This window comes from Gordonia sp. G4 (genome assembly GCF_057770005.1).
This window is the reverse complement of sequence record NZ_CM173442.1, coordinates 3,158,339-4,081,084: the sequence shown is the minus strand read 5'-3', so window position 1 is coordinate 4,081,084 and position 922,746 is coordinate 3,158,339. Positions and strand designations below refer to the sequence as shown.

General features: G+C 68.4%; 833 protein-coding genes, 13 tRNA genes, 3 rRNA genes, 10 pseudogenes and 2 riboswitches (2 of these 861 only partly in view). Of the genes and pseudogenes, 346 read left to right on the top strand and 513 right to left on the bottom strand.

Annotated elements, in window-relative coordinates; all coding sequences use genetic code 11:
* The 3 genes from AC3B5T_RS18375 to AC3B5T_RS18365 form a co-directional block, all read right to left on the bottom strand.
* On the bottom strand, positions 1-1,482 hold the 5' portion of the coding sequence (locus AC3B5T_RS18375; protein WP_055474628.1) for a TPR repeat domain-containing protein. Its footprint begins 1,023 nt before the window's first position; only the first 1,482 of its 2,505 coding nucleotides appear in the window; its start codon is at positions 1,480-1,482; its stop codon lies off the left edge, out of view.
* Positions 1,482-1,790 (bottom strand): hypothetical protein, encoded by a 309-nt coding sequence (locus AC3B5T_RS18370; protein WP_055474629.1) that lies wholly within the window; start codon positions 1,788-1,790, stop codon positions 1,482-1,484. Before AC3B5T_RS18370 ends, AC3B5T_RS18375 begins: the two co-directional genes overlap by 1 nt.
* 96 nt (positions 1,791-1,886) lie before the next feature.
* Positions 1,887-3,146, bottom strand: coding sequence for a DUF222 domain-containing protein (locus AC3B5T_RS18365; protein WP_197282735.1), 1,260 nt, complete (start codon positions 3,144-3,146; stop codon positions 1,887-1,889).
* Positions 3,147-3,337: 191 nt separating this feature from the next.
* Here AC3B5T_RS18365 and AC3B5T_RS18360 point away from each other — a divergent pair, with 191 nt between their 5' ends.
* From AC3B5T_RS18360 to AC3B5T_RS18350, 3 genes are read left to right on the top strand one after another with little or no spacing between them, the layout of a single operon-like run.
* Positions 3,338-3,682 carry an ArsR/SmtB family transcription factor gene (locus tag AC3B5T_RS18360; protein WP_035716965.1) on the top strand — a complete coding sequence of 115 codons (345 nt, stop codon included), beginning with the start codon at positions 3,338-3,340 and terminating at the stop codon, positions 3,680-3,682.
* Positions 3,682-4,161, top strand: coding sequence for an SRPBCC domain-containing protein (locus AC3B5T_RS18355; protein WP_010840985.1), 480 nt, complete (start codon positions 3,682-3,684; stop codon positions 4,159-4,161). Before AC3B5T_RS18360 ends, AC3B5T_RS18355 begins: the two co-directional genes overlap by 1 nt.
* On the top strand, positions 4,158-4,793 hold the full coding sequence (locus tag AC3B5T_RS18350) for a dihydrofolate reductase family protein (protein WP_055474631.1): 636 nt from the start codon (positions 4,158-4,160) through the stop codon (positions 4,791-4,793). Before AC3B5T_RS18355 ends, AC3B5T_RS18350 begins: the two co-directional genes overlap by 4 nt.
* Before the next feature lie 15 nt (positions 4,794-4,808).
* Here the strand turns inward: AC3B5T_RS18350 and AC3B5T_RS18345 are convergent, their stop codons facing one another.
* The 18 genes from AC3B5T_RS18345 to AC3B5T_RS18260 form a co-directional block, all read right to left on the bottom strand.
* Positions 4,809-6,182, bottom strand: a complete 1,374-nt coding sequence (locus tag AC3B5T_RS18345; RefSeq protein ID WP_055474632.1) for an RsmB/NOP family class I SAM-dependent RNA methyltransferase — start codon at positions 6,180-6,182, stop codon at positions 4,809-4,811.
* A complete protein-coding gene (gene fmt / locus AC3B5T_RS18340; RefSeq protein ID WP_055474633.1) occupies positions 6,179-7,138 on the bottom strand; it encodes a methionyl-tRNA formyltransferase in 960 nt (319 codons plus the stop codon). The genes AC3B5T_RS18345 and fmt overlap by 4 nt, the downstream gene beginning before the upstream one ends.
* Entirely contained in the window at positions 7,139-9,103 is a 1,965-nt protein-coding gene (locus AC3B5T_RS18335; RefSeq protein ID WP_014926648.1) for a primosomal protein N', read from the bottom strand.
* A 64-nt stretch (positions 9,104-9,167) separates the two neighbouring features.
* A complete protein-coding gene (gene metK / locus AC3B5T_RS18330) occupies positions 9,168-10,376 on the bottom strand; it encodes a methionine adenosyltransferase (RefSeq protein WP_044507891.1) in 1,209 nt (402 codons plus the stop codon).
* An 89-nt stretch (positions 10,377-10,465) separates the two neighbouring features.
* Positions 10,466-11,737, bottom strand: coding sequence for a bifunctional phosphopantothenoylcysteine decarboxylase/phosphopantothenate--cysteine ligase CoaBC (gene coaBC / locus AC3B5T_RS18325; RefSeq protein WP_055474634.1), 1,272 nt, complete (start codon positions 11,735-11,737; stop codon positions 10,466-10,468).
* Between the two features lie 15 nt (positions 11,738-11,752).
* Positions 11,753-12,052, bottom strand: coding sequence for a DNA-directed RNA polymerase subunit omega (gene rpoZ, locus AC3B5T_RS18320; RefSeq protein WP_010840978.1), 300 nt, complete (start codon positions 12,050-12,052; stop codon positions 11,753-11,755).
* A gap of 41 nt (positions 12,053-12,093) precedes the next feature.
* Complete coding sequence (gene gmk, locus AC3B5T_RS18315; RefSeq protein ID WP_014926645.1) at positions 12,094-12,723, bottom strand: guanylate kinase; 630 nt, start codon at positions 12,721-12,723, stop codon at positions 12,094-12,096.
* Between the two features lie 40 nt (positions 12,724-12,763).
* Complete coding sequence (gene mihF / locus AC3B5T_RS18310; protein ID WP_004021989.1) at positions 12,764-13,078, bottom strand: integration host factor, actinobacterial type; 315 nt, start codon at positions 13,076-13,078, stop codon at positions 12,764-12,766.
* A gap of 475 nt (positions 13,079-13,553) precedes the next feature.
* Complete coding sequence (pyrF, locus tag AC3B5T_RS18305; protein ID WP_010840976.1) at positions 13,554-14,414, bottom strand: orotidine-5'-phosphate decarboxylase; 861 nt, start codon at positions 14,412-14,414, stop codon at positions 13,554-13,556.
* On the bottom strand, positions 14,411-17,746 hold the full coding sequence (gene carB / locus AC3B5T_RS18300; protein ID WP_055474635.1) for a carbamoyl-phosphate synthase large subunit: 3,336 nt from the start codon (positions 17,744-17,746) through the stop codon (positions 14,411-14,413). The genes pyrF and carB overlap by 4 nt, the downstream gene beginning before the upstream one ends.
* Positions 17,746-18,915: a glutamine-hydrolyzing carbamoyl-phosphate synthase small subunit gene (gene carA / locus AC3B5T_RS18295; protein WP_010840974.1), complete on the bottom strand. Its 1,170-nt coding sequence runs from the start codon at positions 18,913-18,915 to the stop codon at positions 17,746-17,748. The genes carB and carA overlap by 1 nt, the downstream gene beginning before the upstream one ends.
* Positions 18,912-19,532 (bottom strand): PH-like domain-containing protein, encoded by a 621-nt coding sequence (locus tag AC3B5T_RS18290; RefSeq protein WP_055474636.1) that lies wholly within the window; start codon positions 19,530-19,532, stop codon positions 18,912-18,914. The genes carA and AC3B5T_RS18290 overlap by 4 nt, the downstream gene beginning before the upstream one ends.
* Entirely contained in the window at positions 19,529-20,854 is a 1,326-nt protein-coding gene (locus AC3B5T_RS18285) for a dihydroorotase (protein WP_055474637.1), read from the bottom strand. The genes AC3B5T_RS18290 and AC3B5T_RS18285 overlap by 4 nt, the downstream gene beginning before the upstream one ends.
* 31 nt (positions 20,855-20,885) lie before the next feature.
* Entirely contained in the window at positions 20,886-21,836 is a 951-nt protein-coding gene (locus tag AC3B5T_RS18280) for an aspartate carbamoyltransferase catalytic subunit (RefSeq protein ID WP_010840971.1), read from the bottom strand.
* Positions 21,836-22,420: a bifunctional pyr operon transcriptional regulator/uracil phosphoribosyltransferase PyrR gene (gene pyrR / locus AC3B5T_RS18275; protein ID WP_010840970.1), complete on the bottom strand. Its 585-nt coding sequence runs from the start codon at positions 22,418-22,420 to the stop codon at positions 21,836-21,838. Before pyrR ends, AC3B5T_RS18280 begins: the two co-directional genes overlap by 1 nt.
* Positions 22,421-22,538: 118 nt before the next feature.
* Positions 22,539-23,024, bottom strand: a complete 486-nt coding sequence (gene nusB / locus AC3B5T_RS18270) for a transcription antitermination factor NusB (protein WP_010840969.1) — start codon at positions 23,022-23,024, stop codon at positions 22,539-22,541.
* 3 nt (positions 23,025-23,027) lie between these two features.
* Complete coding sequence (gene efp / locus AC3B5T_RS18265) at positions 23,028-23,591, bottom strand: elongation factor P (protein WP_010840968.1); 564 nt, start codon at positions 23,589-23,591, stop codon at positions 23,028-23,030.
* A 21-nt stretch (positions 23,592-23,612) separates the two neighbouring features.
* The gene (locus tag AC3B5T_RS18260) at positions 23,613-24,722 is read right to left on the bottom strand and encodes a M24 family metallopeptidase (RefSeq protein WP_488357808.1); all 1,110 of its coding nucleotides are present in this window, start codon (positions 24,720-24,722) and stop codon (positions 23,613-23,615) included.
* Between the two features lie 96 nt (positions 24,723-24,818).
* Between AC3B5T_RS18260 and AC3B5T_RS18255 the strand changes: the two genes are divergently transcribed.
* A complete protein-coding gene (locus AC3B5T_RS18255) occupies positions 24,819-25,328 on the top strand; it encodes a B-4DMT family transporter (RefSeq protein ID WP_488357807.1) in 510 nt (169 codons plus the stop codon).
* Positions 25,329-25,368: 40 nt separating this feature from the next.
* Here the strand turns inward: AC3B5T_RS18255 and aroB are convergent, their stop codons facing one another.
* The 15 genes from aroB to aspS all read right to left on the bottom strand — a co-directional run bounded on the left by aroB (position 25,369) and on the right by aspS (position 46,707).
* Positions 25,369-26,544 (bottom strand): 3-dehydroquinate synthase, encoded by a 1,176-nt coding sequence (aroB, locus tag AC3B5T_RS18250; RefSeq protein ID WP_488357806.1) that lies wholly within the window; start codon positions 26,542-26,544, stop codon positions 25,369-25,371.
* A gap of 11 nt (positions 26,545-26,555) precedes the next feature.
* Positions 26,556-27,125 (bottom strand): shikimate kinase, encoded by a 570-nt coding sequence (locus AC3B5T_RS18245; protein WP_014926636.1) that lies wholly within the window; start codon positions 27,123-27,125, stop codon positions 26,556-26,558.
* Positions 27,122-28,330: a chorismate synthase gene (gene aroC / locus AC3B5T_RS18240; RefSeq protein ID WP_014926635.1), complete on the bottom strand. Its 1,209-nt coding sequence runs from the start codon at positions 28,328-28,330 to the stop codon at positions 27,122-27,124. The genes AC3B5T_RS18245 and aroC overlap by 4 nt, the downstream gene beginning before the upstream one ends.
* A 48-nt stretch (positions 28,331-28,378) precedes the next feature.
* Positions 28,379-28,783: a prepilin peptidase gene (locus AC3B5T_RS18235; protein ID WP_488358786.1), complete on the bottom strand. Its 405-nt coding sequence runs from the start codon at positions 28,781-28,783 to the stop codon at positions 28,379-28,381.
* An 87-nt stretch (positions 28,784-28,870) separates the two neighbouring features.
* Entirely contained in the window at positions 28,871-29,758 is an 888-nt protein-coding gene (locus AC3B5T_RS18230) for a shikimate dehydrogenase (RefSeq protein WP_488357805.1), read from the bottom strand.
* Positions 29,755-31,650, bottom strand: a complete 1,896-nt coding sequence (gene mltG, locus AC3B5T_RS18225; RefSeq protein ID WP_488357803.1) for an endolytic transglycosylase MltG — start codon at positions 31,648-31,650, stop codon at positions 29,755-29,757. Before mltG ends, AC3B5T_RS18230 begins: the two co-directional genes overlap by 4 nt.
* On the bottom strand, positions 31,637-32,098 hold the full coding sequence (ruvX, locus tag AC3B5T_RS18220; RefSeq protein WP_014926631.1) for a Holliday junction resolvase RuvX: 462 nt from the start codon (positions 32,096-32,098) through the stop codon (positions 31,637-31,639). The genes mltG and ruvX overlap by 14 nt, the downstream gene beginning before the upstream one ends.
* Entirely contained in the window at positions 32,098-34,773 is a 2,676-nt protein-coding gene (gene alaS, locus AC3B5T_RS18215; RefSeq protein ID WP_014926630.1) for an alanine--tRNA ligase, read from the bottom strand. The genes ruvX and alaS overlap by 1 nt, the downstream gene beginning before the upstream one ends.
* Positions 34,774-34,894: 121 nt before the next feature.
* Positions 34,895-36,280 carry a replication-associated recombination protein A gene (locus tag AC3B5T_RS18210; protein WP_010840957.1) on the bottom strand — a complete coding sequence of 462 codons (1,386 nt, stop codon included), beginning with the start codon at positions 36,278-36,280 and terminating at the stop codon, positions 34,895-34,897.
* 7 nt (positions 36,281-36,287) lie between these two features.
* The gene (locus AC3B5T_RS18205; RefSeq protein WP_035716982.1) at positions 36,288-37,463 is read right to left on the bottom strand and encodes a hypothetical protein; all 1,176 of its coding nucleotides are present in this window, start codon (positions 37,461-37,463) and stop codon (positions 36,288-36,290) included.
* A 148-nt stretch (positions 37,464-37,611) separates the two neighbouring features.
* Positions 37,612-38,517, bottom strand: coding sequence for a transglutaminase family protein (locus tag AC3B5T_RS18200; RefSeq protein ID WP_084817182.1), 906 nt, complete (start codon positions 38,515-38,517; stop codon positions 37,612-37,614).
* Positions 38,514-41,222: a circularly permuted type 2 ATP-grasp protein gene (locus tag AC3B5T_RS18195; protein WP_055474643.1), complete on the bottom strand. Its 2,709-nt coding sequence runs from the start codon at positions 41,220-41,222 to the stop codon at positions 38,514-38,516. Before AC3B5T_RS18195 ends, AC3B5T_RS18200 begins: the two co-directional genes overlap by 4 nt.
* Positions 41,219-44,704: a transglutaminase family protein gene (locus tag AC3B5T_RS18190; RefSeq protein WP_055474644.1), complete on the bottom strand. Its 3,486-nt coding sequence runs from the start codon at positions 44,702-44,704 to the stop codon at positions 41,219-41,221. Before AC3B5T_RS18190 ends, AC3B5T_RS18195 begins: the two co-directional genes overlap by 4 nt.
* On the bottom strand, positions 44,701-44,853 hold the full coding sequence (locus AC3B5T_RS18185; RefSeq protein WP_488357802.1) for a hypothetical protein: 153 nt from the start codon (positions 44,851-44,853) through the stop codon (positions 44,701-44,703). Before AC3B5T_RS18185 ends, AC3B5T_RS18190 begins: the two co-directional genes overlap by 4 nt.
* Before the next feature lie 21 nt (positions 44,854-44,874).
* Entirely contained in the window at positions 44,875-46,707 is a 1,833-nt protein-coding gene (aspS, locus tag AC3B5T_RS18180; RefSeq protein WP_055474645.1) for an aspartate--tRNA ligase, read from the bottom strand.
* A 195-nt stretch (positions 46,708-46,902) separates the two neighbouring features.
* On the opposite strand from aspS, the gene ypfJ reads away from it, so the two are divergent.
* Both ypfJ and AC3B5T_RS18170 read left to right on the top strand, forming a co-directional pair.
* Positions 46,903-47,757, top strand: a complete 855-nt coding sequence (gene ypfJ, locus AC3B5T_RS18175; protein WP_055474646.1) for a KPN_02809 family neutral zinc metallopeptidase — start codon at positions 46,903-46,905, stop codon at positions 47,755-47,757.
* The gene (locus AC3B5T_RS18170) at positions 47,754-49,427 is read left to right on the top strand and encodes a DUF885 domain-containing protein (protein ID WP_055474647.1); all 1,674 of its coding nucleotides are present in this window, start codon (positions 47,754-47,756) and stop codon (positions 49,425-49,427) included. Before ypfJ ends, AC3B5T_RS18170 begins: the two co-directional genes overlap by 4 nt.
* A 5-nt stretch (positions 49,428-49,432) precedes the next feature.
* On the opposite strand, the gene hisS is transcribed toward AC3B5T_RS18170, so the two are convergent.
* Both hisS and AC3B5T_RS18160 read right to left on the bottom strand, forming a co-directional pair.
* Positions 49,433-50,698 carry a histidine--tRNA ligase gene (gene hisS / locus AC3B5T_RS18165; protein WP_014926620.1) on the bottom strand — a complete coding sequence of 422 codons (1,266 nt, stop codon included), beginning with the start codon at positions 50,696-50,698 and terminating at the stop codon, positions 49,433-49,435.
* Positions 50,695-51,435 (bottom strand): MBL fold metallo-hydrolase, encoded by a 741-nt coding sequence (locus AC3B5T_RS18160; RefSeq protein WP_055474648.1) that lies wholly within the window; start codon positions 51,433-51,435, stop codon positions 50,695-50,697. Before AC3B5T_RS18160 ends, hisS begins: the two co-directional genes overlap by 4 nt.
* Before the next feature lie 259 nt (positions 51,436-51,694).
* Between AC3B5T_RS18160 and AC3B5T_RS18155 the strand changes: the two genes are divergently transcribed.
* Complete coding sequence (locus tag AC3B5T_RS18155; protein ID WP_010840946.1) at positions 51,695-52,615, top strand: peptidylprolyl isomerase; 921 nt, start codon at positions 51,695-51,697, stop codon at positions 52,613-52,615.
* A gap of 317 nt (positions 52,616-52,932) precedes the next feature.
* Here AC3B5T_RS18155 and AC3B5T_RS18150 read toward each other — a convergent pair whose 3' ends face one another.
* From AC3B5T_RS18150 to AC3B5T_RS18035, 24 genes are all read right to left on the bottom strand, one after another.
* Positions 52,933-55,314 (bottom strand): RelA/SpoT family protein, encoded by a 2,382-nt coding sequence (locus AC3B5T_RS18150; RefSeq protein ID WP_055474649.1) that lies wholly within the window; start codon positions 55,312-55,314, stop codon positions 52,933-52,935.
* A gap of 108 nt (positions 55,315-55,422) precedes the next feature.
* The gene (locus AC3B5T_RS18145) at positions 55,423-55,998 is read right to left on the bottom strand and encodes an adenine phosphoribosyltransferase (protein ID WP_014926616.1); all 576 of its coding nucleotides are present in this window, start codon (positions 55,996-55,998) and stop codon (positions 55,423-55,425) included.
* Positions 55,999-56,014: 16 nt separating this feature from the next.
* The gene (locus AC3B5T_RS18140) at positions 56,015-57,742 is read right to left on the bottom strand and encodes an ABC transporter substrate-binding protein (RefSeq protein WP_055474650.1); all 1,728 of its coding nucleotides are present in this window, start codon (positions 57,740-57,742) and stop codon (positions 56,015-56,017) included.
* A gap of 10 nt (positions 57,743-57,752) precedes the next feature.
* The gene (gene secF / locus AC3B5T_RS18135; protein ID WP_010840942.1) at positions 57,753-58,949 is read right to left on the bottom strand and encodes a protein translocase subunit SecF; all 1,197 of its coding nucleotides are present in this window, start codon (positions 58,947-58,949) and stop codon (positions 57,753-57,755) included.
* Complete coding sequence (secD, locus tag AC3B5T_RS18130; RefSeq protein WP_010840941.1) at positions 58,946-60,574, bottom strand: protein translocase subunit SecD; 1,629 nt, start codon at positions 60,572-60,574, stop codon at positions 58,946-58,948. The genes secF and secD overlap by 4 nt, the downstream gene beginning before the upstream one ends.
* A 250-nt stretch (positions 60,575-60,824) precedes the next feature.
* On the bottom strand, positions 60,825-61,205 hold the full coding sequence (gene yajC, locus AC3B5T_RS18125) for a preprotein translocase subunit YajC (protein WP_010840940.1): 381 nt from the start codon (positions 61,203-61,205) through the stop codon (positions 60,825-60,827).
* 148 nt (positions 61,206-61,353) lie between these two features.
* Positions 61,354-62,442, bottom strand: coding sequence for a Holliday junction branch migration DNA helicase RuvB (gene ruvB, locus AC3B5T_RS18120; protein WP_014926612.1), 1,089 nt, complete (start codon positions 62,440-62,442; stop codon positions 61,354-61,356).
* Positions 62,443-63,036, bottom strand: a complete 594-nt coding sequence (gene ruvA / locus AC3B5T_RS18115; protein ID WP_014926611.1) for a Holliday junction branch migration protein RuvA — start codon at positions 63,034-63,036, stop codon at positions 62,443-62,445. It lies immediately after the preceding gene.
* A complete protein-coding gene (gene ruvC, locus AC3B5T_RS18110) occupies positions 63,033-63,602 on the bottom strand; it encodes a crossover junction endodeoxyribonuclease RuvC (protein ID WP_010840937.1) in 570 nt (189 codons plus the stop codon). Before ruvC ends, ruvA begins: the two co-directional genes overlap by 4 nt.
* A 101-nt stretch (positions 63,603-63,703) precedes the next feature.
* Positions 63,704-64,459: a YebC/PmpR family DNA-binding transcriptional regulator gene (locus tag AC3B5T_RS18105; protein ID WP_010840936.1), complete on the bottom strand. Its 756-nt coding sequence runs from the start codon at positions 64,457-64,459 to the stop codon at positions 63,704-63,706.
* Positions 64,460-64,615: 156 nt separating this feature from the next.
* Positions 64,616-65,236, bottom strand: a complete 621-nt coding sequence (gene pdxT / locus AC3B5T_RS18100; protein ID WP_055474651.1) for a pyridoxal 5'-phosphate synthase glutaminase subunit PdxT — start codon at positions 65,234-65,236, stop codon at positions 64,616-64,618.
* Entirely contained in the window at positions 65,233-66,087 is an 855-nt protein-coding gene (locus AC3B5T_RS18095) for an acyl-CoA thioesterase (protein ID WP_014926609.1), read from the bottom strand. The genes pdxT and AC3B5T_RS18095 overlap by 4 nt, the downstream gene beginning before the upstream one ends.
* A gap of 63 nt (positions 66,088-66,150) precedes the next feature.
* A complete protein-coding gene (locus AC3B5T_RS18090) occupies positions 66,151-66,639 on the bottom strand; it encodes a helix-turn-helix transcriptional regulator (RefSeq protein WP_010840933.1) in 489 nt (162 codons plus the stop codon).
* Between the two features lie 172 nt (positions 66,640-66,811).
* On the bottom strand, positions 66,812-67,579 hold the full coding sequence (locus AC3B5T_RS18085) for an FHA domain-containing protein (RefSeq protein ID WP_010840932.1): 768 nt from the start codon (positions 67,577-67,579) through the stop codon (positions 66,812-66,814).
* 11 nt (positions 67,580-67,590) lie between these two features.
* Positions 67,591-68,457, bottom strand: a complete 867-nt coding sequence (locus AC3B5T_RS18080; protein WP_010840931.1) for a PP2C family protein-serine/threonine phosphatase — start codon at positions 68,455-68,457, stop codon at positions 67,591-67,593.
* A gap of 130 nt (positions 68,458-68,587) precedes the next feature.
* Complete coding sequence (gene pdxS, locus AC3B5T_RS18075; protein WP_010840930.1) at positions 68,588-69,499, bottom strand: pyridoxal 5'-phosphate synthase lyase subunit PdxS; 912 nt, start codon at positions 69,497-69,499, stop codon at positions 68,588-68,590.
* Positions 69,500-69,593: 94 nt separating this feature from the next.
* Positions 69,594-70,139 (bottom strand): LemA family protein, encoded by a 546-nt coding sequence (locus AC3B5T_RS18070; RefSeq protein ID WP_488357801.1) that lies wholly within the window; start codon positions 70,137-70,139, stop codon positions 69,594-69,596.
* Positions 70,139-71,263, bottom strand: coding sequence for a glycosyltransferase family 4 protein (locus tag AC3B5T_RS18065; RefSeq protein WP_055474653.1), 1,125 nt, complete (start codon positions 71,261-71,263; stop codon positions 70,139-70,141). The genes AC3B5T_RS18070 and AC3B5T_RS18065 overlap by 1 nt, the downstream gene beginning before the upstream one ends.
* Before the next feature lie 46 nt (positions 71,264-71,309).
* Positions 71,310-72,233, bottom strand: coding sequence for a phosphatidylinositol mannoside acyltransferase (locus tag AC3B5T_RS18060; protein WP_010840927.1), 924 nt, complete (start codon positions 72,231-72,233; stop codon positions 71,310-71,312).
* On the bottom strand, positions 72,230-72,949 hold the full coding sequence (pgsA, locus tag AC3B5T_RS18055) for a phosphatidylinositol phosphate synthase (protein ID WP_055474654.1): 720 nt from the start codon (positions 72,947-72,949) through the stop codon (positions 72,230-72,232). The genes AC3B5T_RS18060 and pgsA (AC3B5T_RS18055) overlap by 4 nt, the downstream gene beginning before the upstream one ends.
* Positions 72,950-73,046: 97 nt before the next feature.
* Positions 73,047-73,610, bottom strand: a complete 564-nt coding sequence (locus AC3B5T_RS18050; protein ID WP_004018806.1) for an ATP adenylyltransferase — start codon at positions 73,608-73,610, stop codon at positions 73,047-73,049.
* Positions 73,603-75,696 (bottom strand): threonine--tRNA ligase, encoded by a 2,094-nt coding sequence (thrS, locus tag AC3B5T_RS18045; protein ID WP_055474655.1) that lies wholly within the window; start codon positions 75,694-75,696, stop codon positions 73,603-73,605. Before thrS ends, AC3B5T_RS18050 begins: the two co-directional genes overlap by 8 nt.
* Before the next feature lie 121 nt (positions 75,697-75,817).
* Entirely contained in the window at positions 75,818-76,342 is a 525-nt protein-coding gene (locus AC3B5T_RS18040) for a TIGR02611 family protein (protein WP_055474656.1), read from the bottom strand.
* 43 nt (positions 76,343-76,385) lie between these two features.
* The gene (locus AC3B5T_RS18035) at positions 76,386-77,783 is read right to left on the bottom strand and encodes a glycosyltransferase 87 family protein (RefSeq protein ID WP_084817183.1); all 1,398 of its coding nucleotides are present in this window, start codon (positions 77,781-77,783) and stop codon (positions 76,386-76,388) included.
* Between the two features lie 148 nt (positions 77,784-77,931).
* Here AC3B5T_RS18035 and AC3B5T_RS18030 point away from each other — a divergent pair, with 148 nt between their 5' ends.
* Positions 77,932-78,468 (top strand): hypothetical protein, encoded by a 537-nt coding sequence (locus tag AC3B5T_RS18030; protein ID WP_055474658.1) that lies wholly within the window; start codon positions 77,932-77,934, stop codon positions 78,466-78,468.
* A 46-nt stretch (positions 78,469-78,514) separates the two neighbouring features.
* Here the strand turns inward: AC3B5T_RS18030 and AC3B5T_RS18025 are convergent, their stop codons facing one another.
* The 4 genes from AC3B5T_RS18025 to AC3B5T_RS18010 form a co-directional block, all read right to left on the bottom strand.
* Positions 78,515-78,844, bottom strand: coding sequence for a hypothetical protein (locus tag AC3B5T_RS18025; RefSeq protein ID WP_014926601.1), 330 nt, complete (start codon positions 78,842-78,844; stop codon positions 78,515-78,517).
* Positions 78,845-78,855: 11 nt separating this feature from the next.
* A complete protein-coding gene (locus AC3B5T_RS18020) occupies positions 78,856-79,209 on the bottom strand; it encodes a DUF732 domain-containing protein (protein WP_055474659.1) in 354 nt (117 codons plus the stop codon).
* On the bottom strand, positions 79,206-79,580 hold the full coding sequence (locus AC3B5T_RS18015) for a DUF732 domain-containing protein (RefSeq protein WP_010840919.1): 375 nt from the start codon (positions 79,578-79,580) through the stop codon (positions 79,206-79,208). Before AC3B5T_RS18015 ends, AC3B5T_RS18020 begins: the two co-directional genes overlap by 4 nt.
* A gap of 293 nt (positions 79,581-79,873) precedes the next feature.
* The gene (locus tag AC3B5T_RS18010) at positions 79,874-81,133 is read right to left on the bottom strand and encodes an IS256 family transposase (protein WP_205334498.1); all 1,260 of its coding nucleotides are present in this window, start codon (positions 81,131-81,133) and stop codon (positions 79,874-79,876) included.
* Positions 81,134-81,286: 153 nt separating this feature from the next.
* Here AC3B5T_RS18010 and AC3B5T_RS18005 point away from each other — a divergent pair, with 153 nt between their 5' ends.
* Complete coding sequence (locus AC3B5T_RS18005; protein ID WP_055474721.1) at positions 81,287-82,045, top strand: GTP pyrophosphokinase; 759 nt, start codon at positions 81,287-81,289, stop codon at positions 82,043-82,045.
* Between the two features lie 77 nt (positions 82,046-82,122).
* On the opposite strand, the gene AC3B5T_RS18000 is transcribed toward AC3B5T_RS18005, so the two are convergent.
* Both AC3B5T_RS18000 and AC3B5T_RS17995 read right to left on the bottom strand, forming a co-directional pair.
* A tRNA-Val gene (locus AC3B5T_RS18000) sits at positions 82,123-82,194 on the bottom strand.
* A 97-nt stretch (positions 82,195-82,291) separates the two neighbouring features.
* Positions 82,292-82,477 carry a hypothetical protein gene (locus AC3B5T_RS17995; RefSeq protein ID WP_084817184.1) on the bottom strand — a complete coding sequence of 62 codons (186 nt, stop codon included), beginning with the start codon at positions 82,475-82,477 and terminating at the stop codon, positions 82,292-82,294.
* Here AC3B5T_RS17995 and AC3B5T_RS17990 point away from each other — a divergent pair.
* From AC3B5T_RS17990 to AC3B5T_RS17980, 3 genes are all read left to right on the top strand, one after another.
* Positions 82,448-82,520, top strand: a tRNA-Gly gene (locus AC3B5T_RS17990). The genes AC3B5T_RS17995 and AC3B5T_RS17990 overlap by 30 nt on opposite strands.
* 22 nt (positions 82,521-82,542) lie before the next feature.
* Positions 82,543-82,616, top strand: a tRNA-Cys gene (locus AC3B5T_RS17985).
* 21 nt (positions 82,617-82,637) lie between these two features.
* Positions 82,638-82,712 (top strand) — tRNA-Val (locus AC3B5T_RS17980).
* Between the two features lie 41 nt (positions 82,713-82,753).
* On the opposite strand, the gene AC3B5T_RS17975 is transcribed toward AC3B5T_RS17980, so the two are convergent.
* From AC3B5T_RS17975 to AC3B5T_RS17960, 4 genes are read right to left on the bottom strand one after another with little or no spacing between them, the layout of a single operon-like run.
* The gene (locus AC3B5T_RS17975) at positions 82,754-83,860 is read right to left on the bottom strand and encodes a CaiB/BaiF CoA transferase family protein (protein ID WP_055474660.1); all 1,107 of its coding nucleotides are present in this window, start codon (positions 83,858-83,860) and stop codon (positions 82,754-82,756) included.
* Positions 83,857-84,501, bottom strand: coding sequence for a TetR/AcrR family transcriptional regulator (locus AC3B5T_RS17970; RefSeq protein ID WP_010840914.1), 645 nt, complete (start codon positions 84,499-84,501; stop codon positions 83,857-83,859). Before AC3B5T_RS17970 ends, AC3B5T_RS17975 begins: the two co-directional genes overlap by 4 nt.
* Positions 84,482-86,092 carry a class I adenylate-forming enzyme family protein gene (locus AC3B5T_RS17965; protein WP_055474661.1) on the bottom strand — a complete coding sequence of 537 codons (1,611 nt, stop codon included), beginning with the start codon at positions 86,090-86,092 and terminating at the stop codon, positions 84,482-84,484. Before AC3B5T_RS17965 ends, AC3B5T_RS17970 begins: the two co-directional genes overlap by 20 nt.
* On the bottom strand, positions 86,089-86,727 hold the full coding sequence (locus AC3B5T_RS17960; RefSeq protein ID WP_010840912.1) for a nitroreductase family protein: 639 nt from the start codon (positions 86,725-86,727) through the stop codon (positions 86,089-86,091). Before AC3B5T_RS17960 ends, AC3B5T_RS17965 begins: the two co-directional genes overlap by 4 nt.
* A 138-nt stretch (positions 86,728-86,865) precedes the next feature.
* Here AC3B5T_RS17960 and AC3B5T_RS17955 point away from each other — a divergent pair, with 138 nt between their 5' ends.
* From AC3B5T_RS17955 to AC3B5T_RS17945, 3 genes are read left to right on the top strand one after another with little or no spacing between them, the layout of a single operon-like run.
* Complete coding sequence (locus AC3B5T_RS17955; protein WP_055474662.1) at positions 86,866-88,806, top strand: flavin-containing monooxygenase; 1,941 nt, start codon at positions 86,866-86,868, stop codon at positions 88,804-88,806.
* 23 nt (positions 88,807-88,829) lie between these two features.
* Positions 88,830-89,648 carry a sulfurtransferase gene (locus AC3B5T_RS17950; protein WP_055474663.1) on the top strand — a complete coding sequence of 273 codons (819 nt, stop codon included), beginning with the start codon at positions 88,830-88,832 and terminating at the stop codon, positions 89,646-89,648.
* Positions 89,649-89,653: 5 nt separating this feature from the next.
* Positions 89,654-90,211: a GNAT family N-acetyltransferase gene (locus AC3B5T_RS17945; RefSeq protein WP_055474664.1), complete on the top strand. Its 558-nt coding sequence runs from the start codon at positions 89,654-89,656 to the stop codon at positions 90,209-90,211.
* On the opposite strand, the gene AC3B5T_RS17940 is transcribed toward AC3B5T_RS17945, so the two are convergent.
* Positions 90,195-91,043, bottom strand: a complete 849-nt coding sequence (locus tag AC3B5T_RS17940) for an aldo/keto reductase (protein ID WP_197282730.1) — start codon at positions 91,041-91,043, stop codon at positions 90,195-90,197. The two genes, AC3B5T_RS17945 and AC3B5T_RS17940, sit on opposite strands and share 17 nt — an antisense overlap.
* A 55-nt stretch (positions 91,044-91,098) precedes the next feature.
* Positions 91,099-92,112, bottom strand: coding sequence for a cell division protein ZapE (gene zapE, locus AC3B5T_RS17935; RefSeq protein WP_010840907.1), 1,014 nt, complete (start codon positions 92,110-92,112; stop codon positions 91,099-91,101).
* A 35-nt stretch (positions 92,113-92,147) separates the two neighbouring features.
* On the opposite strand from zapE, the gene AC3B5T_RS17930 reads away from it, so the two are divergent.
* The 4 genes from AC3B5T_RS17930 to msrB all read left to right on the top strand — a co-directional run bounded on the left by AC3B5T_RS17930 (position 92,148) and on the right by msrB (position 96,470).
* Positions 92,148-92,948: a pyrimidine reductase family protein gene (locus AC3B5T_RS17930; protein ID WP_055474665.1), complete on the top strand. Its 801-nt coding sequence runs from the start codon at positions 92,148-92,150 to the stop codon at positions 92,946-92,948.
* A 75-nt stretch (positions 92,949-93,023) separates the two neighbouring features.
* Positions 93,024-94,634 carry an alpha/beta hydrolase gene (locus AC3B5T_RS17925; protein ID WP_055474666.1) on the top strand — a complete coding sequence of 537 codons (1,611 nt, stop codon included), beginning with the start codon at positions 93,024-93,026 and terminating at the stop codon, positions 94,632-94,634.
* 59 nt (positions 94,635-94,693) lie between these two features.
* Complete coding sequence (locus AC3B5T_RS17920; RefSeq protein WP_055474667.1) at positions 94,694-96,001, top strand: glycosyltransferase family 87 protein; 1,308 nt, start codon at positions 94,694-94,696, stop codon at positions 95,999-96,001.
* A gap of 37 nt (positions 96,002-96,038) precedes the next feature.
* Positions 96,039-96,470 (top strand): peptide-methionine (R)-S-oxide reductase MsrB, encoded by a 432-nt coding sequence (gene msrB, locus AC3B5T_RS17915; RefSeq protein WP_010840903.1) that lies wholly within the window; start codon positions 96,039-96,041, stop codon positions 96,468-96,470.
* A 15-nt stretch (positions 96,471-96,485) separates the two neighbouring features.
* Here msrB and hemQ read toward each other — a convergent pair whose 3' ends face one another.
* The 3 genes from hemQ to hemE are packed head-to-tail and all read right to left on the bottom strand — an operon-like array spanning position 96,486 to position 99,724.
* Positions 96,486-97,181, bottom strand: coding sequence for a hydrogen peroxide-dependent heme synthase (gene hemQ / locus AC3B5T_RS17910; protein WP_044507882.1), 696 nt, complete (start codon positions 97,179-97,181; stop codon positions 96,486-96,488).
* Positions 97,182-97,238: 57 nt separating this feature from the next.
* A complete protein-coding gene (gene hemG / locus AC3B5T_RS17905; protein WP_488357800.1) occupies positions 97,239-98,660 on the bottom strand; it encodes a protoporphyrinogen oxidase in 1,422 nt (473 codons plus the stop codon).
* Complete coding sequence (gene hemE, locus AC3B5T_RS17900; protein ID WP_078112320.1) at positions 98,660-99,724, bottom strand: uroporphyrinogen decarboxylase; 1,065 nt, start codon at positions 99,722-99,724, stop codon at positions 98,660-98,662. The genes hemG and hemE overlap by 1 nt, the downstream gene beginning before the upstream one ends.
* Before the next feature lie 93 nt (positions 99,725-99,817).
* On the opposite strand from hemE, the gene AC3B5T_RS17895 reads away from it, so the two are divergent.
* From AC3B5T_RS17895 to AC3B5T_RS17885, 3 genes are all read left to right on the top strand, one after another.
* The gene (locus tag AC3B5T_RS17895) at positions 99,818-100,444 is read left to right on the top strand and encodes a DUF3000 domain-containing protein (protein WP_058250234.1); all 627 of its coding nucleotides are present in this window, start codon (positions 99,818-99,820) and stop codon (positions 100,442-100,444) included.
* Positions 100,441-101,730: an HRDC domain-containing protein gene (locus AC3B5T_RS17890; RefSeq protein ID WP_068969823.1), complete on the top strand. Its 1,290-nt coding sequence runs from the start codon at positions 100,441-100,443 to the stop codon at positions 101,728-101,730. The genes AC3B5T_RS17895 and AC3B5T_RS17890 overlap by 4 nt, the downstream gene beginning before the upstream one ends.
* 155 nt (positions 101,731-101,885) lie before the next feature.
* Positions 101,886-102,314 (top strand): type II toxin-antitoxin system Rv0910 family toxin, encoded by a 429-nt coding sequence (locus tag AC3B5T_RS17885; protein ID WP_068969826.1) that lies wholly within the window; start codon positions 101,886-101,888, stop codon positions 102,312-102,314.
* A 320-nt stretch (positions 102,315-102,634) separates the two neighbouring features.
* Here AC3B5T_RS17885 and AC3B5T_RS17880 read toward each other — a convergent pair whose 3' ends face one another.
* The 4 genes from AC3B5T_RS17880 to AC3B5T_RS17865 form a co-directional block, all read right to left on the bottom strand.
* Positions 102,635-103,774 (bottom strand): carboxylate-amine ligase, encoded by a 1,140-nt coding sequence (locus tag AC3B5T_RS17880; protein ID WP_280361409.1) that lies wholly within the window; start codon positions 103,772-103,774, stop codon positions 102,635-102,637.
* Between the two features lie 41 nt (positions 103,775-103,815).
* The gene (dxs, locus tag AC3B5T_RS17875; RefSeq protein WP_480034311.1) at positions 103,816-105,774 is read right to left on the bottom strand and encodes a 1-deoxy-D-xylulose-5-phosphate synthase; all 1,959 of its coding nucleotides are present in this window, start codon (positions 105,772-105,774) and stop codon (positions 103,816-103,818) included.
* Positions 105,775-105,925: 151 nt separating this feature from the next.
* Positions 105,926-107,233, bottom strand: a complete 1,308-nt coding sequence (locus AC3B5T_RS17870; RefSeq protein ID WP_277242938.1) for a class I SAM-dependent RNA methyltransferase — start codon at positions 107,231-107,233, stop codon at positions 105,926-105,928.
* On the bottom strand, positions 107,230-109,245 hold the full coding sequence (locus AC3B5T_RS17865) for an APC family permease (RefSeq protein ID WP_078112316.1): 2,016 nt from the start codon (positions 109,243-109,245) through the stop codon (positions 107,230-107,232). Before AC3B5T_RS17865 ends, AC3B5T_RS17870 begins: the two co-directional genes overlap by 4 nt.
* A 78-nt stretch (positions 109,246-109,323) precedes the next feature.
* On the opposite strand from AC3B5T_RS17865, the gene AC3B5T_RS17860 reads away from it, so the two are divergent.
* The gene (locus AC3B5T_RS17860) at positions 109,324-109,992 is read left to right on the top strand and encodes a potassium channel family protein (RefSeq protein ID WP_211538850.1); all 669 of its coding nucleotides are present in this window, start codon (positions 109,324-109,326) and stop codon (positions 109,990-109,992) included.
* 22 nt (positions 109,993-110,014) lie between these two features.
* Entirely contained in the window at positions 110,015-110,677 is a 663-nt protein-coding gene (locus AC3B5T_RS17855) for a potassium channel family protein (protein ID WP_065628889.1), read from the top strand.
* On the opposite strand, the gene AC3B5T_RS17850 is transcribed toward AC3B5T_RS17855, so the two are convergent.
* Both AC3B5T_RS17850 and AC3B5T_RS17845 read right to left on the bottom strand, forming a co-directional pair.
* The gene (locus AC3B5T_RS17850; RefSeq protein WP_488358785.1) at positions 110,650-111,285 is read right to left on the bottom strand and encodes a DUF3159 domain-containing protein; all 636 of its coding nucleotides are present in this window, start codon (positions 111,283-111,285) and stop codon (positions 110,650-110,652) included. The two genes, AC3B5T_RS17855 and AC3B5T_RS17850, sit on opposite strands and share 28 nt — an antisense overlap.
* Positions 111,286-111,377: 92 nt before the next feature.
* Positions 111,378-111,752 carry an OB-fold nucleic acid binding domain-containing protein gene (locus AC3B5T_RS17845; protein ID WP_004018839.1) on the bottom strand — a complete coding sequence of 125 codons (375 nt, stop codon included), beginning with the start codon at positions 111,750-111,752 and terminating at the stop codon, positions 111,378-111,380.
* Between the two features lie 295 nt (positions 111,753-112,047).
* Here AC3B5T_RS17845 and AC3B5T_RS17840 point away from each other — a divergent pair, with 295 nt between their 5' ends.
* Positions 112,048-112,779, top strand: a complete 732-nt coding sequence (locus tag AC3B5T_RS17840; RefSeq protein WP_159370687.1) for an alpha/beta fold hydrolase — start codon at positions 112,048-112,050, stop codon at positions 112,777-112,779.
* Between the two features lie 24 nt (positions 112,780-112,803).
* On the opposite strand, the gene AC3B5T_RS17835 is transcribed toward AC3B5T_RS17840, so the two are convergent.
* Positions 112,804-113,709 (bottom strand): DUF3710 domain-containing protein, encoded by a 906-nt coding sequence (locus tag AC3B5T_RS17835; protein ID WP_205334525.1) that lies wholly within the window; start codon positions 113,707-113,709, stop codon positions 112,804-112,806.
* Between the two features lie 109 nt (positions 113,710-113,818).
* Entirely contained in the window at positions 113,819-114,304 is a 486-nt protein-coding gene (gene dut / locus AC3B5T_RS17830; protein ID WP_065628893.1) for a dUTP diphosphatase, read from the bottom strand.
* Between the two features lie 22 nt (positions 114,305-114,326).
* On the opposite strand from dut, the gene AC3B5T_RS17825 reads away from it, so the two are divergent.
* Positions 114,327-114,899: a DUF3093 domain-containing protein gene (locus tag AC3B5T_RS17825; protein WP_065628894.1), complete on the top strand. Its 573-nt coding sequence runs from the start codon at positions 114,327-114,329 to the stop codon at positions 114,897-114,899.
* 97 nt (positions 114,900-114,996) lie between these two features.
* Here AC3B5T_RS17825 and AC3B5T_RS17820 read toward each other — a convergent pair whose 3' ends face one another.
* Positions 114,997-115,296, bottom strand: coding sequence for a DUF4193 domain-containing protein (locus AC3B5T_RS17820; protein ID WP_004018846.1), 300 nt, complete (start codon positions 115,294-115,296; stop codon positions 114,997-114,999).
* 410 nt (positions 115,297-115,706) lie between these two features.
* On the opposite strand from AC3B5T_RS17820, the gene cei reads away from it, so the two are divergent.
* Complete coding sequence (gene cei / locus AC3B5T_RS17815; protein ID WP_065628895.1) at positions 115,707-116,399, top strand: envelope integrity protein Cei; 693 nt, start codon at positions 115,707-115,709, stop codon at positions 116,397-116,399.
* A gap of 52 nt (positions 116,400-116,451) precedes the next feature.
* Here cei and AC3B5T_RS17810 read toward each other — a convergent pair whose 3' ends face one another.
* Positions 116,452-117,405, bottom strand: a complete 954-nt coding sequence (locus tag AC3B5T_RS17810; protein WP_065628896.1) for an inositol monophosphatase family protein — start codon at positions 117,403-117,405, stop codon at positions 116,452-116,454.
* Between the two features lie 170 nt (positions 117,406-117,575).
* Here AC3B5T_RS17810 and ppgK point away from each other — a divergent pair, with 170 nt between their 5' ends.
* The 4 genes from ppgK (at position 117,576) to AC3B5T_RS17790 (ending at position 121,919) form a co-directional block, all read left to right on the top strand.
* Positions 117,576-118,394 carry a polyphosphate--glucose phosphotransferase gene (ppgK, locus tag AC3B5T_RS17805; RefSeq protein ID WP_065628897.1) on the top strand — a complete coding sequence of 273 codons (819 nt, stop codon included), beginning with the start codon at positions 117,576-117,578 and terminating at the stop codon, positions 118,392-118,394.
* Between the two features lie 56 nt (positions 118,395-118,450).
* Entirely contained in the window at positions 118,451-120,013 is a 1,563-nt protein-coding gene (locus tag AC3B5T_RS17800; RefSeq protein WP_083207184.1) for an RNA polymerase sigma factor, read from the top strand.
* 393 nt (positions 120,014-120,406) lie between these two features.
* On the top strand, positions 120,407-121,456 hold the full coding sequence (locus tag AC3B5T_RS17795) for a sulfite exporter TauE/SafE family protein (RefSeq protein ID WP_205333978.1): 1,050 nt from the start codon (positions 120,407-120,409) through the stop codon (positions 121,454-121,456).
* 256 nt (positions 121,457-121,712) lie between these two features.
* Positions 121,713-121,919, top strand: a complete 207-nt coding sequence (locus tag AC3B5T_RS17790) for a DUF7455 domain-containing protein (RefSeq protein ID WP_004018852.1) — start codon at positions 121,713-121,715, stop codon at positions 121,917-121,919.
* Between the two features lie 149 nt (positions 121,920-122,068).
* Here the strand turns inward: AC3B5T_RS17790 and AC3B5T_RS17785 are convergent, their stop codons facing one another.
* Positions 122,069-123,829, bottom strand: a complete 1,761-nt coding sequence (locus tag AC3B5T_RS17785; protein ID WP_488357798.1) for a DEAD/DEAH box helicase — start codon at positions 123,827-123,829, stop codon at positions 122,069-122,071.
* A gap of 281 nt (positions 123,830-124,110) precedes the next feature.
* Between AC3B5T_RS17785 and AC3B5T_RS17780 the strand changes: the two genes are divergently transcribed.
* Entirely contained in the window at positions 124,111-125,313 is a 1,203-nt protein-coding gene (locus tag AC3B5T_RS17780; RefSeq protein WP_055474675.1) for a YihY/virulence factor BrkB family protein, read from the top strand.
* Positions 125,314-125,358: 45 nt separating this feature from the next.
* On the opposite strand, the gene AC3B5T_RS17775 is transcribed toward AC3B5T_RS17780, so the two are convergent.
* Positions 125,359-125,631 (bottom strand): DUF3039 domain-containing protein, encoded by a 273-nt coding sequence (locus AC3B5T_RS17775; protein WP_010840877.1) that lies wholly within the window; start codon positions 125,629-125,631, stop codon positions 125,359-125,361.
* A gap of 152 nt (positions 125,632-125,783) precedes the next feature.
* On the opposite strand from AC3B5T_RS17775, the gene AC3B5T_RS17770 reads away from it, so the two are divergent.
* Together AC3B5T_RS17770 and AC3B5T_RS17765 are read left to right on the top strand one after the other, a co-directional pair.
* Positions 125,784-126,242 carry a DUF3099 domain-containing protein gene (locus tag AC3B5T_RS17770; protein ID WP_488357796.1) on the top strand — a complete coding sequence of 153 codons (459 nt, stop codon included), beginning with the start codon at positions 125,784-125,786 and terminating at the stop codon, positions 126,240-126,242.
* Positions 126,243-126,544: 302 nt separating this feature from the next.
* Positions 126,545-127,483, top strand: coding sequence for a sigma-70 family RNA polymerase sigma factor (locus AC3B5T_RS17765; protein WP_175401036.1), 939 nt, complete (start codon positions 126,545-126,547; stop codon positions 127,481-127,483).
* Between the two features lie 44 nt (positions 127,484-127,527).
* Here the strand turns inward: AC3B5T_RS17765 and AC3B5T_RS17760 are convergent, their stop codons facing one another.
* Positions 127,528-130,365 carry a bifunctional acetate--CoA ligase family protein/GNAT family N-acetyltransferase gene (locus AC3B5T_RS17760; RefSeq protein WP_488357794.1) on the bottom strand — a complete coding sequence of 946 codons (2,838 nt, stop codon included), beginning with the start codon at positions 130,363-130,365 and terminating at the stop codon, positions 127,528-127,530.
* A complete protein-coding gene (locus AC3B5T_RS17755) occupies positions 130,358-131,602 on the bottom strand; it encodes an acetoin utilization protein AcuC (RefSeq protein ID WP_010840873.1) in 1,245 nt (414 codons plus the stop codon). Before AC3B5T_RS17755 ends, AC3B5T_RS17760 begins: the two co-directional genes overlap by 8 nt.
* 185 nt (positions 131,603-131,787) lie before the next feature.
* Between AC3B5T_RS17755 and AC3B5T_RS17750 the strand changes: the two genes are divergently transcribed.
* Positions 131,788-132,483, top strand: coding sequence for an iron-dependent transcriptional repressor DtxR (locus tag AC3B5T_RS17750; protein ID WP_010840872.1), 696 nt, complete (start codon positions 131,788-131,790; stop codon positions 132,481-132,483).
* Between the two features lie 35 nt (positions 132,484-132,518).
* Here AC3B5T_RS17750 and AC3B5T_RS17745 read toward each other — a convergent pair whose 3' ends face one another.
* Positions 132,519-133,643: a DUF4192 domain-containing protein gene (locus AC3B5T_RS17745; protein ID WP_055474725.1), complete on the bottom strand. Its 1,125-nt coding sequence runs from the start codon at positions 133,641-133,643 to the stop codon at positions 132,519-132,521.
* 93 nt (positions 133,644-133,736) lie between these two features.
* Positions 133,737-134,399: a hypothetical protein gene (locus AC3B5T_RS17740; protein ID WP_051129750.1), complete on the bottom strand. Its 663-nt coding sequence runs from the start codon at positions 134,397-134,399 to the stop codon at positions 133,737-133,739.
* A gap of 223 nt (positions 134,400-134,622) precedes the next feature.
* On the opposite strand from AC3B5T_RS17740, the gene AC3B5T_RS17735 reads away from it, so the two are divergent.
* Positions 134,623-135,594, top strand: coding sequence for a PAC2 family protein (locus tag AC3B5T_RS17735; protein WP_010840869.1), 972 nt, complete (start codon positions 134,623-134,625; stop codon positions 135,592-135,594).
* 158 nt (positions 135,595-135,752) lie between these two features.
* A complete protein-coding gene (locus AC3B5T_RS17730) occupies positions 135,753-137,744 on the top strand; it encodes a DEAD/DEAH box helicase (RefSeq protein ID WP_231632630.1) in 1,992 nt (663 codons plus the stop codon).
* Here AC3B5T_RS17730 and AC3B5T_RS17725 read toward each other — a convergent pair.
* Positions 137,741-138,673, bottom strand: coding sequence for a hydrogen peroxide-inducible genes activator (locus AC3B5T_RS17725; RefSeq protein WP_010840867.1), 933 nt, complete (start codon positions 138,671-138,673; stop codon positions 137,741-137,743). The genes AC3B5T_RS17730 and AC3B5T_RS17725 overlap by 4 nt on opposite strands.
* A gap of 125 nt (positions 138,674-138,798) precedes the next feature.
* Here AC3B5T_RS17725 and AC3B5T_RS17720 point away from each other — a divergent pair, with 125 nt between their 5' ends.
* Both AC3B5T_RS17720 and AC3B5T_RS17715 read left to right on the top strand, forming a co-directional pair.
* Positions 138,799-139,386, top strand: coding sequence for a peroxiredoxin (locus AC3B5T_RS17720; RefSeq protein ID WP_010840866.1), 588 nt, complete (start codon positions 138,799-138,801; stop codon positions 139,384-139,386).
* An 11-nt stretch (positions 139,387-139,397) separates the two neighbouring features.
* Positions 139,398-139,931, top strand: a complete 534-nt coding sequence (locus tag AC3B5T_RS17715; protein WP_010840865.1) for an alkyl hydroperoxide reductase — start codon at positions 139,398-139,400, stop codon at positions 139,929-139,931.
* Between the two features lie 77 nt (positions 139,932-140,008).
* On the opposite strand, the gene AC3B5T_RS17710 is transcribed toward AC3B5T_RS17715, so the two are convergent.
* Positions 140,009-141,262, bottom strand: coding sequence for an aminotransferase family protein (locus tag AC3B5T_RS17710; RefSeq protein ID WP_035716976.1), 1,254 nt, complete (start codon positions 141,260-141,262; stop codon positions 140,009-140,011).
* An 83-nt stretch (positions 141,263-141,345) separates the two neighbouring features.
* Between AC3B5T_RS17710 and hrpA the strand changes: the two genes are divergently transcribed.
* Positions 141,346-145,335, top strand: coding sequence for an ATP-dependent RNA helicase HrpA (gene hrpA / locus AC3B5T_RS17705; RefSeq protein WP_055474679.1), 3,990 nt, complete (start codon positions 141,346-141,348; stop codon positions 145,333-145,335).
* Here hrpA and nrdR read toward each other — a convergent pair.
* The gene (nrdR, locus tag AC3B5T_RS17700; RefSeq protein ID WP_010840862.1) at positions 145,309-145,800 is read right to left on the bottom strand and encodes a transcriptional regulator NrdR; all 492 of its coding nucleotides are present in this window, start codon (positions 145,798-145,800) and stop codon (positions 145,309-145,311) included. The genes hrpA and nrdR overlap by 27 nt on opposite strands.
* Positions 145,801-145,899: 99 nt before the next feature.
* Positions 145,900-146,439 (bottom strand): LysM peptidoglycan-binding domain-containing protein, encoded by a 540-nt coding sequence (locus tag AC3B5T_RS17695; RefSeq protein ID WP_010840861.1) that lies wholly within the window; start codon positions 146,437-146,439, stop codon positions 145,900-145,902.
* Positions 146,440-146,706: 267 nt separating this feature from the next.
* Here AC3B5T_RS17695 and lexA point away from each other — a divergent pair, with 267 nt between their 5' ends.
* Positions 146,707-147,411 carry a transcriptional repressor LexA gene (gene lexA / locus AC3B5T_RS17690; protein ID WP_010840859.1) on the top strand — a complete coding sequence of 235 codons (705 nt, stop codon included), beginning with the start codon at positions 146,707-146,709 and terminating at the stop codon, positions 147,409-147,411.
* On the opposite strand, the gene AC3B5T_RS17685 is transcribed toward lexA, so the two are convergent.
* Positions 147,389-149,098 (bottom strand): phosphoenolpyruvate--protein phosphotransferase, encoded by a 1,710-nt coding sequence (locus AC3B5T_RS17685; RefSeq protein ID WP_010840858.1) that lies wholly within the window; start codon positions 149,096-149,098, stop codon positions 147,389-147,391. The two genes, lexA and AC3B5T_RS17685, sit on opposite strands and share 23 nt — an antisense overlap.
* Before the next feature lie 150 nt (positions 149,099-149,248).
* On the opposite strand from AC3B5T_RS17685, the gene AC3B5T_RS17680 reads away from it, so the two are divergent.
* From AC3B5T_RS17680 to AC3B5T_RS17665, 4 genes are all read left to right on the top strand, one after another.
* The gene (locus AC3B5T_RS17680) at positions 149,249-150,019 is read left to right on the top strand and encodes a DeoR/GlpR family DNA-binding transcription regulator (protein ID WP_055474681.1); all 771 of its coding nucleotides are present in this window, start codon (positions 149,249-149,251) and stop codon (positions 150,017-150,019) included.
* Positions 150,016-150,981, top strand: coding sequence for a 1-phosphofructokinase (gene pfkB / locus AC3B5T_RS17675; protein ID WP_055474682.1), 966 nt, complete (start codon positions 150,016-150,018; stop codon positions 150,979-150,981). The genes AC3B5T_RS17680 and pfkB overlap by 4 nt, the downstream gene beginning before the upstream one ends.
* 74 nt (positions 150,982-151,055) lie before the next feature.
* A complete protein-coding gene (locus tag AC3B5T_RS17670; RefSeq protein ID WP_055474683.1) occupies positions 151,056-153,161 on the top strand; it encodes a PTS fructose transporter subunit IIABC in 2,106 nt (701 codons plus the stop codon).
* Between the two features lie 110 nt (positions 153,162-153,271).
* On the top strand, positions 153,272-153,532 hold the full coding sequence (locus AC3B5T_RS17665; protein WP_010840854.1) for an HPr family phosphocarrier protein: 261 nt from the start codon (positions 153,272-153,274) through the stop codon (positions 153,530-153,532).
* An 18-nt stretch (positions 153,533-153,550) separates the two neighbouring features.
* On the opposite strand, the gene hflX is transcribed toward AC3B5T_RS17665, so the two are convergent.
* Genes hflX through AC3B5T_RS17645 form a run of 4 tightly spaced genes read right to left on the bottom strand, consistent with a single transcriptional unit; the run spans position 153,551 to position 157,667 of the window.
* On the bottom strand, positions 153,551-155,023 hold the full coding sequence (gene hflX, locus AC3B5T_RS17660) for a GTPase HflX (RefSeq protein ID WP_055474684.1): 1,473 nt from the start codon (positions 155,021-155,023) through the stop codon (positions 153,551-153,553).
* Between the two features lie 52 nt (positions 155,024-155,075).
* A complete protein-coding gene (dapF, locus tag AC3B5T_RS17655) occupies positions 155,076-155,987 on the bottom strand; it encodes a diaminopimelate epimerase (RefSeq protein ID WP_055474726.1) in 912 nt (303 codons plus the stop codon).
* A gap of 10 nt (positions 155,988-155,997) precedes the next feature.
* Entirely contained in the window at positions 155,998-156,918 is a 921-nt protein-coding gene (miaA, locus tag AC3B5T_RS17650) for a tRNA (adenosine(37)-N6)-dimethylallyltransferase MiaA (protein ID WP_055474685.1), read from the bottom strand.
* Positions 156,915-157,667, bottom strand: a complete 753-nt coding sequence (locus AC3B5T_RS17645) for a class III extradiol ring-cleavage dioxygenase family protein (protein WP_055474686.1) — start codon at positions 157,665-157,667, stop codon at positions 156,915-156,917. Before AC3B5T_RS17645 ends, miaA begins: the two co-directional genes overlap by 4 nt.
* A 277-nt stretch (positions 157,668-157,944) precedes the next feature.
* Between AC3B5T_RS17645 and AC3B5T_RS17640 the strand changes: the two genes are divergently transcribed.
* Positions 157,945-159,360, top strand: a complete 1,416-nt coding sequence (locus AC3B5T_RS17640) for a DUF349 domain-containing protein (protein ID WP_197282731.1) — start codon at positions 157,945-157,947, stop codon at positions 159,358-159,360.
* 21 nt (positions 159,361-159,381) lie between these two features.
* Here AC3B5T_RS17640 and AC3B5T_RS17635 read toward each other — a convergent pair whose 3' ends face one another.
* Positions 159,382-160,032 (bottom strand): Rv2732c family membrane protein, encoded by a 651-nt coding sequence (locus tag AC3B5T_RS17635; RefSeq protein ID WP_231632631.1) that lies wholly within the window; start codon positions 160,030-160,032, stop codon positions 159,382-159,384.
* 21 nt (positions 160,033-160,053) lie between these two features.
* On the bottom strand, positions 160,054-161,586 hold the full coding sequence (gene miaB, locus AC3B5T_RS17630) for a tRNA (N6-isopentenyl adenosine(37)-C2)-methylthiotransferase MiaB (protein ID WP_055474728.1): 1,533 nt from the start codon (positions 161,584-161,586) through the stop codon (positions 160,054-160,056).
* Positions 161,587-161,720: 134 nt separating this feature from the next.
* Between miaB and AC3B5T_RS17625 the strand changes: the two genes are divergently transcribed.
* The 4 genes from AC3B5T_RS17625 to AC3B5T_RS17610 are packed head-to-tail and all read left to right on the top strand — an operon-like array spanning position 161,721 to position 165,023.
* Positions 161,721-162,449 (top strand): amino acid ABC transporter ATP-binding protein, encoded by a 729-nt coding sequence (locus AC3B5T_RS17625; protein ID WP_197282737.1) that lies wholly within the window; start codon positions 161,721-161,723, stop codon positions 162,447-162,449.
* 1 nt (position 162,450) lies between these two features.
* Positions 162,451-163,443 carry a glutamate ABC transporter substrate-binding protein gene (locus AC3B5T_RS17620; RefSeq protein ID WP_055474689.1) on the top strand — a complete coding sequence of 331 codons (993 nt, stop codon included), beginning with the start codon at positions 162,451-162,453 and terminating at the stop codon, positions 163,441-163,443.
* A gap of 15 nt (positions 163,444-163,458) precedes the next feature.
* Positions 163,459-164,136: an amino acid ABC transporter permease gene (locus tag AC3B5T_RS17615; protein ID WP_010840844.1), complete on the top strand. Its 678-nt coding sequence runs from the start codon at positions 163,459-163,461 to the stop codon at positions 164,134-164,136.
* On the top strand, positions 164,133-165,023 hold the full coding sequence (locus tag AC3B5T_RS17610) for an amino acid ABC transporter permease (RefSeq protein ID WP_014926543.1): 891 nt from the start codon (positions 164,133-164,135) through the stop codon (positions 165,021-165,023). The genes AC3B5T_RS17615 and AC3B5T_RS17610 overlap by 4 nt, the downstream gene beginning before the upstream one ends.
* Before the next feature lie 10 nt (positions 165,024-165,033).
* Here AC3B5T_RS17610 and AC3B5T_RS17605 read toward each other — a convergent pair whose 3' ends face one another.
* The 7 genes from AC3B5T_RS17605 to pgsA (AC3B5T_RS17575) form a co-directional block, all read right to left on the bottom strand.
* Complete coding sequence (locus AC3B5T_RS17605; protein ID WP_055474690.1) at positions 165,034-165,582, bottom strand: regulatory protein RecX; 549 nt, start codon at positions 165,580-165,582, stop codon at positions 165,034-165,036.
* Positions 165,583-165,590: 8 nt separating this feature from the next.
* Positions 165,591-166,634 (bottom strand): recombinase RecA, encoded by a 1,044-nt coding sequence (recA, locus tag AC3B5T_RS17600; protein WP_055474691.1) that lies wholly within the window; start codon positions 166,632-166,634, stop codon positions 165,591-165,593.
* Between the two features lie 197 nt (positions 166,635-166,831).
* The gene (locus AC3B5T_RS17595) at positions 166,832-167,026 is read right to left on the bottom strand and encodes a DUF3046 domain-containing protein (protein WP_055474692.1); all 195 of its coding nucleotides are present in this window, start codon (positions 167,024-167,026) and stop codon (positions 166,832-166,834) included.
* Entirely contained in the window at positions 167,017-168,225 is a 1,209-nt protein-coding gene (locus AC3B5T_RS17590) for a glycosyltransferase (protein WP_055474693.1), read from the bottom strand. Before AC3B5T_RS17590 ends, AC3B5T_RS17595 begins: the two co-directional genes overlap by 10 nt.
* A 29-nt stretch (positions 168,226-168,254) precedes the next feature.
* Entirely contained in the window at positions 168,255-169,070 is an 816-nt protein-coding gene (gene pspA / locus AC3B5T_RS17585; RefSeq protein ID WP_010840838.1) for a phage shock protein PspA, read from the bottom strand.
* Positions 169,071-169,192: 122 nt separating this feature from the next.
* Positions 169,193-169,570 (bottom strand): helix-turn-helix domain-containing protein, encoded by a 378-nt coding sequence (locus AC3B5T_RS17580; RefSeq protein ID WP_010840837.1) that lies wholly within the window; start codon positions 169,568-169,570, stop codon positions 169,193-169,195.
* Positions 169,571-169,712: 142 nt separating this feature from the next.
* The gene (gene pgsA, locus AC3B5T_RS17575; protein WP_010840836.1) at positions 169,713-170,414 is read right to left on the bottom strand and encodes a CDP-diacylglycerol--glycerol-3-phosphate 3-phosphatidyltransferase; all 702 of its coding nucleotides are present in this window, start codon (positions 170,412-170,414) and stop codon (positions 169,713-169,715) included.
* 188 nt (positions 170,415-170,602) lie between these two features.
* Here pgsA (AC3B5T_RS17575) and AC3B5T_RS17570 point away from each other — a divergent pair, with 188 nt between their 5' ends.
* Together AC3B5T_RS17570 and AC3B5T_RS17565 are read left to right on the top strand one after the other, a co-directional pair.
* On the top strand, positions 170,603-171,118 hold the full coding sequence (locus tag AC3B5T_RS17570; RefSeq protein WP_055474694.1) for an amino-acid N-acetyltransferase: 516 nt from the start codon (positions 170,603-170,605) through the stop codon (positions 171,116-171,118).
* Between the two features lie 2 nt (positions 171,119-171,120).
* On the top strand, positions 171,121-171,405 hold the full coding sequence (locus tag AC3B5T_RS17565) for a YciI family protein (RefSeq protein WP_004021860.1): 285 nt from the start codon (positions 171,121-171,123) through the stop codon (positions 171,403-171,405).
* Between the two features lie 34 nt (positions 171,406-171,439).
* On the opposite strand, the gene AC3B5T_RS17560 is transcribed toward AC3B5T_RS17565, so the two are convergent.
* Positions 171,440-172,480, bottom strand: coding sequence for a TerC family protein (locus AC3B5T_RS17560; RefSeq protein WP_055474695.1), 1,041 nt, complete (start codon positions 172,478-172,480; stop codon positions 171,440-171,442).
* A gap of 221 nt (positions 172,481-172,701) precedes the next feature.
* Positions 172,702-175,425 carry an FtsK/SpoIIIE family DNA translocase gene (locus tag AC3B5T_RS17555; protein ID WP_055474696.1) on the bottom strand — a complete coding sequence of 908 codons (2,724 nt, stop codon included), beginning with the start codon at positions 175,423-175,425 and terminating at the stop codon, positions 172,702-172,704.
* A gap of 16 nt (positions 175,426-175,441) precedes the next feature.
* Here AC3B5T_RS17555 and AC3B5T_RS17550 point away from each other — a divergent pair, with 16 nt between their 5' ends.
* Positions 175,442-175,723 (top strand): hypothetical protein, encoded by a 282-nt coding sequence (locus AC3B5T_RS17550; protein WP_044506521.1) that lies wholly within the window; start codon positions 175,442-175,444, stop codon positions 175,721-175,723.
* 68 nt (positions 175,724-175,791) lie between these two features.
* Here AC3B5T_RS17550 and AC3B5T_RS17545 read toward each other — a convergent pair whose 3' ends face one another.
* The 4 genes from AC3B5T_RS17545 to thyX are packed head-to-tail and all read right to left on the bottom strand — an operon-like array spanning position 175,792 to position 180,156.
* Entirely contained in the window at positions 175,792-176,424 is a 633-nt protein-coding gene (locus AC3B5T_RS17545; RefSeq protein ID WP_014926532.1) for a TIGR03085 family metal-binding protein, read from the bottom strand.
* A gap of 47 nt (positions 176,425-176,471) precedes the next feature.
* On the bottom strand, positions 176,472-178,460 hold the full coding sequence (locus tag AC3B5T_RS17540) for a ribonuclease J (RefSeq protein ID WP_055474697.1): 1,989 nt from the start codon (positions 178,458-178,460) through the stop codon (positions 176,472-176,474).
* Positions 178,460-179,365 carry a 4-hydroxy-tetrahydrodipicolinate synthase gene (dapA, locus tag AC3B5T_RS17535; RefSeq protein ID WP_010840829.1) on the bottom strand — a complete coding sequence of 302 codons (906 nt, stop codon included), beginning with the start codon at positions 179,363-179,365 and terminating at the stop codon, positions 178,460-178,462. Before dapA ends, AC3B5T_RS17540 begins: the two co-directional genes overlap by 1 nt.
* A gap of 38 nt (positions 179,366-179,403) precedes the next feature.
* Entirely contained in the window at positions 179,404-180,156 is a 753-nt protein-coding gene (thyX, locus tag AC3B5T_RS17530) for an FAD-dependent thymidylate synthase (protein ID WP_010840828.1), read from the bottom strand.
* A 159-nt stretch (positions 180,157-180,315) separates the two neighbouring features.
* Between thyX and AC3B5T_RS17525 the strand changes: the two genes are divergently transcribed.
* Positions 180,316-181,989 carry an alkaline phosphatase D family protein gene (locus tag AC3B5T_RS17525; RefSeq protein ID WP_055474698.1) on the top strand — a complete coding sequence of 558 codons (1,674 nt, stop codon included), beginning with the start codon at positions 180,316-180,318 and terminating at the stop codon, positions 181,987-181,989.
* Between the two features lie 12 nt (positions 181,990-182,001).
* Here the strand turns inward: AC3B5T_RS17525 and AC3B5T_RS17520 are convergent, their stop codons facing one another.
* The 5 genes from AC3B5T_RS17520 to AC3B5T_RS17500 all read right to left on the bottom strand — a co-directional run bounded on the left by AC3B5T_RS17520 (position 182,002) and on the right by AC3B5T_RS17500 (position 185,814).
* Positions 182,002-182,781: an HAD-IIB family hydrolase gene (locus AC3B5T_RS17520; protein ID WP_035716973.1), complete on the bottom strand. Its 780-nt coding sequence runs from the start codon at positions 182,779-182,781 to the stop codon at positions 182,002-182,004.
* Positions 182,782-182,843: 62 nt separating this feature from the next.
* Positions 182,844-184,073: a winged helix-turn-helix domain-containing protein gene (locus AC3B5T_RS17515; protein WP_055474699.1), complete on the bottom strand. Its 1,230-nt coding sequence runs from the start codon at positions 184,071-184,073 to the stop codon at positions 182,844-182,846.
* Positions 184,073-184,600, bottom strand: coding sequence for a dihydrofolate reductase (locus AC3B5T_RS17510; protein ID WP_055474700.1), 528 nt, complete (start codon positions 184,598-184,600; stop codon positions 184,073-184,075). The genes AC3B5T_RS17515 and AC3B5T_RS17510 overlap by 1 nt, the downstream gene beginning before the upstream one ends.
* Positions 184,597-185,430, bottom strand: coding sequence for a thymidylate synthase (locus AC3B5T_RS17505; protein ID WP_014926527.1), 834 nt, complete (start codon positions 185,428-185,430; stop codon positions 184,597-184,599). Before AC3B5T_RS17505 ends, AC3B5T_RS17510 begins: the two co-directional genes overlap by 4 nt.
* Positions 185,431-185,496: 66 nt before the next feature.
* The gene (locus AC3B5T_RS17500) at positions 185,497-185,814 is read right to left on the bottom strand and encodes a hypothetical protein (protein ID WP_055474701.1); all 318 of its coding nucleotides are present in this window, start codon (positions 185,812-185,814) and stop codon (positions 185,497-185,499) included.
* A 64-nt stretch (positions 185,815-185,878) separates the two neighbouring features.
* Between AC3B5T_RS17500 and AC3B5T_RS17495 the strand changes: the two genes are divergently transcribed.
* On the top strand, positions 185,879-186,586 hold the full coding sequence (locus AC3B5T_RS17495) for a TetR/AcrR family transcriptional regulator (protein ID WP_055474702.1): 708 nt from the start codon (positions 185,879-185,881) through the stop codon (positions 186,584-186,586).
* Between the two features lie 39 nt (positions 186,587-186,625).
* On the top strand, positions 186,626-186,988 hold the full coding sequence (locus AC3B5T_RS17490) for an HNH endonuclease (RefSeq protein WP_055474703.1): 363 nt from the start codon (positions 186,626-186,628) through the stop codon (positions 186,986-186,988).
* Between the two features lie 49 nt (positions 186,989-187,037).
* On the opposite strand, the gene AC3B5T_RS17485 is transcribed toward AC3B5T_RS17490, so the two are convergent.
* Together AC3B5T_RS17485 and AC3B5T_RS17480 are read right to left on the bottom strand one after the other, a co-directional pair.
* Positions 187,038-188,414, bottom strand: coding sequence for an HNH endonuclease (locus tag AC3B5T_RS17485; RefSeq protein ID WP_488357792.1), 1,377 nt, complete (start codon positions 188,412-188,414; stop codon positions 187,038-187,040).
* 148 nt (positions 188,415-188,562) lie between these two features.
* A pseudogene (locus AC3B5T_RS17480) lies at positions 188,563-188,718 on the bottom strand (flavodoxin family protein); the annotation flags it as partial.
* Positions 188,719-188,737: 19 nt separating this feature from the next.
* On the opposite strand from AC3B5T_RS17480, the gene AC3B5T_RS17475 reads away from it, so the two are divergent.
* The 3 genes from AC3B5T_RS17475 to AC3B5T_RS17465 all read left to right on the top strand — a co-directional run bounded on the left by AC3B5T_RS17475 (position 188,738) and on the right by AC3B5T_RS17465 (position 190,730).
* On the top strand, positions 188,738-188,953 hold the full coding sequence (locus AC3B5T_RS17475) for a hypothetical protein (protein ID WP_488358800.1): 216 nt from the start codon (positions 188,738-188,740) through the stop codon (positions 188,951-188,953).
* Between the two features lie 116 nt (positions 188,954-189,069).
* The gene (locus AC3B5T_RS17470) at positions 189,070-190,227 is read left to right on the top strand and encodes a hypothetical protein (RefSeq protein WP_156354141.1); all 1,158 of its coding nucleotides are present in this window, start codon (positions 189,070-189,072) and stop codon (positions 190,225-190,227) included.
* Positions 190,224-190,730: a hypothetical protein gene (locus AC3B5T_RS17465; RefSeq protein WP_055474820.1), complete on the top strand. Its 507-nt coding sequence runs from the start codon at positions 190,224-190,226 to the stop codon at positions 190,728-190,730. The genes AC3B5T_RS17470 and AC3B5T_RS17465 overlap by 4 nt, the downstream gene beginning before the upstream one ends.
* A gap of 436 nt (positions 190,731-191,166) precedes the next feature.
* On the opposite strand, the gene AC3B5T_RS17460 is transcribed toward AC3B5T_RS17465, so the two are convergent.
* The 4 genes from AC3B5T_RS17460 to AC3B5T_RS17445 form a co-directional block, all read right to left on the bottom strand.
* Complete coding sequence (locus AC3B5T_RS17460) at positions 191,167-191,619, bottom strand: flavodoxin family protein (RefSeq protein WP_055474819.1); 453 nt, start codon at positions 191,617-191,619, stop codon at positions 191,167-191,169.
* Positions 191,620-191,623: 4 nt separating this feature from the next.
* A complete protein-coding gene (locus tag AC3B5T_RS17455) occupies positions 191,624-192,163 on the bottom strand; it encodes a hypothetical protein (protein WP_010841434.1) in 540 nt (179 codons plus the stop codon).
* Positions 192,164-192,166: 3 nt separating this feature from the next.
* Complete coding sequence (dapB, locus tag AC3B5T_RS17450) at positions 192,167-192,916, bottom strand: 4-hydroxy-tetrahydrodipicolinate reductase (RefSeq protein WP_014926520.1); 750 nt, start codon at positions 192,914-192,916, stop codon at positions 192,167-192,169.
* A gap of 67 nt (positions 192,917-192,983) precedes the next feature.
* Positions 192,984-193,466, bottom strand: coding sequence for an Lrp/AsnC family transcriptional regulator (locus AC3B5T_RS17445; RefSeq protein WP_055474818.1), 483 nt, complete (start codon positions 193,464-193,466; stop codon positions 192,984-192,986).
* 149 nt (positions 193,467-193,615) lie between these two features.
* On the opposite strand from AC3B5T_RS17445, the gene ald reads away from it, so the two are divergent.
* Positions 193,616-194,731: an alanine dehydrogenase gene (gene ald / locus AC3B5T_RS17440; protein WP_014926518.1), complete on the top strand. Its 1,116-nt coding sequence runs from the start codon at positions 193,616-193,618 to the stop codon at positions 194,729-194,731.
* On the opposite strand, the gene AC3B5T_RS17435 is transcribed toward ald, so the two are convergent.
* A complete protein-coding gene (locus AC3B5T_RS17435; RefSeq protein ID WP_055474817.1) occupies positions 194,732-195,490 on the bottom strand; it encodes an NRDE family protein in 759 nt (252 codons plus the stop codon).
* A gap of 7 nt (positions 195,491-195,497) precedes the next feature.
* Complete coding sequence (locus tag AC3B5T_RS17430) at positions 195,498-196,979, bottom strand: putative nucleotidyltransferase substrate binding domain-containing protein (RefSeq protein WP_055474816.1); 1,482 nt, start codon at positions 196,977-196,979, stop codon at positions 195,498-195,500.
* 135 nt (positions 196,980-197,114) lie between these two features.
* Between AC3B5T_RS17430 and AC3B5T_RS17425 the strand changes: the two genes are divergently transcribed.
* A complete protein-coding gene (locus AC3B5T_RS17425; protein ID WP_055474815.1) occupies positions 197,115-197,852 on the top strand; it encodes a chymotrypsin family serine protease in 738 nt (245 codons plus the stop codon).
* 72 nt (positions 197,853-197,924) lie between these two features.
* Here the strand turns inward: AC3B5T_RS17425 and AC3B5T_RS17420 are convergent, their stop codons facing one another.
* From AC3B5T_RS17420 to AC3B5T_RS17410, 3 genes are all read right to left on the bottom strand, one after another.
* Complete coding sequence (locus tag AC3B5T_RS17420; RefSeq protein WP_055474814.1) at positions 197,925-200,213, bottom strand: polyribonucleotide nucleotidyltransferase; 2,289 nt, start codon at positions 200,211-200,213, stop codon at positions 197,925-197,927.
* Positions 200,214-200,669: 456 nt separating this feature from the next.
* Positions 200,670-200,939, bottom strand: coding sequence for a 30S ribosomal protein S15 (rpsO, locus tag AC3B5T_RS17415; RefSeq protein ID WP_004021887.1), 270 nt, complete (start codon positions 200,937-200,939; stop codon positions 200,670-200,672).
* A 146-nt stretch (positions 200,940-201,085) separates the two neighbouring features.
* A complete protein-coding gene (locus AC3B5T_RS17410; RefSeq protein ID WP_081637174.1) occupies positions 201,086-202,054 on the bottom strand; it encodes a bifunctional riboflavin kinase/FAD synthetase in 969 nt (322 codons plus the stop codon).
* Between the two features lie 100 nt (positions 202,055-202,154).
* On the opposite strand from AC3B5T_RS17410, the gene AC3B5T_RS17405 reads away from it, so the two are divergent.
* Positions 202,155-202,823, top strand: a complete 669-nt coding sequence (locus AC3B5T_RS17405; protein WP_010841443.1) for a metal-dependent transcriptional regulator — start codon at positions 202,155-202,157, stop codon at positions 202,821-202,823.
* A gap of 22 nt (positions 202,824-202,845) precedes the next feature.
* Here the strand turns inward: AC3B5T_RS17405 and truB are convergent, their stop codons facing one another.
* The 10 genes from truB to rimP form a co-directional block, all read right to left on the bottom strand.
* Complete coding sequence (gene truB, locus AC3B5T_RS17400; protein ID WP_055474813.1) at positions 202,846-203,745, bottom strand: tRNA pseudouridine(55) synthase TruB; 900 nt, start codon at positions 203,743-203,745, stop codon at positions 202,846-202,848.
* Position 203,746: 1 nt separating this feature from the next.
* The gene (locus AC3B5T_RS17395) at positions 203,747-204,403 is read right to left on the bottom strand and encodes a 4'-phosphopantetheinyl transferase family protein (RefSeq protein ID WP_055474812.1); all 657 of its coding nucleotides are present in this window, start codon (positions 204,401-204,403) and stop codon (positions 203,747-203,749) included.
* A complete protein-coding gene (locus AC3B5T_RS17390) occupies positions 204,400-205,401 on the bottom strand; it encodes a metallophosphoesterase family protein (RefSeq protein WP_193363242.1) in 1,002 nt (333 codons plus the stop codon). Before AC3B5T_RS17390 ends, AC3B5T_RS17395 begins: the two co-directional genes overlap by 4 nt.
* Before the next feature lie 28 nt (positions 205,402-205,429).
* Positions 205,430-206,782, bottom strand: a complete 1,353-nt coding sequence (locus AC3B5T_RS17385) for an MATE family efflux transporter (protein WP_197282740.1) — start codon at positions 206,780-206,782, stop codon at positions 205,430-205,432.
* Positions 206,783-206,802: 20 nt separating this feature from the next.
* A complete protein-coding gene (locus AC3B5T_RS17380; protein ID WP_010841448.1) occupies positions 206,803-207,759 on the bottom strand; it encodes a DHH family phosphoesterase in 957 nt (318 codons plus the stop codon).
* Complete coding sequence (rbfA, locus tag AC3B5T_RS17375; protein ID WP_010841449.1) at positions 207,756-208,211, bottom strand: 30S ribosome-binding factor RbfA; 456 nt, start codon at positions 208,209-208,211, stop codon at positions 207,756-207,758. The genes AC3B5T_RS17380 and rbfA overlap by 4 nt, the downstream gene beginning before the upstream one ends.
* Before the next feature lie 100 nt (positions 208,212-208,311).
* Positions 208,312-211,173, bottom strand: coding sequence for a translation initiation factor IF-2 (gene infB, locus AC3B5T_RS17370; protein WP_084817193.1), 2,862 nt, complete (start codon positions 211,171-211,173; stop codon positions 208,312-208,314).
* 99 nt (positions 211,174-211,272) lie between these two features.
* On the bottom strand, positions 211,273-211,557 hold the full coding sequence (locus AC3B5T_RS17365; RefSeq protein ID WP_083888958.1) for a YlxR family protein: 285 nt from the start codon (positions 211,555-211,557) through the stop codon (positions 211,273-211,275).
* Between the two features lie 103 nt (positions 211,558-211,660).
* Positions 211,661-212,671: a transcription termination factor NusA gene (gene nusA / locus AC3B5T_RS17360; protein WP_010841452.1), complete on the bottom strand. Its 1,011-nt coding sequence runs from the start codon at positions 212,669-212,671 to the stop codon at positions 211,661-211,663.
* A gap of 29 nt (positions 212,672-212,700) precedes the next feature.
* Positions 212,701-213,297 (bottom strand): ribosome maturation factor RimP, encoded by a 597-nt coding sequence (gene rimP, locus AC3B5T_RS17355; protein WP_055474810.1) that lies wholly within the window; start codon positions 213,295-213,297, stop codon positions 212,701-212,703.
* Positions 213,298-213,393: 96 nt separating this feature from the next.
* Between rimP and AC3B5T_RS17350 the strand changes: the two genes are divergently transcribed.
* Positions 213,394-213,957 (top strand): hypothetical protein, encoded by a 564-nt coding sequence (locus AC3B5T_RS17350; protein ID WP_055474809.1) that lies wholly within the window; start codon positions 213,394-213,396, stop codon positions 213,955-213,957.
* On the top strand, positions 213,954-214,439 hold the full coding sequence (locus AC3B5T_RS17345; protein ID WP_055474808.1) for a ferritin-like domain-containing protein: 486 nt from the start codon (positions 213,954-213,956) through the stop codon (positions 214,437-214,439). Before AC3B5T_RS17350 ends, AC3B5T_RS17345 begins: the two co-directional genes overlap by 4 nt.
* Before the next feature lie 36 nt (positions 214,440-214,475).
* Here AC3B5T_RS17345 and AC3B5T_RS17340 read toward each other — a convergent pair whose 3' ends face one another.
* Complete coding sequence (locus AC3B5T_RS17340) at positions 214,476-216,206, bottom strand: proline--tRNA ligase (RefSeq protein WP_055474831.1); 1,731 nt, start codon at positions 216,204-216,206, stop codon at positions 214,476-214,478.
* Between AC3B5T_RS17340 and yaaA the strand changes: the two genes are divergently transcribed.
* On the top strand, positions 216,205-216,987 hold the full coding sequence (yaaA, locus tag AC3B5T_RS17335; RefSeq protein ID WP_014926502.1) for a peroxide stress protein YaaA: 783 nt from the start codon (positions 216,205-216,207) through the stop codon (positions 216,985-216,987). The two genes, AC3B5T_RS17340 and yaaA, sit on opposite strands and share 2 nt — an antisense overlap.
* 22 nt (positions 216,988-217,009) lie before the next feature.
* Here the strand turns inward: yaaA and AC3B5T_RS17330 are convergent, their stop codons facing one another.
* The 4 genes from AC3B5T_RS17330 to AC3B5T_RS17315 form a co-directional block, all read right to left on the bottom strand.
* Entirely contained in the window at positions 217,010-217,549 is a 540-nt protein-coding gene (locus tag AC3B5T_RS17330) for a pyridoxamine 5'-phosphate oxidase family protein (protein WP_010841458.1), read from the bottom strand.
* A 30-nt stretch (positions 217,550-217,579) separates the two neighbouring features.
* Positions 217,580-219,130 (bottom strand): DHA2 family efflux MFS transporter permease subunit, encoded by a 1,551-nt coding sequence (locus AC3B5T_RS17325; RefSeq protein ID WP_055474807.1) that lies wholly within the window; start codon positions 219,128-219,130, stop codon positions 217,580-217,582.
* 70 nt (positions 219,131-219,200) lie between these two features.
* Positions 219,201-220,493 (bottom strand): uroporphyrinogen-III C-methyltransferase, encoded by a 1,293-nt coding sequence (cobA, locus tag AC3B5T_RS17320; protein ID WP_231632640.1) that lies wholly within the window; start codon positions 220,491-220,493, stop codon positions 219,201-219,203.
* 63 nt (positions 220,494-220,556) lie between these two features.
* Positions 220,557-221,564 carry an acyl-ACP desaturase gene (locus tag AC3B5T_RS17315; protein ID WP_055474806.1) on the bottom strand — a complete coding sequence of 336 codons (1,008 nt, stop codon included), beginning with the start codon at positions 221,562-221,564 and terminating at the stop codon, positions 220,557-220,559.
* A 140-nt stretch (positions 221,565-221,704) separates the two neighbouring features.
* Here AC3B5T_RS17315 and AC3B5T_RS17310 point away from each other — a divergent pair, with 140 nt between their 5' ends.
* Positions 221,705-222,394, top strand: a complete 690-nt coding sequence (locus tag AC3B5T_RS17310) for a response regulator (protein WP_010841462.1) — start codon at positions 221,705-221,707, stop codon at positions 222,392-222,394.
* 1 nt (position 222,395) lies between these two features.
* Here the strand turns inward: AC3B5T_RS17310 and AC3B5T_RS17305 are convergent, their stop codons facing one another.
* The 6 genes from AC3B5T_RS17305 to mqo form a co-directional block, all read right to left on the bottom strand.
* Positions 222,396-224,009: a GAF domain-containing sensor histidine kinase gene (locus tag AC3B5T_RS17305; RefSeq protein WP_055474805.1), complete on the bottom strand. Its 1,614-nt coding sequence runs from the start codon at positions 224,007-224,009 to the stop codon at positions 222,396-222,398.
* Positions 224,009-225,484 carry a cobyrinic acid a,c-diamide synthase CobB gene (locus tag AC3B5T_RS17300; RefSeq protein WP_055474804.1) on the bottom strand — a complete coding sequence of 492 codons (1,476 nt, stop codon included), beginning with the start codon at positions 225,482-225,484 and terminating at the stop codon, positions 224,009-224,011. Before AC3B5T_RS17300 ends, AC3B5T_RS17305 begins: the two co-directional genes overlap by 1 nt.
* Entirely contained in the window at positions 225,478-226,095 is a 618-nt protein-coding gene (cobO, locus tag AC3B5T_RS17295; protein WP_010841465.1) for a cob(I)yrinic acid a,c-diamide adenosyltransferase, read from the bottom strand. The genes AC3B5T_RS17300 and cobO overlap by 7 nt, the downstream gene beginning before the upstream one ends.
* 69 nt (positions 226,096-226,164) lie before the next feature.
* The gene (locus AC3B5T_RS17290) at positions 226,165-228,180 is read right to left on the bottom strand and encodes a VWA domain-containing protein (RefSeq protein WP_055474803.1); all 2,016 of its coding nucleotides are present in this window, start codon (positions 228,178-228,180) and stop codon (positions 226,165-226,167) included.
* Positions 228,177-228,683, bottom strand: a complete 507-nt coding sequence (locus tag AC3B5T_RS17285; RefSeq protein ID WP_010841467.1) for a GNAT family N-acetyltransferase — start codon at positions 228,681-228,683, stop codon at positions 228,177-228,179. Before AC3B5T_RS17285 ends, AC3B5T_RS17290 begins: the two co-directional genes overlap by 4 nt.
* Positions 228,684-228,730: 47 nt before the next feature.
* The gene (gene mqo / locus AC3B5T_RS17280) at positions 228,731-230,257 is read right to left on the bottom strand and encodes a malate dehydrogenase (quinone) (RefSeq protein WP_010841468.1); all 1,527 of its coding nucleotides are present in this window, start codon (positions 230,255-230,257) and stop codon (positions 228,731-228,733) included.
* A gap of 197 nt (positions 230,258-230,454) precedes the next feature.
* Between mqo and AC3B5T_RS17275 the strand changes: the two genes are divergently transcribed.
* A complete protein-coding gene (locus AC3B5T_RS17275) occupies positions 230,455-231,483 on the top strand; it encodes an alpha/beta hydrolase (RefSeq protein ID WP_488357790.1) in 1,029 nt (342 codons plus the stop codon).
* Positions 231,480-232,877: a mycothione reductase gene (locus tag AC3B5T_RS17270; protein WP_488357788.1), complete on the top strand. Its 1,398-nt coding sequence runs from the start codon at positions 231,480-231,482 to the stop codon at positions 232,875-232,877. The genes AC3B5T_RS17275 and AC3B5T_RS17270 overlap by 4 nt, the downstream gene beginning before the upstream one ends.
* A gap of 17 nt (positions 232,878-232,894) precedes the next feature.
* Here the strand turns inward: AC3B5T_RS17270 and AC3B5T_RS17265 are convergent, their stop codons facing one another.
* Together AC3B5T_RS17265 and AC3B5T_RS17260 are read right to left on the bottom strand one after the other, a co-directional pair.
* Entirely contained in the window at positions 232,895-233,698 is an 804-nt protein-coding gene (locus tag AC3B5T_RS17265) for an alpha/beta fold hydrolase (protein WP_014926490.1), read from the bottom strand.
* 56 nt (positions 233,699-233,754) lie between these two features.
* Positions 233,755-235,332, bottom strand: coding sequence for a cobyric acid synthase (locus tag AC3B5T_RS17260; RefSeq protein ID WP_488357786.1), 1,578 nt, complete (start codon positions 235,330-235,332; stop codon positions 233,755-233,757).
* Positions 235,333-235,525: 193 nt separating this feature from the next.
* On the opposite strand from AC3B5T_RS17260, the pseudogene AC3B5T_RS17255 reads away from it, so the two are divergent.
* From AC3B5T_RS17255 to AC3B5T_RS17245, 3 genes and pseudogenes are all read left to right on the top strand, one after another.
* Positions 235,526-236,059, top strand: a pseudogene (locus AC3B5T_RS17255) (serine/threonine-protein kinase); the annotation flags it as partial.
* Positions 236,053-236,811 (top strand): annotated as a pseudogene (locus AC3B5T_RS17250) (hypothetical protein); the annotation flags it as partial. The pseudogenes AC3B5T_RS17255 and AC3B5T_RS17250, both read left to right, overlap by 7 nt.
* Before the next feature lie 123 nt (positions 236,812-236,934).
* Complete coding sequence (locus AC3B5T_RS17245) at positions 236,935-237,678, top strand: RCC1 domain-containing protein (RefSeq protein ID WP_488358784.1); 744 nt, start codon at positions 236,935-236,937, stop codon at positions 237,676-237,678.
* A gap of 20 nt (positions 237,679-237,698) precedes the next feature.
* Here AC3B5T_RS17245 and map read toward each other — a convergent pair whose 3' ends face one another.
* Positions 237,699-238,562, bottom strand: a complete 864-nt coding sequence (gene map / locus AC3B5T_RS17240; RefSeq protein WP_010841474.1) for a type I methionyl aminopeptidase — start codon at positions 238,560-238,562, stop codon at positions 237,699-237,701.
* Positions 238,563-238,683: 121 nt separating this feature from the next.
* Here map and AC3B5T_RS17235 point away from each other — a divergent pair, with 121 nt between their 5' ends.
* From AC3B5T_RS17235 to AC3B5T_RS17225, 3 genes are read left to right on the top strand one after another with little or no spacing between them, the layout of a single operon-like run.
* Entirely contained in the window at positions 238,684-239,706 is a 1,023-nt protein-coding gene (locus AC3B5T_RS17235) for a heme/hemin ABC transporter substrate-binding protein (RefSeq protein ID WP_014926487.1), read from the top strand.
* Complete coding sequence (locus AC3B5T_RS17230) at positions 239,703-240,845, top strand: FecCD family ABC transporter permease (protein WP_488357784.1); 1,143 nt, start codon at positions 239,703-239,705, stop codon at positions 240,843-240,845. Before AC3B5T_RS17235 ends, AC3B5T_RS17230 begins: the two co-directional genes overlap by 4 nt.
* On the top strand, positions 240,839-241,681 hold the full coding sequence (locus AC3B5T_RS17225) for a heme ABC transporter ATP-binding protein (RefSeq protein WP_488357782.1): 843 nt from the start codon (positions 240,839-240,841) through the stop codon (positions 241,679-241,681). The genes AC3B5T_RS17230 and AC3B5T_RS17225 overlap by 7 nt, the downstream gene beginning before the upstream one ends.
* Here AC3B5T_RS17225 and AC3B5T_RS17220 read toward each other — a convergent pair.
* The 5 genes from AC3B5T_RS17220 to dxr form a co-directional block, all read right to left on the bottom strand.
* A complete protein-coding gene (locus AC3B5T_RS17220) occupies positions 241,623-243,464 on the bottom strand; it encodes a penicillin-binding transpeptidase domain-containing protein (protein ID WP_488357781.1) in 1,842 nt (613 codons plus the stop codon). The genes AC3B5T_RS17225 and AC3B5T_RS17220 overlap by 59 nt on opposite strands.
* Before the next feature lie 57 nt (positions 243,465-243,521).
* A complete protein-coding gene (locus AC3B5T_RS17215) occupies positions 243,522-244,358 on the bottom strand; it encodes a GNAT family N-acetyltransferase (protein ID WP_010841479.1) in 837 nt (278 codons plus the stop codon).
* A 31-nt stretch (positions 244,359-244,389) separates the two neighbouring features.
* On the bottom strand, positions 244,390-245,577 hold the full coding sequence (gene ispG, locus AC3B5T_RS17210) for a flavodoxin-dependent (E)-4-hydroxy-3-methylbut-2-enyl-diphosphate synthase (protein ID WP_488357780.1): 1,188 nt from the start codon (positions 245,575-245,577) through the stop codon (positions 244,390-244,392).
* 85 nt (positions 245,578-245,662) lie between these two features.
* Positions 245,663-246,889, bottom strand: coding sequence for a M50 family metallopeptidase (locus AC3B5T_RS17205; protein ID WP_488357779.1), 1,227 nt, complete (start codon positions 246,887-246,889; stop codon positions 245,663-245,665).
* Between the two features lie 51 nt (positions 246,890-246,940).
* Positions 246,941-248,116 (bottom strand): 1-deoxy-D-xylulose-5-phosphate reductoisomerase, encoded by a 1,176-nt coding sequence (gene dxr, locus AC3B5T_RS17200; protein ID WP_488357778.1) that lies wholly within the window; start codon positions 248,114-248,116, stop codon positions 246,941-246,943.
* Between the two features lie 142 nt (positions 248,117-248,258).
* On the opposite strand from dxr, the gene AC3B5T_RS17195 reads away from it, so the two are divergent.
* Positions 248,259-248,555 (top strand): DUF2631 domain-containing protein, encoded by a 297-nt coding sequence (locus AC3B5T_RS17195; RefSeq protein ID WP_014926479.1) that lies wholly within the window; start codon positions 248,259-248,261, stop codon positions 248,553-248,555.
* 76 nt (positions 248,556-248,631) lie between these two features.
* Here AC3B5T_RS17195 and rlmN read toward each other — a convergent pair whose 3' ends face one another.
* Entirely contained in the window at positions 248,632-249,738 is a 1,107-nt protein-coding gene (gene rlmN, locus AC3B5T_RS17190) for a dual-specificity RNA methyltransferase RlmN (RefSeq protein WP_488357777.1), read from the bottom strand.
* 30 nt (positions 249,739-249,768) lie between these two features.
* Here rlmN and AC3B5T_RS17185 point away from each other — a divergent pair, with 30 nt between their 5' ends.
* Positions 249,769-250,176: a LapA family protein gene (locus tag AC3B5T_RS17185; RefSeq protein ID WP_010841485.1), complete on the top strand. Its 408-nt coding sequence runs from the start codon at positions 249,769-249,771 to the stop codon at positions 250,174-250,176.
* Positions 250,177-250,205: 29 nt separating this feature from the next.
* Here the strand turns inward: AC3B5T_RS17185 and AC3B5T_RS17180 are convergent, their stop codons facing one another.
* The 4 genes from AC3B5T_RS17180 to AC3B5T_RS17165 all read right to left on the bottom strand — a co-directional run bounded on the left by AC3B5T_RS17180 (position 250,206) and on the right by AC3B5T_RS17165 (position 253,524).
* Positions 250,206-251,057: a phosphatidate cytidylyltransferase gene (locus AC3B5T_RS17180; protein WP_014926477.1), complete on the bottom strand. Its 852-nt coding sequence runs from the start codon at positions 251,055-251,057 to the stop codon at positions 250,206-250,208.
* The gene (frr, locus tag AC3B5T_RS17175) at positions 251,054-251,611 is read right to left on the bottom strand and encodes a ribosome recycling factor (protein WP_010841487.1); all 558 of its coding nucleotides are present in this window, start codon (positions 251,609-251,611) and stop codon (positions 251,054-251,056) included. Before frr ends, AC3B5T_RS17180 begins: the two co-directional genes overlap by 4 nt.
* A 58-nt stretch (positions 251,612-251,669) precedes the next feature.
* A complete protein-coding gene (gene pyrH / locus AC3B5T_RS17170) occupies positions 251,670-252,404 on the bottom strand; it encodes a UMP kinase (RefSeq protein WP_010841488.1) in 735 nt (244 codons plus the stop codon).
* A gap of 88 nt (positions 252,405-252,492) precedes the next feature.
* Positions 252,493-253,524, bottom strand: a complete 1,032-nt coding sequence (locus tag AC3B5T_RS17165) for an alpha/beta hydrolase (protein WP_488357775.1) — start codon at positions 253,522-253,524, stop codon at positions 252,493-252,495.
* A 301-nt stretch (positions 253,525-253,825) separates the two neighbouring features.
* Here AC3B5T_RS17165 and AC3B5T_RS17160 point away from each other — a divergent pair, with 301 nt between their 5' ends.
* Positions 253,826-255,247 carry a condensation domain-containing protein gene (locus AC3B5T_RS17160; RefSeq protein ID WP_488357774.1) on the top strand — a complete coding sequence of 474 codons (1,422 nt, stop codon included), beginning with the start codon at positions 253,826-253,828 and terminating at the stop codon, positions 255,245-255,247.
* Between the two features lie 95 nt (positions 255,248-255,342).
* On the top strand, positions 255,343-256,929 hold the full coding sequence (locus AC3B5T_RS17155; protein ID WP_488358783.1) for an MFS transporter: 1,587 nt from the start codon (positions 255,343-255,345) through the stop codon (positions 256,927-256,929).
* A gap of 54 nt (positions 256,930-256,983) precedes the next feature.
* Here the strand turns inward: AC3B5T_RS17155 and tsf are convergent, their stop codons facing one another.
* The gene (gene tsf, locus AC3B5T_RS17150) at positions 256,984-257,808 is read right to left on the bottom strand and encodes a translation elongation factor Ts (RefSeq protein WP_488357772.1); all 825 of its coding nucleotides are present in this window, start codon (positions 257,806-257,808) and stop codon (positions 256,984-256,986) included.
* A 56-nt stretch (positions 257,809-257,864) separates the two neighbouring features.
* Entirely contained in the window at positions 257,865-258,686 is an 822-nt protein-coding gene (gene rpsB, locus AC3B5T_RS17145; protein WP_010841493.1) for a 30S ribosomal protein S2, read from the bottom strand.
* A gap of 355 nt (positions 258,687-259,041) precedes the next feature.
* Between rpsB and AC3B5T_RS17140 the strand changes: the two genes are divergently transcribed.
* Positions 259,042-259,527, top strand: coding sequence for a M23 family metallopeptidase (locus AC3B5T_RS17140; RefSeq protein ID WP_488357770.1), 486 nt, complete (start codon positions 259,042-259,044; stop codon positions 259,525-259,527).
* A 27-nt stretch (positions 259,528-259,554) separates the two neighbouring features.
* On the opposite strand, the gene AC3B5T_RS17135 is transcribed toward AC3B5T_RS17140, so the two are convergent.
* Positions 259,555-260,439 (bottom strand): tyrosine recombinase XerC, encoded by an 885-nt coding sequence (locus tag AC3B5T_RS17135; protein WP_488358782.1) that lies wholly within the window; start codon positions 260,437-260,439, stop codon positions 259,555-259,557.
* Positions 260,440-260,524: 85 nt separating this feature from the next.
* Positions 260,525-261,391 (bottom strand): siderophore-interacting protein, encoded by an 867-nt coding sequence (locus AC3B5T_RS17130; RefSeq protein WP_488357768.1) that lies wholly within the window; start codon positions 261,389-261,391, stop codon positions 260,525-260,527.
* 205 nt (positions 261,392-261,596) lie between these two features.
* On the opposite strand from AC3B5T_RS17130, the gene AC3B5T_RS17125 reads away from it, so the two are divergent.
* Together AC3B5T_RS17125 and AC3B5T_RS17120 are read left to right on the top strand one after the other, a co-directional pair.
* Complete coding sequence (locus tag AC3B5T_RS17125) at positions 261,597-262,856, top strand: IS256 family transposase (protein ID WP_205334498.1); 1,260 nt, start codon at positions 261,597-261,599, stop codon at positions 262,854-262,856.
* Positions 262,857-263,015: 159 nt separating this feature from the next.
* The gene (locus AC3B5T_RS17120) at positions 263,016-263,594 is read left to right on the top strand and encodes a TetR/AcrR family transcriptional regulator (protein ID WP_010841497.1); all 579 of its coding nucleotides are present in this window, start codon (positions 263,016-263,018) and stop codon (positions 263,592-263,594) included.
* A 2-nt stretch (positions 263,595-263,596) separates the two neighbouring features.
* Here the strand turns inward: AC3B5T_RS17120 and dprA are convergent, their stop codons facing one another.
* Both dprA and AC3B5T_RS17110 read right to left on the bottom strand, forming a co-directional pair.
* Positions 263,597-264,724, bottom strand: coding sequence for a DNA-processing protein DprA (gene dprA, locus AC3B5T_RS17115; protein ID WP_488357766.1), 1,128 nt, complete (start codon positions 264,722-264,724; stop codon positions 263,597-263,599).
* Positions 264,721-266,229, bottom strand: coding sequence for a YifB family Mg chelatase-like AAA ATPase (locus AC3B5T_RS17110; RefSeq protein WP_488357765.1), 1,509 nt, complete (start codon positions 266,227-266,229; stop codon positions 264,721-264,723). The genes dprA and AC3B5T_RS17110 overlap by 4 nt, the downstream gene beginning before the upstream one ends.
* Positions 266,230-266,420: 191 nt before the next feature.
* Here AC3B5T_RS17110 and bluB point away from each other — a divergent pair, with 191 nt between their 5' ends.
* Positions 266,421-267,059 (top strand): 5,6-dimethylbenzimidazole synthase, encoded by a 639-nt coding sequence (gene bluB / locus AC3B5T_RS17105; RefSeq protein WP_488357764.1) that lies wholly within the window; start codon positions 266,421-266,423, stop codon positions 267,057-267,059.
* 98 nt (positions 267,060-267,157) lie between these two features.
* Positions 267,158-268,498, top strand: coding sequence for a glycoside hydrolase family 183 protein (locus AC3B5T_RS17100; protein ID WP_488357763.1), 1,341 nt, complete (start codon positions 267,158-267,160; stop codon positions 268,496-268,498).
* Between the two features lie 10 nt (positions 268,499-268,508).
* On the opposite strand, the gene AC3B5T_RS17095 is transcribed toward AC3B5T_RS17100, so the two are convergent.
* The 27 genes from AC3B5T_RS17095 to rsmD all read right to left on the bottom strand — a co-directional run bounded on the left by AC3B5T_RS17095 (position 268,509) and on the right by rsmD (position 293,390).
* Positions 268,509-268,913 (bottom strand): YraN family protein, encoded by a 405-nt coding sequence (locus tag AC3B5T_RS17095; RefSeq protein WP_010841580.1) that lies wholly within the window; start codon positions 268,911-268,913, stop codon positions 268,509-268,511.
* Positions 268,914-269,032: 119 nt separating this feature from the next.
* Entirely contained in the window at positions 269,033-269,344 is a 312-nt protein-coding gene (locus AC3B5T_RS17090) for a DUF2469 domain-containing protein (RefSeq protein WP_005198978.1), read from the bottom strand.
* The gene (locus AC3B5T_RS17085; protein WP_010841581.1) at positions 269,341-270,030 is read right to left on the bottom strand and encodes a ribonuclease HII; all 690 of its coding nucleotides are present in this window, start codon (positions 270,028-270,030) and stop codon (positions 269,341-269,343) included. Before AC3B5T_RS17085 ends, AC3B5T_RS17090 begins: the two co-directional genes overlap by 4 nt.
* Positions 270,031-270,040: 10 nt before the next feature.
* Entirely contained in the window at positions 270,041-270,895 is an 855-nt protein-coding gene (lepB, locus tag AC3B5T_RS17080; RefSeq protein ID WP_488357762.1) for a signal peptidase I, read from the bottom strand.
* A gap of 18 nt (positions 270,896-270,913) precedes the next feature.
* Complete coding sequence (rplS, locus tag AC3B5T_RS17075) at positions 270,914-271,255, bottom strand: 50S ribosomal protein L19 (protein WP_004572295.1); 342 nt, start codon at positions 271,253-271,255, stop codon at positions 270,914-270,916.
* A gap of 210 nt (positions 271,256-271,465) precedes the next feature.
* A complete protein-coding gene (locus AC3B5T_RS17070) occupies positions 271,466-272,434 on the bottom strand; it encodes a hypothetical protein (RefSeq protein WP_488358781.1) in 969 nt (322 codons plus the stop codon).
* Positions 272,434-272,790: a hypothetical protein gene (locus tag AC3B5T_RS17065; RefSeq protein ID WP_488357761.1), complete on the bottom strand. Its 357-nt coding sequence runs from the start codon at positions 272,788-272,790 to the stop codon at positions 272,434-272,436. Before AC3B5T_RS17065 ends, AC3B5T_RS17070 begins: the two co-directional genes overlap by 1 nt.
* Positions 272,777-273,121 (bottom strand): YbaB/EbfC family nucleoid-associated protein, encoded by a 345-nt coding sequence (locus AC3B5T_RS17060; RefSeq protein WP_488357760.1) that lies wholly within the window; start codon positions 273,119-273,121, stop codon positions 272,777-272,779. The genes AC3B5T_RS17065 and AC3B5T_RS17060 overlap by 14 nt, the downstream gene beginning before the upstream one ends.
* A gap of 36 nt (positions 273,122-273,157) precedes the next feature.
* Entirely contained in the window at positions 273,158-273,877 is a 720-nt protein-coding gene (gene trmD, locus AC3B5T_RS17055; protein ID WP_010841586.1) for a tRNA (guanosine(37)-N1)-methyltransferase TrmD, read from the bottom strand.
* On the bottom strand, positions 273,877-274,410 hold the full coding sequence (gene rimM, locus AC3B5T_RS17050) for a ribosome maturation factor RimM (protein ID WP_010841587.1): 534 nt from the start codon (positions 274,408-274,410) through the stop codon (positions 273,877-273,879). The genes trmD and rimM overlap by 1 nt, the downstream gene beginning before the upstream one ends.
* 26 nt (positions 274,411-274,436) lie before the next feature.
* Entirely contained in the window at positions 274,437-274,679 is a 243-nt protein-coding gene (locus AC3B5T_RS17045) for an RNA-binding protein (RefSeq protein ID WP_004572301.1), read from the bottom strand.
* Entirely contained in the window at positions 274,676-275,113 is a 438-nt protein-coding gene (rpsP, locus tag AC3B5T_RS17040) for a 30S ribosomal protein S16 (RefSeq protein ID WP_010841588.1), read from the bottom strand. Before rpsP ends, AC3B5T_RS17045 begins: the two co-directional genes overlap by 4 nt.
* Before the next feature lie 473 nt (positions 275,114-275,586).
* Positions 275,587-276,657: an amidohydrolase family protein gene (locus AC3B5T_RS17035; protein WP_488357759.1), complete on the bottom strand. Its 1,071-nt coding sequence runs from the start codon at positions 276,655-276,657 to the stop codon at positions 275,587-275,589.
* Positions 276,654-278,216, bottom strand: a complete 1,563-nt coding sequence (gene ffh / locus AC3B5T_RS17030; RefSeq protein ID WP_488357758.1) for a signal recognition particle protein — start codon at positions 278,214-278,216, stop codon at positions 276,654-276,656. The genes AC3B5T_RS17035 and ffh overlap by 4 nt, the downstream gene beginning before the upstream one ends.
* A gap of 37 nt (positions 278,217-278,253) precedes the next feature.
* Positions 278,254-280,794, bottom strand: coding sequence for a [protein-PII] uridylyltransferase (locus AC3B5T_RS17025; RefSeq protein ID WP_010841592.1), 2,541 nt, complete (start codon positions 280,792-280,794; stop codon positions 278,254-278,256).
* A gap of 110 nt (positions 280,795-280,904) precedes the next feature.
* Positions 280,905-281,243 (bottom strand): P-II family nitrogen regulator, encoded by a 339-nt coding sequence (locus tag AC3B5T_RS17020; protein WP_004572306.1) that lies wholly within the window; start codon positions 281,241-281,243, stop codon positions 280,905-280,907.
* 50 nt (positions 281,244-281,293) lie between these two features.
* Entirely contained in the window at positions 281,294-282,646 is a 1,353-nt protein-coding gene (locus AC3B5T_RS17015) for an ammonium transporter (RefSeq protein ID WP_014926454.1), read from the bottom strand.
* A gap of 231 nt (positions 282,647-282,877) precedes the next feature.
* Positions 282,878-284,452: a signal recognition particle-docking protein FtsY gene (gene ftsY, locus AC3B5T_RS17010; RefSeq protein WP_488357757.1), complete on the bottom strand. Its 1,575-nt coding sequence runs from the start codon at positions 284,450-284,452 to the stop codon at positions 282,878-282,880.
* Positions 284,449-288,057, bottom strand: coding sequence for a chromosome segregation protein SMC (smc, locus tag AC3B5T_RS17005; protein WP_488357756.1), 3,609 nt, complete (start codon positions 288,055-288,057; stop codon positions 284,449-284,451). The genes ftsY and smc overlap by 4 nt, the downstream gene beginning before the upstream one ends.
* A 44-nt stretch (positions 288,058-288,101) precedes the next feature.
* The gene (locus AC3B5T_RS17000; protein ID WP_010841596.1) at positions 288,102-288,407 is read right to left on the bottom strand and encodes an acylphosphatase; all 306 of its coding nucleotides are present in this window, start codon (positions 288,405-288,407) and stop codon (positions 288,102-288,104) included.
* Positions 288,408-288,411: 4 nt separating this feature from the next.
* On the bottom strand, positions 288,412-288,870 hold the full coding sequence (locus AC3B5T_RS16995; RefSeq protein WP_014926451.1) for an OsmC family protein: 459 nt from the start codon (positions 288,868-288,870) through the stop codon (positions 288,412-288,414).
* A gap of 109 nt (positions 288,871-288,979) precedes the next feature.
* Positions 288,980-289,870: a bifunctional DNA-formamidopyrimidine glycosylase/DNA-(apurinic or apyrimidinic site) lyase gene (mutM, locus tag AC3B5T_RS16990; protein WP_055474778.1), complete on the bottom strand. Its 891-nt coding sequence runs from the start codon at positions 289,868-289,870 to the stop codon at positions 288,980-288,982.
* Between the two features lie 36 nt (positions 289,871-289,906).
* Entirely contained in the window at positions 289,907-290,632 is a 726-nt protein-coding gene (gene rnc, locus AC3B5T_RS16985) for a ribonuclease III (protein WP_055474777.1), read from the bottom strand.
* Positions 290,625-291,272 (bottom strand): YceD family protein, encoded by a 648-nt coding sequence (locus AC3B5T_RS16980; RefSeq protein ID WP_148281273.1) that lies wholly within the window; start codon positions 291,270-291,272, stop codon positions 290,625-290,627. Before AC3B5T_RS16980 ends, rnc begins: the two co-directional genes overlap by 8 nt.
* Positions 291,273-291,364: 92 nt before the next feature.
* The gene (locus tag AC3B5T_RS16975; RefSeq protein WP_010841605.1) at positions 291,365-292,216 is read right to left on the bottom strand and encodes a DivIVA domain-containing protein; all 852 of its coding nucleotides are present in this window, start codon (positions 292,214-292,216) and stop codon (positions 291,365-291,367) included.
* Between the two features lie 117 nt (positions 292,217-292,333).
* Positions 292,334-292,822: a pantetheine-phosphate adenylyltransferase gene (coaD, locus tag AC3B5T_RS16970; protein ID WP_014926444.1), complete on the bottom strand. Its 489-nt coding sequence runs from the start codon at positions 292,820-292,822 to the stop codon at positions 292,334-292,336.
* Positions 292,823-292,838: 16 nt separating this feature from the next.
* The gene (rsmD, locus tag AC3B5T_RS16965; RefSeq protein WP_055474776.1) at positions 292,839-293,390 is read right to left on the bottom strand and encodes a 16S rRNA (guanine(966)-N(2))-methyltransferase RsmD; all 552 of its coding nucleotides are present in this window, start codon (positions 293,388-293,390) and stop codon (positions 292,839-292,841) included.
* Between the two features lie 164 nt (positions 293,391-293,554).
* On the opposite strand from rsmD, the gene ectA reads away from it, so the two are divergent.
* From ectA to AC3B5T_RS16950, 3 genes are all read left to right on the top strand, one after another.
* Positions 293,555-294,082 (top strand): diaminobutyrate acetyltransferase, encoded by a 528-nt coding sequence (ectA, locus tag AC3B5T_RS16960; RefSeq protein ID WP_010841608.1) that lies wholly within the window; start codon positions 293,555-293,557, stop codon positions 294,080-294,082.
* Positions 294,083-294,314: 232 nt separating this feature from the next.
* Positions 294,315-295,586 (top strand): diaminobutyrate--2-oxoglutarate transaminase, encoded by a 1,272-nt coding sequence (gene ectB, locus AC3B5T_RS16955; RefSeq protein WP_055474775.1) that lies wholly within the window; start codon positions 294,315-294,317, stop codon positions 295,584-295,586.
* Entirely contained in the window at positions 295,583-296,014 is a 432-nt protein-coding gene (locus AC3B5T_RS16950) for an ectoine synthase (protein ID WP_010841610.1), read from the top strand. The genes ectB and AC3B5T_RS16950 overlap by 4 nt, the downstream gene beginning before the upstream one ends.
* A 61-nt stretch (positions 296,015-296,075) precedes the next feature.
* Here the strand turns inward: AC3B5T_RS16950 and AC3B5T_RS16945 are convergent, their stop codons facing one another.
* Entirely contained in the window at positions 296,076-296,921 is an 846-nt protein-coding gene (locus AC3B5T_RS16945) for an alpha/beta fold hydrolase (RefSeq protein ID WP_055474774.1), read from the bottom strand.
* Positions 296,922-297,013: 92 nt separating this feature from the next.
* Here AC3B5T_RS16945 and AC3B5T_RS16940 point away from each other — a divergent pair, with 92 nt between their 5' ends.
* Complete coding sequence (locus AC3B5T_RS16940) at positions 297,014-297,631, top strand: TetR/AcrR family transcriptional regulator (protein ID WP_055474773.1); 618 nt, start codon at positions 297,014-297,016, stop codon at positions 297,629-297,631.
* 21 nt (positions 297,632-297,652) lie between these two features.
* A complete protein-coding gene (locus tag AC3B5T_RS16935) occupies positions 297,653-298,531 on the top strand; it encodes a Sir2 family NAD-dependent protein deacetylase (protein ID WP_055474772.1) in 879 nt (292 codons plus the stop codon).
* A gap of 16 nt (positions 298,532-298,547) precedes the next feature.
* Here the strand turns inward: AC3B5T_RS16935 and proB are convergent, their stop codons facing one another.
* From proB to mobA, 11 genes are all read right to left on the bottom strand, one after another.
* Positions 298,548-299,699, bottom strand: coding sequence for a glutamate 5-kinase (gene proB, locus AC3B5T_RS16930; protein ID WP_010841614.1), 1,152 nt, complete (start codon positions 299,697-299,699; stop codon positions 298,548-298,550).
* On the bottom strand, positions 299,696-301,165 hold the full coding sequence (gene obgE, locus AC3B5T_RS16925; protein ID WP_010841615.1) for a GTPase ObgE: 1,470 nt from the start codon (positions 301,163-301,165) through the stop codon (positions 299,696-299,698). The genes proB and obgE overlap by 4 nt, the downstream gene beginning before the upstream one ends.
* A gap of 98 nt (positions 301,166-301,263) precedes the next feature.
* Positions 301,264-301,527, bottom strand: coding sequence for a 50S ribosomal protein L27 (rpmA, locus tag AC3B5T_RS16920; protein ID WP_004019626.1), 264 nt, complete (start codon positions 301,525-301,527; stop codon positions 301,264-301,266).
* A 37-nt stretch (positions 301,528-301,564) separates the two neighbouring features.
* The gene (gene rplU / locus AC3B5T_RS16915) at positions 301,565-301,876 is read right to left on the bottom strand and encodes a 50S ribosomal protein L21 (RefSeq protein WP_004019625.1); all 312 of its coding nucleotides are present in this window, start codon (positions 301,874-301,876) and stop codon (positions 301,565-301,567) included.
* A 282-nt stretch (positions 301,877-302,158) separates the two neighbouring features.
* Positions 302,159-305,731 (bottom strand): translation initiation factor IF-2 N-terminal domain-containing protein, encoded by a 3,573-nt coding sequence (locus AC3B5T_RS16910; protein ID WP_488357755.1) that lies wholly within the window; start codon positions 305,729-305,731, stop codon positions 302,159-302,161.
* Positions 305,732-306,158: 427 nt separating this feature from the next.
* Positions 306,159-306,575, bottom strand: coding sequence for a nucleoside-diphosphate kinase (gene ndk / locus AC3B5T_RS16905; protein ID WP_010841617.1), 417 nt, complete (start codon positions 306,573-306,575; stop codon positions 306,159-306,161).
* Positions 306,576-306,612: 37 nt separating this feature from the next.
* On the bottom strand, positions 306,613-307,074 hold the full coding sequence (locus AC3B5T_RS16900; protein WP_083888955.1) for a hypothetical protein: 462 nt from the start codon (positions 307,072-307,074) through the stop codon (positions 306,613-306,615).
* Between the two features lie 222 nt (positions 307,075-307,296).
* A complete protein-coding gene (locus AC3B5T_RS16895; protein WP_010841619.1) occupies positions 307,297-307,686 on the bottom strand; it encodes a DUF4233 domain-containing protein in 390 nt (129 codons plus the stop codon).
* The gene (gene folC / locus AC3B5T_RS16890; RefSeq protein ID WP_055474770.1) at positions 307,683-309,215 is read right to left on the bottom strand and encodes a bifunctional tetrahydrofolate synthase/dihydrofolate synthase; all 1,533 of its coding nucleotides are present in this window, start codon (positions 309,213-309,215) and stop codon (positions 307,683-307,685) included. The genes AC3B5T_RS16895 and folC overlap by 4 nt, the downstream gene beginning before the upstream one ends.
* Entirely contained in the window at positions 309,212-311,902 is a 2,691-nt protein-coding gene (locus tag AC3B5T_RS16885; RefSeq protein ID WP_055474769.1) for a valine--tRNA ligase, read from the bottom strand. Before AC3B5T_RS16885 ends, folC begins: the two co-directional genes overlap by 4 nt.
* Before the next feature lie 67 nt (positions 311,903-311,969).
* Complete coding sequence (gene mobA, locus AC3B5T_RS16880) at positions 311,970-312,587, bottom strand: molybdenum cofactor guanylyltransferase (RefSeq protein ID WP_014926435.1); 618 nt, start codon at positions 312,585-312,587, stop codon at positions 311,970-311,972.
* Positions 312,588-312,657: 70 nt separating this feature from the next.
* Between mobA and AC3B5T_RS16875 the strand changes: the two genes are divergently transcribed.
* On the top strand, positions 312,658-314,991 hold the full coding sequence (locus tag AC3B5T_RS16875) for an FdhF/YdeP family oxidoreductase (RefSeq protein WP_156354139.1): 2,334 nt from the start codon (positions 312,658-312,660) through the stop codon (positions 314,989-314,991).
* A 74-nt stretch (positions 314,992-315,065) separates the two neighbouring features.
* Here the strand turns inward: AC3B5T_RS16875 and clpX are convergent, their stop codons facing one another.
* The 5 genes from clpX to AC3B5T_RS16850 form a co-directional block, all read right to left on the bottom strand.
* Positions 315,066-316,346 (bottom strand): ATP-dependent Clp protease ATP-binding subunit ClpX, encoded by a 1,281-nt coding sequence (gene clpX, locus AC3B5T_RS16870; RefSeq protein WP_010841624.1) that lies wholly within the window; start codon positions 316,344-316,346, stop codon positions 315,066-315,068.
* 192 nt (positions 316,347-316,538) lie between these two features.
* A complete protein-coding gene (locus AC3B5T_RS16865) occupies positions 316,539-317,234 on the bottom strand; it encodes an ATP-dependent Clp protease proteolytic subunit (protein WP_010841625.1) in 696 nt (231 codons plus the stop codon).
* A gap of 49 nt (positions 317,235-317,283) precedes the next feature.
* The gene (locus AC3B5T_RS16860) at positions 317,284-317,895 is read right to left on the bottom strand and encodes an ATP-dependent Clp protease proteolytic subunit (protein WP_014926432.1); all 612 of its coding nucleotides are present in this window, start codon (positions 317,893-317,895) and stop codon (positions 317,284-317,286) included.
* A 276-nt stretch (positions 317,896-318,171) separates the two neighbouring features.
* Positions 318,172-319,539 carry a trigger factor gene (gene tig, locus AC3B5T_RS16855; protein WP_055474766.1) on the bottom strand — a complete coding sequence of 456 codons (1,368 nt, stop codon included), beginning with the start codon at positions 319,537-319,539 and terminating at the stop codon, positions 318,172-318,174.
* Positions 319,540-319,627: 88 nt separating this feature from the next.
* A tRNA-Pro gene (locus AC3B5T_RS16850) sits at positions 319,628-319,701 on the bottom strand.
* Between the two features lie 235 nt (positions 319,702-319,936).
* On the opposite strand from AC3B5T_RS16850, the gene AC3B5T_RS16845 reads away from it, so the two are divergent.
* A tRNA-Gly gene (locus AC3B5T_RS16845) sits at positions 319,937-320,010 on the top strand.
* 52 nt (positions 320,011-320,062) lie between these two features.
* Here the strand turns inward: AC3B5T_RS16845 and AC3B5T_RS16840 are convergent.
* On the bottom strand, positions 320,063-320,311 hold the full coding sequence (locus tag AC3B5T_RS16840; protein ID WP_010841628.1) for a hypothetical protein: 249 nt from the start codon (positions 320,309-320,311) through the stop codon (positions 320,063-320,065).
* A gap of 248 nt (positions 320,312-320,559) precedes the next feature.
* Between AC3B5T_RS16840 and AC3B5T_RS16835 the strand changes: the two genes are divergently transcribed.
* Together AC3B5T_RS16835 and AC3B5T_RS16830 are read left to right on the top strand one after the other, a co-directional pair.
* Complete coding sequence (locus AC3B5T_RS16835; protein WP_081637187.1) at positions 320,560-320,745, top strand: hypothetical protein; 186 nt, start codon at positions 320,560-320,562, stop codon at positions 320,743-320,745.
* 253 nt (positions 320,746-320,998) lie between these two features.
* Positions 320,999-321,757 carry a L,D-transpeptidase gene (locus tag AC3B5T_RS16830; RefSeq protein ID WP_051129764.1) on the top strand — a complete coding sequence of 253 codons (759 nt, stop codon included), beginning with the start codon at positions 320,999-321,001 and terminating at the stop codon, positions 321,755-321,757.
* 58 nt (positions 321,758-321,815) lie between these two features.
* Here AC3B5T_RS16830 and AC3B5T_RS16825 read toward each other — a convergent pair whose 3' ends face one another.
* From AC3B5T_RS16825 to AC3B5T_RS16810, 4 genes are all read right to left on the bottom strand, one after another.
* Positions 321,816-322,745, bottom strand: coding sequence for a PE-PPE domain-containing protein (locus tag AC3B5T_RS16825; protein ID WP_055474765.1), 930 nt, complete (start codon positions 322,743-322,745; stop codon positions 321,816-321,818).
* A gap of 88 nt (positions 322,746-322,833) precedes the next feature.
* Positions 322,834-323,271: a cupin domain-containing protein gene (locus AC3B5T_RS16820; RefSeq protein WP_010841631.1), complete on the bottom strand. Its 438-nt coding sequence runs from the start codon at positions 323,269-323,271 to the stop codon at positions 322,834-322,836.
* A 104-nt stretch (positions 323,272-323,375) separates the two neighbouring features.
* Positions 323,376-324,179, bottom strand: a complete 804-nt coding sequence (locus tag AC3B5T_RS16815; RefSeq protein WP_055474764.1) for an Fpg/Nei family DNA glycosylase — start codon at positions 324,177-324,179, stop codon at positions 323,376-323,378.
* 16 nt (positions 324,180-324,195) lie between these two features.
* Positions 324,196-324,678 carry a ribose-5-phosphate isomerase gene (locus AC3B5T_RS16810; RefSeq protein WP_010841633.1) on the bottom strand — a complete coding sequence of 161 codons (483 nt, stop codon included), beginning with the start codon at positions 324,676-324,678 and terminating at the stop codon, positions 324,196-324,198.
* Positions 324,679-324,700: 22 nt separating this feature from the next.
* On the opposite strand from AC3B5T_RS16810, the gene AC3B5T_RS16805 reads away from it, so the two are divergent.
* Positions 324,701-325,747, top strand: coding sequence for a M48 family metallopeptidase (locus AC3B5T_RS16805; protein ID WP_010841634.1), 1,047 nt, complete (start codon positions 324,701-324,703; stop codon positions 325,745-325,747).
* 32 nt (positions 325,748-325,779) lie between these two features.
* On the opposite strand, the gene AC3B5T_RS16800 is transcribed toward AC3B5T_RS16805, so the two are convergent.
* Positions 325,780-326,400 (bottom strand): mycothiol-dependent nitroreductase Rv2466c family protein, encoded by a 621-nt coding sequence (locus AC3B5T_RS16800; protein WP_010841635.1) that lies wholly within the window; start codon positions 326,398-326,400, stop codon positions 325,780-325,782.
* A gap of 198 nt (positions 326,401-326,598) precedes the next feature.
* On the opposite strand from AC3B5T_RS16800, the gene AC3B5T_RS16795 reads away from it, so the two are divergent.
* Both AC3B5T_RS16795 and pepN read left to right on the top strand, forming a co-directional pair.
* A complete protein-coding gene (locus AC3B5T_RS16795; RefSeq protein ID WP_055474763.1) occupies positions 326,599-327,846 on the top strand; it encodes a TetR/AcrR family transcriptional regulator in 1,248 nt (415 codons plus the stop codon).
* Between the two features lie 37 nt (positions 327,847-327,883).
* Positions 327,884-330,487 carry an aminopeptidase N gene (pepN, locus tag AC3B5T_RS16790; RefSeq protein ID WP_014926423.1) on the top strand — a complete coding sequence of 868 codons (2,604 nt, stop codon included), beginning with the start codon at positions 327,884-327,886 and terminating at the stop codon, positions 330,485-330,487.
* Between the two features lie 16 nt (positions 330,488-330,503).
* Here pepN and AC3B5T_RS16785 read toward each other — a convergent pair whose 3' ends face one another.
* Both AC3B5T_RS16785 and AC3B5T_RS16780 read right to left on the bottom strand, forming a co-directional pair.
* Positions 330,504-331,184, bottom strand: coding sequence for a response regulator (locus tag AC3B5T_RS16785; RefSeq protein ID WP_010841638.1), 681 nt, complete (start codon positions 331,182-331,184; stop codon positions 330,504-330,506).
* Positions 331,181-332,740: a sensor histidine kinase gene (locus tag AC3B5T_RS16780; RefSeq protein ID WP_055474762.1), complete on the bottom strand. Its 1,560-nt coding sequence runs from the start codon at positions 332,738-332,740 to the stop codon at positions 331,181-331,183. The genes AC3B5T_RS16785 and AC3B5T_RS16780 overlap by 4 nt, the downstream gene beginning before the upstream one ends.
* Positions 332,741-332,855: 115 nt before the next feature.
* Here AC3B5T_RS16780 and AC3B5T_RS16775 point away from each other — a divergent pair, with 115 nt between their 5' ends.
* Positions 332,856-334,292 (top strand): C4-dicarboxylate transporter DctA, encoded by a 1,437-nt coding sequence (locus AC3B5T_RS16775; RefSeq protein WP_010841640.1) that lies wholly within the window; start codon positions 332,856-332,858, stop codon positions 334,290-334,292.
* A 75-nt stretch (positions 334,293-334,367) separates the two neighbouring features.
* Here the strand turns inward: AC3B5T_RS16775 and AC3B5T_RS16770 are convergent, their stop codons facing one another.
* The 3 genes from AC3B5T_RS16770 to AC3B5T_RS16760 all read right to left on the bottom strand — a co-directional run bounded on the left by AC3B5T_RS16770 (position 334,368) and on the right by AC3B5T_RS16760 (position 335,813).
* On the bottom strand, positions 334,368-334,862 hold the full coding sequence (locus tag AC3B5T_RS16770; protein WP_193363240.1) for a DUF5130 family protein: 495 nt from the start codon (positions 334,860-334,862) through the stop codon (positions 334,368-334,370).
* A complete protein-coding gene (ctaJ, locus tag AC3B5T_RS16765) occupies positions 334,849-335,103 on the bottom strand; it encodes an aa3-type cytochrome oxidase subunit CtaJ (protein WP_004019594.1) in 255 nt (84 codons plus the stop codon). The genes AC3B5T_RS16770 and ctaJ overlap by 14 nt, the downstream gene beginning before the upstream one ends.
* A 149-nt stretch (positions 335,104-335,252) precedes the next feature.
* Positions 335,253-335,813, bottom strand: coding sequence for an HNH endonuclease (locus tag AC3B5T_RS16760; protein WP_055474761.1), 561 nt, complete (start codon positions 335,811-335,813; stop codon positions 335,253-335,255).
* Positions 335,814-336,028: 215 nt separating this feature from the next.
* Between AC3B5T_RS16760 and AC3B5T_RS16755 the strand changes: the two genes are divergently transcribed.
* Together AC3B5T_RS16755 and AC3B5T_RS16750 are read left to right on the top strand one after the other, a co-directional pair.
* A complete protein-coding gene (locus AC3B5T_RS16755) occupies positions 336,029-336,466 on the top strand; it encodes a globin (RefSeq protein ID WP_010841643.1) in 438 nt (145 codons plus the stop codon).
* A 77-nt stretch (positions 336,467-336,543) separates the two neighbouring features.
* On the top strand, positions 336,544-338,349 hold the full coding sequence (locus AC3B5T_RS16750; protein ID WP_084817189.1) for a glycoside hydrolase family 13 protein: 1,806 nt from the start codon (positions 336,544-336,546) through the stop codon (positions 338,347-338,349).
* Between the two features lie 16 nt (positions 338,350-338,365).
* Here AC3B5T_RS16750 and AC3B5T_RS16745 read toward each other — a convergent pair whose 3' ends face one another.
* The 5 genes from AC3B5T_RS16745 to ettA form a co-directional block, all read right to left on the bottom strand.
* On the bottom strand, positions 338,366-339,055 hold the full coding sequence (locus AC3B5T_RS16745) for a DUF8010 domain-containing protein (protein ID WP_010841646.1): 690 nt from the start codon (positions 339,053-339,055) through the stop codon (positions 338,366-338,368).
* On the bottom strand, positions 339,055-339,546 hold the full coding sequence (locus AC3B5T_RS16740; RefSeq protein WP_010841647.1) for an acyl-CoA thioesterase: 492 nt from the start codon (positions 339,544-339,546) through the stop codon (positions 339,055-339,057). Before AC3B5T_RS16740 ends, AC3B5T_RS16745 begins: the two co-directional genes overlap by 1 nt.
* Positions 339,547-339,621: 75 nt before the next feature.
* Positions 339,622-341,880 carry a molybdopterin-dependent oxidoreductase gene (locus tag AC3B5T_RS16735; protein ID WP_055474760.1) on the bottom strand — a complete coding sequence of 753 codons (2,259 nt, stop codon included), beginning with the start codon at positions 341,878-341,880 and terminating at the stop codon, positions 339,622-339,624.
* Positions 341,881-341,961: 81 nt separating this feature from the next.
* Positions 341,962-346,686, bottom strand: coding sequence for an NAD-glutamate dehydrogenase (locus AC3B5T_RS16730; RefSeq protein ID WP_488357754.1), 4,725 nt, complete (start codon positions 346,684-346,686; stop codon positions 341,962-341,964).
* Between the two features lie 40 nt (positions 346,687-346,726).
* A complete protein-coding gene (gene ettA, locus AC3B5T_RS16725) occupies positions 346,727-348,400 on the bottom strand; it encodes an energy-dependent translational throttle protein EttA (protein ID WP_010841650.1) in 1,674 nt (557 codons plus the stop codon).
* Between the two features lie 274 nt (positions 348,401-348,674).
* On the opposite strand from ettA, the gene AC3B5T_RS16720 reads away from it, so the two are divergent.
* From AC3B5T_RS16720 to AC3B5T_RS16700, 5 genes are read left to right on the top strand one after another with little or no spacing between them, the layout of a single operon-like run.
* A complete protein-coding gene (locus AC3B5T_RS16720; RefSeq protein WP_055474758.1) occupies positions 348,675-349,667 on the top strand; it encodes a glycoside hydrolase family 26 protein in 993 nt (330 codons plus the stop codon).
* The gene (locus AC3B5T_RS16715; protein WP_055474757.1) at positions 349,664-350,896 is read left to right on the top strand and encodes a PP2C family protein-serine/threonine phosphatase; all 1,233 of its coding nucleotides are present in this window, start codon (positions 349,664-349,666) and stop codon (positions 350,894-350,896) included. The genes AC3B5T_RS16720 and AC3B5T_RS16715 overlap by 4 nt, the downstream gene beginning before the upstream one ends.
* Positions 350,893-352,869 carry a glycosyltransferase family 2 protein gene (locus AC3B5T_RS16710; protein ID WP_055474756.1) on the top strand — a complete coding sequence of 659 codons (1,977 nt, stop codon included), beginning with the start codon at positions 350,893-350,895 and terminating at the stop codon, positions 352,867-352,869. Before AC3B5T_RS16715 ends, AC3B5T_RS16710 begins: the two co-directional genes overlap by 4 nt.
* Positions 352,869-353,207 (top strand): STAS domain-containing protein, encoded by a 339-nt coding sequence (locus tag AC3B5T_RS16705; RefSeq protein WP_004019580.1) that lies wholly within the window; start codon positions 352,869-352,871, stop codon positions 353,205-353,207. The genes AC3B5T_RS16710 and AC3B5T_RS16705 overlap by 1 nt, the downstream gene beginning before the upstream one ends.
* A gap of 40 nt (positions 353,208-353,247) precedes the next feature.
* On the top strand, positions 353,248-353,661 hold the full coding sequence (locus AC3B5T_RS16700; protein WP_055474755.1) for an ATP-binding protein: 414 nt from the start codon (positions 353,248-353,250) through the stop codon (positions 353,659-353,661).
* A gap of 35 nt (positions 353,662-353,696) precedes the next feature.
* Here AC3B5T_RS16700 and AC3B5T_RS16695 read toward each other — a convergent pair whose 3' ends face one another.
* Positions 353,697-354,125: a single-stranded DNA-binding protein gene (locus tag AC3B5T_RS16695; protein WP_488357753.1), complete on the bottom strand. Its 429-nt coding sequence runs from the start codon at positions 354,123-354,125 to the stop codon at positions 353,697-353,699.
* Positions 354,126-354,282: 157 nt separating this feature from the next.
* Between AC3B5T_RS16695 and AC3B5T_RS16690 the strand changes: the two genes are divergently transcribed.
* A complete protein-coding gene (locus AC3B5T_RS16690) occupies positions 354,283-354,867 on the top strand; it encodes a chorismate mutase (protein WP_055474744.1) in 585 nt (194 codons plus the stop codon).
* A 12-nt stretch (positions 354,868-354,879) separates the two neighbouring features.
* Here AC3B5T_RS16690 and AC3B5T_RS16685 read toward each other — a convergent pair whose 3' ends face one another.
* Entirely contained in the window at positions 354,880-356,904 is a 2,025-nt protein-coding gene (locus AC3B5T_RS16685) for a bifunctional copper resistance protein CopD/cytochrome c oxidase assembly protein (RefSeq protein WP_055474743.1), read from the bottom strand.
* Positions 356,905-357,039: 135 nt separating this feature from the next.
* Here AC3B5T_RS16685 and AC3B5T_RS16680 point away from each other — a divergent pair.
* From AC3B5T_RS16680 to AC3B5T_RS16670, 3 genes are all read left to right on the top strand, one after another.
* A tRNA-Arg gene (locus tag AC3B5T_RS16680) sits at positions 357,040-357,113 on the top strand.
* Between the two features lie 109 nt (positions 357,114-357,222).
* Positions 357,223-357,600, top strand: coding sequence for a hypothetical protein (locus tag AC3B5T_RS16675; protein WP_055474742.1), 378 nt, complete (start codon positions 357,223-357,225; stop codon positions 357,598-357,600).
* Positions 357,600-359,333, top strand: coding sequence for a hypothetical protein (locus AC3B5T_RS16670; RefSeq protein ID WP_488357752.1), 1,734 nt, complete (start codon positions 357,600-357,602; stop codon positions 359,331-359,333). The genes AC3B5T_RS16675 and AC3B5T_RS16670 overlap by 1 nt, the downstream gene beginning before the upstream one ends.
* Here the strand turns inward: AC3B5T_RS16670 and AC3B5T_RS16665 are convergent.
* Positions 359,316-360,635, bottom strand: a complete 1,320-nt coding sequence (locus tag AC3B5T_RS16665) for a uracil-xanthine permease family protein (protein WP_055474740.1) — start codon at positions 360,633-360,635, stop codon at positions 359,316-359,318. The genes AC3B5T_RS16670 and AC3B5T_RS16665 overlap by 18 nt on opposite strands.
* Positions 360,636-360,775: 140 nt before the next feature.
* On the opposite strand from AC3B5T_RS16665, the gene AC3B5T_RS16660 reads away from it, so the two are divergent.
* The 3 genes from AC3B5T_RS16660 (at position 360,776) to cmrA (ending at position 364,300) form a co-directional block, all read left to right on the top strand.
* Entirely contained in the window at positions 360,776-361,324 is a 549-nt protein-coding gene (locus AC3B5T_RS16660) for a PadR family transcriptional regulator (RefSeq protein ID WP_055474739.1), read from the top strand.
* Positions 361,325-361,388: 64 nt separating this feature from the next.
* Positions 361,389-363,452, top strand: a complete 2,064-nt coding sequence (locus AC3B5T_RS16655; protein ID WP_010841662.1) for an NADPH-dependent 2,4-dienoyl-CoA reductase — start codon at positions 361,389-361,391, stop codon at positions 363,450-363,452.
* A gap of 41 nt (positions 363,453-363,493) precedes the next feature.
* On the top strand, positions 363,494-364,300 hold the full coding sequence (gene cmrA / locus AC3B5T_RS16650; protein ID WP_055474738.1) for a mycolate reductase: 807 nt from the start codon (positions 363,494-363,496) through the stop codon (positions 364,298-364,300).
* 6 nt (positions 364,301-364,306) lie between these two features.
* Here cmrA and AC3B5T_RS16645 read toward each other — a convergent pair whose 3' ends face one another.
* Positions 364,307-365,902: a helicase HerA-like domain-containing protein gene (locus AC3B5T_RS16645; protein ID WP_055474737.1), complete on the bottom strand. Its 1,596-nt coding sequence runs from the start codon at positions 365,900-365,902 to the stop codon at positions 364,307-364,309.
* 62 nt (positions 365,903-365,964) lie between these two features.
* On the opposite strand from AC3B5T_RS16645, the gene orn reads away from it, so the two are divergent.
* From orn to AC3B5T_RS16615, 6 genes are all read left to right on the top strand, one after another.
* A complete protein-coding gene (orn, locus tag AC3B5T_RS16640; protein WP_044506443.1) occupies positions 365,965-366,564 on the top strand; it encodes an oligoribonuclease in 600 nt (199 codons plus the stop codon).
* 102 nt (positions 366,565-366,666) lie between these two features.
* Positions 366,667-366,739, top strand: a tRNA-His gene (locus AC3B5T_RS16635).
* Positions 366,740-366,908: 169 nt separating this feature from the next.
* Positions 366,909-367,253, top strand: a complete 345-nt coding sequence (locus AC3B5T_RS16630) for a YciI family protein (RefSeq protein ID WP_010841666.1) — start codon at positions 366,909-366,911, stop codon at positions 367,251-367,253.
* Between the two features lie 3 nt (positions 367,254-367,256).
* Positions 367,257-368,570 (top strand): RNA polymerase sigma factor, encoded by a 1,314-nt coding sequence (locus tag AC3B5T_RS16625; RefSeq protein ID WP_051129765.1) that lies wholly within the window; start codon positions 367,257-367,259, stop codon positions 368,568-368,570.
* Between the two features lie 165 nt (positions 368,571-368,735).
* Positions 368,736-370,034: a dicarboxylate/amino acid:cation symporter gene (locus tag AC3B5T_RS16620; RefSeq protein ID WP_014926399.1), complete on the top strand. Its 1,299-nt coding sequence runs from the start codon at positions 368,736-368,738 to the stop codon at positions 370,032-370,034.
* Positions 370,035-370,367: 333 nt separating this feature from the next.
* On the top strand, positions 370,368-372,419 hold the full coding sequence (locus tag AC3B5T_RS16615; RefSeq protein ID WP_055474736.1) for a neutral/alkaline ceramidase: 2,052 nt from the start codon (positions 370,368-370,370) through the stop codon (positions 372,417-372,419).
* A 69-nt stretch (positions 372,420-372,488) separates the two neighbouring features.
* On the opposite strand, the gene AC3B5T_RS16610 is transcribed toward AC3B5T_RS16615, so the two are convergent.
* From AC3B5T_RS16610 to AC3B5T_RS16600, 3 genes are all read right to left on the bottom strand, one after another.
* Complete coding sequence (locus AC3B5T_RS16610; protein ID WP_193748562.1) at positions 372,489-373,703, bottom strand: L,D-transpeptidase; 1,215 nt, start codon at positions 373,701-373,703, stop codon at positions 372,489-372,491.
* A 296-nt stretch (positions 373,704-373,999) separates the two neighbouring features.
* Positions 374,000-374,072: transfer RNA gene (locus AC3B5T_RS16605), tRNA-Lys, on the bottom strand.
* 127 nt (positions 374,073-374,199) lie between these two features.
* Positions 374,200-374,424, bottom strand: coding sequence for a DUF3618 domain-containing protein (locus AC3B5T_RS16600; protein WP_055474735.1), 225 nt, complete (start codon positions 374,422-374,424; stop codon positions 374,200-374,202).
* 150 nt (positions 374,425-374,574) lie between these two features.
* Between AC3B5T_RS16600 and bcp the strand changes: the two genes are divergently transcribed.
* Together bcp and AC3B5T_RS16590 are read left to right on the top strand one after the other, a co-directional pair.
* Entirely contained in the window at positions 374,575-375,051 is a 477-nt protein-coding gene (bcp, locus tag AC3B5T_RS16595) for a thioredoxin-dependent thiol peroxidase (RefSeq protein ID WP_055474734.1), read from the top strand.
* Positions 375,052-375,061: 10 nt separating this feature from the next.
* On the top strand, positions 375,062-375,688 hold the full coding sequence (locus AC3B5T_RS16590) for a TetR/AcrR family transcriptional regulator (protein WP_055474733.1): 627 nt from the start codon (positions 375,062-375,064) through the stop codon (positions 375,686-375,688).
* A gap of 12 nt (positions 375,689-375,700) precedes the next feature.
* On the opposite strand, the gene acpS is transcribed toward AC3B5T_RS16590, so the two are convergent.
* Together acpS and AC3B5T_RS16580 are read right to left on the bottom strand one after the other, a co-directional pair.
* Positions 375,701-376,093, bottom strand: a complete 393-nt coding sequence (gene acpS, locus AC3B5T_RS16585) for a holo-ACP synthase AcpS (protein WP_055474732.1) — start codon at positions 376,091-376,093, stop codon at positions 375,701-375,703.
* Positions 376,094-376,131: 38 nt separating this feature from the next.
* Complete coding sequence (locus tag AC3B5T_RS16580; RefSeq protein WP_488357751.1) at positions 376,132-385,395, bottom strand: fatty acid synthase subunit beta domain-containing protein; 9,264 nt, start codon at positions 385,393-385,395, stop codon at positions 376,132-376,134.
* Between the two features lie 559 nt (positions 385,396-385,954).
* Between AC3B5T_RS16580 and AC3B5T_RS16575 the strand changes: the two genes are divergently transcribed.
* Together AC3B5T_RS16575 and AC3B5T_RS16570 are read left to right on the top strand one after the other, a co-directional pair.
* Complete coding sequence (locus tag AC3B5T_RS16575; RefSeq protein ID WP_010841677.1) at positions 385,955-386,380, top strand: HIT family protein; 426 nt, start codon at positions 385,955-385,957, stop codon at positions 386,378-386,380.
* Positions 386,377-387,186 carry an SIR2 family NAD-dependent protein deacylase gene (locus AC3B5T_RS16570; RefSeq protein ID WP_488357750.1) on the top strand — a complete coding sequence of 270 codons (810 nt, stop codon included), beginning with the start codon at positions 386,377-386,379 and terminating at the stop codon, positions 387,184-387,186. The genes AC3B5T_RS16575 and AC3B5T_RS16570 overlap by 4 nt, the downstream gene beginning before the upstream one ends.
* Before the next feature lie 35 nt (positions 387,187-387,221).
* On the opposite strand, the gene AC3B5T_RS16565 is transcribed toward AC3B5T_RS16570, so the two are convergent.
* The 3 genes from AC3B5T_RS16565 to AC3B5T_RS16555 all read right to left on the bottom strand — a co-directional run bounded on the left by AC3B5T_RS16565 (position 387,222) and on the right by AC3B5T_RS16555 (position 393,816).
* Positions 387,222-391,415, bottom strand: a complete 4,194-nt coding sequence (locus tag AC3B5T_RS16565) for an AAA domain-containing protein (RefSeq protein WP_488357749.1) — start codon at positions 391,413-391,415, stop codon at positions 387,222-387,224.
* 103 nt (positions 391,416-391,518) lie between these two features.
* Positions 391,519-391,851, bottom strand: a complete 333-nt coding sequence (locus AC3B5T_RS16560; RefSeq protein ID WP_488357748.1) for a rhodanese-like domain-containing protein — start codon at positions 391,849-391,851, stop codon at positions 391,519-391,521.
* 192 nt (positions 391,852-392,043) lie between these two features.
* Positions 392,044-393,816, bottom strand: a complete 1,773-nt coding sequence (locus tag AC3B5T_RS16555; protein ID WP_010841681.1) for a DEAD/DEAH box helicase — start codon at positions 393,814-393,816, stop codon at positions 392,044-392,046.
* Between the two features lie 236 nt (positions 393,817-394,052).
* On the opposite strand from AC3B5T_RS16555, the gene AC3B5T_RS16550 reads away from it, so the two are divergent.
* The 3 genes from AC3B5T_RS16550 to AC3B5T_RS16540 all read left to right on the top strand — a co-directional run bounded on the left by AC3B5T_RS16550 (position 394,053) and on the right by AC3B5T_RS16540 (position 398,336).
* Positions 394,053-395,840, top strand: a complete 1,788-nt coding sequence (locus AC3B5T_RS16550; protein ID WP_488357747.1) for an AMP-dependent synthetase/ligase — start codon at positions 394,053-394,055, stop codon at positions 395,838-395,840.
* A gap of 70 nt (positions 395,841-395,910) precedes the next feature.
* Complete coding sequence (opgC, locus tag AC3B5T_RS16545) at positions 395,911-397,167, top strand: OpgC domain-containing protein (RefSeq protein ID WP_488357746.1); 1,257 nt, start codon at positions 395,911-395,913, stop codon at positions 397,165-397,167.
* A gap of 8 nt (positions 397,168-397,175) precedes the next feature.
* The gene (locus AC3B5T_RS16540; RefSeq protein WP_488357745.1) at positions 397,176-398,336 is read left to right on the top strand and encodes a trans-sulfuration enzyme family protein; all 1,161 of its coding nucleotides are present in this window, start codon (positions 397,176-397,178) and stop codon (positions 398,334-398,336) included.
* Positions 398,337-398,355: 19 nt separating this feature from the next.
* Here the strand turns inward: AC3B5T_RS16540 and AC3B5T_RS16535 are convergent, their stop codons facing one another.
* On the bottom strand, positions 398,356-399,909 hold the full coding sequence (locus AC3B5T_RS16535; protein WP_488357744.1) for a DUF7782 domain-containing protein: 1,554 nt from the start codon (positions 399,907-399,909) through the stop codon (positions 398,356-398,358).
* 46 nt (positions 399,910-399,955) lie between these two features.
* Positions 399,956-400,765, bottom strand: coding sequence for an HNH endonuclease family protein (locus tag AC3B5T_RS16530; protein ID WP_488357743.1), 810 nt, complete (start codon positions 400,763-400,765; stop codon positions 399,956-399,958).
* A gap of 193 nt (positions 400,766-400,958) precedes the next feature.
* Between AC3B5T_RS16530 and AC3B5T_RS16525 the strand changes: the two genes are divergently transcribed.
* From AC3B5T_RS16525 to AC3B5T_RS16515, 3 genes are all read left to right on the top strand, one after another.
* On the top strand, positions 400,959-402,581 hold the full coding sequence (locus AC3B5T_RS16525; RefSeq protein WP_488357742.1) for a hypothetical protein: 1,623 nt from the start codon (positions 400,959-400,961) through the stop codon (positions 402,579-402,581).
* A gap of 112 nt (positions 402,582-402,693) precedes the next feature.
* Positions 402,694-403,053 carry a histone-like nucleoid-structuring protein Lsr2 gene (locus AC3B5T_RS16520; RefSeq protein WP_193748558.1) on the top strand — a complete coding sequence of 120 codons (360 nt, stop codon included), beginning with the start codon at positions 402,694-402,696 and terminating at the stop codon, positions 403,051-403,053.
* A 154-nt stretch (positions 403,054-403,207) separates the two neighbouring features.
* Positions 403,208-403,489, top strand: coding sequence for an RAD52 family DNA repair protein (locus tag AC3B5T_RS16515; RefSeq protein ID WP_010841689.1), 282 nt, complete (start codon positions 403,208-403,210; stop codon positions 403,487-403,489).
* Positions 403,490-403,496: 7 nt separating this feature from the next.
* On the opposite strand, the gene AC3B5T_RS16510 is transcribed toward AC3B5T_RS16515, so the two are convergent.
* From AC3B5T_RS16510 to AC3B5T_RS16500, 3 genes are all read right to left on the bottom strand, one after another.
* On the bottom strand, positions 403,497-404,828 hold the full coding sequence (locus tag AC3B5T_RS16510) for an outer membrane protein assembly factor BamB family protein (RefSeq protein WP_488357741.1): 1,332 nt from the start codon (positions 404,826-404,828) through the stop codon (positions 403,497-403,499).
* Between the two features lie 54 nt (positions 404,829-404,882).
* Positions 404,883-405,941, bottom strand: coding sequence for a hypothetical protein (locus AC3B5T_RS16505; RefSeq protein WP_488357740.1), 1,059 nt, complete (start codon positions 405,939-405,941; stop codon positions 404,883-404,885).
* Positions 405,942-406,288: 347 nt separating this feature from the next.
* A tRNA-Leu gene (locus AC3B5T_RS16500) sits at positions 406,289-406,370 on the bottom strand.
* 99 nt (positions 406,371-406,469) lie between these two features.
* Between AC3B5T_RS16500 and AC3B5T_RS16495 the strand changes: the two genes are divergently transcribed.
* From AC3B5T_RS16495 to AC3B5T_RS16475, 5 genes are all read left to right on the top strand, one after another.
* A complete protein-coding gene (locus tag AC3B5T_RS16495) occupies positions 406,470-406,907 on the top strand; it encodes a glucitol operon activator (protein WP_010841692.1) in 438 nt (145 codons plus the stop codon).
* A complete protein-coding gene (locus AC3B5T_RS16490) occupies positions 406,904-407,254 on the top strand; it encodes a DUF3817 domain-containing protein (RefSeq protein ID WP_010841693.1) in 351 nt (116 codons plus the stop codon). The genes AC3B5T_RS16495 and AC3B5T_RS16490 overlap by 4 nt, the downstream gene beginning before the upstream one ends.
* 49 nt (positions 407,255-407,303) lie before the next feature.
* Positions 407,304-408,410: a glycosyltransferase gene (locus AC3B5T_RS16485; RefSeq protein WP_488357739.1), complete on the top strand. Its 1,107-nt coding sequence runs from the start codon at positions 407,304-407,306 to the stop codon at positions 408,408-408,410.
* A gap of 205 nt (positions 408,411-408,615) precedes the next feature.
* Positions 408,616-409,233, top strand: a complete 618-nt coding sequence (locus AC3B5T_RS16480; protein ID WP_010841695.1) for a TetR/AcrR family transcriptional regulator — start codon at positions 408,616-408,618, stop codon at positions 409,231-409,233.
* Positions 409,230-409,868, top strand: coding sequence for a GNAT family N-acetyltransferase (locus tag AC3B5T_RS16475; protein WP_488357738.1), 639 nt, complete (start codon positions 409,230-409,232; stop codon positions 409,866-409,868). The genes AC3B5T_RS16480 and AC3B5T_RS16475 overlap by 4 nt, the downstream gene beginning before the upstream one ends.
* Before the next feature lie 28 nt (positions 409,869-409,896).
* Here the strand turns inward: AC3B5T_RS16475 and rdgB are convergent, their stop codons facing one another.
* The 11 genes from rdgB to clpS all read right to left on the bottom strand — a co-directional run bounded on the left by rdgB (position 409,897) and on the right by clpS (position 417,466).
* Positions 409,897-410,511: an RdgB/HAM1 family non-canonical purine NTP pyrophosphatase gene (gene rdgB, locus AC3B5T_RS16470; RefSeq protein WP_488357736.1), complete on the bottom strand. Its 615-nt coding sequence runs from the start codon at positions 410,509-410,511 to the stop codon at positions 409,897-409,899.
* On the bottom strand, positions 410,511-411,266 hold the full coding sequence (rph, locus tag AC3B5T_RS16465; RefSeq protein ID WP_488357735.1) for a ribonuclease PH: 756 nt from the start codon (positions 411,264-411,266) through the stop codon (positions 410,511-410,513). The genes rdgB and rph overlap by 1 nt, the downstream gene beginning before the upstream one ends.
* 35 nt (positions 411,267-411,301) lie before the next feature.
* Entirely contained in the window at positions 411,302-412,066 is a 765-nt protein-coding gene (locus tag AC3B5T_RS16460; RefSeq protein WP_010841699.1) for a cyclic nucleotide-degrading phosphodiesterase, read from the bottom strand.
* A 78-nt stretch (positions 412,067-412,144) separates the two neighbouring features.
* Complete coding sequence (gene murI / locus AC3B5T_RS16455; RefSeq protein WP_193363265.1) at positions 412,145-412,951, bottom strand: glutamate racemase; 807 nt, start codon at positions 412,949-412,951, stop codon at positions 412,145-412,147.
* On the bottom strand, positions 412,951-413,580 hold the full coding sequence (locus tag AC3B5T_RS16450) for a rhomboid family intramembrane serine protease (RefSeq protein ID WP_488357734.1): 630 nt from the start codon (positions 413,578-413,580) through the stop codon (positions 412,951-412,953). Before AC3B5T_RS16450 ends, murI begins: the two co-directional genes overlap by 1 nt.
* 26 nt (positions 413,581-413,606) lie before the next feature.
* On the bottom strand, positions 413,607-414,578 hold the full coding sequence (locus tag AC3B5T_RS16445) for a PLP-dependent cysteine synthase family protein (protein WP_010841702.1): 972 nt from the start codon (positions 414,576-414,578) through the stop codon (positions 413,607-413,609).
* Positions 414,579-414,580: 2 nt separating this feature from the next.
* Positions 414,581-414,868: a MoaD/ThiS family protein gene (locus AC3B5T_RS16440; RefSeq protein ID WP_488357733.1), complete on the bottom strand. Its 288-nt coding sequence runs from the start codon at positions 414,866-414,868 to the stop codon at positions 414,581-414,583.
* A 2-nt stretch (positions 414,869-414,870) separates the two neighbouring features.
* Positions 414,871-415,278, bottom strand: a complete 408-nt coding sequence (locus tag AC3B5T_RS16435; RefSeq protein WP_488357732.1) for a M67 family metallopeptidase — start codon at positions 415,276-415,278, stop codon at positions 414,871-414,873.
* 149 nt (positions 415,279-415,427) lie between these two features.
* The gene (locus AC3B5T_RS16430; RefSeq protein WP_488357731.1) at positions 415,428-416,528 is read right to left on the bottom strand and encodes a P1 family peptidase; all 1,101 of its coding nucleotides are present in this window, start codon (positions 416,526-416,528) and stop codon (positions 415,428-415,430) included.
* On the bottom strand, positions 416,525-417,100 hold the full coding sequence (aosR, locus tag AC3B5T_RS16425) for an oxidative stress transcriptional regulator AosR (protein ID WP_010841706.1): 576 nt from the start codon (positions 417,098-417,100) through the stop codon (positions 416,525-416,527). The genes AC3B5T_RS16430 and aosR overlap by 4 nt, the downstream gene beginning before the upstream one ends.
* 42 nt (positions 417,101-417,142) lie before the next feature.
* Positions 417,143-417,466 carry an ATP-dependent Clp protease adapter ClpS gene (clpS, locus tag AC3B5T_RS16420; RefSeq protein ID WP_010841707.1) on the bottom strand — a complete coding sequence of 108 codons (324 nt, stop codon included), beginning with the start codon at positions 417,464-417,466 and terminating at the stop codon, positions 417,143-417,145.
* Between the two features lie 19 nt (positions 417,467-417,485).
* Between clpS and AC3B5T_RS16415 the strand changes: the two genes are divergently transcribed.
* The 5 genes from AC3B5T_RS16415 to glgB all read left to right on the top strand — a co-directional run bounded on the left by AC3B5T_RS16415 (position 417,486) and on the right by glgB (position 426,090).
* A complete protein-coding gene (locus AC3B5T_RS16415; RefSeq protein ID WP_488357730.1) occupies positions 417,486-418,790 on the top strand; it encodes a nicotinate phosphoribosyltransferase in 1,305 nt (434 codons plus the stop codon).
* A gap of 97 nt (positions 418,791-418,887) precedes the next feature.
* Positions 418,888-419,499 (top strand): isochorismatase family protein, encoded by a 612-nt coding sequence (locus tag AC3B5T_RS16410; protein WP_014926368.1) that lies wholly within the window; start codon positions 418,888-418,890, stop codon positions 419,497-419,499.
* Positions 419,500-419,617: 118 nt separating this feature from the next.
* The gene (locus AC3B5T_RS16405; protein ID WP_488357729.1) at positions 419,618-421,696 is read left to right on the top strand and encodes an ATP-dependent DNA helicase; all 2,079 of its coding nucleotides are present in this window, start codon (positions 419,618-419,620) and stop codon (positions 421,694-421,696) included.
* 163 nt (positions 421,697-421,859) lie between these two features.
* Positions 421,860-423,860, top strand: coding sequence for a maltotransferase domain-containing protein (locus tag AC3B5T_RS16400; RefSeq protein WP_488357728.1), 2,001 nt, complete (start codon positions 421,860-421,862; stop codon positions 423,858-423,860).
* Positions 423,861-423,867: 7 nt separating this feature from the next.
* Positions 423,868-426,090: a 1,4-alpha-glucan branching protein GlgB gene (glgB, locus tag AC3B5T_RS16395; RefSeq protein ID WP_488357727.1), complete on the top strand. Its 2,223-nt coding sequence runs from the start codon at positions 423,868-423,870 to the stop codon at positions 426,088-426,090.
* 25 nt (positions 426,091-426,115) lie between these two features.
* Here the strand turns inward: glgB and AC3B5T_RS16390 are convergent, their stop codons facing one another.
* The 4 genes from AC3B5T_RS16390 to AC3B5T_RS16375 all read right to left on the bottom strand — a co-directional run bounded on the left by AC3B5T_RS16390 (position 426,116) and on the right by AC3B5T_RS16375 (position 430,061).
* Positions 426,116-427,060, bottom strand: coding sequence for a tetratricopeptide repeat protein (locus AC3B5T_RS16390; protein WP_488358780.1), 945 nt, complete (start codon positions 427,058-427,060; stop codon positions 426,116-426,118).
* Between the two features lie 95 nt (positions 427,061-427,155).
* The gene (locus tag AC3B5T_RS16385) at positions 427,156-428,310 is read right to left on the bottom strand and encodes an MFS transporter (RefSeq protein WP_488357726.1); all 1,155 of its coding nucleotides are present in this window, start codon (positions 428,308-428,310) and stop codon (positions 427,156-427,158) included.
* Between the two features lie 91 nt (positions 428,311-428,401).
* Positions 428,402-428,797: a DUF3817 domain-containing protein gene (locus AC3B5T_RS16380; protein WP_010841715.1), complete on the bottom strand. Its 396-nt coding sequence runs from the start codon at positions 428,795-428,797 to the stop codon at positions 428,402-428,404.
* 61 nt (positions 428,798-428,858) lie between these two features.
* Positions 428,859-430,061: an acetyl-CoA C-acetyltransferase gene (locus tag AC3B5T_RS16375; RefSeq protein ID WP_488357725.1), complete on the bottom strand. Its 1,203-nt coding sequence runs from the start codon at positions 430,059-430,061 to the stop codon at positions 428,859-428,861.
* 84 nt (positions 430,062-430,145) lie between these two features.
* Here AC3B5T_RS16375 and mce point away from each other — a divergent pair, with 84 nt between their 5' ends.
* Positions 430,146-430,616: a methylmalonyl-CoA epimerase gene (gene mce / locus AC3B5T_RS16370; protein ID WP_010841717.1), complete on the top strand. Its 471-nt coding sequence runs from the start codon at positions 430,146-430,148 to the stop codon at positions 430,614-430,616.
* A gap of 195 nt (positions 430,617-430,811) precedes the next feature.
* A complete protein-coding gene (locus AC3B5T_RS16365) occupies positions 430,812-431,780 on the top strand; it encodes a hypothetical protein (RefSeq protein WP_488357724.1) in 969 nt (322 codons plus the stop codon).
* 15 nt (positions 431,781-431,795) lie between these two features.
* Here AC3B5T_RS16365 and nucS read toward each other — a convergent pair whose 3' ends face one another.
* Both nucS and glsA read right to left on the bottom strand, forming a co-directional pair.
* Positions 431,796-432,479: an endonuclease NucS gene (gene nucS, locus AC3B5T_RS16360; RefSeq protein ID WP_010841719.1), complete on the bottom strand. Its 684-nt coding sequence runs from the start codon at positions 432,477-432,479 to the stop codon at positions 431,796-431,798.
* 68 nt (positions 432,480-432,547) lie between these two features.
* Positions 432,548-433,981: a glutaminase A gene (gene glsA, locus AC3B5T_RS16355; RefSeq protein WP_488357723.1), complete on the bottom strand. Its 1,434-nt coding sequence runs from the start codon at positions 433,979-433,981 to the stop codon at positions 432,548-432,550.
* A 90-nt stretch (positions 433,982-434,071) separates the two neighbouring features.
* Between glsA and AC3B5T_RS16350 the strand changes: the two genes are divergently transcribed.
* Positions 434,072-434,950, top strand: coding sequence for a universal stress protein (locus AC3B5T_RS16350; RefSeq protein ID WP_488357722.1), 879 nt, complete (start codon positions 434,072-434,074; stop codon positions 434,948-434,950).
* 93 nt (positions 434,951-435,043) lie between these two features.
* Here the strand turns inward: AC3B5T_RS16350 and rrf are convergent.
* From rrf to AC3B5T_RS16335, 3 genes are all read right to left on the bottom strand, one after another.
* Positions 435,044-435,160, bottom strand: a 5S ribosomal RNA gene (gene rrf, locus AC3B5T_RS16345).
* A gap of 125 nt (positions 435,161-435,285) precedes the next feature.
* Positions 435,286-438,421 (bottom strand): 23S ribosomal RNA (locus AC3B5T_RS16340).
* A gap of 439 nt (positions 438,422-438,860) precedes the next feature.
* Positions 438,861-440,383 (bottom strand): 16S ribosomal RNA (locus AC3B5T_RS16335).
* Together the 16S, 23S and 5S rRNA genes form the textbook arrangement of a ribosomal RNA operon.
* 732 nt (positions 440,384-441,115) lie before the next feature.
* On the opposite strand from AC3B5T_RS16335, the gene mftM reads away from it, so the two are divergent.
* Positions 441,116-441,979, top strand: coding sequence for a mycofactocin oligosaccharide methyltransferase MftM (mftM, locus tag AC3B5T_RS16330; RefSeq protein ID WP_488357721.1), 864 nt, complete (start codon positions 441,116-441,118; stop codon positions 441,977-441,979).
* A gap of 38 nt (positions 441,980-442,017) precedes the next feature.
* Here the strand turns inward: mftM and AC3B5T_RS16325 are convergent, their stop codons facing one another.
* The 7 genes from AC3B5T_RS16325 to murA all read right to left on the bottom strand — a co-directional run bounded on the left by AC3B5T_RS16325 (position 442,018) and on the right by murA (position 450,671).
* Positions 442,018-442,674: a MadR family response regulator transcription factor gene (locus AC3B5T_RS16325; RefSeq protein WP_488357720.1), complete on the bottom strand. Its 657-nt coding sequence runs from the start codon at positions 442,672-442,674 to the stop codon at positions 442,018-442,020.
* The gene (locus AC3B5T_RS16320; RefSeq protein WP_488357719.1) at positions 442,671-444,050 is read right to left on the bottom strand and encodes a MadS family sensor histidine kinase; all 1,380 of its coding nucleotides are present in this window, start codon (positions 444,048-444,050) and stop codon (positions 442,671-442,673) included. The genes AC3B5T_RS16325 and AC3B5T_RS16320 overlap by 4 nt, the downstream gene beginning before the upstream one ends.
* The gene (locus tag AC3B5T_RS16315; protein ID WP_488357718.1) at positions 444,050-445,225 is read right to left on the bottom strand and encodes an iron-containing alcohol dehydrogenase; all 1,176 of its coding nucleotides are present in this window, start codon (positions 445,223-445,225) and stop codon (positions 444,050-444,052) included. The genes AC3B5T_RS16320 and AC3B5T_RS16315 overlap by 1 nt, the downstream gene beginning before the upstream one ends.
* A gap of 64 nt (positions 445,226-445,289) precedes the next feature.
* Positions 445,290-446,819 carry a MadC family VWA domain-containing protein gene (gene madC / locus AC3B5T_RS16310; RefSeq protein WP_488357717.1) on the bottom strand — a complete coding sequence of 510 codons (1,530 nt, stop codon included), beginning with the start codon at positions 446,817-446,819 and terminating at the stop codon, positions 445,290-445,292.
* Between the two features lie 5 nt (positions 446,820-446,824).
* Positions 446,825-447,928 (bottom strand): MadB family AAA-type ATPase, encoded by a 1,104-nt coding sequence (locus AC3B5T_RS16305; protein ID WP_488357716.1) that lies wholly within the window; start codon positions 447,926-447,928, stop codon positions 446,825-446,827.
* A gap of 76 nt (positions 447,929-448,004) precedes the next feature.
* On the bottom strand, positions 448,005-449,276 hold the full coding sequence (mdo, locus tag AC3B5T_RS16300; RefSeq protein WP_010842989.1) for an NDMA-dependent methanol dehydrogenase: 1,272 nt from the start codon (positions 449,274-449,276) through the stop codon (positions 448,005-448,007).
* A gap of 138 nt (positions 449,277-449,414) precedes the next feature.
* Positions 449,415-450,671, bottom strand: coding sequence for a UDP-N-acetylglucosamine 1-carboxyvinyltransferase (gene murA / locus AC3B5T_RS16295; protein ID WP_014926350.1), 1,257 nt, complete (start codon positions 450,669-450,671; stop codon positions 449,415-449,417).
* A 96-nt stretch (positions 450,672-450,767) separates the two neighbouring features.
* Here murA and AC3B5T_RS16290 point away from each other — a divergent pair, with 96 nt between their 5' ends.
* Positions 450,768-451,385, top strand: a complete 618-nt coding sequence (locus AC3B5T_RS16290) for a cob(I)yrinic acid a,c-diamide adenosyltransferase (protein WP_488357715.1) — start codon at positions 450,768-450,770, stop codon at positions 451,383-451,385.
* Here AC3B5T_RS16290 and AC3B5T_RS16285 read toward each other — a convergent pair.
* The 16 genes from AC3B5T_RS16285 to rpmE form a co-directional block, all read right to left on the bottom strand.
* A complete protein-coding gene (locus AC3B5T_RS16285) occupies positions 451,382-451,822 on the bottom strand; it encodes a DUF2550 domain-containing protein (RefSeq protein ID WP_010842986.1) in 441 nt (146 codons plus the stop codon). The genes AC3B5T_RS16290 and AC3B5T_RS16285 overlap by 4 nt on opposite strands.
* A gap of 216 nt (positions 451,823-452,038) precedes the next feature.
* Positions 452,039-452,419: a F0F1 ATP synthase subunit epsilon gene (locus AC3B5T_RS16280; protein ID WP_004021258.1), complete on the bottom strand. Its 381-nt coding sequence runs from the start codon at positions 452,417-452,419 to the stop codon at positions 452,039-452,041.
* Positions 452,420-452,428: 9 nt separating this feature from the next.
* Complete coding sequence (gene atpD / locus AC3B5T_RS16275; RefSeq protein ID WP_010842985.1) at positions 452,429-453,877, bottom strand: F0F1 ATP synthase subunit beta; 1,449 nt, start codon at positions 453,875-453,877, stop codon at positions 452,429-452,431.
* Between the two features lie 70 nt (positions 453,878-453,947).
* The gene (locus AC3B5T_RS16270) at positions 453,948-454,871 is read right to left on the bottom strand and encodes a F0F1 ATP synthase subunit gamma (protein ID WP_014926348.1); all 924 of its coding nucleotides are present in this window, start codon (positions 454,869-454,871) and stop codon (positions 453,948-453,950) included.
* A 45-nt stretch (positions 454,872-454,916) separates the two neighbouring features.
* Positions 454,917-456,545 carry a F0F1 ATP synthase subunit alpha gene (gene atpA, locus AC3B5T_RS16265; RefSeq protein ID WP_010842983.1) on the bottom strand — a complete coding sequence of 543 codons (1,629 nt, stop codon included), beginning with the start codon at positions 456,543-456,545 and terminating at the stop codon, positions 454,917-454,919.
* A gap of 91 nt (positions 456,546-456,636) precedes the next feature.
* Positions 456,637-458,061, bottom strand: coding sequence for a F0F1 ATP synthase subunit B/delta (locus AC3B5T_RS16260; RefSeq protein ID WP_488357714.1), 1,425 nt, complete (start codon positions 458,059-458,061; stop codon positions 456,637-456,639).
* A gap of 2 nt (positions 458,062-458,063) precedes the next feature.
* The gene (locus tag AC3B5T_RS16255; RefSeq protein ID WP_488357713.1) at positions 458,064-458,552 is read right to left on the bottom strand and encodes a F0F1 ATP synthase subunit B; all 489 of its coding nucleotides are present in this window, start codon (positions 458,550-458,552) and stop codon (positions 458,064-458,066) included.
* 47 nt (positions 458,553-458,599) lie between these two features.
* Positions 458,600-458,851 carry a F0F1 ATP synthase subunit C gene (locus AC3B5T_RS16250; protein ID WP_004021252.1) on the bottom strand — a complete coding sequence of 84 codons (252 nt, stop codon included), beginning with the start codon at positions 458,849-458,851 and terminating at the stop codon, positions 458,600-458,602.
* 136 nt (positions 458,852-458,987) lie between these two features.
* Entirely contained in the window at positions 458,988-459,737 is a 750-nt protein-coding gene (gene atpB / locus AC3B5T_RS16245) for a F0F1 ATP synthase subunit A (protein WP_010842979.1), read from the bottom strand.
* On the bottom strand, positions 459,734-460,147 hold the full coding sequence (locus AC3B5T_RS16240) for a hypothetical protein (protein ID WP_010842978.1): 414 nt from the start codon (positions 460,145-460,147) through the stop codon (positions 459,734-459,736). The genes atpB and AC3B5T_RS16240 overlap by 4 nt, the downstream gene beginning before the upstream one ends.
* Before the next feature lie 285 nt (positions 460,148-460,432).
* Positions 460,433-461,632 carry a glycosyltransferase family 4 protein gene (locus tag AC3B5T_RS16235; protein WP_488357712.1) on the bottom strand — a complete coding sequence of 400 codons (1,200 nt, stop codon included), beginning with the start codon at positions 461,630-461,632 and terminating at the stop codon, positions 460,433-460,435.
* A 51-nt stretch (positions 461,633-461,683) separates the two neighbouring features.
* Complete coding sequence (locus tag AC3B5T_RS16230) at positions 461,684-462,943, bottom strand: serine hydroxymethyltransferase (RefSeq protein ID WP_078112010.1); 1,260 nt, start codon at positions 462,941-462,943, stop codon at positions 461,684-461,686.
* Positions 462,940-463,599, bottom strand: coding sequence for an L-threonylcarbamoyladenylate synthase (locus AC3B5T_RS16225; protein ID WP_058252755.1), 660 nt, complete (start codon positions 463,597-463,599; stop codon positions 462,940-462,942). The genes AC3B5T_RS16230 and AC3B5T_RS16225 overlap by 4 nt, the downstream gene beginning before the upstream one ends.
* Positions 463,600-463,603: 4 nt before the next feature.
* A complete protein-coding gene (locus AC3B5T_RS16220; protein WP_488357711.1) occupies positions 463,604-464,512 on the bottom strand; it encodes a N5-glutamine methyltransferase family protein in 909 nt (302 codons plus the stop codon).
* A gap of 5 nt (positions 464,513-464,517) precedes the next feature.
* On the bottom strand, positions 464,518-465,594 hold the full coding sequence (prfA, locus tag AC3B5T_RS16215; protein WP_058252753.1) for a peptide chain release factor 1: 1,077 nt from the start codon (positions 465,592-465,594) through the stop codon (positions 464,518-464,520).
* Between the two features lie 120 nt (positions 465,595-465,714).
* Positions 465,715-465,927 (bottom strand): 50S ribosomal protein L31, encoded by a 213-nt coding sequence (gene rpmE, locus AC3B5T_RS16210; RefSeq protein WP_010842972.1) that lies wholly within the window; start codon positions 465,925-465,927, stop codon positions 465,715-465,717.
* Positions 465,928-466,228: 301 nt separating this feature from the next.
* Here rpmE and AC3B5T_RS16205 point away from each other — a divergent pair, with 301 nt between their 5' ends.
* Both AC3B5T_RS16205 and AC3B5T_RS16200 read left to right on the top strand, forming a co-directional pair.
* Complete coding sequence (locus AC3B5T_RS16205; protein WP_488357710.1) at positions 466,229-467,437, top strand: sulfite reductase subunit alpha; 1,209 nt, start codon at positions 466,229-466,231, stop codon at positions 467,435-467,437.
* Between the two features lies 1 nt (position 467,438).
* Positions 467,439-468,371, top strand: a complete 933-nt coding sequence (locus tag AC3B5T_RS16200) for a ChuX/HutX family heme-like substrate-binding protein (RefSeq protein WP_488357709.1) — start codon at positions 467,439-467,441, stop codon at positions 468,369-468,371.
* A gap of 415 nt (positions 468,372-468,786) precedes the next feature.
* Here the strand turns inward: AC3B5T_RS16200 and rho are convergent.
* The 6 genes and pseudogenes from rho to argS form a co-directional block, all read right to left on the bottom strand.
* Positions 468,787-470,852, bottom strand: a pseudogene (gene rho, locus AC3B5T_RS16195) (transcription termination factor Rho).
* 337 nt (positions 470,853-471,189) lie between these two features.
* Positions 471,190-472,161 (bottom strand): homoserine kinase, encoded by a 972-nt coding sequence (gene thrB / locus AC3B5T_RS16190; RefSeq protein WP_488357708.1) that lies wholly within the window; start codon positions 472,159-472,161, stop codon positions 471,190-471,192.
* Positions 472,142-473,227: a threonine synthase gene (gene thrC / locus AC3B5T_RS16185; protein WP_165630229.1), complete on the bottom strand. Its 1,086-nt coding sequence runs from the start codon at positions 473,225-473,227 to the stop codon at positions 472,142-472,144. Before thrC ends, thrB begins: the two co-directional genes overlap by 20 nt.
* On the bottom strand, positions 473,220-474,560 hold the full coding sequence (locus tag AC3B5T_RS16180) for a homoserine dehydrogenase (RefSeq protein ID WP_058252747.1): 1,341 nt from the start codon (positions 474,558-474,560) through the stop codon (positions 473,220-473,222). Before AC3B5T_RS16180 ends, thrC begins: the two co-directional genes overlap by 8 nt.
* Complete coding sequence (gene lysA, locus AC3B5T_RS16175; protein ID WP_065632836.1) at positions 474,557-475,978, bottom strand: diaminopimelate decarboxylase; 1,422 nt, start codon at positions 475,976-475,978, stop codon at positions 474,557-474,559. The genes AC3B5T_RS16180 and lysA overlap by 4 nt, the downstream gene beginning before the upstream one ends.
* Entirely contained in the window at positions 475,975-477,627 is a 1,653-nt protein-coding gene (gene argS / locus AC3B5T_RS16170) for an arginine--tRNA ligase (RefSeq protein WP_488357707.1), read from the bottom strand. The genes lysA and argS overlap by 4 nt, the downstream gene beginning before the upstream one ends.
* Positions 477,628-477,778: 151 nt before the next feature.
* On the opposite strand from argS, the gene AC3B5T_RS16165 reads away from it, so the two are divergent.
* The 3 genes from AC3B5T_RS16165 to AC3B5T_RS16155 all read left to right on the top strand — a co-directional run bounded on the left by AC3B5T_RS16165 (position 477,779) and on the right by AC3B5T_RS16155 (position 480,065).
* Positions 477,779-478,603, top strand: a complete 825-nt coding sequence (locus AC3B5T_RS16165) for a thioredoxin-like domain-containing protein (RefSeq protein WP_010842963.1) — start codon at positions 477,779-477,781, stop codon at positions 478,601-478,603.
* Between the two features lie 84 nt (positions 478,604-478,687).
* Positions 478,688-479,596: a DUF305 domain-containing protein gene (locus AC3B5T_RS16160; RefSeq protein ID WP_055475002.1), complete on the top strand. Its 909-nt coding sequence runs from the start codon at positions 478,688-478,690 to the stop codon at positions 479,594-479,596.
* Between the two features lie 13 nt (positions 479,597-479,609).
* Positions 479,610-480,065, top strand: a complete 456-nt coding sequence (locus AC3B5T_RS16155) for an SAM-dependent methyltransferase (protein ID WP_055475003.1) — start codon at positions 479,610-479,612, stop codon at positions 480,063-480,065.
* On the opposite strand, the gene AC3B5T_RS16150 is transcribed toward AC3B5T_RS16155, so the two are convergent.
* The 8 genes from AC3B5T_RS16150 to AC3B5T_RS16115 form a co-directional block, all read right to left on the bottom strand.
* Positions 480,062-481,006 (bottom strand): hypothetical protein, encoded by a 945-nt coding sequence (locus AC3B5T_RS16150; protein ID WP_156354176.1) that lies wholly within the window; start codon positions 481,004-481,006, stop codon positions 480,062-480,064. The two genes, AC3B5T_RS16155 and AC3B5T_RS16150, sit on opposite strands and share 4 nt — an antisense overlap.
* Before the next feature lie 16 nt (positions 481,007-481,022).
* A complete protein-coding gene (locus AC3B5T_RS16145; RefSeq protein WP_156354178.1) occupies positions 481,023-482,996 on the bottom strand; it encodes an ORC-CDC6 family AAA ATPase in 1,974 nt (657 codons plus the stop codon).
* The gene (locus AC3B5T_RS16140) at positions 482,996-483,976 is read right to left on the bottom strand and encodes a phosphoribosyltransferase-like protein (RefSeq protein WP_055475004.1); all 981 of its coding nucleotides are present in this window, start codon (positions 483,974-483,976) and stop codon (positions 482,996-482,998) included. Before AC3B5T_RS16140 ends, AC3B5T_RS16145 begins: the two co-directional genes overlap by 1 nt.
* Before the next feature lie 8 nt (positions 483,977-483,984).
* Entirely contained in the window at positions 483,985-485,271 is a 1,287-nt protein-coding gene (locus AC3B5T_RS16135) for a TRM11 family methyltransferase (protein WP_156354180.1), read from the bottom strand.
* A gap of 309 nt (positions 485,272-485,580) precedes the next feature.
* Positions 485,581-485,656: transfer RNA gene (locus tag AC3B5T_RS16130), tRNA-Arg, on the bottom strand.
* Between the two features lie 56 nt (positions 485,657-485,712).
* Positions 485,713-488,694 (bottom strand): AAA family ATPase, encoded by a 2,982-nt coding sequence (locus AC3B5T_RS16125; RefSeq protein WP_055475005.1) that lies wholly within the window; start codon positions 488,692-488,694, stop codon positions 485,713-485,715.
* Positions 488,691-489,881: an exonuclease SbcCD subunit D gene (locus AC3B5T_RS16120; RefSeq protein WP_055475006.1), complete on the bottom strand. Its 1,191-nt coding sequence runs from the start codon at positions 489,879-489,881 to the stop codon at positions 488,691-488,693. Before AC3B5T_RS16120 ends, AC3B5T_RS16125 begins: the two co-directional genes overlap by 4 nt.
* 79 nt (positions 489,882-489,960) lie before the next feature.
* Positions 489,961-491,487 (bottom strand): MFS transporter, encoded by a 1,527-nt coding sequence (locus tag AC3B5T_RS16115; RefSeq protein ID WP_055475007.1) that lies wholly within the window; start codon positions 491,485-491,487, stop codon positions 489,961-489,963.
* A 104-nt stretch (positions 491,488-491,591) separates the two neighbouring features.
* Between AC3B5T_RS16115 and AC3B5T_RS16110 the strand changes: the two genes are divergently transcribed.
* The 4 genes from AC3B5T_RS16110 to AC3B5T_RS16095 all read left to right on the top strand — a co-directional run bounded on the left by AC3B5T_RS16110 (position 491,592) and on the right by AC3B5T_RS16095 (position 501,369).
* Positions 491,592-492,686 carry a glutathione S-transferase family protein gene (locus tag AC3B5T_RS16110; RefSeq protein WP_055475008.1) on the top strand — a complete coding sequence of 365 codons (1,095 nt, stop codon included), beginning with the start codon at positions 491,592-491,594 and terminating at the stop codon, positions 492,684-492,686.
* Complete coding sequence (locus tag AC3B5T_RS16105; protein WP_010842952.1) at positions 492,683-493,441, top strand: hypothetical protein; 759 nt, start codon at positions 492,683-492,685, stop codon at positions 493,439-493,441. The genes AC3B5T_RS16110 and AC3B5T_RS16105 overlap by 4 nt, the downstream gene beginning before the upstream one ends.
* Entirely contained in the window at positions 493,435-497,358 is a 3,924-nt protein-coding gene (locus AC3B5T_RS16100) for an ABC transporter ATP-binding protein (protein ID WP_055475009.1), read from the top strand. The genes AC3B5T_RS16105 and AC3B5T_RS16100 overlap by 7 nt, the downstream gene beginning before the upstream one ends.
* A gap of 183 nt (positions 497,359-497,541) precedes the next feature.
* Positions 497,542-501,369, top strand: coding sequence for a multifunctional oxoglutarate decarboxylase/oxoglutarate dehydrogenase thiamine pyrophosphate-binding subunit/dihydrolipoyllysine-residue succinyltransferase subunit (locus tag AC3B5T_RS16095; protein WP_488358779.1), 3,828 nt, complete (start codon positions 497,542-497,544; stop codon positions 501,367-501,369).
* Positions 501,370-501,449: 80 nt separating this feature from the next.
* Here the strand turns inward: AC3B5T_RS16095 and AC3B5T_RS16090 are convergent, their stop codons facing one another.
* From AC3B5T_RS16090 to AC3B5T_RS16075, 4 genes are read right to left on the bottom strand one after another with little or no spacing between them, the layout of a single operon-like run.
* Complete coding sequence (locus tag AC3B5T_RS16090) at positions 501,450-502,748, bottom strand: glycosyltransferase (protein ID WP_055475010.1); 1,299 nt, start codon at positions 502,746-502,748, stop codon at positions 501,450-501,452.
* Positions 502,745-504,112: a hypothetical protein gene (locus AC3B5T_RS16085; protein WP_055475011.1), complete on the bottom strand. Its 1,368-nt coding sequence runs from the start codon at positions 504,110-504,112 to the stop codon at positions 502,745-502,747. The genes AC3B5T_RS16090 and AC3B5T_RS16085 overlap by 4 nt, the downstream gene beginning before the upstream one ends.
* A gap of 32 nt (positions 504,113-504,144) precedes the next feature.
* A complete protein-coding gene (locus AC3B5T_RS16080; protein ID WP_055475012.1) occupies positions 504,145-505,623 on the bottom strand; it encodes a hypothetical protein in 1,479 nt (492 codons plus the stop codon).
* Positions 505,620-506,987: a glycosyltransferase gene (locus tag AC3B5T_RS16075; RefSeq protein WP_055475013.1), complete on the bottom strand. Its 1,368-nt coding sequence runs from the start codon at positions 506,985-506,987 to the stop codon at positions 505,620-505,622. The genes AC3B5T_RS16080 and AC3B5T_RS16075 overlap by 4 nt, the downstream gene beginning before the upstream one ends.
* A gap of 113 nt (positions 506,988-507,100) precedes the next feature.
* Here AC3B5T_RS16075 and AC3B5T_RS16070 point away from each other — a divergent pair, with 113 nt between their 5' ends.
* Positions 507,101-508,420 carry a glycosyltransferase gene (locus AC3B5T_RS16070; RefSeq protein WP_231632651.1) on the top strand — a complete coding sequence of 440 codons (1,320 nt, stop codon included), beginning with the start codon at positions 507,101-507,103 and terminating at the stop codon, positions 508,418-508,420.
* A gap of 31 nt (positions 508,421-508,451) precedes the next feature.
* On the opposite strand, the gene AC3B5T_RS16065 is transcribed toward AC3B5T_RS16070, so the two are convergent.
* From AC3B5T_RS16065 to AC3B5T_RS16055, 3 genes are read right to left on the bottom strand one after another with little or no spacing between them, the layout of a single operon-like run.
* A complete protein-coding gene (locus AC3B5T_RS16065) occupies positions 508,452-509,324 on the bottom strand; it encodes a glycosyltransferase family 2 protein (RefSeq protein ID WP_010842944.1) in 873 nt (290 codons plus the stop codon).
* 45 nt (positions 509,325-509,369) lie between these two features.
* Positions 509,370-510,197, bottom strand: coding sequence for an ABC transporter permease (locus AC3B5T_RS16060; protein ID WP_010842943.1), 828 nt, complete (start codon positions 510,195-510,197; stop codon positions 509,370-509,372).
* Entirely contained in the window at positions 510,194-511,186 is a 993-nt protein-coding gene (locus tag AC3B5T_RS16055; RefSeq protein WP_055475014.1) for an ATP-binding cassette domain-containing protein, read from the bottom strand. The genes AC3B5T_RS16060 and AC3B5T_RS16055 overlap by 4 nt, the downstream gene beginning before the upstream one ends.
* A 566-nt stretch (positions 511,187-511,752) precedes the next feature.
* Between AC3B5T_RS16055 and AC3B5T_RS16050 the strand changes: the two genes are divergently transcribed.
* The 4 genes from AC3B5T_RS16050 (at position 511,753) to AC3B5T_RS16035 (ending at position 516,784) form a co-directional block, all read left to right on the top strand.
* A complete protein-coding gene (locus tag AC3B5T_RS16050; RefSeq protein ID WP_055475015.1) occupies positions 511,753-513,213 on the top strand; it encodes a condensation domain-containing protein in 1,461 nt (486 codons plus the stop codon).
* 16 nt (positions 513,214-513,229) lie between these two features.
* The gene (locus tag AC3B5T_RS16045) at positions 513,230-514,768 is read left to right on the top strand and encodes a condensation domain-containing protein (protein WP_055475016.1); all 1,539 of its coding nucleotides are present in this window, start codon (positions 513,230-513,232) and stop codon (positions 514,766-514,768) included.
* A gap of 6 nt (positions 514,769-514,774) precedes the next feature.
* Positions 514,775-516,193 (top strand): condensation domain-containing protein, encoded by a 1,419-nt coding sequence (locus AC3B5T_RS16040; protein WP_055475017.1) that lies wholly within the window; start codon positions 514,775-514,777, stop codon positions 516,191-516,193.
* Between the two features lie 111 nt (positions 516,194-516,304).
* Complete coding sequence (locus AC3B5T_RS16035) at positions 516,305-516,784, top strand: DUF4383 domain-containing protein (protein ID WP_010842938.1); 480 nt, start codon at positions 516,305-516,307, stop codon at positions 516,782-516,784.
* A gap of 16 nt (positions 516,785-516,800) precedes the next feature.
* On the opposite strand, the gene AC3B5T_RS16030 is transcribed toward AC3B5T_RS16035, so the two are convergent.
* Positions 516,801-517,385, bottom strand: a complete 585-nt coding sequence (locus tag AC3B5T_RS16030; protein WP_231632654.1) for a TetR/AcrR family transcriptional regulator — start codon at positions 517,383-517,385, stop codon at positions 516,801-516,803.
* Between the two features lie 187 nt (positions 517,386-517,572).
* Between AC3B5T_RS16030 and AC3B5T_RS16025 the strand changes: the two genes are divergently transcribed.
* Positions 517,573-519,135 carry a flavin-containing monooxygenase gene (locus AC3B5T_RS16025; protein WP_055475018.1) on the top strand — a complete coding sequence of 521 codons (1,563 nt, stop codon included), beginning with the start codon at positions 517,573-517,575 and terminating at the stop codon, positions 519,133-519,135.
* A 30-nt stretch (positions 519,136-519,165) separates the two neighbouring features.
* Positions 519,166-519,996, top strand: coding sequence for an SDR family NAD(P)-dependent oxidoreductase (locus tag AC3B5T_RS16020; protein ID WP_014926309.1), 831 nt, complete (start codon positions 519,166-519,168; stop codon positions 519,994-519,996).
* A gap of 115 nt (positions 519,997-520,111) precedes the next feature.
* Here the strand turns inward: AC3B5T_RS16020 and AC3B5T_RS16015 are convergent, their stop codons facing one another.
* Positions 520,112-521,068, bottom strand: a complete 957-nt coding sequence (locus AC3B5T_RS16015) for a type 2 periplasmic-binding domain-containing protein (RefSeq protein WP_055475019.1) — start codon at positions 521,066-521,068, stop codon at positions 520,112-520,114.
* A 64-nt stretch (positions 521,069-521,132) separates the two neighbouring features.
* On the opposite strand from AC3B5T_RS16015, the gene AC3B5T_RS16010 reads away from it, so the two are divergent.
* From AC3B5T_RS16010 to AC3B5T_RS16000, 3 genes are all read left to right on the top strand, one after another.
* Positions 521,133-522,218 carry a magnesium and cobalt transport protein CorA gene (locus AC3B5T_RS16010; protein ID WP_010842933.1) on the top strand — a complete coding sequence of 362 codons (1,086 nt, stop codon included), beginning with the start codon at positions 521,133-521,135 and terminating at the stop codon, positions 522,216-522,218.
* Between the two features lie 66 nt (positions 522,219-522,284).
* Positions 522,285-522,926, top strand: a complete 642-nt coding sequence (locus tag AC3B5T_RS16005; RefSeq protein ID WP_055475020.1) for an HhH-GDP family DNA glycosylase — start codon at positions 522,285-522,287, stop codon at positions 522,924-522,926.
* A 158-nt stretch (positions 522,927-523,084) separates the two neighbouring features.
* Entirely contained in the window at positions 523,085-524,107 is a 1,023-nt protein-coding gene (locus AC3B5T_RS16000; RefSeq protein ID WP_055475021.1) for an iron-containing redox enzyme family protein, read from the top strand.
* 12 nt (positions 524,108-524,119) lie between these two features.
* On the opposite strand, the gene AC3B5T_RS15995 is transcribed toward AC3B5T_RS16000, so the two are convergent.
* The 3 genes from AC3B5T_RS15995 to AC3B5T_RS15985 all read right to left on the bottom strand — a co-directional run bounded on the left by AC3B5T_RS15995 (position 524,120) and on the right by AC3B5T_RS15985 (position 525,787).
* Positions 524,120-524,332, bottom strand: a complete 213-nt coding sequence (locus tag AC3B5T_RS15995; protein ID WP_010842930.1) for a CDGSH iron-sulfur domain-containing protein — start codon at positions 524,330-524,332, stop codon at positions 524,120-524,122.
* The gene (locus AC3B5T_RS15990; protein WP_035717488.1) at positions 524,320-525,033 is read right to left on the bottom strand and encodes a HemK2/MTQ2 family protein methyltransferase; all 714 of its coding nucleotides are present in this window, start codon (positions 525,031-525,033) and stop codon (positions 524,320-524,322) included. The genes AC3B5T_RS15995 and AC3B5T_RS15990 overlap by 13 nt, the downstream gene beginning before the upstream one ends.
* A 160-nt stretch (positions 525,034-525,193) precedes the next feature.
* A complete protein-coding gene (locus tag AC3B5T_RS15985; RefSeq protein ID WP_035717466.1) occupies positions 525,194-525,787 on the bottom strand; it encodes a suppressor of fused domain protein in 594 nt (197 codons plus the stop codon).
* 57 nt (positions 525,788-525,844) lie between these two features.
* Here AC3B5T_RS15985 and AC3B5T_RS15980 point away from each other — a divergent pair, with 57 nt between their 5' ends.
* Together AC3B5T_RS15980 and AC3B5T_RS15975 are read left to right on the top strand one after the other, a co-directional pair.
* A complete protein-coding gene (locus AC3B5T_RS15980; RefSeq protein WP_010842927.1) occupies positions 525,845-526,534 on the top strand; it encodes a metallophosphoesterase family protein in 690 nt (229 codons plus the stop codon).
* Complete coding sequence (locus tag AC3B5T_RS15975) at positions 526,524-527,381, top strand: chromosome partitioning protein ParB (RefSeq protein WP_488357706.1); 858 nt, start codon at positions 526,524-526,526, stop codon at positions 527,379-527,381. Before AC3B5T_RS15980 ends, AC3B5T_RS15975 begins: the two co-directional genes overlap by 11 nt.
* Positions 527,382-527,409: 28 nt before the next feature.
* Here the strand turns inward: AC3B5T_RS15975 and AC3B5T_RS15970 are convergent, their stop codons facing one another.
* The 5 genes from AC3B5T_RS15970 to AC3B5T_RS15950 all read right to left on the bottom strand — a co-directional run bounded on the left by AC3B5T_RS15970 (position 527,410) and on the right by AC3B5T_RS15950 (position 532,762).
* Complete coding sequence (locus AC3B5T_RS15970) at positions 527,410-528,585, bottom strand: ABC transporter ATP-binding protein (RefSeq protein WP_055475024.1); 1,176 nt, start codon at positions 528,583-528,585, stop codon at positions 527,410-527,412.
* A 3-nt stretch (positions 528,586-528,588) separates the two neighbouring features.
* Entirely contained in the window at positions 528,589-529,419 is an 831-nt protein-coding gene (locus tag AC3B5T_RS15965) for a carbohydrate ABC transporter permease (RefSeq protein ID WP_055475025.1), read from the bottom strand.
* 4 nt (positions 529,420-529,423) lie between these two features.
* Positions 529,424-530,644, bottom strand: coding sequence for a sugar ABC transporter permease (locus AC3B5T_RS15960; RefSeq protein ID WP_078112022.1), 1,221 nt, complete (start codon positions 530,642-530,644; stop codon positions 529,424-529,426).
* Positions 530,641-532,053, bottom strand: coding sequence for an extracellular solute-binding protein (locus tag AC3B5T_RS15955; RefSeq protein WP_176455882.1), 1,413 nt, complete (start codon positions 532,051-532,053; stop codon positions 530,641-530,643). The genes AC3B5T_RS15960 and AC3B5T_RS15955 overlap by 4 nt, the downstream gene beginning before the upstream one ends.
* Positions 532,054-532,273: 220 nt before the next feature.
* Positions 532,274-532,762 carry a YflT domain-containing protein gene (locus AC3B5T_RS15950; protein WP_055475026.1) on the bottom strand — a complete coding sequence of 163 codons (489 nt, stop codon included), beginning with the start codon at positions 532,760-532,762 and terminating at the stop codon, positions 532,274-532,276.
* Between the two features lie 135 nt (positions 532,763-532,897).
* Here AC3B5T_RS15950 and AC3B5T_RS15945 point away from each other — a divergent pair, with 135 nt between their 5' ends.
* The 4 genes from AC3B5T_RS15945 to AC3B5T_RS15930 all read left to right on the top strand — a co-directional run bounded on the left by AC3B5T_RS15945 (position 532,898) and on the right by AC3B5T_RS15930 (position 537,323).
* Complete coding sequence (locus AC3B5T_RS15945; RefSeq protein ID WP_055475027.1) at positions 532,898-534,244, top strand: magnesium transporter MgtE N-terminal domain-containing protein; 1,347 nt, start codon at positions 532,898-532,900, stop codon at positions 534,242-534,244.
* Entirely contained in the window at positions 534,241-534,756 is a 516-nt protein-coding gene (locus AC3B5T_RS15940) for a DUF1003 domain-containing protein (protein ID WP_055475028.1), read from the top strand. The genes AC3B5T_RS15945 and AC3B5T_RS15940 overlap by 4 nt, the downstream gene beginning before the upstream one ends.
* Positions 534,757-534,997: 241 nt before the next feature.
* A complete protein-coding gene (locus tag AC3B5T_RS15935; protein ID WP_055475029.1) occupies positions 534,998-536,119 on the top strand; it encodes a lytic transglycosylase domain-containing protein in 1,122 nt (373 codons plus the stop codon).
* Between the two features lie 58 nt (positions 536,120-536,177).
* Complete coding sequence (locus AC3B5T_RS15930; protein ID WP_055475030.1) at positions 536,178-537,323, top strand: Mrp/NBP35 family ATP-binding protein; 1,146 nt, start codon at positions 536,178-536,180, stop codon at positions 537,321-537,323.
* Between the two features lie 4 nt (positions 537,324-537,327).
* On the opposite strand, the gene tatB is transcribed toward AC3B5T_RS15930, so the two are convergent.
* From tatB to sigE, 4 genes are all read right to left on the bottom strand, one after another.
* Positions 537,328-537,807 carry a Sec-independent protein translocase protein TatB gene (gene tatB / locus AC3B5T_RS15925; RefSeq protein WP_055475031.1) on the bottom strand — a complete coding sequence of 160 codons (480 nt, stop codon included), beginning with the start codon at positions 537,805-537,807 and terminating at the stop codon, positions 537,328-537,330.
* 31 nt (positions 537,808-537,838) lie between these two features.
* The gene (locus AC3B5T_RS15920) at positions 537,839-539,359 is read right to left on the bottom strand and encodes a S1C family serine protease (protein WP_055475032.1); all 1,521 of its coding nucleotides are present in this window, start codon (positions 539,357-539,359) and stop codon (positions 537,839-537,841) included.
* A complete protein-coding gene (locus tag AC3B5T_RS15915) occupies positions 539,356-539,886 on the bottom strand; it encodes a hypothetical protein (protein ID WP_055475033.1) in 531 nt (176 codons plus the stop codon). Before AC3B5T_RS15915 ends, AC3B5T_RS15920 begins: the two co-directional genes overlap by 4 nt.
* Before the next feature lie 233 nt (positions 539,887-540,119).
* Positions 540,120-540,740, bottom strand: coding sequence for an RNA polymerase sigma factor SigE (gene sigE, locus AC3B5T_RS15910; RefSeq protein WP_055475034.1), 621 nt, complete (start codon positions 540,738-540,740; stop codon positions 540,120-540,122).
* Between the two features lie 292 nt (positions 540,741-541,032).
* On the opposite strand from sigE, the gene AC3B5T_RS15905 reads away from it, so the two are divergent.
* Entirely contained in the window at positions 541,033-541,680 is a 648-nt protein-coding gene (locus AC3B5T_RS15905) for an O-methyltransferase (protein WP_055475035.1), read from the top strand.
* 20 nt (positions 541,681-541,700) lie between these two features.
* Here AC3B5T_RS15905 and manB read toward each other — a convergent pair whose 3' ends face one another.
* Genes manB through rfbD form a run of 3 tightly spaced genes read right to left on the bottom strand, consistent with a single transcriptional unit; the run spans position 541,701 to position 544,713 of the window.
* Positions 541,701-542,834 (bottom strand): mannose-1-phosphate guanylyltransferase, encoded by a 1,134-nt coding sequence (gene manB / locus AC3B5T_RS15900; protein WP_055475036.1) that lies wholly within the window; start codon positions 542,832-542,834, stop codon positions 541,701-541,703.
* Between the two features lie 44 nt (positions 542,835-542,878).
* Positions 542,879-543,757: a glycosyltransferase family 2 protein gene (locus AC3B5T_RS15895; RefSeq protein WP_171011636.1), complete on the bottom strand. Its 879-nt coding sequence runs from the start codon at positions 543,755-543,757 to the stop codon at positions 542,879-542,881.
* Between the two features lie 5 nt (positions 543,758-543,762).
* The gene (rfbD, locus tag AC3B5T_RS15890) at positions 543,763-544,713 is read right to left on the bottom strand and encodes a dTDP-4-dehydrorhamnose reductase (protein ID WP_055475038.1); all 951 of its coding nucleotides are present in this window, start codon (positions 544,711-544,713) and stop codon (positions 543,763-543,765) included.
* A 230-nt stretch (positions 544,714-544,943) separates the two neighbouring features.
* Here rfbD and AC3B5T_RS15885 point away from each other — a divergent pair, with 230 nt between their 5' ends.
* The 4 genes from AC3B5T_RS15885 to AC3B5T_RS15870 are packed head-to-tail and all read left to right on the top strand — an operon-like array spanning position 544,944 to position 549,025.
* Positions 544,944-547,073, top strand: a complete 2,130-nt coding sequence (locus tag AC3B5T_RS15885; RefSeq protein WP_055475039.1) for an LCP family protein — start codon at positions 544,944-544,946, stop codon at positions 547,071-547,073.
* On the top strand, positions 547,061-547,777 hold the full coding sequence (locus tag AC3B5T_RS15880; RefSeq protein WP_055475040.1) for a TIGR03089 family protein: 717 nt from the start codon (positions 547,061-547,063) through the stop codon (positions 547,775-547,777). Before AC3B5T_RS15885 ends, AC3B5T_RS15880 begins: the two co-directional genes overlap by 13 nt.
* Positions 547,778-547,815: 38 nt before the next feature.
* Entirely contained in the window at positions 547,816-548,190 is a 375-nt protein-coding gene (locus tag AC3B5T_RS15875; protein WP_055475041.1) for a nitroreductase family deazaflavin-dependent oxidoreductase, read from the top strand.
* Positions 548,191-548,194: 4 nt separating this feature from the next.
* On the top strand, positions 548,195-549,025 hold the full coding sequence (locus AC3B5T_RS15870; RefSeq protein WP_055475042.1) for a dienelactone hydrolase family protein: 831 nt from the start codon (positions 548,195-548,197) through the stop codon (positions 549,023-549,025).
* 12 nt (positions 549,026-549,037) lie between these two features.
* On the opposite strand, the gene purE is transcribed toward AC3B5T_RS15870, so the two are convergent.
* Together purE and AC3B5T_RS15860 are read right to left on the bottom strand one after the other, a co-directional pair.
* Positions 549,038-549,550: a 5-(carboxyamino)imidazole ribonucleotide mutase gene (gene purE, locus AC3B5T_RS15865; RefSeq protein WP_055475043.1), complete on the bottom strand. Its 513-nt coding sequence runs from the start codon at positions 549,548-549,550 to the stop codon at positions 549,038-549,040.
* On the bottom strand, positions 549,547-550,743 hold the full coding sequence (locus AC3B5T_RS15860; RefSeq protein ID WP_171011628.1) for a 5-(carboxyamino)imidazole ribonucleotide synthase: 1,197 nt from the start codon (positions 550,741-550,743) through the stop codon (positions 549,547-549,549). Before AC3B5T_RS15860 ends, purE begins: the two co-directional genes overlap by 4 nt.
* A 182-nt stretch (positions 550,744-550,925) precedes the next feature.
* Between AC3B5T_RS15860 and AC3B5T_RS15855 the strand changes: the two genes are divergently transcribed.
* A complete protein-coding gene (locus tag AC3B5T_RS15855) occupies positions 550,926-551,486 on the top strand; it encodes a GtrA family protein (protein WP_197282748.1) in 561 nt (186 codons plus the stop codon).
* Here AC3B5T_RS15855 and AC3B5T_RS15850 read toward each other — a convergent pair.
* The 3 genes from AC3B5T_RS15850 to AC3B5T_RS15840 are packed head-to-tail and all read right to left on the bottom strand — an operon-like array spanning position 551,458 to position 554,154.
* A complete protein-coding gene (locus AC3B5T_RS15850; protein WP_055475045.1) occupies positions 551,458-552,855 on the bottom strand; it encodes a sensor histidine kinase in 1,398 nt (465 codons plus the stop codon). The genes AC3B5T_RS15855 and AC3B5T_RS15850 overlap by 29 nt on opposite strands.
* 7 nt (positions 552,856-552,862) lie before the next feature.
* Positions 552,863-553,537 (bottom strand): response regulator transcription factor, encoded by a 675-nt coding sequence (locus tag AC3B5T_RS15845; protein WP_004572230.1) that lies wholly within the window; start codon positions 553,535-553,537, stop codon positions 552,863-552,865.
* A complete protein-coding gene (locus AC3B5T_RS15840) occupies positions 553,534-554,154 on the bottom strand; it encodes a PH domain-containing protein (RefSeq protein WP_055475046.1) in 621 nt (206 codons plus the stop codon). Before AC3B5T_RS15840 ends, AC3B5T_RS15845 begins: the two co-directional genes overlap by 4 nt.
* Positions 554,155-554,298: 144 nt before the next feature.
* Here AC3B5T_RS15840 and AC3B5T_RS15835 point away from each other — a divergent pair, with 144 nt between their 5' ends.
* Entirely contained in the window at positions 554,299-554,919 is a 621-nt protein-coding gene (locus tag AC3B5T_RS15835; protein ID WP_055475047.1) for a hypothetical protein, read from the top strand.
* Between the two features lie 35 nt (positions 554,920-554,954).
* Here AC3B5T_RS15835 and AC3B5T_RS15830 read toward each other — a convergent pair whose 3' ends face one another.
* Positions 554,955-555,746: a biotin--[acetyl-CoA-carboxylase] ligase gene (locus AC3B5T_RS15830; protein WP_055475048.1), complete on the bottom strand. Its 792-nt coding sequence runs from the start codon at positions 555,744-555,746 to the stop codon at positions 554,955-554,957.
* A 158-nt stretch (positions 555,747-555,904) separates the two neighbouring features.
* On the opposite strand from AC3B5T_RS15830, the gene AC3B5T_RS15825 reads away from it, so the two are divergent.
* From AC3B5T_RS15825 to AC3B5T_RS15815, 3 genes are read left to right on the top strand one after another with little or no spacing between them, the layout of a single operon-like run.
* The gene (locus tag AC3B5T_RS15825; RefSeq protein ID WP_055475049.1) at positions 555,905-557,533 is read left to right on the top strand and encodes an acyl-CoA carboxylase subunit beta; all 1,629 of its coding nucleotides are present in this window, start codon (positions 555,905-555,907) and stop codon (positions 557,531-557,533) included.
* Positions 557,534-557,565: 32 nt separating this feature from the next.
* Positions 557,566-557,784 carry an acyl-CoA carboxylase subunit epsilon gene (locus tag AC3B5T_RS15820; RefSeq protein WP_171011626.1) on the top strand — a complete coding sequence of 73 codons (219 nt, stop codon included), beginning with the start codon at positions 557,566-557,568 and terminating at the stop codon, positions 557,782-557,784.
* A 2-nt stretch (positions 557,785-557,786) separates the two neighbouring features.
* Positions 557,787-558,455 (top strand): Maf family protein, encoded by a 669-nt coding sequence (locus AC3B5T_RS15815; protein WP_055475051.1) that lies wholly within the window; start codon positions 557,787-557,789, stop codon positions 558,453-558,455.
* A 25-nt stretch (positions 558,456-558,480) separates the two neighbouring features.
* Here AC3B5T_RS15815 and AC3B5T_RS15810 read toward each other — a convergent pair whose 3' ends face one another.
* Positions 558,481-559,464, bottom strand: coding sequence for a neutral zinc metallopeptidase (locus AC3B5T_RS15810; RefSeq protein ID WP_231632652.1), 984 nt, complete (start codon positions 559,462-559,464; stop codon positions 558,481-558,483).
* 152 nt (positions 559,465-559,616) lie between these two features.
* Between AC3B5T_RS15810 and AC3B5T_RS15805 the strand changes: the two genes are divergently transcribed.
* The 5 genes from AC3B5T_RS15805 to AC3B5T_RS15785 all read left to right on the top strand — a co-directional run bounded on the left by AC3B5T_RS15805 (position 559,617) and on the right by AC3B5T_RS15785 (position 564,972).
* On the top strand, positions 559,617-560,513 hold the full coding sequence (locus AC3B5T_RS15805; protein WP_055475116.1) for a sulfurtransferase: 897 nt from the start codon (positions 559,617-559,619) through the stop codon (positions 560,511-560,513).
* 13 nt (positions 560,514-560,526) lie between these two features.
* Entirely contained in the window at positions 560,527-560,964 is a 438-nt protein-coding gene (locus AC3B5T_RS15800) for a SufE family protein (protein ID WP_055475052.1), read from the top strand.
* Positions 560,961-562,499 carry a condensation domain-containing protein gene (locus tag AC3B5T_RS15795; RefSeq protein ID WP_055475053.1) on the top strand — a complete coding sequence of 513 codons (1,539 nt, stop codon included), beginning with the start codon at positions 560,961-560,963 and terminating at the stop codon, positions 562,497-562,499. The genes AC3B5T_RS15800 and AC3B5T_RS15795 overlap by 4 nt, the downstream gene beginning before the upstream one ends.
* Before the next feature lie 206 nt (positions 562,500-562,705).
* Positions 562,706-564,508, top strand: coding sequence for an acetyl/propionyl/methylcrotonyl-CoA carboxylase subunit alpha (locus AC3B5T_RS15790; RefSeq protein WP_055475054.1), 1,803 nt, complete (start codon positions 562,706-562,708; stop codon positions 564,506-564,508).
* A gap of 101 nt (positions 564,509-564,609) precedes the next feature.
* Positions 564,610-564,972: a GNAT family N-acetyltransferase gene (locus tag AC3B5T_RS15785; RefSeq protein ID WP_055475055.1), complete on the top strand. Its 363-nt coding sequence runs from the start codon at positions 564,610-564,612 to the stop codon at positions 564,970-564,972.
* Positions 564,973-565,084: 112 nt separating this feature from the next.
* On the opposite strand, the gene AC3B5T_RS15780 is transcribed toward AC3B5T_RS15785, so the two are convergent.
* Both AC3B5T_RS15780 and AC3B5T_RS15775 read right to left on the bottom strand, forming a co-directional pair.
* A complete protein-coding gene (locus AC3B5T_RS15780) occupies positions 565,085-565,420 on the bottom strand; it encodes a hypothetical protein (RefSeq protein WP_055475056.1) in 336 nt (111 codons plus the stop codon).
* Positions 565,420-565,614: a hypothetical protein gene (locus tag AC3B5T_RS15775; RefSeq protein WP_137809921.1), complete on the bottom strand. Its 195-nt coding sequence runs from the start codon at positions 565,612-565,614 to the stop codon at positions 565,420-565,422. The genes AC3B5T_RS15780 and AC3B5T_RS15775 overlap by 1 nt, the downstream gene beginning before the upstream one ends.
* A gap of 193 nt (positions 565,615-565,807) precedes the next feature.
* Between AC3B5T_RS15775 and AC3B5T_RS15770 the strand changes: the two genes are divergently transcribed.
* Positions 565,808-566,725: a hypothetical protein gene (locus AC3B5T_RS15770; protein WP_055475058.1), complete on the top strand. Its 918-nt coding sequence runs from the start codon at positions 565,808-565,810 to the stop codon at positions 566,723-566,725.
* Between the two features lie 108 nt (positions 566,726-566,833).
* Positions 566,834-568,294 (top strand): DUF222 domain-containing protein, encoded by a 1,461-nt coding sequence (locus AC3B5T_RS15765; protein ID WP_240198504.1) that lies wholly within the window; start codon positions 566,834-566,836, stop codon positions 568,292-568,294.
* A gap of 75 nt (positions 568,295-568,369) precedes the next feature.
* On the opposite strand, the gene AC3B5T_RS15760 is transcribed toward AC3B5T_RS15765, so the two are convergent.
* From AC3B5T_RS15760 to AC3B5T_RS15745, 4 genes are all read right to left on the bottom strand, one after another.
* Positions 568,370-568,615 carry a hypothetical protein gene (locus AC3B5T_RS15760; RefSeq protein ID WP_137809920.1) on the bottom strand — a complete coding sequence of 82 codons (246 nt, stop codon included), beginning with the start codon at positions 568,613-568,615 and terminating at the stop codon, positions 568,370-568,372.
* Positions 568,616-568,892: 277 nt separating this feature from the next.
* Positions 568,893-570,341 (bottom strand): aldehyde dehydrogenase, encoded by a 1,449-nt coding sequence (locus tag AC3B5T_RS15755; RefSeq protein ID WP_137809919.1) that lies wholly within the window; start codon positions 570,339-570,341, stop codon positions 568,893-568,895.
* A gap of 25 nt (positions 570,342-570,366) precedes the next feature.
* Positions 570,367-571,479 (bottom strand): NDMA-dependent alcohol dehydrogenase, encoded by a 1,113-nt coding sequence (locus tag AC3B5T_RS15750; RefSeq protein WP_055475060.1) that lies wholly within the window; start codon positions 571,477-571,479, stop codon positions 570,367-570,369.
* 143 nt (positions 571,480-571,622) lie between these two features.
* Positions 571,623-572,147: a porin PorA family protein gene (locus AC3B5T_RS15745; protein WP_480034364.1), complete on the bottom strand. Its 525-nt coding sequence runs from the start codon at positions 572,145-572,147 to the stop codon at positions 571,623-571,625.
* 174 nt (positions 572,148-572,321) lie between these two features.
* Between AC3B5T_RS15745 and istA the strand changes: the two genes are divergently transcribed.
* Together istA and istB are read left to right on the top strand one after the other, a co-directional pair.
* Entirely contained in the window at positions 572,322-573,833 is a 1,512-nt protein-coding gene (gene istA / locus AC3B5T_RS15740; RefSeq protein WP_488357705.1) for an IS21 family transposase, read from the top strand.
* Complete coding sequence (istB, locus tag AC3B5T_RS15735) at positions 573,830-574,618, top strand: IS21-like element helper ATPase IstB (RefSeq protein WP_137810296.1); 789 nt, start codon at positions 573,830-573,832, stop codon at positions 574,616-574,618. The genes istA and istB overlap by 4 nt, the downstream gene beginning before the upstream one ends.
* Positions 574,619-574,693: 75 nt before the next feature.
* Here istB and AC3B5T_RS15730 read toward each other — a convergent pair.
* From AC3B5T_RS15730 to AC3B5T_RS15715, 4 genes and pseudogenes are all read right to left on the bottom strand, one after another.
* Positions 574,694-575,194 (bottom strand): annotated as a pseudogene (locus AC3B5T_RS15730) (porin PorA family protein); the annotation flags it as partial.
* Between the two features lie 30 nt (positions 575,195-575,224).
* Entirely contained in the window at positions 575,225-576,208 is a 984-nt protein-coding gene (locus tag AC3B5T_RS15725; protein WP_165630250.1) for a helix-turn-helix domain-containing protein, read from the bottom strand.
* A gap of 116 nt (positions 576,209-576,324) precedes the next feature.
* Entirely contained in the window at positions 576,325-577,485 is a 1,161-nt protein-coding gene (locus tag AC3B5T_RS15720) for an acyl-CoA dehydrogenase family protein (RefSeq protein ID WP_055475062.1), read from the bottom strand.
* Positions 577,486-577,605: 120 nt separating this feature from the next.
* Positions 577,606-579,267, bottom strand: a complete 1,662-nt coding sequence (locus tag AC3B5T_RS15715; protein WP_223258868.1) for a long-chain-fatty-acid--CoA ligase — start codon at positions 579,265-579,267, stop codon at positions 577,606-577,608.
* Between the two features lie 108 nt (positions 579,268-579,375).
* On the opposite strand from AC3B5T_RS15715, the gene AC3B5T_RS15710 reads away from it, so the two are divergent.
* Positions 579,376-579,996, top strand: coding sequence for a TetR/AcrR family transcriptional regulator (locus tag AC3B5T_RS15710; RefSeq protein ID WP_055475064.1), 621 nt, complete (start codon positions 579,376-579,378; stop codon positions 579,994-579,996).
* A gap of 727 nt (positions 579,997-580,723) precedes the next feature.
* Here AC3B5T_RS15710 and AC3B5T_RS15705 read toward each other — a convergent pair.
* Together AC3B5T_RS15705 and AC3B5T_RS15700 are read right to left on the bottom strand one after the other, a co-directional pair.
* Complete coding sequence (locus AC3B5T_RS15705) at positions 580,724-581,434, bottom strand: creatininase family protein (protein WP_055475065.1); 711 nt, start codon at positions 581,432-581,434, stop codon at positions 580,724-580,726.
* Complete coding sequence (locus tag AC3B5T_RS15700) at positions 581,431-582,642, bottom strand: helix-turn-helix domain-containing protein (RefSeq protein WP_055475066.1); 1,212 nt, start codon at positions 582,640-582,642, stop codon at positions 581,431-581,433. The genes AC3B5T_RS15705 and AC3B5T_RS15700 overlap by 4 nt, the downstream gene beginning before the upstream one ends.
* 158 nt (positions 582,643-582,800) lie before the next feature.
* Between AC3B5T_RS15700 and AC3B5T_RS15695 the strand changes: the two genes are divergently transcribed.
* The 6 genes from AC3B5T_RS15695 to AC3B5T_RS15670 all read left to right on the top strand — a co-directional run bounded on the left by AC3B5T_RS15695 (position 582,801) and on the right by AC3B5T_RS15670 (position 587,726).
* The gene (locus tag AC3B5T_RS15695; RefSeq protein WP_055475117.1) at positions 582,801-583,127 is read left to right on the top strand and encodes a hypothetical protein; all 327 of its coding nucleotides are present in this window, start codon (positions 582,801-582,803) and stop codon (positions 583,125-583,127) included.
* 128 nt (positions 583,128-583,255) lie between these two features.
* Positions 583,256-584,656 (top strand): FtsK/SpoIIIE domain-containing protein, encoded by a 1,401-nt coding sequence (locus AC3B5T_RS15690; RefSeq protein ID WP_055475067.1) that lies wholly within the window; start codon positions 583,256-583,258, stop codon positions 584,654-584,656.
* Between the two features lie 15 nt (positions 584,657-584,671).
* Positions 584,672-585,997, top strand: coding sequence for a replication initiator (locus AC3B5T_RS15685; protein ID WP_083229338.1), 1,326 nt, complete (start codon positions 584,672-584,674; stop codon positions 585,995-585,997).
* On the top strand, positions 585,994-586,155 hold the full coding sequence (locus AC3B5T_RS15680; RefSeq protein ID WP_156354182.1) for a hypothetical protein: 162 nt from the start codon (positions 585,994-585,996) through the stop codon (positions 586,153-586,155). The genes AC3B5T_RS15685 and AC3B5T_RS15680 overlap by 4 nt, the downstream gene beginning before the upstream one ends.
* Before the next feature lie 29 nt (positions 586,156-586,184).
* Complete coding sequence (locus AC3B5T_RS15675; protein WP_055475070.1) at positions 586,185-587,039, top strand: hypothetical protein; 855 nt, start codon at positions 586,185-586,187, stop codon at positions 587,037-587,039.
* 243 nt (positions 587,040-587,282) lie between these two features.
* Entirely contained in the window at positions 587,283-587,726 is a 444-nt protein-coding gene (locus AC3B5T_RS15670; protein WP_137809918.1) for a hypothetical protein, read from the top strand.
* A 31-nt stretch (positions 587,727-587,757) separates the two neighbouring features.
* On the opposite strand, the gene AC3B5T_RS15665 is transcribed toward AC3B5T_RS15670, so the two are convergent.
* A complete protein-coding gene (locus AC3B5T_RS15665) occupies positions 587,758-589,152 on the bottom strand; it encodes a recombinase family protein (RefSeq protein ID WP_055475072.1) in 1,395 nt (464 codons plus the stop codon).
* 170 nt (positions 589,153-589,322) lie between these two features.
* Here AC3B5T_RS15665 and AC3B5T_RS15660 point away from each other — a divergent pair, with 170 nt between their 5' ends.
* On the top strand, positions 589,323-589,493 hold the full coding sequence (locus AC3B5T_RS15660; RefSeq protein ID WP_223258865.1) for a hypothetical protein: 171 nt from the start codon (positions 589,323-589,325) through the stop codon (positions 589,491-589,493).
* 39 nt (positions 589,494-589,532) lie between these two features.
* On the opposite strand, the gene AC3B5T_RS15655 is transcribed toward AC3B5T_RS15660, so the two are convergent.
* A complete protein-coding gene (locus AC3B5T_RS15655) occupies positions 589,533-590,387 on the bottom strand; it encodes a sigma-70 family RNA polymerase sigma factor (RefSeq protein WP_055475073.1) in 855 nt (284 codons plus the stop codon).
* Positions 590,388-590,542: 155 nt separating this feature from the next.
* Here AC3B5T_RS15655 and AC3B5T_RS15650 point away from each other — a divergent pair, with 155 nt between their 5' ends.
* Positions 590,543-590,905, top strand: coding sequence for a DoxX family protein (locus AC3B5T_RS15650; protein WP_055475074.1), 363 nt, complete (start codon positions 590,543-590,545; stop codon positions 590,903-590,905).
* 22 nt (positions 590,906-590,927) lie between these two features.
* Here the strand turns inward: AC3B5T_RS15650 and AC3B5T_RS15645 are convergent, their stop codons facing one another.
* From AC3B5T_RS15645 to AC3B5T_RS15635, 3 genes are read right to left on the bottom strand one after another with little or no spacing between them, the layout of a single operon-like run.
* The gene (locus AC3B5T_RS15645) at positions 590,928-591,485 is read right to left on the bottom strand and encodes a nuclear transport factor 2 family protein (protein ID WP_055475075.1); all 558 of its coding nucleotides are present in this window, start codon (positions 591,483-591,485) and stop codon (positions 590,928-590,930) included.
* Entirely contained in the window at positions 591,482-592,654 is a 1,173-nt protein-coding gene (locus AC3B5T_RS15640) for a flavin reductase family protein (RefSeq protein ID WP_055475118.1), read from the bottom strand. Before AC3B5T_RS15640 ends, AC3B5T_RS15645 begins: the two co-directional genes overlap by 4 nt.
* Positions 592,655-592,693: 39 nt before the next feature.
* Positions 592,694-594,148 (bottom strand): MFS transporter, encoded by a 1,455-nt coding sequence (locus AC3B5T_RS15635; RefSeq protein WP_055475076.1) that lies wholly within the window; start codon positions 594,146-594,148, stop codon positions 592,694-592,696.
* A 157-nt stretch (positions 594,149-594,305) separates the two neighbouring features.
* Here AC3B5T_RS15635 and AC3B5T_RS15630 point away from each other — a divergent pair, with 157 nt between their 5' ends.
* The 3 genes from AC3B5T_RS15630 to AC3B5T_RS15620 are packed head-to-tail and all read left to right on the top strand — an operon-like array spanning position 594,306 to position 596,537.
* Positions 594,306-595,601, top strand: a complete 1,296-nt coding sequence (locus AC3B5T_RS15630; protein ID WP_055475077.1) for an amidase — start codon at positions 594,306-594,308, stop codon at positions 595,599-595,601.
* 25 nt (positions 595,602-595,626) lie between these two features.
* Positions 595,627-595,905, top strand: a complete 279-nt coding sequence (locus AC3B5T_RS15625) for a hypothetical protein (RefSeq protein WP_055475078.1) — start codon at positions 595,627-595,629, stop codon at positions 595,903-595,905.
* Complete coding sequence (locus AC3B5T_RS15620; RefSeq protein WP_374100783.1) at positions 595,902-596,537, top strand: response regulator transcription factor; 636 nt, start codon at positions 595,902-595,904, stop codon at positions 596,535-596,537. Before AC3B5T_RS15625 ends, AC3B5T_RS15620 begins: the two co-directional genes overlap by 4 nt.
* A 32-nt stretch (positions 596,538-596,569) precedes the next feature.
* On the opposite strand, the gene AC3B5T_RS15615 is transcribed toward AC3B5T_RS15620, so the two are convergent.
* From AC3B5T_RS15615 to AC3B5T_RS15590, 6 genes are all read right to left on the bottom strand, one after another.
* Positions 596,570-597,520 (bottom strand): PDR/VanB family oxidoreductase, encoded by a 951-nt coding sequence (locus AC3B5T_RS15615; protein WP_055475079.1) that lies wholly within the window; start codon positions 597,518-597,520, stop codon positions 596,570-596,572.
* Positions 597,521-597,561: 41 nt separating this feature from the next.
* Positions 597,562-598,314, bottom strand: a complete 753-nt coding sequence (locus AC3B5T_RS15610) for an SDR family NAD(P)-dependent oxidoreductase (RefSeq protein WP_055475080.1) — start codon at positions 598,312-598,314, stop codon at positions 597,562-597,564.
* A 14-nt stretch (positions 598,315-598,328) separates the two neighbouring features.
* Complete coding sequence (locus AC3B5T_RS15605) at positions 598,329-598,826, bottom strand: aromatic-ring-hydroxylating dioxygenase subunit beta (protein ID WP_055475081.1); 498 nt, start codon at positions 598,824-598,826, stop codon at positions 598,329-598,331.
* Positions 598,819-600,096 carry an aromatic ring-hydroxylating oxygenase subunit alpha gene (locus AC3B5T_RS15600; RefSeq protein ID WP_055475082.1) on the bottom strand — a complete coding sequence of 426 codons (1,278 nt, stop codon included), beginning with the start codon at positions 600,094-600,096 and terminating at the stop codon, positions 598,819-598,821. Before AC3B5T_RS15600 ends, AC3B5T_RS15605 begins: the two co-directional genes overlap by 8 nt.
* Before the next feature lie 76 nt (positions 600,097-600,172).
* On the bottom strand, positions 600,173-600,535 hold the full coding sequence (locus AC3B5T_RS15595) for a hypothetical protein (protein ID WP_055475083.1): 363 nt from the start codon (positions 600,533-600,535) through the stop codon (positions 600,173-600,175).
* Positions 600,536-600,585: 50 nt separating this feature from the next.
* On the bottom strand, positions 600,586-601,761 hold the full coding sequence (locus AC3B5T_RS15590; RefSeq protein ID WP_055475084.1) for an acyl-CoA dehydrogenase family protein: 1,176 nt from the start codon (positions 601,759-601,761) through the stop codon (positions 600,586-600,588).
* 174 nt (positions 601,762-601,935) lie between these two features.
* Between AC3B5T_RS15590 and AC3B5T_RS15585 the strand changes: the two genes are divergently transcribed.
* Genes AC3B5T_RS15585 through AC3B5T_RS15575 form a run of 3 tightly spaced genes read left to right on the top strand, consistent with a single transcriptional unit; the run spans position 601,936 to position 604,202 of the window.
* Entirely contained in the window at positions 601,936-603,411 is a 1,476-nt protein-coding gene (locus tag AC3B5T_RS15585; RefSeq protein WP_488358778.1) for a PAS domain S-box protein, read from the top strand.
* 31 nt (positions 603,412-603,442) lie between these two features.
* Positions 603,443-603,862: a MarR family winged helix-turn-helix transcriptional regulator gene (locus tag AC3B5T_RS15580; RefSeq protein WP_044506391.1), complete on the top strand. Its 420-nt coding sequence runs from the start codon at positions 603,443-603,445 to the stop codon at positions 603,860-603,862.
* A gap of 10 nt (positions 603,863-603,872) precedes the next feature.
* Positions 603,873-604,202 carry a rhodanese-like domain-containing protein gene (locus AC3B5T_RS15575; RefSeq protein WP_488357704.1) on the top strand — a complete coding sequence of 110 codons (330 nt, stop codon included), beginning with the start codon at positions 603,873-603,875 and terminating at the stop codon, positions 604,200-604,202.
* Positions 604,203-604,211: 9 nt separating this feature from the next.
* Here AC3B5T_RS15575 and AC3B5T_RS15570 read toward each other — a convergent pair whose 3' ends face one another.
* Positions 604,212-605,333 carry a nitronate monooxygenase gene (locus AC3B5T_RS15570; RefSeq protein ID WP_010841955.1) on the bottom strand — a complete coding sequence of 374 codons (1,122 nt, stop codon included), beginning with the start codon at positions 605,331-605,333 and terminating at the stop codon, positions 604,212-604,214.
* 116 nt (positions 605,334-605,449) lie between these two features.
* A complete protein-coding gene (locus AC3B5T_RS15565; protein WP_488357703.1) occupies positions 605,450-606,760 on the bottom strand; it encodes an NAD(P)/FAD-dependent oxidoreductase in 1,311 nt (436 codons plus the stop codon).
* Positions 606,761-606,836: 76 nt separating this feature from the next.
* On the opposite strand from AC3B5T_RS15565, the gene AC3B5T_RS15560 reads away from it, so the two are divergent.
* Genes AC3B5T_RS15560 through AC3B5T_RS15550 form a run of 3 tightly spaced genes read left to right on the top strand, consistent with a single transcriptional unit; the run spans position 606,837 to position 610,458 of the window.
* Positions 606,837-607,376 carry a 2Fe-2S iron-sulfur cluster-binding protein gene (locus tag AC3B5T_RS15560; protein ID WP_488357702.1) on the top strand — a complete coding sequence of 180 codons (540 nt, stop codon included), beginning with the start codon at positions 606,837-606,839 and terminating at the stop codon, positions 607,374-607,376.
* Positions 607,373-608,356, top strand: coding sequence for an FAD binding domain-containing protein (locus tag AC3B5T_RS15555; protein WP_488357701.1), 984 nt, complete (start codon positions 607,373-607,375; stop codon positions 608,354-608,356). The genes AC3B5T_RS15560 and AC3B5T_RS15555 overlap by 4 nt, the downstream gene beginning before the upstream one ends.
* The gene (locus AC3B5T_RS15550) at positions 608,353-610,458 is read left to right on the top strand and encodes a xanthine dehydrogenase family protein molybdopterin-binding subunit (protein WP_488357700.1); all 2,106 of its coding nucleotides are present in this window, start codon (positions 608,353-608,355) and stop codon (positions 610,456-610,458) included. The genes AC3B5T_RS15555 and AC3B5T_RS15550 overlap by 4 nt, the downstream gene beginning before the upstream one ends.
* A gap of 38 nt (positions 610,459-610,496) precedes the next feature.
* On the opposite strand, the gene AC3B5T_RS15545 is transcribed toward AC3B5T_RS15550, so the two are convergent.
* Complete coding sequence (locus tag AC3B5T_RS15545; RefSeq protein ID WP_010841950.1) at positions 610,497-611,267, bottom strand: hypothetical protein; 771 nt, start codon at positions 611,265-611,267, stop codon at positions 610,497-610,499.
* A gap of 127 nt (positions 611,268-611,394) precedes the next feature.
* Positions 611,395-611,982: a nucleotidyltransferase family protein gene (locus tag AC3B5T_RS15540; protein ID WP_488357699.1), complete on the bottom strand. Its 588-nt coding sequence runs from the start codon at positions 611,980-611,982 to the stop codon at positions 611,395-611,397.
* Between the two features lie 51 nt (positions 611,983-612,033).
* On the opposite strand from AC3B5T_RS15540, the gene uraD reads away from it, so the two are divergent.
* A complete protein-coding gene (uraD, locus tag AC3B5T_RS15535; protein ID WP_488357698.1) occupies positions 612,034-612,552 on the top strand; it encodes a 2-oxo-4-hydroxy-4-carboxy-5-ureidoimidazoline decarboxylase in 519 nt (172 codons plus the stop codon).
* Positions 612,549-612,875, top strand: coding sequence for a hydroxyisourate hydrolase (gene uraH / locus AC3B5T_RS15530; protein WP_010841947.1), 327 nt, complete (start codon positions 612,549-612,551; stop codon positions 612,873-612,875). The genes uraD and uraH overlap by 4 nt, the downstream gene beginning before the upstream one ends.
* A 35-nt stretch (positions 612,876-612,910) precedes the next feature.
* On the opposite strand, the gene AC3B5T_RS15525 is transcribed toward uraH, so the two are convergent.
* Positions 612,911-616,300, bottom strand: a complete 3,390-nt coding sequence (locus AC3B5T_RS15525; protein ID WP_488357697.1) for a pyruvate carboxylase — start codon at positions 616,298-616,300, stop codon at positions 612,911-612,913.
* Between the two features lie 519 nt (positions 616,301-616,819).
* Between AC3B5T_RS15525 and AC3B5T_RS15520 the strand changes: the two genes are divergently transcribed.
* From AC3B5T_RS15520 to AC3B5T_RS15490, 7 genes are all read left to right on the top strand, one after another.
* Positions 616,820-617,614: an SGNH/GDSL hydrolase family protein gene (locus tag AC3B5T_RS15520; protein WP_014926252.1), complete on the top strand. Its 795-nt coding sequence runs from the start codon at positions 616,820-616,822 to the stop codon at positions 617,612-617,614.
* Positions 617,615-617,725: 111 nt separating this feature from the next.
* Complete coding sequence (locus AC3B5T_RS15515) at positions 617,726-619,222, top strand: MFS transporter (RefSeq protein ID WP_488357696.1); 1,497 nt, start codon at positions 617,726-617,728, stop codon at positions 619,220-619,222.
* A 181-nt stretch (positions 619,223-619,403) separates the two neighbouring features.
* Positions 619,404-620,249, top strand: a complete 846-nt coding sequence (locus AC3B5T_RS15510) for an FAD binding domain-containing protein (protein WP_488357695.1) — start codon at positions 619,404-619,406, stop codon at positions 620,247-620,249.
* Positions 620,246-623,014: a molybdopterin-dependent oxidoreductase gene (locus AC3B5T_RS15505; RefSeq protein ID WP_488357694.1), complete on the top strand. Its 2,769-nt coding sequence runs from the start codon at positions 620,246-620,248 to the stop codon at positions 623,012-623,014. Before AC3B5T_RS15510 ends, AC3B5T_RS15505 begins: the two co-directional genes overlap by 4 nt.
* Before the next feature lie 160 nt (positions 623,015-623,174).
* Positions 623,175-623,603, top strand: a complete 429-nt coding sequence (locus AC3B5T_RS15500) for a DUF7144 family membrane protein (RefSeq protein WP_488357693.1) — start codon at positions 623,175-623,177, stop codon at positions 623,601-623,603.
* Between the two features lie 102 nt (positions 623,604-623,705).
* Positions 623,706-625,175: a hypothetical protein gene (locus AC3B5T_RS15495; protein WP_051129778.1), complete on the top strand. Its 1,470-nt coding sequence runs from the start codon at positions 623,706-623,708 to the stop codon at positions 625,173-625,175.
* Positions 625,176-625,239: 64 nt separating this feature from the next.
* A complete protein-coding gene (locus tag AC3B5T_RS15490; RefSeq protein ID WP_488357692.1) occupies positions 625,240-626,508 on the top strand; it encodes a diacylglycerol/lipid kinase family protein in 1,269 nt (422 codons plus the stop codon).
* A 22-nt stretch (positions 626,509-626,530) separates the two neighbouring features.
* On the opposite strand, the gene AC3B5T_RS15485 is transcribed toward AC3B5T_RS15490, so the two are convergent.
* The 4 genes from AC3B5T_RS15485 to AC3B5T_RS15470 form a co-directional block, all read right to left on the bottom strand.
* On the bottom strand, positions 626,531-627,754 hold the full coding sequence (locus tag AC3B5T_RS15485) for an acyl-CoA dehydrogenase family protein (protein ID WP_044507826.1): 1,224 nt from the start codon (positions 627,752-627,754) through the stop codon (positions 626,531-626,533).
* A gap of 116 nt (positions 627,755-627,870) precedes the next feature.
* Positions 627,871-628,365 (bottom strand): histidine phosphatase family protein, encoded by a 495-nt coding sequence (locus AC3B5T_RS15480; RefSeq protein ID WP_055475100.1) that lies wholly within the window; start codon positions 628,363-628,365, stop codon positions 627,871-627,873.
* Positions 628,366-628,378: 13 nt separating this feature from the next.
* Positions 628,379-629,209, bottom strand: a complete 831-nt coding sequence (locus tag AC3B5T_RS15475) for a CbtA family protein (protein WP_055475101.1) — start codon at positions 629,207-629,209, stop codon at positions 628,379-628,381.
* 41 nt (positions 629,210-629,250) lie between these two features.
* The gene (locus AC3B5T_RS15470) at positions 629,251-629,487 is read right to left on the bottom strand and encodes a CbtB domain-containing protein (RefSeq protein WP_010841933.1); all 237 of its coding nucleotides are present in this window, start codon (positions 629,485-629,487) and stop codon (positions 629,251-629,253) included.
* A 37-nt stretch (positions 629,488-629,524) separates the two neighbouring features.
* A riboswitch (cobalamin riboswitch) is annotated at positions 629,525-629,692 on the bottom strand.
* Between the two features lie 16 nt (positions 629,693-629,708).
* On the opposite strand from AC3B5T_RS15470, the gene AC3B5T_RS15465 reads away from it, so the two are divergent.
* Complete coding sequence (locus AC3B5T_RS15465) at positions 629,709-634,325, top strand: ATP-dependent helicase (RefSeq protein WP_055475102.1); 4,617 nt, start codon at positions 629,709-629,711, stop codon at positions 634,323-634,325.
* Between the two features lie 8 nt (positions 634,326-634,333).
* Positions 634,334-635,125 carry a DNA-formamidopyrimidine glycosylase family protein gene (locus AC3B5T_RS15460; RefSeq protein WP_010841931.1) on the top strand — a complete coding sequence of 264 codons (792 nt, stop codon included), beginning with the start codon at positions 634,334-634,336 and terminating at the stop codon, positions 635,123-635,125.
* Between the two features lie 31 nt (positions 635,126-635,156).
* Here the strand turns inward: AC3B5T_RS15460 and AC3B5T_RS15455 are convergent, their stop codons facing one another.
* Positions 635,157-635,579, bottom strand: coding sequence for a pyridoxamine 5'-phosphate oxidase family protein (locus AC3B5T_RS15455; protein WP_014926241.1), 423 nt, complete (start codon positions 635,577-635,579; stop codon positions 635,157-635,159).
* An 84-nt stretch (positions 635,580-635,663) separates the two neighbouring features.
* Positions 635,664-637,406 (bottom strand): glycerol-3-phosphate dehydrogenase, encoded by a 1,743-nt coding sequence (glpD, locus tag AC3B5T_RS15450; protein WP_010841929.1) that lies wholly within the window; start codon positions 637,404-637,406, stop codon positions 635,664-635,666.
* Positions 637,407-637,482: 76 nt separating this feature from the next.
* On the opposite strand from glpD, the gene glpK reads away from it, so the two are divergent.
* Positions 637,483-638,970: a glycerol kinase GlpK gene (gene glpK, locus AC3B5T_RS15445; RefSeq protein WP_010841928.1), complete on the top strand. Its 1,488-nt coding sequence runs from the start codon at positions 637,483-637,485 to the stop codon at positions 638,968-638,970.
* A 31-nt stretch (positions 638,971-639,001) separates the two neighbouring features.
* Here glpK and AC3B5T_RS15440 read toward each other — a convergent pair whose 3' ends face one another.
* From AC3B5T_RS15440 to AC3B5T_RS15430, 3 genes are all read right to left on the bottom strand, one after another.
* Positions 639,002-639,442 carry a hypothetical protein gene (locus AC3B5T_RS15440; RefSeq protein ID WP_055475103.1) on the bottom strand — a complete coding sequence of 147 codons (441 nt, stop codon included), beginning with the start codon at positions 639,440-639,442 and terminating at the stop codon, positions 639,002-639,004.
* 34 nt (positions 639,443-639,476) lie between these two features.
* Entirely contained in the window at positions 639,477-640,901 is a 1,425-nt protein-coding gene (locus AC3B5T_RS15435; RefSeq protein WP_055475104.1) for a hypothetical protein, read from the bottom strand.
* A 109-nt stretch (positions 640,902-641,010) separates the two neighbouring features.
* Positions 641,011-642,414, bottom strand: coding sequence for an NAD(P)H-quinone dehydrogenase (locus AC3B5T_RS15430; protein ID WP_010841925.1), 1,404 nt, complete (start codon positions 642,412-642,414; stop codon positions 641,011-641,013).
* Between the two features lie 369 nt (positions 642,415-642,783).
* On the opposite strand from AC3B5T_RS15430, the gene AC3B5T_RS15425 reads away from it, so the two are divergent.
* Positions 642,784-643,263: a gamma-glutamylcyclotransferase family protein gene (locus AC3B5T_RS15425; RefSeq protein WP_010841924.1), complete on the top strand. Its 480-nt coding sequence runs from the start codon at positions 642,784-642,786 to the stop codon at positions 643,261-643,263.
* 29 nt (positions 643,264-643,292) lie between these two features.
* Here the strand turns inward: AC3B5T_RS15425 and AC3B5T_RS15420 are convergent, their stop codons facing one another.
* Both AC3B5T_RS15420 and AC3B5T_RS15415 read right to left on the bottom strand, forming a co-directional pair.
* A complete protein-coding gene (locus AC3B5T_RS15420; protein ID WP_010841923.1) occupies positions 643,293-644,492 on the bottom strand; it encodes an amidohydrolase in 1,200 nt (399 codons plus the stop codon).
* A complete protein-coding gene (locus tag AC3B5T_RS15415; RefSeq protein ID WP_055475105.1) occupies positions 644,492-645,190 on the bottom strand; it encodes an enoyl-CoA hydratase/isomerase family protein in 699 nt (232 codons plus the stop codon). Before AC3B5T_RS15415 ends, AC3B5T_RS15420 begins: the two co-directional genes overlap by 1 nt.
* A 102-nt stretch (positions 645,191-645,292) precedes the next feature.
* Here AC3B5T_RS15415 and AC3B5T_RS15410 point away from each other — a divergent pair, with 102 nt between their 5' ends.
* Complete coding sequence (locus tag AC3B5T_RS15410) at positions 645,293-646,096, top strand: purine-nucleoside phosphorylase (RefSeq protein ID WP_010841921.1); 804 nt, start codon at positions 645,293-645,295, stop codon at positions 646,094-646,096.
* A 41-nt stretch (positions 646,097-646,137) separates the two neighbouring features.
* Positions 646,138-646,782, top strand: coding sequence for a hypothetical protein (locus AC3B5T_RS15405; RefSeq protein WP_055475106.1), 645 nt, complete (start codon positions 646,138-646,140; stop codon positions 646,780-646,782).
* A 156-nt stretch (positions 646,783-646,938) separates the two neighbouring features.
* On the opposite strand, the gene AC3B5T_RS15400 is transcribed toward AC3B5T_RS15405, so the two are convergent.
* Positions 646,939-648,180: an HNH endonuclease gene (locus tag AC3B5T_RS15400; protein ID WP_488357691.1), complete on the bottom strand. Its 1,242-nt coding sequence runs from the start codon at positions 648,178-648,180 to the stop codon at positions 646,939-646,941.
* A gap of 130 nt (positions 648,181-648,310) precedes the next feature.
* Between AC3B5T_RS15400 and AC3B5T_RS15395 the strand changes: the two genes are divergently transcribed.
* On the top strand, positions 648,311-649,549 hold the full coding sequence (locus AC3B5T_RS15395; protein WP_165629364.1) for an ISL3 family transposase: 1,239 nt from the start codon (positions 648,311-648,313) through the stop codon (positions 649,547-649,549).
* Between the two features lie 295 nt (positions 649,550-649,844).
* Here AC3B5T_RS15395 and upp read toward each other — a convergent pair whose 3' ends face one another.
* On the bottom strand, positions 649,845-650,474 hold the full coding sequence (upp, locus tag AC3B5T_RS15390; protein WP_488357690.1) for a uracil phosphoribosyltransferase: 630 nt from the start codon (positions 650,472-650,474) through the stop codon (positions 649,845-649,847).
* A 187-nt stretch (positions 650,475-650,661) separates the two neighbouring features.
* Here upp and AC3B5T_RS15385 point away from each other — a divergent pair, with 187 nt between their 5' ends.
* The 3 genes from AC3B5T_RS15385 to AC3B5T_RS15375 all read left to right on the top strand — a co-directional run bounded on the left by AC3B5T_RS15385 (position 650,662) and on the right by AC3B5T_RS15375 (position 653,341).
* Positions 650,662-650,970 (top strand): type VII secretion target, encoded by a 309-nt coding sequence (locus AC3B5T_RS15385; RefSeq protein WP_269432747.1) that lies wholly within the window; start codon positions 650,662-650,664, stop codon positions 650,968-650,970.
* Positions 650,967-651,923: a C40 family peptidase gene (locus AC3B5T_RS15380; protein ID WP_055474833.1), complete on the top strand. Its 957-nt coding sequence runs from the start codon at positions 650,967-650,969 to the stop codon at positions 651,921-651,923. Before AC3B5T_RS15385 ends, AC3B5T_RS15380 begins: the two co-directional genes overlap by 4 nt.
* Before the next feature lie 125 nt (positions 651,924-652,048).
* Positions 652,049-653,341, top strand: a complete 1,293-nt coding sequence (locus AC3B5T_RS15375; RefSeq protein ID WP_055474834.1) for a hypothetical protein — start codon at positions 652,049-652,051, stop codon at positions 653,339-653,341.
* A gap of 45 nt (positions 653,342-653,386) precedes the next feature.
* Here AC3B5T_RS15375 and AC3B5T_RS15370 read toward each other — a convergent pair whose 3' ends face one another.
* Genes AC3B5T_RS15370 through AC3B5T_RS15360 form a run of 3 tightly spaced genes read right to left on the bottom strand, consistent with a single transcriptional unit; the run spans position 653,387 to position 656,252 of the window.
* The gene (locus AC3B5T_RS15370) at positions 653,387-654,517 is read right to left on the bottom strand and encodes an adenosine deaminase (protein WP_010841915.1); all 1,131 of its coding nucleotides are present in this window, start codon (positions 654,515-654,517) and stop codon (positions 653,387-653,389) included.
* The gene (locus AC3B5T_RS15365) at positions 654,514-655,851 is read right to left on the bottom strand and encodes a thymidine phosphorylase (protein ID WP_055474835.1); all 1,338 of its coding nucleotides are present in this window, start codon (positions 655,849-655,851) and stop codon (positions 654,514-654,516) included. The genes AC3B5T_RS15370 and AC3B5T_RS15365 overlap by 4 nt, the downstream gene beginning before the upstream one ends.
* Positions 655,848-656,252, bottom strand: a complete 405-nt coding sequence (locus AC3B5T_RS15360) for a cytidine deaminase (RefSeq protein WP_035717124.1) — start codon at positions 656,250-656,252, stop codon at positions 655,848-655,850. The genes AC3B5T_RS15365 and AC3B5T_RS15360 overlap by 4 nt, the downstream gene beginning before the upstream one ends.
* Before the next feature lie 224 nt (positions 656,253-656,476).
* Here AC3B5T_RS15360 and sdhC point away from each other — a divergent pair, with 224 nt between their 5' ends.
* From sdhC to AC3B5T_RS15340, 4 genes are read left to right on the top strand one after another with little or no spacing between them, the layout of a single operon-like run.
* Positions 656,477-656,881: a succinate dehydrogenase, cytochrome b556 subunit gene (sdhC, locus tag AC3B5T_RS15355; RefSeq protein WP_014926226.1), complete on the top strand. Its 405-nt coding sequence runs from the start codon at positions 656,477-656,479 to the stop codon at positions 656,879-656,881.
* A 12-nt stretch (positions 656,882-656,893) separates the two neighbouring features.
* The gene (locus AC3B5T_RS15350) at positions 656,894-657,349 is read left to right on the top strand and encodes a succinate dehydrogenase hydrophobic membrane anchor subunit (RefSeq protein WP_004021682.1); all 456 of its coding nucleotides are present in this window, start codon (positions 656,894-656,896) and stop codon (positions 657,347-657,349) included.
* A 14-nt stretch (positions 657,350-657,363) separates the two neighbouring features.
* A complete protein-coding gene (gene sdhA / locus AC3B5T_RS15345; RefSeq protein WP_014926225.1) occupies positions 657,364-659,118 on the top strand; it encodes a succinate dehydrogenase flavoprotein subunit in 1,755 nt (584 codons plus the stop codon).
* Positions 659,118-659,906, top strand: a complete 789-nt coding sequence (locus AC3B5T_RS15340) for a succinate dehydrogenase iron-sulfur subunit (RefSeq protein ID WP_004021684.1) — start codon at positions 659,118-659,120, stop codon at positions 659,904-659,906. Before sdhA ends, AC3B5T_RS15340 begins: the two co-directional genes overlap by 1 nt.
* Positions 659,907-659,949: 43 nt before the next feature.
* On the opposite strand, the gene AC3B5T_RS15335 is transcribed toward AC3B5T_RS15340, so the two are convergent.
* Entirely contained in the window at positions 659,950-660,537 is a 588-nt protein-coding gene (locus tag AC3B5T_RS15335) for a TetR/AcrR family transcriptional regulator (RefSeq protein ID WP_055474836.1), read from the bottom strand.
* A gap of 162 nt (positions 660,538-660,699) precedes the next feature.
* Here AC3B5T_RS15335 and AC3B5T_RS15330 point away from each other — a divergent pair, with 162 nt between their 5' ends.
* From AC3B5T_RS15330 to AC3B5T_RS15315, 4 genes and pseudogenes are all read left to right on the top strand, one after another.
* Positions 660,700-661,890 (top strand): cytochrome P450, encoded by a 1,191-nt coding sequence (locus tag AC3B5T_RS15330; RefSeq protein WP_055474963.1) that lies wholly within the window; start codon positions 660,700-660,702, stop codon positions 661,888-661,890.
* A 114-nt stretch (positions 661,891-662,004) separates the two neighbouring features.
* A complete protein-coding gene (locus AC3B5T_RS15325; RefSeq protein ID WP_055474837.1) occupies positions 662,005-662,403 on the top strand; it encodes a hypothetical protein in 399 nt (132 codons plus the stop codon).
* 70 nt (positions 662,404-662,473) lie between these two features.
* Positions 662,474-663,253 carry a type 1 glutamine amidotransferase gene (locus AC3B5T_RS15320; protein WP_055474838.1) on the top strand — a complete coding sequence of 260 codons (780 nt, stop codon included), beginning with the start codon at positions 662,474-662,476 and terminating at the stop codon, positions 663,251-663,253.
* Positions 663,254-663,263: 10 nt separating this feature from the next.
* Positions 663,264-664,319 (top strand): annotated as a pseudogene (locus tag AC3B5T_RS15315) (D-alanyl-D-alanine carboxypeptidase family protein); the annotation flags it as partial.
* A gap of 31 nt (positions 664,320-664,350) precedes the next feature.
* On the opposite strand, the gene AC3B5T_RS15310 reads toward AC3B5T_RS15315, so the two are convergent.
* Positions 664,351-665,589: an ISL3 family transposase gene (locus AC3B5T_RS15310; protein ID WP_165629364.1), complete on the bottom strand. Its 1,239-nt coding sequence runs from the start codon at positions 665,587-665,589 to the stop codon at positions 664,351-664,353.
* A gap of 110 nt (positions 665,590-665,699) precedes the next feature.
* Here AC3B5T_RS15310 and AC3B5T_RS15305 point away from each other — a divergent pair, with 110 nt between their 5' ends.
* Positions 665,700-665,939: a hypothetical protein gene (locus AC3B5T_RS15305; protein WP_488357689.1), complete on the top strand. Its 240-nt coding sequence runs from the start codon at positions 665,700-665,702 to the stop codon at positions 665,937-665,939.
* A 37-nt stretch (positions 665,940-665,976) separates the two neighbouring features.
* On the opposite strand, the gene AC3B5T_RS15300 is transcribed toward AC3B5T_RS15305, so the two are convergent.
* The 3 genes from AC3B5T_RS15300 to AC3B5T_RS15290 all read right to left on the bottom strand — a co-directional run bounded on the left by AC3B5T_RS15300 (position 665,977) and on the right by AC3B5T_RS15290 (position 669,067).
* The gene (locus AC3B5T_RS15300; RefSeq protein WP_488357688.1) at positions 665,977-667,077 is read right to left on the bottom strand and encodes a YhjD/YihY/BrkB family envelope integrity protein; all 1,101 of its coding nucleotides are present in this window, start codon (positions 667,075-667,077) and stop codon (positions 665,977-665,979) included.
* A 74-nt stretch (positions 667,078-667,151) separates the two neighbouring features.
* Positions 667,152-668,207: a tryptophan--tRNA ligase gene (gene trpS, locus AC3B5T_RS15295; protein WP_488357687.1), complete on the bottom strand. Its 1,056-nt coding sequence runs from the start codon at positions 668,205-668,207 to the stop codon at positions 667,152-667,154.
* Between the two features lie 23 nt (positions 668,208-668,230).
* Positions 668,231-669,067 (bottom strand): exodeoxyribonuclease III, encoded by an 837-nt coding sequence (locus tag AC3B5T_RS15290; protein WP_488357686.1) that lies wholly within the window; start codon positions 669,065-669,067, stop codon positions 668,231-668,233.
* Positions 669,068-669,212: 145 nt separating this feature from the next.
* On the opposite strand from AC3B5T_RS15290, the gene AC3B5T_RS15285 reads away from it, so the two are divergent.
* Positions 669,213-669,395: a (2Fe-2S)-binding protein gene (locus AC3B5T_RS15285; RefSeq protein ID WP_010841902.1), complete on the top strand. Its 183-nt coding sequence runs from the start codon at positions 669,213-669,215 to the stop codon at positions 669,393-669,395.
* A gap of 99 nt (positions 669,396-669,494) precedes the next feature.
* Positions 669,495-669,980 (top strand): bacterioferritin, encoded by a 486-nt coding sequence (gene bfr, locus AC3B5T_RS15280; protein WP_010841901.1) that lies wholly within the window; start codon positions 669,495-669,497, stop codon positions 669,978-669,980.
* Between the two features lie 81 nt (positions 669,981-670,061).
* On the opposite strand, the gene AC3B5T_RS15275 is transcribed toward bfr, so the two are convergent.
* Positions 670,062-671,348, bottom strand: coding sequence for an MFS transporter (locus AC3B5T_RS15275; RefSeq protein ID WP_488357685.1), 1,287 nt, complete (start codon positions 671,346-671,348; stop codon positions 670,062-670,064).
* Between the two features lie 129 nt (positions 671,349-671,477).
* Positions 671,478-673,271, bottom strand: a complete 1,794-nt coding sequence (locus AC3B5T_RS15270) for a cutinase family protein (protein WP_488357684.1) — start codon at positions 673,269-673,271, stop codon at positions 671,478-671,480.
* A gap of 266 nt (positions 673,272-673,537) precedes the next feature.
* A riboswitch (SAM riboswitch) is annotated at positions 673,538-673,658 on the top strand.
* Positions 673,659-673,721: 63 nt separating this feature from the next.
* On the opposite strand from AC3B5T_RS15270, the gene AC3B5T_RS15265 reads away from it, so the two are divergent.
* Both AC3B5T_RS15265 and metX read left to right on the top strand, forming a co-directional pair.
* Positions 673,722-675,056, top strand: a complete 1,335-nt coding sequence (locus tag AC3B5T_RS15265; protein ID WP_488357682.1) for a bifunctional o-acetylhomoserine/o-acetylserine sulfhydrylase — start codon at positions 673,722-673,724, stop codon at positions 675,054-675,056.
* 16 nt (positions 675,057-675,072) lie between these two features.
* Complete coding sequence (metX, locus tag AC3B5T_RS15260; protein WP_035717105.1) at positions 675,073-676,227, top strand: homoserine O-acetyltransferase MetX; 1,155 nt, start codon at positions 675,073-675,075, stop codon at positions 676,225-676,227.
* A gap of 95 nt (positions 676,228-676,322) precedes the next feature.
* Here the strand turns inward: metX and AC3B5T_RS15255 are convergent, their stop codons facing one another.
* The 3 genes from AC3B5T_RS15255 to AC3B5T_RS15245 form a co-directional block, all read right to left on the bottom strand.
* The gene (locus AC3B5T_RS15255) at positions 676,323-677,885 is read right to left on the bottom strand and encodes an Hsp70 family protein (protein ID WP_488357681.1); all 1,563 of its coding nucleotides are present in this window, start codon (positions 677,883-677,885) and stop codon (positions 676,323-676,325) included.
* Between the two features lie 168 nt (positions 677,886-678,053).
* Complete coding sequence (locus tag AC3B5T_RS15250; protein ID WP_035717121.1) at positions 678,054-678,326, bottom strand: DUF3017 domain-containing protein; 273 nt, start codon at positions 678,324-678,326, stop codon at positions 678,054-678,056.
* A 101-nt stretch (positions 678,327-678,427) separates the two neighbouring features.
* Positions 678,428-679,303, bottom strand: coding sequence for a bifunctional methylenetetrahydrofolate dehydrogenase/methenyltetrahydrofolate cyclohydrolase (locus AC3B5T_RS15245; protein WP_010841894.1), 876 nt, complete (start codon positions 679,301-679,303; stop codon positions 678,428-678,430).
* Between the two features lie 126 nt (positions 679,304-679,429).
* On the opposite strand from AC3B5T_RS15245, the gene AC3B5T_RS15240 reads away from it, so the two are divergent.
* A complete protein-coding gene (locus tag AC3B5T_RS15240; RefSeq protein WP_488358777.1) occupies positions 679,430-680,362 on the top strand; it encodes a serine/threonine dehydratase in 933 nt (310 codons plus the stop codon).
* 54 nt (positions 680,363-680,416) lie between these two features.
* On the top strand, positions 680,417-680,881 hold the full coding sequence (locus tag AC3B5T_RS15235) for a tRNA (cytidine(34)-2'-O)-methyltransferase (RefSeq protein WP_488357680.1): 465 nt from the start codon (positions 680,417-680,419) through the stop codon (positions 680,879-680,881).
* Between the two features lie 4 nt (positions 680,882-680,885).
* Here AC3B5T_RS15235 and AC3B5T_RS15230 read toward each other — a convergent pair whose 3' ends face one another.
* From AC3B5T_RS15230 to AC3B5T_RS15220, 3 genes are read right to left on the bottom strand one after another with little or no spacing between them, the layout of a single operon-like run.
* The gene (locus tag AC3B5T_RS15230; protein ID WP_010841891.1) at positions 680,886-681,113 is read right to left on the bottom strand and encodes a DUF167 domain-containing protein; all 228 of its coding nucleotides are present in this window, start codon (positions 681,111-681,113) and stop codon (positions 680,886-680,888) included.
* A gap of 53 nt (positions 681,114-681,166) precedes the next feature.
* Positions 681,167-684,454: an error-prone DNA polymerase gene (locus AC3B5T_RS15225; RefSeq protein WP_010841890.1), complete on the bottom strand. Its 3,288-nt coding sequence runs from the start codon at positions 684,452-684,454 to the stop codon at positions 681,167-681,169.
* A 56-nt stretch (positions 684,455-684,510) separates the two neighbouring features.
* Complete coding sequence (locus tag AC3B5T_RS15220) at positions 684,511-684,873, bottom strand: ArsR/SmtB family transcription factor (protein WP_010841889.1); 363 nt, start codon at positions 684,871-684,873, stop codon at positions 684,511-684,513.
* A 92-nt stretch (positions 684,874-684,965) separates the two neighbouring features.
* On the opposite strand from AC3B5T_RS15220, the gene AC3B5T_RS15215 reads away from it, so the two are divergent.
* From AC3B5T_RS15215 to AC3B5T_RS15205, 3 genes are all read left to right on the top strand, one after another.
* A complete protein-coding gene (locus tag AC3B5T_RS15215; protein WP_488358776.1) occupies positions 684,966-686,903 on the top strand; it encodes a heavy metal translocating P-type ATPase in 1,938 nt (645 codons plus the stop codon).
* A gap of 181 nt (positions 686,904-687,084) precedes the next feature.
* Complete coding sequence (locus AC3B5T_RS15210; protein ID WP_488357679.1) at positions 687,085-689,028, top strand: SDR family oxidoreductase; 1,944 nt, start codon at positions 687,085-687,087, stop codon at positions 689,026-689,028.
* Positions 689,025-690,107, top strand: a complete 1,083-nt coding sequence (locus AC3B5T_RS15205) for an alanine racemase (RefSeq protein WP_488357678.1) — start codon at positions 689,025-689,027, stop codon at positions 690,105-690,107. Before AC3B5T_RS15210 ends, AC3B5T_RS15205 begins: the two co-directional genes overlap by 4 nt.
* Position 690,108: 1 nt before the next feature.
* Here AC3B5T_RS15205 and AC3B5T_RS15200 read toward each other — a convergent pair whose 3' ends face one another.
* The 4 genes from AC3B5T_RS15200 to AC3B5T_RS15185 form a co-directional block, all read right to left on the bottom strand.
* A complete protein-coding gene (locus AC3B5T_RS15200) occupies positions 690,109-690,666 on the bottom strand; it encodes a UPF0158 family protein (RefSeq protein ID WP_488357677.1) in 558 nt (185 codons plus the stop codon).
* 420 nt (positions 690,667-691,086) lie between these two features.
* Entirely contained in the window at positions 691,087-692,811 is a 1,725-nt protein-coding gene (locus AC3B5T_RS15195) for a DNA polymerase Y family protein (RefSeq protein WP_014926204.1), read from the bottom strand.
* Complete coding sequence (locus AC3B5T_RS15190) at positions 692,811-693,641, bottom strand: hypothetical protein (RefSeq protein WP_488357676.1); 831 nt, start codon at positions 693,639-693,641, stop codon at positions 692,811-692,813. Before AC3B5T_RS15190 ends, AC3B5T_RS15195 begins: the two co-directional genes overlap by 1 nt.
* 260 nt (positions 693,642-693,901) lie before the next feature.
* Entirely contained in the window at positions 693,902-694,927 is a 1,026-nt protein-coding gene (locus AC3B5T_RS15185) for an Rv2578c family radical SAM protein (RefSeq protein ID WP_488357675.1), read from the bottom strand.
* Between the two features lie 78 nt (positions 694,928-695,005).
* Here AC3B5T_RS15185 and AC3B5T_RS15180 point away from each other — a divergent pair, with 78 nt between their 5' ends.
* Positions 695,006-696,271 carry a serine/threonine-protein kinase gene (locus tag AC3B5T_RS15180; RefSeq protein ID WP_044506368.1) on the top strand — a complete coding sequence of 422 codons (1,266 nt, stop codon included), beginning with the start codon at positions 695,006-695,008 and terminating at the stop codon, positions 696,269-696,271.
* A gap of 20 nt (positions 696,272-696,291) precedes the next feature.
* On the opposite strand, the gene AC3B5T_RS15175 is transcribed toward AC3B5T_RS15180, so the two are convergent.
* Positions 696,292-697,026: a LuxR C-terminal-related transcriptional regulator gene (locus AC3B5T_RS15175; protein ID WP_488357674.1), complete on the bottom strand. Its 735-nt coding sequence runs from the start codon at positions 697,024-697,026 to the stop codon at positions 696,292-696,294.
* Positions 697,023-698,300: a PspC domain-containing protein gene (locus AC3B5T_RS15170; RefSeq protein WP_488357672.1), complete on the bottom strand. Its 1,278-nt coding sequence runs from the start codon at positions 698,298-698,300 to the stop codon at positions 697,023-697,025. Before AC3B5T_RS15170 ends, AC3B5T_RS15175 begins: the two co-directional genes overlap by 4 nt.
* Positions 698,301-698,471: 171 nt before the next feature.
* On the opposite strand from AC3B5T_RS15170, the gene AC3B5T_RS15165 reads away from it, so the two are divergent.
* Positions 698,472-699,884 carry a PspC domain-containing protein gene (locus AC3B5T_RS15165; RefSeq protein ID WP_488357671.1) on the top strand — a complete coding sequence of 471 codons (1,413 nt, stop codon included), beginning with the start codon at positions 698,472-698,474 and terminating at the stop codon, positions 699,882-699,884.
* Positions 699,881-700,135, top strand: a complete 255-nt coding sequence (locus tag AC3B5T_RS15160; protein ID WP_488357670.1) for a hypothetical protein — start codon at positions 699,881-699,883, stop codon at positions 700,133-700,135. Before AC3B5T_RS15165 ends, AC3B5T_RS15160 begins: the two co-directional genes overlap by 4 nt.
* Before the next feature lie 79 nt (positions 700,136-700,214).
* Here AC3B5T_RS15160 and guaA read toward each other — a convergent pair whose 3' ends face one another.
* Complete coding sequence (gene guaA, locus AC3B5T_RS15155) at positions 700,215-701,825, bottom strand: glutamine-hydrolyzing GMP synthase (protein ID WP_442902688.1); 1,611 nt, start codon at positions 701,823-701,825, stop codon at positions 700,215-700,217.
* A 97-nt stretch (positions 701,826-701,922) separates the two neighbouring features.
* Here guaA and AC3B5T_RS15150 point away from each other — a divergent pair, with 97 nt between their 5' ends.
* Genes AC3B5T_RS15150 through AC3B5T_RS15140 form a run of 3 tightly spaced genes read left to right on the top strand, consistent with a single transcriptional unit; the run spans position 701,923 to position 703,842 of the window.
* The gene (locus AC3B5T_RS15150; RefSeq protein ID WP_488357669.1) at positions 701,923-702,549 is read left to right on the top strand and encodes a biotin transporter BioY; all 627 of its coding nucleotides are present in this window, start codon (positions 701,923-701,925) and stop codon (positions 702,547-702,549) included.
* 19 nt (positions 702,550-702,568) lie between these two features.
* The gene (locus tag AC3B5T_RS15145) at positions 702,569-703,243 is read left to right on the top strand and encodes an energy-coupling factor ABC transporter ATP-binding protein (protein WP_488357668.1); all 675 of its coding nucleotides are present in this window, start codon (positions 702,569-702,571) and stop codon (positions 703,241-703,243) included.
* Complete coding sequence (locus AC3B5T_RS15140; RefSeq protein ID WP_010841873.1) at positions 703,240-703,842, top strand: energy-coupling factor transporter transmembrane component T family protein; 603 nt, start codon at positions 703,240-703,242, stop codon at positions 703,840-703,842. Before AC3B5T_RS15145 ends, AC3B5T_RS15140 begins: the two co-directional genes overlap by 4 nt.
* Positions 703,843-703,891: 49 nt before the next feature.
* Here the strand turns inward: AC3B5T_RS15140 and AC3B5T_RS15135 are convergent, their stop codons facing one another.
* From AC3B5T_RS15135 to guaB, 4 genes are all read right to left on the bottom strand, one after another.
* A complete protein-coding gene (locus AC3B5T_RS15135; RefSeq protein ID WP_488357667.1) occupies positions 703,892-705,670 on the bottom strand; it encodes a GMC family oxidoreductase N-terminal domain-containing protein in 1,779 nt (592 codons plus the stop codon).
* Between the two features lie 178 nt (positions 705,671-705,848).
* The gene (locus tag AC3B5T_RS15130; RefSeq protein ID WP_488358775.1) at positions 705,849-706,838 is read right to left on the bottom strand and encodes an IS481 family transposase; all 990 of its coding nucleotides are present in this window, start codon (positions 706,836-706,838) and stop codon (positions 705,849-705,851) included.
* Between the two features lie 308 nt (positions 706,839-707,146).
* Positions 707,147-708,304 (bottom strand): GuaB3 family IMP dehydrogenase-related protein, encoded by a 1,158-nt coding sequence (locus tag AC3B5T_RS15125; RefSeq protein ID WP_010841871.1) that lies wholly within the window; start codon positions 708,302-708,304, stop codon positions 707,147-707,149.
* An 87-nt stretch (positions 708,305-708,391) separates the two neighbouring features.
* Complete coding sequence (guaB, locus tag AC3B5T_RS15120; protein ID WP_010841870.1) at positions 708,392-709,903, bottom strand: IMP dehydrogenase; 1,512 nt, start codon at positions 709,901-709,903, stop codon at positions 708,392-708,394.
* 148 nt (positions 709,904-710,051) lie between these two features.
* On the opposite strand from guaB, the gene AC3B5T_RS15115 reads away from it, so the two are divergent.
* Positions 710,052-710,441, top strand: coding sequence for a DUF5319 domain-containing protein (locus AC3B5T_RS15115; RefSeq protein ID WP_004019191.1), 390 nt, complete (start codon positions 710,052-710,054; stop codon positions 710,439-710,441).
* A gap of 124 nt (positions 710,442-710,565) precedes the next feature.
* Here the strand turns inward: AC3B5T_RS15115 and AC3B5T_RS15110 are convergent, their stop codons facing one another.
* The 3 genes from AC3B5T_RS15110 to AC3B5T_RS15100 all read right to left on the bottom strand — a co-directional run bounded on the left by AC3B5T_RS15110 (position 710,566) and on the right by AC3B5T_RS15100 (position 713,347).
* A complete protein-coding gene (locus AC3B5T_RS15110) occupies positions 710,566-711,648 on the bottom strand; it encodes an anti-sigma-D factor RsdA (RefSeq protein ID WP_055474854.1) in 1,083 nt (360 codons plus the stop codon).
* On the bottom strand, positions 711,632-712,219 hold the full coding sequence (locus tag AC3B5T_RS15105; protein ID WP_488357666.1) for a sigma-70 family RNA polymerase sigma factor: 588 nt from the start codon (positions 712,217-712,219) through the stop codon (positions 711,632-711,634). The genes AC3B5T_RS15110 and AC3B5T_RS15105 overlap by 17 nt, the downstream gene beginning before the upstream one ends.
* A 174-nt stretch (positions 712,220-712,393) precedes the next feature.
* On the bottom strand, positions 712,394-713,347 hold the full coding sequence (locus tag AC3B5T_RS15100) for a hypothetical protein (protein WP_488357665.1): 954 nt from the start codon (positions 713,345-713,347) through the stop codon (positions 712,394-712,396).
* A gap of 415 nt (positions 713,348-713,762) precedes the next feature.
* Here AC3B5T_RS15100 and AC3B5T_RS15095 point away from each other — a divergent pair, with 415 nt between their 5' ends.
* Positions 713,763-714,059, top strand: coding sequence for a WhiB family transcriptional regulator (locus tag AC3B5T_RS15095; protein ID WP_010841865.1), 297 nt, complete (start codon positions 713,763-713,765; stop codon positions 714,057-714,059).
* Positions 714,060-714,163: 104 nt separating this feature from the next.
* Here the strand turns inward: AC3B5T_RS15095 and groL are convergent, their stop codons facing one another.
* The 8 genes from groL to alr form a co-directional block, all read right to left on the bottom strand.
* A complete protein-coding gene (groL, locus tag AC3B5T_RS15090) occupies positions 714,164-715,780 on the bottom strand; it encodes a chaperonin GroEL (protein WP_010841864.1) in 1,617 nt (538 codons plus the stop codon).
* Positions 715,781-715,914: 134 nt separating this feature from the next.
* Positions 715,915-716,214: a co-chaperone GroES gene (gene groES, locus AC3B5T_RS15085; protein ID WP_004019185.1), complete on the bottom strand. Its 300-nt coding sequence runs from the start codon at positions 716,212-716,214 to the stop codon at positions 715,915-715,917.
* 193 nt (positions 716,215-716,407) lie between these two features.
* A complete protein-coding gene (gene tsaD / locus AC3B5T_RS15080; RefSeq protein WP_488357664.1) occupies positions 716,408-717,454 on the bottom strand; it encodes a tRNA (adenosine(37)-N6)-threonylcarbamoyltransferase complex transferase subunit TsaD in 1,047 nt (348 codons plus the stop codon).
* A complete protein-coding gene (gene rimI / locus AC3B5T_RS15075; protein WP_014926188.1) occupies positions 717,451-717,960 on the bottom strand; it encodes a ribosomal protein S18-alanine N-acetyltransferase in 510 nt (169 codons plus the stop codon). Before rimI ends, tsaD begins: the two co-directional genes overlap by 4 nt.
* Positions 717,957-718,715: a tRNA (adenosine(37)-N6)-threonylcarbamoyltransferase complex dimerization subunit type 1 TsaB gene (gene tsaB / locus AC3B5T_RS15070; protein WP_055474969.1), complete on the bottom strand. Its 759-nt coding sequence runs from the start codon at positions 718,713-718,715 to the stop codon at positions 717,957-717,959. The genes rimI and tsaB overlap by 4 nt, the downstream gene beginning before the upstream one ends.
* On the bottom strand, positions 718,712-719,188 hold the full coding sequence (gene tsaE, locus AC3B5T_RS15065) for a tRNA (adenosine(37)-N6)-threonylcarbamoyltransferase complex ATPase subunit type 1 TsaE (RefSeq protein WP_055474857.1): 477 nt from the start codon (positions 719,186-719,188) through the stop codon (positions 718,712-718,714). Before tsaE ends, tsaB begins: the two co-directional genes overlap by 4 nt.
* Positions 719,185-720,324, bottom strand: coding sequence for an alpha/beta fold hydrolase (locus tag AC3B5T_RS15060; protein ID WP_010841859.1), 1,140 nt, complete (start codon positions 720,322-720,324; stop codon positions 719,185-719,187). The genes tsaE and AC3B5T_RS15060 overlap by 4 nt, the downstream gene beginning before the upstream one ends.
* A complete protein-coding gene (gene alr, locus AC3B5T_RS15055; protein ID WP_488357663.1) occupies positions 720,321-721,505 on the bottom strand; it encodes an alanine racemase in 1,185 nt (394 codons plus the stop codon). Before alr ends, AC3B5T_RS15060 begins: the two co-directional genes overlap by 4 nt.
* 176 nt (positions 721,506-721,681) lie before the next feature.
* Between alr and AC3B5T_RS15050 the strand changes: the two genes are divergently transcribed.
* Positions 721,682-722,173, top strand: a complete 492-nt coding sequence (locus AC3B5T_RS15050) for a hypothetical protein (protein WP_488357662.1) — start codon at positions 721,682-721,684, stop codon at positions 722,171-722,173.
* Here AC3B5T_RS15050 and AC3B5T_RS15045 read toward each other — a convergent pair.
* The 12 genes from AC3B5T_RS15045 to eccCa form a co-directional block, all read right to left on the bottom strand.
* Positions 722,121-723,596: an NAD(P)H-hydrate dehydratase gene (locus AC3B5T_RS15045; protein ID WP_488357661.1), complete on the bottom strand. Its 1,476-nt coding sequence runs from the start codon at positions 723,594-723,596 to the stop codon at positions 722,121-722,123. The genes AC3B5T_RS15050 and AC3B5T_RS15045 overlap by 53 nt on opposite strands.
* A gap of 9 nt (positions 723,597-723,605) precedes the next feature.
* Positions 723,606-725,468, bottom strand: coding sequence for a glutamine--fructose-6-phosphate transaminase (isomerizing) (gene glmS / locus AC3B5T_RS15040; protein WP_010841855.1), 1,863 nt, complete (start codon positions 725,466-725,468; stop codon positions 723,606-723,608).
* 99 nt (positions 725,469-725,567) lie between these two features.
* The gene (locus AC3B5T_RS15035; RefSeq protein WP_488357660.1) at positions 725,568-726,557 is read right to left on the bottom strand and encodes a dienelactone hydrolase family protein; all 990 of its coding nucleotides are present in this window, start codon (positions 726,555-726,557) and stop codon (positions 725,568-725,570) included.
* A 10-nt stretch (positions 726,558-726,567) separates the two neighbouring features.
* The gene (locus AC3B5T_RS15030) at positions 726,568-726,828 is read right to left on the bottom strand and encodes a hypothetical protein (RefSeq protein WP_488357659.1); all 261 of its coding nucleotides are present in this window, start codon (positions 726,826-726,828) and stop codon (positions 726,568-726,570) included.
* Positions 726,825-727,985: a hypothetical protein gene (locus AC3B5T_RS15025; protein ID WP_488357657.1), complete on the bottom strand. Its 1,161-nt coding sequence runs from the start codon at positions 727,983-727,985 to the stop codon at positions 726,825-726,827. Before AC3B5T_RS15025 ends, AC3B5T_RS15030 begins: the two co-directional genes overlap by 4 nt.
* Complete coding sequence (locus AC3B5T_RS15020) at positions 727,982-728,362, bottom strand: hypothetical protein (protein ID WP_488357656.1); 381 nt, start codon at positions 728,360-728,362, stop codon at positions 727,982-727,984. The genes AC3B5T_RS15025 and AC3B5T_RS15020 overlap by 4 nt, the downstream gene beginning before the upstream one ends.
* A 212-nt stretch (positions 728,363-728,574) precedes the next feature.
* Complete coding sequence (locus tag AC3B5T_RS15015) at positions 728,575-729,279, bottom strand: HAD family hydrolase (protein ID WP_055474865.1); 705 nt, start codon at positions 729,277-729,279, stop codon at positions 728,575-728,577.
* Entirely contained in the window at positions 729,276-730,622 is a 1,347-nt protein-coding gene (glmM, locus tag AC3B5T_RS15010; RefSeq protein WP_010841849.1) for a phosphoglucosamine mutase, read from the bottom strand. The genes AC3B5T_RS15015 and glmM overlap by 4 nt, the downstream gene beginning before the upstream one ends.
* Before the next feature lie 2 nt (positions 730,623-730,624).
* The gene (gene rpsI, locus AC3B5T_RS15005) at positions 730,625-731,170 is read right to left on the bottom strand and encodes a 30S ribosomal protein S9 (protein WP_010841848.1); all 546 of its coding nucleotides are present in this window, start codon (positions 731,168-731,170) and stop codon (positions 730,625-730,627) included.
* Positions 731,167-731,610: a 50S ribosomal protein L13 gene (rplM, locus tag AC3B5T_RS15000; RefSeq protein WP_010841847.1), complete on the bottom strand. Its 444-nt coding sequence runs from the start codon at positions 731,608-731,610 to the stop codon at positions 731,167-731,169. The genes rpsI and rplM overlap by 4 nt, the downstream gene beginning before the upstream one ends.
* A 214-nt stretch (positions 731,611-731,824) precedes the next feature.
* Positions 731,825-733,201, bottom strand: coding sequence for a type VII secretion-associated protein (locus AC3B5T_RS14995; protein ID WP_488357655.1), 1,377 nt, complete (start codon positions 733,199-733,201; stop codon positions 731,825-731,827).
* Positions 733,202-733,213: 12 nt separating this feature from the next.
* Entirely contained in the window at positions 733,214-737,293 is a 4,080-nt protein-coding gene (gene eccCa / locus AC3B5T_RS14990; protein ID WP_488357654.1) for a type VII secretion protein EccCa, read from the bottom strand.
* Between the two features lie 97 nt (positions 737,294-737,390).
* Between eccCa and eccD the strand changes: the two genes are divergently transcribed.
* Both eccD and mycP read left to right on the top strand, forming a co-directional pair.
* Positions 737,391-738,944 carry a type VII secretion integral membrane protein EccD gene (eccD, locus tag AC3B5T_RS14985; protein ID WP_035717098.1) on the top strand — a complete coding sequence of 518 codons (1,554 nt, stop codon included), beginning with the start codon at positions 737,391-737,393 and terminating at the stop codon, positions 738,942-738,944.
* Positions 738,944-740,341: a type VII secretion-associated serine protease mycosin gene (mycP, locus tag AC3B5T_RS14980; RefSeq protein ID WP_488357653.1), complete on the top strand. Its 1,398-nt coding sequence runs from the start codon at positions 738,944-738,946 to the stop codon at positions 740,339-740,341. The genes eccD and mycP overlap by 1 nt, the downstream gene beginning before the upstream one ends.
* A 37-nt stretch (positions 740,342-740,378) precedes the next feature.
* Here the strand turns inward: mycP and AC3B5T_RS14975 are convergent, their stop codons facing one another.
* The gene (locus tag AC3B5T_RS14975; RefSeq protein ID WP_035717097.1) at positions 740,379-741,332 is read right to left on the bottom strand and encodes a 4-hydroxy-3-methylbut-2-enyl diphosphate reductase; all 954 of its coding nucleotides are present in this window, start codon (positions 741,330-741,332) and stop codon (positions 740,379-740,381) included.
* A gap of 52 nt (positions 741,333-741,384) precedes the next feature.
* On the opposite strand from AC3B5T_RS14975, the gene AC3B5T_RS14970 reads away from it, so the two are divergent.
* Genes AC3B5T_RS14970 through AC3B5T_RS14960 form a run of 3 tightly spaced genes read left to right on the top strand, consistent with a single transcriptional unit; the run spans position 741,385 to position 743,656 of the window.
* Positions 741,385-742,080 (top strand): lipid droplet-associated protein, encoded by a 696-nt coding sequence (locus AC3B5T_RS14970; RefSeq protein WP_488357652.1) that lies wholly within the window; start codon positions 741,385-741,387, stop codon positions 742,078-742,080.
* On the top strand, positions 742,077-743,414 hold the full coding sequence (gene xseA, locus AC3B5T_RS14965; RefSeq protein WP_488357651.1) for an exodeoxyribonuclease VII large subunit: 1,338 nt from the start codon (positions 742,077-742,079) through the stop codon (positions 743,412-743,414). The genes AC3B5T_RS14970 and xseA overlap by 4 nt, the downstream gene beginning before the upstream one ends.
* Positions 743,411-743,656, top strand: coding sequence for an exodeoxyribonuclease VII small subunit (locus AC3B5T_RS14960; RefSeq protein ID WP_010841839.1), 246 nt, complete (start codon positions 743,411-743,413; stop codon positions 743,654-743,656). The genes xseA and AC3B5T_RS14960 overlap by 4 nt, the downstream gene beginning before the upstream one ends.
* Here the strand turns inward: AC3B5T_RS14960 and AC3B5T_RS14955 are convergent, their stop codons facing one another.
* Entirely contained in the window at positions 743,657-743,977 is a 321-nt protein-coding gene (locus tag AC3B5T_RS14955; protein WP_055474872.1) for a hypothetical protein, read from the bottom strand.
* Between the two features lie 57 nt (positions 743,978-744,034).
* Complete coding sequence (locus AC3B5T_RS14950) at positions 744,035-744,613, bottom strand: DUF4245 domain-containing protein (RefSeq protein ID WP_014926171.1); 579 nt, start codon at positions 744,611-744,613, stop codon at positions 744,035-744,037.
* 134 nt (positions 744,614-744,747) lie between these two features.
* Here AC3B5T_RS14950 and glpX point away from each other — a divergent pair, with 134 nt between their 5' ends.
* The 5 genes from glpX to AC3B5T_RS14925 all read left to right on the top strand — a co-directional run bounded on the left by glpX (position 744,748) and on the right by AC3B5T_RS14925 (position 750,056).
* Positions 744,748-745,743 (top strand): class II fructose-bisphosphatase, encoded by a 996-nt coding sequence (gene glpX / locus AC3B5T_RS14945; protein WP_010841836.1) that lies wholly within the window; start codon positions 744,748-744,750, stop codon positions 745,741-745,743.
* A 196-nt stretch (positions 745,744-745,939) separates the two neighbouring features.
* Positions 745,940-747,637, top strand: coding sequence for a fumarate hydratase (locus AC3B5T_RS14940; protein ID WP_055474971.1), 1,698 nt, complete (start codon positions 745,940-745,942; stop codon positions 747,635-747,637).
* Positions 747,638-747,644: 7 nt separating this feature from the next.
* On the top strand, positions 747,645-749,060 hold the full coding sequence (locus AC3B5T_RS14935; protein ID WP_488357650.1) for a class II fumarate hydratase: 1,416 nt from the start codon (positions 747,645-747,647) through the stop codon (positions 749,058-749,060).
* A 5-nt stretch (positions 749,061-749,065) separates the two neighbouring features.
* Positions 749,066-749,755, top strand: a complete 690-nt coding sequence (locus tag AC3B5T_RS14930) for a PIG-L deacetylase family protein (protein WP_488357649.1) — start codon at positions 749,066-749,068, stop codon at positions 749,753-749,755.
* A 22-nt stretch (positions 749,756-749,777) separates the two neighbouring features.
* Complete coding sequence (locus tag AC3B5T_RS14925) at positions 749,778-750,056, top strand: hypothetical protein (protein ID WP_010841832.1); 279 nt, start codon at positions 749,778-749,780, stop codon at positions 750,054-750,056.
* Here the strand turns inward: AC3B5T_RS14925 and AC3B5T_RS14920 are convergent.
* Complete coding sequence (locus AC3B5T_RS14920; RefSeq protein WP_014926168.1) at positions 750,053-751,777, bottom strand: sensor histidine kinase; 1,725 nt, start codon at positions 751,775-751,777, stop codon at positions 750,053-750,055. The two genes, AC3B5T_RS14925 and AC3B5T_RS14920, sit on opposite strands and share 4 nt — an antisense overlap.
* A gap of 173 nt (positions 751,778-751,950) precedes the next feature.
* Here AC3B5T_RS14920 and AC3B5T_RS14915 point away from each other — a divergent pair, with 173 nt between their 5' ends.
* Together AC3B5T_RS14915 and AC3B5T_RS14910 are read left to right on the top strand one after the other, a co-directional pair.
* Positions 751,951-752,598, top strand: coding sequence for a response regulator (locus tag AC3B5T_RS14915; protein ID WP_055474972.1), 648 nt, complete (start codon positions 751,951-751,953; stop codon positions 752,596-752,598).
* An 82-nt stretch (positions 752,599-752,680) separates the two neighbouring features.
* The gene (locus AC3B5T_RS14910) at positions 752,681-753,631 is read left to right on the top strand and encodes a universal stress protein (protein WP_488357648.1); all 951 of its coding nucleotides are present in this window, start codon (positions 752,681-752,683) and stop codon (positions 753,629-753,631) included.
* A 410-nt stretch (positions 753,632-754,041) separates the two neighbouring features.
* Here AC3B5T_RS14910 and AC3B5T_RS14905 read toward each other — a convergent pair whose 3' ends face one another.
* The 5 genes from AC3B5T_RS14905 to AC3B5T_RS14885 all read right to left on the bottom strand — a co-directional run bounded on the left by AC3B5T_RS14905 (position 754,042) and on the right by AC3B5T_RS14885 (position 760,648).
* On the bottom strand, positions 754,042-755,001 hold the full coding sequence (locus AC3B5T_RS14905) for a L,D-transpeptidase family protein (RefSeq protein ID WP_051129776.1): 960 nt from the start codon (positions 754,999-755,001) through the stop codon (positions 754,042-754,044).
* Positions 755,002-755,537: 536 nt separating this feature from the next.
* On the bottom strand, positions 755,538-756,833 hold the full coding sequence (phoH2, locus tag AC3B5T_RS14900) for an RNA 5'-3' helicase PhoH2 (RefSeq protein WP_010841827.1): 1,296 nt from the start codon (positions 756,831-756,833) through the stop codon (positions 755,538-755,540).
* Between the two features lie 352 nt (positions 756,834-757,185).
* A complete protein-coding gene (locus AC3B5T_RS14895) occupies positions 757,186-758,052 on the bottom strand; it encodes an acyl-ACP desaturase (RefSeq protein ID WP_488357647.1) in 867 nt (288 codons plus the stop codon).
* Positions 758,053-758,095: 43 nt separating this feature from the next.
* Positions 758,096-759,403 carry a serine hydroxymethyltransferase gene (gene glyA, locus AC3B5T_RS14890; protein WP_010841825.1) on the bottom strand — a complete coding sequence of 436 codons (1,308 nt, stop codon included), beginning with the start codon at positions 759,401-759,403 and terminating at the stop codon, positions 758,096-758,098.
* Positions 759,404-759,412: 9 nt separating this feature from the next.
* Positions 759,413-760,648, bottom strand: a complete 1,236-nt coding sequence (locus AC3B5T_RS14885; RefSeq protein WP_488357646.1) for a DUF885 domain-containing protein — start codon at positions 760,646-760,648, stop codon at positions 759,413-759,415.
* Between the two features lie 97 nt (positions 760,649-760,745).
* On the opposite strand from AC3B5T_RS14885, the gene coaA reads away from it, so the two are divergent.
* Positions 760,746-761,687, top strand: coding sequence for a type I pantothenate kinase (coaA, locus tag AC3B5T_RS14880; RefSeq protein ID WP_010841823.1), 942 nt, complete (start codon positions 760,746-760,748; stop codon positions 761,685-761,687).
* On the opposite strand, the gene AC3B5T_RS14875 is transcribed toward coaA, so the two are convergent.
* A complete protein-coding gene (locus AC3B5T_RS14875; RefSeq protein WP_488357645.1) occupies positions 761,659-762,168 on the bottom strand; it encodes a carboxymuconolactone decarboxylase family protein in 510 nt (169 codons plus the stop codon). The genes coaA and AC3B5T_RS14875 overlap by 29 nt on opposite strands.
* Positions 762,165-762,944: an SDR family oxidoreductase gene (locus tag AC3B5T_RS14870; protein WP_488357644.1), complete on the bottom strand. Its 780-nt coding sequence runs from the start codon at positions 762,942-762,944 to the stop codon at positions 762,165-762,167. The genes AC3B5T_RS14875 and AC3B5T_RS14870 overlap by 4 nt, the downstream gene beginning before the upstream one ends.
* 82 nt (positions 762,945-763,026) lie before the next feature.
* Here AC3B5T_RS14870 and pdxR point away from each other — a divergent pair, with 82 nt between their 5' ends.
* Positions 763,027-764,493, top strand: a complete 1,467-nt coding sequence (gene pdxR / locus AC3B5T_RS14865) for a MocR-like pyridoxine biosynthesis transcription factor PdxR (protein ID WP_488357643.1) — start codon at positions 763,027-763,029, stop codon at positions 764,491-764,493.
* A 31-nt stretch (positions 764,494-764,524) separates the two neighbouring features.
* Here pdxR and AC3B5T_RS14860 read toward each other — a convergent pair whose 3' ends face one another.
* Complete coding sequence (locus AC3B5T_RS14860) at positions 764,525-765,307, bottom strand: isoprenyl transferase (RefSeq protein ID WP_488357642.1); 783 nt, start codon at positions 765,305-765,307, stop codon at positions 764,525-764,527.
* A 156-nt stretch (positions 765,308-765,463) separates the two neighbouring features.
* Here AC3B5T_RS14860 and trhA point away from each other — a divergent pair, with 156 nt between their 5' ends.
* From trhA to AC3B5T_RS14840, 4 genes are all read left to right on the top strand, one after another.
* Entirely contained in the window at positions 765,464-766,132 is a 669-nt protein-coding gene (gene trhA, locus AC3B5T_RS14855; protein WP_010841818.1) for a PAQR family membrane homeostasis protein TrhA, read from the top strand.
* 59 nt (positions 766,133-766,191) lie between these two features.
* Positions 766,192-766,743, top strand: a complete 552-nt coding sequence (locus AC3B5T_RS14850; protein WP_488357641.1) for a hypothetical protein — start codon at positions 766,192-766,194, stop codon at positions 766,741-766,743.
* 93 nt (positions 766,744-766,836) lie between these two features.
* The gene (locus AC3B5T_RS14845; RefSeq protein WP_488357640.1) at positions 766,837-768,327 is read left to right on the top strand and encodes a PepSY-associated TM helix domain-containing protein; all 1,491 of its coding nucleotides are present in this window, start codon (positions 766,837-766,839) and stop codon (positions 768,325-768,327) included.
* A 104-nt stretch (positions 768,328-768,431) separates the two neighbouring features.
* Positions 768,432-770,000 (top strand): alkaline phosphatase D family protein, encoded by a 1,569-nt coding sequence (locus AC3B5T_RS14840; protein ID WP_488357639.1) that lies wholly within the window; start codon positions 768,432-768,434, stop codon positions 769,998-770,000.
* A 351-nt stretch (positions 770,001-770,351) separates the two neighbouring features.
* Here the strand turns inward: AC3B5T_RS14840 and AC3B5T_RS14835 are convergent, their stop codons facing one another.
* The 3 genes from AC3B5T_RS14835 to AC3B5T_RS14825 all read right to left on the bottom strand — a co-directional run bounded on the left by AC3B5T_RS14835 (position 770,352) and on the right by AC3B5T_RS14825 (position 773,787).
* On the bottom strand, positions 770,352-771,740 hold the full coding sequence (locus AC3B5T_RS14835; RefSeq protein WP_488357638.1) for an IS1380 family transposase: 1,389 nt from the start codon (positions 771,738-771,740) through the stop codon (positions 770,352-770,354).
* A gap of 261 nt (positions 771,741-772,001) precedes the next feature.
* The gene (locus AC3B5T_RS14830) at positions 772,002-773,090 is read right to left on the bottom strand and encodes a 3-deoxy-7-phosphoheptulonate synthase (protein ID WP_010841814.1); all 1,089 of its coding nucleotides are present in this window, start codon (positions 773,088-773,090) and stop codon (positions 772,002-772,004) included.
* Between the two features lie 250 nt (positions 773,091-773,340).
* Entirely contained in the window at positions 773,341-773,787 is a 447-nt protein-coding gene (locus tag AC3B5T_RS14825) for an Lrp/AsnC family transcriptional regulator (RefSeq protein ID WP_014926152.1), read from the bottom strand.
* A gap of 97 nt (positions 773,788-773,884) precedes the next feature.
* Between AC3B5T_RS14825 and rocD the strand changes: the two genes are divergently transcribed.
* A complete protein-coding gene (gene rocD / locus AC3B5T_RS14820; protein ID WP_488357637.1) occupies positions 773,885-775,147 on the top strand; it encodes an ornithine--oxo-acid transaminase in 1,263 nt (420 codons plus the stop codon).
* On the opposite strand, the gene AC3B5T_RS14815 is transcribed toward rocD, so the two are convergent.
* Genes AC3B5T_RS14815 through mca form a run of 3 tightly spaced genes read right to left on the bottom strand, consistent with a single transcriptional unit; the run spans position 775,130 to position 776,878 of the window.
* Positions 775,130-775,630 carry a TspO/MBR family protein gene (locus tag AC3B5T_RS14815; protein WP_488357636.1) on the bottom strand — a complete coding sequence of 167 codons (501 nt, stop codon included), beginning with the start codon at positions 775,628-775,630 and terminating at the stop codon, positions 775,130-775,132. The genes rocD and AC3B5T_RS14815 overlap by 18 nt on opposite strands.
* A 22-nt stretch (positions 775,631-775,652) precedes the next feature.
* Entirely contained in the window at positions 775,653-775,982 is a 330-nt protein-coding gene (locus AC3B5T_RS14810; RefSeq protein WP_055474885.1) for a hypothetical protein, read from the bottom strand.
* Positions 775,982-776,878 carry a mycothiol conjugate amidase Mca gene (gene mca / locus AC3B5T_RS14805; protein WP_055474886.1) on the bottom strand — a complete coding sequence of 299 codons (897 nt, stop codon included), beginning with the start codon at positions 776,876-776,878 and terminating at the stop codon, positions 775,982-775,984. Before mca ends, AC3B5T_RS14810 begins: the two co-directional genes overlap by 1 nt.
* A gap of 48 nt (positions 776,879-776,926) precedes the next feature.
* Here mca and AC3B5T_RS14800 point away from each other — a divergent pair, with 48 nt between their 5' ends.
* From AC3B5T_RS14800 to greA, 3 genes are all read left to right on the top strand, one after another.
* On the top strand, positions 776,927-777,424 hold the full coding sequence (locus AC3B5T_RS14800; RefSeq protein WP_055474887.1) for a DUF4307 domain-containing protein: 498 nt from the start codon (positions 776,927-776,929) through the stop codon (positions 777,422-777,424).
* On the top strand, positions 777,421-778,194 hold the full coding sequence (locus tag AC3B5T_RS14795; protein ID WP_055474888.1) for a queuosine precursor transporter: 774 nt from the start codon (positions 777,421-777,423) through the stop codon (positions 778,192-778,194). The genes AC3B5T_RS14800 and AC3B5T_RS14795 overlap by 4 nt, the downstream gene beginning before the upstream one ends.
* Positions 778,195-778,322: 128 nt before the next feature.
* On the top strand, positions 778,323-778,814 hold the full coding sequence (gene greA, locus AC3B5T_RS14790; RefSeq protein ID WP_004020945.1) for a transcription elongation factor GreA: 492 nt from the start codon (positions 778,323-778,325) through the stop codon (positions 778,812-778,814).
* A gap of 164 nt (positions 778,815-778,978) precedes the next feature.
* On the opposite strand, the gene AC3B5T_RS14785 is transcribed toward greA, so the two are convergent.
* The 3 genes and pseudogenes from AC3B5T_RS14785 to AC3B5T_RS14775 all read right to left on the bottom strand — a co-directional run bounded on the left by AC3B5T_RS14785 (position 778,979) and on the right by AC3B5T_RS14775 (position 781,398).
* Positions 778,979-779,347 carry an Ltp family lipoprotein gene (locus AC3B5T_RS14785; protein WP_231632647.1) on the bottom strand — a complete coding sequence of 123 codons (369 nt, stop codon included), beginning with the start codon at positions 779,345-779,347 and terminating at the stop codon, positions 778,979-778,981.
* A 182-nt stretch (positions 779,348-779,529) separates the two neighbouring features.
* Positions 779,530-780,465 (bottom strand): annotated as a pseudogene (locus AC3B5T_RS14780) (hypothetical protein).
* A 162-nt stretch (positions 780,466-780,627) separates the two neighbouring features.
* The gene (locus AC3B5T_RS14775; RefSeq protein ID WP_084817203.1) at positions 780,628-781,398 is read right to left on the bottom strand and encodes an Ltp family lipoprotein; all 771 of its coding nucleotides are present in this window, start codon (positions 781,396-781,398) and stop codon (positions 780,628-780,630) included.
* A 193-nt stretch (positions 781,399-781,591) separates the two neighbouring features.
* Here AC3B5T_RS14775 and AC3B5T_RS14770 point away from each other — a divergent pair, with 193 nt between their 5' ends.
* Complete coding sequence (locus AC3B5T_RS14770; RefSeq protein ID WP_055474890.1) at positions 781,592-782,110, top strand: SRPBCC family protein; 519 nt, start codon at positions 781,592-781,594, stop codon at positions 782,108-782,110.
* Positions 782,111-782,125: 15 nt separating this feature from the next.
* Here AC3B5T_RS14770 and AC3B5T_RS14765 read toward each other — a convergent pair whose 3' ends face one another.
* Positions 782,126-782,947 (bottom strand): hypothetical protein, encoded by an 822-nt coding sequence (locus AC3B5T_RS14765; protein ID WP_488357635.1) that lies wholly within the window; start codon positions 782,945-782,947, stop codon positions 782,126-782,128.
* A gap of 177 nt (positions 782,948-783,124) precedes the next feature.
* Here AC3B5T_RS14765 and AC3B5T_RS14760 point away from each other — a divergent pair.
* From AC3B5T_RS14760 to AC3B5T_RS14750, 3 genes are all read left to right on the top strand, one after another.
* A protein-coding gene (locus tag AC3B5T_RS14760) for an IS3 family transposase (protein ID WP_156354154.1) occupies positions 783,125-784,424 on the top strand; the annotation gives its coding sequence in 2 pieces (ribosomal slippage) (positions 783,125-783,411 and positions 783,410-784,424; 1,302 coding nt in all).
* 104 nt (positions 784,425-784,528) lie between these two features.
* Positions 784,529-785,599 carry an ATP-binding cassette domain-containing protein gene (locus tag AC3B5T_RS14755; RefSeq protein ID WP_055474892.1) on the top strand — a complete coding sequence of 357 codons (1,071 nt, stop codon included), beginning with the start codon at positions 784,529-784,531 and terminating at the stop codon, positions 785,597-785,599.
* Complete coding sequence (locus tag AC3B5T_RS14750) at positions 785,596-786,429, top strand: ABC transporter permease (RefSeq protein ID WP_055474893.1); 834 nt, start codon at positions 785,596-785,598, stop codon at positions 786,427-786,429. Before AC3B5T_RS14755 ends, AC3B5T_RS14750 begins: the two co-directional genes overlap by 4 nt.
* Here AC3B5T_RS14750 and AC3B5T_RS14745 read toward each other — a convergent pair.
* The 5 genes from AC3B5T_RS14745 to AC3B5T_RS14725 are packed head-to-tail and all read right to left on the bottom strand — an operon-like array spanning position 786,411 to position 794,655.
* Entirely contained in the window at positions 786,411-789,050 is a 2,640-nt protein-coding gene (locus tag AC3B5T_RS14745; RefSeq protein ID WP_488357634.1) for an ATP-binding protein, read from the bottom strand. The two genes, AC3B5T_RS14750 and AC3B5T_RS14745, sit on opposite strands and share 19 nt — an antisense overlap.
* On the bottom strand, positions 789,050-789,637 hold the full coding sequence (locus AC3B5T_RS14740) for an AfsR/SARP family transcriptional regulator (RefSeq protein ID WP_277242699.1): 588 nt from the start codon (positions 789,635-789,637) through the stop codon (positions 789,050-789,052). Before AC3B5T_RS14740 ends, AC3B5T_RS14745 begins: the two co-directional genes overlap by 1 nt.
* A 28-nt stretch (positions 789,638-789,665) precedes the next feature.
* Positions 789,666-790,865, bottom strand: coding sequence for a threonine ammonia-lyase (gene ilvA, locus AC3B5T_RS14735; RefSeq protein ID WP_055474895.1), 1,200 nt, complete (start codon positions 790,863-790,865; stop codon positions 789,666-789,668).
* 49 nt (positions 790,866-790,914) lie between these two features.
* A complete protein-coding gene (locus AC3B5T_RS14730) occupies positions 790,915-793,887 on the bottom strand; it encodes an AfsR/SARP family transcriptional regulator (RefSeq protein WP_488357633.1) in 2,973 nt (990 codons plus the stop codon).
* Between the two features lie 60 nt (positions 793,888-793,947).
* A complete protein-coding gene (locus AC3B5T_RS14725; protein WP_055474897.1) occupies positions 793,948-794,655 on the bottom strand; it encodes a PIG-L deacetylase family protein in 708 nt (235 codons plus the stop codon).
* 162 nt (positions 794,656-794,817) lie between these two features.
* Between AC3B5T_RS14725 and AC3B5T_RS14720 the strand changes: the two genes are divergently transcribed.
* Positions 794,818-795,924 (top strand): class I SAM-dependent methyltransferase, encoded by a 1,107-nt coding sequence (locus AC3B5T_RS14720; protein ID WP_055474898.1) that lies wholly within the window; start codon positions 794,818-794,820, stop codon positions 795,922-795,924.
* Between the two features lie 15 nt (positions 795,925-795,939).
* On the opposite strand, the gene AC3B5T_RS14715 is transcribed toward AC3B5T_RS14720, so the two are convergent.
* Both AC3B5T_RS14715 and AC3B5T_RS14710 read right to left on the bottom strand, forming a co-directional pair.
* Complete coding sequence (locus tag AC3B5T_RS14715; protein ID WP_055474899.1) at positions 795,940-797,112, bottom strand: cystathionine gamma-synthase; 1,173 nt, start codon at positions 797,110-797,112, stop codon at positions 795,940-795,942.
* A gap of 10 nt (positions 797,113-797,122) precedes the next feature.
* Positions 797,123-798,517, bottom strand: a complete 1,395-nt coding sequence (locus AC3B5T_RS14710) for a cystathionine beta-synthase (protein WP_055474900.1) — start codon at positions 798,515-798,517, stop codon at positions 797,123-797,125.
* 134 nt (positions 798,518-798,651) lie between these two features.
* Between AC3B5T_RS14710 and AC3B5T_RS14705 the strand changes: the two genes are divergently transcribed.
* Positions 798,652-799,587, top strand: coding sequence for an SGNH/GDSL hydrolase family protein (locus AC3B5T_RS14705; protein WP_488357632.1), 936 nt, complete (start codon positions 798,652-798,654; stop codon positions 799,585-799,587).
* A gap of 65 nt (positions 799,588-799,652) precedes the next feature.
* Entirely contained in the window at positions 799,653-800,876 is a 1,224-nt protein-coding gene (locus tag AC3B5T_RS14700) for an acetyl-CoA C-acetyltransferase (protein WP_055474902.1), read from the top strand.
* A 16-nt stretch (positions 800,877-800,892) separates the two neighbouring features.
* On the opposite strand, the gene AC3B5T_RS14695 is transcribed toward AC3B5T_RS14700, so the two are convergent.
* The 5 genes from AC3B5T_RS14695 to AC3B5T_RS14675 all read right to left on the bottom strand — a co-directional run bounded on the left by AC3B5T_RS14695 (position 800,893) and on the right by AC3B5T_RS14675 (position 806,898).
* Positions 800,893-801,450 carry a DUF6790 family protein gene (locus AC3B5T_RS14695; protein WP_055474903.1) on the bottom strand — a complete coding sequence of 186 codons (558 nt, stop codon included), beginning with the start codon at positions 801,448-801,450 and terminating at the stop codon, positions 800,893-800,895.
* Positions 801,451-801,583: 133 nt separating this feature from the next.
* Positions 801,584-802,450 carry a Bax inhibitor-1/YccA family protein gene (locus AC3B5T_RS14690; protein WP_055474978.1) on the bottom strand — a complete coding sequence of 289 codons (867 nt, stop codon included), beginning with the start codon at positions 802,448-802,450 and terminating at the stop codon, positions 801,584-801,586.
* A gap of 144 nt (positions 802,451-802,594) precedes the next feature.
* Positions 802,595-803,281: a TetR/AcrR family transcriptional regulator gene (locus tag AC3B5T_RS14685; protein WP_055474904.1), complete on the bottom strand. Its 687-nt coding sequence runs from the start codon at positions 803,279-803,281 to the stop codon at positions 802,595-802,597.
* Between the two features lie 54 nt (positions 803,282-803,335).
* Positions 803,336-805,606, bottom strand: coding sequence for an MMPL family transporter (locus AC3B5T_RS14680; protein WP_055474905.1), 2,271 nt, complete (start codon positions 805,604-805,606; stop codon positions 803,336-803,338).
* Between the two features lie 53 nt (positions 805,607-805,659).
* Positions 805,660-806,898, bottom strand: coding sequence for an oxygenase MpaB family protein (locus tag AC3B5T_RS14675; protein ID WP_055474906.1), 1,239 nt, complete (start codon positions 806,896-806,898; stop codon positions 805,660-805,662).
* Positions 806,899-807,087: 189 nt separating this feature from the next.
* On the opposite strand from AC3B5T_RS14675, the gene AC3B5T_RS14670 reads away from it, so the two are divergent.
* Positions 807,088-807,161: transfer RNA gene (locus tag AC3B5T_RS14670), tRNA-Leu, on the top strand.
* 36 nt (positions 807,162-807,197) lie between these two features.
* Here the strand turns inward: AC3B5T_RS14670 and AC3B5T_RS14665 are convergent.
* Positions 807,198-808,370, bottom strand: coding sequence for a site-specific integrase (locus AC3B5T_RS14665; protein WP_055474907.1), 1,173 nt, complete (start codon positions 808,368-808,370; stop codon positions 807,198-807,200).
* Positions 808,371-808,381: 11 nt separating this feature from the next.
* Positions 808,382-809,008: a hypothetical protein gene (locus AC3B5T_RS14660; RefSeq protein WP_156354156.1), complete on the bottom strand. Its 627-nt coding sequence runs from the start codon at positions 809,006-809,008 to the stop codon at positions 808,382-808,384.
* Positions 809,009-809,127: 119 nt separating this feature from the next.
* On the opposite strand from AC3B5T_RS14660, the gene AC3B5T_RS14655 reads away from it, so the two are divergent.
* The 13 genes from AC3B5T_RS14655 (at position 809,128) to AC3B5T_RS14595 (ending at position 815,719) form a co-directional block, all read left to right on the top strand.
* On the top strand, positions 809,128-809,334 hold the full coding sequence (locus AC3B5T_RS14655; RefSeq protein WP_055474909.1) for an excisionase family DNA-binding protein: 207 nt from the start codon (positions 809,128-809,130) through the stop codon (positions 809,332-809,334).
* Positions 809,334-809,735, top strand: a complete 402-nt coding sequence (locus tag AC3B5T_RS14650) for a hypothetical protein (protein WP_156354158.1) — start codon at positions 809,334-809,336, stop codon at positions 809,733-809,735. Before AC3B5T_RS14655 ends, AC3B5T_RS14650 begins: the two co-directional genes overlap by 1 nt.
* Complete coding sequence (locus AC3B5T_RS14645; protein ID WP_156354160.1) at positions 809,736-809,924, top strand: hypothetical protein; 189 nt, start codon at positions 809,736-809,738, stop codon at positions 809,922-809,924.
* On the top strand, positions 809,918-810,391 hold the full coding sequence (locus tag AC3B5T_RS14640) for a hypothetical protein (RefSeq protein ID WP_197282741.1): 474 nt from the start codon (positions 809,918-809,920) through the stop codon (positions 810,389-810,391). The genes AC3B5T_RS14645 and AC3B5T_RS14640 overlap by 7 nt, the downstream gene beginning before the upstream one ends.
* A 2-nt stretch (positions 810,392-810,393) precedes the next feature.
* Positions 810,394-810,723 carry a DUF2742 domain-containing protein gene (locus tag AC3B5T_RS14635; protein WP_055474912.1) on the top strand — a complete coding sequence of 110 codons (330 nt, stop codon included), beginning with the start codon at positions 810,394-810,396 and terminating at the stop codon, positions 810,721-810,723.
* Entirely contained in the window at positions 810,720-812,471 is a 1,752-nt protein-coding gene (locus AC3B5T_RS14630) for an AAA family ATPase (protein WP_231632649.1), read from the top strand. Before AC3B5T_RS14635 ends, AC3B5T_RS14630 begins: the two co-directional genes overlap by 4 nt.
* A complete protein-coding gene (locus tag AC3B5T_RS14625; RefSeq protein WP_156354167.1) occupies positions 812,468-812,644 on the top strand; it encodes a hypothetical protein in 177 nt (58 codons plus the stop codon). The genes AC3B5T_RS14630 and AC3B5T_RS14625 overlap by 4 nt, the downstream gene beginning before the upstream one ends.
* Before the next feature lie 226 nt (positions 812,645-812,870).
* Positions 812,871-813,152 carry a hypothetical protein gene (locus AC3B5T_RS14620; protein ID WP_055474913.1) on the top strand — a complete coding sequence of 94 codons (282 nt, stop codon included), beginning with the start codon at positions 812,871-812,873 and terminating at the stop codon, positions 813,150-813,152.
* On the top strand, positions 813,145-813,480 hold the full coding sequence (locus AC3B5T_RS14615; RefSeq protein ID WP_055474914.1) for a hypothetical protein: 336 nt from the start codon (positions 813,145-813,147) through the stop codon (positions 813,478-813,480). Before AC3B5T_RS14620 ends, AC3B5T_RS14615 begins: the two co-directional genes overlap by 8 nt.
* Positions 813,473-813,964 carry a hypothetical protein gene (locus AC3B5T_RS14610; RefSeq protein WP_055474915.1) on the top strand — a complete coding sequence of 164 codons (492 nt, stop codon included), beginning with the start codon at positions 813,473-813,475 and terminating at the stop codon, positions 813,962-813,964. The genes AC3B5T_RS14615 and AC3B5T_RS14610 overlap by 8 nt, the downstream gene beginning before the upstream one ends.
* Positions 813,965-814,121: 157 nt before the next feature.
* Positions 814,122-814,964, top strand: a complete 843-nt coding sequence (locus tag AC3B5T_RS14605) for a phage major capsid protein (RefSeq protein ID WP_055474916.1) — start codon at positions 814,122-814,124, stop codon at positions 814,962-814,964.
* 61 nt (positions 814,965-815,025) lie between these two features.
* Positions 815,026-815,166: a hypothetical protein gene (locus tag AC3B5T_RS14600; protein ID WP_156354169.1), complete on the top strand. Its 141-nt coding sequence runs from the start codon at positions 815,026-815,028 to the stop codon at positions 815,164-815,166.
* Positions 815,167-815,305: 139 nt separating this feature from the next.
* The gene (locus AC3B5T_RS14595) at positions 815,306-815,719 is read left to right on the top strand and encodes an HNH endonuclease (RefSeq protein WP_084817205.1); all 414 of its coding nucleotides are present in this window, start codon (positions 815,306-815,308) and stop codon (positions 815,717-815,719) included.
* A 350-nt stretch (positions 815,720-816,069) separates the two neighbouring features.
* Here AC3B5T_RS14595 and AC3B5T_RS14590 read toward each other — a convergent pair whose 3' ends face one another.
* Together AC3B5T_RS14590 and AC3B5T_RS14585 are read right to left on the bottom strand one after the other, a co-directional pair.
* Complete coding sequence (locus AC3B5T_RS14590) at positions 816,070-816,309, bottom strand: hypothetical protein (RefSeq protein WP_055474918.1); 240 nt, start codon at positions 816,307-816,309, stop codon at positions 816,070-816,072.
* On the bottom strand, positions 816,309-816,521 hold the full coding sequence (locus AC3B5T_RS14585) for a hypothetical protein (protein WP_055474919.1): 213 nt from the start codon (positions 816,519-816,521) through the stop codon (positions 816,309-816,311). Before AC3B5T_RS14585 ends, AC3B5T_RS14590 begins: the two co-directional genes overlap by 1 nt.
* A 449-nt stretch (positions 816,522-816,970) precedes the next feature.
* On the opposite strand from AC3B5T_RS14585, the gene AC3B5T_RS14580 reads away from it, so the two are divergent.
* The gene (locus tag AC3B5T_RS14580; RefSeq protein WP_055474979.1) at positions 816,971-817,534 is read left to right on the top strand and encodes an SMI1/KNR4 family protein; all 564 of its coding nucleotides are present in this window, start codon (positions 816,971-816,973) and stop codon (positions 817,532-817,534) included.
* 54 nt (positions 817,535-817,588) lie between these two features.
* Here AC3B5T_RS14580 and AC3B5T_RS14575 read toward each other — a convergent pair whose 3' ends face one another.
* Positions 817,589-818,158 (bottom strand): TetR/AcrR family transcriptional regulator, encoded by a 570-nt coding sequence (locus AC3B5T_RS14575; RefSeq protein WP_055474920.1) that lies wholly within the window; start codon positions 818,156-818,158, stop codon positions 817,589-817,591.
* Between the two features lie 114 nt (positions 818,159-818,272).
* On the opposite strand from AC3B5T_RS14575, the gene AC3B5T_RS14570 reads away from it, so the two are divergent.
* Both AC3B5T_RS14570 and AC3B5T_RS14565 read left to right on the top strand, forming a co-directional pair.
* A complete protein-coding gene (locus AC3B5T_RS14570; RefSeq protein WP_068972359.1) occupies positions 818,273-819,706 on the top strand; it encodes an MFS transporter in 1,434 nt (477 codons plus the stop codon).
* A 98-nt stretch (positions 819,707-819,804) separates the two neighbouring features.
* Positions 819,805-820,023, top strand: coding sequence for a hypothetical protein (locus tag AC3B5T_RS14565; RefSeq protein ID WP_004020299.1), 219 nt, complete (start codon positions 819,805-819,807; stop codon positions 820,021-820,023).
* Here AC3B5T_RS14565 and AC3B5T_RS14560 read toward each other — a convergent pair.
* On the bottom strand, positions 820,020-820,874 hold the full coding sequence (locus tag AC3B5T_RS14560; protein ID WP_055474922.1) for an SDR family NAD(P)-dependent oxidoreductase: 855 nt from the start codon (positions 820,872-820,874) through the stop codon (positions 820,020-820,022). The two genes, AC3B5T_RS14565 and AC3B5T_RS14560, sit on opposite strands and share 4 nt — an antisense overlap.
* 177 nt (positions 820,875-821,051) lie before the next feature.
* Between AC3B5T_RS14560 and AC3B5T_RS14555 the strand changes: the two genes are divergently transcribed.
* From AC3B5T_RS14555 to AC3B5T_RS14530, 6 genes are all read left to right on the top strand, one after another.
* Positions 821,052-821,399 (top strand): L-rhamnose mutarotase, encoded by a 348-nt coding sequence (locus AC3B5T_RS14555; protein WP_055474923.1) that lies wholly within the window; start codon positions 821,052-821,054, stop codon positions 821,397-821,399.
* Between the two features lie 108 nt (positions 821,400-821,507).
* On the top strand, positions 821,508-822,881 hold the full coding sequence (locus tag AC3B5T_RS14550) for an MFS transporter (protein ID WP_055474924.1): 1,374 nt from the start codon (positions 821,508-821,510) through the stop codon (positions 822,879-822,881).
* A gap of 126 nt (positions 822,882-823,007) precedes the next feature.
* Positions 823,008-824,168, top strand: a complete 1,161-nt coding sequence (gene rhaI / locus AC3B5T_RS14545; protein WP_055474925.1) for an L-rhamnose isomerase — start codon at positions 823,008-823,010, stop codon at positions 824,166-824,168.
* 48 nt (positions 824,169-824,216) lie between these two features.
* On the top strand, positions 824,217-826,253 hold the full coding sequence (locus AC3B5T_RS14540; protein WP_055474926.1) for a bifunctional rhamnulose-1-phosphate aldolase/short-chain dehydrogenase: 2,037 nt from the start codon (positions 824,217-824,219) through the stop codon (positions 826,251-826,253).
* Entirely contained in the window at positions 826,250-827,737 is a 1,488-nt protein-coding gene (locus tag AC3B5T_RS14535; RefSeq protein WP_055474927.1) for a rhamnulokinase, read from the top strand. The genes AC3B5T_RS14540 and AC3B5T_RS14535 overlap by 4 nt, the downstream gene beginning before the upstream one ends.
* Before the next feature lie 20 nt (positions 827,738-827,757).
* Positions 827,758-828,993 carry an alpha-hydroxy acid oxidase gene (locus AC3B5T_RS14530; protein ID WP_055474928.1) on the top strand — a complete coding sequence of 412 codons (1,236 nt, stop codon included), beginning with the start codon at positions 827,758-827,760 and terminating at the stop codon, positions 828,991-828,993.
* 40 nt (positions 828,994-829,033) lie between these two features.
* Here the strand turns inward: AC3B5T_RS14530 and AC3B5T_RS14525 are convergent, their stop codons facing one another.
* Complete coding sequence (locus AC3B5T_RS14525) at positions 829,034-830,491, bottom strand: MFS transporter (protein ID WP_055474929.1); 1,458 nt, start codon at positions 830,489-830,491, stop codon at positions 829,034-829,036.
* 119 nt (positions 830,492-830,610) lie between these two features.
* Between AC3B5T_RS14525 and AC3B5T_RS14520 the strand changes: the two genes are divergently transcribed.
* The 3 genes from AC3B5T_RS14520 (at position 830,611) to AC3B5T_RS14510 (ending at position 834,756) form a co-directional block, all read left to right on the top strand.
* Entirely contained in the window at positions 830,611-831,624 is a 1,014-nt protein-coding gene (locus tag AC3B5T_RS14520; protein WP_055474930.1) for a LacI family DNA-binding transcriptional regulator, read from the top strand.
* 104 nt (positions 831,625-831,728) lie between these two features.
* Positions 831,729-832,388: a TetR/AcrR family transcriptional regulator gene (locus AC3B5T_RS14515; RefSeq protein WP_055474980.1), complete on the top strand. Its 660-nt coding sequence runs from the start codon at positions 831,729-831,731 to the stop codon at positions 832,386-832,388.
* Between the two features lies 1 nt (position 832,389).
* On the top strand, positions 832,390-834,756 hold the full coding sequence (locus AC3B5T_RS14510) for an MMPL family transporter (RefSeq protein ID WP_055474931.1): 2,367 nt from the start codon (positions 832,390-832,392) through the stop codon (positions 834,754-834,756).
* 6 nt (positions 834,757-834,762) lie between these two features.
* Here the strand turns inward: AC3B5T_RS14510 and AC3B5T_RS14505 are convergent, their stop codons facing one another.
* Positions 834,763-835,083, bottom strand: coding sequence for a putative quinol monooxygenase (locus AC3B5T_RS14505; RefSeq protein WP_010841768.1), 321 nt, complete (start codon positions 835,081-835,083; stop codon positions 834,763-834,765).
* Between the two features lie 183 nt (positions 835,084-835,266).
* Here AC3B5T_RS14505 and AC3B5T_RS14500 point away from each other — a divergent pair, with 183 nt between their 5' ends.
* From AC3B5T_RS14500 to AC3B5T_RS14480, 5 genes are all read left to right on the top strand, one after another.
* Entirely contained in the window at positions 835,267-836,691 is a 1,425-nt protein-coding gene (locus tag AC3B5T_RS14500) for an aldehyde dehydrogenase family protein (RefSeq protein ID WP_055474932.1), read from the top strand.
* Between the two features lie 308 nt (positions 836,692-836,999).
* Positions 837,000-837,935 carry an alpha/beta hydrolase gene (locus AC3B5T_RS14495; RefSeq protein ID WP_055474981.1) on the top strand — a complete coding sequence of 312 codons (936 nt, stop codon included), beginning with the start codon at positions 837,000-837,002 and terminating at the stop codon, positions 837,933-837,935.
* Positions 837,936-837,987: 52 nt separating this feature from the next.
* Positions 837,988-838,800 carry an alpha/beta fold hydrolase gene (locus AC3B5T_RS14490; protein ID WP_055474933.1) on the top strand — a complete coding sequence of 271 codons (813 nt, stop codon included), beginning with the start codon at positions 837,988-837,990 and terminating at the stop codon, positions 838,798-838,800.
* A gap of 75 nt (positions 838,801-838,875) precedes the next feature.
* On the top strand, positions 838,876-840,357 hold the full coding sequence (locus AC3B5T_RS14485) for an alpha/beta hydrolase (RefSeq protein WP_055474934.1): 1,482 nt from the start codon (positions 838,876-838,878) through the stop codon (positions 840,355-840,357).
* 111 nt (positions 840,358-840,468) lie between these two features.
* A complete protein-coding gene (locus tag AC3B5T_RS14480; RefSeq protein ID WP_055474935.1) occupies positions 840,469-840,918 on the top strand; it encodes a hypothetical protein in 450 nt (149 codons plus the stop codon).
* Positions 840,919-840,933: 15 nt separating this feature from the next.
* On the opposite strand, the gene AC3B5T_RS14475 is transcribed toward AC3B5T_RS14480, so the two are convergent.
* The 3 genes from AC3B5T_RS14475 to AC3B5T_RS14465 all read right to left on the bottom strand — a co-directional run bounded on the left by AC3B5T_RS14475 (position 840,934) and on the right by AC3B5T_RS14465 (position 843,251).
* Entirely contained in the window at positions 840,934-841,770 is an 837-nt protein-coding gene (locus AC3B5T_RS14475) for an alpha/beta hydrolase (RefSeq protein WP_055474936.1), read from the bottom strand.
* A gap of 21 nt (positions 841,771-841,791) precedes the next feature.
* Positions 841,792-842,181: a hypothetical protein gene (locus AC3B5T_RS14470; protein ID WP_010841761.1), complete on the bottom strand. Its 390-nt coding sequence runs from the start codon at positions 842,179-842,181 to the stop codon at positions 841,792-841,794.
* Positions 842,182-842,321: 140 nt separating this feature from the next.
* A complete protein-coding gene (locus AC3B5T_RS14465) occupies positions 842,322-843,251 on the bottom strand; it encodes an LLM class F420-dependent oxidoreductase (protein ID WP_055474937.1) in 930 nt (309 codons plus the stop codon).
* Positions 843,252-843,379: 128 nt separating this feature from the next.
* On the opposite strand from AC3B5T_RS14465, the gene AC3B5T_RS14460 reads away from it, so the two are divergent.
* Positions 843,380-843,793 carry a hypothetical protein gene (locus AC3B5T_RS14460; RefSeq protein WP_010841759.1) on the top strand — a complete coding sequence of 138 codons (414 nt, stop codon included), beginning with the start codon at positions 843,380-843,382 and terminating at the stop codon, positions 843,791-843,793.
* Between the two features lie 88 nt (positions 843,794-843,881).
* On the opposite strand, the gene AC3B5T_RS14455 is transcribed toward AC3B5T_RS14460, so the two are convergent.
* Positions 843,882-844,385: a mycothiol transferase gene (locus AC3B5T_RS14455; RefSeq protein WP_014926057.1), complete on the bottom strand. Its 504-nt coding sequence runs from the start codon at positions 844,383-844,385 to the stop codon at positions 843,882-843,884.
* Positions 844,386-844,454: 69 nt separating this feature from the next.
* Here AC3B5T_RS14455 and AC3B5T_RS14450 point away from each other — a divergent pair, with 69 nt between their 5' ends.
* The 5 genes from AC3B5T_RS14450 to AC3B5T_RS14430 all read left to right on the top strand — a co-directional run bounded on the left by AC3B5T_RS14450 (position 844,455) and on the right by AC3B5T_RS14430 (position 850,268).
* The gene (locus AC3B5T_RS14450; RefSeq protein WP_197282743.1) at positions 844,455-846,035 is read left to right on the top strand and encodes an LLM class flavin-dependent oxidoreductase; all 1,581 of its coding nucleotides are present in this window, start codon (positions 844,455-844,457) and stop codon (positions 846,033-846,035) included.
* On the top strand, positions 846,032-847,114 hold the full coding sequence (locus AC3B5T_RS14445) for a methionine ABC transporter ATP-binding protein (protein ID WP_055474938.1): 1,083 nt from the start codon (positions 846,032-846,034) through the stop codon (positions 847,112-847,114). The genes AC3B5T_RS14450 and AC3B5T_RS14445 overlap by 4 nt, the downstream gene beginning before the upstream one ends.
* Complete coding sequence (locus tag AC3B5T_RS14440) at positions 847,111-847,818, top strand: methionine ABC transporter permease (RefSeq protein ID WP_010841755.1); 708 nt, start codon at positions 847,111-847,113, stop codon at positions 847,816-847,818. Before AC3B5T_RS14445 ends, AC3B5T_RS14440 begins: the two co-directional genes overlap by 4 nt.
* A gap of 168 nt (positions 847,819-847,986) precedes the next feature.
* Positions 847,987-848,847: a MetQ/NlpA family ABC transporter substrate-binding protein gene (locus tag AC3B5T_RS14435; RefSeq protein ID WP_055474940.1), complete on the top strand. Its 861-nt coding sequence runs from the start codon at positions 847,987-847,989 to the stop codon at positions 848,845-848,847.
* A gap of 83 nt (positions 848,848-848,930) precedes the next feature.
* On the top strand, positions 848,931-850,268 hold the full coding sequence (locus AC3B5T_RS14430) for a YibE/F family protein (RefSeq protein WP_010841753.1): 1,338 nt from the start codon (positions 848,931-848,933) through the stop codon (positions 850,266-850,268).
* 3 nt (positions 850,269-850,271) lie between these two features.
* Here the strand turns inward: AC3B5T_RS14430 and AC3B5T_RS14425 are convergent, their stop codons facing one another.
* The 3 genes from AC3B5T_RS14425 to AC3B5T_RS14415 form a co-directional block, all read right to left on the bottom strand.
* Complete coding sequence (locus AC3B5T_RS14425; RefSeq protein ID WP_197282747.1) at positions 850,272-851,117, bottom strand: hypothetical protein; 846 nt, start codon at positions 851,115-851,117, stop codon at positions 850,272-850,274.
* A 163-nt stretch (positions 851,118-851,280) separates the two neighbouring features.
* The gene (locus AC3B5T_RS14420) at positions 851,281-852,225 is read right to left on the bottom strand and encodes a serine hydrolase (RefSeq protein ID WP_488357630.1); all 945 of its coding nucleotides are present in this window, start codon (positions 852,223-852,225) and stop codon (positions 851,281-851,283) included.
* On the bottom strand, positions 852,225-853,916 hold the full coding sequence (locus tag AC3B5T_RS14415) for a serine/threonine-protein kinase (RefSeq protein WP_488357629.1): 1,692 nt from the start codon (positions 853,914-853,916) through the stop codon (positions 852,225-852,227). The genes AC3B5T_RS14420 and AC3B5T_RS14415 overlap by 1 nt, the downstream gene beginning before the upstream one ends.
* Positions 853,917-854,199: 283 nt before the next feature.
* Here AC3B5T_RS14415 and AC3B5T_RS14410 point away from each other — a divergent pair, with 283 nt between their 5' ends.
* A complete protein-coding gene (locus tag AC3B5T_RS14410; RefSeq protein WP_488357628.1) occupies positions 854,200-855,426 on the top strand; it encodes a TerD family protein in 1,227 nt (408 codons plus the stop codon).
* A 10-nt stretch (positions 855,427-855,436) separates the two neighbouring features.
* Here AC3B5T_RS14410 and AC3B5T_RS14405 read toward each other — a convergent pair whose 3' ends face one another.
* From AC3B5T_RS14405 to AC3B5T_RS14390, 4 genes are all read right to left on the bottom strand, one after another.
* Positions 855,437-856,705, bottom strand: coding sequence for an SfnB family sulfur acquisition oxidoreductase (locus AC3B5T_RS14405; RefSeq protein WP_488357627.1), 1,269 nt, complete (start codon positions 856,703-856,705; stop codon positions 855,437-855,439).
* Positions 856,702-857,829 (bottom strand): dimethylsulfone monooxygenase SfnG, encoded by a 1,128-nt coding sequence (gene sfnG / locus AC3B5T_RS14400; protein WP_010841749.1) that lies wholly within the window; start codon positions 857,827-857,829, stop codon positions 856,702-856,704. Before sfnG ends, AC3B5T_RS14405 begins: the two co-directional genes overlap by 4 nt.
* A gap of 53 nt (positions 857,830-857,882) precedes the next feature.
* Positions 857,883-859,061 (bottom strand): LLM class flavin-dependent oxidoreductase, encoded by a 1,179-nt coding sequence (locus AC3B5T_RS14395; protein WP_488357625.1) that lies wholly within the window; start codon positions 859,059-859,061, stop codon positions 857,883-857,885.
* A 195-nt stretch (positions 859,062-859,256) separates the two neighbouring features.
* Complete coding sequence (locus AC3B5T_RS14390; RefSeq protein ID WP_014926048.1) at positions 859,257-859,919, bottom strand: TetR family transcriptional regulator; 663 nt, start codon at positions 859,917-859,919, stop codon at positions 859,257-859,259.
* Between the two features lie 159 nt (positions 859,920-860,078).
* Between AC3B5T_RS14390 and AC3B5T_RS14385 the strand changes: the two genes are divergently transcribed.
* The 4 genes from AC3B5T_RS14385 (at position 860,079) to AC3B5T_RS14370 (ending at position 863,686) form a co-directional block, all read left to right on the top strand.
* Positions 860,079-861,200 carry a ferredoxin reductase gene (locus AC3B5T_RS14385; protein WP_488357624.1) on the top strand — a complete coding sequence of 374 codons (1,122 nt, stop codon included), beginning with the start codon at positions 860,079-860,081 and terminating at the stop codon, positions 861,198-861,200.
* 67 nt (positions 861,201-861,267) lie between these two features.
* Complete coding sequence (locus AC3B5T_RS14380; RefSeq protein ID WP_488357623.1) at positions 861,268-862,479, top strand: fatty acid desaturase family protein; 1,212 nt, start codon at positions 861,268-861,270, stop codon at positions 862,477-862,479.
* 104 nt (positions 862,480-862,583) lie between these two features.
* Positions 862,584-863,072 carry a hypothetical protein gene (locus AC3B5T_RS14375; RefSeq protein ID WP_035717111.1) on the top strand — a complete coding sequence of 163 codons (489 nt, stop codon included), beginning with the start codon at positions 862,584-862,586 and terminating at the stop codon, positions 863,070-863,072.
* Between the two features lie 116 nt (positions 863,073-863,188).
* The gene (locus tag AC3B5T_RS14370; RefSeq protein WP_488357622.1) at positions 863,189-863,686 is read left to right on the top strand and encodes a DUF4395 domain-containing protein; all 498 of its coding nucleotides are present in this window, start codon (positions 863,189-863,191) and stop codon (positions 863,684-863,686) included.
* Positions 863,687-863,779: 93 nt separating this feature from the next.
* Here the strand turns inward: AC3B5T_RS14370 and AC3B5T_RS14365 are convergent, their stop codons facing one another.
* The 15 genes from AC3B5T_RS14365 to AC3B5T_RS14295 form a co-directional block, all read right to left on the bottom strand.
* Positions 863,780-863,956, bottom strand: coding sequence for a hypothetical protein (locus AC3B5T_RS14365; RefSeq protein ID WP_010841742.1), 177 nt, complete (start codon positions 863,954-863,956; stop codon positions 863,780-863,782).
* 30 nt (positions 863,957-863,986) lie between these two features.
* Positions 863,987-864,934, bottom strand: a complete 948-nt coding sequence (locus tag AC3B5T_RS14360) for a Ppx/GppA phosphatase family protein (protein ID WP_014926042.1) — start codon at positions 864,932-864,934, stop codon at positions 863,987-863,989.
* Complete coding sequence (locus AC3B5T_RS14355) at positions 864,931-865,476, bottom strand: DUF501 domain-containing protein (RefSeq protein ID WP_488357621.1); 546 nt, start codon at positions 865,474-865,476, stop codon at positions 864,931-864,933. The genes AC3B5T_RS14360 and AC3B5T_RS14355 overlap by 4 nt, the downstream gene beginning before the upstream one ends.
* Positions 865,477-865,486: 10 nt before the next feature.
* Entirely contained in the window at positions 865,487-866,170 is a 684-nt protein-coding gene (locus tag AC3B5T_RS14350) for a septum formation initiator family protein (protein ID WP_488357620.1), read from the bottom strand.
* A gap of 12 nt (positions 866,171-866,182) precedes the next feature.
* Complete coding sequence (eno, locus tag AC3B5T_RS14345) at positions 866,183-867,466, bottom strand: phosphopyruvate hydratase (RefSeq protein WP_010841738.1); 1,284 nt, start codon at positions 867,464-867,466, stop codon at positions 866,183-866,185.
* A 185-nt stretch (positions 867,467-867,651) separates the two neighbouring features.
* Positions 867,652-868,440, bottom strand: a complete 789-nt coding sequence (locus AC3B5T_RS14340; protein WP_014926039.1) for a lytic transglycosylase domain-containing protein — start codon at positions 868,438-868,440, stop codon at positions 867,652-867,654.
* A 234-nt stretch (positions 868,441-868,674) separates the two neighbouring features.
* Positions 868,675-869,604, bottom strand: coding sequence for a formylglycine-generating enzyme family protein (locus tag AC3B5T_RS14335; protein WP_488357619.1), 930 nt, complete (start codon positions 869,602-869,604; stop codon positions 868,675-868,677).
* The gene (gene cysC / locus AC3B5T_RS14330; RefSeq protein WP_488357616.1) at positions 869,601-871,538 is read right to left on the bottom strand and encodes an adenylyl-sulfate kinase; all 1,938 of its coding nucleotides are present in this window, start codon (positions 871,536-871,538) and stop codon (positions 869,601-869,603) included. The genes AC3B5T_RS14335 and cysC overlap by 4 nt, the downstream gene beginning before the upstream one ends.
* Positions 871,538-872,524 carry a sulfate adenylyltransferase subunit CysD gene (gene cysD, locus AC3B5T_RS14325; RefSeq protein WP_488357614.1) on the bottom strand — a complete coding sequence of 329 codons (987 nt, stop codon included), beginning with the start codon at positions 872,522-872,524 and terminating at the stop codon, positions 871,538-871,540. Before cysD ends, cysC begins: the two co-directional genes overlap by 1 nt.
* The gene (gene stf0, locus AC3B5T_RS14320; protein ID WP_488357613.1) at positions 872,521-873,330 is read right to left on the bottom strand and encodes a trehalose 2-sulfotransferase; all 810 of its coding nucleotides are present in this window, start codon (positions 873,328-873,330) and stop codon (positions 872,521-872,523) included. Before stf0 ends, cysD begins: the two co-directional genes overlap by 4 nt.
* Positions 873,331-873,472: 142 nt before the next feature.
* The gene (locus AC3B5T_RS14315) at positions 873,473-874,879 is read right to left on the bottom strand and encodes a sulfatase family protein (protein WP_055474956.1); all 1,407 of its coding nucleotides are present in this window, start codon (positions 874,877-874,879) and stop codon (positions 873,473-873,475) included.
* 190 nt (positions 874,880-875,069) lie between these two features.
* Positions 875,070-875,720 (bottom strand): GntR family transcriptional regulator, encoded by a 651-nt coding sequence (locus AC3B5T_RS14310; RefSeq protein ID WP_488357612.1) that lies wholly within the window; start codon positions 875,718-875,720, stop codon positions 875,070-875,072.
* Positions 875,721-875,772: 52 nt separating this feature from the next.
* Positions 875,773-876,804: an isopenicillin N synthase family dioxygenase gene (locus AC3B5T_RS14305; protein WP_488357611.1), complete on the bottom strand. Its 1,032-nt coding sequence runs from the start codon at positions 876,802-876,804 to the stop codon at positions 875,773-875,775.
* A gap of 76 nt (positions 876,805-876,880) precedes the next feature.
* Complete coding sequence (locus tag AC3B5T_RS14300) at positions 876,881-877,765, bottom strand: ABC transporter permease (RefSeq protein WP_488357610.1); 885 nt, start codon at positions 877,763-877,765, stop codon at positions 876,881-876,883.
* Complete coding sequence (locus tag AC3B5T_RS14295) at positions 877,762-878,541, bottom strand: ABC transporter ATP-binding protein (protein WP_488357609.1); 780 nt, start codon at positions 878,539-878,541, stop codon at positions 877,762-877,764. Before AC3B5T_RS14295 ends, AC3B5T_RS14300 begins: the two co-directional genes overlap by 4 nt.
* A gap of 302 nt (positions 878,542-878,843) precedes the next feature.
* Here AC3B5T_RS14295 and AC3B5T_RS14290 point away from each other — a divergent pair.
* The 3 genes and pseudogenes from AC3B5T_RS14290 to AC3B5T_RS14280 all read left to right on the top strand — a co-directional run bounded on the left by AC3B5T_RS14290 (position 878,844) and on the right by AC3B5T_RS14280 (position 882,419).
* Positions 878,844-880,024 (top strand): annotated as a pseudogene (locus AC3B5T_RS14290) (nitrate ABC transporter substrate-binding protein).
* 41 nt (positions 880,025-880,065) lie between these two features.
* Positions 880,066-881,088, top strand: coding sequence for an isopenicillin N synthase family dioxygenase (locus tag AC3B5T_RS14285; protein ID WP_010841725.1), 1,023 nt, complete (start codon positions 880,066-880,068; stop codon positions 881,086-881,088).
* Complete coding sequence (locus AC3B5T_RS14280; protein ID WP_055474960.1) at positions 881,088-882,419, top strand: amidohydrolase family protein; 1,332 nt, start codon at positions 881,088-881,090, stop codon at positions 882,417-882,419. Before AC3B5T_RS14285 ends, AC3B5T_RS14280 begins: the two co-directional genes overlap by 1 nt.
* Before the next feature lie 6 nt (positions 882,420-882,425).
* On the opposite strand, the gene AC3B5T_RS14275 is transcribed toward AC3B5T_RS14280, so the two are convergent.
* Positions 882,426-883,334: a nucleoside triphosphate pyrophosphohydrolase gene (locus AC3B5T_RS14275; protein ID WP_055474961.1), complete on the bottom strand. Its 909-nt coding sequence runs from the start codon at positions 883,332-883,334 to the stop codon at positions 882,426-882,428.
* Positions 883,335-883,584: 250 nt separating this feature from the next.
* Here AC3B5T_RS14275 and AC3B5T_RS14270 point away from each other — a divergent pair, with 250 nt between their 5' ends.
* Entirely contained in the window at positions 883,585-885,276 is a 1,692-nt protein-coding gene (locus AC3B5T_RS14270) for a transposase (protein ID WP_488358774.1), read from the top strand.
* A gap of 100 nt (positions 885,277-885,376) precedes the next feature.
* On the opposite strand, the gene mfd is transcribed toward AC3B5T_RS14270, so the two are convergent.
* Positions 885,377-888,967 carry a transcription-repair coupling factor gene (mfd, locus tag AC3B5T_RS14265; RefSeq protein WP_010844306.1) on the bottom strand — a complete coding sequence of 1,197 codons (3,591 nt, stop codon included), beginning with the start codon at positions 888,965-888,967 and terminating at the stop codon, positions 885,377-885,379.
* A gap of 90 nt (positions 888,968-889,057) precedes the next feature.
* Here mfd and AC3B5T_RS14260 point away from each other — a divergent pair, with 90 nt between their 5' ends.
* On the top strand, positions 889,058-889,630 hold the full coding sequence (locus AC3B5T_RS14260; protein ID WP_488357608.1) for a GNAT family N-acetyltransferase: 573 nt from the start codon (positions 889,058-889,060) through the stop codon (positions 889,628-889,630).
* A gap of 25 nt (positions 889,631-889,655) precedes the next feature.
* On the opposite strand, the gene AC3B5T_RS14255 is transcribed toward AC3B5T_RS14260, so the two are convergent.
* The 3 genes from AC3B5T_RS14255 to AC3B5T_RS14245 form a co-directional block, all read right to left on the bottom strand.
* Positions 889,656-891,239, bottom strand: coding sequence for a cation:proton antiporter family protein (locus AC3B5T_RS14255; RefSeq protein WP_055475274.1), 1,584 nt, complete (start codon positions 891,237-891,239; stop codon positions 889,656-889,658).
* Between the two features lie 187 nt (positions 891,240-891,426).
* Positions 891,427-892,128 carry a TetR/AcrR family transcriptional regulator gene (locus AC3B5T_RS14250; protein ID WP_035718099.1) on the bottom strand — a complete coding sequence of 234 codons (702 nt, stop codon included), beginning with the start codon at positions 892,126-892,128 and terminating at the stop codon, positions 891,427-891,429.
* 54 nt (positions 892,129-892,182) lie between these two features.
* Entirely contained in the window at positions 892,183-892,833 is a 651-nt protein-coding gene (locus AC3B5T_RS14245) for a vitamin K epoxide reductase family protein (protein WP_488357607.1), read from the bottom strand.
* Between the two features lie 153 nt (positions 892,834-892,986).
* On the opposite strand from AC3B5T_RS14245, the gene AC3B5T_RS14240 reads away from it, so the two are divergent.
* From AC3B5T_RS14240 to AC3B5T_RS14225, 4 genes are read left to right on the top strand one after another with little or no spacing between them, the layout of a single operon-like run.
* Positions 892,987-893,631 carry an ABC transporter permease gene (locus AC3B5T_RS14240; protein ID WP_010844301.1) on the top strand — a complete coding sequence of 215 codons (645 nt, stop codon included), beginning with the start codon at positions 892,987-892,989 and terminating at the stop codon, positions 893,629-893,631.
* Positions 893,628-894,941, top strand: coding sequence for an ATP-binding cassette domain-containing protein (locus tag AC3B5T_RS14235; protein ID WP_488357606.1), 1,314 nt, complete (start codon positions 893,628-893,630; stop codon positions 894,939-894,941). The genes AC3B5T_RS14240 and AC3B5T_RS14235 overlap by 4 nt, the downstream gene beginning before the upstream one ends.
* Positions 894,938-895,756, top strand: coding sequence for an ABC transporter permease (locus AC3B5T_RS14230; protein WP_488357605.1), 819 nt, complete (start codon positions 894,938-894,940; stop codon positions 895,754-895,756). The genes AC3B5T_RS14235 and AC3B5T_RS14230 overlap by 4 nt, the downstream gene beginning before the upstream one ends.
* Positions 895,753-896,760, top strand: coding sequence for a glycine betaine ABC transporter substrate-binding protein (locus AC3B5T_RS14225; RefSeq protein WP_488357604.1), 1,008 nt, complete (start codon positions 895,753-895,755; stop codon positions 896,758-896,760). Before AC3B5T_RS14230 ends, AC3B5T_RS14225 begins: the two co-directional genes overlap by 4 nt.
* A 128-nt stretch (positions 896,761-896,888) precedes the next feature.
* Here the strand turns inward: AC3B5T_RS14225 and AC3B5T_RS14220 are convergent, their stop codons facing one another.
* Genes AC3B5T_RS14220 through AC3B5T_RS14210 form a run of 3 tightly spaced genes read right to left on the bottom strand, consistent with a single transcriptional unit; the run spans position 896,889 to position 898,819 of the window.
* On the bottom strand, positions 896,889-897,404 hold the full coding sequence (locus tag AC3B5T_RS14220; protein WP_488357603.1) for a pyridoxamine 5'-phosphate oxidase family protein: 516 nt from the start codon (positions 897,402-897,404) through the stop codon (positions 896,889-896,891).
* Positions 897,385-897,675, bottom strand: coding sequence for a hypothetical protein (locus AC3B5T_RS14215; protein ID WP_488357602.1), 291 nt, complete (start codon positions 897,673-897,675; stop codon positions 897,385-897,387). The genes AC3B5T_RS14220 and AC3B5T_RS14215 overlap by 20 nt, the downstream gene beginning before the upstream one ends.
* Before the next feature lies 1 nt (position 897,676).
* Complete coding sequence (locus AC3B5T_RS14210) at positions 897,677-898,819, bottom strand: LLM class flavin-dependent oxidoreductase (RefSeq protein ID WP_488357601.1); 1,143 nt, start codon at positions 898,817-898,819, stop codon at positions 897,677-897,679.
* A gap of 186 nt (positions 898,820-899,005) precedes the next feature.
* Here AC3B5T_RS14210 and AC3B5T_RS14205 point away from each other — a divergent pair.
* Both AC3B5T_RS14205 and AC3B5T_RS14200 read left to right on the top strand, forming a co-directional pair.
* Positions 899,006-900,179: pseudogene (locus AC3B5T_RS14205) on the top strand (LLM class flavin-dependent oxidoreductase).
* A complete protein-coding gene (locus AC3B5T_RS14200; protein WP_488357600.1) occupies positions 900,176-901,516 on the top strand; it encodes an NtaA/DmoA family FMN-dependent monooxygenase in 1,341 nt (446 codons plus the stop codon). The pseudogene AC3B5T_RS14205 and the gene AC3B5T_RS14200 overlap by 4 nt, the downstream one beginning before the upstream one ends.
* A 47-nt stretch (positions 901,517-901,563) precedes the next feature.
* Here the strand turns inward: AC3B5T_RS14200 and AC3B5T_RS14195 are convergent.
* Together AC3B5T_RS14195 and fabG are read right to left on the bottom strand one after the other, a co-directional pair.
* Positions 901,564-901,635: transfer RNA gene (locus tag AC3B5T_RS14195), tRNA-Gln, on the bottom strand.
* Positions 901,636-901,756: 121 nt separating this feature from the next.
* On the bottom strand, positions 901,757-902,512 hold the full coding sequence (fabG, locus tag AC3B5T_RS14190) for a 3-oxoacyl-ACP reductase FabG (RefSeq protein ID WP_010844292.1): 756 nt from the start codon (positions 902,510-902,512) through the stop codon (positions 901,757-901,759).
* Between the two features lie 329 nt (positions 902,513-902,841).
* Between fabG and glmU the strand changes: the two genes are divergently transcribed.
* The 3 genes from glmU to arsC all read left to right on the top strand — a co-directional run bounded on the left by glmU (position 902,842) and on the right by arsC (position 905,924).
* Positions 902,842-904,302 carry a bifunctional UDP-N-acetylglucosamine diphosphorylase/glucosamine-1-phosphate N-acetyltransferase GlmU gene (gene glmU, locus AC3B5T_RS14185; protein WP_035718105.1) on the top strand — a complete coding sequence of 487 codons (1,461 nt, stop codon included), beginning with the start codon at positions 902,842-902,844 and terminating at the stop codon, positions 904,300-904,302.
* A 57-nt stretch (positions 904,303-904,359) separates the two neighbouring features.
* Positions 904,360-905,337: a ribose-phosphate diphosphokinase gene (locus AC3B5T_RS14180; RefSeq protein ID WP_010844290.1), complete on the top strand. Its 978-nt coding sequence runs from the start codon at positions 904,360-904,362 to the stop codon at positions 905,335-905,337.
* Between the two features lie 245 nt (positions 905,338-905,582).
* On the top strand, positions 905,583-905,924 hold the full coding sequence (arsC, locus tag AC3B5T_RS14175; protein WP_010844289.1) for an arsenate reductase (glutaredoxin): 342 nt from the start codon (positions 905,583-905,585) through the stop codon (positions 905,922-905,924).
* Positions 905,925-905,942: 18 nt separating this feature from the next.
* Here arsC and AC3B5T_RS14170 read toward each other — a convergent pair whose 3' ends face one another.
* Together AC3B5T_RS14170 and AC3B5T_RS14165 are read right to left on the bottom strand one after the other, a co-directional pair.
* Entirely contained in the window at positions 905,943-906,389 is a 447-nt protein-coding gene (locus AC3B5T_RS14170; protein ID WP_488357598.1) for a limonene-1,2-epoxide hydrolase family protein, read from the bottom strand.
* Positions 906,390-906,437: 48 nt separating this feature from the next.
* Positions 906,438-906,623 (bottom strand): hypothetical protein, encoded by a 186-nt coding sequence (locus AC3B5T_RS14165; RefSeq protein WP_488357596.1) that lies wholly within the window; start codon positions 906,621-906,623, stop codon positions 906,438-906,440.
* Between AC3B5T_RS14165 and AC3B5T_RS14160 the strand changes: the two genes are divergently transcribed.
* The 3 genes from AC3B5T_RS14160 to AC3B5T_RS14150 all read left to right on the top strand — a co-directional run bounded on the left by AC3B5T_RS14160 (position 906,622) and on the right by AC3B5T_RS14150 (position 908,980).
* Positions 906,622-907,254 (top strand): 50S ribosomal protein L25/general stress protein Ctc, encoded by a 633-nt coding sequence (locus AC3B5T_RS14160; RefSeq protein ID WP_014926013.1) that lies wholly within the window; start codon positions 906,622-906,624, stop codon positions 907,252-907,254. The genes AC3B5T_RS14165 and AC3B5T_RS14160 overlap by 2 nt on opposite strands.
* Before the next feature lie 28 nt (positions 907,255-907,282).
* Positions 907,283-907,849 (top strand): aminoacyl-tRNA hydrolase, encoded by a 567-nt coding sequence (pth, locus tag AC3B5T_RS14155; RefSeq protein WP_035718102.1) that lies wholly within the window; start codon positions 907,283-907,285, stop codon positions 907,847-907,849.
* Between the two features lie 111 nt (positions 907,850-907,960).
* Positions 907,961-908,980 (top strand): beta-ketoacyl-ACP synthase 3, encoded by a 1,020-nt coding sequence (locus tag AC3B5T_RS14150; RefSeq protein WP_051129850.1) that lies wholly within the window; start codon positions 907,961-907,963, stop codon positions 908,978-908,980.
* A 178-nt stretch (positions 908,981-909,158) separates the two neighbouring features.
* Here AC3B5T_RS14150 and AC3B5T_RS14145 read toward each other — a convergent pair whose 3' ends face one another.
* A complete protein-coding gene (locus tag AC3B5T_RS14145) occupies positions 909,159-909,923 on the bottom strand; it encodes an ABC transporter permease (RefSeq protein WP_488357595.1) in 765 nt (254 codons plus the stop codon).
* Positions 909,920-910,993 carry an ATP-binding cassette domain-containing protein gene (locus AC3B5T_RS14140; RefSeq protein WP_055475282.1) on the bottom strand — a complete coding sequence of 358 codons (1,074 nt, stop codon included), beginning with the start codon at positions 910,991-910,993 and terminating at the stop codon, positions 909,920-909,922. The genes AC3B5T_RS14145 and AC3B5T_RS14140 overlap by 4 nt, the downstream gene beginning before the upstream one ends.
* A gap of 301 nt (positions 910,994-911,294) precedes the next feature.
* Here AC3B5T_RS14140 and AC3B5T_RS14135 point away from each other — a divergent pair, with 301 nt between their 5' ends.
* Positions 911,295-912,311: a beta-ketoacyl-ACP synthase III gene (locus AC3B5T_RS14135; RefSeq protein ID WP_010844282.1), complete on the top strand. Its 1,017-nt coding sequence runs from the start codon at positions 911,295-911,297 to the stop codon at positions 912,309-912,311.
* 64 nt (positions 912,312-912,375) lie between these two features.
* Here the strand turns inward: AC3B5T_RS14135 and AC3B5T_RS14130 are convergent.
* Positions 912,376-913,264 (bottom strand): annotated as a pseudogene (locus AC3B5T_RS14130) (DUF559 domain-containing protein).
* A 142-nt stretch (positions 913,265-913,406) separates the two neighbouring features.
* On the opposite strand from AC3B5T_RS14130, the gene AC3B5T_RS14125 reads away from it, so the two are divergent.
* The gene (locus AC3B5T_RS14125) at positions 913,407-915,017 is read left to right on the top strand and encodes a peptide chain release factor 3 (protein WP_044506281.1); all 1,611 of its coding nucleotides are present in this window, start codon (positions 913,407-913,409) and stop codon (positions 915,015-915,017) included.
* Positions 915,018-915,045: 28 nt separating this feature from the next.
* Complete coding sequence (locus tag AC3B5T_RS14120; protein ID WP_156354194.1) at positions 915,046-915,774, top strand: hypothetical protein; 729 nt, start codon at positions 915,046-915,048, stop codon at positions 915,772-915,774.
* A gap of 93 nt (positions 915,775-915,867) precedes the next feature.
* Here AC3B5T_RS14120 and AC3B5T_RS14115 read toward each other — a convergent pair whose 3' ends face one another.
* Positions 915,868-916,878, bottom strand: a complete 1,011-nt coding sequence (locus AC3B5T_RS14115; RefSeq protein WP_488357594.1) for an enoyl-CoA hydratase/isomerase family protein — start codon at positions 916,876-916,878, stop codon at positions 915,868-915,870.
* Between the two features lie 210 nt (positions 916,879-917,088).
* Between AC3B5T_RS14115 and AC3B5T_RS14110 the strand changes: the two genes are divergently transcribed.
* The 6 genes from AC3B5T_RS14110 to AC3B5T_RS14085 all read left to right on the top strand — a co-directional run.
* Positions 917,089-918,633: an ABC-F family ATP-binding cassette domain-containing protein gene (locus AC3B5T_RS14110; protein WP_488357593.1), complete on the top strand. Its 1,545-nt coding sequence runs from the start codon at positions 917,089-917,091 to the stop codon at positions 918,631-918,633.
* Between the two features lie 101 nt (positions 918,634-918,734).
* Positions 918,735-919,523: an alpha/beta fold hydrolase gene (locus tag AC3B5T_RS14105; protein ID WP_488357592.1), complete on the top strand. Its 789-nt coding sequence runs from the start codon at positions 918,735-918,737 to the stop codon at positions 919,521-919,523.
* A 130-nt stretch (positions 919,524-919,653) separates the two neighbouring features.
* Positions 919,654-920,769 carry an MBL fold metallo-hydrolase gene (locus AC3B5T_RS14100; protein ID WP_488357591.1) on the top strand — a complete coding sequence of 372 codons (1,116 nt, stop codon included), beginning with the start codon at positions 919,654-919,656 and terminating at the stop codon, positions 920,767-920,769.
* A gap of 33 nt (positions 920,770-920,802) precedes the next feature.
* Positions 920,803-921,564, top strand: coding sequence for a crotonase/enoyl-CoA hydratase family protein (locus AC3B5T_RS14095; RefSeq protein ID WP_488357590.1), 762 nt, complete (start codon positions 920,803-920,805; stop codon positions 921,562-921,564).
* A 30-nt stretch (positions 921,565-921,594) separates the two neighbouring features.
* On the top strand, positions 921,595-922,497 hold the full coding sequence (locus tag AC3B5T_RS14090; protein WP_488357589.1) for a LysR family transcriptional regulator: 903 nt from the start codon (positions 921,595-921,597) through the stop codon (positions 922,495-922,497).
* 8 nt (positions 922,498-922,505) lie between these two features.
* Positions 922,506-922,746, top strand: the 5' portion of a protein-coding gene (locus tag AC3B5T_RS14085) for a LysR family transcriptional regulator (RefSeq protein WP_488358773.1). The gene runs 632 nt beyond the window's last position; the window shows 241 of its 873 coding nt (coding positions 1-241); its start codon is at positions 922,506-922,508; its stop codon lies beyond the right edge, outside the window.

The window sequence follows — 922,746 nt, the reverse complement described above, 5'->3', positions numbered from 1 at the left end:
CAGATGCTTGAGGGCCTCTGCGTCCTTGAACGACCGTTCGGCGCCGCCGAGATCGTAGGTCGTCGGCATCGAACTGCTGGACGGGTTACCGGTTGCCGACATCACTGCATCATGTACCGCGATGTGATCGGCGCCCGCGACACCGAGCATGTCGACGAGGAGGCCCTCGGCTTCGCTTTTGCCAACGATGTTGTGGTCCAACATGCTTGGATTCGACGCGTATTCCGTGGCGCCTGCAGCTGCAATCTCACTGGCCCTCGCGATCAATGCCCGGTCGACGTCGCTTCCCAACTGCACGGACCCCGAGCCGTACGCACCCCCCGGCGGGTCGACGGAGCGGTGCTCCAAGATGCCCATGATCGACTTGAGGTCGGCGAAGGTCTTCAGATCGGTGACCGACCTGTGGCCGCCGGAGTGCGCGCCTGAGTCCGGAACCGTCAGTCGTCCCCTACTCGCAGCAGCTTCGGACAGCGCGTCCCGGATCGGCGCCGGGAGTTGACTCATCCCGCCGGTCACGAACGGGGCATCCGTCCCCCAGATCTCGGCGAACACGTTCGAGTCTGTCTGGCCGGTCCGCAGATGTCGGTTTCCCAGCAGATACACGCCGTCAGCGAGACTCTGTTTCAAAGTCTCTCGCTCTGCGCCGGTGTACTTGTCGCCGAACGACTCCAGGGCGCCGAGGGACAGCGGCTGCCCTTGAGGTCCGCCACCCCAACTCGGTGTGTAAATCGCCTTCAGGTAGTCGAACTGCTCCTTCGGGATGACTGCGAAATCACCGCGGGCGAGTGCTGCTCGCTGCTCTGGGGTCAGGCTGGTCGCGCGGGAGAAACGGTCCTTCTGCTCGGTGGTGGCGGTGCCACTCATGATGGCCTGGACATCGATGCTCGCCTGGCCCGGTGAGTAGCTTGACGCGAGTGGCGCATTACCTTCGGCATCGCCAAAAGCTGCCGCGAGAACTCTCGCCCCGTTGCGATCGTCCTCACCCATCTGATCGGCCAGGGACTGGAGCGACAGCGTCGCCGTCTTCGCCTCCTCCGCTCGGGCGGCCTGAGCGTCGAGAATCGCGCGCTCCGTTGCGCTGCCCGCCTCCACGCCCTTCAGCTCGGCCGCATAGTCGCGGGTGTCGCGCACCGTCCAGTCGTCGGCAACGCTGAACTTGTCGCGTTCCAGGCCGAGCGCGCGGACCAGCGCCGTGGTGCGATTCGGACTGATCGCGGCCGACGTGTTTCGCAAGACGTTGGCGGCGTGCGTGAGGTCGGCCCCCAGTTTGTTGATCTCGGCTCGATCCGAGTCGGTGCGGCTCTCACACCCGAGTTGGGAGGCCCCCACCCATCCTCTGGAATCGCCGGCTCTCATCGGCGCTTCGGCCATCCGCTGGGTCAGACTCCCCAGGTCATTCACCGCCGTATCGAGCGCACTGGCCGCAGCATCGAGAGACATCAGGTCCCAGCCGTTGACGATGGAACGCGATGGACGCGACATCAGAATTCGCTGATCGCGCGGAAACCACTGGCGAGCGACTCCTCCGTGTCGGCGACTTCGCCGGCTGCCTGGTAGCAGGTCTGCGACACCAGGTCCATCCTCGCCGCCGCCCGGCCGAGCAGCGACCGGACGGTCTCGTCCTTGCCGGCGCACGCAGCCCCGATGGCCGAGGCCGGCATCGCGTTCGAGGCGTCGCCGAAAGCGGACTTCCCGGTCCACAGGGCGCGCGTCTCCGAGGAACACCGAGCCAGCGCATCTCCGACGCCCGTGATGACACCCAGTTCCTCGACACCAAAGCGCTCAGCCATACAAACCCCCGAGTTTGCAGCAATCCTCGTCGTGGCACACCGCCACGACGAACAACTTAGTACGACTCGGCCCCACCGTGCGTCGGTCATCCACACTCAGGAGGCGGCCAGTATCTGGATCAGCCGAGTCTCGACACCACTCCGCGCTGCCGGCGTGTGTCCGATCGCAGGCGGAGGCACGCTCCGATGTCGGGCCTCGGTCGGGGTGATCACGTCGATCACGCGCACCCCGTCGACGACTCTGACGTCGTAGAACCACCCGGGAGCCTCCTTGGCGCGGTTGTGGGTCACGCACGTTCCGTCGGCGTTGACCGCGCTGGTCGGGCCGTTGCGACGGTGCGGTCTGGCGTGGTCGATCTCGGCGACCGGCGCACCGCAGTACGGGGTCCGGCATCGTTGATCACGCAGGCGGATGTAACCGGCGAGTGAAGGCGGGAAGACACGCGATCGCGATTCCATCGTCACCAGCGATCCATCCGACGGTCGCGCATACAGGCGGCGAAGTGTCGACGCTGTCTCGCCCCCAGGTGTCACCGAATCGGCAACCAGGTGCCGCGCGACGGTCGCCGGGATGGGTCCATACCCGGGGACGTCCGCAGCCGAGTCGTCGAAACCCAACAGAGATTGCTCGGACATAACAAGATTCAGCGCGATCGGCGTCGGCTCGGCAATCGAGCGACCGGTGACACGCTCCACGAGAGTGTCGGCCATGACTTCTGCATGCGAGCGGTCATCGGAACCGCACACGGCGTCAGCGTGCTTCTTGAGCGCGGCGTACACCGCGATCCCGTCTGTCATCGGCAGAAGCGCCGAGAACTGCGTCATCAGGTCGGGCGCAGGCCGGACGGTAACGTGACGGTCCTTCTCCGCCTTGGCCTTCCGAGCCACGACCGCTTCAGGTTCCAACCCATAGGCATGAGACTTGGCCAGCACCTCGATCTCACGATCGGACACGCCGACCACCGCCACGGGATCACCGCAGATCCGACGGTCGATCTCTTCACGCGATTCGCGTGTCAGGTATGCGGTCTCACGCACCAAGATCGTCGCCCGCCACTCCGTGAGGACTCCTGTGGTGAGTGCCGCCAGGGTATGCGGCATCTCGTGCGCCAGCGCACGGGCGAACCCGAGGCACTGGCTTCCCTTGCGCGGCGAAACCTTCCGCGCCAAACCCACTTCGGCGGCCAGTCCACGACCACGTCTGCGCTCTGGGATGTTCCGTGAGGCTTCATCCGCTGCACGCAGGTCGTCGAGGTTTGCCGTCTCACGCACCTGAGCCGCCGTGCACGCCGACTTGATCTCCTCGAGGAGAGTGAGTCGGCTTACCGATTCCGCTTCGTCGAGGCCAACCGGCATCACCGACATACCATCAACGATCGATCGCAGATGGTCGGTTCCCAAGGAGGACTTTGTGTCCGGCCTAGCCTCGTTCATACATTCGATAGTACCGAAGTATGCGCGTTTCAGGAGGCACTTTCCACAGCACATCCAAAGATATTTTCACTTAGCCATTGAGATCAGTGACGGGATCTGCAACACTTAGCCATATGGCACATAGTACGGCCCCTTTGGACGACATCTTCGGCGCGCTCTCCGACCCGACGCGCCGCGCCGTCGTCGAGCGGCTGGGGCACGGACCGGCGAGCGTCGGCGAACTCGCCCACCCCTTCCCCATCACTCTGCCGTCCTTCATGAAACACCTACGCGTACTGGAGGACAGCGGGCTGGTTCTGACCAAGAAGGTGGGCCGCACGCGTATGTGCACGCTCGACCGACGCCGTCTACGTCGGTTGTCCACCTGGCTGGACCATCAGCGGACCGTCTGGACCGAACGCACCGACCGACTCGAACACTTCGTCACCGACACCGACACCGACACCGAGGAGACATGATGATCGACCCCGAACTGGACCTCACCCTGCACCGGGTGATCCGCGCTCCGCGACAACGTATCTGGGACGCGTGGACTCAACCCGATCAGTTTGCCAAGTGGTGGACTCCGGCCCCCACGGTCACCCGTGTCGACCGCCTCGAGCCCGCGCCCGGCGGTGCGCTCGTGACCCGGATGAGCGAGGACGGAACCACTTTCGTCCCGCACATGGATGCCGTCTTCCTCGTTGCGGACGTGCGCGAGCGTCTGGTGTTCACCAATGCCGTCGACAGTTCGTGGCGTCCCGCCGAACCAGCACCCGTCGCCATGACCGCAGAGATCACGTTCGCCGAGCATGCGGACGGAACCGAGTACAACGTCGTGGTGCGCCATCGCAGTCCGTCTGACCGTGACCGCCACGACGAACTCGGCTTCTACGACGGCTGGGGTTCGGTCACCGCCGCACTTGCCGAGCTCGTGGAACGCGAAGTCTCACAGTGAAGATCACCATCACGCAGTTCATCACACTCGACGGGGTCACCCAGGGTCCCGGTGCCACCGACGAGGACACCTCGAACGGATTCCTCGCGGGCGGTTGGCTGGTGCCTCACATGGACGAGCAGTTCATCCGCCAGGCGTCGCGGTGGCTCGATCTCGCCGACGGGCTACTTCTCGGACGGCGCACCTATGAGGCGTTCGCCCGCGACTGGCCCGCGATCACCGATCCCGACGACCCGTTCATGGTGCGGATGAACGGACTGCCGAAGTATGTGGTGAGCCGCTCACTCACCGAGACTGATCTGGCATGGCAGCCGGCGACACTGCTGGTCGACGACCCGATCGGCGCGATACGGGACCTGCGCACAGACTCCGACCGTGAGCTGCAGGTCCACGGAAGCGCGACGCTGGCGTCGTCGCTTCTCGAGGCGGGTGTCGTGGACACCCTGCGCCTCGTGGTTGCGCCCACCCTGTTGGGCTCCGGGCGAACGCTGTTCGGCCGCAACAGGGTCGGGACCGGCTTCCGACTGGCCGAACACCACGCCACGACCGGAGATCTGATGATTCTCGAGTACGAGGCGGTGGGACCGCCGGCGGTCGCGGACTACGCAGGAGCGAGCGCCGTGACCCGATAGACCGCGAGCTGGCGGCTAGTCCCGCGTCAACGCCGCCAGGAACATGGCGTCGGTGCCGTGGACATGCGGCCAGAGCTGTACGTGGGGGCCCTCGCCCAACAGATCCGGGCCCAGCTTGCCGACCGTCACGAGCGGGCGGGCATCGAGCTGGCGCGCGCCGTCGACCGACGCCACCACGTCGGCCACCACCGCGGTGGTCTCGGCCGGGTGCGGCGAACAGGTCGAATAGACCACGACGCCACCGGGTTTCACCAACCGTAGGGCCTCGGTCAGCAACTGCTTCTGCAGAACGACGAGTTCGTCGACGTCGGAAGCGGTCCGGCGCCAGCGGGATTCGGGTCGTCGGCGCAGCGAGCCAAGCCCCGAACACGGGGCGTCGAGCAGAATCCGGTCGTAACCGGTGTCGAGTCCGCTCGACCGTGCGTCGGCGACATGGATGGTCACGGGCAGATCGGACACGACCTTGCGGATCAGCCCGGCTCGATGCTCGGACACCTCGACCGCGTCGAGCCGGGCACCGTCGATCTCGGCGAGCGAACCGATGAGTGCGGCCTTCCCGCCGGGGCCGGCGCACATGTCGAGCCATCGCCCGCCGTCATCGACGACCTCGGCCACGGTCACCGCACGTGCGACGAGCTGACTGCCTTCGTCCTGCACGCCCGCGTACCCCTCGCGGATCGCCGCGACGTCACCGGGATCACCACCCGGGAGATACACGCAGTACGGGGAGAAGTCGCCGACCTCACCGTCGCTCGTGAGGGCGAGTTCTTCGGCGGTGATGAATCCGGGGCGGGCCACCAGATGCACCGGCGGTCGCTCGTCATCGGCGGCCAGCGCCGCCTGCAGTTGTCCCGCCGAGCCGCCGAGCGCATCACGGAACACCTCCGCGATCCATCTCGGATGCGCGTACTGGAAGGCGAGGTAACCGATGAGATCGTCCGCGGGTGACGGGGCGAGCTCGTCCACCCACAGGTCCTCGTCCTTCTGCGACACCTTGCGCAGCACCGCATTCACGAAGCCCGACGGCCCCATCCCGTTTTCCGCGCGCACCAGATCCACCGACGTCGACACCGCCGCGTGCGCGCCGACCCTCGTCCGCAACAACTGATAGGTGCCGAGGCGCAGGACGTCGAGGACAGTGCCGTCGATGTCGGCGACGGGCCGTTGGGCCGCGGCGGAGATCACTGCGTCCAGCAACCCCTGCGCCCGCGCGGCGCCGTAGGCCAGTTCGGTGGCGAAGGCGGCGTCGCGGCCTTCGATTTTCCTGTCCCGCAGCATCTTCGGGAGGACGAGATTGGCGTAGGCATCACGTTCACGCACCGCGCGCAGGGTGTCGCGGGCAGCCACACGCGCGGGATCGAGATCCTTCTGCCGGAACTTGCCGCTCATCGCAGGACCGTCCCGTCGGTCAGCCGTGCACCGCGCGCCCAGTCGGCGGCGGGCATGGGTTTCTTACCCGGCGGCTGCACGGTGCCGAGAGTGACCGGCTGCGAACCGGTTCCGACGAAGACCGCCTTCTTGGTGACCGCGAGCACACCGGGCGCGAGCGCACCGTCCCGCACCGCATCGGGCAGACCGGGATCCTCGGTCGACGCGACGACCGACACCGGCCCGACCTTGATCCGAGCCTCGTCGAGACTCGTCCACGGCCCGGGCGCGGGGGTGTATGCGCGGATCAGGCGATCGATGATGTGCGCCGGCAGATCCCACCGGACCCGCGCGTCGTCGACCTCGACCTTCGGCGCATGGCTCACCCCGGTCGTCGGCTGCGGTTCGGGGGCGAGTTCGCCGGCCTCCAGACCGTCGAGGGTGGACAGCAAGAGTCCCGAACCGGCGTCGGCCAGGCGTGCCAGTAGGTCACCGCTGGTGTCGGTGGGTCGGATGGTCTCGGTCAGCACGCCGAAGACCGGGCCGGTGTCGAGGCCTTTCTCGAGCCGGAACGTGCTGGCTCCCGTCACCTCGTCGCCGGCCGCGATCGCGGCCTGAACCGGGGCCGCACCGCGCCAGGCGGGCAGCACCGAGAAATGCAGATTGATCCAGCCGTGCTGCGGGAGGTCGAGCAACCCGGGTGGCACGAGCCCGCCGTAGGCCACGACGGCCCCGCAGTCGGGCGCCCAGCGCCGGAGAACATCATCGACCTCCGGTTCCGACAACCGCTGCGGGGTGATCACCTCGAGCGAATGCTCGTCGGCGAGCCGGCCGACGGGAGACCGCATCACCTTGCGACCGCGGCCGGACACGGCATCGGGGCGGGTGATGACCCCGACCACCTCATGCGACGAGGCGATGAGGGCCTGCAACGACGGCACGGCCACCTCGGGGGTCCCGGCGAAAACGATGCGCATTCATCCGATCGTAGGCGGGTCGATCTGCACCCGGATCGGCCCGGTCTGCCGATGCGTGTTGCGCCGGACCTGACCGGCGACAAGGGCCTCGGCCAGCAGGCGTCCGTGCTTGCGCGGCAACCGCACCAGGATGCGATCCATCTCGTCGTCCGGAGCGGCCTCCCACTCGGCGCTGCCGGCCGGCGGGCGCACCCCCGGCGGCAACGGAACGGGCCCGAGGACGTCGGCGTCGGTCGGCAACTCCAGGTGCTCGACGAAGTCGGTGATCACCCCGGTCGGTCCGTCGACCGATGCCATCGTCACGGCGGGCGGGAACCCGAGCTCCACTCGTTGCCGAAGCTGGATGGAGGCGAAACCCACCGGGTCCCAACGGATCAGCGCCTGCACGGGTGCGAGTGAGGAATCGGCGACGATCACCACGCGACCGCCGTCACCGTGCGGCGTGACCATGGCGGCCAACGCCATCCAGCGGCGGACCGCATGCTCCTCGGCACGCAGATCGGCACGGTCGAGTTGCGCCCACGTGTCGACGACGATCGCCGCGCCGTACCCGCCCGGCGCGACCGGCTCGGCGCCCGGTGTCGCGACCACGAGCCGTGCACCGGGTTCGATCTCGTCGAGGATGGTGTCGCCTCCGCTGGTCAGCACCGGCACACCGGCGAAAGCGCGCCCCAGCTCCTCGGCGGTCCGGCGCGCACCGGTGACCGTGGCGCGCACCGAGGTGTTGCCGCACTCCGGACAGCGGAAGGAGCGCTCGGGGCGCCCGCACCATCGACAGCTCAGCCGTTGGTCGGAGTCGAGCTGCAATGGACCGTGACAGGCGCGACAGCGCGCGTGTTCGCGGCAGCGCGTGCACGCCAGCGACGGCACATAGCCGCGCCGCGGCACGCTGAACACCACCGGACGATCGGCGGCGAACGCCGACCGCGCCGCGTCGAACGCGACTTCGGGGATGCGTGCGGACCTCGCCATGGGGTCGCGGGCGATCTGGCGGTCGTCGTCGGAGATGGCCTGGACCCGTGGGCTGCGGGTGCGGACGGTCGCGCGGTCGGCGACGAGATCGTGTGCCCAGCCCGACGCCACCAGCGCCTGTGCCTCGGCGGTCCGGGCGAAACCGCCGAGCAGGAGACCACACCGTTCGTGATGGGAACGCAGCACCGCCACCTCGCGGGGATGCGGATAAGGCGCCCGCGGGTCCGACATGCTGTCGTCACCGTCATCCCAGACGACGACGAGCCCGAGATCGGCGACCGGCGCGAACACCGCGCTGCGCGTACCGATCACCAGTTGCGCCGCGCCACGACGCACGGCCAGCCATCGCCGGTAGCGAGCGGTGGGTCCGAGTCCGGCGGACAGCGCGACACCGCGGTCGCCGATCAACGGCTCGACCTCGGCCCACACGCGGTCGAGATCTCGCTGATCGGGGACGGTGAGGATGCACCCCCGTCCGGCGGCGAGGGTTGCTGCGGCGAGTTCGGCGAGACGCCGTGGCCAGTCCTCCCCCGGCAGGGCCTGCCAGACGGCACGAGGATGACCGTCGACGAGGTTCTCGACGTAGGAATCGGCGAGCGGGTACCGGTGCCAGTCGGTGAGTTCGGGGGTCTCGACGACGGCGGTCGGTTCCGGTGTCGTCTCCTTCTCGGTGCGCGCGTGCCGCGGCGGTATCGCCAGGCGCACGACATCGCCCATGGTGCCCGCGTACCGGTCGGCCACCGCGCGACACAGCGTGGCCAGCTGCGGGGTCAGGACCGGTTCGGCGGACACGACACGGTCGAGCCAGCCCAGCTTGCCGGGATGATCGCTCTTGTCGATCCGCTCGAGGAGGTATCCGTCGACGAGACGGCCGGAGAATCGCACACGGACGCGCACGCCGGGCTGCGCGGCCTCGTCCTGGTCGACGTCGATGAGATAGTCGAAGGGTCGATCGAGGTGCGCGAGTCCCAGAACAGGCAGAACACGGGCCACCGGCAGCTCAGCCGCCGGGACCCGTGCTCCTTTGGGTGTCAGTGAGAGTACTTCCGCAGAGGGTCTACAGACCCGCGGCGGCCCGCAGCTTCTCCGCGCGGTCGGTCCGCTCCCACGGCAGGTCGACGTCGGTGCGGCCGAAGTGGCCGTACGCCGCGGTGGGTGCGTAGATCGGGCGCAGCAGGTCCAGGTCGCGGATGATCGCGAGCGGACGCAGGTCGAAATTCTCCGCGATGACGCGCTCGATGACCGCGGGGTCGACCTTCTCCGTGCCGAAGGTCTCGACGAACAGGCCGACCGGGGCGGCTTTGCCGATCGCGTAGGCGACCTGCACCTCGATGCGGCTGGCCAGGCCTGCGGCCACCGCATTCTTGGCGACCCAGCGCATCGCATAGGCCGCGCTGCGGTCGACCTTCGACGGATCCTTGCCGGAGAACGCGCCGCCGCCGTGACGGGCCATGCCACCGTAGGTGTCGACGATGATCTTGCGGCCGGTCAGACCCGCGTCACCCATCGGGCCGCCGAGGACGAACTTGCCCGTCGGGTTGACCAGCAGGCGGTAGTCGGTGGTGTCGAGGCTGGGCAGGTCGATCTCGGCGAGCACCGCGTCGACGACGTGCTTCTTGATGTCCGGGGCCAGGAGGTTGTCGAGGTCGATGTCGGCGGCGTGCTGGGTGGAGAGCACGACGGTGTCGAGGCGGACCGGGGTGTCACCGTCGTATTCGATGGTGACCTGGGTCTTGCCGTCGGGGCGCAGGTACGGCAGGGTGCCGTTCTTGCGGACCTCGGTCAGGCGGCGCGACAGGCGATGCGCCAGGGCGATCGGCACCGGCATGAGTTCGGGGGTCTCGTCGGTGGCGTAGCCGAACATCAGGCCCTGGTCACCGGCACCCTGGCTGTCGATCTCATCCTCGGAGATGCCGCTGCGGCTCTCGTGCGAGTTGAAGACGCCGCCCGCGATGTCCGGGGACTGCGCGCCGATGGCGACGTTCACGCCGCACGACGCGCCGTCGAAACCCTTGGTCGACGAGTCGTAACCGATCTCCAGGACCTTGTCGCGCACGATCTTCGGGATGTCGGCGTAGGCGGTGGTGGTGACCTCGCCGGCGACGTGCACCTGTCCCGTGGTCACGAGGGTCTCGACCGCGACACGCGCCTTCGGATCGTCGGTGAGGATGGCGTCGAGAATCGAGTCGCTGATCGCGTCACAGATCTTGTCGGGGTGTCCCTCGGTAACGGATTCGCTCGTGAACAGGCGTGACGAGGTGGTCATCAGATCCTCTCGAGATCTACGCGCGTCGATGGTCGCCGCGCCGCTGGCAGTGTCGGCCAGGTGCGACTGGCCGGGGGAATACATCCAACCTAATCGGTCGGTCGAGCTCCTCGACCATCAGGCACCAGTTGGCGCACTTCGTCAAGTATCCGACTCGACATGAGTGTTTTCGACCCGAAGGGCAGTGCGGTCTCGTCGCCGTTGGCGGCGAGCAACCAGCCGGTGTTGTCCTCGGTTCCGAAGGCCTTGCCATCGCCGACGGCGTTGACGACGAGCAGGTCACAGCCCTTGCGGGCGAGCTTCGCGCGACCGTGGTCGAGGACGCCGCCGGACTCGTCGCCGGTCTCGGCGGCGAAACCGACGATCACGGTGTCGCGCGGGATCCGGCCATCGTCGCGGGCGGTGACGAGGCCGCGCAGGATGTCGGGGTTGGTCGTCAGCCGGATCGGCGCAGGGCCCTCGTCGCCCTTCTTGATCTTGGACTCGGCGACGGCGACCGGGCGGAAGTCCGCGACCGCGGCAGCCATGATCACGACGTCGGCGTCTGCCGCGCGCTTGGTCATCTCGTCGGCGAGTTGTTCGGCGGTCGAGATCCGCACGATGGAGACACCGGCCGGGTCACCCGCGCCGGACGTCGATCCCGCGACCACGGTGACACTCGCCCCGCGCTGCGCCGCGGCCCGGGCCAGCGCGAAACCCTGCTTGCCCGAACTGTGATTGCCGAGATAGCGGACCGGGTCGAGCGGCTCCCGGGTACCGCCGGCACTGATGAGCACGCGGACACCGTCGAGGTCGTACGGCAGGGCGTCGACGCGGTCGAGGAGCAGCTCACCCAGAAGAGCGATCTCCTGAGGGTCAGGAAGACGGCCGCGACCGGAATCCGTTCCTGTCAGGCGTCCCGACGCGGGGGTCATCACCACCGAGCCGTGGGCCCGGAGCGTCGCCACATTGGCCTGCGTCGCGGGGTGCTCCCACATCTCCGTGTGCATCGCCGGGACGAACAGCACCGGACATCGCACGGTCAGCAGCGACGCGGTCAGCAGATCGTCGGCGCGACCCTGGGCGGCGCGGGCCATGAGGTCGGCGGTGGCGGGGGCGATGACCACGAGGTCGGCGCCCTGCCCGAGACGGACGTGGGCGACCTCGTCGACATCGTCGAACACGGTCGTGGAGACGGGATTGCCGCTCAGCGCCTCGAAGGTCGCCTTACCGACGAACTCCAGCGCGGCCGGGGTGGGCACGACGCGGACGTCGTGGCCGGCCTCGGTGAAGTGCCGGATGACCGAACAGACCTTGTAGGCCGCGATCCCGCCGCCGACGCCGATCAGGACGCGGCGTCGGGTTCCGATCGCAGTGCTCATCAACGGCGCCGGAGACTATTCGCCCTCGGTGTGCTCGAGAAGGTCGGAGTGGATCTCGCGCATCGCGATCGACAGCGGCTTCTCCTGGAGGCCGGGCTCGACCAGCGGGCCGACGTACTCGAGGATCCCGTCGCCGAGCTGGTTGTAGTAGTCGTTGATCTGGCGCGCGCGCTTGGCCGCGTAGATGACGAGCGCGTACTTCGACGACGCGCGGTCGAGCAGATCGTCGATCGGCGGATTCGTGATGCCCAGCGGCGTGTCGTACGCCGGTGCGTCGCTGATCTCGGAGATGTCGAAATTGGTCGGGGTGCTCACACGAACTCCTGCGTCGAGGTCTGGGTGTCGGAAAAGGCCGGTCAGGTCGCGGATGCGGCCGGCTGTTCGGGTCCGACCAGCAAGGATACCAACTGATCGGCGGCCCGGTCGACTTCGCTGTTCACGATGACGTGATCGAACTCGTCCTGGGCGGCCATCTCGGTCCGAGCGGTGGCGAGTCGGCGCTCGATCGCCTCGGGCGTCTCGGTGGCCCGGCCGGTCAGGCGGGACACGAGTTCGTCCCAGCTGGGTGGTGCGAGGAAGACGGTGACCGCCTCGGGGAGTCGGGCCACCACATTGCGCGCGCCGACCAGGTCGACCTCGACCAGAACCGGCTTACCGGCTTCCAGTGCGGCCAGGACCGGCGCGATCGGGGTGCCCGAGCGCTGCAGCCCGCCGTGGATCTCGGCCCACTCCAGGAGCTCGTCGGCGGCGATCATCCGGTCGAACTCGCCGGCCGAGACGAAGTGGTAGTCGCGGCCGTCGACTTCGCCGGGCCGCGGGTCGCGCGTCGTCGCCGACACGCTGAAGTAGACGTCGGGCACCGCGGCGCAGACCTTCGCGACCACGGTGGACTTGCCGACGGCCGAGGGGCCGACCAAAACGATCAGTCGACCCCTCGTGCGTCCGGTTCCCTCGTGGTTCGGGCGGTTGTTCACCGTCCGGTCCACGGGTTCGTCTCGCTGCCGTATTCGGTTCGGTTGCTCACGCTCAGGAGCTGAACTTCTCGAGCAGAGCCTTGCGCTGACGGTCGCCGAGACCGCGCAGGCGGCGGGTCGGGGCGATCTCGAGCTCGGTCATGATCTCCTGTGCCTTGACCTTGCCGACCTTGGGCAGGGCCTCGAGCAGGGCCGAGACCTTCATCTTGCCCAGGATCTCGTCGTTCTCGGCATCTTTGAGCACCTGCTGGAGATCGGTGCCACCGCGCTTGAGGCGCTCCTTGAGCTCCGCGCGGACACGACGAGCGGCAGCTGCCTTCTCCAACGCAGCGGCGCGCTGCTCATCGGTCAACTGGGGAAGGGCCACGGGGTTCCTCCGTCTTTCGTTCTCGAGTGGGACTGCATCGTTCGCCCTGGGGCGTCCGAGGCGCTGTTGCCGTGCGACCGCGGCTGGATCGCCATCGCCGGCCTGTCAGCCGGGTCTGCACCCGGCCGACGCCATCAAATGTTGGCGGCGAATGCGACCGTACCGACGTGAGCAGGCATTTGCGAGTGCGACCCCCCGTTTTCGCGGCGTTTTCTCATGTTGTAGGGCAGTCGGTGCGTTCACGGGAGCACAGCACCGATTCACTGTTCCCGTCGTCGTCCTGACTACGCGTTTTCCGGTGTTCTCGCAGGTCAGCAGGTCGGCTGGAGAGGGCTGGGTCGATAGCACGACGAAAGACCTGCATTGTGAACATGCACCAGGTGATACGCGTGTGACGCCAGAGGTGTGACGGAATCCGTGCGAAATCGGCGACGCTCCGCGCGTGTCGCAGGCCGACCGATCCTCGACCGGACCGTCAGCCCAGTGCGGCCTCGACCTCGTCGCGGGTGCGGACGAACGCGTCCCGCAGCGCGGTCGCGTCCGGCCCGGCGCGGAGCACACCACGGGAGCTGGCGGGCAGCAGCCATGCGGGGTCGGCCCCGTCGAACACGACCGGCAGGTCCGCGGGAGTGGCCCCCTGCGCGCCCAGGCCGGGGGCCAGGATCGGGCCCCGGAGGTCCGCGAGATCCAGACCGTGCTCACGCGTGGCCCCGACGACCAGACCGACCGTGGCCGTGCCGTCGGCGTTCTCGGCCGCGGCGGCGTCGACGATCGACTGCGCGACCGTCCGTTCGCCCGCCCGGGCCCGCTGGATGTCGGCGCCCTCAGGATTCGACGTCCGCGCCAGCACGAAGACCCCCCGCTCCCCCTGGCGTGCGAGATCGAGGGCCGGGCGCAGGGCTTCGTACCCAAGATAGGGAGAGGCGGTCACCGAATCGGCACACAGCGGCGACGACTCGGACAGCCAGGCCTGCGCGTACGCGGCCATCGTCGATCCGATGTCCCCGCGTTTGGCGTCGGCGATGACGAGCGCCCCGGCCTCTCGGCAGGCGGCGACGACGCGTTCGAGGACGGCGAAACCAGCCGCCCCGAACGGCTCGAAGAACGCCACCTGGGGCTTGACGACGGCCGCCACCGGGGCCAGCGCCTCGACGCAGAGATCGGCGAACGCCGACAGCCCGTCGACGTCCACCGACAGACCCCACTCGTCGAGCAGCGCCGCGTGTGGATCGATCCCCGCGCACAGACGCCCGCGTTCGGCGACCGCACGGGCGTAACGGCCCCCGAAACCGGGGCCGCCCGAACCTAAGTCGCCGATACCGGACGTGTCCGTCACGACCGCCCGGCCAGGTCGGCGTGGCGATTCTGCAGCGAACGCACGCCGATGTCACCGGTCATCGCGGCCTCGATGCCCTGCACGGCGGCCGAGGCACCCTGCACCGTGGTGATACACGGGATGTTCACCGACACCGCGGCGCTGCGGATCTCGTAGCCGTCGACACGCGGGCCCGAGTTTCCGTACGGGGTGTTGATGACCATGGTCACCTCGCCGGCACGGATGATGTCGACGATGGTGCGCTGCCCCTCGGCGGCCTCGAAGTGCTTGCGCACCGTCTCGCACTTGATCCCGTTGCGGCGCAGCACGTCCGCGGTGCCCTCGGTGGCCAGGATCTCGAATCCCAGGTCGGCGAGGTGTTTGACCGGGAAGATCAGCGCCCGCTTGTCCTTGTTGGCCACCGACACGAAGATCTTGCCGCTGGTGGGCAGCGATCCGTAGGCGGCGGTCTGCGACTTGGCGAACGCGCGCCCGAAGTCCGCGTCGATGCCCATGACCTCACCGGTCGACTTCATCTCCGGGCTCAGCAGGTTGTCGACCCCGCTGCCGTCGTGACGCCGGAACCGGTTGAACGGGAGGACCGCCTCCTTCACCGAGATCGGGGCCGTCGCCGGGGCCTCTCCGCCGTCGCCGGTTGCGGGCAGGATGCCCTGCTCCCGCAGGTCGGCGATGGACGCACCGAGCATGACGCGCGCGCACGCCTTGGCCAGCGGCACGGCGGTCGCCTTGGAGACGAACGGGACCGTCCGGCTCGCGCGGGGGTTGGCCTCGAGCACGTACAGGACGTCGTCCTTGAGCGCGTACTGGACGTTGAGGAGTCCCTTCACGCCGATCCCCTTGGCCAGGGCCTCGGTCGAGGTCCGCACCATCTCGAGGTCCGCGCGTCCGAGGGTCACCGGCGGCAGCGCACACGCCGAGTCACCGGAGTGGATACCGGCCTCCTCGATGTGCTCCATCACGCCGCCGATGTAGACCTCGTCACCGTCGCACAGGGCGTCGACGTCGATCTCGATCGCGTCCTCGAGGAACCGGTCGACCAGCACCGGGTGGTCCGGGGTCAGCTCGGTCGCGCGAGAGATGTAGTCCTCCAGCGACTTCTCGTCGTAGACGATCTCCATGCCGCGACCACCGAGGACATACGACGGCCGGACGAGCACCGGGTAGCCGATCCGGGCGGCGGTATCCCGGGCCTCGTCGAAGCTCGTCGCGGTGCCGAACGCCGGAGCCGGTAGACCGGCCGCGGTCAGCACCCTTCCGAACTCACCACGGTCCTCGGCGAGGTCGATGGCGGCCGGGCTGGTGCCGACGATCGGCACGCCGGCCTCCTCGAGACGGTGCGCGAGGCCGAGGGGGGTCTGGCCGCCGAGCTGCACGATCACACCTTCGACGGTGCCCGACTGCGATTCGGCGTGGTAGACCTCGAGCACGTCCTCGAAGGTCAGCGGCTCGAAGTAGAGGCGATCGGCGGTGTCGTAGTCCGTGGACACCGTTTCCGGGTTGCAGTTGACCATGACGGTCTCGTATCCGGCGTCCGACAGCGTGAGCGCGGCGTGCACACAGGAGTAGTCGAACTCGATGCCCTGCCCGATGCGGTTGGGGCCCGACCCGAGGATCAGCACCTTGGGCCGGTCGGTCTGCGGGGCGATCTCGCTGGTCGCCCCGGGATCGAGCTCGTAGCTCGAGTAGTGATACGGCGTCTTCGCCTCGAACTCGGCGGCGCAGGTGTCCACGGTCTTGTAGACGGGACGCACGCCCAGCTCGATCCGCCGTGCGCGAATGGCCGCCTCATCGGCGAAATCCGTTCGCAGAGCGGCGATCTGACGGTCGGAGAAGCCGGTGGACTTGGCTTCGCGCAGCAACGCCTCGTCCAGTGTGTCGGCGTCGCGGATCTCCGCACCGAGCGCGGCGATCCCGCCGATCTCGGCGAGGAACCACGGATCGATCGCGGTGGCCTCGTAGAGGTCCTCGATCGTCGCGCCGGCCTCGAAGGCGAGCATCAGCTTGTACAGCCGCCCGTCCCGGGGCGTCTTGACGTCCTCGAGCAGCGCGGGCAGGTCGACGGTCGCCGGGTCGGGACGGTTGGGCTCGGCCCAGAAACCGCCCGCCTTGGTCTCCAGCGACCGCATGACCTTGCCCAGGGCCTCGGCGAAGCTCCGGCCGAGGCTCATCGCCTCGCCGACCGACTTCATCGTCGTGGTGAGGGTGTCGTCGGCGCCCGGGAACTTCTCGAACGCGAACCGGGGCGCCTTGACCACGACGTAGTCGAGGGTGGGCTCGAAGCAGGCCGGAGTCTCCTTGGTGATGTCGTTGACGATCTCGTCGAGGCTGTAGCCGATCGCGAGTTTCGCGGCGATCTTGGCGATCGGGAAGCCGGTGGCCTTCGACGCCAGTGCCGACGACCGCGACACCCGCGGGTTCATCTCGATGACGACGAGGCGACCGTCGCGCGGGTCCTGCGCGAACTGGATGTTGCAGCCGCCGGTGTCGACGCCGACCTCACGCAGGATGTCGATCGAGAGGTCCCGCATGATCTGGTACTCGCGGTCGGTGAGCGTCATCGCCGGGGCGACCGTCACCGAGTCGCCGGTGTGGACGCCGACCGGGTCCAGGTTCTCGATCGAGCAGACGACGACCACGTTGTCGCGGTTGTCGCGCATGAGCTCGAGTTCGTATTCCTTCCACCCGAGGATCGATTCCTCGATGAGGACGTTCGCGGTGGGCGAGGCGGCGAGGCCACCACCGGCGATCCGGTCGAGGTCCTTGTCGTCGTAGGCCATACCCGAGCCGAGGCCGCCCATGGTGAACGACGGGCGCACGACGACCGGGAAACCGAGATCGGCGACGGTGTCGCGGACCTCGTCCATCGTGTGGCACACGCGCGACCGCGCGCTCTCGCCGCCGACCTTCTCGACGATGTCCTTGAACATCTGCCGGTCCTCGCCGCGCTGGATGGCGTCGAAGTCGGCACCGATCAGCTCGATGCCGTACTTCTCCAGCGAGCCGCGATCATGCAGGGCGACCGCGGTGTTCAGCGCCGTCTGACCGCCGAGGGTCGCGAGGACGGCGTCGATGGGATGTCCCGCGTCGCGCTCGGCCTCGATCACCTTCTCCACGTACTCGGCCGTGATCGGCTCGATGTAGGTGGCGTCGGCGAACTCCGGATCGGTCATGATCGTGGCCGGGTTGGAGTTCACCAGGCTGACCCGCAGGCCCTCGGCCTTGAGCACCCGACACGCCTGGGTGCCGGAGTAGTCGAATTCGCAGGCCTGGCCGATGACGATCGGTCCGGAGCCGATGACCAGGACGTGGTTGATGTCTTCGCGGCGCGGCATCAGGCACTCGCTCCTTGCTCACGGTCGCCCTCGAGCAGGGTGACGAACTTGTCGAACAGGTACGCGGCATCGTGGGGTCCGGCGGCCGCCTCCGGGTGGTACTGCACGGAGTAGGCGCGGCCGGAGAGCAACTCGACGCCCTCCACCGTGCCGTCGTTGGCGCAGACGTGGCTGACGCGCGCGCGGCCGAAGTCGGAGTCGAACTCCTCCCCCGCCTCGCCCTCGAGCGCGAAGCCGTGGTTCTGCGAGGTGATCGACACCTTGCCGGTGGCGTGGTCGACGACCGGGATGTTGATGCCCCGGTGCCCGAACTTCATCTTGTACGTCGAGCGGCCGAGTGCGCGGCCCAGGATCTGGTTGCCGAAGCAGATGCCGAACAGCGGGATGTCCCGGCCGAGAACCCCGCGGGTGAGTTCGACGATGTCGTCGGCGGTGGCCGGGTCGCCGGGACCGTTGGAGAGGAACACCCCGTCCGGCTTGAGGTCGGCGATGGCGTCGAGCGCGACGGTCGCCGGCAGCACGTGGGTGCGGACGCCGCGTTCGGCGAACATGCGCGGTGTGTTGGTCTTGATCCCCAGATCGATCGCGGCCACCGTGAAACGGTGCTGGTCGAGGGGTTCGACGACGTAGCCGCTGTCGGTGGTCACCTCGTCGGCCAGCCGGGCGCCCTTCATGTCCGGCTGGTTGCGCACGCGGGAGACGAGTTCGTCGGTGTCGGCGAGCGCCGGGCCGGAGAAGATCCCGGCCTTCATCGACCCGTGGTCGCGGAGGATGCGTACCACGGTGCGGGTGTCGATGCCGCCGATCCCGACGATGCCCTGGCGGTCCAGTTCCTCCTCGAGGGAGGTCGTCGCGCGCCAGTTGGAGACGCGTCGGGTGGGGTTGCGCACGGCGTACCCCGCCACCCAGATCTTGCCCGAGTCACCGTCGACGCCGGTGCTCCCGGCGCTGCCCGTGCTCTCGCCGTCCTCGGTGTTCCAGCCGGTGTTGCCGATCTGCGGCGCGGTGGCCACCACGATCTGCCGGTGGTAGCTCGGATCGGTCAGGGTTTCCTGATAGCCGGTCATCGCGGTGCAGAACACCGCCTCGCCAAGGGTCTCGCCGACTGCGCCGTAGCTCCGGCCGGTGAACACCTGGCCGTTCTCCAGCACCAAGACCGCTGTGTTCATTCCTGTGCCCCTTGTCCACTGTCATGCGTCCCGGCGAAGGCGTTCACCCAGCCGGGGTAGATCGTTTTGTCGTCGGCGCGCAGCCCGGAGTCGATCTCGGTGCCGCTGGGCAGGACCCAGCGGATGGCGAGGACCCCGTCGGCGGTCATCACCTTGCCGGCGATACCGCGCTCCGTCCGGACCGCGGTGATCGACTCGCGCGGGATCCAGATGTCGCTCGCGCCCTGACGTGCGATGAGGATGCCCGTCTCGAATTCGGTCAGCACCGACGACGCGCGGTCACCGATGTCACCCACGGTCACCCGGTTCTGCCAGCTCGGCGCCATGGTGCTGCCGAGGTAGAGGCCGGTGTCTGGACCTCTGAGCACGGCGCCCGGGTCCGCGGGTATCACCGGGAGTGCACCGATCGCGTCCGCCTGCGCCGCGGTCTTCTTCTGATTCCCGGTGGCCAGCAGGTAGAACACCGAGACCACGCCGATGGCGAGCAAGGCGACGACGCCGATGAACCACGCGTTGAACACGATTTTGCCGTATCCGAGCACCGAGGCGATCACCGAGGCGATCACCAGCACCGCGAGGATCGCCGGCACCACCCCACGCCTGGAGATCGCGGTCATCGGGTCACCTCACCGTCGCGGGCGGTCACGACGCCGCGCAGCACGGTCGCGGTGATCGTGGCGGGCATGGTCATGGCCTCGAACGGGGTGTTGGCCGACAGGCTCGCCAGGTCGGGACCGTGCACCACCCAGGACGTCTCGGGATCGACGACGGTCAGGTTCGCCGGCTCGCCGACCTCGATCGGACGGCCCTGATCGGTGAGTTCGACGATCTGCGCGGGCCGCTCGCTCATGACGCGCGCGACGCCGCGCCAGTCGAGGAGGCCGGGCTTCACGAGGGTCTGGACGATGATGGGCAGCGCGGTCTGCAGGCCGAGCATCCCGGGCTTGGCCTGGGCGAACTCGCAGCACTTCTCCTGCGCGGCATGCGGGGCGTGGTCGGTGGCCACACAGTCGACGATCCCCTCGGCCAGCGCCTGCCGCAACGCCGTCTTGTCGCGGACCTCGCGCAGCGGCGGATTGACCTTGTTCACCGGGTCGTAGGTGTGGAGAACCGAGTCGTCGAGCAACAGGTGGTGTGGCGTCACCTCGGCGGTGATCGCGATCCCCTGGTCCTTGGCCCAGCGCAACAGTTCGACGGTGCCCTCGGTGGAGGCGTGGCAGATGTGGATCCGGGCGCCGGCGTCGCGCGCGAGGAGGGCGTCGCGGATGACGATGGACTCCTCGGCGGCGCGGGGCCAGCCCGCCAGGCCCAGGCGTGAGGCCGTCGGCCCCTCGTTGGCGACGGCACCGACGGTCAGCCGCGGCTCCTCGGCGTGCTGGGCGATGAGGACGCCGAGACCGGTCGCGTACTCCAGCGCGCGACGCATCAGGAGCGGGTCGTCGACGCACTTGCCGTCGTCGCTGAACATCCGGACGCCGGCGGCACCGGCGGCCATCATGCCCATCTCGGCGAGTTGCTTGCCGGCGAGACCGACGGTGACCGCGCCGACCGGGTACACGTCGACGAGTCCGACCTCGCGCCCGGACCGCCACACGTTGTCGGTGACGGTCGAGTTGTCGGCAACCGGACTGGTGTTGGCCATCGCGAAGACCGCGGTGTAACCGCCCAGCGCCGCGGCCGCCGAGCCCGAGCGGATCGTCTCGGTGTCCTCACGACCCGGTTCACGCAGGTGAGTGTGGAGGTCGACGAAACCGGGCAGCAGCACGCCACCCCTGCCGTCGATCGTCTCGGTGCCCTCGGGAGCGGTGACCGCCGAGCCCATCTCGCTGATGACGCCGTCGACGACGAGGACATCGATCGGGTCTCCCTCGCCATACGGGCGGACGGCACTGATGACGACGGACCCGGTCTGCGGTACGGATCCGGTGGAGGCGCTCACTGTCCAACTCCTGCAATGGTGTCGAGGGGGGTCATAGGTGGGCTCCCGCGGAATCCGAACCGACGAGCAGGCGGAAGAGAACCGCCATCCGGACGTGCACACCGTTGCGGACCTGTTCGAGAACGGTGGCCTTGGGCGAATCGGCCACCGAGTAGCCGATCTCCATGCCGCGCAGCATCGGCCCGGGATGCAGGACCACCGCGTCGTCGTGCAGCAGTCCCAGGCGGCGGTCGTTCAGCCCGAATCGGACCGAGTACTCGCGGGCACTCGGGAAGAACCCGCCGTTCATGCGTTCGGCCTGGACCCGGAGCATCATCACCGCGTCGACGGCGGGGAGTTCGGCGTCGAGGCTCCCCGAGACGCTCACCGGCCACTCGTCGACGCCGACCGGCAACAGCGTCGGGGGCGCCACCAGGACGACCTCGGCGCCGAGCGTCGACAGCAGATGGGCGTTCGACCGCGCGACACGGGAATGGATGATGTCGCCCACGATCGCGATGCGCCTGCCCTCGAGCGACCCGAGGCGCTGGCGGAGCGTCAGCGCGTCGAGCAGCGCCTGGGTGGGATGCTCGTGTGTCCCGTCACCGGCGTTGATCACCGCGGGGCCGTCGCCGTCCGGCGTCGTCGTCCAGTCGGCGATCTGGGCCGGCGCACCCGAGGCCGGGTGCCGGACGATCAGCGCGTCGGCGCCGGCCGCGTGCAGGGTCTTGGCCGTGTCGCGCAACGATTCCCCTTTGCCCGCAGAGGAACTCGAGGCACTGACGTTGATGACGTCGGCGCTCATCCACTTGCCCGCGACCTCGAAGGAGACCCTGGTGCGGGTGGAGTTCTCGTAGAACACGGTCATCACCGTGCGCCCGCGCAGCGTCGGCAGCTTACGAACCTCGCGCCCGGTGAGGGCCTGTTCGAAACGTTCGGCGTCGTCGAGGAGGGCGGTGGCGTCGTCGCGGCTGAGGTCTTGGGTCGACAGCAGGTGCCGCATCACGAATCACTTTCTGCTGCAGCCGAACTCGATGCCGACCCGAGGACGACCTCGTCGATGCCGTCGTGCTCGACGAGGTGCACCGAGACCTGCTCGTCGCGGGCGGTCGGGATGTTCTTGCCGACATAGTCTGCGCGCAACGGGAGTTCGCGATGGCCGCGGTCGACGAGGACCGCGAGTTGAACGGCCGCGGGACGACCGAGATCACGCAGCGCGTCGAGCGCCGCGCGCACCGTCCGCCCGGAGTAGAGGACGTCGTCGACGAGGATCACGATCGCGTTGTCGACGCCGCCGGCCGGCACCATCGTCCGCTCGAGCGGACGGTGCGGCTTACCGCGCAGATCGTCGCGGTACAGCGTGATGTCGAGGTAACCCACCGGTACGTCGACGCCCGCGAACTCACCGATCTTGCCACCCAGCCGGGTGGCGAGAGATGTTCCGCGAGTGGGGATTCCGATGAGAACGACGCGGGGTGCGTCGGGCGAGTCCAGAGCAGTCTTCTCGATGACCTGGTGTGCGACACGGGCAATCGTGCGCGACACGTCAGCGGCATCGAGCAGCACCCTGGGAGCGGGGCTGGCCACAGCCGACCTCCTTCTCCGCCTCTCGGGACGGATCGTTAAAGGATGTCTGTCTCGCGACACTCTACACCGGGCGGCGACGCGGACGAATTCCCGCGACCTACGCCACACCCGGTGCGGATCAGTTCGGCTCCGGCCGTCCGGGTGCGGCACCACCGGGCTCGGCGGACGCGGCCGCGCGGACCTGCGGAGCGAGTTCGGCGATCTTGGCCAGCACCCCGTTGACGAAGGCCGGCGAGTCATCGGTGGACAGTTCCTTGGCGAGCTCCACCGCCTCGTCGACGACCACGATCGTGTCGACGTCGAGAGAGTTGAAGAGCTCCCAGGTCGCCAGGCGCATGATCGCGCGGTCGACCGCCGGGAGTCGTTCGAGGGTCCAGTCCCGCAGGTACGAGGAGATGACCGCGTCGACCTGCGCCTGATCGTCGGCGAGGCCCTGGATCACGGTCGCGGTGTAGTCGTGGATCGAGCCGACGCTCTCGTCGGATCGGACGTACTCGCGGCGTTCGGCGACGAGCTGCGCGGGACTGACCCCCTTGGCCTCGGCCTCGAAGAGCAGGTCCACCGCGCGGCGCCGCGCCTTGTGTCGGGTTCCGGGTTGTTTCACAGGTCAGGAGTTGACGCGGCCGAGATAGCTGCCGTCGCGCGAGTCGACCTTGAGCTTGTCACCGGTGTTGATGAACAGCGGCACCTGGATCTCGGCGCCGGTCTCGAGGGTGGCCGGCTTGGTGCCGCCGGTCGAGCGGTCGCCCTGGAGTCCGGGATCGGTCTGGGCGACGATCAGCTCGACGGTGACCGGGAGCTCGACGAACAGCGGGTTGCCCTCGTTCAACGACACCTGCACGGTCATGTTCTCCAGCAGGAAGCGCGCACCGTCGCCGACGGTGGCCGGCGGCAGTGAGAACTGCTCGTAGTCCTGCGAGTCCATGAACACGTAGTCGGTGCCGTCGTTGTAGAGGAAGGTCATGTCACGACGGTCGACGGTGGCGGTCTCGACCTTGACGCCGGCGTTGAAGGTCTTGTCGACGGTCTTGCCGCTCAGCACGTTCTTGATCTTGGTACGCACGAACGCAGGCCCCTTGCCCGGCTTGACGTGCTGGAACTCCATGATCTGCCAGAGCTGGTCGTCCATGCGCAGCACGAGGCCGTTCTTGAAGTCGGCGGTGGATGCCATGTGGTATTCGTTCCCTTGCAGTCAGATGACGGTGAATGTCTTGTCGGTGGCGGTCAGCAGGTCGGGGTCGCCGTCGGTGACCACCAGAGTGTCCTCGATCCGGACCCCGCCCCATCCGGGCAGATAGACACCGGGCTCCACGGTGACCGCAGCACCGCATGGCAGTGTACCCGCCGCGAGTTTGCCGATTCCCGGCGCTTCGTGGATCTGCAACCCCACCCCGTGGCCGAGACCGTGCACGTAGTGCTCGCCGTGTCCGGCGTCGTCGATCACGTCCCGGGCCGCCGCGTCGACCGCCCGGAGGTCGGCGCCGGGCGTCAGCGCCGCCCGGCCCGCGGTCTGCGCGGTCGCGACGAGCTCGTAGAGGTCTCGCTGCCACGACGCGGCGCGCCTCAGGACGAAGGTCCGCGTCATGTCCGAGTGATACCCGCCGACGACCGACCCGAAGTCGATCTTGACGAGATCGCCGTCGGCGAGGGCGGTGTGGGTGGGCCGGTGGTGAGGGATCGCCGAGTGCGCGCCGGCCGCCACGATCGTCTCGAAGGCGATGCCGTCGGCCCCGAGCCGGTACATCTCCCACTCGAGGGCACGTGCGACCTGACGTTCGGTCGTCCCGGCCCGCAGCACGCCGTCGGCGACGATCTGCGCCAGGGCGGCGTCGCCGATCGCGCACGCCGCCCGCAGCAGTTCGATCTCCCCCGGGTCCTTGACCGCGCGCAGGTTCTGCACGACCCCGGACATGCCGACCAGCTCGACCCCGGAGTCCCCGACGGCGGTGGACAGCGCCCGATGCCCGGCCACCGTCTCGGTGTCGGACTCGAAGCCGACGCGACCCGCCCCGGCGGTCCGTGCGTGGTCGACGAGCGCACGGACCACCGCGCGTTCGATGATCGGTTCGACGTCGGGCACCTGTTCGGCGACCTGGGTGAGGTAGCGGCCGTCGGTGGCGATCCGATCGCCCGCGGGATCGTCGACGTCGATCAGCACAGCGGCATTCGAGCCGGTGAAACCGGTCAGATAGCGGACGTTGACGAGGTCGGAGACGACGAGGAACGAGACCGGGTCGGCTGCGGATCGCAGCTCGGTACGCAACCGGTCGCGGCGGCCACCGGTGTCATGGATGATCGGCACCCCCGCCACGCTACGGCGGGCGTCCGAACCGCGCGAACCCGACCACTTCGACCAGGTGTGTCCGCTGTCACGCGACCCGTGCGTAAGATGACGCGCATGTCTTCGTGGTTGGTGCGCGGTCTGACGATGACCGCAGTTCACGTCCTCGCCCGCGTGTTGCTCGGGTTCGCAGTGGTCCAGGCGCCGCTGAACTCGACCGTCTGGCGCACCATCGCGATCGCCGTCGTCGTCCTCATCGCCCTGGTGTGGGGTGGTTACGACGGTATCCGCGACGCCCGCGCGAACCCGGATCCCGACGACTACGAGGACCTCACCGTGCGCTGGCTGCAGGCCGGTGTCCTGGCGGGTGTCCTCGCCGGGCTGATCTCCTGGATCCTCGGCACGGTCGTCCTCGCCGGCATCGGGCAGGCCAGCCTGTTCGTCGAACTCATCGCCGGTGCGTCGTTCACCGCACTGCTCGTCTTCGTCCCGGCCTTCGTCGGCGCGGCGATCGGTCGCTTCCTCGTCCGGCGCGACCAGAACAAGAACGCCGCCGACGACGACTGGTCGGTCCACGAGGACGGCACCTCCACCGACGCGGACGCGCCGACCCAGCGCATCCGCTGAGGCGGCACCGGTCGTGACCGCCGGCTGACGGCACCGGGTCCTAGAGCAGTACCGAGGTGCTCTTCGACGCCGGTCCGCCGGCCACCGCGGAGTAGGCGGCCGCGATCAGCCCGGGGTCCGGCCCTTCGAGTCGGCCGGGCTTGGCCAGCCCGTCCAGGACCACGAAGCGCAACACACCCGAGCGGTTCTTCTTGTCCCCCGCCATGCCCTGCAGGAGATCGGCGAACGCATCCGGGTCATAGGTCGTGGGGAGCCCCACGAGATCAAGGATCGCCTTGTGCCGATCCGCCGTGGCGTCGTCGAGGCGCCCCGCCAGGCGGGAGAGCTCGGCGGCGAACACGAGGCCCACCGACACCGCCGCGCCATGACGCCAGCGGTAGCGCTCACGGCGCTCGATTGCATGTCCCAGGGTGTGGCCGTAGTTGAGGATCTCGCGCAGCGACGACTCCTTGAGGTCGGCCGAGACCACGTCCGCCTTGACCTGGACCGAGCGGCGGATGAGCTCTGGGAGCACCCCCGACGTCGGGTCGAGGGCGGCCTCGGGATCGGCCTCGATGATGTCGAGGATCGTGGGATCGGCGATGAAGCCGGTCTTGATGACCTCCGCGAGCCCGGCGACGATCTCGTTGCGCGGGACGGTCTCCAGGGTGCCGATGTCGATCAGCACGGCGTCGGGCTCGTGGAACGACCCGACGAGGTTCTTGCCCGCCTCGGTGTTGATGCCGGTCTTGCCGCCGACGGCGGCGTCGACCATCGCCAGCAGCGTGGTCGGGATGTGGATGACCCCGATGCCGCGCATCCAGGTGGCCGCGACGAACCCGGCGAGATCGGTGGCGGCTCCGCCGCCGAGGCTGATCACCTTGTCGTTGCGCTTGAGGCCGATCCGGCCGAACACCTCCCAGCAGAAGGACGCGACCGAGAGGTCCTTGCCGTCCTCGGCGTCCGGGATCTCGATCCGATGGGCGTCGAACCCCTTCTCCGCCAAGAACTCTCGAACCTGCTCGGCTGTTTTGGCCAGCGGCGGCTGATACAGGATCGCAATGCGGTCGGCACCCTGTGCAGCTGCGGCCACCTCGCCGAGGAGTCCCCGGCCGATGATCACGTCGTAGGGCGCGCCGGCGTTGACGCGGATGGCCACCGGTTCGGTCCCTGCGGGTTCGTTCCCGGCCTGGTCGTTCCCGGGCTGTTCGTTCCCGGGCTGTTCGTTCACTGACATTCTCGGCTTCCTCACATCAGTTCGCGGGCGAGTCGGACGACGACGGCATCGGCCACGGTGTCGGGGTCGGCGTCGGCATCGACGTCGAAGGTGCACATCGCCTCGTAGGTGGCCGTCCGTTCGGCGAGCAGTTCGGCGTACCGGGCGGCAGGGTCCGCCGACGCCAGGAGCGGGCGATCGGTCCCGGAGACGCGCTCGTATCCGCGCTCGGGCGAGACCCGAAGGTATACAACGCGATGATCGGTCAGGGCCTCCCGGACACCGGCGGTGGTGACCGCTCCGCCGCCGAGCGACACCACGCCACCATGGTTGTCCAGGACGTCGGTGACGACGTTCTCCTCGATCGTCCGGAACGCCTCGACGCCATCGGACACGAAGATCTCCGGGATGCTGCGCCCGGTCCGTCGGACGAGCTCGACATCGGTGTCGATGAAGTCGACGCCGAGCCGATCGGCGAGCACGCGCCCGACCGTGGACTTCCCGGCCCCCATGAAGCCGATCAGCACGGCCGCCGGACGACGACCCGTCGTCGTACGCGTCGGGGTCGGGGGCGGGGTCGGCGGTACCGGGGGCTGGGTCATGCCCGGGGCGGGCGCGCGTCGACGGCAGCCCGGTAGGCGGCGAGATTCGCGGCGGTCTCGGTGACCGAGTCCCCGCCGAACTTCTCCAGCGCGGCTTGGGCCACGACGAGTGCGACCATCGCCTCGGCGACCACACCCGCCGCGGGCACGGCGCAGACGTCGGAACGCTGGTGGATCGCGCTGGCCGTCTCCCCCGTCGACATGTCGATCGTCGACAGTGCGCGCGGCACCGTCGAGATCGGCTTCATGGCGATGCGTACGCGGAGGTCCTCGCCGTTGGTCATGCCGCCCTCGAGCCCGCCGGCACGGTTGGTCGAGCGCAGCACACCGTCGGCGCCGGGCACCATCTCGTCATGGGCCTCGCTGCCTCGGCGGCGGGCGGTGGTGAAGCCGTCGCCGACCTCGACGCCCTTGATGGCCTGGATGCCCATCAGCGCGGCCGCCAGTCTGGCGTCCAGTCGGGTCTCACCGCTCACGTGCGAACCGAGGCCGACCGGCACTCCGGTCGCGACGATCTCGACCACGCCGCCGAGGGTGTCGCCGTCCTTCTTCGCCGCCTCGATCTCGGCGATCATCGACTTCTCGGCGTCGGAGTCGAAGGCGCGGACCGGACTGGCGTCGATGGCTTCGAGGTCGGAGATGCGGGGTGGCGGACCGACATACGGATCGCTCGCGCCGATCGAGATGACGTGGGAGACGATGTCGATGCCGAGCACCTGACGGAGGAAGTTACGGGCGACGGTGCCGGCCGCGACGCGTGCCGCGGTCTCCCGAGCGCTGGCGCGTTCGAGCACCGGGCGGGCGTCGTCGAAGCCGTACTTGAGCATGCCCGAGTAGTCGGCGTGGCCGGGCCGGGGACGGGTCAGCGGTGCGTTGCGGGCGCTGCCCTCGAGTTCGGCGGCGTCCACGGGGTCGGCTGCCATCACCGTCTCCCACTTGGGCCACTCGGTGTTGCCGATCTCGATGGCGACCGGGCCGCCCATGGTCTGGCCGTGGCGGACCCCGCCGAGCACAGTCACCTTGTCGGCCTCGAACTTCATCCGAGCACCGCGGCCGTAGCCGAGTCGGCGGCGAGCCAGTTGCTCGCCGATGTCGGACGAGGTGACCTCGACGCCGGCCACCATGCCCTCGACGATGGCGACCAGGGCGGGACCGTGGGATTCTCCGGCAGTTATCCAGCGCAACACAGTGGACGATTGTTCCATGCTCCCGCACCCCGTCCGACGGCGGCGCCGAACCACGGGTAGCTCCTGTCACAGCAGACCGGCGACGACGATCGTCGCGGCGACGAGCGCCGGTCCGTGCGGATGCGCGCCCGTACCGGCGGGGTCCCGCCGACCCATCCGGTCGGTGACCACCGTGCCCGCCGCGATGAGCGAGGCGAGCGCCACCACGAGAAGCGCGGCATCCCAGCGCAGGGCGAGCGCACCGCAGGCCGCGGCGAGCTTGACGTCTCCGCCGCCGCACCATCGCATGCCGAACGCGAACGCGTACGGGGTCGCCGCCGTCAGTGCGGCCACCGCCGCCCCCGGATGAACCAGGCACGCGCCCATCGCACCGCAGATGCCCGGCCAGACGAGCACGTTCGGGATCCGGTGGGTGTCGGCATCGGTCACGGCGATGACCGACAGCCACAGCAAGATCACGCACTCGCCCATGGGCCGAGCATGGCGCGACATCGGCACCTCGCCGCCGGTCCGTTCACAAGCCCCACATCCTGTGGACGGTCTCGGAACGACCAGGCGTCAGTCTGCGCTCAGGGCCTCGATCATCGCCTCGCGGGGCGCGGGGAGCCCGGTGAACAGCTCGACCTGCCGGAAGGCCTGGTTGACCAGCATGACCAGACCGCCGACGACGGTTCCGCCGGCCGCGTCGACCGCGGTCGCGAGAGGCGTCGGCCAGGGGTCGTAGATCACGTCCACGACCTTGCGCGCCCGCGCCACCGCCGATGTCAGGCAGGCGGCCGCCTGGGCGGGCACGGTCGACACGACGACCGCGGAGTCGCGGCACCGGCGGTCGAGGGGCTCGCCGGGTTCGAAGGGCAGGATGTCGCCGCTCATGCCCAACCGTTCACAGAGGTCGAGGACGGGTGCGGCGCGCCCGGCGTCTCGGGCGACGACCACGACGTCGGTGACGCCGGCGTCGTCGAGCGCCATGATCGTCGGCAGGGCGGTTCCGCCCGCCCCGACGACCACGGCGAGAGGTGTTGTCCCGGAATCAATGTCGGCACCGATCGCGAGATCGTTGAGGGCACCCGACATGCCGTCGATGTCGGTGCAGTCGGCGCGCCATCCGGACGGCACCCGGACGAGGGTGTTGGCCGACCCGACCAACTCCGCGCGCTCGGTGCGTTCGGTGGCGAAGTCGAGGGCAGCGCGTTTGTTCGGCATGGTGACCGAGAACCCGATGAAGTCGGCGTCCGCGCGGGAGACGATCTCCGGCAGGCGCTCGGCGGTGCACTCGATCCGGTCGTACCGCCAATCGGCGAGCCCCAGCGCCCGATAGGCGGCGAGATGGACGCGCGGTGACCGCGAATGGGTGATCGGCGAACCCAGGACCGCGGCCCGACGGTGGTCGCCGTGCGGGGAACGGACGTCGGCGGGCACGGTGTTCACGGCGGGTCCGCTGGTCACTGACTACATCCCGTGGCCACCAGCTTGTTGCGGCAGGCGACCTCGCGATTGCGCTTGTGGTCTTCGAAGGTGTTGGCGAACAACGTGGTCCCGGCGGTGTCGACGGTGACGAAGTACAGCCAGCCCCCCGGGGCGGGGTCGAGCATCGCCTCGAGAGCCGGTACGCCCACCGCCGCGATCGGTGTGGGCGGCAACCCCTTGTAGCGGTAGGTGTTCCATTCGTTGTCGTTCTTGTACGCCTCGCCGTGCACATCGATGTTCGTGATGTCGGCGGTGTAGTTCTGCGTCGAGTCCATCTGCAGCAGCTGGTCGCGGTCGAGGCGGTTGCGGATGACCCGCGCGACCTTCGGCGCGTCCTCGACGTGGCGGACCTCACGCTCCACGATCGACGCCGCGATCAGCGTCTCGTACGGCTCGAGCCCGGAGTTGTTGCGGTCCAGCAGTCCCCACTGCTCGAACATCGACCCGCTCTGGGAGATCATCTCCTGCAGGATCTGCGTGGCGGTGTGATCGGGTTCCACGCGCTCCCAGGTGGTCGGTGCGATCAGCCCTTCGATTCGACGGTGATCGCCTGTCATCCCGGCGACGTTCTGACGGGCCCATTCGGGTACGCCGAGTTCCTCCGGCGTGGCCTCGGCCGCGGCCTTCTCGAGGTCGGCGACGGTCACACCCTCCTGCTGACCGTTGACCGAGAACGACGTGGCGTTCTCGATCAGCTGGAAGATCCCCGGGGTGACCTTGCCGTCGATACCGGTCTTCGAATCGAGTTGCAGCCCCGGCGGGATCACCACTCGCCCGACACGGTGCTCGGCTCCGTCGTCGGTGAGCATCTCCACGGCGGTGGTCGCCGGAATCTGGGTGCGCATCTTGTACAGCCCGCCGGAGATCGGCTGTCCGCCGGCGGCATCGACGAACGCCCGCACGCTGCCGACCACGTCGGCGTCGACGAGGATGCGGCCGAAGTCGGCGAGTGTGGAGTTGTCCGGGATGTCGACGACGACGTCGCCCGCACCGGCGGCGTTGGTGTAGTCCTTGCGGGACTCGAGCAGGCCGGTCGCGCGCACGCCGTAGTAGCCGACGCCGGTGATCAGCGCGAGCATGAAGACGATCGCGATCGCCAGCACCGCACGACGCTTCCCGCGGCTGCGCTTGCGGCGCGGAGCCCGGCGCGTCTGCTGCGCTGCCTCGGCGTCGTCGACCCCGGCCCACCAGTCGTCGTGCTCCTCGGCCTCCCGGACGGGTGCAGGGGTGACCGGGCCCGGGTCGCGCACCGTACGCGCGGTGTCGGCAGGCCGGTCCTGGCGCGGGTCGCCGTAGCTCTCTTCGGCGTAGCTCTCTTCGGGGTAGTGCTCGTCGCCGTGGTGTTCGTCGCGGTAGTTCTCGTTGCCGTAGCCAGGGTCGGCGTAGTCGTCCTGCTCTTTCCCCGCGGATTCGTATCCGGCGGGGGCAGAACGGAATCCCTCGTTGCGGGCGCCACGGACGGGCGGTTCGGGAGTGGCCGGGCGAGCCATCGTGAAGTCGGTGTCGACGTCGTCATCGACCCGCGGCCGCTGAGGCGGGGCCGGTCGAGGCGGGGCGGGGGGCGGCGTGGGTGCCTGTCCCGGCGGGATGCGGACCGGTGTCGCGCGCGGTCCGGGCGTCCCGGTGACCGGTCGCGCCTGTTCGGCCGGCGGGACGGGCGGCGGGGCCGGCCGACGACCGGCCGAGTCCCCGGATTCCGGGCCGGTCCGACGCCGACGGTGCCGCGTGTGCGGGGACCCGGCGGCCGGCTGGGTGAAGTACCGCAGACGCTCGGGGTCCATGCCCTCGGTGCGGCGGCCCTGGCCGTCGCGGTGGCGTGTGCGACGCCGATCGTCGGTCACCGGAGGCTCCCCTGACTCACCGTCGTGCATCCAACCACCCCTGAAGAATAGCGACCGCCGCGGCCTGGTCGATCACCGCGCGTGAGGACTTCACCGTCCGGCCGCTGGCGTGCAGTGCCTGCTGTGCGGTCACCGTCGTGAAACGTTCGTCGTGCCAGTGCACCGCCACCGGGTCGATCCGGGTCGCGAGACGGTCCCCGAAGGCACGCGCGGTCTCCGCCGCCGCGCCCGCGGTGTTCTTGAGGGTCTTCGGCAGCCCCACGACCACGCCGACGGCCTCGTACTCGGCGACCAGGGCGGCGATCCGGTCGAGATCGTCTGCGCCCGTGGGAGTCCGACGCACGGTCTCGACCGGCGTGGCGAGGATGCCGTCGGGGTCACACACGGCGACGCCGATCCGCACGCTCCCGACGTCGATGCCGAGGAGTCGTCCTCGGGTCCGCGGCGCAGCGTCGGGCCGGGCTTGCGGGTCGGGCATCAGGCGACGAACTCACGGATGCGGATCAGCGCGGCGTCGATCCCGGACGGATCGGTGCCGGCGCCCTGGGCCAGGTCCGGCTTGCCACCGCCACGGCCGCCGAGCAGCGGCGCGACCTCCTTGACGAGGTCGCCGGCCTTGATCCCGGCATCACGGGCGGCCGCGGTGGTGGCGATCACGAACGGCACCTTGGCCTCCGGCCCGTCACCGCTCGGCGAGAAGAGCGCTATCACCGCCTGGCGGTCGGCGACCCGGCCACGAAGGTCGGTCACCACCGAACGTAGCCCGTTGGCGTCCAGGCCCGGCACCCGGCCCTCGACCACGAGGGTGGCACCGACGGTCGTCGCGGTGTCGAGGAGACCGGACACCGCGGCCCGCGCGGCTTCGGCACGCACCCGCTCGAGTTCCTTCTCGGCGTCGCGCAGTTTGGTGACGAGCTGCTCGACGCGCCCGGGCACCTCCTCCGACGGCACCTTCAACGACGAGGCCAGGCCGGCGAGCAGAGCCCGCTCCTTCGACAGGAATCGGAACGAGTCCATGCCGACATACGCCTCGACGCGCCGGACCCCGGAACCGACCGAGGACTCTCCGATCAGTGTGATCGGTCCGATCTGCGACGACGACGCGACGTGCGTGCCGCCGCACAGCTCCATCGAGAAGGGCCCGCCGATCTCGACGACGCGGACGACGTCACCGTAGTTCTCGCCGAACAGCGCCATCGCGCCCATCGCCTTGGCCTCGGACAGCCCGGTCTCGAATGTGTTGACCTGGTAGTTCGCCTCGACCGCGGCGTTGCTGATCTCCTCGATCTCGCGGCGCTGGGCCTCGGTCACCGGACCGGTGGCATTGAAGTCGAAACGCAGGTAGCCGGGACGGTTCAGCGAACCGGCCTGTGTCGCACCGGGGCCGAGGACCTCGCGGAGCGCGGCGTGGACCATGTGGGTCCCCGAGTGCCCCTGGGTGGCGCCGTGCCGCCACGCCGTGTCGACCGCAGCCAGGACCTCGTCGCCCTCCTCGATCTCGCCCTCGTCGATGCGCACCTTGTGCAGCCACACCGATTTGCCGACCTTCTGCACGTCGGTGACCGACATGCGCACACCCGAGCCGGTGGTGATGGTGCCGACGTCGGCCATCTGACCGCCGGATTCGGCGTAGAGCGGCGTCCGGTCGAGGACGACCGTCAGTTCCTGTCCGGCGGACGCGGCGGGCAGCCGGGCACCGTCGGCGACGAGGCCGAGCACCCGCGCCTCCGACACGAGCTCGTCGAAACCGGTGAACTCGGTGGGCCCGCGGTCGAGGAAGTCGCGGTACACACTGAGGTCCGCGTGTCCGGTCTTGCGGGCGGTGGCGTCGGCCTTGGCGCGCTGCTTCTGCTCGGCCATGAGGGAGGTGAAGCCCTCCTGGTCGACCGCGAGACCGGCCTCGGCCGCCATCTCCAGGGTCAGGTCGATCGGGAAGCCGTAGGTGTCGTGCAGCGTGAAGGCGTCAGACCCACTGATGGTCGTGCGCGACGCGCTCTTGGTGGCGGTCGCCGCGTCGGCGAACAGCTTCGAACCCGCGGCGAGGGTCTTGGAGAACGAGGTCTCCTCGCCCACCGCCACGTCGACGATGTGCCGGCGCTGCGTCTCCAGCTCGGGGTACGACGGCGACATCAGGTCGATGACCTTACCGATGATCGCGCCCATGGTGGGCTCATTGTCGGCGGTACCGAGAAGACGCATCGACCGCACGACCCGGCGCAGCAGACGACGCAAGACGTACCCGCGGCCGTCGTTTCCGGGCAGCACACCGTCGCCGATCAGCATGGCCGAGGTCCGCGCGTGGTCGGCGACCACGCGGAACCGGACGTCGTCGGCGTGCGAACCGGCACCGTATGCGCGCCCGGACAGCTGCGCGGCGAGGTCGATGATCGGCTTGCACAGGTCGGTCTCGTAGACGTTGTCCACGCCCTGCAGCAGACACGCCACGCGCTCGACGCCCATGCCGGTGTCGATGTTCTGCTTGGGCAGCGGGCCCAGGATCTCGTAGTTGTCCTTGCCGCCGCCGGGACCGCGGACGTTCTGCATGAAGACGAGATTCCAGATCTCGATGTAGCGGTCCTCGTCGGCCTCCGGGCCGCCCTCGACGCCGTAGTCGGGTCCGCGGTCGTAGAAGATCTCCGAGCACGGCCCGCAGGGGCCGGGCACGCCCATCGACCAGTAGTTGTCCTTCATCCCGCGCCGCTGGATGCGCTCGGCCGGCACACCGATCTCGTCGCGCCAGATTGCCTCGGCCTCGTCGTCGTCGAGGTAGACCGTCGGCCACAGCTTCTGCGGGTCGATCCCGTAGCCGCCGTCCTCGACGCTGTTGGTCAGCAGCGTCCAGGCGAACGTGATGGCCTCGCGCTTGAAATAGTCGCCGAAGGAGAAATTGCCCGCCATCTGAAAGAAGGTGTTGTGGCGGGTGGTGATGCCGACCTCGTCGATGTCGAGGGTCCGGACACACTTCTGCACGCTGGTCGCCCGCGAGTAGGGCGGGGTCTGCTCACCCAGGAAGAACGGCTTGAACGGGACCATGCCGGCGTTGACGAACAGGAGGTTGGGATCGTCGAGCAGCAACGAAGCGCTCGGCACCTCGGTGTGCCCGGCCTTGATGAAGTGGTCCAGAAAGCGCTTCCGGATGTCATGCGTCTGCACTGTGGGTCTCGTCCTCGCCGTTGGTGGTAGCGGCCGTTGATGTCGCGACATCCCAGACTACCGTCGGCGGGTCGCCGCAGAGCGGAGGGACTCTCGACCGCGACGACGTCGTCGCGGACCGTCAGCGGGACCGGCGCCGTGAGACCGCGCCGCGCACGATCGACCGCAACTTCGCGACCCGCGGCCCGATCTCGCGCTCCAGACCGTGGTCGGTGGGGACGTAATAGTCCCTGCCGACGAGTTCGTCGGGCGGATACTGTTGCGGTACAACACCATCGGGGTCGTCGTGCGGGTATCGGTAGGCGACGCCGTTGCCGAGCTTCTTGGCTCCCGGATAGTGACTGTCGCGCAGGTGGGCCGGAACCGCGCCGGCCTTGCCCGACTCGACATCGGCGAGGGCGGCGCCGATGGCCGAGACCACACCGGCCGACTTCGGCGCCGTCGCGAGATGGATGGTCGCCTGGGTGAGCGCCAGTTTGGCCTCCGGCATCCCGACGAGGTTCACGACCTGGGCGGCCGCGACCGCGGACTGCAGGGCCGTCGGGTCGGCCATCCCGATGTCCTCGCTGGCGTGGATCATCAGGCGCCGTGCGATGAAGCGCGGGTCCTCCCCCGCCGCGATCATCCGCGCGAGATAGTGCACGGCGGCGTCGACGTCGGAACCACGGATGGACTTGATGAACGCGCTCGTCACGTCGTAGTGCTGATCGCCGTCCCGGTCGTAGCGCACCGCGGCGCGGTCGATGGCGGTCTCCACGTCGGCGAGGTCGATGCGGTCGGTCGAGTCGGCACTGGCCTCGAGGGCGGTCAGCGCCCGGCGCGCGTCCCCGCCCGACACCGCGACGAGGTGGTCATAGGCGGCGTCGGTGACCTCGACCTTGCCGTCCAGCCCGCGCGGGTCGGCGACCGCCCGGGTGAGCACCTCCCGGATGTCGGAATCGGTCAGCGACCGCAGCTGCAGCACCAGGGATCGGGACAACAGCGGTGCGACCACGGAGAACGACGGATTCTCGGTCGTGGCGGCGACGAGCAGGACGATGCGGTTCTCCACGGCGTCGAGCAACGCGTCCTGCTGCGTCTTGGAGAACCGATGCACCTCGTCGATGAACAGGACCGTCTGCTGACCGCCGGACCTGGCATCACCGATGAGGCGGCGCCGGGCCACGTCGATGACCGCACGTACCTCTTTGACCCCGGCAGTCAGCGCGGACAGGGCCTCGAAACGGCCGCCGGTGGCTCGCGCGATGAGCGAGGCCATCGTGGTCTTGCCGGTCCCGGGCGGCCCGTAGAGCAGCACCGACGCCGCGCCCGAACCGCTGATCAGCTTCCGCAGCGGCGAGCCGGTCCCGAGAAGGTGTTGCTGCCCGACGATCTCGTCGAGGGTCTGTGGCCGCATCCGGACCGCCAGGGGTGCCGACGGAGACGGCGGGGCGGTGAGGCCCCCGGCGGCACCACGCCCACCGGAGCCGGCCCGAGGGTCGTCGGGTGGGTCGAACAGTCCGTCCACGAGCGGGTCAGGCCAGCCAGATGCGCTGTAGCGCGACGCCCATCGCGGTCGCGAACACGGCGATCTCGTCGTCACCCGCACGTCCCGCCGCGGCGGCGAGATCGGTCCAGCGGCTGACGATCACGCGCGGGTCGTTCGTGTGCAGGGCCCAGTCGTGGGTGAAACCGGACGCGCCGAAGTCGGCCACGTCGAAGTCGGCGTCGGCGTGATCGGCCTCCGGATCGCCCGGCAGCATCCACACCGTCGACAGCCACACCCAGAGCTGACGGGCGAGCAGCACCTTGCGCTGCATCTCCCGCTCGTGGGCGAGTGCCGGCCAGATCGAATGCACCTCCGAGCGCCAGGCGTCGACCATCGACACCTCGAGGTCGGTGGCACGAGCGGAGGCCCGGGGCGGCAGCTGCGCGGTGATGGTGACGACCGCGTAGGCGATGTCGAGGGTCGCGTCGCGGAATCCGCCCCACTCGTAGTCCATGAACTGCACGCCGTCGTCGTTCAGCAGGATGTTCTCCGGACCGACGTCGGAGGGACTGAACGCACGGTGGTCGCCCTCGTCGAACAGCGTGGCCGCGGTACGCAGGGATTCCACCACCCGGTCCGGGACCACGACGTCGAGGGCCGCGGCGTGCCCCACCACCGAGTCGATCGACCGCAGTGCCTCGTCGCGCAGGATGTCGCGTCCGTGCATGCCCGACGGTCCGCGGCGCAGCAGCGCGAGGAAGTCCCCTTCGCCGCCGACCGTCGCCGCGTGCATCCGGCCGAGGGCCTGACCCCAGGCGCTGACCGCGCGGGAGGTCTCGACCGGGTCGACGCCGGCGAGATACTCGAGCATCGAACGGCCGTGGCCGAGGTCGGAGAGGACCATGATGCGCAGGTCCGGATCCGACGCGATGAGCTGCGGGCCCGGGCGTGACTCGTTCGGCAGCGCCGTCGCGTACTTGTAGGACGCGATCTCCCGATGGAAGGCCTGCGGGTCCTCGTGTTCGGGAAGAGCCTTGATCACGAGTGATCGGTCCAGGCTCAGAGGATTCTGGGCGACCCGGACCCGCACCACCGTCGTGCGTCCGCTGCCACCGAGGTCCTCGGGATCGTCGAGGACCACTGCTGATCCGGCGCGGTGTGACAGCAGCGCCTCTGCCGCCCGCACCACGCTGGTGATGCGGCTTTCCGTAATGACCGTCATGTCGCCCACCAACCTACCCGTTGCAACGATGTCGCAACAGCAATATTCGTTCATCTGTATCACGTCGCAGCTGACAAATCGCCGAACCGGTTGCCGAACACACTGCGGCAGAACGGATCACCAGGTGGGTCATCAGACCGTGCCCCGTTCAGCCCGGCGTGAGGCCATCCGTCGGGCTGACGTCCACCGAGACGTCGATGCGGCTCTTCGTGGAGTCGGTGTAGATGACCCCGCGAAGCGGCGGCACGTCGTCGTAATCACGTCCCCACGCCAGCGTGACGTGACGTTCGTCGACCAGCTTGTCGTTGGTCGGGTCGAAGGGCAGCCACCGGCCGTCGGGCATCCAGACCGCAGCCCATGCGTGGCTGGCGTCGGCACCGTAGACCTTTTCTCTGCCGGGGGGCGGTTCGGTCGCGAGATAGCCCGACTCGTACCTGGCGGCCAGGCCCTGCGACCGCAGGCAGGCGATCGCGACCCGCGCGAAGTCCTGGCAGACGCCCTCGCGCCGCTGCAGGACGGTGTCGACCCGAGTGGTGATGGCCGTCGAACCCGACCGGTAGGTGAAGTCGGCGAAGATCCGTGAGGTGAGGTCGGTGACGGCCTCGACGAGCGGACGGCCCGGGGTGAAGACCCCGGCGGCGTACTCGCGGACCGCGTCGGTGATCTCGGGCGGATCGAGATCGAGGACGAATTCGGCAGCCAGGGCGCTCTCCCGGCCGTCGACGACGCAGGGTCGTGCCTGTTCCCACGGCGTCCGGGCCGCCGGGCTCAGGAGCACACCCGGGTCCACGGAATCCACCTCGACGACCGACCGCGCGGTGACGGTCAGCTCGCGATGCGAGGTCCGGACGTGGAAGTAGCTGTCGTGGTTGCCGTACACGTCGAGCCCGGTCGACCGGTCGTCGGGTTCGGGCTCGATCTCCAGCGATGTCGAGTGCACGCGCTGGCCCGGCAGGTCGCGCGGGGTCAGGTGACAACGCCCGTACGACGACGACACGTCGTCGTCGTAGGTGTAGCTCGTCCGGTGCATCACGCGGTAGACACGCGAACTCACGACTGCCCACCTGCCCAGATCGGTCGCGCCTGGCGCGGGGTGGCGAAGCGGGTCCGGGTCAGCAGGTCGGAGAGCTCGGTGGCACCGGTGCGCAGCGTCGTCATCAGTTCGACGAGTTCAGGGCGCCTGCGGTCGGCGTCGACGCGCACCAGGTCGGCGGGGTCACCGCGACGCAGCTCGGCGATCATGTCCTGGACGGCTCGTTCGGCACCGGCCGACCGAAGGGTCTCCGGTACCGAGGACAGGTCGGCGTTCATCCGCTCCAGGCAGAAGATCATCGATCTCGGATTGGTCGGGTCGAAGAGCAACAGCTCGGCGACACTGGCCGGTTGGTACAGACCGCGATTGCGGCGGCGATAGATGACCGACGACTCGTTGGCCACCAGGTACGACTCCAGCAGCGTCTGCTCGACGTCGGTGTCCTGCGCCTCGGCGAACATCGCGCGCGTGAGGTCGGCGAGGGTGACCGCCCGTTCGATGCGTCGGCCGACGTCCATGAACATCCAGCCCGGGTCGTGCACCATCGACTCGGCCTGCAGTCCGGTGAGGGCCAGGACGCCATGCAGGATCTCGTCATGTGCGCGGGCCAGGTCGGGTCCGAGATCGAGTGCGGCGTCGCCGACACCGGCGTCGGCGTCGGTGCGCGACCGGGCGACCAGCCGGGTCGTGCTCGCCATGATCCGTTCGACGGGCGCGAGCACCATCCAGGTGCTGGTCGACATCTGATCCCGGACCGCCCGGGCCGTACTCAGAAGCCGGTCGACCGAATACGCGATGGTCCCGGGCACCGACCGCGACACGGTGAGGTCGGCCATCTTCTCGATCGCCTCGTTCACCTGGTCGGGCGACGGCGGCCGGTCCGATCCCGACATCAGGAGATCGGCGGTGTCGAGGTAGCGCGCGGTGCCCGTCACCGTGGCGACGGCGTGCAGCAGCAGCGGCACCGCCGGTGTTCCCGACATCCACGGGCGGTACTGGAAGTCCTGATACCGCTCGCGGGACACCTTGGCCAGTCGCGTCACCAGCTCGGTCCGTTCGCCGTAGCGGCCCAGCCAGAACAGGTCCGCCAGCACACGAGGGCTGGCCGCGGCCGCGACGTCGGAGTATTCACGGGTCACCGGACGCCCCGCCGCACCCGCGGCGACCTCGGCGGCCGGCTCGCCGCGCGTCTCCGAACGGCGCGATATGTGCCCGCCCACCTCGGTGCTGGTGACCCAGACGTCCTTGGCGGCAACCACATGGTGAGCAGCACCCTCGACCCCGTCGGCGAGGACCGCGCCCAACCCGCCCGGCATCACCGCGTAGCCGGGACCCTGCGCGACGCTGAAGGCGCGGACCGACACCGGTGCCGCGCGCAGCGTCGCCGGTGGACCGCCGGAACCACTGCCGGGGGTGACCGTGGGGGCCACCGAGAACGCCTCGAGGTCGCGCGCCACCCACTGCCACGTCTGCGCCTCGATCCGGGCGTCGAGCTCGGCGCGATCGGCAGCGGCGAGCAGCGGACCGATGAACTCCTCCCCCGTGCACGTGTTGGTCAGCACCAGGGAGGCCAGCCGGTCACGGATCAGACCGCGCTGCAGCCGATCTCCCGCCCAGTGGGTGGTGACCGACCTCAACCGCAGATCCTCGTCGAGCAGGACCGGCGCCAGACGCTCCAGCACGGTGTGCAGCGCCGGGTTCTCCAGGACGCCCGAGCCGAGGGTGTTGAGGACCGTCACGGTGCCGCGCGAGATCGCCTCGACCAGGCCCGCGACGCCGAGCTGGGAGTCCGTCCGCAGGTCGAGCGGATCCGCGTAGGCGGCGTCGACGCGCCGCAACAACACGTCCACGCGCTTGTACCGGCCCAGCGATCGCATGTAGACCGCACCGTCGCGGACGGTGAGATCGGCACCTTCGACGAGCGGGAAGCCGAGCACCGAGGCGAGATAGGCCTGGTCGAACGCGGTCTCGGACATGCTGCCCGGACTGAGGACCGCCACCGTCGGGTCGTCGACCCCCGGCGGCGCGTACTCGGTGAGCGCCAGCCGCATCGTGGCGGCGAAGTTGGCCATCGGCCGTGGCGCGCACGCCTGGAACAGCTGCGGGAAGGTCTTCGACATCAGCCGGCGACCGACGATCGCGTACCCGACGCCCGACGGCGCCTGGGTGCGATCGCGGTAGGCGACGAATTCGCCGTCGGGGGTTCGCGAGATGTCGACCGCGTGCAGGAACAAGGCATGCGGGCCGGCGACCTCCAGGCGCGCGGCCTTGCGGATGTACCCCGGATGCCCGAAGACCATCTCGGGCGCGACGAGTCCGGCGGCGATTGTCTTCTGATCTCGATAGAGGTCACGCAGCAGCAGGTCCAGCAGCATAGAACGCTGCGTGATGGCCTTCTCGAGTTCGGCCCACTCGACGCCGTCGACGACCAGCGGCACCGCGTCGACCTCCCAGTCGCGGGTCACGGTGTCGCGGCCGTCGAACTCGTTGTAGACCACGCCGTCGTCGCTCACCGCGGCGGCTAGCCGGGCGGCGGAATCCCGGAGGCGGTCGGGTCCGCGCAGCTGGTAGATGCGGGCCAGGTCCGCCCATGCCGGGCGGATTTCCCCACCGGGTTCCAGGAGTTCGTCGTAGGAGTCGAGCGGCCGGCCCGGATCGAAGAGAGTGTGGCCCTCGGCGCGGTAGCGGTCGAACACCGCGGAAGCGCTGCCCGGCGAAGAGGTCACCGAAGAACTGTACGTGCCCGCCGGAGGTCGAGGATTCCGGGCACCCCGAAGTCGATGGCCTGCCGGGACTGCCGCTCGCGCAACAGTCCGACGTCGACGGTGCCCGTGGTGTGTCCGGCGGCCTCGAACCGCCCGTTGCGCCGCGATTCGGCCTCGACGGCGTTGACCGGCGGACGATCGTAGGCGCGTCCGCCGGGGTGCACGACGTGATAGGTCGCGCCGCCCACCGACCGGCCGTTGACCGTGTCGATCAGGTCGAAGGTCAGCGGGGTGTCGATGGTGATCGTCGGGTGCAGCGAGCTCGGCGGCTGCCAGGCCCGGAAGCGGATGCCGGCCACGCGCTCGCCGGTACGTCCCGTGGCACGCAGCGGGATCGGGAACCCGTTGCAGGTCAGCAGATATCGATCGTCCTCGCCGCCCAGGACCCGCACCTGTACGCGTTCGACGGAGGAGTCCACGTACCGGGCGGTGCCGGTTCCGGTCGACTCCTCCCCCAGCGTGTTCCACGGTTCGATGGCACTGCGCAACTCGATCTCCTGGTCGCGGATCTGCACGGTCCCCAGACGCGGGAAGCGGAATTCGGTGAACGGATCGAGCCACGCGGTCTCGAACGGGTAGCCGGCCTCGCGCAGTTCCTCGGCGACCAGCGCGATGTCGGCGATGACGTAGTGCGGCAACAGGTGTTTGCCGTGCAGGTCACCGCCGTGGCGGATCAGCCGGGCACGGTAGGGCTTCTCCCAGAACCACGACACCAGGCTGCGCACCAGCAGCGACTGCACCATCGCCATCCGGTGGTGCGGCGGCATCTCGAAGGCCCGCAGTTCCAGCAGGCCCAGCCGGCCGCGCACCGAGTCCGGACTGTAGAGCTTGTCGATGCAGAACTCGGCCCGGTGGGTGTTCCCGGTGATGTCGGTCAGCAGGTGTCGCAGCGCCCGGTCGGTGACCCAGGGATTGGGCGGCGCGCCGTCGAATCGCCCGCCGGTGGCGTTCTTGACCGCGAGCCGGTCGATCTCGGCGAAGGCGATCTCCAGTTCGTACAGCGCCGACTCGCGTCCCTCGTCGACGCGCGGTGCCTGCGACGTGGTGCCGATGAACCGGCCGGAGAACAGGTACGACAGCGCGGGATGACGCTGCCAGTAGGTCAGCATCGACACCAGCAGGTCGGGGCGGCGCAGCATCGGCGAATCCGCCGGCGTGACGCCGCCGAGAGTGATGTGGTTGCCGCCGCCCGTGCCGCCGTGGCTGCCGTCGAGATCGAAACTCTCCGTGCCCAGGCGCACCTGTCGCGCGTGCTCGTACAGCGATTCGAGCAGTTCGGACTGCTCGGCGAAACCATGGGTCGGCTGGATGTTGACCTCGACGACGCCCGGGTCCGGGGTCACCGACAACGAGACGAGGCGCGGATCGGCGGGCGGTCCGTATCCCTCGACGACGACCGGCGTCGATGTCGCGGCCGCGGCGTCCTCGACGAGTTCGACGATCGCGAGGTACTCCTCGAGCGTCGAGGTCGGTGGCATGAACACGTGGACCACGCCGCCGCGGACCTCGGCGACGAGGGCCGTGCGCGGGAGGAACTGCGCGGGGTCCACCGCGCGCACGGTGTGGCCCAGGGCCTCCGACGGGTCGGCCGGCAGGTCCTCGTGGCGTGCGGACGGGTCGGCCTCGAACAGTGTCGGCGCCGGACCCCACGACAATGAGTTGAGCGGCAGGCGCAACCCGGCCGGCGAGGTGCCGGGGGTCAGCACGATCCGTCCTCGCCGGGTCGTCCACACCGCGCTCTGCCACGCGGTCCGGTCCTCCGACCGGCTCAACGGCAACAGGTGGGCGCTCGGCTCGGTGACGGCGGCGTCGAGCCGGGCGATCAGCGCTCGCCTGCGGTTGACGGAATCCACTGCCGGCGCGAGGCTCTCGTCGTCGTCGCCCTCCGTCGAATCGGCGTCGACGGCGATCTCGGCCTGCGCGAACGACCGCGCGGCGGGCAGGGTCGGGTCGGTCCCGGGATCACCGGGTGGCATCGCGGCGAGCTCGCGCATGCGCACCAGCGGGTCCTCGTAGGCGGGCACGACCTGGCCGGCCGGGAGCCCGAGCGCCTCGGCGAACGCGGTGAGCAGTTCCCGCGCGGGGCCGGCATCGCCGATGTTCTCCGGATCCGGGCCGTGGGTCTCGGTCTCGATCGCGGCCGCGCACTGTTCCGGCGTCGCCCACGGATCGGCGAGCAGTTGCGGGTCCCGCCAGATCGGCAGACCGTCGGCGCGCCACATCAGTTCGAGCTGCCAGCGCGGGAGCGGTTCGCCGGGATACCACTTGCCCTGGCTGCGCCGGATCAGCCCACCTTGGGCATACGCCTGGTGCAGACGGCCGGCCAGCCGTCCGGCCAGCAACCGTTTGTGCGGGCCGTCCGCCGCGGTCCGCCATTCCGGATCCGTCTGGTTGTCGATGGACACGAATGTCGGCTCGCCACCCATCGTCAGGCGCACGTCGTTGCGTTCCATCCGCTCGTCGACCAGGGCACCGAGGTCGGTCACCCGGTTCCACTGTTCGGCGGTGTAGGGCAAGGTGACGCGCGGGTCCTCGTGGAACCGCGTGACCGTGTTGGTGAAATCGAGTGTCGCGTGGCACGGACCGGTCGATCCGGTGATCGGGGCGGCACCGACGGGGTGTGGGGTGGCGGCCAAGGGAATGTGCCCTTCGCCGGCGAACAACCCGGACGTCGGGTCCAGACCCACCCATCCGGCACCGGGGAGGTACACCTCGGTCCATGCGTGCAGATCGGTGAAGTCGGCGTCGGGACCCGACGGGCCGTCGAGCGACTTCACATCCGAGGTCAGCTGGACGAGATAGCCGGAGACGAAACGCGCCGCGAACCCGAGTTCGCGCAGCAGGGCGACCAGCAACCAGGCCGAGTCCCGGCACGACCCGATGGCGCTGGACAGGGTGTACTCCGGTGATTGAACGCCCGCCTCGAGACGAACCGTGTAGCCGACGGCGTCCCGGACCGCCGCGTTGAGGCGCACGAGGAAGTCGATGACGCGCGTACGACCGGCCGGACGGTGCTTGGCCGCGAACTGCGCGATCTCCGGATGTACTGGTGCACCGGCGAATTCACCTTCGGTGACACCGGCCGGGCGAAGGAAGATCTCCAGGTCGCGCCGTAGTTCCGCGGGATACTCGAACCCGAAGAACTCGGCCCAGTCCTCGATGAAGAAGTCGAACGGGTTGATCGCGGTGAGGTCCGCGACCAGGCTCACGGTGATCCCGAGGGAGTTCGACGGCTCCGGGAACACCAGGCGCGCCAGGTAATTGCTGAACGCGTCCTGCTGCCAGTTCAGGAAATGCGCACCGGGCTCGACGGTGAGCGAGTAGGCCTCGATGGGAGTGCGTGAGTGCGGCGCCGGACGCAGGCGGACGACGTGCGGGTAGATCCTGGTCGGCCGGTCGAAGGAGTACACCGTCCGGTGTTCGAGGGCGACCTTGATCGTCACCGACTGACCTCCCCGCCGGTGCGTGTCACCACGGTCCCGGCAGCCGACTCGGTCCCACCGCTGTGCGCCATGGAGGAGATCTCATCACAGATGACCGGAAGGCGCCGGGTGGCGAGCACCGCGGAAGGACCCGCGGTGGCCGAACTCACGTCCGGCCACCGCATTTCGGCTCAGGCCGAGGTACCTTCGGCGCCCGTCTCGGCACCCTTCTGCTCGCTGTCCGGCCGGCCGGCGCCGCCCCGCGGCGCGGGCTTGGCGTCGATCCCCGATTCCTTGCGCTGCTGCGCGGTGATCGCGGCCGGGGCATCGGTCAGCGGGTCGACGCCACCACCCGACTTCGGGAAGGCGATCACCTCGCGGATGGACGACTCACCGGCGAGCAGCGCGGTGATGCGGTCCCAGCCGAAGGCGATGCCGCCGTGCGGCGGTGCGCCGTAGGCAAAGGCATCGAGCAGGAAGCCGAACTTCTCCTGCGCCTCGTCGTGGCCGATGCCCATGATCTCGAAGACCCGCTCCTGCACGTCACGGCGATGGATACGGATCGATCCGCCGCCGATCTCGTTGCCGTTGCACACGATGTCGTAGGCGTAGGCCAGGGCCGCGCCGGGATCGGACTCGAGGGCGTCGATCGACTCCGGCTTGGGCGAGGTGAACGCGTGATGCACCGCGGTCCAGGCCGAATGCCCGAGTGCCACATCGCCGGAAGCGGTCGCGTCGGCGGCCGGTTCGAACATCGGCGCGTCGACCACCCAGGTGAACGCCCAGTCGCCGTCCTTGATCAGACCCAGCTTCGAGGCGATCTCGCCGCGGGCGGCGCCCAGCAGCGCGCGCGTCGACTTCACCTCTCCCGCACCGAAGAAGACACAGTCGCCGGGCTTCGCGCCGACGTGAGCGGCCAGACCGGAGCGCTCCTCCTCGGACAGGTTCTTGGCGACCGGCCCGCTGAGCGTGCCGTCCTCACCGACGAGCACATACGCCAGACCGCGCGCACCGCGCTGCTTGGCCCACTCCTGCCACGCGTCGAGCTGGCGACGCGGCTGCGACGCCCCGCCCGACATGACCACGGCACCGACGTACGGGGACTGGAACACCCGGAACGGGGTGTCCTTGAAGTACTCGGCGCATTCCACGAGTTCGATCCCGAAGCGCAGATCCGGCTTGTCCGAACCGAAGCGGCGCATCGCGTCGGCGTAGGTCATCCGCGGGATCGGGGTCGAGATGTCGACCCCGATGAGCTTCCACAGCGCGACCAGGATCTCCTCGGCGACCGCGATGACGTCGTCCTGGTCGACGAAGCTCATCTCGATGTCGAGCTGGGTGAACTCGGGCTGCCGGTCGGCCCGGAAGTCCTCGTCGCGGTAACAACGCGCGATCTGGTAGTAGCGCTCCATGCCGGCGACCATCAGCAGCTGCTTGAACAGCTGCGGGCTCTGCGGTAGCGCGTAGAACGTGCCCGGCTGCAGGCGCGCCGGGACCAGGAAGTCCCGGGCCCCTTCCGGCGTGGACCGGGTCAGCGTGGGCGTCTCGATCTCGGTGAAGTCGTGCGCGGCGAGCACGCCACGCGCGGCCGCGTTGGCCCGCGAGCGCAGACGCAGGGCCGCACTCGGCCCCTCGCGCCGGAGGTCGAGGTAGCGGTGGCGCAGACGCGCCTCCTCGCCCGGCGTCTCGTCGAGCTGGAACGGCAGGGGCGCCGACTCGTTGAGGACCTCGAGCTCGACGGCGTTGATCTCGATCTCGCCGGAGCTCAGGTTGGGGTTCTCGCTGCCCTCGGGGCGCACCTCGACGACGCCGGTCACCGCCACGCAGTACTCGGCGCGCAGCCGGTGGGCGGCCGGTGCGACCGACTCGTCCCGGAATACCACCTGGACCAGCCCGGTGGCGTCGCGCAGGTCGATGAAGACCACGCCACCGTGGTCGCGACGGCGTGCGACCCACCCGGCGACGGTGACGGTCTGCGACGCGTCGGCGCGGCGCAGCGAACCTGCGGAATGCGTGCGGAGCACTGAGAATCCTTCCCGGAGTCGAAATCGGCCGGCGGAAACGCAGACCAGGTGTCCATGGTGCCGTATCCGTGCCCCGAGGCGTCAATCGCATACCGGCGCTGCCTCACCGAAACAGGTTTCGCCACGGCTCGTCGCTTTCGCTCCTCAGCTGCTCAACCAACGAGGGGCGGGTGCCGATCGTGCCAGAATGGCCGCGTGACCTTCCAAGGCAGCGGATCGATCGACACCGGCAACGTCTCCGGCGGCGGGGGCGGCGGGGGCCGGATCGCGCTGGGCGGTGGCGCGGGGCTCCTCATCACGATCGTCGCGCTGTTCTTCGGCGTGAATCCCGGCGACCTGCTCGGCGGCGGTGGTCCGGCGCCCGGGACGTCGTCCGACGCGGCACAGATCCAGCAGCAGCTGGACTCGTGCACCTACGAGATGGCCAATGAGAACACGATCTGCCGGATCAAGGCGACCACCGTGAGCGTCGACACGGTGTGGTCGGACCTCTGGCCCGAGTACCAGGCGCCGCAGACGGTCATCTTCGCCGATGCGGTGAACACCGGTTGCGGTTCGGCGAGTTCGGCGACCGGCCCGTTCTACTGCCCCGCCGATTCGACGGCGTACTTCGACCCCACGTTCTTCGCCCAGCTCCGCCGCATGGGCGGCAGCGACGGACCTCTCGCGCAGGAGTACGTCGTGGCCCACGAGTACGGGCACCACGTGCAGAACCTCACCGGCGCGCTCGCGAAGGGACAGCGGATGGGTTCGGAGGGACCGCGATCGGGGTCGGTCCGGGTCGAATTGCAGGCAGACTGCCTCGCCGGGGTGTGGGCCCACCACGCCGACGACGGTCCCGACGCGCTGCTGGCGCCCATCACCGAGGAACAGATCGCGACCGTGATCCAGACCGCGAAGGCCATCGGCGACGACACCATCCAGGGTCCGGGTTCCAATCCCGAGGGTTGGACCCACGGTTCGGCCGCGCAGCGCACCCGCTGGTTCACCATCGGCTATCAGGCGGGCGACCCGGATCGCTGCGACACGTTCGCCACCGACGCCCTGTGAACGCCACCGACACCGCGGGCGCGCGCGAGCCCACCGCCGTCGACGCGATCGCCGAGGCGCATCTGGACCGGTTGTGCACGCTCGATCCGCTGTTCGCCACCGAGATCGGTCACGGCGAGCACGACGACCGGATGACCGATTTCTCGGCGCAGGGGTGCGCCGAACGCGCCGAGGTCGCCGCCGGCACCCTGTCCGCCCTGGCGCGCGCCGACGTCGCCGATGCCATCGACCGCGTCACCGTCGCCACCATGAGCGCCTCGCTGCGTCGTGAACTCGCGCTCGCCGAGGCCGGCGAGCACATCGGCGAATGCAACGTCATCGCGTCGCCGCTGCAGGCACTGCGCGACGTCTTCGACCTCATGCCGACCGACACCCGCGAACAACGCGAGGTCTTCCTGTCCCGGCTCACCGCGATCCCGGCTTCGCTCACCGGCGTCGTCGACGGTCTGGCCCACCGGCTCCGGCACGGTCCGCGGCCGGCACGCCGGCAGGTGGAGGCCGTCGCCCGGCAAGCGGATTCGGCGGCCGACGGCATCGGCGGCAACACGGCGCCGATTGCGGCCGACCCGGCGCTGGCGGGCACGCTCGCCACCGCGCTCGACGCCGCCCGCACCTCGTTCGGGACGTTCGCCCACTACCTGCGCACCGAGGTTCTCGATCACGCCGTCGACGACGACGCCGTCGGCCGCGACCGGTACCTGCTGCACCTGCCGGCGTATCTGGGCGCCGACGCCGACCCCGACGACGCCTATGCGTGGGCGATGACCCGGCTGCAGCAGATCGTCGCCGAGCAGCAGGAGATCGCCGAGGGACTGCTCCCGGGACAGGGCGTGCCGGCGACGCTCGCCTGGCTGGATCGCCAGCCGCAGTATCAGATCCACGATCGCGGCGAGTTCGTCGACTGGATGCAGGCGACCTCCGACGCGGCCGTCGCCGGCCTCGCGGGCACCCACTTCGACCTGCCGGCCCGGCTGTCCCGGCTCGAATGCCGGCTCGCCCCGTCGTCGACCGGCATCATCTACTACACCCAGCCCAGCGAGGATCTGTCCCGGCCGGGCCGGATGTGGTGGGCGGTACCCGACGATCAGACCGTCTTCCACACCTGGCAGGAGAAGACGACCGTCTACCACGAGGGCGTCCCCGGACATCACCTGCAGCTCGGCTCGGCGATCGTCGACCCGGACCTCAATTCCTGGCGCAAGCTCGCCTCCTTCACCTCCGGACACGGCGAGGGCTGGGCCCTGTACGCCGAGCGGCTGATGGACGAGCTCGGCTGGCTCGAGGACCCGGGTGATCGCATGGGCATGCTCGACTCCCAGCGGCTGCGGGCCGCGCGTATCGTGGTCGACATCGGCGTGCACTGCCGTCTGCCCGCGCCGGAGTCCCTCGGCGGCGGGATCTGGGACGCCGACAAGGCCTGGACGTTCCTGACCTCGTCGGTGGCGATGGACCACTCGGTGCTGCGCTTCGAGCTCGACCGCTATCTGGGCTGGCCCGGTCAGGCCCCCTCGTACGCGCTCGGCCAGCGCGTCTGGGAACAGACCCGCACCGACGCGCTCCGCCTCCACCCGGACTGGACCCTCAAGGACTTCCATTCGCGCGCACTGGCTCTCGGCGGTGTGTCCCTGGACGTACTCGCGGCCGAGGTCGTCGGCCGTCCCGACGACTGACGTTCTCAGCCCAGGAGGCGACGGACCTCGGCGACCGCATCGTCGAGGGCCACCCGGTGCTGTTCGCCGTTGCCCAGGTCCTTGATCTCCAGCCGGCGCTCGGCCAGTTCGTTCTCCCCGAGCACCAGGGCCAGCCGCGCACCCGAGCGGTCGGCGGCCTTCATCGCACCCTTGAGGCCGCGATCGCCGTAGGCGAGGTCGACACTGATCCCGGCGGCGCGCAGAGTGCCTGCGACACCGACGAGTTCGGCCTTTGCCGCCGAGCCCAGCGGTACCCCGAAGACCTGGCAGCGCGCCGCCTCGGTACCCGCGACGCCCTCGGCCTCCAGCGCGAGCATGGTCCGGTCGACGCCGATCCCGAAGCCGATACCGGAGAGGTCCTGCTTGGCGCCGAGCTGTCGCATGAGACCGTCGTAGCGCCCGCCACCGCCGATGCCCGACTGCGCACCGAGCCCGTCGTGGACGAATTCGAAGGTGGTCTTCGTGTAGTAGTCCAGGCCGCGGACGAGGCGCGGATTGATCTCGTAGACGACGCCGAGCCGGTCGAGGTGGGCGAGGACGAGATCGAAGTGCGACTTCGCGTCGTCGGACAGGTAGTCGATGAGCAGCGGCGCACCCGCGGTGGCCGCCTTGATCTCCGGACGCTTGTCGTCGAGGACCCGCAGCGGGTTGATCTCGGCGCGCGCCCGGGTCGCCTCGTCGAGGTCGAGTCCGAACAGGAACTCCTGCAACGCCTCTCGATATCGCGGACGGCTCTCGTCGTCACCCAGCGAGGTGATCTCGAGCCGGAATCCCGTCAGACCGAGGCGCCGGTACCCCTCGTCGGCGATCGCGATGACCTCGGCGTCGAGCGCCGGGTCGTCGACGCCGATCGCCTCGACGCCCACCTGCTGAAGCTGACGGTAGCGACCGGTCTGCGGTTTCTCGTAGCGGAAGAACGGCCCGGCATAACAGACCTTCACCGGGAGCTGACCGCGGTCGAGGCCGTGCTGGATCACTGCCCGCACCACCCCCGCGGTGCCCTCCGGACGCAACGTCACCGACCGGTCGCCGCGGTCGGCGAAGGTGTACATCTCCTTGCTGACCACGTCGGTCGACTCGCCGACCCCACGCGCGAACAGCGCGGTGTCCTCGAACACCGGGAGTTCGATGTGCCCGTAGCCGGCGCGACGCGCCGCGTCGGTGAGCGTGTCCCGGACCCTCCGGAAGTCCGCCGAGTTCGGCGGGAAGTAGTCCGGGATGCCCCGGGGGGCCTGAAATGCTCCGCTCACAGTCCGTGTCGTCCCTTCGGTCGTGCGCTCTGGCTGTCGAGTCCGGCCAGGAAGGGATTGCTCGCGCTCTCCTGGCCGATCGTGGTCTGGGGTCCGTGCCCGGGCAGCACCAGTGTCTCAGCGGGCAGCGGCAACAGCTTCGCCGCTATCGAGTCGAGCAACTGCTGGTGGTTGCCACCGGGCAGGTCGGTCCGACCGATCGACCCGGCAAAGAGTACGTCACCGGAGAAGCACACCGGGACCACCGCGGGCGTGTCGGGTCCGGCCTGGTCGCGGGCCTCGCCCGGCACGTCGACCTCGACACCGAGCAGCACCGAGCCCTGCGTGTGTCCGGGCGCGAGGTCGACCGAGAACGAGATCCCGGCGAGCTCCACCGGTTCACCGTCGGAGAATTCGATGACCTTCTCCGGCTCGGTGAACACCTCGTCCCCGATCATCGCGCCCAGCGCGCGTCCGATGCCCAGGCCGGGATCGGCGAGCATGGGCCGGTCCGCGGCGTGGATGTAGGCCGGGATGGAGTACTCGTCGCACAGCTGCGTGGCGTTCCAGGTGTGGTCGAGGTGACCATGCGTGAGGAGGACGGCCACCGGGGTGAGGTCGTGTTCGGCCAGCAACTCCCGGACCCGGGGAGCCGCGTCCTGTCCCGGATCGATGATCACCGCATCTGATCCCGCCTCGGCGGCGACGATGTAGCAGTTCGTCTGGAACATCCCGGCGGGGAATCCGGTGATGAGCATGATGCTCCTCGGGTCGGCGCGGACAGGACGACGCACACACGTCGAGAGTCCATTGTTGCGTAGGCGGCATGGCTCGCCACCCGCCGCACCCTGTTCTCAGGTACAACTGGCACACTTGCCCCCGAGTAAGTGACATCCACGACGATGTCGGCACTGCCATGCCGACAGACCGTCGGCACTCCGTGCGGTGCAGCAGATCGGCACTCCGTGCGGGCAGCAGATCGGCACCTCGTGCCGGGATTCAGGAGGATTCACCCGCGTGTCCAGCAATGAGGAGCGCCGTGAGGCGGCGAAGCGGAAGCTCGAAGAACGCCTCGAGACCGAGCGCCTCGCCCGGCGCAAGCGGAAGATCGTGATCGCCTCGGTGTCGACCGCCGTCGTGGTGGCCGTGGTCGCGGGCGTGACGGCCGTCGTGGTGAAGAAGATCATGGACGACCGTGAGGCCGCACGCTGGACGACCTGCGCCTACGAGGACTCCCCGAGCCGCTTCGACCAGCTGCCCGATCAGGTGCCCGACACCGTCCCGGCTGATCAGCGCCCGCAGTATCAGGCCGAACTCGACGAGTTGAAAGCGGCCGCGAAGAACGAGCGGACCTCCCCCAAGCCCGACGAGCGGGTCCTCAAGTCGGGCACCGAGCAGGCCCTCTTCACCACCACCCAGGGCAACCTGCCGATCACACTCGAGCGCGACGGCGCGCCGTGCAACACCGCGGCGGTCACCTCGCTGATCGAGAACAAGTTCTACGACGACTCGACGTGCCACCGGATGACGACCAGCGACAAGCTGAAGATCCTGCAGTGCGGCGACCCCACCGGCACCGGCATGAGCGGGCCCGGCTGGACCAGTCCCGACGAGCCGCCGACCGACCTGCAGAAGGTCGGCCAGCCGGATCCGATGACCGGCTCGCAGCCCGTGATCTATCCCCGCGGGACGATCGCGATCGCCAACAGCAGCCAGGGCGGACAGAACCCGAACACCGGGTCGAGCCAGCTCTTCATCGTCATCAACGACAGCGAGCTCGGTCCCGACTACTCGATCGTCGGCAAGGTCGACGAGCCCGGACTCGCGGTGCTCGACAAGGTCTACGCCGGCGGCATCAACCCCGGCCCGGTCGGCAGTCAGCCCGGCGACGGCGAGCCCAAACTCCCCGTGACCATCGAGACCGCCACCATCGAGTAGTCGCCGAGCCTCTGATCCTGAGTTGCCGGTGGCAAACCCCTCTGCTCCCTGAGCAGTTGCCGCTGGCAAACCCCTCTGCTCCCTGAGAGTTGCCGCTGGCAAACCCCTTCGCTCCCTGAGAGTTGCCGCTGGCAAACCCCTCTGCTCCCTGAGGTGCGAGCGAAGCGAGCCACGAAGGGCATGGTGAGATGCCTCGCCAGGCCCTTCGAGGCTCGTCGCTATCGCTCCTCGCACCTCAGGGACCAGGGGTTATGAGGTTCTTTCGGATTGGGGAGCGGGGGTTTTGTTCTCCCGGTGCGGCCCGGTCCGCGCTGCGATCAGGCGGCCGAGGTGACCCGGTAGACGTCGTACACGCCTTCGACGTTGCGTACGACGTTGAGGACGTGGCCGAGGTGCTTGGGGTCGCCCATCTCGAAGGTGAACTTGCTGATGGCCACCCGGTCGCGGCTCGTCGTCACCGATGCGGACAGGATGTTGACGCGTTCGTCGGCGAGCACCTTGGTGACGTCCGACAGCAGGCGGTGACGGTCGAGGGCCTCCACCTGGATGGCCACCAGGAACACCGATTCCGGCGACGGGGCCCACGACACGTCGAGGATGCGTTCCTCTTGCTGCCGCAGCGATTCGGCGTTGGTGCAGTCGGTGCGGTGCACGCTGATGCCACCGCCGCGGGTCACGAACCCCAGGATGTCGTCGCCGGGCACCGGGGTGCAGCACTTGGCGAGCTTGATCACCACGTTGTCGATGCCGTCGACCATCACGCCCGCGTCGCCGCCCTGCCGCGACCGCGTCGGCATCGTCGACGGCGTCGACCGCTCGGCGATCGCCTCCTCGGCGTCCTCGATGCCGCCCAGTGAGGCGACCAGCCGGTTGACGACGTGGCGTGCGGAGACGTGGTTCTCGCCGACCGCGGTGTACAGGGCGGTCACGTCGGTGTAGCGCAGTTCGCGCGCGATCGCCGACATCGATTCCGCACTGAGGAGCCGCTGGAGCGGGAGTCCACCGCGGCGGACCTCCTTGGCGATCGCGTCCTTGCCGGCCTCGAGCGCTTCCTCACGGCGTTCCTTGGCGAACCACTGCCGGATCTTCGCCTTGGCGCGGGGCGAGACCACGAAGGTCTGCCAGTCCTTCGACGGGCCGGCGGTGGGCGCCTTGGAGGTGAACACCTCCACCACCTCGCCGTTCTCGAGCGTGCGTTCCAGCGCGACCAGTCGGCCGTTGACGCGCGCCCCGATACATCGGTGCCCGACCTCGGTGTGGACCGCGTAGGCGAAGTCCACCGGCGTCGACCCGGCGGGCAACGTGATGACGTCGCCCTTCGGCGTGAACACGAAGATCTCGCGCACGGCGAGGTCGTAGCGCAGGGACTCGAGGAACTCACCCGGATCGGCGGCCTCCCGCTGCCAGTCGAGCAGCTGACGCATCCACGCCATGTCGTCGATCTCGGCGGTGTCGGACTTCTTGCCCGACTTGCGGTAGCCGTTCTCCTTGTAGCGCCAGTGCGCGGCGATCCCGAACTCGGCCGTCCGGTGCATCTCGTGCGTGCGGATCTGCACCTCGAGGGGCTTGCCCTCGGGTCCGATCACGGTGGTGTGCAACGACATGTAGACACCGAACCGAGGCTGGGCGATGTAGTCCTTGAAGCGGCCCGCCATCGGCTGCCACAGGGAGTGCACGACGCCGACGGCGGCGTAGCAGTCGCGGTCCTCCTCGCAGAGGATGCGCATCCCCACCAAGTCGTGGATGTCGTCGAAGTCGCGGCCCTTGACGATCATCTTCTGATAGATCGACCAGTAGTGCTTGGGACGTCCTTCGACGGTCGCGTTGATGCGCGCGCCGGACAGCGCGTTGTTGATGTCGGCACGCACCCGGGCGAGGTAGGTGTCGCGGGACGGCGCGCGATCGGCCACGAGCCGGACGATCTCCTCGTAGCGCTTGGGGTGCAGGATCGCGAACGACAGATCCTCGAGTTCCCATTTGACCGTCGCCATACCGAGCCGATGCGCAAGCGGCGCAATGACTTCGAGGGTCTCGCGCGCCTTGCGGGCCTGCTTCTCCGGCGGCAGGAAGCGCATCGTGCGCATGTTGTGCAGGCGGTCGGCGACCTTGATGACCAGAACACGCGGATCGCGCGCCATCGCGATGATCATCTTGCGGATGGTCTCGGCCTCCGCGGCGCTGCCGAGCGCGACCTTGTCGAGCTTGGTCACGCCGTCGACGAGATGGGCGACCTCCGGCCCGAAGTCCGCCTCCAGTGCCGGCAGGGAGTAGCCGGTGTCCTCGACCGTGTCGTGCAGCAGCGCCGCGATGAGGGTCGTGGTGTCCATACCCAGATCGGCGAGGATCGTGGCGACCGCCAGCGGATGGGTGATGTAGGGGTCGCCGGACTTGCGCTTCTGGCCGCTGTGCCGTTCGTCGGCGACGTCGTAGGCGCGCTGCAGCAGCGCGACGTCGGCCTTCGGGTAGATCTCGCGGTGCAGGGTGACCAGGGGTTCGAGCACGGGGCGGACCTGGCTGCGGGTGGCGGTCATGCGGCGGGCGAGTCGTGCGCGCACCCGGCGCGAGGCCGACGAGGACGCACCGGGCTGGATGGAGCCCACCGCGCCCGATCCGCTCGCCCGGTCGGCGCTCTCGGTCGTCGTCCCGGCGGTCTCCGCGGGGGTCACGCCGCGCTGCGCCGTGTCGGATTCATCGGGCATCAGCGGTCCTCCTCACGGTTGTCTGCCGCCACACGGCGAGCCGTCCGGCCTGCCCGGGCGCGCTCAGTCGATTCTAGTCGCGCGCCGGCCGGCATCGTGTCGACGCCGTCAGTCCAGCGCGACCGCGTGGACGGGAACGTCCGGTCCGAGCCCGCGTGCGATCGTGTCCCGACCGCCGAGACCGGCGAGTTCCATGATCACCGCGACCCCGACGACGTGTGCGCCCGCCCGGTGCAGCAGTTCGGCCGCGGCGACCGCAGTTCCGCCGGTTGCGAGCACGTCGTCGACGAGCAGCACGCGGCGGCCGGACAGGTTCAGACCGTTCGCCGGGATCTCGAGCGTGGCCTGTCCGTACTCGAGGCTGTAGTCGATCGCGATGACCGGCGGCGGCAGTTTGCCTCCCTTGCGCACCGCGAGCACCCCGACCTCGAGTTCACGCGCCACCGCACCGCCCAGCAGGAACCCGCGCGCGTCGATACCGGCCACGAGATCGATCGACGTGCAGCCGTGGGTGAGCGCGGTGACGATCGTCGACAACCCTTCCGGGTCGGCGAGAACCGGCGTCAGATCCTTGAAAGCGATTCCGGGAGCAGGGAAGTCGTCGACGAGGCGGGCATGTTCGGCGATGGCCGCCCGTGCTCGCGAGACCGCTTCCGCCGTACGTTCGGGCACGACACCACCCATCGGTTCACTCCCCTGCTCAGCCACGGATCGTCCACCGATCCATGTTCCATCCGGTGCCGTCGCGGCCCATGCCGGCCACCACGTTGCCCACCCGATCCTTCCATTGCCGTACCCGCGGTGCCGCGAACAGGGGCACCGACGGCATCGTCGCCCAGGTCGCGTTCTCGATGGACCGGGCCAGACGCAGACGATCGGGCGCCGACACGGTCGTCGCGAGCTGGTCGACTCCCCGGCTCACCATCGGCTCCCGGATGCCGGACAGATTCAGCGGGTCGCCTCCGCGCAGGGCGTAGGCGTCGCGGCTGGGGTCGGCGGCCCCGGCCGCGGCGAACGACGCGCCACCGGCGACGATCAGGACGTCGGCGTCGCGCCCGAGCGCATCGGGACCGAGCTCCGGGGAAGAGACGTCGTCGACGACGAGGCCGGCGGCGCGGCAGGATGCCGCGATCGCGGCGGTCATCTGCTCCCATCGCGGGGTCGGTGCGACATAGCCGATGCGCACCGTCCGCGGCGCGACTCCGGACGCGGTCGTCTCACCGGTGGCCGGATCCACACCCGCGCCCTGACCGGTCGCAGACCGCACGAGTCCCCGCGCCCGTTCGATGTCGGGCCGCTGGTAGGCCTGACCGAACTCCGTGTTCATCTGCCCGGCGAGATTGTCCGCGGGTGAGAGCACACGGAGATTCCAGATCTGCGCACCCGCCCCGAAGTCGCGCGCGAGGTCGGCACGCGGCACACACGACGCGAACGCACGGCGCATCCGCACATCACCGAAGACGCCGCGACCGGCCAGGACGAGCTCCTCCACCCCGAGTGCCCGTGCGGGCGACGCCGGGCCGGCAGCACCCGCCGAGCCGGCCACATCGCCGTCGACGAGGCCCGCCGTCACGTCGACGACGTCGAACCGGCCCTCGGGGAGCCGGCGGGTCGCGTCGGTGCCGCGACCCCAGACGACGATGCGCGAGGTCTCGGGCTTGTCTCCCCACCAGGTCTCGTTGGGCACCAGGACCAGACCGCCCGATCGCGAGTACCGGTCGATGCGATAGGGCCCGGACGCCGGGTAGTGCGCGTGGTCGACCCGGCCGAACGTCAGATCGAAGCCGGTGTTCCACGCGTCTGCGATACGCCCGATGGCGGCCCGGTCCATGGCGCGGATCGGGTCGATGACGTCGGTGAGTCCCGCCACCCGGGCCACGACGTGTGCCGGCACCATCGCGCCGGCGCCGAAGAGCGAGAGCCAGTTCCGGTACTCACGTCCAGGCGCGAAGGTCACGGTCGCGCTCTTGTCGCCGGCCGCGCAGTCCACCGAGTCGATGTCCCGGTAGCCCGCGGTGGTCGCCGGGGTGAACCCGGGAAGGCGTCCACTCATCGCCGCCCAGGCCAGGAGGAGGTCGTCGCAGTCGAGGGCCACTCCGTCGGAGAAGGTCGCCTCGGGGTGGAACTCGTACCGCAGGGTCGGGACCCGGCCGGGCACCTGGGTGACCGTGCCGACGTCACGATCCGGGATGACCTGACCGGCCGGGCCCAGGAGACTGAAACCCGGCAGCAACCGGGTGGTCGCCATGAGCACGCCATCGGCGTTGCCGCCCACCGTGTTCGCGTTGTAGGTCGAGATCCGGGCGTCGACGACGTAGTCGATGGTCGGGGGTCCGTCGTCGCCGCACGCCGTCAGCAACCCGGCGACCGTGACGAGCCCGACGACGAGGCTCAGGATCCTGACGAACTCCCGGCTCCGACTGGTCACGTCGGTGAGACTAGCGGTTGCGGCGGCGTTTGCCGGTCGGGACCGCCCGGTCCGCGTCGTCGGTGTCGACGGTCTCGCCTCGACGGTGGGTCCGCACCGGTCGCGCGTCGCCGACCGGCACGCCGGCCTCGACCGCGGCGCGACGCCGAAGGACCTTCTCGGTGTGCCGGGCGACGTCGGGTCGACGTTCCTTCAGCGTCGCCAGGAGCGGCGCGGCGAGGAAGATCGACGAGTACGCGCCGACGATCACGCCGACCAGCTGGATGAGGCCGAGGTCCTTGAGCGTGCCCACCCCGAGCAGCCAGACCGCGATGATCATCAGCGCGATGATCGGCAACACCGAGATGACCGTGGTGTTGATCGACCGCATCAGGGTCTGGTTGACGCCGAGATTGGCTTGTTCGGCGTAGGTGCGCCGGGTGGTCTGCAGGACCGAGCGGGTGTTCTCGGAGATCTTGTCGAACACCACCACGGTGTCGTAGATCGAGAAGCCGAGGATCGTGAGCAGACCGATGACGGTCGCCGGCGTGACCTCCCAGCCGACCAGCGAGTAGATCCCGGCGGTCACGACCAGGTCGAAGAACAACGACCCCATCGCCGCGACGGACATCTCCCGGTCGAATCGCACCGCGATGTAGACGAAGACGATGACCAGGAACACGGCAAGCGCGATCAGCATCCGCTCGGTGATCTCATTGCCCCAGGTCGAGCTCACATCCGAGATGCTCACCTCGGCGGGTGCGAGCTCCGGCCCGAACTCGTCGGCGAGCGCGCGGGTCACCGACTCCGCCTCGGCGAGGTCGAGTGTCTCGGTGCGCACCTGGATCGTCTGGCTGCCACCGGCGCCCGCGGTCTGCACCGACTCGGGCGCCTCACCCAGGGCTGCGGTGACGACTTCTTCCACGGATTCGGCGGTGATCTCCGAGGAGACGACCGGCACCGACATCTGGGTACCGCCCTCGAAGTCGATGCCGAGGGTGAACCCGCGGATACCGATCGAGGCCAGGCAGATCAACAGGATCGCCGCGGTCACGCCGTACCACATCCGGCGGCGTCCGACGATCTCGAAAGCACCCGTACCGGTGTAGAGCCGGGACAGGAACGACCGGTCGCGGTCGGCGACGAAGTCGGCGTCCGCGCCGGCCTGCGCCTTGTCGGCGTCGAGGACGGCCGAGTCGCCGGCTGCCTTGTTGTCCGGCCCGGTCATCGCACCGTCCCCTTCTCCCGAGTGGCGTCCGTGGTGTCATCGGCGTCGGCCGTCGCGGCGGCGGACCCGGCGGCGGGACTCGCACCCGATTGCCGGTGCGCGGCCACGCGACGCTGGCGGGCGACCTCGCTGATCGCCCCGAGTCCGTTGACGCTCGGCTTCGACAGGAACGTCGAACGGCTCGCGTAGACGACCAGCGGATGGGTGACCAGGAACACGACCATGACGTCGAGGATCGTGGTCAGACCCAGGGTGAACGCGAATCCGCGGACCTCGCCGATCGCCAGGATGTAGATGACGGCGGCGGCGATGAAGCTCACCGCGTTACCGGACCAGATGGTGCGACGCGCGCTCGCCCAGCCGCGGGGCACCGCGGACCGGAAGCTGCGACCCTCGCGCATCTCGTCCTTTATTCGTTCGAAGTAGACGACGAACGAGTCGGCGGTCATACCGATACCGATGATCAGACCCGCGATACCGGCCAGGTCGAGCGTGAACCCGATCCAGCGGCCGAGCAGGACGATGATGCCGTAGACCATCGCTCCCGCGAGGACCAGTGACAGCACTGTCAGGATGCCGAGCATGCGGTAGTAGGCAAGCGCATAGATGAACACCGCGATCAGGCCGACCAGTCCGGCGATCAGACCGGCCTGCAGCGAGGCGAGACCCAGGGTCGCCGAGATCGTCTCGGCGTCGGAGGCGGTGAACGACAACGGCAGCGAACCGTACTTCAGCACGTTCGCGAGCTCGTTCGACGACGACTCGGTGAACGGGCTGGCGCTGCCGCCGCTGATCCGGGTCTGACCGCCCGGGATCGGCTCGTTGATCGCCGGCGCCGACACGACGCGCGAGTCGAGGGTGAACGCGGTCTGGGTCCGGTTGGGCGCCTGCTCGGCGGTGTACCGGGGCCAGAAGCTCGCGGCCTCGCCCTCGAACTCCAGGGTCACCACCCATTCGCCGGTCTGCGGGTCGGTTCCGGCGTTCGCGTTCTTGATGTCGCGACCGTCGATGATCTCCGGGCCGAGAAGGTAGACCTCCGAGCCGTCGGTCGAGCAGGCCACCAGGTACTGGTCGGGGCGGTCGTTGCCCAGCAGCGGATCGTTGGCCGTCGGCGAACAGTCCATCTTCGCCATCTGCTGCTGAAGCGCCTCGAGCTGCTGCGGGCTCGCGTTCGCGGGGGCCTGACGCAGTTTGCGCTGCTCGTCGATCGCGGCTGCCGCGGCCTCGGTCGGCAGGGCGTCCGCTTGATCGTCGGCGCCTTCGGGCTTCGGCGGTTGCGGGGTCGCCATGACGGGCTGCCCGACCACCGGCCGGACATACAGGCGCGCCGTCTGGCCCAGGGAGCGGGCTTGAGCGCCGTCCTGGCCCGGGACCGTGATGATCAGGTTGTCACCGCTGACGACGACCTCGGAACCGGAGACACCGAGTCCGTTCACACGCTGTTCGATGATCTGCTTGGCCTGGTCGAGCTGCTCTCGGGTCGGAGCCTTACCGTCTTCGGTCCGCGCGGTCAGGGTGACGCGCGTACCGCCCTGCAGGTCGATACCGAGCTTCGGTTCGATGGTCTGTGGGCCGGTGAAGAAGATCAGTCCGTAGACGACCGCGAGCAGGCCGATGAAGGCCACGAGCGGGCGCCACGGCGGGATCTCTCGAGCCGGTCGCGACCGCTTCCCTGCAGTCCGGCCCTTCCCCGAAGTCCGAGAGGGAGTTGTCACAGCTGTTCAGGTCTCCTTGAGAGCGTCAACCGGCCGACAGGCATCTCGACCGGCACGGCCACCATCGGCCCGGTGTCCGGGACACACCAGAGGAGGTCCAGGGCGGCCGCGCGGGCAGGTGGGCGCGCCGCGTCGTGAACCGACGCGGCGCGGATTCGGCTTACTTGTCGGTGTCGCGTGCGTCGTCGGTGGCAGGCTTGTCCAGGCTGACCGAGTCGACGTCGTAGTCGTCGGAGTCGATCTCCGGTGCGACATGGCCCGCATAGGTGGCGGCGGCTTCGTCGGTGGGGACGACACGCATGACGGCCAGCCGGTTCCAGCGGGTGACCACACCGGTCGCGATCTCGACGTCGACGACGTCGGGCGAGCTCGCGTCGATCACGGTGCCGAAGAGCCCGGAGGTCAGCTGGACGCGGGTGCCCGTGGACACCGAGTTCTGCATCTCCTGCATCTCGGCCACACGCTTCTTCTGCTTCCGCATCGACAGGAACATGAAGCCGGCGAGCAGGGCGAGCAGGAGCGGGAAGAGCAGAGCGTCCATGAGTGCGAGTCAATCCTTCGGGTATCGGGATGTACGGCGTGAGCGAGCGGCCTGTCCGGACGGATCCGGGCAGCATCAGCTCAGCTGTGCTCCACACAGTGTGCCACGTCTTGCGGGGAGGTCATCCCCGCAGGTGGTGCCGGTGGGGTCAGAGGTCGTCGAACAACGTCTCCGCGGCGACGTCGCGCGGACGCACCCCGAAGGTGGCGTTCATCGCACCTGCCGGCGGGGTGAGACCGAGGTGATGCCAGGCGGCTGCCGTGGCCACCCGCCCGCGTGGCGTCCGGGCGATCATGCCCGCACGCACCAGGAACGGCTCGCAGACCTCCTCGACGGTCGCCGGCTCCTCGCCGACCGCCACGGCCAGCGTCGACACACCGACCGGACCGCCGCCGAAGGCGCGGATCAGGGCGTCCAGCACGGCCCGGTCGAGTCGGTCGAACCCCAGCTCGTCGACGTCGTAGACCGCGAGGGCCGCGCGGGCGACCTCCACGGTGATCGAACCGTCGCCGCGCACCTCGGCGTAGTCCCGAACCCGACGCAGCAGCCGGTTCGCGATGCGGGGGGTGCCGCGTGAGCGGCGGGCGATCTCGCCGGAGGCGTCGTCGCGCAGTTCGATGCCGAGGATCGCCGCCGCCCGGCGCAACACCCGGACCAGTTCCTCCGGCTCGTAGAACTCCATGTGCGCGGTGAAACCGAAGCGGTCGCGCAGCGGACCGGTCAGCGACCCCGACCGCGTCGTCGCACCGACCAGGGTGAACGGCGCGACATCCAGCGGGATCGAGGTGGCACCCGGGCCCTTGCCGACCACGACGTCGACCCGGAAATCCTCCATCGCCAGGTAGAGCATCTCCTCGGCCGGCCGCGCGATGCGGTGGATCTCGTCGATGAACAGCACATCGCCCTCGACGAGATTGGAGAGCATGGCCGCGAGATCGCCGGCTCGCTCGAGTGCCGGGCCCGAGGTCACGCGGATCGCGGCGCCCATCTCCGAGGCGATGATCATGGCCAGCGACGTCTTGCCGAGCCCGGGCGGACCCGACAGCAGGATGTGATCGGGGGTCCCGCCGCGACCCTTGGCTCCCTGGAGCACGAGTTCGAGTTGCTCGCAGACGCGCGGCTGGCCGACGAATTCGGCGAGCGATCGGGGCCGCAGTCCGGCGTCGAGGTCACCGTCGGACCGCACCGGCATCGCGCTCACGTCGCGATCGTCGACGTAGTCCGGGTCCTCGGTCATCTAGGACGCCTTTCCCAGCAGCGACAACGAGTGCCGGAGCGCCGTCGACGCGTCGGCATCGGGGTGTTCGGCGAGTACCGCGGTGACCGCCTTCTCGGCGGGGCCGGGCGTGAACCCGAGGCCGACGAGGGCCTCGGCCACCTGATCGCGGATGCCGCCGACGACCGTGACACCGCCCGACGGCTCGCCGGTGGGCCGGTCGACCTTGTCCCGCAGTTCGACGCAGAGCCGTTCGGCCACCCGCTTGCCGATACCCGGAACCGAGGTGAGGGCCTTGGTGTCGGACTCGGCGAGCGCGCGGCGCAGCGCATCGGGCTCGAGGACCGCGAGGGTGGCCATCGCCAGTCGCGGACCGACGCCGGTCACCGTCTGCAGGAGCGCGAAGAGGGAACGGGCGTCGGGTTCGGTGAAGCCGTAGAGCGTCATCGAGTCCTCGCGGACGATCATCGAGGTCAGCAGCGTCGCCTCGTCGCCCCGGTGGAGCCGGGACAGTGTCGCGGGTGTGGCCAGCACGCGATAACCCACTCCTCCGCAGTCGATCACGGCGTGGTCGAGGGCGATCTCGAGCACCGGTCCGCGGACTGACGCGATCATGCGCGACTCCCCTCTCGTGCTTGGGCCACCCGCGCGCGGTGACGGGCCGCGGCCGCGTCGGCCTGCTTCTGCGCGGCGGCCATCCGTTCCATCATCGGTCCGCGCCAGCAGTGACAGATCGCGAGCGCCAGCGCGTCCGCGGCGTCGGCAGGACGCGGTTTGGTCTGCATGCCGAGAATCCGGGTGACCATCGCGGTGACCTGCGCCTTGTCGGCGCGCCCGCTGCCGGTCACCGCCGCCTTCACCTCCGACGGGGTGTGGAATCGGACCGGGACATCACGTTGCGACGCCGCGAGCGCGATGACGCCGCCGGCCTGCGCGGTCCCCATCGCGGTGGACACCTGGTTCTGCGCGAAGACCCGTTCGATGGCCACCACATCCGGCTGGTGGACGTCGAGCCAGTGACACGCGGAGGTGTAGATCGCGAGCAGCCGCTCGGCGAGTTCCATGTCGCTCGGGGTTCGCACCACGTCGACGTCGAGGGCGGTCACCGTTCGGCCCCGACCCGACTCGACCAGCGCGATACCGCACCGGGTCAGACCCGGATCGACGCCCATGACGCGCACTCGTACCCTCCCAGGCATCGTGTTCTGCGAACAGTTGTTCGAGATCTTATCCGGGAGGACGGACAAGTCCGGTGATCAACACACCGCGCGGGGTCTCGGCGTCAGTCGTTCTCGAGTTCGGCGAGGACCTCGTCGCTGATGTCGACGTTGCTGTAGACGTTCTGGACGTCGTCGGAGTCCTCGAGCGCGTCGATCAGCTTGAACACCTTGCGGGCACCGTCGGCGTCCACCGCCACCTCGACCGACGCGCGGAAGCTCGCCTCGGCGGAGTCGTAGTCGATCCCGGCCTCTTGGAGGGCGCTGCGGACGGCGATGAGATCGCTTGGCTCGCTGACGATCTCGAAGGAATCACCGAGATCGGTGACCTCTTCGGCGCCCGCGTCGAGCACCGCCATCAGCACGTCGTCCTCGCTCTGCCCGTTCTTCTCCAGCGTCACCACTCCCTTGCGGGTGAACAGGTAGGACACCGAGCCGGGATCGGCCATGTTGCCGCCGTTGCGCGTCATCGCGGTCCGGACCTCGCCCGCCGCGCGGTTGCGGTTGTCGGTGAGGCACTCGATGAGGACGGCCACCCCGTTGGGGCCATAGCCCTCGTACATGATGGTCTGCCAGTCCGCGCCGCCGGCCTCTTCACCGCCGCCGCGCTTGCGCGCGCGCTCGATGTTGTCGTTGGGGACCGACGACTTCTTCGCCTTCTGGATGGCGTCGAACAGCGTGGGGTTGCCCGCCGGGTCGCCGCCGCCGGTCCGTGCCGCCACCTCGATGTTCTTGATGAGCTTGGCGAACATCTTGCCGCGCTTGGCGTCGATGGCCGCCTTCTTGTGCTTGGTGGTGGCCCATTTGGAGTGGCCGCTCATGTCCGTCGATTCCTTTCCCGGCGCCGGCACGTGCGGCGGGCCGCGGCCCGCATCCGGCGCATTCCTGGCTCTACTCGGTCGCCCTGTCGGTTGGGCGCCCTGGTGGATTGTTCCCGGCGTGCCGGGCTCGTGGTCTACCGCTGGTTCGGCACGATCTTACCGACGCACCATCTCCACGAAGTATTCATGTACGCGCCGGTCGCCGGTCACCTCTGGGTGAAACGACGTCGCGAGCACGTTCCCCTGGCGGACCGCGACGATGCGTCCGGCCGCCGGGCCGTCGGGAACGCGCGCCAGCACCTCGACCTCGGGGGCGATCGTCTCGACCCAGGGCGCACGGATGAACACCGCGCGCATGGGCGCGGCGCCGTCGGTGTCGGTGATGCCGGTGAACTCGAGGTCGGTCTCGAAGCTCTCCACCTGGCGACCGAATGCGTTGCGCCGCACCGTCACATCGAGGGCATCGAGATGGCGTGCGTCGGGCCGCGTGTCGAGGATCGTGGACGCGAGCATGATCATGCCGGCGCACGACCCGTAGGCCGGCAGTCCGTCGGACAGCTTTTCCGCCAGCGGGTCGAAGAGATCGAAGATGCCGAGCAGCTTGCTCATCGTCGTCGACTCACCGCCGGGGATGATGATCCCGTCGATCTCGTCGAGTTCGGCCGGTCGTCGGACGGCCACGGCGTCGGCGCCGGCCGCCTCTAATGCGAAGACGTGTTCGCGCACGTCGCCCTGCAGGGCGAGGACCCCGATACGCGGTCGGCTCGGCCCGCTCACCGATCGGTCCGCGCGTGCTGGTCGGCAGGCATCGCGCGGCCGGTGCGGGCCAGCCCCTCCTGGGTGACCGCGGCGACGAGTCTGCCCCGGATGTCGAAGATCCGTCCCTGGGTCAGCGCTCGGCCCGACCCCGCCGACGGCGACGTCTGGTCGTAGAGCAGCCAGTCGTCGGCGCGGAACGGCCGCATGAACCACATCGCGTGGTCGAGCGAGGCGACCTGCGGGTTGGACTCCGGGTGCGGCACCCGCGAAGACCCGAGGAGGGTCATGTCACTCATGTAGGCGAGGGTGCCGACGTGGAAGACGGTGTCGTCGGGCAGCCGGTGGCGGTAGCGGAACCACACCCGTTGCTGCGCAGCGAAATACGATGACGTGACCATCTTCTCCCGCGGCACGATGCGCAGGTCGAAGTTGGCCCACTCCTTGAACACCGCGCGTTCCTCCGCGCCCAGTTCGTCCAGGCGGTCGTTCAATTCGTCCGGTTGCGGCGCGGGAGGCATGCGGTCCTGATGCTCGTAACCCTCGTCGGTGCGGACGTGGAACGACGCGGACATGGTGAAGATCGCCTCACCGTTCTGGACGCCGGTCACCCGCCGGGTGACGAACGAGCGCCCGTCCCGGATCCGGTCGACGAGGAACACCGCCGGGCGGTCCGGGTCACCGGGACGCAGAAAGTAGCCGTGCAGGGAATGGACGTCGAACTCCTCGGACACCGTTCGGGTCGCCGACATCAGCGACTGTCCGGCGACCTGTCCGCCGAAGGTCCGCCGGAGATGGCTCGGGAACGCACCGCCGCGGTAGATGTCGGTCTCGATCTGCTCGACCTGGAGTATGTCCTCGATGGCTGCCACGCAGACCAGTATCGCGCACGACCCCGGTGGGGACTCCCCTGCCCACCGAAGCGCCGGCGACGATCAGAGCTCGTCGAGCGTCATGATCCCGTCCTGGATGGCCCGGGCCACCAGCGACGCCTTCGTCGGGGCCGGACGGCCGATCTCGGCGTACTTCGCACGGATGCGGGTGAGGTGGGTGTTGACCGTGCCGAGGGAGATGTAGAGCTCCTGTGCCACAGCGGGTTTGGAATCGACCAGCATCCAGGTGCGCAGGACCTCGACCTCGCGCGAGGTGAGATTGGGCTTGGCCCGATCGACCGATGACGCTGCCACCTCGGGGATCTCGGCGGCGGGCACGGTGACCGCCCGGTGCAGGTGGGGATGTCCCGGACGATGTCCGAGTGCCAGCGGCTGACCAGCGCGCGACGGCTGGATCTGGTGGCCGGGCAACGGCATCCGGCGGGCTGCGAGACGCGCCAGTGCTTCCTTCCGGCGCGCGATGGCCTCCGCATCGCGACGAGCGCTGACCGAGCGCAGGTGCTGGGGGGCCTGGTGGGCGATCGCAGTCATGTGTGCTTCCTCTTCACTCATTGTCTTCCGGTGGTCACCCGGGTTGTCCCGGCGATGAGATGAAGATTATGAGCTTTCGCCCGGGTGGTCGATGGGGAGAACTCCCCTACCCGTGGGGAGAACTACCCACCACGAAACCGCAGGTCAGACGGGCAGTGATGAGACACCGGACTCAGCCGGCGGCGTTGCGTGCCGCCTCGGCGTCGATGAGCGGGAGATCCTCGCGGGTGACGATGCGCGACGACACCGCGTACTCCACGAGTTTGGTCCGGCGGTTGCTGGCGAGTTTGCCACCCCCGCCGCGCATTCCGCTCACCCCGAGTTGATCGAGTTTGTCGCAGACGTTGTCGAGCTTGCGATTGAACTTGGTGAGCGGCCACCCCAGCCGGCGGGCCGCCTGCGCCGACGACGGGATGGCACTCGCGCCGGTCCCCTCGCGTCGCAGGATCTCCTCGGCCAGCACGATGATCAGCAGCTTCTGACTCTCGGTGAGGGTCGGCACCCCCTGCGTGGTGTGTCCCCCGCTGTATTCCGGACGCGTCACCGACTTCACCTGGGGGGCGCGGGCGAACAGGCTCAGCTCGTAGGTGGTGGGGCCGGCGGTGAAGACGATGGTCGTCTCACCGAAGACCAGCGGCATCCGCGCACCGGGGCCCAGCGTCGCCGAGAACCCGACGTCGCCCGCCGACACGCTCGCCGACAGATGCGTACCCAGGTTGGTGAGCCACCACAGCCCGTTCTCGTTGTGGATCACCAGGAATCGCCGATGCAGGTAGGGATTGTCGTCGATCGACAGATCTGCCTCACGCCCGATGAAGAACCGGCGGTCGGCGTCGAGGGCGATGCGCTCGCCGCAGTACTCGACGTAGGTCGCCCCGGCATCGAGCGCGGCGTCGCCCGGTTCTGCGGGGGTCGCGGCTCGGTCCTGCCCCGTGGTCATCAGCTCTCCGATCAGCTCGGGTCGGGGGCCGGTGCCTGTCCGGCGGCCTCTCCCGGCGCCGAATCGTCGAGCGCGGGCATCGTCAGGGTCGGTACCGACTCGTGGACGGTCACCACGATCACGGTGACGTTGTCGTGTGCGCCGAGTGCCAGCGCGGCGTCGACGAGTCGCTCGGCCGCCTGCTGGGAGTCGGCCGCGTTGCGCAGGATGTCACCGATCTCCTCGTCGGGCAGCTCTCCGGTCAGGCCGTCGGTGCACAGCAGCAGCACGTCGCCGGGGAAGGCCGGCGTGCTCGAGTAGTCAGCCACCGGATCGACCATGCCCGCACCCAGCGCACGGGTGATCACGTTGCGGCGCGGGTCGGTTCGGGCCTGCTCGGGAGTGAGGAAGCCGGCGTCGATGAATTCCTGCACCTGCGAGTGGTCGGTGGTGAGCTGGTTGAGCGACCCGTTCTGGAAGCGGTAGGTCCGCGAGTCGCCGATGTTGAGCACCAGCCAGTGGGGGCTCTGCTCGTGGGTGACGAGCACGATGCCGGTCGCGGTGGTGCCCGCGCGGCGCTCGGTCTCGGTGTCGATCTCCCCGATGCGGCGCTGGGCGGCGAGCAGCAGGTCGTCGAGTTGCAGCTGGGTTGCCTTGAGGTCACCGGCGCTGGTGGCCTCCGACAGCGTGAGCAGTGCCGCCTCGCTGGCCAGTTCACCGCTGTCGTGTCCGCCCATGCCGTCGGCGAGCAGGTACATCCCCGGCAGCGCGAGAGCCGCGTCCTCGTTGGTCTCCCGGACTCGCCCCACGTTGCACGCGGCCGACCACTCGAGCCGCAATTCACCCACGATGTGTGTGCCCGAGACCGAGGCGTCTCGAACGATGGTCGCCGCATCCATGATCAGCAGATACTACCGCCGCGGAGCCCCTGACCCGCTACGCATGTCGACTGTTCGGTCTCGGCGTGTTGGGCGGGGGCGCCGCGGCGGACGGCGGTCCGTCTGACCACCTACGATCTGGTCGCGATCCTCACCAGCCGCGCTCGGCGAGGCGGTGCGGCTGCGGGATGTCGTCGACGTTGATGCCGACCATCGCCTCGCCCAGACCGCGCGAGACCTTCGCGAGCACATCGGGGTCGTCGTGGAAGGTGGTGGCCTGCACGATCGCCGCGGCGCGCTGTGCGGGGTTGCCCGACTTGAAGATCCCCGATCCCACGAACACGCCCTCGGCGCCCAGCTGCATCATCATCGCGGCGTCGGCCGGGGTGGCGATCCCGCCTGCGGTGAACAGCGTGACCGGCAGCTTGCCGGCCTCGGCCACCTCGACGACGAGGTCGTAGGGCGCCTGCAACTCCTTTGCCGCGACGTACAACTCGTCTTTCGGCAAAGACGTCAGCCGGCGGATCTCGTCGCGGATCTTGCGCATGTGCGTGGTCGCGTTGGACACGTCGCCGGTGCCGGCCTCACCCTTCGAGCGGATCATCGCCGCACCCTCGGTGATCCGGCGCAGGGCCTCACCGAGATTGGTCGCACCGCACACGAACGGCACGGTGAAGGCCCACTTGTCGATGTGGTTGCTGTAGTCGGCCGGCGTCAGGACCTCGGACTCGTCGACGTAGTCCACACCCAGGCTCTGCAGGATCTGCGCCTCGACGAAGTGACCGATGCGGGCCTTGGCCATCACCGGGATGGACACCGCGGCGATGATGCCGTCGATCATGTCCGGATCGCTCATCCTGGACACGCCGCCCTGGGCGCGGATGTCGGCGGGCACCCGCTCGAGCGCCATGACCGCGACCGCACCGGCGTCTTCGGCGATCTTCGCCTGCTCGGGGGTCACGACGTCCATGATCACGCCGCCCTTGAGCATCTCTGCCATGCCGCGCTTGACCCGGGCCGTGCCCTGGCCGACCTCGGGGACGGTCGCGCCGTTGTGACTCACTGAAGATCTCCTCGTGTCGCAGTCTCGACCTGCCGCGATCGCAGCGGCGGTACCCCACCAGTCTAGGTGAGGGGCCGATCGCCCCTGACGAGGGTCAGTCCGCCTGGCCTGGGGTGACGCGCTCGATGATCTCGAAGTACTCCGGGGGCGTCGCGTGTCCGCCGAGCCGCAACCACCGGACGGGCCGGCGTTGCGCGAGAGCCCGGGTGTCGCGCACGGCGTCGTTGTAGAAACGACGCGCCATCATCACCCGCGTCTCGGCGTCGGCGAGTTCGACGACGAGCGCTGCGGATCGGCGATTCGGGTCGGTCCGCGCCAGTGCGGCCGACACGGCGTTCTCGGCGTGCTCACGCTCCGACGGTGCAGCACGCTCGGCCAGGTCGGCCAGGAGCGCCAGTTCCCGCGCCTGCGCGGCGACGTCGTCGCCCGCGGACCTGCGGTATCCCGCGGTCCCCTCGCCCGCGATCATCTCGGCGGACACCGCACGCACGACCACCGCGCGCCGGTCGAGGCTGGATTCGAGCGCCTGGCGGGCGAGGTCGACCCGCACGTTGAGGCGGTCGAGTCGATTCGCCGTGTGGTGGGCCCAGCCGATCACGAGCAGCACGGCCACGACGCCGAGAACGATCCAGGTGGCCATCAGTCCGACACCACGACGGGACCGGCGCCCACGGTGACGGTGTCGTAGACCCGGAGGATCTGATCGGCCACCCGCGACCAGTCGTACCTGTCGGCGCGCACCCGCCCGGCGGCGACGAGATCCTCACGTGCCTCCGGATCGGCGAGGAGCTCGACCAGACCGGCGGCGAGCTGGTCCGGAGAGCCCGTCTCGACCAGATGTCCCGCCCGGCCGTCGTCGAGAACCCGGCGGAAGGCGTTCAGTGAGCTGGCGATCACCGCCGCCCCGGCCGCCATCGCCTCGACCAGGACGATGCCGAAGCTCTCGCCGCCCAGATTGGGGGCGCAGTAGACGTCGGCGGAGGCCAGCGCCCGCGCCTTGGTCGCGTCGTCGACCTGTCCGAGGAACACGAGGTGCTCGGCGAGCGCCCCCGCCCGTCGGCGCAACGCTGCCTGGTTGCCGCCGCCGACGACGAGGACTCGCACGTAGGGGAACTTCGCCACGACCGAGGGCAGCGCGCGCATCAGCACGTCGATGCCCTTGCGTGGTTCGTCGAAGCGACCGAGGAACAGGATCGTCCCTCCGGGGTGCGGATAACCGTCGAGGGGCTCCGCGTCGGCGAAGGACGAGACGTTGATGCCGTTCGGGATCTCGACGGCATCCGAGCCCAGCGACTCCATCTGCCACCGGCGCGCGAGCTCGGACACGGCGATCTTGCCCGCGATCCGCTCGTGGTAGGGCCGCAGGATCCCCTGGAAAGCGCTCAGCCACAACGACTTCGAGGTGGCTGTGTGGAACGTGGTGACAATGGGTCCCGACGCCACCATCAGCGACAGCATCGAGATGCTCGGCGAGTTCGGTTCGTGGACGTGCAGGACGTCGAAGCCGTTCTCGGCGATCCAGCGGCGCATTCGCAGGTAGCCCTTCGGGCTGAAGTTCACCCGGGAGACCGACCCGTTGTACGGGAGCGCCAGCGCCGGCCCGGCCCGGACGACGTACTCCGGGAGTTCGGTGTCGCGGGCGGCCGGGGCGAGCACACTCACCTCGTGACCACGGTCGAGGAAGACGTCGGCGAGTTCGGTGACATGGGCCTGGACCCCGCCGGGCACATCGAAGGAGTAGGGGCAGATCATCCCGATTCGCATGGCACTCCCCTGGTCGTCGTTCCCCAATCCCGATCGTCCCCGCCGGTCACGGTGGCGGTCCGTCCTGCTCCACACGACCACGCTGCCGGTCGGTCCAGTCCGCTTCCCAGAGCGGCTGCAGCATGTGCCAGTCCGCGGGGTGTGCGGCGATGTTGACCGCGAACGCGTCGGCGAGCGCCTGCGTGGCGGACTCGATGCCGCCGGAGGTGTCGATCGGCTCGCCGCAGCTCATCCGGGAGTAGGGCGCCTCCTCGAACCAGTGATGGGCCGGCAGCAGCGCTGCGCCGGTCTCGATCGCCAGCCGCGCCGACCCGGCAGGCATCCTGGTTCGCCCGCCGAAGAAGGTGACCGGCACCCCGTGCCGGGCGATGTCACGCTCGCCGAGCAGGCACACGATGCCGCCGGCGCGCAGCCGATCGGCCAGGCGTCCGAAGGGAGGCTGCTCGCCACCGCTCAACGGGAAGATCTCAAAACCGAGCGACTCCCGGTAGGCGACGAACTGGTCGAACAGCGACTCCGGCTTGAGTCGTTCGGCGACGGTCGCGAACCTGCCGTAGTGATGGACCAGCCACACACCGGCCATGTCCCAGTTGCCCGTGTGCGGCAGGGCCAGGACCACACCCTTGCCGCGGGCCACGGCAGCATCGAGCCGAGCCCGGTCCGGCGCCGGGAGCGTGACGGTCGACGTGACGGTCGCGCGATCCTGTGCCGGCAGCCGGAAAGCCTCGCACCAGTAGCGCGCGTACGAGCGCATCGCGTCGGCGACGAGGTCGTCGGGCACCTGCGCGGGTTCGACGCCGAGGACACGGGCGAGATTGCGCCGCAACTGATCCGGACCGCCGCGACGGCGTCCCGCATAGGCTCCGGCACGGTCGAAGACAGCCCGCGCCGCCCGCTCTGGTGCCCATCGGACCGCGGCCCAGCCCGCCCGGTACCCGAGGTCGGCCGCCAGCGCGCCGAAATCGGTCATCGTTGTCCCGCAGGTGGGTTCTGTCCGCCCGAGCCGGCCGGCGGGTCGGAGCCCCCGAGGTCGGTACCGGTCTCGGCGGTGTCCCCGGGTTTCGGGGTGATCGGGATGAGGTCGCGCGCACCCGGCGACTGGGCGATCGACCACATGCGCTGTCCGACGGTGATCACGCTGGCGATCGCGAGAAACCACATCGCGACATGTACGGCCCACCACAACCCGAGACCGGTGAGCCCGGTGCCGACGAGCACGATGATCAGCCGGTCGGGCCGTTCGATGAGACCGCCGTCGCCGTAGAGGCCACTGGCCTCCGCGCGGGCCTTGGCGTAGGAGATGACCTGCGAGGTCACCAGACAGATCAGGGTCGCGACGAGCAGCAGGTGATGGGGTTCGGTGACCGCGCACCACCACGCCAGCCCCGCGAAGATGGCACCGTCGGCGACGCGGTCACAGGTCGCGTCCAGCACCGCGCCGAATCGCGTACCGCCGCCCCGGGCACGCGCCATCGCACCGTCGAGCATGTCGAACATCACGAACAGCCAGATGACCAGCGTGCCCACGAACAGATGGCCCATCGGGAACAGAGTGAGCGCGGCCGCCACGCCCGCGAGCGTGCCGATCACCGTCACCGAGTCCGGCGTGAGTCCGGTCCGCAGGAGCGCCCGACCCATCGGGAGGGTCACCTTCGAGACCGACGCCCGACCCAGAATGCTCAGCATCGCGGAGTTCCTCCCCCATCTCGCCGTGCGCCGCACCCCGACGCTTCCCGGTCATCCATCGTCTGACATCGCCTCACCCGATCGCACGCCGCGTACGTCAGTCACCCAGACGTTGCCACGCGTCGGCCAGCAGTCCGCGGGTGTCCCGCAGCAACTGCGGCATGACCTTCGTCTCGCCCACGATCGTGATGAAGTTCGCGTCACCCATCCACCGCGGCACGATGTGCTGGTGGAGGTGCTCGGACAGCGAGCCACCCGCCGCGTAGCCGAGGTTCAGACCGACGTTGAAGGCGTTCGGGTTCGACACCGACTTGATGGTCCGGATCATCCGCTGGGTGAACGACATCAGCTCGGCCGATTCGGTGGCGGTCAGGTCCTCGAGGTCGGCGACCTGCCGGTACGGCACCACCATGGTGTGCCCCGGGTTGTACGGGTACAGGTTCAGCACCGCGTAGACGGCCTCGCCGCGCGCCACGATGAGGCCGTCCTCGTCCGACATGGTCGGGATGTCGAGGAACGGGTGCCCGGTCTTCTCCGCCGGCTGCGGGTCGGCGATGTAGGTCATCCGGTGCGGACTCCACAACCGCTGCAGGCGATCGCCGACGCCGACACCCTCGTCCCGGATCTCGCCGGGCGCGTCCCCGAACGCGGCGTCACTCATCGAGTGCCCCCGCCACCACGACCGTCTCCACGTCGCCCAGGGCGGTCTCGATCAGCTCCTTGGTGGGCGACTCGTTGCGCCTGCTCCGAACCCACTCGACGAGCACGGACACCGCGTCGGCGACCGGGACGCCGTTGACCTGGGTGCCGTCGCGGAAGCGGAAGCTCACCGCGCCGGCCTCGACGTCGCGTTCGCCGGCCAGCAGCATGAACGGCACCTTGCCGGTGGTGTGGTTGCGGATCTTCTTCTGCATCCGGTCGTCGGAGTTGTCGACCTCGGCACGGATTCCGGCGGACGCCAGCGAATCGACGACCCCCTGCAGGTGCCCGGCGAACGTCTCCGCGACCGGGATGCCCACGACCTGGACCGGCGACAACCAGGCCGGGAACGCACCCGCGTAGTGCTCGGTCAGCACACCGAAGAACCGCTCGATCGAACCGAACAACGCGCGGTGGATCATCACCGGGCGGTGCTTGGCTCCGTCGGAGGCGGTGTACTCGAGTTCGAAGCGCTCGGGCAGGTTGAAGTCGAGCTGGATGGTCGACATCTGCCAGGTACGGCCGAGTGCGTCGCGCGCCTGCACCGAGATCTTCGGGCCGTAGAAGGCCGCGCCGCCGGGGTCGGGGACGAGATCGAGCCCGGACGCCTGCGCGACTTCGGCGAGGGTGGCGGTCGCCTCCTCCCACGCCTCGTCGGACCCGACGAACTTCTTCGGGTCCTTGGTGGAGAGTTCGAGATAGAAGTCGTCGAGGCCGTAGTCCTTGAGCAGGTCGAGAACGAACTGCAGGGTCGAGGTCAGCTCGTCGCGCATCTGCTCGCGCGTGCAGTAGATGTGCGCGTCGTCCTGGGTCATGCCGCGCACGCGTGTCAGACCGTGGATGACACCGGACTTCTCGTACCGGTACACCGCGCCGAACTCGAACATCCGCAGCGGCAGTTCGCGATATGAACGGCCCCGGCCACGGAAGATCAGGTTGTGCATCGGGCAGTTCATCGGCTTGAGGTAATAGTCCTGCCCGGGTTTGCGAACCGCCCCGTCCTCGTCGTACTCGGCGTCGACGTGCATGGGCGGGAACATGCCGTCGCGGTACCAGTCGAGGTGTCCGGACACCTCGTAGAGGTGCGACTTGGTGATGTGTGGCGTGTTGACGAAGTCGTATCCGGCCGCGACATGGCGGGCACGCGAATAGTCCTCGAGCTCCTTGCGGATGATGCCGCCCTTGGGGTGGAACACCGGCAGGCCGGACCCGAGTTCGTCGGGGAAGCTGAACAGATCGAGTTCGGCGCCCAACTTGCGGTGGTCGCGCTTCTCCGCCTCGGCGAGCAGTTCCAGATAGGCGTCCTGGGCTTCGACCGACTCCCACGCGGTGCCGTAGATGCGCTGGAGGTCGGCGTTGTCCTGGTCACCGCGCCAGTAGGCCGCCGAGCTGCGGGTCAGCTTGAAGGCCGCGATGTACTTGGTGGTCGGGACGTGCGGCCCGCGGCACAGATCGCACCAGATGCGTTCGCCGGTACGAGGATTGAGGTTGTCGTAGACCGACAGCTCGCCACCGCCGACCTCCATGACCTCGGCGTCGTCGGCGGCGCCCTTGTCGTCGATGAGCTCGAGCTTGAACGGCTCACCTGCCAGCTCGGCACGGGCCTCGTCCTTCGACGCGTACACCCGCCGCGAGAATCGCTGACCCGACTTGATGATCTGCTTCATCTTCTTCTCGAGGGCGGCGATGTCCTCGGGTGTGAAGGGCTCGGCGACGTCGAAGTCGTAGTAGAAGCCGTCCTTGATCGGCGGACCGATGCCGAGCTTGGCCTCTGGGAAGAGCTCCTGGACCGCCTGTGCGAGAACGTGTGCGGATGAATGCCGGATCACGCTGCGGCCGGCCTCGGTGTTCGCGGCAACCGGTTCGACGTCGGTGTCGGCGTCGGGTGCCCACGACAGGTCGCGCAGATCGCCGTCCGCGTCACGGACGACGACGATGGCCTCCGGCCCCTTGTTGGGGAACACGGCCTCGCGCAGTGCGGTGCCCGCGGTCGTCCCAGCCGGCACACGGATCGTGGCGGGGCTGGTCACCTGGACGTCGTCGGGCACGGGGGCGCTCCTAGGGTCGGGGCGGACACGCGAAGACGCGTCCGGGTCGGGACGTTTGCGACTCTGATGGTATCCGCGCCGCGTCGTCGTGGAGTGCACCCCTACCTTGTGGCCCTCGCGATCAGCCGAAGACGGGACTCGCCAGCCAGCTGTAGTCCAGGCCCACCCAGCCGGCGACGGTGTGCAGGGCTCCGAGCAACCACAGGGTCGCGATCACGATCGCGCAGGTGCCGAGCCAGAAGATGGCCTGCACCGACCAGTGCTGGCGGCCGATCCATTCCATCCAGGCGTCGTACTTGGCCCGCGCGAACTTCAGCAGCCGGTGCGCCCACTCGAACTCGGACGACAGGATTCCCAGCCCGAGGAACACGATGAGCCATCCGGGGCCCGGGTACGGGATCGCGAGGATGCCGCAGAGCAGGACGATCGTGCCGATGGTCCCGACCGCGATGCGGTAGATGCCGTGCCAGCGAGGGTTGCTGCGCACCACGAACCGACGGTGGCGGGCGAGGATTCGCAGGCGGTGCCGGCGGGATCCGCGGTCGACGTCGGCGCGCCCGGCAGCAGGATTCGACGAAACGCTCCGCGCCGGGTCCGGTGTGGAGGTCTCGTTCACTCCGGACTCGCTCGCCCCCGGTGTCGGCATCGTCTCCCACCCTGTTCGTTCGGCCCGGAAAGTGACGTCCAGGCTACGCGATCACAGCGGCGTCCTCCGGCGCCGGCAGGCTCGGCGTTCGACGGCGACGCCACATGAGCGCGGCGTCGATCAGCGTCGCGGACACCGTGACCGCGAGCAGAAGCGGATAGCACCCGGAGTACAGCACGACGAGCACGTCGTCGACGATGGAGCCGTTCGGGTCGCGCGGCATCATGAACAGCCCCAGGGCGATCGCGTGATCCGACGTCAGGTAGGGCCCGCTGTCCCAACAGTGCCGCCACCAGGTGAACGTCAGGGCGACCACGCCCATCGGAGCGAGCCAGTACCACCACGCACCCGCCGTCCTCCCCCGCCGAATGGCCAGGTCGAGCGCGACGATGAACAGGGGTACGCACCAGACCCAGTGGTGCCCCCACGCGAAAGGCGAGACCGCACACATCGTCATCCCGACGATCGTCGCGGCGAGAAGGTCGCGCGACTCGCGATGAGCGAGGACCGCGGCGAGCAACCCCAGACCGGCGACGATCAGCGCGAGCGGCAGCCACAGCCACGTCGGCGCCACGAAGACGGGCCCGCCGGGCGCGCGCTCGGCAAACCGTCCGATGTCGCAGTGGGCCAGCAACTGGGACACGAATCCGCGCACCGACTGGTTGGCGGGTGAATCCGCCCGGCCGATGCGGTCCGTGTCGGCGAGGTGACGGGTCCAGTAGGCCCACGAGTCGGCCGGAACGATCAGGAATCCGATCGCCACGGTCGCCGCGAAGGTCGCCACCGCGGTGCCGGCCGCACGCCATTGCCGGGTCACCAGCAGGTAGACGACGGCGAACAGCGGCGTCAGTTTGAGTCCGGCGGCGACTCCGATGGCCACCCCGCGCCACCGTGAGCACCTCCCGAGAAACACCAGGTCGATCAGGATCAACGCCATCACCAGAAGGTTGACCTGGCCGAGCCAGATGGTGGTGCGGATCGGCTCGAGGGCGGTCGACGCGATCGCGATCAGCACGGCGAACACGCCGAGACGCGCATCGAGTCGGTAGTTCAGGCTCCGGAGACTCATCGCGACGACGCCCGCGAGCGCGGCGAAACCGATCGCCCACCAGACCATTCGGGCCATGCTCTCGGTGAGCAGAGCCAGCGGGACGAAGACCAGTCCGGCGAACGGCGGGTAGGTGAAGTGCAGACGCCACAGGACAGGGGCGTCGTACAGCGGTGCGGCGTCGAGCACGGTGGCGGCGCCCGCCCGGTAGACGCGGACGTCGGTGGCGTTCTCGAACAGTCCGTAGAACGGGTTGGTGATGGGGAATGCCGCGATGTGCCAGGCGATCACCGTGATCGCGATGACGGCCGCCCCGACGATCGCTGCCGTCGACACCGATGCGGGCGCAGGGCGTGACGACTCCGGCAGTTCGACGGCAGTCCTCTCGGCCACGCGGCGAGAGTACGCCCGAATTGTGACATGGCTCACTCGAAACGCCGCGGGAAGCGGTCGGTTGTTCGGCAGACAGTCGGGTTCCGACGGTTCGGGGCGGGCTACCGTTGATCCCGGTGGGTGACGAGATCACCTTGGGGACGACACCATGCCACCGAAAGCGCCCTGGACACTCGGGCCGGCACTCGCTGCGGCGACTCTGACACTGGCCGTGGCCTGCATAGACAACGGCATCGAGCGGGCCGCGATGACGCGCGCCACCTCGTCGAGCCCAGTCGACGGTCCGGCTCCACCGATTCGCATCGCGGTCGAGACCCCGTCCGACGTCGTGCGCCCGCGGATCGACCTCTGGCCGCTCCCCGACGACGCCGCCCTCAGGCCCGAGCAGCGCCGTGCCGCCGAGGCACTCGTCCGTCTGTCGTCAGGAAGCGACGGCGAGAAGCTCGCGCAGCGGTCCGCATGCCGTCTTCTGAGCGACATCCAGTCACCGCCCCTCGACGCCCCGGGGTGGCGGGTACGGATCGTCGCCACGGACACGATGCAGTACGGCCACGCACTCCTCGCCGCACCGCAGCAACGGTCCGCGGACGATGCGGTCGTCGTGTTGGCACGGCTTCTTCACGACATCGACGCGGTGGCGGGGCCTTACCGGCCCGTGTTCGTGCAGGGGTGCAGTCCTTACTGAGCTCGACCGATCGCCGCGCCGCACTCACGGAACGCCGGTGCGGCAACTACCACTGCCACCGCAAACCGGCGCTGTTCGACTGCCGGCACGTGGCGGTGCCGTCGGTTTGATAGACCATCGCGCGAGCACCGAGTTTCGGGCAGGGGGTGCCGATACGGACCTTGGGCGCACGGGTTACGGCGTAGCTGCGCCAACCAGCTACTTCGGCGGAGCAGTACAGCGTGCCGTCGGCAGAGTCCATGCCGTACTCGTGCTGATAGCAGGGTCCGCCTTCGCGTTGAACCGAAGACGGCGCCGCCGACGCCCCGCCGACGCCGGCCACAGCGCCGATGACCGCTGCTGCCATGACTATTCCGGCGACGGACTTTCTGGCCATCAGTGATCTCCTCAGAAGTTCTCGTAGCGATATGCGTGGCGAGGACAGAGGTCCTGGGTCGCGTAGAGCAAGAACAGTCGCTGTTCGTAAGCAGGCTGGTAGCTGCCGTCAGGGTTGTAGAAGACCCGCTCGGCAATCTGAGTGTCCGCATGTCGGTCCATGACCCCACAGGCCCGGTAGCCGCCTGCAACCATTTCCGCGTCAGTGGTGTAGCGACTGTTCGGCCAGGCTGCAGTGGGTAGGGTTCGCGCCTTGTTGACGAAAGCCTGCTCGGCGACAGTGATGGCGGACGATTGCCCGGTGCCGACGAGCAGACCCGCACCCAGTGCCATCGTGGCCAGCATTCCGGTGATGAGTCGTTTCATTGGCAGAGTTCTGTCTGCGCGGCGGTGACGACCATGGCGGAGTTCTCCTTGCTGAGAAACAGTCCGTCCGCTGCGTACAGCGCGTGGGCGATGGACGATGACGAACGGCCGGTGTCCAGCTGACCGCACACCCAGTAGCCGGTGTGAAGCGCGTCGTCAGCTGTGGTGAAACGTCGGCTACAACCGCTGGCGCCGTCGCCGGGATGGTCGAAGCACGACGCCGCTCCGGGGGTTGTTGTGTAGATCCCCTGCGACTGCAGAATGGCGAGATAGTCGCCGCGCGATGCCGAGGCATCACCGGCACCGAACGCGACAACGACAGCCGATGTGAGCGCGGCGACTCCAGCAAGCCAGCCACAGCGTGTGGTCATGTCTGTCTCCAAGCGTCCGCCTGCAGCCGTGAGCCACCGATCGCTACAACTGCCGCCGCATCGTATCCATCCGCGGTGCCGAAACTTGAGGTCACTGGCTTTGTTCATCCGATCAATCGAACGCCGCACTGCAGCGTGGATGCCGTCCGCCATTGCGCTCGACCGGTCGCGGCGCCCATGGAACGGTCCGGGCTTCTATGGTCGGTGGTCGGTGGTCGATTGTGTGTCCACCGGTTCGTGTACGGTCAAGCCCCTGGTAGTGGTGTAACTGGTTTTTGATCCTTCGTTGGTGATCAGGCGGGTAGTTGCATCAGTTCATCGGTGCTCACCTCCGTGGTCGAGCTGGTGCCGGTGTCGGTGGTCAGTGTGAGGCGGCAGCGGCTCAGGACTTCGAGTCCGAGGTAGCGGCGTCCTTCGGCCCATTCGTCGGTCTGCTCGGCCAGGACCGCCCCGATGAGGCGGACGATGGCGTCCCGGTTGGGGAAGATGCCCACGACGTCGGTGCGGCGGCGGATCTCCCTGTTGAGCCGTTCGGTGGGGTTGTTGGACCAGATCTGGCGCCATACGTCGTCGGGGAACACGGTGAAGGCCAGCAGGTCTTCGCGGGCATCGCCAAGGTGGTCAGCAACGTCGGGCAGCCTGCCTTCGGTGTACTCCAACAGCCGATCGAACTGCTCGTTCACCGCGGTGGCCGTGGGTTGGTCATACACGCTGTGCAGCATCGCTTTCACGGCCGGCCACATGGACTTGGGGCACACGCCCATGAGGTTCGCCGCGTAGTGGGTGCGGCACCGCTGCCACGCTGCACCGGGCAGGTTCGCCGCGATCGCGTCCACGAGCCCGGCGTGGGCATCGGAGGTCACCAGCCGCACCCCGCCCAGTCCGCGGGCCACCAGGTCGGCGAAGAAAGTGTTCCACGAGGCCTTGGTCTCACTGGTGGCGACCTGCATCCCGAGGACCTCGCGGTGCCCGTCGCCATTGACCCCGGTGGCCAGCAGGACGGACGCCTTGACGACCTGGTTGTTCTCGCGGACCTTGATCGTCAACGCATCGGCGGTGACGAACGTGAACGGGCCGGCATCGTCCAGGCGGCGGTGCCGGAACGCGGCCACCTGCTCGTCCAGGTCGGCGGCCATGCGTGAAACCTGCGACTTTGACAGTGAGTCGATGCCCAGGGTCTTGACCAGCTTGTCCATCCGGCGGGTGGATACCCCGGCCAGGTAGCAGTCCGCCACGACGGTGATCAGCGCGGACTCGGCCCGCTTGCGGCGCTCGAGCAGCCATTCGGGGAAGTAGCTGCCCGAGCGCAGCTTCGGCACCGCGACGTCGACGGTGCCGACGCGGGTGTCCAGGGGCCGGTGCCGGTAGCCGTTGCGCCGGTTGGTGCGCTCGGCGGTGCGGGCGTTCCACTCGGCGCCGCACACGCTGTCGGCGTCGGCGGACAGCAGGGCGTTGATCATGGTCTGCAGCAGCTCGCGCATCAGATCCGGTGATGCGTCGGATAGGGCTTGGCCAAGTAGGCCTGCAGGGTCGACAATATGGGGTGCGGTCATCGTGATGACTCCTCGAGGATTCTTTAGACGGTTGACTCGAAGGATCACACGGTGGCCGCTCTACATCCGTGTACAACACGTAGCTGCAGGCGATCTCGGCCACCGAGTTACACCACCCTATGGGGCACTACTTCGTGTACCCGCGGAGGAGCGATGACAGTATCCAGCGACAGTCCGATCGACCGGGAGATCCTCGACCATCTGGCCCACATGCGGGACGACCTGACCCGGTTTCAGATGGAGTACCAGTTCGCGGTCGACGAGATCCTGACCAAGGTGACCATCCTGCGTACAGAGTTTCTCCACCTGCACCACTACAACCCCATCGAGCACGTGACCTCGCGGGTCAAGACACCCGAGAGCATCCTCCGCAAGGCGATGCGCAAGGGCATCTCTCCTGACCTGCCGTCGATCCGCGCACAACTGACCGACATCGCCGGCATCCGCGTCACGTGCAGCTTCATCGCGGACACCTACCGAATCCTGGAGACCCTGACCTCACACGACGACATCCGGGTCATCGAGATCAAGGACTACATCGCGGCGCCCAAACCCAACGGCTACAAGAGTTTGCACGCGATCGTCGCGATCCCGGTGTTCCTGTCCACGGGTCCCGTCGAGGTCGTGGTCGAACTCCAGATCCGGACCGTGGCGATGGACTTCTGGGCCACGCTGGAGCACAAGATCTTCTACAAGTACGACGGCCGCGTCCCGGACCACCTGTCGGCAGAGCTCGCTTCGGCGGCCCGCACGGCGAACGAACTGGATCAGCGGATGGAGCGGCTGCACGCCGAGGTTCACGGCGACACGACCAGTTCGGCGCGGGGCCCCATCGACGACGACGTGATCCGGTATCTACGGCAGCACTCGTTCACGCCGGAGGTAGCGGAAAGTCGTCCGGAGTCGTCCTGACCGTAGGTGCCGAACCGCGGAAGCGCCCCCAACGACAAGAGCCTCGCCGGGAATTCGGCGAGGCTCTTGTCGTTCGGTGGTCCCGGCTGGGATCGAACCAGCGACCTTCCCGGTGTGAACGGGACGCTCTTCCACTGAGCCACGGGACCGTGTCGGGCGCCTCTTGTCAGTGACAGGGGCGCCTGTGCACGAGCCAGAAGATTACACGGGTTGCGCAGAAGTCCCAAATTCCGGCGGTGGGCCATGTCACTGCATGGCGATCTGCACCCGCGGGTGAATCACATGCTGCGGATTCACTCTCGCCCACGCCTCTGACCAGGCGATTTGGATAGTTCGGAAACCATCGCGTAAGTTTCTCTTCGCACCGCGAGCAGCAAGATCCACAAGATCGCTCGTGGGCATGCGGATGTAGCGCAGCTGGTAGCGCATCACCTTGCCAAGGTGAGGGTCGCGGGTTCGAATCCCGTCATCCGCTCGGCGCGAGTCGACTCGCATCTGGTGGTGTGGCCGAGTGGTGAGGCAACGGCCTGCAAAGCCGTGTACACGGGTTCGATTCCCGTCGCCACCTCCAACGCTGCACAATTCCATACCCGCGCGATTAGCTCAGTGGGAGAGCGCTTCCCTGACACGGAAGAGGTCACAAGTTCAATCCTTGTATCGCGCACCACGACAAAACCCCCGGTCTGACCGGGGGTTTTTCGTTTGCGATCAGCGTGCCGTCGCGGTCGCCACCGACCATTCGTCGACGATCTCCCCCAGCCCGACCGCCGACGGCGAGGAGGGGGCGGGCAGCACGGTCCGCGAGAAGCGCGGCGCGGGCGCCGGCGTGATCGCGTCGTCCAGGCGGACGAACGAGCCCCGCTGCACCGCGACCGGGTCAGCGGCGGCCTCGTCGAAGTCGAGAACCGGTGTCACACAGGCGTCTACATCGGCGAACACACTCCCCCAGTCGTCGCGCGTGCGCGTTCCGAATCGGGCTTGCAGTGCGGCGCCGATCACCGGCCACGAGGCGCGGTCCCACCGGTCGGGCAGATCACCCACCCCGAGGGTGTCGACCAGATTCCGCCAGAACTTCTCCTCGAGCGCGCCGACGGCGATGAATCTGCCGTCGGCGCACCGATACGTGGTATAGAACGGCGCCGACCCGTCGAGCAGGTTGCCCTGGTCCCGAGAACGCCAGCGTCCGGCCGCCTTCCATGACCACTGCAGCGCGGCGAGCAGGCCGGCGCCGTCGACCATCGCGGCGTCGATCACCTGACCGCGACCGGTGCGCGTGCGGTCGTGCAGGGCGGCCAGCACCCCGACGATGAGCAGCATCGAGCCACCGCCGAAGTCGCCGACGAGCGAGAGCGGCGGCACCGGCGGCGCTCCGGCCGGACCCATCGCCTCGAGTACACCGGTGACCGCCAGATAGTTGATGTCATGTCCCGCGCTCGGGGCGCGGTCGCCGTCCTGCCCCCATCCGGTCATCCGTGCATAGATGAGTCGCGGTGCGTCGGAGCAGATCTCGGGACCGAGTCCGAGACGTTCCATCACGCCCGGCCGAAAACCCTCCACGACGATGTCGGCGCGCATGATCAGCTCGCGGATGCGGGCCAGGTCGGCGGGGTCCCTGACGTCGGCGTCGACACTGCGTCGTGACCGGTACAGACCGGCGTCGGCAGCCGGAATGCCGTCGGGCCCGGGCAGATCGGGGCCGGGGCGCCGGATCCGGAGGACGTCGGCGCCGAGATCGGCGAGCAGCATGCACGCGTGCGGCGTCGGCCCGAGACCGGGCATCTCCACCACCCGCACCCCGGCGAGCGGGCCGCTCACGACGTCGGACGGTGGTGGAGCACGCCACCGATCGTGAAGTCGACGTAGTCGCGTGCCAGCTGGTCGACATCGTGGGAGTCGTTGAGCCACCAGCTGATCCCGTTCATCAGGTCCAGCACCGCGACCGCGGATCGGTGCGGGTCGCGAACCTCGAACAGCCCCATCCGTGCACCGGCGTCGATGACATCGCGGATACGACGCTGGTAGTACTTGCGGTAGTCGGTGACCACGCGTCGGTGCTCGGGCGTCAGCGCCGACAGCTCCCGGAGGGCGACAAGGTGTTCCACCCGGTGTCGCGCCAGTCGCCGGACGTGCGCCTCGATGAGGTTCGTCAGCCGTTCGACGGGACCGCCCTCGGCATCGAGCAGCAGCAGGTCCTCCTGCGGGTCCTCGGTCATGCGCAGCGCGATCGCGTAGAGGATCTCCTCCTTCGACTGGAAGTGGTTGTAGAGACTCGCCCCTCGCATACCGACGGCCTGGGCGATGTCGCGCATCCCGGCGTTGGAATATCCGTGTTCGGCGAAGTAACCGGCGGCGGCCTCGACGATCTCGTCGCGGCGCCGGCGTGGCCGTCGATCCGTCCGCTGCCGGTGATCGTCGGCTGCCTCGATGGCGTCGTCCTCAGCCCTGACCGGTTCCATAGGCCTTCCTCAACTCGCGTTTGAGCAGTTTGCCCTGAGCATCGGTCGGCAGTGCATCGACGACGTAGACCTCCTTGGGCACCTTGTACGATGCCAGGTCGGTCCGGCAGTACTCGCGGATGTCGGCACCGGTGTGTTCCGCGCCGGGGCGGAGCACCACGAAACCGGTGACGGCCTCCGACCAGTACGGGTCGGGCAACCCCACGACGGCGGCGCGCTCGACGTCGGGATGCGCCTGCAGCACTCGCTCGACCTCTTGCGAGGCGACGTTGAAGCCGCCGGTCTTGATCATGTCCTTGCGCCGGTCGCGGAAGAACAGGTTGCCCTCGGCGTCGATACGGACGATGTCACCGGTGTGCACCCAACCGCCCTCGAAGACCTGCGCGGTGCGTTCGGGGTCCTTGAAGTAGCCCAGCATGACCGACGGTGTGCGGCACAGCAGCTCGCCCTCCTCGGCGTCGTTGCCGTCGGCGTCGACGACCCGGACCTCCAGGTGCCCGACCGGTTTGCCGATCCAGGTCGGGTCCTGATCCGGCACGTCCTCGAGCCGCCGGAACCAGCCGACGGAGCCGAGCTGGGTGAGTTCGGACTGCCCCCAGTAGGTGCCCCACACCGATTCCGGAGTGGCCGCGGCCCACGCGTCGACCGCATGCGGCGACACCTGACCGCCGTAGGTGAGGCACCGACGTACCGAACCCACTGTGGCGGGGCCGAAGTCGGGGTGGTTGGCCAGCGCGATGAAGAACGTCGGCGTCTGCGCCAGCACCGAGATCTTCTCGTCCCGGATCATCCGCAACGCCGTCGCCGGGTCGACCGCGGCCGGCAGTACCAGGGTCGCGCCCAGCAGCGTCAGCGACGTCAGCGAACCGATTCCGGCGATGGTGTGGAACGGCATGACGTAGAGCCACACGTCGTCGTTGCGGCAGCGCAGCCCCCACGTGTATGCGGGCGAGGTGGAGATGAGGTAGTTCCGGTGAGCGATCTCGACGCCCTTGGGCGTCGACTCGGTCCCGCTGGTGTAGACGATCATCGCGAGGTCGTGTTCGTCGACGTCGCAGTCGGGTTCGGAATCGTCTGCCGCGGCGACCGACTCGTCGAAGGAGTTCCACGAGTTCGCGTCGTCGTCACCGACGACGAGCACCGAGATGCCGAGACCGTCGGCGATGGGACCGGCCAGCGCGGACAGGGGTTCTTCGACGACGAGCACCGTCGGCTCCAGGTGACGGAGCTGCTGTGCGACTTCGCCTTCCCGGAACATCGGGCTCACGCCGGAGTACGCGGCGCCGACCTTCAGCGCGCCGTAGTAGGTGGCGACCGTCTCGACCCGGTTGCGGCTCATCACCGCCACCCGGTCCCCTCGTCCGACGCCGAGGTCGAGCAGCACATGCGCGACCCGATTGGCCATCGAGTCGAGTTCCGCGTACGACGTCGACGTCCGTCCGCCCTGCGCGTCGTAGGCCACGATCGCCGGTGTCGAACCCTGGGACCGGGCCAGGCGTCGTAGTTGGTCACCGACGGTGGCCCGGCCGAGCTTCGAGGTCTGTGCCGATGTGAGTGCGCGGGTGCTGGAGTCCACGGCGGGGGCGCTCACGCGAACATCCGGTTGTCGAACCGGTCGAGGAAGGTGATCTCCTCGACCGGGGTCCGGGTCAGCTTGCGGGGGAAGTCGTCACGCGGGTAGCCGACGGCGATGTGCGCGGCGGTCAGGTATCCCTCGGGAATGCCGAGGAGGTCCTTCACCTCGTTCTCGGCGGCGCACAGCAGGGTTGTCAGCGCGGTCGCCACGCCCTGTTGCCGGAGCGCGAGGGTGAGGTTCTGCACGCTCGGGTAGATCGACGCCCCGCCGACGACGCTGAGCCTGCCGAGCTCGTGGTCGGTGGGGTGCAGTCCTTCCATCTCGGCGCAGACCACGATGAGGGCGGGCACCTCGGCGAGATGATGAGCGAAGTAGTTCGCACTCTCCACGGTCTTGGGTACCGCACCGACCTTCTTCGAACCCTCGACGACCGCCGCGTAGTAGCCCTCCCAGAACGGCAGGTAGAGGTCGGCGAGCGCCTTCTTCGTGACCTCGTCGCGGACGACCACCCAGCGAACGGGCTGCCGGTTGCCGCCCTGCGGGCCGAACCGCGCGTCGTCGAACGCCCGGTACAGCACGTCGTCCTCGACGGGCCGCTCGCTGAAGTAGCGGCAGGTGCCCGTCGTGCGCATTGCTTCGCTGAGATCCATGTCCATCCTCCGTGATCACTAACCAGCGTTAGTATGACTGAGCCCACACTTACACACGCCGATCGCGGCGTCAATAGTCGATATCGGTGTCTGAAGTTGGTATTGACGAGGCACTACTAACAGTGGTTAGTTTCAGTCATGACATCCGTTTCCCTACGGTCGACCCGGCCGCACACCGCGGAGATCCGCGCGGCGGTCGCCGACGGCAACATCCCGACCCTGCTCGCCGTTCTCGTGGAGATGACCGGCGACCGGCGGTGGATGGCGGACCGGTACCGCCCGACGCGTAGCCGCGGCATGGACGACAACTCCTCGGGCGGTCTCGCCGAGGACATCCAGCAGGAGATCCGCGAGGCGGTCGTCGACGCCCTCGACGACTGGTATGACCGCGGTCGTCCCGAGCGGAAGCCGGCCGACGAGACCCTCGTCGCCGCACTGATGTCGTTCACCGCGGGCGAGCAGGTGGCTCCGGAATTCGCGCCGATGATGACCGAGATCGTCCGCGGAGACCTGCGGGGTAGGCATCTCCCGACCCTGCCGGCCGATCTCGCGACGTCGATCGACGCGCTGGTGATCGGTGCCGGAGTGGCCGGCATGCTGATCTCCACGCAGCTCGCCGCGGCCGGCGTCGAGCACACCGTGCTGGAGAAGAACGACGAGGTGGGCGGCTCGTGGTACGAGAACCACTACCCCGGCGCCGGGGTCGACACACCGAGCTACCTGTACTCGATCTCGTCCTTCGACCACCCCTGGTCGACACACTTCGGGAAACGCGACGAGGTGCAGGGCTACCTGCAGGCCTTCGCCGACCGGCACGCGGTGCGTGACCGGGTCCGATTCGGCACCGAGGTCCTCTCGGCCGCCTACGACACCGACACCCAGCGCTGGACGGTCCACGTCCGTGACCGCGACGGCCACCAGGACACACTCACCGCCCGGATCCTGATCAGCGCGGTCGGAATCCTCAACCGTCCCAAGCTTCCCGAGCTCCCGGGCATGGCCGGCTTCACCGGCCCGATCTTCCATTCCGCGCAGTGGCCCGACGAACTGGACGAGCCCGGCGCCCTCACGGGCAAGCGGGTCGCCATCGTCGGGTCCGGTGCCAGTGCGATGCAGATCGGGCCGGCGATCGCCGATCGAGTCGGGTCCCTGACGATCTTCCAGCGCTCACCGCAGTGGATCGCGCCGAACGACGACTACTTCGCACCGGTCGGCGACAACGTGCACTGGCTGATGGACAACCTCCCCGGATATCGCGAGTGGTATCGCGCACGGCTGTCGTGGATCTTCAACGACAAGGTCCACTCCACCCTGCACGTCGACCCGGACTGGCCGGAGCAGACCGCGTCGATCAACGCGGTCAATCACGGTCACCGCGAGTTCTATCTCCGCTACCTGCGCTCCGAGCTGGGCGACCGCGCCGACCTCGTCGACCTGTCGACCCCCGACTACCCGCCCTTCGGGAAGCGGATGCTGTTGGACAACGGCTGGTTTCGCATGTTGCGCAGGTCGAATGTCGAGCTGGTCCCGCATGGTGTCGAGCGCGTCACACCCGGCGGGCTCGTCGACGGCACCGGCACCGCACACGACTTCGACATCATCGTCTTCGCGACCGGATTCCACAGCGACCGCTACCTGTACCCCATGGACATCGTGGGACGCAGCGGGCAGAACACGGTCGAGGCGTGGGGTGATCACGACGCCTACGCCTATCTCGGCATCACCGCCCCCGATTTCCCCAACCTGTTCATCCTCACCGGACCGAACACCGCCCTGGGACACGGCGGCAGCTTCATCAGCATCCTGGAATACCAGGTGCGCTACGTCTGTGATGCCATTCGCGCGATGATCGAGAACCGTTTGGGCGCACTGGAAGTACGGCGGGATGTCACCGACGAATACAACGATGCCGTCGACCGTGCCCACGCGACGATGGTGTGGACGCACCCGGCGATGACCAACTGGTACCGCAACCCCGATGGCCGCGTCGTCGCCGTCCTGCCGTGGCGGATCGTCGACTACTGGGCGCGCACGCGCACCGTCGACCTCGCGGACTTCCTCGCCGAACCTCTCCGGTGACCGACGGGACTACGGTGTCTGTCATGACCTCGCTCATCTCCGCCCCCGACCTCGCCGCCCGTCTCGGCGAGGAGAACCTGCGCATCGTCGACGCGACCGTTCACCTGACCTTCGACGCCGACGGCGCCCATGTCGCCTCCGGGCGCGACACCTATCTGGCCGGGCACCTGCCGGGCGCGGTGTTCGCCGACCAGATCGCCGACCTCAGCGATCCCGACGGCGAAGCGCCCTTCGCGGCAGCCGACTCGGCCCGATTCGCCGCGGCGATCGGCGGCCTGGGGATCGGCGACGACTCGACCGTCGTCGTCTACGACACCGTGAACGGCATCTGGGCCACCCGCCTGTGGTGGCAGTTCGGACTCGAGGGCTTCGACGACGTGCTCGTCCTCGACGGCGGGTACTCCGCCTGGACCGCGGCCGGTCTGCCGGTCGAGACCGGCGAGGTCACCCATCCGGCAGCATCATTCACCCCGCGTCGCCGGCCCGAGCGCGTCGTGTCCACCGCCGAGGTCGCCGACGCCACCGCCGATTCTTCTGTCCTGCTGGTCAACGCGCTCGACCGCGAATCGTTCGCGAACGGCCACATCCCGTCCAGTGTCAACGTCCCGTTCGGTGACCTCGTCGACGACTCCGGCCGACTCCGGCCACTCGAGGAGTTGCGCGAGCTGTTCGGCAACGCGGGCGCCCTCGACCCGTCGGTGCGGCCGGTCACCTACTGCGGCGGCGGGATCGCGGCCACCGCCGCCGCTTTCGCGCTGCGCACCCTCGGCCGGGAGGACGTCGCCGTCTACGACGGGTCGATGAACGCCTGGACCGCCGACCCCGCTCGTCCGCTGTCGTGACAGACGTGGACGACATCGCCTTCGCCGTCGAACTCGTGACCGATCCCGCCGCCGCAGCCTCGGTCGCGGATGTGGCCGCACGCACGTTCCCGCTCGCGTGCCCACCGCACGCGACCCCCGACGACATCTCCGGTTTCATCGAAAACAAACTGCGCGAGAACAACTTTCGCGAACACATCGCCGAGCCGCAGACCGACGTCCTGGTGGCACGCGACGGCGCCGGCGGTCCGATCGTGGGTTACGCGCTGGTCTTCCACCGAGAACCGACCGACCCCGACGTGTGTGCCGTCGTCACCGGACGTCCGGTCACCGAGGTGTCGAAGCTGTACGTACTCCCCGACCATCACTCCCGCCAGGGCGCCAGCCCGTCCCGTCTGCTGATGACCGCGGCGCTCGAGCGTGCCCGATCACACGGCAGCAGCGTCGTGTGGCTCGGTGTCAACCAGCAGAACGTCCGCGCCCAGCGGTTCTACGCGAAGATGGACTTCACGCGTGTCGGAGAGAAGACCTTCGCCCTCGGGGACAGCGTCGAGCACGATTACGTGTTCACACTGCGGCTGTGAGCCGGCGGATGTCCACGTCCCCCAGTTCGATGCGGGACGCGGCCACGTTCGCGCGCAGGTGGCTGACGCTGCTCGTTCCGGGAAGAGGTATCACGGTCCCCTGGGTCTGACGCGCGCATTGGTGGACCCACGCGAGCGCGACCTGTCCGGCCCCGACCCCGAGCTCCGAAGCGATACGAGAGAGCTCGTGTGCGAGCTCCCCGTCGGCGTTCTGGTTCAGGACCCCGTGCCCCATCGGCGAGTGCGCGACCAACGCGATTCCCAGCTCCGCGAGTGTCGGCAGGTAGTCCTCGACACCGCGCTGCGTCAGTGACCACTGTTCCTGCACTGCCGCAATCGGATGCACGGCGTGTGCACGGCGGATGTCCTCGAGCGTGACATTCGACAGTCCCAGAGCGCGGATCTTGCCGGCCTGCTTCAACTCGGCCATCGCCTCGACGGTCTCCTCGATCGGCGTCTCCTCGCTGCGGTGATGCAGGTAGTAGAGGTCGAGGTGATCGACACCGAGCCGACCAAGCGAACCGTCGACGGCTGTGCGCACGGTCGCGGGATCGGCGCGCACGTACCAGTCGTCGTGACGACCTGAGTCACCCCGGTACACGCCGAACTTGCTACAGAGGGTGATCTGATCGCGATGGGAACCCAGTGCCCGTCCGACTATGTCCTCGTTGCCGTACATCTCGGCGGTGTCGAGAAGTGTGACTCCTTCGTCGAGCGCCACCTGCACGAGCGTGGCCGGGTCACGGTCGCTGTCGCCCCATCCGTCGTCGGTCAGTCGCATCAGCCCGAGCCCTTGGACGGGCACCCCGTCAGTCCAGATCGCAGCGGTCATGGAGAGCACGCTACGACCTCAAGCGTGCGGGCCGACCATGGTGTCGGCCCGGAGTTCAGGCGGCCGACTCCGCGAACCGCGACAGGGCGAGCAGACGCGACGTCGCGCGCAGGTACTTCTTGCGATAGCCACCGGCGAGCATCTCGTCGGTGAAGATCTCGTCGAGCTTCGCTCCCGCGACGGTGACCGGGATGTGGGCGTCGTAGAGGCGGTCGGCGAGCACGACCAGGCGCAGCGCCACCGACTGGTCTTCTGCCGGATGCACTCCCGAGATGCAGACCAGGGAGACGCCGTCGACGAGGTCCTTGTACTTCGACGGGTGCAGCGTGCTGAGGTGGTCGCACAGAGCGTCGAAGTCGTCGAGGGTCGCACCCTCGGTTGATTCGGCGATCGCGGTCAGCTCCGACTCACTGCGCGGCTCCGGTGCCGGCGGCAGATCACGATGACGGTAGTCGGGACCGTCGACGCGAATCGTCTCGAACACGGCCGAGAGTTTGCGGATCTCGCGGAGGAAGTCCTGGGCGGCGAACCGGCCTTCGCCGAGCTGTCCGGGAAGCGTGTTGGAGGTGGCCACGATCGAGACGCCCTTGGCGGTGAGTTCGGTGAGCAGCCGCGAGACGAGCATCGTGTCGCCCGGGTCGTCGAGCTCGAACTCGTCGATACACAGCACGGTGTGCTGCGAGAGTCGTTCGACCGCGTTCACGAAGCCGAGCGCGCCGACCACGTGGGTCACCTCCACGAACGTCGCGAACGACTTCGGCGCGGGCATCGAGTGATAGATGGACGCCAGGAGGTGGGTCTTGCCGACGCCGAAACCGCCGTCGAGGTAGAGGCCGACGCCCTGGGACGGTGACTTGCGCGAGAACAGGCCCTTCTTCCCGGAGCGCGCCTTCGACGCTCGCACCACGAAGTCGCGCGCTTTGGCCACCGCTTCGGCCTGCGACGGCTCGTTCGGGTCGGGGATGTAGGAGTCGAAGCTCACGTCGTCGAAGGTCGACGGGGGCACCATCTCGTCGATGAGTGCGTCGGGCGAGGTCGCAGGGTTGCGATCGCAGAGTCGGGCCACCATGTGTGGAGAGTAGCCATCCGCGGAATGATGGACACATGTTCCACCTGCAGAAAGCGACCCAGGTCACACCCGACGACGAACTGGACCGGTTGGCCGAGCTCTACCTCTACCCACCTCGTCCGTCGTCGGGTCCCGGCGCAGCCGCGCCGTTCGTACGCGCCAACATGGTGTCGTCGATCGACGGGGCCGTCACCTACGACGGCAAATCGGGCGGACTCGGTGGACCCGGTGACAAGGCCGTCTTCCGCGTGCTGCGCGGACTCGCCGACGTCATCCTGGTGGGCGCGGGCACCGCGACGACCGAGGGTTACGGCCAGCCCCAGCCGGACGAGGCTCTCGCCGCGCATCGCGAATCGCTGGGGCAGGCCCCTGCGCCGGCACTCGCGCTGGTGTCCCGATCGCTGTCGATACCACCCGACTTCGAGCCCGTGTCCGACCCGAACACGGTCATCCTCACGTGCACCAGCGCACCCGCTGATCGTCGGCGAGCGCTGCTCGACGCAGGCGCGACCCTGCTCGACTGCGGCGACGACACCGTGTCGACACCGGCGATCCTGGAGCGGTGCGCCGATCGCGGATGGTCACGTGTGCTCTGCGAAGGCGGCCCCAGCCTGCTGGGTTCACTCGTGGCGGCCGACGCCCTCGACGAACTCTGCCTGACCACGAGCCCGCACCTGGTCGGGGGGAACGCCGGGCGCATCGTGGCCACCGGGGGCTCGGGGTCCGCCGACGGGTCAGCGGTGCTACGCGCCCTGCGTCCGGCGACGATCATCACCGACGACGACGGCTTCGTGTTCACCCGCTGGCTCCGTCACGGCCGCTCCTCGACGCAGTGAGCCGTCGGTTCCACGCCTGACGCGCCGACACCCGGCCCGGGGTCTTCTCGGTCGACGTTGACTACTCTCGCGGACATGCCAAGAGCGCACACCCCGGCCGTCGGCGTAGGACCGAGCACCCGCCCGAGGGTTCTCGCGGGTGTCGTCGTCGGCGCGATCGCGGCGATCGTCCTCTCCTCCTGCGCGGTCGGCCCCGATCGGGGCCCGGACCTGATCCCGGGGGGCGGCGGTCAGCAGGGGCCGGCCCCGTCCTCGTCTACCGCTCCACCGGTACCGGCGCTCGCAGCGCCCAAGACCGATCTCGAGTGGAGCGAGTGCGCGGCGGAGACCAGCGAACGGTACGGGGTCGCACGTCCGGAGGGCGTGACCGTCGAATGCGCCGAATACGACTCGCCCATCGACCGTGACAAACCCGACGGCGAGGCCATCTCGGTGGCGGTGACCCGAGCCCGTACGGCCGACACCCCACCCGATGCCGCGCCGCTCGTCCTCACCTCCGGCTCCGACCTGCCGTCGTCCCGAACCCTGATGGTGATGACGGCCGGGCCGGGCCGGGCACTGCTCGCGTCGCACCCCGTCGTCGCGGTCGACCATCGCGGAATCCCGCTCAGCAGTGACATCGACTGCATGACCCGACTGGAACGCGAGACGATCGCGAACAACGGCCTCACCGAACGCGGGACGACCACCGACGCACGGATCTCCCGGCTGGCGGCCGCCGGGTCGTCGTCCTCCGACGGTTGCACGGAGACGCTCACCCCCTACCAGCTGAGCTTCGGGGCGGCGAACGCAGCCGCGGACCTCGAGTCGCTCCGTCAGCGCTGGGGCGTCGAACACCTCGGGCTCATCGGGACCGGCGAGGGTTCCGACGTCGTGCTCAGCTACGCGTCGCTGTACGGCGGACGTGCCGGGCGGATCATCCTGGACACCCCGACGCCGTTCGGCGCGAACGCGCGCGACCGCGCGCAGTCGCAGGCACAGGGCGTTCAGTTCGCCCTGCAAGGCTTCGCACAGCGCTGTTCGGCGCTGACCGGCTGTGCGCTCGGCTCCAACGGAGTCGCGACGATGACCCGCCTGCTGACCAAGGCACGCGCGGGCGACCTCCCGTCGCTGTCGGACACCACCGCCCTCAGCGCGATCACGACGACACTTGCACTCGCCGCGGACCGGCCGCAGTCGCTCCTCGACCTCGCCGACGCGATCGCGGCCGCCGACCGCGGGGAGACCGCGGCGCTCGTCCGCCTCGCCGAACGCGCCGCGACCCTCCGGCTCCCCGACGGCGCCCACGTCTCCCGCTGCAACGACGTCACCGGACCGGTCGGCCAGAACGAAGTGCCGGGCCTCGTGGACGCGTGGTCGAAGCAGAATCCCCTCACCGGCGCCGACAGCGCGCTCTCGCTCGTCCGATGCAACGGCTGGGCGTCGGGCGATCCGGTCCGGCCACCCACGTCGCTGCCGGCCGACCCGCTGATCCTCAACGGGACGCGCGACTCCATCAACGGCGGTGAGGGAGCCGCCGCCCTGGTCCCGCTGTTCATGAACGCCGGAGCCGAACCGGTGACGGTCACCTGGGATGGTCTGGGCTTCTCGGTCCTGGGACGGAGCGCCTGCGCCGCCGGCGTCGTCGTCGAATATGTCGACCGGGCCCGTCTGCAGGGCCCGACCCAGCGCGGCTGCCCGACGTGAGGACGGTCGGACCCCGCGCAGGGTTCTGAGCTCGACGGCGCGCGTAGTACGGTTCGCGGGTGGCCAATCTCGACAGGTATCTCTACCCCCCGATGAGTGCTCAACGGATCATCCCGATGGTCCTGTGGCCGATCAGCCTGCTCATGGTCGTGCACCGCTCGGTGTTCCTGGGGGTCAACGGCGACCGCACCGATGACTTCAAGCCCGTGTACAACGCGGCCTTCAACTTCCTCAACGGTCTGCCTGTCTACGGCGAGAACTACGCCACCGTGGACCCGCACTACCTCTATCCACCATCGGGAACCCTCCTGATGGCACCGGTCGCGGTCATCGACTACGAGCGCGCGCGCTGGGCCTTCATCGCCGTCAGCGTGATCGCCCTGCTGGTCTCCGCCTACCTGCTCACCCGCATGTTCGGCTACGCGATCAACTCGTGGGTCCTGCCGACGGTCCTGTTCTTCTTCTTCAGCACCGAGACCGTCTCGCACACACTGATCTTCACGAACTTCAACTCGTTCGTGCTCCTGGGGCTGATCGCATTTCTCATGCTGATGCTGACCCGGCACGACTGGTGGGCCGGCGTACCGATGGGGTTGACTCTGGCCGTCAAGCCGGTGCTGGCGCCTCTCATGCTCTTGCCGTTGCTCAATCGTCAGTGGCGGGTGTTCGCCCTCTCCATCGCGATCCCGGTCGTCCTGACGGTCGTCGCCTGGCCGCTCTCGGTCGACGCGAACGACTTCATCAGCCGAACGGTCCCGTATCTCGGCGAGGCGCGCGACTACTACAACAGCTCGATCGCCGGCAACGGCGCGTACTTCGGTGTCGCCCCGTGGTTGATCCTGCTGCTGCGCGTGGCGTTCGTGGTGATGGCCGCGTTCTCGCTGTGGTTCCTGTACCGCTACTACCGCAAGACCAACGAAATGCTGTGGCTCACGGCGTCATCGGGAGTGCTGCTGTGCACCACGTTCCTGGTCGGCTCGCTCGGCCAGGGCTACTACTCGATGCTCCTGTTCCCGCTGCTCATGACGGTGCTGCTACCCGGGTCACCGATGCGCAACTGGCCGGCGTGGCTGGGCGTCTACGGGTGTATGACCTTCGACGGCTTCTACTCCGACCGCTGGACCGCGTTCGGCTGGATGGTCGAGTACAACAAGGTCACGTGGGGCTGGTCGCTGCTGATGATCGCGGTGTTCTGCTCGCTGCTGTTCCGCTACCTCGACATGCGGTCCGACGGGGTGACCGGCATGGTGACGCCGGTCCGGTCGGAGTCCGATGCGCCGCGCATCCCGGCCGGTGGAGCCGACGCCTTCGACAGCACGGCGGAGCCCGGCGACAAGGACTCGATCAGCCTGTCGAAACAGCGCTGACACAGTCGGTCCGGACGCGCGCGCTACCGTGGAAGGCATGACCGACAGCACCCCGCGGACCGACACCGAGAATCTCGCCGACCTCACCGACGAGCAGTGGAAGCAGCGCCTGACTCCCGCCGAATACCGGGTCCTACGCCAGGCGGGTACCGAGGCCCCCTTCACCGGCGAGTACACCGACACCAAGACGGTCGGGGTCTATCGGTGCCGCGCCTGCGACACCGAGCTGTTCCGCAGCGAGCAGAAGTTCGAATCACATTGCGGCTGGCCGTCGTTCTTCTCTCCGCTGGCCGGCGACAAGATCATCGAGGTCGAGGACACCTCGCTCGGTATGCGGCGCGTCGAGGTGCTCTGCGCGAACTGCAAGAGCCACCTCGGTCACGTCTTCGCCGGTGAGGGCTACGACACCCCCACCGACCTCCGCTACTGCATCAACAGCATCAGCCTGAAACTGGAACCCGCCGAGTAGCGACGGTCCCCCGGATCAGGGCAGCGCGTCGATGAGCGCGGGCACCTCGACCCGGGGACCGGTGAAGAACGGCGTCTCCTCGCGTACGTGCATCCGGGCCTCGGTGGCACGCAGGTCACGCATGAGATCGACGATGCGATGCAGCTCGGGGGCCTCGAAGGCCAGCAGCCACTCGTAGTCGCCGAGGGCGAACGACGACACCGTGTTGGCTCGGACGTCCTTGTACGCGCGGGCCGCCTTGCCGTGGTCGGCGAGCATCTTGCGACGCTCCTCGTCGGGCAGCAGGTACCACTCGTAGGACCGCACGAACGGGTAGACGCAGATGTAGTTGCCGGGGTCCTCGCCCGCGAGGAACGCCGGGATGTGGCTCTTGTTGAACTCGGCGGGGCGGTGCAGGGCGACATTGCTCCACACGGGGTTGCACGCGCGTCCCAGAACGGTCTCGCGGCGGAACTTCGCATAGGCGGCCTGGATCGGCTCGACGTCGGCGGCGTGCCACCAGATCATGAAATCGGCGTCGGCGCGCAGCCCCGACACGTCGTACACCCCGCGCACCACGACGCCGCTGTCCTCGAGTGACTTGAAGAAGTCCGTGGCGTCGGATTTGGCCTGATCGCGGTCGGTACCCAGTTCACCGGGGCGCACCGCGAACACCGAGAACATCAGGTAGCGGATCGTCGAGTTGAGTTCTGCGTAGTCCAAGCGGCTCATGGATGCCATCGTGCCACCGCCGCCCACACAACTACCAGGCAGGTCAGCGGTGACAGGTCACGTCAGATCGTCGAGCAGCTCGGCCGCCGCGCGGCCGGCCCGGCCGATACACGCCGGTACCCCGACCCCTGCGTACGACGACCCGGCCAGTGCGAGGCGCGGTGGGCGCGCGGCCAGCACCCGCGCCATCGCCGCGAGGTGGCCCGGCGCATAGACCGGCAGCCCGTCGTCCCAGCGCTGCACGTACACGTCGACGACCCGCGACGACACCGGCGCGACGCCGGCGGCACGGCACACCTCGTCGAGATCCTCCAGCGCCGCACTCCGCAACCGGTCGTCGACCCCGGGTTCGGTGGCCTCATCCGGCACCGGCGCACCGAACCGCCCGAACGACGCACGGACCGACACCGGCCGGTCCGCGCCCGACGGGTCCGGCCCCGACAGATGGGCCCACTTCTGTGAGCTGAACGTGAACGCCTTGGCGCGCAACCCTTCTCCGGTGCCCACCAGCACACCCGAGTGCTCGGGCAGCACTGTGCCCGGCGCGAACGCGATCGACACCACGACCGACGAGGCGCGCCGGACGGTCCGCAACGGAACGGACAGGTCCGGCACGGACCGATGCAGGAGATCGCCGGCCCGCCACGCCGGCACCGCCAGGATCACCCCGTCGTACGGTCGCCGGTCTGCGGCCCCGTCCACGTCGAGCTCCCAGCCATCCCCCGACGGAACGAGTTCGGTGATCGGACTGCTGGTGTCGGGGTCGACCCCGGCCGCGGTCCGCAGGGCGTCGAGGAGGATCGCGTAGCCGCCCACGAGTGCACCGAAGACGGGTCCCGACGCGCCCGCGCCGGCGGCGATGAGGGCCCCGACGGCCGCCGTGAGCGACGGCGCGCCCGCGTCGAGGCGCGTGGCCAGCGCCGGTAGCGCCTCGCGGACCCCGATGTCGGAGGCGAGACTGGAGTACACACCCCCGAGCATCGGGTCGACGCTGCGCGCCACCACCGAGGGCCCGAACCGGTCGGCGACCAGCTGCCCGACCGACGTATTGGTCCCGGCTTCCCACCGCATCGAACGGTCGGGTTCACCGGACATGCGGTCGACGTCCTCGGGGTCGGCGAGACCGTCGACGACGGCCGGTCCGGCCGGGATGCCCATCAGCGCCGGACTGGGCAACGGATGCAACCGCTTACCCGACCACACCGCGGGACGGCGCGGCGTCGGCGAGACGATCCGGTCGGCGAGGCCCAGTTCGGTGACGAGTTCGAGCGCCTCGGGTCGCCGGACGATGAACGCCTCGGCCCCGACGTCGACGGCCCGACCGCCCACCGTCGTGGTGTGCAGGACCCCGCCCACCCGTCCGGAGGCCTCGAGCAGGTCGAGGTGCGCGTCGGGCCCGAGCGCACGACGAAGGCGGTAGGCGGCGGTCAGACCGGAGATCCCGCCGCCGACGATCGCGATTCGGACCCGCGGGGACATCAGAGGCTGTGGATGACTTCGACGGCGCGTGTCAGCACGTCCGGGTCGGTGCCGGGCAGCACGCCGTGTCCGAGGTTGAAGATGTGCCCGACCGCCCCGGCGGCGATCGCCCGGTCACCGTCGGCGACCACCCGGCGGACCTCGGCGTCGACGACGTCGGGGCCGGCGAACAGCAGTGTCGGATCGAGGTTGCCCTGCACTGCCTTACCCGGACCCACCCGGCGCACGGCCTCCTCGAGCGGCACACGCCAGTCGACGCCGATGACATCGGCACCGACATGCGCCATCGGGGCGAGCAGCTCACCGGTGCCGACGCCGAAGTGGATGCGCGGGACGCCGTACCCGGCGACCTCGGCCAGGACACGGGCGCTGTGCGGTGCGACGAAACGCTGGTAGTCGGCGGCCGACAGCATGCCCGCCCACGAGTCGAAGAGCTGGATCGCGTCGACCCCGGCCTCCAGCTGGACGCGCAGGAACGCGATGGTGATGTCGGCGAGACGCGCCATCAGCTCGGCCCACGTCTCCGGGTCGCCGTGCATCATCGCCTTGGTCCGCTCGTAGTTGCGGCTCGGGCCGCCCTCGATGAGGTACGAGGCCAGGGTGAACGGCGCTCCGGCGAAGCCGATCAGCGCCACCTGGTCCCCCAGCTCGCCGAGCAGCAGTTCGATGGCCCGCGCGATCGAGCCGACCGCCGCCGGTTCCAGCCGCGGGATGCGCGACACCGCGTCGGGCGAGCGCACCGGCTCGGCGATCACCGGCCCGGTGCCCGCGACGATGTCGAGGTCGATGCCGGCGGCCTTGAGCGGCACCACGATGTCGGAGAACAGGATCGCCGCGTCGACGTCGTGCCGGCGGACGGGCTGCATGGTGATCTCGCAGACCAGTTCGGCGTCGAAGCAGGACTCCAGCATGCCGTGATCGGCGCGGATGGCCCGGTACTCGGGCAGCGAGCGGCCTGCTTGCCGCATGAACCACACCGGCCGGCGTGACGGGGTCGCGCCGGTGGCCGCGGCGACGAGCGGCAGGTTCGACCTATGGACCCGGGTACCAGTTGCGTTCGACATCACCGCTTACTCTGCCATGCCCCTCGATCTGCGCACGGGTGGTCCTCGGCGCGCCTCCGCCGTGGCCGGGCACCCCAGCCCTACGGTCGAACGGTGACCTCTTCGGGAGCTCCGGACGAGCCTGCTGATTTCCGCGCGGCGGTGGAGTCGCTGCATGCTGCCCGGGTGCGCCGCGAGATCGAGGTCGGGCCCATCCGCCCGCCGCAGCGCCTGGCGCCGTACAGCTACGCCGTCGGCGCCGAGGTGCGCCCGCCCGAGGACCTCGACGTGGTGCCCACGGATTCGCAGGGAAGCGCCTTCGGGCGCCTCATCCTGCTGTTCGATCCCGCTGGACAGGACGCGTGGAACGGCACCATGCGCCTCGTCGCGTTCCTCCAGGCGGAGGTGGAGGCGGCCCTGGCCATGGATCCGCTGCTGCCCGAGGTGGCCTGGAGCTGGCTCAGCGACGCCCTCGGCGTCCCGGTGGGCGCGACCGCCACGCCCGACGGTTCCGCCCACCGCGTCGAGGTGACCGCGCTCGGCGGCACCGTCACCTCCACGACGTCGGTCCGGTACGGCGACATCGCCGGACCTCCGCGCGCACATCAGCTCGAGGTGCGCGCCTCGTGGACCGCCCTGAGCTCGGACGGCCTGAACAACCACCTCGAGGCGTTCTGCGACGTGCTCGCCTCCGCCGCCGGCCTCCCGCCGGTCGGGGTCACCGAACTCGGCGCGACGTGAACGACTCCGCCCCCGGGGATGCGGCCGAGAACCCGATCGAGCCGGACCCCGCGCCGGAGGTCACCCCGTTGCTCCGGCCGGCCGACGGCGTGCCCCCGGTACTGGCGACCGCCACCGAATTCGCCGACGCGGCAGCCGCTCTGGCAGCCGGCGACGGGCCGATCGCCGTCGACACCGAACGCGCGTCGGGCTACCGGTACTCACAACGCGCCTATCTGATCCAGATCAAACGACGCGGATCGGGGAGCTTCCTGCTGGACCCGATCGGTGATCCCGGCGCGCTGGCGCCCGTCATCGACGCGATGCGCGGACCGGAATGGGTGCTGCACGCGGCCGATCAGGACCTCCCGTGCCTCCGCGAACTCGGTTTCGAGTGCGTCGAGCTGTACGACACCGAGCTGGCCGGACGCCTCCTGGGCCTGGCGAAGGTCAACCTCGCCGCGATGGTGGCGGAGTTCCTCGGGCTCGGACTCCTCAAGGGACACGGCGCCGCCGACTGGTCGCGCCGCCCGCTGCCCGACGAATGGCTGAACTATGCCGCGCTCGACGTCGAGGTCCTCGTCGAACTGCGCGACGCCATGGACGCCGCACTCGCGGAAGCTGGCAAGGACGGCTGGGCGCGAGAGGAATTCGCTTACGTCCTGGGCCGGCCACCGGCACCGCCGCGCACCGACCGGTGGCGCAAGACGTCGAACGTGCACACCGTCAAATCCACCCGCGCCCTCGCCGCGGTCCGCGAATTGTGGACCGCGCGTGAGGAACTGGCGCAGCGTCGGGATGTCGCGCCCGGACGTGTCCTGCCCGACACGGCCATCGTCAACGCCGCGACCGTGAACCCCCAGTCCATCGCCGAACTCACCAAGCTGCCGGTCTTCGGCGGTCCGCGCCAGCGCCGTCAGGCCGGGATCTGGATGTCCGCGCTGCAGCGGGCGCGCGAGATCCCCGACAGCAAGCTGCCCTCGCGGAAGTCGACCGGACCGGGCCTGCCCCCGGTCAGCCGGTGGGATCAGCGCAACCCGGAGGCCGCGGCGCGGCTGCAGGCGGTCCGGCCGGTGCTCAAACAGATCGCCGAAGACCACACCCTGCCGGTGGAGAACCTCCTCGCACCCGACGTGGTGCGACAGCTGTGCTGGGACGGGTTGCCGGAACCGATCACGACCGAGGCGCTCGATGCACATCTGGCCGCCGCCGGCGCCCGCACGTGGCAGCGGACGCTCTGTGCGGAGGCCCTGACCGAGGCCCTCCTCGACGCCGCCCGACCAGGGCCGACGGCGGCCGCCGAGTAGATCGCCCAGCCCGACGAGACCCCCGGCCATCGCGCTGTGGTGCCGACCTTCGCGTACATTCGGGGGTCACGACCCGAATGCCATCACCCGAGTACGCGAGCCACCGGGAAGTCACCTCCGGTGTGCACACCACCTTCCGCGATGGGAGCAGTTCCGTGGCCACAGTCTCCGTCGGCATCGACTCCGACCTCGAACCGAGCGCAGCATGGGCGCTCGCCAGCAACCTCTCGCGCTTCGACGAGTGGATGACCATCTTCGGCGGGTGGCGCTCGCCGGTCCCCGACACGATCGCCGAGGGCACCACCATCTCCTCCCTCATCAAGGTCAAGGGCTTCCGCAATGTGATCCACTGGACCGTCACCGATTACGACGAGCCGCGGCTCATCGCGCTGTCGGGAACCGGCCGCGGCGGGGTGAACATCGATCTGGCGATGAAGGTCGACGAGATCGCCGACGGTTCGCACTTCGACCTGTCGGCCGAGTTGTCCGGCGGTCTGCTCAACGGCTCGGTCGGCAGGCTCGTCGCCAAGATCCTGGAATCCGATGTGCACAAGTCGATCTCGAACCTGGCGACACTGCGCTGAGTCGATCGGGGCCGACCTGACCCCTCTGCACCCTAACCCGAGGAACCACCAAACCGCTGGTCTGTGGGGTGCAAGCGACACCCTCCCTCCGCTCCCTGAGGTGCGAGGAGCGCCAGCGACGAGCCACGAAGGGTTCGCGACGCATCTCGCCAGGACCCTTCGTGACGGCCTCCGCAAGCTCCGGCCTCCTCAGGGAGCAGTAGTAAGGCTCGCCGCGAGCACACGGGTTTCTTTCGTAGTCCAGGACGGCCGTCAGGCCGCTGGTACTGAGGTGCGAGGAGCGCCTAGCGACGAGCCCCACGAAGGGCAGGCGTCCGTCGTCAGACGGGCGGGTGCAGCGTCGCGGCCCGGACCACGGCGAGAGCCGATCCGGACTCCTCGAAGAGGCGCCGCTGGCGAGAGGCCCCGTTGCCATCCAGACGCAGCCGGTCCAGCGCCTGCATGACGCCGTCCCGCTCACCGAGTCGGTCCAGCGCCGGCGCGAGCACGGTGAGGAACTGCTCGACCCGCGTCCAGACCGGCACCAACGCGCCGGTCGTCGGGTCGAGCGCGCGCCCGTCGACGCCGTCGTGGGCGGCGATCCAGTACGCGGCCGACAGCAGCGCCGGATCGAGGTCCGCGGCCGGGAACCGCCGGTCCCCCGCGCGCAGGTCGTCGAGGGCGGTCATCACCGCCGCACGGACGAGGGTGGCGAAGGTCTGTGTCTCCTCCACCCGCATCTGCACGTCCCCGACCCGCACCTCGACCGTGGGCAGGTGATCCGACGGCCGAGCGTCCCAATACAGCATGTGCGGGTCCAGGATCGTGCCCGTGGCCACGAGGAGTTCGACCGTCTCAGCGAAGTGTTCGGCCGAGCGCAGGTGCGGTGGCGGTCCCGCCGCCGGCCATCGCGACCAGAGCACCGAGCGCCAACTGGCGTGGCCGGAGTCGGCGTCGCGGTAGATCGCCGAGTTCGCCGACAGCGCAAGCAGTATCGGTAGCCACGGGCGCAGGCGATTGCACACCGCGACGGCGGTGTCGGTGTCCGGGACACCCACGTGGACGTGACAGCCGCTGATGCCCTGTTCGTGGGCCAGCATGCCGTACCGCGCCGCGATCGCCCGGTAGCGGCCGGTGTCGGTCACCGGAAACGACTCGGGCACGCGTGGCGGCACCCCGCAGGCGACCACGTCGACGCCTACCTCACCGGCCGCCGCCGCCAGGATGCCCCGCAGCCGGTGCAGGTGGTCGCCGATCTCCTGGCTCGTCGCCGCGGTCGGCGTGGCGATCTCCACCTGCGACGAGGTGAGTTCCAACTCGAGGTCGAGGCCGCGCGCGGATGCCGCGGTCGCCACCTCGCGGTTGCTCCCGACCGGCCGTCCGGTCTCCCGGTCGACGAGGACGAACTCCTCCTCGACCCCGAGGGTCGGCGCCGGAATGCCCCGGAAATCCCCGCCCGCGGAACCGTACTCGTCGTTCACACGGCGAAAATGCCCAGCGGCGGCATCGGTCAAACGGGACGTCAGTCCTCGGCGCGGCTCTCCGCCGGATCGGGCGTGTTCTCGATCGCCCGGTCCAGGCCGGGACCGGCCTGCATGCCCGAGACCGTCGCGGTGATCGACCGGGCGAGGTCCTGCGCGGTCAACCCGATATCGGCGAGGATCTCGTTGCGCGAGGCGTGTGCGATGAACTCCTGCGGGATGCCCTTGATCTGGACCGGGACGAGCACCTCCGCCGCCGACAGCGCGGCGGCGACCGCGGACCCGACGCCGCCGCTGGTGCACCCGTCCTCGAGCGTGACGACGAGCCGGTGGCGGCGCGCGACCTCGACCACCGAGGTGGGCACCGGCAGTACCCAGCGCGGATCCACGACCGTCGCATCGATTCCCTGACGGGCCAGGCGTTCGGCGGTGTCGACGGCCAGCCCGCAGAAGGCACCGACCGCGACGATGAGCACATCGCCGCCCGCCGGACCGAGGTCCCGGTCCGTCCGGTGCAGCACGTCGACACCGTCGTCGAGCCGCTCGACCGCCCGGATGTCTTCGGGGACAGCACCTTTGGAGAACCGGAGGGCTGTGGGGCCGTCGGCGACGCCGAGAGCCTCGTCGAACTCCTCGCGCAGTCGGACGGCGTCACGGGGTGCGGCGACCCGCAGGCCGGGCACCATCGCCATCAGCGAGAGATCCCACATGCCGTGGTGGCTGGGGCCGTCGGGTCCGGTGATGCCGGAACGGTCGAGGACGAGCGTCACCGGCTGCTTCAGCAGCGCGACGTCCATCAGCAGCTGATCGAATGCGCGATTGAGGAACGTCGAGTAGATCGCGACGACCGGATGCAGTCCGCCGAGCGCGAGACCGGCCGCCGAGGTCATCGCATGCTGTTCGGCGATGCCGACGTCGAACATGCGGTCCGGGTAGCGCTCGCCGAAGGGGGTGAGTCCCGTCGGCCCGGGCATCGCCGCGGTGATCGCGACGACGTCGGGACGGTTGGCGCCGGCGTCGAGCAGTGCGGCGGAGAACACGGCGGTCCAGTCCTGGGGTGAGACGCTCGTGGGCCGGCCGGTGACCGGGTCGATGATGCCGGTCGCATGCATGAGGTCGGCGACGTGGTTCTCGGCGTGGGCGTAGCCCATGCCCTTGCGGGTCACGGTGTGCACGATCACCGGGCCGCCGAAGTCGCGGGCCTGCCGCAGCGCCGACTCGACCGCGTCGATGTCGTGACCGTCGACGGGTCCGACGTACTTCAGTCCGAGATCGGTGAACATCGCCTGCGGGGCCAGGAGGTCCTTGAGCCCGCTCTTCATCCCGTGCAGGACGGCGTATGCCGGCTCCCCGACGACCGGCACCTGCTTGACGACGCGGCGACCCTCGTCGAGGAACTTCTCGTACCCGGGTTGCAGGCGCAGCCCCGACAGGTGGCTCGCGAGTCCGCCGATCGTCGGCGCATAGGACCGACCGTTGTCGTTGACGACGATGACGACCCGGCGGTTGCAGGCGGCGATGTTGTTGATCGCCTCCCAGCACATGCCGCCGGTCAGGGCGCCGTCGCCGACCACCGCGACCACCGTGCGATCCGGCTGACCGGTCAGTTCGAAGGACTTCGCGAGCCCGTCCGCATACGACAGCGCCGCCGACGCGTGCGAAGACTCCACCCAGTCGTGTTCGGACTCCGCGCGCTCCTGGTAGCCGGTGAGCCCGTCGCGCTGGCGCAGCTGATCGAAGCCGTCTTTGCGTCCGGTGACGATCTTGTGGACGTAGGACTGGTGGCCGGTGTCGAACAGGATCGGATCCGACGGCGAGTCGAAGACGCGGTGGATACCGAGGGTCAACTCGACGACTCCGAGGTTCGGTCCGAGATGTCCGCCCGTGGCGGCGACCTTCTCGATCAGGAACGTCCGGATCTCGGCCGAGAGGACCTTCATCTCCTCGTCCGACAGCGGCCGGAGATCGGCCGGCGAGCTGATCCGGTCGAGCACACCCATCGTTTCCTCCATCACCGGCGTGACGCCAGGTCGGCTGTCGAGCCGGTCAACGTCCGGCACATGTCTGGTCAGTCTACGGAAGCATTCGTCGCGAGCCCGATCGACGGATGGCCGACGCGTCGGGATCCCGGACCTCGCGAGCGCGCCCCGCTCACCCGTCGGCGGCCGGAACGAGGCAGGCCACCGCCTCCACGTGGTGCGTCAGCGGGAAAGCGTCGAAACCGCGTATGTCGACGACACGGAATCCGCGTGCGGCGAAGTATCCGAGATCACGTGCGAATCGGGCGGCGTCACAGCCCACGTGGACCACGATGCCGGGCCGGGCGTCGGCGATCGCCCCGATCACCCGTTCCCCGGCTCCGGTACGCGGGGGATCGAGGACTACGACGTCCGGCCGCGCGGTGAGGTCCGCGATCCGGGCCGCGACCTCCCCGCGGTGGGTGTGAACCCGATCGCCGCCGCCGGCGAAGGCCTGTTCGGCGGCGTCGAGTGCGGCCGGATCCGAATCGACGATGTGCACCGTGTCCGGCGCACCGGCCGGGCCGTCGAGCAGTGCGCCCGCGAACACCCCTGCCCCGCCGTACAGATCCCACGCCACACGTGGCGGTCCCCCGAGATGCGCACCGACGAAGTCGACGACGGTCTCGGCGTAGGCCCGCGGCGCGTCGCGGTGCGCCTGCCAGAATCCCGCGACGGGAATGTCCCACGACCGCCCGCCGACCCGTTGGACGGCCGTCGCCTCGCCTTCGACGACCCGCTGGGCACGGGGCCGTGCGTGCCGGGCGCGGTTCTGCTGCGCCCGGCGCCGGCTGTCGGCACGGCCCCGCCGCGGCTCCGCCACGGGCGCGAGTTCGGTGACGTGGCGCGCGCCGTCGGCGTCGAGCACGACGGCGAGTTCGGAGTGCGGGGTGAAACCGCGGTCGGCGAGTCCGTCGAGCATTCCCGGGGCGGGCTGGACACAGGCCTCGGTGACGACGCCGCGGCCGCGGAACGCCGACTGCCCCGGGCGCCCCCGGCCGTCCACGGCCAGACGGGTCCGGATTCGCCACCCCGTGTCGGCGTCCCCGAGACGCCGCACGCCGTCGGTCGCCAGCTCGGTGCCGGCCACGATCGCGCCCGGTAGACGGCCCACGCGATCCAGGACATCGAGCAGCACAGCCTGTTTCAGGTCCCGCGCGTGACCGGGTGCCACGTGCGCGAGATCACAGCACCCGGCCCCGGCCGCGGCCGCCGGACACCGCGGCGCCACCCGATGCGGCGAGGCGTCGAGCACCTCCGCCACCTCGGCCCGCCAGTACGAGTCGTGCCGGTCGTCGGTGATGTCGGCGACCACCCGTTCGCCGGGGATCGCCCCGCGGACGAACACGACGCGGCCGTCGGCGCGGCCCACGGACTCACCGCCGTTGGCCGGACGGTCGACGGTCACCTCGACCCGTCGCGGTGTTGCCGGGCCGCTCACGGTCGCCGTTCGGGTTCGCCGAGCGCACGGCGGGTCTCCCCCGGCGCCCAGTACGCGCGGTCTTCCTTGCGCCGGTCCGACGAGGTGAGCTGCCACGGCACCGAGGTCACCATCACGCCGGGCTCGAACAGCAGCCGGCCTTTGAGGCGCAGCGCCGACTGGTTGTGCAGGATCTGCTCCCACCAGTGCCCGACGACATACTCCGGGATGAACACGGTCACGACGTCGCGCGGCGACTCACGCCGCACCCGGCGCACGTATTCGATGACGGGCCGGGTGATCTCGCGATAGGGCGAGGCGATGACCTTCAGCGGGACGGTGATGTCGCTGGCCTCCCACTCCGAGACGAGCTTGCGGGTGTCGCGGTCGTCGACGTTGACCGTGATCGCCTCCAGGACGTCCGGACGGGTGGCCCGCGCATACCGCAGGGCCCGCTTGGACGCCATGTGCAGGCTGGACACGAGCACGATCGAATGTGTGCGGCTGGGCAGGACGGCCTCGTCGTCGTCCTCGGCGCGGTCGAGTTCGCGCTGCACCGACGCGTAGTGGTGATGGATGAGTTTCATGATCACGAACAGCGAGACCATCGCGATCACGGCGATGTAGGCACCCTCGGTGAACTTGGTGATCAGGACGACGACCAGGACCGTCGCGGTCATCACCAGGCCGACCGTGTTGACCACCCGGGACTGCATCATCCGACGCCGCGCGCTCGGGTCGGTCTCGGTACGCAGCAGGCGGGTCCAATGCCGCACCATGCCGGTCTGGCTCAGGGTGAACGACACGAACACGCCCACGATGTAGAGCTGGATCAGGGACGTCACCTGCGCGCCGAACGCGACGACGAAGATGATCGCGGCGATCGCGAGGAACAGGATGCCGTTGCTGAACGCCAGGCGGTCGCCTCGGGTGTGCAACTGGCGCGGCAGGTAGCGATCCTGCGCGAGTACCGACCCCAGGACCGGGAAACCGTTGAAGGCGGTGTTCGCGGCCAGCAGCAGGATCAGCGCGGTGACGGTGGCGACGAAGAAGAAGGCCGGCGGGAAGGAGTCGAAGACGGCATGGGCCAGCTGGGCGATCATGGCCTTCTGCTGGTAACCCTCCGGCGCCCCGATGAGGTCCTGCTCCGGGTTCATCACGTACTTCGCGCCGATCTTCTCCGCCAGCAGCACGATGCCCATCAGCAGGGTGATGGAGAACGCGCCCAGCAGCAGCAGCGTCGTCGCGGCGTTGCGCGACTTCGGTTTCCGGAAGGCCGGCACCCCGTTGCTGATGGCCTCCACCCCGGTGAGCGCCGCACAGCCCGAGGAGAACGACCGGGCGACGAGGAAGATCAGCGCCAGCCCCGTGAGGTTGTCCTGTTCGGGCACGATGCCGAAGTCGGCGGTCTCGGAATGAATGTCCTGCCCGAGCACGTAGATCTCGGTGAACCCCCAGATGAGCATGCCCAGGACACCGATGATGAACCCGTAGGTCGGGATCGCGAGCACGGCCCCGGACTCCTTGATGCCACGCAGGTTGACCGCGGCGAGCAGCATGATCGCGCCGACGCAGAACCACACCTTGTGCTCTTCGACGAACGGGATCGCCGAACCGATGTTCTCCGCCGCCGACGTGACCGACACCGCCACCGTGAGTACGTAGTCCACCAGCAGGGCGCTGCCGACGGTCAGGCCCGCGTTGGGACCGAGATTGACGGTCGCGACCTCGTAGTCGCCGCCACCCGAGGGGTATGCGTGCACGTTCTGGCGGTAGCTCGCGACGACCACGGCCATGACGACGGCGACGGCGATCGCCACCCAGGGCGTGAACGCCAGCGCGCTGATGCCGGCGACGGACAGGACCAGGAAGATCTCCTGCGGCGCGTACGCCACCGAGCTCATCGCGTCGGAGGCGAACACCGGCAGGGCTATCCGCTTGGGCAGCAGCGTGTGACCGAGCGTGTCGCTGCGGAAAGGCCTGCCGAGCAGGAGGCGTTTCGTCGCGACGGACACCTTGGAGACGGTGGACACCAGGCAACCCTAGAGCGTTGGCGCCGAGGCGGGTAGGTTCGACTCGCGGCAGACGAGCCGCGTGTGGAGAGGAATGCCGTGCAGGTGGTCATCATGGGTTGCGGGCGGGTCGGATCCGCGCTCGCGATGTCGATGCAGAAGCGCGGACACGACGTCGCGATCATCGATCGGGATCAGAGCGCGTTCGTGCGGCTGAGTCCCGACTTCGCGGGCCGCACGATCACCGGGGTCGGGTTCGACCGCGAGATCCTCGTCAAGGCGGGCATCGAGCACGCCGACGCGTTCGCCGCGGTGTCCTCCGGGGACAACTCGAACATCATCTCGGCGCGGGTGGCCCGCGAGACCTTCGACGTCGAGCGCGTCGTCGCCCGGATCTACGACGCCAAGCGCGCCGAGGTGTACGAGCGGCTCGGGATTCCGACGGTGGCGACCGTCCCCTGGACGACCGAGCGATTCGTCTCGGCGCTCGGCGAGACGACGACGATGGAGTGGCGTGACCCGTCGGGTTCGCTGGCGATCGCCCAGATCGACGTCGACGACTCGTGGATCGGGATCTCGGTCGGCAAGTTCCAGGAGCAGACCGGCGCGCGGGTGGCCTTCCTCAGCCGTGTCGGACGTCCGGTTCTCCCCGAGGCGAGAACCGTTCTGCAACAAGATGATGTGGTCTACGGAGCGGTCATGCTCGACAACCTCAAGAACGCCCGTGGCGTCGCCGCGCGGCCGTTCACCCAGAACGAGTCCGGATGACCCGGGCCGAAGGAGTCCCGAAGTGAAGGTCGCCATCGCCGGAGCCGGCGCGGTCGGGCGCTCGATCGCCCGCGAACTGCTGGTGAACGCCCACGAGGTCACGCTCTTCGAGCGCAACGCCGGCCACATCGACACCGACGCCGTCGTCGGCGCGGGATGGGTGCTCGCCGACGCGTGTGAACTCGCCAATCTCGAAGAGGCGCAACTACAGACCTACGACGTCATGATCGCCGCGACCGGCGACGACAAGGCCAACCTCGTCGTGAGCCTGCTCGCGAAGACCGAGTTCGCCGTCAACCGGGTCGTCGCCCGCGTCAACGACCCGCGTAACGAGTGGCTGTTCGGCGAGGACTGGGGCGTCGACGTCGCCGTCTCGACCCCGCGCCTGCTCGCCTCCCTGGTCGAGGAGGCGGTGTCCGTCGGCGATCTGGTCCGGCTGATGACGTTCCGTCAGGGGCAGGCCAACCTCGTCGAACTCACCCTGCCGTCGAACACTCCCCTCGCCGGCAAGCCCGTCCGGAAGCTGGAACTGCCGCGCGACGCCGCGCTCGTCGCGATCCTGCGCGGCGGCCGCGTCATCGTCCCGCAGCGCGACGACCCCATCGAGGGCGGCGACGAACTGGTCTTCATCGCGCCCACCGAGGCCGAACCCGCCCTCTATGAGGCTATGCAGATCGCGCGGTGACGTCCGCGTCCGGCGGGGTGCCGGCGCGCGCCGCCTCGGCCTCGCTGCGCCCGGCGGACCAGGAGGATCGTCGCGAGCACCACGAGTGCGGTCAGCGGCCACCCCATCGCGATGCGCGCGAACGCCAGCCACCCGGTGGCCCCGTCGTCGTACAGTTCCGACTGCGTGAGGTAGCGCGCCGCGAAGAGCACCGCCCACAGCGCGGTGGCGATGTCGTAGGCGCGGAGGATGGACCGCTGCTTGCGCCAGCCGGAACCCTCGCCGTTGATCAGATGCCAGGCCACCCCGATGAGGGGCCACCGCACCAGGATCGAGACGGCGAACACGATCGCATAGACGAGGGTGCTCCATATCCCGAAGAGGAAGTAGCCCTTGGCATCCCCCACCCGGTCGGCGATGAAGACGCAGATGGCGACGCCGAGCAGACCCGAGATCGCGGGGGTCAGGGGTTCGCGGCGCACGAGCCGTACGACGAAGAGCAGCGCCGCCACGCCGAGCGCCGCGTAGATGGCGGTCCGGAGGTCGAAGAAGGAGTTGACGGGGACGAACACCACCACGGGCACGGTCGAATAGACCAGGCCGGAGACGCCACCGATCTGTTCGAGCACCGTGGGCGCCGCCTGCTCGGGTGCTGACTGTCCGGGTGCCGACGGTTCGGCGTCCGGCTGTCTCGAGGCCGGATGCTCGGGGACCGGACCGGTCACTCGTCGACGCCGTGCAACTCGTAATAAGGGTTGTAGATCACCTTGTGGCCGTCCTGCTCGGCGAGCCGGCCCCGGACGGTGACCTTGCGGCCGGGCTCGATGCCGGTGATGCGGTTACGGCCCAGCCACTTCAGCATCACGATGTCGGAGCCGTCGAAGAACTCGGCCTTCACCCCCGCCTTGGCCGAGCGCGAACAGGTCTCGACGGCACGCAGTTCGCCGTGCATGGTGACCTCGTCACCGCGGCAGCACTCGGATGCGCGCTGGGCACCTGTCGCCTTGGATTCCTCGGCGATCTTCTCTGCGTCGGCGTCACCGAGATCTTCGGTCAGCCGACGGGTCAGTCGTTTGAGATAGCCGGCAGTGGGCATCTCGACCCTCCCAATGGATTTCGGCCGGCACCGCAGGGCTGTACAGAGCGGTGTCCGTGGGTCGCCGAACGAGTGATCGGTGACCTGCCCGCCAGCGTAGACCTCGGCCTCGGCCAGTGACAACGTCGGCGACCGCGGGGCCATTCCGTGGTCGCCGGACCCCCGCTGTCCAGGTCTGCGCGGGGGCCTCGGGACACCCTAGTGGTGTGTCTCGGAAACAAGCGAATGGTCCCCGGCGCCCCACCGGATACCGGCCACCTCTTTTCGAGACATACCACTAGGGGATGATGCCCTGATGCCTGGCACCGACGGTCCGCACCGCCCTCGCCCGACGGCTCTGGTCGGCATACCCGGAACGGGTTCCGACGCCGATCACGTCACCCGTTCCTTTCAGCGCGCCGCAGCTGACCTGGAGGTAGAGCTCATCGCGCTGGACCCGACAACGCCGTTGATCGACGGCCACCTCCGCGGGCTGGAGCGGGCCGCCGGAGCCCACCGCTCGATCCTCGTGGGCGGGGTGTCGATCGGGGCCGCGATCGCGCTCGAGTGGGCCCTGCAGGACACCGACCGACGCTGCGCCGGGGTGCTCGCCGCACTGCCGGCATGGAGCGGCGACGCCCACTCGGCACCCGCGGCCGCGAGTGCCGGCGCCACCGCCGAGGCGCTCGAACGCGACGGACTCGAGGCGACCATCGCGGCGATGGCGAGCAGCAGCCCGGCCTGGCTGGCCGCGGAACTGACCCGGTCGTGGCGGGGTCTGTACCCGGGCCTCGCCGGCATGTTGCGCGAGGCGGCTCGTCATCGGGCGCCGACGCCGGCCGAGATCGCCGGGCTCACGGTGCCGCTGGCCATCGTCGCGGCCGCCGACGATCCGGTCCACCCCATCGCCGTCGCCCGCGAATGGCATGCTGCCGCACCGCAATCGACCCTCGTCGAGATCACGCTCGACGACTGGGGCCACGATCCGGGTGTGCTGGGAGACGAGCTCCGGGCCGGGCTTGTCGCACTCACCGACCCGCCGGGGTGATCGGAGCCCGGTGTGGCCGGAGCTTCAGCGGCGGCGGCGGAAGCGCTGCATCGCCGAGCCCGACGACGGCGGCAACGGCTCCTCGTCGACCTCGGGATCGGCGGGAGCCGCGGACTCCACTTCCGGGGCGGCGGCCGCCTCCGGCTCGTCGCGGTAGGCGTTCTCCCCATAGACGGTGGCGTGGGCTACCTGATCGAGCGCACCCCCGGCAACGGGTACCGAATCGTCGGTCGCGTCCTCGGTGGTCGCGGCACCCGGGCCCGCGTCCTGTGCGGTGGGGTTCGGGGCGGTGGGGTTCTGGGCGGAGGGGTCCGGGGATTCTTGTCCGGCCGGGGGGCCGGCGAACATCTGCTGCTGGGCGGCCGCGACCTGCTCGGCGAGCACCGGCGGCAACACGACGGGCAGCGGATCCCGCGGGGGGAACGGCTCGGACCCGCGTCGGACCACCGTCTCGGCCAGTACGGCGCGGCTCAACCGTGCGAGGTCGTCCGCATGCTCGGTGGGTCCGCTGCCCACGCACCGGACGAGCCAGCGCGGGCCGTCGACCCCGATGAACCGGTGGGTCGCACCGTCCGTCTCGGCGACCACCTCACGCCCCCAGTGCCCGTCTTCGACACTCGTGGCCGCGCCGTCGTCGCGGAGGGAAGCGGCCAGCTCACGGACCACCTCACGCCACATCCCGGGGGACTTGGGTGCGGCGAAGGCGCTCACCGAGATCCGGCCGATGGGGGTCACCAGGTACACGTTCTGCGGCTGGTGGGCCTCGGACATCTCGACGGTGACCTGTCCGCCCTCGACCACCGGGACCAGCACCGATCCGAGGTCCAGATGGGAGTTCTCGAGCTCCTGCGGCCGGGTCGCCAGTGCGTCGATGTCGTAGGGGCCGCGCGCCTGACCGACCCGCAGCTCCTCTGATCCGTCCTGTGCCATCGCGTCACTCCTCGTTCGTCACCGCCGGCGACAGCGATCCGCCGGACACACGGGAAACACTAATCGACTCCCGTCGGGGAGAGCCCCGGGCGACGGTTCACCGCAGCGGTCAGGCGAGAATCGCCGATCCCCCGCTCGATCCGTACCCGCCGTCGCCGCGTGCGGTGTCGTCGAGTTCGTCGACCTCGACGAAGTCGGGCAGCTCGACGCGCTGCACGATCAGCTGGGCTATGCGGTCTCCCCGCGAGATGGAGATCGTCTGCTCCGGATCGTGGTTGATCAGACAGACCTTGATCTCCCCGCGATAGCCCGCGTCGATGGTGCCGGGGGTGTTCACGACCGACAGGCCGGCCCGGGCGGCCAGTCCCGACCTCGGGTGGATCAGCCCCACGGTGCCGATCGGCAACGCCACGGCGATCCCGGTCCCGACGAGTTGACGGCGTCCGGCGGGCAGTTCGAGATCGATCGTCGAATAGAGATCGACCCCCGCGTCCCCGGGGTGCGCCCTGGTCGGCAGCGGTAGGTCGGGATCGAGGCGTCGGAGCGCGATCGGCGCCGGGTCAGCGGGGTGCGCAGGGGGGAGATCTGAGGCCACGCAGGCAGACTACGCTGGTCACGTGACCGCAGATCATTCGCCCGAGCGCCCCGGAGGACCCTCGGACGCCTCCCCCGCACCCACCGGGCGGAACGCCGGCGTCACCGACTCGACCGCCGATCTGTTCGACGAGCGCCTGTACGTGCCGTGGTGGTGGTGGTTGGCAGCCGTGGTCCTCACCGGCGTGGTGGGCTACGAGATCCAGCTGTCGGCGCGCGGGAGCGCCTGGAGCATCATCGGATACGTGGCCACCGGCGTGCTGTGCGTCGTGATGCTGTGGTCGATGAGCCGTACCCGCATCCGGGTGACCGCGGATCGGGAGCTGCATGCCCACCGTGCGGTCCTGCCGCGCGCCGTCGTCGCGCGGGCGGCGACGGTCCCGGCGACCGCGAAGAGCGCCGCACTCGGGCGGCAGCTCGACCCGGCGGCCTATCTCGTGCACCGCTCCTGGGTGAAGACGATGGTCCTCATCGTGCTCGACGACCCCGACGACCCGACACCGTATTGGCTGGTCTCGACACGTCGGCCCGCCGAACTCCTTGCGGCGCTGGGCGTCGACGACGCCGCGGCCGACCGTCCCGCACCCACCGCCTGACCCGGGCACGACTCTCTACCCGAGACACGACGAAGGGGCCGCGCCGTATTCGGCGTCGGCCCCCTTCATCAGCTGTGACAGCTGGACTCAGTTCATCTCACGCGCAGTCGACGCAGATGAGCGAGCTTCCGTTCTCCTCGGCCAACCGGCTGCGGTGGTAGACGAGAAAGCAGCTGGTACAGGTGAACTCGTCGGCCTGCTTGGGGATGACACGCACGGACAGTTCCTCGCCCGAGAGATCGGCGCCCGGGAGTTCGAAGGACTCCGCGGTATCACTCTCGTCGACATCCACTGCCGAGGACTGCGCCTCGCTGCGTCGAGCCTTCAGTTCTTCGAGCGAGTCCTCGTTGAGGTCCTCGGTCTCCGTCCGTCGTGGCGCGTCGTAATCTGTAGCCATTCCTTGCCTAACTTGTCGAGAGTGTGAGGGGCGCTCACGGTGACGGCGCTGGCGTCGCCACCCGGTGTTATTGCGCACGACTCCGCCGGGATTGTCTTACCGATGGGGTCACTGCAACGTCGTCTCGGGCGAGATTCGTACCAGAGGATCAGACGTATTGCGTGATTTCGATCACGGTTTCATATCGGGCGCACCCCGGGTCTGGAAGCGCGGGCGCCCGAAGTATAGTCGACACACTATCGAAGGTCAATACCCGGGACCCAACTCGTCGGTAAGTTTCGGTTCGGCGCCCGATCCATGCCCCGGTACACCCCAGTCGTACCGCTCCCGGCGAGGCTCGCGGGGGACTGCGGGGTCACCCTCTACAGTGATCCGAGATCACGCAACGCCCAGTGAGGAGTCAGTCCACGGTGGTGTCGAAGATTACGGTCGGCTATCCGACCGACGAGCAGGGCCGACCCTACCGTCGGCGGCGCTACGCACCGGCGATCGTCACGGTCGTCGTCCTGATGGTCGTCGGCGTGGTGGTGTGGGCGGTTGCGCTGGGCGGCGGCGAGTCCGAATCCGTTCCGACAGCGTGCAATCAACCGACTCCGCCGACGTCGGTGGAAGCGGGCGCGCCACCTCCGCCGGCCCCGCCGACCCTCACCGTCGTCGGACGGGACGAGATGCTCGGAGTCGCTCCGGCCCCGCTGTCGACCTTCGGCGTCCGCGTCCTCAACGCCTCCGACGAACGAGGCGCGGCCCGCACGGTGTCCGACGACCTGACCGCGCAGGGGTTCAGCCCGGTGCCGGACACGCCGTACGCCGATGACCCGGTCTATCCCAACCGGGATCTCAACTGTGTCGCACAGATCCGGTTCGGGCCGGCCGGTCGCGCGGCGGCGGCGGCCACATGGCTGGCGTTCCCGTGCGCCCAGTTGGTCGACGACGGCCGGCGCGGCACGGCCGTCGACGTCGCACTCGGGGTCCACCACTCGGGTGGCGAGATGTCGCAGGACGCGCAGGCTGCCCTCGAGGCGCTGCGGTCGGCGGATCCGAAGAATCCGGCGAGTGGTGTCGACCCGGTCCTCGTCGAGGCCGTGCACTCCGCCCCCTGCTGAGCTCCGCACGCAGTGCGGCGGCCGGCGACCTCTGGCGAGAAGCGGGAGGCCGTCAGGTGAGCGGGCTGCGAGCGTCGAATTCGTCGAGCAGCGCGAGGAATTCGTCGGCCACCCCGGGCGCGACAGCGACGGTGATGTGTCCCTCGTCGGCCCGCGAATCCGGTGGCGGAGTCTGGACGACGGCGCCGGCCTCGGCGGCGATCAGTCCGCCGGCGGCCCAGTCCCACGGGCTCAGACCGTGTTCGTAGTGGGCGTCGACCGCGCCGGCCGCGACCATGCAGAGGTCGAGGGCCGCGGCGCCGATGCGTCGGACGTCGCGGACACGTGGGAGCAGTTCGGCGACGATGCGTCCCTGCTGCCGGCGGCGCGCCGCGTCGTACCCGAAGCCCGTTGCGACGAGCGCGAGTTCGGCCCTGTCGACCGGATTGCAGCGGAGCGGCCGGCGTACCCCGGCGGAGTCCGCCGCCCACGCTCCCCCGCCGAGGGTCGCGCCGTACGTGACGTCGCGGGCGACGTCGACGACGACCCCGGCGACCGACTGTCCGTCGACCTGGGCCGCGATGGACACCGCATAGGCCGGCACGCCGTACATGAAGTTGACGGTCCCGTCGATCGGATCGACCACCCATCGGACACCGGTAGGCACCGCCCGGCTCCCGCCGTCCTCCTCGCCCAGCACCTCGTCGTCGGGGCGCGCCTCACGCAGCAGCGAGCGGATCAGGCGTTCGGTCTCGGTGTCGGCGAGGGTGACCGGATCGGTTTCCGTCGACTTCGTCGACACAGGCTGCACTGTCGACTTCGTCGACACGGGCTGCACCGTCGACTTCGTCGAGACGGGCCGGACGGTGGAATCCACCGCGGCGGGCTGCGGCGGCTCGCCGTGTCCCGGTGTCGCACCGAACAATTCGGGCCGGCGGCGACGTACGTGCGCGGCGGCCTCCCGGGCCACGGCGCCGGCGACCGCGGCGAGCTCGTCCACCGGAATTGTCTGATCCACGCCCTCCATGTGAGCACATGGCCGGAGCGCACCACCGATCGCGGTGACCGATCTCTCCTCCCGGGTGGTCGAATCGTGTCGACATGCGTTGCGATGACGGGCGTTGCGCCGGTCGCGTGAATAGGCTGGTCTCGGATTGCCCCCACCCTCAGACACCGACCCGGACAGGGAGCCCCGCCATGACCGACACGTCCGTCCCCGGATCGTCCGACTCCGATGTCGCCGGCCCCGATGATCCAACACCTCCGACGAACCTCGGTTTCGGGGTCGACGTCGGCGGTTCCGGGATCAAGGGCGGCATCGTCGATCTCGACACCGGTGAACTCGTCGGCGAACGGTTCAAGGTGCTCACCCCGCAGCCCGCGACACCCGAGGCCGTGGCCCGGGGCGTCGCCGAGGTGGTCGCGCATTTCGACTGGACCGGCCCGGTGGGTGTCACCCTCCCCGGGGTCGTGACCGACGGGATCATGCGCACGGCGGCGAACATCGACAAGGCCTGGATCGGCACCGACGTCTACGACCTCTTCAGCGGATACCTCGGCGGTAGGCAGGTGTCGGTCCTCAACGACGCCGATGCCGCGGGTATGGCCGAGGACGCGTACGGCGCGGGCAAGGGCGTCGCGGGGGTCGTGATGCTGCTGACGTTCGGAACCGGTATCGGGTCGGCGATCCTGATCAACGGCACCCTCGTGCCCAACACCGAGCTCGGTCACCTACAGGTCGGCAAGAAGGAAGCCGAGCACCAGGCGTCTTCGCGTGTCCGCGAGGAGAAGGGCTGGTCGTACGAGAAGTGGACCGAGAAGGTCTCCGAGGTCCTCGAGACCTACGAGGCGCTGTTCTGGCCGAATCTCTTCATCGCCGGCGGCGGTATCAGCCGCAAGTCCGACAAGTGGATTCCGCTGCTGACCAACAAGACGCCCGTGGTACCGGCGACGCTGTTGAACACCGCCGGCATCGTCGGTGCGGCCATGGCAGTGTCCCAGGGACTGAAGACGTGACGCCGCGCAGGGCGTGACCAGGGCTTTGACACACCGGGGACGGCGATGTCGTTACAATGGTCGTCACCGGTCATTCCAACCGAGAAACCAAGACCTCGTCCACGGCGGCTCATGCTGCCGTGTCGCGTCTGGTGACAGACGACAGAAGACACCACAGAAGACAGTTCGAAAGGTTGTACGTGGCAGCCATCACGACCCACCAGGGTGATGCAGAGGCCGAGTCGACGGAGTCGACCCCAGCCGCGACCGACGCCCCGGCGAAGCGAACCGCCAAGAAGGCTGCGAAGAAGACCGCCGCCCGCAAGGCCCCCGCCAAGAAGGCCCCGGCGAAGAAGGCCACCAAGAAGGCGGCACCGAAGAAGGCCGCCAAGAAGGCCGCGTCCGCGGAGGGTTCCGGCGACGATCCGAACGCCGAGCCCGACGACCCGGACTCGATCGACGACATCGACGGTCCCGACGCCGAACTCGAGGACGTCGAGATCGACGACGACCTGGAGGTCGACGACGACTCCGAGGACGAGTCGGAGGACGACGACGAGTCCGAGGAGGCGACCGCGCCCGCCGCCGGCGGCGCAACCCCGGCCGCCGCGAAGGCCGCGTCCAAGGACGAGGCCGCCGCCGCGAAGTCCGGCGACTTCGTCTGGGACGAAGAGGAGTCCGAGGCGCTGCGTCAGGCCCGCAAGGACGCCGAGCTCACCGCCTCCGCCGACAGTGTCCGCGCGTACCTGAAGCAGATCGGCAAGGTCGCCCTCCTCAACGCCGAGGAAGAGGTCGAACTGGCCAAGCGCATCGAGGCCGGGCTGTTCGCCACCGAACGTCTTCGGCGCATCATGGATGCCGGCGAGAAGCTCAGCACCGCCCAGAAGCGTGACCTGAACTGGATCTCCCGCGACGGCAACCGCGCCAAGAACCACCTGCTCGAGGCGAACCTGCGCCTCGTCGTGTCGCTGGCCAAGCGCTACACGGGCCGCGGTATGGCGTTCCTGGATCTCATCCAGGAGGGCAACCTCGGTCTGATCCGCGCGGTCGAGAAGTTCGACTACACCAAGGGCTACAAGTTCTCGACATATGCCACCTGGTGGATCCGTCAGGCGATCACCCGCGCCATGGCCGACCAGGCCCGCACCATCCGTATCCCGGTGCACATGGTCGAGGTCATCAACAAGCTCGGTCGCATCCAGCGTGAACTCCTCCAGGACCTCGGCCGCGAGCCGACGCCGGAAGAACTCGCCAAGGAGATGGACATCACCCCGGAGAAGGTGCTGGAGATCCAGCAGTACGCCCGGGAACCCATCTCGCTGGACCAGACCATCGGCGATGAGGGCGACAGCCAGCTCGGCGACTTCATCGAGGACTCCGAAGCCGTCGTCGCGGTCGACGCGGTCAGCTTCACGCTGTTGCAGGATCAACTGCAGTCAGTGCTCGAGACCTTGTCCGAACGTGAGGCCGGCGTGGTCCGCCTCCGCTTCGGACTGACCGACGGCCAGCCCCGCACCCTCGACGAGATCGGGCAGGTCTACGGCGTGACCCGCGAGCGCATCCGTCAGATCGAGTCGAAGACGATGTCGAAGCTGCGCCACCCGTCGCGCTCCCAGGTCCTGCGTGACTATCTCGACTAGTCGGTGACGACAACAGCCTCATCGCCCCCGGAACCTCACGGTTCCGGGGGCGATGTCGTTGTGTCATCCACATCGACATCGATCTGTCAATAGTTCTGCGCGCTCCGATTTGGACACGACCGGATTCTCGGGCTTTCGGGGACGCACTACATAGGATGGCGCGGTGACTTACGCAGTGACCGGGAGCAGACGCGGCGCCATGCTGGTGCGCCGTGCCACCGTCGACCTGCTGCGCACAGCATCGATGCTGTGTCTGTGACGCGACAGACCCCACCCGAGGGCGAGAACGCCACCTGCGATCCCCTCCTCCGCGTTCCACTTCGTCGCGGGCACCGAGTGCCTGCCCCAGCCTCGTCACGTCCCTGACGGCGTGACTTCCCGGAAAGACCCACTATGAGAACGATTGTCCTGATCGGCCTCGTCGGCTTCGCTGCTCAGCTCGTCGACGGCAGTCTCGGCATGGCTTATGGCGTCACCACCACGACCCTCCTCCTCGCCATCGGCACCAACCCGGCTGCCGCCTCGGCCACCGTGCACCTGGCCGAGATCGGCACCACGCTGGTCTCCGGCGTCTCGCACTGGAAGTTCGGGAACGTCGACTGGCGCGTCGTGCGCCGTATCGCGATCCCGGGAGCCATCGGCGCCTTCCTCGGCGCCACGATCCTGTCGAGTCTCTCCACCGAGACCGCCGCGCCGGTCATGGCCGTGATCCTGCTGCTGCTCGGGCTCTACATCCTGGTGCGGTTCACCTTCCAGGGCATCCCCCGCCACAACCTCGGCAAGCCGCTGCGCAAGCGATTCCTCAGCCCGCTCGGATTCGTCGCCGGATTCGTCGACGCCACCGGTGGCGGCGGTTGGGGTCCGGTCGGCACCCCGGCCATCCTGGCCAGCGGCCGTCTCGAGCCCCGCAAGGTCATCGGTTCGATCGACACAAGCGAGTTCATCATCGCCGTCGCCGCGAGCCTCGGCTTCCTGTTCAGTCTCGGTTCGCAGGGAATCAACTTCGCATGGGTCGCCGCCATCCTCGTCGGCGGCGTGATCGCCGCACCGATCGCGGCGTGGCTCGTGCGTCACATCCCGCCGCGCCTGCTGGGCGCCTCGGTCGGCGGCCTGATCGTCCTCACGAACACCCGCAGCCTGCTGAAGAGCGACTTCATCGACGCCCCCGGCTCGGTGCGCAACGTCTTCTACATCGTGATCGCCATCGCCTGGGCCGCGGCGTTCGCCTACTCGCTCCGCGAGTACCTGCGCGACCGGGAGAACGAGTCCTCCGACGCGGTCACCCATTTGCGCGAGGAGCAGGAAGAGGCGCTCGTGGGCGCCGAGGGCGCGGAACGCCCCGGCTCCGAGGGAACGTCGACGTCGGACATCCCGGCCGCCGACTCCGCACCCGAACCCGATGCGGGTGCGAGCGGAACACACACCCCCACGCGGACGAGCTGACCGAACGACTCGTCCCGCGCACAACGCGTAGAGTGGTGCGACCCGGCCCCATGGCCGGGTCGCATTGCGTTCGGGCGATCGTTGTCGAGTTGTTGCCTGGTGTAAACGGTGAGTGACGACACACCGAGAGCACCGTCGGAACAATACGAACGCCCCGAGCGTCTGACAGAGTGAGGTTGACGCATCGCCCGGATGTGTCGGCTCGAAGGGAAGGCGACCGGACACCCGGCGCCGGACCGGGACGGAGGAACGAACCATGACTGACATCGCCACCACAGCCCCGATCTACCTGCCGCTCACTGCCGCCGATCGCTGCGATCGCTGCGGCGCCGCAGCCAAGGTACGGGCCGTCCTGCCCAAGGGCGGCGAACTTCTCTTCTGCCGCCACCACTTCAACGAGCACGAGGCCCGCCTTGTCGAGTTGAGCGCCACCGTCGTCGAATCCGCCGGCGAGCTGGTCTGACACCTCCGACGATCGAACGCGGGCTTTCCCTACGCGCACAGAGCCCGGCCGGAGCAACCGGCCGGGCTCTGTCGTGTCCGGGCCTGTTCCGGGCCGCCCGACCAGCGCCACTCGCGCAGTGTCTATCAGCGCCACTCGCGCAGTGTCTATCAGCGCCACTCGCGCAGTGCGGCGATCCGTTCCTTCAGCTGATCGGCGGTCGCCATGGCGGTCGGGGGCCCGCCCAGCCGAGTCCGCAACTCGTTGTGCACCATGCCGTGTGGTTTGCCCGTGCGGTGATGATGCATCGCGACGAGCGTATTCAGTTCCTTGCGCAGGGCGTGCAAATTCTCGCCGGTGGTTCCCGCCGGCCGGCCGGGAGTGGGCGGCTCGGCAGCCGACGACTCCGAGGACGACGCGACCGTTCGCGCCGTGACCTGTTCCTCCTGGCGTTTGCGCAGGAGGGCACGCACCTGGTCGGCATCGAGCAGCCCGGGCAACCCCAGATAGTCCGACTCCTCGTCGCTACCGGCGAACGTGGCCGTGCCGAACGAGGTGCCGTCGAAGATGACCTGATCGAGTTCGGCGTCGGCATGCAGCGACTGGAACTTCGGCTCGTCCTCCCCCGGCTCGTCCTCCTGCTTGTTGGCGTCGATCAGCAATTGGTCGTCGAGGCCGTCGCTCTCGCGGTGCGGCTTGCCGAGCACGTGATCGCGCTCGACCTCCATCTGGCTGGCGAGGTCGAGCAGCACCGGGACCGACGGCAGGAAGACGCTCGCGGTCTCACCCGGACGACGCGATCGCACGAATCGTCCGATGGCCTGGGCGAAGAACAGCGGCGTCGACGAGCTGGTGGCGTACACACCCACGGCCAGGCGGGGGACGTCGACACCCTCGGACACCATGCGGACCGCCACCATCCACTCGTCCGTGGACGCGGCGAACTGGCCGATCCTCGACGACGACTTCGGGTCGTCGGAGAGCACCAGCGTCGGCGGCTTGCCGGTGATGGCGGTGAGCAGTTCGGCGTAGTCGCGGGCCGCGGTCTGATCGGTGGCGATGACCAGCCCGCCCGCATCCGGTGTGCCGGTCGCACGGAGCTGTCCCAGCCTCGTGTGTGCGGCGGTGAGGACCGCCGGAATCCAGTCGCCGTGGGCGTCCAGCGCGGTACGCCAGGCGCGGGTGGTGTGCTCCGCGGAGAGCGGTTCGCCCAGCCGGGCGGTGTACTCCTCGCCCGCGCTGTCGCGCCAGCTGGCCTCACCGGAGTAGGCGAGGAACACGACCGGACGGACGACGCCGTCCTTCAGTGCGTCGGCGTAGCCGTAGGTGTGGTCGGCCTTGGAGCGCTGATGCCCGCCGGCCTCCGGTTCGTAGGTGACGAACGGGATCGGCGAGTCGTCGGAGCGGAAGGGTGTACCGGTCAGCAGGAGCCGGCGCTCGGCGTCGTCGAAGGCCTCCCGGATCGCCTCGCCCCACGACTTGGCATCGCCACCGTGGTGGATCTCGTCGAGGATTACCAGGGTGCGGTAGTTCTCGGTGCGCACCCGGTGCCGGGCCGGATGGGCGGCCACCTGTGCGTAGGTGACCACGACGCCATGGAAGTCCGTGCTGGTCTGTCCGGCGGCGTTGGTGAAACGGGAATCGAGTGCGATCCCGACCCGCGCCGCGGCCTCGGCCCACTGGTGCTTCAGATGCTCGGTCGGCGCCACGACGGTGATCTTGTCGACGGTGCGGTCGTCGAGGAGTTCGCGGGCGATGCGCAGACCGAACGTCGTCTTTCCCGCGCCGGGGGTCGCCACGGCGAGGAAGTCCTTCGGCTTCTGCGTCAGGTACTTGGTCAGCGCACGACGCTGCCAGGCGCGGAGCTGGAATGTGGGTCCGGCACTCGCGGACCCGGACGGGCTGCTGGCGGAGGGTTCGGCTGACGTCACCTTCTGTGCTGCTCCTCCACGGGTGCGGATACTGCCGGACATGAAATGACCCCTCGCGTGCGGGACCCGCGCCCAAGGGGACCCGCCAATGGTACCGCCGACGGGCGACAGCTCCCGCATCCCGACATCGGGCCGAGATGGTCCCGGAAGCCGCCCCTCGTGGGCGATCCGAACGACTCGCCTGGTGACCCGAGTACCCAACTGCCCCTCCGATCAGGGATATTGAACTCATCACAACGCGCAAGAGGAATCCGGTCCCGCTGGCCGACGACACGTCGTCGGTGGCTGCGCCGAGCCTGCGCCCGGTGCCGCCGCCCGCGCCCTTGTCCGCGGCGATCACCGCCCCGCTCGACGACACCGCGACCGAACCCCTGCGCGCTGCGCCACGAGCCGCCCCGGCATCCGGCGACGTCGAGGTGCTCCACGACGCGGATCATCCGCAGAAGCCGGGAAACGACGACCCGGTACGGGCCGAGGCCTCGACCGGGCCCGCACTGCCGGTACTTCCGAACATCCATCGCGTGATCTGGCGCACCATCGTCAAGTCATGGGACGACGGGATCATCGGCTGGGCCGCCCAGGCCGCGTTCTGGCAGGCGCTGTCGCTGCCACCGCTGCTGCTCGGGCTGCTCGGTTCGGTCGGATACGTGGCCGGTTGGTTCGGCCCCGACACCGTCGACGTCGTCTACGCCCGCATCGTCGACTTCGCCGACCGGACCTTCACCCCGACCGTCGTCGACGATCTGATCACCCCCACGGTCGACAGCGTGCTCGGACGCGGCCGGATCGGCCTGATGTCGGTCGGTTTCGTCCTGTCGCTGTGGGCGGGATCGTCGGCCGTCTCGTGCTTCATCGCCTCGATCGCCCACGCCCACGACCAGCACGAGGTCCGGAATCCGGTGTGGCAGCGGTTCTTCGCACTGTTCCTCTACGTCGGATTCCTGAGCGTGGCGGTGTTCCTGCTCCCCCTCGTCGCGCTCGGACCGAACTACCTCCGGGCGATCGTGCCGGAGTCGTGGGGTTCCTTCGTCACCACCCTCATCGACTACGGCTACTTCCCGTTCGTCGCCGTGCTGCTGCTGTTCGTCCTGACGACGCTCTACCACCTCGCGCTGCCCAATCCCCTGCCGTGGCACCGGCTGATCGGCGGCGCCGTCGTGGCGGGCGTGTTCTTCTGGCTCGCGAGTTACCTGCTGCGTATCTACCTGACCAAGATCACCGAGGCCGGGGTGTCCTACGGAGCGCTGGCCACCCCGATCGCCTTCCTGCTCTTCACGTTCTCGCTGGGATTCGGCATCGTGATCGGCGCCGAGTTCAACGCCGCCGTGCAACAGTTCTGGCCGGCGAAGGCATCGACCACTACCCAGGTGCGGCACTGGGTGAATTCGCAGACCTCGGACTTCACCGGACAACTCCGGACCCTGCCCGACCGGCTGTCCTCCGGTCCGATCCGCAGACATCCCCGGGAACGCGAACGCGGCTGACCGGTACCGGGACCGGCCAACCGCGTCGGCACGTGCGGGCAGCCGCTACTTACGCATCTTGCTGTAGATCTTCTTGCACTTCGGGCACACCGGAGACCCGGGCTTGGCCGACCGCGTCACCGGGAAGGTCTCGCCGCAGAGGGCGACGACGTGGTTTCCCATGACCGCACTCTCGGCGATCTTGTTCTTCTTCACGTAGTGGAAGAACTTGGGGCGGTCGTCGTCATCCCGATCGGTCGCGTCGGCATCGGGACGCTCGTCGGTCTTGGTGTCGGACCATTCGTCGAGGTCCGGGCGTTCGATGGTTTCGGTTCCCATACCTACATTGTGCGTCAACGGCCGCGCGACGGAACACCGGAGTCGAGAATCGCGGCGGGTCCAATCTGCCCCGCTCGCTCCGCTCCCGGCGGCGGGTGCAATCCCACATCGAAAGTGGGACAGTGGAGAGAGTGTTCGAACAAAGGGAATCCATGGGTGAGACCGGTCGCGGTCAGTACGGCCACAGCAGCACGTCACCGCACGGCGACGAGCACGGACATCCCGCGTCGAAACGTCCGGGCGCCGAGGCGTACCTGATCACCGACGCACCGGACTCGCTCGAGGCCCAGCACCGAGCGCGTGTGCGTAAGTATCTGTTCCTCATGGCTTTCCGCGTGCCGGCGCTCGTCATCGCCGGTATCGCCTACGGCATCACCGGGTCCGGACTACTGGCGCTGGCCATCGTCGCGATCTCCATCCCGCTGCCATGGGCGGCGGTCCTGATCGCCAACGACCGTCCGCCGCGCAAGCGCGGCGAGGTCCCCCAGTACAAGTACGGCGCCGACCATCACGTCGTCGGACCCCCGGCACTGACCGATACCGGCACCGACCACCAGCTGTCGCGCACCATCGACGGGCAGGTCGTCGATCCCGACGACCCCCGCGCCTGACACCTCCGGACCAGACGGGTCGGCACCGCGGCCCCGTGCGTTCCCGCGTTCCCTCGGGTTCCCCCGCGCGCGACATCTCAGCAACTTCTCAGCCGGTTGTCGAGTCGCGAAAAAGAATGCGCAGGTCACCAAGCCTCGGCGAGGTTTGCTCCGAACCACTCTCGGGAACTATCGCCCACACAAGGGCGTTGGACCCAGTGAACGCACTCAAGTCAGGAGGCCGCATGTCACGCTCGACAGTTGCACGTTCGACCCCGACCAAAGGTTTCGCCGAAGTCACCCCTCCGGGTACCCGGCCGGCGATGACCGAACAGGATCTCGACGCCCAGTCTCCAGCGGCGGATCTGGTCCGTGTCTATCTGAACGGAATCGGTCGCACCGCCCTTCTCAACGCGGAGCAGGAGGTCGAACTCGCCAAGCAGATCGAGGCCGGGCTCTACGCCAAACACGTTCTGGCCACCAAGAAGCGGCTGTCCGCGGCCAAGAAGCGTGACCTCGCGGTCATCGTCCGTGAAGGCGAGGCCGCCCGGGCCCACCTGCTCGAGGCGAACCTCCGCCTGGTCGTGTCGCTGGCCAAGCGCTACACCGGCCGCGGCATGCCTCTCCTCGACCTGATCCAGGAGGGCAACCTCGGTCTGATCCGGGCGATGGAGAAGTTCGACTACGCCAAGGGCTTCAAGTTCTCGACCTACGCCACCTGGTGGATTCGTCAGGCGATCACCCGCGGAATGGCGGACCAGAGCCGCACGATCCGGCTCCCCGTCCATCTCGTGGAGCAGGTCAACAAACTGGCCCGCATCAAGCGCGAGCTGCACCAGCAGCTCGGCCGCGAAGCGACCGACGACGAGCTGGCCAACGAATCGGGCATCCCCGCGGAGAAGATCGCCGACCTGCTCGACCACAGCCGCGATCCGGTGAGCCTCGACATGCCGGTGGGCAGCGACGAGGAAGCTCCCCTGGGCGATTTCATCGAGGACGCCGAGGCCACCTCCGCCGAGAACGCCGTCATCGCCGGCCTGTTGCACTCCGACATCCGCGCCGTCCTGGCGACGCTGGACGAGCGTGAGCAGCAGGTCATCCGGATGCGCTACGGCCTCGACGACGGCCAGCCGCGCACCCTGGATCAGATCGGCCGCATGTTCGGGCTGTCGCGCGAGCGCGTGCGCCAGATCGAGCGCGAGGTCATGGGCAAGCTCCGCCACGGCGACCGTGCCGAGCGCCTGCGCGCCTACGCCAGCTGAGCGTCCCCGCACGCTCCGCCGCCTCCTTCACTGAGTCCACTCGGTCACCCGAGTCGCCTGGGTCCGGTGTCCCGCCTGTCGGGCACCGGGCCCACGCGTATCCGGGCATTGAGAACGGCCGCGCCGTCGACCGAGGCCAGGATCGGATCGCAGACCACCTCGCGGACCTCCGGGATGTCGTCGGTGAGCGTCGAGATGCGCAGCAGCAGATCGGCGAGCGCCTCCTTGTCGGCGGGCTCCTCCCCGCGGTAGCCCGACAGCAGCGGTGCCGAACGCGGCTCCTCGATCAGTTCCCGTGCATCGAGTTCGGACAGCGGGACGGCGCGGTAACCGTGGTCGCCCAGCAGGTCAAAGGTCCGCCCGGACAGACCGAACGACATCACCGAACCGAACGACGGATCGTCGCGCACCCGGATGACCGTACCGACGCCCTTCGGCGCCATCTTCTGCACGTGCAGCACGCGGTCGCCGGTGAGTTCGGTCAGTTCGGCGAACGCCGTCACCACCGTCGTCGCGTCGGGTAGGTCCAGGCGCGCGCCCTCGCGGTCGAGACGACCGCGCCACTTGTCCGACGTCGCCTTCACCGCCACCGGCAGCCCGAGTTCACGGGCCGCCGCGGATGCCTCGTGCATCGTGGTCACCTCGCGGAACGGGACCACGTCGATCCCGTACCAGCGCAACAGCTTCGCCGACTCCACATGCCCCAGCAACCGCTCGGCGGGACGACCGGTCGCACCGTCGCCGACCATCGCCTCGCGCACGAACATCCGCGCGGCCTCGGGATCGGTGCCGTCGGGACGGTGGACCACCGATTCCGGCCGCAGGCGCCACCGGGCGTACTGCCACGCCCTCGCCAGTGAGGCGGCCGCGCGCTCGGGCGAGCCGTACGACGGAATCGACCCCTTGGTCGGCATGCCGTTCGGGCCGGGCCGAGTCAACCCCGGCGGGATGCCGTCGACGGCTAGGAAGGTCGTGACGATCGGCTTGTCGGCGTCGGCGTCGGGGGTGTTGGCCGCCGCCATGAGCGCCCGGGCGTGCCAGTCGGCGCCGACCGCGACCGGCGGCACGAACACGACGATGATCCCGTCCACGCCCGGGTCGGCCATGGCCGCCGAGACCGTCGACTCGAACTCCTCCTCCGAGGCGCCGGCACCGAGATCGACGGTGTCGACGACCTCGAGGCCGCCGTTGCGCGCGGTGTCCGCCGCCAGGCTGCCCAGCACCGACGAATTGCCGATGATGCGGACGCGCGGGCCGCGCGGCAGCGGCTGATAGGCGAACACGGCCGCGCAGTCGAACAACTCGGGGATCGTGTCCACCTGGATGACGCCGGCCTGTTCGAGCATCATGCGGGCGATCTGGTCGTCGAGGGTGGCCGCCGAGCGCGCCGCCCGGACCGGCGTCATCGCACCCCGGCCGGATTTTACCGCGATGATCGGCTTCGAGCGTGAGACCCGCCGCGAGATCCGGGAGAACTTGCGCGGGTTACCGAAGCTCTCCAGGTAGAGCAGGATGACGTCGGTGGTGGCGTCGGTGTCCCAGTACTGCAGGAGGTCGTTGCCGGACACGTCCGCGCGGTTGCCGGCCGAGGCGAACGTCGACAGGCCGATCTGGCGACGGGCCGCGGTGTCGAGGATCGCGATGCCCAGGGCGCCCGACTGACAGAAGAACCCGACCCGGCCGGCGGCCGGGATGCGCGGCGCCAGGGTCGCGTTGAGCGCGACCGTCGGGTCGTTGTTCGCCACTCCCAGCGCATTCGGCCCGACCAGACGCATTCCGTGTTCGCGGACCTGGGCGACGAGCCGGCGCTCGTTCTCGAGCCCCTCCTCCTCGCCGGACTCACCGAAACCCGACGACACCACGACGAGCGTGCGCACGCCCTTGACCAGGCAGTCGTCGAGCACGTCGTCGACCCGGGCGGCGGGCACCGCGACCACCGCGAGGTCGACGGGGTCGGGGATGTCGCGCACCGTCTCGTACGCCCTGATGCCACGCACCGACGGCGGTCGTTCGCGGGTGCGGCGACGCGCCGGCAACGGTTCACGACCGGGCCCGCGCCTCCCCCGCTCGGGCTCGTCCTCCGCCACCCGGGCGGGACCGTTGACCGGGAACACCGGTCCGGTGAAACCTCCGGCGATGATGTTCGCCAGCAGCGCATTGCCGACCTTGTTCGGGTCCGTCGAGGCGCCGATGACCGCAACCGAGGTCGGACGCAGCAGGTTCGCGACGCTGCGGGCCTCCGAGGCGCGTTCCCGGGCGTTGCGCACCGACAGCAGCGCCTCGGTCGGGTCGATGAGGAACTCGACGTGCACGGTCGAGCCGTCGAAGCTGCGCGCGAGCTGATACCCGGCGTCTCGGAAGACGGCGACCATGTTCGGGTTCTCGCTGAGGACCTCGGCCTCGAAGCGGGCGAAGCCGTTCTCCGCGGCCGCCCCGGCGAGATGTTCGAGCAGGATCGGTCCGAGGCCGCGGCCCTGGTGTTCGTCGGCGACGACGAACGCCACCTCGGCCGATTCGGGTTTCCCGTCGAAGCCGAGTCCTTCGTAGATGCCGACCGCGATGATCTCGCCGCCGAGTTCGGCGACGATGGCGACCCGCTGCTGGTGGTCGACGGTCGTCATCCGCGCCACCTCGCGCGGCGGCAGTGTGGGTGTCGGACCGAAATAGCGCATGTAGCGCGTTCGCTCCGAGAGCTTGGAGTGGAACGCCACGATACGGTCGGCGTCGTCGGGCACGATCGGCCGCAGGTGCACCACGCCGCCGTCGGAGGCCAGCACGTCGGCGATCCAGTGCCGCGGGTAGTCCCAGGGGCTGCGCGGCTCAGGTTGGTCGGCGACCGCGCCGGTGGTGTCCGATGCTGCGGTGGTGGCGTCGTCAGTCACGAGGATCCTCCGGGTCGAGACCATGGAGCGGGTACACCGCGCGCCGGGTGGCGAGGATCGCGCGGTCGGTCTGGCGTTGGGCGTTGGCCGCGACGCCCTCTGGTGGCTCCTGGCCGGCGTCGCCCGCCCACGGCTGGTAGTCGACGATGCCCCCGTCACCCATGACCCGAACCGGCGGGGCGGCATAGTCGGAGTGAACCTGCTCGGAGATCTGTTCGGCCGTGGCACACCAGGATTCATCGATGACCGACGATACGTCCACCTCGCGGTCGAGGGCGACCCCCAGCAGGTGCGTCCAGCTGCGCGGCACCACGTTCACCACGCCGTAGCCACCGCCGCCGACCGCGATCCAGCGACCCTCACAGTATTTGTCGGCCAGGTTGCGCATGGCGATCATCGCCGCGCGCTGGCCGTCGACGGTGAGCGACAGGTCGGTCAGCGGATCGGCCCGGTGGCTGTCGGCGCCGCACTGGCTGACGATGATCTGCGGCCGGAACTCGGCGACGAGCGACGGCACCACGGCGTGGAAGGCGCGCAGCCACAGCCGGTCCTCGGTGTTGGGCATGAGGGCCAGGTTGACCGCACTGCCCGCCGCGTCGCCGTCACCCACCTCCGTCGGCCATCCGGTGCCCGGCCACAGGGTGGCCGGGTGCTGGTGCAGCGACACCGTCATCACGCGCGGGTCGGCCGCGAACTCGACCTGGACGCCGTCGCCGTGGTGGGCGTCGACATCGATGTATGCGATGCGGTCGTATCCGTGGTCGAGCAGATACCTGATCGCGATGGCGCAGTCGTTGTAGATGCAGAATCCGGCGGCGCGCGAGCGCATCGCGTGATGCATGCCGCCACCGATGTTGACCGCGCGCGTCGCAGCACCCGAGACCACCGTCTGCGCCGCGGCGAGCGTGCCACCGACGAGCAGCCGCGCGGCCTCGTGCATGCCGTCGAAGACCGGGTTGTCGGCATCGCCGAGCCCGAACAGACGCTCGAGCAGCGGACCCGACAACGACGCCGTCCCGGACCCGACAGCGCGCACCGCGTCGATGTAGTCGCGGCTGTGCACGACGGTCAGCGCGTCGTCGTCGATGACCTGCGGCGGGACCGTCTCGACGCCGTCGAGGACACCGAGACTCTGCGCGAGGGTCATCGTGAGGGCGAGTCGGACCGGGTTCATCGGGTGCGTGTGGGCCCAGCGATAGGACAGGAAGTCCTCGCTCCAGATGACAGCTGTCGTCATCGGGCACTCGTAGTGTTGATCACGACCTCAGGCTAGTGGTACACCTCGCGCAGCGGCCACGGATGTCGCGTCGGACACGGGCGGGCCCGCGCCATATCGCACCCGCGGGCCCACGGCCGCGGTGAGATCGCGGTCACCGCCCGCAAACAGGGTAATCTTGGCGGGGACGAAAGGGATTGCGCATAGTGAACGACCTGGTTGACACCACCGAGATGTACTTGCGAACGATCTACGATCTCGAAGAAGAAGGCATCGTGCCGCTGCGGGCGCGCATCGCCGAACGGCTGGACCAGTCCGGTCCCACCGTCTCGCAGACCGTTGCCCGGATGGAACGCGACGGGCTTCTGCGCGTCGCCGGAGACCGGCACCTCGAACTGACCGATCGCGGCCGCTCGCTCGCGGTCGCGGTGATGCGCAAGCATCGCCTGGCCGAGCGCCTCCTGGTCGACGTGATCGGGATGCCCTGGGACCAGGTCCACGAGGAGGCGTGCCGCTGGGAGCACGTGATGAGCGAGAACGTCGAACGTCGACTGCTCGCCGTGCTGGAATACCCGACGACGTCGCCCTACGGCAACCCGATCCCGGGCCTGGAACTTCTGGGAGTGGAGGCGTCGAGTTCCGACGACGGCGCCACCCGCCTCGCCGACCTCCCGCCGGGTGAGACGGTGCCGGTGATCGTGCGCCGGCTGTCGGAGCACGCGCAGTCCGACACCGAACTCATCGCCGCGCTTCGTGAGGCGGGCGTGGTTCCCAACGCCCGCGTGACGGTGTCGAACACGGCCGGCACGATCACCATCGACACACCCGGTCACGACGGCCTCGAGCTCTCACCCGAGATGGCGCACTCGTTGTTCGTCGAGCGGGTGGTCGAGAAGGTCTGACACAGCGAAGGTCTGACACGGTGAAGGTCTGACCGTCACCCGGCGGTGCGCAGCGTCACCGCCGGGATGACGACGCCGAGTCGCTTCGCTGCGTCATACGACTTGTCGATCGTGCCCCACAGCCTGGCCGGGCGTACGCCTGCTCGGAGGGCGGTGTCCAGCAGCCTGGCCAGCGTTCCGGGTTCCGCGCACCCGAGCGCGACGTCGAGTGCGACACCGGCGTAGGCGCCGTCCCCGCCGATGTAGTGCAGATGCGCGAGAAGTGTTGCGGCAGCTGCCCTTCCGCGCCCACTCAAGCGCCGGGTCAGTTCTCGCCACAGGCGTTCGGCCGCGCCCCGGAGTTCGGTGACGGACAGGGCGAGTGCGGCGTCGCGCACGTCGGGGCGGAGGATGGCCCGCTCCAGCCGGTCCAGTTCTGCGCAGTCCAGCGGCCGGTCCGCGCCGAGCACCGCGCCGATCACCAGATCCAGCGCCCGTGCGGACTCCTCGATGTCCTCGGGACCGGGGTCGGGCCGGCCGCGATCGGTCTCGTCGAGATCGTGGCCGCGGCAGTGATGACAATCCGGCCGCGGACGCGATGGGCCGCACTCGGAGTCCAGCGGTTCGAGCATGGACCGCATCTCCGAGCGCCGGGTGAGGATTCGTCGGCCCGAGCGCACGGCTTCCGCGATCGCCGTCGGGGATGTGTGCGGGTCGGCGAGACATCCGGCCGCTTCCGAGGACACGACGACAGACCAGGCCCGATCCTCCGGGCACCAGATGGTCGTCCACCGGGCACCGGCGTCGAACGCCGCCAGTCCGAATCCGGCCGCGACCCCGCCGACCTCGCCGAAGTACCGGTCGCTCATCGCCAGGATTCGGCGATAGCGGTGATCGTCGACGGGGTACCGGTCATCGGCGATCACGACCACGATCTCCTCGACGCCGTAGGTGGACGTGATCTCGCCCAGTCCGGCGAGGACGGCGACGAGTTCCCGGGTCGGGCTGCCGTCGGCCTCGAGCACGAGGTCGTGTCGCATGGTCGCGTTCACGGTGCGATCGGCGGCGAACGCGATCACGATGATCGACCGCTCCGGGAGGAAGCCGAGACGCGCGGGGATGGAGGTGAGCAGCGTCGACGGGTCGTGGGGGCCCTGTGGACCCGAATCCAGGATCTGCATGGACGCCAGCTTCACCCGGTGCCGGACGCCGCAACCGCGGCGATCGCAGGCTGTGGACAACCCGGGCCGGGTCATGCACAGGCGGAGTACGGATCAGCCGAACGCGGCGGCGTTCGCCTCGACGAAGAGCGCATCGAGTGCGGCGGCCGCGTCCGCCGGCACCGGGCCCGCTGTGGCCCACCGGTATTCGGCGTACACGCGGACGCCGTCACGCTCGCCGAGCAGGGTGAGGGCACTCGTCGTCATGGGGGCGCCGCCGCCGGTCACGATGGTGCGACGGATGGCGGCGGTCTCGACCCCGTCCATGCCCGGCGGAGGAGGAAGGACCTCGGTGGTGATCGTCGACGACGCCCCGAATGTCGTCGTCGTGGTCTGCGGGCACCGCTCGGCCAGGTCGACCACGTCCTCGAGCGGCGAGTCGACACCGGCGACGACCGTGGTCAGCGTGGACCGCTCCCCCGGACCGGGGCCCAGGAACGCGACCGCGCCGTCGGCGGAGACGGGAGCCGGTGCACAGTCCGGCGGCGACACCCGGGTGCCCGTCTGTCCGGGCATCGGTGCGCCGGTCACGTCGGCCAGAGCGTTCGCGACCGCCGACGACGGAATCCTGCTCGCGGCCCCCTCGGGGAAGTCCTCGGCCGTCACCGATCGGGCGGAGAGGTCCGGACTGGACGCCGCGGGTTCCCCGGCGACCGAGCATGCGGAGAGCAGGACCGCGGCGGCCACCAGGCAGGCGGCCGCCGTCAGAGGGGACAAGCGCAGAGGGGACAAGCACAGTCGGGGCGCACGCGGCTCGGTCACAACGGTCTACTGTGCCATCGGTTCCGACCCTGCAGGCCCTCCGACACACCGCCCGGATCAGCGCGGGAATCACCGGCGTGTCGAGGTGGTTGCACCCAGATGACGCTCGGCACCCGGGTGCGAGACAATGGACGTTCAGCTGTCTCTTCAGACAGCTGGCAGCAGAAGGAGGGACGACGTGGACGAGCAGCCTGCGCGCGACGACGCGCTGTATGAACTCGCCTTTCCCGCTCCGCAGGTGAGCCGGACCGACGGCACGGGACCGGTACTGATCCACGCGCTGGAGGGGTTCGCCGACGCCGGACACGCGGTCGCACTGGCCGCCGCGCACCTGCGTGACAGCCTCGAGTCCGAGTTGGTCGCCACCTTCTCCTCCGACGAGCTGATGGACTACCGCTCGCGCCGGCCGACCATCTCGTTCAGCGGTGAGACCTTCACGGACGTGGAGATGCCGTCGCTGGCCCTGCACGCGATCCGCGACAACTCCGGCAAGGGCTTCCTGCTCCTCGCCGGTTCCGAACCCGACCTGCGGTGGGAACAGTTCGTCGATGCGGTCCGTCGCCTCAGCGACGGTCTCGGTGTCACCGACGTCATCGGTCTCAACGCGATCCCGATGGCCGTGCCACACACCCGCCCGCCGTCGATCACGGCACACGGCAGCGATCCCGACGCCCTGGGCGACCTGCCCCGCTGGGGATCGGCGATGAAACTGCCGGCCAGTGCGTCGATGCTGCTCGAGCTGCGGATGGGCGAGCACGACTACCGTGCCTCGGGTCTGTCCGTGCACGTCCCGCACTACCTCGCCCAGACCAACTATCCGGCGGCGTCGGCACGGCTGCTGGCGGCGGTCGCCGAACTCGCCGGCCTCGACCTCCCGCTCGCCGCTCTCGACAGCGCCGCGGAAAAGGTGCGCGCACAGGTCGACACCGAGGTCGAGGGAAACACCGAGATCGAGTCGGTGGTGGCCGCGCTGGAGACCCAGTACGACACGTTCACCCAGGCCGCACAGGAACGGGCATCGCTGCTCGCCGCCGAGGAATCGCTGCCCAGCGGCGACGAACTCGGAGCCGAACTCGAGCGGTTCCTGGCCGAGCACACCGGTGACGGCGAGGCGGGCCCCGGGGACGAGGGTCCACGATCACAGATCTGATCTCGGACACCGCCCCGATTCCCGCACCCCACGTCCTGGTCCCCACCGACGACGAGGACGCCGCCCTGGAGCGGTACACCGACTGGTGGACGGGGCACGGACTCGACCTCTACGCCCATCAGGAGGAGTCGCTCCTCGAACTCCTCGCCGGCAGCCACGTGATCCTGGCGACGCCGACGGGCTCGGGCAAATCACTCGTCGCGGCGGGTGCGCTGTACTTCGCGCGCTGCCGCGGCGAGCGCGCGTTCTACACCGCCCCGATCAAGGCGCTCGTCAGCGAGAAGTTCTTCGAGCTGTGCGCGATGTTCGGCGCCGACCAGGTCGGTCTGCTGACCGGCGACGCCGCGGTCAACGCGGACGCGCCCATCGTGTGCGCCACCGCCGAGATCGTCGCCAACCTCGCGCTCGCCGCGGGCGGTGAGAGCGACATCGGCACCCTCGTCGCCGACGAGTTCCACTACTACGGCGAACCGGACCGCGGCTGGGCGTGGCAGGTCCCGCTCATCGAACTGCCGTCGACGCAGTTCCTGCTGATGTCGGCGACGCTGGGCGACGTGTCGTTCTTCGTCGACGATCTGACCCGCCGCACCGGCCGCGAGACCGTCGAGGTCACCGGCGCGCAGCGACCGGTCCCCCTCGAGCACTCCTACGCGATGACCCCGATCCACGAGACGATCGAGGAACTGGTCGATCGGGGCCGGGCGCCGGTCTATGTGGTGCACTTCACCCAGGCCGCCGCCGTCGAGCGCGCGCAGGCCCTGCTCAGCGTCCGCATCTGCGACAAGACCGAGAAGGCGGCGATCGCGGAGGCCATCGGCGACTTCCGGTTCTCCACCGGTTTCGGCAACACCCTGTCCAAACTGCTGCGCGCCGGTATCGGCGTGCATCACGCCGGCATGCTCCCGCGGTACCGCCGCCTGGTGGAACGTCTGGCCCAGCAGGGCCTGCTGAAGGTCATCGCCGGCACCGACACGCTCGGCGTCGGGATCAACGTGCCGATTCGCACGGTGCTGTTCGCGGCCCTGAGCAAGTACGACGGACGCCGGGTCCGTCGTCTGCGGGCCCGCGAGTTCCACCAGATCGCCGGTCGCGCCGGGCGTGCCGGGTTCGACACGATCGGATACGTCGTCGCCCAGGCCCCCGATCACGACGTGGAGAACGCCCGGGCGGTGGCCAAGGCCGGCGACGATCCCAAGAAGCTGCGAAAGCTGGTGCGCAAGAAGCCCCCCGAGGGTTTCGTGTCGTGGGGTGAGAAGACGTTCACCCAGCTCATGGACGCTCCCGACGAGCCGCTGCGCAGCCACTTCCAGATGACGACGGCCATGCTGCTCGAGGTGCTCGGGCGGCCGGGTGACTGCTTCGCCGCGGTACGCCACCTCCTCGAGGACAACCACGAGCCGCGCGATCGGCAGCTGCGCACCATCAAGCACACGATCGAGCTCTATCGCGGGCTGCGGGACGCGGGCATCGTCGTGCAACTCGACGAACCCGACGACACCGGCCGGCACATCGCCCTGAGCGTCGACATGCCCGAGAACTTCGCGTTGACCAACCCGCTGTCCGCCTTCGCGCTGGCGACCTTCGAGATCCTCGACCCGGAGTCGTCGACCTACGCGCTCGATGTGGTCTCCGTCCTCGAATCGACGCTGGAGAACCCGCGGCCGCTGTTGCTCGCGCAGCGCAAGGTCGCGCGCGACGCCGCGATCGCCGAGATGAAGGCCGACGGGATCGAGTACGAGGAACGGATGTCGCGACTCGAGGAGATCACCTGGCCGCAGCCGCTGGCCGAGGAGATCTTCGCCGCCTTCGACATCTATCGTCGCGGCCATCCATGGGTGTCGTCGTTCCCGCCGGCGCCGAAATCCGTTCTCCGCGAGATGCTGGAGAAGGCCATGACGTTCACGGAGCTGATCTCCGCGTACGGGCTCGCCCGCAGCGAGGGCGTGCTGCTGCGCTATCTGTCGGACTGTTATCGCGTCCTGCGCCAGGGTGTGCCGACGAGCGTGGTGACGCCCGAGATCGAGCGGATCGTCGAAGATCTGGGCACCATGGTCCGCGATGTCGACTCGAGCCTCGTCGACGAATGGGAGGCCCTCGCCGCGCAGGCAGCCGCCGCCGCGTCGACCGAGCCGGCCGGCGACCCGGTCTAGAGCGGGGTCACGGCGCCGGTTGCACCGACGAGATCGCCGATGACAGAGGCGAGTTCGTGGTAAGCCTCGTCGTGGCGGGCCGAGGCCCGGAAGACCAGGCCGATCCGTCGACCCGGACGGGGGGCCGCGAACGTCGCGGTGGCCAGATCGCCCGACGCCGTCTCCGACGCGACCGCCGTCTGCGGGATGAGGGTCACGCCGAGACCACCGACGACGCAGTGCACCGCCGTGGTCAGCGACGCTGCCCGGGTCTGTCCGAGATCGGGCCGCACGCCCGCGAGCCGGCACACCTCCAGGGCCTGGTCACGCAGGCAGTGTCCCTCGTCGAGGAGGAGCAGGGGCAGTTCCGCGAGTGCGGTGGGGTCGACGCGGCGGCGTCCGGCGAGCGCATGCCCGGACGGGAGCGCGAGAACGAAATCCTCGCGATAGATCGGGACTTCGACGATGCCGGGCATGTCGACGGGGAGGGCGAGCAGTGCCACGTCGAGGACGCCGGTACGCAGCTGTTCGACCAGCCGCGCGGTCTGTTCCTCCACGACGCGGGGCACGAGGTCGGGGAACCGCCTGGAGAGCCCGCGCAGCAGTGTCGGCAGAACATACGGCGCCACCGTCGGGATGACACCCAGCCGCAGCGCCCCGTGCAGCGGCTGTCCGGCGCCCGCGGCCGCCGAGGTGAACTCGTCGACGGCCTCGGTCACCGCGATCGCCCGCGGCAGGAGCTCGACACCGTCGGCGGTCAACTGGACACGCCGTGTGGTGCGTTCGACGAGGGTCACTCCGAGACCGGCCTCCAGCGCGGACAGCGCCTGCGACAGCGAGGGCTGACTGACACCGAGATCTGTTGCGGCAGTTCCGAAGTGGCGACGGTGAGCCAGGGCGACGAAGGCACGCAGACCCGCGACGGTCGGTTGATAAGTTCTATCGGGCATGCCTATCAGTGTAGTGCTAATCATCACGTTTCGCTTTTGGCCGATATCCGGCACGATGGTACTCGTACCTCGCGAAACTCGTTCGCGCGCAATTTCACTACATTCACCAGCTGAAGGAGCGAAACATGCCCCTGCTCACCATCGGTGACCAGTTCCCCGCCTACAACCTCACCGCCGTCATCGGTGGCGACCTCAGCAAGGTCAATGCCCAGCAGCCCGACGACTACTTCACGACCGTCTCGTCCGACGACCACCCCGGCCAGTGGCGCGTCGTGTTCTTCTGGCCGAAGGACTTCACCTTCGTGTGCCCGACCGAGATCGCCGCTTTCGGCAAGCTGAACGACGAGTTCGCCGACCGCGACACCCAGGTGCTCGGCGCCTCGGTGGACAACGAGTTCGTCCACTTCCAGTGGCGCGCACAGCACGAGGACCTCAAGACCCTCCCGTTCCCGATGCTGAGCGACCTCAAGCGTGAACTGGCCACCGCGGCAGGCGTTCTCAACGCCGACGGGGTCGCCGATCGCGCCACCTTCATCGTCGATCCGAACAACGAGATCCAGTTCGTGTCGGTCACCGCGGGTTCGGTGGGCCGCAACGTCGACGAGGTCCTGCGTGTCCTCGACGCGCTGCAGTCCGACGAACTGTGCGCCTGCAACTGGAAGAAGGGCGACCCGACGATCGACGCCGGCGAGCTCATGACGGCCGGCGTCTGAGAGGAGACCAGATGAGCATCGACAATCTCAAGGAAGCACTCCCCGAGTACGCCAAGGATCTCAAGCTCAACCTCGGTTCGATCAGCCGCACCACCGCGCTGACCGAGGAACAGCTGTGGGGAACCCTGCTGTCGACCGCTGCCGCCACGCGAAATGCGAAGGTGCTCAGCGAGATCGCCGACGAGGCCGCCGACACGCTCTCCGCGGAGGCCTACAACGCGGCGCTCGGCGCCGCGTCGATCATGGGTATGAACAACGTGTTCTACCGGGGTCGCGGCTTCCTCGACGGCAAGTACGACGACCTGCGGCCCGGCCTGCGGATGAACATCATCGGCAACCCCGGCGTCGACAAGGCCGCCTTCGAGCTGTGGTCGTTCGCGGTGTCCTCGATCAACGGCTGCGGCCACTGCGTCGCCGCACACGAGAACACCCTGCGCGAGGCCGGCGTCGACCGTGAGGCGATCTTCGAGGCGCTCAAGGTCGCGTCGATCGTCAGCGGCGTCGCCCAGGCGATCGCGACCACCGAGGTGCTCGCCAACGCCTGATGCACCGCACGTGGAACAACGACAGGGCCCGGCTGCGTTCAGCAGCCGGGCCCTGTCGTATGTCGTGGTCTGGTGCGTCAGCTCAGCGCCGCGCGCATCCGGTCGGCGAGTTCGCCGACCTCGGCGGTCGTCATCACGAAGGCGGGCGAGACCTGCAGCGCTCCTTGCCCGGCGGCGCGGGTGCTCACCCCGTGTTCGCGCAACTTCAGCACCGCCGCCGGGGCCGTCGCGGGGTCGGCCAGCTGAACCGCGGTGACCGCGCCCAGCCCGGTCCGGACCTCGGCGACCGAGTCGAGGTCGGCGAGTGGTGACAACGCCGCGGCGAGATCGCCTTCCAGACGCGTCGCCTCGGCCAGGAGGTTCTCCCGCCGGATGATCTCGAGATTGGCCAGGGCGGCCGCCGCCGCGCCGGCGTGCCCCCCGTAGGTGTAGCCGTGCCGCCACCACACGCCGCCGGCGAAGAACGGTTCGGCGATCCAGGGGGCGATGAACACCGCACCCATCGGGACATACCCGGACGTGAGCCCCTTGGCGGTGGTGATCATGTCCGGTTCGAGTCCGAATCGCGTTGAGGCGAACCAGGATTCGCCGCCGATACGGCCGAATCCGGTGACGACCTCGTCGACGACGAAGAGGATGTCGTGGTCCCGGCAGATGGCGCGCACCTCGGCGAGGTACCCCTCCGGCGGCAGGTAGATGCCCCCGGCGCCGATGATCGGTTCGCAGAAGAATGCGGCGATGTTGTCGGCGCCTACGCGTTCGACGAGTCCGAGCAGGCTCTTGGCGTCGTCCCAGTCGACGTTCTGGACGTCGTGCATGAGCTCGCCGTACCCGTCGTGGTTCAGCGGGATGCCGGCCAGCGAGGTGCCCGCGGCGTGCATCCCGTGGTAGGCCTTGGTGCGGCTGACGACGACCCGCTTGGACTCGCGTCCCTGCTCCACCCAGTAGCGGCGGGCGAGCTTGACCGCGGTGTCGATCGAGTCGCTGCCGCCGGAGGTGAAGAAGATCTTCGACCCGGGCACGGGTGCGATCCCGCCGAGTTCCTCGGCGAGGCGGAGCGTCGGGTCGCTCGCGATGTCACCGAAGTTCGAGTAGTGCGCGATGGTGCCGAGCTGTCGTGCGACGGCGTCGGCGATCTCGGTACGTCCGTGGCCCACGTTGGTGAACCAGAGCCCGGCCGTCGCATCGAGGTAGGAGTTGCCGGCGCGGTCGAAGATCCGTGCGCCCTCGCCCCTGGTGACGACGAACGGTCCACTCGCGGTCACCGCCCCCATGTCGGCGAAACCGTGCCACAGCGATCCGGGAGTTCCCGTGCTCGAACCATCAGCCATGGCCCCAATGATGCCGGTCTGCGCGCCGTGCGCGGCCACTGGGGTGAACTCCGGTCCGCACCGACCCATATCCTGGAGAGATCATGTCGGCCCCGTCTTCCTCCCCCTCCCCGTCCTCGGGAAGTGCCTCGTCCACAGATGCATCGAGCGTCTCGCGCGCGGACCTCCTCGGCGCACTCGACGACGTGGGCCTCGTCGACGCCGACCGGCTGCGGCGTCGCATCGACCGGCTCTCGGCGCGTCCCGATGCCGCGAAGTGGCAGCAGCTCGTCACCGACGTCGACAAGGCACATGCCCGTCTCGACCGGCGACGGGCGAGCGTACCGGTCCTTCGATTCCCCGACGAGCTCCCCGTCTCGGCGGCCCGGGACGAGATCGCCGCGGCGATCCGTGACCACCAGGTCGTGGTCATCGCGGGCGAGACCGGCTCGGGAAAGACCACCCAGCTGCCGAAGATCTGCCTCGAACTCGGCCGCGGCATCCGTGGGTCGATCGGCCACACCCAGCCCCGCCGGATCGCGGCGAGCTCGGTCGCCAGACGCATCGCCGACGAGACCGAGACCGAACTCGGCGACGCGGTCGGCTACTCCGTACGGTTCACCGACCGGTCCGGTGCCGACACCCTCGTCCGGGTCATGACCGACGGCATCCTGCTGCGCGAGATCGCCACGGACCCGATGCTGCGCCGCTACGACACCCTCATCATCGACGAGGCGCACGAGCGCAGCCTCAACATCGACTTCATCCTCGGATACCTGCGCCGGCTGCTGCCCCGGCGGCCGGATCTCAAGGTGATCATCACCTCGGCGACGATCGAACCGGCCCGGTTCGCGCGGCATTTCAGCACCCCCTCGGCGTCGGTCCCCGTCATCGAGGTGTCGGGCCGTACCTATCCGGTCGAGATCCGCTACCGTCCGCTGAGCCTGCAGGAGCGGCCCGACGACGGTGACGACGCCGGCGGTGGCGAACACGCCGACCTCGACCAGATCCAGGGCATCGACGCCGCCGTCGACGAACTGTGGGCGGGTGGCCGCGGCGACATCCTCGTGTTCCTGCCCACCGAACGGGACATCCGGGAGACCGCGGACGCGCTGCGTCGCCGCACCGTCGGCGGCAAGGGGCCGGCTGCCGAGATCGTGCCGCTGTACGCGCGGTTGTCGATCGCCGAGCAGCAGAAGGTGTTCGCCCCCTCCGACGGGCGCCGGATCGTGCTGGCGACCAATGTGGCCGAGACCTCGGTCACCGTGCCCGGCATCCGGTATGTCATCGACACCGGCACCGCCCGGATCAGTCGATACTCGACCCGGACGAAGGTCAATCGCCTTCCCATCGAACCGGTGTCGCAGGCCAGCGCCCGGCAGCGCGCCGGTCGTTGCGGTCGCGTCGCGCCGGGTGTGTGTATCCGCCTCTACAGCGAGAACGACTTCGAGTCCCGGCCTGCGTTCACCGACCCGGAGATCCTGCGCACCAATCTCGCCGCCGTCATCCTGCAGATGACCTCCCTCAAGCTCGGTGAGATCGCCGAGTTCCCGTTCGTCCAACCGCCCGACGACCGGGCGATCCGCGACGGGATGGGTGTTCTCACCGAACTCGGCGCCATCACCGTCCCGAGTGAGGGCGGCCCCCCGCGACTGACCCCGATCGGCCGGTCGATGTCGCGGATTCCGGTCGATCCCCGGGTCGCCCGGATGCTCATCGCCGGGCACGAGCTCGGCTGCCTCGATCACCTTCTCGTCATCGCCGCCGCGATGTCCCTCCCCGACCCCCGGGAACGGCCTGCCGAACACCGCGAGGCCGCCGACGCCCAGCACCGGCGCTTCGTCGTGCCCCAGTCGGACTTCCTGTCGTACGTGGAGCTGTGGCGATACCTCGGCGAACAGCGTAAAGCGATGTCCAGCAGCGGTTTCCGTCGGATGTGCGAGCGTGAGTACCTGCACTTCCTGCGCATCAGGGAATGGCAGGACCTCCATCGACAGCTGACCGAGATCGTCAAGGACCTCGACTGGTCGGTCGCGGCGACCGAGCTCGACGCCGACGCCGTCCACCGGGCCATCCTGTCCGGGTTGTTGAGCAACATCGCCGCCCGCAACACCGAGGGCCGCGAGTTCACCGGCGCGCGCAACACGACACTGCTCATCTTCCCCGCCTCGTCCCTCGCGAAGAAGCCGCCGGCCTTCATCATGGCCGCCGAGGTCCTGGAGACGTCGCGGCTCTTCGCGCACACCGTCGCCGGTATCGATCCCCTGTGGGCCGAGCGCCTCGCCGGCGACCTGGTCAAACGCACCCACAGCGAGCCGCACTGGTCCGCCCGACGCGGCGCGGCCATGGCCTACGAGCGCGTCACCCTCTACGGGGTCCCCCTCGTCGCCCGTCGGCGCGTCGACTACGGCCCCATCGACCCGGAGGTCTCGCGCGAGTTGTTCATCCGGCACGCCCTGGTCGAGGGTGACTGGCGGACGCAACACGGGTTCTTCGAGCGCAACCGCAATCTCCTCGACGCCGCCACCGATGTCGAGAACCGCACGCGCACCCGCGGTCTCGTGATCACCGAGGATCAGCTCTTCGAGTTCTACGACCGGCGCCTACCGCCCGACATCACCTCCGCACGTCACTTCGACACCTGGTGGAAGAAGGCCCGGCGCGCCGAGCCCGATCTGCTCGACCTGCGTCCCGAAGACGTCACGGGTGGCACCGAGGTGGCTCCGACGGACTACCCCGGCGCATGGCAGCAGGGCGACACACGACTCGAACTGCGGTACCGGTTCGAGCCCGGCGCACCCGACGACGGGGTCACGGTCGTCATCCCACAGGCACTGCTCCCCCACATCCGCCCGGTCGGCTTCGACTGGTCGGTCCCCGGGATGCGTACCGAACTGGCCACCGCGCTGGTCAAGACCCTGCCGAAACAGCTGCGCAAGAGCATGTCCCCCGCCCAACGGTTCGCCGAGGCGGCCCTCGGCCGGCTCACCCCGCGCAAGGAACCGCTGACCGCGGGGCTCGCTCGCGAACTCTCCGCGATCACCGGGATGACGGTCACCGCAGCCGATTTCGACACCGACCGGGTACCGGCACACCTTCGGATGCATTTCGCGGTCGCCGACGGATCCGGACAGATCATCGCCCGGGCCGACTCGTTGTCCGAGCTACAGCAGACCCGGACGCCGGCGGCACCGAGAACGGTGTCACGCACGCTGTACCGGAACTGGACCGCCGACGGGATCGGCACGCTCGCCGACCAGAAGACGGTCGACGTCGCCGGACAACGGCTGACCAGGTACCCGACGATCGACGCGGTGTCCGACGAGAAGGGACGCACGCGAGGCGTCTTCGCCGTCGACGCTGCGACTCCCGAGACCCGCGACCGGCTGCTGCGTCGCGGCATCGTCGCCCTCCTCGATCTGGCGATACCACCGCTGCACAAGCGAATCGCGGGATCCCTGGGCCCGGCGGCCCGACTCGCCCTGAGCCAGAGCCCGTATGCGGACACCGAGGCGCTGCTCGCCGACTGCACACGACGGGCCATCCGGGACACCGTCGCCGGCGTCGACGACGCCGAGCTGACGGCTCTTCGCTCACCACAGGCATTTTCGGGCTTCCTGGAGCGTATCCGGCCACGGATCACCGAGGCCGCACCGGACTACTTCTCGCTCGCCGTCGCGGCGCTCGAACGAATGGCGCCGGTCCGGGCGGCGATCGACCGGCACGCCGGTTCGCTGGCCGCCGACGACGTCGCCGAGCAGATCGACCACCTCGTGTTCGACGGATTCGTCGCAGCCACCGCCCGACGGCACCTGGAGAACCTGCCGCGCTACCTCGAAGGTGCGCAGGCACGTCTGGAGGCGCTGCCCGGGTCGGCATCGCGCGACCAGGCCGGTGTGGCGGTCATCGATCGAGTAGTCGAACGGTGGGCCCAACGACTCGAACAGGTGCCGGAACACCGACGGGCGATCGTCGACGACGAAGCGCAGTGGCTTGTCGAGGAACTACGCGTGGGATTGTTCGCCCAGCGTCTCGGTACCGCGTTTCCCGTCTCGGAGAAACGGGTCCTACGAGCTCTGGACCGGCTCGGCTGAGACGGTGTCGGCCCGCCCGCCGGACGCCGACTTCAGGTCGTCGATCTCGCGCTGGAAATCCTCCACCGAGTCGAACGACCGGTACACCGAGGCGAACCGCAGGTACGCCACTTCGTCGAGATCGCGGAGCGGACCCAGGATCGCCAGACCGACCTCGTTGCTGGGGATCTCGGCCGATCCGCTGGCGCGCACGGTGTCCTCCACCTGCTGGGCGAGCTGGGCGAGTGCGTCCTCGGCGACGTGTCGGCCCTGACAGGCGCGTCGGACACCGCGCATCACCTTCTCGCGACTGAACGGCTCGGTCACACCGTTGCGTTTGACCACGGCGAGCACGGCGCTCTCCACGGTCGAGAAACGGCGGCCGCACTCCACGCACGAGCGGCGGCGTCGGATGGCCTGCCCTTCGTCTGCGACACGCGAGTCGATGACCTTGGTGTCGTCGTTCTTGCAGAAGGGGCAGCGCATCGTGTCCTCACGCAGGTCGCGGGACGCTGGAACGCACCGAATCCGTGCGCCCCGCCGCTTCTCGGCCGGCCCCTGTGACATCGAGGATACCGCCCGGCCTCAGCGGTACCGGGGGGTGAGCAGGGGCTGGCCCACCTGCAGCGCACTCGTGGGCAGATCGTTCATCGCGACGATCTCGTCGATCACGATCTCGCGCGGCATCTCCGGCGCCACCCGGCCGGCGATCGTGCTCAGGGAGTCCCCCGCGCGCACGTGGACGACCTCCGCACTCACGGCGGCAGGGGTCATCGAGTCCGAGTAGTTCTGGCCGACGACGCCGAACACCCACACGACGAACGCCAGCCCGACGCCGGCGAGGACCGCCACCGCGGTGCGGCGACGGCGACGGAACACCGCGGCATCCGGCGCGAGAGGGCCCCGGCCCCTGGACCCCACCGCCGAGCCGCAGCTCGTGGCGCCGACACGCGGGGTCAGCGGTGACCCGCCCGCCGGACGGTTGCCTGCCGGCCGGTTGTCGACCGGGCGGCGACCGTCGGACAGCGGGGCACGGGTCCGGACGCGATCGGCGCGATCGGTACGCGCCCGAACGGTGTCGGGACGGTCGGTACGGACGGGAGCGACGAGAGTGTCGGTGCGCATGGTGCCCTCCGAGTGTTCGGTGCGAGATCCTCTGGGTGAGATCTTCTGGTGTGGTGTGTGGTGCTGTCGGTGTTCGAACTTCGATCAGGTGTTCGATGCACTGATGTTCGAATTTGTAGCACGGCGCACCGACAAAGTCTCGCGACACATCGAACAAATGTTTGAGGTGAGGGTCGCACTCCGCTAGGCTCGGACCCGGCTGAACATCCCCACCGGACATCCCACGGGCCATCTACCTGCACGTTCCGAAGACGAGAGGAACTGAACATGAGTGACACCGGCGACAGGCGCGGCCGAGCGCGGGGAGTCGACGACGAGGCCCCGATCGACGTCGCCGCCGCCGAGGCCTCACTCACCCCGCGACAGCTCGGGGTCCTGGAGGTGATCCGCCGCTCGGTTCGCGAGCGCGGTTATCCGCCCAGCATCCGCGAGATCGGCGACGAGGTCGGGCTCGCCTCGACATCGTCGGTCGCCCACCAGCTGCGAACGCTGGAACGCAAGGGCCTGCTCAAGCGAGATGCGAACCGGCCCCGCGCGGTCAACATCGCCCCGAGCGAGCCGCCGTCGCCGGAGACCCCCTCGGCCGGTCAACTACCCGAGCCGACCTTCGTGCCGGTCCTCGGTCGTATCGCGGCCGGTGGTCCGATCCTGGCCGAGGAGGCGGTCGAGGACGTGTTCCCGCTTCCTCGCGAGCTGGTCGGCGAGGGCTCGCTGTTCCTGCTGCGCGTCGTGGGCGAATCGATGATCGACGCGGCCATCTGTGACGGCGACTGGGTGGTGGTCCGGCAGCAGAACGTCGCCGACAACGGCGACATCGTCGCGGCGATGATCGACGGCGAGGCCACGGTGAAGACCTTCAAGCGTCAGGGCGCCAACGTGTGGCTGATGCCGCACAACGAACTGTTCGATCCCATCCCGGGCAACGACGCCGTGATCCTCGGCAAGGTCGTCACCGTGATGCGGCGAATCTGACCTCTCCGCCGACCGAACGGTCGAGCACTGCCGCGGCCGCTTCGCGCGCCGCGGCAGGATCGGACGTGGCCAGCGCGGCGTCGGCGGCAGCACGGCAGTCCTGTGTGGTCACCGCACCGAGCCTGGCCCCCACCGCGGCGGCCGCGGCGGGCGCACTGGACAGCGAGGTCACCCCGAGACCCACGAGGACGCAGGCGAGATTCGGATCGGCGGCCGCCTCACCGCAGACCCCGACCGGCTTTCCCTGTCGGACACCCGCGGCGGCAACACCCGCGATCAGGCTGAGCACGGCGGGTTGCCACGGGTCGGTCAGCCCGGCGAGATCGGCCGACATCCGATCGGCCGCCATCGTGTACTGCGTCAGATCGTTGGTACCGATGGACACGAAGTCCACCTCCGCGAGCACGGCCTCGGCGAGGATCGCCGCCGCGGGCACCTCGATCATGACCCCCGCGACCAGACCCCGACCCCGGACCTCCGCGGCGAACACCCGCGCCTCCGCCGGCGAGGCGATCATCGGCGCCATGACCCACGGCGCGACCTTCGAGCCGACGGCGGCCAGCGCGATCGCGTCGAGCTGATGTGCGCGGATCTCGGGATGCGCCAGGGCGATTCGATCCCCACGGACCCCCAGCGCCGGATTGGACTCGTCGGGATGCGTCACGAAGCGGAGCGGTTTGTCCGAGCCGGCGTCGAGGGTGCGTATCACCACCTTCCGCCCGTCGAAAGCACCGAGGACCTCACGGTAGATCCCGGCCTGCTCGTCCACCGACGGTTCGTCTGCGCGTTCGAGGAAGGCGAGTTCGGTGCGGAAGAGTCCGACACCCTCGACGGGGTGTCCGGCCGCGGCCCGTGCCGACGATCCGTCGGCGACATTGGCGAGCACTGACACACCCACGCCGTCGGCGGTGCGCCCCGGACCCGTCCAGCCGGCGACGACCTCGGCGCGTCGCCGGTCCTCCTCGACGCGTGCCCGGGCCGTGTCCGCATCGGGCTCGACCTCGATGCGACCGGTTGTTCCGTCGACGAGAACGGTTGTGCCGGGCTCGATCTCGGCCAGATCAGTGACCGCGACGACGCATGGGATCCCCAGCTGCCGCGCGATGATCGCGGTGTGACTGGTGGGGCCGCCCAATCGGGTGACGAGCGCGATCGTGCTCGCCGGGTCGAGGCCGGCGGTGTCGGCGGGCGCAAGATCGTCGGCGAGCAGCACCGACGGCACCTGCGGTGTCGGCACACCCGGCTCGGGCAGGCCGAGCAGTTCGGCGAGCACGCGGTCGCGGACGTCGTTGAGATCGGTGACCCGCTCGGCCATCAGCCCGCCGAGTTTGGTGAACACCGCCGCGAACTGCTCGGTGGCCGCGACGGCCGCGGCTTCGGCGGAGGCGCCCTTGGTGATGAGCGCCGTCGCGGAACCGATCCATCCCCGGTCCTCGGCCAGCCCCGCGGTCGCCGCGAGCACCTCCGCGGCCACCCCGGTGTTCTGGGAGGCGCGCGTGCGCAGTCGCGCAGCGACGGCCCCGGCAGCCGAGGCGAAGCGCGTCACCTCGTCGGCGCGGCGCTCCTCGGGGATCTCCACGCCGACGCCGAGCGTCTCCGGCGAGTGATCGGGCCGCTCGCCCGGCCACAGCGCCGGACCGTGCGCCAGTCCGCCGACCACCGGGGTCCCTGTCAGGATCTGCGCCATCGTCTTGCCTCTCACTCGACTATCGATGTGACCACCGTTACAAAAAGTGCTTGACTTGTCAACACAAACAGGCGTAAACACAATTACTACAACATCCAATCCCACACGCCTCAACAAGCGGGGTGGCTGGAACCTTCAGATCGGAGCGATGTGTACGCCGAGGAGAGACAACAGGCGATCGTCGACGAGGTGCGCGTCGCGGGGCGGGCATCCGTGGCCGCGCTCGCCGAGAAATTCGACGTCACCAGCGAGACCGTCCGTCGAGACCTCGCCGTTCTGGAGCGTGCCGGGCATTTGCAGCGTGTCCACGGAGGTGCCGTCCGCGCCGAGGTCATGCGGGCTCTGGGCGAACTCGGGATCGACGAGCGCGAGTCGAGCCAGATCGAACAGAAGACCGCGATCGGCCGCGCGGCGATCCGCTTCCTGCCGCCGGACGGCGGTTCCGTGCTCTTCGACGCCGGCACCACGACCTACCGCGCCGCCGAGGCCACCGCGCCGGATCGGAGACTCACCCTGTTCACCAACAGCCTGCCCATCGCCGGTCTGCTGGCCGGCACCCATCCCGACGGCCTCCATGCTCTCGGCGGACGCGTCCGCGGTCTCACCCAGGCCACCGTGGGCGTCGAGACGGTGGACGCACTCCGCCGGTTGCGCGTCACCACCGCGTTCCTCGGCACCAACGGTCTGAGCGAGTCCCACGGGTTGTCGACCCCCGACCCCGACGAGGCGGCGGTGAAGGCGGCGATGGTGGCGGCCGCACAACGCGTCGTGGTGCTCGCCGACAGCTCGAAGATGGACCGCGAAGATCTGTCCTCGTTCGCCGGGCTCGACGACGTCGACGTCCTCATCACCGACTCCGGGATCGACCCGGCCTTCTCGGCGGCCCTGTCCGCGCGCGGCGTCGAGGTGGTGATCGCATGATCGTGACGGTCACCGCGAACCCGAGCCTCGACCGCACCCTCGAACTCGGCGCACCGCTCGCCCGCGGCGAGGTGCAGCGTGCCGGCGTGGTCCGTACCGAACCCGGCGGCAAAGGTGTCAACGTGTCCCGCGTCGTCGCGGCCGCCGGTCTGTCCACCCGTGCCCTGCTCCCCGCCCGGTCGGGCGATCCGCTGCGCACCGCACTCGACGACCTCGGACTCCCCTACGACGCGGTGCCCGTCGACGGCGAGGTCCGCTCCAACATCACCATCGCCGAGTCGGACGGGACGACCACCAAGATCAACGCGCCGGGCGTCGCCCTGACGACGCAGGATCGCGAAGCACTCGTCGGACTCGTCCGCGCTCACGCCGACTCCGCGCACTGGGTCACCCTCTGCGGCTCGCTGCCGCCCGGCGTTCCCGATGACTGGTACCGCTCGATCGCCGACGACCTCGTCCTCGCCGGATGCCGGGTCGCGGTGGACACCTCCGGCGCTCCGCTCCGTGCCGTCGTCGCCGGTCGCGTCGACCTGATCAAACCCAACGAGGACGAGCTCGCCGAGCTGACCGGCGCCGACCCGGCCATACTCCGAGACGCTCTCTCCCGCAACGATCTCGGACCCGTGGTGGAGGCCGCGACCACGATCGCGGAGGAGATCGGCGGCAACGTCCTGGCAACGCTCGGGTCCGCCGGCGCCGTCCTGGTCACCGCGTCGGGCGCCTGGTCGGCGACGCCTCCGCCGATCGTCCCGCGCAGCACCGTCGGCGCGGGCGACTCCTCGCTCGCCGGTTTCCTCATCGCACAGAGCACCGGGGCCTCGCCCGCCGAGTGCCTCCGGTCTGCGGTGGCGTATGGCGCCGCGGCTGCCTCACTGGCGGGAACACAGGCTCCGACTCCCGACCACCTCGACCTCCCCGGCGTCCGGGTGACCGAACTGTCGGGAGCCGCCCGCATGACCTGACGCCACATCCCGTAACCCGGACCGCCCGCCCGATACCCCCGCCCTGTTCCACCCCGTTCACCGAAGGACATCCCATGACCGAGCAGATCATCACCGCACAGACGGTGAGTCTCGACGTCGACGCCGGCGGCGATCCCGCCGCCGTCATCACGACCCTGGCCGATGCGCTCGCCGCGGCCGGCCGGACCACCGATCCCGCCGATCTCGCGCGGGCCGCTCTCGACCGGGAGGCCAAGTCCGCGACCGGACTTCCCGGCGGCATCGCCATCCCGCACGCCCGCACCGCGTCGGTGACCGCGGCCAGTCTCGCCATGGCGCGACTGTCCCGCAAGGTCGACTTCGGCGCACCGGACGGGCCGGCCGACCTGGTCTTCCTCATCGCCGCCCCCGAAGGTGGTGCCAGCGCGCACATGAAACTCCTCAGCTCGCTGGCCCGCTCGCTCGTCCGGCCCGACTTCGTGGCCTCGCTGCGCGCGGCGGAGAACGAGGAGCGCGTGATCGAGCTGGTCAACGAGGCCGTCGATCCCGCGCCGCCGGCTCCGGCTGCCCCGGCAACCGCTTCCCCGGCGACCGCGGACACGGCGGTGTCGACCGCGAAGGCCGAGAGCTCGCCGGTACGTAGCGATTCGGACCAGACCCCGGACCAGTCACCGTCGAAGCCGCGGATCGTCGCGATCACCGCGTGTCCGACCGGGATCGCCCACACCTACATGGCCGCCGATGCACTGAAGTACGCCGCCGAACGGGCCGGTGTCGAGTTCGCGGTGGAGACCCAGGGGTCCTCGGCCACGACCGCTTTCGATCCGGACGTGATCGCCTCGGCCGACGCGGTCATCTTCGCCACCGACGTCGGGGTCAAGGGCCGCAACCGGTTCAGCGGCAAACCCGTCATCGCGTCCGGGGTGAAACGCGCGATCAACGAGCCCGACGCGATGATCGCCGAGGCGGTCGCGGCGGGACGCAACCCGAATGCGACACGGGTCACCGCCGACGGCGCGGACGCCGGCGGGGACGAGTCGTCGGGATCAGGTGTCGGCCTCGCCGGCCGCACGCGCCAAGCGCTGATGACCGGTGTGAGCTACATGATCCCGTTCGTCGCCGCCGGCGGCCTGCTCATCGCACTCGGATTCCTCCTCGCCGGTTACGAGGTCGCCAACACGACCCTCGACGACGGCGGCACCCTCAGCGACGGTGCCTTCATCGCGCTGAACAACAGCCTCTGGGACCTGCCGTCGGGCGGACTCCTGCAGTATCTGGGCGCGGTGAGCTTCGCGATCGGCTCGGGGATCATGGGGCTGGCGGTCCCGGTGCTCGCGGGCTACATCTCCTTCGCGATCGCCGACCGCCCGGGCATCGCACCCGGTTTCGTGGCCGGCATCGTCTCGCTCGCGGTCGGCGCCAGCTTCATCGGCGCACTGATCGGCGGTCTCATCGCCGGCGTGGTGTGCTTGTGGATCGCTCGAACCCCGGTGCCCCAGTGGGCGCGTGGCCTGATGCCGGTCGTGGTCATCCCGCTGTTCGGCAGCATGATCGTCGGCGGACTGCTCTACATGGTCTTGGGCAAACCTCTCGCGTGGCTGACCGAGCAGATGAACAGCGGTCTCGAGAGCATGTCCGGCGGATCAGCCATCGCCCTCGGCGTCGTGCTCGGCCTGATGATGTGCTTCGACCTCGGCGGACCGGTCAACAAGACCGCCTATCTGTTCGCCACCGCGGGCATCGCCGACGCGGCGACCGCAGGCACCGCGCAGTACCAGATCATGGCCGCCGTCATGTGCGCCGGCATGGTCCCCCCGTTGGCGCTCGCCCTCGCCACGGTGTTGCGTCCCGGCCTGTTCACCGAACCGGAGCGCGAGAACGGCAAGGCCGCATGGCTTCTCGGCGCGTCCTTCATCTCCGAGGGCGCCATCCCGTTCGCGGCGGTCGATCCCTTCCGCGTCATCCCGTCGATGATGGCCGGCGGCGCACTCAGCGGCGCACTGATCATGGCGTTCGGCGTCGAACTCCGCGCCCCGCACGGCGGCATCTTCGTCTTCTTCGCGATGAACAACTGGGTGTTGTTCCTCGTCGCGCTCGTCGCCGGTACCGTCCTGTCCGCCGTCCTGGTGATCGCGGCCAAGCAGGTCCACCGCAGTCGCGACGCCGTCGCCTTCGACGAACTCGAGGCGGTCGCCGCCTGACGCCACGACGACACGTTCACACGACCCCGCGACATCCGGGTCGGACCCCGGCACCGGATCGCACCACAACCCACCGCACGCGACACCCCAACCCACCCGAAGGAGTTCCCATGCCCAGCACCACCGCCACCGTCGGCTCCGCCGTCGGCCTCCACGCCCGCCCCGCCACGATCATCGCCGAGGCGGTCGCCGAAGCCGGGAACCCGGTGACGCTGGGCCTCGAGGGCGGCGACCCGGTCGACGCGGGGTCGGCGCTGATGATCATGACGCTGGGAGCCGAGAAGGGCACCCGGGTCGTCGTGACGGCCGACGATCAGGCCACGCTCGACGCCATCGTCACCCTCGTCGAGAAGGACCTCGACGCGGACTAGACCCGGACGGCGGGGCCCTCAGACCCGGAGGTCCGCGATCTCGCCCGCGAATGCGGCCGGGACGCGGACCTTCATCGTCGTGCCGGCCTCGGTGTGCTCGGAGGAGATGACCTCGCCCTCGCTGTGGACGCGAGAGACGACGTCGCCGCGATCGAACGGCACCTCGATGGTCATCTCCACGTCCTCGCGCCCGACGAATTCGCGTACCCGCCCGAAGAGTTCGGGCAGTCCCTCACCGGTGCGGGCCGAGATGAACACCGCATCCGAGCCGAGCGCCCCGCGCAACTCGGTGAGGCGGTTGCCGTCGATGGCGTCGATCTTGTTGATGACGAGCAACTCCGGCGGCGCGGTGACGCCCTCCTCGGCGACGATGTCGTTGATGACCTGACGGACGGCCGAGATCTGTGCCATCGGGAAGGCATCTGCGCCGTCGACCACGTGGAGCAGCAGGTCCGCGTCGACGACCTCCTCGAGGGTCGAACGGAAGGCCTCGACGAGCTGCGTGGGCAGATGTCGGACGAACCCGACGGTGTCGGTGAAGACGACGGCGCGGCCGTCGTCGAGGGTGGCGCGCCTCGTGGTGGGATCCAGGGTCGCGAACAACGCGTCCTGCACGAGGACCCCGGCACCGGTCATCGCGTTGACCAAACTGGACTTACCGGCGTTGGTGTACCCGGCGACGGTGATCGTCGGGATCGAACCACTCTTGCGCGCAGCACGTTTCGTCGTCCGGGCCTTCTTCATGCCGCGGATCTCGCGGCGCAGTTTGGCCATCCGCTCCCGGATCCGGCGACGATCGGTCTCGATCTTGGTCTCACCGGGACCGCGAAGGCCCACACCGCCGTTGCTTCCCGCTCGGCCACCGGCCTGCCGGGACATCGATTCACCCCAGCCGCGCAGCCGCGGGAGCATGTACTCCATCTGGGCGAGGGAGACCTGCGCCTTGCCCTCCCGCGACGTCGCGTGCTGGGCGAAGATGTCGAGGATCAGTGCGGTGCGGTCGATGACCTTCACCTTCACCACCTTCTCCAGCGCGTTCAGCTGGGCGGGGGTGAGTTCACCGTCGCAGACGACGGTGTCGGCGCCGGTCGCGAGGACGATCTCGCGGAGTTCCTCGGCCTTGCCACTGCCGATGTAGGTGGCGGGATCGGGTTTGGACCGACGCTGGATCACCGCGTCGAGGATCTGCGAGCCGGCTGTTTCGGCGAGCGCGGCCAGCTCGGCCATGTTGGCCTTCGCCGCAGCCGCGCTGCCCTCGGTCCACACGCCGACCAGGACCACCCGCTCCAGCCGGAGCTGCCGGTACTCGACCTCGGTGACGTCGGTCAGTTCGGTGGAGAGTCCCGCGACGCGTTGCAGAGACGCACGCTCGGACAGTTGGAGTTCACCGGTGGTCGGGTCCGCACCGGTCGGACCCGCACCGGTCGGATCCGCGGTGTCCCGGACACCGAGATCGGCTGCGGTCATGATGTCTTCTCGTGATTCGGTCATACGCGGTCCATGGTCTCATGTCCGCCCGGATACGAGCACGCGAATATCGTGCTCAGCGCGCCCAGCCGGGCCGCAGCACCCCGTCGGCGACGAGCATCGACGGTCCGCGCAGGGTCGATCCGTCGGGACGGATCGTCACGGTGACCTCACCGCCGGGGATGCCGATGCGCAGTTCCCCCGCATCGGCGCCACGGGCGTCGAGCGCCGCCCGCGCCGCCGCGACCAGCCCGGTCCCACAGCTGCGCGTCTCGCCGACGCCCCGCTCGAAGACCCGCATCCGCGCGCTCAGACCCCCATCGGGGCCCTCGACGGGCGGGGTCAGCAATTCGACGTTCGCGCCGTGGGGGAAGTCGTCGGCCTCGATGGTGACGCCGGCGCCGAAGTCGACCGCCTCGAGGTCGGCCGGGGTCATGTCCGCGACGACACATGCCAGGTGGGGGTTGCCCACGTCGACCATCGCGCCGGGATAGATGTCGTCGCCGATGCGGACCACCGACGATCCGTCCAGGCGTGCCACGCCCATCTCGACCGTGACCTCGGCGTGCACCGCGTCGAACGAATGGATGGTGACTCCCCGGGCGCCCGCGCGGGAACCGACGGGGAACGTGTCGGTGTCGACGAGTCCCGATGCTCGCAGGAAGTGCGCGAACACGCGTACCCCGTTGCCGCACATCTCGGCCACCGAGCCGTCGCCGTTGCGGTAGTCCATGAACCAGTCGTCGGCCGACACCCCGTCGGGCAGGGCGTCGAGGACGCCGGCGGCGAGCAGGGCATCCGAGCGTGCGACGCGCAGCAATCCGTCGGCCCCGATCCCTCGTTGCCGGTCACACAGCGCGGCCACCATCTCGGCGTCGAGCGCGAGAGCGGCGTCCGGGTCGGCGAGGATCACGAAATCGTTCTGGGTGCCATGGCCCTTGACGAAAGGCAGGCCGTCGCGCGCACTGCTCTGCGGGGCGGAAGTCACGCTGAACAGCCTACGGGGCGTCGGGGTCGACGACACGCAGCGCTCGGTCGAGGAGGTCGGGTGCGGCGGCGTCGAGCCACACGGCCCGATGATCGCGCCGGAACCACGACCGCTGCCGACGGACATACCGCCGGGTGCCGATGAACGTCAGTTCCTCGGCCTGCGCGAGGTCGTACTCGCCGTCGAGGGCCGCGAGCACCTGCTTGTAGCCGATGGCCTGGGACGCGGTGCGTCCCTCCCGCAGACCGCGGGAACAGAGATCCTCCACCTCGTCGACGAGGCCCTGCTCGAACATCGCCCGAGTGCGCCGCCGGATCCGGTCGTCGAGTTCCTCGGTGTCCCGGTCGAGGGCGAGGATGATCGTGCCCCAGCGCGGCTCGCCGATCACGGGCTGTGACGCGGAGAAGGGCGCACCGGTCAACTCGACCACCTCGAGCGCCCGCACGATACGGCGAGCGTCGGTGTCGAGGATGGTCGCCGCAGCGGCCGGGTCGACCGAGGCGAGCAACCGGTGCATCGCGCCCACTCCCCGCTCGTCGAGCATGTCCTCGTAGCGTCGGCGGACCTCGGGGTCGGTCGCCGGGAACTGCCAGTCGTCGAGGAGTCCCTGGACGTACATCATCGATCCGCCGACGATCACCGGAACCCGCCCCGCGGCGCGCAACCGGTCGACGTCGGCGCGTGCGGCCTCCTGATAGCGCGCGACGGTCGCCACCTCGGTCACGTCGAGCACATCGAGCTGATGGTGCGGGATGCCGCGGCGCTCACCGGGCGGGAGCTTGGCGGTCCCGACGTCCATACCGCGGTACTGCTGCATGGCGTCGATGTTGACGATCTCCCCGCCGAGCCGTTCGGCCAGGTCGAGGGCCAGGTCGGACTTGCCACCGGCCGTGGGGCCGACGACCGCGATGGGCACGGGCGGCGTACTCACCGGCGCTTGCCGTTCTCGACGGTCCACCTCGCGACCACGTACCCGACCCCGAAGGGCGCGTCGGCGAAGTCGAGCTCCGCCCGGACCGGCCGGTCAGCGACGAGCCCGGCCGCCACCTGCCACGCGACCCGGCCACCGACGCCCTCGGCATCGCACTCCTGCGGATCGAGCGCCGCCAGCGCAGTCGTGTCCGCCGAAGCGAGCGCGACGACGACCGCGTCGTTCAGCTCCACGGCGGATTCCCGACGACCCCCGCCGGGGGCCTTGTCCGTCAGCGCGGTCGATCCGTCACCCACCACGAGGACCCCGACCCGCTCGGTCGCGTCGTCGAGGCGCGCGGACAGTTCCGTACCCAGCGCCACGCAGTCCGCGGGCGGCGTCGTCGACCCGACGCTGCACACGCGCAGCGGGCCGAGTGACATCCGCTGGGCGACCCAGCCGGCGATGAGGACCGACAGGCTCATCCGGCGCGTCGCGCCGTCGACCGCCGTTTCCGTTGTGGCTTCGGTGTCCGTGATGACGGGGATGTCGACACCGAAACGCGCAAAGGTCCCTCGCACCGGCTCGCCGACGCTGCCGGGGGTCGCCTCGTCGGCGGTCCCCAGAGCCACCCATCGGTCGACACCGAGCTCGCCCACGCCTGCGACCGCGTCGAGCACGGCCCGACGCACCGGTTCGGTGTCGGACGCGGCCGGACCGGCCAATTCGGGAACGAGCAGCGGAGCACTCGGAACGAAGACGACGGCCACAAGCACACCACGACGCTAGTCGAGAACACTCGGCCCGCTCGCTCCGCTCCCGGCGCCGTGACACTCGGCCCGCTCGCTCCGCTCCCGGCGCCGGAACTTTCGGCCCGCTCGCTCCGCGACCCACAAACTCGGCACGGACGCCACATCGACGGGCCTGAACTGCTTGAATGGAACGGTACTCGTCGGCGATCGCGGGGCATCGGATGCCCAGCGAGGATCGACTCCAGCGACCGGCAGCCGTGACGCGCGGCACCACAGAGCGGCAGGACACGTGCAGATGACCAACCCGACCGAATCGGCACCCGCGACCGAATCGTCAGCCCCGACCGGAACGTCACCCGATACGGAGGCAACGTCGGCAAGCCAGCCGACAAGCCAGAGCGCACCGCCGCCCTCACCGAAACCCGGTCCGCGCCCCAAACCCGGTCCGCGACCGGGCGTCGCGTCAGAGCCGGTCGTCACGCACCTCGTCACCGCCGATCCGCACCGCTTCGGCCGGATCGACGAATCGGGTGTCGTGTGGCTGAAGACCGACGACGGGGAACGTGAGATCGGTTCGTGGCAGGCCGGCACGGTCGAAGAGGGACTCGCGCACTTCGGACGCCGGTTCGACGATCTCGCCACCGAGGTCGAAATCCTCGAGGAACGGCTCACCGCACGGTCGGGCGATCCGCGCAAGGCGCAGGGCGCCGCCAAGCACCTGCTCGAAGGGCTGCCCAACGCGCACGTCATCGGTGACGTCGCCGCGCTGCAGCGCCGGCTCGAGGCCATCGTCGGCAGCGCCGATGAGGTGGCCGAGACGATCCGCGCCGAACGCGAGAAGACCCGGGCCGATGCCGTCGCCCGCAAGGAAGTCCTCGCCACCGAGGCCGAACAGATCGGCGCCGACGCGACCAACTGGAAGAGTGCCGGCGACCGCCTGCGCGAGATCCTCGACGAGTGGAAGTCGATCAAGGGCGTCGACCGCAAGACCGACGACGCGCTGTGGAAGCGCTATGCGAAGGCGCGCGACGCCTTCAACCGCCGGCGCGGTGCGCATTTCGCCGAACTCGATCGGGAGCGCGCCGGTGCGAAGGAACGCAAGGAGGCGCTGATCGCGCGAGCCGAGGAACTGTCCGGCTCGACCGACTGGGGTCCGACCTCGGCGAAGTTCCGGGAATTGCTCGCCGAGTGGAAGGCCTCCGGCCGCGCACCGCGCGACACCGACGAGGCACTGTGGCAGCGGTTCAAGGCCGCCCAGGACGTGTTCTTCGGAGCTCGCAACGCGGCGTCGTCGGAACGCGACGCGGAGTTCAGCGCGAATGCGACCGCCAAGATCGCGCTGCTCGACGCCGCCGAGAAGGCCATCGACCCGGCTGCCGACCTCGACGCCGCCCGGCGCGAGTTCCGGTCGTTCCGCGACCAGTGGGACGAACTCGGCAAGGTCCCACGTGACCAGATGCACAGCCTCGAGGCCCGTGCGCGGGCGCTGGAGAAGCGCATCCGCGACGCCGAGGACGCGCAGTGGCAGCGCACCGATCCCGAGGCGCTGGCGCGTGCGGCGCAGTTCGCCGACCGCGCCGCTCAGCTCGAGGACCAGGCACGCAAGGCCGCCGAACGCGGCAAGGACCGCGACGCCGCGAAGCTACGCGACCAGGCGGCGCAGTGGCGCGAGTGGGCCGACGCCGCGGAGAACGCCGTCACCGACCGCTGAGCCGGACCGGCGTTCGCCGGGTCAGGGCTGGTGTGGCTTCTTGTGGTAGAGCGCCGCGGCGTAGGCCTCCTGCTCGGCGGCCTGGCGACGCCGTTCGTCCTCGAGCGCGAGCTGGTAGGAGCTCCGGGCCCACACCACGCGCGACCAGTGGAACGTGAGCACGAAGACCGCGATCCAGCCCAGCACGAGACCGATGCCGACGCCCGACGGCGGCTCGATGCCGCCGACGCCCGGGGTGTTGCGCGACCACCACGCCAGCATCCCGGCGACGCACGCGATGGCGCACCCGCACAGGGCGATCCAGGCCAGGAACCAGCGCCGGGTCAGCAGCGCGAGCATCGAGACGACGATTCCGAAGATCGTCACCAGGTAGACGAAGATCCTCGACACGATCGTGACGCGCTCGGCGGCCGCCTCGGGCGTGAAGGTGAGGACGTCGAGGCCGGTGACCGATCCGGTGTGCGGCAACACCATCGACACCATGGCGAGGACGACGGCCACGGCGACGACGACCGCCCGTGCTCCCGGATCGATCTCGCCGGCCACCCGGCGTTCGGCCTTGCGCAGGTCGCTCTCGTACTCCGCGAACGTCGACTTCTCGGTGTCGGCCTTGTTCTCGGGGCCGGAGATGCTCTCGGGCTCGGGCTTCTTATCGGGGTCGGACATGGTCATCGCCTCACTTCGAAATGATGGTCAGCTGCCACAGGCACTGCCGCAACCGGCGTCGGCCGGCACCGGAGCGGGGGCACCGACCCCCGGCAGTCCGAGCCCGACGCCGACGGGCGCGGTGGTAGGGGTGCGGCTCTGTTCGTGCGCGTCACCTGCGCGGGTCCGGCGATGCGCGAGGACGCCTGAATCGGCGATCAGATGGTGCGGCGCGGCCGCGGTGAGTTGCGTGTGCACGATGTCGCCGGGGCGGATGCCCGACGCCGTGCCAGGTGCGAAGTGCACCAGCCGGCCGTCGCGGGCCCTGCCGGTCATGCGCTGTGTCTTCGCCGACTTGCGCCCCTCGTCGGCGACGACGAGCAACTCCACCTCGGTCCCGACCAGTGCCTCGTTCTCCGCCAGGCAGATCCGCTCCTGCAACGCGATGAGCCTGCGGTAGCGGTCGGCGACCACGTCGGGCGGGACCTGGTCGGCCATCGTCGCGGCGGGGGTGCCGGGGCGAGGCGAGTACTGGAAGGTGAACGCACTCGAGAAGCGGGCCCGCTCCACGACGTCGAGGGTGGCCTGGAAGTCCTCCTCGGTCTCGCCGGGGAACCCGACGATGATGTCGGTCGTGATCGCCGCATGCGGCATGGCCTCGCGGACCTTGTCGAGGATGCCCAGGAACTTCGTCTGCCGGTAGCTGCGGCGCATCGCACGCAGGATCCGATCCGACCCGGACTGCAGCGGCATGTGCAGTTGCGGACACACGTTCGGCGTCTGCGCCATCGCCTCGATCACATCGTCGGTGAACTCGGCGGGATGTGGGGAGGTGAACCGGACGCGTTCGAGCCCCTCGATGTCACCGCACGCGCGCAGCAGCTCGGCGAAGGCACCGCGATTGCGGGGCTGGTCGGGGTCGGCGAAGGACATGCCGTAGGCATTCACGTTCTGGCCGAGCAGGGTCACCTCGACGACGCCCTGGTCGACGAGGGCCTGCACCTCGGCGAGCACCTCACCCGGCCGGCGGTCGACCTCCTTGCCACGCAGCGACGGCACGATGCAGAACGTGCAGGTGTTGTTGCACCCGACCGACACCGACACCCAGCCCGAGTAGGCGGAGTCCCGCTTGGCCGGAAGGGTCGACGGGAACCGCTCGAGCGCATCGAGGATCTCGACCTGGGCGGCGTCGTTGTGGCGGGCACGATCGAGCAGCGCGGGCAGCGATCCGATGTTGTGCGTGCCGAACACGACGTCGACCCACGGCGCCCGCGACAGCACGGTGTCCTTGTCCTTCTGGGCGAGGCATCCACCGACGGCGATCTGCATGCCCGGCCGGTCCGACTTGACCGGCGCGAGATGAGACAGGTTGCCGTACAGCTTGTTGTCGGCGTTCTCGCGGATCGCGCAGGTGTTGAAGACGACGAGATCGGCGGCGTCGTCCTCGGCGGCGCGCACGTACCCCGCGTCCTCGAGGAGACCGGCGATCCGCTCGGAATCGTGGACGTTCATCTGGCAGCCGTAGGTGCGAACCTGATAGCTACGCGCGGCGGGTGCTGCCTGCTCAGGCCGATCCGACAACTCGATACTCACCCTTACGAGGGTACGGGGCGCAGGCAAATCGACTCCCACAGGACACCCGTACGCAGGTCGGCGGATAGGGTTCGGCAATGACCATTTCGCCGAGGAAGTCCGCGGACCCTGGGTCCGAGCCGATGATCACGATGCGCGGGGTGCAGAAGCACTTCGGGTCGTTGCACGTCCTCAAGGACATCGATCTCGAGGTCCCCGCCGGTCAGGTCGTGGTGGTCCTCGGACCCTCCGGGTCGGGCAAGTCCACCCTCTGCCGCACGATCAACCGCCTCGAGCCGATCGACGGCGGTGAGATCCTCGTCGAGGGTGAGGTCCTGCCCGCCGAGGGCAAGGATCTCGCCCGGCTCCGAGCCGATGTCGGCATGGTCTTCCAGTCCTTCAACCTCTTCTCGCACAAGACGATTCTCGACAACGTCACCCTCGCACCGATCAAGGTGCGCAAGAAGAGCAAGGACGAGGCCGGCAAGCGCGCGCTCGAACTGCTCGAGCGGGTCGGCATCGCCAGTCAGAAGGACAAGTATCCCGCCCAGCTCTCCGGCGGCCAGCAGCAGCGGGTGGCGATCGCCCGCTCGCTGGCGATGGACCCCAAGATCATGCTGTTCGACGAGCCGACCTCCGCGCTCGACCCGGAGATGGTCAACGAGGTGCTCGACGTGATGGTGTCCCTCGCGAAAGAGGGCATGACGATGGTGGTGGTGACCCACGAGATGGGCTTCGCGCGCAAGGCCGCCGACCGCATCATCTTCATGGCCGACGGGGCGATCATCGAGGACTCCGACCCGGAGACCTTCTTCAGCAATCCCTCGACCGATCGCGCCCGGGACTTCCTCGGCAAGATCCTGGGGCACTGACATGAGACAGGTACGCACGGCCGGGTTGATCCTGGCAGTCGGCGCGCTGCTCGCCACCGTGCTGTCGGCGTGTGGCAGCACCGAACCCCGCAACCTGCTCGACTCCATCCGCGAGGGCTCGGTCGTGCTGGGCGTGAAGTTCGATCAGCCGGGTCTCGGTCTGTACGAACCGGACGGCAACGTCGAGGGATTCGACGCCTCGGTGTCGCGGTATGTCGTCAACCACATCGCCGACGACCTCGGTGTCCCCCATCCGGAGGTCACCTGGCGCGAGACGCCGTCGGCACGACGCGAGGCGATGATCGACAACGGCGAGGTCGACCTGATCGCGGCGACGTACTCGATCAACGCCGCCCGCTCGAAGAAGGTGTCCTTCGGCGGCCCGTATCTCGTCACCTACCAGGGTCTGATGGTGCGCGCCGACGACACCTCGATCGACCAGCTCGCCGACCTCGACAAGGGCAAGAAGCTCTGTTCGGTGACCGGCTCGACGCCGGCGCAGAACGTGAAGGCACAGCTGCCCGCGGTCCAGTTGCAGGAATACGACTCCTATTCGGCGTGCGTCGAGGCGCTGCGCCGCGACAAGGTCGACGCGGTGACCACCGATGAGGCGATCCTGGCCGGTTACTCCAACTTCTGGGAGGGCGAGTTCAAGCTCGTCGAGATGACCTACCTCAAGGACGCCTGCGTCAAGGATGCCCTGAAGACCGCGGGCAGCCCGTTCTCGACCGAGCGCTACGGCGTGGGGCTCGCCCTGGACGACACCGCGTCCCAGGAGGCCGTGAACAAGGCTCTCGACGCCATGCTCGCGCCTGCGGTCGACGGCGAGTCCGCGTGGAACGCCGCGCTGCGCAAGGCACTCGGCAACCCGTACGTGGACGAGATCATCGCCCGCGCGGACCGGCCGGACTCGAAGTTCCCGTACCTGCCCGACCCCGGCGACCTCGACTTCCTCGACTCGCCCTCCACACCGTGCCCGCCCGGGCTCCAGTGAACGACGGAGCAACCGATGAATGACGTCTCTCTGTGGGAGAGCATGGGTCCAGAGCTGTGGCCCGCCTTCTGGGTGACCATCCAGCTGACCTTCTACTCGGCGATCGGCTCGCTGGTCTGGGGCACGATCCTCGCGGCCATGCGGGTCTCCCCCGTGCCGGTGATGCGCGGGTTCGCCGAGGTCTATGTGAACATCGTCCGCAACACACCGCTGACACTGGTGGTGTTGTTCTGTGCGATCGGCCTGTACCAGAACCTGGGACTCACGTTCGCGCCGACGATCGAGTCGAACAACTTCTGGCTCGCCGTGCTGGCCTTCGTCCTGTACACCTCGACGTTCGTCTGTGAGACATTGCGGTCGGGCTTCAACACGGTCCCGCTCGGCCAGGCCGAAGCCGCTCGGTCCCTCGGTCTGTCGTTCACCCAGGTCTTCGGGATCATCGTGCTGCCGCAGGCGATCCGGTCGGTGATCGGCCCGCTGGGCAGCGTCCTGATCGCGCTCACCAAGAACACCACGGTCGCGTCGGTGATCGGCGTCGCCGAGGCGGCGGCGCTGATGAAGACCGAGATCGAGACCTACTCCGATCAGCTGTTCGTCATCTTCGGCGTCATCGCGGTCGGATTCATGATCATCACACTCAGCGAGGGTGCCGTCTTCGGCTACCTCGCCAAGCGACTGGCGGTGAAACGATGAGCGCCGACTCGAGCGTCCTCTACGACGTCCCGGGGCCACGCGCCCGGGCTCGAAATCGCCTGCTGGCCATCGGCTTTCTCGCGATTCTGGCCGCGATCGCGATCTATGTGATCGCCGTCCTCGCCGCCAACGAACAGTTCACCGCGGAGAAGTGGTCGCCGTTCGTCACCTGGAGCACCTGGACCGGTTACATCCTGCCGGGACTGTGGCGAACCCTGGCGGCCGCAGCGGTGTCCATCGTGCTGTCGCTGCTGCTCGGTGCCGTCCTCGGCATCGGCCGGCTCTCCGACCATCTGTGGGTGCGGACCCTCGCGGGGTTGTTCGTCGAGGTCTTCCGCGCCATCCCGGTGCTGATCCTGATGGTGTTCACCTGGTTCCTGTTCGCCATCTACGGCATCTTCCCGTCGTCGGCACTGGCATTCGCGGCCGTGGTCACCGGCCTCACCCTGTACAACGGGTCGGTCATGGCCGAGATCCTGCGGTCGGGTATCAACTCGCTGCCCAAGGGACAGACCGAGGCGTCGATGGCGCTGGGTCTGCGCAAGAGCCAGATGATGCGTATCGTCCTTCTGCCACAGGCGATCACCGCGATGATGCCTGCCCTGATCTCGCAGATGGTCGTGGCGTTGAAGGACAGCGCACTGGGCTACATCATCGGGTACTCCGAGGTGGTGCGCAGCGGCCTGCTCTCGGCATCGCGCTACGGCAACTACATCCCCGCGCTGATCGTCGTCGCCATCATCATGATCCTGATCAACTTCGGGCTCTCGACCTTCGCCACCGCTCTCGAACGCCGGCTTCGGCAGGGGCGCCGATCGTCCGGACCGACCGCGGACCCGGAGGCGACGGAACTCGCCGCGTCGGAGAACCTGCCGACCGGTAGGTGACCCGAGGCGCTCAGCCGCTGCGTAGCGCGCTGAGCGCCTCCCCGACGACCTCGAAGGCGAGGGACTGGGAGTAGCCGCGCCGCACCAGCATCCCGACGAGCCGGCGCATGGCCTTGTCGCGTTCGGCGCGATCATCACCGATGCGGTCGACGACCGAGGGCGTGAGTTTGCGGGCCACCAGCCCGGACGCGATGGTCCGTTCATCGTCGGGGTCGATGTCGGCGAGCGCCTCGGAGATGATCGATTCGTCGACGCCCTTGGTGCGCAGCTCGTGCCGTAACGCCAGACGTCCCTTGCCGGAGTTGAGGTGACGGGACCGCACCCACTCGGAGGCGAACTCCTCGTCGTCGAGCAGGTTGTGCCGCTCCAGGCGGGCCATCACCTCATCGACGACGTCGGCCTCGAAACCCTTGCGCATCAACCGTTCCCGCATCTCGTTGCGAGAACGCGCACGGACCCCGAGCAGCCGCAGTGCCGAGTCCCATGCGCTGGGTCCCTTGCGGTCGGGATCGCTGTCCCGACGCCTGCGCGTCTGCTCGGGGTCCGATGCCTCGCTCAAGACCTGCCTCAGAACTCCACCGGAGCCGGGGCGATGTCATCGGCGTCGACTGTGGCGCCGATGCCCAGCTTTTCTTTGATCTTCTTCTCGATCTCGTCGCGGATGTCGATGTTCTCGAGCAGGAACTTACGGGCGTTCTCCTTGCCCTGGCCGAGCTGATCGCCCTCGTAGGTGAACCACGAGCCGGACTTGCGGATGAAGCCCTCCGCGACGCCCATGTCGATCAGCGAACCCTCCTTGCTGATGCCCTGGCCGTAGAGGATGTCGAACTCGGCCTGCTTGAACGGCGGCGCGACCTTGTTCTTGACGACCTTCACGCGCGTGCGGTTTCCGACCGCCTCGGTTCCGTCCTTCAGGGTCTCGATCCGACGGACATCGAGGCGCACCGAGGAGTAGAACTTCAATGCCTTTCCGCCCGTGGTGGTCTCGGGCGAACCGAACATGACGCCGATCTTCTCGCGCAGCTGGTTGATGAAGATCGCGGTGGTCTTCGACTGGCTCAGCGCGGAAGTCATCTTGCGCAGCGCCTGGCTCATCAGACGGGCCTGCAGACCGACGTGGCTGTCGCCCATCTCGCCCTCGATCTCGGCCTTCGGGACCAGCGCGGCCACCGAGTCGATGACCAGGATGTCGAGCGCGCCGGAACGGATCAGCATGTCCGCGATCTCGAGCGCCTGCTCACCGGTGTCGGGCTGGGACACCAGGAGCGCGTCGGTGTCGACGCCGAGCTTGGCGGCGTAGTCGGGATCGAGTGCGTGCTCGGCGTCGATGAACGCGGCGATGCCGCCCTGCGCCTGAGCATTGGCCACCGCGTGCAGGGCGACGGTCGTCTTACCCGAGGACTCCGGACCGTAGATCTCCACGACGCGGCCGCGGGGCAGCCCGCCGATACCGAGGGCGACGTCGAGGGCGATCGATCCGGTGGGGATGATCTCGATCGGCTGACGGGTCTCCTCGCCGAGCCGCATCACCGAGCCCTTGCCGAAATTCTTGTCGATCTGCGCGAGGGCGAGGTCGAGAGCCTTCTCGCGGTCTTGGGGCGCAGGTGCCATGGGAGTTCTCCTCGGTTGTGAGCCGGATTTCCGGCGGGCGGTCTGTGCGGTCCGGGCGTTCATGGGATGAAGGTAGCCGGTGGGTCCGACAACTCTTCAGACGCAGACGCGGCCCGTGCGGTTCCGTCTGATGTTCACCTCTGGCCACCAGAATGGACGAACACCTGTTCGATGGCAAGTGTGACACGCGGGGCGTGTCACCAGCGATGGCGCGGCACGTCGAAGTCGCGGCAGATCGCGATCCAGACGTCGCGCGGGTCGACCCCGTCGTCGATCGCCTGGGCGCCGGTGCGTCCGCCGACATCGATCAGGATGTGATCGGTCAGGATCGAATCCGCCGAGGGCACACCGAATTCGGCGGTCATCAGCTCGGTGAACTCGGTCAGACGCACGGGTCCAGCCTAGGTGACGACCCCACGACGCGGCGCGCGACCGCCACCGGGTCGACGACGTCGGTCACCGAGTCCCCGATCACACCCGCCGCACGTGCATGCGCCGGATCGTCGAGCACCGCGCGCACGGCCTCGGCGACGGCGGCCGTGGTGACCGGGCGCACCACCCGGCCCGCGCCGGCACGTCGGATACGAGTGGCGAGCTCCCACTGATCGCCCCCGCCGGGCACTGCCACGACCGGCACCGAGGCCAGCATCGCCTTGGCGAGGATCCCGTGCCCGGAGCCGCAGATCAGCACATCCGCGTGCGTGAGCACCTCGTCCTGCCTGCCCGGCCCGGCGGTGATCAGCTCACCGTCGAACCGCGCGAGATCGGCGTCGGCGGGGCTCCGCAGCCCGGAGACCACCACCCGAACCGTCCGGCCCAGCGACCCCGGCGACAGCGCGTCGAGCGCCACGCCGAGCATGTCGGCGGCACCGGTGTGCGCGGTCGACGGTGCGACGACGACGAGAGGACTGTCGCCGTCGCCGGGTGGTACGGAGAAGAGCTCGTCGGTCGGCTCCCACACCAGCGGGCCGATGAGATGGGCGTCCGCCGGCCAGTCCGGACGCGACACCTCGAGCCCGGGCAGGGTGGCGATCAGACGCGCCGACGGTTCCGCGTCGAGCTCGCCCAGTCCGATGGAACGACGGGCGATACGGCGCTGCCGTTCGCCCTGCCGGATCGAGGATGCGGTGGCGGCCCGCATCAGCGTGTCCCGCAGCCGACCGCCGACGCCGCGGCCCGGTTCGAGTCCGGAACCGATCGGCGGGAGTCCCCGGGACGGCCGGTACAGCGGGTGCGGCGACAGCTCGATCCACGGCAGGCCACACAGCTGGGCCGCCCAGCCGCCGCCGACCGTGATGACGTCGGAGATGACGACCTCGGTGCCTGTCGCACGCAGTGGTTCGACCAGTTGCCGGGCCATGCGCGCGGCGCGGACGCTCAGCTTGGCGCCCGCGTCGGTGTCGTCGTCGGAGTCCTCCGCACGTAATCCGGGGAGATCGGCGATGTCGATGCCCCGGCGTCGCGCGGCATCCGACCATCCGAGGGAGGTGAACACGGTCGGCGCATCGCCGGCCGCGCGGAACCGTTCGGCCAGTGCGAAGGCCGGGAATGCGTGCCCGGCATCGGAACCGGCGACTATCGCGACGCGCACGGGTTCACCGTGCGCGCGTCCGGGATGCGTCAGTTCTGCTGGGGTGGTTCGGTGGTCGGCGGCGCGGCCTGGGTCGCGGGCTTCTGCAGGCCGGGTGCGGTGGCACCGGCGGAGGGCAGCGCGTCACCGCGCATGCTGGCGCGGATCTGTTCGAGGCGGGAGTGCCCGGCCATCTGGACCCCGGCCTGCTCGACCTCCTGCATGCGACCCTGGACGGAGTTCTTGGCGAGTTCGGCCGAGCCGAGCGCGTTCGCGTAGCGCCGCTCGATCTTGTCGCGAACCTGATCGAGGCTCGGCGTGTTGCCGGGCACCGACAGTTCGCTCATCTGGTTGAGCGAGGCCGAGACCTGCTCCTGCATCTTCGCCTGCTCGAGCTGGCTGAGCAGCTTCGAACGCTCGGACAGCTTCTGCTGCAGGATCATCGCGTTGCGCTCGACGGCCTTCTTGGCCTGATCCGCGGCCTGCAGCGACTGATCGTGCAGCGACTTGAGGTCTTCCACGCTCTGCTCGGCGGTCACCAGCTGGGCCGCGAACGCCTCGGCGGCGTTGGTGTACTCGGTCGCCTTCTGGGTGTCGCCCGCGGCGGCGGCCTGGTCGGCAAGAGTCAGTGCCTGCCGCGTGTTGGCCTGCAACCGTTCGATGTCCTCGAGCTGCCGGTTCAGCTTCATCTCGAGCTGGCGCTGGTTGCCGATCACCGATGCCGCCTGCTGCGACAACGCCTGATGCTGACGCTGGGCGTCCTCGATCGCCTGCTGGATCTGCACCTTCGGGTCAGCGTGCTCGTCGATCTTCGCGTTGCCGAGTGCTGAGAGGTAGCGCCACAACTTCACGAACGGGTTCGCCATGCTCGTCGTACTCCATTCCGGGGTCTGAGAACTCTGGTGACCAATCTAGCGTCTGTGAGTCCCCGTTGAATCGGTGTCGTCGTTCGGATGGTGCAACCGGCGTCCTTCGGACGGGTCGGGGGTCAGGCAGCCGCGAGAGCCGTGGCGTCGCGCCTGCCGGCCGGAGCGGGGATGACGACCTTCGTGGCGGTGAGTCCGGCTTCGACCGCGTCCACCCCGGTGGCCTCGCCCATCGGCTCGGCACCGACCACGACCGGTTCGGCACCCGCCGGACGCATCGCACTGCCGACGTCGAGGAGCAGGTCGGCGATCTCCACGTCGAGAGCGTCGCAGATCGCGGCGAGCAGTTCGCTCGACGCCTCCTTCTGGCCGCGCTCGACTTCCGAGAGGTACCCCAGGCTCACTCGCGCTCCGGTGGACACCTCGCGCAAGGTTCGGCCCTGCTGCGTGCGGACCCGACGCAGGCTGTCGCCGAGCGCCTCGCGTAAGAGCTTCGCCATCGAGTCTCCTCCCTACTGCACATCTCGCCGCGCCCACCTCACGGCGGCGCGTCTGCTTCCCTACCCAACGCTCCGCGGCGTCGACGAGTTCCCGCGACACCGCTGGGCCTTCGCAGTACCGTCTGGTCGACGATAGTCGAACTCAGCGACCGCCGCCGGTTCCTCCCACAGGACGTCGAGGCGGCTCAGACGGTCGGGGTCGCCGATCAGCGCTGTCGGACCGGACCTTGATCGCCTGCCAGGTGTAGTCGAGCCCGGTGTAGATGGTCACCACGACCGCGAGTCCCATGAGGATGTCGGCGGCGAGTTGCCACGGGCCGCCCAGCGGGAGCAGATAGAGGCCGATGGCCAGCGCCTGCAGCAGGGTCTTCAGTTTGCCGCCCCGGCTGGCCGGGATCACCTTGTGCCGCAACACCCAGAAGCGCAGCGCGGTCACCCACAACTCGCGCGCCACGATCACCACGGTCACCCACCACGGCAAGATGCCGAGCGTCGAGAGTCCGACGAGCGCGCCGCCGATGAGTGCCTTGTCCGCGATCGGGTCGGCCAGCTTCCCGAAGTCGGTGATCAGGCCACGCTGTCGGGCGATCATCCCGTCGTAGCGGTCGGTCAGCGCGGCGACGCCGAAGACGATCGTCGCGACCGCGCGCCACAGCGTCGACTCGCCGGAATCCATGAACAGCGCCACGAGGAACACCGGGACCAGGATGATCCGGAACACCGTGAGCGCGTTGGCGATGTTGACCACCGGAACCGGGTCGACCGGGTCGGTGATGTGATCGGGCCCGCGGCCGACGTTGGCGATACCCTTCTCGTCGACGGCCCGCCTGATCCGGTCGGTCATGAACCCGCCCCCGATCGCGGCGTCGTGCCGCAGTTCAGGGCGGTTCTCATGTACACGCCCATCAGGGTATCGGCAGGCCCCGGGGACGCGGTGCACAGGTCGGCCCAGCGCGCACGCGTCGGTGCCGACGACGCGGTCCGCGTCGCGCCGACGAGCGCCCGCGGCGGACAGGACTAAGGTGATTTCCCATGTCCCCCGCCGAACACGTCGTCATCCGTCGTGCGCGCACCTCCGACGTCCCGCGGATCAAGGAACTGATCGATCAGTACGCCGGCAAGATCCTCCTGGAGAAGAATCTCGTCACGCTCTACGAGTCCGTCCAGGAGTTCTGGGTCGCCGACGTCGGCGGGGTGGTCGTCGGTTGCGGTGCGCTGCACGTGCTCTGGGCCGATCTCGGCGAGGTCCGCACCGTCGCCGTCGACAGCGCGCACGCCGGGCGGGGCGTCGGCCACCTCCTCGTCGACCGCCTCATGGCGGTCGCGCGCGATCTCCAGCTCTCCCGTGTCTTCGTGCTGACTTTCGAGACGGCCTTCTTCGGGCGGCACGGCTTCGTCGAGATCCAGGGCACTCCCGTCACGCGGGAGGTCTTCGAGGAGATGTGCCGGTCCTACGACACCGGCGTCGCGGAGTTCCTCGACCTCAGCTATGTCAAACCCAACACCCTGGGCAACACCAGGATGCTGGCAACCATCGAGCAGGAGTGACAATGCCGTTCTTCGCCGTGCAGTACACCTACCGCCCCGCCAAGGCAGCGCTGCGCGATCAGCACCGGCCGCTGCACCGCGAGTGGCTCGCCGAGGAGCACTCGGCCGGCAACGTGCTGATCGCCGGCCCCTACCCCGACGGCTCGGGCGCACTCATCGTCATCCGGGCAGCCGACCTCGAGGCAGCCGAGGCGTTCCTGGCGAACGACCCGTTCCAGGCACATCAGGCCGTCGATGCCATCCGCATCGACGAGTGGACGCAGGTGTTCGGGCCGTTCCCGGCCTGATCCCACGTCCACCCGCCGGTCGGGGTCGGAGCGGTCAGACGTCCTTCGACTTCGGCACCGGGGCATCGGTCGAGTCATCGGCGGAGTCGACCTGCGGCGTCTTGGCCGCCCCGCGGCTCTTGATGAGGCTCGCCACCGTCGTGATCACCAGGACGCCGAGGATCACCGACAACGACAACCCGGTCGAGATCTCGGGGACGGCCACATGCTCGCCTCCGTTGATGAACGACAGGGTGTTCTCGTGCAGGGCGTGCAGCACCAGCTTGACGCCGATGAACGCGAGGATGATCGACAGGCCGATGGACAGGTACACCAGACGATCGAGCAGCCCACCGATGAGGAAGAACAGCTGACGCAGACCCATCAGGGCAAAGGCGTTGGCGGTGAAGACCAGGTAGGGCTCGGAGGTGAGGCCGTAGATCGCCGGGATCGAGTCGAGCGCGAACAGGATGTCCGTGAAGCCGATGACGATCAAGACCATGAGCATCGGGGTGGCGAGGCGCTTGCCGTTCACGCGGGTGAACAGCTTGTCGCCGTCGTAGCTGTCGTGCGTACGCAGGTAGCGCTTGACGAAGCGCTCCAGGCGGGTTTCGCGGTCTTCCTCGTGCTCGACCGGGTCGTCGCTCTCGCGGAGCAGCTTGACGGCGGTGAAGATCAGGAACGCGCCGAACAGGTAGAACACCCAGCTGTAGGCGTTGATCGCGGCCGCGCCGACGGCGATGAAGATACCGCGCATGACCAGGGCCATCAGGATGCCGAGCAGGAGGACCTTCTGCTGGTACTCCTTGGGCACCGCGAACTTCGCCATGATGATGACGAAGACGAACAGGTTGTCCACCGAGAGCGCCTTCTCGGTGACGTAGCCGGCGAAGTACTCACCGCCGTACGTCGATCCCCACTGCCACCAGACGAACAGACCGAACAGGATGGCGATGGAGATGTACACCGCCGACCAGATGCCCGATTCTTTGAGCGAAGGGGCGTGCGGCACACGCACGTGGGTGAAGAAGTCGAACACGAACAGTCCGACGATCACCGCACAGGTGATCAGCCAGACGGACAGGGACACATCCATTACAAGAACCTCCAGCAGGCAGCATGAGCTGACGAGCCAGAGGTCTCTCCCACCGAACGGGGGCCGACGCTCCGGGCCCCGGCCGCGACGATGATCGGCATCGTCGCTGACCGTGACCGTATTGACGGAAACGCCGCTTTGGGGATACTCCCCTCATGGATCTCTGGTCACCTTATACAAACTCCCGGTGACGCGCAGAAACCCCTGGTCAGACGCCCGCCTCAGGTGTCGGAAGTGTCCGTTTCGTCGCCTCCGCCGGTGATCGAGGCGATCACACCCGCGAGATCGTCGGGCTTGACGAGCACCTCCCGCGCCTTCGACCCCTCGCTCGGACCGACCACTCCCCGGGTCTCCATCAGGTCCATCAACCGGCCTGCTTTGGCGAAGCCGACACGCAGCTTGCGCTGCAGCATCGACGTCGACCCGAACTGGCTCGACACGACCAGTTCGATCGCCTGCAGCAGATCGTCGAGGTCGTTGCCGATGTCGCTGTCGATGTCCTTCTTGTCGCCCGCCTTCGCCGCGGTGACACCCTCGGTGTACTCCGGCTCGGCCTGCTCCTTGGAGAAGTCGACGACCGCCGCGATCTCCTCGTCGGTGATGTAGGCACCCTGCATGCGAATCGGCTTGTTGGCACCCATCGGCAGGAAGAGGCCGTCGCCCATGCCGATCAGCTTCTCGGCGCCCGGCTGGTCCAGGATGACGCGTGAGTCGGTCAACGACGACGTCGCGAACGCCAGCCGCGACGGCACATTGGTCTTGATCAGACCGGTGACGACGTCGACCGACGGTCGCTGCGTCGCGAGCACCAGATGGATGCCGGCGGCGCGGGCCTTCTGCGTGATGCGCACGATCGCGTCCTCGACGTCCCGGGGTGCGGTCATCATCAGGTCGGCGAGCTCGTCGACGATCGCGAGGATGTACGGATACGGCTTGTAGACGCGTTCGCTGCCCAGCGGTGTGGTGATGTCACCGGATCGGACCTTCGAGTTGAAGTCGTCGATGTGTCGCACCCGCGACGCCTTCATGTCCTGGTACCGCTGCTCCATCTCCTCGACGAGCCATGCGAGGGCCGCGGCCGCCTTCTTGGGTTGCGTGATGATCGGTGTGATGAGGTGCGGGATGCCCTCGTACGGGGTGAGTTCGACCATCTTCGGGTCGATGAGGATCATCCGCACCTGCTCGGGGGTCGCGCGGCTGAGGAGCGACACGAGCATCGAGTTGACGAAGCTCGACTTGCCCGAGCCGGTCGAACCGGCGACTAGAAGGTGCGGCATCTTCGCCAGGTTCGCGCTGACGAAATCGCCCTCGATGTCCTTGCCGAGCCCGATCACCAACGGGTGCTTGTCTTTCCGCGTCGACGGCGAGTTCAGGACGTCCGCCAGCCGGACCATCTCCCGGTCGGAGTTGGGGACCTCGATGCCGACCGCGGACTTGCCGGGGATCGGAGCGAGCAGGCGGACGTTGTCGGTCGCGGCGGCATAGGCGATGTTGCGCTGCAGGGCGGTGATCTTCTCGACCTTGACGCCGGGACCGAGCTCGATCTCGTACCGCGTGACGGTCGGTCCGCGGGTGTATCCGGTGACCGCGGCGTCGATCTTGAACTGCTCGAGCACGCCGGTCATCCGGTCGATCATGTCGTCGTTGGCGCTGCTGCCCATCTTGGGCGGATCGCCCTCGAGGAGCAGATCGGGCGGCGGCAGCCGGTAGTCTCCGTCCGCCGTCGGGTCGGACGGGACGAATGCCTCGTCGTCGGCGATCGCGTCGTCGGGCTCGGGTTCGCGCTGGGGCTCCGGTTCGGGCGCGGGACGCGGCGCGGGCCGCGCGGCCGCCCGTCGGGCGGGGGTGGCACGCGAGCGGGGGCTCGGCGCGATCACCTCGGTGACCTGCTCGGCGACACTCTCGGTGGGGTCCGCGAGATTCTCGGTCACGGCCTCCTCGAGCGGGGTGACGTCGGCGACCTCGGCGGGCTTGCGCCGGGAGGTCCGTCCCGCGGTCCGCGCGGGTGCCGAATCCGGCGGGTAGTTGTCGTACGGGTTCGACGAATACGGGCGGCGCCGGGACCGCGAATCGAGCGCTCCGGAATCCCACGGGTCGGCGTCGACGTCGGCGTCGGCGTCGGCGTCGGCGTCGGTCGGATCGCCGAAGTCGGGATTGTCGTAGTTCTCCGCGTCGGCATCCCATTCGTCGTCGTCCCAGGGCGCGTCGTCGTGCCCCATACCGAGGCCGAGGTAGCCGGCGGCCGCGTCGACGACCTCGCGGACGGTCCGCCCGCTGAGGATGAGGACACCGAAAGCCATGCACAGCAACAGGATCGGTACGGAGACCCAGGCGGTGACACCCGCCGTCAACGGCGTGCCGACCGCGAAGCCGACGAACCCGGCCGCCTCGGAACGGCCCGGGAGGTCCACCGGTGCCCCGGCGATGAGGTGCATCAGACCGAGCAGCGGCAGAGCGACCAGGAACCCGCCGGCCAGGTAGCGTCCACGACGCTCCGGGGCGGCCGGGCGGCGCATCAAGATGATCGCGAGCGCGAGGAGACCGATCGGGACAAGCACGGCCGCGGCGCCGATGACCGCGCGGATGAGGGCCTCGATGAACGCACCCACCGGACCGGCCGCGCCGAACCAGACGCTGGCGCCGACGAGCAGTCCGAAGGCGAGCAGACCGAGCGCAATGCCGTCCCGCCGATGGCTGTGACCGCCGGCCCCGGGACGGCCACGCCCGTCCGGCCCGGAGTCGTCGTCGACCAGGTCCTGATCCAAGTCGGCATCGTCCATGTCGTCGAACTCCCCGACGACTTCGGTGCGCGGTCCGCGTCCGACGCCCGACCCCGCCCGGGCGGCACTACCGACTCCACGCGCGAACAGCGACCATCCGGCGCCGATGCCCTTGCCGACCGCGGACGCCCCGGCCGCGGCGACGGAACGACGATGCAGATCCACCGACTCCGAACGTGGGTTGGACCGCGCGCTGCCCCGCGACGCACCGGCCTTCGACCTCGTCGAGGCCCCGCTCTTCGATCGGCCCGTCGAACCGCTGCTCTTCGAACCGTTGCTCTTCGAACCCCCGCCCTTCGCCCCACCGCTCGTCGAGCGCCGGCTCGCTGTCGAACTCCCGCGCGTCGAACCACCACGCGCCGATCCGGCACGCGTCGAACTCCCGCGTGGAGAACCGGCGGCGCCGCGCGAAGAGGACGCGCGCGTACCCGTGCTTGCCTTCGAAGCCATACCGACAGACTAGTGGGCAGCGATCACATCAGTCACACGGGCAACACGGACAACGGGGTACGTGTCGAAGTTGTGACCGCCCTACAAGCCCCGCGAGCTCTCCCGGACGCCCTTGATCGCCGACTCGGCGCCGTCGAACGTGACGTCGACGGGTGAGCGACCGAATGCGAACAGGACCAGCTCACCGACACGACCGGTGACGACGACCTCGTCGCCCGATCCCGCGGTGACCAGATCCTCGCCGTCGGGGGTACGCAGCGTCACACGTCCCGGGACCTTCTTGAGCGTCATCCTGCCCATGGTCTTCGCCGGGGTCCGGAGCTCCGCCTCGAGTTCGGGAGCGAGGACTCGCGGGGTCCAGGGTCCGTCGGGATCGGCGCCGCCGCGCAGCACGTCTTCGTGGTGGACGAACATCTCGGCCAGGTTGGCGAATCGATCGACCAGCTTGAGAGGTGAGAAGATCGGCGGACCCGACGCCAGCAGGGCGAGTTGGGCATCCCAGTCCTTCGACGCCGCCTGTGCCCGAACCCTCTCGGTGTGGCCGGCGAAGGCGGGGATGAGAATGCCCGGGCCGGTGTCCGGCCGCCGCTCGCGGACGACGAGGTGGGCCAGGAGATCGCGAGTTGTCCAGCCCTCACACAAGGTGGGCGCGTCGGGGCCCACCTTCGTCAAGGTCTCGACGAGGGCTGCTCTTTCGTTCTGCGCACCGGTCACACGACCACGGTAGCGACATCGCCGGCAATCCGTTCCTTGACGCCGGTTCAGTCCCCCACGGCCATCACGGTGGGCACGATCATCGGACGGCGGCGGTAGGCGGTCGACACCCAGCGTCCGACAGCCCGGCGGATCCCCTGGGCGATCCGGTGCGTGTCGGTGACGCCCTCGGCCGCCAGCGAATCGAGCGTCTGGTTGACGATGTTCGCCGCCTCCTTGAGCGCGTCGGGATCGTCGGAGAACCCGCGACCGGAGACCTCGGGCGTGCTCACCGCACGGCCGGTCGCCACGTCCACGGCAACCGTGATGGCGATGAAACCGCCCTCCCCCAGCACGAGACGTTCGGAGAGCGTCGACTCCCCCACGTCACCGACCGACAGGCCGTCGACGTAGACGTGGCCGACCGGAACCCGCCCGACGATGTCGGCGCGGCCGTCGACCAGGTCGACGACGACGCCGTCCTCGGCGAGGACCACCCGGTCCTCGGGTACCCCGGTCGCGACGGCCAGTGCGGCGTTGGCGCGCAGGTGCCGCCACTCGCCGTGCACCGGCATCGCATTCGAGGGCCGCACCGCGTTGTAGAGGTAGAGCAGCTCGCCTGCCGAGGCGTGGCCCGAGACGTGGACCTTCGCGCTCTGCTGGGTGATGACGGTCGCGCCGCGTTTGGCCAGGCCGTTCACGACGGCGAAGACCGAGTTCTCGTTGCCAGGGATGAGCGAGGACGCCAGCACGACGAGGTCGTCGGCCCGGATGTTGATCTGCCGGTGCTCTCCGCGCGCCATCCGCGACAGCGCCGACAGCGGCTCGCCCTGTGAGCCGGTCGAGATCAGCACGACGCGATGGTCCGGCAGGCTCGCCGCGGTGTCGAGATCGACGACGACGCCGTCGGGCACCGACAGGTAGCCGAGATCCTGCGCGATCTGCATGTTGCGCACCATCGAACGGCCGACGAAGGTGACCCGGCGGTTGTGGGTGTGCGCCACGTCGATGATCTGCTGGATGCGATGGACATGGCTGGCGAACGAGGCCACGATGACACGCTGCTTGGCCTTGCCGATGACCTGGTCGAGGACCCCGCCGATCTGGCGTTCGGGGGTCACGAAGCCCGGCACCTCGGCGTTGGTCGAGTCGACGAGGAACAGGTCGACACCCTCGTCACCGAGGCGGCTGAATCCGGCGAGGTCGGTGAGTCGGCCGTCGAGCGGGAGCTGATCGAGCTTGATGTCGCCGGTGTGCAGCACGACCCCGGCGGGAGTGCGGATCGCGACCGCGAGTGCGTCCGGGATCGAGTGGTTGACCGCGAAGTACTCGCATTCGAACGGGCCGTGGGAGGTCGTCTGCCCCTCGATCACCTCGACGAGCTTCGGCCGCAGCCGGTGCTCACGGCATTTCGCGTCGACGAGCGCGAGCGTGAACTTCGCCCCGATCACCGGGATGTCGCTGCGCAGCCGTAGGAGGAACGGGATGGCGCCGATGTGATCCTCGTGACCGTGCGTCAGGATCACCGCGTCGACGTCGTCCATGCGGTCTTCGATGTACCTGAAGTCCGGCAGGATCAGGTCGACGCCGGGCTGCTGGTCCTCCGGGAACAGCACGCCGCAGTCGACGATCAGCAGCCGGCCGTTGTACTCGAAGACGGTCATGTTGCGGCCGATCTCGCCGATGCCGCCGAGCGCCACCACACGCAGACCGCCCTTGGGCAGTCGCCGCGGCGTGCCCAGCCGGTCCACGGGCGCGGGGGTCGCCGGTTCGGGTCGGCGGCCGCCACGCGCGTCGCCACGTTCGTGGCGGGGGCGGCGCGCATTCGAACCGGGGTTCGCCGGACGCTTGGCCGCGTGCTTCGGCGCGTTCGCGTCGGACTTCTGCTGCGAGGCACCGGCGGGCGGCGTGGTCACAGCCGGCGGCGTGCTCACGGCCGGCGGCGTGGTCACGGCCGGCGGCGGACTGGGCGGGCCGGCCTTGCGGGCGGCCGCCCGGCGTCGGGTCCGGGGGCGGTCGGTCCCGGCATCGGGGCCGGTGTTGTCGTTGTCCGTCATCAGACCAGCACACCTGCCGCTCGGAGATCGACGATCAGTTCCTCGATCTGCGCCGCGTTCGCGGGTACCTGCGGCAGGCGCGGGTCGCCGACCTCCAGCCCGAGGATGCGCAGTGCCGCCTTCACCATCGTGACCCCGCCGAGCCGGCCCATGGCGTTGACGAGCGGGAGCATGGAGGTGTTGATCGCGCGCGCCGCGTGCAGATCACCCTTCTCGACGGCGATCTGCATGTCCCGCAACCGATCCGGGACGAGGTGCCCGATGACGCTGACATATCCGGTTGCACCGATCGACAGCCATGGCAGGTTGAGCGCGTCCTCGCCCGAGAGGTACTCGAGACCGGTGCTCGCGATGAGGCCCGCGGCCGAATGCAGATCGCCCTTGGCGTCTTTGACACCCCGGATGTTCGGGTGCTCGGCGAGGGCGAGCATCGTCTCGTTCATGATGGGGACGACCGAGCGCGGCGGGATGTCGTAGAGCAGGACCGGCAGCGCGGTGGCGTCGGCGACCGTGCGGAAGTGCGCGAGGATGCCCGCCTGCGGCGGCTTGGAGTAGTACGGGGTCACGACGAGGAGCGCGTGCGCGCCGATCTTCTCGGACTCGATCGCGAACCGGACACTCTCGGCGGTGTCGTAACTGCCTGCGCCCTGGGTGATTCGAGCCCGGTCGCCCACCGCGTCGAGGACGACGCGCAGCAGCTCGAGCTTCTCCGGCACGGTGGTGGTCGGCGACTCACCGGTCGTGCCGGACACCACCAGACCGTCGCAGCCCTTCGAGACCAGGTGGTCGGCGAGGACCGCGGCCTTGTCCAGATCGAGGCTTCCATCGGTGTGGAAGGGGGTGACCATCGCAACCACGTTCGTCCCGAAGGGATGCTCGTGAAGCGGTTCCTGGACTGCGTTCATGGTGCTCAAGGCTACCGCCTCCCTGTCCGTGACGATCCTCACCCTTCCAGCACGAATGGTGAGGTCGCGACCTCGGTCCCGTCGGCCAGCGTGCCGATCTCGAAATCGCCGAACACGGTGGGCGCCACGCGCATCAGTTGGCGTAGACATTCCACCGCCAGCTGGCGGATCTCGACGTCGGCGTGCTCGGTGGCCCGCATGCCGACGAAGTGCCGCCAGGCCCGGTGGTTGCCGGTGACGACGATCTTGGTCTCGGTGGCGTTCGGCAGCACGGAACGAGCGGCCTGACGTGCCTGTTTCCGCCGCAAGATGGCGTTGGGGACGTCGGCGAACTTCGCCTCGAGGGCCGCGAGCAGCTCGGTGTAGGCCGCCCGGCTCGCGTCGGTCGCCGCGGTGAACAGCTCCTCGAGCTCGGGGTCACCCACGATCGCCGGTGGGGCCACGACGTTGGAGTCGTGCTCTGGCACGAACCGCTGGGACAGTTGCGAGTACGAGAAGTGCCGGTGGCGGATCAGCTCGTGGGTGCACGAACGCGAGATGCCACTGATGTAGAAGGTCACCGACGCGTGCTCCAGCAGCGACAGGTGACCGACCTCGAGGATGTGCCGCAGATACCCGGCATTGGTCGCGGTACGGGGGTTGGGCTTGTCCCAGCTCTGATAGCACGCCCGGCCGGCGAACTCGACCAGTGCCTCACCGCCCTCGGCGTCGGTGCTCCACGGCACGTCCTCCGGAGGGGTGAACTGGGTCATCGCCACCATCTGCACCTTCAGCGGCACCAATTCGGACACGCATGTCTCCTGTCGTCCCTCACGTCCGGCCACACCTGCGCGTGCCCTGCGGTACCCGATTCTCCCCCACCGCCTCCGTACCGCACTTTCGGGCTCCGTCCGGCTCAGTCCGCGGGTAGAGTCCCTGCAGGCGTGCGTGATGACCGGGGGTGGGATGCGATGACGACACGACGCGGTTTTCTGCGCACCGGTGCGGTGGTGACCGGCACCGCGCTCGCCTCACCCGCGGTGGCCGCACAGGCCGCGCCGGGGACGCCCCGATCCGGGTCTCCACAACCCGGGTCCGCGGAGGTCTTCCGCCACGGCATCGCGTCGGGCGACCCGCTTCCGAACGGCGTCATCCTCTGGACACGACTCACGCCGACCCCGGCGTCGGCGCCCGGTTCCGGGATCGGGCCGGAGAGTCTGGTCCGCTGGGAGGTCGCCGCTGATCCCGGCTTCGGCGCTGTCGTGGCGTCGGGCGAGACCCGCACCTCGGCGGACGCCGACCACACGGTGAAGGTCGATGTCGCCGGTCTGAGCCCGCGGACCCGGTACCACTACCGCTTCACCGTGGTGTCCGGTCCGGCCGCCGGTGCGGTGTCGCCGGTCGGACACACATCCACTGCGCCCGCGACCGGCGCCGACGTCGCGAAGATCCGGTTCGGCGTCGTCTCGTGCGCGAACTGGGAGGCCGGGTACTTCGCCGCCTATCGTCATCTGGCCGCGCAGCCCGGGCTCGACGCGGTGGTCCATCTCGGCGACTACTTCTACGAATACGAGACCGGCCGCTACACCGGCAAGACCGGAACGGTCCGGCCGCACGACCCCCGGCACGAGATCACCACGCTGCGCGACTACCGAACGCGTCACGCGCAGTACAAGACCGACCCCGATCTGGCCGGGTTGCACCGGGAGGTGCCGTTCATCTGCATCTGGGACGACCACGAGTCGTCGAACGACACGTGGCAGGGCGGTGCGGAGAACCATCAGCCGGGCGAGGGCTCCTGGACCGCGCGCCGCGCCGCGGCGCTGCGCGCGTACGCCGAGTGGATGCCGATCCGCCCCGCCGTCGACGCCGCCGGCCGGCACCTGTTCCGCAGGCTCCGCTTCGGCCGTCTCCTCGAGTTGTCCATGCTCGATCTGCGTTCCTACCGCGACCTCCAGGTCAGCTCCCGATCGGCGGCGATCGACGATCCCGCCCGGTCGATCCTCGGCCGCGCCCAGATGTCCTGGCTGACCAACGGACTCACGTCGTCGGAGACCCGCTGGAAGATCGTCGGCAACCCGGTGATGATCGCCCCGGTGCTGATCCCGCCGCTGGACCCGCAGACGACCGGCGCGGTCACCGCGCTGCTGGGCGTCCCGCGCGAGGGAATCCCCTACAACGCCGATCAGTGGGACGGTTACGCGGCCGATCGCCGACGGCTGCTGGAATCGCTCCGGCGCGACCGTGTCGACAACGTCGTGTTCATCACCGGTGACATCCACTCGTCGTGGGCCTGCGACATCCCGGCCGACCCGGCGAACTATCCCGGCGGCGGGAGCGTCGCGACGGAACTGGTCGGCACGTCGATCACGTCGACCAACATCGACGACATGCTGAACGTGCCCGCCAACACCGCGGGGGTCGCGGTGTCCTCGGCCTTCGGCGCCACCAACCACCACGTGCGTTGGAGCGAGTTCGACGCGCACGGCTACTCGGTCCTGACCGTGACCCCGGCGGCCACGCAGATGGACTGGTATTTCGTGCACGACAAGACGAACCCACGGTCCGGCCAGTACTACGCGAAGTCCTACCGGGTCGCCAACGGCACCCAGCGGGTCGTTCCGGCGGGCGGGCCGGTCTCCTAGCCGGCCGGCCTGTCAGCCGACGGGGTCGACCTGGTCCAGCAGGGCCGACAACTTGGCGTGGGTGTCGGGCCAGCCGTGGACCGCGATCGAGGTGATCCCCAGGGCCTTGACCGGGTAGTCGTTGCCGCCTTCGTCGAGCCTGTCGCCGAAGAACAGGATGTCGGCGGTGCTGAGTCCGAGGATGTCCATCAGCTTCAGTGCGCCGTACGCCTTGTCGATGCCCTTCTTGGTGACGTCCACCGAAGTCGAGCCGCCACTGCGGACTTCGAGGTCCGGAAGCCGCTCCGCGGCGTAGGCACGCAACGACTCCTTCTTCGCTCCGTCGGGGTCCCAGGCGGCCTTCGCCTCGACGGGAGCCTTCTGCCCCAGCGCGCTGAAGGTGATCTGGCTGCCGCGGTCCTCGAGGATGTCACCCCACGTCTCGCTCGCCCACAGTCCGAGTTCTCTCGCGCCGGTCTCCAGCACGTCGAGCGTGCGTTGCTTCTCGTCGTCGGTGAGGTATTCGGCGTAGACCGTCTCCCACTCGGCGCCGGACCACCGCACGTACTGGGTTCCACAGGTCGGCATGAGATGGAGGTTCCCGACGCTGTCGAAACTGCCGAGCCGCGCGAGAACCTGCTTCTCGAACTGGGTGAAGTTGCCGCCGGAGATGATGCAGCCCAGACTCACGTCGAGCATGCGACGCAGGAGCTCGACCATCTTGTCGTCGAGCGGGCTCTTCGACGGCGCCAGGGTGTCGTCGAGATCGAACATCACCAGTCGGTAGTCGTTGCCCTCATACGACACGGTCATCGCTTCGTCTCCCATCGCGGTCGTGAATTCTCGGTCATCAGCATTGCATCACCCGGCCTGCCTCACCCGGCGTGCACCATCCGTTGCAGGTCGGGCGCGAGGTCACCACGCCCAGCGACCACGACGTCGTCGAGGTCGAGCCAGCCGGCGAACGTCCGCAGATCGGCGGACAGCCGTTCGGCGACGAGGTCGCGCGACTGCCCCGGCTCGCAGTACGCCCCGAGGACCAGCAGGGTGCGATTCCTGCGGTCGGCCTTCAGGTCCACGCGCGCGGCGATGTCGGTGCCCAGCAAATAGGGCAGCACGTAATAGCCGTGTACCCGTTTGTGTTCGGGCACATAGATCTCGATGCGGTAGTGGAAGTCTAAGAGACGCTCGGCCCGCGGACGGAAGAAGACCAGCGGGTCGAAGGGCGACAGGATGGCCGAGGTGTCGATGCGCCGGGGCATCGGCGCACCCGCGGCCAGATAGGCCGGGTCCCGCCAGCCGTCCACGGAGACCTCGTGCAGCGCACCGGCTTCGACGAGTTCGGCGACCGCCGGTCGCGCATCGGCCGGACGAATCCGGTAGTAGTCGGCGAGATCGGCGACGGTGGCGACACCGAGGGACTGCGCGGCCCGGCCGACGAGCTCTCGGTGGGCGTCGGCACGGCCGGGTCGCTGCGCGACGATGTCGGCGCCGACGATCCGTTCGGTGAGGTCGTAGTGGCGCACGAAGTTCCCGTTGCGCACCGCCGACAGGTCACCGGCGGCGAACATGGCCTCGCACAGGTGCTTGACCTCCCCGCGCTGCCACCAGCTGCCCGCGGCGCCGGGTTCGCGTTCGATGCCCAGTTCCGCTTCGATGGCACGGGGCGTGGTCGCGCCGAGGGCCTCGATCACCGCTCGGACGTCAGCGACCAGGGATCGATTGCGACGCATCACGTCTCGTGTGTGCCGGTACCGGCCGTCGGCGAAGTCGTCCATCCGCCAGCGGAACAGCGGCCAGTCGGTCACCGGGATCAGCGCGGCTTCGTGAGCCCAGTACTCGACGAGCAGCCGTCGACCGCGCCCGGGCTGCCAGGCGGCGCGGTGCAGCAGGTCCGGGTCGTATGGACCGAGTCGTGAGTACAGGGGCATGAAGTGGGCGCGCGCGGCGATGTTGACCGAGTCCATCTGCAACAGTCGCGTCCGGCCGACGACCCGCTTCAGGTGCGTCATGGTGGGCGCTCCAGCGGGCCTGCGGTCGGCGAAACCCTGTGCGGCCAGGGCGGTTCGACGTGCCTGCGCGAGCGAGAGACGATCCGGCGGCATCAGACCTGCCGGGCGCGCCGGTAGTCGACGAACCGGTAGTCGATCCCGCTCGTCGAGGTCTGCCACTCGCCGTGTTCGGCCACCGCCCAGTCGTCGGTGATCGGCGGCGCGAACGCGTCGGCGCCGTCGACCTCGACATCGATCTCCGTGACGCAGAGCTCGGTGGCGAACTCCATTGCCAACCGGTAGATCTCACCGCCGCCGATGACTCCGATCCGGTCATCGCCGGCCAGGTCGAGCGCCTCGGCGACCGATCCCGCGACGACCGCACCGTCGGCGGACCAACCCGCATTGCGGGTCACGACGACATTGGTTCGGCCGGGCAGCGGCCGAAAGCGCGGCGGCAGCGAATCCCATGTCCGGCGGCCCATGACGACGGGATGTCCGACCGTCAGTTCCTTGAACCGCGCCATGTCCTCGGGGACCCGCCACGGGATCGTGTTGTCCCGGCCGATCGCCCCGCCTCGTCCCTGCGCCCAGACCAGTCGCACCGAGCGCGACCCCTCCCCCGTGAGGTCCGACGTCACACCGCCACCGGCGCCTTGATCCCGGGATGGGACTCGTAGTCGACGATGGTGATGTCGTCGTACTCGTAGTCGAAGATCGAATCCCGCTTGCGCAGTTCCAGTTTCGGGTACGGGTACGGCTCGCGCGACAATTGCAGCGTCACCTGGTCGACGTGGTTGTCGTAGATGTGGCAGTCGCCGCCGGTCCAGACGAACTCGCCGACCTCGAGACCCGCCTGCTGGGCCATCATGTGCGTCAGCAGTGCGTACGACGCGATGTTGAACGGCACACCGAGGAAGAGGTCGGCGCTGCGCTGGTACAGCTGGCACGACAGCTTGCCGTCGGCGACGTAGAACTGGAAGAACGCGTGGCAGGGCGGCAATGCCATCTGCGGGATCTCCCCCACGTTCCACGCGGACACGATGTTCCGGCGCGAATCGGGATTGGTCTTGAGCAGGTCGAGGGCGGCAGCGATCTGATCGATGTGTTCGCCCGACGGGGTCGGCCAGCTCCGCCACTGCACGCCGTAGACAGGACCGAGTTCACCGTTCTCGTCGGCCCACTCGTCCCAGATCGTCACACCGCGGTCCTGCAGCCATCGCACGTTGGAGTCACCGCGCAGGAACCACAACAACTCGTAGACGATCGACTTGAGGTGCACCTTCTTGGTGGTGATCAGTGGGAAACCCTCGGCGAGGTCGTAACGCAGTTGTCGGCCGAAGAGGCTGCGCGTCCCGGTACCGGTGCGGTCGGCCTTCGGTGTCCCGGTCTCCATCACGAGGCTCAACAGGTCCTCGTACGGAGTCGGAATGGTCCCGGTCGATGACATGTCGCGGATCGCCGTACTCACGGGGGACAGTCTACGGCCCGACCCGCACCACAGCTCGGAGGCCGCACCCCCACCCGACCCGCGGGTCTACGACGGGCGCTGCGCCGTCCCGTCGCCGAACCGCACCTCGAGGACAGTGGCCGGCGTGCGCGGCGGTTCGCCGGGCGGATGGATGCCCCGAGCCTCGAGAACCGGGTGCACCGCGGGGTGGACCACCTTTTGGAGCGACGCGAAGCAGCTCTCCTCGGACTCCCACACGTCGAGGTAGCTCACGCTCTTGTCCGCGTTCTCGAGCGCCAGGTGGACGAGCAGCCCCGGCATCGGGGTGTCCCCGATTCGGTCGGCGATCTCCCCGTACATCTCGGCGTCGATCGGGACGTCCTGGGTCCATGCGAAGAATGCCATCGTGCGCCCCTTAATTCATCCGAGTATGTATCGGATTAATTCGTGTGCCCCTAGACTAGGTCCGATGCCCGACGCAGTCAATGGCCGGTCCGACGGGGCGGCCACATCCCGATCCCCAGGTCAACACACCCGCCGGTACGACACCAGCCGTCGCCGCGCGGCGGCCGCGCAGACCCGTTCGCGCATCCTCGACACGGCTCGTCGACTGTTCCTGTCCCAGGGTTACGCGGCGACGACCGTCGCCGCGATAGCGCGCGGTGCCGCAGTCTCGCCCGACACGGTCTACACCGTCGTCGGCCGGAAACCGGCGATGTTCCGGGAACTGATCGAACTCGCGCTGTCGGGTACCGACCAACCAGTTCCCGGCACGCAGCGCGACTATGTCGCACGCATGCTCGCCGAGGACGACGCGCGCCGGAAACTGGCGATCTACGCCCACGCTGTCACCGCGATCCAAGGACGGCTCGCACCGTTGTTTCTCGTCCTTCGGGACGCCGCGGCCCTCGACACCGACCTGCGGGATCTGTGGGAGGAGATCACCGAGCGGCGCGCGGAGAACATGCGTCGGCTCGCGGCAGACCTCGCCTCGACCGGCGCCACGCGTACGGATCTGACCGTCGAGGAGATCGCCGACATCGTCTGGACGATGAACTCCTCCGAGTACTACTCGATGCTCGTGACGGACCGCGGCTGGACACCGGACCGCTTCTCGAACTGGCTGCACGACGCGTGGTGCCGACTACTACTCAGCGATCCCACCCATCCCGTGTGACTGCTGTGACTCCTGTGGCCCTCGCGGTAGTCTGCTCTCGTGGCCACCCGCAGCACGACCCGCGCCAACCGCTACGCGAAGCGACGTCGCAAGCGGGTCGCGTCCCGTGACAACGACCTCACCGACACCCAGTGGCTCGCTCTGCAGCGGGCCTGGGGAGGGTGCGCGTACTGCGGCGCCGTCGGAGTCGCCCTGCAGCGCGACTGCATGCTGGCCATCTCCCGGGGCGGCCGGTACACCGTCGCCAACGTCGTGCCCTGCTGCGGTCCGTGCAATGCCAGCAAGTGCAATTCCGAGGTCACGACGTGGATGCGGCGCAAGAAGCTCGACGAGAAGGCGTTCCTGGTCCGGCAATTCGAGGTGAGCAGGGAACTCGCCGGCTCCGTGGACCCGGTCGACTGATCAGCCGGCTCGCGCCGGCCGGCGACCTCGGCCGGGCGACCATCGACGACTACGCCGCTGACCTGTCGAGGTCGGCACCAGAAGAATTGCGTTCCTTCCATTCCCACACCGCGTAGAGCACCTCGGTGGTGTACCCCAGATCCATCCGACCCCCAACGACCGGGACCGTCGCGTTGATCCCTATTCCAGGGTTCGGTTGCCACCCAGCCGGTTTCGAAGTCGGTGGCGCCACCGCGATCTCGCCACCGTCCGGGCGGTGAAACGTGAACCGCTGCTCACCGTGCGCGGTGATCGAGAACTCACCCCGATGCAACGACCGATGACACGACCCGCACAACAAGATCAAATTGTCCGGATCCGTCCGCCCACCCACCGACCACCACCGCACATGATGAGCATGCAGATGACGCGTCCGACCACACCCCGGCATCTGACAACACCGATCCCGCACAAACAACGCCCGCACCAACGCCTTGTTCGGCGCCCGCCGACGACGCCCCACACCCAACAACGCCAGCTTCCCCGGCTGCCCCGGAACCCTGCGACTCACCACATCTCGAATCGACGCACCGCACCGAGCCTCGGCCACCTCGACCTCAGACAACGCCGGACCATCATCGAGATGAGCCTGCTCCACCCCCTCACCAGCATGAATCAGGATCTCCGCACCCGGCGCAACATCAGGCATCGCGATCCCGTCATGCACCATGCCGGCCATCACCACCACCGCCGGCGCCACATCCGACGGCACCTGCCGCCACAGATCCCGACGCCGCGACGGAACCACCTCCGAGTCCGGTTCGGTGTTCCGCGGAACACTCGCAGCGGTAGGCAGATCCGGATCCTCGCAGGTCCGGGTCCGCTCGTACTCCGCGCGCACCGCACCCGCCAGAAACCGCGCCCCATCCAACGGACTCAACCTCAACGACACCGACAACGACCCATCAGCATTCCACTTCCACCGACCCGACGACTCCACCGGCGGCCGACCCTCCTCGGCGACGCCGCGGTTGCGGTCGATCTGGCCCATCGCCCGCACCGCCCGATCCAACTGACTCGCCGTGCACGACAAAGCCAGGTTCACCAACTCCCGCTCACGCTCTGGCGTGGCCACCCGCGTCAACGCCCGCACCTTCGAATACGTCAGGCGACCTTCGCCAAAGGCCTTGCGGATGACCGGCAATTCTCGTATCGCCTTTGCGACTCTCAGGTGCTCGTGCGCGGTTCGCGGTGCAATGCCGGCCTTCCACGACAGCCAATGCGCCAGTGAGTGAATCCCCGGCCCCCGCCACGACTCCCGCTCGTCCAATTCCCCCACCAGTTCAAGGAAATCCGCTGTCAGCGCCGTGATCTGCGCGGCATACCCCAACACCCGCCCCTCGAGAACCTCATCAGACAACGACCCGGGATCCGCACCGTCGAACATCGACGCAACATCCCCACCGCTACGAAAAGCACTGACCCCCACCGCAACCCCCTGAACCAAGCGAACGGAACAGGACAAATGTATCGCCCAGCACCGACAATCCGCCCGGCCTCAACCCAAGGTCGAGGGTGTTCCGCGGAACACGCGCTCACCCCTCCATCAACCCCGCCGCTACCGTCGCACCCAGCTCCCAGGGCGCTTCGCGGTCGCCTTTGCCCGGGGTCCCGAAACGATGACTGCACCGCAGCTTTGGTACAGCCGAGGCCGGAGGTGATCGATCGACCGCTCGCACAGCCCCTTCGGTGTCCCGGTACGACCGGTCGGTGATCGTGCAGCGAATGCAGGCCGGGCGTCGCATCAAGAAGGCCAGCGGTGGTTACGCGGACGGGCAGCCCCCGTTCAAGTATCGATGCGGCGACGCCGCGGGCGAGCTGGTTCCCAACGAGGCCGAGCAGACTGTGCTCACCCGTATGCGCTCGCTCCACGCCGACGGTCTCGCACACGTGCGATCGCCGACGTCACTAGCGATGAGGGACTGACGACCCGCAAGGGTGGCCCGTGGTCGTCGGCGTCGGTGGCTCGCCTGCTCCGGCGCGCGGCGTGATCGCCGGGGTTCGAGTCCCCGAGGTCGGTGGGCTCGGCTAACCTGCAGACCATGACCGAGCCCCACCAGGACACCCGCGTCGTCGCGGCGATGCGCCTGAGCGGAGCACGGTTCAACGCCCCAGGAATACCAGCTGAATCACTCGTCGAGATCTCAGCCCTTGAAGACATACTCCGCTCGCTCGTGCGGCTCTACTGGCACGATCGCTACCCGACCAAGAAGCGGATGCCGAAGGGGTACGACGACCGGATCGCCCTGCGCTTGGTCCAGAAGATCGGCGAGGGCTCGTGCCGCGCAACGCTCGAATACGACCTCGGACCCGGCACGATTGCGTTCGACGAGGAGGACGAGGTCGAGGAGTACTACGGCCGCGCCCTCAACACCGTTGATGACTTCATCTCCTTCGCTCTGAGCGACGAGGGTCAGATTCCCGCCGACATGCGCCGCCTCCCGCCCAACAAGGTCAAGCGACTCGGCCAAACCCTCCACACTGGCGATGCGATTCAGGTCGCGCCCACTGACGCCGTCGAGTGGAAGGGTCGCCCTCGGTATACCCAGTCCGCCCGTAGCCACGCCATCGATAGCCTCGCCGTCGAGACCCGCAAACCCGCCACCGTCAAGGGACAGGTGATCGACTTCCACGTTCTCTCAGGCAAGATGACCGTCCGCGATCGAGAGCACAAGCGCGACATCACCGTTCCGTACCGCGAGTCCGATGTTGCGGTCGAGATCGCTTCCGCGCGCCAGCTATTCGAGTGCGAAGCCGAGGGCATGGGAGAGTTCAACGCTGACGGTCGACTGACCAAGCTGGCCACTGTCAAGACACTCAAAGTCGTCGACGTCACCGAGGATGCCCGCGCCGCTCGGGCTGCGGTCGAAGCGCTCGCCGATCTCGGTGAGGGCTGGCTCGATGGGGAGTCTGGCGAACCGATCGTGGCGGCGGTGGTCGAGCGGGGTCGGGCGGTTATCGACGCGATGATCTCCCTGGGCAACATCACCCGGGCGGTGTTCCCCACCGAGCCCGGCGGCATCCGGTTCTTTTGGCCAGAGGCCGAGAACCAGCTCTCGATCGAGGTGGAGCCGACCGGCGCACTCTATGTACATGCGACCGACCTACCCGCCGGTACCTTCGTCGAGGACAAGGTCTCTCCCGACGTCGTCGATCTTGTCGCCGCCCTTGACTCTTGGCTCTCGGAGACGACCTCATGAACGAGGGAGCGGAGAAGACCCGCGAGCGCATTACCCAGCCCGATCAGGTGCTCTACCGACCAATTGCGCGTGCGTACGTATCTGAAGGCGTGGTCGCGCCCGATGCATTCCTGCTTAACTCCAATGACAGGGCCGACTCGAACCGGCTCTCGGTCACGCGGGGATCGGTCGCAACGGCCGAAGACGCGTACAACGAGCGCGCCGCCACCCTCAAAGCGGGGTGCGAGAAGCGAGGTGCGCCCTACCGACCCCCGGTGGGCGTCCTGGGCGTGACAGTCGAAGAGGTCGAGTCCGTCGAGATCAAGTCCCCTGATGGCTCCGAGGCACGTCGACCGCTGAGCGCGTGGGATGACTCGATGAACGAGGACGTACCTGACACCCACGGGCATATCGACTACAACGGCGTCCCGTTCTCCGAGAAGGGCGCGCATCTCAACACCGCGAAGGCACTGCTTGCCCGTGCCGTCGACCACGGCTGGAAGTACGGTCCAATCGATGAGTGACCGCACGAAACTGTGCTGTCTATGGTCATCACGCGACGCTACGCGGTCCGATGGCTGCACGCTCACGTTCGTCTAGGTGGTCGTTAAACTCTGAGTATGCCAACGCCTTTCGTCATCGTCGCCTACTCCAGGCCGAGTGAGCGGCGCTGCGTTGCACCCCCGGGTGTCTAGCTTTATCCCCATGACAGCAGCAGTGATCGGTACCGCTTCCGGCGACATGAGCACGTTCTCGTGGCAGTCGCGCCTCGCCGCCTATGAAGTCGCGCGACAATCTGACCGTGCGCGCCCGTTCAGCGTTCAAGACCCCCTCGGCCACACGTGGGCCTCGGCGTCTCAGGACAGACCCGGGTGAGCCTGCCGTTCATCATCGTAAGCAGCGGCTCCGACAACCTCCATACACGCCTGTGGATAACTGTGTTTCATGCGGGCCTTCGGGCTAAGTCATGAGCTGTGCTGCGACCGTTGCGCCCAGCTCCCAACACGCTTCTCGGGCTTCCTTGTCCGGGGCGCCGGAGACGATGACGTGTTCGGCGGCCTTGGTCCAGCCGAGACCGGCGGTGATCGAATCGACCGCTCGCACAGCCCCTTCGGTGCCCTGGTTGCCGTGGAGGAACAGCCCGAACGGTCGTCCCTGCGTCGAGTCGAGGATCTGGTAGTAGCTGACATCGAAGGCGTGTTTCAGTGCGCCGCTGATGTATCCGAGGTTCGCGGGGGTGCCGAGTATGTACCCGTCGGCTTCCAGCAAGTCGCTCGCCGACACCGACAACGCCGCCCGGCGGACCACCTCGACGCCCTCGATCTCCGGGTCGGTCGCACCGGACACGACGGCCTCGAACATCTCCTGGCACGCCGGTGACGGCGTGTGGTGGACGATGAGCAGCCGGCTCATGTGGCTACTGCTCTCGGCCGTGGTACTGGGCGACGGCCCGTTTCATCATCGACCGGGCCCGGGTGCGGTCGCCGGCGTAGTCGTAGGCACGGGCGATGCGGTAGGTGTTGTGCCAGTCGTGCGGGTCGGCCTCCCACTCGGCCTTCACCTGTGCGAAGAGCTCGTCTGCCGCATCGCGTTCCATCCGTCCGGAGGCACGGTGCGGCAGGTGGGAGATGTCGAGTTCGCGACCCTCGTCGGCCATCACGGCGGCGAGCTTCTGGTGCTCGAGCCCCGCCCGCAGCGTCGCGTAGACCAGCCACGCCCCGATCAGCGGTAGCGCGATGACGCCGACTCCCAGACCGACGCCCGCGACGGTGCCGGAGGCGATCAGCTGGACGCCGCGCCAGCCGAGCAGCGCGAAGTACACGATGAGCGCCACGACGAGGAACGCGATCATCCAGACGATCGGGCGGGAGTCCTTCGCACGGGGACCCAGGCGCGGTGCGCCGCCTTCGGTGTCGTCGTCGTGGGCCGGCTCGTCCGGTGGGCCTGCGGGGGTCATCGGTCAGAGATCCATCAGTTCTTCGAGTCCGATCGTGAGCCCCGGCCGGCCGGCGATGCTGCGCACGCCGAGGAGCACGCCGGGGGCGAACGATGCGCGATCGAGGGAGTCGTGCCGGATGGTGAGCGTCTCACCGGCGGTGCCGAGCAGCACCTCCTGATGGGCGACGAGTCCCGCGAGCCGCACCGAGTGGACGCGCACGTCGTCGACGACCGCGCCACGGGCGCCGTCGAGTTCCTCCGTCGTGGCATCGGGGCTCCGCCCGACACCCGCCTCGGCCCGCGCACGCCCGATCAGCTCCGCCGTGCGATAGGCGGTGCCCGACGGGGCGTCGGCCTTGTGCGGGTGGTGCAGCTCGATCACCTCGACCGACTCGTAGTACTTGGCGGCCTGCGCGGCGAAACGCATGGACAGGACGGCGCCGATCGCGAAGTTCGGTGCGATGAGAACACCCACGCCGGGGTTGTCGGACAGCCAGCCGCGGACGGTGTCGAGACGTTCCTCGGTGAATCCGGTGGTGCCGACAACGGCGTGAATCCCGTTGGCGATGAGGAACTTCAGGTTGTCCATCACCACATCGGGATGGGTGAAGTCGACGACGACCTGGGTCTCGGTGTCGGTGAAGTACTCCGGTGAGTCCCCCTTGTCGACTCCGACGGTGTAGGTGAGGTCGTCGGCATTCTCGACCGCGGCGACGATCGCCTGCCCGACCTTGCCCTGGCTGCCCAGGACGCCCACCTTGATACCGCTCATGTCCACCTCTTCTTGTCGACGCCGCCTCGTCCCAACCGTTGCCGGGCCAGTCTAGTGGCGTCCCGGTTCAGAAGATCGGGGCACCGCCGCGGCGGTGCTCGAACACCAGCGACGTGGTGGTTCCGGCGACCTCCGGCCGGCCGTTGAGCCGTTCGACGAACTGTCGCAACGCCTCCGTGTCGGCGGCGGCGACGTGCAGCAGGTAGTCGTCGGCGCCGGCGAGGAAGAAGACGTCGATCACCTCGTCGTGGGTGGCGATCTCGCCGACGAACCGCCGGATCTGACCGCGCGCGTCGGACTGCAGGCTGACGGCGACCATGGCTCGGAGCGGACGCCCCAGCGCAGCCGGGTCGACATCGGCGAAGAAGCCACGGATGATGCCGAGTTCGACGAGCCTGCGCAAGCGGCCGTGGCACGTCGACGCGGCGATGCCGACGCGCTGCGCCAGTTCGCTGTTCGCCATCCGCGCATCCGACTGGAGCAGGCGCAGCAGCTCTCGGTCCGTCGCGTCCAGCTCACCGGCCCGAACATCCTTCGGAGTCGCGGCCATCGAATCTCCCTCGTTTCACACGATCGTCGCCAGACCGCAGCTGGCGAGAATATTCTTCAGTCACATTGTGGCATGGTCGACTTTACTTCACTCTGGAAATCAGTTCACCGAGGAACATTCAGGAGACCGCGAACCCATACGGAGTCACCATGCGCATCGGCATCCCCACCGAGATCAAGAACCACGAGTACCGGGTGGCCATCACCCCGGCCGGCGTCACCGAACTCCACCATCGAGGTCACGACGTCGTGATCCAGGCCGGCGCCGGCGAGGGCTCGGCGATCTCCGACAACGACTTCAAGGCGGCCGGTGCACAGATCCTGGGAACCGCCGCCGAGGTGTGGGACCAGGCCGAACTGGTCCTGAAGGTGAAGGAACCGATCGCCGCGGAGTTCGCGCTGATGCGCCGCGAGCACACGCTCTTCACGTACCTGCACCTCGCGGCGGGACGGGCCTGCACGGAGGCGCTGCTCGATTCGGGCGTCACCTCCATCGCCTACGAGATGGTCCGGACCGCCGACGGCGCCCTTCCGCTCCTGGCGCCGATGAGCGAAGTCGCCGGGCGCCTCGCACCTCAGGTGGGCGCCTATCACCTGATGCGTTCGGCGGGCGGACGGGGCGTGCTCATGGGCGGTGTCCCCGGGACCGAACCCGCCGACGTCGTCGTCCTCGGCGGTGGCGTCAGCGGCGTCAACGCGGCGCAGATCGCGCTCGGCATGGGCGCCCAGGTCACCGTCTTCGACATCGACATCGCCAAACTGCGCGCCATCGACGCCCGCTTCGGCGGCCGGGTCCACACCCGGTACAGCACGGGGCTCGCGATCGACGAAGCCGTCGTGCACGCCGACCTGGTGATCGGAGCCGTTCTCGTCCCCGGCGCCAAGGCACCGGTCCTCGTCTCGAACGGCACTGTCGCCCGGATGAAGCCGGGCGCGGTGCTCGTCGATGTCGCGATCGACCAGGGCGGCTGCTTCGAGGATTCCCGACCCACCACCCACGCCGACCCGACCTTCGCCGTCCACGACACGGTGTTCTACTGCGTCGCGAACATGCCCGGCAACGTCGCGCGCACGTCGACGCAGGCGCTCACCGGAGCGACGCTCCCCTACGTGCTCCGACTGGCCGATTCGGGACCGGAGCAGGCATGCGCGACCGACCCGGCACTCGCCTCGGGCCTGAGCACACGGCACGGCGAGCTGTTCACCGCCGAAGTCGGTGCCGCGCTCGACCTCCCCGTGTCACCGAACCCGTTCGTGCACAACTGATCAGAAGGTCAGCGTCGTGGTTCCACGGCGTCGGCCCCGCCAGCCGTAGCGGCGTTCGGTCATCGACCCGTGCCCGTCGTATCCCACACGGAGCAGGGTCGACGCCCGGGTGCCGTAGCCGGGGATGTTGATGAACAACGACGACAGCGCCGCTTCGGCCTGCGGGCCGACGCCGGTGTCGGGCAGGCGCGACGGGTCCGGCCGATCCTGGTCGGCCAGCAGGGCGAAATACTGCTCGTCCGGCCCGTCGGCCGCGACCAGGTCCGTCATCGCCGTCGCCCCGTCGACGACCTTCGGCCAGTCGTTGTCCAGGGCACCGTTGGAGAGTCCGTGCACGCCGTCGGCGACCCGCTCCGCGCGCGGCTCCGGCCGGTTGGTCATCCACCACAGTTCGTTCCGGTCGGCGACGAGCAGATTGACCGGGTCGTACGCGGCGGCGTCGTCCAGGACGCGGTGGGCGTACACCTTCGGGTCGTCGTCGCCGAGCAGGTAGTCCACGGGAAGCTGCCCGCGCGAACGGATGCCGGTCCGCCTGGCCGGCCCGACGCGGACGTTCGTCACCATCGCCACCCGGTCGGGAGCCTCGGCGGAGACGGCCATCCACGTGCCGCCGGCCACCGCGTCGCGACCACCGATGATCGGCAGATCGTCCCAGTGCGACAACGCGAACGTGCGGCGGCGGTGCTGCTCGTCCCGGTTGGCGGCCACGATCAGACGCTGGGTGGGGTGGGTGTTCCACGCGAAGAGGATCAGGCACATCGGGTTTTCAGGTCACCTTCTCGGATCCGGGAAGCAGGCGGCTCATGTTCGCCATCCGACGCTGCACACCGGCGATCTCACGGACGGCCTGCCCGAGGAGGCTGCGGTCGAGCGGGGACAACTGCCGGACATCGAACCGGTCCCCCGGCGGGTCACCGTTGTCGAACTGGGCGACCTGATATCTCAGCCGGACGCGCTGCAACACATCGAAGACCTCGATGAGCGTCGACGCCTGCTCGTCGGGCAGCAACTCACTGCCGGCGGCGGCGCGCAGACGGCCTCGGGTGCCGACGTCGGTCGAACCGACACTGGCCGCGGCCCACCGCGCGATGTTGACCAACGGCGTCACCGCATGCTGCTTGACGTCGACGATGTTGCCGCGCCCGGTCAGCACATCCCGCCGCGAGCGCAGCCGGGCGCGCGTCGACAAGGTCTCGGCCAGTAGCAGATTCATCGTCCGAGGGTCGCGTCGCAGACCGGCGATCATCGCCACCGCCGGCGTGGCCGACACCGCGCCGCGCCCGCTGATCGGCCGGCCGTCGAGCATCAGCGACGTGAAGATCATGCCCTTGCCGGCGAGCGGGTCGTCGATCCAGGCCCGCGCGGCCGCCTGCCACTGTGAGTGTGTCCGCGCGAACAGCGGCTTCGACGCGACGGCACCGTTGGCGTCGACCCGCAGTCCCGCGTTCCGCACGACCTCGTCGACCTCGCCGAAGGCCGTTCGGTAGCGCTCGATCTCGCCTGCGGCCGAATCGTCGAAGGACACAGCCGAATCCACGTCGGAACTCAGCACCGGTTCCCGGCGGGCATTGCTGCCCAGCGACAACCAGGTGAAGGCCGATGGATCGAGCTCGGGATGGGCGACCAGGACGAGATCGAGCGCGCGGCTCACGACCGCGTCGACGATCAGGGAAGCCGCACGCGTGATCTCGTACGGCGGCCGGTCGCGGCGCACGAGATCGGCGGCGAACTGCGGCAGCCGCCGCGCATGTCCCTGCAGCTCCTCGACGTCGATCGAGCGGCGGATCTGTTCGCGCAGTGGGATACCGGCACCCGCCGGGTCGGCGACGAAGTCCCCCGGCCCGACGACACCCACCACGTCGCCGGCGGCGTCGCAGACCGGGACGATCGAGAGGTCACGATCGACGAGTTCGGTCAGGACGTCCATCGATGCCGCCCCGGCGTCGACGACGAACGCCGGTTCCGTCACGATCTCCCCCACCGGGGTGTCCACACCACGCCCGGCCGCGACCACCTCGGCCCGGATGACGCCGTCGGTGAGCACGCCGTGGCGTCGGCCCGGCAGCGGGATCACCACATAGTCCTGTCCGCGTTCGGTCATCAGCGCGGCCGCCTGACGGACGGTCATGTCGGCCCGACCGATCACCGGTGCGGTGCGCAGGAGTTCGGCGACGGCGCGCGTGGCGGAGACGTCGCCGGCGTCCCGACGGCGCGCGACCGTCAGCTGCAGCTTCTCCTCACCGGGCATCTCTGCAGAGTCTAGGCGCGCCACGCGATCACGAGGCCCGTCGGCCGGTCGAATGATTCCGGGTCCCGCAGGCACACCGCATGACCCGGGCGTCCCTCCAAGGAGCAGACACACTTCCGGAGCAAAGGACACCCGATGATCAAGCCTCACGTGGCCGCCGCGACCGCCCTGCTGGCCCTGGCCGCGGCGCTGGGCACCGCCACCCCCGCAGCCGCGGTCACCCCGCAATACGCCGACACGCTCACCGCCGGTCAGGGCATCCTGATCGGTGACGGCCTGTGCTCCATCGGATTCTTCGGAACCAACGCCGACGGCGACCGTCTCGCCGTCACGGCCGGGCACTGCGCGGAGGGGATCGGCGACGAGGTCACCACGACCACCGGCGAGCACATCGGCGAAGTCGTGGAGTGGAAGGACGACGGCGGCACCCCGGACGGGTCGATCACGCTCGCCGATCCCCGCGGGTACACCGTCATCGCGATCGAGGACGACTGGGAGGTTGACCCGGTGTTCGTCACCGCCGCCGACCCCGAGGTCGGCGAACCGGTGGCCAAGACCGGTGAGCGCACCGGCACCACCGTGGGCACCGTGACCGCACTGCTGCATCAGGAGGCGGCGCCCGAACACCGCCTCGTCAACGCCGAACTGGTGGTATTGGGCGGAGACTCCGGCTCGCCCTGGTACCAGGAGACCCGTGCCGGGCGCTATGTCCTCGTCGGGATCTCCTCGAGCGGCAACTTCGGTACCCAGAACCCCGACCAGGCGATTTCGACGGCCCAGACCATCGAAGGGCTGTACGCGCAGATCGCCGGCTCCGGGTCGGCCTGGACCGACGGGTTCGAGATCTGGTTCGACGAACCCGATCGTCGGTAGAGCCACGACACGGCGAAGGGGCCCGCCGTCCGCGTGGACGACGGGCCCCTTCAGGACCTACTCGATGTCAGATCAGGCGTCTGCGGTGGCTGCCTCGGCAGCCGGTGCCTCCGCCTTGTCGGCGGCGTCGTCGACCGGGACGAGGCTGATCTTGCCGCGCTCGTCGATGTCGGCGATCTCGACGCGGAGCTTGGAGCCCACGTTGACCACGTCCTCGACCTTGTTGATGCGCTTGCCCTTGCCGAGCTTCGAGATGTGCACCAGGCCGTCGCGGCCCGGCAGCAGCGACACGAACGCACCGAACGCGGTGGTCTTGACGACGGTGCCGAGGAAACGCTCCCCGACCTTCGGCAGCTGCGGGTTGGCGATCGCGTTGATGCGGTCGATCGCAGCCTGCGCGGACAGACCGTCGGCGGCACCGACGAACACGGTGCCGTCGTCCTCGATGGAGACGTTGGCGCCGGTCTCCTCGGTGATGCCGTTGATCGTCTTGCCCTTGGGGCCGATCAGCTCACCGATCTTGTCCATCGGGATCTTGATGGTGGTGATCCGCGGCGCGAACTGGCTCATCTCGTCCGGCTCGTCGATGGCCTCGGCCATGACGTCGAGGATGGTCAGCCGGGCGTCCTTGGCCTGGCTGAGCGCACCCGCGAGCACCTGCGAGGGGATGCCGTCGAGCTTGGTGTCGAGCTGCAGCGCGGTCACGAAGTCCTTGGTGCCCGCGACCTTGAAGTCCATGTCGCCGAAGGCATCCTCGGCTCCGAGGATGTCGGTCAGTGCGACATAACGGGTTTCACCGTCGACGGTGTCGGACACGAGGCCCATCGCGATGCCGGCGACCGGAGCACGCAGCGGCACACCGGCATTCAGCAGCGACATGGTCGACGCGCACACCGAACCCATCGAGGTCGAGCCGTTGGAGCTCAGCGCCTCGGAGACCTGACGGATCGCGTACGGGAAGTCCTCGACGCTCGGCAGCACCGGCACCAGCGCACGCTCGGCGAGCGCGCCGTGGCCGATCTCGCGACGCTTGGGCGAGCCGACGCGACCGGTCTCACCGGTCGAGTACGGCGGGAAGTTGTAGTGGTGCATGTACCGCTTGGACTTCTCGGGTCCGAGCGAGTCGATCTGCTGCGCCATCTTGACCATGTCGAGGGTGGTGACACCCATGATCTGGGTCTCGCCGCGCTCGAACAGCGCACTGCCGTGCGCGCGCGGGATGACCGCGACCTCGGCCGACAGCGCACGGATGTCGGTGATGCCGCGACCGTCGATGCGGAAGTGGTCGGTCAGGATGCGCTGGCGGACGAGCTTCTTGGTCAGCGACCGGTAGGCCCCGCCGATCTCCTTCTCACGACCCTCGAACTGCTCGCCGAGCTGGCCGAGGATGTCGGCCTTGAGCTCGTCGGTCTTGTCGTCGCGCTCCTGCTTGCCTGCGATGGTCAGGATCTCCGACAGGCGATCGGTGGCAGCGGCGGCCACGGCGTCGTAGACATCCGACTGGTACGGCGGGTACAGCGGGAACTCGGCGGTCTCCTTGGCCGCGGCGGCGGCCAGGGACTTCTGCGCCTCGCACAGGCGGGCGATGAACGGCTTCGCGGCCTCGAGGCCCTCGGCCACGATCGCCTCGGTCGGCGCCTGGGCGCCACCGGCGATGAGGTCGATGACGTTGTCGGTGGCTTCGGCCTCGACCATCATGATCGCGACGTCGGCCGAATCACCCGAACCCGAGACGATGCGGCCGGCCACGACCATGTCGAACACGGCGCCCTCGAGTTGCTCGACGGTCGGGAACGCGACCCACTGGCCGGCCTTGTTCTCCTCGGTCGGGATGAGCGCGACACGCACGCCACCGACGGGGCCGGAGAACGGGAGGCCGGCGAGCTGCGTCGAGGCCGACGCGGCGTTGATCGCGACGACGTCGTAGAGGTCGTTCGGGTTGAGCGAGAGGACGGTCACGACGACCTGGATCTCGTTGCGGAGGCCGTCGACGAACGACGGGCGCAGCGGGCGGTCGATGAGACGACAGGTCAGGATCGCGTCGGTCGACGGACGTCCCTCGCGACGGAAGAACGATCCGGGGATGCGTCCGGCGGCGTACATCCGCTCCTCGACGTCCACGGTGAGCGGGAAGAAGTCGAAGTGCTCCTTCGGGTGCTTCGACGCCGCGGTGGTCGAGAGCAGCATGTTCTCGTCGTCGAGGTAGGCGGTGACCGAACCCGCGGCCTGCAGCGCGAGACGTCCGGTCTCGAACCGGATCGTGCGGGTGCCGAAGCTGCCGTTGTCGATGACGGCGGTCGCCTCGGTGATCGCGTCGTCGTAGTCGTCGGCGAAATCTTCGGTGGTGTTCACATCTGTCATGTGGGGTGGAATCCCTTCGTTGCGGCTGCCGGTGGCGGCCGTCTGACGCGGCACGAAATCGGCCGCTTGTGCGGTTGGGGGTGGTCATCGCGGAGGTGCGCAGCACCTACTCACATGCCGCATCGAGCGGACACGTCCGTGAGAGCGCACGCGCGGATCGGACCGACCCAGAACGCACCGAGAATGTGCGGCAGCACGGTGAATGGCGCAGCGTGTCTGCGCCGGATGAGTGCTCAGACGGCCTTCGATCGAAGCGGCCGGAATCCTGCACGCCCGGGGGTTGCCCGGGCAGGGGTTCCGGCGGCCACTACCGAGGACCGATCTGGCTGGTCGTTCCGCACTGCCTCGAGTTTCGGCACGATCCGTCTGTCAGCCTATCACCGCCGACTGTGGATACCTCAATACGACAAACCGGCCGGCCCCGCGTTCGGGGGCCGGCCGGTGGAAGTCGTGGAATCAGCGACGCAGGCCGAGACGCTCGATGAGCGAACGGTAGCGGTTGATGTCGACCTTGGCGACGTACTTGAGCAGACGACGACGACGGCCGACCAGCAGCAGCAGGCCGCGACGGCTGTGGTGATCGTGCTTGTGCTGCTTCAGGTGCTCGGTGAGGTCGGTGATGCGCTTGGTCAGCATCGCGACCTGTGCCTCGGGCGACCCGGTGTCGGTCTCGTGCAGACCGTACTCGGCGAGGATTTCCTTCTTCTGCTCGACAGTCAAAGCCATGGAGATACTCCTGTTTCTCAGTACCGCGTCCGAAACAACCACGGTGCGCCACCGCGGACTGCAGCAACACCGACTGGCCAGGCTACCCGGCGTGACGGGCCGGACCCAAATCGGCGCCGGGAGCGCAGCGAGTGGGCCGCGTACCCTCAGCTCTCCGCCGCGGCCAGGATCTCCCTGGTCTTGACGACGTCGTCCCCCATCGCGGTGATCAGGTCGTCCACCCCGTCGAACTGTTCCATCCCGCGGATGCGGTGGACGAAGTCGACGGCGACGTGCTGACCGTAGAGGTCGGCGCTCTTGTCCAGCACGAACGCCTCGACGGTGCGGGTACGGCCCGAGAAAGTGGGGTTGGTACCGACCGACACCGCGGCCTGATAGCGCTCCCCCGGCTCGACCTCGCCGACCACCGGGCCTGCGCCGAGGATCGTGAACCACGCGGCGTAGACCCCGTCGGCGGGGATCGCGGCGTACATCGGCGGCGCCACGTTGGCCGTCGGGTATCCCAGGTCGCGGCCGCGGCCGTCGCCGCGCACCACCACTCCCTCGACACGATGCGGGCGTCCGAGCGCCTCGGTCGCGCGGTCGACGTCACCGGCCGCGACACAGGAACGGATGTAGGTCGAGGAGAAGGTCACCGCATGTTCACCGAACAGCGACACCGATTCCACCGAGAAGCCGAATTTCCCACCGAGTTCGGCGAGCTTGGCCACGTCGCCGGCCGCCTTGCGACCGAACGTGAAGTTGTCACCGACCACCACGACGGCGGCGTGCAGCGTCTCCACGAGGATGTCGTGGGCGAAGTCCTTGGGCGACCGGGCAGCGAGTTCAGGCGTGAACGGCATGACGCAGAAGACGTCGATGCCGAGCTCTTCGGCCAGCTCCGCCCGTCGCGTCAGCGTCGTCAGTTGCGGCGGATGGGATCCCGGGCGGACCACCTCGGACGGATGCGGGTCGAACGTCATCAGCACCGACGGCACCCCGTGCTCCTTCGCCGCCGTCGTGGCGGCGTTGATGAGCTCGGCGTGTCCCCGGTGGACACCGTCGAAGACACCGATGGTGACCACGCACCGTCCCCAGTCCGCGGGGATGTCATCCAGACCTCGCCATCGCAACACGCGACCAGAGTACGGGCACCCGGTGTTCCAAACCACCACCGCCACTCGCGTTTGCGGTGGGGTTAAGCTCTTGGTCATGCCTCGGGGATCGGATCGTCCGGTGACAGAACTGTCACAGGTGACCCAGGACTATCTGAAAGTGATCTGGACCAGCCAGGAGTGGGAAGACGTCAAGGTCACCACCAAGCTGCTGGCCCAGTCGCTCGGCGTGTCCGCATCCACCGCCTCGGAGGCGATCCGCAAACTCGCCGACCAGGGCTTCGTCTCGCACGAACCGTACGGCGCGGTCACACTCACCGACGAGGGCCGGTCCGCGGCCATCCTGATGGTGCGTCGTCATCGTCTGCTCGAGACCTTTCTCGTCCGCGAACTCGGATACCGGTGGGACGAGGTGCACGACGAGGCGGAGATCCTCGAGCACGCGGTGTCCGACCGCCTCATGGCTCGGCTCGACGCGAAACTCGGCTTCCCCGACCGGGATCCGCACGGCGACCCCATCCCGGCACTGGACGGCTCGATCCCCGCGCCGGATGCGGCGCTGCTCGCCGACCTGGAGGTCGGGGCGTCCGGCGCCATCGCCCGGATCTCCGACACGGATCCCGAGATGCTGCGCTACTTCGACCAGGTGGGCGTCGCGCTCGACTGCGTGGTGACCGTCGCCGAGAAACGTCCCTTCGCGGGGACGATCTCGGTGTCGCTCGACGACGCCGATCCGATCGATCTCGGCGACATCGCCGCGCGCGCCATCTTCGTCGTCCCGCGGTCCTGACCGTCCGACCGACGCCCGGGCGTCAGCGCAGGGTCGCCGGCCGGACCACCATGACCGAGCTCGCGCGGCGACCCTTCTCCTGGATCAGCGCGATCGCCTGTTCCCGCGGGTCGACGACCACATAGATCTCTTTCCGGCCGATCGGCTCCAGCCATCGTCCCTGGCTGATCGACTCGGCTTCGTCGTCGTCGATGTCCCGGCGCGGGAACGAGATCTTGACCGCCTCGTCGATGTCGAGGCTGACACGCGGCTCGTCGCGCACGTCGTCGAGCGTGCGCGCGTGGTCGAGCGTGAACGGGCCGACGGCGGTCCGCCGGAGTTCGGTCAGGTGCCCGCCGATGCCGAGTGCGGCACCCAGATCGCGTGCCAGTGACCGGATGTAGGTGCCCGACGAACAGTCCACCACCACATCGAGATCGACGAAGGTCCCGTCGCGCCGGGTGTCGAGCACCTCGAAGCGGGACACGGTGACCGGACGCGCCGCGAGGTCGAAGTCGGTGCCCGTGCGCACCAGCGCGTGCGCGCGACGGCCGTCGACCTTGATCGCGCTGACCTTCGCCGGGACCTGCTCGATGTCGCCGGTGAGATCGGCCACCCCCGTGGCGATCTCGGCGTCGGAGAGTCCGGACGCGTCGGCGGTGGAGATGACCTCGCCCTCGCGGTCGTCGGTCGTCGTGGACGCACCGAGCCGGATCGTCGCGGTGTAGGACTTCGTCGTCAGCGACAACAGACCGAGAAGCTTTGTCGCCCTCTCGATCCCGACGACCAATACGCCGGTCGCCATCGGGTCCAGGGTGCCCGCGTGCCCGACGCGGCGGGTGTTGAAGATCTTCCGGCAGCGCGAGACGACGTCGTGACTGGTCATCCCGGCGGGCTTGTCGACGACGAGCAGGCCGGCGTTCTCGATGGTTGCGTCGGCCACGTCAGGTCAGCGCGATCGTGGTGGTGATGATGCCGCGATCGACCAGCCAGCGCCCGGAGAACTCGAGCAGCGGCGGCCCGCCGTCCGCAGCGGCCGGATCGATGAGGATCCTCGAGGTGAACGTGCCCGACGTCGGGGTGGACTGCTCGAAGGTGATGTGGGCGTCCTCGAAACCCAGCCAGCGCTTGGCGACCGGGAACCATGCCTTGTAGGTGGCCTCCTTGGCACAGAACAGCAACCGGTCCCAGTGCAGGTCGCCCGACCGCGTCGCGAGGACCTCCCGCTCGGCCGGCAGGCTGGTGTGCTCGAGCACGCCGTCGGGGAGGCTGTCGTGGGGCTCGGCGTCGATACCGAGAGAACGCACCGACAGCGCGTACGCCACGGTCGCGGCACGATAGCCGTCGCAGTGGGTGAGGCTCCCCACGATCCCGGCCGGCCAGACGGGTGCACCCTTGTCGCCCTTGAGGATCGGGACCGGCTCGTGGCCGAGCTCGCCCAGCGCCTGCCGGGCGCAGTGCCGGACGGTGGTGAACTCGCGGCGGCGTTTCTCCACCGCTCGGGAGATCAGGCTCTGTTCGGCGGGCAGCAGGACCAGACCCGGCGGGTCGGCGAACGCCTCCGCCGAGGCGACGCCCGCCGGCATGAGTTGCTCGATCATCGGTTGTCCTCTCGTGCTTGCCGTTGCGCCTCTCGATCGGCCTGTCGCGATCGGCGCTCCGCCTGCCGCTGCTCGACGCGCTGCCGGAACTCGGCGGCCCGTTCGGCATAGTCCGGCGGCAGATCGAACCGGACCCCGTGCTCGGGCAGATCCGCCGCACCGAGTCCGTCCCCCGGGACGATGTTGCGCATCAGCGGGTTCGGGAGTCCGCGACGCTTCCATTCACGTGGGTAGCCGACCGACACCTCCTCGAACCGGATGCCGTCGTACCAGGTGGTCCTCGGGATGTGCAGGTGCCCGTACACACAGCAGGCCGCGTTGAACTCGGTGTGCCAGTCGGCCGTGAGTTCGCTGCCGCACCACAGCGCGAACTCCGGGTAGAACAGCGCGTCGCACGGCTCACGACGCAGCGGCCAGTGGTTGACGAGGATCGTCTTCTCGGCCGGATCGATGGCCTGCAGCCGGCGCCGGGTGATCTCGATCCTCGCCCGTCCCCAGGCGTCGCGGGTGGGGAACGGCTCCGGCGACAGTAGGAACTCGTCGGTCGCCACCACATTGCGTTCCCGGGCGAGCGCGAGCGCGGTCAGCTTGTTGGCCGTGCCCTCCGGGCGAAAGGTGTAGTCGTAGAGCAGGAACATCGGGACGACGCGGACCGGATCGGAGCCGTCGCCCGGATCGAACAGCGGATAGATGTCCTCCGGGGTGACGACACCGACGTCGCGGCAGGCCTGCACGAGGTAGTCGTACCGCGCGACCCCGAACACCTGCAGCGGGTCCTTGGCCGTCGTGTACAGCTCGTGATTGCCCGGCACCCACACCACGGTGGCGAACCGCGCCCGCAGACGCCGCAGGGTGTCGACGATGTCGTCGGTGCGTTCGGCGACATCACCGGCGACGATGAGCCAGTCGTCCGGCGAGGTCGGCCGGATGCTGTCGATGATGTGCTCGTTGCCCCGATGTGCGATGTGCAGATCGCTGATCGCCCACAGAGTAGCCACGAGGATCCATCGTGCCAGAGGGCCGCGGTCAGGCGCGGACCGCACCTGCCCGACGCCACCGGCCGGAGCGGATCCGCCACACCACGGTCGCCAGCCGGACCAGCATGAACACCACCAGACCCGACCAGGTCCCCGCCAGACCCCAGTCGAACACCAGCGACAACCAGATCAACGGCAGGAAGCCGACCAGGGCGCCGGTGAGTGTCGCCGTGCGCAGGAAGGCGGCGTCGCCGCTGCCGAGGAGTACGCCGTCGAGCGCGAAGACCACCCCGGCGATCGGCAGCATGCCGACGAAGAACCACCACGGCACACCGACGGCGTCGAGGACAGCGGCGTCGGATGTGAAGATGCGCGGTATCAGCGTCGCGCCGGTCGCGAAGACGGCACCCATCGCGGTGGCGGCGACCACCGAGACCGCGGTGACACGCCGGGCGACGGAGTCGGCGGCGCCGAGCCGGCCCGCACCGAGCGCGGCCCCCACCAGCGCCTGGGCGGCGATGGCCAGCGAGTCGAGGAACAACGCCATGAACTCCCACAGCTGCAGCACCAGCTGATGAGCAGCCACCTGGGCGACCCCGAAGCGCGCGGCGACCGCGGCCGCCGAGACGAAACAGACCTGGAACGACAGACTGCGCACCACCAGATCGCGCGCCATGACCAGCTGGGCGCGGATGATCGACCAGTCCGGCGCAAAGGCGCGTGTATGCGCCTCGCGGACCACCCGCACGGCGAACAACACCCCGGTCACGCCCTGTCCGATCACATTGGCCACCGCGCTGCCGTCCAGTCCCAGTCGCGGGAACGGGCCGATGCCGTGGACCAGTCCGACGACGAGCACCGCGGCCAGCGACAGGCCGACCACCACGTAGACGACCGGGCGGCGGGTGTCCTGCACTCCCCGCATCCACCCGTTGCCCGCCATCGACAGCAGGATCAGCGGGACACCGAACATCGCGATCCGCAGCCAGCCCGCCGCATCCTCGGCGACCGCGGCCGATTCCGGCGACGACGTCCCGACCAGCAGGCGCATCACCACCGGGGCGCAGGGATACGCCACGGCGACGATCAGGACGCCGACCGCGACCGCGATCCAGCTCGCCTGCACGCCTTCGACGACCGCACCGGACCGATCACCGGAACCGAATCGTCGCGCGGAGCGGGCGGTGGTGCCGTAGGACAGGAAGGTCAGCTGGGTACTGACGATCGAGAGCACCAGGGTGCCCACACCGAGAGCAGCCAGCTGTTCGCCGCCCAGGCGTCCCACGACCGCCAGGTCGAGCAGAAGGTACAGCGGAGGTGCGATGAGGACCGCGAGCGCCGAGACGGTGAGGGTGGCGATACGCGCGACCCCGGGAGCGTCCGCGGAATCGGACTCTCCGATGTCGGGCTGCCGAGCGAGGTTCAGAGCGACTCCAGCAACCTGGCGACCACTTCGTCGGCGGTACCGGTGTCGCTGTAGCCCGAGGCCTGACGATGCCCGCCACCACCGTGCGCCCGCGCAATCGGGACGAGGTCGACGCTGTCCTTGGATCGCAGCGAGACCGTCCAGACGCCCGGCTCGCCTTCCTTGAACACCGCGGCCACCTCGGCCTCGCGCGCGGTCCGGATCGTGTCCACGACGCTCTCGGACTCCTCCCAGCTCATCCCGGCCAGCGCCTGCTGGTCGACGACGGCGTAGACGAGCCCCTCGCCGTTGCACGCGGCCGGCACGAGCTGTGCGGACGCCAGGACGCCCGACATCATCGAGAACCACGCGAACGGATGCGAATCGAAGAGGATGCGGCTCCACCGGCGCGCGTCGACACCGGTCTCCAACAACCGGGCCGCGACGCGGAACGACGCCGGTCGGGCCCACCGGAACGAGCCGGTGTCGGTGCTGAGTCCGGCGTATATGCAGGTGGCGATGTCGGCGTCGAGCTCGACGCCCATGTCGTCGAGGACATCGAGCACCAGTACGGCGGTACAGTCGGCGGCCGGATCGACCAGGTCGAGGTCCCCGAAACCGGGGTTCGACGCATGGTGGTCGATCACGATCGAGGTCTGCGCCGCGGTGAACGTCGAGCCGAGGGAGTCGAGCCGCTCGAGATTGGCGGCGTCGACCGCCACCACCAGCGGGTGCCCGACGACCTGCGCGGGCGAGCACAACAGCTTGCCGCCGGGTAGTCCGGCGAGCGAGGCCGGGAGCTGCTCTGCCCCCGGATAGGAGACCTCGACGTCGACGCCCCGGCGGTCGAGTGCCAGCGCCAGCGCCAGACCGCTGCCGATCGTGTCCGCATCGGGGCGGACGTGACAGCAGATGGTCACCGCGGTCGCGGAGGCCAGCGTCGCGGCGATCGCCGCGCTCGACGAACCGCTCACTCTTCGATACCGGTGGCGTCGTCGTCGGCCGAGCGGTACGGGTCCGAGTCCCCCGCCGGCTTCGCCTCGGCGGCACGCCGGGCGACGAGTTCGTCGTTCGCGCGGGCTCGGGCGACGAGCTCCTCCATCTGACGCGCGGCATCGGGCACCGTGTCGAGGACGAAACGCAGAGTCGGCGTGAAACGCACGCCGGTGCCCGCGCCCACCTTCGACCGCAGCACACCGGTCGCCTTCGCCAGACCGGCGGCCGCAGCCTCGTAATCCGGTTCGGCGTCGATGGATTCGCCCATCACGGTGTAGTAGATCGTCGCGTCGTGGAGATCGTTGGTCACCCGGGCGTCGGTGACCGTCACATGTGTCAGGCGCGGATCCTTGATCTCGTGCGCGATCGCCGACGCGACGATCGTCGAGATCCGCTTCGCCATGCGCTGCGCCCGTGCTGGATCAGCCATTCCAGGACTCCTTCCATAGCGCTGCGTGCGCGCCGACCGGAATCCGGTCGGCGCGCACCACAGCTGTCGAGATGTCGTACGAGTTCGGTCGCTGCCGCGATCAGTCGCGCGGCTTCTCCCGCAGCTCGTAGGTCTCGATCACGTCGTCCACCTTGATGTCCGAGTAGGTCAGCGTGAGACCACATTCGTAGCCTTCGCGAACCTCGGTGGCATCGTCCTTCTCGCGCTTGAGCGAGGACACGGTGAGGTTCTCGGCGACCACGACGTTGTCGCGCAGCAGGCGGGCCTTGGCGTTACGCCGCATGACGCCCGACTGCACGAGACAACCGGCGATGTTGCCGACCTTCGACGACTTGAAGATCGCGCGGATCTCGGCGCGGCCGAGCTCCACCTCTTCGTAGATCGGCTTGAGCATGCCCTTGAGCGCGCTCTCGATCTCGTCGATGGCCTGGTAGATCACCGAGTAGTACCGGATGTCGACGCCCTCGCGGTTGGCCAGCTCGGTGGCCTTGCCCTCCGCACGGACGTTGAAGCCGATGATGATCGCATCCGAGGCCGCCGCCAGGTTGACGTTGGTCTCGGTGACGCCACCGACACCGCGGTCGATGATGCGCAGCGAGACTTCGTCGCCCATCTCGATGTTCAGCAAGGCCTCTTCGAGGGCCTCGACCGTACCCGAGTTGTCACCCTTGAGGATGAGGTTGAGCTGGCTCGTCTCCTTGAGCGCCGAATCCAGGTCTTCCAGGCTGATCCGCTTGCGGCTGCGTGCGGCCAGCGCGTTGCGCTTGCGCGCGTTGCGCCGGTCGGCGATCTGCCGGGCGATCCGGTCCTCCTCGACCACGAGCAGGTTGTCGCCTGCGCCGGGGACCGAGGTGAAACCGATGACCTGGACCGGACGCGACGGCAGCGCCTCGGGGACGTCCTCGCCGTGTTCGTCGACCATGCGGCGAACACGTCCGTAGGCGTCACCGGCGACGATCGAGTCGCCGACCTTCAGCGTGCCGCGCTGGACCAGCACGGTCGCCACCGGGCCACGGCCGCGGTCGAGATGCGCCTCGATGGCGACACCCTGGGCGTCCATGTCCGGGTTGGCACGCAGATCGAGTGACGCGTCCGCGGTGAGCAGGACGGCCTCGAGCAGCGCGTCGATGTTCTCGCCCTGCTTGGCCGAGATGTCGACGAACATGGCGTCGCCGCCGTACTCCTCGGGGATCAGACCGTATTCGGTCAGCTGCCCGCGGATCTTCTGCGGATCGGCGCCTTCCTTGTCGATCTTGTTCACCGCGACCACGATCGGCACGTCGGCCGCCTGGGCGTGGTTGACCGCCTCCACCGTCTGCGGCATGACGCCGTCGTCGGCGGCGACCACGAGGATCGCGATGTCGGTCGCCTTGGCACCGCGGGCACGCATGGCGGTGAACGCCTCGTGACCCGGGGTGTCGATGAAGGTGATCAGGCGATCCTCACCGTTGAGGTGGGTGTTCACCTGGTAGGCACCGATGTGCTGCGTGATGCCGCCGGCCTCGCCCTCACGGACGTTGGCCTTACGGATCGTGTCGAGCAGTCGGGTCTTACCGTGATCGACGTGGCCCATGACGGTGACCACCGGGGGACGCTGTTCGAGGTCTTCCTCGCCGCCCTCGTCCTCGCCGTAGGTGAGGTCGAAGCTGTCGAGGAGCTCACGGTCCTCGTCCTCGGGGCTGACCACCTGGACGCGGTAGTTCATCTCCGAGCCGAGCAGCTCCAGCGTCTCGTCGTTGACCGACTCGGTCGCCGTGACCATCTCACCGAGGTTGAACAGCGCCTGGACCAGCGATGCCGGGTTGGCGTCGATCTTGTCGGCGAAGTCCGAGAGCGACGCGCCGCGGGCGAGGCGGATGACCTCACCGTTGCCGCGCGGCAGCCGGACGCCACCGACGGCCGGCGCCTGCATGTTCTCGTACTCGGCGCGTTTCGCCCGCTTCGACTTGCGACCGCGACGAGGTGCGCCACCAGGACGACCGAAGGCGCCTGCTGCGCCGCCGCGTCCACGGCCGCCACCGCCACCGCCGCCGGGACGACCCCGGAAGCCGCCACCGGGAGGACCTCCCGGTGCGCCGGTTCCGCCGCCGCCACCGCGGTAGCCGCCACCGCCGCCGCCGGGGCCACCACGGCCTCCGCCGGCACCGCCACGACCACCCGGTCGGGCGTCAGGACGGGCCGCGCGAGACGGCATGGCGCCGGGACTCGGACGCGGGGGCATGTTGCCGGGATTGGGACGGGGACCGCCCTGGCCGGGAGCGGGACGACCGCCACCGGGACGGGGACCACCCTGACCGGACGGGCCGGGACGACCACCACCGGGACGCGGACCACCCTGTCCCGGACCGGGACGGGCAGCCGGTCGCGGCGCGGGAGCCGGTGCCGACGAATACGGGTTGTTGCCCACCCGCGGCGTGCGCGGACCCGGCTTCGGGCCGGGACGCGGACCCGGGGTCGACGCCGGGGCAGAGGGTGCTGCCGACGCGGCCGGGGCCTGCGGGGCGGGTGCCGCCGGGGCGGGCTGCGGGCTGGGACGTTCCGCCGCGGGGGCGGCGGGTGCCGGTGCCGGGGTCTCCACCGGTGCGGGAGCCGGCTTGGGGGCGCCCGGCTTCGGGCCGCTGGTACGGGGACCGGGGCTCGGGCGATCGGCGGCTGGCGCCGCCGGGGTTGCGGATGCACCGGGCTTCGGTGCGTTGGTGCCGCCGGACGGCTTGGGTCCGGGCTTGGCACCCTGGCGCGGGCCGGGCGCCGCGGACTTGGAGTCCTTGGCCGCCCCGTCCTTGCCGGGGAACGATTCACGCAGTCGACGGGCCACGGGGGCCTCTACCGTCGACGACGCCGATTTGACGAACTCGCCTTGCTCCTTCAGACGCTCGAGCACCTGCTTGCTCGTGACGCCGAGCTCTTTGGCCAGTTCGTGCACGCGGGCTTTGCCTGCCACTGCTCTCCTCACTTGGAGGCCAAGCGGCTCACCCGCTACGGCCTCGATTTATGTCCGGTACATGCTCATCGTGACTTCACGGTGTGCTCATGTCTTCTGCTACCTGTTCCGGCTCCGGGGAGCCTTCCTCTGGTGGGTGATCGCGCCGAGCTGTTCGGTGAGATCGTCCGGGTCCACGGTCAGACCGGGGGTCCGGAGTGCCGTGGCGAAGGCCCGGCGTCGCGTCGCGGTGGAGATGCACTCCGCCCGCACGTGCAGCCACGCGCCTCGCCCCGGCATGGTCTTCGCGGGATCGACCACGACTGTCGGGGTGTCACCGCGCAACTGCGCGACCACACGGACCAACTCGTCGGCCTCTGCCCGCTGCCGACAACCGATGCACATCCGGATGGGTGTGCCTCCGGTCGGCGACCTGGGGGCGGATCGCTGAACCATCGATCAGTCTAGCGCGAGCGGGCGGGCCGAGGACAATCGGCCGCTGCGCGCGTCATTCCGACCCGGCCTCGGGGGCCGGCGCGGCGTCGGACCGGATGTCGATCCGCCACCCGGTCAGCCGGGCGGCGAGCCGGGCGTTCTGGCCCTCCTTGCCGATCGCCAGCGAGAGCTGGTAATCCGGCACGACGACCCGTGCGGCCTTGAGCTCGGCGTCGACGACCGTCACCGACACAACCTTCGCGGGCGACAGCGCATTCCCGACGAAGGCCGCCGGGTCGGAGTCGAAGTCGATGATGTCGATCTTCTCGCCGGCGAGCTCGCTCATCACGTTGCGCACGCGCTGGCCCATCGGCCCGATGCAGGCGCCCTTCGCGTTGAGACCGGAGACCCCGGTGTGCACGGCGATCTTCGACCGGTGGCCTGCCTCGCGCGCCACGGCGACGATCTCGACACTCCCGTCCTCGATCTCGGGCACCTCGAGCGAGAACAGCTTGCGCACCAGGTTCGGGTGGGTCCGCGACAGGGTGATCTGCGGCCCGCGTGCTCCGCGGCTGACACCGACGACGTAGCACTTGATCCGGTCGCCGTGGGTGTAGACCTCGCCGGGCACCTGTTCGGCGGGCGGGATGATGCCCTCGGTGGAGTTGGCGTCGCTGCCGATCTGGACGACGACCATCCCGCGGGCGTTGGCACGCGAGTCCTGCTGCACGACGCCGCCGACGATCTCACCCTCGTGGGCGACGAGGTCGCCGAAGTTCTTCTCGTTCTCCGCGTCGCGCAGACGCTGGAGGATGACCTGCCGCGCGGTGGTCGCCGCGATGCGGCCGAACCCCTCGGGGGTGTCGTCCCACTCGTGGACGACGTTCCCGTCCTGATCGACCTCCTGCGCCATCACACGCACGGCACCGGTCTTGCGGTTGACGTCGACGCGGGCGTGCGGGGCGAATCCGTCGGTGTGCCGGTAGGCGGTCAGCAACGCGGTCTCGATGGCGGTGATGACGGTCTCGATCGAGATGCCCTTGTCGGCCTCGATCATGCGCAGGGCGGCGATGTCGATGTTCATGTCGTCGGTCTCCTATTCACTTGTCGTGTTCATTTGTCGGGTTCATTTGTGGTGTTCAGCGGCCGCGCCGCGGCGGGCGCGCGGCGGAGCTCGATCTCGTCCGGTTCCAGTCCGCACAGTTCCAATTCGCGGACGCTCGGCTGGGAGAAGTCCACCTGCACCACGGCCTTGGTCACGGACTCGAGGTCGACGGACTCGACCGCGATCCGCCCCTTGTGGTTCACCACCACCTCGACCGCCGGTGCCGGATCGTCGCGCAGCCTGCCGATGCGGCCGGTGACCGTGCGCGCCTCCGATGACGGGTCCCCGTCGATCTCGATGACCACCCGGCGACCGGTGTTGCGGCGCCAGTGCCGGGGCAGGGTCAGCGGGCTCTCGACGCCGCGCGAGGTCACCTCGAGCACGTACGCGAGATCGGCGAATGCGGGAGTGGCGTCGAGGAGGTCGGAGATCTCGGCGCTGAGCCCGGCGAGGACGTCGAGGTCGCCACCGCCGTCGCGGTCGACCACGATCGACAGTTCCTCCTGGCCGTCGCGAGTGCGCACCGTGACGGCCTCGAGGTCGAATCCCCGTTCGGCGACAAGCTTTTCGACGAGTTCGCTCACGTGCGTCGGGCTGATCGGCATGCCACTCCCCTCGTCTTCAGTTGTCGGGCCGTGCCGGGTGTCGCACGACGTTGCTCCGAACATCGTAGTGGATCGATCGGGCGGAGAACTGCTGGCATGATGTCCCGGGTGAGCATGCCCCCGATCGAGCGACGGACCGTGCGGCACCCGATCGACAGGCGCACCGCGTTGCGGGGCGGACTCCTCGCGGGCGCCGCCGTCGTCGGTGCCGGGGCGGCCGGCGTCGGACTGACCGGTTGCGAGTCGTCACCCTCCGCGGAGACACTCCTCGCCGAAACCCTCGTGGCCCTGGTGCGGTCGGCGAACGCCGACGAGAGCACCGCGCGCGCCCTGGTCGCCGTCGAGCCCGCCTACGCGACCGCTCTCTCGGTCGTGGCCGACCAACGCGCCCAGCACGCACGCGCACTCCGCGAGGAGATCATCCGGCTCGACCAGGACGTCGCCGCGACCCTCGATCGTCCGGTCACCTCGGCCACCGCCTCGACCTCGGCGGCGGGCGCCCCGTCGGCCCCGCCGTCACTGGCGCGATTACGCGCCGATCTCGACGCCGCGGCCGGGCAGGCCCGCGCGGTCGCGCTCTCCGCCGGCGGGTACGCCTCCGGGCTGACGGGTTCCGTCGCCGCCGCGGTCACATCGATGCGACAGGTGCAACTGGCATGACCTCACCACTGAACACACCGGCGCCGAACTCCGCGGAGCAGCAAGCGGATCCCGACGATCCGCTCGCCGTCGCCGCCGAGGCGGAGAACGCCGCCGTCTTCACCTACGGCGTCATCACCGCCTTCGTCGCCGCATCGCGCCGACGCACCGTCGCCGACTACGCGGACGCGCACCGGGCCCGCCGCGACGAGATCGAGCGGGCGATCGAGGCGGCGGGGAACACGCCACCGCTGGCCGCCGCCGGCTACACACTCGGCGTCGAGGTCACCGACCCGACCACCGCGGCCCGCGCGGCACTCGGCGCCGAGATCGACTGCACGGTGGCCTATCGCGCCCTGCTCGAGCAGGCCGACGACGAGACCGCACGCCGGATCGGCGTCGACGGGCTCTCGGAGAGCGCCGTGCGCGCCGCCCGGTGGCGGGTGGTCCTCCAGGAGAGCCCGGTCACGGTGGCGTTCCCGGGGTCTCCCGCGAACGGGTAGCCGGGCAGACCCGAACGAACAGGTGCGCCTGATCGATCAGGCGCGGGCGGCCCCCACCACCGCGTCGACCGCGGCGTCGACGGCGACCTCGGTGGCCTCACCGGTGAACCGGTCCCGGATCTCGATGGTGCCGTTGGCATATCCGCGGCCGACGACCACGACGGTCGGCATGCCGAGGAGTTCGGCGTCCTTGAACTTCACCCCGGGCGACGCCTTCCGGTCGTCGAGGAGTACTTCGAGACCGGCCGCGTCGAGGTCGGCGGCGAGCTGCTCGGCACCCGCGACGGCGGCGGCGTCCTTGTTGGCGATGACGAGGTGAACGGCGAACGGCGCCACCGACTTCGGCCAGCGCAGCCCTTTGTCGTCGTGGGACTGCTCGGCGATGACCGCGACCAGGCGCGACACCCCGACACCGTAGGAACCCTGCGTGAGGCGCACCGGCTTGCCGCTCTCGCCGAGGACGTCCACCTCGAAGGCGTCGGTGTACTTCCGGCCGAGCTGGAAGATGTGCCCGATCTCGATGCCCTTGGCGCTCACCAGCGGTCCGGCCCCGTCCGGCGACGGATCGCCGTCCCGGACCTCGGCCGCCTCGACCGTTCCGTCAGGGGTGAAGTCGCGCCCCGCGACGAGCCCGACATAGTGCCGGCCCGGCTGATCCGCGCCGGTGATCCACGAGGTCCCGTCGACCACGCGCGGATCCACGAGGTAACGGATTCCGTTCTCGGCCAGCGCCTTCGGACCGATGTACCCCTTGACCAGGAACGGGTTCGCGGCGAAGTCGGCGTCGGTGAGCAACTCGACCTCGGCGGGCTCGACGGAGGCCTCGAGTCGCTTGAAGTCGACTTCGCGATCGCCCGGAACACCGATGCCGGTGATCTCCCAGTCACCGCCCGGCACACGGAGTTTCACGAGCACGTTCTTGAGGGTGTCGGCGCCGGTGTACTGACCGTCGAGCGTCGCGTTCGCCCAGTCGACCAGGCTGTCGATCGTCGGGGTACCGGGCGTGTCGTGGACGACCGCCGCGGGCAGGTCGTCGTAGGGCAGCGGGTCGGGCGCGCGGGTGATGACCGCTTCGACGTTGGCGGCGTAGCCGGATTCGACGCATCGCACGAACGTGTCCTCGCCGACCGCCGACTCGGCCAGGAACTCCTCGGAGGCGCTGCCACCCATCGCGCCGGAGGTCGCGGCGACGATGACGTACTCGATCCGCAACCGCTCGAAGATCTTCTGATACGCCTCACGGTGCGCGTTGTAGGCGGTCTTGAGTCCGTCGTCGTCGAGGTCGAAGGAGTAGGCGTCCTTCATCACGAACTCACGTCCGCGGAGGATGCCCGCGCGCGGCCGTTCCTCGTCGCGGTATTTGGTCTGGATCTGGTAGAGGATGACCGGCATGTCCTTGTACGACGAGTACTCGCCCTTGACCAGCGTCGCGAACAGTTCCTCATGGGTCGGGCCGAGGAGCATGTCGGCACCCTTGCGGTCCTTGAGGCGGAAGAGCGAGTCGCCGTATTCGGTCCAGCGGTTGGTGGTGTCGTAGGGCTCGCGGGGCAGCAGGGCGGGCAGCAGGATCTCCTGGCCGCCGATGGCGTTCATCTCCTCGCGGACGACGTTCTCGATCGCCTTCAGCACGCGTAGACCGAGCGGCAGCCACGAGTACACACCGGGCGCGACTCGGCGGATGTAGCCGGCTCTGACCAGCAGCTTGTGGCTGGGGACCTCCGCGTCGGCGGGGTCGTCGCGCAGGGTCCGCAGGAACAGGGTCGACATGCGTGTGATCACGACAAACCAGCTTAGTTATGGTGTTGCGGTGCTCGTCATCCTGCCTCCCTCAGAGACGAAATCCGACGGCGGCCGCGGGGCTCCCCTGGATCTCGACACGCTGTCCTTCCCGGAGCTGAACCCGATCCGCAAACAGCTCGCCGAGGCCCTCGTCGCGCTGGCCGCCGATCTCGACGCCAGTCGTACTGCGCTCGGGCTCGGCGCGACCCAGCTCGACGAGGTCGACCGCAACGCCGAACTCTGGCTGTCCCCGACCCGGCCGGCGCTCGAGCGCTACACCGGCGTCCTCTACGACGCCCTCGACCATCGGTCGCTCACCCGGGCGGGCAAGACGAAGGCGGCCGACCGGCTGGCGATCGGTTCGGCGCTGTTCGGCGTGGTACGAGCACCCGATCCGATCCCCGCATACCGGCTCTCCGGCGGCTCCAAGCTGCCCGGCCTGCCGACCCTGGCGTCGCTGTGGAAGCCGGATCTGTCCCCCGCACTCGACGCCGTCGACGACTTCGTCGTGGATCTGCGGTCGGGTGTCTACCACCAGCTCGGGCCGGTACGGGGTGCGGTGACGGCGACCGTCATGACCGAACAGCCGGACGGCTCGCGCAAGGTGGTGAGCCACTTCAACAAGCACTACAAGGGCTTGATGGCTCGTGAACTGGTCCGTACGCGACGCACCGTGCGCGACATCGACGGTGTGGCCGCGGTTCTCGCCGATGCCGGGCAGCGGGTCGAGATCGAGGCGCCCGACCGGATCGTCGTGCTGACCGACTGACCCGGCCCCCGGACGTGCGTCGCTACTGCGCGTCGAACTCGAACAGGGTCGCGCCACCGGGCTCCACGGTCTGCAGGACGGTCGCCCGACGCGGCGTCACACGGTAGACCCACCACGGCGGCGGCCCGGCCGACGGCGCGCTGAAGTCCGCGGTCAGGGCGATACCGGACTCGTCGACGCGGCACGGCCACCCGTCGTTCGCCCACAGCTCGGCGAGTTCTGCGACTACGCCGGGCTCGGTGACCCGTCGCGCATCACCCTCGACGACGAGATCGGCCACGTCGAGGGCCACCGACAGGGTGCAGCGCGGGTCGCGGGCGAGGTTGTTCGCCTTCCGGGTCGTGGGACCGGTCTCGAGCCACAGCGCCCCCTGATGCCACAGCGCCCCGATGCCGGTGACGTGCGGGCTGCCGTCGGAGTTGATCGTGGCGATCCACCACGTGTGCCGGCCGGGGCCGCCGGTGCCGGGTGCCTGGGACACCCCGGCCGCCAGGCGCGCCGCGACGGGCTGCCAGTCGAGGGTGTCGATGTCGTAGAGCTCAGCGAGATTCTTGGCGTCCATGAAGGGACCGACCGTGCTCCCGCCGACAACTCATCGCTGGGTGTCGGGCCCCGGGGTGCGCGTCTCGGCGTCGACCCCTGCGTCGGCGGCTTCCTGCGCGGCCTGCCCCTCGGCGACCTGCTCGGGCGTGAACCGCATGAACAGCACGACGATCGCGGCGAGGACGGCGATCCCGGCGCAGGCGGCGAAGGCCAGACCGTAGCCCTCGGCCTGCGCCGCGAGCTGTGTGGGGTTCATCGTCTCCACCGGCGCGGTCGTGCCACCCTTCGACAGCGCGCGGGAGGTGACCATCGCGCCGACGACGACCAGGCCGACGGCGCCGCCGAGGTTCTGCGCGACCTGTGCCAGTGCCGTCAGCGGGCCGATCTCGGTGGTACCCACGCCGGCCACCACGGACAGGGTCAGCGGGATGACCGCCAGACCCACACCGAAGCCGATGACGACGACCGGGATGAAGATGCTCGGGAAATAGTCCGGCGAGTCGGTCGCGATCGACGATGCGTACAGACAGCCGATGAGGATCACCGCGCCACCGACCAGGACGAGCCATCGCGGCTGGATCATCAGCGCCAGCTTCGACGCGATCGCCGCGGCGATGCCCAGTCCGAACGCGAAGGGCACGACGGCGAGCCCGCTCTGGATCGGCGAATACTGCAGGATGCCCTGCAGATACAGCGAGATGAAGACCGCCATGCACATCATGATCATGCTGGCCAGCAGGATCGCGAGCAGCGCCGCGACGCGGGAGCTGTTGTCGAAGAGCGAGAACGGCAGCAACGGGTTCCGGGCGCGGCGTTCGACCACGATGAACGCGGCCAGGGCGAGGCCGCCGAGGATGAACGAGCCGACCACGACCGGCGCCGTCCAGCCGTTGGGTCCTTCGTTCACCGCGAGCACGAGCAGGGTGCAGCCGAGCGTGCCGAGGACCGCGCCGGGCACGTCGAGGGGCAGTCGTTCACCCTGGGATTCCCGCAGCGCGACAAATGCTCCGACGACGACGATCAACCCGATCGGCACGTTGATGAGGAAGACCAGTCGCCACGACAGCTCGGTCAGCACACCGCCGAGGATCAGCCCCGCCACCGACCCCACCCCGGTCATGGCCGCGTAGACGGCGAAGGCCTGGCTGCGCGGTTTACCGGGTGCGAAGGTGGTCGCGACCAGGGCCATCGCGGTCGGCGCCGCGATGGCCGCCGACGCACCCTGGAGGGCTCGCCCGGCGAGCAGGCTGGCCTCGTTCCAGGCCAGGCCACAGAGCAGCGACGTGAGCGTGAAGGCGACGACACCGACGATGAACATCCGCTTGCGGCCGAAGGTGTCGCCGAGCCGGCCGCCGAGGAGCATGAGTCCGCCGAATGCCAGGACGTAGCTGCTGATCACCCAGTTGGCGCTCGACTCCGACAGCGAGAGGGCGTCGCGGATGCTCGGCAGCGCGAGCGCGGCGACGGTGCCGTCGAGCACGACGAGCAGCTGCATCCCGGACAGCACCAGGATCGGCAAACCGAAGACCGGACGGAACTGCGCGGTATCCACCGTTCCAGTGTTCACGGTTCCGGTGTGCGCAGATCCGGGAGTCGACATAGAGAACGACCGTACCGGCCGATGGCAGGCACATGCCAATCCCCATTGATTCGGTCGGGCTCGGATCCGGTCAGGCCCGGATTCCGTCAGGCTCTCCCTCGGTGAACGCGGCCACGTCACCGATGACCACGATCGCGGGCGGCCGCAGTCCCTCGGCGTCGGCGACCTCGCCGGCGTGGGCGAGGTCGGTGCGCAGCAGCCGCTGCGTCGGCAGCGATCCGTTCTCGATCATCGCGACCGGGGTGTCGGGTCGCCGGCCGCCGTCGAGCAGTGCCCGGGCGAAGACCTCGACGCGTTCGACGGCCATCATCAGGACGAGGGTGCCCCGCAGCTTGCCCATCGCCGACCAGTCGATCAGCGAGTCGGGGTGGCCGGGTGGCACGTGACCGGAGGCGATCACGATCTCGTGCGTGACCCCGCGGTGCGTGACCGGGATCCCCGCGGATGCCGGCGCGGCGATCGAGCTGCTGATGCCCGGGACCACCGTCACCGGGACACCGGCGGCCACGCAGGCCTGGAGTTCTTCGAAGCCCCGCCCGTAGACATAGGGGTCTCCCCCCTTGAGACGGACGACGAACTTGCCCGCCTTCGCCTTCTCGACCAGGACGTCGTTGATGGCCTCCTGCTTCATCGCACGGCCGTACGGCACCTTGGCGGCGTCGATGATCTCGACCTGCGGGCCGAGCTCGGCGAGCAGCTCGGGGGGCGCGAGCCGGTCGGCGACCACCACATCGGCCTCGGCGAGGAGCCGCTGACCACGGACGGTGATGAGGTCGGGATCACCCGGTCCGCCACCGACGAGGGCCACGCCCGCGGCATGCGGGGCGGCGTCGTCGACGCTCAGTGAACCGTCGGCCAGCGCGCGGCTGATCGCGGCGCGCAACGCTGCCGACAGCTTGTGGTCGCCACCGGCGAGGACCCCGAACTGCACGTCGCGGTGGCGGCCGGACGCCGGCGTGACCGCGGTGCCGTGTCGGGCGTCGTCGGCGCGCACGCAGAACGTGTGCCTGCGCTCGGCCTCGGCGACCACCGCCTCGTTGACGGCGGGGTCGTCGGTGCAGGCCATCGCATACCAGGCGCCCTCCAGATCCCCGTCGACGTAGCGACGCTGGGTGACGCTGATACCGGGGAACGACTCGACGGCGGGCGTCGGGTCGAGTGCGACGACGTGGACGTCGGCTCCCGCCGCCACGAGGTTGGGCAGACGTCGCTGGGCGACGGACCCACCACCCACCACGACGACCCTGCGTCCGCGGAGGTCGAGGCCGACCAGGTAGTGCCCCTCTCCGGAGGGGAAGGCGTCGGGCCCGGGAACGTGCGGGGGCCCCGGGACATTCGACGAGGCGGAGTCAGGCTCGGACATGGGAGCTGACACTACCGGGACCGCTGATCCACAGCGGCGTCGGTTGATCTGCAGCGGCGTCGGTCACCGTCTCCGCTGCTCGCGTGCGCGCTGCCGTTCCAGGGCGCGTTCGCGCGACTCCTCGAACTTGCGCACCTTGACATCCATCTGCTCCAGGAACTCCGCGAGGAGTTCGCGGTAGTACTCACCGATGGGCCCGAAGTCGTCGCGTTCGAAGATGCGCCACTTCCGCAGGACCGGCATGACGACATCCGACATGTGTTGCGGCAGATCGTAGATACCGCCCTTGGCGATCAGCACGGCATTGCGCCGGAAGTTCGGCATCGTCGCGCCGGGCATCTGGAAGTTGGTCACGATCGCGTGGATGGCGGCCATGGTCTGGTCGGGGACGAGGTCGAGCGCGCCGGCGACGATGTTGCGGTAGAAGAGCATGTGCAGGTTCTCGTCGGCCGCGACACGTTGCAGCATCCGGTCGGCGATCGGGTCGCCGCACGCCTTTCCGGTGTTGCGGTGCGACACCCGGGTGGCGAGCTCCTGGAAACTCACGTAGGCGACCGCGAACAGCATGTCGAAGCTGTGGTCGCGCTGGCCGTCGTCGTCGGGCAACGGGTTGAATCCGGACGTCATGTGCGCCATGCGGATCTCTTCGAGCTCGACCGGGTCGACGCCACGGGTCACCACCAGGTAGTCCCGCATGACGATCGAGTGGCGGTTCTCCTCGGCGGTCCAGCGGCCCACCCACCAGCCCCAGGCGTCGTCGAGGGTGAAGTTGTCGGCGATCACCCGGTGGTAGGACGGCAGGTTGTCCTCGGTGAGCAGGTTGGTGATCATCGCGGCCTTGGCGACCTCGGAGAGCCGGGATTGCGAGGGTTCCCAGTCGTGTCCGCCCAGTGCCGCGAAGTTGCGGCCGTCGTCCCAGGGCACGTAGTCGTGGGGGTGCCAGTCCCGGGTCATCTTTATATGGCGCTCGACCTCGGTCTCGCACACCGGCAGCAGTTCGCGCAGCAGGTCCGAGCCGGTCATGCCGGGGTTGCCGAGGTCGGCGTCGGGGGGTCCGATGAGGGTTGTCACGTGCTCTCCTGGTCGGGGCTGGGGTCGTACCGTTTCACTCTGCGCGACGGGGCGGGTGGTGCTCGTGAGGCAAAAGTCCCGCCTGCATGGGGTCCGACGTCGCGAGTTGGCGACCCGCCGGATCCGGTACTTTCAGACCCATGGCCCCTGTCACGACGGATTCGCCCACCACCGGTCCGACCCCGTCCCCGGTTCGTGCCTACCTCGTCGACGACCACGAACTCGTCCGGCGTGGCCTGCGCGACCTACTCGGGACCGCGGACGACATCGAGGTGGTGGGCGAGGCCGCGTCGGTCGGCGAGGCCCTCGTCGGCATCCTGGCGACCAAACCCGACGTCGCCGTCCTCGACGTCCGGCTGCCCGACGGCAACGGCGTCGAACTGTGCCGGGACGTGCGCGCCGCCGAACCCGGGATCAAGTGCCTGATGCTGACGAGCTACGCCGACGACGATGCGCTGCTCGCCGCGGTCCTCGCCGGCGCCTCGGGATTCGTCCTCAAGCAGATCCTGGGCCACAACCTGGTCGCCGCGGTCCGGACCGTCGGACGGGGTGGGTCACTGCTCGACGACCGGTCCACGGCCGCACTGCTGGCCAAGCTGCGCGACGGCAAGCAGACCGAGAAGGACCCGCTCGCCGAGCTGACCCATCAGGAGCGCGAGGTGTTCGCCCTCATCGGCGAGGGTCTGACCAATCGGCAGATCGCCGAGCGGATGTTCTTGGCGGAGAAGACGATCAAGAACTACGTGTCCCGCATCCTGGGCAAGCTGGACATGCAGCGACGCACCCAGGTCGCGGTGATGGCGACCAGACTCCGCGACGGCAGGGCCTGAGCTATCCGAGGAGGGGCACCGACCAGGTGAGCGTCGTCCCGCCCCTGCGCGTGAGGACGCTGAACGTCCCGTCGCAGTCCTCGGCCCGCCGGGTCAGGTTCTCCAGTCCGCGGTAGGTGACGTCGGCACCGATGCCGATGCCGTCGTCGCTGATCTCGACGGTCAGCACGTCGTCGGCGGTCACCGAGACGGCGATGTGCTCGGCCCGCGCGTGCCGGAGGGCGTTGCTCAATCCCTCCCGCAGGACCGCGTCGATATGCGGTCCGAGCGCGTCCGGCACCACTGTGTCGACCGGGCCGTCGAACTCCACGCTCGGCGAGATCGACGCGTGCCCGGACAGTTCGGAGACGATGTCGATCACCCGCCGTCGCAGCGTCGGGTCGGCATCGGGTCCATAGGCCGTCTGCAGATCGAAGATCGAGGTGCGGATCTGCGCGATCGTGCGGTCCAGGTCGGTCATGATCTGCTCGAGGCGCGCTGTGGCGGCGGCGGGATCGGTGGTCCCGGCGAGCAGCGTCTGCACCGACATGCCGACCGCGAAGAGTCGTTGTATCACGTGATCGTGCAGGTCTCGGGCGATCCGGTGCCGGTCCTCGAGCACCTCGAGATCGCGGGCGATCTGCTGCTGTTCGGCGTAGACCACCGCCAGCGAGGCGACCTCGGCCACACCGGCGAGACCGGCGATCTCCTCGTCGTCCCAGTACGGGCGATTGCGGTGCGTGATCAGCATCCAGCCGAACGCGCCCGACGCGCGTTGCAGTGGCTGCACCGAGGTCCAGCGGGCGCCACGCCGGATGAGCGACTCCGCGATCTGCCCGGAGCGCTGCACCCGTAGAGACGTGGCATCCGGCGCGATGAAGGTGTCGACCTCCACCGGCTCCCCGGTGTGACCGCGCAGTTCCACCTCCCCGGCCAGCTCGGTGAACAGGTAGACATCGACGGCGCCGACCAGGTCGGCGACATCCGCGCACATGCGGGACATGGTGTCCGACAGTGCGATTCCGGCCAGCGGCTCCGACCCACGCCGGGCGAGGACCTGCATCCAGCGATGCCGGGTGCGGGCCCGCTCGAAGAGGCCCGCGTTGTCGACGGCGATACCGGCGGCGACCGCGAGTACCGCGACAACGGTCTCGTCGACCTCGGAGAAGTCCTCCGCGGACCGCTTCTCGGTCAGGTAGAGACTGCCGAAGACCTCCCCGCGCACCATGATCGGTGCGCCGAGGAACGTGTGCATGGGCGGGTGGTTGGCCGGGAAGCCGACCGAGGTCGGGTGCGCGCCGAGGTCGTGGATGCGGTGCAGGCGGGGTTCGTCGATGAGCAGCCCCAGTACCCCGCGTCCGACCGGCAGATGTCCCATGGTCGCCCGCTGGGCGTCGGTGATCCCGATGTGCACGAACTCACTCAGTCCGCCGTCGGGACCGCGCACTCCGAGGGCGCCGTACTGGGCGTCCACCAGACCGGCCGCGACCTCGACGATGCGCTGCAGCGCCCGGTCGAGCTCGACACCCTGACCGACGACGAGGACCGCCTCCAGCAGTTCCCGCAGCAACGCCGGGTCGTCGGCACCGTGGTCGGCGAGCGCGTCGAGGGTCTCGCGGAGCCGGTGGTCGAGCATCACGACGCCCCGGCGGTGTCACCGGCCCGGTCGGAGGACAGTGCCGGCGCCACCTCGGCGGCCCGGGATACGAAGCGGCACAGCGCCTCCGGGATCGAGGCCGGATGCAGATGCAGATACGAGGCGTGCACCGACGCCGTCGTGACCCCGTGCCTCGATGCCCGGCCCGAGGCATCCCGCCACGCCCAGGCGGGTGCGTGCGCGCCGTCGCCCACCCCGCTGCGGTGGAACTCGTGGCCCGTCACGCGTTCGCCGGTCCGGAAGAGGACCGAGTCGCTCACGGCGACGGCGTCGCGATAGCCGAGGGTCAGGGTGGGGCCGAAGTGGCCGGGGATGTCGAGGACGCCGCTCATCGGGTGCCCGTCCAGCTGGGCGCACAGGTACAGCAGGCCCGCGCATTCGGCGTGGATCGGACGACCCGCCGCGGCATGCGCACGGAGGTCGGCGCGCAGGAGTTCGTTGGCGGCCAGCGCCTCGGCGTGTTCCTCCGGGAAGCCACCGCCGATCACGACGCCGCCCGCATCCGCGGGCAGCCGATCGACGAGCGGGTCGAACACGACGACGCGCGCACCGGCGGCGGTCAGCATCTCGGCGTGCTCGGCGTAGCCGAAGGTGAACGCCGCTCCCCCGGCGACGGCGATGACCGGCGACTCGGTCGTCGCGGTACGGCGATGGGGCGCAACGGCTTCCGACGCCGACCACGCCGTCGCATCGGGCACCGATCGTGCGCGGGCGGCGGCCACGATGGCCGGCAGGTCGAGGGCGCCGCGCAGGTGTGCGGTCATCGCGTCCACCGCCGCGACCGCGTCGGCATTGCGTTCGGCAGCCGGGATCAGGCCAAGGTGGCGGGAGGGCACGGTCAGCGACGGGTGACGACGCAGCACGCCGAGAACCGGCAGTCCGACCCGGGCGGCGGCCTGTCTCAGCACCATTTCGTGACGGGGCGAGCCGACCCGGTTGAGGATGACGCCCGCGATCGACACCGAGGGGTCATAGGACAGGAATCCGTGCAGCACCGCGGCCAGTGACTGGCTGTGCCCGGCGGCGTCGACGACGAGGATCACCGGCGCGCCGATGATCGACGCGACGTGCGCGGTGGAGCCCACGCCGAGGGACCCGGCCCCGATGCCGCCGTCGTCGGAGCTGCCGTTGTCGTGGTCGACGATGCGACCGTCGAACAGGCCCATCACGCCCTCGACGACCGCGATGTCCGCACCCGCCGCGCCATGGGCGAACAGCGGCGCGATGCGTTCGGCGCCCACCAGATTCGGGTCGAGGTTGCGCCCGGGACGTCCCGCGGCCACCGCGTGGTAGCCGGGATCGATGTAGTCGGGACCGACCTTGAACGGGGCCACCCGGTGCCCGGCTGCCCGCAGTGCACCGATGAGGCCGGTGGTCACGGTCGTCTTGCCGCTACCGGACGACGGTGCGGCGATCACGACGGCCGGCGTCGAACCGCCGGCGGAGTTCACCATTCGATCCCCTTCTGCCCCTTGCGGCCCGCGTCCATCGGGTGGGCGATCTTGCGCATCTCGGTGACGAGATCGGCGGCGTCGACGAGTTCGGCCGGCGCACGCCGGCCGGTGATCACCACGTGCTGGCGTCCGGGGCGCCGCGCGAGGGTGTCGACGACCTCGGCGGTGTCGACCCATCCCCAGTGCAGCGGGTAGGTGAACTCGTCGAGGACGTAGAAGTCGTGTTCACCGGCATCGAGGCGGCGGGCGATCTCGGCCCACCCGGCCTGTGCGGCGGCGGCGTGGTCGTCGTCGTGGTCGGAGTTGGCGCGCAGCCACGACCAGCCCTGGCCCATCTTGTGCCATTCCACCGGTCCACCGGCGCCGGTCTCGGCGTGGACCCGGTCGAGGGCGAGCATCGTCGACTCCTCCCCGACCTTCCATTTCGCGCTCTTGACGAATTGGAACACCGCGACCCGCATGCCCGCGTTCCACGCGCGCATCGCCATGCCGAACGCAGCGGTCGACTTGCCCTTGCCGTCGCCGGTGTGCACCGCCAGGACGGGCTGGTTGCGGCGCTGTCGCGTCGTCAGCCCGTCATCGGGGATGCTGACCGGAACTCCCTGGGGCACTCGACTTCTCCTTGCCGGTTGCGGGTGGTGGGCGGTGACGGGTGGGCGGGTCGGTCCCGGACGGAGGGCTCAGGCCGCCCCGCGTGCGGGTGCCGGTCCGGTGAGGGCGGTGGCCGACAGCTCGTCCATGGGGATCAGGTCGGCACCGAGGTGAGCCGCCAGATCGCCGGCGAGTCCGAGCCGGACCATGCCCTGCTCGCAGTCGACGACCACGGACCCGATCCCGCGGCGGCGGATGCCGTCCGCGGCCTGCCGGGCGCGTGCCATCGCGCTGCGACCCGAGGCGTCGCGCCCGGAGGTGGCCCGTCCGTCGGTGAGGACCACCAGCAACGGCCGGCGGTCGGGCTCCGCGCGTCGACACCGCTCCACCACGTCGGCGGCCAGTTGCAGGCCCTCGCCGAGCGGCGTGCGGCCACCGGTACGGATCTCTTCGAGGCGACGCACCGCGATCTCGACGGATTTGGTGGGCGGCACCGCCAGTGTCGCGGCGGAACCCCGCGCGACGACCACGGCGACGCGGTCGCGGCGGGTGTAGGAGTCACGCAGCATCTCCACGCACAGCTCGGAGACCGCGGCCAGACGACGCCGCGCGGTCATCGAACCGCTGAGGTCGACGACGAAGACGACCAGGTTGGACTCCTGGCCGATCCGTTGCGCCGACCGCAGATCCGGCGCCGCGATACGCAGGCCGCCCGGCCGCCCGTCGTCGCCCCGTGTCGCCCGGCCGGCAGCGGCGAGCACGGTGCCGAACAGATGGACCGGTCGTTCGGCGTCGAAGTCGACGGCATGGGTGGTGTGCCCACGACGGCTGCGCGCCTTCGAGCGACGGCCCGGATCCCCGTCGCCGAGTCCGTCGACCCGCAGGGTCGGCATCCGACGACCGGTCGGAACAGACGCGGAGCCGAACGCGGGGCCGGGGGCGGTCTGCGGGACCTCGCCGTCGCCGGTCTCGGGCGCGGTGCCGGGATCCTCGGCGGTGTCGGTGTCGTGTGCTGCGCCGGGAGCCGTGGCGGTGTCGTTCGGCTCGGACGCCGGCGGATCGCCCCCGCCACCGGGCGGTGGCGTCTCCGGCGGTCCCGGGTCGTCGTCGGGTGAGTCGGGCCCGGCCGCGTCCTCACCCGCCGACATCGCCTCGTCGAGCTGGTCGGAGCTGAGTCCCGACTCGTCGAACGGGTTGCGGCGGCGCCGGTGTGGCAGTGCCAGCTCCACCGCCGCCCGGACGTCGACGTCTTCGACGACAACTGCTCCGCGCCAGGCGGCGTGGGCGAGCGCGGTCCGCGCCACGACGATGTCGCCGCGGAGTCCGTCGACGTCGAGGTGGGCGCAGATGCCGGCGATCCGGCGCAGTTCCCGGTCCGGGAGCTCGACGGTGCCCACGGCGGCGCGCGCCGTCGCGATGCGTTGCGTCAGTTCGTGTTCGGCGGCGGCGTGGGCGGCGACGAACGACTCCGGATCGGCGTCGTAGGCCATCCGCCGGCGCACCACCTCGACGCGTTCGTCGACCTCGCGTCCGGCCGCCACGTCGACGGCGAGCCCGAACCGGTCGAGCAGCTGCGGGCGGAGCTCGCCCTCTTCGGGGTTCATGGTCCCGACGAGCACGAAATCGGCCGCCTGGGTGTGCGACACACCGTCGCGTTCGATGGTGACCCGCCCGCTCGCCGCGGCATCCAGCAGGACGTCCACGAGGTGGTCGGCGAGCAGGTTGACCTCGTCGATGTAGAGGACCCCGCGGTGCGCCCGGGCGAGCAGGCCGGGGGTGAACTCCGCGCGGCCGTCCCGAAGGACCGAGGTGAGGTCCAGCGAGCCGATCACGCGGTCCTCGGTCGCCCCGATCGGCAGTTCCACGACGCGGCCTGCCGTGTCGTCCACCGACCCGGGCACGCTGAGCAACGGACCCAGGCCGCGCACGATCGTCGACTTCGCGGTGCCCTTCTCGCCGCGGATCAGGACTCCGCCGATACCCGGCGAGATGGCCGAGAGGATGAGCGCGAGCTTGAGCTGCTCCTGGCCGACGACCGCACTGAACGGGTAGCGCACGTCGGCAGCCAGATCGGCGGGGGCCGGGAGTTCACCGAGGGTGGTCATCGCGACCCGGCGCGGAGCATCGACACGTGGGGAATTCCGTCCTCGAGGTAGTCGTCGCCGTCGCGGGCGAAGCCGAACTTGCCGTACATCTCGGTGAGGTAGGTCTGGGCCTCGATCCGGCACGGGCGGTCCCCGACCTCGTCGAGCGCAGCGGTCATGAGGGTCGCCACGAGACCGCGGCCCCGATGGTTCCGCTCGGTGCAGACCCGCCCGATCCGGAAGACCTGCCCGCCGTCGGTCTGGGGTTCCTCGAGCAGTCGCAGCGTGGCCAGGACCGTACCCGCCCCGTCGGTCGCGTCCTCTCCGGCACCCTCGGGCGGGTCTGCACCGTCGGTGATCCAGAACTGTCTCGTGGTCGGCTCGAGGTCGCGTCCGTCGAGCTCGGGGTACGGACACGCCTGCTCGACGACGAAGACCTCGACCCGGAGCCGCAGGATCCGATACAGCGTGGCTGCATCGATGTCATCGGCCTGGGCGCGATGCACCCGCGGTACGGAGATCATGTGTCGTGGTTAGCACACAACGCGGCCGGACTTCATCTCCCGAGAGATCAGCCGGCGGTGGCGGGCGCGAGCCGGCCGGTCTCGGCGGGGGTCTCGTTGCGCTCGGTCAGCTGCAGCGACTTGTTCGTCCAGTCCCAGACCTGGCGGTACAGGTCCCGGTTGCCGTTCAGTTTCTGGCCGAAGGACGGGATGATCCCGGACAGCTTCGACGTCCAGCCCGCGTACTCCTCGGGGAAGCACTGCTCGAGCACCGAGAGCATCGCCGGGACGGCGGTCGAGGCGCCGGGCGACGCCCCCAGGAGGCCGGCGATCGTGCCGTCACCGGCCGCCACGACCGCGGTGCCGAACTCGAGCTGCCCACCGACGCCGGTCTTGCGGATGACCTGTACGCGCTGTCCGGCGGTGATGAGCTCCCAGTCGGCGCCGAGCGCGCGGGGGACGAATTCCGACAGCGTCTTGACCCGGTCGGCGGGGCCGGCGGCGAGCTCGCTGATGAGGTACTTGAGCAGGCCGAACTCCTTCGGCGCGATCGACATCATCGGGAGCAGGTTGCCCGGCTTGATCGACGCGGGCAGATCGGTGATCTTGCCGCTCTTGAGGAATTTGGGCGACCAGCCGGCGTACGGACCGAACAGCAGGCCGGGCTTGTGGTTGATGACGCGGGTGTCGAGGTGGGGCACCGACATCGGCGGCGCACCGACGGCGGCCTGTCCGTAGACCTTCGCGTGGTGCTCGGCGACGAGGTCGGGATTCGTGCAGCGGAAGAACTCACCGGAGACCGGGAATCCGCCGAACCCCTTGGCTTCTTTGATCCCCGACTTCTGCAGCAGGTGCAGTGCACCACCGCCGGCGCCGACGAACACGAACTTCGCGTGCACGGACAGCTTCTGGCCGGTCCGCCCGTTGCGGACCTTCACGATCCAGCTGCCGTCGGACTGCTTGGACAGGTTGGTGACCGAGTGGCCGAAGTAGATGTCGGCGCCCTGCGCGACGTAGTTGAGGAGCTGCTGGGTCAGTGCGCCGAAGTCGACGTCGGTGCCCTGGTCGAACCAGTTCAGTGCGACCGGGTCGGCGAAGTCGCGTCCGTGGGACATCAGCGGCAGCCGCTCGCTGAACTCGGCTGGGTCGTCGATGAACTCCATGCCCTCGAACAGGGTCTGCGAGGCGAGGTTGTCGTAGCGCTTGCGGAGGTACTTCTGCCCCTCCGCGCCGTGGGTGAAGGCGACGTGCGGGATCGGGTTGATGAACTCCGACGGGTCACCGAGGATGCCGCTGTCGACCGCGTGGGCCCAGAACTGGCGCGACACCTGGAACTGCTCGTTGATGGTGAGCGCCTTGTCGATGTTGACGTCACCGTCGGCCGTCTTCGGCGTGTAGTTGAGCTCGCACAGCGCCGAATGGCCGGTGCCGGCGTTGTTCCACGGGTCGCTGCTCTCCGCGGCGGCCGCGTCGAGCTGCTCGAACAGGCTGATCGACCAGTCGGGCTGGAGCTGCCGGAGCAGCGCTCCCAGCGTGGCACTCATGATTCCCGCACCCACCAACGCGACGTCGGTCGTGATCTCCGTTTTCGACACCTGGACTCCACTTCACCTGGTGGGACACTGTGACCTGAGTTCGTCGCGGCACGTCGTCCCGGATGGCACCTTCTCGACCGGGCACTTCTCACCCGATCCTTCTCAACCGCCATTGTCCAGCATGGCACGTCCCCCGACAGAATCGACCTGCGCAACTGTGTGCTGCACGACACCTGGGCAGTCGGTGACCTGTCACTATGCTGGCTGGCGTGAGCGTATCCGCCGCCGCCGACTGGCGGCCCGACCGATTCCTCGACGCCTACCGGCAACGCGTGCTCCCGCTGGGACCCGACCCCGACGGCGAGTCGCCGGTCACCGCGACCCTGGTGCGCCGCGCCGAGACGTCACCCGCACGCGGCGCGGTGCTCTACGTCCACGGCTTCACCGATTACTTCTTCCACGAGCCGCTCGCCGATTTCTTCGTCGACCGCGGTTACGCGTTCTATGCCGTCGATCTCCGGAAATGCGGACGTTCGCGGCAGTCGCACCACACCCCGCACTTCACCACCGACCTCGCGATGTACGACGAGGAGCTCAACGCCTCGTTGCGGATCATCCTCGACGAGGTGGGCCCTGACTGCCGGGTCGTGGTGGCCGGCCACTCGACCGGCGGCCTCGTCACCGCGCTCTGGCTCGACCGGTTGCGGCAGCGCGAGCCGGCCCTGCACGCCGCGGTCGACGGACTCCTGCTCAACTCGCCGTGGTTCGACCTGCAGGGCGACGCGGTCCTGCGCACGCTGCCGGTCACACTGCTGATCAAGGCGGTCGCCGCCGTCGCGCCGACAAGGGTGATCCCGAAAGAACTCTCGCAGGCCTACGGCGAGAGCCTGCACGACAGCGCCCACGGCGAGTGGAACTATGACCTGTCGGCGAAACCGCTCGGCGGATTCCCGGTCACCTTCGGTTTCCTCGACGCGGTGCGCAGCGGCCAGCGCCGCCTGCACCACGGTATCGACGTCGGCGTCCCCGCCCTTGTATTACGTTCGGACAAAACGCATTTCGCCAAGACCTACTCCCCGTCCACCGATCATGCCGATGCCGTCCTCGACGTCACCCACATCGCGCGCTGGAGCGGTTGTCTCGGCGGCCGGGTGACCGCGGTGCCGATCCCCGACGCCCGGCATGACGTATTCCTCTCCGTCGCGCATGCTCGTGAGCACGCCTACCGCGAGGTCGACCACTGGCTGTCCGCCGTCCTCTCAACCGAAAGCGAGAATCCCCCATGACCGCCACACAGGTCGTCGACCTGGCCATCATCGGCTCCGGGAGCGGCAACGCCATCCCCGACGACCGGTTCGCGGACAAGACCCTCGCGATCTTCGAGGAGGGCGTCTACGGCGGCACCTGCCTCAACGTGGGCTGCATCCCGACCAAGATGTTCGTCTACGCGTCCGAGGTGGCCGAGATCGCCACTCACGGCGCGCGCCTGGGCGTTCACGCCAAGGTCGACTCGGTCGACTGGCCGGGCATCGTCGACCGCGTGTTCGGCCGCATCGACCCGTTGTCGCAGGGCGGCAAGGAGTACCGGGTCGACCGCTGCGACAACATCACCGTCTACGACTCCCATGTGGAGTTCGACGGGCGGGACGACGACGGCCGGTACCGGCTGGTCACGAGGGACGGCGACACGGTCCTCGCCGCCGAGGTGGTGCTGGCGGCCGGCTCGCGCGCGGTCATCCCCCAGGTCATCGCCGACTCGGGCGTCACCTACTACACCAACAACGACGTGATGCGTCTCGCCGAGCTGCCCGAACGCCTGATCATCGCCGGAAGCGGTTACATCGCCGCGGAATTCGCGCATGTCTTCGGCGCGCTGGGTTCCCGCGTGACGGTCATCGCGCGTGGACCGGCATTGCTGGGCAAGCAGGACGCCGACATCTCCAACCGCTTCACCCAGGTGGCCGGGGAGAAGTGGGACGTGCGCCTGGAGACCACGATCACCGACGCCGAGGACCTGCCCGACGGCGGTGTCCGCGTGGGGCTTTCCGACGGCACCTCACTCGAGGCCGACGTACTCCTGGTCGCGACGGGCCGCCGGCCCAACGGCGACCGGCTCAACCTCGGTTCCGTCGGCATCGAACTCGACGAGGAGGGCCGCGTGCGCTGCGATGCACACGGCCGCACCGCCGCCCGCGGCGTGTGGACCCTCGGCGACGTCAGCTCGCCCTACCAGCTCAAGCACGTCGCCAACCACGAGCAGCGGGTCGTCCAGGCCAACCTCCTGAAGGGTTGGGACGCAACCGATCTGGACTCCTTCGACCATCGGTTCGTACCGGCCGCGGTGTTCACCCACCCGCAGATCGCGTCGGTGGGGCTGACCGAGGCCCAGGCGCTCGACGCCGGCCTCGACATCGCCGTCAAGGTCCAGGCCTACGGCGACGTCGCCTACGGCTGGGCCATGGAGGACACCACCGGATTCTGCAAGCTGATCGCCGAGCGCGGCACCGGCCGGCTGCTGGGCGCACACCTCATCGGTCCGCAGGCACCCACCGTCATCCAGCCGGTCATCCAGGCGATGCACTTCGGACAGACCGCACACGAGCTGGCCCGCGGGCAGTACTGGATCCACCCGGCGATGCCCGAGGTCCTCGAGAACGCGCTGCTCGGCCTGGAGATCTGACGGCGCCGGCGAGACCCTCAGAAAATGGTTGAGCGCAGGGCGATCTCGCTGGCGAGGGCCGGAGCGGCGTGCTGCGGAATCCAGTGGTCCACGCCGGCGAGTTCGCAGAAACGGAAGTCGCCGTAGACGTACCGCCCGCTCCCCTGCGCCTGTTCGCGACCCAGCGCGGTGTCGGCGTCGCTCCACAGCAGCGTCGTCGGGATCTCCACCGGCGGGCAGGCCATCGTCGCCTTGATGTCGCCGGTGAAGTTCGCGCGGTACCAGTTCAGCGCCGCGGTCAGGGCGCCGGGCTCCCGCAGCGGGGCGAGCTCGTCCTCGGTGATCCCCACGGCCCGCAGCTGCGCACCGTCGTCGGCGAGGAGCTTCTCCTCTGCCCCGTCGGCGACGAAATCGAGGATGTACGAGGAGCGTTCGCGCTGGTCGCTGCCGGCGAGCGCGTCGCGCATCGCCGACGGATGCCCGGTGCTCCCGACGACGAGTCCGGTGAACCGGTCGGGGTACTTCCCGGCGAGATGCCACGCGAGGATGCCGCCCCAGTCGTGTCCGACGAGGATCGCGTAGCCGATGCCGAGCGCGTCGAGCACGCCGATCGCATCGGAGACGAGGTGGGTGAGGTGGTAGTCGTCCACCTGGGACGGCCGCGCGCCCGGGCTGTACCCGCGCTGGTCGATCACGAGGGTGCGCAGGCCCGACTCGTGCAGGCGCGGCAGAACCTGGTCATAGCAGCTTCCGTTCACCGGGAAGCCGTGCAGCAACAGAACCCACGGGCCGGCCTCCGGCCCCCCGATCCGGACGTCGAAGGTGAGGCCGTTCACGGTCACCTGACGGTGATCTTCAGTCATTGGGCAACGATAACCCGTTCGCAGGATCGCAGCGCCTACAGAGCATCGAGGTGGTGCCGGATGATCGGCGGATTGCGCGGCGGCCCTTGTTCGATGAGACGCGTCACGGCGTCGAGGTCGAGATGTTCGGTGACGAGGTCGGCCATCTGGTCGACCTGCCGGCGACGTTCGGCGTCGACATCGGTGTCCGGTGCCACGCGGAACCCGCGCACCCCGGCCTCGGTCGCCACGTCGGTGAGGAGACGGCGACGGAAGTCGTTGCACGCCAGCAATCCGTGCCAGTGCGTACCCCGTAGGGCCCCCCGGATCGCGCCCTCCGGTCCGTGCCGGTCGTCGACGATCCACGTGTCCTCCGCCGAGCGGGTCACCCGTCCGTGATGGATCTCGTAGCCGCTGATCGCGACCGCGACCGCGGACGCCGGGTCACCGGCCGATCCGCCGGCGCCGGTGACCTGCCGCACGGTCTTGTCGGCGTCGAACTCGATGTCGAGGTCGAACAACCCCAGCCCGGGCACACGCCCGCGACCGGATTCGACCCGGTCGTCGAGTGTTCGGCCGAGCATCTGGAATCCGCCGCAGACGGCGACGATCGGACGTCCGCGGGCGGCGCGTTCGGTCAGCGCCTCCCCGATGCCGCGCGCCCGGACCCAGTCGAGGTCGGCGACGGTGGCCCGGGTACCGGGCACGACGACGAGGTCGGCGGCCGCCACCCCGGCCGGGTCGTCGACCCAGGTGACGTCGACACCGGGTTCGCAGGCCAGCGCCTCGACGTCGGTCGAGTTCGATATCCGCGGCAGCCGGATGGCCGCAACACGCAACCGGGCGCCCACCGTCGGGCCGGACTCGGTGAACGAGCGCGGTGGCCCGACGCGTCGGCCGACGGGTGCGGCGAGGGAGTCCTCGGCGTCGAGCCACAGGTCGTCGGCGAACGGCACGACACCGAGCGTCGGCCGTCCCGTGATCGCCTCCACCTGGCGGAGCCCCGGTTCGAGGATCGAGGGGTCGCCGCGGAACTTGTTGATCACGTACCCGGCGATCAGGCGCTGGTCGGCGTCGTCGAGAACCGCGGTGGTCCCGAACAGGTGTGCCAGCGAGCCACCCCGGTCGATGTCGGTCACCAGCAACACCGGAAGTCGAGCCGCCTGTGCGAGACCGAGATTGGCGATGTCGTTGGCGCGCAGGTTGATCTCCGCGACCGAGCCCGCACCCTCACAGATGACCACGTCGAAATCGCGTCGCAGACCGGCCAGTTCGTCGGCGACGACGGCACGCAGTCGTGCCCGCCACTGCAGATAGTCGGCGGCCCCGACGTCGCCGGCCGGGCGGCCGCGCAGGATGACGTGCGAGCGGCGGTCGCTGCCCGGCTTCAGCAACACCGGGTTGAACCGGGTGGACGGCTCGAGTCCGCACGCGAAGGCCTGCAACGCCTGCGCGCGACCGATCTCGCCGCCGTCGAGGGTGACCACCGAGTTGTTCGACATGTTCTGCGCCTTGAACGGCGCGACGCGCACGCCGGTTCGGTGCAGCGCCCGGCACAGCCCGGCGACGATCAGGCTCTTCCCGGCATCGCTGCTCGTACCGCCCACGAGCACTGCGCCACCGACTGCGTCCACCCGGACAGCCTAGTGGTGGCGTCGTTCACACGGCGCACCGTTCGCCTCGCGGCGCGGTGGCGCTGGATACAGTGGCCCATCGAAGGGGTCAGCAGTCGTGCACAGCAATGGGGGGTCGTCGGACGTGGAGGTCGTGAAGCCCGGATCCGTGTTCGCCGGGTATCGCGTTCTCTCGCTGCTCGGGCACGGCGGCATGGGACAGGTCTGGCTCGTCGAACATCCGACCCTTGGCCGGCGCGAGGCACTCAAGATCATCTCGCCCAATCCCGCCGACCCCAGCTTCGCCGAGCGGTTCCGCAACGAGGCCCGCACCGCGGCGGCACTCGATCATCCCGGCATCGTGACGGTCTACACGCACGGCGTGGAGAACGGCAGTCCGTGGTTCTCGATGACCTACCTCGACGGCGACGACCTCACCGCCGTACCGATCCTGCCGGTCGCGGATGTGGTGACCATCGTCGGCAAGGTCGCCGATGCCCTCGACTACGCGCACACACAGCGCGTCATCCACCGCGACATCAAACCCGCGAACATCGTGATCGCGCGGGGGTCCGACGGCAGGATCACGCGGGTCACCGTGCTCGACTTCGGCATCGCCCGCCTGATGGACGGCGCCAAGATGACCGCCACCAATCTGTTCGTCGGCACCCTCGCCTATGCCGCACCCGAGATCCTCACCGGCGAGGCGGCCATACCGGCGTCGGACCAGTACGCGCTCGCGTGCACCACCTTCCAGCTGCTCACCGGATCACAACCCTTCCCCGGCCAGACCCCGATGGCGTTGATCGCCGGCCACGTCAACGCACCCCCACCGCGGATATCCGGGCGTCGACCCGATCTCGAATATCTGGATCCGGTGTTCGCCCGCGCCCTCGCCAAGAACCCCGCCGACCGGTTCTCGTCCTGTTCCGAGTTCGCCGCTGCCCTCGCCCGGGCCGTCGAGACCGCACCGACGGCGTCCACGCCGCCGTTCGGGCAGCACCAGCCCCCGGGTCGCCCCCAGCAGCTTCCCCCACCCAGCATCCGCCCACCCAGCACGCGCCGGTACACCCCGCCGCTGCCCACCGGGCCCCACCGCCCGGCGGCGGTCAGTACGCACCGTTCCCCGCCTACGGTCCCGGCGGCCCGCGTCTCGGCCATCCGACCGGACCGCATGGGCCCGGCCCCGGGCAACGGGGAGCCGGCTCGCGGACCGCATGGATCATCGCCGCGGTCCTCGGTGTCATCGTCCTCGTCGTCGGGGTCGTCGGAGCCGCCATCGCCCTCGGCGGATCGGAGTCGGATTCCCCGACGACGGTCGCCGGGTCGTCGACGTCGGGGCCCAGCGCGTCCGGTTCCCCGGCCGGCAGCGGCACCTTCGATTCCATCGCGTCCAGCGGGGACAGCACGTGCGCGGTACGCGACGGCCGGCTGTACTGCTGGGGCGGCAACGAGCGGGGCACGCTGGGCGACGGCACGACCACCGACCGCCCGCGGCCCGTCGCGATCACCGGCATCTCCGATGTGTCCGCGGTCAGCATGGGCGGTCTCGGAACCACCTGCGCGATCAGTTCCGGCGACCTCTACTGCTGGGGCTACGGTGTCGGACAGCCGGGCCAGAACGTGCCGCTCCCGACGAAGGTGACCGGCCTGTCACGGGTGTCGGCGGTGTCGGTCGGGTTGACGATCTGCGCGATCAGCGACGGCGACGCCTACTGCTGGCGCAACAACGCCAGCGGGCAGGTGGGTAACGGCAGCACCGGCTCGGTGGACGTGCCGACCCGCGTCGCCGGGTTGACGGACGTGACCGCTGTCTCCACCTCGCACACCACCAGCTGTGCGATCGCCGGCGGCTCCGCGTACTGCTGGGGCAACAACCGGGAAGGCCAGATCGGTGACGGCACCACGATCGACCGCCTGACCCCGACGCGGGTTCTCGGTCTCGATTCGCCGACGTCGATCAGTGCGAGCCTCTACTCGACATGTGCGGTGGCCGGCTCCGGCGGCGTGTTCTGCTGGGGCCAGAACACCAGCGGCCAGCTCGGCGACGGCACCGAGCAGAACCGGCGGACCCCGACCCGGATCGACGTCCGCGGGGCCACCGAGGTGTCGACCGCGGCGTACGGCGGATGCGCCGCCGCCGGCAGTTCCGCCTATTGCTGGGGTTCGCGCAGCGATCAGCCCGACAAGAGCCCGGACCGCGTCAACGGCCTGTCCGGGGTCACCGAGGTCACCACCGGGTCGGCGAACGTGTGCGCCGTCGCCGACGACGAGATGTACTGCTGGGGCCTCAACGGGAAGGGTCAGCTCGGCAACGGGACGACCACGACGAGCAGCGAACCGCAGCCCGTCCGGTTCCCCGCCTGACTCCTGGTCGGCCTGACCTCTCAGTTGTCGGGAAGGGTGAGGACCTCGGCTCCGTCGTCGGTGACGACGAGGGTGTGCTCGAACTGCGCGGTCCACCGGCGGTCGGCGGTCACGACGGTCCAGCCGTCGTCCCACATCTCCCATGGCAGCGCGCCGAGGTTGATCATCGGCTCGATGGTGAACACCATCCCCGGTTCGAGGACCGTGTCGACGTTCGGCTCGTCGTAGTGCAGCACGATCAGCCCGTTGTGAAAAGTCTCACCGATGCCGTGGCCGGTGAAATCGCGCACGACCGTGTAGCCGAAACGATTTGCGTAGGACTCGATGACCCGTCCGACGACATTCAGCTCGCGGCCCGGCTTCACGGCCTTGATGGCCCGTTCGGTCGCGATCCGGGTCCGTTCGACGAGATCGACGGCCTCCTGGTCGACGTCGCCGGCGAGGAAGGTCGCGTTGGTGTCACCGTGCACACCGTGGATGTAGGCGGTGACGTCGATGTTGACGATGTCCCCGTCCTCGATCACGGTCGAGTCCGGGATGCCGTGGCAGATGACCTCGTTGAGCGACGTGCAGCACGACTTCGGGAAGTCCTTGTAGCCCAAGGTCGACGGGTACGCGCCGTGATCGATCATGTACTCGTGCGCGATCGCGTCGAGTTCATCGGTGGTCACGCCCGGGGCGACGGCCTTGCCCGCCTCGGCGAGCGCGTTGGCCGCGATCTTGCTCGCGATGCGCATCTTCTCGATGGTCTCGGCCGTCTGCACCCAGGGTTCGTGCCCTTCGTCGACCGTCGGCTTCCACACGTACTCGGGACGTTCGATGGAGTCGGGCACGGACCGGATGGGCGACACGATCCCCGGCGTGAGGGCACTACGAACTGGCATGCGTCCAGACTATCGCTGCCCGTCGCGCCGAGGCCCGTGGGCGGACCACGGACCGATCGCCATTAAGCTCGCCGGGAGGAGCCGACGGCGGCGTCGGGCCGACGATGGAGGTGGTGACGCGGTGCGGACCAGGGGGTTGCGGGCGGCGCTCGTGATGGTGCTGACCGTCCTGAGCCTGTCGGCATGCTTCGTCACCCCGATCGAGCAGGACCGGCACTCGCCGGGTGCGTCGCTGCGCTCCGGTCCGCAGACCGCCACACTCGCGGAGTCCGACGTCACCCCCGTCGTCGAGAATCCCGCCCCTCGGCTGCCCGCCACCGTCGACTCACTCCGGTACGGCGACGTGACCGTCGGCGACGCCGACCGGATCATCGCCGTCGACATCAACGGGACCCTCGGCAACATCGTGTACGCCCTCGGACTCGGGTCCCGCGTGGTGGGGCGCGACACATCCACCGCCTTTCCCTCGGCGAGGTCGCTGCCGGTGGTCACCAACCGCGGACACAGCCTCAACGCGGAATCCGTTCTCGCACTCGACCCGAGCGTGCTGCTCGTCAGCGAGTCGACCGTGCCGACCACCGCGGTCGACCAGATCCGCGACTCCGGGGTCGCCGTTGTGGTCTTCCCGGCCGCCCGCGATCTCGAGTCGAACGACACCCTGATGCGCTCGGTCGCCGCCGCGCTCGGTGTCCCCGACGCGGGCGAGAAGCTCGTCGCCCGGACCGACGCCCAGATCGAGGAAGCGCGCGAACTGGTGCCGGACCCGTCCGGAGATCCCACGATGGCGTTCCTCTACATCCGTGGACGCAACCTGCTGCTGCTGGCCGGGCCCGGATCGGGCGCCGACGACCTGATCGAGGCGCTCGGCGGCCGGGATGCCGGTGCGGCTGCCGATCTCACCGGCGCGTTCACCGCGATCAGCGCCGAGGCCATGATCACCGCCGACCCGGACGTCATCCTCGTGATGACCCAGGGCGCGGCGACGGTCGGCGGACCCGCTGGGGTCCTGACGTTGCCGGGTGTGGCCGACACCGAAGCCGGCCGCAACTCACGGGTCGTCCAGATGGACGAGACCCAGATCCTGGCGTTCGGACCCGAGGTCGGACTCGTGCTCGGCGCCCTCGCGAGGTCGATCTACGCATGACCGACCCGGCACCCACCCGGACGACGACAGCGCCGGCGACCGAACCGACCACCGCGTCGACGGCCTTCCCCTCCCCCGGTGACACACCGCATCGGGTCCGCGACCTCACCGTGGTCACCGTGATGCTGGTCGCCACCGTCGTACTCGTCATCGTGTCGGCCGGCACCGGCAAGGTGTCGGTACCGCCGCTCGAGGTACTCGGCAGCATCGCCCACCACTTCCACCTCGACCTGGGACCGCTTCCGTCACACCCGAACGGCGAGGGCGCGCTGTGGAATGTGCGATTCCCCCGCATCGTGCTCGGACTGTTCGTCGGCGCCGCACTCGGTGCCGCGGGCTGCCTTCTCCAGGGTGTGCTCGCGAATCCGTTGGCCGAGCCGGGCATCATCGGCGTCTCCTCGGGCGCCGCGGTCGGCGCCTGCCTGATGATCGTGCTGGCCGGAGGGACCGCCGGAGTCGGTGGCGCCGCGGGCAATTGGGCTCTCGCCGGTGCCGCGTTCGTGTTCGGTCTGATCACGGCGGCGGCGGTGTACCTGTTGTCCCTCCGGGACGGCTCGTCGTCGGCGATCATGCTCGTGCTCACCGGCATCGCCGTCAACGCGTTCGCCGCCGGGATCATCGCGTTCCTGACCTTCGTCGCGACCACCGCCGCCCGCGAGCAGATCATCTTCTGGCAGCTCGGCTCGCTCGCCGGACGCACCTGGAGCGAGATCTGGGTCGTGGCACCACTCGTCGTCGCGGGTGTCGCCGCCTGCCTGTTCCTCGTCCACAAGCTCGACCTGCTGGCCCTCGGCGACATCCAGGCCGCCTCCCTCGGCGTGAACGTCGAAGCCGTCCGTCGCCAGGCGATCGTCCTGACCGCGGTGTTGACCGCCGCCGCGGTCGCCTTCGCGGGGATCATCGCCTTCGTCGGCCTCGTGGTACCCCACGTGATGCGCCTCATCGTCGGACCGCGCCACGCGATCCTGCTGCCCACCAGCGTCATCGGCGGGGCCCTGGTCATCACCGCCGCCGACCTCGCCGCCCGGACGATGCTCGGTGACGCCGACCTCCCGCTCGGCATGTTCACGTCGCTGATCGGCGGTCCGGTGTTCTTCATCCTGCTGCGTCGCAGCCGTCATGCGGGTGCCGGATGGTGACCGCCGAGACCCCGGCCACGACGGTCCTGGGCATCCGCGCAGAGGATGTCTCGGTCGTCCTCGGCGGGCGCGAGGTGGTCCGCGGGGTGTCCCTCGACGTCGGGCCGGGTGAACTCGTCGCCCTGGTCGGACCCAACGGATGTGGCAAGTCGACGCTGCTGTCGGCGCTGTCGGGCACCCGCACGCCACAGCGGGGACACATCGAGGTCGACGGGCGCGACGTCACGTCGACCTCGATGCGCGAACTCGCGCGCCACCGCTCCCTGGTGACGCAGCAGAACCGGGTCGACACGCCCTTCACCGTGGCCCAGGTCGTCGCGATGGGCCGGTACCCGTGGCTGCGGACACCGCGCGCCGCCGACTCCCCCGCCGTGATCGCCGACGCGATGGCGCTGTGTGAACTCGGCGACATCGCCGACCGCCCGTTCGGACAGCTCTCCGGCGGCCAGCAGGCACGCGTCTCCCTGGCTCGCGCACTCGCCCAGGACACTCCCGTGATGATGCTCGACGAGCCGACCGCGGCCCTCGACATCCACCACCAGGAGCAGGTGCTCGACATCCTGCGCATCCATCGCGACGCGGGCAACGCGGTGCTGCTGGTGGTGCACGACCTGACTCTCGCGGCGGCCTACGCCGACCGGGTGGCCGTGATGAAGGACGGCCGGTTGCTGGCGAGCGGACCGACGTCCGAGGTGATGACCGTCGACCTGCTCAGCCGCACCTACGATCACCCCGTCGAGGTCATCGAGCACGCCGGTCGACGGGTGGTCCTGCCCGTCAGGGCAGAGGGCGCACCGCGTACCCCGGTCCGAGACCACCGAAGAAGTCGCGGGTGACGGCCACCGCGTTGTTCGAGTCCCCGCCACCCACGACGAGGGTCGCGAAGGCGATGTCGCCGCGGTAGCCGGCGAACCAGGCGTGTGACCCGCCGGCGAACTCCGCCTCACCTGTCTTGCCGAACACCGCTCCCTGCCCGTCGATCACCGATGCCGTACCGCTCGTGATCACGGCCCGCATCATCGGGCGGAGCTGGTCGTAGACCTCGGGCGCCATGGTCGGCGTCGGCCCCTCGACCTTCGTGGGCTTGTCCAGGATGAGTTGCGGCACCGGCGCCTTGGTGCCGTTCGCGACGGTCGCTGCCACGAGCGCGAGGCCCAGCGGCGAGACGAGCACCTTGCCCTGTCCGAAGCCGTCCTCACTGCGGGCGACGAGTTCGTTCTCGATCGGCACCGACCCGGACACGGCGTCGAGGCCGGCGATCTCGTACTGCTGTCCGATGCCCATCGCAGCCGCGGCGTGCGCGAGGTCCGACGGACCCATCTGGCTGGCGAGCTTGGCGAACGTGGTGTTGCACGACTGCGCGAACGCTCGCAGCATCGACACGGTGCCGAGCGAGAAACCGTCGTAGTTCGGGATCAGGCGCGGCCCGATCTGGATCGCACCGGGACATCCGACGGGGGTGTCGGGGGTGGCCATGCGTCGGCTGATCGCGGCCGCGGCGGTCACCATCTTGAACGTCGAGCCGGGCGGGTACAGACCGGTCGTCGCGATGGGACCCTGCCGGTCGGCGGCGGGATTCTGCGCAACCGCGAGGATCCGTCCGGTGGACGGTTGCACGGCCACGAGCGCGATCTGAAAACGGTTGGTGGCATTGACCGCTCGCTGGGCCGCGTTCTGCACCGTCCGGGACAGGCTCAGCGAGACCGCCGGCGCGGGGTCGGGGTCGTGATCGGCGAGCACGTCGGCGTCGAGGCCGTTGGGATTGACCGTGACCACGCGCCAGCCCGCGCGTCCCGACACCTCGGAGTCGACGACCTTCTTGACCTCGGTCAGCAGTGCGGGCGCGAATCTCGGGTCCTCGGGGACCAGTTCCGCCTGTTCATTGGTCACCACGCCGGGGATCGCCAGCTGGTCGCGCAGTCGGTCGAACTGCTCGTGCGAGAGCCGGGCGAGCGGGTACTGCTGCCGGTTGGCGGTGACCTGTTCGGTGATCGTCTGCTCGTCGAGCGACGGGCTGAACCGGCGCAGCACCGCCACCGCGGCGGTCACCGACTCGGCGATCGACGCTCCTTGTTCGGCGGCGGCGACCGGGTCGAAGTTGACGCCGACGACGCTGCCGTTGACCATCACCTCCGAGCCGTCGGCCTCGTTGACCGTGGCGCGCGGCGCCTCGACGATCTGGAGCGAGAGCCGTTGGTCCGCACCGAGTTTCGGATGGATGTTCGTCGACGCCCAGCGCACCGCCCAGCCGTCGTCGGAGCGGCCCATCCGCAGGGTGGCGTCATAGGTCCAGTCGCGACCCCGCGGCAGCGCCCACTGGTAGTCGACGTCCACCTCGGCGGTGTCGCCGGTGACGCGAACCCGGCCGGCCTGCGACTCGAGCGCCTCGGCACCCAGACCGGCCCAGGCCGACTCCATCGCGGACTCCGCAACGCCGGGGGCGTCGGTCAGTGCGGCCGCGGAGGCGACCTCACGGTCGGCATAGGCCTGGAGGAAGCGTTCGGCGGCGCGGCGCGGGCCGTCGTCCTCGGAGGCCGAACAGCCGACCGTGGCCACCGTCACGGCAGCACACAGCGCGACGATCACCGCCGGGGTCCATCGAGTTCGCATGCGCCACATCGAGGTCGAGTCTAGGGTGGCGCGGTCGGATTCCCGCGACGCCACGCGGCAGGGCGGTCAGTCGACGAGGACGGTCGCGAAGGTGCCGACCTCGGTGAATCCGATGCGCTCGTACACTGCCCGCGCGGTGACGTTGAAGCCGTTCACGTAGAGACTGGGGATACGCCCGTGCGCGGCGACGGCCTCCGCGACGGCGGCGGTGCCGCCCAGCCCGAGCCCCTCGCCACGACGGTCGGGAGCGACCCAGACACCCTGGATCTGGCCGACCCGGCGGGACAGCGAGCCGATCTCGGCCTTGAACACCACGTCGGGGCCGTCGAACCGCGCGAACACCCGCTGCGCGGTGATGAGCGAGGCGAGGCGACGCCGGTAGGACCGGCCGCCGTCGCCGGCCGTCGGATCGACACCGACCTCGCCGATGAACATGTCGATGGCCGCGGGCATGTACGCGTCCAGGTCGTCGAGGGTCACCAGCCGCACCAGGGGGTCGGCGGGTACCGCCGAGCAGGTGGTGAGGGCGAGCAGCGGCTGCACCGGTCTGACCTCTCGCGCCGGACCCCACACCGGCTCGATCTGGTCCCACATCTGCAACACGAGTTCGGCGCGGCCGACGATCGACGAACACGCCCGCGGCGCGGCGACGGCGCGGTCGGAGAAGTAGTCGAGATCGCCCGGCGACCCGACGAGCGGGATCAGATTCGCGCCGGAGAAACAGAGCGACGACGCCGGATTGTGCGCCGTCCACAGCTCACCGCCGAGGAGGCGGGGGTTGATCCCGTGGGTCTCGAATCGGGCCGCCACCATGCACATCGCCACCGGGTCGGAGGTGAGGACACGTTCGACGGCAGCCGCATCACGAGCGCCGAGCGGCTTGTCGCCCAGTAGCTTCAGCAACGCCGCTCCTCCTCTCCGGGTTTCCGCCGACCTACGAAACGGTCACCACGGGCGCGCCCACAGTTGTACCGTCTCCAGTTTCTCCTGATTCCTCGGCGATCCGCAGCGCTTCTTCGATCAAGGTCTCCACGATCTGCGCCTCGGGGACGGTCTTGATGACCTCACCCTTGACGAAGATCTGACCCTTGCCGTTGCCGGATGCGACGCCAAGGTCGGCTTCCCGGGCTTCGCCGGGACCGTTGACGACGCACCCCATCACGGCGACGCGCAGCGGTACCTCCATGCCCTCGAGTCCCGCGGTGACCTCGTCGGCGAGTTTGTACACGTCGACCTGGGCGCGTCCGCACGACGGGCAGGAGACGATCTCGAGTTTGCGGGGGCGGAGGTTCAGCGACTGCAGGATCTGATCGCCGACCTTGATCTCCTCGGCCGGCGGTGCCGACAGCGACACTCGGATGGTGTCGCCGATGCCCTCGCTGAGGAGCGCACCGAACGCCACCGCGGACTTGATCGTGCCCTGGAACGACGGCCCGGCCTCGGTGACGCCGAGGTGCAGCGGGTAGTCACAGGCGGCGGCGAGCTGGCGGTAGGCCTCCACCATGATCACCGGGTCGTTGTGTTTCACCGAGATCTTGATGTCGCCGAAGCCGTGTTCCTCGAACAGCCCGGCCTCCCAGAGCGCCGACTCGACGAGGGCCTCGGGGGTCGCCTTGCCGTACTTCTGCAGGATGCGCTTGTCGAGCGACCCGGCGTTGACACCGATCCGGATCGGGATGCCGGCATCACCGGCCGCCTTGGCGACCTCCTTCACCCGACCGTCGAACTCCTTGATGTTGCCCGGGTTGACACGCACCGCGGCACACCCGGCGTCGATCGCGGCGAAGATGTACTTCGGCTGGAAGTGGATGTCGGCGATCACCGGGATCTTGGACTTCTTGGCGATGATCGGCAGCGCTTCGGCGTCCTCGGGACGGGGGCACGCGACGCGCACGATGTCGCATCCCGAGGCGGTCAGCTCGGCGATCTGCTGGAGCGTGGCGTTGATGTCGTGGGTCTTGGTCGTCGTCATCGACTGCACCGAGATCGGGTGGTCGCTGCCGACGCCGACCGAGCCGACGAAGAACTGCCGGGTCTTTCGCCGCGGGGCGAGCACCGGGGGTGGCCCGGCGGGCATGCCGAGTCCGATCGGCACGGGGTTCGCGGGAGTCGGGGCGTTCATCTCGTTCACCTCTGGGGAATCGGAGTGTCGGTGTGGTCGGGCGGGGTCACAGGGTGTTCGTCGTGCGGGCTCACGCCGGATGTGTTCACCAGGGATTGATCGGGTTGACGATGTCGGCGGTGAGCGTGAGCACCATGAAGCCGGCCATCACCACGACCGCCGCGTAGGTGATCGGGAGCAGCTTGTAGTAGTCGATGGCACCGCCGGGGGCGCGGCCGAACCAGCGCCGCACGGTGTCGCGCCCCTTCTCGTAGCCGACGATCGCCATGTGCCCGCCGTCGAGCGGGAGCAACGGCACCAGGTTGAACAGCCCCAGGAAGAAGTTGATGCTGATCAGGAGCATCCAGAACATGTCCCACAGACCGCGCTCGACGGCCTGGCCGCCGAGCACCGACGCGCCGTAGACGCTGACCGGGGTGTCGAGTGCGCGTTCCCCGCCGGTGACCGCCGTCCACAGGTCACCGATCTTCGACGGCAGCGACAGCAGTGCGTTCCAGGTCTCGACGATGAGGTCACCGGTGAAGGCGAACGCGCCGGGCACGATGTCGATCACGCCGTACTGGATCATCCCCGGCGGGACGTCGTAGGCGATTCCGACCATGTTGTAGGTCTGGGTCTCCGTCGTGCCGTCCGACTTGTTCACGGTGACAGTGGTCGGCTCGGGCGTCATGGTCAGGTCGAGTCGCTGCCCATCACGGTCGACGGTCAGCGCGACCGGTCCGGTCGACTCGCGGATCACCGGGGTCAGGTCCGACGCCTGGCCGACCGGCTGACCGTTGATGGCGACGATGTCGTCGCCGGGTAAGAGGCCGGCGGCGCCGGCTGGCCCGGACCCCGCGCACGGTGCGCTCGTCTGTTTGCCGTCGACGACCGTACTGGTCGGCGCCACGCAATCAGTTTCGGCGACCCGCGCGGGCACCGGCGGCGGACTGAGGTCGGGCAACCCGAAACTCAGTCCGACGATGATGATCAGCACGAAACCGAGGATGAAGTTCTGGGCCGGTCCGGCGAACAGCACGACGAGGCGTTTCCACGCCTTCTGCTTGTACATCGCCCGGTCTTTCTCGTCCCAGGCGAGTTCTTCGTGCGGGGTCATCCCCGCGATGTCGCAGAAGCCGCCCAGCGGCAGCGCCTTGATCCCGTATTCGGTCTCGCCTCGACGGGTGGACCAGATCGTGGGACCGAAGCCGACGAAGTACCGTCGGACCTTCATGCCCGTCGCCTGCGCGGCCCACATGTGACCACACTCATGCCAGGCGACCGACAGCAACAGCGCCACGGCAAACAGCGTCACGCCGATCGCGAAACTCACGTACCTACTCCATCCGGATCACGGGGCGTACCCGCTCACGAGGGCCGCCGATCAGAAGGATGCGGCCGCGACCAGCTGCGCAGCGCTATCCCGGGCCCACCGATCGGCGGCGAAGACCTCTTCCACAGTACCTGGCGTCCGGGCCCACTGATCGGCCTCGCCGAGCACCTCCTCGATGACCTCGACGATGCGCGGGAAGCGGATCGCGCCCGCGAAGAACCCGGCCGCGGCGGCCTCGTTGGCCGCGTTGTAGACGGCGGTCAGGCTGCCCCCCGCGCTTCCCGCGCGCCGCGCCAGCTCGATCGCCGGGAACACTGTGTCGTCGACGGGCTCGAACGTCCACGACGACGCGGTCGAGAAGTCGCATGCGGCCGACGAACCGGGCACCCGGTCCGGCCATCCCAGGGCCAGCGCGATGGGCAGTTTCATCGACGGCGGCGAGGCCTTGGCCACGGTCGCGCCGTCGACGAAGGTCACCATCGAGTGCACGATCGACTGCGGGTGGACGGTGACGTCGATGTGGTCGTAGTCGACGCCGAACAGCAGATGCGCCTCGATGACCTCGAGCGCCTTGTTGACCAGGGTCGCCGAGTTGAGCGTGATCATCGGACCCATCGACCACGTGGGATGGTGGCCGGCCTGCTCGGGGGTGACGTCCTCGAGTTGCGCGCGGGTCCACCCCCGGAACGGGCCACCCGAGGCGGTGAGGACCAGCCGGTCGACCTCGGCTGCCGTCCCGGCGCGCAGGCACTGCGCGATGGCGGAGTGCTCGGAGTCGACCGGCACGATCTGCCCGGCCGCGGCAGCGTCGAGGACGAGTGCGCCTCCGGCGACGAGCGACTCCTTGTTGGCCAGCGCGAGCCGGGCACCCGATCGGAGTGCGGTGAGACTGGGCGCGAGTCCGATCGACCCGACGACCGCGTTGAGGATCACATCCACCCCGGTGTCCGCGACGACCGCGTCGATCAGGTCGCACATGGCGTCGGGCCCGCCGAGCACCCGGCCGCCGAGCCGTTCGGAGAGTTCCGGTGCCCGCGCGGCATCCGCGACGGCGATCCGCGCGGCCGGGACGCCGAACGCGGCGGCCTGTTCGGCGAGGAGGCCGGGGTGCGATCCGCCGGCGCCGAGGCCGACCACCTCGAAGAGGTCCGGGTGCTCGGCGACCACCTCGAGCGCCTGGACGCCGATGGAGCCGGTGGAACCGAGGATCAGCACACGTGTGGGCACGCACCCATTCTGGACCATCCCGATTCGGCGGACGCAGTCGCCGGTGGACCGGACAGACCCGCGGGCGCGGTGTGCCGCTATGCTGCTCGGAGAACTACTACCGATCGTCAGACATCTGACGTCCGCGCTGTGAGGAGTGGCTGTGGCAAGCACCGATGTGGAGCACACTGTGGGGCATGGCGAAGGAGGCCACGTCGAGGTCATCGACACCGGCTGGCGCCGCGAGCCCGCCGATGCCCCGTCCGCCCGGTTCGGCTGGCACGGTGCGGCGACCAAGACCTTCTACGGTGCGGCCATCTTCTTCGCGCTGTTCCTGCTCGCGATGATCATCGGCAACCACACCGGCCACATCGAGGACCTGTACCTCATCGCCTTCGCCGTGGGAACGCTGTTCTTCGCGGTCCGCGGCTGGTGGATGAACCGCGGAAAGTGGTCCTGACCGCCACGACACCAGATCCACGAGAAACGCCGAGCGGTGATCCGCTCGGCGTTTTCTCGTTCTGCCTCGTCGTGCCTCAGCGCTCTTCGGCTGCCAGCTGTCCGCAGGCGGCGGCGATCTCCTGACCGCGCGTGTCGCGGACGGTGCACGAGACTCCCTGTTCGCGGACCCGCCGGACGAACTCGCGTTCGACCGGTTTGGGACTGGCGTCCCATTCCGAGCCCGGCGTCGGATTCAGCGGGATGAGGTTCACGTGCACCAGTGACCCGAGGGCGCGGTGCAGCTTCTGCCCCAGCAGGTCGGCTCGCCAGGGCTGGTCGTTGACGTCTCGGATGAGGGCGTACTCGATCGAGACGCGTCGTCCGGTGGTGTCGGCGTAGTAGCGGGCCGCCTCGAGCACCTCGTCGACCGACCATCGGTTGTTCACCGGGACGAGGGTGTCGCGCAGCTCGTCGTCGGGCGTGTGGAGCGAGACGGCGAGGGTGACCGCGAGGCCCTCGTCGGCGAGACGACGGATCGACGGCGCGAGGCCGACGGTCGACACGGTCACCGAGCGTGCCGAGATCCCGAGACCGTCCGGCGCGGGCGAGGTGATCTGCCGGACTGCGTTCACCACGCGCTTGTAGTTGGCCAGCGGCTCGCCCATGCCCATGAACACGACGTTCGACAGGCGCCCGGGTTCGCCGAGTTCGCCGTCACGCAGCGCACGAGCCGCGGCACGGACCTGGTCGACGATCTCGGCGGTCGACAGGTTGCGATCGAGCCCGCCCTGTCCGGTCGCGCAGAACGGGCAGGCCATGCCGCATCCGGCCTGGCTCGAGATACACAGGGTGTTCCGCTCGGTGTAGCGCATGAGAACGCTCTCGAGGAGGGTGCCGTCGTGCAGACGCCACAGCGTCTTGCGGGTGGAGTCGTCGTCGCAGGAGATGTGCCGGACCGGGGTGAGCAGCTGCGGGAAGAGCTTGTCCCGCACCACTTCGCGAGAGGCTGCGGGCAGGTCGGTCATCTCGTCGACGTTGCCGTTGAGACGCGCGTAGTACTGACGGGCCAGCTGATCGGCCCGGAACTTCGGCAGCCCCAGCTCGGCCAGCGCCGCGACGCGACCGGCGGCGTCGAGGTCGGCGAAGTGTGTCGGCGGACGCCCGCGTCGGGGCGCGTCGAACACAAGTGGCAATGAGGTCATTTCGTCATTGTCGCATGTCATGATGAAGCGATGACGACACCCGAGGACCGACGGCACACGGGTTCGGTACCTGCGTGGGGCGAACAGCCCGCCGGGGCACCAGTACCGGCGACCGGCCACCCGCACACACCTGATCAGCACTCCCCCGACCCCGACCACCGCGATCGCCTCCGACGCACGGTCGCCGATGTGGAGCACACGCGGACCCGGGCGACCTGGTTCGGCGTGGTGATCGGTGCGATCATCCTCGTCCTGCTCCTGGTCTTCATCGTGCAGAACCTCGACTCGCAGGAGATCGAGCTGCTGTTCTGGGAAGTGAATCTGCCGCTCGGGGTGAGCCTGCTCATCGCGGCCATCGCCGGCGCGCTGATCGTGGCGCTCGTGGGCGGTCTGCGGATGCTGCAGCTGCGGCGTGCGCTGAAGAAGGCCGCGAAGTAGCGCGGACGCCGGCGCCCTTTGCCCGCGGGTCAGAGCAGTGCGGTCAGCACGACCCACACCACGAACGCCGACGGCAGCAGGCTGTCGAGGCGGTCCATGATGCCGCCGTGCCCGGGCAGCAGTGTGCCCATGTCCTTGATGCCGAGATCGCGCTTCACCTGCGATTCGACGAGATCACCCAGGGTCGCGCAGACCACCAGGACCGGTCCCAGGATGATGCCGATCCACCAGTGGCTCTCCAGCAGATACACCACGCAACCGACGGCGCCGACGGTGCCGACGACGAGGGAGCCCACCATGCCTTCCCAGGACTTCTTCGGGCTGATCGCCGGTGCCATCGGGTGCTTGCCGAACATCACGCCCGCGGCATAGCCGCCGACGTCGGAGCACACCACGACGACCATCAGCGTGGCCACCCGCGCGGCGCCGTCGTCCTGCACCACGAGGTGCGCGCCGAACGAGGCGAGCAGCGGCAGCCACGCCAGGACGAACACGGTGACCGCGAGGTCGCGCAGGTAGTCGACCGGCGCATTGTTGATGCCTTGCCCGAGGAGCTTCCACACCATGGACACCAGGACCGTCGCCACGAAGGCGACGAGCGCGCCGGTCGGACCCCAGGGCCAGCTCGCCCAGATGATGGCCTGCCCGCCGATGAGAAGCGGCCAGAGCGCCACCGCGTATCCACCGGTCCGGAGGCGTTTGACGACCTCCCAGGTGGCGATCGCGAAGGCGACCGCCACGAGGCCGTACCAGACCTTCGGTACGAAGATCAGGATCGCGATGATGCTGATGCCGAGCGTGCCGCCGACCGCGATGGCGGCCGGCAGATCGCGCCCCGCGCGCGACTTCTTCTCACCGCCTCGTTGCGGAACCTCGTTCACACCTCGAGCAATTCGTCTTCTTTGTGCTTCACCAGCTCGTCGATCTGATGCACATAGGTCGCCGTGGTCTTGTCCAGTTCCTTCTCGGCGCGGGTGACCTCGTCTTCGCCGGCCTCGCCGTCCTTCTGGATGCGCTTGAGTTCGTCGGCCGCCTTGCGACGCACGTTGCGGATCGCGACCTTCGCGTCCTCACCCTTGCCCTTGGCCTGCTTGACGAGCTCGCGGCGCCGCTCCTCGGTGAGCTGCGGGACGGCGACCCGGATGATCGTGCCGTCGTTGGTCGGATTGACCCCGAGGTCGGAGTTGCGGATCGCGGTCTCGATGTCACGCAGCGTCGACGCCTCGTACGGCTTGATCACGACGAGGCGCGGTTCGGGCGTGTTGATGCTCGCGACCTGCGTCACGGGGGTGATCGAGCCGTAGTACTCGATGTTGATCTTGTTGAACATGGACGGGTTGGCGCGCCCGGTCCGGATCGAACCCATGTCCTCCTTGGCGACGTTGACCGCCTTCTCCATCTTCTCCTCGGCGTCGAGCAACGCGTCGTCGATCATGTTCGTCCTTGTTCCGTTCAGTCGGTGTTCTCGTCGATCTCAGGGTCAGGCGTCGGGTTCAGGTGCTGACCAGGGTGCCGATGCGGTCGCCTGCGACTGCACGGGCGATATTGCCCTGTTGGAGCAAATTGAACACCAAGATCGGCATCTTGTTGTCCATACACAGGCTGAAGGCCGTCGCGTCGGCGACCTTGAGCTCCTTGTCGAGCACCTCGCGGTGGGTGATCTCGGTGAACATCGTGGCGTCGGGGTTGGTGCGCGGGTCGGCGTCGTACACACCGTCGACCGCCTTGGCCATCAGGACCACTTCGGCCTTGATCTCCAGCGCTCGCTGGGCGGCGGTGGTGTCGGTGGAGAAGTACGGCATCCCCATGCCCGCGCCGAAGATCACCACGCGCCCCTTCTCCAGGTGCCGCTGTGCACGCAGCGGCAGGTACGGCTCGGCCACCTGTCCCATCGTGATGGCGGTCTGCACGCGGGTCGAGATCCCGCGCTTCTCCAGGAAGTCCTGCAGCGCAAGGCAGTTCATGACCGTTCCGAGCATGCCCATGTAGTCCGAGCGGCTTCGGTCGAGGCCTCGTTGCTGCAGTTCGGCGCCGCGGAAGAAGTTCCCGCCGCCGATCACCACGGCGACCTGGACACCGGAATTGACGACGTCGGCGATCTGGTCGGCGACGGTGCCCACCACGTCGGGATCGAGCCCGACCTCTCCTCCACCGAACATCTCGCCGCCCAACTTCAGCAAGACCCTACGGAATCCATCCCGCCGGATGGGGTCGGACGCTTCACTCATCGGCTTCCTCACTCGTCGGTTCGGTGAACTATCGTACGTCTTCACCGGAATCGACCCGCGACACGCGTCGTGCGCGCCGCGGGAGAGTTCACCCGCGCAGTGCCGCCTCGAACTGCGGCCAGGCACGATGCAGTTCGTCCTGCCAGTACGGCCACGCGTGGGTGCCGCCTTCATAGAGGTGGAACGTCGCCGGGACACCGATGTCGCGCATCCGGCGCCGGAGGTTCCGCGTGCACTGCGCCGTGGCCGTCTCGATCACCGCCCCGACCGCGATCTGGTCGAACAGCTTGGAGCCGTTGCCGTCGATACCGGGACCGTCCAGGGTGTCGTATCGGCCCGGCATCCCGGACCCGTTCGACACGTAGATCGACGTCCCCCGGAACTCCTCGGCATGCAGGTACGGGTCGTTGGCACGCCAGGCGGGATCGTCGGGCGGTCCCCACATGTTCAGGGTGTTCCCGCCGCCGCGACCCTCGACGACCATCCGGACGACGGCCTGACCGAGCGGATCGCTGGTCTGGGCACAGCCGCTGAACGAGCCGAGTGCCTGGTACACGGACGGTGCGTGAAGGGCCAACTGGAACACCGACGTGCCCGCCATCGAGATCCCGGCGATCGCGTTGCGTCCGGTGCCGTCGAAGCGCTCGTCGATCGTTGCCGGCAGCTCCTCGGTGAGGAAGGTCGCCCATTTCTGCCTCCCCAGCACGGGGTCGGGTCGCTGCCAGTCGGTGAAGTAACTCGCCGCGCCGCCCATCGGGACGACGATGTTGACGTTCTCGTCGGCGAAGAACGTCCGGATGTCGGTCCGGTCGAACCAGCTGCTCCCTCCGTCGCCGCCCGCCGCTCCGTTGAGGAGGTAGAGCGTCGGCGCGGGCCCGGTTCCACGGGCGGGCCACACCTTGACCGGAACCACCCGGCGCATCGCGGCGGACCGGACGCCGACCTCGATCTCGCCTCCGCGCTGAACCGTCTCGGCGACGATGCGAGCGGGCGCGGGTGACGCGGCGGCGGGCACCACCATTCCGAGAGTCGAGACGACCAGCGCGGTCACGAGTACGGCCACCCGCATCGGCGAGTGCCTGCGCCACGCCCGATCCACGTCGGCAGACCCGTCGTCCATACCCCTCGCCTTCATCCGGGTGCGACCGGCGTCACACGCAACCACGGCAGTGTGCCCGACGCACCGCCGGATGTCCACATGGGTCAATCGTCCGGCACCACAACGGCATTCGATGACACAGAGAGACGAGGACTGTTACAGCGTCTCATCACACCGTGGTTGTCCCTGTTTCGGCGACCGCCGAGGTTACCGTGCGGTAGGGTCCGTCCCGGTCGGCCGCTCCACCGTCCGGGGAACCTCGGGCACCTGTCGTGCATCGGTCGCCGAATCCACTTTCCCGCAGGCGAATCGAGGTACACACATGATGAAGTTCGGCCTCATCGAGGAATGGGAGCCCCGCGCCGGTCACCTGACCAGCTGGGTGGCCTCCCTCGCTTCGGTGACGAATGCCGATCGGGCTCCTGTGCATCCCTCCCCGCCGTCCCACCAGCAGGAGGAGTACCTGCGGGTGGCCTGGCGCAACGAGTCCGCGGGGTTCCGTTTCGCCCGGCTCTGTCTCATGGCGTTCGACGTCTCGGCACCTCTGGACGTCTCCGCGATGACGATCGCGGTCAACGAGTTCGTGCGGCGCCACGACAGTTTCCGGTCCTGGTTCTCGATGGAGGACGACGGTTCGGTCCTCCGCCATCTCGTGCCCCCGGAAGTCGTCGACATGGTTCCGGTCGCATACGGCGACCGCGACGCCCCGCAGCTGCGGACGCATGTGCAGGACGAGACCTCGGGGCCGTTCAACTGGGACTGTTTCACCTTCGGGGCCATCGAGTGGGAGGGCGGGTTCACGCTCTACGCCGCGGCCGATCACCTCAACACCGACGGGATCTCACAGGCGATCACCTGCGTGGACCTGTTGTCGCTCTACATGAATGAGGCCTTCGGTGGCGACGTCGAGCTGCCCCCGGTCGGCAGCTACCTCGACTACTGCGCGCGCGAGCGCGACGTGTCGCGCCGGCTGACCCGTCGATCGCCGCACGTCCAGCGCTGGATCGATCTGGTGCAGGCGAACGGTGGGCGCCTGCCGAGTTTCCCGTTGCCGCTCGGCACCGGCGGGCAGACGTATACGCGCAGCGCAATCGTGAACTCGACCCTGTTCGACGAGCCCACGGCCGCGCGTTTCGAACAGATCTGTCGCGAACTGGGAGCCAACATGATCGCCGGGATCATGACGGCAGCCGCCCTCGTCTATGCCGAGTTCACCGGCCGGAGTGAGTATTTCGGGATGACGCCGAAGAGCACGAGGTCGGGCGCCGCGGAGCTGAAGTCGGTGGGCTGGTTCACGAGTCTGATCCCGGTTCCGCTCACCGTCGACGACGACACCACGTTCCGCTCGCTGGCACCGGAGGCCGCGCGCAGCTACGAGTCCGGAAAAGAGTTGACCGACATATCGTTCCACCGGGTCCTCGAACTCGTGGAACCCGGCGACGGCATCGCGGTCCGATCCGGCTGGGCGGTGCCGATGGTGTCCTACATCGACGTCCGCAAGCTCCCGGGCGTCGAGATCTTCGAAGCCGGGAACGGGTGCCTCTTCGGTAATCGCGGCAGCAGCGAGGAGGTGTACATGTGGGTCAACCGGTTCTCCGGCGAGACCTCGATCACGTTGCTGTACCCCGACACCGAGATCGCTCATGAGTCCGTGACGCAGTACGTCGAACGTTTCGTCGCGGTGATGTCGGCGGTCGCCGACCTGGACGACTACCGACCCTCGCTGCCGGCTCTCGCACCGTGACCGCCGGCCCCGCGGCGGGACGGCGGCCGACCGGCGCGATCGGCGATCGCCCGGGAGCCTGGGCTGCTCTCGCGGGATGTCTGCTCGGGGTGTTCATGCAGATGCTGGACACCACCATCGTCAACATCGCCCTGCCCGATCTCGCCCGGGACCTCGGCGCGTCGACGTCGCAGCAACTCCTGGTGCTGACGGTGTACACGCTGTCGTTCGCCTGCACCCTGCTGACCGCGGCGACACTGGGGGCCCGAGTCGGACGCCGCCGGATGTTCGTGATCGGCATGGTGGCCTTCACCGTCACATCGGTGCTGTGCGGTGTGTCGACCGGGCCGGGTGAACTCATCGCGTTTCGCGGGTTACAGGGTGTCAGTGCGGCGCTCATGTCTGCGCAGACCCTGGCGCTCATCGCGGCCCTCTTCGACAAGAGGCGCCACGGACTGGTCTTCGGCGTCTACGGGGCCGTGGCCGGCCTCGCCGCCATCCTCGGTCCGGTGGTCGGCGGATTCCTCGTCGACGCCGACGTTCTCGGATGGGGTTGGCGCGCGATCTTCTTCGTCAACGTCCCACTGGGCCTGCTCTCCTGCCTGCTCGCCCACCGCCGCCTGCCCGACGCCCGTGAGCCGGCGGCGGGACGGGTTGACGTCCCGGGTGTGGTCATGTCGGCGACGGCGCTGTTCCTGCTGCTGTACCCGCTGGCCCTCGGACGCGAGATGGGGTGGCCCCCGATCCTGTGGGTGATGATCGGGACGGCCGGAATCCTGTTGGCGCTGTTCGCCCTTCACGAGTTGCGCGTCGACGCCCGGGGTGGCACTCCCCTGCTGCGACCACAACTGTTCGCCTCCCGCCGGTTCACGGTCGGGCTTCTCCTGTCGCTTCTGTTCTTCAGCGTGTTCGCCGGGTTCTTCTTCACCGTGTCGATCTCGGCCCAGTTCGGACTCGGCTTCTCGGCGTTCCGGACCGGGATGCTGGCACTGCCCTTCGCGATCGGTGCTGCGGTCGGCTCGCTCTGCTCGCCACGGGTGGTCGTCCGGCTCACGGCCCCGCACACCTTGACGGTCGGGTCCCTCGCCGTCGGAGCCGGATTCGTCTGGCTCGCGATCATCATCGAACCGGCAGTGGAGACCTTGCCGTGGCCCGGCATCCTCGGTCCCCTCGTACTCGGCGGTCTGGGGACCGGCCTGTTCATCGCACCGTTGCAGGCCGTGATCCTGTCCGACACGACCGAGTCCACGGTGGGCACGGCAACCGGGACGATCCCCACGGTTCAGCAGATCGGCGCCTCGATCGGGCTGGCGGTCGTCACCCTGTTCTTTTTCGGCCAGGTGGCGGGCCAGACCGCCGAGACGGTTCCGGTTGTACGAGCCGAACTCGTTGCGGCGCTGCCCGACTCACCGGTCCGCCCGGTGCTGCATGAGGCGGTCGCCGATCGTTTCGCATCCTGCGCGGGCGAGCAGCTGAGGTCCGCTCATCCGGAGCGACCGGCGCCGGCCTGCGCGGGCGGCCCGGTGTCGCCGGCGATCGCGGCGGTCGCGGCGCAGGCGCGGCCGTGGACCCAGGACGCGGCACGGTCGGTGACGGCCCGGACTTTCCTGGCCGCCCTGCGGACGACCCTGGTGACGTTGGGTCTCGTCGCCGTCGCGATCGCGGTGCTCACGACAGCGCTACGGACGCGACAGTCCCCGTGAACGCGCATCGCCCCGTCTCCTCGGCGGAGACGGGGCGATGTGTGGCGAGTTCGATCAGGCCTGGCCGACCTCGAACCGGGTGAAGCCCTTGATGGTCACGCCGGCATCGTCGAGAAGTGCCTTCACGGTCTTCTTGGAGTCCTGGACCGACGACTGGTCGAGCAGCACGACGTCCTTGTAGAAGCCGTTGACGCGACCCTCCACGATCTTGGGCAGAGCCTGCTCGGGCTTGCCCTCCTCCTTGGCGGTCTGCTCGGCGATACGACGCTCGTTCTCGACGACGTCCGCGGGGACCTCGTCGCGAGTGGCATAGCGCGCCTTGAGAGCAGCGACCTGCATGGCGGCGCCGCGGGCGGCCTCTTCGGCACCCGCGCCCTCGCCGGTGTAGGACACGAGCACGCCGACGGCCGGGGGCAGATCGGATGCACGCTTGTGCAGGTACACGGCCACCGGACCGTCGTAGTAGGCCACGCGACGCAGCTCGAGCTTCTCGCCGATCTTGGCCGAGAGTGCCGCCACGGCCTCATCGACGGTGCCGTCGCCGAGCGGAGCCTTCTTCAGCTCGGCGAGATCGTTCGTCTTCGCCGCGGCCGCCGCGTTCACGATGTCGTCGGCGAGCTGCTGGAACTCACCGTTCTTCGCGACGAAGTCGGTCTCGGAGTTGATCTCGATGAGCGCGCCGTCCTTGGCCGCGACCAGGCCCTCGGCGGTGGAGCGCTCGGCGCGCTTGCCCACGTCCTTGGCGCCCTTGATGCGCAGTTCTTCGACGGCCTTGTCGAAATCGCCGTCGTTGTTGGCCAGCGCGTTCTTGCAGTCGAGCATTCCAGAGCCGGTGAGCTCACGGAGACGCTTCACATCAGCTGCGGTGTAGTTCGCCATCGTTGGCGAGCCTCCTTCGGGAAGTGTGTTGGGACCGGACTGCAGAGCAGTGGGGACTACTGAGCAGCCGGTGCGTCGGCCGCGGCGTCGCCGCCGGCCGGTGCTGCGGCCTGGGTCAGCAGTTCCTGCTCCCACTCTGCCAGCGGTTCGCCGCTGCCGGCCTCGGGCTTGGCGTCGCCGCTGGCGGCACCGGCACGGGCCTGGACACCCTCGGCCACGGCCGAGGCCACGACGCGGGTGAGCAGCGCTGCGCTGCGGATGGCGTCGTCGTTGCCCGGGATCGGGTAGTCGACGAGGTCGGGATCGCAGTTGGTGTCCAGGATCGCGATGACCGGGATGTTCAGCTTGCGTGCCTCACCGACGGCGATGTGCTCTTTGTTGGTGTCGACGACCCACACGGCCGAGGGGACCTTGGCCATGTCGCGGATACCGCCGAGCGTGCGCTCGAGCTTGTTCTTCTCGCGGGTCAGCATCAAGATCTCTTTCTTGGTGCGGCCCTCGAAGCCACCGGTCTGCTCCATGGTCTCGAGCTCCTTCAGGCGCTGCAGGCGCTTGTGGACGGTCGAGAAGTTGGTGAGCATGCCACCGAGCCAGCGCTGGTTGACGTACGGCATGCCGACACGGGTCGCCTCTGCGGCGATCGATTCCTGGGCCTGCTTCTTGGTGCCGACGAAGAGGATGGTGCCGCCGTGGGCGACGGTCTCCTTGACGAACTCGTACGCCTTGTCGATGTAGGTCAGCGTCTGCTGCAAATCGATGATGTAGATGCCGTTGCGGTCGGTGAAGATGAATCGCTTCATCTTCGGGTTCCACCGGCGGGTCTGGTGCCCGAAGTGTGCGCCGCTGTCCAGCAGCTGCTTCATGGTCACGACAGCCATGATCGTCCTTTTCTCGCAGTTGTCGTCGGCACCGTCGGTACCGACCCTGGCGCCTGCGGCCGAGTGCCACCCGATACGGCTTGGGCCGTCCGGGACTGCTCACTTGGCGTGTGTCCGTCGACTGTGCTGGTCAGAGCGTCGAAGCCCCGAGCGGCACAGAACTGAATGCAGGCGCGCGAAGTCACCTCACCAACGCGCGATGAGGTGCGGTCAGAAGTTTACGCCGCCACGGAACGAACACCAAAACGCCTTCGCCCACGTCGGGGGACGGATCCGGCATCGGGTCGCCGACCCGGCGGATCCCACTCGGCCTCCGGTGCGTCCAACCACCGTGCGAACTCCAACGCCACGCTTCGTGGCCGCCATCCTGCTCGCCGCCCTCTGGTTCGCCGCTCCGGTCGTCACGGCCGCCTCCGGCGAGGCGTACACGGTACCGCTGGCGCCCCGGCCGACCGTCGTGACGGCCTACGACGAGCCCGAGAAGCGGTGGCAGCCGGGACATCGGGGCGTCGACCTCGCCGCCGGGCCCGGCCAGGCCGTCCGTGCGGCAGGCGCGGGCCGGGTGCGGTTCGCGGGAACCGTCGCCGGGCGGCCGCTGGTCTCGGTGTCGCATCCCGACGGCGTGATCACCACATACGAGCCGGTCGAGGCCGGCGTCGACGCTGGCGACCACGTCTCACGCGGCGAGATCATCGGGACGGTGATCGGCGGGCATCCGGGATGCCCGGTGCTCGTCTGCCTGCATTGGGGCGCACGGCGCGGCAGCGGTCGCGGAGCGGACTACCTGGACCCCCTGGGTCTGCTCGGCGCGGTGCGAGTCCGGCTCAAACCGGTCGGATGACCGCCGGACGGGCCGAACGGATGCGCCTCAGGCGCGGGGGTGCGCCTGACGGTGGACGGCGCGTAGGCGTTCGACGCTCACGTGGGTGTAGATCTGCGTCGTCGCGAGCGACGAGTGACCGAGTAGTTCCTGGACGACGCGCAGGTCGGCGCCGCCCTCCAGCAGGTGTGTGGCGGCGCTGTGCCGGAGTCCGTGCGGTCCGGTCGCCGGCCCGCCGCTCGCGGCGACCGCGCGTGCCACGACCGAGCGCGCCATCCGCTGGTCGAGCCGACCACCGCGGGCGCCGAGGAGCAGCGCCGCCCCCGAGGCGTCGGTGACCAGAGCCGGGCGCCCGGCGCGGAGCCAATCCTCGACCGCGCGCGCGGCCGGCTCGCCGTACGGGACCGAACGTTCCTTGTCCCCCTTGCCGATCACCCGCATCACCCGCCGGTCGGCGTCGACGTCGCCCACGTCCAGCCCGCACAACTCCCCCACGCGAATCCCGCTGGCGTACAGCAATTCCACGATGGCCCGGTCGCGCAGTGCGAGCGGGTCGTCGGGCGCGCGATCCGCGCTGGTGGCCGCGATCGCGGCCTCGGCCTGGGCGGGAGCCAGTACCGCGGGCAGCGTCCGGTGGGCCTTGGGCGCCTTCAGTCGCTGCGACGGGTCAGTGGCCAGATACCCCTCCCGGACCGCCCACGCGCAGAAGGTCTTCGCCGCCGAGACCTGTCGGGCCACGGTCGTGCGCGCCGCCCCGCGCCGGGTCAGTTCGGCGAGCCAGGCCCGCAGTAGGGCGAGATCGATGTCGCCGACCGCGACACCCCGGGCACCGGCGAACGAGACCAGTGCGCGCGCGCCACCGACGTAGGCACGGATCGTGTGCTCACTGCGCCCTTTCTCCAGGCGCAGGTGGTCGGCGAAGTCGTCGAGCATGGTCACGACCTCATCGTGTCGGGCATCCGGGTGCAACCGCACACGCGGCGTCGTGGCCGAATCGATGCCCGATCCCCAGACGTCGTCAGCCCTGGGCGCCGACCCCTTCCTCCTCGGCCCGCAGGTCGGCCTTCCACTGGCGGAAGCCTTCCTCGGTCCGTCCGCGCCGCCAATATCCGGAGATGGAGGCGTTCGCCGCCCCCACTCCGCGCTCCTTGCGGACGTAGGCCCGCAGATTGTGCATGACCGCCTGCGCCTCACCGTGGATGAACACGTGGGGCTCGCCGTCGAGCCACTCCGTGGCGCGGACCGCTTCGATCAGCGGCGCGTTGTCGCCGGCGAGTGAGTCGTCGACCTCGCCCGCGGGCCCGCCGCGATGCACCCACGTGATCTCCGCCCCGGCTGGCGCGTCGAGATCGAGTTCGTCCTCGGGTCCGGCGACCTCGATGAACACCTTGGCGACGGCGTCGGCGGGAAGCGCTTCGAGGGCAGCGGCGACCGCGGGGAGGCCGGCCTCGTCGCAGGCCAGCAGGTGCCAGGGGGCGTCCGCACGCGGGCGATAACCGCTGCCCGGTCCGATGAAGCGGATCGTCTCGCCCGAGCCGACCGTGGCCGCCCAGGGACCGGCGATGCCCTCGCTCCCGTGGACGACGAAGTCGACGACGAGCTCACGAGCGGCCGCATCGACGCGGCGAACGGTGTAGGTCCGCAGCACCGGCTGACGCTCCGGGGGCTCGTTGGCACGGACCTCCTGCAGATCGAACGGCTCCGGGTAGCTGACACCCGGCGGTGCGAAGATGAACTTCACATACATGTCGGTGTCGGGTTCCCCGGACTTGCCGACTGCCGGCTGGAAGTCCTCGAACCCTTCACCGCCCAGGTACAGGCGCACGAAGTGCGGACTGATCCGCTCGCTTCGGAGCACCGTCATCGTGTTCACGCGTTTCGCCATCGAACCTCCCTTTTCAGAGGTCACCTTACGCCCCTCCGTTTAGGGGACCCTTAGCTTTAGCCGAGCGAACCACAGTAGTGCCCCATAGGGTGGTGTAACTCGGTGGCCGAGATCGCCTGCAGCTACGTGTTGTACACGGATGTAGAGCGGCCACCGTGTGATCCTTCGAGTCAACCGTCTAAAGAATCCTCGAGGAGTCATCACGATGACCGCACCCCATATTGTCGACCCTGCAGGCCTACTTGGCCAAGCCCTATCCGACGCATCACCGGATCTGATGCGCGAGCTGCTGCAGACCATGATCAACGCCCTGCTGTCCGCCGACGCCGACAGCGTGTGCGGCGCCGAGTGGAACGCCCGCACCGCCGAGCGCACCAACCGGCGCAACGGCTACCGGCACCGGCCCCTGGACACCCGCGTCGGCACCGTCGACGTCGCGGTGCCGAAGCTGCGCTCGGGCAGCTACTTCCCCGAATGGCTGCTCGAGCGCCGCAAGCGGGCCGAGTCCGCGCTGATCACCGTCGTGGCGGACTGCTACCTGGCCGGGGTATCCACCCGCCGGATGGACAAGCTGGTCAAGACCCTGGGCATCGACTCACTGTCAAAGTCGCAGGTTTCACGCATGGCCGCCGACCTGGACGAGCAGGTGGCCGCGTTCCGGCACCGCCGCCTGGACGATGCCGGCCCGTTCACGTTCGTCACCGCCGATGCGTTGACGATCAAGGTCCGCGAGAACAACCAGGTCGTCAAGGCGTCCGTCCTGCTGGCCACCGGGGTCAATGGCGACGGGCACCGCGAGGTCCTCGGGATGCAGGTCGCCACCAGTGAGACCAAGGCCTCGTGGAACACTTTCTTCGCCGACCTGGTGGCCCGCGGACTGGGCGGGGTGCGGCTGGTGACCTCCGATGCCCACGCCGGGCTCGTGGACGCGATCGCGGCGAACCTGCCCGGTGCAGCGTGGCAGCGGTGCCGCACCCACTACGCGGCGAACCTCATGGGCGTGTGCCCCAAGTCCATGTGGCCGGCCGTGAAAGCGATGCTGCACAGCGTGTATGACCAACCCACGGCCACCGCGGTGAACGAGCAGTTCGATCGGCTGTTGGAGTACACCGAAGGCAGGCTGCCCGACGTTGCTGACCACCTTGGCGATGCCCGCGAAGACCTGCTGGCCTTCACCGTGTTCCCCGACGACGTATGGCGCCAGATCTGGTCCAACAACCCCACCGAACGGCTCAACAGGGAGATCCGCCGCCGCACCGACGTCGTGGGCATCTTCCCCAACCGGGACGCCATCGTCCGCCTCATCGGGGCGGTCCTGGCCGAGCAGACCGACGAATGGGCCGAAGGACGCCGCTACCTCGGACTCGAAGTCCTGAGCCGCTGCCGCCTCACACTGACCACCGACACCGGCACCAGCTCGACCACGGAGGTGAGCACCGATGAACTGATGCAACTACCCGCCTGATCACCAACGAAGGATCAAAAACCAGTTACACCACTACCAGGGGCTTGACCCGAACCACCCATCCGCAGTTGTAAGGTTTTCTACTGATCAAGCGATGTGCATCTGAGACTTTGCCATTACTAAAATCAGACGTCGTGAGACCCGACCAGAGGTGATTCCATGCCGGATCAGCCCGTGGATCAATCCACCCCGCGCCGCGGTTCACGGCTCAGCGTCGACGACTGGCTGGAGGCGGCGACGCAGATCCTGGTCGACGACGGCATCGACGCCCTCAAGATCTCACGCCTGAGCGCCCGGCTCGGCGTGACGAAGGGCAGCTTCTACTGGCACTTCACCGACATCGGTGCGCTGAAGACCGCGCTCGCCGAGCACTGTCGGCAAGCGCAGTCGGCAGCGGCCGCCCGGATCGAGTCGCTCGAGTCACTGCCGCCGATCGAACGTGTCGACGCGCTGGCGCGACTGCTGTCCGATCCACGTCGCCGGGCGATGGAGTCGGCCCTGCGGCGGTGGGCCGAGACCGATCCGACAATCGCGGATTCGGTCGACCGGCTCGACTGCCGGATCTTTGCGATCGCGATCTCCGCGATGCGTGAACTCGGGTTCTCCGAGGCCGAGGCACACGCTCGCGCCACCACACTGCTGTACGCGGGGATCGGCTACGTCCATGCGCACGGCCGTCTCAACGAGGCGACGGTCGAAGATCTGCATGTCATCATCGACATCCTCACCCGCCGCTGAGGTCACGCCAGGCGCCACCGTCCGTCGACGTTCTGCACGTGTCCCGTGACGTCGAGGTGCGCGAGCGCCGACCGCACCACCCCGATGTCGAGGCCCGCGGCGAACGCGATCTCGTCGATCCCCACGCCGCCGCGGCCGGGAATGGCGTCGTGGACCCGCAGCTGCTCGGCGTCGAGCCCGTCGGTCGGTTTCGCGCGGCCGCGGCCGATGTCACCGCCACCGTCGGGGCGCACCAGGTTGACGACCGACGCGACGTCGGAGACCAGCACCGCGAGTTCGTCGGCGATCATCCGATGGCAGCCGACCGAGGTCGCCGACGTGACCGGGCCGGGTACCGCGCCGAGGGGCCGGCCGAGCTTGCGCGCCCACGCGGCGGTGTTCGCCGCGCCGGACCGTCGCCCCGCCTCGACCACCACGGTCGCACCGCTCATCGCCGCGACCAGGCGGTTCCGGGTGAGGAACCGGTGTTTGGCGGCCGTCGTCCCCGGCGGGTACTCACTGATCACCGCGCCCGTGCGCGCGATCGCGGCCAACAGAGCCGAGTGCGACGCCGGGTAGTCCCGATCGATCCCACAGGCCATCACCGCCGCGGTCACCCCGCCCGCCGCGACAACCGCGCGGTGGGCAGCACCGTCGATGCCGAACGCTCCGCCGGACAGCACCGCGAAACCATGTGCCGACACTCCCGACGCGAGCGTCTGCGTGACGTGTTCGCCATAGGACGACGCGGCGCGCGACCCGATCAACGCGACCGACGCCGCGGCCAGGTCGTCGAGCCGGGCCGGGCCGCGCACCCACAGCGCGAGCGGTTCGCCACCGCGCGCCGCGGTGTCGGCCCGCCCCAGCGCCAGCAGCGACCAGGCCGGCCATTCCGGGTCGGCTCGGGTCACCAGGCGCGCACCGATCCGCTCGGCGGCGTCGAGATCCTGTGATGCACAGTCGGAATCGCATCGGGCCGCGGTCGCGGCGAGCACCTCGTCGTGACCGGCGGGCACGGTGCGCCGGCGGATCGCCGACGCGGCCTCGACGGGGCCGATGTCGTCGACGAGCGCGATGACCGCGGCACAGGGCGGTTCGGCGACCCTCGCCAGATAGGCCCAGGCGATGGACTCGGCAGGATGGGCGGTCACCAGGTCGCTCCTCGGTCTCGGTACAGAAGTGCCTGCGCGACATCGTCTTCGACGGGACGCTCGGATCCGCGTAGATCGCTGAGGGTCCAGGCCAGCCGCAGTGCCCGATCGGCGCCGCGCGCCGTCACGCGGCCGTCGCGGAGGAACAGTTCGATGGGCCGCAGTACGTCCGGTGGCAGCCGGAACCGCTGGCGCAACGCGGACCCGGGGACCTCGGCGTTGGTACGCCATCCGAACTCCGCCCACCGCTCGATCGCGGTGGCACGCGCCGCGGTGACCCGGGCGCGGACGTCGGCACTCGACTCCCCGGCACCGCTCATCAGCGCGGTGTTCCCCGGCGGGTCCATGCGCACCCGGATGTCCACGCGGTCGAGCAGAGGCCCCGACAGCTTGCCCAGGTAGCGCCGCCGGACGACGGCCGTGCACACGCAGTCCACATCGTGGGCGGGCGCGCACGGGCACGGGTTCGCCGCGAGGATGAGCTGAAAGCGTGCGGGATACGATGCGACGCCGTCGCGACGCGGGACTCGCACCTCGCCGTCTTCCAATGGCTCGCGCAGGGATTCCAGGGCTTTGACACTCATCTCGGCGCATTCGTCGAGGAACAGCACTCCCCGATGTGCTTTGGACACTGCACCCGGACGCGCGAAACCGGTGCCACCTCCCAGGAGTGCCGTGGTCGTCGAACTGTGGTGCGGGGCGACGAACGGCGGGTCGGCGATCAGTGGACGTCCGGGCGACAGCTCCCCCACCAGGGAGTGGATGGCCGTCACCTCCAGCGAGTCCTCGAGACCCAGCGGCGGCAGGATGCCCGGCAGCCGCCGCGCGAGCATCGTCTTGCCGATTCCCGGCGATCCCGTCATCAACACGTGATGTGCTCCGGCCGCGGCGATCTCGAGCGCATGCCGGGCCTCCTGCTGCCCAACCACATCGGCCATGTCCGGAATCGGTGGCGCCTGCGAGACCGTCGCGTCGTGCACCGTGTCGAGCACATGGTCTCCGGCCAGCCACTGGGTCACCTCTTTGAGACTCGTCGCGCCGCCGACGTCCATCCCCTCGACGAGCGCCGCCTCGGCGACGGTCTCGATCGGCACGACCGCCCGCCGGTATCCCTCCTGCCGTGCGGCGATCACCGCCGGCAACACCCCGCGGATCGGCCGTACGGTGCCGTCCAGACCGAGCTCGCCCAGGAAGACCGTCGACGACAACTTCTCCGCCGACACCTGTTGGGTGGCAGCCAGAATCGCGACGGCCATCGACAGATCGAACCCCGAACCGATCTTCGGCATGTCGGCCGGCGACAACGCCACCGTCACCTTCAGCTCGGGAAAACTGAACCCGGAATTCTTGATCGCAGCCCGCACCCGATCCCGCGCTTCTCGCACGGACGGATCCGGATTGCCCGTGACCGCGAAGCCCGGCAGACCCGAACTCACACTCGCCTGCACATCGACCACCCGCGCGGCAAAGGCATTGAGCCCCACCGCCTGTGTTTGTCCCAACATGGGCACAGTGTCGCCAATGACCGGGTATGGCGGGCGGTCCCTAACGGCTCGGATAGCTGATCTGTGGATGAGGCCGTGGTTGTCCACCATGGTCACGCCTCGAGGTTCGCCTCGGTGCGAACGCGATTGTCGGGAGCGCACGCGAGGGAGCCGCGCTACCTGCCGAGGCGCTTGACTAGGCTCGACAACCGATGAACCACGGAACTTTCGACGATGCGTTCGTCGGTGATCTCGACCGGCTGCTGCGATGGCGACGCGACGTCCGTCGCTTCAGCCGCGAGCCACTGGAACCACATCTGCTGCCCCAGATCCTCGACGCGGCCGAACTCGCGCCGTCGGTGGGCAACAGCCAGCCGTGGCGCTGGGTCGAAGTGCGGTCCACCACGGCCCGAAAGGCGGTGCGCGACAGCTTCACCCGCTGCAATGCCGATGCGCTCGACGGCTACACGGGCGAGCGCGCACAGCTGTATTCGTCACTCAAGCTCGCGGGTCTCGACGACGCTCCCGTCCACCTCGCCGTGTTCTGCGAACCCGCTGTCGCCCAGGGCCAGGGACTCGGCCGACAAACAGTGCCCGAGACGTTGGAGTATTCGGTCGTCACCGCGATCTCCACACTCTGGCTGGCGGCGCGGGCCCGGGGCGTCGGGGTGGGGTGGGTGTCGATCATCGAACCCGATCGGGTGACCGTGGCTCTCGCGGTCCCGTCCGAATGGAAGCTGGTCGCCTACCTGTGTATCGGCTACCCGGCCCACGACTCGGAGACGCCCGAACTCGAACGTGTCGGCTGGCAGGCTCGGACTGCGTCTGAGGAGCGCCACTTCGTGCGCTGACACCAGATCGTGACCGCCTCGACCACACGTTTGTGCACAACACCAGTAACAATAGTCACGTCAATCACTTCTGTCACAAGAGTAACTGGAGGGCGTGCGTGTCGAGCCGTCTCACCACGAGTGTCCGGCTGGCACTCGCCGGGGTCATCGCGTTCAGCGGTACCACGATCGCCCTGACGACCGGCGCCGGCGTCGCCCACGCCGCACCCTGCGGCAACGCGAGCACCGGATCGAGTGTCCTCGGCTTCGGCTCCAGCGGATCGAGTGGTTCGAGTGGCTCGGCGGGGTCCTCCGGCGGCTCGAGCATCCCGAACCCGGGTCCCCAGGCGCCGCTGGTCCCCTATGTCGGGTCCAAGTCCCGCACCGTCGGGTGGGTGACGGGCCCGCTCAGCGCCAACCGGACGTACAGCCGGTTCGGGATCGGGGGCACCGATCTCGGCGTCGCCTGGGACAACGGCCGCGGACAGACCCTGATGGCCTTCGGGGACACCTTCGGCAACTGCAACGCACCAGGGCAGCAGTGGCGACACAACGTGCTCCTCCGCACCGACGACGACAACCTCGCCAACGGCCTCTCGGTTCCCGACGGTCGCGCCGGCGACGTGACCTCGGGTTCGGTGATCGCGCCGGGCCAACCCCACTACGCGCAGGAGCTCATCCCGTCGGTCGGGATCTCCAACGTCGAGGTCACGACCATCCCGACCGCGGCCATCTCCCTCCCGCACGGCGACGGCTTCCGCCAGTACGTCAACTACATGTCGGTGCGATCGTGGGGTTCGCCGGGCAACTGGGTCACCAACTTCTCGGCCATCGCCCATTCCGACGACAACGGCCAGACCTGGGTCACCGACCAGGACACCATCCTCATCAATGCGCCGGTGTCACTCCGACTTCCCGGCGAGTTCCGCCCGATCGAGTTCAACAACGGCAAGTTCCAGCAGAACGCCTACGTCCGCGGCCGGGCCGGGACCCCCGACGCGGAGTACGTCTACCAGTACGGCACGCCGAACGGGCGATTCGGCGCCGCGTTCCTCGCCCGCTTCCGGCCGGCGGACATCCTGTCACTGAACGCGTACGAATACTGGGCGGGGAAGAGCCGCGGCTGGGTGGACGACATCGCCGCGATCCCCGACGACGGCTCCGCGATCGTCGTCGGTCAACCGGTCACCGAACTCTCGGTCGCCTGGAGTCCCTATCTCGAGAAATACATCATGCTCGACGGCGACAACGACATCACGCTGCGCACCGCGGACCGTCCCGAAGGCCCGTGGAGCGCACCGAAGACCATCGTGCCCCGCGGCGCCCTCGTCGTCTACGGACCGATGATGCTCCCCGGTTCCCCCGCGCTGCAGGGGGATTCGAAGGACCTGTACTTCAACGCATCGCGTTGGAGCGACTACAACGTGATGCTGATCCGCACCGACCTGAGCAAGCTCTGACGCGTTCAGCTCAGACGTAGACGCCGCGGTGATGCCGAACGCGCGCACGGGCCAGGTCGTCGGGTGCGGCCTGGTCGAGCCGCACACTGACCACGTCGAACCGGATCTGCGACCACCGGCGGTCCTGCGCGGCGAGCCACAACCGGGCGAGCCGGCGCATCCGCGCGAGCTTCGTCGGCGTGACCGCCATGACCGGATCGTCGTAGGTGCGACTCGCGCGGGTCTTGACCTCGACGATCACCAGGATCGATCCGTCGGCCGCGACGAGATCGAGTTCGCCGTATCGGGTACGCCAATTGCGTTCCAGGACAGTCCAACCCAGCGATGTCGCATAGTCCGCGGCCACATCCTCACCGAGCCGGCCGATGTGTCCGCGTCGATCGGGGCGGGGATGTCCGCGCGGTTCAGCACTCATGCCGATCAGCGTCGCGCAGAACCGCTTTCGATCACCGCTCGAATACGAGCAGAGCCCTGATCTGTGGACGATCAGGGCTCTGTCAACAGCTGCGCTCTCACTTGAGAGCGGGCGCGGGATCAGGGTTCGTCAGGCAGTCGGAGTTCCGGCTTCTCGAGCTCTTCGATGTTGACGTCCTTGAACGTGATCACGCGAACCTGCTTGACGAAGCGCGCCGGGCGGTACATGTCCCACACCCACGCATCGCTCATCCGGAGTTCGAAGTACACCTCGCCGTCGGTGTTGCGCGGGATCATCTCGACGGCGTTGGCGAGGTAGAAGCGCCGCTCCGTCTCCACCACATAGGTGAACTGCCCGACGATGTCCTTGTACTCGCGGTACAGAGAGAGTTCCATCTCGGTTTCGTACTTCTCGAGATCCTCAGCACTCATCCTGTCAGCCTATCCCTGTTGTCGTTTGCGCTGGTGACCACACGTGCCGCGACATTACGGTACGACATGCGGTGTTGTGGCGACGGGCCTGCCGCGTCGATGCGCGACATGTGCAACGCCGTGCTGTAGCCCTTGTGGATGGCGAAGTCGTACCCGGGCAGGTCGTCGTCCATGGCGATCATGATGCGGTCTCTGGTGACCTTCGCGATGATGCTGGCGGCGGCTATGCACGCGGCGGCCCCGTCTCCCCCGATCACCGGCAGCGACGGCGCGGTCAGCCCCGGCACCGCGAAACCGTCGGACAGCACGTAACCGGGCTTCACGTCGAGTGCCGCCACCGCGCGCCGCATGCCTTCGATGTTGGCGACGTGGATGCCGATGCGATCGATCTCTGCGGCCTCGATGATCACCGCGCTCCAGCTCTGTGCGTAGCGCGTCACCGATCGGTACAGCCCCTCACGTGTCCGCTCGGTCAGCTTCTTGGAGTCGTCGAGATCGGCGAGGGATGCGAGCTGGGTCGGTTTGAGCACGCACGCCGCGACCACGAGGGGCCCGGCACACGCACCGCGACCGGCTTCGTCGACACCGGCCACCGGCCCGAGACCCTGGCGGTGCAGTGCGAACTCGAACGTCCGCAGGCCGGCAGCGCGACGGACGGGCGAACGCGGAGGCCATCGAGTCGTCACGGCTCACCCATCACTGCTGCGGATTGAACGAACCGACACCACCGATCCGCGAGAAGGGATAGATGATGAAACGGACCTTGCCGCGGATATCGCTCACCGGGACCGTGCCCTGGTACCGGTCCTCGACGTGGTAGCGCGAGTCCTGCGAGTTCAGGCGGTTGTCACCCATCACCCACACATTGCCCTCGGGAACCTTGATCGGACCGAAGTCGGGGCCGAGACACGGGGGCACCTGATTGCCCGGACCGGCCACGCCGGGCCCGAACGAGGCGACCGTCTCCTCCTGGAGCTTCATGTCGATGTAGGGCTCACGCAGCGGGCGGCCGTCGACCTTGACGCCGACGCCCTCGTCGTTACGGCATTCGACGGTCTGACCGCCGGTGGCGATGACCCTCTTGACGAGATTGTTCTCGTCGGGCGGCGCGAAACCGAACCACGAGAGGGCGTCCTGCGCCTTGTGCATCACCGGATTCGTCGACCGGGGTGACACCCAGGCGCCGTTCCACGACTCCGACGGCCCCTTGAAGACGACGACGTCGCCGGGCTGCGGATCACCGAACCGGTAGGTGAGCTTGTCGATCACGATGCGGTCGTTCGTGCAGCCGTCGCAGCCGATGAGGGTCGACTCCATCGACTCCGACGGGATCACGTACTGCCGACCGATGAAGGTCTGCAGAACCCAGGTGAGGAGCAAGACGCACCCCACGATGATCACGACTTCGCGCAGGAGCGAACCCGATCCGGATGTACGCTTGCCGCGCTCGTCGGATGGGTCGTCCCGGTCGGTCTTCAACCGCCATGGACGCTTGGCGTCCTCGTCGCGGTCGCCGCCGGGGGCGTCGTGGGGTCGCTGTGTGTCGGCCACCTCGTCAGGTTAGACGCGTCAGCGCTTTTCCTTGATCTTGGCTGCCTTGCCGCGCAGGTCACGCAGGTAGTAGAGCTTGGCGCGACGGACGTCACCGCGGGTGAGGACGTCGATCTTGGCGATGTTCGGGCTGTGCACGGGGAAGGTGCGCTCGACGCCGACGCCGAAGGACACCTTGCGGACGGTGAACGTCTCGCGCACGCCGCCACCCTGACGACGGATGACGACGCCCTTGAACACCTGGACGCGCTCCTTGCTGCCCTCGATGACCTTGACGTGGACGTCGAGGGTGTCGCCGGGGCCGAAGTCCGGCACGTCGTCGCGGAGGGACTGCTTGTCGAGGAAATCGAGCGTGTTCATGTGGCGTGGTCCTTGTCTGGCGGAAAACGTTGAGCAGAGGAACCTGGCGGCCCGTGGGCTCGACCGGTTCGTGCTCCGAGTCGTTGGCGTCGCTGCCGACGGTGTCACTGACGTCGAGGTCACGGACGGCCCCGGAGACGGGGCATCGTCGGCAGGCAACCCGACTATTGTGCCAGAGACACCCCGGGCCGACGAAATCGCGGTGCGGCACTACACGCGCGGGCCGACGACCACCACATTGTCGGCCTGCAAGGCGGAGACGGTGGCCGGGTCCATCGGGGTCGCCGCGGCGATCGCGGTGGGCGTGACTCCGGCGTGCACCATGTGGTCGAGAATCGCGAGTTCCGGCGCCCGCCCGTCGGCGGTGAGCGCCTCGTCGTCGGCGAGTTCCACCCCGGCCCGTTGATATGGCTGCGGGTCGTTGGTACCCACGACGACCACCCGCGTTCCTCGTGCACCGGTCCCCACCCCCACCGCCGTCCGGAACCAGCCGGCGATCGACGACGGAACCGTCGTCTGCAGTCGCTCGGCTCTCGCCCGCAACCAGGTCAGGTCAGCGGCGCCGACCCCATCGCGGCCGGTGCGCGCGGCGGCGCCGGCCAGACCGCCGACACCGGCGGCCACCGCTCCCGCCGCGCCCATCGCCCCGAGCGGCATCATCGGCATCATGCCGCTCGTCGCCGCGGGCGCACCCGCGCTCTGCCCCGCCTCGCCCGACCGTTCGGTGTGGTCGTCGCCGGCGGCGGTGAGTGCCATCCGGCCCGTGCTCGCGGCTTCGACGCGCCACGTGTCGTCACCGATCGCGGAATTTACCTCCGCGCGCCGCACGTCGCGGTCGGCGATCAGCGCGATCACCGACATCTGCTGCCGGGTCTCGGTCACCGTCCGGGCATAGGCGTCCAGCGACGTCCCCAGTGCGCGAAGCCGGTCCGCCGCCCCGGGCAGATCGGCCGCGGCGCTCCGTCCGAGGCCGTCCACGACGGCCTGGTGAAACCGGCCGGCCGCACCCTCATCCCCCGTGTACGAGTCGGTCGCCGACGCCACCGCTCCGGCGAGGCCGTCCAGTGCATCCGCCAGTTCGCGGGCGCGCTGCGCCGAGTCGCGCAGGGCGGCGGTGTCGGCAGTCGGCCACGTCCCGGGTGCCAGCCTCTCGGCGATCCGCTCGGCCTCGTCCGGCATCATCGGACGTCCCCCCGACCGATACGCGTGGACGCTTCGGCGTCGGTGGCGAGGAGCGCATCCACGCCGGACACCAGGGCCTGCCGGTGCGCATCGAGCCGGTTCTCCGCGTCGTACAGGGACTCGGCGGCCGCCGCGACCGCCGGCGAGAAACCCTGCCGGAATGCTCGAGCCGGGTCACCGACGCCCACCGCCGCGTCGACGTCGCGGAGAAGCGCGGAGAGTTGGGCTCGCACGTCCGCGAGTCCCACCGTCGCCTCCGCGACACGCAGCGCCAGTGCGGCGGCCGCGCCGGTGTCCGCCGCGACCCGGTGGCGATCGGCGTCCGCGACCGGGACCGGATCAGGAGTCGCCATCGGTCACCACGCGCTCGAGACGGGCGTCGGCGTAATCGATCGGCAGATCTGCTGCGGTGGAGAGCACTTCGGCGGATCGGGTGCGCAGGGCGGTGTCCGCTTCGGCGATCAGCGTGGTGAGAAGGGTCGACAGCTGATCCGCGCGGTAGCGTCGAAGTGCGGCGGGTTCGATCGCGATGTCCACCGCGAGTCCACGCGCGTCGACCGTCACCGCGACGAGCCGGTCGTGACTGGTGGCCCGAGAGGTCAGCTGCGACAACGCTTTCCGGATGCGTTCGAGTTCGCTGCGCTGCCGGTCGAGTTCGTCGACCATGGCCGAATACCCCTGCATCCCCGAACCCCCTGCGAGTCGAATCCCTCGCGAATCCTAGCCCGGATCGCGCGGATGGTCCGTGGCGGAGTCCACAGCGTCCGTGAGAAGGTCGGGTCGTCGCGCGCGCGTGCGTTCGAGGGCCTGTTCCGCACGCCACCGGGCCACCTTCGCGTGGTCGCCACTGAGAAGCACCGACGGGACGTCGAGACCACGCCAGGTCACCGGCCGTGTGTAGCTCGGACCTTCGAGCAGGCCGTCGGAGAACGAATCCTCTTGATGCGACCGAGGATTGCCGAGCACACCGTCGAGGAGACGCACGGTCGCCTCGATCATCGCCATGACCGCGACCTCTCCCCCGATGAGGACGAAATCGCCGAGGGACACCTCTTCGACGCGCACCCGCCGGGCGGCGTCGTCGAAGACGCGCTGGTCGATGCCCTCATATCGGCCGCAGGCGAACACCAGGTGCTTCTCCGCGCTCCAGCGACGGGCGGTCTCCTGGGTGAACGGCACGCCGGCGGGGGTCGGCACGATCAGCAACGCGTCGTCGGGGCACACCTCGTCGAGGCACGGACCCCAGACGTCGGGCTTCATGACCATCCCGGGTCCGCCTCCGTAGGGCGAGTCGTCCACGCTGCGGTGGACGTCGTGCGTCCAGTTCCTCAGGTCGTGCACCGTGACGCTGATTCGTCCGGCATCGATCGCCTTGCCCAGCAGCGCAACTCGGAGCGGATCGAGATATTCGGGAAAGATCGACACGACGTCGAGGCGCATCACGGCGCCTCGTCGATCGAATCCGGATCCAGCAATCCCTCGGGTGGGTCGATCACGATCAGTTCGCGACTGACGCTCGGCACGATCTCCCGCACGAACGGGACGAGCACCTCGCGGCCGTCGGTCGTCCGCACCGACAGCAACTCGCCGCCGGGCAGGTGCAGGACCGATTCGACGACGCCGACCGCGGCGCCGTCGACCAGTTGCACGGGCACGCCTTCGAGTTCGTGATCGTAGAACTCGTCCGGGTCGTCGGAGGGCTCCACCTGCGAGGAGTCGATGAGGAACAGCGTGCCGCGCAGGGCGTCGGCCGAATTCCGGTCCGCGACGCCGGCCAGGGACACCAACAGCCGCCCGGAATGCTCCCGGGCGGCTGTGATGGTGAAGTCCCGTTCCCCGGCACCACGCGGCAGACGGCCGCGCAGCACCGCGTTCGGGGCAAAACGCACCTCGGGCTCGTCCGTGCGGACGTCCACGACGATCTCCCCACGGATTCCATGTGACTTGACCACACGGCCGACGACGAGATCCACGATGCGTTCGGTGTTCGGGTTCTCGGTCAGCGGTCGGTGTCGACGATGTCGACGCGCATCCCGCGTCCGCCGATTCCGGAGACCAGGGTGCGCAGCGCGGTCGCGGTACGACCGTTGCGCCCGATCACCTTGCCGAGATCGTCGGGGTTCACGTGCACCTCGACGAGCCGCCCACGGCGGCCTGTGACGAGGTCGACCCTGACGTCATCGGGGTTGGAGACGATTCCGCGGACCAGGTGCTCGACCGCGTCGGCGACGACTGCGCTCACGCGTCACCCTCGGCGGCGGGCGCCTCGGCAGCCTCGTCGTCCTTCTTGGCGGCCTTCTTCTTCGGGGTGGTCGCGGCGGCGACGGGCTCGTTGTCGGCGGCGGCGAGCGCGGCGTTGAACAGGTCGAGCTTCGACGGCTTGGCCTCGGCGGTCTTCAGGGTGCCCTCGGCGCCCGGCAGGCCCTTGTACTTCTGCCAGTCACCGGTCACCTTGAGGATGGCGGCCACGGGCTCGGTCGGCTGCGCGCCGACTCCCAGCCAGTACTGGGCGCGCTCGGAGTCGACCTCGATCAGCGAGGGCTCTTCCTTGGGGTGGTACTTGCCGATGGTCTCGATGACCCGGCCGTTGCGGCGGGTGCGGGCGTCGGCGACGACGATGCGGTACTGCGGGTTGCGGATCTTGCCGAGCCGCGTGAGCTTGATCTTGACAGCCATGTCTACTTCTCTTTCGTGTGGTCACTGCGCAATTCAGCAGTCCGCCCGGAATGGCGGACCCGGTTTTGCGTCTGTATCGGTGTGACCGTCGGGCGGCCGTAACCGGATCCGACGAACCAGCGAGCCATTGTGCCAGACCGGACCGCGGACACCGAATCCGACGACCGGGCGGTGAGCGATGCCGGAGTCGGAGGCGCCGATGTACCGGCATGTGGTCACCCACCCCGCGAGGACGACCACATGCCGTACGTCGCTCTTCCGTCACTCATCGGTGTCGGCTCATCGGTGTCCGGGCTCGCGACACCGCCGGAGCCTCCCTCGACCCCTGGCTCCGACGGTTCCGCGTCGCCGAACCCAGGCTGAGAGGATCCGGCGTGGACTGATCCGGTTCGCAGATAGGAGAACCGTTGCAACGCCGTTGCTACGTTACGTGGCGGTAAGAACGCCAACCAGAGGCCGTCGTGTGTCGTTGCTCACACGATGTGGCGCCCCGACGACACCACTGCTAGCGGGTGTCGCAGGACGCCCAGATCGTCGCAGGGGTCGGCCGCATAGACCACGAAGTCGGCGCGATGCCCGTCCTCCAGGACGTCGGCGCCGAGCCAGCGCCGGGCGTTCGTCGAGGCGGCCGCGATCGCGGCCGCGGGACCCAGGCCGATGCCGGACAACGCCTCGATCTCGTCGACGATACGACCGTGTTCGACGAATCCGCCCGCATCGGTCCCGGCGAAGATCTGCACTCCGGCCTCGCGCGCGGCGTCGAACACCTTCGGCGCACCGGCGTGCAGAGCGCGCATGTGCGCGGCATAGGTCGGGAAGCGCTCGGCGCCGTCGGCGATCCCGGGGAAGTTCTCGACCTGGATCATGGTGGGCACGAGAGCAATCGAGCGGTCGACGAGCTGATCGATCAGATCGTCGGTCAACCCGGTGCCGTGCTCGATGCAGTCCACGCCGGCGCCGATCAGGTCGACCAGCGCGTCCGTTCCGAAGACGTGGGCGGTGATCCGCGCGCCGTGCTCGTGCGCCACGGCGACCGCCGACTCGATCTGCGCACGCGACCACAGCGGGGCCAGGTCGCCGACCTCGCGATCGATCCAGTCCCCGACGATCTTCACCCAGCCGTCGCCGGCCTGCGCCTGCCGGGCCACCTCGGCCGCCAGTTCGTCCGGATCGTCGAGGTCGACGCCGTAGTCGCGCAGGTACCGCTTGGGCCGTGCGATGTGCTTGCCCGAGCGGATGAAACGAGGGCACGCGGGATCGTCGTCGAGCGGGTGAGTGTCCAGCGGCGACCCGACCTCGCGGATCAGCAGGGTGCCCGCCCGGGCATCGGCATAGGCGAACCCGCGGGCCTGCTCGATGTCGACACCGAGGCCGGGTGCGATGCCCACATGATTGTGGGCATCGACGAGTCCCGGCAGGATCCAGCCGCCGTCGACCGCCGTCTCGGCGTCGGGAACCGGTGTGGCACTGATGGTGTCACCGTCGACCCAGAACTCGATGGGCTCGGCGGTCAGCGGGTCGGTGCCGCGATAGTGCCGGGTCACTTCTTCTTTTTGGGCTGCTGGAGCTGCGACACGTCGAGACCCTCGAGCCCCGGCGGCAGCTGATCGAGGCCGGCCGGCATGTTCGACAGGTCCGGGAACCCGGCCGGCATACCGCCTGGCATGCCCGGGAAACCGCCGCGCACCTTCGGCGGCGTGGGGCCGCGGCCCTTACCCTTCTTGCCCTTGCCCTTCTTGCGGTTGGACTTGCGGTTCATCCCGCCCATGCCCATCCGACCCGACATCTGCGCCATCATCTTCCGGGCCTCGAAGAACCGGTCGACGAGCTGGTTGACCTCGCTCACCGTCACACCCGACCCGTTGGCGATACGGATGCGGCGCGAGGCATTGATGATCTTCGGGTTGTCGCGTTCGGCGGGAGTCATGCCGCGGATGATCGCCTGGACCCGGTCGAGTTGTTTGTCGTCGACCTGCGACAGCACGTCCTTCATCTGGCCGGCGCCGGGCAACATGCCCAGGATGTTGCCGATCGGGCCCATCTTGCGGATCATCAGCATCTGCTCGAGGAAGTCCTCGAGGGTCAGCTCGCCCTGCGTGATCTTGGCGGCAGCCGCTTCGGCCTGCTGCGCATCCCAGTGCTGTTCGGCCTGCTCGATGAGCGACAGCACGTCGCCCATCCCGAGGATGCGGCTGGCCATGCGGTCGGGATGGAAGACGTCGAAGTCCTCGAGCTTCTCGCCCGATGACGCGAACATGATCGGCTGGCCGGTCACCTCACGCACCGACAGCGCCGCACCACCGCGCGCATCACCGTCGAGCTTGGTCAGCACGACGCCGGTGAAACCCACGCCGTCGGCGAAGGCCTCGGCGGTGGTCACCGCGTCCTGGCCGATCATCGCGTCGACGACGAACAGCACCTCGTCGGGCGAGGTCGCGTCGCGAATGTCGGACGCCTGCTTCATCAGCTCGGCGTCGATGCCCAGACGGCCGGCGGTGTCGATGACCACGACGTCGTAGTGCTTGCTGCGTGCCTCGTCCACACCGGCCTGCGCGACCGAGACCGGATCGCCCGCGGTCACGCCGAGCGTGCCCTCACCGCCCACGCTCGTGCCCGGATGCGGCGCGAACACCGGCACACCGGCGCGTTCACCGACGATCTGCAGCTGCGAGACCGCGCCCGGCCGCTGCAGGTCACAGGCGACGAGCAGCGGCGTGTGCCCCTGCTGCTTGAGCCAGTTACCCAGCTTTCCGGCGAGCGTCGTCTTACCGGCGCCCTGGAGGCCGGCCAGCATGATGACGGTCGGCGGGTTCTTGGCGAACCGCACTCGCCGGGTCTCGCCGCCGAGAATGCCGACGAGTTCCTCGTTGACGATCTTGACGACCGTCTGCGCCGGATTCAGCGCCCCGGAGACCTCCGCACCCTTGGCGCGCTCCTTGATCCGGGCGATGAAGGACCGGACCACCGCGAGCGAGACGTCCGCCTCGAGCAGCGCGAGCCGGATCTCGCGGCAGGTGCGGTCGATGTCCGCGTCGGACAGCCGCCCCTTGCCACGCAGATCCTTCAGGGCACCGGTCAACCGGTCGGAGAGGGAATCGAACATGGTCCCATCCTTCCATGTGGGTCCCGGGACCGAACATCTAGGAGATGGGCACTCCGGACCGGCCGGTCCCGCCGTAGGACTGGGGCCCGTCGCCGTCTTCCTCGCGCACCGGCCGCGGAGGCGGACAGACCGCGACGACGGCCTCGGCCAGTTCGGCCCGCGCGTCCTCGGTGTCGGTCGCCAGCCGGAGGCCGAAGATGTCCACGCCGGTGGTGCCCAGAGTCGACACCTTGGCCCATCGGATGTCGGCGCCCCGCTGCTCCAGGACCGCGCTGACCCGGCTGAGCAGGCCGATGCGGTCATCCGAGCGGACTTCCAGCACCGCCTCCCCCGCGGGTGCGTCGAGCCACGTCACCCGTGGCGGTGCGACGGCGAACAGCGCGGGCACCGCGTTCTTCGGATGCCCGGCCCCGTCCACCTCGGGATCGGTGCTGCCCGCGCTCGCGCCGATCGTCACGACGGTGCCGGGAATCGTGCTGACCGTCCCGATCGTCGGGATCGGCGAGTCCCGTTCGCGTGCGTCGAGCCGCGCGAGGACGTCGATCTTGCCGTCGACGGCAGCGATGAGCTGCTGACGCAACAGACCGGCATCGGGCGGACTCCCGAACATCGGGACCACCTGGAAGGAGTTGATCGCCTTGCCGTCGGCACTCTGCGCGGAGGCCGAATGGGATCGCAACCCACCGAGGGCCAGCACCCCGGCCATCTTCGACAGCAGGCCGGGCTGGTCCGGCGCGACCATCGTGACGCGGTAGGTGTGCTGGCCGTCCGCCCGGACGAGCCGCACCGCGAAGTCCCCCTCGGCCGCAGTCGCGAGCTGTTCGGCGGTCAGCGGTTCCGGCGCGCTGGGCTCCTCCCCGTCGATGAGTCGCATCGATCGGCGGACGAGGTCGAGGATGAGCGAGGCCTTCCACTCCCCCCACACCCCCGGACCGGTGGCCAGGGAGTCCGCCTCGGCAAGTGCGGCGAGGAGTTCCAGGAGCACCCGATTGTGTCCGAGGGTCTCGACGACGGATTCGGCGGTGGCCGGGTCGTCGAGGTCGCGACGGGTGGCGACCTGCGGGAGCAACAGGTGGTGGCGCACCATGTCGGAGAGGATCGCCACATCCTGCGGCCAGAGTCCGAACCGGTTGCCGACCTGGACCGCCAGATCCGCGCCGACGATGCTGTGATCGGCACCCCGGCCCTTGCCCAGGTCGTGGATGAGCGCACCGAGCACGAGGAGGTCGGGCCGGGACACCCGCGTGGTCATCGCGCTCGCATAAGCGGCCGTCTCCACGAGGTGCCGGTCGACGGTCCAGGTGTGGATGGCGTCGCGGGGCGGGAGGTCGCGGACCGCACCCCATTCCGGCAGCAGCCGTCCCCACAGTCCCGTGCGGTCGAGCGCCTCGATCGGGTCGACCATGTGGTGTCCCGAACTCAGCAGGACGAGCAGGTCGCTGCGCGCCTCGGCGGGCCACGGCTCGCGGAGTTCCGGCGCGTAGTCGGCCAGTCGGCTCAGCGTCGAAGCGCTGATGGGCAGACCGGTGCGTGCCGACGCCGCCGCCACGCGCAGGATGAGGCCCGGGTCCTTGCTCGGGATCGCGTTGCGCGCCAGGACGATCTCGCCACTGTGCTCGACCACGCCCTCGTCGAGCGGACGGCGCAGGGGCGAGCGCCGAAGCTTCGCCAGTCCGCGGCGCGGCAGGGCGTTGCCGGCGGTCCGCAGGCCGACGTCGATGGAGTAGCTGACGGTGCGGGCCGAGTCGCTGATGACCCGGGCGAGATCGAACCGGTCCCCGATCCGGAGCGCAGCCCCGATCTCGTCGGCGTCCTGCGCCTGCACGTGCTCGCGGGGACGCCCGGCGATGCGGTGCAGTTCGGTGCGGATGTCGAGGAGCCGCGTGTAGGCGACCTGCGGTCCGGCGCCGGGCGAGTCGGGCCGCAGGCTCGCCATCCCGTGGGTGAGCTGAGCGATCGCCAGTGCTCCCAGGAGCTGCACGTCGCGCAACCCGCCCCGGCCGTTCTTGAGGTCCGGTTCGGCACGGTGCGCGATGTCGCCCGCGCGCCGCCAGCGGTCCTGGGCGTGGGAGACGACTTCGGGGAACCGATTGCGGATGTCGTTGCGCCACTGCTGGCGGACGCCGCTGATCAGCAGGGTGGACAGGTCCTCGTCGCCGGCGATGTGGCGGGCTTCGAGCAAGCCGAGCGCCGCGGTGACGTCGTCACCCGCGACCTGCATCGCCTGCGGCACCGTCCGGACGCTGTGGTCGAGCGGGATGTTGGCGTCCCACAACGGATACCAGAGACCGTCGGCCACCTCGGACACCCGTTCGGCGGGCATGTCGTCGTGCAGCAGGATCAGATCGAGGTCGGAGTACGGGAGCATCTCGCCGCGCCCGAGTCCGCCGACGGCGACGATCGCGAAGCCACTGTGCGGCTTGATGCCGAGTTCGGCGCCCTTGCTGGTCAGCCAGAACTCGTGCAGGTCGACGAGCACCTGGCGCAATGCCGGTGCGTCGAGTTTTCCCGAACGGCCGGATTCGGTGAGTTGCCGTCGGGTCTTGGCCAGGTCTGCGGCGCTTACGACTGCCTCCAAAGTGTGAGGGAGAGAGGATGATTCGCGCTGCCGAATGGTACGGCCCCGCGCCCGACTGGTCGTCGGGCACGGGGCCGTTCACCGGAGTTCGTCAACGCAGCACGGGCTCGCTACAGAGCGTCGCCGCCACGCTCGCCGGTGCGGACGCGGACGACGGACTCGACGGGCGACACCCACACCTTGCCGTCACCGATCTTGCCGGTCCGAGCGGCCTCGACGATCACGTCGACCACCTTGTCCACGGCCGCGTCGTCCACGACGACCTCGACACGGACCTTCGGTACGAAATCGACCGAGTACTCCGCGCCGCGGTAGACCTCGGTGTGGCCCTTCTGGCGTCCGTAGCCCTGGACCTCACTGACGGTCATGCCGAGGATTCCGGCCTGCTCCAGTCCGGCCTTGACATCCTCGAGCGTGAACGGCTTGACAATTGCAGTGATCAGCTTCATTAGTTATCCCTCTCCACAGGAATCAGCGTAGTAGCGATTTGGCTCGAGCGTCATGCCAGCTCATAGGCCGTCTCGGCGTGTTCTGCCTCGTCGATGCCGGTCTTCTCGTCCTCATCGCTGACCCGCCAACCCAGAGGCTTGAGGACGAAGGCGATGATCGCGGTGAGCACACCGGTGAACACGAGTGCGAAGAGGGCGATGACGACCTGGACCACGAGCTGCTTGTAGTCGCCGCCCCAGAACAGGCCCACGTCCTTGCCGATGAGACCGATCGCGACGGTGCCCCACAGGCCGGCGACGAGGTGGACCCCCACGACGTCGAGCGAGTCGTCGTAACCGAACTTGTTCTTCAGCCCGATGGCCGTCGCGGCGAGGGCACCGGCGATGAGGCCCAGGATCAGCGAGCCGACCGGCGTCAGCGAACCACAGGCCGGGGTGATGGCGACCAGACCGGCGACGATGCCCGATGCGGCACCGACGCTCGTCGCGTGCTTGTCGCGGATGACCTCCACGACGAGCCAGCCGATGATCGCGGCGGCCGTTGCCGCCGTGGTGTTGACCCACACCTGTCCGGCGAGGAGGTCGGCGCCCAGCTCGGAGCCGACGTTGAACCCGAACCATCCGAACCAGAGGAGTGCGGCACCCAGCATGACGAACGGGATGTTGTGCGGACGGTACGCGGTACGGCCGAACCCGACACGCTTGCCGATGATGAGCACGAGCACCAGTGCAGCGATACCGGCGTTGATGTGGACCACGGTGCCGCCGGCGAAGTCGATGGGTGCGACATTGGCCGATCCCTCCTCGTCGACGCCGAACATCTTGGCGGCCAGACCGTCCTCACCGGCGCCAAGCAGGCCGCCGCCGCCGACGAGTCCACCCCACACCATGTGCGACAGCGGGAAGTACACGATCGTCGACCACAGCACGGTGAAGACGAGCCAGGTCGAGAACTTCACCCGCTCGGCGAGCGCACCGCTGATCAGCGCGACGGTGATGACCGCGAAGGTCAGCTGGAATCCCATGAAGACGATGGCGGGGATGCTGAGTCCGCCGGTGACGTACTGCTCGGTGTCACCCTCCCCGATGGTGTTCATGAGCTGATCCGACCCGAACAGCGCGAACGGGTTCGCGAAGATGCCGCCGATGTCGCTGTTGCCGGTGAAACCATCGCTGAACGACATCGAGAAGCCCCAGAGCACGTACACGACGCTCACCGTCGCCAGTGCTCCGAAGGACATCATCATCATGTTCAGGACAGACTTGCCTCGCGCCAACCCCCCGTAGAAGAAGGCGAGACCTGGGGTCATCAGCAACACCATGGCGGCCGACACGAGCATGAATGCCGTGTTGCCCGTGTCTATCGGGCCAAACGATTCGTTTGGCAACTGAGCCAAATCCACTACGAAACCTCCTCAGGATGCGCCGACGGCTCGGCGCCTCCAAAGAGATTGTCCGCAGTCGGTTTCAGCCGTGGTGCCCCGACGTTTCAGGCGCGTAACCCCCTGGCCGGTTTATATTTCGCCCATGTAACGCCCCAGTTCGGCTCTGAGCCGTCTCTCAGGTTCGGCGGGCGACCGCTAACACCAGGTTTCCGATCACAGATCCCGAATTCACAGCAGCACCCGGGGAATTCACAGGAGGGCGTCGACGAACGCCTCCGGCTCGAAGGGTGCGAGATCGTCCGCGCCTTCGCCGAGCCCGACGAGCTTGACCGGCACCCCGAGCTCCTTCTGCACGTGGAACACGATGCCGCCCTTGGCGGTGCCGTCGAGTTTGGTGAGCACGACGCCGGTGATGTTGACGACCTCGGCGAAGACGCGGGCCTGCATCAGCCCGTTCTGTCCGACGGTCGCGTCGAGCACGAGCAGCACCTCGTCGACCGGCGCCTTCTTCTCGACGACGCGCTTGACCTTGCCCAGCTCGTCCATCAGTCCGGTCTTGGTGTGCAGGCGTCCGGCGGTGTCGATCATGACGACGTCGACGCCGGTCTCGATACCGCGGTCGACCGCGTCGAACGCCACCGCGGCCGGATCGGACTGCTCCTTGCCGCGCACGATCTCGGCACCGACCCGCTCGCCCCAGGTCTGCAGCTGGTCGGCGGCGGCGGCGCGGAAGGTGTCGGCGGCACCGAGCAGGACGCGGCGTCCGTCGGCGACGAGCACCCGCGCCAGTTTGCCGGTCGTGGTGGTCTTCCCGGTTCCGTTGACCCCCACGACGAGCACGACCGCGGGACGGCCGGCGTGCGGGAGCGCCCGGATGGACCGGTCGAGCGTGGGGTCGAGCTGGTCGACCAGGACCCGCTTGAGCAACGCGCGGGCCTCGCCCGCGGTCCGGACCGGATTGGCCGCGAGTTCGGTACGCAGCGTCTCGACGACGACGGCCGTGGTCGAGGCGCCGAGGTCGGCCATCACGAGCGTGTCCTCGATCTCCTCCCAGCTGTCCTCGTCGAGGTCGCCGGCACCGAGGAGTCCGAGTACTCCCTTGCCGATCGCGCCCTGCGACCGGGACAGACGGCCACGCAGGCGACCGATCCGGCCGGCCGTCGGCGCGATGTCGTCCAGCGGTGGCGCCGAGGTCGCCTGCGCGACATCGTCGGGCACCCGCGTCTCGGGTTCGACGGTCTCCGGTTCCGGCTCGGCCGTGACCGGCTCGGGTTCGATGACCCCGGGTTCGGTGACCTCGGGTTCGACGACCTCGGGTTCGACGACCGCGGGATCGGCCGTCTCCGGCAGTGTGCTCTCGGGCGCCGCCGCCTCGGACTCCCGTGTCCCGGGCGCTGGTGTCTCGGGTTCGGCGATCTCCGGCTCTGCTGTGTCCGGCTCGGGAAGCGACACCTCGGTGACGCCGCGTCGGATCGAGTCGCGCGGGACCGCGGCGTCGTCGCCGACACCCGGCTGGCCGTCCACGTCCGTGCGGTCCCCCGCGGGCCGCACCACCTCGGGCGCCGGGGGTTCCGGGGTCCGGGGTTGCGGCTCGCGTCGGGGCGGTTCGGCGAGCGCGGTCTCCCCGCGGCTGAAGCTGAAGCCCGATCCGGCCTGGTATCCCCCGGACCGGTCGACCTGACGGGTCGTGCCGTCGACGACCTCCGGCTGCCGTTCGTCGGTCAGCGAGATGCGCCGGCGGCGCGACAGCACCAGACCGAGCACGATCAACGCGATCACGACGAGTACCGCGACGACGATGCCGATGATGATTCCGGTGTTCACTGGCTGGTGTCCTCCTGTTGACCGACGGGCATGTTCACTCCGCGCATGCGTTGCGAGATGACCGTCGTGATGCCGTCGCCGCGCATGCTGACGCCGTAGAGCGCGTCCGCGACCTCCATCGTGGGCTTCTGGTGGGTGATGACGATGAGCTGGGACTTCTCTCGCAGTTGCTCGAACAGGGTGATGAGTCGCCGCAGGTTGGTGTCGTCGAGTGCGGCCTCGACCTCGTCCATGACGTAGAACGGGGACGGACGCGCGCGGAAGATCGCCACCAGCATCGCGACCGCGGTCAGCGACTTCTCCCCACCCGACAGCAGCGAGAGCCGCTTGACCTTCTTGCCGGGCGGACGCGCCTCGACCTCGATGCCCGTCGTCAGCATGTCGCCGGGTTCGGTGAGGACGAGTCGGCCCTCGCCACCCGGGAACAGTGTCTGGAAGACCTGGGCGAATTCGCGTTCCACGTCGGCATAGGCCTCGGTGAACACCTGCAGGATGCGGGCGTCGACGTCTTCGACGACGTCGAGCAGGTCTTTGCGCGCCGCCTTGACGTCTTCGAGCTGCGACGACAAGAAGTTGTACCGCTCCTCGAGCGCGGCGAACTCCTCCAGTGCCAGCGGGTTGACCTTGCCGAGCGTGTTGAGGTCCTTTTGCGCCTTCTTCGCACGGGCTTCCTGGGTCGCCCGGTTGTACGGCATCGGGGCCGGGGCTACGACCTGCTCGCCGCGCTCCCTGGCCTGCTCGTACTCGGCCATCTCCAGTGCCGACGGGGGCATCGGCACGTCGGGACCGTACTCGGCGATCAGATCGTCGGGGGCGATCGCGAAGGTCTCGAGGACCTGCTCTTCGAGCTGCTCGATCCGCAACGCGACCTGGGCCCGCGCCACCTCGTCGCGGTGGACGGTGTCGCGCAGGGAGTTCAGGGTGCTGGTCAGTTCGCCTGCCCGCACCCGCAGCTCGTCCAGGGTCGCGGTGCGCGCGGTCCGGATCTCCTCGAGTTCGTCGCGTCCGGCCTGGGCCGACGCCACCGCGGCGGCGAGGCGTTCACTCACCTGCGCGCCGGCGCGTTCGACGGCCGCCGCGACCCCGGCGGCCTGTCGCCGGATCTCGTCCTGGCGACGGGCCCGCTCGCGTGCCTCTCGCTCGCGCTGTGCGGCGCGGCGCAGCGAGTCCGCCTTGCCGCGGACCGAGGCCAGGCGTTCTTCGGCGGTCCGCAGCGTCAGACGGGCCTCCATCTCCGCGCTGCGCGCCACGCCGACGGCCGCCGACGCGGTGGCGCGCTCGGAGTCGTCGGTCGACATCTCGGTCCCCGCGTCGGACTCGTCCCGGGCCAGCCGGAGTCGCTCGGTGAGTTCCTGCAGGGACTGCAGGGTTTCCGCGCGGCCTTTCTCGAGCAGGTTCCGCTGTCGTGTCAGTTTGTCGGCTTCGGCGCGAGCCGCCCGGATCTCCTGGCCGAGCCGGGCCATCTGTTCGTATGCCGCTCCGACGCCGGCGTCGGACTCGTGGAGGGCGGCGAGCGCCTCCTCGGCCGCCTCCCGGCGCTCGTGCTGTTCGGTCAGCGCACCGTCGAGCGCCGCCTCCAGTTCTTCGACGCGTCGGCGCGTCGCGGTGAGTTCGGCGGTCGCCGCGTCGATGGCCGACTGGACCTCCAGCGTGGAGGGCCGGCGCGAGGAGCCACCTTCGACCGACGCCGCCGAGATGCGGTCTCCGGCGGGGGTCACCGCGCGTACACCGAGACGGCGGGCGAGCTCGAGCCCTTGCGCGGGATCGTCGACGATCACGGTGTCGGCCAGGACGGTGTCGATGGCGCCGCGGATCTCCGGCCGGGTGTCGACCACCGAGGCGGCCCACCTCGCCCCGTCCGGCAACGCGATCTCGCCCCGCCGATCCGGACCGGTGAGTCCGCCACAGATCAGCGCGGCCCGTCCCCCGTCGCCCGACTTGAGTGCCTCCAACGCCCGCACCGCGGCGACCCCGTCCACGGTGACGATGCCGTCGACCGCAGGTCCGAGCGCCCCGGCGATGGCGGTCTCGTAACCCGGCTCGACGGTGACCAGCTCCGACATCGGACCGAGGAGACCGTCGGGCGCGTTCTCCAGCAACCACGCGCCACCGTCGCCTCGTTCGAGGCCCATGGCGAGCGCGTCGACTCGCGCCGACAACGAGGCGATGGCGTGCTCGGCCTCGCGGTGTGCGGCCTGCAAGGTGGCCACGCGCTCGTTGGACAGGTTCAGCGCGGCGACGCAGCGTTCGTGGTGTTCGTCGAGCGCACGTTCGGCGGCCTCCAGTTGCGCCAGCTCACCCGCAGTCGAATCCTGTTGCGTCACAGCAACTTCGGCCCGTTCGACGGCGGTCGAGATCGCGTCGGTGAGGCGCTGGGCATCGGCGTCGGCCGACTCCGAGCGGGTCCGCAGGTTGTCCACCTGGCCCTCCAGCCGCGCGAGCCCCTCACGCCGGTCGGCGATGGCCCGGACCGCGGCGAGATGTGCGGCCTCGGCCGCTTCCGCGATCGATTCGCGCTCACCGAGCACTTCTCTGGCGGTTTCGAGCTGCTCGGCGGCGATCTCGACGCCCTCGGTCAGTTCGGCTTCGAGTTCGGCCGCCTCGAGGGCTTGCTCGTCGAGCTCGTCGGGGTCGGGCCCAGACGTCTCACCCACCGGCTCACTGAGGTATCGGCTGCGTTCGGCGGCCACCCGGCGGGTCGCGTCGACGCGCTCGGCGAGCGCCGACAACCGGAACCACGCACGGTTCGCAGCAGCGGCGGCCGGTGTGATCTCGGCGAGATGCTGTTCGTGTTCGGCCACTTCCGCGTTCGCGCGGTCCAGCTCGGCGGCCACCTCGTCCTGCCTGCGGCGGACCTCGTCCTCGACGGCGGCGTGTTCGGCCATCTCCATCCGGCGGGTGACGAGGTCGTCGGCGGCCAGACGCAACCGGGCGTCGCGGAGGTCGGCCTGCACGGTCTGCGCACGGCGTGCCACCTCGGCCTGACGACCGAGCGGCTTGAGCTGACGGCGGAGTTCGGCGGTCAGGTCGGTCAGGCGCGCCAGATTGGCCTGCATCGCGTCGAGCTTGCGGACTGCCTTTTCCTTGCGCTTGCGATGTTTGAGGACACCGGCCGCCTCTTCGATGAAGGCACGTCGGTCCTCGGGCCGGGACTCGAGGATCGCCGACAGCCGACCCTGCCCGACGATCACGTGCATCTCGCGGCCGATGCCCGAATCCGACAGCAGCTCCTGCACGTCCATCAGCCGGCACGAACTGCCGTTGATCTCGTATTCGCCGGCCCCGTCGCGGAACATCCGGCGGGTGATCGACACCTCGGAGTACTCGATGGGCAGCGCCCCGTCGGCGTTGTCGATGGTCAGCGTCACCTCGGCGCGGCCCAGTGGCGGGCGGCCGGACGTGCCGGCGAAGATGACGTCCTGCATCTTCCCGCCGCGCAGCGCTTTGGCCCCCTGCTCGCCCATCACCCAGGTCAGGGCGTCGACGACGTTCGACTTACCGGAGCCGTTGGGCCCGACGACGCACGTGATACCCGGCTCGAAGCGCAGGGTCGTCGCCGAGGCGAACGACTTGAAGCCCTTCAGGGTCAGGCTTTTGAGGTGCACGACGGTACAGACTACTCACCATCGCGATGTGTTTCGGGCTCCGCTCACCGTTCGACGAAGCCGTCGAGCTCCCCGCGCGGTTCATCCACACGCTCGACCACCAGGTCCACCTGTCCCGGGGTGGTGCCGGACCGCAGTGCGTCGAGCAGGGCGAGCGCCTTGTCTCGTGGCCCCTCGGCCACGACCAGCACCCGACCGTCGGCCTGGTTCGAGGCATAGCCCACCAGACCGAGTTCGAGGGCCCGGGACCGCGTCCACCACCGGAAGCCCACGCCCTGTACGTGTCCGTGGACATGCGCGGTCAGCCGGATGCGGTCGGTGCCGTCGTCGGTCCGGGTCTGGTCTGGCACCGTGTCAGTCCGTCTCGATCCGCAGATCCACCTCGGCACCGGCCTTGACGGTACGTCCGACGGTGCACACCGCGTCGATGGCGCGTTCGACGACGACGAGCAGGCGCGCCGCGGCCTCGGGTTCGAGCTCGGACAGGTCGATCTCGAGGATCTCCTCGATGCGCGGGTAGACCTCGTTCTCGCGGTCCGCGTCGCCACTCACCCGGATCGTCGCGTCGTAGTCGTCACCGAGGCGACGGGCCAGCGGCCGGTCCGACGACATCCCCGTACAGGCGGCCAGTGCGATCTTGAGCAGTTCGCCCGGGGTGAAGACACCCTCGACGTCCTGTGAGCCGATCAGCACCTCGGCGCCGCGAGAGCTTCGTCCGGTGTAACGGCGGGTGCCCGTGCGCTCGACCCAGAGGTCGGTGTGGACCTGGTCGGCAGGGACCCCGGACGTGGGGGCAGTGGCTTCGGTGGTCATCGAAGGCGGGTCCTCTCAGAGTCTCCGGCGGGCGCCGCCGGCATCGCGAACAATAGTAAGAGCTCCGGATCGGGAATTGTTCCCGGCGCCGCAGCACCACCCGGCTGGGTCAGCGGGCACTCGGTGGTCGCTGGCAGCGCGGACAGAAGAACGAGCTGCGGTTCATGAACTGCTCCCTGCGCATGATCGCCCCGCACCGGCGGCACGGCTCCCCCGCCCGCCCGTAGGCGTTGAGAGACCGCTCGAAGTACCCGGACTGTCCGTTGACGTTCACGTACAGGGCGTCGAACGACGTGCCGCCGACCTTCAGGGCCGACGCCATCACCTCGGTGACGGCGTCGATCAGCTCCCGCAGCTTCTTGCGACTGATCGTCTCGGCGATCCGCGCGCCGTGTAGTCGCGCGCGCCAGAGCGCCTCGTCGGCGTAGATGTTGCCGACCCCGGAGATCACGGTCTGGTCCAGGAGGACCCGTTTGATCTCGGAGTGCTTGGCGCGCATGCGATCCACGACGCGGCCGGAATCGAAGGCCGGGTCGAAGGGATCGGTGGCGATGTGCGCCACCGACATCGGGATGTCGGCGGGCGCTGCTGCGTTCTCGAGCGCGTACACATCCGGGGTGTAGTCGTCGAGATGCCAACCGCCGAAGGTCCGTTGGTCGACGAAGCGGAGTTCGTTCTCGTCGTCGAGGACGGCACGGACCCGCAGATGCGTGTGGTCGGGGGTCCCGGTCCGCGCGATCAGCATCTGTCCGCTCATCCCGAGGTGGACCACCAGCGCCGCCCGGTCGGCGGAGTCGGCGAGATCGATCCACAGGTACTTGCCGCGCCGGCGCACCCCGGTCACCTGTTTGCCGGCGAGCCGCCCGATCAGATCCGGTTCCCCGCCGAGGTGACGACGGATCGCACGCGGATGAAGGACTTCGGTCGACGCCACCACCCGACCGACGAGATGGGTCTCGAGACCGATGCGGACGGTCTCGACCTCGGGTAGTTCAGGCATGCATCGCCACGTGCGAGTCGTTCACGGGGTGGAGGTTCACGAGGCGGAGGCGCGCTCGGTGAGCACTTTCCAGGCGTGCGCCGCGGCCTGCTGCTCCGCTTCCTTCTTGGTCCGGCCGACGCCCTCGCCGAGGCTCTCGCCGGCGACCAGCGCGGTGGCGGTGAACTCCTTGTTGTGGTCAGGACCGGTCGCACTGATCTGGTACTGCGGCGGGCCGAACCCGCGTTCGGAACTCAACTCCTGGAGCGAGGTCTTCCAGTCGAGTCCGGCGCCGAGACGACCGGCACGATCGATGCGTTCGTCGAAGAGCCGGAGGATGACCCGCTGTGACGTCTCGAGTCCATGGCTGAGGAAGACCGCACCGAACAGCGATTCCAGACCGTCGGCCAGGATCGAGTCCTTGTCACGACCGCCCGTCATCTCCTCGCCGCGTCCGAGGAACAGGTACTTGCCCAGTCCGCCCTCGCCGCCGAGCCCGCGCGCGACGTCGGCGAGCGCGTGCATGTTGACGACGCTCGCCCGGATCTTGGCCAGCTCGCCCTCGGGCCGGTCGGGATATCGCAGATAGAGACGTTCGGTGATGACGACGCCGAGCACCGAGTCGCCGAGGAATTCCAGCCGCTCGTTGGTGGGCAGACCACCGTGCTCGTAGGCATAGGACCGGTGGGTCAGCGCCAGGGTGAGGAGGTCGTCGCGAATCTCGGTGTCCAGGGCGTCGAGCAGCGCGGCTCGCGGTCCGCCCTCGCGCACGACCTCAGTCACGATGTCGTTCCCGGTCGGAATCCGCGGTCTCGGCGGTGTCGCCGTCCGATGCCGACACCGAGTCGCCCTCGGCGAGGTCGGCGAACTTGTTCGCGAGGCCCGCCCAGCGGGGGTCGATGACCTCGTGCGAGTGCCCCGGCTCGGCGATGGCGAGCCGGACTCCGCAGACCTGGCACAGACCCTCACAGTCCTCGGAACACAGCGGCGACATCGGCAGTTCGAGTGCGACCGCGTCGATGATCGACTGTTCGAGGTCGATCCGGTCGTCGGCGATGCGATGGACGTCGTCGGCGTCGGTCGTCTGCTCGGTGGCGCTGTCCGGATAGGCGAACAGCTCGGTGAGGAAGACCGTCACGGTCCCGTCGACCGGCTCGAGGCAGCGCGAGCACTGACCGACCGTCTCACCACACACCGTTCCGGTGACGAGGATTCCCTCGGAGACTGCCTCCAGGCGGAGGTCGAGGTCGACGTCGGAATCCGCCGGGATTCCGACCATCTCGACGCCGAGCCGCTCAGGTGTCCGCACGGTGCGATGCACCTCGGACATGGTTCCCGGGCGACGTCCCAGCGAACGCACATCCAGCACGAACGGCTCGCGCTTCGGAGTCGAACCGGGACCGCGCGACGGCTCTGAAGTCACAGCATGATCAGCCACAGACGCCTACCATACGCTCGCCTCCGGGAATGATCGACCGACGCCGGCGGCGCGTGAGAGCCCGGTCGACAGCCGTGTCACACCGCGAGCGGCGAACCGTGGTCGCGGTCGTAGGTGTGGCGGGCCGATGCCTCGCGCGAGCGCGATCCGTCACCACGACCCTCCGGCCGTGCGGACTCGTCGACGCCCCGGGGGTACTCGACGTAGTCGTGCATTCCGGCACCGGTGCGCAGCTGATGCCGCCCACGGTTCACCGACCGCAGCGTGCCGGTCAGGACCTCTTCGAACTGAGCGAGCTTCTCGTCGACGTAGACGTCGCAGTCACCGCGCAGGCGATCTGCCTCGGCGTGCGCGGCGTCGATGATCCGCTCCGCCTCGGACTTCGCCGCACCGACCACCTCGGTCTCGGAGACGAGTCGCTGCTGCTCGGCGATGCCGTCGGCCACCGACTTGTCGTAGGAGTTGTTGGCCGCGTCGATGGTGCGCTGGGCTTCGGCCCGCGCCCGGCCGGTGACGGCCTCGAATTCCCGCGCCGCGCTCGTCTGCAGGCGATGGGCCTCCTCGGAGGCGTCCTCGACGAGCGAGCTCGAGTGCGCGCTGGCCTCGTCGACCATGCGGTCGGCCTGCGCCTTCGCCTCGGAGAGGATGCGGTCCGCCTCGGCGCGCGCGTGGGCGAGGACGGCCTCGGACTCCGAATCCGCCTTCGCCACCGTCGTCTCGGCGTGCTCGCGGGCGTCGCCGATGAGCGTGTCGCGCTGGTCGAGCACGTCCTGCGCGTCGTCGAGCTCGCCGGGGATGGAGTCCTTGATGTCGTCGAGCAGTTCCAGCACGTCGCCGCGCGGGACGACACAGCCTGCGGTCATCGGCACACTCCGTGCCTCTTCGACGATCGCGACCAGCTCGTCGAGAGCCTCAAATACCCGGTACACAGCCACCCCAATCCGGCGCTTGCCTGGTTGCAACAGTTGGTGAATCTGTGACTATTGTGCCGAATGGTGCGCTTGTGACTCGTGAAGCGCGTGGGGTGTGTCGCGATATGCCCCGGATCAGGCCGACAGTTCGCCTGACAGCCGGCTCATCAGGCGGTCGTGAACATGTCCCGACAGGAATGGCGAGACGTCACCGCCCAACTTCGCCACTTCCTTCACCAACGAGCTCGAGACGTGAGCGAAACGCGGGTCGGTGAGCAGGAAGATCGTCTCCACGTCGGCGAGCTCGCGGTTCATCTGCGCCATCGGCACCTCGTAGTCGAAGTCGACCGCGGAGCGCAGCCCCTTCACGATCGTGTGGATGGACTCCTGCCGCAGATAGTCGACGAGCAGACCCTCCCACCGATCGACCCGCACGTTCGCCAGGTCCGCGCAGTCCTCTTCGATGAGTCCGATGCGCTCGTCGACGCCGAACATGCCGCGCTTGTTGGGGTTGACCACCACGGTGATCACGACCTCGTCGAAACACGCCGCGGCGCGTTCCACCACGTAACGGTGACCAAGGGTGAAGGGATCGAAGGAACCGGGACACACAGCCGTCGTCATGGTCTGAACCTACCGGTCAGATCAGGCGGGCGATCTCCACCCGGGTGTCGCCGTAGGACTTGTCGACCATCACGTCGTACGACGCCGGCCACACCTCTCCGCGGGAACGGGCCGCCCGTTCGACGACGACCAGCGCGTCGTCGTCCAGGCGTGTGGTCAGGAGAGTGAGGTCTTCGGCTATCCGGTCGGCGGCGACGTCGTAGGGCGGGTCGGAGAACACCAGACCGAAGCGCCGTTCCGGCTCGCCCGCGAGGTAGGCGGACACCGCGCGCGTATGTACGGTGGCGTTCGAGGCCACCCCGCACGCCCGCACGTTCGCGGTGATCGTGGCGGTAGCCCGGCGCCCCGAGTCGACGAACGTCGCGCCCGCGGCTCCCCGCGAGATCGCCTCGAGACCCAACGCGCCCGATCCCGCATAGAGGTCGAGAACCCAGAGCCCGTCCAGATCGGATCGGGCGGCCAGCATGTTGAACACCGACTCACGAACACGGTCGGACGTGGGTCGGGTGCCTTCGCCCGGAACGCGCAGCCTGCGCCCACCCAGCCGGCCGGCGATGATCCTCGTCATGAGGCCATTCTGCAACCCGTGCAGCCGCGCAAACCAATCCTGAATCACGTCTTTGTGAGCCACTTCACATTGCATGCCTGAACAGGGACAAGGTAGTGGTTCTGCAGGCCAATTTCCGCAGGTACATGACTTCCCCGACACGCGTTGTTAACGTCGAGTGCGTTATGAGCCCTTCCCAAACAAGAACGGCCCCAACAACCACTCTTGCCGTCGACTACCGGACACCCACGGTCGACGACGGCACCCGACTCTGGGAAATCGCCTCGGACTCAAAGGTTCTCGACGTCAACTCGAGCTACTCCTACGTCCTGTGGTGCCACGACTTCGCCGCCACGTCCATTGTGGCCGAGGTCGACGGCCGCGCAGTCGGTTTCGTCACCGGCTACCGTCGGCAGAGCGACCCCTCCACCCTGATGGTCTGGCAGGTCGCCGTCGACGACGAGGTCCGTGGACACGGCATCGCCGCGACGATGCTCCATGAGCTGTTCGACCGCGCCAACCGCCAGGGCATGGTGGCCATGCACACGACGATCAGCCCGGACAACATTCCGTCGCAGCGCCTGTTCGGATCGGTCGCCAAGGCCCGTGGACTCCGATTCGAGCGCCGAGACCTGTTCCCCGCCAACGCGTTTCCCGACTCCCACGAGCCAGAGGACCTCTACATGCTCGAGCCGGAGATCCCCGAGCCCTGAGGCGAACGCCCCGAGCGCGCTTGCGCCGAACGCAGATCGGCGCCTGACGACCGGGTGCACCAGTGCAGATCGAACCGTCTGCCGACTCCGTGATCGATTGTCCCGCTGGACTTCTCGAACACAAGCCGACCCCGCCCGTGGGACATATTCCACCTCGGCCATCGCAACGAAGCGCCTCCGAGCCGAGCACATCTGAGAACCCCACGCTGTCACACCAGAAGGAAGCAAAGAAATGCAACTTCTCGACACCCACATGGACGATTCCGTCTTCACCACCCACGAGTCGGAGGTGCGCAGCTACTGCCGTAACTGGCCTGCTGTGTTCACCACCGCGAAGGGTTCCTACATCACCGACCAGGACGGTCGTGAATACCTCGACTTCTTCGCCGGCGCCGGTTCGCTGAACTACGGCCACAACAACCCGATCCTCAAGAAGGCCCTCCTCGAGTACATCGAGGCCGACGGGATCACCCACGGTCTCGACATGGCAACCGTCGCCAAGGGCAACTTCATCCAGAAGTTCACCGATCACATCCTCGAGCCGCGTGGACTGGACTACAAGATCCAGTTCCCCGGACCGACGGGTACCAATGCGGTCGAATCGGCCCTGAAGCTCGCCCGCAAGGTGACCGGACGCGAGTCGATCATCAGCTTCACCAACGCTTTTCACGGCATGACCCTCGGATCGCTGTCGGTGACCGGCAACTCGATGAAGCGCGCCGGCGCGGGCATCCCGCTCGTCCACGCGACCCCGATGCCGTTCGACAACTACTTCGGCGGGGTCATGGAGGACTTCCACTGGTTCGAGCGAGTGCTCGACGACTCCGGCAGCGGCCTGAACCGGCCGGCCGCGGTCATCGTGGAGACGGTCCAGGGCGAGGGTGGCGTGAACGTCGCCCGCGCCGAGTGGCTGCGTGCGCTGTCGGACCTCTGCGAACGGCGCGACATCCTGCTGATCGTCGACGACGTCCAGATGGGCTGCGGACGCACCGGTGAGTTCTTCTCCTTCGAGGAAGCCGGCATCAAGCCCGACATCGTCACCCTGTCGAAGTCGATCAGCGGTTACGGACTGCCGTTCGCGCTGACCCTGTTCAAGCCGGAGCTCGACGTGTGGACCCCCGGCGAGCACAACGGCACCTTCCGCGGCAACAACCCGGCCTTCGTCACCGCTGCCAAGACCATCGAGACCTACTGGACCGACGACGCGCTGACGCGTGACGTCCACGCCAAGGGTGAGCGAATCCACGAGGTCTTCACCGACCTGTGCAGCCGCTACGACGGCATCTCCACCCGCGGACGCGGCATGGTCCGCGGACTCGCCTTCGACGACCACACCGCCGCGGGCAAGGTCTGCACCCAGGCCTTCGGCGCGGGACTCCTGGCCGAGACGTCGGGTCCGTCCGACGAGGTCGTGAAGCTGCTTCCGCCGCTGACCATTTCGCGCGAGGACCTCGACCGCGGCCTGTCCATCCTGTCCGATGCAGTCAAGGAGGTGATCGGATGATCGTCCGAACCACAGCCGAGATCACCGGTACCGACCGTGATGTCGCCGACCCCAAGGGCAATTGGGTCTCCAAGCGCATCGTCCTGGGCGGCGATCGGGTGGGCTTCTCGTTCCACGAGACCACCATCAAGGCCGGCTCGGTCAACGAGTTCCACTACGCCAACCATGTCGAGGCCGTCTGGCTCGTCGAGGGGACGGGAACGCTGCTCGACCGTGAGACCGGCGAGTCCTATCCCCTCGCGCCGGGCACCATGTATCTGCTGAACGGACATGAGCGCCACACCGTGACCGCCGACACGCAGATGCGCATGCTGTGCGTGTTCAATCCCCCGGTCGTCGGCACCGAGGTGCACGACGAGAACGGCGTCTATCCGCTGGTGACGGTGCCCGCACCAACCGGCAAGCACGCCGAGGAAGCCGTTTCCTGACGGTCTGACCCTTCCGAACGATCGCCACTTCCGGTGTGGATCACCTCTCGCCCCAGGCGGGTTAGGTGATCGGCACCGGAAGTGGCGTTTGTCGTGCGTTCGACTCCCACAAGGCCAGAACCGCACCCGCGGTCTGAGCGGGTTGCTCGAGCGCCGGGATCACCCGGGCCTCGTGGACGGTGACCTCACGCGCATCGTGCATGGTGCGCGCCACCTCCCGCGCCTCCTCGGGCGTCCATTCGCCACGGTCATCGGTCGTCACGAACAGCACCGGACAGGAGATCTTCTCGGCCGCCCACGCCAGATCCGTGCGGTGGAGAATCGCGGTCTCGATGGCCGGGATCATGGACCTGCCCGAGACGCGGACCGCCTCTCGCACGAGATCGACCGCCTGGGGATCCTCGCGGCGGGTGCGCTCGGTGAACAGCGTGGACACGATGGTCGACCAGACCGGGCCGCGGGCTCCGATCATCCGGTACAGCGGCAGCAACAGCCTGACCCGGCGCCGCAGAGCGGGCTCGATCGCACCGGTCGGTGCGCTCACCGCGACCAGGGTGTTCACCAGCGCCGGTTCGACGGCGGCCACATGCATACCCACGTGACCTCCCCACGCGTTCCCGACCCAGTCCACCGCAGCGGCACCCGTCAGTTCGCGAACTCTTGCGATCACGTCGAGTGCGGCATCGGCGCACGCCGCGATGTCGGCGGGCCGGGCGGTCTTCTCGCTCTGCCCGCACCACGGGGCGTCGACCAGGAACAGACGCCGCCTCTCCGCCAGTGCGGGTACCACCCGGTCCCAGCTCCGCGAATCGACGAACATGCTGTGCCACAACACAGCCGGCGGGCCGTTGCCCACATCGCGAACACGGAGTCGCCCCAGTCGCGTCGGGACATCGAATTCTTCCATCACTGCTCCCACCGGTGATTGGTGACGCCCGAGCGGCTCACCGAATATTGACATTACACTGTGTATTTTCAATTCTGTCTAGACTCATCGTCGTGGTCAGGCCCTATTCATCCGAACTGCGGACAGAGCGAGCCCGCGAGAACCGTGCCCTGGTCCTCGCCACCGCCACCGCGATGTTCTGCGAAGACGGGTGGGTGGCGACGACGATGTCCGGGGTGGCGACCCGTGCGGGACTCACCCGTCCCACGGTCTACCGGCAGTTCGACAACAAACTCGACCTGCTCGACGCCTGCATCGTCGCCGCCCTGCGGCATGACGAGGGCGTCCCGGTCCGCGACGGTGCCGACTACCAGGCGATGGGTGAGGGCAACAGACCTCGACGCATCCGCGCCGCGGCATCGTGGTTGCGCGATGCGCACCTTCGCTCGGCGGCCATCCAGCACGTACTCGACGAGGCCGCCGTCACCGACGACGACGCGGCGACGCTCCGGGATGAACGGGAGCAGACCCGCTGGAACGAGGTCCGGTTCGCGCTCTCGCTGATCCTCGGCCGGCCGGCCGACGACGAGACCGTGGACTCGATGTGGATGCTCTCGTCGCGAACACTCTGGCTTCGTCTCGTCCGCGAACGCGGGTGGAGTCCGGACCGGTGGGAGGAGTGGTTCGTCGTACACACCACCGCCACTCTGGACCGGCTCGACGGAGCCTGAGTCGCGCTTATCCTGGGCAGGGTGCGTACTCGTCTCCAGCTCGGCACCACCCCCGCCGAACACACACCGCTCGACGACGACGTCGAGGACCGGATCGCGCTGGCCGCCGACATCCTCGCCGGTCGCCGTGTCGCGGTTCTGACCGGGGCCGGCATCTCCACCGACTCCGGCATCCCCGACTACCGCAGCCCCGGTTCGCCGCCGCGGACACCGATGACCCTCGAGATGTTCCTGTCGTCCGCCGACTTCCGCCGCCACTACTGGGCCCGCAACCACCTCGGCTGGCGGCACATGGACGCCGCGGTCCCCAACCGCGCGCACCTCGCCCTGACCGAGCTGCAGCAGCGCGGGTGGATCTCGCGGGTCCTCACGCAGAACGTCGACATGTTGCACACCAAGGCAGGGACGCGCGGAGTCATCGAGCTCCACGGGTGTTACGGCCGGGTCCGTTGCCTGAACTGCGACTGGCGGATCTCGCGGCATCGGCTCGCCGAGCTTCTCGAAGGTCTCAACACCGAGTTCGCGCGCCGCGTCCGCGGGCACGGCGCCATCGAAGTCGCCCCCGACGCCGACGCCACCCTGTCCGACACCTCCGACTTCGTGATGATCGACTGTCCGAACTGCGGCGGGATCCTGAAGCCCGACATCGTCTACTTCGGCGAGACAGTGGCCAGAGACGTTGTGGACGAGGCATTTTCGGCGGTCGACGCCGCCGACGCGCTGGTGGTCGTCGGATCATCGCTCACCGTCATGTCCGGTCTGCGATTCGCCCGGCGCGCACACCGGACGGGCAAGCCGCTGATCATCGTCAACCGCGGAGTCACGCGTGCCGACGACATCGCCACACTGAAGATCGACCATGAGGCCGGGTTCGTGCTCCCGGCGCTGGCAACCTTCTGATCACACGGTCCGCGCCTCAGCGCGAGACGACCACCAGATCGTCGGCGTGGACCACCGGGCGCTGCAGCTCAGGGGGAAGGTCGACGGTGGAGCGGCCGACCATCGAGGTCACGTCGTCGATCCCGTAGGCCGCGACTCCCCGGGCCCGCACCGTGTCGTACTGGTCGACGAGTTCGACGACGTCCCCTTCGAAGAACCTGCCGGTCGCCCCGACGATCCCCGCGGCGAGAAGCGAACGCCGCCTGCGCGACACCGCGTCGACCGCTCCGTCGTCGAGCACGATCCGACCGCGTGCGTCGGCGGCATGACGCACCCAGAAGCGTCGGGCGGACAGCCGCTCGGGCCGGGCGGCGAACACCGTCCCCACCGAGGCGTCGGCCAAGGCCTGCGCCGCCGACGAGGCAGCCGCCAGCAGCACGGGCACGCCGGCGTCGGCCGACAACCGGGCGGCGGCCAGCTTGGACGCCATGCCGCCCGTACCCAACGCGCCGCCGGATCCGGCGATCACCCCGTCGAGGTCCTCGGGTCCATGGACCTCCGGGATCAGCCGGGCACGACGACCGTCGATCCCGACCTTGCGCGGATCACCGTCGTAGAGGCCGTCGACATCGGAGAGCAGGATGAGCGCGTCGGCTCCCGACAGGTGCGCGACGAGCGCGGCGAGCCGGTCGTTGTCGCCGAAGCGGATCTCGTTGGTGGCCACGGTGTCGTTCTCGTTCACCACCGCGACGGCACCCAGTGAACGCAGACGGTCAAGTGTCCGTTGGGCGTTCGCGTGATGACTGCGATTGGAGATGTCGTCGGCGGTGAGCAGGACCTGACCCACCGTGCGGCCGTACCGCGCGAAGGACGTACCCCACGCGTGCGCGAGAGCCAACTGCCCGACGCTGGCCGCCGCCTGCTTGGTGGCCAGATCGGTGGGGCGTCGTTTGAGCCCGAGCGGCGCGATACCGGCGCCGATGGCACCGGAGGACACGACGATCACATCCGACCCGGCCCTCATCCGTGCTTCGAGGGCGTCGGCCAGGCCGTCGAGCCGGTCGCGGTCGAGCCCCTCGGTGAGGTCGGTCAGCGCCGACGAGCCGATCTTCACGACCACGCTGCGTGCGTGCGCGATCCGGTCGCGCACCGACCCGTCGCGGACGCGATCGACGGACCCCGCGGTCACGGGAGGTCCCGCTCCCCGCCGTCCTCGTCCGGGAGACCGCGACGCAGGCGTCGTGCCTGCTTGCGTTCGGCGGCGCCCACGCGATCGGAGCGGTCGAGTCGGATGTCGGTGCCGCGACCGGTGACCGGGACGTCGTCGCCCATCGGCGTCGACGGTTCCCAGTCGAAGGTGACGGGCCCGATCGTGACGGGTGCACCCGGCTCGGCACCGCGACGCACCAGTTCGTCCTCGACGCCGAGACGGTTGAGCCGGTCGGCCAGGTAGCCCACGGCCTCGTCGTTGTCGAACTGGGTCTGCGCGATCCAGCGCTCGGGGCGGGTACCGCGGACGATGAAGCCGCCCTCGTTGTCCGGATCGGTCTCGATCGTGAAGCCCGTGTCGTCGACGGCCTTGGGCCGGATGATCGCGCGCCGGGCGACCTTGGGGGGCTGGGCCTCCCGGTACTCCCGCACCATCCGCGCCAGCGCGAAGGTGAGCTCACGCAGACCTTCGTGGGCGACCGCCGAGATCCGGAACACCGGCCAACCGCGTTCGGCGAGTTCGGGTTCGATGAGATCGGCGAGCTCGGCGGCATCGGGAACGTCCAGCTTGTTGAGGATCACCACGCGGGGACGGGACGCGAGGTCGCCGAGTCCGTGGTCGTCGTCGAGTGCCGGGACGTAGGCGGCCAGCTCGGCTTCGAGCGCGTCGATGTCGGAGATCGGGTCGCGGCCGGGTTCCAGTGTGGCGCAGTCGACGACGTGTGCGAGCACCGCGCAGCGCTCGAGGTGACGGAGGAACTCGAGGCCGAGACCGCGGCCGGTCGAGGCGCCCGGGATCAGACCGGGGACGTCGGCGATGGTGAACACGTCGCCCGCGGTCTGCACGACTCCGAGGTTCGGGACGAGCGTCGTGAAGGGGTAGTCCGCGATCTTCGGCTTGGCGGCCGAGAGCACCGACACCAGCGAGGACTTGCCGGCCGACGGGAATCCGACGAGGCCGACGTCGGCGACGGACTTGAGTTCGAGGACGAGCGAACGCTGTTGCCCCTCCTCCCCCAGCAGCGCGAAGCCGGGGGCCTTGCGAGCCTTCGACGCGAGGGCCGCGTTCCCCAGACCGCCACGACCACCCTGCGCGGCTTCGAAGACCGTGCCCTCGCCCACCAGGTCGGCGAGGATGGTCCCGCGATCGTCCAGGACGACCGTGCCGTCGGGCACCTTGAGGACGAGATCCTCACCGTTCGCGCCGTCGCGGTTGTCGCCCCCTCCGGGCCTGCCGTTGGAGGCCTTGGCATGCGGATGGAAATGGAAGTCGAGGAGGGTGTGCACCTGGGGGTCGACGACGAGTCGCACCGACCCGCCGTTGCCGCCGTTGCCGCCGTCCGGCCCGCCGAGAGGTTTGAACTTCTCCCGATGGACCGACGCGACGCCGTGGCCGCCGTTCCCCGCGGCGACATGGATGGTCACGCGGTCGACGAACCGAGACATCGAGATTCCTTACTTCAGTCAAAAAAGAACAGGGCGGGCGGGGTACGCGATGACCCTGCCCGCCCTGTGTAAAGGCTGTGTCGTGCCGGTTGCTCGGGTCAGACCGAAGCGGTTTCCGGGACGATGTTGACCGTCTTGCGGCCACGCTTGGAGCCGAACTCCACCGCGCCCGCGGCCAGCGCGAACAGGGTGTCGTCGCCACCGCGACCGACGTTGACGCCGGGGTGGAACTTGGTGCCGCGCTGGCGGACCAGGATCTCGCCTGCGCTCACCTGCTGGCCGCCGAAGCGCTTCACACCGAGTCGCTGGGCGTTGGAATCGCGACCGTTGCGCGAGCTGGACGCGCCCTTCTTGTGTGCCATGTGTCAGTCCTCCTGAGGTCTTCTCGAACTGGTCGAACTACTTGATGCCGGTGACCTTGAGGACCGTCAGCTTCTGACGGTGACCCTGGCGCTTGTGGTAGCCGGTCTTGTTCTTGAACTTGTGGATGCGGATCTTGGGACCCTTGACGTGGTCGACGACCTCGCCGGTGACCGAGATCTTGGCCAGCTTGTCGGCATCGGTGGTCAGGTTCGACCCGTCGACGACCAACGCGACCGGCAGGCTCACCGTGCTGCCGATCTCTCCGTCGATCTTCTCGACCTTCACAGTGTCGCCCTCAGCGACCTTGTACTGCTTTCCGCCGGTCTTGACGATCGCGTACGTTGCCATCGAAGTTTTCCTCTTACTCGTCTACTCGGACCCTCGGGGCGCTGACGCTCCTGGGGCGTTTGTGTTGTGCGTGCCGGGGCGGGCCGCAGGGTAGCCCGTCACGTGGCGGGGAAGCTGCGGTTCGCACCAGAGGGCCTCCGACGGGATTCGCACCGTTGCTGTGCCGAAGCGGGCAGAACAGCGCAGACCCTCCGCAGGAGGCGACTTTCCAAGATTACGGGAACGTCGGTGGTCGGGTCAAACTCGCCCACCGCCGGCCCGTGACCAGTTGCCCCACTCCGGTCAGTCCTCGGCCGGCGGCGGTCCCGCCGGACGGCCGGCGCTGCGTTTGCGCGGCCGGCGCCGGACCGCGACGGCCGCCTCACCGGTTCCGGACGACACCGGACCGAAGGTCGTGGTCGGGGTGTCCGGAACCACGTCGACCGCGGTCATCACCACGTTCTCGGGTGCCGTGGTCGTCTGCGCGGGACGCCGGACGACCCGGCGCCGACGCCGTGCGGCCGCCGGAGCCTGACCGTCGGACGACGTACCGGCGGACTCGGCGTCCGCCGATTCCGTCGCCGCCGGCTCCGTGACGGCAGCCTCTGTCGCGACGGGCTCCGAAGCGACGGGCGCTGAGACGACGGGCTCTGGGACGTCCGGCGCGGCGGCCGTGCGGTCCCCGGAAGTGTCTGTCCCGGCCCCCGCGGCCGATTGCTCGGACGCCTCGACCGTCGGTGCCGTGTCACCGTCGGAACGACGCGCAGCGTCGCCGTCGGGGTGTGGTCCGCCGTGTTCATCGTGGTCGTCGTCGTGGGAGTGCGCTGCCATCGCCCGGAACATCGGATGTTCGGCGGGCTTGTGGGCGGGCGCGACGGCCGGTGCGGCCTCGGGCTGTGCGTCGGCCTTCTTCTTGCCCCGGCGCGACCGCTTCGAGCCCGAACCCTCCGCGCGTGCGGAGTCGTCGGACTTCACCTCGACGGGATTCGAGTGCACGATGATGCCCCGGCCGCTGCACGCGGTGCAGGTGGTCGAGAACGCTTCGAGCAGACCGGTTCCCAGACGCTTCCGGGTCATCTGGACGAGGCCGAGCGAGGTCACCTCGGACACCTGATGGCGCGTGCGGTCACGGGCGAGGGCCTCGGTCAGCCTGCGCAGCACCAGGTCCCGGTTGGACTCGAGGACCATGTCGATGAAGTCGACGATGATCATGCCGCCGATGTCGCGCAACCGCATCTGCCGCACGATCTCCTCGGCGGCCTCGAGGTTGTTGCGCGTCACGGTCTCCTCGAGGTTGCCGCCCGAGCCGGTGAACTTGCCGGTGTTGACGTCGACGACGGTCATCGCCTCGGTGTGCTCGATGATCAGCGTGCCGCCGGAGGGCAGCCACACCTTCCGGTCGAGGGCCTTCGCGAGTTGCTCATCGATGCGGTGCACCACGAACGAATCCGGCGCGTCGGCATGAGGCTTCTCGAACTTCTCGACGCGCTCCATCAGATCCGAGGCCACCGAGCCGACGTAACCCTCGACCAGGTTCCAGGCCTTGTCGCCCTCGACGACGAGCTTCTTGAAGTCCTCGTTGAACAGGTCTCGGACCACACGCACCAGGAGGTCGGGCTCCTCGTACAGCGGCTTCGGGTTCGACGACCCGCCCTTCTTGGCCTGTGTGACCGCCTCGTCGATGGTCTTCCACTGCGACTCGAGACGAGCGATGTCGGCACCGAGTTCCTCGGCGCTGACTCCCTCCGAGGCGGTGCGGATGATGACCCCGGCCTCGTCGGGGACGAGCTTCGCCAGGATCTGCTTGAGACGTTTGCGCTCGACGTCGGGCAGCTTGCGGCTGATCCCCGTCGACGAACCACCCGGCACGTACACCAGGTAGCGGCCGGCCAGCGAGATCTGCGTGGTCAGTCGGGCGCCCTTGTGCCCCACCGGGTCCTTGCTGACCTGCACGAGAACGTTGTCGCCCGGCTTGAGCGCCTGCTCGATCTTGCGCGAACCACCGTCGAGTCCGGCGGCGTCCCAGTTGACCTCACCCGCGTACAGGACACCGTTGCGTCCCCGGCCGATGTCGACGAATGCGGCCTCCATGCCCGGCAGGACGTTCTGGACCCGACCGAGATAGATGTTGCCGACCATCGACGACGATGTCGCGGTGGTCACGAAGTGTTCGACGAGGACGCCGTCTTCGAGGACCGCGACCTGGGTGTAGTCCTCGACCGCGGCGTGTTCGTGCCCGTCGTTTCCGGAGATGCGGCTGTTGGCGCTGCGTTCGCGGACGACCATGACCCGGTCGACCGCCTCGCGCCGCGCCAGGAACTCCGACTCGGTCAGGATCGGTGGCCGACGCCGGCCGGCATCGCGCCCGTCGCGGCGACGCTGGCGCTTGGCCTCCAGCCGCGTCGATCCCGAGATCCCCTGGACCTCGTCACGGGCGCGCTTGCTGCGCGGTTCGCGTTCGTGGACGACGGTGTTCGGCGGATCGTCGGGAGACACCTCTTCCGATTCGCCGCCACCTTTGCGACGGCGACGGCGACGACGGCGACGAGTCGACGACGAATCGCCGGAGTCATCGTCACCGGAGGCGTCGTCGTCCGACTCGTCAGTGGTGTCGGAGTCGTCGGTGGCCTCGTCGGCACGGTCGCCCGACGAGCTCGAGGACTCGGCGTCACCCGACTTGTCCGAACCCGACCGGCGGCTGCGGCGCCGTGTGCGCTTGCCCGACGGGCGGCCTTCCTCCGAGCGCGACTCGTCGGACGACTCGTCGTCGGCGGAGGTGTCGTCGGAATCGGTCTCGCCGGCGGTGCTGTCGGACTCGCGGGTCGCCTCGGCGCCCCGCCCGTCGGTGACGGCGGAGTCGTCTGCGTCGTCCGTGTCCGACTCGTCGGCGTCCGAGTCGTCCGTGTCGGACTCGCCGTCCGCGCCCTGGTCTCCCCGACCTCGCCCGCGCCCTCGCCGACCGCGCCGGCGCCGGCGACTCCGACCCGAACCCGAGTCGTCGCCGTTCGAATCGTCGGTGTTCGAATCGTCGGCAGAGTCGTCGCCGTTCGAATCGTCGGTGTCATCGGGGGTCGAGCTGCCGGCGTTCGAATCGTCGGTCGTCGCCTCGTCCGCTGTCGCCACGTCGGACGCCGACGCCTCGCGACCCCGCGCGCCGGCGGGTTCATCCCCGGATTCCGGGGTCGCGGCGGCCTCAGGGGCGGCAGTGCCGGCCGATTCGTCCTCGGCGTTCGCGTCGCCGCTGGCGCTCGTTTCGACCTTGGGCTTGGCGCGCCCCGAGCGGGCGGAGCGGGGCTTCTCGGCCGGTGCCTGCGGCTGCAGGAACAGCGGCTGCACGCCGGCAGACGTGTCGGCCTCGCCGGCAGACGATGCCACGGGCGCGTCGTACTGCGCCGACGCCGCCGAGAACAGAGTCGGGGCCTCGGCCGCCGGCGGTGTCGATGAGGCGTCGTCCGCGGAGGTCTGTGTCGGCTCGTCCGCGGGGGTCGGTGTCGGCTCGTCCGCGGGGGTCGGTGTCGGCTCGACCGCGGTCGGCTCCGGATCGGCCGACGTGATCTCGGCTGATCCGGTCTCGGCCGGTGCGGGCTCGGCCGACGGCGCCTCGGTCGGGGTGTCGGCCGGCACTGTCTGCGCAGGCGTCTCGGCGTTCTCGTCGACGCCGGCCCGAACTCGTTCCGCCACGGCTTTCGCCAGGTCGCGGTCGACGCTGGATTGTGGGCTGCGGGTCTGCACGCCGAGATTCGCCAGGTGAGCCAGTACCTGTCGACTCGTCAGGCCCAAGAAACGCGCCAGGGCGTGCACACGAAGTTTGCTGGGAAATTCCTCCGCCGATTCCGACGCTGCGTTCGCGTCAGCCGGCGACCCGTTGTCGGTCACTCAGTCTCCTCGAACCCCCGGGCGCGTCGGGCTGACGCGGCCACGCGAGGGTCTGCTCTGTGTCCCGGTCCGTGTCGGACCGGTGTTGTGTGGTCTGCGCGTCGTCACGACGACCCGACCTGCGGATCACCCGACGACGCTCTTGCTGTGTCGATGACCGCGTCCCCGGACGCCTTCCACGCCACCGGGCACAGGCAGAACCTGACTGTTCGGCTGCTGGCAGCAGTGCGAACTCGGTGGGGTCAGCTGCGGTTCCGTGGCGTCGCGGTGCGTCAGTGCCGCACCGCGACGCGCCGGAACCAGGGCGCGTCATCCGGTTGTCGTCGACAAAGTGTGTCGGCGATAACTGCACAAGTATCCCACACCGCGGTCGGATGACCGCAAAGGATGAGCGTTTGACCGCGCGCGTCGAGCTGGAGACCCCGTTTCAGCCCTCGAGTCCGGGAAACCAGAGGGCGATTTCACGCTGCGCCGATTCGGGCGAATCAGACCCGTGGACCAGGTTGTATTGCGTGTCGAGCGCGAAGTCGGCGCGGATGGTTCCGGGCACGGCCTTCTCCACCGGATCGGTGCCGCCGGCGATCTGCCGGAACGCGGCCACCGCGCGGGGTCCTTCGAGGACTGCCGCAACCAGCGGGCCCGAGGTGATGAACTCGAGCAGCGAGGGATGGAACGGCTTGCCCTCGTGCTCGGCATAGTGTCCGCGGGCGACCTCGTCGCCGGCGGTCTTGAGCTCGAGAGCCACCAGGGTCAAGCCCTTGCGCTCGATGCGGCTGATGATGTCGCCGACGAGGCCGCGTTCGACGCCGTCCGGCTTGATGAGTACGAGAGTGCGTTCAGTCACGCTGACACCCTATCGACCGGCTGTGATTCCGCACCGGTCAGGAGCAGTACTCACCCGCAACCGGGAAGAAACCGTAATTGAAGAGACTCCCGGTGCGGGAGCGCGGATCGACGATCACCTGAACGCATCCGCCCGGTGAGGCGAGTGCGCCGGCCAGCGCGAGGTCGAACTGTTGCGCCAGACCGAGATTCGCGGGCCGGTATTGAGCCGGCACAGGAAGACTGGCGATCGCCTCGGGCGCCTTCATCGAGGCGGCGCGCTCGGTGATCGCGTGTGTGGCGACATAGCTGTACTCCCCCGGCCCGACGGGAACCGGCGCATCGGCGACGGGCGCTCCCGTGAAGTTCGCGATCGCGACCGGGGGCTGCTCGTCCTCCGGAGCCGCGGCGGCCGATGCCGGGACGGCCAGCGCGAGTGCCGCGCCGGCCAGGACAGCCGCGGGGAGCACAGTGCGGCGGGTGCGGTCGAAGATGGCGGTCCGGGAGAGCTGCAACTGCACGTATGTCCTCACATCGGGTGTATCGGAATGGGGTTCGACAAGCTGCGAGGAACGACCTGTCGCCCCCGCGGCTTGGGCCATTGTTGCAGCAAGCACCCCACACCGGCCCGCTTCGGCGATAACGGTCCGGCCACAGGTCTTGCGGCCACCAAACCCCGGCCTGATCAACGCGAACACGGCTGGTCACATGTCCGGGGCCGGCGGCACCGCCCGAGTTCCCGGTTACTCGATCGGCTCCTGGCCGGGCAGCATCCCGCGCTCGACACGCTTCTCGACGTCGGCCTTGATGTAGCGGATGTAGAGCCAGACCGACCCGAAGATGATCCCCACCACGGCGATCGACCAGTGGAAGATCCCGCCGACGATCAGGACCACCTGCAGGATGAGATCGAGGGTGATCGCGTACGGCCGTCCCTGGACCCCGGCGGCGAGGATCATCGCGATGACGACCAGCGTGAGGTACCCGCCCGACAACCAAGTCAGACCGTCGCCGAGGCGCCACACGATCGGGAAGGCCAGGATCACGACGATGACCTCGAGGATCATCGTGCCGGCCATCACGCCGCGCAACCCCTTCCACGGATCGTTCGTGGGTGGGGTGTACCGGGTCATGAGGGTTCCTTACCGAAAAGAGTTCGCGCGGCACCGGCGGTCACGACAGACCCGGTGATGACCACGCCGGCTCCCGACACGCGCTCCCCGTCGGCCTCCTCGGCCAAGGCGATGGCCTCTTCGACCGCATCGGGCAGGAAGGGTTTGACGACCACGCGGTCCTCGCCGAACACCTCGCGCGCGTATTCCGCGAGCGATTCGGGATCGAGGGCACGGGGAGATCCGTTGTCGGTGACGACGACGGCGTCGAGCACCGGTTCCAGAGCCTCGAGGACCCCACGGGCGTCCTTGTCGCCGAGCACGCCGACCACGCCGACGAGACGACGGAAGTCGAATTCCTCGGCCAGGGCCTGCGCGAGCGCGGCCGCGCCGTGCGGATTGTGCGCCGCGTCGGCGAACACCGTCGGCGCGCTGCGCAGCCGTTCGAGCCGCCCCGGGTTCTCGACTGTCGCGAAACCCGCACGGACGGCATCGATGTCGAGTTGCCGGTCGGCACCCGCACCGAAGAACGCCTCCACCGCAGCGAGGGCCAGCGCGGCATTCGCCGCCTGATGCGCGCCGTGCAACGGCACGAATATCTCGTCGTAGACACCGCCGAGACCCTGGATGGTGAGCATCTGCCCGCCGACGGCGATGACCGAATCGAGGACCGCGAACTCCGAACCCTGGCGGGCGACGATGGTGCCCGCGTCCACGGCCGCGCGCAGCAGGACGTCCATGACCTCGGGGCTCTGCTCGGCGATGACCGTGACGGGGTCGACGGTCCCGGCGGCATCGGGTTCGACGGCCTTGATGATTCCGGCCTTCTCCCCCGCGATCGCGGTCAACGTGTCGCCGAGATAGTCCGCGTGGTCCATCGCGATCGGCGTGATGACCGAGACCGTGCCGTCGATGACGTTGGTCGCGTCCCAGCGCCCACCCATGCCGGTCTCCACGACCGCCACGTCGACGGGCGCCTCGGCGAACACCGCGTACGCCATCGCGGTCAACACCTCGAACTTGCTCATCCGCGGTCCACCCGCCGTCGTCGACGAATCGTCGACCATGGTGATGTACGGCTCGAGTTCCCGGTAGGTGTCGATGTAGGTGCGGGCGGGGATCGGCCTGCCGTCCACCGAGATCCGCTCGGTGACCCGCTGCAGGTGCGGACTCGTGATCCGGCCGGTGCGCCGGTGCAGCGCGGACAGCAGGGCATCGACCATCCGGGTGACCGACGTCTTGCCGTTGGTTCCGGCGATGTGGATGGCCGGGTAACCGTGCTGCGGAGACCCGAGCAGGTCCATGAGCGTCGCGATCCGGGTCAGCGACGGCTCGATCTTCGTCTCGGGCCACCGGGTGTCGAGCTCTGCCTCGACGTCGGCGAGTTCGGCGAGCTCGTCGGCGCTGTCGGTGACGCGCAACGGCGCCGGCGCGGCATCGGGATCGGGTTCGTCCTCGTCCATGATCGCCGAGAGACCCAGGGGGTCACCCGCCGCATCCATTCCCAGGACGGCGGGGTCCTCTTCGGGGAAACCGTTGTCGTCACTCACGCGCCGGCCAGACTCGCCAGCTTTGCGTTCAGCCGCTCGACCTCTTCGGTCGCGATCCGCTGTCGGTCCCGGATCTTGGCGACCACGTGGTCCGGCGCCTTGGAGAGGAACTGCTCGTTGCCCAGTTTCGCCGACGTCGTCGACAGTTCCTTCTCGGCGACCGCCAGGTCCTTCGTGAGTCGCTTGCGCTCGGCCTCGACGTCGACGGTGCCCGAGGTGTCGATCGCGACGACCACCGTGGCCACACTCAGTCGGACCTCGATGGTCGCGGTCGCACCGAAGTCCGGTCCGGCCGGATCGAGGCGCGCCAGGGAGGTCACGTACGGCAGCAGCGGTTCGAGCCCGGCTTCGCCGAGTCCGTCGAACTGGACGGAGACGCGCTGACCCGGACGCAGACCCTGATCGCTGCGGAAACGGCGGACCTCGGTGATCAGTCGTTGCAGATCGTCCACGCGGGCCGCCGAATCCGACGACCATTCGCGTCCCGACGTGGTCGGCCACGGTGCGACCACGAGAGATTCGCCCCCGGTGAGGGTCTTCCAGAGCACCTCGGTGACGAACGGCATCACCGGCGACAGCGCCCTCAGCAACGGTTCCAGGACCGCGCCGAGCACGAGCGCGGTTGATTCCGAACGGTTCTCGTCGTTCTGGGCGATCTGCACCTTCGCCAGCTCGAGGTACCAGTCGCACACCTCGTCCCAGGCGAAGTGGTAGAGCGCCTCGCAGGCCTTGGAGAACTCGTAGGACTCGAATCCGGCGTCGACCTCGGCGAGCACCTCATCGAGGCGGCCGAGGATCCACCGGTCGGCGTCGGTCAGCGTCTCCGCGTCGGGCAGCTCACCGACCTTCGCACCGTTCATCAGTGCGAACTTGGTGGCGTTGTAAAGCTTGGTCGCGAAGTTGCGCGACGACTGGGCGTGGTCCTCACCGACCGAGATGTCCGAACCGGGATTCGCGCCGCGGGCAAGCGTGAAACGCAGGGCGTCGGCGCCGAAGCGCTCCACCCAGTCCAGCGGGTCGATGCCGTTGCCCTTCGACTTCGACATCTTGCGACCGTGCTCGTCGCGCACCAGCCCGTGCAGGAACAGGTTGTGGAACGGGATCTCGTTGCCCGGCCCCAGATCCTTGCCGACGTAGGTGCCGAACATCATCATCCGGGCCACCCAGAAGAACAAGATGTCGTATCCGGTGACCAGAACCGAAGTGGGATAGAACTTCTCGAGATCCGCGGTCTGGTCGGGCCAGCCCATCGTGGAGAACGGCCACAGCCCGGAGGAGAACCAGGTGTCGAGGACGTCGGTCTCCTGGACGTAACCCTCGGGGGCCTGCTCGTCGGGTCCGACGCACACCACGTCACCATCGGGTCCGTACCAGATCGGGATGCGGTGACCCCACCACAGCTGACGCGAGATACACCAGTCGTGCATGTCGTCGACCCAGGCGAACCAGCGCGGTTCCATCGACTTCGGATGGATCACCGTCGACCCGTCGCGCACCGCGTCGCCGGCCGCCGCGGCCAGCCTGTCGACCGCCACCCACCACTGCATCGACAGTCGCGGTTCGATCGGCTCGCCGGTCCGCTCCGAGTGACCGACACTGTGCAGGTACGGACGCACTTCTTTGACGATCCGACCCTGTTCGGCCAGCGCCTCGCGCACCTTGACGCGCGCCTCGAACCGATCCATGCCGTCGAATTCGGTTCCGGTGTCGGCGATCCGGGCCGAGGAGTCCATGATCGTCGGCATCGGCAGATCGTGTCGCTGCCCGAGCGCGAAGTCGTTGGGATCGTGCGCCGGGGTGATCTTCACTGCGCCACTGCCGAATTCCGGGTCGACATAGTCGTCGGCGACGACCGGGATCATCCGGTCGACGAACGGGTGCGGCAGTTCGGTGCCGACCAGGTGCGCATAACGGTCATCGTCGGGATGCACCGCGATCGCGGTGTCGCCGAGCATCGTCTCCAGCCGGGTCGTCGCGACGACGATGTGGGGTTCGGCGTCGTCGAGCGATCCGTAGCGGAAGCTGACGAGCTCGCCCTCCACGTCGGCGTAGCTCACCTCGATGTCGCTGACGGCCGTCTTGAGGACCGGCGACCAGTTGACCAGTCGCTCCGCCTGGTAGATCAACCCGTCGTCGAACATCTTCTTGAACACCGTGTGCACCGCGCGCGACAGACCCTCGTCCATCGTGAATCGCTCGCGTGACCAGTCGACGCTGTCGCCGAGGCGACGCATCTGCTCACCGATGTTGCCGCCGATCTCGGCCTTCTCGGCCCACACGCGGTCGATGAACGCCTCCCGGCCGAGGTCGTCGCGCGTCTTGCCCTCGGCGGCGAGCTTGCGCTCGACCATCGTCTGCATCGCGATCGCCGCGTGGTCCATGCCGGGCAGCCACAGCACCTCGTAGCCCTGCATGCGGCGACGACGCGAGAGCGCGTCCATCAGGACGTGCTCATAGGCATGGCCCATGTGCAGGGAGCCGTTGACATTCGGCGGCGGGATCACGATGGAGAACGGCGGTTTGTCGCTCGCCGCGTCCGCGGTGAAGTACCCGGCGTCCACCCAGCCCTGGTAGAGCGACGCCTCGTGCTCAGCGGGGTCCCAGGACTTGGGCAACCCGGTCTCGGGTACGGCAGTCCGGGACGACGCTGTGTCGGGCAACGCGGATGTCTGGTCGGGTGATGTCACGGGCGCTATTCTATGTTTCCGCCGGGCCGGACCTCGCCCGGGACCCGTCGGTGCACCCGCGCTCCCGCTAACCCGGCGACACGCGCAACCGGTGCAGGTCCTCGGGGGCGTTGACGTTGACGAGCCAGTCCGGTTCGGACACTCCGACGCGATGGGTGTTGAGCGCCTCGATCGCGCCGAGCATGCGTCGTTCGCCGCTCGCGACGAGATCGGCGATCTGTGCGGCCGCGTCCGTGCGGTAGATCCCCGCCATCGGATGATCCCGCTGTGCGTCGCGCGCGATGACCGCCTGGGTGGAGCCCGTCATCCCCAGCCGCAGCTCGTCGATCAGCTCCGGGGCGATGAGCGGCATGTCCGTGGCACAGACGAACGCGTACTCGGCGCCCGCCGCGGCAGCCGCGGACAGACCCGCGACGAGACCGCCCAGCGGACCCGTCCCCTCCTGCTCGTCGGTCACCCAGTGCACCTTCGACGAATCGATACCCGGCGCCGCACGGTCGCGGATGTCGTCGACACCGCGGAACGCGGCGGACGTCTCGCCCGCCACGACCAGCACCGGATCGCATCGCTGCGACACCACGCGCACCACCCGGGCGAGCATGGGTTCGCCCTCCCAGTCCAGCGCGGCCTTGTCGCTGCCCATCCGCCGCGAGCGTCCGCCTGCCAGTACCAGAGCGGCGATCACCGATGTGTCCGATCCCGTGTGTTGAGTCACAGTGACCAGTGTGCGCGATGCGTCACACGATGGGGGCAAGATGGACATCATGAGCAACACGCACGACCGGAACTCCTCGACCCACGACGTCGATGACCCGCGCGAGGTCCGGCGCAAGCATCGGAAGTCCTACGCCGCCGGGGTCCCGGCCGTCGCGGTCGCCCTCAAGCGCGGGGTCGAGCAGATGGGCGCGCTCCGGACGGCGCAGACCCTGATCAAGCTCAATCAGCGCGACGGATTCGACTGCCCGGGTTGCGCCTGGCCGGAGACCCCGGGACACCGCAAGCACGCCGAGTTCTGCGAGAACGGCGCCAAGGCGGTCGCCGAGGAGGCCACGCGTCGCGCGGTCACCCCCGACTTCTTCGCCGCCCACAGCCTCGACGACCTGCGCACGCGCAGCGGCTACTGGCTCTCGCAGCAGGGCCGTCTGGCCCACCCGATGTACCTCGGTCCGGGTGACACCCACTACCGCCCGATCAGCTGGGACGAGGCCAACGCGGTCATCGCCGACGAACTCGCCGCGATGGACTCGCCCCACGAGGCGGTCTTCTACACCTCGGGGCGCACCAGCAACGAGGCCGCCTTCCTGTATCAGCTCTTCGCCCGGAGCCTGGGTACCAACAACCTGCCCGACTGTTCGAACATGTGCCACGAGTCGTCCGGCGCCGCGCTCGGCGCGTCGATCGGCATCGGCAAGGGTTCGGTGACCGTCCCCGATCTCGAGGCCGCCGACCTGATCCTCATCGCCGGCCAGAATCCCGGCACCAACCACCCGAGAATGCTCGCGACGCTGGAGAAGGCGAAGCACAACGGCGCCCGGATCGTCGCGATCAACCCGCTCCCCGAGGCCGGCCTGATGCGCTTCAAGGACCCGCAGAAGGTCGGTGGACTCGTCGGCGCGGGTACCAAACTCGCCGACGACTTCCTGCAGGTCCGGCTCGGCTCCGACATGGCACTGTTCCGCGGCGTCGCACGTCTGCTCCGCGATGCCGAACGAGCCGCGCCCGGAACGGTTTTCGACCACGAATTCCTCGACGAGTCGTGTGCCGGGGTCGAGGAGTACCTCGCCCTGCTCGACGACGTCGACCTCGACGAGATCGCCGACGTCACCGGCGTGACTCGCGCGCAGATCGAGGAGCTCGCGCGAACGGTCGCCACCTCGCGCCGCATCGTCCTGTGCTGGGCGATGGGCCTCACCCAGCATCGGCACGGCGTGGCGACGATCGCCGAGGGCACCAACGTGTTGCTCCTGCGCGGCATGATCGGCCGTGTCGGCGCCGGACTGTGCCCGGTTCGCGGGCATTCCAACGTCCAGGGCGACCGCACGATGGGCATCTTCGAGAAGATGCCAGAGTCCTTCCTCGCCGCCCAGGACGCCGAGTTCGGCATCACTTCCCCACGCGAGCACGGGTACGACACCGTCGCCGCCATCACCGCGATGGCCGCCGGGAAGGTCCGCGTCTTCGTCGGGATGGGCGGCAACTTCGTGTCGGCCTCACCCGACACCGAGGCGACCGCCGAGGCTCTCCGGCGCTGCTCACTCACCGTGCACGTGTCCACCAAACTCAACGAGTCCCATCTGGTCACCGGTCGCAGCGCACTCATCCTGCCGACGCTCGGCCGCACCGACCGGGACGTCATAGACGGTGTGGCGCAACGTGTCTCGGTGGAGGACTCGATGTCGGCGGTGCACCTCTCACGCGGGTCGCTGCCGCCGGTGTCGGAGCATCTGCGCAGCGAGGTCGCCATCATCTGCGATCTGGCAACCCGAGTCTTCGGCACCGGCCATCCGGTTCCGTGGCAGGAACTCAAGCGCGACTACGATCGCATCCGCGACCGCATCGAGCGGGTCGTCCCCGGCTTCGACGACTTCAACATCCGCGTCCGACGCAGTGACGGCTTCGTACTGCCGCACCCGCCCCGCGACACCCGGTCGTTCGACACCCCCAACGGCAAGGCCAACTTCGCGCTTCATCCCCTCGAATGGGTGGACATCCCCGCCGACCGCCTGATCCTGCAGACGCTCCGCAGCCACGACCAGTACAACACCACCGTCTACGGCCACGACGACCGTTACCGCGGCATCTCCGGCAACCGCCACATCGTGATGGTCAACCCCGACGACGTCACGACCCTCGGTCTGCGCGCCGGACAGCTCGTCGACATCGTCTCCGAGTTCGACGGCGAGGGCGGGGTCGAGGAGCGCCGGGTCCGCGGCTTCGAGGTCGTCCCCTACGACACGCCGCGCGGGAACGCCGCCGCATACTATCCGGAGACCAATCCGCTGGTTCCGCTCGGATCGGTGGCCAAGGAGTCGAACACGCCGGTGTCCAAGGCCGTGGTCATCCGCTTGGAACCGGCCGAACCCGCCTAGCCGTCGAGGACGAACAAGAGAGCCCCGCCCGGATTCGGGCGGGGCTCTCTTGCGTCTGCGAAAGATGTTGTGCGTCAGGCGGTCTTGTCGCGGCGTTCGTCGCTGGAGGCCTTGCGGGGCACGATCGTCGGCAGGACGTTGTCTCGGACGGTCTCGCCCGTCACGACGACCTTCTCGACGTCGTCCCGGCTCGGGATGTCGTACATCACCGGTAGCAGGACCTCTTCCATGATGGCCCGCAGGCCACGGGCACCGGTGCCGCGGTGGATCGCCTGGTCGGCGATCGCCTCGAGCGCATCCTTGGTGAACTCGAGTTCCACGTTGTCCATGTCGAACAGGCGCGTGTACTGCTTCACCAATGCGTTCTTCGGCTCCGACAGGATGCTGACCAGCGAATCCTTGTCCAGGTTGGTCACCGAGGCCACGACCGGGAGCCGGCCGATGAACTCGGGGATCAGGCCGAACTTGATCAGGTCCTCCGGCATCACGTCGGCGAACTGATCCGACGTGTCGACCTCGTCCTTGCTCGCCACCTCGTTACCGAAACCGAGGCCGCGCTTGCCGATCCGCTCGGACACGATCTTCTCGAGTCCCGCGAACGCACCGGCGACGATGAAGAGCACATTCGTGGTGTCGATCTGGATGAACTCCTGGTGCGGGTGCTTGCGTCCGCCCTGCGGCGGCACCGACGCCTGAGTGCCCTCGAGGATCTTCAGAAGCGCCTGCTGGACGCCCTCGCCCGACACATCGCGTGTGATCGACGGATTCTCGCTCTTGCGTGCGATCTTGTCGACCTCGTCGATGTAGATGATGCCGGTCTCGGCCCGCTTCACGTCGTAGTCGGCGGCCTGGATCAGCTTCAGCAGGATGTTCTCGACATCCTCGCCGACATAGCCCGCCTCGGTGAGCGCGGTCGCATCGGCGATCGCGAACGGCACGTTGAGCATCTTCGCCAGCGTCTGCGCCAGGTACGTCTTGCCGCATCCGGTGGGGCCGAGCATGAGGATGTTCGACTTCATCAGCTCGACGGTCTCACCCGTGCGGGAGTCCTTCTTCTCCCCCGCCTGGATGCGCTTGTAGTGGTTGTACACCGCCACCGCGAGCGTTCGCTTCGCGGTGTCCTGGCCGATCACGTACTTCTCGAGGAAGTCGCGGATCTCGGTCGGCTTGGGCAGCTCGTCGAGCTTGACGTCGCCGTTCTCCGCCAGTTCCTCTTCGATGATCTCGTTGCACAGGTCGATGCACTCATCGCAGATGTACACGCCGGGGCCGGCGATGAGCTTCTTCACCTGCTTCTGGCTCTTGCCGCAAAAAGAGCACTTGAGCAGGTCGCCACCGTCTCCGATTCGTGCCATCTCGCGCTGTACCTACTTCCTCGTTGCCGGACTGTCGTGTCTGGTCCGTCGCGTCGCGCGCAGCCGGGCATGGGTCATTTGATCGACACTCGAATGCCCAGTAACCCGACGGTACCCGCGTGCCGCCCGAACTTCGACCGATAAGGCCAAATGTCGCGGCAGAAAATCACCGGGACTTCTGTACTGCCACAACTACTTCTTCATGGACTTCTTGCGATATTCGAAGACCTCGTCGATGATGCCGTACTCCTTGGCCGCCGCAGCGGTCAGGATGTTGTCGCGGTCGGTGTCCTTGCGGATCTTCTCCTTGTCCTGGCCGGTGTGGCCGGACAGTATCTCGTCGAGGCGATCGCGGATGCGCTCGATCTCGGCGGCCTGGATCTCGAGGTCGGACACCTGACCCTGGTACGCACCACCGGTGCGCGGCTGGTGGATCAGGACCGTGGCGTTCGGCAGCGCCGCACGCTTGCCGGGTGTTCCGCCGGCGAGGAGGATCGCCGCGGCCGAGGCCGCCTCCCCGAGGCAGACGGTGACGATGTCGCAGTGCACGTACTGCATCGTGTCGTAGATCGCGAGCATGTCCGGCACGCTGCCGCCCGGCGAGTTGATGTACATGGTGATGTCACGGTCGGGGTCCTGCGACTCGAGCACCAGCAGCTGTGCCATGACGTCGTTGGACACGACCTGGTCGATCGGGGTCCCGACGAACACGATCCGCTCTTCGAAGAGCTTCGCGTACGGGTCGTACTGACGCTGGCCGTTAGGCGTGTGCTCGATGAACTGCGGCAGGATGTACCGCGCCTCGATGTTCTTCAGCGCCAGGGCCGACGCAGGGATTCCGGCGGCGACCTCGGCGGGCAGGCCGTCGAAGGAAAGGGAATTGGTCATGTGATGCTCCAGTGAGTAGAGGTGGCTCGGAGATGGTCGGATCACGCGATCACGGAGTGGATCCCTGGCCCGGTCGCGAGATCACCTTGTCGACGAAGCCGTACTCCCGGGCCTCTTCGGCGGTGAACCACTTGTCGCGGTCGGCGTCGGCCTCGATCTTCTCGAGCGGCTGACCGCTGAACTCGGCGTTGAGCTTGTTCATTTCCTTCTTGGTCAGCGCGAACTGCTCGGCCTGGATCGCGATGTCGGCAGCGGTACCGCCGATGCCTGCGGACGGCTGATGCATCATGATGCGCGCGTGCGGCAGCGCGTGCCGCTTGCCCTTGGTGCCGGCGGCGAGCAGGAACTGCCCCATCGACGCGGCCATGCCCATTGCGTAGGTCGCGACGTCGCACTCGGCGAGCTGCATGGTGTCGAAGATCGCCATGCCCGCGGTGACCGAGCCACCGGGCGAGTTGATGTAGAGGTGGATGTCCTTCTGCGGGTCCTCGGCGGCGAGCAGCAGGATCTGCGCGCACAGCCGGTTGGCGATCTCGTCGTCCACCTGGGTGCCCAGGAAGATGATGCGCTCGCGCAGCAGACGCTCGAACACCGAATCGGTCAGGTTCAACCCAGCCATACCCGAACTCATCGAGGGTGTGTGGATGGTCGGCTCACTCACAGGTTCCTACCTTTGCCTTGTTGTCATGACCTGTGCGTCATCTCGGATGACGCACACGCTCATCGAATACTTCTCTGATGACGTCCTCACCGACACTAACCAATCGAGACCCCCGGGCACTCCCGAGGACACGCCACTTCGCTGAGAGCAGAACCACTTCGGCACCGTGAACGGCTCATGCGCGATGGTGGACCGACGGCAATCGCCGGCCCTCGTGGACGAGGACCGGCGATGTGCGTGATCACAATGCGGCACGCATGGCCGCGGTGGAGCCGATCAGTTGTCGGCGTCGGACTCCTCGGTTGCGGATTCCTCGGCGTCGTCCTTGCCACCGAAGTACTCGGCGGTGTCGACGGTGGTGCCGTTGGTGTCGGTGACGGTCACATCGCCGACGATGGCGGCCAGCGACTTGCCGCGACGGACGTCGGCGTAGACGGCTCCGACCTGGTTGGCCTGAGTCAGCTGCTGGATGAACTCCTGCGGCTGCATGCCGTACCGCTGGGCGGTGAAGATGATCTGCTGGGTCAGCTCGTCCTGGCTGACCTCGGTGTCCTGCTGATCGGCGATGGCGTCGAGAAGCAGCTGCTGCTTGACCGACTTCTCGGCCTCCTCGCGGGACTCGGCATCCCACTCCTCGCGGGTCTTGCCCTGCGCCTCGAGGAACTTGGCGACCTGCTCATCGTCGTGCCCGAGGGCGTGGATGACCTGGTGCTGCTGGCCTTCGACCTCTTCGTCGACGACCTTCTCGGGCAGCGGGATCTCGACGGTCTCGAGCAGCTTCTCGAGCACGGCGTCGCGGATCTTGTTGGCCTGCTCCAGCTTCGCGGACTGCTCGACGCGCTCGGCGAGGCTGGCACGCAGTTCCTCGACGGTGTCGAACTCGCTGGCCATCTGGGCGAACTCGTCGTCGACCTCGGGCAGCTCGCGCTCCTTGACCGACTGCACGGTCACCTTCACGAGCGCCTCCTCACCGGCGTGATCGCCGGCGACGAGCTTGGTCGTGAACTCCTTGTCCTCGCCGGCCTTCAGACCGATGAGCGCCTCGTCGAGTCCGTCGATGAGCTGACCGGAGCCGACCTCGTGCGACAGGCCCTCGGTGGTGGCCTCCTCGACGGGCTCGCCGTCGACGGTCGCCGCCAGGTCGATCGAGACGAAGTCGCCGTTCTCGATGCCGCGCTCGACACCCTTGAGGGTGCCGAAGCGGGCTCGCAGCCCTTCGAGCTGCTCGTCGACCGCGGCCTCGTCGACCTCGATCGCGTCGACCTCGACCGACAGGGTCGAGTAGTCGGGCAGGGTGATCTCGGGACGGACGTCGACCTCGGCGGTGAAGGACACCGACTCGCCGTACTTCAGCTCGGAGAGGTCGATCTCGGGCTGGCCGATGGCCTTGGTCTCGGTCTCGGCGACGGCCTCGGAGTACTTGGCCGGGATGGCGTCGTTGACGACCTGGGCGAGGATCGAATCGCGACCGACGCGGGCTTCGATCAGCTTGGCGGGCGCCTTGCCCGGACGGAATCCGGGGATCCGGATCTGCTGGGCCAACGACCGGTAGGCCCGGTCGAAGTCTGCCGACAGCTCCTCGAACGGGACCTCGACGTTGAGCTTGACCCGGGTCGGGGTGAGTTGCTCGACAGTGCTCTTCACGCCTGAATACTCCTTATATCTGCGGTGGTGGAAGTTCGGTCGTTCGCGGGCCGTGCACCGGGTGACCGGTCGGGCCACATCGATCAAGTCGGGATGACAGGATTTGAACCTGCGACCCTCCGCTCCCAAAGCGGATGCGCTACCAAGCTGCGCCACATCCCGGGGTCCGAACACGCGAGGAGCACCCCGGAGGGCGACCGCGCATCAGGGCCAACAAGAGATAGTACGTGCCGCCGCTGCCGACGCCGCGCACGGGTGTCCGAAGCGTCACGGAACCGGGGACGCCCGACGTATGCCGCAGCCGCAACACCGACCCCGATTTTCGGTTCCCGCCCCACTGCCGGTACAGTCACTGATCGCACGCGCCACCGGGTTTTCGACGGCCATCGCGAGCAACGCGGGTGTAGCTCAATGGTAGAGCCCTAGTCTTCCAAACTAGCTACGCGGGTTCGATTCCCGTCACCCGCTCCACCGGGTCCGGAGGCATCACGCCTCCGGACCTTCTGCATTTCAGGGCGCCGTTTCAGGGCGCCGGGGGCGCGTTCCACGGCAGCGGCAGCGGCACGTACTCGTACTCGATCTCGGGGGCCGGCTCCTCTTCGGGATGTCCGGGCGACGTCGGATCACCGGGGCCGGTCGAGACGATCGGCGGCGGGCAGGGCGCGAACTGGCCGTTGCCGATGGCCATCTTGCAGGGCTCGGCGTTCGCGAGTCCCGCGCCTCCGATGAATGCCGCTGCGGCGAATGTCAGTGTTGCAATGAGTCTGGTCATCGACTTTCCTTACGGTGTCTCACCTCTCGTGCCGGAGAGGTTGCGAGATGTAGAAGCGCACTCCTTCCCGGGGCACCGCGTACCGCCCCCGCCATCGACGCTCCTCTGTCGTGCGCGCGTCACACCCGGTTCCGCTCCGGATGTCTCAGATCGCAGCCCGAGTCACCCGACCGGACCACACCCACGCGCGCGATCACCGCAACCCGACCGCCCTGTGATCCTCGACACACCAGGCGTACCGTTGACCCATGTCCTCCAGCCACACGAAAACCCAGCGCCGGTGCGGCTCCTGCGGCGCCCCCCTGTACGTACGCCGAGACGTCACCGAGTCCGAGGCCGGCATCGGCCGCGTCGACGTGATGCTCGTCTGCCGGGACGAAGCATGCTCGCAACCAGCGCGGCACCTCCGGACCGAGCACCCACAACCCGCCTGACCGAAAACCCAACGCAGTCCAAAGCCCAAGTAACACTGGGACAAACGATCCTGTTGACATCGGCGGGACTTCGACGAAGATGAGTCCCGATCGTCGCCGTCCGGACATGCGACAGCCCGAATGTGATGACCGTCACATGTAGTGCCCGCAGCCATGCTCACCTTGGGTTTTGCGACGTCGTACTCCCCGTTCGCGATCGCGGGGTCATTCAGCGTGCGCGACTCCTTGGACCCAAGACAACGGTTGTGTAACGATGGTGCAGCGCTCAGGCCGATGCGCGGACAGACCCATCGAACCGAAGGTACGACCTGTGTTGAACTCCCCAACGCCGACCCCGCGCGCCTCGCGCCGCCGCTCGGCTCGACGCCTCACGGCTGTCGTCTTCGGCGTCCTGGCGATGGCCCTCGCCCTTCCCGGTGTCGCGAACGCCGTCCCGGTGACCGTGATCCCCGGCCTGCCGCCGGTCGAGATCCCCGCGGTCCCGGGCCTGCCGACCCCTCCGGCGCCGAGCACTCCCGAGGCTCCGCAGCCGCCGTCGTCGACGACGACCGAGGAGAAGCCCGCCGACCCGGCCATCCCGAACGTGAAGACCGAGACCGGCTACATCGCGCTGGCCGACGACAACACCCACACCATCACCTGGTGGCACAACGGTGAGGTCGTGAAGAAGATGCCGATCTCGATGGGGTCCGACAAGAACCCGACCCCCCACGGCGTCTACTACACCAAGGAGAAGTACCGCGACATGTACATGGATTCGTCCACATACGGCGTCCCGGTGGACTCCGCCGAGGGCTACCGGACCTACGTCGAGTACGCCACGCGCATGTCGTGGGACGGAATCTTCATCCACGCCGCGCCGTGGTCGGTCAACCAGCAGGGTCGCAGCAACGTCAGCCATGGCTGCATCAACGTGACCACCGAGTACGGCAAGTGGGTGTACGACAACGTCCCCCGCAACACCCCGATCGTGGTCCGCAACACCATCGGACCGAAGTACCAGAACACCTAGGTCAGCAACAGACAGCGACAGGGGCCGGTCACCAGTGGTGACCGGCCCCTGTCGCGCGCTACGCGGCGGTGCGGGCGGCGAACGTCGCCTGCACCTGTAGCCATCGCGCGATCACCTGACAGCCGGTGGAGGCGGGATCGGTGACCGAGGCCCGTCGGTAGGGTTCGCTCCCGTAGGACGTGTGCCGACCGCCCGCGGCATTCGACACCCACAGACCGCTGATGCGCATCCGCGCCGGCAGGTAGCACCGGACCTCACGCCACGCAGCCGCCAGACGTCCCAGGTCGCGACGCCACTGCGCCGGCCGGACGGAGGTGCGTCGCGCGTTCTGCAAGTCATTGGCGCGCAGCACATCCCACGCACTCCTGCCCCATCGGCCGAGTCCGGCGAAGGTCATCGACCCGGTGAGGTCGGCGACGTCACGCACGAGTGAGTCCGCACCCGCGTTGCAGATCATGTCCTCGGCCGCGCCCACCCAGTGCACCGGGAGCCCTGCGGGCAGGTCGACCCCGGGGCCGGCGACGCCCCATCCGCGACAGCCGGGCACCACACCGGGTGGCTGGTGCGGATCGGCGACCAGACCCACGCCGATCACCCGGTTCAGGGCGGGCGGCGTGTCGGTCGCGCTGCCGGCGGCCAGGTCGGCGAGGGCGGCGCGAATGACCACGGCTCCCTGCGAGTAACCCACCAGGGCAATCGGACCTGTCGAGGCACGGATGGCCGCGCGCAGACTGGATGCGCCGAGGGCAACGCTCTCGACGAAACTCATCCCACCCGGCGTCGGGGCAGGCCCGTAGCTCGCCGGGTATCCGATCCAGCGACAGACGAAGCGGTCGTCGAGTTCGTCCGCCACGCCCGCCAGAAGGCCCGACACGTCGGTCCGGGTGTCGCCCGCGAAGGACTCCCCCGTCCCACCGACCACGAAGACGGTGACCGCCGACGACGCGTCGCCCGGTCGTCCGGGACCGACTCCTAGACTCTGCTGCACCCACCCATCGTGGCGCCGGCATGTGTGAACCGGCCGCAGGGTCGCTGAGGGCTCGCTGAGAGTCCCTCCGCGGGTATGCCGACGCGGGTCAGGACGCCTGGGCAGGCGGCGGTTTCGCGACGTAGTCGGCGGTCTCGATGATCGCGACGAAGAATCCGCTTCCCTCGATCACGTTGGCGCTGTGCACCAGTCCGGCCGGGATGTAGATACTCGCCGGCGCCTCGACCTCGTAGACCTCGTCGCCGAGGGTGATCTCGTAGACGAGGCGGTCGAGCGACAACAGGATGTTGATCTCCGGGCAGTCGTGCACATGCGGCTCGCAGTAGTCACGGGCGGCAGCCGACACGGCGCGCATCTCGTGCGCCACGACACGCTTCTCCGCTTCCGGGAACAGATCGCCGCCGGCCAGTACACGGCGGGTGATCGGCGCATCGGCGGCCCCGTGGAAAGGTACGTCTTTCAGTGGGGACACCTCGCCCCGCGAGATCAATCCGGCATGAGACCGGATGCTTTCGCTGATTGTCACACTGCCCCCTCTGTCATCCCCGACCCTTCGCATGAGTAAGGAACTCATGGTCTTGCACGATGCTACTAAGGTTCGGCTACCCACACCGACCGGGCAGTAACGTGTCAGGTCTGACAGACGGGGCACCAATACAGTTTTCGCGCTTCGAGGTCGGCGACGAGGACGGGGGTTCGGCAGATCCGGCACGGCTCCCCGGCCCGCCGGTACACGTAGGTTCGCGGCCGGTTCGGCGCGTACGCCGGCGCGCCGGAATCATCCTCGGGACGTATCACGTGGATGCGTCCACGACGTACACCGATCTTCATGAGGTCCACCAGATCGGCCCACAGCGCGTCGAATTCCTCACGGAGAACACGCTTTCCGGGACGCATCGGGTCGATGCCCGCACGGAAGAGGATCTCGGCGCGATACACGTTGCCGATCCCCGCGATGACTTTCTGGTCCATCAGCAGGGCGCCGATGGGGCGCGCGGACCGCGAGATCGCAGCCCATGCCCGCCCGGGGTCGGCGTCGCGTCGGAGTGGATCCGGACCGAGGCGGGCTATCAACGTCTCGAGGTCGGCGGGGTGGTAGATCTCACAGGCCGTCGGTCCGCGAAGGTCCGTGGCGGCGGTCTCACTCTCGATTCGGAGTCGAACCTGCCCCACCGGTTCGGGCACGGGCACCGGGAGTTCGGTGAAGGCGCCGTAGAGGCCGAGATGGATGTGCACCAGACGCTCGGTGCGATCATCTCGGTATCGATGCACGAGGTGTTTGCCCCAGGCCTCGGCGGCGTGGAAGGTCAGTCCGTCCACCGCCGCCGCACCGTCGGCGAACCGCCCCTGCGGGCTGCTGACGCGGACCTGCGTGCCGCCGAACAGACGCTGCTGGCGACGCGCGAGTCGATGAAGAGTGTGGCCCTCGGGCACGGGCTGCGCCGGTGGCCTACTGGGCCGGGGCCGCCGGCACCTCGGGAGCCTCACCGGTGCGCTCGTACTCCGCGAGGATGTCGATGCGACGCTGGTGCCGCGCCTCCTCCGACCACGGGGTGGCGAGGAAGGCGTCGACGATGGCGAGCGCCTCGTCGGTGCTGTGCATCCGGCCACCGATTCCGATGAGTTGCGCGTTGTTGTGCTGCCGGGCCAGCTGTGCGGTCTCGACGCTCCAGGCGAGTGCGCAGCGGGCACCGGGAACCTTGTTGGCGGCGATCTGTTCGCCGTTGCCACTGCCGCCCAGCACGATTCCCAGGCTGCCGGGGTCGGCGACGGTCCGGGACGCGGCGGCGATGCAGAACGCCGGGTAGTCGTCGGCGGGATCCATCACATGGGCTCCACAGTCCACGACCTCGTGGCCGGTCGCCGCGAGATGATCGGCGATCTGGTTCTTGAGTTCGAATCCGGCATGGTCGGCACCGAGATAGACACGCATGGCGCCACTATAGATTGAGGGCGTGGACACGCCCCTGCCCATCCCCCGCGAGCCGAACGGCGGCGCACCCGCCTCCGGGGCGCCGATCCCGAACGTGCCCGGTGTCGCCGACCCGCCACCACCTGCTCCCGCCGACCCCGCCCGTCGGTGGCTGCGTCCGGCCCACTACGCGGCGAGGCCTCGGCTCCATCCCTGGGAGATCCCCGCACTCGTGGTGGTCATCCTCGCGACGGTGCTGGGATACGCGGCGATCATCGTGCTCGTGGCGCTCGGCATGCTCGACCAGCTCCTGCTGGGTGCGCTGCTGTTCCCGCTCCTGCTCTTCGTGATCCGCGGTCTGACCTACGCGTCTCCACGGGTGAACGGTGTGCAGATGACGCCGACCCAGTTCCCGGACGGGCATCGGATGGTCGTCGAGGCCGCGGCGCGCTTCGGCCTCGAATACGTGCCCGACGCCTACGTCGTCCTCGGCAACGGCGCGATCAACGCGTTCGCCTCCGGGCACGGGTTCCGACGATTCGTCGTCGTGTACTCCGACCTGTTCGAGGTGGGTGGCGCGGCCCGGGACCCGCAGGCACTCGAGTTCATCATCGGCCACGAGGTCGGCCACATCGCCGCCGGGCACACCTCGTACTGGCGACAGCTCTCGACGATCGTCGGCATGAACATCCCGGTCCTCGGGGCCGCGCTGTCCCGCGCGCAGGAATACAGCGCCGACAACTACGGGTATTACGCCAGACCCGGTGGCGCACCCGGCGCCATCGGAGTCCTGGCCGCGGGCAAATACATGCTCTCGGCGGTGGACTTCGACCAGTTCGCCGACCGGGCGACCCACGAGCGCGGCTTCTTCACCTTCTTGACCAACGCCATGTCGTCGCATCCGGTGCTGACCTGGCGCGCGGCCGCTCTCCGCGACCGGACCCGTGCGGGCGCGATGCTGTTGCGTCCGCGCCGGATCGTCCGCGGTGTGGGCAGCGGGAACGTGGTGGCGGTGCCACCGGCACCACACCCGGCCGTCCTCGCGCCCGGCGGACTCCCCAACGGCATCGAACCCCCGCCCCGTTTCTGACGCGGGGGTCCGTTGCGGCACAACCGGACCGGTCAGTCGAACTGCGGGTCCTCGTCACGCGTGCGCTTGAGCTCGAAGAAGTGCGGGTACGACGCCAGCGCGCGCGCACCGTCCCAGACCGTCCCGGCGTCCTCACCGCGCGGGATGCGGGACAACACCGGGCCGAAGAACGCGACGTCGTTGACGTGGATGGTGGGCGTGCCGACATCGTCGCCCACCTTGTCCATGCCGGCGTGATGACTCGCGCGGATGGTGTCGTCGAACTCGGTGCCGTCGGCGGCCTCCGCGAGCGAGGCGTCGAGACCGAGTTCGTCGAGCGCACCGGCGATGACCTCGTCGAGGTCTTTGATGCCCTGGTTGTGGATGCGGGTGCCCATCGCCGTGTACAAGGGCGCGAGGATCTCGTCCCCCTTCTGCGCGGCGGCGGCCGCGACGACGCGGACGGGACGCCAGGCGTGCTTGAGTCCCTCGCGGTACTCCTCGGGAATGTCCTTGCCCTCGTTGAGGACAGCGAGGCTCATGATGTGGAAGTTCACCTCGATCGGCCGGACCTGCTCGGCTTCGAGAATCCAGCGCGAGGTGATCCAGCACCAGGGACACAGCGGGTCGAACCAGAAATCGACGCGGTCGGTGGTCTGGGCCTGCACTGACATTGGAACGTCCTCTCGAGAGTCGGCTGTCTGTCGGGCGCCGGCCGTCCGGCCGGTTCCGCCGTCGGACGCCTCAACATCGCGGTGCGCCGAACTGTTCCCGGGTGCGTCGGACAGCCGGCCGCGGGGCTGGGGATACGCACCGCCCGGGCCGGGCGTGATGTGAGATGGTGCATGGACCGCCGAGGAACAGGACCCGGGATGTCGCTGCCACCACCGTCTGATCCGGATCAGCCGATCCGGGCAGATCGGCGCGGCCACCCGGTCGTACCCAGATCCGTCGGGCAGAGATCGGCACAGATCGTCCGGGCCGCCACAAAGCTCTTCCAGGAGGCCGGGTTCCGGAACGTCAGCATCGAGCAGATCGGCGCCGCCGTCGGTCTCACCGGCCCGGCAGTCTATCGGCATTTTCCCGGCAAACACGACATTCTCTCGCAGGCCCTGACCACCCAGGTGGAGCTCGTCGCCCAACTGATGGCCGACGCGAAGAGCCGCGGCCGTTCGCCGGGCGACCAGCTCTCCCTTCTCCTCGACGGGCTCGGCGACCTCACCGCGCATCGAGACGTCTCGACGTTGTGGCGCCGCGAACAACGGCATCTGCAGCACGCCGAACTCGACGTGATGAAAGAGTATTTCGATGAGCTGAGCGAGCATGTCGCCTCGCTCATCGTCGCCACGCGGCCCGACCTCTCGCCGGCGGCCGCGGAGGTGCTGAGTGCGGCACTGCTCAGCGTGTTCTCCAACACCTCCGGCATGCGCGGCTCACTTCCGCCGGCCCGCCTCAAGCAGGTTCAGCGAGCGGTGGCGGACTCGCTCATCACCTGCGAGCTGCCAAGGGCGCGCGGTCCGGACACCGGTGACCAGACCCCACCCGCGCGCCGGCGCCCCGCCGCCCGCCGCGAGCGGATACTCGACGCCGCCACCCGACTGTTCTCCGAGCGTGGATTCCCCGACGTGCGTATCGACGAGATCGCGCGGACCGCGGACGTCTCCATCGCGACCCTGTACCAAGAGGTCTCCGGCAAATCCGATTTGCTCCTGGCGGTCCTGTGGCGCGGCGTCCAGGGAATTCTCTATGTCTCCGGCCACGCTCTGGACCGTGTCGTCGCCGGCGATGCACTCGACGCGCTGATCCGGGTGTTCGTCGAGTATTCGCTGGGCGAACACGGTCGCATCATGCCGGTCTTCACCCGCGACCTGATGTACCTTCCCGACGCCGAGCAGACGCGACTGCTGAACGCGCAGGCGGACTATCGGGCCGAATGGATCGACGCGATCCGATCCCGCAACGGACTGCTGACGGCGGCTGACGCGAATGCGCTCGTGCAGGCGCTCTTCGGCTTCACCTGTGAGGTCATCGAGTCGCCACGGTTGCGGTCCAGGCCCGGGGTCGCGGAGGACCTCGAGGCGATCGCCCGGGCGATCCTGAACCCGGCCGGGTTGCGTTGAGCGCCGCCCGCGTCCGCACCTGGATAAGCTGGCCTGCGTGACTGCTCCGAACCTCACCAGAGACCAGGCCCGCGACCGCGCAGCGATTCTCGACGTGTCGAATTACCAGATCGAGCTCGACCTCACCGACGGTTCCGGCGCCCCCGGGACCGAGACGTTCCGATCCACGACGACGGTGCGGTTCACGGCGTCGGAAGGCAGTGAGACGTTCGTCGATCTCGTCGCCCCCACCCTGATCTCGGCCACCCTCAACGGCACCGACCTCGACGTGTCCGGCTTCGACGAGTCGATCGGCATCCCGTTGTCCGGCCTCGCCGCCGACAACACGCTCACCGTGGTCGCCGACTGCGCCTACTCCAACACCGGCGAGGGGCTGCACCGATTCGTCGACCAGTCCGACGACTCGGTCTACCTGTATTCCCAGTTCGAGACCGCCGACGCCAAGCGGATGTTCGCGTGCTTCGATCAGCCCGACCTCAAGGCGACCTACACCGTGACCGTCACCGCTCCCGCGGACTGGAAGGTCATCTCCAACGCGGCGCACGCGGAAGCTCCCGGTGACCCGGATGCCGCCACATCGGCTGTGGTGCATCGCTTTCAGGAGACCGTCCCGATGAGCACCTACCTCGTAGCGCTCATCGCGGGGCCCTACGCGGAGTGGACCGACGTCTATTCCGACGAGCACGGCGACATCCCACTGGGCATCTACTGCCGCGCATCGCTGGCCGAGTTCATGGATTCGGAGCGACTGTTCACCGAGACCAAACAGGGATTCGGCTTCTACCACAAGAACTTCGGAATCCCCTATCCCTTCGGCAAGTACGACCAGCTGTTCGTCCCCGAGTTCAACGCCGGTGCGATGGAGAACGCGGGCGCCGTCACCTTCCTCGAGGACTACGTCTTCCGGTCCCGCGTGACCAAATACCTCTACGAGCGTCGCGCCGAGACGGTCCTGCACGAGATGGCGCACATGTGGTTCGGCGACCTGGTCACCATGCAGTGGTGGGATGACCTGTGGCTCAACGAGTCCTTCGCGACCTTCGCATCGGTGCTGTGCCAGTCCGAGGCGACCGAGTACACCAGCGCCTGGACGACGTTCGCCAACGTCGAGAAGTCCTGGGCCTACCGCCAGGACCAGCTGCCCTCGACCCACCCGGTCGCCGCGGACATCCCCGACATCGCCGCCGTCGAGGTCAACTTCGACGGCATCACCTACGCGAAGGGCGCATCGGTCCTCAAGCAGCTGGTCGCCTATGTGGGTCTCGAGGACTTCCTCGCCGGGTTGCGCAGCTACTTCGCCGCGCACGAGTTCGGCAACGCCACGTTCGCCGATCTCCTGGGCGCACTGGAGAAGTCGTCGGGCCGCGACCTGTCGGACTGGGGCGCCCAATGGCTGCGCACCACCGGCATCAACGTCATCCGACCCGACTTCGAGGTCGACGACTCGGGCGCCTTCACCCGGTTCACCATCGTCCAGGACGGTGCCGCCCCCGGCGCCGGTGAGACCAGGGTCCACCGTCTGCGTGTGGGCGTCTACGCCGACAACGGATCCGGTGCCATCGAGCAGACCCGCAGCGTCGAACTCGACATCGAGGGTGAGCGCACCGATGTCGCCGATCTCGTCGGCGTGCACCGCGGAGATCTGGTGCTGCTCAACGACGGCGACCTGACCTACGCCTCGGTCCGACTCGACCCGGAGTCGCTGGCGACCGCGACCGCACGGATCGGCGACATCAGCGATCCGATGCCACGCACCCTGGTCTGGTCGGCGGCGTGGGAGATGACCCGGCAGGCCGAGATGCGGGCCCGCGATTTCGTCGAACTCGTTCGCCGAGGAATCGCCGCCGAGTCGGAAATCGGTGTCGTGCAACGCGTCCTGCTGCAGGCGACGACAGCCATCGAGTCCTACGCCGACCCCGAGTGGGCGGCGACGACGGGCCGCCCGGGGTTCAGCGCTCGCATGCTCGAGCTCGCCCGCGCCGCCGATGCCGGCTCCGACCATCAGCTCGCGTTCGTCAACACGTGGCTGGCCGGCCGGATCAACGACGACGAGACCGAGGTGGCCCGCGCACTGCTCGACGGTGCGGACCCCGCCGAGCACGGCCTCGACGGTCTCGCCGTGGACACCGATCTGCGGTGGAAGCTGGTGACCGCCCTGGCGACCGCTGGTGCCATCGACACCGATCCGGCGTCGACCCCGGTCATCGACGCCGAGGCCGAGCGTGACAACACCGCGACCGGTACGCGGTCGGCGGCACTGGCGCGGGCGGCCCGTCCGCTCGCGGAAGCCAAGGCGGACACCTGGACTCGCGCCGTCGAGGACGACACGCTCTCGAACGTGTACACCCGCACCATGATCGGCGGGTTCGCCCGCCCCGGGCAGGGCGAACTCCTCGAGCCCTATGTCGAGAAGTACTTCGCCGCCGTACCGGAGGTCTGGGCACGCCGGTCCAGCGAGGTCGCGCAGACCGTCGTCGTCGGTCTGTACCCGAGTTGGGCGATGTCGCAGCAGGCCCTCGACCTCGCCGAGGAGTTCTTGTCCGGGGACCATCCGTCCGCGCTCAAGCGATTGATCTCCGAGGGTCGTGACGGCGTGGCACGCTCGCTTCGAGCACGCGCCTTCGACGCACAGGAGGGCTGAGCCGGCAGACCTGCGGTCAGCGTCGTCGCCACCGGTATCGCACCTGCGGGCGGCCCGCCGAGCCGTATTCGGTGTCGCGGTCGAGGACGTGGTCGTCGGCGAGCCGCTCCAGGTAGCGCCATGCGGTGACCCGCGACGATCCGAGGGCGCGGGCGACCTCGGAGGCGGTGAGTCCGTCGGGGCTGTCGCGGACCGCCCGGCTCACCGCGTCCTCGGTCTGCGGCGCGGCCCCCTTCTTCGCCGACCGGCGGGTGTCGCTCGTGCGCAATTCGGCGAGCGCACGGTCGACGTCGCGCTGGCTGACCGCGTCGGCATCACCGGTGAGCGCCTCGCGGTAGCGCAGGTACTGCTCGATCTTCTCTCGGAACGCCGCGAAGGTGAACGGTTTCAGCAGGTAGAGCAGCACTCCGCGCGACATGGCGCTCCGGACGGTCGCGAGGTCGCGCTGTGCGGTGATCGCGATGACATCGGGCGCCGGGCGTACACCCGACAGCGCGGAGGCGAGGTCCACCCCGCGGGCGTCCGGCAGGCCCAGGTCGAGCAGGACCAGGTCGACGGGCCCGGCGCCGGCCATCCGCAGCGCCTCCTGCGCCGTGGACACGGCGCCCACGACCTCGAATCCCCCCAGACGGGCGAGGTAGTCCCGGTGCGCCTCGGCGATCACCGGTTCGTCCTCGACGATCAGGACGCGGATCACGGTGTGCCCGCCCGCTCGTCGGCGCGCACGCGCACCGAGATGACCGAGCCGTAGGTGTTCTCGGCGGTCATCGTGCCGTGTCGACGGGCGACGACCTGGGCGACCAGGGCGAGCCCGAGCCCGCGGCCGGCGGCGTCGCCACCCGACTTCGTCGAGTAGCCCCGGGCGGTCGCCTGGGCGAACAGTTCGGCGTCCATGCCGGTTCCGCTGTCGGCGACGATGATGTCGAGCACGCGGTCGTCCCCGACGACGGTCACCTCGACCCATGGGTCGGCCGGGTCGCAGGCATCCAGTGCGTTGTCGATCAGGTTGCCCACCACCGTGATCATCTCGCCGGGAGTGAGGATGCCGGTGCCGGCGTCGCTGACCTGCGACTCCTCGGTCAACGACAGCGGAATGCCGCGTTCGGCCGCCTGCGCTGTCTTGCCGAGCAGCAGGGCGACCAGCGCGGGCTCGGCCACCGCCTGGGTCATCCGGTCGATGAGCTGTTGGGACAACTCGAACTCGGTGGTCGCCAGGCGGACCGCCTCGTCGGGCCGTCCCATCTCGACGAGCGCGACGATCGTGTGCAATCGGTTGGCGGCCTCGTGCGCCTGGGACCGTAGTGCCTCGGCGAACCGCGTCATCGAGTCGAGTTCACCCATCGCCTCCGCGAGCTCGGTGCGGTCCCGGATGGTCACCACCGACGACCGCCGTCGGCCGGACACCGGGGAACGGCTCACGAGCAACACTCGGCCGCGGTCCGCATACGTCACGTCTGTCTCCTCGTCGCCGTCGGTGAGGAAGGCCGGCAGCTCGTCGGGCGACGCGTCGGCTTCGATGCCGAGCAGGCGTTGCGCTTCGGAGTTGACGAGGGCGGGTCGCCCGTCCTCCACCACCACCAGCCCCTCCCGCACGGACCGCAGCACGGCGTCGTGATGGTCGTACATCAGTCTCAGCTCCTCGGGCGCGAGGCCACCGGTCTGCCGTAGCAACCGTCGCCGAATCCACCACACGCCGCCGACCGCCGTGAGCAGGGCCGCGAACGCCGCGAGGGCGATCAGTGGCAGCTGGCCACGCCACGCCGATGTCAGCGTGCGTTGCGTGATCCCCGCCGCGACCATCCCCACGACGCGTCCGCCCGGCGTGCGGACGGGGACGATCGTGCGGATGGACGGTCCGAGGGTGCCGGTGTAGTTCTCGGTGATCGTCTGCCCTCGCAGCGCCGCGTCGATGCTGCCCAGATACGGTTCGCCGATCCGCGTGGGGTCGGTGTGGGTGAAGCGGGTCCGGTCCGGCGCGAGCACGGTGATGAAGGCGATCCCGGTCGCCGCGCGGACGCGTTCGGTCACCGGCTGGAGCACCGCACTCGGGTCCGGGGACGTCAGTGCCGCGACGGTCGACGGTGACTCCGCAAGGCTGACCGCCACGGCGGTCACCTCGGCCCGCGCCGCTCGGTCTGCGTCGATGCGGGCATCGACGGCCGCCAGAACGCTCTCGGCGACGACCACCACCGCGAAGACCGACAGCGCGAGGGCCGCGACCTGTCCGGCGAGCGTTCGCGGGTACCACCGCATCCCTGCCGACCTCGTTCCCTGTCTGAACGTAATGAACACAATCGTGACCCGCGTCACCCCGTCGGGCCACAATCCTAATCACTGTTGTCCGAGGTGTATGAGGAGAGAATCACCGATGAACATTCGAGGCAGGTCCGGCGGCTCACCGGCCGGAGAAGGTTCCGATCCGATCGCGACCACGCCTGACGATACGGCCGGCGCGCCCCCACGCGGTAAACGGGACCGTACCCACTGGCTCTACATCGGCGTCATCATCGCGGTGGTCGCGGGTGTGGTGGTCGGTCTCGTCGCGCCCGGCGTCGGCAAGGACCTCGGCGTGCTCGGCACCATGTTCGTCAGCCTCATCAAGATGATGATCGCGCCGGTCATCTTCTGCACGATCGTCCTGGGCATCGGATCGGTCCGCAAGGCGGCGACGGTCGGCAAGGTCGGCGGCCTCGCCTTCGTCTACTTCCTGGCGATGTCGACGGTCGCACTGGCCATCGGCCTGGTCGTCGGCAACATCATCCAGCCGGGCGACGGCCTGAACATCGATTCGGTGTCGGGCAAGGGGCAGGAGCTGGCCGACGAGTCACACGAGTCCGGCGGAACGCTCGACTTCATCCAGGGCATCATCCCGGACTCGATGCTGTCCGCGCTGACCGAGGGCAGTGTGCTGCAGGCCCTCTTCGTCGCACTCCTCGTCGGGTTCGCCATCCAGAGCATGGGCCGGACCGGCGAACCGATCCTGACCGCGGTCTCCTACTTCCAGAAGCTCGTCTTCAAGGTGCTGACGATGGTGCTCTGGGTGGCCCCGATCGGCGCGTTCGGCGCCATCGCCAGCGTCGTGGGCCAGACCGGCTGGGCGGCGGTCCAGCAGCTGCTGACGTTGATGCTCGCCTTCTACCTCACCTGCCTGGTGTTCGTGTTCGGCGTGCTCGGCGTGCTGCTGCGGACGGTGTCGGGTGTCTCGATCTTCAAGCTCGTCCGGTACCTCGCCCGCGAGTACCTGCTCATCTTCGCGACCTCGTCGTCGGAGTCCGCGCTGCCCCGCCTCATCGCGAAGATGGAACACCTCGGCGTGGAGAAGACCACGGTCGGCGTCGTGGTGCCGACCGGGTACTCCTTCAACCTCGACGGCACCGCCATCTACCTCACCATGGCGTCGATCTTCATCGCCGATGCGATGGGCGACCCGCTGTCGATCGGTGAGCAGATCGGCCTGCTCGTCTTCATGATCATCGCGTCCAAGGGTGCCGCCGGCGTCAGCGGTGCGGGACTGGCCACCCTCGCCGGTGGACTGCAGGCCCACCGCCCCGAGATGCTCGACGGCGTCGGCCTCATCGTCGGTATCGACCGGTTCATGTCGGAGGCCCGCGCGGTCACCAACTTCTCCGGAAACGCGGTCGCGACCCTGCTCGTCGGTTCGTGGACCAGCACCGTCGACAAGGAGCGCGTCGACGATGTGCTGTCGGGCCGGGACCCGTTCGACGAGACCAACATGGTCGACGACGAACTCGAGTCGGACGCCACCACCGCGCGAGGTGCACACGAGAAGGTCCTCACCCACTGACGCGGACACCACGGCAACGACGAGGCCGCCCCACCGGAAGGTGGGGCGGCCTCGTGGTCTGTGCAGAAGGGCGGGTCAGCCGGCGGCGGCCGCGGTGGCCATCACCCGCAGCGAGGCGATCAGCCCGTCGATCAGGTTGCCCTGACGAAAACCGGTGACCGCGGCGGTGACGCCGAGGGCCGCCACACGATCGTTCACGCGGGTGGAGACCGAACTGCCGGAGACGATGACCACGTCGCGCGAGTTCGGCGACACGGCGATCAGCGTGCCGTACGCGGGCTCGGGCGACTTCGCGAGGATCTCGCGGGCACTGGCCTCCACGTCGCCGTCGAGGTCACCGATGTACACCGAGAAACGGACGAGGGCCTTCTCGCTGGCGGCCTTGAGCGTGTCGTCGAGCGCGATCAGGTCCCGCTTGCTGAAGGGCGGCGTCGTCGGCGAGTCACCGGGGTAGCGAGCCGCGGAGATGCGGCCGCTGTTGGTGAACACCGCGCCCACCGGCAGTTCGGCGGCCGAACGGGCCGCGACCTCTGCGCTCACATTCGCGTGCGTAACCTCACCACTTGCCACTGGCCGAACTCCCGTCAACGTCGCTTGGTTCCGCGTGCCGCGGAAGTGCCATCGGTTCGATGTCGGTGGCACTGAAGAGAAGCGGTGCATGCTCCCACTGCTGGTCGAGGGTGTACTCCTTGACCTTCGGGTACTTGACCCCCGAGGAGAACACCATCGCGACAACACAGAGCAGCACGAAGAGCACCGTCACGATCGTGACTGGCACTCCGATGGGGACGATCAGGCTGTCGACGTCCATGTCACCCTTTCGATGGTCGCGCCGGACCCGCCCGGTTGTCGGCGCAGGTCATCGTTGATCAATCTAACCCACCGAACACCGCCCGGCGCACCGGGGCCTACAGCGCGTCGTAGACGCGCGAGGCGCCCCCGCGCGGCCTCCACGACGCCTCACGCAGCGCCGGAGTCGATGTACTGGAGCCAGGCCGGATCGATGTCCTTGATCGTCGCGAGCAACCGCCAGTGCCTGCCCTTCGGCGCGGTCGGAACCGTACGCAGCGCCCACCCGAGCTCCCCGAGGAGGCGATCCGCCTTGCGGTGATTGCACGACGCACAGCACGCGACGCAGTTCTCCCATGTATGCGTTCCGCCCCGGCTCCGCGGGACCACGTGGTCGATCGTCGTCGCCCGTGCACCGCAGTAGCCGCACCGCGCCCGGTCCCGACGCATCAGTGCGTCCCGGGTCATCGGGACCGTCGCCCGGTAGGGCACGTGGACGTATTTCCGGAGCCGGACCACGGTCGGGATCGGGACCGCGGTACCCACCGAGTGCATCGCACCGCCGTGTTCGTCGGCGTGCACGAGGTCCGCGCGACCGCGCAGCACGAGAACGACGGCACGCCGGACCGTGACGGCCGTCAGCGGTTCGTAGGTGGCATTGAGGAGCAGCACCCGACGACGTGTCCAGGTGCGGGTACCGGTCGCGTTCTCCTCGGTGTCGACGTCCCGCATCGGTGTCGCACCGCCCGTTGCCCGCGACCTCGCCCTGCCGTGTGTCGCCCTCGCGTGTGATCTGTGCGTCATTATCGCCTCCCACCACTCCGACGAGCACAAGTCCATCACGGCGGCGGTCTCCGTGGGAACCGTTTCGCGGTGTCGGGCCAGCTCAGAGCCCTGGAACCGGCGCGACGTTGAGAGGTGCGGCCGGGGTGAGGACAATGGCGTAGGTGACTGGCGAACCCAACACATCCCCTCCGACCCCACCGGCGCCGGAAACCCCCGCGCGGACCTTCTACGACGAGGTCGGCGGCGCCGAGACGTTCCGGCGCCTCACCGCTGTGTTCTACACCGAGGTGGCGCGCGACGAGGTGTTGCGCCCGCTGTATCCCGAGGAAGACCTCGCCCCCGCCGAACGCCGGATGCGGATGTTCCTCGAGCAGTACTGGGGCGGTCCGCGGACCTACTCCGACGAGCGGGGCCACCCCCGGCTCCGCATGCGCCACAATCCGTTCCGCGTCGGGCCGATCGAACGGGACGCGTGGCTGCGCTGCATGCACACCGCGATCGCCTCCATCGACGAGGAGACCCTCGACGCCCCGCACCGCCGAGCGTTGATCGACTACATGGAGATGGCGGCGCAATCGATGATGAATTCGCCCATCTGAGAGCGGTTTCCCTCCCGACACGCCGCCCGACTCGCCGACTGACCTGGATTTCTCCGAGAAAACTCAGGTAGGGCACAATGACCACGGTGAGCGACGAGACACCAGATGTTGTCCCCGCCGAGTCATCTGACGTGGGCCAGCCCGAGGACGCGCCGTACGACGACGGCGCGATCGAGTCCGATGTCGATGCGCTCGACGAGCCGACCCCCGATGAGTCGGTCACCGACGCGGCCGTCGTGGCCGCTGACACACCGGTCACACCGCCCGTTGTCCCGCAGCTGGATCCGTCCGACACCTCGTGGTGGAAGTCCGCGGTGTTCTACCAGATCTACCCGCGCTCCTTCTCCGATCTCGACGGCGACGGGATCGGCGACCTCGCCGGGGTCATCGACAAACTCGGTTACCTCGAACTCCTCGGAATCGATGCCATCTGGCTGAGTCCGATCATGGCCTCCCCCATGGCCGATCACGGTTACGACGTCGCCGACCCCCGCGACATCGATCCCCTCTTCGGCGATCTCGATGTGTTCGACGACCTCATCGCCGAGGCCCACGAGCGCGACATCCGCGTGACGATGGACCTCGTCCCCAACCACACGAGCGACCAGCACGAGTGGTTCCGAGCCGCACTCGAGGCGGCCCCCGGCAGTCCCGAACGGGAGCGGTACATCTTCCGGGACGGCCGCGGCGACAACGGCGACGAGCCGCCGAACAACTGGCACAGCATCTTCGGCGGCCCCGCCTGGACACGTGTGACCGAGGCCGACGGCTCGCCCGGCCAGTGGTACCTCCACATCTTCGCGAAGGAACAGCCGGATCTGAACTGGGAGAACCCCGACGTCTTCGCCGATCTGGAGAAGACACTGCGCTTCTGGCTCGATCGGGGTGTCGACGGTTTCCGCATCGACGTCGCGCACGGGATGGCCAAACCCGCCGACCTGCCCGACATGGACCTGTCGGCGACCAAACTCCTGCAGAACTCCGACGACGATCCGCGTTTCAACAACTATGCGGTGCACGAGATCCACCGCAAGATCCGCAAGGTCCTCGACGAGTACCCCGGTGCGGCCAACGTCGGTGAGATCTGGGTCAGCGACAACGAGCGTTTCGCCGAGTACCTGCGGCCCGACGAACTGCACCTCGGTTTCAACTTCCGGCTGGCCAAGGCGCCGTTCGAATCCGGCGCGATCCGCGAGGCGATCGAGAACTCGATCGACGCGGTGCTGTCGGTGTCGGGCACACCCACGTGGACGCTCTCCAACCACGACGTCGCCCGCGAGGTCACCCGCTACGCGGTGGTCGATCCGGATACCGGCGCACTCGACCTCGAACGCGGCACACGGCGCGCACGCGCGATGCTCGTCGTCGAGATGGCTTTGCCCGGAACCATATTCCTCTACAACGGGTCCGAACTGGGACTGCCCAACGTCGACGACCTGCCGGACGACGCGCTGCAGGACCCGGTGTGGGAGCGTTCCGGGCACACCGAACGCGGCCGGGACGGGTGCCGCGTGCCGATCCCCTGGGAGGGAACCGAGCCACCGTTCGGATTCAGCGCGTCGAACGAGACCTGGTTGCCGATCCCGACCTCGTGGCAGGCGCTCACCGTCGAAGCCCAGCTCGAGGACGTGGGATCGATGCTGTCGCTCTACCGTGCCGCCATCGACCTGCGAGTGTCCCGTCCGGAGTTCGCCGGCGAGCACATCGAGTGGTACGGCGCTCCCGAAGGATGCCTGGCGTTCCGTCGTTCCGAGGGGCAGCTGATCTGCGCACTGAACGCCGGCGAGGTACCGGTACCCCTCCCGCCCGGCGAATTGCTGCTCGTCAGTTCGCCTCTCGTCGACGGCCTGCTCGCGCCGGACGCGGCGGCCTGGCTGGTGTGACCGCCCACCTGCCGGGCTAGTTCAGGACCGTCACCGCGAGATCGCGGTGGCGACGCTGGTACACCGACCCGAAGCGGGCGTCGATCCGAATCCACGCCGCGGACATCCGGATTCGAACCGGCTCGTCGGCGGCGATCGCTCCGGTGTCGGAGGTCTCGGTGACCGCCCGTCCGGCCGCGTCGCGGATGAACCCCATACCGGTGAGGGCGAAGACCGACCTCATGCTCACCGCGGCCCGCAGGGCACCTTCCTCGGATGTCACTTCCAGGACGTCCTGATCGAGCAGACCCGTTGCGGGACCGTGCCCACTGCCCTCCTCACGGGCGACCCGTGCGCCCTCGCGGGACAGTTCGACGACGCTGCGCGCGGGGACGTCGTCGATGTGCCGGAAACCGACGGCGGCGGGAAGCGCACCGCGCCAGGCACTGTCGAGCGAGAAGCCGGGATCGACGGCGCCCCCGGGGACGGCGGCCTCGACGGCCGATCGCAACGTCGAGGCGTCACACACGATGTCGGCCGGCGCGACCCGGCCGGTCACCGAACGTGTGGCCAGCACGTCGAATCCGGTGTGCGCCCACAGTGCGACCAGACCATCCGAACGCGCGACCACCCGCACGACCGCGGTCTCGTCGAGTCGCACCGCATGCGCGAGAAACGCGAGAGCGTTGGATCGGTCGGACGAGGCGATCTCGATGAACCGCTCCATCAGCTGGGTCCGTCGGCTCGCGTGGCGGGTTCCCCTGTCACACGGCGGAATCCGGCGAGGTACTCCTTCTGTTCCGGCGTGAGCCGGGCGATACGCTGCGCGGCGACGTCGAACGCGACGAGCTGGGTGCTGGCGACGACGGCCGGCTTCGACGCCGGGTCCGCGCCCGCGGCCCGGACCTCGTAGCCGACGGTGAAATCGACGGCACGCAACCGCTCCACGTACATGGTGACCTCGATCGGCCCCTCGGAATGACGCAGTTGCGCTTGATATCTCACATGCAGGTCGGCGACGAGACAGCCGTCGCGCAGGGGTGCGGTGGGCCGGCCGTCGTAGAACAGCCATGGGATGCGCGCCTCTTCGAGCAGCGTCACCATCCGGGCATGGTTGATGTGCGCATAGACATCCATGTCCGACCACCGCACCGGCACCCTGACCAGGTACCCATCGGCGGTCGTGGTCCCGGCGTCCTCGTTGAGCACGTGCGTCATCCCCTGTCAGGTCGGTGTCGTCGAAGCCGGCCCTCGCGGCGGCCTCGGTCCAACCCTACGCACCCCTCGGCCAGGTCAGGCAGGCGCGATCTCCACCGGAAGACCGTTGAGGACGACGGTTCCCGACAGCGGATCCAGCAACGCGCCGTCGTTCAGCTCGTTCACGTTCACCCCCGGCTCGGTGGCGGCGACGCCCAGCCGGGTGCCCTCGACATCGTGGCCCCAGCCGTGCGGCAGGGAGGCGACGCCCGGCCGGATGTCGGTGGTGATCTCGACGGGAACGGTCAGCGACCCGCCTGCGCCGCGGATCTTGGCGGTGTCGGAGATCCCGAGCCGGTCGGCGTCGTCGGGGTGCATCAGGAGTGTGCAGCGATTGGTGCCGCCGGTGAGCGCAGGCAGATTGTGCATCCAGCTGTTGTTGGACCGCAGATGACGGCGGCCGACCAGCAGCAGGTTGCCGTCACCGACGGGAGCCGGGTCGTCGGCGACCACGGCGGCCCACAGACGCGCGAGGTCGCCGATGAGCGGATCGGGAACGAGTTCGACCTTGCCCGACGCCGTGCGGAGCACCCCGGGCAGCCGCGGTCGCATCGGCCCCAGGTCGATGCCGTGAGGCGCGGCGAGCACATCCGCGAACGTCAGTCCGTCCCGCTCGCCGAAGGCGTCGCCGTACGCGCCGACCCGCAGCAGCATGTCCAGACGGCGCTGGTGTCCCGGTGCGTCGGGCAGCATCGCGACGAGTGAGTCGACCTCGCGACCTGCGACCGGCGAATGCGGGTCGGTGACCTCCTTGGCCAGAGTCGCCGCGATGACCTGTTCGTCGACGAGCCCGGGGTCGGCGTCGACCCCGGCGCCGGACAGTCCCAGGATCAGCCGGGAGACGATCTCGATCTCGTCGGGACGGCCCGGTGGTAGCGGCAGTACCGGCGGTGAATAGCGAGCGGTGGCCCGGACCGCCAGGTTGTTCAGGATGGCGTCGAAGTGCGGACTCTGAGACGGACGCGGGGGCGGCAGCAGCACGTGCGCGTGCCGTGTCGTCTCGTTCAGGTACGGGTCGACGCAGACCACGAATTGCGCGTCGTCGAGTGCGCGCCCCAGTCGTCCGCCGTTGGGTGCCGACAGCACCGGGTTCCCCGACACCGTCACCAGGGCGCGCAGCTGTCCGTCGCCGGGTGTCTCGAATTCCTCGGCCATCGCGACGGCCGGCAGCTCGCCGCCGACCTCGGCGTGGCCGGACACCCGGCTGCGCCAGCGCCCGGTGCGGAAGCCGCGTCCGGCGCGGGCCGGGCGCGGCGACGGCGCCGTCGGAGCGAGCGGGAACATCACTCCCCCGGGCCGGTCGAAGTTGCCGGTGAGGATGTTGACCACATCGATCAACCAGCTGCCCAGTGTGCCGAATTGTACTGTCGTGGTGCCCATTCGGCCGTAGACGGCCGCCGAGGGGGATGCGGCGATCGATCGCGCGAGCGCCCGGATGTCGGCTGCCGCGACACCACAGAACGGCGCGACGCGTTCGGGCGTGAACGGGTCCAGCTCTCGGCGCAGCGCGTCGACCCCGGTGACATGTGCGGCTATCCCACCGAGATCGTCGGCGACGAGTTCCTCGCCGAACAGGCACTGCACGACCGCGGCCAGCAGGGCCGCATCGGTACCGGGCCGCGGCGCGAGGTGGGTGTCGGCGAGCTTGGCCGTCCGGGTGCGTGCCGGGTCGATGACGGTGAGGCGCCCGCCTCGCCGACGCAGTGCGGTGAGTTTCCCGGGAAAGTCCGCGGCCGTGGTGACGCTGCCGTTGGAGACCACCGGATTGGCTCCGATGATCACGAGGTGGTCCGTGCGATCGAGATCCGGGACGGCGAAGGTCCCCGCATGTCCGACCAGATAACCGGTGGCCGCCTGCTTCGGCATCTGGTCGAGGGTGCTGGCGCTGAACACGTTGCGGGTGCCGAGGGCCCGGATGAGCAACGGCGCATACATCGTGCCGGCGACGGTGTGGGCCGACGGATTGCCCAGGTAGAAGCCGATGGACTCGCCGCCGGAGGTCGAGATCACCTCGGCGTGCCCCTCGACGGCGGCCGCGAGCGCTGTGTCCCAATCGGTTTCGACGAGCCGGCCGTCACGCCGGACGAGCGGCCGGTCGAGGCGATCGGGATCGTTGTCGAGCTGCGCGAAACTCGCGCCCTTCGGACAGAGGTAGCCGGCGCTGAACACGTCCTCGGCGTCACCGCGTGCCGCGACGACGATCTCGCGGCCGGTCGTGCGGTCCCGGTCGATGCTGAGTGTCAACCCGCAGGTGGCCTCGCAGAGCGGGCAGATGCGCGGTGCGGTTCGGGTCATGGGCCCAGGCTATGCCGACACGACACCCGACGACCGGAAAACGGGCAGGGGCGGATCGGAGGGGTGCAGCCGGTATCGCCGTCAGCGGATCACGCTGCGCAGCTGCCTCGCCGCCACCGACAGGGTGGCCAGGCTCGTCGTCCCGGTCTCCTCGATCTCACGGAGCACGCTGCGCACCCGGCTCAGCCGGTTGGAGTGCGAGGACTCCCACTCGGCGATCTTCTCGGACGGGCTCTCCTCGGGTTCGCTGACCTCGAGGATCTTCAGGGTCAGCGCGCGCAGCGCACCGTGCATGTCGTCGCGCACGGCCAGCCGTGCCAGCGCGTGCCACCGGTCGCCGTAGTCGAGTCCCGACACGGCCGTCAGCAGCTGTTCGAGCCCGAAGTGTTCCATCACCGCGAAGTACAGCTCGCCGACCTCGTTGTCGTCGCGGTCGGCGATCTCGGCGGCGTCGATGATGTCGAGCAGGCAGAACCGGTGCAGGCTCGCCGCGACGGTGTGGGCGAGATCTTCGGGCACACCGTGATCGACGTAGGTCTGGGCGCGCTCGGCGACGTCGCGTCGCGAACTCGGTCCGTACCAGTCGCCGGCGACCGCCGACAACGCCGCCACCCGTTCGCCGTACCGGGTGATCTCGGCGGCCATGGCCAGGGGCTGCGGCCGGAAGGCGAGCAACCACCGCGAGGCCCGGAACAGCAGCCGGCGCGCATAGAGCATCATCTCGTCGACGGCCTCGACCGGCGCGGGCGCGTGCCGGATGCCCTCGAAGACCTCGTTCATGCCGAAGACCTTGTTGGACACCACGTATGCGCGCACCCCCTCTTCGGTGGTGCAGCTGCTCCCCTCGCTCAACCGGAACAGATGGGTCATGCCCGCGTGGTCGATCACGTCGTTGACCAGCGTCGTCGCCACGATCTGGCGGCGGAGCCGATGCCCGCTGATCGCGTCGGGGTATCTCGCACGCACCGCGTCCGGGAAGTAGCGCGCGATGCGGGGCGCGAACACGTCGTTGTCGGGCAGGTCGGTGGCCAGCAGGTCGGATTTGGACTCGAGCTTGACGTGCGCCATCAACGTGGCGAACTCGGGCGAGGTGAGACCACGGTGCAGCTCGCCGTCGACTCGCCTGCGCAGCTCGCGCGGTTCGGGCAGTGCTTCCAGCCGGAGGTCGACGCCCCGCTTGGCCGCGAGGTGTTCGAGCATCCGGGCGTGGACCTCCACGCGTGTCAGCTCGAAGGACCGGCAGAACCCGAGTTCGGAGTTCTGCGAGATGTTGTCGGCGAGAACGAGTTCGGCGACCTCGTCGGTCATCGACTCCAGCAGCGGATCCCGATCGTCGGGGTCGAGCTCGCCCGCGGAGACCGCCGAGTCGAGCAGGATCTTGATGTTGACCTCGTGGTCGGAACAGTCGACACCGGCCGAGTTGTCCAGGGCGTCGGTGTTGATCCGACCTCCGGCGAGGTCGAACTCGATACGTCCCCGCTCGGTGACCCCGAGATTGCCGCCTTCGCCGATCACCTTGGCCCGCACCTCGTTTCCGTCGACGCGGATCGGGTCGTTGGACTTGTCGCCGACGCTCCCGTGCGACTCGGTCGAGGCCTTGACATAGGTGCCGATCCCGCCGTTCCACAACAGGTCCACCGGGGCGAGAAGGATCGCGCGGATCAACTCGGGAGGCGAGAGTTCGTCGACGCCGTCGTCGATGCCCAGCGTCTCGGCCATCTGCGCGCTGATCGGGATCGACTTCCGGTCACGCTCCCACACCCCGCCTCCGTCGCTGATCAGCTCCGGGTCGTAGTCGGCCCATGAGGAGCGCGCCAGTCCGAACAGTCGCGTGCGTTCCGCGAACGACGTCGCCGCCTGCGGATCGGGGTCGACGAAGATGTGCCGGTGGTCGAAGGCGGCGACGAGCCGGATGTGCTCGCTCAGCAACATGCCGTTCCCGAACACGTCGCCGCTCATGTCGCCGATCCCGACGACGGTGAAGTCCTCCGACTGGGTGTCGGTGCCCATTTCGCGGAAGTGACGCTTGACCGACTCCCAGGCCCCGCGGGCGGTGATGCCCATGGCCTTGTGGTCGTAGCCGGCCGACCCACCGGAGGCGAAGGCGTCGCCGAGCCAGAACCCGTACGACTTCGACACCTCGTTGGCGATGTCGGAGAACGAGGCGGTCCCCTTGTCGGCCGCGACCACCAGGTAGGTGTCGTCGGAATCGAGGCGGACGACACCGCGGGCGGGGATCACCTCTCCGGTCGTGAGGTCGATGTTGTCGGTGACGTCGAGCAGGCCGGCGATGAACTGCCGGTAGCACGCGATCCCCTCGTCCCGCTGCGCCTCCCGGTCCTTCGCGGCGTCACCGGAGGGCGGCGGCGGTCGCTTGACGACGAAACCGCCCTTGGCGCCCAGCGGCACGATCACCGCGTTCTTCACCGCCTGCGCCTTCGCCAGTCCGAGGATCTCGGTTCGGAAGTCCTCCCGCCGGTCGGACCAGCGCAGACCACCACGAGCGACCGAGCCGAATCGGAGGTGCACCCCCTCCACGCGAGGTGAGTACACGAAGATCTCATGCAGCGGACGGGGTTTCGGGGTCTGCGGGATGTCGCGCGGGCGGAGCTTGAACGAGATGACCGGACTGTGGTCGGTGCCCGCGGACCGGCCGCCGACGAAGTAGTTCGTGCGGTCGGTCGCGGTGAGGACTGCGGCGAACGCGGAGACGATGCGGTCGGCGTCGAGATTCAGCACGAGTCCGATCTCCTCGTCGAGCTTGTCTCGCACCTGCTCCCGACGTTCCTCGTCGGCGGTGTCGGGGTCGAATGACGCCACGAACAGGTCGACGAGTCCGCGGGTGATGGCGAGATGCCGGCCGAGGACACTGGCGACGTGAGCCGGGCTGTAGGAGAACCCGCACTGGCGCAGGTACTGCCCGTAGGCCCGCAGCATCGCCGCCGACCGCCAGTCCAGGCCTGCCCGGATGACGAGTTCGTTGTAGGCGTCGACGTCCGCGCCGGCGAGCCAGATGCGCCGGAACGCCTCGGTGAACCGTTGCGCGAGATCGTCGGAATGGTCGAGGTCCACGGTCATCCCGGCGGCGAGTTGCACGCTGAATTCGTATGCCCAGCACACAGTTTCATCGAGACGGTGAATCTCGTAGGGATGCTCCTCCAGTACGTCGAGCCCGAGGCTGTGCAGCACCGGGAGGACGTCGGTGAGTGTTGCCGACGCTCCGCAGAGGTAGAGCGTGAAGGTCCACCGGTCCTGCTGTCCGTCACCCTCGGCCGCGTCGAGGGTGACGTCGATCTCGCCCGGTTGCAGGCCCACGACGCGGATGAGGTCGGCGAGCGCGGCGCGCGGTTCGCGGAGTTCCTTGTAGTCCTCCGACAACGAGGACAGGTGGCGCAGCAGCACATCCGGGCCGCCGTCGAGTCCCGGGATCTCGTCGGCGACGGCCAGTTCACGGACCCGTTCGTCCCAGCCGCGGATCGCGGCGACCAGCGCGGCCTGCATCCGTGCGTGCGTCGGCGATCCGGTGTCCAGGGAACCGAGTTCGGCCGCGGTCGCCGGGTCGATGCAGACCAGCACCTGCAGCAACGCCAACGGCATCTCGCTGACCCGCGCCGTGTATTCCAGTGCGGTCCCGCCCACTTCGGCGACCAGCGCGCGTTCGAGGGCCAACCGGCTGTGGGTGTTGTAGCGGTCACGGGGCAGATAGATGAGCGCGACCGCGGTGCGTCCGTCGAAGTTGGTGCGCACGAACAGCCGCAGGGACCGGGTCGCCACCGCGTCGAGCATCTCGGTGACGCGGCGCTCGAGTTCGTCCTCGGTGGACGAGAACATCTCCACCAGCGGATAGTTCTGCAACAGCTCGATCATCGACTGCCCGGCGTAGGAGTCCTCCTCGACGCCTGCTTGCGCGAGGACGGCGTGCACCTTGCCCCGCAGCACCGGGACGTCGAGGACCGCCTGATGGTTGCCCGCCGAGGTGAGCGTGCCCAGGAACCGCTGCTCACCGATGTGTTCGCCGCTCGAGTCGAACGTCGGAACCTGGAGGAGCACAGGGAAATTCGTACGCTGGATGCCGGTCGCGACGAACACCCGGCTGACCCTGGGCACCAGCGGCTGGTCGGTCACCGACGGGAAGTCACGGTCGATGGAGTCGGTTCGCCACACGCCGAGACGTTCGGTGTCGTCGGCGGACCCGTCCACCCCCACCCGCGAATAGCCCAGCGGATGGAAGTGGTTGCCCGCGAACCATTCGAGAAGCGCGGCGTACTCACCGCGATCCGCGTCGGCGGCCCCGGTCCGGCGCCGCGACGCATCGGCCAACCCGGCGGCACACTCGGTCATGCGGGAGCGCATCTCCGACGCATCGGCATCGACGTCGATGACCCGCGAGACGACCTCTCGCAGGTCGTCTCGCAGCGGTTCCGGGTCGATTCCGGGGTGTCGTGCGAGACCGTTGACGACGATCCACGACTCGAAGGTCGTCTCGCCGGTGTCCACGGCGACGAGCGTGCCGTCGGGATCGCGTCGTACCGGCATCACGGGATGATCCATGTGGTCGACGGTGAGATCGTGCGCCTCGACGGTGGCGAGAACGGCTTCGACGAGCATCGGCATGTCGTCGTTGACGACGAGGATCTCGACCGTCCCGCCCTCACCCGCGGTCACCTCGACGAGTGCCTGCCCCCGGCGACGGACCCGCGCGGCGTCGAGGTGTCTGACCACCTGGTCCGCAGCCGCCCCGCCGGCCGACCCGTCGGTCCGCGACCTGAAGTAGTGGTTCACCGCGTCCGGCACGAGTGAGGTCACATCTGCCGATGCTAGTCACCCGTGCCGGACGGGGCCGGGATTAATCGCGAGTCAGTTTGCGGTGGGTGACCCGATGGGGGCGGGCGGCATCGGCGCCGAGGCGATCGACCTTGTTCGCTTCATAGGCCTCGAAGTTGCCCTCGAACCAGAACCACTTGCCTTCTTCGACGTTGCCCTCCCACGCCAGGATGTGGGTACAGGTCCGGTCGAGGAACCAGCGGTCGTGGCTGATGACCACGGCGCAGCCGGGGAAGTTCTCGAGCGCGTTCTCCAGGGAACCGAGGGTCTCGACGTCCAGGTCGTTGGTCGGCTCGTCGAGCAGGATCAGGTTGCCGCCCTCTTTCAGGGTGAGCGCGAGATTCAGGCGGTTGCGCTCACCGCCGGAGAGGACCTCGGCCTTCTTCTGCTGGTCCGGCCCCTTGAAACCGAAGGCACTGACGTAGGCCCGCGAGGGCATCTCGTTCTGGCCGACCTCGATGTAGTCGAGTCCGTCCGAGACGACCTCCCAGACGTTCTTCTTCGGGTCGATGTTGGCGCGACTCTGGTCGACGTAACTCAGCTTGACCGTCTCGCCGACCTTCACGGTGCCCGAATCGGGCTGCTCGAGCCCGACGATGGTCTTGAACAGCGTCGTCTTGCCGACGCCGTTGGGTCCGATCACACCGACGATGCCATTGCGCGGCAGGGTGAAGGACAGATCCTTGATGAGAACCCGGCCTTCGAAGCCCTTGTCCAGGTGGGAGACCTCGACGACGACGTCGCCCAGACGCGGCGGCGTCGGGATCTGAATCTCCTCGAAGTCGAGCTTCCGCGTCTTCTCGGCCTCGGCAGCCATCTCCTCGTAGCGGGAGAGTCGCGCCTTGTTCTTGGTCTGTCGGGCCTTGGAGCCCGAACGAACCCACGCGAGCTCCTCCTTCAGGCGCCGCTGCAGCTTCTGGTCCTTCTTGCCCTGGACCTCGAGACGCTCGGCCTTCTTCTCCAGGTAGGTCGAGTAGTTGCCCTCGTACGGGTGCAGCTTGCCGCGGTCGACCTCACAGATCCACTGGGCGACGTGGTCGAGGAAGTACCGGTCGTGGGTCACGGCCAGCACGGCGCCCGGGTAGCTCGCGAGGAACTGCTCCAGCCACAGCACCGACTCGGCGTCGAGGTGGTTGGTCGGTTCGTCGAGCAGCAGGAGGTCGGGCTTCTGCAGCAGCAGCTTGCACAGCGCGACGCGGCGCCGCTCACCACCGGAGAGGTGGGTGACCGGGGAGTCGGCCGGCGGGCAGCGCAGGGCATCCATGGCCTGCTCGAGCTGCGAGTCGAGGTCCCAGGCGTCGTTGTTGTCCAGGTCTTCCTGGAGTTTGCCCATCTCCTCCATCAGCTCGTCGGAGTAGTCGGTGGCGAGCAGCTCGGCGATCTCGTTGAAGCGGTCGAGCTTGACCTTGATCTCGCCCATCCCCTCTTCGACGTTCTCCTTGACCGTCTTCTCCTCGTTGAGGGGCGGCTCCTGGAGCAGGATGCCGACGGTGGCGTCGGGGTCGAGGAAGGCCTCACCGTTCGACGGCTGGTCGAGACCCGCCATGATCTTCAGGATCGACGACTTTCCGGCGCCGTTGGGTCCCACGACGCCGATCTTGGCGCCCGGGTAGAAGGACATGGTGACGTCGTCGAGGATGACCTTGTCGCCGTGTGCCTTGCGAACCTTCTTCATCGTGTAGATGAACTCAGCCACGTGAAAACTCCTTAGGACCTGTTCGATGCCGTGTGATTGTCAGCCGCGGAGGCGGGGGGTGGGCGCTGAGAGCGCACACACAATGAATCCAGCCTAGTCGCCGCCGGTTGCCGGGCGGCGGCCCGGTGGGCTGCGACCGGTTCGCTGTGCGCCGACTTTCGCGGGTCGGCGCGCAAGTGAGACGGTTTGCCGGGACAATGTCGTGGGGAAAGAGGGAGGGGCTGGGGTGAGGACGCCGTGCCGGTGCACGGCGTCGAGGAGATGGGAGCGGTCGATGGGTGGGGTACCCAGGTGGACGATCGTCTCCGTGGTTGTGGGCGTGATGGTCGGCTCCATGGGTGTCATCGCCTGCGGCCCGCCGCCACGAGAGTGTCCGACGACGATCTCACCCCTGTCCGGCCCGGCCGGGGACTGCCTGCGGTTCGGAGTCAGCACCCCGAGCGGCCCGCTCCGGCCGGCCGAGGTCGCCGCGGTCACGGAGCTGGTCGGGGTACGGCCGACCGTCAATCTCTTCTTCGAGGACTTCACCGCCATCCCCCCGATCGCCGCCCTCGATGCGGTGGTCGCGGCGGGCGCCGAGCCGGTGGTCACCTGGGAGCCGTGGCGCCATCTCGGTGGCGACGACTACGACCGGGGCGCGTTCTCGATGTCCTCCATCGTCGCCGGGACCCACGACGACTACCTGTACCGCTGGGCCGACGAACTCCGCGCCTGGGGCCAGGTCGTCTACCTGCGGTTCGCGCATGAACCGAACGGCGACTGGTACCCGTGGAGTCCCGCGGGCGGGACTCCACCCGAGCTCTACATCGCCGCGTGGCGGCATGTGCACGACCTCTTCGCCTCCAAGAACGCGAGCAATGTGAAGTGGGTATGGGCTCCGAACGTCCCCCTCGCCGACGACGCTCCCCTGTCCCGCTGGTATCCGGGAGACGGGTACGTCGACGTCCTGGGGATAGACGGTTACAACTGGGGAGCGGTGCCCGGCCATCGATGGACTCCGCCGGAGGAGCTGTTCTCCGGTTCGCTGGTCCAGCTTCGTAACTTGTCGCCGGAGAAACCGATACTCGTCACAGAGGTCGGATCGGCGGAAGCCGGTGGTTCCAAGGCCGAATGGATCGCGGACCTGGTGACCTACCTCGACAGGGCCGACGACGTCACCGGCTTCGTCTGGTTCGACCACGACAAGGAAGCGGACTGGAACTTGGGCAGCACGGCAGCAGCGGGCGCGGCGATGGCGCGCGCACTCGAGGAAGCAGGACTCAGGTGACTGTGATGGACGCACACATCGACGCCGACCTCGAAGAGGCACGCCTGCACTCGATGCAGCAGCTGAACGTTCTCGACTCGCCGCCGGAGGACCGGTTCGCGCAGATCACCCGCATGGCGAAAGCCGTGTTCGGCGTACCGATGTCGACGGTGTCACTGCTCGACCGCGATCGACAGTGGTTCAAGGCGTCCGACGGCATCGAGCTGCAAGACCTGCCGCGCGAGCAGACGGTCTGCCAGGTGACCGTGGCCCGCGCCTACGAGCACCCCGAGGACCCGGCCCTCATCATCCCCGACCTCTCGAAGGTCCCGACCTTCGCCGCAATCCCCCAGATCGCCGCCGAGGACGGCATCCGCTTCTACGCGGGGTATCCGCTGTACGGCCCCGGCGGGCACCCTGTCGGGACGTTCTGCCTCTACGACACCCGACCGCGCGAGCTGACCGCCGACCAGCACGCGGCCTTCCGCGAGATGGCCGCGTGGGCACAACGGGAGATCACCAACACCGACGACCTGGAACGCGCCGCGCTCGTGCAGCGCCAGTTGTTGCCGCCGCCCCTCGACGTCGTCCCGGGCTGGTCGATCGCGGCGATGTGCCTGCCCGCCTTCGCCGTCGGCGGAGACTTCTACGACCACTACCCGTGGAGCGGCGGCCTGGTGTTCACCGTCGCCGACGTGATGGGCAAGGGCCTCGGCGCGGCGATTCTCACGGCGACGGTCCGGTCGGCGATCCGCGCGGCATCCCGTGCCCTCGATGCCGCCGCGCGGGACGCGACCGACACCGACCTCGCACAGGTGGTGGGCACGGTCGCCGACCAGCTCGCCGACGACTTCGCCGGCACCGAGACGTTCGCGACCGCGTTCCACGCGCGGCTGAGCACCGACGACGGCCGGCTCGAATACGTGGACGCCGGACACGGCCTGTCGGTCGTCCGCCGGGTCGGCGGTCAGGTGGAGTCATTGAACGGCGGCGGATTGCCGATCGGCATCCTGCGCGACGAGACCTGGGACACCGCACGGGTCGACCTGGGCCCGGGCGACATGCTGATCATCACCTCCGACGGTCTGCTGGACCTGCTGCCGTCCGGCGACGAGGCGGCGCTGCGCGCGCTCTTCGACGAGACCGCCACACCTTCGGAGGTCTGCTCGATGGTGAGCGAGCTCGTGGCCTCGCGATCGCCGATCGACGACGTGACCGTCGTGGCCATCCGGCGTGACGAGACCGGATGAGCGAGAGCGTGGAGGAGGCCACCCTCGCACGGACGGCGCCGTCGCCGTGGTTGCGCCTGCTGATCGTCGCCGCCGCGATCCTCGGACTCAACTACATCGTGTGGCGCTGGCTGGCCTCGGTGAACTGGGACGCGTGGTGGATCGCGGTGCCGCTCGTCGTCGCCGAGACGTACAGCCTGATCGACTCGTTGCTGTTCGGTCTGACGATGTGGCGGCTGCAGCACCGCCCCGAACCACCTTCCCCACCCGAGGGCGCCACGGTGGACGTCTTCATCACCACCTACAACGAGCCGCTGGATCTCGTGATGAGGACCGCTGTCGCGGCGAAGGCGATCACGTATCCGCACACGACATGGATCCTCGACGACGGTGACAGGGCCGAGATCGCCGACGCGGCGGAGCGGGCGGGCATCGGGTACATCACCCGGTCGTCGAACTGGTTGGACAAGCCGCGCCATGCCAAGGCCGGCAACCTCAACAACGCGCTGATGCAGACCGACGGTGAGTTCCTGCTCATCCTCGATGCCGACCAGATCCCCGAACCCCAGATCCTGGATCGGACGCTCGGTTACTTCCACGACGAGAAGATGGCCCTCGTCCAGACGCCGCAGTACTTCGTCAACGTCCCGCCCTCGGACCCGCTCGGCAGTCAGGCGCCGCTGTTCTACGGGCCGATCCAGCAGGGCAAGGACGGTTGGAACGCCGCGTTCTTCTGCGGGTCCAACGCGGTGCTGCGCCGGGAGGCGTTGATGCAGCTGGGCATCACCCAGTACGTCTCCGCCGTCGCCGACGGCATCGATCGAGCCCTGCGCACCGCGCGGTCGGTGCTCAAGTCGACGCGCAAACAGGTGGGGCGCGACAACCCCACCGTCACGGCCGCCCTCGATGCCGTCGACGCGGCGGTCAAAGACGCACGCGCACAGCTGAAGAAGAAGGAACCGCTGGCCGACATCACCTACCGGTTCCAGGCCCGCGTCGACGAGGCGGCGCGCGGCCTCGCCGACGCCGATGTCGAGGCGATGCGTGCCGATCTGGAGGCGATCGAGGCGCTCACCGAGCTGAGCGAACAGGAACCGGGCGCCGGCGCCGTCGACTACGACGCGCTCGCGGTCCTCGCCGAGCGCGAGTGGTCTCCGCTGGGTGCCATCGAATCGATCCGCGCCATGGTCGAGGCCGTCGACGTCGGGAGATCCGACGAGGCCCAACCCATGCTGCCCCTCGCCACCATCTCGGTGACCGAGGACATGGCGACCTGCATGCGTCTGCACGCCCTCGGCTGGAACTCCGCCTACCATCACGAGAACCTTGCCTTCGGCCTGGCGCCCGAGGACCTGAAAACGATGGTGACACAGCGGCTCCGGTGGGCACAGGGCACGATCCAGGTGATGTTGCGGGAGAACCCGCTGGTCCAGAAGGGCCTCACCATCACCCAGCGGCTCATGTACTGGGCGACCATGTGGAGTTATCTCGCCGGGTTCGCGGCCATCGCCTACATCGCGGCACCGGTGGTCTACCTGGTGCTGGGCATCCTGCCCGTGCAGGCCTACAGCTGGGACTTCTTCCTGCGGCTCATCCCGTTCCTCGTGGTCAATCAACTGCTGTTCCTGGTGGTCGCCCGGGGCACGCCGACGTGGCGCGGTCAGCAGTACAGCCTCGCGCTGTTCCCGGTGTGGATCAAGGCCTGTACCACGGCATTCCGCAACGTCTACATGAACCGTCCACTCGGATTCGCGGTCACCCCGAAGACCAAACAGTCGCAGGATGCGCTGCCGTGGCACATCGTTCGGCCACAGCTGATCGCGATGGCGGTACTCGTGGTGGCGTCGGTGATCGGCATCGTGCAGCTGTACCGGGGCGCCATCTCCGTTCTCGGTGTGGGTGTGAACCTGTTCTGGGTACTGTTCGACCTGGTGATCCTGAGCGTTGTCATCATCGCGGTGCGTTACCGCGGTCCCGATGAGGAAAGGCAGTGATGGCGAATTTCGCAACCCGCAGCGTCGACGGGGGTGCCGTGGTGATCCGACCCGAGGGCCGGCTCAACATGGTTGCCGCCCCACGACTGCGAGACCAGTTGCACGAGTTGGTCGGGTCGGGATCGTCGAGGATCGTCGTCGACCTGTCCGGCACCGACTTCATCGATTCGTCGGGACTGGGCGCGCTCGTCTCCGGTCTCAAGGTGGCGCGCCAGGCGGGCGGCGACCTGCGGATCGCCGCCCCCACACCGCAGGTGGTCACCGTGCTCGAGTTGACCAATCTCAATCGCGTTCTCCGCGTGCACCCGTCCGCCGATTCCGCATTCGACGGGGCCTGACGGGTATCGACCCGCTCACCCAGAGATCGAGGACTCCGCGATGACCGAGAACACCGCGACCCGCAACCTCGAGGAGATCACCTCCCTCGAGACGATGGACCACATCCACGCACTGCTCGCCGACCTCCTCGCCGAGTGCCCCATCGACGACATGGACGCCATGCAGTTCGAACTCGCGGTCGCCGAGATCGGCGCGAACATCGTCGAACACGCCCGTGAGGGCTCCACCGTCACGTTGCGTCTCGAACTCGAGGTCACAGCTGATCGGATCGAGGCCCGCTACTCCGACGACGGGAACCCCGCTCGCGTCGATCTCGACGCGGTCAGCCTGCCCGACGACTTCGCCGAACGCGGTCGAGGACTGGCCATCGCGATCAACGTCCTCGACGAACTCGCCTACCGCCGCGCCGACGGCAAGAACCACTGGCGCCTGGTCCGGAACCGTTCGGCCTGAACCGTTTCCGCGTCACCAACCCCGGTGCCCTCGGGTCACGCTGCCGACTCCTGGGTTGCTTGGGCGGTCGCCGGGACCGGTGCATCGGCTCCGCGCCCCTGGGCGGGTGTGCCCCGATAGGTGACGACACAGCGACTCAGGTCGAGTCCGACGGCCACCGCGGTCATCTCGAGGTCGGAGCGCCGTGACCCGTCCGCCGACGGGTACTCGTTGGTCTTGATCTGACCGTGCGCCATCACCGGCCTCCCCTTGGCGATCGCCAGGCCGACACCGGTGAGCAGGCGTCGCCAGCAGCTGACCGTGAGATACAGCGTCGGCCCGTCGCTCCACTCGCCGGTGCTCTTGTCGATGCGGCGCGAGGTGCACGCCACGCGGAAGGAGATCACGTCCTCGCCGGTGGTCGTCTGCCGCCGGCGGGGATCGGACACTACGGTTCCGATGACGGTCGTGTACGTCTCAAACATGGTCGTCTCCTACGGGTGTCGGCCACGGGAAGGTGTGGCCGCATCAGCATCACCCCCGACGACCCCGTCAGACGCCGAGCTAGAGCGGCTGTGGAGAACTCGGCGGGTTACCCACAGATCTCGGTGCACCCGGCGCTCGGCGCCCTAGACTCGCGGAATGCGGATGCGAGTGTTCCTGGTCGGTCTGATCGCGGCGACCATCATGCTGGTTGCGCCGCCCCTCTCGGGTGCGGCCCCGAGTACACAGACTGAGTTGACGGGTCTGACCGAGGCGATCGCCGGCCGACTCGCACTCGCCGACACCGTCGCCGCGACCAAGTGGGCATCCGGCGCGGCGATCGACGACCCGGCACGCGAACAGGTGGTCCTCGACACGGTGTCGCAGTTGGCGCTCGATCGCGACCTCGACCCCGCCTACGTCCGCAGCGTGTTCCGCGACCAGATCGAGGCGAGCAAGACCGTACAGCGCGGGCTGTTCGCCCGGTGGCAGCTACCCGGTCAGACGGCGCCGCCCGCGACACCGGATCTCGACCCGGTCCGGACGGCGATCAACGAGTTCAACGTCGCCATCGTCGACGAACTGGCGGCCGCGGGCGAACTCGTGACGAGTCTTCGGTGCCCACCGGCGCTGATCGCCGCATCCGCTGCGGCCGCAGACGGTTTCAACTTCGATGCGCTGCACATCAGTGCCCTGATCCAAGCCGGGTCGTCGGTCTGCGCGGTGCCGACCGGGTCCGGCTGAGCCTGTCGGCGCTCAACCGCGCTTGTTGAGTTCCTTGAGCATCTCGTTGTAGCTACCGAGGTCGGCGTCGTGGTCGCGTTCCGCGTTGCGGTCGTAGCGTCGCGCCTGCCGGGTGTCGCTGCGCTGCCACTGAACGAAAAGCGCGAGCAGGACCACCACCAGCGGGATCTCGCCTGCGGCCCAGGCGATTCCGCCGCCGACGCGCTGGTCGTCGAAAAGGTCGTAGTTCCACGGGAGATTCAGTCCACGGTAGTAGGCCTCGGCGATGACCGCCGTCGTCATCATGAGCGCGATGCCGAAGAACGCGTGGAACGGTATCGAGGCCATCACGATGCCGAGCTTCGCCACCGGTGACACCTGACGCGGCGCCGGGTCGATGCCGATGACCAGCCAGTAGAACAGGTAGCCGCTGAGCAGGAAGTGGAGGTTCATCAGCAGGTGCGCCGCGTGATACTGGACCACGGCCTCGTACAGACCGCCCAGATAAAGGACGTAGAAGCTGCCGACGAACATGATCGCGGCGATCAGCGGGTGGGTCAGGATCCGGGACGGCGCCGAGTGCACACCCAGCTGAATCCATTCGCGCGGGCCCGGCGGATTGCCCCGGCCGGCCGGCGGGAGTGCCCGCAGCGCGAGCGTCACCGGGCCGCCGAGCACCAGCAGTACCGGCACCATCATCGACATCAGCATGTGCGCGATCATGTGGATGCTGAACATCGCCGGGGCGTAGCGGCCGAAGCCCGACGACGTCGCCAGCAACAGCAGCAGACATCCGAGGACCCACGCCACGGTACGTCCGACCGGCCAGGCGTCACCGCGGCGCCTCAGGCGGATGACACCACGCAGATACACGACGGCGAGCACGATGGCCGCGAGCCCGAAGATCAGGTCGAAGCGCCACTCGGTGAGGAGTCGGACGAACGTCGGCGCACCGTCGAGGTCGTACCCGATGGCGTTCTCGGTCGCGGAGATCTGCGCGGTGTCGACGACGGGCGGCGGCGTCCGGCCCAGACCCACGGCGAGACCGAAGGTCGCGGCGAACACCGCCAACTCGACGAGTCCGAACCGTACGAACAGCGAGGGCCGTTCGTCGGAGTCCAGCTGCGCAATGGTCACCCGGCGATGCCAGGCGCCCAGCCCGCCGAGCACGACGAGGGCCACCACCTTGGCCACGACGAGACGGCCGTAGGTGTCGGTGAACAGGTCACCCAGCGGTACCCGGACCAGGGCGTTGACGACACCGCTGGCGCCGACGACGAGGATGCACCAGAACGCGACGCGCGAGAAGCGTCGGACCGCCAGGGCACGCCAGTGTCCATCGGCGAGGGCGTAGACCACGACCGCCGCGAGGCCGCCGAGCCACAGCGTCGCGCCGATGATGTGCAGGATCAGGCTGTTGGTGGCGACGTCGTGGTTGCCACCCGACGAGGAGTGGCCTGCCAGGGCCGACGGCATCAGGCTGAAGACGGAGAACGCGGTCACCGCGATCGTCGGACCCCAGTGCAGCGTCATCCGCGCGATGATGGCCGCGACCAGCGCGAACAGCGCAGTCCAGAACCACGTGCGCACTTCGGCGACCTGGCTGTAGGCGGTGAGCAGGTTGGCGGGTCGGATCGTCTCCGACAGGGGCGCCCCACTGACCTCCGAGGCCGACAGCGGCATGAGCAGGAGGGCACACACCGACCACGTCAACGCGCTGGCCGCACCGATCCGGATCGCGCGGTATCCCCCGACGTCGAGGACGCCGCTCGCCTGGGGCGGCACGAAGAACGCGGCGAACACGGCCGAGCCGAGTGCGATCGCCGCGGCGAACTCGCCGACCGCAGTGAGCGCCGGCGCCCCGTACGTGGTCAGCGGACCGGGATCGGGCACGCCGGTCAGCCGGAGTGCCGACGCCGCGGAGATCGCGGTGACGGCGACAGCGACGATCGCGGCGAGCCAACCCGATGCCCACAGGATCGCGGTGACGACGCCGCGCGGTTCGTTCATCGCGTCGCGATGCTGCTCCGCGAAGGCGGGCGTCGACGTGCGGGTCATCCCTCAACTGTAGGACCGGCAACTGACGCGATCCCAATTCGACCTGGCCCGCGGTGGCGCACGGCATACCCGCGGCCGTGTCGTAGACTCTCTCTGCCCGACGCCTCGTGTCGCTCGTCACGCGCGCGCCGGTCAGCCTCCGTAGCTCAGGTGGATAGAGCAAGGGCCTTCTAATCCCTAGGTCGCAGGTTCGAGTCCTGCCGGGGGCACCTCACGTGTCTGTCGCGGACCGCGCGCGGCAGAACGGGAACCGTTCAGGGCACCCCGTGCGTCATAGTCCTGCCCCACAGATCGGTGGGTCGCGACCCCTGGAGGATCATGACGCTCCCCGGCCCACTCTCCGGTTTTCCGCCCCTGCCATCCGGTCCGCTGTCAGCGGGCCGACGTGACCAAACCGACTCGGCGACTTCGCTGTTCGGTGTCGATCCCGCCGAGGTCCAGGAGATCGCCCGCGTCTGGCAGTCTGCCGGGATCGCCATCCACGCCGCTGATGTCGAGGCCATCGGCGCGGTCATCGGCCCGTCGAGCCGGGTCGCTCGGGCACTGTCCGCGACCGCCCACCCCGCGCGCTCGGCGGTCGACTCGATCGGCGAACGCCTGACCGTGATGGGCAGAATGCTGCGGATGTTCGACGCGTCGACGAGTGCCGCCGACGTCCGCTCGGGCGCGCGGTTCCGCGACCTCGAGGACCGCTGATGCGGCCCACCGTCTCGCAGTTGCGCGCGTGGAGTCCGCAGTCGTTCGCCGACGCCGGTTCTGCGGCGTCCGGTGTCGCGGAGTCCCTCGACGCCGGCATCGATACCGCGGTCCGAGCCTTCGACTCGGCGTCGTCGTGGTCGGGTGACACGCATGATGCGGCGCATCAGGTCATCTGGGCGGAACACGATCATGCCGGCGAGATACGCAACGTGCTGCACATGGTCGCCGACGAGGCGACCGACGCCGGCGCCGACCTCGACCACGCGCGCGACTTCGCGTTGGGCGTCGTCCGAGGGGCAGAAAATCTGGGCTTCACCGTCTTCGACGACGGCACCGTCACCCACCCCGACGCCGGTCTCGGGGGACAGGCCACCCTTCTCGCGGCCTCCGTCTCCGACGCCCTCGACACCGTGGACATCCTCGACGAACGCTATGGCGAACGACTCGAGGGTTTCGCCGCCGATCTCGCGTCGATGAGCACCGGTCAGCCCGATGTCCGGCTGCCGGGCGGTACGGCATCCGATGCCGACGCGGCGGTCCGATTGTTGGAGACGCTGACGCCGACCCAGGTCCGGGACGTCGTGGAACGGATGAGCCCAGCCGATGTGCGCCGCCTGATGCAGGCGAACCCGCATGTCATCGGGAACCTGCCAGGTGTCCCGTTCGCGATCCGTGCCCAGGCCAACGAGATCAACATCCGCAACGCGCTCGCCGACGAGGTCGAGGCCGGCCGCGGACAGGGACGCCGAGCTCGGACTCTGCGGGGGCTGCTCGACCCCCTGCCCGAACCGAGCGCTGAAGCATCCCGCCGCGGCGACGACGGACTCGTCGAGCGGACCTTCATCACCTTCGTCAACACACCTCGGGGCCGCATGGTCGAGATGATCGGATCGCTGCGGTCCGACACCACCAACACCGCGACCTATGTCCCCGGTACCGGCACCACTCTCGACACCGTGGTCGGTCGCAACCGCACGGCTGCAACCGAACTCGCGTCGCGTACGGGCGGCCCGGTGTTCCTCTACCTCGACGGTGACCTGCCGCCGGACCTGCGCGCGGCGGCGAGCACGAGCTTCGCCGCCGCGATGGCGCACCGTCTGGAGTTGTTCGGTTCCGAACTCGACGCCGAGATCGCTCGTCACGCGCCCGCGGCGACCACCACCTACATCGGCCACAGCTACGGCGGATCGGTCGTGGGCTCGGCCGAACAACTCGGCCTGTCCCCCGACCGCGTCGTCTACGCCTCATCGGCGGGCACCGGCATCTACGCCACCCCGCACCCCGCGGGCGTCGAGCGGTACTCGCTCACCTTTCCCGGCGACCCGATCCACTACGTGCAGTCTTTCCCCGGGAACCCCCACGGCCACGACCCCGACACCGCGCCCGGCGTGATCAGGCTCGACACCGGCACAGTCGACGTAACCGGCCGCCCAGTCGACGAAAACGGGCGCACAGTCGACGGAAATGGACGCACGGTCGATGGGGGTCTCGTCACGCACGGCGCCTACTGGAATGACCCGGAATCAACGGCTTTCCAGAACATGGTGAAGGTCATCACCGGCGCAGACCCCGACCTCTACGTGCCGCGCCGGCCCGACGTCCCCGAACTCCCGCCGCCTCTCGGTGCGCCCGCCCCGCTGTGGTGGCTGTACCTCTTCAACGATCGCGCCGACGGCGACATCGACCTGCCGGGCCCGGTCCCCGACATTCCGTTACGTCTCCCGTGGTGACTGCCCATTTCTGCCGACGTCGACCGTCCCCCGCCATCGACCGATGAGTCGCATGGAGTGATAGATGACCAGCGCCGCGACGGACCCCAGGGAGATGCCGGCGAAGACGAGGTCGCCGACCTGCCAGGTGTAGTCGGCGATGCCGATGATCAGCGGGATCGCGGCGGTGAACTGGTTGATCGGCTTGGAGAAGTCGACCTTGTTGCTCACCCAGATCTGTACGCCGATCACGCCGACCAGACCGTAGAGCGCCGTCGTGACACCGCCGAGCACGCCGGGCGGAATCGCGGCGATCACGGCGCCGACCTTGGGCGACAACCCCAGCAGGATCGCGGCGCCGCCGGCCACCCAGTAGGCCGCGGTCGAGTACACCTTGGTCGCCGACATCACGCCGATGTTCTCGGCATACGTCGTCGTGGCCGAACCGCCGCCGCTGCCGGCCAGCATCGTGGCCAGTCCGTCCGCAGCCAGTGCGCGACCCATGGTGGCGTCGTAGTCCTTGCCGGTCATCATCGCCACCGACTTGACGTGACCGATGTTCTCCACGACGAGCACCAGCACGACAGGGAGGAACAACGGCAGGACACCCAGATCGAAGGTGGGTGTCTGAAAATCGGGCAGACCGATCCACGCCGCATCGCCGATACCGGAGGTGTCGATGAAGTCGTTGTCGCTGTCGATCCGGTCGAGGACCAGCGCGAGGACATAACCCACCACGACGCTCAGGAAGATCGCGAGCCGTCCGAGCAAGCCCCGGAACAGGACCGCGGAGGCGACCAGCAACACCAGCACGATGGTTGCGAGAACGGGGTCCTCGACGAAGTTGTTCTTGGCCGCCGGAGCGAGATTCAGACCGATCAGAGCGACGATCGCGCCGGTCACCACCGGCGGCATCAGGGTCTCGATCCATCGGACGCCGGCGAAATGGCTGATGAGTCCGATGACCACGAGCATCGCGCCGACCGCCACCAGCCCGCCCAGCGCCGACGACGCACCGTCGGACGCGACGGCGGCCGTCACCGGCGCGATGATGGCGAAGCTCGAACCCAGGTAGCTGGGCAGACGGTTGCGGGTGATCAGCAGGAACAGGATCGTGCCGACGCCGGAGAAGAACAGCGTCGTCGACGGCGGGAATCCGGTCAGCACTGGTACCAGGAAGGTCGCGCCGAACATGGCGACCACGTGCTGCAGACCGATGCTGACCGTGCGCGGCCAGGTCAGCCGTTCCTCCGGTGCCACCACCACGTTGTCGGTCAGCTTCCACGACAGCAGATTCCGAGACCTCGTCTCCGGTTCGTCCATGCCGAACAGTCTGCGGCACGGAGGTCATCGTCGCCTCACTTCGGGGTCGGGCCTCCCCCGCGGCCCAGACGGCGTGCATATGCAACTCGACTCATATACACCTTGTTGCATAGTGCGTTGTTGCACGGTATTTTGCACTCATGGCGCTCGAACACGCGATTCTGGTGTCGCTGGCCGAGCGACCGGGAACGGGCTATGAGATCGGTCAGCAGTTCGATCGCAGCATCGGCTACTTCTGGTCGGCCACTCACCAGCAGATCTACCGGACGCTCAAGAAGCTCCTGGACGACGACCTGGTCAGCGTCGAATCGATCAGCCAGGACGGCCGCCCGGACAAGAAGGTCTACACGATCTCCGACGCCGGCCGTGACGCTCTCGCCGACTGGGCGATGAGTCCGACACCGCTGCAACCGGTTCGCAGCGACATCGGGGTGAAGCTACGGGCCGCGGAATTCGGTGACCTCGCCGCGATCATCGGTGAACTGAAGGCACACCGGGACGAACATCTCGCACAGCTCAAGCTCTACACCGGTTTCCAAGACGACTACTACCCCGATCCCGACGCGCTCACCGGTCGCAAGCTGCACCAGTACCTCGTTCTCCGTGGCGGTATCCGGCAGGAGCAGGGATACATCGAATGGTGCGACGAGGTCATCCACGGACTCGAACGCGAACTGTCCCAGAGCTGAGTTCGCAACGCTCGCAGCCCAACTACACAGCCCACCAAGGTTCACCGAGATGAAAGGTCGCGCCATGTCAGCCCCGACGGCACAACCGAACCAGCACTATCCGCACCTGTTCACGCCGTTGCAGATCGGCGGCATGACCATCGAGAACCGATTGGTCATGGGGTCGATGCACACCGGCCTCGAGGACCGGTTCTGGGACACCGACAAACTGGCCGCCTACTTCGCGGAGCGGGCCAAAGGTGGTGCGGGACTGATCATCACCGGCGGTTTCGGCACGAGCCGGACCGGCCTGCTCGCGTTCGCCGGCGGCAAGATGACCAACGTCGTCGACATGACCCGCCACAAGCGCGTGACCAAAGCCGTGCACGACGAGGGCGGCAAGATCGCCATGCAGCTGATCCACGCCGGGCGTTACGGCTATACCCCGTTCAAGGTCGCGCCCGGCACCGATCCGTCGCCGATCCACCCGTTCAAGCACCTTCGGATGACCGAGCCGATCATCCGCCACGTCATCAAGTCGTTCGGCCAGTCCGCCAAGCTCGCCCGCAGAGCCGGCTACGACGCCATCGAGATCATGGGCGGCGAGGGCTACCTCATCAACCAGTTCCTCTGCCCGCACACCAACGATCGCACCGACAAATGGGGCGGCAACACCGAGAACCGCCAGCGTTTCCTGGTCGAGGTGATCAAGGAGATCCGCCGACAGGTTCCCCGCGACTACCCCGTCATCCTGCGCCAGTCGATCGCCGACCTGATCCGCAAGGGACAGACCTGGGACGAGGTCGCACTGATGGCGCGCAAGGCCGAGCAGTACGGCGTCGACGCGATCAACACCGACATCGGTTGGCACGAGGCACAGGTCCCCACGATCGTGACCTCGGTGCCCCGCGGGGCATTCGTGAAGTTCACCGAACGTCTCCGCGACGAGGTGTCGATCCCGCTGATCGCGGCCAACCGCATCAACACCCCCGAACTCGGCGAGGAGATCCTCACGAACGGACGCGTCGACGCCATCCAGATGGCCCGCCCGTTCCTCGCCGATCCCCACCTGGCGAACAAGGCCCGCGAGGGTCGGTCCGACGAGATCAACACCTGCATCGGCTGCAATCAGGCCTGCCTCGACCATGCCTTCGTCGGCAAACACGTGTCGTGCCTGGTGAACCCGATCGCGGGTCGCGAGACCACGCTCATCCTGGGTCCGACGCGAAAGGCCAAGCGCGTGGCCGTGATCGGCGCGGGCCCGGCCGGCCTGTCGGCCGCCGTGGCCGGCGCACAACGCGGTCACAAGGTCACCCTGTTCGAGGGCGGCGACGCGATCGGCGGCCAATTCTCCATCGCCTCAAAGATTCCCGGCAAGGAGGAGTTCAAGGAGACGATCCGCTACTTCACCCGCCAGATCGAGGTGCTCGGCATCGAGGTCCGGCTGAACACCCGCGCCGACGCCGACTCCATCATCGCCGAGAAGTTCGACGACGTGATCGTCGCGACCGGCGTCGTGCCGCGCATACCGAGCTTCCCCGGCGTCGACCACCCGATGGCGATGTCCTACGCCGACGCGGTGCTCGGGCATCGGGAGATCGGCAAACGCGTGGCCGTGATCGGTGCCGGCGGAATCGGTTTCGACGTGAGCGAGTTCCTCACGACCGATGAGTCGCCGACCTTGAACCTCAAGGAATGGGAACAGGAATGGGGCGTCACCGAGGACCCGGAGAAGCCCGGCTTCGTCACCAAGCCGCGGCCGCTCCCCCCGGTGCGCCAGGTCTACCTGGTCCAGCGCAAGGCCGGTAAGCAGGGCAAGTCGCTCGGCAAGACCACCGGCTGGGTGCATCGCGCGACGATGAAGATGAAGGGTGTCGAGCAGATCAGCGGCGCCACATACGACAAGATCGACGACCAGGGACTGCATCTGAGCTTCCGCGACGACGAGGGCAACGTCACCGACACCCGCGTCCTCGAGGTCGACAACGTGGTGATCTGCGCGGGCCAGGAATCGGTACGCGATCTCATCGACCCGTTGACGTTGGCCGGTGTCACCACACACGTCATCGGCGGCGCCGACTACGCGGGCGAGCTCGACGCCAAGCGTGCGATCCGGCAGGGCACCGAGGTCGCCGCGGGTATCGACTGACGGTCGGCCTCGGCGTGAGAGGCGGCGGCTACCATTGCGACATGCCGGTACCGCCGCCCTCCGCCACCGCCCGCGCCGTCGTCACCGGGGCCTCGTCCGGGATCGGACGGGAACTAGCACGCGCGTTGGCCGCTCGTGGCCACTCGGTGGTCCTCGTCGCCCGCCGCGGTGAGCTTCTCGAAGAGCTCGCCGGCGAACTGCGCACGGCACATGAGGTCTCGGTCGAGGTCCGTGCCGTCGATCTGTCCGACCCGACGAAGGTAGAGGTGCTGGCCGCCGAGTTCGCTGGTCGCGACATCTCGATTCTCTGCAACAACGCGGGCATCGCGACGTTCGGTCCGGTCGCCGACCTCGACGCCGACTACGAACGCGCGCAGGTCCAGTTGAACGTCAACGCCGTCCACGACCTCACCCTGGCAGTGCTGCCGCAGATGGTGAAACGCGGCTCGGGCGGCATCCTGATGGTCGGCTCGGCGGCCGGGAACATGCCGATCCCCAACAATGCGACGTACGCGGCGTCGAAGGCTTTTGTGAACAGCTTCAGCGAGTCGCTGCGCGGTGAGGTGTCCGGGCAGGGCGTCCACGTCACCCTCCTCGCACCCGGACCGGTACGTACCCACACCCCCACCCCCGACGAGGCGTCGATCGTCGACAAGGTCGTGCCGGACTTTCTGTGGCACTCGTCGGCCAAGGTCGCCGAGATGAGTCTGGATGCATTGGCGCACAACAAGATGCGCGTAGTACCCGGCAGCCTGTCGAAGGCGATGTCGGTCGCCGGTGGATACACACCACGCGCAGTGGTGGCGCCGATCGTCGGCGGGTTCTACCGCAAGTTCAGCGCCGAATAACGGCGGTCAGCGCCGCCGGCGACGCCCCGTGCCGAAGATCGCGCGGCTGAACTCACGCCCGGCCGCGCTCGCCGCCGATCGCAGGAAACTCTGCATCGGCTTGCTCGTGAGCACCTCGGTCAGCAGCCCTGGTTCCTCCGGTGCGGGTGTCGGGGCGGGCGCAGGCGGTGGTGTCGGAACCGGCGCCGGCGCGTCGGCGGACTCACCAGGTCCGAGGGTGTTCGCCGCGAGCATCTCGTAGGCGGAGTCCCGATCGACCGGCGTGCCGTACTTCGCATACAGCGCTCCGGATTTCGCGGCCCCCGTGATCGCGTCGGCGCCGATCGCCTCCATTGCCGACCGTGGCGCTCGGATCACCGTCCAGGCGACCGGTGTCGGCGCGCCGCGCTCGGACAGCACCGTCACGATCGCCTCGCCCGTGCCGAGGGAGGTCAGCGCCTGCTCGAGGTCGTAGATCTCCGACACCGGGTAGGTCTTGACCGTCGTGCGCAGCGCCTTCTGGTCGTCGGGGGTGAAGGCACGCAACGCGTGCTGGACTCGTGCACCGAGCTGCGAGAGCACCTCGTTGGGGATGTCGGTCGGCAGCTGAGAGCAGAAGAACACGCCGACGCCCTTCGACCTGATCAGTTTGACCGTCTGGACGACCTGGTCCACAAACGCTTTCGACGCGTCGTCGAAAAGCAGATGCGACTCGTCGAAGATGAAGACGAGCTCGGGTTTGTCGAGGTCGCCGACCTCGGGCAGGAACTCGAAGAGGTCGGCCAGGATCCACATGAGAAAGGTGGAGAACAGGGCGGGTCGGGCCGCCTGGGTGCCGAGCTCGAACAGCGTGATGATTCCGCGCCCATCGGCCGCCGTCCGGATGAGGTCGGCGGGATCGACTTCGGGTTCGCCGAAGAACGTGTCACCGCCGTCGGCCTCGAGATACGTCAGCGCGCGCAGGATCACGCCCGCGGTCTGTCGCGACACCCCGCCGATCCCTTTCAGTTCGGCCTTGCCCTCGTCGCCGGTGAGGAATGCGATGACCGACCGCAGGTCCTTGAGATCGAGAAGCGGTAGGCCCTTCTTGTCCGCCCAGTGGAAGATCAGGCCCAGCGTCGATTCCTGAGTCGCGTTGAGCCCCAACACCTTGCTGAGCAGAATGGGCCCGAACGAGGTGATGGTCGCGCGGATCGGCACCCCGATCCCGTCCGAACCCAACGAGACGAACTCGACCGGGTGTGCCGCGGGCTGCCAGTCGTCGCCGGTCTGCTGGGTTCGGTCGACGATCTTGTCGTTGCTCGCACCAGCCCGGCTGAGCCCGGACAGGTCGCCTTTGATGTCGGCCATGACGACCGGCACGCCGTTGCTCGACAATTGCTCGGCGATCAGCTGCAACGTCTTGGTCTTCCCGGTCCCGGTCGCTCCGGCGACGAGTCCGTGCCGGTTCATCATCGACAACGGGATACGCACCTTGGCCTCGGGATCGACCTGCCCCGAGACCGAGACCGCCCCCAGTTCGAGTGTGGGTGTGGTGAACGCGTATCCGGCGGCGACACTCTGTGCTGGACTGCCCTGTGCTGGACTGCCCTCGGCGGGACTGGAGGCTTCGGTCACGAGCACACGATAGCCCGCGGGCGCCGATCTCCCGCGGATCTGCGGATGAGGTTGGCTAAGGTTGTCGGGTGCAGGACAAACTGGTGTGGATCGACTGCGAGATGACCGGACTCCGACTCGAGTCGGACAAACTCATCGAGATCGCGGCCCTCGTGACCGACAGCGACCTCAACATCCTCGGCGACGGTGTGGACGTCGTGATCCACGCCGACGATGCCGCCCTGGCCTCGATGCCGGACGTCGTGACCAAGATGCACGCGGCGTCGGGTCTCACCGAGGAGGTGCGGGCGTCCACGGTCACCCTCGCCGAGGCCGAGAAGCTGGTCCTGGATTACATCCGCGAGCACGTGACCACCGCCGGAGCGGTGCCGCTTGCCGGCAACTCGATCGCCACCGACCGCGGTTTCATCACCCGGGACATGCCCGAACTCGACGCCTACCTGCACTACCGCATGGTCGACGTCAGCTCGATCAAGGAGCTGTGTCGACGCTGGTATCCGAAGGTCTACTTCGGTCAGCCGGAGAAGGGCCTCGCGCACCGGGCGCTCGCCGACATCCGCGAGTCGATCCGCGAGCTGCGCTACTACCGCGCGGCGGCGTTCGTACCCGCTCCCGGCCCGGACACCGATGCCCTCGCCGAGATCGTCAAGGACCTCGGCCCCGCGTGAACACGCTGGTCCGGTAACCGATTGGAGTTCTACGGCACCGACCCGCTAGAGTATTGATGGCTCTGAGGCCCGGCGCGTATGCCCAGGTTTCCGACGCCGATGGTGGATGTAGTTCAGTTGGTAGAGCACCAGGTTGTGATCCTGGCTGTCGCGGGTTCGAGTCCCGTCATCCACCCCGACGAAACCCCGCCTGCGAGCCGCAGGCGGGGTTTTTCGCGTCTCGGAACTTTTTTCGTCCTGCTGTCGATACCCGTGCTCGCCGTACGTCACCATGGTGTCGGACCGATCCGGTTCGGCACCGAAGCCACATCGGCGGAGAAGTGCGGCCGAGAACTGGAGGAACGATGAAGTACGCATTGCTGCTCATGGGACACGTCAACGATCCGGCGTGTGGTGAGGACGGGGGCGCGAGCCCCGAGGAGTTCTTCGCCTTCGACGAGGAGATCACCAAGGCCGGCGTCGTGGTCAATTCGTTCGCTCTGGAGGACGAGCGCGCGGTCGTGCACACCGACGACAGCGGCGAGCGGGTGGTGGCGTCGTCCGGGCCGTTCGCGGAAGTGCGGGAGTTCGTCGGCGGGGTCTATGTCATCGACGTCGCGAACGTCGACGAGGCGATCGAGTGGGCCCGACGCAGCCCCGGCTCGGCGCCCGGCGGTCACGTCGAGATCCGGCCGCTCGCACCGTACTGATCGATGACGAGTCCTCCCCACCGCCCGGCAACCACGGAGTCCGCGGAATCCGTGGCCCGCCGGGCGGTGTCCGCCGTCGACCGAGACGTCCGCGCGCGTGTACTCGCCACTCTCACCAGGAGATTCGGCGACCTCGACCTCGCGGAGGACGCCGTGCAGGATGCGATCGCGCAGGCGCTGACCACCTGGTCCCGAACCGGGGTACCGGACTCGCCCGAGGCGTGGCTGACGACGACGGCCAAACGCAAGGCACTCGACGTGATACGCCGCGAATCCGTCCTCGCCGGGAAGCTCGCCCGCCTGCACGCCGACACCGAACGCGTACCGTTGCATCCGGATTTCGCGGACCCGGCAGATGCGCCGCCACCGGAACTGCCCGACGAACGACTCGGAATGTTCTTCGCGTGCACCCACCCCGTGCTGCGCGCCGAGGACCGGATCGCACTCACCCTGCGTTTCGTCGCCGGGCTGACCACCGCGGAGGTCGCGCACGCCTTGCTGATTCCGGTCCCGACGGCCCAGCAGCGAATCGTGCGCGCCAAGAAACGGATCGGCGCGCTGGGTGTTCCGTTCACCCCACCGCACGAGGACGATCTCCCCGCCCGGCTCGGCGGGGTCCTGCGGGTGGTCTATCTGATGTTCTCCGAGGGTTACGCCCGCTCGGCCGGCGACTCGCACGTACGCGACGACCTCACCGACGAAGCGATCTCTCTCGCACGAACCCTGCGCTCGCTGCTCCCCCGCGCCGAGACGACCGGGCTGCTGTCGTTGTTGCTGCTCACCCAGTCCCGTCGTCCGGCGCGACTCGACACCGACGGGCGTCCCGTTCCGCTGGGCGACCAGGATCGCGAGCTGTGGGACCGGGACCTCGCCGTCGAGGGCATCACACTCGCCGAAAGCGCTGCGGCACAGCCCGATGCCGGGCCCTACACGATCCAGGCCGCGATCGCCGCGGTGCACGCCGAAGCACCCACGGCCCCCGAGACCGACTGGACACAGATCGCGGTCCTGTACCGGCTTCTGGAAGCACACGATCCCGGGCCCGTGGTGCGCGTCGGTCGCGCCGTCGCCGTCGGCCGCGCCTACGGGATGGCTCGTGGCATCGAGATGCTCGATCGGTTGCGGTCGGACAAGCAGCTCGACCGCTTCCGGCCCTTCCACATCGCCCGGGCGCTCACGCTCTCCGAACTGGGCGACGACCGCGGCGCGGCCGACGCGTACCGTCGGGCGCTCGAGCTGCCCGGCAATGTCGCCGAGGACGACTATCTCGCCGACGCACTGTCGGGCCTCGTGAACGAGACGCCGACCGATCGGTGAACTCCCATCAGGAGCCGCATTCTTCCGCCCGCCGACGTGCGACGAAACCCGGCCGTAAAACCGATGACACACCGTCGAAGCGACGTCGCACTAGCGTCTCGCCCACATTCGGCGAGAGGCCGTGACACGCGGCCGTCGGCCGCACCCTGCGTCCGAGGAGAGTCCGTGAAGGCGTTGAAGCATCCCGCGTTGCAGATCGGGTTCGGTGCGATCGCCGGCCTGATCTTCGGGTTGGTCGTCGGTGAGTGGGCCGCCAACCTGAAGTTCATCGGCGACATGTTCATCCGCCTGATCCAGATGTCCATCGTGCCGCTCGTTCTCGCGTCGGTGATCGTGGCAACAGCGTCGATGTCGGGCGCGGGCACGGGCCGCATCGCCTTTCGGACCGTCAAGTGGATGCTCGGATTCTCGGTCGTGGCGGCGGTACTGGCATGGGGACTGAGTGTGCTGATCAGACCCGGCGCCGGGATGGTGTTCGACGGCGAGCTCGACCCGACACTCGAAGACGAGGCCGGTCAGACAACAGGATGGCAGGACACGCTCCTCAATTTCGTGTCCAAGAACGTCTTCGAGGCGATGTCCACGGCCACGATGGTGCCGATCATCATCTTCGCGTTGCTGTTCGGCGTCGCGCTGCGCATGCAGATCACCAAGTCCGGCGACGACCGCGTCCTGACGTTCATCGACCAGATCCAGCAGATCATCCTGACGATGATCCGGCTGGTCATGTACATCGCACCCATCGGTGTGTTCTGCCTTCTCGCCTCACTCGCCGGCGACGTCGGGCTCTCGGTGGTGACCACCGCCGTCAAGTACCTGGGCACCACGGCGCTCGGCGTGGCGATCCTGTTCGTGCTGTTCGTCGTGGTCGTCACCGCCCGGACCCGCCTCAACCCGGCACGGCTGCCGGGAAAACTCGCGGAACAGACCACCATCGCGATCACCACGACGAGCTCGGCCGTCACCTTCCCCACCGTCCTCAAGAACACTGTCGAGAAGATCGGCGTGAGTCAGAAGATCGCCAACTTCACGCTCTCGATCGGCCTCACCATGGGTTCCTACGGCGCGGTTCTCAACTACATGATCGTCGTCATGTTCCTGGCCCAGGCAGGCAACGTCGAGCTCTCCGTCGGCGACATCGCGCTCGGAATGGGCCTCGCGATCCTGCTCAACATGGGCACGATCACGGTCCCCGGCGGATTCCCGGTCATCGCAACATTTCTCGCGACCTCACTCGACCTCCCGCTCGAAGCCGTGGGCATTCTCATCGCCGTGGATTGGTTCGCGGGCATCTTCCGGACATTCCTCAACGTCAACGGGGACACCTTCGTCGCCATGCTCGTGGCCAACGCCGACGACGAGATCGACCGCGACGTCTACAACGACAAGAAGACCGTGGTGTCCGAGGAGATCGATGTCAGCGAGTACTCCGGCGCGTTCGCTCGCGCGGACGACGCCGACTGACGGGCGTTTCCCGGCGGGACGGCGAGCCACAGCGGTCGACGACCCTCCGGGACCTTCGACCTCAAAAGCCTCCGAAGCCCGGCACATCAGGACGGTGCGCAGTAACGTCCACTCCATGCCTTCCTACTGGGTCATGCCTGCCGTCGCGCTGATCTCGTGCATCATCATCGGGATCGGGTTCATCGTCGGAATCCCTGGCGGCGGCGACAAGGACTGAGGTCGGACGCTCCGCCGACCTGACCTGATCGGAGCCCACGCGGCCGCACCGTCGGGGTGCTGCCGCGATGACACCGCACGTCTGCCGGTGTCGTCCGACGCCCGGAAGGACGCCTCGTGGAACTCACTCGCAGACAGGTGATGGCCGGTGCCGCGGCGACCGCCACCGCCGCGGGCCTCGGAACCGCCCTCACCTCCGGGCGCGCCGGCGCTTCGCCGCCGGGGTCGACGAACTACCTCGTCGGCTGCGGCATCGCCGACGTCACCGGCGCGGTCGCCGGCCAGGGCATGATGGGCTACTCCAATCCCGAGCAGGTCGCGGCCGGGCTCCTGCAGCGTTGCTGGGCGCGGGCCTACATCATCGTCGACCGCGCCACCGGTGAACGCGTCGTCTTCCTCACCGCCGACCTCGCCTGTCTGTTCCAATCGCATCACATGGGCCTGATGGCCAAGCTGCGCACCAGGTTCGGGTCTCTCTACACCGAATCGAACGTGAACCTGAACGCGCAGCACACCCACGCCTCGTGCGGCGGCACGTCGTGGGACTACGCGTACTCCCTCGCCGCATTCGGGTTCAAGAAGAACTCCTACGACGCCGAGGTCGACGGCATGTTCGCCGCGATCGTCCGCGCGCACGACGACCTCGCGCCCGGCACCCTCACCCTCGGCCGTGAGGAACTGCACGACGCCAGCCGCAACCGGTCCCGGGTGGCCTTCGACGCGAATCCGTCGTGGGACAAACGTCATTTCCCGAACGCGATCGACCCCCGGGTCACGGTGCTGCGACTACGGCAGCACGACGGTTCCGGCGGCCGGGATGTCGGCGCCATCACCTGGTTCCCGACCCACGGCACATCCCTCACCGACCGCAACGTCCTCATCGCCGGCGACAACAAGGGTTATGCGAGCCACCTGTGGGAACGTGCACAACCAGGGTTCGTCGCCGCGTTCCCCCAGACCAACTCCGGTGACATGACGCCGAATCTCGCGCTGGCACAGTTCCATCCGAACGGACCGACCTCGAACAACCGACGGAACTGCGAACTCATCGGTGAGCGCCAGTACGTCGCGGGACGGCGGGCCTTCGACAGCGCTCGCCCGATGACGCGCGGCGGCGTCGACTCGATCGTGCGGTACGTCGACATGTCATCGGTCACGATCTCGGGCACCTACACGCCCGACGGCCGGCCGGCTTCCACGACTCCGGCGATGATGGGTGCCGGTGCGGTGGCGACGAGCAGCGAGGACAACTACGAGCAGCCGCTCCCCTTCCTCGTCGAGGGCATGACCAACCCTCTCGTCACCGCCCTCGGCGGCGATCGCGTCCCGCCGATCGCACCGTGGATGCGAGACATGCAGGCGCCCAAGCTGATCGCGTTTCCGCTCGGTCTGCTGCCGCCCTCCGGCTGGATCCCGTCGGTGGTACCGCTGCAGCTCATGCGTATCGGCGAGATCGTGCTCGTCGGCGTGCCCGCCGAGGTCACCGTCGTCGCAGGCCTGCGACTTCGACAGGTGGTCGCCGACGAACTGCGGATCGATCTCGACAACGTTCTCGTGCAGGGATTCTCCAACGCCTACACCCAATACGTGACCACGCCCGAGGAATACGACCTGCAGCACTACGAGGGCGGGGAGACCCAGTACGGCCGATACACGCTGTCCGCCTATCTCCAGGAGTTCGCCGCGCTCGCGGCGGCCATGGCATCCGGACGCGGGATCGGCCGGGGTCCCGCGCCGGTCGACAAGTCGGGCCTGCAACCCGATCTGGTGCCACCGGTCCCCGCGGACCGTCCGATACCGGGCCACCGCTACGGCGACGTCCTGCGCCAGCCCGAGGCCAGGTACCGCCCCGGCTCGACGGTGACCGTGCAGTTCGTCGGCGCCCACCCCAACAACGACTTCCGGCACGGGCGGACCTACCTGGAGGTGCAACGGCGCACCGGGTACGGGTGGACGACGGTCGCCGACGACAACGACTGGTCCACGGAGTTCCGGTGGGCGCGACCGGCCGGCAGCCCGGACACGTCGCGGATCACCATCACCTGGCGTCCGCCGGCGGATGCGTCGGGTGAATACCGCATCCGCTACTTCGGGGACCGACGCGATGCGAGCGGGACGACGAGACCCGTCACCGGCACGAGCCGTACGTTCCTCGTCGCGTCGCGCTGATCCTCCGCCCGACGCACGGACGCCACCGACCGCGATGCGGGTTCGGTGGCGTCCGGGAACTGTCTGGCGTCAGGCGTTGTCGGCGTTGCCCTTGCGCCACACCGACCACGGGATGTTCCAGTCACCGAGTCCGTCGGTGCCCGACAGGGTTCCGCCGGTCGTGTTCTTCACGACCACCGGGTCGCCGCGCAGGGTGTTCTCCATGACCCACAGCGCGTTCTCCGGGCTCAGGTTCAGGCAGCCGTGGCTCGTGTTGGTGTTGCCCTGCGCCCACACCGACCACGGTGCGGAGTGGAAGAAGATGCCGCTGTAGGACATCCGGGTCGCGTAGTCGACCGGGGTGCGGTAGCCGTTCGACGAGTTGACGGGCACACCGTAGGTCGAAGAGTCCATGATGATGTGGTCGTGCTTGTCCGCGATCAGGTAGACGCCGTTGTCGGTCTCGTCGCCTGCCTTGCCCATCGACGTCGGCATGCTCCGGATGACCTTGCCGTCACGCTCGAAGACGACCTGCTTGGTGTTGTCGTCGGCGGTGATGACCATCGAGCGTCCCACCGTGAAGTTGGTACGCACGTTCTCCTGGCCGAACAGTCCGTCACCGAGGTCGATGCCATAGGTGTTGACCGCGACCCGCACCTTGGTGCCCGGCTTCCAGTACTCCGCCGGCCGCCACCGGACCTCGCTGGGGCTGATCCAGTAGAAGGCGCCCTCCACGGGAGGATCGGTGGTGATCCGGATGGCGCGCTGCGCCGCACGACGATCCGCGATCGGCTCGTCGAACTTGACCGCGACCGGCTGCCCGATGCCGACGGTCTCGCCGGGGCTCGGGGTCAGGTACGCCTGCGTCAGGTTGTTGGGACTGCTGGTCGTGAACGTGACCTTCTTGGTGACCGCTCCGCCGATGCCGACCGCGTCGGTCTCCAGCGTGTAGGTGCGGTTGTAGCCGAGGGCCTCGTCGCTGACCCACACCGTGTCGTTGTCCGCGAGGGTGCCCTTGACGGGAGTGCCGTCGGACTTCTTGATCAGCACCCGGCTGATGGTGCCCTCGCTGGTCTTCACCTTGATGGGCGCGCCGGGCTGCACGCCGACGGCGTTGTCGTTCAGGGGACGTTCGGCCCACTCGGTGATCTCGAGACCCGGCTTGAGCAGGTCGTCGAAAAGACTGGAACTGCTGACGTTGTCGGAGTACGACGCTTCCTGCGTGCACGACGTCACCAGCGCGACGATCGCCAACATCACCCCGCTGATGATCAGCGGCATCCGCCGAGTACGGCCCATCCCCATCTCACTCCCGCCTGTCGGCGTCCCGACCCCGAACCGGCCGGTCACGCTGCCCCGCAACCTGTGAAAACCTGACACCTGAACCCCGAACCGCCGAACCGGACATTCCGAACCCGATGTCGCCGACCAGTGTACGAGAAATCGCACCGAACGCTTCGCCGGTCATCCGTTCGAGTGGCGTGTTGCGCACGCGAAACGCCGGACGTTCACCTGCTGTTCATCAAGCACCCGCGCGCGACCGAAAACCTTCTGAGATGACACAAGACGCCCCGCTGAATGCGAGGCGTCTTGAAACTCTGTGCGCCATCAGGGACTCGAACCCCGAACCCGCTGATTAAGAGTCAGCTGCTCTGCCAATTGAGCTAATGGCGCTTGCCGGTGCGAGATGGAACCTTACAGGACCCGCGCGGCAGAAGTGAAATCGCCTGGTCGGCGCGGTTTCTGCCGCCCGACGGGCTTGCGCGGACGAGTCCCTGTCCCCACCGGCGGGATCACCGGATCACCTGGCGGTGACCTTGCGGACGACGATGAGCACCACCAGCGCACCCAATCCGGCGATCGCGTACTTCACCGCGGGCGTCTGCAGCGTGGCGAGGGCCTTGGACTTGGCGTCGTCGGCGAGCCGCTGGGGGTTGGCGCGCTCGGCCAGCGCGTCGAGCGTACTGGCGAGGTCCTCACGGGCCTTGGCGATGTCCTGCTCGATACGTTCGGTATCTCCGGCCACGTTGCATCCTTCCGGCGCTTCTCGTTGGTCTTCTCACTTCCCGGCCGCCGCACGACCTCTCGGCGCCGGGGACGAACCGCCAGATGGCAGCGTCTCGATGCTACGACATCCCGGCATCCGGGCATGTCGCCATGCACTAGCCTGGCTCTCATGGCTGAGACCACCACCCGACTGTCCGTGGGCGACACGGCGCCGTCGTTCACGCTGCCCGACGCGAACGGCGACCCGGTCTCGTTGTCGGACTACGCCGGCCGCAAGGTCGTCGTCTACTTCTATCCCGCAGCGGCCACCCCGGGGTGCACCAAGCAGGCGTGCGATTTCCGCGACAACCTCGGCGAGCTGAACGAGGCCGGGATCGCGGTCCTCGGCATCTCCCCCGACAAGCCCGCGAAGCTGGCGAAGTTCGTCGAGGCCGAGGGCCTGACGTTCCCGTTGCTCAGCGACCCGGAGAAGAAGGTGCTCACCGAGTGGGGCGCATTCGGGGAGAAGAAGATGTACGGCAAGACCGTCACCGGCGTCATCCGGTCGACGTTCCTGGTCGACGCCGACGGCACGATCGAACTCGCGCAGTACAACGTCCGGGCCACCGGACACGTCGCCAAGCTGCGCCGCGACCTGTCCGTCTGAGCCGGCCCCGATGCCCGAGTCCGCCGAACCGCTGGTGCCGCGCAAGCGGCCCACTCAGGAACGCAGCAAGCGCAAGTTCCAGGCGATGCTCGAAGCAGCACGCGAGCTGTTGATCGACGTCGGGTTCGAATCGCTGACCTGCGAGGAGATCGCGACCCGGGCCGAGGTCCCCATCGGCACGCTCTATCAGTACTTCGCGAACAAGTACGTCATCGTGTGCGAGCTGGACCGCCAGGACACCGTCGACGTCCGCGAGGAACTCACGGCGTTCTCCTCGGAGGTGCCGTCCCTGGAGTGGCCCAGCCTGCTCGAGAAGTTCCTCGATCACCTGGCGGCCCTGTGGCGCACCGACCCGTCGCGGCGGGCGGTGTGGCTGGCCGTCCAGTCGACACCGGCGACCCGCGCCACGGCGTCGCTGAACGAACGGGTGCTCGCCGAACAGGTCGCGCGGATCATCGCGCCGCTCACGCCGTCGCAGCGCGAACGCCGCGAGATGATGTCCCAGGTGCTCGTCCACACGGCCTACTCGCTGCTGAGCTTCTCCGTACAGGACGGCCACGACCACGACGAGACCGTCGCCGAACTCAAGCGGATGCTCGCGGGCTATCTGCTGCTCGAGGAGTCGACGACGGTCTGAGAGCCGTGCGGGCTACCTGCCCTCGAGGATGGCCACCGCCGCAGCGGTGTCCCCGTCGTGGGTCAGCGACACGTGCACGGTCGTGTCGCGCAGATGCTCGCCGATCTCGCCGGACAGGCGGATGGCCGGACGGCCCCACGTGTCGGTCACGACCTCGATGTCGCTGTGTCGGATCAGCGGCAGCAGCGGAGACCGCGAGAAGCGGCTCACCGACCACGCCTTCACGACGGCCTCCTTGGCCGCCCAGCGGGCGGCCAGATGCCGGGCGTCGTCGCCGGTCCCGGCGGCCGAGTCCCGACGCTCGCCGACCGTGAACCGGTCGGCGAACGTCGTACCCGGCTGCCGGAGCTGCTCGCCGAACTCCGGGATCGACACGATGTCGATGCCCACACCGAGCACGCTCATCCCTTGGGAGTCACTCGCGCCGTTCGCGTCACCGGGTGTCACCGACCACCCGCCACCGGCTCACCGGCGACGTAGACGTCGGCGCCGTCCAGACGGGTCTGCGGGTCGAGGAGCATGCCCGCCTCGGCGTCGTGCTCGTCGACCGACTCGTCGAAGCGACGGTTCGGCGGTCGCTGGTAGGCGGGCTCGCCACCGCAGATCGACTGCAGGAAGCGCTGACTGCCCTGGCGGGTCCGCTCGTCGGCGCGCTGACGGTAGGCGTCGCGCTCCTCCGGGTTCAGCGAGGCGATGAACGCCTCCGGGTGCACCACCGCGATCAGTCCGGACACGTGACCGAAGCCGAGGCTGGTCAGCAGGCCGGCCTTGAGCGGGAACCGCTCGCCGAGCTGCAGCGTCTCCCGCGGCCACACCAGGTGCGGGTACTCGGCCATCTTGTCGTCGACACAGTCGAGGCTGCGGTTGGGCGGGATCACGCCGTCGCGCAGGATCTGGCACAGGCCGATGAGCTGGAAGGCCGCCGCGCCGCCCTTGGCGTGACCGGTCAGCGACTTCTGCGACACCACGAACAGCGGTGCGCCCTTGCCGCGGCCGATGGCCGCCGCGAGCCGCTCGTGCAGTTCGGACTCGTTCGGATCGTTCGCCTTGGTGGAGGTGTCGTGCTTGGACACGACCGCCACGTCGTCGGCGCTGACGCCGAGCGAACCGAGCGCACGTGCCAGCGGCGAGGACAGCGACCCGCGAGCCGCGCCCAGGGCACCGAGACCCGGAGCCGGGATCGAGGTGTGCACACCGTCGCCGAAGCTCTGCGCCCACGCGACCACACCGAGCACCGGCAGACCCATCTCGGCCGCGACATCGCCGCGGGCGAGCAGGATCGTGCCGCCGCCGGCCGACTCGACGAACCCGCCGCGTCGGCGGTCGTTGGCACGCGAGAACCGGCGATCGTCGATGCCACGCGCGGTCATCTTCGCCGAGTCGGCGGTCGCCGACATCGCGCCGAAGCCGACGATGCCCTCGATACCCAGGTCGTCGAAGCCGCCCGCCACCGCGAACAGCGCCTTGCCGAGGCGGATCTTGTCGACGCCCTCCTCGACCGACACCGCGGCGGTCGCACATGCCGCCACCGGGTGGATCATCGCGCCGTAGCTTCCGACATACGACTGGACCACGTGTGCCGCAACGATGTTCGGCAGGGCCTCCTGCAGGATGTCGTTGGCGTTGGCCTCGCCCAGCAGGGTGTTGACGTACAGGTCGCGCATGGAGGTCATGCCGCCCATACCGGTGCCCTGCGTGTTGGCGACCAGACCGGGGTGCACCCAGCGCATCAGTTCGCTCGGCGTGAAGCCCGACGACAGGAAGGCGTCGACCGTGGCCACCAGGTTCCACAGGGCGACCCGGTCGATCGACTCGACCATGTCGGGGCTGACACCCCAGCGGGTCGGGTCGAAACCGGTCGGGATCTGCCCGCCCACGGTCCGGGTCAGCGCGAACTGGCGCGGAACGCGGATCTCGGTGCCCGCCAACCGGGTGACCTGCCAGTCGCCGTCGGCGTTCTGCGTGACCCGGGTCTTCTCCGGGTTGGCACTGGCGAATGCTCGCGCCTCGGCCTCGGAGTTGACCGTGAAGGTCAGGTCCTCGTCGACGAAGACCGAGGTCAGCAGCGGCGAGGTGTTGTCGACCATCGCCCCGTCGTCGGCGTAGCGGCGGATACCGCAGCGGGCGACGACCTCGTCGTGGTACCGCTCGGCGATCTCGCTCTCCGGCACCGGGTCTCCGGACGCGGTGTCGTACCAGCCCGGCTTCGGCGCCGAATCCCAGTGCACCAGTCCGGTGTTCCAGGCGAGCTCGAGAACGCCTGCGGCCGACAGCTTCTCGTCGACCTCCATCTCGAAGCGGGTGCGGGCCGAACCGAACGGGCCGAGCTCGCCGGCACCCACGATGACCACGAGGTCCTCGGGTCGGGCATCGATCGACGGCCACTGCGGACGCATCGCCTTCGGGGCGCGCGCCGGTGCCGGCAGCGCCGCGACGGTCGTCGCCGACTCCTCGTCGGTGTCCGCGGACTCCTCGGCGGTCGCCGCCGCGGTGGCCGCGAGCGCCTTGAGGTCGGTCGAGCTGTCCAGCCCGCCGGTGAAGTCGGCCAGGATCGGCGCACTCACCGCGGCCGACCGCTGCTCGGGACTGCACAGCGTGAGCAGGTTCGCCGCCATCTCGTCGGTGCTCCAAGTGCGCACACCCGCCGCCTCGACCGCGTCGACCATCCCGTCGTTGTGACCCATCAGCCCGGTGCCGCGAACCCAGCCGATCAGGGCGTGGGCGAGCGTCGTCTTGGAACCCCAGGACTCCTCGGCCGACCAGCGCTGCACGAGCGCGTCGAGCGAGGCCTTGCTCTCGCCGTAGGCACCGTCGCCGCCGAACATGCCGCGGTTCGGCGAACCGGGCAACACGACGTGCACGCGGGCGGCGATGTCGTGATCGGAATGGACGTCGGCGAGACCGCCGATGAGCCGCTCCACCGACCAGAGGAGCACCTTCATCTCCAGCTCGGCGCGACCGCCGGCGTCGGTGAGATCACCGGCGACCCGAGGTGCGGCGAACGGGAACAGCAGCGTCGGCTTCATCGCCGGCTTCACCACTGCCGTTGTGCCACCGAGGTTCTCCGTCTGCTCCCCCGCGAGCCAGCCGACGAGGTCGTCGACATCGGCGTACGACGCCATGTTCGCCGGGGCGATCCACAGCGCGGCACCGGCCCGGGCGTTCTCGCGGTACAGCTTCTTGTAGAAGGCGAGACGGTCGGAGTTCAGGCGCGACGTCGTGGCGACCACGGTCGCGCCGCCGGCCAGCAGCCCGGCGACCACGCCGGCGGCGATCGAACCCTTGCTGGCACCGGTCACCACGGCGATCTCGCGGCTGTAGGCACCCTTCTCGGGATTCTCCGCAGCGTGCGCGATCGCGCCGAAGACGCGGCCGTGCACGGCGTTTCCGTTCGCGAGGGCCTTGCCCTGCCACCAGGTGGCGTGGTCGGCGACGGTGTCACCGGCTCCGGCGAACCCGCCGACGATGGTGTCGAAGTCGGCGTCGAGGTCCTGCTCGTCGGTCAGCCAGAGTCGGACGAGATCCTCACGGGCGGTTGCCCACCGGTCGTCGATGAGGACGACCTTGGCCGCGTCGAAGGCCGGCGCCACCGTACGGGCCCAGTCCGACCCGAGTTCGGCGCTGACCAGCTCGGCGAGCTCGGCGTTCGGGTCGGCCGCGGCCTCGGCGAGATCGGCGACCTCGGCGAGTCCGAGCTTGTCCAGCAGGGTGTACGCGGCCGAGGCCAGCGCGCCGGACCGGCCGGTGATCTGCTCGGTGAACTCTCCCAGCGCCGCGGCGTCGACCGTTGCGCCACCACCGGATTCGGCGGCCGGCTTGCCGACCGGGATGCCCTTGACCGCACCCACCGCGGACACGGCCTTGTCGATGAGGGCGTCGAGGGAATCGGTGTTCGTCAGCGGGCCGTCGAGCAGATTGCCCAGCGCCTCGCCGCGGACGGACGCGCCGTCCCTGGTGCCCAGCGCCAGCGCGACGGTGGTGTGCAGACCCCACCCCGGACCCAGCTGCCACACACCCGACACGCGGTCGGTGATGTAGTTCTGGCGCTTACCCAGCGGGCCGAGCACCTTGCGGACCTGGTCGCTGACCGCATCGGTGAGCACCGCACCCAGCGGCCGGTAGCCACGGGCGAGGGTCTCCACGGTCGACGACAGCGCGGTCATGTCGGCTTCGGCGGCACCGTCGATGGCGCCGAGTCCGAGCTCGCCGCCGATGTCGAGGAGCAGCTGGTTACGACGCGACGACACACCGTCGCAGAGCGCCTCGATCGTGTCCGCGGACCCGATCTGGTCGACGCGCATCTTGGTCCACAGCGCGATCACGGACTTCACCGCATCCGACGGCGTGAACGCGATGTCGTCGGGACGCGGGCCGGCGGCGGGTGCCGCCGGTGCCGCGGGAGCAGCAGGCGCGGGCGCCGCCGCGGCGGCCGGAGCCGCGTCCGCCGCCGACGTCTCGGCCGCTGCGGGAACGTCGAGCTCGTCCTCGTCGGGCTCGTGCCCGGCGTCCTTGGCCAGGATCGTGTCGGTGTCGCGCTCGACGTTGAGCACCTCGGTGGTGGCCGCGGCGTAGTCGTCGAGCTTGAGGGTGTTGGTGGCCAGACCCGACAGCGTCGGGGCGCCCTTCAGACCGATCTCGACGAAGCGCTGGACTCCCAGCCCGTTCCGCTCGGGACCGCTGAACAGCAGTTCCTGGGTCTCGATCCACCGCACCGGGCTGGCGAACTGCCAGGCGAGCAGCTCGATCAGGATCACCCGGGCCAGTTCGTTCGGGGTCGCCTCCCAGGCGTCCCAGTCGGCGAGGACCTCGTTCAGCGGATCCGACGGCACCAGCGCCGCGATCTCCTCCACGAAGTCGCGTCCGAGGTTGAACAGGCGCGGCACCAGGTTGGGGATGTACCGACCGATCAGGATGTCGATGTCGATGTCGGCGGGCAGCAGCTCGGCGAGCTTACCGCGGAACTCCGGGACCCCGGCGCGCAGCACGCTCGAGTGGAACGGGACGTCGATGCCCGGGATCAGGATGAACGCGCGCTTGCCCCCGAACTCCGCACGCCGCCGGTCGATCTCGGCCTCGAGCAGTTCGAGACCGCGAACCGTGCCGGCGATCGCGTACTGCGAGCCGAGGAGGTTGAGGTTGACGACCTCGAGGAACTCGCCGCCCGCGGCGCCCACGCCGGACACGAAGTCGGTGACCTCGGCGTCGGCCAGACCGAACTGGCTCGGCCGGATGGCGGCCATCCGATAGTCACTGCGCCCCTGCTCATCTCGCGGGACGAGGTGATGCATGGCCTCGCCGCGCTGGAACACGACTTCGAGGACGGCCTCGAGCGGGAGGACGCCGGCGCATGCGGCGAGCGCGTTGTACTCACCGACCGAGTGGCCACACGTGATGGCACCCTCGACGAAGCCACCGGACTCCTTGAGCTCGGCGATCTGCGCGACACCGAGCGTCGCCATGGCGACCTGGGTGAACTGCGTCAGGTACAGCACGCCGTCGGGGTGGTTATAGGTGGTCCCGTTGGCGACGAGCGTCGTCGGGTTGTCGCGGACGACGGCGAGGATCGAGAAGCCCAACGCCGCACGGGTGTGCTTGTCGGCACGATCCCAGATCTTGCGGGCGGCCTTCGACCGCGAGCGGGCGTCGAGTCCCATGCCCTTGCTCTGGATGCCCTGGCCGGGGAACGCGTAGACGGTCCGCGGCGCGGCGAGCAGGCCGGTCGCGCTCATCACGAGGTTGTCGCCGACCTTGGCGCTGACCTCGACGACCTCGCGGCCGTTGTCGAGACCCACGCGGTCGACGCGCACCGAGATGCGGTCACCGAGCCGGACCATGCCGAGATAGCGTGCGGTCCAGCCGATCAGCGGACGCGGCGACGGCGTCGGATTCTTCGCGTCGGTCGCGGTGACGACCTGCTGCGCGGCGGCCGACAGCCACATCCCGTGGACGATCGGGTCGCCGAGACCGGCCAGCTTGGCGGCTGCGGCGTCGGTGTGGATGGGGTTGCGGTCACCGGACACGACGGCGAAACCGGTCATCCGGTTCGGCGCGGTGATGGTGGCCGTCCGGAGCAGCTTGCGGGTGGCCGACTGTTCGGCGGCGGGTGCACCGCCGGCCCGGGCCGGGTCGGTGAGCTCGGCGGCGCCCAGACGTCCACGGATCGCGAAACGCTCCTCGAGCGTCGCGACCGGGCCGGCTGGTCCGGCGATCTCCACCGTGACCTCGACGACACGACCGACGTCGGCATCCCGGACCGCGCCGGTCCGCGCGGTGACGGTCAGGTCGGCCGCGGTGGCGGGGATCTCGCCGGCCAGCGCGATCGCGTGATCGAGGTGGACCAGGTCGAGCAGACCCTCGACGACCGGGTCACCGGAATCGGTGCGGGCGGCGCCGATGACGCTGAACACGCTCGGCCAGCACGCGCCGACCAGGGTGTCGGGCACGGCGAAACCGAACGGGTCGGTCGGGGTGGTCGGACGCAGGTGCGGCGGCAGCGAGAAACCGGTGACCGCAGCGTGATCGGCGACCGAGTCCGGCTGCCAGGAGACGGTCGTGACCGACACGCCATCGGTCACCTCGGCCAGGCTGCCGCCGGCGGCCACGGTGAGGATCTCGCGCATCGCGGTCGACGCGTCGTCGAGGCCGACCAGCGGCGAACCACCGTCGCGCAGGCTCTCGCCGGCCAGCAGCGGGATACGCACGGAAGCGCCCGAGATGGGGACGACGAGGTCGAAACGGGTGGCGTCGGAGTCGGCGGAGACCTGCTCCAGGACGGCGCCGCTGACGGCGTGTTCGGCCCGCTCGGGTCCGACCACGGTCCAGGCGTCGCGATCGCCGAGCAGCGCGATCGGGCTCGCCACGATCCGGCCGGCCCAGCTGACGTCGTCGGACTCCAGCACCGAGGTCAGCACGCCGGCTTCCTCGGCCAGCCCGGCCCGGTGCCGGGAGGCGACGGCGACCGGGCGCTCCCCGGAGGCCTGCAGATCGGACGCGACACGGGCCTCGAACCGATCGAGCAGTTCACCCACGGGCTCGTCGACGCGGGTGATGCCCGCGACGGCGACCGGCCCCGGGATGACGCAGACCGCGTCGGCGCCGTAGCGCGGATCGTGGGCCTGCCACAGGGAGTCACTGCGCCACCAGCGGCGTACGTCCTTGTCGATCACCGGCACGAAGTTGACGGGCTTGCCCGGGGTGCGGCACAGCTCCAGGAAGAACGCGACGTCCGCGGGATGCAGGATGTCGGTGTCGATCTCGGGGTACACGCTGCCGAGCGCGTCGATTGCGGCATACGCATCGGCGGCGGCGGTGACCTCGGCGAACATCGTCGGGATGGGCCCGGAGTCCTGCGGGTGCATGCGCGCCTCGGTGCGCTGCAGCATCTCCACGAAGCGCTGCTGCCAGGTGATGTCGGCCCACGGGGCCTGCTCGCCCCGAGCGTCACCGACGGCCAGCGCGGCGTACCGGTCGAGCCACTCGCGGTAGGTCATGGTGGCGACGTCGCCGAAGTACGGCTTCGCGGTGTCGGCCATCGCGGCGATGATCTCGTCGCGGCGGGCCGACACGGCTTCGGCGTCACCGGCGACCTCGTCCAGCAGCCGGCCGCAGCGCGACGCGGTGTTGTCGACCTCGTGGATGTCGGCGCCGAGCTGGGAACGGCCCGAGGCCATTCCGGCGGTGGCGTGACCGGCACCGATCCACTCGTCGATACCGACGGTGTCGACGAGGAGTTGCTTGACCTCGGGGGTGGTCGTCGCTTCCTTTGCCGCCATCGCCGCGGTGCCGATGAGGATGCCGTCCAGCGGCATGGCCGGGTAGCCGTGGGCGGCCGCCCAGGTGCCGGTGAGGTATTCGCTGGCGCGTTCGGGTGTCCCGATGCCGCCGCCGACGCAGATCACGACGTTGGGGCGGGCGCGGAGCTCACCGTAGGTCGCGATCAGCAGGTCGTCGAGGTCCTCCCACGAGTGGTGGCCACCGGCGCGGCCGCCCTCGATCTGGACGATGATCGGGTGGTGCGGCACTTCGGCCGCGATGCGCACCACGGACCGGATCTGCTCGACGGTGCCGGGCTTGAAGGCGACGAAACGCAGTCCGGCCTCGACGAACTCGTCGACGAGCGCGACGGCGTCCTCGAGCTCGGGGATACCGGCGGAGACGATCACGCCGTCGAGCGGGGCGCCCTGCGCACGCGCCTTCTGCACGATGCGCTTGCCGCCGAGCTGCAGCTTCCACAGATACGGGTCGAGGAACAGCGCGTTGAACTGCGCCTCGCGGCCCGGCTCGAGCAGGTCGGTGAGGGTGGCGATGTTGCGCGCGAAGATCTCCTCGGTGACCTGACCACCGCCGGCCAGCTCCGCCCAGTGCCCGGCGTTGGCCGCGGCGGCGACGATGGCCGGGTCGACTGTCGTCGGCGTCATGCCGGCGAGCAGCATCGGCGAACGACCCGTGAGGCGGGTGAAGGAGGTCTCGACGACGGTGCGGCCGTCGGGCAGCTCGACGAGGGTCGGTGCGAACTGCGACCACGGGGTGGCGACCTCGGGGACGCCGCCCGGGCTGAAGAGGTTGCGCTGTCCGACGCGCAGGGCCGCCGGAACCAGTCCGACGCCCTGCCCGCGGACGAGCGATGCGGTCAGACGGGTGGCGATGTCCCCGGGACCGAAGTCCAGGACCCACTTGGCGCCGCCGGCGACGATCTCGTCGACCGACGCGACCCAGTCGACGTGGCCGACGAGGATGTCATGGGCGTGACGGGTGGCGAGGTCCCGGTCGATGCCGCAGCGATCGGCCCACTGGCCGACCAGCTCGACGGCCTCGGCCATCGCGGGGTGGTGGAACGCGACCGACACCTGCAGCTGGTCGAACTTCGGCGCGAACGGTGCCCCACCGGTGACCTTGCGCTTGCGCTCGTCGGCCTCGGTCGCGGCGATCCGATCACAGAGGGCGGCGAACGCGGCGAGGTGCCGCGGCGCGCCGGACAGCACGACCGCGGTGCGGCTGTTCTTGATGGCGACGACCGGCGCGGTCGCCAGATCGTCTTCGTGCAGACCGTCCCGGTACCGGGCCAGGATCTCGTCGACGCGAGCCGGGCTGATGTTCGTCAGGGCGAGCATCGGGGTGCCGTCGGTGGTCACGCCCAGACCGCGGCGACGCGCGATCAGCGAGCCGGCGGCACCGATGAGGTGCGCCACGGCCAGCAGCAGACCCTGACCGGACTCGGCGGTCCGGCCCTCGGCGCCGACCGCGTCGGTGGCCAGCGACCCCTGGGAATGCCCGACCACGGCATTCGGCGGGAGCACGGCGGTGTCCAGACCCTGCTTGCGGAGCGCCTCCACGGCGGCGAGCTGGGTGAGCAGCACACCCGGGCCGGAGAGGGTGAAGTCGGCGAGAGCAGCCTCGGCGGGGACGTCGTCTCCCGCGTCGTGCGCGTGGACCCAGGTGAGCGGGTGGAACCCGGACACGCGTGCCACGACGAGCTCGTCGGCGACCGGCTCGACCAGACGCTCGGCGGCGTCGACGATCGTGGCGACACGGTGCTCGAGGTCGGCGTCGACGACCAGCTCGGTCAGCGTGGGCAGCCACGCGCCGCCCTGCCCGCCGAAGCTGATCGCATAGGGCTCGCCCTGCGTGAGCCGCTCGATGAGCGTGGTGGTGGGGCGTTCTGCGTTGGCGGCGCCCTGCGAGCCGGAGCGGAACTGGTCGACTGTCACGGATACTCCTCTGTGGTGGTCGGTCAGAGTGTGGATTTGCGGAGTGTGTAGGTGCGGTAGATGTCGGGGGTGTTGTGCAGTTGGTGTGGATCTCGGTCACGAGAAACGCTGTCAGCACCCGGGTTTCGTGCGCTGCCGTGAAAGGACTCGTCGACGGCGCGCGCACGACCGGCCGCCATGGCGACACTGCCGGGCCGAGCTAGCTGGTACAACAAATGAACACGCCTGCTGCACAACAGCATTGACGACAACCGACTCGTCGGGAGCCGGCGTCGGCGTGAACGTGACTCCTATGATGACACACGAAAGTGAGGGAACCCTCATGTTTGGCGGTGACCTGTCGGTATACCGGCCAGTAACCGCGCCGGTAACTTAGGGGACCATGTCAACCGGCATGGGAAGGGTCCGAAAAGCGCCAGGCCAGGCAACATACCCGGCGGTATGCCGATGGCCGAGTCTTCGCTCGGTCAACCGTTATGGAAACGTTATGTGATGTGAAGCACCCGCCGCGCGTCGTGACCCGACATGATCGGACAGCGAGTGACCTAGAGTCGGCCGCATGAGCAGTTGCATCTTCTGCGCCATCGTCGCGGGCACATCCCCGGGGCGCATCGTCTACTCCGACGACGACGTGGTCGGCTTTCTCGACATCCGGCCCATCACCCGCGGACACACCCTCCTCGTACCCCGCGTCCACTCCGCCGGCCTCGACGACCTGGACCCGACGATCGGTGCCGCGCTCTTCCGCGCCGGCCAGCGACTGGCGACCGCGATGAAGACCGGGCCGATGTCGGCCGACGGTGTGAACCTGGCGGTGAACGACGGCCGAGCAGCCTTCCAGACCGTATTCCACACCCATCTGCACGTCGTGCCCCGGCACGACGGCGACAAGCTCAGCTTCGCCAAGGGCTTCCTCGTCCGCCGCGACTCCGACCCCGACGAGACCGCCGCCCTGGTCCGCGCCTGCATCGAGTCCGCCGGATGACCTTCGCCGGGCCGCCCGGCGCGGACTCCGGTACACCGATCCCGGCCGCGGTCACCGACCTCGTGCGCCGCGCGGAGTGGATCACGGTGTTCAGCGGCGCGGGCATGTCGGCCGAGAGCGGCATCGCGACCTTCCGGGACGTCCAGACCGGGTTGTGGGAGAAGTTCGACCCGGCCGAACTCGCCACCCCCGAGGCGTGGGCACGTGACCCGGCACTGGTCTGGGGATGGTACCGCTGGCGCGCCCGCGAAGTGCTTGCCGCGCAACCCAATGCCGGCCACCTCGCACTCGCCGAACTCGCCGCCTCACGCACCGTCATGGTCGTGACGCAGAATGTCGACGACCTCCACGAACGGGCCGGTAGCGACGTCGTCAGCCATCTGCACGGCAGTTTGTTCGCCCCCAGGTGTTCGGTCTGCGGGACCCCTTACGACGGACCCGGTGCGCGCCCCGATCCTGCCGACGACCAGCCCGGCGCGGCGTCGGACGACCCCCGTGTGGTCCCGCCCACCTGCCCGCGCTGCGGTGGGGCCGTGCGGCCCGGCATCGTCTGGTTCGGCGAAGCACTGCCCGAATCGGACTGGCAGCGTGCGGATCAGGCGTTTCGCGCGTCGGAGCTGGTGCTCGTGGTGGGTACCAGCGGGATCGTCTACCCGGCGGCCGCATTGCCCGAACGAGCGGTTCGCGCGGGCATCCCGGTCATCGAGTTCAACCCCGCGCCGTCCGCTCTCTCCGACGTCGTGACCCACAGCCTGCGGATGCCGGCCGCGGTCGGCCTGCCCGCGCTGCTCAGATCACTCGGCTGACCGACGGCGTCGGCGGGCCCGGCGGCAGAGGTGCGTCACTCCCCCGCGGTCAGGTCGATCGGTTGCCACCTGACGGCGTCCCGCACCGCGCTGTCCTGACTCTGCACCGCCACGAGCGAACCCGGCTTGCATCCGCGCTCGTCGAGGACGGTCGCGACGTGATCCAGGACGCGATCGGGATCGAGTTCGAACTCCGACTCCCGCACCCGCACGAATTGCCAACCGCAGCGGCGCAATTCACGCTCACGCTCCAGATCCGACCGTGCCTGCTGCCCGGTCCCGGCGAACTCGTCGGCATCGCATTCGACGGCCATGCGCGCGTCGGCCCCCAACACGACCAGATCGACGACCCGGTTGTTGACCGTGACCTTCGGGCTCACGTGATAGCCGAGTGCCGTCAGACGGTTGAACACCCGCTGCTCGAGGAGGTTGTCGAACGGGGGCACGCGGCGATCGTCGGGGACGTCACTGGGCATCGCCCCGATCGAGGGTCCCTCGTTGGCCGTGACATAGGACAGCATCGAGTAACGAAGATCGTTGGGCCGCAACTCGTCGAGACCGATCGAGTGGAACAGCCACAGCTGGTCCATGGCACGCGTCGCCGCGACGTTGACTCGGCGTTGGGACTCCGCCCGGCTCAGCGCCGAGATCGCGCCGGCGTCCGAGACGACCATCGACAGGAAGACCACGCGTCGCTCGTCGCCCTGGAAGTCCGGCGGGGACCCGACCCGGATACGCCGCGAACGCCAGGTGTCGGAGTCGATCTCGGCGCGTAGCGCCGTCTCGATCGCCTCGACCTGCTTGACGCCCTGCAACGCGATCACGCCGAAGTCCAGTCCGTCGTAGGCCGGATCGGCCAGACAACCTCGTAAGGCCTCGACGATCGCGGCCACCTCGGCGTCGTTGGTGACACCGTTGCCGGTTCCCGTCGCGGTCCCCTCGACCGCGACCGCCCGCAGCGGTTCGAGCCGGTCGGAACCGTACTGGCGCACCGGGATCAGCGGCGCGGAGCCGTAGAACTGGCGCGACGAGAACTCGATGATCTCCGGCATGGACCGGAAATGCTCGCGCAGACCGACGACGTTGCCGAATCGGCTGCGCAGCAACGAGAACAGACTCGACCGGGGCGTCAGCCCGTCGCGGAGGTAGGTCGGCAGATCGGGCAGCGCGGCATCGAGCTCGGCGAACGCCGAATCGAGTGTGGTGCCGCCCAGACCGGCGGGCGCGCACTGCTTGTCGTCGCCGACCACGATCACCCGCGGCGCCAGCCAGAGGAGGAAGGCACTCGTGATGTCGGCCTGCGACGCCTCGTCGACGATGACCACATCGAAGGAGTTGCGGCGCGGCGGCAGCGTCTCGGCCACCTGACTGATCGACATGATCCAGGCGGGGACGGCGTTCTGCGCCTCCACCATGGCCTCGCGCGCCGCGCGCCGGAAGCGATTGGCGTGCTTGCCCGATCCCTTGCCCAGGTTGATCATGTGGTCGCGATAGGACTGAACGGCCTGCAGCTCGCCGGCGGTGGTGCGCGCCAGCAACTCCCGGATGGCACGCGCGGACGCGAGACGGGTGGTCAGGGACGCGATGTCGACCTCGATCGCGTCGAGCGAGGACTGCAACCGGTCCTCGGCGAACGGATCACTACGGTCCTGTGCCCACGTGTGGGCGAACCGCCATGCCCACGCCGCACCCATGTCCCGAGCGCGCTCGATCCAGATCGGATCCCGCGCGCTCGCCCACATGGTCTTCGCGAGTTCGGGTGCGCGGCTGCGCAGTCGGAGTCCGAGCAACTCGAGGGCGTTCTGCTGCTCGGCCTCGGCCGCGGCGGCCGCGAACGCGCGGCGCGCGTCCCGGATCGCGGACGGGTCGGCCGTGCCGAGTGCCGAGACCAGCGCGTCCCCCTCCGGAGACGGCCCCTTCTCGAGTTCGGTCGTCAGTCCGTACACATGGTCGGCGAGCTCCTGCTCGGCGAGGACCGCGTCGTTGGCAGCGGCGACCGATCGCGCCTGATGAGCGACCTCGGCCACCTCGGCGACGGTGCGCGGCCTCGGCCCGCCAGGACTGACCGCCTCGAGTTCCCGCACCAGGTGTTCGCGCCCGGTGAGCAGCCGCGAGATCCATGTCAGCTGGGTGTCGAGGCGGACGAGGTGGTCGAGCTGTGCCGACCGCGAGCCCGAGGCGTCGACCGGGACGTGCAGGTCCGCGAGGATGCGATGCACCTGGTGGGTCGCGTCGACGACGGTGAGGTGATCGGCGACCCGGCGGAGCGTCGCCTCGTCCCGGGGCGGGCGACCGTCCACCGTGGCCCGCACCGGCGCGTCTTCCAGTGCGCGCTGCTGGGGTGAACGACGCAGCCGTCCCCGCCACTGTCCGCCGTCGCGCAGGTAGTCGGCAGCGGCGTCGAACAGTGCGGCGTCCCCGGGCCGGTTCCCGTCGACGACGACGGTGTGCGCACCCAGGTCACGATCCCGGCGAGCCGCCTCGGCGATGACCGGGGACAACGTCGTCACACGCGACCACAGATGTGCGGCTCTCCCGGCGAGCAGCCGGTCAGCCATGTCGATGATCGGATCCGGGTACGAGGCCACCTCGCCGGAGGCCACCGCCAGGTCATCGCAGATGTCCTTGATCCGGACCAGCCGGGCGCTGTCGACCCCGTCGAGCACGGACATCAGTGTCCCGGCACCGGCCATCGGCTCGCGGGGCCGGGCGGCGATCCGATCGCAGATCGCGTCCATCTCCCCCGGCTCGGGCAGGTGGTCGTCCAGGTCGACGAAGCGCTGCGTGAGACGCGAATCGGAGCCCCCGGTGCTCGCGAGCAACTCCGCCAGCCGGACGAACTCGGCCGAGTCCAGCGGCGGAACGGCGCCGTGGACCGGACCCGGCAGCCAGTCGAACGCGGCGGCGTCGGCCCGCACCCGTCGGACGATCTGCGCCGGAGAGCCGCGGTAGTCCCCCGCGACCCATTCGTGGATCTCGGTCTCGTCCGCACGCAGGTCCCACAGTTCGCGCAGCGTCTGATCTCGTTGCCGCAGAGCGTGATCCCGGCGTGCAGCCAGATCCGCTATCTCGGCGTCCGCGACGCTCGGGGTGAACGACGCCTTGCGTTCGGCGAGCTCGGTCACCGCGTCGACAATGCCCTCGGAACTGTCCTGGGAGACATCGGCGATCGACACCGTGAGTGCCCGCAGCGCGGGCGGCAGCATGTCCCGGAGCACGTGGAGCGCGTGAGCCTTCTCGCTCACCACCAGGACGCGCTGACCTTTCGCCAGCAGCGCCGACATCACGTTGGCGATGGTGTGTGTCTTACCGGTGCCGGGCGGACCCTCGACCACCACGCCGCTGTCGGCGCCGAGCCAGGCGAGCACGTCGCGCTGTTCGACGTTGGACGGCAGCGGGAACAGCGCATCGGCGACCAGCTCCGCGGGCTCGAGGACGCCGGGCGCGCGAAGTGCGGCGAGTCGGTCGGCGGCCTCGATCGGCCGGACGAGCTGCGCCAGTCCGACCGGCACCTGCGAGGTCTCGTCCCGCAGGTCGGCGATGATGGCGTCGTAGAAGGCGAGCGAGCTCTCCACCCCTCGGCGGCGCAGGACAACAGCCGGCCGGGCCTCGACCTCGAGGCTCACCCGTGCCGTGTCGACAACGATCGCCTCGCGCCACTCGGCCATCAGCTCGGTGGTCTTCGGAGACAGCACAGAGGTCTGCGCGGACAACTTGCCGCGGATCTTGACCGCTCCCGCGAGATCGAGTCCGTCCACCGCGGCCAGGAGATGCGTGTCGTGCACGGCCGGCGACGAACCCGCGCCGAGGGACAGCCGGATCGTGTCGTCCTCGTCGCGATCGACGACGAGCGCCTGGGTGAGAAGGTGCTCCCGGACGATCGGCGCGGCGTCGTCGTCCGCGGCATCTCGTACCGTGACCAGCGCTGAGGCGACGACGAGCTCGAGCTCCTCGGGATTGTCGACAAGCGCGTCGACGAGGGCGCCGAGCCGGGAAGACGCAGAATCCGGTGACCCGGCGTCGGGCGCCTCGTGCTGGAGCTCCACCACCACCTGGCCTGGAAGGGCATTCGAGCGCACGGGCACCGATGTGGACGGACCGACCCAGACGTGACCGGGATGGTCGGTGATGTCGTGGACGTCACCGGAGCGGGACCGGACGAGGTCGGCCAGAAACGTCATCAGCCGGGTGACCTGATCGCGCAGCATCTCGCGAGCGTCATCCTGCATACCGATGTGTTCCTCTCGTGGCCGGCGACTCCTACGCTACAAGACGCTGGTCAGAGGAACCCGCGCAGTCGCGCGGGACGGCGTCGGATCACCAACCGGCGTCTCAGCCGTTGGTGCGGGAACGCAGCGCGCGGTAGCCGCCGTCGACGTAGCGCACGTTGGTGTAGCCGCACTCGGCGATCTGCTCGGCGATCCGCGGGGCCTCCGATCGGACCGACACCACGGCGATCTCGGTGTCGCGGTCACGGATGACCGGAAAGGTGCCCGAGGGTGTGGGGGCGAACCGCGTCGGCACCTCGGTGGGATCGACCACGAGGGCACCCGGCAGGCTGCCCTGATGCCGCATCACCTGCGGACGTGCATCCACGACGACCGCGTTCCCCTCGCGGCTGTGATTCATTGCCTCTGCTGCTGAAATCGCATTCACCACTGACACCGGTGACTCACCAATCCTGTTGCTAGAAATATCCGTGTCTCATCATGCTCGCGTCGACCACCGCGTGATGATCCGCGCTTGGATGACCCCCGCTGACCAGGTTACGGAACGATCTCGAATTGACAAGTTTTCTCACGCAGCTCTCAGAACTGCGCAATTGTGCGCCACCTCTGGTAGGTGGACGCCGACGGGTCAGGAATGACGACCGCGGCCGGCCACGCGCGGCGACGGACGCTTGCCCCAGCTGTCACCGCGACGACCGTCTCGTCCGCCTCCATGACCTCCGGCGCCGCGCTTCGCACCACCACGTGTGCGCGGCGACCCCATGTCCTTGCGGATGTCGATCGGATTCTTGCCGATCTTCGTGTGCCGCAGATTGGACAGGGTCTCGTTGTCGAGGTCGTCCGGAAGTTCCACGAGGCTGAAGTCGTCGCGGATGCTGATGTTGCCGAAGTCGGCGCGGGTCAGGCCGCCCTCGTTGGCGATGGCACCGACGATCGCGCCGGGCGAGACCTTGTGTTTGCGGCCGACGGCGATCCGGTACGTCGCGAAGCTCGCGCCGGGGCGCCGCGGAGCACGCTCACGCTCCGGGCGCTTCTCGGACTGCGGCGGGTCCGGGGTCATCAGGAACCCGCCGTCCCGCGTCTCGAGTGCCAGCGCTGCGGCGATGTCGGCCATCGTGACATCGTTGTCCCGCGCGTAGTTCTCGATCAGCCCGCGGAACAGGTCGAGGTTCTCCGACGACAGGTTCTGCGTGATGGAGTCGGCGAACTTCGCCACCCGCTGGGCGTTGACGTCGTCGACACTGGGCAGGCCGATCTCGGTGAGCGTCTGCCGGGTGGCGCGTTCGATCGCGCGGAGCAGGTGACGTTCGCGCGGCGAGACGAACAGCAGCGCATTGCCCGACCGGCCGGCACGCCCGGTGCGGCCGATGCGGTGCACATATGACTCGGTGTCGTGCGGGATGTCGTAGTTGACGACGTGCGAGATGCGGTCCACGTCGAGTCCGCGCGCGGCGACGTCGGTCGCGACGAGGATGTCGATCGAACCGTTCTTGAGCTGGTTGATCGTTCGTTCGCGCTGCGCCTGGGCGAGGTCGCCGTTGATCGCGACCGCGGAGAATCCGCGGGAACGCAGCTTCTCGGCCAGCTCCTCGGTCGCCTGCTTGGTGCGGACGAACACGATCATGGCGTCGAAGGTCTCGACTTCGAGGAACCGCGTCAGTGCGTCCAGCTTGCGCTGGTGGGAGACCTGCAGATAGCGCTGCGTGATGTTCTGCGCGGTCGCGGTCTTCGACTTGACCGTGATCTCCTGCGGAGAGTTCAGGTACTTCTGCGCGAGACGGCGGATGGCACTGGGCATGGTCGCCGAGAACAGCGCGACCTGCTTGGTGTCCGGGGTCTCGGCCAGGATGCGCTCGACGTCCTCGGCGAAGCCCATCGTCAGCATCTCGTCGGCCTCGTCGAGGACGAGGAACTCGAGTCCCGAGATGTCGAGGGTCTTGCGGTCGAGGTGATCGATGACGCGCCCGGGCGTGCCGACGATGACCTGCGCGCCACGACGCAGACCGGCGAGCTGGACGCCGTAGGACTGCCCGCCGTAGATCGGCAGGACCTTCACCTCGGGCATGTGCGCCGAGTAGCGGCCGAAGGCCTCGGAGACCTGAAGGGCCAGTTCTCGGGTCGGCGCCAGGATCAGGGCCTGCGGCGTCCGCGCCGAGGTGTCCAGCCGGGACAGGATGGGGATGGCGAAGGCCGCGGTCTTACCGGTGCCGGTCTGCGCCAGGCCCACCACGTCGCGCCCCGACAGGAGGGTCGGGATCGTGGCCGCCTGGATCGGCGACGGCGTCTCGTAGCCGACATCGGTGACGGCGGCGCGGACCCGCGGATCGATTTCGAGGTCGTCGAACGAGCCGACGGAAGGGTCGGCCGGGGCGTCGTGCTCGCCGTGATCGGAAGTACTCATGCGGCGGAAGTCTCATTCATCGCCCTCAACTGTAGTGGCCCTCCACCAGAAAGTCGGCATCGTGCCCGTGCGAGGTCGCATCGGCCCCGTGAGCAGGGCATGAACCACGATTGTCGACCGGTGTGATGCATCCCACGAATACTGGTACTGTCAGTGCCACTCATCCGGCCATCGGCCCCGGTCACACGCATACCGATGTCCGGAATGTCCATTTGTTCTCCCGTCTCAGGAGTGCCATGCAGCAGCAGTACGCCACCCCGTCCGATCTCACGATCGACGACAAGGCGACGACCGTCGACACGATCCTGCGCTACCGCGCGGAGCGCCCAACGATGCCGCTCTTCCGCAAGCGCTCGCACAACCAATGGGTCAACGTCACCGCCAAGCACTTCACCGACGAGGTGGACGCGGTCGCCAAAGGTCTCATCGCCTCGGGCGTGCAGCCCGGGGACCGCGTCGCGATCCTGTCCTCCACCCGCTACGAGTGGACCGTCCTGGATTACGCGATCTGGCGCGCCGGAGCGTGCACCGTCGCGATCTACGAGACCTCCGCGCCCGACCAGGTCCAGTGGATCCTCGAGGACTCCGGCGCCACGTTGCTGTTCGTCGAGAACCACGAGCACTACACCCGCCACCTCCGGGTCATCGACGAGACGGCGACCCTCAAGGAAACCCTGGTCATCGACGAGCACGCGCTCCCCACGGTCACCAAGCGCGGCGCGAAGATCGCCGATGCCGACCTCGACCAGCGTCATGCGAACGCGTTGTCGTCCGATGCCGCCACGCTGATCTACACCTCGGGCACCACCGGACGTCCGAAAGGTGTGCTCCTGACCCACGCGAACTTCCTGGCCGAGACCGCCGCGACCCGCGACGCGGTCGGCGCCGGCATGCGCGAGGGCAAGTCGACGCTGCTCTTCCTGCCGCTGGCACACGTCTTCGCCCGCGTCGTCGCGGTCGGTTGTGTGGAGAACGGCGTGGTCCTCGGACACACCAATGATCTGACGAACCTCGTGGCCGACCTCGGCGTGTTCAAGCCGAACTACGTGCTGTCGGTGCCCCGCGTGTTCGAGAAGGTGTACAACTCCGCCAAGCAGAAGGCCTACGACGGCGGCAAGGGGTCGATCTTCGACAAGGCCACCGACACGGCGATCGAATACAGCAAGGCGATCGAGGCCGGCAAGGTCGGACTCGGCCTGAAGCTCCGCCACGCAGTCTTCGACAAGCTCGTCTACGGCAAGCTGCGCGACGCCCTGGGTGGCCAGTGTGAGGGCGCGATCTCCGGTGGCGCCCCGCTCGGTGCGCGCCTCGGTCACTTCTTCCGCGGCGTGGGCATCCCGGTGTACGAGGGCTACGGACTGTCGGAGACCACGGCTGCGGTGACCGCCAACAACGAGGACAACCAGAAGGTCGGCTCGGTCGGCCGACCGATCCCGGGCGTCACCGTCGCCATCGCCGAGGACGGCGAGGTCCTGCTCAAGGGACCGGTCGTGTTCGGCGGGTACTGGAAGAACCAGGCCGCCACCGACGACGCCATCCGCGACGGCTGGTTCCACACCGGAGACATCGGCACGCTCGACGACGGATACCTGTTCATCACCGGCCGCAAGAAGGAACTCATCGTCACCGCCGGCGGCAAGAACGTCTCCCCGGCCCAGCTCGAGGACACCATCCGGGCGCATCCTCTGGTGAGTCAGTGCCTCGTCGTCGGCGACAACAAGCCGTTCATCGCGGCGCTCATCACCATCGATGCCGAGGCCGTGCCCGGCTGGCTGGACCGTCACGGGCTGCCCGCCGACACACCGATCTCGGACCTGGTCGAGAACGCCGACCTCAAGGCGGAGATCGACGCCGCGGTGAAGGAGGCGAACACCAAGGTCTCCAACGCCGAGGCGATCAAGAAGTTCTCCATCCTCGACACCGACTTCACCATCGACACCGGTGAGCTCACCCCGACGATGAAGCTCAAGCGCAACGTGATCCACGACGCGCACAAGGAAGCGATCGCCGACCTCTACACCTGAGCAGAACTCATCACGACTCGCCGCGGCCCGGGATGCCCCCGGGCCGCGGTGCTGTCTATCGTGCAAGTCAATGAAACGAGACCTGGCCATCGACGCCACCCGTGGGGTGGCGATCTGGAGCATGATCACTGCGCATTTCGCGCATGAATCGACGCTGGCCACTCCGACTCACGCCTATCCCTACGTCGACGGCATGTCCGCGTTCGTGATGCTGTCGGGAATCGTCCTCGGCCTCGTCTACCAACGGTGGGTCACGCGTCACGGCCTCGCCTTCGCCTACAAGCGACTGGCCAAGCGGATCATCGTGCTCTATCTGTGCCAGCTGGCGATCGCGCTCGTCGCGGTCGCGGCCGCCCTGGCCGGCCACCGCTGGCTGACGCTCCTGCTGCCGGTCGACGGCTGGGGCGACGGCATCTGGCTCGCGCTGACGATGCAGTACCTGCCGAGCGGCGGCAACATCCTGCTGCTCTACATGGTTCTGCTGATCTCCGCGTTCGGACTCTTTCCGCTGTTGCGCCGGGGCTGGTGGGTCTGGGTTCTCGGCGCCTCGCTGGGTCTGTACGTGTTCTCGCTGATCTACTCCCCCGGGTGGTTCTACCTGAGCGCCTATCAGGCCGCCCCGCACATCCAGAACGTCGCCGGCTGGCAGATCATGTTCGTCCCCGCCCTGGTCATCGGCTGGAACTGGTCGCGCTGGCGGGTGCCGGAGTTCGTCGACCGGTGGCTCGTCGCGATCGTCGCCGTCGCCCTCGCGGTGGCGTTGTTCTTCCACTTCGGCATCGACTACGGCCCCTGGGCGCAGCTCGAGCCGTACGTCGCCGACAAACTCGACTTCCGTCCGGCGCGGGCGATCGGCGCGTATCTCGCGATCCCGGCCGTCTACGGGCTCTTCCGGCTACTACTCAAGTGGTGGCATCACGACTGGCTGCGTCCACTCGTCATGACCGGGACCCGCAGCCTCGACTCCTATGTCATCCAGGCGATCGCTCTCGTCGTGGTCCCCATCCACATCGCGCACCGCCCGTGGGACACGGTCACGATGGACGCCGTTGCTCTGCTGGTGTTCGCCACCTGCTGGGGCTGGGCCGAGTTCCGCTACTTCGCCCACGTCGACAAACTGCACAAGCTCCCGGTACGGGCGGTTCGCCTCATGCGTCCGCACCGACCCGAGATCACCCCGGGACCCGGGCCCGGCGTACCCACCCCGGAGACGTCGGACGCCGGCCGGGGAGCCGGACCGCTCGTCGACGACCAATCGGAGGCGGACCGGACCGGACCGAGTCGAACCGGGGCACGTACCGAGGAACCGATGGGAGTTCATCCGTGACGGGTGAGATGACACGCAGTGTGCATGCCGGGAACGACTCGTCGGGCCCATCGGTGCGGACTCCCATCACGATGGCGAACTCGTATCACCTACCGCCCGAACCCGAGACGATGAGCTGGTCGGGCACCGAGCAGCTGTTCTACACGCGCAACACCGGCGCCAACCAGGTTGCGTTGCAGGACAAGCTGGCCGCACTCGAAGAAGCCGACGACGCCGTCGTCCTCGCCTCGGGGGTGGCCGCCCTCCACGCCGTGTTCTTCACCTTCCTGTCCGCGGGTGACCACGTCGTCGTATCCGACACGACGTACGAGGCCACCTGGAAACTGTGGTCGGATCTGCTGCCGCGGAAGTACGGGATCGAGGCCACCTTCGTCGATGTCGGGGATCTCGACGCGACCCGCGCCGCCCTGCGCCCCGGAACCCGCATGCTGATCGCCGAGACGATCGCCAACCCGACGACCAAGGTCGCCGACATCGGCGCTCTCGCGCAGATCGCCTCCGACGCCGGCGCGCTGCTGCTCGTCGATTCGACCTTCACCCCACCCGTGCTGTACCGCCCGCTCGCCGACGGCGCCGACCTGGTCGTGCACTCGCTGACCAAGTACATCAACGGCCACGGCGACGCGATGGGTGGTGCCGTGCTCGGCCGGCCGGAACTGATCTCACAGATCCGGGAGCAGGCGATGGTCGAAGTCGGCGGCGTGATCTCGCCCTTCAATGCGTGGTTGATCGCCCGCGGCGCGATCACCCTGCCGCTGCGGTTCGCTCAGCACCAACGCAACGCCGAGCGGGTCGCCGCCTTCCTCGACGAGGACCCGCGTATCGCCTATGTGCGCTACCCGGGACTGGCGTCGCACCCCGAACACGACCTCGCGGCACGACAATTCGGCGGTCGCGGCTTCGGGGGCATGATGGCGTTCGCGGTCCGCGGCGATCCGGCCACCCAGAACCGCTTCGTCTCGGCGCTGACGACGATCACCTCGGCGGTGTCACTGGGTCACGACGAGTCGCTCATCGTGCATGTCGGTGCCGACGGGCCGCGGGTCGCCGCCTACCCCCAACCGTTCCGCGAGTGGGGACACTTGCGGTTCTCGGTGGGACTCGAGGATGCCGACGATCTCGTCGCCGACCTCGCCGCGGCACTGGACGCGACCTTCCCGGTTCGTTGAGCCTCCGCCGCAACCACTCTCAGGTCGCCTCGTAGAGAATCCCCCGGCCGATCGCTTCGCGGACCACGGGCAGCGCGGCCTCGGCGAGAGCATCGGCGTCGACGCCGTGGAAGTCGGCGAGGAGTTCGAGCAGGACGCCCAGCGGAACCTGTCCCCGACAGCCGGCGAGCAGCGCGCGCGAGATCTCGTCGACGCCCATCACGGCGCCGGGCCCGCCGGGCCGCCGGACAGCCGCCGATACCTGTTGCCAGCCCTCGTCACCCGGCAGCGAGTGTTCCTCGAGCATGACCGGCGCCACCGACAGACGCCGCGCGAGCAGTTGGTCGTCGGAGGTCTCACGCAGGTAGCGACGTCGCGCCAGGAACGCCTGCGCCTCGTATCCGGTCAGCTCTTCGCCTGCGCCGGTGATCTCCTCGATCACGACGTCGGGGTCGCGGTCTTCTCCCTCCAGCGGGGCCCGGGCGGTGATCGACCCCATCCCGATGGCGACGATGCCGTGGGCGTCGAACCACTCGAGCCACTCCGATCCTCGTCGCGCGGCGGTCGATTCGTCCTCACCGGCATCGGACAGCCACAGGGAGACGTAGCTGATCGGGTCGGCGACCTCCCGCTGCACGACCCACGCATCGAGTCCGGTGCCGGCGAGCCACGAACCGACCCTCTCCTGCCACGGTTCGCCGTCGCGGATCACCCAGTTGGCAAGGATCTGGGCGGTACCACCGGGATTCAGATACGCGGGCAGGTCGCGGACGAGTTGCTCGCACAGTCCGTCCCCGACGACGCCGGAGTCGCGGTAGATGTAGTCCTGTCCACCCGCGCCGACGACGAACGGCGGATTGGACACGATGAGGTCGAATCGTTCCCCGGCGACGGGTTCGAACATGCTCCCCGCGCGCAGATCCCACGACATCCCGTTGAGGCGGGCGGTCGCGGCGGCCAGCGCCAGCGCCCGCTCGTTGGTGTCGGTGGCCACGATCTGCTCACAGTGGGCGTCGAGATGCAGTGCCTGGATGCCGCATCCGGTACCGATGTCGAGCGCGCGGCGGACGGGTTCGCGGATGACGGCGCGGGCCAGCGAGATCGACGCGCCGCCGATGCCCAGGACATGGTCGCGAGCAACGGGTCCGGGCCTCATCGCGGCGTCCTGATCGGCGACGACGAGGTAGTCGCGGGTGTCATCGGCGTGCGGGCGGATGTCCAGGCGGGCGCGGAGCCGCGAACCGTCGACCCGTGCCAGCACGCCCTGGGCGACCAGCACGTCCGTCCCGGACGTCGGAAAAGCCGCGGCGACAGCGTCGTCGGGTTCGTCCGAACCCAGCAGGAACAGTCGGATGAGAGTGGCGAGCCGAGCGTGCTCGCCGGTGACCTCGCGCGTGACGGCGAGGGCCGGCCACCAGACGCCCCGGACGAGTGCCTCGTGGGCGTCGGTGCCGAGCAGGTCGGTGACGCCGTCGTTCGTGTATCCCGCCGACCGCAGATCGGCACCGAGCGCCGCGACCACGGTGTCGACGGTCAGCGGATGACCGGTCGCGTCGTCGGCGAGTGGCTGGGGTCGTCCCTGATCCGCGGTCACGGTCGCCAAGGCTACCGACGAGGCGGCCGCCCGTGGCCGGACGGGTTCAGCACGAGGCGAGGACCCGTCGCATGGCGTCGCGTTCGGCTGGGGTCACCCACAGTCCGTAGGACTTCTTGACCTCGATCTGCCGGCCGACGTAGGTACATCGGTACGCCTTGTTCGGCGGGAGCCAGGTGGCGGCGTCGCCGTCGCTCTTCTGCTGGTTCACAGTCCCGGAGACGGCCTGCAGATTTCTCGGATCGTTCGCGAACGCGATGCGCTTGTCCGCAGCCCATGCGGCAGCACCTTTCTGCCAGGCGTCCGACAGTGCGACGACGTGGTCGACCTGCACGAGCGCCGACGTCTCCTGTCCCCGCGTGAACGGGATCGTCGTACCGGTGTAGGGGTCGGCCAGCGTGCCGGTGAGGACTCGACAACCGTCGGCGTGGAACGTGATCCCGGTGAGGTCTCGCCGCAGGATGTCCTCCCGGGTCCGGCAGCCGTTGCGGCCGAATTGCACGTCGACCGCGTCGTCCCAGGCCCTGCCGAACCGGGTCCGCGCATAACCGGTCTTGGGCGCGCGACCCTTCACGTCAAGCGAGGCGAGGTCGGTCAGCGCACGATCGGCGGCGGGAGCCGAGGTCTGGGGTTGCGGTGACGGTGACGCAGACGAACCAATGGCGGGAGAAGTCGGTGTGGGTGGTCCCGATCCGGGCGCGGTGTCGATACCCGTCCCGGTCACGAACAGAGCGCTCGCCCCCACGGCGACCGACACTGCGGCGATCACCACCGACAACCATGCCGTTCGACGTCTCACCTCGGAATCGTTGCACGACGCACCGACAGTGCCGCCGGTCACCCGGTGCGCGGACATCCGCCGCGCACCTTAAGATTCGTTCGACTAACTTCCCCTTCGCGGACTGCACTGGTCGCGCACGACGCCGCGGTGGCGCACGGGCGTCGCTGTCGCCGGGGTACCAGACGACTATTCGGGTAGTGGGTGCATGAGTTCAGGTCGGGGCAATTCAGCACGGCGGGTACAGCCATGGGTTCTGCGGATCGTTGCCGTGTTCACGTTGACGATGTCGTTGCCCACCCTCGCCGGCGGGACGAGCACGGCCGCGATCCTCGGCAGCACGGCACCGTTCTCCGTGTCGCCGTTGCGCGCGACGCCGGTCCACGAGCTGACTCCGACGGTCGACCCGGAAACCGAGACCTACCCGGAACGGCTCGAGCGCATCGACAGCCTGACCCGCCCGCTGCTGCCGACGCCGAAGTCGCTCGACGGTGCCGAAACACGCTGCGCAAGCGGTGATTTCACAACCCTGTCCGTGGTGTACGACTCGATCTTCGAGTCGGTCTACGACGTCTTGCCGCCCTCCTTGCGGGCGTCGGCGCGCGCCAGCCGCATTGCGGCACACCGTGACATGAGCCGGTTGCACATCTCGACCCTCGCCGTGACCGAGCATCCGCTGACCCTCGGCGCCGACGACGACGATCCCGCAATCGACTACCGCGACCCCATCTCGCAGCTTCTCGTCTCCAACCTCCTCAAGATCCGCGACGGCAGACACGCCGAGGCGATCCCGCTCGGGAACATCACCGTCATCCAGGCCGTGGAAACGGTGTGGCTGTACATGTTCACCACCGTCCTGATCCCCGCACGGCTCCTCGTCGGGTCGGCACCCGACCTCGGCAGCCCGTTCGCCGGCACCGACGCCGACGGCCTGGCACAGTTCGTCACCTACAACTGGCTGATCTCCGCCTTCGTCTTCTCGGCCGAATTCGCCGTGAAGGCCCTCCTGCGCGCCACCGCGAAGACCGTTCTCGACCAGTGCGTCGCACGTGTGACCGAGGAGCAGCGCGCCCAGGCCGGGCGTCCGAGTGACACCGTCCGCTTCGACATCCCGATTCCGCCGATGGTGGCCGAGATCGCCGACCACCTAGCGCTGGCCGATGTCGAGACCTGCACGCCGATCGGCTCTCTCACGCTCGGTCGGCTGGTGCGGTACGTGTCCGAGCAGGCAGAGGAGAACAACCCCGCCGATGCGCCGCGGATCCGCGCCGAGACCACCCGGATCCTCGGCGTCATGCGCGGAATCCGCATCCACCACAACCTGATCCCGCTCGACCCGGCAGAAGAACGATCGGTCGGCGAACTGGGCGCGTCATTGTTCGGCTCGCTGATTCCGGTCTTCGGCGGCGCCCCGCTCGACATACTTCTGGGCATCGGACACAACCTCGGCCATGGGGCGGACCCCTGGGAGACCGTCTCCCTCGACGAGCTCACGGTCAGCAAGCCGATCACCGCGGCGCACTACGCCTACAAGCTCGCGCTGCACCTGATCCGCGAGGTCGGCAACGTCATCGAGCCGTCGATCCTCGGTGACAGCCCGCTGCGTCCGACCCGACTGCTCGTGACCGTCCTGGGGCTGCCGATGACCTACGGGCTGGTGACCGCGCATCACGTGATCCGGTCGATGTGTCTGCGTGTCGACGACACCTCGGGGAGCGGCTTGGGCGCCGAGGCGAATCGGCGGATCGCGACCGACTCCACCGCGCGTGCCGGTGCAACTCGCAATCGCGAATCCCCCCGACCGTCGGTGTCGAGAAGATCGGAACGGCCGCGCGCGACAAGCTCTATTCCGCACCCCGAGCCGCCCCGATTCGGCATTCCCGGCCTGAATTGACGCATTCGATCCGCATTCGACGGACTCATCTCGCGGCTATTCGACGTGAGTCCCGACACCAGGAATGCGGACGTCCATGATTCCGGCGAGTTGATCGACTACCGTGAACACCGTGTCGAAAATTCAGACGGTGACCTTTGTCGACGACCTTGACGGTCGCGAGCTCGATCCCCAAGACGCGCAAACGGTTTCGTGGTCATGGCTCGGAGTCGACTACGAACTCGACGTGTCCTCGGCCAATCTCGACAAGATCGAACAGGGAAAGGTGACCGTCGCGAAATTACTCAAGGCCTCGACTCGGGTCGGCGGCCGACGGCGGTCGCCATCAGCTCGGACGAAGACGAATTCCGGCGGCAGTGGCCCGTCGGCGAATGCCTCCATTCGCGAATGGGCAGCCGACAACGGTTACGAGGTGTCGGCCCGCGGCCGCATTCCGAACGACGTCGTCGAGGCATACAACGCCGCGCACTGACAGAGGTACCTTCAACCTGATCGCCAGGACCCGCGAGGGGCCTGGCGATCGGCGTCTTGTCACCGCACCAGCGCCATGCGGTTCACTATCGCAACCTAAATCTTTGTTACTGTGGGAGTTGCGTACGTGACACGGGACTGCGAGGGGGCGACTGATGAGCAAGGCTGACGACAGCGACACCATCGACGACCATGCCGGCGACGGCGGTGGGCCTGTCGCGAAAATCTCCGCGCGCGTACGTGTCACCCTCGACGACGGGTCGGTCCGCGAGGGCGAGATCGTCGACGACTTCGCCGACCTCGCACCCGATGACACCGCCGTCGAGGCCCGTATCGACAACGACCACGTGGCCCGGCTGCGGAGGTGGGCCATATCCACCGATGATCACGACATCGTCTTCGCCGATGACGATGCTGTCGAGGTCATTCCGGCATAGCCGGGGCTCACAGAGGTGCGAGCCTGATCATCTGGCGGTCCGACGAGAAGATCCACCCGTCACCGTAGGACTCGAGCGCCCGGCCCGTTGCGAACTTCTCCGGGTCGGCATCGATGGCGAGGAACGGCGCCGTCCACGCGACCTTGCCGGTGGTCACGTCGACAGCCGTCAGTGCGACGCCATCACTGCCGGTCAGCAATCGATCGCGGTACGCGTCTGGAGTCACGGTGGCGTTCGCGTACTCGCCCCACACGTTGCGCCACAAGCGCTTACCTGTCTGAAGGTCGATGCCACTCTCGCTGCCGCTGTTGCTGTCGAGGAGGTATACAACGCCGTCGACGACCGCTGTCACCGTTCCCGTTGCGTTGGTGTCACCCGATACAAGATCGCTGTTGGTCCACAGGCGCTCGCCGGTCTCGCGATCGTAGGCGGAGTCGCCGAGTAAGACCGGGTCGGCGGTGGTCACGGACTCCAAGCCCGGTCGTTGCACGGCGGGGTGTGAGCTGGACACGATCACCTTCCCTTCCGGACCTCTCAGCAACTGCTCGGACGCACGACCGGCGGACTCGCAACCGGTGTCGGCGTGGACGAGAAACCCGCCCGCCAGCAGCGACGAGGTTCCGACGCATTGTGTGCGGTTGCTCCACAACTCGGCGCCCGAGTCGGCATCGAATTGGGCGACGTCGCCTCCGGTGCGGATCAGACCGACCCCGTCGATCACGGTGAGGGCCTCACTGCTGTACACCTCTTCGTAGGATGCGCCGAGGTCGAACTGGCGGGTCCAGTGGGCGGACACATCGTCGAAGGTGCCCGAGTGGACTCGCACGTCGTCTTCTTCGACGCTGCCCTCGGCGACGTACAGGGCGTCCGGCGTGGTTGTGATGGCGAAGATGCTCTCGGCCACCGTGCGCCGTGCCGACTCCCCCGAATCGACGTCGTAGGTGACGAGTTCGTACTCCTTGCGCAGTGCGTGGCAGTAGATCTTGCCGTGGAGCGGGACCTCACTGCAGCTGACGAGGTCGTGAGCCGGAGCCTGCCAGCGCACCCCTCCGGTTTTGGCGTCGATGCCGACCATCACGGGATCACCGAGAGTTGTTCCCTCATTGGGGGTTCCGACGACAGTGACGAGTGTGTCACCGGACCGGATCATCCCGGGCTCGCCGGCCGTGAAGGCAGTGCCCTCGCGCGGATCGGCGAACGCGGCGAACGGACGACCGAGGTCGTCGGCGGGATCGAGGACCCAGGCGACACCTGGCGTATCCGCAGTCGTCCCGGTGATCTTCTTGACCGATGTCGGAGCACGATCCCACCACACCACCGTCGCCGCGGAGACGGTCACGACCGCCACCACCGCAGCGACAACCAGAGCCCGAGTACTTCGGTCCCGCATCGGTCAGAGTTCCAATCCTGGTGTCACAGCGATGTTCTCGAGCTCCTGAATCGACATCGGCTCGCTCGGCGAGGCCGCCGTGGAACTGACCGAGATCCGCGTGCCCGTCGGGCGGGTCACGACCACGGAATGGGTCGTCCGCCGAATGGGTTTCCGGGGGTCGGTCGTCGACGAACCCGATTGCCAGGTGACATCTGTCTGCACCGCGGTCCCGTCGGCAAGTGTGCGTGTCTTCTTCTGACTGCCGCGGCCCGGAACCGGGCGTTCTCCAGATGGGACCGGCTGACCACCGACGATCGTGACATCGATCCCCACACCACCTCCGAGATCCGCCACACCGGTGCACATCATGCCTTGTGCGGACCAACCGGCCGGCACCATCGGAGGCAACCGTGCGCCGCCCAGATCGACGGTGGCGAGTATCTCGTCGAGTTCGCGTGCTCGCTCACGTGTCACGGGTGGCCCCTCGTAGGACTCGAACCCAGTGACACAGTCTTCCATCGGCACCGGTGTACCCGGGGCGACCGGAGTGCTGACGCGTAGCCCCGGATCGACGACGATCCGCATCAGGTCGTCGATCGTCAACGGAACCGAGCCGCTGTTGTCCCGCTGGTTCGTACCGGTTGCGTCACTGGCCCACGCGGTGACCCATGATCCGTCCGGCACGTACGCGCGTGCCGTTCGGCTCAGGGCGCGGACTCCGTCCACTTCCTGCCAGGTGTCGTGGACGTCGACCACCACCCCGTCGGGCAGCGTGCGACGCTGGTCGAGTTGACCAGCGACACATGCCGGAACCGCGTCCGACGAGCGCTGGACTTGGACGGACACAGTGCCCCTGACGTCACCACTGACCACTTCTCCCGAGGCGACGGTAGATCCTCGGGGCTCAGGGTCCGGGTCACCGAGAGAGGTGATCGGCTGAAAGATCAGCGATTGGCTGGGGCCCGCGAAGGCGATCTCGGCGCGGGCCGGGAGCGCTGCTGCGAGCGCGGCGGACATCGCGGTTGCTTTCGGCCCGCTGAACCACGGGAAGTCCGGATTGTCGTACGAAGGATTCCCCATCCCGGTAAACGTCGTGTAGCCAGACGCGTCGGGAACTTCGACGACGTCGCATCCGGGGATGGGCGCGTTCTGGTCAAACGGCTCACTGACCACATCCGGCGTCTCAGGTGCGGCGGTGTCGGTCGGCTGGGACTCAGACGACGGGGGCGGTGCGGTCGTGAGTTCGGGATCGGGTGACGGAAGCACGAGGCCGGCAACGACAAACGCGAGAGCGACGACCGACACCAGTACCAACGCGTAAGTCCAGACCCGCTTCGATGGCGACGAACTCGTGTCGTCCACCATGTGCGGGCCCCGCTTTCGCCGACGGTCGCCGTCTCGCCGGGCGGCGCCGAACAAGTACAGAGTGCGCGAGGGGGGACTTGAACCCCCACGTCCTTAGACACTGGAACCTAAATCCAGCGCGTCTGCCAATTCCGCCACTCGCGCGTGGGCGTGACGCCGGCCGAGGCGGCGAGTCACGCAGTGTAACGGCGACCACCCTACCGGCCGCGTTCTGATCACCGCAGGCCAGGTACCGTCGTAGGCATGTCCCCCACCCGTCGCCGCACCCACCGGCCCGCGCTCACGGTCCTGGCCGTCTCGGCCGCCGTGGTGTGTCTGGCGCTCGCGTGGTGGCAATGGTCACGGTACGAGTCCGCCTCCGGTTCCGGTCTCAATCTCGGCTATGCCCTTCAGTGGCCGGCGTTCGCGGCAGCCGTGATCTACGCCTACCGACGTTTCGTCATCCTGGAAAGCGATCCCGACGAAGCTCGCAAGGTCGGTTCCGGTGACTCGATCGCAGAGATTCCCGAGGGGATTCTCCCCGAGCGCCCGACGACGCCCAGTGCGTCCTCGCTGGCGTCGTCGGACCCCGCGAACGACACTGCTCTTGTCGAGTACAACCGCTATCTGGCCGAACTCCGCGCCGCCGACGAACACTCGGCGGACGCCCGACCCGCCCCCTCATCGAAAGGCCCGCAGTGACCGAGACCGAATCCACCACCCCCGCCCTCGCCGCCCCGGTGGAGAAGGTCCGCGGTGCGTTGTTGCGGTATCGCGTCCTGGCCTGGATCACCGGCGTGTGGCTGTTGCTGCTCGTCGTCGAACTCGTCCTGACGTACGGCTTCGACAACCACGCACTGGACTTCGTGCCGTTCGTGCACGGCTGGGTGTACTTCGTCTACCTCATCATGGCGATCGACCTGGCGATCAAGGTCCGCTGGAGTGCGGGCAAGACCATCATCACGGCGATCGCCGGCACGATTCCCTTCTTGTCCTTCTGGTTCGAGCACAAGCGCACCCAGGAAGTGAAGGCGCAGTTCAACCTCTGATCTCCTCGCGCTGGACGTCCGTTCACCCGGGTCCGGCTGACTGGACCCCGTGCGGATCGTCCAGCTCGCGAACTTCTACGGCGGACGCTCCGGCGGTCTGCGCACCGCGGTGGACCGCTGGGGTGCCGGCTACGTCGAAGCAGGTCACGACGTCGTCCTGATCGTTCCGGGGGCCGACTCCGGCGAAGAGGTGCTGGCCTCGGGCGTCACCCGGATCACCGTTGCCGCACCACGCATCCCGGCGTCGGGCGGTTACCGCCTGGCCTCGGCCCGACGCGTCGCCGACGTCCTCCGCCATCTTCGTCCCGACGCCCTCGAAGTGTCCGACCGCCTGACGCTCCGCGGCTTCGGCCGATGGGCGCGCACTCGGGACGTCCATTCGACGATGGTCTCCCACGAGCGTCTCGACCGGCTACTCGGCCAGATCATGCCCGGCCCGACGGCACGCGCGCTCGCCGACCGCGCCAACGCGGCCACCGCCCGGGACTACGACACCGTCGTCTGCACCACCGACTTCGCCGCCGCCGAGTTCGACCGCGTCGCGGCGACCAACGTCGTACGCGCCCCACTGGGTGTCGACCTCGACATCTTCGACCCGCGACACCTCGACCCGGACTTGGGCGCGCGGTGGTCCGACGGCACCCGAGCTCTCATCGCCCACTGTGGACGCCTCTCGGTGGAGAAGCGTGCCGACCGCAGCATCGCCGCGCTGAACAGGCTCCACCGCTCAGGGACGCCCGCGCACCTGGTGATCGCGGGCGACGGGCCGATGCGAGCGCCGCTGCAGCATCTGGCGCGTGGACTCCCGGTGACATTTCTGGGTCACCTCTCGGACCGGAAGCAGGTCGCCGCACTCCTTGCCAGTGCCGACCTCTCCCTCTCCCCCGGACCGCACGAGACGTTCTGCCTGTCCGCACTGGAGTCGCTGGCCGCCGGTACACCGGTCATCGGTTCGCGATCGTCGGCCGTCGCGAGCCTCGTCGACGACACGTGCGGGGCGGCTGCCGAGGACTCCGGGTCGGGCTTCGCGAGTGCGATCCGCCAGGTACTCAGTCTGCCTCGCGTCGATCGCGAACGAGCGGCCCGGCACCGGGCCACCCAGTACCGCTGGCCCGACTCGGTCGCGCGGATGCTGGGCGTCCACGCGGGCAGCTGAACGACCTCTGCCGCAAGCGTGCACAGTGGATGAAATTCGACGCACGGTCGACGAGTTGCGACGCACAGTCGACGAGATCGAGCGCACGGTCGACGGAGCGGGTGCGTCCACCATCTCCTCCGCGTCGGCCTGCTCTTGAAACTGTACCGTCTGGACGGTATAGTAAAGGCGAGGTCAGACGAGACCCCACCAGAAGGAGGCCGAGATGGCACGCACGTCCGGGCGCACCGCCGCCGAAACGCGACGGCTGATCCTCGACGCCGCCGCTCGTCTCATCGCGCGGCACGGTACCGCCGTGTCCGTCTCCGAGATCGCCGCCGCGGCGGGGGTGTCCAAAGGTGGACTGCTGTATCACTTCCCCGCCAAGGAGGGCCTTCTCGAAGAACTCGCGGCCGACCTGATGGCTCAGTTCAGGTCCGACGTCGACCGGGTCGCCGGCCAGGAGGACGACGCACCGGGACGGCTCACCAGGGCCTACATCCGGGTGAGCTTCGCCGACGCCAGGGACTCGGCCGGACTTCGTGATCAGATCGCCCTGGCGGCGAGCCTGATGTACGAACCAGGTCCCGCCGAGCTCGCTCAGCGAGACGCCGACCACTGGCGGGCCGCCTTGTCCGACGACGGCCTCGACCCCGCCATCACGAGACTGATCATCGCGGCCGCCGACGGATCGAACACCGCCCCTCTCTGGGGCGCGGTCCTCGACGACACCGACCGCGCCGCGCTCGAAGCAGACCTCCTCGCCCTCACCTACGGCGCGGGGACGTTGTCACCCACCTCATCAGCCACACTCCACGACACACCCGCAAAGAAGGGATCATGACCGACATCACCTATCGCCCATACCGTTCCACCGACGCCGACGACGTCAAGAAGATCATCGACGAGGCGTTCTACATCCACCGCTACGTCCACGGTCGGCGCGTTCTCGACAGCGCGCTCGAGGTCTATCTCCGCGAGCAGTTGGTGGCGAGCACCTGGAGTCGCGTCGCGGAGAAGGAAGGCCACGTGGTCGGGATCATTCTCGGGCGAGTCGACGGCGAGCCGCACCTCGGCGAGCGGACGAAGAACCGCGCGCTTCTGCGGGCGCACACCGCGCTAGCCGCATTGCTCGGTCTGCCCCAACGGAAGGCCCTACGCGCCCTCTTCGCCTTCGAAGCCGTGGCGCACCGGCTGGGTACGCAGACCGGCGAGTCGCTCGACGACGAACTGACCCTGTTCGCCGTCGCCTCCTCGACGCGCGGGCACGGCGTCGGAGCGACGCTCTACCGTGCGTTCCTGGACCATCTGCGAGACCGCGGTCGGTCGGACTTCCACCTGTACACCGACTCGCTGTGCACGTTCGGATTCTATGAGCGGCAGGGGATGTCGCGGGCCGCAGCCGACGACATGGACATCCTGCTCGACGGCGAGCCACACACCTTGGGGGTCTACCTCTACACGGGCACCGCGAGCTGACCGCGGACCGGGGCCGACCCGAACGGAGTCACCCCGCGAGTGCTCGCAGCGCGGGCACCAACTGCGCCAGCGCATTTCCGCGGTGACTGAGACCGTCCTTCTCCCCCGGCGACAACTCCGCCGCCGACCGGCCGTCGGCGATCTCGTCGTCGGGGGCGAACAGCGGGTCGTACCCGAAGCCGTGCGGCCCGCGTTCCTCCCGCAGGACTCGACCGCGCCACTCGCCGCGCACCACCGTCTCGGTCCCGTCGGGCAACACCAGTGCGCAGGCCGACACGAACGCCGCGCCACGGCGTTCGTCCGGGGTGTCCGACAATTGGGCGAGCAGGAGCGCGTTGTTCGCGGCGTCATCGCCGTGCCGGCCGGACCAGCGCGCCGACAGCACCCCGGGCATGCCGTTCAGGGCATCGACCGCGATGCCGGAATCGTCAGCGAGACAAGGAATTCCGATGGCCTTCGCGCCGGCGCGGGCCTTGATCAGCGCATTGTCCTCGAAGGTGGCGCCCGTTTCGGGTTCCTCCGGGTAGTCGGGTACGGCGTCGAGACCGACGACCTCGACTCCCGTGATGCCCGCGGCATCGACGACGCGCTGGAGTTCGGCGAGCTTCTTGGCGTTGCGGCTCGCGAGCAGGACCGAGGACATCACGCCCGCCCGGGGAGTTCGCCCGGGTACGGTTCGGCCAGTACCGCGCGCTGCGCATCGAACAACTTCTCGGTGCCGATGGCGGCCACGTCGAGCAGCGCGTCGAGCGTCGAGCGCGGGAACGTCGCCCCCTCGCCGGTGCCCTGCACCTCGACGAGGGTGCCGGCGTCGGTGGCCACGACATTCATGTCGACCTCGGCCCGCGAATCCTCCTCGTAGGGAAGGTCGAGCCGGACGCGGCCGTCGACGACACCGACGCTCACCGCGGCGATCGCGCACGAAAGAGGTTGCGGGTCAGACAGTTTGCCCGCCGCACGAAGATTGGTGACCGCATCTGCCAGCGCGACGTAGGCGCCGGTGATGGCCGCGGTTCGGGTACCGCCGTCGGCCTGCAGGACATCACAGTCGACGGCGATGGTGTTCTCGCCCAACGAGCCGAGGTCGATACACGCGCGCAGCGATCGACCGACCAGTCGGCTGATCTCGTGCGTACGCCCGCCGACCCGACCCTTGACCGACTCACGCGACGACCGGTCGTGCGTGGCGGCGGGGAGCATCGCGTACTCCGCGGTCAGCCACCCGAGCCCGGAACCACGACGCCACGGCGGCACCCCGTCGGTGACGCTCGCGGTGCACATCACGCGGGTCTTGCCGAACTCCACCAGGACCGAACCCGCCGGGTGGCTGGTGAAACCGCGGGTGAACGTGATGGGACGGAGTTCGTCGTCGGCTCTGCCGTCAGCTCGTGTGGTCACGGGTCTCACTGTAACGACCGAGGCGAACCCGTCTCCTAGGTGAGGTCGAAGACCTGTCCCTGGCTGACGAGCTCGGTCGGTCCGGAGAACGTACTGCGGGCCTCGGCGAGGATCTCCGCCGAATCCGACCACGGCGCGACGTGTGTGAGCGCGAGCGCACGGACGTTGGCCTTGGTCGCGGCCTCCCCCGCCTCGATCCCCGACATGTGCAGGTCCGGCGGGCGTTCGGAGGGTGCGTGCGTCCAGGACGCCTCGCACAGGAACAGGTCCGCGTCGGCCGCGAGATCGATCAGTTCGTCACACGGTGCGGTGTCCCCGCTGTAGGCGACGACCTGTCCCTCTGGACCGGTGATCCGCAACCCGAACGTGTCGGGCGGGTGGTTGACGTTCATCGCCCGGATCCGCATCCCGCCCAGCGTGACCTCCTGGTCGTCGCTCCACTCGTGGACGTCGAAGGTGTCGGTGATGTCGTCGAGCTGTCCGGGGAACTCCGACGACCCGTAGCCGATCCGCATGGCGGTGCCGTGCGGGCCGTACAGCGGTGCGCGCTGCCTGGCCGGCTCCGGGGCGTATCGGCGCCAGACGAGCATCGCGGGCAGGTCGAGACAGTGATCGGCGTGGAGGTGACTGAGGACGACGGCGACGTCGTTGGGATCGGTGACCCGCTGCAGTTCGCCGAACACACCCGGGCCGCAGTCCACCAGGACCGGTTGTTCACCGGGGACGGAGAGCAGATAGCCCGAGCACGCTGCTCCCGGCCCGCCCACACTGCCCGAACACCCGAGGACCGTGAGACGCATAGGCCCCACTGTGCCACGATTTCGCACCCGGGCGTCGGCATACGGGTCACAAGTGCGCGGCGAAGCGCCGGCGTCTCCTCACACGTGCTGCACGGCTCCGATGACCGGACCGAGGAATCGGTTCGAGAGCTTCGCGAAGAGGTCCGGATCCCCTGTCGCCTGGAAGACGCGGGTGGCGTCGCGGCCCGTGTGCGGATGCAGCAGGTCGGCCTCGGTGAGGACCCGGAAGAGGTCCTTCGCGGTTTCCTCGGCGCTCGACACCAAGGTCACCTCGTCGCCCATCGCGAGCTGGATCACCCCCGACAGCAACGGGTAATGCGTGCAGCCGAGGACCACGGTGTCCACCCCGGCCTGCTGCAGCGGCTCGAGGTAGCCCTGCGCGAGCCCGAGGATCTGCCGGCCGCTGGTGATCCCGCGTTCGACGAAGTCGACGAATCGTGGACACGGCACCGCGGTGATCACCGCGTCACGTGCCGCGGCGAACGAATCCTGGTACGCCCGTGAGGAGATCGTGGCCTCCGTGCCGAGCACGCCGATCCGGCCCGTTTTGGTGGCGACCACCGCGCGGCGGACCGCGGGCAGCACGACCTCGATGACCGGGATGGGCGCGTAACGCTCGCGGGCATCGCGCAGGCAGGCCGCCGACGCGGTGTTGCAGGCGATGACGATGGCCTTCACGCCGCGTTCGGCGAGATCGTCGCCGATCGCGAGGGCGTGCCGGCGGATCTCCGGGATGGTCAGCGGTCCGTACGGCCCGTTGGCCGTGTCGCCGATGTAGACGATGTCCTCGTCCGGCAGTTGATCGATGATGGCGCGCGCCACCGTCAGTCCCCCGACGCCCGAATCGAAGATCCCGATGGGTGCGTCCTGGCCGCCCGCCGCGATTATGGCGCCACCCCCGGTGTGCCGGCCGCCGGTCTACGGCGGTCCCGCGCAGCCAGCGCCCACGCGGCGAACACACCGGCGATCGCGCCGAACAGGTGTGCCTGCCAGGAGATCAGCGGATCCGACGGCAAGACCCCCCAGAGGATCGACCCGTACACCAGGAACAGGACGAGCCCGCCGAGGATCTGCCACAGATCGCGGTTGAACAGCCCCCGGACGATGAGGAAGGTGAGCCAGCCGAACACGATGCCCGACGCCCCGACAGTCACCGAGTACGGCGCCGCGAACAGCCAGACCCCGACTCCCGACACCGCCCAGATGATGCCGGTGACGATGAGGAATCGCCGCGTCATGAGCACGAGGAAACACAGCACCGCGCCGGGCATCAGGTTGGCGAAGAGGTGCTGCCAGTCGCCGTGCAGCATCGGCGCCCACAGGATGCCGTCCAGTCCGTCGACCTGCCGTGGCTGGATGCCGTTCTGGTCGAGGTCGTAGCGCGTCGCCGCGTCGATCGCCTCGATGACGAACAGCACCGCGACGATGCACACCGTGATGATCGCCGAACGCAACCACAGCGGGCGCGCTCGCCGTGTGGGCTGCTGCCCGACCGGCGGGGTGTACGAGCTCATGGCCTAGGAGTTCCTCGGTAGCGGGGTCATGCCCAGAGCTGACCTTCGAGAGCCTGCTCCGCGTCGTCGAGACTACCTTCGTAGGCCCCGGTCGACAGATACTTCCATCCGGCGTCGGGGACGACGAACCCGATGTCGGCGCGGGTACCGGCCTTCAGCGCCCGCCTGCCGATGCCGCGGGCCGCCTGCAGGATCGCGCCGGTGGAGATCCCCGCGAAGATGCCCTCGAGTTCGATCAGTTCCCGGACCCGTGCGACCGCGTCGACGCCCGTCACCGAGAAGCGCCGGGTCAGCACCGAGTCGTCGTAGAGCTCGGGGATGAATCCCTCGTCGATGTTGCGCAGACCGTAGACCTCGTCGCCGTACCGGGGTTCGGCGGCGACGATCTCGACGTCGGGGTTGCGTTCGCGCAGGAACCGTCCGACGCCCATCAGGGTCCCGGTCGTCCCGAGGCCGGCGACGAAGTGGGTGATCTCGGGCAGGTCCTCGTACAACTCCGGTCCGGTGCCCTCGTAGTGCGCCGCGACGTTGGCCGCATTGCCGTACTGATAGAGCATCACCCAGTCGGGGTTCTGCGCGGCGAGTTCCTTGGCCACCGCGACCGCGGTGTTCGAACCGCCCGCGGCGGGCGAGGAGATGACCTGAGCGCCGAACATGCGCAACAGCGAACGGCGTTCCTCCGAGGTGTTCTCGGGCATCACGCAGATCAGTTCGTAGCCCTTGAGTTTCGCCGCCATCGCGAGCGAGATGCCGGTGTTGCCGCTCGTCGGTTCCAGGATGGTCGAGCCCGCCCGCAGCAGGCCGTCGCGTTCGGCCTGCTCGATCATGCGCAGCGCGGGCCGGTCCTTGATGGACCCGGTGGGATTGCGGTCCTCGAGCTTGGCCCACAGCCGGACGTGCGGGCCCTCGTCGGAGTCGTCCCAGCGCGGTGAGAGCCGCTGCAGACCGATGAGCGGTGTGTTGCCGACCGAGTCGATCAGGGAGTCGTAGCGTGCCACGCTCAGCCGCCGGCGACCGCGGGCAGGATGGTCACCTCGTCACCGTCGTCGATCGGGGTGTCGAGGCCGCCGGAGAAGCGCACGTCCTCGTCGTTGACGTAGATGTTGACGAAGCGGTGCAGTTTCGCGGTGCCGTGCTCGTCGGGCGCGACGAGACGTTCCTTCAGGCCGGCGTTGCCCGATTCGAGGTCGTCGATCAGCGCGGCCAGCGTCGAACCCGACCCCTCGACACGCTTCTCCCCGCCGGTGTGGGTACGCAGGATCGTCGGGATGGATACGGTGACAGACATTCTCAGCTCCTGATCTCGATCTCTTCTTCGGTGACCGCACCGTCGACGATGCGATAGCTACGGATCTCGGTGGCCTCCGGGTCGCGGGTGGACACCAGCACGTAGTGGGCGCCGGGCTCACCCGCATAGGAGATGTCGGTGCGGCTCGGATACGCCTCGGTGGCGGTGTGCGAGTGGTAGATGACCACGGGCTCCTCGTCGCGACGGTCCATCTCCCGCCAGACCGCGAGCTGTTCGGCCGAGTCGAAGCGGTAGAACGTGGGCGACCGCTCGGCGTTGACCATCGCGACGAAGCGCTGCGGATCGTCGGAACCCTCGGGGCCGGCGATCACCCCACAGGCCTCGTCGGGATGATCGGCGCGCGCATGCGCGACCATCGCGTCGACCAGCTTCTGCTCGATCTTGAGCATCGGTGTCCCGTTCTCCTGTTCAGCGATGCCCGCAAGGTCTCTCGCGGTTGTCCTCATTGTGGCCGATCTCCGGAACGCAACATCGGCGCCGCGACACCTATTCCGCCCCGACTGTTCCGCTCGACTGTTCTGCCCCGACGCGAACGCGGTCAGCGGAACGCCGACGGCGCCGCCTGCGCGTAGGTGGGGATCGATGCGATCGAGTCCGCCGCGAGGACCGCGTCGACGATCGCCCGTTGGACGACGTCGGCCGCGACCCGGCACACCTCGGCGACGACCGCGACATCGGCGTGCATGCCCGCCGGCGCCGGAACAGGCGACGACGACCGGACAGCGCCGGTCGCGATGCCGAAGACGGTGTCGCCGTCCAGCGGCGAGTGCGCCGGCCGGATCGCCCGCCCGAGTCCGTCGTGTCCGGACATCGCCAGTCGCTTGGTCATCGGGGCGTCGAGGACGGCATCGGTCGCCACGACACCGATGGTCGTGTTGAGAACCGTGTGTTTCGCGGCGAGATCGGCGAGGCGGTCGAGGTCGGCGGCAGACGGCCTTTGCAACCCGAGTTCGGCGAGTGCGGCCTCGCCCAGGTCCCACGGCAGCCCGGTCTGCGGGTCGATGACCGCACCGACCGGGTTCGCGACCATCAGTGCGCCGACGGTGATCCCGGCCGCTGGCCCGCTGTCGATCGTCACCGAAGCCGTCCCGACCCCGCCCTTGAGTGCGCCCGCCCGGGCGCCGACACCCGCGCCCACGCATCCGACGGCGAACTCGGTGTCCGCCGCCCGGACCGCCTCCGCCCCGAAGTCCGCGTCGGGCCTGCGATCCCACGCACCGACCGGCAGGTCGAAGATCACCGCGGCGGGGACGATCGGCACCACGTGGCCCCGATCATCGAGCGGTAGGCCGACCCCCTCGGCTTCGAGCGCTCGCATGACCCCGTCGGCGGCGGCCAGACCGTAGGCACTGCCTCCGCTCAGCACGATGGCGTGTGCGGTCTGCACGGTGTTCGACGGGTCGAGCAGGTCGGTCTCGCGCGTACCCGGACCGCCGCCGCGGACGTCCACCGCGGCGATCGCGCCGGGCGCCGACACCCGCACGACCGTCGTTCCGGTGGCCCAGCCGTGACCGTCGGGAGCCTCGGCCGAGCCGGCCACGCGCGCGTCGGCGTCGACACGATGCGCATGCCCCACCGAGATGCCGGCGATGTCGGTGATGCGGTTGCCGGCGCGGACCGGTCGTCCGGATGTGCTCACATCAGCGCTTCCACGAGAAGGTCCTGCATCACCGTGAGCCAGTGGTAGACGTCGAGATGAGCTGCGTGCGGGTGATCCGGCGGCAGCTGATCGGGGGTGTCCTCGGAGATCCCGAGCATCGCGCCGAGGGCCAGCCGCACGTCGTTGAGCGCGGTGAGCCAGGCCGAGGCCTGCTCCGGGGTGAGGACGAGGTCCCCGCCACCCGCCGGGAGGGTGTCGAGCAGGACCCGGGCCGCGCCGAGCTTGGCGTCGATGATCTGCGGCTCGTGCACGCTGCGCAGCGCCGAGTTCAGCTTTCCGTTGACGACCTCGGCGGAGAGCTGGTCGTCCTGGTCGGGGCGATGGAAATCCGGGAGAAGACGTCCCAGCGTGACGTCGTCGGGGGCCTCGTGGTGACCGACACGGATGCCGGTGAGCGTCGCGAGGTCGTCGTGGGGTGCGGAATCGGCCCGTTCGGTCAGCAGTTCACACATCGAGGTGACCATCGATGCGAGCAGTTCTGCCTCGTGCGCGTCGAGCTGCGATGCGATCCGCAACGTCTCGCCGCGCCCCTTGCGTTTCCAGGTGCGCACGCGTTCAGTGTGCCCGGGTCGTGCGGGAGGCGGACCGGCCGGTCACGAATCCCGCTGCATCGTGGCCCACAGACCGGCGGCGTGCAGCTTCGCGACGTCGGCCTCGACCTTCTCGCGGTCGCCGGAGGACACCACGGCCCTTCCCTCGGTGTGGACCTGCATCATCAGTTCATTGGCCCGGGACTCGGAGTAGCCGAAGATCTTCTGGAAGACGAAGGTGACGTACCTCATCAGATTGACCGGGTCGTCCCACACGATCGTCATCCACGGCTTGTCGAGTCCCGGCGCGCCGTCGGCGACCTCGGGTTCGGCAACCGCCGTACCGCCGGGGGTAGCCTCGTGCGCACGAGTTTCGTCAGGCGCCATAGGGACAGGGTAAGCGATTGTGAGCATCGACAACACCGCGCTGCTGACCGATCAGTACGAACTGACGATGGTCGCGGCAGCGCTCCGCCACCCGGTTGCGCACCGCCAGTGCGCATTCGAGGTCTTCGCTCGCCGACTCCCCGACGGCCGGCGCTACGGCGTGGTGGCCGGGACCGGCCGTGTGCTCGACGAACTCGCGGCCTTCCGATTCGGCGACGAGGAGATCGCCGTCGTCGAACGATTCCTCGATTCCGACACGGTGGCCTGGCTGCGGGACTACCGCTTCTCCGGCGACATCGACGGCTACCGGGAGGGTGAACTCTACTTTCCCGGGTCGCCGATCCTCACCGTCCGCGCGACGTTCGCCGAGGCCGTCCTGCTCGAGACCCTCATCCTGTCGATCCTCAACCACGACAGTGCGATCGCCTCGGCCGCGGCTCGCATGGTCAGCGCCGCCGGGTCGCGGCCGATCATCGAGATGGGGTCACGGCGCACCCACGAGCGCGCGGCCGTCGCGAGTGCGCGCGCCGCCTACATCGCGGGCGTCGCGGCCACCTCGAACCTGGAGGCGGCGCGGCGCTTCGGCGTGCCCAGCGCCGGCACCGCCGCCCACGCGTTCACCCTCGGCTTCACCGGACCCGACGGGCCCGACGAGAAGGCCGCGTTCGCCGCGCAGATCGAGGCCCTCGGCGTCGGGACGACGCTGCTGGTCGACACCTACGACATCACCCAGGGCGTGCGCAACGCCATCGAGGTGGCCGGACCCGACCTCGGTGCCGTGCGGATCGACTCCGGAGACCTCGGCGTGCTGGCCCGCCAGGTACGCGCACAACTCGACGACCTCGGGGCGACGGAGACGAAGATCGTGGTCTCCGGCGATCTCGACGAGTACGCGATCGCCTCGCTGCGCGCCGAGCCGGTCGACACCTACGGCGTCGGGACGTCGCTCGTCACCGGTAGCGGAGCACCGACCGCGGGGATGGTCTACAAGCTCGTCGAGGTGGACGGCCTCCCGGTGGCCAAACGGGCGAGCCACAAGGAGTCGCGCGGCGGCGCCAAATCGGCCGTACGCGCCGCCCGGTCCAGCGGCACGATCGTCGAGGAGATCGTCTATCGCGCCGGTGGTACCCGCCCCGTACCGGAGAAACACGGCGTGCGGGACCTGCAGATCCCCCTCGTCCGCGGCGGCACGCCCGTCGAGTCGCTGCCGTCGCTCGCCGATGCGCGCGCACATCTCGCGGCCGGCCTGGTCAGTTTGCCGTGGGAGGGTCTCGGCCTGTCCCATGGAGATCCCGCGGTCCCGACCCGCTACGAACTCGGCTGAACCGAACCGCACAGGCCCAACCCATCGACGCCGGCAATTTGGCGATGGGCCCCGACGCCAGGAGGAACCCGATGCCCCTCGACGACAGGAGAAATGGATGAGCGCCGAACGCAGCGACGGCACCCGGCCCGCCGACGCGCTGATCGTCGTCGACGTGCAGAACGACTTCTGCGAGGGCGGCGCCCTCGGGGTGAACGGCGGCGCCGCGGTCGCGCGGGCGGTCACGTCGATCCTCGACGAGTACCGGACCGTCGTCGCGACCCGCGATTACCACATCGACCCCGGTGACCACTTCTCCGACGACCCCGACTACGTCGACACCTGGCCGCCCCATTGCCGCGTCGGCACCGACGGTGTGGCGTTCCATCGCGAGTTCGACGCCGGTGCGGCACACGAGATCTTCTCCAAGGGCGAATACAGCGCCGCGTACTCCGGTTTCGAGGGAGCGGCCGACGACGGGTCGACCCTCGCCGTCTGGCTGCGCGAGCGGAAGGTCAAGACGGTCGACATCGTCGGCATCGCCACCGACCACTGCGTGCGGGCGACCGCGCTCGACGCGGTGGCAGCCGGATTCACCACGCGGGTCCTTCTCAACTTCACGGCCGGCGTCGCGCCGGAGACCACCTCGAAGGCGCTGTCGGCGCTGCGGGAGGCAGGTGTCGAACTCGTGGGCGACCTGCTCTACGACGGGTCGAGCCACACCGGGTAGCCCGCCGCGATCTCGACATCGAGGGAACCGACCGGGACCGCGATACGTCTGAACACAACACCCCGTACCCGGCCGCGTCTCCACCGCGACCACAGCAAGGACAACCGGAACCCACCTCATGCCCAACACACCCCCGGTGACCGACCTGCTCGACGCGGCGGTCACCGCACTCGGCGGTCGTCGCCGCGACGGCCAGGTCGCGATGGCCTCCGCGGTCGCGCACGCCATCGACACCGGTGAGCATCTCGCCGTCCAGGCAGGCACCGGCACCGGTAAATCGCTGGCCTACCTCGTGCCGGCCATCCGCCACGCGGTCGAGAGCGGCCGGACCGTCGTGGTGTCCACGGCGACGATCGCCCTGCAGCGCCAGCTCATCGAACGCGATCTCCCCCGCCTGGCCAAGGCGCTGAAGAAGCCGATCGGCCGCGAGCCCACCTTCGCGATCCTGAAGGGCCGCGGAAACTACCTGTGCCTGAACAAAATCCACTCCGGCACCGCCGATGAGCCGGACACCGAGCTGTTCGACCCGTTCGAGTTGTCGCGCACCGGCCGCGAGGTGACGCGCCTTCGGGAGTGGAGCAGCGACACCGAGACCGGCGACCGGGACGACCTGGTCCCGGGTGTGTCCGACCGGTCGTGGCGACAGGTCAGCGTCACCGCCCGCGAGTGCCTGGGCGCGGCCAACTGCTCCTACGGCGAGGACTGCTTCGCCGAGCAGTCGCGCCGGCGGTCCGGGAAGGTCGACGTCGTGGTCACCAACCACGCGCTGCTGGCCATCAACGCCACGAGCCCGGCGAACGTCCTGCCCGAACACGACGTCGTCATCATCGACGAGGCCCACGAGCTCGTCGACCGGATGACCTCGGTCGCCACCGACGAGTTGTCGGCTGTCTCGGTGGCGCTCGTCGCGCGCCGGTGCGGGAAGCTCGTCGACGAGGAGACCGCCGATGCCCTCCTGGGCGCCGGTGAGCAACTGGGCGACCTGCTCGACGCGGCCCCGATGCGCCAGTGGACCGGTCTGCCGGCCGACGCGACCGCGGTCCTGGTCATGCTCCGGGATCGACTGTGGCAGGCACGCACCGCCATCGGACCCGTGCGGATGGCCGGCGCCGACGACGGCGCGGCCGCCGCCCGATCCGCCGCGCTCACCTCGCTCGAGGACATGCACGACACCGTCGTCCGGGTTCTCGGTGCGTTCGACGAACCCGACGAGGCCAAACGACGCGACGTCGTGTGGGCGTCGCTGGACACCTCACGCCGCGGGACCGAACCCCGGCCGGTTCTGCACATCGCGCCGCTGTCGGTCGGCGGCCTGCTGCGCGCCTCGCTGTTCGCCGACGCCACCGTCGTCCTCACCTCGGCGACGCTCACGATCGGCGGGTCCTTCGACGCCCTCGCCGCCACCTGGGGACTGCCCGCGTCGGGGCGCGGAACCGACCGTCCGGTGACGGACGAGGCGAACGTCTCCGATGTCACCGCGAGCGGCAAGGCGGTTCCGTCCGATTCGGGTTCGGCCCGCTGGACCGGCCTCGACGCCGGTTCGCCGTTCGACTACCCGCGGTCGGCGATCCTCTACGTCGCGCGCCACCTCCCGCGGCCCGACCGCTCGGGTATCTCGACTCGCGCGATGGACGAGATCGCCGAGCTCGTGAATGCCGCCGGCGGTCGCACCCTCGGCCTGTTCTCCTCGATGCGGGCGGCCCGCGAAGCGGCCGACGCGATCCGCGACCGCACCGACCACCCGGTGCTGTGCCAGGGCGACGACACCACCTCCACCCTCGTCCGGCGGTTCGCCGACGACCCCGCGACCTGCCTGTTCGGCACGCTGTCCCTCTGGCAGGGGGTGGACGTCCCCGGACCGTCACTGAGCCTGGTCCTCATCGACCGCATCCCTTTCCCTCGTCCCGACGACCCGTTGCTGACAGCTCGGCAGCGGGCGGTCGACGCGCGCGGCGGCAACGGATTCCTCTCCGTCGCGGCCAACCACGCCGCCCTGCTCCTCGCCCAGGGGGCCGGACGGTTGCTGCGCTCGGTCGACGACCGCGGTGTCGTCGCGGTCCTCGACTCCCGGTTGGCGACGGCCGGTTACGGCGGCTATCTGCTCGCGTCGTTGCCCCCGATGTGGCGGACCACCGACCCCGCGGTGGTCCGTTCGGCTCTCGCCCGGCTCACCGATCCCGCGCGCTCGGTGGGCTGACCTCGACCGACCCCGGCAGTCCCCGTCCGGCCGACACGGCGCGCGGACCATGACAAGACAATCCCGTCCGCGGGGCACTAGGTTGGGAACCGGTGATACCAACGAAGGCGAGACCGACAGCGCACCCCGGCCAGTCACGGGAGCTGACGACAGGAGGCTTTACGTGATCGGGCGCATGGGTATCGACGACATCGCACCCCTTGTGTCAGCAGGCCAGCAGCCGGCGAAAGCTGTTGTGGGAGAATACTTCCCGGTCAGCACCACAGCCTGGCGTGAAGGACACGACGCCATCGGTGTCACGCTGCACGTCGAGACTCCCCGACGCGAGTCCTTCGACGTCCGGATGGTTCCGGCACCTGAGCCGGACACCTTCAACGCGGCCTTCGTGCCCGACGCCGTCGGATTCTGGACCTACCGCATCGAGGCCTGGAGCGACCCGTACGCCACATGGCGCTCGGCCGTCATCAAGAAGCTCGATGCCGGGCAGGGCGCCGCCGACCTCGCCAACGACATCGAGACCGGGGCGCAGGTACTCGACACCGCCGCCGGACTCGTCGCGGGCGAGGACCGAGAGCTCCTGCTCGACGCCGCCCGCCAGCTGCGGGCGCGCCGACGCCGCGTCGAGAACCGGGTGGGCCTGGCGATCTCCGACGAGGTGGTCGAGCTGCTCACCGCGCACCCCGTCCGCGAACTCGTCACCAAGAGCCGTACCCACCGGGTGTGGGTCGACCGCACCCGGGCACTGTTCGGCTCGTGGTACGAGCTGTTCCCGCGTTCCACCGGCGGCTGGGACGGGGAGGGCAACCCCGTCCACGGCACGTTCCTCACCGCCGCCCAGGACCTGCCCCGCGTCGCCGACATGGGCTTCGACGTCGTCTACCTCCCGCCGATCCACCCGATCGGCGAGGTCAACCGCAAGGGTCCCAACAACACTCTCGTCGCGGGTCCCGACGACGTCGGCTCGCCGTGGGCCATCGGGTCCGCGGACGGCGGTCACGATGCGATCCATCCCCTGCTCGGTAGCGAAGAAGACTTCGAGTACTTCGTCGGCCGGGCTCGTGAACTCGGCCTCGAGGTCGCCCTGGATCTTGCGTTGCAGTGCGCGCCGGATCATCCGTGGGCGACCGAACACCCCGAGTGGTTCACCACCCAGCCCGACGGCACCATCGCGTTCGCGGAGAACCCGCCGAAGAAATACCAGGACATCTACCCGCTGAACTTCGACAACGACCGCAACGGCATCTACCGCGCGGTGCTGAAGGTCGTCCTGCACTGGGTCGGGCTCGGCGTCGACATCTTCCGTGTCGACAATCCCCACACCAAACCGCCGAACTTCTGGGAATGGCTGATCAGCGAGGTCAAGAAGCGGCACCCCGACGTGCTGTTCCTGTCCGAGTCCTTCACCCGCCCGGCGCGCCTCTACGGCCTCGCACGGCTCGGCTTCAGCCAGAGCTACACCTACTTCACCTGGAAAACGCTGAAGTGGGAGCTCGAGCAATTCGGCCGGGAGATCGCCGACCACGCCGACGAGGCCCGTCCGAATCTGTTCGTCAACACCCCCGACATCCTGCACGCGAGTCTTCAGCACGGCGGACCGGGCATGTTCGCCCTGCGAGCGGCTCTCGCGGCCACCCTCGCCCCGACGTGGGGCGTCTACAGCGGCTACGAACTGTACGAGCACGTCGCCGTCACCGAGGGCAGCGAGGAGTACCTGAACTCGGAGAAGTACGAGTTGCGGCCCCGTGACTACAAGGCGGCCGCGAGCCGTGGCGAGTCTCTCGAGCCGTGGATCACCTCGCTCAACGAGATCCGCCGGCGCCACCCGGCGCTGCAGCAACTGCGCAACATCCACTTCCACCACGTCGACAATCCGGCGCTCATCGCCTACTCGAAGATCGACCCGGTGTCGGGCGACCGCGTCGTCGTCGTGATCAACCTGAACCCGTTCGGCGCCGAGGACTCCACGGTCTGGCTCGACCTGCCGAACCTCGGCTTCGAGTGGTACGACCACTTCTCCGTCCGCGACGAGGTCACCGGCGAGGAGTACTGGTGGGGCCAGGACAACTACGTCCGCCTCGAGCCATGGCGCGCGGTGGCGCACATTCTCGCCCTGCCGCCCCTCGACCCTGCCGCCGCACAGCAACTCGCCCTTCGGATCCAGTGAGGTATTCGTGACCGATCGCCCCGATCCGCCGGACCTGCCGGACCCGAGCGCCACCGACCACGACCTCCGTCGCCTGGCCGCGCAGACACATCCCGACCCGCACGCCTTCCTCGGTGCTCACGATGCGCCCGGCGGCACCACCATCCTTCGCACGTTGCGCCCGGACGCGACGTCGGTGTCCGCGGTCATCGGCGGGGTCGATCATCCGATGTCCCGCCAGACCGACGACCTGTGGGTGGTCACCGTTGCGATGGCCGACCTCATGGACTACCGGTACCGCGTCGTCTATCCCGACCCCGCGGGCGGCACGTCGGAGTTCGTCGTCGCCGACGGCTATCGGTTCCTGCCGAGTCTGGGCGAGGTCGACATCCACCTGTTCAGCGAGGGCCGCCACGAAGCGCTGTGGAACGTCCTGGGCGCGCACGTGACGTCGTACACCACGACCGACGGCGACGTGCACGGCACCGCCTTCTCCGTGTGGGCACCGAATGCCCACGGCGTCACCGTGATCGGCGACTTCGACAACTGGACCGGACGGGTTGCGCCGATGCGCAAGGTCGGGGTCAGCGGCGTGTGGGAGGTCTTCATCCCCGACGTCGGCGACGGCACCCACTACAAATTCCGCGTCCACGGCGCCGACGGCGTCATCCGCGACAAGGCCGACCCGATGGCCTTCCGCACCAGCACCCCGCCGGCAACCGCCTCGCGGGTCACCGTCTCCGAGCACGTGTGGTCCGACGACGCCTGGATCGCGCGCCGGGAACGGTCCGCTCCCGAGCGCGAGCCGATGAGCGTCTACGAGGTCCACCTGGCTTCCTGGCGGCAGGGCCTCGGCTACCGCGAACTCGCGCACGAGCTGGCCGATTACGCCGTCGAGAAGGGCTTCACCCACGTCGAGTTCCTCCCCGTCGCCGAGCATCCGTTCGGCGGCTCGTGGGGCTACCAGGTCACGTCCTACTACGCACCGACGGCCCGCTTCGGGACCCCCGACGACTTCCGCTACCTCGTCGACCATCTCCACTCGCGGGACATCGCCGTGATCGTCGACTGGGTCCCGGCCCACTTCCCCAAGGACGATTGGGCGCTGGCCCGTTTCGACGGCACCCCGCTGTACGAGCACGCCGACCCGATGCGCGGCGAGCAACTCGACTGGGGCACCTACGTCTTCGACTTCGGCAGGCACGAGGTCCGCAACTTCCTGGTCGCGAACGCCCTGTTCTGGTTCGGCGAGTTCCACATCGACGGCCTCCGCGTCGACGCGGTGGCCTCGATGCTCTACCTGGACTACTCGCGGCCGGCCGGGCAGTGGCGTCCCAACGTCCACGGCGGCCGGGAGAACCTGGAGGCGGTGCAGTTCCTCCAGGAGACGAATGCGACCGTCCACAAACACTTTCCGGGCGTGATCACGGTCGCCGAGGAGTCGACCGCGTGGCCGGGTGTGACCCGCATGACCGATCTCGGCGGACTGGGCTTCAGCTTCAAATGGAACATGGGCTGGATGCACGACACCCTCGACTACCTGTCACGCGACCAGGTGCACCGCAGCTTCCACCACCACGAGATCACCTTCTCGCTGGTGTACGCGTGGAGCGAGAACTTCGTGCTGCCCCTGTCCCACGACGAGGTCGTGCACGGCAAGGGCACCCTGTGGACGCGGATGCCGGGCGATTCGTTCGCCAAGGCCGCGGGCGTGCGCGTCTACCTCGCCTACATGTGGTCCCACCCCGGCAAGCAGCTGCTGTTCATGGGGCAGGAGTTCGGGCAGACCGGCGAATGGGCCGACAACCGGAGTCTGGACTGGCACCAGCTGGAGGGCTGGGAAGGCGAACTGCATTCCGGCATCTCGGCTCTCGTCACCGACCTGAACCGGATCTACCGCTCGCGACCCGCGCTGTACACCCAGGACATCGACCCGCTCGGATACGAGTGGATCGACGCCAACGACACCGCCAACAACGTGATCAGCTTCCTGCGGTACGGCACCGACGGCTCGGTCGTCGCATGCCTGTTCAACCTCAGCGGCTCCGATCGCGCCGATTATCAGATCGGGCTCCCGTCAGCGGGCGTCTGGGACGAGATCCTCAGCACCGACGCCGCCGCCTACAGCGGCGCCGGACGGGGCAACATGGGGTCGGTGTCCGCGGACGGGCCGTCGTATCACGGCCGTCCCGTCTCCGCGCGGGTCATGCTCCCCGCCAATTCGGCGATCTGGCTCGTGCCGCGGGACTAGCCCCCGCGGCGCGCGCCTCACCCCGTCAGAACAGCGCGCTGGCGAGCTTGCGCCGTGCGCTCACGACGAACTGCTCGGCGGGATCGAAGAGTTCGAACAGCTCGAGCAACCGGGTGCGCGCGCGGGTGCGTTCCTCGCCCGCGGTCACCCGGACGACGTCGATGATGCGGTCGAACGCGGCCTCGGGCTGTTGCGAGAGCAGCAGGACATCCGCGGCCGCCAGCTGCGCGTCGACATCACGCGGCGACGCCGTCTCCACGATGGCGGGGTCGTGCGCCTGTGCGCGCAGGATGAACTCGAGATTCCGCGCCGCGGACGCGGCTTCGAGATTCTCCGGCTCGGCGTCGGCGATGGCCCGATAGTCCGCGAGGGCGCCGTCGAAGTCGCCGTCGTTCAGCTTCGCCTCGGCCGCGAGCAGCCTCGGGTCCTCGGGTTCCGGTTCGGGGGCCGGCCCTCCGGGGACGCCCGGCAGCACGTCGCCGACCTGGGCGAAGATGTCGTCGATCCACTGGGTGATCTCGGCTTCGGAGCGCACACCGTTGAACGCGGTCACCGGCTGACCCTGCACGATCGCGACGACCATGGGGATCGACTGGACCCGGAAGGCCTGTGCGATACGCGGATTCGCATCGACGTCGACCTTCGCCAGCATCCAGCGTCCGCCGGACTCGGCGGCGAGACGCTCCAGGACCGGCGACAGCTGCTTACACGGACCGCACCATTCCGCCCACAGGTCGATGACCACGAGCTGCTGCATCGACCGGTTGAGCACCTCGGCCTCGAACGTCTCCTCGGTGACATCGAGAACCGCTGCCGGCGCGGGACCCGAACCGGCGGCCGGCGGTTGCCCGCCCGGGACGGGTGCCTGACCGGCGTGGGCAGCCTGCGACTGTGCCCGTTGCGCCTGCGCGCGTTCGGCTTCGGCTCTCTCCTTGAGTCCGCCGAGATCCACTGCGCCGGACATGGCCATGGCTGCTGCCGCTTGCTGTCGGGCCGCGGCTGCGGCCTGCTGACGATTGGTTGGTCGCGTCACCCTTCCAGTGTGTCACGACCCGCGACGCGGAATCAGGTGGCGTCGGGCGAACGGGCGCCGTCCCCTACGGCGGTCGCGCGGGCCCCGTCGGCGCGGACGACCGGTGCGAGTGCGACGGCCAGGACAAGGGCCGCCACCGCGGCGAGCAACCCGGTGTTCAACGAGGTCCGGCTGCTGATGAAGCCGACGACCGCGGGGCCGGCGAGCATGCCGAGGTAGCCGCATCCGACGACCGCGGAGATGGTCCGGCCACTCGACTCACTCGACAGATTGCCCGCCGCGGTGAAGATCTGCGGGATCAATCCCGCCAGGCCCAGTCCGAAGACGCCCCATCCCACGATCGCGAGCGCGGGTACGGGCGAGAGCACCGCGATCAGGATGCCGGCGGTGCCGAGCAGACCGCCGTAGCGGACGACGGCGACCGGACCCACCGACCCGACCACCGGGGCGATCACGAACCGTGCCACGGTCATCGTCGCACTGAAGGCGCCGAAGGCGATGGCGCCGACGGCTTCGGCGGAACCGAAGGTCTCGACCACGTGGAGGGCACTCCAGTCGTAGGCGGTGCCCTCGGCCAGCATCAGTGCGAAGGCGACCAGCGCCAGGAGCACGAGGCGGCGCCGATCCACCGTGTGCCACCACTTCGTGGGCGCGGCCCCCGCGGTGGACTCTGCGCGCGGGTTCGCATCGTCGGAGCCGCCCTCGCGGTCGGCGAGCCCTCGCGCGTTCCACGCGACGACACCCACACCGGCCACTGCAGCGCAGGCCACCGTGGGGATGACACCGACATCGGCCCACAGGGTCGCGGCCACCACCCCGGATCCCACCAGGCTGCCCGCCGAGAAGAAGCCGTGGAACGACGACATGATCGGTCGGCGGTGGGCCCGTTCGACCACGACCGCCTGCGCGTTCATCGACACGTCCAGGCAACCGTTGGCGAAGCCGAAGGCGACGAGCGCGGCCGCGAGGGTGAGCGCGTCGACGGCGAGCACCGGCGCGATGATCACCGCCGACAGCAGCAGCGCGGCCCCGATGGTCACCGGTCGAGAACCCCGGCGGTCGATCAGACGTCCGCAGACCTGCATCCCGACGAATGCCGAGGCGCCGAGCAGGAGGAGCAGGCCGCCGAGCTGATCATGATCGACTCCGGTGCGCGCGCTGATGACCGGGATGTGCGCCACCCACATCGCCGCGAGAAACCCGTTGAGCGCAAGATCGCCCCGACGCTGCGGCGTGACCGGCGTAGCGTCGGGGCGATCGGAGGCGAGGTCGGGACGGTCAGGCCGTGGCCTGCCTGGGTGCGCGGTCGGTGGACAGCTCGGCGAGATGACCGTTGCGTCGCGCCCACCACTCGAACACGATCGTGCCGAACGGCGGAATGCTCGACGCCAGCGCGAGCAGGGTGACGATCGGGATCCCGATCCGGCGCGAACCCACCGGCAGCTCCCACTTCACGGAGTTCCACTTGAGCTGTACGGCCGTGAGGAGAGCGACGACAACGAAGAGCACGAAGACGATTCCGTGGATCATTCCCGGCTTGGCGATCGCCTCGTCGTCGTCGTTGACCCGCTTGACGACCATCGCGACCAGCAGGACAGCCCAGGTGATCGCCTCGGCGACGGCGACGAACCGAAAGCGCTTGGCGGGTGTGGTCAGGTCGAAGAAAGACAGCATGGCCCTCATTGTGCCGAATCGGACAGTAAACTACTACAAGATGTCGTAGACATCTCGTTCGTCATGCCTTGGGAACCCGGACGATCAGGGCGTCACCCTGGCCGCCGGCACCGCAGAGCGCGGCCGCACCGACGCCGCCGCCGCGTCGCTTCAGCTCGAGCGCGAGGTGCAGCGCGAGACGGGCACCGGAGGTACCGATGGGGTGGCCGACCGCGATGGCGCCGCCGTTGACGTTGACGATCTCCGGGTCGATCCCCAGCTGCTGGGTCGAGGCCAGACCCACGGCGGCGAAGGCCTCGTTGATCTCGATGAGGTCGAGATCCGCGGGCGCGATGCCCTCGCGGTCGCATGCCTTGACGATCGCATTGGCCGGCTGCGCCTGCAGGCTGGAATCGGGACCGGCCACGACGCCGTGGGCACCGATCTCCGCCAGCCAGGTCACTCCGAGTTCCTCGGCCTTGGCCTTGCTCATGACCACGACGGCTGCCGCGCCGTCGGAGATCTGCGACGAGTTGCCCGCGGTGATCGTGCCGTCCTTGCGGAAGGCCGGCCGAAGGCCGGACAGCGACTCGGTTGTCGTGTTGGCCCGGATGCCCTCGTCCTCGGCGAACTCGATCGGGTCGCCCTTGCGCTGTGGGATGGACACCGGCACGACCTCGTCGTCGAAGACGCCGTTCTTCCACGCGGTGGCGGCGAGCCGATGGCTGCGCGCCGCGAACTCGTCCTGCTGCTCACGGGTGAATCCGTCGGCGTCGTTGCCCTGCTCGGTCAGCGCCCCCATCGGCTGATCGGTGAAGGCGTCGAACAGTCCGTCGAAGGCCATGTGGTCGACGAGCTCGGTGTTGCCGTACTTGAAACCGCCGCGGCTGCCCGGCAGGAGGTGCGGCGCCTGGGTCATCGACTCCTGGCCGCCGGCGACGACGACATCGAACTCGCCGGCCCGGATGAGCTGGTCGGCCAGCGCGATCGCGTCGATGCCCGACAGGCACATCTTGTTGATGGTCAGGGTCGGGACGTCCCAGCCGATACCGGCCTTGATCGCGGCCTGTCGAGCAGGCATCTGTCCGGCCCCCGCCGTCAGCACCTGGCCCATGATCACGTACTGGACCTCGGACGCGGGAACGCCCGACCGCTCCAGCGCGCCCTTGATCGCGACCGCACCGAGGTCCACTCCGCTGAAGTCCTTCAGCGAGCCCAGCAGGCGGCCGAAGGGTGTGCGTGCACCGGCGACGATGACCGTTGTCGTGTCGGCAGTCGAAGTCATGAAGAGAACCTCCGGGGTGTGAAAAAAGGGGGCCAACCGAGCGCCCGCTCTGTGCGCTCAACACCTCAACGCTACCGTTGTCCCATGTCTTCCTCTGCAACGGACCCCAGCACCACCGCACTCATCTCCGACCTGATCGTCGCCATCGATCACGTGGGCATCGCCGTCCCCGATCTCGACGCCGCGAAAGAGTGGTATGCGACCCACCTCGGGTTCGAGACACTGCACCAGGAGACGAACGCCGAGCAGGGTGTCGAAGAGGCCATGGTCGGACCGGCCGGTGGCACCGGCGCTGTGATCCAGTTGCTCGCACCACTCGACGAGTCGTCCACCATCGCCAAGTTCATCGACCGCAACGGCCCCGGGCTCCAGCAGCTCGCCGTGCGGGTGACCGACGTCGACGCGGTCACGGCACGACTCACCGAAGCCGGCGTCCGCGTCCTCTACCCCGCCGCCAAGAGAGGCACCGCGGACTCGCGGATCAACTTCGTGCACCCCAAGGACGCCGGCGGTGTCCTGCTCGAACTCGTGGAGCCCGCCGCCACCGCGCACTGACCGGTCGCGACTGCCGAAAGTCGCTGCCCCGCTGACCAACTCAGCATGACTGACCGGCCGGACCCAACGACGGTCCGACCGGCCGGCGCGTCCACGCGGTCGTCCTCGCGACGACCGCGTGGACGGCGAAGATCGTCGCGCGCGTCGTCGCCGACGCCGAGGAGATCGCGCGCGCTCTCCGATACACTGGCCGCCATGCCAGGTCCCGCACGGCAGTTGCCCTTCGCGATAGTGATGCGCGGTTATGACCGTGAGCAGGTCGCCGACCACCTCCAGCGGCTCGACGCCGATCTGCGCGTCCTCGCCGCCGATCGCGACGCCGCCACCGCCAACGCGCACGAACTCGCCGCGCATCTCGAGGACGCCCGCGAGGAGATCGCCGAACTCCGCCGCGAAATCGACAAGCTCTCGGTCCCGCCGACCACCGCACAGGGCATGAGCGAGCGACTGTCCCGCATGCTGCAACTGGCGTCCGACGAGGCGTCGGAGATGCGCGCCGAGGCCTCGGCCGAGGCTGCCGAGACACTGTCCATCGCCCGCCAGGAGGCCGCCGACATGCGGTCCTCCGCCGCGACCGACGCCGAGCGTGTCCGCGGCGAGGCACGCTCCGCCGCGAAGAAACTCGTCGACGAGGCCGCTGCCAGGGCGCGGCAGGTCAAGGAGACCGCGGCCGCCAACGAGTCGGAATCCGCCCGTCTCATCGCCGAGCGCACCGCCGCGATGGAGGCCGAACACACCAAGACGATGCAGGCCGCGAAGGACGAAGCCCGTCGTCTCGTGGAGAAGGCCAAGGCCGACGTCGCCGAGCTGGAGGCCGTCAGCGCCGCCGAGCGCCACGCCGAGCGCGAACGCCACGACGCCGAGCTGGCCGACCAGCGCGAACGCGCCCTGGACGAAGCCGCACACATCCGGCAGACCGCGCTCGACATCGCCACCGAGCGGCTCGACAGGTCTCGCGAACTCGCCCGGGCAGCCGATCAGACGCGTCAGGACATCGCCGCGAATCTCGGTCGGCTCCGCGAGAAGCTCGCCGAGCTACCGGAGCTGCTCGCCCAGCCCGACGACTCCGAGTACGCCGTCCTGTCCGACGCCGACGACCTCGAGCTCCTCGACCGCAAGCTGTCTCCGGAGGCGCGGTCGTCTGAGGTGCGCTCCAACGCCTGACCGGCTCCGCGTGCTCTAGAAGAGCCGGAACTCCGTGCTTTCCGCTCCCCGCAGTTCGTCGTAATCCAGCACCACACAACGGATTCCGCGATCCTCGGCGAGAGTCCGGGCCTGCGGCTTGATCTGCTGTGCGGCGAAGACCCCGGCAACCGGGGCGAGCGTGGTGTCGCGGTTGAGCAGTTCGAGATATCGGGTGAGCTGCTCGACGCCGTCGATCTCACCGCGCCGTTTGATCTCGACGGCCACGGTGGCACCCGACGCGTCTCGACACAGCAGGTCGACCGGCCCGATCGCGGTCATGTACTCGCGACGGATGAGGGTGTGGCCCGGCCCCAGCGTCTCGACGTGCTCGGCGAGCAGTTCCTGCAGGTGCGCCTCGACCCCGTCCTTCACGAGCCCGGGGTCGACACCGAGCTCGTGCTGGGAGTCGTGTTCGATCGACGCGATGGTGATGCGGAGTTCTTCACCGGCCTTGTTGGTGACGACCCAGTACGCCTGCGCCTGCGTTCCGTCGGGAACCTGCGCCTCGGTGAGCCAGCACGGCGGGCTCATCCAGTTCAGTGGCTTGTAGGCACGGTCGTCGGCGTGCACGCTCACCGATCCGTCGGACTTGATCAGCAGCAACCGCCGAGCCATCGGCAGATGAGCGGTCAACCGCCCCACGTAATCGACCTGACACTCCGCGATGACGAGACGCACGTGCCCACCCTAGGGCATCGGAATCGAGTTCCCCTCGACCCCCGGCGGTCGCGTCGCCCATGCCTCCGTCACTGGTCGTAATAGTGCTTCAGCAGAAACGTCTCGGCGTCGATGACCGCGTCGTCCATCGTCGAATGCACATGTGGAAGCGCAGGATCGAAGCCCTGGAGTTCCGGCGGCGCATCGAGATCGGGCACTGCCGCGTCGTTGCGATGCCGGTCGACACTGGAACGGACGACGCCGTCGGGGTCGACGAGAGCCGCACGCCGCCCGCTGTCGTCCAGCAGTCGTTTGATGCTCAGCACCATGGTGCGTGCGACGGCGTCGATCACCCCGATCCGCGAGATCTCGACGATGACCACGGTGTAGTCGTCGAGGTCGGCTTCGAGGCGTCGCTGCACGCTCTCGGCGCCCGCGAAGGTCAGGTCACCCTGCAGTTCGTAGACGCGGATCCGGTCGCGACACGTCCGGAGGTAGCTGCGCTCCTGTTCGCCCCACTCGGCGCTGACGGGAGTGTCGGCGAGGTCGTACACCGAGCGGATGGTCACGCGGCTCTCTCGTGTCACGTTGAACATGTGCAGCCCGAGGTCTGTCGACAGATGGCGGCAGACATCCACTCCGCGGACGCTGTTGCCGTGGGCGTCGAGCCGTGGCGAGTACACGCCGATGCCGAGCTGGCCCGGGAGCACCGCGAGGATGCCGCCCCCGACGCCGCTCTTGGCCGGCAGTCCGACGGAGGTGACCCAGTCACCCGCGCCGTCGTACATGCCGCACGTCGTCATCACGCTCAGCAACCGCTGCGCAGTTTCATTGGAGAACACCGTCCGGCCCGTACGGGGATTCATCCCGCCGTTCGCGATGGTGGCGCCGATCCCGGCGAGGTCGTCGGTCGTCACCCGGATCGAGCACTGCCGGTAGTAGACATCGAGCGCCGCGTCCGGACTGGTCTCGAGGGCGCCGAAACTGTCGAGCATGTACGCGATGGCTCGATTGCGCGAACCCGTCGCGGCCTCTGAGGCGTAGACCTCCTCGGCCATGACCAGATGCCGGCCGGCACATCCCGAGTAGAACTCGAGCACCTCTCGGAACGCGGCGTCCACCGCGGCGTCGTCGACATCCCGCGTCGGCGGGAGGAGCATCGACGCGGCGAAGATCGCCCCGGCGTTGATCATCGGGTTCTTGGGGCGGCGACGATCGTCGACGCTGATCTCGTTGAACGCCTCCCCCGACGGCTCCACGCCGATCTTCGCGTCGACCGCCGCGGTGCCGTGCTTCTTCAAGATCATCGCGTAGGTGAGGGGTTTGGAGACCGACTGGATCGTGAAGGTCGTCGCCGAATCACCCTGCGAGTAGGTGTGCCCGTCGTGCACGCACAGCGACAGCCCGTAACCCTCCGGGTCGACGGCGGCGAGTTCGGGGATGTAGTCGGCGACGTGCCCGGACCGATCCGAGTGGCATTCGTCCATGATGTGGCTGAGGTATCCGTCGACGAGGGATCGCATGCCCCCATCTAAGCGTGTCCCCCGACGTTGCGTCCCGATGACTAGGCTGGCGACGAACGGGGACCGGGATAGAGACGTTTGGGAGTACGGATGAAGCTGCTCGTCGCCTACATCGCCACCTCGGGGGGCGAGGACGCGGTCGCACTCGGTGCCTGTCTCGCGCGCACCTTCGACGCCGAACTCGAGCTCTGCATCGTCATCCCTCCCGAGCCCGAGAGTGCCGACCCGTCCGAACAGGTCTCGGTGGAACGGCTCTCGGACGCCCTGGACAGCGCCGCCAGACGTTGGCTCGACGCGGCCGCGGAGAAACTTCCCGACGACATCGAACTCACCACGACCATCGCCGAACACCCCAATCCGGGAGAGGGACTCATCGTCCAGGCCCAGCGGACCTCGGCGGACATGTTGGTGATCGGCGGCGCCGGCGGCGGCATCCGCGGGCGGCACACGCTCGGGACCGTCGTCAACGACATCCTGCACTCGGCACCGGTGCCGGTCGCGGTGGCCCCACCGGGGTTCGCGCATCTCGGTGCCGACGAGGTTCGGGAGTTCTCGGTCGCCATCGGCGATCGACCCGGGACCCCACTGCTGTTCGAGACGGCGCTTCGGAGTGGTGTTCGTGCCCACCGGCCGATCCGCTTGATCTCGCTGGTGGCAGTCGACGACGTGCAACCATGGCGCACCGAGCCGGAGGAGCGGGCACTCGATCATGCGCGCGAACATGCGCGCCGCAGCCTGGAAGCAGCCAGAGAGCAGCTGCCACAGGACTTCCCGGTGAGCTCAGTAGTTGCCCAGGGATCCACGGTCGAGGAGGCCGTCGGTTCGCTGGACTGGCAGGACGGCGACATCGTCATGGTCGGATCCAGCCGGCTCGCGGCGCCCAACACCCTGTTCCTCGGCACGACCGCGGCGAAGATCCTCCGCGCTGTGTCCGTTCCGATGATCGTCGTCCCCAAGGGCACCGACTGAGTCAGGGGCCCGAATCAGGGGCACAGACCGAGTTGAGCTGGGTATGAGAAATGCCCCGCAACCAGGCGGTTGCGGGGCATTTCTGGATGTTGTGTTCGGCGGTGTCCTACTCTCCCACACTGATTAAGGTGCAGTACCATCGGCGCTGGAGGGCTTAGCTTCCGGGTTCGGAATGGGGCCGGGCGTTTCCCCTCCGCTATAGCCGCCGTAACTTTGTGAAACAACCACACACACGGTTGCTTGTTTATAGCCTCGTGTGTTGTTTCAGAAGTACATAGTGGATGCGAACACAACCAGAAACCAAAGATTAGGTTTGTGGTGATGTTGTGGGTGTTGTTGGTAAGTCCTCGGCCGATTAGTACCAGTCACCTGAACACATTGCTGTGCGTACAGTTCTGGCCTATCAACCCCATGGTCTGTAGGGGGCCTTAACCCCGCAAAAGGGGGTGAGAAACCTCATCTTGGAACAGGCTTCCCGCTTAGATGCTTTCAGCGGTTATCCCTTCCGAACGTAGCTAACCAGCAGTGCCCCTGGCGGGACAACTGGCACACCAGAGGTTCGTCCGTCCCGGTCCTCTCGTACTAGGGACAGGTTTCCTCAAGTTTCTTACGCGCGCGGCGGATAGAGACCGAACTGTCTCACGACGTTCTAAACCCAGCTCGCGTGCCGCTTTAATGGGCGAACAGCCCAACCCTTGGGACCTACTCCAGCCCCAGGATGCGACGAGCCGACATCGAGGTGCCAAACCATCCCGTCGATATGGACTCTTGGGGAAGATCAGCCTGTTATCCCCGGGGTACCTTTTATCCGTTGAGCGACACCGCTTCCACTTGCCGGTGCCGGATCACTAGTCCCGACTTTCGTCCCTGCTCGACATGTACGTCTCACAGTCAAGCTCCCTTGTGCACTTACACTCAACACCTGATTGCCAACCAGGCTGAGGGAACCTTTGGGCGCCTCCGTTACCTTTTAGGAGGCAACCGCCCCAGTTAAACTACCCACCAGGCACTGTCCCTGAACCCGATCAGGGTCCGAGGTTAGAAGTCCAATACGATCAGAGTGGTATTTCAACAACGACTCCATGAACACTGGCGTGCCCACTTCACAGTCTCCCACCTATCCTACACAAACCGAACCGAACACCAATACCAAGCTATAGTGAAGGTCCCGGGGTCTTTTCGTCCTGCCGCGCGTAACGAGCATCTTTACTCGTACTGCAATTTCGCCGAGTCTGTGGTTGAGACAGCAGAGAAGTCGTTACGCCATTCGTGCAGGTCGGAACTTACCCGACAAGGAATTTCGCTACCTTAGGATGGTTATAGTTACCACCGCCGTTTACTGGGGCTTAAATTCTCAGCTTCGCCACCAAGGTGACTAACCGGTCCTCTTAACCTTCCAGCACCGGGCAGGCGTCAGTCCGTATACATCGTCTTACGACTTCGCACGGACCTGTGTTTTTAGTAAACAGTCGCTTCTCTCTGGTCTCTGCGACCCACACCAGCTCAGGCAGTACATGCCGTCACCAGGATGGGTCCCCCTTCTCCCGAAGTTACGGGGGCATTTTGCCGAGTTCCTTAACCACAGTTCTCTCGATCGCCTTAGTATTCTCTACCTGACCACCTGTGTTGGTTTGGGGTACGGGCCGTGTACCAACTCACTAGAGGCTTTTCTCGGCAGCATAGGATCATGGAATTCACCGCAACGGCTACGCATCACCTCTCAGGCTTCATGAACGACGGATTTGCCTATCGCTCGCCCTACAGGCTTACACCAGTACAACCACTGACTGGCCCCACTACCTTCCTGCGTCACCCCATCGCTTGCCTACTACCAGCCAAGGTCCCATGCATCACCCCAACTCGGCACCCGAAGGCACTCTCGTGAGGATCAGGATGGTTAGTACAACTGATTCAGCATGGGCGCGGATACACGGGTACGGGAATATCAACCCGTTGTCCATCGACTACGCCTGTCGGCCTCGCCTTAGGTCCCGACTCACCCTGGGCGGATTAGCCTGGCCCAGGAACCCTTGGTCATTCGGCGGCAGAGTTTCTCACTCTGCTTTCGCTACTCATGCCTGCATTCTCACTCCCACACCCTCCACCACTAGATCACTCTGTAGCTTCCACGGATGCAGGACGCTCCCCTACCCACCCACACACCTGGCCAACCACCCGTAGGCAGAAGGCGGGCTTATGTGAGTGCCGCGGCTTCGGCGGTGTACTTGAGCCCCGCTACATTGTCGGCGCAGGATCACTTGACCAGTGAGCTATTACGCACTCTTTCAAGGGTGGCTGCTTCTAAGCCAACCTCCTGGTTGTCTTCGCGACCCCACATCCTTTTCCACTTAGTACACGCTTAGGGGCCTTAGCCGGCGATCTGGGCTGTTTCCCTCTCGACTACGAACCTTATCGCCCGCAGTCTCACTGCCACACTCTCACTTACCGGCATTCGGAGTTTGGCTGACGTCAGTAACCCTGTGGGGCCCATCGGCCATCCAGTAGCTCTACCTCCAGTAAGAAACATGTGACGCTGCACCTAAATGCATTTCGGGGAGAACCAGCTATCACGGAGTTTGATTGGCCTTTCACCCCTACCCACAACTCATCCCCTCCATTTTCAACTGAAGTGGGTTCGGGCCTCCACGACGTCTTACCGACGCTTCACCCTGGCCATGGGTAGATCACTCCGCTTCGGGTCTAGACCCGGCGACTCAAACGCCCTATTCAGACTCGCTTTCGCTACGGCTACCCCACACGGGTTAACCTCGCCACCGAGCACTAACTCGCAGGCTCATTCTTCAAAAGGCACGCCATCACCCACCGCAGTAAACTACGCGCAGGCTTTGACGGATTGTAAGCGTCCGGTTTCAGGTACTATTTCACTCCCCTCCCGGGGTACTTTTCACCTTTCCCTCACGGTACTAGTCCGCTATCGGTCACCAGGAAGTATTCAGGCTTACCGGGTGGTCCCGGCAGATTCACAGCAGATTCCACGAGCCCGCTGCTACTTGGGGACACCGTCACGCAAGACCATGTGTTTTCAGCTACCGGACTCTCACCGACTACGGCAGACCATTCCAGGCCACTTCACCTAACACACGATTTTCTGACTCACGCTTCCACAGGCAGATGGAAGAAGACGAACCCCACAACCCCACACACACAACCCCTACCCGGTATCACATGCGCATGGTTTAGCCTCATCCGCTTTCGCTCGCCACTACTCACGGAATCACAATTGTTTTCTCTTCCTATGGGTACTGAGATGTTTCACTTCCCCACGTTCCCCCCACACAGCCTATACATTCAGCTGGTGGTAACACGACATCACTCGTGCTGGGTTTCCCCATTCGGACACCCTCGGATCACAGCTCGTTTGACAACTCCCCGAGGACTATCGCGGCCTACCACGTCCTTCATCGGCTCCTGGTACCAAGGCATCCACCGAACGCCCTTACACACTTACAACAACACCTACAAACAACCCCCACCACACAACCCCAAAGAGTCACGCCGCGAGGACCGAATGTAGACATCACCACAACAAACAAATCATTTTCTGCTAAATCACAGACCAACAAAAGTTGGTTTGAAATAAAGATGCTCGCATCCACTATGCACTTCTCAAACAACACACACCATGAAGCTTCCGGTATCTCCGCATCCCATCACAGGACACCTCACGAACACCCTCAACCCCACAGCTAGGTCAGAGACAACACTGGTGTGTTCCCTCAGAACCCCGATAGCGTGACGATGAACCCGCCGGCCCTCACGAGCACTGGCAGTCACCCCGCACCGACACCAGAAAGCGCCGAGCATGGATGTGTCTGATGTTTCACCCTTGAACACACACACGCCGCAGAACAAACGCCTGCTGAAACATGTGTTGTTGTGTGCTCCTTAGAAAGGAGGTGATCCAGCCGCACCTTCCGGTACGGCTACCTTGTTACGACTTCGTCCCAATCGCCGATCCCACCTTCGACAGCTCCCTCCCACAAGGGGTTAGGCCACCGGCTTCGGGTGTTACCGACTTTCATGACGTGACGGGCGGTGTGTACAAGGCCCGGGAACGTATTCACCGCAGCGTTGCTGATCTGCGATTACTAGCGACTCCGACTTCATGGGGTCGAGTTGCAGACCCCAATCCGAACTGAGACTGGCTTTAAGGGATTCGCTCCACCTCACGGTATCGCAGCCCTCTGTACCAGCCATTGTAGCATGTGTGAAGCCCTGGACATAAGGGGCATGATGACTTGACGTCATCCCCACCTTCCTCCGAGTTGACCCCGGCAGTCTCCTGCAAGTCCCCGGCATAACCCGCTGGCAATACAGGACAAGGGTTGCGCTCGTTGCGGGACTTAACCCAACATCTCACGACACGAGCTGACGACAGCCATGCACCACCTGTACACCAACCACAAGGGAACGACTATCTCTAGCCGCGTCTGGTGTATGTCAAACCCAGGTAAGGTTCTTCGCGTTGCATCGAATTAATCCACATGCTCCGCCGCTTGTGCGGGCCCCCGTCAATTCCTTTGAGTTTTAGCCTTGCGGCCGTACTCCCCAGGCGGGGTACTTAATGCGTTAGCTACGGCACGGATCCCGTGAAAAGGAACCCACACCTAGTACCCACCGTTTACGGCGTGGACTACCAGGGTATCTAATCCTGTTCGCTACCCACGCTTTCGCTCCTCAGCGTCAGTTACTACCCAGAGACCCGCCTTCGCCACCGGTGTTCCTCCTGATATCTGCGCATTTCACCGCTACACCAGGAATTCCAGTCTCCCCTGTAGTACTCAAGTCTGCCCGTATCGCCTGCACGCCTACAATTGAGTTGCAGAATTTCACAGACGACGCGACAAACCGCCTACGAGCTCTTTACGCCCAGTAATTCCGGACAACGCTCGCACCCTACGTATTACCGCGGCTGCTGGCACGTAGTTGGCCGGTGCTTCTTCTCCAGGTACCGTCACTCACGCTTCGTCCCTGGTGAAAGAGGTTTACAACCCGAAGGCCGTCATCCCTCACGCGGCGTCGCTGCATCAGGCTTGCGCCCATTGTGCAATATTCCCCACTGCTGCCTCCCGTAGGAGTCTGGGCCGTGTCTCAGTCCCAGTGTGGCCGATCACCCTCTCAGGTCGGCTACCCGTCGTCGCCTTGGTAGGCCATTACCCCACCAACAAGCTGATAGGCCGCGGGCCCATCCCACACCGCAAAAGCTTTCCACCAACCACCATGCGACAGTTGGTCATATCCGGTATTAGACCCAGTTTCCCAGGCTTATCCCAGAGTGCAGGGCAGATCACCCACGTGTTACTCACCCGTTCGCCACTCGAGTACCCAGCAAGCTGGGCCTTTCCGTTCGACTTGCATGTGTTAAGCACGCCGCCAGCGTTCGTCCTGAGCCAGGATCAAACTCTCCATGAAAAAACAGCGAAACAAAACCAACCCCCACAAGAGGGCCGGCGTTTCAACAATAATCAGGAAAGCACAACCTGACCAAAATAAACCTAGCAAAATGTGACACCCAGACGGGGCCCGAGCGCCACACAAAACAAACATCTACATCCACAAAAGATGCACGATGCCAAAAAATGGCATCAGACAATTCATCATCACACTATCGAGTTCTCAAAGAACACACACCCACCAGCTACCCACCCCAACAACGGGACTCTCACCAGCAGACTTGCATGTCAACCTACCAAGCCACCCCGTCTCCGAGGCAACTCTTCCAACCTACCAGACCCCAACCCCAGCCTGCAACCCAGTAACAGTTCCGAACCTCAGGGACCTGGCAACCCCAACCACCTGGCAAGACACAAAGCCTCAACCAAAACAATCAGGGGCGGTCAGCCACAAACCCGGTCTCCACTCCCCGAACCAGACCCTTCCAGGCCCTCCGGGGCGGCGCCGTGGCGCGCTGACTTGAAGAAAGTTACGCAACGGGACCGCCAGGGTCAAATCCCCTGTTCGACGCGCGACGGTTCTGCCATATCCGCAGGTCACCGCTCACCCGACGGTACCGAAAAGCTCTGAAGCGCGCAGATTCCCGCGAATCACACCGATGTGACGTGCGTCGCAAACCACCCTTTCGGACAGGTCACCATCCCCAGTCGGGCAGTTATGCGCAGGTCAGGACGCTCCTACGGTCGATTCATGACCGCGACCGATCTGGCAACGACCTCGACGAGTGCGCCTGTCGAACCATCGCCGGCACTCCCGTTCGCACCGCGAGCGCTCCGATCCCCGCTTGTTCCATCGGGTTTCACTCGTTGTGGGCTCCTCTCCTGGCGTCGACAGTCAGGCGCCCTGCTCATCGCGCATCCCTTCGACGAACGGAGCATCTCCGATGCGGTTGTCGTCGACGGGCTCGTCGCGCTCGTCGAGGCCGGGGTGTTGGCCGGCCAGACGCAGTTCGAGTCCGCGGCGACGGGCATCATCCGCACCGCGGCGGACACGCCCGCGGATGCTTGGTCGGCCTTCTATGACAATTCCCTTCGCGAACTGCGCACGGGCGCTTGCGCATTCGCGCCGGTCCACCAGCGGGCACGCAGTCTGATCGCGGGCCGGAGTGTGCTGGAGGTGGGGTCCTGCTTCGGATTCTTCGCCCTCGCCTGCGCGCTGGACGGCCTCGAGGTCTCGGCCTGCGACATCTCGCCGGGTGCGGTGTCGTTGCTCTCCCGGGCCGCACGCCGAGTCGGACTCCCCGTGGTCGCAACTGTCGGGAACGCGACCGCACTCCCCTACGCCGACGACTCGGCGGACACCGTCACCCTCATCCATCTCCTCGAGCACCTCGACCCTGCCGGCGCACGCACCGCCCTCGGCGAGGCGCTCCGGGTCGCGCGAAAGCGCGTGGTCGTCGGGGTGCCGTTCGAAGACGAACCGAGCCCACACTTCGGCCACCTCGTGCGGCTCACCGAAGACGACCTGTACGACTGGGCACGATCGGTGCCACACGCCGGTGCCGAGATCCTCGTCGACCACGGCGGCTGGCTGATTCTCACGCCCGAACCCTGAGCCCCTAATGCTCAGCCCAGAAATGCCAAGACGAGGTCTCAGATGAGCCCGCGCTTGCTGGCGATGTAGACCGCGTCGGTCCGCTTCGACACCCCGAGTTTGCGAATGATGTTGCGAATGTGGAACTTCACGGTCGATTCCGAGATGTAGAGCGTCTCGCCGATACGCTTGTTGGACAGTCCGTCCGCGAGGAGTCGCAACACCTCGCGTTCCCGATCACTGAGTGCCTCGGCCGTCTCGTTCTCACCTGACACCGCACGCAACACCACGGCCGCACTGCGCGGGTCGAACGCGCTCCCGCCACCCGACACCGCCTGGATCGCGCGCACGAGTTCGGTCGTGTCGACGTCCTTGACCACGTATCCCCGGGCACCTGCCCGCACGGCGCGCACCACGAGGTCGTCGTCGAGAAACGTGGTGAGCACCAGCGCCGCGACCTCCGGGTGGCGCTGCGCGATCTCCTTGATGAGACGTAATCCCTCGTACTCGGTGCCGGCGGACAGCTTGAGGTCGACCACCACTACGTCGGGACGTCGCGCGTTCACCTCGGCGAGCGCGGCATCGGCCGTCCCCGCCTCGCCGACCACCTCGACGACGTCCTCGCGTTCCAGCAGCGACCGCATGCCCTGCCGCAGCAGAGCGTGGTCGTCGACCAGAAGCGTCCGGATGGGACGTCTGATGTCGTTGTCACTCAATCGAACTCCTTGATTCCGAGCGGATCGTCGGCGATGGCGGTGGTCGTCGAGCCGACCGGCAGCGCCACCGCGACCCGGATGCCGCCGATCCGCGACCGTCGGATCCGCAGTTCGCCCCCCAGCTCGGCGGCGCGATACGACATGTTCGCCAGGCCGCGGTGCCGTCCGGCGGTGAGATCGCCGAGCGAGGCGGTGCGCATCACCCGGCGCAGATGCTCGGGATCGCCCACACCGTCGTCGTCGACCGACAGTGCGACCGTGTCCGCGGAGTAGGTGAGAGTCACCGTGACCTGGTCGGCGCGGGCGTGCACAGCGGCGTTGAACAGGGCCTCGCCGGCGATCCGCAGCAGGGCGTGCTGGACTTCGTCGGTCAGATCCCGCGCGCGGCCCCGCACATGGACAGCCGTCGTCAGGTCCGGTGGCATGTGCAGCGAGCACAGTTCGGTCAGGACGTCGCGCACGCTCGGCGACGGTGCGTTCGTCGCGTTGTTGAGCGCGTAGATGAACGACCGCAGCTGTTCGACGGCTTCCTTGGTCAGCCGGCCGGCCATCTCCAGGCGGTCGAGTGCGGGGCCCTCGACGAGGTCGCGGCACAGTTCGATCTGCACGCCCGCCGACAGCACCGACTGGGTGACCGAGTCGTGGAGTTCCCGGGCGATCCGTGCGCGCTCCTCGTTGAGCACGGTCGCACGCATCGCGGCCGACAGCTCCCGCTGGGTTCGTTCGAGCTCGGTGTTGCGCTTCGCCAGTTCGATTGCGTGCCTGTCTGTCTCGGAGAACAACTCCGCGTTGAGCAGCGCGACGATCGCCTGACTGGCCAGGATGCGCAGGACGACGAGGTCGGTCGGGTCGACCATGCGGCCTACCGGTGTCCAGGCCGAGAGCCCCCCGACGACGTTGCCGTCGAGTTCGACCGGGACGTGGACGTGGTCCTCCTGCAGGATCGCGCCGTGCAGGACGGTCTCGTGTCCGCGCAGGATGTCGTTGAGCCGATTGAGGACCTCGTCGGGCAGGTCGTCGGGCGCGTCGGCCCGCTCGGAGCCCTCGAAGGCGTACAGCCGGCCACTTCCCGCGCTGATCAGGTGGCGCGGGGCCGATTGCTCCAGCCGTCCATCTGCCAGCGCGAAGACGACCCAGTCCGCGCCCAGATGGTCCCGCGCCGCCTCGACAACCGCGATGACGAGCGCCTCGGGCCCCTCGGCGGTACGGACGAGAGCGCGCGAGATCCGCTCGAGTGCCCCGACCACGCGACTCAACCGCGCCTCGACCCCGCGCAGCGCCGCATAGTGACTGCCCTTGACACTGCGGAGGCCGACCAGGCTGTCGAGGTCGGCCTGTTCGGGGAGCGCGCTTCGCTCGGGCGACGGACCGGTCATCAGAGTGCTTCGGCGTAGAGATCCCGGATGCCCGCGGCCTGCGGTCGCCGCGGGTTGGTGGTCATGCACGAGTCCGCCAGCGCGTGGGTGGTGAGGCGGTCGAGGTCGGCGGTGCGGACGCCCAGCGGTTCGAGCGACGCGGGCATCCCCACCCGGGCACCGAGGGCGGCGATGGCATCGGCGAGCCGGTCCGCGACGGTCCGGGCGTCGCCGGAGGTCTCGACCCCGATGGCGCCGGCCAGGTCGACGAAACCGTCGGCACACACGTGGGCGTTGTAGCGGATCACATGCGGCAGCAGGACCGCGTTGATCGCACCGTGGGGTGCGTCGCAGTGTCCGCCGACCGGGTGACTCATCGCGTGGGTCGCGCCGAGGATCGCATTGGTGAAAGCCATCCCGGCGCGCAGCGCGGCCAGTGACATCTCCTCGGCCGCCGCCCGGTCCCGCGGATCGTCGACGAGACGCTCGAGATGCGTCCACACCCCGCGGATGGATTCCAGCGCAAGCGAATCCGTGAGCCGCCCGTGCGCGAGCGAGACGTAGGCCTCGACGCAGTGGGTCAGCACATCCATGCCCACCTGCGCGGTGACCTCGGCGGGCGCGGTCATCAGCAGGGTCGGGTCGCTCACGGTCACGTCCGGCACGAGTGATCGCCCGATGATGGTCACCTTCGTACGACGCTCGGCGTCGTTGATGATGCAGAACTGGGAGACGTCCGCGCCGCTGCCGGCCGTCGTCGGCACCGCGATGAGCGGCGGAAGCGGCCGCCGGGCGCGGTCGATCCCCTCGTATTCGAGGATGTGACCGCCGTTGGCGGCCAGTACGGCAACCCCTTTGGCCGCGTCGATCACCGAGCCGCCGCCCAGGGCGACGAGGCCGTCGGCGTCGTGCGCCTTGTAGGCGAGGAACGCGGCCGCGACCTCGCCGGACCGTGGGTTGGGCGACACATCCAGGTACGACGCCGCATCGAGGCCGCCGGCCCGCAGCCCGGCGATGAGCTGTGCGTACCACGGCGTGCGTTCCAGACACCGGTCGCTGACCACGAACGGCCGGCGCATCCCGAGTCCCGCCGTCGCCACCGGCACCTCGCCGAAGGCCCCCGGTCCGAGAACGATCTCCGGCGTGTGGAACTTGGCGACCTGGCCCGATGTCCGCCGGCGCGCGTCACCCAGCATCCGACCTGCCTCCCATCCGTCCGCCCCGACCGCCCGGCTCACCGGTACCCCGACGCTACCCACGTCATCTGAGCGCCGCACCCAACTCGTCGCAGCGCGCGAGCATCTCGGCGCCGTCACGCACACTGACGACGCCGCTGCAATGGTCGGCGTAGTCGGCCATCGCACATCCGGACTGCGCCCAGTAGCGTTCGGGTTCCGGTGTGATCCAGGCGATCCGGTGAGATCGGCGACCCACCTCGGCGACCAGGTTGACACGCGGGTCGAGTCCGTTGCTGCGCGCGTCCCCGACGACGAGCACCGATGTCCGCCTGCCGATGAGGTCGCCGAACTCGCCCAGCAACTCGCCGAACATGCGCCCGTAGTCGCTGGTCGCGGCGAGGTCGAGGCCGTCTGCGGCGAGCACCGCCGCGAGTGCCGAGCCGGCCGCCGCGGTCCGCAGGGCGGTCGTGACACGCACCGGCCGATCGACGAATGCGATGACCTCACAACGGTCGCCGAAGCGGTGCAATGTCTGTGCGAGACGCAGGATGAACCCGGTGACCGGACGGACCGAGAGCGAGACGTCGACGAGGACCAGCATCCGGACCGGACCGGGCCGCCTGCGACGACGCCACAGTTCGGCAGGCACGCCGTCGGTCGCGACCGCCGCGCGCATCGTCGCCCGGATGTCGAGGGCCCCGCGGTCGACCGGGCGGACAACGCGCCGCGGCGCGCCCCGCATGCGCTGGATCAGCCGGTGACATGCACGGTCGATCTCGGCCTGGTCGACGTAGGCCTCGGCCGGACGGTCGACGCCTGACACCGCCTCGACGGCGCCGCCGTCCAGCCGCGCGACCAGCGCGTCCACGAAGGCACCGAGTGCACGTTCCAGTTCGGCCCTCCGGACGTCGCCGAGATCGTCGGTGCCGTCGACACCGTAGGCCTTGCGCGGATCGTACGCGTCGAGAGCGGCCAGGATGGCCGAGGCACCGGCCAGCCCGAGTGGCCGGCTCGAGACCCGGGCCGCAGGTCCGGTCAGTTCGCCGACCGTCGACGAGTCGGCGGTGTCGACCTCGACGGTGTACGTCACTCCCCCGCCGGTCGTTCCGCCATCCGGGTCGACACCGAGCTGCTCGGCTCCGGCCGAGACGCTGAAGTCGTTCTCCTCACGGTGAGCGCTCTCGGCGTCGCGGTGCCCGGCATCGGGATCGTCCGCCATCAGGTCGCCGATCTCGTCGGTGTGTTCGTCGGCACCGATCTGCCGGGCAGCACCCTCGAACTCCTCGTCCCAGACGACGTCATCGGGCAGATCCGCCGCCACCCCGCGCGCCCGGGGAAGGTCGTCCCCGTGCGCCGGATCGGGTTCGGCGCCGAGGAAGAACAGCTCGAACGCCCGCGCGAAACCCGCTGTCTCATGACCGTATTTGACGCAGACACTCTGCAGTGCCGCGCGCAGGACCGCCGGCTCGGCGGGCCCGACCATCGCCAGGGTGCGGCGGATCTCGATCACCTCGGCCGGCGAGGCCGCGACGCCGGAGCTCCGCAGGACCCGCCCGAACGCGACGGCGAGCAGATCGAGCGGGTCCGCCCGCCTCGACGTGGCAACCGGCATGGAGGTCACCGGCCCGGGCGGGCACCCGCGCTGCGGGCCCGTCCGGCACCGAACGCGCGCGCGGTCACCGACCCGCCGGGCGTCGACCCGTCGACCCCGATCGGCGATCCGGTCGCCCGCGAGCCCCCGGCGTCGGACTCGGCGGACAGTGCGCGCCGGGCGATCTCGCCGTCGGATCCGAATTTCACGAGCAGCGCCAGCAGCGCACCGTGATGGTGCGCGTCGATCGGCGTGCCCGGCTGCCCGTCCCGGCTTCGGAGATAGGAGGCGGCCCGTGCGGCGTCGATCACCTCGGCGATGGACGGGCTCTTGCGCAATGGGAGGTCCCGGAGGCGACGCGCGAGGTCGACCACCTCACCGATGACCGTCTCCTCGACGTCGGGTGCGCGGACCGCGACGATGTCGCGTTCGGTCTGCGGATCCGGATAGTCGACCTGGAAGTGCAGGCAACGACGCTTGAGCGCCGGCGAGAGTTCACGGGTGTCGTTGGAGGTCAGGATGACCCACGGCGACGATCGAGCCGCGAACGTCCCCAGTTCGGGGACCGTCACCTGGCGCTCGGCGAGGACCTCGAGCATGACCGCCTCCATCGCCTCGTCGGTGCGGTCGATCTCGTCGACGAGGAGGACAGTCGGCGACGACGACGTGATGGCCGCCAGGAGTGGTCGCGCGACCAGGAAGTCCTCGGTGTAGACGCCGACCTCGGCGCGCGCCAGTGCCGAACTCGCGGCCGAGAGGGTCGTCTCGGCGGCGAGCTCGGCACTGATCCGGTCCCGCAGCATCTGCACGTGGAGAAGCTGTCGTGCGTAGTCCCATTCGTAGAGGGCGCGCGACTCGTCGAGACCCTCGTAGCACTGCAGCCGGACGAGCTCGCGACCCGATGCCGCCGCCAGCGCTTTCGCCAGCTCCGTCTTGCCGACCCCGGCCGGCCCCTCCAGCAGGAGGGGCCGGTCGAGGAGCGTCGCGAGATGGACGACGACCGCCAGTTCCGGACCGATCAGGTACCCCTGCCCGCCCAGCGCATCGGTCAGCTCCTCCACCGAAGGGAAGGAACGGCTGTCCGGGGTGATGTCCTCGGTTGCTGCCCTGGGTGCGCACACGTGCGTCATCGGATGTCGGACTCCTTGTCGGCCTACGGTTCTCAGTACAGAGGGGATCTCGGATCAGGGTGCAGGCGGGCGCGCGTCAGTAGCTGCCGGTGAAGGCGTGCGCCACCATCGGGATCAGCGATTCGACGGTGCTCTCCCGCGGATTGCCCGGCGTGCACCAGTCGTCCATCATGTGCTCGGCGATCGCGCGGATCTGCTTGTCGGAGGTGTCCATGGTCTCGCCACGACCTTCGTACTTGCCGGTGTTCATCCGGTTCTTGTCGTAGCTGCTCGTCGACAACTGACCGAAGTTGTCCGGGATGCCGAGGTCCTTGGACAGCCGGATGGCCTCCTCGACGGCGGCGTCGGCGGCCTGGACGGTGGTCATCTTCGACGTGTCGACACCGAGCAGGGCCGCGATCTCGGCGTAGCGCTCGAAACGGGCCGGGAGGTTGTACTCCCACACGCGGGGCAGGGCGATCGCGTTGTTCAGGCCGTGATGGCTGTCGTAGAACGCGCTCACCGCGTGCGACAGCGAGTGCACGAGTCCGAGACCGCCGGAGTTGAAGGCCTGTGCGGCGATGTACTGGGCATGCATCATGCCGGTTCGGGCTTCGAGATTGCGCGGGTCGTACACCGCGGTACGCAGATGGTCGCGGATCAGCTCGATCGAGTACTTGGCATTGCCCAGCGAGGGCGCGAAGTCCAGACGCGACACGTAGGGCTCGCTGGCGTGGGCGAGCACGTCGAAGCCGCAGAACGCGGTGAAGTGCTCGGGGCACGTGTAGTAGAGCAGGGGGTCGTCCATGGCGAGATCGACGAGACAGGTGTCGTCGAAGGCCACCCACTTGTGCGGCTTGTTCATGTCCGACGTGTCGGTGATGACGTAGGCCCAGGAGGTCTCCGACCCCGTGCCGGCCGTCGTCGAGACCGCGATGTGCTTCGGGTTCTCCTTGTTGGTCGCCTTGGAGAACCCTTCGAACTCGTTGATGTTGCGGCCGTCGTGGGCGATGACCATACGCGCGCCCTTGGCGGCGTCGTGACTGGAGCCGCCGCCCACCGAGATGATGCCGTCGCACTTCTCCGACTGGTAGAGAGCTGCGGCGTCCATGCAGTTGTAGTCCTTGGGGTTGGACTCCACCTGGTCGTAGAGCACCACGTCGACGCCCTGGTACTCGATCTTGCCGATGAGCTCCTCGATGATGCCGGAGCCGCGCAGTCCCGTGGTCATCAGCAGCGCGCGGGTCATGCCCAGGTCCTTGGCCTCCACACCGAGCATGTCGTGTGCGCCGACACCCAGTTTCGCCTTCGGGAACGGGTGGAACTCCTTGATCGGGAAGTCCCAGATCTGGTTCAGCTCAATGGCCATGGTGGTGAACTCCTTGTGACGGTTGGGTCTGTCACAACGAGAATGTCGCCCAGATCACAACCGGGACAAGGGGTCCTGCCCGTACTCGACCACAGTGCACCCGCAGGGACGGGTCGGTACCTGCCCGATCGGACAGGTTCAGTCGCGCACGCGCTCGATCTCGCCCCCGAGACTGCGCAGGATCTCCACGAAATGCGGATAGCCCCGGTCGATGTGCTCGACGTCGTGCACCTCGGTCACGCCGTCGGCGACGAGTCCGGCCAGTACGAGGCCGGCTCCCGCGCGGATGTCCGAGCACCAGACCGGCGCACTCGAGAGGCGGTCGATCCCGCGGATGACCGCGTGGTGACCATCGGTCCGCGCGTCGGCACCCAGACGGATCATCTCCTCGACGAACCGGAACCGGGCCTCGAAGACGTTCTCGGTGATGACCGACATGCCGTCGGAGATGGACGCGAGACCGATGGCCATCGGCTGCAGATCGGTGGGAAAGCCGGGGAACGGCAGCGTGGAGACGTTGACGGCGGTCGGACGACGGTCGTGCCGGACCCGGAAGCCGTCGTCGAAGGTGTCGACCACGGCTCCGGTGTCCACCAGTTTGTTCAGGACCAGTTGCAGGTGTTGGGGTTTCACGCCCCGGACGGTCACGTCACCGCGGGTCATCGCGGCCGCGATCCCCCAGGTGGCCCCGACGATGCGGTCCCCGACGACCCGATGGGTGGTCGGCTGCAGCCGGTCGACGCCGACCACGGTCAGCGTCGACGTTCCGGCTCCGTCGATCCGTGCGCCCATCTGTTGCAGCATCACGCAGAGGTCGACGATCTCCGGCTCGCGCGCGGCGTTGTCGATGGTGGTCTGCCCCTCGGCCAGCACGGCCGCCATCAGGATGTTCTCGGTCGCCCCCACCGAGGGGAACTCCAACGCGATCGGTGCGCCGATCAGCCTGTCGGCTTCGGCGACCACACAACCGTGTTCGATGGAGCTGGTGGCGCCCAGCGCGCGCAGACCCGCCTGGTGCATGTCGAGTGGCCGCGACCCGATCGCGTCGCCGCCGGGCAGCGCGACGACGGCTCGATGGCAGCGCGCCATCAGCGGACCGAGAACGCAGACCGAGGCGCGGAACTGCCGGACGGCCGCGAAGTCGGCGTGGAACTTCGGTTCCGCCGGGGCGGTGATCGACACCGTCTCGCCGTCCATGTCGACGACCGCACCCAGACCGCGGAGTACGTCGGCCATCAACGGGACGTCGGCGATCTCGGGTGCGTTGGTCAGCACGGTCGTCCCCTCGGCGAGGAGTGCGGCGGCCATCAGTTTCAGGACGCTGTTCTTCGCGCCGCCCACTGCCACCTCGCCGGACAGACGCGCTCCCCCGGACACCAGAAACCGATCACTCACGCCTGCCACCTTAACCGCCCGGGTTCACCGGCCCCCGGCCCGTACGTCCGACCCCGTGCGTCCGGCCGCGCGGGTCCCGCGCAGTACATTCGACGCATGGCGGTACACCTGACGAGGATCTACACCCGGACCGGTGACGACGGTTCCACCGGACTGAGCGACTTCTCGAGGGTCCCCAAGACCGACCCGCGCGTGGTGGCCTACGCCGATTGTGACGAGGCGAACGCCACCATCGGTCTCGCCCTCGCGCTCGGCGGCGACGTACCCGGCGACATCCGGGAAGTCCTCACCACGATCCAGAACGACCTCTTCGACGCCGGCGCAGATCTGTCCACGCCCGTGGTCGACGATCCCGAGTACCCGCCGTTGCGCATCGCCCAGGACTACATCGACGCCCTGGAGCGCTGGTGCGATTCCTTCGGCGCCGATCTCCCTGCGCTCGACTCGTTCATCCTGCCGGGCGGGACACCCCTCGCCGCACTGCTGCACCAGGCACGAACGGTCACCAGGCGGGCGGAACGGTCGGCGTGGGCCGCGGTCGCCACCCATCCGGATGACACCAGCGTGCTGCCGGCGAAGTACCTCAACCGGCTGTCGGATCTGTTGTTCATCCTGTCGCGGGTCGCGAACCGCACGACCGCGGACTCACCCGGTGACGTCAAATGGGTGCCTGGCGGTAGCCGGCAACGGCCCCCGGCGAAGAAGCGATCCTAGGCGCTCTTGCGCCGCTGCGATCTCGCGGACTGACGGGATTCCAGCCAGGACTGGAACGCTGTCACCGCGCCCGGCCCCATGGCCAGTTCGTAGTCGTCATCGGCCTGGCCTGCGGTCTGGACCTGCAGGATGAGCATGCCGTCCAGGATCTCGGTCTCGGTTCCTTCGGGCGCGCGACGACCGGAGATCTCCATCCCCTGTCGTGCGAACGTCACGTTCGGTCCGGGCTTGAGGGACGTGAGGCGGTAGTACCGCAGCGAGTTGTCGCTGTAGTGCACCGTGCCGTGCCGCCATCCCTCGTCGACCGCCGCGGGCACGGTGCGCAGCAGGACCGGCGTGCCGGCACGCCGAAGCTGGGCGAGGCGAATGATCAGGAGCGCACACACCAGGACCGCCACCGCCAGCAGCACACTGAGCAACACGACCGCCAGCGACATCACCTACTCCTTCGTCCGGTCACCGCGTGCGAACGAAGCGTCGAACCCGGTAGGGCTCAAGACGGCTTGGGCTGCGCGCACGCGGGACAGGGGGCTGTGATCACAAGCATGCCAGAACCTGCACATGAGACGCCAAACGGCCTCGGCCGGCCACCGGGGTGATCCCGGTGGCCGGCCGAGGCCGGTCGTTGACCCGAACCGCTCGCGCGGTCCGTTCTAGCGTGAAAGGTGTTGTGCCGCAGTCAAACGCGCGTGAGCACGGTGGTACTCCGGCGAATCCGGCTCCGCTTCGTCGAGCGCGGTCTTCTCCGCGTTGACGTCGACGTCGTCAGCCCAGTCGGCAGACTCCGCCAGCACCGTGACGGCTTCGCCGGTGACGGAGAGGAATCCGCCCTCGACCGCTGCCGCGCGACGGTTGCCGTTCTCCTCGACGATCACCACGAAGCCACCCGGGACCAGCTGGCCCAGGAGCGGCTCGTGGTTGGCCAGGACACCCAGCTCACCGACGGTGGTCTGCGCGATCACGAACGTGGCCTCTCCCGAGTACAGGCTCTGATCCGCGGAGACAACCTCCACGTGGAAGGACTTCTCAGCCATGGCGAATCGCTACTTTCCGCTGATCTTGGCGGCGGCGGCCTCCACGTCGTCGAGTCCACCGCAGCTGTTGAACGCCTGCTCGGGCAGGTGGTCGAACTCGCCCTTGGCGACACGGTCAAAGGCCTCGATGGTGTCGGCGAGCGGAACGACCGAGCCCTTCTGGCCGGTGAACTTCTCGGCGACGAGGAAGTTCTGGCCGAGGAACTTCTGGATACGGCGAGCGCGCTGCACCGTGACCTTGTCCTCTTCGGAGAGCTCGTCCATACCGAGGATGGCGATGATGTCCTGCAGTTCCTTGTACTTCTGCAGGATGCGCTTGACCTCGTTGGCGACGCGGAAGTGCTCGTCGCCCACGATCGACGCCTCGAGGATGCGCGAGGTCGAGGTCAGCGGGTCCACGGCGGGGTAGATACCCAGCTGTGAGATCGGACGCGAGAGCTCGGTGGTCGCATCGAGGTGCGCGAACGTGGTGGCCGGCGCCGGGTCGGTGTAGTCGTCGGCGGGGACGTAGATCGCCTGCAGCGAGGTGATCGAGCGGCCCTTGGTCGACGTGATGCGCTCCTGGAGCTCACCCATCTCGTCGGCCAGCGTCGGCTGGTAACCGACCGCGGACGGCATACGACCGAGGAGGGTCGAGACCTCCGAGCCGGCCTGCGTGAAGCGGAAGATGTTGTCGATGAAGAGCAGCACGTCCTGGTGCTTCACATCGCGGAAGTACTCCGCCATGGTCAGCGCCGACAGAGCCACGCGCATACGCGTGCCCGGCGGCTCGTCCATCTGACCGAACACCAACGCGGTGTCCTGGAGAACGCCCATCTCCTCCATCTCGAGGTGGAGGTCGGTGCCCTCACGGGTGCGCTCGCCGACGCCGGCGAACACCGACGTACCGGAGAACTCACGCGCAATACGCGTGATCATCTCCTGGATGAGCACGGTCTTGCCGACACCGGCACCACCGAACAGACCGATCTTCCCGCCCTTGACGTACGGGGTCAGCAGGTCGATGACCTTGATGCCGGTCTCGAGGATCTCGGTCTTGCCCTCGAGCTCGTCGAAGGCCGGCGGCTTGCGGTGGATGCTCCACTGCTCGCCGTCGCGGCCGAGGCCCGGGCTGTCGAGGCAGTCGCCGAGGGCGTTGAAGACGTGACCCTTCACGACGTCACCGACCGGCACGACGATCGACTTGCCGGTGTCGGACACCGCCGCGCCGCGGACCAGGCCGTCGGTCGGCTGCATCGAGATGGTGCGCACCAGGTTGTCGCCGAGGTGCTGGGCGACCTCGAGGGTCAGCGTCTTGGCGACCGAGGAGAGCGCGACCTCGGCGTGCAGGGCGTTGAACAGTTCAGGAATCGAGCCCCGCGGGAACTCGACGTCGACCACGGGGCCGATGATGCGGACGACCCGCCCGTCGGCGGAACCCGCCGACTGCGCGGAGGGGGTTTCTACTGCTGCGGTCATGGTGCTTGGGTCACTTCCTCTTTATCGAAGTATGGGTTCTCGTCGGTCCGGACTCGACTGGCGCAGACGGCTAGTTCGCCAGTGCGCTCGAGCCGCCGACGATCTCGCTGATTTCCTGGGTGATCTGGGCCTGGCGGAGCTGGTTGGCCTCGCGCGACAACGACTTGGACAGGTCCTCGGCGTTGTCGGTCGCGGCCTTCATCGCGGTACGGCGCGCGGCCGACTCCGATGCCGACGAATCCAGCAGTGCCGCGTAGACCCGCGTCGCCACGTACTTCGGCAGCAGCGCGTCGAGCAGCGTCTCGGCCCCGGGTTCGAAGGTGTAGTTGCGCGACGGCGTGTCGTCGGACGAATCGTCGTCGGTCGACACGACCAGCGGCGCGACCCGCCGGACCTCCGGCACCTGCGCCAGCATCGACTGGAAGCGCGTGTACACGAGGTGCAGCTCGTCGACGCCCTCGAGGCTGCCGTCGCCGCCCGGGCGCTCGACCTCGGTGCCCGACCCGGCCACGAAGAGATCCACGAGGAAGCTCGTCGCGGTCGCGGCGTCCGAGTACTGCGGGGACTCCGAGAAGCCCGTCCAGGAATCGGCGACCTCGAGACCCCGGAAGCCGAAGAACCCCACGCCCTTGCGTCCCATGACGAACAGGACGGCTTCCTTGCCCTCCTCGCGCAGGAGCGCGATGAGTTCGCGGGTCGCCTTCAGCACGTTGGCGTTGTAGCCGCCGCACATACCGCGATCGCTGGTGACGACCAGGATCGCGGCGCGCTTCGGGTTCTCCCGCTCGTTGAGCAGCGGGTTGTCCAGCGAACCCGAGTTGCTCGCCAGCTCGGAGAGCACGGCGGTCATCTCCTGCGAGTACGGCTTGGCCGCGGCCACCCGTCCCTGGGCCTTGGTGATGCGCGAAGTCGCGATCAGTTCCTGCGCCTTGGTGATCTTCTTGGTCGACTGGACCGACCGGATGCGTGAGCGCAGCTCACGAATGCTGGCCATGAGCCCTCACCCCTTCCTTATCGCAATGTCCGTTGACGTCTGAGATCACTTGCGGATCTTGATCTCTTCGTTCTCGACGTTGTCGGCATCCATCGCCTCGGCCTCGGCCTCGTTGACGACACGACGGCCGTCGTGGGTGAGGTAGCCGTTCTTGAACTTGTTGGTCTCGGCGATCAGGGCCTCGGCCTGGTCGTCGGTGAGGACCTTGCCGCCGGCGATCGAGTCGTAGACACCGGTCGCGTTGTGGTGCAGGTGGCTCAGCAGCTGGGTCTCGAAGTTGCGCACGTCGTCGACCGGGACCGAGTCGTAGTGGCCTTCACCGCAGAGGTAGATCGAGACGATCTGGTCCTCGACCGAGAAGGGGGTGTACTGGTCCTGCTTGAGCATCTCGACCCAGCGGGCACCGCGCTCGAGCTGCGCCTTGGACGCGTCGTCGAGGTCGGAGGCGAAGGCCGAGAAGGCCTCCAGCTCACGGAACTGGGCCAGCTCCAGACGCAGCGAGCCCGACACCTTCTTGAGGCCCTTGGTCTGTGCAGCACCACCGACGCGCGACACCGAGGTACCGACGTTGATGGCGGGACGGACACCCTTGTTGAAGAGGTCCGACTCCAGGAAGACCTGACCGTCGGTGATCGAGATGACGTTGGTCGGGATGAACGCCGAGACGTCGTTGGCCTTGGTCTCGATGATCGGCAGACCGGTCATCGAGCCACCGCCGAGCTCGTCGGACAGCTTCGCGCAACGCTCCAGCAGACGGGAGTGCAAGTAGAAGACGTCACCCGGGTATGCCTCGCGGCCCGGCGGGCGACGCAGCAGCAGCGAGATCGCGCGGTAGGCCTCGGCCTGCTTGGTCAGGTCGTCGAACACGATGAGGACGTGCTTGCCCTGGTACATCCAGTGCTGGCCGATGGCCGAGCCGGTGTAGGGCGCCAGCCACTTGAAGCCGGCCGAGTCCGAGGCAGGAGCCGCGACGATGGTGGTGTACTCCATCGCGCCGGCCTCTTCGAGCGCCGACTTGACGCCCGCGATGGTCGAGCCCTTCTGACCGATCGCGACGTAGATGCAGCGAACCTGCTTGGCGGGGTCGCCGGTCTCCCAGTTGGCCTTCTGGTTCAGGATGGCGTCGATGCAGACCGCGGTCTTGCCGGTCTTGCGGTCGCCGATGACGAGCTGACGCTGTCCGCGGCCGATGGCGGTCATCGCGTCGATGGCCTTGATGCCGGTGGCGAGGGACTCCTCGACCGGCTGGCGCTCGAGCACCGATGCGGCCTGCAGCTCGAGGACGCGCTGCTCGTCGGCCTCGATGTCGCCCTGGCCGTCGATCGGGGCGCCCAGCGGGTTGACGACGCGTCCGAGAAACGCATCGCCGACGGGCACGGAGAGCACGTCGCCGGTACGGCTGACCTGCTGGCCTTCTTCCAGGGACTCGTAGTCACCCAGGATGACGGCGCCGATCTCGTCCTCGTCGAGGTTCAGCGCGACGCCGAGGACGCCGCCCGGGAACTCGAGGAGCTCGTTGGCCATTGCGCTCGGAAGGCCGCTGACGTGAGCGATGCCGTCCGACGTATCGGTGATGATGCCGACCTCGTCACGCGACGCTTCGGCTTCGAACGACGAGACGTACTGCTCGATCGCTCCCTTGATCTCGTCTGGTGAGATCGTCAACTCCGCCATGGGTTCTCGTCTTTCCTTTGATGTGGCTCTGAGACTCAAAGGCTCTGAGCTCTGGGGCTTCGTGGGTTCGGGTGGTCGGGTGAGGAGCTCGTCAGCGCGGCAGTGTTTCCGCGGCCTTGGCCAGTCGCGTCGCGACATCGGCGTCGATGACCTCGTCGCCGACACTGATCCGGAGACCGCCGAGCAGCTCCGGCGCGACCTCGGTCTGCACCGAGATGGTCCGACCGTAGATTCCGCCGAGCACGCTCGACAGTCGATCGATCTGGGCGTCCGACAGCGGTGAGGCGGACACCACGTGGGCGACCGACTCGCCGCGACGGGCGGCGGCCAGCTCGGCGAGCTGATCGACCGCGACGTCCGCGGCCTGGCCGTGCAGCAGGCGCACGGTCGAGGACAGCAGCGTCCAGGTGTGGGTGCCGACCTTGTCGCCGACCAGCTTCTGGAGCAGATCGACGCGCTTGTCGGCGTCCTTGCCGTGGTCCGACAGCAGCGAGGAGAGCTGCGGGTTGGCCTCGAGGACTCGGCTCACACGGAAGAGCTCGTCCTCGACCTGCTCGATGACCCCGTCGCGTTCGGCGGCGGTGAGCACGATCAGGGAGTTCTGGCGGCGCAGGCCGACGACGAAATCGCTCGACGACGACCACCGCTGGCTCGACGCGGTCGCGAGGACCTCGACGACGACCGGGGCGACCTTGCCGTCGAACAGCCGGTGCACCATGGCCTTCTTGCCCTCGGGGTTCTCGTCGTCCTCGACCAGGCGCTTGCGCAGCACCGGGTTCTCGCCGAGAAAGTTGATCGCCGCGGTGAGGTCACCCGATGCGGCGGCCAGTGCCGAACCGTCGAGATCGAGTGCCGCCGAATCGAACTGCTCCGACACGGCCAGTGCGGCATCGCGACTGGCGGCACGCATTGCGTGCAGCCCGACGAGCGAGGCGCTGGAGGCGACGGAGTTCGACGTACCCGCCGACATCTCCTCCAGTTCGTCGATGACCCGGTCGACGCTCGCCGCCTGGGCGGAGTCGTCGGCCAGGTGGTTGCGCACCAGTTCGCCGGCCTTGTCGACGGCGGTGAGTCCGAGATCGGTACGCAACTGGCGGACCAGGTTGGCGCGCACCAGGGCGACCTGGTTGCGGCCGTGCTCGGAGATGCGCTTGACCTCGTGATCGGCCTGCGCGCGGATGTCGGAGGTGATCGCCTCGGCGTCGGCCTCGGCGTCCTTCTTCAGCTGCTCGGCCTCGGCCTTGGCCTCGGCGACGGCCTTCTCACGCGCCTGCTTGCCGTCGGCGACGCCCTTGGCAGCGGCCTCGCTCTCGGCGAGCTGCTGGCGCACCGTCTCCTGTCGATCTGTCATCATCTTCTGCACCGGCGGGCGGACGTACTTCCACAGCAGGAAGATGATGACCGCGAAGCCGAAGAGCTGAGCGATGAAGATCGCGGGGTCGAACGCAGCACCGATGTCGTGGAGCCAGGTGCCGATGGGCCCCTGGTCGGATTCGGTCTCAGTGTTGGCAGCCATGATCAGTTCACCGCTCCGCTCGTCGATCGGGTATCGGAAAGAGTGGCCGAGTCGACACCGAGCACACGCGCCGCAAGCGTCTTGGCGAGTGCGTCCACATCAGCTGCAGCCGTCGAGGCGGCCTGCTCACCCTGCGTCGCCAGCTCGGAGCTGGTCGACTGCAGAGCGGCGTCGGCCTCGGCGGTCGCTGCATGCTTCATCTCGTTCAGCTGTTCACGACCCTGGGCGCGAGCGTCGTCGCGCTTGGCGGTGGCCTCACCGCGCGCTTCCTTCAGGAGCGAACGGAACTGCACGTCCGCATCCTCGAATTCGGCGGCGGCGGTGCGATTGTCCTCCACGGTGCGGTGGATCATCGCGTCCCGCTCCTCGAGGACCTGCTGGATCGGCGGAACCACGAACTTGCGGATGACCAGCAGCAAAATCACGAAGATGAGCAGGACAACGAAGAACGTTCCATTCGGGAGCAGGAAGTTCTCTGCAGCAAGCGTCATTGTGGTGAGGTGTCGTTTCTACTCGGCGACAAAAGGGAGAGCGACGATCAGCCGGCGCTGATCGGGGTGGCGAACACGAAGAGCGCCATGAAGGCCAGGTTGATGAAGTAGGCCGCCTCGACCAGACCGACGGTGATGAAGAACGGGGTGAACAGGCGACCCTGTGCCTCGGGCTGACGGGCGATACCGGCGATCAGCTGGCTACCGGCCAGACCGTTACCGATACCGGCACCGACGGCGCCACCGGCCATGATCAGGCCGCCACCGATGAGTGCGCCGAGGCCAATCATTGGATCCATTGTGATATTTCCCTTTCGTTGCTGACATCTGGTGTGTCAGGTCTGGAGGTTGCGCCGACAGGTGCCGGAGCAGGTCGTCGTGTTCGGTTGTGGGCGCGGTCGTCAGGTGCCCCGCGCGGGTGCCCGGTGTGGGCGGTCAGTGATCCTCGGTCTCCATCGACTGCGAGAAGTAGAGGATCGTCAGCAGGGCGAAGATGAACGCCTGGATCAGACCGACGAAGAGCTCGAAGGACTTCCAGATCGCGTTGGGCGCCCACATGATGTACGGCGGGAACAGCGCGATGAGGGCGACCATCATGCTGCCGGCGAAGACGTTGCCGAAGAGTCGCAGGGACAGCGAGATCGGCTTGGTGAACTCCTCGATCACGTTGATCGGCGCGAGGAATGCGACGTGTCCCTTGATGATTCGCTTGGGGTGACCCAGCAGGCCGCGAGCCCGGAAGCCGGCGATCTGGTACCAGACGAAGACGAAGAGCGCGAGGGCGTAGGCGAAGTTCACGTCCGCGGCCGGCGGCTTGAGGATCTCGTGGTGGCCGACCTGCAGCGGCAGGATCGACAGCCAGTTGGAGATCAGGATGAAGGTGAACAGCGAAACCGCGAGCGGCAGCACGTACGGCGCGATCTTCATGCCGATGGCGCTCTCGACCTGACCGCGCATCTGGATGGTGATGGCCTCCCAGAAGAGCTGCACGCCGGACGGCACGCCCGTGGAGGTGACCTTCGACTTCAGGTAGAAGGCCAGCGCGAGCAGGATCACCGCCGCGAGAGCGGTCGCGATGATGGTCTCCAGGTTGAAGGTCAGTCCGAACAACTCGAACTTGGTGTAGTGACCCACCTGGATGGCCGGTTCGCCATCCTCTGCGGCAAGGTTGAAGGCGGTCGTCATGGTTGGCTACGAAGTCCTTTCATCACCGGAATGACCGTGTTCAGCACCAAGACCACTTGGCCGATGGCGAGTCCGAACATCGCGCCCAACCCGTCGGGTTGGACCAGGAAAGCCGCCAGCAGCGCGAGTGCCGTGATGGCACCGAGTCGCATGGCGGAGTTGAGAGCAAGTGCGGTTTTGCGCGGGTTGTCGTCGGCGACGACGACGTCGACGGCACGTCGGACGAGGATCGCGTTGACGAAGATCCCGGCGACACCGAGGAGGAAGAACACCGCGAAGAGCGGATGCCCGACGGCGAGCGAGACTGCGGCGACCACCACGACGAACCCGCCCGCGATGAGCGCGGGGCGGCGGAGTCCGGTCGGCGCCTGAGGATAGACGGGGGCCGATTCAGGGGCAGATGCGGTCATGTCCCTCTCCTCAGCTCTCCTACTCCATACCGATGGCACGGGGTACCCGCGTGCGTGCAGCAACACATGGCCGCTGGGCGTCAGCTCGCGTTTGGTGTGACCCTACCAACACCATTCCTGGCGTCTCACCGGGGGTCATACGTGGCAAGAGATGAATCCGGGGCTTTGTGTCCGGATCTGAGCTCTCACCGCCTACTACAGGCGATAGTACACCAGTGTTTACGGTTTCCTTACCTTAGGCCCAGTGGCGGCATTCCCGAAAACACCAGGACCCCGTCTCACCGGTCAGTGATAGGCCTTGGTCGCCGTCCGCAGTTCGGCGAGGCGTCGATGCAGGCGCGGCGCCATCGTCACCAGCATCGCGACGACGAGGCCCGCGCCGAAGGCCGGGGCGACCACCGACAGCGGGAACAGCGTGCTGGCCGCCGCCGAGAACGCGAGCACCCCGACCCACAGATAGATGATCAGCGCGACCCGGCGCTGCGAGTGCCCGAGTTCGAGCAGGCGGTGGTGCAGGTGCATCTTGTCCGGGGTGTAGAAACCGACGCCGGCCCGGGTCCGCCGGATCACCGCCAGCAGCATGTCGAGCATCGGGATGAAGACGACGGCGGCGACGAGGATCAGCGGGGACAGCAGCGTGAAGATATCGGCCGGTCCGTAGGCGTTCACGGCGATACGGCCCGAGGCGCTCGTGGAGGCCGCGGCGAGCAGCAGACCGATCAGCATTGCACCCGAGTCACCCATGAAGATCCGTGCGGGTGAGAAGTTGTGCGGCAGGAATCCGAGGCACGCGCCGGCCAGTGCCACCGAGATGAGGGCCGGGGGGTAGTAGCTGACGTCGCCGCCCTGGTCGCGCAGCAGACCGAGCGAGAACATGCAGATCGCCGCCGCGGCGATGAGTCCCAATCCCGCGGCCAGACCGTCGAGGCCGTCGACGAAGTTGATCGCGTTGATCGTCGCGACCGTGATCGCGACCGTGAGGAGACCGGCCTGCAGCGGGTCGAGCACCAGCGTGCCGATGTCGGCGAACGGGATGTAGAGCTGCAGCCAGCTGATGCCGAGCAGCACCAGGACGCCGGCGGCGGTGAGCTGACCGACGAATTTGGTCAGCGCGTCCAGGCCCCACCGGTCGTCGACGACGCCAACGAGGACGATCACCGTGCCGGCGGCGATCACCGCCGTCATGTCCGTGGTGTAGGCGAATCCGCGATTGAGCGCGGGGAGGTTCGCGGCGAGCGCGATGCCGGCGACCACTCCACCGAACATCCCGAGCCCGCCGAGGCGAGGTGTCGGGATCACGTGCACGTCGCGGACCCGCGGCACGGCGACCGCGCCGGCGCGGATCGCGAAGACGCGGACCGCCGAGGTCAGGAGGTAGGTCATGGCCGCGGCCGTGAGCCCCACGAGCAGGAGCTCGCGCAGGGGGACCCCCGTCCCTCCCCCGTCCGCGGCGGCGGCGAGCAACACCGGTGCGGCACCGGTCATCGCGCCACCACCGGTGTCAGACGGGCAAGGGTCTCTGACATTGCGACCACGCTACCCGTAGGCCAGTGCGGCGATCTCGCGACGGATCCGCTCGTGTGTCTCACGGTCGCGCGTCGACATCGCCGCGGCCATCGCGTCGGCGACGACCGGATGCATCGCGGCGGTCATGCCGCGCTCGGTGGCCACCGGCGTACCGATCCGGATCGCCGATCCCTCGGAGACGGGGCGGGTGTCGAACGGGAGGACCGCCTTGTCGACGACGATCCCGGCCGCGCCGAGCCGGTGCTGCGCCTCCATCCCGGAGATGCCGAAGCCGCTGACGTCGACGACCGCGAGGTGGATGTCGGTGCCGCCGGACACCACCCGGGCGCCCCGAGACGCCAGTTCCGCGGCGAGACCGCGGGCGTTGTCAACCGCACGACGGACGTAGCCGGCGAACTCGTCGGTACCGGATTCCGCGCAGGCGACCGCCTTCGCGGCGACGGCGTGCATCGCGGGACCGCCCTGCACGAACGGGAAGACCGCCTTGCGCAGGGCCTCGCCGTGTTCGGCCCGCGCGAGGATGACCCCGCCGCGCGGACCACGGATCACCTTGTTGGTGGACAGGGTGACGATGTCGGCGTGCGGCACCGGCGAGGGCAGCAGGCCGGCCGCGATGTGCCCGGCGAGATGTGCGGCGTCGACCCAGAGGATGCATTCGGCCTCGTCGGCGATCCGGCGCAGGGACGCAAAGTCGAACGTCCGCGAGTAGGACGCGGCGCCGGCGACGAGGATGCGGGGGCGGTGCACCAGCGCGAGATCCCGGACCTGGTCGTAGTCGACGAGTTCGTCGTCGCGGCGGACCTCGTAGTGCAATGGCGAGAACCACCGGCCGGAGAAGTTCGCCCGAGAACCATGCGTCTGGTGGCCGCCGTGTTCGAGGCGCAGCGCGAGCACCGGGTCTCCGGGCTGGGCGAAGGCGGCATAGACGGCGAGGTTCGCCGCACTCCCCGACAGCGGCTGGACATTGACGTACTCGGCGCCGAACAGCGCGCGGGCCCGTCCGACGGCGAGCTCCTCGAGCTCGTCGGCCACCTCACAACCGCCGTGGTAGCGCGCCCCGGGATACCCTTCCGCATACTTCGCGTCGAAGACCGACGCCATCGCGGCCCGCACCCCGGGCGTCGGCTCGGTCTCGCTGGCGAGCAGCTGCAAGGTGTCGCGGCGCCGGCCGACCTCGCGGCTCACCAGGGCGTCGACCGCGGCGTCACCGGTCGGGGCGCTGCCCGCCTCGACGCCGTGTGGTCCGAACCTCGGCGCGTCGGGGCTCATCGCTCCGCGAGCAGCGCGGCCGGGTCCGTGTCGAGTACGTCGGCGACGGCGTCCGTCGAGACCGCGCCCTCGCGCAGGATGCGCGGACTCGGCCCGGAGACATCGACGATCGTCGACGCCTGCGCGGCCGGCGCCGGGCCACCGTCGAGGTACACCGCGATCTCGTCACCGAGTTGTTCGCGCGCCTCGTCGGCGGTGGTCGCCGGCGGACGCCCCGAGACGTTCGCGCTCGAGACCGCCATCGGCCCCACCTCGCGCAGCACGTCGATCGCGACCGGGTGCAGCGGCATCCGCAGCATGACGGTGCCGTCGGTGTCGCCGAGGTCCCACGCCAGCGAGGGTGCTTGTCGGACAACCAGACTCAGGCCGCCCGGCCAGAAGGCCTCGATCAGGTCGCGGGCAGGCTGCGGCACCGAGAGGACCAGTCCGTCGATCGAGTGCCAAGAGCCGACCAGGACCGGCACCGGCATGTCCCGGCCGCGGTGCTTGGCCGCCAGCAGCGCACCGACGGCGTCGGAATCGAACGCGTCGCATCCGACGCCGTAGAGCGTGTCGGTGGGCATCACGATCAGCCGTCCGGCCTTCGCCGCCCCGACCGCCGCCCGAATCCCCGACGAGCGGTTCTGTGGATCGTTGCAGTCGAAAACAGTGCTCACACGATCATCCTGCCATGCCGCGCTCGGCCGACCCGGCCTGCCGTCGGCGCGCCGTCACGAACCTCGGCCGGCCCGTCAGATCCGTGTGCCGGGTGACTTCCTCGAAGTCGCCGTGCGCGTGCAGGCACGACACGACGGCGTCGGCGGTCGTGTCGTCGTGTTCGATCCCGACGACGCCACCCGGCGTCAGCGTGCGGGCGATGACCGGCACCATCGGCACGATGACCGACATCCCGTCCGCGCCGCCGAAGACCGCGCGAGCCGGGTCGTGGGCGACCTCGGGTCCGACCACGGCGTCGAGCGGCACGTAGGGCGGGTTCGTGACCAGGACCGACACGCTGCCGGCCGGGACGGCTCCCGCGACCTGATCCGGATCGGTGACGTCCGCGGCGACGACGTCGACCCGTGACCCGACGGCCGGTGTCGCGTCGGCGACGTTGCGACGCAACCACACCAGCGCATCCTCGTCGGCCTCGATCGCCACGACCCGCGTCGCCGGACTCATCGCGGCGATGCCGATCGCCAGTGCCCCACTGCCGCTGCAGAAATCAGCCGCGGAATGCGGTCCGGGGGTGGCCCGGAGTCGGTCGACCGCCCATTCGAGGAGATACTCGGTCTCCGGCCGGGGGATGAACACTCCGGGGCCGACGGCCAACTCGACCGGGCCGAAGGCGGCGGTCCCGATGATGTGCTGCAACGGAATCCGCTGCGACCGCAGGTCGATCGCGGACCGGAACGCGCGCGCCGGCGCGTCGTCGATCGCGTCCACCAGCACGAGACGGCCCGCATCGATCCCGAGCACGTGCGCCATCAGCCATTCGGCGTCACGGCGTGCGGAGTCGATCCCGGACGCGGCGAGACGGGCGGTTGCGGCACGCAGTTCGTCCGGCACCGGGGTCGGCCTGCCGGTCACGACACCTATTCCGCTTCCATGCGGGCCTGCCGGTCCGCGGCGACGAGCGCGTCGAGCAGGTTGTCCATGTCACCGGCGAGGACCGCGTCGAGATTGCTGGCCTTGTAACCGATCCGGTGATCGGTGATGCGGTTCTCGGGGAAGTTGTAGGTCCGGATCCGCTCGGACCGGTCCACGGTGCGGATCTGGGCCGCACGACCCTGCGCGGCGGCGGCCTCCGCCTCTTCCTCGGCTGCGGACTGCAGCCGGGCGGCGAGGACCTGCATCGCGCGCGCCTTGTTCTGCAACTGCGAACGTTCGTTCTGGCATGTGACGACGATTCCGGTGGGCAGGTGGGTGATCCGGACCGCCGAATCGGTGGTGTTCACGCCTTGGCCGCCCTTGCCGGACGAGCGGTAGACGTCGATGCGCAGTTCCGATTCGTCGATCGTCACCTCGGCCACCTCTTCGGGCTCGGGGTAGATCAGCACCCCGGCCGCCGACGTGTGGATGCGGCCCTGCGACTCGGTGACCGGCACCCGCTGGACGCGGTGCACACCGCCCTCGAACTTCAGTCGCGACCAGACCCCGTCGCGCACGGCCTCTTTCGACTTGATCGAGAAGGTGGCCTCTTTGTAGCCGCCGAGATCGGACTCGGTCACGCCGAGCACCTGCGCCTTCCAGCCGTGACGCTCGCAGTACTTGAGGTACATCCGGGCCAGGTCCGCCGCGAACAGTGCCGATTCCTCGCCGCCCGCACCGGATTTGATCTCCAGGACCACGTCGTCGGCGTCGTGGGGGTCGCGCGGGGCGAGCAGGTCGGTCAACGTCGCGTCGAGTTCCTCGACGGCCTCTTCGAGAGAGGGGATCTCGGCGGCGAACGACGCGTCATCGGCGGCCAGTTCCCGTGCGGCCTCGAGATCCTCGCGTGCCGCCTTCAACCGGGTGTAGGTCGCCATGACGGGCGCGAGCTCGGCGAATCGCTTACCGACGCGACGGGCCGCGGCGGGATCGTCGTGCAGGGCGGGATCGGCCAGCTGGCGTTCGAGACCCGAGTGCTCGGCCAGGATGTCGTCGATGGCCGAGGGACTCTGCGTACTCATGAAGGCGACCTCACTTGTCGACCGGCGCACGCCGGATGATCGGCGACACCGGGAAGAACTCTGACCGGAAAACACAGCGACGCCCGTCCCGACATCGTCGGGCGGGCGTCGCAGCGGGGTCTACTTGGCGCGCTTGCCGTAGCGCTTCTCGAACCGGGCAACGCGGCCGCCGGTGTCGAGGATCTTCTGCTTGCCCGTGTAGAACGGGTGGCACTGCGAGCAGACCTCGACGTTGATCCGACCGTTGGCAGCGGTGCTGCGGGTCTCGAAGGTGTTGCCGCAGCCGCAGACGACGGTGGTCGTCGCGTACTCGGGGTGGATTCCCTGCTTCATGTCTGACTGTCCCTTTCTGAGGTCGCCGGGTCACCGTCGCTTGTCGACGGTGTGAACCGGAACCGGACTCGACCGATCAGTATGCCACGGGGGCATCACCCGGGAAAAATCCCGGTCACCGCGGTCGCAGGTGCCTCAACGGCAGGCCGCTCGGATCCATTCCCGGCACGGCCACCCGCACTCCACTGCACGTGACGCAGATCGCGATCCTCGTAAGGGTTGCCTAAGTGTAGTACCGTGGCGTCGCCCGCCCTGTCGGCGGCACACGCTCCCCCGCATCCCGTCCCCGAAGGAATCCTCGATGTACGACGCCGCCTCCACCGGCAGCAGCCTCGCAGTCGACACCGCACGGACCTCCCCCGCCCGTCGTACCGGCAAGACGGCCCGATCGCCGTGGAACCGGCGCAATCCCTACCCGGCGACGGTCGTACGGAACGAACTCCTCTCCGGTCCCGGATCGGCCAAGGAGGTCCGGCATCTCGAACTCGATCTCGGCGACAGCGGCATCACCTACGAGCCCGGCGACGGCATCGGCATCGCCCCGACGAACGATCCCGCGCTGGTCGATCTCCTGCTCGCCCGGCTGCGCGCGGTGGGCGACGAGATCATCGCCGACCGCAAGGCGACCTACACCCTGCGCGAGGCACTGACCAGCAGGTACGAGATCGGCGCGCCGTCGAAGTACCTCGTCCGGGTCGTCGCCGAACGCACCGGACACCCCGAACTCGCCCGACTTCTCGACGCCGGTGACCCGCAGGCACTCGACGCGTGGCTCCACGGACTCGACGTCCTCGATCTCCTGGATCTGGACCCGACCTTCACCCCGACTCCCGAGGAACTGCTCGAGGAGTTGAGTCCCCTCGCGCACCGCGAGTACTCGATCTCGTCGAGCCCGCGGGTCCACGGCGACACCGTCCACATCACGATGGCCACGGTGCGCTACCGCGTCGCCGACCGGGATCGCGGAGGTGTGTGCTCGACCCACCTGGCCGACCGCTGCGCGCCCGGCGACACCGTGCCCGTCTTCATCTCCCCCAACAAGAAGTTCCGGCTGCCCGCCGACGACGTCTCGGCCATCATGATCGGCCCGGGCACCGGCATCGCCCCGTTCCGCGGTTTCCTGCATGAGCGGGCCGCGGCCGGCGCACCCGGCGGCAACTGGCTGTTCTTCGGTGACCAGCATCGCGGCCACGACTACCTCTATGCCGAGGAGCTCGACCGGTTCGTCACCGACGGGCTTCTCGACCGGCTCGACCTCGCCTTCTCCCGCGATCAGGAACACAAGGTCTACGTCCAGGACCGGATGCGCGAACACAGCGGTGAGCTGTTCGCGTGGCTCGAGGCCGGCGCGCATCTGTATGTGTGCGGCGACGCCACGACGATGGCCGACGACGTCGATGCGGCGCTGCACGAGATCGTCGCCGAACACGGTGGTCTCGAGCCCGACCAGGCCGCGGCGTACGTCGATCGCCTGCGCGCGGAGAATCGCTACTCTCGCGACGTCTACTGAGATGACCCACTCCGCCGGGGACCATCCGCACGCCCGCAGCGATCTCGAGATCCTGCTGCGGACAGCCGGATTCGCGGACTCCTCGGTGAATCACGACGTCCCCGCGGTCGCCGCGCGCCTGCCCGGCCTGGCCCAGGTCGTCGGCGTGACCGTTGCCGGTCCGGTGATCATGAACGCGGTCGGAGTCCATGACCTCCCGACGACCGTGGGCGGTCCGCTTCGTGTCGACTCGCAGCAGATCGCACTGCGGCTCAACCCCTCTCGCTTGTCGTCGGCGTTGCTCAGCGATCCCGCCGCCCACGTTCCGCCGACCCTGCGACTGTTCGACCACCGCGGCAACACCGCTCACGCCACCTACCTGACGGAGAACTCCGACCGGCTGGCGTTCGAGGCGATGACCTGCACCGGCGCGGCCGCGGTCCTCGATGGGCCCTTCGTGGATTCGCCTGCGCCACAGTGCGTGGACCCGTCCGCCTCGATCGACGACGATCAGGTCGCACAATTCGACGCGGTACTCACCGACGGAGGTGTCGCCCGCCTGGCGGCCCTCGCCCATCTCGACTGCGCGCGTACCGTCCGCGTCGAGACACGTGCGGTGATCGCCGCACTCGAGCACGCAGCGGGACTGGGGATGACCGTGACCTTCGCGACGGCGGCGCCGGGATGCATCCAGATGCGCCAGGACCGTTTCGATGGAGCCCGCGAGCATCGGGGCCAGATGGTGCTGGCATCCGGCAGCACCCGCGTGATGATCAACTTCGACCTCGTCGGCGAATGCTGGGTGACGTGGCCCCGCGGGGTGTGGGACCGCACGGGATCACTCGAGATCTACAGCCGCGGAGGCGAGTGCGCGCTGATCGTGACCCAGACCGGGGCCGTCGCACCGCCGAGTGCTCAGGCGTGGGCCCACTTGGCGGCCGACCTCGCCGGCTGAGAGGGTACCGCGCGAGTCGCGCACCCGTACCGTCTCCCACTGCTTCTCCAAGCCGAGAGAACGACCTGCCCCCTGCTCCTGAGGAGCACCCGAAGCGTGCGGAGGGCGCGTCCAACCCCGCTCCCTGAGGAGCGCCCGGAGCTTGCGGAGGGCGCGTCCAACCCCGCTCCCTGAGGAGCGCCCGGAGCTTGCGGAGGGCGCGTCCAACCCCGCTCCCTGAGGAGCGCCCGGAGCTTGCGGAGGGCGCGTCACGAAGGGTCTTCGCAACCCGTCGTCTCACCAGGACCCTTCGTGACGCTCGCAAGCTCGCTCCTCAGGGAGCAGGGATATGACGCTCGCAAGCTCGCTCCTCAGGGAGCGGGGATATGACGCTCGCAAGCTCGCTCCTCAGGGAGCGGGGATATGCCGGACGAACTCAGTCGTCGTTGTTCCCGCCCGGTGCGGTCTTCTGCACCGTCATCAGGAACTCGATGTTCGTCTTGGTCTTCTTGAGCTGACTGATCAGCAGGTCGATGGCCTGCTGCGAGTCGAGACCCGAGAGCACGCGACGCAGCTTGTGCACGATGGAGAATTCCTCCGGCGACAGCAGCAGCTCGTCCTTACGAGTACTCGACAGGTTGACGTCCACCGCCGGGAACACCCGGCGCTCGGAGATCTTGCGGTCGAGCTTGAGCTCGGCGTTGCCGGTGCCCTTGAACTCCTCGAAGATCACCGTGTCGCCGGTGGAGCCGGTCTCGACGAGCGCCGAGGCGATGATCGTCAGCGACCCGCCGTTCTCGATGTTGCGCGCCGCGCCGAGGAACCGCTTCGGCGGGTACAGCGCGGTCGAATCGACACCACCGGACAGGATCCGACCCGACGCGGGCGACGCGTTGTTGTACGCACGACCCAGACGGGTGATCGAGTCCAGCAGCACCACAACGTCTTTTCCGCTCTCGACGAGTCGCTTGGCGCGCTCGATCGCGAGCTCGGACACCGAGGTGTGGTCTGACGGCGGCCGATCGAAGGTCGAGGCGATGACCTCACCCCGCACCGAACGCTGCATGTCCGTGACCTCCTCGGGACGCTCGTCGACGAGGACGACCATGAGGTGGCATTCGGGATTGTTGGTCGCGATCGCGTTGGCGATGTCCTGCAGGATCGTCGTCTTACCGGCCTTCGGCGGCGACACGATCAGGGCGCGCTGCCCCTTGCCGATCGGCATGATCAGATCGATCACACGGGTGTCGAGTCGTTCGGGGGTGGTCTCCAGCCGCAGGCGCTGGTTCGGGTACAGCGGCGTGAGCTTGTTGAACTCGGGGCGACGCTTGGCCGTCTCGACGTCTCCGCCGTTGACGGTGTCCAGCCGCACCAGCGGGTTGAACTTCTGGCGCTGGTTCTGCTGGTCGCCCTCGCGCGGCACCTTGACCGCACCGGTGATCGCGTCGCCGCGTCGAAGTCCGTTCTTGCGGACCAGGTTCATCGAGACGTAGACGTCGTTCGGACCGGCGAGGTACCCCGAGGTGCGCACGAAGGCGTAGTTGTCGAGCACGTCGAGGATGCCGGCGACGGGCTGCAACACGTCATCGTCGGACACCTGCGGCTCGTTCGGGGTGTCGCGATTCTGGCCGCGACGACGCTCACGGAACCGGCGACCCCGACGGCGACCGCCGCCCTCGCCGTCGTCGTCCTGACCACCGTCGCGGTTCTGGTTGCCGTCGCGGTTCTGCTTGTCGCGATTCTGGCCCCCGTCGCGATTCTGGTTGTCGCGGTTCTGGCCCCCGTCGCGATTCTGGTTGTCGCGGTTCTGGTTGCGGTTGCGCCGAGTGCGCTGGTCGTTGCCGTCGGAGTCACCCGCGGCCTCGCCCGAGCCGTCACGGCCGCGGCGTCGCTCGCGTCCCGCACCGGTCTCCGACGAGTCGGTCTCGGAAGCGCTGCCGCCCTTGGGTGCATCCCCGGCCTGGGCCTCGGACTTCGCCGCGTCGGCGCCGTTCCTCGAGCCGTCGGCCTGGGTGGCAGCCGGGTTGTTCGTTGGTCCCGTAGCGTCGGCGTTCGCGGTCTCGGTGGACGACGCCTCGGCCGGTGCGTCGGCGGCAGCGGCCTTGCGGCCGGCGCCGCGCTGGGTGCGCGCGCCGCTCCGGGGGCGTCGTTCTTCTCGGTCGAGTCCGCCCCGGCCGTTGCCGGGGAGTCGCCGATGGTCAGTTGGTCGTCGTTCGTCGCCGGCTTCGACGTGCCGGCCTTCGACCGGGCGGGAGCGCTCTTCGCGGCCGGGGCGTCGCCACCCGCCTGGCGCTCCTTGATCGCGGCGATCAGATCGCCCTTGCGCATCCCGGAGGTGCCCTTGATGCCGAGTTCACCGGCGACCGTCCGCAGTTCGCTGAGCACCATGCCGGACAGGCCGGTTCGTGCACGTGTCTTGGTGGCCGGTCGTCCCGAGTCGGGGCCGGCCGAACCCGCGGATTCCTGCTCGGCAGGTGCGGTGATCAGGTCCGTATCGGTCACGGAAGTCCTTTCGTTCCTCCCGCAGACGAGAACTGCGTGAGGTCTACGTTTCCCTGCTTCTGTGCGCTAGGGAGTCCGTCCGCGGTGGACGGTGAGAATGTGTGGTCCGCTGCGAGCGTGCCCGGAAACACCTGCGCTTCGGCACCGTCGACAGAGATCCATGACCCCGGCCCGGATACACAGCCGGTCATCTCCGATCGGTGAAGGATGAGAAGCGGCAGGACAAGCCTGCGCGGCTAGACCAGAATATGGTAACCCCGTTCGCATGATAGGGGCAACACGCCGGAAGCGCCAAATGAATGCGCATTCACTCCGGCGGTCGTGCGGACGACGCCGATCAGCCGACGGTGATCTCGACGCCGCCGGCGACGGCGACCGACCGGGCGTCGAATCCGAGGCCCTGCGCCAGCTGACGGATCTCGGCGGGCACCGGCGCCGTACCGAGCACCAGGACGGTCGGTCCCGCTCCGGACACGGTCGCGGCATGTCCACGCGCACGCAGCGCGCTGACCAGATCGTGCGTCGGCGCCATCGCCGACGCCCGGTACGGCTGGTGCAGCCGATCCTGGGACGCGGCCATGAGGTTGCGCGGATCGGTGGTCAGCGCGACGACGGCGAGGGCCGACCGGCTCAGGTTGAACACGGCGTCGGCGCGCGGGACCGAATCCGGGAGCAGTCCGCGGGTGAACGACGTCGACGACTCGGTGTCGGGCACGAAGACCGTTGCGTAGATGTCGGGGTGCACCCGGAGGCGGTGCGCGTGATACGAGGCGACGCCGTCGGCCGATTCGGTCCACGTGACGACCGCCGAGCCGAGCACGCTCGCGGCCGCGTTGTCGGGGTGGCCCTCGAATTCGCTGGACAGTTGTACCAGTTCGTCGGCCGAGAGCCCCGGACCGAGGCCGGCGGCCGAGATCAGGCCCGACGCGGCGGCGAGACCCGACACCGCGGCGGCGGCGGACGAACCCAGACCCCGCGAATGCGGGATCCGGTTGACGCAGCGCAATGTCAGACCGGGGGCCCGCAGCCCGGCGTGTGCCAGTCCGCGGGTGAGCGCCCGCACCACGAGGTGCGAGTCGTCGCGGGGCACGGCGTCGGCGCCCTCACCCTCGACCTCGAGGGTGACGCCATCCGGGACCGTCTCGACGATCACCTCGTCGTAGATTCCGAGAGCTATTCCGAGACAGTCGAATCCGGGCCCCAGATTGGCACTGGAGGCGGGCACGCGGACCCTCGTCGAGAGCCCTACCGGCACCGTTCCCGCGGCAGCCGCCGCGGACCCGGCCCCGTCAGCCGACACCGAGAGCATTCGCGACCGCCACCGGGTCCACCGGAATGGCCTCGACCGCCGGGATGCCCGCCAGCGCGGTGTCGGGGTCCTTCAGACCGTTGCCGGTGACCGTGCACACCACGGTCGAGCCCCGCCCGATCCAGCCGTCGGCACTCGCGGCGAGCAGACCCGCGACGCTGGCCGCCGACGCCGGCTCGACGAACACGCCCTCCTTGCCGGCGACGAGGCGGTAGGCCTCGAGCAGCTTCTCGTCGGTGGCCGCCAGGAACTGCCCGTTCGACTCGTCCTTCGCGGCGACGGCCTGGTTCCAGCTGGCCGGGGAGCCGATGCGGATGGCGGTGGCGACGGTCTCCGGGTCCTTCACCGGCGCACCGTTCACCAGCGGCGCGGCGCCGGCGGCCTGGACACCGAGCATGCGCGGCACCGACGACGAGACGCCGTCGGCGTGATACTCCTTGTAGCCCTTCCAGTACGCGGTGATGTTGCCCGCGTTGCCGACCGGCAGAGCGTGGACGTCGGGGGCACGGCCCAGCACGTCGACGATCTCGAAGGCGGCGGTCTTCTGACCCTCGATCCGCGCCGGGTTGACCGAGTTCACGAGTTCGATCTCGGTGAACTCGGCGGTCGCCTTGCGCGCGAGTTCGAGACAGTCGTCGAAGTTGCCCTCGACCTGGATGATCTTGGCGCCGTGCATGACCGCCTGCGCGAGCTTGCCCATCGCGATCTTGCCCTGCGGGATCAGGACCGCGCAGGTGATCCCGGCCCGGGTGGCGTATGCGGCGGCTGATGCCGAGGTGTTGCCCGTGGATGCGCACAGGACCGCGGTCTTGCCGTTGTTGACCGCGTTGCTGACGGCCATCGTCATGCCGCGGTCCTTGAACGAACCGGTGGGGTTGAGGCCCTCCACCTTGAGGTAGACCTCGCAGCCGGTCAGCGACGACAGATGCGGCGCACTGATCAGCGGGGTGCCACCCTCGAGCAGCGTGACGACCTTCCAGTCGTCGGCGACGGGCAACCGCGACCGGTAGGCCTCGATGAGGCCCGGCCACGCGCGGTGCACAGGCGTAGAAGTCGCTTCAGTCATCGGTACCTTCCAATCGCAAAACACTCGACACCTTGATGACGGCGTCCATGTCTTCGAGCGCCGCAACACAATCCGATTGAGCTCGGTCGGGGGCGCGGTGGGTGACCAGGATCAGGCGGGCGTCGTCGCCCGCGCCCTCCTGGCGCACCGCGGCGATGCTGACCGACCGCTTCGAGAACTCCCCCGCGACCTGCGCCAGCACGCCGGGCTTGTCGGCCACCCGCATCGAGACGTAATACCGCGTGAACACGTCGTCGATCGGGGCGACGGGCAGGGAGGCGTAGGTCGACTCGAGCGGTCCGCGCCCGCCGTGCACGCGGTTGCGGGCGGCCATGACCATGTCGCCGAGAACCGCGGATGCCGTCGGTGATCCCCCGGCACCCTGCCCGTAGAACATCAGCCGCCCGGCGTTCTCGGCTTCCACGACGACGGCGTTGAACGCGCCGTTCACGGTCGCCAGCGGGTGGGTCAGCGGAATCAGCGCGGGGTACACGCGCGCCGAGATCCGTTGCGCGCCATTGGCGTCGCGGACGCGCTCGCAGATCGAGAGCAGTTTGATCGTGCAGTCGAACTTCTTGGCCGCGACCAGGTCCGCGGACGTGACCGAGGAGATGCCCTCGCGGTGCACATCGGCCGCCGTGACCCGCGTGTGGAAGGCGATCGAGGCGAGGATCGCCGCCTTGGCCGCGGCGTCGTAGCCCTCGACGTCGGCCGTCGGATCGGCTTCGGCATATCCGAGGCGGCCGGCCTCGGCGAGGGTGTCGGCGTAGTCGGCGCCCGTCTCGTCCATCGCGGAGAGGATGAAGTTGGTGGTGCCGTTGACGATGCCGTTGACCCGCTCGACGGTGTCGCCGGCCAGCGACTGCATCAGCGGACGGATGACCGGGATGGCGCCGGCGACCGCGGCCTCGAAGTAGAGGTCCACCTTGGCATCTGCCGCGGCGGTCGCGAGTTCGCCGGTGTATTCGGCGAGGAGCGCCTTGTTCGCCGTCACCACCGACTTGCCGCTCTCGAGCGCCGACCGGATCAGACCGCGGGCCGGGTCGATGCCGCCCATCAACTCGACGACGATGTCGACGTCGTCGCGCGCGACGAGTGCCGCCGGGTCGTCGGTCAGGAGATCCTGCGCGATCTTGCGGGGACGGCCGAGATCCCGCACCGCGACGCCGCGGATCTCCACGGGAGCCCCGACGCGCGCCCGGAGGTCGTCGGCGTTGTCGGTGATGATGCGCACCACCTCGGCACCGACATTGCCCATGCCGAGCACCGCGACACCGATGGTGCGCGAGTCCGCATCGGTTGCGCCACTTGTGTTCTGCACGGATTCGGTCACAGGCCCACCTCCAGGCTGAGGAAGTCGTCGATGGTCTCCCGGCGCAGCAGTAGCCGGGCGTTCCCGTCGGCCACCGCCACCACGGGCGGTCTCATGGTCATGTTGTATCGGCTCGACATCGAGTAGCAGTAGGCACCGGTCGCCGCCACCGCGATCAGGTCGCCGGGGCCGAGATCCTCCGGCAGCCAACAGTCCTTGATCACGATGTCGCCGCTCTCGCAATGCTTTCCCACGACCCGGCACACCACCGCACGGGCCTCCGACACCCGGGACACGAGCCGCACGTCGTATTCGGCGTCGTAGAGAACGGTGCGGATGTTGTCGCTCATGCCGCCGTCGACGGAGACGTAGCGTCGTACGGCGCCGCCGCCCAGTGCGACGTCCTTCACGGTGCCGACGCGATACAGCGTGATCGTGCCGGGACCGGCGATGGCGCGGCCCGGTTCGACGGCGATGGTCGGCATGGGCAGCCCGAGTGCTGCCGACTCCCGCTCGACGATCGCCGCGAGCGTCTCCGCCACCTTCTGCACCGGCAGCGGACGCTCGTCGGGGAGGTACGAGATCCCCAGTCCGCCACCGAGATCGACGACCGACATCTGCGCGGTCTTCTCGACACCGAACTCGCCGACGACGTCGCGGAGCAGTCCGAGCACCCGGTGGGCGGCCAGCTCGAATCCGTCCATGTCGAAGATCTGCGACCCGATGTGGCTGTGCAGACCCACGAGCCTGAGGTTGTCGGTCGCGAAGACCCGCCGGATGGCTTCCATCGCGATCCCACCGGCGAGCGAGAATCCGAACTTCTGGTCCTCGTGTGCGGTCGAGATGAACTCGTGGGTGTGCGCTTCGACACCGACGGTCACGCGCACCAGCACGTCGGCGACGACACCGCGTTCGCCGGCGATCACGTCGAGCCGATCGATCTCGATCATCGAGTCGAGGACGACGTGCCCGATCCCGGCGTCGACCGCAGCGCGCAGCTCGTCGACGCTCTTGTTGTTGCCGTGCAATGCGATTCGCTCCGGCGGGAAACCGGCGCGCAGTGCGATGGCGAGTTCACCACCGCTGCAGACGTCCAGGGACAGCCCCTCGTCGTCGACCCAGCGCGCGATCTCGGTACTCAGGAACGCCTTCGACGCGTAGTGCACTCGCCCGTACGGGCCGAACGCCGCCATCATGTCCCGGCAGCGCGACCGGAAGTCGGCCTCGTCCACGACGAACGCCGGCGTCCCGAACTCTTCGGCGAGCTGACTCACCGGCACGCCGGCCAACCGTAGCTCGCCCGATTCGTCGCGGGATGCGTTGCGCGGCCACACCTGTGCGGGGATGGCGGCGAGCACCGCCGGGTCGTTCGGACGCTCGGCGAGATGGGGTGCGGCCAGCAGTTCGGCGTGCCGGGGGCCGGCGGGGTGTGCGTTCACATCTGCTCCGGCGCGGTGACGCCGACGAGCCCCAGGCCGTTGGCCAAGACCTGACGGGTGGCCTCGCACAGGGCGAGCCGGGCCCGGTGGATGTCCGCCGGTTTCTCGTCACCCTGCGGCAGGACACGGCACTTGGCATAGAACCGGTGGTAGGTGCCGGCGAGGACCTCGAGGTAGCGACAGACCCGGTGCGGTTCGCGCAACGTGGCGGCGGTCGCGACGACATCGTCGAAATCGCCGATGGTGCGGATCAATTCGCCCTCGGCGGGATCGTCGAGCAGGTCGAGATGGTCCAGCGACGACACGACCCCGAGGTCAGCGGCGTTGCGGGCCAGTGCGGACATCCGCGCGTGGGCGTACTGCACGTAGTACACCGGGTTGTCGTTGGACTGTTTGGTGAGCAGGTCGAGATCGATGTCGATGTTGACGTCGACCGACGAGCGGATCAGCGAATAGCGCGCGCCGTCGACGCCGACCGCGTCGACGAGGTCGTCGAGCGTGATGACCGTGCCGGCACGCTTGCTCATACGGACCGGCGTGCCGTCGCGCACGAGGTTGACCATCTGGCCGATCAGCACCTCGACGGTGGCCGGGTCGTCGCCGAGCGCCGCCGCCGCGGCCTTGAGCCGGCTGATGTACCCGTGGTGATCGGCGCCGAGCATGTAGATGCAGAGGTTGAAGCCGCGGTTGCGCTTGTCACGGTAGTAGGCGATGTCGCCCGCGATGTAGGCGGCGTTGCCGTCGCTCTTGAGGACCACACGGTCCTTGTCGTCACCGAACTCGGTGGACCGCAGCCACCACGCGCCGTCCTTCTCGTACAGGTTGCCATTGGCCTTGAGCTCGCCGATGCACTCGTCGACGAGGCCGGTGGCGAACATCTTGTCCTCATGGGTGAAGACGTCGAAGTCGGTGCCGAAGTCGTGGAGGCTCTGCTTGATGTGGGTGAACATCAGGTCCACCCCGACCGAACGGAACGTCTCGAGGCGGTCGGCGTCGGGCTGCGACAGCACCTCGGGGACCGTCTCGACGACCTTGGCGGCGATGTCGGCGATGTAATCGCCCGCGTACCCGTCCTCCGGGGTCTCCTCACCCAGTGCGGCCGCCTCCAGCGACCGGGCGAACCGGTCGATCTGGGCGCCGTGGTCGTTGAAGTAGTACTCCCGCGTGACCGCTCCGCCACGGGCGGCGAGAACACGTCCGAGTGCGTCACCGACGGCGGCCCAGCGTGTACCGCCGAGATGGATGGGTCCGGTCGGGTTGGCCGAGACGAATTCGAGGTTGATGACCGACCCGGCGAACTCGTTCCCACGGCCGTAGTCCGCACCGCGCGCGAGCACGGCTGCGACGACGGTGTTCTGCGCGGCGGCACCGAGCCAGACGTTGACGAATCCCGGACCGGCGACCTCGGTCTTGGAGATGCCCTCGGCATCCGCGAAGGCCTCCGCGAGCCAGCCCGCGAGTTCGCGCGGGTTCACGCCGAGTCGCTTGCCCATCTGCAGGGCGACGTTGGTGGAGTAGTCGCCGTGGTCAGCGTGACGGGGGCGCTCGACGACGATGGAGTCGGGCACCAGGTTCTCGTCCAGTCCGCGGTCACGGACCACGGTCAGGGTCACGGCGCGCAGCAGCGCGGCCAGGTCGGCGGGAGTCACAGGACATCATCCTATTGGCCGTTGCCTGATCACCGACAATCGCACCCCGCTCGACCCACGGGGCCCACCAGTACACTCGTGGGCGCCGAGCGCGTGCCGGGGCATTCCGCCCGCCCGCCCGGCGCCCGCAGTCGGATGAGGAAAGAAGTCAATGGCGCGCAAACCAGGGGCGAACGTCCCCAAGTCCCGCAAACGAGCAGGCTCGGTTCCCTCGGCGACGGGACGGCAAATCGACTGGATGCTGATCGGTGCCGTCGTGGTGGTCATCGGTCTCATCGCGGGTCTCGCGATCTACCTCGTCCCCAAGTTCAACGAGCAGCGCGCCGAACAGAAGGACGACGTCGCCGTCGAGTCGGTGTCGGAGTTCGTGCCCACCCCGCAGAAGCCGGACCCGGCGTCCGACATCCCCGGTGTGACGAAGCGGTACTACGAGGCCGCCCGCCACGTCACGGCCGACCAGCGCGTCGCCTATGACCAATCGCCGCCGTTCGGTGGTCCCCATGACGAGATCTGGGCGACCTGCACCGGCGTCGTCTACCCGAATCCGCTGCGCTCGGAGAACGCCGTTCACGCGCTCGAACACGGCGCGGTGTGGATCACCTACAACCCGGACACGATCTCCCCGGAGGACCTCGACTACCTCAAGCAGCTCGTCCGCGGTGAGCAGTACCTGTTCCTGTCGCCCTACCCCGGACTCGACAAGCCGCTGTCCCTGCAGAGCTGGGGCCACCAGCTCAAGCTGGACTCCGCCGGCGACCCGCGTGTCAACCAGTTCATCACCGCGTTGCGCCGCAACATGATGCCCGGTGTCTACCCGGAGAATCCGCAGACCGCCGCCTACCCGGAGACCCAGGCCACCTGTACCGCCATCCCCGGGTTCGATCCGTCGAATCCTCCGCCGGCCGACCAGGGCGAGCCCGGCCCCGATGCGGTCCCGATGGACGGCGGCAGCGGCGCCCCGACGCCCGCGGGCTGACGCGGTTCACACCCGAACATCAGTCCGGCCACCGGCCCGGCCCGACGAGACGACCCCGGCCTGACGAACGACGAGGACCCAGCGATGACCGACAGCAGCGATCGTCCCGAAACCCCGGACGACACAACGACTTCCGTGGCAACTGACGACGCTGTCGAGACGTCGTCGCGTCCCCGGATCCTGCTCGCGCTGGGCGGGGCGGCGCTGCTTCTCTTCGGTGTCGGCCTCGGCCTGCTCATCCAGGCGAGCCTCGCTGAGGACCCCACCGGCGAGGACTCGCCCGCCGCGAACTCGGCGGCTGTCGGATTCGCCCAGGACATGACCCGCCACCACGAGCAGGGAGTGGAACTGGCGGCCATCGAACTCGAACACGGCACCGACCCCGAGGTGCGGAGCATGGCGTTCGACATCCTCACCGCCCAGAGCAACGAGATCGGCCAGATGCAGTCGTGGCTGTCGCGATGGGGCCGGCCCGTCACCAACCCCGGGGCGACCATGGCCTGGATGGGCCACGGGGGGTCGGACACCGAGGGACACGACCATTCCGATCCCGCGGATCACACCGAGGGCGGTCATGATCACGGCAGCATGGACCACGGAGACGGCGGCCACGGGGACATGGACCACGGCGACATGGATCACGGCGACATGGATCACGGGGACATGCCGATGCCGACGTCCGGCGCGCCCGCTTCGGGTGCGCCCGAGTCCGACGCCGAGCAACCGGCGATGCCGGGTATGGCGACGTCGACGGAGATGGAGCAGTTCCGCGCGATGCGGGGTCCCGAGGTGGACATCCGGTTCCTGCAGCTGATGCTGCGCCACCACGAGGGCGGTCTGCACATGATGGAGTACGCCGCGGACCCGGCGAACGTCGAGCAGGCCTACGTCCGCGACCTGGCGTCGAGCATGAAGCGAACCCAGGACAAGGAGATCGCCATCATCACCCAGATGTTGGCACTGCGTGGTGCACAACCGCTTCCGATGAACTGAGCAGCGCCGCGACGTGCTCTCACCACGACTCGCCGCCGCGGTCGACGCACTGCCCCTGACCCCCGGTCTGCGAGTCCTCGAGATCGGCTGCGGGCCCGGGGCAGCGGCACGCGAGGTGGCGCGGCGCGTGGGCCCCGACGGATTCGTGCTGGGCATCGACCGGTCGTCGCGGGCCGTGAGCGCCGCGCGTCGTACCGCGCTCGCCGACGGGCTGCGCCCGGACCCGCTCGACTTCGAATGCGGCGCGATCGAGGACTTCGTACTGGGTGACCGCATCCCGTTCGACGTGGCCTTCGCGCTGCGGGTCGGCGCACTCGACGGGCGACACCCCGAGCTCTACGACGCGGCCGTGCAGGCCGTGGCCCGTGCGCTGCGACCGGGCGGCGAGCTGTTCGTGGACGGCGGTGACCCGTTGCGACGTGTCGGGTTACCACCTCGCACTGGTCCTGGTCGCGACGTACCAACCTAGCGATCAATCGTTAGCGCGTCTAGCTCTAACTTATACTCATGAATAGCGCCACTCCCAGTAGACGTTTCTCTACTGTAGCGCTGCGCGTAAGGAAAAATAACACTAAGCGGGGAGTCAAAACCCTCGCATAGGTAGTACCAAGCGAACCCGAGAACCTGAGACTTAGGACCAACCGGCGCAAGGTACACATTCCCAGATACACCTTTTTTGCGGATCGACGAAATATGATCACTTAACACCTGCGCGGTCATGAATGGATTATTAGCCGGAGCGAATAGCAGACTGCGCGACCGAAACTCATTGATCGCTTCTTTCGCCTGGGATATACGATAGACACTTTCCTGATACATATGAGGTTGAAGTCCCGGCATTCCCACAAGCAGGTAATGCTCAGCTTTACTCTTTGACTCAGCGATAGCCTTCACGAGGCTGTGGTCGTAGCCAGCGCCGATCACAAGACAGTCCCGCGAGTCGATCGAAGCCGACTGCACACCCCCATAACCCGGTACCACAGCTACTCGCTCAACCGGACCCCTAGTGAAGGTCGTCTCCTGACCTGAAACATACGCGACCGGATCCGAATAGAAAACGGAAACTTCCGTAAACCCCGCGCGAAATAACATTAGAGGAAGGAGCAAAAGGTGGGGCCGCATCATCCCAGTGATGTCAATACCAATACGCTTATCCGGCGTTAAGCCAAGATCCCGTATACAGCGCTCCCAGGAATCTATCTCAGACTCCAGTGGATCAGTTTTCCAACTCATCGTGGGCACCTCAGAATCCGAGTACTCGTACTCGTGGTGCACGAGCCACCGTTTCTCAACGGCACGCGCAAGCTCGAACAGCGTCTTTACCCGCTCCGATCCGTTATACGCAGACAGAAAAAGGTCGAACGACAAGCCCGAAACATCGGAGTGGGTCAACCGACGCCGCTTGAACACACTGTAATCGTACATATCAGAACAGATATCCAGCTTCAGGTTTCGTGAATGGCGCGTTCATCGGACCGGTTTTCTCCTTTACCATCTTTCTGAACGCGGACTCCTCTACATCTGGCGAAAAAAGAGTCAACACCTCATGCCCGGCGAGCGTTAGGTCACCCCGTCTTCCGAAACCGAGGCCGAAGAATGGGGCCAGCATCGGATGTAATTGATACTTGTGATGGACCGGACCGCGGTTTCTCGCCCGCCGGCCACCCGAGACTTCAATCAACATGCGGTACTTCACACAGTCACGAATTACCTCAATTGTGCTATCGTCCACGCCTTCTAGATTCGAAGAGAACGTCGTCAGGCTGACCTCCGCGGGTTTATCCGAGTAGCGTACTTCGTGCAGTAAAGTACCAAATCTGCGGATCGCTCGATCACAATTAGTACCTGCTTGACCAAGCGGACGTACATCATTTAGATACCAGGCAGATGCCTCGCGCACACCTGCTGACTGCGTAGCAACTGAGATAGTCTCGGGCCCGCCAAACGGATCGATTCCGCGCCACTCCGCGCGTGTGGTAATTGCCTTCAGAATTACAAGGAGGCTCCGCGGCAAGAAACCCGACATTGAGATAAGGGAGTCGATACCGGCATATGGCAGATCGACAGAATAGTCATCGTAGACTTGCGCAATCAAATCTTGCCGCCAAAGACCCAGAAAATTCCTCAGTTGCGTTGAAACGTGCTCGCCCACCACAAGAGGTTCAACGAACTCCCTTGCGCTAGTAAAATGACTTAGCGACAGCAATTTGTTCTGACTCCACCTCTGATATGCACGCAATATAGCAAGCTTCTCTACCAGAGGAAAACCTTCAAAACGGACTGCGGCTACAGCGTCCTCTGCGAGTTGCCTATTCCCCGCGACGCTTGTTATGGCTTTACGCAGATTAATCAAATAGCGCGGCTCGTTTGCTCCCATTACTTCCAAGAGCTGATCGTTTATGCTATTAAACGAGTTGTCAGAATCGAGCTTTTCAATCCATGCTGGCGTATCCTGCACAGCCGTACTAGTCTCGCTTAGACGTTTGCTTATCATCTCGATACAGAAAGTTCGATAGGTGACACCTCCCTCACTATATGCATTCTCGGGGACGATCTTGCTAAACTCGCTCCCTTCCTTGTTCTCTTCGCCTGCACTAAGAGTTCTGTGGGTTCGGATACCCCACTCCCTAGCGCCGATGAGGAAAGAAGTAGGCAGCTTCTTTTCACGCACGAGCGTATTTACAAACATTTGTTGACTTGCGGTCAAATTCTCGAGTTCGTCCAACATGTACGTAATCCGGACGTTCTCGAAACCTACCAACGTGCTCTGCAAAAGTGTCCCTATGCCAAAAATTAATGAACCGGGATTGAAAGCGACCTTTAAGTTGAGCTCGCGTGTTAGCGGCGCATTGTTGACTGCACTATCGATCGAACGTTGCAGAGCCGTGAGGGAAACCCGGACACCATCGAGAACGTCTTCGTGGCCCATTGGCTCCAGACCTTCGACCAGCTCAGATACTCCGGCCGCGAACTTTCGGAGTGCGGATATACTCCAGGGTGATTCAGCTTTCTGAATGTCAGCAAGCACGTCAAAGAGCAAGAGCGCAAGCCGCACCTCCAGCCACTGTGCGAAGACCGCTCTCCATGCCTCTTCACCGATTCGCCCGCCTTCGAACCTGCTACCGTCGAGCCCGCTAGCAGGCGCGTAGATTCCTACATACCCTTCGTACTCAAGGCGCGCGAGAATTGAGCCCTTGGCTCGAGACTTTTGCAAGCTATAGGAATAGTGGCGCATGAGATGCGTTCGTCCGCCACCTTTGCCGCCTACCAAGTACTGGGTAATCGAACTACGAGGATCAACAAGCGGGTAGGTCGCATGCGAGAAGCTGACGAAACGGGCTGCAATCTCCTGGTCCGTAAAGTCTACTGCCTTGGTGACCTCAAACGGGTTTCTTCGCATTAGTTAAGCACCTTGTTGAAACGCGGAAAAACCGGCTCCCAATCGACCGATGTTTCGTTCACCCAAAACACAGGTAGCGTGTTGTCTGGCACGTTGTGCTCGAACCCTAACAACAATTGCCCATCCTTATACCCGCAGGGGAAGGGTGGGACCAAGAGCTCACCGTACTTTTTCGCGAAGTGGTGGCCATCTTCCATGGTCACACTGTCGGGGCACGTTCTGTAAACTCGCGAATGTGGAGAAAAAGCTCTCTCTGCGTCGTCTATCTCGTGCACCGCCTCAACGCAGTCGAATGGAAGTTCTCGAACTCGTCTCATCGCGTCGGGCCGCGCGAAGAGTGTGAAGTACCAGATTTCGATCGGGTCTTCCGACCCATTGTCAGCAGCACGCACATATTTCAATAACTTGTCACTGTACTCCCTGGCTTGGGTCCCTGAACCCATAATGTCGTCGATAAATACTAATCTCTTCAGACCGGCAATTGCGACCGCGTTGTCTGGCTCGCCTGGGGCCTTCTTAAGGATTTCGTGTTGGTGAATGAATAGAGTCTTACTAAGTCGATTGATTTGACGGAAGTAGTACAAAAGGTGCGCGCCGCTTTCGGAAGGGTTACCCATTCCCAGAAAACGGGTCGCCTGCAATTCGCGCTGAAACTCCGGTTCGAGAAGCGCTTGATCTCTGGTGCCGCCCAGATGCTCCCGCAGCTCTTGAATCAGCGGATATCTATACAAATCTCGATACATTGACTTCAGCATACCGCGTATAGTCTCTACATTGAAGAAGTCGAAATTAGCCAAGAGCTGCAGGGCGTGGACGCGTTCCTTTTCGACTTCGAACGCCCTGCCGTTAAAGTTGCTAAGCCATCGGTCGACATCGGCTCCGGTGACCCGTCCGTCCCAGACCTCATTTGAAAGCACTCTGATACGACTCATTAGACGCTCTTCGTCCGAGGTATCAACCAAGCCGAACCGGTTCTCCATGAAGACTCCTATTGTCCAAACTCAAATACGTCGATGTATTCGGCTCGGGCTGGTGCAGCGCTAGCCCTCCGTTTAGTCAGCAGCGCGCGACCCCGAATTTCATCTCGAAGACTTAATTCTTTTCTGAACCCATAATTTGATAGCAGCTCCCCCAGCAGTTCGTGTGTAGCGATCTCCAGCCCCGCAACCGTATTTGTGCCTGATACTAAGACCACGCGCATTGCATGCACCTTAAAGTGACGTAGGGCGCTTTCCATGTCGCTGAAATAGGTTGCATATATCGCGGCTCGCGTGGGTGAAACAAGCCGGATATCATTGAGAATGCTTACCACTCTGTGGTTACTGATATTTTGCTGGGCAAGTTTATCTGCGCGCGATAGATGTTCGCGACCAATACTACTGTGTTCAAGTTTCACGGTGCCTTTGGAATCTGAAAGACCCAGCCACCCAAGTTCTAGGCTCGAACTTCTGATGTATTTCTGCGCCGCGCCGTATGGTGGGCTGGTGATCACCAGAGATCGCCCAGACGCCGGAGCCTGCGACCATGAGCTTTCTCTGCGCGTGTCTCCAACAGTCACCGTCGCGGTGGGCAGCGAACCATCTAGCGTCTCGATCCGACGCGCTAACGCTGACGCCTCCCGCTCCCAGGATTCCCAAACATCCTGTCCCGAATACCCAATAGGATGTCTGGGACGCACGGGTACCGGAATTCTTCGATCTGTGCATGCTGTCCGCCTGGCGGTCAGAGCCAATGTCAATTCGACCGCAGCGTGGTGTGGTCCTGAGTCTTCGCGAATAACCGACGCTAAGCGACACAACGCCGAGTAGGCCTCGGGCGAGTACCATTTGGTCACATAGGCGCTTGGTTCAAGATATTTGCGCGTCCGCTTCGCCTCCTTGAGCACTTCACGGCAGAGCGACTCAAACGACTTGCTGTTGATCGGTGTGGTTTTCACCTTCGAGGCCAAAGCACCAATCGGGTTCTGCTCTATTCCGGTGGCGCCGAATCCGGCTCGTTGAGCCTCTAGAAGCACGGTGCCAGACCCACAAAATGGATCGATAACGTGGTCTATGTCAGCGACTATCTGCTCACAACGCAAAAGCATTCTCGGGATCTGTCTGAGAAGTCGTGCGGGGTAGGGGTACACGCTGTGCGTCAGGTCGTCTGAGGGGAGCGGCCCGACCAGCTCGCGGAAGCTCACGTCTAATGGGTCGCCGTTGTAGGAGTTCAACAAGTGCGCGAACTTCTCGGTGTATTTGCACGCCGCGTGTTCCCCTCGCTGGAGGAGCGACATTACTGTGCCATCCTGAGACGGGATGCGCTCGTCATGCTAGTCTGCGGAGCGCGCTTTGAGCCAGGCCGTTCTCGTCACATCGCTGCGCAAGTCCGAGCACGCTTGCTCGAAAGTCCGCGTCCATATGTAAGTCGCTCATTCGGGCATGTTCTCACGACAACGCCAATTCAGCGCCACTTCGAGACCCGTACGTGTGTGTCGCCAGCAACTTGAGCGACGTCAAACAGTCCGTCGAGTACAGCTCATGTCCCACTTCCAGCGTGAAGTAAGGGGTGGCTCGTTCAAGCTTCAAGGGGAAGGCTCCTGCAATGGTGCCCCCGGCAGGATTCGAACCTGCGGCCTTCTGCTCCGGAGGCAGACGCTCTATCCCCTGAGCTACGGGGGCTCATCGGGCGGGACTCAGCCTAGCGCACGGTTCGCCCGGCAGCCCAATCGGGCAGCTCACGACACGCCGAGGGGGCTCTGCACGCGCACCGACGACCCGTGCTCGCCGCGCAAGACGTGCAGCTGGGCCGGGATTCGCGCCCGGAGTTCGTCGACGTGGCTCACGACGCCGACGACGCGCCCACCGGTCCGCAGATCGTCCAGGACGCCCATCACGAGGTCGAGCGCCTCGGGATCGAGGGTGCCGAACCCCTCGTCGATGAAGATGGTGTCGAGCACCCGTCCGCCCGACTCCGCGGAGACGACGTCGGCGAGTCCGAGCGCGAGAGCCAGCGACGCGAAGAACGTCTCCCCGCCCGACAACGTCGTCGTCGCGCGGAGCGCGCCGGTGTACTCGTCGCGCACCTCGATGCCCAGGCCGCCGCGCCGGCCCCGGACACCAGCCGCGTCGGTGTGGACGAACTCGTAACGACCCGAGGACATTTCGCGGAGCCGGCCGGACGCGGCGACGAGGACCTCGTCGAGGCGTGCGGCCAGCACATACGACCGCAGCGACATCCGCCGAGAATTCTGTCCGCGTCCGCTGACCAGTTCGGCCAGTCCCTGGAGTTCGGCGTGGCGTTCCTGCATCGGCGCCAGCGCGTCGAGAGCCGCCCAGAACTGGGTGACGTACTCCTCCAGACCGGCGGCCTGTCGAGCGGTGACGGCGTGTTCCTTCGCCGCGGTCTCGAGGCGCCGGCGAGCGGCCTCACGCTCCACCGTCAGCCGTTCGAGATCCGGCTCGGGGGCCGACATCGCGGCCCGCACGTCGTCGTCGGCGAGGGTCTCCTCCGCCGCGGCGCGCAGACTCGCCGCCTCCTGCAACATCGTGTCCCACGCCGCGATCTGGGTGTCCGGGGCGAACGCCGCGCGAACCGCGGCGAGATCGTCGAAACCGGCATCGAGGCAGGCCGCGGACAGCCGGGCCGTTGCTCCGGCGACCCGGTCCCGCGCACGCGCGGCCTCCTGCCGGGCGTCGCGGAGACGACGTGTACGGCGAACCAGTTCGGCGAGTTCGCGGCGGCGCTCGGCGACGCCTCCGCGCCCGCCGGTCGCTTCGCGGACCGCGGAATCGAGCTCGGTGAGGTTCTGCCGCAACGAGTTCAGGCGCTCGCGCCGGGCGGACTGGGCCGACTCGGTGTCGGCGATGGTGGTGCGCCACGCATCGATCTCGGCGTCGACCCGATCGACGGCCTTCTGCAGTGCAGGCACTCGTGACGCGGCACGCTCGGCGGCCGCGAGATCGGCGCTCACCCGGGCCAGGTCGGCGTCGACGGCCTCGGGGTCGGCGCCGCCGATGACGGCGTCGAGATGCACGCGACGCTCGCCGAGTGCGGCGACCGCGGATTGGGCGATGGCCTTGATCGCACTCGCACGCTCTTCGGCTTCGGCCGCCTCTTCTTCATCGGCGACCGTCCCGTCGGGGTCGTCGGCGGTGGCGGGCCGCGGGTGTGCGACCGAACCGCACACGACGCACGCCTCACCGTCGACGAGTTCGCCGGCCAGCTCCACCGCCATCCCGGCGAGGCGACGCTCCCGCGCGTCGAGCACCCGCTCGCGGGCGGCGGCATGCGCATCACGGGCGTCGAGCAGCTCCTTCTCGGCGGCGACGAGCCGGACCAGGACCTCGTCCCGGTCGGTCAGGGCGTCGCGGACACGGCGGAGTCCGTCACGCTCGGCCCGCAGCTTCGGGGCCTGCAGGCGAAGGTCCTCGGCCGCGCGCAGCGCACCGGCGGCCTCGGCACGCCGACCCGGCGCGGCCTCGAGCGACTCCCGTGTCCGCGCGACCCGGCGTTCGGCGTCGGAGATGGTGGCATCGAGTGCATCGATCTCGGTGACCAGCGCAGGCCGCTGTGCGATCCGCTCGGCAAGCGGTTCCCAGCGCCCCGATTCCTCGGTCCAGCGGTCGATCGCCGCATCCAGGAGCGCGTCGAGGTCCTCGTCCGTGTCGACGGCACACAGGACCTCGCCCTCCGGCAACCGGCCCAGTTCGGCGCGGGCACCCGCAACGGCCTGCTCTGCGACCGTCAGATCGCGCACCGCACGATCGGAGTCGTCGGCGAGCGGAACGATCGGTGCGGCCCGCAGAGCGAGGCGGCGTGCCCGGCCCGCGTCCGCAAGCGCCTGCTCACCCTCGGCAAGCCGGGCGAGGCGCTCCGTGGCCGCACGCCCCCGGCGACGCAGCTCGGCGACCCGGCTCCCGCTCTCGTACGCGGCCTGGGCCTGGTCTGCCGCGGCCTGCGCCGCACCCGATTCGACGAGGGTGCGTTCCGCGGCCACCCGCGCACGCTCGAGACATTCCTGCGCCCAGTCGAAGTCGGGCTCGGCGATCGGCTCGGCACCGCCGACCGCGACGATCTGGCCGGCGATCCGGTCGAGCACCGCGGTCTGACCGGTCAGCGTGGCCGCGCTCTCCCGAGACCGTTCGCGCAGCCACTCCTCCAGGTCACCGAATCGTTCGGTGTCGAACAGCCTCTCCAGCAACGCTTCCCGCTCGTCGGAGTGCGCCCGCAGAAACCGCGCGAAGTCGCCCTGGGGCAGCAGCACGACCTGGAAGAACTGGTCGGCGCTCATGCCCAGCAGCCGTACCACCGCGTCACCGATCTCGGGGATACGGGTCAGGTCGGGCCCCGACCCGTCGACCCACGTCAGCGTCGCCCGAGCGTTCACCCTGCGGGTGCCGCCCCCGCGCTTCTTGGGTCGCTCGTGCTCGGGCGACCGCGTGATCCGGAGCCGCCGGGACGCAATCGTCGCCTCCAGCTCGACCTCCGGGACCTCGTCGGCCGCTGCGTGATCCGAATGCAGTCGCCGGTTGACGTCGCGCACGCCCGGGACCCTCCCGAACAGCGCGAAGGCGACGGCATCGAGGACCGTGGTCTTACCCGCGCCGGTCTGTCCGTGCAACAGGAACAGTCCGTCACCGCCGAGGTCGTCGAAGTCGACGGTGATCTCCTCGGCGAAGGGACCGAACGCACGGACGCGCAAGCGGTGCAGCCTCATGCGGACTCCGCGATGATCGCCTCGATGTCGAAGAGGGTCAGTTCGGCGGCGTCGGACTCGGGTTCGCCGACGACGGCGCGGAGTGCGCGCTCGAGGAGAACCCGCTCCCCCTTCGTCGGTTCGTCGCGCACGTCGGAGATGAACGAGGCGACGATCTCGGCGTCGGTGCGCCCACGCACACGGGACCGGTAGTCGACGCCGATGCCGGAGTGCGGACGCTCCCACTGCACATGGACCGCGAAGGGGAAACGCTCGCGCAGGCGTCGCATCGCGTCGGTGGGGCGGACCGGGTCGGTCAGCGTCACCTCGACATAGTGGTCCTGCGCCTCACCGAACCGGTCGTCGGTCAGCAGATCGGCGAGAACGCCGGTGAGAGAACTCAGTTCGCGGACGACGGGCAGCTCGCGGGCCCGGACCTCCGCGACACCGCCGGCGTCGAGATCGACCACCAGCGCCGCCTTGCGATGGGTTCGTTCGCCGAAGGAGTACGGAAGCAGAGAACCGCTGTAGCGGACGGTGTCGGTGACGCGCTGCGGTGAGTGCAGATGCCCGAGCGCGACGTAGTCGGCACCCGAGAACGTCTCGGCGGGAACGGTTTCGACACCGCCCACACTGATCGAACGCTCCGACCCGGAGGCCGCGGCCCCGCTGACGAAGGCGTGCGCCACCACCACGGACCGCACCCGGCGGGCGGCGAGGTCGGCACGGACCCGCGCCATCGCGGCGTCGAGCACGGCGGTGTGGCCGCCGACCGACTCGACGCCGAGGTGGCGGCGGGCGGTGTCGGGTTCGAGATACGGGATGCCGTAGATCGCGACATCTCCGTGGGTGTCCGCGAGCACGACCGGCCGGTCGATGTCGGCGATCGAGGTCCGAAGGTGCAGTCCGCCGGCGGCCGCGAACCCGGAGCCGGCACCGAGGCGGGTGGGCGAATCGTGATTGCCCGACGTGACGACGATCTGCGCTCCCGCAGCGGCGATCTCGGCCAGCCCCTCGTCGTAGACCCGGACCGCGTCCGCGGACGGGACCGACCGGTCGTAGACGTCCCCGGCGACGATCACGACGTCCGCGGACTCCGCGGCGACGAGCTCGGCCAGGTGGGACAGCGCGCGGCGCTGGTCGGCGAGCAGCTCGACCCCGTGGAACGTCCGGCCCAGGTGCCAGTCGGAGGTGTGCACGATGCGCATGGGCGCAACCTTACGGTCGGGTCCCGACAGATCGTGGGACGCGCGCTCTCGGCGACCCCGACCCGGGCGGTCGGGTCCGCTACCGGGCGTCGGTGACCACGGCCTGCGGGTCGACGACCTGCGGTGGGACGTTCTGGTGCGCGGGACGGACGAAGAAGAACGTCGCGACGACACCGATCAGCAGCGCGGCGGCCGGTAGGTACAGCGACTGGCCCATCGCGGTGGCGAAGCCCTCGCGGAGGAACTCCGGCAGCTGGCCCGTCCCGCCGTCCTGCGCGTTCTCGGCATCGACCCCGGGCAGCTCGGCCGCGAGCCGGGTCTGCAGGAGCGCCCCGATCATGGCCGACCCCAACACCGAGCCGATGACCCGCAGCGTGTTGTACACACCGGCACCGGCGCCGGCCTGGTGCCACGGCAGGTTGCGCGTGGCCGTCGCCGCCAGCGGCGCCCAGATGCCGGCCGAGGCGACACCCATCAGGCACAGCGGGACGACGATCAGCCAGACCGGGGTCTCCGGACGCGCCACGAAGCCCAGCCACGCGATGGCGATCGCATTCAGCAACAACGCCGAGGAGACGATCGTGCGTGGATGGACGCGGTCGACCATCCGACCCACGAACGGGGCCAGGACGCCGGTCAGCACGGCCATGGGCACCAGGACGACCGCCGACTCTGTCGGCGACATCCCGCCGACGAGCTGGAGGAAGAAGGTCAGCGGGATCATCAACCCCGACACCGCGAAACCCATCGAGGCGATGCCGATCGTCGACAGCGAGAAGTTGCGGTCGCGGAACAGTGACAACGGGAGCAGCGGCTCCGTGCGAATCCGGGACTGCCAGTAGACGAAGACCCCGAGGATCACCAGACCACCGACGATGAGGAGCCAGATCCAGGCGTCCCAGTCGAAGGTCTCGCCTTCCTGGATGCCGAACACCAGCGCGGACAGACCGACGGCGGACAGCGCGACGCCGATCCAGTCGAACTGGTGGTCGTTGGTCTCGACCCGGGGGACGAGAACGGCGGCGAGGACGAGGCCGACGACGCCGACCGGCAGGTTGATGAAGAAGATCCACTCCCAGCCGAACGCGTCGGTCAGGACACCGCCGAGCAGCGGTCCGACGAGTGTCGCGACACCGGCGACGGTGCCCCACACACCCATTGCCGCTCCGCGCTTCTCGGCCGGGAAGATGCGCGTGATGAGCGCCATCGTCTGCGGGGTGATGAGCGCTGCGCCGACACCCTGCAGGGCGCGCGCCCCGATCAACTCACCGATCGACGACGACAGTCCGCACCAGAGACTGGCGACGGTGAACACCGCGAGACCGATCTGATACATCGTCTTGGGACCGAACTTGTCGCCCAGGCGGCCGGTGATCAGCAGTGGCACCGCGTAGGTGAGCAGGTACGCGCTGGTGACCCAGACGACGCCGTTGACGTTCGTGTCGAGATCGGCCTGGATGCGCGGCTGCGCGACCGCCACGATCGTCATGTCGACGAGGATCATGAAGAAGCCCACGCAGAGCGCCAGCATCGCGGCCCACGGTCGGGTCGTGACCATCTCGTCGGTACCCGCGTTCTCGCCGCGGGTGGCGTCGCTCGATCGCATTTCCCCGATGCTAGACCTGTCCGTTTCAGCCACGACCCGCACGACGCGGGGTCCGGCGCCACAGCTCGCCGTGTATGTCACGGCGGATCATTACTGTGGAACCCATGAGCACCGAGACCGATCACAGCACCGGGTCCGCGTCCGACCCGAGCGCGGCATCGACGAGCGAACAGGGTTCGTACGTGATGACCGGCGAGGAGTTCGTCCGGGACACGAAGTACATCGAGACCCGCATCACCGCCGACGGCCGGGACGGCTATCCGGTGGAGGCCGGCCGGTACCGGCTCGTCGCCGCCCGGGCGTGCCCGTGGGCCAACCGGACACTCATCGTCCGGCGGCTCCTCGGACTCGAGGACGCCATCTCACTCGGTCTCTGCGGTCCCACCCACGACAAGAACTCGTGGACCTTCGATCTCGACCCCGGCGGCGTGGACCCGGTGCTGCAGATCCCCCGGCTCAAGGACGCCTACGAGAAGCGGATCCCCGGCTATCCCAAGGGGATCACCGTGCCCGCGATCGTCGACGTGCCGACCGGAGCGGTCGTCACCAACGACTTCCCACAGATCACCATCGACTTCTCCCTGGAATGGACCGCCTTCCACCGCGACGGCGCGCCGGAGCTCTACCCCGAGCGTCTGCGCGACGAGATCGACGAGGTGAGCCACGGCGTCTACACCGAGGTCAACAACGGCGTGTACCGGTGCGGATTCGCCGGCAGCCAGGAGGCCTACGACGCGGCCTACGACCGGTTGTTCACCAAACTCGACGAGCTGTCGGACCGATTGTCGACGCAGCGCTACCTCGTCGGCGACACCATCACCGAGGCGGACGTGCGCCTGTTCACCACGCTGGCGCGGTTCGACGCGGTCTACCACGGCCACTTCAAATGCAACCGCAGCAAGTTGAGCGAGATGCCGGTCCTGTGGGCCTACGCCCGGGATCTGTTCCAGACACCCGGCTTCGGCGACACCACCGACTTCACGCAGATCAAGCAGCACTACTACATCGTCCACACCGATGTGAACCCCACGCAGATCGTGCCCAAGGGCCCGGACCTGCGCGGCTGGCTCACCGCGCATCATCGCGAAGACCTCGGTGGACGCCCGTTCGGCGACGGCACACCCCCTGGCCCCCCACGACCCGCCGAGGTCGTGCCCGAAGAGGATTGGGTACCCCAGAGCATGAGAGACCGGACATGAAAGACAAGTCGACACAAGGGGTCTCGACGAACAAGGGCCGCACGCCACCCGGCAAGGCGGTCGAGGTGACCGGCGGACTCCTGGACCGTGCGCAGCGACTGCAGGCGCCTGCGGTGAAGAAGTACGTGGACTCGCTGCGACGGAAATACCCCGACGACTCACCCGCGCAGATCGTCGAGCGGCTCGAGAAGCGCTATCTGAACGCGGTCACCGGGTCCGGCAGCGCCGTCGGCGCGGCCGCCGCAGTGCCCGGGGTCGGCACGATGACCGCGTTCGGAGCGATGACCGGCGACACGGCGTTCTTCCTCGAGGCGTCGGCCCTGCTGGCGCTGTCGATCGCCGAGGTGCACGGCATCCCGGTGCACGAGTCCGACCGCCGCAAGGCACTCGTCATGACCGTCGCGCTCGGCGAAGAGGGCGTGCTGGCACTCGGCCGGGTGGTCGGCACCGGCGGCGGCGCGCTGCGCAGGCTCGGCGGCGCGGCTCTGCCGTCCGGCGCGATCACCAAACTGAACAAGACCCTGGTGAACAAGCTCGTCCGGAAGTACGCGATCCGGCGGGCGCCGCTGATCTTCGGCAAGCTGATGCCCGCGGGGATCGGTGCGGTCATCGGGGGCGCGGGCAGTCGCGCGCTTGGCCGCAAGGTGGTGCACAACGCTCGCGAGGCCTTCGGACCTGCTCCCCGTGCATGGGTCATCGACGTCGACTTCACCGAGACCCCGACCCCGGATCCGCTCCCGCCCGGTTCGTGGTGATCGCGGCGTCCCCACCGCCCACTCCGTCCGCGGCGGCGCCCGGCTGGATTCGCCGGCTCGTCGGCGAATCGTGGCGATACCGGCGCGTCGTCGTCATCACGATGACCGTGACCCTGATCGCGGTCGGGGTCGACGTGCTCATGCCGCTGCTGACGAAGGCCGCGATCGACCATGCCACCGGCGTCGTCGACGACGGTCTGCCGCTGCGGACGATCATCGTCGCGTTGGTCGTTTTCGCGACCGTTCGCTACGCCTGCCATGTCGGCCGGCGGGTGTTCGCCGGGCGACTGGCCGTGAGCGTCCAGAACTCGCTGCGACTCCGGCTGCTCGACACCCTGCTGCACCTCGACGGGCGCAGCCAGCACCAGATCCGCACCGGTCAGATCGTGTCCCGGTCCATCACCGACATCCAGGTCGTGCAGAGCCTGCTCGCCATGGCGCCGTTGTCGTTGGGCGCCGCGGTGCAGATGGTCGTGGCGCTGGCGATCATGGCCTATCTGTCGCCGCTGCTGACCGGGGTGGCACTGCTGATCGTCCCGCTGATCGCCGTCGAGGTGTGGCGGACACGGCGTCGCCTGTTCGCCGCGACCTGGTCGGCCCAGCAGTCCGCGGCTGATGTGGCCCAGCACGTCGAGGAGACCGTCACCGGCGTCCGGGTCGTGAAGGGCTTCGGACAGGAAGAGCGCGCCGTCGACGACCTCGTCACCCGGTGCCGGACGGTGTTCGCGCGCCGACTACGGGCCGCGCGGATCAACTCGCGGTTCGCCCCGACGCTGGCCGCCATCCCGCAACTGGGCATGGTCGGGGTGATCGTGGCGGGCGGTTACCTCACGATGACCGGCGCGATCACCGCCGGCACCTTCCTCGCGTTCAGTACCTACGTCGCCACCATGACAGGCATCGCACGGCTCCTGACGAACCTCGTCGTCAACGCGCAACTGGCTCGCGCGGCGGTCGAACGCGTCTACGACGTCATCGACCACCCTCACGATCCGGGCGACACGGCCACCGGCTCACTGCCCGGCGGGCCCCTGGGCGTCGAACTGGCCGGCGTGGGGTTCGCCCACCACACACACGACGCCGACGACCCGCCCGCGGTCCTGTCCGGGATCGACCTCCGGATCGAACCGGGCGAGTGTGTGGCGATCGTGGGTCCCCCCGGTTCCGGCAAGTCGACCATCGCCGACCTGGTCAGCCGGTTCGAACGCCCCGACACCGGGACGATCTCCCTGCTCGGTGCGAGCACCGGAGACGACGCGGTCCGGACCCGGCACCCCATCGACGAACTGGCACCCGAGGCCCTCCATCGGGCCGTCGCCGTGGTCTTCGACGAGCCGTTCCTGTTCTCGGACACCATCACCGCCAACATCGCCATGGGCCCGGGCGCGGCGGACCCCGATGCCGCCGACCGGGTGCGGGCGGCGGCCACAGCCGCCGACGCCGCAGAATTCATCGACGCGCTCCCCGACGGGTACGACACCGTCATCGGCGAGCGCGGACTCACCCTGTCGGGCGGCCAGCGCCAGCGCATCGCCCTGGCGCGGGCGCTTTTCGCCGATCCCCGCGTCCTCGTGCTCGACGATGCGACGTCCGCGGTGGACGCGACCACCGAGTCCCGCATCCTGGGCGAATTGCGCAACCGGCAGGCCACGATGCTCGTCCTCGCTCATCGCCGGTCCACGCTCGTTCTCGCCGATCGCGTCGCCGTGCTCGACGACGGCCGGATCACCGCGCTGGGGACGCTCGCCGAGCTCGAGGCGACCTCACCGCGATTCCGCGAGCTGATGTCGAGCCCGGCGCACACGGCCCCCGACGGCCACACGGGACCGACCGCGGTCGCCGACACCGCCCCACCGTTGCGCGGGCCGACCGCGGCCGACCTCGAAAACCTCTGGCCGAGTGTCGAATCCGATTCCGCCGAGGTCACGGCCCGGACGTCGGTCCCGGCCGGGGCGGGCTCGCGGACCGGTCGCGGCGGCGGCGTCGCCAGCGCCCTCGGTTCGATGCCGGCCACACCCGAACTCCAGGCGTCGGTGGATGCCCTCCCGCCCGCGGTGGAGCGACCCGAGGTCGACGTCGACGCCGCTCGGCGCGAGAACCCGGTGTTCACCCTGCGCGGACTTCTGGCGCCGGTCCGGTGGCTGCTCGCCGCCGCGTTGCTGGCCATCGCCGTCGACACCCTCGTCGGTCTGGCCTTCCCGAGCATCGCGCGGGCGGTCATCGACGCGACGGGCCACGCCGAACGGTCGACGCTGGTGTGGGCCGCGCTCGGCGGGGTCGGGCTCGTGGGCGTCGGCTGGGTCGCCGCGAAGTCGATGACCATCACCTCGACCACGGCGGGCGAGCGCGTGCTGTTCGGACTGCGGATCCGCAGCTACGCCCACATCCAGCGGCTGGGACTCGACTACTACGAGCGGGAGCTGTCGGGTCGGATCATGACGCGCATGACGACCGACATCGACGCCTTGTCGACGTTCCTGCAGACGGGGCTCACCTCGGCGATCGTGGCGGTGCTGACCCTCGTCGGCGTCGGGGTCGCACTCCTGGTGACCGGTCCCCTGCTCGGATTGCTGGTGCTACCCGTCTTCCCGCTACTGATCGCCGCGACGATCGTCTTCCGCCGCGTCGCGAGTCGGGCGTACACGCGCTCACGCGAACTGATCAGTGTCGTCAACGCCGACTTCCAGGAGAACATCGCCGGCATCAAGACCACCCAGACCTACCTGCGCACCGACAGCGCCCAGACGCGGTTCGCCCGGCGCTCGGCGGAATGGGTCGAGGCCCGGATGGTGTCGCAGCGGGCGATCGCGACCTACTTTCCGCTGATCCAGCTCATGTCCGACATCGCCACCGCGATCGCGCTCGGCGTCGGCGCCGGTCAGGTGGCGTCGGGCTCGCTCTCGGCGGGCACGCTCGTGGCCTTCGTCCTCTATCTGACGATGCTCTTCGGCCCGGTGCAGCAGCTGTCGCAGGTCTTCGACGGCTACCAGCAGGCGGCGGTGGGTCTCCGGCGCATCGGCGACCTGCTGCGCACGCCGAGCTCGTTGCGCACCTCGGCGCGGGCCGAGTCCCCACCGGACACCGGTTTCGACGGCGTCGTCGACTTCGACCGGGTCGGATTCCGCTACGAGGGCTCCTCGACGGACGCGCTGTCCGGCGTCGACCTGCACATCCCGGCCGGGTCGTCCCTGGCTCTGGTCGGCCGGACCGGTGCCGGGAAGTCGACGATCGTCAAACTCCTGGCCCGCTTCTACGATCCGACCTCCGGACGCGTCGTCGTCGACGGCACCGACATCGGCGACTACGACCTCGCGGGCTACCGCCGCCGTCTCGGTCTCGTCCCGCAGGAGCCGCACCTGTTCACCGGCACGGTCGCCGAGAACATCGCCTACGGCCGGCCCGGTGCCGATCGGGTCGCGATCGTCGACGCCGCGGCCGCGGTCGGCGCGCTGCGCATGATCGCCGCCCTCCCCGGTCGGATGAACCACCCGATCGGCGAACGCGGCCAGGGTCTCAGTTCGGGGCAGCGCCAACTCATCGCGCTCGCGCGAGCCGAACTCGTCGAACCCGACCTCCTGCTGCTCGACGAGGCGACCGCGACCCTCGACCAGGCGACCGAGGCCCAGGTGCTCGCCGCCGGGCGCGCGGTAACGCGGCACCGCACCTCCGTGATCGTCGCGCACCGGCTGGCGACCGCCGCCCGCGCCGATGCCATCGCGGTGGTCGACGGTGGGCGGATCGTCGAGCTCGGAACACACGAGGAGTTGCTGGCGTTGGGAAAGAGGTACCGCGGCTTCTGGGATGCCGGTGTCGATCCCGACGAGCCGGCGGTGCCCGACACCGATGCACCGGCTCCGACCAGCGCACGGACCGCCGCCGTGACGGTCACGCGGGCCACCTCGGAACTGACTCCGTAGTAGTAGGTCGGTCAGCGCGAGCGAGTCGACGACGCGTAGCATCGTCAGGTGGTTCACCGATAGTCTCCACAAGAGACGACGCGTGGCAGAGAACCCGGCACCTTCAGGGAATTGAGGCGAGATACCGCTGTGAGCAGCAGTTCGATTTCAGACTTCGGACAGAACACGTGGCTGGTCGAGGAAATGTACCAGCAGTACAAAGAAGACCCGAACTCGGTCGATCCGAGTTGGCACGAACTACTGAAGAACTACGAACCCGGCGACAACGGTAGCCCCGCCGCGTCCGCCTCTCCGCCCTCGAAGTCCGTAAAGCCCTCCGCCACAACGTCTTCCGCCACAACGGCGTCGACTTCCGCCTCGTCTTCGACGACGGGTTCGTCGACCAACGGGTCCGCCCGCAGCAACTCCGCACCTGCCGCCGAAGCCGCGCCGCGCAAACAGGTCACCCTGGATCAGACCCCCGCCCGCACCGCGCCGCGCAAGCCTGCCCCCGCCAAGGAGTCGACCGCGACGAAGGCCGCATCCGGCCACAGCGTCGCCAGCCGCGACGGTTCGGCGCGTTCGCAGCCCAAGCAGACCAAGCCGGAGGCGGGCAAGGCGTCCGCCGCGCAGAAGTCCGAGAGCACCGACAGCACCAAGGTGTTGCGCGGTCCCGCCGCGGCCATCGCGAAGAACATGGCGTTGTCGCTGGAGATCCCGACGGCCACCAGCGTCCGGGCCGTGCCTGCCAAGGCGATGATCGACAACCGCATCGTCGTCAACAACCACCTCGCGCGCACCCGTGGCGGCAAGATCAGCTTCACCCACATCCTGGGCTACGCGATCGTGCAGGCCATCAAGGCGTTCCCGAACATGAACCGGCACTACGCCGAGATCGACGGCAAGCCGAACGTCGTCACGCCCGCGCACACCAACCTGGGCCTGGCGATCGACCTGGTCGGCAAGGACGGCAACCGGACGCTCGTCGTCGCCGCGATCAAACAGTGCGAGACCATGGGTTTCGCCGAGTTCTACACCGCATACCAGGACATCGTCCGCCGCGCGCGTGACGGCAAGCTCGGCGCCGACGACTTCTCCGGGGTCACCATCTCGCTGACCAACCCGGGCACCATCGGCACCGTGCACTCGGTGCCGCGCCTGATGAAGGGTCAGGGCGCGATCATCGGCGCGGGCGCGATGGAGTACCCGGCCGAGTTCCAGGGTGCGAGCGAGGAGCAGATCGCAGAGCTCGGCGTCGGCAAGCTCATGACGCTGACGTCGACCTACGATCACCGGATCATCCAGGGCGCGGAGTCGGGCGACTTCCTGCGCACGATCCACGAGCTGCTGATCGACGACGCGTTCTACGACGAGATCTTCACCGCGTTCCACGTCCCCTACGAGCCGGTCCGCTGGCGTCGCGACCTGCCCGCCGGTCTGGTCGACAAGAGCACCCGTGTGCTCGAGCTGATCGCCGCCTATCGCAGCCGCGGGCACCTGATGGCCGACATCGATCCGCTCATGATGGACAGCGATGCGCGCAGCAGCCATCCGGATCTGGACATCCAGAACTACGGCCTGACCCTGTGGGACCTCGATCGCAGCTTCAAGGTCGGCGGATTCCACGGCCAGGAGAAGATGAAGCTGCGGGACGTGTTGTCGATCCTGCGGGACGCGTACTGCCGGCACGTCGGTGTCGAGTACACCCACATCCTCGAACCCGAGCAGCAGAAGTGGCTGCAGGAACGGGTCGAGATCAAGCACGTCAAGCCGCCGGTCGGCGAGCAGAAGTACATCCTGAGCAAGCTCAACGCCGCCGAGGCGTTCGAGACCTTCCTGCAGACCAAGTACGTCGGGCAGAAGCGCTTCTCGCTCGAAGGCGCCGAGTCGGTCATCCCGATGATGGACGCGGTGATCGACCAGAGCGCCGAGCACAGTCTCTCCGAGGTCGTCATCGGCATGCCGCACCGCGGCCGCCTGAACGTGCTCGCCAACATCGTCGGCAAGCCGTACTCGAAGATCTTCAGCGAGTTCGAGGGCAACCTGAACCCGTCGCAGGCGCACGGTTCCGGTGACGTGAAGTACCACCTCGGCGCCGAGGGCAAGTACTACCAGATGTTCGGCGACAACGAGATCAACGTCTCGCTGACCGCCAACCCCAGCCACCTGGAGGCCGTCGACCCGGTCCTCGAAGGTCTGGTCCGCGCCAAGCAGGATCTCATGGACGAGGACGATCGCTTCCCGATCCTTCCGCTCATGCTGCACGGTGATGCCGCGTTCGCCGGTCAGGGCGTGGTCGCCGAGACCCTGAACATGGCGATGTTGCCCGGATACCGCACCGGCGGCACCGTGCACATCGTGGTCAACAACCAGGTCGGGTTCACCACCGCGCCCGAGCACTCGCGCTCCACCGAGTACTGCACCGACGTCGCGAAGATGATCGGTGCGCCGATCTTCCACGTGAACGGCGACGACCCCGAGGCCTGCGTCTGGGCCGCCAAGCTCGCCGTCGACTATCGCCAGGCGTACCACAAGGACGTCGTCATCGACCTCGTCTGCTTCCGTCGCCGCGGGCACAACGAGGGCGACGACCCGTCGATGACTCAGCCGGCGATGTACGAGGTCATCGACACCAAGCGCGGCGTCCGCAAGAGCTACACCGAAGCCCTGATCGGTCGCGGTGACATCTCGACGAAGGAGGCCGAGGACGCCCTGCGCGACTACCAGGGTCAGCTCGAGCGGGTCTTCAACGAGGTCAAGGAACTCGAGAAGTTCAGCGTCGAGCCGTCTCCGTCGATCCAGGCCGATCAGACCCTGCCGACCAAGCTGGTGACCGCCGTCGACAACAAGACGCTGGAGCTCATCGGCGACGCCTTCGTCAACGTCCCCGACGGCTTCACCCCGCATCCGCGCGTCAAGCCGGTGCTGGAGCGGCGTGCCGAGGCCGCCCGCAAGGGCAACATCGACTGGGCCTTCGCCGAGTTGCTGGCGTTCGGCTCGCTGGTCATGGAGGGACGCACCGTCCGGCTGTCCGGCCAGGACTCGCGTCGCGGCACGTTCACGCAGCGTCACTCGGTACTCATCGACCGTTCGACCGGTAAGGAGTACACGCCGCTCAACCATCTGCAGCCCGCCGGTGAGGAGAACGACGCCGAGAGCAACGGCGGCCGGTTCATGGTCTACGACTCGCCGCTCTCCGAGTTCGCGATCGTCGGCTTCGAGTACGGCTACTCGGTCGGCAACCCCGATGCACTCGTGGTGTGGGAGGGTCAGTTCGGCGACTTCGTCAACGGCGCGCAGTCCATCATCGACGAGTTCATCTCGTCGGGTGAGGCCAAGTGGGGCCAGCTCTCCGACGTCGTGCTGCTGCTGCCGCACGGCCACGAGGGACAGGGACCCGACCACACCTCGGGACGCATCGAGCGGTTCCTACAGCTCTGTGCTGAGGGTTCGATGACGGTCGCACTGCCGTCGACGCCGGCGAGCTACTTCCACCTGCTGCGCCGCCACGTGCTCGACGGCATCAGCCGCCCGCTCATCGTCTTCACCCCGAAGTCGATGCTGCGCAACAAGGCCGCCGTCAGTCCGGTGGAGGACTTCACCGAGGACAAGTTCCGGTCGGTCATCGACGACCCGCGCTTCGAGAAAGACGGCGCCGATCGCAGCAAGGTGAAGCGGGTGCTGCTGGTGAGCGGCAAGCTCTACTACGAGCTCGCCGCCCGCCGCGACAAGGAGAAGCGCGAGGACATCGCCGTCGTACGCATCGAGCAGCTCTACCCGGTGCCGCACCGCCGGCTCCGCAAGACGCTCGAGCAGTACGGCAACGCGACCGAGTTCCGGTGGGTTCAGGAAGAGCCCGCCAACCAGGGCCCGTGGCCGTTCCTCGGTCTCTGGCTGCCCGAGGTGCTGCCGGACCTGCTCGGCGGTCTGCGCCGGGTGTCGCGCCGCGCGATGTCGGCACCGTCGTCGGGTTCGAGCAAGGTCCACGCGGTCGAGCAGCAGGAGATCCTCGACGAGGCCTTCGGCGAGTAGCCAGTACGACTGTCGTCACCGCGGCCACCGACCCAGAGGGTCGGTGGCCGCGGCCGTTGTGGCCCCGATCGTCTCGACGCCTATCGCAACCGGGACTCACAGATGTCGGCAGCGGCGGCGACGGCCTTGTCGGGGGATGTCATCCGCCGTGCGAAAGCGGCAGCCGCCGAACGGGTCTCGGCGGCGAGCACCGTGGCCAGACCCGCGTGCGCGTCGTCGTCGGTGAAGGTGGACAGCCGCACGGCCGCACCCACCCGCAGGGCCCGGACCCGTTCGCCCCAGAACGGTTGATCGGCGGTGACCGCACAGACGAGGGTCGGAAGTCCGGCTCGCAGGCTCGCCGCGGTGGTCCCGGCGCCGCCGTGATGGACCGCCGCGACGCAGCGAGGCAGGACCGACGCGTGGTCGACGCCCGCGGTGTGGAAGACATCGGGGTCGTCGGGATCGATCCCGGTCGCGTCTCCCATCGCGATCAGGCAGCGCACCCCGTGGGCGCGCGCGGCGGCGCGCCAGCGTGCGATCACCGTCTGCGGCTCGAGGATCGGCATACTGCCGAAGGTGAGGAACACCGGCGGTTCGCCCGCATCCAGCCAGCGGGCGAGTTCGTCGGCATCGGCTCCGATCTCCCCGATCCCCGCCCGGCTCGCCGCCGGCAGGTCGAAGAACCCGACGAGGGGTTTGCGATCATCCCACTCCGCCGCCAGGCCCGGGACCATCTCCGGGTCGTAGGCCTGGATCTGCGGGATCCGGTCGGCACCCAGTCGCCGCGGCAGCGGGCGGCGGCTCGGGGGAAGCCCGATCCGGCGCCGGAAGCGATTCTCGTTCCATCCGGTCGCGATCCAGGTCAGGCGATCGGCGATACGCCAGGATCGGCGCTTCCACGCCGGCGACCACCGCTCGGTGAGACCGGGCACGGCGCCGATGAGTCCGTTCTCCGACATCGGGCCGAATCTCAGCACGGCCAGTGGGATGTCGAGACGTTCGGCCACCGCCACCACGCGGTCCTGGCAGAGCGGCGCGGCGACGAGGAGATCGGCGTCGTGCAGCGGCGCGGTCTCCGGCACGAACAGCCGCTCGAGGTCGGTGTCGAGGGCGTCGAATCCGCCACGGACGGTCCGCAGCGCGAACGCCGCGCGCGCCACCGGGTTACGGTTGCCGCGCGCCGACCGCGCATCGTCCGACGACCACGCCGCGTCGGAGTCGAGACCGATCTCGTGGACGTCGCCCACACCGGTGGCCCGTGCGAGGCCGGCCAGGTTCGGCGGGACGAGGACGCTCACGCGATGCCCGCGCATCAGGAGTTCGAGGGCCAGGCAGATACCCGGCTGGATGTCGCCGCGGCTGCCGTACAGGACGATCGAGACGTGGTGCGCCGTCACCAGAATCGGTGTCCGATCCGCCAGGCGGTCAGCTCGTCGGCGATGAGGGTGCGCAACCGCCCGGGGTCGCCGAAGTCGTCGGGGTCGATACCGAAGAACGTGAGCGTGACCGTGTCGCCGTAGGTGACCGCCCATGCGGCGATCGCCGGACCCCGCACCCGCCGTTCCTGCGCGGGCATGCCCTGCATCACCGCGCGGATGGCGAACCGGGACGCCGTGCGGTCGCCGATGCGCAACGCCGAGTCCGGCGTCGTCCCCAGATTGGACACGGTCGTGTCGGGTCCGGGGATGGCACGCATCATCCGGCCGATGAGTCGCTTCGGAAGCATCCGGACGATCGGCTGCAGATTGTCGGCGGCCTGATCGGCCCCGGACTCGGCGTAGTCGACGAAGGCCTGCTTGCTCGACGCCCGGATGCCGGCGAGGTCGGTGCCCGGCTCGACGGGATCGGCGAGCCGAATCCACACGCCGCCCGACGCATTGGCGCGGTTGTCCTCGTCGCCGTCCCTCTTGCTGACCGCGATGCACACCCTCATCGGGCCGTCGAGCGGACGGCCCGAGCGGTGCACGATCCCGGCGAGGAGCGCGGTGAACAACGAGTTCTGAGTGCCACCGTGCTCGGCGGCGCGTGCTGCCCACTCGGTTGCCGAGACGTCGACGGTGGCCAGCGTCGTGTCCGGGTCGGGCGCGGACCGCACCCTCCTCGGCCGGTCGGCACGCGCGGATCGCGGAGCGGTTCCGGTGCCGGCGGCCCGTGCCGTGCGCGCCTCGCGGATCAGGATCCGCACCGATCGCGCGGCTGCGCGCACCGAGGCGGCGGCGTCGGCGGCGTCGGCGCGCACGGTGTCCCAGGAGCGTTCACTCCCCGCGGCGGGAAGCCCGGCGGCCCGGCCCGCGGCCGCGTCCGCCACCAGTCGATACAGACCGTGGCCGTCGGTGATCATGTGCGAGGCGAGCAACGACACCGCCCGGCCACCGCCTCGGATCCGTGCCGAGTCGAGCTGCCAGCCCGACCCTCGCACCGGATCGAGACGACTCGCGCGGAGCACCGAATCCGCCCATGCCCCGACGTCGTCGGCGTCGACGACCTCCACCGGCCCGGCCTGCACCGGAAGAGGCGACCGTACCCAGCGGTGGCGGGCGAAGGGGACCCGACGCCGGGCCACCGCACGGTGCAGCGGTCCGGCCGCGAGTCCGGCCCGTAGCGAGTCGATCGCCTCGTCCCCCGGATCGTCATCGAAGATCCAGGTGATCTGGATGGGGGCACCCATCCCGAACAGTTCCGCGACGAGGAGATAGGACTCGTCGGGACCCGTCACGCGAAGCACCTCGGTGGGCCGGGTCTCGGTCGCCGTTGCCGTCACGTGTTCTCCTCTGCATCACGGGGTCTCATGGGTCACCAGATCTCATGGGGCAGTCCCCACGCCGTCAGTTCACGGTCGAGCAGGTCCGCGACCCGGGCGTCGGAGGAGAAACTGGTCTCGTCACAGCCCAGCACGGTGAAGGTCACCTGGTCCCGGGTGCGGACCAGCCACGACTGGACACCGTCGCCGAACCGCTGCCCCGCCGAGGCGTCGACGCCCTGTGCCATCCCGCGGAAGGCGACCTTGCGCGCCGACCTGCCCCCCAGCACCGTCGCCGCCGGCGGCACGTCACCGAGGTTGGAGATGACCGCGTCGGGAATACCGTTGCCCGCGCTGACGATCTTGACGATCACCGCGGGCGGCAGGAACCAGGCCAGCGGTCGCAGGTGGATGTGCGGGGCACGCCGGCCCTCCGACAGGCGGACGAATGCCGCCTTGCACGTCGCCCGGATGCCGCCCAGATCGCCACCGGCGACCGGCTCCTCGGTGAGATACACCGAGACGCCGGCGATCGGGTTGGACCGGGTGTCCTCCTCGCTCTCGCGACGGTCGACCGGCACTCCGACCTTGATCGGGTTCGGCAGCGGCGCATGGCCACTCGACCGCAGCAGACCGCTGACCACGGCGATGAACAGGGTGTTGGCGGTGCCATCGTGTTCCGCGGCGACCCGGTCGAAGTCCGCCGCCGGGACGGTCGCCGTCGCCCAGGTGAACTCGGCGGCGGGCGAGCGTTCGGCGATCGGGGCGCGAACCGGGCGGGGGTCGGGTTCGGGGCCGCCGGCCTTGCGCTGTTCGAGCGCCGCCCGCGCGAGCCCGGTGACGACCGCGACGGCTTGTGATCCGGCGTCCACGAGGTCACCGACCCGCCGGCGACGCCACGAGACCGGCGGGAGGGGCGTCACGCCGGTCGCTGCGGTCGCGGGACCCGACACCGGGTTCAGCGGAACCTCCGACGCGGCGGCGGCCTCGGCCGCGGCCGCGAGCATGCCGCGGCCGTCGGTGACCACGTGCAGCGTGCACAGGGAGACCACGGTGCCGCCGCCCGCGATGGGAACCGACCGCAGCCGCCAGCACCGGCCACCCTCGGCGTCGAGGGGCACCGAGGACATCTCGGCGGTCGCCCACTCGTCGATCTCCGCGTCCGACACCGGCCGGCTGTCGGCGGCCAGTCCGGGTGCGTCGGGCGCATCGACCCACCGGGGACGCGCACCGACGACATCCGGTACGACGAGCATGCGGTTCAGCCGCCCCCGAGCCAGGGCCGCGTTCATCGCGGTCAGTGCCTCGATCGAGACCTCGTCGTCGAACACCCAGACCAGCTGGAGCACGACCGACCAGCCGAGGGCCGGCGTGACGAACCAGAACGGGGCGTCTTCGGAGGTGAGGCGGTCGCCTCGGAGAACCGAGCTCTGCGCGCGCAGCCGCGCCGTGATGCCGCGCAGGCCCCGATCTCCCGCCGCCGGCGGGCCGGCCTCGGGTCGTCCTGTCACGGGCGACGGCATCGTCGTCATACGTCCACCTTCGTTTCGCTGTGCATCTGCGGTCCCCGCGTACTCGGTTCCCTCATGCACGAGCTTGTCACCGAACTCTCGACCGCGTGTACGGCGTCCGCCAGAGCCACGTCCTCGGCCACCAAGACGTCCCGCAGCCGCGCGGCGCGCTCGGCCACCGCGGGGTCGAGCATCGCCGCGACGGCGTCGCACAGCCGATCCACGTCCAGGTCGCGTCCCGCGCGGGCCATCGGCATCGACACGCCGACACCCAGTCGTTCGAGTTCGGCTCCCCAGAACGGCTGGTCCGCGCCGTACCAGCAGATGACCGACGGCCGGCCCGCGCGCAGCACGGCCGCGGTGGTCCCGGCGCCGCCGTGGTGGACCACGACCGCGCACCGGCCGAAGACCGTGCGGTGGTCGACCTGGGACTCGATGCGCACCGCGTCGGACTCGGCGCCGGTGCGCACCTCCGCACTCAGTTCGGTCCAGCCCGCACACACCAGGACACGTCGGCCGAGCCGGCGGCCGAGTTCCGCGACGACGCGGAGGGTGCTCTCCTCTCCCCGCAACGGCATGCTGCCGAAACCCACGTAGATCGGGGCGTCACCGCCGTCGAGCCAAGACGCGAGCGCGTCGGACCCGGCGACCGGGTGCTCCCCCGGCAACCCGAGGAACCCCACCGAGGGTCGAGGACGCGCCGCCGTGTCGGCGATCCACCTCTGGTCGTCGTGCACCCCGAACATCGGGTCGTAGGCCTGCAACTCCAGACCCGCCGCCGCACGGAGTCGAGCGGTGTAGGGCCGCGATGTCCCGGTCGAACCCAGTTCGGCGCGCAGGCGACGCTCGCGTCGTCTGGTGAGGACGCCGAACGCGGCGTCGTAGGCCGCCCACTGCGCACGAACGGCGCGCGGGCCACCCGGGAGGTGACCGGGTACGGGGCCGACGCGGCTGTTGCGGCGCACCGGGGCGTGGTGCAGCGACACCAGCGGAACCCCGGCGGACTCGGCGAAGGCGAGTGCGGGCTGTTCGGTGATCAACCCGCTCACGATGACGTCCGCGCCGTCGACGACGCCGGTCATGTCGGAGACGAGGTCCTCCCACCCGGCGTTCCGCAGCGACAGGAACACACGCAGCCGACGCAGCGGGTGACGACCCGCCTGCTCGCGAGCCCGCGCCACCGATTCGAGGTGGGCGCGGGTGTCCTGGCCGAGGGGCACGACCTCGAGCCGCGCGATCCCGTCCGCCCAGCCCCGGGCCGGCCGCACCATGTTGGGCGGGACCCCGAGACGCACGTCGTGCCCGCGCCGCGCGAGTGCGGTCGCAAGCAGCGTCGCCGGCTGGACGTCCCCGCGGGTCCCGTTGATGACGAACGAGATTCTCATGACACGGCCCCGGTGATCCCGGTCTCCGGCCGCGCGGCGCGGTGGCCGGCCGTGTTTAGAATCGGTCGCCCATCTGACCACACCGACACGTGAGGGGTCCGACGTTGAGGTTCGTGATCGCGGTCAACGGTAGTCGCGGAGACGCCCAGCCGGCCGTCGCCCTCGCCGCCGAACTCCTGGGCCGGGGTCATGGGGTGACTCTCGCGGCGCCACCGGATCTGGTCGGATTCGGCAGCGGTGCAGGTGTTCCCACCGAGGTCTACGGCGAGAGCACACGCGCCCTGCTCGATTCCGGTCTGGTGCGGGAGGACATGCGGTCGAAGAACCCGCGCACCAGGCTGCGTGCAGTGTCGGCCATGTCGGTGCGGGGCGGCCGGACCATGCAGCAACGCTTGCTCGAGCTCGCCGACGGCGCGGATGCGATCATCGCGAGCAGCGCCGGTCAGGAACGCGCCCACAACGTCTCGGCGGTTCTCGGGATTCCACACATCCCGTTGCACTACTGCCCCATTCGGCGCAACAGCTTGGTGTCGCTGCTCGCCCACCTCGGTGTCGATGCCCCGGCGATGGTCAACGACCTGAGCTGGCGGGTCGCCGAACGCGCTCTCTGGCTGGCCACCCGGTCGGCCGAGAACACACTGCGGACCGACCTGGGACTGTCGCCACTGAACCGCCCCTACTCCGAACTGATCGCCCGCACCGGGGTTCCCGAGATCCAGGCCTACGACCCCGCGCTCTTCGAGGGGCTCGCAGCGCAGTGGGGACCGCGTCGGCCGCTGGTCGGATTCTTCACCCTCGCCGCGGCACAGCGAGCCGGGGTGGGCGACGCCGGACTCGACGGAGCTTCGGGCGCAGGCACACTCGGCGAGTGGCTCGACGCGGGCGACGCTCCGGTGTACGTCGGTTTCGGCAGTATGCTGCCGGCCGACCCGGACGGGCTGGCCGACGCGTTCCGTACCGCGGCGCAACGCCTCGGGATCCGACTGCTGGTGTCGGGCGGCTGGAGCGGATTCATGTCGAGCGAATCCACCTCGGGTGCAATGATATCGGGGGACGCCGTGCATGTCGTCGGGCACGTCGATCACGACACCGTATTGCCGAGATGTCGTGCCGCGGTCCACCACGGCGGCGCGGGTTCGGTGGCCGCCGGCCTGCGTGCCGGTCTGCCCACCCTGGTCACCTGGGTCGGAGCCGATCAGCCGATCTGGGGACGCGCGGTGAGCAAGGCGCGTGTGGGTGCCACCTTGCCGATGTCGCGGGTGACCGCGAAGTCGCTGATCCCGGCGCTCGAGCAGATCCTGGACGCGGACACCCGGCGGCGTTCCGCCGATCTCCGCCGCCGGCTCGTACCGCCTGGTGAGGCGGTCCGCTCGGCGGCCGACATCGCCGAGCGGGCGGCCGGCGCCGGGGCGACGGGTAGGCGTGCCGACTGACTCCGGCATGGTCGTGTCCGGACTCCGCCGATCACGGCAGGACACGATCGGAACCACCGCCCCGCACCAGGTTTCGCGGGTCGAGCCGTCCTGTCCGGGTGTCGTAGGACCGCAGCACGACGAGGCGCAACGCGTGCGCGATCGTGATCGCGGGCACGTAGACCGCCGCGGCACCGGCGGCCAGCCCGAATCGACGGTGCAGCAGGAATGTTCGCGGGAGGAAACTCATGTACTGGACGAACGGCACCATGCCGGTCTCCATCCGGCGGGGCGACACCCCGACGGTCAGCGAGCGGAGAAAGGCGTTGCGCCCGCCGGTGTCACCGACGCAGAGACCCATGTCGACATCCTCGAAGATGTTCCGGCGCATGCTGACACGATCCCGGATCACCGCCCAGGTCTCGCGCCGCAGCACCATGTTCGAGCCGTAGAGCACGGGCACCTCGGTCACGGCCTTCTCGCGCCGCAACCGGTTCAGCGGGTGCAGCCGGGTCTTCCATCTGTCGAATCTGCCGGCAAGCGGCACGTCGTAGGCCTCGCCGCGCCCGCAGAGTGCCGACCAGTCTCCCCCGACGTCCGCGGCGAAGAACTCCACGATCGTCCGCGCCCAGTCCGGCGGCACCCGGGTGTCGGCGTCGATCCGGGCCACGAGGTCTCCGGTCGCGGCGTCGAGTCCGGCGTTCCGTGCGTACACCAGCCCCTGTCGTGGCTCGTCGATCGTGCGGATCCGTGGGTGAGCCGAACACCAGGCGTCGATCACCGCACTGCTGCCGTCGGTCGAGTTGTTGTCCACGACCACGATCTCGGTGATCCGGTCGAACTGCGCGGACAGCCGGGCGAGACACTCGCCGATCGTGTCCACCTCGTTGTAGACCGGGACCACCACCGAGAAGGTGAGCGGCATGGTGTCTGCTCCTTGTGCTGATCGGTTCGTCATGGGCGCGGACATTCAGGTCCGCCGCATGTAGGTCCGCAGGGTCACCGGCACCACCACGGCGAGGATCGCCGCCGCGCCCACGAGCGTGTATGCGATGTCGGTCCCCACGTTCTCGCCGGCGGCCAGTCCGCGTGCCGCCGTGACGAGATGGGAGACGGGGTTGGCCGATGCGCAGGCCTGCATCCACCCGGGCATGGTGTCGATCGGGACGAGCGCGTTGGACACGAACGTGATCGGCATCAGCACGAGCATCGAGACACCCTGGACGGTCGACGCCTTGTCGAGCAGGACCCCGAGGAGCGCGAAGATCCAGCTCAACGAGAACGCCACGACCACGATCAGCACGCAGGCGACCACGATCCCCACCGGGCTCGCCGGCCGGTACCCCATGATCAGCCCGACGCACACCGTGATGGCCGAGGCCACCACGTAGCGGAACGTGTTGGCCACCAGCGCGCCGGCCAGCGGAGCGATACGCGCTATCGGCAGCGACTTGAACCGGTCGAAGACCCCGCGGTCGAGGTCCTCGCGCAACTGGACTCCGGTGACGACCGACGCCGCGATACACACCTGGACCAGTACGCCCGGGATCAGCAACGGGAGATAGCCGACGACGTTCCCGGCGATCGCACCGCCGAAGATCGAGGAGAACATGACGGTGAACACGATGGGCAGCACGATGACGTCGAACAACTGCTGTGGATTGTGTTTGATCTTCAGCAGGCCCCGGTGGGTCATCGTGAGCGACTGCATCACCGCGGCCGCCGGCCGAACCCGATCGTGCGCCTCGGGCGTCGCGCCGCCGGAAAGGGCGCTCGGTTGCAGTGATCCCGTGGTCATGCCCGCGCTCCCGTCGGATCGACTTCCGGCGCGGACCGCGTGGGGTCGCCGCCGTCGGTCAGCGCGAAGAACACCTCGTCGAGGGTCGGACGCACGACGTTGACCGACGTCAGCACGATCCCGCGGGCGCGGAGCGCACCGAGGATGTCGGCGAGCGGGTCGATGTCGGACATCGGCAGCACGAGGACCCCCTCGCGCCGGGCGATCGTCGCCTCGCCGCTCGAGGTGAACGGCGCGCACACCTGGGCGGCCGCCGTCACATCTTCCTCGTCGGCGAGTTCGAGTCGCACGCTCATGTCCCCGACGCCGGCCTTCAGTTCGTCCGCGGTGCCGTCGGCGACCACCCGGCCACGATCCATCACCGCGATGTGATCGGCGAGTTCGTCGGCCTCGTCGAGATACTGGGTGGTCAGCAGGACTGTCGATCCCCGCGCGACCATGTCGCGCACCGTCTGCCACATCTGGGCCCGCGTGCGGGGGTCGAGTCCGGTGGTGGGCTCGTCCAGGAACAGCAGGCGGGGCCGGGTGATCAGCGACGCCGCGAGATCCAGACGGCGGCGCATGCCGCCGGAGAAATGCCCCACGCGCCGGGTGGCGACCGCGCCGAGCCCGAACTCGTCGAGCAGTTCGTCGGCGCGGATGCGCGCCCGGCTGCGTGACGATCCGATGAGTCGACCGAAGATCATGAGGTTCTCGCGGGCGGTGAGATCTTCGTCGACGGAGGCGTATTGGCCGGTGACCCCGATGAGCGACCGGACCGCCGTCGCCTGCGTGACGACATCGTGCCCGAAGATCCGGGCGTCTCCGGCATCCGGCCGCAGCAGCGTCGCGAGCATGCGCACGGTGGTGGTCTTTCCGGCGCCGTTGGTCCCCAGCAGGGCGAAGACGCCACCTGCGGGCACGAGGAGATCGACCGCGTCGACGGCCCGTGTGCCGCCGAATTCCTTGGTCAGACCGCGGGCCTCGATGGCCGGGACGGTCGTGGACATGGCACCCCCGATGCGTGTGGTCGACTTCGGCCCCACGGTAGGTGAGCTCCCGAGGTGTCGCAACGTGACCTGTTGCGGTATTCGACACTGCCCGGCAACGGTTTTCGTCGACACGCCGTCTGACTTCGCATTCCGTCGGGACGGCGCCCGATCGCGTCGCAGCTCGTCACCAGTTCTTTACATGAACGCAACGAGAGCCCCGGTGCGTTCACCGCCGTCGATCCGCGATCAGCGAAACAGCCAGGTGCACAGCCGACTTCCACGCCCACACGGTCGATCCTCGACGCAGCGACAACGGCCTCGGTGATGAACGTCACGCGCTCGTGCCGCTGCACGTGTCCGTTGTGACCGCTTAGGCTCGCTACAGACACAGGCGGTTTCGACGTGATCCGCTCGATCCCGGGGAAACTCCCCCGGTGCGTCGTACCGAGTCGCGCACGTGCATCGGGGTACGAGCGATTCCTGTTGTCTCAGATCAGAACTCATGGGCCGGGGGGTCATGTCGTCGAAGGCACGGCATGGTGTCGCGGCCCGGGAACGGATGACCGACACATGGACGACCGCGCATGAAGTTCACCGAGCTGTCCGACTATCCCGTACCGGCTGGGACGGTGACGATCTGGACACCGACCACACGTACGGATCTCGCGGGGTGGCAGTCGGATCCGCGGCCGTTCACCTACGACCAGTCGGCGTCGATACGGCGGTCGGCGGCCGGTGACGACGATGAGAACTCCTGGCTCGGAGCGATTTTCGAGATCGACGACGAGCTCGATGCCGAGCGTTTCGAATCCTGCCTGAACCAGTTCCTCACCCGGCACGAGGCCCTTCTGTCGACCGCCGACCCGACGAGCGACGATCCGCACCACGGACGCCGGACGTACCGGGGCGGCCATCTCGGTGTCGACACCGAGGTGGCCGGCGGATTCGACTCCGGTGACGATGTCCGCGAGCTCCTGACCGGGATCTTCGACGCCAGACTCGCGCCGACGCGCTGGCCGCACTGCATCGTGGCCACCATCTCCTCGCCCCGCGGTGGTTTCTGCGTTGCGTTCGCCGCCGATCACGTGGTGATGGATGCGTATTCGATCCTGTTGAGCATGAGTGAGATCCGGCGCCTGTACATCTCGGCGCGGCACGGCGCGTCCACCGAGATGGCGGATGTCGGAAGTCATCTCGACTTCGGCGTCCATGACCGCGCGGTGGGGCTCGGACTCACCGGCCAGCACCCGGCCGTCTCGCGCTGGCGCACGTTTCTGGACCGTTCCGCGGACGCACCGGGATTCGGTCTGCCACTGGTCCGTCCGCACCTGGAGACCGGGGATCGTGCGCGCACACCGCGCCAGCGCGGCGTCTCCGAGTACGTGGCCACCGACCGCCTGGCGACGTTCGTGACGTCGGCGGCCCGGACGAGCGGACACGGAACGCAGACGGCGGTGTTCGCCGCTCTCGCGGTCACCCTGCGCGCACTCACCGGGCGCGACACACTGCGACTGACGATGCCGATGCACACGCGAACGGAGGCTCGGTACGCGGGATCGGTGGGCTGGTATGTCGGGCTGGCGCCGCTCGAGGTCGATCTGTCCGGCTCGGTCACCTTCGACGACGCACTCACCGCGACGGCGGCCGCGATCGACGAGGTGCGGCACCTGCCGTTGTTCCCCTATCAGCGCATCGTCGAATTGCTCGGCACCGGAGGAGAACCGGAGTTCGTCGTGTCGTACCTGGACATCCGTCACGTCCCGGGAGCCGCCGAATGGGATGCGGCCCGGGCGCAGATCCTGCGGGGCGGCTCGAGGTCGGACCGTGAGGTGTACCTCTGGATCGCGCGGGTGCCCGGCGGGATCACGGTGTCGGCCCGGCATCCGGGTCACGATCCCGCCGACGCGAGCATCCGCGACCTCATCACGACCTACGCGACGATCCTGCGGACGCTCGCGACCGAGGGAACAGCACTCCCGCTGTCCTCCTACACCTGCGCGACCTTCGCCGGCACCGCCGCGCTGGACGACGCCCGCCCCGCCTGATCGACGAGAGGACCCGATGAGAATCACGGCAATGGGCAACTGGCGCCCGCAACCGGGAACCGCAGTTCGCTTCGACCCGACCGAAGCGTGCCGCGAGGCCGCCGCGACCGCCGTCGCCCACGCTGCGCCGGTCACGTTCCTGGCGCAGAACCACGTCCGCGGTGCCCAGGTGGCCCGGGCCGCGGGTCGCACCCATCGCGGGTACCTGGGATCGGGCACCGAGATCGACGGCGACCTCGACACCGCCGCCCTCGGACGCGCGCTGACCCTTTTCGTCCGGCGTCACGAGGTACTGCGCACCTGGTTCGAGTGCCGCGACGGGGAGGTCACCGCTCATCTCGTCGACTCGTCGGACATGGAGTTCGAGGGTCACGTCGACCGCCGACTGGCGACCGTCGACGACGTGCACCCGTATCTCATCGATCGTTTCGACCGCGAGACCCCCAGCGACACCTTCCCCGGCTTCGCCTTCGGGGCCATCAGCCGGCCGGGCGGTTTCGCCATCTTCCTGGCGTGCGACCACGCCCTCTCCGACGGCGCGTCACAGGCCCTCGCCCTCGACGAGATCGCGCAGATCTACACCGAACTGGTGCGGGCCGACGAGCCCGACGACGCGGTGGCCGCAGAGGCAATACAGACCGAGGCAATACAGACCGGGGCAATGCAGACCGAGGCGGCGGCGCCCGCCGGGGGCTACTTCGCCTACGCCGCGGCCGAGGAGCAAGCGACCGCCGCGCATCTGGCCGGAACCCCACAGACCCGCGCCTGGCAGGACATCTTCCGTCGGCACGACCTGCAGATGCCCCGCTTCCCTCTCGACCTCGGCCTGGGTCCGGGTGAGACCGCGCAGGTGACCGGTGTCGAGGTCTCGCTGCTCGACCGTGCCGGGATCGTCGCCTTCGACGCCGCCTGCCGCGCGGCGGGAGGTCGCTTCATCGACGGCGTCTACGCGGCCATCGCCATCGCCGACCGGGAACTGGCCGGCGCCGAGGACTACTACGGCATGACGGTGTTCAACACCCGGGTCGCCCTCGACGGTTACGCCACGTCTCAGGGATGGTTCTGCAGCTTCGCACCGGTCGAGTTCTCCATGACCGGCGCATCCACCTTCGCCGAACTGATCCCGGCCGCCCACGCGGCCCGCCGGCGCGCGCGCGACCTCGCGGCGGTGCCGGTGGCGGCCGCGCTCGCCGCCATAGCCGCCGCGGGCGCCACCCCGGACGCGATCGTCACTGCCCCGAACCTGCTGTCGTACATCGATTTCCGATGGTTTCCCGGAACGTCGCGCGACGCTTTCCGGCGCGGCGCCCTGTTCACCGGGGAGGGCCGCACGGCCAACGCGTCGGCGTGGATCAACCGCGACCACGACGAGCTCTACCTGGGCAGCCAGATCCCGGGGACGCCGTTTGCGGAGTCGGTGGCGCGCCCCTACTACCACCACCTGCGCGACATCGTCACCGACATCGCCGCAGCCGGCGACCGGCAGATCCACGGGCCGGCGGTTGCGGCAGGGCCATCCGACCCCGGCGCCGCGGCTCTGCGCAGAGGAGCGTGAGGACGAGTGCACGTCACCACCATCGATCGCTATGGTCCGCCCGCGGGTGAGCTGTTGTGCTGGACCGTGGACACCTCTGCCGCACGGTCCGAGATCTCCGATGTGCCACCGTCGTTCAACCAGACCGTGCACCTGGCCACCGCCGGGGACTCGAGTACGTGGTTGGCCGCGGCGTTCACGGTCCGCGGCCGGGTCGACCGCGCCGCGCTCGGCTCCGCCTACCACGCCCTCATCGCACGGCACGGCACCCTGCGGTCGTCGTTCTCGACCGGGCCGGAGGGGGTCCGGCGCCACTCCTACGATCCGGACGACCTCGTACTCCGCATCGACACCGTGATCGACACGTCCTCCGACACCGTCCTGCGCGATCGGCTCCGCGACACCCTCGACCGCGCATGTCATCCCTTCGGCTACCCGGCGTACCTGTTCGCCGCGATCGACCGCGACGACGCGTCGACGATCATCTGCGGATTCGACCACTGCCACGTGGATGCCTACTCGATCTCCATCGTGATCGACGACCTGCACCGCTTGTATGACGGATACCGTTGCCACGGAGGTTCTTTCGATCCCTCGGCGACTGCCATGAGCGGTAGTTTCGTCGACTTCTGCGCAGCCGAGTCATCCGCACCCCCCGTCGCGCTGTCCGATCCCCGGATGCGCCAATGGCTCCGCTTCTTCGACGACCGGGACGGCGCGCTGCCCACCTTTCCCCTTGATCTCGGTGTCGAACCCGGGGCCATCGCGGCCCAGGCCACCGAGGTGCGCACGCTGTTGGATTCGGCTGCGACGGAGCGGTTCGCCCAGTTGTGCCGACGCAACGGTGCGAGCGTGTTCGGCGGAACGCTGGCCGCGATGGCCGACGCGGTGCGCCGCTGCGGCGGCGGGCCAGAACTACCTCTGCTGTTCCCGATGCACACGCGTCGGGAGGAGAAGTGGCGCGACGCCGTCGGCTGGTTCACCACCAATGCGCCGCTGCGGGTCGTCGGTACCGGGGATCTGGTGGAGACGATCCGGCGCACCGGACCGGAGCTGCGTCGGGCCGTCGCGCTCGGCGAGGTACCCGTTCCGCAGGTCATCGAGGCGATGGGCGGACTACGCCGCACGCGGGCGGACATCTTCATGGTGTCCTACGTCGACTACCGGCTGCTCCCAGGTGCGGATCGGCACCGGGCCATCGATGCCCACCACATCTCCAATGCGACGACCGCCGACGACGCGCAGTTCTGGATCTCACGGACCGGCGACGGACTGGCGCTTCGTGCCCGGCATCCCGACACGCTGACCGCCCACCGCACGATCCGCCGGTTCACCGACGAACTCGTCGGGACGCTGCGCAACGGCGCCGAACTCGCGGACACCGATGGTGTCGATGTTCTCGAGCAAGCCGTCGGGCCCGACACCGCGCGGGTCGTCGGTCTCTGACCGCCTCACGAGCAGGTTTCGGGACACCGGTGGGCGGATACTCCTCTGCGGTCCACCCGCCACGGTGAAGAGCCCGCCGCGGCGAACCGGCATCTCTCGGAGGCGATCCTCATGACATCGGAGAATTCGCGACTGACACGTTCACCGATCCGGACCGCGGCGCTGGCAGTCGGCATCGTGTTCCTGCTGGTCGGCATCCTCGGGTTCATCCCAGGCATCACCACGGACTACGACACCCTGACGTTCGCCGGTCATCATTCCGAGGCCGCACTGCTGGGCATCTTCCAGGTGTCGATCCTGCACAACATCGTCCACCTGCTGTTCGGCGTCGCGGGTGTGCTCATGTCCCGCACGGCGTCCTCGTCGTTCCTCTATCTCGTGGCCGGCGGTGCCGTGTACCTGGTGCTCTGGGTGTACGGACTGCTGATCGACCACCACAGTGCCGCCAATTTCGTACCGGTGAACACGGCCGACAACTGGTTGCACTTCGTGCTCGGCGTCGGGATGGTGGGCCTCGGCCTGCTCCTGCGACGACGGTCGGAGCCAGTAGCCACGCGGCATACGGGCCCGGCCGGCGGCCGGCGGATCTGATCCGCTGTGCCGGCAGCTAGCCGATGGTCGCCGCCGCGAGGGCGGGAAGCGCGGCGGTGATCAGGGCGAGCAGTTCGTCCCGGGTGAGCGTCGGCGCCTCGGTCGTCTCCGCGGTGAGCCACCGGATCGTCGTCTCCTCGACGAAGGCGATCCAGCCGTGCACGCTCATCACGACGACCGGGGTCACCTCGACCCCGAACACCGGAGCGTGGTCGAGGACCCGGGCGACCATCACCTCGCGGGTGCGGTCGAACACCTCCCGCATCGCGGCGTCCGAACTCGAGGCTCCGCGGATCAGCGTGGTGTAGGCGGTGCGGTTCTCACTCACATAGTCGACGAACGCGGCCATCGACGCCGACAGGATCGCTATCGGATCACCCAGGGACTCGTCCGGCTCGGTACGCGCGAGCATCCGGTCCGCCTGGGCCTGCGCGATCGCGACGTGGAACTCCTGCTTCGAGGCGAAGTAGTGGAAGAGCAGCGCCCGCGACACCCCGGCGGCGTCGGCGATCGCGTCGATGGTGATCTCCTCGAGCGGCCGGTCCCCGACCATGGCGAGGCCGTACTCGATGAGCTGGTCGCGACGCGCCTCGGGACTCATCCGCGTGCGCTTGTGCGGGGCGCGCCGGTCGCCGGCGTCGCCGCCGATCGGGTCGCCGCTGATCGTCTTGCCGTTGATCACCGACACTCTGCACTTCCTCGTCCTCTGGCCACCCGGCCAGACTACTCCTATTGAGTCTCGTTCAATAGCTATTGACACGTGTTCAGTACCACCCTATGGTGACACCATGACAACGAACGATGTAGAGATCGCCATCATCGGTGCCGGCTTCTCGGGTCTCGGTGCCGCGGTCCGTCTCAAGCAGAACGGCTTCGACGACTTCGTCCTCCTCGATCGCGGTCGCGACTTCGGCGGGACCTGGCGCGACAACACCTACCCCGGCGCGGCCTGCGACGTGCCCTCACAGCTCTACTCCTTCTCGTTCGCGAAGAACCCCACGTGGTCGCGGTCGTACTCGCACCAGCCCGAGATCCACGACTACATCAACGGGGTGGCCGACAAGTTCGACATCCCCGCCAAGGCCCGATTCGGCACCGAGGTGACCCGGACCGAGTGGAACGAGGACGAGGGCCGGTGGATCATCGACACCCTCCAGGACGGCACGACCGACCAGGTCCGGGCGCGAGTGCTCGTCGGCGGTGTCGGCCCGCTCTGTGAACCCAACCTCCCCGACATCGAGGGCATCGAGTCCTTCGAGGGCAAGATCGTGCACTCCGCACGCTGGGACAACGACCACGACTTCGGCGGTCAGCGGGTCGCCGTGATCGGCACCGGGGCGTCGGCCATCCAGTTGGTCCCCGAGGTCGCGAAGGTCGCCGGCCGTCTGGACGTCTACCAGCGCACCGCACCGTGGATCGTGCCCCGCACAGAGCGCGCCTACAGCTCGGTCGAACACTGGGCCTACAAGAACGTCCCGGGGTACCAGTCCGCGGTCCGCGGCGGGATCTACGCCGCCAACGAGGTCGTGGCGTTCGGCCTCACCTACTCACCGAAGTCGCTCAAGCCGGTCGAGTTGCTCTGCCGCGCCAACATCCTGCGCGGCATCGGCCGCGACGCCGAACTGCGCCGCAAGGCGACTCCGACGTTCCAGGTGGGCTGTAAGCGAATCCTGCGCTCCAACGACTGGTACCCGGCGCTCGCGCGGCCCAACGTCGATCTGGTGACCGACGGCATCGACCGGATCACCCCGACCGGGATCGTGGCCAAGGACGGCACCGTCCGGGACGTCGACGTGATCGTCGTCGCCACCGGATTCCACGTCACCGACTCCCCCGTGTTCGAGAAGATCATCGGCAAGGACGGCCGCAGCCTCGCGCAGGTGTGGAGCGAGATCGGCATGCAGGGATACAAGGGTTCGTTCGTCCACGGCTTCCCGAACATGATGCTCATGGTCGGCCCGTCGACCGGCCTGGGCCACACCTCGATGGTCTACATGATCGAGTCGCAGCTCAACTACCTCGTCGACTACCTGAAAACCTCTCGCGCGCTGGGCATCACCCGGACCGAGGTGAAGCTCGCCGCCCAGCAGGAGTTCAACGCGGGCATCCAGCACAAGCTCCGCAACAGCGTCTGGGTGAACGGCGGGTGCGCCTCCTGGTACAAGGACGCCAACGGCAACATCACGACTCTGTGGCCCGGCTTCACCTTCGCGTTCCGACAGGCGACCCGGTCCTTCGATGTCGCCGCCTACGATGTCACCCGCGGCGCCCGGCGACCCGTCGCACCCGCCGTGTCGGCCGGTTCCGCCACCGGCGAGGACATCGACTCGCCCGCCACCGCCAACGCCTGACCGACCGCACCCACTCACAGGAGACAACACATGAAGGACTTTCGCGGCAAGGTCGTCGTGATCACCGGCGCCGGTTCGGGAATGGGCCGTGACATCGCGGTCAAGCTCGCGCGCCGTGGTGCGCGGCTGGCCATCTCCGACGTCACCCCCGACGGCCTGGCCGTCACCGAGAAGCTGGTGAAAGAAGCCGGCGCCGAGGTTCATTCGCAGCTGCTCAACGTCGCCGAGCGCGAAGCTGTGCTCACCTATGCCGACACCGTCGCCGAGCACTTCGGCGTGGTCAACGTCGTCTTCAACAACGCGGGCATCGCCCACCACGGGGAGATCGAGCGCACCGAGTTCAAGGACATCGAACGGGTGATGGATGTCGACTACTGGGGAGTCGTCAACGGCACCAAGGCATTCCTGCCCCACGTGATCGCCTCCGGCGACGGGCACATCGTGAACACGTCGTCGTTGTTCGGATTGCTCGCCGAGCCGGGACAGGCCGCCTACAACTCCGCGAAGTTCGCGGTGCGCGGGTTCACCGAGGCGCTGCGCCAGGAGATGATCGTCGCCAAGCACCCGGTGCAGGTGTCCTGTGTGCACCCCGGCGGCATCAAGACCGCGATCGCCCGGAACGCCACCGTGTCCGGCGACCACGACCAGAAGGCCACGGCGGCGCTCTTCGATCGCTATCTCGCCCGTATGACGAGCGAAGACGCCGCGGAGGTGATCATCGAGGGCGTTCGCAAGAACAAGGCACGCATCCTCGTCGGCACCGACGCCAAGATCCTCGACCTCGCGGTGCGCCTGGTCGCGTCGAAGTACCAGTGGGTGTCGGCGAAGCTCACCGGCTGGGCGATGTCGAAGGCCGCCTGACACCTCAGGTGAGCCGGCGACGCCGTGGCACCAACACGCGGTCGGGGGCGTGTTGGTGCCACGGCGTTTGTCGTGTCCGGCAGGGCCGTGTCGTGTCCGGCAGGCCGTGTCGTGTCTACAGCCCGTGTTCGCCCAGCCAGGCCAGGGCCACATCGCGCGGGTCCGCCCCACCGTCGACCTCGGCGGACATGGTGGCGAGATCGGCGGTGGTGATCTCGCCCGCCACCTTGTTCATCGCCTTGACCTGGTCGCGATTCAGCGCCGCGGAACGGAAAACCGGCACGAGGACCTCCGCCCGCGGGCCCGAGGGGTCCGCCTGGTCGGCGTCCGCGTCGACCGCACCGTCCGCGGTGTCGCCGCCGCCCGGCGTGGTCCGGAGCGCCTGCACCTCCGAGGACGCGCCCTCGGCGTTCTCGCCGGCGAGCTCGAGAGGCGTCAGCAGACCGACAGCCGTGCCGCCGGCGGCGCGACGGAGCACGTCCTCGGACGTCGCGGCGAGCTCGACCGGGCCGAACACGCAGCCCGCGTCGGCGAAGGCACGCATGGTCGCCTCGTCGGGTTCGGCGACGGCCGCGACCGGCAGGCCCGAGGGCAGTCGCGCACAATCGTCGAGGCCGGTGGCGCCGACGTCGCCCGCGAGGGTCGTCGACACGAAAATCTGCGGAGCCGCTGCCACCGGCGTCTCGTCACCGACCGAAACACCCTGCGGCAGTGCGCGGTTGAGGTCGCGGTAGACGTCTTCGGCACCGATCGCGGTGGACGACGGGGAGAGCATCGTCAGCAGTTCCCCGGTGAAGGCCGGGAAGAGATCGAGTCCGGCGCGATCCATCTCGTCCAGCAGGGTCGGCACGTCACCGCGGAGCTGGTCGGCGGACACCACGGAGCCGGAGTTGCGCAGCGCCCCCGCATAGATCTCGGCCATCACCCGCATCGCCGGGTCGTCCGACGAGCCGATCACCAGCCCACGCGGCGGGGACGAGGCGTCGTCGGCGCATCCGGCGATCACCGCCGCGAGGACCACGAGCAGGCCGGCCAGCGTGACGAGACGTTTGCGGACAAGACGTTCAGGCACCCCGCCACCGTATCCCCAGCACAGCTCCGCGCCCGAACGAGGCCGCCGGGTACCATCGGCACTCATGCCGTCGCTCCCCCGGCCCGGTCCGCGCGGGTTGTCCCCACGCCGCGAACGCCGACCGCTCCCGCAGATCCGTGTCCCGGTGGCTAGGGCGATCGTGGACTGCGCGGTCTACATCGACGGTCGCCGACAGCCCGGCCGCGTCACCTACACCGAGGGCCTCGCCCGGGTGCGGGCAGCGGGCGAGGGCTTCGTGTGGGTCGGGTTGCACGCCCCCGACGACGCGCAGATGGCCGACGTCGGAGCCACGTTCGGCCTGCACGAACTCGTCGTCGAGGATGCGGTACACGCGCACCAGCGACCGAAACTCGAGGTGTACGACGAGACCCAGTTCCTGGTCCTGCGGACCGTGCAGTACGTCGAGCACGAGACGATGGCGTTGGCCAGCGAGGTCGTGGAGACCGGCGAGATCATGGTCTTCGCCGGACCCGACTTCGTCCTGACCGTGCGGCACGGCGAGCACACCGAGTTGTCGGAGCTGCGGCGCCGTCTGGAAACCCATCCCGAGCGACTCGCCCTCGGCCCCACCGCGGTCTTGCACGCCGTCGCCGACAAGGTCGTCGACACCTACCTGGCGGTCAGCGACCGGATGGACGTCGACGTCGCCGCGATCGAGGAGGTCGTCTTCGGCCGCCAGGGCCACTCGCTCGACATCGACCCGGTCTACCTCCTGCGTCGCGAGGTGCTCGAACTGCGTCGCGCGGTGACGCCGCTCGCGGCACCGTTGCAGAGCCTGACGGCGAGCGGTAACCCGTTGGTGCCCAAAGAGATCCGACGCCAGTTCCGCGACGTCTCCGACCACCTCACCACCGTCATCGACCGCGTCCTCGAGTACGACGACCTGCTCACCTCACTACTGCAGGCCGCGGCCGCCAAGGTCGGCATCCAGCAGTCGACCGACATGCGCAAGATCTCGGCCTGGGTCGCGATCGCCGCGGTGCCCACCATGGTCGCCGGCATCTACGGCATGAACTTCGACCACATGCCCGAGCTCCATCAGGAGTGGGGTTACCCCGTCGTGCTCGCCTGCCTGGCCACGCTCTGCAGTGTGCTGTTCGTGGTGTTCCGCCGCAGTCACTGGTTGTGACCCCCGGCGTGTGACCCGCGACCGCACGGAGGATTACCCGGGCACAGCGACGGGTAATCGGCCGCGATGACCCGCACCGACCACGCCGGCGACACGGCCCGGGCCCTGCTCGACCGCGCCGGCCACACCTACGCCGAGGACGCCGGCATCACGCTGAAGAACACGCCGTCGCCGCTGTTCGAACTGTTGGTGCTCGCCCTGCTGCTGAGCACCCGGATCTCCGCGGACATCGCGGTGGCAGCCGCCCGCGAATTGTTCGCGGCCGGTTACCGCACGCCGGAGAAGATGGCGCGGGCCGACTGGCAGAGCCTGGTCGACGCCCTCGGCCGAGGCCACTACGTCCGCTACGACGAGAGCACCGCCACCCGCCTCGGCCAGGCAGCACGGAAGGTTCTCGACGACTATCACGGCGATCTGCGCCGCCTCGCCGACGAGGCCGGGTCCGAGCCCGCCCGCGCGGCACAGCTGCTCCAGGGGTTCACCGGTATCGGGCCGGTCGGGGCCGACATCTTCTTGCGCGAGGTGCAGTCGGTGTGGGACTGGGCGGCACCGTATTTCGACAAGCGCGCACTCGCCGCGGCGCGCGACCTCGCCCTGCCCGACGATCCGGCCCGGCTCGCCGACCTCGCCGACGGGCGACCCGAGGCCCTGGCTGCCGCGCTGGTCCGCGTCTCCCTCGACGAGTCCCTGCGCAGGGAGATCGCCTGAGCCGACCGGCGACCCTATGCTGGGACAACGGTCACAGTCACATCCGGGTGGTTTGCGTGGCGCCCGGTTCGGTTATCCGGAAGAGTCCGCGTTCGCTGCACGCAGCGATACCGGACGCCCGGACACGACAGGAGGACTCGCAGGTGTCAGCTGATCCGATGGTCGACGTCTCGACGGTGCACGACACGGCCTTCCGACGGCCGGAGTTGCCGAGTGCGCGTGGACCGCTGTCGGGCATCGTCATCGATCTCCTGCGGGGTGATCCCGACTCCGCGTCGGTTCCCGAGTTGCCGATCGACGACGCCGACCCCTACGGCGACGACCTCCAGCTCGCCCTCTACCTCTGCTACGAGATGCACTACATGGGGTTTGCCGACGCCGAGGTCGAGTGGGAATGGAACCCCGCGCTCCTCGCGGTGCGGGCCGCGCTCGAGCGGCCCTTCCTCGCGGCCCTGCACCGGGACGTGCCCACCGCGACCGCTGCCGATTCCGCCGACCACGAGATGGACGAGCTCTGCATCGAGAACCCCGACGGCGACGGTGCTTCGTACCGCCTCCGCGACGCGGGGACGTGGGAGCAGTACCGACAGCTGTTCGCGCTGCGCTCGCTGTACCACCTCAAGGAGGCCGACCCGCACGCGTGGGCGATCCCGCGTCTGAGAGGCCACGCCAAGGCCGCCTATGTCGCCGTCGAGTTCGACGAGTTCGGCGGCGGGCGAGGCGACGCCGTGCATCAAGAGCTCTTCGCCGACCTGCTCCGGGCCGCGGATCTGAGCGCCGACTACCTCGGTTACCTCGACACGGTCCCCGGGGTCGCCCTGACACCGGTCAACCTGATGTCGCTGTTCGGCCTCCATCGCCGGTACCGGGGTGCCGCGGTCGGACATCTGGCGGCCACCGAGATCACCTCGCCCCCGGGCTCCCAGCGCCTGCTCGCGGGCCTGGAACAGCTCGACGCGCCGGAGGCCTGCCGACGCTTCTATCGCGAACACGTCGAGGCGGATGCGGTTCACGAGCAGATCCTGCGCACCGATGTCGTCGGCGATCTCATCCGCACCGAGCCGGACGCCGAGGTCGACGTGATCTTCGGGATCCGCGCCTTCCTGTTCGTCGAAGACGCCCTCGACCGGTATGTGCTGTCCGCCTGGGACAACGGCGAGAGCGCCTTTCCCGGCATCTGAGCTCCCCGGGGGTCAGTCGGTCCGTCGACGCTTCCTGCGATGGCTGGTGTCGCACAGCGGATAGTTCTTGCTGCGGCCACACGCGCACACCGCGACCATGAACCGATCCGACTCGACCTTGGCACCGTCGGGAAGTTCGATCTCGACGGGGCCGGATACGAGGACGGGTCCGCCGCGGACCACCCGCACCACGTTGCGCTTGCCGTCCCCACTCACGCCGGGCATCCCCTTGGACCGGAACCGCCCGGGGCGACCGCGACGATCGCGACCAGTCGCTCGATCCGGCGGTTGCGTTCGAGCATTCCGCACTCCTCCATCCAGCCCGCGCGCGCGGTGAGGACCGGACCGAATGGGATGACCCGTTCGGCCACCACCTCCGCGGTCAGCCCGCCGGCGCGCAGAGCGCGCACCGAGGCGTCCTCGTCCGCGAATTCGGAGTGCACGAGGATGAATGCGCCGCCGGGCACCAGCAGATCGGGAACGCGTGCGCACAGCGGGTCGAGGACGGCCCGGCCGTCGAGGCCGGCGTCCCAGGCGTGCGACGGCCCGGCCGGATGAAGCGCCGCCTCGGATTCGGGCGGGGTCGGCACATAGGGCGGATTACAGGTGACCACGTCATAGCGACCCCGGTGACGGCGGAGATCACCGAGTGTCACCTCGATCCGGACGCCGGCTTCGGCTGCCGCCCGGCGCGCGTAGGCGACCGCGTCCGGGGAGGCGTCCACCGCGGTCACCTCGGCCGCACCTGCCCGGGCCGCCGCGATGGCGATGGCCCCGCTGCCGGTGCAGAGATCGAGGACACGGGCGCCGGAGACCCCGCGGGATCGGAGGGTGTCGATCAGCAACTGCGTGTCCTGCTGCGGCAGATAGACATCGAGATCGGACCGTGCGGCTGTCGTCGTCGGCGACGATGATGTGAGCGTCACGCCGGGCACCGCCCATCCGCCGTGCCGATGGTCCCTGCACCCCGTGACTCCATGCACCCTCACCTTTCCGACCGACCGTGATGTCGTGCTCAGACGTTCCCTCTGTCATACGTTCCGAAACCTGGGAACGGATGTGTCCGCCGACGATCCGCCGGCCGTCTCAGGACGGTGTCGCCGACGAACGGTCGGGCCTGGTCACGTCGATACCCGCCTCGCGCCACGCCTCCCGCAGCGCGTCGGCACCCTTCAGTCGGACCCACGCGGCCTCGTTGGCGGTGATCGGTATGGCCCGGAGCATGGTGACCGGGTCCATCGGCTCGGGCAGTTCGACGATGCCCAGCTCGTCGGCCTCGAGCAGCACTGCGGTGAACGGGGAACCGTCCCAGAGGGGTTCGCCGAGGTCGACCAGGGCGTCGGCGGCGATGATCAGACCCTCGACCGCGGGCGCGGCCGCCAGCGTCGCCATGCGTTTGTGCAGACCCGGCAGCGGCGTACCCGACCGCATGCGCACGACCAATTCGGCCCGGGGGCCACGGACCGGATCGGCATGCAGGTCGGTGGGATCGGACATGGGGTGCCGCGCACAGCCCGACGTCACGTAGACCACCGTGCCGCGATCGTCGGTGTCGCCGGTCACGAACCGCAGGACGTCGATCGGCTCGACCCCCAGGAACGTCACCGACGCATGCTGCGGCGTCGCCCCCAGCCGGTCTTCCAGGAATCGTCCGACGACCTCTGTCACGGCTTCACTCACATCCGACAGGCTACCGACCGGCCGCGAGGGTCCGGGGCGCTCCTCTAGCCTGGAGCCATGGTCCGGGTTCTGGCTGTCGCCGACGAGGTGGTGGATTCCCTCACCTTCGGCGTGGGGATCGAGTCCCGCCCCGACCTCATCCTCGGGGCAGGCGATCTCCCGTTCGAGTACCTGGAGATCCTGTCGTCGCTGTGCGACGCGCCGTGCGTCTTCGTACCCGGCAATCACGACCGGGACCTGCGCGGCTACCGGCGCGGCCGGACCGGCTGGACGCGGGCGGGGCTCCCCGCCGAGGACCCAGGACCCTGCGGTGCCGTCAACGCCGACGGGCGTACCGTCTCGGTCGCCGGACTCCGCATCAGCGGACTCGGCGGCAGCCGTCGCTACAACGGCGGCACCAACCAGTACACCGACACCCAGCAACGGCTGCGCTCCCTCCGCCTGCGGTGCACGGCCGCCCTGTCGCCGCCGCGTGGCGCCGACATCCTCCTCACCCACAGCCCCGCACGCGGCGTCGGCGACCGCGACGATCTTCCCCACCGGGGTTTCGACTGTTTCCATCCACTGGTGCGGTCGCTGCAACCCGCACTGCTGGTCCACGGGCACGTGCATCCGTATGGCGAACGGCCGTCGGATCTGCCCATCGGGTCGTCGACGACGTCGATGAACGTCGTCGGCTTCTGTCAGTTCGACATCGATCCCGTGACGCGGGAGGTCGAGATCGTGAGGCGCAGATATGGTGCGTGACACCGGTTTTCCCGATGCCGACGCCGAGAACGACTTCGCCCGGCTGCGACGGCAGGCCGAACGGGCCCGGCTCGCGCAGTGGTTCATGCGTCAACCGGCCGACGTCAACACCATCCTCCCGTTCGACGAGGTCGTCGCCGCGCTCGGCCGGACCGGGGAGACCGCGCTCGGGCTGCAGGTGGTCGAGGTGTCCTCGATCGTCGGCAGTGTCGACCGCACGAAGGACTTCGACCGCTACTTCCGGCCCACGTCGTCCCGCGGCCGTGAGCGCTGGCAGCGGCTGGCGGCCGCGCAACGACGGGGCGAGTCGGTGCCACCGGTCCAGCTCTACCGGATCGGGTCGATGCACTTCGTCATCGACGGTCACCACCGCGTGTCCATCGCGATCGCGCGGAACTGGGCCACGATCGACGCCTACGTCACCCTGATCCACACGCGCATCTCCCCCGAGGGCATCACCGCGACCTCCGACCTGGTCCTCAAGGACCATCGTCGGATCTTCCTGTCACGCGTGCCGCTCGAGGGGTCCCAGGCCGAGGCCATCCGACTCAGCTTCCCGTTCGACTACGCCGAACTCGCCGAGAACGTCGAGGCGTGGGGATTTCGCCTGAGCCAGGAGATCGGCGAGTTCCTCAACCGCACCGAGACCGCTCGGCGCTGGTTCGGTGAGGAGTTCCTGCCGGTCGTGCGGATGGCGCGCCGGGCGGGCATCCGGCCCGACCTCGACAGCGACGCCGAGCTGTACATGTGGGTGGCCTGCGAACGGTATCGGCTTGTGCGCAGGCACATCTGGGACGAACACGTCTTCGACGAACTGCTCGACCACTCCCGCAGGCGCCGGCGCTGAGCCGACGCCTGCAGGGACAGGCGGGACACTAGCGGACGCGCAGGGACTGCCCCGAGCTCTGGTCGAACACCGCGATCTTCGACGCGTCGTAGAACAGCTCCGCCGAACCGCCGCGGCTCACCTTCGAGTCCGGGGACAGTCGGGCGATGAACTGGTTGCCGCCGAGATCGGTTCCGGAATCGGCGGACAACTCCGCGAGGGCGTCGCTCGACGCCCGGCTCGACCCGACGCCGAAGTAGGCGTAGATGTCGGAACCCATCGACTCGAGCACGTCGATGTTCGCGGCGAAGGTCCCGCCGTGTCCACGGGTCGTCGAGTCGACGAGCGACGCGTCTTCGAGGTGCTCGGGCCGGATGCCGATGAGCACGTCGCCGCCACTGCCGACGTCTCCGGCACGGGAGACCACCGCACGATGGTCGTCGAGGACGATGGTGCCGATCGCGGTCTCGATACCCTCGCTGCCGAGGCGACCGGACAGGAAGTTCATCGCCGGGGAGCCGATGAAACCGGCCACGAACACGTTGGTCGGATTGTTGTACAGCTCCTGCGGCGTACCGATCTGCTGCACATACCCGTTGCGCAGCACGACGACCCGGTCACCGAGGGTCATCGCCTCGGTCTGGTCGTGGGTCACGTAGACCGTGGTGGTCCCCAGGCGCTGCTGCAGCTGTGAGATCTCCGTACGCATCTGCACGCGCAGCTTCGCATCGAGGTTCGACAGCGGCTCGTCCATCAGGAACGCCTTCGGGGAGCGCACGATCGCCCGGCCCATCGCCACGCGCTGCCGCTGACCGCCGGAGAGATTGGCCGGCTTGCGGTCGAGGTACTGCCCGAGGTCGAGGATGCGCGCGGCCTCGTCGACCTTCGCGGCCACCTGATCCTTCGGCATCTTCGCGAGAGTCAGTGGGAAGGCGATGTTCTCGCGCACCGACATGTGCGGGTAGAGCGCGTAACTCTGGAACACCATCGCGATGTCGCGGTCCTTGGGTGCGCGCTCGTTGACCCGCTCCCCGCCGATCCGCAGCTCGCCGCCGGAGATGTCCTCAAGTCCGGCGATCATGTTGAGCGTCGTCGACTTACCGCATCCCGACGGGCCCACCAGGATCACGAACTCGCCGTCGGCGATCTCGATGTCGACCCCGTGTACGGCGGTGGAGCCGTCGGGATACTGCTTGGAGACGTTGTCCAGAACGATGTCTGCCATGGGTTATCCCTTCACGGCGCCGGAGGTCAGGCCGGCCACGATTCGACGTTGGAAGAAGAGCACGAAGATGATGATGGGGATGGTTATGACCACCGCGGCGGCCGAGATCGACCCGGTCGGTTCCTCGAACTGCGAACTGCCGGTGAAGTTCGCGATCGCCACCGGCGCGGTGATCGCCCGTTCGGTCGACGTCAGCGACAGTGCCAGGAGCAGGTCGTTCCAGGCGAAGATGAACACCAGGATCGCCGCCGTCACGACGCCCGGGGCGGCGAGCGGGGCGATGACCTTGCGGAAGGCCTGCCACGGGGTGGCGCCGTCCATCTTGGCGGCCTTCTCCAGCTCCCACGGGATCTCGCGGAAGAACGCGGACAAGGTGTAGATCGCCAGCGGCAGCGCGAAGGTGATGTAGGGCAGGATCAAGCCGGGCCAGGTGTCGAACAACCCGATGGCCCGCTCGATGTTGAACAACGGTGTCACCAGCGAGATCTGGGGGAACATCGCGATCAGCAGCGCGGCACCGATCAGGAGCTTCTTGCCCGGGAAGTCCAGGCGGGCCACCGCATAGGCCGCCATCGTCCCCAGGAGCACCGCGATCACCGTGGTGATCAGACCCACGCCGATCGAGTTGATCAGCGCCGAGGTGAAGGCGCTGGTCTCGAAGATGCTCTTGTAGTTGTCGAGGGTGAACTCACTCGGCCAGAACTTCCCGTCGGTCACGCTGCTCGCCGGCTTGAAGGACAGGCTGATGATCCACAGCAGCGGGATGAGTGCATACAGGATCACCAGGATGTTGGCGATCGACCACCAGGCCTTGGACTTTCCGCTCGCATTCAACGGCTTACCTCCCCTCGTCGTCGGAACCCGGTGCGGCGGTGCCGAACCCCTTGATGAACACGAACGCGATGATCGCGACACAGATGAAGATCAGAATCGAGATCGCCGAGCCGACGCCGAGATTGAAGGCGCCGAACAGATTGTCGTAACCCAGCATCGACACCGAGTAGGTGTTGTTGGACCCGCTGGTGAGGACGTAGATGTTGTCGAACACGCGGAACGCGTCGAGTGTGCGGAACAGCAGCGCCACCAGGATCGCCGGCTTCATCAGCGGAAGGATGATGCGCCACAGTCTCGTCCACGCCCCGGCGCCGTCGACCTGGGCCGCCTTGAGCAGATCGTCCGGGACGAGCGCGAGGCCGGCCAGCAGGAGCAGGGCCATGAACGGCGTCGTCTTCCAGACCTCGGCGAGGACGATGATCGCCAGCGACGGCCACTGCTCGGTGAGCGGTGCGGTGCCGTCGGGTAGCAGGTTGGCGAGATATCCGGTGCCCGGCGTCCACGCGTAGTACCAGGAGAACGCCGCCGCCACGGTGACGATGCCGTACGGGATCAGGACGACGGTGCGGATGGTGCCCCGCCCGAAGATCGTCCGGTGCATGACGAGCGCGATCGCCATGCCCAGCACGAGTTCGATGAGTACCGACACGACCGTGATGCCGACCGTGACGGCAAAGGCCGTCCACCAGTAGTTGTCGGTGAGGACGGTGGCGTAGTTGGCGAACCAGACGAACTCGCGTTCCCCCGGCGCCGAGAGGCTCATCTTGTTCAGCGACAGCCAGACCGCGTACACGATCGGGTATCCGGTGACCAAGAGCATCATCAGTGCGGCCGGCGCCACGAGCCAGAAGGCCAGCCGGCGCTCGGCGGTTTTGCCCTCGCTGCGCCTGCGCGGGGCGGCCGGCGGCGTGTCGGCCCGGGGCCGATCGATCACCGCGGTACCCCCGCCCGTCCCGGTCGCCGGCTTCGACAGCGAGGCGGGCGCGGGATCCGGGGTGGGCCGGTCGGTGTGCGACGACGCCGCGGTCACCTCGTGCCGACCTCCCGGCGGAGCGGTCCACACCTGATCGGACTGCACCGGGGGTGTGTCACCGACGATCGGGATCGGACCGGTTTGCGGTGGCGCATCCTCCGGGAGGGCGTGTCGCCCGGCACGGAACCCCGCGTCGTCGGGGTTGCCGCCCGCGTTCTCGGCGTCGTTACGCGGAGTGTCGTTGTCGCTCACGGGATTAGCCCTTCCCCGTCGATGGCCTTCTGGACCGCTTCGGCGAGCTCGTCGACCAGGGCCTCCGGCTCCCAGGCGCCGACCGGGCTCAACTTGGCCTGCAGCAGCGTCGAGATTGCTTGATAGTCGGGCGATTTCGGCCGCAGAGCAGCGTGCTCGGGTTCGAGCTGCCGCTTGATCTCGTCGGCCATCGGGTACGCGAGGCGGAAATCGGCGTCGTCGTAGATGGACTCGATGACCGGCGGCGGACCCGCACTGAACGAGAACGCCTTCTGCGATGCCTCACTGGTGATGCACTCGGCGGCCTGGTAGGCGAGGTCCTGCTGTTGCGAGGTGCTCGCGACGGCGATGTTGATGCCGCCCAGGGTCGTCTTGGTGGGAAGTCCCTCGAAGCCCGGATAGGGCGCGAAATCGAAGACCCGCCGCATCTCGCGGTTGAGCGGGACCACCTGCGCCGGGGTCGGCGGATTCGCGGTGTCCGCGTACAGGTTCGCGTATTCGGTGAGGTCGAGGAAGGCGACGCTGCCCGCCACGGCGTTCTCGCGCATCCCGGCGAAGACGAACGGCCAGTTCACCTGGTACAGGGCCTCACCGCTCTCCATGCCGAGCCGTGCGGCGCCCTCGTCGGAGTTGGTCAGCGACGGATCGGCACCGGGCGCGGTGGCGACCCGCTTCAGCGTCTCCAGGGCGCGGACCGTCGCGGCGCGGTGTTCGGGGGTGTCGTTGAGGGTGACCTTGTCGGGGTCGTCCGGGTCGACGATCTGCCCACCGGCGCTGGCGAGTACCGAGTTGAACCACACCATCAGGCCTTCGTACTGCCTGCCCTGCACCATGATGTAGGTCGGTCCGCCGTTGCGACCGCTGACGAGCGCGTCCTCGAGCATGCCGTTCCACGTCGACGCCGGGCGCCGGCGGTCGACGTCTTCGACGAGCACATCCGGTCGGTACCAGAGCAATTGGGTGTTCGTGGAGAACGGGATGGCGTAGAGCCGTTCCCGCTCGTCGTCGTCGGTCTTCCAGACCGCGGTGTCGAGCGGACCGCCCAGGGTGCGCGCCGACACCTCGGCGGCCATGGCGTCGGGGACCGGCACCATCCAACCCGCGTCGGCGAATTCGGCCGTCCACACCACGTCCATGCCCATCAGGTCCAGCCCGCTGTCGTTGCCCGCGAGGCGCCGTGCGAGCTGCAAACGCTGATCGTCGGCGCCCTTGGGCAACGGGGTGGTCACGACCTTGTACGCACCACCGGAATCGGCCGAGCATTTGTCGCCGATCTCGGCGAAGGTGTCCGCACCGTCGGCCGGCGGATAGAAATTGAGTACGCCCGCTTCATATCCCGAGCCGCACGCGGACAGCACGGGCAGCATGGCCACCGCTGCCACCGCCGCGGCGAGGACCTTTCGTCTCACGCGCCTGGTAGATCCGTCGGTGCTGATGGATCCGTCCGTGCTGACCCTGCTCCGCACGCAGCCTCCTCGATGTCGTACGCGGCGCCGCAGCGGTGCTCCGCCGTGAGCGTCCGAAGAGCAACGCTATACGTGAGGATTCGTGACATGCAACACATTCGGCATGGGCGTGCCATTCCGCGGGCGATTGTGATCGCTCCGTGTCCGACCGCGGGAGGCGACGTCAGAAGGTGAGACGGGCGAGCATGTCGCGCGCCTTCTCTGCGCTTTTCGGGTCGCACAGCACGTCATAGCGGCCGGCGACCAGCTGCATGGTCGACGCGAAATCCCGCTGGCCCCGGGTCGCCGCGTACGGAATGGTCGCGGAGATCACACCGAAGACCATGCCGCCGACGATGCCCACCAGGATGGGCGCAATGGGCGAACCGGCGAAGACGAGCGCCACCAGACAGCCGAAGAAGAAGCCGAGCCAGGCACCCGAGACCAGCCCGCCGCCGATCACCTTGCCCCACGTCAGCCGGCCGATGACCCGCTCGACCTGCATCAGATCGACGCCCACGATGGTGACGTCCTGGACAGTGAAGTTCTCGTCGGAGAGGAAGTCCACCGCGCGCTGGGCCTCGGCGTAGGTTCCGTACGAACCGATCGGCCAGCCCTTGGGCGGGGTGGGGAGTCCCGGCGTCTCGCGGCTCGGGCGCATGGGATTGGTCATATCGGGGCCTTCCCTGTTGTCAGACTCCAGTGCTGAACGTCGCGGTGAGACCCGACAGTGGGACTGGTCTCCCACCGGTGGGCGTTCGTGTCTGCCGTCGGCCTCCGTTGCACCGATGGCACTACCCTTACTCCCATGTCGTCGGTGAGCAAGGTGTTCGTGGCCAGATTAGTCGGGTTGGCCGTCCTTGGTCCCGACGGCGAGTCCATCGGACGCGTCCGCGACGTGGTGATCTCGATCCGCATGTCCGGGCAGCAACCGCGCGTCCTCGGTCTCGCGGTCGAATTGACCACTCGGCGTAGGATTTTCGTGCCGATGCTGCGGGTGACCGCGATCGAGCCCCAGGCCGTGGCCCTCAACACCGGCACCGTGAGCCTCCGCCGACTCCATCTGCGCCCCGGCGAGGCGCTCGCCATCGGACAGGTCCTCGACACCCACGTCCGGGTCGTCGATCCGGATCTCCCCGAGCTCGCCGACGCCGACGTGACGGTGATCGACCTCGGGATCGAGAAGACCCGGACCCGCGATTGGGTCGTCTCCCGCGTCGCGATCCGGGCGGGACGTCGCGGCCTGCGCCGGCGCCACGAGACACAGGTCGTGGAGTGGTCCAGCGTGCAGGGCATCACCCAGAGCTCGCTGAACCTGCCCGGACAAGGAGTCGCGCAGGCCCTCCTGCAGTTCGAGGGCATGCGCCCGGCCGACGTCGCCAACGCCCTGCGCGAACTGCCCGCGAAACGACGCGACGAGATCGCCTCGGCCCTCGACGACGAACGGCTCGCCGACGTGCTGCAGGAGTTGCCGCCCGACGACCAGAAAGAGGTGCTGGCCGCGCTCGGACGCGACCGCGCCGTCGACATCCTCGAGGCGATGGACCCCGACGACGCCGCCGACCTCCTCGGCGAACTGCCCGACACCGAGGCCGAGGCCTTCCTCGAGGAGATGGACCCCGTGGAGTCCGAGCCCCTCCGCCGACTCCTGCTGCACTCCCCCGACACCGCGGGCGGCGTGATGACCTCGGAGCCGATCGTGGTCACCGCATCGACCACCATCGCCGAGGCCCTCGCCCGGGTCCGCAACCCCGACCTGACGCCGGCCGCGGCGAGTCTGGTGTTCGTCGTCCGCCCGCCCACTTCGACACCGACCGGCAAGTATCTCGGATGCGTGCATCTGCAGGCCCTGCTCCGGGAACCGCCCGCGCACCTGGTCGGCGGCATCCTGGACACCGACCTCGCCCAACTCCATCCCGAGGACTCCCTGGAGACGATGACGAGATATTTCGCGACCTACAACCTGGTGTGCGGCCCCGTCGTGGACGAGGCCGGCCACCTGCTCGGCGCGGTGAGCGTCGACGACCTGCTCGACGAGATCCTGCCGCGCGACTGGCGTGAGACCGAACCCGAGGACGTCGTCGAGGCCGACGGGTACGGCGTCGGGAGTGGCCCGGAACCGGCATCGGGCGGCCCCCAGGTGCGGATCCGATGAGCGAACCGGGACGCAAGCTCGACACCCCCAGCACCCGCCGCACGATCTCGTTCAATCTCGACTCCGACGTCGTCGGGATGTACAGCGAGCGGATCGCCCGGTTCCTGGGCACCGGACGATATCTGGCGATCCAGACGGTCATCGTCATCGTGTGGATCGTGCTGAACCTGGTCGCGGTGTCGATCCAGTGGGACCCGTACCCGTTCATCCTGCTGAACCTCGCGTTCTCGACGCAGGCGGCGTACGCGGCGCCGCTGATCCTGCTGGCCCAGAACCGGCAGGAGAACCGCGACCGGGTGTCGCTGGAAGAGGACCGGATGCGGTCCGCCCAGACGAAGGCCGACACCGAGTTCCTGGCCCGGGAGCTCGCCGCGGTCCGTCTCGCGGTGGGCGACACCGTCACGCGCGACTACCTGCGCAAAGAACTGGACGACCTGCTCGACGAACTCACCGAACGGCTCGGCGCCCCCGCCGGCGACGAATCCGGCCGCCGCGGTTCCAAGGATCACTGACACCAAAAGCCGGGTTCGTGTCTGGGACGTCAGACCCATATGTATGGTGGGTCACAGTTCGGACCGGATCCCGGCGTCTGTCACGGCGCGACGAGATTCTCCGACACATCCATGTGAGCGGCTCTGGACCTGGGCCGCGGGTGGGCATCGCCGCGTTCTCGGGGGCAGAAGTGTGTGTTGACAACGGAGTGAACAGGACCGGGCAGCGGCCCGGGGCCGCACGATGTGCAGGAGGCCTCCGGTGAGGCCCCTCGAACTCGTCCGCCGTCGCCGTGGTCCGCGCCGTCCGTCCTCGTTCCCACGACGCGCCGCGACGCTGGTCGTCGGCGGCGGTCTGGTCGGTGCACTGGTCCTGGGGACCGCGACGTCGAGCGCCTCCGGCGGCAACGTCGCGTCGGCCGTCGTCGAGCCCGATGCCCCCGTGACGGTGGCCGAACTCGTCGCGGGTTCGCCGGGTGCACTCCTCGGCTTCGCGCCGCCGCCGGAGAAGCCCGCGACCGCGCTGCCGGCGCCGCAGTTCCGGCTCGCCAGCGACCTCCCCTCGGGCCCACTGGGGATCCCGGGCGTCGTACTCCAGGCCTACAAGCTGGCCGCCAACCGCGTCGCCGCCGAGAGCGCGGCCTGCAAACTGCCGTGGTTCCTGCTGGCCGGCATCGGACGCATCGAGTCCAATCATGCGAGCAACGGCTCGGTCGATCAGTACGGCACGACGATCAACCCGATCGCCGGGCCGGTCCTCGACGGCTCGCTGGCCGGCAACGCGGTCATCAAGGACACCGACGGCGGACGCATCGACGGCGACGCCGGACACGACCGGGCGATGGGCCCGATGCAGTTCATCCCGAGCACGTGGGCAGCGTGGGGCTCCGACGCCAACGGCGACGGGAAACCCGACCCCAACAACATCTTCGACGCCACGTACTCGGCCGGCCGGTATCTCTGCGCCGGGGTCACCGACATCATGAACGAGCGCACTCGCGTGTCGGCGGTGCTGCGGTACAACCGCTCGATGGAGTATGTCGCCAACGTCCTCGGCTGGGCCGGGGCCTACGCGACGGGCGTGATGCCGACCGACCCCATCCCGGAGATGAAGCGCAAGCCGTCGAGCAGCTCGAGCTCGTCCAGCAAGCCCAGGCGGCCGGAGTCCGGGTCGTCCTCGTCGTCGTCCTCCACCACGCGGCGGCCGAGCCCTCCGCCGCCGCCGTGCATCATCGTCTGCCTGCCATCGATCCCGCCGCTGTTCCCGGGCCAGCCCGCTCCCCCGCCCACCAAGAGGGAGGCCCCGGCGGTACAACAGGCACCGACGGGGAACGCCGGCCCGAACAGGCCGGGAGGGGCGAGCACCCCGGTTCCCGTCCGCTGACGGCGCCACCGGAGGACCTGCGCCCGGAACCGTCGGCGCCGCCGGTAGTCTGGGCCAGATGACAACAGGAGTCGCGCCCACGGAATCGGCAGTTCGCGCCGCTCTGGGCAAGGTCAAGGATCCCGAGATCGGCAAGCCCATCACCGACATCGGGATGGTCAAGTCGGTCACGATCAACGACGACGCGAGCGTCGATGTCGGGGTGTACCTCACGACATCGGGGTGCCCGATGCGCACCGAGATCTCGCAGCGCGTGGAAACGGCCGTCGCCGACGTCCCGGGCGTCGGCGCGATCCGCGTCGAACTCGACGTCATGGACGACGAGCAGCGCACCGAGCTGCGCAAGAAGCTCCGCGGGGACAAGGCCGAGCCGGTCATCCCGTTCGCCCAGCCCGGCTCACTGACCCGCGTCTACGCCGTCGCGTCGGGTAAGGGCGGCGTCGGCAAGTCGAGCGTGACCGTCAACCTCGCCACGGCGCTCGCCGAACGCGGGCTCACCGTCGGCGTTCTCGACGCCGACATCTACGGCCACTCGGTCCCCCGCATGCTCGGGAGCGACGCCAAACCCACGCAGGTCGAGCGCATGATCATGCCGCCCAGCAACCACGGCGTCCGCTTCATCTCGATCGGACAGTTCACCGACGGCAACACGCCGGTGACCTGGCGCGGTCCCATGCTGCACCGAGCCCTGCAGCAGTTCCTCGCGGACGTCTACTGGGGCGATCTCGACGTCTTGCTCCTCGACCTCCCGCCGGGCACCGGTGACGTCGCGATCTCGATCGCGCAGCTCATCCCGGGCGCGGAGATCCTGGTGGTGACGACACCCCAGCAGGCCGCGGCCGAGGTCGCCGAGCGCGCCGGGGCCATCGCGCTGCAGACCCGGCAGAAGATCCTCGGCGTCGTCGAGAACATGTCGTGGCTGGAACTGCCCGACGGCAGCCGCATGGAACCGTTCGGGTCCGGCGGCGGCGAGCAGGTGGCGCAACGCCTCACGCGCGCGGTGGGCGCCCAGGTCGACCTGCTGGGTCAGGTACCGCTCGAGACGGCCTTACGCGAAGGCGGCGACGCCGGTGTCCCGGTGGTGCTGTCGGCACCCGAATCGGCGTCCGGTTCCGCCCTGCGCGCCATCGCGGGCAAGCTCGCGGCGCGTAAGCGCGGCCTGGCGGGTATGAGTCTGGGACTCGACACCATCCGGAATTCCTGACCGGTCAGGTCGCGTCCCAGTCGGCCGCGGCGGGACGCGACCCCGACCGCGACCGGCGGTCCGACGCCGCGGATCCCGCCGGGCCGGCGGAGTCCTGATTCCCGCTCTCCTGCTTCTCGAACGACAGGGGCGCCGACACGGGCTTGATCTCCGGCGCCGCCGGGGTGGCCTTCCGGTCGACCGTGGTGGCGCTCTCGTTCAGCCGGAACAGTGAATCATCGCCGTCGAGAAGGTGTTTCGTGACGATCGACCGCGGCGTCATGCCCCGCAGTTCGTTGAGGTCGGCGAGCGGCTTGCGCAGGTCGTCGAATTCGGAACCCAGCTCGTCCTTCAGCTGATTGCTCGCACCGGTCGCGTAATCACGGACCTTCTTGGCCGACTGCATCGTCCAGGAGACGGCACCGGGGAGACGTTCGGGGCCGAGGATGACGAGTGCCGCGACCACCAGGATCGCTATCTCGCCCCATCCGATGCTGCTGAACATGTGCCTCGTCCTGACCTGTGCGGTGGTGTGGTTAGTCGCTCGCCGGAGTGATGGTACCGCTGAACGTGCGACCCGCCCGCCAGTACTGGAACGGGACCGACTCGCCGATGCTGGCGGTTCGGATCGCGACGTTCAGCTCGTCGGCGCTCTCGATCGGGCGATTGTTGAACGAGGTGATCACGTCGTTCTCCCGGATGCCCGCGCGTTCGGCGGGGCTGCCGGCGACGACGTTGCGGACCTGTGCGCCCAGCACGCGCTCGTTGCGCACCGAACTGGCGTTGACGCCGATCTGCGGGTGGTTCACGCGGCCGTCGCGGATCAGCGCCTCCGCGATGGGCTTGGCCTCGTCGATGGGAATCGCGAATCCGAGACCGATGTTGCCGCCCCCGGCGCCGAGGCGCCCGGCGGTGTTGATGCCGACCACCTGGGCTTCGCCGTTGACCAGCGGACCGCCCGAGTTGCCCGGGTTGATCGCGGCATCGGTCTGGATCGCGTCGATCACCGCGTCGGTGTCGGACTCTGCGTCGGGCGTCAGCGCCACGGCTCGGTCGGTCGCGCTGACGATGCCGCTGGTCACGGTTCGGTTGAGCCCCAATGGAGATCCGAAGGCGACCACCTCTTCGCCGATCTGCAGGTCGCCCGAGCTACCGAGCACCGAGACCGTCGGGTTCTCGACATTGTCGACCTTCAACACGGCGAGATCGGTCTTGGGATCGCGACCGACGATGCGCGCCGGGACCCGCTGACGGTCGAAGAACACGACCTCCAGTTTGGCGCTCTTGTCGTTCGCGGCCATCGAGATGACGTGGTTGTTGGTGAGGATGTAACCCTCTTTGTCGATGACGAATCCCGACCCGGTGGCGTAGGCGCCCGCCGCGCGGACGTCGATGGCGACGACCGACTTCTCCACCGCCCGGGCCACCTCCGCCACGGACGACCGCGGTCCGGCGTCGCCGCCGGTGTCCTCGGTGGACAACTCGACCGTGTCACTGGTGAGCGGCGCGGCCACCTCCGCGGTGTACCGGCCCATCAGCCCGCCGACGAGCCCGATCAGCAACGCGATCACCGCGAGCGTGGCAAGGGCGACCCAGCTCAGGCGATTGCCGAGCAGGATGTCGCGGACACCGAGCTTGGGGCCGGTCTCGGTCGGGATGTCCGACGATGCGGATGCCAGCGCGGGTGCGTCCAGCCGCGCCGGGCTCTCCGGGTCGCGCCACGGGTCCTCCGGCGCCTGCGGCTGCTCGGTGTGGCCGTAGGTCGCGAGCGGATCCCGCTGCAGGGTGTCGCTCGATCCGGCCGGCCGGCCGAAGGCCTCGGCGAGCACCGGGTCCGGAGGTGCGATCTGCGGCTCGGGCGGCCGCTTGTCGCCATCCGAGGTGGCGAACGAGCCGCGCACACCCGACGGGCGGCCGAACACCTGCGCGGTCGACGGCGACACGGGCCAGTGTCGGGTCCGCGACGGCGTCAGACGTTGTGACTCGGGCGGTTCGGCGCGCCGCGCGAACTGTGCGTCACCGGTATCGGGAGAATCGGCGTCGGGGGCCACGGTCACCGGCCCCGGCGACGGAAGGCGCGGCCGCGGGCCGCGGGGATGCCGTCGGTCGGCGCATCGGGCGACACCGTCGGCCCGAACCCTGCCGGGCGGGGTGGCTCGGAGCTCAGATCGATCTCACGCGTGGGGATCTGGGAGAGCTGACCGAGGAGGGAGTCCGGGATCGACACGCGGCCGGACTCGCGGAGTCGGGTGCGGGCCAACGACTGCGCCTCGACCGCGGTGACGCACTCGGGGCACAGCGCCAGATGATGAGCGGCCCGCGCATGCGCCGACATCCCGAGCTCGCCGTCGACGAAGGCGGCAACCGCCTCGGGGGCCAGGTGCTCGGTGGGTGCGAAGCCGCGTCCGCCGGCCGTACCCGGCGCGCGGTAGCCGCGGTTGGGCAGGAACGACGAGGGAGCCGGACTCCAGGTGTTCGTATTCCACCTGGCTGGGGTCCAGGAGGACCGCCGGCGACGAAGGTTGGGAGTCGGCGGTTCGACACCGCCGCTTCCGGTCGGACGCCCGCGATCGCCGTCCATCATCGTCGTTCACCCCTCTCCACGACGAAACCGCCGCACGATGAATCCTGTGTTGCCACTGGGCTCTGCTGCTGTCTGCCACGGTACCGACCGGCGGCATCCGATGCCGTCCCCCGAACGCGTGGCGTCCGCGGGCTACGGACTCCGATCGCATCGTGTCCCGTGACACAGGCAACGTCTCAGCGTATCCGAGACTCGCAACGATGCTCGGCGGAGCAGGGTTCCCGGCAGCGACCTCAGGCGTGCGAGCCGAGCGCGACCGAACGGCTGCTGGTGTGGCCCTGGGCCGCGAGTGCGTCGCGGATGCTCTGCCGACCGCGATGGATGCGGCTGCGGACGGTACCCAGCTTGACACCGAGGGTGGCGGAGATCTCCTCGTAGGACAGGCCCTCGATGTCACACAGCACCACGGCCGCGCGGAAGTCGGGAGCCAGCGAGTCCAGGGCGCGCTGCAGGTCGGGGTCGAGGTTCGTCGCGTCGAAGACCTGCTGCGGATCCGGGGTGTCGGCCGGCACCCGGTCGTACTCCTCGGGCAGGGCTTCCATCCGGATCTTGCTGCGGCGACGGACCATGTCGAGGAACAGGTTGGTGGTGATGCGGTGCAACCAGCCCTCGAAGGTGCCGGGACGGTAGTTCGACAACGAGCGGAAGACCCGGATGAAGGTCTCCTGCGTGAGGTCCTCGGCGTCGTGCTGATTCCCCGACAGACGGTAGGCCAGACGGTAGACGCGGTCGGCGTGTTCGCGGACCAGGTCGTCCCAGGACGGCATGAGCAGTTCGTCGCCGGTGGCGTCGAAACCTGCGGTGCCCGCCGGAACGGCGGGCACGGCGTCGGCGGGATCGCGGGGATCGGTCATGGTCGGTGGTCGGTTCCTCTCTCGTGAAACACGCACCCGGTGACCCAAGCACTCACCGAAGACGAACGGATGATTCCGGCTGGGTATTCCCGAGCTGCCAGGAAGTTCTCACCGACCTCCCGGGACCTGTCCCAACCGGAACAGCTCTCACCCTCTCCTATCGGAGTGTGGCCGCCGTATGAGGCGCCTGAGTGTTGCCTGAGGATGCATCGTCGGTCTCGCCGCGAGCGGATTCGCCCAGGTCTGGCGCGCCGGGTCGGGTTCCGCCGCGGGGCCGGACTAACCTCGACGCGTGACCGAGTCAACGCCGTCCACACGCCCCGACCTGATCGCCTACGCCGAGTCGGCCATCGTCGAGGACGACGCCGTCATCGCCGCCCGCGCTCGCGCCGAGGAGCTTGGCGCGACACCGGTCAGCCCGGCGGTCGGCGCGCTACTGGCTCTGCTGGCCCGCGCGGCCGATGCGCGCGCCGTCGTGGAGATCGGGACCGGCACCGGGGTGAGCGGCCTCTGGCTGCTCAACGGCATGTCGGCCGACGGCGTGCTGACCACGATCGATCCCGAGCCCGAACATCACCGGGCCGCACGGGCGTCGTTCGCCGGCGCCGACATCGCCCCGGGCCGCACCCGGCTGATCAACGGCACGCCGGTCGAGGTGCTGCCGCGGTTGTCCGACGCGTCCTATGACCTGGTCTTCGTGGACGGACCACTGCTGGACCTGCCCCGGTTCGTGCGTGAGGCCGTCCGGATGTTGCGACCGGGAGGTGTCGTGGTCGTCCACAACGCGACCGCGCACGGAACGGTCGGCGACCCGGCCCGCACCGAACCGCCGACGGCGGCGGCCCGCGAGGCGGCCCTGCTGATCGCCGACGACGAGCAGCTGCTTCCCGTGGTCATCCCGCTCGGGCCCGGCGTGCTCGCCGCCGCGAAGATCCGCTAGTCGGCCGCGCTCCTGCTGGACTAGACGTCCGTCGAGAATCGAATCCCGTTGTCGGGGATCTCGATTCCCGGCCACACCCGGGCGCCGCGCAGCAACTCGCAACGGGCGCCGATGTCAGCACCGTCGCCGATGACCGTGTCCCGGACCAGCGCACGCGGCCCGATGCGGGCACCGAAGCCGATGATCGACCGTTCCACGACCGCGCCGGCCTCGATCACGGCGCCGTCGAAGACGACCGCGCCGTCGAGACGGGCGCGCGGGCCGACCTCGGCGCCACGGCCGACCACCGTGCCGCCGATCAGAAGGGCACCCGGGCCCACTCCCGCGCCTTCGTGCACGAGGGACTCGCCGCGACGGTCCCCCAGGGCGGGCGACGGCGCGATCCCGCGGACGAGGTCGGCCGAGCCGCGGACGAAGTCCTCGGGCGTACCCATGTCCCGCCAGTACGCGTGATCGACGTGTGCGTGGACGTGACTGCCCTCGGCGAGCAGCCGGGGGAACACCTCGCGCTCGACCGACACCGGCAGGCCGGCCGGGATGGATTCGATGACCTCGCGCTTGAACACATAGGTGCCGGCATTGATCTGGTCGGTCGGCGGGTCCTGGGTCTTCTCCAGGAACGCGGTGACCCGGCCGTCGGCGTCGGTCGGGACGCAGCCGAACGCGCGTGGGTCGCTGACCCGCACGAGGTGGATGGTGACGTCGGCGTCGGCGGCGCGGTGACTGTCGATGACGTCGCCGACATCGGTGCCACCGAGGACGTCGCCGTTGAACACCACGATCGTGCTCGCGGTCAGTTCGTCGAGGACGTTGCGGATACCGCCGCCGGTGCCCAGCGGCTCGTCTTCGGTGACATAGCGCATGCGCAGGCCCAGCTTCGAACCGTCGCCGTAGTACTCGCTGAAGACCTCGGCCTTGAACGAGGTGCTGAGCACGATGTCGCGGATACCGGCCGCCCGGATACGGGACAGCAGATGGGTCAGGAACGGCAGCCCGGCGGTGGGCAGCATCGGTTTCGGCGCCGACAGGGTGAGTGGGCGCAGGCGGGTTCCCTTCCCGCCGACGAGGACGACGGCCTCGACGTCCTCCCTGATGTTGTCCGATCCCCCCACGGACGGTCTTTCCACCGACTCACGCACGGTGTAGTTGTCCACTGGATCGGGTCCTTCCTCGAGGTGACTGGTGTTCACTTCAGCATTCATCGGGAGTTCTCGCTCGCCGACGCGCGTCGCGCCGCGCGCACGGCGAGCCGGGATCGGACCTCCAGGCCGATGCGCAACGCCAGGCGCAGCGGCGCCCGCCACGGTCCCGGATTGCGGTCGGCCTGGAACCGGTAGGCACTGCGGTGGTGGGCGGGCAGCATCTTCTCCGGATGCCGGCCGGCGCTGTGCCCCTTGGTGTGCACGACCTCCGCGCTCGGCACATAGACGTTCTGCCACCCGGCCTTGCCGAGGCGGTCGCCGAGATCGACGTCCTCCATGTACATGAAGTAGCGGGCGTCGAAGCCGCCGATGGCGTCGAAGGCCTCGCGCCGCACGAGCAGGCAGGAGCCCGACAGCCACCCCACCGGACGTTCCGACGGTGTCTCGTCGTCCGCGCGGTAGGCCGCAGTCCACGGATTGGACTTCCACACCGTGCCGAGGATCGCGTGTCCGGTGCCCGACACGAGGTCGGGAACGCGCCGCGCCGAGGGGTAGATCGAGCCGTCCGGTTCGCGGATGAGCGGGCCGAGCGAACCCGCTCGCGGCCAGCGCTGGGCGGCGGCCATCAGCTCGTCGATGGCACCGGGCTTCCATTCGACATCCGGATTGGAGATGAGCACGAACTCGACATCCGGGTCGAGTTCGGCGACACCGCGGTTCATGGCACCGCCGTAGCCGATGTTGCCGCCGGTGCGGACCAGCCTGACCGTGTCGTACTCCTGCTCGGCCCGTTCGGGCGCGCCGTCGTCGGACCCGTTGTCGGCGATGATGACCTGCGGCATGACGTCGGTGACGGCGTCGAGGCTGCGCAGGAAGGTCACGAGGTGATCGCCGGAGAAATAGGTCACCGTCACCACGGCTGGCTGAACTGGCACGCCGCTCAGGGTAACGAACCGGGGTCGGCGTCCGACGCGGCGATCGCCGCGTGCAGCGCGGGTCGCCACGGCCGGAGCGGGGTGAGACCGGCGGCCTCCCAGGAGTGGCCGGAGAGCACCGAGAACGCCGGCCGCGGGGCCGGGCGCGGGAACTCGGCGGTCGTCGTGGGCAGGACCCGGTCGGGCTGCGCCCCGACCTCTTCGAAGACCCCGCGGGCGACGTCGAACCAGGTGGCGGTGCCCGAGTTCGTCGCATGCAGAACCGCGCCACAGACCTCGTCGCGGGGGCCCGCGACGACGAGTTCCCAGAGCCCGTCGGCGAGGTCGTACGAGTAGGTCGGGGACCCGAGTTGGTCGTCGACGACCGACACCGTCTCCCGTGACTGTTCGAGCCGCCGCATCGTGCCGACGAAGTCGCGGCTGTCGGGTCCGCCGGTGTAGACCCATGCCGTCCGCACGACGGTGGCCCGCGGGTCCGCCGACAGCGCGGCGCGTTCGCCGTCGAGCTTGGTGCGGCCGTACACGGTCGCGGGCGTTCCGCTCACGTCGTCGGGTTCGTATCCGTTCCGCTCGACCGGCCGGGAACCCTCCGCGGCGCCCCCGGGGAACACGTAGTCGGTCGACACGTGCACGAACCACGCGCCGGCGTCGGCGGTCCGGCGCGCGAGCACCTCGGGCCCGGTGGTGTTGACCCGCCGCGAGCCTTCCGAGTCGGCCTCGGCTCCGTCGACGTCGGTGTAGGCCGCGCAGTTCACCACGATGTCGTCGGGGCCGAGGTCGCCCAGTGCGGCGGCCACCGAGGTCGGGTCGGCGATGTCGACGTCGGCTGAGGTGAGCGGCCGCACGACGACGTCGGGAACCTCGCTCGACCGTGCTTGCAGGGCAGTCCCCAGCTGCCCGCCGGCGCCGACGATGTACACGGTGGGGTTGCTCGGCGTCACACGCATGAGCACCATCGTGCCGGAGTCCGGCGGTACCCACGCGACGACGCGCTCGCCGGAACACGTGACGACGGCTACTCACACGACCGGCGTTGCGTTCTCGAATTCGCGAATCACTTCAGTAGCCTGGCGACAGCACACAACAGCCGACCCGCCTTGCACATCAGCATCGACATCCTCAGGCGTAACGCTCGCCGCGTCGACCCCGGACCCGATGTGCCGACCTCGAAAGGGACCGCTCACCAGTGGATTCACCATCCGACGGCCCGCGTCGGCGCGCGCAGCCGCGCCGTCCGGCACGGCCGGGTCCCGACGGGCGTCAGCCGATGCCCGGCGATCGGCGCGCCCCGGAGCCCGGTGCGCGCAGGCGCCCGGCCCGGCCCCCGTACGACGGTGGACCAGATGGACGCGAATCCCCGCGGCGCGCGGCACCGCTCCCCGGTGAACCGGGCAATCCTCCACCCCGAGCGCGACGCCAGCCCCCGCCGGACCCGCGACGTCGAGCTGCCGATCCACGCGACCCCCGCGACCCCCGGCGTCGGCCGGCCGCCGACACCCGCAACTCCGAACGTCGCGCCCCCGGCGGTCGACGAGCCACGCCAGAAGCCGTGGAACCCACCCCTACCCGGCAGCGCCGCCCCGGCGAGCCGCGGCCCGTCCGACGCACCTCCGGCGAGATCCACACCCGCCCGGCCCCGGCCGCTAAGCGGACGTCCGAGCAGAAGCCGGGCGACCCCAAGACGAGCCCGCGGAAGCCGACCGCACGTCAGTCCACCGACCCGAAGCCGACCGGACCCAAGCAGACCGGACCCAAGCAGATTGGACCGAAATCGGCCGGACCGAAGCAGACCGGACCGAAGTCCGGCGACCGACGCACGGCGGCGACGTCGTCGACACCGGAACCACCGTCGAAGCCGCCGGCGGACAGCCGACGCAAAGGTGCCCGGACCCCGGGGGCCGGCTGGGGTCGTGCGCTCATCGCGGTCGCCTCGGTGGCGGTGCTGTTGTGCACCGGATACGCCTGGAACACGATGTCGGATCTGCAGACCCGCATCACCCAGCTCGGCGGACTCGATCTCGGCGGTGGCGCCGAAGACGGGGCCGTCGACATCCTCCTCGTGGGCACCGATTCGCGGACCGACGCCAAGGGCAATCCGCTGTCGCCGGAGGAACTCCGACTCCTGCGGTCGGGCGACGAGGTGGCGACCAACACCGACACCATCCTGCTGATCCGCATCCCCGACGACGGCTCGTCGGCGACCGCGATCTCGATCCCCCGCGACTCGTATGTCGACGTACCCGGTGTCGGGATGAGCAAGATCAACGCCGCCTACGGCACGACGCGCGAAACCGTTCGCGCGCAAGCGGTCACCGATGGCAAATCCGAGAGCGAGGCCGAGTCCGAGGGCACCCTGGCTGGCCGGAAGGCGTTGGTGGACACCGTCGCCAACCTGACCGGCGTGCAGGTCGACCACTACGCGGAGGTGGGCCTGCTGGGGTTCGTGCTGCTGACGAACGCGGCCGGGGGCATCGACGTCTGCCTGAACGACGCGGTCCGGGATCCCTTCACGGGCGCGCGGTTCCGCGCCGGCCGTCAGACTCTCGACGGGCCCAAGGCGCTCAGCTTCGTGCGCCAGCGCCACGGCCTCCCCCGCGGCGATCTCGACCGCATCACCCGTCAGCAGGCGTTCATGGCGTCGCTGACGCAGAAGATCATCTCGGCGAACACCCTGACCGATCCGGGTAAGCTGTCGGAGCTGCAGGACGCGGTGTCGCGATCGGTGGTCATCGACGACGACTGGGACATCATCCGGTTCGCCGAACAGCTCAAGGATCTCAGCGGCGGCCGGGTGAAGTTCGCGACCATCCCGATCGTGACCGAGCAGGGCTGGAGCGAGGACGGTCAGCAGAGCGTCGTCCAGGTGGACCCGCGCGAGGTCCAGGCCTTCACCGGTGACCTGCTGGCACCGAAGCAGACGCAGGGCATCCAGCGCGGCGACTACACGGTCGACGTGGTCAACGCCGGCACCATCGACGGGCTCGCCTCGAACGTCGCGAACATCTTGACCAACAAGGGTTTCCGGGTCGGAGCCACCTCCAGCGGCAAGGCCGACACGAAGGACTCGATCGTGTACGCCAAGGAGGAGAGCGACGCCGCTCGGCTCCTCGCCAAGGATCTCGGCGGCGCCCAGGTCGTCGCCGATCCCGCCCTCGGCGACGATCAGTTGAAGGTGGTGCTCACCAACACCTACGCCGGTCCGGGCTCGATCAGCGACACCGGCGACCAGACCGACAACACGCCGGCGAGCGAGCGCGTCGGCAACAAGCGCCCGCCGATCACCGCGGGCAACGAGGGGCCCATGTGCGTGAACTGACTCCGAACACTCTCACCGACGCGATCTTCGCCGCGGTCGCCGATCATTCGCGTCCGCTGCTGACCTACTACGACGACGCGACCGGTGAGCGCACCGAGCTCTCGGCGGCGACCCTCGGCAACTGGGCGGCCAAGACCGCGAACTACCTACGCGACGAGATCGGGGTCGCCGAAGGCGATGTCGTCGCGGTCGATCTCCCGGAGCACTGGCAGACGGCCGGCATCCTGCTGGGCGCGCTCTGGGCGGGCGCCGAGGTGCACTTCGACTCCACCGAAGACCCGATGATCGTGTTCACCAGCCGTGATCGCCTGGACAGCCATCCCGACGTCGACGAGGTCGTGGTCGCCTCGCTCGATCCGTTCGCGCTGCCGCTGCGCGACCTGCCGCCCGGCGTCGGCGACTACGGCAGCGTCGTCCGCGTCCACGGCGATCAGTTCTCGTCTCGGTACCCTGCATCGGCCACCCTGGAGGGCGCCCCCATCGGCGAGGTGCTCGACGACGCCCGGGCGACGGCTGAGCGCGAGGGAATCGGACCGGGCGCCCGCGTGGTGTCCACCCGGCCGTGGTACTCCGGCGACCGGGTGATCGCTCACCTCCTGGCACCTCTGCTGGCGGGCGGCAGCCTCGTCCACGTCTCCGCGGCCTCACCGGAACGGCTCGCGGCGATCGCCGAGATGGAAAAGGCCACCCTGATCCTGTCGTGAACCCCGCGGGCACGCCGCCGATCGGGCACAGTGGGGACATGCGAATCCCCCGCGTGGTGGCCCGGCTGAACAAGCGAGTGACCAACCCCATCCAGCGACAATGGGCGCCCAGACTGGCTCCGTACGCGATGGTCGAGCACGTCGGACGCAAGTCCGGCAGGCACTACTCCATCCCGGTGATGGCGTGGGTCGACGGCGATCGTCTCACCATCATCCTCACGTACGGGCGGCACACCGATTGGGTCCGAAACGTGCAGGCCGCCGGGACCTTCGGCCTGATCCGCAAGAACCGGCACTACCGGGTGACCGGTCCGCGGGTGGTGCCGTCGGACTCGCCGGACATCGCCCAGGGTGCCCGCATCCCGGCGCGACTCTTCGACTCCGCGCTCCTCGGCACACTGCACGCGGCGTGATCTGATGGCCGACGACCCGCTCGACGACTTCGTCGCCGAGGACGTGACCCTGTACGGGACCACCCGCCGGGTGCATCGCCTCGGCAGTGGTCCCGCCGTCATCGTCATCGCCGAGATGCCGGGGATCAGCCCCAAGGTCGCCGACGTCGCGCGCCGGGTGGCCGGGGCGGGCGCCACCGCGGTGCTGCCGTCGCTGTTCGGCGTCGACGGCCGTGATCCTCGCCCGGACAACCTCGGCGCGGTCGGCTCGGCGACGAACATGCTCGGCACCATCGCCCGGGCCTGCATCACCCGCGAGTTCACGATCCTGGCCACCGGCAAGACGTCACCGGTCGCGTCGTGGCTGCGGGCGTTGGCCGCCCGCGAACACGACCGGTGCGGCGGCCCCGGGGTCGGTGCCGTCGGGATGTGTTTCACCGGCGGGTTCGCACTCGCGATGGCCACCGACGAGCGGATGCTCGCCCCGGTGCTGTCCCAGCCCTCACTGCCGTTCGCGGTGTTGCCGGGACGCGCGCGGGCCATCGACGTGAGCGAGTCGGATCTCGCTCTGGTGCAGGCGCGGTGCGCACGCGGCCTCGAGGTGATGGGTCTGCGTTTCCAGGGCGACCGTCTGGTGCCGGGAGCCCGATTCGCGTATCTCCGGGAGATCCTCGGCGACGCCTTCATCGGCATCGAGCTACCCGACGAGTCCGCGAACCCGGATTCGATGCTGCCGCGGCCACATTCGGTGCTCACCGAGGACCTCCGCGACGAGCCAGGGCAACCGACCCGCGAGGCCTACGATCGGGTCATCGACTTCTTCACCGCGAAGCTCGGCCTGCAGCCGACGATCTGATCGGCGGAAGTGCTACTCCCCCAGCAGTTCCTGCTGGAGTGCCGCGTCCTTGTCGAGAACCATCTGTTCGAGCCCCTGCTGGAATTCGACCATCCGGGCGCGCAGGTCGGCGTCGGCGGCGGCGAGGATGCGGACCGCGAGCAGCCCGGCGTTGCGGGCGCCGCCGACCGACACCGTGGCCACCGGGACCCCGGCGGGCATCTGCACGATCGACAGCAGCGAATCCAGTCCGTCGAGATGCCGCAACGGGACCGGTACCCCGATCACCGGCAGCGGGGTCGCCGACGCGACCATGCCCGGAAGATGCGCGGCGCCACCGGCTCCCGCGATGATCACCTCGATGCCGTGGCCCGCCGCCCCTGCCGCGTAGTCGAGCATGCGCTGCGGTGTGCGGTGAGCCGAGACGACGCCCACCTGGAACGGCACGTCGAACTCGGCGAGGGCCTCGGCGGCCGCCTTCATCGTCGGCCAGTCCGAATCACTGCCCATGATCAGGCCCACCCGCGGGCCGTGCGTCTCACTCATGAATGTTCATCCCATCCGTCGGTCCACGTCGCCCGCGACATCCACTGGGCCGCGCGTTCGGCACGCTCCCGTACCGACTCCGGCGAATCCCCTTCGCGCCCGACGATGTTCACATGCCCGATCTTGCGATCGGGCCGCTCGCCCTTGCCGTAGAGATGCACCTTGGCCTCGGGCATCCGGGCCATGAGGTGGTGCAGCCGCTCGTCCATCGACATCGCCGGTGCGTCCGCCGCGCCGAGGATGTTGGCCATCACCGTCACCGGCGCACTCGGTGCCGTGCTGCCCAACGGATAGTCGAGGACGGCGCGCAGGTGCTGCTCGAACTGCGAGGTCACCGCGCCGTCCATCGTCCAGTGCCCGCTGTTGTGCGGACGCATCGCCAGCTCGTTGACGACCAGCTCGCCGTCGACGGTCTCGAAGAGTTCCATCGCCATCACACCGACCACACCGAGCTCGTCGGCCAGCCGCAACGCCATCTGCTGTGCCTGCGCGGCGACCTCGTCGTCGAGCCCGGGAGCCGGTGCCAGGACGACCGCGCACTGCCCGTGGCGCTGGATGGTCTCGACCACCGGCCACGCCCCACCCTGACCGAACGGCGACCGCGCGATCATCGCCGACAACTCTCGTCGCATCGGCACCTTCTGTTCGGCGAGCAGCGCCGGTGCGTCGTCGGGGTACTCGTCGAAGACCGCGAGAGCGTCGTCCGCGCCGTCGACGAGCCACACCCCGCGGCCGTCGTAACCGCCGCGGACCGCCTTGACGACGATGGCCCAGTCGTTGGCCTCGCCGAACTCGATCAGACGAGACCGGGCCGCGGCCCGGTCCCCGGACAGGTCGGCGAAGTCGGGCACGGGCAGTCCGAGCTCGGCCAGCCGGACCCGCATGGCGAGCTTGTCCTGCGCGAAATGCAGCGCCTTCGACGGCGGCAGCACCGCGACGCCGTCGGCTTCGAGTGCCTGCAGGTGCGCCAGCGGGACGCCCTCGTGGTCGAAGGTCACCGCGACCGACCCGGACGCGGCGCGCCGCAGATCGTCGAGGTCGTCGTGCGACCCCAGGACGATGTCGGCGCTCACCTGGGCGGCCGGATCGGATTCCGAGGCCGCCAGTACCCGCAGGCACTGGCCCAGGGCGATGGCGGCCTGGTGGGTCATCCGAGCGAGTTGGCCGCCGCCGATCATCGTCACGGTCGGCATCCCCGACGCCCGGCCGCCCGGGCGCCCCGATTCAGGGACCGGCGGCACCTGCGACGACGGGGACACGGCCCCGCCGACCTGCTCGCGTGAATTCACGCGCACCATCGTGGCATGTATGCGGCATCATTCGCACAACCGCCCGGCACGTGTCCCGGCGGTTTCGTTTCGTACACTCGGATCTTGTGCCATTGATCGACGAGATGATCGCCCGCCTCCCAGCGCCGGTCCGTCGGCTCGTGATGCGGCACCACGAACTGATCAAGTTCGCGATGGTCGGCGGGACCACCTTCGTCTTCGACCTCGCCATCTTCTACAGCCTGAGCCTCACGGTCCTGGAGACCAAGCCGGTCATCGCCAAGGTCATTGCCGGCGTCCTGGCCACCATCCTGAGCTACATCCTCAATCGCGAGTGGGCGTTCAAGAACCGCGGCGGCCGCGAACGTCACCACGAGGCGATGCTGTTCTTCGCCATCAGCGGTATCGGCGTCATCCTCCAGGCCGCTCCACTGTTCGTCGCCAACAACATCTTCGACATGCGCTCCAACCTGAGCGTGTCCGAGATCGTGGTCATCGACTTCGTGCTCGGCTACATCATCGGCAACCTCATGCAGATGGCGTTCCGGTTCTGGGCACTGCGCAAGTTCGCCTTCCCCGAAGAACAGTTGCGCGGCGGGGACGCCGGATCGACCGACCTGCACCCCTCGCTCGCCGAGCTCAACGATGAGGAACTCGGTCACGCCTGACGCCCGATCGCGGGGACCGGCCGGAGTTCTCGTCGATCTCGTCGGCGAGTTCGGAGTCGCCCCGGTCGGTGCCGAGCTGATCGCGTCCGGTGACCAGCCGCGCGGGCACGACGATCGCGAACACCGGCGGTCGCCGGACGGTCAGTTCGAGTCGGCCACCGTCGGATTCGATCAATGCCCGCGCGAGTGACAGGCCGACCCCGCTCCGGCCCGCGCCGGGCCGTCGCCCGGCCGAGAAACCCCGACGGAAGATGTGTGCGGCGATCTCGTCGGCGACCCCGTCACCCTCGTCGGCGACGGTGATGCGCACCAGATCGCCCGCGGGCAGGGTGCCGACGTGGATCCGGCAGGTCCCGCGGCCGTGCTGCAGGGCGTTGTCGACCAGCACACTGACCGCCTCCCGGAGACGACCCGGGTTCGCGGTCAGCGCGTGCGGGACGCCGTCGAAGGTCGCCAGCAGTTCGCGGCCCCTCGCCTCGAAGGCGTGCCGGAAATCCCCGACCAGCGTCGTCAGCATGTCCGACACGTCGACGAACTCGGGCGCGGGTTCGTCGGCCCGGGACGCCTCGACCAGCTCGTCGAGTTCGGCGGAGAGCCGCTCGATCTGATCGAGGGCGGCCTCGGCCTCGGTGACGACCGCGGGGTCATCGTGCAGGGAGAGTTCCTCCAGGCGCAGCTGGATCGCGGTGAGGCGGCTGCGCAACTGGTGGGAGGCGTCACCGGCGACCTCTCGCTCGCGCTCGAGGCGTAGGGCGAGTTCGGCGTTCGCGTCGGCCAGTGCACGCGACACCCGATCGAGTTCGGCGATGCCGTACATCTTCCACTGGGTCCGGAAGTCGCCCCGGCCCATGGTCGCGGCCCGATCGGCGAGATCGGTCAGCGGATCGACGATCCGACCCGCGGTGACCGCGGCGACGAGCGTGCCGCCGATGACGGACGCGACGACGATGACGGCCACGATCGAGGCGGCGGTGAACTGGTCGTTGCGCACCTCGTCGCGCGGGATGGACAGGGTCAGCGTCCCGGCTGCGCCGAGCGCGATGGACTCCGAGAGCCGGGGCTCGCTGATGTCCGCCCCGACCACCGTGCGCTGCAGGGTGCCGGTGAGGTCGGGGAAGGTGACGATCAGGCTGCCGTTCGGCGGCAGCAGCAGCTGGAACGCCTCACGGTCGAGGGACTCCGGCGGGATCCGGCCGTCGGCCCCCTCCTGCCGGATCAGCTGGTCTGCGATGACCTTCAGCCGATTGTCGAGGTCCTGATGCGCGTTGTCGGCGACCCACCACCACGCGACGACACTCAGCGGGATGCCCAGCAGCCCACCGACCGCCAGCAGGACGGCGATCATGGTCGTGAGCAGGCGACGGCGCATGAGACGACTAGGGGTCGAACCGGAATCCGACGCCGCGCACGGTCACGATGTGGCGGGGACGGTCGTGGCGGTCGTCGCCGATCTTCCGGCGCAGCCACGAGATGTGCATGTCCAGGGTCTTCGACGACCGCAGGTCGGCCGAACCCCACACCTCGGTGAGGATCTCCTCGCGCGTCACCACCTCGCCCGCGCGTTCCATGAGGAAGCGCAGCAGGTCGAACTCGCGGTTGGCCAGGGTGAGGTCGTGTCCGTTCACCAGGACGCGGCGTGCCCGCGCGTCCAGGCGTAGGGCACCGCCCTCGAGGACGACGTCGCCGGGCTGGCGACGCCGCAGGAGGGCACGCACCCGCGCCAGCAGCTCGGCCAGGCGGAACGGCTTGCCGACGTAGTCGTCGGCGCCGGCGTCGAGGCCGACCACGAAATCCACCTCGTCGGTGCGTGCGGTCAGCATCAGCACCGCGAGCGCGGGTCGCTGGGCCCGTACCCGCCGGCACACCTCCAGACCGTCGAGCACCGGTAGCCCGAGGTCGAGGATGAGCAGTTCATAGCGGGTGTCGAGGGCTTTCTCCAGGGCATCCGCCCCGGTCGAGACCACCTCGCAGCCGTAACCCTCACGCGACAGCGCCCGCGCGAGCGGTTCGGCGATCGCGGCGTCGTCCTCGGCGAGCAGCACGGTCGTCATCGGTCGCGGACCCCCCGGTTCTCCGCCCGGTCACCGGGGTGCACGGGACCGTCGGCGGGCTGGTCGTGGGAATCGCGCCGGTGTCCGTCCCACGGATGATCTTCGTCGTCGTGGACGTCGAGCACCTCGTGGTACAGCAGCGCGTGCACCCTCTCCACCTGCGGGATGTCGTCGAAGGACAGCGGTTCGTCGGAGGCCGACTCGATGACCAGCGTGCCGGTGCGCAGCATCCGGTCGACGAGGCCGTGCCGGAACTCGACGGTGTTGATCCGGCGGATCGGGATGTCGATGCCCGACCGGGTGATGATTCCGTTGCGGAACATCACCCGCCGGTCGGTGAGCACGAAATGCGTTGTCTTCCAGGACATCAGCGGGCGGACGAAGTACCAGCAGAAGCCGATGGCCCAGACCGCCGCGACCGCGATGAGCAGCACGGTCTGCGGTGTCGACCGCAACCCCGACGACGTGATGACGCCGAGGAGTACGCCGGCGGCGGCGGTGAGGAGCCCGAACAACAGGAACGGCCCGAGCAGGCATTTCCAGTGCGGGTGCCGATGGAGTACGACGCGTTCCCCCGACGCCAGGTTCTCCCGCGGATAGGCCATGCGGCTCAGCATAAACGGCCGGGTGCCGCAGTAGACTGCCAATCACGCCGACCGCCGCCGTCCTCGTGCCGTGAGCATGCCAGGGCCCTGACACCAGATCCGACCGACACCAGATCCGACCATCGGCTTTCACGACCGGTCGGGGAGGAGAACGCCATGAGCTACCAGGATCCCCGCGACCCGCGGACCGCGCGCTACGAGTCCGGTTACACACCCGAGTCGCGTGCCTACAGCAGCCAGAACGACCCCTATGCGCGCGATCCGTACGCCGCCGATCCCTATGCGGGAGATCCGTACGGGGGCCAGGGCGCCTACGGCCGGCCGGGCCAGCCCGCCAAGCCCCGTCGTGGCCCGGACATCAATCCCGTCACGTTCGCCGGCGGTGTGGTCATGACCGGCGTGGTGACCGGTCTCGCGGCATGGCTCGTCGCCTGGATCATCTCCGCATTCGTGGAGAAGGTGAACGAGTCGGGCAAGTTCGGCGTGTGGAACCCGGTCGCCGCCAGCGAGCTCTGGTTCGGCGTCGTCGGCTTCCTGTGCGCGCTTGCCGCGGGTGCGCTCTGGTACGTGCTGCACCTGGTCACGCCGTCACCCGATCAGTTCTACCGGTGGATCGTCGGCCTGCTGCTGGTGGCGGCCGTGCTGATCCCGATCCTGACCTACAACCAGATCTCGGTGGGCATCGAGACCGCGATCGTGCATCTGGTGATCGGTCTGCCTTCGCTGACGATCATCCCGGCGATGGCCGGCAAGAGCGTCCAGCGCCCCGCCGGCTGAGCCGGCGAGGAGCGGAGCGACGAGCCGAGTCGAAGTCACTCCGGCCGCAGGTGGGTGACATCGCCCGCGGCGGCCACCACCTGCTCACCGTCGGCGTCGACGACGATCCGGCCGGAGGGGTCGACACCGGTCGCGGTGCCGACGACCTCACGATTGCCGGGCAGGACCAGCCGTACGCGGCGGCCGATGGTGTCGCTGTCGTCGCGGTACCGCGCCGCGAGCCCGTCCAGGTCGTGCGGCCACAGGTCGAGCAGCTCGGAGAGCGCCCGCAGGTACGACGCGGCGAGCTCGGTCAGGGGGACGTCGCGGCCGGTGGCGAGCCGGAGCGAGGTGGCGGTCGGGACCGGCAGCTGCTCCTCCGCCATCGTGGTGTTGAGCCCGGTGCCGATCACCGCCACGCCTCCCGGGCCACCTGCGGCATGCTCGCTGCGGGTGTATTCCGAGAGGATGCCCGCGACCTTCTTGCCGTCGATCAGCACGTCGTTCGGCCATTTGAGCGTCGGACGGATCCCCATCGCGTCGTCGACACCCTGCACGGCGGCGAGTCCGGCCAGCAGCGACAGCCAGCCCAGGTCCTCGGTGTGGTCGGCGACGTCGAGCGCGGCCGACATGGCCAGCTGCGTGCCGGCCGGCGCGGTCCAGGTGCGGGCGTGGCGGCCACGTCCGGCGGTCTGGTCGGTGGTGATCCGCACGGCGCCCCCGACGGATTCGCCGGCGGCGCGCGAGACGAGGTCGGCATTGGTCGAACCGGTCGCCTCGACCACCTCGATGCGGTGCCAGCGGGTGCCGGTGAGACGGGTGCGGAGCAGATCGGCGTCGAGACTCATACCTGACGAAACTACTGGCCGCCGCCTCCGCACGAACGGATACCACCGGTTTCACGGTCGACCCGCCGGCCCACCGACCGATCGCTCGTAAACCTGAGGGATATCTCACGTTGATCCGGTTGACGTGGCTCACACTCGGGTAGTTAGCATCGTCAGTCATGACCACTGCTTCGCGCGACGACGCCGCCGCTCCCGACATCCACACGACGGCGGGAAAGCTCGCCGATCTGCGCAATCGTCTCGAGGAGACCAAGCATCCGGTGGGTGAGGCCGCCGTCGAGAAGACCCACGCCAAGGGCAAGCTCACCGCGCGGGAACGGATCACCCACCTGCTCGACGAGGGGTCCTTCGTCGAACTCGACGCCCTCGCCCGGCACCGCAGCACCAACTTCGGACTCGCCGAGCGCCGCCCGCTCGGTGACGGCGTCGTCTCGGGTTACGGCACCATCGACGGTCGCGAGGTCTGCGTCTTCTCGCAGGATTCGACGGTCTTCGGCGGCAGCCTCGGCGAGGTCTACGGCGAGAAGATCGTCAAGGTCATGGACCTCGCGATCAAGACCGGTCGCCCCCTGATCGGCATCAACGACGGCGCCGGCGCCCGCATCCAGGAGGGCGTGGTCTCGCTCGGCCTCTACGGCGAGATCTTCCACCGCAACGTGCGTGCTTCCGGTGTCATCCCGCAGATCTCGCTGATCATGGGCGCCGCGGCCGGCGGTCACGTGTACTCCCCCGCGCTCACCGACTTCGTGGTCATGGTCGACCAGACCAGCCAGATGTTCATCACCGGTCCGGACGTCATCAAGACGGTCACCGGTGAAGAGGTGACGATGGAGGAGCTCGGCGGCGCCCACACGCACATGTCGAAGTCGGGCACCGCGCACTACGTCGCCTCCGACGAAGAGGACGCCCTGGAGTACGTCAAGGAACTCCTGAGCTACCTGCCGAGCAACAACCGCGCCGATGCCCCGCGTCTGCCCGTCGCGCAGCCGGCCGCCGGTTCCATCGAGGACACCCTCACCGAAGAAGACCTCGAGCTCGACACCCTGATCCCGGATTCGCCGAACCAACCCTATGACATGCACGAGGTCATCCGTCGCATACTCGACGACGACGAGTTCCTCGAGGTGCAGGCCGAGTACGCGACGAACATCATCATCGGCTACGGCCGGGTGGACGGCCGCAGCGTCGGCATCGTCGCCAACCAGCCGACGCAGTTCGCCGGCTGCCTCGACATCGACGCCTCGGAGAAGGCCGCCCGGTTCGTGCGCACCTGCGACGCCTTCAACATCCCCATCGTCACCCTGGTCGACGTCCCGGGCTTCCTTCCCGGCACCGATCAGGAGTACCGCGGCATCATCCGTCGCGGTGCGAAGCTGCTCTACGCCTACGGCGAGGCGACGGTCGGCAAGATCACCGTCATCACCCGGAAGGCCTACGGCGGCGCGTACGACGTCATGGGCTCCAAGCACATGGGTGCCGACGTGAACCTGGCGTGGCCCACCGCCCAGATCGCCGTCATGGGCGCCTCGGGTGCGGTCGGGTTCGTGTACCGCAGCCAGCTCAAGGACGCGGCCGCCAAGGGTGAGGACGTCGACGCACTGCGTCTGCAGCTGCAGGAGGAGTACGAGGACACCCTCGTCAACCCGTATGTCGCGGCCGCCCGCGGATACGTGGACGCGGTGATCCCGCCGAGCCACACCCGCGGTCAGATCGCCACTGCGCTCAAGCTGCTCGAGCGCAAGATGGTCAACCTGCCGCCCAAGAAGCACGGCAACATCCCCCTGTGACACCAGCGGTCAGTTCCGAGAGCGAGAATTCCGTGAGCGAAGACTCCACGAAGTCCGAGCGTCCGTTCCTGACGGTCGTCGGCGGCAATCCGACCGACGAGGACCTCGCCGTGCTGGTGACCGTCCTCGCCGGTGCCGGTTCGGGCGGCGGTTCGGCCGAGCCCGAGACCCGGAACGACTGGGGCCACCCGATCGACCGGCTGCGTCCGCAGTGGGGCGGCCCGGGAAGCTTCACCAACCTGCGTTACTGACGATGACATCCGAATCCGAGATCGGGCCGGGTACTCCCGGCCCGATCTTCGTACTCGGTTCGGCCTCCCCTGCCCGGCTCCGCATCCTTCGGGCGGCAGGCGTCGAGCCGGTCGTGCGGGTGTCGGATGTCGACGAGGATGCGCTCCTCGCCGCGCTCCCCGATTCCACACCGGCCGGTGTGGTGGTCGCCGAACTCGCCCGCGCGAAGGCGGAAGCCGTTGCGGCACTTCCGGAGATCGCCGAACTCGCCGGGTCCGGCAGCGCCGTGGCCGTCATCGGCTGCGACTCGATGCTCCATCTAGGCGGCCGGCTGCTCGGCAAACCGCACACCCCCGAACGCGCCGTCGCGCAGTGGTCGGAGATGCGCGGTCGTAGCGCGGACCTGCTGACCGGCCATCACCTGATCCGCCTCGACCGGCCCGCGACCGCCGGCGGGACGAGCTCCACCACGATCCATTTCGCCGCCGCCGACGACCACGTCATCGAGCGGTATGTCGCCAGCGGTGAACCTCTACAGGTGGCCGGCGCATTCACCCTCGACGGTCTGGGTGGCTGGCTGGTCGAGCGCATCGAGGGCGACCCGTCGTCGGTCATCGGTATCGGCCTGCCGCTGGTCCGCACCCTCCTGGCCGACGTCGGGCTCTCGGTCACCGACTTCTGGCGCCACTGACGACGACCCGCTCCCTGAGGTGGCCCTACTCCACCTCGAAGAATTCCGGCCAGTACCGCTCGATGCAGTCGACCGGCTGACCCTGGCGGTTGAACTGCGGGCCGGTCAGTCCGACCGTCAACGCCACCGCACGTTCGCGCGCCGAGCCGTGTCCGGACGCGCCGCCGGTGTCGCCGATGATCGGCAGCAGCGTCGCGACCTGCAGGATCTCCCGCGCGCCGAGCGCATCACGCTGGTAGGCGGTTGCACCCCAGTTCGCGGCCAGGCAGTCGGCGATGAGCTCGCTGTTCTTGCCGGCCGGGAGACGGCTGTCGGGGATGTCGAACGCCTCGGCCATCCGGAACACGACGTTGTGGCCGTATTCGTGAGCGACCACGATCGCCGCGGTGAAGTCGCCGACGATCGGCGATGGCACCCCGAAGACGTTGCCGTCCCAGATGGCCGCGAAGGTGTCGACCGGGAGCACGATGCTGCCCTCGGTCGGGGTGCCCTCTCCGTTCGGTTCGGTGTCCACTCCACAGAAGAACGCGTTGGCCTCGTCGGACGGGATCGGTACGGGGTTCGAATCCTCGTCGCCGGCAATGCACTCCGTGGCGAAGGAGGTGCCGGACTCGATCAGCACCCGTCCCGGTGCCGGGTCGCCCCAGCCCAGTTCGTCGAACCACCCACCCCATGTCTGGTCGAGGTCGTCGAGGAGCGTGGTCAGGTAGTCGGGCACCGCGGTGTCCACGTTGGCCGGGGTGACCCCGCTGGTCATGAGTTCCGCGGTCGGCGTCGGCAACTTCGGGCAGTCGTCGGGCCGGCACTGCGCCGCGTCGGCGTCGCCGGTCGGGTCCGTTGAGCGCGACGGCGTCGGACTCGGTGCGCTGCTTGTCGACGCGGACGACGGACGGGACTCCCCGGAATTCTCGGACGGGATGAGTGCGCATCCGCTTCCGACGGTCAGTGTCACCACGGCGGCCAGAGCGACCGCCCACCGCATCGCGAGGGGCCCGCGTCGATCGATCATTCGGCGAACGTAGCAGGCGGGACCCGCTTCACCTGGGGTTTGTCGTCTGATCGAAGCACGCTCCGGCCGATGCCCTACGCTTTATCAGCGGGACCGCAGATGGTCCGCGCGTGATCCACGCGGAACGTCCGAACAGCGAGCTGGAGAGCACCGTGAGCGTTGACACCGACCCGAATCCGGCCTTCGCCGACTACGCCCACCCCGAGCGGCTGGTGACGACCCAGTGGCTGTCGGCGCATCTCGGCGCCAAAGGACTCAAGATCATCGAGTCCGACGAGGATGTGCTGCTCTACGACATCGGCCACATCCCGACCGCTCAGAAGATCGACTGGCACCTTCATCTCAACGACCCGGTCACGCGCGACTACATCAACGGCGAGCAGTTCGCGGAACTGATGCGCAGCAAGGGAATCGAACGCGACGACACTGTCGTGATCTACGGCGACAAGAGCAACTGGTGGGCCGCCTACGCGCTGTGGGTCTTCACCTTGTTCGGCCACGAGGACGTCCGCCTGCTCGACGGTGGCCGCGACGCCTGGATGGCCGAGGACCGTGACACCTCCTTCGACGTCCCCGATTACCCGCGGTCGGACTACCCGGTGGTCGAGCGCGACGACGCCAAGATCCGCGCGTTCGCGCCGCAGGTCCTGGAGGCCCTGGGCACCGAGCCCCTCGTCGACGTCCGTTCCCCGCAGGAGTACACCGGCGAGCGCACGCACATGCCGGACTACCCGGAGGAGGGCGCGCTGCGCGGCGGGCACATCCCGACCGCCATCTCGATCCCGTGGGCGAAGTCCGCTGCCCCCGACGGCCGTTTCCGCAGCCGCGCCGAACTCGACGAGATCTACGCCGGGCTCGACCCGAAGACGCCCACGATCGCCTACTGCCGCATCGGTGAGCGGTCGAGCCACACCTGGTTCGTGCTGACACATCTGCTGGGGCACACCGCGGTCCGCAACTACGACGGATCGTGGACCGAGTGGGGCAACGCGGTGCGCGTGCCGATCGCCGTCGGCGAGGAGCCGGGCGCCGTTCCCGGCACCGAGTGAACCCGACCGCACGATGAGTCTGCCTCCAGCCCTGGCCGAGATCGTCGACGACTTCGGCGCACTCGACGACTCCGACAAGGTCACGCTCCTGCTCGAGTTCGCCGGCGAATTGCCGGACATACCGGCGCATCTCGAGCAGGATGCGATGGAACCGGTACCCGAGTGCCAGTCGCCGGTCTTCCTGTCCGTCGACGCCGCCGACCCGTCGTCGGTGCGGCTGTATTTCAGCGCTCCGCGCGAGGCGCCGACGACCCGCGGTTTCGCCGCCATCCTTCATCAGGGACTCGACACCGCGTCGGCGCGCGAAATCCTCGACGTGCCATCGGATTTCTATTACGACCTGGGACTCGGCAGCGCCGTGAGTCCGCTGCGCCTGCGGGGTATGGCGGGCATGCTGGGCCGCATCAAGGCGCAGGTTCGCGCCCAGGTGCCCGACACGCCCGGGGCATGAAGTTCATCCAGATCCGCGACGAACCCATCGCGCCCGGCGGTCTCGTCGAGTGGACGCCGTATGTGCCGGGCGGACTGGGTAATTGGGACTACGACTCGCGCCTGACCTCGCACAATCACGAGCAGCATCTGCGGGCGGCGTTCGAGTACCGGGTCCGCACGCGTCGCGAGGGCGGACGTGAGGCCTGGCTCGGGTTGAGCATCGAGTTCGACGAGCCGCTGTCGATCCCGGCCATCCGGTCGGTGCTGACCCAGTGGATCGACCGGCACGAGGTGCTGCGTAGTCACGTCGTGATCAAGGGCTCCGGCCTGCAGCGGCTGACCACCGCGCCGGGGACCGTGAAACTCAAGATGGGCCGGGTCGGCTGGTACGCCGAGTCGGGTCCGCTCGTGGAGCAACTGGCGGGCTCGTTCGATCGCGCCACCGCGCCGCTGCACTGGCCGGCCTACCGGTTCGCGACGGTCGGACGCGAACGCTCGTTCACGCTCCTCTTCGCCGCCGATCACTCGCTGGTCGACGGGTACTCGCTGATCATGGCCCAGCAGGAGCTGGTGTCGATGTACCGGGCGGCGCGGGAGCATCGCGGCGCGAATCTGCCCGAGGTCGGCAGTTATGTCGACTTCAGCGCCGCGGAACGCCGGCTCGCCGACCAGACCGGGCGCGATCATCCGGCCGTCGGCCTGTGGTCGGAGTTCCTGGCCGCCGGCAACGGTGACATGCCCGGCCTGCACACGGCTGACCCGGCCAACGATCACCGCACCCCCGACGATGTCGACACGGACGCGGCACTCCCCCAGGAGTCGCTGTGGGGTGTGGTCGCCGACGACGCGACGGCCAACCGGTTCACCGCGATCTGCTCGGAGGCCGGCGGCACGCTGACCGCCGGAGTGCTGGCGGCCTTCGCCGTGGTGCACCACGAACTGACCGGCGATCGGCAGTTCCGTTGTGTGCTGCCGCGGCACACGCGCGACGACGCCCGCTGGCTGACCTCCCTCGGCTGGTTCGTCGGGGTCGCTCCCTTCTGTCTCGACATGTCCGACTCCCCGACGTTCGACCAGGCCGTCGTCCGATCCACCGCCGCGCTCAAGCACGGGCGTCAGGGCGCTTCGCTGCCGTTCCTGCGGGTGGCCGACCTGATCGGGCACGAGGGTGGCCCGCGGTTCGTCATCTCGTTCATCGACACGCGCTATGCACCGGGCGCCGGGGCCGCCGACGCGGGGCGTGCGAAGGTCCTCCGCAGTCACAGCTATTCGCCCGACGAGGTGTACATCTGGATCAACCGCACCCCGTCGGGACTGCGGTACTCCGCCCGGTTCCCGCGCGAGTCGCCGCTGCGTGAGCTCGGCGTCACCGCCTCGGCGAACACTCCGGGTGCACAACATGAGGGAAACGTCACATTTCCCGCCGCCGAGGCCCGTTCCGAAGACGGTTGGGCGATCGACCCGACAGGTGGTCCCGTCCACGCCTACCTGCGTGCTTTCGCCGAACTGGTCCGACGCCTCGGTGATGCGAGCACATTCTCTCCGGCGTTGTGACCCAGGGCTCCACCGAACGATTGCTCGGTGGGCTAGGGTATTGCCCGGAAGGTCGCGACACCTGCACCGCGAAGGTGTCGCATCGCCCTCGCCGTCCGCATCCCGGCCGGTGACGGCGGGCCGCCAGACTTGACCGACGTCCGCCCAACGTGTCGCGTGCGCTACCGCGTCGTGCACCTGAGTACGAGTAAGGCCCAGGAGAACAAGTGCCCAGTACCTCTGCGAACACTCCGTCCGCAATCAGCAAGGTCCTCATCGCCAACCGTGGCGAAATCGCTGTCCGCGTGATCCGCGCCGCCCGGGATGCAGGCATCGCGAGCGTCGCGGTGTACGCCGAGCCCGACGCGAACGCACTGTTCGTCAAACTCGCGGACGAGGCTTTCGCACTGGGCGGGCAGACATCGGCGGAGTCGTACCTGGTCTTCGACAAGATCCTCGACGCGGCCAAGAAGTCCGGCGCCGACGCGATCCACCCGGGTTACGGCTTCCTGTCGGAGAACGGCGACTTCGCGCAGGCCGTCATCGACGCCGGGCTGATCTGGATCGGTCCGTCCCCGCAGTCGATCCGCGACCTCGGCGACAAGGTGACCGCGCGCCACATCGCGCTCAAGGCCGACGCACCGATGGCCCCCGGCACCAAGGATCCGGTGAAGGACGCCGACGAGGTCGTCGCCTTCGCCCAGGAGCACGGCGTGCCGGTCGCCATCAAGGCGGCATTCGGCGGCGGTGGACGTGGCATGAAGGTCGCGTACACGATCGAGGAGATCCCGCATCTGTTCGAGTCGGCCACGCGTGAGGCCGTCGCGGCGTTCGGTCGCGGCGAGTGCTTCGTCGAGCGCTACCTCGACAAGGCCCGCCACGTCGAGGCCCAGGTCATCGCCGACCAGCACGGCAACGTCATCGTCGCCGGCACCCGCGACTGCTCGCTGCAGCGTCGATTCCAGAAGCTGGTCGAGGAGGCCCCGGCCCCGTTCCTGACCGACGAGCAGCGCACCAAGATCCACGAGTCCGCCAAGGCCATCTGCCGCGAGGCCGGCTACTACGGCGCCGGCACGGTCGAGTTCCTGGTCGGCAGCGACGGGCTGGTCTCGTTCCTCGAGGTCAACACCCGCCTGCAGGTGGAGCACCCGGTCACCGAGGAGACCGCGGGCATCGACCTGGTGCGTCAGCAGTTCCGCATCGCCAACGGCGAGAAGCTGGAGATCACCGAGGACCCGACCCCGCGCGGTCACGCCTTCGAGTTCCGCATCAACGGTGAGGACGCCGGCCGCAACTTCCTGCCCGCCCCGGGACCGATCTCGGTCTACAAGGAGCCGACCGGCCCCGGCGTCCGCGTCGACTCCGGCGTCGTCGAGGGTGACGTCATCGGCGGCCAGTTCGACTCGATGCTGGCCAAGCTGATCGTCACCGGCGAGACCCGCGAGCAGGCGCTGGAGCGTTCGCGTCGCGCACTCGCCGAGTTCGAGGTCGAGGGCCTGGCGACGGTCATCCCGTTCCACCGGCACATCGTCTCCAACCCCGCCTTCATCGGCGACGGCGAGAAGTTCGACGTCTACACCAAGTGGATCGAGACCGATTGGGAGAACCCGATCGAGCCGTACACCGGCGGCGAGCCCATCGAAGACGACGAGGCCGCCCCGCGGCAGAACGTCGTCGTCGAGGTCGGCGGCCGTCGCGTCGAGGTGTCGCTGCCCGGCGATCTCGCCCTCGGTGGCGGTGGCGGCTCGGCCAACGGCGTCGTCCGCAAGAAGCCGAAGGCACGTTCGCGCAAGAAGGGTGGCGGCGCAGCCGTTTCCGGCGACGCCGTGGCAGCTCCGATGCAGGGCACCGTCGTCAAGGTCGCCGTGGAGGAGGGCCAGGAGGTCGCCGCCGGCGATCTGGTCGTCGTCCTCGAGGCCATGAAGATGGAGAACCCGGTCACCGCCCACAAGGACGGCGTCGTCACCGGCCTCACCATCGAGGCCGGTGCTGCCGTCACCCAGGGCACGGTGCTGCTCGAGCTGAAGTAAGACACACCGCTCCCTCGCTGCCTGAGGTGCGAGCGCCCCTGCTCCCTGAGGTGCGAGGAGCGCAAGCGACGAGCCTCGAAGGGCGGGCGTACAACAAGGCAATGCAACCAGTCGAGATCAACGCCGGGACGTGGTATCTGCGTGCGCTTCGTGCGGACGAGCGGATCACCGACGTCCCGGCGTTGTCTCATCTCGAGGTCGACGACCCCGCCGCGTACGTCGCTGCGGCGCAGCGTGACTGGGAGTCGGAGACACGATTCGTCTGGGCGATCTGCATCCCCACCACCGGTGAGCTCATCGCCCTGATCGGGGTCACGCCGAACGGCTCGTCGGGCCGCCTGTGGGGCGAGGCACGCGACGGCTACGACGAGGCGCTGGACACCGCCGTCGGGCCGGTCTCGAGGTTTGCCGAGGGTGCACTCGGTCTGGTTGTCGGGCAAATGCTGTCGCGCGGGATCGGCTGAGACGCGGAGTCAGCACACGACCATTCGTCGTACCCGGGGCGATCTTCGTCCATTCGGCGATCTGCGCGCCGCTTCAGATGACCCAGGTCTTGCTCACCGCCGAACGTTACGGTCAGCAATCTCCGCAGGTCGTCTTGATCCAGGAAAGGTCGTACCGGGTTTCTCCTCGGTCGCCGCAGAATTCGCATACGGTGCTCGACTCGTCGGTTGTCGCGTCGACCAGGAGCTCGCAAAGGCTCCACGTGAAATCGTCGACCGAGTTTCCGTAATTGAGGTAGCAGCGCAAAACCCCGAACTTCTCTTTGATCTGCGCGTAGGTGAAGTCGTCGGTGACGGCTGAGAGCCGGCGATGGAGGCGAACCAAGAGCGGATACCAGCCGGCGTTCACAGTGCAGCCGACTGCCGGGGACGCCATCGCGGCGGGGAGTCGGACGGGTTCGGGCGCCATCAGGCGACGCCTCGCTCGGCCTCCGCGGGCCCCTCGAAATCCACGCCCGTCAGTGGGCTCATCGAGTCGATCGCAGACGATGAATGGCGGTGTCGATGGGAACGGCACATCTCTCCGGTCTCGCGCACGATGCCCGCGCGAGCGCCGGCCTCGGCCGAATCAATGAATTCTGCGAGGGCTTTCGAGTTCACCATGTCGCCTCCTCTCGGTTCGGCCGAGTTGACCTGTCGGCTTCCGTCACCAGAATGCGACGCGGCACCGACATCCACCACAACGATCGCCGTCCGATTGCGACGAGTCACCCCACGATTGATGTCACTGGCCCCGAGTAGGTTCTCGGCGTAGGAATGGACGACCGAGACAGAACGTCAGGGAGGAGGTGCCGCGTTGGGCACGTTCACGAACGATCACTGGATCGACTCGTCCGGCGAAGGCTCCGATCGGTTCACTCGGATCATCGCCGAGTTGCAGGAGCAGTCGCTGATCCCACACTCGACATCCGGCGAATCAGCCAGAGCTCTCGCGTGGGAGTTGGTCGACCGGCGCGATCGGATCGCCGCCGAGTTGTGGGACTGCCGGACATCGGGAATCTCTGTGCCGGTTGGGAAGACGGCACTCCGCTTGGCATCCGGAGCGCTCTACGACGCCGAGCAAGCGGTGGTCGACGAACTCGTCTCGCGGATCCCGGCGAGAGCGGTTCATGAGCGGATGAACTCCGCCGCCTACCTGGCAGCGGATATCGACGCTGCGACAGCCGAGGCCGCAGTGCTCGACACACATGAATCCGTCGGTCGGGCAACGCAGCACGAGGCCACCGATACCGAACTGCTCGGCGATCCCGCCGACTACGCCGGAATCGACCCCATCGAGGACGTGGCGATTCCACCCCGGATCGAATGGACCGAAGCCGACCGCAAGGCCGTGCTCGACGAGGCCATCGGAACGTACGGAATCGCTGCCGGCGAGTGGTACTCGGTGGAATGGCCGCCGACGGAGGGCTCCCTGTGGGACCCCGGATACCTCGTCACCTCGGACTGGGAGCCATGCGACGAACACGCCGACGATCCGGACAGTGACGCAGCACTCGACTGTGTCCGATGCGAAGACTCGGTCACCACTGAGGTCGAAGCGATGGCCGTCTGGAAGTTCACGACCAGGTTGACTCACCACCGAATCGGGTTCGACAGCAACGGTTCTCTGATCGTCGATCGGGTGGCGGAGGAGATCGACCCGACATTCGAGGTACGCGAGATCACGCAGGACCCACGCCTGATCCGCATCGGCCTGCCACGCGGACATCGCTGACCTCGATCTGAGGATGACCTGTCGGTGCGTCGTGGTTGCATCATCGGATATTCGAAGGAGAAACAAATACACCCTTGACTCGAACATATATTCGAGTATCGTGGAGGTATGTCATCGGGGGCGGGGGCCGGGTCCACTACATCTGTGGACCCATCACAGGAGTCGGTCGAGCCGCGCTTTCGTCCCGACCATGAACTCTCCGCTGCCGAACTCGTCGAGGTCCTCAACCACTGCGCGGGTTTGGCGGCAGCGTCGGCGCATCGAATGATGGTCGTTGCCAGCCTCATTCACGACGAACGCGAGATGGACTACGCGCAGCGGCGCGCCGAGACGCACAGCGGCGAACTCGACTCCATCGAAGCCTTCGAGCACCTGTCCGCGCGGGTGGCCGCTGGTGAGAATCCCTACGAGCAGTTCGGGCCCAACGGTCTCGAACAGGCCATCGCCGAAGTCGGTGCCACCCTCACCGTGACGCCGGCCGAGGCGAAAGATCTCATCGAAGCCGGCGACGCACTGCGCTACCGACTCTCCTTCACCGGACACGCACTCGCGTGCGGTCGAATCGACAAGCGCCGCTTCCTCATCGCCCTCAAACGCACCGACCTCATCACCGACGACGAAGAGATGCAGACCGTCGACGCCCATCTCGCCGAGGCGATCTTCGCCCGCGCACCGATGTCCACGGCCCGGTTCACCGCCATGGTCGATTCCATCGTCGCCAAGTGGGCACCCGACGCGATCCGCCGACGCAAGGAGCGAGTGAAATCCGACCGCAAGGTGACCGTCACCCCCGACCGGTTCACACCCGGGCAGTCCCGGATCTCCGGCACGCTGCCCACTGCTGATTCCGCCGAGTTCGACGCCCGCCTGACGGCGATGGCCACCGCGGTCCACGCCGGTGACCCTCGAAAGTTGGCCAACCGCCGAGTCGATGCTCTGAAAGCGCTCGCGCGGGGCGAAGCTTCTATCGCGTGCGAATGCGACGACTGCCGACCTGCCGCAATGGACATTGAAGCCAACACCACCGGCGACGTCGACGCAGCGACAGTGGACACCGCCGACCACACGACTGAGGCACCCGCGCGCCACTCCGGGAACGATGACACCGACACCCCGGACAGCGACACGGTTGTCGCCGACCCTCCGGGTCCGGACGCGTCGCCGTCGTCATCGCCGGCGCCGCGCGCGACCTTTCACATCGTGGTCAACCTGTCGACCCTGATCGGTCTAGACAACGACCCCGCATTCCTCGACCGCCACGGCATCCTCGACGCCGACACCGCCCGGCAGCTGCTCGCCGAAGCCCGACGCACCTACATCCATCCCGCACCGAACCCCGCCGCGCCCGACGCGCCACCGGTATCGCCTCCCGAGGCGGACAGTTCGACAACGCGGTACACCCCGTCGAAGAAGCTCCAGGCCCTGGTGCGTGCCGGCGAACTGTGCTGCACCTTCCCCGGCTGCAACGCCCCGGTCTGGCAGATCGACCTCGACCACACCGAACCGTTCGACCACACCGACCCGCGGCGCGGCGGCCCGACCGATGCACGCAACCTCGCTAGTCGCTAACAACACCCCTTCCGGTGGCCGGATCAGGCTGCTTCGTGCCTCTGCTCGCAGTGTCTTCGTCGTCATCGACGGGCTTCACTGGAACTGCGCCGGAGAAACGGCCACCGGCCATGGGCGTATCGAAACGGGTCTGTCTCCGCCGTGAATGACGGATCGTTTGGTCAGGGCAGGGCAACCTATTTCGACGCCGATGGTTCCGGGCGCACCTATATGGCTGGTGTAGGTCCGGGGCGAGACGAAGTCGGAGCCCGGCGCCGGCACCGCGCGCGAGTGCGCCTTGAAAATAAAGTAGAGAATGTCCTCAAAAATATCGTCAGGCATCCTAATACGGTTCACCATCTTGCTAGCCGGACGAGTGCATCCGCGTGATACCAGCATGCGGATCCGTCATCCAGGCGAACAGGGATAGATCCCAAACGGTCGGGTTTGCCGATCACATAGCCAAACGCTGGCACCGCCGCTGCGTGCCGTGCGCGCACGATGACTTTGTCCCCGTAGCGCCAGCCGTCATGTCTCTCCGTGATGTCAGGAACCTCCCCTCAGTCCGTGTGTCGTTCCTGCCCGGTGGGCACTGCGGCAGGAACGACACACGGGGTGGCTACGCGCTGGTCGACAGATATGTCGTGTGGGTTCGCATGCATGCCGCGAGGCCTTCGGGGCCGAGTTCGCGCCCCAAACCGCTCGCTTTGATACCGCCGAATGGCGCAACCGGGTCGAGCATGTAGTAGTTGACACCTACCGTGCCAGATTCGATCTGCTCGGCGATCTGGATACCGTGAGCCTCATCTGCGGTCCACACGGTGCCGGCCAACCCGTATGCCGAATCGTTAGCGATCTGAACCGCCTGACCGACGTCGTCGTATGGCATCAGAGCGAGTACCGGTCCGAACACTTCTTCTTGCGCAAGGGGACTCGACGGATCAACATCCGAGAAGAGGGTGGGTTGTACATACCAACCACGATCGAGGTGGGCCGGCCGACCGCCGCCGGCAACAACGCGAGCGCCGTCGTCCTTGGCTCTTGCGATGTGTGCCTCCACCCGGTTGCGGTGCGCATCAGTGACCAGTGGCCCGACCTGTGTACTCGGATCAAGTGGATCGCCGATGACAGCACCATTCACGAGTCCGGCGAAGACCTCAAGCGACTCGTCGAACCTGTTGCGAGGGACAAGAATTCGGCCATTCAGCACACAGGTCTGACCGTTATTCAGTAACGTCGCCTGAAACAGTCCTTCGATGTTCGCAGTGAGGTCAGCATCGTCGAGGATGATCGCTGCCGACTTTCCCCCGAGCTCGAGGGTCACTGGGCGGAGTAACTCACCACAGGTCTTTGCGATTTGGCGGCCGACGGTGGTCGATCCGGTGAACGTGACCTTGTCGACGTCTCGGTGTGACACGAGGTAGGAGCCAGTGCTCGCCCGCCCGGGAACGATGTTGACGACTCCCGCGGGTATGTTCGCGGCGGCGACCGCTTCTGCGAAAACATAAGAGTCCAAGACTGTTTCCGGGCTGGGCTTCACCACCACGGTGCAGCCAGCGGCCAACGCAGGCGCCACCTTCAAGGCAGTGACCAGGTTTGGATAGTTCCATGGCACGATCGCGGCGACCACACCGACGGGGGACTGCCGAACAATGGCGCGGCCACCGAGTACGCCTGGACGTGTCTGCTCCAGTTCTGTGGTCCGAATGAGGTTGGCGTAATACCGGTACACGGTCGCGGGAAGCCCGGATTCGAGCGTTCCGGCGATGGCAATCGGCATCCCGTTTTGCGACGAGACCAATTCGGTGAGTTGCGGCGCGCGCGCCTCCAACTCGTCGGCAAGCCGCTCGATCGCCGCTGCGCGGTCGTCGGGGCTCCACGCCGACCAACCACGCGGATCGTCGAATGCACGTCGTGCCGCGGCAACCGCGGCGTCGACGTCGTCCTCATCTGCTGCTGGTGCGCGTCCGATGACTTCTTCGGTGGCCGCGGACAATATCTCGATGCGTTCGGGCGCGTGGGCTGGTGACAATGCGCCATCGATGAACAGTGCGTTCTGGTCGATCATGTGTTCCTCCGTGAGTGCTTGCATCTCAGTGGCTGTGCGTGATGATCCCGCGAATGTTCTTGCCATCGAACATGTCTTGATATCCCTGATTGATATCGCCGAGTTGGTACTCGGCGGTGACGGTCTCGTCGAGCTTGAGTTGGCCGTCTCGGTACAGTCGGAGCAGCCGGTGAATGTCGGCTCTCGGGTTAGCTTCGCCGAAAAGACTTCCAGCCAAACGCTTTTGGAAGAGTGTGAACATCATCAACGGGATAGTTGCAGTGTTCTCAGTTGCCGGGGCAATACCGGTGACAACACCCACACCGCCTTTTCGCACCAACTCCAGCGTCTGCCCGATCATTTCGCCGGCGACGACTCCGACTGTGAGAATCGCCGAGTCCGCCATTACACCGCGGGTGAGGTCGGCCACAAGCGCGGTGGCCTCCTCGAAGCTTGTGCAGAAATGCGTTGCCCCGAGTGGCATTACCTGCTGCCTCTTTGATTCGACAATGTCCACCGCGACGATATTCTCGGCGCCCGCTATCCGGGCGCCCTGGATCGCGCTGCCGCCAATGCCGCCGCAGCCGATGACGACGACGGTATCGCCCGGTTGGACCTTTGCGGTGTTCACCGCCGAGCCCCACCCCGTGGTTACTCCGCAACCAAGTAGACACGCTCGCTCAAGTGGTACGTCGTCGTCTACCTTCACCACGGACTCTTGGTGCACCGTGCCGTACTCAGCGAAAGTTCCCAGCAGCGATAGGGCGCCGAGATCCTTTCCGCGGGCGCGGCGACGGTAGCTGCCGTCGAGCATGGTGCCGGCAAGGATGAATGCGCCCATGTCGCAAAGATTCTGCTGTCCAGTCGAGCACCACCGGCACTGTCCGCATGCGGGAAGAAACGAACACACAACCTTGTCACCGGGCCGTAGGTTCTTGACTCCTGGACCGACTTCTTCAATGACACCTGCCCCCTCGTGGCCGCCGACGGTGGGGACGGCGATCGGCATGTCGCCGGTGCGAGCGTGATCGTCGGAGTGGCACAGCCCGCTCGCTTCGTAGCGGATGAGCACTTCGCCTTCCTGGGGCCCGTCGAGCTCGACTTCTTCGACACTCCAATCCTGGCCGGGACCCCAGAGAACTGCGGCTTGCATTTTCATTACTTGCTCCAATCAATGAAAGAATTCGGGCGATCGCCCATCGTGGATAGTGTGCTGCGTCACACACGCGCGAAGCGTGGATCGCAACGCCACGTGCTTGAACAGGAGCGCCATTTGCGGGCGGACCAATTCGTCGCGTTCGGCTAGTGGCTGTTCACCGGTTGCTTGTCATCGACCGGCGCGTCGGGCGCAGATCGCCGCCGCCGTAGTTCCCGCCACACTGTCCAAAGGAGCAGGAAGACTCCAAGGATCGTCAGAATGGTGGGCAACCAGGTGCTCATGATCGTGAGCATGAGTCCGCTCTTGTGTGCGGTCTTGGCCGCGCTCGCCACCGACTGGTCAGTCGTCTTCACGTTCAGTTGCAACACGGGCAATAGTTCGATCTGTTTCCCGCCGAGATCGGCATACGCGGTTACCGTGCGGTCGATCGCGACCGATAGCGGTGCCCCGAGTTGCTTGTCGACCTGCAGGTCATAGTTCGTGGTCGCCATGTAGGACAGCGGTATCGCAGGAGGGATCGGACCTGCCTGCTTTATCGCTTCCTGGCTGGCGGTAGGGAGGCTTGGCATCAACTGTGCGGCAATAGCACTGGGTAGCGCAGGCGGGAGCGTCTTCAGCAGCGACGGGCTCTTCACTGCACCTGTCCCGGTCGAGTTGTACTCATACACGTTGCGGCCATGTCCATGGCCATGAGAAAGTCCCCACTGGTGGCCAGGTCGAGGTCCCCGCTGGTGGCCAGATAAAAGTCCCCACCCTGTGTTCGTCGTGTCGACCCGGAACTGAAGGCCCAGGCGATGACGGTGAAGGTGCCAACCGATCACCATCACCGCCCGGGAGTTCCATTGAAGTCTGCGAAGGACCGTATGGACATCATTTCTGCTTACCGAGAACTCGGAAGCTATCGCGCCGCAGCCGAGGTGTGCGGCACCACCCACAAGACCGTCAAGCGCGTGGTCGATCGGTTCGAAGCCGACGATCAACCACCCGATCGCAAGGAACGGGCCCGCAACTACGATGCGGTGGCCCAGCTCGTCGCGCAGCGAGTCGCGCGGTCACACGGCCGGATCACTGCCAAACGGCTGCTACCGGTAGCGCGAGCGGCAGGATATGAGGGGTCGGCGCGGAATTTCCGTCGTCTGGTCGCCCAGGAGAAAACGCAGTGGCGCCGTGAGCATCACCGCGGCCGTCGCCCGGCAGTGTGGGCTCCGGGTGACTACCTGGTCATCGATTGGGCGGTGATCGGCGGGTTACACATGTTCTGCGCGGTGCTGGCGTTCTCACGCTGGCGGTTCGTTCGGTTCGCCACCAACGAAACAGCCACCACCACACTCGGATTCATTGCTGAAGCCTTCGAGGAGATCGGTGGAGTGCCCAACAAGGTACTTGCTGATCGGATGGGCTGCCTCAAAGGTGGAGTCGTCGCCAACGTTGTCGTACCCACCCCCACGTATGTGCGGTTTGCCACCCACTACGGGTTCGCCCCGGACTTCTGTCACGGCGCCGATCCGGAGTCGAAGGGGATCGTGGAGAACCTGTGCGGGTACGCGCAGTCGGATCTGGCGCAGCCGTTGTGGACCGAAGCCAAGATCGCCGCGGGTCGCGACGACGTGCAGCTGGATGTGCATCTGGCGAACCGGGCTGCGTGGGACTGGTGTGCCGAGGTCAACACTCGACGCCACAGCGATACGCTGACGGTGCCCACTGACCAGCTGGTGAGTGAACGGAAAGTGTTGGCGGCGTTACCGTCTCTGCGTGCTCAGGTCGGCCCGCCGCCTGTCACCCGTAAAGTCGACCGTCTTTCCTGTATCCGGTATGCCTCGGCCCGCTACTCGGTTCCTAACCGGCTCATCGGCGCCACCGTGACCCTCCTCCAGGACGGTGGAACGCTCCTGATCGCCGAGCCCGCCTCGGGCGAGGTGGTCGCCGAGCATGCGTTGGCTGCCCCAGGAGAGGTGGTCCTCAACGACGATCATTACGGCGGGCCACGCACACCCCTTAGTCGTGCACCACGACCGAAAACTGCTGCCGAAAAACAGTTCTGCGATCTCGGAGAACCAGCCGAGCAGTTCCTAGTCGGTGCCGCGGCGATCGGTAATACCCGCCTGGCCGGTGAACTCGATGACATCCTCGGACTCATCACCTCCCACGGCCACGAACAGGTGCTCACCGCCCTGACCAGGGCGGTGGCGTTCCGACGGTTCAAGGCCGCCGATGTGCGCTCGATCCTCGATGCCGGAGCCGGCATCCCCAACCCGCGACCGGCCGGCACAGCACTGCTCGGGCATCTGCCTGCCGCGCCCACCCGCTCGCTGGATGCCTACAAACTCGGCGCCGGCGACAAGGAGGTGTCATGACCACCACAACATCGAAACCCGTTGCACCCCAGACAGTGCCACCGCTACCGGCCGACCTTGACCTGGCGCTACGCCGATTGAAACTGGCCTCGATCCGCCGTAGCGCACCCGAGGTCCTACTCACCGCGAAAACTCAGCGATGGACACCCGAAGAAGTGCTGCGAACACTGGTCGAGGCCGAGATCGCCGCCCGTGATGCCTCCAACATCCGCAACCGACTCAAAACTGCCGGGTTCCCAGTCACCAAAACCTTGGAATCGTTCGACGTGGCCGCATCCTCTATCCCGGCCAACACTTTCGACTACCTGTCGTCACTGGAATGGGTTCGGGCTCAACATAACCTGGCCTTGATTGGCCCGGCCGGGACCGGTAAGAGCCACACCCTGATCGGGCTGGGGATCGCCGCAGTGCACGCCGGGCACAAAGTGCGGTACTTCACCGCCGCCGACCTCGTGGAAACCCTGTATCGCGGGCTGGCCGACAACACCGTCGGTAAAACCATCGACACCCTACTGCGCCAAGACCTGATCATCCTCGACGAGATCGGATTCGCCCCACTCGACGACACCGGCACCCAACTGCTGTTCCGACTCGTCGCAGGCGCCTACGAACGCCGATCACTCGCGATCGCCAGCCACTGGCCCTTCGAACAATGGGGACGATTCCTCCCCGAACACACCACCGCCGCCAGCATCCTCGACCGGCTCCTGCACCACGCCACCATCGTCATCACCGACGGCGACTCCTACCGCATGACACACCGAACGGAGGTACCGCCAACCTAAGAACATCCCGCACAGGGTGGGGACTTTCACCTGGCCACCAGCGGGGACATCAAACTGGCCGTTGACACGGCCATGTACTTTTGCCGCGGCTCGGTAGTTCAATGGGAATGCCTGCTGCGTCGCGTTGTCATTCAAGCGATACGAGCTGCCAGATCCTTTAGGGCCGATCGGCAGCGTGACGGTGTAACCGTCCGTGTGCTCGACCTGCTGTCCGTTCGGCGGATCCGTCGGCAGCATGTTGGTCCGGTTGATCGAATACGTATGGTCGTCAGTCAACGTCTGCGTCGCGACCTGGACCGTCGAATTGTCGGTGACCACAACGGTGTTTCCAGAGGTCTTTACCGCCTTGACTGTTCGATCCATTGTCACCGGAGCGTTGCTGATGAACGCGTGCGCGACATCGCCGCGGCCGAGCGCTTGCGCATCGAGCAAGTTTGCGACACCCGAATAGTGTTGAGTTGTATTAGTTTTCGACGGAAATTTGGTAGCACTCGGCACGACGACAAACCAGATGGCCAGGGCCAGGGCAATGAGCAAGACGCCGACTGCCGACCAGACCTTCGAAGAGAGTTTCATGATTCCTCCTCGATCGGGGGCCTTCCCCAATCAAGTCAGAGTGTTCTGCCTCACAGTCGTAGGTGCGTGAACCCTAGTGCCATGCGATTGGACTGCAACGCCGTTGCCCACAACCTCGCCTTCGCGGCCCTCGTCGTCTTGTCGACATAGTGCGCGGTGATCAGTTGGCGACATGCCGAACTGGTGCTTGAAAGTTCGGGTGAAGTGGCTCGAGTCCGAGTACCCCCAGCGCGACGCGATCGCCGTGATCGAATGGTGAGTGCACTCAAGCTCGCGCCGGGCACGCATCAATCGCCGCAATCGCACAACTGAGCCGAGAGTATCCCCGGTTTCGGCAAACATCCGATGGACGGTGCGGACTGAGACCGCGTGTGCCGCTGCCACTGACGCAGGAGTGATCACTGTGTCCGGAAGATGATGGTCGATCCAGTCTTCAATCGCTGGTCGCAAAGCCATCGACGGTGCCGGACCTCCCCCGCCGTCGCTCGGGTGCAGCGAACCGACGAGAAGCTCTAGCGCGGCATTGCGGACGGTGCATACCGCCGTAGAACCCAGATCCTCGCCGGCTACGAGCAGCGATTCCAGGAAATGGTCCAGCAACTCGGTCGCCGGTGATCGTCGCCTAACGATCAGACCAGACTCGACCAATCGGCTGGAGCCCACTGCGGTCAGTAAGCCAGTAGGGACCACCATTAATCGCTTTTCGACGAGATTGCCCACCGTAAATCGGGCGGGTCGCTCGCAGTTCCACAAGAGCAGGTCACCTTTCCGCAGCAGAGTCGTCGAATCGTCCTGTCCGATCAATTCGGTGCCAGAACGGACCAGGAGTGCAGTCATGAGAGCACCATCCGACTCGGCGGCCTGCCGGCTTGTGCGTGCAGCCGACAGAGGGCCACACTGCATATTGACCACCGCCAGCTCGCGATAAGTCCGCTTTTGCATGCCAAGGTCGATACCGCGAGTTGGGTCGGCCGGTGGGACGCGTACCGCGAGGGCAACATTGATGCCGGCCATCGCCTGCTCGAGCTGTGATGCACGGTCCAGAACCGAGACACGGTCCGATACCTGGCCCGCTGCCGGTACTCCGTGGACGGGCCTAGTGGCACTCGATTGCATCGGATTCTCCTGCCTTAGAGGGATCTACTGATGAGTTCCTTCATGATCTCGCTGGTGCCGCCGTAGATCTTCTGGACCCGCGCATCGGCGTACATCCGGGCGATCGGGTATTCCATGATGTAGCCGTAGCCGCCGAAGATCTGCAGGCAGCGATCGGTGACCTCGATCTGCTTCTCGGTGCCCCACAGCTTCGCGATCGACGCGGTCGCCGGGTCGAGCGTCCCGTCGATCGCCCGCCCGATGCAGTGATCGATCAGCGTCTTGCCGGCCAGCACCTCCGCCTTGCATTCGGCCAGAACGTATTTCGTGTTCTGAAAGGACAGCAGCGGTTTACCGAACGCCTCGCGCTGCTTCGCGTAGGCGACCGCCTCGATCACCGCGGCCTCGGCGGCGGCCACCGCGCCCAGCCCGATGGCCAGACGCTCCCGGTGCAGCTGGCTCATCAGCTGGATGAAGCCCTGCCCCTCGACGCCGCCCAGCAGGTTCGCGGCCGGCACCCGCATGTCGGTGAACGACAGCTCCCGGGTGTCCTGACCGTGCTGGCCCATCTTCTGCAGCACCCGGCCCCGCTCGAATCCTTCGAGCCCGTCGACCTCGGCCACCAGCAGCGAGATGCCCTTGGCGCCCTGGGACGGATCGGTCTTGCAGACGATGACGAGCAGATCGCAGTGGGTTCCGTTGGAGATGAACGTCTTCGAGCCGTTGACGACGTAGTGGTCGCCGTCGAGGCGTGCGGTGGTGCGCACCGACTGCAGGTCCGATCCGGTGCCGGGTTCGGTCATCGCGATCGCCAGCACGCTCTCGCCCGTGGCGCAGGTCGGCAGCCACCGCTGCTTCTGCTCCTCGGTCGCGTAGGAGAGCAGATAATGCGCGACGATCGTGGAGTGCACAGCGATCGCCAGCGCGCTGTCGTGGGCGAAGGCCAGCTCCTGCAGCACCACCGCCTCGTGGCCGAAATCGCCTCCGCCGCCACCGTATTCCTCGGGCACATCGGTCAGCAGCAGGCCGGTGGCGCCGGCCTTGGTCCACACGTCTCGATCGACCTGATGCTGCTGCGCGAACCGTTCCTCGTGCGGCGTCAGCTCTTTGGCGAAGAAGTCACGCGCCAGATTGCGCAGCGCGGCGTGCTCGTCGGTCTCCCACGGGGAGCGGTAGTCGGGAAAGAGTGTGCTCATTGCGTTCTACTTTCAGTGAGATGCAAGTACGCTCCCGGCTCCACGTGTGCGTTGCGGACAGTGGTGTGTCCGATAGTGACAGCCAGGACCGGGCAGTCGACGGATGCTGTCACAGCGCCATCACGACCGCGCAGCGTAGACGTCCGCATGATTCACGCGCATAACCTTCTTGTCGAGCTTGCCGACGCTGGTGCGTGGCAACGATTCCAGACGGATAATGACGTCGGGCAGCTGCCATTTGGCGAACTGGCTGTCGAGTAGCGCGTGGATCTCGGCCAGCGGCAGGTCGGCGCCGTCCTTGGTGGCGACCAACACCACGGGCCGTTCCTGCCATTTGGGATGTGGCACGCCGATCACTGCCGCCTCAACGACATTCGGGTGTGCGACGATCGCGTTCTCCATGTCGATCGAGCTGATCCATTCGCCGCCGCTCTTAATGACATCCTTGATGCGGTCAGTAACCTTGAGATAGCCGTACTCGTCGATGGTGCCGACATCGCCGCTACGCCAATAGCCTTCGAAGAACCGCGAGTCGTTGTCGTCGAGGTCGTAATAGCTCTCGACGATCCACGGCCCGCGCACCAGGATCTCGCCGGCGGATGCCCCGTCGTGCGGCAGGTCGACACCGCCAGCGTCGACGATCCGGATATCAACACCGGTCATCGGAAGTCCCTGGTAACGCTTGTGATTCCACTGTTGCTCGTCAGATAGCCCCCTCAGCGATGGCTTGATACCCCGATTGGTGGTGACCAATGGTGTCGTCTCAGTGGCACCGTATCCCTGGACGATGTCCGCCCCGGTCAGGTCGTGGAATCCGCGCATCATCGTCAGTGGCGGCTCAGTGGCGCCAGACAACAGCCGGGTCCTGCCGAAATCGGGTTTCGTGGTCAGGGTTTCGATATATCGGAGCATCGGCTCGAAGATGGCGGGCGCACCGTTGGCAACGGTGACGTCCTCGGCGATCATCGCGTCCACCAAGGTGGATGTCTCCTCCGCGGCGTAGCGACCGGGGAGCACGAACCGCGTGGCCGCGAACACGCCGGCCTGCGGCAGACCCCAGCAGTTGCCATGGAACATCGGGGTGATCAGCATGATCGTGTCGTCGACCGTCAGAGACAATCCCTGCGCCTCCGAGACCGAATGCAGGTAGATCCCGCGGTGAGAGTAGTAGATACCCTTGGGCTTGCCGGTGGTGCCGGTCGTGTAACAGGCGCTGTAGGCGGAGGTTTCGTCGATCATCGGGAAGTCGATGTCCTCGGACGCATCGTCCATCAGCTCCTCGAACGACACCGCATTCGGCAGCGTGGTGGCCACCTCCGACAGCGGCTTGTCGGTCATCACGACCCAGGTCTGCACGCCGACGCCGGCCGCGGCGAGCGCTTCGGCGACCGGGAGCAGTGTCTCGTCCACGAAGATCACCTTGGCGTGACTGTGGTCGGTGACGAACGCGAGATCGTCGGTTGCCAGCCGTAGATTCATCTGCAGCATCACCGATCCCAATGCTGGTATCGCCCAATACAGTTCGAAATGCCGTTTACTGTTCCAGTCGATCACCCCGACGACGTCCGCCGGGCCGACGCCGAGGCCACGCAAGGCGTTGCCCAGCCGGCGCACCCGCCGATAGCAGTCCGCGTAGGTGTAGCGGCCCCAGCCGCCATCGGTGGTGCGGTAGACGATCTCCTGCTCCGGGTAGGTGCGTGCGGCATGCCGGATCAGTGTGTCGGTGTTGAGCTGGTAGTGGTCGCCATGCGTGGACGGCAGGCCATGAACGATGTCGTGCACCGCGCCTCCTACTATGAATGTGATGATCGAACTATACATTCGTACTGTATAGTCTGCAAGAACTCGAAAATGAGTTCACTTGTATAGTGGTTGATATGGGGAGACGACATGGGCAGTGGTGAACCACTCGAACGTGACCTGACCACAAAGGCGCGGATCCGCAACGCCGCGCTGGAACTCTTTGCTGCCGAGGGGGTTACCGCCATATCAATGCGGGCCGTTGCTGCGCACGCGGGCGTTGCCGTCGGGCTGGTTCAACACCATTTCAAAACCAAAGACGGGCTGCGATCAGCCGTCGAGCAGTACATCGTCGACCGTCATGCCGCCGCCATCGACTCCATACGCGGCGACGGCAATCCCGAGCAAGTGGCAACCGGCCGAAACAACGCAGTACGCCAGATGTACGACGAGCACCCAGCGCTGGTCGACTATATGCGTCGCGCGCTCCTCGATCCCGGCGATGACAATCATCTTCTCGAGCGTCTCACCGAGCTTGCGCGCGAGCAGGTCGTCCAAATGCGAGCATCTGGCAGCGCCTCGACTAACCGAACGATCCCCGACCAGGTCGTCCGCATGATGGTCAGGCAACTGGGGCACCTATTCCTGCAACCAATGATCGACGCCATGTGGGCTCAGCTTGATACGGCAGAAATGCGCAAGCCGCAGCTGGTCGTGCACGCATACGCAGATGACAGGGAATCCCGCGCGCTCAGCACGGACGCTTCCTAGTAGCCGGACGATCTGGCCACATTCCCCGGCTCCTCGGTCGACCGCGAACCTCGCACGACTCTCGCTGGAAATGGAACGACGCCCTTGAACTACATTTCCGCTGTTCACGGGGCATTGTCAACGTGGTGCGCCCGAGAGGATTCGAACTCCTAACCTTCTGATCCGTACTCGTCCGCAGGCCCCATCCGGTCCACATTTGTGCCGAATCGCTTGCGGTAGTTTCGTCCGCCTTGTTCCGAAAATGTCTAAATGCAGTCCGACTCGGTTGGCTCCCATTTTGGCTCCTCGATCACCGATGTCCGTCGATCCGATATCTGGCTGCTTGACTCGCCGGCAGCCGGGGTCAATGGTGGCCGGTGGTCATCCCGCTGGGACGCGAAGCGTCGTTGACGCTGGCTGGCGGCGAATACATGGTGTCGAATCGGGTCGGTCTCCGCTGCGAGTAACGGATCACTTGGTCGGGGCAGGGCAACCTGGTTTCGACGCCGATGGATCCGGACCTATGTGGCTGGTGTCGGCCCGGGGCGAGACGAAGTCGGAGCCCCGGCGCCGGCACCGCGCGCGAAGCGCGCCTTGATAGCAGTAGAGAAAGTTTGAACACGCCGCTGACTTGGTGGTCTCCACGTGGATAGGGGTCGGGGCGGCCGCACGGCGGGCGTAGCGGGAGCGAGTGGCGCGGACGGGAGCGCAGCGGACGGGAGCAGAACGAGCGGAGGCGGAGCCGCTGTTAGGAACTCTGGTTAAGGATGCTGATGATGTGGTCGGAGTTGGACGCTAGGTAGTCGAGCGCGGCGGTTCCTTTGTCCGCGGTTGCTGCCGAGGGGCGCCCGATGACGCCGGAGTTGGAGTAGGCGTGCATGCCGAGGGTTGCGAGGTGGCGCCGGTCGGACACCTCGTGATCATCGTTCTGCCAGCCGTCGCGCAGGTACTGGGGTGTGGTGGCGAGCAGGATGGATGTTTCGAGTTCGCCGGCGTGCATGTCGTCGTGGCTGTTCGTGATCATCTCTGCTGCTGTGCGTGCTTGATCCCAGTCGTCGCGGCTGGGGTAAAGCGCGGTCGTGGGCGCGCTGGTGGTGGCTTGCTGAACGATGTTGGACAGCACGTAGTTGCCGCCGTGTGCATTGACGATCAGCAGGCGGCTGATTCCCTGGGCGTTAAGTGATGCGGTGATGTCGGCGATCACCGCTGTAAGGGTCGCTGCGCTAAGACTGACGGTACCGGGAAACGCGATGTGCTCGTGTGAGCAGGAGAAGGTGATCGGCGGTAACTGAAAGAGGTTGTGGCGCAGGCAGACCGCTTCCGCGATGGCGGTGGCGATGAGAGTGTCGGTGACCAGTGGCAGATGTGGGCCGTGTTGTTCGAGCGCGCCGACCGGGAGCACTGCGATCGCAGCGCGGGCAGCGTCGTCGGTGCTGGTGGTGGTTGGCAAAACGGTCATGTGGCGGCTCCTTCGCTCAAAACGGTGGTGATATGTCGCCGGATGGCTGTGGCGATCGAGGTTTGGCATGAACCAGGCCGGGCGATCGCCGCAGTCGCGAGGACGCCGCGCAGGGAGTTGCGGGCCCGTGCTGATGGCGCACCACTGTAGGCGGCCAGCGTTGTCTCGTATTCAGTGTGGGCACCGGTGTAGTCCCCGGCGAGGCAGAGCGCATGTAGATAGCGTGCCCGGGCGACGGCGTGGTCGCGTGCTTGACCGGGATTGCGCCATTGCGCGACATGGTCGGCCAGCAGTGTCATCGCGGTGGCCGCGTCCCCGAGGAGCAGATGGGCGTATGCCATCTCGCTGTCGATATAGGACCGGTCGACGTAGCCGACCAGCTTGTGTGGTGTCGCGTCGACATAATCATCCGCGCGGGCTTGGTGGTCGGCGACGGCATGCTGATCACCCATGTGTGCGGCAGCGAGCGCTGACTGGCGGGCGAGGATGGCATGTAGACGGGATTCGGCCTCGCGTGCCGCGAGGTCATGGGCCTTCTGTGCGTACATGCCCGCCAGCTGCGGATTGCTTACGGTCAATGTGTTCGACAGACGCATCGTGACCATCGCGTGCAGCGCAGGGTCGCCGGACATTTCGGCGTACATCTTGGCCTGATCGGTCCTCATGACCGCCTCGGTGGTGTGCCCGGATTCCTGCAGGGTCCAACCCTGCAGCTCCATCAGCCGGGCAACCAAATGGATCAACGTTGAACGGTGCTGCTCTGGGGCGATTTTCAGGAAGTCGAGCGCCATCGCCACATCGTCGCTGAGCTGGCGAATGGCCCAGTACGGGCCGAAGGTGTGTTCGGTACGCACCGTCACCGACCGCCGATCCTCCAACAACGCCAGTGTTTCTGGGGTGACACGCGCTTCCAGGATTAGTGGCCGCGGCAGCTGTGAATCGGTGGGGAGGCCGAACAATTCCTCGACGCTAGTTTCGAACACTTCCGCCAGCATCTCTCGTGTCGCCGGCGACGGATTGACAACATCATTCTCCCACCGCGAAATCTGCGATTTGTACGATTCGACGTCGGCGATCAGTCCCCGGTCTTCGCTGACCCTGGCGATATGCCGTGCCAGCGTCTTCTGCGACCACTTACGCCGGGCGCGTGCAGCGCGAATCGCCTGACCCGGCGTCATCGGCTGCAGATTCGGAAGCGGCGCTGTCATCGCTTTCCGATTGTGCCCGATCACCAGCGGTCGATGGTGTCATCGCGTGTCCGAATGTTGACCCCTGCTAACCCCTGTCAATTTTCTGCGGCGCCGGCGACGGCTGTGCTGAACAGGTGGCCGAACACGCGGCCACCAGCACAGAAGGCAGGAACATCATGCGTTTGAAGATCGATACCGCAACCACGCGGCACCTCGTCACCAAAGAGCCGGAGCCGAAGACGAATTTCGACACCGGCGGCGCCAAACTCGACCCGGTCACGGGTCTGGCCCAGTACGGCGTGCAGCTGCTCGCCCTGGACGAGTCCGGCGGCGAGATCATCACCGTGACCGTGGCCGGTGACCCGAAACTGACTGTCACGCAGCAGGTGACCGTCACCGGGCTGGTAGCGATTCCATGGAGTCAGGGCGACCGCTCGGGTGTCGCGTTCCGCGCCGACTCGATCGTCCCTGCCGACACCGCTACCGCGGGGCGGCAGAAGTAACCCGCTCGGCCAGGACGATCCCGCGAGTGATCGCCCTGGCCCGCCGGCCCGCCGAGTCGTTACCGACCGGCCATCAAACTCAGCCATCCCCAAGTTGACACTCTCTTGCACTCCAAAGGATTCCACTCATGAACGACACGCCCTCGCCGACGCCGAACAAAGGCGGCAAACCCGATACCACCGCCGACGAGATCGCCGGATCGATCGCCACCGGGCTATGGCGTCTGGCCCGCTTCATCCTGGTGTGGGCGTGGCGGCTACCCGTCGTATCCGTTCCGGCGATCGGCCTCGGCGTCATCTATTGGCGGACCGGAGCCGTGTGGACCATCATCGCGGCCATCGCCACGGGTGCCGCCGTCATCGCGTGGTCGGTGTACTCGCCGATATCGTTGCGGCGCTACACCATTGACCGCATCCGGTTCCATCATCTGGTGTGGCGGCGCTACCGGTCGTGGACCGCGGTCTGCACCGACTGCGGGCTATCGCGCACCCGCAGTGATCAGGTTCTCGTGCCGAAACTGCTGCGGGTGCAGTTCGCCGCGACCGATGATGTACTCACAGTGCACCCGCTACGCGGCCAAACCGTTACCGACTTCAACAAAGCCGCAGACGCACTCGCTGACGCCTTCGCTGCCGACAGCGTCACAGTGACCCGTCCGGGGCCCGCGGTCATCGAGCTGGCCGTGCGCCGCGCTCAGCCGCTCGCAGAACCCATCACGCCGACCCCGACTGGCTCGGGGTCGGTCAGTCGTGGTGGGTCGCGGCGGTGGACACTGCAACTCGGGCAGCGCGACGACGGGTCTCCGTGGCGGTTGCCGATCCTGGGCACCCATCTGCTGATCGGCGGGGTCACCGGCTCCGGCAAAGGCTCCGTGTTGTGGTCGTTGATCGGTGCCATCGCACCCCTGACCGCTACCGGCGACGTGCAGCTCTGGGTCGCCGACCCGAAGGGCGGCATGGAATTCGGTGCCGGGGCACCGCTGTTCGCGCGGTTCGCCTACACCCCCGACACGATCGCCGACATGCTCGCGGACGCCGCCGCGCTGATGACCGAGCGGGCGGAGCGGCTGCGTGGGGTCACTCGGCTGCACACCCCAACACCGGCAGACCCGCTGATCATCCTCATCATCGATGAGTTGGCGGCGCTGACCGCGTTCACCGACCGCACCACCAAAACCGCCATCGACAAGCACCTCGGGCTGCTGCTCACACAAGGGCGCGCGGTCGGGGTCAGTGTGGTTGCCGCCGTGCAAGATCCGTCTAAGGAGATTGTGCCGATGCGGCAGCTGTTCCCGGCACGGCTGGCGTTGCGGATGGCCGAACCCACCCAAACCACCATGATCCTCGGTCCCGGCGCCATCGACCGTGGGGGTGCCGCCAATCAGATCCCGGATGATCTGCCCGGGGTCGGGTACCTCGCCGTCGACGGCGCGGCCGCACCCATCCTCGTGCGCGCCTTCCACTACACCGACAACGACGTCGCGGCCCTCGTCCGCCGCTACGGCCACCCCGACCACGGCCAGAAGTAGGGAAAGGCCGATATCGTGTCGTCCAACCCGCCACCCACGCTGCTGCCCACACCCGCAGCAGACTTGGATGCCGCCACCGTCCGGGAGATGCTGCGCCGCGCCGGCGGCCAGCACTACCCGCGGTGGGCAGCGAGGGTACGGGCGACCGGTTACTGCCTGCACCCGATCCACCTGCAGCGGCGCCACGGTGTCGTCGCCGCCGACAGGCTCAGCATGCGGTGCGGGAATCGCCGTGCCGCGGTCTGTATCTCCTGCTCGCGGTTGTATGCCGGGGATACCTGGCAGCTGGTGCACGCCGGCATTCTCGGTGGGCACCACAACATCCCCGACACCGTCACGCAGCATCCGCAGGTGTTCCTGACCTTGACTGCGCCGTCGTTCGGGGCGGTGTATCCGACCGCGCACCGCACCCATGCCGGTCAGCCCCGCCGGCCCGACACCTACGACTATCGCGGGCATGTGCTGTTCACCTGGTGGGCGCCCAGCTTGTGGCAGCGGTTCACCATGCGACTGCGACGACTGCTTGCCGCCCAGCTGAAGGCGTTGGGGTTGGCGAAAGATGCTGTGCGGCTGTCATTCCTGAAAGTGCACGAAAACCAGACCCGGCTCATCCCGCACTACCACGCGGTCGTTCGCCTCGACCACCCCGACACCACCGGAAAGCAATGCGGCGCAATCGATTTTCCGGTCAGCAGCAGCGACCTCGCCGCACTCGCCGCCGAAGCCGTCCGCAGCATCGTCCTCCCAGTCCCTGACACATCGATGCCGGATGGTGTGCGGGAGCTACGGTTCGGGCCCCAAATCGATGCCCGCCCCCTCGACGCCTCGATCCCGGAGCGGCAGCGACGCAAGATCGCCGGCTACCTCGCCAAATACGTCACCAAATCCGTCACTGATGCCGGGATCAGTCCGCGGCCGATCAGCCCCGCCGCGATCGATGACCCGACCATCGCTGTCCAGGTCAGCCGTCATGTCCTGCAGATATGGCACACCCTGCGCGACCTCGCTGACCAACAACCCGATGAGTACGCGGCGATGGTCCGTTGGCTCCACACACTGGGCTATCGCGGACACGTCACCACCAAATCCCGCCACTACTCGACCACCCTCGGGCACCTGCGCCAGATCCGCGCCGTCTGGCGCCAGCAACACGGCACCGCTGACAACGCCGACGGTCACGGTGACAACCAGGGTGAGAGTGATTGCGAACCTTGGGAATTCGCCGGCGCAGGACATTTCACCCACGGCGACTATCAACTCACCCTCGCCGCCGCCCATCGCCACATGGAGCAACTCTGGGCAAGGCGCGAACACGCATGGCCAGCGGGTGGTCCGCCATGATCGCAGCGCTGGACCGACCTGTCCACACTCAGTCACACCGACTGGACGAGAGCGTGTTTCGGAAATGGTTGACCGATTCTTGCAAGCAGCAAGGCGTTCCTGTCACCATCACCGACCCCGCCATCGTCAACCAGATCGCCGTACTTCTCAAAACCTGAGGTAACCAACGACCGCAGAGGGCAAGACGATGCTCGCGGCGTCGCGGCAGCACCATGCGCCGCCGACAACCAATCACCGGTACGCGCATCAATATCTGCCACGCGAACACCAAAACGGTTTTGTCCGTGGCGATTTCACCCAACATTCGTCGATCGGCACGAGGATCGGGCAGGGACTGCACAGCGTATACCAGGTTGTCGGATACTCCATCGCACTGGCGAGCTGGCCGAATCAGGCGATCGCCCGGGCGGCCTGTTTGACCGACGAAAACTGGATGGCGGCGATCAGCAGCTGGTGCCACACTGGCTATGTGCCAGAAGAGCTGTCGGCCACTGAGGCCGCACGGTACCGCGCCGCATTCGCCGCCGGCGCGGATATGCGCTCTGCCTATACGGGCGGCGATACGAACGAGCGCCAGGCCGCGGCTGCCGCCCTCTGGCAGTCGCTGACAAAGATCGATCCGGAACACACCGGCGACAAGCTACACATTCCGGACGATGCCGGGCCCTACCGGGAGGCGTTGACGGCGATACTGTGCCGCATCCCCGACGGTTGGGGCCGGTGGATCTCCTGCGACGCGGGCTGGTATCGGCTGATCTGCCAGCTGGACCGCCAACTCGCCGCCATCGACCCCGGCTACGAAGTGCACCAGGTGAAGGAAAAGTTCGGCGCACTGCGATATTACTTCGCCACCTCGCCGGGCCTGCCCGCCACGAATGAGCAGCGGATGGACGACCTCGTCGCAGCCGCCGAAACCGCCAGCTGCAACACATGCGAACGCTGCGGGCACGGCGGGATCCGGCAGCGCAGCACGGGACAAGGGATCAGAACACTCTGCGCGGACTGCGCCGATACCCTCGGCGGATACTCACAAACGGCGTGAACCGGCCGCGCTGACAGACACCAGCAACGAGCAGGCGGCCGCAGATCACCTCCACGGCAACGACCACGCCGATCGTTCGTGTGCGACCTGACTGCGGCTCCGCATCAACGTATTCATCCCGGACGACGCGGAAGCGACTGGCGGCGCCTGCACGTCGCCGCAGAGCAGAGTTGTCGGTGGCACCTGCGACGATCGGCGGACACCCCAGAAAGCGGACACCCCGGAAAATTGTGAGGAGCACCGATGACTGTCTATGGCCGATTCATGGCGATCTTCTGCATCACTCTCATTGCGGTCATCCCGTTGGACGCGCTCATCTGGTCAGTCGAAGGCCCGCTCAGGCAGGTCGACCGCAGTGGAGCGCTGGCCCTGGTCGCCGCGTTCATTGCGGTGATGGGCACCGCTACTTGGCTGCGGCCCCGGTGGCGGCCGACGATCGCGACCTATGTCGGATGGATTCTCGCCGGAGCAGCATGGTTCACCGCGGTGGCGACCGACTTTTCCAGCCACGACGCTAGCAGCGAATCCACGTCACTGCTTCTCGCCGTGATGGTCCTCGCATTGAGCTATGCGGCAGGATTCAAACCGTGCGGAGACGAACAACGCCAACATGCCGATGATCAGCGGCTGCGCCTGCTGATCCGCGAGGAAATCACCGCCGCCGTCCGCGACACGCAGCGCATCTGACCGGCCACCGCCGAATGGCCCAATTGATCGGTCATACCCGCCACTGCGGCTGGACACGGTTGATGTCCAGTGTTCGGGCGCCTTTGGTGCCCGGCGCGATGACCGCGTGATCGAGGACCGTTTTGATGATGGCGTGTTGCCGGTCTATCGACAGGATCTCCCAACCCTCCCGGAGTGACTGTCCAGTCCCGGCAAGCTCATACAACGCACCGTCGGACGATATAGCCGCAATGTCCTTCTGCACGCGACGAATTCGCTCCTCGATCGGGTTGCGAGCTGCCATCCACTCACGTGCGGTGATCGCCCCATCCGCATACAGCCCGGCCAACTCATCAAGCTTGGCCGTGTCGGCCGTGGCCTGCGCAGTCAACTGTGCGGTGTCCGGGCTCTGGGCAGCCTTGCCGGCCAACGCTTTCCGCAGCCCCGGCGAATCGAGCCGGGTCAGCACCGCGTCCACCAACAACTCCTCGACCGGAACCGCAACGACCGTCAGCCGACCGCAGCCACCGAAATCCGGACCGGAATTGCACACATACCGGCGTACTCGCTTCTCGGCTTTCGTCTCAATGCGCGCTACCGAGTACAGCATGTGCCCGCAGCGGCCGCACCGCAGCATCCCCGAGAACACATAACGGCGCGGCACCCGCTTGTTCGCCCGCGCTTTCGCCGCGAACACCGCCAACACCTGATCCCGCTCGGCAGGAGTGATGATCGGCTCCCACACCCCCGGCGCGATCACCTCACCATGCAACTCACGCAAACCTGCGATTCGACCCGAACGCACCAACGTCCGCAGTGTCGAGGTAACCCACGGCTTGCCACTGACGGTCGGGATCTGCTGATCATTGAGCCACTGCGCCAGCGACCGCATCGACTCCCCGGCGATCGTCCGGGCCACCAGATCCCGTACCACCGCCGCTTCGGACTCACGCAGCACCAGATTTCCCTGCTCGTACCCGAATGCGCGCTGCGCCGTTCCGTGCGGTAGTCCCGCCTCCGCATTCGCCAGTGCCTTGCGCTTGATCCGGGCAGACCGGCGACCCGATTCCTTCGCCGCAAACGCAGCGAAGATCCGCGCCATGAACAAGCCATCGTCATTGCCAAGATCGATGTCGGCGGTCACCGTCGCAACCTCGCGCACCCCGACCTGTTCACACAATGTGACGAACTCTTCGAGCTCGACCGGCCGGCGATGGAGCCGATCCAAGTTGTAAACGATCACCGCATCGCGCGACCCATTCGCCAGATCGTCAACCATCTGCCGGTAGGCCGGCCGCATTTTCCCCGAGTACGCGGACACGTCGTTGTCGACGTATTCACGACCAATAGTCCAGCCACGTCCTGCCGCCAACTTCCGACAGTCTTCCAATTGTCGTTGTACGCCAAGGCCTTTCCCCTCCTGATCGGCCGAGACTCGGGCGTACACTGCCGCTGACTGGACCCGAGTTTTCGAACTCCTCACAGAGGTTAGTTTAGCGACTAGCTAGCAACCTCAAACCGCTGTGCCGGTTCCATCACCGCATCAAGACCTTCACCAGCTGGCAGGACCACCAAGACGAGTCCCGCACCGCCTGGTTCACCACACCCACCGGGCACATGTTCGTCGGCAACGCCTTCAGCGGACGCGACCTGTTCAACAAGCTCTTCCCCAGACGGTCACCCGATCATCCCGCCCGCGACAGACTCGACACGCAGCGCGACAACGACTTCCGGCGCCACCAACGCGCCGAGAAGCGCTGGAACGACGCCAACCCGCCACCGTTCTAGAGATTCCGCTCCGGACGGAGCAGCTCCCCATATCGCCGGTCAGGACCACTCTGACACGGTGGCAAATGTCATGCGACGGATGTCGACTCTCGCGACGCGGCCGTCGACCACAACAACATCGATGACGGCGAGCGGGTGACCGCCCGGTGCGATCACATGAACCATCCGACCTCCCAGCCACATCGGCGTGCTTGCCCGGATACGGTCGGCGAAGAATCGGGTCTCCTCCGCGACCGCCCGGGCGCCCCGGACCACGGTCGGTGTGTCCGGCGGTACCAGTGACCGGTCGGCGACACGGATGCAATCCTCGGCCAACAGCGCGACCATCGCATCAAGACTGCCGCCGCGCGCCGCGGCCAGAAAGGCGTCGACGACCAGGGACGCATCACCCGACGGCAGTTCAGGGTCCAGCTCGGAGTTCAACCGCGAAGACGCGATCCGGCCGCGTGCCCGGCTCGCATGCTTCTTCGCACCGTCCACACTGGTGTCGAGGATCGTTGCGACCTCGCCGAACGGCACCGCAAAGAGGTCATGCAGCACATAGGCCACGCGTTGCGAAGGCGTCAACCGATCGAGGACCACCATCAGCGCGCGCGACACGTTCTCGCGTTGCAGGTAGAGCTCGTCGGCCGCGACAGCCTCCGCGGGGAGAGCGTCGGCGAACAGCGGATCTTCCTGTCGTCTGCCGCGGGCGCGCAACTGATCGAGACACACCCGGGTGAGTGTTGTCGTCAACCATGCGGCAGGGTTGCGGATCTCGGTGCCGTCGACACGCAGCGAGTTGAGCCACGTGCTCTGCACGGCGTCCTCGGCGTCGTGGATCGAGCCGAGCATCCGGAACGCCATGGTTGTCAGCTGCGGTCGTAGATCTTCGAACTCTGAGGTCGGTACCACCGGGTGTCACCTTCTCGTGGGGCAGGACGTCGGTACGGATGAGAGCACCACACTCACATCGTCCATCCGACAACCCACCTCAGAGGAGGACACATGTCGACCGTACCGACCCGGCCACCGCGCGGCGGAACCCGACCAGCGAAGGGCCCCCGGCGATGACCATTCCCCTGTTCGTCGCCACGATCATATGCATCGTGGCCAATGCCGGTATCGCCATCGCCGACTTCGCCCGGGCCGAGTTCGTGCTGGACAATTCGGCCGAGGTCCACGTCCCACCTCGGTTCCTGCCCCACCTCGCGACACTCAAGGCCGCCGGAGCAGCAGGGCTCGTCCTCGGGTTGACGATCGAACCCTGGATCGGCGTCGCCGCCGGAACCGGGCTCACTCTGTTCTTCGTCGGCGCGGTCATCGCCCATGTGCGGGCCCGCATCTTCTACAACATCGCGTTCCCGGGCGCCTTCCTGCTCCTCGGCGTGGCGGCAACGGTCTACATGATCCGACTGACCACAGGCGCGTGACCCGTCACCGGCGTCGAACGCCTCAGCCCATCAACACCGACGCCGAGGGGTAGCTCTCGGCGAATCCGTCGGGAAGCGGGGCGATGAAGACGTTCTCGGTGCGGGTGCGGGTGATCCGCCACCGGCCCTCATCCCTCCGGAAGGCGTTGTTCAGCCGGCTCGACCGCAGCAGGGCCGAGCCGTCGCCGAAGAGCCACGGCTGCATGTGAATCCACTGTCCCTCGGCGTCATCGCCGTCGACATGGATCTGCTCCGACGTCAGGTAGTGCGCGTTGAGCACCAGTGCCGGGTCCCGCTTCTCACTCCAGAAGCGCTGGAAGTGTTCGCGGATCGCCTGCTTGCCCTCGGCACGCCCGAACTGTCCGTCGTAGTACTCGCCGACGCCCTCCCACACCGCGTCGTCGGTGTAGAGGTCAAGGATGCGCTCGATGCGCTCGGCGTCATCCGCGAGACCGGGTTCGGGACACGGGGTGTCGCAGAGGAACATGTATCGAGCCTGGATTCGCCGGATCTCGGCTTCGGCCTCCAGGGTCTCGACCCGCGCGACGAGCGCCGAGATCCTGGCATCGTCGTCGCTCATCGGCCAAGCACCTCGACCACCGCACGCGCCTCCGAGATCCAGGCCTCGACCTCAGAGCCGTTCACGCCCAGCGGCAACTGCGACAACCGGAGCGTCATCGAGTATCCGCCGCGTGCGTCCCGGATCGGCAGGACGACGGAACCGACGTCGTAGGTCTGATCGGGTCGCACCTCGCGGAGGCGATAGTCGACGGCCGACTTCCCGATGGACTCGCAGATCTCGCGTTCCTGCGAAGGCGTCAACCGCCCTCGCTCATAGGATTTCGTCGCCTCTCGCATCTCCTCGTACGCAGTCGACGAGGCATCGGGCAGAAAGGACACCAGGTAACCGTGCCGCCGCACGAAGTCGAGACGGTCGCGATGTACCTGTCGCACATCATCGTCGGCATGCCGGAGCTTCGCCAGCCACCGCTCCCGGGTCTCGTCGTCCTGGTCGAACACGTACGTGTCCCCGATGGGCGGCACCATCGGGATGCGGTACGCGAGGCCTTCCTCACGGTCGACGCCCGGCGCGGTGGCCGACAACACGACGGCCATCTCGTCGCGGCTGACCGCGGTGAGGACCGACACCTCGCAGCCGACGGACGTCGCCAATGCCTCCACCTGCGGGCGCGCCGCGTGCGCGGCGTGGATCGTCGGCAGGATCTCGTGGTCCATTCGGGCCATCAGCGACGTCGACACGAAGCTGCCGTAGCCACCCTGGAAGAAGATCAGCGGCGACACCGGGTTGGTCACGGCCAGATCCCGCACCTCACAGAGCGTTATCCAGTGATCGCCCGCTTCGACGACGTTGCTGATGCGGGTGTCGATCCAGGCCACCGAATCCGCGAGAACCGGATCGCCCGACGGCGAAGGGAACCAGTCGATGCCCGCGAGCTTGTCCTTCCAACGCTGCGCGATGGTGAGGACGACGTCCTCCTGTTCACCGCCGAGGATGTTGATGCACAACGACTCGCAGGCCCGCATCTTCTCGAAGGTGCGCGAGGTCTTCATCGGCATGAAGGACACCAACGGCGGGTCCATCGACACCGAACTGAAAGTCCCGACGACCATGGCCAGCACGGAGCCGTCGTCACCTCGTCCCGTCACCACGACCACGCCGGTGGGATAGTGCCCCATCACATTTCGGAAGATGCCTGGGTCGATGGCACTGATCACGTTGTCGGACATGTCTTCTCCTGGGATCGAATCGTCGCGGTGGTCGGGCACTCAGGCGGTCCGGGCCTCGACCGGCTCCTTGACGTAACGCTTCTGCAGAATGGCACCGAGTCGCTCCGGCCGGAGGAAGGCGATGCACAGTGCGCCGCCGATCAGCAGGACGATGCCGGTGATCGTGAACGCCTGGTGCACGCCGGCCGCCATGTTGTCGGCCATCTCCGCGCTGGGCTTCTCACCCTTCGGCGGCGACACATACCCCGCGTCGGTCATGAGCCAGCCGACCAGGATCGGCGAGATGACCGCGCCGAACGACGCCACGCCTCCGAGGGTGGCCATGAGGATCGGTCGCTGCCGAGCGCCGACCGCGTAACCGATCGCGGTGGCGGTCATCGGGAACGCCAGGCTGCATCCACCGGCGAGGCACAGCAGTGCAACCGCAGTGATCCCGGACGACGCCTGGATGGCGATGAAGCACAACCCGGCCAGGACCGCGGCGCAGCCGAACGGGACGGCGATCGCCCGATGTGCCGAACTCCCCCGGTGCAGCATCCGGTGCCCGAGCGCACCCAGTCCGAGCAGGACGAGCGCGCCGACCACCCACGGCACGGTGGTCACCGCACCGACCTCACCGAGCGACAGCCCGACCACGGTGCCCAGGTACTGGGGCAGCCAGGTCGTCAGGAAGCCCTGCACCCAGAAGTTCGACGCCCCGCCGATCACGGCGGAGATGAACGCCAGGCTCAGCAGCGCACGCCAGATCTTGACCGGCTTCTGCTCGTCGACCGCGGAGGTCGCGACCTCCTTCGCATCGGCAACCGTCTCGTCGGTGTCGAGTGCCGGCTCGTCCGGCGACGAGGCCTTCTTGGGACGGTAGGGACCGTCCGCGCCGATCGCCCACCAGGCGATCACCCACACCAGGCCGATGATGCCCAGAACACCGAACGCCCAGCGCCAACCCCATACGGCGATGACCCAGGCCAGCAGCGGCGCCGCGAAGACAGGACCCAGCGTGGAGCCGGCGGCGATCAGGTTCGACGGCAGCGCACGACGTGTGGGCGAGAACCAGGTGTGCGCGGAGGTGAGCGACATGGCCGTCGCGGGACCCTCGGCGCCGCCGAGGATGATCCGCGTCACCAGCAGGATGGCGGCGCCGCCGCCGAGCAGCATCGGGAATTGCAGCACCGCCCAGGTGACGCCCATCGCGAACAGGATCCACTTCACCGAGATCTTCGACGCCAGGAACCCGGTGACGACCGAGACGATCGCGTACAGGAAGAAGAAGGCACTGCCGATGAATCCGAATTCGGTTGCGGTCAAGCCGAGTTCGGGCATCGCGTCGGCCGAGACCAGGCCGAGCACCGCCTTGTCGGCGAAGGCGATGATCTGGAACAGCACGAGCATGCCGGTGACGATCCAGGCCCGTCTCGACATGCGGCCGAAGTCGATTCGTCGATCGGGGGCGGTCGGCGACGACGGCGTCGTCACCGCGGGTTCTCTGAGGCTCATTGGGTTTCCTTGGACTGGCAGGGTGCGAAGACGCCGGGCTGTCGGGGGCTGGCAACGACGTTATGGCCACCCGTCCCTACGGGGATACGAGGGAAATCTTTACTGTCGCCGCGATGCGCGACAGGGCAGACTGGTCCCATCACATGAAGGAGGAACGGTGAGCTCGGCCTACTGGAAACAGCCCATCAGTGAGCAGGCGACCGCGGTCCACGAGAAGGTGGTGTCGGCGGAGATTCTCGCGGAACAGGTCCGTGAGGAGATCGTCGGCACCGACACCGATCTGCGCGCGTGGGTCGAGCTGTCCCCGGGCGTCGTCGACGAGGCACGACGGCAGGATGGGATACCGGGTCGCCGGCCCCTGCGAGGCGTCTCGCTCGGGGTCAAGGACCTCATCGACGTCGAGGGTCTGCCGACCCGTGCCGGTTCACCCGTCACGTCGTCGTCGCCGGCGGCGTCGGATGCGCCCTGTGTCAGTCGTTTTCGCGATCTGGGCGCGGTGATCCAGGGCAAGACGGTCACGACCGAGTTCGGCTACTTCTCGCCCGGGCCGACGCGCAATCCGCACCACCCCGGGCACACGCCGGGCGGGTCGTCGAGCGGTTCGGCCGCCGCCGTCGGGGCTGGCGTCATCCCGGTGGCGCTGGGTACGCAGACCGCCGGCTCGTTGACCCGGCCGGCCGCCTACTGCGGCGCCGCGGGCATGGTCCTCGCGCACGGCTCGACGGATCTGTCCGGCGTCACCGGACTCTCGGAGTCGCTGGACTCGCTGGGCATCCTCACCCGCGACATCGCCGACCTGCAGTACGTGTACACCGCCTTCACCGGCCGCTCGCCGATCGTTCCCGGTCGCTCCACCGTCCGGACCGTGGTGGTGTGGGGCGGCAGCGACCTGCACCCGATCGACCCGGCAATGGCAGACCTGGTCGACCGGCTGCCGGACCTGCTCGAGCGAGCCGACGTCGAGACCCGCGCACTCGAATTCGACGATCATGTCCGCACCCTGGCCGACGACCACGTGACCGTCATGTCCCATGAGGCGGCCGAGACCCTGGACGAGGTCGTCCGGGACCATGCGGCCGCGCTCAGCCCCGCGCTGCTCGACCTCGTCGACGCCGGCCGCGCGGTCCGGCCCGCGGACCACGCGGCCGCCCTCATCCGCCGCGACCGCTCGCGGGATCTGCTGGCCGAGACGCTCGGCGATCACACGGTGATCGTCGGTCCCGCCGCACCCGGCCCCGCACCGAGCGGCCTCGACGCGACCGGGTCGCCGGTCCTGAGCCGACCGTGGCAGCTGCTCGGCTGCCCGGTCGTCGTCGTCCCGGGGGCGACCACGGACTCCGGGATGCCCCTCGGACTACAGGTGATCGGCTTGCCGGGGCGGGAGTCGGCCCTGTTCGAGGTCGCCGCGGTGCTCGAGAACGAGCTCCGGTCCCATCCGGTCGTCCCGGTCTGATCCGGTTGCGAGAGAGAAGATCTGCATGACAGTCAAACCCCGTCCCGAGACGCACCACCGGATGTTCCTCACGTGTTACGAGGACACCTTCAACTACGGCTGGCACCATGTCGACCTGTTCGTGCACGACGAGTACGGCCGGGAGGTCAACTGGGTGCACTGGACCGTCGAGGCCGACGGCCCGGAGGCGGCCGACGAGTCGGTCCGGCGCGAGGAACCCTGGCTCAACCGGACGTCGGAGTGGCGCCATCTGGTGAGTGCCGTCGGGATGAACTACTGGACGGCCGACGCGGCGTGGACGTGACCGCATCGGATGTGACCGCGGCGGTGTACGTCGTCGACGACGACCCGGAACTCTGCGAATCGGTCGACTGGCTGCTCGGCAGCATCGGGATCTCGCCGCGGATCTGCCACAGTGCCGACGACTTCCTCGCGCAGTACTCCGGGGACACCCCCGCGTGCATCGTGCTCGACGTCCGCATGCCGACGATGAGCGGCCCGCGGCTGCAGGAGAAGCTCAACGAGTTCGCACCGCACGTCGCCATCATCTTCGTCTCCGCGCACGGCGACATCCGGATGTCGGTGTCCACCCTGCAGGCCGGCGCGATGGATTTCCTGGAGAAGCCCTACGACCCGCAGCGGCTGCTCGACGCCGTCCAGGCGGGGATGGAGAAGGCGGTCGAACGCTTCCGCACCCACGCGCAGAAGCGGTGGGTGGAATCGAAGGTCGCGCTGTTGACCCCGCGGGAACGCGAGATCCTCGCGCTGGTCGTCGAAGGTCTACCCAGCCAGAACATCGCCCGCCGCCTCGACATGAGCGTCAAGACGGTGGACGTGCACCGTGCCCGGATCAAGAGCAAGACCGACGCCGACAGCATCAGCACGCTGGTCCGGGACATCCTGCGGTTCGACGTCGAGGTGCCGACCAACCCCTAGGGCAACGGATAGGGGTGGCCGGCGCGCTCGGGTCAGTAATAGTCGAGCACGATCTTCTCGCCGGTGGTCCGCGAGACGCAGACCGCCATCACCTCTCCGGACTCTCGCTCGGCCTTGGTCAGCACGTTGTCGCGGTGCTCGGGATCACCGGAGAGGACCTGCATGATGCACGTACCGCAGATGCCCTCCTGACACGAGGTGTCGACGTCGCAGCCGTTCTCCTCGAGGACCTCGACGATGCTCCGGTCGGCCGGGACGTGATAAATCTCGCCGTCGAGTTCGACGTCGAAGGACGTGTTCTCCGACGCATCCGGCTGATCGGTGGCGTGGAAGTTCTCGAAGTGGACCGCGTCGGCCGGGATGAACTGTTCGGCCAATTCCCGGACCTTGGTCATGAACCCGTCCGGGCCGCAGACATAGACATGCGAGCCCTGCGGCGCCGATTCCAGCGCGGCGGTCAGGATCGGTCCGTGGGCCTCACGACCGACGCCGACATGCGCGTGCAGCTTGTCCGGGCAACGCTCCCGCAGCAGCGGCAGGAACGCCGCGTCATCGACTGTCCGGGCGAAGTAGTGCAGCTCGAAGCCGATCCCGTGCACGTCCATGTAGCGCGCCATGCTGAGCATCGGGGTGATCCCGATGCCGGCCGCCACCAGGACGTGATGCGTTGCTGTGGAATCGATCCCGAGCAGGTTCCGTGGCTCGCTGATCTGCAGCCGGTCGCCGACGCGCAGTTCGTGCAGTGCGGCCGAACCACCTCGGGACTGATCCTCGCGCTTGACGGCCACGGCGAAGGACTCCCGCCCGTCGGGCCGGCTGCACAGCGAGTACTGGCGGGTGATGGCGGTCGGCCCGACGACATCGATGTGCGCTCCGGGCGTGTACTCCCCCATCGTCGAGCCGTCGGGCCTCGACAGGTAGAAGGTCTTGATGCTCGGGGTCTCCTGGACGATCGCGGAGACGACGACGTCGGTGAGGGCCATGGCGGTGCTCCTGGTGGTGGCGAATAATTCTCGAGGTGCGATCAGCGGACGAAGAGCCCGCCGTTGACGTCCCAGCACGCACCCGTGACGAAGAAGGCGTTCTCGGCGGTCAGCAGGCCGACCATGTCCCCGATGAACTCGGGGCTGCCCAGCTTCCCGACGGGGATGCCGGCGATCACGGCGTCGAGTTTCTCCGGCGGCACGGTCGCCTTCACGACGGGCAGGTCGTGCGGCCCGGGCGCGATCGCGTTGACCGTGACACCCTTGGCCGCAAGCTCTTTGGCGAAGATCTTGGTGACCGTCAGGATCGCGCCCTTGGACGTGGCATAGTGCGCGCCGGTGGCGGTGCCGCCGTTCTGACCGGCCAGCGACGCCATGTTGACGATGCGGCCGTACCCCTCGTCGGCCATCGCGGCCCCGAAGACCTGGCAGCCGAAGAAGATGCTGTTGACGTTGGTGTTCAGCACGCGGGTGAAGTCCGGCTCGTCGAGCGTCATGAGATCGGCCGCCTGGGTCAATGCCGCGTTGTTCACGACGATCGTCGGTGTGCCCCAGACGGATTGCACATGCGCCAGCGCGTCGACGAAACCCTGCCGGTGCGCCACGTCGAGGACGGCCGCCCGTGCGGTCGACCCGTCGGGCGAGAGTTCTTCGGCGATGCGCTGGGCCGGATCGAGGGCGATGTCGGTGAGCAGGACGCGATGACCGTCCCGGTGCAGCCGGCGGGCGATGTGCGAACCCATGCCGCCGGCGGCACCGGTGACGACCGCGATCCCCTTGTTCGTCGAACTCATGTCCAGGTCCGTCCTCACACCAGGTAACCGGAGGCGCTGACCGCGTCCTCGCTGTCGATGAGACGGGCCACCTTCAGACTGATCCGGTCGTTACCGTCGGAACCGAGGCTGATGGTGTGGGTGAGCTCGGCGCCGATCGTCGAGAAGGCATCGCGCTTGAACGCGTTGAGGATCTGCGCGGACCGCAGGATGACGGTGTCGTCGCTGACGTCCGACACGGTGAACCGCGAGATGACCCGGACCGTGCGGGCAGCGGCGACCGCCGACGGCGCGTAACCCTGCATCATCCGTTCGACGCGCAGGCGCCGCATCCGCTGGTCGTCGTACACCATGTTCAGCGACGAGTCGAAATCGTCGGTGTCGGGATCGATCGGGATGACGTAGTGCGCGTCATCGGTGTAGAGGGCCTCCCACGCCGGGTAGTCCTTGGCGTCGAGGAGTTCGGCTTCCTTCCACACGAGCGCGATCGCGCGCAGGACGCGCGGGTCGTTGAAACTGTGCAGTTCAGTCATCGCTCATCATCTTCTTCCACATGGCGTAGGACTCGCGCATCCCCGTCTCGTCGGTGACATGCGATGTGGGCCAACCCTCTTCGGTCGTGTACTCGCGGTTCTCCCCGCGGTTGACCAGGATCGGCATGTTCGGGTTGCCACCGGCGCCGATCTGGACGCGATCCCATCCCTCGGCGTCGTCGGGGCTGCCGAAGCCGAAGGGGCCCTGGAAGTGCTCGTGGATCCGGAGGCGCTCGCGGTTGATGCTCTCCGGCCCACCGTCCATGCCGATCGCCATGTGCCACACCTCGGTCACGTCCACGCTGATCGGGATGAGAACCCGGAAGAACGACGACGACATGGCGATGTTCGGGAACATGTTGAGGTTGAACCCGCAGCCGTGCATCGAGCGCATGTAGCGACGGATGCGTTCGGGACTCTCCCCCGCCTCGGCGAGTTCGTCGACGAGATGCTGGAACCGCGGCTGCACCTCCTCGGAACCGTCGTCGATGTCGAGGTCCGCGTGCGCGGCCGCCATGATCGCGACGCTGTGACCGTTGCCGAGCGCGTGCGTCTCGGCGGCCGGATCGTCCATGAACGACATCATGTTCGCGGTCTCGGCGTCGACAGAGGCCATCCACGACTTGTGCACCATCGGGAAGTGGTAACCGTCGGTGGTGTTCTCGAGCTGGATCTTCCAGTTGCCCTTGAACCGGAACTTGTGACTGCCGAGGACCTTGGTGGGGAATCCGTTGGACTGCTTCAGGAATCGCTCCATCCAGATCTTCGCATCACCCAGGTGGTCTTCGAGCGGTTCGATCTCGGTGTTGAACGTCGCGAAGATCATGCCGAGATAGCTCTCGGTGCGCAGCTTCTGCAGGGGGAAGTCGTTCTTCTCGACGACGCCCTCGTAACCGTCCGGGTACGGGATGCCGCGCAGTCGACCGTCGAGGGTGTACGACCAGTTGTGGTACGGGCAGGTGAAGCCGTTGGCCTTGCCGCTGCGCTGGTCGCACACCGTCGCCCCGCGATGCCGGCACCGGTTGAGCAGGGTGTTGAAGTTGCCCTTGCGATCCCGGGTCACGATGACCGGTTGGTCCCCGACCTGGGTGGTCTTGAACGAGCCCGCCTCGGGGACCTCGCTCTCGTGCGCGACCCACACCCAGGTGCGGTAGAAGATCTTGCGCATCTCCTCGGCGAAGATCTCGGGATCGGTGTACAGCTGACCGGCGACGCGGTCCTTCTCGGCGAGGTCCGCGAAGCCGCGGGTCGGCCGCTCGATGGTGGTCATCGATGTTCCTTCGTGTGTCGACCGCGCCGGGGCGCGGAGAGGGGCTGTCGGTGCGCGAGAGATCAGGAGGCGGTGCTCATGAGGGGACGTCGTCGCGGATGGTGAGGGCTCGTCCCATCCGCGCCTCGACCTTGAAGTACTTCCAGAGCGCATGTTCACCGACCATGATGGTGCGCAACAGGTTGCAGGCCGCCCGGACGGTCGGCTGGTCGCGCACGTCGGCGAGGACGTAGAACGTCCACGGCCAGCCGTCGGACGGGCCGACCATGTGGGCGTCGTCGTCGAAGGTCCCGATGATCTCGACACCGTCGAGGTTCTTCAGACTCGTGAGGAACTCCATCGTGGCCTCCCACACCGGACCGATGTCGGCCTTGGGCAGGTCGAAGAAGTTCTGGTTGTTCCCGACACAGAACAGCGTGCGCAACGGTTCGTCGGACATGGGTGATGGTCTCCTCGCGGTCGTGACGTCTGGGCTGGATGACGGGTGGGTCAGGGAAAGCTGGGGATTCCGGCCTCGAGGCCGAGAAGCAGTGCACCGGCGGCCTCGTAGGTGTTGGTCTGCAGCATCGCGTGCTGCGCGGGCACCAACGCGTCCTGCAGGAACCGCTGCAGCGGATGGGTCTCGTAGATGGCCCCGGTGCCGGCGAGGTCGAACACCTGCAGCACGACGCTGCGCCCGACGTGCGCGGCGTGGGTGGCACTCAACCGCAACAGGGCCTGATCGTCGGTCGAGATGTGCTGTCCCGCGACGGCCTTGGCCCACACCCGGTCGGTGCTGTCGTAGAAGAACGCTCGCGCCGAACGCAATTCGGCCTCGGCGACCGCCAGGCCGCTCTTGTACGCCGGCCGGTTGCCCTTGCTGGCACCTCCGGTGATCGAGGTCCGCGCCGCGCCGACCTCGATCGCGTAGTCGAGGGCGCCCCGGGCCGCGCCGAGGGTCACCACCGCCAGCACCTGCGCGGCGTAGGCCAACGCGGGGTACCGGGTCAGGGGTTCGTCGATCTGCGGAGCGCCGCCGCGCACGAAGGTCATCTCCTCGGGCACGAACACGCGGTCGGCGCGGATGGCATGGGAGCCGGTCGCCTTCATCCCGGCGACATCCCAGTTGTCGACGATCTCGACCTCGGCCGGATCGACCAGCGCGGTCAGCGGTTTGCCGCCGGTCTCGGGTCCGCCGGCCAGACCGATCCCGAGGAGGTCGGCGCCGCGACATCCGCTGGCGAACTGCCAGACCCCCGAGCACAGGTAGCCGCCGTCGACCCGCTGTGCCTCCTGCATGGGGAACAGCCCGCCCGCGTAGGCGACATCGGGACCGTGCGCGTAGATCTTCTGCTGGGTCTCGGCCGGCAGCGCGGCGAAGTAGACCAGCGACGATCCGAAACTGGACACCCACCCGGTGGCAGGGTCGACGGCGGAGATGCGTTCGACCAGCGACATGAAATCCGACGGTGCCATCGGCTCGCCACCGAACGCCGCCGGCGTCGAGGCCCGGTACATCCCGGCACGCTTCAGCAACGCGATGAAGTCGGCGGGCACGTAGCGCTGCGAGTTGAACTCGTCCCGACGATCCCGGAGCACGTCGAGCGCGTGGTCGAACGCGGCGTCGCGCGCCGCCCCCGCCGGTTCCGCACACACCCGTTCGGTCAGGCTCTCCGCGGTCATCATGTCTCCGTTCGGAATCGACTCTCGATCTCGAGTCCGACACTATGGACGCGAGACCCGACGCGGTATCGGGATTTCCCGCGCCGCGGGTAAGCAATTCCTTACTTGCGTGTCCTCACCTGCATGGCATCGTGGCGGGGGCGAAGACGAGAACTCGGCGAAGGTGAGGTGATGGCGATGTTCCCCGCCCGTCGGGACTTCGAGCAGATGATCCTGCACACCGGCACCGGCATCCTCATCCACGAGGCGAGTTCGAAGAACATCCTGTGGGCCAACCCGGCCGCGTGCCGGATCTTCGGGTTCACCCTGGAGGAACTCAAGCCCCTCAAGGCACACCACATGAGCGCCCAGGAGCGTCAGTACCGTCGCGAGGTCGGCGTGGCATGGCTCCAGTCCGCGGTGGTGCACGGGTCGAGCCGCAAACAGTGGAAGTACCGCGCCAAGGACGGCACCGAGTTCCTCACCGATGCCCGCGCGACCCTGGTGCGCTGCGAGGACGGGCCGGTCGTGATGGTCGAGTTCCGCAACATCTCCGACGAGGTCGAGTTGCAGGAAGAACTGACCTGGGTGTCGGAGTCGTTGCAGCGCATCATGACCCACACGTCGGCCGGGATCGTCGTGCTCGACGACGACAACTGCATCGACGACATCTCCCCACTGGCCGCCAAGCTGTTCAGCCGCACCCCCGCGGAGCTGTCGGGCGTCCATCTGGAAGACCTCGGCCGGTGTGAGCCCCGGCTGACCAGTGACCCTGTCATCGAACGGCTGACGGACGGAGCGGGCTCGGTCGAGATCCAACAGGAGATCATCAAGGACGACGGCAGCACCGTGTGGCTGGCCGGCGAACTCGAGATCGTCGCCCACGACGGCATCTCCTCGCGGGTCCTGACCGTGCGCGACGTGACCGACCGCGTCGAATGGGAACGCCGCAACGCCTACCAGGAGGCCAACCTCCAATATCTGAGCCGTTACCACGCGATGGGTGACATGGCGATGATCCTGGCCCACGAGCTCGGTCAACCGCTCGCGGCGTCGACCAACTACCTGAGCGGGCTCAAGGCCCGCGTCTCCGCCGACACCGTCGACGCCCGCAGCCTCGCCTACGGCATCGACCAGATCGAGAAGCAACTCCACCGCGCCGCCGACATCGTGGCCTCCGTCCGCCGCTACGTACGACGCATCGAGAGCACCTCGACGCTCATGGATCTCAACGAGACCGTCGAGGAGAGCCTGTACTTCGTGCGACTACGCGCGGCCGAGCAGGGCGTACGCGTGTACGCCGAGATCCCCGACCGCGACCTGCCGATCCAGGGCGAGAACGTGCTCATCGGACAGGTCATCATCAACCTGTGCGTCAACGCACTCGACGAGATCGTCCGTCCGACAACCGAGGTGAAGGAACTGACGATCCAGACCGGCGAGTCCGACGGACTGGCCTCGGTGTGGATCCGTGACCAGGGACGCGGCATGACGGGCGCGCCCACCGATCGCCTCGCCTCCGGCGCGTTCTCGTCCAAGCAGGACGGTTCCGGAATCGGGCTCATCATCTCCGAGCACATCGTCGAGCGCCACGGCGGGACGATCCGGTACCTGCCGAACGAACCGTCCGGGACCGCGGTCCGCATGACGTTCCCGCTCGCGCCGGCGCCCTGACCCGACCCCGCACGGCTGTTAGCCTGCGACCATGCCGGAGCCGCCGCCGTTCAGTCCCACCGTCATGTTGCTCACGGTGGGCCGCGTCTGGGAGGCCGAGCTGACGACGGCGCTGAAACCGCTCGGTCTCACCCCGCGGAAGTACGGTCTCCTGGGCCACATCCGGGGCACGCCGGGGATCTCGTTCAGCGAGCTCGCACGCCGTTCTCGGATCACGGTGCAGAGCGCGCACACGGCGGTCTCGGGATTCGTCGACGCCGGGCTCGTCGACGACCGGACCGCGCACGCCGGCACCGCATCGACGCTGGGGATCACCGCCGCCGGCGAGGACCTTCTCGCACAGGCCGCCGAGCGGGTCACCCGCCTCGACGCCGAGTTCACCGCCCGCCACCCCGAGCTCACCGCGGCTCTCGCCGCACACTTCGAGTCGGTGTCCCGTACCTTCAGTTAGACTGAAGGTTATGAAGGTCCGTCACTATCTTCGGCGCCCGCCCGCCGTGTCCGCCTCCGACGCCGTGCGCCTCGTCGCCGAGGGTGCGGTGATCGTGGACGTGCGTCGCGACTTCGAATGGAACCGCGTCCACATCCCGGGAGCGGTACACATGCCGCTCGAGGTCCTGCCCGAGCGCTGCGTCGAACTACCCGAGGACAGGCTCCTCATCGCGTTCTGCACCGGCGGCATCAGATCCGCCGGTGCGGCGAACCTCCTCGTGGAGAACGGCTTCGACGCCACGAACATGAGCGGCGGCCTCATCGGCTGGCGGGCCGCCGGCGGCGCGCTCTCCGAGTGAGTCGACGCCCTAGGCGTTCGCGAACGAGTCCAGACTGCTCGTCGCGTCGATGTACTCGGTGACCCACCGTTCGATCACCGCGGAGGTCTTCTCGACCTTGCGGAACTGACCGACCACCTGCCCGACGGGGTTGAAGGCGACGTCAATGCTCTCGTCGGGGTACTTGTGGGTCGCGGCCACCGCCATGCCGGACACCATGTACTGCAGCGGCATCCCCAGCGGATCGGGATTGTTGGGGTCCTCCCAGGCCTCGGTCCAGTCGTTGCGCAGCATCCGGCACGGCTTTCCGGTGAACGACCGGCTCCGCACGGTGTCCCGGCTCGACGCCTCGATGTAGGTCTGCTGCTGGACCGGGGTGTTCTCGGCCTCCTCGACCATGAGCCACTGCGATCCGGTCCAGGCGCCTTGCGCACCCAGGGCCAGCGCGGCCGCGATCTGTTCGCCGCTGCCGATGCCCCCGGCGGCCAGAACCGGCACCGGCGCAACCTCTTTGACCACCTGCGGCCACAGCACGATGGAACCCACCTCACCGCAGTGACCGCCACCTTCGCCACCCTGGGCGATGATGATGTCGACGCCCGCGTCGGCGTGCTTGCGCGCCTGCTTCGGCGATCCGCACAGGGCGGCCACCTTGCGGCCCGCGGACTGGATCTTCTCGATCATGTCCGCGGGAGGCGTCCCGAGGGCGTTCGCGATCAGGGTGACCTTGGGATGCTGCAACGCGATCTCGACCTGCGGGGTGGCGGTGGCCTCGGTCCAGCCGAGGAGCTGCAGGGAGTTGTCGCTGTCCTCGTTGAGCGGCACCCCGTGGTCACGCAGGAGCTTGCGACCGAAGTCGAGGGTCTCCGCGGGAACCATCGACTGCAGCATCGCGGCCAGTTCTTCGCCCGACATGTTCGAGTCCATGCCCTCGTACTTGTTCGGGATGACGATGTCGACGCCATAGGGGCGGTCGCCGATGTGCTCGTCGATCCAGTTCAGCTCGACCTCGAGTTCCTCGGGCGTGAAGCCTACCGCGCCGAGCACGCCGAACCCGCCGGCCTTGCTCACCGCGACCACGACGTCGCGGCAGTGGGTGAACGCGAAGATCGGGAACTCGACACCGAGCTCGTCGCAGATCGGAGTGTGCATGGAGGACTCCTCGCCCAGTCAGAATTAGAACGTGTTCTACTCTGGATACCAGGCGCGGGAGTCACGGACAAGCGTTCGAGGGCAACTCGGGCGGCGAGCGGGCCGAATCGACCCGGTCACCCCCCGTAGGGCTGCCTCGCCGTCTCCGGGTCGCCGTAGGTGATCGCGCGCTCCCGCCGACTGTCGGTGAGCAGCGTTGCGCCCCAGGTCATCACGGTGCCCATACGGTTGCGCACACCCGCCAGGAAGGCGATGTGGATGACGCCCCACGCGACCCAGCCGAGGAACCCCGACAACTGGAGCGGCCCCGACTGCACGATCGCGTGACGGCGCGCGATGTAGGCGGCCGTGCCGAGATCGCGATATTTGAACGGGGACCGGTCGGCCTGGCCCGCAACGGTTTCGGCGATCACGGACCCGGCGTGACGACCGCCCTGCATGGCCACCTCGGCAACCCCGGCGAGGTCGCGGTAGGAGCTCATGTCACCGCAGACGAAGACGTCGGGGTGGCCCGGGACCGACAGGTCGGGCTCCACCGGTATCCGCCCCCCGCGGTCCTGTTCGACACCGAGCGCCTGGGCGAGTGTGGTGGCGAACGGGACGGCCTCGACCCCGGTCGTCCACAGGGTCGTCCGTGCGGGATAGGTCTGTTTGTTGCCGTCGGCCTTGCGGGTCGTCTCGACGAAATCCTCCCCCACACCGGTCACATGCACACCGAGGTGGGTCTCGACCCCGAGATTGTCGAGGGTGCGCTGGGCACTGGCCGAGAGCCTGGAGGAGAACGACGGCAGTACCCGATCACCGCCGTGGAGCAGCAGCACCCGCGCCTGGGCCGGATCGATCGCGTCGAACTCCCGCTCGAGGGCGAGCGTCGCGACCTCCCGGATCTGTCCCGCGAGCTCGACCCCGGTGGGGCCGCCACCCGCCACCGCGAAGGTGAGCCAGGACCGCTGCTCCTCCGGGTCGGTGATCGTCTCGGCCATCTCGAACGCGGCCATGATCTTGCGCCGGATCGACAGCGCGTCGTCGAGGGTCTTCATCCCCGGCGCGTGGGCGGCGAAGTCCTCGTTGCCGCGATAGGCGGTGCGCATCCCGGCGGCGACGACGAGGTAGTCGTACGAGAGGTGGAACGACGACCCGTCGATGCGGTCGACGGTCAGCTCGCGGGCGTCGACGTCGATGCCCGATGCCTCACCGAGTACCACGTCGAGGTTCTTGTGTCTGCGGGTCAGATGACGAACCGGGCTGGAGATCGCGCCTTCTGACAGCAGACCGGTGGCGCACTGATACAGCAATGGCTGGAACAGGTGGCTCGTTCCGCGGTCGACGATGGTGACATCCACCGGCTCGTTCTTGAGCCGACGGACGCAGTGCATGCCCGCGAATCCGGCGCCGATGACGACAACTCTGGGTCTCGAGGTGGCCATTGCGCCGATTCTTCCAGAGATCCAACGCATCTGCGGCGAGTGTTTACCGCCGGGGCCGTCGGGTACGCCCCGCGATGTGGAAGCCAGAATCTCGCTGTCCGTGAACGGTGCCGATCACGACGTCGTCGTGGACACGCGCACGACCCTGCTCGACGGCCTGCGCGACCGGCTCGGGATCTTCTCCCCGAAGAAGGGATGCGATCACGGGCAGTGTGGATCCTGCACCGTCCTGGTCGACGGTCGCCGGATCGTCAGCTGCCTGTCGTTCGCGGTGGCGTACGAGGGCAGTGAGATCGTGACCGCCGAGGGGCTGGGTGAGGGCGACGACCTGCACGAGATGCAGCAGGCGTTCATCGACGAAGACGCCTTCCAGTGCGGATACTGCACCCCCGGTCAGTTGTGCTCGGCAATCGGCATGCTCGACGAGGCGAAGCAGGGGTACCCGAGCCACGTCACCGAGGACCTCGACCCGTCCGCCGGGGATGCGAGCCCGCCGACCGAGGGCGCCGACAGGCTGGCAGACGACGAGATCCGAGAACGGATGAGCGGCAACCTCTGCCGGTGCGCTGCTTACCCCAACATCCTCGCCGCGATCCGACAGGTGGTCTATCGATGATCCCGTTCACGTACGACCGGGCGACCGATGTGGCCGGCGCAGTGGAATTCCTGCGCGACCACGACGGCGCGAAACTGATCGCCGGGGGCACCAACCTCGTCGATCACATGAAGCTAGGGATCGCCGATCCGACTGCGCTGCTCGACATCTCGCGCCTTCCACTCGACGACATCACCGAGAAACCGGACGGCTCGCTGCGGCTGGGCGGCACCGCCCGCAATGCCGACACCGCCGCCCACCCCCTGGTCCGACGTCGCTATCCCGTGTTGGCACGCGCGCTGCTCTCGGGCGCATCTCCGCAACTGCGCAATCTCGCGACCAACGCGGGCAATCTGCTGCAGCGCACGCGGTGCGTGTACTTCCAGGACGTCACGACACCCTGCAACAAGCGGACGCCGGGTTCGGGATGCTCGGCCATCGGCGGTTACACGCGGTACCACGCCGTCCTGGGCGCGTCGGACGCCTGCGTGGCGACCCACCCGTCGGACATGGCGGTGGCCCTCACCGTCCTCGACGCGCGCGTCGTGGTGCAGGGTCCCGACGGGGAGCGCGAGGTGGACATCCGGGACTTCTACCGACTGCCGGGCGAACACCCCGAGCGCGACACGGTGCTCGAGCCACACGACGTCATCGTGGCTGTCGACGTGCCGCCTCCGCCACCCGACTCGTCGTCGACCTACCGCAAGGTCCGCGACCGCGCCTCCTATGCGTTCGCCCTGGTGTCCGTCGGGGCCGAGGTGACGATGGACGGCGACGTGATCGGCGACGCTCGGATCGCGCTCGGCGGCGTCGCACACAAGCCCTGGCGGGCCGAACGCGCCGAAGCCGTGGTGCGCGGGCAGCGCCCGTCACCCGAACTGTTCGCCGCGGCAGCCGACGCCGAACTCGGCGACGCGCGCGCACTGGACGGCAACGAGTTCAAGGTGCCCCTGGCACGTCGCACCCTGATCGCCACCCTGCGGGAGCTGAGCACTCGATGACCACCATCGGCACCTCCCACGCACGGATCGACGGCGCCGACAAGGTCCGCGGCACAGCGCCCTACGCGTACGAGCACCTCACCGACGCGGTGTACCTGTGGCCAGTCACCGCCACCGTCGCGCGCGGCCGGGTGACCGGATTCGACACCGCCGCAGCCGAATCCACGTCCGGTGTCCTACTCGTCCTCACCCACGAGAACGCGCCTCGACTCGCGGACACGTCCAACGGCGACCTCACGATCCTGCAGTCGCCGGAGATCGCCTACCGCGGTCAGCTGATCGGCGCCGTCGTCGCGGAGAGTCCCGAGACGGCCCGGGAGGCCGCGGCGTCGGTGACCGTGACCTACGACGAGGACGACCACGACACCGAGTTCCGAGTCGATCACCCCGACAGATACCGACCCGAACAGGTCAACGGCGGATTCGAGCCGACCTCGCTGGACGGCGACCCCGACCGAATCCTGGACCGGGCGGCCGGGGACCCGGCACACACCGACCTCGTCACGATCGACGAGTGGTACTCGACGCCGGAAGAGCACAACAACCCGATGGAGCCCCACACCGTGGTGGCGACGTGGCAGCCCGACGACTCGACCCTGACGCTGTACGACTCGACCCAGTCGACACAGGGCGTGGTGTCCACGCTGGCGCCGGTCCTCGGACTCGAACCCGAGCAGATGAGGGTCGTCGCGCCGCACGTCGGCGGCGGTTTCGGCTCCAAGGGCTCCCCCCATTCCCACGACGTGCTGGCCGCCTTCGCGGCGATGAGCCTGCCCGGGCGTCCGGTGAAGTTCGCCGTCACCCGACAACACATGTTCGTCTACGTCGGACACCGCGCGCCCACGCGGTCGCGGCTCCGGCTCGCCGCCGATCGCACGGGCCACCTCATCGCCCTGGTACACGAAGCGCACACGCACAGCGCACATGCCAAGGAATTCGCCGAACAGGCCGCGGTCACGTCGCGTTCGATGTACGCCGCCGAGAACCGCCGGACCGACCACCATGTCGTCCCGCTCGACGTGCCGGTCCCCTTCTGGATGCGCGCGCCCGGTGAGGCGCCGGGGATGTTCGCCGGCGAGGTGGCGATGGACGAACTCGCGCACGCAACCGGTATCGACCCGATCGAGCTGCGTGTGCGCAACGAACCGCCGGAGGACCCCGAGACGGGCAATCCGTGGTCGTCGAGACGATTGCTCGACTGTCTCCGCGAGGGCGCCGAACGATTCGGTTGGGACCTCCGTGCCGCCGAGCCCGGCGCACGGCGCGACGGCCGCCACCTCATCGGCCTGGGCGTCGCATCGTCGACCTACCCGCACATGGTGCAACCGGGCAACGAGGCCTCGATCGCACATCGCGGTGGTCGCTACTCGGTGCGGATCGCCGCCACCGACATCGGGACCGGTGCGTGGACGACCCTGCTGCTCATCGCCGCAGATGCGCTGGAGGTCTCCACCGACGTGGTCGACATCGAGATCGGCGACAGTGCACTCCCGAGCGCCACCGTCGCCGGCGGCTCGTCGGGCACCTCGTCGTGGGGATCGGCGATCGTCACCGCCGCGCATCAGTTCCGCGCGCGATTCGGCGACGATCCGCCCGAGGGCGCGGAGCTGAGCGCCGAGGCCGCGGACAACCCCGACCTCGAGAAGTTCACGGTGGCCTCGTTCGGCGCGCACTTCGTGGAGGTCCGCGTCGACGTGGACACCGGCGAGATCAGGATCCCGCGCATGCTCGGGGTGTTCTCCATCGGGCGTGCCATCAATCCGCGCACCGTCCGCTCACAGCTCATCGGCGGCATGACCTTCGGCATCTCGATGGCCTTGCACGAGGAAAGCGTTCGCGATCACCGCTTCGGGCACGTGGTCACGCAGGATCTCGCCGAGTACCACATCCCCGTACACGCCGACATCGCCGACGTCGACGCGATCTGTCTCGACGACCGCGACGTGCACGCCACTCCGATGGGCTCACGCGGCGCAGGTGAGATCGGCATCGTGGGCAGCGCCGCGGCAGTGGTCAACGCGATCCACAACGCCACCGGAGTCCGGGGGCGCGACCTGCCAGTTCACCTCGACGACCTGCTCGACGGGCTGCCCGACCAGTAGGCACCCCGACCAGTGGGCACGGGGTCTTCGGTCGAGGTTCAAGCCGCACCGGGGTAGCTGGACCACCCCGGCGACGGCGACAGCGACGGCCACGGCTCGGCGTCGGCCATCGGCAGCCAGCGCGGCATTCCCGCCGGAGTCATTGCCGCACACGCTTTCTGGTCGGCTGTCGGGGTCGGATACAGCGCCGCGAAGTCGTAGCGGGAGGTGAACCACCCGCCGAACACATCGGACCCCGGGGTTCGTTCGCCGCCGCGCGACGCGACCGCGGGATCGTGCCCCACCCGTCGGATGTCGATCTCGACCGGTCGCGGGGTGTCGAAGCCGACGGTCCAGGCGCCGTCTCGCTGCACGGACCGATATCCATGGCGGCACAGTACGATTCGCGCCCACCCGTTGTCGTCGACGCGGCGCAGAGCGCGGTAGAAGGCCGTGCCGACCTCGCGCTCCGACGCCGACACGTCCGCGGGGTACGCCGTCACCATCTGATCGATGTTCGACGGCGCGGCCTCGGCGAAACCGGGGTACCCCCACCGGGCCGACCGACCGGCGTTGGCGAGTTCGAAGGACTCGGTGAAGGCGCGGACGAAGGTGCCCTCGGCGGACTGCGGGTCGAGGACCCCGGTGGCGGTCCAGCGGAAAGTGGTGTCGAATCCGGGCGGCAGATGCGCATCCTCGACGGACCGTGAGACGGGGTTCGGTTCGGCGGCGTCGGGACCGGTCGCGCACGCGGCGAGTCCGCCTCCCACGACGAGCGCGGCGATGATCGCGGTGAGGCGTCGACGACGATCGTGCGCCACGGCGATCACCCGCTTCGAGGAGAGTGCGGTCCGTTACCCGGCTATGTCTGCACCCTAGACATGGACGGTTGTCCCACGTGGGATCACCGTGCACCGGAACGGCGACGAGAAGGTCTCGAAATGGGCACGCCCGCCTTCAGAGGAACCGCTCGTCGATGTCCTCACCGGTGGACAGATCCCCGCATTCGACGGGGGTCACCGCCTGGGATCGGAGATAGACCTGAGCCCCCACATCACCGCCGATCACGCGCAGCGCGGACGCGAAATGGTCGGCTCCGATGTACACGGGGTGTCCGGGACGACCGTCGAAGACCGCTCGAGCGAGCACGGTTCGATCACCCGACGCCGCGTCGAGCACCCGTCGGGTGACCTCGGGGCCGCTGTCGGGGGTGTCGACCACGTGCACCGCCAGTCCCGCGGCGGCCGGTCGTGCGATCGCCCACCGCAGGGCGGCCGACACCGAGGCGCCCACCCCGTCGGCCCAGTCCTCGACGATCAGGGCCTCGGCGCCCGCGGGCGGCTCGACGACCGCGGCGCCCATCGCGACCGCCACCTCGGCGCAGCCGCCGTCGCGCAACGCCGCGACCGCACACTCGAGCCACTCTCCGTCGTCTGCGAGGATCTTCGGCATTCCGTATCTGGTGCCGGCGCCGGCGGCGAGCACCGCACCGAGTACCCGACCCGGCGACCGATGCGCGCGCGGGGGCACGGTGGTGTCGCTCATCGCTCCATCTTCCACGCGACGACCACGCCCGCTGATCCTAGGCTGGTCACCATGCTGCTCAACGAGATGGACGACGCGCAGGCCCGGTCCGCCCTGCGCTCCTGCTGCGCATCGACGGCCTGGATCGAGCGGATGATGCGCGCCAGGCCCTTTCGCGATGTCCCGGCACTGCTCGACGTCGCCGACCGCGCCCTCGCCGAGATCTCGGAGGACGACGTCGACGAGGCGCTCGCCGGACACCCGCGGATCGGCGACCGGCCGGACAACGCTTCTTCGGCGCGGGAGCAGTCGGGGGTGGCCGGGGCTGCGGCGTCGGTGCTCGCCGAGCTGCGCGAGCGCAATGCGTCCTACGAGGAGCGGTTCGGGCACGTGTACCTGGTCTTCGCCAACGGCCGGCCCGCCGACGAACTGCTGGCCATCCTCGAACAGCGGATGACCAATGACGCCACGACCGAGCGGCGCGTCCTGCGCGAGGAACTGGCGAAGATCAACCGCGCCCGCCTGCTCCGTATGCTGTCGACCGAGCACAACGCCGACGAACACGCCGACGATCAAGGGGTTTCGAGATGACCGGACTGTCCACGCACGTCCTGAACGCGGTGTCGGGAGCACCCGCCGTCGGTGTCGAGGTGTCCCTCCAGGATGCGTCGGGGACGCAGTTGTCCGCCGGCACGACCGACTCGGACGGTCGCATCACCAGCGTGAACACCGAGACCCTCGTCCCGGGGATCTACCACCTCGTCTTCGACACCGGGAACTGGTTCGCCGACAACGACATCAAGGGTTTCTATCCCGAAATCGACATCTGCTTCGAGATCGAGGACCCCGAACGCCACCACCACGTGCCGATCCTGTTGAGCCCCTTCGCCTATTCGACCTACCGGGGTAGCTGACCCGGCGGCGGGGCGCTCGCCCCGCCGCCCTCGGATCAGCGGATCTCGATGAGGAGGTCGCCGGGCGCGACCTGGGTGACCTGTCCGACGGCAAGTCTGGCCACCTTGCCCGCGACCGGCGCGGTGATCGCCGCCTCCATCTTCATCGCCTCGATCGTGCCGATCGTCGCGCCGACGGCCACCTCGTCGCCGACGTCGACCGACAGGGAGACGACGCCGGCGAACGGGGCGCCGATGTGGTGCGGGTCGGAACGGTCGGCCTTCTCTGCCGACGCGACCGCCGAATCGACCGAGTGGTCGCGCACCGCGATGGGCCGCAATTGGCCGTTGAGGACGCACATGACCGTCCGCATGCCCTGCTCATCCGGTTCGCTGATCGCCTCGAGCCCGATGAGCAGGTCCACGCCCGGTTCGAGCACCACCCGATGTTCCTCGCCGTAGCGCAGACCGTAGAAGAACTGGTTGGCCGACAGCGTCGAGGTGTCGCCGTAGGCCTCGTAGTGCTCCTCGAATTCCTTTGCCGGACCGGGGAACAGCAGGTGGTTGAGCCGGACCTGACGGTCGCGTCCCGGCTTGTCGAGGATGGCCTCGTCGTCGGCGGTGAGTTCGGTGACCTCCGGGGCGGGTGCCCGACCCTGCAGCGCGAGGGTGCGCAACGGTTCGGGCCAGCCGCCGGGCGGATCACCCAACTCGCCCCGCAGGAAGCCGATGACCGAGTCCGGGATGTCGTAGGACGCCGGATCGGCGGCGAAGTCCGACGCGGTGATACCGCGACCCACCAGGGCCAGCGCGAGGTCACCGACGACCTTCGACGACGGGGTGACCTTGACCAGCCGACCCAGCATCGAATCGGCGGCGGCGTAGGCCTGCTCGACGGCCTCGAAGCGGTTGCCCAGGCCCAGGGAGATGGCCTGCTGCCGCAGGTTCGACAGCTGCCCGCCGGGGATCTCGTGCGAGTAGACCCGGCCGGTCGGCGCCGGAAGACCGGACTCGAACGGCGAGTACACCTTTCGCAGCGCCTCCCAGTACGGCTCGAGGTCGCACACCCGCGCCAGGTCGATCCCGCTGTCCCGCTCGGTGTGGGCGGTCGCGGCCACGATCGCCGACAACGGCGGCTGGCTGGTGGTGCCCGCCAGCGCGGCGCTGGCGCCGTCGACGGCGTCGGCACCGGCCTGCCACGCGGCCATGTAGGTCGCGAGCTGCCCGCCGGGGGTGTCGTGGGTGTGCACGTGGATCGGCAGATCGAACTCCCGCCGCAGCGCGGTGACCAGGGTGGTCGCCGCGGGTGCCCGCAGCAGACCCGCCATGTCCTTGATCGCCAGGACGTGGGCGCCCGCCTCCACGATCTGTTCGGCCAGCCGCAGGTAGTAGTCGAGCGTGTAGAGGTCCTCGGCCGGATCCGACAGATCGCCGGTGTAACTCATCGCCACCTCGGCGACCGCCGTGCCGGTCTCGCGGACCGCGTCGATCGCCGGCCGCATCGCGTCGATGTTGTTCAGCGCATCGAAGATGCGGAAGATGTCGATGCCGACGTCGGTCGCCTCGGACACGAACGCGGTCGTCACCTTGGTGGGATACGGCGTGTACCCGACGGTGTTGGCGCCGCGCAGCAGCATCTGCAGACAGATGTTGGGGATGGCTTCGCGCAACTGCGCGAGGCGATCCCACGGATCTTCCTTCAAGAAGCGCAGTGCCACATCGTAGGTCGCGCCGCCCCAGCACTCGACGGAGAGCAGCTCAGGGGTCAGCGCCGCCACATACGGCGCGACGTTGAGCAGCCCGTTGGTGCGCACCCGCGTCGCGAGCAGCGACTGGTGCGCATCACGGAACGTCGTGTCGGTGATGCCCAGACGCGGGTTCTCCCGCAGGTCACGGGCGAACCCCTCCGGGCCGAGCTCCAGCAACCGCTGCCGTGAGCCGTTCGGCGGCGAGGCCAGCACCGAGCGCTCGACGGTGGGCAGCTTGTCCCGCGGGTACACCGTCGTCGGACGCTCACCGTGCGGCTTGTTGACGGTGACATCGGCGAGATACGACAGGATCTTGGTGCCGCGGTCGGCCGACGAGCGTGAGGTCAGCAGGCCGGGACGTTCGTCGATGAACGAGGTGGTGACGCGGCCGGCGCGGAAGTCCGGGTCGTCGAGCACCGCCTGCAGGAACGGGATGTTGGTCGCGACGCCGCGGATGCGGAACTCGGCCACAGCGCGCCGTGCCCGCCGCATCGCGGTCGGGAAATCCCTTCCACGACAAGTGAGTTTGACCAGCATCGAGTCGAAGTGACCACTGACCTCGGCACCCAGGGTGGCGCCGCCGTCGAGCCGGACACCCGCGCCGCCCGGGCTGCGGTAGGCCGTGATCCGCCCGACGTCGGGCCGGAAGCCGTTGGCGGGGTCCTCCGTGGTGATGCGGCACTGCAGGGCGGCTCCGCGGATGCCGATCACGTCCTGGCTCAGGCCCAGATCCGCCAGCGACTCACCCGAGGCGATGCGCAGCTGCGCGCTGACGAGGTCGACGTCGGTGATCTCCTCGGTGACCGTGTGCTCGACCTGGATGCGCGGATTCATCTCGATGAACACGTGCCGGCCCTGCTCGTCGAGCAGGAACTCCACCGTGCCCGCACACGAGTAGCCGATGGAACGGGCGAAAGCCACTGCGTCGGAGCAGATTCGCTCGCGCAATTCATCCGAGAGGTTCGGCGCGGGCGCGAGCTCGATCACCTTCTGGTGGCGGCGCTGCAGACTGCAGTCGCGTTCATAGAGGTGGATGACGTTGCCGTAGGTGTCGGCGAGGATCTGGACCTCGATGTGCCGCGGGTTGACCACCGCCTGCTCGAGGAACACCGTCGCATCACCGAACGCGGCCTCGGCCTCGCGCGACGCGGCGGCGATGGCCTCGGCGAGATCGGCGGGTTCGTCGACGCGACGCATCCCACGCCCGCCGCCACCGGCGACCGCCTTCACGAAGACCGGGAACTGCATGTCCTGCGCCGCGGCGAGCAACTCGTCGAGATCCGACGACGGCTCCGAACTCGCGAGAACGGGGATGCCCGCAGCCTTCGCCGCGGCCACCGCGGTCGCCTTGTTACCGGTCATCTCCAGGATGTCGGCGCTCGGACCCACGAAGGTGATGCCCGCCTCCGCGCACGCCGCGGCCAGACCCTGGTTCTCCGACAGGAACCCGTACCCGGGGTAGATCGCGTCCGCGCCACAGCGAACCGCCGCGCTGACGACCTCGTCGACCGACAGATACGCCCGCACCGGATGTCCCGGCACCCCGATCTGATAGGACTCGTCGGCCTTCAGCCGGTGCACCGAAGTGCGATCCTCGTACGGGAAGATCGCGACCGTGCGCGCACCGAGTTCGTAGGCAGCGCGGAACGCGCGGATGGCGATCTCGCCGCGGTTGGCGACCAGAACCTTGTCGAACATCGTGGTGTTCTCTTTCTCTCACGCCTGCGCCGGTCCGGCGCGTGCTCAGCGACTCGCACAATCGCGGTGGAGATCGCGCGAACAAACCCCCCGGCGGACACGGTTCGACGCAGGTGTCCCGACGACGCCGACCCGTTTTTCCAAGGGCAGTTCACGTCGTGATCCTACTCACCGAGACCGGCCGACCGGCCACCCCCTCACACTGCCTTCGACGCTTTCGGAAAGGGCCGCCGGGACCGCATTCCGAATTGATCGGAACACCCTGCCGCCGCGATGCACCGACCCATCCGCGAGGATCGAAAACAATTGCCGCGCAATGTACGTGGCACTCATTGCCGCTGTGTTGAGAAATGCTCTCCACCGACGATCGACAATGAGAGATCCGCGGTCCGGAAACCCTCCGAATGCCGATCGATCGCTCCGTCGGAATGCCGACCGATCGCTCCGTCCAGGGCGCGCTTTGATCGGGCCGACAGACGGGATTAGCGTCATGCCGACACTCGACAGGAAGGCGCGCTCGTGGGCTTCACCCGCTACGTCGCATTGGGCGATTCGTTCACCGAAGGCGTGGGCGATCCGGATCCGACCCGACCCAACGGTGTCCGCGGATGGGCCGACCGCGTCGCCGAGCAACTCGCCGCGCGGGCCGACGACGGGACGGGCCCGGACCGGTCCGCCTTCACCTACGCGAACCTCGCCATCCGCGGCCGGTTGCTCGACGAGGTGGTCGCCGAGCAGGTAGGTCCGGCCATCGACCTGGACCCCGACCTCGTCACCATCTATGCGGGCGGGAACGACCTCATGCGTCCGTCCCTCGACGTGGACAAGTTGATCGCGCGTTATGACGCCGCACTCGGCGACCTGGCGGCGACCGGCGCCACCGTCGTCGTCTTCACCGCCTACGACACCGGATGGGCTCCGGTGTTCCGGATGCTGCGCGGACGCATCGCGATCTACAACGAACTCGTGCGCGGAGTGGCAGAGCGCCACGGCGCACTGATCTGCGACTTCTGGCGCATGCCGGGATATGACGACTACCGCATGTGGGACACCGACCGCCTGCACATGTCCCCGCTCGGCCACGCACACATGTCCGGCCGGGTCCTCGACCTCCTCGGCGTCGACCACGACATCACACCCGCCACCCTGGCCGCCGCCGCGGTCGCCACCCGCCGGGAGCAACGGCGCCAGAACGCGGAATGGGCGCGGACGTTTCTCGGACCGTGGGTGATGCGACGCATCCGTGGGGTCTCGTCGGGTGACGGACTCACCCCGCGATGGCCGCACCCCGTCAGCGCCGCCGAGCTCGCCTAGCCGATCAGGCCCCGCTCGGGCGGATCCGAACGTCTGCGTCGATCGCCCGCGCGATACCCTGATCGTTCGGAGGTGTGAACAATCGATGATCGGAACCAGCGGGATGACGGCGTGACCAGCCGCACCGACGCCGACGGAACAACGGACAGCACCCCGGACCTCCCGCCCCCCGATCCCGCCGCCGACAAGCCCCACCCCCGCCTGGCGGTGGCCGTGCTCTGCCTCGCCGGCATCGTCGTGGCACTGATGCAGACGATCATCGTGCCGCTCATCCCCCAGCTCCCCGCGCTGTTGGACGCCGATGCCTCCGACACCACCTGGGCGATCACCATCACCCTGCTGCTCGGCGCGGTCGCGACCCCCATCGGCGGGCGGATCGGTGACATGTACGGCAAACGCCTCGCCATCCTGGTCAGTCTCGGTTTCGTCGCCGTGGGTTCGGTCGCCTGCGCGGTCGCGACGTCGCTCCCGCTCTTCATCATCGGCCGCGGACTCCAGGGTCTGGGTTTCGGCATCATCGCGCTCGGCATCAGTGTGATGCGCGACATCGTCCCGCCCCGGCACCTCGGCTCGTCGGTGGGGACGATGAGCGCCTCGCTCGGTATCGGCGGTGCGCTCGGACTCCCGGTCGCCGCCCTCATCGCCCAGCACGTGAGCTGGCACGCTCTCTTCTGGTCGTGTGCCGGCGCCGCGACCCTGGCCGGCGTCGGCGTGGCCCTCACGGTGCGATCCACCGCCAAGCCCTCGGGCGGCCGCTTCGACGCGCTCGGTGCGCTCGGCCTCACCGTGCTGCTCGTCTGCCTGCTGCTGCCGTTGTCGAAGGGCGCCGAATGGGGGTGGTCCGCTCCGGTCACGCTCGGGCTGTTCGCCGGCTTTGTCGTGTCGTTGGGTGTGTGGGTCCTCGTCGAGCTCCGTCGCAAGGGTCCACTGATCGATCTCCGTATCCTCGCCAAGCGTCCGCTGCTCATGACCAACCTCGCCTCCATCGCGACCGGGTTCGCCTTCTACGCGATGCAACTCATCCCGATCCAGCTGCTGATGGCCCCGACGAGCAGCCCGGACGGCTTCGGCTACGACATGGTCCACGCGAGTCTGCTGCTCGCGCCCAGTGGTGCGGTCATGTTCCTCTTCTCCCACGTCAGCGGTCGCATGAATGCACGCTTCGGCGCCCGCGTGTCCCTGGCGATGGGCGCGATCGTGATCGGGATCGGTTACGTCGTGTTCATCGTCGGGATCGCCGGCCCGTGGGACCTGACGTGGATCCACATGGTCGTCATCGCCTGCTGCATCGGCGCGGGTCTCGGCATCGCCTACTCGGCGATGCCGGCCCTGATCATGCAATCGGTCAGTGTCGAGCAGACCGGTGAGTCCAACGGCGTCAACGCGCTCATGCGGATCGTCGGGACGTCGACGGCCGCCGCGGTGGTCGGCATGCTCCTCACGTGGTCGATGGTCTCGGTTCAAGCCGCCGATGGGACCACGGTCGAGGTCCCGACCGCCGATGGTTACCTGTGGGCCTCCGGCATCGCCCTCGTCATGAGCGTGGTCGCCGCCCTGGTCGCCTTCGGCATCCCCGCACACGGACGCAGCGCCGAGACCCCGGTCTGACGAGTCGATCACGTTCACCACCGGCCCGCCGATCACGAGATGCGGACCGCACCGGATACACGTAGCGTGACGCCGTGCTTCTCTTGACGTCGATCTCGGCGATCCGCTCCGACGGGCGCATCGGCCTCGTACGGTGGGAGCCACCCACCGCTGCACCCCGCCTCCTCGACAAGGCACGCTGATGGACCTCACCGCCGTCTCCCACTACCGGTTCGCCCGAACCCGCGAGGAGGCGTTCCCCGGTCCCGGCGAACAGATCGTCGCCGGTGGCACGTGGGTGTTCTCCGAGCCGCAGCCGGCCACCACCGGACTCGTCGACCTGAGCGAGATGGGTTGGGCACCTGTCGAAGATCTACCCGGAGGCGGCCTGCGGATCGCGGCCACCTGCACGATCGCCGAGCTCGCCGCGCTGCCCCCGCGTCCGGGCTTCGTGGCCCATCCGATGTTCGCGCACTGCGCGAACGCGCTGCTGGCATCGTTCAAGATCTGGAACATGGCCACGGTCGGCGGCAACATCTGCCGATCGTTCGCCGCCGCGTCGATGGTCTCCCTCGCGGTGGGACTCGACGCGACCGCACACGTGTGGGCACCCACCGGCGCCGACCGCGATCTGCCCGTCGCCGAGCTGGTCATCGGGGACGGGATCAATCTCCTCGGACCGGGGGAGGTCCTGCGTGCCATCGACTTCCCCGGTCACGCCCTGCGCGCACACACCGCGGTGCGCACGATCGCCCTCGCCGAACTCGGTCGCTCGGGGGCGGTGGTCACCGGCCGCATCGACGACGACGGCGCCGCCACCTTCGGGATCACCGCGGCCACCGAATGGCCGACGGTCCTGCGCTACCCCGGATTGCCGACCCGCGACGCGCTCCACGACGACATCGTCGCGGCGAGCGGCTATTACACCGATCCGATGGGCTCGGCCGACTGGCGCCGCGGAGTCTCGGCGGTCCTCGGCGAGGAGATCCGGACCGAGTTGGCCGAATGGGTGCCGCTGCGCGACAAGGGATTCGGAGCCCACGTATGAAATTCGAGGTCAACGGCGAGCATCTCGAAGCCGAACCCGCTGCGGGACAGTGCCTGCGGATGTTGCTGCGCGAACACGCCCACTACGAGGTCAAGAAGGGCTGCGACGCCGGGGACTGCGGGGCGTGCTCGGTCCTCGTCGACGGCGAACCCGTGCACTCCTGCATCTTTCCCGCCCACCGCGCCGCCGGGAAGTCGGTGACGACGGTCTCCGGGCTCGGCACCCCGGACGACCTGCATCCCGTCCAGCAGTCCTTCGTCGACAACTTCGGGTTCCAGTGCGGGTTCTGCACCGCGGGGATGATCGTGACCGCCTCGACCGTCACCGCCGAGCATCTTCCCGACCTGCCGCGGCGGATGAAGGGAAACATCTGCCGCTGCACCGGATACCGGTCCATCCGGGATGCGATCACCGCGGCCGTCGCACCCCCCGCCACCACGACCGCGCCGCCCCCGGCGGCGGATCCGCGTCCCCTCGTCGGCACCTCGGTCAACCCGCTCGCGGCCCGGCGGGTGGTGACCGGCACCGAGCCGTACACCTTCGACGTCCCCACGCCCGGGACCCTGCACATCCACGTGCTCGGATCACCGCACGCGCATGCACGGATCACCGCCATCGACACCACCGACGCGGCCGCGCTGCCGGGCGTCGAGCTGATCCTGACCCACGAGAACGTGTCGACCCCGAGGTTCTCCACGGGACGTCACGAGAACCGACTGGAAGACCCCGACGACACGCTCATCTTCGACCCGATCGTGCGGTTCGTCGGCCAGCGGGTCGCCGCGGTGGTCGCCTCGTCCCCCGCCGTGGCCGAACAGGCGTTGGCGCTGATCGACGTCACCTACGAGGTGCTCCCCGCGGTGTTCGACCCGGAGGAGGCCCGGACTCCGGGTGCGCCGCTGCTCCACCCCGATCGCACCCCCGCCGACCGGGTCGCCGAGGCCGACCGCAACGTCGTCGCCACCTTCCACGAGGGCTTCGGCGGTGACGTCGACGCTGCGCTCGCCGCGTCGACGGCGACCGTGCACGGTACCTGGTCCAGCGGACGGGTCTCGCACGCCCAGCTGGAGACACATGGCTCGATCGGGTGGTTCGACGAACACGGCCGCCTGGTCATCCGGACCAGCACGCAGGTCCCGTTCCTCGTCCGCAACGAACTCGCAGTGCTCTTCGACCTGCCACCGGAGCGCATCCGGGTCTTCAGCGCCCGGGTGGGCGGAGGATTCGGCGGCAAACAGGAGATGCTGACCGAGGATCTCGTGGCCCTCGCCGTACTCCGCACCGGTAGACCCTGCGCCTACGAGATGACCCGCACGGACGAGTTGACCCGCACCACCTACCGCCATCCGATGCGGGTCACGGTCGATGTCGGCGCCGACGCGGACGGTCGGCTCACGGGCTTGCGCGTGAACCTGTTGTCCGACACCGGCGCCTACGGCAACCACGCCATCGGCGTGATGTTCCACGCCTGCGCGGAATCGGTGTCGGTGTACAACTGCCCGGTCAAACGACTCGACGCGGAAGTCGTCTACACCAACAACCCGCCGTCGGGTGCGTTCCGCGGTTACGGCCTCGGCCAGGTGGTCTTCGCCGTGGAGAGTGCGATGGACGAACTCGCGATCGAACTCGGCATCGATCCGTTCGAGTTCCGGCGGCGCAATGCCGTCGCCGACGGCGATCCACTGCTCATCGCGCGCGCCGAACCCGAGGTCGACCTGGTCTACGGCAGCTACGGACTCGACCAGTGTCTCGACCTCGCCGAGCAGGCGATGCGCGCCGGCAACGGGGTCGAGGCACCGCCGGGCGAACGCTGGCGCGTGGGCGAGGGTATGGCCATCGCCGCGATCGCGACCATGGCCCCGCGCGGGCACTTCGCCGACGTCACCGTCGCGGTCGACGCCGCGGGGACCTACCACGTGGGCGTCGGGACCGCCGAGTTCGGCAACGGCACCACCACGGTGCACGCCCAGATCGTCGCCACCGCCCTGTCGACCGGGCTGGATCGCGTCTCGCTGTGGCACGGCGACACCGACGCCGTCGCCCATGACACCGGGGCATTCGCCTCGGCCGGCACGACCGTCGCGGGAAAGGCCGTGTACTCGGCCTGCCTCGCGTTGCGCGACGCACTCGTCGGCGCGGCGGCGCAACTCACCGGAACCGAGGCGGCACAGATCGATCTCGTCGCGGACGGCGCTCTCGTCGACGGCCGGATCGTCGGGTTCACCGACCTCATCGGCTCCGTCGATCCGTCGTTCCGGGTCGACCACCCCGCCGGACCGCGCGCTGTCGCCGCGGGCGCCGAACGCGGCGAGATGCGGTCCATCGCGTTCAACGTGCAGGCGTTCCGCGTCGCGGTCGACACCGAGACCGGCACCGTACGCATACTGCAGTCCGTGCACGCGGCCGACGCCGGCACCGTGATGAATCCCGAACAATGCCGCGGCCAGGTGGAAGGTGGTGTCGCACAAGGCATCGGGACGGCCCTGTACGAGGAGATCATGATCGACGAGCACGGACGGCCGGTGACGAACGTCTTCCGGACCTACCGCGTGCCGCAGATGGCCGATGTCCCCGTCACCGAGGTCCACTTCGCCGAGACCAGCGACGAACTGGGTCCGTTCGGCGCGAAGTCGATGAGCGAGTCGCCCTACAATCCGGTCGCGCCGGCACTCGCCAACGCGATACGCCGCGCGCTGGGCACCCGGCCCTGTGAGACGCCGATGTCGCGAGACCGGATCTGGCGTCTCGGCCGGAATGCGGACTGACCGGATTCGTTAGCTGCGCGTAAGGCATTGTGGCACAGTCGTATCGAATCGACGACGTGGTTGTCACAAATCTGCGCCCGCTCTTCTCGGAACGCTTGCGGGGTGAGACGACTGGTAGGACACTCCACATTGTCGGAGTTGTCCAGAGAAGGGCGTCATCATGACTCACACCGCACCCATCCACGAGAACGACCGTCCACCCGTCAGACAGGGCATCGCCGCGGGAACCTCCATCGGAGCCGCGATCATCCTGACCGTCCTCGGTGTCGTCCAGCTCGCCCAGGGGATCGCCGCGGTCGCCGAGGACGAGGTCTTCGTCCGCGGCGTGGAGTACGTCTACAAGCTCGACTTCACCACCTGGGGCTGGATACACATCGCCCTGGGCGTCGTGATGGTCATCGTGGGCATCGCACTGATGACCGGCGCGACGTGGGCGCGGTTCACCGCGATCGTCATCGCCGGACTGTCGATCATCGCGAACTTCCTGTGGTTGCCCTACTACCCGTGGTGGTCGATCCTGATCATCGCTCTCGACGTCGTCGTCATCTGGGCCGTGTCCACCTGGCATCCGAAGGCCGAGTACCGCTAGGACCCGTTCACGCTCCACCGGCGAGGCGCGGCCTCGGCGGTGGAGCGTGCTCGCTCGACCACGGATCTCCAGACGACCAGCGGCCGGAAGGGCGGCGTCGACATGACCACGGACACCAACGGAAACAACGTCGAACAGAGTGTCGGGATCACCGACTCCGAGCGCGCCGAACTCGAACGTCTACGAGCCGAAGTCGCCCGGCTGCGCGACACCGTCGGCGGCGAACCGCCCTCGTCCTCATCTGCTGCGGCGTCGCGACACCGGTGGCGCTGGTTCGCCGTCGGAGTCCTGTGCGTCCTCGTCGCGATCCTCGCGATCACCTCCGTGACGTCGCGTTTCGTCCGGGGCGAGATCCTCGACACGGACCGCTACATCAGCACCGTCGCCCCACTCGCCTCCGATCCCGCAGTCCAAGCGGAGATCTCGAACACGATCACCGACGAGATCTTCACCCGCATCGACGTCGAGGGCCTCACCGCCGCAGCGTTGACGACACTGACCGACGCCGTGCCGGCCACCCAGAACGCGCCGCGCGTCGATCGTGCGGTCGAGGGCCTCGCTCCGGTGCTGGCCGGCCAGGCGCGCGGGTTCGTCCAGCAGACCGTGTCCTCGTTCGTCGCGAGTGACGAGTTCGAATCGCTGTGGCTGCAGGCGAATCGGGCCGCTCACACCGCCCTGGTCGCAGTCGTGACCGGCGACGTCGGACCGTCGTCGGTGACGGTCGACGACTCCGGCACGGTGAGCATCTCGCTCGGCACCGTGATCGAGAACGTCAAGGCGCGCCTGCTCGACCGCGGCTTCACCTTCGCCGAGAAGATCCCCGCGGTCGACAAGCAGTTCGTCCTCTTCCGCTCGCCCGAACTCGTTCGCGCCCAACGCGCCGTCTCGGCACTCGACACCGCCGCCGACGTGTTGCCCTGGCTGACGATCGCCCTGGCGTTCGCCGCGGTCGCGGTCGCACCCCGCGGTCGGCGCATGCGCGCCTTCTCGCTTGCGGGCCTCTCGCTGGTCCTCGCCATGCTCGTGTTGGCCATCGCACTGCTGATCGGCCGAGGACTGTACCTCGACGCGATGCCTCCCGACATCCTCGCTCCGGATGCCGCGACCGCCATCATCGACACCGTGCTCGACCCGTTACGTCTCGCCCTGCGTGCCGTGGCGGTCCTCGGCCTCGTGGTCGCGGTCGGGGCCTATCTGTTGGGCGGGTCCTCGTCCGCCGCAGCGGTTCGGCGTGGATTCGCCCAAGGGCTCGACTCGGTGCAGCGGATGCGTCGGACGCGACCGCCGAACACCTTCGAGGAGAGCCTGTTCCGGGCACGGATCGCGCTCCGCAGCGCGATCATCGGCATCGCCGCACTGCTCCTGGTGTTCTGGAGCTATCCGACCGGGCTGGTGGTCCTGCTCATCGCCGTCTTCGGGCTCCTCGCCCTGCTGATCCTCGAACTCGTGATCAGGCCGGCGAAGAGCTGGGTCGAGGATGACGAGACGCCCGATCGGAAGTCGCCGGATCAGAAGTCGCCGGATCAGGAGACGCCACCGGGTGAGGCGACGTCGGTCGTCGAGACCGTATGAGCCAGGCATCGGTTGCCGCCGAGGCGCACCGCCCACGACGCGCCGGTGGTGGGCGCGCGCGGCCATGGCGCTGGCCGTCGCGGCGATCCTGCTACCGGTGGCCGCCGCCGGACTGCTCCAGCTGCTGGGTCTCCTGGCGATCTGCGGCGCCTGCGTCGTCGTCATCGTCGCGGCAGCGTACTGGTTCCTGATCAGCCGCGGTGTCGTCCGCGTGGTCTCGGCCACACTCGCCCTGCTGCCGGTGGCCGTGCTCGCGGTGTTCCTCATCCGCGAGCGTCAGCTGTGGGTCGTGATCGTCGCCGCACTGCTGGCGGCCGCGGCGGTCGGGTGCGGCCGGCGAGCGCTACGACCGTCCCGCGTCGACTCCCTCATGCCCGAACACCCGGCTCCGGACGTCCACCATCCGTTCATCATCATGAATCCCCGATCGGGCGGCGGGAAGGTCGGCCGGTTCGACCTGCAGCGCAAAGCCGAGTCCCTGGGCGCCGAAGTCGCGCTGCTGAGCGGGCCCGTCGAGATCGACGTGGCCCAACTGGCCCGGGACGCAGTGGCCCGCGGGGCCGACCTGCTCGGGGTCGCCGGCGGCGACGGCACCCAGGCGCTCGTCGCGGGAGTGGCCGCCGAATCCGGGGTGCCCTTCCTGGTCGTCAGTGCCGGGACACGAAACCATTTCGCCCTCGATCTCGGACTCGACCGCCAGGATCCGGCGCGGTGCCTCGACGCACTGCGCGACGGCGTCGAGTTCCGCGTCGACCTCTGTCACATCAACGGTCGCCCCTTTGTCAACAACGCCTCGTTCGGCATCTACGCCGAGGTCGTGCAGAGCCCTCAGTACCGGGATGACAAGACGCGCACGGTGTTACGCATGCTCCCCGACCTCCTCGGGAGAGGATCGAGGTCCGGATTGCGTGCCGTCATCGGTGACGAGCCCGTCTCCGATCCCCAGGCGATCCTGGTCAGCAACGGCCCCTACGCCACCAACGACGTCGCCGGGCTCGGCCGCCGCACCCGCATCGACGAGGGACTCCTCGGGGTCGTCACCGTCTCGGTGTCCGACACCCGGCAGGCAGTCGGTCTGTTACGCCGCACGCACGACCGTGGACTGGTCCAGCGGACCGCCACCGAGGTGACCGTCGACGCCGACGCCGACGTCATCCCCGTCGGGGTCGACGGCGAATCGTTACAGCTCACGACGCCGGTGCGCTGCACCATCACACCCGGCGCACTCCGCGTGCGCGTTCCCCGGCACCGCCCCGAGACCCGGGTCGCGCCACCGCAACTGGACTGGCTCCAGCTGTGGTACCTCGCGTGGCATCCGCACCGCGCCTCCTGACCACAGCTGGAGCGGCGGAGCCTCAGCCGCGCAGCAACCCCTTGGCGACATGCGTCACCTGGATCTCGTTGCTGCCGGCATAGATCATGAGCGACTTCGCATCTCGCGCGAGCTGCTCCACCCGGTACTCGGCCATGTAACCGTTGCCGCCGAACAGCTGCACCGCCTCCATCGCGACATCGGTGGCCGCCTTGGACGAGTAGAGCTTCATCGCCGATGCCTCGGAGAGGCTGAGCGGCTTACCCGCCTTGCCGCGTTCGAGGGCACTGAAGAGCATGTTCTGCACGTTGATCCGGGCGACCTCCATCTCGGCGAGCTTGAGCTGGATGAGCTGGAACTGGGCGATCTCCTGACCCCACAGCTTCCGGTTCTTCGCGTAGTCGATCGACAGCCGTTGTGCCTCGTTGATGATGCCCAGCGACAGCGCGGCGATGCCGACGCGCTCCGCGGTGAAACCGGCCTTCGCGCCTTCGGATCCACGCGAATCCGAACCGGTGTCCTCCGTCTCGCCGAGCAGACGGTCCTTGCCGACGCGCACGTTGTCGAAGAACAACTCGCCCGTCGGCGAGCTCATCATGCCCATCTTCTTGAACGGCTTGCCCTGGATCAGGCCCGGCATTCCCTTGTCCAGGACGAACGACAGGACCTTGCGATCCCGCATCGGGATTCCGCTGCCGTCGTCGAGCTTGGCGAACACGACGATGGTGTCGGCGTAGGGGCCGTTGGTGATGAACGTCTTCTGTCCGTTGAGGATGTAGTCGTCACCGTCACGACGAACCGTTGTCTTCATGCCGCCGAGGGCATCCGACCCTGAGTCGGGTTCGGTGATCGCCCAGGCGCCGACCTTCTCCATCGTGACCAGTTCCGGCAGCCAGCGCTTCTTCTGGGCCAGCGTGCCCTTGCCGCGGATCGTCGAGGCGGTGAGCCCCATGCTCACGCCCAGAGATGCGACGAGGCCGAGGCACACACCCGCGAGCTCGATGTTGACCATCATGAACATCGATCCACCCATGCCGCCACCGTCGCCGGAGGACTTCTTCTCCCCCTTGGCTTCCGCCTCGAGTTCCTTCTCGAGCGCATCCTTGGCCATGGCGTCGACACCGAAGCTCGACAGCAGTTTGCGCGTGATGTCATAGGGCGGCAGGACGCCGGACTCGAGCTCGTCGAGATGTGGCCGGATCTCCTTGTCGATGAACGCCCGCAGGGCGTCCCGAACCATCAGATCTTCATCGGACCACTCGAACATCGTCACACTCCCAGACCGGTGTCCGCCCGGGGGCGAACATGTTTCAGTTTCGTCGTCCCCAACTGTGTCAGGAGTCACTGCCGATGTCTAGGTACGTGGTCGCGAATCTGTTCCTTTCACACGTCGGCGCAGGTGTACAGCGTCGCCGGGCGCACCTCGTGCGCGAAGAACCGTCCCGCATCGGTGCACAGCAGCGCCTGCGCCACCGGCATCGCCACCACCACACACCGATCGCCGTGGCGCGTCTGCGCGGCGCGCCAGGCGTGGACGCGGTCGACGAAATCGGAGACGCTCTCGCCCCCATGCGGCCGTGCTCCCGGGTCGGCGAACCACCCGCCGAGTTCGGCCGGATCGATGTCCTCCGGGGTACGGCCCGCCCACGTCCCGACGTCCAGGGTCCGCAGCGCGTCGTCGACGACGAGGTCTGGTGTCGAACCGAGCAACTCGGCGGTCTCCCGGGTCGAGACCTCCGGCCCGCAGGTGTCGACGGATCGGGTCACCGACGCGGCGAGCCGCAGGACGGATGAACGGCCGCGCTCGTCCAGGACCGGATCACCGCCGAATCGCACCGACCGATTCGGGCCGGTGCGACCGGCGGTGATGATGTCCATGTGACCGATCGCCTCAGCCCTGCGAGGACACCGCCGGTGCGCGATCGGCGGTCCGCGATCGCGCCATCGCCCCCAGAAGCAAGGCGAAGACAACGGTGAGGACCGTCCAGAGGATCACCTGGTTGGCGATCGCGTACACCCGGAAATCTCCGATCACGTCACCGGGGAAACCGGGGAACACGATCTGGCCGGCGTCGTTGCGGACCGGTTCGGGGACCTCGCTGAACGACGGCGAGAACGCGAGCACGATCGCGACCCCGACCAGGTAGGCCGCGGTGCCGGCGACCGCCGAGATCAATCCGCCGATCCGCGGGCGCAGCCAGAGTGCGAGGACGACCGCCGCGATCGCGAGGATCACCGACGCGACGGTGATGGTGAGAAAGGCCCCGGTTCGTTCGCCGATCGTTTCGTCGTCGCCGACGGCGGGCGGGTTCGCCGGGTAGGCGAAGAACGGCACGGCGAACACGGCCACGAAACCGATCCCGCCCAGCGCGCCGGCGACCGCTCGCGGATCGGTGGCCGGGTGACGGCTGCCGAGGTAGCTCCACAGCACGGTGAACGCCACCGCGAAGAACGCACCCATACACAGGGCGAAGACGACGTTGCCGACGCCGGCACCGAGGTTCTCCTGCATCGCGCGTGTGAACAGCTCACCGCCCTCACCGTGGGTGTGGCCGCCCGGCTCGGCAGCGTGGGCCAGCGCCTCCTCAGCCTCCGATCGGGCGCCCTCGTAGTCGACGGCCTTGCCGACCACCGGCTCGAGGTAGAACCGGGCGAACACGAACGAGACGATTCCTGCGATCAGACCTGCGAGCAGGCCGGCGCCGATGAACTTCTTTTCCATATTGAGTTCGACTTCCTGTCGGTGTGGCCGGCGAGGCCGGCTCAGTGGCAGGGGAAGCCGAGGAAGTGACGGGCGTCGTGCACGAACTCGTGCACGTGGGTGTCGGAACCGAAGACGGACACGACACCCTGGTCGTACCCGAGGAAGTAGTAGGCGAGTCCGGCCAACAGCACGGTCAGGCTCAGCCAGAGGGCGGTGCTCGCGACCGAGAGGTTCGGTACGGCCAGGGCACGGGCCGGTGCGGCCTGTGCAACCGCGGTGGTACGAGGAGCTGTCATGGTGGGTCCTTTCGCCGATCTCGCGTCGGAGAGTCCGTGGATATGATGCACGCCGGCACGGCATCCTGACTCACGTCTCCCCGTCACCGTCGAAACGTCGACCGCGTCGATGGGCAGCGTTCACAGTGGCGCGACCGTTCCGGACTCTCACCGGATTCCCCGTACAGGCGTGGGATGACTGTATACCGCGTCCTGTCGTACGCGTGCGACATAGTGGAGAGATGCCCCGCGCTTCGGTGCTCGACCGCTTCACCGCCCCCACCCGACGATGGTTCACGGGCGCGTTCACCTCGCCCACGGCCGCGCAGAAGGGCGCCTGGACCTCCATCGCCGACGGCGCGAACACCCTGGTCATCGCGCCGACCGGGTCGGGCAAGACCCTGGCGGCGTTCCTCTGGGCCCTCGACCGGCTCGCCGCCGACCCCGACAGCCGTCCCGCGGGCACCAAGGTCGTCTACATCTCGCCACTGAAGGCACTGGCCGTCGACGTCGAGCGCAACCTCCGCGCGCCGTTGACCGGCATCACCCGCGCCGCCCAGGAACTCAATCTCCCGGAGCCGAACATCACCGTGGGCGTTCGTTCGGGCGACACCTCGGCCGCCGACCGGCGCGCCCTGGTCAAGACCCCACCCGACATCCTCATCACGACCCCGGAGTCGCTGTACCTGATGCTCACCTCGGCCGCGCGGGAGAGCCTCACCGGTGTGGAGGCGATCATCGTCGACGAGGTGCACGCGGTCGCCGCGACCAAACGCGGCACTCACCTCGCGCTGACCCTGGAACGCCTCGACGAGCTGTTGGACAAGCCCGCCCAGCGGATCGGACTCTCGGCGACCGTCCGTCCGCCGGGGGTGGTGGCGGGGTTCCTGTCCGGCGCCGCGCCGTGTCAGGTGGTCAAACCCAAAGCCGACAAGACGTTCGACCTGCGCGTCGACGTCCCCGTCGAGGACATGGCCAACATCCCGCCCCCGGTGTCCGATGCCGATCCCGCCGCGCTGGACGACGCGTTCTCGCCGACCGCCGGTTCGCTGTGGCCGTACGTCGAGGCCTCGATCGTCGACCAGATCGAGGCCAACCGGGCGACGATCGTCTTCGCCAACTCGCGACGGCTGGCCGAGAAACTCACCGCCCGGCTCAACGAGATCCACGCCGAACGCCACGGCGAACCGGCCGAACCGACCGGCAATCCGTCGGTCGCCGGCGGTGCCCCGGCGTTCGTGATGGGCAGCGGCGCGAGCTCCGGCGCGGAGCCGGTGCTCGCCCGCGCACACCACGGCTCGGTCAGCAAGGAGCAGCGCGCCCAGATCGAGGACGACCTGAAGGCCGGACGACTCTCGTGCGTGGTGGCCACCAGCTCACTCGAACTCGGTATCGACATGGGCGCGGTCGATCTCGTGATCCAGGTGGAGTCGCCGCCGTCGGTCGCCAGCGGACTGCAGCGGATCGGTCGCGCGGGACACCAGGTTGGCGAGATCAGCCAGGGCATCCTCTACCCGAAGCACCGCACCGACCTGCTGCACTGCACCGTGACCGTCAGCCGGATGCTCGACGGGGCGATCGAGGAGATCAAGGTTCCCCAGAACCCCCTCGACATCCTCGCCCAGCAGACCATCGCGGCCGCAGCGGTCGACGACCTCGAGGTGGACCACTGGTACGACGTGGTGCGGCGAGCGGCGCCCTACCGCGAACTGGGCCGAGGCGTCTTCGACGCGACCCTCGACCTGATCGCGGGACGTTTCCCGTCCGACGAGTTCGCTGAGCTGCGCCCCCGGGTCAACTGGGACCGCGACGCCGGAGTCATCACCGGCCGCCGCGGAGCCCAGCGCCTCGCGGTCACCTCGGGCGGTTCGATCCCCGACCGCGGCCTGTTCGGCGTGTTCATGGTCGGCGAGAAGGCCACTCGCGTGGGCGAACTCGACGAGGAGATGGTCTACGAGTCGCGGGTCGGCGATGTGTTCGCCCTGGGGGCGACCAGCTGGCGAATCGAGGACATCACCCACGACCGCGTCCTGGTCTCGCCCGCGTTCGGTCAGCCGGGCCGGTTGCCGTTCTGGATCGGCGACGCGAAAGGACGACCCGCCGAACTCGGGGCCGCGATCGGCGCGTTCACCCAGTCGATCGCCGATCCCGGGAAGCTCGACGACCACGCGGATCGCCTGGGACTGACCGAGAACGCCCGCACCAACCTCGCGACACTCATCGCCGAACAGCGCGAGGCGACCGGCCACCTGCCCACCGACCGCACGCTGGTCGTCGAACGGTTTCGCGACGAGCTCGGCGACTGGCGAGTGATCCTGCACTCCCCCTACGGTTTACGTGTCCACGCACCATGGGCGAGTGCCATCTCGCAGCGGCTGCTGGAGACGCTGGGGATCGAAGGCGCGACCACGGCCTCCGACGACGGCATCATCCTGCGCATGCCCGACACCGACGACGCCCCACCCGGAGCGGACATGTTCCTCCTCGACCCGGACGAGGTCGAGCAACTCGTGACCGACGGGCTCGCCGACTCGTCGATGTTCGCGTCCCGGTTCCGCGAATGTGCCGCACGCGCACTGCTGTTGCCCCGACGGGATCCGGGGCGGCGCGCCCCGCTGTGGCAACAACGGCAGCGCAGCGCGCAACTGCTGTCCGTCGCATCGAAGTTCCCCGATTTCCCGATCGTGCTCGAGGCGGTTCGCGAATGCCTGCAGGACGTCTACGATCTCCCCGCGCTCCTCGATCTGCTGACCCGCATCCGCACGCGCCGGATCCGGGTCGTGGAGACCGAGACACAGAGCCCGTCTCCCTTCGCCGCCTCGCTGCTTTTCGGGTACGTGGGGGCGTTCATGTACGCCGACGACGCTCCGCTCGCCGAGCGCCGAGCGGCCGCACTCTCCCTCGACACCAGCCTGCTCGCACAACTGCTCGGACGCGTCGACCTGCGGGAACTGCTCGACCCGGCCGTCATCGCCGAGGTGATCGCCCGGCTCCAGCGCCTGTCCCCCGAACGCCAGGCCCGCGACGCCGAGGACGTCGTCGACCTGTTGCGGTGGCTGGGGCCCCTCACCACCGAGGAGGTCGCGGCCAGGTACCGCGGCGAGACTCCCGCGCCCGAACTGCTCACCGAACTGCACCGCGTCGGGCAGATCATCTCGGTGAACCACAACGCTCGCGCCCTGTGGGCCGCGATCGACGACACCGCCCGCCTCCGCGACGCGCTGGGGGTTCCGGCGCCGCTCGGCATCCCGGCGGCCTACCTCGAACCGGTGCCCGATCCGGTCGGGGACCTGATCGGCCGTTACGCCCGCACCCACGGCCCGTTCACCGTCCCGGAGGCCGCCGCGGCCCTGGGTGTCGCCACCGGGGTCGTGCGCGACACCCTGAACCGCCTCGCCGCGGAACGACGCGTCGTCGAAGGCGATTTCCTGCCGGAGAGCGGCGCCGACACCGCCCCCCGCGAGGGCCAGTGGTGTCACACCGACGTGCTCGGTCAGATCCGCCGAGGCTCGCTCGCCGCGAGCCGCGCCGAGGTGGCACCGGTGGGCACCGACGTACTCGCCCGTTTCCTCGCCGACTGGCAGCACGCCTCGCCGGGCACGCAACTGCGGGGAGTAGACGGGGTGGCGACGGTGATCGACCAGCTGGCGGGGTTCCCGCTCCCGGCGTCGGCGTGGGAGTCACTGGTCCTGCCCGCCCGGATCTCCGACTATGCACCGCCCATGCTCGACGAACTGCTCAGCGCCGGCGAGGTGATCTGGTCCGGCCACGGTCGGATCGGGAACTCCGACGGCTGGGTGGCCCTGCATCCGGCGGACGTCGCGGTGCTCACGCTGCCCGACGCCGACGAGATCGACACGACCCCGGTGCACGACGCGGTCACGGCCGCTCTCGAACCCGGTGGTGCACTGCGATTCCCGCAGATCGCCGCCGACATCAGCACCGGCACCGCCACGCCGGCCGCCGACATCGAGAGCGCGCTGTGGGACCTCGTATGGGCCGGACAGGTCAGCAACGACAGCTTCGCGCCCGTCCGGGCACTCCTGCAGCCACGGCGCAGCCCGTCCGCACCGCGCTCGGCCCCGGCTCATCGGGCACGCGGGCGCGCACCGCGGCTCCGCGCCGGTCGTCTGTCGGCCCGGTATCTGACCGAGCACTCCACGTCGCCGCCGGTGTCGCCGACGGCGAGCGGTCGCTGGTTCGCTCTCGACCACCCCTCGACCGAACCGACGATCGCCACGCAGGGCCTGTGTGACCAGTTGCTCACCCGGTACGGCGTGATCACGCGCGGGAGCGTCGTCGCCGAGGAGGTCACCGGGGGCTTCGCGCGGGTGTACAAGGCGCTCACCGTCTTCGAGGACAACGGACACGTCCGTCGCGGCTACTACGTCGACGGTCTCGGCGGAGCACAGTTCGCCTCGCCCGCCACGGTCGACGAGTTGCGCCGGCATGCACTCCCCGATCGCAAACCGCCCCGCGAGGCCACGGTGCTGGCCGCGACGGATCCGGCCAACCCCTTCGGGGCCGCGCTGGAGTGGCCGCGGTCCCGCGACACCGACGCCGGCCACCGCCCGGGCCGCAAACCGGGAGCGCTGGTGGTGCTCGTGGACGGCGAACTGGTGAGTTTCGTCGAGCGCGGCGGCAAGACGCTGCTCACGTTCAGCGACTCGATCCCGCGGCTGGAGTCGGCCGCCGGCGCGCTGGTCGCGCTCGTCCGGCGCGGTCGGATCTCCCGCCTGACGATCGACCACATCGACTCCGAGCCCGTGCGCGCCACCGACTTCGGCAAGGTACTCGTCGAAGCCGGGTTCTCGACGACACCGCGCGGCATCCGCCTGCGCTTCGGTGATCATGCCTGAGGGGGGCCATGCCTGAGGGCGACACCGTCTTCGCCGCCGCGGCACGTCTGCGGGCCGGGCTCGCCGGCCGCGTGCTCGAGTCGACGGACTTCCGGATCCCGTCACTGGCGACCGCCGATCTGTCCGGCCGGGAGGTGTCGGCGGTTCGCTCGGTGGGCAAACACCTGCTCATCGACATCGCCGAGAGCAGCCCCGGAACCGGTGACACCGTGAGCATCCACTCACACCTGAAGATGGAGGGTGCCTGGCATGTGCATCCTCGCGGGCAGCGCTGGCGGCGACCGGCCTATCAGGCACGCGCGGTGCTGCGCACCGCCGACCACGAGGCGGTGGGTTTCGACCTGGGTGTGCTCGAACTGCTCGCCGACCCCGACGCCGCGCTCGCCTACCTCGGTCCCGACCTGCTCGCCGACGACTTCGACCGCGAGGAGGCGATCCGGCGACTCGCCTCGCAACCGGATGAGACCATCGGTGCCGCGTTGCTCGACCAACGCCTCATCGCCGGGATCGGCAACGTCTTTCGCAGCGAGATCTGCTTCCTCCGCCGGGTCCTGCCGACCCGACCGGTGCGCGAGGTCGACCTCGGGCCGGTCGTGGACCTGAGCCGACGCCTGTTGTGGGCCAACCGGATGCGATCGGCACGCACCACCACGGGTAACACCTCGCCCAACGCCCGGATGTGGGTGTACGGACGCCAGGGCCGGCTGTGCCGACGCTGCGCCACGCCGGTGAAGCGCGGCGAACTCGAATCCACCGGCGGCGAACGATCCATCTACTGGTGCCCCCGGTGTCAGATCTGATGGCCGGGATCGTCGGATCGACGTCCGCGGTCTACACCGGGTAACGCTCGGGCTCGGGCCCGAACTCGAAGCGGCGTGCGGTGATCGAGTCCACCGTGATCTCCACGTAGTTGTACTTCATCGTCGCGATCCACGGCCGCAACGGCAGCTGGTCGGCGGCCTCGATCTCCTGCAGGGACACCAGGATGCGCGCCGTCCCCTTGGCGACGACGCTCCACCCGTCACTGTCGGTGTACCCGTCGGCCTCGAACGCCACCCGCGAATTCACCGCCAGCTCCGACAATTTCGTGCCTTCACCGGTCCGCAGCAGGACGCGGTCCGGCGTCGCATGGAAATTGACCGGGAAGATGTCGGGCTGACCGTCGACGCTCAACGCGATCCGGCCGAGCTCGGCGGCTCCCAACAGATCCCAGGCCTCGTCGGTGGTGAGCACCCGAACCGCTTCGTCGACCATGACCGTCTCCTTCTCCCCCACCCCGATCGTGCTCCACGAACGGGCGGCGGGACAGAGGCCAACGTCCCGACTCGGCCCCCACCGTCACCGCGGAACGGGCACCGGCTCCAGAATCTCGGCCCGGGCCTCGGGGGCCGCGGCGCGCAAGGCGTCGGCGGAGTCGTCGTCGGGTTGCTGTTGCGAGGCCACCTCGGCTTCGACACGCGCGATGTAGGTCGCCACCTCGAAGTCACGCTGCTCGGTGGTCCACCCGAGCAGCGGCGCGAGCAGGTCGGCGACCTCGTCGGCGCAGTCGACCCCGCGATGGGAGTACTCGATCGCGATGCGGGTCCGCCGGGCGAGAACGTCCTCCAGATGCAGCGCCGCCTCGTCGACCGCCGCGTAGACCACCTCCACACGCAGATACTGCGGCGCCGCGGCGAGCGGCTGCAGCAGGCTCTTGTCCCCGTCGGCGTAGTAGAGCACGTCGTCGATAAGCGACCCGTAGCGGTTGAGAAGACGCCGAATCCGGTACGGGTGCAACCCGAATCGGCGCCCGAGGTGCTCACACTGATTGATGAGCGCGAAGTAGCCGTCCGCACCGAGCAGCGGGACGCGTTCGGTGATCGACGGCGCGACGCGGGTGGGGATGAAGTCGTCGCACGCATCGACGGCATCGGCGGCCATCACCCGGTAGGTGGTGTACTTCCCGCCCGCGATCGACACGAGTCCGGGCGCGACGGTCGCGACCGCGTGCTCGCGGGACAGCTTCGAGGTCTCGTCGTCCTCGCCGGCGAGCAACGGCCGCAGGCCGGCGTAGACGCCTTCGATGTCGTCGTGGGTGAGCTTGGTGACCAGGACCTCGTTGACGCGTTCGAGGATGTAGTCGATGTCGGCGCGGGTGGCGGCCGGATGCGCGAGGTCGAGGTTCCAGTCGGTGTCGGTGGTACCGATGATCCAGTGCGTCTCCCAGGGGATGACGAACAGCACCGAGTTGGCGGTGCGCAGGATGATCGCCGTCTCGCTGACGATGCGGTCGCGCGGCACCACGATGTGCACACCCTTGGACGCCCGAACCTTGAAGTGCCCGCGCTGCTTGGACAGCGCCTGTACCTCGTCGGTCCACACCCCCGCGGCGTTGATCACGCAGTGCGCGCGGATCTCCGTGACGTCGCCGTTCTCGGTGTCGCGCACCCGGACTCCGAGCACCCGGTCGGATTCGCGCAGGAAGCCGGTCACCTGGGTCGACGTCCGGATGACCGCACCGTAGTTGGCCGCCGTGCGGGCCACCGTGAGGCTGTGCCGAGCATCGTCGACGACCGTGTCGTAGTAACGTATTCCGCCGATCAGCGAGCTGCGCTTGAGGGCCGGCGCCGCGCGCAATGCGCCCGACCGGGTGACGTGACGTTGTCCGGGAACGGACTTGGCGCCGCCCATCCGGTCGTAGAGGAAGATGCCGGCTCCGACGTACGGCCGCTCCCAGACACGTTGCGTGAGCGGATACAGGAACGGCAGCGGCTTCACCAGGTGCGGCGCGAGGAACCGCAGCGACAACTCACGTTCGCGCAGAGCCTCACGGACGAGCCCGAATTCGAGCTGTTCGAGATAACGGAGCCCACCGTGGAACATCTTCGACGACCTGCTCGAGGTACCCGAGGCGATGTCACGCGCCTCCACGAGCGCCACCCGCAGGCCGCGGGTGGCCGCGTCGAGTGCGGCGCCGACGCCCACCACGCCTCCGCCGATGACCACTACGTCGAACTGCTCCTCCCCGAACCTCCGCCACGCCTCGGCGCGGTAGAGGGGCCCCATGTCGGCCGGCCGGTCCGGGTTGAACTCGGTGTTCATGGTTGCCGAGCCTAATTGATCTCGGTGGGTCCGACAGCGTGCGACACTGTCCGGCGTGGGTAGGTCAGGCAAATACGTGGCGGCGATCGACCAGGGCACCACCTCGACCCGGGCGATGATCTTCGACCACAAAGGGCACGTCGTCGGCGTCGAACAGCTCGAGCACGAACAGATCTTCCCGCGCGCGGGCTGGGTGGAGCACGATGCCGCCGAGATCTGGCGCAACACGCGCCGGGTCGGGGCCGCTGCCCTCGCATCGGCCGAGCTGACCGCCAAGGACATCGTCGCGTGCGGCCTCACCAACCAGCGCGAGACCACCGTGATCTGGGAGCGCGACACCGGCAAGCCGGTGCACAACGCCATCGTCTGGCAGGACACGCGGACCGACGACCTGTGCACCGAACTCGCCGGCGACGTCGGCATGGACCGCTATCGCGATCGCACCGGCCTGCCGCTGTCGACCTACTTCGCCGGCCCGAAGGCCCGGTGGCTCCTCGATTCCGTCGACGGCCTCCGCGAGCGCGCCGAGAACGGGGAATTGTGTTTCGGCACAATGGATTCCTGGATTGCATGGAACATGACCGGCGGCGTGGACGGTGGCCGGCACGTCACAGACGTCACCAATGCCTCACGCACGATGCTCATGGATCTGCGGACCCAGCAGTGGGACCCCGAGATCTGCGCCGAGATGGGCATCCCGATGGCCATGCTGCCCGAGATCAAGAGCTCCTCAGGCGATTTCGGCGCTCTCCGCGGCAACGGCCCCCTCCCCGGCGTACCGCTGTCGGGCATCCTCGGAGACCAGCAGGCCGCGACATTCGGCCAGGCCTGCCTGGAACCCGGCGAGGCGAAGAACACCTATGGCACCGGGAACTTCCTGCTCCTCAACACCGGCACCGAGCCGGTCTTCAGTGAGCACGGGCTGCTCACCACCGTCTGCTACCGGATCGGCGACCAGCCCGCGCGTTACGCACTCGAGGGTTCGATCGCGGTGACCGGTTCGCTCATCCAGTGGCTGCGCGACAATCTCGGCCTGATCTCGCAGGCGTCCGACGTCGAGGGACTGGCCGCCGGGGTCGACGACAACGGTGGTGCCTACTTCGTGCCGGCGTTCTCCGGACTCTTCGCGCCGCGCTGGCGGCCCGACGCCCGCGGCGTCATCGTGGGTCTCACCCGCTTCGTCGACAAAGGTCACATCGCGCGGGCAGCGTTGGAGGCCAGCGCTTTTCAGACCCGGGAGGTCATCGAGGCGATGCAGGCCGACTCCGGGGTGGAACTGTCGACACTCAAGGTCGACGGCGGCATGGTCGTCAACGAACTGCTCATGCAGTTCCAGGCCGACATCCTGGATGTCCCGGTCGTGCGCCCGGTCGTCAACGAGACGACCGCGCTCGGGGCGGCCTACGCGGCCGGCCTGGCGGTGGGCTTCTGGGAGAGCGAGGACGAGATCCGCGCCAACTGGGCCGAGGACAAGCGGTGGGAGCCGGGGATGGAGGCAGCCGAACGCGACCGCCTCTACGCGGGGTGGAACCGGGCGGTCGAGCACAGCTTCGGCCTGACCTGAACCGGCGCGAACCGCGGCCGACGGCCGCGCCTCACACCACGTGGTCGGCGAGGACGGCGACCACACCGGCACTTCCGCCGAGTGCCGCGGCTGCCTCGTAGGCCGATTCGCGGAGCGCGTCGCGTGGGGACTCACCGGTGGTCGACGGCGACATCGCTGCCACGGCGCAGTCGACGGCACGGGCACGGCGGAAGCTGTCGCGCTGTGCGGCGACGTCGCCGCGACGCTGGTGCGCGAATGCGTCGAAGTCGTGCTGGGCGGCGACGAGCCGGAGTCGTGCGACGCCGGCCATCGTCGCACCGCCCTGCCGGCGCCAGTGACCGATCACCTCCCGGATCTCGGGTGTCGACACCGCCGTCACGTCCATAACGGTGGCGACGATCAGGTGCAGACACGCGGTGAGGTCCTCGTCGGGCACCGCATCGACCAGCCGGGCGACGCCGCCGGGCAACCGGTCGACCCGCCTCAGCACGACCCCACCCGTCGCGAATGGGCATTCTCGACGATCACGCCGGCTCCGGTTTCGACGGGACCGGCCCCTCCGCGGACGTTCGGTCGTCGCCCGAAAGCGGTTGCGCTGCAGTGCCGTTGTCGCGCGCAGGATCAGTGTCGCCGGGCGGGGCGGACCGCGGGGACGAGGTCTCCCGGGAATCGGCCGCCGGAGGATCGGCGGCTGCCGGGAACGCCTGCCGAATCCAGTCGCCGATGACGGGCGGACCGACGAGCGGCATGTCGCCGACGATCTCCGCACCGTGTTCCCGGTTGTGGAGGTACGGAGCGGCCCGGTGACGGTCGTCTTCGGCTCCGGGACGCCTGCCACCGCCCGGTACGCCGGCGGGCGGCATCCCCGCCGGGCGCTGGGCGACCGGCCCGGCCGGAGACGCCGGTGTCGGGGTGCCGGCAGTCGGGGTTGCCGGCGTCGGAGTGGCCGGCAGGGCAGACAGCGGTGGCGCAACCGCCCCGGGCGACAGGAAGGCGGGGACGGCCGTCGAGGCCGGGACATCCGCTCCGGCTCCGGCACCACTCCCCGACGCTCCGGCGCGGGACCCGGACTCCGCGGTGCCGTCGGCGCCCGCGGCGTGCGATCCCGGTGTCGCCGCACCCCGGGTCGTCGACTCTGGTGTGGCCCGGCCTCCGCGCAGCAGGCCGTCGGACCCGTCGGTGCTGCCGCGGCCCGAGGCACCCGAGGGCGGACCTCCCGACCCCGACGGCGTCGACGACGGACCCGGACCTCCGCCACCCGGAGGCGGGCCGACGGCGCCGACCGGTGCCGGCACGCCGGACGGTGCGGGGCGGCCGAAGTCGCCGGCATCGACGGTGTTACCCGCCTGACCCCGCGCGGCGTCGGACCCCGAGCCCCCGGTTCCGGGGCCACCACCCGTTGCCGCGCCCGGGAGGCCTGCGGTGACTCCGTTGGCGCCGGTCGGGTCGTGCGGGAGGGAGTGCTGCAGTCCGATCATCGGTGACGAGTAGGCACCCGTCATGGTGCGATCGGCCTCATGCCGCACCGAAGGCGCGTCCTCGGGATTGTCTCGGATGTGCTGCTGCAACTCGCGCAGCCGCCCCTCCTGACCGCGGGCCGACCCGAGGATTCCCGTCGCGCTCGTCAGCGCGTCACCGATCCGGCTCGCGGTGTCCGACGTCGCCGTCAGATCGGCGGACAGCGACCGGCCGGCTTCCAGTGCCGCGTCGGAGGCCACCCCGAGCATGCCGTCGCCGAACATCGCCTGCATCCGTTCGGCTGCCCGCCGGACGGACTCGATCGCCTTCAGGATCGTCTCGACGTCACCGCGCGCGCGTCCCGGTTCCATGGTGCTCAGGACATCGAGGATCTCGTCGATGCTCATGCCCGCCCACTGTGTGCGGTCGCCGCCGAACATGCGCTCGTTGCGGCTGCCGTAGGTGTTGTAGGACTTCTCCGGCGAGGTCACGACACCCCCTTGGTCGCTGGCCGGGACGAACGAATTCGTCCGACCCTACCGTGGCATCGCCTGCCGCGGTGAACACCGGCACCGCCTGTGCACAGCGGCGGGCTCTGTCTCAGTCCAGGTCGTCGTGGCGGACCAGCTGGCGCGCCGCCTCGGTGATCGACCCGGTCAGCGACGGGTACACCGAGAAGGTCTGGGCGAGGTCGCCGACGGTGAGCTTGTTCTGCACCGCGAGGGCGATGGGCAGGATCAGCTCGGAGGCGTTCGGTGCCACCACGACTCCGCCGATGACCACGCCCGTGGCCGGCCGGCAGAAGATCTTCACGAACCCGCGGCGCAGGCCGCTCATCTTGGCGCGCGGGTTGGTGGCCAGTGGCAACATCACGGTGCGGGCCGGGTACTCACCGGTGTCGATCGCGTTCTGCGACACCCCCACCGTCGCGATCTCCGGACGTGTGAAGATCGCGGAGGCAACGGTTTTCAGCTTGATCGGGCTCACTCCCTCGCCCAGCGCGTGATACATGGCGATGCGGCCCTGCATGGCCGCGACCGATGCCAGCGGGAACAGCCCGGTGCAGTCGCCGGCCGCATAGATACCGGCGACCGACGTACGCGACACCCGGTCGACCTCGATGTATCCACCCTTGCCGACGGTCACGCCGGCGCGATCGAGGCCCAGGTCCGTGGTGTTCGGGACCGAACCGACGGTCATCAGCACGTGACTGCCGGTGACTGTCGAGCCGTCGGCCAGATGCGCGGTGACCGAGTCACCGTGGCGCTCGACCTTGTCGGCGCGGGCGTGTTTCACGAGTTCGACGCCGCGCTCGGCCAGCGCGTCCTCGAGCACCAGCGCGGCGTCCTCGTCCTCGTGCGGGAGCACACGGTCGCGGCTCGACACCAGCGTCACCTTGACGCCCAGTTCGGTATAGGCGTGGACGAACTCGGCGCCGGTGACGCCGGAACCGATGACGATGAGGTGTTCGGGGAGTTGCTCGAGGTCGTATAGCTGACGCCAGGTGAGGATGCGCTCCCCGTCGGGGCGGGCATCGGGCAGGACGCGGGGCGAGGCGCCCGTCGCCAGCAACACCACATCGCCGTCGTAGCGTTCGGTGGTTCCGTCGGCGAGGGTCGCGACGACGCTGTGGGTCGACACGCCCACCTGCCGCTCGTCGAGCATCGCGCTACCGGCGACGAGTTTGACGCCTTCGCTGATCAGCCGGGAGCGGATGTCCGCGGACTGGGCGAATGCCAGATCGCGGACCCGCTGGTGAATCTGCGGGAGCGTGACCGACGTGTCGTCGGTCTTGATGTTGATACCCAGGTCGACAGCGCGCCGGACCTCGGTGCGGATGCCGGTGGACGCGATGAAGGTCTTGGACGGCACGCAGTCCCACAGCACACAGGCACCGCCGATCCCGTCCGAATCGATCACCGTGATGTCGGCGCCGTAGGCGGCCGCCGCGAGCGCCGCCTCGTAACCCGCAGGTCCACCGCCGATGATGACGATCCTGGTCACTGTCACTCCTGTTCCCATGCCGGTTCGTCGCGGCGTCCTTCGTGGGGATGCTGCGCCCGGCTGCGTGTTGTAGCTGAACGAACTGCTCGCTGCTGGATTTCTCGGGTCGGACCGGCTGATGTCCGACGGGTCGGTGGAGGTCGCGGGGGTGATGCAACCTCGGTCGGGCGAGAGGGTCGACCCCGTTCGCGCCGCCTACCAAACTAGTCGTGCGCGGGTGACGTTGTGAACGTGGTCGCACACCGGCGCCGACGGCGTGCCGTACATCACTCGAAGCGCGGCTCGGCTCCCGTGCGGCCCGGGTCACACCCGAGCGACGGGCGTCGGTGTCGCCTTCCGGACTCGGCGACGACCATCTAGGCTCCATCCGTGCCCATCTATGCCGCCTACGGATCCAACATGCATCCCGACCAGATGGCCGAGCGCGCTCCGCACTCGCCGATGTCGGGCACCGGATGGCTTCGTGGCTGGCGTCTGACCTTCGGCGGCGGCGACATCGGCTGGGAGGGGTCACTGGCCACGGTCACCGAGGACCGCGACGACCCCGACGCCCGGGTGTTCGTGGTGCTGTACGACGTCACCACCGAGGACGAGGACCTCCTCGATCGGTGGGAGGGTTCCGAACTCGGCATCCACCGCAAGATCCGGGCTCGCGTCGACACCGCGGACGGCCCGGTCCTCGCCTGGCTGTATGTCCTCGACGCCTTCGAGGGCGGGCTCCCGTCGGCGCGCTACCTCGGGGTCATGGCCGAGGCGGCCGAGATCGCGGGTGCACCCGCGGAGTACGTGCAGGACCTGCGGTTGCGCGAGTCGCGGAACGTCGGGCCCGGCCCGGGTCCCGCGGAATAGCCGACGCCACCCCGGCGAGCCTCGGCTCGCTAGCCTGCCGCGCTCGTCGCGTTCAGCACTATCCCGGCGAGTGCGCGGACGCCGATCGCGAGGGCACGTTCGTCGAGATCGAAGTTCGGCGCGTGCAGGTCGACCTGCGGACCGAATCCGTCCCACACGCCCAGGCGGGCCATCGCCCCCGGCACGTGTTCGAGATACCAGGAGAAGTCCTCACCACCCGGCGACTGCGGTGTGTCCGCGACGGCGTTGGGTCCGATCGCGGCGACCGATCGCTCGAACATCGCGACCGCGATCTCGTCGTTGACGACCGGTGGCACCCCGCGGAAGTACGAGAGGTCATAGCGGACGCCGAGCGGTGCGAGCAGTTCGCCGACGACGCTGCGGACGAGCGGTTCGAGCTCGGCCCAGGTGGCGTGGTCGCCGGTGCGGACCGTCCCGCGCATGCGCCCTTCCTGCGGGATCGCGTTGGCCGCGCTGCCGGCGTTGGCGGCACCCCACACCATCACGGTCCCCGACCGCGGGTCGACGCGTCGTGACAGCACCCCGGGCAATCCGGTGATCACGGTGCCCATCGCGTAGATCAGGTCTCCGGTCAGATGCGGCCGCGACGTGTGCCCGCCGGCGGAGTGCAGTTGCAAGTCGATGTGGTCGGCCGCGGAGGTCAGGGGGCCGGACCGCAGACCGACCGTGCCGACCGGCAGGCGCGGATCGCAGTGCAGCGCGAAGATGCGCCCGAGACCGCTGGTCACCCCGGCGTCGATGGCGTCGAGGGCACCGCCGGGCATGACCTCTTCGGCGGCCTGGAAGATGAGGCGGACGCCGACGGGCAACGGCTCGGCCGCGGCGAGGAGTTTGGCGACGCCGATCAGGATGGCCGTGTGCGCGTCGTGCCCGCACGAATGCGATGCCCCCTCGACAGCCGAGGTGAACGGCAGGCCGGTGTGTTCGGTGACGGGCAGGGCATCCATGTCCGCTCGCAGTGCGATCCGGGGCTCACCGACGGGCCCCAGATCGCACACCACGCCGGTGCCCAACGGGAGTCGGCGCGGGTCGAGTCCGGCGGCGGTCAGTTCGCTCATCACCAGCTCGGTGGTGCGCACCTCCTGCCGGGACAGCTCGGGGTGCGCGTGGATCTCGCGCCGCCACGCGATGAGATCGGTGCCGTGCTCGGCGAGCCATGCGTCGATCGGATCGTCCGCCGCGGCGAAGCCCGCTCCCACGGCCGACATCAGAAGACCCCGGGCGGTGTCGGACGCGCGAGATCGTCGAGCAGCGGTGCGCGCAGTCCGCGTTTGATGAGTGCGAGGTTGGGACCGACGGTCGCGGCGCGAGCGCCGGCGAGCTCGGCTGCCCGTGCCGTGAGGTGCTCGGCGTCGACGGCCTCGTCCACGATCCCCGCGCCGACCGCGTCGTCGGCGCCGTATCGCCGACTCGTGTACATCGCCTCGGTCGCGGTGCGATCGGTCAGGCGGGTGCGCAGCAATGTGGCCATCCCCCGGGTGAACGGCATGGTGAGGGCGGCCTCGGGCAGCGACCAGAATCCGCGTTCGGTGCGCATCAGCACGTGGTCGGTGCACAACGCGAGCATGGCGCCGGCACCGAACGCGTGTCCGTTGATCGCGCTGACCGTGGGCACCGGCAGCGTGAGCACCTTCGCATACAGGGCATGGACGCGGTCGAGATACCCGGGCAGCTGATCGGGGGCGGTGAAGATGTGGTCGGTGTCCAGTCCGTTCGAGAAGAACTTCCCGGTGGCGGTGATCACGAGCGGACGTGACGGGGCGGCCACGATCTCGTCCAGCAGCCGGTCCACCTCGTCCAACCATTCCACCCGGAAGCGGTTCTCCGGATTGGACTCGCTGATCTCCTCCCCGTGCGTTCCGAGATGGAGTTCGACGACGTCCCCGGCATCGTTCAGAAATGGCATGTCCCGACCTTATCGCCCCCGGTCTCGTCGCCGCCGACCCGATCGGTCGGCGCGCTGCGTTCGTACGGCCGTCCGGCCTGGGGAACGGTTTAGGGTTGGCGCATGGACCCCACCGCCGACGCAGACGCCGCAGCCATCGTCGCCGCGGCCACGATCGCCGCCGAGACCGATGCCGCTGCACACGATGTGGCCGTCATCCTGGGGTCGGGGTGGTCGCCCGCGGCCGAGGCCTTCGGGCGACCGATCCGCTCGTTGCCGATGGCCGAGATCCCCGGGTTCACTCCGCCCAAGGCCGCCGGCCACGGCGGTGTGGTCCACTCGGTGCGGATCGGTGATCGGCGGGTCCTGTTGATGCTGGGCCGCATTCACGCCTACGAGGGGCACGACCTCGCCCGCGTGGTCCACCCGGTCCGCACCGCGGCGGCGGCCGGTGTCCACACCGTCGTGCTCACCAACGCGGCGGGCGGACTGCGCGCGGACATGTCGGTCGGACAACCCGTCCTCATCTCCGATCACCTGAACCTCACGGCCCGCTCCCCTCTTGTCGGCGCTCAGTTCGTCGACCTGGTCGACGCGTATTCACCGCGGCTGCGTGACATCGCGAGCGGAATCGACGCGGGTCTCGCGGAGGGTGTGTACGCCGGATTGCCCGGCCCGCACTACGAGACACCCGCCGAGATCCGGATGCTGCGGACGATGGGCGCCGACCTGGTCGGTATGTCGACCGTGCACGAGACCATCGCCGCCCGAGCCGCCGGCCTCGACGTGCTCGGGATCTCGCTGGTCACCAACCTCGCAGCCGGAATGACCGGCGAACACCTGAGCCACGCCGAGGTTCTCGAAGTGGGACGCGCGTCGGCGGCCCGGATGGGCGAACTGCTGGCACAGATCATCGGCGAGCTGTAGGACCGCACCGACTTCCGGCCGGGCCGAACCGAAGGAGCGACATGAGCTATCCACCGAGCGGTGGCGGCTACCCGCAGGGCGGTTACCCATCGGGCCCGGTGCCACCCGGACCGCCTCGATCACCGTGGTCGTCGCCCGCTGTGCTGGTGGCGATCGGCGCGGGCGTGCTCCTGGTGGTCGTGGGCGTGCTCGCGGCGCTGTTGCTGATCCCCACCGACGACGAGTCCGCGGACCGCGACACCGCTGATGGCGGACAACCGTCGGCATCGACCTTCACGAGCACCGTCACCCGATCGGCCGAGACGACCACCACCACGACGACTCCCACCACGACAACGCCGACACCCGACCGTCCCACCCCCACCGTCGCGGGGGCGGACTGGCAGGGGTTCACCACCGGCCCACGCTGCAACGCCGCGGGCGACCCGGCCGTCGTCGTGGGACAGACCTCACGATCGCGCGTCGTCATCTGCCAGGTCGGCACTCAGACAGGCCGTTGGTACTACAAGGGCGCTGCTCCGGAGGGTGGGATCGAGTTGCAGTTCCCGACCCGCACCGGCGACACCTTCGAAGCGCGCAACGGCGCTGTTCGTTACCTCGTCTCGCCGACGAGCCTCACCATCGTCGAAGGCGGCACCGTGCTCACCGAGGAACCCATGCTGGCCTACTGGTCGCTGCCCGGCTGAGCTTCCGAGACCGACTGGCCTCTCAGATCAGAGCTGTCGCGCCCTGCTGACGCAAAGATCTTCTCTGCGCTCTGGAGAAACACTGTGGAGTTGTCAAGGGACGGTTGCGGTCCCGAGGGGGCTCGGGTGCGGAAGGTGCTACGCGAAAGTGTGGGGTCAGGCGGCGTCGTCGAGTCGCTTGGTGCGCCGGTTGTAAGCCGGCAACGGACGGCGCCGTGGGTCGACGGTGGCAGGCGGCACGAGCCAGGGGTGTCGGTCGTAGCCGAGAATGATGTCCCAGCCGTGGTGGTGGACTTGGGTGTGGCAGCGTTGGCAGAGCAGGCAGCCGTTGTCGAGGTCGGTGGGGCCGCCGTCAGCCCAATGCCGCACATGGTGAACCTGGGTATGCGACGGCGGCGCACCGCATTTGACGCAGCAGGAGTCTCGGACGATTACGGCTTTGCGCAAGTGTGCCGGGAACAGTCGGTTAGTGCGCCCCATCTGTAGTGGTACCCCCTCATCGTTGAGGACGACCTCGGCGAGAGATCCGTCGCAGGACAGCCGTTTCGCAGTGGCCTGACTGACCGACCCTGTCCACGGCAGGGTTGCCGGGTCGGCGCCGGTGGCGGGGATGGTCAGCATCAGTTGCGTGCGGGGACTGCTGATGCTGTCGATGCTCGCGCCGAGAGCAGCCTGGTCGAGGATCAACTCGAAGGCGTCGGCGCGGCGTTGCTCGGCGGTGCGTCGGTCGTCGGTGCCGTCGGGTTCGGTTCGTGGGCAGGAACGTTCGTCGATCATGGCCAGGAACTTCTCGCCGACGACTTGGGTGAGGTCGGCGCGGATGTCGATGCGGCCGTCGTCGGTGGTGTGGACGTTGACTGTGTTGAGGGATGCGTCGTCCGCCGCGGGGATGCCGCTGTCGACTGCTTCGGCCAGTGTGTTGGCGATCGTGCGGGCGTGTTCAAGCACCTGTGCCGGTGTCGCCCCGGAGAGTGCTCGGCCGAGGAGTTCGGTCTCGCACTCGGAGCGATCGTCGTCGGAAATGGCTGTCGCCGAGCGTTTGTCGATGTGATTCATTCCTCGAACAATGGCGTAGACGACTTCCGACGACAAGCGTCCGTCGGCGGCGTGACGTGCCAGGGCGGGCAGCGTGTGCAGGCCGTCGACGCTGCGCATGATGCGTGAGGCGACAGCTGGCGCGTGTCCCATCTCGATCAAGAGCTGCCGGGTGGTGCCACCTGCCTTGTGTGCGACTTCGAGTTCGTCGAGTTGTGCTGTGTGGGTGGTGATCTGGTGTTCGACGGTGTTGCGGATCAACCGGATCACGTTCAGTGCGTCGAATGTCGCTGTGCCCGTGGGGTCCTCGGCGGGCGGGGTGGTCTCGATGAGCTGATCGAGGAGGCTGGTGAGCTCTGGCATGGGCCCAAGTACATGAACATTCGTGGCTCTTCTGACGTCGAAGTGGGTTCCTTTTCGCGAGCCTAACGCACGCAACGCCCAGTCTCGCTTAGGTTTTGATTTGCGAAGAACAAGACCAAAGGAGTGGGCGTTGCGCACTGTCAGAGTACTGCAGAAGTTGCTCGGAATCGAGCGTGCCCGTGTTGTGGGTGTCAGGTTCGATGAGGATGACCGCGGGCAGATGGTGGTCGTGTCGCTGGAACTGCACAAGAACGCACGATCACGGTGCCCGCAATGTAAGAAGCGCTGCCCTGGTTACGATCAACCTGCGGCGCCGCGACGGTGGCGACATCTCGACATGGGCGGTTGGCGGTGCTTCCTCGAGTTGCCCGCCAAGCGTGTGCAGTGTCCTCGCCATGATGTGAAGACTGAGTTGGTTCCGTGGGCACGTCCGGAAGCGAAGATGACCAGGGCGTTCGACGACACCGTCGCATGGCTGTGCGCGCACGCCCCGATGACCGCGGTCAGTGCCTATCTGCGGGTCTCCTGGCGGACGGTATCTCGTATCGTCGAGCGCGTGGTCGACGACCATGTCGGACTCACTAAACGCTTGAACGGGTTGCGGCGCATCGGTATCGATGAGATCGCCTATCGCAAGGGCCGCCGGTACCTGGTTGTCGTGGTCAATCATGACACAGGTCAGTTGGTATGGGCGGGTGAGGGCGCCAAAAAGGAGACGATCGAGCGGTTCTTTGATGAACTGGGTGATGTGCGCGCACGCAGGATCACCCATATCAGTGCTGATGGCGCCGAGTACATCGGTGCGGTCCTCGCCGAGCAGGCGCCGGGGGCGTACTGGTGTATGGACCCATTTCATGTGCTGCAGTGGGTCAATCAGGCGTTGGACCGGTGCCGGTCTCGGGTGATGAGTCGGATAGCCGGCTTGTCGAAGGTGGAACGTGGCCGGTTGAGGTGGGCGTTGTTGAAGAATCCTGACAGCCTCACCGAGAACCAGGAGCGGTTGCAGTCCATCGTGGTCAGCGATGCCAACAGTGTGCTGGCCCGTGCGTATCAGATGAAAGAAGAGATACGGCACATACTTTCAGGTGCCTACTTGTCATGTTGGGCGCCGTTGCGGCGGTGGTTGAAGAAGGCGGAGGCTTGTGACATACCAGAGATTCGCACCCTGGCGCCGAGTATCCGTAAACGTGAGGTCCAGATCTTTAACGCGGTCGAGTGTCAGATGAGCAATGCGCGAGTCGAAGCAACGAACTGCCATCTGCGGTCATTGACAAAGCGGTCGTACGGATTTCACACTCCCGACGCTTTGATCGCGATGGCGAACCTCACCAGGGGCGGCGCATGCCCAGAACTCCCACATCGAAACTGACCGAAAACCGCCCACTTTCAGATCAGGAGATCCACATTCGTTCGATTTCGAGGAGTTTCCACAAGCCCGGAATCGCGAAATATTCGACTGTGCAGGCGATTTCGTCGACTGAGCGTCGATTTTCGTCGACTGTGCGTAAACCGTTGACAGTGGTGAACTTCAGTCACACCAGTTTCGAATTTTGACCCAGCAGCGGCGACCCGTCGTTGACTCTGCAACGCCCGCCTCGCCTCCCCGAGCACCGCGTGAAGCCGCCGACGCCCCCGCCGAACTCGGCGCACATCTCGAACCGCAACTACGAGTAGCGCGGACCGAACTGCCGGTCGCCCGCGTCACCGAGCCCCGGCACGATGTAGTTGACCTCGTTGAGGCCGTCGTCGACCGCGGCCACCACGAGACGGCACGGATGTCCCGAATTCTCGAGCGCGGCAACACCTTCAGGAGCCGCCACGACGCAGACCGCGGTGATGTCGGTGGCGTTGCGGGCAACCAGGAGTTCGATCGTGTGAAGCATCGAACCGCCGGTGGCGAGCATCGGATCGAGGACGAACACCGGCCGCCCCGCCAGATCCTCCGGCAGCGACTCGAGATAGGGCACCGGCTGCGCGGTCTCCTCGTCACGTGCGAGACCCACGAAACCGACATGCGCCTCGGGGACCATCGCGTGGGCCTGCTCGACCATGCCGAGCCCCGCACGCAGCACCGGCACCAGGAGAGGCGGGGACGCCAGCCTCGACCCCGTGTGCGACGTCATCGGCGTGTTGATCGCGACATCGGCGCGCGGCGCATCGGCGAGCGCCTCGTAGATCAGCATCTGAGTGAGGTCGGACAGCGCCGCCCGGAATCCGGCGTTGTCGGTGGTCTCGTCACGCATCGTGGTCAGACGCGCGGCCGCGAGGGGATCGTCGACGATCAGGGACTCCATGCCCATCACCCTATTTCCTCGGTGACGATCGCGTGCCTCTTGGGCGTGGCCGGCCCCGCCCGATCTCTCGCGCGTGCGAAACTCGATGGAACCCAACTCGGCCGCGCCGCGTCAGAATCCCATGAGCCCGTCCTCCCCGCACCCTGATCCTGCCCCCGCCCGTCCAGGCCTCGCGGCCGGCAACCGGCTGTCCGTCGATTCGACTGCGTTGCACGATTTCTCCGATACACATCGCACGAACGCCCGGATGCTCGACAGTGACGCCGGGGTCGACGACACCGGGATGGTCGACCTGGCCATCACCTTCGGACTGATCGGAATCGAGTTCCTCGCCGCCGTCGTCGAGTTCCTCGAGCTTCATCGCCGGAATGTCGCTGCCGCCGCGGCACGCGAGGAACGCGTCGGACTGACCACGAGTTCTGCCGCGACGTCCTACGCCGACTGTGACTGCGCGGCCGCCGACGGAATCACGGCACAAGGCGGGCTGACGCTGTGATCCCCGTCGAGCTCCTCATCGAACCGTTGCGTCAGCTGGTGGCCGCGCTGGGCACCGGCGTCCTGGCACCGGGCAACCCCGCGGAACGGGTCCGGGCCGACGCGTCCACCGTCGAGGAGGTGCGCCGCCGATCGGTGTCGGCCACCGAATCCGTCCACACCCGATGGGACGGGGCGGGGTCGGCCGGGGCCGATGCCGCGACCACGGCGATCCGGCAGCAGCTCGCCGAGGTCACCGGGTGCGCCACCGAGTTCGGCCGGCTCGTCGAAGACGCGAGTCGCACCGTCCACGCCGCGGCGACCGGGCTGACCGGACTCGTGGACTCCCTGGAGCGTCATGTGCGCGGCCTCGCCGGTGGACTGGCCACTCCGGCAGGACTTCTCGCGATCCTGCCGATCGCCGTCGAGCACCTGGGCCGGGGCGTGGAGATCGTGACCCGCGCCCGAGCCGAGCTCGGCTCGGACACCGAGGCGATGACCGGCCTCGCCCGGCGAACGGCGCCCGCCGAGGTCACCGGTGTCGCGAGCGGCCTCGAGCAGCTGTCGACGGCGCCCACCCCCGGCGGCATCCCGATCACTCTGCCCGATGGTTCGGTCGCATACGCACCGAATCAACGGGCGGCCACGGCGGTGCGTGCCGCGCTGAGTCAGCGCGGCGTCCCTTATGTATGGGGCGGCACCACTCCGGACGGATTCGATTGCAGCGGCTTCACCCAGTGGGCCTACCGCCAGGCCGGACTCGAGCTGCCCCGGCTCGCGCAGGAGCAGGACACCGCCGGAGTCCCGGTCTCGCGGGCGCACCTCCAGCCCGGGGACCTCGCGGTGTGGTCCGGTCACGTCGCGATGTACATCGGTAACGGTCAGATGGTCGAAGCCGGTGACCCGGTGGGCGTCTCGCCGGTACGGACCTCGAACCTCGACCAGGCGTTCGAGGGCTTCTTCCGTCCACGCTGAGAGCCGGGTGACGCTCGATCCACCAAGCCGGTGCGATGAGTTCATCGAAATGTCGTCGGCGCACCATCGACCGTCTGTGGGGGCACTACTGGATTCGCCGCCGACAATCGCTAGGCTGTGTCCCCATGGCCGGAGACATCGTCCCGATTGAGCTCGGACTCACCGACGGAAACAGCTTCACCCTGTGGGCACCCCGCTGGCGTGAGGGCGATGACGAGTGGGAGGCCTTCCTCGGACTGGACGAGGATCTGTATGTCCTGCCCGGCGTCGCCGAGCTCGCCGCGTTCATCCGGACCAACGAGGACAACGACCTCGTCGAACATCCCGCGTGGTCGACGGTGGTCGGACTGCAGGCCGAAGAACTGGTTCCCGACGAGCGTCACAGCTATGACCTCGTGGGCGTGCCCGAGCTCGCCGCCGAGGACCCGACCCCGGAGGTCATCGCCGAACTCGAGGACGCACTCGAGATCGTCCGCATCCTCGGCGAGGTCTGCGAACTGACGCCGGTCACCAAGTTCTTCAACGGCAACCCGATCCTGGGCGCCGTCACCACGGGCACCCGCAACTTCGACGGCCGCGAGGGCACCGACCTCTGGGTACGCATCGGCCGGCTGATCGCCAAGCACTGGGACGACGTGCTCGACGCCATCGACGGGGTCATCAGCACGCCGAAGGTCGACGCCAAGGCCGTCGAGACCGCGGAGGCCGAGCTGGAGGCCGCCGCATCCGCAGAGGACGAGGACGAGCCCACCGACGACGACATCGAGATCGTCGGTGCCACCGACACCGACGACGAGCCCGCGGAGTCCGACGACGACCTCGAGGACGACGACAAGGACGAACAGGCTGACGACGACTACGACGACGACGATTTCTGGGCGTCGGTCGGCATCGACCCGGTCAAGATCGTCACGAGCGCGAACGAATACCTGACACTCCGGTGCTACCTCGGCGACGATCCGGTCTTCCTCGGCAGCAAGGGCAAGATCTTCGTGTTCACCTCGGCGCGCGCACTGTCGCGGTTCCTCGCCGACGACAACACGCACGACCTCGCCGAGCTGTCCACGTTCGACGAGGTCCGCACCGAGGCCACCAACGGCTCCCTGGAATTCGACGTCATCGACGACAACGTCTACGTGCTGCCGGGGCTCGCCGACGACATCGCCGACGGTCCGCGTCGCATGGATCGTGACCAGCTCGACCTCGCCGTCGAATTGTTCACCGACGCGGCCGACTATGCCGGTGACGACACGGTCACCGAAGCCCTCGGCACCACCACCCCGCTGGGATGGTTCGTGGACTACACGGTCAACCCCGACCCCAAGCGCATGGCGCCGAGCGGCCCGTTCGACAACGAGGCCGAGGCGTGGCGCGCACTCGAGCACGACTTCGAGGCCCGCCTGACCAAGAAGGGCTGACGGGCCGGTCGGCTCCCGTTGCCACGCCGGCCACGACGGTGCTGCTCAGCCGAGCAGCACCGCGTAGCCGGGCTTGATGACGTCGTCGATGAACGCCAACCGCTCGTCGAAGTGGATGAACGCCGATTTCATCGCGTTCACGGTGAACCGTTCGAAATCTGCCCAGCCGTATCCGAACTGATCGGCGAGCAGACCGAACTCCTTGCTCATCGTGGTGTCGGACATGAGCCGGTTGTCGGTGTTGACGGTGACGCGGAATCGCAACCGTGCCAGCACGTTGAACGGATGCTCGGCGAGTGAACCGACCGCGCCGGTCTGGACATTCGAGCTCGGGCACAGTTCCAGCGGAATCCGCTTGTCCCGCACGACGTTCGCCACCTGTCCCAGCTTCGCGCCGGCGAACGACCCCGCCGCGAGATCGACCCCGGCGGGGAGTTCGATGTCGTCGAAGACGCGGACGCCGTGGCCCAGTCGGTCCGTCCCGCAGAAACCGATGGCTTCGTGGATCGACGGAAGGCCGAACGCCTCGCCCGCATGGATCGTGAACGGTGCGCAATTGGCTCGCATGTACTCGAACGCATCGAGGTGACGGGTCGGCGGATGTCCGGCCTCGGCACCGGCGATGTCGAAGCCCACGACGCCCCGCTCGCGGTAGCGGACCGCCAGCTCGGCGATCTCGCGCGACCGGGCGGCATGGCGCATCGCGGTGACCAGACAACGCACGGTGATGCTCCGGCCCTGCTCCGCCGCGACGGCCTCCCCCTCGGCGAACCCCCGCAACACGGCCTCGACGACCTCACCGAGCTCCAGGCCACCTTCGAGATGCTGCTCGGGCGCGTAACGGACCTCGGCGTAGACGACACCGTCTGCGGCGAGATCCTCCACGCACTCCCGCGCCACGCGTTGCAGAGCGCCGGCGGTCTGCATCACCGCGACCGTGTGGGAGAAGGTCTCGAGGTAGCGCTCGAGCGAGCCGCTGTCGGCCGCCCGGCGGAACCACTGCCCCAGTGTCTCGGCGTCGTCGATCTGCCTGCCGTTCTCGTCCGACGGCAGGTCCTCGTAACCCACCTCGTGGGCCAGTTCGAGGACCGTCGCAGGCCGGAGTCCGCCGTCGAGGTGGTCGTGCAGCAGCACCTTCGGGGCGAGGGAGATGTTCGCCGGGGTCAGCGTCGTCATGGAGTGAACCTAACGCGGTCGATGATCAGTGGTCGGGTGCCCGCGCCGACCGCGTGTCCAGGGGCGTCGGGTTCGACCGTCGCCGCCCCGGCCAGACACGAGCGCGCGCCGGCGATCCGGCCCTCATCCTGCGTGTGCAGGGTGAACAACGGTTGACCGGCCCGCACACGATCCCCCGGTTTCGCATGGATGATCACTCCGGCCTCGGCCGCGACCGCCTCCCCCGGTTTCGACCTGCCACCCCCGAGTCGCCATGCGGCGTCGCCCACCGCGCGCGCATCCATCTGGGTGACGACACCGTCACGCGCCGCGGTCACGGTGTCGTGATGGCGCGCCCGCGGTAGCGGCGCGTCCGGGTCGCCGCCCTGCGCGGCGATCATCGCCCGCCAGGTGTCCATCGCCCGGCCGTCGGCGAGGTGGGTTGCCGGATCGGCGTCGACGAGCCCCGCGGCGTCGAGCATCTCCCGAGCCAGGGCCAGGGTGAGCTCGACGACGTCGGCGGGCCCACCGCCCGCGAGGACCTCCACCGACTCGGCCACCTCGACGGCATTGCCGACCGCGAGTCCGAGCGGTGTGCCCATGTCGGTGATCACGGCACGGGTGTCGACACCGGCGTCGTGACCGAGTTCGACCATCGTCGACGCGAGTTCGCGCGCGTCGCTCTCCTCGGGCAGGAAGGCACCCGAACCGGTCTTGACATCGAGGACCAGCGCACCGGTCCCCTCGGCGATCTTCTTGCTCATGATCGACGAGGCCAGCAGCGGAATGGATTCGACCGTTCCGGTGACGTCGCGCAGTGCGTAGAGCTTGCGGTCGGCCGGCGCCAGGTCGGCACCCGCGGCGCAAATGACCGCGCCGACGCGTTCGAGTTGGTCGAGCATCTCGGCCGTGCTCACCTCGGCCCGCCATCCCGGAATGGACTCCAGCTTGTCCAACGTCCCGCCGGTGTGACCGAGCCCCCGGCCGGACAGCTGCGGCACGGCGACACCGAAGGATGCGACCAGCGGTGTGAGCGGGAGGGTGATCTTGTCACCGACGCCGCCGGTCGAGTGCTTGTCGACGGTCGCGAGCGTCTTCCCGTTCCGTCGCAGACCGGACAAATCCATCCGCCGCCCGCTGTCGATCATCGCGTGCGTCCAGGACGCGATCTCCCGGCGATCCATACCGCGCAGGTACACCGCCATCAGCAGTGCCGACATCTGTTCCGGCGCCACCTCGCCACGGGTGTAACCGTCGACCATCCACGCGATCTGCGCGTCGCTGAGTTCGTGTCCGCCGCGCTTGGTGGCGATGACCGACACCGCGTGGATGATCTCGCGGTCCTCGACCGTCATGAGCGGACCGCGTCGAGATCGTCGGGTCCGAAGGCGTCCGGGAGCAGATCCGCGAGCGGCCGGGGACCCTGCGGATGGTCGACGAGGAGCCCGCGCCCGCCGTGTTCGAGGAGCACCTGCCGGCACCGGCCGCACGGCATCAGCACCGCCCCGCGCGAGTCGCAGACGCTGACCGCCCGCAAAGCCCGGTCGCCGCCGTTCACCAGGGCCGCGACCAGCGCCACCTCGGCGCAGATACCCAGCCCATATGAGACATTTTCCACATTGCAACCAGCGATGACACGCCCCTCGGCGGTGATCCCGGCAGCCCCCACCGGGTACTGCGAGTACGGCGCGTAGGCGCGTTCGATCATTGATTTGGCCTTGTCCCGCAACGTATTCCACTCGATTTCAGCAACCACGTGAATCTCCTGTCGCACGGCGTCACCGGCCGTTCATCTGGATTTCATCACCGCAAAGCTTGGGTAAGGCAAACCTAAGTCGTAATGTCTTGTCGCTCAGATCGGTTCGGGCAATTTACCACCGGAATGGGCATGGGTTTAGAGTCTCTTCCTATGGGTCCATGGTCGAGTCGGAGCATGCCGATTCGACGCGTCCATCGACGATGTTGGAGGCCACTTTCCCGATGAGCACCTCGACCGAAGTCGCACCCGACCCGGTGCGCAGACGATCTCTTTATCGCGGCGATCCCGGCATGTGGTCGTGGGTCCTGCACCGCATCACCGGCGTCACGATCTTCTTCTTCCTGTTCGTACACGTGCTGGACACCGCGGTCATCCGCGTCGACCCGAATCAGTACGACGCGATCATCGAGACCTACAAGACGCCGATCATCGGCCTCATGGAGATCGCCCTGGTCGCCTGCGTCCTGTTCCACGCCTTCAACGGTGTGCGCCTGATCCTCGTGGACTTCTGGTCCAAGGGACCCAAGTACCAGCGGCAGATGCTGTGGGTGGCCATGACCCTGTTCGTCATCGCCTTCGGGGCCGGCACGGTCCGCCTGCTGCAGATCCTGTTCAGCCACCTGTAGGAGACACCAGAGATGACCACCTCGGAAGCCACCGGTGTCGCCAAGACCCTCGGCACGCAACACGACCGTCCCGCGAGCCTGGACAACCCGCGCTCGCCCCGCAAGCCCAAGGGCGGCAACTTCGAGAAGAACGCATGGCTGTTCATGCGGTTCTCGGGTCTGCTGCTCGTCGTCCTGACGATCGGCCACATGTTCATCATGCTGGCCTGGGACGGCGGCGTGCACCGCATCGACGCCTCGTTCGTCGCCGCACGCTGGAGCTCGCCCTTCTGGCAGATCTGGGACCTCACCATGCTGTGGCTGGCCCAGCTGCACGGCGGCAACGGTGTGCGCACCGTCATCGCCGACTACTCCCGCAAGGACTCGACCCGTTTCTGGCTGAACGTGCTGCTCGCCGTGTCGATGATCCTCGTCCTCACGATGGGCACCTACGCCCTCCTGACCTTCGACGTCAACAGCGTCGGCTAGAGGAGACCTAGAACATGCAGGAACATCGCTACGACGTCGTCATCGTGGGCGCCGGCGGCGCCGGAATGCGCGCGGCGATCGAAGCCGCACCTCGTGCCCGCACCGCGGTACTGACCAAGCTCTACCCGACCCGCAGCCACACCGGCGCGGCCCAGGGTGGCATGTGCGCGGCACTCGCCAACGTCGAGGAAGACAACTGGGAGTGGCACACCTTCGACACGGTCAAGGGTGGTGACTACCTCGCCGATCAGGACGCCGTCGAGATCATGGCCAAGGAGGCCATCGACGCGGTGCTCGATCTGGAGAAGATGGGCCTGCCCTTCAACCGGACCCCCGAGGGCAAGATCGACCAGCGGCGTTTCGGCGGTCACACCCGCGACCACGGCAAGTCCCCGGTCCGGCGTGCCTGCTACGCGGCCGACCGCACCGGTCACATGATCCTGCAGACGCTGTACCAGAACTGCGTCAAGCACGACGTCGAGTTCTTCAACGAGTTCTACGCCCTCGACATCTGCCTCACCGAGAACGAGAAGGGCGAGCAGGTCGCCACCGGCGTCGTCGCCTACGAACTCGCGACCGGCGAGATCCACGTGTTCCACGCCAAGTCGATCGTCTTCGCCACCGGCGGCTCGGGCCGCATGTACAAGACGACGTCGAATGCGCACACGCTGACCGGTGACGGCATGGGCATCATCTTCCGCAAGGGCCTCCCCCTCGAGGACATGGAGTTCCACCAGTTCCACCCGACGGGTCTGGCCGGCCTCGGCATCCTCATCTCGGAGGCGGTCCGCGGCGAGGGCGGCATCCTGCGCAATGCCGACGGTGAGCGCTTCATGGAGCGCTACGCCCCCACCATCAAGGACCTCGCGCCGCGCGACATCGTCGCCCGATCGATGGTGCTCGAGGTGCTCGAGGGTCGCGGCGCCGGGCCGAACAAGGACTACGTCTACATCGACGTGACCCACCTCGGCGAGGACGTCCTCAACGAGAAGCTCCCCGACATCACCGAGTTCGCCCGCACCTACCTCGGCGTCGACCCGGTCACCGAGTACGTGCCGGTGTTCCCGACCTGCCACTACGTCATGGGCGGCATCCCGACGAACATCAACGGCCAGGTGCTGCGCAACAACGACGAGGTCGTCCACGGCCTGTACGCCGCCGGCGAGTGCGCGTGCGTGTCGGTCCACGGAGCCAACCGCCTGGGCACCAACTCACTGCTCGACATCAACGTCTTCGGACGCCGGGCGGGCATCGCCGCGGCGGACTACGCGAACTCGGCCGAGTTCGCCGAACTCCCCGAGACGCCCACCGAGATGGTCGATTCGTGGCTCGAACTGCTGCTCAGCGACCACGGCCACGAACGCGTCGCCGACATCCGCACCGAGCTGCAGGCCTCGATGGACGCCAACGCCTCGGTGTTCCGCACCGAGGAGACCCTCAAGCAGGCGCTGACCGACATCCACCGGTTCAAGGAGCGCTACGCGCACATCCGGGTCCACGACAAGGGCAAGCGCTTCAACAGCGACCTCCTCGAGGCCATCGAACTCGGCTTCCTGCTGGAGATGGCCGAGGTGACGGTGGCCGGAGCCCTGAACCGCAAGGAGTCCCGCGGCGGTCACGCACGCGAGGACTACCCGGATCGTGACGACGTCAACTACAAGCGGCACACCATGGCCTACAAAAAGGGCACCGATCTCCTGTCAGACATCGAGTTGGACTACAAGCCGGTCGTGGAAACCCGCTACGAGCCGATGGAGCGTAAGTACTGATGACATCTGTTCTGGACAAGCCCGCGCCGTCCTCCGACGAGCCGCCGTTGCCACCGGTGCCCGACGAGGCCACCATGGTGACGCTCAAGATCTTCCGTTTCAACCCGGAGAACCCCGACGCCCAGGGCTTCGAGAGCTTCCGCGTCCCGGCGCTGCCGACGGACCGTCTGCTCAACCTGCTCCTGTATGTGAAGGGCTACCTCGACGGGACACTCACGTTCCGTCGTAGTTGCGCCCACGGTGTGTGCGGGTCGGACGCGATGCGGATCAACGGCGTCAACCGTCTCGCCTGCAAGCTCCTGATGAAGGACATGCTCCCCAAGGACAAGTCCAAGGAGATCACCATCACCATCGAGCCGATCCGCGGCCTGCCGGTGGAGAAGGATCTCGTCGTCGACATGGAGCCGTTCTTCGACGCGTTCCGCGCGATCAAGCCGTTCCTGATCACCTCGGGCAACGAGCCGACCCGCGAGCGCATCCAGAGCCAGGCCGACCGAGCTCGCTTCGACGACACCACCAAGTGCATCCTGTGCGCCTGCTGTACGACGAGCTGTCCCGTGTTCTGGACCGAGGGTTCGTACTTCGGTCCGGCCGCGATCGTCAACGCGCATCGGTTCATCTTCGACAGCCGCGACGAGGGCGCCGTCGAGCGTCTCGACATCCTCAACGACGTCGACGGTGTGTGGCGCTGCCGCACGACCTTCAACTGCACCGACGCCTGCCCGCGCGGCATTCAGGTCACCCAGGCGATCTCGGAGGTCAAACGCGCGCTGATGTTCTCGCGCTGACCCAATCGAACTTCTCTCTGCAGCCCGTCGACGGCCCGCACCCTCAGGGGTGCGGGCCGTCGTCGTCGGGGTCGATCGAGGTGATGTGCGGGCCGAAGACGCCGGCGACGATCGCCTCCGCGCTCCGCGCCTCCTCCTCGGGTTCGGCGGGCCAGAGCAGCATGCCCAGAACCGAGCGGATCACGAACCGTGCGCCCACCACGTCGTCGGGATCGACACCGATCAGATCCGCGGCCACCGCACGTACCGCCGGCGAGGACAGGACCGTCGGCGTCGCGTCGATCAGGTTCTCGGGCCGGAGGAACTGTCGGATGACCCGGTCGGCGCGTAGGGCTCGCAGGGTCTCGACGATCGCCGTCCGGGCACGCTCACGCCCCGTGAGGTCTGAGATCGAGGCCCGGATGGCATCGAGCACCGGCGCCGAGGTCGAGGCGAGCACGGACTCGATCAGCACGGCCCGTCCGCCGGCGTGGCGGTAGATCGTCGCCCTCGAGCAGTGCGCCCGGCGTCCGAGTTCGTCGAGATCGAACGCGTCGAGCCCGCGCCGGGCGATGAGTGCCGCCGCGTGCGCGATGAGGCGTTCGCGCGCGGCGTCTCGCCGTTCGCCGCCGACCAGCCAGTCCTCCGCCACCCATCCTCCGTTCTCATCATGAGACGAATCGCGCCTTGGTTGTGGCCACTCTCTGCTGGTCACGACCATACGTTGAGACATCGATCCGTGATGCTCAATCCTCCCGATCTCGACTTCCGGGAATCGCGTGCCATCGTGACCGATGTCGCCGACGCTGGTGTCATGGACACCACCGAGGACCCCACGACGTTCTACTCGCGCCTGCACACCGACTCCCCGGTGCAACGGATCGGGGACTCACCGTTCTTCGCCGTCGGCTCCTGGGACCTCATCGCCGAGGCGGTCCGCCGGCCCGAGGACTTCTCGTCGAACCTGACCGCCACGATGGTGTGGCACGACGACGGCACGGTCTCGGAGTTCCCCGTCGCCGGTCTGGGCGATGCGATGCACGTACTCGCCACCGCCGACGGTGCCCGGCACCGGGACCATCGCAAGCTCGTCATGCCGTCGGTCGCGCCGGCTCGCATCCGTGAACTCGAGCCCGGCATCCGCCGACTCCTCGACGAGTCGTGGACCGCGAATCTGCACGACGGCCGGATCGACTGGGTGAGCGCTGTCGCGCAACGGATTCCGATGGCGGTCGCCTGTGAACTGCTCGGGCTGCCGCCCGACGACCGAGCCGTCCTCACCCGGTGGGCGATCGCGACCAACGTCCTGATCGACGGGGTCATCACGCCGGAGCAGCTGACGACGGCGACCGCGGCGGTCGGCGAGTTGACGGCGTACCTGTCGGCGGCGTTGACCGGCGCCGGGAGCGGAGCGAGCGGGACCGGGTCTGCGCTGGTCGAGGTGGCCGCGCGCGTCGCGGACGGCCGTCTCGACCACGCTTCCGCCGTGATGATCTTGTTCCAACTGGTCGCCGCGGGCGCCGAGTCCACCACGAGCCTGCTGAACAGTGTCGTCTGGCTCTTGGACCGTCACCCCGAGGTCCTCGAGCGACTGCGCCGGGACCCTGATCTCATCCCGGTGTTCGTGGAGGAGACCCTTCGACTCGAGACCCCTTTCCGTGGACACTTCCGGCACGTCGTCACCGACACCACGCTCGGCGACACACACCTGCCCGCCGGCTCGCATGTCTTCCTGATGTGGGGGGCGGCCAACCGCGACCCGGCCCATTTCGACGATCCCGCCGCGATCGACCTCGACCCGGCGGCCCGCAGGTCGCACCTCGCGTTCGGCAAGGGCCTGCACCTGTGTGTCGGGGCCGCGCTGGCGCGCCTGCAGGCGCGACTGGCGGTCGAGCATCTGCTGCGCGTCGCCACGACCTTCCGGATCGATCTGGGGCAGACACAATGGGAGCCAGGGATTCTCGTGCGACGTTTCACCACGTTGCCGCTGACGGCCACCACCTGACGACGCATCCGACTATCCGAGGGAACCGATCAGCCGCTCGATGCGTCGAAGAGAGACCGAAGGCGACCGGCTGGTCGCCGTCGACCGGCGCTCGTCCACCGAAACGGAGTTTCCATGGCCCGCACCCTGCTGTTCCGGCTGCTGTTGACGTTCGCGGTGAGTGTGCTCGCGTGCCTCCTCGTCTTTGCACCGGCTGCGGCTGCGCCCACCACCGACACCCAACGGATCACGATCACGTTGACCTCCGACCGGCAGCACAACGGCGCGGCAGCCTGGACCGACGCGGACGGACGGTTGCGCACGCAGACCGATGTACCACTGACGCAACGAGATTCGCACGGGAACTGGTCGGCGTCCCTGGTGTACACCCGACTCGCGGGCGATCTTCCGCTCGATGCCCTCTTCCAGTCCGGCGGGCGTCTCGCGCGGTGCGAGATCCGGATCGACGGCAAGAAGGTCGCCGACCACACCGCACACGGCCCCCGCCCCACGAGTTCGTGCCGCACGGGTTGATCCCGGCCGGTTCACTCCGGCACCGCGTCGACGAGAGGAATGGCCGCCGGAACCGTACGCTTGCCACGTCATGAGCACGAGAACAGAGCAGGCCGGGGCCTCGCCGCAGCGACCGCGGGTCCTTGAGATCCGACACGCGGAATCCGAGCCGCCGGGCGCGTACGGTCCCGCGTTGGACGAGACCGCCGAGACGACGACCCTACGGATCTGGCGCGATCCCGCGTCGATCGATCTGACCGACTTCGACGCCATCGTCGTTCTCGGCGGCGCGATGGGAGTGGGTGACGCCGACCGCATCCCATGGATCGGCGACGAGCTCGACCTGCTCCGTCGAGCCCGTGACCGAGGTATGCCCATCTGGGGCGTCTGCCTGGGTGCGCAGATGCTGGCGGCGGCTCTGGGTGGGGAGGTGTACACCAGTGACACACCGGAACTCGGCGTGCACCGGGTGAGCCTCACCGATGCGGGGATGGCCGACCCGGTCTGGGGTGGTGCGGTCACGGCACCCACACCCCGCGAGATCGACACCGTGCAATGGCATTTCGACACCGTCATCCTGCCACCCGGGGCGACCCTGCTCGCGTCATCGGAATCCTGCGTCAATCAGCTGTTCCGCGTGGACAACTGCTATGGCGTGCAGTTCCATCTCGAGGCCGGCGGCGATCTCGTCACCGACTGGCTGTCACACCCGGATTCACGGTCCGCGGTCGCCGGGGTCCTGGGCGAATCCGCCACCGATCGTTTCCCCGGCGACGCGGCGGCGGAGGAGGGCATCACCGCGCCGATGGCGGATGCGGTGATGCGGCGGTGGTTGCGCGAGGTCGTCGGCCACGGGCGATCCCGCTGGTAACGTGCGGCCGATGACCTCGACGTGGACTCGTCGCACCGCGTGCGCGCTCGTCGCCGTGCTGACCTTCGGGGTCCTCGGCATGCTCGTGCGCACCGGCCCGGCGGTCGCCGTCCCGCTCCCGACCCCGCCGCCTGCCGTCACCACCCCGGTCACCGATCACTGTCCGCACAAGGTCGCGACGCCGCCCGCCGTCGACGAATCCGAGGTCGTCGCACCCGGATCGGCGACCCCTACTCCCCTCCCGGTTCCGACCCCGGCCCTCGGAGGTGACGCGCTGGCCGGTTGCGGCGTCATCGCCGACCCGGCCGCCGGCCCTGTTCCGCCGCGCCTGACCTCGGCGGGCTGGCTGATCGCCGACCTCGAGTCCGGGCGGGTCATCGCCGCCAAGGACCCCCACGGCCGTTACCGGCCGGCGTCGACGATCAAGGTGCTGCTCGCACTCGTCGTCCTCGACGAACTCGACCTCGCCGCACACGTCGTGCCGACCGCCGAGGACTGGAGTACCGAGGGCGACTCCTGCGGCATGGGGCCCGGCGGCATCTACACCGTCCGTGACCTGCTCACGGGTCTCCTACTGATCTCGGGTAACGACTGCGCCAATGCGCTGGCGCGTGAGCTCGGCGGCGTCGACGCCGCTCTCGAGAAGATGAACGATCGGGCGAAACTGCTGGGCGCGCACGACACGCGGGCCGCGAGCCCGTCCGGACTCGACGCTGCCGGGATGTCGTCGTCGCCCTATGACCTCGCGCTGTTCTTCCGGGCTGCGCTCGCCGAACCGACCTTCCGCGAGTTGATCGCGATGCGCACGTTCCGCTTCCCGGGGTATCCGCGGCGCCCGGACGTACCGGGTGACAAGGACCATCCGCCCTACGACATGTACAGCACCAACCGCCTTCTCATCGACGGGTACCCGGGGATCATCGGCGGTAAGACCGGCTACACCGACGACGCGCGCAAGACGTTCGTGGGCGCGGCCGAGCGGGACGGTCGGGCGGTGATCATTGTGCAGATGTTCGGTCTGTCCGTCGACGGCGACCTGTACTGGGATCAGGCCGAAGCGATGTGGATCTCCTGATCTGAAAGTGGGCGGTTTTCGGTCAGTTTCGATGTGGGAGTTCTGGGCATGCGCCGCCCCTGGTGAGGTTCGCCATCGCGATCAAAGCGTCGGGAGTGTGAAATCCGTACGACCGCTTTGTCAATGACCGCAGATGGCAGTTCGTTGCTTCGACTCGCGCATTGCTCATCTGACACTCGACCGCGTTAAAGATCTGGACCTCACGTTTACGGATACTCGGCGCCAGGGTGCGAATCTCTGGTATGTCACAAGCCTCCGCCTTCTTCAACCACCGCCGCAACGGCGCCCAACATGACAAGTAGGCACCTGAAAGTATGTGCCGTATCTCTTCTTTCATCTGATACGCACGGGCCAGCACACTGTTGGCATCGCTGACCACGATGGACTGCAACCGCTCCTGGTTCTCGGTGAGGCTGTCAGGATTCTTCAACAACGCCCACCTCAACCGGCCACGTTCCACCTTCGACAAGCCGGCTATCCGACTCATCACCCGAGACCGGCACCGGTCCAACGCCTGATTGACCCACTGCAGCACATGAAATGGGTCCATACACCAGTACGCCCCCGGCGCCTGCTCGGCGAGGACCGCACCGATGTACTCGGCGCCATCAGCACTGATATGGGTGATCCTGCGTGCGCGCACATCACCCAGTTCATCAAAGAACCGCTCGATCGTCTCCTTTTTGGCGCCCTCACCCGCCCATACCAACTGACCTGTGTCATGATTGACCACGACAACCAGGTACCGGCGGCCCTTGCGATAGGCGATCTCATCGATACCGATGCGCCGCAACCCGTTCAAGCGTTTAGTGAGTCCGACATGGTCGTCGACCACGCGCTCGACGATACGAGATACCGTCCGCCAGGAGACCCGCAGATAGGCACTGACCGCGGTCATCGGGGCGTGCGCGCACAGCCATGCGACGGTGTCGTCGAACGCCCTGGTCATCTTCGCTTCCGGACGTGCCCACGGAACCAACTCAGTCTTCACATCATGGCGAGGACACTGCACACGCTTGGCGGGCAACTCGAGGAAGCACCGCCAACCGCCCATGTCGAGATGTCGCCACCGTCGCGGCGCCGCAGGTTGATCGTAACCAGGGCAGCGCTTCTTACATTGCGGGCACCGTGATCGTGCGTTCTTGTGCAGTTCCAGCGACACGACCACCATCTGCCCGCGGTCATCCTCATCGAACCTGACACCCACAACACGGGCACGCTCGATTCCGAGCAACTTCTGCAGTACTCTGACAGTGCGCAACGCCCACTCCTTTGGTCTTGTTCTTCGCAAATCAAAACCTAAGCGAGACTGGGCGTTGCGTGCGTTAGGCTCGCGAAAAGGAACCCACTTCGACGTCAGAAGAGCCAGCGATGTTCGACTACGGCTTCCGGACCGACCCCGCCATCTCGGTGGGCCGCCTCGTCTCACCGTCGGCCGACACACCTGTCGTGTCGTCGGCACCGTCACCGCCGCAGAACGGGAATCGTGCCGCGGCAACGGGTTCCGATCAGGCGTCGTCGACCTCGGTCCAGATCCTCATCGGCCTCGTGGCCGCGCTGGTGTCGGTAGTCCTGCTGCTCCTCGGGCTGCGGCTCTCCGGTCGGCGCTGAGCCCCCACGAGCGACCCGGCTCCAACGGTCCCGGGCGTCACCGTCGCCGGAGGACGCCGACCAGAGCGGCTGCTGCCGCGCCCACTCCGACAGCCGCCGCGAGTGCACCCGCCCGGGGCGTCGGGTTCACCTCCACGGTCGGCGAGATCATCACCGGCCGGTGGAGTTCGGCGTCGGGCTCCTCGACCACCTGGTAGCGGCTGTTGATCGGGTCGGTGGCACACCACGCGCTGGCGTACAGCACGATGCGCGAAGCCAGGTAGGCGAAGACGAAGACACCGAAGATCGGACCGAACGCAACGCCGGCCGGCGACCCGAGCACCGATTGAAGATATAGTCCGCCAAGCGATTTCATGAGTTCGAATGCGATCGCGGTGACCAGGCCGGCCTTCATGGCATGCGTCATCGGCAACGGCACCAGCGGCAGCCGCGCGAGTACGAAAGTGAAGAGCAGCCAGCTGGCGAACACGGATACGACGATGGCGACCGCCCGCACCACGATCGGCGCCCACGACGCGTCGTCGAGTCCTACCCAGGACAGCATTGTGGTGGTGAGTCCGCTGTTGCCGAGGGTGGTCAGCCCCATGGTCGCCGCGAAGGCCAGGCCCAGTAGAGCGAAGGTGAGGAGATCCCACACCTTCGACAGCACCGGGTTGCGGTCGACGCGACCCCCGTACATCTCGGTGAAGGCCACCCGGACGCCGGAGATCCACCCTATCCCCGTGAAGGCGGCACCGATCAGACCGACGATCCCGACCGCTGCGCGTGAGGCGATCGCCGAGTCGATGACCTCACTGAGCTGCTCACCCATCTTGCCGGGCGCGGCCTCCACGACGGCCTTCTGCAGGTCCTCCAGCAGTTGAGGCTGGTTGGCGAGCACGAACGCCGCGATCGAGAACACCACCATGATGATGGGGACGAGCGCCAGGATGCCGTTGAAGCTGATGGCCGCGGCATACACATTCCCGCGCCGGTCGTTGTACCGTTCGACGGTCTGCACCAGATGCTCGACGGCCGGCCACTTCTCGCGCGCCGCGGCGAGGGCCGACTTGCCCTTCTCGACCGTCGACTTCCCTTTGTCCACAGCCGACTTCGCGGTGTCTGCCGGTGATTTCGCCGTGCCTGGCGCGGAGGTCATGCGTGCCTTCCTCGTCGGAGCGCGGGACAGGCGTCCCTGTCAACATCCCGTGCAGGCGTCCTGCGGGTCCGGTCTCACCGGCCAGGCGCCAGGAATCCCACCTTGTCATAGACCGATGCGAGCGTCTCGGAGGCGACGGCCCGGGCGCGAGCCGCGCCCCGGGCCAGGACCGCGTCGAGCTCGGCCGGGTCGGCCAGGTACTCGTCGACCCGTCCGCGCAGCGGTGTCACGAACTCGGTGAGCACCTCTGCGGTGTCGACCTTCAGATCGCCGTATCCCTTGCCTTCGTATTTGGCGACCAGGTCATCGACACCCACGCCGGAGAGCGCCGACTGGATGGTCAGGAGGTTGGAGACGCCGGGCTTCTCGGCCGCATCGAAACGGATCTCCGAGCCGGTGTCGGTGACAGCGGAGCGGATCTTCTTCGCCGAACGCTTCGGATCGTCCAGGAGGTTGATCAGACCCTTGTCGGTCTCGGCGGACTTGCTCATCTTGGCGGTGGGGTTCTGCAGGTCGTAGATCTTCGCGAACTCCTCGACGATGTGCGCCTGGGGCACCTTCAGCACCTTGCCGAACCGGGAGTTGAATCGCTGCGCGAGATCGCGGGTCAGCTCGAGGTGCTGACGCTGGTCCTCCCCGACAGGCACTCGATCGACCTGGAACGCGAGGATGTCGGCGGCCATCAGGATCGGGTAGGTGAACAAGCCGACACCCGCCGCGTCCACGCCCTGTTTGGCCGACTTGTCCTTGAACTGCGTCATGCGGCTGGCCTCGCCGAAACCCGTGATGCAGGACAGGACCCAGGTCAGCTGGGCGATCTCGGGGATGTGGGACTGCACATAGATGGTCGAACGCTCGGGATCGACGCCGACGGCCAGCAGCTGGGCAACGCTCAGGCGGGTGCGTTCGGCGAGGACCTTCGGATCGAATGGCACCGTCAGGGCATGCATGTCGGGGATGAAGTAGAACGCCTCGAAGTCGTCCTGCAACGCCACCCACTGTCGGACCGCGCCGAGATAGTTTCCGAGGTGGAAGGAATCGCTGGTCGGCTGGATACCCGACAGCACACGCGGGCGGGTCGGCACCGCCTCGGCCGCCGGGGCTCCGTTGCGCTCTACGTCGCTGGTCATGACGCCCAGTTTGTCAGACCCGGTCACTCGTACCGCACGGTGACCGGGGCATGGTCGGACCAGCGGAGGTCGTACGCCGCGGCACGTTCGACCTCGGCCTTGTTCGCCCGGGCAGCCAGCGTCTTGTTGGCGAGCTGATAGTCGATGCGCCACCCGGAGTCGTTGTCGAAGGCCTTCCCGCGCCACGACCACCAGGAGTAGGGCCCGGCGTCGTCGGGGAACAGTTCGCGCACGACGTCACGCCAGCCCGACGCCAGCAGGTCGGCGACCCAGGCCCGCTCGTGCGGGAGGAAACCGGGGCTCTTGAGATTGCCCTTCCAGTTCTTGATGTCGGCCTCGGCGGGCGCGATGTTCCAGTCACCGCCGACGACGACATGGCGACGCCGGCGGACCAGCCGGCCGAGATGGGCACCGAACTCGTCCATGAAGCGGACCTTCTCGTCGTGCTTGGCGATGTCCTTCTCCGCCTCGGTGAGCGCGGCACCCTTGGGGAGATAGAGACTCGCCGCCGTCAGCGACCCCAGATCGGTGTCGACGTCGACCTCGAGGTACCGGCCGAGGTCGTCGAACTCGGCGCTCCCGAATCCGACCCGCACCGCCGACGGAGCCTCGCGCGTCAGCACACCGACACCCGCGTGGCCCTTCACGACCGACTCGCACATCGTCAGATGCCACCCGTCGGCGAGGGCCGGGGCCAGCGCCTCGCGCGCGAGCTCCTCGTCGGCGCGGACCTCCTGCAGCAGGACCACATCCGGTCCCGACGCATCGAGCCATGGCAGGAAGCCGCGGTTGGCCTCCGACCGGTGTTTGACCGCTGCGCGGATTCCGTTGACGTTCACCGTGGAGATCGTGAGTGGCACGGGGCCACATCCTACTGGCGGGATCCGACAACCCGTGCCCCGGCGATCGGCCACCCCAGAGAAAAATAAAGGTAAGGCAACCCTTGTGCGTACCACCCAAGGTATGTAAGCATTACCTAATCCAGGCACGAAGGTGAGTCCGAAGATGTTCGTTTGCATATGCCGCGCCGTGACGGTCGACGAGGTTCACGCACACTGCGACGCAGGTGCGTACACCGTCGATGCGATCAGCGACCGATGTGGCGCAGGCGAAGGCTGCGGAACCTGCCTGGACCAACTGCACGACATCCTGAGCGAAAGGGCGTCAACCGCGACGACCGCTGCATGACCTGACACGGGAAACCGACGAACCTCGCGCGAGACCGCGCGGGGGTTTTTGTCGTGTTACGGTTCGATCGGACATCCACGGCGAACCGGAGGCTCACCCATGCGTGGCGACGACGAGGTCATCGAACTGCTCAACGAACAGCTCACCAGTGAGCTCACGGCGATCAATCAGTACTTTCTGCACGCGAAGATGCAGCAGAGCTGGGGTCTGACCGAGATCGCGGCGAAGACCCGGGCCGAGTCGATCGAGGAGATGACGCACGCGGAGATCCTCACCGACCGAATCCTGTTCCTCGACGCGCTCCCCAACTACCAGCGCCTGCTGCCGCTGCGTATCGGGCAGTCGATTCGGGAGCAGTTCGAATCCGACATGGCGATCGAGGTGGAGGTCGTGGAGCGACTCCGGCCCGGCATCGCCCTGTGCCGGTCGAAAGGCGACGTCACGAGCGCGAATCTGCTCGAGCAGATCCTCGCCGACGAGGAAGAGCACATCGACTACCTCGAGACGCAACTCGAGCTGATCAACAAGCTCGGCGAACAGCTCTACCTGTCGAAGACGATCGCCACCCCGCCGACCAACGGCTGAGCACACCCACTCGACACCACGAGGGCCGACCGGAACTTTCCCGGTCGGCCCTCGTCGTCGTCGAGCCGGTCATGCTCCGGCTCAGGAGCCGACGGGATCGTGTCGTGCCTGGCGCCGGGAGGCGGCGAGGGCCAGGACGGTGACCCCGATGCCTGCCACCGCCAGCAACACCCCGACGACCGATGGCGCGAGATAGCCGTAGCCTGCGCCGACCACGACACCACCGAGCAGGGCTCCGGCCGCGTTGGCGATGTTCAGGGCGGAGTGGTTCAACGCCGCGGCCAGCGTCTGCGCATCGGCGGCCACGTCCATCAGTCTGGTCTGCAGGGCAGGCAGCATCGTCGACCCGGTGAGCGCCACGAGGTATGTGAGAATCAATGCCGCCCAAGCATTCTGCGCCAGCACCGCGAAGGCGCCGAGGGAGATCGCGCTGGCCGTGAGTCCACCGAGGATCGCCACCGACACGCTGCGGTCGGCGACGTAACCGCCGACGAAGTTGCCGGTCACCATGCCCAATCCGTAGAGCATGAGCGCGAACGGTACGACCGAGACCGACAGCCCGGTATCGGTGGTCAGCGCGGAGTTGAGATAGGTGTAGAACGCGAACATCCCGCCGAACCCGACGGTTCCGATCACGAGGGTGAACCAGACCTGGGAACGACGCAACGCACCGAGTTCGGTGAGCGGGTCGGTGGTCGTCATCCCGGTGAGCGCGGGCAGCGCACGCATCAGCGCGATGACGGTGGCGACTCCGATGGCGACGACGATCGCAAACGCCGACCGCCAGCCGAACGTCTCCCCCAGCCAGGCGGCAGCCGGCACGCCGAACACATTGGCGACGGACAGCCCGAGCATCACCTGGCCCACGGCTTTGGCGCGATTCCGGGGACCCGCGAGATGCGCGGCGACCAGCGCCGCGACGCCGAAGTAGGCACCGTGCGGCAGGCCCGCCACGAATCTCGCCACCAGCAGCAGTCCGTAGTCCGGCGCGAGGACCGTGGCCAGGTTACCCACGGTGAACGCCACCATCAGTCCGATCAGCAGCGTGCGTCGCGACATCCTCGCCGTGAGCGCCGCGATCAGCGGAGCGCCCACCACCACACCCATCGCGTATGCCGAGATGACGTGTCCGGCAGTCGGTTCGGACACCCCCAGCGATCCGGCGATGTTGGGCAGCAGCCCCATCGCGACGAACTCTGTCGTGCCGATCCCGAAACCACCCAGCGCGAGGGCGAGAATCGTCCAGCGACGCACCCGCCGGGACACGCCGCCCGAGACGGTACCCCCGGGGTTGGCCTCCGGGGCGGTGGACCGATCCGTCAGCGAGACGTCGGCCGGGGCATCGGTGGTCGAAAGAGCGTCAGACACGGTTCATGCCAACCCTGGCCGGCCGGCACTGATTCCTCACCCGCCGGTGAGTTCATTCACAGGCCCATGCCCGCGAGGTGGTCCCGGCGCCGGCCGGCGTCGAATCAGGCGGTGGCTTCGAGCGGCGGGTCAGGCGCCGCCCTCGGACCCCGTGACCTCGAGGTCACTGCGCTCCGCGCCGGCACCCTGCCCGGACGGCTCCGGCTCGTTCCCCGACATCTCGCCCCCTGAGGTGTCCTCCGCTGAGGTGTTGTCTCCTGAGGTGTCCTCCGCTGACGGATCGTCCACCGTCGGGTTGTCCGCCGACGGATCGGTGGTGGCCGGAACCTCGTCGGCGCGCGAGGGCGGAGCGGGCTCCTCTCCGGGCTCGTCGCTCCCGGAGGCGTCGGCGGGCGCACCGGACGGATCGGCGGCCGGGTCGACCGCCGGAGCCGAATCGGTCGGGCCGGGCTGCGCGGTCACCGGTGCAGCCGGGTCGCCGGACCCGGTCGACGATTCGGCGCGAACCGGCTCGGTGGCGTCGTCGGTCGCGGTCGCGAGCCGTGCGAACGTCGACGATCGCAGGCTCGTCGTATCCACCGCGAGGACCGTGACCGTGCCGGCCCGCGGTGTCACCGGCCCGACGATCGCGCCCGCCCAGTACCGCACGAAGTTCACCGGCAACCAAACGATGCTGCGGAGGCTCGCAGCCAGTGCGGTCGCGCCGTCGACGAACCGCGCCGGCGACAGCGTGAGGATCCCCTGGAGGATGTCCTCGAAGACGAAGAGGTCCGGTAGGTAGGCGCCGTACCCGAGTTTCGGCAGCGGCGGCAGCAGACCCTGCACGAGCCTGATCACCGGCTGCAGGTTCGCGAGTTCGATCCCGTACGGCAGCTCGATCGTCGGACGCCCGGACAGGAAGTCCCCGATCGCTCCGCCGTACCCGGCATCGCGCGCCCAATCCCGCACGAGTTCGGCGAACGCGGAATCCGCGGCGACCATACAGACCGCGGACTCCGGCTCGCATCGGACGCTCCGACCGTCGTTCCAGGTCGTTTCGTGGGGGTCGCGATACATCTGGAACGGGTACAGGTTGTGCTTGGTGAAGTAGCCGAGGAGGCCGTCGATGGCGCCGATCGGGTCGTGGATCGGGTCCGGCAGATCACAGATGGGATCGCCGTCGATGCACACGGACACCACCCTGCCCTCGAGCTCCCCGAACCCGCCGTCGGTCTCGGACCCGCCTCGCGACCCCGCCATCGTCAGACCGGGGATGATCCCGATCAACGACAGTTCGATGCCGCGGCCCGTCTTGTCCCCGGCCTGTCGAGGGTCGGCGTAGAGCTCGCCGGAGATCCCGTCCGGATCGATGGTCACGAGGACCGGAGCGCCGTTCTCGTGGAGCATGACCTCGCCGTTCTCGTCGGTCGCGACGACCTCGTCGACATTCCGGCCGTTGCCGATGTCGGCGAGGACGTCGCCGGCGACACGGGCGCCCTGTGAGTAGCCGGCGACCACGATGTCGGACTCGGCACCGCATCGCTTCTGGTACCCCGCGATCGCCGACGCCGTCGCACTCCTGCCCTGGGCGGTGCTGTCGTCGTACCCCGCGGCACCCAGTGGCCACAGTGTGGTCGGGTAGTCGACGTGGATCACGTCTTTCGGCTCTGCGAGGTAAGCACTACCGGGGTCGTCGACGACGACCACCTCACCGTCGCGCACCGTCGGCATCTTCCCGGTGTAGCGCTGCTCGACCCCGACGAGATGAGCGCTCTCCGGGTCGTTGGTACCGGCGACGATGACCACCGCGCCCGAGGCGCTGCACTCGGCAGCCGCCGCCGGGGCGGTACCCGACAGACTGAGAGCCGCCACGACCGCGACGGCGGTGACGGCGGCGATCACGAGCGAGATCCGTCGGGTTCGGAGGTGAGCGATCGCGGACATGGCGCTCCTGGGCGAACCCGGACCTCCCGATCGGAACGTTCCGACGCAGCCGGGGCTGGTTCGACGCTAGATCCGCGATCGGGGAACCGACAGCACACTGAGGGCCGCTAACGACCGTGACCAGGCACTACTCATCTGACCACACCTGATTTCACTCGGTCGGAGGACAGCACACTCCACCCTCGCGGCGGCCTTCTCAAGTGTTGGGCGCGGCCTGACCGGGACGGTTCTCAGGCCCTCACATCCGTGTTATATCCTTGTCGCCAGGTCATGAGTATCAGCGTCAAGCCCCGGCTGGCTGATCGGCAACCCTCCATCCGCGGTGGGGTGCTCCGGGTGATGACCGGGTTGCGGGATCGCGCTGACGATCCCCGGCAAGCGCGGGTCCGAAGGTCGGACCCCAACAGGGTCGAGTTGGGCCCTGCCGACCGTAGAAAGTGATGAATTGCCATGTCTGATGTCCCTGACGGCACCCTCGACAGCAACGATCCCAGCGAGAACTGGAGCTTCGAGACGAAGCAGATCCACGTCGGGCAGTCCGCGGACGCGGTGACGAACGCCCGTGCGCTGCCGATCTACCAGACGACGTCGTACGTCTTCAACGACAGCCAGCACGCGGCCAACCTCTTCGGACTCGCGGAACCGGGCAACATCTACACCCGCATCATGAACCCGACACAGGATGCCGTCGAGCAGCGGATCGCCGCGCTCGAAGGCGGCGTCGCCGCATTGCTGGTGGCGTCGGGTCAGGCCGCAGAGACCTACTCGATCCTCAACATCGTCGAGACCGGCGGTCACGTGGTGTCGAGTCCGCGGCTGTACGGCGGCACCTTCAACCTCTTCCACTACACGTTGCCCAAGCTCGGCGTCGAGGTGAGCTTTGTCGAGGATCCCGAGGATCCGGCGTCGTGGCAGGCCGCGGTCAAGGACAACACCCGTGCGTTCTTCGGTGAGTCGATCTCCAACCCGAACAACGAGATCCTGGACATCAAGGGCATCTCGGAGGTCGCGCACCGCAACGGCATACCGCTCATCATCGACAACACCGTCGCCACCCCGTACCTGATCAACCCGCTCGCCCACGGCGCCGACATCGTCGTGCACTCGGCCACCAAGTACATCGGCGGACACGGCACCGCGATCGGCGGCGTGATCGTCGACGGCGGCACCTTCGACTGGCGGGTCCAGCGTGACGGGAAAGACCTGTTCCCCGGCTTCACCACCCCTGACCCGAGCTACCACGGTGCGGTCTTCGCCGACCTCGGCGCACCGGCGTACGCGCTCAAGGCGCGCGTCCAGTGGCTGCGCGACACCGGTGCGGCCATCTCACCGTTCAACGCGTTCCTGCTCGCCCAGGGCCTGGAGACCCTGAGCCTGCGCATCGAGCGCCACGTCGCCAACGCACAGAAGGTCGCCGCGTTCCTGGAGAAGCACGACCAGGTCGAGTCCGTCGCCTACGCCGGCCTCGAGTCCTCGCCGTGGTTCAAGCGCGGTCAGGAGCTCGCCCCCAAGGGTCAGGGCGCGATCATCGGTTTCGAGATCACCGGCGGCGTCGACGCGGGCAAGAAGTTCGTGGACGCACTGAGCCTCCACAGCCACGTCGCCAACATCGGCGACGTGCGGTCGCTGGTCATCCACCCGGCCTCGACCACGCACAGCCAGCTGACCCCCGAGGAACAGCTCGCCGCCGGCGTGACCCCCGGACTGGTGCGCCTGGCCGTGGGCATCGAGGGAATCGACGACATCTTGGCCGATCTCGAACAGGGATTCGCGGCGGCCAAGTGAAACAGGTGAGGCAGCTTTGTCGGTGAGTATCGACCTGAACGCGACAGCGTCTGATCAGCCCGACTGGGAGTCACTCCCGGACGGGGAACTCGTCGGCATCCCCATCGGATCGCTGCCTCTCGACAGCGGAGCACGGATCGACGACGTCACCCTGGCGTTCCAGCGCTGGGGGACGTTGTCGCCCTCCCGCGACAACGTGATCCTCACACTCCATGCGCTCACCGGCGACTCACACGTCACCGGACCCGCCGATGCCGACCACGACTCGGCCGGGTGGTGGGACGGCCTGATCGGACCCGGTCAGGCGATCGACACGGACGAATGGTGCGTCATCTCGGCCAACGTGCTCGGCGGATGCAAGGGATCGACGGGTCCGGCGTCCCTGGCCCCCGACGGCCGTCCGTGGGGATCACGCTTTCCGCAGATCACCGTGCTCGATCAGGTCCGCGCCGAGGTGGCACTGCTGGACCGACTCGGAATCCGCAGCGTCGGAGCGGTTCTCGGTGGCTCGATGGGTGGCGCCCGCGCCCTCGAGTGGGCCATCGAGTACCCCGACCGGGTGCGCAGCGCGCTCGTCCTCGCCGTCGGCGCCCGCGCGACCGCCGACCAGATCGGTATCCAGTCCGCACAGATCGCCGCGATCAAGGCCGATCCGGACTGGTGCGGCGGCGACTACCACGGTACCGGCCGAGCCCCGTTGCAAGGCATGGGAATCGCCCGCCGAATCGCCCACCTCATGTACCGCAGCGAGCCAGAGCTCGACAGTCGATTCGCCAATGACGCCCAGGGCGACGAGAATCCCCTGACCGGCGGGCGCTACGCCGTGCAGAGCTACCTCGACCACCAGGCGTCGAAGCTGATGTCCCGCTTCGACCCGGCGAGCTATGTCGTCCTCACCGAGGTCCTCAACCACCATGATGTCGGTCGCGGTCGCGGCGGAGTCGCGAAGGCGCTCAACGAATGCACCGTTCCGGTGATCGTCGGGGGCATCGACTCCGATCGCCTCTACCCGATTCGGCTGCAGGTCGAACTCGCCGACGAGCTGGGCAACTGCGTCGGCGGTCTCCAGGTCGTCCATTCCGACACCGGCCACGACGGATTCCTGACCGAGTTCGACGCCATCAGCGACCTCCTCAAGCGCACGGTCGAACTCGCCCGTCGCGACGCCTGACCGCGCCTCGACAGTTCGGCCGCTCTCGTCAGCGAGTCGGGGTCAGCCGGTCTGATCAGCGGCCTCGCAGGCGCGGTTCTGACAGGGCGGTTCGGTCAGCGCGGCGCGGGAACCGTCGGGACCGGACTGCTGGGCGGGGGCGGCGGCGGAACCTGCGACTCCCCCTCCGTGGCAACGGTTTTCCCTGATTCCGGAGCGGCGGGGAGCTGAGTCGACCCCTGTGCGCGTGTGCTGCTCGGCCGCACCGAGCCACCGCGCGGAGGCGCCGGTGTCGACGTCGAGTACGTCGGCGGGGGTGGCGTGGGCGCCGAACTGGGCGGACGCAACCCCGGCGGCAACAGGTCCGGCGGTATCGTCGGCGTCGACCCCGGCGGGAACGCCAGGTCCGGCCACGGGAACGGCGACAGCGTGCGGGTGCTGGTACCCGTCGAGGGTCGCGTCGGCGGCAACTCCGTGGTCGCCCATGCCGGCGGGTCGTTCGACCCGGTCTGCGGTAACGGTTGTTGTGTGGGAACAGGATTTACGACGGTCGGCTCGACGGGTTCGGCCGGGATCCTGGTGATCGGCTGAGAGGTCGGCGTCGGGGTGACCGGCTCGGTGTCACTGGTCGCCGCGGCCGGCGGCACGCTGCTCACCGCGGGCTGCGGATCGACGGTCGGCCGATCGGCGAAGGACGAGCTCACCGCATAGATCGTCATCAGCGTGGCGGCGATGACGGCCCCGGCCACCGCGATGGGTGTCGCGGAAAGCCATTCACGTTGCGGTTTGCCGCCGATGAACGCGAGACGTGCTGCGCCCGAGTAGCTCTCGAGGGCGAGCAGCGCCGCACCGGTGGCCACGACCAGCTCCGGAGCCGTCGGACTGACGACCTCCAGATCATGCTCCGACGCGATCGCGCGCACCGCGGGGAGATTGGCGAGTCCGCCGATGAACACCACGGCGTCCGGTTGCACGCCCCGCGACCGGGCGGCCGCGACGTACCGGGCGAACACTTCTCGCGCGTCACGGATCATCGGCTCGATCGCCTGCTCGACGTGCGTGGCCGACAGCGACACGCGTTCGGTGTTCGCCGACACCGCGACCACGGACTCGGTGGCGGAGGAACCGCCGTAGGCGATCTCCTCCTTCGCGGTCCGGCAGGCGCTGCGCAGTTCACTGCGATCGGCACGTGTGCGGGTGGCCTCGCCGAGGGCCGGGTGGTCGGCGGTCAGCTGATTGACGATCGACCGGTCGAGATGACGCCCACTCAGGACCGTCGAGTGCTCGGGATTGCCGATCCTGCCCTCGCGGGGGTCGACGGTGTAGAGCGACATGCCGGTGTCGCCACAGTCGACGACGACGGCGGCCGAGAAGCGGTCGATCTCCCCGGTGTCGGCGAGGTAGGCGAGGACGGCCTCGTCCTCACCGACGAGACGGACCTGACGTCGCGGGCCACTGCCCCTCGAGCGCAACTGCCGACGCTGGCTGCCCGTGCGTGCGGCGACCCCGATCGGGCCCACCCTCGTCCCGGTCTCGCGGGCGGCGGTCAGCATCACGTCGACGCCTGCGTTCACGCGGCCGGCGGAGTCGAGACCGTCGGTGGGGTCGACGTCGATGACGCGCGAGTCGATCACACTGCGACCGAGATCGTCACGTGTCAGGAGGACGTAATGAATCATGCCAGCACCTGCTGACACGCCCATGGACGTCACTTCACTCACGGTGTCGTCGGTTGGTGATGCAGTGATACAAACTCCAGCGGTCGGTGCGTCTGCGGCAGGGCAGCGGAAAAGTGCCTGGTTGAGCGAACGACCACCTGTCAGGTCACGCTCAGGTCTCTATTGTAATCAATCCGTGCCCAAAGAGTCGATCGACGCTGCCAGCCACAGCATCACGGCGCCGACTGTCGCCATCACCGTGACGTCGAACGGCTTGCCCCTGACCTGCAGCAACCCGGCTTGCGAGGACGGGATGAAGGCGCGAAGCACGGCGCCGACGAGCAGTGCCGCCCCGAAGACGAATGATCCGCGCCGCCAGCGGTCGAACATCACGAGCAGCGCTGCGGCCAGCACACCGGCCATCACCAGCAGATATGGGAGTTGGACGAGCACCGCCCGCAGACGCGTGCCGTCGGTGGAACCGTGTTTCCGGCCTCCTGGACGGGATCGGTCGGCACCGCGCGGCTCGGAGTGAGCGGACTCACTCTGGTGCTCGTCTCGGGTCACGCGCCGCTGCCGCTCCCGGAGGCGAGCATCTGCTCCGCGCGTTCGACGACGTTGACGAGCAGGAACGCACGGGTCAGCGGCCCCACCCCACCGGGATTCGGCGAGACGTGGCCCGCCACCTCCCAGACATCGGGATGCACGTCACCGACCAGACGACCCTCGTCGGTGCGGCTGACACCCACGTCGACCACCGCGGCACCCGGCTTGACCATGTCGGCGGTGATGAGATGCGGCACTCCCGCGGCCGCGATCACGATGTCGGCGCGCTCGATCTCGGAGGCCAGATCGGTGGTGCCGGTGTGGCACAGGGTGACCGTGGCGTTCTCGCTGCGGCGGGTCAGGAGCAGACCGATGGGCCTGCCGATGGTGACCCCGCGACCGACGACGGTCACCCGGGCACCGGCCAGCGGGACGTCGTAGCGACGCAGCAGATGGATGACACCGCGGGGGGTGCAGGGCAGGGTCGACTCCTTGCCCAACACCAGTCGCCCGAGGTTGATCGGGTGGAGGCCGTCGGCATCCTTGAGCGGGTCGATCCGCTCGAGGGCGGCATTCTCGTCGAGCTGCCGCGGCAGCGGCAACTGCACGATGTAGCCGGTGCAGGCGGGATCCGCGTTGAGTTCGTCGATCGCGGAGTTGAGCTGTTCGGTGGTGGCATCGGCCGGGAGATCCTTGCGGATCGAGGCGACACCGATGCGGGCGCAGTCGGCGTGCTTGCCCTTGACGTAGGAGTGCGAGCCCGGATCGTCGCCGACCAGAACGGTCCCCAGACCAGGGGTGACACCCGCCAGCCGGAGCTTCTCCACCCGCTCGGCCAGATCGGCGAAGATCTCGTCGCGCGTGGTCTTCCCATCGAGTCGTATCGCGGTCACGCCCGACATTCTTCCACTCGTCTCCGCGGTTTCCGACATCGGCGGATGGACGCGCCGTTCACCGCCGCCCGCGATCGACGTTTCGCCGCCCTCGGGCGGCCGACCACTAGTGTCGGAGTGGTGACCGTGGTGCCCGTCGACATCGATCTCGCCCGCGCGGCGATCACTCCCCATCTCCGTCGTACGCCGACGCTGCGCACGGTCATCGACACCGTCGACGGCCCGCTCGAGGTGGTCCTCAAACTCGAGTACACCCAGCTCGGCGGGTGCTTCAAACCGCGAGGCAGTCTGTGGGCGACCCTGCACGCGCGCGATCAGGGGGTCCTGACCGACGCCGGTGTCCTCGTCGCCTCCGGCGGCAATGCCGCGATCGGTGCCACGGTCGCGGCGCGGATCGTCGGTGTGCCGGTGACCGTGGTGATCCCCGAGACGGCACCACCGGTCAAGATCGACGCGCTGCGCGCCGCGGGTGCGCGGATCCATCTCATCGGACAGCGCTATCAGGAAGCCGCCGACGCGGCCGAGGAACTCGCGGAGCAGACCGGCGCGCTCGCGCTGCATGCCTACGATCTCCCCGACGTCGTCGCCGGCGCCGGAACGATCGGTCTCGAGATCATCGACGACGTACCCGGACCGCTCACGACGGTCGTCTGTGTCGGCGGCGGCGGACTGCTGGCCGGCCTGACCGCGACGCTGCGCCCGGGCGACCGCCTCGTCGGCGTCGAACCGCTCGGTGCGTCGAGTCTGCATCAGGCACTCGCCGCGGGGACTCCCGTACCCGTCGAACTCGAGGGCGTGGCCGCCGACTCCCTCGGCGCGACCCGGGTCGGGGATCTGTGCTGGAACGCCGTCGCCGGGAACCCGGCCGTCGACAGCGTGCTGGTGACCGACGACCAGATCATCGCGGCACGGCGGATGCTCTGGGACTCCCACCGCATCCTCGTCGAACACGGCACCGCCACCGCGGTCGCCGGGGTGGTCTCGGGACGGATTCGACCGCAACCCGATTCGACGCTGTGCATCGTGCTGTGCGGGGCCAACACCACGGTGGCGGTGTGAGGACACGGTCGGGCGAGATCCGCTCCGCATGGCACCGACTACGCTGGCACCATCATGTTCCGAATCATGTTCTACCAGCCGTGCATCCCGCCGAACACGGGCAATGCGATCCGGCTGGCCGCCAATACCGGGTGCGAACTCCACCTCATCGAACCGCTCGCTTTCTCGATGTCCGACGCGCAGGTCAAACGCGCGGGACTCGACTACCACGAGATGGCCAACGTCACGGTGCATCCCAACCTGGTGACCGCCTGGACGACGCTGAAGCCGGAGCGGGTCTTCGCGTTCACCGCCCACGCCGAACGCTTCCACACCGACGTCGACTATCAGCCCGGCGACGTGTTGCTGTTCGGGCCCGAACCGACCGGACTGCCGGCGGAGGTCCTCGACGAACCCGAGGTGACCGACCGGGTGCGCATCCCCATGCTCGCCGGTCGTCGTTCGCACAACCTCGCCAACGCCGCGAGCATCGTCGTCTACGAGGCGTGGCGGCAGCACGGCTTCGACGGTGCTGTCTGACTTGTCAGCCGACGCGGTAGCGCTTCGTTCGTGCCGTGGCGCCGCCGATGAGCGCGACCTTGCTCTTCGGAACCCCGAGGTGGGCGGCGAGCAGTTCGGAGACGGCCCTGTTCGCCCTGCCTTCCGTGGCGGGCTCACGGACGTAGATGGTGATCGCGCCGTCGGGACCCGTCTCGACCAACGGGCCCTTGCTGCTCTTCGGTTTGACGGTCACCACGACCTGTTGCGGCATCGGTTCTTTCCTTGATTCGTCTCGAACACCCAGGCGCATTCCCCGGTCGGGGATCACTGCCAGTCCCTGGATCTGCTCCCCACCCGAAGATCCATGCGCTGCAGACGATCTGCGACGACGGTCACAGCACCTTCGGCGTTCTGCACCCGTCCGCGGACCAGCAGTGCGGGTGCCGTCTGGGCCAGTACACGGTACCGCGCCCACAAGCCGACCGAACACACCACGTTGACCATCCCGGTCTCGTCCTCGAGGTTGATGAACGTCACCCCGGACGCGGTGGCCGGTCGTTGGCGATGGGTCACCGCCCCGCCGATCAGCACCCGCGAACCGTCGGGCACCGACAGGAGCCGGTCGGCGGCCAGAACGCCCATCGCGTCGAGCCGGGGACGCAGGAACTGTGTCGGATACGACGTGGGCGTGATCCCGGTGGCCCACGCGTCGGTGGCCGCGAGCTCGACGTCGGAGAGCCCCGGGAGCGTGGGCGTCGCCTGCGCCGACTCCAGGGCGAGCTGGTCGTCGCGCACCGTCGCCGCGGCGCCCGCCTCCCACAGGGCCTGACGCCGGCTGAGACCGAACCCGTCGAAGGCGCCGGCGCCGGCGAGTCCCTCGAGTTCCTTGGTCGTCAGCCGGGCGCGGCGGGAGAGATCGGTGATGTCGAGATACGGTCCCTCGGCCCGTCGTTCGACGATGCGCTCCGCCGTCTCCGTTCCGACCCCGCGCACCCCGTCGAGCCCCAGCCGGACGTCGAGCCCCTCGTTCTCCAGGGTGGCGTGCGCGAGCGAAGCGTTGATGTCGGGACGATGGACCGCGACACCGTGCCGCCGGGCATCGGCGACCAAGGTCTGCGGTGAGTAGAACCCCATCGGCTGAGCCCGTAGCAACGCGGCGCAGAATGCCGCGGGATGGTGCAGCTTGAACCACGACGAGTAGAACACCAGTGACGCGAAGCTCTGCGAATGGCTCTCCGGGAAACCGAAATTGGCGAACGCCGCCATCTTCTCGAAGATGCGGTCGGCGGTGTCCCCGGTGATGCCGTGCAGGTTCTCCATGCCTTCGTAGAAGCGCTGCCGCAGGCGTTCCATCTTCTCCGGCGACCGTTTGGAACCCATCGCCCGGCGCAACTGATCGGCCTCGGAGGCGTCGAATCCGGCCACGTCGACGGCCAGCTGCATCAGCTGCTCCTGGAACAGCGGCACACCCAGGGTGCGCTCGAGCGCCTTGCTCATCGACGGGTGCTCGACCGTCACCGCCTCCTCCCCGTTGCGCCGCTTGATGAACGGATGCACCGAGCCGCCCTGGATGGGGCCGGGCCGGATCAGTGCCACCTCGACGACGAGGTCGTAGAAGCAGCGCGGCTTGAGCCGCGGAAGTGTGGCCATCTGCGCGCGTGACTCCACCTGGAACACGCCGACCGAGTCTGCGCGACAGAGCATCTCGTACACGGCCGGTTCGCCGAGGTCCAGGGTGGCGAGGTCGACGTCGATCCCCTTGTGTTCGGCGACCAGGTCGATCGCGTAGTGCAGCGCGGAGAGCATGCCGAGACCCAGCATGTCGAACTTGACCAGGCCGATGGCGGCGCAGTCGTCCTTGTCCCACTGCAGCACGCTGCGGTTCTCCATCCGCGCCCACTCCGTCGGGCAGACATCGGCGATCGGCCGGTCGCAGATCACCATACCGCCGGAGTGGATACCCAGATGCCTTGGCATACCGAGGATCTCACCGGCCAGTTCGGCGACGTCGGACGGTGCCGTGTCGGGCATCTTGGCCCAGGCGTCCTGCTGGCCGGGCGCGTACCCGAGCGCCCGGGCCATGTCCCGGATCGCCGACTTCCCGCGGTAGGTGATGACATTGGCGACCTGCGCGCTGCGGTCCCGGCCGTAGTGGCGGTAGACGTACTGGATGGCCTCCTCGCGACGATCGGATTCGATGTCGACGTCGATGTCGGGCGGACCGTCGCGTTCCGGGGCCAGGAACCGTTCGAAGAGCAGGGTGTTGGCGACCGGGTCGACATTGGTGATGCCGAGGGCGTAGCAGACGGCCGAGTTGGCCGCACTCCCCCGGCCCTGACACAGGATGTCGTTGGCCTTGCAGAAGTCGACGATGTCGGCGACCACGAGGAAGTAGCCGGGAAAGGTGAGCGCCTCGATGATGGCGAGTTCGTGCTCGATCTGCCGGTAGGCCTGGGGATGTTCGGCCGGGGTGCCGTACCGCCGGCGTGCCCGGGTCATGGTGAGTTCGCGCAGCCAGCTCGCCTCGGTGTGACCGTCGGGAACGTCGAACGGCGGCAACTGCGGCGCGATGAGGCCCAGATGGAATGCACAGTCCGCGGCGATGCCCACCGCGTTGTCGATGGCGTCGGGATGCGCGGGCAACAACCGGGCCATCTCGTCGCCGCTGCGCAGGTGCGCTCCGGCAACCCCCGGCATCCACCCGGAGATGGTGTCGATGTCGGTGCGGGCCCGAACGGCGGCCATGGCCATCGCCAGGCGTCGGCGCCGGGGCGCGGCGAAGTGCGCGCCGGTGGTGGCCACGGCCGGCACGCCCGCTCCGGCGGCGAGGCCGGCGAGCACCGCGTTGCGTTCGTCGTCGTCGGCCATGCCCTGCGCGGTCAGCTCGACGACGACGTTGTCGTGGCCGTAGGTCTCGATCAGTTCCCGCAGCGCCTGCTCGGCGGCCGGGACGCCGCCGCGATCGAGGGCGCGACGGAGTGCGCCTTTCCGGCAACCGGTGAGGATGAGCCAGTGTCCGTCGCCGGCACCGGCCAGGGCCTCGCGGTCATAGCGGAGCAATCCCTTCTCCCCGGCGATCATGTGCGCGTCGGCGATGGTCCGGGACAGGCGCCGATAACCCTCCCCGTCTCGGGCGAGAACCAGCAGATGCTCTCCCGGCGGATCGTTCTGACCCGTCCGCGCGACGTCGGGCTCCAGTGACAGCTCGGCACCGAAGACCGTCGGCATCCCGAACTCGCGGGCCGCCTCGGCGAAGCGCACGATGCCGTAGAACCCGTCGTGATCGGTGACGGCCAGGGCGCGGAGCCCGAGTCGTTGCGCCTCCTCGACCAGTTCTTCGGGCATCGACGCACCGTCGAGGAAGCTGTACGAACTGTGCGCGTGGAGTTCGGCATAGGGCACCGCCGAGGAGCCACGGGAGATGTCTTCGGCCTGATAGGCCCCGCGCTTGCGCGACCAGGCCGGGCTGTCGCCGCCGTCGCCGGGGAACGGCGCCCATTCACTGAGGTCGGGGCCGAATTCGGTGCCGGGCCGGTCGGTGCTGCCGGGCGCTCGACCTGCGAGCACCCGCTCCATCTCCGACCACGTCGGTGGTCCTTGATCCCAGCCCACACCCCGAGCTTATCGAACATCCGTTCGATGGGCACCCGCGGCCGGTGGATCGGCCCTCAGCCGGCGGACTTCGGACGCTCGGCGAGCCCGAGACGCAGGTGTTCGCTGTGGTAGACGGCCTCGTCGAGCAGTTGGGCGACATGGCTGTCATAGAGGCTGTAACTGATCGACCGCCCGGAGCGAGTGCCGGTGACCAGCCCGAGGTTGCGCAGCAGCCGGAGCTGATGGGAGACCGCGGACTGCTCCATACCGACGGCGTCGGCGAGGTCGGTGACCGAGCGCGGACCGGACCGCAGCTCGGTGAGGATGAGCAACCGGCTCGGGGTCGCCAGCGCCTGCAGCGTGGTGGCGACATGCACGGCCGATTCCGGATCGAGCCGCGCAGCCGGTCGCATCCCCTCGTCGATGCCGTGTCCCATGCAGCGAGATGCTACCGGTTCACCATCACATGAAAACCTCTTCATATGAACTGTTACTGTCGGGGCTGACGGTCCGCAACACGACGGGAGACATGATGGACACGGCGGAGGCGACCGGCGCGACGGACAGGGCGGCGCGTGACACCGTCCCGAGACCGGGAGGCGAACGCGGGATCACCGCCCCGCGATCGATCTTCCGGACCGGGCTCCGACTACCCGAGGTGCGCTGGGCGGGCATCGCGCTGGCACTGTTCCTCGCCGGATGGCTGCTTCAGCTCTGCGAGGCACCCGAATGGGCCTGGTGGACCGCGTATCTCGCGTGCTACCTGAGCGGCGGATGGGAACCGACCCGGTCCGGCCTGCAGGAACTGCGGCAACGACGACTCGACGTCGATTTGCTCATGATCGTCGCCGCCATCGCCGCCGCGTCGATCGGGCAGGTCTTCGACGGCGCGCTGCTGATCGTGATCTTCGCGACCTCGGGCGCGCTGGAGGTCGTCGTCACCCAGCGCACCGCGGACTCGGTGACCGCCCTCCTCGGCCTGGCCCCCGAACGGGCGACCCGGTACCACGACGACGGTTCGACCGTCGAGGTCGACTGCCGCGATCTCGAAGTGGGACAACGCATCCTCGTCCGCCCCGGCGAGCGGATCGGTGCCGACGGAGTGGTCCTCCGGGGGCGCAGCGAGGTCGACCAGCAGGCCGTGACCGGCGAGTCGATCCCCGTCGTGCGCGACGCGGGTGACGACGTGCTGTCCGGCACCGTCAACGGCACCGGCGCGCTGATCGTCGAAGTCGCCCGCCCGGCGTCGGAGTCGGTGATCGCCCGGATCGCGACACTCGTCGCCGAGGCCTCCGAGACGAAGGCCCCGACCCAGCTCTTCCTCGAGAAGGTCGAGCAGGCGTACTCCGTCACCGTCGTGGTCGCCACGCTTCTGGTACTGGGCGTTCCGATCGTGTTGTTCGACAACACCTTCGACGAGGCGCTGCTTCGAGCCATCGTGTTCATGATCGTGGCCTCACCCTGCGCCGTCGTCCTGTCGACGATGCCGCCGCTGCTGGCGTCGATCGCCAACGCCGGTCGTCACGGCGTGCTGGTCAAGTCCGCCGCGGTGATGGAGTCCGTCGGACGGACCTCTGTCGTCGCCTTCGACAAGACCGGCACCCTGACCGAGGGACGCCCGCAGGTCGTCGACGTGACAGCACTCGACGGACGCGAGCCGTCGGAGGTGCTGGCGCTCGCCGCGGCCGTCGAACACCCCAGCGAACACCCGCTGGGACGCGCGATCGTGGCGGCCGCGATCGACCGTGGGCTGGACATCGAGACGGTCGAGGACTTCCGGGCACTTCCGGGCCGCGGCGTGACCGGCGCCGTGCGCGGTCACCGGATCACCGTCGAGCGCGCCGACGCCGACTCGGCCGGAACCGTGGTGGGCGTGCTCGTCGACGGATCGGAGGTCGGCCGGATCGAACTCGTCGACCGTCTTCGGGACGACGCCGCCGAAGCAGTGCGGCTGATCGGCGACGTGACCTCCGGGCCGGTCCTGCTGCTGACCGGCGACCGTCCGTCCGTCGCGGCGGATGTGGCAGACCGGACCGGTATCGAGGCGGTACACGCCGACCTCCTGCCCGAGGACAAGGTCCGAATAGTCGGCGAGACCGGCGGCCACGTGCTCGTGGTCGGCGACGGCATCAACGACGCCCCGGCCCTCATGGCGGCCGGCACCGGCGTCGCCATGGGTCGTCGGGGCGCGGACCTCGCGGTCCAGACGGCCGACGCGATCATCGTGCGCGACGACCTCACCGCGGTCGCCGCGCTGATCCGGCTGTCCCGGCTCGCCCGCCGCTACGTGATCGCGAACCTCTGCATCGCGGGCACCATGATCGTCACCCTCGTGACCTGGGATCTCGTCGGAACCCTTCCCCTCCCGCTGGCCGTCGCCGGCCACGAGGGTTCCACCGTGCTCGTCGCACTCAACGGCGCGCGCCTGCTCCGGCGGTCGGCGTGGTCGGGTGCACAGTCGACGTGATCGGGCGCACAGTCGACGTGATCGGGCGCACTGTCGACGTGTTTGGACGCACGGTCGACGGGTGCGCGGTCATTGCCTTCGATCCAAGTTAGTGTCACTCTGAGTACCAGACACATCCGCGACCCTGCGGGCGCGGACAGCCGGCGGGTCATCGGCCCGCCCATCTGATGGGATCTCTCACATGACGAGCTACTTCATCACCGGGGGCAGCGGGTTCATCGGGCGACGCGTTCTCGAACGCCTCCTGACCGTCTCTCCCGATGCCACGGTCCACGCGCTGGTACGCGAGTCGTCGCTGGCGGCCTTCGTCGCCATGCTCGACGACATGGACGCCGTCGACCGGGTGACCCCCGTGGTCGGAGACCTGACCGCGCCGGGACTCGGCATCGCACCGGACGCCGTTCCCGCGATCGACCATGTCATCCACCTCGCCGCCATCTACGACATGGCCGCCGACGCGGAGTCACAGCGCGCCGCCAATGTCGTCGGGACCTCGCGCGCCGCCGACTTCGCGATCGCGCACGACGCGCTGTTCCACCACGTCTCGTCGATCGCGGTGGCCGGCGACCACCGCGGTCGCTTCACCGAGATGGACTTCGAAGTCGGACAAGGGTTCCCGACCCCCTACCACCGCACCAAGTTCGAGGCCGAGCGCGTCGTCCGCGAACGCGAGGGACTCCGCTGGCGCGTCTACCGGCCGTCGGTCGTGGTCGGCGACTCCAGAACCGGGGAGATGGACAAGATCGACGGCCCGTACTACTTCTTCGGTCATCTCGGGATGCTCGGCCGGTTGCCCTCGATGCTGAGGCTGCCGATGCCCGACCTGGGCACGCTCAACATCGTGCCCGTCGACTACGTCGCCACCGCGATGGTCGCCCTCATCGGCGTCAATCCCACACGCAGCGGGCTGGTGTTCCATCTCAGCGACCCGAAGTCGCTCACCACCACCGAGATGTACAACGCCCTCGCACCGGCCTTCGACGCCCCCAAAGGCTTCGATGCCATCCCGCGCTCCGCGGTCGGACCCGTGATGGCGTTGTCCGGCATGGGGATCGCGCGTGTCGGACGCAACCTCGTCGCCGCTCAGCAGGGCATTCCCGGGGCACTGCTCGACGCGGTGACGCTGCCGGTCGACTTCCGCGCCGACCCCACCGTCGCGGTCCTGCACGACCTCGGCATCACGATCCCCGACTTCACCGAATACGCCCCGCGGCTGTGGACCTACTGGTCACGGCATCTCGACCGGGCGCGCAACCGTCGCACCGATCCGCGCGGCCCCCTGGTCGGCAAGAACATCCTCATCACCGGCGGGTCGAGCGGCATCGGCAAGGCCACCGCCCGGATGTGTGTCGCCCGCGGGGCCAACGTCATCATCGTCGCCCGCAATGCCGCGGAACTCGATTCGGCGACAGAGGAATTGAACTCGACGACGAGCAAGAAAGGAATTCCGCCCGGCCAGGTGACCTCGTACCAGTGCGACATCACCGACGAGGAATCGGTCCACGCGCTCGTCAAGACCGTCCTGGCCGCACACGGCCATGTGGACGTGCTGGTCAACAACGCCGGTCGGTCGATCCGCCGCGCCACGCTCAATTCCGTGGACCGGTCACATGACTACCACCGGGTGATGGCGGTCAACTACTTCGGCGCGGTCAACCTCGTCCTCGGACTGTTGCCGCACATGGTCGCCAGGCAGGCGGGCCATGTGGTGAACGTGACCTCGGTCGCGGTGCAGTCACGGGGGCCGCGATTCGGGGCGTACGCGGCGTCGAAGGCCGCCCTCGAGGCCTTCAGCGACGTGACCGGCACCGAGACGGTCTCCGACCACGTCACTTTCTCCAATGTTCGTCTGCCCCTGGTGAAGACGCGGATGATCGCACCCACCGAGGCCTACGACAACCAGCCCGGCGCCTGGAACGTCGACCGCGCCGCGGCGCGCGTCCTGCACGCCATCGTCGACCGGCCCAAACGGGTCGACTCGCTCGTCGGGCTGGTCGCCGAGATCGGGCATCGGATCACGCCCGGACTGACCACCCGCATCCTGCACCAGGAGTATCTCGTGTTCGGCGAATCGGCGGCAGCCCTTGGTCGTTCGGACCACGGCGCCGACAGGCGCGACACGTGATCGACACCCCTTATCTCGAGGTCGACGTCGATCGCATGACGCGTAACCTCGCGTCGCTCGCCGATCGTGCGCGATCGACCGGCGTCGAGGTGCGCCCGCACGCCAAGACCCACAAGAGCGCCGAGATCGCCCGCATGCAGATCGATGTCGGCGCCGTGGGCCTGGCGGTGGCGACCATCGGCGAGGCCGAGGCCTTCGCCGACGCCGCCGACATCACCTCGTGCACCGACATCTTCATCGCCTACCCCGTCTGGCCGACCCCGGCGAAGGCCGCCCGGTTGCGTGCTCTGGCGGCCCGGGTGTCGCTGCGGGTGGGTGTCGAGTCGGTCGAGGGCGCCCGGCATCTCGGGGCTCTGCTCGATGGGCAGCGGATCGAGGCTCTCGTCGAGGTCGACTCCGGGCAGCACCGCACCGGGGTGACGCCCGGGGGTGCCGGCGAGGTCGCGGCCGCAGGAACGGCAGCCGGACTCGACGTCGTCGGCGTGTTCACCTTCCCCGGCCACGGCTACGGCCTCGGCGACACCCGACGGCGTGCCGCGGAGCAGGAGGTGGCGGCGCTTCGCGCGGCCGCGGAGAGTCTCCAGGAGCACGGGATCGATCCGCGCGTACGCAGCGGCGGGTCCACGCCCACCATCGAATTCGTCGGCGACCCGGCTCACGCGGGCGTGCTCACCGAGGTCCGTCCGGGCGTGTACCCCCTCAACGACGCCCAGCAGGTCGAGATCGGCGCCTGCGGATTCGACGACGTCGCGCTGACCGCGGTCGCGACCGTGGTACGCAGCGAGCCCGGACGAATCGTCGTCGATGCCGGCAGCAAGATCCTCGGCGCCGACCGAGCTGCCTGGGCCACCGGGCACGGACGGCTCCTCGACCACCCCGACGCCCGTGTCGTGCAGTTGTCCGAACACCATGCCGTCGTCGACTTCCCGGCGGACTCAACACCGGTCCCGCGGTTGGGTGACGTGGTCCGGGTGGTACCGAACCATGTCTGCACCGCGGTCAACCTCGTCGACGAACTGGTGGCGATCGACGGATCGGACAGCCGGTGGCCGGTCATCGCGCGGGGACGCAACAGCTGAGTCAGACGGGTCGGATTCCGTGCCGGACCAGGAATTTGCGTGCCCGTCCGAACTTGCGGTCGGTGGAGAACGCGTACCAGCGCTGACTCACACCCGCTTCGTGGACGACATCCCGGAACCTGCGGAACGCACCTCGTCCCTCGATCGCGCGCTCCAGACGGTTTCGCAGGTCGGGATCGGTGGTTCGCGTGGCGAAGTCAGCCATGTCCCGCCAGCTGTCACGCGAACCGATGCAGTCGAAGCGCAGCCAGCGGTCCGGGTCCTCCTCGACGTCGATCTCGTCGTCGAGCACGCCCGGGTCGAGCATCTCGTCGTTGTACACGAAGCCGGTGCTCAGGTCGATGAGTCCGCCGGTTGACCGGTTCGGATCACCCTCCATCTCGTCGCTGAGCATCTCGAGATCCACCGCGATCGGCCGTCCCGGCGCGGGTTCTCCGCGCAGGATCGCGAGTAGTTCCTCGGCGAGTTCGGCGTCGCCGGCCTCTCCCCGTCGGTTGAGTTGTTCGACGATCGACACGGCCACCGGTTCGGCTCGCTCGCGGCGCTTCTGCAGTGCCATCGACACCCCGGCGCCGACCTGCTGGAGTGCGTCGCTTGGGCGAGGTACACGGGTCGATCGCGTCCACGGACCCGGATCGATTTCTCGACGCGGTTACCGGGTGCGATGTGCCTGGCGATGTCCACGGGCTCGGAGATCGGGCCGCCGATACCACCGGCCATGTCGGCACCGAGCGCAGCGTCGGCGACCACCCTGCCGTCGTCCAGGGTGAAAGTGACAGATGGGAACGATCCCATCGGGCGAACGCGTCGTCGACGGCGGTCGCCAGATCCTTGAAGGTGTGCGCCGGTCCGACCTCGAAAACCCTTCCAGGGCAAGGCCATAGCTCAATACCACGACCGCCGAGCAGTTCCACGGTCACCGACAACCACGTGCGCGCCATGCGGCGTTTCTTCCCGAAGGCCACTCCGCGAGACGCAGTCACTCGTAGACCCCTTCGACGATCCACTCCCCGGCGCGATAGCACAGCAACAGGGCTCGTGAATCGTCGAGCAGCACCTGCGCCCGGGCGATCAGTCCCGTCTCGCCGGCTCCGGCCGACACCGGCGCGCCGGCGGGGCGGTCGGCACTCCCGACCGGCCACGGCCCGGCCCACCAGTACAGACCCCAGCTCGATCGGCGGCCCCGGGACGATGCCAGCGCCACGGTCACCGGCTCGGCGGTGAACGCCCCGCGTTCGGTCACCTTCACCGGTTGTCCTGTGGCGTCGAGCACGTGGATCGCGGTTTCCACCAGCACCGTCGGGCTGGGTTGCGGCAGACGCCCGGGCCACGGCGCCAGTGGATCCCGGCGAGGAGCCGGCTCGTCGCCCAGGGAGACCATCGTGATCCGTTCGGCGGGACCGCGGCCACCGCTCAGCACGGGAATGCGGACCGCGTCCCCGCCCAGCAACCCCTGTATCCGCACCAGTGAACGCCGGGCGCGCTCCTCCACGTCGGGCTCACCGGCCGACCCGCCACGGGCGAGATCGTCGGTGAGCTGGTAGTGCAGGGCACCGGCCTCGACGACCTCGACCGGCTCGAGGCGCAACCGGACGATCGGCGAGTCGGGCCGGGTGTCCCGGGCCCTTCTCCCCTGCGCTTTGCCTCCGTAGGGGGCTTCGACTCGGCTCCTCGCTGCGCTCGGTGCCGGCTCAACCCGCGGGGTAGGCCGCGCCGCGCCGGTCAGCCACCCCTCCAGTTGCCATCGGATGCGGTCCGCGGTCGTCTCCGGCGTCAGCGGCTGGGCACAGCGCCAGGTTCGTGAATGCTGTTGTCCGCGTTCGGTGGTCGCGATGATGGTGAGTCGCGTACAGGCCACCGCGGCATCACGCAGGCGTCGGTGCAGCGCGTCGGCGAGGGTACGGCCGATGAACGCCGCGACGTCGATGCGGTCGACCGGGGGGTCGCAGGTGTGGTCGACGTCGAGTTCGGCAGGCACACCGCGGGACGACGGGACGCGCCCCGGCAACGCGTTGGCGAGCCGATGCGCGACGACCGCATCCCTGGCGAACCGAGTGGCGACATCGGTGACGGACATGTCGGCGAAGGCCCCGATCGTGCCGATCCCCAGTCGGCGCAGCAACTCGACGAGATCGGCACGGGACGGATCGCTCATGCTGGGTTCGACGGCGAGATCGGCGACGGGCCGGCCGGCGAGGTACTCCCGGTCGCCGCCGGGCTCCACCTGATGTCCGTGCCGGGCGGCGAGGACGGCGGTGAAGATCTCGTCGGCGATGCCGACCTGCGACTCGATGCCACATGCCGACACCACGTCGACGAGTTCCTCCGCGAGGGACTCCATCCCCCCGAAATAGCGGGCCGCACGGTCGCCGGCGATCACCAGGAGACCTGGCCGGAGCACTTCGAGAGCGGGTATCACCTCGGCGACCGCGGCGACCACCGGTTCGAACAATCGTCCGTCCCGGTTCTCATCGGCGGTGACCACGGTCATCTCCGTACACGCCGCCTGCGCCTGACGCTTGCGCATCCCGCGACGGACACCGGCCGCCCGGGCCGACGCCGAACAGGCCACCACCCGATTCGCCGACAGCACCGCCACCGGATGCAGTGGGGGTAGATCCGCCTCGGCCGATGCCGCCATCGCCGGCCAGTCCGGGCACCAGAGCGCGAGGATACGCCGGGACCCCGGCTCCCCGGGGGGCATCAGTTCGCCACCGCGAGCACCGGTGAGGCACTCGCCGCCGCGACCATCTCGACCGTGCGATCGGGGCCGTGCCCCACCGCCCGGAGCTCGACCTCGGTGCTCTCGGATCGCCGGCCGCGGCCGGACACCGTGACCTGCAACCGCATCCCGCCGATGCGGCCGTAGCCACTGCGTGCGGAATCGAGACCGGCTGCGCGGGAAGCGGACCGGCCGGGTAGGTGTGGACTGTGCCGGTAGGTGAGGACACGGGCTTCGACGGCCAGCTGCGCACCCGGCCAGGTGCCACCGGTCACCAGCAGCACCGACGACTGCTTGCGCACGCGGCCCATGACCACCCGGGCACGCGACGGGGCCACCGTCTCGCCCCGCGGGCGTGTCCCCTCCCCGTCGCTTGCAAGGTCCAAGATCACCAGGTCCATACCGTCGAGCAGAACCGCCGCCACCTCGACCGGATCGGGACCGGGCTCGGGGATGGTGGCGATACGGGACAGGTCGGCACCCATCTCCGCCGCCGACAACAGACTCAACCGTGGCAACCCGACGATCCCCACCTGCCCACCCGCACGGGTCACCGCTGCGATCATCGCGACCAGCACCGAGCGGGCACCATCGAGCCGGACGACCGTACCGCGAGGAATCCCGTTGTGCGGCAGCACCTCCGACAGCGATTCCGGCATGGGGAGTACGCCCACCGCCTGATCGCGGACCTCGACCACCCGCTGGTCGGGCCGGCCGGACATGGCCGCCATCCGCCGGCGCAACCCCGCCAGCTCGTCCGCCCTGCCACGGGCCGCGACATCGGTCACGGCAACACCAGCTGACACATCCATTTCCGGACACCCTCCAGTCGACATGAGGTACTCGAGCGAGCCGGGAAGGTGCGCGCATCAGGGTTCTCGAACTGCCCTCCGAAGTGATCCCGAGGGGCACCCTCGGCCGCAGATCGTTCGAACACAGTTTCGATGATTCGAGAGTAGAACCAACCACCGACAAGCGTCAAACGAAGACGAGATCCGTTGTACGACAAAGCATGTGCGTTCCCACGCCGAATCGACGCAGCTCAGCGCGGTGCCGGTCAGAACGGCAGTGATCAGAACAGGGTGAGTGCGTGCTGCAGCTCGGGCTCGGCGACCGTCGCCGGCGCGTCCCGGCCCGACTGCCGGAGACCACCGGACCCCGCCAGGCCGTGCCGGTGCACGAGAGGTTTCATCCGGTCACGCAGCCACGACGAATACTCCGGGGTGACATAGGCGCCACGTCCGTACAAACCCCGGTAGCGGCGGATGAGCGCCGGATGTTCCTCGGCCAGCCATTCGAGGAACCAGGGCTTGGTCGAGGATCGCAGGTGCATCGGGAACGCGGTCACACCCGAGGCGCCCGCCTCGGCGAGGGCCTCGAGCAACGAATCGAGATGCGAGGTGGAGTCGGTGAGGTAGGGGATGACGGGGGCCACCATCACATGCGGCGCGATGCCGGCATCGGCCAGATCCCGGATCAGCGCGAGCCGCGCCTGCGGCGAGGGTGTCCCCGGCTCGATCTTCTTCTGCAGATCCGGATCGAGGATCGCCAGTGAGATCCCGACGCTGACCGACACCTCGCCCGCGGCCTGACGCAACAGCGGCAGGTCACGACGGATCAACGTGCCCTTGGTGAGGATCGAGAACGGCGTCCGGGACTCGGTGAGCGCGGAGATCACCCCCGGCATGAGCCGATAACGCCCCTCGGCGCGCTGGTAGGGATCGGTGTTGGTCCCCAGTGCCACCGTCTCCCGGGTCCACGACCGGCGTTTGAGCTCCTTGCGCAACACCGCCGCGACATTGAGCTTCACCACTACCTCGGTGTCGAAGTCGTTGCCCGCGTCGAGGTCCAGGTACTCGTGCGTCGGCCGGGCGAAACAGTAGCGGCAGGCATGCGTACACCCGCGAAAGGTGTTGACCGTGAACTGGAACGGGAGCTGCGAGGCATCCGGGATGCGATTGAGCGCACTCTTGGCCAGCACCTCGTGGAAGGTGATGCCCTCGAAGTCGGGCGTACGCACCGACCGCACCAGGCCCGAGCGGCTCAACCCGGGAAGCGACCCGTCGTCGACCCCCACCGCCTGATCGGACCATCGCATGGAGCGAGTCGCACATACGTACGAGACGGCTGTCAAGTGCGGCGCCCGCCCCGATGGCCTCGCCGCTATCATCGCCCTATGTCGACCACCGCCGGACACCGTCATGCACCAGGTCCCCAATACCTGGTGGCCGGCCGATACCGCCTGAAGTCGCGGATCGGCGGGGGCGGCATGGGAACCGTGTGGCTCGCCCGCGACCAGCTCCTCGACCGCGACGTCGCCGTCAAGCAGGTCGTCTCCACCGAGGGTCTCACCGAGGAATCCGCGGACAACGTGCGTCAGCGGGCGATGCGAGAGGGACGCATCGCCGCGAAGCTCTCCCATCGCAATGCGATCGCCATGCACGATGTCGCCCTCGACCGGGGTGAGCCCTGGCTGGTCATGGAATACCTACCCTCGCGCAGCGTCGCCCAGATCCTCCATGCCACACAGACTCTCACACCTGCCGAAGCCGCCCAGATCGGTGCTCAGGTGGCCGATGCGATGGTCGAGGCCCACGCCGCGGGGATCGTGCACCGCGACATCAAGCCGGGCAACATCCTGATCGCCGAGGGCGGCCGCCACACGGGACTGGTCAAGATCACCGACTTCGGGATCTCGCGGGCGAAGGACGATGTCACGCTCACCCAGACCGGCGTGATCACCGGGACACCGGCATATTTCGCCCCCGAGGTCGCGCGCGGAGCCGATCCGCAAGAGGCGTCGGACGTGTACTCGCTGGGTGCGACCATCTACACGATGGTCGAGGGTCAGCCGCCGTTCGGTGTCGACGACAATTCGATCGCCCTGCTGCACAAGGTCGCGCGTGCCCGCATCACTCCCATGAAGAACGCCGCCGAACTCGAGCCGGTCCTGCTGCGACTTCTCGAACCCAGTCCCACCAAACGCCCCACGATGAGTCAGGCACGAGACCTGCTCACCTCGTTCGCGGCCGGCTCACGCGGCACCCGCGACCAGGTCCTGACCGGCCTCATCACCCGACCGGGGACGGGTACGCCGGTGTGGTCGCAGCGGACCAACCGGTCCTCGACGACCGGTACACACCGCCCCGCCGCAGCCACCCTGCCGCCGTACGCCCCGACGATGTCCGCCGATCGCGGCTCCCGCGACCTCCCGCGCACTCGTCAGGGCATGTCCCCGACTCTCATGTCGACGCCGCAACCGCACTCGTCCACATCGAGACCACCTGTCGGACAGTCACAACCGTTTGATCGGCGACAGCCGTCGTACAATCCGCCCCCGCAGCCGCCGGGCACGTCGAGCACCGCACTCGCGGTATCGATCTTCGTCTTCTTCGCGGTACTCGCGGTAGTCGTCGTCCTCGCCATCGCGCTGTTGCGCTGAGGTGCCAGAGCGGTGGCCCGTCAACCGATGTGACGGGTGGCCGCCCACCGCGTGAGCGCGTTGCGGTTGGACTGCTGGGTCTTGCGCAGGACATTCGACGCATGCGTCTCGACCGTCTTGATCGAGATGAACAGCTCCTCGGCGATCTCGCGATAGGTGTATCCGCGCGCGAGCAGACGCAACACCTCCAGCTCTCGCCTGGTCAGCGAGTCGAGTTCGGGGTCGAGGGGCGGTTCGGGCGCCGACGACTTCCCGGTGAACGAGTCGAGGACGAAACCTGCGAGCCGCGGACTGAACACCGCGTCGCCGTCGGCGACCCGCCGGACCGCATCGGCGAGTTCAGGCCCGGCGATCGTCTTCGTCACGTAACCCCGCGCGCCTGCACGGATCGTCGCGATGACGTCCTCGGCGGCGTCGGACACACTCAACGCGAGGAACACCGGCGGTGTCGAACCGGGCCGTGTCGAACCTGGTATGGCCGAAGCTGTTGTGGCCGAGGCGATCCGATCGAGCACACCGCGCAGCACCGCCACCCCGCCGCCCGCCGGCATGTGCACGTCGAGCAGGACCACGTCCGGAGCCGTCGAGACGATCCCGTCGATCGCCTCGGGCACCGCACCCGCCTCGCCGACGACGCGCAGACCCGGCTCGTCGGCCAGTTCGGCACGGACCCCGGAGCGGAAGACCGCATGGTCGTCGACCAGGTAGACGGTCACGGGACCGGAGGGGTCGGGACTCGTCGAACTCGCTGTCATCGTGCCTTCCTGTTGTCGGTCGGGGCCACTGCGTGCATGGTCATCTCGGCTGTGCGTTCGGCGTGTCCCGATCGCTCCGCGTCCGGTCGCTCCTCGATCGAACCGCCGTCACCGCGCGGCATCATGAGGCCGACGTTGGTTCCGCGTTCGGGACTCGAGGTGATCCGCACGTGCCCGCCCATGCGTTCCACCCGCGCGCGGATCGAGCGCGAGATGCCCTGGCGGTCGTCGTCGACGATCTCGGGGTCGAAGCCGACACCGCGGTCGCGCACATACACCTCCACCTCGTCGTCGGTGATCTCGCCGTACACGTCCACCGTGCGCTCGCCGGAGTGCTTGGCGGCGTTGACCAACGCTTCACGGGTCGCGCCGACGAGGGCCGCCCAGCGTCTGGCGTCCCGGGTGTTGGTGGGGCGCAGATCGCCGACGGTGATGATCTCCACCTCGATTCCGTAGGCGTCCTCGACCTCGGCTCCCACACTGCGCAGCGCTGCCGCGAGGGAACCTCGTTCGGTCGCCGGGTCGCCGAACAGCCACGCCCGCAGTTCGCGTTCCTGGCTCCGGGCCAGCCGCGCCACCTCCTCGGGCCGGCCGGCCTTCTTCTGTATCAGCGCCAGGGTCTGCAGGACCGAGTCGTGGAGATGCGACGCGATCTCCTCACGCTCGGCGTTCCGGATCCGGGCGGCGCGCTCCTCGTCGAGGGTGCGCAGCAACCGCATCCACAGCGGCACGGTCAGCAGGACGACGCCGATGAGCGTCGCCCCGACCGCGAGGATCGTGGAGTTGAGCCCGCCGAAGCTGCGGTCCCCCGCCACCACCACGACGACCAGTCCCCCGACGACGAGCGCGACCCCACCGATCAGCCGGGTCCAGGTGAGCGCCGGGGTGCGCGGTGCCCGAGGGGACGTGTCGAACTCGCGCCACACCAGGCTGGCACCGAGCGCGATGAAGACGAACGGGACCAGGTATTCCGCCGGGGTCCCCGACGCCGCGAAGCCCACCACGGCCATCGCCACCAGCCCGATCATCGCGAGGCCGAGGGATTGCCGGCGTTCACCCCGCGCCGGCGAGGCGGTGTCATCGCCCTGCGGGCAGAAGAACCAGAGCAGTCCGTAGGCGGCGACCCCGGCACCGGCCAGCGCGGCCAGGACCACGAAGACGATCCGCACGCGGAACACCTCGACCCCGAGATGATCGGCGATTCCACCGGCGACACCGGCGACCACGCGGCCGCCGTCCCGGCGCACCAGCCTGGGGACCGGCTCGACCTCCATTCGATTCACTCCTCGATCGTCCCATGCGTTCGGCTCCGAGACATCGGGGTCAACCCCGGTTCATGGGTCTCGATCTCAGGGTGTGTCGCTTCACCACCCCCACGAACCGGCTTCTTCCGGGGGACAATTCAGGGGATCACCCGATGTGTCCGGGGCCGTGCGAGCGGCACGATGATCGTCATGGACACGAAGCAGTTCCAGCAGCAGCTCCAGGGCTTGTGGTCGACCCGCCCGTACCGGCGCGACGATCGGACGATCGCCGGCGTGTGCACCGGCATAGCCGCTCGCTACCGCGTCGACCCGACCCTGGTGAAGGTCGCATTCGTGGTGGCGGCGTTCTTCGGCGGCAGCGGACTCATCCTCTATCTCGCGGCCTGGGTCGCGTTCCCGGGCGCCGGTCGCGCTCGCGCCGACGCGCTCCGCGCAGATTCCTCTCGCGCCGGCCACACCGCGTCGCACAACTCGATGCACGGACTGGGCAACCCGCAGGTCATCGTGCTGGCCGTCCTCGCGATCGTCATCGTCACCTCCATCGGGCCCAACCGCACCTGGGGGTCGGGCGGACTCGTCGGCGCGATCCTGATGCTCGGCGGCTGGTTCCTGCTGTACCTGCGGACCCCGACCCCACCGGTCGGCACCAGCATCGACACGGCGGCGGTCACCGACATCGTCGTCCCGCCACCGGCGGCCGGCCAGTTCGAGCGGTGGGTGCCGCGAGCCATGACCAACCCGACCGGCGGTGGGTCCGTCACCGCGCCCGGTCTCCAGACATCAGGAGCGCCCATGACGGGAACACCGACCACATCCCCGACCACCGGGGACTCGCCCGCCGAACACCCGGCCACAGCAGCGCCACGGGTCGACCTCGAGAAGAGCGCAGCACTCGACGCGACCCCGCCGGCGTGGGATCCGCTGGGGGCGGCACGGTTCGCCTGGGACCTGCCCGAGCCGACCACCCCGGCCGACCCCGCCGTCCGCAGGCGCCGGCGCTCACCTCTCACCCTGATCGTGATCGGTCTCGCGATCATCGTGGGCGCCGTCGGCGCGGGCCTACACCAGATGGGCGTCGACTGGTTCACCGTGCCGCACATCCTGTCGCTCTCCCTCGCCGTCGTCGGCGCGGGACTCCTGGTCGCGGCGTTCATCCGGCGCCGAACCGGCGAGCACAGCACCGGCCTCGTGCCGATCGCGGTCACCCTCGGGGCAGCCGTCGTCGTCACCACCGTGATCTCGGGCGTGAACGGCCTGTCCAGTCCCCTACCGCCCGGCGGAGCCGGCGACCGCGAGTGGAAACCATTGAGCGAGAAAGACATCGAGGCCGAGTACACACTCGGCGTGGGTGAGATGACCCTGGATCTGCGCGAGGTGGACCTCACCGCCGACCGCACGGTGCGACTCGAGACCGGTGTCGGGACGATCAAGGTCCACGTCCCGGACACGATGAACGTGCGCGCCGACTGCCAGACCGGCATCGGCGACTACACCTGCCCCACCGGACTCGACGGCGGGCGTGACGGCACCGACGGCCCGGTCCTGCAGATCGATGCCCGTACCGGGATGGGAGAGGTTCAGGTCCTGCGATGAACGCTCACGACGACGCCTACGGCGCGGACAACCCGGCGACCGCCGACAACGCCGATCACCATGGATGCGTGTCCACTCATCGCGCGCCGGGTCTGGGGCTCCTGGGAATCGCCGCCCTCGCGGTGGCCGGCTGGGGACTCGCCGACGGGCCGGCACTACCCGATGCCGCCGACCTCGGGTGGGTCGCGGTCGGGATCGGTCTGCTCGTCGGGATCGTGCTGATCGTGTCGGGGACGCGATCTCGCGGCTGACCTCGACTCGCCGCCGGACTCGAGGCGGGCAGTCAGAAAAGCGGCCGGTGGCAGATGCCACCGGCCGCTCTCGTTCGGGTCATTCCCACTCGATGGTGCCCGGCGGTTTGCTCGTCACGTCCAGGACCACGCGATTGACCTCGGCCACCTCGTTGGTGATGCGGGTCGAGATGATCTCCAGCACCTCGTAGGGCACGCGGGTCCAATCGGCCGTCATCGCGTCCTCGCTCGACACCGGGCGCAGGACGATCGGGTGACCGTAGGTCCGGCCGTCGCCCTGGACGCCCACGCTGCGCACGTCGGCGAGCAGCACCACCGGGCACTGCCAGATCTGTGAGTCGAGTCCGGCGGCGGTGAGTTCCTCGCGTGCGATCAGATCGGCCTTGCGCAACGTCTCCAGACGGTCGCCGGTGACCTCGCCGACGATCCGGATCGCCAGGCCGGGCCCGGGGAACGGCTGACGCGCGACGATCTCCTCGGGGAGTCCCAGTTCGCGACCGACCGCGCGAACCTCGTCCTTGAAGAGCAGCCGCAGTGGTTCGACCAGGCTGAACTCGAGGTCGTCGGGCAGACCGCCGACGTTGTGATGGCTCTTGATGTTCGCGGTTCCGCTCCCGCCGCCGGACTCGACGACGTCGGGATAGAGCGTGCCCTGGACCAGGAACTCGACCTTCTCCCCCGCCTCGGCCTCCTCGCCGAGGACCTCGCTGACCGCGCCCTCGAACGACCGGATGAACTCCCGGCCGATGATCTTGCGCTTGGTCTCGGGGTCGCTCACGCCGGACAACTCACGCAGGAAGGTGTCCGCGGCGTCGACGGTGACGAGTTTGGCGCCGGTAGCGCCCACGAAGTCGTGCTGCACCTGCTCGCGCTCACCCGCACGCAGCAACCCATGATCGACGAAGACGCATGTCAGCCGGTCGCCGATGGCCCGTTGCACGAGCGCCGCCGCGACCGCGGAGTCCACACCGCCGGAGAGCCCGCAGATGGCCCGTCCGTCACCGATCTGATCGGCGACCGCGTCGATCAGGGCATCGGCGATGTTGGCGGCGGTCCAGGTGGCCTCGAGGCCGGCGATCTCGTAGAGGAAGCGCGTGAGGATCTGCTGGCCGTGCGGCGTGTGCAGCACCTCGGGGTGGTACTGCACACCGGCCATGCGGCGCTTCAGGTTCTCGAAGGACGCCACCGGCGCGCCGGGGGTCGATCCGGTGACGGTGAATCCCTCGGGCGCGCTCTGGACGGCGTCATTGTGGCTCATCCACACCGGCTGGGTTTCCGAGAGACCCTGATGGAGCACGCCTTCGCCGTTGGCCGTCAGCGTCGTGCGACCGAACTCGCGTCCGCCGGTGTTGGCGACCTCGCCGCCCAGCGTGTCCGCCATCGCCTGGAACCCGTAGCAGATGCCGAACACCGGGACGTCGAGGTCGAAGAGGGCGGGATCGAGGTCGGGTGCGTCCTCGGCGTACACCGACGACGGACCGCCCGACAGGATGATCGCGACCGGGTCCTTCTCCTGGATCTTCTCGATCGGGACGTCGTGGGAGATCACCTCGGAGTAGATGCGCGCCTCGCGCACCCGGCGGGCGATCAGCTGCGCGTACTGCGCCCCGAAGTCGACGACGAGCACCGGCCGCGGGCCCTCGAGGAAATCCTCGGCAGAGGACGAGTTCGCAGAAGAAGTGTCTGTCACCGGGCCGAGTCTAGTGGGCGTGCCGGGGTCCGTACCTGGTCACCCCGCCCGGCGGGTGCGGACCCGCGACGCCCGCGTGAAATACTCCGGAATCGACATGACTGCATCGCCGAAATCCCCCAACCGCTGGTCGCTGAGCATCGGCGACCTCACCCAGGCCGCCGTGTTCGCCGCGCTGATCGCCGCGCTCGGTCTGCCGGGAACCATCAACATCGGCACCAGCGGTGTGCCCATCACCCTCCAATCGCTCGGGGTCATCCTCGCCGGCGCCGTCCTGGGCCCGAAGAAGGGCACGCTGGCCGTGATCATCTTCATGGTCCTCGCGATCGCCGGGCTCCCGATCCTGTCCGGCGGGCGCAACGGCCTGACCGCGCTGTCGTCCCCGACCGCCGGATACTTCATCGGGTTCCTGCCCGCGGTGATCGTCATCGGCGTGCTGACCGCGATCATGATCTCGACGGGCTACGGCAAGTACCGCGTGCTGTGGGGCATCGGCATCAACGCGCTCGGCGGCATCGTCGTGCTGTACGCGTGCGGGGTCCTCGGCCTGCTCATCCGCACCGACCTGACCGTGTGGGCGGCGATCACCACCAACGGCCCGTTCATCCCCGGCGACATCGCCAAGGTCGTCATCGCAGCCCTGGTCGCCGCGCAGGTCCACCGCGGCCGCCCCGGTCTCATCGAACCCCTGCGCCCGCGCCGCGCCGGCTCTGTGGCCGGCTGACCGTCCCGCCCCGCCGGCGATGATCGAGTTCACCGACGTCTCCCACGCCTACGGCGACCGCGTCGTCCTGCGCGAGGTCTCACTGACGTTGGCGGAGAGGCGGATCGGCATCGTCGGCGCCAACGGGAGCGGCAAGTCGACGCTGGCGCGGATGATCAACGCCCTCGTCATCCCGGACTCCGGGACCGTCACCGTCGACGGGCTCACCGTCGCGAAGAACAAGCGCGAGATCCGACGCCGGGTGGGGTTCATCTTCTCCGACCCCGACCGTCAGATCATCATGCCGACCGTCCGTGAGGACATCGAACTGTCGCTCCGCCGAACCGATCTCGGCAAGGCCGCACGCGCCGACCGTGCCCTCGAGGTACTCGCGCGCTTCGGACTCGGCGACCACGCCGACCATCCCGCGCAGCGGCTGTCGGGCGGACAGAAGCAACTCCTCGCCCTGGCCTCGATCTTCGTGACCGACCCGGCGATCATCGTCGCCGACGAGCCCACCACCCTGCTCGACCTGCGCAACACCCGCATGCTCACCGACGTGTTCGCGACACTCGACGAGCAACTCGTCGTCGTCAGTCACGACCTCGACATCCTGGCCGATTTCGACCGCGTCATCGTCGTCGACGAGGGACGTGTCGTCGCCGACGACGAACCCCGACCAGCGCTCGCCGCCTACCGCGAGATGATGTCGTGAACGTCCTCGGCGTCTACCGTCCCGGCACCACCGTGCTGCACCGCCTGCCCGCGGGCGTCAAGTTCGTCGCGATGGGCGTGCTGATCCTGGTGCTGTCACTGACGGTCCGCTCGCTGACCGCGCTCGGCATCGCCACGGTCGGAGTCGCGTGCGTCTACGCGCTGGGAGGCATCGGTCCCCGCGAGGCCTGGCGTCAGCTGCGACCATTGCTGTGGCTGCTGCTGTTCATCTTCGCCTTCCAGGTCGTCTTCACCGACTGGCGACGGGCGGTGGTCGTCTGCGGCGTGCTCGCACTGTCGGTCGCGCTCGCGGCGGTCGTCTCGCTGACCACCCGCACCACCGACATGCTCGACACGATCGTCCGTGCGCTCGGTCCCCTCGCCCGTCTCGGGGTGCGCGTCGACCTCATCGCCCTCGCACTGGCGTTGACCATCCGGGCGATCCCGCTGATGGTCGAGGTGGTGCGGGAGGTCGACGAAGCGCGCAAGGCGCGCGGGCTGCGGCCGGGTCCGCGCATCCTCGTCGCCCCGGTCGTACTCGCCGCGCTGCGTACCGCCGACGGCTTCGCCGACACGCTGACCGCGCGCGGACTGGACTGAGGCGACCCGGGATTTCGTAGTCACAGTGCGCGCTATTTGCGCACTGTTGCTACGAGATCCGCTGGGCGGTGACCGGTGTGAGCGGGATGATCGGCAGCCGCAGAGCGCCCGGTGCGTCGGCCGGGACCACCGGCGACGTCGGCGTGGTCGGCTCGATGCGGCGGTACGGCTCGCCCTGCGCCGGACGACGATCCTGTTCACCCTTGTTGGGCCACAGGGCCGCCGCCCGCTCCGCCTGCGCACAGATCGTCAGCGACGGGTTGACACCGAGGTTCGCCGACACCGACGCGCCGTCGGCGATGTGCAGTGTCGGGTAGTTCCACACGCGCTGGTAGGGGTCGATGACGCCGTCGTCCGGGTCGTCGGAGATCGCGCACCCGCCGAGATAGTGCGCGGTCAGCGGCATGTTGACGATGTCACCCCAGGTCCCGCCGGCGACGCCGCCGTTCAGTTTCGCCGCGATCCGGCGAGTTGCCTCGTTGCCCTTGGGAATCCACGTCGGGTTGGGCTCGCCGTGACCCTGCTTGCTGGTGACATACCGCAGCGGTCCGCGCTTGCGGACGAACGTGGTCAACGAATTGTTGTTGTTCTGCATGACGAGCGCGATCACGGTCCGCTCGCTCCACTGCCGCACCACGAGCAACCGCACCAGCAGGAACGGGTTGCGGGCGACCTGCCGCAGGAACTGGCCGAACCGGTCACGCCGGCTCCCCCCGTCGGTGAGCAGGGTCTGCAGGTACGCGATCGCGTTGGAGCCCTTGCCATATCGCACCGGTTCGATGTGCGTGTTCGGCTCGGGATAGAACGACGAGGTGATCGCGACACCGCGCGAGTAGTCGTTCTCCGGGTCGATCCGCGAACCCATCGCACCCAGGATCGACTCCGAGTTGGTCCGCGTGAGCCTGCCCATCGCATCCGAGATCCGGGGCAGCGAACCGAGTTTCGCGTGGTGCAGGAGTCGTTGGGTGTTGAACGTGCCGGCCGCCAGGATCACCTGACCCGCGGTGATCGTGCGCCGACGACGTCCGAGCGGCCCCCACGAGGACGAGTGATGCGTACCCACCTCCCAGACACCGTCGGCGCGCTCGTGCAGCGAGTCCACCGTGGTGCGGTCGATGATGGTGGCGCCGTTGCGTTCCGCGAGACCCAGATAGTTCTTCAGCAGGGTGTTCTTGGCGCCCACCCGGCACCCGGTCATGCACGCTCCGCATTCGGTGCAGGCGGTCCGGTCCGGGCCCGCACCGCCGAAATACGGGTCGCGGACGGTCTCACCGGGCGCCCCGGCCAGACCCGTCTTCGCACCGAAGAACACACCGACCGGGGTCGGGGTCACTGTGTCGCCGACACCCATCTCGGCGGCGACTTCGGCGACCACGCGGTCGGAGGCGGTGACCGTCGGGTTGGTGACCACCCCGAGCATCCGGCGCGCCTGGTCGTAGTACGGACCGAGCTCGTCCTCCCAGTCGGTGATGTGGTTCCACTGGGGATCGGTGAAGAACGGTGTCGGGGGCTTGTACAGGGTGTTGGCGTAGTTGAGCGATCCACCGCCGACCCCCGCGCCGGCCAGGATCATCACGTCCTTGAGCGCGTGGATGCGCTGGATGCCGTACAGACCCAGCTTCGGGGCCCACAACCACCGGTTGAGGCGCCAGCTGGTCTTGGCGAAGTCCTCGTCCTCGAAACGACGACCCGCCTCGACGACGCCGACGCGATACCCCTTCTCCACGAGACGCAACGCACTCACACTGCCGCCGAAGCCGGAGCCGACGATCAGGACGTCGAAGTCGGTGGCGCGTTCGGTGGACCTGTCGAAACCCATGGTGACCATACTAACGTGCATTGTCACATAAAGAGACCCAGGTCACCCTAACCCTTCGAGGCTCGTCGCCAGCGCTCCTCGCACCTCAGGGAGCAGGGCGTGGCTGCGCTTACGCTCCTCGCACCTCAGGGAGCAGACGTGGCTGCGCTTACGCTCCTCGCACCCCAGGGAGCAGGGCGTGGCTGCGCTAGCTGTACTGACCTGAGAGGTTAGGTACGCGGTCGGCGGGTGATCGACCTTTGAGTGAGGTGTGGCCGCGGTGGTGATTGTAGTGATGCAGCCAGCTTGAGTACTCAGCGCAGCGTTCGGCGTCGCTGGTGTAGAGCCGCGCGTAGGCCCATTCATCGGCCAGAGTGCGGTGAAACCGTTCCACCTTGCCGTTGGTCTGTGGCCGATAGGGGCGGGTCCGGCGATGCTTGACCTCACCGAGCGCGTCACGGAAGACATGGGATCGGTAACAGGAACCGTTGTCAGTCAATACATTCCGGACCGTGAATCCGCACTCCAGGAACCAGGCGTTGGCCCGTTCCCAGAAGTCGGCGGCGGTCTGTTTGCGCTCGTCAGCCAGAATCTCGGAGTACACCAGTCGGGAGTGGGCATCGAGGGCGGTGTGCAGGAAATGGTGTCCCCGCAGCGGATCGCCCCACTTGCTACGGCGTCCTGAACTTTTATCGGCTTGCGAGTTGTGGTTGCCCTGGGTTCGACCGAGCATGCGCCATCCGCCGCCGGCGGGGATCTTGCCGAGTTTCTTGACATCAACGTGCACCAGATCGCCGGGAGCGGCGGACTCCATCCGTCGGATGACCCGCCCAGTGGGACGGTCCAGCCAGCGCAGACGGGCCAGCTTGTACCGGCTCAAGACCCGGTGCACGGTGGAGACGTTGAGCCCGAGCAGATACGCGATACGGGCTGGGCCCCAGCGACGCAGCACGCGGACTTTGATGATGCGCCGCTCGGTGCGCGTCGGAGTCTGATTGGGGCTGTGGTGGGGGCGTGAGCTGCGGTCGGCCATGCCCGCCGGTCCCTGCTCGCGGTAACGCCGAGCCCATCGCTGAGCGGTGGTGACCGCGACTTGGAATCGTTCAGCGGCACGGCGCAGCGACCAACCGTCCTCAACGATGCAGCGGGCCAGACGCAGACGCCCGGTTTCTGACAATGGGGCATTACGGTGGGACACGAAGACCTCCGAGGCTGGGGAGCGTTCCTTAGACAGCTCGCACTCCACTCGGAGGTCTTCTCCATGTCACCACGCCACGCCGTAAGCCGTACCTAACGTCCGTGGTCAGTACACCAGCGCTCCTCGCACCTCAGTAACTGCGGCCTGGCGGCCGTCGTGGACTACGAAAGAACACTCGTGAGCGTCCGAATTTCTTGCTCCCTGAGGTGCGAGCGAAGCGAGCCACGAAGGGCATCGCAAGGCAACTCACCACGCCCTTCGTGGCTCGTCGCTTGCGCTCCTCGCACCTCAGGGAGCGGCCACGGAGATCAGGCGTGGACGGACAACCCCACGCGCTGGAACTCCTTCAGATCGCAGTACCCGGCCTTCGCCATGGCGCGACGCAACGCACCGACGACGTTGAGCTCGCCGTACGGATCGTCGGAGGGCCCGTTGAGGACCCGCTCGAGACTCGGACGGTCCTCACCCGCGGCGACCTGCAGAAGGGCACCGCGCGGGGTGTCGGGGTGCGCGGCGGCCGACGGCCAGTACCAGCCGTTGCCGGGTGCCGAACTCGTTGTGGCGAGCGAGGTTCCGAGCACCGCGGCGTCGGCTCCGCAGGCGATCGCCTTGATCAGGTCGCCCGAGCTGTGGATGTCGCCGTCGGCGATGACGTGCACGTAGCGACCACCCGTCTCGTCCAGGTAGTCGCGACGCGCGGCGGCGGCGTCGGCGATGGCGGTCGCCATCGGGACACCGATGCCGAGGACCTCGCCGGTCGTGGTGGCCCCGGCGGCCGAACCGTAACCGACGATCACGCCCGCCGCGCCCGTCCGCATCAGGTGCAGCGCGGTGCGGTGGTCGTGCACGCCGCCCGCGATGACGGGTACGTCGAGATCGGCGATGAAGGTCTTCAGATTCAGCGGTTCCCGCTGGGTGCCGTCGGCGTCGACCTGCGCCACGTGCTCGGCCGAGATGATCGTCCCGTGGACCACCAGGATCTCCACCCCGGCGGCCAACAGAGCCGGGGTCAGTTCCGGCGCGTGCTGGGGGCTGACCCGAACGGCCGTGGTGACGCCGGCCTCGCGGACCTGCGCCACGGCCTCGCCCAACAGCCCGCTGTCGAGCGGAGCCGCATGCAGCTTCTGCAGATGCCGAACCGCCGCATAGGGATCCGGATCCCCGGCCGCGATCGCGACCAGTTCCTCGATCTTCGCCTCGACGTCGCGGTGACGGGCCCACAGCCCCTCACCGTTCAGGACACCGAGCGCACCGAGCCTGCCGAGCTCGATCGCGACCGACGGCGACACCAGCGCATCGGTCGGATGACTCAGGATCGGTGAGGAGAAACGGTAGGCATCGATCTGCCACGCCGTGGAGACGTCCTTGGACGAACGGGTCCGACGGGAGGGGACGATGCTGATGTCGCCCAGTTCGTAGGTCCGTCGGGCCGTCCGGCCCATGCCGATTTCGACGAGGTCACGCACCACTGCGCCTTTCTGCGGGGTTCAGCTGCACAACGACCATACGGCCTTGCCCGCCGGACGAATCCGGCGGGAACGACCTCGGGGAGTTCAGCGGGAGTAGTAGTTGGGCGCCTCGGCGGTCAGCGTGATGTCGTGCGGATGGGATTCCTTGAGTCCGGCCGCGGTGATCTGGACGAACCGCGCGGTCTGCAGATCCGGGATCGTCGAGGCGCCGGTGTAGCCCATGGCGGCACGCAGGCCGCCGACCAGCTGGTGGATGACCTGGGACAACGGGCCGCGGAACGGCACACGCCCCTCGATGCCCTCGGGAACCAGCTTCTCCTCCTTGAGGACGTCGTCCTGGAAGTAGCGGTCCTTGGAGTACGACTTCGCCTGCCCGCGCCCCTGCATCGCACCGAGCGAGCCCATGCCCCGGTAGCTCTTGAACTGCTTGCCGTTGACGAGGACCAATTCGCCGGGGGCCTCGGCGGTGCCCGCGAGCAGCGAGCCGAGCATCGCGGTCGACGCACCGGCGGCGAGCGCCTTGGCGATGTCGCCGGAGTACTGCAGACCGCCGTCGGCGATGACGGGGACGCCTGCCTTCTGGCAGACCGCCACGGCTTCGAGGATGGCGGTGATCTGCGGGGCGCCGACGCCGGCGACGACACGCGTGGTGCAGATCGAACCCGGTCCGACGCCGACCTTCACCGCATCGGCACCGGCGTCGACGAGTGCCTGCGCGGCCTCACGGGTCGCGACGTTGCCGCCGACCACGTCCACTCGGTCGCCGACCTCGGCCTTGAGCTTGGCCACCATGTCGAGCACGAGCCGGTTGTGCGCGTGGGCGGTGTCCACGATGATCACGTCGGCGCCGGCGTCGGCCAGTGCCATCGCACGGTCCCACTGCGGGTCGCCGGTACCGACAGCGGCACCGACGAGAAGCCGTCCGTCGGAGTCCTTGGTCGCGAGCGGATGCTGCTCGGTCTTGACGAAGTCCTTGACGGTGATGAGTCCGGTCAGGCGTCCGTTGCCGTCGACGATCGGCAGCTTCTCGATCTTGTGCCGGCGCAGCAGTCCCAGCGCGGCCTCCGCGGAGACCCCTTCCTGGGCGGTGATGAGCGGCGCCTTGGTCATGACCTCGGCGACCGGACGGCTCTGGTCGACCTCGAACCGCATGTCGCGGTTGGTGATGATGCCGACGAGCTCACCCTTCTCATCGACGACCGGCAGGCCGGAGATGCGGTAGCGCGCACACATCGCGTCCACCTCGGCGAGCGTGTGGGACGGCGTGCAGGTGACCGGATCGGTGACCATTCCGGCCTCCGAGCGCTTGACCGTCTCGACCTGGCCGGCCTGCTCCTCGATGGACAGATTTCGGTGCAGGACGCCCATGCCGCCGGCGCGCGCCATCGCGATCGCCATGCGGGACTCGGTCACGGTGTCCATCGCCGAACTCACCAGCGGGACCCGCAGCGTCACGTTCTTGGTCACCCGCGACGAGGTGTCGACCTCGCTGGGAATCACGTCCGACGCCGAGGGCAGCAACAGGACGTCGTCGAAGGTCAGGCCGAGCATCGCGACCTTGCCGGGATCGTCTCCACCGGTACGAACAGCAGTCATCGGACCATCGTATCGACTCCCCTGGTGCGGCGATCGTCACACAGGCGTCTTCGTGCCGGTGAGACGGCCCGACCCGTCCGCATCACCGGCGTCCGGGACCGGTGAATGCCTGCGGCGCGACCAGCCGCGGATCGGCTACGGTGGTGATGTGCGTGACCACCTGCCACCCGGCCTCCCGCCGGATCCGTTCGCCGACGATCCCAGCGACCCCGCATCCGCACTGGACAGCGTGGAGCCGGGTATCCCGCTGGACGAGAACGAGCGGCTCGCGGTCGAAGAGGATCTCGCCGATCTCGCACTGTACGAGGCGTTGCTGACCAATCGCGGTGTGCGCGGTCTCGTCGTGGTCTGCGAGGACTGCCACGAGGATCACTATCACGACTGGGACATGCTGCGCGCCAATCTGATCCAGCTTCTCATCGATGGCACCGTGCGGCCCCACGAGCCGGCCGTGGACCCACGCCCCGACGCTTACGTCACGTGGGACTACTGCCGCGGCTACGCCGACGCGCGTAGCCATCTCGACGACGAACGCTGACGAACCCGGCGATCCGCCGACTCCCCGACGTCACAACCACGAGTGAGGCCCCGCACCGGTCCGGTGCGGGGCCTCACTCGTGAATCCGGGCTCGTGATCGGCGACCGGTCGTTGCGGAGTCCGGTCAGCCGATCGGCCGACCCGACGCGTCCACGCCGGGCGGCGGGGTCCACGGAATCCCGGGGATCTCGGCCGGGAAACGCGTGACCTTGGTGCTCGACGACGGCGCGGACGGCTGAGCCGGTCCGCTCGACGGCGGTGCGGACGACGGGACCTCCGGCTCGCTCGTCTCCTCGGACGGCGCGGTCGGATCGTCGGACCCGCCACCGGGCGGGGTCGACTCGCCTGGTGCCGACGGATCGTCCTCACGGCTGGTCAGATCGGGTCGAGTCGGCTCTGTCGTGGCCGGTTGCTCCGCGCCGCCCGGCGTCGTGGGATCGGTGACCTCCGTCGGCAGACCCGCGCCCGCGCGGATGCGGTTCATCCAGTCGGTCATCTCGTCGCGCATCTCGTTGTCGCCCATGGGACCCATGCGGTCCTTCGCCTCGGCCAGCAGACTGGCGGCCGCGACCGGATCACCCGCCGCGATCGCGGCCTCGGCACGCTCGAGATTCGTACGGACGTCGTGCGCCGCCTGCGTCTGCGACGCGGCCTCGGAGAACACGACCTGCTTGATGCCCCACAGCGGATCGCCGGGTTGCGAGCCCTCGGAGAGCACGGTCAGACCGGCAGCGGCGACGATGACGATCGCGGCCGCACCCGACACGACGCGAAGGTGCCGCACCATGCGGCGTCCGCGGCTCGCCCGCTCGGTGGTCCCGATCGCGCGCTCGACATCGTCGACGGAGACCAGCTCCGGCTCGGGGGTGGACATGATCTCGGACTTCCAGCCCGACAGCATCTCGGCCAGCTGGTACTCCGCGGCGTCCCGGGTCGGCACAGGCACGTCCCGGGTGAGCGCGTCGAGGAAGTTCTCGTCGAAGTTGACCTCGGAGAGGTCCAGCGAGTCGTCGGCTGCGGAAAAATCGTGGGCGGCTGGATCGAACGCGGGATTCGCGCCCGACGGGACCGGGTCCAGGGGTCCGGGGCCGGTGGGCGCCGGACCGCTCGAACCGGGCGCACGCCGATGGACCGGTGGCTGGCCGGGTCGATTCGGCTGGTCACCGCCGACGACACGGCGTCTACGCCAATCAGACTGTCCGCTCATCGTGACCTCCTGTCCGTCTCAACTCGTCTTTCAACTTCGCCAATGCCCTGTGCTGGGCGACTCGCACCGCTCCGGCGGTGCTGCCGATGGCCTGGGCGGTCTCCTCCGCCGACATACCGACGATCAGCCGCAGGACCAGCACCTCGCGCTGTTTCTCGGGCAGGATGCCCAGCAGGGCTCTCATCCGCCTGCTGCCGTCGGCGTCGATGGCGAACTGCTCGGGACCGCCGGTCACGTGCGAGACCTCGGGGATCTCCTCGACCGGGTCCGACTTCACCCGTGCCGCCACCCGCATGGCGTCGGCAACCTTGTGCGACGCGATGCCGTAGACGAAGGCCATGAACGGTTTGCCCTGGTCCCGGTAACGGGGCAGTGCGGTCATCACCGCCATCAAAGCCTCCTGCGCGATGTCGTCGGCGGAGAACAGATGACGTTCCCCGACCCCGATGCGTCCTCGGCAGTAGCGCAGGATCGGCTCCTGCACGCTTTCGAGAACTGACGTGAGAGCGTCACGATCGCCTTGGCCCGCGGCCCGGACGGCGTCGTTCAACTCACCACCTGTCAATTTCATCGCGCGTAGGAATCCCCGTGTTACAGATCGGCCAACCGGCCTCGCCGCCAGTCCTGGTACGGGCCCCAGCACGGTGACGCCGCCGGTGGCGACCGTCGTGGAACGCGACTGGCGAGCAGCGTTCTCCGACGTCCCGGCGGCGATGACGTGGCAGACCCCAACACACCTTAGCGATCAACCCCCCGGCATCAGCGCCATGCCCTTGCCGATCAGCGTGGCGCGGAGCTCGCGGTGGCGCGCGATGTCGCCCTCGGACGCCGCTCCGGTACCCAGCAGCAGGCTCATCGCCGCCCACTCCAGCGGGAGCAGACCCTCGTCGCGAGCGTCGGCGACGACATCCCGCGCAACCGTGGCCGCGCCGCCCCTGTCCCCTCCACCGGCGGTGGCGGCAGCGGCGATGAGCGCGGTCTTGATGCGATGCCGGGCCGGGACCGGAGTCCCCGCGTCGTGCATCTCCCGGATCAGCGAGGCCCCCGCCCGGGCATGGTCGAGCCCGGTCGAGACGTCACCGCGATACAGACCGAGTTCGGCGCTCACCCATTCCCAGCGCAGTCGGCAGCGGGTCGCCGTCGTCCAGTCCGCGTCCGCCGGCCGCCACGACCAACCGTCGGGGGTCGTTCCCGACGATGGACCGTCCACGGCGTCGAGGACCGCCCTCGCCCGGTCGAGCAGCCGGCGCGCGGCACCGAACCTCAGCAGACCCAGATTGTCGGCCGCGAGCCCGACGAGTCCGTCCGCGACCGCGGCTCGCGTCAGCGACACCTCGGCCGGGTCCGGCGAGCCCGTCGACGGCCGGCTGTCCGGGATGCCGACGGTGAGGAGGGACCGGCCGTCGATTCCGGAGGCGATCCGGTGACGCCCGGCCTGGCGAACCAGCGACGCACGGGTGCTCTGACACAGCGACAACAGTGCGGTCTCCGGGGCGAGGGACGCCGCCGGGCCCGTCGACGGACCGATCACCCTCTCCAGCTCCGTCAGTGCCGTGAGCGCGCCGGCGTACTCCCCGCGCCCACCCGATGAGACCGCGTCGGCCCAGGCCCGAAACAGCGGAGCCACCGCGGGCTCCATCGACGGGTGTCGACGCAGCTCAACGGCATTCTCGAACGCCTGCCAGGTGTTCTTGGTCACTCGAACTCTTTTGGTTTGCATGAATTTAACGAACGATTCCCAACGTTAATTCTCCGGACAGATCACGGGTGCATCATCGGAAGATTTCCGACGTGTAAATCGGTTCGATCGACGTCACCACACCCTCACACTCCGCGCACCGGGGAAAGACTACGTCATGTCGAGTGAATACCCAGCTCAAATGGGGTGGAGTCACCTGATTCGGGGGGCAACGGAATGTCTGGTCACAGCTGTGCTATCCGTCGGAGACGAACTAACCCGCCGTTAACATTTCTGAGACTTTCGCGGCAATCATGTCCCATTTGGGGCCTATTGACGCCATTTCTCAGGCCCGCTTAATGTGAGTTCAGCGTTGCAGGAAATCGACGTTTCTCACCGAGCACCTCGGTGCGGCCCACGACAAGGAGTAGCTGTCATGCCTCAGCCCAATCATCTCCCCGGCCCCAACGCTGACATCTGGGACTGGCAGATGTCAGGACTCTGCCGCGGCGTCGACTCGTCGATGTTCTTCCATCCGGACGGCGAACGCGGCCGGGCCCGAGCGCAGCGCGAGCGGCGAGCCAAAGAAATGTGTCACCAGTGCCCGGTCATCGCGCAGTGCCGGGAGCACGCCCTCGCGGTCGCGGAGCCGTACGGCATCTGGGGCGGTCTCTCCGAATCCGAGCGCAGCATCTTGATGAAGCGCGGCGTCGGCCGCCGTATGGCCAGCTGAGTCCAGGGCGTCGAGCCCACCCGACAGCGGCGAGAGCCGGGCATCCCCGAAAGGATGCCCGGCTCTCGTGTTCTCGTCGACTTCGTGACCTCGAGGGGTCTACGTCAGTGCGCGTGCCCGTGACCGGCGTGACCGGCCGGTTCGTCGGCCGGCCGCTCGGTGATGGCCGTCTCGGTGGTCAACACCATCCGGGCCACCGACGCCGCATTGACGACCGCCGACCGGGTGACCTTCACCGGGTCGATGATGCCCTCGGCGACCAGGTCGCCGTAGGTGAGGCTCGCGGCGTTGAAACCCGAGCCGTCGGCCGCACCGGCGACCTTGTCGACCACGACCGCGCCGTCGAGGCCCGCGTTCGCGGCGATCCAGTACAGCGGCGCCCGCGCCGAGTCGCGCACGACGCGCACGCCCAGGGCCTCGTCGCCGGTCAGCGAATCGGCGAGTGCGTCGAGCTTCTTCGACGCCTGCACGATCGCCGAGCCACCGCCGGGGATGATCCCCTCTTCGACCGCGGCCTTGGCCGCCGCGACGGCGTCCTCGACGCGGTGCTTGCGCTCCTTGAGCGCGGTCTCGGTGGCCGCGCCGACACGGATGACGGCGACACCACCGGAGAGCTTCGCCAGACGCTCCGCGAGCTTCTCCTTGTCCCAGTCGGAGTCGGACTGCTCGATCTCGCGCCGCAGCTGGGCCGAACGGTCCGCGATCGCGTCCTTGGTGCCGGCGCCCTCGACGAGGGTGGTGGCGTCCTTGGTGACGACGACGCGACGAACCGAGCCGAGCACCTCGAGACCGACGGTCGACAGACTCAGGCCGATGTCGGAGGAGACCACGGTTCCACCGGTGACGACCGCGAGGTCTTCGAGGAATGCCTTGCGGCGGTCGCCGAAGAACGGCGCCTTGACCGCGACGGCGCGGATCGTCTTGCGGATCGAGTTGACGACGAGGGTCGACAGCGGCTCGCCCTCGACGTCCTCGGCGATGATCAGCAGCGACTTGCCCGCTTCGACGACCTTCTCCAGCAGCGGCAGGAACTCCGGCAGGGAGCTGATCTTGTCGCGGTAGAGCAGGACGAACGCGTCCTCGAGGACCGCTTCCTGGCTGTCGACGTCGGTGACGAAGTAGGGCGAGAGGAAGCCCTTGTCGAACTGGACGCCCTCGGTGATCTCGAGGTCGGTGCTCAATCCGGAGCCCTCCTCTACGGTGACGACACCGTCGGCGCCCACCGCGGTCATGGCCTTTCCGACCATCTCGCCGATCTCCTCGTCCCGAGAGGACACGGTGGCGATCTGGGCGATGGACTGTTCGCCCGCGACCGGGGTCGCAGCGGCCAGCAGCGCTTCGCTCAGCGCATCGGCAGCCTTGCTGATGCCCTGCCCGAGGGCGATCGGATTGGAGCCTGCGGCCACGTTGCGCAGGCCCGCCTTGACCATTGCCTGCGCGAGAACCGTTGCGGTCGTGGTGCCGTCGCCCGCAACGTCGTTGGTCTTGGTGGCGACGGACTTCACCAGCTGGGCACCGAGGTTCTCGAACGGATCGTCGAGCTCGATGTCGCGCGCGATGGTGACGCCGTCATTGGTGACACTCGGTCCGCCGAATGCCTTGGCGAGGACCACGTGCCTGCCGCGCGGGCCGAGGGTGACCTTGACGGTGTCGGCGAGCTGGTCGATGCCTCGCTCGAGCGCCCGACGCGCGGTTTCGTTGAATTCAATCTGCTTGGCCATATATCACTTTCTTCAACGGGAGCCGGTCGCCGCAACGCACATCGCCCCGGTACCCCTGCACGGGGCGCCGGGGCGATGTGAGACGCGAAAAAGGCTCGCGGGGTCTGACTCGGCCGGAGTTCTCGGTACCGGTCCTACTTGCCGATGACGGCGAGGACGTCGCGCGCCGAGAGGATCAGGTATTCCTCGCCGGCGTACTTGATCTCGGTGCCGCCGTACTTGCTGTAGATGACGGTGTCACCCTCTTTGACGTCCACGGGGACGCGGTTGCCCTGCTCGGTGACCCGACCCTCGCCGACCGCGATGACGGTGCCTTCCTGCGGCTTCTCCTTGGCGGAGTCCGGGATGACCAGGCCCGAGGCGGTGGTCGTCTCGGCCTCGACGGCCTGCACCAGGATCTTGTCCTCAAGCGGCTTGATGTTCACGCTCGCCACGATGTGAGTCCTCAACTTTCGTACTGAGAAAGAATCTGCACGTTCACGGCCCTGCAAAACCCCGTCGTCGCGGGTTCCGAGGCTTCAGTCAGTGCCAACTAGCACTCTATACATGCGAGTGCCAGCACTCAAGGGTGGAGGCTGCAAAAACCCGGACGTGTTCGCTCCTCGCGTATCCACCGGGGGTGGTCCGCTACAGCTGGCTGACGCGTACCGACATCGCCGGGTCCGACGCCACGGTCAGCGGCGAGGGGCGCGCTCCCCCGCCGATCACGTGGGCGCCCAGTGTCGCGATCATGACCCCGTTGTCGGTGCACAACCGCGGCTTCGGCACCCGCAGGTCGATCCCGGCGGCCGCACAGCGTTCCTCCGCCAGCGACCGGATACGCGAATTCGCGGTGGCACCTCCGCCGAGGACCAGCGTGTCCACCCCGAGGTCACCGCACGCCCGGACCGCCTTCATCGTCAGCACGTCGGCGACCGCCTCCTGGAACGAGGCCGCCACGTCCGCCACGGGGACCTCCGCACCGTCGCGCTCGCACTTCTCCACGTACCGTGCGACCGCCGTCTTCAGCCCGCTGAAGGAGAAGTCGTGCTGCGAGTCGCGGGGACCGGTCATCCCGCGCGGGAAGGCGATCGCACCCGGATCGCCTTCGCGGGCAGCACGATCGAGCGCCGGCCCGCCCGGGAAGCCGAGACCCAGCAGGCGGGCGACCTTGTCGAAGGCCTCCCCGGCCGCGTCGTCGACCGTGGTGCCCAGTTCGACGATGGGCTCGGCGAGATCGGTGACGTGCAACAGGTGTGTGTGCCCGCCGGACACCAGCAGTGCGACGCATTCCGGCATGGGTCCGTGCTCGAGGGTGTCCACCGCGACGTGACCGCCGAGATGGTTCATCGCATACAGCGGCACATCCCAGGCGAGGGCGTAGGCCTTCGCCGCGGCGACACCGACGAGCAACGCACCGGCCAGGCCCGGCCCGATGGTGACGGCGATGGCGTCGGGACGGTCGATCCCGGCCGCCTCCCGCGCCCGGCGCATGGTGGGGACGATCGCCTCCAGATGCGCGCGCGAGGCGATCTCGGGGACCACGCCGCCGAACCGGGCGTGCTCGTCCACGCTGGACGCCACCTCGTCGGCCAGCATCGTCGCGAATCCCGGGGTGTCTCCCTCGCCCGGCGTCCACCGGACGATGCCGACACCGGTCTCGTCGCAGGAACTCTCGATACCCATGACGATCACGCCGGGCCCTCCTCGGGTTCGAGCGGCCGGCCCGACACCGGGAGCCGCAACATCGTGTAGGCATCCGCGCCGGACGGCTGATAGTAGTTGCGTCGAAGGCCCGCGGTGCTGAACCCGTGCCGCGAGTACAGCGCGATCGCCACGTCGTTGTCGGTGCGCACCTCGAGGAACACCGGGGCGTCGTTCTCGTCGGCGACGGTGAGCATGGCCTCGAGCAGCGCCTTGCCCACTCCCCGACCCCGACGGTCCGGGTCGACGGCGATGGTGTGGATCTCGCACTCCCAGGCGTCGGGCTGGCCGAGCAGGGAGATCCCGGCGTAGCCGATGACGTCGGCTCCGGCGCGCTCCCGCGCGGCGAAATAGGTGTTGTACGGCGCGTTGAGCTCGGCCCGGAAAGCGGCGGCCGGCCACGGTGAGTCGTCGGCGAACATCTGCCGCTCCAGGGCCGCGCAGCGCGGGATGTCACCGTAGGTGAGGGCGTCGATCACCAGCTCGGGCGTTGTCATCGCGCCACACCCGCCCGGCGGGCCTTCTGCTCGACGGCGTCGGGGCGCCGGAGATACAGCGGGACAAGCGGTTCGGGTTCCCGGTCGGCGACGATGTCGGCCTGCGCCGCCTCGATCAGCCCCCGCACCGTCGGAACCGTGATCGCGGGAGCCCCACCGGTCCAGCCGGCGAGTTCGAGGTGGGCCGCCGAACCCGCGACCGCACCGATCCGGCCCTCGTCGAGGTCGGCGGCGAGTTCCTCGGCCACCACCGCGGGCGCGGCCACCTCGGGACCGCGCAGGCGCCGGCCGCCCTCGTACACCGCCCAATACACCTCACGCCGGCGCGCATCGGTCACCACGAGCGCCCGTGACGTGGTGTCGACGCCCGGAACGGCTTCGGCGGCAAGAGCATCCAGCGAGCACACGCCGTACGCCGGGATTCCGAGCGCGTCGGCGAACGCGGCGCCGGTCGCCATCCCGACCCGCAGCCCGGTGAACGGACCGGGGCCGCAACCGACCACCACCGCGGCCAGATCGGTTCGGGCGGTGCCGGATTCGGTGAGACACTCGGCGATGAGGCTGGTGAGCAGTTCCGCATGCCGACGATGGTCGGTGACCACGCGTTCGGCGAGCACCCGGATGTCCGACCCGGAGGGCCCGGGGTCGGAGCGCAGCTCGGCCACACCGGTCACCACCGAATCGGTGGCCGTGTCGACCGCCAGCACCAGCCGTGCGCCCCCGTTGCCCGGTCCGTCACCCGGCGTCACACTCATTCGGGACTCACCCATTCCCACTCCACTTGTCGCACATCGGTATCGGGGTCCCGGCGCAGCCGGACGACGAGATGCCGCTCGGCCAGCCTCTCGGCCACCCCCTCGCCCCACTCGACGACGACGACCGCCTCGTCCAGGTCGGAATCCAGATCCAGGGCGTCGAGCTCGTCGAGGACTCCGGAACCGTTCCCGGCCCCGCCGAGTCGGTACGCGTCGACGTGGACCATCCCCGGTCGGCCCGGCCGGCCCGGTCGGTGTTCGCGCGCGATGATGAACGTCGGCGAGGTCACCCGTCCCACGATGCCGAGCCCGGCCCCGATCCCGCGGGCGAGGGCCGTCTTCCCCGCACCCAGCGGACCGTCGAGGATCACGACGTCCCCCGCGGCCAGGGTCGACCCCAGCTCGGCGCCGAAGGCCTCGGTGTCGGCGACGTCGGGGAGCTCGCGGGTACCGGCGGGACCCAACCCACTCATCCGCGGCCCCGCTTCCACCAGCGTCGGCGGGGAGCCGGCAGCGCGACCCGCGCCCGATCCACCAGTTCGGCGATCGCGTCGCTCACCAGACCCGGCTCCTCCATCTGGACCATGTGCCCGGCACCTTTGGCGACGACCAGACGCGAATCGGCACCGAGTTGTGAGTACATCCGCACCGAGTTGCGCAGGGGCGTGAGGCGGTCCCGGTCGCCGCACACGACCGTGGTCGGAACCTGCGCGATCACCGGCAGGGCTGTCGACTCGTCGTGGATCTCCAAGGCGTGCAGGAAGTTCACGATGGTCTCGATGGGCGTGCTCTGGATCATCTTGTCCACCGCGGCACCGAGCGCCGGACTGTAGAACGTCGGCCCGAAACTCGCTGCGACGAGCACCGGTTCGAGTGCGGAGCGGGTCAGTCCGCGCCCGGCCTGCACCAGGCGTGGCGCGCGGCGCACACTCATCCGGAAGGCATCCACCACCGGATTACGCAGTCCCTCACCGAGTCCGGCGTCGGTGAGACCGCGCGACGCCGTCGCCACGAGACCCACCCCGGCCACCGGGCCATGGGTCGAGAACAGCGCCGGGTGGCGGCGCGCGAGGCCCATCAGCGTCATGCCACCCATCGAATGGCCCACGAGGACAACGGGTCCGACCGGGACGGTGGCACGGACCACGGCTGCCGCGTCGTCGGCGAGCTGGGCGATCGTGCACGTCTCGGTCGGTGCCGGATCGCTCTCACCGTGACCCCGATGGTCGAAGAACACCAGACGATAGTTGCGGTCGTGCCACTCGGCGGCGAGTTGTTCTCGCTGGAAGTGCCAGCTCGACAACCGAAGGCTGAAGCCGTGCACGAACACGATCGTCAGGTCGGGTGCGGTGTCCGCCGTCACCGTCCCCAGATCGACGATCCGCACCGCGAGTTCCAGACCGTCGTCGGTGGTGACGGTGGTGGCGCGCTCGCCGTAGAGCTCGGTCAGATCGACGTCGGCGTAGGGGTCCGCGCGGCCCACCACGCTCTTGCGAGCGATGTTGCGCGCCGCTCCGACGGCTGCCATCCCGCCGAGGGCGGCGATTCCCGCCACCCCGGCCAGCAGTCCGACGCGTTCGGAATCGTCCACCAGTGGTGCCCCGCTCACTGTCCGGTCCCCGCGTTCTCGGGTGTCACCGTGTCCTCGGAATCTACCCCGGTGGCCCTCGCGCCGAGGTAGCGACGGACCACTCGCTGCCCGACCTGGGAAACGATCTCGTAGTCGATGGTGCCGATTGTGTCCGCCCAGTCCTTCGCGGTGGGGCCGCCGGCTGCCCCGGTGCCGAAGAGTTCGGCCTCGTCACCCTCGCGGACGCCGGCGCCGTCCGGTCCGAGGTCGACGACCAGCTGATCCATGCAGATCCGGCCCACACCGTCGAACAGCCGGTCTCCGATCCGGACCCGGATCCGGCCCGACAGCAGTCGGGGTACGCCGTCGGCGTATCCGGCGGCGACCACGGCCACCACCGTGTCGCGCGGCGCGATCCACGTCTCGCTGTAGGACACGCCCTGTCCCGCGGCCACCTTCTTCACGAGCGCGATACGCGCGGTCAGGGTCATCGCCGGGATCAGCCCGAAGTCGCCCCGCGCGGGTACCGGGGTGCGGCCGTAGACGGCGATCCCGGGCCGGACGAGGTCACGGGCGAGATCCGGACGGGTCAGTGCCGCGGGTGAATTGGCGATGTGCACCACCTGGGGCGCGGCGCCGAGACGGACCAGGTCGGACACGGCGAGGTCGAGCCGCTGCGCCTGGGCATCGTTGAGCGGGTGATCGGGTTCGTCGCCGCGCGCGAGGTGGCACATCACCGCACGCAGGGTCACCGACCCGTCCGCATGCGCTTTCGCGACCCGCTCGGCGAAGTCCGCCCATTCGTCCACGGCGACACCGCTGCGGTTGAGGCCGGTGTCGACCTTGGCCGTCACGAGGGCGGTCTGTCCGATGCGCCGCGCCGCGGCGATGACCGCGTCGAGCTGCGAGATCGACGAGAGCGCGATGTCGATGCGGTCGGTGATCGCACCCGCGAAGTCGGCACCCGGCGTGTGCAGCCAGGCGGTGATCGGGGCGTCGATGCCGGCCGCCCGCAGTGCCGCGGCCTCGGTGAGGTGGGCGACACCGAGTTCGGTGGCACCCGCGGCGAGGACCGCACGCGCCACCGGTAGCGCCCCATGTCCGTAGGCGTCGGCTTTCACGACCGCCATCACGTCGGTACCCGAGGCGGCACGCAGCACGTCGACGTTGTGGGCGATCGCGCCGAGGTCGACGGTCGCGGTCAGAGCAGGGGAAGTCATCGTCGCCCATTGTCCCAGATCGCCTGGTCCGGCTCGTCCCGGCTGCCCGCAGTGAGAGCGGGGCGTCGTCTTGCGGACGTGGAGTGAGTAGTCACACCGATGCGGGCCGTCCGTCCGGACGGTTGAGTGGACCCCATCGCAGTTCCCGATCCGTCGCCGCAACCCCGGAAGTGACCATGTACGCCACCTCGAATCCGCAGGAAAACGCCGTTGTCGTCCCCACCCGCCTCGCGCCCCCGGTCCCCGACCACGACTTCGGTGACCACGACTACGACGCCCACGACCTCGCCCACTTCTCGCCCGTCGACACGCCCACCGTCCCCGCCCGCCCGGGCCTGCGCGCATCGTTGGTGTCGTGGGCGGCCAACACCGTCGCATGGGTGGCGTTCGTCACCGCCGGGGTGTTCTTCCTGCTCGCCCTCGGGCACGCGATGGCCGATGAACCCGCCGACGGCTACGGAGTCGCGGCCCTGATCGCCTTCGGCGTCGCGGTGCTCGCGACGATCGCCGCCTGCGCGGCGCTGGCCGTCTCGTTCACCCAGCGGATCCGGCACGGCGCGCTGCGGCGCGCGGGAACGATCGCCGACGTGATCGTGTTGTCGTCGGTCACCGCGTTCACCGCGCTGACGGCTCTGTATCCGCTCGTGTTCGTGCTGACCGCGTGGTGAACTCGCGGATCGCCGGACGCAGCGCCGACAGCATCGCCGACGCCCCGATCGGCGCGCCGCGACTCGCGAGCTCGGCCGCCCGGGCGTGTACGCGCGCCGCCGCCGCACCGGCGATCTGCGGTGATCTCCCGGCGGCGAGCAGCGCCCCGGCGACACCCGACAGCACGTCGCCTGCGCCGGCGGTCGCCGCCCACGACGACCCGGCATCGTTGCCGAGGACGTGACCCGTGGGGTCGGCGACCAGCGTGATGCGCCCCTTGAGCAGCACCGTGACACCCCACCTCGCGGCGAGGCCGGCGACGGCGGTGAGACGGTCGGCCCCCAGCTCGGTGCCGGTCAGCCGGGCGAACTCGCCGGCATGCGGTGTCACCAGCGTCGGCGCCGCCCGCCCGTCGACCAGCCCCGGATCGCGCGCGATCAGGGTCAGGGCGTCGGCATCGGCGAGAACCGGCAGGTCGGTACCCAGGACCGTGCGCAGGGTCGCCGCCGCCGCATCGTCGGTACCCATGCCGGGGCCGAGAACCCACGCCTGGACGCGTCCGGCGTCTGCGAGTTCGGGCGTGGCGACCACCTCCGGCCACTGCGCCACCACCTCGGCATGCGCCGATCCGACGAACCGGGTCATCCCCGAGGTCGCGGTCACCGCCGCGCCGGCGGCGAGGACGGCGGCGCCGGGGTACCGATGCGATCCGGCGATGACCCCGACGACTCCCTGCGTGTACTTGTCGTCGGCCGGGCCTGGTGTGGGCCAATCGATTTCATCATCGTCGAGGGAGCTGAGCGTCGGCTCGGCGGTTCCACCCGATCGGTCGACGAGATCGCCGAGGCCGATGTCGACGAGAACGACTCGCCCGCACTGCGGCGCGGCGAGCAGATGCGCGCGGCGCCGGACCCCGAAGGTGACCGTGATGTCGGCACGGACCGCCGGGTCGTGGACCTCGCCGGTGTCGGCATCGACACCCGACGGCAGATCGACGGCGACGACGGTGGTCTCCGGACCGGTGGCTGCGAAGATCTCCGCGGCGTTCGTCCGCAGCGGACCGCGGCCGCCGAGCCCGACCACGCCGTCGACGATCACGTCGGGTCCGTCGGATGGCCGCTCGACGGTCCGTCCGCCGGCAGCGCAGAATGCGGCCAGCCCCGCGGCGTGGGCCTTGTCCGGGGCGAGCAGGACCGCGTCGACCCGGACGCCACGACGTCGCAGTTCGGCGCCGGCGAAGAGCGCGTCGCCACCGTTGTCCCCGGCACCGACGACGAGACAGACCGACCGTCCGTAGCAGCCGCCGGTCCGGTTCAGCTCCGCCACGACCACCCGGGCGACGCCGTGCGCCGCCCGGCGCATCAGGACGCCGCCGGTGAGCAGGTCACCCGTGGCCCGCTCGGCGTCGCGGACCTCGTCAGCCGTCAGATACCGGATCGGCATGCGGATCGGCTATTCGACGGTCACCGACTTGGCCAGGTTCCGCGGTTTGTCGACGTCGTAGCCACGGGCCTGAGCGACGCTCGCCGCGAACACCTGCAGCGGCACGGTCGAGACCAGCGGCTGCAGGAGTGTCGGCGTCTTCGGGATCGGGATGAACTCGTCGGCGACGGCGCGGGCGGCCGCGTCGTCGGGTTCGGCGATGACGATCGTGCGGGCACCGCGGGCCTGGATCTCCCGGATGTTGCTGACCATCTTGGAATGCAGCACCGCGCGCCCGTCCGGGGACGGCATGACCGTGATCACCGGCAGCCCGTCCTCGATCAGCGCGATCGGTCCGTGCTTGAGCTCCCCCGCAGCGAAGCCCTCGGCGTGCATGTACGCCAGTTCCTTGAGTTTCAGCGCGCCCTCGAGCGCGACCGGGTAGCCGACGTGACGGCCGATGAACAGCACCGTGTTGTGGTGCGCCAGCGAGCGTGCGAGTTCCCGCACCGGCTCCATCGTGCCGAGCACCTGCGCGACCGAGTCGGCCATCGCCTCGATCGCCGCGAACTCGCGGGCGACCTCGTCGGCGTACTTGGTGCCCCGGGCCTGTGCCAGCGCGAGCCCCACGAGGTAGGCGGCGACGATCTGCGCGAGGAAACACTTGGTCGACGCGACGCCGATCTCGGGGCCGGCGTGCGTGTAGAGAACCGCGTCGGACTCGCGCGGGATCTGCGCGCCGTTGGTGTTGCAGATGGCCAGGACGCGGGCCTTCTGATCCTTCGCGTGCCGGACCGCCTCGAGCGTGTCGGCCGTCTCACCGGACTGCGAGATCGCCACGACCAGCGTCGAGCGGTCGAGCACCGGGTCGCGATAGCGGAACTCGCTGGCGAGCTCGATCTCGACCGGGAGCCGGGTCCAGTGCTCGATCGCGTACTTGGCGAGAAGTCCGGCATGGTAGGCGGTCCCACAGGCCACCACGAACACCTTGTCGACATCGCGCAGGTCGTCGTCGGTCAGGCGCTGCTCGTCGAGCACGATCCGGCCGTTCTGCAGATGCCCGAGGAGGGTGTCGGCGATCGCCCGCGGCTGCTCGGCGATCTCCTTGAGCATGAAGAAGTCGTAACCGCCCTTCTCCGCGGCCGCGAGATCCCAGTCGATGTGAAAGGGCTTGCCCGCGCGGACGTTCTGGTCGAAGTCGCTGACCGTGTACGAGTCGGCGGTGATCACCACGACCTCGTCCTGGCCGAGTTCCACCGCGTCCCGGGTGTGTTCGATGAATGCCGTCACGTCCGACGCGAGGAACATCTCGCCCTTGCCGACACCGACCACGAGCGGTGTCGACCGCCGCGCCGCGACGATGGTGTCCGCGTGGTCGGCGTGGGTGAACACGAGGGTGAAGGCTCCCTCGAGACGACGCAGCGCGGCGTAGGCGCTCGCCACGAAGTCGCCGGCGGTCGGACCCAGCGCGTAGTACTTGGACACCAGGTGCACGGCGGTCTCGGTGTCGGTCTCGGACGCGAACTCGACGCCGTCCTCCTCGAGTTCGGCGCGGAGTTCCGCGTAGTTCTCGATGATGCCGTTGTGCACGACGGCGAGCTTGCCGTCGTCGCTGGCGTGCGGGTGCGCATTGCGATCGGTCGGCTTGCCGTGCGTCGCCCACCGCGTGTGTCCGATGCCGGTCGTTCCGGCCAGCGACTCGCGACCGACCGTGGCGATCTGCTTCTCGAGGTTCTCCAGCCGGAGCGCCTTCTTCTGGATCGCGGTGTTTCCCTCGCCGTCGAGGATCGCGACGCCCGCCGAGTCGTACCCGCGGTATTCCATCCGTCGCAGCGCGTCGACGACGATGTCCAGGGCATCGCGTCGCCCCACGTATCCCACGATTCCACACATAGCTAGTCAGCGTACCTGCGGACGCGGGAGTGGCAGCGCGGCGCGTCGGGTCCCGCGCCGGGTCACAACAGGCCCCGGTCGGGTCCGGTCACACGGCCGTCACTCGATGGTGTCGGGTACCACTGCGTTCGGCAGGCCGGACGGAACCGGGCTCGCGGCGCGGCGTCGTTTGCGATCCTTCGCGCCGAGCAACTTGGCGATCTTGTCCTGGGCCTCCGGCGGATCGTCCAGATCCACCGCGGGCACCTTCCCCAGCTCGGTGTCGGCGTCGGCGAAGACCTCGTACCGACTGTCGTCGTCGAGCGTGTGCAGCAGGAACCCGGTGGTCAGGGCGCGTGCCGCGGTGTGGGTCTTCTTGTCGGCGCCGTTGCTGCCGAGCAGGGACTTGATTGACCGGTGCTCGATCAGTCCACGAGAGGTGGCACCCGGCGGGGTACGCAGCACGGCAGCGGGACGGGGGTCGGCGGCCGACTCGGTTCCGTACGCCTGTGCCAGCGGAAGCGCGTTGCCGTCGATGGTGTCGAGTTCACCGATCGCCGACACGATGAGTCCGGGCGCACTCACCCGCCGGGCCGCGGGCAACAGCCCGCCGGTCGTCGGCGCCGGGAACAGCGCGACCACCCCGCGAGCCTGCGGTTGCGGCTGGCCGTGCAGCACTCCCTCCGACGCGGCCAGCACCGCGGCGGCGGCACCGAAGCCGTGGCCGGCGAACCCGATCTTGCGCAGGTCGACGGTGATGTCGCCGAAGCCGAGCGGCACTCGGGTCACGATCGACAGCGCCGAGCGCAACTGGGCGGCCATCGTGTCGTCGGACGCCAGCAGACCTCGCTGACCCGCGGGCACAGCGACGACGATGCCCCAGGACGCGAGGTGGTGACACAGATCGCGGTAGCGCTCCACCGACGTCATCCACCCGTGGCCGAATGCGACGGCCGGGAGTCGTTCGCCCTCGGCGGGAGTGAACACGACACCCGGTGTCCCGACGATCCCGAGGTCCCCGCGCAACACGCGATGGGGGCCGCGTCGGGCGAGCGCGGACATCAGCTTCGCGGGCGACTGCGTCGGCTTCTCCTGCTTCTTGCCTGGCACAGCAGACAGCCTATGTGTTGGGCGGCGGCAGATGGGGACTGGCATCGGCCACGTCGGCCGGCAACATGATGCCCGGGGTGGCGTCGGCGGCGTCGGCCGCGTTCTCGAGGTCGTCGCGCATCTGCTGCGCCTCCGACCGCACCGCGGTGCGACGGTGGTCGTCCATCGCGAGTTCGAGGTCCCGCTGCCGCGCGGAGAAGCGGTGTGACGCCTCCGCGACACCGGCGGTGCAGGAGCGGGCCAGCGCCTCGATCTGGTCGGCGAGGTTCACTGGTCACCTGCCAGAGCCAGATCCCCCGACGACCTGTCCGACGGTGCGTCCGGGGGCGACCCCGAGTCCGGCCCGGAAGCCGGTCCCGACGAATCCGGTCCCGACGAATCCGCTTCGCGCTCTTCGGTCCCGGTGGTCACCGCACTCGCCCCGGTCACGCCGTCGGCGGAGGCCGGACCGACGGTTGGAGGGGTGACGGGTGCGTCGTGCCCCTCGGTGCCGCCCAGCCGGAACGGGATGTCGATGCCGTCGTCGGGTTCGCGGTCGACGCGTGCGGCCTCGACGGGTTCGGGTGGCGGAGTGGATCCGGCCGGCTCCGTTACAGATGAGCCGGTCACAGAGGAACCGGTCACCGCGGACGCGGTGGCCGCCCCGATCTCCGGCGGCGGGTCGTCCGTGGTCGATTCGGCGAGCCAGGTCCGGGTGACCGGAGTGGGAGCGGCACCGATCTCCATGGATGTCGCCACGGCCGGCCGGTCCGGCGGCGCGACCGGACGATCGTCCGCCATCTCGGCGTCCACCGGATAGGCCTCGTCGTCGATGCCGTCGACGGACCGGTTCAGGAGGTCGAGGATCCCGGCGATACCGCGGGTCGTGGTCTCGAGCGACGTGCTGAACAGGGCGAGCCGCGACGAGATGTCCTCGACCGCCACCCCGATCGGTACCCGGCCGGTGAGCACGGCCTGCGGGAGCTCGGCCGGTGGCACGCCCGCTGCGGTCGGCGCCGACAACCGTGCGAGCGTCAGATAGAAGGTGCGGAGCAGGCGGTCGATACCCGACGCCGCGGCCGAGGTCGCGTCGGTGAGGGTGCGCAGGATGTGCAGATCCGACTCGGCACGACGCTGATGATCGATGACCGTCGCGATCGCCACGGTCGCGGACTCACTGTTCCAGCCGTCGTCGAGGCGGACCTGCTGTTCGGGAAGGTGGTGAAGCTGTTCGGAGACGGCACGATGCGCCGACTCCAGGGCGTGGCTGTCCGCGGACAGCGCCGCGATGTCGAAACCGTCGACGACGCGGAGTCCGTTGCGGATGGTGGCGTCGTCGGGGGCGCCCACCCCCATCAGACGACCGGCCGATACGAGCTCGATCAGGGCCTCGACACCGCCCCGGGCGTCGGATCTGAGAACCGAAAGCGAGTCGGTGCCGCGTCTCACCTGACGTCCTTCGCCGAGGCGGGCAATGCTCGCGCGATCTCGACCGCCGCCCGACCGTCGCCGTCCGCCATGGCCAGCGCACTGTTGCGCAGCGAGTCGGCCAGGGCCGCGGCCGCCGCGGCCTGCACCCGCAGGCGGCGCGACAGGGCCGTGCTCATCCCGGCGTACGCGGCGGCGAGCGGGCCGAAGGCGACCGAATTCCCGTCCGATACACCGGAATCGCGCGCCCAGGTCCCGAAGTCGCGCGTGGCCAGGTCGTCGGCGACCGCCGACAACACCAGCGAGGACCTGCGGTAGTACGCCGACACCGCGGACACCTGGGCGGTGTCCATCGAGATCCGGCGCGACACGACATCGTCCGCACCGCTGCCGTCCATGCCATCCCTCCCCGACCTGCTCAGCCGAACCGCTGCCGGTCCGCCGCGATCCCGCACCTGGTGAGCCCCGCACATCCGGACCCCGCACACTCGGACCCTGCACACTTGGACGCAGGACGGCGCGGTTCGGTTCCGTGTGTGTGCGAACCCGCAGGGAATTGTCGCGTACGCGGGCCCGTGCCGCCAGTGCCCGCGTCGGGCGCAGGCTGGACTCAGCCGCGCAGTTCGACGCCGTGCGAGGTCACCGCGTCGAGCAACGCAGTGGGCCGGTCGGCCGGCGGGACGTCGTGTACCAGCGCGAAGGAGCAACCGAGGGCACGCGCACCGCCGTCGGCGGTCTCGCTGTCCCCGACCATCAGCACCTCCTCTGCCGGCACACCCAGCGGGTCGAGGGCGGCGTGGAAGATCCGGGGGTCGGGTTTGATCGCCCCCACCTCGTAGGACAGCGCGAACGCGCCCACGAGGTCCTCGACGTCGTGCAGCGCCAGGACCTTGCGCAGGTCGAAGGCGATGTTGCTGACGATCCCGACCGGGACGTGTGCCGCACCGAGCTTCCGGAGCACCGCCACGGTGTCGGCGAACGGCACCCAGGACGACGGATCGAGGACTCGGTTGTAGAGCGAGTTCGCCTGGTCGGGGTCACTCATCCCCGCCGCACGCAACAGGGCCAGATAACCGGTTCGATGCAGCGCCGGATCGAGATCCCGGGATTCCCAGGCGTGCCGATCGTCACCGACTATGCCGTCCGGCAGGCCGACGGGTGCGACCATCCGCCGGATGATGTCGGCCTGGCGGTCACGGTCGAACTCGGCGCCGGAGTCGTCGCGCAGGTCGGCGAACCACTCGTCGCGGGCCTCGAAGCGGAACAGCGTGCCGGAGAAGTCGAACAGCACCGCCCGCGGCGTCGTACCGGTCATGCCCCCGCGCCCTGGACGACCTCGGCCAGACGGCCGGCCACCGACAACGCCTGGTCGGCGGTCGCGGCCTCCACCATGACGCGAACGAGCTGCTCGGTTCCCGACGGCCGCAACAGGACTCGGCCGGTCTCGCCCAGTTCCGTCTCCGCGACCGCGACCGCGTCGCGGACCGCTTGCGACTGCGACACCGCATGCTTGTCGGCCACGCGCACGTTGATCAGTTCCTGGGGCAGCACGGTGACGATGCCGGCCAGGTCGGCGAGGCGTGCCGTGGTGGCGGCCATGCGGGCCATGAGCATCAGCCCGGTCAGGATGCCGTCACCCGTCGTGCCCGAACCCGGGACGACGATGTGGCCGGACTGCTCCCCGCCGATCGAATAACCGCCCCGGCGCAGCTCCTCGAGGACATACCGGTCCCCGACCGCGGTGGTGTGCACGGTGATCCCGGCGTCACGCATCGCGATGTGCAGTCCGAGATTGCTCATGACCGTGGCCACGAGCACGTCCTCCCGAAGCCTTCCCTGATCCTTCAACGACGTCGCGAGCACGGCCATGATGGCATCACCGTCGACGATCTGACCGGTGGAATCGACTGCGAGACAACGGTCTGCGTCACCGTCGTGCGCCAGTCCGAGGTCGGCTCCGTGCTCGAGGACCGCCGCCTGCAGCTTGTCCATGTGCGTGGACCCGCAGTCGGCGTTGATGTTCAGACCGTCCGGCTCGGCGTGGATCGCGATGACGGTCGCGCCGGCGTCGGCGTAGGCCAGCGGCGCGAGCTCCGACGCTGCGCCGTGCGCGCAGTCGACGACCACCGTCAGCCCGTCCAGCCGGGTGTCGATGGCCTGCGCGAGGTGCTGCCGGTAGCGGTCGCCGGCGTCGGGCGCCGCGACGATGCGCCCCACCGCGGCACCGATCGGACGGATGAGGTCATCGCCCATCGCCGCCTCGATGCGGTCCTCGACGTCGTCGTCGAGTTTGTGCCCGCCGGCGGAGAAGAATTTGATCCCGTTGTCGGGCATGGGGTTGTGCGATGCGGAGATCATCACCCCGAAGTCGGCGCGGTAGTCCGCGGTCAGGAACGCGACCGCCGGGGTCGGCACGGTGCCGACGCAGATGGCGTCGACTCCGGTGGCGGCCAGCCCCGCGCACACCGCGGCCTCCAGCATCTCGCCGGATGCGCGCGGATCGCGTCCGACCACCGCACGCGGGCGCCGGTGGGAGTCGGTCGCCGAACTCTCTGCGAAAACGACCGCGGCGGCCGAGGCCAGGCGCAACGCGAGCTCGGGAGTGAGCTCGGCGTTGGCCAGGCCTCGGACGCCGTCGGTTCCGAAAAGGCGTGCCAAGATCAGCGCTTGGAGTACTGCGACGCCTTGCGGGCCTTCTTGAGGCCGTACTTCTTGCGCTCGACCGCACGCGGGTCGCGGGTGAGGAAGCCGGCCTTCTTCAGGGCGGGACGATCCTCCGGCGTGACCTCGATGAGCGCACGCGCGATGGCGAGACGCAGCGCGCCGGCCTGGCCCGAGGGGCCGCCGCCGACGAGCTTGGCGAAGATGTCGAACGACTCGGTGCGCTCGACGAGGACCAGCGGCGCCTTGATGAGCTGCTGGTGCACCTTGTTGGGGAAGTACTCCTCCAACGAGCGTCCGTTGAGGGTGAACCCACCGTTGCCCGGCATCAGGCGGACGCGGACGACGGCTTCCTTGCGGCGGCCGACGGTCTGGATCGGACGATCGATGACGATCGGCTCGCGCACGTCTTCGACAGCGGCGGTCTCGTAGTCGTCAGCGGCGACCTCGACGGCCTCGGCCTCCACGACCTCGACGGCCGCGGCTTCGGCGACATCAGCTTCGTCGACGGCCTCGACGGCGTCGTTGATGTTCTCGTTGCTCACTGGGCCACCTGCTTGATCTCGAAGGGGACGGGGCGCTGGGCCGCGTGCGGATGATTCGGGCCGGCGTAGACCTTCAGCTTCGACGCCATGGCGCGGCCGAGCTTGGTCGACGGCAGCATGCCCTTGACGGCCTTCTCGATGACGCGCTCGGGGTAGGTCGCGAGCAGCTCGGTCGTGGTGCGGGACTTCAGGCCACCGGGATGCCCCGAGTGGGTGTAGTTCAGCTTGCGATCCGCCTTGTTGCTGGTCAGCGCAACCTTCTCCGCGTTGATGACGACGACGAAGTCGCCGCCGTCCATGTGCGGGGCGTAGGTCGGCTTGTGCTTGCCGCGGAGCAGGTTCGCGACCTGCACGGCCAGCCGGCCGAGCACCACGTTCTCGGCGTCGATGACATGCCACGTACGCGTGATGTCACCGGCCTTCGGGGTGTAGGTAGGCACAGTTGTCCTCAACTCTTGTCTTGTGGGTGCTGGTCGGGTGCACGGCAGAGGTTGTTCCCGGCGACCAGTGGGGACCCGGGCCTCCGCTGACCTGGACACGCTGATGCGGACCAGGTGCCGAGCACCAGCGATCCAGGCTACGCGACCGTGCTGGTCAGGGTCAAAACAGACGGCGTCGGCACCGACGCCGGCCCCGCCACCGGCGGCCACCCGCCTACGACGGCGACACCCGGACACTGCGCACCGCCTCCGCGCATTCGGCGTCGGTGGGCTCGGCCGCGGTACCCGCCTGGCAGCCGATCGAGACCTGCAGGCCGTCGTCGACGACGACGTACCAGCGGATCGCCCCGCCCGACGCCGGCGACTCCCGGTAGCCGATCACATCGCGGCCGGCGAACCGGGTGGTGGCGGAGAACTCGGTGACCACGTCGTCGCCACGCTGCTCGATCCGATTTCGGAGGCTGTCCGCCACCGACGCCGGCGTGGAGCCCTCGCGTACCTCGGTGAGGACGGCGATGATGCGCCGGCCGTCGTCGGGGTCCACGAACACCGCGCGGGTGGTCGACGGGTCGTCGGCCGCGTCGGTCGGGGTTTCCTGTTCGGCCTGTCGCCAGTCCCCCGGCACGGTCAGCGTCGCGCGGCCGAGCCGGACATCCGTCGACGACGTACCCGACGCGGGGTCGCGCTGCCAGATCCCCACCCCGACCGCCCCGCTCACGACCAGAGCCGCCACGACGCCGGCGGCGACCAGTGATCGTGGCCGTCGGCGTGTACCGCCTGCCGGTACCGCATCCGGCGGGCCGGGATCACGTACGGGGGCCACCGCGTCATCGGCGGCGCCGCCGGTGCGGTGACCGAGCCGGACACCCAGATCACGGTCGACGGCGACGACCCGCCCCGCGACCGCGTGAGCCGAGACGAGATCGATCGCCGCGGACACCTCGTCGCGACGATCCCCGTCGACGAACACCGCCTCGACCGAGTCGTCGATGACGTCGATTCCGTCGACGACGACCGAGGAGTGCGACCGATCACCGGGACCGGGCCGGATGACCCCGGAGCGCTCGACGGCCCACCCGTCGGGACCGCGACCCACGATCTGCACGTCCCACCACGACGGACGCGGACGGGCGGGATCGGCGGGCGGCCGCGGTAGATGGGTGGTCTCGACGACGGCACACCGCTGCACGGTCAGGTCGGCATGGCTTCTTGCGACGAGCACCGCCCGCGGCACCAGCTCCACCGGTGAGCGCGCGTCGCCGACATCGGCGAGAGTCGACGCACGACGTGGTCCCCACGTGCTCGGGTGCCCGACGACCATCGGTCGTCCCGCGGGCAGGCCGAGATCGGCGAAGACCCGCCGCCACACCTGCCGCAGGTGATCGCGCCGACCGTCGACCACGACGCTCGTCTGGTCCACCGACTCGAGCAACGTGCGCACGTCGCGATCCACCCGCCGCAGACCGAGGTCCGGCTCCCAGACCAGCGGCGTCCCGAACGCCAGATCGACGACGGTCGGGCGGGGGTTCCCCTGTTCTGTCAGGTGCGCGGGTCCCGCGTCCGATCCCTGCGCCCCGCCCGCTCCAGTCATCCCGGCCCCGACCTAGTCGCCGATCGGGAGATGGGCGACCTGGATCATCTCCTGCGGCCGGACCCGCGACACGAGCTCGCCCCGGCCGGGCACGAGCGACTGGAGGCGCGACCGTCCGGTGATGAATCCCTCGTCCCGGTCCCCGCTCATCAGCAGGATGTCCGACGACAGGTCCTTGAGGCGGGCGATCAGCGGATCGAACATCGCCCGTCCCAGACCACCGGAACGGCGGGCGAGCACGACGTGCAGCCCGATGTCGCGCGCATGGGAGGCCAGTTCGACGATCGGCAGCATCGGGTTCCCCGTCGAGGTGACCACCATGTCGTAGTCGTCGACCACGACATACACCTCAGGCTGGCCCTCGAGCCAGGTGCGGTCCCGCAGCTGCGCGACCGTCACGTCATCCGGTGGCATCCGGTTCTTCAGGTAGGCCGCCAGCTCCGTCATCATCGACGCCGCCCGGTCAGGCGAACTCGCGTAACCGGCCAGATGATCGCCGTCGATGATTCCCAGCATCGTGCGGCGGTAGTCGACGAAGACGATTCGCACCTGCTCCGGCGAGGCACCGGCGACCAGCCCGGTGACGATCGTCCGCAGCAGGTTGGTCTTGCCGTGCTCGACGTCGGCGAACGCCATGAAATGCGGCTGCGCGGTGAAGTCGAGGACCACCGGCGCGAGTTCGAGCTCACCGACACCGATCGCCACCTGGTTGGGCGCCAGCGTCAGCCCGGCGTCGGCGACGGCGCGCTGCACCGACGCGTAGTCGATCTCGGTGCTCAGTTTCCGCACGGCCATCGCCGAACGGCCCGGATAGGCGGCGGTCAGCTTCTCCACCGACTGGGCGACGCCGGCGGGTAGCGACTCGGCACTGCTGACCGGGTCCAGTCGCGGCAACGCGATCAGCATGTGCAGTTCCTGCCCGGTCAGACCACGACCGGGACGGTTCTGCGGGACCAGCGCGGCAGCGCGGCGGCCCATGTCGGAATCCATCGGATCGCCCAGCCGCAGCTCGATCCGGGTACCCATGAGATCGCGGACGGCCGGGCGCACCTCGGCCCACCGGGACGCGGTGACCATGACGTGGACGCCGTAGCTCAACCCCTGCGCCACGATCGCGGTGATCTGTTCCTCGAGCGATTCCAGTTCCGTACGCAGCACGTTCATGCCGTCGAGGACGAGGAACACGTCCCCGAACCGATCCTGGGCCAGCGGGTCGGCCGCCGACGAGGTGACGCCGGACCGGAACCAGGACGCGCGACGGGCCCGGTAGTCGCGCATCGACTCGACCCCCAGGCGGGTGAACAGCAGTTCGCGGGACCGGACCACGGCCGCGACCTCGGCAACCGTGCGGCGGACGGCGTCCATGTCGCCGCGCGAGGCGACCGAACCGACATGCGGGAGTCCGGCGAGGCCGGCCAGACTGCCGCCGCCGAAGTCCAGACAGTAGAACTGCACCTGCTCGGGCGTGTGGGACGCCGCGGCCGACATGATGATCGTGCGCAGAGTCGTCGACTTGCCCGACTGCGGACCGCCGACCACCGCCACGTTGCCCGCGGCGCCCGCGAGGTCGATGACCAGCGGGTCACGTCGCTGGTCGTAGGGCCGGTCGACGATGCCGATCGGGACGGTGAGATCGCCCGGCTCCGCCGGGTGGGACCAATCCCGCTCGCCGAGAAGGTGTTCGACGGTCGGCGAGGAGTCCAGCGGCGGCAGCCAGACGCGGTGGGCGGGCGGGCCGGCGCCTGCGATGCGTTCGACGATCGTCTCCATGAGAGTGGGCACCGGCGCCGAGACGGGTTCGAAGTCGGCGGGCGCCTCGGGAGCGGGCGGTTCCTCGTCGAGCAGGCTCTCGGCCTGGTCGAGCAGGGACCGGGACGCACCCTCGTCCAGCGGGACCGGAAGCGCGGTGAACACTTTCAGGTTCCCGCGCCCCGGCGACGCGGTGGTGCCCGGGTCCGACGATTCGGTGACCGTCGGCGAGTAGTAGGCCCCCGACACGTAGGACGTGTTGAACCGGATCGGGTCGGCCGAGTCGCACTTGAGGTACGCCGAACCCGGAACACTCGGCAGGTGGTACGCGTCGGGAACACCGAGAACCGACCGGGACTCGTTGGCGGAGAAGGTCTTCAGACCGATCCGGTAGGACAGGTGCGAGTCCAGACCACGGAGCTTGCCTTCTTCCAGACGTTGCGAGGCGAGGAGCAGGTGGATGTGCAGCGAGCGGCCCAGGCGGCCGATCGCGACGAACAGCTCGGCGAAATCCGGCTTCTGCGCGAGCAGTTCGGAGAACTCGTCGACGACGATGAACAGTGCGGGCAGCGGATCGAGGCGCACCCCGGATGCGCGTGCGCGCTCGTAGTCGGCGACATTGGCGTAGTTGCCCGCCGCGCGCAGCACCTCCTGGCGCCGGTTCATCTCACCGGAGAGTGCGTCCTTCATGCGGTCGACCATCGACAGTTCCTGCTCGAGGTTGGTGATGATCGCGGCGACGTGGGGAGCGGATTCCAGACCGAGGAACGTCGCGCCGCCCTTGAAGTCGACGAGTACGAGATTCAGCTCGGACGGCGAATGGGTCGCCAGCATGGCCAGCACGAGAGTGCGCAGGAACTCCGACTTCCCCGATCCGGTGGCGCCGATACACAGCCCGTGCGGACCCATGCCACCGTGTGCGCTCTCCTTGATGTCGATCTCGACGGGGGCCCCGGTCGGCGTGTACCCGATCGGCACGCGCAGGCGCTCCCGGCCCGTCCGCCCGCGCCAGGCGGTGGCGGGATCGAACCGCGCCGCATCGTCGATGCCCAGCAGCGCGGGCAGGCCCGGGTCGGCCGAGGTCGCCTCCGACTCGAGGTGGGCCAGCGTCGCGGCGGTGGCGAGCCGATAGCGCGCCATGCGCCGGGCGATCGCCTCGGCCTCGGGGATCGTGAGCGAGTCCATGTCGGCGAACTCCTCGACGCCGGCCGCGCTTCGCGCCGAGACCTTGCCGCCGCGGACGACGAGTTGCAGACCGCGTCGCGCCGCGAGACCGTCCGGCGGCGCGGTCAGGTCGAGGATCGTGACCCCCTCCATGCCCGCGTCGTTGATGATCCGTTCGTCGCCGGCGACATAACCGTCGTCGATGATCACCACAAGGTGCGCGCGGTTGGCGTTCGGCGGCGCGGACCGGCTGAACCGGCCGCGCTCCAAGAGGTCGGCGGCCATCGAGTTCTCCAGGTCGGCCAGCGTCGGGTAGATCATCCGCATCGCGCCGACACCGTCCCGGAGCGTCGGATGTCCCACGTGCGGAAGCCATTTCGCCCAGTCCCAGGCCTCCCCCGCGGGGTCACCGGTGACGATGCCGATGTGCAGGTGATCGGGACCGTGGAATGCGCACAACTCGACGATCATCGACCGGATGAGCTCGCGGGTCTCCTGCCGGGCACCCTCGATGTTGACAGCCGGGAAGCCGCGCAAAGAGATCGAGGTCGGCAGGCGGTACACCGCGGAATGTGTGCGCACGAATCGGCGCAGGGCCACCATCGACACCGGCTCGATGTCCTCGAGGGGTCCGGTCTCCGGGGGCATGAGCCGAGTGGCCAGGCGCTGGACGCCGACACCCACTCGCACATGGGCGAAGTCGGCGTCGCTGGGGCGCCGCTCCCACATCCGCCTGCTGCCGATCACGTCGAGCAGCGCTCGCGGATCCGGGTGACTCCAGGTGCGCGCCGCGCGCTGGTTGTCGACCGTCTCGAAGACCTGACTGCGCAGCTGGCCGAGGTAGCGGAAGTAGTCCTTGCGCTCCTCGTTGAGTTCGCCCGCGCGTTTGCCGCCGCCGCGCCCGCCCGCGGCGAACATGCCGAACATCGACATCAGCATCATCAGCGGGAACATCATGAACAGCGGGTTGGACAGGATGTTGCGTCCACCGGTGACGACCATCAGCGACACCATGCCGACCACCGCGACGACCATCACCACCGGGAGCAGCCTCATCAGGAGACTGCCCGGCACCACCCGGGGCACGTCCGGCGGCGCCTGGATGTTGACCTCGCCGCCGGGCGTGCGCGGCGGCGTGATGCGCGGCCGACGCACAAATCCCTCGGTCGTGGTGACCACACGTCCCCCCTGACATGTCGCGCTGTGTATCCCCAGGCGGTCGAACCCGCTGAGGTTGGCTATGTTAGCTGCTGAACCCAGGGGGAGGATTGACCTGATGACGTCTGTGGACGGATTCGCGCCGGGGTACCCGACCACCGCTGCCGGTGCGGACACCGGGGACCGTCGGCGGGGCGAGGCGGCCGTCGAACCTCAGCTCGTACGGGTGTCGGTACTGGGCGGCAACACCCAGCTCGACGTCGGCCTGCCCGCCGGCATCCCCATCGCGGGACTCATCGGCGACCTCGTGGCGCAGATCGAGTCGCGCAATCCCACTCGGTCGGACCCCGACGATCCCGACGCCGACGCGCGCAACCCCGGACGCCCGCACGATCGCCAGAACAAGTGGACCCTCGCCCTCGTCGGACAGGAACCGCTCCCGCTGCACAGGTCGCTGTCCGAGTCGGGCATCCGCGACGGCGACCTGCTGCTGCTGACCTCGACGCGCACCGGGGAGTCCCCGGTGCTCTTCGACGACGTGGTCGACGCCGTCGCCCGGTTGAACGAATCCCAGTTCGTCGATTGGACCGCGGCGGCCGCCCGACGAGTCGGTTACGCACTGGCTCTCGTCGCCGCGGTCGCGGCGGCGGCATCGCTGGCCGCGGTCCGGGCCGACACCGGCGCCCTGTGGTTCGCGGGCCTCTCGGGCCTGGCGGTCGTCGGATTCGTCACCGCCTCGACCATCGTGTCCCGCTACTACCGCGACGAACAGAGTTCAACCGTCCTGTCGTTGTGCGCCGCACCGATGGCGTTCGTGACCGGGATGATCCTCACGCCCGGGCAGTTCGGCGCCGCGCATCTGACGCTGGGGTTCGCGTTCACGCTGGTGGCCGCCGTCGTCGGCTACCGCATGACCGCCGTCGGCGCCACCGCGCACAGTGCCGTGACCAGCGCGGCGCTGCTCGGCGCGGCCGGCGCCGGGGCCCGACTCCTCATCGATGCACCGGTGCCCGACGTCGCCGCCGTCATCGCCGCGGTCGGCCTGCTCCTGATCGGACTCGCGCCCCGCACCACCATCCTGCTCGCCAAACTCCCACTGCCCCCGGTCCCGACGGCCGGTGCCGCCATCGACGTCAAGGACATCGAACCGCGCCCGGCCATCGAGGGCATCGGGGCGATCGGCGCGACCGCACTCCCCAAAGCCGATGCGCTGGAACGTCGTTCCTATCTCGCCAATGCCTATCTGACCGGTATCGTCGGCGGGCTGACCGCGGTCACCGCCATCGCGGCGGTCCTCACCGCCTCCCCGCTCGCCGGATTCGAGTGGCGCAACGCCATCTACGCCGCGATCATCGGCGTCGTGCTGTGCCTGCGGGGCCGCTCCCACAGCGACCTGTTCCAGGCCGGAATCCTCATCGTCGGCGGATCGCTCGTGGTGATCACGCTGATCACCGGTCTCGCCTTCGGCGACGACCGATGGCCGGTCATCGGTTTCGCACTCGGCGTCGTCGTCGTGATCGCCGCATTCGTCTTCGGCGTCGCCGCTCCGAACCAGGACTTCTCCCCCGTGATGCGGCGCTGGGCGGAGATCGGCGAGTACATCCTCGTCGCGCTCATCGTGCCCCTGCTGCTCTGGCTGCTCGACCTGTATCGAATCGTCCGCGAGATCTGATGCGCGGCATGCGCACCCGCAGCGCAGGGTTGTTCGCGACGGCCCTGGTCGCGGCGCTGGTCGGGACGTCGGCATCGCCGGCCGCGGCGGTGACCCCGCCGCGGATCGACCCCGGCGCCCTGATCCGGTCGGCCCCGGTCGCCCCGCCGGAACCGACCGAGCAGAGCCACCTGTGCAACACCGCGGAACTGACTCGTAATGTGTCGAAACCGACTGCGGCGCAGTCGATGATGAATCTCCCGGAAGCCTGGCGGTTCAGCCGCGGGCAGGGTCAGCGGGTCGCGGTCATCGACACCGGCGTCACACCGCATCCGCGGCTCGGCCGTGTCGTCGCCGGCGGCGACTACGTCTCGGGTGGCAACGGACTCGACGACTGCGATGCACACGGGACCCTGGTGGCCGGCATCATCGCAGCACGTCCGAGCGCCTCCGACGCATTCGCCGGGGTGGCGCCCGCAGCCTCCGTCATCGCCATCCGCCAGTCGAGCAGCGCCTTCCGGAAGAAAGACGACCGCACACGGGACGACGGCGCGCCGGTGGTCGGGTCCGGGTACGGGTCGGTCCGGACGCTCGCCCACGCGATCGTGCGCGCGGTCGATCTACGCGCCACCGTCATCAACATCTCCGAGGTGGCGTGTGCCCCGGCGTCGGGCTCGGTCGACGATCGCGCACTCGGCGCGGCCATCCGCCACGCCTACGAGCGCGACGTCGTGGTGGTCGTCGCGGCCGGCAACCTGACCCGCGACGGCGCCTGCCAGAACCAGAACCCGGCCCCCGCCGCCGACGACCCCGACGGCTGGCGGTCGGTCTCCACCATCGCCAGCCCCGCGTGGTACTCGCCGTATGTGCTGACAGTGGGCTCCGTGGACGCCGACACCGGCTCCCCGAGCGACTTCAGCCTGCACGGGCCGTGGGTGAGCGTCGCGGCCCCGGGGACCGACATCGTGAGCCTGGACAGCCGCCGCGGCTCGAGACGACTGGCGTCGGCGCAGGAGAGCGACGCCGGACCGGTTCCCCTGATCGGCACGAGTTTCGCCGCGCCGTATGTGGCCGGTACCGCCGCGCTGATCCGCTCGCGATTCCCCGAGCTGTCCGCGCGCGAGGTGATGGACCGCATCATCGAGACAGCGCATTCGCCGGGTACCGGCCGCGATCAGCGAATCGGCCACGGCGTCGTCGACCCGGTCGCCGCCCTGACTGCAGAGTTGCCCGTCGAGGACCAGCCGGACCGCGCTTCGGCGCCGATCGCCGCCCCGCCGGTTGCGCAGCCGCCCGATCACACCGCCCGCGACGTCGCGGTCATCGGCAGCGTCGTCGCGGCGATCGTCATCGCAGCGGTGCTCGCGATCGCGTTACCTCATCGGCGGGTGCGCAAGCTCGACCCGGACGAGTTCTGACGCTCGCGGCCACCGCGGGAATGCGGGCGGCGCGGCGTCAGCTCGACGTGCGTGCCGGGCGCAGCTCGCGCGGAAGCGCGAAGGTGAGGGTCTCGTTGGCCGTGTTGACGGTCTCGACCGTGCCGTAGCCGCGCTCGGCCAGGTAGTCCAGGACGCCGCGGACCAGGACCTCGGGCACCGACGCGCCGGAGGTGACGCCGACGGTTGTGACACCGTCCAGCCACGACTCGTCGATCTCACGCGCATAGTCGACCAGGTGGCCTGCCCTCGCGCCGGCCTGCAGGGCCACTTCCACGAGTCGTACCGAGTTCGACGAGTTCTGTGATCCGACGACGATCACCAGATCGCACTCGGGCGCCATGGCCTTGACCGCCACCTGGCGGTTCTGGGTGGCGTAGCAGATGTCGTCGCTGGGCGGGTCGTTGAGCAGCGGGAACTTCTCCCGGAGACGCCGGACGGTCTCCATCGTCTCGTCGACCGAAAGCGTGGTCTGCGACAGCCAGACGAGCTTCGACTCGTCGCGGACCGTCACCGACTCCACGCTGTCGGGGCCGTCGACCAGCTGGATGTGCTGGGGAGCCTCACCGGCGGTGCCCTCGACCTCCTCGTGGCCCTCGTGGCCGATCAGCAGGATGTCGTAGTCGTCGCGCGCGAACCGCTTGGCCTCCTGGTGGACCTTGGTGACCAGCGGGCAGGTCGCGTCGATGGTCCGCAGGTTGCGCTCCGCGGCGGTCTGGTGCACCAGCGGGGAGACGCCGTGCGCGGAGAACACGACGATCGCGCCCTCGGGCACCTCGTCGGTCTCCCCGACGAAGATCGCCCCGCGCTCGGCGAGGGTCTCCACGACGTGCCGGTTGTGCACGATCTCCTTGCGCACGTAGACGGGAGCGCCGTGCTTGTCGAGGGCACGCTCGACCGTCTCCACCGCACGGTCGACACCAGCGCAGTAGCCGCGGGGTTCGGCGAGGAGGACACGCTTCGTCTCAGACATGCTTCCCAGGGTACGGGTTACGCGACGTTGCTCGTGATGGCAGAGTGTTGGCATGGATCGCGCACCGTACCCTGCCCGGATAGCCGCTGGTCTGATCGTCACCGCCCTCGAGGAGACGCGGAAACTCCCGGCCCTGCTCATCACGTTGCCGATGACCGCGGTCAGCCAGACCCTTCAGGCCGGCATGCGGGCGCAACAGAACATCGCCGAACTGGCCATCAAGGGCGACGCCGCCCTGGAGATGTTCTTCGACCGGCCCGACGAACAGCCCGAGTGGGCGCGCTTCGACGAGGACGAGCCGGAGAGCCCCGCACCGGTCTCGCCGCCCGCCCCCGCCGCTAAGGCACCGAGTCCCGCACCGACCACCCCAGCACCGACCACACCCGGCCCCACCACCATCGACGACGAGGTCGAAGAGGCGGCCACCGACGCCGATCTCGTCGCGCCGCCGCGAGCCGACGCGGGTCGGTTCGCGCTGTACAGTTCCACCCCCGACGAGGCCGTCGCGGCCGAGGTGCCGGGCACCGAGGCGGTCACGTCGTCCGACGGTTCGGGACCCGAGATCGTCGAACTCATCGACTACGACACCCTGACCCTCGCGCAACTGCGCGCCCGGCTCCGGACGGTCGCCATCGAAGACCTGATCGCGCTCGTCGACTACGAGAAGGCCGGTCGTGCCCGCGCGCCGTTCGTGACGATGCTCGAGAACCGGATCGCCGCGCAGAACAAGCGCTCCACCGAAGCGTGACCGGAGCCGACACGAGCGACACACCGCGACGTTCCTCCTCGCCGAACTCGGCCGAGCACCCGTGGCCGGTCCGGACGGTCAACACCAAGATCGCCGACTGGATCCACCGGCTCGGACAGATCTGGGTGGAGGGGCAGGTCACCCAGATCAGCCGGCGACCCGGCACCCGGACCGCGTTCCTCACCCTGCGCGATCCCGCCGCCGACATCTCGATCTCGGTGACGTGCAGCCCGGATCTACTGGCGCGCACCGAGGTTCCGCTGACCGACGGCAGTTCCGTGGTGGTCCTGGGCCGACCGAGTTACTACACCGGCCGCGGCACGGTGTCCCTGCGCGTCAGCGAGATCCGGGCGGTGGGCATCGGCGAGTTGTTGTTGCGGATCGAACGACTGCGCCAGCTGATGGCCGCCGAGGGCCTCTTCGATTCGCGCCTCAAGCGGCCCCTGCCCTTCCTGCCGCGGGTGGTCGGGTTGATCAGCGGGCGGGCGAGCGCCGCGCAGCACGACGTGGTGAGCGTGGCCACCGCGCGCTGGTCGGACGTCCGTTTCGACATCCGGGAAGCCCCCGTGCAGGGCCCGACGGCCGTCGCCCGCATCCTCACCCATCTCGCCGAACTCGATGCACACCCGGATGTCGAGGTCATCATCATCGCGCGCGGCGGGGGCAGCGTCGAAGACCTGCTCCCCTTCTCCGACGAGGCGCTGTTGCGCGCGGTCTCGCGGTGCCGGACGCCGGTCGTCAGCGCGATCGGGCACGAACCGGACAATCCGTTGCTCGATTTCGTCGCGGATCTGCGCGCGGCCACCCCCACAGACGCCGCCAAACGAGTGGTCCCCGACGTCGAGGCCGAGCTCGCCGGCATCGCGGACCTGCGCCGCCGCAGTGCGCAGGCGCTGCGCAACTGGGTCCGGCGGGAGTCCGGCGTCGTGGCGGCGCTCCGGGCGCGTCCGGTGCTCGCCCGTCCCGGGGTGCTGGTGGACTCCGAAGCCGCGCGGGTGGCCGAACTGGTCCGCGTATTGCGGCGGGATGTGTTGCGCCACATAGATTCCGAGGAGCGTCGCAGCGAGCACCTCGCCGCGCGGTTGTCGACCCTCGGTCCCGCGCAGACCCTGGCGCGCGGTTACGCGGTGGTGCAGCGCACCGACACCGATTCCCCGCATGTGGTCGGCACCCTCGCGGACCTGCCGCCGGGTGCGCAGGTGCGGATCCGGGTCGCCGACGGCGCCGCGACCGCCCGGGTCGACGGGCCCGCCGCACGCCGCTCCCGCGCACGATCCCGGACGGGCAGCGCGACCGAACCGACGAACGCGCACGAAGACGGAGGAGACGCGTGAGCACCGACGAGACATCCACTCCCATCCAGGAACTCGGGTACGAGGAGGCACGGGACGAGCTCGCCGAGATCGTCACCACCCTCGAGCACGGCGGGCTCGATCTCGACGCCTCGCTCGCGCTCTGGGAACGCGGAGAGGCCCTCGCCACGCGCTGCGAGGAACACCTGCGCGGGGCCCGGACGCGCATCGAGGCGGCGATCACCGACAAGGGCGCCGATCCCGGCGATGAGGACGACGACTGATCACTCGAACCGCGCGAGCAGGTCGTGGTCGAGGGCGCTGACGCGGGCATGTTCGGCGGTCGGGCGCGCACCGGCTCGCGCGAGGACAGGCCGCCGATCCTCCCCGCCCCTCACCGGGGAGGAAAGCGGCCACCCGACGGCGTCGTCGGAGGTCGGCCCGACGACGCCCGGATCGGGTGCGGTCGCCGCGATCGGCGCGGTCCGGTTCACGGTCGCGCCGACGCTCTGCACCGGCACGGTCACCACCAATGGCACCAGGACCGCGACCAACGCGAGCCTCGCCCACACGAAGTGCGGGCCGAACCCAGATCCCCCAGCCATGAGCGCCTCCTGGAGACGACGCTAGGAACTCGGGACCCGGTTCTCACGAGTAGTGCGCTACCCCAATTGCAACGGCGCCTGGGTGACGACCGACGACGCGATCGTCTCGATGTCGGCATCGTTGCCCCGCGACAGCACCGCGATGCGCACGTCGCCCAGATCGGTGATCCAGAACTTCTTGCCCTCCGCGGTCTCGTAGGTCACCCACTGGCGCCCGCCCGCCTGACGGGTACCGGTGCCGGAGATGTCGCCGAAGTCACCTCCGTTGCCGCCCAGATAGGGCACGAGCACGTCCTCCGGCGCATCGGACTGGCTGAGCTGTACGTAGGCGCCGCTGCTGCTCAGCCACCCCACCGTGCTGACCCGGTGTCCCTCGATCGCGTCCGACGAACCCGAGTTGGGTCGCCATCCCTCCGGTGTCGGCGGGCGGCGGATCGGGAACGCCAGCTGACTGGCATCCGCGTTCAGTGCGCTGACCACGTCGAACGGCGGCAGCTTGCTGTCGGCCACGTCCTTGGACGCCCCGACCGAGCAGTTCCCCGAGGCGATCAGCACCAACGCACACAGCGCGAGCAACGGCACCAACGACCAGAACATGTCCTTACCGTTGATCAGGATGCGGGGTTTGTCTGCCATGGCGCCGAGTATCCCACCAGCAGGGTCACTGACCGAATGGCCGGTGTGACATGCAAGGATGGTCTTCGAGACCACCGCCACGATCACTCGGCGCCGCCCAGGCAACCAGCGCCGTACAGAGGAGTCGATTGCCCATGACCGTCAGCACCCACCAGGCCCCGGACCGCAACCTCGCGATGGAGTTGGTCCGCGTGACCGAGTCGGCTGCACTCGCGGCCGGGCGCTGGGTCGGCCGGGGCGACAAGAACGGCGGTGACGGCGCAGCGGTCGACGCGATGCGCGAGCTGCTCTCGTCGGTGTCGATGCGCGGTGTCGTGGTCATCGGCGAAGGCGAGAAGGACGAGGCGCCGATGCTCTACAACGGCGAGGAGGTCGGCAACGGCGAGGGACCCGACTGCGATGTCGCCGTCGACCCCATCGACGGCACCACCCTGATGGCCGAGGGACGCCCCAACTCGATCTCGGTGATCGCGGTCAGCGAACGCGGCACCATGTACGACCCGTCGGCCGTGTTCTACATGGACAAGATCGCCGTCGGCCCCGACGCCAAGGGCGCCATCAACATCAACGAGTCCGTCGAGTGGAACATCAACTCGGTCGCCAAGGCGAAGGGCATCGACGTCGCCGATCTGACGGTCATCGTCCTCGACCGTCCCCGCCACGCCGATCTCATCGGTGAGATCCGGGCGGCCGGCGCCAAGATCCGCCTCATCTCCGACGGCGACGTCGCCGGTGCGGTCGCGGCCGCCGACGACTACTCCACCGTCGACATGCTCATGGGCGTCGGCGGCACCCCCGAGGGCATCATCACCGCGGTGGCGATGAAGTGCATGGGCGGCGAGATCCAGGGCAAGCTGTGGCCGCGCAACGACGAAGAGCGGCAGAAGGCCCTCGACGCCGGCCACGACCTGGACCGCGTGCTGACCAATGACATCCTCGTCAGCGGCGAGAACGCCTTCTTCTGCGCCACCGGGGTCACCAACGGTGACATGCTGCGCGGCGTCACCTACCGACCCAACGGGGCGACGACCCGGTCGCTGGTGATGCGCTCGAAGTCCGGCACCGTCCGTCGCATCGAGGCCGTTCACAAGCCGGCCAAGCTCCGCGGCTACTCCCGCATCGATCTCTGAGACCCGATTCGGCCCCATGCCGGTGCCGGGAGCGAAGCGAGCGGGCCGAGATGTCCCGGTGCCGGGAGCGAAGCGAGCGGGCCGAGATGTCCCGGTGCCGGGAGCGAAGCGAGCGGGCCGAGATGTCCCGACCCCGGCGACTTCACGAGTCAACCTGTGGCGTGGGGCCGTTCGGGCGGGCGATACGATGCGGTCCGTGAGTAAACCAGCCTCAGCCCCCGAGTTTCTCTACTCCGATCTGCTCCCCACCGGCGCCGACGAGACCCCGTACCGGTTGATCACCGCCGACGGTGTGTCCACCTTCACCGCCGGCGGCCGAACTTTCCTGCAGGTCGACCCGGAGGCCATCCGGCGGCTCACCGCCGAGGCCATGCACGACATCAGCCACTACCTGCGCCCGGCTCATCTCGCGCAGCTGCGCAAGATCATCGACGACCCGGAGGCCTCGGGTAACGACCGGTTCGTCGCGCTCGACCTGCTGAAGAACGTCAACATCTCCGCGGGGGGCGTCCTGCCGATGTGTCAGGACACCGGCACCGCGATCGTGATGGGCAAGAAGAGTGAAGGGGTGCTGACCGGCACCGACGACGCCGAGGCCATCTCCCGGGGTGTCTACGACGCCTACACCCAGCTCAACCTGCGCTACTCGCAGCTCGCCCCGCTGACGACCTACGAAGAGAAGAACACCGGCTCCAACCTGCCCGCCCAGGTCGAGATCTACGCCACCGAACAGGGACCCAAGGGGCCGGAGTACAAGTTCCTGTTCATGGCCAAGGGTGGTGGCAGTGCCAACAAGTCGTTCCTGTTCCAGGAGACCAAGGCGATCCTGAACCCGAAGAGCATTCTGAAGTTCCTCGACGAGAAGATCCGCTCGCTCGGCACCGCGGCGTGCCCGCCGTACCACCTTGCCGTCGTGATCGGCGGCACCTCAGCCGAATTCGCGCTCAAGACCGCCAAGTACGCGTCAGCGCACTACCTCGACAACCTGCCCACGCAGGGTTCGATGTCGGCGCACGGTTTCCGTGACCTCGAACTCGAGGACGAGGTGTTCAAGCTGACCCAGTCCTTCGGTATCGGTGCGCAGTTCGGCGGCAAGTACTTCTGCCACGACGTGCGTGTCGTGCGGCTGCCCCGCCACGGCGCGTCGTGCCCGGTCGCGATCGCGGTGTCGTGTTCGGCCGACCGTCAGGCACTCGGCAAGATCACCGCCGACGGCGTCTTCCTCGAACAGCTCGAGACCGATCCGGCCAAGTACATGCCCGCAGCCGGTGTGGCCGAGGACATCTCGGGCGGCGAGGTGGTCGAGGTCGACCTCAACCGTCCGATGCCGGAGATCCTCGCCCAGCTCTCGCAGTACCCGGTCAAGACCCGCCTGTCGCTGACCGGGCCACTCGTCGTCGCGCGAGACATCGCGCACGCCAAGATCAAGGAGCGCCTCGACGCCGGCGAACCGATGCCCGACTACCTCCGCGACCACCCCGTCTACTACGCGGGACCGGCGAAGACCCCCGAGGGCATGGCCTCCGGATCGTTCGGGCCGACGACGGCCGGCCGGATGGACAGCTACGTCGAGCAGTTCCAGGCGGCCGGCGGCTCGATGGTCATGCTGGCCAAGGGAAATCGGTCCAAGCAGGTCACCGATGCGTGCGGCTCGCACGGCGGTTTCTACCTCGGCTCGATCGGCGGACCCGCGGCGCGTCTGGCGCTCGACTGCATCAAGAGCCAGGAGATCATCGAGTACCCCGAGCTCGGCATGGAGGCCGTGTGGAAGATCGAGGTCGAGAATTTTCCCGCGTTCATCGTTGTTGACGACAAGGGCAACGACTTTTTCACCGACCCGAGCGGGGCCGTGAACGTCCCGCTGAGCGGCATAAGGATTCGATCGAAGGAGTAGGACACCGATGACCGGAGCACAGGGCAATGAGCAGCGGTACCGCACCGAGCACGACACCATGGGCGAGGTGCAGGTACCCGTCGACGCCCTGTGGCGGGCCCAGACGCAGCGCGCCGTCGAGAACTTCCCGATCAGCGGACGGCCGCTCGAGCGGACCCAGATCCGTGCGATGGGACTGCTGAAGGCGGCCTGCGCCACGGTCAATGCCGACCTCGGTCTCCTCGACCCGGAGAAAGCCGATGCCATCGTCGCCGCGGCCACCGAGATCGCCGACGGCCGCCACGACGACCAGTTCCCGATCGATGTGTTCCAGACCGGTTCGGGCACCAGCTCGAACATGAACACCAACGAGGTCATCGCGTCGATCGCCAAGTCACGCGGCGTGGACGTCCATCCCAACGATCACGTCAACATGTCACAGTCGTCGAACGACACCTTCCCGACGGCGACGCACGTCGCCGCCACCGAAGCCGCGGTCACCGACCTGATCCCGGCGCTGGAGCATCTGCAGAAGGCGTTGAGCGACAAGGCAACCGAATGGCGTGAGGTCGTCAAGAGCGGCCGCACGCATCTGATGGACGCCGTGCCGGTCACGCTGGGCCAGGAGTTCGGCGGCTATGCACGCCAGGTCGAGGCGGGCATCGAGCGCATCACCGCCACCCTCCCCCGCGTCGGCGAACTGCCCATCGGCGGCACCGCCGTCGGCACGGGCCTCAACGCGCCGGACGGTTTCGGCACCAAGGTGGTCGCCGAACTCGTGCGGCTGACCGGCGTCGAGGCCCTGACGCTCGCGAAGGACAACTTCGAGGCGCAGGCGGCCCGCGACGGGCTCGTCGAACTCTCCGGCCAGCTCAAGACGGTCGCGGTGTCGCTGACCAAGATCGCGAACGACGTCCGCTGGATGGGCTCCGGTCCGCTCACCGGACTCGGCGAGATCCTCCTCCCCGACCTCCAGCCGGGCAGCTCCATCATGCCGGGCAAGGTCAATCCCGTTCTGCCCGAGGCGGTCACACAGGTGGCGGCGCAGGTCATCGGCAACGACGCCGCGGTCACGTGGGGCGGCGGCAACGGCGCCTTCGAACTCAACGTCTACATCCCGATGATGGCCCGCAACGTCCTCGAGTCCCTGAAACTGCTCGCCAACGTCTCGCGGCTGTTCGCCGATCGCTGCATCTCCGGCCTGCAGGCCAACACCGAGCGATTGCGCACCCTCGCGGAGAGTTCACCCTCCATCGTCACCCCGCTCAACAGCGCCATCGGTTACGAGGAGGCGGCCGCCGTGGCCAAGCAGGCCCTCAAGGAGGGCAAGACGATTCGCGAGACCGTCATGGATCGCGGGCTGGTCGGCGACACGCTGACCGAGGCCGAACTCGACGCCCGGCTCGACGTGTTGAAGATGGCCAATCTCGAGCGGGAGCGCTGAGAACCGTGGCGGCGCAGCTGCTTGACTTCCCCACCGACTGGCAGACCGCACTCGTGCTCGTCGCCCACCCCGACGATCCCGAGTACGGGATGGCCGCCGCCGTCGCCCGATGGACCAGCGAGGGCAGACGCGTCGTCTACGCGCTGGCCTCGAGCGGTGAGCGGGGCATCGAGGGTCTCTCACCCGCCGAGTGCGGGCCCCTCCGGGAAGCGGAGCAGCGCGCGTCCGCCTCGATCGTCGGCGTCGACGAGGTCGAGTTCTGGGGTTTCCCCGACAGCGACATCCGCAACGTCCCCGAGTTGCGGGCCAAGATCGCCGAGACCGTCGAACGCGTCCGCCCGCAGGTGATCGTCTCGCTGTTCGGGGGTCCCGAGTGGGCGCCGGGAATGCCCAACCAGCGCGATCACATGGAGTTCGCCGCGGCCGTGCTCGACGCCTACGACGCCCTGGAGTCCCCACCGTCGTGGTTGTTCGAGAACGGTCCGGCGGCGACCCACGGCGTCGACGTCGAGGATCAGATCGACACGGCTGTCCACGCGCTGGCCGCGCACGACCGCTACCTCTCCGTCCTGGATCCCGACACCCCGGTCCTCGACCAGGCACGAGCGCAGATCGAGATGGCGACAGCCCCACGCACCGATGATCCCCACGGCCACGTGGCCGGCTTCGAACTGAAGAGGGGCCACACCGGCTGATGTTCCTTGGCCCTGCGCATCGGTGACCTTCGGCCTCTCCCGCCAGGCGAGCCGTCGGTGGATGGTGTGGGGGTCCACTTCTCCGCACGCCGCCGGAGGAATCCGCTCCGACAGGGGGACCGTCATCACTCTCACATCCGTTCTCGTCGCACTGCTCGCCGCATTCACCGTGTGCGCACTCATCGGATTGTCGGTCTGGCTTCTCGTCCTGTTCGGGGTGCTGACCGGACTGCACTCGGTGGCATGGCTGTCCGAGCGCACATCGGCCTGGCGGCTGCCGGCCGACGCCGACGCACCCTAGAGGGGCGCCGACCAGCGCAGTGCCAGACCACGGCCGTTCGGTGGCGTGGTCAGCGTGAACGAACCACCGAGCTTCTCGGCCCGGAGGGCGAGATTGCGGAGGCCGCTCGGCGTCACATCGGCCGGCAGCCCGATGCCGTCGTCGACGACCTCGACGACGAGTTCGTCGGCAATCGCGAGCGACACCGTCACGGTCGTGGCCCGGGCATGCTTGACGACGTTGCTCACCGCTTCCCGCGTGACCGCGACGACGTGCTCGGCCAGCGGCGGCGCCACCACCGACAGCGGGCCCGACGTCCGGACGTGTACCTGAATCGGCAGATCGTCGATCTGCTGGTCGATGGCCTCCTGCACGCGCTGCCGCAGCCGGGTGATCATCATGTCCTCGGCCTGCAGATCGAAGATGGTCGTCCGTACCTCCTGGACGATGTCCTGCAGATTGTTGATGGAGCGGGTGAGGCGCGAACGGACATCGGGTGAATGGGTGCGCTGCAGCGTCGCCTGCAGACTGAGTCCTTCGGCGAAGATCCGCTGGATCACGTGATCGTGGAGGTCACGGGCGATCCGCTCGCGATCTTCGAGGACACGCATCTGATGGGTCTGCAGCGTGGCAGTGGCCAGCTGCATGGCCAGAGCGGCCTGGTCGGCGAAGTCCGCGCTGAGCTCCAAGAGGTCCCGCGTGAAGGGCTCTCGCCCCTCGGCCCGCATGGCGATCAGCACGCCCCGGGTGGAGTCGACCGTGCGCAGCGGCGCGGCCATCACCGGCCCGAAGCGCGTCGACGAATCGCCGATGTCGTATTCCAGGTGCTCACGCAGAACGGGGCGTCGCTGGACGAATGCGGTCCCCGACGTCGACCCGACGATGGGGATGCTCTGGCCGCGGAAGACGTGGCCCTCGGTGCCCTCGGCCACGGTGATCACGAGTTCGTCGATCGACTCGACGGGCTCCTCGGTGTCGTGGGGCTCGGCGATGAAGACGAGATCGGCCTCGGCGAGGCTCAGCACCTTGCGAGCGATCTCCTCGAGAACGTCCTGGTGATCGGCGCCGGTCAGCAGCTCGGTCATCACATCGCGGTTGGCCTCGATCCAGGCCAGCTGGTTCTGCGCCTGCTCGTAGAGGCGGGCGTTGTCGATCGCGATCCCGGCCGCGGACGCCAGAGCCTGGATCACCACCTCGTCGTCCTCGGTGAAGACGCCGCCGTTCCTTTTCTCCGTCAGATAGAGATTGCCGAAGATCTCGTCACGGACCCGGATGGGTGTACCCAGGAAACTCGTCATCGGCGGGTGGTTCGGGGGGAACCCCACGGATTCGGGATGCTCGGAGAGGTCGGGAAGGCGCAGCAGTTCGGGTCGGTCGATGAGCAGTCCGAGGACGCCGCCGCCGGTCGGCAGCCTTCCGATGCGCACGCGGGTCTCGTCGTCGATGCCCTGCGACAGAAAGGCAGACAGGTGGTGCCCGCGCCCGAGGACGCCGAGTGCGCCGTACTCCGCGTCGACCAGCCGGATCGCCGACGCCACGATCGATTCGAGTGTGGTTTCCAGATCGAGTCCGGAACTGACGACGAGCATCGCCTGAAGGAGTCCATCGGTCTGATCACGCACGTCGGCGATCTGGCCGACCCGGTCGGCGACCTCGTCGAGCAGCTCGCGCAAACGCATCTGCGACAGCGCTTTCTGCAATTCGAGCGATCTCGGGTCGAGTTCCGAGAATTCGGAAGCCATCTCTCGGATCATAGTCAGGCACGAATTCCACCGCGCAACTTCGGTCCAACGTCGCGCTCCCACGCGCCATACGACGAGAATCTTCTCGATTAGTTAGGCGTGCGGACATTTACGAAATGCGATCGGAAAGTCTTACAATTCGATGCAGGTGTCCGATGCCGGAGGGAGACGGCATGATCAGGGTCTTCCTGGTCGACGACCATGAAATCGTCCGACGGGGTCTCGTCGAATTGCTCGAGTCCGACCCCGATCTCGAGGTGGTCGGCGAGGCCGCCACCGTCGCGCAGGCGCTGGCCCGGGTACCGGCGGTACGCCCGGATGTCGCCGTGCTCGACGTCCGACTCCCCGACGGCAGCGGCATCGAGCTGTGCCGGGAGCTGTTGAGCAGTGTCGACGGCCTGCACTGCCTGATGCTGACCTCCCTGACCGATGACGAGGCGATGATGGACGCCATCCTGGCCGGCGCCAGCGGATACGTCATCAAGGACATCACCGGAATGGAACTCGCGCGAGCGATCGCCGAGGTCGGAGCAGGGCGGTCCCTGCTGGACAACCGCGCCGCCGCGGCGCTGATGGATCGACTGCGCGCCCGGCAGGATGCCGAAGAACCGCCCCACGACGGCCTCAGCGAGCAGGACCGCACGCTCCTCGCCCTGCTCGGGGAGGGTCTGACGAACCGACAGATCGCCGCGCGGATGCACCTCGCCGAGAAGACGGTCAAGAACTACGTCTCGCGACTGCTCGGCAAACTCGGGATGGAACGGCGGACCCAGGCGGCGGTGTACGCGGCGAAGTCCGCGAATCGCGAACGACGCCGCTGAACCACGCCGCGCATGGGTCCTTGGTCCTCGATGTGCGGGATCTTTGGCGCATGTGCGACACATCACCCCGGGTGTGTACTCGATGAATGGACCCCATGGGGTCACCGGTGTGCGACCTGCGGAGGGGGCAGCCGCGTTGACTGCGTCCACGATCGTCGGGATCGACGGTTCGGCCACCGCCCGGGCGGCGGCGTGCTGGGCCGCTCGCGATGCCCTGTTGCACCATTCGCCGGTCGAACTCATCTCCGCCGCCTGTCCGTCGGCCGGCCTCGTCGCCGAGAGCCCGCACTCGCTCGATCCGTTGCGAAGGCGGGCCGAGCGGGCCTTGTCCGAATCGAACCGTGCGATCAGGGAGTCGAGCGGTGCGGCTGCGGAGTCGCCCGTCCGGATCGCGACGCGGGTGGAATGCGCACCTCCGATACCCACTCTGCTCGAGGCCTCGTCGGCGGCGAGGGTGCTGGTCGTCGGCAATCGAGGCCATCGCGCGGGCGACCGCGTGGCACTGGGGTCGGTCGCTCTCGCACTCGCCGAGCACTCCCGGTGCCCGTTGACCGTGATCCGCGACCCGGGTTCGACCCCGCCGGAGCGGACGTCGGCCGCGGTGGTGGTCGGGGTGGACGGGTCACCCGCGAGCCGCCTCGCGGCGACGTCCGCCTTCGAGCAGGCGGCGGTTCGCGGCGTCCCCGTCACGGTCGTCCATGCCTGGCGCGACTCCGACGGGTCCGATGTCGATCCGACAGCGCCCTCCCCCGAGCACGGGCTCGCCTGGCGGGCCCTACGCGCCACCGTGGCGACGTGGCTCGACGACGAGCTCACCGGGCTGCGACACGACCATCCGGCGGTCCGGGTCCGATGTGCGATCGTGCGGGATCGCCCGGCGCGGGCATTGCTCGATCACGCGCAGGCCGCGCAACTGGTGGTGGTCGGTGCCCGCGGCCGCGGTGGCTTCGACCGCATGCTGGTGGGGTCGACGACGCTCGCCGTTCTCCAGCGGGCCCGGTGCCCGGTTCTGATCGTTCCGCACGACCGGTGACACCGCTTCGGCGGGACCACCGCCGAACTGTGTGTCATTCGACCCTTGAGATCTGCATCACATCTTCCGACACTGGAATGGTCGCTCGTCCGAGGAGAGGGGAGGCCCCTGGGACGAGCGACCCGACACCCGGTCAAGCGACAGAACGATCAACTGACCGAAAGATCTACACAGAAGGCTTCGCGATGACAGTTGTTTCCGCACCCGTGGAAACCGAACGGCCGCCCGTCGACCGTGACTGCGACAGCTGCGGACGGAGATTCACCGTCCGCGCTCCCCTGCGCCGGTCCGATCTGGACAACCTCGCCCGGGTCAACGGCTGGGACATCGGCTCCGGGGCCACGTGGTGCCCCGGGTGCCGATGCGCCCGGGCAATCCTCTCGAGTTCGTAGTCCCGGCTCGACGAGCAGTCAGCCCGCCTGACCGCCGAGTCCGAAGAGCGCGGGAACCACACCGACGAGCTGCGAGAGCAGTCCGGTCAGGACATCGGCACCCGGGACACCCGACGTAGCGGGTGGTGTCGTCCCCGGGGGCGTCGTGCCCGGAGCGGTCTGAGGGGTCGCTCCGGGCGCCTCGCCCGCGGGTGCCCCCTGGTTGACGCCGATGGTGATCTTGGGGTTCTTCGCCGGGTCGAGCCACACGAGGATCTGCTTCATCAGTTCACGGTCGATCGCGACGCAGCCCATGGTCGGCTCACCGTTGGTGACGTGCAGGAACATCGCCGAGGCCCGGCCCGGGGTCCGTTGCGGGTTGTGCGCGATGTTGACCGCGTAGTCGTAGACCGGCCCGGAGTTGTACAGGTTCTCGCTGTCGCCACCAGGGCTCTGCGGCTGCCGCACGTGGGTGTTGTAGGTGGGCGACTTCATGTTCGAGTCCCACCAGTCCTGCTGGTCGACCTTCAGGTAGGGCATCTTGGTCCCGGGGTTCGCGGCGCGACCGAAAGCCTGGTCGAGCGGGAAGGTGCCCTGCGGCGTCCGGTGGACGTTGTCCTTCGGCTCGCCCATACCCAACGATCCGAGGAACGCTTTCGTCGGGCCGATGACCGGTTTCCAGCTGCCGTCGGCGCCTCGGTCGAAAGCCGTCAGGGTGGCGGTGGTGTCGGATGCCCTCGGCGCCGTCACGACGATCATCTGGCTCGTCGGCCCGGCCGTCCCGGTGCCATCGGTTCCGTCGGCCGAGCCCGTCCCGCCTGCCAGCTGATCGAGAATTCCGTCGAGAAGAGGGATTCCCGAGCCCGGCGCCGCCCCCGCACCCGGCGGGGGTGTCTCCGGTGTAGTCGTCTCCGGGGCGGCGAGCGCCTGGCCTGCACCGCCGACAGTCGCGGCGAGTACCGCGATCACCAGTAGTCCCAGCAGTCTCAATTGCCTCATCAGTAACTTCTGCACCACATCAGTGTGACAGCGCGCAAGAGTGCGTGAGTCACGTCCTGGTCACGGTGCGGTTCGGATCGGGTGTCGGCCGGCCCCGGCGACACACCGGGATCCGGCGGTGTCGCCCCGGATTTCCCGATACGAAAACAGGTGATCGTCATATTTCGCGATGCAGGACAATAGACGTCTTCATAAAACCATTCAGCAAATGACCCGAAAATTCTGCGATCTTTGTTTGCGCGTTTGTCAGCAAATCATTAGTGTCGCAAATGACAGTGCCGGATCAAGGCGCTCGTCGACCGGATAGCCATTCGATAAAAGGGAGAACAATGACATCCTTGGAGAACGTCGAACTGCTCACCGCCATCGTCGACCTCCTGAATTCGCTCCGCGACTTCACCCCGATCGAACCGCCGACCGCCTGATCCGACACCGAAGGCCGCGTCGACTCCCCTCTCGGGTGAGCGACGCGGCCTTCGCGTATCCGGCGAAATCTGGTGCACCGCAGAATTACCGATACCTGGACGAGTGCCGACCTACTGGGGCGCGAACTCCTCGAGCATCTCGGTCACGAGGGCGGCGATCGGCGACCGTTCGCTACGGGTGAGCGTGATGTGCGCGAAGAGCGGGTGGCCCTTCAGCTTCTCGATGACCGCGGCGACACCGTCGTGCCGGCCCACCCGGAGGTTGTCGCGTTGGGCGACGTCGTGCGTCAGGACCACTCGCGATCCCGACCCCAATCGCGAGAGAACGGTCAGCAGCACGTTGCGTTCGAGGGACTGCGCCTCGTCGACGATGACGAATGAGTCGTGCAGGGACCGTCCGCGGATGTGCGTCAGAGGGAGCACCTCCAACATCCCGCGGCTCAAGACCTCGTCGATGACCTCCGGGGACGCGAGCCCTTCGAGGGTGTCGAAAACCGCCTGCGCCCACGGGCCCATCTTGTCCGACTCACTACCCGGCAGGTAGCCCAGCTGCTGCCCGCCGACCGCGTACAGCGGACGGAACACGACCACCTTGCGCTGGGTACGCCTCTCCAGGACCGCTTCGAGTCCCGCACAGAGCGCCAGCGCCGACTTTCCGGTCCCCGCCTTGCCGCCGAGCGACACGATCCCGACGCTGTCGTCCAGGAGCAGATCGAGAGCGACGCGCTGTTCTGCCGACCGTCCGTGGAGCCCGAACGCCTCCCGGTCACCGCGTACCAACTGCACCCGCTTGTCCGAGTTCACGCGACCGAGCGCACTCGACGTGGCGCTGAGCAACCGGATCCCCGTGTGACACGGGAGCTCCCGGGCATCGTCGATGTCGACGACACCCTCGGCGAACAGCGTGTTGATCGCAGCGGTCTCGACATCGAGCTCGGTCATCCCCGTCCACCCCGAGACGACGACGTCCTGGGCGTGGTATTCGTCTGCGGCCAGCCCCACCGCGCCGGCCTTCACACGCAACGGCGTGTCCTTGGACACCAGCGTCACGTCCTTGCCCTCGGCACGCAGGTTGAGGGCGCAGGCGAGGATGCGGGAGTCATTGGAGTCGGTGCGGAATCCGGCGGGCAGCACCGCGGGGTCGGTGTGGTTGAGCTCCACCTGGAGGGTGCCGCCGTCGTCGCCGATCTCGAGCGGCAGATCGAGTCGTCCGTGTTCGAGCCGCATGTCGTCGAGCATGCGCAACGCCTCACGCGCGAACCAACCGAGTTCGTGGTGGTGACGTTTGCCCTCGAGTTCGCTGATGACCACCAGTGGCAACACCACGTGGTGTTCGGCGAAGCGCATGACCGCCCAGGGATCGGACAGCAGCACGGAGGTATCGAGGACGTAGGTGCGTGTGGTCACGTGGGGCTCCTACGTTCGTGCGGCACCCGCACAAACCGGTGTTGGTCGACCGGCGGTCCAGTTGTCCGATGTCCCGGCGTCAGCCGAGGTGGACGAGGACCGGGGCCGGCCCCCTCGCGTTGCTCGCACAAACCACGATGTGAACCTCCCGAACGAACCGCTTCCCCGCGGTCCGTCACTGGCCAACGTACGCGCGAAAATCCGTGGCGGCGCGCCGGAATCAGGTGTGTCGGCGTGAATTATGGGTAAACCGCCGTATCGTCTGGAGTGGAGACGCAACACGGCGCCACCAGGACTTTCGTCGTCCCGGTGGCGCCGTGTTCACGGTCGCGACGCCCTCGCGGTGGGCGGGTCAGCGTCCGGCGCGCGCGAGGATCCGGGTGCGCGCGGCCTGAGCCTCGTCACCGAGACCCGAGACGGTGTCGAGCCTGACCGCGTCGGCCAGGGTCGCTGCGATGGCCGCTTTCACCTCGTCGTTCTCGTAGTCGGCGATGAGTGCGCGCTCGGCGTCGAAGTCGGCGATGTCGTGGCCGATCGGCTCGTCGAGCGCCAGCGCGCTGTCGATCGCGAGGACGGTGGCGTCCTGGTCGGCGACGATCCCGGCGTTGAGGAACGCCCCGAAGGTGGTGGCCTGTCCCTGGTCGTCGGCCGCGATCCTCGTGAGGATCTCGACGAGCGCGTCGTCACCGGCGGCCGCCGACAGCCGCTTGACGAAATGCACACACTGGTTCTCGTGCACGGCCATCAACGCGAGCACGTCGAGCGGACCGAGCGGGTCGATCTGCTCCGGGACCTGGCGGTAGCCCTGGGTCACATGGATGCGGCGACGCTCCTCGGCGTCCACCGGATCGATCGCGCGCCGGACGACGAGGTAGTCACGCAGCACGATGGCATGCCGGTTGTCCTCGGCGGTCCACACGCCCACGAGCTGCCGCCAGTCGGAGAAGGCCGGGAAGTGTTTGGCCAGCACCCGGTGATACGACGGCAGGTTGTCCTTGGTCAGCAGGAGGGCGAGCAGCCCCGCACGTGCCTCGTCGGACAGGAAGGCCTCGGACGGGTCGAAGTCCTTCCCGCCGAGGAACCCGAAGTTGCGTCCGTCGTCCCACGGCACCCAGTCGTGCGGATTCCACGGACTCGCGGCCGACTGGTGGTCTTCGGCGATCTCGGGAAGAGCCTTCTCGAGCGCGATGATCAGGTCGTCTTCAGTGAGGGCGTTCATCGCTGAAAGGATACGGACGCCGGGCCCGGCCGGGCAATCCAGGTCAGATCCGGCTCATGAGGCCCCACTCCTCGAGACCCTCGTAGAGCGGGAAGTCGAGAGCGAGCTTGGACACGCGCCCGCGCAGCGCCGAGACATCGGCGGCGTCGCCGGCGGCGAGCGCACCGGCGATGATGTCGGCGACCTCGGCGAACTGTTCGTCGCCGAAGCCGCGGGTGGCCAGCGCCGGGGTGCCGATGCGCAGACCCGAGGTGACCATCGGCGGGCGGGGGTCGAACGGCACGGCGTTGCGGTTGACGGTGATGCCGACCTGGTGGAGCAGGTCCTCGGCCTGCTGACCGTCGAGGGCGCTGTTCCGCAGGTCGACGAGCACGAGGTGGACGTCGGTGCCGCCGGTCAGGACCGAGACGCCGGCCTCGGCCACGTCGGATCCGGTGAGACGCTCCGCGAGGATCCTCGCCCCGGACAGGGTGCGGCGCTGGCGCTCGGCGAACTCCTCGGTGCCGGCGATCTTGAGGGCCACGGCCTTGCCGGCGATCGCATGCATCAGCGGCCCGCCCTGCTGACCGGGGAACACCGCCGAGTTCAGCTTCTTCGCCCACTCCTGCTTGGCGAGGATGATCCCCGAGCGCGGTCCGCCGAGCGTCTTGTGCACGGTCGAGGACACGACGTCGGCATGCGGCACCGGCGACGGATGCAGTCCGGCGGCGACGAGACCAGCGAAGTGCGCCATGTCGACCCAGAGGTGGGCGCCGACCTCGTCGGCGATGGCGCGGAAGGCCTCGAAATCGAGGGTGCGGGGGTAGGCCGACCAGCCGGCCACGATGACCTTCGGCTTCACGTCGAGGGCGATCTTGCGCACCTCGTCCATGTCGATGCGGAAGTCCTCCTTGCTCACGCCGTAGAAGGCGTTCTCGTAGAGCTTGCCGGAGAAGTTCAGGCGCATGCCGTGGGTGAGGTGACCGCCATGGGCGAGGTCGAGACCGAGCATGGTCTCCCCCGGCTCCATCAGGGCCTGCAGCACGGCGGCGTTGGCCTGGGCACCCGAGTGTGGTTGCACATTCGCGAAGTCGGCGCCGAACAGTTCCTTCGCCCGGTTGCGGGCGATGTCCTCGACGACGTCGACGTACTCGCAGCCGCCGTAGTAGCGGCGTCCCGGATATCCCTCGGCGTACTTGTTGGTGAGCACGCTGCCCTGGGCCTGCAGGACCGCGCGCGGCACGAAGTTCTCCGAGGCGATCATCTCGAGGGTGTCTCGCTGGCGACTGAGTTCACCGTTCATGGCGGCGGCGACGTCGGGGTCGAGCTCGGCCAGGGACATCGAGTTCACGGATGACGGGTTCGCGGTCATGCCCCGATTCTAGGCACCGAGTTCGCGACGCAGGCTCGCCGGGATGAGTGGCTCGTCGAGCAGGCGTCCGAAGGCGGCCGCGCGGTCGGCGGCCGAGTCCAGCCACTGCTCGAGCAACCGGTAGCCCTCGACGTAGGTGCTGATGTACGCGCGCCACAGCGGTGAGGTGAGGAATCGCAGCATCTGCCGGGCCCGTTCCTCGGGGGCGAGGAGCCAGCGCCGGAGGTGTTCGGCGACGGCGTCGGCGTCGGCGTGGCGGTCGTGCAGCATGAGCGCGGCGTCCTGGCGGACGGGCAGGAGTCCGGCGGTGGCACGACCCACGCTCATCGCGCGCTCGGCGTCGAAGCGGAGCCCGAGGTCGGCGTAGATCTCCTGGGCCCACGACTGCCAGGCGGGACCGACGATCGCGGCGAGGGCGTGGTCGGCGAGGCCCTCGGCCATCAGGCACTGCGGGGTGTTGACCAGGAAGATCGACTGCTCGGACTGCCCGGCGCCGACGAGCAGCTGTTCCTTGCGGCAGTGTTCGGTGTGATGTCCGGGGTAGGCCTCGTGTGCGATGAGGGCCGGCAGGGAGGACATGTACTGCGTGAGGTCGGCGTTGATGGCCACGCGTGAGCGGTAGTTCCCGAGGTAGTAGTTGAATCCCGACCACGGCTTGTCGGTCACGACCTCGAACTCGACGATCTCGTTGTCCGGCAACGGATATGTCGATCGAACTCGTTCGCGGAGCGCACCGCTGAACGTGCGGACGCATTCGTCGACCCGCTCCGGCGGGATCTCGTCGACGCGCCGGTGCGCGGCGTAGGCGTTCCGGAGTTCGTCACCCGTCGCGCCCGGGACACCGAGCGCCTGCGCCAGGTCGGCGTGCGCTTGCCGATATCGGTCCGGGTCGGCCATCTCGATGTCGACGTCGAAGTAGGCGCGGACCTCGTCGACGAATCCGACATCGTCGCCGGCGAACTTGCGGGCCGAGCATTCCAGGGCGCGCAGATGGGCGCCGACGAACTCGGCGCGCGCCGCGTCGAGTGTGCCGGGCAGGTCGGCGAGCAGGCCGCGCGCACGTTCGGCGAGCCGGACGGGATCGGGTGCAGGCCCGTTCTCGACCTCTGCTTTCAGTGCCGGATCGCCGGTGTAGGCGTCGACGAAGCCCCGTTCGAGGCGGTCGAAGCCGAGCCCGAGTCGGAGGTACTCGGTCACCAGCGGGTCGGGGGTGGTGGCGGCGTCGGCGACGGGCGAGGACGGCATATCGGCAGGCTACCGATCGACGCCGTTCCACGCCGCCCTAAGCTGTACGCATGATCACTCCGGGAGCGGCGGATCCGACATCGGCGGAGCTGCCCTGATGGCCCGCAACGCCACCGATCGGGATCCGAGTCTCTACCTGGAACTCGACCGGAGGCAGTGGCGTGAACTCCGCGAGTCCATGCCCCTGGTCCTCAACGAGGACGAACTGGCCGAACTCGTCGGCCTCGGTGAGCAGATCGACCTGGACGAGGTCGCCGACGTCTATCTGCCGCTGTCGCGTCTGATCCACCTGCAAGTCGCTGCGCGGCAACGGTTGTTCGCCGCGACCTCCACCTTCCTCGGCGAGCGGCAGACCAACCGTCAGGTGCCCTTCGTCATCGGGATCGCCGGCAGCGTCGCGGTCGGGAAGTCGACGACGGCACGTGTGCTCGCCGCCCTCCTCGCCCGATGGGAGTCACACCCCAAGGTCGACCTGGTCACCACCGACGGTTTCCTGCTCCGCACCGCCGAGATGCAGCGCCGGGGCATTCTGCACCGCAAGGGGTTTCCCGAGTCGTATGATCGCCGGGCGCTGCTCCGCTTCGTCACCGAGGTGAAGTCGGGTGCGCGCGAGGTCGCCGCGCCGGTGTACTCGCACCTCGCCTACGACATCGTGCCCGACGTCTATCACTATGTGCGCCAGCCCGACATCCTCATCCTCGAGGGCCTCAACGTGCTCCAGACCGGAGAGACGCTGATGGTGTCGGACCTGTTCGACTTCTCGATCTACGTCGACGCCAAGATCGACGACATCGAGTCCTGGTACATCTCCCGCTTCCTGCAGATGCGGACGACCTCGTTCGCCAACCCGGACTCGCATTTCCACGCGTACGCGTCGCTGACGGACAAGCAGGCGACGGCCGCGGCACGGGATCTGTGGACCTCGATCAACCGCCCGAACCTGATCGAGAACATCCTGCCCACCCGGCCCCGGGCGTCACTCGTGCTCCGCAAGGATCACGACCACTCGATCAACCGGGTGCGTCTGCGGAAGCTCTGACCGACGACGTGGCTCGGCGCTCGTCGAGTCCGGCCGGGTAGGCCCCGGCGAGTGCGATGCGATTCCAGGCGTTGATCATCACGATCGAGGCGACCAGCTGACCGGTCTCGGCGGCGTCGAAATGTGCACGCACCGAGTCGAACACGTCGTCGGGAACGCCGTGCTCGCCGATCCGCGTGACACACTCGGTGAGTGCGAGTGCGGCCCGCTCGGCGGAGGTGAACGCCGGACCGGCCTCGCGCCACGCGGCGATGAGCATCAGTTTGTGCGTGTCGATGTCCTTGGCGAGGGCATCGGAGGTGTGCATGTGCAGACAGTATGCGCACCCGTTCAGTTGCGACGCCCGGATCACGATGAGTTCGGCGAGTTCCGGGTCGACACCGGCCGATGCTGCCCGCTGCAGTGCGACGAGAGCCTTGTAGACGGACGGGTTGTCCTGCGGTATCCACATTCTCGTCGCCGGTCGGGTGCCGGAGCTCATCGCCGCCCTCCGGCCCGGGCGCGCTCACGACCGGCCAGCCACCCGTCGAGCGTCGTCGTGGTGACCACGTCCGGATGAGCGGGCACGAGTCCGCCGCCCCGGATCGCCGGCCCGCCGAACCGGACGCCCAGCACCCAGCGCGGCGAGCCGGTCTGCGCGGCAACCGCTTTCGCGACATCGACGAGGTCCATTTCCACCGGCCCGCCCACCTCGACCTTCCGCTTGCCCGATGGTCCCGCGGTCACCTCGTCGACAACGGCCACGGCCACGTCGGCAACGGCTGCCGGGGCGCAGCGCAGCCTGGGCACCGCGGCGACCGGACCGAATCTCATCCTCGACATCATCTGCTCGGCGAGTTCGAACCACTGCACCGAGGCGAGGACGGTGAGCGCGGCGGGGTCCACGACCTTCGCGTAGGCCGCTTCCTGGGCCGCCTTTCCCTGGTAATAACCGAATTTGGCATTCACCGTGGGAACGTCGGCATTGACGATCGACACCACGACCACGTGCTTGACGCCTGCGGTCGTCGCGGCGCGCCCGATGTGGGTCGCCGTGGTCTCGAAGAAGTCGATCGCGTCCGCGGCCTTCAGTGTCTGGAGACTGAGGCAGTCGACGACGGCGTCGGCACCGTCGAACGCCGCCGCGAGACCGGTTCCGGTGTAGGCGTCGACGCCGCTCGCACGATTGGCGCGCACCACCTCCTGCCCGCGCTCGACGAGAATGTCGGCGACCCGACTCCCCAGTGCACCGCTGGCGCCCACGACCACGATCTTCATCTCGTTCCTCCTCAAGGACGGACATCTCTTTGTTCTGGGTTTAGGCTAGGCCGCAATTAGCTCAAGAAAGTGGTCCAATCCGATGGCAGAAAAACGGGTCAATTCGACGGTGGCCGATCCGTGGGCCGAAGTCGCCGAACGGCTCGGAGCGGACCTCTTCCTGGATCTGCAGCCCGATCCCGGTGCGGGCGCCCGAGGGCGGGGTGCCACACGGCGCCGGGCCCTCACCGAGGCGCTGCGCTCGGCGATCCTCGACAGTCGTCTGCCGGCGGGCACCGCACTGCCGCCCTACCGGTCCCTCGCCGCGGACCTCGGCCTGGCGCGCGGCACCGTGTCGGCGGTGTACTCCGAGCTCATCGCGGAGGGGTGGCTGACCGCGCGACAGGGATCGGCCACCAGGGTCGCCGAGGGTGCCGCGCGCCCACCGGAGGCCCCCGATCCCGGCGCATCCACCGCGCTGCCCGCACTGCGCCACGACTTCTCGCTGGGGCGCCCGTGTGCCGGGATGTTCCCGCGCAACGACTGGATTCGCGCCACCCGCCGCGCCCTCACCGAAACCCCGGACGAGGTCTTCGGACCGGCCCATCCCCGCGGACGCATCGAGCTGCGGAGCGCGCTCACGAGCTACCTCGCCCGCACGCGGGGGGTCCGCACCACCCCGGACCAGATCATCCTCGGCACCTCGGTCCTGTCGGCGCTGGAGTTGTTGGCGCGGACGGTGATCGGCGGAGTCATCGCCGTCGAGAGTTACGGCCTGCCCTTCCATCGGCACGCCCTCGAACGCGGTGGTGCACGGGTCGTGCCGGTGCGCATCGATTCCGACGGCATGGTGATCGACGAGCTCGAGCGCACCGGGGCCTCCGCGGTGCTGCTGACCCCCAGCCACCAGTTCCCCACCGGCGTCGCCCTCTCGCCGGCCCGGCGGATGCAGGTGGTCGACTGGGCGCGGCGCTCGGGCGCCGTCATCGTCGAGGACGACTACGACGGCGAGTTCCGCTACGACCGCGAACCCGTCGGCGCGCTGCAGGCGCTCGGACCCGACGTCGTCGTCCACACCGGTTCGCTGAGCAAGAGCCTGTCACCGGCCGTCCGCGCCGGCTGGCTCGCCACCCCGGCGCACTTGGTCGAATCCGTGTTGCGCGGCAAGGGATTCCGCGAATCCGACGCGAGTATCGTCGACCAGCTGACGCTGGCCGAGCTGATCGGCTCCGGCGCCTATGACCGGCACATCCGCCGCAGCCGACAGGCCTACCGCACCCGGCGCGACGCGCTGGTGGAAGCCCTGGCCGGGATCGGCCTGGAGGTGCCCGGCATCGCCGCGGGCCTGCACGCGCTGATCCCCGTCGCGCATGCCGACGAGGGGGCGATCGTGCACCGGGCGTACGAACGCGGGATCGCGGTGACCGGGCAGTCCCTGTTCCGCCATCCCGACGCCGATCCGCTGCCCTCCGGCGGACTGGCGGTCGGCTTCGGGACCCCCGCGGCGTCGACATTCGGCACCGATCTCACCGCACTGACCGGCCTGCTCGCCGACTCCCTCGCACACTGACCGCACGGCCGGGACCGACACCGCCAGTTGGCTACTTGCCGAACCGCCGACTCCGCGCCGAGTAGTCGCGCAGGGCGCGCAGGAAGTCCACCCGGCGGAACTCCGGCCAGTAGGCGTCGGTGAACCAGATCTCCGAATAGGCGCTCTGCCACAACAGGAATCCCGACAGCCGCTGCTCCCCGGACGTCCGGATCACGAGGTCGGGGTCGGGCTGGCCCTTGGTGTAGAGGTTGGCGTCGATCGCCTCCACGGTCACCGCATCCACCATCTCGGCCGAGCTCGCCCCCGCCGTCACCTTCTCCTCGAGCAACGCTTGCACCGCGTCCACGATCTCCTGCCGTCCGCCGTACCCGACGGCGACGTTCACGTTCATCCCCCGCCGTTCGGCGGTGCGCTCGGCGGCCGCCCGCAGCCGTCCGGCGACCGCATCGGGCAGCGAGTCCAGGGTGCCGACGATGCGGATCCGCCACTCGCCCTCGGGCGCGGAGATCTCGTCGACGATGTCCGGCACGATCTCGAGGAGCGCGTCCAGCTCGTCCGAGGAACGGTTGAGGTTCTCGGTCGACAGCAGATAGATGGTCACGGCTTCGATGCCCAGGCCGGCACACCAGCCGAGCATGTCCGCGATTCGCTGCGCGCCCACCCGGTGTCCGTGGCTGACGTCCTCGAACCCGGCCTCGCGCGCCCACCTCCGGTTGCCGTCGCAGATGATCGCGACGTGGCGCGGCAGGCGCTCGGTGTCGAGGAGCTGGATGAGCCGGCGTTCGTAGACGGAGAGTACGGGTCGTCGAAGCCGGTCCGGCAGCAGCTTCATCGTCGCGTCGTTCCGGCGTCGTGTCGGCCTCGTGTCACGCAGGACACCTTACGCGCCGAGACGCACCCCGCTGATTCCCCCGCATCGGCCCGGGTGACTCCGTCCGTGCATGCCGGTCACGCCGCGGATGTGTGAAGTTACGGTACCGTAGGTTCGGTGAGCACGTTGCTGAATCCGCCGGCCGACGTCCGCCCACGCCTGCGCGGAGTGATCCACCACTACTCGGCCTACGTCGCAGCCGTCGCCGGGCTCGCCCTGGTCATCGGCGCCGCGACGGTCGGCGACCCGGTCGCCGTCGTGCCGTGCGCCGTCTACGCGGTCACCGTGCTCGGACTCTTCGCGATCAGCGCGGGCTATCACCGGATCCCGTGGAAGACCGCACGCGCCCGGACCCGTATGAAGCGCGCCGATCACGCGATGATCTTCCTGTTCATCGCCGGCACCTACACGCCGTTCTGTGCCCTCGGCCTTCCCTCGCCGACCAGCTGGTGGGTCCTCGGCATCGTCTGGGCGGGCGCGACGGCCGGCGCGGCGCTCAAGATCGTGTGGCCCGGCGCGCCCCGCTGGCTCGGGGTCACCCTCTACATCGTGCTCGGCTGGGTGATCGTGGCCGTCGCGCCGGCGCTCGTGGGCGAGACCGGCGTGCTCGTCATGGTCCTGCTCGCCATCGGTGGCGTCTTCTACAGTGTCGGCGGCGTCCTCTACGCGGTGCGCTGGCCCGATCCGTGGCCGGAGACCTTCGGCCACCATGAGGTTTTCCACGCCTGCACCGCGGTCGCGGCCCTGTTGCACTACGTCGCCGCCTGGCTCGTCGTACTGGGCTGACCTGCCCGTTCGATGACCGCGCATGGTCTGGGCGGGTTGATCATCGCTATGCTCCTCGCGTGAACCCGGACATGCGCGCCATCCACCGCCTCCGCGGTGGGGTCGTCGGCGCGCTGTCGGCGAGCACGGCGGTGGGGGCGCACGGCCTCGCGGCCGGGTCCTTGCCCGCCACGACGTCACTTCTGATCATGACCGCCGCGTGCACCGCACTCGGCTGGGCGATCGGCGCGACGTCCCGTCGTCGTCCGGGGTGGTTCACCACGATGGGACTCCTCGCGTCGGGCCAGCTGCTCGCGCACGCCTCCCTCACCGCACTCGACGCCTCGTCGAGCCATCACACCGCCGCGGCGGCACTCACGCATGCACCCAGCCACACCATGCTGCTCGTGCATGCGATCGCGACACTGCTCACCGCCGCCGCGATCGGGATCGCCGAACCGGCCCTCCTCACCATCCTGACCGCGATCGTCGCGCTCATCCGGGCCGTCGTCGACCCACCCGCCGACGACGTCACCGCACTCGTCCCTCTCTCGGCACACGACGACGCGCGGCCCCGGCTGCGCGCCATCGCCGCACTCGACACCCGCGGCCCCCCGGCCCTCACGCGCTGATCCATTCTCCGCCGACCCGTCATCCCGACGGGCCGGTCGGTGCGCGGTTGCCATCCCACCCGATCGTGGTCGATTCCGCGTGCCGTCTTCCGCATGAGAGGCCAACACGTGTCCTTACCCAACCTGTCCCGTCCCGCCGACAACCAGGACGGCGACGCCCCCGTCCGCCGGTCCACACCGGCCGTCTGGCAGCCGTTGCTCCGACGCCTGCACTTCTACGCCGGCATCTTCATCGCCCCGTTCCTGGTCGTCGCGGCCATCACGGGCGGGCTCTACGCCATCGCCCCGTCGGTCGAACAGGTCGTCTACCGCGACCAGCTCCACACCGAGAGCACCGGCAATGCCCGTCCGGTGTCCGAGCAGGTCGACGCGGCGGTCCGACTCCGCCCCGACCTCACACTGTCCGCGGTACGTCCGGCGACCGAGACCGGCGACACCACCCGGGTCCTCTTCGACGACCCGGACCTGGGGGCGTCGAAGCGCCTGGCCGTGTTCATCGACCCGGTGACCCTCGACTCGACCGGTGAGCTGGTGTCCTACGGCAGCAGTGCGTCGTTGCCGCTGCGGACCTGGCTCAGCGAATTGCACCGCAATCTCCATCTCGGCGAACCGGGCCGGATCTACAGCGAACTCGCCGCCTCTTGGCTGTGGGTGATCGCCCTGGGCGGTCTCGCCCTGTGGATCTCGGCGTTCCGCGCTCGGCGTGGGCGCCGCCTGGCGGAGCTTGTCACCGCGGACCGGTCGGCGACCGGACGCACCCGCACCCGTAACCGGCACGGGGTGATCGGCATGTGGATCGCGGTGGGACTCGTCTTCCTGTCCGCGACCGGACTCACGTGGTCGAAGTACGCGGGCGACAACGTCTCCGACCTCCGCACCGCCCTGAGCTGGACGACCCCCGGCATCGACACCGCATTGTCCGAGCCGCGGTCGGCACCTGCCGGGCACGGGGACCACGGCGGCCACGGGGACCACAGTGCACCGGGCGACCACGAACCGGATGTGCCGACGACGTCCGGCGAAACGGTGTCGCATCTCGACCGTGTCGTCGAGACCGCGCGACGTGCAGGTGTCGACGGCGAGGTCGAGGTGTCGATTCCCGCCACCGCGGACACGGCGTTCACCGTCGCGCAGACGAGGCAACCCTGGCAGTTCGGCCAGGACTCGATCGCGGTGAACGGCGCCAATGGTGTCGTGGTGGACGAATCCCGGTTCGCCGACTGGCCGCTCGCCGCGAAACTCACCACCTGGGGTATCGCCCTGCACAAGGGGATCCTGTTCGGCTGGGTGAGCCAGCTCGCGCTCCTGCTCCTGGCGGTGGCGCTGGTGATTCTCATCGCCCGCGGCTATCAGATGTGGTGGCAGCGCCGGCCGCGACGCTCCGGGGCGCTCGCGGTGGGCCGGCCCCCGGCTCGCGGTGCGCTGCGCCGGGCGTCCTCACCCGCGGCCGTCGCGGTCGCCGTGGTCGCGGTGGTCGTGGGCTGGTACGTGCCGCTGCTGGGACTCAGCCTCCTGGGTTTCGTCGCGGTCGACGCCGCACTCGGAATCCGCCAACGGCGCAGGGCGAGCGGCATGTCGGCGTAACCGGGGCCGGCGGGGACGTCGTGGGTCGCAGACTTCACCTTCCCATCACGTCCCCGCCGCCTGGGCGTGGAACCCAGGTCAGGTGATCCTGGTCGGGTGAGGCCATGGGCACATCGCGACGGCGATTTCTCGGCTGGTCGGCGCTCGTGGCAGGTCTGGCGTTCAGTCCGGACGTCCTCGGGGGCAGGCCACCGGCAGTACCCACCCCGGCACAGTCCGCAGGCGTGTTCGGCCTCGGCGTCGCGTCGGGCGATCCCCTCCCCGACGGCATCGTGCTGTGGACGCGGCTGTCGCGCAATCCGTTCGCGCCGGGCGGCGGCATGGAGCCGAGGCCGGTCCGGGTCGACTGGGAGGTCGCCGCCGACGAGTCGATGACCCGGATGGTGCGTCGGGGAACCGTCCACGCGACACCGGAGTGGGGACACAGCGTGCATGTCGACGTCCGCGGACTCGCGCCGGCCGCCGATCATTTCTATCGGTTTCGAGCACTCGGTGAGATCTCCACCGTCGGACGAACCCGCACGGCACCAGCACCTTCCGCCCGCGTCGACACACTCACGCTGGCCGTGGCGACCTGCCAGAACTGGGCCGACGGCTACTACCATGCCTACGCCGACCTGGCCGCACATGCGCCCGATGTGGTCCTCCACCTCGGCGACTACATCTACGAGAAGCCGATCCCCGCGCAGGGCGGCGCGAGAACCACTGCCGCGCTTCCTCTCTCGGCGACCCGGGAGGCTGTCGACCTCGACGACTACCGGGAACGGTACGCGCTGTACAAATCCGACCCGGACCTGCAACTCGCTCACGCGATGGCGCCGTTCGTGATCACCTTCGACGATCACGAGGTGGACAACAACTGGGCCGCAGCGGTTCCCGAGGACGGCACACCGCCTGTCCCGTTCGCGCTGCGCCGGGCCCGCGCCCTGCGCGCGTGGTGGGAGAACACCCCGGTCCGGGTCACGGCCCGGCCGAACGGAACCGTGGTGCGCGCGCACCGGCGGCTGGGTTTCGGCGACCTCGTCGACCTCACTCTCCTCGACACCCGTAGTCACCGCAGCGATCAGGTCAACGGGGACAACGACACCGGGCAGAACCAGCACACCGCGGACCCGTCCCGCACCATCCTCGGCGCCGCGCAGGAACGATGGTTGCTCGACGGCTTCGCGTCCTCACGGCACCGCTGGGACGTGCTCGGCCAGCAGGTGCCGATGGCCGACCTCGCCCGGACCGTCGGATCGACCCGTGCGGTCAGCATGGACGGCTGGAGCGGCTACGAGGCGTCTCGCGCCCGGATACTCGACGGCGCCGCCGACCGCGGCGTGCGCAACCTGGTGTCCCTCGCCGGTGACATCCACCGCAGCGTGGTCGCCGACCTCCGGACCTCGTACACCGATGACTCACCGGTGCGCGGAGTCGAACTCGCCGCGACGTCGATCACCTCGGGCGGCGACGGGGAGGACAGCGACGACGGCGACCGCCGGCTGAAGGATGCCTCACCCCACGTCCGGTTCGGCAACTCACAGCGCGGATACCTGCTCAACCGGATCCACTCCGACCGGTGGGAGGCCGAGTTCCGCGTGACGCCGTCCGTGCAGTCGCCCCGGGGAACGCTGCACCGTCGAGCGCTCATCACGATCCCCGACTCGACCGCCGAAGTCGACGTCGTGTGAACCCCGGTCTTCCACTCCCCAATCCGAAAGAACCACGAAACCCCTGGTCCCCAATCCCAAAGAACCACAAAACTCCTGGTCCCCAATAATCCGAAAGAACCACAAACACCCTGGTCCCTGAGGTGCGAGGAGCGATAGCGACGAGCCACGAAGGGCGAGCGAGGGACGTCGCCATACCCTTCGTGGCTCGCTCGCTCGCACCTCAGCCTGGATCCGTGGATGGTTATCCGGGGGTGTGGTTGGTGATGGCTGAGTGTCTGATTGTGGTGTGGGCGTCGGGTATTCGCTGACCTTGTGTCAGCTTTTTCACTGGGGTTCCTGGTCGTGGTTGGGCAGTGTGGAGTTTGGGTGTCAGGTGGTGTTCACTGCGGTCCACAACGCGGTGAAGGCGTGTTGTGCTGGCCAGTGGCGGGGTAGGTGCAGGACGGGTGTTCGTGCTGGTCGGGCCAGTCGGGCGGGCACGGCGATGAGTGTTCGGCGCAGCGTCGCCCCGCGTGCGGCGCGCAGTGCCGGTGCCGCGCTGAGCGCGGCGAGGGCGCGCAGGAGGTTGTGGCTGATGGCGGCCAGGGCCAGCCAGGCTGCGTTGGCACCGAACACTCCGGAGGGCAGATGTGCCAGTGGTCCGTCGATGAGGTCGGCGAACACGGTTTCGATGATGGCGTGGCCGCGGTGGTTGATGTCGGCGGTGACGGTGTCGTCGGTGGTGTTGGTGAAAAATGCGTGGTACCGCCAGGCGGGCATCAGGGTGTCGGTGTTGGCGGGGTGGTGGGCTTTGACGCGGCGCACGATGAGTCGGGCGGTGATCGGGTGAGGCGACTGGGGTTTCACGGTGTAGGTGGTTTCGGCGACTTCGGCATCAGAGATCAGTTCGCCGGTGTCGGGGTCGGTGACCGCGCCGGGATAGTGCACCGGTGTCCAGGCATCGTCTTTGATGGCCGTGATCGCGCGGGCGATCGCGGTGTTGGTCCGCAGGACCAGCGAGAACGTGGCTCCCGCACGCTCGCAGGTCGCCATCACCTCGGCCGAGCCGTAGGCCGAATCCCCGCGCACCGTGATCTCGCCGGCGGCTCCGGCGCGGCGTGCGGTGGTGATGGTTTCGGCGATCATTTTTGCTGCCCCGGCACCGGAGGCGGCGCGCCCGGCGCGCAGCCACGCGTTGGCGATCACAGGTGGATGCCCGGGCGCGCAGACGGTGGCGATCAATGGCGACAGGCCCCGGCGCAGGAGTTCACGTCCGGCGATCTTGGCGTGGCCGTAGGAGCCGCCCTGTTTCTGATAGCCGTAGACCGGGCGCAGCAGCGAGTCGATATCGACAAACACTCGGGCGCCGTCGGTGGGTAACAACCCTGCCCGCGCGCACATCGCCGGTAAGGTCCGGGTCATCACGGCGTTGAGTTGTCGCACATGACCGGTGGTGAACTCGCGCAGGGTCTGTCCGATCGTGGCCGGGGCGTACACGCGGTCGAACAGGCGGGTGTGCCCACCGGCGCGGACGAGGTTGAGGTCGTCGATACTGTCGGCGCCGCAACAGAATCCGGCGATGACGGTCAACAGCTTCGCGTCCAGGTTGGCCCCGGCAGAGGCGACTTGGGTGGTGCCCAAATCGACTCGCTCAGCCAGCTGGGAGGCCAACCCCGTCGAGTGGGCCAGTCGCATCACCGGTACTAGCCCGGCATGCGACACCAGATTGTCGTCATCGAAGACAGCGGACTCGGTAGTGAACTTATGCGATACTTTCACTGAAAGTGCCTTTTGACTGGATTGTTTTGTTGTCTCAACACCACCAATCATCCCAGCTCAAAGGGCATTTTCTTGTCATCGACACCCCAAACTCATCCACGGATCCAGGCTCAGGGAGCAGAATTCGGCCACTGGCACCCGCGCGGGGTTCTTTCGTGGTCTACGACGGCCGCCCCCGCAGACACCGAGGTGCGAGGAGCGCCAGCCGCCGGGCCGAGCAAGCGACGCCGGAGCGCGTCGAGGTCGACAAGACTCGAAGGATCAGCCCCGCGCGAGCGCCGCCAGGACCTGAGCGCTGGCCTCCCAGCCCATGCACTTGTCGGTGACGGACTTGCCGTACACCAGCGGGGTGGCCTCGGTCGACTGCGCGCCGGGCTCGAGGAAGCTCTCCAGCATGACGCCGCTGACGGTCGAGGGCTCACCGGCCTCGCGGGCCGCCCGGAGGCGGGTGGCGATCTCGGTGGCGACCTCGGCCTGACGGACGTGGTCCTTGCCCGAGTTGGCGTGCGAGCAGTCGATCATGACCCGGGCCGGCAGCCCTGCCGCGGCGAGCGCCTCGGCCGCCGCCGACACCGACTCCGCGTCGAAGTTGGGGCCGCGCGTTCCCCCGCGCAGGATGATGTGGCAGTCCTCGTTGCCCGCGGTCTCCACCACGGCGCCGTTGCCGAAGTCGTCGACTCCGAAGAAGACGTGTTCGGCCGCAGCAGCTTTCACGCCGTCGATGGCGACCTGGACGTTGCCGTCGGTGCCGTTCTTGAACCCGATCGGCATGGACAGACCGGACGCCAGCTGACGGTGGACCTGGGACTCGGTGGTGCGGGCACCGATGGCACCCCACGCGACCGCGTCGGCGATGTACTGCGGGCTCGTCGGCTCGAGGAACTCGCAGCCGACGGGCAGACCGAGGTCGATGATGTCGAGCAGCAGCGACCGGGCGGTGCGCAGACCGCGCTCGACGTCGAAGGTGTTGTCCATCCCGGGGTCGTTGATCAGACCCTTCCACCCGACCGTCGTGCGCGGCTTCTCGAAGTAGACGCGCATGACGATCTTGAGACGCTCGGCGTAGGCATCGGCCAGCGGCGCGAGGCGGCGGGCGTAGTCGATGGCCGCGATCGGGTCGTGGACCGAACAGGGGCCGACGATGACGAGCAGGCGGTCGTCACGTCCGGCGAGGATGTCGGCGATCTCGTCCCGGTCGCGTTGCACGGCGACGGCTCGTCGTGCCGACAGTGGCAGTTCGCTGCGGACGGTGTCGGGCGAGGGGATCGGACGGAATGCCCGGATCCGGCGGTCGGATGTCGATTCGGCGTTGTCGTCGGATCGGATCGGGAGGTCCGGCAAGGTGGTCACGTCGTGTGCCTTTCGAGGTCATGCCCGTTGTCGGTGTTGCGGCGAGGCATGCCCTGGGTGTGGTCGGAGCCCCGCTCAAATGACAAGAGCAGCGACCGTCTGGTCGCTGCTCTGGGCTCCGGGTGTGTCGTGCGTGCGTCAGTTCAACGCGTCATCGTGGCCCCACCCGGAGCCTCGATAAAGCGCCAATACGCGCGCACGGTGCTGATCACGGCGACCACAGTAGCACAGGGGTTTCGCCACCCGATCTTCACGGGTGTCCCCGGTCGATCAGCTCGCTGAGCACGAGGATCGACTCCGATCGATCGACCGGGCCCGCGCGCCGGATGCGTTCGAGAGCCTGCTCGAGGTGCCGCACGTCACGGGCCATGACGCGCAGGATGGCGTCGGCCTGACCGGTGACGGTCGCGGCGCTCACGACTTCGGGGATGGGCTCCCATGCGGCCTCGAGTTGTTCGGGCGAGATGTTGCCGCGGCAGTAGACCAGGACGTAGGCCTCGGTGGTCCACTGCATCGCCCGGGGATCGACGACGGCGGTGAATCCCCGGATGACGCCGTCGGCGACCAGGCGGTCGACGCGTCGTTTGACCGCGGGAGCCGACAGCCCCACCTGTTCGCCCATCTGCTGGTAAGTGGCGCGGGCATCCCGGGTGAGACATGCGAGTACCTGCTCGTCGAGATCGTCCAGTGATCGCAACAGAAGCCTCCCCTTCCGGACCTGTTCGACGATCTGTTGCGCGAATGCGCAAGATACGTCGATTGTTTGCAGCAGTACCCGACGATACGCTCGATCCATGACGATGACGAGCCCTGCTGCCTACACACCCGGCCGCGTCGGCCCGTCCGGTGCCGCGGACGACACATCTACCGCAGATTCGCTCGAACCCCATGTGGCACACAACTATTCGCCCCTGCCGGTGATCGCGGCCACGGCTGAGGGAGCGTGGATCACCGATGTCGACGGTCGCCGTCACCTCGACTGCCTCGGCGCGTATTCGGCGGTCAACTTCGGTCACCGCCATCCCCGCATCGTCGCCGCCGCCCTCGATCAGCTCGCGCGGGTCACGCTCACCAGCCGCGCCTTCCGGTCCGATCGTCTCGAACCCTTCTGCGCCGCACTGGCTTCCCTGTGCGGCAAGGAGATGGTCCTGCCGATGAACACCGGCGCCGAAGCGGTGGAGTCCGGGATCAAGGTCGCCCGCAAATGGGGTTACGACGTCAAGGGCGTACCCGACGGCCGCGCCACGATCGTCGTGGCCACCGGGAACTTCCACGGACGCACCACGACCATCGTCTCGTTCAGCGACGATCCCGCGGCGTACACCGGATTCGGGCCGTACACACCGGGATTCGTGCGCGTGCCGTTCGGCGACGTGGCCGCGCTCGACGCCGCGATCGACGAGAACACCGTGGGTGTCCTCCTCGAACCCATCCAGGGCGAGGCCGGCGTCGTCGTACCTCCCGACGACTATCTGCCCGCCGCGCGAGCCCTCTGCACCGAGCGCAACGCCCTGCTCATCGCCGATGAGATCCAGTCCGGCCTCGGCCGCACGGGGCGGACCTTCGCGGTGGAGCACTGGGGTGTCGAACCCGACGTCTACCTGCTGGGGAAGGCGCTGGGCGGCGGCTTGCTGCCCGTTTCGGCGGTGGTGGCCGACCGTCACGTCCTCGGCGTCCTGCACCCCGGTGAACACGGATCGACCTTCGGCGGCAATCCACTCGCTGCGGCCGTCGGCCACACCGTCGTCGACATGCTGTCCGACGGGACATGGCAGCGCCGGGCGGCCGACCTGGGTGAATACCTGCACGCACGCCTGGGTGACCATGTCGGGAACGGTGTGGTCGCTGTGCGTGGCCGCGGACTCTGGGCGGGCATCGACCTCGATCCCGCGCTGGGCACCGGCAAGGACTTCTGCCGACGGCTCTCCGAGCGCGGGGTGCTGGCAAAGGACACCCACGACTCGACACTGCGGCTCGCGCCGCCGCTCGTCGTCACCGAATCCGAGATCGACTGGGCAATGGAACGATTCGCCGCGACCCTACGAGATCGTCACTGACCGCCCCCGATTGAGCCACCAGGTGCTCGTCGAGAGCACGGTGGCGAACGCGCACCACGCCGGGTAAGGCGCCAGCGCGGCACCTGCCGCCGGGTTGTTCTGTGCGGTACGCCGCGCGAGATCGGCACTGCTCACGGTGAGCGCCGCCGCCGCGAACGACGCGGTTCCGAGTGCGCCCCGGCCGAAGTAGATCCAGCTCCATCCGGTGTTCAGCACGAGGTTGGCACCGAGCGCCGCGAGATACCTCTGTCGTAGGTCGTGATCGCCCTTCTCGTCCAGGTCGTCCAAAGTGGCGGCGGACGTCACGGCGATGTCGGCGTACAGCGCGGTCCACGCGACCGGGAAGGCCCAGTCGGGCGGCACGAACGACGGTTTCGTCAGCTTCGGATACCAGCTCTCGACCGCCGGTTTGGTCACCAGACTGCCGATGGCGGCCGCGGCTGCGGTCGCGAGTGACGTCCCGAACAGAGTGGAGATGCGCATGACTCCACTCTTACGCCCTGACTCAGGTGTCGGCGGGCCGCCGTTCGTCGGTGCCGGCGGCGCTCGTGGCATCCGGCGTCCCGGGCGAGTCCGATGTCGCAGTCGTCGACTCGGCCGGACCGGGCGAGTCGGTGCCCTCGTCGAAGGCCTGATCGGCTTCGGGGTGCTCGGTGTCGAAGGATGCGGGCAGCTTCTTGAGCTGCCGGTTCATCGACCAGATGAGGAACGCGGTGCCGACGAGCAGCAGCAAGATGACCAGCAGACCCAGCGGTGAGGCCTTGCCGAACTCCGGCCCCTGGGGTTCCTGCGCCAGGACCATCAGGGTGTCGTTCACGACTGTGCTGGTGCCCATCACGCCTCGATCCCGGCGAAGAGATCGGTCTCCGGCAACGCGGTCTTGACCCGGGTCCGGGCGAGCTCGAACTCCTCCGTCGGCCACAGGCGTTGTTGCCACTCCAGCGGCACCGCGAAGAACACCCCGTTCGGATCGATCTGCGTGGCGTGGGCGCGCAGCGCGTCGTCACGCTGCGGGAAGTACTTGGAGCACTCGACCTGGGTCGTCACACGTCCCATCAGATCGCCACGGCTCGGGTCCCACTTGCTGAGCCACTCGGCGAACGGACTCTCCTGGCCGTGCCGCGCGAACTCGTCGGAGAACAGGACCATCCGGTCCCGGATGAACCCGTGGGTGTAGTAGAGCTTCGACACCGTCCACGGTTCGCCGGCGTCCGGGAACGCGTCCGGATCGCCGGACTGCTCGTACGCCGCGACCGACACCTCATGGCAGCGGATGTGATCGGGATGCGGATATCCGCCGTGCTCGTCGTAGGTGACGATCACGTGCGGGCGGAACTCGCGGACCACGCGCACCAAGGCCTCGGTGGCCTCGTCGAGCGGCACCGAGGCGAAGGAACCCTCCGGAACAGGCGGGAGCGGGTCGCCCTCGGGGAGGCCCGAGTCGACGAAGCCGAGCCATGTCTGTCGGACGCCGAGCGCCTCGGCGGCCTTGGCCATCTCCTCGCGACGGACCTCGGTCATCCGCTCTTTGATGCCCGGGCGGTCCATCGCCGGATTCAGGATGTCGCCACGCTCACCGCCGGTGAGTGTGACGACGAGCACTTCGTTGCCCTCGGCCGCATACTTCGCGGTCGTGGCGGCACCCTTGCTCGACTCGTCGTCTGGGTGCGCGTGCACCGCCATCAGCCGGAACACACCCGACTTGGGGTCGCCGACGTGGGATTCGGTCACAGTTCCTCACCTTCGGATCGCTACTCCTCCCATGGTAGGTATTGACGCGTGAACAGTTCGGATGGGGGCGCCGCAGACGCCGGTGACGCGCCGCGCGCGACACCCGACACCTTGCGACCGCACAGCGGTCCGCGCGCCACCTATCCGGAGCGTTCGGAGACCGCCTCTGGGCGTCGTCGCTGGTTCATCGCCCTGTCGATCCTGGTCGTCGCGGCCGGCGTGACCCTCGCCGTCATCGGCTACAGCAAGTTCTCGTCGGCGGACGTGACCGGTGAGGCCACCGGCTACGAGATCATCGACGGCTCGACCGTCGCGGTGCAGTTCACCGTCGAGCGTTCCGATCCGAGCCGGGCGGCTGCCTGTGTGGTGCGCGGCCGCTCCCGCGACGGCGGCGAGACCGGGCGTCGCGAGATCCTGATCCCCGCGGACTCCGCAGAACGGATCGGCGTCCGCACCGAGGTCACGACGTCGAAACCACCGGTCATCGGCGAGGTCTTCGGGTGCACCCTTGACGTGCCGGCCTACCTGAAGCCGTCGGCCTCGTGACCGCCGCGTCCACCGGCAGCGAGCTGCCGTCGCCGCGCGCCGCCTTCGCCTCCATCGGCAGCCGCTACTTCCCCCTTCTGGTCGCCGTCTTCGTCGGCGTCATGCTCATCAGCAACGTCACCGGCACCAAGGGCGTCGTGCTGTTCGACGAATGGCTGCAGGTCGATCTCGGGCCGATCCAGATGGACGGCCTGGTGACCGACGGCGCCTTCTTCCTGTTCCCGCTCGCGTACGTCCTGGGCGACGTGATCAGCGAGGTCTACGGGTTCCGTGCCATGCGCCGGACGATCCTCGCCGGGTTCGCGGTCCTGATTCTCGCGTCGTTGTGTTTCTGGTTGACCATTCACCTGCCGGCCGCCGAATTCTACGAAGGCCAGGCGGCTTTCGAGACGGTTGCCGGGGTCGTCCCACAATTCCTGCTCGCCGGATTGGCCGGTTACGTCGTGGGCGAATTCCTCAATTCCTTCGTCCTGGTGAAAATGAAGGAACGCGCCGGGGAAAATCGCCTCTGGGCGCGCCTGCTGGGTTCGACGATTGTCGGCCAGTTGGCCGACACCATCGTCTTCTGTTCGATCGCCGCCACCGCCCTGGGTATCTCGACCTGGGGAGATTTCATCAATTACACGATCGTCGGGTTCGTGTGGAAGACACTCGTCGAGGTCATCCTCATGCCTGTGACGTATTTCGTTGTGGGATGGCTGAAACGGATGGAACCGACGTATCAGGACGCTCTCGGCGCGCTGTCGCGCGGTAGTACCGATGTGCCATAGGTCTCACCACCTGGTACCCTGAACGGATACACGGCTCCGCGAGGGGTCGTGTTGCTGCATTTTCAGCAGTCCATATGCCCCTGGTGTAAACGGTCGCCCGGGGCGCGGACAACACAAAGGAGTGACCGATGACCGACACCCAGGTGACCTGGCTGACCCAAGAGTCGCATGACCGCCTCAAGAGCGAGCTCGATTCGTTGATCGCCAACCGTCCGGTCATCGCCGCCGAGATCAACGAGCGTCGCGAAGAAGGCGACCTCAAGGAGAACGGTGGCTACCACGCCGCTCGCGAGGAGCAGGGCCAGCAGGAAGCGCGTATCCGCCAGCTGCAGGAACTGCTGAACAACGCGAAGGTCGGCGAGGCGCCGACCCAGTCCGGCGTCGCACTGCCCGGTTCCGTCGTGACCGTCTACTACGACGGTGACGAGAAGGACACCGAGACGTTCCTCATCGCCACCCGCGAGGAGAGCGGCCAGGGCGGCCTGGAAACCTACTCCCCGAGCTCCCCGCTCGGTGCCGCCCTCATCGACGCCAAGGTCGGCGAGACCCGCGAGTACTCCGTGCCCAGCGGTGCCACCATCAAGGTGACCCTGGTCAGCGCGGAGCCCTACCACGGCTGATCGGACGACGAACACAACCCGGGACGGTATGACCGTCCCGGGTTTCGTGTTTTCGGGGGTTCTCGTCCGTGAGCTACCGCCGGTCGCGCGACCGGCGAACCTCAACTCGACTCCTGGACTTCGATCGAAGTCCAGGAGTCGAGTTGGGGTTCATCGGTCGTGCCCTACGCGTGGTCGACCCCATACGTCGCCTGCGTGGACGTGATGCCCTCATACTCGAGCTGTTCGCTCAAGCCCTGCCGCGAGAACGCCGTCATCGAACGATAGTCGCGGGCCTTCTGCGCCGCCTGTTCGTTCCAGTCGACGGCGCCCTGAGCCTCGACCTCGGTCACGGCGTACGTCGCGTCGGCCGTCGAGAACCCTTCGTACTCCAGCTGATCGATCAGACCCGCTCTCGAGAACGCCATGATCGAGAGGTACTCCTTCGCCTTCGCCACTGCGCTCGTCTGCTCCCAGGTCGCGAGTGACTCTGCACCGGGAGTCCCGGTCGTCGGTGACTGCTCGAACACCTGGCTCGAACCGGTAGCGGTCACAGCGACGCCACTTTGAATGCCGATCGTACTGACTCCCAACGCAATTCCGCACACCGCGACCACGCCGGCAATCAGACGGGGCCACACACGGCGTGCCAACGACGGTCGTGCTCCGACCGGCGAACCTCGACTCGACTCCTGGACTTCGATCGAAGTCCAGGAGTCGAGTTGGGGTTCATCGGTCAAGCCGCGGTCAGTTTGTCCAACCACGGCCGGAGCAGATTGGCGAGCCCGCCGCGCTCGAGCGTTCCCCACGTCCATCGGATCACCATGATCCCCTGTGCGCGCAGCGCATCCTCCCGACGCTACTCCCGGATGAGTGCATCGCGCGGGCTCTCACCCTGGCGCAACAGTCGGCCGTACTTCTGTAGTCCGTCGAACTCACCGACAAGTGTTCCGTCCCAGTCGAAGTCGGTCCGCGCGTCTCCGGCGTCCGTCTGGAACGTGTGCTGCAGTCGCGGAGTCGGCAACCCGGCCTCGATCATCTGCGCCCGGCTCCACGACTCCCCGACACTCTCCGACGCACCGTCCGCATGCGCAAGGGCACGACGCGCGGTCCCCGCACCGCGCCAACGGTTCCGCGACGCGAGGATACGGGTCATCGTGGCGATGTCGGCGCCGGACGCTAGCGCGCGATCGAACACGGCCAGCGCTTGGGCGAAGTCACCGGACATCGCAACATCTACGGCGGTTCGCTCACGAGACGTGACCCTGATTCCGCCGATGTCGACCACCTCGTCGGGCGCCACCGGCCCGGCATGGACGATCCGTAACCCGTGCCCGAACCCGCCCACCTTCGACTTCTTCGTCAGATGCACGACCTCGCGTTCCGGGTGCAGCAGCGGCAGCTGGTGAACGGCTGCCGCCGAGTCGTGACTCAGGATCGACGCGTCACAGTCTCGAACAGACGTCGCGACCGCGATCGATCTCAGTCGGTACAGACGGTCACCCGGGTCCTCGGCGGACGCCTCGTCGGCCGCCAGTGCGCAGACCCCCGGGGCAAGACGAATCAGTTCGCCGCGCCGTACGGCGGCTGTCACAGCGTCGTCGTTGATGCCGAGTCGCAGCGTTGCCGTGCGGCGAATTAGCCCGTGTCTGTCGGTGGGAAAAGAGGTCATGACTTTAGGACGCACCAGGGCCGATATCGGATCCGCTTGCGAGGGTCGCTTACCCCACGACCGGCGAACCTCGACTCGACTCCTGGACTTCGATCGAAGTCCAGGAGTCGAGTTGACGTTCACCGGTTGCGACGACTCACGCCGTGTCGGTCGACCTGACCTTCAGGAATCAGCGTTGTCGGCCCCGTATGCAGCCTGTTCGGGCGTGAAACCTTCAAACTCCAACTGCTGGACGAGTCCCTGGCGTGACATGGGTGTCACGGCTTGGTACTCGCCGGCCTTCTTGGCCGCCTGCTCATTCCAGTTCACGTCTCCGTCAGACTCCAGTTTGTCCACCGCCACCGTGGCATCCGCGTTCGAGAAACCCTCGAACTCCAGTTGCTTGATCAAGCCGGACTTCGAGAATCCGGACAGGGACAGATAGTCTTCCGCCTTCGACACGGCGTTCTTCTGCTCAGAGGACAGGTCCTGCTCAGCGGGTGGCTGCGGCTCCGTAGCCTGTGCCGGCGTCGAGGCCTCGTCAGTCACGGAATCTTCTGCCGCAGTGGGTTTCTGAGGGGCGGACGAAACACCCGAATCAGCCGTGGTGTCCGTGTCCTCCGCCCCTCCGCCGGAGGTGGCGGCAAGAATGATGATCAGCAGGACCACGAGAGCCCCCAGGATCCAAGGCCACTTCTTTTTCTTCTTCGCAGGTGGGCTCGGGTATGGCTGCGGCGGAGCGCCGTACTGCGGAGCCCCGGGTTGCGGAGCCCCGGATTGCGGCGGAGCACCGTACTGCGGAGCGCCGTACTGCGGAGCGCCGTACTGCGGAGCCCCGGGTTGCGGAGCCCCGGGTTGCGGCGGCTGTCCGTACTGCTGCCCTTGATACGGCTGGCCGTACGGCGGCTGCTGACCCGCGTTGGGGTCGGGATTCTGGTTCTGGGGGTCGGTCATCGTATGTCCTCATCTACCGTGCGGCACCTGGGAAGCGGTCCCGCATCTGCACGCACTGTCGCACCGGGGTCCGACAGAACCGTTGCCGCACAGTGTCATCCGAACGGACGAACCTCCAGCCGCATCACCGTGCACCGTCGGGACCGAGGCACGCCCGACGCGCCGGTCATACGCCCGTGCTTCAATGTGACCCATGGCACGTTCCCATGAGCTGGAGTCCTTCGATCTCGACTTCTTCGACGATGCGCCGGTGCGGCACGTCATCGACGTGCGTCTGCCGGTCGCGCCGGAGCGCGCGTGGGCCGAGTTCACCCGTCAGCACACGCTGGACTGGTGCCGCGCGATCAAGAAGATCGAGTTCGTCTCACCGCCGCCGTACGGTGTGGGAACGCAACGCCGCGCGGTCCTCGGTCCCGGCTACGTGACCCTCGACGAGGACTTCTTCGACTGGACCGAGGACCCGGCGAACGGTCACTACCGCAACGGTTTCCGGGTCCTGAGGGCGAACGTCCCCGGCATCCGACGCTTCGGCGAGGCCACGGAGATCTTGCCCGCCGACATGGGTTGCCGACTCAAGTGGACCTTCGCGCTCGAGTTGCCCACCTCGTCCCGTGTGGTCACCGCGTTCTCCGGTCCCGCGTCGTCGACGGTCTACAAGACCATCGAGGCCGACACCCTCAAGCATTTCGCGAACCTCGAACCTGCGAAGTGAGTCACCGGCCGGTTGTCAGGCAACCACCGCGACGGCCGCCGAAGTTCGACCCGTCGTCGGCATAGGCGAGGCAGTCAGCGTGCCCCGGACCAGGTCATCGGCGAGACGCATCAGCACGCGAACCGATGGAGACGCTTGTGCGCTCCCCGTCCACGCAGGCTCGACCGCCACGGTGAATGCATCCACGTCGACGACCGCCGGGCGTCGCCCGTCGACCTCTGCAGAGCGGCAGAGCTTCCGGTCGCGGGTCAGCACATGCAGCGTGATCATGTCCACGACGGGCGGCGAGTTCTCCCCACCGAGTGTTGCTCGCCACCAGCACAAGCCGTCGATCCCGACGTCGCGATTGTCGAGACCCGGACATCTCTTCGATGGACGATGGCGTCCGGCGGACCTCTCGAACAAGGCGAGACCGGCGCTACCCAATGTTGGTAGGACGCGGGTGTCCACACCGCCATCCCCGGCGGTGGCTTCCTCGTTCCGCACGCCTGTGATCAGCTCTACTGCCGGGGCAGTGACCCAGTGCACCGGCGCGTCGGCGAGATGCAACACCGTCACCGCGAGGGACGAAGACCACCAGTTGATGAGCCTGAGGAGTCGGTCCGCCTCCTCGAGTGCGGCCTCCCTGTCGGTGTACTCGTCCGGATCGAGATGCAGCGAGCCATCGTCCGCATCGTTGAGATCTTCGGCCAGCAGACTCGCTTCGGCCTCGAGTTCGTCCAGCCGCCGGTAGGCCTTCCGTCGTTGCTCATGAAGGTCATCCATGAGCTCGTGACGGACGCGGTGAGCAATCCGTGGTGTCCAGGCCGCCTCGGCGGAGTGTGTGCGTCGTCCCATAGCGGGCAACGTAATCCGTCCCGCTATCGCAGCCGCACCGAGAATCCACAGCACAGACGCTCATCCACAGAACTCCTCGTGTCAGCCGCGTCGAATCCACGCCGGTCGCCCGTTGGCGGCGACGTGAATCACCCCTGGTTTGATGCCGCTTCCTTCTGAGTCAGGAAGGATGAGCTCATGCCTAAAAAGATCGATCCAGAGGTCCGTTCGAGGGCTCTGCGGTTGCTGGAGGCCCACGGCGGCGAGTACACGTCGTTGACTGCCGCTGCCGAAGCGATCGCTAAGCAGGTCGGTGTCGGCGGGGAGACGGTACGTAGGTGGGCAGTGCAGGCGCAGGTCGATGCCGGCGCCCGCTCCGGGACCACCTCGAAGGAGTCCGCCGAGATCAAGCGTCTCAAGGCGGAGAACAAGCAGTTGCGAGAAGACGTTGCCATTCTGAAGGCGGCGACAACTTTCTTCGCGGGGAACTCGACCCCCGCAACCGATGATCGTGGCGTTCATAGATCAGATGCGCAGCAACGGTTTTGCGGTCGAGTCGATCTGCCGGGTCCTGCGTGAGCAGGGCTGCATGGTTGCCGCACGAACCTACCGGGCATGGCGAACACGAATGCCTGCTGCTCGTACCGTCTCCGACGCTCACGTCGTCGATGCGGTGCGCAATGTCGTCTGGCGCACCGATGACGACGGCCGACGGAAGATGACTCCCGAGGGCCTCTACGGGCGGGTGAAGATGCGCGCCCATCTGCACCGCACAACACTGCCTGGGGTGTCCTACGGCGCTGTTGATCGAGCAATGAAAATGCTAGGCCACAACGGAATTCGAAGATCCAAAGGGGTCCGCACGACCGTCCGCTCCGCTGACGGTGTACGCGCGGAGGATTTGCTGAACCGACAGTTCAGTGCCGCCGAACCCAACCGGGTCTGGGTGACCGATTTCACCTACTGCCGGACATGGGCCGGGTGGGTGTACGTGGTGTTCATCATCGACGTGTTCTCCCGTCGAATCGTGGCGTGGCACGCATCGACATCGAAGACAGTCGAGCTGGTGACGGTCCCGCTTCGGATGGCGCTGTGGCAGCGCAAGCGGGAAGGGCATCCGGTGAAAGCTGCTGAGCTGATTCACCATTCAGATGCCGGAAGTCAGTACACATCGGTTACACTGACTGAACGTCTGCGACTCGAAGACATCGCCGCGTCGATCGGAACGGTCGGGGACGCCTACGACAACGCGCTGGCCGAGTCGGTGAACGGCTTGTACAAGACCGAGTGCATCCGGACCACGATCTTCCACTCCGGTCCGTACAAGACAGTCTCCGACGTCGAGTTCGCGACCGCTGGTTGGGTCGACTGGTACAACAACAGCAGGCTGCACTCGAGTATCGGCCAGATCCCCCCGACCGAGCTCGAAACGCTTCACTACGCTGGCCTCGGCCCCGAGGACCAGCCCACATTGGAGGCGGCACAGAACCTAGGGTGATTCAACGTCCCTCCGGAGCGTTCTGCGGGACACTTCGCCCCAACGACAGCGCCACGTAAGCCGACGCAAGCCCGACGACAGGCTACGGCGCCACAGTTGTCGGCATGACAACGACAACCACTCCCCGGCCCGACGTCGGGTCGGCCCGGTCCCTCCGCACCGACCTCGCGATCGACGCTCGCGGCCTCGTCAAACACTTCGGTTCGACCCGCGCGGTCAACGGCGTCGACCTCGCCGTGCCGACCGGATCGGTGTACGGCGTCCTCGGCCCCAACGGTGCGGGAAAGACGACCACCGTCAGCATGCTGGCGACCCTGCTGCGGCCGGACGCCGGAGAGGCGCGCGTGTTCGGCTACGACGTCGTCGACGACGCGGTCGCCGTGCGCTCGCTCGTCGGCGTCACCGGTCAATACGCCTCCGTCGACGAGGACCTCACCGCCACCCAGAACCTGGTGCTCTTCGCCCGCCTGCTCGGCTTCTCGCGGACCGGGGCCCGCTCGCGGGCCGACGAGTTGCTGGAAGAATTCGCCCTCACCGACGCCGCGGCCCGACCGCTGAAGAACTTCTCCGGCGGTATGCGCCGGCGCCTCGACCTCGCGGCCAGCCTGATCGACACCCCGCCGCTGCTGTTCCTCGACGAACCGACGACCGGCCTCGACCCGCGAACCCGCGCCCAGATGTGGGACACGATCCGCCGTCTCGTCGCCGGCGGATCGACAGTCCTGCTCACCACCCAGTACCTCGACGAGGCCGATCAGCTGGCCGACCGGATCGCCGTCATCGATCACGGCCGCGTCATCGCCGATGGCACGGCTGACGAACTCAAGCACTCGATCGGCGCCAGCACACTCCAGCTCGTCGCGGCCGACCGTGCCGACGCACCCCGCGTGTGCGAGATCGCCGAGTCGATCCTCGGGCAGAAGGCCACGTTGAGTCCGCAGGCCGCGCGGACGACCGTGCCGCTGAGTTCGGCCGAGCTGGTGCCCGACGTCCTGATCGCACTGCGCGAGAACGGGATCGGCGTCGAAGAGATCACCGTGCAGAAGCCGAGCCTCGACGAGGTGTTCCTCACCATCACCGGTAGGCCCGCGGAATCGGACGCCGACACCGGCGCACCCGGGCACCGGCCATCCGACACAGATTCTTCCGACACCACCCAGGAGGCCCGTTCATGACCACGACCCTCGACAGTCCCCCGTCGACCTCGATCACGACCCGCGCCACACGCGCGCAGGTGAAGACCTCCATCAGCCTTGCCGAGTCGTTCCGGCAGTCCTTCAGCATGGCCTACCGCGGTGTGCTCAAGATCCGGCACAACCCCGAACAGCTCTTCGACGTCACCTTCCAGCCGATCATCTTCACGCTGATGTTCACCTACATCTTCGGCGGCGCGATCAGTGGCAACGTGGAAGCCTATCTCCCAGTGATCATTCCGGGCATCCTCGTGCAGACCGTGATCATGACCTCCATCGTCACCGGCACCCAGTTGCGCGAGGACATGGACAAGGGCGTCTTCGACCGGTTCCGTTCGCTACCGATCGCCCGGATCAGCCCACTCGCCGGCGCCCTGCTCGCCGACGTCATCCGCTACTCCATCGCCACCGTACTGACCGTCGTGATGGGCGTGCTGATGGGCTGGCGCCCCGATGTTCTCGGCGTGATCGCCTCGGCCGCACTCATCATCGTGTGCAGCTTCGCGGTCTCGTGGATCTTCGCACTCATGGGCTGCCTCATGAGCAAAGCATCAGCCGTGCAGGGCATCTCGATGATGATCATGTTCCCCCTGACCTTCATGTCGAATGCCTTCGTCCCGGTCGACACCATGCCCGGTTGGCTGCAGGGCTTCGTGAACGTCAACCCGGTCAGCCATCTCGTCACGGCGGTCCGCGAACTGACGAACTCCGGTCACGCCGGAATCCACGTCGTGTGGGCCCTGATCGGCGCCGCGGTGATCACCGCCGTGTTCGCACCCCTCGCCGTGCGGGCCTATATGCGAAACGCCTGATCGTGCAGTAGTCGCTGCAGCTCATCGACGGCCACGTGGCGCGGCACCGCAGGGTGTCGCGCCACCCCGTCCTTTCCGGCCTGCTCCTGCGTCCAGCGCCACGCCCAGTCCAGCGACGGGCAGTCTCGTCGTCCGGGCAGACTCACCGCCAACTCGACGAGGCGTCGGCCGACGGAATCCGTGGGGCGGCGGGCGTTCCACAGCACGGTGAAGGCCGATGCCACCGTGCCCGCCTGCGGCAGGTCCTGCCATCCCGGACCGAACGTCATGTCGTCGAGTCCCTTCACCATCTGCGGAACCAGCTCCCAGGCGGCATCGACATCTCCGCTGCGGACGAGGCCCGCGACGGCGGCGGACATCACCATGAGCACCGCGGGGTCGGCGACACCGAAGGGGTGTTCCCGCAGCATGACCCGTGCGGCGCGCAGAAAACCCGCGGCCACCTCCGGATTCGACGCGCCGTCGGCGAAGGCGAGTTCGGCAACACCCAGCAGAGCGGGCCCGATCACCTCCGGATTGCCCTGTGGGTCCTCGGCCTCGAGGTCCCAGTCGTCGGTGATCACGTCGAGTTCGCGACGCGCGTCGTCCGGGAAGTCGCCGGCGAGCAAGGTGAGGACCAGCATGGTCCTGATCTGGCGGACGTCCTCGACGGCGCCCAGTGGTGCCAGCAAGTCGATTCCGGCTCGATAGGTCGCCGCGGCTTCGGAATACCTGCCCTGCTGTCCGTACAGACCGCCCGTGCTCGACTGCCGCATGCCCTGGAACCACGAGGCGTAGCGGCTGCCCGCGAGCCATCGGCCGGAAGCCGTCGAGTCCCGGAGTGCCGTACCGACCAGCCCGCGATTCTCTCGGAGATGTGACCGTAGCGTCAGAGCCAGTGCCCGGACCTCGTCGTCGACCGCGGTCTCAGCCGCCTCGCAGATGATCCGGTACGCGCCCGTCGACGTCGAGGCCAGCGCCACGGCCGACAGGAACTCGCTCGCCCGGTGGAATGTGAGGTGGGCACGATGGAGCGAGCGCAAGAGGAACCGGGCGGTGGCCTGCACTCGGAGTTCGCCCGTCATCATGCCGTGCACTGCACCGACGATGGCGGTCACCTGCCAGTTCTCGCGCAGGGCGTCGTCGGGCGCCGCGGGTGGGCGCGGTAACGCCATCAGGACCCGCGCGCCCCACGCGCGCGTCTCCCCGTGCAGACCACGAACCGTCCAGTGATACGCCAGTGCCGGGTACAGCGTCGTGAGCACCGCGACGACGCCGTCGGTCGGCGCCGCGGCCGCGGACTCACAGGCCGACCGGAGAATCCACGTCAGGTTGTCGGCTTCGCGCGCCATGCCACCGGCACCCGCGGGGTGGTCGCCGTTCTCGGCCAGGTCGCGCATCCGAGAGACGAATTCGATTGCCCAGCCACGCATCCGCGACTCGACCCGGGCCGCCAGGTCGGCGTCCATCCGGGTCTCGCCGAACTCACGAACCATCTCCAGCATGCGAAAACGGGCCGAACCGTCGGTCTCCACGACCGACAGGAGCGACTGGTTGGTCAGACTCTCGAGGGTGTCGTCGAGAACCGTCCCGGCGGCCCCGGTCACCGCACGGGCAGCCGATCGGCCGAACCCACCGGGAAAGCGGCACAGCTGCACCAGCGCTGCCCGGCCGGCGTCGTCGAGCAGTTCCCAGCTCCACTCGATCACCGCGTAGAGGGTGCGATGGCGGTCCGGCGTGGTGCGGTCGGCGGACCGCAGGAGCGCGAACTTCTCCCCCAGGCGGGCGGTGATCTCCTCGACCGTCATCGTCCGGATCCGGGCCGCCGCCAGCTCGATGGCCAGCGGCAGTCCGTCGAGGTGGCGGCACAGCTCGACGACGCGCTCCGGGGGCAGCTCCGCGTCGGGACACACAGCTCGCGCGCGCGTCCGGAACAAGTGCACCGCCGGTGAATCCGCGTCCGCCGCCGCCAGTACGGGCAGCTGATGCACCTGCTCGCCGACGATGGCCAGCGGCGTTCGGCTGGTGGACAGCACGCGGACGCCGGGCACGGCCGCGGTGAGTTCGGCGACGATCCGGGCGCACGTGCCGATGATCTGCTCGCAGTTGTCGAGGATCACCACCGACGCCCGCTCGCGCAGCGCGTCCTCGAGACGTGCGGTCAGGTCTCCGGGGGTCATGCGGGGACGGCCGGTTGCGGAGAGATCGGATTCGCCGACCCCGAGCGTCGCGGCGATCGCCGGGATCACGTCCTCGCCGGACCGCACCGAGGCGAGCGACACGAAGTAGACCGGGGCGCCCGCCGCATGCAGCCGATGGCCGATCTCGGTCGCGATCCGCGTCGTGCCGACGCCGCCGGGACCGAGCACGGTCACCACGCGCCCGGTGTCGAGCATGCTCGCCACGGCGTCGAGGTCGGCACCGCGTCCGATGAGTTCGGTGGTGGGCGAGCGCAATCCGACGGCACGCACCGGCCGTGGCGCGCTGATCTCAGGTGGTGATGTCGCGGTGAGGATCTCGGCGTGGACCCGCGCCATCTCGGCACCCGGGTCCGTCCCCAGCTCGGTCGACAGTCGCCGTCGGAGCCGGTCGAACACCACGAGCGCGTCGGCGGCGCGGCCTTCCCCGGCGAGCGCCCGCATCAGGGCGGTGTGTGCCGACTCGTCGAACGGGTCTCGCGCGCAGCGCTGTTCGGCGATGGATCGCGCGGTCGCGAAGTCCCTTCGGCGAGCGCGGCCGTCAGTTGCGCACCGTCGAGCGCGTCCTGGGTGCGTCGAATGCGTGCGGACAGTGTCGCCGTCGCCGGGGACCCGTCCCCGAGATCGTCTCCGGGCACGCCGCGCCACCACTGCCGGGCCCGGTCGTGGGCATCCCGGTCGCCTTCGGCGAGCAGCGTGTCGACCACGTCGAGGTCGGTGCGGCTGTTGCGCAGTCGATAACCGTTCTCGGTGCCCTCCAGAACCCCCTCGGGCAGGAGCTTGCGCAGCCGGGACACCTGGGTGTGCAGCGCACTGTGGGGCGAACGCGGCGGATCGGCGGCCCAGACGTGGTCGATGAGGCGATCCGCCGAGATCACGCGCCCGTCGGCGAGAGCGAGCGACACGAGCAGGCGTCGGGCCCGCAGCCCCGGCACCGCGACGAGCCGATCGGGGCTCTCGGCGCCCACCGGGCACGCGCCGACCGCGATCGGGCCCAGCACACCGATCAGGGCGGGTCCGTCGGCAGCCACCCAGACAGGTTAGCGCCGACGTTCGCCCTCAGTCCCGCAGGAACCCCGCGTCGGCGAGGGCCCGCCGGACGTCGTGCTGGTGGTCGTGTCCGCGGGTCTCGACGCTGACGGTCACCTGCACCTCGCCGAGATACAGGTCGTCGGCGACACGGGAATGGACGACGTCGAGCACACTCGCGCCGAGGTCGCGGAGCAGTTCCAGCAGTGCGACCAGTCCACCGGGCCGGTCGGAGACGGTCGCGGTCACGGTCAGGAATCGTCCGGCGGCGGTCAGGCCGTGTGTCGTCACGTGGCGCAGCAGCAGCGGGTCGATGTTGCCGCCGGACAACACGACGCACACGGTCCCGGACAGTGCGAGCCGACCGCTCACCGCCGCCGCCACCGCCGCGGCCCCGGCAGGCTCGACCACCAGCTTCGCCCGCTCCAGCATGAGCAGCAGCGCGGTGCTCAACTCTTCCTCGCTGACCGTGACGATCCGGTCGACGAACTCGGAGACGTGCGCGAACGGGACCTTCCCGGGTGTCGCGACGGCGATGCCGTCGGCCATGGTGTTCATCGCCGCGACCGGTGTCGGCCGCTCCTCGGCGAGCGACGTCGGCCAGGCCGCGGCCTGCGCCGCCTGCACGCCGATCACCTCGACCTCCGGTCGTCGCAGACGCGCCGCCGCGGCGACGCCGGCGAGCAGCCCCCCGCCGCCGAGCGGCACGAGAATCGTTGACACGTACGGGATCTGCTCCAGGATCTCGACGCCGACCGTCGACTGTCCGGCAACGATGTCGAGATGATCGAACGGGTGGATCAGAGCCGCGCCCGTCGTCTCGGCATGACGCTGCGCCTCGACGAGCGCCTCGTCGACCGTTGATCCGGCGAGCACCACCTCTGCGCCATAGGCTTTCGTCGCGGCGATCTTCGGCAGCGCGGCCCCGACCGGCATGTAGACCCGTGAGGCGATCCCCAGTTCCGATGCCGCCCAAGCGACTCCCTGCGCATGATTGCCCGCACTGGCCGCGACGACCCCACGCGCACGTTCCCCCGCCGACAACCGCGAGATGCGCAGGTACGCGCCGCGTGGCTTGAAAGATCCGGTGCGCTGCAGGTTCTCGCACTTGAGCCACACCTGCGCACCGCTGCGCTCGGACACCACCCGCGACGCGATCGTCGGGGTCCGCCGTATCACGGACGCGAGCTCGTCGGTGGCGCGGTCGACGTCGTCGGCAGTCAGCAGCATGCGACCAGTATCGGCCATTCCCGGCCGGCAGGAACCACCCGAGGAGACGTCATCGCGCCGCCGAGCTTCCGCGATCGTCCGGTGACGTCGACTCCCCGATCTCCCGGAGTTCGCGGATCGCCCGGTCGAGCACGGCTGCGGTGTCGGCGTGCACCGTGTTGTCGGCGTGCAGCAGGTCCCCGACCGCACGCTCCGCGTCACCTCTGCGTGTGTCGAAGGCCGCGGCGGGGTCGAGGTCGGCACACTCGACGAGCAGGTCGGCCACGTCGATCCGGCCCCGGGCGCGCAGTAGTGCGGCAGCGTCGCGAGCCGTGGTCCACAGCTGCGTCGGCTGACCGCTGTCGCGCCATGCCCCGAGCAGGACGACGTAGGCCTCGGCTGCACGCGGTACGTCGCCGACGCGGACGAGACACGCCGCCCCGCCGACACGAGCGACCCCGACGATGAACGTCGCCCCGACGCCGGCGGCCCGTTCGTGGGCGCGTTCGTAGAGCGCGAGCGCGCTGGACGGGTCGTGCGCGGACAGCAGCTCGCCGTGGACGTAGTCGAGGAAGGCGTGCTGCGACGGCCCCGCCGACGGGTCCAGCGTCGACCGGGCCTCGGCCAACAGCCGGGCAGCCCCGCTCGAGTCCCCGGAGTACGACGCCGCGAGCGCCGCAGACGCGAGGAACGCCGACCCCAGGGACGGGTGGGTGCCGCAGCGGGTCCATTCCCGTACCGCCACCGCGAAGTCGCCGCGGAAGTGCGCGACCGCCGCCCTGGCCGCCCGTGCACCGACCAACGCGGGCTCATCCGGATTCGGAGGCGTCCCGGTGGCATCGGGACGTAGGGCAGCGGTCGCGAAGTCGACGGCGAGGTCGAACTCGCCGACGAGCCGCGCGGCCTCGGCCGCCGCGGACAGCATCTCGGCGCGATCGGGATGACCGTCGAGCCACGCCGAACGCGCCGGTTCGATGGCCCACGTCCACAATTCGGTGAGGTTGCGCCATGTGCTGATCAGCGACAGCGAGGTCGTGATCGCCACGAGTACGTCGACGCGTCCGCGCGCCAGGGCCAGGTCCCGCGCCGACCGCAGGTTGTCCATCTCGCCATGGAGACGTTCATTCGCCTCGAACTCCGCGACGCCGAGCCACTCGTCGCCGATGTCCCGTACCGTTGCGATGCATTCGTCGAGGAACCGGTCCTCGGCCGCGGCGAGCACGCCCGCACGGTCGAGGTGATCGAGCAGATGGGTGCGGATGAGATGCAGGAGACGGTATCTGCCGCCCGACGCGTCGGCGACGAGCAACGAGCTGTCGATCAGACGGTGCAGGGTCTCCACCGGGTCGAGCCCGCCGTCACCTCGCGTGCCGATGCCCGCTGCGCCGACGACCTCCGCTTCGACGCTCAGTGCGACGGATTCGAACGTGCGCAGCGACACACCGCCGGGAAACGGTGCGAGAGCGGCGAGTACGGCTTGATCGACCACGCTCAGCCGTCGGAACGACATGTCGATGCTGCTGCGGAGCGTCAGCCGCCGCTGGTCGTCGGCTCCGGTTCCCGTCGCGAGATCGAGTGCACCATCGAGCATTCGGGCCACGGCCGACATCGGCATCACGGCGGCCTGACGCGCCGCCAGCTCGATGCCGAGCGGGAGCCCGTCGACACGGCGCACGACGTCGACGAGATCCGCGAGCTCACGGCTCGACACCGCGAAGGCCGGATTGCGTCGCAGCGCGTGCTCGACGAACGCGCGCACCGCAGGCTGCCGGGCGACCGCGTCGACGTCGTCGATGCGAGTGGGAAAGGTCAAGGGCTGCAGACGCAGGACGTACTCGGCGGAGAGTGAGAGCACGACTCGGGAGGTGGCCAGGATCCGTACCGCGGGAGCCAGTTCGACGATCGCCGCGACCAATTCGCGGCAGGACGACAACACATGTTCGCAGTTGTCGAGGACGAGCAGGAGCGACCCGTCGACGGCGCGCGCGATCGCGTCCACGGAAGCACCCACCCCGACCTCGAGACCCAGGGTGGACACCACCGACGGGAGGACGCGGTCGGCTCGCGCGACCGCGGTGAGGTTGACGACGACAACGGCGTGCCCGGGGAACACCGCGGGGTCGGCGGCGACGTCGAGCGCGAGACTGGTCTTGCCGACGCCGCCCGTACCGGTCAGGGTCACGACCCGATGCGCCGACAACAGCCGGATGATCTCGGCGCGTTCTCGCTCCCGCCCCACCAGAGGCCCGGCCGGCGGAGCAGGTCGACGCCGCGAGGTCACGCCGGGTCCCGGATTCGTCTCGGCCTGACCGTATTCGGAGCCCGCCGCCACCCGCTGCTCGAGCGACGCGAGGGCCGGACTCGGATCGAGACCCGTCCGCTCGCGCAACCGGTCGCGGAACTCCATCGCGACCGCCATCGCGTCGCCGACCCGCCCGTCGGCGGCGAGTGCGCGGATGAGCAGTCGTGCCGAACTCTCGCGTAACGGCGCGGACGCGACACCGGCCCTCGCCGTCGCGGTCGCGCTCGGGTCGCGGCACTCCACCAGCGCTTCGACGTGGGTGTCGGCGAGCCGGTTGTGGAGGTCCTCCAACGCAACGCGTTCGGTGTCCAGGTCGGGGATGCCGGCGAACTCGCCGAGCGGCTCGCCGCGCCAGAGTTCGCGGGCCCGGACGGTCAGACGGAGACGCTCGGCGGGATCGGGAGTGTCGGCGGCGGATGCGAGCAGGTCGCGCACGATCGTCACGTCGACGACGGACACCCGGAGCCGGTAGCCGTCGGGGCGTCGTTCCAACAGATCGGCGTGTCGGCCGAGATGGCGTCGCAGCCGGGACACCAGATTGTGCAGTGCGGCAATCGGTTCCCGCGGCAGGTCGTCGCCCCACAGCGCGTCGACGAGCCGCCCGATACCCATGCCGTGCCGGCCGGCGACGGTCAACAGCGCGAGCAGGGCGCGTCGTCGTTCCCCGGGAACCGCGACCTCGACACCGTCGACCCGCAACCACAGCGCACCCAGCAGGCCGACCTCGACTGCGGGCCACACGTGCCCGTCTTCGCTTTCGCGCACCACCATCCCGATCGTCGCTCTCTGTTCTCCGACGGCCTATGCAGGATGAGCGTAGGTCTCCACCGACACCCATGTTCGATATCGCTCGAGGCCGATCGCCGCGGCCAGGTCCGCGGTCTGCGAGCGCTGAGCCAGCAGGGCTCGCACCTTACGGTCCAGTTCGGCCCCGTCGAGATCGATCCGCAGCGCGACCATCTCCTCCGGACACTGGCGCGGCCCGCCCAGCGCCCACATGTCGAACTCACGGGCGAGGTCGAACTCGATCCCCCGCCCGGTGCCCACCGGGTGAAGGATTCGCGGGCAGGTCGACGAACGGTCGACGGCGAGGCGGACCCACCGGTTGACGGTGCGGTGGTCGGGGTGCCCGGTCACGCCGTCGGGACCGAAGGTCAGGACGGTGTCGGGTGACACGTCGTCGAGGAGGGTGGTGAGGCGTCCGACCGGGCCGCTCTCGTCGATCGCCGCGAGTGAACCGTCGGGTAGGTCCAACCAGTGATGCTCCTGGACGCCGAGCTCGATGAATGCCTTCTCGAGTTCGCCGGTCCGGACCAGGGCGAGCTCCGAACGCTCTGCGGCGGTGGCGTTCTCGTCGGCCGCTTCCCCGCGGCTCGCGGTCACGCACACCACGCGCCCACCCGCGTCGCGGACGGCGGCCATCACGCCGCCGGCGAGGTAGGTCTCGTCATCGGGGTGAGCCCAGATGGACATCACGGTGCCCAGGTCGCTGATCTGTGTTGTTCTCATGCGTCGACGGTCTCCGAGCCCGCTGTCACGGGGCTGTCACCATCGGCTCACCGCCCAGCGGGTCACGGTCGAGTCATGACAGCGCCGCGACAGGACCCCGGCGCACGCTCGGTGCACACGCCGCCCGGCGTGGTTCGACATCGCACACGAAAGGCTCACCCCATGACCACCACACACGCCGCCGGTTCCGACACCGCGATCGACCTCGCCCGGGTCGAGGCCTTCGCCGGCCAGGTGAGCGCCGATCTCACCCATGCCTACCACTCGATCAGCACCTACCTGGGCGACCGCCTGGGACTGTGGCGGGCGCTGGCGCAACTCGGTTCGGCGACGAGCGCCGAGCTCGCCGAACGCTCGGGACTCGCCGAACGGTATGTGCACGAATGGTTGTGTGTGCAGGCCGCGGCCGGATACGTCCTGCTCCGCGACACCGGCGATGACGCCGCGAATGGCCCAGAGGTGTTCGTGTTCCCCGCCGAGCACGCGATGGTGCTCGCCGAGGACAACAGTCCGGCGGCGATCGTGGCCGGCTTCGAGGTCGCCGCCGCGGTGTGGTCCTCGGTCGACCAGCTCGCGCATGCGTACGCGACCGGCGACGGCGTGCCCTGGCACGCGCACGATTCCCGGCTGTTCTCCGGCGTCGAACGGTTCTACGGCACGATCTACCGTGCGTCGCTGCTCAGCGAGTGGGTTCCGGCGATCGACGGCCTCGGACAGCGCCTCACCGACGGCATCCGCGTTCTCGACGTCGGGTGCGGGTACGGGGTCCCCACGATCCTGCTCGCCGAGGCCTTCCCGAACTCCACGTTCGTCGGTGTGGACAGCCACGAGGAGTCCGTCCGGCGCGCCACCGCAGCCGCTCAGGCGGCCGGGGTCGACGACCGGGTCCGCTTCGAGGTGGCGACGGCCCAGTCGTACGCCGGCGACCACGACGCGATCATGATCTTCGACGCCCTGCACGACTTCGGCGATCCGGTGGGCGCGCTCGCACACGCCCGGTCATCACTGCGTCCCGGCGGTCAGGTGATCGCCGTCGAGCCGCTGGCGCACGACACACTGGCCGAGAATCTGACCAATCCCGTTGCGCTGCTGTTCTATTCGGGTAGCTCGTACCTCTGCGTGCCACACAGCATCGCCGACGGCCCGACCTCGCTGGGAGCCCAGGCCGGCCCCACTCGACTGCTCGACACCTTCCGGGCGGCCGGTCTGACCTCGGCGCGAGTCGCGGCGACCACTGCGTCGAACCTGCTCCTCGAGGCGCGGGTCTGAGGCGACCCCGACTCCTCAGCGCAGCGCGTTCTCCAGGTCCCCGAGGAGGTCGTCGATGTCCTCGATACCGACCGAGAGCCGGACGAGGTTGGCGGGGACCTCGAGGAGCGATCCGGCGGTCGAGGCGTGCGTCATCGCACCGGGGTGTTCGATCAGCGATTCGATGCCGCCGAGTGATTCGGCGAGCGTGAACACCTCGGTGCGGGCGCAGAACTCCTTGGCGGCGTCGAGCCCGCCCTTGACCAGCACCGACACCATGCCGCCGTAGCGCTTCATCTGCTTGCCCGCGACCTCGTGGCCCGGATGGTTCTCCAAGCCCGGGTACAGGACGGCGTCGATCTTGTCGTGGCCGCTCAGATAGTCGACGACCTTCTCCGCGTTGTCACAGTGCCGGTCCATCCGGACGCCGAGGGTCTTGATGCCGCGCAGGGTGAGGAATCCGTCGAACGGTCCGGGGACCGCCCCGGCGCCGTTCTGCAGGAACGCGAACGCCTCGTCGAGCTCCTCGCTGTCGGTGACCAGTGCGCCGCCGACGACATCCGAGTGCCCGCCCAGGTATTTGGTCGTCGAGTGGAGCACCACGTCGGCGCCCAGGACGAGCGGCTGCTGCAGGTACGGCGAGGCGAAGGTGTTGTCGACCACGAGCTTCGCGCCGGCCTCGTGCGCGACGGCGGCGAGGGTCTCGATGTCGCCGACGTTGAGCAGCGGGTTGGTCGGCGTCTCGGTCCAGACCAGCTTGGTCTCCGGCCGGATGGCGTCGCGCACCGCGGCGACGTCGGACACCGGGGCCACCGAGTAGGTGATCCCCCACTGGCTGAACACCTTGTCGATGAGCCGGAAGGTCCCGCCGTAGGCGTCGTTCGGGATCACCAGATGATCGCCCGGCCGCAGCGTCGAGCGCAGCAGGCAGTCGGTGGCCGCCATGCCGGAGGCGAAAGCCCGTCCGTAGGTGCCGCTCTCGAGCGCAGCGAGATTGGCTTCGAGGGCGCGTCGGGTCGGGTTGCCGGTGCGCGCGTACTCGAAGCCGTCGCGCAGTCCGCCGACGCCGTCCTGGGCGAAGGTCGAACTGGCGTAGATCGGGACGTTCACCGCCCCGGTCTGCGGATCCGGCTCGTAACCGGCGTGGATGGCGCGGGTCGAGAAGCCTTGCCAGCGAACCGAATCCGCGGCACTGCGTCGTTCACTCACGGTGATGCTCCTATCCGACGATCGGGTGGCTCGACACGAAGGCGAGCAGGTCGTGGCGCGTGATCACGCCGATGGGCTTGCCGTCCTCGACGACCATCAGCGCGTCGCAGTCGCCGAGCGCCTTGGTGGCCGCCGACACCGGTTCGCCGGAACCGATGAGCGGGAACGGCTCTCCCATGTGTGCCGACACCGGGTCGGCGAGGCTGGCACGACCTTCGAAGACCGCGCTGAGCAGGTCGCGCTCGGTGACCGCACCCGCGACCTCGCCGGCCATCACCGGCGGCTCGGCGCCGACGACCGGCATCTGCGAGACGCCGTACTCACGCAGGATCTCGATCGCGTCGCGCAGGGTCTCCTGCGGGTGGGTGTGCACGAGGTCGGGCAGGGCGCCGGTCTTGCCGCGCAACACATCTCCGACGAGGGATTCCTTGGTGTTGGCGTCGAGCGGCGTCCGCAGGAAGCCGTAGCTGCTCATCCACTGGTCGTTGAAGATCTTCGCCATGTAGCCGCGGCCACCGTCGGGCAGCAGCACGACGACGACGGCGTCGGGTCCCTCGCGTTCGGCGACCTGCAGGGCCGCGACCACCGCCATCCCACACGAGCCGCCGACGAGCAGCCCTTCCTCGCGGGCGAGACGCCGGGTCATGTCGAACGAGTCGGCGTCGGAGACCGCGATGATCTCGTCGGGGATGTCCGGGTCGTAGGCCGACGGCCAGAAGTCCTCCCCGACACCCTCGACGAGGTAGGGGCGCCCGGTCCCGCCGGAGTACACCGAACCCTCGGGGTCGACGCCGACGATCTTCACCGAGCCGCCGGACACCTCCTTGAGGTACCGGCCGGTGCCGGTGATGGTGCCGCCGGTGCCGACGCCGGCCACGAAGTGCGTCACCTTGCCGTCGGTGTCGGCCCAGATCTCGGGACCGGTGGTCTCGTAGTGACTCTGCGGACCGGCCGGGTTCGCGTACTGATTGGGCTTCCACGCACCGTCGATCTCGGTGACCAGGCGGTCGGAGACGCTGTAGTAGCTGTCCGGGTGGGACGGCTCCACCGCGGTCGGGCAGACCACGACCTCGGCACCGTAGGCGCGCAGGACGTTGCGCTTGTCCTCGCCGACCTTGTCCGGGCACACGAACACGCACTTGTAGCCGCGCTGCTGGGCGACGAGCGCCAGGCCGACGCCGGTGTTTCCCGACGTCGGTTCCACGATGGTCCCGCCCGGCTTCAGTTCACCCGAGGCCTCCGCCGCGTCGATCATCCGCACGGCGATGCGGTCCTTGCTGCTGCCACCGGGATTGAGGTACTCGACCTTGGCGGCGACCAGGCCCGATCCGGGTGAGGTCACCGAGTTCAGCTTGACCAGCGGGGTGTTGCCCACCAGGTCGACGACGTGATTGGCGATGCGCATGTGTCCATGGTCCCAGAGCCACCGCGAACAGCGACACCCGGCCGCTGCCCGACGTCGGCAGTCGGTTCTACCGCTGGCTGAGCCGACGACGAGCGCAGCGAGGAGTCGTGTCGAAGTCGCCTAAACTGGCACTCGTGTCCGGTTCGAGTCGTCGAGGAATCGTCCCCGCCAGGATCGTGCGCGACGTCGGCGCGACAGCGGCTGCGACCGCGGGCGCGGCCGGCGCCGGCTGGGCCGCCTACAACCTGCTGAACAGTCAGGCCGCCGAGGCCCGCGTGGTGATCCCGCACCGTACCGACAACGCCCCGGACGGCGACGGCGTGTACCGCCCCGACGGCACCAGCGCACGTTTCACCCGGGACACCGTGTACGACCTGTATCTCGTGGTGTTCGGGGACTCGACCGCGGCCGGACTGGGTGCCGAGACCGCGGGCGAGACGCCAGGAGTCCAGATCGCCCGCCGCGTGGCCGCGGAGACCGATCGGGTGGTCCGCTACGCCAACAAGGCCATCGTCGGCGCGACGTCGAAGGGGCTCGCGGCCCAGATCGAGGCCATGTTCGTCCATCACGAGCGACCCGACGTGGCCGTCATCCTCGTCGGCGCCAACGACGTCACCGCCCGCAACAGTCCGCTCCCGTCGGCGCGGCGGCTCGGAGATGCCGTCCACGCACTCGTCGACGAGGGTGCGAAGGTCGTCGTCGGCACCTGCCCGGATTTCGGCGTGGTGACCGCGATCCCCCAGCCCCTGCGAATGGTGTTGCGACGCTGGGCACTCACGCTGGCGGCGGCGCAGCGATCGGCGGTCCGGGCCGCCGGGGGGCGGCCGGTCCCACTGGCCGACCTGCTGACCGAGGAGTTCCTCGCGCGCCCCGAGCACATGCTGTCGCCCGATCGATTCCACCCGTCGGCCGCTGGGTATGAGCTCGCCGCCGACATCCTGGTGCCCGAGGTGCTCGCCTCGATCGGCGAGTGGGGTCCGACGCCGCTGCCCGAACCGCCGAAGGTGTCCGAGGCCGTCGAAGAAACACGGTTCGTCACACGTCTCAGGAGACGTCTGACACACCGGTGACCAGCCACGACTCGGGCTGACCGGCCTCGCGACCAAGCAGATGCTTGGTGGGGTAGTTTCGAGGTATGCCTGAAGCCGTCATCGTCGCCCACGCCCGTTCCCCGATCGGCCGCGCCGCCAAGGGATCCCTCAAAGACATCCGACCCGACGAACTGTCGCGTCAGATGGTCGAAGCCGCGCTCGCCAAGGTGCCGGAGCTCGACCCGGCGCTGATCGAGGACATCCACTGGGGCATCGGCCAGCCCGGCGGACAGGGCGGTTACAACATCGCCCGGGTCATCGCGGTCGAGCTGGGGCATGACCACATCCCGGGCGTCACGGTGAACCGCTACTGCTCGTCGTCGTTGCAGACCACCCGGATGGCGCTGCATGCCATCAAGGCCGGCGAGGCCGACGTCCTCATCTCCGGTGGCGTCGAGAGCGTGTCGAGCTTCGGCATCTCCGGCGGCGCCGACGGCGCACCGAATTCCAAGAACCCGCTGTTCGACGACGCGATGGCCCGCACGGAGAAGGCGGCCGCCGGTGACGCCGGCATCTGGCACGATCCGCGCAAGGACGGGGTCATCCCGGACGTGTACATCGCGATGGGCCAGACCGCCGAGAACGTCGCCTCGTTCACCGGCATCTCGCGCGAGGACCAGGACAAGTGGGGCGTGCTGAGCCAGAACCGCGCCGAAGAAGCCATCAAGTCCGGTTTCTTCGAGCGGGAGATCGACCCGGTCACCCTGCCCGACGGCTCGCTGGTCACCACCGACGACGGCCCCCGCGCGGGCACGACCTACGAGAAGATCTCGCAGCTCAAGCCGGTCTTCCGCCCGGACGGCACGATCACCGCGGGCAACGCGTGCCCGCTCAACGACGGCGCCGCGGCGCTGGTCATCATGAGCGACACCAAGGCGAAGGAGCTTGGCCTCACCCCGCTGGCGCGCGTTGTCGCCACCGCGGCCACCGGCCTGTCGCCGGAGATCATGGGGCTCGGTCCGATCGAGGCGATCCGCAAGGTGCTGCGGGTCTCGGGGATGTCCCTGTCGGACATCGACCTCGTCGAGATCAACGAGGCCTTCGCCGTCCAGGTCCTCGGTTCGGCCCGTGATCTCGGCATCGACCACGACAAGCTCAACGTGTCGGGTGGCGCCATCGCCCTGGGTCACCCGTTCGGGATGACCGGCGCCCGCATCACGACCACCCTGCTCAACAACCTGCAGACCCGCGACAAGACCTTCGGCATCGAGTCGATGTGCGTGGGTGGCGGTCAGGGCATGGCCATGGTGCTGGAGCGCCTCAGCTGATCAGTGCTGGAGCGCCTCAGCTGACCGAGGCCGTCTTCTCGTCGACGCCCCTCGCCGCGTTCGGTCCCTGGATCGCGACGCTGCGGGGGGTCGTTCGTCGGTACACGAACCAGGCGATGACGACGGCGCCGACGATGTAGATCTCGGCGGGGATCGCCCAGACGTTGTTCGTCGCGGTGTTGTCGTGGATGTAGTACTGCGAGATGTGACCGGCGAGGTCTCCCCCGTAGCTGATCGCCAGTGCCCACACGGCGGCGTCGAGCCATCCGCCACGATTGCGCACCCGGTAGCAGAGCACGCCGAGCACGCCCACGGCGATGTCGTTCCACCCCAGCTCCCACTGGAACATGGACGGGATGAAGTCCGGCCCGATGCCCTCGGCGATCTCGGGGGCGTTCGGGCCGACGTGGCCGACCCCGGCGAGGATGCCGAATGCGCCGCCGGGGACGAGTATCCAGAGCAGCACGAGTTCGGCTGCGCGGCCGACGGTGCGTCGTCGCATCGATCGGTCCACCAGTATGTGTACGACGGCGCCGATGATCATCAGCGCCAGCTGGATCAGAAAGAACACCATGTCCGCACGGTAGAACCGCGGTGATGGGGTTGTTCCCGCAAACGCACCGGGTGGCACACTTTGTCGCCAACCGACCCTGACACGACAGTGGCCCCGCACCTGCCGAGGTGCGGGGCCACTGTCACATGACTGACTAGTCGGAGTTGAAGTAGGTCAGCAGACGCAGGATCTCGACGTACAGCCAGACCAGGGTGACGGTCAGGCCGAGTGCCACGCCCCAGGCGGCCCGGTCGGGTGCGCCGGCACGGATCAGGCGATCCGCGGCGTCGAAGTCCAGTAGGAAGCTGAACGCGGCGAGGGCGATGCAGACCAGCGAGAAGATGATGGCGATCGGGCCACCGTCGCGCAGGACTCCGGCCTCACCGGTGAACAGACCGATGACCAGGTTGCCGAGCATCAGGACCAGGACGCCGATCATGCCGGCGAACAGCATGCGGGTGAAGCGCGGCGTCACGCGGATGGCGCCGACCTTGTACACGAACAGCATGCCGAAGAACACACCGAAGGTGCCGAGGACCGCCTGTCCGATCAGCGCACCGGCCGAGGTGTCACCGGCGACCGCCCAGTTCGCGAACACGAACGAGATGGCACCGACGAAGAGGCCCTCGAACGCGGCGTAGGCCAGCACGATGGCCGGGTTGTCCTGCTTGCGACCGAAGCTCGCCACGAGGACGAGCACGAGACCGGCGATGGCGCCGACCAGCATCAGCGGCGTGGCGAGAGCTGCCTGGGCGGCCTCGGTGGCGCGGCTGCTGATCGCGAAGTACGTGGCGGCGGCGGCCAGCGTCAGCACTCCGAGGGTGATCGCGGTCTTGGTGACGACGTCGTCGATCGTGAGCTGACGAGTGGCCGGCGGTGCCGGCTGGGTGTAGGGGTCAGTGGCCTGACCGAACTGGTTGGCCGCGGCGCCGGCGCCGGCCATGCCGGCCCCGAAACCCGCGTATCCGGATTGATTGTCGCGGACCACGCCGCGCATCACCGGATTGCTGCTTTCTCGCACGAAGCGCTCCTTCATCGGTACGGATGTCTGCCGTCTCAACGTCGGGCCGTTTCTGAGAGTTCCCTGGCGAGAGCTCGCAACGACCGAGTCGATGTCGACTTTACCGACTCTTGACCCTTCTGTCGTCAGACAACCGCCACCGGGTCAGTTCACCCGGTCGCGCAGCGACCTCAACCGGCGGCCCACTGCGGTCTGATCGATGCCGCCGTCGGTCGCGAGCGAGGCCCGGCCCAGGCACATGGCGGTGAGCATGGCTTCCGCACGCGCGAAGTCGTCGCCCCAGGCGAGACCCGGTTTGGCGAGCATCAGCGACGCGATTCCGTGGGCGGCGGCCCAGAACTCGAGAACGATGTCGGCGATCTCGGCGTGATCGAACACGCCTCCGTCGGCCAGCTCGGTGACGGTTCCGGCGAACCGGGAGTACGCACTGGCGGCGAGTACCTCGTCGACCTTCGACGGATGCCCTTCGGGAGTGGGTTTGCCGAACGCCACCCGGTAGAGCACGGGCGTGGCGACGGCGAAGCGGACATAGGCCATCCCCTGGCCCAGCGCTCGTTCGAAGGCGTCGTCGACGCCTTCCGACGCGGCGGCCATCTCGTCGTCGAGACGCTCGAAGTAGCGGGCGCACACCGCGTCGAGCAGGGCTTCCTTGTCGGCGAAGTGCAGGTAGATCGACGGCGGTGTGACCCCCACGCGGTTGGCGACCGCGCGAATCGACATCGCGGTGTCGTCGCCGTTCTCGACCAGCAACTCACCGGCGGCCTCGATGATCTCCTCCGCGAGGATCTCTCCGGACCCGCGCGGTGATCTCGCTCGTCTACGTGTCGTCACTGCACTCCAGCACCTGTCCCGCCGCCGTTCATCCGTCGTATGACGTATTCGGTGTCAGACCCTCGTCGGCGCAGTGTCCGGCGCCGCTTTCTCGGGACGCCCGACCTCCGGGGCCTCCTCGGACAATCCGATCCGATCGTGTAGCCGTCGCAGCGGACCCGGCGCCCACCAGTTGGCCCGCCCGGCCAGCCGCATGAAGGCGGGGACCAGGAACATGCGGATGATCGTCGCGTCCATCAGGACCGCCAGGGTGAGACCGACCCCGAACATCCGCATGAACGACACCTCCGACGCCGCGATGGCGGCGAAGACGATGCTCATCAGCAGGGCCGCGGCCGTGATGACCCGGCCGGTCCGGGCCAAGCCCAGCGCCACCGCGTGGTCGCTGGCCGCGCGCGTCCGGTCCGATCGCAACCACTCCTCGCGGATCCGTCCCAACAGGAACACCTCGTAGTCCATCGACAGACCGAACGCCACGCAGAACAGCAGCACCGGCATGGTCGCGCTGAGGGTGCCCGTGGCGGTGGTCCCCAAACCTCCGAGGTGCCCCTCCTGGAAGAACCAGACCATCGCGCCGAACGTCGCCGACAGCGACAGGATGTTGAGGACGAGCGCCTTCAGCGGCAACACGACGCTCCCGGTGAACAGGAACAGCAGCACGAACGTCGCGATCGCGATGAGGCCGAGCACCCAGGGCAGATGCGCGTAGATCGACCCGACGGTGTCGTCGGTGGCGGCGGCGAGCCCGCTGAACAGGGTCTCCGTTCCCGCCGGCGGTGGCACCGCCCGCAGCTCGTCGAGCTGGGCGATCCCCGACTCACTCATCGGGTCGCGGTCGGTCGACACCTGCAGGACGTGTACGTCGCCCCGGGTGTCGTCCGGGCTGCCGGGCGCGGCCGGCGCACCCCGGACGAACGTCCCGGCCGACGACCCTACGGAGTTGACATCTCCGACCGTCGACAGGGCGCGGGTGTAGCCCGCCAGGGTCGCATCGTCCACCGGCCCCCGCACGACGACGGTGACCGCTGCGGACAGGTCGTCCTCGTAGTCGTCTCGGATCTCCTGCTGGATCGCGTGGGCGCTCGCCGACTCGGGGAGCACCCGGTCGTCGGGGAACCCCAGCTTCATCGACAGGAACGGCGCACCGAGTACCAGTAGGAAGACCGTGACGACCGCGGCGACCGGCAAGGCGTGGCGCAGCACCCACTGGACGAGCCGGTACCACCAGGTGTCCTCGGGTTCGACGGGCCGCGCCGGCGGCAGCCGAAGCAGGCGCCGGAGTGGCTTCCGGGCGTCGAACGCGTCGATGCGATCACCGAGGAGCATGAGCACGGCCGGCGTGAGGACGAGTGCCGACACCGCGGCCACCGCCACGACGCCGAGACCCGCGAACGCGAAGCTGCGCAGGAAGTACTGCGGGAACAGCACGAGCGCGCTGAGCGACAGGGCGACGGTCACCGCGGAGAAGGCGACCGTCCGCCCGGCCGTGGCCAGGGTTCGGACGATCGCGTCGGGCCGGCTCAGACCGTGTCCGACCTCTTCCCGGTAGCGCGTCAGGATCAGCAGCGTGTAGTCGATCGCGAGCGCGAGACCCAGTGCGGTGGTGAGGTTGAGCGCGAAGACCGAGACGTCGGTGACCGATCCGATCGCGCGGAGCAGCGCGAAGGTGAGGATGATCGAGACGATGCCGATGCCGACCGGGACGGCCGCCGCGAGCAGTCCGCCGAAGATGAAGATCAACACGATGAACGTGATCGGGATCGCGATGGCCTCGGCGACGAGGAGATCGGACGCGGTCTGATCGTTGACCTGCGCGAAGACCATTCCTTGACCGCCGACCTGCACGGTGATCCCGTCGCGGTCACCGGCCAGGGCCGCGGCGATCTCCTCGGCGTGCCCCGGCGCCGAATCCTCGCCACCGTCGAGCGAGGCGATGATCAAAGTCGACGTCCGGTCGCGACTGACGAGCGCGGAGTCGAGCGCCGGATTGGCCCACACTGAGAGGATCTGGTCCTGCACGTACTGATTGCGATTCAGGTCGGCGACGATGTCCTCACCGACCGCTCGGGCCGTCGGGTCGCGGGAGATGTCGACTCCGTCGGGACCGTCCAGTTTGAGCACGACCTGGACCCCGCCGCGGTTGAACGTCTCGTCGAGAGTTCTCTCGGCCCGCGCCGACCCCGAGTTCGGATCGCTGTACCCTCCGGCCAGCAGATGTTCGGCCGCGGTCGCGCCGTACGCGCCGCACACCACCAGCAGGATGAGTGCGCCCAGCAGCACTCGTTTGGGCATGGATATGACCAGCCGTGTCAATCTGACCAGCATGCGGACCCCTGTCGCGTCGGTCGACTTTACGGCGTTAAGTTATCAGCAGTAATTTAGGTGGTCAAGGACGATTCCGAGACGTGCGGCATGCCGAGTCCGCGTCGGACCGTTCGCAGTTCGCGCTCGATCACCGTCGACTCCGATCCGAGCAGTCCGGTCGCGCGCGCGATCTCGCGCAGCCTGACGGCGGGCCGCGCGACGTCGACGAGATGGTGCAACGGCGTCCGGCGCAAACCCATCCGCCGGGCGACCGGGCGCTCGACCCATCGTGTGCTGATGGCCGAGAACGACGACATGAGCAGGGGTCTGGTGATCGCATCCACCGCGGAGACCAGCAACCCTGGCACCGGAATCGGAGCGGCCCCGTGCACGACGCGCGGAAGGTCGTACCCCTCGCGAAGCAGCGCCTTGATCAGCACCTTCGACGAATCGTCGGGCCGCAGCTCGAATTCGCCTGCGATACGGAACAATTCGCTCGACGACTCGTAACTCGGCGGCAGGAGGTCGTCGTCGACCCCGATGACCCAGCCGATCCAGCGCCACAGATGTGTGATCGCCTCACATTCCGCACTGCTGTAGTGGATCCCGAAATCCCGTGCGACGACGAGAGGGAGAGCCAGGAAGCCGCACGAGATGGTCATCACCGCATACGTCTGGTTGATGGGTGCGCCCCACTCCCCTTCGTCCCAGCCCCCGGCGTCGTCCGTCGGATCGCCGCCGGGCGGGTGCCGCAGGACGTCGCGAATGTAGGCGTGTAGCAGCCGAATACGAAGCGTCGCAGCCCAACCGGGACGGCCCGGGAGCATCGATCCGGGCGTGGTCGCCTCGGCGACCCAGCGGGCCGTCGACTCGACCCGATCACGTGTCCCCGATCCCAGCCGGCCGGTGGCCACCAGCGGACGGACGAACCCCTGCGCCTTGAATCCGTAGATCAGCGATTGATACAGCGTCGACGACTGCAACGTCCCGAACCGCCACCAGGCGCGGGCGCCGGCCTCTGCCCAGGCCGGGTCGAACCACGGAGGTGGGGTGCTCGCGACCTGCAACAGATGCGTCATCGAGGCGGGCATCTCGAGGTGTTCGACATCGGTCTCCTCCTCGGCGGAGGTGTGCTCTTCCAAGAGCGCGACCAGTGTGGAGAAGGAGATTCCGCGTTCTCTGGCCTCGACGATCACCGCGTCGGCGAGCGGATCACCCTGCGTCAGACCCGCCTCGAGGCGCTCGACGATGGCGGGATGCCGCTCTCGGACGGCCTCCCAATTGCGTGCCCCGGTCACCGCTGCCGCGTCCATGCCCCATGATCACCCCGGCGACTGGGCCGGTCAAGGACGGCTGACTCCCAGACGTCGACTCGACTGCCAGACCTCGACCGAAGTCTGGCGGTCGAGTTGACGTCTGTCGGTGGCAGCGCCGGACGAATTCGGACACGCTGCCGCGGCTGACTATGCTCACCGTGGGGACCGTCGTCGAGCGGACCCTTCGCCCCCATAGCCCAATTGGCAGAGGCAGCCGACTTAAAATCGGCACAGTGTCGGTTCGAGTCCGACTGGGGGCACCCCTGACCAGGCAGTTATGGCCTAATGGCGATCAGCTACCCGCTGTCGGTGTCACGAGTTGTCACATCTCGTCCGAAACTGCTCGCAGCGGCCTTCAACGCGTCGTCTTGGGAGTGTGCGTAGGTCGCCAGCGTGAACGCCGCGGAGGCGTGGCCCATCCAGGCGGCGATGACCGCGATCGGGACACCCCGGAGGTGCATGAGGGTGGCGCACGAGTGCCGTGCATCGTGCAGCCGCACGTGAGGGATCTTCAACGTTTCCAGGAGTTTTCCCCACCGGAAGGTGAGCAGGTTTGGGTGGTAAGGCTCGCCGGCTTCGTCGCACGCGACGTACCTCCCCGATCCGTACGACTCCCCCAGGGCCATCCGCTCCTGCAGTTGCTGTTTACGTGCAGCCCTCAGTACTTCCACCACCTCGTCGGGTAGGGGCAGTGTCCGCTGTGATCGTTTTGACTTGGGTGTGCCGGCGACGATCTCGCGGCCGACAGCGACACGGTTCTCGGCGACCGTGATCGTCTTCGCGCCGAGATCGACGTTGTCCCATCGGAGACCCGCGATCTCGCCGCGCCGCAGGCCGTACAGCGCGAGCGTCCACAGGTGTCGGTCCCGGCATTCGTGGTCGAGGATGCGGAACATCTGCGCCTGGGTGAGGGTCTTCATCTCGGGGCGCTCGGCGGGGATACGGTCGACGAGTCTGGCGACGTTGCGCACTACGTGACCTTGCCGCTGCTGGTCCTCGAGCACCGCAGTGAGTAGGCCGAGCATGTGGTTGACCGATCGAGCGGACCACTTCTTCCGGCCTTCGACCTTTCCAGCCCGCAGGCGGCCGACGAGAGTGTCAATGTCGCGCTTTGTCAGCTGCTGGATGAGGGTGTCGCCGAGCTCGTCGCGGACGGGCGCCAGTCCGGTTGTGTGACTGCGCTTCGTCGATGGTTTCAGTCGATGCTTCGCGGCCAGCCACCCATCAACAGCCTGAGCAACAGTGAGTTTCGACGCGTGGATATACGTCCCGGCGGCGACCGACGCCTGCACGGATGACAGCTCCGCACGGGCCTCCGCTTCGGTGGTGAACCGTCTCCGGATCTGCTTCCGTCGCCCGTCGACGATGCCGGCGTCCACAGTCACCTGGTACCGGGTCACACCTTTGCCTGTTCGCCTGTCACGAACGGTTAGCTTGCGGATCTGTGGGGGCAGTTGCTGGCGCGCCATGGTTTGTTACCTCAGTTCTCGGTCAACCGCTCGATGCGTTCCCTGACTGCCAGTGGTAGCCGGGCGACGTCCACGCGATATCCGTCCTTGATGAGTTCGGCCGCTTGATATGCGACTTCACCCGTCAGGAACATGACGCTCCGGTGAGCGGCATCTAGGTCAGACTCCGCGCCTGTGCCAGTCGCAGCAGTCCGTCTCAGGTTGGCCCACTCCAGCTGCCCGATGAGCTCGACAAGGTTTCTCGCCCGCGCAGTCAGCGTGTCGTTTACATCCGGGTGCCGAACCTGGCCATCGGGTAGAAGTTCAACCTCACCAGATAGCCACTGCACAGCCTGGATCGATTTGACTGTCAGCTCCGGGAGGACGGCGACCTCACCGTCGGGCAGATCTGGGTACAGGAGTTCCGCGGGAGGAACTTTCAGCGCCGCGGCCAGTACCAGAAACTCCGCAAGCTGGAGGACGCGCCGATGCCCAGAGTCCATCTTGGCGATCGCCGAAGTGGGAACTCGGTAGCCGAGCTCGGCAGTTCGATCTGACAGCCATTGCGCAGATTTGTTGCCACGCAACAGTTTTAGGCGACTACCCACTCGCTTGACGGTTGCAACGTCCCACTCGTCGCTCGACTCAATGTTTCCCATGAGGACAAATTGTAGGCGAGATTTTGCGTGTCCCCTTGCATCCGCGCGTATGTCAGTGCATTCTTGCGTATGAGGACGGATAGAAGTCCTCATTCTTCTCCACACGAAAGGTTGCTAGGATGCCGAACCGCTTACTGAAGCCCGCGGAGGCGTTTGAACGCCTCGGAGTCGCCAACACCAAGGGCTACCAGTTGCTCAAGACCGGGACGCTGCGCTCGGTGAAGATCGGCCGAAACCGTCGCATTCCCGAAGACGCGATTGATGAGTTCATCGCCAACGCGCTCAGGGCATCTCAGCCGTCCCGGCCGGAATCGGGCGCAGCGTGATGCGGTACGCCGATCTGGAAGCGCACCAGGACCTTGGCCTCGGAGCCGATGAACTAGATGTGCGTCGGTTCACGCGCGTATGTGAGCGACAGCCCGTAGCCCCGCCAGGTTCGGCCGGCGGCACGAGCACCTTCCGGAGTAGCGACTTCTCCGGCGCCGACGTCCTCAGGGCTGAGGCTCTGGATCGTCTGGAGGGCCGTATCGCCCGCGCTTGGGCGGTGTGGGAAGGCCTGCGTGAGGGCGCATCCCGCACGAATCTGGCGGCGTTCATCCACAGCATGGAGGACCGCGCCGACCAGTTGAAAGAAGACCTCAACCGAGGAAACACAGCGCCCCCGACGACCGACTCCGCCAAGAACCGGGTCATCGAGGGTGAATCCGCCACTCACAAGGAGAAGTAGATGAGCACCACAATAGTGCACGACCCCGACAGGACGCGAGTGCCTGTCGATCCTGCGGCGGACATGCTCCGCGCGCTGCTCGCCGGCATTCAGCCCCAGACCATCGACGACCTTCTCGATGTCGCCAGTCTCGTCGGCGATGTCGACGGCGGGCACGTCACCGCCCAGACGATCGGCGGTGCATGGTGAGCGATCCAGATTGGGAAGTGCGGGCAGTGAAGGTCGTCGAGTTCGACGCCATCCGCGAGTTCGTCCGCATCAAGTTCGACGGCCAGGACCCCACCTACCAGTTCCGCGGCGGCGAACTGTGGAAGGCAGCCTGCTTCATCAGCGTGTTCGACGACGGCCGCGTGCACCTCGTCGTGGAGAAACACCTCACGCCCCGGCAACAGAGCATCGTGGCCGGTCTCGCCGAGGAGTACTGGCGCGCCGGCCCGCAGCGTTGCCAGCGCGAGCAGTGGCGCCGCCGACGACGCAGCTCGAACCGAAAGGTCGGGTCACGGGTCGCACAGTTCTGGGTGGTCGCCGACCAGAACGAACCGGGATACGCGGCGGCACAAGCGGACTACGCGCTCGCCGCGGTCACTGACCGGGCGTCCCTCAGCTCGACCAGCGGCCAGTACTTGGCCGGGACTCGGCAACTCGAGAGCGCCTGACCGTGACCCACGAGATCGACTGGCAGCCGGTGCACCGCTTCGTGCACCGGCTGCTGGCCGGCGTCGACCACACCGGGCTACCCCTCGCCGGCACCCGGGGATGGCAGGCGCTCGACGACACCGACCCCCGCAAGCTCGCCGCGGTCCTCTGCGCCGGCTCTCGGTGGTGCCTTGAGGAACAGATCGCCGAGCTGCACGCCCGACGAGACGCACAGAAAGCGGCCGCAGTTGAGATCGCCGCGGCCGCGGACTGGTCAGCGGTCGCACGCCGCATCCGAGACAGAGACAACGCCCTGCGCAGCGGCGCACACATCGAACGGAAAGCATCGTGAAAGACGACATCAGCTCCCCGAAGAGGTGGAGAGCCACCGATCTCAAGCCCGCGGAGCAACCCCGCTGGTTGGCCAAGGGGCGGCTACCGCGTGCGGCGATCTCGTTGCTGGTCGGAGACGAGGGCATAGGCAAGTCCCTGCTGTGGGTGTGGCTCGTCGCTGCGATCACCACCGGGCGCGCGCTGCCAGAGTTCGGAATCCCCGCCCGCACACCTGAAAGCGTGTTGCTGGTCGTGACCGAGGACGACTGGACGACGACCGTGCTGCCCCGACTCGAAGTCGCCGGGGTCAACCTGGGCATGGTCGAAGTGATCTGCGCCGAGGACGACGGGTCAGGCGCCCCGGTCTTCCCACGAGATCTGCACCTTGTCGTGGACGCGGAGCCGCGGCCGGCGCTGGTCGTCGTCGATGCCTGGCTCGACACTGTGACAGCAGGGTTGTCGGTGAAGGACCCGCAGCAGGCTCGCCGAGCACTGCATCCGTGGAAGGAGGTTGCCACCGTCACCGACGCGGCGGTCTTGCTGCTGACCCACACCAACCGGGTCGACTCGGGTAACGCGCGCGACAAGTACGGCGCCACCGGTGAGCTCCGCAAGAAGGCCCGCTTGACCCTGTTCGCGCAACAGGACGACGACGGTCATCTGGTCGTCGGCGTGGAGAAGTCGAACACCACCAAGGCATTGCCCGCGACGATGTTCACCGTCGATCCGATCCAGCACTTTGATGCGACCGACGACCACGACGGCTCGGTGCCCTTGTTGCGCTACATCGGCGAGTCCGACCGCACAGCCAGAGACCACATCGCGGACCAGTTCGAGGGTGACCACGGAGATGACCGTCAGGAGCGTCACGACGCTGTTGCGTGGCTGCGTGAGTACCTGGAGATCGAGGGTCCCGCCGTGCGGTCGGCGGACGCCAAGCGCGAGGCGAAGAAGGCCGGCATCTCGGAACGCACCCTGCAGCGCGCTCGCAAGAAGCTCTGTGTGGTCATCGGTTACACGGGGCAGCCCCCGGTGTCGACATGGTCGCTACCAGACCAGGGTCCCGGCGTGATCGACGGCGAAGTGATCCCGACCGTCGCGCCACCCGATACCCATATCGGTGGCACAGCTGGCACAGCTGGCACAACCGCAGGTCACGACGCTATGCCACCTACCCAGAATGACCGTTGTGCCACACCCAGAGATACGGGTACACAGGTGGCACAACAGGCCCCGCGCCCCTCCGTCGTGGACTCGCCTGCACCGCCAGTTGTGAACACCCCCGGCCGTGCTCCGGGGCAGTGGTTGGGGTCGGGCAAGCCGGTGGAGCTACCCAAGCCGACATGTGCTCAATGGCTTCGTGGACACGTCCTGGCACTGATGGCCGACGAGGTCGAGACCGTCGAGTCCCGAGATCTGTTCGCCGCCGGAGAAGCTGCCGGGTACAACATCGACAACCTGCGTCGCTGTGTAATGAACTGCGACTTGATCGCCACCGTCGGCCGGACCGGACACGGCGCTACATATCGCCTCGGCGCGGGGAGTACCAGCACTGTCGTGCCCTGCCCGCAATGGCTCGACGGGTGGCTCCGCGAACACGGGGACTGGATCAAGGCAGCCGACGCTTTCGCGGCCGGAGAGCAGGCCGGCTACGAACGCACCACCATCAAGTCGGCAGCCAAACGGATCGGCGTCCTCAAGCGCGGCCAGTCCGTGCTGACCGAGTGGCGGTTCAACCCCGACTACGACGCCAGGGAGTCAGCGTGACCGAGATCAAGCCGTTGAAGTTCGGTCTCACCGCTGTCTACATCCCTCGGGAAGCACCGCCACCACGCAGGCCCTACTGCGGTGCCCCCACCAAGACCGGCGACGAGTGCCGCAACCGCGTATCCGAGTGGGGAGCGCTCTGCTCCGTCCACGAAGCCGACTACCCATGGTGACCCTCGACGAACAGGAATCAGTGATGCCCGCCCACGTCTGCCAGAAGTGTTCAGGCCCGTGCCGAGTCCACGCCGGTAGCGCCCACGGTTGGACCTGCCGAGCGTGCTTGCAGGACTACATAGATCGGCAACCCGACGCGTCTCCGCAACGGATCAACACGGTTGCCCGCCAAGCCCAACCGATCGAAGAGACCCGAACCCCCGCAAGAAAGAAGGAACGACGCCCATGGGCCTGAACGAACAACAGATCCAGAGATCCACCAGCTCGATGCTCGAAATCCTGGTCGCCGTCAAACAGATGCACCACGGCAACGCGCAAGCTGTCCGCTACCTCCTCGAGACCAGCGACACCGATCCCGTCGACCTGGCGACGGCGGGCGTCATCATCGCGGAGATGGCCTTGGCCTACGACGAAGACGAAGTCGGGGAGGCCGTGTTCGATCTACGGATCGACCAGCTTCGCACCGCGGTCCTGAGGATCGGACAGGAGGGGAAAGAGGATGCCTGACGAGATCGGCCGGCACGTCGGCCACCGCGACGACCCCCGCGGAGTCCTGGCGTTCGACCACCTGCCCGACGACCTTCAGAAGGCCGAGGACGCTACTGCGCTCGCCGACCGGGACACCTTCCCCGACAAACGCCGCCACGGCGGGTTGTGGTTGCGCCCGTACGTCGACCGGCCCGCCACCGACACCGAACGCACCCTGCTCGCCCACCTGGGTTACGAGGTGCCCGACCTACTGACGACCCGCATCCGCAACACCGGTATGCGGCACCGGTCCTGGCCCCAGATCCCGGACACACTGCCCACCAACGAAGGAGAAAACAATGGCTGACACAAACGATCCCGGCACCACCACCGATCCCGAGGCCGGCACCCCACCCGCCGCCGACGACGGCCAGCAGCAGCAACCCGATCCGGATGGTCAACAGCAGCAGGACGGCAACCCGAATGCTGAGGCTGCCCGGTATCGCACCCAGTTGCGTGCTGCCGAGGCCGAACGCGACGCACTCGCCGAACGGTTGACCGGCTACCAGCGTCGCGCCGCCGAGGCCGCAATCGCTGACATCCTCGACGAGCCGGGAGATCTCTTCGACATCGGTGGGGTCGACCTGGCCGACTACCTCGACGACAACGGCGACATCAACCACACCGACCTTCAGGGCGCGGCCGCCGCTCTTGTCGACCAGCGCCCGAAGCTCGGAAAGAACTACGCCCGCTTCGGGTCCGGGCTGCCACAACACCACAACTGGGGGCAAGGCGGGGCTGTCCCACCGCAACCCGACACCACCAGCTGGTCTGACGTCCTCAAGACCTAGTCGGGTATCCTTGGAGGTGACGGTCCCGGAAGAGGGTAGGACCCGCCGGACCGTCACCGCCAGGGCCTGAGGCCCAACCGACGGCTCCAGGTGAGCAACGGAATCGAAACCCGTTCTGCCGCACAACTATTGTGCGCTCACCACATAGGAGCATTCTGTGGCTACCACCACTACCACCCACGGCCCGATCCTCACCCCCGAGCAGATCGCCACCCTCATCATCAAACCCCTCGTCGCGAACTCCGTTGCCGGTCAGGCACTCACCGAAGTCACCACCGGCAGCCACGACTACCGAATCCCGATCGTCGCCGCCGACCCCTCCGCGTCCTGGGTTGCCGAAGGCGGTGAAATCCCCGTCACCGACTCCGATGTCGACGAAGTGACCGTCACCCCCAAGAAGCTCGCCGGCCTCTCGGTCATCACCAAAGAGCTCGCCGACGACTCCACTCCCGACGCGCAGAAAGCCGTGGGCGACGGACTGGTCCGCGACCTCACCCGCAAACTCGACCAGGCGCTGTTCTCGTCGACACCGATCACCAACGGCCCCGCCGTCACCCTCGGCCAGCTGTCCGGTATCTCCACCATCAGCGCCGGTAGCTCGTTCTCGTCGATCGACCCGTTCTCCGACGCGCAGTTCGCCGCCGCCGACGCACACGCCACCATCGACACCTGGGTGACCTCGCCCACCACTGCCGCTGCCCTGGCCAAGTTGAAGAAGGCCAGCGGCTCCCTCGAACCCCTTCTGGGGAACGACGTCACCGTTGCCGGTCGGCGCACCATCCTCGGCGCACCGATCCTCGCGTCCCCGGCCGCACCCAACAACGTGGTGTGGGGAATCCCGCGGTCCTTCGCCTACCTGGTGATCCGCACCGGCACCGAGGTCGAGACGGACAAATCTGTTTTCTTCACCTCCGATCGGATCGCGGTGCGCGCCAAGGTTCGCGCGGCGTTCGGGTTCCCGCACCCGGCGGCCATCGTCAAGATCTCCACCACCGCCTGACATGGCCCGCAAGACGACCTCGGGTTCAAGGGATACAGGTGCCCTTGAAGACCCGGAGTTGGTGACCATCCAGACCACCGAGCCGCACGCGGTCTACATACACGGCGAACAACAGACCGGCCTCATCCCCGACGTGCCGTTCGACATCGCTGTCGACTGGATGCGCCGCGGCTGGGTCGCCTACTCCATCCACCAGCCCTAGACACAGACCAGGCGGTGCCGGCGTCAAACCGGCTTCACGAACTCCTTGTCACGGCAAGGGCGGGCCACGACCACACCTCCGTGTGCGAGCCCGTCCTGCGCCGCACCGCCACCCCCAACCACACAGACCAGGACCGACCATGCCCAAAGCACCACGACGATGCCAAGGCCGACAAGGCAACTGCGGCAACCTCATCCGCAACAGCAACTACTGCCCCGACTGCACACGCGAGAAGGCGTGGTCAGGCAAACGGACCCACAGTGGGCACATCACCGGCACCGCACAGTGGAAGCGCGTCCGCCTCGAAGCACTCGGCCGCGACGGCTATCAGTGCAAGATCGAAGGTCCGGCTTGCATCGGTCACGCGACCCAGGTCGATCACATCGTCAACGTCGCGGCCGGCGGCGCACTCTTCGATCTCAACAACCTCCAATCAGCCTGCGCGCCCTGCAACGCCCGCAAAGCTCAGCAAGAGTCCGTCGCCTCCCGCACCGCGACACGACGACGCGCACGCCACCCCGGCAGCTACGAACAGTCGCCCGGCACCCTATGACCCAGGGGCACCACCGGTTCCCGCGGGCCACGGGCCCAACGTCGCGTAGCTCTGCTAAATCCGATCTGCCCGGTTCCCAGGAATTGAGACCCGTACGGAGGTTCGAGTGGCTAAGAATGGTTTCTGGCCGGGTCGGGCCCCGGTGACCTGCGATAACTGTGGTGGTCCGACGCCGAAGCAGTATCGTGCTGGGCGGCGTCGTCGGTGGTGTTCTGAGGCGTGCCGGCTCAAGGCCTACAGACGGTCGAGGGCCGCGAGTCCGGAATCCCCAGACCTGTACTAGAAGGCAGCCACAGAGCCTAGCGACGGAGAACGTCGCCCCGGGGGGAAGGGGTTGCCCCCATGGGTTCTCACTGGGCTTTGATGAACTCTCGGACGTCGTTCGGCCAGCTCCACGCGTAGTCGGTCCACCCTTCGGGCTGGTTCTCCCATCTGGTTCCGACTGGGCCGACGGGGCATTGGGTGTCGATGAGCAGGGTTCGTGTCTCGGTGTCCATGCGGTTGTCTTCGGCGGCGGACTTGAGGGTCGCGCGTTGTTCGTCGCTGCGCCGTTCCCACCACTTGGTTAGGTGCTTGTCGAATACAGACATCAGGCGTCACCTCGGAGCTTGATGAGCTCGGATTCGAGCGACTGGATCGCCAGGTACATCTTCTCGGCCACGGCCTGTGACTCTTTGCCGTAGCTGACCGAGGCGTCGAAGATGCTGGCTGACAGCGGTAGGTGATCGGGGCGTGGTCCTCGGAATGCGTGTGCTGGTGACTGGTTGGGGTCGGGCCCGTAGTGCCGCACAGAGATGTCCATACCAGCGGACCCTACTCAACAGATCGGACAGACCATGCTGAAACCCGACCTCGTTGTCACGACGTTGTCACAAGTGCTGACGAATCAGGGCGAATCCCAACGAACGAAGGCGAAGGAATCGGCCTGATCACAGGCAGTTTCGCGTATGCCAGCGAATGACAATGAACGCAGTTGACCGGACTTAAAATCGGCACAGTGTCGGTTCGAGTCCGACTGGGGGCACTTCCGGCCGGGCATTCTCGCCGTTTCGGGTCGCCACCTCCGGCGGCGCGTCCAAGTTCTTCGACCCGATCCGCGTCGATCAAACGCATGGCCGTTCAGCCGAATACGTACGTGGACACCGCTTCGATCCCCGCGGTTACATGACTGCCGGTGGTACCGAACGACTCTCGGGACCTCCGGGGCGGCATCGCTCATTTCGAGATCATCCCGAACGTGAGGTGACCACCATGCCGAAGCACACCATCGAGGATCTGATCGCGCTGATCCCACCACCGGTGGCACGGCCGGCGACGGTCGACTGGGCGCTCATCGAACAGCGACTCGGATTCCGGTTGCCGACCGACTACAAGGCACTCGCCGACACGTACGGACCGGGAGTCTTCTGCGACGACTTCCTCGTGTGGACCGGTCTCCCCTGGCCCGACGCGTCGATCGAGGAGGCGGGGCGCCACGCGGTGGCCGACCTCGAGCCACTTCTCGAGGACTTGAGCATCGTGACGTGGGCGCATGACGACGGCACCGACACGGCCGTCGACCTGTCCGGCGATTCGTTGTTCGGGTGGGGACGTTCCACCGACGGCGACTCGGGATACTGGCACCGGACGGGCGACGACCCCGACGGGTGGCCGGTCCTGGTCACCGACGGCGTCATGGTCTGCGACTACCACCGCGGCGGTCTGGTCTCGTACCTGTACGACTTCTGGACCGGCGGCTTTCCGAATCGTCAGGTCTTCGCCGACCGCGAAGCACCGGAACGGCTGAGCTTCGAGCAGGTGACCGTCGACTCCTGAGCGGGCGGGGACCCGTCCGCGCCGAGCATGAACAGACGGGCCCGCGGGCTCGGCTCACCTACCGGGCCCGCGGATCCCCTCGACCACGAGATCCAGAAGACGCTGCGACTCAACGCAATTACGGCCCAAAGCGATCATGTTCGCGAGAGTGAAGAGTTCGTCGACGGTGAGATCGGCTCGGATTCCACCGGACCGCTGGGCGGCGCCGAGGATGTCCCCGCCGGCCACGCGGAGGTCGGCGCAACTGGTGTAGAGCGTGCTCTCGGGGTCGCCCGCCGACGCGATGATGATCTCGGGCAGACCCTGGTACGCCCCGACGTGGCGCGCGAGCGCCCGGACCCACTCGACGAGACGCTCGCCGGGGTCCCGCTGCTCGTCATCGGCGCGCGCAGACTCCACGAGGGCGGTGGTGTCCTGTCGCATCGCGGCCGCGACGAGCGCCTCGCGAGAGGGGAAGTGGCGGTACAACGTGCCGGCGCCGACGCCGGCACGTTTGGCGATGTCATCGAGCGACGTGTCGATTCCCGACTCACGAAATGCCTCGGCCGCCGTGGCAACGACTTTGTCGTAGTTGCGTCGAGCATCGGCTCGCATCGGTTTCGCCGGCGCGGATGCGCTGGTCATGACACCTCCCGAAGAAAACACTTGTAACCGGAGAGCATCTCCGCTTCAATAATCGGAGACAGTCTCCAATTGGAGACACTCTCCTGTTCGACCTTACCCGCCCGGGAGGCCCTGATGTTCCAGACCACCGATCGCGTCGCTTCCGCGGCAGGTTCCGACACCGCAGGGTCGACGATCGACCGCCGCACCTGGATCGGACTGGTCGTCGTGGTGGCGAGCCAGCTGATGGTGATCCTCGACGGCACGATCGTCACCGTCGCGCTCCCCCGCATCCGCGACGACCTGGGTTTCAGCGAGGTGTCTCGGTCGTGGGTGATGAACGCCTACGTGCTGGCGGTGGGTGGCCTGCTGCTGCTCGGCGGCCGCTTGGGCGACCTGATCGGACGGCGTCGCGCGCTGCTCTACGGCATCGCCCTGTTCACCGCGGCCTCGCTCCTCGGCGGACTCGCCACCAGCGCGTGGATGCTTCTCATCGCTCGCGTCCTGCAGGGCGTGGGAGCCGCGCTCGCCGCGCCCACCGCCCTGGGACTGATCGTCGCCAACTTTCCGCCCGGTCCCGATCGCGCCCGGGCCATCAGCTGGTTCTCCCTGGGTGCCGCCTCGGGCGGAGCGCTCGGCCTGCTGCTGGGCGGCGTACTCACCGAACAGCTGTCGTGGCACTGGGTGATGCTGGTCAACGTCCCGATCGGGGTGGCGATCCTCATCGCCGCACCGTTCACCGTCGATGAGACACCCCGGCAGCCCGGTCACCTGGGTCTCTGGGACACCCTGCTGTCCGCGGCGGGCGTCGCGGCGGTGGTCTTCGGCTTCATCCGCGCCTCCGAGGTCTCCTGGGCCGACCCGGTGACCATCGCTTCTCTCGCCGTCGGCGCATCGACGCTCGCGGCGTTCGCGATCAGACAGCGTCGTACGAGCCATCCCCTGCTGCCGCCCCGATTGGTGAACTCCGCGCGCAGGGCCGCGCCCTTCGTGGTGATGTTGCTCTTGCCCGGCGCGATGATGGGCATGTTCACCTTCATGACCCTGCACCTGCAGGACGTGATGGGTTACAGCGTCGTCGCGTCCGGGTTCGCGTTCCTGCCGTTCATGGTTCTCAACATCGGATTGACGGTCACCGGGATCACCGCCCGTCTCGTCGCGCGCTTCGGTGCGGCTGCGGTGTTGATGGCGGGATTGTCCCTGGCGATCGCCGGGCTCGTGTGGTTGTCGTTCGTTGGGCCCGACTCCACCTTCGCCGCAGCGATTCTGGCGCCCTCGATGATCATGGGTGCGGGAATCGGCCTGTCCGTGGTGCCGGCGAACGTCCTGATCGTGGACAACTCGCCCGCAGCCGACGCCGGCGCCGCCTCGGGCCTGATGCAGGCGCTGTTGCAGGTCGGTGGCGCGCTCGGACTCGCCACGCTGATGACCGTGTTCGGCCCACTCCAACGTAGCGATCCGTCCGGAACTGCCACCGGCACAACGATTCTGGTCGGTTCGTCGTTCGCGATGGTCGCCCTGCTCCTGCTCGTGGTCGCCTACCGGCCGCGGCGTGCCGCGGCCGTGTGACCCAACGCGACGACATACGTCACGACGTCGGCGCCCGTGCACCCCTCCGAGTCGATCCGCGTGCATCCCCCGAGCCCGCTGATGATGTACTCGGTGTCATGTCCACTCGGGTTGTCCTGCTCGCCGACTCCTCCGTCGCCCTGCTCACCCTCGGTATCTCGGTGTACTCGATCGCGGTCCTGGTGTGCCTCGGGATCGCGATCAACGCGGCCCGGTTCGGACGCAGACGGGTCGCGATCACGATGGCCTGGGTCGTCGGTGTACTGACCGTGGCCGGTGTCATCATCGCCATCCTGAGCAGCACCGCCGGCGGTTAACCCTCCGGCCGCAACTCCGCGCGTTGCCGATCGATGAATTGCGCGGCAAGCCGATTCGTGAGGCCGGGCGCCAATCGCTGGACGCGCCAGGTGATCCGGGATCGACGCGGGACGACCAGCAGTGGTTGATTCCGCTCGATGGCGGCGAGCGTGTCCCGGGCGAGGCGGTCGGCGTCGTACGCGGTCGACGAACCCTGACTCGCCAGATAATAAGAGCGACCGACGAATCCGCCGACCGATCCCTTGTCCAGGATCGGGGTCTCCACTGCCGAGGGACACACCGCCAGCACGTTCACCCCGCGGCCCGCGGCCTCGGTACGTAGTGCGAGCGACAGCCCCACGACCGCATGTTTGGTCATCACGTAGCTCGTGATCAGTCCGGCGGCGACGAGCCCGGCCATCGACGCCGTGTTGACGATGTGTCCGGAACGCTGCTCGATCATCACCGGGTACGCGGCCGCGACCCCGTGCACGACGCCCCGGATGTTGACGTCGATGATCGCGTCCCATTGTTCCGGCGTCAGCATCTCGGTCGGACCACCCCAGGTGATCCCGGCGTTGTTGAACATCAGATCCAGGCGCCCCCACTCGGCGACGACCTCGTCGACCACCCGCTGCACAGCGGCGGCATCCGTCACATCCAGTTGCACCGCCCGTGCGGTGCCCGGCCCACCGGACAAGGAGTCCGTCACCCGCTGCGCCGCGGGTAGGTCGATGTCCGCGCAGGTGACGTGGGCTCCCCGGGTCACCAGCGCGCGCGTGAGCGCGGCCCCGATACCGGACCCGCCCCCGGTCACGATCGCGATCCTGCCCCCGACATCTGCTCCGCGCGTCTTCCCGAATTTCAGCACGAACAGAGCATGACCGATCCCGTTCCGGCGGGGTGCGCTTTGTGCGAACCGGGTCTTGACATCCTCACAGGCCGCTCTTAGTGTTGCTGCCATCACAAATTGAAACGTTTTAATTCGCCGGGTTGATCCTCTCTCGACGGTCTGCGTTTCCCATCACGTCGTTTGTCAGGAGCAGCCATGTCCGATACCCAGCGCGTCTGCTTCGTGCTCCAGCTCCGCCCGGAGCGCGTCGAGGACTACCTCGACGCCCACACGGAGGTGTGGCCGGAGATGCTCGACGCCCTGCGCGAGACCGGGTGGCGCAACTACTCGTTGTTCCTCCGCAAGGACGACGGCATGGTCGTGGGTTACCTCGAGACCGACGACTTCGCGACGACCGCCGCCGCCATGGAGGCAACGGACGTCAACGCCCGGTGGCAGGCGCACATGTCCGAGTACTTCCTCCCGGCCACCGGCGGAGACGCCGACGGCGCCAATCCCGACACCATCCGTACCGAACTCCTCGAGTACTTCCACCTCGACTGACCGACATCGAACACACGACGCGTACTGACGGGCACACCGACATCAGCGAACCCGGCTTGACCCCTCCGATCCCGACCCTCTCTACTGATCTCCGACGCTAGGAATCCCATGAAAGTAGGAGCGCGCTCCACCACCGGCTGGCGGGCGACCATCTCGGTTGCCATGTCGAACTACATCGAAGCCGGCTCGATCATCGCGATCGCCACCAGCCTGACCTTCTGGCAGGACGAGTTCGGCATCAGCAACTTCGCCGTCGGCCTGTTGGCCGCACTGAGCGCCAACGCGTTCGGCGCGGCGGTCGGTGCCGCCATCGGCGGACCGCTGTGCGACCGCTACGGCCGCAAGGCGATCTACACCTACGACCTGCTGGTCTACATGGCCGGCGTGTTGCTCGCCGCCTTCGCGCTCAACTTCACCATGCTGCTGGCGGCGTTCATCATCACCGGCCTCGCGGTCGGCGCGGGCGTACCCGCGTCCTGGACCTACATCGCCGAAGAGGCGCCATCGGTCGAACGCGCCAAACACGTCGGCACCGCCCAGCTCGCCTGGTCGGTCGGACCCCTGATCGGCTTCGCACTGGCGGCCGCGCTCGCCCCGATGGGCCTGCTGGGTTCGCGGATCATCTTCCTGCACCTCTTCGTCGTCGCCGCGGTCGTCTGGTGGATTCGCCAAGGGCTCGCGGAGTCCAAGATCTGGTCCGACGAGGCGGTCAACGAGACCCGTGAGCTCACCGCTTCCGTCGGCGCCCGCGGAATCAAGGGCCTGTTCTCCAAGAAGGTCAACATCACCGCACTACTCCTGCTCGGTGGCATCTACCTCTTCTGGAACACCGTGGCCGGACAGGCCGGCATCTTCATGCCGCGTGTCTACGAGACCGCGGGCGTCGAGAGCGCGGTCCAGCAGAACCTGCTGCAGGTGCTGGTCTGGGGATGCACCGTCCTCGCGACCTACTTCGGCTTCATGCGATATGCCGACCGGGTCTCCCAGCGCGCCCTGTACGTCTTCGGCGCCGCATTGGGCATCGTCGCCTGGATCGTGCTGGTCGCCTTCACCGACAGCGGTGTCGCCACGATGCTCGTCTTCGCGGTCCTGTGGGGCATCTCCTCGGGCATCGGCGCGCAGGCGTTCTACAGCCTCTGGGCCAGCGAGATGTTCGCGACGCCCTATCGGGCCAGCGCCCAGGGCGTCATGTTCTTCGCCGTCCGCACCGCAACCGGTCTGTTGAGCTACTTCTTCCCCACCATGCTCGCGGCCACCGGACTCACCACGGTCGGCATCCTGCTGGTCGCACTGCTCACCGTCGCGCTGATCATCGGCGCCATCGCGGCTCCGGACACCCAGGGCAAGACGCTGCAGCAGATCGAGGTCGAGCGCTACGGCGCTCCGCTGTCACCCGAGCTCATCGAGACACCGGCATCCGCCGCGCACCCGACCCCGGGCACCAACCCGGCCGCGGAGTCGGGACACAAAGCCCCGGCCTGACACCACGGGCCTGATCGCGCCGTGCACGATTGAAACGTTCCACCAGTTCGACTGTTCCACTCAGACCTCCCCGCCGCCGGCTGACCCCGACGCCGGCGGCGGGGAATCCCAACCGAAAGAAATCTCATGGCCACCTTTGACGAGACGATCCTCGACAACCTCGAGATCGAGCTCCCCTCCTGGGCGTTCGGCAACTCCGGCACCCGGTTCAAGGTGTTCGGCACCCCGGGCACCCCCCGCACCATCCACGAGAAGATCGCCGACGCCGCGAAGGTCAACGAGCTGACCGGGCTGGCACCCACCGTCGCCCTGCACATCCCGTGGGACACCGTCGACGACTACACCGCCCTGGCGGCTTACGCTAAGGATCTCGGCGTCGGCCTGGGCACCGTCAACTCCAACACCTTCCAGGACGACGCCTACAAGTTCGGCAGCCTGACCCACACCGACAAGACGGTGCGGCAGATGGCCATCGACCATCACCTCGCCTGCATCGAGGTGATGAACGCGACCGGTTCGCGCGATCTGAAGATCTGGCTGGCCGACGGCACCAACTACCCCGGACAGGGCGACATCCGCGGACGCCAGGACCGGCTCGCCGAGTCGCTCGCGACCATCTACCAGCACATCGGCGACGACCAGCGACTCGTGTTGGAGTACAAGTTCTTCGAGCCCGCGACGTATGTCACCGACGTCCCCGACTGGGGCACCTCCTACGCCCATGTGACCGCGCTCGGCGAGCGGGCGATGGTCTGCCTCGACACCGGCCATCACGCGCCGGGAACCAACATCGAGTTCATCGTCGCGCAGCTGCTTCGCCTCGGAAAGCTGGGTTCCTTCGACTTCAACTCGCGCTTCTACGCCGATGACGACCTCATCGTCGGTGCCGCGGATCCGTTCCAGCTCTTCCGGATCCTGTTCGAGGTGATCCGCGGCGGCGGGCTCGACGCCGGGTCGCCGGTCGCTCTCATGCTCGATCAATGCCACAACGTCGAGGAGAAGATCCCCGGCCAGCTCCGTTCGGTGCTGAACGTCGAGGAGATGACGGCCCGCGCACTACTCGTCGACACCGATGCGCTGACCGAGGCACAGGCCGCCGGAGACGTGTTGGGCGCGAACGCGATCGTGATGGACGCGTTCTACACCGACGTCCGTCCGATGCTCGCCGAGCGTCGTGTCCGTCGCGGCCTGCCCGCAGACCCGATGGCCGCATACGTCGACTCCGGATACCACGAGCGCATCGTCGCCGAGCGTGTCGGCGGTACCCAGTCGTCCTGGGGCGCCTGAGCCCTCCCCCAGCCCCAGTTCCCTGAACTCCCGAGGAGATCACCCCTAATGACCAATCCCGCAGTCGCCGCCCTCATCGAGCGGTCCAACCGACTCGGATCGGATCCGAAGAACACCAACTACGCCGGCGGCAACACCTCCGCCAAGGGCTCCGACACCGACCCGGTCACCGGTGAAGACGTCGAACTGCTCTGGGTGAAGGGCTCCGGCGGTGATCTCGGCACCCTCACCGAGAAGGGCCTGGCCGTGCTCCGGCTCGATCGCATGCGTGCGCTCGTCGACGTCTATCCCGGCCTCGACCGTGAGGACGAGATGGTCGCCGCCTTCGATTACTGCCTGCACGGAAAGGGCGGTGCCGCACCGTCGATCGACACCGCGATGCACGGCCTCGTCGACGCCGCGCACGTCGACCACCTGCACCCGGACTCCGGTATCGCCATCGCGACCGCGGCCGACGGCGAGGTCTTGACGCACAAGATCTTCGGTGACCGCGTCGTGTGGGTGCCGTGGCGTCGTCCGGGTTTCCAGCTCGGGCTGGACATCTCGGCGATCAAGAAGGACAACCCGCAGGCCATCGGTTGCATCCTCGGCGGCCACGGGATCACCGCCTGGGGCGACACCTCCGATGAGGCGCAGGCACATTCGCTGGAGATCATCCGCACCGCCGAGGAGTACATCGCCGCCAACGGTCGCCCGCAACCCTTCGGCGGCCCGATCGACGGCTACGGCGCATTGCCCGCCGAGGAACGCCGGGCCAAGGCCGCGGCGCTCGCCCCGTTCATCCGCGGCCTCGCCTCGATGGACAAGCCGCAGGTCGGTCACTTCACCGACGTCGACCCGGTCCTCGAATTCCTGGCGGCAGAGGAGCATCCGCGCCTGGCCGCACTCGGCACCAGTTGCCCGGACCACTTCCTGCGCACCAAGGTCAAGCCGATGGTCCTCGACCTCCCGGCCGACACGAGCGTCGAGGAGTGCAAGGAGCGCCTCACGGCACTGCACGAGGCCTACCGCGAGGACTACCGCGCGTACTACGACCGTCACGCCACCGCGGACAGCCCCGCGATGCGCGGCGCCGACCCGGCCATCGTGCTGATCCCGGGCGTCGGAATGTTCAGCTTCGGCAAGGACAAGCAGACCGCACGTGTCGCCGGCGAGTTCTACCTGAACGCCATCAAGGTGATGCGCGGCGCCGAGGCCATCTCGACCTACGCACCGATCGACGAGTCGGAGAAGTTCCGGATCGAGTACTGGTTGCTCGAGGAGGCCAAGCTCGCCCGCATGCCGAAGCCCAAGCCGCTCGCGACCCGCATCGCCCTGGTCACCGGGGCGGCATCCGGCATCGGCAAGGCCATCGCGACGCGTCTGGCCGCCGAAGGTGCATGCGTGGTGATCGCCGACCTCGACGCCGAGAAGGCACGGGCGGCCGCCGAGGAGATCGGTTCGACCGATGTCGCCATCGGGGTGGCCGCCGACGTCACCGACGAAGCGGCCGTACAGTCCGCGATCGACGCGACGGTGCTCGCCTTCGGCGGCATCGACCTCGTCGTGAACAACGCCGGCCTGTCGCTGTCGAAGTCGTTGCTGGACACCACCGCCGCCGACTGGGACCTCCAGCACAACGTGATGGCCCGCGGTTCGTTCCTGGTGAGCAAGGCCGCCGCACGCGCCCTCATCGATCAGAAGCTCGGCGGCGACATCCTGTACATCTCGTCGAAGAACTCGGTCTTCGCCGGGCCGAACAACATCGCCTACTCGGCGACGAAGGCCGACCAGGCCCATCAGGTCCGTCTCCTGGCCGCCGAGCTCGGCGAGCACGGGGTCAAGGTCAACGGCATCAATCCCGATGGCGTGGTGCGTGGTTCGGGGATCTTCGCCGGCGGCTGGGGCGCCAAGCGCGCTGCCGTCTACGGCGTCGAGGAGAAGGATCTCGGCAAGTTCTACGCGCAGCGCACCCTGCTCAAGCGCGAGGTGCTGCCGGAGAACATCGCCAACGCCGCGTTCGCACTCTGCACGTCCGACTTCTCGCACACCACCGGCCTGCACGTGCCGGTGGACGCGGGCGTCGCCGCCGCGTTCCTGCGATGAGCCGATCCACCCGGTCCGCCCAGGTCGCCGCGATCGACCTGGGCGCGACCAGCGGCCGGGTCATGCTGGCCGACGTCTCGCGCGGACGACTCGAGCTCGAACAGGTCGCCCGGTTCACCAACGACCCGGTCCACATCTGGAACGGGCGCAGGTCCGCTCTGCACTGGGATGTCCCGGCGCTGTTCCGCGCCGCGTCGGCCGGCCTCGCCGAGGCGGGCAGGCAGTCCGACGATCTGGTCGGGATCGGGGTGGACTCCTGGGCGGTGGACTACGCGCTCCTGCGGGAGGGCCGCATGATCGGGTTGCCGCACCACTACCGGGACACCCGGAGCGTGGTCGGGGTCGACGCCGTGCACGCCGAACTCGGTCCCGCGGACCTGTACGTGCGCAACGGCTTACAGTTCCTGCCGTTCACCACCGTGTACCAATTGGCCGCCGAAAAGGCCGACGGGTTGCTCGATCAGGCCGACACCGCCCTGCTGATCCCGGACCTCATCACATACTGGCTCACGGGCCGACGCGGCACCGAACGCACCAACGCCTCGACCACCGGATTGCTCGGCATCAACGGGCGGTGGGACACCGCGATGATGGAGCGTCTCGGATTGCCCGTCGGCTTGTTCCCCGACCTCGTGGAGACCGGCACCGACCAGGGCCCGTTGCTCGGCGACGTCGCCGAGCGCCTCGGACTGTCGACGTCGACCCGCGTCACCGCGGTCGCGTCCCACGACACCGCGTCGGCGGTCGCCGCCATCCCGATGGACCCGTCGCGGTCGGCGTACATCTCGTGCGGGACCTGGGGTCTGGTCGGCGTCGAACTCGAGCAGCCGGTCGTCTCCCGCGACGGGTGGAAGGCCAACTTCACCAACGAGGTCGGCGCCGACGGCCGTATCCGCTACCTGCACAACGTGATGGGCCTGTGGCTGCTCAGCGAGACGGTCCGCCAGTACCAGCGCGAAGGGTATCGCGCCGAACTCGGTGAACTGCTCGCGCAGGCCGCCGAGGCGCCGGCGACGGTCGAGATCTTCGACACCGACGACGCCCGGTTCCTCCCGCCGGGAGACATGCCCGGACGCATTCGCGACTGGTACGACGAGCGCGGCATGCGTCCGCCGATGACGCGCGCCGAGATGGTGCGCACGATCGTCGAGAGCCTCGCGGCGGCCTTCGCCGACGGGGTGGCGCGAGCGGCCGAACTGTCCGGCACGACGGTGGAGACCGTCCATCTCGTCGGCGGCGGCTCGCAGAACCGGCTGCTGTGCCAACTCACCGCCGATCGGCTGGGCCTGCCGGTGCAGGCCGGTCCGGTGGAGGCGACCGCGCTGGGCAACGTGCTGATCACCGCCCGCGCCCACGGTCTCATCGATGGCGACCTCGAGGCGATGAGGTCTATCGTCGTCGACAGGTTCCCGCCGCAACACTACGCACCCCGACACTCCCGCGGCACGCGCTCCCGCACCGCGGTGGGGACAGGAAAGGCATGACCATGCAAGGCAGTTCTCCCATGAAGCGTCGAGTTCCCAAGCCGCGCGACCTCGCGCCGCTGATGCAGTTCAAGAAGCCCCAGTTCGACGCGAAGAAGCGCCGCCTCGACGCCGCCCTCACCATCGAGGACCTGCGCGCGATCGCCAAGCGCCGCACCCCGAAGGCGGCCTTCGACTACACCGACGGTTCGGCCGAGGCCGAGCTGTCCATCGGACGGGCACGACAGGCGTTCGCCGACATCGAGTTCCATCCGGCCATCCTGCGTGACGTGTCCAAGGTCGACACCTCGTGCACGATCCTCGGCGGGCGTTCGGAACTGCCGTTCGGCATCGCACCCACCGGGTTCACCCGGATGATGCAGACCGAGGGCGAATACGCTGGTGCGCGCGCGGCCGGCCGGGCCGGGATCCCCTTCTCGCTGTCGACGATGGGTACGGCGTCGATCGAGGACGTCCGGGATGCGAATCCGCACGGCCGCAACTGGTTCCAGCTGTACATGTGGAAGGACCGGGAGCGCTCGATGGCCCTGGTCGACCGCGCGGCGAAGGCCGGGTACGACACCCTGCTGGTGACCGTCGACGTGCCGGTCGCCGGGGCTCGTCTGCGCGACAAGCGCAACGGCATGTCGATCCCGCCGGCGCTGACCGCCAAGACCGTGCTCAACGCCATCCCGCGCCCGCAGTGGTGGATCGACTTCCTCACCACCGAGCCCCTGGCGTTCGCCTCGCTCGATCGATGGTCAGGAACGGTGGCCGAACTGCTGGACACGATGTTCGACCCCACCGTCACCTTCGACGATCTGGCGTGGATCAAGTCGCAGTGGCCGGGCAAGCTGGTGGTCAAGGGCATCCAGACCGTCGACGACGCCAAGGCCGTCACTGCCCTCGGCGCCGACGGCATCGTATTGTCGAATCACGGTGGGCGCCAACTCGACCGCGCACCGATCCCGTTCCACCTCCTGCCCGAGGTGGCCCGCGAGGTCGGCGCGGACACCGATGTCATGCTCGACACCGGCATCATGAGCGGTGCCGACATCGTGGCGTCGGTCGCCCTCGGCGCGCGGTTCACGCTCGTCGGCCGGGCCTACCTGTACGGCCTGATGGCCGGCGGGGAGGCCGGGGTGGACCGGATGATCGAGATCCTCGGCGAGCAGATCGCACGCACGATGCGGCTGCTCGGTGTCGCCTCGCTCGACGAGCTGACCCCCGCGCACGTGACCCAGCTCGAGCGGCTGGTGCCCCGGGCGCGTTCCTGAGGCTCGACTGCCGAGGTCGCGTGGGCATCAGACCGGCCGCCTACGCGACCTCCGCGTCCTCGCGGCGGTGGGCGAAGTGATCCACGAGGCCCACCACCAGCGCGATCAGCACCAGGACCGCGGCCGTCGCCAGTCCGATCTGGAACGCCCGCGCCCAGTCGCCGCCGGTGTTCGCGACCTGGGCGAAGAACACCGCACCGACGAGCGCGATCCCCGCGGCGGCCCCGATGCGCTGACCGGTCTGCAGGACGCCACCGGCGATGCCCGCCTTGGTGACCGGCACCTGGTCGAGGCTGAGCGTGAGATTGGGCGAGATCACGAGACCGGAACCGATACCCGCCACCAGCAGCGGCAGCGCGGCGGCGTACCCGACACCGGGACCGGACACGAACGCGACGGCGACGATCGTCGCGATCATCCCCACGACCACCAGGCCCAGACCCAGCAACACCAGCGAGCGCCCGACCCGGTTGACGATGTTGCCGCCGACGCTGGCCGACACCGCCGAACCGAGCGCGAACGGGGTCACCGCCAGACCGGCCTGCAGTGCCGAATAGCCCAGGCCCTGCTGGACGAACAGCGTGTAGATGAAGAACACCGTGGTGAACCCGGCGAAGTAGACCATCGCGATGATGCACCCCAGCGTGTACGACCGCATGGAGAACAACGAGAGGTCGACGAGTTGCTGGCGGCCGACGCGGCCCTGCCGGCGTTCCCACAGGACGAACGCGCCGATCAGCACGGCCGCGAGGACGAGCAACAACCATTTACGCCCGCCGGGCCATTCCTGTTCCTGGACCATCGGCAGCATCAGTGCGAACACCCCGGTACCCAGGAGCACGACGCCAACGGGATCGAAACTCCCCCGCAGTGGTTGTTTGAGTTCCTCGGGCCGAGCGGGGATCAACCGTATCGCGGCGACGAAGGCCGCGATGCCGATCGGCACGTTCACGAAGAAGATCCAGCGCCACCCGTCGGCGGACCCGCCCAGCTGGATGAGGACCCCACCGAGCAGCGGCCCGACCGCGGTCGAGATCCCGATGGTCGCGGCGAACATGCCGAAGGCCCGGCCACGCTCAGCCCCGCGGAACAGCAGCTGGATGAGCCCAGAGACCTGCGGCGCGAGAATGCCGCCCGCAACGCCCTGGATCAGGCGGAAGACGACGAGTTGCGTCGGGCCCTGGGCGAACCCACATGCCGCCGACGCCAGCACGAACAGGGACAGCCCGATGAGGAAGGTCACCTTTCGGCCGCGCGCGTCCCCGACCCGGCCGGCCGGGACCAGGACGAGGCCGAAGGCGAGGGCGTAGCCGGACACGACCCACGACAGGTCGGCCGAGTTCGCGCCGAGACCGGATTCGATGGACGGGAGCGCGACGTTGACGATCGAGACGTCGAGAAGGGTCATGAAGCCGACCACCAGGCACACCGCGAGCGCCTTCCAGCGCCGCGGATCGGGTTCGTAGTCCGCGGAGAACGGGCTGGCCGGAGTCGACATGGATCGCCTTTCCTACAGGAGGTACCGCGGGTGTTCGTAGTCAATCAGCTCACGAGATGGGCGACCCTCCCGAGTCCGCGAAACGCGAGGACCGGCATCGCATCTGGTGAGATGGACACATGGGTGTGAGCATGCGGGATGTCGCGGCGGCGGCCTCGGTGTCGGTGGGCACGGTCTCGAACGTGCTCAACTCGCCCGGAAAGGTCTCGCCCGCGACCGTCGCGCGGGTCCAGGCGGCAATCGACCAGCTGGGTTTCGTGCGCAACGACGCCGCGCGTCAACTCCGTGCGGGCCGATCGCGTTGCGTCGGCATGGTGGTTCTCGACGTGGGCAACCCCTTCTTCACCGACATCGCCCGCGCCGCCGAACAACGGGCCGGCGAGCACGACCTCACGGTGCTGCTCGGCACCTCCGACGACGACGAATCGCGCGAACAGGCCTATCTCGACACCTTCGACGAGCAGCGGGTGTTCGGTCTGCTCGTCTCGCCGATCGGCGACGATCTGCGGCGGTTCGACTCGCTGCGCCGTCGCGGCACCCCGGTGATCCTCGTTGACCGGGACGCCGGCGGCTCGCCCTTCGATTCCGTCGCCGTCGACGACATCGCGGGCGGGCGGCTCGCGGTGTCGCACCTGTGCGAGACCGGTCGTCGCCGGATCGTGTTCGTGGGCGGACCGCCCGGACTGCGGCAGGTCGCGGACCGCCGCCGGGGCGCGCAGGAGGCGGTCGACGCCGTCGACGACGCCACGCTCAAGGTCGTGCAGACGGCGAACCTGAGTGTGCTGGCCGGACGCGAGGCGGGACAGGCCCTGCTGGCCAGGGCCCCCCGAGACCGACCGGATGCGGTGTTCTGCGCCAACGACCTACTGGCCATCGGGGTCCTGCAGGCGTTGACGATGCTCGGCGGCGACGTCCGCGTTCCCGACGACATCGCGCTGATCGGTTACGACGACATCGATTTCGCCCGCTCGGCCGTCGTCCCGTTGTCGTCGATCCGGCAGCCGACCTCCCGCATCGGCGTCACCGCGGTCGATCTGCTGATGAGCGCGGCCGACGATCCCGCCGAACGCCACGTCCCGTCGAACCTCGTGTTCCAGCCCGAGTTGGTCGCCCGCGCATCGACACTGGGCTGATGGTGTGACGCACGCCATCGCCGGGTAGACGGTGTGAGGACTCTCCTAATATTGCGTAGTCCTGCAAGTTTGCAGGGTTCTGCAAGTTCCGTACCGTGGGTGAGGTGAACTCCCCCGGACTCCGCGAGGCGAAGAAGGCGGCGACCCGTTCGGCGCTCGCCCGCGCTGTGCTGCGGTTGTCCACCAGCGCCGGGATGGATCACGTGACGATCGACGCCGTCGCGGCGGAGGCGAACGTCTCGGTCCGCACGTTCCACAACTACTTCAGCGGCAAAGAGGATGCGCTGCTGCACTTCGTGTCGTCGCTGTTCGACACGATCGTGGCGCGGATCGAGGCCCGACCGACGGACGAGAGCTTCTTCTGCTCGGTCCGGACCGCCCTCATCGAGGCCGCCACCTCGCCCGACGTCGGCGAACCCGCCGAGATCGTCGCGCTCCTGCGCCTCCTCGACACGGATCCGGGGCTGACGGCCAGGTCCCGCGACATGGAGTTGGGCGACACCGTCGAAGCGCGTCTCGCCGAACTGTGCGCGCAGCGCGGGCAGCCGGCACACACCCTGTATCCGCGCCTCGTCCTGCACAACGCGATCACCACCATCCGCGTCGCCCTCGAATTCTGGGTGACCCATCACGACGACACCCCGGGCACCGCTGCCGACCTGGCCACCGTGCTGGAGTCCGCCTTCGACCAGCTGGCGTCCGGGCTCGCACAACCCATCCCACCGTTGAACGAACTCGCCGACCCATCCCTCGAGGAGCACTGACGTGGCAACACACCTGTACCGACTAGGGCGATGGGCGTTCGAGAACCGCCTCAAGACGATCGCGATCTGGGTGCTGGTCCTCATCGGGCTGGGCATCGGCGCGAGCCTGCTGGCCAAGCCGACGTCGGAGTCGTTCTCGATCCCGGGTATCCCGTCGGAGAAGGCGCAGGACCTGATGGTCGAGCGCTTCCCCGGCGAGGCCACGTTCGGTTCCGACATCGGCGTCACGTATGTCGTTCGCGCACCGGAGGGTTCGACGCTCACCGAACCCCGGTACCAGGAGGCCATCGACTCGATGGTCGCCGGCCTCAGGTCCGTCGAGGACGTGAAGAGCCCGGACTCGATCACCAACCCGTTCGTCTCCTACGGCACCGAGCAGTCACCGGGTCAACTCCGTGAACTGTCGGCCGCCTTCCAGGAGAAGACCTTCGGCAAGAACGCCGAGGAGGCGGCCGCCGATGCGCAGGCCACCTCGCCGATCAACGCGGCGGGCACCGTCGCGCAACTCGGCGCCTCCTTCGACGTCGAGGCGTCGTCGGATGTCACCGAGACGATGCGGGAGCAGATGGACGCGATCGCCGACGACGCGCGGGCCGCGGGACTGACCGTCGAGATGAAGGGTTCCGCCACACAGCAATTCGAGCTCGGGATCACCTCCGAGCTGATCGGTATCGGCGTGGGCGCGCTGATCCTCATCCTCACGTTCGCCTCCCTCGTCGCGTGGGGCATGCCGATCATCACCGCGATCGTCGGAGTGGCGATCGGGATGCTCGGCGTCCAGATGGGCACCCACTTCTTCGATCTCAGCAACGAGACCCCGATCCTCGCGACGATGATCGGCCTCGCGGTCGGCATCGACTACGCGCTGTTCATCGTCTCCCGCTACCGCCACGAGATCCATCGCTCGGCGAACCGGGCCGATGCGGCCGGCCGGGCCGTCGGCACCGCCGGTTCGGCCGTCGTCTTCGCCGGCAGCACCGTCGTCATCGCACTGGCCGCGCTGGCGATCGTGAACATCCCGTTCCTCACCGCCATGGGTATCGCCGCGGCGGGCACCGTGGTCGCGGCCGTGCTGGTCGCTCTCACGCTTCTGCCGGCGATCCTCGGACTCTTCGGCGGCAAGGCGTTCGCCGGTCGCGTGCCGCGTCTCAACGCTCCCGACGTCGGGCCGCACGACACCGACCGCGTCCACAACGGCCAGCGCTGGGTCCAGCGCATCGTGGCGCGTCCGCGCACCGTGACCGTCGCGATCGTCGGACTCCTCGTGGTCCTCGCGATCCCGATGGCCGGCCTCAAGCTCGCACTGCCCAACGACGGGACCGCCGAACCGTCGGAGACCCAGCGCAAGGCCTACAACATGGTCGCCGACGGCTACGGCCCCGGCTTCAACGGACCGCTCGTCGTCGTCGCGGACGGTCGAGCCATCGAGGACACCGGCGAACGCCTGCGCGCCTTCGACACCCTCGTCGACGACCTCGGTCGTGTCGACAACGTCGAGGTCGCCCAGATCGGCGCCGGTGGACTCAACGAGGCCCGCGACACCGCCAAGATCACGATCATCCCGTCGACCGCCCCGGCCGACGAGGCGACTCCCGCACTGGTGGAGACCCTGCGCGAGATGGAGCCCCAGGTGCAGAGCACGATGGGCATCTCCTACGGCGTGACCGGCCAGACCGCGATCGAACTCGACATCTCCGACCGCCTGTCGAGTTCGCTGATCCCCTACCTCCTGGTCGTGGTGGGTCTCGCGTTCATCCTGCTGATCATCGTGTTCCGCTCGATCCTGGTGCCGCTCACCGCGGCCCTCGGCTTCCTGCTGAGCGTCGCCGCGACCTTCGGCGTGACGGTGGCGCTGTTCACCGACGGCGTGCTGGGCATCGTCGACAACCCGCAACCGCTGGTGTCGTTCCTGCCGATCATGTTGGTGGGCATCGTGTTCGGGCTCGCGATGGATTACCAGGTGTTCCTGGTGACGCGAATGCGGGAAGCCTACGTACACGGGGCCGACGCCAAGACCGCGGTCGTCGAGGGATACCGACACAGCGCCCGTGTGGTGGCGGCCGCGGCGGCGATCATGATCTCGGTGTTCGCCGCGTTCATGCTGCAGGACATGGCCTTCATCATGGTCATGGGCTTCGCACTGGCGGCCGCGGTGTTCTTCGACGCCTTCGTGGTCCGGATGACGCTGATGCCGGCGGTGCTGACCGTTCTGGGCGACAAGGCCTGGTGGCTGCCGCGCTGGCTCGACCGGATTCTCCCCGACGTCGACATCGAGGGCGAGAAGCTGGGGCTCGGCGACGATGCCGCCCGCCCGGCGGATGCTGCGGGAGAGGCCGACGCGGCGTCCGGGGTCCGCGCCGGCCGCTGAGCCGGGTCAGTCGACCCGGAACTCCCCGAGCTCCGACCAGCTGTCACCGTCGATCGTCGTGTTGATGACGTCGGGTGTGCGCTGGAGGTACTTGGGGAGTTCCTGCTGGGCCTGCTTGAAGTGCGGAGCCGTGACGTGCGCCTCCGCGGCGTCGTCGTCGAAGGCCTCCACCAGCACATAGGTGTTCGGATCCTCGATCGACCGCGACCAGTCGAACCACTTGTTGCCGGGCTCGGCGCGCGTCGCCTCGGTGAATTCGCGTGACAACTCGGGCCACTCGTCGGCGTATTCGGGTTTGATCGGGAACTTCACGACGATGAGGATCATGACTCGACCCTAGCTCCACACCGGCGGGCCGACCGTCGCAGATTGCGACTGGGACGGCTGTCCCAGAATCGGTCACAAAGTGTCACGACCGGAGGCTGGGATTCACGAGACCCCGGTCGCAGCAGCGCCTAGAGTGTGAAACAGACAACAATTGTCCTCACTTCAGGCTGCAACGGAGGCACCATGCCGGACATCACCAAGTTCTACATCGACGGCCAGTGGGTCGAGCCCGCAGAGCTCAACCTCATCGACGTCATCAACCCGGCCACCGAGAAGTCGGCCGGTCAGGTCGCCATCGGTGGTGCCGCCGACGTCGACGCCGCGGTCGCCGCCGCCCGCCGGGCTTTCGTCACCTGGGGGCAGACCACCGTCTCCGAGCGTCTCGAGGTGCTCAACCGGATCATCGCCGAATACCAGAACCGCATGGGCGACCTCGCCGCCGCGGTCACCGAGGAGATGGGCTCGCCGGTCGGCCTGACCAATGCCGCGCAGGTGCCCATCGGTCTCGGCCACCTGATGACCGCCGCCGCCCAGCTCCCGGAATACAAGTTCGTCGAGGATCGCGGCAGCTCGCGCATCGCCAAGGAGCCGATCGGCGTCTGCGGTTTCATCACCCCGTGGAACTGGCCGCTCAACCAGGTCATGTGCAAGGTCGCCCCGGCCCTGGCCACGGGCTGCACCATGGTCCTCAAGCCGTCGGAGGTCGCACCGTTCAGCGCGGCGATCGTCGCCGAGATCTTCGACGCCGCGGGCGTGCCCGCGGGCGTGTTCAATCTCGTCAACGGTGACGGCCCCGGCGTGGGCGCCGCTCTGGCGAGCCACGAGGGCATCGACATGATCTCGTTCACCGGTTCCACCCGTGCCGGTATCGAGGTCGCCAAGACCGCTGCGCCGACCGTCAAGCGCGTGGCCCAGGAGCTCGGCGGCAAGAGCCCGAACATCATCCTCGACGACGACGACTTCGCGAAGAACGTCGCCGGCGGCATCGCGACGATGATGATGAACTCGGGACAGTCCTGCAATGCTCCGAGCCGGATGCTCGTCCCCGCGAGTCGCGTCGACGAGGTCGCCGAGATCGCCAAGGGCGTCGCCGCCGAGCTCACCGTCGGCGATCCCACCACCGACGTGAAGCTGGGGCCGGTCGTCTCCGAGGCGCAGTTCGACAAGATCCAGGGCCTCATCGAGCGCGCCGTCGCCGACGGTGCCACCGCGGTCGTCGGCGGTGCCGGCCGTCCCGAGGGTCTCGAGACCGGTTACTACGTGAAGCCGACCGTCTTCACCAACGTCACCAACGACATGGAGATCGCCCGCACCGAGGTGTTCGGCCCCGTCCTCGTGGTCATCGCGTACGACTCGATCGACGAAGCGGTCAAGGTCGCCAACGACACCGAATACGGCCTCGCCGGCTACGTGTCGGGCAAGGACGTCGACGAGGTCCGCCGCATCGGATCGCAGATCCGCGCAGGCTCGATCTCGCTCAACGGCGCCCAGCTCGACCCGAGCGCACCGTTCGGCGGTTACAAGAAGAGCGGCAACGGACGCGAGTGGAGCGACTACGCCTTCGACGAGTTCCTCGAGGTGAAGTCGCTGCTCGGCTTCGGCGCCTGAGGGCGTAGACCTCTCGTACACCCGGTGACGCCGCCGGGCATTCCTGATCGGAGTGCCCGGCGGCGGCGTCGAGCGGTCCCGCCGCGCGGGTCGCGGCACGAGCGGTGGCCGAATCCGATATCTCGCAAGTCCGGACAGAGCTTCGCGAACGTCTTACGCTGGCCGAACGACTTCGACCGCGGCGGCTCGATGCCCCGCGGTCGATTCCACATCTTTCGGGGGAAGAGCGTCCACGTGACGCAAACGGGGGGACAGTGTTTCGAGTTCTTCGCGCGGCGGCTGCCGCGTGTCTGGTGGTTGCGTGCCCGGTGGTTCTGACTCTGGCCGCCACGCCTGCGGTCGCGGCGCCCGCCGAGTCGCGCATCGTGTCGGTGGCGCAGGAGTCACCCACCCGCGCAGCGGTCTGGGTCTACTCGGCGGCGATGTCCAAGAAGATCAAGCTGTTCGTCCTGACGCCACGAGTCAAGACCGGGCCCCGGCCGACGCTCTACCTCCTCGACGGGGCGGGTTCGCGCGGCAACGACAGCGGCTGGCGCGGAGCCGGCAACGTCGATGAGTTCTTCGGCGACAAGGACGTGAACGTCGTGCTCCCGACAGGTGCGTACGGGAGCCAGTACGCCGACTGGGAGCGCCGGGACCCACGGGTGGGCCGACCCATGTGGGAGACGTTCTTGACCAAGGAACTTCCGCCGCTCATCGACGCGCGCTTCGAATCCGATGGTTCCCGGGGTATCGCCGGCGTCTCGATGGGTGGACAGGCGGCGTTCACGATCGCCTCCCGCACCCCGGCGCTGTACCGCGCGGTGGCCTCGATCAGTGGCTGTCCACCGGTGTCCTCGCCGCAGGGCGAGACCTACGTCCGGGCGACACTCGCCCGCGGCGGGGCGAACGCGGACAATCTGTGGGGAACGGTCGGGTCCCGGGGCTGGCGTGACCACGATCCCGCGCTCCGTCTGGACAGCCTCCGCGGGAAGGCCCTCTACCTGTACTCCGGCGCGGGCCGCCTCGGACCCGCCGACATCAAGCGCGACGTGACACCCGAAGAAGGCCTGTACCAGGTGGTGCTTGCCGCGTCATCGGCCTTCGAGATCGCGACCAGCGACTGTTCGCGCCGGTTCGCCGGGCAGTTGCGGCGCGCGGGCCTGCCCTTCACCGACGCCTTGCAGGACGTCGGAACCCACCATTGGTACTACTGGGAGAAGGAACTCCCCAACATGTGGAAGGCCATCGCGCCGGCCCTGTGAGGGGAATCCCGGTACATACGTATCCCCTTGTCCGCGTGGCTACGATCGGCGCATGCAGATCCCCGTCGTGTCCGACACCGGCCCCGTCCTCGACGCCGAGGTGTTCGGCGAGGGCGAACCGCTCCTGCTCATCGGCGGCATGTCCGCACACCGCGGGATGTGGACCGACGAGCTCCTCGACGAGTTGACGCCGCACTTCTCGGTTGCCGTCTACGACCACCGGGGCATCGGGGCGAGCAGTCGCGCCGAGGGGCCGTTCACCATCGCCGACCTGGCCGACGACGCCCGCGGAATCCTCGACGGACTCGACTGGGACAGCGCCCACGTCCTCGGTACCTCCATGGGCGGCATGATCGCGCAGGAACTCGCCCTCGCCGCCCCGGACCGCGTGCGCAGTCTCGTCCTCGGGTGCACCACCGCGGGTGGCCCCGGAGCCATCGGCGCGCCCGGCGCGATCCGCCTCGTCGAGGCGATCTCCTCCCGCGACGCCACGCGCGTCGCCCGCACCGCGTTCGAGGTCAATCTGTCGCCCGGGTACACCGCCCACACCGGGGCGTTCGACCGTTTCGTGTCGATGTCGACGCAGCGCCGCGTGCCGTCGGCCGTCGTCGCGTGGCAGGCGGGCGCATGCGCGGGACACGACACCCGCGACCGGATCGGATCACTCACCATGCCGACCGCGGTCATCCACGGGGACGTCGACGAGGTGATCGCGGTCGCCGAGGGCGAGCGTCTGGCCGATCTCATCCCGCAGGCGACCCTGACACGGTGGGCCGGCGTCGGGCACATGTTCTGGTGGGAACGTCCGGGCGACACCGCCGAGGTCGTCAGGAAAATTGCCCGAGAAAATCCGTCGGGCCGGTAACACCGGTCCCCTCTCCGAACGACATCCCTGACATCGGCACCGTGTGATCGGACGGCCGCGTATGTCAGGAGCTCCATGTCGCACTCGCACAGCGAACCGCCCGTTCCCTCCACCCCCGCGGGCCAGACGCCCGAGTCGCCGCGCAGATTCTCACCTCGACGCCGAGTCCTCACCGGCATCTCGGTGGTCGTGATCCTCACCCTCGGCCTGTTCGGGGCGAGCACGCTGCTCAACTCGTCGAACACCGCAAGCGCCTTGCGCGGGCATCCCGAGGTCCTGCGACCGGGGTGTACCTGGGACAAGTCGGGCAACTACGTCCAGAACTGCAAGGTGTGGTCGGAGTCGCAGAAGCGCGAGGTGATCGTCCAGATCCGCGCCTCGAGCGGCAGCGACAGCGGCGTCTACCTGCTCGACGGCATGCGGGCCAGCGAGACCCGCTCGGCGTGGACCACCGATGTCCAGGCCGCCAAGGTCTACGACGCCAAGGCCGACACCACCCTGGTGATGCCGGTGGGCGGCGCGTCGTCGTTCTACACCGACTGGGACGGCGGCGCCGGTGACAAGAACACGATCATCAAGCAGGAGACGTTCCTGACCTCGGAGCTGCCGGGCTACCTCGAACGCGAGTTCGGCGTGGCACGCAACAACAACGCGATCATCGGACTGTCGATGTCCGGCGGACCGGCGGTGACCCTTGCCGAGCGCCACCCGGAACAGTTCAAGGTGGTCCAGGCGATGTCGGGTTACTACCAGACCGACAACCCGGTCGGCGCCCTCGGCGTCATGGCCACTCAGACGATGGTCTCGAACTACGTCAACGGCGTCGTGAACATGTGGGGCGCGCCGGGAAGTACCCGCTGGACCGACAACGACCCGTCGAAGAACCTCACCCAGTTGGCCGACAACGGCCAGGTCCTCATCATCTCCTCGGGCAACGGATTCCTGTCCCCCTCGGAGATGGCCAAGCTGTCGCCGCAGGACCAGCTCAGCGCGATGGCACTCGAGATCCTGTCCGCGGTGTCGACCGTGCTCATGCAGCTGCAGGCGAAGCAGGCCGGCGTATCGGTGATCTCGTTGCCGAACTACGGCGGCCACACCTGGGAGAACTGGGGACGGGCCCTCGGCGACGGTAAGGACCACGTGCTGACCACGCTGCGCAACAACCCGCCGGTGACCGCGAAGACGACGGTCGTCTCCGCCTCGGGCGAACCCGATCCCGAGGCACCCGCGAAGGTGACCCTCGCGGCGAAGAAGGCAGCCGAGGAATCGCCGGCCCTCGACCTCTTCGGTCTGTCCGCCACGGACTCCTCCGCATCCGAATCCGCTTCGGAGTCGGCGTCCTCTGCCGCCGAGTCCTCGTCGGCCGAGTCGTCCTCATCGGAGTCCTCGTCGGCCGGACTCGCTCCGTCCGCGGTCTCGGGGTCGGAGTCGGTGGACGCGACCGCCCCGGAGTCCAGCACCGAGACCAGCGCGCCGAATGCACCGCGGCTCGCCCCCAGGGGTCCGGGCTCGTCGGCCCCCAGCAGCTCGAGCACCACCCCGGTTCCGTCTCGCTGAACCCACTCCACGCTCGCCGTTTCCCTACCCGCTCACCGAAATCGGGTGAGCGGGTACGGGACAGGTGAGCGACCGGTCCTCGACGGCCCGATCTGCTGCTAGCGTTCAGCCATGACCGCCGCCGACCACGATCTCGCCGATCTCGTCGGCGTCGACACGACCGTCGTGGTCCTGGCCTCCGGAGCGATCCTCGTCTGGGCGCTCGCGCTGGGTGTGTGGAAATACCACGGCATCCGCACCTCGCCGGAGCGGACGGCGCACGTGTACGTCGACATCGCGCATCGGGCGGCACTGATGTACTCGTTCGCCACCCTCGTGCTCGCGGCACTGGTCGCGCTCAGCGCCTTTCCGACGGCCGTCAACGTGATCGCGGCCGCGGTCCCGATCGTCTTCTTCGTCGGCGCGATCGCCGCGTACTGCGTCCACGGGGCCCTGCGGGACACCACGAATCAGTTCGTCGATCCGACGCGCGGCACCTACCTGTTCATGCTCGCGCTCATCGTCGGCGAGATCGGCGGCGTACTGGTCCTGGTGGCCGGTGTGCTGGTGCGAGTCGCGTGAGGGGTGCTCCGCGGCTCACCGGTCCGCGGTGTGGCCGCGCAACCACGTCGTGACCGCGTCGAGCACCACCTGCCGCTCGGGCTCGTTGAAGATCTCGTGGAACAGGTCGTCGTAGATCACGAGCGTCTTGTCCGCCGACCCGGCGAGTCGCTCGACGAGTTCGCTACCGCGCGGATCGGTGAGCGCGTCCTCGCTGCCGTGCATCACCAGGACGGGCACCTGCAACGACGGTAGGCGCTCGGGAAACGACCGCATGGTGCCGATCATCGCGCCGCCGAGTCCGGCCGGGATCTTGCCGCGCGTCACGAGCGGATCGGCGTCGTAGGCGGCGACGACGGCCGGGTCCCGGGAGATGCTCGACGAGCTCAGCTCGGTGGTGGGCAACCCCGGTGCGATCCGTCCGATCAGCGGCGCGAATCGCACGGCCAGGTCGGGCAGGTCGTCGCCGGGCAGAACGGCGGCGCCCGACAGGATCAGACCGTCGAGCTTGTCCTGGTGATCGAGCGCGTAATCGAGGGCGATGCACCCGCCCATGCTGTGCCCGATCAGAAACGTCGGGACGCTTCCGTCGGCGACGTGGGCGAGGACGGTGTCGAGGTCGTCGGTGAAGTCGGCGAACCGGCGTAGCCGAAGGCGCTTGCCACCCGACCGTCCGTGACCGACATGGTCCGGGATGGCCACCAGGTAACCCTCGTCGACGAGCCGCTCGGCCACATGCAGATATCGCCGACCGTGCTCGGCGAGACCGTGCACCACGACGACGACGCCGCGCGGACTCTCCTGGGGCCGATGGATGTCATAGACGATGGTGTGCCCGTGCCGACCGCGAAAACTGTGTTCTTCCGGTGTCATTCCCTGATCTCGTTTCGATGTTCAGCGCCAGCCGAGCCGGGCGACCACGGACTTGCCCGCCGACTCCAGGGCGCCCAGCGGCTTGAGGGCGGTTTCGCCGATACCGACGAGCGCCTCGACCCGTCCGACGACGCGCTCGAGCCGGCCGACGATGTCGGACATGCGGTCGACGGTGGCGTCGACCTGGTCCAGGGTCCCCGAGAGGCGCACGAGCGTCGAGTCGAGTTTCGCGATGGTCGAGTTCAGTCCGTCCAGCGTCGGTCCGAGTCCGTCGAGGGTCTCGCCCATGTCGGCGAGGATGCCCTCGAGTTGTTCGACGGTCACATCGGCATTGAGTGCGGCCTGCGCCAGCTTCTTGATGCGCTGACGTTCCGGCGGTCTCGGTGATGCGTGCTCGCCCCTGTCGGCCATGGGGTGGATTATGGCCCATCCGGGCCGCGCCGGGTGCCGGGTCGGGCGAACCCTTCGAGGCTCGTCGCCATCGCTCCTCGCACCACAGGAGCAGCGGGGCGGCGGTCGTGACCTGACAAGCTCTCGTGACCGACAGACCCTCACGCGAGCTGCGGGGCGACCTCCGAGGCGACCAGCTCGAGGTGGTCGAGGTCCGACAGATCCAGGGTCTGCAGATACATGCGTGTGACGCCCAGCTCACCGTAGGTCGCGATCTTCGCGGCCACCTCGTCCGGCGTTCCCGCAGCCCCGTTCTCGCGCAGCTCCTCCGGCTCCCGGCCGATGGCCTCCGCCCGGCGCCGGAACTCGGCTTCGTCGCGGCCGCAGCACAATACGAGCGCCGCGGAGTAGGTGAGGGACGCGGGGTCGCGACCCGCGTCCAGACACGCCGTGCGGACGCGTCCGATGAGATCACCGGCGACGTCGAGGGGTTGGAACACGACATTGAACTCGTCGGCGAAACGCGCCGCCAGCGCGGGTGTCCGCTTCTTGCCGCTGCCTCCGATGATGATCGGCGGGCGCGGACTCTGCACGGGTTTGGGCAGGGCCGGTGACCGCGAGAGGTGAAAGTGCTTGCCCTCGTAGTCGAACTCGTCACCCAGCGGGGTCTGCCAGAGCCCGGTGATGATCTCGAGGTTCTCCTCGAGGCGGTCGAACCGCTCCTTCAACGGCGGGAACGGAATCCCGTACGCCTCGTGCTCGCGCTCGTGCCAACCCGTCCCGATCCCCAATTCGACACGGCCACCGCTCATCTGGTCGACCTGGGCGACCGCGATCGACAACGGTCCGGGCAGGCGGAAAGTGGCCGACGACACAAGGGTCCCCAACCGGATGCGTGAGGTCTCGCGGGCCAGGCCGGCCAATGTGATCCACGCGTCGGTGGGTCCGGGTAGGCCGTCGCCGCCCATGCCGGTGAAATGGTCGGAACGGAAGAATGCGTCGTAACCCAGTTCCTCGGTCGCCTTGGCGACGGTGAGCAGGTCGTCGTAGGTCGCACCCTGCTGGGGCTCGGTGAAGATTCTCAGCTGCACGTTTTCAACCTACGCCGAGTGGGCACACCTCCGATGGCGAGGCGGCGTCCGGCCGGACCCCATCCGGCCCGACGGCCATTCCGAATCGCTCCACGCACGACACCGTTCCTCGACAAAGGAGTTCCATCATGAAGACGGTCACTCGCACAGCACTTGGATTCGTCGTCGCAGCCGCAGGTGCGACCGCGGTATCGCTCGCAGCCGCACCGTCCGCGAGCGCAGCACCCACCATCTGTCCGGCGCTGCCCGGACAGTCCGCGTCGGCGGACTCCTGCAGTGCGGAATCCGGCCCGTCCGGACTCGCACTGGCCATCACCGACAACGGCGGCATCGCCTCCTCCACCGCCGACAACTTCGCCGGACCCGCGGCGATCGCCCTCGGCCCCGGCGCGACGGTCACCATGGACGGAATACGCCCCGGACTCGCCATCGGTATCGCTGGGCCCGGCGGCGAAGTCGTCGTCGATGGCAAGAACGGGCCGACCTGCAAGGGACCGGCATTCGCGGGCGACTTCCAGACCTTCAAGGGCTGCCTGTCCTGACGCCGCTCCCCTTCCGCCACAGGGATTTTCAGCGCAGCCGCCCTGCTCCCTGAGGGTGTGCGATTCTTTCGGATCAGGGCTTTGCGCGTCAGGACAGCAGCCCGCGCACGTATGCGGCCTGACCGATGTGCTGGGTGTCGTCGTCGATCACGCTGAGGAGTCGTACGCCCAGCGTGACCGGCGGGTCCCAGTTCCGGTCGACGATGCGATCGAGATCTGAATCGGTCAGCGCGTCGATGTAGTCGACGCTCACCGCGTGGGTTGCGTCGTAGTAGTCACGGAGCAGGCCTGCGTCGTCGACGATCACCCGTGCCGCCTCGTCGGCGGATTGCCCGTACCCGATCTCCGCCGGGGAGAACGGGAGACCGAAGCGGTCGGCCCATCCACCCGTCGTCCAGACCTCGTCGGACCCGGCCACGTCGGCGACGTGGGAGTCCTGCACGCGGGTCAGATGCCACACGAGCCAGGCGATCGTGTTGGCACCGGGTGCCGGTGCGGTGTTCAACAGCTCAGACGTGGCCCCGTCGAGAACGGCGTGAACGTTCTCGGCAACTCGTCCGAGACCGTCGAGCAAGACCTCTGAAGATCGCATGGAGCAAGTTTAGGTTCGCCGTGGGCACAACGATGGCTACTCCCTCGATCCGGCAGCATCATTCCTCCGGTGTCAGAACCGAACACCCCCCGCAAGATCCGTTTCAACGCCTTCGACATGAACTGCGTTGCGCACCAGTCGCCCGGACTGTGGCGTCACCCCGACGACCGGTCGCGGAACTACAACACCATCGACTACTGGGTTGACCTCGCCCGACTGCTGGAGACCGGCGGATTCGACGGCCTGTTCATCGCCGATGTCCTCGGCACCTACGACGTGTACGCCGGCAACGACGAAGCCGCGATCCGCCAAGGTGCGCAGATCCCCGTGAACGACCCGCTGCTGCTGGTCTCGGCGATGGCGCACGCCACCGAGCACCTCGGCTTCGGGGTCACCACCGGCACCGGTTTCGAGCATCCCTACCCGTTCGCCCGCCGTCTCTCGACGCTGGATCACCTCACCCGCGGCCGGATCGGCTGGAACGTCGTCACGGGTTATCTCCCTGCCGCGGCCCGCAACATGGGCGCCGACGACCAGCTCGAGCACGACGAGCGCTACAACCAGGCCGACGAGTACCTGACCGTGCTGTACAAGCTGTGGGAGGGTTCGTGGGAGCGCGATGCGGTGCTCCGGGATCGTGAGGCGGGCATCTTCGCCGACCCGGCCCGGGTCCACCACATCGGTCATCGCGGCAAGCATTTCACCGTGCCGGGAATCCATCTCGCCGAGCCCTCGCCACAGGGTTCGCCGGTCATCTACCAGGCCGGCGCCTCGCCGCGCGGTCGCCGCTTCGCCGCGGAGAACGCGGAGGCGATCTTCGTCGCCGCGCCGACCAAGGCCATCCTGCGCGACGTCGTGAGCAAGGTGCGCGACGAACTGGTCCTCGCCGGGCGCGACCCGTACGACGCGAAGATCTACACGCTGCTGACGATCATCACCGATTCGACACCGGAGGCCGCCCGCGCCAAGGCCGCGGAGTACCAGTCCTACGCCAGCGCAGAGGGCGCACTGGTCTTCATGTCGGGATGGATGGGCATCGACCTGGCCGGTTACGAGATCGACGAACCGATCGGCAACGTGCACAGCAATGCCATCCAGTCGGCGGTGGCCGCGTTCCAGCAGGCCAGCGACACCGGCGAGGAATGGCGCGTGCGCGACATCGCGGCGTGGGGCGGCATCGGCGGGATGGGGCCCGTCCTGATCGGCTCCGGGGACGAGGTGGCCGAAGCCCTGCAGGACTGGGTGACCGAGACCGACGTCGACGGCTTCAACGTCGCCTACGCGGTCACACCCGGATCGTTCGAGGACATCATCACCCACGTGGTACCGGCCCTCGAGCGACGCGGGCTCTACGACCGGTCCTATGTCCCGGGAACCCTGCGCCACAAGCTCTTCGGGCGCGGAGATCAATTGCCCGAGAACCATCGCGGGTCGACCTACCGGGTCGGCGGGGTCAACTCGACCATCGACGATTCGATTCGGGTCACCGGCGCCGGGAGCGGAGCGAGCGGGCCGAATGTCACCGGCGCCGGGAGCGGAGCGAGCGGGCCGAATGTCACCGGCGCCGGGAGCGGAGCGAGCGGGCCGAATGTCACCGGCGCCGGGCGCGGAGCGGAACTGATCGGCGCGGCAGAGGGGAAACTCCGGTGATCGAGGTAGTGGGGCTGACCAAGGTGTTCGGGGTCGGTTCGCCCGATCCGACGACGGTTCTCGACGAGGTCGACTTCACCGTCGATGCCGGTGAGATCTTCGCTGTCGTCGGCCCGTCGGGGGCGGGCAAGAGCACCCTGGCCCGGTGTCTGAACCTGCTGGAACGCCCGACGTCGGGAAGGGTCGTCGTGAACGGTGAGGATCTCACCGCGCTGGGCACCTCGGGTCTTCGCGATGCCCAGCGCCGGATCGGAACAGTGTTCCAGTCGGCGAGTCTGCTGTCCCGCCGCACGGCGGCGCAGAATGTCGCACTGCCTCTCGAATATCTCGGTGCGACAAAGCGGTCGACCGCGTCGAGGGTCGGTGAGCTGCTCGACCTGGTCGGCCTCGCCGACAAGGCCGACCGGTACCCGCATCAGCTGTCCGGCGGTCAGCGACAGCGCGTCGGCATCGCGCGGGCGCTGGCACTCAAACCGTCGGTCCTCCTGTCCGACGAGGCGACGTCGGGTCTGGATCCCGCGGCCACGGACACGTTTCTGCGACTCCTCACCGACGTGCGGGACGAACTGGGCCTCGCGGTGGTGTTCATCACCCATGAGATGGACACGGTCGTGCGCGTCGCCGACACTGTCGGCCGACTCGACCGTGGCCGCATCGTCGAACACGGCCGGCTGGAGCAACTCGTCCTGGACCCGGATTCCGTTCTGGGGCGCGCATTGCGACCGCGTGGCCCGAGCGCCGAGCCGGCGTCGGCCGAGACCCCGGTCTCGGTTGTCTACAACTCCTCGACGGTTCCCGCGGACTGGCTGACGCGCCTGGGCAAGCGCCTCGACCTCTCGATCTCGGTTCTCGGCGCCAACGTCCAGACCATCGACGGGACCGTCTTCGGCGACCTCACCGTGTCGGTGCCGACCGGGCACGCGGCGGCGTTCATCGGCGCCGCGGGCGAGTTGGGCCTGGCTGCAGGGCTTCTCACCGAGGCCACCGTCCAGGGCGGCGCCGGCGAGGAGACACCGGGCGCCTCCGGCACCAAGACAGAGAGCGCCTCCGGCACCAAGGGCGCGGAGGTGGCCGCGTGAGCACCACATACTCGGCGAACATCACGGTGCCGCTCGACGAGATCCCCGACCTGCTCATCCCGGCGGCGATCGACACGGTCCTGATGGTGAGCATCGTGATGGTCGTCGTCCTGGTGGTGGGCGTGCCACTGGGCGCGCTCATCCACAATCTCGCTCCCGGTGGGCTTTTCGCGAGGCGGTCGCTGCACACTCCCCTGTCGTGGGTCATCAGCATCGGGCGTTCGTTGCCCTTCCTGGTGCTGATGACGGCGATCATCCCGTTCACCCGCCTCATCACCGGCACCAACATCGGTATCGCCGCGGCGGTGGTCCCGATGTCGATCGCCGGAATCGCCTTCTTCACACGCATTGTCGAGAATTCGCTCCGGTCGGTCCCGGCGTCGACCATCGACGTCGCACGCGCCTCCGGCGGTTCCAATGCGCAGGTCATCTGGAAGGCACAGGTTCCCGAGGCACTGCCGAGCATCGTGGGCGGTCTGACGATCAACACGATCGCGATGATCGAGTACTCCACCATCGCCGGCACGATCGGCGCGGGCGGACTCGGCTACGTCGCGGTCACCTACGGATACCAGCGATTCGACCAGGGGGTGATGGTCGCCACCATCATCGTGCTCATCGTGACGGTGGCGATCATCCAGGTCGCGGGCGACGCGCTCGCCCGCAGCCTCAACCCGGTCACATCCCGCCGGGTCAATCACTGACCCGGACAACCCCATTCGCACACCGCACCTTGCTCACTCCCTGAGGTGCGTCACACGCGCGACCCATCCACACCCGAAAGGCCACCACCCATGACATAGGACACCGGAGCCACCACCGGCACCTCGCCGGCTTCTCCCGGAACACCCTCTCCCCCTGGCGATTCCGGGATCGAGATCTCGACCCGACGACGCTGGCCGCTGATCGTCGGCGCACTGGTCGTGGTCGCCGTCATCGCCGCGGTGATCGGCTGGCGCTTCCTCGGTTCGGACTCGACGTCCCCGAACGAGACCGCCGGTGCGACACTGACCGTCGTCACCGCCGAGGGCAACGCCTCTGAGCAGGCGCTGGTCGAGTTCATCGCTGACGAGGTCGCACCCCGGTACGACATCAAGGTCGCGTTCAAGGGCCTGTCCGACTCCACGACGCTCAACCGCGCGGTCAGCGACGGGGAGGTCGCCGGCACCGTCTATCAGCACAAGCTGTGGCTGTCGCAGGTCCTCGAGGCCAATCCGGACTTCCAGGAGGAAGCCGCGACCCCGGTCTTCCGCTGGGGATTCGGGATCTGGTCGGACAAGTACCGGAATGTTGCCGACCTGCCGCAGAACGCCCGGGTGTCCCTGTACTCCGATCCCGCCAACGAGGCCCAGGGACTGTGGCTGCTCGAGCGCGCCGGACTGATCACGCTCAAGCCCGGTGTGGACAAGTGGAAGGCTACCCAGAAGGACATCGCGACGAACCCGCGCAACCTGCAGTTCGTCCTGCTCGATTTCGCCGCCCAGTCGCGCTCGCTCGCCGACCTCGATGCGACCGTCGGCTACACCGAGTACTACCTCGCCGCGAACATCGACATCGCCAAGCAGATCTATGCTCCGCCCGCTCCGGACGAGTTCGCCGGGCAGCTGACCATCGGGACGAAATGGAAGGACACCGAGAACATCAAAAACCTGGTCGCCGCTTTCAAAGACCCTGCCGTACAGGAGTTCCTGCGCACCGATCCGCGGGTGAAGGGCATCCTGCTGCCCTTGTGAGCAGCAGCAGCGCCGGAGCACACGCCGTCGCCGCACCCGGGTCGCCCATCGCGACCCGGGTGCGGTACGCATAGGCTCACCGCGTGAGCCGCACACATCACGGGCACGGTCACGCGCATTCGCTGTCCGACATCAGCCACACGCTCTCGCCGTTCGCCCGATGGTTCGTCATCGGAACGCTCGCGGTGACCGCGATCGCGGTCGCCGTCGGGATGGTCGTCCTGTGGCCGTCGGACTCCGAGCACCCGATCCCCACCCAGTTCCGGTCCGCCGACGGCGGGCCGATCACGACGGTCGACGGCGAGATCGTGGACCAGTTCCATGCGAACTGCCTCAACTCGGTGGCCGGGTCGGTGCTCGAGACCGCCGACATCCCGGTGAACCCGGTCCCGGGCGGACCGTGCATCCTCAACGCGGTCCGGTTCTCCTCCGGCGAAGCAGCCGGTCAGTACACGGTGTTGGAGATCCCGACGAACCGGGCGCAGGCCGGATCGGGGCCCGACACCGTTGCACCCGCGGCCGGCACCCTCGACGACCCGCAGGCCGGGCAGCCGACGCTGAACGTCGGGGACGGCATCCGGCTCTCGACCGTCCCCGGACCCGACGGCAACCGGTACACCTTCTTCGACTTCCAGCGTGGCTCGGCGATCATCTTCTGGGCCGTGCTGTTCATCGCCGCGATCGTGCTGGTGGCGGCGTGGCGCGGCTTCCGCTCGATCATCGGCCTGGCGATCGCCTTCGGAATCCTCACGGTGTTCACCCTGCCGGCCATCCTCGACGGGGCGTCGCCGGTCGCGGTGGCGATGGTCTCGTCGGCGGCGATCCTGTTCGTGGTCCTCTACCTCGCGCACGGGGTGAGCTTGCGGACGAGTTCGGCTCTCCTCGGGACGCTGACTTCCCTTCTCCTCGCCGGCTTTCTGAGTTGGCTCGCCATCCGGACGATGAACCTCACCGGCCTGTCCGGCGATCAGACCACCAATCTGCAGGTGTACCAGGGCAACATCTCGGTCAGCGGCCTCCTGCTCGCCGGGTTCATCATCGGCACCCTCGGCGTGCTCAACGACGTCACGATCACCCAGGCCTCCGCGGCGTTCGAACTGGCCGCGGCCGGCGAACCCTCTCGATTGGCGACCTTCAGCGCCGCGATGCGCGTGGGTCGCGACCACATCGCCAGCACGGTGTACACCCTCGTCTTCGCCTACGCGGGCAGTGCCCTACCGCTGATGCTGTTGTTCTCGGTGGCCCAGCAACCGCTGGGCGGACTGCTCACGACCGACGTCGTCGCGGTGGAGCTGGCCCGGTCCTTCGTCGGCGGTATCGCGATCGCGCTGTCGGTTCCGTTGACGACGGCCATCGCCGCCGCGCTCACCACTCCGGCGGGCGCGGCACGGACGACCGCCGCGCACGCCGCGGCCGGATGACGGTCAGCACCTGCCCTTCGGCAGGTCGGCCAGATTCTTGCCGAGCCAGTTGCCCAGGCGCGTCAGCATCTTGGTGCCATCGGTGAACGACCCGCTACGCGGTATCGCGGCCATCGACACCGCCACCTGACCGCCGGTCGTGCTGATGATGCCCAGCTGGCGGACGAGGTGCGCCGACGATTTCGACGTCGCCGGACCCCACCCGCCCTTGACCGCGGTCACCGCACCCTGATTGCGTCCCACCTTCGCGATGCCCCATTGCTGATTCGGGGCGACCCCGCTCATCAGCCGGACGATGTGCTCGCTGCCGGGGAGGCACGGCAGGTGGGCACCGAAGATCGCCTGGTCGCGCAATGCCCACGACGTGTGTCCGGGGTACGACGGCGGGTTGTCGACCTCGGAGGACACATGTGTCCGGACATCGTGACCTTCGCGCAGGACTGCGCTGACGGCATCGACGGAAGCCTGTCCGCCACCGAGCACCCCCCACAGCTCGCCGGCGGCGTCGTTGTCGGAGAACGTGATCGCCTTGTCCTCCATCGCGGCGACCGCCGGCCCGCGCTCGCGTTGCGCGGCCAGCGAGACCGGGACCTTCATCGTCGACCACGCGCGCCCCGATTTGAGCGATCCGAGGGATATGACCTCATCGCCGCCAACCGGCACGATCGCGATCCCGAGCTGTCCGGGCAACGACTTCCGCATCGACTTCGTCAAGGCGGCATAGCTCCTCGCCAGCTTCTTGTCGAGCGGCTCGGGCGGTTTGAACCACGTCGCGAAGGGCTCCGGCAACGGCGGCAGCACGGGGAGCGGTATCGCCGTCGCCGAGCCCGCACCGATCACGACCGACATCGCAACCGCGCAGAACACCACGCCGATCCTTGTCACAACTTTCACAATTGTCTCCTGAGTCACTCCAGTCACATGAGCCTAGGGTGGTTCGGGAGCATGGACCAGGCTGTATACCCAATCGGAACCTTGCTGCGACCGGTGTCACATCTGACCACCGGAGACGTCAGGCGGGGCAGCGACCGCGCGGAAGGGCGGCCAGGTTCGTGTCGAGCCAGTTGGCCACCGAGTTCAGCGCCGCGATCCCGCCGGACATCGAGCCCCCGACCGCGCTCATGGCCACCGCGGTTCGTTGGCCGTCGCGAAAGGAGAGGATTCCGATCTGTCGGACGAGGTATCCGTCGGTCATCCCGGGACCCCAGCCGCCCTTGACTGCGGTCGCGCGCGGTGCCGGCATGATCTCGATGCCCCACTGCTGGTTTCCGGACACCCGGCCCATGAGCGCGACCACGTTCCGCGCACCGGCGATGCACGGCAGTCCAGCGGTGAAGGTCGCCGCGTCGGGCAACGACCACACGGTCTGCCCGAAGACGGTGAAGCCCGCACGACGCTGCGTCGCCGGGACCACCGTCGTGGAGTCGCCACCATCACGCAGCACCGCCGTCACCGCGCCGGCCGCGGCCTGTCCGCCGCCGAGCGAGGACCAGAGGCTTTCGGCAGCGGCGTTGTCGGAGTCGACGATCGCGGCGCGCGCCGCCGGACTCGGGCCGTTGGCGCGTTCCGCAGCCACGGCCAGCGGAACCTTGATCGTCGACCAGGCCACCCTGGGCATGTCGTCACCGAGCGTCAGCGCCGGGACGACCTGCCCGCCGACGGGTGCGATCGCGATACCGACGGTCAGTCCCGTCGACGCCGCGACCTTCCCGAATGCGGCGGCCAGTCCCCCGTACGACGCACGTGGGACCGTCGGCGACGAGGCCGGCGCGTTCGGGCCGGGCCCGGCGGATATCGATACAGACGAGTCCGCGGTCACCGTCACGGTGACCGGGTCGATGGGCTCCGGATCGGGGTCGCCCGCGCATCCCGCGAGGAGCGCAATGGCGCCGAGTACGACGATCCCTCGGGTCCTCAGAGTCGGCGTGTGTCGTGACAACCGGTCGGCGATCCCCATCAGTAGATGTGCACCACAGCGTCATTGCCTCCACGGCACGCGACGATCGCGCCCTCGGGTACACAGTTCATCGCATAGGCCTGGCCGGTGACCGGGCTGATCGCGACGACCACGCGCGGCGCCCGCGCGGCACCGGAACTCGCATACGCGTCGCGGACCGCGAACGCGAACGGGCAACTGGTCACCGGCGAACCGATCCCGACCGTCGCATCGCACGGGCTCGAACCCGGTGGCGGTGCGGCCGGGGCGGCGGGTGCCGGCGGTACGTTCTGGACGGTCGGCGGGGGTGCGACCGTCTCTGTCACCGTGGGCGTCGTCGGTTCGTCGTCGGCCCGGGTCGTGGTGTCGTCGCCCGAGCCCGCGATCAGGACCCCGCCGAGGACGGCGAGTCCGACGAGAGCCACCCCGATCAGCGCGATGAGGACCGGAATAGCTGCCGAGCGCCGCCGTGGCGGTGGATATGCGGGCGGATATCCCGATGGTCCGTACGCCGAGGCGCCGGCGTAAGGACCCGAAAAGTCCGATGGACGCCCACGATCGGGACCCACGGGGTACTGAGCGCCCGAGAACTGCTGCGGCCCCGCGTAATTGTGTGGCCCCGAGAACTGTTGCGGGCCGGAGAACTGCTGTGGCCCCGAGAACTGTTGCGGCCCCGAGAACTGCGTGGTCCCGGCTCCGGTCTCGGGGCCAGTCGTGTGTCGCACCAGTGTCGGCTCGTACACGGGGTCGGTGGGGGCGATGACCGTGTCGGGAGCCCGGACGACACCGGTCGGCGCTTCCGGTGGCACGGGCGGCGGATCGACGAGACCCGGCTCCGACCGGCCCGCGTCTCGAGCATCACCTCCAGCCCCCGGATCCTGCCGGCCTCCGACGAGCGCTGCGCGGGCCGCACGGGCGAGCGCGACCGCGGAATCGTGACGCGATGCGGGATCGGCCGCGAGGGCCGTGCGGATCACCCCGTCCATCGCGGGCGGCACGTCGGCGTTCACCGCGCTCGGCGACGGAGGTGGTGACAGCACCGCCGCCTTGATCGCGGCACTCACCGTCGTCGCCGGATGCGGGACCCGGCCGGTCAGACACTCGAAGAGCACACACGCCAGGGCGTAGATGTCGCTGGCCGCGCTGACCTGCGCAGCGTCGAACAGCTCCGGGGCCATGTACGCGATCGATCCGACAGCCGTACCGGCCTGGGTGAGATGGGTGTCCTCGGCGGCATGGGCGATACCGAAATCGACGAGATAGGCGAAGTCGTTGGCGCCGACGAGGATGTTCTCCGGCTTGATGTCGCGGTGCACAAGCCCCTCGGCATGCGCGGCATCGAGCGCTGCGGCCACCTGTTCGACGATCGACACGGCGCGTTCGGGGGCAAGTCGGGTGTCGCGGGTGAGCAACGCGCGCAGGTCCTCGCCGACAACCAGGCGCATGTCGATGAACAACACCCCGTCGATCTCACCCCAGTCGTGGATCGGAATGACGTGCGGTTCACCGAGGCGGGCCGCGGCATGCGATTCACGACGAAACCGCTCCTGGTACATCGGATCGTGGGCCAGCCCCGGATTGAGCAGCTTGAGGGCGACGACCCGGTCCTTTGTCGTGTCGTACGCGCGGTAGACCTCACCCATCCCGCCACGGCCCAGCAACTCGTCGAGGCGGTACGGCCCGAACTGTGTGTTGACCCGACTCCCACCCATACGCAGGAGCATATGCCCCCAATCGGACACCGTCTGTCGGCCGCTTGATCGCAACTTCCGAGGCCGGCTGTCGCGTCGTGCGCGCGGAGGTCGCCGGCGCGCATGACTACGCTGTGCGTCGTGGCGCCGTGAACTCGGCGGGACCACTTCGGCCTGCCCGCTTCGCTCCTGGCGCCAGGACGGATTCGGCCCGCCGCTTCGCTCCCGGCGCCAGGACCACTTCGGCCCGCCCGCTTCGCTCCCGGCGCCAGGCGCCCCGACCCATGTGAGGAATCACCCGGACATGTCTGCTCTGACCAAAGGCCAGAACGGCCCGTTGTCGACCCCCGATGTCGTCGTCTCCGTGGAGCTCGCGACGGCCGCCGACCTGTCGGCCCTCCTGGTGACCGACCGCGGCGTGGTCCGCACCGACGACGACTTCGTCTTCTACAACCAGCCCTTGGGACCGGGCGTCCGGCTGCAGCAGGTTCCCGGAGGTACGGCGCAACTGCACATCTCGACCGGCGCCATCCCAGCGGACATCGACGCGGTACGCGCGGTGATCACCCTCGACGATGCGTCGACGACCTTCGGGCGGTTCGCGCCGCCGGTCGCGCGGGTCGCCGACTCCGCCGGGCGCCCGCTGTACGACTTCACCGTCACCGGTCTCACCACCGAGTCCGTCGTCGTCGCGCTGGAGGTGTACCGGCGCAACGACGACTGGAAGGTCCGGGCGGTCGGTCAGGGGTACGCGGGTGGTTTCGCCGATCTCGTCCGGGACCACGGGGTCAGCGTCGACGACGAACCACAGGCGGCACCGACCCCGCCCGCACCGGTCAGCTACTCGCGTCCGTCCGCGCCCACGCCGCCCCCGGCCCCGCCACAGCCCACCGCCCCGCCGCAGCCCGCGACTGCACCGCCCTCCCCGACCCCGACCGCCTCCCCGGAGATCAGCCTCCGCAAGGGTGCGCCGGTCAGCCTGGCCAAGGGACAGCGGGTCACTCTGCGCAAGGAGGGCGGAGTGGCGCTCACCGACATCCAGATGGGGTTGGGGTGGGACCCGGTGCGCGGGGGATTCGGTCGCGGGGGCTCGATCGACCTCGACGCCTCGGTCCTCATGTTCTCGGGTGAGAAATGCGTCGAGACCGTCTACTACGGTCATCTCAACAGCAAGAGCCGCTCGATCCTGCACTCCGGGGACAACCTCACCGGCGAGGGCGAGGGCGACGACGAGGTCATCCGCGTTGCGCTGCAGTCGGTTCCACCCGAGGTCGACGCGCTGGTGTTCATCGTGACGTCCTACCGGGGCCACACATTCGAAAAGATCGAGAACGCATACTGCCGGCTCGTCGACGAGACGACATCCGCCGAGCTGGCACGCTACACACTCAAGGGCGGTATGCCGTTCACCGCGGTCGCGATGGCCGTCATCTCCCGCGACGGCGGCGAATGGAAGCTACGCGCGATCGGCGAGGGATTCAACGCGAAGACACCGAAGAAGGCCGTGTCACACGTCGGCCGCTACCTCTGACGCCGATCAGTCAGATCACGCCGTGCAGGGGCGGTTCCTCGCCGCGCAACACCCAGCGACCGATGTGCTGGTACTTCCACCGGACGGGATCGTGCAACGTGTGTGTCCGGGCGTCACGCCAGTAGCGATCGAGACCGCTTCCGGCTGCGGCGCTGCGGGTCCCACTCACCTCGAACAGCGCCGACGCCACCGGGGTGGCAACACGATCGGCCACCGCCTTGGCCGTCGCGACAGCGATCGAGGCCTCCGCGACAACGGTCGAAGAGACGGCGACGTCGGTACGGCCCGACCGGCCAGACGCTGCGCCGACGGCCGTGTCGACCCGGCGCCCGGCTGCGGCGAGAGTCGCCTCCGCGGTCGCCACGTCGACCTCCAGCTCGCCGAAACGCTGCACCACGAGCGGATCGTCGACGGCGCGGTCCACACCGGCCTCGAACCACGGACGGGACTTGGTGCGCACGAACTCCGACGCCTCCCGCAGCGCGCCGCGGGCGATACCGACGTCGATCGCCGCGTGCAGGAGTTGGGCGAACGCGCCATACCCGGTGGGTGCGGACGTGGCCGGTGCCCGCGCCACCAGGTCCTCGACACCGACGCCCACTCCGGTGAACCGCACGGTGCCCGATCCGGTCGTGCGCTGCCCGACCGCATCCCAGTCGTCGACGATCTCCACGCCGTCGGCGTCGGCCGGGACGAATGCCACGTACTCGCCGGGAGCGAGGTCGCCGGCGGCGACGTCCAGCCTGGCGAGCACGGCGAGCGTGTCCGCGAACAGCGAACCCGTGCAATAGAACTTCTCACCGTCGAGGACGAATCGCCCATCCTCGCCGTCGATCGGACTCAGCCTCGTCGAGATGTCGGCGACGGTCTTGCCGCCCCGCTCGGACTGGGCATTGGCCACCCGGCCACCGGCGAGCACGTCGGTGAAGATCCGCTCCTGCAACGCATGTCCGGCCGACAGCCGGACGAGGTTGAGATACACGAAGTGGCTGTGCGGGATCTGCGCGATGCTCGCGTCCGCGGCCGCAAGGATCGCCACCACCTCGGCGAGCACGCTGGGCCGCACGTCGAGACCGCCGAATCGCGCGGGGACGGTGAGCGCCAGCAGACCCGACTCCGAGAGTCGGTCGATCTCGGCACGGGGCAACCGCCGTTCGCGGTCCCGTTCGGCGGCCCCCACCGCGAATTCGGCGGCCAGTTCCCGCGCGACGGACAACGCCTCGGCGTCGGTCCCGATTCGCGTGGCGGACCGGGACCGTGCCTGGCTCACTGCGGTCACGCCACTCCCGCAGGGGCCTGGGCAGTGTCGCTCTGGGCACCCTCGATCTCACGGACCAGGGGAAGGACTTTCTCGCCGAAGTACTCGATCTCCTCCTGGAAGTGCAGGAAGCCGCCCAGGATGAGGTCGACGCCCAGACGTTTGTAGGCGACGATACGCTCGGCCACCTGTTCCGGGGTACCGATCAGCTGGGTGCGGAAGCCGTCGTTGTACTGCACGAGGTCCTCGAACGACGAGTCTGCCCACATGCCCTTCTTGTCGCCGGTGGAGTTGCCCGCCTGCTGGACGGCGTCCCGGAAACCCTCGACCGCCGGACGATTCGCCTTCTCGACGATCTCGCGCAGGGTGTCGCGGGCCTCTTTCTCGGTGTCACGCGCGATGATGAAGCCGTTGAGCCCGAACTTCACCTCGCGCTCGTGCGCGCGTGCGACGGCGCGGAGGTCGTCGAGTTGTTCGGTGACGCCGTCGAAGTCCTTGCCGTTGGAGAAGTACCAGTCCGCGTAGCGTCCGCCGTTGTTACGGGCGGCAGAGGAGTTGCCACCCTGGAACAGCTCCGGGTTCGGACGCTCAGGTGTGTTGAGCGGCTTGGGCTTCAGCGTGAAGTCGTGGATCCGGTAGAAGTCTCCGCGGTAGTCGACCTCGTCTTCGGTCCAGATCTTGCGGATGACCTCGAGGAACTCACCGCTGCGCCGGTACCGTTCGTCGTGCTCGAGCCACGGCTCGCCGAGATGGGTGAACTCGTCCTTGAACCAACCGCTGACGACGTTGATCGCGAAGCGGCCCTTGGACAGATGGTCGGCGGTCGCGCCGAGCTTGGCCAGGACGGCCGGATGCCAGAGACCCGGATGCACCGCGGCGATCACCTTCAGCCGCTGCGTGGCGAGCAGGAGCGCAAGGCTGAAACTCGTGGACTCGTGCTGGTATTCGGCTCCGTAGCTCGCCTCGTACCGCACCTGCGACAGCGCGTACTCGAAACCGTTGTTCTCGGCGGTCTGTGCGAGTTTGACGTTGTAGTCGTAGTCCCAGCCGGTGCGCTGCTCGATGGTGCTGGTGACCAGACCGCCGCTGACGTTGGGCACCCAGTAGGCGAACTTGATCTGGTCCGCGATGGACTCGGTGGACATAACTACCTCCGCGAGGTGTCGGTGACGTGACTAGGGACGAAAAGGGTTGTCGTTCAGGACGATGCGGCCTGCAGGCGCGGCAGGAACGCGGTGCGCACGGCCTCGGACGGGCCGGCCGAGGCCGGGTCGATCAGCCCGAGCCGGGCGAGAGCGGGCCGGACACCTTCGCCGAAGTGGTAGGCCTCCTCGAGATGCGGGTAGCCCGACAGGATGAAGTGATCGAGCCCGAGCGCGGCGTACTCGCCGATGAGTGCGGCCACCTCGTCGTACGAACCGACCAGAGCGGTACCGGCGCCGCCTCGGACCAGTCCGACCCCGGCCCACACGCCGGGGTGGATCTCCAGCGAGCGCGGATCGTCGTGGTCGGCGAAACCGGCTCCCCGGCCGTGCAGTTCGGACATGCGTCGCTGCCCCTCGGACTCCGAACGCGCCAGATTCTGTTGGGCGGTGGCGACCTGTGCGGGGTCGAGCGCGCCGAGCAGACGAGCCGCCTCGGCCCAGGCCTGTTCGGACGTCTCGCGTGCGATCACGTGGAATCGGATGCCGTGCGAGAGTTCCCGCCCCTGCGCGGCGGCGAGGCCGTTGACCCAGGCGATCTTCTCGGCGACCGCCTCCGGACGCTCACCCCAGGTGAGGTAGGTGTCGGCGTGCTTGGCAGCGACATCACCGGCGGCCGGCGACGATCCCCCGAAGAAGATCTCGGGAGTCGGGTCGGGGCGTCGTCCGAGCTGCGCGCCTTCGACGCGCAGATACTTGCCCACGACGTCGACGGGTTCTTCCTCGGTCCAGAGCCGGCGGATGATCTCGAGGTATTCGTCGCAGCGCTCGTACCGCGCGTTCTTCGCCAGGAAGTCACCGAAGGCGCGCTGCTCACTCGACTCGCCGCCGGTCACCACGTTGACCAGCAGGCGGCCCTGCGAATGCCATTGGAACGTGGCGGCCATCTGCGCCGCCAGCGTCGGCGAGATGAGTCCGGGACGGAACGCCACCAGGAACTTGAGGCTCTCGGTCGCGTCGATCAACGCCGCCGTGGTCAGCCAGGCGTCCTCACACCAGAGACCGGCCGGAGTCAGGACGGCCTCGAAGCCGTTGGCCTCGGCGGCGCCGGCGAGCTGCTTGAGGTACCTCAGATCGGCCGGGCGGTCCCCTGTCATCTGGCTGCCGTGTCCGCCGGCGATCAGGTTGCGCGAGTCGCCGTAGGTGGGCAGGAACCAGTGGAAATGCAGAGACACCGCGAGGGCACCTTTCGGTCGGGGCAGCATGACGCGAGCACGACACCGCCACCAGGACTGCCGGTGCGGTGTCTCGGCCCAGTGTCGGGCACCATCACGACGACGGACCACAGTTGAAATCGCCCTGAGGGCAACTCGACAACCGCCGGTCCCGAGAGCTACGAGGCTGGTGCGCCGCTGGTCAGACCCCGCAGCTCACTCCGACGACGGGCGCCACTGGCCCATACCGAGGAACACCATCACCAGCTGCCGCTCGGTCCGCTCGACGATCTCCTGTTCGGCGCCACGACCGCGGTACTCACCGTCGAGCAGATCGGCCACCGCGGTGAGCATGATGGTCACGATCAGTTCGGCCGCGAGTTCGAGGTCGTCGGGCTGCCACCGCGCCAGGTCGGGCAGGCGGGCGAGATCGATCGCGAGTTCTTTGGAGAACAACCGGAGTTCGGTGTCGATGGCACGACGGATCTCGGCGATACCGCCGTGCTGTTCACGCACCAGGAACCGGAACTGCGATTCGTTCTCGCGAACGTGTCGCAGCAAGATGGCCAGCGAGTTCTGCGCGGTCGGGAGGGCCTCGCGCGCCGCCAGGTCGCGTCGCCCGTCGCGCAGCGCCCTCCGCAGGACGCGCATCGAGTCCTCGACGACGGTGACCCCGAGATCCTCCATCGACGCGAAGTGGCGATAGAAGGCGGTCGGCACGATTCCGGCACCGCGGGCGACCTCGCGGAGGCTGATGCTGCCGAAGCTGCGCTCACCGACAAGTGACCGCGTGGTGTCCAGCAGCGCCTGGCGCGTCTGGTTCTTGCGGTCCGCACGCGTCTGCGCGTCGCGCCGTCCCGACTCTCGCGTGCGTGTCACGCACCCGAGTCTATGCGTCGCGTCGATCGCCGACCCGAACCGGCCGAGAGGTGTCGTGATGGCAGTCACATGACCGAACACTTGACGACCACCCGTGACCCCGTGACACACTAATCGGTGTACACATGTACACCGAAATCATCGAACGGAGCCCAGCCCATGAGCATCCGCACACCCCAGGAGCTGACCCGCTCCGACTCCGGCGCCGCACCTGGCCGATGGAGCCGCCTGGTCGGTTCGATCGTCGAGGCAGCGCTGTCGCCGCATCCGGTCGACCGCTACCTCGAACTGCTCGACCCGATGATCACCTGGCGCGATCTGCGGGGCGAGATCACCCGTGTCGAGCGTCCGACGTCGCGCACCGTACGTCTCACCATCCGCCCGACACGGCAGTGGCAAGGCCACGAAGCCGGCCAGTTCGTGCAGCTCAAGGTCGTCATCGACGGCGTCCGACATACCCGCTGTTTCTCGCCGGCCAATGCGGCCGCGGGTCCGGACGGCGAGATCGAACTGACGATCACCGCCCACGACGACGGTTTCGTGTCCACACACCTGCGCGAGCACGCCCGCGCCGGGGACGTCGTCGGCCTGTCAGCCGCGAGCGGCGACTTCCTGCTCCCGGAAACCGATCCGACATCGGCGGTCTTCGTCAGCGGTGGCAGTGGGATTACACCTGTACTCTCGATGGCCAGAACACTCGTCTCCCGACAGTACGCCGGACCGATCACGTTCGTGCACTACGCGCGCACCCCGTCCGACGTCGCCTACCGGGACGCACTGCAGGAGCTGGCAGCAGCCCATCCCCGGTTCGACCTCCGCCTGCACCACACCCGTGACGAGGCCGACGGACACTTCACCGCGGAGCACCTCGACGGGATCCCCGGACTGTCCGACGCGGACGTGTTCGTCTGCGGCCCGGCCGCCCTGATGGACGAGGTCGCACGAGCTCACGCCGACCTCGCCATCACGCAACCGCTGCACAGTGAGGCGTTCGCCCCGGTCGTCCCGGACGTCGACCCGGACTCCGTCGAGGGCGAGATCACGTTCTCCTCGTCGGGGGCGGCGGCGACCAACGACGGCCGTCCCATCCTCGACCAGGCCGAGGCCGCCGGACTCACGCCCGACTCCGGGTGCCGGATGGGCATCTGCTTCTCCTGCACCGCGACGAAGAAGTCGGGTTGCACCCGCAACGTACTGACCGGCGAGATCGACGACGAGTCCGACACCCAGATCCAGTTGTGCATCAACGCCCCGGTCGGTTCCGTCGACATCGACATCTGACGTCCGCGAGCCGGCATCGACATCCACTTTTCCCAGCCACATCTCCTCTCCGACAGGAGGCACTGCAATGACCATCGACATCAGCCGTGACATCGAGACCACGATCCCCGACGATCTGCCCGCGCTGCGGGAGGCCACCGTCCACGACGCCGCGCAGGACCCCAACACCGTCATCCTGTCCTACGAGCAGGTCGAGTCGCTGGGACGCGACCTCGACGAACTCCGTGCCCGCGTCGTAGCCGACCTCGGCCAGAAGGACCGCGATTACCTCTACTCGGTGATCCGTGCCCAGCGCGGCTTCGAGATCGGCGGTCGCGCGCTCATGTATCTCGGGTTCTTCCCGCCGGCGTGGATCGCCGCCGTGGGCGCCCTCTCGGTGTCGAAGATCCTCGACAACATGGAGATCGGCCACAACGTCATGCACGGCCAGTACGACTGGATGCGCGAGGACACCTACAACTCCCGCGAATTCGAGTGGGACACCGTGTGTCCGGCCGACCAGTGGAAGCACAGCCACAACTACCTGCACCACACGTTCACGAACATCCTCGGCGAGGACCGCGACATCGGCTACGGCATCCTCCGGATGGCTCGCGACCAGAAGTGGAATCCCTACTACCTGGGCAACCTCGGCTATGCGACGGCCCTCATGCTGCTGTTCGAGTGGGGCGTCATGCTCCATGACCTCGAGGCCGAGAACGTCATCCAGGGTAAGCGCAAGTGGAGCGACATCAAGGGACTCGTGAAGGGGATGTGGCGCAAGGCCGGTCGCCAGGTCCTGAAGGACTACGTCGTGTTCCCGGCGCTCACCGGGCCGCTGTTCGTCCCCACGCTGATCGGCAACGCCACCGCCAACCTGGTGCGCAACGTCTGGACGTACTCGATCATCTTCTGCGGCCACTTCCCCACCGGCGCTCAGACTTTCACGTCCGAGGAATGCCAGAACGAGACCCGCGGCCAGTGGTACCTGCGGCAGATGCTCGGGTCGGCGAACATCACCGGAAGTCCGTTGTTCCACATCATGAGCGGCAATCTGTCTCATCAGATCGAACACCACCTCTACCCGGACATCCCGGCGAGCCGCTACCCGGAGATGTCGGCCGAGGTACGCGAGATCTGTGAACGCTACGGCCTGCCGTACAACACCGGGTCGTTCAGTCATCAGCTCGCGTCCACGTGGAAGAAGATCGCCAAGCTCTCGCTGCCCAACTGGATGACACGCGACGACGACGATCTGACCGTGATCGTCGAGCGCGAGAAGCCCGGTGCCGTCGCCTGACGAACAGTTCTGAGACGGTTTGATCGGTGTGCCCCGGGGTAGTCTCGGGGCACACCGATCCAGTCGTAAGTCCACAACCGACTCAAAAGGGGATGCCCGAGACGATGGTCGACAGCATCGAACGCAACAAGGATCTGTTCCAGGAATTGATCGAATCAACGGCCACTCACGTCGGCCGGATCGCGACGATCATCACCGGTGCCGTCGCGGGCGTGACCCGGGAGATCGGTGAGATCGTGACCGACGGGTTCGAGATGCGTGAGGCCGCCCGCAAGGCCAAGGCCGACGCGGGGTCGGCGGAGACCTTCGGCATCATCGATGCCGAGTTCGCGGACGCATCCACCGAGGTCGACGAAACAGATCCGTTTGCCGAATCCGAACAGGCGAGAGAGGTGACCGGAGTGGACATGGACGAACTCCCCGACCGCATCGACGTCGGCGAACAGGCCGGGATCGACCAGGAGGGCGAGGTCTCCCGCGAGGCCGAACTCGCCTCCGACGGCGGCGAGACCGACAAGGACGAGCCGGACGTCGACGATCCCCGCACCGTCGCGGCCTCGGAACCGCGGATGGACCCGACCGCAGGGTCCTGACGTCAGGGCCCTGACCGGGCCGCATCGGATCACGCTGGGCACAATCGTTGCCCACGACGACGACCGCACGTAGGTTGGTGGCGGTTGTCCCTGCTCTCTCGGAGGTTGTCTGCCCGATGTCGGTGCGCTCTGTTCTCACGTTCCCGAACCCGGTCAACGACTACGCTGCACGCGCCACCGCGGGACTCGTCGTCGCCCTCGCGATCGTCGCGGTCTCGGTGGACACCCCCGTGCTCTACGGGATCCTGGCCCTCGGCTTCGTCCTACGCGTGGCATCGGGCCCCACGCTGTCCCCGTTCGGGCAGCTCTCGGTGCGTTTCCTCGTGCCAAAGATCATCCGGAAAGAGAAGCTGGTACCCGGCCCGCCCAAGCGGTTCGCCCAGACCATCGGACTCGTCGTGAGCGGGACCGCGTTCGTACTCAGCCTGCTCGGCTTCGGGCTGGCCGCGCAGATCACCACAGGCGTGCTGATCGCCGCCGCGACCCTGGAGTCCGTCTTCGGCTTCTGCCTGGGGTGCACGATCTTCGGATTCCTGCAGCGCCGGGGCGTCATCCCGGAGTCGGTGTGCGAGGCGTGCAACAACATCTCGCTGCGCACCCCGGCTGCGGCCTAGGGCGCCTCAGCTCCGCCGCACATTCTCCACGAATGGACATACCCACCACCTCGCTGGTGGTGGGTATGTCCCTTCGTGGTGGATGTGACCCAGTCAGCCGTCGGACTTCACCGATCGGTCCGGGACCGTCATCGCCATCATCATGATCTCTGTCTCGCTGTAGTCGCGCCCGGGGTGTTCGGCCGCGAGGTGGGCCTGGACAGCCGGCACGAAGTCGGCCTCGAGGGCCGTGATGGACTCGCCGCAGGGGCACCGCAGGTTATATGCCATGTGTCGCATGGTAACCGGATCACCGGACCCTCAGTCGAGGATTCCCAACGCGATCCCGTCGAGAATGTCGTGTTCGCTCACGACCAGCCCGGTGATACCGGCCCGCTCGGACAGGACTCTCGCGAGTTCGAGGGTGACCACGGCTCCCCCGCCGATCACGTCGACGCGGCCGGGGTGCATCGGCCCCAGGGCCGCGCGGTCGGCACGTGTCATGCCGATCACGTTTCGACAGACCCGGTCGAGTTCGGGTAGCGAGATCGTCGACAGGTGGATCTTCTCGGAGTCGTATTCGGGCAGACCGGCACCGAGCGCGGCGAGGGTCGTCATCGTCCCGGCGACGCCGACCCAGGTGCGGGCCGACTCCACCGGCACCGCGGCGAACGCCTCGGCAAGGCGTGCGCGTGCGAACTCGGTCGCGGCGGCCAGTTCGGCCGGGGTCGGCGGGTCCGAGGGCAACGCCCGCTCGGTCAGACGGACACATCCGATGTCGGCCGAATACGCGGCGGTCACGCCGTCGGAATCTCCGAGGACCACCTCCGTCGATCCGCCGCCGAGGTCGGTGACCACGAAAGGCCCGTCCGCCGAATCCAATTCACCGACGGCGCCGCGGAACGACAGCCGCGCCTCCTCGTCGCCGGTGATGACCTCGGCGATCGCACCCTCGGACACGCAGCCGAGCAGATCGGCGGTCATGGCGAAGAACTCGTCGCGGTTGGACGCGTCGCGGGTGGCCGACGTCGCGACCATCCGAACCTTCTCGACGCCGAGCGACTCCATCGTGTCGACGTAGTCGCTCAGCGCGATCCGCGTCCGCTCGATGGATTCCGCGGCGAACCGTCCCGTCGCATCCACCCCGTAACCCAGTCGGACGACCCGCATCTCACGATGGAGGTCGATCAGACGCCCGTCGGGACCCGGCTTCGCCACGAGCAGCCGGATCGAGTTGGTGCCGCAGTCCACGGCTCCGACGACGGTCATCCGTCGTCCCCCGTGGGCTCGGTCAGCTCGGCCGGCTCGGGCCAATCCTGCGGAATCGCGCTGCCGCGCAATCCGTTCGCGGCCGCGAGCGCCACCGCCTCGTCACCGAGCGGATTGAGTCCGGGCCCCTTCGCCAGCGAGTGCGCGATCAAGACGTGGAGGCACTTCACCCGGTCCGGCATGCCCCCGCCGGTGAAATCGGTGCCGAGCGGCTCGATCGCGTCGCGTTCGGCGAGATAGTCCTCGTGCGCGCGCCGGTAGGCGGCGGCGAGTTGCGCGTCGTCGTGCAGGCGCGCGGTCATCCCCTTCATCACGCCGGCCGACTCCTGACGACTGGCCTCGGCGGTCAGACGCGGATCGGTCAGGTAGTAGAGGGTCGGGAACGGCGTGCCGTCGGGCAGCCGGGGCGCGGTCTTGACCACGGCGGGCTTGCCGTCGGGCGTGCGGTAGCTGATCTCGAGGACCCCGCGCGGTTCGCGCCCGAGCTGGGCGGCGACCGTGGCGAGATCCTCCGCGGAGACGTTGCTGTCGGCGGTGTTCACTCGACGGGACTCACTGCACGCCGGGTGGGGTCGACAAGGTGTCCCAGAGGTTTCCGTACCAGGGCGCGCGGGCACGCTCCTCGGCGCGTTCGGCGGCCTCACGCCGCGCCTCGTCGGCGGGGAACAACATCACGAGCGGGATCTCTCCTGGTTTGACGAATTGCAGACGCGTCCGCGCCTGGGCCTCGATGTAGGCGGGATCGTTCTGCTCGTTGACCTTCTGCTGATAGTCCGCGACCTCGCGCTGTAGCTGCTCGTTCGACGCGGTCAGCTGACGGAATTCCGACCGCTGACTGAAATACGTCCGCAGCGGCATCGCGAGGGTCAGCGCCACGACGCACACGACGACGACGGTGATGACGAGCGTCGCGAGACTCGCGGGAGTCATCTCGATTCCGCGTAACCGGGCACCGAGTCCGCCGCGGGCGGGACGGCGGCGCCGGTTCCGCGACGCGCGGTCGCGTCCGACCCGACCGGCATCGACATCGGTATCCGGTGCGTCGGCGGCAGCCGGGCCGGTCGCGTCGGTCGGCGGCTGCTGCCCACCCACCTCGACCATGTCCTCGGGCGTCGCCGGCTGGGCCGGACGAGCGTGCCGCCGCGTGCGACGGGCGCGCTCGCGTGAGCGCGCGTCTACCCGACGATCGCGCCCACGCTGACGCCCGTCACCGCGGTGACGTCGCTGCGAAGCCATGCAGACAGCTAATCACGAACCAAACGAGAATCGCGGGAAGGCGAGGTCGCCCGCGTACCGTGCCGCGTCGCCGAGTCCTTCCTCGATGCGCAGCAGCTGGTTGTACTTCGCGACGCGCTCCGAGCGGGCCGGGGCACCGGTCTTGATCTGCCCGCAGCTGCAGGCGACCGCGAGGTCGGCGATGGTGGTGTCCTCGGTCTCTCCCGACCGGTGGCTCATCATCGTCTTGTAGCCGTTGTTGTGCGCCAGCGCGACGGCGTCGAGGGTCTCGGTCAGGGTGCCGATCTGGTTCACCTTCACCAGCAGCGCGTTCGCGATGCCCTTGGAGATCCCCTCCTCGAGGCGCTCGGGGTTGGTCACGAACAGGTCGTCGCCGACGAGCTGCACCCGGTCGCCGATCGACTCGGTCAGCTTGGCCCAGCCGTCCCAGTCGTCCTCGGCGAGTCCGTCCTCGATCGAGACGATCGGGAAATCGGTGATGAGCTTCTCGTAGAACGACACCATCTCGTCGGCGCCGAGCTCCTTGCCCTCGAGCTTGTACACACCGTTGGAGAAGAACTCGGTCGACGCGGCGTCGAGCGCGATGACGACGTCACGGCCGAAGTTGTAGCCGGCCTTGCCGACCGCCTCGCCGATGATCGCGATCGCGGCTTCGGTGTTGGGCAGGTCCGGCGCGAAACCGCCCTCATCGCCCAGCGCGGTGTTGAGGCCCTGCTTGTGCAGGACGGACTTCAGCGCGTGATAGACCTCGGCGCCGCAGCGCAGTGCTTCCTTGAAGGTCGGCGCACCGACCGGGGCGATCATGAATTCCTGGAAGTCGATGCCGTTGTCGGCGTGCTCGCCGCCGTTGATGATGTTCATCATCGGCACCGGCAGGATGTGGGCGTTGGGTCCGCCGATGTAGCGGAACAGCGGCAGCCCGGCCGATTCGGCGGCGCCCTTGGCGACCGCGAGGGAGACACCGAGCAGCGCGTTGGCGCCGATCCGGCTCTTGTCGGGGGTGCCGTCGCAGTCGAGCAGCGCCTGATCGACGAGGCGCTGTTCCTCGGCCTCGATACCGATCACGGCCGGGGCCAGGTCCCCGAGGACACCTTCGACGGCCTTGGTGACGCCCTTGCCCAGGTACCGTTCGCCACCGTCGCGCAGCTCCACGGCTTCGTGCTCGCCGGTGGACGCACCGGACGGCACTGCGGCACGGGTGAAGGTGCCGTCGTCCAGGACGACCTCGACCTCGACCGTCGGGTTGCCCCGCGAATCGAGAATCTCACGCGCACCTACCTGCTCGATGATTGCCACGGTTGCACCCCAATCTCGGTGGACTACTTCGTCGGCGATATCCCAGGAGGCGAGTCCTCCGACGGGGCCGCCTGCGCCGACGACGGCCGGTTCTGGTGCCGGCCGATACGCAAGAGCCTAGTGGCTGCGCCGAAGCCGCACGTGACAAGGTCGGCGCAACCGGCGCAGCTGTTCACCCGCGACGGTCAGAAGCGGACGTTGATCGAGTAGGCGTTGGCGTGGTCACGCACGTCGAGGACGTAGGCCATCGAGTTGTTGTAGGTCCGGACGGCCTTCTCCCACCCCTCCGGATTCGTCATGTCGTTGCCGGAGGAGACACAGAGGTAGCGAGCCGCAGAGAGGGCGGCGTCGTCGATGTTGTCGGGGTCGGGCACGCCGTCGCCGCTGGCGTCGACTCCGTAGCGCTTCCACGTCTCGGGGATGAACTGGAACGGCCCCATCGCGCGGTCGTGGGTGGCGTCGCCGTCGAGGGCGCCGCCGTCGGTGTCGCGGATCTCCATGTTCCCGCGGGTGCCGTCGAGTTTGGCGCCGCGGATGGGCGGGCTGACGTCTCCGTTGTCGGCCACCTCCGATCCGCGGTACTGGCCGTGCTTGCTCTCGACGCCGGCGATCCCGGCCAGTGTCGTCCAGGCGATGCCGCACTCGGGATGTTGCTGGCGCTGGATCTCGGCGGCGTTGCCGTAGGCCTGCAGGGAGACGATCGGGATGCCGGTGGACTCCGAGATCGGCACCGCCCAGTCGTGCATCTTGTTCGCGGTACGTCCGGGCGCGTTGATGTCGATGTAGGGCTGCGGCACTCCCGCTCCCGGCGGGATGCCCTCCGGGATGTCCGGCCTGCTCAGCGACGGCAGGTCGATGCAGCCGGCGAGCAGGACCGACGACGCGATCGCCACGGTCGAGGCCACGAGGCCGTTCTTCCACGACTTCGGCCGCCTCGCTCGTCGACGCACCGCATCCCGGCCCTCCACACGCATGCCTGCCCTACTCCTGTCCCGGTCGGGGGTTATTTCGCGGGCGGAACCGCCCGAGGGGACCACGATCGCACAACCGATCGGCTCCCGGCGAAAACCACCACACAGTCTGCTGACTCAACTGACCGCGGTGGAGTTCGGTTCCCGGGCGCCGGGAGCGAAGCGAGCGGGTCCGATGTGTGCGGCGCCGGGAGCGAAGCGAGCGGGCCTGTTGGTGCGGGGCGCCGGACCCCGCCGTCAGCCGACCGGTGGGCCCACGGTCCGGAACCCGATGTTGCTCGCGGTCGATTCCGGCGTGTTGTGCGATCGCGCGGCCACCCGGTAGCGATGGCAGTACGAGTCGTGGCAGAGGTGGCTGCCGCCGCGGAGGACGCGGGCGCTCCCCCGACCCGGCCCCATCGGATCGGTGCGGTCGGACACGCGGTAGTACCGGGCGCTGAACGTGTCGGCGCACCATTCCCACACGTTGCCCGCGCATTGGTACAGACCGTGACCGTTGGGCTCGAACATCCGCACGGGCGTGGTGCCGACCCGGTCGGTCGGCTCGTTCGGGAAGTCGCCTCGGAAGATGTTGCACCGCGGATCGTCGGCGGTCGGCGGCTCGTCGCCCCACGGGAACCGCGCCCCGTGCAGTCCTCCCCGGGCCGCGTACTCCCACTGGGCCTCGGTCGGCAGGGCGCGTCCGGCCCACGCGCAGTAGGCCTGCGCGTCGCGGTGACTGACGTGGACGACGGGATGGTCCGCCAGGCCGTCGACGCTGCCCGGACCCGCGGGGCGACGCCACGACGCACCGTCGACGGCCAGCCACCACGGGGTGCCCGGTACGGGTTCGCCGGGCGCGGTCGCGTAGGCGTGGAAGACCGCGGAGCCGCCGAAGATCTCGGCGTCGGTCCGGTGACCGGTTGCCGCGACGAAGGATGCGAACGCGGCGTTGGTCACCGTGGTCGCATCGATCGAGAACGCGCTGAGCTCGACCTCGTGCACCGGCGTCTCACCGTCGGTGCGATACCCCTCGTCGAACGCATCGCCCATCGCGAAGACCCCGGCCGGGATGTCCACCGTCTCGACGAGGTGCGGCCCGGATCCGCCGCCGGCCGGCTCGCCCGCCGGCGGAGGCGACCCACCCGCGTCGTGGTGGGCGGGTCGGTGGGGATGACAACAACTCACCCCGCCATGATGCCGCGATCCATCAGGGCACCGAGGATGAGCGACGCCAGCCGGTCGATGTCCGCGCCGGTGGTGTCGAATCGCAGGTCGGGGTTCTCGGGACTCTCGTAGGGCGCGTCGATGCCGGTGAGCCCGCGCAGTTCGCCGCGGCGGGCGCGTTCGTAGAGTCCCTTGGGGTCGCGGCGCTCGCATTCGGTGACGGGCGTCGACACGTGGACCTCGATGAAGTCGAGGTCGGCGGCGCGATGGAGTTCGCGGGCGATCTCCCGGTCGGAGCGCAGTGGCGAGACCATCGACGCGATCGCGATGACCCCTGCGTCGGCGAAGAGCCGGGCGACGTGTCCGACACGGCGGATGTTCTCCGCACGGTCGCCGGCCGAGAAGCCGAGGTCGTCGGAGATCCCGTGCCGAATGTTGTCGCCGTCGAGGAGATAGGCGACGCGGCCGCGGCTGACGATGGCTCGTTCGAGGGCGACGGCTACCGTGGACTTGCCCGACGCCGGCAGACCGGTGAGCCACACCGTCGCGCCGCGCTGTTCGGTGTGCGCCCAGCGCTCGGCTCGTGCCAGTGAACTCGGGTGCCACTTGATGTCGTTGCGGGTTGCCTTGCCGGGGATGACTTCTCGCGGCTCGAGGATCGTCCCCGCGCCCACCGTGTCGTTGGACGCCTCGTCGATGAGGATGAACGCCCCGGTGTCCCGGTTGCTCGCGTAGGGATCCGCCGGCACCACCGACGACGTCCGCAGCGTGACGGTGCCGATGTCGTTGAGCGCGAGTTCGCCGGGCGCGACGTGCTCGATCAGGGTGTCCGGGTCGAGACGCCGCTCCAGGGACTGGACGGTGGCACGCACCGTGGCGGGGCCGTGTTTGAGCGCGACGCGGTCCCCGGCACGCAGCGGAGAGTTCGACAGCCAGCACACGTGCGCGTCGATCTCGCGGGAGAGGACCGGCAGGTGCGCGCCCTGCGCACCGCTGACGATGATGTCGCCGCGTCCGATGTCGATGTCGTCGGTGATCTGGATTCCCACCGAGAGCGGGGCCACCGCAACGTCTCTCGACGGGTCGAGGGTGTCGAGCGCGGAAACGGTCGATCGACTGCCCGAGGGCAGCACGACGATCTCGTCACCGACGCGCAGGGTTCCGGAGGCGAGTCGGCCGGTGTACGTGCGCCGGTCCGACCCGGCCCGATTCGACTCCCCAGGACGCGACACCCACTGGATCGGCAGGCGCAGTTCCTCGGTCACCGGCGCGGGCGCGTGCAGTTCGACGTCCTCGAGGTACTCCAGCAGGGTCGTGCCGGAGTACCACGGTGTGTTCGACGAGCGGTGCACGACGTTGTCCCCGTGCTTGGCGGCCACCGGGATCGCCGGGATCTCCCCGATCCCGAGTTGCACGGCGAGTTCGGCGAGATCGGCGCGGATCTCGTCGAAACGGTGCTCGGAGTAGTCGACGAGGTCGATCTTGTTGACTGCCGCGATCACGTGCGGCACGCCGACGAGTGTGGCGATCCGCGCGTGCCGCCGGGTCTGCCGCAGCAGACCGTGCCGGGCGTCGACGAGCAGGATGGCGACGTGCGCATTGGACGCCCCGGTGAACATGTTGCGGGTGTACCGCTCGTGCCCGGGAGTGTCGGCAAGGACGTAGCTACGTGTGGGCGTGGAGAAGAAGCGGTAGGCCACGTCGATCGTGATGCCCTGCTCGCGTTCGGCGCGCAGGCCGTCGGAGAGGGCCGCGAGGTCGACGTCACCGTCACCGTCGGTGACCGCGGCGAGGTGATCGGTCGGCAGGCTGCCCGTGTCGTGCAGGATCCGGCCGATCAGCGTGGACTTCCCGTCGTCGACGCTGCCCGCGGTGGCGATGCGCAGGAATTGCCGTGCGGCCGTGCTGGTCTTGTCGTCACCGGGGACAACCGGCTGCGGAGAGGTGAGAGTCATCAGAAATACCCTTCGCGCTTGCGGTCTTCCATGGCGGCACTGGACGTGCGGTCGTCGGCGCGGGTCTCGCCGCGCTCGGAGACGGTGGATTCGCTGATCTCCGCGATGATCTCGGCGATCGTGGTCGCCCTGGACCGGACGGCGCCGGTGATCGTCAGGTCGCCGACGGTGCGGTAGCGCACCCACTCGGTCCGCACCTCGTCGTCCTCGCGGGGCCGGGAATGCTCTGAGACCGAGAGCAGGATGCCGTCCCGGTCGAACACCTCCCGTTCGGCGGCGAAATATATCGACGGGAGCTCGAGGTCCTCGAGCTCGATGTAGCGCCAGATGTCGGTCTCGGTCCAGTTCGAGAGCGGGAAGACGCGCACCGACTCCCCGCGACGGATCCGCCCGTTGTACAGCGACCACGGCTCGGGCCGCTGTGCGCGGGGATCCCACTGGCCGAACTCGTCGCGAAAACTGAAGATGCGCTCTTTGGCGCGGGCACGCTCCTCGTCGCGGCGGGCACCGCCGAACGCGGCGTCGAACCCGCCCGCCTCGAGTGCGTCGAGCAGGGTGCGCGTCTGCAGCCGGTTCCGCGACCCCGACGGGTCGGTCGACTCGGCGATGCGTCCGGAATCGATGGACTCCTGGACCGAGGCGACGATGAGTTCGATGCCCTCGGGGTTCTCGGCGGTCGGCGCGACCCGACGGTCACGGAACTCGATCACCTCGTCGAAATTGTGTCCGGTGTCGACGTGCATGATCGGGAACGGCAGCGGTGCGGGCCGAAAAGCCTTCTCGGCCAGCCGGAGCAGAACGATGGAGTCCTTGCCGCCGGAGAACAGCAGCACCGGACGTTCCAGTTCGGCGACCACCTCGCGGATGATGTGCACCGCTTCGGCTTCCAGCACACGGATGGCGGTCACATGGTCGAAGCCACCGGGGTTGCCGGGCCCGTCCCGGCCGGTTGTCTGATCGAGCGAACTCTCGTCTACAGCGGTCACAGTGGATATCCGTTTCGTTCGGCGTCGTCTCGATAACGTCGGGCCCACTCCTTGGACCGCGAATTGGACTGAGGTTTCAGTGGCGGCGGGGGCGCCAATTCCGGATCCTGCCCGATCTTCTCCAGCACCCGCGCCGTCGCCTTCGCGGGATCGTGGACCAGGTCCCGGAACTCGATGTCGAGCGGTTCGATCCCCTCGGTGGCAAACCAGTTGCGCCACTGCCGTTCCTGGTCGATCAGGATGCCGGCGAGGTGCGCGATGCCACCTGCGTGATACACCGCGTCGTCGTGCTCGTCGGCGTCGGAGCCGTCATGACGCCACACGCGGGTCTGCACCGCGCGCCACATCGACACCGCCTGCGGCACAACGTCATCGCGATAGACGTGCACGTAGAGCGGGTCGGCTCCGTCGAACAGCCAGCGGACGGCATCGCGGAGCGCACCCGAGGCGATTCGGCTGCGCGAGACGAGCAGCGGCGTCTGGTTCCACATGAGCTTGCCACCCCACACACCGTTCGGGGTGCGTCCCGCGGCCCGGACGTCAGACCGCCAGGTCGACGAATCACGGGTGTCGACCACGCCCGGATCGAGTGGATCGAGCAGGTCGAGGATCGTGGGATCGGTGACCCCGGCGAACCACTCACGCGGCTGCGGCGCCTGGGAGGAGGCGGGAAAGTACTGGAAGAACTCCTCCGGACGACCCGCGACGCCGGTGGCGGCGAGCGACTCCACCAGCAGCGTGCTGCCGCTGCGCTGGCTCGCGCACACCAGATAGTTTGCCGGTCCCGATGAGGACGTCACTGACATGAAAGATGAGTCTAGCGAGCCGAAAAACCTCCGCAAGCTGGCCTTTTACGCGCACGACGGTCGAAACCATTGACACTGCGACCGCGCTGTGCAGCACGCAGGCCCGCGGTGTCCGAGATGACGGTTTCGCGCCCCGCGCCCCTCAGCGCTCGCCCGACGTGATGTCGCCGGCCAGCTCTCGCCGAGCGCCCAGCGGACGCCGCGACGGCAACGCCTCTTCCTCCGCCGCGACCTGCGCCGCCTTGGTGTGGAATGCGTCCATGAAGGCCTGCGCGATGGCCGTTCCGGCCTCGTCGTCGGGCAGTTCGTCGCCGGTGCGGACCCGCCAGTCGGCCAGCGCTCGCGCGAGCTCGGAACGGACCTGGGCGTAGGACGGGTCGTCGGCGACATTGTTGCGTTCATGGGGATCGGAACGCAGGTCGTAGAGTTCGACCCGAGACCGATCCCGTTGTATTTCTTGCTGATCCAGCGATCGCGCGGACAGGCTGTCGGCTATGTCGAGCGGCAGCAGCAACGCCGGCCGGGCCGCGTAGTTCTCGATGTAGCTGAACTCCTTGGTGCGCACGGCCCGCATCGGGTCGAAGGCATCGTGGTAGGTCTTCTCGGTGAACACCTCGGTCCGGACGGCCGAGTCTGCCGCGCCCGCGAGGGCCGCGGCGTGCGAGTCACCGTCCACGGCATCCGGGATGTCCAGACCCACCAACTCCAGCAGAGTGGGCGTGAGGTCCACCCCGGAGAACAGGTCGTCGTAGACCGCCGGGGCGATGCCGCGCCGCGTGGGCGGCCGCATGATCAGCGCGACCCCGGTGCCCTCGGCGTACAGCGTCGACTTCGCGCGCGGGAAGGCCAGGCCGTGGTCGGTGACGAACACGATCCAGGTGGAGTCGTCGAGGCCGAGTTCGGCCACGGTGTCGAGCAGCCGGCCGACGGCGGCGTCGGCCTTGGTGATGGATCCGTGCAGGCCTGCCAGATCGTCGCGTACGTCGTCGGTGTCCGGCAGGAAGCCGGGTACGGCGATCGTGCTGGTGTCGGCGGGTTTGTACTCGTCGGCCGGGTAGGGCCGATGCGTCTCGAAGAAGCCCGCGGTGAGGAAGAACGGGCGTCCGTCGTGGGCGTGACGCCGCAACCAGTCCTGGGACTGGTCCACCACGTAGTCGCACCGCGAGTCCGAGACGTCCACCGAGTCGAAGCCGAGCCGGCCGGGATCGGCGCTCTCGTGCTGCATGCCGAAGAGCGCCGAACGGTATCCCGCGCCGGCGAGGAGCGCCGGGAGGGTCTGCACGTCCGGGAAGTACTCGAACCCGTGGTGGGCGAGACCGACGAGCCCGTTGCCGTGTGGATAGCGTCCGGTGAACAGCGAGCCGCGGGCGGGCGAGCACAGGGGTGCCGTCGCGTGCGCGTCGGCGAATCGGATACCGGACGCCGCCAGGTCGTCGAGAACAGGGCTCTCGACGCCGTCCGCGCCATAACACCGCAGATGGCGACCGAGATCGTGCCAGTGCACCAGGATCACGTTGTCGCGGCGCGCGGCATCGGGGGAAGTGACCATGCACCCATGATGACGCAGACGACTCGCGTCGCGGTCCCCACCCGTTGGGGCTGCATCCGACAATCCGCCCACCGCACGGCCGGACGACATCGGATCAGCGTGCGCAAAAGTCACACCGACGACCTCCCGTGACGTATGAGCCGCTCGCGCGCGGGCCGCCCACGCTCCACCTGACGTGGCGACCGCGGCCTCACGTCCGGAGCAGGCGGACGAGCACGCCGGCGGCGTGGGCTCGCGCGGCCCGGTCCGCCTCGTCGGCATCGCCGGCCTCCAGCGCCGCGACGATCCTGCGGTGTTCGGTCACGGCATGCCGGCGGTTGTCCTCGTTCGACCACATGTCGGATCGGTACAGATGTGACTGGGTGTCGAGTTTGAGCAGGGCATCGCACAGCGGCGCATTGCCCGACAGCGACCGGACCGCGGTGTGGAAGTCGAGATCGAGTTGGGCGTCGCGACGATGATCGGGACCGGTGTGGAGCAACCGCTCCTGCTCGCCGAAGCGCTCCCACAGGTCCGCCAGCTCGGCGCGGGTCACCCGGACCGTCGCCTGGCGGGCGGCGAGTCCGTCGAGAACCTCACGGACCTCGAAGACGTGCCGCAACATCGCATCGTCGAGGACCGCGACCTTCGCCCCGACGCGCGGGGTGTAGACGGCCAGTCCGTCCATGACGAGTTGCTGGACCGCCTCCCGGACCGGGCTGCGGGACACGTCCAGTCGGGCGGCCAGTCCCGGAACCGAGAGCGACGCACCCGGTTCGAGGGTGCCGTCGAAGATCTCGTCGCGTATGCGGCGCAGGACCGACTGCATCAGCAGGGCGCCGTCGTCTCCGTTTCCAGTCATGACCGTCTCAGCGTAGAAGGCCGGCGCCCAGAAGGCATGATCCCCGACGACCTCATCCCGCGGCCATCACGCGCTGCGCCTCACGCTCGGCGCCGGCGGGTGCGACGCCGCTCTTCATCCCGGCCAGCTTCGCGTTGATGTTCTCGGCGACGGTGATCGGCGGGTATCCGGGGTGATCGGTACGGGCGCACCCGGGCAGCGTCTCGATGACGGCATCGGCGTTGCCGTCGAAGAAGAAGGCCGCCGACCGGCGACGGAGGATCCGGCCGTCGACGACCGGCGGATCGACGCGGTGCACCGTCGAGCGCCAGCGGTCATTCGTCCACCGCGCCATGGCATCCCCGAGATTGACCAGCAACGCGCCGTCGGCGGGTGCCACGTCGTGCCACTGCCCGTCGTGATCGAGCACCTGGAGCCCGGGAACCCGATCGGCCCACAGCACGGTGAGGATCCCGAAGTCGGTGTGCGCGCCCATCCCGGTCAGCTCCCCGGCGAGCTCGATCTCCCCTTCGGGCAGGGTGTAGTTGTTGAGCTTGAGAGCGTCGATGGAGTGATCGGTCATCGTGTCGAAGTACCCGCGCGGCAGGCCGAGAGCATCGGTGAACGCGATGAGCAGAACTCGGGAGAGCCCGCGCGCGGCATCGAACCAGGTTTCCACGGCGGGGCGGAATCCCGGCGCCGCGTCCGGCCACGTGTTCGTCGGGTAGCTGGACTCCGGCAGGTCCAGGCCCGGGAACCACGAACCCTCCGATCCGACGGTGAACGCCTCGTAGAAGTCGTTCATCTGGTTGGCTGCGGCCACCCCGAGGCTCATGCTCAGCGATTCGCTCTTCGGGGGACTGTAGCCACGGTTCTGACCGGGCCGGGCGTATCGCTTCTTCACCTCGAGCGGGAGCGCGTAGAACTCGTCGAGGGCAGCGGTCAGCGCGTCGATGACACCGGGAGCGATGCCGTGGCCGACCACCTGGACGAAACCGACTCCGCTGCAGGCGTCGTCGAGGGCCCGCGCCACCGGGGCGCGTTCCGCAGGCGAGCCGAGTGGGTCGAGGTAGGGCGAGATGTCGATCGTGGGAACGGTGAACATATGTGTCCTCCGGGTGGGTTCGGGACGACGGTGGAGTGGTGGGAGATGCTGGATGAACAGTTGGTGCGGGGCGTCGTCAGCGGCGACGATTGACGGCGGCGTTCAGGATGCTGAACACACCGAAGACGAGGATGCCGAACACCGATGCCAGGACGATCGCCGCGATCAGGTCGTCGGACTGCAGACGAGCGCGATAGATGTCGAGCAGTGTGCCGATTCCCGGCTCGCCCTTGGCGAAGAACATGTCGCCGATGATGGCGCCGACCACGACGAGCCCGGAGGCGGTCCGGAAACCGGTCATCATCGACGGCAGCGCCGACGGGAACTCGAGCATCAGCAGGCGCTGCACCGGTGTCGCCTTGGACAACGTGAACAGTTCCTGCGAGGACCTGTCGACCGAGACCAGACCGAAGTGCGTGTTGGCGATGATCGGGAAGATGGCGATGATCACGCACACGATGGTGCGGGCGACCATCCCGTACCCGAACCACAGACCGATCAACGGGACGATCGCGAGCACCGGGATCACCTGTAGCACAACGGCCCAGGGGTAGATCGCGCGTTCGAGAAAGGACCCGCGGCTCATCAGGACCCCGATGGACACCCCGATGAGCGCGGCGAACACGAACCCGACCACACAGACCTTGGCCGTGACCCACAGCGCATCGAGCATGGGCCCCACGTGATCCGGGTCCAGCAGCGACTCGAACAGCACGGTGTGCGGGGGCGGGAGCAGGAAACGCCGTGCGGGACTGAGGATCAGATAGGTGACCGCGTACCAGGCGCCGATGCCGACGGCGAGCGACAGCACGGGAGGGGCCCCGTACCGCAGCACGGCCGCGATCCGGCGACGCGCGGCACCCTGCCGCGACGGTGTGGGCGGCTCTGCAGCGGGCTCCGACGGCGAGGCCGGTCCGTGTTCCGCGCCGGTGGCGGGACGGGATCGGGCAGCGGTGGTCATCGTGCACCTCGGAGGGTCTCGGAGATCTCGGCGACGCGATCGGTGAAGCGGGCGTCGTAGCGCAGGTCGGGATGTCGGGGGTGGGCGAAGTCGATGCCGATGTCGGCGACGATCCGCCCGGGGCGCGCCGACATGACGACCACCCGGTTGGCGAGGAAGACCGCCTCCGACACCGAGTGCGTGATGAACATCGCGGTGAACCGTCGCTCGGCGTAGAGCCGCTGCAACTCCGATTGCATGTCGAGCCGGGTCATCTCGTCGAGCGCACCGAAAGGTTCGTCGAGAAGCAGCAATTCGGGTTCGGAGGTCAGCGAGCGGGCAAGCGACGCGCGCATCTTCATGCCACCGGACAGCATGCGGGGCAACTGGGACTCGAATCCGGTCAGACCGACCGCGTCGATCGCCGCCTGTGCCCGGCGCCGGCGTTCACCACGCGGCAGCCGGGCGATCTCGGCACAGAGCTCGACGTTGCCCCGCACGCTGCGCCAGGCCAGGAGGGTGGGTTCCTGGAAGATGAACCCGACCGATTCCGTGGCGAGCGCCACGCTCCCCTCCGTGGGCTGCTCGAGCCCCGCAACCATCCGGAGCAGGGTCGACTTGCCGCATCCCGACGGTCCGACGACGGCCACGAAGTCGCCGGCGCGCACGTCGAGGTCGACTCGGTCCAGCGCACGAGTCCCGGAGTCGAATCGCTTCGTCACCCCGGAGACGGAGGCGACGACATTCTTGGTGAAATGACGCGCATCCACGTCGTTCACCGTGTCGTAGAGTTTCATCCGGCCTTCCCGTTCCCCACTTGTCTACATGTAATCAACGGCTGCTGTCTGCTCTCTCATGATTGGTTACATGTATTGCGGAATGATGACCACGTGTAAACACTGGGTCACCAGGACCCCGGTTTCGACCTCGACGCAACGGTCTGTCGTGACCATAATTCCAGTTCAGATAGATTTTTGGTCGAAGGCGGGTTGCTGCGGCCGGCATCCGAGACCGGCTGGCGCAATCCGGATCAGCCATTTAGCTTTCACATGTAGATCGCGAAAGTGTCGCGAATACCGGCATCAGTCCAGGAGATCCCATGACCCCTCACCCACCGTCCCGTATCCGCCACTCGCGTCTGGCCGCGGCAGCCGCGGCGGCGACGGTCTGCGCGGCCGTTCTCGCCGGATGCTCGAGCTCCGGGTCCGACGACACCGCGGCGTCGACCCTGCCGTCGGCGCCGGCCGAAACCACCCTCGCCGGGACCTGCCCCGACAACATCGTGTCCAGCTCCAGTGGCAACCGCAGTCCGACATGGCCGGGGTCATCGGACTTCTCGGCCCCGGATACACCGTCGACACCGACAACAAGTCGGTCTCCGGGCCCCTCGCCTACGACGGCATGGACACCGGAGTGGACATCACGTTGCGCGCGGGCGGACCCGCGATCGGATTCCAGTCGGTCCCGTCGGCGATGTACTCCGACGACTCCATCCACCTCGGTCTCGTTCACGGAGATCAGATGATCTCGGCGGCCAAGGACCAACGCGTCGTCGGCGTGACGCCGCTGCTGCAGTACAACCCCTCGATCATCATGTGGGACCCCGCATCTCACCCGGAGGTGAAGACGATCGCCGACATCGGCCGGTCCGACGCCAGCGTCGTGGTGTCGAAGGATCAGATCTTCCCGCAGTGGCTGGTGGCGAAAGGCCTGCTCAAGCAGAGCCAGCTCGACACCAGTTACGACGGCGCACCGGCTCGTTTCGTCGGCGACCCGTCCATCACCCAGCAGGGGTTCGCGAACTCCGAGCCCTACACCTACGAGAACGAGACCCCGTCGTGGAACAAGCCGGTGGGCTACGCCATGGTGAAGGACGCCGGATACGACGTGTACGCGTCGAACGTCTCGGTGCGCGCCGATGACGTCGCGGAGATGTCGCCATGCCTGGAGAAACTGGTCCCGATGATCCAGCAGACCGGCAAGAACTACGTGGCCGCGCCCGACGCCGTCAACGCCACCATCGTCGACTGGGTCTCCCAGGACGTCTCGTTCACGCCGTACACCGCCGGTGAGGCCGCGTACTCGGCCGGCCTGCTCAAGGACCGCGCGGTCATCGCCCCGGGCGCCGACGGCGTGTACGGCAGCTACGACATGGCCAAGGCGCAGAACGTGATCAACGACCTCGTGCCGATCCTGAACGCCGGCGGCGCCGACCTCCCGCCGTCGCTGCCCGCCGACCAGCTGTTCACGCCCGAGTTCATCAGCGAGCAGATCCGCTGACCGACGTGACAGCATCATCCCTGACCACAGTGAGGACAACCATGACCGAGACCACCCCCATGCACTCACCAGCCGACCTGGAGAACATGGCCGACATGGCCGAGCTCGATCGCGAACGCCGGATGGGCGGGCTGGGAACCGAGACCACCGCCCGCGAGATCCGACGCATCAGCCTCGTCGACCTGGACAACCGCCGGGACGAGATCGCCGACCAACTCTGGTCGGCCGCAACCGACATCGGATTCTTCCAGGTCGTCGACCACGGCATCGATCTGGCCGCGGTGGACCACGCGTTCGACATGTCCGCCCGGTTCTTCGCACTCCCCCGCGAGGTCAAGGCGCAGTATCCGCTCAAGAAGGGGCAGAACGCAGGCTGGGAGTATCGCACCCAGGTCCGCCCGTCGATCGGGACCCCGGACCAGAAGGAGTCCTATCAGTTCACCCGCCCCCGCATGGAGGGCCTGTGGCCGAGTGAGGACGAGCTGGCCGGGTTCCGCGCCACCATCGAAGATTTCGAGCACCGGTGCTGGTCGCTGGCGATGACACTGCTCAGCTGCTTCGCCGAGCGCCTCGGTCTCGAGCGGGACTTCTTCACCCGGGCGCACGACCCCTCGTCGGACACCTACCAGAGCACCCTGCGGCTGCTGCACTACTACGCCTTCCCCGACGAGCTGATCGATACCGAGAACAGCTGGCGCGCAGGCGCACACACCGATTTCGATGCCCTCACCCTGCTGTTCCAGCGGTCCGGCCAGGGAGGTCTCCAGGTGTTGCCGGGGGCGGAGGCCGAGGGGCAGGCCTGGACGTCGGTCGAACCGTCCGACGACGCCATCACCTGCAACATCGGCGACATGCTGATGCGCTGGTCCGACGACCGGCTGCCGTCGAACTTCCATCGGGTCCGGGCTCCGCGGCGGGGCGAGTACACCGGTCCGCGCTACACGCTCGCGTACTTCGCACAGGCGAACTCCGACGTGCTGATCGAGAGCGCCGGTGGCACCTATCCCCCGATCACCGCTGCCGACTATCTCGCCCAGCGCATCGCCGCGAACTTCGCGAAGTGATGGACGCACACTCCGCCGGGGCCGCCGATCCGTCGGCGGCCCCGGCCTTCTGCGACGTCACGGTGTACACCGCGGGTCGATGGCGGCCACACTGCGACATCCACGTCGCCGACGGAATCGTCACATCGATCGACCCGACCGCCCGTCCCGGCGGGGAGACCGGCGGATTCGTGATCCCCGGGTTCGTCAACACCCACACCCATCTCCAGCAGACCCTCATGCGCGGTGTCGCCGAATGCACGCCGCTGCTCGAATGGTTGCTGGCCGTCGGCGAGGAGTCGGTGGCGATCACACCCGAGCGGGCCTACCTCGCCGCGGTGTCGGCGTGCCTCGAGTTGCTGCGATCGGGCACGACCACCGTCGTCGAACACATGTGGCCCCACCCGTCCGGCGAGGTCCATGACGCCGTCGTCCGGGCGTTGCGCGACACCGGAATCCGCGCAGTCCTCGGTCGTGGGGTCGCGGACCGGGCCGACCCGACCCGCAAGTGGGGGTTCGAGCCCCGGCTCATGCAGCCGCTCGGCGACGTACTCGAGCACGTCGACCACCTCCGGAACGAGGTGGCCGGGTCGCGGATCTCGATGGCCCTGGCGGTACCCAATCCGCGCTCGGTCACCGACGCCGGGATGCGGACGATCCGCGAGTTCGCCCAGGACCGCGGAATGCCGGTGTCCATCCACCTCCTCGAGACCGGCACCGACGAGCAGATGTGCCTGCAACACACCGGGTTCGGCGCCGTCGACCATCTCGACCGCAACGGCTTCCTGTGGAACCGGGTCCTCGCCGTCCACTGTGTGGAGCTCGACGACGCCGGCCAGCGCACCCTGGCCGCCCGGGACGTGGCCGTGTCACACAACCCGTTGTCGAACATGCGTCTCGGTAGCGGGGTGGCCCCGGTACCGGCGATGCTGGACCGCGGACTGGCCGTCGGCCTGGGTGTGGACGGTGCCGCCAGCAATGACACCCAGGACATGCTGGCGACGTTGCGCACCGCCGCGTATCTCCAACGCGCCGTCCATCGGCGCGCCGACCTGCTCGGCTTCGCCGAGATGCTCGACATCGCCTGCGGTGGAGCGAACTCCGCGCTCGGTCTGCCTGCGGTCGTCGGCGGGGTCACGGTCGGGGCACCCGCGGACCTCACGCTGGTGCGCTTCGACCGCGATTACGCCACCCTCCCCGTCCGCGACCCCGGCGCATCGCTGCTCACCACCGGGTCGCGGTCCATCGTCGACACGGTGATGGTCGGCGGCGAGATCCTCGTCGAGGACGGCCGGAACACCCGGGTCGACGAGGCGGAGTTCACCAAACAGCTCGCCGCGCTGGACGTCTGAGGTAGGTCAGGCCGAGTTGTCGTCGAGGACAGCCGCCCACGCTTCGGGCGAGTCGAGACTCACGCCTTGCTCGACCGCGCGCTTCTCGGCCGCCCGGACGTCGGACATCAACGCAAGCGCCCGCTCCCGTGCCTGCGCCTCGACACTGTCGTCGCCCGCCGTGACCGTCACGGTGAGGGTGTCCGCCGGGATCGTCTCGACGGGATACTGTGCGGCGGTGAGACGTTCGAGCACTTTCTGCAGGAGGGCCAGGGCGGGCTGAGTGGTCGCCACACCGTCGAGCACCGAGCCGCGTCGCTTCTCGGCCGCCTTGCGTTCCTCCCACTCCCGAATCTGCGTCTGCAGATCCGAGTGAGCCCCGGACAGCACCCCGGGGGTACGGCCGGAGACCTTCGCGGTGAAACTGCGAGCGACGTCGTCGATGTCGAACGGTGCGTCGGGATCGTCGGCGGCGATCCGCGCGTGGAACAGCACCTGCAGCAGGAGGTCTCCGAGTTCTTCGCGGAGCTCGACCGGATCACCGGCCTCGATGGCGTCGAGGACCTCGTACACCTCTTCGAGCAGGTAGCGGCGCAGCGAGTGGTGCGTCTGGGTGCTCTCCCACGGCCCGTTCCGGCGCAACGTGTCCATGAGCGCCACGGACTCCAGGAGCGCGGTTCCCGCGACGGCCTGCGCGGCGATGACCTCCTCACCGCGGTCCACACGCGCGCGCACGAGTGGATGGTCGGGATCGGTGCTGACGAGCACCGACTCGGGATCCTCGGCCGTGTCGTCGAAGACGGGCTCGACCTGATCGAATTCCCAGAGCATCGTCGCGGGGACGTCCTCGGTGACTTTGACCGGCCCGGCGAGCACGCCGCGTGCGCGGATGGGGATCAGGTCGGGCCGTGCCGGGTCCAGCAGCACCACCGTCATTCGTCGTACGTCCTTTCGCTGCCCCCGCGCCTGTCCTTCGTTTCGATCAACCTATCCCGTGGGCTCGCCGACCGGCGGGAGCCCACCCGGAATCCGGCCGTCCTGTTCCTGACAACGCCCCGCCGAAAACCACCCCTGGAAACCACCCTCAGGAGCGACAGCGCCGACATATCGGGCTGTTGCAAAATTCCGGTGTCAGCCGACGGCTTGTCGGGAGCGGTGTGTGGTGGGTATCGGCGATGATGTGTTGGTGGCCAAGGGTTATCGTCCGGTGCAGCGTGATCAGCAGTTTCTGATGCCGCCGAGTATGCGGGAATGGCTTCCGGCCGATGATCCGGTGTGGCTGGTCATCGAATCGGTCGCCTCGCTGGATACCGCGGCGATACGGGCGGTACGCAAGACCGGTGGAGCCGGTCGCGCCGCCTATCACCCGGATATGTTGTTGACCTTGTTGATCTGGGGGTGGGCCCAAGGCCAACGGTCCTCGCGGCAGCTGGAACGGTTGTGTCACCGCGACGTCGCCTACCGCATCATTTGCGGTGGTGAGGTCCCTGATCACGTCACGATCGCCCGGTTCCGCGCGGACTGCGCACCCGCGATCGAGGACCTGTTCACCCAGGTGTTGATGCTGTGCTCGCGGGTCGGGATGGGCCGACTTGGGGTGGTGGCCCTCGACGGAGTGAAGATCGCCTCGAACGCCTCGCTCAGCGCCAATCGCACCGAGCAAGGCTTGCGGGAAGCGTTGGCCAGTGAGGCTGCGCGCGCCGCGGCCGAACACGCAGCCGCTGACACCGCCGACGATGATGTTCATGGTGATGACCGCGGTGACCTGTTACCCCGCGGGCTGCACGATCCGGGGTCGCGGCAGGCCCGGATCGCCGCGGCGCTGGCTGATCTGGCTGCCCACACTGAACAACTCACCAACGCCGAAGCGGTGGCCGCGCAGCGTAGGAACGAACGTGACCAGGCCGCCGAGAAGTCCCAGCAGGCCCGCGAGGAGAAGATCGAGCGGGCGCGGGAACGCCGCGCTGCGGGCGGGCCCGCCACAGGCAAGGGATCGTTGCCGATCGAGATCGAGGTCGAGGTGCTGACCGAATCGTTGGCGCGGGCCATCGCGACCCACCAAGCAAAGATCGACCACTATCGACCAGGTCAGCGAGGCCGCAAACCCGGGCCGGTCGAGACGAACTACTACGTCAGGCGCGCCCAACGAGCACTCGAGCGGGCACAGCAGCGGCAGCAGCAACGTGACGCCGCGGCAGCGGCTCGGCCCGCTGCGGTCTGCACCCCGCCGACCACCGCGACCGCGGCAGCACCGTCACGGGAACCCCGCCGTAACATCACCGACCCGCAATCACGGATGATGGGATTGCGCGGCGGCGGCTGGCTCCAAGGCTTCAACTGCCAGGCCGTGACCAGCGATGACGGGCTGATCATCGCGACCGGCGTGGGCAACAACCCTGCCGATGTCACCACCTTCACCACCATGCTCGACAAAGCCGTCACCGCCGCCGCACTCATCGACACCCACCGCCCCAAACCGCCGGTCTCACCAGGAATAGGGGTCGTGTTGGCTGATGCCGGCTACCTCTCCGAACACAACCTCACCGCACCCGGACCAGACCGGCTCATCGCGACCGGCAAACACCGGGCCGTGGCCCACGCCGCGCAGCACGCACCCACACACGGGCCGCCACCATCAGAAGCCTCCCCGATCCAGGCCATGACCCACCGGCTGGCCACACCCGAGGGACATGCGCTCTACCGTCAACGCGCCCACATCGCTGAAACCCCGTTCGCCCACGCTAAACACAACCTCGGCTTCCGCCGCTTCACCAGCCGCGGACTCGACAGAGCCACAGCAGAATTCAGCTTCCACGCCCTCGTCCACAACCTGTTCAAAGCCATCGGAACCGCCGCTTTGACCCCCACCACCGCCTGAGACCGGACGCTCCGCGACCGGCCATCACGCCCAACCCGCCCGCCGACCCGTTTACGCAACAGCCCGATATCGTCATCCGCCCGGCCCTGATGGGTGCTTATCAGACGCTCTCGCCGACCGGCTCCGGCCTGAGTTGAGTGAGGAACGTCGTGACGAACTCGATCAGCTCGTCGTCGCGCAGACGCGCCGACCCGACGCCCCCGGTGCGCGGGATCGGCAGCGTGACCACCGATGTGGTGGCCCGGTAGGTTGCCGAGGAGTACAGCCGGCGCAGACGGACCTGCTCGCTGTCGAGGAGTGACAGCGGCGAGATCTTCAGACCCTGACCGGCCAGGCCGATCTCGCTGATCCCACGCTCCCGGCACCGCAACCGCAGCCGGGCGATGGACGCGAGGCGCGTGGTCTCCACCGGTGGCGGACCGTACCGGTCGTTGAGTTCGACGAGGACCGAATCGACCGCGGCGTCATCGGTCGCCGACGCGAGCTTGCGGTACGCCTCGAGGCGCAGGCGATCGGAGTCGACGTACTCGACCGGGATGTGTGCGTCGACGGGAAGATCGATGCGTACCTCACCCGTCTCCCGCGATTCGACCGGTTTCCCGTCCGCGGCAGCGCGATACGCCTCCACCGCCTCGCCGACCAGACGGACGTAGAGATCGAACCCGACGCCCGCGACATGCCCGGACTGTTCGGCGCCCAACACGTTTCCGGCGCCGCGCAGCTCGAGATCCTTCAGCGCCACCGCCATTCCCGCGCCGAGTTCGTTGTTCTGCGCGATCGTCGCGAGCCGGTCGTAGGCGGTCTCGGTCAGCGGTCGGTCGGGGCTGTAGAGCAGATAGGCGTATCCGCGCTCGCGACTGCGGCCGACGCGCCCACGCAGCTGGTGCAGTTGCGAGAGGCCGAGGTTCTCGGCGCGGTCCACGATCAGGGTGTTGGCGTTCGAGATGTCCAGGCCCGTCTCGATGATCGTCGTACAGACCAGCACGTCGTATTCGCGATTCCAGAACCCCGACACCGTGCGCTCGAGCTGGTCCTCGTTCATCTGACCGTGCGCGACCACGACTCTCGCCTCCGGGACCATCGCGGCGATGTCCCTGGCCGTCTTGTCGATGGTCGAGACCCGGTTGTGCACATAGAACACCTGACCATCGCGCAGCAGTTCGCGGCGGATGGCGGCCGCGACCTGTTTCGGCGCATAGGCGCCGACGTAGGTCAGGACCGGATGCCGTTCCTCGGGCGGGGTGAGGATCGTCGACATCTCCCGGATGCCGGCCATCGACATCTCGAGTGTGCGCGGGATCGGGGTCGCCGACATCGTGAGCACGTCGACGTGGGTGCGCAGCGACTTGATGTGTTCCTTGTGCTCGACACCGAACCGCTGCTCCTCGTCCACGATGACCAGTCCGAGGTCCTTCCAGACGATCCCGGTCTGCAGCAGACGGTGGGTGCCGATGACGACGTCGACCTCGCCCTTCGACATCGCCTGGGTGATCTCGCGGGATTCCTTGGGGTCGGTGAACCGCGACAGGCCGCGCACCCGCACCGGGAAACCACTCATCCGCTCGGTGAAGGTCTGCAGATGTTGTTGCGCGAGAATCGTCGTCGGGACGAGGACGGCGACCTGCTTGCCGTCCTGCACGGCCTTGAACGCGGCGCGGACCGCGATCTCGGTCTTGCCGTAGCCGACGTCGCCGACGACGACGCGGTCCATCGGAACGGGACGCTCCATGTCGGCCTTGACCTCGGCGATCACCGTGAGCTGGTCGACGGTCTCGGTGAAGTCGAAGGCGTCCTCCATCTCCTGCTGCCACGGCGTGTCGGGCCCGAAGGCGTGTCCCGGCGCGGCGTGACGGGCGGCATAGAGTTGGACGAGTTCGCCGGCGATCTCGCGAACGGCCTTGCGCGCCTTGCGCTTGGTGTTCTGCCAGTCCGAGCCGCCGAGTTTCGACAGCGACGGCTGTTCGCCGCCGACATAGCGCGAGAGCTGGTCGAGTGCGTCCATCGGGACGTACAACCGATCGGCCGGCTGACCGCGCTTGCTCGAGGCGTACTCCAGCACGAGGTACTCGCGCCGGGCACCGGAGACGGTCCGTTCGATCATCTCGACGAACTTCCCGATGCCGTGCTGGTCGTGCACGACCAGGTCACCCGCGGTCAGCGCCAGCGGATCGACCTGGTTGCGCCGCTTGGCCGGCAGTCGGCGACCGTCCCGGACGTTGGCGACCCGGGAGCCGGTGAGGTCGGCCTCGGCCACGACCACGAGTCCTGCATCGGGACAGACGATCCCGGCGCGCAGCGGCGCGCAGAACACGGTGACCTCGCCGGCCTGCGGGCGGTGCCCGGGTTCGGCGATCACATGCGGCACCTCGGCGTCGGACAGGCGCTCACCGACGCGTTGCGCGGTACCCTTGCCCGCCACCACGATCGCCGCCGGCTTGCCGTCGGCGACGTGCGCGCGCAACTGCGCGAACATCGCGGCGATCTCACGGTCGTCGCCCCGAGGCGCGGGACCGGGAGCCAGATCGAGTTCGAGTTCGTCACCGCTGCCGGTCGAGAGTGGACTCAGCGTCCACCAGGGACACCCGGCGTCGAGCGTCGTCTTCAACACCTCGTCCAACGGCCGGTACGCGCTGGCCTGCAGATCGATGCCGAGGCTCGCCGAGGACCGTCCGTCGATCGGCGCTCCCGCACCCATGGCGGCGGCGGTCCACGATGCCTCGAGGAACTCCGCACCCGTCTTCGACAGGTCCGACGCCCGGGTCCGCACCTTCTCCGGGTCGAGGACGAGGACCCGGGTGCCGTCCGGGATCACCTCGGTCAGCAACTGCATGTCGCCGTCGACGAGCGCGGGGATCAGCGCCTCCATCCCCTCGACCGGGATACCCTCGGCCAGCTTGCCGAGCATCTCGGCGAGGGTCGGGTCGTCGGCGTTGCTCGCCGCCAGGTCGCCGGCGCGTGCACGGACCTTGTCGGTCAGCAGGAGTTCGCGGCCCGGGTGGATCCGCACCTCAGTGGTCTCGACCTCAGGCTGGCTGCGCTGGTCGGCGACCGAGAAGGCACGCATCTCGGTGATCTCGTCGCCCCAGAACTCCACTCGCACAGGATGGTCGGCGGTGGTCGGGAACACGTCGAGAATGCCGCCGCGCACCGCGAACTCGCCGCGGCGGCCGACCATGTCGACGCGCTCGTAGGCCATCTCGACGAGTTGGGACAGCAGAGCGTCGAAGTCGACCTCGATGCCTTCGCGCAGGGTCACGGTCGCGACGTCGCCGAGGCCGGGGGCCATCGGCTGGACGAGCGAGCGAACGGTGGTCACGACGACCCGCAACGGAGTGTCACCGGGGTTGGCGAGCCGGTGCAGTACGGCGAGTCGCTGGCCCACGGTGTCCGCACTCGGCGAGAGCCGCTCATGCGGCAGCGTCTCCCACGACGGGAACTGAGCGACGGCGCCGGCGTCGTCGAGGAGCTCGGCGAGTTCGGCGGTCAGATCGTCGGCCTCCCGGCCGTTGGCCGACACGACGAGGAGCGGGGCATCGGCGCCGGCCACCAGGCACGAGACGAGGAAGGGCCGCGCTGCATCGGGCGCGGTGATGTCCAGCCGGCGCTCGTTCCGGTGCGCGTGCACCTCGCGGAAGGACTTGTCCGCACACGCGAGCGCGGCCAGACCGGACAGAGCAGACGGCGTCGACACTCCGTCGATTCTATGGGGCGACGATCCGCCCGTCCCCGCCCGGTCAGCGCGAGTTCCCGCGGCCGGGGCAGCTGTCCTAACCTCGTCGGCATGAGCGAGCGCGCATCCGAGGCACCCTCGACCCCGATCCGGGTGACCGACGCGACGATCGACGACTGCGCGGCCGTCGCGGGCATCTACGCCCACTACGTGCAGAACACCGTCGCGACCTTCGACTATCTGGTCCCGTCCCTGTCGCAATGGCACGCCAAGCACGCCGCGATCACGGCCGCGGGCCGGCCGTTCGTGGTGGCCCGCGCCGTCGACGACGGTGTCGAGCGGGTCGTCGGCTACGCCTACCTCGGGACGTTCCGGACGATGCCGGCCTACGACCTGTCGACCGAGGACTCGATCTACGTGCGGCCCGGTCAGGCCGGGCGCGGGATCGGTACGGCTCTGATGTCGGCGCTGCTCGATCGCGCGAACCCGGACAACGTCCGCCACATCGTCGCGGTGATCGCCGCGACGGGCGGCGAGGGCTCGATCGCGTTACACCGTCGGTTCGGGTTCGACGAGGTGGGTCGCCTGCGCGCCATCGGACACAAGGCCGACCAGTGGATCGATTGTGTCTACATGCAGAAGGATCTCTGGACGCGCGACGACGCTCCCGGTGCGGGCGGCTGACGACCCGCTCGCGGAGGCGTCGGCGTCACCGTTCCAGCCCCGCTGCCTCGGCGGCCGCGTCGGCCAGGCCGACACCGGTGCCCTCGTAGATGTGGAACGCCACGTCCGCGCCGCGCTGGAGCAGTTCGTCGCGCTCGTCGTCGTACTGCGCGACGACCGCCACGGTCCCGGTGACGCCGAGTTCCTCGATCCGTTCGAGCGCGACCAGGTTGGAGCCGTGGAAGGGCATCGCCAGGACGAGCAGTTCGAGCTCGTGGACGCCGACCGCGCGGTCCCAGAAGTCGGCTTCGGTGGCGTCGGCGTCGAGGATCCGGACGCCGCGTGCGGCCAGTTCGCCCGCCTTGAGCGGATCGTTCTCCACGCCGATCACCGGAAGGCCGTATTCGTCGACGAGCCGCTCGTACACCGAGTGCCCGACGCGGCCCATGCCGAGGACCAGTACGCGCGCCGGCGCCAGCACGATCGGGGCGTCGTCGGGGTGGGCCCGGGCCGCGGCCGTGGTCGGGACGAACGCCGACAACCGGGTCACCAGGCCGGTGCCGCGGCGATTGACCAGGGTGGAGAACACGAAGCTCCCCGCCACCGCCACCGACGTCACCACGAGCCAGTCCTCGCCGATCATCCCCACTCCCACACCGGTCGCGATCACGATCAGCCCGAACTCCGAGAAGTTGGCCAGCGCGAGTCCGGTCAGGATCGACGTCCGGCGACGCAGGCCGAACAGGGAGAGGACCAGCGTGTACACCGCACCCTCGAACGGCAGGAGGACGATCAGCAGCAGACCGAGCAGAACCGTTTCGGTCGTGGGGGTGACGTGCAGCCCGATCGACACGAAGAAGCCGACGAGGAGCAGCTCACGCAGACCGAACAACGTGCGCGACAACTCCCCCGCGCGCGGATGGGAAGCGAGCAGGACGCCGATGACCATCGCGCCGAAATCGCCCTTCATGCCGACGGATTCGAAGAGCCAATACCCGGGCACGAGGGCCATCACGATTCCGAACAGCGTCTGCAACTCGCCGTGGCCGAGGGTGTTCCACAGGCGGCGGACGAGCCACGCGCCGGGGATCAGCAACACGAGGGCAAGCGCCCACGGGCTCGGCGGTTCGCCCTGCATCGCGGTCAGGTAGGCGACGGCGACGATGTCCTGGAGGACGAGGACGCCGATCGCTATGCGGCCGTAGAGCGAGTGGGATTCCGACCGCTCGTCGAGGACCTGGACCACGAACACGGTGCTGGAGAACGACAGCGCAAAGCCCAACAGCGCCAATGTCTCCCAGCCCTCGTCGGTGAGCATCGGCACCCCGAGGGCGGCCAGGAGGCCGAGGAATCCGGTGGTCAGCCCGAGGATGACCAGGAGGTTCACCGCCGTGGTGACGACCACCTCGCGCCGGAGCAGCATCCGTACGTCGAGCTTGAGGCCGATGGTGAACAACAGGATCGTCACGCCCAGCTCGGCGATCGTGTCGATGATCGGCAGCTCGTCGATTCCCGGTGCGTGCAAGATGAATCCGGCGGCGAGGTAGCCGACGAGGGTCGGCAGGCGCGCCGCGCGAGCGAGGTACCCGCATCCGAAGATGACGACCAGGTAGATCCCGACGGTCTCCATGTCCGAGGCGCCTCAGCCGAAAGCGGTGTTCGGCCGGTCAGCGCCGCTCGGGGTCGACATCGGTGGATCCTTCCGGCCGGGGGACGCAGAGTGAATCAACCATAGACGCGGACCCGTTGCCCCGCCGTGCAGCTCGGGGCGGGTCCACACCGCCATCGCGGGCCGGCGAGGCAAGACCCCGGGTTGGTCAGGCGTCGTCGGCGCTCGTCCGCCTCCGGGACTCCACGTAATCGGGTCCGACGAGCGCGGGGTCGGGGTCGAGCCGGGTGAGCCCGTTCCAGCAGAGGTTGACGAGGTGAGCCGCCACGACCTCTTTCGACGGCTCGCGCACGTCGAGCCACCACTGCGCCGTGACCGACACCATCCCGACGAGCGCCTGCGCATACAGCGGGGCGAGCGTGGGATCGAAACCCCGTCGTTCGAAATCGCCGGCAAGGATGTGCTCGACCTGACTGATGGCGTCGTTGAGGAGACTCGAGTAGGTGGCCGTCTCGCCCGTGGCGGCGGTGCTGTCCCCGCGTACGAGGATGCGGAATCCGTCCGTGCGCTCCTCCATGTACGTCAGCAGCGCGAGGGCGACCTGCTGGATGCGGTAGAGCGACCGGTTCTTCGACAGCGACGAGGTCACCATCTCCAGGAGGGTCTCCATCTCGCGGTCGACGACGACCGCGTACAAACCTTCCTTGCCACCGAAATGCTCATAGACGATCGGCTTCGAGACGCCCGCGCGCTGGGCGATCTCCTCGATCGACGTGCCCTCGAAACCGCGCTCGGCGAACAGGCCGCGCGCGACCTCGATGAGCTGCAACCGGCGCTGGGCACCGGTCATCCGTGCTCGAGGTGCGCGCTGCACCTCGGCCGAACCTTCCGACGGACGCCCGATAGCCATGGCCCCAGCGTAGGGCGCGACGCCGCGGATTCCGAACGGTCCGGCCGAGTGGGGTCAGTACAGGCTCGACCAGTACGACCAGAACCGCACGGCGATCAGCACGATCACCAGGCCGACGGCGGCGACGAGAATCGGGGCGTGGTTGCGCGCGAGGACCAACGCGACGCGTGAACGCGAGGTGAGACCACTCGCGTGCGCGTTGCGCACCGTGACGAAGACGAAGATCGGCAGCGTCACCGCCCACACGACCATGCAGTACGGGCACAGCGCCCCGATCGAGTAGAGGCTCGAGTAGATCAGCCAGGAGATGAACACCATCGCCGCGGTCACCCCGACCTGGAGTCCCGCCCAGTACCACCCGGCGAGGCGAGCCCCGGCGAGCAGGGCCACACCGGTGGTGACGACGATGGCGAAGCCCGCGATACCGAGCAGCGGGTTGGGGAAGCCGAAGAGCGCGGCTTGGGGCTCGGCCATCACCGACCCGCAGCTCAGCACGGGATTGAAGTTGCAGGACGGCACGTAGTCGGGGTCTGCTGCCAGTTCGAACCGTTCGACGGTCAGCACGAAAGACGCGACGAAACCGATCGATCCGCCGACGCTCAGCAACCAGGCGACGATCCGCGTCCAGGAACGCACGGCCGCGGCCAGCAGGAGCCGGTCGTCGCCGGCATCGACCTTTGCGGTGGTCAGCGCACTCTCAGTCACTTTCCCAGCATGACACCGCCCGGCGGTGAGATCGACCCACGCCGCGTCGAAGTCACACTGGATCGGTCCAAATGTCGGCAGTTCCACTCGACCGTGCGTAATGTCATTTCAGACACCGGGGGGCGCGAACGCCCCGGGGATGGGACAGCAACAGTGCAATTGTGGGACTATCTCAGTGAGAACGCACGATCCCTCACCTTTCTGACGTATCAGCATGCGTCGCTGTCGTTCCAGACAGTGCTCGTGGGTACAGCCGTGGCCATCGTCGTCGCCGCCGTCGTCTACCGGCTTCCGCTGGCGAGTGCGCTCACGCTGACGTCGAGCCGTGTGGCGCTGACCATTCCGTCGCTCGCCCTGCTCGCATTGCTGATCGTGCCCTTCGGACTCGGTGTGACGCCGTCGTTCCTCATGCTCGCGTTCTTCGCCACGCTGCCGGTCATCGGCAACGCGGTGGTCGGTTTGCGATCCGTGCCGCCGTCCGTGGTCGAATCCGCCCGCGGCATCGGCCTTTCGCGATGGCGGATCCTGCTCACGGTCGAGTTGCCGATCGCCTGGCCGGTGATCCTGACCGGCATCCGCGTGTCGACCCAGATGATCGTCGGTGTCGCGGCGATCGTCGCCTACGTTCTCGGACCCGGTCTGGGATCCCTGATCTTCAACGGCCTTTCCCGCCTCGGCGGTGCCAATGCACTCGAAATGGCGCTCGCCGGAACGATTCTGATCGTGATCATCGCCCTCATCTTCGACGCTCTCCTGGTTCTGCTCGGCCGCCTCACCATCTCCAAGGGACTCTCATGACCGACACCTCCACCTCCTCCGCGCCGAACGGCACCAACCGCAACGTCACCGGCGAGTCCATCCGGCTCGACGGTGTGGCCAAGCGTTACCGGGGAAGCACCACGCCGGCCGTCGCGCGCCTCGACCTGGAGATCGACGCCGGCGACATCGTCGCCTTCGTCGGCCCGTCCGGATGCGGCAAGACGACGACGCTGAAGATGATCAACCGCCTCATCGAACCCACCGAGGGGCGCATCTACATCGGCGGACGCGACGTCACCGCGGAGAACCCGGACAAACTGCGCCAGTCGATCGGCTACGTCATCCAGTCCGGCGGGTTGTTCCCGCACTGGTCGGTGAGCAAGAACATCGGCGCCATCCCGCGAATCCTCAACTGGGACAAGAAGCGGATCGCCGAACGCACCGAATACCTGCTCGACCTCGTCGGACTCGACGCCGCGACCTTCGCCGACCGGCTCCCCAAGGACATGTCCGGTGGTCAGCAGCAGCGCGTGGGCGTCGCACGCGCGCTCGCCGCCGATCCCCCGGTGCTCCTGATGGACGAGCCGTTCGGCGCCGTGGACCCGATCACCCGAGCCCGCCTGCAGGACAAGCTGATCGCGATCCAGCACGAGCTGGCCAAGACCATCGTCATCGTCACCCACGACTTCGAGGAAGCGACCAAACTCGGCGACAAGGTGCTGATCCTCTCCGAGGGCGGCCGCATCGAGCAGTTCGCGCCCCCGGAGGAGATCCTGGCCAACCCGGCGAGTCCCTTCGTCGAGGAGTTCGTGGGTTCGGGTGCGACACTCGCCCACCTGACCCTCACCCGCGTCCGCGACGTCGACATCAAAGAGGTGGTCACCGCCCGCGTCGGAGAACCGTCCGGCGATGTGGTCGCCCGCGCGAAGGCGGTCGGCGAGGACTGGGTCGCCGTGGTCGATCAGCACGGCCGCCCCCGCGCCTGGCCGTCGGTCGAGGAGATCCGCGCCAAGCCAGAGGTCTCGGACTACCTCGACCCCCGGCTTCCCGTCGTCGCGCAGTCCTCGACGCTGAACGACGCCCTCGACTCGATGCTGGCGACCAGCCAGGGTGGCGTTCTCGTCACCGACGGGCGGGGCGCCGTCGTCGGCGCGCTGAACATCGCGGCGGTGATGGAGGCGATCCGTGGGCAACTCGCCACCGTGCGAGATGACGACGCCGAGGTCGGTTACCTCGACCATGCTGATGGGTCGGCTCCCGTGGAGACCCCGGTCGTGGCGGCCGACGACGATTCCGGCACCGAGCACGTCGCCGGAGGAGTCACTCCCGAGACGAGCGTCGAGCGGTGACCGGCTTCATCGCCGAAGAGGCACGGATCACCGATACCTCGAAACCGCCTGCACCAGAATCGGTTCCGAGTGGCTTCCGGCGGCGACTCGCCCGCATTCCCATCGATGTGTGGTTCGAGCCGCTGGTGATCGTGGTCGTCGGCGTCGGTTTCGTGATCTGGTACGCGAACACCACTTTCACCAGCACCGAGAGCGCGGCGATGTCGTGGCCGGCGTTGCGTGCCACCATCCTCGACCACATCCAGCTGACGCTGGTCGCCACGATCATCGTCGTCGTGATCGCGATTCCGCTCGGCATCGCGCTGACCCGGCCGTCGCTCCGCTGGCTGAACCCGATCGCGGTCAACATCGCCAACATCGGACAGGCGGCGCCCGCGATCGGCCTCCTGGTGTTGTTCACCTTCTGGCTCGGCACCGGTTTCACCACCGCCGTCGTCGGTCTGGTCGTGTATGCCGTGCTCCCCATCCTGCAGAACACGATCGTGGGGCTGCGGCAGGTCGACCAGCGGACGGTCGAGGCCTCGCGGGGCATCGGACTGTCGGCAGTGCGCACCCTCGTCCAGGTCGAGCTGCCCCTGGCCGTGCCGGTCATCCTCAACGGAGTCCGGACCGCACTGGTCATCCTGGTCGGCACCGCCACCCTGAGCACGTTCATCGGCGCGACCAGCCTTGGCACGCTCATCACCACGGGGATCACCCTGTTCCTGCCGAAGCTGCTCGTGTCCGGCGCGATCCTCGTCGCGCTGCTCGCCATGACGATCGACTGGCTCGGACGCCTCGTCGAACTCGCTGCGACTCCTCGGGGGATCGCATGATGGCCCGCCCGCATCCGGTCCGCGCCCGCCGCGTCGCAACGGTCCTGGCGGCGTCGGCCACCGTCCTGATGATGTTGTCCGCGTGCGGCTTGGTCAGTTCGTCCGGAACCTTCCGTCCCGCTTCCCTTCCCGGCGGCGAACGCCCGCTCGAGGGAACCTCCATCGCGGTGACGTCCAAGAACTTCACCGAGCAGGTCCTGCTGGGCAAGATCACCGCCACGTATCTGGCGGCCGCCGGCGCCGACGTCGACGATCTCACCAACGCGCCGGGCTCGATGTCGTCCCGGCAGGCAGTTCTCAACGGCGACGCCGACATCGTGTGGGAGTACACCGGGACCGCCTGGCAGACCTACCTGGGCGAGACCGAGACGATCTCCGACCCGCAGCAACTCTACGAACGCGTCCGCGACGCCGAACGCGCGAACGGGGTCGAGTGGCTCCCGCCGGCGTCGTTCAACAACACCTACGCGTTCGCGGCGTCGTCACCGACCGCCGAACGGCTGAACGTCAAGACGATGTCCGACATCGCCAAACTCCCCGAGTCCGAGCGGACCTTCTGCATCAACGACGAGTTCTACTCGCGCGCCGACGGATTCATCCCGATGTTGAAGGCCTACGACATTCCGCTCGACCAGCCCGGCGGGGTGCCCTCGAGCAACGTGACCATGATGGATTCCGGCGTCGTCTACACCTCCACCGCGCGTAGCGAGCCCTGCAATTTCGGCATGGTCTACTCGACGGACGGTCGCATCAAGAACCTGGATCTGGTCGTCCTCGAGGACGATCGGAAGTTCTTCCTGCCCTACAGCGGATGCGTCGTGGTCAACACCGGACTCAACGACGCCAATCCGGAGATCGCCGAACTCATGGCACCCGTGTCGGCCAAACTCACCGACCCGCTCATGCAGGAGCTGAACGGGCTCATCGACATCGACGGCGCCGATCCCTCCGACGTCGCCTACGACTGGCTGAAGGACGAGGGCTTCATCGTCCCGGTGGACTGACGACCCGTCGACTGTGCGTCGAATCCCGTCGACTGGTTGAATCCGCCACGGATTTCGACGCACGGTCGACGAATATCGACGCACGGTCGACGGGATTCGACACACGGTCGACGGATTTCGACGCACAGTCAACGAGATTGGGCCGAATTCGGTGCGAACACCGTCATCCAGTGCGGGTGCAGCCGGTAGTAGACGACCTCGGCGTCCCAGTCGAAGGCGTCGTCGCCGTAGATCGTCTTGAAGTGCGCCACCAGCTCGGGCCAGTCATCTGCGCGAGGACCGTCCAGCGGATTCAGGATCTCGACGGTCCCGTGGGTGAAGACACCCAGTTCCTCACCTTGGATGTGCGCGACGCTCGCGGCGGGACGGGCGGCGAGATGTCGGGCCTTCGCGGCGGCGCGCGCCGTGCCGAAGATCCACTTCCCATGGAGGAAATGTCCGTCGACGGCACTGATCCTCGGTTCACCCGACGCCGTCACGGTCGAGAGCGCGAGAACACGCATCCCGGTCAGGATGTCGACGAGTTGTGCTGCGCCGACGGTGTTGTCACTGCTGATGATGGAACGCAGATGGTCCGTCGAGCGGGACAGGGAGGCGTCGAGAAGGGTCTGGAGTTCGCGGAGTTCATCCGGGGTCTCGTGCATGGTGGGCGTTCCTCGTGGGCTGTTCGCCGGCGACGACGGTCGTCGCCGAGGAACCCCATGGTGCCACCGGAAACCACCTACAGGGCTGTCCGCGACCGACCGTTCTTGCTGTCTCGAGCGGCAATCCCAGGGGCGGCGCCTCGGGATGCAGGGCAGCGCCCGCGGCGAGAAGGTCCACGTCGACGCGACACCGCAGGGCGGCGAACAGCGTACCCAACGACGACCGCGCACCCGTGCGCCGTCCGAAACCCGCTGCATCGAAGCCGGTCACGTCAGTGTCCTTCCAATCCCCATGCAGTGGCGAGCAATTCATGCGACGCCAGCCGATGGTCGAAGTCGTGGGTGACGCTGGTGACCAGCAACTCGTCGGCACCGGTCACCCGGGCGAGCGTCCGCAGCCCGTCGACGACGGACTCGGGATCGCCGACGAACTGGGTGCGCACCCGATCGTCGACGAGAGGGCGCGCATCGCCGTCGAGGGAATCCGCTGTGTCCGGGTCGGGATACGGTTGCGCGCCCGCCCCGCTGCGGATGCCGTGCACCCAGTGCCCGTACGTGGACGCGCGGTGACGTGCGGTCGGTTCGTCCTCGGCGACAACGACATCCGCGGAGACGATCACATACGGCTCGGCCAGGACCGGCGACGGCCGGAACGCGCTGCGATACGCCTCGACGGCCTCGAGAACCGTGCTCGGGCTGACATGGTAGTTCGCGACGAACGGCAGCCCCCGCGCACCCGCGGTCTGCGCGCTCTGGCCCGTGCTGCTCCCGAAGATCCAGACCGCCACGTCCGCGCCGCGCCCGGGCACCGCGGTCAGCTCGACGTCGTGGTGCTCGAAGTCGCCGGCCAGGAGCGCGAGGACGTCGCCGACGGCGTCGTCGAAGTCCGGCGGTGACGCACCGTCGAACTGCGACGCCTCGAACGCGGCGACGACCCGCGGTGCGTTCAGGATCGACTCGACGGGGAACGGCGTCGGGATGAGCAGGCCGTCGACGATCTGGTCGGGCTGTCGGGGTGCGGGCGCGCGCGGTGCGGACTGCCGGTCGGTGGTCGTCAATTCGGTGCGGCGCTGAGCGGAACGCCCGAGCCCCAGGTCCAGCCGGCCGGGATACAGCGCGTCGATCGTCCCGAACGCCTCCACGATCGACACGGGGGTGTGCAGGCCGCTCTGCACCGCCGCCGACCCCACGCGGATCGACTCGGTCGCGGCGGCGATCAGCCCGATGAGTGTTGTCGTCGACGAACTGGCCACCGCGACGAAGTGGTGCTCGGCGAGCCAGAACCGTCGGTAGCCCAGGCGTTCGGCGTGCTGGGCCAGCGCGACGCTGCGGCGCACCGCTGTCGCGGCGTCACTCCCCTCGGTGACCGGGGCGAGATCCAGCACCGACAGCGGTATCGGTTCTCTTCCCGTCACACCGCTCTCCGACCGACTCGAGTCCTGCGCCGAACACACCTCATCCTGACCACCGAAGCGTGGCCGCCGGTTTATCGGAAGGGTTTGGCCCACCGCGATCCGATGACCGACGCCCGGAATCCACGGTCTCTCCGCCACCGTTCGATCCAGGGACAGATATCGACGACACGACTGAGAGAGGACTCCATGGCCGAGCACGTGCACGTCGCCGTGGCGCTGGACGGAGCCGGGTCGCACCCGGGCGCGTGGCGGGCACCCGGAGCCCAGGCGAACACCCTGACCACGGCGGCGCACTGGCAGGAACGGCTCGCGGAGGCAGAAGCCGGGCTGCTCGACTTCGTCACCCTCGCGGATTCGTTCGCCCTGCACCGCGGGCATCCACGCACCGATCGGGCGACCGCGGGACTCGACTCGGTACTGCTCGCCTCCCGTCTCGCCCCGACGACCCGGTCGATCGGGCTGATCCCGACGGCGACCGCCACCCACACCGAGCCGTTCCACGTCTCCAAGGCGATCGCGACCCTCGATTACGTGAGCAACGGACGTGCCGGAGTCGTCCTGCGCACCACCGCAGATCCGGACGAGGCCGCGTTGTTCGGCCGGCGACGGTTTCCCGACGACCCCGCGGTGCTCGCCGACCTCGCGTCCGAGGCCCTCGACTTCGCCACCGTGATCGGACTGCTCTGGGACTCGTGGGAGGACGACGCCGAGATCCGCGAGGTCGCGACCGGTCGGTTCGTCGACCGGGACAAGCTGCACTACATCGGACTTCGCCGGAGACCATTTCTCGGTGCGGGGTCCCGCCATCACGCCACGACCACCCCAGGGCCGGCCGGTCATCGCGGCGACCGGCGCACATCCCACCGACCTGCGGGTGATCGGCCGGGGCGCCGACCTCGGGTTCATCAACCCCCGCGACGTCGACGACGCCGTGCGTGCGGTGGACGCCGTGGGCACCGCCCACTCCGACGCCGGTCGCGGGATCGCCGACCCCGCACTCCTGTTCGTCGATCTGTTCGCCGTGCTCGCCGCGTCGGAGTCGGCGGCGAGAGCACGCCGGGCGCAACTCGACGAGTGGGCGGGTGAACCGTTCACTCCCGACAGCGCGGCCTTCGTCGGCACCCCGGCCGGGCTCGCCGACGAGATCGAACGCTGGACAGCCGTCGACGGGGTGAGCGGGGTGCGGTTGCACCCGGCCGCCGTGCCCGAGGACCTACACGTGATCACGCGGGAGGTCGTGCCGGAGCTGCAGCGTCGCAACCGATTCCGTGACTCCTACACCGCGCCGACGTTGCGGGGCCATCTTGGTCTGGCGCGGCCGTCCAACCGTTTCGCCGCTGGAAAGGCCGGTGTCGCATGACCAAGCAGGTGCATCTCGCCGCCCACTTCCCCGGGGTGAACAACACCACGGTGTGGAGCGATCCGGAGTCGGGCAGTCAGATCGAGTTCGACTCGTTCGTCCATCTCGCCCAGACCGCCGAGCGCGGGAAGTTCGACTTCTTCTTCCTCGCCGAAGGACTGCGGCTCCGCGAGCAGAACGGGCTGATCTACGACCTCGACGTGGTCGGACGACCGGACACCTTCACGGTCCTGTCCGCACTGGCCGCGGTGACCACCCACCTCGGCCTGACCGGCACCATCAACTCGACCTTCAACGAACCGGTCGATGTCGCACGGCAATTCGCCACCCTCGATCACCTGTCCGGCGGACGTGCGGCGTGGAATGTGGTGACCTCATGGGACGAGTTCACCGGCGAGAACTTCCGCCGCGGTGGCTATCTGCCCGAGGACCAGCGGTACGCGCGCGCCAAAGAGTTCCTCACCGCGGCAGCGGCTCTCTGGGACTCATGGCGAGACGACGACGTCGTCGCCGATGCCGAGAGCGGCCAGTTCCTGGCGCGCCACGACGCCGGCGAGTTCGACGTCACGAGTTCGCAGTTCGACATCCGCGGGCACTTCCCGACCCCTCGTCCGCCACAGGGGCGGCCGGTCATCTTCCAGGCCGGGGACTCCGACGAGGGCCGCGAGTTCGCGGCCGCCACCGCCGACGCCATCTTCTCCCGGCACGCCACGTACGATGCCGGCCGAGCGTTCTACACCGACGTCAAGCGGCGCCTCGCCGCGTACGGACGGCACCCCGAACAGCTCCTGGTCCTCCCCGCCGCCACCTTCGTCGTCGGCGACACCGACGCGCAGGCAGCCGAACTCGCCCACGAGGTGCGCCTACAGCAGGTCAGCGGGCAGACGGCGATCAAGTTCCTGGAGCAGTTGTGGAATCGCGACCTCTCCGACCACGACCCCGACGGTCCGCTGCCGCAGGTGGATCCGGTCCCGGGCGAGAACACGGTCGCCAAGGGACGCGCGAGCGTGCGCATGCACCGTGACCCGGTCGCCGTCGCGCGCGAGTGGCGCGACCTGGCCGAGGCGAAGAACCTGACCACGCGCGAACTCATCATCGAGGTCACCGGCCGCCAGTCGTTCGTCGGCTCACCGCAGACGGTCGCGCACACGATCAACGACTTCGTGCAGGCCGACGTCGCCGACGGCTTCATCCTGGTGCCCCACATCGTGCCCGGCGGACTCGATCGGTTCGTCGACGAGGTGGTGCCGATCCTCCAGGAGCTCGGTGTCCACCGCACCGACTACGAGGGCACCACGCTGCGGGACAATCTGGGGCTGGCACGACCGGCGGGATGAACCCGCCGGGCACCGAGAAAGGGCGCCGTCGCGCCTCGACTCATGAGCTCCGCCACCAGGACTCGAACCTAGAATGCCTGAACCAAAATCAGGAGTGTTGCCGATTACACCATGGCGGATCACTGCGCTGACGATTGTGCCACAGCCCGCGGGCACGCACGCCAGGTGACCACTCGACGAGAACTCGGCTCCCAGACCTCGATCGAGGCCTGGGAGCCGGAGTAGTGGTCCAGGAGGTGATCAGTCCTTGGGGCCGCCGGCCACGTAGACGACCTGACCCGACACGAAGCCGGCACCCTCGCTGATGAAGAAGGACGCGGTGTGGGCGATGTCCTCGGGCACGCCGACGCGGTTGACCGGGATCTGGCCCGCTGCGGCACGCTTGAAGTCCTCGAAGGGCACACCGATGCGCTCGGCGGTGGCGGCGGTCATCTCGGTCTCGATGAAACCGGGGGCGATGGCGTTCGCGGTGACGCCGAACCGGCCGAGTTCGATGGCCAGGGTCTTGGTGAATCCCTGCATGCCGGCCTTGGCCGCCGAGTAGTTGACCTGTCCGCGGTTGCCGAGCGCGGAGGTGCTCGACAGGTTGACGATGCGTCCCCACTCCGCCTCGACCATGTACTTCTGCACAGCCTTGGTGACATTGAACGCGCCACGCAGGTGCACGGCCATCACCGCGTCCCAGTCGTCGACGGTCATCTTGAACAGCAGGTTGTCGCGGGTGATGCCCGCGTTGTTGACGACCACCGTCGGCTTGCCGAGTTCGGCGACGACCTTGTCCACCGCGGCGTTCACCGAGGCCTCGTCGGCGACGTCGGCACCCACCGCGACGGCCTTGCCGCCGGCGTCGGTGATGGCCTTGACCGTGTCGGCGCAGGCGTCGGCGTCGAGGTCCAGGACGGCCACCGCCAGTCCGTCGTCGGCCAGGCGCCTGGCCACGGCCGCGCCGATCCCCCGTGCGGCCCCGGTGACGATGGCCGTCTTCTGCGTGCTCATTCACTACCTCCGTGTGGTCGTTTCACGAACCGGACAACTCCGGCACGCGTGGTTCTGTCTCCCGCACCCACCCTGATCCGTCTGTGACAATCCACTGGGACATCGGCAGGTTCTACCGATTGATCGCTCGGCGTTCGCGGTCCCTATGTGTTCTATCAGGCCCGGTCGGGAGGATCCGGCACAAACTGCGCGCTGCATTTCTGCCACCGGGCACCGATGCGTAGGATCGCACCCGACGTGCGACCGCGGGTCGGGTCTGCGACCCCCGCCGCCGCCGTCGAGCAGACATGATCGCGGCAGTCACCGATCAGGAAGAGGGTGGGCATTCGATGACGGGAACGTCGCCATCCGTGGCCGTGATCGTCCTGGCCGCGGGCGCCGGTACCCGCATGAAGTCCAAGACCCCGAAGATCCTGCACACCATCGGCGGACGTTCACTCCTCGGCCATGCGCTGCACGGCGCGGCGGGCATCGAACCCGAGCATCTGATCGCGGTCGTCAGCCACGAGCGCGAACGGGTCACGGCGGCCATCGGTGAGATCGGCGCACTGCTGGGCGTCGAGGTCGGGATCGCCGAACAGGACGCGCCGCGCGGAACGGGCGACGCCGCCCGGGTCGGACTCGGCGGGTTGCCCGACGATTTCGACGGCACCGTCGTCGTCACCGCCGCCGACGTCCCCCTGCTCGACGCCGACACCCTGCGCGCCCTCGTCGACACCCACCTCGCCGACGGTGGAGCCGCCGTCACGCTGACGAGCTTCGTCGCCGACGACCCGACCGGATACGGACGGATCATCCGCGACGGAGACGCCGTCGCCGCCATCGTCGAGCACAAGGACGCGAACCCCGAGCAGCGCGCCGTGACCGAGGTGAACGCCGGCGTGTACGCCTTCGACGCCGCCGCGCTGCGAGTCGGTCTGTCGAAGCTGTCCACGGACAACGTGCAGGGCGAGTACTACCTCACCGACATCGTCGAGATCGCGCGCGGCGAGGGCCGGGCGGTCCGTGGGTTCACGGTCGCCGATCCGGTGCTCGTGGCCGGCTGCAACGACCGCGCCCAGCTCTCCGCTCTCGGTGCCGAACTCAATCGCCGGATCATCCGCCGCCATCAGCTCGACGGGGTGACCGTCGTCGACCCCGCCACGACGTGGATCGACATCGACGTCACCATCGAGCCCGACGCGCACATCGAACCGGGCACCCAGCTGCACGGCCGCACCCACATCTCCGCCGACGCGGTCATCGGACCCGACACCACCCTCACCGACGTCACTGTCGGAGCAGGTGCCCAGGTGATCCGTACACACGGCAGCGACGCGGTCATCGGCCCCAACGCCACCGTCGGCCCGTTCGCCTACCTCCGACCCGGGACCGCCCTCGGGGTCGCGGGCAAGATCGGCACCTTCGTCGAGACCAAGAACGCGACCATCGGTGACGGGTCGAAGATCCCGCACCTCACCTATGTCGGTGACGCGACCATCGGCGAGCACTCCAACATCGGCGCGTCGAGCGTCTTCGTCAACTACGACGGGGTTGCCAAGCACCGCACGGTGATCGGCGATCACTGCCGCACCGGCTCGGACAACATGTTCGTCGCCCCGGTCAGCGTCGGCGACGGGGCGTACACCGGAGCCGGAACCGTCGTGCGGCAAGATGTACCGCCGGGGGCCCTCGCGGTCTCGGCGGGAGAACAACGCGTCATCGAGGACTGGGTCGTGCGCAAGCGGCCCGACACCGCGGCGGCGCGCGCGGCCCTCGAGGCGCGCGAGAACGACTCCGGGCCGGCCTGACACCCCGACCCGCGCTCGACCCTGCAGATCCGAAACGACACCAACAGAAGAGTTTTCATGACCTGGACCACTGACAACCAGAAGAACCTGATGCTGTTCTCTGGTCGTGCCCATCCCGAACTCGCCGAAGCAGTCGCCGATGAACTGGGCATCAAGGTCACCCCGCAGACCGCCCGCGACTTCGCCAACGGCGAACTGTTCGTTCGTTTCGAGGACTCGGTGCGCGGCTCGGACGCGTTCGTCCTGCAGAGCTGCCCGTACCCGCTGAACCAGTGGGTCATGGAGGCGCTCATCATGATCGACGCCCTCAAGCGCGGCTCGGCCAAGCGAATCAGCGTGATCCTCCCGTTCTATCCGTACGCCCGCCAGGACAAGAAGCACCGCGGGCGCGAGCCGATCTCGGCGCGCCTCATCGCCGATCTGCTGAAGACTGCGGGCGCCGACCGGATCATCACCGTCGACCTGCACACCGATCAGATCCAGGGCTTCTTCGACGGGCCCGTCGACCACATGCACGCGCAGGGGCAGCTCGCCGAGTACATCCGCGGCAAATACGGCACCGACAACATCGCGGTGGTCTCCCCCGACTCCGGTCGCGTACGTGTCGCGGAGAAGTGGGCCGACACCCTCGGTGGCGCACCACTGGCGTTCATCCACAAGACCCGCGATCCGTTGGTGCCCAACCAGGTCAAGTCCAACCGCGTCGTCGGCGAGGTGGAAGGACGAACCTGCATCCTGATCGACGACATGATCGACACCGGCGGCACGATCGCCGGCGCGGTGCGGGTCCTCAAGGACGCCGGGGCGGGCGACGTCATCATCGCCACCACCCACGGTGTGTTCTCCGACCCCGCGGCCGAGCGCCTCGCGAACTGTGGCGCCAAGGAGGTCATCGCGACCGACACCCTGCCGATCCCGGCCGAGAAGCGCTTCGCGAACCTCACCGTCCTCTCCATCGCCCCGCTGCTCGCGCAGACGATTCGCGAGGTCTTCGAGAACGGTTCCGTCACAAGCCTGTTCGACGGTATCGCCTGACCCTTCGAGGCTCGCTCCGCTCGCACCTCAGGGAACAAAAGGGACGCTCCGCTCGCACCTCAGGGAACAAAGGGACGCTCCGCTAGCACCTCAGCTCTTTGCTCCCTAATCCGAGAGAACGACCTGCTTCCGGCTCCCTGAGGTGCGAGGAGCGCAAGCCGCCGGGCCGAGCAAGCGACGAAGGAGCGCGTCGAGGTCGACGAGCCACGAAGGGCTGCGCAGTCGACCCGGGTACCGTGTGACCCGTGGACGCGACGATCTATCACAACCCGAAATGCTCGACCTCGCGGAAGGCATTGCAGGCCCTGCGCGACGCCGGCATCGAGCCGACCGTCGTGAAGTATCTCGACGAGCCGTACAGCCGCGACCAGCTCGTCGAGTTGTTCGCCGATGCTGGCCTCACGCCCGCACAGGCGGTCCGCAAGCGGGAGGCCCTGTACAAGGAACTCGATCTCGCATCGGCCACCGACGATCAGATCCTCGACGCCATGGTCGAGCACCCCGTCCTCGTCGAACGTCCGATCGTCGTGACCGCCAAGGGCACTCGCATCCCGCGACCCATCGACAAGCTCGACGAGATCCTCTGAGCGCCGGCCGCGGTCGGGTCAGGCCGGGACAGCCGGCGCGGGCAGTGGCCGTTGCACCGACGGCACGGCCAGCGCGGCCACACCTCGCACCAGCGCCTTCGTCATGTCGAAATAGTCGAAGTAGTCGCGCCACACCGTGATCCGGCCCTCCCGCACCTCGAAGCGGCCGCACACCCAGAACTGGAGATGCAACCGACCGAGTCGGAGTTCGTCGACCCGCTCGGTCAACACGACGCCGGTGTCGTCGGAGCTCACGTTGATCATCCGGTAGTTGAATCCCACCGAGTCCTTGCGTGCCACTCCGCCCAGGACAACGGCCACCTTCCGTTTCCCGCGGATCGTCGGCAGCGAGACGTTCGTGTAGGCGATGTCGTCGTCGATGGTCTCCAGCGCGGCGGGTACGTCGCCCCGCGCGAACTCGGTCAGCAGGGTCGTCACGATCTCGATCGGCGTCTGTGGGGTCATGGCAGACCAGTATCCCCGAGCTCGGCGCCGACAGCGGGCGATGTGACATCACAGCAGGTCGTCGACTACTCTGATCGCCGTTGTCTCGGCGAGGGTGACCCGGTCACCGTTATCGGCGCGGCCATCGTAGTTCTCCTCGGTCGGCGACCGGCGGGTTCCGCGGTCGGTGTTCGTGCCCGGTGTTGCTCGTCGCGACGCCGACAGACCGCACACCACCCACGAGGAGACCCACATGTCGAACCAGGCCAGCAAGCTCTCGGTCAGCACCCGCACCGAGAAGGGCAAGGGCGCAGCACGCCGTGCACGTCGCGAGGGCAAGGTTCCCGCCGTGCTCTACGGCCACGGCACCGATCCGCAGCACCTGCACCTGCCTGCGCGCGACTTCGCCGCGATCCTGCGCAACAACGGCCTCAACGCCATCATCGACCTCGACATCGAGGGCGACAGCCAGCTGGCGCTCACCAAGCAGGTCGACGTCCACCCGATCCGCAACTACATCGAGCACGCGGACCTGCTCATCGTCCGTCGCGGTGAGAAGGTGACCGTCGAGGTCGCCATCATCGTCGAGGGCGACGCCGCCCCGGGCACGCTGGTCGTCTCCGACACCAGCCTCATCGAGGTCGAGGCGGACGCCCTGTCGATCCCCGAGCAGATCGTCGTCAGCGTCGAAGGTGCCGAGGCCGGCCTGTCCGTGCACGCTTCCGATCTGGACCTGCCCGAGGGCGTGACCCTCACCGCCGATCCCGAGACCCTGATCGTCGCGGTCACCGAGGCGCAGCTCGCGGCCACCGAGTCCGACGCCGACGGCTCGGCCGACGCCGCAGCCGAGGGCGAGGCCGCCGAGGCGGCCGAGGAGTCGGAGTAACCCCACCCTCGACTACTCGGTACGAGTGGTGAAATTGATTGTCGGCCTGGGTAATCCCGGGTCCAGGTACGAGAAGACGAGGCACAACGTCGGCGCGATGGTCGCCGACGGCCTCGTCGCCTCGGCCGGCGCGCGCTGGAAGGTGCACAAGAAGTCCGGCGCCGAGGTCGCCGAGGTACGCCTCGGCGGCCAGCCGGTTCTCGTGGCCAAGCCGCGCACCTACATGAACGAGTCCGGCCGTCAGATCGGTCCGCTCGCGAAGTTCTACTCGGTGTCCGTCGACGACCTGATCGTCGTCCACGACGAACTCGACATCGACTTCGGCGCCGTCCGCCTGAAACGCGGCGGGGGCGAGGGCGGCCACAACGGGCTGCGGTCGCTCAGCCAGGCACTCGGCACACGCGACTATCTGCGTGTGCGCATCGGCATCGGCAGGCCACCCGGCCGTCAGGATCCCGCCGATTTCGTGCTGAAGCCGTTCCCGTCCTCGGCTCGCAGCGAGGTCGAACTCCTGATCGCCAACGGTTGCGACGCCGTCGAACTACTGGTCGGACAGGATCTGGAGTCCGCACAGAACACCGTGCACGCCTGGTGAGGACCCCCTACCGGGCGGCAGCGCGGCCGTAGAATCGCTGCGGCAGGCAATGCGAAGGGATCGGCAACAGTGGTCAACCTCTCGGTGAAGACCGGACACCAGAACGTCTCGATGCTCGGCATCGGCGCCTACCGGCCGCGACGCCTGGTCAGCAACGACGAGGTGTGCGAAGTTCTCGACTCCTCCGACGAGTGGATCTTCGAGCGGAGCGGCATCCGCAATCGCCGCTGGATCAGCGGCGACGAGAGTGCACGGTCCATGGCCGCCGCGGCCGCCGAGCGGGCCATCGCGAACTCCGGCATCGCGAAGGACAAGATCGGCGCGTTGATCCTCGCCACCAACAGCTGGAAGACCAAGATCCCCCACGGCGGGCCGATCGTCGCCTACGACATCGGCCTCAACGGCATCCCGGCCTACGACGTCGCCGCCGGTTGCGGCGGCTTCGGCTACGGGCTCGGGGTCGCTGCCGACACCATCCGCGCCGGCAGCGCCGAGTACGTCCTCCTCGTCGGCGTCGAGACCATGTCGGTGGTCATGGATCCCACCGACCGCAACACCGCCTTCATCTTCGGCGACGGCGCCGGGGCGGTGGTCGTCGGCCCGAGCGCGGACAACGGGATCTCCCCGACCGTCTGGGGCAGCGACGGCGAGAACGCCGAGGCGATCGGCCAGAACTGGGACATTCCCGAGTACATGGACCGTGCGCAGGCCTACCAGGACAAAGACCCCGAAACCGACCCGGTCGGACGCATGGTCGTGACGATGGCGGGACCCAAGGTGTTCCGATGGGCGGCCATCACCCTCCCCAGGGCCCTCGCCACCGTGCTGGAGACCTCCGGCGTCGGCGTCGAGGACATCGAGGTCTTCGTGCCCCACCAGGCCAACGCCCGCATCAACGACCTGATGAAGAAGAACCTCGGGTTCCCCGACGACCTGCCGATGGCGAACGACATCGAGAACACCGGGAACACCTCGGCGGCCTCGATCCCGCTCGCCATGGAGGAGATGCTCGCGACCGGCAAGGCCAGGGGCGGGCAGACCGCGCTGCTCCTCGGCTTCGGCGCCGGCCTCAGCTACGCCGGCGCGGTCGTGACCCTGCCCCCGGCCCCGGCGATCACCAGCTTCGACTGACGACCCACTGCTCCCACTCCGAAAGAATCACACACCCCTGGTCCCTGAGGTGCGAGGAGCGCAAGCGACGAGCCACGAAGGGCCCGGTGAGTTGCTTTGCGAGACCCTTCGTGACGCGCCCTCCGCAAGCTCCGGGCGCTCCTCAGGGAGCGGAGCGGGCAGCCCCCCGGACCAACGGTCAGGCATTCTCCTTGCGGAAGACCGACGTGCCCCAGAGGGTTCCGAGTCCGGCGAGGACGAGCGAGGCAAGGACACCCCACAGGACCTGAGCACTGGCGAGGTCGCCGGAGAAGGTGTCGCGCACGGCGTCGACGATCCACCGGAACGGCATGAAGTCGCTGAGGCTCTGCAGCCACGACGGCCCGAGGGTCATCGGGAGCAGGATGCCCGACAGCAATAGGACCGGCATCATCACCATGTTGATGAGCGGCGCCATCACGTCCTCGCTCTTCGTGGTGAGTGCGAGGGCATTCGACGCCGCGGCGCACGCACCTCCGATCAGCATCGTGATGACGATGCCGAGGATCACCCCGACCACCGAACCGCGCATGCCCATGAGATAGCCCAGCACCACCAGGATCAGAGCCTGGACGAGAAGCTGCTGCATGTCCCGCATGAGGCGACCGGTGAGCAGCGCCGTGCGGCTGGCCGGGGTCACTCGCTCCGCCTCGATGACGCCTTCGCGCCATTCGCCGATCAAGCTGAAACCGGCGAACAGCGCACCGAACAGCCCGAGCTGCACGAGCAGACCGGGAACCAGGAACGTGTACGGGTTGTCCGCGCCGCCCGGGAACTGCGCGACGAGCGGCTTCAGCAGGGGCCCGAACAGCACGAGGTAGAGGATCGGCTGCATCACCCCGATGAGGACCCAGGCCGGGTTCCGCAGATTCATGCGTATCTGGCGGTGGAACACGATGGTGCTCTCGCGGAGGAATGTGGTCATCGGTTGGCCCCCTGCTGGTTGAGTTCAGACGGCGCGGCGTCGGCCGCGCGGAGATCGGGATCGGTTGTGTCCGAGGCGATGTCGTTGCCTCGTTCGGTCTCGGCATCGCGCAGCGACCGGCCGGTGAGGGTGAGGAACACGTCGTCGAGCGTCGGCCGGATGACCTCGATGGAATCGAGGGTGATGCCCGCGGCGTCGAGGTCGCGCAGCAACCCGGGAACCGCCCGGCCGGCCCGGGGCACCCGGCTTCGGACGTGCCGGCCGTCGACCTCGATCCGGCCTTCGCCGCTGCCACCGGTGACCGAGGCCAGCTTCTCCGCGGCGGTGGACACGGCCGCGGAGTCGGCGACCTCGAGTGCCACCAGATCACCGGACACCTGTGCCTTGAGGTTGTCGGCGGTGTCGGCGGCCACGATGCGGCCGTTGTCGATGATGAGGATCCGGTCGGACAGTTCGTCGGCCTCGTCGAGGTAGTGCGTGGTGAGGAAGACCGTTGCGCCGCGATCGGTGCGTAGGCGCCGGATGTGGTCCCAGAGATTTGCCCGGGCCTGAGGGTCGAGCCCGGTGGTGGGCTCGTCGAGGAAGACCAGGGACGGTTCGTGGACCAGTCCCATCACGATGTCGAGGCGGCGCTTCTGGCCACCGGACATGTTCTTGGGCTGCCGTTCCCACAGACCGTCGAGCTGCAGCTGAGAGAACAGGGCGTGTCCGCGGCGCGTCGCCTCGGCCCGGGACAGACCGTAGAGCATGCCGTGGTCGACGATCTCGTCGCCGGCCTGCGCCTGACTGAAGGTGCCGCCGGCCTGCGAGACGTATCCGATGCTGCGCCGGACCGAGACCGGGTCGGCGACCACGTCGAATCCGTTGACCGTCGCGGTTCCCGCAGTCGGCCGCAGGAGCGTCGTCAGCATCCGCAGCGTCGTGGTCTTGCCCGCGCCGTTGGGACCGAGGAACCCGACCACCTCCCCCTCGGCGATGTCGAGATCGACACCGTCGACGGCCCTCACCTCGCGTTTCTTCTTCCCTTTCCCGGTGTGGAACACCTGGACCAACCCGCGTGCGTGGATCATGCGGACTCCCCTTCTCCGTGCCGTCGACGATGAGCTGACCGGCGTGGTGGCTGTTGCGTTCTGCGTTGCGCGCACGTCATCGTGTGCTGATCGTCGTACCTGGAGGCGACTTTCCGACGCCCCGAATGTGTTCGACCGATCTGCGGACCAGCATTTCGCGCATCGAGGACGACTTCGGTCCGCATTTGGCGACCCGGTAACGATTCCGAGCGGGGTACCGCTACTTCCCAGTAAGAGACCGTGTGAGTACGGTCGTATGTCGGGTCACATATTCGCCGGGCACGTTTTGGAAGGGTTCACCATGGCGGTCATCGCAGACACCACTGGCATCAACAACATCGGCATGCTCGGCATCGGCGCGTACCGCCCCGAACGCGTCGTCACCAACGACGAGATCTGCGAGCAGATCGACTCCTCCGACGAGTGGATCTACACCCGGACGGGAATCAAGACCCGCCGGTTCGCACGTCGCGACGAGAGCGTCATGGAGATGTCGGTCAACGCCGGCCGCAAGGCGATCGCCAACGCGCTGCTGCAGGGCTCCGACATCGACGCGGTCATCCTCGCCACCAACACTCACCTGCTCCTGACCCCGGCCGGCGCCACCAAGGTCGCCACCGAGCTGGGAGCCAACGGCGTCCCCGCCTTCGACGTCACCGTCGGCTGCGCCGGCTTCGGCTACGGCATGGCACTCGCCTCGGACATGATCCGCGGCGGCAGCGCCACCCACGTGCTGGTCATCGGCGCCGAACAGCTCTCGGTCGCCCTCGACATGACCGACCGCACCAACTGCTTCATCTTCGGCGACGGCGCGGGTGCCGTCGTCGTCGGACCCACAGAGGAACAGCAGCTCGGCCCGGTGATCTGGGGCTCGGACGGCTCCCAGTTCAACGCCATCCGCCAGGATCACGACTGGGTGACCTTTCTCGACAGCGACCGCACCCAGCGCCCCTTCTTGCGCATGGAGGGGACCGCGGTGTTCCGCTGGGCCGCTTTCGAGATGGGCAAGGTCGCCCACCGCGCCCTCGAGGCCGCCAAGCTCGGCTCCGAAGACCTCGACGTCTTCGTCCCCCACCAGGCCAACGCCCGCATCAACGAGCTGCTCGCCAAGAACCTCAAACTGCGCGACGACGCGGTGGTGGCCAAGGACATCGAGTACACCGGCAACACCAGTGCCGCCTCGATCCCGCTCGCGATGGAGGACCTGCTGTCGACCGGCAAGGCACAGCCCGGACAGACCGCTCTGCTGCTCGGCTTCGGCGCCGGACTCTCCTACGCCGCGCAGGTCGTGACCATGCCGCCGGTTCCGTTCGAATAAGACATCGGTATCGAGTGCGGGGGCAGTGTGATCCGCTCAGCGGCTCACAATGCCCCCGGATTTGTCATGCAGGCCGGTCGCGCTGCAGGTCCAGCGCGTGGCGGACACGCGCGACGACGTCATCGGGCCGCTCCCGCAGGTCACTCCACGTGAAGTTGAGAACGGTCCAACCCAGTGCGATGAGGTCGTTTCGGCGTAAGGCGGTCTCGCTGAAACGTCTCCGCGTCGCGATGGAACGCCATGCCGTCGATCTCGACTGCCAACTTCCGGTCCGGGAACGCAAGGTCGATGAAGTAGCCGCCGGCCGGGTGACCGCACGACCAACCGCTCACACCCCCGGCGCTCAACACGTCGACGGCGAGGCGCTCTGCCACCGAGCGTGCTCCGGATTCGACGCCGTCCACGAGAGCCGCGATCTCGGCTCCGTCCTCTTTGCCTCGTCGACGATCGGCGGCGACACGTAGCTGACGCACCGAGACCTTGCGAACGAGTAGAGCATTGTCGAGGATGCCACTGTCACTCTCGACCGCGGCTTCGAGCACGGACAGCGGCAGCGCTGTCACCAGCAACTCCTTGCGTGTCGCCACCTCCGCGTCCGCGAGGCGGCGACGCCGGACCCGAACGCCCTCGACCGGAGTGCAGTGTCGTGATCGCGGTGCGGTGACCGTGAACTTCTTCGGCGGCCCGTCCGCGAGCCCGTGCCACCACGCGGCCCCGAGTCCGGACAGCGCCGCGCAGCTGCCCACGCTCGCGACTGCCAGTCGCGCACGGGTGGTCGAGGTCGTCGGATGATCGGCCAGCGTGTACACCCCGCGTGAGTGCGGTATCCAGTCTCCGGAGTCGACCCGACGCCGCACCCCGGACCGCGTGAGACCGAACTCGAGTGCGTCGGCCATGGTGAGTACCCCGTCACGGGCGAGAGCGCGGCGTCGAAGGCCTGGGGGAAGCTGCACGATGATCAGACGCAGAGCGGGGGTGACGGGTTCCCGCCGGGGGCCGGGGGCACCAGCTGCCACAGACCGGCACAACCTGCCCCCGGTGCTCATCCGCGCGCGAGTTTGGCCGCCCCCTGCAGGCCCGGTAGCCTCGAACCTCGTGAGTTCCGAGGTGATCAGTCGCGAAGTGACGCGTCGTCGTACCTTCGCCATCATCTCCCACCCCGACGCCGGCAAATCGACGATGACCGAGGCGTTGGCACTGCATGCGCGGATGATCAGCGAGGCCGGCGCCGTCCACGGCAAGGCGGGCCGCAAGTCGACCGTCTCGGACTGGATGGAGATGGAGAAGGCCCGCGGCATCTCCGTCAGCTCGACGGCACTGCAGTTCAACTACTCCGCCGCCGTGCAGGCGGATCCCGACGTCCCGAGCGTGATCAATCTCGTCGACACCCCGGGGCACGCCGACTTCTCCGAGGACACCTACCGCGTGCTGACCGCGGTCGACGCGGCGGTGATGCTCATCGACGCCGCCAAGGGACTCGAGCCGCAGACCCTGAAACTGTTCCAGGTGTGTCGCCACCGCGGCATCCCGGTGATCACGGTCATCAACAAGTGGGACCGGCCGGGACACAGTCCGCTCGAGCTGATCGACGAGATCCAGGAGCGGATCGGTCTCACCCCGACGCCGTTGTTCTTCCCGGTCGGCATCGCGGGCGACTTCCGTGGCCTCCTCGACCGGCGGACCGGCGAGTACGTGCACTTCACCCGTACCGCCGGTGGCGCCAAGATCGCGCCCGAGGAGATCATGTCCGCCGACGACGCGCAAGCCCGTGAGGGCGACGAGTGGTCCTCGGCGCTCGAGGAGAGCGAGCTGCTCACCGAGATGGGCCAGGACCACGATCAGGAGCTGTTCCTCGCCGGGCAGACCTCGCCGATGATCTTCGCCTCGGCGATGCTCAACTTCGGTGTGCGGCAACTCCTCGAGATCCTGGTGGAGCTCGCCCCGCCGCCCGGCCCCCGGGCCGACATCGAGGGCAACCCCCGCCCGGTCACCGACCCGTTCAGCGCGGTGGTCTTCAAGGTGCAGGCCGGGATGGACTCCAGCCACCGGGATCGATTGGCGTACATGCGGATCGTGTCCGGCGAGTTCGAGCGCGGCATGGTCGTCACCCACGCACAGACCGGAAAACCGTTCGCCACCAAGTACGCCCAGGCGGTCTTCGGCCGCGACCGCTCGACGGTCGACACCGCCTATCCCGGCGACGTGGTCGGCCTGGTCAACGCGACCGCGCTTGCACCCGGCGACACTCTCTACGACGGCCCCCGAGTGCAGTTCCCGCCGATCCCGTCCTTTGCACCCGAACACTTCTCGACGCTGCGCGCCACCACGGCCGACAAGTACAAGCAGTTCCGCAAGGGCATGGATCAGCTCGAGAGCGAGGGCGTGGTCCAGGTGCTGCGCAATGAGACCCGTGGCGAGGCCTCACCGGTGCTCGCCGCCGTCGGACCGATGCAGTTCGAGGTCGTGACCGCCCGGATGAAGGCCGAATACAACGTCGACACGATCATCGAACCTCTGGGTTACAGCCTTGCCCGCCGCACGGACGCCGACAGCGCGGCCGAACTGAACCGGCAACGCGGCGTGGAGGTCTTCACCCGCACCGACGGCGCGGTCCTGGCCCTCTTCAGCGACAAGTGGCGCCTGCAGTACATCGAGAAGGAACACCCCGACCTCACCCTCGAACCCCTTGTCGCGGCTGCGGATTGACCGCTCGGTGAGCTCGCGGGGACGGCCCGTGCGCGCCGCCGTGCTGCTGGCCGCGGCGGTGTCGGTGTGCGTCGCCGCCTGCGGCTCGGACACCCCGCCGCAGTCCACGGCCACATCCTCGACCCCGACGCCGACCTCGCGGCCGGTCGATCCCGCGATCTGCGCCGAGAAACCGCCTCAGGGCAGCGTCGACCGCAGTGGTCAGGACTTCGAGTTCCGCCACGGGGACATCAAGGTCGCGGTCGGGAAGACCCCCGCAGACTCCGGTCGCGGACCCGCGGCGGGCGCCACCCCCACCGACGAGCCGAACTGCTACGAGTTCGACCGGTGGGGACCGTCGCGACCCGACGTGCCACCCGACTCACTGCTCTTCGTGTTCAAGGACGCCGGGACCGGCGGCGCGCAGATCGAGTTCCTGATCAGTGAGCTGACCGGCGGGCTGTTACCGCCCGTGGGCGCGACGCGTCCGACCGTCGGACCGCTGACCAGGCCGATCAACGCCCAGATCGGCGTCTCGATCAACGGCGTCTACCACCACTCCTCCGCGTGCCAGCTCAGCGTGACCGGGATGTCGGGTGAGCTCGCGGCCGGATCGTTCACCTGCCCGGCGGCGACGCGGGTCGACGCCAACCCCCTCGCTCCCGACGACGACGTCCCCCACGACCTCGACGAATCGTCGACGACGAAACGACCGGACGCCGAAGGCAATTCGACGGACACCGTCGCACTGTCGGGGTGGTTTCAGCTCACGCCCTGAGACACATGGCGCGAGGTGGCTTCGACACGGCTCCTCGACCTCGACGCGCTCCTTCGTCGCTTGCTCGGCCCGGCGGCTGCGCTCGTCACCGGCTCAACCAGCGGCGGCACCGACGATCCGTGCCACCAGTGCGGGGTCGACGTCGTCGATCGCGGCCGGATCGAACACGGGACTCCGGTCCTTGTCGACGAGCACTGCCCGCACACCCTCGCGGAAGTCGTGGGTCTTCGTGATCTCCTGCGCCGCATGGAGTTCGCGGTCGAAGCACTCGTCGATTCCCGACTTCGCACCGGCACTGATCATCGCCGCGGTGACCCACAGGCTCGTGGGTGAGGCGCTCTCGAGCAGACCCACCATCTCCTGGGCCCAGTCGTCGCCGACCGCGCCGCGCAGGCCGCCGAGGATGGCGTTGACGTTGTCGTCGGCGAAGTACTCACCGATCTTTCGCAACGGCACGTCGCTCGTCTGCTCGGTGCCGGAGGTGGCCAGCGCGTCGCCCAGCGGTGCGCCGGAACGGATCATGTCGGCGACCGCCGGCAGGTCCGCGGAGGAGACGAAATGCGTTGCCAGACCGACGGCCACCGCGTCGACACCGCGGATCCGGGCGCCGGTGAGACCGAGCCACATGCCCACGCCTTCGGGAAGCCGCGGAAGGAAGTAGGTCGAACCGATGTCCGGGAAGAATCCGATCGCCGTCTCGGGCATCGCGATCATCGCCTTCTCGGTGACCACCCGGATCTCGCCGTGGACGCTGATGCCGAGTCCGCCGCCCATCGCCGGCCCGTCGATCAGGCTGATGTACGGCTTCGGGTAGTCGGCGACGAGCTGATCGAGTCGGTACTCACTGCCGAAGTATCTGCTGATCGACGCCGCATCGCCGTCGATGGCGTGCTCGCGGATCGCGCGGATGTCACCACCGGCACAGAAGGCCCGCTCGCTCGCCGAGGTCACCAGGACGGTGTCGATCGCGTCGTCGTCACCCCATTCGCCGAGGGTGACGTACATGTCGTCGATCATGCTCTGGTCCAACGCATTGAGGGCCTTGGGGCGGTCCAGGACGATCTCGCCGACGCCGTTGGACACGGAGGTGCGGAGAAAAGACATACCCCAACCGTAGCGGTGACCCCGACCGGCACGCGTGGCAGATAATCCGTTGGCAAGTCCGAGTGCATCCGCTACGGTGGTCACCACTTGCACGCGGACTCGAGGAGTGATCCACCCGATGAAGAACTGAAGTGGCCCCGGCCGCCGGCAACCTGCCGGTGGACCTCACCGACGACTCGTCGGTGTTCCCGACCCACTTCAGGAGCGCTCATGCCGTCTTCCATCGTGCTGTCCGACGTCTCGTTCGCCTGGCCCGACGGGACCGTCGTCTTCGATCACCTCGACCTCACTCTCGGCGCCGAGACGTATGCCCTGATCGGCGCGAACGGCGCGGGCAAATCGACGCTCCTCGGCCTCATCGCGGGCCGGCTGCGTCCGGCATCCGGCAGCATCACCGTCGCGGGCGATGCGTCGACAACCGAGGTCGGTGTGGTCGTGCAGGACCCGCAGTCCGACCCGTCCACCACCGTGGCCCGGGCGCTCGGCATCCACGAGATCCGTTGTGCGATCGAACGAATCGAGAACGGGTCGGTCGATCCGCAGGACTTCGACGCCGTCGGGGACGACTGGGGTGTCGAGGAGCGCGCGATCGGTCTCCTCGAGCAGATGGGCCTGCCACGCGACCTCGACCGCGCGGTCGGCGCCATGTCCGGCGGTGAGGCCACCCTGCTGGCGATCGTCGCCGCGCTCATCGCCAACCCGGCGATCCTGCTTCTCGACGAGCCGACCAACAACCTGGACACCGACTCCCGCGCAAGGCTTTTCGACGCCATCGACTCGTTCACGGGCACGGTCGTCGTGGTGAGTCACGACCTCGAACTCCTCGAGCGGGTCGACGCGACAATCGAGCTCTATCGCGGTCGCGTGCGGCTGTTCGGCGGCCCGTACTCGCAGTACCGTGCGATCGTCGACGCCGAGCAGGAAGCCGCCGAGGCCGCCGTCGCCACCGCGGCCGGCGACCTGCGCAAGCAGCGCAGGGAGATGTCCGAGGCCCTGATCAAACTCGACCGGCGGGCCCGGACAGGTGCCACCGCGGAGCGGGAGAAGCGGGTGCCGAAGATCGTCGCGCACAATCGCCGGAGCGAGGCCCAGGTGTCGGCGGGCAAACTGCGCAACGCCCATCGCGACGACGTGGCCTCCGCGGCAACACGTCTCGACGAGGCCCGCGAGGACATCCGGGCCGATCGCACCGCGCGGATCGTCATACCGACGCCGGAGGTTGCCCCTCGTGCCCAGATCATCGTCGACGACCGTCTGCGCGTCGACGGACCCGAGCGGGTGGCGCTCGTCGGGCCCAACGGTTCCGGGAAATCCACGCTGATCGCGGACGTGATCGCCCGCGAATCCGTGGTCGTGCCCTATGCGTTCGTGCCCCAGCAGATCACCTTCGCCGACCCGACCGTCTCGATCGCCGAACACCTGGCGCGGACCCACCCGGACATCTCCACCCAGGAGGTCCGGGCGCACCTCGCGCGCTTCCTGTTCCGGGGCGCCCGCGCCGATCGCGCGCTCGCCGAACTGTCCGGCGGCGAGCGCCTGCGTGTCGCCCTGGCCGACGCCCTGCTCGGCGACCCGACACCGAAACTCCTGATTTTGGACGAACCGACCAACAATCTCGATCTCGACACGGTCACGCAGCTCGTCGACGCTCTCGAGGCATGGTCCGGCGCGCTGCTGGTGGTCTCCCACGACGCCGGGTTCCTCGACCGGATCGGAATCGAGCGGCGTGTCTCCCCGACGGGCGCGGATGACTAAGCTCCCGCGGCCGAACCCGCCGTCGACGTCCAGGAAGACCGCTGACGAACACTCGGTGACACGGCCCGCGCCGTGACCACGGTGCCCGCATACTGCGTGCGATGCCTCCGTCAGCCCTTGCCGCGACCGATCCGCCGGTGGACGAACCCACCCCCGTCGTCCTCGTCCACGGGATACGGGTGAGTGGAGCGACACTGCACCGGGTGGCTGCCGCGGTGGCGGCGACGGCCCCTGCGGGCAGGGATGTCGCCACCCCCGATCTCCCCGGCCATGGACGGCGTCGGGCGGAGAGGTTCACGATGGACGGTGCCGTCGACGCCGTCGTCGCCGAGATCGAGCGGTTCGGCCGGCCGGCGGTCGTGGCCGGCATGTCGATGGGCGGTTATGTGGCGATGGCGGCCGCGAGTCGCCATCCACATCACGTCGCGGCGCTGGTGCCCATGTGCGCGACCGCGCAACCCAGTCGGATCCTCGCGGCACCGTTCGAGACATTCGGGGCGGTGACATCGCTCCTGCCACGCCAGGCGGCGGTCATCAGCCAGGCGCTCACCCGCCTGGCCGTCGGCAGGCAGGTGTCCGAGGACATGGAGATCGGCGGGTTGTCGCTCGGGTCCATCGCCGACGTGGTGGCCGAGCTCAAGCACTTCGACGCGCTCGGCGAGGTCGGTCGTTATGCGGGCCGCACGGTCTTCGTCAACGGGCGTCAGGATCAGTTCCGGGTCCACGAGCGACGATTCGTCGAAGCCGCGGCGGACGCGACCCTCACCATCGTCCCGCGCGCGAGTCATCTCTTCCCACTCATCCAGCCCGAACTCGCGGGACGCCTCGTGGGCGAGGTGGCGGCGGGCTGCGACCATGCCGGTGCGCTCGGGCACGAACTCGACTCATAGGTCCTACCTCAGGGTGTCTGAGCCGCACCCAGTTTGAGCCTCGAAGTCGTCTCGTGATCGGATGACACAGATCACTGCAACACTCGTCGCGGTGCCCTCGCGCGAACGACGCACCCGAGGAGGAGGCTGGATGGTCCCGATTGAGGTCACCGGTGTGCTGCAGAAACAGGCCTGGGCCGACAAGGTGCTGCCGCCGGTCGAGGAGGTCCGGCCGCGACTGTGGTCGATCCCGGTGCCCATGGGTCCCAATCCGCTGCGCTACATCCTCGTCTACGCCCTCGGACTGCCCGGCGGCGGCCTCGCGCTCATCGACGCCGGCTGGCCGTCGGACGAGTCGTGGGATGTCCTCGTCGCAGGCATCCGCTCCACCGGACACGACATCACCGACGTCCGTTCCATCGGTGTGACCCATCTCCATCCCGACCACTTCGGGCTCGTGCCACGTCTCCTCGAGCACGTCGACGCCGAGCTGTGGATGCATCGCGACGACGCGCGCTACCTTCGCCACCATTCCGACGACGAGGTGGAGACCCAGCTCCGGCAGGCGCGGTCCGAACTCCGGATGCTCGGCGCACCGACCGAGGTCGCCGACGAAGGGTTCATCGGTTTCATCCGCATGCCCGACGGCCGGACCGTCGACCGCGAGCTGACCGGCGACGCCCCCCTCGACATCCCCGGCTGGGATCTCCGAGCCATCTGGACGCCCGGCCACACCGCGGGACATCTCTGCTTCGCCGACGACACCGCCGGTGTCATCTTCACCGGCGACCACCTGTTGCCGCGGATCAGTCCGAACATCTCGACCAACCCCATGCAGACCGACAATCCCCTCGCCGATTACCTGATCTCGCTGGCCAACACGGAGAAGATGCGCGACCACGAGGCGCTGCCGTCCCACGAGTACCGGTTCCGAGGTCTCGGCGACCGGGTGACCGGCCTGCTCGAGCACCACGAGGACCGGCTCGCCGAGATCACCGCGACCGTCGCCCGTCATCCGGAGAGCTCGGCCTGGGAGATCACCCGGTCGGTGACCTGGTCACGCCCGTTCGAGGAGCTGTCGCTCACCCTCAGCCGACTCGCGCTGCGGGAGACGCACGCCCACCTGATCGTCCTGCAGGAGCGCGGCATCCTCGACGCTCGCGTACCCGCCGACGACCCGGCCGCATCGGACCCGATCCGCTGGTTCCTCGCCGATGGCGCCACACCGCCTGCGCCACAATCGGTTTCCACTTCCGAAGGCACCTGACGTCCCCTCCGTCCACCAACTCCAGGAGATCCCATGAGTGCAGTGCTCACCGAGTTCGCCGACGGCGTCGCCGTCATCACGATCAACCGTCCCGAAGCGAAGAACGCCGTGAATCTCGAGGTCTCCGAGGGCATCGCCGCCGCGATCGACGAACTCGAGTCGCGCGACGACCTCACCATCGGGATCCTCACCGGCGCCGGTGGCACGTTCTGCGCCGGAATGGACCTCAAGGCCTTCGCCCGCGGCGACCAGGTGTCGCTGAAGGGCCGCGGGTTCGGCGGCCTCACCGAGGCGCCACCGAGCAAGCCCCTCATCGCCGCGGTCGAGGGCTGGGCGCTGGCCGGGGGATGCGAACTCGCGCTGTCGGCAGACCTCGTCGTCGCGGCGAGCAATTCCAAGTTCGGCATCCCCGAGGTCAAGCGCGGACTCGCCGCCGCGGCCGGCGGACTGCTCCGCCTGCCCAAGATCCTGCCGTACCAGGTCGCGATGGAGCTCGCGCTGACCGGCGACCCGCTCACCGCCGAACGCGCCCATCAGTTCGGACTGGTCAACCGCGTCACCGAGCCCGGCGAGGCACTCGCCGGCGCACGCGAACTGGCCGCCGTCATCGCGGCCAACGGCCCGCTCGCCGTCCGTGCCACCAAACAGGTCACCTCGATGGCCATCCGCTACACCGATCCCGAACTGATCAAGAAGCAGTGGGATCATCTCGGCCCGGTGTTCGCCTCCGACGACGCGAGAGAGGGTGCCGTCGCCTTCGCGGAGAAGCGGGCGCCGCGATGGACCGGCAGATGACCCGCCGCCGGATTCACTAAAGTGACCGGGGTGGACCTGCACCTCGTGACCTACTTCGTCGCCGTGGTCGACCACGGCGGCATCACGAAGGCCGCCCAGTCCCTCTACATCTCACAGCCGTCGCTGTCCCAGGCCATCCGCACGCTCGAGAAGCGCCTCGGCGTCACGTTGTTCGACCGCACCGGGCGCCGCCTCGAACTCACCGAGGCCGGACGCAAACTCGACGTCGCCGCCCGCCGCATCCTGGCCGACGTCGACCGCGCCAAGGCCAAGGTCGACGCGGTTCGCGAGCTGCGAGCCGGCCGCGTCGACGTCGTGACCTACGCGGCGTTCAGCGTGGACCCGGTGGTCAACGTCGTGCGTCTGTTCCGGGAACGCTTCCCGCACTTGTCGGTACGGGTCGTCTCCGCGGACAGCCCTGCAGGAGTGCTGTCGGCGCTGCGATCCGGCGAGGCCGAGGTCGGGATCATGGACTCGACCGCCGAGCACGCGACTTTCACCGCCATCCCGATGGCCGAGCAGGAACTGGTCGTCGCGGCGCCGGCGCCGCTCGCCGACGGACTGCCGGATCCGATACCGCACTCGGCGGTGCGCTCACTACCCCTCGTCATCGATCACAGCGACCCGATCACGGCGGGGCTCCTCGACGGGCTCCTCGACGAGGACGGAAGGAACGTGGCGGTCGACTGCCAGCTGCCTTCCGCGGTGTGGAGTCTGGTCAAGAAGGGAACGGGGGCAACGGTTCTCCCCCGCACCGTGGCCGAACGGCAGCTCGGGGGACTGCGGCGACTCGCGCTCGACCCGCCGCTGACGCGGGCGTGGGGACTCGTGCTGCGATCCGGGCTCCCCTCGCCGGCCGCGCTCGCCTTCATCTCCGCGGCGAAGGTCCACTGCGGGATCGCTCCGGATCCCGCCGAACCACGGGACTGGTGACTTCCACCATGGAATTGCGGCAGGTCGAGTACTTCCTGGCGGTGGTGGAGAACAAGGGCATCGGCGGTGCGGCCTCGGCTCTCGGCGTCGCTCAACCCACTGTGTCCCAAGCACTCCGGGCGCTCGAACGCGAACTCGGGGTGCAACTGTTCCACCGCATCGGCCGCGGGATGGTGCTCTCGGCGGCCGGGCGGACGATGGTCGGTCCCGCACGTCAGATCGTGCGCGACATGGATGCCGTCGACGACC

What these genes read in the sequence shown, in the direction of transcription:
- AC3B5T_RS17695 (WP_010840861.1), bottom strand. Translation starts at nt 146,439, where the DNA reads ATGCGCACCGACACTCTCGTCGCTCCCGTCCGTACCGACCGTCCCGAC.
- fmt (WP_055474633.1), bottom strand. Translation starts at nt 7,138, where the DNA reads ATGCGCATCGTTTTCGCCGGGACCCCCGAGGTGGCCGTGCCGTCGTTG.
- AC3B5T_RS15525 (WP_488357697.1), bottom strand. Translation starts at nt 616,300, where the DNA reads ATGTTCGACAAGGTTCTGGTCGCCAACCGCGGCGAGATCGCCATCCGC.
- AC3B5T_RS15330 (WP_055474963.1), top strand. Translation starts at nt 660,700, where the DNA reads ATGGACACCACCGAGGACCCCACGACGTTCTACTCGCGCCTGCACACC.
- AC3B5T_RS16010 (WP_010842933.1), top strand. Translation starts at nt 521,133, where the DNA reads ATGCCGTCGCTCCCCCGGCCCGGTCCGCGCGGGTTGTCCCCACGCCGC.
- nrdR (WP_010840862.1), bottom strand. Translation starts at nt 145,800, where the DNA reads ATGCGCTGCCCCTTCTGCAAGAACGACGACACCAAGGTCATCGACTCG.
- AC3B5T_RS15165 (WP_488357671.1), top strand. Translation starts at nt 698,472, where the DNA reads ATGATCGTCATGGACACGAAGCAGTTCCAGCAGCAGCTCCAGGGCTTG.
- AC3B5T_RS14975 (WP_035717097.1), bottom strand. Translation starts at nt 741,332, where the DNA reads ATGTCTGAGACGAAGCGTGTCCTCCTCGCCGAACCCCGCGGCTACTGC.
- AC3B5T_RS17800 (WP_083207184.1), top strand. Translation starts at nt 118,451, where the DNA reads ATGGTCGTCACCGGTCATTCCAACCGAGAAACCAAGACCTCGTCCACG.
- AC3B5T_RS17455 (WP_010841434.1), bottom strand. Translation starts at nt 192,163, where the DNA reads ATGACCCCCGCAGGCCCACCGGACGAGCCGGCCCACGACGACGACACC.
- AC3B5T_RS14505 (WP_010841768.1), bottom strand. Translation starts at nt 835,083, where the DNA reads ATGATCCTCATCGTCGTGAAGTTCCCGATCAAACCCGAATACGCCGAC.
- AC3B5T_RS16630 (WP_010841666.1), top strand. Translation starts at nt 366,909, where the DNA reads ATGAAGTACGCATTGCTGCTCATGGGACACGTCAACGATCCGGCGTGT.
- AC3B5T_RS14665 (WP_055474907.1), bottom strand. Translation starts at nt 808,370, where the DNA reads ATGGCGCGCCAGCAACTGCCCCCACAGATCCGCAAGCTAACCGTTCGT.
- AC3B5T_RS17310 (WP_010841462.1), top strand. Translation starts at nt 221,705, where the DNA reads ATGGCCCCTGTCACGACGGATTCGCCCACCACCGGTCCGACCCCGTCC.
- AC3B5T_RS17285 (WP_010841467.1), bottom strand. Translation starts at nt 228,683, where the DNA reads ATGATCTCCGTACCGCGGGTGCATCGCGCCCAGGCCGATGACATCGAT.
- atpA (WP_010842983.1), bottom strand. Translation starts at nt 456,545, where the DNA reads ATGGCGGAGTTGACGATCTCACCAGACGAGATCAAGGGAGCGATCGAG.
- AC3B5T_RS17420 (WP_055474814.1), bottom strand. Translation starts at nt 200,213, where the DNA reads ATGACAGATGTGAACACCACCGAAGATTTCGCCGACGACTACGACGAC.
- AC3B5T_RS17795 (WP_205333978.1), top strand. Translation starts at nt 120,407, where the DNA reads ATGAGAACGATTGTCCTGATCGGCCTCGTCGGCTTCGCTGCTCAGCTC.
- acpS (WP_055474732.1), bottom strand. Translation starts at nt 376,093, where the DNA reads ATGAGCGTGCTCGGTGTGGGCATCGACATCGTGTCGATCCCGGAGTTC.
- AC3B5T_RS15480 (WP_055475100.1), bottom strand. Translation starts at nt 628,365, where the DNA reads ATGGACATCATCACCGCCGGTCGCACCGGCCCGAATCGGTCGGTGCGA.
- nusA (WP_010841452.1), bottom strand. Translation starts at nt 212,671, where the DNA reads ATGAACATCGACATCGCCGCCCTGCGCATGATCGAGGCCGACAAGGGC.
- AC3B5T_RS16135 (WP_156354180.1), bottom strand. Translation starts at nt 485,271, where the DNA reads ATGTCGCTCCTCCAGCGAGGGGAACACGCGGCGTGCAAATACACCGAG.
- dxs (WP_480034311.1), bottom strand. Translation starts at nt 105,774, where the DNA reads ATGGGTGTGCTCGACCGGATCAGCTCGCCGGCCGATCTCCGGCCGCTG.
- AC3B5T_RS18080 (WP_010840931.1), bottom strand. Translation starts at nt 68,457, where the DNA reads ATGGATGCGGCGACCATCGTTCGAGACGCCTCGGTCTCGGGCACACAC.
- AC3B5T_RS17465 (WP_055474820.1), top strand. Translation starts at nt 190,224, where the DNA reads ATGAACGAGGGAGCGGAGAAGACCCGCGAGCGCATTACCCAGCCCGAT.
- AC3B5T_RS15145 (WP_488357668.1), top strand. Translation starts at nt 702,569, where the DNA reads ATGATCGAGTTCACCGACGTCTCCCACGCCTACGGCGACCGCGTCGTC.
- ruvA (WP_014926611.1), bottom strand. Translation starts at nt 63,036, where the DNA reads ATGATCGCGTCAGTCCGCGGACCGGTGCTCGAGATCGCCCTCGACCAC.
- AC3B5T_RS15800 (WP_055475052.1), top strand. Translation starts at nt 560,527, where the DNA reads ATGAGTCTGCCTCCAGCCCTGGCCGAGATCGTCGACGACTTCGGCGCA.
- pfkB (WP_055474682.1), top strand. Translation starts at nt 150,016, where the DNA reads ATGATCGTGACGGTCACCGCGAACCCGAGCCTCGACCGCACCCTCGAA.
- AC3B5T_RS16440 (WP_488357733.1), bottom strand. Translation starts at nt 414,868, where the DNA reads ATGTCTGTCACCGTATCCATCCCGACGATCCTGCGTACCCACACCGGC.
- AC3B5T_RS14590 (WP_055474918.1), bottom strand. Translation starts at nt 816,309, where the DNA reads ATGTCTGTATTCGACAAGCACCTAACCAAGTGGTGGGAACGGCGCAGC.
- AC3B5T_RS16250 (WP_004021252.1), bottom strand. Translation starts at nt 458,851, where the DNA reads ATGGATCCAATGATTGGCCTCGGCGCACTCATCGGTGGCGGCCTGATC.
- eccD (WP_035717098.1), top strand. Translation starts at nt 737,391, where the DNA reads ATGACGTCTGTGGACGGATTCGCGCCGGGGTACCCGACCACCGCTGCC.
- AC3B5T_RS16365 (WP_488357724.1), top strand. Translation starts at nt 430,812, where the DNA reads ATGCCAGGTCCCGCACGGCAGTTGCCCTTCGCGATAGTGATGCGCGGT.
- AC3B5T_RS16405 (WP_488357729.1), top strand. Translation starts at nt 419,618, where the DNA reads ATGCCCAACACACCCCCGGTGACCGACCTGCTCGACGCGGCGGTCACC.
- AC3B5T_RS18370 (WP_055474629.1), bottom strand. Translation starts at nt 1,790, where the DNA reads ATGGCTGAGCGCTTTGGTGTCGAGGAACTGGGTGTCATCACGGGCGTC.
- AC3B5T_RS18205 (WP_035716982.1), bottom strand. Translation starts at nt 37,463, where the DNA reads ATGACGGTCATTACGGAAAGCCGCATCACCAGCGTGGTGCGGGCGGCA.
- AC3B5T_RS17540 (WP_055474697.1), bottom strand. Translation starts at nt 178,460, where the DNA reads ATGACGGACAACGACAACACCGGCCCCGATGCCGGGACCGACCGCCCC.
- AC3B5T_RS18050 (WP_004018806.1), bottom strand. Translation starts at nt 73,610, where the DNA reads ATGAGTGACGCCGCGTTCGGGGACGCGCCCGGCGAGATCCGGGACGAG.
- AC3B5T_RS14895 (WP_488357647.1), bottom strand. Translation starts at nt 758,052, where the DNA reads ATGAACGCCCTCACTGAAGACGACCTGATCATCGCGCTCGAGAAGGCT.
- AC3B5T_RS16045 (WP_055475016.1), top strand. Translation starts at nt 513,230, where the DNA reads ATGAGAATCACGGCAATGGGCAACTGGCGCCCGCAACCGGGAACCGCA.
- ppgK (WP_065628897.1), top strand. Translation starts at nt 117,576, where the DNA reads ATGACCGACACGTCCGTCCCCGGATCGTCCGACTCCGATGTCGCCGGC.
- AC3B5T_RS18245 (WP_014926636.1), bottom strand. Translation starts at nt 27,125, where the DNA reads ATGACCCAGCCCCCGGTACCGCCGACCCCGCCCCCGACCCCGACGCGT.
- AC3B5T_RS14565 (WP_004020299.1), top strand. Translation starts at nt 819,805, where the DNA reads ATGTCCACTCGGGTTGTCCTGCTCGCCGACTCCTCCGTCGCCCTGCTC.
- AC3B5T_RS18235 (WP_488358786.1), bottom strand. Translation starts at nt 28,783, where the DNA reads ATGGGCGAGTGCGTGATCTTGCTGTGGCTGTCGGTCATCGCCGTGACC.
- AC3B5T_RS17940 (WP_197282730.1), bottom strand. Translation starts at nt 91,043, where the DNA reads ATGACCGCTGCGATCTGGACTGACGGGGTGCCCGTCCAAGGGCTCGGG.
- AC3B5T_RS16750 (WP_084817189.1), top strand. Translation starts at nt 336,544, where the DNA reads ATGACCACGGTGAGCGACGAGACACCAGATGTTGTCCCCGCCGAGTCA.
- dapB (WP_014926520.1), bottom strand. Translation starts at nt 192,916, where the DNA reads ATGAGCGGTATCAAGGTGGGCGTCCTGGGCAGCCAGGGCAAGGTCGGG.
- AC3B5T_RS16670 (WP_488357752.1), top strand. Translation starts at nt 357,600, where the DNA reads ATGCGGCCCACCGTCTCGCAGTTGCGCGCGTGGAGTCCGCAGTCGTTC.
- AC3B5T_RS17125 (WP_205334498.1), top strand. Translation starts at nt 261,597, where the DNA reads ATGACCGCACCCCATATTGTCGACCCTGCAGGCCTACTTGGCCAAGCC.
- AC3B5T_RS18005 (WP_055474721.1), top strand. Translation starts at nt 81,287, where the DNA reads ATGACAGTATCCAGCGACAGTCCGATCGACCGGGAGATCCTCGACCAT.
- AC3B5T_RS17685 (WP_010840858.1), bottom strand. Translation starts at nt 149,098, where the DNA reads ATGGCGCAGATCCTGACAGGGACCCCGGTGGTCGGCGGACTGGCGCAC.
- coaA (WP_010841823.1), top strand. Translation starts at nt 760,746, where the DNA reads ATGGCCCGCAACGCCACCGATCGGGATCCGAGTCTCTACCTGGAACTC.
- AC3B5T_RS15940 (WP_055475028.1), top strand. Translation starts at nt 534,241, where the DNA reads ATGAGCGAACCGGGACGCAAGCTCGACACCCCCAGCACCCGCCGCACG.
- AC3B5T_RS16555 (WP_010841681.1), bottom strand. Translation starts at nt 393,816, where the DNA reads ATGAGTACTTCCGATCACGGCGAGCACGACGCCCCGGCCGACCCTTCC.
- tsaB (WP_055474969.1), bottom strand. Translation starts at nt 718,715, where the DNA reads ATGAGTGTGACGCCGGGTGACGGACCGGGCAACGGGGGCGCACGGCTG.
- AC3B5T_RS14775 (WP_084817203.1), bottom strand. Translation starts at nt 781,398, where the DNA reads ATGACCGACCCCCAGAACCAGAATCCCGACCCCAACGCGGGTCAGCAG.
- AC3B5T_RS15650 (WP_055475074.1), top strand. Translation starts at nt 590,543, where the DNA reads ATGACCATTCCCCTGTTCGTCGCCACGATCATATGCATCGTGGCCAAT.
- AC3B5T_RS15485 (WP_044507826.1), bottom strand. Translation starts at nt 627,754, where the DNA reads ATGTTCGAGTGGTCCGATGAAGATCTGATGGTTCGGGACGCCCTGCGG.
- glsA (WP_488357723.1), bottom strand. Translation starts at nt 433,981, where the DNA reads ATGCGATCCCTCGTCGACGGATACCTCAGCCACATCATGGACGAATGC.
- AC3B5T_RS16110 (WP_055475008.1), top strand. Translation starts at nt 491,592, where the DNA reads ATGAGCACCGAGACCGATCACAGCACCGGGTCCGCGTCCGACCCGAGC.
- AC3B5T_RS14360 (WP_014926042.1), bottom strand. Translation starts at nt 864,934, where the DNA reads ATGACCGTCGTCGGAGCCGTGGACTGCGGCACCAACTCGATCCGGCTG.
- AC3B5T_RS16375 (WP_488357725.1), bottom strand. Translation starts at nt 430,061, where the DNA reads ATGACTTCGACTGCCGACACGACAACGGTCATCGTCGCCGGTGCACGC.
- AC3B5T_RS14750 (WP_055474893.1), top strand. Translation starts at nt 785,596, where the DNA reads ATGACCACGACCCTCGACAGTCCCCCGTCGACCTCGATCACGACCCGC.
- pspA (WP_010840838.1), bottom strand. Translation starts at nt 169,070, where the DNA reads ATGGCGAACCCGTTCGTGAAGTTGTGGCGCTACCTCTCAGCACTCGGC.
- AC3B5T_RS16080 (WP_055475012.1), bottom strand. Translation starts at nt 505,623, where the DNA reads ATGACGACGATGCCGTCGCCCGTGACAGGACGACCCGAGGCCGGCCCG.
- AC3B5T_RS15420 (WP_010841923.1), bottom strand. Translation starts at nt 644,492, where the DNA reads ATGTCGGCCGTGGGAGCGGGCTTCGCCGCGGCGGACGATCCGATCGAC.
- AC3B5T_RS15845 (WP_004572230.1), bottom strand. Translation starts at nt 553,537, where the DNA reads ATGACGACCGTGCTGCTCGCCGAGGACGACGCCGCGATCGCCGAACCG.
- AC3B5T_RS15825 (WP_055475049.1), top strand. Translation starts at nt 555,905, where the DNA reads ATGACCACTGCTTCGCGCGACGACGCCGCCGCTCCCGACATCCACACG.
- AC3B5T_RS16005 (WP_055475020.1), top strand. Translation starts at nt 522,285, where the DNA reads ATGACCCGCACCGACCACGCCGGCGACACGGCCCGGGCCCTGCTCGAC.
- AC3B5T_RS17495 (WP_055474702.1), top strand. Translation starts at nt 185,879, where the DNA reads ATGCCCGACGCAGTCAATGGCCGGTCCGACGGGGCGGCCACATCCCGA.
- AC3B5T_RS15760 (WP_137809920.1), bottom strand. Translation starts at nt 568,615, where the DNA reads ATGCCTGACGATATTTTTGAGGACATTCTCTACTTTATTTTCAAGGCG.
- AC3B5T_RS14535 (WP_055474927.1), top strand. Translation starts at nt 826,250, where the DNA reads ATGAGCCGATCCACCCGGTCCGCCCAGGTCGCCGCGATCGACCTGGGC.
- AC3B5T_RS14475 (WP_055474936.1), bottom strand. Translation starts at nt 841,770, where the DNA reads ATGACACCGGAAGAACACAGTTTTCGCGGTCGGCACGGGCACACCATC.
- AC3B5T_RS17615 (WP_010840844.1), top strand. Translation starts at nt 163,459, where the DNA reads ATGAATGACGTCTCTCTGTGGGAGAGCATGGGTCCAGAGCTGTGGCCC.
- AC3B5T_RS17445 (WP_055474818.1), bottom strand. Translation starts at nt 193,466, where the DNA reads ATGGCCGCGACTCCGAAGGATGTTCGGGCCGGTGAGCTGGACGCGACG.
- AC3B5T_RS14660 (WP_156354156.1), bottom strand. Translation starts at nt 809,008, where the DNA reads ATGGGAAACATTGAGTCGAGCGACGAGTGGGACGTTGCAACCGTCAAG.
- AC3B5T_RS15705 (WP_055475065.1), bottom strand. Translation starts at nt 581,434, where the DNA reads ATGACCGTTTTGCCAACCACCACCAGCACCGACGACGCTGCCCGCGCT.
- AC3B5T_RS14350 (WP_488357620.1), bottom strand. Translation starts at nt 866,170, where the DNA reads ATGGCTTCGCAGCGACGTCACCGCGGTGACGGGCGTCAGCGTGGGCGC.
- AC3B5T_RS17220 (WP_488357781.1), bottom strand. Translation starts at nt 243,464, where the DNA reads ATGTGGCGCATGCGAACTCGATGGACCCCGGCGGTGATCGTCGCGCTG.
- AC3B5T_RS14285 (WP_010841725.1), top strand. Translation starts at nt 880,066, where the DNA reads ATGACCGAGACCACCCCCATGCACTCACCAGCCGACCTGGAGAACATG.
- prfA (WP_058252753.1), bottom strand. Translation starts at nt 465,594, where the DNA reads ATGAGTACGCAGAGTCCCTCGGCCATCGACGACATCCTGGCCGAGCAC.
- AC3B5T_RS14885 (WP_488357646.1), bottom strand. Translation starts at nt 760,648, where the DNA reads ATGCCGTCCTCGCCCGTCGCCGACGCCGCCACCACCCCCGACCCGCTG.
- AC3B5T_RS15540 (WP_488357699.1), bottom strand. Translation starts at nt 611,982, where the DNA reads ATGAGCGACACCACCGTGCCCCCGCGCGCGCATCGGTCGCCGGGTCGG.
- uraD (WP_488357698.1), top strand. Translation starts at nt 612,034, where the DNA reads ATGCTGCTCAACGAGATGGACGACGCGCAGGCCCGGTCCGCCCTGCGC.
- AC3B5T_RS17330 (WP_010841458.1), bottom strand. Translation starts at nt 217,549, where the DNA reads ATGGACGCCAAGAATCTCGCTGAGCTCTACGACATCGACACCCTCGAC.
- AC3B5T_RS16865 (WP_010841625.1), bottom strand. Translation starts at nt 317,234, where the DNA reads ATGACCAATTCCCTTTCCTTCGACGGCCTGCCCGCCGAGGTCGCCGCC.
- map (WP_010841474.1), bottom strand. Translation starts at nt 238,562, where the DNA reads ATGCCAGTTCGTAGTGCCCTCACGCCGGGGATCGTGTCGCCCATCCGG.
- AC3B5T_RS14460 (WP_010841759.1), top strand. Translation starts at nt 843,380, where the DNA reads ATGAAGACGGTCACTCGCACAGCACTTGGATTCGTCGTCGCAGCCGCA.
- pdxR (WP_488357643.1), top strand. Translation starts at nt 763,027, where the DNA reads ATGGCAGAAAAACGGGTCAATTCGACGGTGGCCGATCCGTGGGCCGAA.
- AC3B5T_RS15815 (WP_055475051.1), top strand. Translation starts at nt 557,787, where the DNA reads ATGACATCCGAATCCGAGATCGGGCCGGGTACTCCCGGCCCGATCTTC.
- AC3B5T_RS14770 (WP_055474890.1), top strand. Translation starts at nt 781,592, where the DNA reads ATGGCACGTTCCCATGAGCTGGAGTCCTTCGATCTCGACTTCTTCGAC.
- AC3B5T_RS15045 (WP_488357661.1), bottom strand. Translation starts at nt 723,596, where the DNA reads ATGCCGATCCGGTATCTGACGGCTGACGAGGTCCGCGACGCCGAGCGG.
- AC3B5T_RS14920 (WP_014926168.1), bottom strand. Translation starts at nt 751,777, where the DNA reads ATGGCTTCCGAATTCTCGGAACTCGACCCGAGATCGCTCGAATTGCAG.
- AC3B5T_RS16385 (WP_488357726.1), bottom strand. Translation starts at nt 428,310, where the DNA reads ATGTGGGTGGCGCACATCCCGGTCATCAGCGCGCGCACCGGAGTCGAT.
- AC3B5T_RS18365 (WP_197282735.1), bottom strand. Translation starts at nt 3,146, where the DNA reads ATGCCGGTTGGCCTCGACGAAGCGGAATCGGTAAGCCGACTCACTCTC.
- AC3B5T_RS16945 (WP_055474774.1), bottom strand. Translation starts at nt 296,921, where the DNA reads ATGGAAGAATTCGATGTCCCGACGCGACTGGGGCGACTCCGTGTTCGC.
- coaD (WP_014926444.1), bottom strand. Translation starts at nt 292,822, where the DNA reads ATGACGACGGCTGTGTGTCCCGGTTCCTTCGATCCCTTCACCCTTGGT.
- glmU (WP_035718105.1), top strand. Translation starts at nt 902,842, where the DNA reads ATGACGGGAACGTCGCCATCCGTGGCCGTGATCGTCCTGGCCGCGGGC.
- thrC (WP_165630229.1), bottom strand. Translation starts at nt 473,227, where the DNA reads ATGACTGAAGCGACTTCTACGCCTGTGCACCGCGCGTGGCCGGGCCTC.
- AC3B5T_RS17305 (WP_055474805.1), bottom strand. Translation starts at nt 224,009, where the DNA reads ATGCTCGACCACCGGCTCCGCGAGACCCTCGACGCGCTCGCCGACCAC.
- AC3B5T_RS17120 (WP_010841497.1), top strand. Translation starts at nt 263,016, where the DNA reads ATGCCGGATCAGCCCGTGGATCAATCCACCCCGCGCCGCGGTTCACGG.
- AC3B5T_RS14745 (WP_488357634.1), bottom strand. Translation starts at nt 789,050, where the DNA reads ATGCGGGCGCTCGCCGGGGAAGGCCGCGCCGCCGACGCGCTCGTGGTG.
- AC3B5T_RS15580 (WP_044506391.1), top strand. Translation starts at nt 603,443, where the DNA reads ATGCCGGAGCCGCCGCCGTTCAGTCCCACCGTCATGTTGCTCACGGTG.
- AC3B5T_RS15840 (WP_055475046.1), bottom strand. Translation starts at nt 554,154, where the DNA reads ATGCTGAGCCGCATGGCCTATCCGCGGGAGAACCTGGCGTCGGGGGAA.
- AC3B5T_RS15410 (WP_010841921.1), top strand. Translation starts at nt 645,293, where the DNA reads ATGGACCCCACCGCCGACGCAGACGCCGCAGCCATCGTCGCCGCGGCC.
- AC3B5T_RS17430 (WP_055474816.1), bottom strand. Translation starts at nt 196,979, where the DNA reads ATGCCCGGTGAGGAGAAGCTGCAGCTGACGGTCGCGCGCCGTCGGGAC.
- AC3B5T_RS18040 (WP_055474656.1), bottom strand. Translation starts at nt 76,342, where the DNA reads ATGCCGACACCGGGGGCGAGCGAGTCCGGAGTGAACGAGACCTCCACA.
- obgE (WP_010841615.1), bottom strand. Translation starts at nt 301,165, where the DNA reads ATGTCTCGGTTCGTCGACCGCGTGACCATCCATGTCGCCGCGGGGAAC.
- frr (WP_010841487.1), bottom strand. Translation starts at nt 251,611, where the DNA reads ATGATCGACGACGCGTTGCTCGACGCCGAGGAGAAGATGGAGAAGGCG.
- uraH (WP_010841947.1), top strand. Translation starts at nt 612,549, where the DNA reads ATGACCGGACTGTCCACGCACGTCCTGAACGCGGTGTCGGGAGCACCC.
- AC3B5T_RS15505 (WP_488357694.1), top strand. Translation starts at nt 620,246, where the DNA reads ATGAAATTCGAGGTCAACGGCGAGCATCTCGAAGCCGAACCCGCTGCG.
- AC3B5T_RS14165 (WP_488357596.1), bottom strand. Translation starts at nt 906,623, where the DNA reads ATGTGGGTCTCCTCGTGGGTGGTGTGCGGTCTGTCGGCGTCGCGACGA.
- rhaI (WP_055474925.1), top strand. Translation starts at nt 823,008, where the DNA reads ATGGCCACCTTTGACGAGACGATCCTCGACAACCTCGAGATCGAGCTC.
- AC3B5T_RS17620 (WP_055474689.1), top strand. Translation starts at nt 162,451, where the DNA reads ATGAGACAGGTACGCACGGCCGGGTTGATCCTGGCAGTCGGCGCGCTG.
- AC3B5T_RS15015 (WP_055474865.1), bottom strand. Translation starts at nt 729,279, where the DNA reads ATGACCGGTACGACGCCGCGGGCGGTGCTGTTCGACTTCTCCGGCACG.
- AC3B5T_RS16660 (WP_055474739.1), top strand. Translation starts at nt 360,776, where the DNA reads ATGGCGCTCGAACACGCGATTCTGGTGTCGCTGGCCGAGCGACCGGGA.
- AC3B5T_RS16775 (WP_010841640.1), top strand. Translation starts at nt 332,856, where the DNA reads ATGAACATTCGAGGCAGGTCCGGCGGCTCACCGGCCGGAGAAGGTTCC.
- AC3B5T_RS14150 (WP_051129850.1), top strand. Translation starts at nt 907,961, where the DNA reads ATGCTCGGCATCGGCGCCTACCGGCCGCGACGCCTGGTCAGCAACGAC.
- AC3B5T_RS14950 (WP_014926171.1), bottom strand. Translation starts at nt 744,613, where the DNA reads ATGGCAGACAAACCCCGCATCCTGATCAACGGTAAGGACATGTTCTGG.
- AC3B5T_RS16950 (WP_010841610.1), top strand. Translation starts at nt 295,583, where the DNA reads ATGATCGTCCGAACCACAGCCGAGATCACCGGTACCGACCGTGATGTC.
- AC3B5T_RS15405 (WP_055475106.1), top strand. Translation starts at nt 646,138, where the DNA reads ATGAGCTATCCACCGAGCGGTGGCGGCTACCCGCAGGGCGGTTACCCA.
- AC3B5T_RS17290 (WP_055474803.1), bottom strand. Translation starts at nt 228,180, where the DNA reads ATGACCACCCTCGGTGAACTCCCGGCCCCCGCCGATCTGGCTGCCGAC.
- sdhA (WP_014926225.1), top strand. Translation starts at nt 657,364, where the DNA reads ATGCAGGAACATCGCTACGACGTCGTCATCGTGGGCGCCGGCGGCGCC.
- rocD (WP_488357637.1), top strand. Translation starts at nt 773,885, where the DNA reads ATGACGATGACGAGCCCTGCTGCCTACACACCCGGCCGCGTCGGCCCG.
- AC3B5T_RS14915 (WP_055474972.1), top strand. Translation starts at nt 751,951, where the DNA reads ATGATCAGGGTCTTCCTGGTCGACGACCATGAAATCGTCCGACGGGGT.
- AC3B5T_RS15670 (WP_137809918.1), top strand. Translation starts at nt 587,283, where the DNA reads ATGACTGTCTATGGCCGATTCATGGCGATCTTCTGCATCACTCTCATT.
- guaB (WP_010841870.1), bottom strand. Translation starts at nt 709,903, where the DNA reads ATGACTGCTGTTCGTACCGGTGGAGACGATCCCGGCAAGGTCGCGATG.
- AC3B5T_RS15750 (WP_055475060.1), bottom strand. Translation starts at nt 571,479, where the DNA reads ATGAAAATGCAAGCCGCAGTTCTCTGGGGTCCCGGCCAGGATTGGAGT.
- AC3B5T_RS14275 (WP_055474961.1), bottom strand. Translation starts at nt 883,334, where the DNA reads ATGACGGTGGTGCTGCTGGACCCGGCACGGCCCGACCTGATCCCCATC.
- AC3B5T_RS15475 (WP_055475101.1), bottom strand. Translation starts at nt 629,209, where the DNA reads ATGGAAAAGAAGTTCATCGGCGCCGGCCTGCTCGCAGGTCTGATCGCA.
- AC3B5T_RS17090 (WP_005198978.1), bottom strand. Translation starts at nt 269,344, where the DNA reads ATGAGTGCTGAGGATCTCGAGAAGTACGAAACCGAGATGGAACTCTCT.
- AC3B5T_RS15950 (WP_055475026.1), bottom strand. Translation starts at nt 532,762, where the DNA reads ATGACCAATCCCATGCGCCCGAGCCGCGAGACGCCGGGACTCCCCACC.
- rbfA (WP_010841449.1), bottom strand. Translation starts at nt 208,211, where the DNA reads ATGGCTGATCCAGCACGGGCGCAGCGCATGGCGAAGCGGATCTCGACG.
- AC3B5T_RS16695 (WP_488357753.1), bottom strand. Translation starts at nt 354,125, where the DNA reads ATGTTTGAGACGTACACGACCGTCATCGGAACCGTAGTGTCCGATCCC.
- AC3B5T_RS18015 (WP_010840919.1), bottom strand. Translation starts at nt 79,580, where the DNA reads ATGACCACACGCTGTGGCTGGCTTGCTGGAGTCGCCGCGCTCACATCG.
- AC3B5T_RS18060 (WP_010840927.1), bottom strand. Translation starts at nt 72,233, where the DNA reads ATGACCGATTTCGGCGCGCTGGCGGCCGACCTCGGGTACCGGGCGGGC.
- lexA (WP_010840859.1), top strand. Translation starts at nt 146,707, where the DNA reads ATGAGTGACACCGGCGACAGGCGCGGCCGAGCGCGGGGAGTCGACGAC.
- ruvB (WP_014926612.1), bottom strand. Translation starts at nt 62,442, where the DNA reads ATGACCGAGGACCCGGACTACGTCGACGATCGCGACGTGAGCGCGATG.
- AC3B5T_RS15285 (WP_010841902.1), top strand. Translation starts at nt 669,213, where the DNA reads ATGTTCGTTTGCATATGCCGCGCCGTGACGGTCGACGAGGTTCACGCA.
- clpS (WP_010841707.1), bottom strand. Translation starts at nt 417,466, where the DNA reads ATGGCGCCTGACGAAACTCGTGCGCACGAGGCTACCCCCGGCGGTACG.
- AC3B5T_RS15850 (WP_055475045.1), bottom strand. Translation starts at nt 552,855, where the DNA reads ATGCGCCGTCGCCTGCTCACGACCATGATCGCCGTCCTGCTGGCGGTC.
- AC3B5T_RS14910 (WP_488357648.1), top strand. Translation starts at nt 752,681, where the DNA reads ATGAATGGACCCCATGGGGTCACCGGTGTGCGACCTGCGGAGGGGGCA.
- AC3B5T_RS15810 (WP_231632652.1), bottom strand. Translation starts at nt 559,464, where the DNA reads ATGATCGATCGACGCGGGCCCCTCGCGATGCGGTGGGCGGTCGCTCTG.
- AC3B5T_RS16460 (WP_010841699.1), bottom strand. Translation starts at nt 412,066, where the DNA reads ATGCGTCTCACGGTCCTCGGGTGTTCGGGCAGTGTGGGCGGGCCGGGA.
- AC3B5T_RS17060 (WP_488357760.1), bottom strand. Translation starts at nt 273,121, where the DNA reads ATGCAGGGGTATTCGGCCATGGTCGACGAACTCGACCGGCAGCGCAGC.
- AC3B5T_RS15725 (WP_165630250.1), bottom strand. Translation starts at nt 576,208, where the DNA reads ATGGCCGGCATCAATGTTGCCCTCGCGGTACGCGTCCCACCGGCCGAC.
- trpS (WP_488357687.1), bottom strand. Translation starts at nt 668,207, where the DNA reads ATGACCAGCGACGTAGAGCGCAACGGAGCCCCGGCGGCCGAGGCGGTG.
- AC3B5T_RS14385 (WP_488357624.1), top strand. Translation starts at nt 860,079, where the DNA reads ATGAGCATCCGCACACCCCAGGAGCTGACCCGCTCCGACTCCGGCGCC.
- AC3B5T_RS15565 (WP_488357703.1), bottom strand. Translation starts at nt 606,760, where the DNA reads ATGGCCACCTCGAGACCCAGAGTTGTCGTCATCGGCGCCGGATTCGCG.
- AC3B5T_RS14580 (WP_055474979.1), top strand. Translation starts at nt 816,971, where the DNA reads ATGCCGAAGCACACCATCGAGGATCTGATCGCGCTGATCCCACCACCG.
- hemE (WP_078112320.1), bottom strand. Translation starts at nt 99,724, where the DNA reads ATGTCGAACGCAACTGGTACCCGGGTCCATAGGTCGAACCTGCCGCTC.
- rplS (WP_004572295.1), bottom strand. Translation starts at nt 271,255, where the DNA reads ATGAACACGCTCGATTTCCTCGACAAGCAGTCCCTCCGCGACGACGTG.
- AC3B5T_RS17955 (WP_055474662.1), top strand. Translation starts at nt 86,866, where the DNA reads ATGACATCCGTTTCCCTACGGTCGACCCGGCCGCACACCGCGGAGATC.
- AC3B5T_RS15945 (WP_055475027.1), top strand. Translation starts at nt 532,898, where the DNA reads ATGTCGTCGGTGAGCAAGGTGTTCGTGGCCAGATTAGTCGGGTTGGCC.
- AC3B5T_RS14455 (WP_014926057.1), bottom strand. Translation starts at nt 844,385, where the DNA reads ATGCGATCTTCAGAGGTCTTGCTCGACGGTCTCGGACGAGTTGCCGAG.
- AC3B5T_RS14610 (WP_055474915.1), top strand. Translation starts at nt 813,473, where the DNA reads ATGGCTGACACAAACGATCCCGGCACCACCACCGATCCCGAGGCCGGC.
- stf0 (WP_488357613.1), bottom strand. Translation starts at nt 873,330, where the DNA reads ATGTCAGTGACGTCCTCATCGGGACCGGCAAACTATCTGGTGTGCGCG.
- AC3B5T_RS15710 (WP_055475064.1), top strand. Translation starts at nt 579,376, where the DNA reads ATGGGCAGTGGTGAACCACTCGAACGTGACCTGACCACAAAGGCGCGG.
- AC3B5T_RS16740 (WP_010841647.1), bottom strand. Translation starts at nt 339,546, where the DNA reads ATGACGCACGTGCTCAACGAGGACGCCGGGACCACGACCGCCGATGGG.
- AC3B5T_RS17835 (WP_205334525.1), bottom strand. Translation starts at nt 113,709, where the DNA reads ATGGCACAGGACGGATCAGAGGAGCTGCGGGTCGGTCAGGCGCGCGGC.
- AC3B5T_RS14725 (WP_055474897.1), bottom strand. Translation starts at nt 794,655, where the DNA reads ATGAGAACAACACAGATCAGCGACCTGGGCACCGTGATGTCCATCTGG.
- glpX (WP_010841836.1), top strand. Translation starts at nt 744,748, where the DNA reads ATGACCGTCAGCACCCACCAGGCCCCGGACCGCAACCTCGCGATGGAG.
- ilvA (WP_055474895.1), bottom strand. Translation starts at nt 790,865, where the DNA reads ATGCTGCTGACTGCCGACGACGTCGACCGCGCCACCGACGAGCTCGCG.
- cobA (WP_231632640.1), bottom strand. Translation starts at nt 220,493, where the DNA reads ATGTCCGAGCCTGACTCCGCCTCGTCGAATGTCCCGGGGCCCCCGCAC.
- AC3B5T_RS15690 (WP_055475067.1), top strand. Translation starts at nt 583,256, where the DNA reads ATGAACGACACGCCCTCGCCGACGCCGAACAAAGGCGGCAAACCCGAT.
- AC3B5T_RS14225 (WP_488357604.1), top strand. Translation starts at nt 895,753, where the DNA reads ATGATGGCCCGCCCGCATCCGGTCCGCGCCCGCCGCGTCGCAACGGTC.
- AC3B5T_RS15160 (WP_488357670.1), top strand. Translation starts at nt 699,881, where the DNA reads ATGAACGCTCACGACGACGCCTACGGCGCGGACAACCCGGCGACCGCC.
- AC3B5T_RS17165 (WP_488357775.1), bottom strand. Translation starts at nt 253,524, where the DNA reads ATGGACGACGGGTCTGCCGACGTGGATCGGGCGTGGCGCAGGCACTCG.
- AC3B5T_RS15135 (WP_488357667.1), bottom strand. Translation starts at nt 705,670, where the DNA reads ATGGTCACCATGGGTTTCGACAGGTCCACCGAACGCGCCACCGACTTC.
- AC3B5T_RS17225 (WP_488357782.1), top strand. Translation starts at nt 240,839, where the DNA reads ATGGTGACCGCCGAGACCCCGGCCACGACGGTCCTGGGCATCCGCGCA.
- AC3B5T_RS14645 (WP_156354160.1), top strand. Translation starts at nt 809,736, where the DNA reads ATGAGCACCACAATAGTGCACGACCCCGACAGGACGCGAGTGCCTGTC.
- ispG (WP_488357780.1), bottom strand. Translation starts at nt 245,577, where the DNA reads ATGAACGCCCCGACTCCCGCGAACCCCGTGCCGATCGGACTCGGCATG.
- AC3B5T_RS17565 (WP_004021860.1), top strand. Translation starts at nt 171,121, where the DNA reads ATGCCGTTCTTCGCCGTGCAGTACACCTACCGCCCCGCCAAGGCAGCG.
- AC3B5T_RS16410 (WP_014926368.1), top strand. Translation starts at nt 418,888, where the DNA reads ATGAGCGCCGAACGCAGCGACGGCACCCGGCCCGCCGACGCGCTGATC.
- AC3B5T_RS16025 (WP_055475018.1), top strand. Translation starts at nt 517,573, where the DNA reads ATGACAACGAACGATGTAGAGATCGCCATCATCGGTGCCGGCTTCTCG.
- AC3B5T_RS17270 (WP_488357788.1), top strand. Translation starts at nt 231,480, where the DNA reads ATGACCGCCACACAGGTCGTCGACCTGGCCATCATCGGCTCCGGGAGC.
- AC3B5T_RS14680 (WP_055474905.1), bottom strand. Translation starts at nt 805,606, where the DNA reads ATGCTGGTCAGATTGACACGGCTGGTCATATCCATGCCCAAACGAGTG.
- AC3B5T_RS14490 (WP_055474933.1), top strand. Translation starts at nt 837,988, where the DNA reads ATGCAGATCCCCGTCGTGTCCGACACCGGCCCCGTCCTCGACGCCGAG.
- ruvX (WP_014926631.1), bottom strand. Translation starts at nt 32,098, where the DNA reads ATGCCCGACCCGCAAGCCCGGCCCGACGCTGCGCCGCGGACCCGAGGA.
- AC3B5T_RS18160 (WP_055474648.1), bottom strand. Translation starts at nt 51,435, where the DNA reads ATGCTCATCACCGGATTCCCCGCCGGGATGTTCCAGACGAACTGCTAC.
- AC3B5T_RS14340 (WP_014926039.1), bottom strand. Translation starts at nt 868,440, where the DNA reads ATGCGTGTGGAGGGCCGGGATGCGGTGCGTCGACGAGCGAGGCGGCCG.
- AC3B5T_RS14870 (WP_488357644.1), bottom strand. Translation starts at nt 762,944, where the DNA reads ATGAAGATCGTGGTCGTGGGCGCCAGCGGTGCACTGGGGAGTCGGGTC.
- AC3B5T_RS16305 (WP_488357716.1), bottom strand. Translation starts at nt 447,928, where the DNA reads ATGACGCACGTGTGCGCACCCAGGGCAGCAACCGAGGACATCACCCCG.
- AC3B5T_RS15255 (WP_488357681.1), bottom strand. Translation starts at nt 677,885, where the DNA reads ATGATTCATTACGTCCTCCTGACACGTGACGATCTCGGTCGCAGTGTG.
- AC3B5T_RS15585 (WP_488358778.1), top strand. Translation starts at nt 601,936, where the DNA reads ATGTTCCCCGCCCGTCGGGACTTCGAGCAGATGATCCTGCACACCGGC.
- AC3B5T_RS16280 (WP_004021258.1), bottom strand. Translation starts at nt 452,419, where the DNA reads ATGGCTGAGAAGTCCTTCCACGTGGAGGTTGTCTCCGCGGATCAGAGC.
- AC3B5T_RS15185 (WP_488357675.1), bottom strand. Translation starts at nt 694,927, where the DNA reads ATGCGATGGTCCGATCAGGCGGTGGGGGTCGACGACGGGTCGCTTCCC.
- AC3B5T_RS16160 (WP_055475002.1), top strand. Translation starts at nt 478,688, where the DNA reads ATGACCGACAGCAGCGATCGTCCCGAAACCCCGGACGACACAACGACT.
- AC3B5T_RS17625 (WP_197282737.1), top strand. Translation starts at nt 161,721, where the DNA reads ATGATCACGATGCGCGGGGTGCAGAAGCACTTCGGGTCGTTGCACGTC.
- AC3B5T_RS17130 (WP_488357768.1), bottom strand. Translation starts at nt 261,391, where the DNA reads ATGGCGAAACGCGTGAACACGATGACGGTGCTCCGAAGCGAGCGGATC.
- AC3B5T_RS16475 (WP_488357738.1), top strand. Translation starts at nt 409,230, where the DNA reads ATGACCGACATCACCTATCGCCCATACCGTTCCACCGACGCCGACGAC.
- AC3B5T_RS14720 (WP_055474898.1), top strand. Translation starts at nt 794,818, where the DNA reads ATGACCACCACACACGCCGCCGGTTCCGACACCGCGATCGACCTCGCC.
- AC3B5T_RS14845 (WP_488357640.1), top strand. Translation starts at nt 766,837, where the DNA reads ATGAGAGGCCAACACGTGTCCTTACCCAACCTGTCCCGTCCCGCCGAC.
- AC3B5T_RS17745 (WP_055474725.1), bottom strand. Translation starts at nt 133,643, where the DNA reads ATGCAGATCCTGGATTCGGGTCCACAGGGCCCCCACGACCCGTCGACG.
- AC3B5T_RS17570 (WP_055474694.1), top strand. Translation starts at nt 170,603, where the DNA reads ATGTCCCCCGCCGAACACGTCGTCATCCGTCGTGCGCGCACCTCCGAC.
- ectB (WP_055474775.1), top strand. Translation starts at nt 294,315, where the DNA reads ATGCAACTTCTCGACACCCACATGGACGATTCCGTCTTCACCACCCAC.
- AC3B5T_RS15300 (WP_488357688.1), bottom strand. Translation starts at nt 667,077, where the DNA reads ATGACCTCCGCGCCAGGCACGGCGAAATCACCGGCAGACACCGCGAAG.
- AC3B5T_RS16530 (WP_488357743.1), bottom strand. Translation starts at nt 400,765, where the DNA reads ATGTCCGCGCACCGGGTGACCGGCGGCACTGTCGGTGCGTCGTGCAAC.
- AC3B5T_RS15595 (WP_055475083.1), bottom strand. Translation starts at nt 600,535, where the DNA reads ATGTCCGACGAACCGTTGCGCACGCTGTTCTGTGTCGGGAACAACCAG.
- AC3B5T_RS14550 (WP_055474924.1), top strand. Translation starts at nt 821,508, where the DNA reads ATGAAAGTAGGAGCGCGCTCCACCACCGGCTGGCGGGCGACCATCTCG.
- cysC (WP_488357616.1), bottom strand. Translation starts at nt 871,538, where the DNA reads ATGACTCTCACCTCTCCGCAGCCGGTTGTCCCCGGTGACGACAAGACC.
- AC3B5T_RS16320 (WP_488357719.1), bottom strand. Translation starts at nt 444,050, where the DNA reads ATGACCGGTCCGTCGCCCGAGCGAAGCGCGCTCCCCGAACAGGCCGAC.
- AC3B5T_RS16200 (WP_488357709.1), top strand. Translation starts at nt 467,439, where the DNA reads ATGACCCACTCCGCCGGGGACCATCCGCACGCCCGCAGCGATCTCGAG.
- AC3B5T_RS17790 (WP_004018852.1), top strand. Translation starts at nt 121,713, where the DNA reads ATGACTGACATCGCCACCACAGCCCCGATCTACCTGCCGCTCACTGCC.
- AC3B5T_RS15720 (WP_055475062.1), bottom strand. Translation starts at nt 577,485, where the DNA reads ATGAGCACACTCTTTCCCGACTACCGCTCCCCGTGGGAGACCGACGAG.
- AC3B5T_RS14370 (WP_488357622.1), top strand. Translation starts at nt 863,189, where the DNA reads ATGTCGGTGCGCTCTGTTCTCACGTTCCCGAACCCGGTCAACGACTAC.
- AC3B5T_RS17755 (WP_010840873.1), bottom strand. Translation starts at nt 131,602, where the DNA reads ATGACGACAGCTGTCATCTGGAGCGAGGACTTCCTGTCCTATCGCTGG.
- AC3B5T_RS16570 (WP_488357750.1), top strand. Translation starts at nt 386,377, where the DNA reads ATGACCTTCGCCGGGCCGCCCGGCGCGGACTCCGGTACACCGATCCCG.
- AC3B5T_RS15490 (WP_488357692.1), top strand. Translation starts at nt 625,240, where the DNA reads ATGGCGCTGGCCGTCGCGGCGATCCTGCTACCGGTGGCCGCCGCCGGA.
- AC3B5T_RS17930 (WP_055474665.1), top strand. Translation starts at nt 92,148, where the DNA reads ATGTTCCACCTGCAGAAAGCGACCCAGGTCACACCCGACGACGAACTG.
- AC3B5T_RS14110 (WP_488357593.1), top strand. Translation starts at nt 917,089, where the DNA reads ATGCCGTCTTCCATCGTGCTGTCCGACGTCTCGTTCGCCTGGCCCGAC.
- AC3B5T_RS15050 (WP_488357662.1), top strand. Translation starts at nt 721,682, where the DNA reads ATGTACGCCACCTCGAATCCGCAGGAAAACGCCGTTGTCGTCCCCACC.
- AC3B5T_RS16380 (WP_010841715.1), bottom strand. Translation starts at nt 428,797, where the DNA reads ATGCTGTCTTTCTTCGACCTGACCACACCCGCCAAGCGCTTTCGGTTC.
- AC3B5T_RS17710 (WP_035716976.1), bottom strand. Translation starts at nt 141,262, where the DNA reads ATGGCTGATGGTTCGAGCACGGGAACTCCCGGATCGCTGTGGCACGGT.
- ctaJ (WP_004019594.1), bottom strand. Translation starts at nt 335,103, where the DNA reads ATGGACGTCGACAGCCTGATCGTCCCCATCGGAGTGCCAGTCACGATC.
- AC3B5T_RS18090 (WP_010840933.1), bottom strand. Translation starts at nt 66,639, where the DNA reads ATGACTGCGATCGCCCACCAGGCCCCCCAGCACCTGCGCTCGGTCAGC.
- AC3B5T_RS15590 (WP_055475084.1), bottom strand. Translation starts at nt 601,761, where the DNA reads ATGATGACCGCGGAGAGCCTGACCGAACGGGTGTGTGCGGAACCGGCG.
- AC3B5T_RS16480 (WP_010841695.1), top strand. Translation starts at nt 408,616, where the DNA reads ATGGCACGCACGTCCGGGCGCACCGCCGCCGAAACGCGACGGCTGATC.
- AC3B5T_RS17840 (WP_159370687.1), top strand. Translation starts at nt 112,048, where the DNA reads ATGCCTGGCACCGACGGTCCGCACCGCCCTCGCCCGACGGCTCTGGTC.
- AC3B5T_RS14485 (WP_055474934.1), top strand. Translation starts at nt 838,876, where the DNA reads ATGTCGCACTCGCACAGCGAACCGCCCGTTCCCTCCACCCCCGCGGGC.
- AC3B5T_RS17845 (WP_004018839.1), bottom strand. Translation starts at nt 111,752, where the DNA reads ATGCCCACTGCCGGCTATCTCAAACGACTGACCCGTCGGCTGACCGAA.
- AC3B5T_RS16795 (WP_055474763.1), top strand. Translation starts at nt 326,599, where the DNA reads ATGTCGCTGCCACCACCGTCTGATCCGGATCAGCCGATCCGGGCAGAT.
- AC3B5T_RS15550 (WP_488357700.1), top strand. Translation starts at nt 608,353, where the DNA reads ATGACCACCATCGGCACCTCCCACGCACGGATCGACGGCGCCGACAAG.
- AC3B5T_RS14365 (WP_010841742.1), bottom strand. Translation starts at nt 863,956, where the DNA reads ATGGCATATAACCTGCGGTGCCCCTGCGGCGAGTCCATCACGGCCCTC.
- dapA (WP_010840829.1), bottom strand. Translation starts at nt 179,365, where the DNA reads ATGAACGCAGTCCAGGAACCGCTTCACGAGCATCCCTTCGGGACGAAC.
- AC3B5T_RS16270 (WP_014926348.1), bottom strand. Translation starts at nt 454,871, where the DNA reads ATGGCCAGCATTCGTGAGCTGCGCTCACGCATCCGGTCGGTCCAGTCG.
- AC3B5T_RS14420 (WP_488357630.1), bottom strand. Translation starts at nt 852,225, where the DNA reads ATGGGGATCGCCGACCGGTTGTCACGACACACGCCGACTCTGAGGACC.
- tatB (WP_055475031.1), bottom strand. Translation starts at nt 537,807, where the DNA reads ATGTTCAGCAGCATCGGATGGGGCGAGATAGCGATCCTGGTGGTCGCG.
- AC3B5T_RS14415 (WP_488357629.1), bottom strand. Translation starts at nt 853,916, where the DNA reads ATGGGTGGGAGTCGGGTCAACACACAGTTCGGGCCGTACCGCCTCGAC.
- AC3B5T_RS14220 (WP_488357603.1), bottom strand. Translation starts at nt 897,404, where the DNA reads ATGCACGAGACCCCGGATGAACTCCGCGAACTCCAGACCCTTCTCGAC.
- ectA (WP_010841608.1), top strand. Translation starts at nt 293,555, where the DNA reads ATGAGCCCTTCCCAAACAAGAACGGCCCCAACAACCACTCTTGCCGTC.
- AC3B5T_RS14315 (WP_055474956.1), bottom strand. Translation starts at nt 874,879, where the DNA reads ATGGTCACTTCCCCCGATGCCGCGCGCCGCGACAACGTGATCCTGGTG.
- AC3B5T_RS14250 (WP_035718099.1), bottom strand. Translation starts at nt 892,128, where the DNA reads ATGGCTATCGGGCGTCCGTCGGAAGGTTCGGCCGAGGTGCAGCGCGCA.
- AC3B5T_RS15150 (WP_488357669.1), top strand. Translation starts at nt 701,923, where the DNA reads ATGACTGCATCGCCGAAATCCCCCAACCGCTGGTCGCTGAGCATCGGC.
- AC3B5T_RS16720 (WP_055474758.1), top strand. Translation starts at nt 348,675, where the DNA reads ATGGGTGGGGTACCCAGGTGGACGATCGTCTCCGTGGTTGTGGGCGTG.
- AC3B5T_RS15830 (WP_055475048.1), bottom strand. Translation starts at nt 555,746, where the DNA reads ATGAGTCTCGACGCCGATCTGCTCCGCACCCGTCTCACCGGCACCCGC.
- AC3B5T_RS16315 (WP_488357718.1), bottom strand. Translation starts at nt 445,225, where the DNA reads ATGCTGGGTGACGCGCGCCGGCGGACATCGGGCCAGGTCGCCAAGTTC.
- aroB (WP_488357806.1), bottom strand. Translation starts at nt 26,544, where the DNA reads ATGTCAGTGAACGAACAGCCCGGGAACGAACAGCCCGGGAACGACCAG.
- AC3B5T_RS14135 (WP_010844282.1), top strand. Translation starts at nt 911,295, where the DNA reads ATGGCGGTCATCGCAGACACCACTGGCATCAACAACATCGGCATGCTC.
- AC3B5T_RS17365 (WP_083888958.1), bottom strand. Translation starts at nt 211,557, where the DNA reads ATGTGCATCGGTTGTCGGCAGCGGGCAGAGGCCGACGAGTTGGTCCGT.
- AC3B5T_RS14295 (WP_488357609.1), bottom strand. Translation starts at nt 878,541, where the DNA reads ATGAAACTCTACGACACGGTGAACGACGTGGATGCGCGTCATTTCACC.
- ald (WP_014926518.1), top strand. Translation starts at nt 193,616, where the DNA reads ATGCGCATCGGCATCCCCACCGAGATCAAGAACCACGAGTACCGGGTG.
- AC3B5T_RS16145 (WP_156354178.1), bottom strand. Translation starts at nt 482,996, where the DNA reads ATGCGAAGAAACCCGTTTGAGGTCACCAAGGCAGTAGACTTTACGGAC.
- AC3B5T_RS14955 (WP_055474872.1), bottom strand. Translation starts at nt 743,977, where the DNA reads ATGGCTGGGGGATCTGGGTTCGGCCCGCACTTCGTGTGGGCGAGGCTC.
- AC3B5T_RS16050 (WP_055475015.1), top strand. Translation starts at nt 511,753, where the DNA reads ATGAAGTTCACCGAGCTGTCCGACTATCCCGTACCGGCTGGGACGGTG.
- AC3B5T_RS16140 (WP_055475004.1), bottom strand. Translation starts at nt 483,976, where the DNA reads ATGGAGAACCGGTTCGGCTTGGTTGATACCTCGGACGAAGAGCGTCTA.
- AC3B5T_RS17560 (WP_055474695.1), bottom strand. Translation starts at nt 172,480, where the DNA reads ATGGATGTGTCCCTGTCCGTCTGGCTGATCACCTGTGCGGTGATCGTC.
- AC3B5T_RS17065 (WP_488357761.1), bottom strand. Translation starts at nt 272,790, where the DNA reads ATGGCGACTCCTGATCCGGTCCCGGTCGCGGACGCCGATCGCCACCGG.
- AC3B5T_RS16550 (WP_488357747.1), top strand. Translation starts at nt 394,053, where the DNA reads ATGCAGCAGCAGTACGCCACCCCGTCCGATCTCACGATCGACGACAAG.
- AC3B5T_RS15640 (WP_055475118.1), bottom strand. Translation starts at nt 592,654, where the DNA reads ATGTCCGACAACGTGATCAGTGCCATCGACCCAGGCATCTTCCGAAAT.
- AC3B5T_RS15370 (WP_010841915.1), bottom strand. Translation starts at nt 654,517, where the DNA reads ATGACGACGCTGACCCCGGCGAACATCTCCCTCGCCCCGAAGGTGCTG.
- AC3B5T_RS16055 (WP_055475014.1), bottom strand. Translation starts at nt 511,186, where the DNA reads ATGTCCACGACCGTCCCGGCCATCGAGGCCCGCGGTCTGACCAAGGAA.
- AC3B5T_RS17635 (WP_231632631.1), bottom strand. Translation starts at nt 160,032, where the DNA reads ATGACCATGTCCGACCCCGATAAGAAGCCCGAGCCCGAGAGCATCTCC.
- rpmE (WP_010842972.1), bottom strand. Translation starts at nt 465,927, where the DNA reads ATGAAGCAGGGAATCCACCCCGAGTACGCGACGACCACCGTCGTCTGC.
- AC3B5T_RS17765 (WP_175401036.1), top strand. Translation starts at nt 126,545, where the DNA reads ATGACCGAACAGGATCTCGACGCCCAGTCTCCAGCGGCGGATCTGGTC.
- AC3B5T_RS18255 (WP_488357807.1), top strand. Translation starts at nt 24,819, where the DNA reads ATGTCTTCGTGGTTGGTGCGCGGTCTGACGATGACCGCAGTTCACGTC.
- AC3B5T_RS14575 (WP_055474920.1), bottom strand. Translation starts at nt 818,158, where the DNA reads ATGACCAGCGCATCCGCGCCGGCGAAACCGATGCGAGCCGATGCTCGA.
- istB (WP_137810296.1), top strand. Translation starts at nt 573,830, where the DNA reads ATGACCACCACAACATCGAAACCCGTTGCACCCCAGACAGTGCCACCG.
- AC3B5T_RS14860 (WP_488357642.1), bottom strand. Translation starts at nt 765,307, where the DNA reads ATGAAGCTGCTGCCGGACCGGCTTCGACGACCCGTACTCTCCGTCTAC.
- AC3B5T_RS16495 (WP_010841692.1), top strand. Translation starts at nt 406,470, where the DNA reads ATGTCCCCCACCCGTCGCCGCACCCACCGGCCCGCGCTCACGGTCCTG.
- rlmN (WP_488357777.1), bottom strand. Translation starts at nt 249,738, where the DNA reads ATGACCTCATTGCCACTTGTGTTCGACGCGCCCCGACGCGGGCGTCCG.
- AC3B5T_RS14375 (WP_035717111.1), top strand. Translation starts at nt 862,584, where the DNA reads ATGGTCGACAGCATCGAACGCAACAAGGATCTGTTCCAGGAATTGATC.
- AC3B5T_RS14710 (WP_055474900.1), bottom strand. Translation starts at nt 798,517, where the DNA reads ATGCGCATCGCCAATCACGTCGTCGACCTGGTGGGCAACACCCCGCTG.
- AC3B5T_RS15415 (WP_055475105.1), bottom strand. Translation starts at nt 645,190, where the DNA reads ATGCCATTTCTGAACGATGCCGGGGACGTCGTCGAACTCCATCTCGGA.
- AC3B5T_RS17960 (WP_010840912.1), bottom strand. Translation starts at nt 86,727, where the DNA reads ATGGATCTCAGCGAAGCAATGCGCACGACGGGCACCTGCCGCTACTTC.
- AC3B5T_RS16565 (WP_488357749.1), bottom strand. Translation starts at nt 391,415, where the DNA reads ATGCAGGATGACGCTCGCGAGATGCTGCGCGATCAGGTCACCCGGCTG.
- cmrA (WP_055474738.1), top strand. Translation starts at nt 363,494, where the DNA reads ATGCCGGTACCGCCGCCCTCCGCCACCGCCCGCGCCGTCGTCACCGGG.
- AC3B5T_RS15095 (WP_010841865.1), top strand. Translation starts at nt 713,763, where the DNA reads ATGCCTCAGCCCAATCATCTCCCCGGCCCCAACGCTGACATCTGGGAC.
- AC3B5T_RS16780 (WP_055474762.1), bottom strand. Translation starts at nt 332,740, where the DNA reads ATGCGGTGGTACCCGCGAACGCTCGCCGGACAGGTCGCGGCCCTCGCG.
- AC3B5T_RS17665 (WP_010840854.1), top strand. Translation starts at nt 153,272, where the DNA reads ATGCCCAGCACCACCGCCACCGTCGGCTCCGCCGTCGGCCTCCACGCC.
- AC3B5T_RS15200 (WP_488357677.1), bottom strand. Translation starts at nt 690,666, where the DNA reads ATGGCACTGCAGAAGCGCCGCGAGCGAGCCGAACCGGTGGCCGTGTCG.
- AC3B5T_RS17230 (WP_488357784.1), top strand. Translation starts at nt 239,703, where the DNA reads ATGACCGACCCGGCACCCACCCGGACGACGACAGCGCCGGCGACCGAA.
- AC3B5T_RS17610 (WP_014926543.1), top strand. Translation starts at nt 164,133, where the DNA reads ATGAGCGCCGACTCGAGCGTCCTCTACGACGTCCCGGGGCCACGCGCC.
- AC3B5T_RS15230 (WP_010841891.1), bottom strand. Translation starts at nt 681,113, where the DNA reads ATGCCGCAACAGGTCGTGGTGACCGTCAAACCGAAGAGCAGCAAGGGC.
- AC3B5T_RS15575 (WP_488357704.1), top strand. Translation starts at nt 603,873, where the DNA reads ATGAAGGTCCGTCACTATCTTCGGCGCCCGCCCGCCGTGTCCGCCTCC.
- AC3B5T_RS15555 (WP_488357701.1), top strand. Translation starts at nt 607,373, where the DNA reads ATGATCCCGTTCACGTACGACCGGGCGACCGATGTGGCCGGCGCAGTG.
- AC3B5T_RS15785 (WP_055475055.1), top strand. Translation starts at nt 564,610, where the DNA reads ATGCAACCAGTCGAGATCAACGCCGGGACGTGGTATCTGCGTGCGCTT.
- opgC (WP_488357746.1), top strand. Translation starts at nt 395,911, where the DNA reads ATGAAACGAGACCTGGCCATCGACGCCACCCGTGGGGTGGCGATCTGG.
- AC3B5T_RS16240 (WP_010842978.1), bottom strand. Translation starts at nt 460,147, where the DNA reads ATGACCGCATCTGCCCCTGAATCGGCCCCCGTCTATCCTCAGGCGCCG.
- AC3B5T_RS16105 (WP_010842952.1), top strand. Translation starts at nt 492,683, where the DNA reads ATGAAAGACAAGTCGACACAAGGGGTCTCGACGAACAAGGGCCGCACG.
- AC3B5T_RS16625 (WP_051129765.1), top strand. Translation starts at nt 367,257, where the DNA reads ATGACGAGTCCTCCCCACCGCCCGGCAACCACGGAGTCCGCGGAATCC.
- AC3B5T_RS15020 (WP_488357656.1), bottom strand. Translation starts at nt 728,362, where the DNA reads ATGGACGGCAGCGGTGCGGACGATGTCGTGTCGCGCCGGATCTCGATG.
- AC3B5T_RS15680 (WP_156354182.1), top strand. Translation starts at nt 585,994, where the DNA reads ATGATCGCAGCGCTGGACCGACCTGTCCACACTCAGTCACACCGACTG.
- AC3B5T_RS16035 (WP_010842938.1), top strand. Translation starts at nt 516,305, where the DNA reads ATGACATCGGAGAATTCGCGACTGACACGTTCACCGATCCGGACCGCG.
- AC3B5T_RS16800 (WP_010841635.1), bottom strand. Translation starts at nt 326,400, where the DNA reads ATGTCAGTGCAGGCCCAGACCACCGACCGCGTCGATTTCTGGTTCGAC.
- glmS (WP_010841855.1), bottom strand. Translation starts at nt 725,468, where the DNA reads ATGTGTGGAATCGTGGGATACGTGGGGCGACGCGATGCCCTGGACATC.
- AC3B5T_RS16745 (WP_010841646.1), bottom strand. Translation starts at nt 339,055, where the DNA reads ATGGAGCGGTTCATCGAGATCGCCTCGTCCGACCGATCCAACGCTCTC.
- sigE (WP_055475034.1), bottom strand. Translation starts at nt 540,740, where the DNA reads ATGACCGATCCCCGCGATCCCGCCGACGCCGTGCCCGCCGTTCCGGCG.
- AC3B5T_RS15930 (WP_055475030.1), top strand. Translation starts at nt 536,178, where the DNA reads ATGACAACAGGAGTCGCGCCCACGGAATCGGCAGTTCGCGCCGCTCTG.
- AC3B5T_RS17720 (WP_010840866.1), top strand. Translation starts at nt 138,799, where the DNA reads ATGCCCCTGCTCACCATCGGTGACCAGTTCCCCGCCTACAACCTCACC.
- efp (WP_010840968.1), bottom strand. Translation starts at nt 23,591, where the DNA reads ATGGCATCCACCGCCGACTTCAAGAACGGCCTCGTGCTGCGCATGGAC.
- AC3B5T_RS16125 (WP_055475005.1), bottom strand. Translation starts at nt 488,694, where the DNA reads ATGAGGCTGCACCGCTTGCGCGTCCGTGCGTTCGGTCCCTTCGCCGAG.
- rpsO (WP_004021887.1), bottom strand. Translation starts at nt 200,939, where the DNA reads ATGGCTTTGACTGTCGAGCAGAAGAAGGAAATCCTCGCCGAGTACGGT.
- hflX (WP_055474684.1), bottom strand. Translation starts at nt 155,023, where the DNA reads ATGACCGAATCACGAGAAGACATCATGACCGCAGCCGATCTCGGTGTC.
- AC3B5T_RS17775 (WP_010840877.1), bottom strand. Translation starts at nt 125,631, where the DNA reads ATGGGAACCGAAACCATCGAACGCCCGGACCTCGACGAATGGTCCGAC.
- AC3B5T_RS17300 (WP_055474804.1), bottom strand. Translation starts at nt 225,484, where the DNA reads ATGGTGAACTCCGCCGGCGGTTCGACGCCGGCCGTCGTGATCGCCGCA.
- AC3B5T_RS18025 (WP_014926601.1), bottom strand. Translation starts at nt 78,844, where the DNA reads ATGGCCAGAAAGTCCGTCGCCGGAATAGTCATGGCAGCAGCGGTCATC.
- AC3B5T_RS16655 (WP_010841662.1), top strand. Translation starts at nt 361,389, where the DNA reads ATGTCAGCCCCGACGGCACAACCGAACCAGCACTATCCGCACCTGTTC.
- AC3B5T_RS14675 (WP_055474906.1), bottom strand. Translation starts at nt 806,898, where the DNA reads ATGGACGCGGCAGCGGTGACCGGGGCACGCAATTGGGAGGCCGTCCGA.
- AC3B5T_RS15105 (WP_488357666.1), bottom strand. Translation starts at nt 712,219, where the DNA reads ATGAAATTGACAGGTGGTGAGTTGAACGACGCCGTCCGGGCCGCGGGC.
- mycP (WP_488357653.1), top strand. Translation starts at nt 738,944, where the DNA reads ATGCGCGGCATGCGCACCCGCAGCGCAGGGTTGTTCGCGACGGCCCTG.
- AC3B5T_RS14410 (WP_488357628.1), top strand. Translation starts at nt 854,200, where the DNA reads ATGTCTGCTCTGACCAAAGGCCAGAACGGCCCGTTGTCGACCCCCGAT.
- purE (WP_055475043.1), bottom strand. Translation starts at nt 549,550, where the DNA reads ATGAGTGAGACGCACGGCCCGCGGGTGGGCCTGATCATGGGCAGTGAT.
- AC3B5T_RS14840 (WP_488357639.1), top strand. Translation starts at nt 768,432, where the DNA reads ATGGGCACATCGCGACGGCGATTTCTCGGCTGGTCGGCGCTCGTGGCA.
- AC3B5T_RS14695 (WP_055474903.1), bottom strand. Translation starts at nt 801,450, where the DNA reads ATGGTGTTCTTTCTGATCCAGCTGGCGCTGATGATCATCGGCGCCGTC.
- AC3B5T_RS16840 (WP_010841628.1), bottom strand. Translation starts at nt 320,311, where the DNA reads ATGACCAGACTCATTGCAACACTGACATTCGCCGCAGCGGCATTCATC.
- rimP (WP_055474810.1), bottom strand. Translation starts at nt 213,297, where the DNA reads ATGCCGATCAGCCCGACGCACGTGAGCGAACTCGTCGAAAAGCTTGTC.
- AC3B5T_RS14180 (WP_010844290.1), top strand. Translation starts at nt 904,360, where the DNA reads ATGACCTGGACCACTGACAACCAGAAGAACCTGATGCTGTTCTCTGGT.
- AC3B5T_RS15400 (WP_488357691.1), bottom strand. Translation starts at nt 648,180, where the DNA reads ATGCCAGAGCTCACCAGCCTCCTCGATCAGCTCATCGAGACCACCCCG.
- AC3B5T_RS14305 (WP_488357611.1), bottom strand. Translation starts at nt 876,804, where the DNA reads ATGTTCACCGTTCCCACGATCGACATCTCGCCCTACCTCGACCCACTC.
- AC3B5T_RS17345 (WP_055474808.1), top strand. Translation starts at nt 213,954, where the DNA reads ATGACCTCACCACTGAACACACCGGCGCCGAACTCCGCGGAGCAGCAA.
- AC3B5T_RS16255 (WP_488357713.1), bottom strand. Translation starts at nt 458,552, where the DNA reads ATGACGCTTGCTGCAGAGAACTTCCTGCTCCCGAATGGAACGTTCTTC.
- rpsB (WP_010841493.1), bottom strand. Translation starts at nt 258,686, where the DNA reads ATGGCTGTCGTGACCATGAAGCAGCTGCTGGACAGCGGCGCACACTTC.
- AC3B5T_RS18150 (WP_055474649.1), bottom strand. Translation starts at nt 55,314, where the DNA reads ATGCCCGATGAATCCGACACGGCGCAGCGCGGCGTGACCCCCGCGGAG.
- AC3B5T_RS17770 (WP_488357796.1), top strand. Translation starts at nt 125,784, where the DNA reads ATGGGTGAGACCGGTCGCGGTCAGTACGGCCACAGCAGCACGTCACCG.
- AC3B5T_RS15870 (WP_055475042.1), top strand. Translation starts at nt 548,195, where the DNA reads ATGGCCGACGACCCGCTCGACGACTTCGTCGCCGAGGACGTGACCCTG.
- AC3B5T_RS17500 (WP_055474701.1), bottom strand. Translation starts at nt 185,814, where the DNA reads ATGGCATTCTTCGCATGGACCCAGGACGTCCCGATCGACGCCGAGATG.
- AC3B5T_RS14480 (WP_055474935.1), top strand. Translation starts at nt 840,469, where the DNA reads ATGACCGCCGCCGACCACGATCTCGCCGATCTCGTCGGCGTCGACACG.
- upp (WP_488357690.1), bottom strand. Translation starts at nt 650,474, where the DNA reads ATGGAGTCCCTGATCGTCGACGATCCCCTCGCGGCCGCGCGTCTGACC.
- AC3B5T_RS15510 (WP_488357695.1), top strand. Translation starts at nt 619,404, where the DNA reads ATGGACCTCACCGCCGTCTCCCACTACCGGTTCGCCCGAACCCGCGAG.
- AC3B5T_RS14470 (WP_010841761.1), bottom strand. Translation starts at nt 842,181, where the DNA reads ATGGCCGACAGGGGCGAGCACGCATCACCGAGACCGCCGGAACGTCAG.
- AC3B5T_RS15860 (WP_171011628.1), bottom strand. Translation starts at nt 550,743, where the DNA reads ATGCCGACCGTGACGATGATCGGCGGCGGCCAACTCGCTCGGATGACC.
- AC3B5T_RS18070 (WP_488357801.1), bottom strand. Translation starts at nt 70,139, where the DNA reads ATGGCCACCTGGATCGTTCTCGGCGTCGTGGCCGTGCTGCTCGTGATC.
- AC3B5T_RS15660 (WP_223258865.1), top strand. Translation starts at nt 589,323, where the DNA reads ATGTTCGTCGGCAACGCCTTCAGCGGACGCGACCTGTTCAACAAGCTC.
- bcp (WP_055474734.1), top strand. Translation starts at nt 374,575, where the DNA reads ATGGCTGAGACCACCACCCGACTGTCCGTGGGCGACACGGCGCCGTCG.
- AC3B5T_RS14145 (WP_488357595.1), bottom strand. Translation starts at nt 909,923, where the DNA reads ATGACCACATTCCTCCGCGAGAGCACCATCGTGTTCCACCGCCAGATA.
- clpX (WP_010841624.1), bottom strand. Translation starts at nt 316,346, where the DNA reads ATGGCACGAATCGGAGACGGTGGCGACCTGCTCAAGTGCTCTTTTTGC.
- AC3B5T_RS14970 (WP_488357652.1), top strand. Translation starts at nt 741,385, where the DNA reads ATGGATCGCGCACCGTACCCTGCCCGGATAGCCGCTGGTCTGATCGTC.
- AC3B5T_RS17185 (WP_010841485.1), top strand. Translation starts at nt 249,769, where the DNA reads ATGACGACACCCGAGGACCGACGGCACACGGGTTCGGTACCTGCGTGG.
- AC3B5T_RS16810 (WP_010841633.1), bottom strand. Translation starts at nt 324,678, where the DNA reads ATGCGTGTCTATCTCGGTGCCGACCATGCCGGATTCGAACTCAAGAAC.
- AC3B5T_RS14585 (WP_055474919.1), bottom strand. Translation starts at nt 816,521, where the DNA reads ATGGACATCTCTGTGCGGCACTACGGGCCCGACCCCAACCAGTCACCA.
- rpmA (WP_004019626.1), bottom strand. Translation starts at nt 301,527, where the DNA reads ATGGCACACAAGAAGGGCGCGTCCAGCTCGCGCAACGGTCGCGATTCC.
- mce (WP_010841717.1), top strand. Translation starts at nt 430,146, where the DNA reads ATGTCTTCCTCTGCAACGGACCCCAGCACCACCGCACTCATCTCCGAC.
- AC3B5T_RS15980 (WP_010842927.1), top strand. Translation starts at nt 525,845, where the DNA reads ATGGTCCGGGTTCTGGCTGTCGCCGACGAGGTGGTGGATTCCCTCACC.
- AC3B5T_RS17135 (WP_488358782.1), bottom strand. Translation starts at nt 260,439, where the DNA reads ATGCTCGACGACTTCGCCGACCACCTGCGCCTGGAGAAAGGGCGCAGT.
- AC3B5T_RS17155 (WP_488358783.1), top strand. Translation starts at nt 255,343, where the DNA reads ATGCAGATGCTGGACACCACCATCGTCAACATCGCCCTGCCCGATCTC.
- AC3B5T_RS15610 (WP_055475080.1), bottom strand. Translation starts at nt 598,314, where the DNA reads ATGAGTTCGACGAACAAGGGGATCGCGGTCGTCACCGGTGCCGCCGGC.
- trmD (WP_010841586.1), bottom strand. Translation starts at nt 273,877, where the DNA reads ATGCGCCTCGACGTCGTGTCGATCTTTCCCGAATATCTCGATCCGCTC.
- AC3B5T_RS15995 (WP_010842930.1), bottom strand. Translation starts at nt 524,332, where the DNA reads ATGCCCGGCGTGAGTGGGGACGGCAAGCGCAACGTGGTGCGGGTGGTC.
- rfbD (WP_055475038.1), bottom strand. Translation starts at nt 544,713, where the DNA reads ATGGTGCTCATGCGTGTGACGCCGAGCAACCCCACCGTGTACATCGTC.
- AC3B5T_RS14520 (WP_055474930.1), top strand. Translation starts at nt 830,611, where the DNA reads ATGGGTGTGAGCATGCGGGATGTCGCGGCGGCGGCCTCGGTGTCGGTG.
- AC3B5T_RS15175 (WP_488357674.1), bottom strand. Translation starts at nt 697,026, where the DNA reads ATGACAGCGAGTTCGACGAGTCCCGACCCCTCCGGTCCCGTGACCGTC.
- AC3B5T_RS14655 (WP_055474909.1), top strand. Translation starts at nt 809,128, where the DNA reads ATGCCGAACCGCTTACTGAAGCCCGCGGAGGCGTTTGAACGCCTCGGA.
- AC3B5T_RS17435 (WP_055474817.1), bottom strand. Translation starts at nt 195,490, where the DNA reads ATGTGCCTGATCCTCTTCGCGTGGAACACCCACCCCACCCAGCGTCTG.
- coaBC (WP_055474634.1), bottom strand. Translation starts at nt 11,737, where the DNA reads ATGAGCACTGCGATCGGAACCCGACGCCGCGTCCTGATCGGCGTCGGC.
- AC3B5T_RS15615 (WP_055475079.1), bottom strand. Translation starts at nt 597,520, where the DNA reads ATGGCCCTCACCGACGTCGTCGTCTCCGCGATCGTCCAGGAGACCCCG.
- AC3B5T_RS15470 (WP_010841933.1), bottom strand. Translation starts at nt 629,487, where the DNA reads ATGACAGCTCCTCGTACCACCGCGGTTGCACAGGCCGCACCGGCCCGT.
- AC3B5T_RS15695 (WP_055475117.1), top strand. Translation starts at nt 582,801, where the DNA reads ATGCGTTTGAAGATCGATACCGCAACCACGCGGCACCTCGTCACCAAA.
- AC3B5T_RS16700 (WP_055474755.1), top strand. Translation starts at nt 353,248, where the DNA reads ATGACCGAGAACACCGCGACCCGCAACCTCGAGGAGATCACCTCCCTC.
- bfr (WP_010841901.1), top strand. Translation starts at nt 669,495, where the DNA reads ATGCGTGGCGACGACGAGGTCATCGAACTGCTCAACGAACAGCTCACC.
- AC3B5T_RS16450 (WP_488357734.1), bottom strand. Translation starts at nt 413,580, where the DNA reads ATGAGCTCGTACACCCCGCCGGTCGGGCAGCAGCCCACACGGCGAGCG.
- AC3B5T_RS14105 (WP_488357592.1), top strand. Translation starts at nt 918,735, where the DNA reads ATGCCTCCGTCAGCCCTTGCCGCGACCGATCCGCCGGTGGACGAACCC.
- AC3B5T_RS14905 (WP_051129776.1), bottom strand. Translation starts at nt 755,001, where the DNA reads ATGAGGCAATTGAGACTGCTGGGACTACTGGTGATCGCGGTACTCGCC.
- AC3B5T_RS15455 (WP_014926241.1), bottom strand. Translation starts at nt 635,579, where the DNA reads ATGGTCGACGAAGCGGTTCGGGTGCTCACCACCGACGAGGCCTGGGAT.
- AC3B5T_RS14650 (WP_156354158.1), top strand. Translation starts at nt 809,334, where the DNA reads ATGCGGTACGCCGATCTGGAAGCGCACCAGGACCTTGGCCTCGGAGCC.
- AC3B5T_RS15325 (WP_055474837.1), top strand. Translation starts at nt 662,005, where the DNA reads ATGGCCCGCACCCTGCTGTTCCGGCTGCTGTTGACGTTCGCGGTGAGT.
- AC3B5T_RS16060 (WP_010842943.1), bottom strand. Translation starts at nt 510,197, where the DNA reads ATGACCACGGGATCACTGCAACCGAGCGCCCTTTCCGGCGGCGCGACG.
- rpsP (WP_010841588.1), bottom strand. Translation starts at nt 275,113, where the DNA reads ATGGCTGTCAAGATCAAGCTCACGCGGCTCGGCAAGATCCGCAACCCG.
- AC3B5T_RS15305 (WP_488357689.1), top strand. Translation starts at nt 665,700, where the DNA reads ATGTTCGACTACGGCTTCCGGACCGACCCCGCCATCTCGGTGGGCCGC.
- AC3B5T_RS14095 (WP_488357590.1), top strand. Translation starts at nt 920,803, where the DNA reads ATGAGTGCAGTGCTCACCGAGTTCGCCGACGGCGTCGCCGTCATCACG.
- AC3B5T_RS15645 (WP_055475075.1), bottom strand. Translation starts at nt 591,485, where the DNA reads ATGAGCGACGACGATGCCAGGATCTCGGCGCTCGTCGCGCGGGTCGAG.
- AC3B5T_RS15765 (WP_240198504.1), top strand. Translation starts at nt 566,834, where the DNA reads ATGTCATCGGGGGCGGGGGCCGGGTCCACTACATCTGTGGACCCATCA.
- AC3B5T_RS18360 (WP_035716965.1), top strand. Translation starts at nt 3,338, where the DNA reads ATGGCACATAGTACGGCCCCTTTGGACGACATCTTCGGCGCGCTCTCC.
- AC3B5T_RS15915 (WP_055475033.1), bottom strand. Translation starts at nt 539,886, where the DNA reads ATGATGGACGGCGATCGCGGGCGTCCGACCGGAAGCGGCGGTGTCGAA.
- AC3B5T_RS15600 (WP_055475082.1), bottom strand. Translation starts at nt 600,096, where the DNA reads ATGACCACCATCGAGCGGCCGACCCGCGGCTTCGCGGACCTCGCCGAG.
- AC3B5T_RS15700 (WP_055475066.1), bottom strand. Translation starts at nt 582,642, where the DNA reads ATGACAGCGCCGCTTCCGAATCTGCAGCCGATGACGCCGGGTCAGGCG.
- tsaE (WP_055474857.1), bottom strand. Translation starts at nt 719,188, where the DNA reads ATGAGTGGGTTGGGTCCCGCCGGTACCCGCGAGCTCCCCGACGTCGCC.
- AC3B5T_RS15375 (WP_055474834.1), top strand. Translation starts at nt 652,049, where the DNA reads ATGGCCGGAGACATCGTCCCGATTGAGCTCGGACTCACCGACGGAAAC.
- AC3B5T_RS14555 (WP_055474923.1), top strand. Translation starts at nt 821,052, where the DNA reads ATGTCCGATACCCAGCGCGTCTGCTTCGTGCTCCAGCTCCGCCCGGAG.
- AC3B5T_RS18030 (WP_055474658.1), top strand. Translation starts at nt 77,932, where the DNA reads ATGCCACCGAAAGCGCCCTGGACACTCGGGCCGGCACTCGCTGCGGCG.
- AC3B5T_RS16875 (WP_156354139.1), top strand. Translation starts at nt 312,658, where the DNA reads ATGGACATCATGAGCAACACGCACGACCGGAACTCCTCGACCCACGAC.
- AC3B5T_RS16350 (WP_488357722.1), top strand. Translation starts at nt 434,072, where the DNA reads ATGAAGCTGCTCGTCGCCTACATCGCCACCTCGGGGGGCGAGGACGCG.
- AC3B5T_RS16705 (WP_004019580.1), top strand. Translation starts at nt 352,869, where the DNA reads ATGGCGAATTTCGCAACCCGCAGCGTCGACGGGGGTGCCGTGGTGATC.
- AC3B5T_RS15320 (WP_055474838.1), top strand. Translation starts at nt 662,474, where the DNA reads ATGAGCACGAGAACAGAGCAGGCCGGGGCCTCGCCGCAGCGACCGCGG.
- AC3B5T_RS16290 (WP_488357715.1), top strand. Translation starts at nt 450,768, where the DNA reads ATGGCGGTACACCTGACGAGGATCTACACCCGGACCGGTGACGACGGT.
- AC3B5T_RS14255 (WP_055475274.1), bottom strand. Translation starts at nt 891,239, where the DNA reads ATGGAGACCGTCGGGATCTACCTGGTCGTCATCTTCGGATGCGGGTAC.
- alr (WP_488357663.1), bottom strand. Translation starts at nt 721,505, where the DNA reads ATGACTTCCCCTGCTCTGACCGCGACCGTCGACCTCGGCGCGATCGCC.
- AC3B5T_RS16235 (WP_488357712.1), bottom strand. Translation starts at nt 461,632, where the DNA reads ATGACCGGTGCCGCACCGGTGTTGCTCGCCGCCGCCGCGGACGGGGGA.
- AC3B5T_RS16030 (WP_231632654.1), bottom strand. Translation starts at nt 517,385, where the DNA reads ATGAGTCCCGAGGCGCGTCGCGACCAGCTCATCGAGTACGGCCTCGCC.
- mutM (WP_055474778.1), bottom strand. Translation starts at nt 289,870, where the DNA reads ATGCCTGAACTACCCGAGGTCGAGACCGTCCGCATCGGTCTCGAGACC.
- fabG (WP_010844292.1), bottom strand. Translation starts at nt 902,512, where the DNA reads ATGAGCACGCAGAAGACGGCCATCGTCACCGGGGCCGCACGGGGGATC.
- glyA (WP_010841825.1), bottom strand. Translation starts at nt 759,403, where the DNA reads ATGACCGCGAACCCGTCATCCGTGAACTCGATGTCCCTGGCCGAGCTC.
- AC3B5T_RS15795 (WP_055475053.1), top strand. Translation starts at nt 560,961, where the DNA reads ATGAAGTTCATCCAGATCCGCGACGAACCCATCGCGCCCGGCGGTCTC.
- yajC (WP_010840940.1), bottom strand. Translation starts at nt 61,205, where the DNA reads ATGGACGCTCTGCTCTTCCCGCTCCTGCTCGCCCTGCTCGCCGGCTTC.
- AC3B5T_RS16390 (WP_488358780.1), bottom strand. Translation starts at nt 427,060, where the DNA reads ATGGCCATGTCCGGCGCAGTGGATCTCGGCGGACTCAAGGAGAGAGCC.
- AC3B5T_RS17520 (WP_035716973.1), bottom strand. Translation starts at nt 182,781, where the DNA reads ATGACCGTGTCGTATGAGGGCAACGACTACCGACTGGTGATGTTCGAT.
- AC3B5T_RS17580 (WP_010840837.1), bottom strand. Translation starts at nt 169,570, where the DNA reads ATGGCGAAGCTCTTACGCGAGGCGCTCGGCGACAGCCTGCGTCGGGTC.
- mltG (WP_488357803.1), bottom strand. Translation starts at nt 31,650, where the DNA reads ATGCACGACGGTGAGTCAGGGGAGCCTCCGGTGACCGACGATCGGCGT.
- tsf (WP_488357772.1), bottom strand. Translation starts at nt 257,808, where the DNA reads ATGGCGAACTACACCGCAGCTGATGTGAAGCGTCTCCGTGAGCTCACC.
- AC3B5T_RS17275 (WP_488357790.1), top strand. Translation starts at nt 230,455, where the DNA reads ATGCTGGCTGGCGTGAGCGTATCCGCCGCCGCCGACTGGCGGCCCGAC.
- AC3B5T_RS14100 (WP_488357591.1), top strand. Translation starts at nt 919,654, where the DNA reads ATGGTCCCGATTGAGGTCACCGGTGTGCTGCAGAAACAGGCCTGGGCC.
- AC3B5T_RS16515 (WP_010841689.1), top strand. Translation starts at nt 403,208, where the DNA reads ATGAGCAAGGCTGACGACAGCGACACCATCGACGACCATGCCGGCGAC.
- AC3B5T_RS17725 (WP_010840867.1), bottom strand. Translation starts at nt 138,673, where the DNA reads ATGCCCGATAGAACTTATCAACCGACCGTCGCGGGTCTGCGTGCCTTC.
- AC3B5T_RS16095 (WP_488358779.1), top strand. Translation starts at nt 497,542, where the DNA reads ATGTACCAGCAGTACAAAGAAGACCCGAACTCGGTCGATCCGAGTTGG.
- AC3B5T_RS16285 (WP_010842986.1), bottom strand. Translation starts at nt 451,822, where the DNA reads ATGTCGCTGGCGGTCGTGTTGCTCAGTGTGCTGCTGGCGGTGGCGGTC.
- AC3B5T_RS18085 (WP_010840932.1), bottom strand. Translation starts at nt 67,579, where the DNA reads ATGACCACGGGGCAGGACCGAGCCGCGACCCCCGCAGAACCGGGCGAC.
- AC3B5T_RS14280 (WP_055474960.1), top strand. Translation starts at nt 881,088, where the DNA reads ATGGACGCACACTCCGCCGGGGCCGCCGATCCGTCGGCGGCCCCGGCC.
- madC (WP_488357717.1), bottom strand. Translation starts at nt 446,819, where the DNA reads ATGCCGGTTGCCACGTCGAGGCGGGCGGACCCGCTCGATCTGCTCGCC.
- AC3B5T_RS15195 (WP_014926204.1), bottom strand. Translation starts at nt 692,811, where the DNA reads ATGCCCCCCGGGGAGCCGGGGTCCCGGCGTATCCTCGCGCTCTGGTGC.
- AC3B5T_RS15170 (WP_488357672.1), bottom strand. Translation starts at nt 698,300, where the DNA reads ATGGAGGTCGAGCCGGTCCCCAGGCTGGTGCGCCGGGACGGCGGCCGC.
- AC3B5T_RS14260 (WP_488357608.1), top strand. Translation starts at nt 889,058, where the DNA reads ATGAGCGAGCGCGCATCCGAGGCACCCTCGACCCCGATCCGGGTGACC.
- AC3B5T_RS14595 (WP_084817205.1), top strand. Translation starts at nt 815,306, where the DNA reads ATGCCCAAAGCACCACGACGATGCCAAGGCCGACAAGGCAACTGCGGC.
- AC3B5T_RS15190 (WP_488357676.1), bottom strand. Translation starts at nt 693,641, where the DNA reads ATGGATGTGTCAGCTGGTGTTGCCGTGACCGATGTCGCGGCCCGTGGC.
- AC3B5T_RS14810 (WP_055474885.1), bottom strand. Translation starts at nt 775,982, where the DNA reads ATGGGCACCAGCACAGTCGTGAACGACACCCTGATGGTCCTGGCGCAG.
- AC3B5T_RS15365 (WP_055474835.1), bottom strand. Translation starts at nt 655,851, where the DNA reads ATGACGGTCGAGGACCGCGAGATCATCCACGCGGTGTCGGTCATCGCC.
- carB (WP_055474635.1), bottom strand. Translation starts at nt 17,746, where the DNA reads ATGCCGCGCCGCGAAGACATCAACCACGTCCTGGTCATCGGCTCCGGA.
- AC3B5T_RS17970 (WP_010840914.1), bottom strand. Translation starts at nt 84,501, where the DNA reads ATGGAACCGGTCAGGGCTGAGGACGACGCCATCGAGGCAGCCGACGAT.
- AC3B5T_RS16065 (WP_010842944.1), bottom strand. Translation starts at nt 509,324, where the DNA reads ATGCCGCTCACCTTCTCGGTGGTGGTCCCGGTCTACAACGAGGTGGAC.
- AC3B5T_RS15635 (WP_055475076.1), bottom strand. Translation starts at nt 594,148, where the DNA reads ATGAGCCTCAGAGAACCCGCGGTGACGACGCCGTCGTCGCCGACCGCC.
- atpD (WP_010842985.1), bottom strand. Translation starts at nt 453,877, where the DNA reads ATGACCGCAGCAGTAGAAACCCCCTCCGCGCAGTCGGCGGGTTCCGCC.
- AC3B5T_RS15875 (WP_055475041.1), top strand. Translation starts at nt 547,816, where the DNA reads ATGCGAATCCCCCGCGTGGTGGCCCGGCTGAACAAGCGAGTGACCAAC.
- AC3B5T_RS17425 (WP_055474815.1), top strand. Translation starts at nt 197,115, where the DNA reads ATGATCAAGCCTCACGTGGCCGCCGCGACCGCCCTGCTGGCCCTGGCC.
- AC3B5T_RS17485 (WP_488357792.1), bottom strand. Translation starts at nt 188,414, where the DNA reads ATGTTCGACGGTGCGGATCCCGGGTCGTTGTCTGATGAGGTTCTCGAG.
- AC3B5T_RS16575 (WP_010841677.1), top strand. Translation starts at nt 385,955, where the DNA reads ATGAGCAGTTGCATCTTCTGCGCCATCGTCGCGGGCACATCCCCGGGG.
- mftM (WP_488357721.1), top strand. Translation starts at nt 441,116, where the DNA reads ATGACCGCGACCGATCTGGCAACGACCTCGACGAGTGCGCCTGTCGAA.
- AC3B5T_RS15835 (WP_055475047.1), top strand. Translation starts at nt 554,299, where the DNA reads ATGAGCTACCAGGATCCCCGCGACCCGCGGACCGCGCGCTACGAGTCC.
- pgsA (WP_010840836.1), bottom strand. Translation starts at nt 170,414, where the DNA reads ATGACCGACCGGATCAGGCGGGCCGTCGACGAGAAGGGTATCGCCAAC.
- ffh (WP_488357758.1), bottom strand. Translation starts at nt 278,216, where the DNA reads ATGTTCGATTCCCTCTCCGACCGGTTGACCGGTGCCCTGAAGGATCTG.
- zapE (WP_010840907.1), bottom strand. Translation starts at nt 92,112, where the DNA reads ATGGTGGCCCGACTCTGCGATCGCAACCCTGCGACCTCGCCCGACGCA.
- rsmD (WP_055474776.1), bottom strand. Translation starts at nt 293,390, where the DNA reads ATGACGAGGATCATCGCCGGCCGGCTGGGTGGGCGCAGGCTGCGCGTT.
- AC3B5T_RS15265 (WP_488357682.1), top strand. Translation starts at nt 673,722, where the DNA reads ATGTCTGATGTCCCTGACGGCACCCTCGACAGCAACGATCCCAGCGAG.
- AC3B5T_RS14140 (WP_055475282.1), bottom strand. Translation starts at nt 910,993, where the DNA reads ATGATCCACGCACGCGGGTTGGTCCAGGTGTTCCACACCGGGAAAGGG.
- AC3B5T_RS14500 (WP_055474932.1), top strand. Translation starts at nt 835,267, where the DNA reads ATGCCGGACATCACCAAGTTCTACATCGACGGCCAGTGGGTCGAGCCC.
- AC3B5T_RS17095 (WP_010841580.1), bottom strand. Translation starts at nt 268,913, where the DNA reads ATGAGTGCTGAACCGCGCGGACATCCCCGCCCCGATCGACGCGGACAC.
- AC3B5T_RS16590 (WP_055474733.1), top strand. Translation starts at nt 375,062, where the DNA reads ATGCCCGAGTCCGCCGAACCGCTGGTGCCGCGCAAGCGGCCCACTCAG.
- AC3B5T_RS16895 (WP_010841619.1), bottom strand. Translation starts at nt 307,686, where the DNA reads ATGACCCGGTACACCCCACCCACGAACGATCCGTGGAAGGGGTTGCGC.
- AC3B5T_RS16685 (WP_055474743.1), bottom strand. Translation starts at nt 356,904, where the DNA reads ATGACCCGCACGTCGACGCCCGCCTTCGCGGAGCAGCATCGCGACGCG.
- AC3B5T_RS15495 (WP_051129778.1), top strand. Translation starts at nt 623,706, where the DNA reads ATGACCACGGACACCAACGGAAACAACGTCGAACAGAGTGTCGGGATC.
- AC3B5T_RS14300 (WP_488357610.1), bottom strand. Translation starts at nt 877,765, where the DNA reads ATGACCACCGCTGCCCGATCCCGTCCCGCCACCGGCGCGGAACACGGA.
- rplU (WP_004019625.1), bottom strand. Translation starts at nt 301,876, where the DNA reads ATGGCAACGTACGCGATCGTCAAGACCGGCGGAAAGCAGTACAAGGTC.
- AC3B5T_RS15775 (WP_137809921.1), bottom strand. Translation starts at nt 565,614, where the DNA reads ATGGTGAACTCGAAAGCCCTCGCAGAATTCATTGATTCGGCCGAGGCC.
- AC3B5T_RS14310 (WP_488357612.1), bottom strand. Translation starts at nt 875,720, where the DNA reads ATGACTGGAAACGGAGACGACGGCGCCCTGCTGATGCAGTCGGTCCTG.
- AC3B5T_RS15625 (WP_055475078.1), top strand. Translation starts at nt 595,627, where the DNA reads ATGACAGTCAAACCCCGTCCCGAGACGCACCACCGGATGTTCCTCACG.
- AC3B5T_RS18290 (WP_055474636.1), bottom strand. Translation starts at nt 19,532, where the DNA reads ATGACCGCGATCTCCAGGCGTGGGGTGGTGCCGGCGATCCTCGCGGTG.
- AC3B5T_RS15215 (WP_488358776.1), top strand. Translation starts at nt 684,966, where the DNA reads ATGATGGACACGGCGGAGGCGACCGGCGCGACGGACAGGGCGGCGCGT.
- AC3B5T_RS15500 (WP_488357693.1), top strand. Translation starts at nt 623,175, where the DNA reads ATGACTCACACCGCACCCATCCACGAGAACGACCGTCCACCCGTCAGA.
- AC3B5T_RS15970 (WP_055475024.1), bottom strand. Translation starts at nt 528,585, where the DNA reads ATGGCAGACATCGTTCTGGACAACGTCTCCAAGCAGTATCCCGACGGC.
- AC3B5T_RS18020 (WP_055474659.1), bottom strand. Translation starts at nt 79,209, where the DNA reads ATGAAACGACTCATCACCGGAATGCTGGCCACGATGGCACTGGGTGCG.
- AC3B5T_RS17470 (WP_156354141.1), top strand. Translation starts at nt 189,070, where the DNA reads ATGACCGAGCCCCACCAGGACACCCGCGTCGTCGCGGCGATGCGCCTG.
- AC3B5T_RS16710 (WP_055474756.1), top strand. Translation starts at nt 350,893, where the DNA reads ATGAGCGAGAGCGTGGAGGAGGCCACCCTCGCACGGACGGCGCCGTCG.
- AC3B5T_RS16735 (WP_055474760.1), bottom strand. Translation starts at nt 341,880, where the DNA reads ATGACCCGAACCGCACCGCGCATCTGCCCGCTCTGCGAGGCCACCTGC.
- AC3B5T_RS17525 (WP_055474698.1), top strand. Translation starts at nt 180,316, where the DNA reads ATGACGACACGACGCGGTTTTCTGCGCACCGGTGCGGTGGTGACCGGC.
- AC3B5T_RS14615 (WP_055474914.1), top strand. Translation starts at nt 813,145, where the DNA reads ATGCCTGACGAGATCGGCCGGCACGTCGGCCACCGCGACGACCCCCGC.
- AC3B5T_RS17325 (WP_055474807.1), bottom strand. Translation starts at nt 219,130, where the DNA reads ATGTCGACTCCCGGATCTGCGCACACCGGAACCGTGAACACTGGAACG.
- AC3B5T_RS17925 (WP_055474666.1), top strand. Translation starts at nt 93,024, where the DNA reads ATGCCAAGAGCGCACACCCCGGCCGTCGGCGTAGGACCGAGCACCCGC.
- AC3B5T_RS15270 (WP_488357684.1), bottom strand. Translation starts at nt 673,271, where the DNA reads ATGTCCGCGATCGCTCACCTCCGAACCCGACGGATCTCGCTCGTGATC.
- AC3B5T_RS16665 (WP_055474740.1), bottom strand. Translation starts at nt 360,635, where the DNA reads ATGGACGAACCGGAGACGAGGTCTCGGAATCTGCTGTCGTGGAAGCTG.
- AC3B5T_RS17110 (WP_488357765.1), bottom strand. Translation starts at nt 266,229, where the DNA reads ATGTTGGGACAAACACAGGCGGTGGGGCTCAATGCCTTTGCCGCGCGG.
- AC3B5T_RS15220 (WP_010841889.1), bottom strand. Translation starts at nt 684,873, where the DNA reads ATGGGACACGGCATCGACGAGGGGATGCGACCGGCTGCGCGGCTCGAT.
- AC3B5T_RS15605 (WP_055475081.1), bottom strand. Translation starts at nt 598,826, where the DNA reads ATGACTGAACTGCACAGTTTCAACGACCCGCGCGTCCTGCGCGCGATC.
- AC3B5T_RS17350 (WP_055474809.1), top strand. Translation starts at nt 213,394, where the DNA reads ATGATGTCCCGGGTGAGCATGCCCCCGATCGAGCGACGGACCGTGCGG.
- AC3B5T_RS14700 (WP_055474902.1), top strand. Translation starts at nt 799,653, where the DNA reads ATGCCTGAAGCCGTCATCGTCGCCCACGCCCGTTCCCCGATCGGCCGC.
- AC3B5T_RS17070 (WP_488358781.1), bottom strand. Translation starts at nt 272,434, where the DNA reads ATGCCGGACGAGGCCGAGCGGATCGCCGAGAGGCTGGCACCCGGGACG.
- AC3B5T_RS16000 (WP_055475021.1), top strand. Translation starts at nt 523,085, where the DNA reads ATGGTCGACGTCTCGACGGTGCACGACACGGCCTTCCGACGGCCGGAG.
- AC3B5T_RS14380 (WP_488357623.1), top strand. Translation starts at nt 861,268, where the DNA reads ATGACCATCGACATCAGCCGTGACATCGAGACCACGATCCCCGACGAT.
- hemG (WP_488357800.1), bottom strand. Translation starts at nt 98,660, where the DNA reads ATGTCCCCGCGGGTCCGAATCGCGATCGTCGGCGGCGGGATCTCCGGT.
- AC3B5T_RS15675 (WP_055475070.1), top strand. Translation starts at nt 586,185, where the DNA reads ATGCTCGCGGCGTCGCGGCAGCACCATGCGCCGCCGACAACCAATCAC.
- AC3B5T_RS15350 (WP_004021682.1), top strand. Translation starts at nt 656,894, where the DNA reads ATGACCACCTCGGAAGCCACCGGTGTCGCCAAGACCCTCGGCACGCAA.
- AC3B5T_RS14115 (WP_488357594.1), bottom strand. Translation starts at nt 916,878, where the DNA reads ATGTCTTTTCTCCGCACCTCCGTGTCCAACGGCGTCGGCGAGATCGTC.
- AC3B5T_RS16120 (WP_055475006.1), bottom strand. Translation starts at nt 489,881, where the DNA reads ATGCGCATCGTGCACACCTCCGACTGGCACCTGGGCCGGACGTTCCAC.
- AC3B5T_RS16760 (WP_055474761.1), bottom strand. Translation starts at nt 335,813, where the DNA reads ATGCGGGACGTCGACACCGAGGAGAACGCGACCGGTACCCGCACCTGG.
- mdo (WP_010842989.1), bottom strand. Translation starts at nt 449,276, where the DNA reads ATGGCCATTGAGCTGAACCAGATCTGGGACTTCCCGATCAAGGAGTTC.
- AC3B5T_RS18355 (WP_010840985.1), top strand. Translation starts at nt 3,682, where the DNA reads ATGATCGACCCCGAACTGGACCTCACCCTGCACCGGGTGATCCGCGCT.
- metK (WP_044507891.1), bottom strand. Translation starts at nt 10,376, where the DNA reads ATGACCACCTCGTCACGCCTGTTCACGAGCGAATCCGTTACCGAGGGA.
- AC3B5T_RS14200 (WP_488357600.1), top strand. Translation starts at nt 900,176, where the DNA reads ATGACCAAGCAGGTGCATCTCGCCGCCCACTTCCCCGGGGTGAACAAC.
- AC3B5T_RS14235 (WP_488357606.1), top strand. Translation starts at nt 893,628, where the DNA reads ATGACCGACACCTCCACCTCCTCCGCGCCGAACGGCACCAACCGCAAC.
- AC3B5T_RS18280 (WP_010840971.1), bottom strand. Translation starts at nt 21,836, where the DNA reads ATGCGGCACCTGCTGTCGACCCAAGACCTCAGCCGCGACGACGCCACC.
- AC3B5T_RS14815 (WP_488357636.1), bottom strand. Translation starts at nt 775,630, where the DNA reads ATGCGCATCTCCACTCTGTTCGGGACGTCACTCGCGACCGCAGCCGCG.
- AC3B5T_RS16020 (WP_014926309.1), top strand. Translation starts at nt 519,166, where the DNA reads ATGAAGGACTTTCGCGGCAAGGTCGTCGTGATCACCGGCGCCGGTTCG.
- AC3B5T_RS18345 (WP_055474632.1), bottom strand. Translation starts at nt 6,182, where the DNA reads ATGAGCGGCAAGTTCCGGCAGAAGGATCTCGATCCCGCGCGTGTGGCT.
- AC3B5T_RS16435 (WP_488357732.1), bottom strand. Translation starts at nt 415,278, where the DNA reads ATGCTCAAGATCGAGCAGAAGCTGGTCGACGCGATGGTCGCGCATGCG.
- atpB (WP_010842979.1), bottom strand. Translation starts at nt 459,737, where the DNA reads ATGACGACCGCCTTCAACCTTGCCGCAGAGGATGGCGAACCGGCCATC.
- AC3B5T_RS15755 (WP_137809919.1), bottom strand. Translation starts at nt 570,341, where the DNA reads ATGATCGACCAGAACGCACTGTTCATCGATGGCGCATTGTCACCAGCC.
- AC3B5T_RS15180 (WP_044506368.1), top strand. Translation starts at nt 695,006, where the DNA reads ATGTCGACCACCGCCGGACACCGTCATGCACCAGGTCCCCAATACCTG.
- AC3B5T_RS17515 (WP_055474699.1), bottom strand. Translation starts at nt 184,073, where the DNA reads ATGCCGCCGGATCGTCTCTCGCTCGCGCAGGCACGTCGAACCGCCCTG.
- AC3B5T_RS14540 (WP_055474926.1), top strand. Translation starts at nt 824,217, where the DNA reads ATGACCAATCCCGCAGTCGCCGCCCTCATCGAGCGGTCCAACCGACTC.
- AC3B5T_RS17020 (WP_004572306.1), bottom strand. Translation starts at nt 281,243, where the DNA reads ATGAAGCTGATCACTGCAATTGTCAAGCCGTTCACGCTCGAGGATGTC.
- AC3B5T_RS14160 (WP_014926013.1), top strand. Translation starts at nt 906,622, where the DNA reads ATGTCGAACCAGGCCAGCAAGCTCTCGGTCAGCACCCGCACCGAGAAG.
- AC3B5T_RS16230 (WP_078112010.1), bottom strand. Translation starts at nt 462,943, where the DNA reads ATGAGCCCCGACGCGCCGAGGTTCGGACCACACGGCGTCGAGGCGGGC.
- AC3B5T_RS17670 (WP_055474683.1), top strand. Translation starts at nt 151,056, where the DNA reads ATGACCGAGCAGATCATCACCGCACAGACGGTGAGTCTCGACGTCGAC.
- AC3B5T_RS14620 (WP_055474913.1), top strand. Translation starts at nt 812,871, where the DNA reads ATGGGCCTGAACGAACAACAGATCCAGAGATCCACCAGCTCGATGCTC.
- AC3B5T_RS16205 (WP_488357710.1), top strand. Translation starts at nt 466,229, where the DNA reads ATGTACGACGCCGCCTCCACCGGCAGCAGCCTCGCAGTCGACACCGCA.
- AC3B5T_RS16260 (WP_488357714.1), bottom strand. Translation starts at nt 458,061, where the DNA reads ATGGCTGCCAACACTGAGACCGAATCCGACCAGGGGCCCATCGGCACC.
- AC3B5T_RS16165 (WP_010842963.1), top strand. Translation starts at nt 477,779, where the DNA reads ATGGCGCGCAAACCAGGGGCGAACGTCCCCAAGTCCCGCAAACGAGCA.
- AC3B5T_RS14765 (WP_488357635.1), bottom strand. Translation starts at nt 782,947, where the DNA reads ATGGGACGACGCACACACTCCGCCGAGGCGGCCTGGACACCACGGATT.
- yaaA (WP_014926502.1), top strand. Translation starts at nt 216,205, where the DNA reads ATGCGTGTGATCACGACAAACCAGCTTAGTTATGGTGTTGCGGTGCTC.
- AC3B5T_RS16115 (WP_055475007.1), bottom strand. Translation starts at nt 491,487, where the DNA reads ATGCGATCGAGCGACGCCACCCGCGGCGAGAACGCGGGTACCGACGAG.
- pyrH (WP_010841488.1), bottom strand. Translation starts at nt 252,404, where the DNA reads ATGAGTGAAGCGTCCGACCCCATCCGGCGGGATGGATTCCGTAGGGTC.
- AC3B5T_RS17460 (WP_055474819.1), bottom strand. Translation starts at nt 191,619, where the DNA reads ATGAGCCGGCTGCTCATCGTCCACCACACGCCGTCACCGGCGTGCCAG.
- AC3B5T_RS14755 (WP_055474892.1), top strand. Translation starts at nt 784,529, where the DNA reads ATGACAACGACAACCACTCCCCGGCCCGACGTCGGGTCGGCCCGGTCC.
- AC3B5T_RS16995 (WP_014926451.1), bottom strand. Translation starts at nt 288,870, where the DNA reads ATGACCACCGAAGCCACTGCCCCCACGTCCGGGGTCCCTGCCGACCAG.
- AC3B5T_RS17640 (WP_197282731.1), top strand. Translation starts at nt 157,945, where the DNA reads ATGACCAACCCGACCGAATCGGCACCCGCGACCGAATCGTCAGCCCCG.
- recA (WP_055474691.1), bottom strand. Translation starts at nt 166,634, where the DNA reads ATGGCACCTGCGCCCCAAGACCGCGAGAAGGCTCTCGACCTCGCCCTC.
- AC3B5T_RS17715 (WP_010840865.1), top strand. Translation starts at nt 139,398, where the DNA reads ATGAGCATCGACAATCTCAAGGAAGCACTCCCCGAGTACGCCAAGGAT.
- glpD (WP_010841929.1), bottom strand. Translation starts at nt 637,406, where the DNA reads ATGAACACCGAGTTCAACCCGGACCGGCCGGCCGACATGGGGCCCCTC.
- AC3B5T_RS17810 (WP_065628896.1), bottom strand. Translation starts at nt 117,405, where the DNA reads ATGGAGGGCGTGGATCAGACAATTCCGGTGGACGAGCTCGCCGCGGTC.
- AC3B5T_RS15465 (WP_055475102.1), top strand. Translation starts at nt 629,709, where the DNA reads ATGCCCCGCGCTTCGGTGCTCGACCGCTTCACCGCCCCCACCCGACGA.
- AC3B5T_RS17820 (WP_004018846.1), bottom strand. Translation starts at nt 115,296, where the DNA reads ATGGCTACAGATTACGACGCGCCACGACGGACGGAGACCGAGGACCTC.
- AC3B5T_RS18105 (WP_010840936.1), bottom strand. Translation starts at nt 64,459, where the DNA reads ATGAGCGGCCACTCCAAATGGGCCACCACCAAGCACAAGAAGGCGGCC.
- rdgB (WP_488357736.1), bottom strand. Translation starts at nt 410,511, where the DNA reads ATGTCCTCGGTCCTGCTCGCGAGCCGCAACGCCAAGAAGCTCGCCGAA.
- AC3B5T_RS17395 (WP_055474812.1), bottom strand. Translation starts at nt 204,403, where the DNA reads ATGATCGAGCAACTCATGCCGGCGGGCGTCGCCTCGGCGGAGGCGTTC.
- hemQ (WP_044507882.1), bottom strand. Translation starts at nt 97,181, where the DNA reads ATGAGCCGCTTGGACTACGCAGAACTCAACTCGACGATCCGCTACCTG.
- AC3B5T_RS14935 (WP_488357650.1), top strand. Translation starts at nt 747,645, where the DNA reads ATGACCGGAGCACAGGGCAATGAGCAGCGGTACCGCACCGAGCACGAC.
- AC3B5T_RS15460 (WP_010841931.1), top strand. Translation starts at nt 634,334, where the DNA reads ATGCCTGAGGGCGACACCGTCTTCGCCGCCGCGGCACGTCTGCGGGCC.
- AC3B5T_RS16830 (WP_051129764.1), top strand. Translation starts at nt 320,999, where the DNA reads ATGGTGCAGCGCTCAGGCCGATGCGCGGACAGACCCATCGAACCGAAG.
- AC3B5T_RS16075 (WP_055475013.1), bottom strand. Translation starts at nt 506,987, where the DNA reads ATGAGAATCTCGTTCGTCATCAACGGGACCCGCGGGGACGTCCAGCCG.
- AC3B5T_RS18065 (WP_055474653.1), bottom strand. Translation starts at nt 71,263, where the DNA reads ATGCGAATCGGGATGATCTGCCCCTACTCCTTCGATGTGCCCGGCGGG.
- AC3B5T_RS16610 (WP_193748562.1), bottom strand. Translation starts at nt 373,703, where the DNA reads ATGGGGATGGGCCGTACTCGGCGGATGCCGCTGATCATCAGCGGGGTG.
- AC3B5T_RS14530 (WP_055474928.1), top strand. Translation starts at nt 827,758, where the DNA reads ATGAAGCGTCGAGTTCCCAAGCCGCGCGACCTCGCGCCGCTGATGCAG.
- pgsA (WP_055474654.1), bottom strand. Translation starts at nt 72,949, where the DNA reads ATGCTGAGCATTCTGGGTCGGGCGTCGGTCTCGAAGGTGACCCTCCCG.
- AC3B5T_RS16505 (WP_488357740.1), bottom strand. Translation starts at nt 405,941, where the DNA reads ATGGGGAATCCTTCGTACGACAATCCGGACTTCCCGTGGTTCAGCGGG.
- greA (WP_004020945.1), top strand. Translation starts at nt 778,323, where the DNA reads ATGACCGACACCCAGGTGACCTGGCTGACCCAAGAGTCGCATGACCGC.
- AC3B5T_RS15210 (WP_488357679.1), top strand. Translation starts at nt 687,085, where the DNA reads ATGACGAGCTACTTCATCACCGGGGGCAGCGGGTTCATCGGGCGACGC.
- sfnG (WP_010841749.1), bottom strand. Translation starts at nt 857,829, where the DNA reads ATGTCCACCGAGTCCATCGCGGACCAGATCAAGTTCGCCTACTGGGTG.
- AC3B5T_RS14995 (WP_488357655.1), bottom strand. Translation starts at nt 733,201, where the DNA reads ATGACTGGAGCGGGCGGGGCGCAGGGATCGGACGCGGGACCCGCGCAC.
- hrpA (WP_055474679.1), top strand. Translation starts at nt 141,346, where the DNA reads ATGTCGGCCCCGTCTTCCTCCCCCTCCCCGTCCTCGGGAAGTGCCTCG.
- groL (WP_010841864.1), bottom strand. Translation starts at nt 715,780, where the DNA reads ATGGCCAAGCAGATTGAATTCAACGAAACCGCGCGTCGGGCGCTCGAG.
- AC3B5T_RS16540 (WP_488357745.1), top strand. Translation starts at nt 397,176, where the DNA reads ATGACACGCAGTGTGCATGCCGGGAACGACTCGTCGGGCCCATCGGTG.
- AC3B5T_RS15235 (WP_488357680.1), top strand. Translation starts at nt 680,417, where the DNA reads ATGTTCCGAATCATGTTCTACCAGCCGTGCATCCCGCCGAACACGGGC.
- AC3B5T_RS14570 (WP_068972359.1), top strand. Translation starts at nt 818,273, where the DNA reads ATGTTCCAGACCACCGATCGCGTCGCTTCCGCGGCAGGTTCCGACACC.
- AC3B5T_RS17950 (WP_055474663.1), top strand. Translation starts at nt 88,830, where the DNA reads ATGACCTCGCTCATCTCCGCCCCCGACCTCGCCGCCCGTCTCGGCGAG.
- rimI (WP_014926188.1), bottom strand. Translation starts at nt 717,960, where the DNA reads ATGACAACGCCCGAGCTGGTGATCGACGCCCTCACCTACGGTGACATC.
- AC3B5T_RS14170 (WP_488357598.1), bottom strand. Translation starts at nt 906,389, where the DNA reads ATGACCCCACAGACGCCGATCGAGATCGTGACGACCCTGCTGACCGAG.
- bluB (WP_488357764.1), top strand. Translation starts at nt 266,421, where the DNA reads ATGAACCACGGAACTTTCGACGATGCGTTCGTCGGTGATCTCGACCGG.
- sdhC (WP_014926226.1), top strand. Translation starts at nt 656,477, where the DNA reads ATGAGCACCTCGACCGAAGTCGCACCCGACCCGGTGCGCAGACGATCT.
- AC3B5T_RS18145 (WP_014926616.1), bottom strand. Translation starts at nt 55,998, where the DNA reads ATGGGTGGTGTCGTGCCCGAACGTACGGCGGAAGCGGTCTCGCGAGCA.
- msrB (WP_010840903.1), top strand. Translation starts at nt 96,039, where the DNA reads ATGACCGACAGCACCCCGCGGACCGACACCGAGAATCTCGCCGACCTC.
- AC3B5T_RS14875 (WP_488357645.1), bottom strand. Translation starts at nt 762,168, where the DNA reads ATGAGCTCCGGCACCCGACCGGCGACGAGAATGTGGATACCGCAGGAC.
- AC3B5T_RS14525 (WP_055474929.1), bottom strand. Translation starts at nt 830,491, where the DNA reads ATGTCGACTCCGGCCAGCCCGTTCTCCGCGGACTACGAACCCGATCCG.
- AC3B5T_RS15570 (WP_010841955.1), bottom strand. Translation starts at nt 605,333, where the DNA reads ATGCACACTCCGATCTGCGACGAGCTCGGTGTCGAGTTCCCGATCTTC.
- AC3B5T_RS14640 (WP_197282741.1), top strand. Translation starts at nt 809,918, where the DNA reads ATGGTGAGCGATCCAGATTGGGAAGTGCGGGCAGTGAAGGTCGTCGAG.
- AC3B5T_RS17160 (WP_488357774.1), top strand. Translation starts at nt 253,826, where the DNA reads ATGATGAAGTTCGGCCTCATCGAGGAATGGGAGCCCCGCGCCGGTCAC.
- AC3B5T_RS17340 (WP_055474831.1), bottom strand. Translation starts at nt 216,206, where the DNA reads ATGTCGACCCTGTTCCTGCGGACCCTGCGCGACGACCCCGCCGACGCG.
- AC3B5T_RS16835 (WP_081637187.1), top strand. Translation starts at nt 320,560, where the DNA reads ATGTCCTCCAGCCACACGAAAACCCAGCGCCGGTGCGGCTCCTGCGGC.
- thrB (WP_488357708.1), bottom strand. Translation starts at nt 472,161, where the DNA reads ATGCTCTCGGTGTCGGCTGACGGGGCCGGGTCCGCGGCGGCTGCCGCG.
- aroC (WP_014926635.1), bottom strand. Translation starts at nt 28,330, where the DNA reads ATGGAACAATCGTCCACTGTGTTGCGCTGGATAACTGCCGGAGAATCC.
- AC3B5T_RS15110 (WP_055474854.1), bottom strand. Translation starts at nt 711,648, where the DNA reads ATGAGCGGACAGTCTGATTGGCGTAGACGCCGTGTCGTCGGCGGTGAC.
- AC3B5T_RS15975 (WP_488357706.1), top strand. Translation starts at nt 526,524, where the DNA reads ATGGTGCGTGACACCGGTTTTCCCGATGCCGACGCCGAGAACGACTTC.
- AC3B5T_RS15340 (WP_004021684.1), top strand. Translation starts at nt 659,118, where the DNA reads ATGACATCTGTTCTGGACAAGCCCGCGCCGTCCTCCGACGAGCCGCCG.
- AC3B5T_RS18010 (WP_205334498.1), bottom strand. Translation starts at nt 81,133, where the DNA reads ATGACCGCACCCCATATTGTCGACCCTGCAGGCCTACTTGGCCAAGCC.
- secF (WP_010840942.1), bottom strand. Translation starts at nt 58,949, where the DNA reads ATGACCGGGCCGGACAACAAGGCAGCCGGCGACTCGGCCGTCCTCGAC.
- carA (WP_010840974.1), bottom strand. Translation starts at nt 18,915, where the DNA reads ATGAACACAGCGGTCTTGGTGCTGGAGAACGGCCAGGTGTTCACCGGC.
- AC3B5T_RS16690 (WP_055474744.1), top strand. Translation starts at nt 354,283, where the DNA reads ATGCGGATGCGAGTGTTCCTGGTCGGTCTGATCGCGGCGACCATCATG.
- AC3B5T_RS15780 (WP_055475056.1), bottom strand. Translation starts at nt 565,420, where the DNA reads ATGGCGCCCGAACCCGTCCGACTCCCCGCCGCGATGGCGTCCCCGGCA.
- AC3B5T_RS16675 (WP_055474742.1), top strand. Translation starts at nt 357,223, where the DNA reads ATGACGCTCCCCGGCCCACTCTCCGGTTTTCCGCCCCTGCCATCCGGT.
- AC3B5T_RS14425 (WP_197282747.1), bottom strand. Translation starts at nt 851,117, where the DNA reads ATGTCGGTCGTGATCGGTGCGGGCTCGGCGACGGCGATACCGCTCCCC.